Source organism: Bacillus sp. FSL K6-1005 (assembly GCF_038000225.1).
GTDB classification, from domain to species: Bacteria; Bacillota; Bacilli; order Bacillales; family Bacillaceae; genus Bacillus; species Bacillus mojavensis.
Map to the genome: position 1 here is coordinate 1,669,851 of NZ_JBBOBP010000001.1, position 862,650 is coordinate 2,532,500.

Genomic DNA, 862,650 nt, shown 5'->3' on the forward strand with positions numbered 1-862,650 from the left:
TCAACGAACTTGTCCGGAATGACCACACCGATAGAAAGTGTTTTGACGCGCACATCCTCGTCGGCAGAAATCTTTTTCGTATCGAGAAAATCATTGATATCACGATGGAAAATGTTTAAATACGCCGCGCCAGATCCTTGTCTTTGTCCCATTTGGTCAGCATATCGGAACGCGTTATCAAGAAGCTTCATGACGCCTACAACGCCTTTTGTGGCATTCTCAACATCTTTGATGGCTTCACCTTTTGCGCGAAGCTTGGACAGGTTAAGAGAAACCCCGCCGCCCAGTTTAGAAAGCTGCATGGAAATATCGATCGCTCTTGAAATGTCGTTTAAAGAATCATTGACTTCGAGCAAGAAGCAGCTCACAAGTTCTCCGCGGCGTTTTCTGCCCGCATTCAAAAATGTCGGTGTGCTCGGCTGATATTCCTGATTAATCATCAGGTTCACATATTCTTTTGCTTTCTCAGTGTCGCCGTTTGCGAAGAACAGCGCAACAATTGAGATCCGGTCCTCATAACGCTCGAGGATTTTTTTCTTGTCATTCGTTTTCAAAGCATAGTCATTATAGAATTTAAACGCACTCATGAAGGAAGGAAAACGAAACTTCTTAGCGTAAGCTGTCTTAAACACTTCTTTAATGTCTTCAAAAGAATAAAGGCTTAAAAACTCTTCTTCATAGTATTGATTTTCAATCAAATAATCCAGCTTCTCTTTTAAATCGTGAAAGAATACTGTGTTTTGATTGATATAATCTACAAAATAGCTATGTACAGCCTCTTTATCCTTATCAAACTGAAATTTTCCATCTTTTTGGATCATGATTTCGTTATTTAACTGGATCCATTTTGGCACTTGATTTTGTGACAACTCTTTCTACCTCCTGAGTAAACAATTCAACGTCTTTAGATGTGCCGCTGAGTTCAAATTTGTGCAAAATCGGCACCTGATATTGTCTTGAAATAGTATCGGCGCTTTTCGCAAAGTTATCGCCCCATACTTTATTGCCGCTCGCAGCGACGCCTAATAAGAGATGGGCGTATTTTTCGAGAAATGATTGTGTTGATGCCGGTACTTGGCCGAAGTTTGTCGTGTAGGTGACCAAAACAAACGGAGTGTCCAGATGGTCAATTTCGTCCACCTTGCGGATCTGCTGAAGGCCTATCTTATTTACAAAGCGCTGAACATTCCCTGTTTTTGAATCAAATATGATTTGTACCACGTTTTATCACGACCTATCAAAAAATATGAATCTCTCAACCACTAACACTATATATAGTATACTACCCTCTGGCAAAAACACAATATATAGATTCGTTTTAATAAAAAATTCATATTTTCTCTCTGGCACCCTCATCAGGGCCCAAAAAAGAGAGCAGAACGAGAATCATCTCTCATCCTACTCGAAGTGTCGTTTTTAAGCCGATGTATATCATAACACGAAAAAAAACTGCTTAGTAGTCTAGATTTTTTTTTCTTATACTGTCACAGCATTTTTCGCTTTCGACAGTTTCTTCTATTTCTGCGTCAGCGCCGATTTCTTCTAAAACTGCCTTCAATGCGCTTATAATTGAGGCTTCTCTGATTAATTCTTTTCCATTAACAATAATACTCGTTCCATATTCATAGCAGGAATCGTCTTCACAGATTTCTTCCCAGTGATTGACAATAATCTTATGCTTCATCATTTCACCCTCTGTATGTTCTGTGTCAGTATTCAGTTTAGCGGCCTGCGTCTGCTTTGTAAAATTCCATGCTTGTGAATTTTATTCAAGCCCATCAGATGGATACTCTTTTTTAAGCTTTACCTTGTTATCAGCCTCATTATACTCATAAATTTCTATATTGCCGTCATTTACGATTCCAAAATGGTTATTTTCGAGCGGAAATGAGCTTGGCTGGGGCGTTTCATAAGAATCTCCGCTATCCGTTTCAATCACTGTTTCATCTCTCCCGCACGCACCAAATAATAAAAACACGGCAATCCAGACAAGTGCAATTCTGATTCGTCTTAACTCCGCTTCGAATTCAGAAAACATTCATTAACTCCCCTAACATTCAAATTTTTTACATTATATACATTTCACCCCTTTTTATGTTCTCATTATCAAGTAGACCACGCAAGATAAAATAAACAAGAGAGGCTGCTAGTTTCTCAGCCCCTCTATTTCTTACTTCTGTACATAAATAGATACTGAACCCCCATTTACATGAAACTCTCCCCATCCATCAGAACCAATCGTAACAGGAGCGGAGCGGTTCCCAGTGATGTCATACCATGTCTCGCCGGCATTTTGCTTCCCGACGTACATCCTCTTTGACCCGCCGGAACCGTCTGTGATTAAAGCGGCCAATCCTGATTGGGCGGCCGATTGATCACCTTCCCTCGTCCAGCCAATCACATCCTCATGATCTAAATAATCATGCTGGGTCCCGTATGCATAATGTTTACGTGCTTTTAAGATAGGTTCTATTTTATTTTTGAGCACCGGAATTTCCCTTGATGATGATCCCTTTGTTCCATACATATCTCCATAGAAAACCTGCGGGTAACCAGCCTCTCTCGTTAATATGAAGGCATACGCGAGCGGCTTAAACCATGTTTGTACAGTCGACTCCAAAGATTGCCCCGGCTGTGTATCATGATTTTCCACAAAGGTTACCGCTTGCATAGGATGCTTCGCTACGACAGTGCCATCCAGCAAATGTCTCATATCATAGCCGCCCCCTTGTGAGGATGCAGCCTGCAAATGATAATGAAGCGGGACATCAAAAACGGATTGCTTAAAATCAGTTTTATTCAAATAGTTTTCGAGTTCGTTCAGGTTATTTTGCCAATACTCTGCAACTGTAAACATTTCCTTTCCTGTTGATTGCCTGACTGCCTTTACCCAATCACTCAGAAACGAAAATTTAATGTGTTTAACAGCGTCAAGCCGAAAACCGTCGAGTTGAAGCTCGTTCGCATACCAGGTACCCCATCTTTTTGTTTCTGCAACAACATCCGGGTGATCATAGTCGACGTCTGCATACATCAAATAATCGTAGTTGCCGTTTTCCCTGGATACTTCCCAATCCCATGCCTTTCCATCCCCTTGAAATTTATAGATGCGGTTCAGCTTTCGGGATTCGTCCCAATCTGCTCCGTCGAAATGATACCAATGCCACTTAAAATCGCTGTACGTGCTTCCGCGGCCTGGGTAATGAAAGTCTGTCCATGCTTTTATTTGATACTCTCCTGATATTTCCTGATTCCTATCGTTCGGATTCACTTCGACCGCCCTTACATCTTCTGTTGCATCCGCGCCCGCCTTATGATTCAAAACGACATCACCATATACTTGGATGTTTTGCGAATGCAGGGAGCTGATCGCTGACTGAAGCTCATGCTTTGTGCCGTATTTTGTCCTCACCGTCCCTTTTTGCTGAAATTCTCCTAAATCGTACAAATCATATGGGCCATATCCATTGTCAGATTGACTTGTTCCTTTGTATGCAGGAGGAATCCATACAGCAGTGATTCCGATTTCAGATAAATGCCCCGCATCTCCTTGCAAACGTTTCCAATGTTGTCCGTCATTAGGCAGGTACCATTCAAAGTACTGCATAAGCGTGCCGTTTATGCTTGCTGCCCAAGTTTTAGATACCGGCAGCGTGACAAACAGCAGTGTTAACAAAACCACCAGGCCGCATGATACGGCACTTTTTCGTTTGTGAACCATTTTCCTCTCCCCTTTCCAGCATAATCACAAATCATTGTACCTTAATATGAAATTTACACAAATAACCAAATTCCTATATTTTTGTAATCTCTATAGAAGCTTCTGCGACACAAAAAACCTCGGGCTGAAAGCCCGAGATTCTTCTATTTCTTTATATCTTTGTATGGTCTATTCTAATTCAAGCTGGACGTTTTTTTGCGGTGCAAAAGTCGAGATCGCATGTTTATATATAAGCTGCTGCTTACCTTCCGATTCTAGCAATACGGTAAAGTTATCAAAGCCTTTCACCTGGCCGCGCAATTGAAAGCCGTTCAGTAAAAAAACAGTGACATACGTATTTTCTTTGCGGATTTGATTCAAAAACTGATCCTGAATATTAATCGGTTTCATGTTTCGTCCTCCTTGATTCTCTATATCATACAGTTTCGATTAAAGTTGCAGTTTTCCTGCTATATGTGTGAAAATTTCCTTTTTTTTCAGCTCCATATCAACAGGCGGGGTCATATCGAACCACTCAATCGGCATTTTGTTGCGAAACCACGTCAGCTGGCGTTTCGCATACCGTCTGGAGTTTTGCTTTAATTGCTCAACAGCCTCAAAAAGTGTCACAAATCCGTCAAAATATGCATACAGCTCCTTGTAGCCGATCGCCTGTATCGATTGACAGTCTCTCAATTTTCGGTCGTAGAGCTGTTTCACTTCCGGAAGAAGTCCGGCTTCCATCATCAGGTCGACCCGCTGATTAATTCTTTCATAAAGCGTGTCTCTGTCCATTGTAAGCCCGATTAATACAGCATTGTACAGCAGCTCCCGCTTTTGCTCTTTTAAATGCTGCGACATCGTTTTACCAGATGTATGTAAAATCTCCAGTGCGCGAATCACTCTTCTTGTATTATTCGGATGAATCGCTTTTGCTGCCTCCGGATCAGCCGCGGCCAGCTTAGCGTGAAGGAATTCCGCCCCCTTTTGCACCACAGCCTTCTGCATTTCTTCCCGAAACGCCGGATCGTTCGCCTCTTCCGTAAATGTATAATCGTAAAGGACGGATTGAATGTAAAGCCCCGTACCGCCGACAATCATCGGAAGCTTTCCTCTTTTTGCAATTTCGCTGATTTTATTTCTGACCAAGCCTTGATAATCCGCGGTGGAAAACGAATCTGCCGGATCTAGAATGTCAATCAGATGATGAGGCACACCTTCTGTCTCCTGTTCAGAGATTTTAGCTGTCCCGATGTCCATTCCTTTATAAACCTGCATGGAGTCTCCGCTGATAATTTCCGCGTTCAAAGCCTTAGCAAGCTGAATGCTTAAATTGGTTTTCCCCACTGCCGTTGGTCCGACTAATATGACAACGGGCTGTTTCTTATTTTTCACTATGTATCACTCTCTTTTACAAATCTCCCCCCATTATAGCATTCATCATATATAATCACCTATCCATTTTGCCCTTTTTTTTGCAGCAGTAAACATCTCTTTTACCAGCCAAGAGGCTCATTTCCGACGATCTCCCGTGTCTTGCCTTTCAAATGATGGCGGTGCGTCTTCCTGGTTTGATTTCGGGGATCGTACACAACGCCTCCGTAACGGATCTGAATCGGCTCGTTATAAGCGAGATAAGTGTTTTCTTCAATTTCGTGATAATGCGTGCCGTCAGCCCGTGGAATGGCAGGGCCTGAGATCCCGTAATAGCGGTGGAAATGGCCATTTTCAAAAGAAGTAATCCCAGTGAAATAGTGTGTATGGCGATCCGTATTCGTTCCGTTTGCCGGCTGAGTAAAACCTTCAATGATATGATAATGCCCCTCTTCGCTGGTCGTTTTCGCTCGATAAGCATGTACGTGAGGCGGCGCCTTGGCCCAGTCAGATTGATACAGGCCCAATCAGTTCACTCTCCTTCTTTTTGAGCTGAACGCCCAATCAAATTTAGATAGGCTGAATACACTGCATCATCTATACTTTATTATTGGAGGAAAGAAAAAATGAACGAAGTGGAGCATTTCATTGCTGGAAATGATGCAAGAATCTTTGGCAGACCTGGGTTTGGCTACGGATTTGGAAGACCTTGGGTTAGACCTGGGTTTGGCTATGGCTTTGGACGGCCATTTGGATTTTACGGAGGACCTTTTTTTGGCGGTTTGGTAGGCGGACTTGTAGGAAGCGCTTTATTTAACCCTTATTTTTATGGCGGATATCCATATCCTCCGTACCCATATTACTATTAAACCCGGCAGCCCCTTATAAAAGGGGTCTTTTTTATCCCCCGAACCTGAGGTAAAATGAATCTCTTGACTCATACATAGGTTTACACTAATATTTTTCTAGCTGATGATCTTTTCATTAACTTACATTTATCATATTTTGAGTGAGGGGGATTACGATGATGATCGGATACTTATTCCTCGCAATTGCCATATGCTCAGAATCAATTGGAGCAGCCATGCTGAAAGTGTCTGACGGCTTCAAAAAGTGGAAGCCGAGCGCATTGGTCGTGATTGGTTATTCCCTTGCCTTTTATATGCTGTCGCTGACCCTAAACCGCATCCCTCTAAGCCTTTCATATGCGACATGGAGCGGCGTGGGTACGGTGCTGACGGCCGTGATCGGGGCGAAATTTTTCAAAGAAAAACTGAATGTAAAAGGACTTATTGGGATTGGTCTATTAATTTCAGGTGTTGTGCTGCTTAATTGGCAGTAAGGGAGTGTTGTATATGAGAGGATTTCTTTATTTGGCTCTTGCCATATTATCTGAGGTATTTGGGAGCACAATGCTCAAATTCTCCGAAGGCTTTACACAATTCTGGCCTATTATCGGAGTGGCTGCCGGATTTCTGTCCGCTTTCACGTTTTTAAGCTTTTCTTTAAGAACCATAGACTTATCAAGCGCATACGCCACTTGGTCCGGTATCGGGACGGCGCTTACAGCGGTAGTCGGTTTTTTGCTTTTTGGCGAAACTGTCAGCTTGAAGGGTATATGTGGGCTAACACTCATCATTGCAGGCGTTGTGCTGTTAAATCAGTCAAAAGCCCCTAATAAAGAAAAAAAGCAGACGGCCTGTCATTGACCGTCTGCTTCTTTATGATTGCCCCGATATTTTCACAGAAGCTTCTAGCTGCAATTCGACGTTTCCTTGAATGGCTCGTGAGATCATGCAAGAAGACTCCGCTTTTTCACAAAGCTTGTGGGCTAACGCTACGTCTTCTTTTGAGGCATCGTGTCTGAGGACTACTGCGGGGCGGTGAATGATTTTTTTGTATGTAAAGATCCCTCTTGTCACATCAACTATGCCTTCTGATTCCATCTGCAGATCTTCTTTTTCCAGTCCGCTTCTTTCCATCATAGCAGCAAGTGTAATAATATAACAGGTTGCCGCTGCCCCGAGAAGCATTTCATCCGGGTTGGTCCCTTCCCCCGGTCCGTCCATTTCTTTAGGAATGGAAATAGACGTGATGAGATTGCCGCTTTCGATTGTGCCGACATCATTACGTTTTCCCGGCCAATTCGCTTTTAAATAAAAATGATGATCTGCCATATGATTGCCTCCTTCAATGGATTCCATTTCAGTCTACTGATCTTCCTTGATTTTGTCCTCTGATTTGCTTATTAGGAATATTCTTTTTCAAGTACATGTTTTATCGCGCGAACATAAGAGTAGAATTCACTGGTTTTCGTGTATTTCCTATCTTTATAGTAAAAATCATCAAAAAAGGCTTCTCTCTGTTCACGGCTGATTTCTAGCTGGATACTCAGCCCGGTTTCCCCCTGGTTATTAATGTTATCTGCACTTAATCCTGCAAGGCCGCTTTGAGAGGACGCTAATTCGGCGGAAAACCCTCTTTTTTCAAGAGCTCTGACAATCATTTTCGCCCGCTTACGGTCTGTGCCTCCGACAAGTGTATTTTTGTTTTCTCCTTTATATCCGTGAAAAGCGACAACGTACTGGTGCTCCTTAATCTTCTCTTTAGCCAATGGCTCATCAAAGTTGGTGCTTGTAATGTGCAGCGTTTGATTATCCTGTGACTTTAAGCCCTCAAACAGGTAAGTCGAGTAGTCATTGTTGAAATAACGCACAAGCTCACTTACTCCACCTTCAATTCTTCCGCCGTGCGGAGACATGATTAAAACTTTGCTTCCTTTTTTCTCTTGATACGAAATATCATAATCGGCAGGGTCCTCATTCTCTGCCAGGCTGCTGAAATTTGAATATGTATCCGGCTGGTTAGATGGTTCAGGTTCTAATGAGTAATGAACATATCTTATGAATAAGACTATGGCTAAGACGAATATGACATTTAGTAAAAATCTTCTCATGTTAAACTCCTTTCACAAGAATGGCAAGGTTCATTATATGAGGTGTAGTCAATAGGTTTTATCTTACCATTGTATACACTATATCATCAGTGAAAAAGTTCCCGGTTTCAAAAAATCAATTGAATGTCACATTTATCAGCGGTTATATACAAATATCAGTGAAAAAAGATTGAGAGGAAAAACAAAAAAGGTAGGAACAACCTCACTTGGTAATTAAATGTATAGAGGTATAAGGAAGGTTTTACTAAAAACCAGGCTGTCAGGGATGCTGAAGCCGACAGCCTGTTATAGTCCTGCGAACCGGGGTTCTTGCTTCCTTGTTCGCGCAAAGTCACAGGAGAGGATAGAGTCTAATAAAAACGTTCTGATCTGATGGTTCGTAAAACAAAAAGCTTTAATTTGTGTATTGCTTTTCTGCCTGACGATAATCGTTCTTTTTGTTATGGTGCCGTCTTTCTTCATATATATAATGCAGATCGGTATTTGATCTTCCAAAGACCGGCGTAAGAAAATATCCATACGATCTATCACTCCCTCCTGTTTGATATATATAAATGATAATACGAACAAACGTTCCTTTTCAATACCCAATGATTAACAGTACACATGATTCTTTCGTATCAGATTCAAAAGATTCGTAAAAACAAACTCTTGTCCGCCTCCTCTAAAGGACAAACAAACTTACCAAACATACGATCCACTCATAGAGTATACAGAGAACTTCTTAATAGGAGGAAAATCGATGTTTGGCTACTCTATGGTACAAATGGTGAGAGCAAACGCTCATAAGCTTGATTGGCCGTTGCGGGAAAGCGTCTTGCAGCTCTACAAGCCCTTCAAGTGGACTCCTTGCTTTTTACATCAGTTTTTTGAAACAAAGTTAAATAACAGAAAAAAAATGTCGGTCATCATAGAATTCGAGGAAGGCTGCCATGAGGCAGGCTTTCAAATGACGGGACAGGTTTTGCAAAAAGAAAAACGCAGCAAGCTAAAAAAACGTTTTAACAAAATCAATTGCTGCAGCGCAGAGGTTACCCCTTCAGCATTGCATTCTCTTCTTTCTGAATGCAGCGATATCCGCAAAGTGTATTTAAACCGCGAAGTCAAAGCGCTTCTTGACACTGCAGCCGAAGCAAGCCATGCAAAGGAAGTCGTCAGAAACGGGCAAACCTTAACAGGTAAAGGCGTTACAGTCGCAGTAGTCGATACAGGAATCTACCCGCACCCTGACTTAGAGGGAAGAATTATTGGCTTTGCCGATATGGTAAACCAAAAAACAGAGCCGTATGATGATAATGGACATGGCACACACTGCGCAGGTGATGTCGCAAGCAGCGGCGCGTCGTCTTCCGGCCGTTACCGCGGCCCTGCACCGGAAGCCAATTTAATTGGAGTAAAAGTGCTGAACAAACAAGGTTCAGGCACGTTAGCGGACATTATTGAAGGCGTCGAATGGTGCATTCAATATAATGAAGACAATCCGGATGAACCAATTGATATTATCAGCATGTCCCTTGGCGGCGATGCGCTGCGTTATGACAATGAACTAGAAGACCCTTTAGTCAAAGCAGTTGAAGAAGCTTGGAACGCCGGGATTGTCGTCTGTGTTGCTGCCGGAAATTCTGGTCCTGATCAGCAGACTATTTCAAGCCCTGGTGTAAGCGAAAAAGTCATTACTGTCGGTGCGTTTGACGATAACAATACAGGAAGCAGCGAAGATGATACAGTCGCTTCTTTCTCAAGCCGCGGACCGACTGTATACGGGAAAGAAAAGCCCGATATTGTAGCGCCGGGCGTAAACATCATTTCCCTTCGCTCACCGAATTCATATATCGATAAGCTGCAAAAATCAAGCCGTGTAGGGTCCCAGTATTTCACAATGTCAGGGACATCAATGGCAACGCCAATTTGTGCGGGAATCGCCGCCTTAATACTCCAGCAAAATCCAGACCTAACACCGGATGAAGTGAAAGAGCTGCTTAAAAATGGGGCCGATAAATGGACAGGCGAAGACCCGAATATTTACGGTGCCGGAGCAATCAATGCCGAGAAAGCTATTCCTGGTGAATAAGATTTCATGATCTTCGTGGACACTGCTGGTTCTTTATAAAAAGGGTCAGCAGTGTTTTTTTAGCGTACATAAGCCGCTATATCCAGCAGAGTGTAAAACATAAAACAATTGGGAATAGTACAGTATAGATCAAAAGGAGGAATGACTGATGACACTCAACAACACTGAGCTTTCCGAATGGTTGAGAGAGCGGATCGGCCAGACGCTTGATATTAGAAAAGGCGAGCTGACCAATAACCAAGACGAGATTTCAGATTTGGATCAGATTGTTCTTCACCTTCAAAAAGTGGGCATACGCAGCACAAACCACCCTGACGACTACGTTGCAAATGACGAACTCGTCCTGGAAGGGGAAGGAACAACCTTTACTGAAGCTGGAGACGTACCGCTTCCGCAGAACGCTTATGAAATTCCTTTATTAGGAGATATTCACATTCACCAAGAAAATGGCGGATTGAAGGTACTGACTGATCGTGCGGTATATACTATTGATGTACAAAACAAATGAAGAAACTTTCACCTGTCGAAAGAATACAGCGCCTTTGAAATTGCCCCAAAGGCGCTTGTTTGCATGGAATCATTTTCTTACCCGTAAGCCGATATTTTCGTTATGTTTAAAGGTAAAAGTATATTGTAATTCTGTTATTAGTATAAAAAGATGTATGTACCGCATAAGTAACCATTTTCACCATACCTATCAATATGAAGTTCTTTCATTCTCTCTTCCATTCCCACTTTACCAAACAATATGCGGCCGTTCCATTCTTCAATTCATTCTTGCAGTTACGCTTGATTCTCATAAAAAAGTTATTCTTTTTGGAGACTTGTCCATTCAGAATAACTTTTTGCAGTGACCTATTCACTCTTGGCTGATTCATCAACGCATATAGATTGTAAATGCTGCATAATAACACGTTTGATCCGTTCTTTATTCACACGGCGAGGGTCAAACATCGCATGTAAAGCCAAGCCATCGATTAAGGCGTACAGCCTCTCTCCTTCTATTTCTTTATCAGCATGTTTTTGCAGTAAATGAATCTGGTCCAAGTAGTCAATCAGATTTCGAATTGCTTTGTAAATCTCGTCATGTCCCGCGTCAAACATATTATCTTTATGTCTCGCATAAACAGTAAAAGCAAACCATACCTCCATCTCTCTAATCGTTTCAGCATTTGTCGGGACAATTTCAAGCAGTATGTGTAACACTTTTTCTTTAGGCGGCAAATCATGGGCAGCAATTTCATTAATGCGAGCTGTCACCTTTTCTTTCACAAGTTTCATTGCAAAAACAAGCAATTCATCCTGAGTCGAAAAATAATGGCGAAGCGCACCTAACGACAGTCCTGCTTCCTTGGCAATGTTTCTGACTGAGGCCCCCTCCATCCCTCGTTCTAAAATCACCCGCCATGTCGCTTCTGCAATGTGTTTTCTTCTTTTTTCATGGTCAATTTGTTTTGGCATGTCTTTATTTTACCAAGAAAAAAATCGGAGAGCAATTTTTATAATACAGTTGTTTTATAAAAACGCAGATGGTAAAATCATATTAAATAATACAACTGTATTGGAAAGAGGGGAACAGATTGAACAGTGTCGCTTGGATGATTGTCTTCTGTGAAATAGCATTTTGGGTTGTAATTGTGTTAGGCCTTGTCGTACGCTATCTATTCAAACAAGATAAATTAGGGCTGCTTCTTTTTGCCTTAACCCCTGTCATTGACCTGATTTTGTTAATAATGACGTCCGCGGACTTATACGGCGGAGCCGTTGCGACTACTGCACACGCGATTGCGGCAGTGTACATTGGCGTATCGATCGCTTTCGGCAAGCAAATGATCCAATGGGCGGATGAAAAATTCCGTTATTATGTAACAAAGCAAGGCTCAAAACCGCTTGTGCGCTATGGAATGGATCATGCGAAACATTATGCGAAAAGCTTGATCAGACATGTGCTCGCTTATCTTATTGGTGCCGGGCTGCTCGCCGGAATGATTTATTTTATTGATGATGATGCTCGAACCGAAGCGCTGAGCAGTATTTTAAAGCTATGGACAGTGATTCTCGGCATTGATTGCCTGATCACCGCCAGTTATTTTATCTGGCCGAAAAAAGCGAAAACTTCGAAAAATCTCAGAAGTTAAAATTAGTCTCGCAAAAAATCCTTTTTCAATAGAAAAAGGATTTTTTCACTTTTGTAAATATATGTTACACTTTATGCAAGTCATCTAGATAAGGAGCTTATATGAAAAAACCTCTGCTTTCTCAGTATACCTGTCGGATTTTCGCTTTTTCATTAGGCACTTGCCTAGGAATACATATTCTATTTTTATTAATATCGGTATATTCGGATGAGTTCCGCTGTATTGTGAATCATTAACATAAAGGAGTGTAATACGTGAGCCAGAAAGAACATGACACGCCATTTAAAGACTTAAAACCAAGCTCAAAAATAACAGTGATTGTATCCATTGGACTCCTTATCACAATTGCAGCCGCTGTGATTTTCGGCGGTTATTTCTTCGGCATAAAAGGGCTATTTACCATCCTCGGCATCACATACGATTCCAATCAAACCTTATTGTTTTTTATATTGGGATGCTTTGCTGCCGGACTGGTCATAGATCCTCTAACAAAAGTCGTTTCTCTGATCATGATCCATTCGCTTTCTATGAGAAAAACAGCACTTTTCGCATTTGTCCTTTATTTCATCGCTAATTTTATAACGATTTGTTTAGTAGATTACTTTATGGATTCTATTTATATTCCGGACGCATTACTCTTTGTCATATCAGCATTTATAGCGTTGATTGAACTAGCATTTGATCATCAGCCTAAATCATAACCTGATAAAAAACCGCTTGTGATTGATTCAAGCGGTTCTATGCTTTAAAGACATTTTCATCGCCTAACTTTCCTATATAGTCAACGAGAAAGTGTAAAACAATAAGAGGAATGATGGAACCTAGAATGATAGAAAGTGAGCAAAACAAAAATCCAAAACATGACGTCCTCACAACCCCCTGCCAAAACCCTTGATACGTGTGGGCTAATCCAAATATCAGAGAGGCAGCAAGGACAACAATCCAAATTGAAAGTGAAGGAAATAAGGCTGCCAGAGCAAACAGCAAAAATCCTCTGTAAATCAACTCCTCCGTTATCCCCGCATTTAAAGAAACATAGTTCCATATTCTTTTTTCCTTCAAGGTTATCGGCAATATGTCACCAATATCAGATTTCTTCATTTCTTCAGCTTTTTTCTTGGACAAGTCATGTTTTACCTTTTGGCTGCACCAATAGCCGATCATACAATACAGAACAAGCACAAAATAGAGAATACCCAGCCCTAGAAAAATATAAGACGCAAATGAACCAAGCGTTCCGGTACGAATGGCCGGTATCGTTATCCCCATTTGTTTGAGAGACAAATCGGTGCATACAGCTAAAGTGAGTATAAACAAAGCTGGAACCCACAAGCCGACCATTACATCTTTGTAATATTTTATCTTTGCACTTTCGCTTCTTTTCATATTCTGTTTAAACTTCTGAAAATGATAAAACCCAAAAATCGGCTCATAGGTTAACAAAAACAGAATGACAATCCAAAAAACGATCTCCATGACATACCGCCTTCCTCTATAAGAGTAAAACGTATCAGCATACCGAGAGCCGTTGAAATACCTTGCAGTATTACGACGACATCCTCATCTGCAGTAAATGTACTGAACAATGCACAGCCAAGATACACTAAAAAGGAGAATTGCTCTTTGTTTTGACCTGAAAATGATGATAAGTTTTTAAAAAAGCCCGCTTAAATCGCGGGCTTTTATCCTAACGTAAAGGCATTGAACATTTACTACATCACACGCTTAAACATCTTTTCCATCTCATACGTGGAATGATGAATCATAATCGGACGGCCGTGCGGGCATGTAAATGGGTCTGATGTGCTTCGGAGATCGTCCAGAAGCGCTTTGATCTCGTCGTTTCTGAGGTGGCGGTTTGCTTTGATGGAACCTTTACAGCTCATCATAATCGCCGCTTCTTCACGCAGCTTTTTAATATCAATGTTTTTCGAATCGAGCACCTGCTGAATGATTTCTTCTATCAGCTCGGCTTCTTCTCCTTTTGGAAACCAAGCCGGGTGGCAGCGGACGATGTAACTGTTCGAGCCGAAAGACTCTAAAAAGACACCTACGCTTTCGAGTTCTTGTTGATGCTGTTCGATAATGAGTGCCTCGTTCGTGGAATAATGGAACGTGAGCGGCACGATCATGTCCTGCACCTCAGGCTCAACCTCCCCGACCTTTTCACGAAAATATTCGTATTTAATACGCTCTTGGGCTGCATGCTGGTCGATAATATATAAGCCGTTTTCGTTTTGCGCCAATATATAGGTCCCATGCATCTGGCCGATCGGGTACATGATCGGAACACGTTCAGATGATGTCTGCTGCTGTTCCTGAGCGGGCTCCTGTTCGAATCCTTCAGACCATTCTTCTGTAACAGCATGCTCTTCCATCCTTTGTTTCGTTTCAGCCACAGAATGAGTTTCAAGCTGCTCTGAAGGCAATTCGTCTTCTATCTCAACTGGTTCTTTGACAACTGAGCTGAGTTTCATTGGTGAATACGAAGGCACAGGCGCTTTTTCCGGTATTTTTCTTTCAGCAGGCTTTTCATCAAAGGTTATGAACTGCTGTTCATTTTTGATGACAGGTGCTGATTTTTTCGGGAGCTGAGCACTCGGTATCAGCTGCTGGTGTTTAAATACATCTTTTATGCCGTCACGAATTAAGTCGTGCAGCTCTGTTTCCTTGCTGAGACGCACCTCAAGCTTCGAAGGGTGCACGTTGACATCGACTAAAATCGGGTCCATGGTGATTTCTATAAAAGTGATCGGATGGCGCCCGATTGGCAGAAGTGTGTGATATCCTTCGTGCACAGCCTTGACAAGCGGGAAATTTTTAATATAACGGCCATTAATGACAGACGACATGTAATTTCTCGATGCCCGCGTAATCTCTGGCAGCGCGATATATCCCTTTACTTCAAAATCCAGTGAGCTGACATGAAGCGGCAGCATTTTTTTAGCGACAGCCGTACCGTAAATCGCGGCAAGGACATGGCGCACATCTCCATTTCCGTTCGTTTGGAGAAGGTTTTTTCCATGATGGCGAAGGCGGATCGATACCTCTGGATGTGCCAGCGCAATCCGATTGACCACATCCGTAATATTCCCAAGCTCTGTATGAACGGTTTTCATATATTTCAAGCGGGCTGGTGTATTAAAAAACAGATTGGACACGACAATTTCCGTTCCCTTCCTGCTTGAGGAACGCGATTCAGAAATGATGTTTCCGCCTTGAAGCATGAGCTTCGTCCCCGCTCCTTCTCCCGTGCTTGTCGTAATCTCAAGATGGGAGACTGACGCAATACTCGGCAGTGCCTCTCCCCTGAATCCAAGCGTTCTCACTCTGAATAAATCATTTTCATCTTTTATTTTACTTGTTGCGTGGCGGCGGAAGGCACGCTTGCAATCATCATTTTCCATTCCTTCTCCATTATCCAGAACACGAATGGATGCAAGACCGGCTTCCTCAATGTCGATTTCAATGACTGTGCTGTCAGCATCTATGGCATTTTCTACCAATTCTTTGACAACTGAGGCGGGCCGTTCCACAACCTCGCCCGCCGCAATTTTATTAGAAAGTTCATCTGACAGCTGGATGACTTTTGCCACATTCATCACCCCGTTTTAATGTAATTTCTTTTGCAGCTTGTACATTTCATTCATCGCTTCCAGCGGTGTCATATCAAGTATATTCAGAGATTTAAAGACATCAAGTACTTGCTTTTCTTTTTTAGAAAGCTTTGGTGATGCAGCCGGTTTATCCGATTCGCCAAAGAAGGACAGCTGTGCCGGCTCTTCTTTCACCTCATGTTTCTGCACTGGCACTTCTGGTTTATTCCCTGAATGCTCAAGTTCTTTTAGAATGTCTTGAGCGCGTGAAATCAGATCTGCCGGCAGCTCAGCCAGCTGGGCGACATGGATACCGTAGCTTTTGTCAGCTGCCCCTTCTTTAATTTGATGAAGAAAGACAACCGTTCCATTATATTCCTCAGCACGAACATGGACGTTTTTCAGCTGCGGAAGCTTTTCTTCAAGAACCGTCAGCTCATGATAGTGCGTACTAAACAGCGTCTTGGCGCCGATATGGTCATGAACATATTCAATAATCGCTTGCGCAAGGGCCATGCCGTCATATGTGGACGTTCCCCGCCCGATTTCATCAAACAGAATGAGGCTGTTTTTTGTTGCATTTACAATCGCATTTTTGGCTTCAAGCATTTCCACCATAAATGTACTTTGTCCGGAAATCAAATCATCCGCCGCGCCGATTCGGGTGAAAATTTGATCAAAAATCGGAAGCATAGCTTTTTTCGCGGGCACAAAGCAGCCAATTTGCGCCATAATAGAGATGAGCGCGATTTGTCTCATGTATGTGCTTTTCCCCGACATGTTCGGACCGGTAATGAGCAGCATCTGTCTGTTGCCGCCCATCACACAGTTGTTAGGCACATATTCCTGGCTGTCCATTACTTTTTCAACAACCGGGTGTCTGCCCTCTATGACCTCAACTTCATCTTTAGAAAACTCTGGTTTTGTGTAATGACGATTTTCACTGATTGTCGCAAAGCATTGCAGCGCATCGAGCTCACTCATCTGTTTGGCGAGCTGCTGCAAACGTGGAATATACAATTTCACTTTCTCACGCAGCTCGGTGAACAGCTCGTATTCCAGCTCACAGATGTTATTTTCCGCTTCCAAAATGAGCGCTTCTTTTTCTTTTAATTCAGGTGTAATGTAGCGTTCTGCATTCGTTAGCGTCTGCTTCCGCTCATAACGCCCTTCTTCAAGAAGGTGCAAATTCGCCTTTGTCACTTCAATATAATAACCAAATACTTTATTGAAGCCGACCTTTAATGACCGAATGCCTGTATATTCACGTTCCTGCTGTTCAAGGCGGGCAATCCAGTCTTTCCCGTTTCTGCTTGCATCGCGGTATTCATCGAGCTTTTGATTGTACCCGTCTTTGATCAGGTTTCCTTCCTTTACTGATAACGGAGGGTTTTCGTAAAGGGCTTCTTCCAGTAATGCCAGAACATCACCGCACGGGTCAATCCGCTCCGCACGTTCCTTCGCTTTCTTATGAGCCAGCGAAGCAACAAGCTGTTTAATGCCGGGCACTTGCTTTAATGATTCCTTCAGCTGAATGAGATCCCGCGCATTGACATTTCCGAATGCCACACGGCCTGCGAGGCGTTCTAAATCATAGACTTCCTTTAAACGCTCGCGCAGATCCTCCCGTTCAAAGAAATGAGACATCAATGTTTCTACCATTTCCTGGCGCTCTTCAATTTGATTCACTCTGATAAGCGGACGGTCAATCCACTGTTTCAGCAGCCGCCCCCCCATCGCTGTTTTTGTTTCATCAAGCAGCCATAGCAGGGAGCCTTTTTTATTTTTTGAACGGATCGTTTCGGTCAGCTCCAAATTTCGCTTGGAGTATAAGTCGATTTTCATGGCTTCTTCAAGCTCATACACTTGTACAGGCTGAAGGTGATCTAAGCTCCGTTTCTGAGTCCTTTTCAGATACGTATATAAACGGAGAAATGTATTCGTTATGTCCTGGTTCTGTAAATGCTCAATAATCTGAACGTGCTCATCCGTTTGCCCATCTTCAATTGAAATGGTAGCGCCGCACCGCTCCTTCAGCTGAGCAACCGTTTTTTCATCAAGGCTTCCCGATACGACAATTTCCCGAGCGCCAACTGAATAAATTTCTGATATGACGTCTTCCAGCCGTTCAATTAAAACAGCCAAATTTTCACCCGTTGTTAAATCGGACAGGGCCAGTCCGTATCCGTTTGAGCATGACGAAACTGATGCAATAAAATTGTTTTCTGACTCATGGATGCCTTTTCCATCCATTACAGTTCCGGGCGTAATCAGCTGAACGACTTCACGTTTGACGACGCCCTTTGCAGCCTTTGGATCTTCGGTCTGTTCGCATATGGCTACCTTGTATCCTTTTTTAATAAGCTGCTCAATGTATGCCGAAGCAGAATGATACGGCACACCGCACATCGGTATTTTTTCAGCGGCGCCTCCATCTCTGCTTGTTAACGTTATTTCCAGCTCTTGTGACGCTTTTTTAGCGTCCTCAAAAAACATTTCGTAAAAATCACCGAGACGAAAAAATAAAAAGGCATCCTGGTGCTCTGCCTTTATTTTTAAATATTGCTGTATCATAGGCGTATAAGTAGCCATTGTTTAATCCCTCACTATGTATCAACGTTTCTATTTGCCAGCCTTCATTATAACATAAACAGAAAGTGTTAAAAGAATGATATGTCTATATAAAAAAAGAGACTTGGGGTACCGACTCCCCTAGTCTCTTTTTTATTCTTCAGGATCTCCAACTAAAAATTCAGGATTGATGTCCTCCAGCTCTTCATCAAGTTCGTCTTCCCAATCCTCTTCGTCATCCTCTTCCCAATCAGGATTTACTTCTACAACAACCTTTGTTTCCCCTACCACTTCCGCCAAAAACTCTCTCTCCGCTTGCACAACAATTTTATTGCCATTCGGTGAAATGGTCACTTCAAGACAGTTTGGCTGCTGAAGCACTTTTGCAATCACTTCATGCTCATCATCTAAGTAATTGTTATCTCTGTATCTGAGTTTAATCACATCCACGTACTTCACTCGTTCTGTGACAACCTCTGTTTTTGTATTGTCCGCGTAAGAGTACCATACGTTTATATCATAATACCCTTCAATTTCTACGGTTTTTCCGATTTTTTCTGCGTCATATTTGTGATTGATAATCCAACCGCCCAAAATGCTGCTCGGTTTTTTCTCAGGGGAGATGGTATTGGTGCACTGTGTAAATTTTCTGCCTTTCGCTACTACCGCCTTCGTGATAATTTCCCTGTATTCAGACATTCCGGCATGCCTCCTTGTTCTTCTTCGTGTTATCTTATGCTGGGCATTCGTCTAGTGTGCATTTTTATAAATAAAATATAAAAATACAAAGTTTCTGTTCCATTGTATGCAGGGGTGCCTAGAAACTTTACTTATAAGTGCGATAAAGTTTATTTGGCTAAAGGCAGCAAAACATATTGAATATTTAGTACATAGTTTATTTAGTTCTTTTATAGTTCAACATAAAAAAACACGGGCCTGAAAAGGCACCGTGTTTAAAGAGAACAGCTGTTATTTGAATGTTTCATCTTCGAACCGGTTTCTCCTTTTAGAAGATCGCCTCCGGTTGATGCAATGATTTCATTTGTGACCTGGTTGGAAATGGTGGTCGCCACGAGCTGCAGAAGGTCATTCACCTCAACCTGAGAGTCTCTGAATTCCTGGATGACAGGAATATCTTCAAGCTCCTCTTGCAGCGCATCAATTTTCTCTTCTACTTGTTTGAGCGCTTCGAGTTTTTGGTAATGCTTCAGATTAACGGCTTGTTTTTGCAGGGCTTTAATCTGATTAATGATTACAGACACTTTTGCGTTCTCATTAATTTGCGCTTCAGCACGTTTGAAAAAATCAACCTCTTCCGTTTCAGAGATCATTTTTGCAAGGTTTCGAGCTTGCTGCACAATGTCTTTTTTAGAGTAGAGCGTCATCTTATTTCACCTCGATTGCTTCTCCTATCATCTCTCCGTCAAGCGACCACGTTTTCGCTTGCTGGATTTTCACGCGAACGATTTTGCCGATCGCTTCCTTTGGACCTTTGAAATTCACAAGCTTGCTTTTTTCAGTGTAGCCGGCAAGAACCTCAGGATTGTTTTTGCTTTCGCCTTCAACTAATACTTCGACAACCTTGCCTTCATATTCCTTCATTTTTTTAGCGGAAATTTCATTAACCAATGCGTTCAGACGCTGCAGGCGTTCTTTTTTCACTCTCATCGGAACGTTATCTTTCATTTTTGCCGCAGGTGTGCCTTCACGCGGAGAGTAAATGAACGTATAGGCGCTGTCAAATTCCACTTCACGGTATAATGACAGCGTTTCTTCAAACTGTTCATCCGTTTCGTTAGGGAAGCCGACGATAATGTCAGTTGTTAAAGAAGCGTTTGGCATAGCCGCTTTGATTTTTTTGACGAGCTCCATGTAACGCTCTCTGTCATATTTGCGTGCCATCAGTTTCAAAACCTCTGAGCTTCCTGATTGGACCGGCAGATGAATGTGATCGAGCAGATTTCCGCCTTTTGCAAGCACTTCAATGAGATGATCGTCAAAGTCACGCGGATGACTCGTTGTGAAACGGATTCTCGGGATATCGATTTTGTGCAGCTCATCCATCAAATCACCAAGGCCGTAGTTCATATCTTCAAAGTCTTTTCCGTACGCGTTTACGTTTTGGCCTAAAAGTGTAATTTCCTTATAGCCTTCGCTTGCAAGTCTTCTTACTTCCTGAATGATCTCTTCCGGACGGCGGCTTCTTTCTTTTCCGCGTGTATACGGTACGATGCAATACGTACAGAACTTGTCACAGCCGTACATAATGTTGACCCAGCCCTTAATTTTTCCGTTGCGGACTTTCGGAAGGTTTTCTATGACGTCGCCTTCCTTGGACCAAACTTCTATGACCATTTCTTTTGAAAGGTATGCTTCAGACAAAAGCTCCGGCAGACGATGGATATTATGCGTCCCGAAAATCATATCGACAAACGGATGTTTTTTCAAAATCCTGTTAACGACTGATTCCTCTTGTGACATACAGCCGCAAACGCCTAAGATAAGATCTGGGTTATTTTTTTTGAGTGCTTTTAAGTGTCCAAGCTCACCGAACACCTTGTTTTCCGCATTCTCACGGATTGCACATGTATTTAACAGAATGACATTGGCATCGTCAACAGAGTTTGTCGCTTCATAGCCAAGAGCCATAAAGATCCCTGCCATTACTTCTGTATCATGTTCGTTCATTTGGCAGCCGTACGTCCGGATATAGAATTTTCTTCCTTCACCCATGCCTTTGAATTCTTCAGAAATTTTAAAGTCATTATGGTAAGTAACGGCTTCTTTGCCGCGTTTTTTCGCATCTTTTAAAGAAGGCGGAATGTAGACAGCTTCAAAGTACTTGCTGTAATCCTTCTCGGATTTTTTGTCCGATGGATTAACTTGTCCGCTCTCTAATTTTTGCTTTTCATTCATATGATATTTCTCCTTTCAAACCAAATTCCACCCTCCAGTATAAAGGTTATTGAAGCTCCGCACAACTGGCAACCTATCATTGTACACTCATTGAGAATAATAATCAATAAGGAATGAAAGGGAGAAGAGTGTTCCCTTCTCCCTACAATAGCTGAAGCTCCTTTGCTGCCTTTTCGATGGCATCAAGCGCCTGATCCAGTTCTTCTTTGGTGTGCTCGGCTGTCAGAATCGTACGTATTCTGGCTTTTCCTTTTGCGACAGTCGGGAAAACAATGCTTTGTGCAAAAACACCTTGAGACAGGAGCTGATCAGAAAATTGCTTTGCTACCCCCTCATTACCTATTAAAATAGGCAAAATCGGCGTTTCGCTCTGCGTGAGAGTAAAGCCCATTTGGATAAGCCTTGATTTAAAATAATGAGTATTCTCCCACAGACGCTCCATATGCTCCGGCTCTTCCAGCAAGACATCAATTGCTTCCATACAAGCTGCAGTTACAGCCGGAGGATGCGACGTGCTAAATAAAAACGGACGCCCTTTATGACGCAAGTAGTCGATTAACACCTTTGAACCGGCAACGTATCCCCCTAAGACTCCGATTGCCTTGCTTAACGTTCCAACTTGAATATGAACCCTTCCGTCAAGACCGAAATGATTTACCGTCCCTCTGCCGCTTTCGCCAAGCACTCCAGATGCGTGGGCGTCATCAACCATCACAAAAGCGTCATATTTCTCAGCGAGCTCCACAATGTCAGGCAGAGGAGCAATATTGCCATCCATTGAAAATACGCCGTCAGTGACAATTAAACGCATGCGGTAATTCATTGATTTTCTCAGCACCTTCTCTAAATCACTCATATCCACATGCTGATAAACCTTTTTATCCGCCTTTGTCAATCTGATTCCATCGATGATAGAGGCATGGTTTAATTCATCGGAAATGACAATATCGTCTTTTGAAAGAATGCTGGAAAGCACACCTTGGTTTGTTGTAAAGCCTGATTGAAAGACAAGTGCCGCCTCTGTTTTTTTAAAGGCTGCCAGCTTTTTCTCCAATTCTTGATGCATGGTAAACGTTCCGGCGATTGTTCGGACTGAACCGGTACCGGCTCCAAATTGCTGAGCAGCCTCCTGTGCAGCTTTGATGAGTCTTGGGTGTGAAGTAAATCCGAGGTAATTATTAGAAGAAAGCTGAATGACTTTTTTATGATTCACTGTAACAGAAGGGCCCTGCATTGATTCAACCTGTTTAACGTCTTGCCATGTATGGTTTTCTTTCATTCTTTCAAGCTCTGCTTTTAGAAACTCAAATTCTTTTGTCATGTTGATCCCCCTTTTATGGAATTAAAATAACCTTCCCGCACTGTCCGCTTCTCATCAGTTCAAACCCTTTCTCAAATTCTTCTAATGGAAACTGATGGGTAATAATAGGCGATAGATCCAGTACATTTGATCCAAGCAATTGTGAAACCTGCCGCCATGTTGTAAACATCTTTCTCCCTGTGATCCCTTGGATGGTAAGGCCTTTAAACACGACTTTATTCGTCAAATCGATGGTAACGGGATGTTCCGGCAGACTGAGAATATGAAATCTCCCGCCATTAGCAGCCATTGCAAGGCCTTGTGCAATAGCTGAAGGGTGACCCGACATCTCACAAACGAGATCAGCGCCTTCTCCCTCTGTTAAAGCGCTTACAATTTTGAGCGGATCTTCTTTTTCGATGCAGACCACCCTTGTGGCACCCATTTGTTTGGCGAGAGCTAATCTGTACTCATTTTTGTCAATGGCGACCACCTGCGCTGCACCTGCTGCTTTTGCGACCGCTACCGCCATAAGTCCGATCGGCCCGCATCCGATAATGGCTGTCGTTCCTCCGGCGTTCTGACTCTCAAGAACTGTATGAACAGCATTTCCTAAAGGCTCTTGAATGGAAGCAATCGCCGGGTCCATATCCGCGGGGTTCTTCCAAACGTTTTCGGCCGGCACTTTGACATACTCCGCAAAACAGCCTGCCGTGTCCACTCCGATAATGGCCGTATTTTTACACACATGAGGCTTTCCTGTTAAACATGGGACGCATGTGCCACATACAATGTGCGTTTCCGCAGAAACATACTCCCCGATTTTTACACTGCTGACATTCTCGCCTACAGCCTCGACAATCCCGCTGAACTCATGGCCGAAGACACAAGGAGTTTTTATTCTTTGCCGTGCCCATTGGTCCCAATTATAAATATGGACATCCGTGCCGCAAATGGAAGCTGCCTTAACTTTTATAAGAACTTCATGCTTATCAATTTCAGGAATGGGAACTTCAGCCAGCACAGCGCCGAAAGCACCGTGTTTTTTCATTACAGCTTTCATCTTTCCACTCTGCATGTACAATCCTCCTTTAAAAGTCTTGTTATAACCGGATTGTACCATGCTCTGGAATCATCGTAAACAGCTGTGTCCTCTCAGGAAATACAAAAGTATCCGTCTTGAAAAATGGGCTGAATTTTTTTTCAAAAAAAACGGGAATGCTTTTTACACGTGACATATGGTTCATTTATATTATCAAAATACTATTGAGAGAAAATATCACAATAAACGAAAAACAACCTGCTTGCATGATGCAAACAGGTTGTGAATACTTTATTTTTCTTAGCGAGGCTCCACAATTAATTTAATCGCTGTTCTTTCTTCACCATCGATCTGAATATCAGTAAAAGCTGGAATACAAATCAAATCAACCCCGCTCGGCGCCACAAATCCTCTGGCAATTGCCACAGCTTTAACAGCTTGATTTAAAGCACCCGCTCCAATTGCTTGAATCTCGGCGGCCCCGCGCTCTCTTAACACACCTGCAAGCGCACCTGCCACTGAATTTGGACTCGATTTTGCTGAAACTTTTAAGATTTCCATTTCTGCTCCCCCTTAGTTTTACAATGGATAAGTGAGTGTTCATTAGAACAATCATTATTAGATGTTGCTATCCAAAAAGCCATCCCCACAATGCTTTTCAAAAATAGCGGGCTACCTTCCATTTTTACTATATTCACTAAGGAGTTGCTATATTCCTGCTTTTCTTTTTAATATTTTTATAAAATAACCATGTGATTAATTATTCAAAGAACATGTGATCATCATTGATTAAAATACGTTCGATTTTAACGGCCTTTTTCGTTTGATCATCTATATCGATGACCACTCCGCTTAGGGTTGTTTTTCCTTCAGCGACAGTAAAGCGCACAGGAAGGTTTGTTTTGAAACGCTTGATAATCGTTTCTCTGTCCATCCCCAGTATACCGTCATATGGACCGGTCATTCCTACATCCGTAATATATGCCGTGCCCTTCGGCAAAATGCGGTTGTCCGCTGTTTGCACATGAGTGTGAGTTCCTACTACAGCAGATGCCCGTCCATCCGTGTACCAGCCGAGTGCGAGCTTTTCACTTGTCGCTTCCGCATGGAAGTCGATAAAAATGTACGGTGTTCTTTTAGCAGCTTCGGCAATTAATTCATCCGCTTTTAAAAACGGATCATCGAGCGGCGGTAAAAACGTACGGCCTTGTAAGTTTATAACGGCAAGTTCTTTACCGTTTGCTTTCACATATGTGATCCCTTTCCCCGGTGTGCCCTCCGGAAAGTTTGCGGGACGAACTAAGTTCGGGACATCGTCGATAAAATCGAAAATTTCTTTTTTGTCCCATGTATGGTTTCCCATCGTGATCGCATCCGCGCCAGACTGTATTAAACTGTGATAGATTTTTTCTGTTAAGCCTTTTCCATGTGCGGCATTTTCGCCATTTATAATAGTAAAATGCGGCTTGTATTTTGTTTTCAGCTTGGGCACATACTCTTTTACCATGTCGCGGCCCGGTGACCCGACAACATCTCCGATAAATAAAATTCTCATTTTGTAAATCCTTTCTATTCCTCAGCCGTCAAAAAAATAAAGTGATGCTTAGCGCATCACTTTATTTTGCATACTCTACGGCTCGAGTTTCTCTAATGACTGTCACTTTAATATGACCTGGATAATCGAGCTCGTCCTCAATTCGTTTGCGGATATCTCGCGCCAGGCGATGGGCTTCAAGATCATTTATTGAATCCGGCTTCACCATAATACGCACTTCACGTCCAGCCTGAATCGCAAATGATTTTTCAACACCTTCGTAGGACTCAGAAATTTCTTCGAGCTTTTCAAGTCTTCGAATGTAGTTTTCGAGCGTCTCACTTCTCGCGCCAGGTCTTGCAGCGGAAAGCGCATCTGCTGCAGCTACCAGCACAGCGATAATGGAAGTCGGCTCCTCGTCCCCATGGTGTGATGCAATACTGTTAATTACGACTGGGTGCTCTTTATATTTAGTCGCAAGCTCGACTCCGATTTCAACGTGGCTTCCTTCTACTTCATGGTCAATCGCTTTTCCGATGTCATGAAGGAGTCCCGCCCGTTTCGCAAGCTTTGCATCTTCTCCAAGCTCCGATGCCATCAGCCCAGCCAAGAATGCGACTTCCATGGAATGCTTAAGCACATTTTGACCGTAGCTTGTACGGAACTTTAAGCGGCCGAGAATCTTGATTAGATCTGGGTGGAGGCCGTGAACGCCAACCTCAAATGTCGTTTGCTCACCCATCTCACGAATGTAGTCATCGACCTCGCGGCGAGATTTTTCAACCATTTCTTCAATCCGTGCCGGATGAATGCGGCCATCCTGAACGAGTTTATCAAGAGCAATCCTTGCTGTTTCACGTCTGATCGGATCAAATCCGGACAGAATGACAGCTTCAGGGGTATCATCGATAATCAGGTCAATACCTGTCAGCGTTTCAAGCGTACGAATGTTACGCCCTTCCCGGCCGATGATACGTCCTTTCATCTCATCATTTGGAAGATTGACAACTGATACCGTTGTTTCGGCAACGTGGTCCGCTGCGCAGCGCTGTAAGGCGAGTGAAAGAATGTTTTTCGCTTTTTTATCAGCCTCTTCTTTCGCACGGTTCTCAGTTTCTTTTGTCATGATGGCGATGTCATGTGAAAGCTCGTTTTCAACCCGGTCAAGAATGATTTGTTTCGCTTCGTCACGAGTCAGACTCGAAATTCGTTCCAACTCTGACTGCTGCATACGAATCATCTCATCCACTTTGCTTTCCATCTCTTCAATATGTTGTTGTCGTTCATTCAGAGAATGATCTTTCTTCTCCAACATCGCTTCCCGTTTATCAATTCCCTCATGTTTGCGATCAAGGTTTTCCTCCTTTTGGAGTAAACGGTTTTCTTGTTTTTGAAGCTCATTTCGTCTTTCACGAACTTCTTGTTCAGCATCTATTCGAAGTTTGTGGATTTCATCCTTTGCTTCAAGCAGAGCTTCTTTTTTCAGTGCTTCAGCATCACGCTTTGCATCTTCAAGAATTTGCTCGGCTGCACCGCGTGCGCCTGCAATTTTCGCTTCGGCAATGGTTTTACGAACATAGTAGCCAACAACTAAACCGAGTAGAATCAGCAAAATGGAGATGAGAACCATCATAATTGGGGTCATACTTTCACCTCCTCTTGCTATGAACTTGGTTGTTGCTCAAAATAAGTGTCGGCATGTACATTGTCTAGTTTTCTCAACATACAGAACCTTCACAGGGAATGAAAGTTTCATCGCCCTTGTCAAGTTTAAATGGTTTAACAATCATGTTAAAAAAACAAATGTTACAACTTCATTGTAATTGTGTCGGAAATACTTGTCAAGCTTGCCAGCTTAACGTTTGCCGAGCCGCCCCCATTTACCGTGCCGAACATGAATCCGCCTATCTTTTAAAAAAACAGATCTTAAATTACTCCTGATTTAGAAGCTGGTATATTTTATTGTTCACTTGTCCAAGTTTAGCGTTATTTTGAATGTTTGACAACAAAACAACAACGGTTTGTCCGGATTTGCTGAAGCTGTTCAATACGTTAAAGCCAGGCATGACTCCGTGGTTTGAGTAGCTTCCGGGAGCAACATAAAACCCCATTCCGTATGTGGAACTGCTCCCTGGTGTGAACATTTTTTCATAGCTTTCTTGCGAGTAAAGCTTGCCGTCTATCAACGCTTTGTCAAATTTGTACATATCTGTAGCACTCATATATATATCGCCTGCTCCATACATCTGAGATAAATCGAGCATATACGGTGTAATGGCTCTGCTGCCTTCCAGCTTATAGCCGACAGCTGGATAAGGCTGCTTATCATATGTCTTGTAAAAACCCGAATGCGTCATCCCCGCCGGCTTAAAAATATGATTGGTTATGTATTGTTCATAAGACTCGCCGCTCACTTCAGCAACAAGATAAGCGAGAACTGAATAGTTAGAATCCTGATAGTCCCACATTCCAGGCTGACGTTTGATTCCTTGCTGTTCGATGTCTTTTATTAAGTCATCAGGAGTGATCGCGCCATTCCCTTCAACATGTCCGTTTATTCCCGATGTATGAGTAAGCAGATTCTTTAATGTAATATTCTTTCCGTTGGGAAAATGGGGTAAATACGTGCTGACCGGATCACTTGTCTGGAGTTTTCCTTTTTCCTCAAGCTGCAAAATAGCGGTTGCTATTAGCGCTTTTTGTGATGATCCGATATAAAAAGTTGTCGCAGGATTGTTTTTTATGTGATGCTTGCGGTCCGCATAGCCAAAACCTTTATTTAATTCGACTTCTCCGTTTCTGACGATCATGGCTGTCCCGCTGAAGCCAATCTCTTTTAAATAACTGCTGATTTTTGGATTGCGGTCCACAGTTTTGATTTGTTCCTCTGTTTTTTTGGCTTTGTTTTTCTTCTGATCAGCTTGCTTCTGACCGGTATCAGAAATCGCCGCAGCTTCTTGAGATGGTTCGGCTTCTTCATCCTCATGATGAACGGCATTCCAAATCGTGAAACAAATGATTACGGCCAACATACCAAACAAAAATTTACCTCTTTTATTTAGTTTTCTGCGTCTGCGCTTCGCAGTTCTTCTGCGAGTGGGGCTTGTCATGCATTTTATCCTCCCAATCTAATTTCAAATACACATTTTGTTAGACGTATGAAGCGCTATAAAAGTTGTTAAAAAAAGCAATTTATTTATCATTATTTTGCAGAAAAAAAGACAGAGTTTTCCTCTGCCTTTTTTATCATTTCAAATTCATTTTATTTTTATTCTTCAAATTCGAGTTCTTCCTGTGTCTCTTCCGCCTGCTGCTGTACTACTCCGTTATTATCTAAGCCGTAATGTTCACGAATTTGCTCCTGAATCATCAGCATGATATCTTTATTTTCTTTTAAGAATTGTTTGGCATTTTCACGGCCTTGGCCAAGACGCTCTTCTTCATAAGAGTACCATGAACCGCTTTTTTGCACGATATCAAGTTCAGTTCCAAGATCAATGATTTCGCCTTCTTTTGAGATACCTTCTCCATACATAATATCAACCTCAGCTGTACGGAACGGAGGAGCTACTTTGTTTTTCACGACTTTGATTCTCGTTTTATTCCCCATAACGTCGTTGCCTTGTTTCAGCTGTTCAGCACGGCGTACCTCAAGACGAACGGAAGAGTAGAATTTCAGCGCACGGCCGCCGGGAGTCGTTTCCGGGTTTCCGAACATAACGCCGACTTTTTCACGAATTTGGTTTATGAAAATCGCGATTGTCTTCGATTTGTTGATTGCCCCTGAAAGCTTACGAAGCGCTTGAGACATTAAACGCGCCTGCAAACCGACATGTGAATCTCCCATGTCGCCTTCAATTTCCGCTTTCGGAACGAGCGCCGCTACAGAGTCGACAACGACGATGTCAACTGCACCGCTTCGAACCAATGCTTCTGCAATTTCAAGCGCCTGCTCGCCTGTATCAGGCTGAGACAGTAAAAGCTCTTCGATATTGACACCGAGTTTTTGTGCGTATACCGGGTCTAGCGCATGCTCCGCATCGATAAACGCAGCTTGTCCTCCCTGCTGCTGAACCTCAGCAATGGCATGGAGCGCCACAGTTGTTTTACCTGAGCTTTCAGGACCGTATACTTCAATAATCCGTCCGCGGGGATACCCGCCTATTCCCAGTGCCGTATCAAGAGCGAGGGAGCCGCTTGGAACAGTAGAAATTCTTGTATCTGTCTTTTCTCCCAGTTTCATAATGGAACCTTTGCCGAACTGCTTTTCTATTTGTTTAAGAGCCATATCTAAGGCTGCCTGACGATCACTCATTCTATTTTTTCCTCCTTTATGTTACCACTACATATACTATACCCTGTTTGAAGGGATTTGCCAAGAAAAAAGCGAACGCATATTCGGATTTTTTCTTGGCCTGATTTCTACCAAAATATCATAATGAGCCGGAGAAATCATGTTTTTTGAGGAGGATAGTTTGCTGAAAACATTATTTTTGTTCTAACAGTTTTAAAATTAAATGGCAGCCATATTTAGCAGCACGTTTTCTAATTCCTGTTCTGGAGCCCGCAAAGTGAAACTCGTGAACCTCTTCTTTTCCATTTGCAGAAATACCGATAAACACATGTCCAGGTGCATGGCCTTCTTGAGTATCAGGGCCGGCAACACCGGTAAAGCTAATGCCCATATCGCTTCCAGTGAGCTGCTGAACACCCTTTGCGAGCTCAGATGCGCATTGCTCGCTGACTGCGCCGAAACGGTCTAATGTTTCCTTTTTGACGCCGAGCACATTTTGCTTCACTTCGTTTGAATAGCAAACGACGCCGCCGGAAAACAACGCTGAAGCGCCGCTAAGGTCTGTCAGCCATTCAGAAAACAGCCCGCCGGTAAAGCTTTCTGCGGCAGAAAGCGTGATGCCTTTTTCCTTACATGCTTTAGATAGCTCTTTCACAAGCGATGTATCGTCGTAGCCATAGAAAAATTCACCGACACGTTCTAAAATAACGGCTTCTGTTTCTTTTAACAAACGCTCTGTTTCTTTTTCATCAGCATGTTTCGCTGTCAGGCGCAGCGTCACCTCTCCATCCGCTGCCAATGGAGCAATCGTCGGGTTCGTCTGTGCATCAATGATATCTTCTAAATCAGCTTCTAGCTGAGATTCGCCGATACCGAAGAAGCGAAGAACCGTTGACACAATTTTTTCATTTGAGCCCATCTTTTTAAGAAGAAGCGGTTTAGCCTCATTTTCAAACATCGGACGCAATTCACTCGGCGGTCCGGGAAGAAGCATATAAAAGCGTGAATCATGCTCTGTAAGCATTCCCGGCGCCATTCCAAAGTGATTTGCCAGTACGTCAGATCCTTCGATGACAAGCGCTTGTTTTCGGTTATTAGGTGACATCGTGCGTTTTGTTCGTTTGAAATAATCCTCAATGGATTGAAACGCCTCATCATTTAAAACGAGCGGGCGTCCCAGCACATTAGCTATCGTTTCTTTTGTTAAATCATCTTTTGTCGGTCCGAGCCCTCCTGAAAAAATAATAAAATCAGAGCGCTCTTCAGCAATGCGGATGACCTGCTTCAGTCGCTCCGGATTATCACCGACTGCTGTATGGTAGAATACGTTTACTCCGATTTCTGCCAGCTGTTTGCTGATAAATTGAGCATTTGTATTGGCAATCTGACCAAGCAAGAGCTCTGAACCTACTGCAATAATTTCTGCTTTTTTTGGAAATTCCATCACGTATGTCCTTCTTTCTTAGTTAGATGTTTTTAGCGCTTCCCAGTTTTTAGCGAAATAGTCCCACCCAGATACAACGGTAAAGAATACGGCTACCCATAACGCCAGGTCAGCGAACGGAAATGACACAAGCTCAAACGGAAGATTGTGAAGAAGCAATGCAGATACTGCAATAATTTGTGCCCATGTTTTAATTTTACCAAGCATATTCGCAGCTACTACTTCTCCCGTTCCGGCTAATACAAGCCTTAAACCTGTTACGGCAAACTCCCGGCTGATAATCACAATGACCATCCAAGCGGGAGCAAGATCAAATTGCACAAGGATAATTAACGCTGCCGATACGAGAAGTTTGTCCGCAAGCGGATCGAGAAATTTCCCAAAGTTTGTAACAAGGTTCAGTTTGCGGGCATAATAACCATCTATCCAATCTGTCGTCGATGCAATAATAAACAAAATAGCGCCCGCTAAGTGTGTGACCGGAATGGATTCGTCTCCAAAATCGAGCCTGCCCCAGTCAAACGGCGCCAGCATGATAATCATGAAGATCGGGATTAATGCAATTCTTGCTAGTGTGATTTTATTCGGTAAGTTAAACATAAAGCCCCTCCAGTTTCATACTCGGACGTGAAGAAAAGTCATCTGGTGATTAAGATGACTTTTCTTCCTTTTTATTTACAATCTTTATTGTTTGTGCCATCACTTCTTTAGGATCAAGTTTATACGACAGAACCTCACCGTTGATTTTTATTTTCAGGTTAGGTGCATATCCTGTGCGGATTTCAACTTGTTTCTGATCAGTTATGTCTTTTTTATACGTTTCTTCTTTTTTCAGTGTACCCTCTTTGAGAGAGCTGCTGTTTTCGTCGCGCACTCGAATCCAAGAGCTGTCTGAAGCCTTCAGCTCTAGCTCGATTTTATCGGCGCCGGACACTTCATACGTTGTTACAGATCCTTCAGTGCCAGTTGCTTTCATCTCTAGTTTGTTACTGTCTTCTTTTTTATCTTCTTTGTCTTTCGTTTCTTTTTTTGTGTCTGTCTCTTTTGCAGAGCTATTGGTTTGATTCTCTTTCAGCGTCGAATCCTTAGGGATCTCATACTTGCTTTCACTTTTCGTGATTGATTTTTCTGATGCCGCGTTGCTATTATCATCGTTTTTATGATTCGCAAACTGAATTATAGCGTAAACAATGGCAATCACGACAATCACGCCGAGAATCACAAGTATTGTAGGCAGCAATTCCAGCGCCTTAGAAGCAGGCTTTGGCATTTCCTTCTGCATATTCATGCCGGAGATTTTTTCAGACACATCGTCATGATACGTATTCGGGATATCTTTTTTATACTCTTCAAACAATTGGTCAGCATCAAGCCCGACGGCTTCCGCATATTGTTTGATGAAAGCCCGGACATAAAACTTACCCGGAATAATGTCATAATTTCCTTCCTCCAAGGCGGTTAAATACCTTTTTTGAATCTTAGTTGCCGCTTGGAGATCATCCAATGACATTGCTTTTTCCTCTCTGGCTTCTTTCAGCCGGATTCCTAGTTCAGTCACAACAAACACCTTCCAATTTTAAAAATCAAAGCTTGAAAACCCGGATTGATCAAACATTTGGGGTTCTTCAGCATGTTCATATGTAATAACCTCATCAGGATCATTTCTCAGTTCAATAATATAATCAAAGTCATCTAGTGTATACTCTGTATTTTGAACGAATATGTCCGGATGCTCCACCACTTTTGTAGCAGGCAGCCTCATGATTTCCCTCACCAGCTGCAGATGGCGTTCAGACCCTCTTCTTGTCGACACAATCCCGTCAATGATAAAGACATTTTCAGTACTGTATTCATCGGCAATCAGCTGGCTTCTAATTGTTTGTTTCAGCAAGGTAGATGAAACAAACAGCCACCTTTTGCTGGCGCATACGCTGGAAGCTACAATTGACTCCGTTTTTCCGACGCGCGGCATTCCCCGGATTCCGATTAATTTATGGCCTTCTTTTTTGAACAGTTCGGCCATAAAATCGACTAATAGGCCCAGCTCGTCCCGTTCAAAGCGGAATGTTTTCTTATCATCGGCATCCCTCTGGATGTACCGGCCGTGTCGCACGGCGAGACGGTCGCGAAGCCTTGGTTCCCTCAGCTTCGTTACTTTAATTGTTTCCATCGTTTTTAAGATTGATTCTAATCGTTTAATTTGATCTATATGGCGGCACCTGAGCAGCATTCCCCTTCTGGAAAGATCGACGCCGTTTATCGTTACGATGTTTATAGAAAGCATCCCGAGAAGAGATGAAATATCCCCGAGCAGTCCGGGGCGGTTCACTTGAATTTCATATTCAAAATACCATTCGAGCTTTGCCAAATGATATACCCCCTTCATTGTGGCAAATTTTTACCTTCCTTTATCATAAAGCATTTTTCTCTAATTAGAAAGAAGAATGTTGCTGTGATGAGGAAAACATAAAAAAGAGAGGAAGAATCTCCTCTCTTCTTAATGAGTGCTGTTATTTTCAACAAGCTTAACCATCATATTGGCAATGGCATGCTGTTCTTCTTTAGATGCTACGCTCCAAAGATCTGCCAGCACTTTTTCCTGCTCGTTCTTAGAATCCACTTCATTAGCCAGGTAACCGCCGATTTCTGTAGCAAGGTCAGTGATGGTGTCCTGACTCATGCCTTTATCTTGCGCATAGTTCAAACGATCACCAAGGAAATTCTTCCAACTATCCCAGTTTTCTAATACTGACATGTGAGTTTCCTCCATTTCATGTGAAGTTACAAAATTATTTTGTCCTTCTTAAAAGAAACTATACACATTTTATTTTGCATCAGCAGTGCCAGCCCCCGTTAACAGACAGAATCTGTCCAGTAATATAGGAAGCTTTTTCAGACAGGAGAAATGCTACCGCCTCGGCAATTTCTTTCGGCTGTGCAAGCCTGCCGATCGGGATCTCATCAGCGATCTCTTCCAATTCATCCGGACTGAATTGATTCATCATGTTTGTATCTACAGCACCCGGCGCTACTGCGTTGACCCTGATACCGCTTGGAGCCAGCTCCTTAGCCAGTCCTTTTACAAACGAGTGCTGTGCTCCCTTTGCCATGCTGTACAGCACCTCACACGATGCGCCAGTCTCTCCCCAAATAGAGCTGACTGCCACAATCGCTCCCGTTTTGTTCCGAATCATGCCTGGAAGAAGGTTTCTCGTCAGCATGTAAGGACTTGCCACATGCAGCTGAACCATTTCCTGTACCGTAGCATTAACTACATCAGTAATCAGCCCGAAATGGCTTCTGCCGCTGTTTAAAACGATCGCATCCACCGGCTGAACAATTGCTTTTGTTAGTTCATCAGCGCCAGTGGGAGTGGAGAGATCTCCTTGCAAAATATTAGCATCTATGCCAAACGCCCGTTTCAGTTTTTCAGCAAGCTCTGCTGCCGCGTCTTCATTCTGATTGTAGTGCAAAAGCAGATCATACCCCTCTGCTGCAAGCGATTCACTTATGCTTTTGCCAATACCGCCGCTTGCCCCGGTGACTAATGCTGTTTTTTTCATCCTCTTTCCTTCTTTCCGCAGAAAAACACCCCTCACATTGGAGGGATGCATGTTAATTTAGGAACCACTTTGCAGACAGTCAGTCTATCCTCAGCAATTTCCTCTTGTATGATTTGCTGCACATCCTCAAGGGTGATCTGCTCAAGAACAGTTACGATATCAAACAGGCTCATCTCCAAAAATGCATAGCGAGTGAATTGGTTAGCGATGTATTCAGGTGAGTTTAATGCCTTTAAAAATGACCCGATTTTTTTCTTTCTGGCAAGTTCAATCTTCTCAGCGGTGATGATTTCACCGGCACGAAGCAGATTGCTTGAAATGTCTTCAGCCAATTTATCCGGTTCAGGCGTGTCCCCGCCAATGGCCGCAAAACCGAACCCATATTCAGCCGTAAAATCAAAGCTGAACGTTTCATCAATATACCCTTTTTCATAAAGGGATTCATATTGGGCAGAGCTTTTGCCGAACAAAGATTCCAGCAATAGGTTCATTGCAAGTTCATGCTTGAGCAGCTCTTTCCCTAATCTATACGGATGCTTTGATTTCAGTCCGACGAGACATTTCGGTCCCTGAACATTCATTTTAATTTCTTTTTCTTTCCGGAAAACAGCTTCTTGCTCTTTTACTTCTTCCCGTTTAATTTCCGGCTGATCTGTATACGGTTTTCTTCCCTGATTTTCTCTTACCTGAGAAATGATCGCTTCAGGATCAACAGGGCCGACTATAAAGAGGAGCATGTTGCTCGGATGGTAAAACGTCTCATAACATTCATAAAGAAGGTCCTTAGTGATATGGGATATACTTTCTACCGTTCCGGCTATGTCAATTTTGACAGGATGATCTTTGTACATGTTTTCAATCACCCCGAAGTACAGCCTCCAGTCAGGATTATCATCATACATGTTAATTTCCTGGCCGATAATCCCTTTTTCCTTTTCTACCGTTTTTTCTGTAAAATAAGGGTCCTGCACAAAATCAATCAGTGTTTCCAAATTGCGTTCCACGTTTGACGTGCTCGAGAAAAGATAAGCCGTTCTTGTAAATGACGTAAACGCATTGGCAGAGGCGCCCTGTTTGCTGAAATCTTGAAAAACATCTCCATCAGCTTTTTCAAACAGCTTATGTTCAAGAAAATGGGCAATCCCGTCGGGGACATGAACCATCTCGTCTTTTCCAAGAGGGACAAACTGATTATCGATAGACCCGTACTTTGTTGTGAATACCGCATACGTCTTGTTAAAGCCTTTTTTCGGCAAAACGTATACGTCTAGGCCGTTTGACATTTTTTCATGATACAGCGTCTCCTGAAGCTGTTCAAATTCGATTGGTTTTATCAAGATGCACCCTCCGTCCCTTTTAAGAAATAAGTCGTATCAAGCTGAATTTTTTCGCCGACTTTTATGATATCCTCTTTTGTCACACGCTCAATATTGGCAAGGAAATCTTCGATCGGAATATCGACTTGGGCAGCGGCCTGCTGATATAAAAATTCAGATAAACCATATGCAGTATCAATGGTTTCCAGCACCTGATTCCGAATCATGGCTTTCGTCTGAGAGATGTCTTGCTCACTGAACTCCCCGTTTTTCATAGCCTGAAATTGCTCGGCAATAATAGAAACCGCTTGTTTGTAGTTTTTCACTTCTATTCCTGACATCACCATTAATAAGCCTTTAAAGCTATCGATACGGGAGGCTGCGTAATAAGCGAGACTGGCTTTTTCCCGAACATTAATGAAAAGCTTGGAATGAGAAAAGCCGCCGAACATTCCGTTAAAAACTTGTAAAGCTGAATAATCCTGATCCGTAAAGGTAATATTGGTCCGATAGCCAATATTCAGCTTGCCTTGTTTGACGTCTTCTTCATCAATGACTTCTTTAGGCTCAGGTTGTTCAGAATGGTTGTTCACAAATGTTTCCAGAGCGCGTTCCTCTGTGTGAAAATATTGATCAATAGCAGCTTGCACTTGTTTCCTGTCAACATCGCCGACGACATATAGATCAAGCTGGTCTTTTTGGATCGCGTTTCGGTATGTTTCATATAATTGATCGGCCGTAATGGCATCAACATCGTCGATCTCTCCATTAACGTGCAGCGAGTAAGGTTCATTTTTACACATTTCCTGTATAAGCCTTAGATTAGAGTAACGCATTTTATCATCATAAACCGCTTGAATTCTCTGCTTCAGCGTTCGTTTTTCTTGATCCACATATTGCGATTGAAAAACGCCTGCTTCTAAAGCAGGTGAAAAGACGATTTCTGCGAGAAGCTGGAGCCCTTTTTCAAGGAGAGGCGTCTGATCTTTTAAATATTTTTCATTCGGAATTTCAAGTCTGAATGTAATCACATGCTGTTCACCTTTTTTCGAGAGATCAGCCGATACTGATGTGCCGTACAGTTCATCCAGATAAGAACGTAATTCTGCAGTTTTCGGACGGCTTTCTGTTCCGCGAAGCAGCACATGCGGGAACAGCGCTCTTTTCGTAACTTGCTCCTTTGTTAAGGGCGCCAGCATTTTAAAGATAAGCGAGACGGTTTTAAATTTTTCTGTTTCTACAATATGTGCGGTTAAACCGCCGTGCTTTGTTTTGACTTCATTGACATATGACATGTGAAACCTCCTTCGTTCATTTCTTATTAGTATGTATTATGACCAAATTTCAGCATTCGCAGAAACACTCTTTCATGTAATTATAGCAACTGTAGGATTTATAAGGAAACAATAACCTCTTGCGTATTAATTGTTCTTCCGCTGTTTATGCTGTCATGATCCTTGTTGCCTCTTCATGCTTTTACGAAATGCGAATCAATTACTTGTCTTACACAAGTTTTCTGCCAATTTTTCTCAGCAAAAAAAGACGGTTTGTCAAACCGTCCCTAAGTTTTTTTCTTCTTCACTTTTTTTAGCATCTACATTAAAGAGCACCAGAAATAAAGAAATAATCCCGCAAAACGCGGAGAGAATGAAGATAAGCCAGCTTGCATTAGACATCAATGCCGCAAACACAGGCGGCCCGAGAGCTACTCCAATAAAGCGCATACTATTGTAAAATGAAGAAATTGTTCCGCATTCCTCACTTTCAATCCCTTCCGTTATCAGCGCATCTAAAGCAGGAAGCGCCATACCGATTCCAATTCCCCCAAAACTTAAAAAGATAAATAAAAAATAAAAACTGTGGTTCCACCACAAGCCGATAAAAGACAGGCTTAACATAATCATCCCTGTAACGACGCAAAATTTCATTCTTCCCTTATCTTTGCCGATCTTTTTACCCGCTATAAAAGAACTGCTGGACAGGAATAAAAGAGGTATCGCCAGCAGCCCGCCTTTGGCCACTCCGTCAATTGTATATTTATTCTCTAGCGTATCTGATAAGTAAAATAATACGCCAAATAATAAAAACATAATGACGCATCCAATAATAAAAACTGTATAGAGCCAGCGTCCATCCTGTTTAAAGATTTTCCGCACATTCTTGAGGAACTCTGAAATTGTAGGTGCATCCTCATCTTCTTCAGGCTTCTCCACCAAAAACAATACAAGCAAAAAGCTGATCACACAGAAAAACGGAATAAACCAAAACGGGACGAACCAGTACCAGGATGCAAGTAAAGCGCCCAGTATGGGACTCAGCACTTTTCCCGAGGTGTTAGCGGTTTCAATATCGCCAAGACCGGCACTGACCTTTTCATCATCTCCCTTAAACAGATCGCCGATAAACGGCATGACGATGGGTGCTGCCCCTGCTGATCCGATGCCTTGAAGAACCCGTCCAGCCAAGATCATAGCATAAGGATTGTCTATATATGTCGAAGCAAAAGCAGCCACAGCTCCCCCTATTCCTGCAATAAGAAGGCATGGGAGCAGCACTTTTTTTCTGCCAAATCTATCCGACAGGTACCCCGCGATTGGAATGCAAATGATCGCTACCACCGAATATACAGTGATAATTAATGATACTTGAAATGAATTGACCGACAGCTTTTTCTCCATCATCGGAAGCACGGGAATCAGCATGGAGTTCCCTAATGTCATAACAAGCGGTACGGAAGCCAGAGCAATAATATTTTTCATTCCTATTTTTTCTTTCAACATTTTCACCCATTCACTTTGTCATCCTTTATATCTTGCGTTAACCACATTGAAAGTATGTACAAAGAAACATAAACCAGGCAATAAAAAAACAGACACATCACAGGCGTCTGTTTTAGAATCGTTTACGCAAAACATGGAATCTGAATTTGTCTGCTCTGAAATAATTTAATGAATAAAGCACCGGTTTATCATGCTGATCATAATGCGTTTGTTTTAACAGTAAAAGAGCTGTTTCCGGATCACATTCCAGCACTGGAGAAATCGTATCATGATAGCCGATCGGCTCAATATCGGTTACGGCATAGCTGATGACAGAGCCTGAATTTTTCTCAAGCAGGTCAAACATAGACTCTTGCTGGTGAGAAAAAGAATCCGGCAGTATATCCATCGGAATTTTGTCAATACAATACACAATCGGCTGTCCATTTGCCGTTCTGACACGTTCAAGATAAAAAACTTCCTGGCCTGATGTCAGATGAAATCTCTTGATATCATCATCAGTCGGCATAAGCACTTGAGATGAAAGAAAGATTGTTCCTGGGATCATATTAGCCTGTTCAATCATTTTGGTTACACTGTTCAGCTGTTCAATGCCCGAAAGAAATAACGGCTTAGAATGGACAAAAGTTCCTACACCATGCCTTCTGATAATCACATGCTCTTCTTCCAGTATCCGTAGTGCTTCACGCAAAGTCGCCCGGCTGACGCCAAGCTTTTTGGAAAGCTCAAATTCAGAAGGGAGCTTTTCTTTCTCAGTGTAGATTCCATTTTTAATATCCTCTTTAATTCGTTCAATTACTTTTAAATACAAGTGCCGATTATCAGCTTTTGTAGACATGTTTCCCCTCCGTAAACCACCTTCGATAAAAATTATTGAACAATTGGGACAACTATATCATGTTTTGTCGAAAAAATAAACAGCAAGGTGTACAGTTTACATAATGTTATTATTGTTACCGAACTCTCTTCCTCTAAGAAGAGAGTTCATCATGTTTTTCTTTTGATATTAAGACTTCCCTTGGTTTGCTGCCTTCATACGGGCCAACTACACCGCGTTCTTCCATTGCATCTATCAGACGTGCCGCTCTTGTATACCCGATTCTGAACCGTCTTTGCAGCATCGATACGGATGCAGTCTGCATGCCGACAATTAATTCGACGGCTTCATCATAAAGGTCATCGGTAACCTCAGTATGTGTTTCCGTTATTTCCTCAGGAATCATTTCTTCCTGATATTGAGCTTTTTGCTGCGTAATGACATGATCCACGACCTGCTCCACTTCTTCGTCTGACAAAAATGCTCCTTGTACGCGGACAGGTTTATTAGCCCCTACAGGTAAAAACAGCATATCTCCGCGTCCCAGAAGCTTCTCAGCGCCCCCCATATCCAGAATGGTCCTTGAATCCGTCTGTGAAGAGACACTGAATGCGATTCGTGACGGAATATTTGCCTTGATGACCCCTGTAATGACGTCAACTGACGGGCGCTGTGTCGCAATAATAAGATGGATGCCGGCAGCCCGCGCCATTTGGGACAATCTCGTAATCGAGTCTTCAACATCGGATGAAGCTACCATCATAAGATCAGCTAGCTCGTCCACAATAACCACGATATACGGCAGCTCTGGTTGTTTTGCCTCTCCCTCATTATTGGAGCGTTTAATATAATCATTGTACCCTTCAATATTTCTAGTTCCTGTATGAGAAAACAGTTCGTACCGCCGTTCCATTTCATTGACAACTTTTTTCAAAGCTTGTGAAGCTTTTTTCGGATCAGTTACCACCGGAGCAAGCAAATGCGGAATTCCATTGTACACATTCAGCTCAACCATTTTTGGGTCAATCATCATCATTTTCACTTCATGCGGTTTAGCGCGCATCAAAATACTTGTGATAATGCCATTGACACAGACACTTTTTCCGCTCCCGGTCGCGCCTGCAACAAGCAAATGAGGCATTTTGTTTAATTCAGCAAGCACGGCTTCGCCCGAAATATTACGGCCAAGTCCGATTAACAATTTTGCATCAGGTCGGTCATTAAGTTTTGACTCAAGCACTTCCTTCAGCGATACCATAGCCACTTCCGCGTTTGGAACTTCGATCCCAATGGCAGATTTACCTGGAATAGGCGCCTCAATCCTGATGTCTTTTGCAGCTAACGCAAGCGCTAAATCGTCACTTAGGTTGACTATTTTACTGACCTTTACTCCGACATCCGGATACACTTCATATTTCGTGACAGCCGGCCCGAGATGAACCTGTGTCACTTTTGCCTTTACGCCGAAGCTTTGGAAGGTGCGTTCGAGCTTCCTCGCATTTTCATAAATATTTTTTTTATCAGCCTGCTGGCCGGTATGCATCGGATCGGCTAATAAATCTAATGACGGCATCTGATAATCTTTATTTTCAAGTTCTGTAAAGGTCATTGGCGGAGCAACTGCCGTTTCATTATGGTCAGCCTCGGACTGATTTTCCTGAAGCGGTTCTGTGACCGGTTCAATTTGTTTTTCTGCAGCTGCCGGGGGCTCTTCCGATTCATTCCGGTCTGAAAAGCTTGAGATAATCGGCTCTGAATGAATGAGAGGTGATACCATCTCCTGCTCCTCTTCTTCAGCAGCGGGCTCTGGCTCCATTTGCTGTTTTCTGCGAGCCGGCTTTTGTTTTTTGCTGGTATTGGCTTTCGCCTTTTTCGATGATTTCATATTTGTTTTGACTGATTTCATGTCATCAATAAAAGCAAACCATTGTTCTTTGATGAAACGGCCGATCGGGCTCATCCACTTTTTCAACGTTTCTTGAAGAGAGCGCCCTGTGACCAGAATCAATCCGATCAAAATCATTACAATCGCCATAATTTGAGAACCAGTAGATGCAAACAAAAAGTGTGAAGCCGCAAACAGAAGCGCCCCGATCATCCCCCCGCCTAAATCAGGTGAAGCAGAGCTCCCATTCATGTCCATTAAAAATAATTCCCATGTATTACGGATCACGCTGGCAGACTCAATAGACCCTCTATTCGTCAAATTTTTAAACAGCTGCACATGAGAAAGCAGCAATATGCTTGCAATGATGCAGTACAGCCCCGCCTTTCGTCTCGTTAAAAGACTCGGCGTTTTTTTCTTCCAAAATAGTGAAACCCCTAAAACAAATAAGCCTAACAAGCATAAAATAAACCACTCACCAGCGAAAAAACGGAACAAGTAGATAAAGGTTTGTCCCACTACACCAAGCTGCAAAATGGCGATAATTGAGATAGCAATGCACAGCAATCCGTTTAATTCGTATTTTATGTTGAGCTGTTTTGCCTGTTTTTTTCTCGATTTTCTTTTTTTCTTTGCCACACTCATCACCTTACTGCGTTAAAAAATGTAAGTTCATACATAATGAAGAAAGCAGCCGTTAACTGGCTGCATTTTTTCTGTAGGATTCCCCTATTATAGCATATTTTGCCCTTAAAAAAGGGGAGGAATCTTATACGTTTAATTTTAGCTTTTGTCCCGGAGAAATATCCGGATGCAGAAAGTGCATGGGGTTTGTACTCATGACTTGTATAACCTCTGCTTCATTGCCTTTCATCTCGACAAGAAGCGGAACACCCCTATACTCGATTTGCTCGTGAGCACTTGGCTGTTGGTTCTGTTCCGCGAAAACAATTTCCTGCGGCATCGTGGTATATAAAATCATTGAATCATCCGTCCTTCTTCTTCTCTCGCTTCCTCGATCAGCTCATTTAATTTATTGATCGCTTGGCCGACTCCGCCGACGTGATCAATCAAGCCATACTCGACGGCATCCTTGCCGACGACATTTGTTCCAATATCGCGTGTTAAGTTTCCTTTTGAAAACATTAGCTCTTTAAACTTATCTTCATTTACATTTGAATGGCTTGTTACAAATTTAACGACTCTTTCTTGCATCTTATCCAAGTACTCAAAGGTTTGAGGCACACCGATCACCAGTCCCGTCAGCCGAACGGGATGAATCGTCATGGTAGCTGTTTCAGCGATATAGCTGTAATCACAAGATACCGCAATTGGCACACCGATGGAATGTCCTCCGCCAAGTACGATGGAGACGGTCGGTTTTGACAAGGATGCGAGCATTTCAGCAATCGCAAGACCTGCTTCCACATCTCCGCCGACTGTATTTAATATTATAAGCAAACCTTCAATTTTTGGATTCTGCTCAATGGCAACGATTTGCGGGATTACATGTTCATATTTTGTTGTTTTGTTTTGCGGAGGCAGCTGAACATGGCCTTCTATTTGTCCGATAATGGTCAGACAATGGATATTTGTATCTTGCGGGAGCTGCGGAAGTGTCGTTTCCCCTAGCTGCTGTATTTTATTCATAATGCTGTCTTTCGCATCATTTTTTTCAGGACGTTCTTCTTGTGTATTTTCCATACGATGATCCATTTCGCTTTCACCCTTTCCGAGTTTCTCTTTGTATTATGAACAAAGATCTTCGATTCAATCCCGGCATAATAGGCAAAAAAATAAAGACCGGAGCAGCTCCGGTCTTACGTTTTCCATTAGACTTCCATAATAATTGGGATGATCATCGGTTTACGTTTTGTTTTTTCATATAGGAATTGGTTCAAAGCATCTCGCATTGCCTGCTTAAGCGTTGACCATTCAACATTTGATGTTTCTGTTGCTTCAGTCACGATTGAGCGTACAAGCTCAGTAGCCTGTACGATAAGGCCTTCAGACTCTCTTACATAAACAAAACCGCGTGTGATAATCTCAGGACCTGATACAAGATGTTTCTTTTGTTTATCAAGTGTAATGACAACAATCAGTATGCCGTCTTGTGAAAGTAAGCGGCGGTCTCTCAGCACAATATTTCCGATGTCGCCTACACCTAAACCGTCGATTAAAATATTGCCGTATGGCACTTTATCACCGATCTTTACGTTTTGGCCGCGGAACTCGACAACGTCTCCTTTTTCAATTAAGAAGATATCACTGCGCTTCATGCCGATTTCTTCAGCGATTTTTGAATGAGCCTTTTGCATTCTGTATTCGCCGTTTACAGGAATTAAATATTTTGGTTTAAGCAGATTGATCATCAGCTTTAACTCTTCCTGTGAGCCGTGTCCAGATACATGCACACGCTTTTGGGCAAAAATGACTTGTGCGCCAGCTCTGGCAAGCAAATCTACTGTTTTAGAATAAATGAGTTCCTGTCCAGGGATCGGTGTGGATGCAATTACAACTGTATCCCCTTCTTCGATATTCAGCTGCTTGTGGGCTTTGTTTCCCATTCTTGTCAGAGCTGCCAACGGTTCACCATGGCTGCCGGCAGTTACAATAGCTACTTCGCGCTTCGGATATTTTTTGACATCCTGAACCGAAATAAACAGTTCATCATCTGCTTCAATATATCCAAGCTTTCTTGCAAGCTGAAGGATCGATTGAAGGTTTTTTCCGGCAATGGCAATCTTTCTGCCATTTTGAGCCGCTGCATGAATGACTTGCTGAATCCGGTTAATATTGGATGCGAAAACAGCAATAATTACCCGTTTCTCTGAATTGTAAAGCGCGTCCGAAATCTCTCCGCTGACAGCAGCTTCCGAAGGGGTGTAACCCGGACGTTCTGCATTTGCACTGTCAGAAAGCAGAGCAAGTACGCCGCTGTTGCCGATTTTGGCAATCTCGCCAATGTCGCACGATTGATTAAGTGCGGGTGTTTGGTCAAATTTGAAGTCTCCCGTGCATACAATAGATCCAAGTGATGTTTTTAAACTAACGCCTACTGAATCAGGGATACTGTGGATCGTATTAAAGAACGATACCTTTGTTGATTCAAATGTAATGACAGATTTTGAGTGAATTTCTCTTAAATCAGCTTTTCGGTTATGTCCGTATTGCTTTAATTTTTCTCTTAACAGTGCAAGCGTCAGCTTTGTTCCGTATACAGGAACAGACAGCTTGTTTAACAAGTAAAAAACGCCGCCGATATTCTCATCATGCCCATGTGTTAAAAAGATAGCCTTGACGCGGTCAGATCGTTCAATCAAATATGATATGTCAGGAATCACCACATCAATACCAAGCATTTCATTTTCTGGATGCATAAGGCCGGCATCAACGACAAATATGTCTGAATCAATTTCGATGACATAAAGGTTCTTCCCAATTTCTCCGACACCGCCAAGGGCGATAATTCTAACGTTTTCTGTATTTTTCTTTTTCAAAATCTATATCCTCCTAGTCTCATACCCGTCCATCATCACTTGTTCCTATTATAACTGAAAGTAATTTTAGAAAACAAGATAAAGCAGAAGGTTTAGGGAAAACCAATATGTATAAGAAACGGTCAAACTCAGGTGGAATGAGAATGACCGCGTTTGTTTCACTGTATGAATTTTTTCTTACAGTTCGCTGATCGCGCTGCTTAAGCTCAGACGTTCATCTTCGTTTAACGGGATAAGTGGAAGACGCACTGAACCGACATCAAGGCCTTTCAGCTGAAGAGCTGTTTTCACAGGAGCCGGGTTAGGCGCTTTAAACAGTTCCTTCATAATCGGCAGGAGTTTCTGGTGAATCAGTGCCGCGTTAGCTGTTTGCCCATTTGTATAATTTTTGATCATTTGCTGCATATCAGAGCCTACGATATGGCTTGCGACTGAAACGACACCTCTTCCTCCTACTGACAGAACAGGAAGCGTCAAGGCGTCATCTCCAGAATAAACGGAGAAATCTTCAGGCGTTTCCGCAACAATTTTTGTAATCGCTTCGAGGTCTCCGCTCGCTTCTTTAATCGCAACAACATTCGGAACATCTGCCGCCAAACGGATAGTCGTCTCAGGAGCAAGAGAAGCAACGGTGCGGCCCGGCACATTGTACAGCATAACTGGAAGAGACGTTTCAGAAGCAACAGCTTTAAAATGCTGGTACATGCCTTCTTGTGAAGGTTTATTATAATACGGTGTAACGAGCATGACCGCGTCTACGCCCGCTTCCTCAGCTTTTTTTGTGAGCTTAATGGAATCTTTCGTGTTGTTGCTTCCAGTACCCGCAATAACGGGCACCCGGCCGTTCACTTCTTTGACCGTATATTCAAATAGCGCTATTTTTTCTTCTGTTGAAAGGGTTGGAGATTCTCCTGTCGTTCCCGCTACTACTAAAGAATCTGTTCCGTTTTTCAACAAGTAGTCAATCAGTGTAGACAATTTTTGAAAGTCTACATTCCCTTTATTGTCAAAAGGTGTAATCATAGCTGTAGACACATTTCCGAAATTCATTTTTTTCACCTCATCATGATTCAATCACATTTACTTAGAAAGTTCAAACACTTCATGCAAAGCGTTTACAGCAGGAACCATGTCCTTTTCATGGACAAGCACCCAGATGGTCGTGTGGCTGTCCGCCGACTGCAGAATAGGAATCTCTTTCTCTGATAGGGCTGTCACAATTTTAGACGTTACACCCGGGACGCCCATGATACCGGCACCGACCGCCGAAACTTTTGCGCAGTCTCTCGTCACCATCGGGTCATAGCCCATATCCATTAAAATGCGCTGAGCTGTTTCCGTCTTGTTCCCAGCCACCGTATAAACAATTTCACTAGGTGTAATGTTAAAGAAATCAACGCTGATTCCTGCATTCGCCATCGCTTTAAAAACTTCAGTCTGAACGTTATACTGACCGAGTTTTGAAGGCACTTTGAACTGTGTAACATCTTTGACATGGGCAATTCCCGTAATCAGCCGTTCAAAAACATCACTGCCCACATTGGAAGAATGATGTGAAGTCACCAATGTGCCTTTATCTTTAGAATATGTTGAGCGGACGCGGATCGGAACCTTAGCCTGCATCGCAATTTCCACAGCTCGCGGATGAATCACTTTCGCTCCCTGGTACGCCAAATTGCAGATTTCCGTATATGTTACCACAGGAAGCGGTTTCGCGTTTTCCACTACTCTCGGATCTGCAGTCATCACACCTTCAACATCTGTGAAAATATCGATGTATTCAGCGTCAATTGCCGCCCCAAGTGCGGCTGCAGACGTATCGCTGCCCCCTCTTCCGATCGTTGTTGTATCGCCCTTTTCAGTAGCGCCTTGGAATCCAGCGACGACTACCGCGTCATGATTCGCAAGCACACTGAACAAACGCTCAGGCTTCATTTCAAGGATTTTTGCATTTGTATGCTGGTCATTTGTTAAGAAGCCGGCCTGAGCCCCAGTCAGCGCAGATGCTTTTACACCGTTATCCAGCAGCATGCTCGTAAAGACGACAGAAGAAATCGTCTCTCCACATGATAAAAGCAAATCCTGCTCTCTTGGGGAAATCGCAGACTGATCGCCGTAAAGCAGTCCCAACAGAGAGTCAGTTGCGTACGGATCACCCTTCCTGCCCATCGCAGAAACGACAACGACAACCTTATATCCTTCACTGATTGCTTCTTTAATGTGCTCTAAAGCCAGTTTACGGCCTTTGTCATCCTTTACAGATGTCCCGCCAAACTTTTGAACAATTATCTTCACTGTTTTCACTCCAAATTATTCGGACGTAACAGAAGAGAGCAGGCGATTTGCGCCTTACTCTCTTCTATTCGCACTTGGGAAATTCTCTCTTTTATACGAGGTTTAGTTTTTTCAGGCTTTCTGCAATTTGAACAGAGTTCCATGCGGCGCCTTTTAATAGGTTATCAGAAACTACCCATAAATGAAAACCGTTTGCTCTGTCCAAGTCTTTGCGGATGCGGCCTACAAACACATCGTTTTTGCCGACTGCATCGGCAGGCATTGGATAAAGCTGCTGGCTCGGGTCGTCCTGAAGTGTAATGCCAGGAGCTTCTTTTAATAGATTTTTAATATCTTCCACAGTAGCGTCATCTCGGTCTACCTCGATGTAAACGGACTCTGAATGGCCGGTTTCAATCGGAAGTCTCACACATGTAGCCGCTACTTGAAGCTCAGGCATGTGCATGATTTTTTTCGTTTCATTTATCATTTTCATTTCCTCAAACGTATAGCCGTTATCTTGGAATTTATCAATTTGCGGAATCGCATTGAAAGCGATTTGATAGTGTTTTTCATCACCTTTTACAGGCATAATCTCTGGTTTGATTTCTTCGTTGTTTAAAATCGCCTCTGTTTGGCTGTGCAGCTCTTTTACAGCTTCATTACCCGCTCCTGATACCGCTTGGTAAGTTGATACGATAACTTTGTTTAAGCCGTAAGCTTTGCGGATCGGTTCCAGCGCAGCCACCATTTGAATTGTAGAGCAGTTAGGGTTGGCAATAATGCCGTTGTGTTCATGCAAGTCTGCCTCGTTGACTTCAGGCACAACAAGCGGCGTATTTTCGTCCATACGGAACGCACTTGTATTATCTATAACAATAGCTCCGCGTTTTACAGCTTCGGGTGCCAATGCCTGCGATACGCTTCCGCCGGCGCTGAACAAAGCAATATCTACTCCTTCAAAGCTCTCGGGAGAAGCTTCCTGTACAGTCAGCTCTTGGCCTCTAAATGTGACTTGGGTACCCGCAGAGCGTTTTGAAGATAGCAATGTAAGTGTATCCATTTCAAAATTTCTGTCTTCAAGTGTTTTAAGCATTTGTTGTCCTACAGCTCCTGTCGCTCCGACAACAGCTACGTGTAAACCTCTTCCCATCTGTAAAACTCCTTCCGCCAATCAGCTTCATTGAATTGATTTGACTATAATTTTACGTTTTATTTTACCATAGAATATGCGGGTGATGACCGAAATTTTTTGTTTAGGAAAGATTTTCTGTATATTTAGTCATTTCCCTGATAATTATCAACGAGAATCGGCTGAAGCTGCTGATGCATCAGGGCCTTTTCAACAGTTTGAGGAAGCAGATCCATTTTGGCAACCATTGAATTCGGTTTTTTGTATGGATCATCTTGCCCAAAAGGAATGAAGAAGATATTTTTGGTAGACATGAGCCTCATTAGGTTGGTGCCATTTAAACCGAGAGCGTCATTTGTTGAGATACCGAGAACGACCGGCCGATTGTTTCTGATTGTTGCTTTTGCAGCCATCAGTACTGGGCTGTCTGTCATGGCGTTGGCCAGCTTGCTCATCGAGTTTCCGGTTAAAGGAGCTATTACCATGCAGTCCAATGGCAGCTTTGGCCCGAGGGGTTCAGCCTTTACAATTGAATCAATTACCTCATATCCGGTAAGATCTTCAATTTTTTTAACCCATTCCGCTCCTTCTCCAAAGCGTGTATCTGTGGATTTTACGGTAAATGTGACAACCGGCCGGACTTCCGCTCCTTCATTGACTAGCGCCTCAATTTGCGGAAACACCGCTTCATATGTGCAATGCGAGCCGGTCAGTCCAAATCCGATTCTTTTCCCTTTTAGTGACGACATTCTTATTTCCCCTCCTCAGCATGTAATTCAGCCAAAAGCTTGCTCAAGACATTGGCGAGGATCTGCCCGGCTGTTTTAGGAGCGACAATCCCCGGCAAACCAGGGGCAAGGAGTGCCTTAATCCCTTGTTTTTCAGCATATTTAAAATCGGTTCCACCGGGCCGTGAAGCCAGATCCAATATTAAGGTTTTCGGTGTCATGCAAGAAAGCACAGTTTGATTCAAAATCATGCTCGGTATGGTATTAATACAAATATCTATATCTTTGACATGCTCTTTGAGTTCATCAGTGTGAAACGGGACGAGCCCCATTTCGGTGATGCGCGCCAAATGCGCTGAACTTCTTGCGCCTACCTTTACATTCGCCCCAAGCGCGGCAAATGTACGGGCGATCGTCATTCCGGTACGCCCTAGCCCGAGAACGGCCACCTGAGATCCGTGTATCGTATAATCTGTGTGCTGAATGGCCAGCATAATGGTTCCTTCTACTGTCGGAATAGAATTATATATCGCAATGTCATCCCGCTCAAACAGCTTAACAAGTTTTCTGTTTGCTTGAGCTGCAATGTTTTCTAAATAGGCGTTAGAAATCCCTGAGAAAATGACACAGTGTGCAGGCGTTTGGTCGAGGTGCTCCTGTTTTAAAACAACTTCTTCATTTGAAAATACGGTTGATACGACACCTTCTCCTGTTGTTGCAGACACAGGAAGAATAATACTGTCTATTTGCTGATAAGGAATTTCATCAATGTTGCATTTTACAGCTCCGGTAAAACCGTGATCCAATTGGTCAAAACCGACGAGATAGATGTCAGTCTGCTGTTCAGTGAGCTTTCTAATAATTTCGAGCTGCCTTGCGTCACCGCCGATAACTGCAATTTTCAATCCGGTTAACATGTTAAACGTTCACCTTCTTTGTATATACTGGATCCCTAGTTGTTAAGCTCCCCTTCATCTTATGATCAAAAGGAAATAGCGGTGAATTAAAACATACGCTTTTTTCACACAAAAAAACATCGGCTGACTCAGCCGATGTTTGGATGTTTTCATGAGAGCCCATAACCTGCAGAGTTGGGCCTTTTCTATAGTTACTCTTGGTGAGGAGAAATCTCCTCAGGGACATCTAAAATGATCATATCTGATCCGATCTTTTGAATATGATTCCAGGGGACACGAATGTCTTGACCGTGTTTTCTCAAACCAAACCATTTGACTGTCGGAATGAGAAGCGCTGTGATCTGACCATCCTGTTCATTGATTTCTAAATCGGTCTGACCCAGTACTCCCAGCCGTTCAGCTCTTTTGATGTCGACAATTTCCTTCCCGGATAATTCACTGAGCCGCATCTCTGTCACCCCCTTGTACTATGTATGATCAAAAGGATAAAAAAATGCCTGCTCCGTTTTGGAGCAGGCATTTCGGTTTATGATGGCATATTGCCGGAAGGGCTGATAAGAGCCAGAGAATAGTCATTCGTAAACATTTGTCTGGCAAGACCGTTGACGCGTTCTAAGTTTACAGCGTTTAATTCATTAATAATTTCGTCTAATGTTTTGTGTTTTCCGAGCAGCAGTTCATTTTTACCGTTTCGGCTCATTTTGCTGTTCGTGCTTTCTAAGCTCAGCATCAAGCTTCCCTTCATTTGCTCCTTGCTGTTTTCCAGCTCTTTCACCGTTATGCCGTCGCGTTTTAATGTCGCAAGGGTTTCTTGAATGGTTTCTGACAGCTGCTGAAGCTGATTTGCACCTGTTCCGCCATAAATGGTGAGCATGCCGCTGTCCTCATATGAGCTGTGATAGCTGTAAACAGAATAAGCGAGCCCTTTATCTTCACGAACATCTTGGAACAGGCGGCTGCTCATGCTGCCTCCGAGCACATTATTAAGGACGATCAAATCATAAATCTTTTCATGACCGACTTCCAGCCCTTTAAAGCCTAGACATAAATGGGCTTGTTCTGTTTCTTTTTTTCTTGTGAGTTTTTCTGTATGGAATCCAGGCTTCTGAAGACCTGTCGCTTTGCCTTTTGCCTCGTATGATCCGAACCATTTTTCTACATCTTTTATAAAGCTTTCTGAAATATTACCCGCTACAGAAATAACGACACGGTCTGGCGTATAATAATCATGCATGTATTGTCTGAGAGAGTCGCCGTTAAAGGAATCAAGCGTTTCTTCTGTGCCTAGGATCGGATAGCCTAAAGAATGATTCCCGTACGTGGCTTTGCTCAGTAAATCATGGACAATATCATCGGGCGCGTCTTCGTACATTTTTATTTCTTCATAAACCACATTTTTTTCTTTTTTCAGCTCGTTTTCATCAAAAGTTGAATGAAAAAACATATCTGCTAATACGTCAAGTGCGTAATTCGCATGCTCATCAAGCACCTTTGCATAATAGCAGGTATATTCCTTTGAGGTAAACGCATTGACCTGACCGCCAATACGATCAAAAGATTCTGCTATCTCACGTGCAGATCTTGTGCTCGTCCCTTTGAAGAACATATGCTCCAAAAAGTGGGAAATCCCATTTATCTCCGGCGTTTCGTGCCGCGAGCCTGTACCAATCCAAACGCCGATCGCAACAGAACGGACTGTCGGGTTATTTTCAAGCACAACTCTTACACCATTTTGACATGTATATCGTTTAATCAAATTTGTTCCTCCTATTCAAAGACTAGCTGCCTGCCCTGTTACTTCAACAGTCTTGTTTCATCCATTAGTTCAGTGACTGTTCCAAGCGCATATCCTTTCTCTTTTATCTTTGTAATCAGCACTTCAAGACTTTCCGCCGTGGGATCTGTCGGATGCATTAAAATCATGGCGCCATTATGTATCTTGCTTAACACCCGTGTTTGAAGTGCAGACGGAGCCGGTTTTTGCCAGTCGATTGTATCAACTGTCCACATCACTGTTCCCATATGTTTGTCAGCTGCAATGTCAACAACCGCTTTTCTGAAACTCCCGCTTGGCGGAGCGAACCATTTCGGCTTGACACCGAGCGTTTTTTCTATCTGCTCATTCGTCTTGTCGAGCTGTTCGGAAATTCTTCCTGTTGTCAGTTTGCTCATATCCGGATGATTGTATGAATGATTTCCGATTTCATGTCCTTCTTCCGCAATCTTTTTAGCCAACTGTTTATTGTGTTTCACCCAATTGCCTTCCAAAAAAAACGTTGCCTTTACTTTATGCTTTTGAAGTACAGGGAGCATTCTTTCCAAATATTCGTTTCCCCATGCCACATTAATTAAAAAAGCCACCATCGGTTTTTCAGGATTCCCTTTGTAAATAGGCTCTGGCTGAAGAGACTCAAGATGAACGCTTGGTTTTACTTGACTGTACACTAAATCGTTTTCCCGAAACTCACCGTACTTTTTCATTTTTTTATAGGATTTTTCAATATTGACCTTTAAACCATTGTAACCGGGAATGCTTTTCCACACCTTATCTATTCTTGCATTCTGAGGCTTTACTTCATAATCTGGCGCCTTTTGAAGCAATTCTTCATATAACGGGTCTTTGGACGCCGAGACGGTCACCGTATCTTGTTTCATTGCCCCTATATAATCAAGTGTGTGCGGATTTTTCATCATCTCAAATGAAACAAAAAAAAGAAATAGAAAAACGGCAAACGGTACAAATTTTTTGTACATGTTTTGTCCCCCCTCACCTCACATTATGAAGGAGAAGGACAAGGTAGAACCCGCTTGCTTTTTAAAGCGTCAAAATAAAGAAGCCGGGGTCTCCCAGGCTCCTTTTATGTTTTCATTTAAGATTTTTGTTCTTCTTTTTCTTTCTCTTCACGGAGCACAGCTTTACGAGACAAGTTGACCCGTCCTTGCTTATCGATTTCAGTAACTTTCACAAGAATCTCATCTCCGATTTTGACAACATCTTCAACTTTTCCTACGCGGTCAAGCGCAAGCTCTGAAATGTGCACCAAACCGTCTTTTCCGCTGAAAATTTCAACGAATGCACCGAATTTTTCGATTCGTTTTACTTTACCTAAGTAAAGCTGACCGACTTCAACCTCTCTGACGAGGTCTTCGATGATTTTCTTCGCTTTTTGGTTGCTGCTTTCAACTGTCGAAGAAATAAAGATTGTACCATCCTGCTCGATATCAATTTTAACACCGGTCTCTTCGATGATTTTATTGATTTGTTTTCCGCTAGGTCCGATGACATCGCGGATTTTATCAGGATTGATCGCCATTGTTAAAATCTTAGGCGCATATTGGGAAAGCTCTTTTCTTGATTCGCTTAATGTAGCAAGCATACTGTTGAGGATTTCCATTCTTCCTTTTTTCGCCTGCTGAAGCGCTTCTTCAAGAATCTCTCTGGAAAGGCCATCAATTTTAATGTCCATTTGCAGCGCCGTTACACCCTTTGCAGTTCCGGCAACTTTAAAGTCCATGTCTCCAAGCGCATCTTCCATGCCTTGAATATCAGTTAAAACAGTATAGTGTTCGCCTGATTTGACAAGTCCCATTGCAATACCTGCGACTGGTGCTTTGATTGGTACACCGGCATCCATCATTGCAAGTGTGCTTGCGCAAATACTAGCTTGAGACGTAGAACCGTTTGATTCAAGCACTTCTGATACAAGACGGACAGTGTAAGGGAAGTCTTTTTCAGACGGAATAACTGGCTCAAGCGCACGCTCACCCAGTGCTCCGTGTCCGATTTCACGGCGTCCCGGTCCACGCATTGGTCCTGTTTCCCCAACGCTGAATTGCGGGAAGTTGTAATGATGCATAAATCGTTTCGATTCTTCAACACCTAAACCATCAAGGATCTGCACATCACCGAGAGCACCTAACGTACAAACGCTGAGAGCCTGAGTCTGTCCTCTTGTGAACAATCCGGAACCGTGTGTTCTCGGTAAGAGGCCGACCTCTGAAGAAAGCGGGCGAATTTGATCGACTCCGCGGCCGTCAGGTCTTACCTTTTCTTCAGTAATTAGGCGGCGCACTTCATTTTTGACAAGCTTGGACAAAATTTGTTTGACTTGCTTAATTGTTTCTTCATCATGCTCATCTTCCTCGAATTTTGCTACCACTGTGTTTTTCACTTCAGTAATGGCATCTTCGCGCGCATGCTTTTCATGAACTTGGATTGCTTTCAGCAGATCTTCTTCTGCTAAAGCCTTTACCTTTTCATTCAGCTCTTCGTCAATTTCATAGAGCTTAATTTCTGACTTTTCTTTGCCGACAGCTGCAACAATTTCTTCTTGGAATGCAATCAGGCGTTTAATCTCATCATGGCCGAACATAATCGCTTCTAGCATCGTTTCCTCAGGAACTTCGTCTGCTCCCGCTTCCACCATGTTAATTGCATCTTTAGTTCCGGCAACGACAAGATTGATATCACTTTTCTCAAGCTGATCAACCGTCGGGTTAATAACAAATTGATTATCAATGCGTCCGACAGTTACCCCTGCAATCGGTCCTTCAAACGGGATGTCCGATACAGAAAGTGCAAGCGATGAACCGAACATAGCAGCCATTTCTGAAGAGCAGTCTTGGTCAACACTCATGACGATGCTGATGACTTGAACTTCATTACGGAATCCATCGGCGAACAAAGGCCGGATCGGACGGTCGATTAAACGGCTCGCCAATACTGCTTTTTCACTTGGACGTCCTTCTCTTTTAATAAACCCGCCAGGTATTTTACCTACCGCATATAATCTTTCCTCGTAGTTTACAGTAAGCGGGAAGAAATCAAGCGGTTTCGGTTCTTTTGAAGCGGTTGCTGTACTGAGTACTGCTGTGTCGCCGTAGCGGACCATAACAGCACCGTTTGCCTGTTTGGCAAGCTGGCCGGTTTCAACAGTAAGCGTTCTTCCGGCCCAATCTATGGTAAAGACATGTTTTTCTTGTCCCATACGATTACGAACTCCTCTCTTCGTTGTGTGAAATAATCAATTACTCCTATTATGAACGAAATGGATTGAACATATCAATGTCAAAGTAGTATGTAAAAGGATTTCAATGATTGTTATAAAAATTTTCGCTTTAATACGATAAAAAAGCGGGAATCCTCCCGCTTTTTACGATTATCGACGTAAGCCTAGTTTGTTAATTAACTCACGGTAACGAGTTACGTCTTTATTACGCAGATACGTAAGAAGATTACGACGCTTACCTACCATTTTAAGAAGACCGCGACGTGAATGGTGGTCTTTCTTGTGTGTACGTAAATGCTCGTTCAAGTTGTTAATTGAATCAGTTAGGATAGCGATCTGAACTTCTGGAGATCCAGTATCAGATTCGTGTGTTTTAAACTCACTGATGAGTTGGTTTTTACGCTCTTGAGTAATTGCCATCCTGTTTCACCTCCAAATCATATTTAGCCCCAGTTACCTAGCAACCGTCGGTGACTTCGGATTGCCAAGCAAAGGTTTTAAGACTACGAAGACTATCATACTAAAAATCGAGCCTATATGCAAATATTTTAGATTAAAATTTGTGTGCGCTGCATGTTATTTCCGCAAATTGCTGAAATAACGGATCGCTTCCTGCTTATCTTTCTCAATTTGCTCTGTTAATTCTTGAATGCCGTTGAACTTGCGCTCGCTCCGAATTCGTTTATACCATTCAATTTTTATAGCGGCTCCGTATACATCTTGATCAAAATCAAATAAATTGACCTCAATCGAAGGCTGTTCCGGACGTTTTTCATAAAACGTCGGCTTATAGCCGATATTGCAAACGCCGTTGTAAAGCTCGCCGTTTATTTCCGCCTTGACGGCATATACACCGGTCGGCGGGACAATATAGCTGTTATTTAAGCCGACATTGGCAGTCGGAAACCCGATTGTCCGCCCTCTTTTATCTCCGTGAATGACAATTCCTTTAATAAAGTAGGGCTGTCCAAGCAAAACATTGGCCAGTTCAACGTCTCCGTTTTGAAGTGCAGTCCGAATATAGCTGGAGCTGATTTTTTTATCCTGCTCCGTCAATTTTTCTACCATCGTACAATCAGCTTTTCCATCTAAATCAAGCGGCATCGTTTCCATTGTTCCTTTGCCGTATTTGCCGTACGTAAAGTCAAAACCTGCCACTGCATGCTGTACATTAAGGCCTAAAATGTACTGATCAACAAACTGCTTTGGAGTCAGAGAAGCAAACTCTTCATTAAATTTAACGACATACAGAATCTCCGTGCCTAATTGTTCAATTTGACTGATTTTATCTTCAAGAGGAGTAATCAGATCCTTTGGTTCCTGATCCCTGCCCAGCACATGAGAGGGATGGGGGTGAAATGTCATCACGGCTAATGTCAGATTTCTTTCTTCAGCTATCTGTTTAGCTGTGCCGATTACCTTTTGATGCCCTAGATGAACGCCGTCAAAATAACCTAACGCCATCACAGATTCTGGCTGCTCCTCTTTTGTTAAATGATGCGGATGTGTAATATGTATCGTCTTCACAGAACGGTCACCTTTTTTCTATTGTTCGCTTTTTTGCATCAATACTTTTGCCGGCTTTAACAGCCCGTGTTTTGTAGGATGGGGGAAATAAATCGCCAGACAGCTTCCGGATTCCGTATAGACTGCGATACGGTCGTCGCTTGTCAGATCCGTGAATTGTTCAGGTGTTTCAAGCAAAGCCCCATTTTCTACTTTCTTAGCTAATGTATCACTTATGATCCATTTCGGCAAATGATTGAGCGCACGTTCAATAGAGACTGTATGCTCTGTTATAGTTCCGGATTCGGCTTGAGCTTCCAGCTCTTCGAACGTAAAGCATTCATCAAGGGAAAAGTCACCGGACGCCGTACGGATCAAATGAGACATATGAGCCGGATATCCGAGATTTTCGCCAATCATAACCGCCAGTGTCCGCACATAGGTTCCTTTTGAACATGTTACCGTAAACCGGAAACTCGCTGTCTCTCCATTATGTTTAACCCCTGTTGTGAGCGCAATGTCTTCAATGGTAATAAGACGTTTTGGCCGTTCTACTTCAAGTCCCGCTCTTGCATACTCATATAATTTTTTGCCGTTTACCTTTACTGCTGAATACATCGGGGGAATTTGTTCTTGTTTTCCCTTTAAGCTGTTTAAAACCTTTTCTACTTCTGCTGCATCAATAGCTTGAACTACTGGCTTTGTATCAACGGGTTCTCCGGTTTGATCCTCTGTCGTCGTTGAAATGCCAAGCGTAATTTCAGCATCATATGTTTTAGACTTCTCAGTTAAATATTCAACAATTTTTGTTGCCCGGCCTACACAAATCGGAAGCACACCTGATACCTCAGGATCAAGCGTTCCCGTGTGTCCGACTTTTTTTGTTTTAAGCAGCTTCCGGATCTTCATGACACAATCATGCGATGTCATGCCTACCGGTTTATGTAAAAGGAGAACTCCGTTAACCATATGCCTTTCACTCCTCCTGTTGTGTGGATTTTCTTTAAAACGCAGAAAAGAGGACAGACGACGAACGCCTATCCTCTTCATTTGTTATTCAGACGGGTTCTCTGAATTCAATTGGTGAATCAATGTTTCAATTCGGTTTCCGTAATCAATTGATTCATCGAACTCAAATTCAATCTCAGGCGTTTTACGAAGTCTGATGCGACTGCCGATTTCAGAGCGTATAAACCCTTTCGCCTTAGCCAGTCCTTTCAGCGCTTCTTCCCGTTTTTTCTCGTCTCCGAGAACGGAAATATACACCTTTGCAATTTGCAAATCACCTGATACACGTACATCTGTTACTGTCAGAAAACCAATTCTCGGATCCTTCAGCTTTCGGCTGATAATATCACCGAGTTCTTTTTTCATTTGCTCGCCAACACGGTTTGCTCTCATACTCAATTCAATCACCTCTAAGTTAAAACCACTCTGTTCTAGTGATCGTCCGTTCAATTTCAGGAAAAGAATCGATAAACGCAAGAACACGCTGCAATTCTTTTTCTGTTTGAACGCGAGAGGAAGAAACAGCGGCGATTCCAAAGCTGGTTCTTTGCCATGTGTCCTGATAGCCAATCTCCGAAATCGAAACATTGAACTTATTTTGAACCCTGGTTAAGATCCGCTTTAGAACGGCACGCTTTTCTTTTAACGATCCTGCATCATAAATGATGCATTCACATTCCGCAAATCCGATCACGTTCTTTCAATTTCTTGCATGACAAACGCTTCAAGGATGTCACCTTCACGAATGTCATTGTATTTCTTAATCGTTATACCACATTCGTAGCCTTGTGAAACTTCTTTCACATCGTCTTTAAAGCGTTTCAGAACGTCCACTTCGCCTTCGAAGATTACGACGCCGTCACGAATTAAACGGAGACCGCTATTGCGCGTGATTGTTCCTTCAGTAACATATCCGCCGGCAATCGTACCGATTTTAGATACTTTGAATGTTTGGCGCACTTCTACTTGACCAATTACTTTTTCTTCATATTCAGGATCAAGCATACCTTTCATAGCTGCTTCAATCTCGTCAATTACTTTGTAAATAATACGGTGAAGACGAATATCTACGTTTTCAGCTTCAGCCGTACTCTTAGCATTACCGTCCGGTCTCACATTAAACCCGATAACAATTGCATTGGAAGCAGATGCTAAAATAATGTCAGATTCTGTGATTGCACCAACGCCTGTGTGGATGATTTTCACTTTAACACCTTCAACTTCAATTTTTTGAAGTGCGGCTGTTAAAGCTTCGGCAGATCCTTGAACGTCAGCTTTTACGATAAGGTTGATGTCTTTTACATCACCTTGTTTAATTTGCTCGAATAAGTCGTCAAGACTCAGCTTTGCTTTATCGCTGCGCTGCTCTTCAAGCTGTTTGGAAGCACGGGCTTCACCAACAGAACGAGCTGTTTTTTCGTCTTTAAAGACAAGGAATTGATCTCCTGCTTGAGGCACGTCATTTAGACCAGTAATTTCAACCGGTGTAGACGGGCCCGCTGTTTTTACACGGCGTCCGAGATCATTGACCATTGCACGGACGCGGCCAAATGTATTGCCGACTACGATCGGATCACCGACATGCAGTGTTCCAGTCTGTACGAGCAATGTCGCAACTGACCCTCTGCCTTTATCCAGTTCTGCTTCAATAACAGTTCCTTTTGCCTGGCGGTTCGGGTTCGCTTTCAGTTCCTCTACCTCACTGACAAGCAAAATCATTTCAATAAGTTCATCAATGCCTTTTCCAGTTAAAGCGGAAAGCGGCACAAAAATCGTTTCTCCGCCCCAAGCTTCAGGCACTAGTCCGTATTCCGTCAGTTCTTGCATGACACGGTCAGGGTTCGCAGCTTCTTTATCAATTTTATTTACAGCAACGATGATCGGTACTTCAGCTGCTTTCGCGTGATTGATCGCCTCTACTGTTTGCGGCATTACACCGTCATCCGCAGCAACAACTAGGATCGTAATATCGGTTACTTCCGCACCGCGTGCACGCATGGTTGTAAATGCGGCGTGACCCGGCGTATCCAAGAAAGTGATCTTCTTGCCGTTTTCTTCGATTTGGTAGGCTCCGATATGCTGAGTGATTCCGCCAGCTTCTCCTTCAACAACCTTTGTTTTACGGATGCTGTCAAGAAGCGTTGTTTTCCCATGGTCAACGTGACCCATGATTGTAACGACAGGAGGACGAATTTCAAGATCCTCTTCTTTATCAGGCTCTTCGTATTTCTCTAATTCAGTTTCTTCAAGGACAATAACTTCTTCAGTTTCAACACCGTATTCTGATGCAATCAGTTCGATTGTGTCTTTATCGAGCTCTTGGTTAATGGTCGCCATAACACCAAGAAGCATCAGTTTTTTGATGAGTTCAGAAGGCTCTTTGCCTAGCTCTTCTGCCAGTGCGCCAACTGTTAAAGTGCCTGAGAACGTAATTTTTTCAGGAAGCTCTTTTTTCGGCTTCACAGGCTTTTGCTGATGTTGGTTTCTGTTGTTGTTATTGTTGCGTTTATTTTTTTTGTTGTTGTTATTCTTCTTGTTTTTGTTAAATTGATTATTCTGCACGTCATTCTTCTTTCCGTCTCGAATTTTATTTGGTTGATTTCCAGCAGACTGCTGATTTACCCCTTGCGGCTGTTTGTTTTTGTTCGTTTCCGCAGGCTTTTGAGATTTAACGGCTGCGCCGCCTTTTTTAAATTTGGCATCAAGCTGTTTAATGGCCTTTTCTTCAAGCATGGCCATATGATTATTCACTTCTAAATCCATGTTCTTCAGTGCGGTCAAAATTTCCTTACTTGAAACATTTAACGCTTTTGCATATTCGTATACTCTCATTTTAGCCATTCGTTCACCCCCAAAAATATTAATCGAGCAAGCTGATTAGCTTATTCGCAAAACCTTGGTCAGTGACGGCGACAACGACACGGGATTCTTTACCGATAGAGCGGCCAAGAACCGCGCGATTCGCGACTTTTTTATAAGGAACTTTATAATAATTGCACTTGTCGGTTACTTTCTTTGCTGTGTTAGATGATGCATCCTCTGTAAGCAGGACAAGCTTCGCACGCGCATTCCTGACTTCTTTAATAACCAAGTCTTCGCCTGACACGACCTTACGAGCTCGATTGGCCAGACCCAGCAAGGGAAACCATTCCATTCCAGACATTTTATTTTTTCACCTTTTCCGCCAGTTCCAGCAATTCTTCGAAAATCTGGTCATCGATTTGTGATTGAAATTGATTTTGCAAAGTGTTTTTCTTTTTTGCTGCTAAGATGCACTCTTTATCCAGCGTTAAATAAGCACCCCGCCCGTTCTTTTTCCCGGTCGGATCTACTGAGATTTCGCCTTCTTTTGAACGAACAACTCGGATTAGTTCCTTTTTAGGCTTCATTTCACCAGTCACCACACACTTGCGTAACGGGATTTTTTTGTGTTTATTCACCTAAGGTCACCTCTTATTCATCCGATTCAGCAGTTTCAGGCTCCGTAAAGAGCGGCTCTTCGTCGTCTTCTTCTTCAAGTTCTCTCGGATAGATTCCAAGCTCTCTTGCGTCTGTTTCGCTCTTAATATCAATCTTCCAGCCTGTCAATTTAGCAGCTAAGCGTGCGTTTTGTCCTCTTTTGCCAATCGCCAGAGACAGCTGGTAATCAGGAACAATAACAGTTGTCGCTTTTTCTTCTTCATTCACGATGACATCCAGCACTTTCGAAGGGCTGAGCGCATTCGCGACAAATTCTACAGGGTCATTCGACCAGTTGACAATGTCAATTTTTTCACCTTTTAATTCATTGACAATCACCTGAACACGCTGGCCTTTAGGACCGACGCAAGAGCCTACCGGATCCACATCAGGATCATCTGTGCGGACAGAAATTTTCGAACGGTCGCCTGCTTCTCTGGCAACAGATTTCAGCTCCACAGTTCCATCATAAATTTCTGGCACTTCGATTTCAAATAAACGCTTTAAGAGGCCTGGGTGTGTTCTTGACACATAAATCTGCGGGCCTTTCGTCGTTTTTTCTACTTTTGTGATATACACCTTAATGCGGTCATGAGGCTTATAGCTTTCATTCGGCATTTGCTCATTAACCGGCAACAAGGCTTCAATTTTTCCTAAAGACACATAGATAAACTTGTTGTCCAGGCGCTGGACGATACCTGTCATGATGTCTTCTTCACGGTCAATAAACTCAGAATAGATCACACCGCGTTCAGCTTCGCGCACACGCTGTGTCACGACCTGCTTCGCTGTTTGGGCTGCAATGCGTCCGAAATCCTTAGGCGTTACTTCAATCTCTACAACATCGCCCACCATATATTCCGGATGGATGCTTTGCGCCTCTTCGATTGAGATCTCCAGTCTTTGATCATATACCTCATCAACGACATCTTTTCTTGCGAATACACGGATTGAACCTGTTTCACGGTTCAAATCCACCCGTACATTTTGCGCCTGATTAAAATTGCGCTTATAAGCAGAAATTAAAGCAGCTTCGATTGCTTCAATGATAATTTCTTTGCTGATGCCTTTTTCTTTCTCAAGAATGGTGAGAGCATCTAATAATTCACTGCTCATGTTAACGGTCTCCCCCCTTAAAACTTATATTCATTAGAATGTTACAGCTAATCTTGCGTTAGCTATTTTTTCATACGGAATATCGATCCGTTTCTTTCTTGTTTTGATTGTCATCTCAACTGTCACTGTTTGTCCATCAAATTCAGCCAGCTCTCCTTCAAACACTTTTACACCGTCAATCGGCTCATAGGTCTTAATGTATACATTTTTCCCTAGTGATTTTTCAAAATCGGCTTTTTTCTTTAATGGACGCTCAGCTCCCGGGGATGAAACCTCAAGAAAGTAATTTTGGCTGATTGGGTCTGCCTCATCAAGCTTCTCGCTTAGAGCTTCGCTTACTTTGGCACATTCCTCAATATCCACACCGTCATCGGAATCAATAAACACGCGAAGGAACCAGCTTTGACCCTCTTTGACGAATTCAATGTCAACGAGTTCAAGCTGAAGGCTGTCTACGATTGGCTGAGCCATTTCTTGAACGGTGTCAGTCACTTTTTTGCTCATGTTCTTCCTCCTTGTGCTGTCGATATCATATTCGTCTCGTCACTCTGCATAAAAACCCTGCTTCAAAAGAGCAGGGGCTTTAAAGTAAACGATGAACATGTCGAGACAAAATTGTCTTGTTCAATACAAAAGAGCGGGTTTCCCCACTCTTTGCCTCGGTAATCGTTAGCATTTCCAATAAAACTATACCATAACCATATTTTTATTGCAAATGGATATACGTTTACCTTTACGCTGTTAAGCTGATCACAGGGGCTCTCATCATACGATTGCACTTTTGCCGCACATGTATGCATAAAAGCAGAATTTCTTAAGAAATTCTGCTTTTATATGCTAAAACAGCGATAATTGGTTTTGATCCGGCAATGACTCCAAACAGCCGTGACGATCTAAATACTCTAAAATCGTTTTTGATACTTTCCCTCTCTTTTGCAAATCTTCTTTTGAGAGAAATTCTCCTTCTTCACGGGCCTTTACAATATTTAGAGCGGCGTTCGTACCTAAACCAGGAATAGAATTAAACGGCGGGATCAGACTGTTGCCGTCAATAATAAATTCCGTTGCACTGGAGCGGTATAAATCGACTTTTTGGAACGAATAGCCTCTTTCACACATTTCCAGCGCTAACTCTAATACTGTGAGAAGGTTTTTTTCCTTCGGTGACGCATCAAGCCCTTTGGAGTTGATATCCTCCATTACAGCTTTGATTGCTGTGGAGCCTTTGATCATCGTATCGATATCAAAGTCGTCTGCACGAACGGTAAAATAAGCCGCATAATACAGTAGCGCGTGATGCACTTTAAAGTAAGCAATGCGGACTGCCATTAATACATAAGCCGCGGCATGGGCTTTCGGGAACATGTATTTAATCTTTTTGCAGGAATCGATATACCAGTCTGGGACATTGTTATTTTTCATTTCTTCTTCCCATTCAGGCGTTAAACCTTTTCCTTTACGCACAAATTCCATGATTTTAAACGCCAGTGACGGCTCGAGGCCTTGATAGATTAAATAAACCATAATGTCATCACGGCAGCCGATCACCTCACTCAGCTCACAAATATTATTGTGAATGAGTTCTTGGGCATTGCCGAGCCATACATCTGTTCCGTGAGACAGCCCTGAAATCTGAACGAGCTCAGAAAATGTTGTCGGCTTTGTGTCTTCAAGCATTTGCCGGACAAAGCGGGTTCCGAATTCAGGGATTCCCAAGGTGCCCGTTTTACATCCTATCTGTTCCTGAGTGACACCGAGTGATTCGGTTCCTTGGAAGATTTTCATTACTTCAGGGTCATCCGTCGGAATCGTTTTCGGATCAATGCCGCTTAAATCTTGGAGCATACGGATTACCGTCGGATCATCGTGCCCCAGAATATCAAGCTTCAGCAGGTTGTCATGAATGGAATGGAAGTCAAAATGCGTCGTTTTCCATTCAGAACCTGTCGCATCTGCCGGAAACTGAATCGGAGAGAAATCATAAATATCCATATAATCAGGAACTACGATAATACCGCCAGGGTGCTGTCCGGTCGTCCGTTTTACACCTGTACAGCCCTGCACAAGCCGGTCGATTTCGGCGCCGCGCATATGGAGATTATTGTCGCCGGCATAGCCTTTTACATAACCGTAGGCTGTTTTTTCTGCAACCGTACCGATCGTTCCGGCACGATATACGTTGTCTTCTCCGAACAATACTTTTGTATAATTGTGGGCCTGCGGCTGATATTCCCCAGAGAAGTTCAAATCGATATCAGGTACTTTATCTCCTTTAAATCCCAGGAACGTTTCAAACGGAATATCGTGCCCATCTTTTTTCAAAGGCGTTTTGCAATGAGGACACATTTTGTCAGGCAGATCAAAACCTGAGCCGACAGATCCGTCATTAAAGAACTCAGAATGCTGGCATTCAGAACATATATAGTGCGGCGGCAGCGGGTTCACCTCTGTGATCTCAGTAAGTGTCGCAACTAAAGAAGAACCTACCGATCCCCGTGATCCTACCAGATACCCGTCATCTAGAGATCTCTTTACGAGTTTATGAGAGATCAAATAAATAACAGCAAAGCCGTGGCCGATGATACTTTTTAATTCTTTTTCAATACGCGCTTCAACAATTTCAGGGAGCTGCTCTCCGTAAATGCTTCGTGCACGCTGATAGCTCATTTCCCTGATCTCTTCATCAGCGCCTTCGATTTTCGGCGTATATAGATCATCTTTAATCGGCTTGATGTCTTCGATTAAAGATGCAACCTTTTGTGTGTTGGTTACAACGATTTCCTTCGCTTTTTCTTCCCCTAAGAAGGAAAAAGCTTCAAGCATTTCATCTGTCGTTCTGAAATGCACTTTCGGAAGTTCATGTCTGTTCAGCGGATTCGCGCCGCCCTGTGAGGATACTAAAATCTTTCTGTAAATTTTGTCCTCATCATTCAAATAATGAACATTTCCTGTTGCAACAACAGGTTTATTAAGCTTTTCACCGAGTTTGGTGATATTCGTTATGATTTCTTTCAGCGATTTTTCATCGCGAACCAGTTCTAGCTCAAGCAAGTGGCGGTATACCTCAGGCGGTTGAACCTCAAGATAATCGTAGAATGCTGCAACATCTTCCACCTCTTCCGGCGACTTTTGCATCATGCCTTCAAAAACCTCTCCTCTGTCGCAGGCGGAACCGATCAGAAGGCCTTCCCTGTATTTCTCAAGCTGAGATCTCGGAATACGCGGCACTCTGTAAAAATAATGAATATGAGAAAGTGAAACGAGCTTAAATAAGTTTTTCAAGCCTGTGCTGTTCACCGCCAGCACCGTTGCATGATAGGGTCTTGACCTTTGATAAGCGTTGGATTGACCCATATTTTCATTCAGCTGATCATGATACTGAATACCCTTTTCAGCAGCATCCTCCAGCATTTTCATAAGCAAATAAGCGGTCGCCTCGGTATCATAGATCGCACGGTGGTGCTGTGTAAGTTCAATGTTAAACTTTTTACATAGTGTGTTCAGACGGTGATTTTTAAATTCCGGATAAAGGAAACGGCCGAGCTCCAGCGTATCAATGACAGGGTTTTTTGCTTTCTCGACTTGGAGAAGCTTTTTGAAAGCAACGTTTAAAAATCCCATATCGAAGCTTGCATTATGGGCAACGAGAATGTCATCGCCAATCCATTCTCTGAAATCTCTTATCACGTCTATTACATCCGGCGCGTCGACCAGCATATCATCAGTGATGCCTGTCAGTTCAATGATAGTCGCTGAAAGCGGACGATGCGGGTTGGCAAATGACTCAAATTTATCAATGATCTCCCCGCCTTTCACTTTTACAGCCGCCAGTTCAATAATCGTATCGTACACAGCGGATAGTCCGGTTGTCTCGACATCAAAAACAACATAGGTTTCTTCATCAAGCAAACGGTGCGCGGGATTATAGGCAATCGGCACCCCGTCATCCACGATATTTGCTTCCATTCCATAAATCATTTTAATTCCATGTTTTTGGGCAGCAGAATACGCATCTGGGAAGGATTGAACGACAGCATGGTCAGTCAAAGCGATCGCCTCATGCCCCCATTTTTTCGCCTGTTCGACAAGCTTTCCGATGCCTGTTACAGCATCCATTTGGCTCATTGGGGAATGCAGATGCAACTCTACCCTTTTTTCTCCTTCAGGCGCCGTGTCCTCACGGGTTTTTGCTTTTATTTCATTTACATCGTTTGCAATCATGACCAAATCTCGGACAAATGTGTCGTTTTGAATGCTTCCGCGCGCTTTTACCCACATACCTTTTTTCAGAGACTTCATGAGGGCCGCATCTTCTTTTTCTCTTGCAAACATTTTAATTAAGATACTATTTGTGTAGTCAGTAATTTTAAAGATGCACAGCGTGCGCCCGCTTTTCAGTTCTCTGGTTTCCACATCAAACACATAACCCTGAACCGTAATTCTCCGTTCCTCGTCCATTATGCTGTCAAGTGTTCTGATTTCCTCGTTATCTTTAATTTGATAGCCGATGACAAGGGGTCCTGAAGGAACTTGATCTTCATCACTTTCTTTATCTTTCTTTTCCATTTCAATTAACGCCTGCATCGCCCGCTCTTGGTCTTCAGCTAGCTTTTGCTCCCGAAACTTTTGTACTTCTTGATCAGATACAAATATTTCAGCATCAAGCTGAAAATCTGGAAACCCAAATTGACGGTATCCCGCTTGAATCATCGCACTGTATTTGTTCTTAAGAGCAGATGCTTCTGTATCCGTTTTTGTTTTGACAATCAGTTTGTTGCCCTTCAGCTTCGGTTTTTGCTGGCTTAAGAGACTGATAATCGGCGGTGAAATACCTTGCAGCTCTTCAATGCAGCGTGTCCAATAATCCTGCACGAGACCTTCGTCAACCTCGGCATCATGCACTGCGATTGAGGACGTCACTTTTGCAATATGGGCAAACGATTGAGTCAGCCTCATGGTTAACATGTCATATATTTGATAAGGCAGCAAAGATTTAAATTTAAAATGAAAATGCCAAGACTTAGACGCTTTGTGTATCGTCAGCTTTTCAATCTCGCCATCTTCAAAGTATGTCATGAAGGTATCATCTGTCATATTAATCTGCTGCAGAAGAATTTGAAACTGCCTTCTGTTTACTGATAACTGTTCCATTAAGACAGTATTCCCCCCTTAAAAACATCATAAGTGAAGGTACCTCAGGCAATGAGGTACCTTCTATTATTTCTATTTTAACATGTTTTTTGATAAATCGTTATGGTGTTTACTGCTTGCTGATAAAAGCAGATAACTCATCAACAGAAACTTCTGTTGACTCACCCGTTTTGCGGATTTTAACCTCTACAATTCCTTCATCAGCCCGTTTGCCGACAGTAATACGGATTGGAAGACCGATTAGATCCGAGTCAGCAAATTTTACACCGGCGCGTTCCGCCCGATCGTCATACAGCACTTCATAGCCTTTCGCTTTTAAATCAGCGTACAGCTTTTCAGCCAATTCTCTTTGCGCATCGTTTTTGATATTCAGTGCAAGAATATGAAGATCATACGGCGCCACGCTTTTTGGCCATATTAAACCTTTTTCGTCGTGATGCTGTTCAGCAATGGCAGAAAGGGTTCTGGAAACACCGATTCCGTAACAGCCCATCAGCATTGGCTGCGCTCGTCCGTTTTCATCTAAATATGTTGCATTCATCGCTTCAGAATAACGAGTTCCAAGCTTAAAGACTTGTCCGACTTCGATTCCTTCTGCAAAACGGATCGTGCCTTTACCGTCTGGTGACGGATCGCCTTCCTTAATAAAACGAAGATCTGCAAATTCTTTAATTTGCGCATCCCGGTTTACGTTAACATTTTTATAATGATAATCTCCTTCATTCGCACCGGCAACAGCATTAACCATTGCTTTAACAGCGACATCTGCATAGACGTCAATCTCTTGATTCACACCGATAGGTCCGACAAAGCCAGGCTCTGTTCCAAGCTGCTGAACGACCTCTTCATGAGAAGCAAGTTCCATAACCTCTGCATGCAAGAGATTCTTCACTTTAATATCATTTACTTCGTGATCCCCTCTTACAAGCACCAGAACAAAACGGTCATCCGCTTTAAACAATACCGATTTAATGCAGGCTTCAGCCGAAACCTGTAAAAATGCAGTCAGCTCATCGATCGTTTTCACATTAGGAGTGTGCACTTTTTCTAAAGCGATAGGCTCTTCATTTGAAGGGACTTCCTGATAAAGAACTTCAGCCATTTCGATATTGGCCGCATATTGGGATTCATCAGAGTACGCAATGGTATCCTCTCCGATTTCAGAAAGCGCCATAAACTCATGTGTATCTTTTCCACCCATGGCGCCTGAGTCAGCGATAACAGGTCTTACATTAATGCCGCAACGGGCGAAAACATTAGAATACGCGTTGTACATTTTTTGATATGTTTCATCCAAGCTCTCTTCGGAAGCATGGAAAGAATAAGCATCCTTCATAATGAATTCGCGGCCTCTTAATAAACCGAAGCGCGGGCGTTTTTCATCCCTGAACTTAGACTGGATTTGGTACAGAGTCAGAGGGAGACGCTTATAGGATTTAACCTCATCGCGAACGAGTGAAGTGATCACTTCTTCATGCGTTGCCCCTAAAGCAAATTCACGGCCGTGACGATCTTTAAGTCTCATCAGTTCAGGACCGTACGTATACCATCTGCCTGATTCCTGCCATGTCTCAGCCTGCTGCAGCGCGGGCATAAGCATTTCTACAGCGTCGATTTTTTCCATTTCCTCACGGACAATCTGCTGAATGTTTTGAATAACCTTATACGCAAGAGGCATATAGCTGTATACCCCGCTCGTATTCTGTCTGATAAATCCTGCTCTTAGAAGAAGCTGATGACTTTTCGCTTCGGCATCAGCTGGTACTTCACGGAGCGTAGGAATAAGCGTCAAGCTTTGTCTCATTTCTTCGCACCTCTGATTGATTTACTTTTCATTTACAAAAACAGCCGCTGGATATCGTTCCATGTAACGACCAGCATAAGAAGCATTAGGAAAGCGACTCCGATAAACACCACAAAGGCTTCTTTTTCTCTGTTGATCGGTTTGCCCCGAATCGCTTCTATAAATAGAAACAACAGTCTTCCGCCGTCAAGAGCCGGAATCGGAAGCAGGTTGACGATACCAAGGTTAATACTTAAAAACGCAGCAAACTGGAATAAATTAATGATTCCCGTCTTTGCCACTTGGTCTGTCATATCGTATATACCGACAGGACCTGAGAGCATATCAATTTTAAATTGTCCTGTCACTAATTTACTGAGATTCGTTAATATTGCTTTTGTAACATCAACAGTTGATGTTGCACCATAAGCAACGGCTGAGAGAACGCCTTTCTCAGTCGGCGCGTATGAACCAAAGCGGCCGATTGTTTTTTTGTTCTCGTCTTTAACGGCTTCCGGAGTAACTGAAATGTGGAGCGTTTTGTTATCTCTTTTTACCTCAACGTCAATTTCTTTATCCGGGTTTTCTTTTACCGCAGAGACAATGTCGGTCCAGGACCTCATCTTCTCTCCGTTAATGCTTTGAATGTAATCTCCTTCTTTTAGCCCTGCTTCGGCCGCCCGTCCGTTGTCTGTCAGCTGTCCAAGCATAGGCTCATTTGACGGAACACCCTGAATCAGCCCTAGCATCACTAAAATGACATAAGCCAAAATGAAATTCATAATCGGACCGGCGGCAATCGCCTTAATTCGCTGCCACACAGGTTTGGAACCAAATTGGCGGTTATACGGCGCGATCTGCACTTCTTCTCCGTCTACAATGAAAAAGGAGGTTTCACTCACAGTAAAGCTGGAAAGCTCATCCTCTTTCCCCTGTTCATAGCCGGTGATCTTCATGTCATGTTCTAGGTCCGCCGTTTCCACCTCGATGATTAAAGCATCCGGGTATTTTTCCTTTTGATTGATGATGACTTTTTCAACCTGATCCTCTTTGTTAAAAAGAAGCCCGATCGTGTAGCCGGGTTTCACCTCAATCATTTCCGGATCCTCTCCGGCCATGCGGACAAATCCGCCGACCGGAAGAAGTCTGATCGTATACACCGTTTCATTTTTTTTGAACGAAAAGATTTTTGGACCAAAGCCGATCGCAAATTCACGGCACAGAATTCCCGCTCTTTGGGCTAACAGCAAATGGCCCAGTTCATGGAAGAAAACGAGCGTTCCGAAAATAATGATAAACGCTATAACTGTATTCACGAACATACCACCTTATGTGAGTATTGAATTGACGTATCCCCGGGTATCTTTGTCCACTTCCTGAATGTCTGCCAAGCTAGGCTTTTGAATAAGCTGATGGCGGTTTAATGCCTTTTCGATACAGTCTTCAATCGCCAAAAACGATATCTTGCCGGCTAAAAAGGCGGCGACAGCCACTTCATTTGCCGCGTTTAGCACAGTCGGCATTGTTCCTCCTATTTTACCTGATTCAAAGGCAAATTGTAAGCAGCGGAACCTGGCAAAGTCAGCTTTCTCAAAATGAAGACTGCCGATTTCCCACAGCTCGAGTCTTTTGGCGTCTGGCAATGGCAATCGGTCGGGATAGGTGAGCGCATATTGAATCGGAACCCTCATATCCGGAGTGCCAAGCTGTGCAATCACACTTTTGTCATGAAACTCTACCATGGAATGGATGATACTCTCCTTATGTAAGACCACATCGATTTGTTCATATGGAATATCGAAAAGCCAATGCGCCTCAATCACCTCTAATCCCTTATTCATCATTGTAGCCGAATCAATCGTGATTTTTGCACCCATTGACCAATTCGGGTGCTGTAATGCATCTTCAATTGTAACTGATTCGAGCTGCTCCCGCGTCTTGTCCCGAAAACTTCCGCCGGATGCCGTAATGATGAGGCGATCAATGTTTTTAGCCTGTTCGCCTTGTAGCGCTTGAAAAATGGCTGAATGCTCACTGTCAACGGGCAGCAGCGGAACATTGTATTTCTTAGCATGTTCTTTAACTATATGCCCGGCAGTGACAAGAGTTTCCTTATTTGCAAGCGCAATTGTTTTTTTCTGTTCGATCGCCTTTAAGGTAGGGATGAGACCGACACTTCCAAGCAAGGCATTGACAACAATATCGACTTCCTCCATAACTGCCGCTTCAATCAGGCCTTCTTCTCCAAGCCCGATTTGGCAATCAAATGCAAAAGAAACTTGTTTTAATTTGTGATATGTATCCAGATCACCGACAGATACAAACTTCGGCTGAAAGGCCTCTATCATCGGCACGGCCTTATCAATATTTTTGCCGAACGACATAGATATCAGCTGAAATTGGTCTTGGTGCGTACGCAATACATCAAGAGTCTGTTCGCCGATTGATCCTGTTGCTCCTAAAAGACAAATATTTTTCAAAGTGCCACTACTCCTATTCTTTTTGCTGCATAATCAGTCTCATATTCATATTAGACTTTTTTATGAAAAAAGGGCAAGCAGAAAGTACAAGAAAGGCATGACAAACAAAAAACTGTCAAAACGGTCTAGCACCCCGCCATGCCCGGGAAGAATCTTCCCAGAATCCTTCACCTCGTAATGTCTTTTCAGAGCGGATTCTACTAAATCCCCAATCTGTCCGAAAACAGACAAAAACAGCGTGATCAAAAGCAGATAGAAATATGGGATCGGCAGGTTTGCGACAAGCTGAAAAATTGTCGAGAGTACAAGTGCAATGACAATTCCGCCTACAAATCCCTCAACTGTTTTATTAGGGCTGATTTCAGGCCACAGTTTTCGTTTACCAAGCGACTTCCCGACAAAATATGCACCGGAATCAGTCGACCAAATCACGACACAGGCATAAAAGATGTATGTCAGCCCGTGCTGATCAAGGTTTCTGATTTCAATAAAATAATGAAAACACATTCCGATGTAAATCGTTGCAAGGGTAATAAAGCCGACTTCATCAAAGGTAAAAGTGTTCTTCACCAATACTGTGTACGTCAATAAAATAAGTACTGCGAACAAAGCCGCTTCAATTTTCGAGATACCAATCGCTTCAAAAAAAGAATACTGGCTTGGCATTAAGAACATCCACAATAATAAAAGACTGATCAATCCCGGCAGTGACACAAGCTTAAGTTTTTTCATCCGCAAAAGCTCAAAAAGCGCTACACTGCCCATTGCATAAACTAATATGGTGAACGGCAATTCCCCGACAATAACTAAAAATAAAAATACAATTGCTGCCAGAACACCTGTCAAAATTCTTTGTTTCATGTCCACCATCCTCTAAATTCCGCCAAACCTCCGGCCCCGTTGCTGATATTCCCCTAACGCCTGCAAGAAATGATTTTCTTTAAAGTCAGGCCACAGGACGTCAGTAAAGACAAATTCACTGTAGGCAACCTGCCAAAGCATAAAGTTGCTTAGTCTAATCTCGCCGCTCGTTCGGATTAAAAGTTCAGGATCCTGCAAAGATTCAGTCATTAAATGTTTAGAAAAAAGCGATTCATCAATGTCTTCTATATTCAAAGAACCCTCCTTGACTTTTTCCGCGAGTGTTTTTGCGGCAGTGACAATTTCAGTACGTCCCCCATAGTTGAGAGCAAAATTAAGAATCAACCCGTCATTTTGCGCCGTATCCTTTACAGCCTTTTCAATCGCACGCATTGTGTGCGGCGGCAAGGCTGATTCATCTCCTATAATCCGGACCTGCACATTCTCCTCAACAAGCTCCGGGAGATACGTATTTAAAAATTCTTCAGGAAGCTTCATCAAAAAATCAACTTCCATTTTCGGCCGCTTCCAGTTTTCTGTTGAGAATGCGTACAAAGTCAGTACTTTGACACCCAATTCGTTAGCAAGCTTTGTCGTTCTTTTAACCACCTTCATTCCTTCATGGTGGCCTGCAATTCGGGGAAGAGAGCGTTTTTTAGCCCAACGGCCATTTCCATCCATTATAATGGCGATGTGTTCGGGGATTTCTCCCTTAAGTATGTCTTCTTTTGTATAGCGTTCTAAGTTGGAAGCCGCAGTTTGCTGGTTCTTCCAATTTTTGAGTATGTTGAGCATGAGATTCCTCCGTCACCCAAAAAGGTTGCATTCCCTGCTGATAACGATGTAATCAACAGTATTAACAAAAAAACCCCCTGTAAACATGAGAGGGTCTTTTCACTATTATCTATTGTACATAGTTTTTCATTAAACTTCCATGATTTCTTTTTCTTTGTCTTTTGTGACACTGTCAATTTTTGACACATATTCATCTGTCAGTTTTTGAACATCTTCAGTAGAAGCACGCAGTTCGTCTTCAGTGATGTCTCCGCTTTTCTCAAGTTTTTTGAGATCATCGTTCGCATCACGGCGTACATTTCGCACAGCCACTTTCGCGTCTTCAGCATATTTTTTTACAACTTTGACTAATTCTTTACGTCTTTCTTCTGTTAACGCAGGAATCGCAATGCGAATCATATTGCCGTCACTCGTTGGCGTTAAGCCTAAATCCGCTTTTAAAATTGCTTTTTCGATATCACCGATTGCTGACTTGTCGTATGGTGTTATAACCAGCATACGAGCTTCAGGCACGTTAATAGAAGACAGCTGATTTAAAGGTGTCTGTGCTCCGTAATATTCAACTGTTACTTTATCTAATAAAGATGGGTTCGCACGGCCTGCTCGTACAGTAGCCAGTTCACGCTGATAAGCAGCAATTGCTTTTTCCATTTTTTCTTTCGTTTGTGTTAATACTTCTTTTGACACGTTATTTCCCCCTCACGATCGTTCCGATTGATTCGCCTGTCACAGCGCGTTTAATATTTCCTTCTTCCATAATAGAAAAGACGATTAGCGGAATGTCATTATCCATGCATAAAGATGATGCTGTTGAATCCATAACTTCCAAACCGTCTTTTAAAACGTCAAGGTAAGAAAGCGATTCATATTTAACAGCTGATTCATCTTTTCTAGGGTCAGCATTATACACACCGTCAACATTGTTTTTAGCCATTAAAATAACGTCTGCTTCAATTTCAGCAGCCCGCAGTGCAGCTGTCGTATCAGTTGAGAAGTATGGGTTCCCTGTGCCCGCAGCAAAAATCACGACACGTTTTTTCTCTAAGTGGCGTATCGCTTTTCTTCTGATGTATGGTTCAGCAACTTGTCTCATTTCAATGGATGTTTGCACTCTGGACTGGATTCCGAGTGTTTCTAAGCTGTCTTGAAGAGCAAGCGAGTTCATCACTGTGGCCAGCATCCCCATATAGTCAGCAGTTGCACGGTCCATGCCCAGGTCACTTCCTGTTTTTCCGCGCCATAAGTTGCCGCCGCCTACTACAACAGCCACTTCGACTTCAAGCTCAGCGATTTCTTTCACTTGCTTTGCAATGGATTGAATGACAGTAGGGTTAATTCCGTTACCCTGTTCCCCTGCCAATGCTTCACCGCTAAGCTTTAATACGATACGTTTGTATTTTGGTTTTTCCATAATAACCTCCAAGTGTAAACATTGCCGTTTTCTATTATGCAAGAGAAAAAAAGGTTTGTAAATATAGTTTTAAAAATAGGGAACACAAAGTGTGTCCCCTATACTGCCTGAAAAGACGCGACTTGATCGCGAAATCTTTTCACCATTATTTTTTCACTTGGTTCATTACTTCTTCAGCAAAGTTTTCTTGACGTTTTTCGATGCCTTCTCCAACTTCATAGCGAACGAAAGTTTCAACAGTTGCGTTTTTCGCTGCAACAACTTGTTTCACTTTTTCATCTGGGTTTTTAACGAATGCTTGGTCTAAAAGACAAATTTCTTCGAAGAATTTGTTCAGACGGCCTTCAACCATTTTCGCTACGATGTTTTCAGGTTTTCCTTCTTGAAGAGCTTGCTGAGTTAAGATTTGACGCTCATGGTCTGTTTCTTCTGCTGATACTTGGTCACGAGAAATGTAACGAGGGTTAACCGCAGCAACATGCATTGCGATATCTTTTGCAGTTTCTTCGTCAGTTGTACCGTTAAGAACAGTTAATACGCCGATGCGTCCGCCCATGTGAAGGTAAGCACCGAATGCAGAGCTGTCGTCTTTTGTAAGAACAGCAAAGCGGCGAAGAGTGATTTTCTCACCGATTTTAGCTACTGCACTTGTAATGTACTCTTCTACAGTAGATCCGTTGTCCATTTTTTGTCCCATTGCTTCTTCAACATCTGCAGGAGTGTTTGCAAGAAGGTGGTCAGCTAATGTGTTAAGAAGCTCTATGAAGCCTTCGTTTTTCGCAACGAAATCAGTTTCAGAGTTTACTTCTAAAATAACACCTTTGTTGCCGTCAGTTTTAATAAGAGTTGAACCTTCTGCTGCGATACGGTCAGCTTTCTTCGCTGCTTTTGCAATTCCTTTTTCTCTAAGAAGGTCAATTGCTTTGTCCATATCTCCATCAGTTTCAGTTAACGCTTTTTTACAATCCATCATACCCGCGCCAGTTTTTTGACGCAGTTCTTTTACTTGCTGTGCAGTAATAGCCATTTGTATTCCTCCTTATATGTTTAAACAAGATATGTATCATTACATTTTTCTTGAAAAAAGGTGATAAAAGGCAGTCCCTCTTATCACCTTTTGAATAGGTTACGCAGTTGTTGTTTCTGTTTCTGGTGCAGTATCTTCAGCAACTTCCGCTTCTTCTTCGCCTTGCTTCGCTTCTAAGATTGCATCTGCCATTTTAGAAGTTAGAAGTTTAACAGCGCGGATAGCGTCATCGTTCGCAGGAATTACAACATCGATTTCATCAGGATCACAGTTAGTATCTACAATTCCGATGATAGGGATGTTTAATTTGCGAGCTTCAGCAACAGCGATGCGCTCTTTACGAGGATCGATGATGAATAATGCATCAGGAAGATCCTTCATTTCTTTAATTCCGCCTAGGAATTTTTCAAGACGCTCTAATTCTTTTTTCAATTGAACGACTTCTTTTTTAGGAAGTACTTCAAACGTACCGTTTTCTTGCATTTTTTCAATGTCTTTAAGACGTTTAATACGTTTTTGGATTGTTTCAAAGTTTGTTAATGTACCGCCCAACCAGCGTTGGTTGACATAGTACATGCCAGAGCGTTGAGCTTCTTCTTTAACAGAATCTTGAGCTTGTTTTTTTGTTCCAACGAAAAGGATTCTTCCGCCTTCAGCAGCAAGATTTTTAGTGAAGTTGTAAGCTTCCTCTACTTTTTTGACTGTTTTTTGAAGATCAATGATGTAGATTCCGTTACGCTCCGTGAAAATATAACGCTTCATTTTTGGGTTCCAACGGCGTGTTTGGTGACCGAAGTGAACACCAGCTTCAAGCAATTGCTTCATAGAAATGACTGACATGTTATTTCCTCCTAATATAATGGTTTTTTTCCTCCGCTTAGGTCATTTTTGTGCAGAACTGCCGCCTGCAGCACCCTCTGCATAAATCGTTAAGCGTGTGTATTTAACACCAAGACATAATATAACACAGCTTTATGCGACAATCAAGAATCCTTTACAGCTTTGGACCGAAATTTTAGAAATAGCTCGATTTCTGTCTTTCCGCTCTTCAATTTCTGAGCAATTTTACCAGCTGAATATCCCTGCTCATGTAATGCCATAACTTGATCTTCAAATGATTGGGCATCGCTGTTTACGTTCTCTTCCGTCCTCTCAACCTCATTGATGAGACCTTCGATATGCTCGGGAAGAGTGTTGTCTTCTTCCTGAACAGCATTCCGCTCTGAATGTTGTTCTGCGTGCAGATGCTCCGTCTTCTGTTTTTCTTCAGTTTGACTAGAAACTGCATCCAAGTTGTCTATCAACTTCTCATTTTCTTCTTTTAATTCAAGAAGAAATGCCGCAAGTGTGTTCTCCGTCTCTTCCAGCATCTTCTTTTGCTGTTTTTCTGTTTCTTTCACAGCTGCGAGCCTCATATACAGGATAATGACAGCGTACAGAAGAACGCCGTGAAGCGTGAAGCTTAAAAGCCATAATAGTGTTGACATGTTTTTCACTCGCTAATCTGAGAATTCTTTATTGAATTACTTTTTCCAGCAGATTCTTTAATTTAAATAGTGCCTTTGAATGTATTTGTGATATACGGGACGTAGAAAGATTCAATACCTGTCCGATTTCTGTCAATGTCAATTCCTCTTTATAGAACAAACTGACCACAAGCTGTTCTTTCTCAGAGAGTTCGTGAATCTTGTCCGCAAGCTGCGCAATCAGTTCATCTTTCATGATCTTTTCTTCCGGCGGGACATTTTTGTCATCTCTGATCATGACCTGGATGTTTTCCCCGTCATCCTGATCATGAAGCTTTTCGTCAATTGACAGCAGGTTTGCAAAAAAACCTTCATTCATTGTTGACACTACATCCTGTTCCGTCATTCCGAGTTCCTCTGCAATTTCTGCGGGCGATACATTCCGAAGATAGCGCTGTTCAAGCTTTTCAATCGCCGCTTCTACCTTCTTTGTTTTTTCACGCGAGGTTCTGGGCAGCCAATCCTCTTTACGAAGCCCGTCAATAATTGCACCGCGAATTCTAAACGAGGCGTAGGTATCAAATTTTAAGTCCCGGCTAGGGTCAAATTTTTCAAGGGCATCATATAAACCAAGCATACCAAGGCTCATAAGATCGTCTTTATGCACCGATTTTGGCAGTCCGACAGAAATTCTGCCTACATGATATGTGACAAGCGGCATATAACGGCGCATTAAATCATCACCGGCCTTAGGATCTTTCCACTCTTTCCAGCGCGACCAAAGCACCTGATCTTCATAATTCAAGGATTGCATTGTTATCCCCCTAATACCTTAATTAAATCGTTTTTTCACCTTGTTTAACAGTTCGAATATGCAGCATGCAGGACTTCGGTTCAAATTCTATCGTCCGGCCGCTTGAGCCGCCCGTATCTTCACTGATAATCGGAATATTATATAATGACAGCTGTTCCTTTATCGCTAAGACATTTCTCGGTCCGATCTTCATCAAATCATTCGTCATTTTAAATTTAAACATCTCTGATCCACCGGCAAGCTTTGCTTTTAACGCAAACTTTCGGCAGCCCGCTTCTACCAGCATATCAATCGTAGCTTTTACAGCGGTATCGGCATATTTTGCCCGATTGAGTTCAGCTGTTTTTGATAACGTCGAATCCGGCAACATGACATGAACAAGCCCCGCCGTTTGCTTTTCTTTATCGTAAAGCACCAGCCCCACACACGACCCTAAACCAGACGTCCGGATCGAATCCGGGAAGCGGGCAATCTTCACGTCCGCAATTCCAACCTTTACAACAGCAGCCTCAGTCGTACTCATAATGAAGCACCCAAGGCGACAAAGAGCTTTTCAAATGAATCATAGTCCGGCAGCATAAACATATGCGCTTTTAGCTCCTGATGATGGCTCTGATCAAAAATTGACGTATCAACAACAATTGCATGTTCCCCAACCTGACTGAGCTCCATCAGACCTTCACTGATGACAGCACCGAACATGTCGAGTGAAACTTCTGGAACACTCGGGTAAAGCTGGAGTTTCGTCAAATCAGCCAATGCCGTTAAATATGATCCTGCTAAAATATTGCCCAGTTCATGCAAAGCGGAAGAACTCATATGATCTTCACCCAAATTTTCAATATCAAAATCCGGGTTGCCGATCAGCTCTCTGATAAACTGCTCCGCCTGATAAAAAGGCATTATAAAGAACATCGAGCCCGTCAAATCGCCTTCCATCCTTAAAAAAATGCTGGCGACCGGCATTTCTGCTCCGCCGAAAAAGTCTACAAGTTCATCAAACGATAATAACTTTGCAAACGGGACTTCCATATCAATCTTTCTATTTAACAGCTGGGCCATTGCAGAAGCAGAGTGGCCGGCTCCGATATTGCCGACTTCCCGCAAAATGTCCATCTGCTCTTCTTTGATTCCATTAAAAATACTCATGTCATAACCCCTTTAAGATTAAGCTTGATCGGGCACAGCGGACTGAGATGATTCTTTATCCAAAACCGCATTTGCATCAATAATATTTAAGAGCCTGTTCTCTTGTTTTACAATCTGTTTGATCGACACATACGTGTCTTTTTGAACACTTTCTGGAGCGGACTCTATTTCACTTTCCTGTACTGTTATGACATCATTTGCTTCATCCACTATCCAGCCGACTTCAATATCACCATAAGCAATAATGATAATTCGTGTTTCATCGGTAATTTCATACTCAGGCAAGCTGAGACGCTTTCTTAAATCAATAACTGGAGTCACCACGCCGCGCAAATTGATCACTCCGCAAATATAAGGCTCAACCCCTGGCACTCTCGTCGGCTTTTGCCATTTCTCAATTGATTTCACCTGAGTGACAGAAATGGCATATTCTTTGCCGTTTACCATAAAGACAATCATTTTTTCGCCTGTTTTAATTTCTGCAGTCATGTGAGACACCTCCTCGTATGGTTAAATAATCAGTGCGTTACAATCGATAATGAGCGCTACTTCTCCGTCTCCTAAAATAGTAGCTCCGGAAATTGCAAAGACGTTTGTTAAATAATCTCCGAGTGATTTCAGCACAACTTCCTGCTGGCCAATAAAGGAGTCCACCACAAATGCAGTAGGTTTGTCGCCTTTTTTCACGACAATGATATGGAGCTGTTCCGCATCTTGTCTAGTATCTTCTATTTTAAACTCTTCTTTTAAATAAACGACAGGGACAATATGGCCTCTAAAATCGATGACTTCACGGTCATGCGTTTGCAGAATGTCTTTTCTATCGATAACGGCCGTTTCAATTATAGAAGAAATCGGAATCGCAAATGTCTCTTCTTCTAATTTGATCAGCAGAACTGAAATAATGGACAATGTAAGCGGAAGCTGGATGCTGAATAGTGATCCTTGTCCTTCTGCAGATTTCACACTGACTGAACCGCCGAGTGATTCGAGTTTGTTTTTTACAACATCAAGTCCGACGCCCCGTCCGGAAATATCCGAAATTTGATCAGCTGTAGAGAACCCCGGAGCAAATATCAATTCATAAATTTCATTGTCTTCTAATGTTTCAGCTTCTCTTTCTGTAATGACACCGCGCTCAAGCGCCTTTTCAAGGATTTTTTTTCGATTAAGGCCTGCTCCGTCATCCTCCACTTCAATAAAGACGTGATTTCCGCTGTGATAAGCTTTCAGCACAACTTTGCCAGACTCAGGTTTCCCTTTTTGCAAACGCGTTTCCGGAGACTCAATCCCATGATCAATACTGTTTCTGATTAAGTGAACGAGCGGATCTCCAATTTCATCAATTACTGTTCGATCAAGTTCTGTTTCCGCGCCGATGATGGAGAGTTCGATTTTTTTATTCAGCTCTTTTTGAAGCTGGCGAATCATTCTCGGGAAACGGTTAAAAACGGTTTCAACCGGAACCATTCTCATGTTGAGAATAATAGACTGCAAATCGCCAGAAATTCTCGTCATTCGCTCTACTGTTTCAGTCAATTCATTGTGCTCAAGCTCTTTTGCAATCTGCTCAAGACGCCCGCGGTCAATGACAAGCTCTTCAAACAGGTTCATTAAAGAATCAAGTCTGTCAATATTGACACGAATTGTTTTAGATCCGCCGGCTGTATGCTTCGACTGTTCATCGTTTTTAGCAGGCTGCTTTTGTTTGTCCTGCTTAACAGGTGTCTGTGCAGCAGCTGGTATATCCGCCTGAGGCTCTTCCGGTTTTTCAGCTGGTTGTAAAGGCGAGCCCTGAATAATTTCAACATGCTCAACCTCTGAAACTCCGTTGATGATCTGTTCAACGTCTTCAGCCGTTTGATTCGTTAAGAAGCAAACCTGGAAGTCAGTGCCGAAATCTTCCGTCTCAAGCACTTCCGCACTCGGTATTGTTTTGGCTACCTCTCCGATTTCATTTAGCTTTTCAAAAACCATATATACACGAACTGCTTTTAACATGCAGTCTTCTTTCAGAGAAATTGTGATTTCATACCGTTTGAAACCCTGCTCCTCTGCTTCTTCTATTACTGTTCGTTCAAACTCATCATATTCCCAGTCCGATGCTGAACCCTTCGCTTCAACAGGTTCCGCTGAAGCAGCAGTCTCAGCATGCACACCGTTCACGTCAAGCTTTGCGCTCACTTCAGAGATGTCTCTTTTACCATCCCCGCCGTCAATAATAGACTGAACCATTGCTTCCAGATGATCCAGGGCTTCAAACAAGATATCCATCCAGTCTGATGTAACTGCCATATCTCCGTTTCGAAAAGCATCCAATACATTTTCAAGCAAATGGGTTAAATGGGCTAAATCCGTATAACCCATTGTTGCACTCATTCCTTTTAGTGTATGGGCAGCCCTAAATATATCGTGGATGAGCTGAAGATCTGTCGGGTCTTTCTCTAAAAGGAGAAGCTTTTCATTACATGTTTGTAAATGTTCTTTACTTTCATCAATAAAGACATCTAAATATTGATTCATATCCATTTGAATCACACCCTCTCTTTTTTCACACAGCTTGTGATGGATGCTGCGATATCTTCCACATGTTTAATTTCATGAACGAGGCCCGCCTTAACGGCTGCTTTCGGCATCCCAAATACAACACAAGATTCTTCAGACTCTGCAATGGTTTTCACATTGCCGGACGCAAGCATGTCCTTAAGACCGGCAGTACCGTCACTGCCCATTCCAGTCATAATGACCGCTACTTTTTCATAGTCTGCAAGTTTGCCGACAGAACGGAACAAGTAGTCTGCTGATGGTTTATGACGGCTTGGGGTATCGTGATTATCAAGCACGATTTTAAGGCTGCCGCTGTTTTTGATAACGGATATGTTTTTTCCCCCCGGAGCTATGTACACACAGCCGTTAATAGCTGCTTCTCCATCTTTTGCTTCCTTTACATGAATGTCAGACAGATGGTTCAGCCGATCAGCCAGAGAAGCAGTAAAGCCTTCAGGCATGTGCTGTACAACGACTACAGGCGCGTTTAAATCTTTAGGAAGCTTTGGTATTACCTTTTGAAGCGCCCTTGGGCCGCCCGTTGACGTGCCGATACAAACAATATGTCTGCTTGGACCAGATTTTGGCTGACTCCACACTGGCTTAGCGATGGGTTTAGGTTTAGGTTCAGGCCGAATGACCGTCGGAGCCGCAGCTTTTTGTTGAGTAGAACGTCCAGCCGCGATGACCCGCTCAACTAATTGTTCTTTAATTTTGTATAAATCTAAAGATATAGAACCAGATGGCTTTGTGATAAAATCAAAGGCTCCTATCTCTAAACAGTTAATCGTGCACTCTTTTCCTTGCTGGGTCTGACTTGAAACCATAATAACCGGCAGCTGATAAATCTCAATAATTTTCCGTAGTGTGTCTGTTCCATTCATCACCGGCATTTCAATATCAAGTGTAATAACATCCGGTTTCAGCAACTCTATCTTTTTAAGTGCCTCTTCTCCGTTTCTCGCAGTTCCGATTACTTCTATCTGCTTTTCCTCGGTTAGAAAATCACTTATCATTTTTCTCATAAATGCCGAATCATCAACTACAAGCACACGAATCAAATTAAGCCCTCCTCATTAAAAAAGAAGATAATTTCTCAATAAATGTCTGTTTTTCTTCTTTGTGTCTAGTTTCTTCTCTTTCAAACAAGGCGTCCGCTAAGAGACGGACTGACCGGCTGGCTTTTGCCTGAGGACTTTTTAATAAAAAAGGAACCTGTTCGAAAACTGCTTCGCTCACGATCACGTCGTCAGGGACTGAACCGGCAAACTGAACCGCTTCGCCTAAAAACATCTGAATGGTCCGGGAAAGGCGGGTAAAAGCGTCAAGCCCTTCCTTTTGACCACGGCACCGATTGACTGCTACTTTCATTGAAAGCTGATTTCCTGTCAGAGCGAGATGTTTGACAGCACTGTATGCATCCATAATGGCTGTAGGCTCCGGGGTTGTTATGATCAAAATGTCTTCTGCTGATAAAATAAAAGGCAGCTGGTCTTTTGATAAGCCCGCCCCCATGTCAAACAGTACATAATCGAACTGACTTAACGCATGAGAAAGCTCATTAGCAAAAAAGGTCCATTTTTCCTGGTCCAGCTGAAACATCACATCCAGCCCAGTTCCGCCAGATATATACCGTAGACCCTTTGGCCCTGTAGATATGGATTGCATAAAAGGCTTGCGCTCAGTTAGAACGTCAATAATCGTGGCGGAGGATGAGTTTCCCATTAATATATCAATGTTCCCCATTCCGATATCAAGATCAATAAGCAGTACCTTCTTACCTTTATCCTGCAGCGCAAGAGCCATATTTAAAGTGATGTTGGATTTTCCGACACCGCCCTTGCCGCTGATGACTGCAAGTGTTTTAGCTTTCTGTTCAAAAACAATCGGCAGATCGCGCTGACGGTTCTTCATTTTCGCCCGTAAAGTTGCTGCTTGGTCAAATCTGTTCATCTGCACAGCATCCCTACAAACTCCCGCGGCGAGACTGTCTGTATATCCTCCGGCACATTCTGGCCGTTTGTGATAAACCCGGCGCCTATCTTCGATTCTGCCAGTATACTGAATACAGAGCCTAATGAAGCAGTCTCATCTATTTTAGTAAAGATAAACTGATTGACAGGAACAGATGAAAAACGTCTGACAACTTGTTTCATATCTTCATACTTTGCAGTCGCTGACAAAACGAGAAATGACTGAATGCTGCTTTCAAAAGGAATCGTCTCTTTCAGTTCATCAATATATTGCTGTTCTCTGAAGTTTCTGCCTGCTGTATCGATAAATACATGATCATATTCAGCAAATAATTCTTTCGCCCGCTGAAATTCCTCTTTTGTATAACAAACTTCCAGAGGAGCCTGCAGCAGCTCGGCATATGTTTTCAACTGTTCAACAGCTGCAATCCGGTAAGTATCTGTTGTAATAAAAGCAATTTTTTTCTGTTTTTCAAGCAGAGAAGACGCTGCTAGTTTTGCAAGCGTTGTTGTTTTTCCCGCACCCGTCGAACCAAACAGCACGATATATTTCGAATGAATGGGCTCCTGCCACTTGTTTGCTGGAGGAAGTGCCTCGCACAGAATATCCTGAAGTTTACCGACCACATTTTCTTCCGTCAGTCCGCCCGATTCAACAGAGAATTGCAGTATTTTTTTCATAGTACTGGTCTTAATTGATTCATTAACACCGGTTTCATCCAAAAGCAGTTCAGCTTTTCTGAGCGATTCAGGAAGTACGGATTGATAAGCTGAAAAATCGCCTGGCTCAGATTGAGCAGGCATTTGAAGGGTTATCCTCTCCTCTATTTTCGGACTGCTGACAGGTGATTTTGACGTTTGTTTCGGCTCTGCTGCCTTTTCAGCTGTCTTTTTCTCGAGAAAATCTTGATCCAATACGGCAATTACTTCTACAGCCGGTTTTTTTAAAAGCCCGAACCATTTTCGCTTATTGATTTTTTTAGAATTTAGTATAACTGCTTCATTGCCTAGTTCTTTTCGGATAAGAAGTGCCGCTTCTTGCATTGAAGCAGCAGTAAATTTTTTGATTTTCATTAAATATCCACCACTCCAATGCTTTGAACTTCGACATTAGCCTCAAGCTCGTTATAAGAAAGAACAGGGAGATCTGGAAAATATCGTTCCAGAAGCTGTTTCACATACATCCTTACAGGCGGCGAGCAAAGAAGGATCGCAGTTTCTTGCCGTATTGAGAGCTGTTCGGCTTCTTTTGCAACAGAGCGTACAATGCTTTCCGACACATCAGGTTCAAGCGACAAATAGTTCCCATGTTCTGTTTGCTGTACGCCATCAGCAATTGCCTTTTCTACACGGCCCGAGCAAGTGATAACTTTTAACACTTCATTTTCTTTGGCAAACTGGGCAGTAATTTGCTTAGCAAGCGCCTGCCTTGTGTACTCTGTCAAAAGATCAGAGTCTGTTGTCAGTTTTCCATAATCGGCAAGCGTTTCAAAAATGGTTACCAAATTGCGAATTGAAACTTTTTCTTTTAACAGCTTAGCCAGCACTTTCTGAATATCTCCGACAGATAATGGATTTGGCGTAACCTCTTCCACCAGGACCGGATACGTTTCTTTCAAATGATCAATCAGCTGTTTCGTCTCCTGTCTGCCGATTAATTCATGAGCATGCTGCTTAATTTTCTCTGTAATATGTGTTGAGACAACTGAAGCCGGATCTACAACCGTATAGCCCAACATGTCAGCTTCATCCTTCACCGATTCACCAATCCATTTGGCTGGAAGTCCAAACGACGGTTCTACTGTCTCGATCCCTTCAATCAAATCGTCTTCAGGCGTAGGCGACATTGCTAGATAATGATCTAGTAATAGCTCGCCTTTCGCTACTTCATTTCCTTTAATTTTTAATCGATATTCATTGGGCTGCAAAGCAATATTGTCTCTGATACGCACGACAGGAATGACAAGCCCAAGTTCCAGCGCCAGCTGACGGCGAATCATCACAATCCGGTCTAATAAATCCCCGCCCTGATTAGCATCCGCCAACGGAATCAGGCCATAGCCAAACTCGAATTCTATCGGATCTATATGCAAGAGCTGTACAACACTTTCGGGGCTTTTGAGCTCGTCAACTTCAGCCTCTTCCTCAAGAATCTCATCCACTTCTTCTTTTTCCTTGCCTGTTTTAGATAGCGTATAACCGCCAAAAGCAAGCAGACCTGCAAGCGGCCCTGTTAGAAAAATACCAATCGGAGTAAACAAGCCAAGAAGCAGAATGGTTGCTGCTGTAACATATAAGAGCTTTGGATAAGCGAACAGCTGGCCTGTGATGTCATGACCTAAGTTTCCTTCGGAGGCTGCTCTTGTCACGACAATACCTGTAGCTGTAGAAATTAAAAGTGCCGGAATTTGCGATACAATTCCATCCCCTACAGTCAGCATCGTAAAATGAGAGGCGGCCTCTTGTATCGCCATGCCTTGCTGCAGCATACCGATAATGATTCCGAAAATGCTATTGATCATGACAATAATAATTCCGGCAATTGCATCACCTTTCACAAATTTGCTGGCACCGTCCATCGCACCGTAAAAGTCTGCTTCTCGAGCTACTTTTTCACGGCGGTGTTTCGCTTCCTGTTCATTGATCATGCCTGCATTTAAATCTGCATCAATACTCATCTGCTTCCCCGGCATTGCATCAAGCGTAAATCTTGCCGCAACCTCGGAAACACGTTCCGCGCCCTTTGTGATGACGATAAACTGAATAATAATTAAGATAATAAATACAACAAGTCCGACTAAAACATTTCCGCCGACAACGAAGTTACCGAAGGTCTCAACAACCTTCCCTCCTTCACCGTGCGAAAGGATCGAACGCGTCGTGGACACATTCAAGCCCAGACGAAATAAGGTCAAAAGCAACAGCAGAGACGGAAAAATCGAAAACTGCAGCGGTTCTTGCATATTCATTGTGGTGAGAAGCACGATCAACGCAAGAGAAATATTAATAATGATCAAAATACTTAACAGCCATGGAGGAAATGGTATCACCAGCATTGCCACAATGAGGACAACACTTATTAAAACGGATAAATCTCTTGTTGACATGCTGTTTTTTCTCTCCTTTTGAATCATAAAATTCAATTTACTTTTTGTTTCGTTTTAAATACGTAAGCCAGGATTTCTGCCAAGACTTTAAAAAACTCTTCCGGCACTGCCTGATCAATTTCAACCTGATCATATAACGCACGGGCAAGCGGCCTGTTTTCTACCATCATGACATCATGCTCTTTAGCAATCTTTCTTATTTTTAATGCAAGGTGGTCAACACCTTTTGCAACAATGTAAGGTGCGTCCATTTTTTCTTCGTCATATTTAAGTGCGATCGCATAGTGAGTCGGGTTTGTGATGATGACATCAGCTTTCGGCACTTCCTGCATCATCCGCCTCATTGCCATTTCCCGTTGTCTTTGCTTAATTTTAGACTTAATAATCGGGTCTCCCTCAGATTTTTTGTACTCATCTTTTATATCCTGCTTTGACATTTTGATATTTTTCTCATAGTCAAATCTCTGATATAAATAATCGAGTCCGGCAAGAATCAACAAAGCCCCTGCTCCGCTCAGCCCCATCCACAGGGTGAGTTTTGAAACAAAGGAAAGCGCTTCTTCAGGTGTCAAAAGCGGGAGACGGAGAATTTCTCCATAGTGCACCCAAAGCACAACAAACGCCGCAAACCCGACTACAGCAATTTTCAAAACCGATTTAAGCAGTTCTACAATCGCCCTCATGCTGTATATCCGTTTAAAGCCTTTTATCGGATCCAATTTTTCAAGCTTAGGCTGGATCACTTCCGTAGAAAATAAAAATCCAACCTGCATATAGTTGCTTACAACTCCTGCAACAAGAGCGACGAGCAGAATCGGAGCAAGTACGATGCCAGTATCCTTTAATAAGCTGATAAACAGGGTATGTACATTTGATTCTGAGAGCTTCATTGTGAGTGACTCCGTGTAAAATGTCTCTATAAATGACAGCAACCTGTCTCTCATATACGGGCCGATCGCAATTAACGAAAGGAAGATGACTAATAATGAAACGGCGGTATTCACATCAGAGCTTTTTGCAACCTGCCCTTTTTTTCTAGTATCCTTCCGTTTTTTCGGAGTGGCTTTCTCGGTCTTCTCTCCCGCAAAAAATTGGAGGTCAATTCTTAGCTTCATTAAGAAACACCGACCAATGCTAAAAGATTCCGCATCGTTTCAATCGTTAAGCCGAAAACATTCCGAACAACGACGAAGATAACGGACATACACACGATGAGCATGATAAAACTGACAGCGATCTTTAAAGGCAGACCGACAACAAATACATTTAATTGCGGAACCGCCCGGGCTACGATGCCTAATGCAAGATCCACAAGAAACAAACTGGCCACAACCGGTGCCGACATTTGAAATGCGATAATAAACATTGCATTAAAGCTTTTGGCGATAAGATAAGCAAACTTTTCATCGCCAAAATTCGGAAATGCCTGATCAACTGAAATATACTGAAAGCTGTAGTAAATACCGTCCAGCAGCAAATGATGCGCATTGACACTCAGCATAAACAAAAGAGCCATCGTATAGATAAACTGGCCAATCAATGGACTCTGTGCGCCCGTTTGCGGATCGATAACGTTCGCAATTGAAAAACCCATCTGAAAATCAATAAACGAACCGGCTATCTGAACAGCAGCAATCATCATATAAGCAATCAAACCAAGACACAGCCCCACCAAAGCTTCTTTAAACGCCAGCAGCATATATCGCTCGTCAACCTCCATAGACGGGGGTTTATCAATCGTGCTGAAACATATGACTGCAAGAAAAAAAGCAAATCCGACACGATGTACAGACGGTACGTTTCGGTGGCCGTATAACGGGACCGTTACAAAAAAAGCAGAGATTCTAATAAAAACCAATAAAAAAGCAGGAAATAAATCAATAATTGAATTCATCACTGTATTACCCTGCAAATCGATTTAAATTAGAAAACAGCTCTGTTGTGAACGAAAGGATCGTCGACAGCATCCATGGCCCGAAAAAAATCAGTGCCAACAGGACTGCCACGATTTTGGGAATAAACGCCAAAGTCTGTTCCTGGATTTGAGTTGTGGCCTGAAAGATACTGACGATTAATCCGACCAATAAAGCAATCGCAAGCAGAGGCGCGCTGATCATCAGCGTTACATATACAGCTTTTTCCGCCATAGAAATTACAAATTCTGAATTCACGTTTAGCACCTACCCTAAAAGCTCTGAAGCAAAGATTTCACAATTAAATACCAGCCGTCTACTAAAACAAAAAGTAAAATTTTAAAGGGCAGAGAAATCATAACTGGAGGGAGCATCATCATCCCCATTGACATCAGAACGCTCGCCACTACCATATCAATAATTAAAAAGGGGATAAAAATCATAAAGCCAATTTGAAACGCTGTTTTGAGCTCCGAAATGGCAAAAGCGGGAACCATCGTTGTAAGAGGAATATCTTTTAACGATTCGGGTTTATCCATTTTCGCGTAATTCATAAACAGTGCCAAATCCTTCTGCCTTGTATGCTTACTCATAAATTCTTTAATCGGTTCCTCAGCTTTTGTATACGCTTCTTCCAAACTGATTTTATTGTCCATCAATGGTGTCAGCGCTTCTTTATTAATCTCTGAAAAAGTGGGAGCCATAATAAAAAACGTTAAAAATAGCGCAAGGCCGATAAGGACCTGATTTGGCGGCATTGATTGCGTCGCCAGTGAAGTTCTGACAAAAGACAGAACGATGACGATGCGGGTAAAACAGGTCATAAGAATCAATATTCCAGGCGCCACTGAAAATACAGTTAACAATAATAGTAGTTTAACCGTTGAACTGACGTTATCCGGATCGCTTGAACTGAAAATATTTATAAACTCATTCATGATGACGTGGGCCTTTCTTTTTTCCTTCTGAACGGTTTTGTTTTAGCTCTTCAAGCTGCTCTTTTAATGCTTTTGAAAATGAAGTCAGCTTTTGCTGCGGCTGATTCCCAGAACCCTTTAGGGGTTTCGCAAGCTTTTGCCATTCTATTTTGCTTGACATCGCCTCTTCATGCTGACTGAGAATGTCTTCGATTTCCTTTTCATCCTCAATTTCTTTAAGAAGTTGGATCGTCTCTCCTACCCCAACGACGAGAACACTGTTGCCGACTTTAATCAATTGGATAGATCGGTTTTGGCCAACCGATGTTCCGCCGATATTTTCGACATATTGAAAAGGCTTTAGCAGCCGGTTTCTTTTGTTCATAAGCTTAACAAGCCCGTAAATCAGCGCGATGACAAACAATAAAGCGAAAATCATCTTCACAAAATCAAAGGCTGAAACAGAAGGAGCAGCAGCTCCCTCCGTCTCATCAGCAGTTTGTGTCGTTTTTTCTTTCTTTTGCTCTGACTTATCTGCGGTCTTTTCATCTTTCTTTTGAAACCATTCGTTTACAGTTGAATCTTCAGATGCCGCGGCATCAGCAGCAAGCGGATGTACACTGAATAAAATGAAAAAACATATAAAAGCAATGAAATATTGACTCTTTTTCAACAGTCGTACACCCTTTAGCTTAATGTTTTGTTGATTGCTTCAAGCACACGGTCTGCCTGGAAAGGTTTTACGATAAAATCCTTAGCGCCTGCTTGAATAGCATCGATAACCATTGATTGCTGTCCCATGGCAGAGCACATAATGATTTTAGCTTGTGCATCAATTTGTTTAATTTCTTTTAATGCAGTGATACCGTCCATTTCTGGCATTGTGATATCCATTGTAACTAAGTCAGGAGAATGCTCTTTAAATTTTTCTACAGCCTGAGCGCCATTTTCGGCTTCTGCAACTACGTCAAAACCGTTTTTCACCAAAATATCTTTGATCATCATTCTCATAAATGCTGCGTCATCTACAATTAAAATTCTATGTGCCATAATTTTTTCTCTCTCCTCGTGTTTCTTTATTTTAAATTATTAATGCGTTCTGCCTGGCTTAAAATGTCAGTGACCCTTACTCCGAAGTTTTCCTCAATGACCACGACTTCGCCTTTGGCAACGATACGCTGATTCACTAAAATATCTACCGGCTCACCGGCTAATTTATCAAGCTCAATAATACTTCCGGCTGAAAGCTCTAAAATTTCCTTTACGCTTCTTTTCGTTCTGCCGAGTTCAACAGTGATCGAAAGCGGGATATCCAAAAGCATATCCAGATTGTTGATAGGAGCTTGTGTGCTCTCACTCGGATCAAATGATGAAAATTCCACTGGTGAAACTTGAACAGGCGCTGCTTTTTTCGGTTTCCCCTGTCTTTTAGCCGGCGCATGCTGCTGTTCTATGTGCGGCTCAGGCGTTACAGGCTCTTGCGGCTGTTCATATGTAACGTCAGAATCCTGCGTTGTTTCTTCAGCTGGACTTTCCGTGGTCGTCATAAGACTCGAAATCAAATCTTTAGCAAATGTCAGCGGGTAAAGCTGCATGATGTTAGAGTCTATTAACTCGCCCACCTTCAAGCGGAAAGAAACTTTAACCAGCATTTCATCAGCAGGAATACGGTCTGTTCCTTTTTCTTCATTTACATCAAGCAGTTCTACACGCGGGGGTGAAATATCAATTTTTTTACTGAATACAGTAGACATTGACGTTGCTGCCGACCCCATCATTTGGTTCATCGCTTCTTGAACCGCGCTCAAATGAATCTCTCCAAGTGAAGGATCTGCCCCTTTCCCGTCTCCCCCGATCATTAGGTCCGCAATAATAGCCGCGTCACTTTGTTCGACGACTAGCAGGTTGCTGCCGCTGAAACCTTCCGTATAATTCACTTCAATTGCTACATACGGTTCAGGAAACGCATCACTGATTTTACTTCTTGGGATGACAGTTACGTTTGGAGTCGTAATATCAACTTTTTGATTCAAAAGCGTGGATAAAGCTGTCGCTGAACTGCCGAATGAAATATTTCCGATTTCACCGATCGCATCACGCTCCATGTCCGATAAGTCATGCACTTCCGGAGCCTCAGGCTCGTCCGGTGTGCTGCTCGTGCCATTAAGAAGCGCGTCAATCTCATCTTGAGATAATCTGTTATTCTCCATCTTGTTCACCTCTTATGTCGTGGTCTAAAATTTGCACTGCCTGTTTTCGATTCACCCGGCCGGCTTGTCCTAAAAATTTCGGCTTATCTCCGACCAATACAGTAAGAGGATCTGTTACTGATTTGTCCAAAGTTATGCAGTCTCCGACTTCTAAACTTAAAAACTCTTCTATTGTCAGTTCAGATGTGCCGAGTTCGGCCACGACAGGTATTTGTGCTGTCATGATACGTTTTTCAAGTGACTTTGTTTCCTCAGGTTTCGGTTCATTTCTTTCTGATTGCATCCAATAATGGACCGAAAGCTTTGGTATGAGCGGCTCGAGGACGATATGCGGGATACAAAGATTAATGACACCGCTGATTTCCCCGATTTGGGTATTGAGTGAAATAACAACAACCGTTTCATTAGGAGATACCATCTGAACAAATTGCGGATTCACTTCAAACTCAGTCATTTCGGGTTCAATATCAGCTATGGACTGCCAAGCTTCTTTATAATTTCCCAGTGCATTTTCAAATAAATTAGAAATAATTTTCGTTTCAATTTCTGTTAAACTATCAACCTTATTATGACTGATCCCGATGCCGCCCATCACACGATCCATCATCGTATAGGCAATCGTCGGGTTGACCTCCATCATAATTCTGCCTTCCATCGGATGGACATCGAATAAATTCAGAATCGTCATATTCGGTATGGAACGGATAAATTCCTCGTATGGAACCTGATCAACAGAGCTGACCGATATATGGATATACGTTCTGAGCTGAGCAGAAAAGTGAGTTGTAAGAAGTCTTGCAAAATTGTCATGAATTCTTGTTAAACTGCGGATTTGGTCTTTAGAAAACCGCAGCGCGCGTTTGAAATCATAAACCTTTACTTTTTTCTCTTTTTCTTCTTTTTTCAGCTCTTCAGCATCCATTTCACCCGTTGATATTGCAGAAAGCAGTGCATCTATTTCATTTTGGGAGAGAACTTCTCCTGACATTTTCCTCACCTCCGTATTCTGTCAAATTATGCTTTATTGCAGATTAAAAGAGGTAATATACACTTTTTCTACTTTTCCTTCTTGGAGGTAGCTATTTACTTTATCTTTTAGTTCCTTCTTAAAGGTTTCTTTTCCCTTGTCTCCCTCAATCTCATCAGCATTCGTATCAGCCAGCAGTGATATAACAGCATCTTTCACTTGAAAATCACGTTTTTCAAGCTCTTCTTTTGATTTATCAGAGTCAGTTTCAAGTTTAATCGCTAAGCGAATAATGTTATCGGACTTTAAATTCGTTGTGATTTCTGCTACATCAACAGAAGATGCAACGATTTCATCAATACTTCGTTTTGCCTCACTTTTTTCGGACTTTCCGCCTAAAACAAAATAAGCCGCCGCCCCGAGAGCACCAATTACGATAAGAATAATGAGTAAAATGATCAATAATTTTTTCTTCATTCCGGTTCCTCTATTCCATGGTCCATTGAAAATATTTGTATTTTTTGATAGAAAGACACAATCTTCTCCAGAACAGCTTCTTCATCTTCTTTTACTACAAACTTCTTACCGTTCGACAGTGTGATTGTAGTATCCGGAAAGCATTCAATCTGTTCAATAAATAACGCATTCAGCGTAAAGGGCTGCCCATTTAAACGGGTTACTTTAATCATAAAACAGCGGAGAAGCGATTACTCGCCTCCCCTCCCTCCTTAACGTTTAAGGTTAACCAGCTCTTGAAGGATTTCATCCGATGTTGTAATAATCTTGGAGTTTGATTGGAACCCACGCTGAGCAACAATCATTTCAGTAAACTCGTCAGTTAAATCAACGTTAGACATTTCTATAAATCCTGACTTCAAGGCACCTGTACCGCCATCACCAGGCTGATTAGCTGCACTAGCAGTTCCAGAGTTCAAAGATTCACGATATAAGTTGCTTCCGATTTTATCTAAACCGTCACTGTTTGCAAAAGTAACAACTCCAATCTGGCCGCCATCTTGCGGTTTACCGCCAGCATCAACAATTGATACTTTTCCATCAGATCCGATGCTAAAGCTTTGAGCATCAAGAGGAATTTTTATTGTTCCTCCGGTCATATTTAATACATGGTAGCCGTCACCAGTCACCAATGTTCCGGTATTATCTAAATAGAAGTTTCCGGCTCTTGTGTAAGCCGTTCCATCACCTGTATCAATTTGAAAATAACCGTCGCCGTCAATCGCTAAATCAAGCGTTCTTCCTGTGCTTTGTGTTGCGCTTGTTGAATGAATGGTATCAATTGTGCCAGATGATGAACCTAAACCGATCTGCTTAGAGTTAGTTCCGCCGATTGTTGCACCAGCAGCAGAACCGCCGGCAATCGTTTGACTCACCATATCTTTAAAGGTAACCCGACTCTTTTTGAATCCCACTGTATTTACGTTGGCAATATTGTTGCCGATAACATCAAGTTTAGTTTGAAAGTTTTTCATACCGCTGATTCCAGAATAAAGTGAACGTAACATAATATATTCCCCCAGATGTTTTTATTTAGAAGACTGTCCCACAGACATGACATTCGCCGGACTGATCTCGGTCCCATCATCAAGAACGAGATAATATTTTCCTTGAGAATGTTTAACAGAGCTTACTGTGCCTGTTTTATCTGTTGCACTTTTACCATCAGTCCAAGATACTTCTTTTCCCATCCAATCAACATACGTTGTAAACGGATCTTGGTTTTCAACGAATTTCGTCATCGTCGTATTCAGATTCATCATCTGTTCCAGACTTGAAAAAGTTGCCATCTGGCTGATAAATTCTTTGTCATCAACCGGATTAAGCGGATCTTGGTTTTGGACTTGAGTCATTAATATTTTTAAGAACTCGTCTTTTCCCAAGCTGCTGTTGCTTCCAGGCGCAGTGCTGCTTTTTTTTTCAGGCAATTTATATTCTGAGCTTATTGATGTCATTCTTCTTCCTCCAATTCAACCATTGACACTTCATCAAGCAAGTCTCCAAACTCGTTTGATTGCTTTTTCTGTCTTTGCTGCTTCTGACCCTCTTGCTGCTGTTTCTGTTCATCAGCAAGCTGGCCATATATCGGCTGGTCACCGCTTTGAATCGGCAAAGTAAAACGGTCAACTTGGACAGCCATATTGGGCAGTGATTGCTTCAGCTGAGGCAGATGTTGTTCGAGCAGCTCTTTTGCAGATTGGCTGGATGTAATGATTTTACTCTGGAACATTCCATTTTCATTTGTCAGCTTAATTGTGACAAATCCTAAATGTTCAGGGTTCAGCCGAATTGTAAAGCTGCCGGTTGATCTCCCAAAGGGTGTATATTTCATCTGCTTCCATGCACTGATCACTTGATCAGCAACCGTTTTTGTTTCTGCTGTATGTAAATCAGATGAGAGCTGCAAATCGAGTGTCTGAACTCCTCCGGTGCTCCGGTAGCCTGAAAACATCATTTGAATTCCTGACTTACTATCTATTGGCTGAATACTCACAGAGGAGTCTGTCGTACTTTTATTACCTGGCGTTGGAGCGTCCGGTGTAAGGGCACGTTTTGCGACATCTTGTGATGATTCGGATGATTTCGATAACAAGAAAGCTTTCAGCTGACTTTCAGTCATATTCCATTCCTTCGTCCCTTTTTGAGGAAGCAATGACATCTGTTCCATTAAGCTTTGAAAACTTTTCAGCTCTGACTTTGACATCGTATAAAGCTTTGAACTTGACTCATCTTTTGTAAATATCTGCTGTTTAAGATCCTGAATAAGCTGTTCAGATATGCCCTTTTTTTCTAATGCAGAAAGAAATTCATCTCCATTTTTGTAGACAGTATGAGCTTGATTATCACGGTCAGTCATTTTATTTCCTTCTAAAAGCTGACTGATAAGCATTTGGATATAGATAAGCGCTTTATCAACTTCTGCTGATGCCTCATGTTCCTGAACTCCTTGCTCTCTATCAGACTTGAGTTCATCAGTAGCGGCATCACCAGCTGAATTCTTTGCAGTCAGAGCCGTTTTATCTTCAGAAATGATTTTTCCAGCAAGTATTTGTCCCATATGCAGTTGATCAGTTTCGTCAGCCAATTTTAATTCAACTGCTTGCAGTAGGCTCTGTAATATTTGCTGAGCGGATTCATCCAGTTGCTTTCCTGTTAGTTTACTTAACGTTTGCAGAAGATCGGCTTTTTGCTTGTCTTGATTTGCAGGAGTTGCTTTTAGCCACCCACTGATCTTTTCACATGCATCTTTCAAAAGCTGATCGTCAGTCAGAGTCCCTTTTCCTTGTGATGAAGGTTCTTTCGAGCCGGCTTCAGACATAAGCCAATTTTGAAAAACTCCCTGGCTATTTTTGATTGTTTTAGCAGCTGTCCCTGCTGTAGTTTGCAGCCGAGGTCCGGCTAATTCAAGCAGCTTCACCTTTATTCCCCCTATTCTTGGCTGGCAGCAATTTTTTCTGTATATGTTGCCGCTTGCTCAGGAGTCATTTTTGCCAAAATTTCAGCAAGCTGCTTTTTGCTCAGTCCATTCAATATTTTCAGCGCTTCTTTCTCCTTTAATTGGGCAATGATTTTCGCAGCCTTTCCGCTGTCCATGCTTTTATAAACACTGATGACTTTATCATTAGAAGCTGTATCAGAACTTGATGATTCTTCTGAGTTATCCTTTGATGTCTTTTTTTGGTCTTCCGTTGTTTTTTCAAGAGAACGGATCTTTTGATTCAGCCTGTCAATTTCAGATTTGCTTGTTTCTAAATCTTTATTCAAAATACTGATCTCACTTTTTTGATCCTTAATGGTTTTTTCCAGAGCCGCCGTATTACTGTTAGTCTTAGCTGTTGATGATGTATCTTTTTTATCTTCGGTCTCAGGAACCAATTCTTTAAGCACTGGCGTTTTGGCTGCAGCTTCCTGTATCGGCTTTAAGACATTGACACCAGCCGCCCAAAGAACAATCCCCCCTGCTATAAGCAGAAAAATCAGCGGAAGGATAATGATCAGCAACACCGATCGGAATTTACCTGATTCTTTCTTTTTGCCGGACATTACATTCGCTCCTAATGGCCTTGAATCATAAACTGCTTGATCGAGATATCGTCCATTTCTTTCATCTCTGCAGCTTTGTCTTCAAGAGCAAACATTTTAAACTGTTTTTCACGCATCTTTTCAAACTTCTTCACTTCAATATTTTTTTCTGTTAATACTTCTTGCTTTTGGTTCATTTGATTCCTTTTCATAATGACAAGCTTTTGGTAGTGATAAATTGTGTTTTCAAGATTTGAGACAAATTGCTGATAATGCCTCATCTCTTGAACGCTCATCCCGCTTTTCAGTTTGTTTTCTTTATTCTGTTCAAGCAATTCCTTTTTGCTCATGTTCTCATATAGTTTCTCCGCTACAGTTTCGAATTCAGAAACTGATTGCTGATACTCAGATAAAGACTGGTCTTTCTCGTTCTCTTTTAGTTCCAGCAGCTTTTGGAATCTAAATTGATAGGCCACGTTCTATTCCTCATTTCCTGTCAAACTAGTTAATGCTGCAATGCTTTCTTCCAATGATGCTGATTCTTCTGTTCCCTGCTTCAGAAATTGAATAAGCTGCGGATAAAATTGTATCGCCTCATCAATTTCTCTTGAGGACCCTCTTTTGTAAGCTCCAATATTAATCAGGTCTTCAGAATTTTGATACGTTGATAAAAGTTCACGGAATTTATTCGCTGCGTCTAAGTGCTGTTTTGTCGAGATGTTTGACATCACCCTGCTGATGCTTTTTAGCACATTGACGGCAGGAAACTGGCCTTTATTAGCAAGAGCCCTGTCTAACACAATGTGTCCGTCTAAAATTCCGCGTACCGTATCAGCAATAGGTTCATTCATGTCATCTCCGTCTACTAACACTGTATAAAACGCTGTGATTGTTCCGTGTTCATTTGCACCTGTTCTCTCTAACAACCGAGGTAAAATAGCGAACACAGAGGGTGTATATCCTTTTGTCGTCGGGGGCTCTCCAGCGGCAAGTCCGATCTCCCTCTGAGCCATCGCCACCCTTGTGACAGAATCCATCATAAACATGACATTTTGGCCTTTATCACGAAAGTACTCAGCAATGGCTGTCGCCGTATATGCGGCTTTCAACCTCATTAATGCAGGCTGATCTGAGGTAGCAACGACTACAATTGACCGCTTCAGTCCCTCTGCTCCCAGATCTTTTTCAATAAACTCCCGAACCTCTCGACCGCGTTCTCCGACGAGTGCAATTACGTTCAAGTCAGCTTCGGTCTGTTTAGCGATCATTCCCATTAATGTGCTTTTTCCGACGCCGCTTCCTGCAAAAATACCAATCCGCTGGCCTTTTCCGACAGTCAGCAGACTGTCAATAGACCTGACTCCAACACCCATCTTTTCACGGATAGGCGGACGTTTCATCGGGTTAGGCGGTGATTGCTCCGTTGATACAGGCGAAAGTCCTTTTGGCAAAATTTTTCCGTCGAGCGGTTCGCCAAACGCATCAATGACTTGTCCGATCAGACCGGCTCCTACCTTTATACGAAGAGATTCACCGGTGGCTTCAACAATGCTCCCGGGCGCAATGCTTGCGGCCTCTAAATAGGGCATTAACAGAATATTTTCTTCCTGAAAGCCAACAACTTCAGCTTTGATGACTTTACCTGATTGACCCTTTGCGTAAATCAGGCATAGATCACCAATTGAGCTTGCCGGCCCCTTTGATTCAATCATCAGGCCGATTACCCGTTTCACTTTTCCATAACGCTTATACGAGTCTGTCATTTCTATGCAATCTATCAGACTCTGTGTCTTCATAGATCCGCACCTGCTTCCAGTGCTGTAAGGAGCTTATGCTTCAGTTGCACCAGCTGGGTATCAATGCTTGCATCTACTCTGCCAAAGGGAGTTTCTATATAACATGATCCTTTTTCAGCTTTTTCATCGGCGTATAAACCAAGCCGGCATTCTTTGTATAGAAGCTGCTGAATTTCGTCTTTATGCTGAAAAACTGTTTCATAGTAATAAGGATCTACATATATTGATATATCGTCATATTCCTTTACTTCGTTTACCACCTGTTTCACAAGCAGGATAAAGGCCTCTTTATCATCAGATTTTTGCTGCCATACTTTTTTAGCTAACGCAACGGCAAGCTCAACGATTTCTCCGGAGGCATCTTCAAGTTTATCCTCTACAGCTTTTCTGGACATTTCCATTATGCTGGTTGCTTGACTGATCAGCTCAGCATACTGTTGTAAGGCTTCAGTTTTCCCTAATGCCACACCTTGTTCGAATCCTTCTGCTTTCGCTTCTTCTATAAGACGCTGTTTTTCAGCCGCCCAATCATTTTTTTCCTGCTCAATTTGACGGCGGATATCTTCCATCTGGCTGTTCGCTTGATCGGAAATCCGATTAGCTTCTTCTTTGACCCGGGCCATTAAAGCTTCCGGATTTTCTTCAGTCTGTAAAAGATGTGAATGATCGATCCGAACCTCTTGTAAAGAAAGCTTCCTTCTTTCCTGCTGTGGGGAAAAAGATGATTCTTGTTTAATGATATTAGACAATAATATCGTCTCCTCCGCCTCTTGCTATCACAATTTCACCGGCTTCTTCAAGCTTTCTGACGATGCTTACAATTCTTGATTGAGCCTCTTCTACATCCTTCAAACGTACAGGGCCCATAAATTCCATTTCTTCTTTGAATGTTTCAACCATACGCTGTGACATATTGTTGAATACAATTTCTTTGACTTCCTCGCTTGCCACCTTTAATGAAAGGAGCAGATCGTCGTTTTCAACATCGCGAATAACCCTCTGAATTGCGCGGTTATCAAGTGTAACAATGTCCTCAAAGACAAACATCCGCTTCTTGATCTCTTCAGCAAGATCAGGATCCTGAATTTCCAAGGAATCCAATATCGTCTTTTCTGTTCCTCTGTCTACACCGTTTAAGACTTCAACAACAGCTTCGATTCCGCCGGTTTGTGTATAGTCCTGAGTGAATGCGGAGGATAATTTCTGTTCCAGAATCCGTTCTACCTCATTAATAATTTCAGGTGACGTTCTGTCCATTACCGCAATCCTTCTTGCGACTTCTGCCTGAACCTCAGGATTCAGCTCGGATAAAATTTGTCCGGCCTGCACAGGGTCAAGGTAAGATAAGATTAAAGCCATCGTTTGCGGATGCTCTTGTTGAATGAAATTTAAAATTTGTTCAGGCTCTGCTTTTCTGGCAAAGTCAAATGGTTTAACTTGCAGAGAAGAAGTCAGCCTGTTTAGTATGTTTTCAGCCTTATCTTCTCCCAGCGCCTTCTCAAGAACTTGTCGGGCATAGCTTAAACCGCCCTGAGAAATATAATCTTGGGCAATCGCTATATTATGAAATTCCTCTATAATTTCATCCTTTTTTTGATGATCGACACTTCTAACTCCTGATATTTCAAGAGTAAGCCTTTCAATTTCTTCATCGGTTAAATGCTTATATACAGAAGCTGACACATCTAAACCTAAGGAAATCATGAGAATGGCTGCTTTTTGTTTTCCTGTAAGCTTATCTTGATCACGTCTCGCCATTTCTAATCCCTCCTAATCCTCGGCCAGCCAGCTTCTCAGCAGTTTTGCAAAGTCTTCAGGCTTATCTTTCGCCATCTTTTCAAGCTGTTTTCGTCTGACTGTTTCCTCTGTTTCATTTTCCTCTTCATTTATATCAGGCAAATTGATAGGCTCCTGAGGCACTTCGTACGTGTATTCCTCAAATTCATCCTCTTGAGCGCGTTTCTTTCTGATAAACATAATGATCAGAATGATGATGACTGCGATCAAAACGCCCCCAACGATATATACCCACATTGGGATACCGGAGGATTTTTCCGTATCAGTATCAAGACTTACTTTTCCATCAAAAGGCTGAACGGAGACAACAATTTTATTACTGATATCTTCATCAGAAAGGTTCTGGTTCTGTGTTTCATCCTTATTCAATGATGTTCTGACAACAGTTGAAAGAATTTTTTGTATATCATCCTGTCTTTCGGTTGATAGCGACGCCGTGTTTTTGGCATCAGGCGGCTCTACCATTACTTGAATCCCTAAATCCCTTACCTTATAAGGGCTTTCAGCTATTTCTTTATGGATTCGGTTAACCTCATAATTGATTTTATTACTGCTTTTTTCGTAGTTCCCACTTTCGGTATTTTCGCCGTCAGCTTGATAGTTTGTTACATCTTCATCCCCGGTTCCGGCAGTTCCGCCATTAGCTGCGCCGTCTCCCTGATATGTTTCCGATACTTTTTCAGCACTAACCGCAATGCCTTCCATGTTTTCTTTGTCAACAGGCTCGACGATGTCTTCTGTCCGTTTTTCTTTTGTAAAGTCAATATCGGCCGTGACAGAAACTACAACTTTGTCCTGCCCCATCATCGTTCCAAGCAATGACTGAACATGTTTTTGAATGTCTTTTTCAACTTGGGATTTAATTCCCTGCTGTGAAGAATAACTATCAGCGTAGGACCCTGCACCGCTGTCTGTTTTGTCGTAGTATGTAGAGTTCTGGTCCATGATGACGATATTATCTTCTTTTAAGTTCGGCACACTTTTTGATACCAGATGATACAATCCGTTGATCTGGCTTTGATCTAGTGTGTATCCAGGCTGAATTTGCAGAACGATTGAAGCAGATGCTGCTGATTGCTCTTCACCGACAAAGACAGCGTCTTTCGGAAGGTTAATCATTACTTTTGAATTTTTGATACCGTCCATTTCATTAATCAGATTGGACAGTTCCGTTTGTGTGGCTTTGACTTTCACCATATCAAATTCATTATCTGTTAAACCAAAGCCGGCGTTCTGTCCAAAAAATGAGTAATCAATTGATCCGGTTTTAGGAAGCCCTTCTGCAGCCAGCTGAACTTTCAGTGAATCAACCTGATCTTCCGGAACCTTAATAACCGTACCGCCATTTGAAAGTTCGCTAGGCACCTTTTTCGCATCCAGTTCTTCTTTGATCTGTCCGGCTTCTTCAGCTGACAAATCTTTGTACAGCGGCGCCATTTTCTGATTAGAAGAAAAAATACTGATAATAATGGCAAGAATGATAATTGCCGCTAAAGCACCAATCATTAAAATCTTTTGTAATTTAGATCTATTTTTCCAAAACTCACTCGTTTTGTTTTTCATTTGCATTAGAGTACGATTCATGTTAACCCCCGGTCATTCCACTCTTTCTCTTTCTCGTCAGACCCCCTACATTTGCATTCTCATAATCTCCTGGTATGCTTCCACAGCTTTGTTGCGGAACTCAGTTGCAGCAGTCAGAGAGATGCTTGCTTTTTGAGCGGCGATCATGACCTCATCAAGATTCACATCTTTCCCTGCAGCCAAGGCATTAGTCATATTGTCAGAAGCTACTTGGGACTCATTTAACGAACTTATAGAGTTTTTTAAAAGCTCCGAAAAGCTTGTTTGATTTGAAGAATCTGTTTTTTGGCTATTGTTTACTTGATTTGTTGCATTTTGAGTGTTTTGAGTATTTTGAACCTGAAAAGGAGAAATTTTATTGATCACATTCATCACCTTACTTTCCGATTTCTAGAGCCTTCATCAGCATTCCCTTTGAGGCATTCATCGCTGTGACATTGGCCTCGTATGATCTCGTACTGCTGACAAGGTCAACCATTTCTTTTAATGGATCAACATTTGGCTTTTGCACATATCCTTCAGCGTTTGCATCAGGATTGGTCGGATCATAGACCAGATTAAAATCAGAGTTATCCTCAGTGATTTTTGTAACCTTTACCCCATTTCCGACATTGCCGCTGCCGCTCATTTTAGAATTCAAAATTGATGAGAACGATTCACCTTTTGACTGAAGCGAAACCATTTTCCTTCTGTAAGGCAACCACTCACCGTTTACCTGCTTGGCTCTTGTCGTATCCATATTCGCCAAGTTAGACGATACAACATCCATTCTGAGGCGCTGAGCTGTTAAAGCTGATGCTGAAACATTTAAGCTTTGAAAAGCTGTCATTACTTTCCTCCTGTTAGTACGGTCTTCAGAGAATTGAATTTTCCGTTCATTCTTTCAACTAAAGCTTGATAGTTAATCTGATTTTCTGCTAGTTCTGTCATCTCTTTGTCAACGTCAACGTTATTTCCGTTTTGCTGATAAGATGTATCTCCGCTCGTTACAATTGAATAATTTGAATCAGCATCAGAAAAATCAACATGCCGATAGTCTGTTTTTATAGATTCGAGACGAGAGGATTCTTGATCTAATAAATTTTGGAAAGAGACTTTTTTCGCCTTATAGTTCGGTGTATCTATATTAGCAATATTATTGGTTATGACTTTTTGCTTAATATTCGCTCTGCCCAAGGCATTTTCAAGATTTTGTATCGTTCCAGAAAATAGGCTCAAATCCACTTACCTCCATTTCAGTTTTTTTCACCCTCAATATCCTTGTCGAGATTTGTAAAACCATATGCTTATTGTAAGAAATAACAGGCATAAAGTCTATGAAGTTCGTGTAAAAAAATGTCCTCATATATATCTATTTTACAAATAGGTACATAGTCCTAGATTATTTGAACTACGTTTTTTACATTAATATAAGGCTGAAAATAGCTTAATTTCTGTATTTCCCCATTCATTTATCGTCTTTTTTCTGTTTTTATGAAGAAAATCATCAATTTTATTAACATATTACAGAGAAAGACTTTTCGCCCAGGAAATAAAGCTTATTGATTTCCTTTATTTGAATGCAAAAAAGAACCCCTCTTTTAAGGGGTTCTTCTGTTCATTAATGCGATTTCAGATTTTCTAATTCAATCAGGAATTTATTGTTCAGCACTTTGATATAAGTACCCTTCATGCCTAATGATCTTGACTCAATTACCCCAGCACTTTCAAGCTTTCTGAGTGCGTTAACAATAACTGAGCGAGTAATGCCGACACGGTCTGCAATCTTACTTGCAACAAGAAGGCCTTCGTTTCCGTCAAGCTCTTCAAAGATGTGTTCAATTGCTTCAAGCTCACTATAAGAAAGAGAGCTGATTGCCATTTGTACGACTGCTTTGCTTCTTGCTTCTTCTTCAATTTCTTCTGCTTTTTCTCTCAGAATTTCCATTCCGACAACTGTAGCGCCGTATTCAGCAAGAATTAAATCATCATCATTAAACTGATCCTGTAAACGTGAAAGAATGAGTGTACCTAATCTTTCTCCGCCTCCGATGATCGGCACAATTGTTGTTAAACCAGCTTGAAACAAGTCTCTGTTTTCAACAGGAAAAGCAGTATACTCACTATTGATATCCAGGTTAGAAGATGTTTCAGGGACGTTGAACAGATTCTTCGTATATTCCTCTGGGAATTGGCGATCCTCAAGCATTTTTTTCATGCGGTCATTTTCAATTTGCTGGTTGATAGAGTACCCGAGAAGTTTTCCTCTGCGGCTCACAACGAAAATATTGGAATCAATTACATCCCGAAGCGTTTCCGCCATTTCTTTAAAGTTAACCGGTTTCCCTGCCGCAGCTTGCAGCATGGAGTTAATAATTCTTGTTTTTTGTAATAAAGCCATGATAAATGATCCTCCTAAACATTCCTCTTATTAAATTTTCACAATATAAATTGACTTAAATCTTTGTTTTTAGCTATCGTTCCGAGCTTTTCTTCCACATACTGCGGTGTAATCGTTATTTTCTCCATTGTTACATCCGGGGCTTCAAAAGAAAGATCTTCTAACAGACGTTCGAGTATTGTATGAAGGCGTCTCGCACCGATATTATCTGTTTCCTGATTCACATGATAGGCGACTTCAGCAATCTTATGAATAGCTTCGTCAGAAAATTCAAGAGATATACCTTCTGTCTGTAATAATGCCTGATATTGTTTTAAGAGCGCGTTATCGGGTTCAACTAAGATTCTCACGAAATCGTCAACCGTCAGTTTGCTCAGTTCTACACGAATTGGAAAACGCCCTTGCAGTTCAGGAATCAGATCAGACGGTTTGGCCATATGAAATGCTCCCGCTGCGATAAACAATACATGGTCTGTTTTAACTGAACCGTATTTAGTGACAACGGTAGAACCCTCAACGATTGGGAGAATATCACGCTGAACACCTTCTCTTGATACATCAGCTGAAGATGACGCGCCACCGTTTTTTGCAATTTTATCAATCTCGTCGATAAAGATAATTCCGCTCTCTTCTGCCCTATGGACAGCTTCCTGGCTGACTTCATCCATATCAATGAGTTTGCTTGCTTCTTCATTCGTCAAGACTTTTCTGGCTTCTCTGACTGTCATTTTACGGCGTTTCTTTTTCTTTGGCATCAATCCGCTCAGTGCATCCTGCATATTCATGCCCATCTGCTCCATACCCGAGCCCTGCAGCATGTCAAACATAGAAGGCTGCTGCTCTTCAACTTCTACAGTAACATAGTGGTCCTCCAGCTCTCCTAATGCCAGCTGATGAGCCATGCGTTTTCTTTTTTCTTCAATGTTTGCTTCTTCCTGGCTTTCCGTTTCGTCTTCACCGTTTGGCTGGCTGCCGCCAAAAAACATTTCAAACGGGTTTTTAACGCCTGATTGTTTTTTCTTCCCTGGGACTAACAGGCGCACAATGCGTTTGTTTGCATTTTCTTCAGCCTGCTCCTTCACTTCGTTGATTTTTTCTTCTTTTATAAGACGTACAGAAGTTTCCACAAGGTCTCTGACCATTGATTCAACGTCTCTGCCTACATAGCCGACTTCTGTAAATTTTGTTGCTTCAATTTTGATAAATGGCGCACCTGAAAGCTTAGCGATTCGTCTGGCAATTTCAGTTTTCCCTACCCCGGTAGGCCCCATCATTAAAATGTTTTTCGGAACGACCTCGTCTTTCAGCTTTTCATCCAGAAGACTTCTTCTATAGCGGTTTCTTAATGCCACGGCGACAGCTTTTTTCGCGTCTTGCTGACCGACGATGTATTGGTCTAACCGATCTACAATCTGTCTTGGTGTTAACGGTGTTTTTTCCATGCGCCTCAAGTCCTTTCTATTCAAGCTCTTCCAGTATGATTTGATCGTTCGTGTATACACAAATTTCGCCCGCTGTTTCCAGCGCAGCTCTAGCAATCTCACTTGCAGTCATGCTGTCACCGGCATGCTTTTTCAGCGCTCTTCCGGCTGCCAAAGCGTAGTTGCCGCCTGATCCAATTGCCAGAATGCCGTCATCCGGTTCGATAACCTCACCAGTTCCCGATACGAGAAGCAAGGTATCTTGATTCATAACGATCAGCATGGCTTCAAGCTTTCTAAGCACTTTGTCGCTTCGCCATTCCTTTGCAAGCTCAACAGCAGCCCGTTTTAAGTTGCCGTTATATTCTTCAAGTTTCGCTTCGAACTTTTCGAATAGAGTGAAAGCGTCTGCAACAGATCCCGCAAATCCTGCGAGAACCTTGCCGTTAAACAGTTTTCTTACTTTTCTCGCAGTATGTTTCATTACAACAGCCTGACCAAATGTAACTTGACCGTCTCCGGACATTGCGCTTCGTCCCTGATGCTGTACTGCAAAGATTGTGGTCGCATGAAAAGATGACATAAAGGGCCTCCTTTAATTTTTCTTAAAAGCTCTTGGATGGTGAGACATATATGTGTTTCTCAGCATTTCCTTCGAAACGTGCGTGTATATCTGTGTCGAAGACAGATTGGAATGCCCGAGCAGTTCTTGAACGCTCCTCAAATCTGCTCCTTCGTTTAACAGATGAGTGGCGAACGTATGTCGAAGCATATGCGGATGGATATGTAAAGTGCCGGACGCTTTTTTGACAAGCCCGCTTAAAATGTGCCTAATGCCTCGGGCTGTAAGCGGTCCGCCTCTTTGATTCACGAATAATAGATCATGAGGTTCTTTTGCTTTTTTCAGCAAGCACTGTCTTCCGCTATTCATATATAACTTCAACGCTTCGCGGGCGTAAGACCCAAAAGGGATATAACGCTGCTTCTTGCCTTTCCCGTGAACAAGCACAGTGTCCATAAATAAATCAAGATCATGAACCGTTATGGAAGAGCATTCACTGACCCTCATTCCGGTGGCATAGAGAAGCTCTAATAGCGCTTGATCCCTCATGCCGGTCGGCTGGCTTATATCTGAAACTTCAAACAGTTCCTCAAGCTCTTTTTGATATAGAAACTTCGGTATCCGTTTCTCTTGTTTCGGCAGATGAACAAGCTGGAACGGATTATCATCAACAAGCTTTTCCCGCATCAGAAATTTGTAAAAACTTCTCAATGCAGAAATTTTTTTACTGATTGTTCTTCTTGATAAACCCTTTTCATAGGCTTCCGTCAAAAAAATTCTAGTATCTTGATATGCAGCTTCTTCAAATCCATTTATACCTTGAACACGCAGGAAAGTCTCGAATTCTTCAATTGAATCCACATAATTCACAATAGTATATTGTGAATAATTTTTTTCAATTTGTAAATATTCAACGAATAAGTTTACGAAATTCTTAACATTCTCCATGCCAAATACCTCCCCAGGAAGGGCTTTTAAATGGTATCACAAATCGCGTTCAAGTTGCAATCAATACCTAAATTGTTTTCGAAATTGTTTGAATTGTCTCGATCGCCCGATTTGCGTACTGTTCATTACGCTCTTTTTTATTTTTAATTTTAACAGGCAATTCTTTTAAAAGCCCAAAGTTTGCGTTCATCGGCTGGAAGTTCTTCTGGTTTGTTGTTGTAATATAGTGAGCCATACTGCCTATTGCTGTTTCCTGAGGAAAAGTGACAAGCTCTTCTCCTAAAACAAGTTTAGCCGCATTAATACCTGCTACAAGTCCAGAAGCAGCAGATTCCACATATCCTTCTACTCCCGTCATTTGTCCTGCGAAGAACAAATCGTTCCGTTTTTTAAATTGGTAAGTCGGCTTTAACAAGCTTGGAGAATTAATGAATGTATTTCTGTGCATAACGCCGTATCTGACGATTTCCACATTTTCAAGTCCGGGAATCAATTTGAGGACTTCCTTTTGGTCTCCCCATTTTAAATGAGTTTGGAATCCTACAATATTATAGAGAGTTCCCGCCGCATCATCCTGTCTAAGCTGAACGACTGCATATGGACGTTTTCCGGTAACAGGATGCTCTAATCCCACTGGCTTCATCGGTCCGAAAAGCATTGTTTTCTTTCCTCGTTTTGCCATTACTTCAATCGGCATGCAGCCTTCAAAGAAAATCTCTTTTTCAAATTCTTTTAACGGCACAGTTTCCGCCGAAGTCAAAGCTTCATGAAATCGGTCAAACTCTTCTTCTGTCATCGGGCAGTTTAGATAAGCCGCTTCTCCTTTGTCATAACGGGACTTCAAATACACTTTATCCATATCAAGGCTGTCTTTCTCTACGATAGGCGCCGCTGCATCATAGAAGTATAAATAGTCTTCTCCAGTAAGCTCTTTTAACTGTGCAGACAATGATTCTGAAGTTAACGGACCAGTTGCGATAATTGTTGGTCCTTCCGGTATTTCTGTTACTTCTTCATTAATAACAGTAACGTTGGGATGGTTTTTCACCCGGTTTGTCACACTTGCCGCAAATTCGTGCCGGTCTACCGCGAGTGCGCCGCCGGCAGGCACTGAGCATTCGTCAGCCGCAGCGATAATTGCTGAATCAAGCGCACGCATTTCTTCTTTTAATACACCTACAGCGTTAGCAAGTGTATTGGAGCGTAAAGAGTTGCTGCATACCAGTTCTGCAAATTTATCAGTATGATGGGCAGGCGTCTGTTTGACTGGGCGCATTTCATATAATCTGACTTGAATCCCCCGTTTGGCAAGCTGCCATGCCGCTTCACTGCCTGCAAGTCCGGCTCCGATTACATTCACTGTTTGTTGGTTCATCTTTCACATCTCCTAGTTTATTATTCATTGTCTTCTTTTAACACACAAAGAAGGTGAGCAAGACCCTGCTCACCGCTACTTCTGTGGTTCTTCCTTATAATCGCATTCCACGCATTGGACTTGTATGCCTTTTTTGAGTTTTTTCTCAACAAGCATTTTTCCGCATTTCGGACATTTTCGTTCAATTGGTTTGTCCCAGGAAACGAATTCACAGTCCGGATAACGGTCACAGCCGTAAAAAATCCGTTTCTTTTTCGATTTTCGCTCAACAATATTTCCTTCTCCGCAGCTCGGGCACTTCACACCAATTTGTTTGACAATCGGCTTTGTATTCCGGCAATCGGGGAAATTGGAGCAAGCTAGGAATTTACCGTATCGGCCCATTTTATACACCATAGGAGAACTGCACAATTCACAATCTTCTCCGGCATATTCAGGCTCAATTTCAACTTCCTTCATTTCTGATTCGGCTTTTTTCACGCGCTTTTCAAAATCGGTATAGAAGTTATCAATAATCTGTACCCATTCTATATTGCCTTCCTCAACATTATCAAGGTCTTTTTCCATTTTTGCCGTAAACTCAACGTTAATGATTTCAGGGAAAAATTCCATGATCAACTCAAGCACGATCTGCCCTAATTCTGTGGGAACAAACCGTTTATTATCCAGACCAACGTACCCGCGCCGCTGAATCGTATCAAGCGTCGGAGCATAAGTGGAAGGACGGCCGATACCTAGTTCTTCAAGCGTTTTAACCAATCGGGCCTCAGTATAGCGCGGAGGCGGCTGGGTAAAATGCTGTTCCGGTTCTATATCCTTAGATAAAACAGTGTCTCCCTCTTGCAGGTCAGGCAGCATCCGGTCTTTTTCTTCCAATTGATCGTCTTTGCCTTCAACATACACTTTCATAAACCCGGAAAACTTGACCTTACTTCCGTTTGCACGAAAAGTCAAACCGTTGTTTGTCAAATCAACACTCATTGTATCTAACACAGCAGATGCCATTTGGCTGGCAACAAAACGCTCCCAAATTAATTTATACAGTCTCAGTTGATCTCTGCCAAGGACTGCTTTTAATTCGCTTGGTTTTCTGAGAACCGACGTCGGGCGGATCGCTTCGTGAGCATCCTGAGCATTTTCATTCTTTTTAGCGGGCTTTCTTTTGCCGCCTAAGTACTCTTTTCCGTACGTTTGATCAATAAACGCTGCCGCTTCATCAACTGCTGTATTGGAAATACGGGTTGAATCCGTTCTCATATACGTGATCAGACCGACAGTTCCTTCTTTTCCTAGATCAATTCCTTCATATAATTGCTGCGCAATCATCATCGTTTTCTTCGCTCTGAAATTGAGCTTGCGCGCTGCTTCCTGCTGAAGGGTTGAAGTTGTAAAAGGCAAGGCCGGATTGCGTTTCCGTTCCTTTTTAGTTACTTTTTCAACTGTATACTTATTGCCTTTGAGCTGAGAAAGTATGTCTTTTACATCCGCTTCGCTCTTTAAAGGAAGTTTTTTTCCGTTTTTACCGAAAAAGCTCGCTTCAAACGTCTCCTGTCCTTTTAAGAACGTGCCGTCTATTGTCCAATATTCCTCTGGCTTAAAGTCGTTAATTTCCTTTTCACGATCAATAATTAAACGGAGGGCAACAGATTGAACACGGCCAGCGCTGAGCCCTTTTTTAACTTTTTTCCAAAGAATTGGGCTGATTTTATATCCTACGAGCCTGTCTAATATACGTCTCGCCTGCTGTGCATCCACCAAATCCATATTGATCATGCGGGGATGCTTAAATGATTCTTTAATTGCGTCTTTCGTAATTTCGTTAAACACAACACGGCAGTCTGAATTAAGATCCAGGTCAAGGCTGTGAGCCAAGTGCCATGCAATTGCTTCCCCTTCTCTGTCGGGGTCGGCTGCGAGATAAACTTTTTTCGCTTTTTTGGCAGCCGTTTTCAGCTCTTTTAATACCGGACCTTTACCTCGAATGGTTATATATTTTGGTTCGAAATTTTGTTCTATGTCAACTCCCATTTGACTTTTTGGAAGATCCCGGACATGTCCCATTGATGCTTTCACTTTATATTTTTTACCTAAGTAACGTTCAATCGTTTTCGCCTTAGCGGGCGATTCCACGATGACTAGATAATCAGACATTTTCATCCCCCTCAAGAGGTGTTCTCTCTCTTCAAGTATTTCAAATTTTATTTTATATTTGCAGCTGTCTTTATTTGGCTTTCAACATTTCATTCTTTATGATGAACGTCATTATTTAAATAGAAAACAATATGCAACTTTAAATCCTCACTATTATTAAATATTACAATGCTATTTGTCAAACGATAATTCAAAAGGGTTCCGTATATTGAACGTTTCTCTCAGGAAGCTCTGCATAAATATCCTCTGCTGACCATATGGCTTTAGCCCCCTCTTGGATCAATTTTATAGGACCTCCGGCGTAAGGATCAAATACAGAACCAGGTACGGCAAATACTTCTCTCCCTTGTTCCAGCGCTTGGTATGCGGTAATCAAAGAACCGCTTTTCTCTTTGCCCTGCACAACAATAATGCCCTCACTTAACCCGCTGATAATACGGTTTCTCATAGGGAAATACCATTTTTGGGGTTTGGTTTCAGGTGGATGCTCTGACAGAAGAAGATGGTGTTTAGCCATGTGTTCTGCTAATTGAAGATTTTCTCGAGGATAAATGTTCTGAAATCCGCCTGCGATGACTCCGATTGTCCGCCCCTTCGCCTTAATACTTGCCGCATGGGACAATCCGTCAATCCCAGACGCCAGCCCGCTGACAATCACCCACTTTTTATGGCAAAGCTCTATTGTAAGATGATTGACAACCTGGATTCCATAGTCTGTCGGATGCCGCGTACCTACAATTCCTATTTTACGCCCTTGAGAAAGAAGGGATATATCACCTTTTGCAAACAGCACAGGAGGCGGATCATAAATGGTTTTCAGCCAGAATGGATATTGATCTGAGGATATTGGGATGACTTCAATGCCTTGCTGATGGTATACAGAGAGTAAATGCTGAAGTTTGGGATATTGTTCTTCTATTTTATTTTTTAATGCCGCAGTCTTTACTTTGCCATGTGAAGCGGTTTCTAATGCGCATGAAGGATTTGACAGTGACATTGACGGATCAGCTTTCCACCATTTTAATAGAAGAGAAGGGGATAATAATTGATTGATTCTGCAAGTGATTAAACAGGCAGCGGCCTGATCCAATATGAGGACCTCCTTTTGACAGCAAAAGCAGGAACAGCCAAGATGGCTGTTCCTTCTCTATTAATGTGTTTTGCACGTTTCAAATAAATTCTTCTCTTTCAACACTTTAATTAATGTTTCACCCATGACAGAAGGTGTCTCTGCAACTTCGATTCCGCATTCGTTAAGTGTTTTGATTTTTTCATCAGCAGTGCCTTTTCCGCCGGAAATGATGGCACCTGCATGTCCCATGCGCTTCCCTGGAGGTGCTGTTTTACCGCCAATGAATCCGACTACCGGTTTTGTCATGTTGGCTTTTACCCACTCAGCAGCTTCCTCTTCAGCTGTACCGCCGATTTCACCGATCATGATGACAGCGTGTGTATCAGGATCTTCATTAAACGCTTTTAAAACGTCAATGAAGTTGGTTCCATTTACAGGATCGCCGCCGATCCCAACGGCTGTAGACTGCCCTACACCCGCTTCTGACAGCTGATGCACTGCTTCGTATGTTAATGTTCCTGAACGCGATACAACGCCTACATGACCCTTTTTATGGATATATCCGGGCATAATGCCGATTTTACATTCTTCAGGCGTGATGACGCCAGGGCAGTTCGGTCCTATTAATCTCGTTTTCTTGCCTTCCATGAAGCGTTTCACTTTTACCATGTCTAGAACCGGGATATGCTCTGTGATGCAAATGACCAGATCAAGCTCCGCATCTACCGCTTCCATAATAGCATCAGCCGCAAAAGGTGCCGGAACGTAGATAACAGACGCATTTGCGCCAGTCGTATGAACTGCATCAGCCACTGTATTAAATACAGGTACCCCTTCCACTTCTGTTCCGCCTTTTCCAGGTGTCACACCGCCCACGATATTTGTGCCGTATTCAAGCATCTGCTTCGTATGGAATAAAGCGGTAGAACCTGTAATCCCTTGTACAATAACTCTTGTATCTTTATTGATAAAAACACTCATTATTTGGTCCCCTGCCTTTCATTCTTTCCTATACTAAAGATACGATTTTCTGCGCGCCGTCAGCCATGGATTCCGCAGATGTAATATTTAATCCTGATTCACTAAGGATTTTCTTCCCTAGATCCACGTTTGTTCCTTCAAGACGGACGACAAGCGGCAATGTTAAACCGACTTGTCTTGTCGCTTCAACAACCCCTTCTGCGATGACATCACATTTCATAATGCCGCCGAAAATGTTGACGAAAATCCCTTTAACATTTTGGTCAGAAAGAATGATTTTAAATGCTTCCGTGACTTTTTCTGCGGTTGCGCCGCCCCCCACATCAAGGAAGTTGGCCGGCTCTCCTCCATAATGTTTAATGATATCCATCGTGGACATCGCAAGCCCTGCGCCGTTTACCATGCAGCCGATATTTCCATCAAGGGAAATGTAGCTCAGATCGTATTTAGACGCTTCAATTTCTTTTGGATCTTCTTCGTCCAAATCTCTATATTCCATAATATCTTTTTGTCTGTATAATGCGTTGCTGTCAAAATTTAATTTCGCATCAAGCGCCATCACATTCCCGTCTCCTGTTACAACGAGAGGGTTGATTTCGGCAATTGAGCAGTCTTTCTCCACAAACGCTTTGTATAGTCCAAGCATAAATTTAGCAGCTTTCCCAACAAGCTCTTTTGGAATATTAATAGCGAATGCAATTTCTCTGGCTTGATAGCCTTGGAGGCCAACAGCCGGATCAATGACAGCCTTTTTGATTTTTTCCGGTGTTTTCTCTGCTACTTCTTCAATTTCTGTTCCGCCTTCTTCAGAGGCCATCAGAACAATTCTTGAAGTGGCACGGTCAAGCACTAATCCCACATAGTATTCCTTTTTAATATCGCAGCCTTCTTCAATAAGTAAGCGTTTTATTACTTGTCCGTCCGGACCCGTCTGATGCGTAACGAGGGTCTTACCTAAAAGTTCTTCGGCATACGCTCTTACTTCTTCTAATGATTTTGCTATTTTTACCCCACCAGCTTTGCCTCGACCGCCAGCATGAATTTGAGCCTTTACGACATAAACCGAGCTGGATAAGCTCTTTGCTTTTTCAACTGCTTCTTCTGCTGTAAAAGCCACTTTACCTTCAGGAACAGATACCCCATATTTTCTGAGGACTTCTTTTCCCTGGTACTCATGGATATTCATTTCCCATCCTCCTAACTTATGTAACAAAACTAAAAATAGACTGCGCTTTCATTCTATATAATACTGGAAGAATTGTCTAGAGTTCGATGCAAAATCTTAAAATCCTTCTAAACATTCAAACTTTTATTTTATTAAAAACATAAATTTCAAGCGGAGAATGGGGAATATTTCGGCTATTTTTTATTTTTTACACTTTCGTCCAATCTGTAAATGAAAGAAAAAATCTCGGCTACCGTTTCATAAAGAGCTTCCGGGATCTGGTCATCCACAGTCAAATGGCGCATTAATTCGACAAGGGTCCGATCTTCTTGGATCGGGACCCCCGCCTTTTTAGCTTCTTTGATAATGTTGTCAGCAACATAGCCCTTTCCGGTTGCAATTACTCTTGGCGCCTTGTCTTTTTTTTCATCATAATGGAGAGCTACGGCTTTCCTTAAAGGCGTTTGCTCGTTCATATTTTCACATCCACTTCCTGATCACTGATGCTTGTTATGTATTGATCAATTGTAGCCATTTCATCAGATCGAAGGCGCTTTTTAGCGTTAACTCCTGAAAGACTGTAGCCCATTTCTTTGAGCGATTGCTTGAGGGTGGGCACCATTGGATCGATGGCAGGCTGAAGCTCAAAATCCGTCTCAATTGTAATCGTCATGACTTGCTGCTGTATCAGGCAGTCAACAACCGTTTCTTTTAACGTATCCAATTGCAGTAAAAACAGGAGCCGGCAATGGGAAGGATCGAGCTTTCCATCCGCTTCTTTTTTTCCTTTAAACAGAACAGTCATGTCCTGAACCCCCGATTTTGAAAACATCGGAAATGACATCACAATTTGGCTGTATGAAGGATGATCCTGCTGCATGAGAAGCTGACCGTTCAATTTATGAAAGAGCTGATCCGCTTCCTGTTTGACAGGTTCCGCTAACTCATGTGACGCTCTGGCGGCATGCAGAGCCATCTTGACTGATTGAATATCATCAGGCAGCACTGCGGTGCCTTGTTCAAACGCTTTAATAAATGCAAGCTCATCTCGCGCGCCTATTGCCATTTTTACTTTGGATAAAAAGGAAAGAACATCTGCCTTATCCGTTAAATTAGGAGCTGTCTGCTGAACAGCCTTTAAAAATACATCGGCTTCTTGATCCGTGACTCGTGCGGCCTGCAAAACAGAAGCTGCTGCCTCGGGCTTATTTTGACTAGAGGAAACAACAGCCTTTATCCAATTCGCTGCTTCTTTTACGATTGAATTGCCGTTTTTATCCGCAGCTTCCGTCAGTTTGGCCAGCAGCCTTCCTGCTTCTTTCATTGGAATGTCTGAGACAGTTTTAGCAGCACCGTCTCGTATGTTTCGCTGCTGCTCCTGCGGGTTTACAGGTGCCCAGTTTGCCTTTCCTGCGGAGCCGTCTGCTGCGCTAAGCTCCCGGTTTCCGGCAGTACTGACTGAAGAGGCAGATCTGGTATGATCCGTTAACGAGAAAAGCTTCTCGATAAGACGTTCTGCATGGACATCTGTTTCGCTATTAAATAGTGCTGTAACGGCTTCTCTTAGCTTTGTCAGCGCCTGGCTCGGCTTAGGATTTTCATGAATAGCCTGAATCAGCTGAGATAAGTGCTGATGGAGCGGTACAGGCGATTTGACAGCATGAACTCCGCTCAAAACATCGGGATGAACGGGGAGATCCCGCTTTAAGGCAAATAAAACTGTTTCAATGGCTTTTTTTGTGTCTGACGCAGGCAGCGTGTCCATCCAGCGGACAGCTGTTTTGATATCATTTTCTGTGATGGGTGTTTTGCTTTTCAGCATTGCGCCTGCCATCATAAGGGAGGTGTTTGACGGCTTCACTGAAATAGCGTTCAGAAGCTTGCCCGCTGCATCCTGAATTGTTTTGGGATTTTGATCAAAGCTTTGAACGACCTGGAGACGGCCTGTCTGTTCCGCTGGTTTTTTTTCGTAGGAAAACCAGTAATACGCCTGAGGACGAAGCTGGGTTTCAAGTTTGCCTTGAATCGTTTGATTCCCTACTTGGATCAGTGCATGCTGGTCCCCTAATAAACGAAGTACTTTTCCTAAAAGGAGACGCTTTACGGCATTTGATTCGTCGGTTGTTTGTGATGTTTCCCGCGAAGCTGCAGTGTTACCAAAAAGGTTTTTGAGCGTCTGCTGTACATCATTTCGTATGTTCATTTCAAAAAGGTGCCTCCTTGTTCATTAGATTATCTGTAAGATTGAACAGGAGCGAAAGTTTTCCGGTGCAAATCGGTCGGTCCGTAGGCTGCGAGCGCTTCAAGATGCTCTTTTGTTCCATAGCCTTTATTTTTTTCAAAGCCGTACTGCGGATACTTTTCTGCATATGCGCTCATCATCCGGTCCCTCGTCACTTTCGCAATACACGCACCTGCAGCGATAGACACGCTTTTGGCATCGCCTTTTATAATTGAAGACTGAGACGTATCGAGCGGCAGTGTCATCGCGTCAACGAGCAAATAATCGGGTGTATCGGACAAATCGCGGATTGCTTCGACCATTGCCAATTTTGAGGCTTCATAAATATTGATCTCATCAATAACAGCTGCTTCTACAATTCCTATACCGACTGCCACAGCTTCTTTCATAATGAGATCGTAATATTCCTCACGCTTCTTTTCTGTAAGCTTTTTTGAGTCTGTGAGTCCAAGTATTTCGCATTCCTCAGGAAGGATGACTGCGCTGGCGACAACCGGTCCTGCCAATGGGCCCCGGCCTACTTCGTCTACTCCTGCAATAAAACGAAACCCCTTGTTTCTCGCAAGCCTTTCATAGGAGGTCATATTCATCCACTGTTCTTTTAGCGCTTTTTCCTTCGCATGCTTTTTCAGCCATTGCTCTACAAGCGCTTGTACGCTTTTTCTCGGATCATTTTCACACTGGACAAGAAATGGGTCCTGGTCATCTTTTACCCCTTGCAGACGGTCTCTAATGTCTTTTACGGTTAATGTATTCACTTTCTCTTCTCCCTTACTGTATGTATCGGTCGGGTCAGGAAAAAATAAAGACCCGCATTTCTGCGGGTCTTTACATCGTCGGCTGTTCGAATGACAGCCTCCCGAACTTTTCTGTGCGGATATCACGAATAATCACTTCAGTCGTTTTATCGTAGTTAATAAGCCCCCCGCTCATGAGGCAGCCGCGTTTTTCACCTATCGCATCAAACAGCTCCGCGATGTCTTCGGGTATCTCATCGAGCCCGTAGCGCTCTTTAAGCCGTTCAGGATAATGTTCTTCGAGAAAACGGAGGCCAAACACGGCTACATCCTGTAGATTGATAATCGAGTCTTTAATAGCCCCCGTGACTGCCAGCCTCAACCCGACAAGCTCGTCCTCAAATTTAGGCCATAGAATCCCCGGAGTGTCTAAAAGCTCTAATTCTTTTCCGACTTTGACCCATTGCTGAGATGTTGTGATACCCGGTCTGTCTCCGGTTTTCGCAATATTTTTCTTTGCCAGCCGGTTGATAAGCGTTGATTTCCCGACGTTCGGAATGCCGATGATCAGCGCCCGGATCGCCCTTGGCTTCACACCTTTTGCCCTCATCCGGTCAAATTTCTCCTGCAGGATATCTTTTGAAGCCGGAACGATTTGATTTAATCCTTGGCCGTTTACAGAATTAATGGACAGAGAGCGGATTCCTTGGTTCTCAAAGTGCTCTTTCCACTGCTGTGTAACTGCCGCATCTGCTTTGTCAGCTTTATTTAACAGCATAATCCTCGGCTTATTTTTTAAGATGTCTTCAATCATTGGGTTTCTTGAGGACATCGGAATTCTGGCATCTACCAATTCATATACGATATCGATTAATTTTAATTTTTCGGTTACTTCCCGTCTTGCCTTTGCCATATGGCCAGGGAACCACTGGATTGTCATGTGACACGAACACCGCCTTTATCTTCTGAGTGTGCAAGATTCTTAGTTGTTCTTTATGTATTTTACGATGCCTGACCGGCATTTTCAAATTCTATATAAAAAAAGAGCTTGTTACTGGTAACAAGCTCTTTTCGTTCGTTATCATTATCGTCTGATTTCTTTAATACGAGCCGCTTTTCCGCGAAGTTCACGTAGGTAGTAAAGCTTAGCACGGCGTACTTTACCGTAACGTACAACTTCGATTTTCGCGATTTTTGGTGTGTGTACAGGGAAAGTACGTTCAACGCCAACACCGTAAGAAATCTTACGAACTGTGAACGTTTCGCTGATTCCACCACCACGACGCTTAATCACAACACCTTCAAAAATCTGGATACGCTCACGGTTACCCTCAACAACTTTTACGTGTACACGTAAAGTGTCACCAGGACGGAACGTAGGAAGATCAGTACGAAGCTGTTCTTTTGTGATATCTTCAATTAGTTTTTGCATCGTTTTCAACTCCTTCCAACAGATGCTCTTGGCCACAAAACCCGGCACAGCGGAACATCGTTTTCAAGCTTTCAACGGATAAGCCCGCTCAAGCCACAAGTAGTATCTTATCACAATTTCATAGCCTATGCAATAAAATCTATTCTTTTTCCCATTCAGAAATCCATTTTCTTTCTTGCTCTGTAAGCGGATAGTCTTTCAGGAGATCCGGGCGTCTTAAATAGGTTCTTCTGATCGATTCTTTATTCCGCCATTCTTTGATTTTAGCATGGTTTCCTGATAGAAGTGTTTCAGGCACTTTTAAACCTTTATAATCTGCCGGTCTTGTATAATGCGGATGCTCCAAGAGCCCCGTACTGAACGAATCCTCTATGTGGGAAGCCTCTTTGCCAAGCACTCCCGGAAGCAGCCTGACAACACTGTCAGCAATCATCATCGCAGGCAGCTCACCGCCTGTCAGAACGAAGTCGCCAATTGATATTTCATCGGTCACCAAATGCTCACGGATTCGCTCATCATAGCCTTCATAATGGCCGCAGATAAACAGCAAATGCTCTTCCTTTGCCAATTCCTCGGCTTTTTTTTGAGTGAAACGCTCACCTTGCGGGCAGACGAGGATAACGCGCGGCGGACTGTCTGCTTTTGAGGTCAGGTCCTCAACCGCGTCAAAAACAGGCTGAGGCTTCAGCACCATACCTGCTCCGCCTCCGTAAGGATAATCATCTACTGTATTATGCTTGTTATCAGAATACTCCCGGAAATTGACGATCTGGAACTGCACTGCTTCTTTTTCTTGGGCTTTTTGAAGAATGGATGAACCGAGCACCCCTTCAAACATGTCAGGAAACAGCGTCAAAAAATCGATTTTCATTCGTCTATTAATCCTTCCATGAGTTGAATCTCAATTTTCTTTTCGCTGACATCAATCTGTTTGACGACTGATTCAATGTAAGGGATCAGCGCGTCTTTTTTACCTTTACGCTCGATTACCCATACATCATTGGCTCCCGGTGTTAAAATTTCTTTCACCTTTCCGATCAGTTCGCCTTCTTCAGTAAAAACTTCACAGCCGATAATTTCGTGGAAATAAAATTCTCCCTCATTCAACTCACCCAAATCCTCTTCCGGAACTTTGATGATGGCGTTTTTCAGTTCCTCTACTTCATTCAGGCTTTGTCTTTCTTTAAACTGCAGCAGATGAAATTGCTTATGCAGCCTGTACGTGTTTACCGTTACCTCTATCGGTTCTTGGCGTCCGTCCATAAACAAATACAGCGTGTTGCCCGGCTTGTACCGTTCTTCGGCAAAATCCGTTTTTGAAATGACCCGCACCTCGCCTTTAATTCCGTGGGTATTTACAATTTTACCGACATTAAACCATCGCTTTGTCATATGATCACCTCTGGCGAATTTCAATTACTGTTCCGTCTTTTATGACGATGGTGTTTGCTGCTGTTTTCTCATGCCAGTCATCCCCGACTTTAATGGTCAGCAGCGCATCGATTTCCTTTTCTTTCATTTCACTGCCAAGCGGTAATGTATGTACTTGGGTAATTTGAAAATCGATCATTTTCATATTATCTTTTCGTTTTTCTATTGCCTTTTTAAATTGTTCAATCACATCTGGGTTCTGCTGTTCTTTTTCATGTTTTCTAAGCTGAAAATAGAGCTGGCTGCATTCTCGTTCAAGCATTTGTTTCTTATCTGTGAAAGTAGATAACAGCTTTTCTTTGCTGTGCTCGGTTAAGACTTGCATAACGGCTACACGGTGAATAATTTGCATCGCACCAAGCTCCCTGCTTTTAAAACTTTTTCAAGACCAGACGTTTCTATCTTGTCTTATCTTCTATCAGTTTACCCGTTTTTTGCGTGTAAAAAAAGGGGAGGTGCCGGCCCTCTCCCTTTTAGTCAAATATTTCAAATTGAACTTTCTTAGAAGACTGTGCGCCAGCTGCAAATACAGCTGTTCGAATCGCTTTTGCAGTCCGGCCTTGCTTCCCGATAACTTTACCGGTATCTGACTTGTGAACAGATAAGCGCAGCGCAATCTTTTGATCGGTTTCTTCTCTTATGACCCGAATGTCATCTGGATGATCAACAAGCGGTGTCACAATCGTGACAATCAAATCTTCCAAGTGTTGATCAGTCATTACTTGCCTTGTTTAGCGTTGTGGAATTTTTCCATGATTCCTTGGCTAGAGAACAAGTTGCGAACTGTATCAGATGGTTTCGCTCCAGTTTGAAGCCATTTAAGAGCAAGCTCTTCATCGATTTTTACTTCCGCTGGTTTTGCAACCGGGTTGTAAGTGCCGACTGTTTCGATGAAACGGCCGTCACGCGGTGAACGAGAATCTGCTACAACAATACGATAGAAAGGAGATTTTTTTGCTCCCATACGTTTTAAACGAATTTTTACTGCCATTTTACTAGCACCTCCGAAAATATTTCAACAAGATAGTATATTAACAATGATAAAAGTGTTTGTAAAGTGTTTTTTCTTAACAACGGTTTTATCATGTATAACCGATTACATAAAAGGTAACTTAAATCCTTTTTTCTTTCCTTTTGACATGTTTGTCATTTGCTTCATCATTTTTTTCATTTCGTCAAACTGCTTAAGCAGACGGTTGACTTCCTGTACGGACGTCCCGCTTCCTTTTGCAATCCGCTTGCGCCGGCTGGCATTAATGATATCCGGCTGTTCTTTTTCAAGAACAGTCATCGATTTAATGATCGCTTCCACATGATTCAGCTGCTTTTCATCAACTTGAATATTTTTCAAGCCTTTCATCTTACCTGCACCCGGCATCATTTGCAGAAGCTCATCCAGAGGTCCCATGTTTCTGACCTGCCCGAGCTGCTCGAGAAAATCGTCCAATGTGAAGCTCATTGTTCTCATTTTTTGTTCCAGCTCTTTGGCCTTGTCTTCATCGACGGTTGCCTGAGCTTTTTCAATCAATGTTAACACGTCACCCATGCCGAGAATCCTTGATGCCATGCGTTCAGGATGGAAAGCCTCTAATGCATCAAGCTTTTCGCCTAAACCGGCGAATTTAATCGGCGTGTTTGTCACCGCACGAATGGAAAGTGCAGCACCGCCGCGCGTGTCTCCATCAAGCTTTGTTAACACAACACCGGTTAAACCGAGCTGTTCGTTAAAGCTTTTGGCTACATTCACGGCATCCTGCCCGGTCATTGAATCGACAACCAGAAAGATTTCTTCCGGATTCGCGATTTCTTTCACTTGGGTCAGTTCATCCATAAGCTCATGGTCGATATGCAAACGGCCTGCTGTGTCCAAAATGACATAATCATAGTGTTCTTCCTTGGCTTTTTCAATAGCCTGCTTGGCTATTTCTACAGGGCTGACCTGATCACCAAGGGAAAAAACAGGCATGTCGAGCTGCTTGCCGAGCGTTTCCAGCTGCTTAATTGCAGCAGGACGGTAAATATCGGCAGCAACCAGCATCGGTTTGCGATTGTGCTTTTTGCGCAGAAGATTTGCAAGTTTACCACTTGTTGTCGTTTTACCGGCACCCTGGAGACCAACCATCATAATAACAGTTGGCGGCCGCTTCGAGACGGCAATTTTGCTTTCTTCGCCGCCCATCAGCTCTGTCAGTTCCTCTTTAACGACTTTAATGACCTGTTGGCCGGGCGTCAGGCTTTTCATGACGTCTTGGCCTACAGCCCGTTCACTTACTTTTTTCACAAAATCCTTTACTACTTTAAAGTTAACGTCAGCCTCAAGCAGCGCAAGACGAACCTCACGCATCATTTCTTTTACATCTTGTTCGCTGACTTTCCCTTTTCCGCGGATTTTAGAAATCGTCTGCTGCAGTCGGTCGGCTAATCCTTCAAATGCCATAGTTTGCCGCCTCCTAATCTAATTTCTCAAGCGCTTCAATCAGAGCTGTAATTTCTTCCTCTTCTTTAGAACCGGAAGCAAGCTCCTTCAGCTTATTAAACATCTCTTTACGCTCCTGAAACTTTTTCAAAAGGAGCAGCTTTTCTTCATATTGTTCAAGCATCGCTTCTGTTCGTTTGATGTTATCATAAACAGCTTGTCTTGAAACCTCATATTCTTCGGCTATTTCGCCAAGGGAGAAATCGTCCAAATAATAAAGAGACATATAGCTCTTCTGTTTAGACGTCAACAACGACTGATAAAAATCAAACAGATAATTCATTCTCGTTGTCTTTTCGAGCGACATATGAGCTCTCCCCTTTGTTAAGTCAAATCCCTTTACGATAACTTAGTTTACATGGTTTTAATGTGAGTGTCAAGTTTTTATCTTGTCAAAGGAATGATAACTTTTTCCAATATTAACTAAACAACATCCAATTTATTCCGATATTTTATATGAACCATATTTAAAAGGAGGATTTCACATGAAAAAAATCGGTTTATTGTTTATGTTATGCTTGGCTGCCGTGTTACCATTTATTTTTCCCGCCCAGCAAGCAGCTGCGGCCGGAGTCCCTTATAAGGCCTCCATCTCAAATATTAGCACGGACGGAGGCGTGTACGGCAAAATCAATTACGGACAGGGTCAATTTTGGCGAGTTAAGTACAATATTACGATAAGCGGTACATTGCTCGACGAAAATGGAGTGCCAGTGCCAAACACACCAGTCAGCTTCGAAGCAGATACGAAAGTCGGGAATACAACAAAGACAGCTGCAGGAACAACCGATGAAAACGGAAAGTTTGACGTTCCAATGTATTTAGGACCTGCTGCTGGCTACTATACGTATTACACATCTGTTTCCGTTCATTACTACGACATCATCCCACTCAGGGTTTATTCCGGTGATGCGAGATTGCTATCCACTGATAACAGCCTTTATCATTTCGCCTATCAAGTGAGACGATAACAATAACAGCCCCCAGGGTTTTGGGGGCTGTCTGTCTATAATCGGTGAACCCAAAAATATTAATCCTCCGCTTTTTCCACTAAATCTGAAAAGAGGCCGTATACGTAAGATTCAGCGTCAAACTCCTGAAGATCATCAACTTTTTCTCCTAATCCGACTAATTTAACCGGGATATGAAGCTCGTTGCGAATCGCAAGGACAATACCGCCTTTTGCAGTGCCGTCAAGTTTTGTTAAAGCAATTCCTGTTACGTTTGTTGCTTTCGAGAACTCCTTCGCCTGCGCCATTGCGTTTTGGCCAGTCGTGGCATCAAGGGCGAGCAGCACCTCATGAGGCGCTTCCGGCACTTCTCTTTCGATAACACGCTTCACCTTTTCGAGCTCCTTCATCAGGTTTACCTTGTTTTGAAGACGCCCTGCCGTATCACAAATTAACACATCAGCTTCTCTCGCTTTGGCAGCGTGAACAGCATCATAGATGACAGCCGCAGGATCGCTGCCGGCCGCCTGTTTAATGACAGGCACACCAGTACGTTCTCCCCATACTTCAAGCTGTTCAATCGCTCCTGCTCTGAAAGTGTCTCCGGCAGCAAGTACAACAGACTTTCCTTCTTGCTTTAGTTTATGAGCAAGCTTTCCGATCGTTGTCGTTTTGCCGACTCCATTTACGCCGACTAGAAGAATGACATTTAAACGCCCTTCCTGAATGTTCAGCTCAGATATTTGTTCGTCTCCGCTGTTATAAATTTCCACCAGCTTTTCAGAAATAACAGACTGCACTTCCTGCGGATCTTGAATATTTCTGCGCTTCACTTCTTTTTTGAGCTCGTCTATCAGCTCCATAACCGTTGTAAAACCGACATCAGCACTGATCAGAACCTCTTCAAGCTCTTCGAAGAAGTCCTCATCAATTTTACGGTAACGGGACACGAGATCATTCACTTTATTTTGAAAGGAGTTTCTCGTTTTTTCAAGGCCGTCCTTAAACTTTTCAGATACGGAATCTGTCTGCTTTGTGATTTTCTCTTTTAATTTTTTAAAAAAACTCATCTTATAACCTCTTTCCTCGTTACTGAACGAATTCTTTTGTCTCTTCCAGCTTCACTGAGATGACCTTAGAAACACCTGATTCCGGCATTGTCACGCCGTAAAGCACATCGGCTTCCTCCATAGTGCCTTTTCTGTGGGTAATCACAATAAACTGGGTATCGGCGCTGTATTTTTTCAAATACTGCGCAAACCGGAACACATTTGCTTCGTCAAGTGCTGCTTCTACCTCGTCAAGAACACAAAACGGCACAGGGCGCACCTTTAAAATTGAGAATAAGAGCGCAATAGCAGTAAGCGCACGCTCTCCGCCAGACAAAAGGTTTAAGTTTTGCAGTTTTTTTCCCGGCGGCTGCGCGATAATTTCTACTCCGGAATGCAGCAGATCATTCGGATCGGTAAGCCTTAATTCCGCTCGCCCTCCTCCGAATAAGGAGCGGAAGACTTGATCAAAGTGTGAGCGGATTTGGACGAATGTGTCGTTAAAGCGTTTCGTCATCTCTTCGTCCATTTCCTCAATCACTTGAAACAGGGTATTTTTTGCTTCTGTTAAATCTTCTTTTTGCTCTGACAAGAATTGATAGCGTTCGTTAACCCTCTCAAACTCATCTATGCTTCCGAGGTTTACCGTCCCAAGCTCTTCTATTGCGAGTTTAATCAGCTTCACGCGCTTTCTTGCTTCCTCAGGATCTGTTTCAAGCTGGTATTTCTCTTTGGCCCCCTCAAAGGACAAGCTGTATTCTTCCCGCAAGTATTGCAGCAAATTATCAAGCTCGACTTCCATTCGGCCTAGTTTTACTTCTTCGTCTTTTAAGAGCGTTGTTTTTTGTTTATACAGGCGCTTCATTTCTTTCAGCTCGCGCTCATACGTATCAAGCCCCTGCTGAAGTTTGATCCTCTGGTCGCGCCTTAACGCAATCAATTCAATTGTTTTTGTTTTGTCATTTAATTTATGTTTTGCGGCCTCTTCCAGTTTTTCTTCGCCGCTTGTGCTTGATGACATTTCTGACGTTAAGAAGCTTAGGTCCTCTTTCGCCTCTTTTAAAGCAAGCCCTGTTTCTTGGAGCTCTTTCTTTAATCTAGCGAGGTTGTCCTCTTCGCTCTGACATGCTTGCTCTTTTTTCGCTGCTGCGATCTTCAGCTCAGTCAGCTCATTGGAGAGAGACTCTTTTGTAGAGGACTGTGTCTGTTTTTGTTTTGTCAGTCTTTCAATATCCTCTTCAAGCTGTTTCATTCTTTCAGATACGGAAGAAAGCTTTTCTTCCAGCTCGCGTTTGCGCGCTTTCTTCTCTCGATCGCTATCTGACAGAGCTGATTTTTCTTGATCATAGAGCTCTAAGTGAGTATTGATATTCTTCTCAGCAACTTGAAGCTCATACAGCTGGCCTTTCACATCCTGCTGCTTCACTCTTAAGCCTTCCCCAGCCTCTCTTAAATCAGCCAGTTTTTTCTCCATCTCCTGAATGGATTGCTTAAGGGTTTTGACCTCTTGTTCAAGCTGCGCTGTTTTTTCTTCCATCTCAGCCAGCCGCTGGGTGACATCCTCAAGTTCCCGGCTTCTTCCTAACAGGGAGTTGTTTTTCTTTTTAACGGCGCCCCCCGTCATTGAACCTCCAGGATTTACGACATCGCCCTCGAGAGTTACGATTCGGTACCGGTGCCCAAGCAGCTTCGCAAGCTCGTTTGCGCCTTTTAAATGCTCTGTAATCAAAACGGTGCCGAGCAGGTTTTGAATGATACGGCGATACGCGGGATCAAATGTGACAAGATCACTGGCAACCCCGAGAAATGACGGATGCTGCTTCGCAGTTGCCACGTCCCTGCTTTGAAGCTGACGGTCTTTGATGACAGAAAGCGGCAGAAATGTCGCCCGGCCGAACGAATTCTGTTTCAAATATTGAATTGCTTTACGGGCGGACTGTTCATCATCGGTCACAACATGCTGTGCTGAAGCTCCGAGTGCTATTTCAATAGCCGTTTCATACTTTTGTTCTGTTGACATCAGCTCAAGGACAGCCCCGCGAATTCCGCCAAGCCGCTCTTTCGCTTTCAGCACCTCTTTAACACCCTGATAAAAGCCGGAGAAATCTCCCTGCATTGTCTCAAGCATGTCTTTTTTCGACCTCGCCTGCTGGACGTATTGGTATGCTTGGTAAAGAGCAGATTCATTTTTCTCATACTGACGCTTTTTCTGTTCGTATTTAACCTGCATTTCTCGATACGCGCCGACTTGGCTGTGAATCTCCTGCTCTATGCGGGCAAACTCGGTTTCACATGCAGCTTTTTGGGCGGAAATATCGCGCCGTTCCTGCAGATGCTTTTCATTATTATCAGCCAGCCTCTGTTGGATAACTGCTGATTGGGACATCTGGTCATCGAGCAGCTGGAGCTCATTTCGAATCGACGCCTGGCTGTTTAACAGCTCAAAGTAATCGCTTTTCAGCTGCTCAATTTTCTCTTCGACATTTTCATTGTGAAGACTGAGAGCCTGCTGCTTTTCCTTCACCTGTGCTTTTAAATCTCTGACTTCTGTCTGAAGCGCTTCAAAGACAGCTTCCTGCTTCGCAAGATCTTCTTTCAGCACAGCTTCTTTTTGCTGAAACTGTACGATGGCTTCTTCAAGCTGTTCGCGGTTTTGCACAGCGTTTTTTTTGCGTTCTTTCAGTACTTCTTTGCGCCCCTCCAGCTTTTCAAGCTCCTCACTTGTCACAAGCAAGACTTGCTGGAGCTCGTTCACTGATTCATCGAGCGCTTGAATTTTGTCGCGCGCATCTTCGATTTTCGCTTCTTTTGCAGAAATAGCAGACGATTCAGCAAGCTCTTCTTCCTTTGCGGCTTGCACTTTCTCCTGAAGGCTTGACCATTTGGCGTGCAGTTCTTCAATATCATAAGCGGTCAGCGCAATTTCAACGTGCTCAAGCTCTTTCTTTTTCTCCAGGTAGTCTTTCGCGATTGAGGCCTGTATTTTAAGAGGTTCAACCTGACCTTCCAGCTCATGTAAAATATCTTCTACCCGATTTAAATTATCCTGGGTTTCAAACAGCTTGGTTTCTGCTTTTTTCTTTCTCGTTTTGTATTTGAGCACCCCGGCTGCTTCTTCAAAGATACTGCGGCGGTCCTCCGCTTTGCTACTCAGGATTTCTTCCACTTTCCCTTGGCTGATAATCGAAAATGCTTCTTTTCCAAGTCCTGAGTCCATAAATAAATCAATAATATCTTTTAAGCGGCACGGCTGATTGTTAATTAAGAATTCACTCTCGCCAGATCTGTACACACGCCTTGTGACACTGACCTCGTGGAAGTCAATCGGCAAAAAATGATCGTCATTATCAAGCGTAAGCGTAACTTCGGCAAGATTTAACCGTTTTCTCGAATCACTGCCGGCAAAAATAATATCTTCCATTTTTCCGCCGCGAAGGGAACGTGCTGATTGTTCTCCAAGAACCCAGCGAATAGCGTCTGTGATATTGCTTTTTCCGCTTCCGTTCGGGCCGACAACCGCAGTGACGCCTTTTACAAAATCAACGGAAATCCGTTCTGCAAATGATTTAAATCCTATAACGTCTAAACGTTTGAGGAACATAGCGATCCTCCTTATGTAATAAGTATTTCAATTTTATCATAAACATGGATGAAATAAGACGGCAAACATACTGAAATCCCCCTTATAGCTTAGGGGGATTTTATTGTTTCGTATGGTGTTTTTGCAATTTAGCTAGAGCTTCCTGAGCAGCGTGCTGTTCGGCTTCTTTCTTTGAACGGCCGTTTCCGACTCCGAGTGGTTCACCTTTTAGAGATACGATGGCTTCGAATTCACGGTTATGGGCAGGTCCTTTTTCGTTGGATATTTTATACTCCAGCGAGCCTTTGCCGTCACGCTGCACGTATTCCTGCAGCTGGCTTTTAAAATCCATCACATGAGAAAAAGCACCATCGTTTATTTTAGGGAACACATAGACTTTTAAGAAACTTTCGACCGGCTCTAATCCCTGGTCAAGATACAAGGCTCCGATAAATGCTTCGAAGACATCCGCCAAAAGCGCAGGACGTTTTCTGCCGCCTGTCATTTCCTCGCCTTTCCCCAATAGGACAAGATCGCCGAATGACAGTTCGTGAGCCAATGAAACGAGAGACGGTTCGCATACAATCGCGGCTCTCAATTTCGTCAAATCTCCTTCACTCATAGCCGGATACTTGGCAAATAAGAATCTGGAGATCGTCAGTTCCAAAACAGCGTCACCTAAAAATTCAAGCCTTTCATTATCTTCATACGGCTTTTTCCGATGCTCATTCACATAAGATGAATGTGTAAATGCTTGATACAAAAGCTTTTCATTTTGAAAGTGAACCGAGATCCGTTCTTGAAACTCTTTAAATTGTTCTATTTTTTTATAGAACTTTTTCTTATCTTTGTAATGTGAGTGTTTTGACATAGTAACCTCCATAGGCACATCAGGTTCACCGCGCTTCTCTGACTAAACCGGATACAGCGCGCGTAAAAGCGGCATGCTGTAATAACTGCACGAATAAAGGGCTAAAGCCCCGCGTTTCGGCGGGACTTTTAGCATCAGCTTATTGCTGGTTTTGTATGTAGTTCACAGCGTCGCCGACTGTTGCAATCTTTTCAGCATCTTCGTCAGAAATTTCCATATCAAACTCGTCTTCAAGTTCCATAACAAGCTCAACTACATCTAGGGAATCAGCACCTAAGTCTTCCTTGAAAGAAGCTTCAAGTTTGACGTCTGCTTCATCAACGCCAAGGCGATCTACGATGATTTTCGTTACACGCTCTAATGTATCTGCCATAGCAATTCACCTCCCCTCAAGTATTATAGTGGATTCGTTTTTAAAAAACTAGAGTAACTATGATGAAATTTTCAAGAAAAAAACTTACATGACCATTCCGCCGTCAATATGAAGGGTCTGGCCTGTCATATAACGCGCTCCCTCTGAAGCTAGAAACGTCACGACGCTGCTGACATCGCTGGGATCGCCAAAGCGAGCGAGCGGAATTTGTTTCAGCATTTCATCTTGAACATCTTTTGCAAGCTTATCTGTCATATCAGTTGAGATAAATCCAGGTGCAATCGCATTAACGGTGATATTTCGGCTTGCAAGCTCTTTAGCTGAAGATTTCGTTAAGCCGATCACACCTGCTTTTGCAGCCACGTAGTTGGCTTGTCCAGGATTTCCGCTGACGCCGACAATAGATGATACGTTAATAATCCGGCCTGAACGCTGCTTCATCATTTGTCTTGTGACAGCTTTCGTACAGTTGAAAACACCCTTCAGGTTAATGTTAATGACATCATCCCACTCATCTTCTTTCATTCTCATGATGAGATTGTCTTTTGTGATTCCGGCGTTGTTCACTAGAATGTCGACCGTAGAGAAAACAGAAATCGCTTCTTTTATCATGTTTTGTACATCTTCAGGATTTGATACATCGGCTTTGACAGCAATTGCTTTTCTGCCCATTGATTTGATTTCATCTACAACTTCATTTGCTTTCGCTTCGCTGCCTGAGTAGTTAACGACAACATTTGCACCGTTTTTGGCCAAGTCAAGGGCGATTGAACGGCCGATTCCACGGGATGCGCCAGTGACAACAGCTGTTTTTTCATTAAGCATTCTCATTCTCCTCCTTAAGCGTTTGAATTGCCAGTTCAATCGTTTCCGGGTCTGATACGGCAATGGTTTTTAAGCGTCTGTTTACTTTTTTCACAAGGCCTGAAAGCACTTTGCCGGGACCGATTTCAATAAACGTCGTAACACCCTCTGCAATTAGCTTGTTAACAGTTTCCTCAAAACGAACCGGGGAGTACAGCTGCTCAATGAGTTTTTCTTTAATCTCTTCCTTATCTGTCATCACATCTGCAGAAACATTTGAGATCACCGGCACATCTGCGTTTTTCAGTTCACAGGAGTCCAAAACTTCTTTCAGCTTTTCAGCGGCAGGCTTCATCAGTTCAGAATGGAACGGACCGCTTACGTCAAGCGGAATCGCTCGTTTAGCGCCGTTCTCTTTAGCCTGTTCAGATGCAAGCTCTACTCCTTTTGACGTTCCGGAAATAACAATCTGTCCGGGACAGTTGAGGTTGGCAAGCTGCACAAGGTGGCCGTCCTCAGTGACTTTATCGGTTACTTGTTTCAACGCGTTTGCATCCATGCCGAGAATAGCAGCCATCGCTCCTTCTCCGGCCGGCACCGCTTCGTTCATGAACTCACCGCGTTTTCTGACAGTATAAACAGCGTCTTTAAAGCTCATTGCGCCAGCCGCCACCAGTGCAGAATATTCTCCAAGGCTGTGTCCGGCTGTGAAATCAGGTGTAATGCCTGATTCTTTAAATTTCTCAAGCACAGCAATGCTAGTCGTCAGCAAAGCAGGCTGCGCATTGTATGTAAGCGTTAATTCTTTGGCATCACCTTCAAAAATCAATGAGCTGAGCTTTGTTTCCAATGTTTCGTCAGCTTCATCAAACAGACGTTTTGCAGCAGGCACCTGCTCATAAAGCTCTTTTCCCATGCCGATAAATTGTGATCCCTGACCAGGGAATAAAAATGCAATCTTACTCATGATGTTAAAACCTCCAGACTATTCATCTGTTTTTTCTTCTTCTTTTACTTCTTCTTGGATGAGCGCAGCCACATTTTGGCTGACCATCTCTCTGGCTTGGCGGATCGCATGGTAAACCGCACGGGCATCAGACGAGCCGTGTGCCTTGATTACCGGCGCTTTCAAACCGAAAAGGCTTGCTCCGCCGTATTCGGAATAATCCATTTTCATTTTCATTTCTTTCATCTTCGGCTTCAGCACAGCTGCCGCAAGCTTAGATGTAAAGTTTGACGTGAGCGCTTCTCTCATCATTTTAAAAATGGACATCGCAGAGCCTTCAAGCGTTTTGAGTGTAACATTCCCGGTAAATCCGTCCGTTACTACGACATCTGCTACATCGTCTAAAAGGTCACGCGCTTCCACGTTTCCAATAAAGTTGATGTTTGCCTTTTTTAATAATTGGAACGCCTGCTTCGTCAGTTCGTTTCCTTTTTTATCTTCTGTTCCGACATTCAAAAGTCCGACTCTCGGTGAAGTTACACCCCGGACTTGCTGGGAATAAACAGAACCCATAATGGCATATTGAACGAGATGCTCAGGTTTGGCATCTACATTGGCGCCGACATCAAGGAGCAGAAATCCGCCGCCTGAAACAGTCGGCAGTGTCGGTGCAAGCGCAGGGCGGTCAATTCCTTTAATTCTTCCCACAATAAACAGGCCGGCTGTCATTAGCGCGCCGGTATTTCCTGCTGAAATGCAGGCGTCAGCTCTGCCTTCCGCAACTTCCTGCGCCATCAGGACCATAGAAGAGTTCTTTTTTCTCCGCACGGCGCGGACCGGTTCGTCCGTAGGCTCAATCACTTCATCTGCGTGCAGCACCGTGATGCGATCTGATGATGTTGTTAAATATGATTCTATTGTAGTTTTGTCACCGACAAGTGTAATATGAAGATCATCAAATGACTCTATCCCCTTCATAACTCCGTCAATAACAGCTTTGGGAGCGTGGTCTCCTCCCATTGCATCTACAGCTATTCTCATGCATGCTCCACCTTTATGAATGTTTTGAACGGTACATGTCAAAATGTCCAGAAAAAACAATTTCCTCTGCAACATAGCTGTTCACTTCGACAACCGTTCTTCCTTTTTCTTTATCAACCGCCGTTACTTTCGCTTTCGCAACGACACGTTCACCCTGCTTTACCTGCCTGGTAAAGCGGATGTCTGCGCTTGCAGTAAGCGCCAATTCGTCATCTATAATGGCAACGGCCAAGGAATTCGCCTGAGCAAATAAATGGTGTCCTCTCGCTATTTGATTCCGGCTAAATACATGCTCCTGTTTTATCTCTAAAATAGAAATCGCCTGATCATCCAGCTCAAGGTCAATAATTTCTCCGATGACTTCGTCTAATGACAGGGACTTCACTTCATCTTCAAGCGTTTTCTCTGCCACGTTCTTAATTCTTTCTCTCAGCTCCGGTATGGAAAGCTCCAAGCGGTCCAAACGAATCGTCTGAATGCTTACTCCGAATTTACCAGCTAATTCTTCATCTGTAATAAATGGGGTTGCTTTGATCGTCTGCTGAAGTAATTCCTGGCGTTCTTTCTTATTTCTTCTCATATCTAAACACCGTCCGGACAATTAAGACTAGGTACTAATAGTAGTATATAATTTCATAGATTGGAATGCAATGATTGTTTCTGGCTGAACACCAAAAACTTCTTACCTCAGCTCAATTTTTCCCCATCCATGACTCCGCTTTTCAGCAAATGCTCTCTTAGCGCCCCATATTCAGGGTCCTTCCAGAACACTTCCGAAGCCACAAGATTTGCAGCGTCCTGCCTTGCCGTTTCAAGCGCTCTGTAATCATGAACCATGTCCGCCACCTTAAACTCAGGCATTCCGCTTTGTTTTTTTCCAAAGAAATCCCCTGGGCCTCTCAGTTCCAAATCCTTTTCAGACAGTTCAAAGCCGTCATTGGTTTCCGACATGATTCTCATACGTTCTTTTCCTGTTTCTGATTTCGGATCAGCCATAAGAATGCAGTAGGATTGATGTTCGCCGCGGCCGACACGGCCGCGCAGCTGATGAAGCTGGGACAAGCCAAAGCGATCGGCGTCGTAAATGACCATAATCGTTGCATTCGGGACATTCACCCCGACTTCAACAACAGTGGTTGATACAAGAATTTGACACGTATTCGCGCTGAATTCTCTCATCACCTGATCTTTTTCATCGGGATGCAGTTTTCCGTGCATAAGGCCGACGTTCCATGTTCCTCGAAACACCTCAGAAAGCATATTGTACACGTCTATGGCGTTTTGCACATCAAGCTTGTCTGATTCTTCGATCAGCGGACAGATAATATACGCCTGTCTGCCCTGCTTTAATTCTTTTTCGACGAATGCCAGAATGCGGTCCAGCATGTCATGCTTCACCCAATAGGTTTCGATTTTTTTGCGCCCCGCCGGCATTTCATCAATGACGGAGACATCCATTTCACCAAAAACAGTGATCGCTAGGGTTCTCGGAATCGGAGTGGCTGTCATAAAGAGAACATCGGGATCCTGCCCTTTGTTCCGAAGCTTCTTCCGCTGTTCAACTCCAAATCGATGCTGCTCATCCGTGATGACAAGACTTAGCGCTTTAAACTCGACCTCATCCTGAATTAAAGCGTGGGTTCCTACAAGGATATCAATCTCTCCCTCAGCAAGCCGCTCAAGCAATTCTCTTCGGCGCTTTCCTTTTACAGAGCTTGTCAGAAGGGCGACATTGATATCCCACTTTTCAAACAGTGAAACAAGCGAATCAGCATGCTGTTCAGCCAGAATTTCTGTCGGAACCATAAGCGCTCCCTGATAGCCGGATAAGATTGCGGCATAAAGCGCGATGGCAGCGATTGCCGTTTTTCCTGATCCGACGTCCCCTTGAAGAAGGCGGTTCATTCTGTATGGAGAAGACATGTCTGCTGTTATTTCGCGAAGCACGCGGGACTGGGCGTTGGTGAGGGGAAACGGGAGGCTTTTGACAAATTTCATGAGTTCTTCGTTTGAAAAACGCTGCCGTATCCCTTGTGACTGCTCTCTTTCCGCCTTTCGGAACGCTTGCATTTTCAACTGAAATAATAAAAATTCTTCGTAAACGAACCGGCGCCTGGCCAGCTTTAATGCCTCTCTTGTTTCTGGCTGGTGCATCGCTTTTAACGCCTGATGATAGTCCGGTAGCTTATAGCGGATTTTAAGATTTTCTGGAAGAGGATCAGGTATTGAGTCCGCATATTGGGTCAGCCCGTGCTGAATAAAACGTCTCATCATTTTGACGGTGACATTTTCTTTCACGGAATAGACTGGTTCAATGCTCTTATCCTCTTGATGCGGCCCATTTTTCAATTCCTGAACAGAAATGGTCTGACGGTGCTTGTCCCATTTACCGGAAATCGTCACGACAGATCCCAGCGAAATCTTTTTCTTTAAATAAGGACGATTAAAACAAACGGCGGTGATTAAATAATGGCCGACAAGAAGGCGAAATGTCAGCCTGTTTCGTTTTTTTCCGTAATAGGTAAGAGAAGGCTCTGAATGAACCTTCCCTTCAACTGTGACTCTTTCATCATGCTTTACTTCTTCTAAATCCCTCAGCTCGTAGTCATCATAGCGATAAGGGAAATAATTCAGAAGATCAGAAATGTCATAAATACCGAGTTCATTTAATGTTTTTTCTGTTTCCGGCCCAATGCCCTTAATGTTGGCTATACTAGTTTGCTGATGTTGTTTCACTTGAACCCAGCGCTCCTCCGAATATTTTTTTCTCTAATTCTCTTCCCGTCGGGGTTGCCGCTAAACCGCCCTGGCCTGTTTCTCTAAGTGCAGTGGGCATCGTTTGGCCGATTTTATACATTGCATCGATGACCTCGTCACATGGAATCCGGCTTGTAATGCCTGCCAATGCCATATCAGCAGCAATCATCGCGTTGGAAGCGCCCATTGCATTCCGCTTCACACAAGGCACTTCAACAAGACCCGCAACAGGATCGCACACAAGGCCGAGCATATTTTTTAATGTAATAGCCATGGCCTCCGCACTTTGCTCAGGTGTTCCGCCTGCCATTTCAACAATTGCCGCAGCTGCCATGCCCGAGGCAGATCCTACCTCTGCCTGACACCCGCCGGCAGCACCGGAAATACTTGCATTATTTGCTACGACAAATCCGAAAGCTCCGGCCGTAAATAAAAAGCGGATCATTTGTTCTCTTGTCGGGTTCAGCTTCTCTTTCACGGCAAATAACGTACCCGGCACTACACCCGCAGATCCGGCAGTCGGTGTCGCACAGATTGTTCCCATGGCTGCATTTACTTCATTTGTTGCGACAGCTTTCGATACTGCATCTAAAATCAGCGGTCCTGATAAGCTTTTTCCAGATCGAATATAGGCTTGCATTTTAACTGCATCGCCGCCGGTCAGGCCTGTTTGACTCGTAACCCCTTCAAGCCCTTTTTGAACCGCCGCTTCCATAACAGTCAGATTGTGATCCATCTGCTGAAAAATCTCTTCTTTTGTTTTTTCTGTTACTTCCACCTCTTGAGCGATCATTACATCAGAGATCAATATCTGCTTTTCTTTGGTAATTTCAATTAATTCCTTTACATTACGAAACATAACTGGCTCCTCCTGACCCTTCGCTAGTCAGCAATCTTTGTCACTTGAATAATGTTCGGCAGCTTCGACAGCTCTTCGAGAACGTGGTCATCAATATTCTGATCGACCTCTATTGTCATCAGCGCAAGCTGCCCAATATCCTTGCGGGCAACTTCCATATGGCCAACGTTGATTGAGAATTTCGCAAGGACATTGGCAACACCTGCAATGGTGCCAAACTTGTCATTATGAACAACTAGAATGGCAGGGTGGTTTCCAGACAGACGGAGCTCAAAGCAGTTTAATTCTGTGATTTCAATTTTTCCTCCGCCTATTGAAATTCCTGTCAGTTCAAGTTCTCCCTTACCATCAGAAATACTGATTCGAGCTGTGTTCGGATGAACCGGAACAGCGTCTTCGACTCGAAACTCTATATCAATTCCTTTATCTTCTGCAATTTGTATAGCGGTTTTAATCCGTTCGTCAAATGTATCAAAATCAAGCAGACCGCCGATGATCGCCACATCTGTGCCGTGACCCTTATATGTTTCAGCAAAAGAGCCGTAAAAGGACACAACGATGCGCTCAGGCTCTCTGCCAAATAAACTTCTGGCCACTCTCCCGATTCTCGCCGCTCCTGCTGTATGCGAGCTGGACGGACCGATCATAACCGGGCCGATAATATCAAAAACGCTTCTGTATTTCATGCTACTCCTCCTTATGAAACAGAGCTTATAAGCGGCTTTGCTTCTAGACTAATTGATCGGATATAAAATGGCAAGCGGGCGCGTTACAGCGCTGCCGCACTTAAAAGCAGACATAAGAATAGAAGGGCAATTTGCCCTTCTATTCTGCAGAAACGATATACGAATACAGCGGCTGTTTTCCGTTGTGGATTTCAACCTCAATCTCCTCGTACTTTTCACTGAGATACGCTTCAAGCTCCTTAGCTTCTTCCTGGGATGCATCCTCACCATATAGGATAGTGACAATTTCGTCCTCTTCTCCGATCATTTCTGACAGCAGCATTTTCGCGGCTGTCAGCTGATCTTCAGCAGTGCCGATAATCGTTCCATTCAGAATTCCCATAAAGTCGCCTTTTTTAATGTCTTTGCCGTCAATATGAGTATCTCTGACTGAGTATGTCACCTGTCCGCTTTTTACTTGCTGAATCGCACTTAGCATATTGGCTTCATTTGCTTCAGGTTCTTGATCCGGATTAAATGCCAGCAGTGCTGACATCCCTTGCGGAACCGTTTTGGCAGGAATGACAAAAACCCTATCACCCATCACACTTGCAGCTTGATTGGCAGCCATGATAATGTTGGAGTTATTCGGTAAGATAAACACAGCTTCAGCATTTACAGACCTTACAGCTTCGATAATATCCTCAGTGCTCGGATTCATCGTCTGTCCGCCTTCAATCACAACGGAAGCGCCAATGCTTTTGAATAGATCAGAAATGCCTTCTCCCATTGCAACAGTCACAATGCCGTACGGCTGCTTTGCCGCTTTCTCACTGTGAGCAGGCTCGCTGTCCTGGCTGATGATGGAAGTGTGCTGCTCTCTCATGTTTTCAATTTTGATTTTAATTAATTCACCGTAGTTTTGGGCATAGTTTAACACGTTTCCCGGCTCTTCCGCATGAATATGAACCTTCGCCAGAGACTCGTCTGCAATAACCAAGAGAGAATCCCCAAATTGGCTGAGGTCATTTCTGAATGTGCCTTCATCGAATTCTCTTTTATTCTGATCGAGCCTTACCATCACTTCTGTACAGAAACCGAATTCAATATCTTCCGTGTTCATCATACTCTGCGCGCTCTTATGATGCTCCGCGCTAACCATGTCATCAAGTGACGGGAGAACGGTTTTCTCAGGAACGGTCTCTCCTTTTAATGAAGCGAGAAAGCCTTCATACACACAAAGCAGGCCTTTGCCCCCGCTGTCAACGACACCAACTTCCTTCAAGACAGGCAGCAATTCTGGTGTCCGGTTTAAGGATGCCTCAGCTTCCTTTGTCACAGAAGTCATCAGCGCAATGATATCGGTTTCTTTTTCCGCCAAGGCCACCGCTTGTTTCGCAGCATCTTTTGCAACAGTTAAAATGGTGCCCTCCACAGGTTTCATGACAGCTTTGTAAGCCATATCCACACCGGCTTGCAGCGCGGCGGCAAACTCTTTTGCATTAATTTCTTTTTTTGTTTCGATGCTTTTACTGAATCCTCGGAACAATTGGGACAGGATGACTCCTGAATTCCCTCTTGCCCCCATGAGCAATCCTTTAGATAACGCGGAGCCCACTTTACCGATATCACTTGTCTCCAAATGCTCCACTTCTCTTGCCCCGGAAGTCATCGACAGGTTCATGTTTGTTCCCGTATCACCGTCCGGCACCGGAAACACGTTGAGCGCGTCAACCGCACTCGCGTTTTGAGACAGATTCTGTGCTCCTGCAAGAATCATCTCGGCAAAGGTTTTGCCGTCTAATGTTCTGATAGACAATCCTACTCCTCCTAACTACGGGTTCGTCACTCGTACCCCTTGGACATAAATATTGACAGAATCCACTGCAAGTCCGACTGTTTGATTTACTGTGTACTTTACTTTTGTTTGGACGTTATGTGCCACTTCAGAAATTTTTGTGCCGTAGCTGACAATGATATACATGTCAATATGTATCTGTTCTGCTTCTTGGCGAACTTGAACACCTCTGCTGAAATTCTCTTTCCGAAGGATTTCAGTCAGTCCGTCTTTAATTTGGTTTTTAGAGGCCATTCCAACAATGCCGTAACAGTCAATCGCAGCTCCTCCGGCAACCATTGCAATGACATCATTCGATATATCAATCTGCCCGTATTTCGTTCTTAATTCAATGGACACACTAGTTCCTCCTTCGAATGCATAGAGTTACAGCTATTCTACTATATGAACTCCATTATGAAAAGAAAAGACGCGGCAATCGCTGCACGTCTCTTTACATATACTATAGCGCCGCTGTTTGTGCAAGATGTCAAGTGAATTTTCTTGAAAGATGATGAAACAATAGTTGCAAACGTTTTTTAGCTGTGGTAAATTATTTAAAGTATCCATATCGAAAGCATCTAAGAACATATGAAAGTGAAAAAGTAGATGTTTTGTGCAAGTGAGGAGGGAAACAAATGGCACGTAAATGCGTTATCACAGGTAAAAAAACAACAGCTGGGAATAACCGTTCTCACGCAATGAACGCTTCTAAGCGCACTTGGGGCGCGAATCTTCAAAAGGTTCGTATCCTTGTGAACGGAAAACCTAAAAAAGTATATGTATCTGCTCGAGCTTTGAAATCCGGTAAAGTTGAGCGTGTATAACAAAATGAACGCCTGCCCTGATATGTGGCAGGCGTTTTTATGTGGTGAAAGAGGGCTGTGAACCCCTGGGCTTTAATCTTTTCTAAATGAGCCCAGCATCGCCCGGACAATTCCTCCTAAAAACTTCGGCAATTTAATGGTGTAAAATTTCATTTTTGTCCCCTCCTATAAGTCCCGTAACCGCCTGTTCATCACTTTAAGGTTCATTAATTTCAACAAATGAGTGAAAGCACAAGCTAATCCGTGCTTCTTACCATTATTAATATGCCTTTCGCAAACGAAAAAGTACCTCGTGAATGAATGAGTTCGTTACTAATACATAGTGTTGAACCAAGCGTAATATGACACTTATTTAGCGGATATTTAAAACCGATGAGAGTCAGCTCATCCACTTCTTCTGTAAATGGAATGAAGGAGATATATCGTTTGTTTTGATCGATAAGAAGAGAATATTCGCCTGGAGAGAACATCTGAATATCATTCTGTTTGTCTATAAGCTTCATTTTCGAAGTTGTTTTTACTCCTCTGTACAGCAGCTGAATATTTCCTAAAAAGTGATCTGCTCTGCCGCCTGTAATACCGAAGATCTGAATCATATCCGGCTGCTTGTCCAGGGCCCAATCAAGAGCAAGGTCTAAGTCAGTTTGATCTTTTTCTGCCTGATACACATGGAGAGCGGGCGCGGCTTTTTCGATTTGCCGGCGTTCATGCTCTGTAATGCTGTCAAAATCTCCGAAGGCTTCATCAGGAATGATACCGGCATTTAAAAGCGTGACCGTTCCTTTGTCAACCCCGACCCAGATCGTGTCATCAGCCATATAATCAGTCAGGTCAGGGATTAAATCTTTTGGGCCTCCTGCAACGATATTGATTTTTCTCATCTCTTTTTCCTTTCTGCTTCTGGATACAGGAAAAAGAGCTCAGGCTAGATGCGCCCGGCTCTTTTTCGTGCTGCTTATTTGCTTCCCCTTATCTCAGAAATAGCTTTTTCGCGGTCAGTTTGGCCATAAACAGCAGAACCGGCAACAAGTAAGTTTGCGCCCGCTTCGATGACTAGCGGGGCTGTTTCTTTGTTGACGCCGCCGTCCACTTCAATTAGCAGATCATGTTTCCCTTTTTCCTCTGCCATACGTTTCACTTCTTTTATTTTCGGAAGAACAGAATGTATAAATTTCTGTCCGCCGAAACCAGGGTTCACCGTCATTAAGAGAACAAGATCAAGTTCTTCAAAAATATGCTCAATTATCTGAACAGGTGTATGCGGATTCAGGACAACTCCGGCTTTTACACCCTGCTCTTTTATAAGCTGGATTGTCCGGTGAAGGTGCGGACAGGCTTCAGCATGTACAGACAGGATATCGGCACCAGCTTTTGCGAAAGCCGGGATATAACGATCCGGCTCTTCAATCATTAAATGTACATCCAGCGGCAGTTTCGTCACCGGACGAATGGCTTCTACAATCAGCGGTCCAATCGTGATATTCGGGACAAAATGGCCGTCCATGACATCAACATGAATGTAATCGGCTCCGCCTTTTTCTACATCTTGAATTTCTTTGCCTAAAGCGGCAAAATCAGCGGAAAGAATAGAAGGTGCAACCTTTACCATGATCTAATACCTCGGCTTTCTGTCTTTGATCTCTGTGATAAATTCAACATAATGGTCGTAGCGGTACTGCTTTAATTCCCCTTCTTCAACGGCTTGTTTGACTGCACATTTCGGCTCTTTCAAATGCAGACATCCTCTGAATTTGCATGATGCGCTTTTTTCTCTGATGTCAGGGAATGTGAAGCCCAGCTCTCCTTCTTCAATGTCTGTAAACTCAAGAGAGCTGAAACCCGGCGTATCCGCAACCAGACCTCCGGACGTGTGTATAAGCTCCACGTGGCGGGTTGTGTGCTTCCCGCGGCCTAAATGCTCGGAAATTTCGTTTGTTCTCAAACCCAGCTCCGGGCTGATCGCGTTGAGAAGCGAGGATTTCCCAACCCCCGACTGGCCGGCAAAGACTGTTGTTTTGTCGCGGAAATGCGGGATGATCTCCGTTAAGCTGTCTTGGTCCATAGAAGAGGTAAGATATACGTCATAGCCAATGTTCCGGTAGTCTTCAGCATACGCTTGAATGCGTTTTTGTGTATGTTGATCTTCAATTAAATCCATTTTTGTAATACAAATAATCGGCTGGATGTCATTCGCTTCTACGAGAACCAAGAAACGGTCGAGCAATGCTGTGCTGAAAGATGGCTGCACCGCCGAGAAAACAAGCATCGCTTGATCAACGTTGCAGATCGGCGGCCTGATAAGTTCATTGGTTCTTTCTTTAATCTCTAATAGATATCCTTCTTTATTATTTTCAGCTTGATAAACAACATAATCACCGACCAAAGGGGTGATTTTATTTTTTCTGAAAATACCTCTTCCTCTGCATTGTATAACTTTTTCATTATTTGAACCGTCTGATTCATCCAGTACGTAATAAAAGCCGCTTAGCGCTTTAATAATTTTGCCCTCAGGCATATTTTCCCTCCTTGTTATTCATCTTTCGGATACTCAATTGTTTTGTAGCTGACGACTTTATTATTTACCATCACTTGATAGTACCCTTTTTGGCCAGGTTCAATCTTCAATTCGATCGTCCGTTCTACGGGCTCTTTCATCTTAAAATGTTCGTAAGTGTCAGAAATGCTGTGATCGGCGTCGTCAATCGCGATTTGCACCTCAAGCTCGTCCCCTTCGTTTTCCGGCTCATATGGAATCTTGACTTTTTCTTTCACTGTTTTCGCCGGCTTCTTCTCAGGTCCGAGAGAGAATGTCACTTCGACCTCATTTCCCGGCTTTAGCGCCGTTCCTGCTGCCGGTTTTTGTTTGACAACCTGTCCTTCCGGAACGTCATCTGAGTACGCTTCTTTTTCCACCAGTTTGAGCCCGTTATCTTCCAGATATCCCGAGGCCGCTTCTTTACTGTATGTTTTTAAGTCTCTGAGCGTAATATCTTCCGGCCCGATGCTGACTGTGAGCTTAATTTGATCTTCGTCCGGCACAAGCTCGGTCCCTGCTGACGGATTCTGATCTATGACAGTGCCGGCGTCTTTCTCATCATTTACTTCATCCACCGTTACATTTTTAAAGCCCTGTTCCTTTAACACTTTTTTTGCCTTGTCGACTGATTGGCCCGTCACATCACCGATCTGCTTTTTTGCTTTACCTGTGCTCTTATAAAGCGTAACCGTTGCTCCTTCTTTAATAGTAGACTCGGCTTTAGGATCGGTTTTGACCATCAGGCCTTCTTCGATCTTCTCATCTGAGATTTCCAATACGTCTGAATCTACCTGCAAACCTTCTTTTTCTAGAAGATCTGCCGCTTTTTCATATTCCATCCCTGCTACATCAGGTATTTTGACATCCTTAGGCATAAAAAGAGAAGGAAAAACAGTGACGGCTAGAACTCCTGCCGTGATAAAAACCAGGCATATGGTGAGCAGTATCCACGGCCATTTTTTTCTCTTTGCTTTTTTCTTTGTTTGGGTTTCTTGAGGAAATGTCATGTCAGCTTCTTTATCATGAGAAGCTTTTGCAATCTCTTCATCCTTAATAATCGGAATCGCTTTCGTCATTTCTTCATCATCATGAATCGTAAATTTCTTTTCGTTGAGCCTGTCAGCGTCAAAAGCTGTTCGTATATCTTCTTCCATATCTTCAGCAGTTTCATAGCGGTGAAAAGGATCTTTGGCGGTTGCCTTTAATATGATGTTTTCAACGCTTTGGGGTACTGAGGGATTCCACCTTTTCGCTGAAGGGGTTTCAGCCTGAAGATGCTTTAAGGCGATACTGACAGCCGATTCACCATCAAATGGGATTCGGCCGGTTAACAGCTCAAATAAGACAATCCCAAGCGCATAAATATCTGATTTTTTTGTGGCCAGGCCGCCCCGCGCCTGTTCGGGGGATAAATAATGGACTGAGCCCAGCACAGAATTGGTGTGGGTGATTGTTGTCGAAGTCAGTGCAGTCGCAATTCCAAAATCCGTTACTTTGATATTGCCCATATGGTCGATCAAAATGTTATGCGGTTTAATATCCCTATGGACAATATGATTTTGGTGGGCATGGGCAATGGCTGAAACAATTTGCTCCATGATGCTGAGCGCTTCTTTGGGGTGAAGCGGCCCGTTTGCTGTTATGTATTCTTTTAGCGTCATGCCCTCTACGTATTCCATGACAATATAGTAAATATCATCTTCCTCGCCCAAATCATAAATGCTGACAATATTCGGGTGATCAAGGCTTGAGGCCGAATGGGCTTCTCTACGAAAACGCCTAATAAACTCATTGTCATTCACATAGTCAAACCGCAGGATTTTGATTGCGACTTCACGATCAAGAATAATGTCCTCAGCTAAATAAACGTTGGCCATTCCCCCGCCGCCTATGGCACGGAGAATCTGGTAACGCCCGCTGATTCGCTTGCCGATTAGCACTGATCTTCACCCTCTTCAACATGTAAAGCAAGCTCAAGCAACACTGCTGTAATATTGTCTTCCCCGCCATTCTCATTGGCTTTGTCCACAAGCAGGTTTACTTTTTCCTGAGGAGCTGAATCGCTTTGCAGGATGTCTTTTAATTCAGTGACTTCCACTTTATTCGTCAGTCCATCAGAACATAAAAGGAGTTTGTCTCCGGGTTCAATTTCGAAAGAACGTGCGTCAATACTGACGGATTGATCTGTTCCGAGCGCCTTCGTCAGCACATTTTTGCGCGGATGATGCTCAGCATCTTCTCTTGAGATTTCGCCGGTGCGAACCAGTTCATTCACCAGAGAATGATCCTCTGTCACCTGAACGAAGAGATCGTCCTGGAGCAAATAGCATCTGCTGTCGCCTATATGGGCAACGGAAACCGTTTTACCTGTAAAAAGAGCGCATACAATGGTAGTTCCCATGCCTTGGCATTCTTCGTGCGCTTGGGCATGATCGTAAATCTTGCTGTTTACCGCGAGAATCTGTTCAATGAGCCACTTTTCACATTCTGACGGCGCCGCAGGAATCGTATCTGACTCATTCCATTTCTCTCCCATGGCTTTCACAGCCATCTTGCTTGCAACATCTCCAGCAAGATGGCCGCCCATGCCATCAGCGACAACAGCTAATACAAAATCGTCTTTCCCCTTAAAAATACCCGCATCATCTTCATTATGCTGGCGGATTTTCCCTGTATCTGTTTTTAAGGCTGTTAACAACCCTCATCACCTCGTCTCGTCTTGACGCTCCTTCGCGCGAAGCTGACCGCAGGCTGCGTCAATGTCATGGCCTTGCTCTCTTCGAATCGTGACATTTACTCCGCGGGATTTCAGCGTTTTCTCAAAAGCAAAAATCTGCTCACGCGGTGTGCGGACATAATCCCGTTCAGGCACATAGTTTACCGGAATCAAGTTCACGTGGCATTTTACACCTTCCAGCAAGTCTGCAAGCTCTTCAGCGTGCTCAACCTGGTCATTTACGCCACCGAACAGACCGTATTCAAAGCTGATCCGGCGTCCCGTTTTATTAATGTAATATTTAACGGCTTCCATTAAATCAGGGAGCTTGTACGCTCTGTTAATCGGCATCAAACGGCTTCTGATTTCTGTATTTGGCGCGTGCAGAGAAATCGCAAAGTTAATCTGCATTTGCTGATCAGCGAATTCGTAAATTTTCGGGATGATTCCGCTGGTAGAAACAGTAATATGGCGAGCGCCGATATTCAGTCCCTTATCATGGTTAATGATTTTTAAAAAGGCAAGCATTTCGTTAAAGTTATCAAATGGTTCGCCGATTCCCATGATAACGACAGAGCTGACGCGTTCATCCGTTTCATCTAGGGCTTTTTGAACTTTCACCACTTGAGCGACAATTTCACCTGCTTCAAGATTTCGTTTTAAACCGCCGAGCGTTGACGCACAGAATGTGCATCCAATGCGGCAGCCGACCTGTGTCGTTACACATACAGAATTACCATACTCGTGTCTCATTAAAACAGTTTCGATTGTATAACCATCGTGAAGCTCGAATAAAAACTTCATCGTACCGTCTTGAGAAGTTTGTTTAACAGCCGTTTTCAGCGTCGTTAATACAAAATGAGTGTTTAATTTCTCACGCAGTTCCTTTGATAGGTTTGTCATTTCATCAAAAGAAGTTACTCGTTTTTCGTATAGCCATTCAAAAATCTGTGCCGCGCGGAACGGTTTCTCCCCGTTGTCTGTCAGCCATTGTTTGATTTCGTCTAATTCAAAAGAATAAATCGAAGGACGTTCTGTCCGCAATTCTTTTCTGATCTTTGTTTTTTTTAGTTCTGTCATTGCTTATCCCTTCTTTCTCATGCTGCAAATAAAGAAACCATCTGTTCCGAAATAATGCGGAAGGATTTGAAGCCTTCCATCCCGAACAAAGGGTCTCGCCTTTTCGGGCAGCCGCTTTTCAAGAGACAAATCGGGTTCAAAATCAGGATGTTCTTGTATAAACGCATGGATAACTTCTTCATTTTCTGTCCGATCCATTGTACACGTACTGTAGACAAGAGTGCCACCTTTTTTTACTAATGGCGCAATTTCCCTTAAGATAGACAGCTGGATTTCAGCAAGCCGGGAGCTGTCATTCGGGGTTTTGGTGTATTTCATATCCGGCTTTCTTCTGATCACGCCAAAGCCTGAGCATGGAGCGTCAACCAAAATACGGTCAAACTGTTCACTTTCAAATGTTTCTCCCGCTTTTCTCGCGTCCATTGTTTTCGCATCAATAATGGAAAGTCCAAGCCGTTCTGACGCTTCTTTGATCAGCTTTACCTTATGTTTGTGAAGATCAAGCGATGTCACACTTCCCTTGTTCTCCATTAATTCAGCGATATGGGCTGACTTTCCGCCCGGCGCTGCGCACGCATCAAGCACCGTTTCACCTGGCTTAGGGTCAAGGGCCCGGGCAACCAGCATGGAGCTTTCATCCTGGATGGACACTTCGCCTGTCTGGAAGAAGTGAGTTCCGGCAATAGTTCCCTTTACAAGCTTCACAGCGTCCTCGGCGAGATCACCTTTTTCCGCTTCGATTCCTTCAGCTGCCATTTGATCAAGTATCTCCGCTCTATCCGTTTTCATTTGGTTGACACGCAGCGTTTGCTTAGGCGGAATGAGATGGATGCGGCAAATCTTTTCAGCCGCATCAAATCCGTATGCGGCTACCCACTCTTTCACGAGCCATTCGGGATGGCTTGTTTCTGTCGCAAGCCTGAGAACAGGATCTTCGATGGCGTCAAAGGAAGGGACTCCTTCGCGCTGAATAGAGCGAAGCACGCCGTTGACAAATGAGGCAATGCCTTTATGTCCGCGGTTTTTAGCAATCTCTACCGCTTCATGGATGACTGCCCGGTCGGGAATTTTCTCTAAATATTCCATTTGATATAAGGACAGGCGGAGAAGCTGGATAACCCACGGCTTCACCTTTTGCGGCTTGTTGATAAACGGCTTGAGCATATAATCCAGCGCGATTTTGTTTTGCAATGTACCGTACACCAGTTCAGTCAAAAGCCCGCGGTCTTGATCGCTCAGTTTATTAGATTTAATAACCGATTTCAGGAGCAGGTTACTGTATGACTGATTTTGTTCTAATTTGACCAGCGCCTCCAGCGCAATATCGCGAACGCTATTTGTTTTCATTGTGCACTCCTAACATATCACCTGTCTCAACATGAGCGCCACGGACAAAGTCTTCGCCTCGCATGCGTTTTTTGCCGGCAGGCTGCAGCTCCGTTAATAACAGTGCCGTATCGTTTCCTGTGGCGACGATGATTCCTTCTTTTTCAATAGCAATGACTGTGCCGGGTTCAGCTTTTGCCGGCGCAGCTGTTTTCTTCGCTGCCCACACTTTCAGATTTTGACCATTTAAAGTCGTATAGGCAACAGGCCATGGGTTTAAACCTCGAACTTGGTTATAGAGCTCTTCTCCCGCTCTGGACCAGTCAATCAGCTCTTGTTCTCTTTTAATGTTTGGCGCATACGTCGCTTTCTCGTCATCCTGCTTTTCAGGTGATATGTCGCCGGCTATGACTTGAGGAACTGTTTCAGACAAAAGCTTCGCGCCAGCAACGCTTAATTTATCGTGCAGGGTTCCAACATTATCGGTTTCTTCAATGTCTACTTCCACTTTTGAAATCATATCGCCTGCATCTAATTTTTCCACCATGTACATAATGGTAACTCCGGTTTTTTTCTTACCTTGGAGAATGGAATAATGGATAGGGGCCCCGCCTCTCAGTTCAGGCAAAAGAGACGCATGAACATTAATGCATCCGTACTTAGGGCTGTCGAGTAGCTCTTTAGGCAGAATTTGCCCAAACGCTGCCGTCACAATAAGATCCGGCTGTAACGCCAGCACCTTTTCTATTTCTTCTGTCAGTCTGACTTTTTCAGGCTGAAGAACCGGGATGCCGTGACGTAAAGCTTCTTCCTTTACAGGCGGAGGCGTGAGCACTTTTTTTCTGCCCTTCGGACGGTCAGGCTGCGTGACGACCCCCACTACTTCATATCCGTCATCTATCAGGGTTCTTAAAACAGGAACTGAAAAATCGGGTGTTCCCATAAACACGATTCTCGTCATCAAATCATCCTTCCATATCCGCTAGTTCATCTTCTGTATAATATTTGCTTATTTTTGATGTAAACAGCACGCCGTCCAGGTGGTCCATTTCATGCTGCACGGCTCTCGCGAAAAAGCCTCTCGCTTCAAGAATGAACGGTTTTCCTTGACGGTTATACGCCCGCACTTTCACATAATCGGCACGCGTGACCTCTCCATAGACGCCGGGAAAACTCAAGCATCCTTCAACTCCGGTTTGCTCGCCGCTTTGTTCAAGGATTTCCGGATTCACAAGATCAATTCTGCCGCTTTCCTCTCCGATATCAACAACAGCCGCTCTTTTTAAAATACCGATCTGCGGCGCTGCCAGTCCGACTCCATCCATTTCAAGCATGGTATCGTACATATCGTCAAGCAGTTTTTTTAGCTTTTTATCAAAAACAGTCACGGTTTCCGCAGGCGTTTCCAAAACCTCCGCAGGATGTGTGACGACCTTTTTCACTGCCAATTCATTACCCTCCAAGACGTGAGATCTTACATCATCATATAAGGATTCATATCAATTGAAATCATTACATGCTTTTGTTCAATTTCGCGTTTATAATGTTCCAGTATCTTCTTCAATAAAGCTGATATCTGGGTTTCCTGTTTGTATTTTATCACGCATTGATAGCGATATCTATCTTTGATCCTGGCGATCGGCGATGCGCTTGGACCGAGTATTTTCGTATCTGCCCCGCAGTTTGCTTTCAGAAAGTGTGCGATTTTCTCAGTCGTTACAGCCGCTTTCGCCACTTCCTCGTGGGAAACCGTCACAAGAGCCAAATAGTAATACGGCGGGTAGGATTGCTCCCTCCTGTGTGCCATTTCTTGCTGATAAAACGTTTCATAATCATGCGTCTTCGTCAGCTGGATGCTGTAATGGGACGGTGTGTACGTTTGAATAATGACATTGCCGGGTTTTTCATGTCTTCCCGCGCGGCCGCTGACTTGCGTTAGCAGCTGAAACGTTTTTTCGGCAGATCTGAAATCAGGAATGTGCAGTGTTGTGTCAGCGCTTAAGACTCCGACAAGTGTCACATTCGGAAAATCAAGCCCTTTCGCAATCATTTGCGTTCCAAGAAGTATATCTGCTTTGCCTTCTCCGAAAGCAGACAATAATTTTTCATGGGCACCTTTCCGAGAGGTCGTATCAACATCCATCCGTATGACTCTTGCATGTGGCAGCACCTTTGTTAATTCTTCTTCCACTCTTTGTGTTCCCGTTCCAAAAAAACGGATATGCTCGCTTCCGCATTCGGGACAAGTATGCGGAACAGGTTCTTCATGTCCGCAATAATGGCATTTCATCCTCTGGCCGGAACGGTGATACGTCATGGAAATGTCGCAGTGAGGGCATTGCGGAACATAACCGCAGTCCCTGCACATCACAAAGGAGGAATAGCCCCTTTTATTTAAAAACAGCACAGCCTGTTCACCCTTGGCAATCGTTTCTTCAAGCTTTTCCATCAATTCTATTGAAAACATAGAGCGATTGCCGTTTCTGAGCTCCTCTCTCATATCCACAAGCGAAACCTCAGGCATCACTTGGTGATTGACGCGGTGTTTCAGCGAAAGCAGCTCGTACACTCCTTTTTGCGCCCGCGCATATGACTCTAGCGTCGGTGTAGCACTACCTAACACAACCGGACAGCGATGGTGCTCCGCCCTCTTGATCGCTACTTCTTTTGCATGGTATCGCGGCATTTCCTCTTGTTTATAGGACGATTCATGTTCCTCATCGATGATAATCATCCCGAGATTTTCAAACGGGGTAAAAATAGCGGACCTCGCGCCCACGACAAGCCGCACTTCCTTGCGGTGGATTTTGCGCCACTCGTCATACTTTTCACCAGTGGATAACCCGCTGTGCATCACGGCTACCTGAGAGCCAAAACGCCCTTTAAAGCGATGAACCATTTGCGGCGTTAACGATATTTCCGGTACAAGTACGATGGCTTCTTTTCCTTTCGCAAGCACTTTTTCAATCGATTGGAGATAAATTTCCGTTTTGCCGCTTCCCGTCACTCCGTGCAGGAGAAACACTTGATGTTCATTGTTGTCTAACGTCCGTCGTATCTGCTGAAAGGCCGCGCTCTGCTCATCTGTCAGCGGCAGCGGTTCTGTTTTTTTGAACATTTTGTCCTGATAGGGGTCTCTGTAAACCTCTTCATAGGTTTCTTTCAGAAGCCCCTTTTGAATCAGAGTCTTGATGGTGGCCGAGCTTGCGTCTGTTTTTTTGCACAGGTCCGCAGCAGGTATTTTCGTGCCTTCCGGTTCCGTCATGAAAAAGTGCAGGATCGCCTGCTGTTTGGCCGCTTGTCGGGATAAACCCTCAGCCTGCTTGGAGAGCTCTTCTTTACCGGCATTGGCCTGAATATACCTAACCATTTTTTTGTTCGCTTTTTGCGCCACTTTATAAGTTACATCGATATGGCCTTTTTGAATCTGCTTCTGGATGATTTTCAGCGTATCGTGATCAGGTATATCGGAATACAGCAAGCTCTTTGTTTCAGAAAACAGCCGTTCTACCTGCGGCGGGATATCCGCACCCTCCGCGATTTTCAGCTCTTTTTCGTATTTCGCTTTAAGTGCGGCAGGCAGCATCGCTTGAAGCGCCGTTATTTTAAAAGACAGCGTTTTGTCTGACAGCCATGCCGACAAATTCATCAGCTCTTCTGTCAAAACAGGCGTAAGATCTAATAAATCCTCCACTTCTTTAACAGATTTACCTGAAAGATCAGACGTTTCTTTGACAGCTGTCACAAACCCTTGAATTTTACGGGGGCCAAACGGAACAATGACCCTCATTCCCGTTTTGATCATACCTTTAAGATGGTCTGGGATTTTGTAATCAAACGGCCTGTCTATATTTTTGGTGCTGACATCTACGATGACTTCGGCAAAATTCATGAGGGCTCTCCGGTTTGTTTTAAGAGCGCTGCGATTTCTTCAAAAATGTCAAAAGAAACATCGAGCTTAGACATCTTCGGAAGCTCGCGTTTGCGCCCGTCTTTGAAAAAGAGCGTCACGATATTCGTATCAGCACCAAAACCGGCCCCTGCCGCTTTCACATCATTCGCCACAATCATGTCAAGATTTTTGGCAGAAAGCTTTTTGCGGGCGTAATGTTCCACATCTTGTGTCTCAGCAGCAAAACCGACTAACAGCTGATGCTGTTTTTTCTCGCCCAATTCTTTTAAGATATCGACTGTTCTTTTTAATTCAAGGGTCATTCCGCCGTCTTGCTTTTTCATTTTTTGGTCAAATACTGTTTTTGGCGTAAAATCGGCAACAGCAGCTGTTTTAATGACGACGTCGCTTCCCTCATACACAGAGAGCACTGCATCGTGCATGTCCGCAGCCGATTGGACCGGGATAAACTGAGAAAGCCCTTTAGGGACATCAAGCGAAACCGGCCCTGAGATCAAGGTCACGTTTGCACCGAGTCGCACCGCAGCCTCAGCTAATGCGTATCCCATTTTACCCGTCGATTTATTCGTGAAAAAACGTACAGGATCAACTGCCTCCCGTGTCGGGCCTGCTGTAATCACAATATGTTTCCCTTCTAAAGGCGCGTTTTTTTCCTCTGCAAAATGCTTTTCCGCAAGCTTCACGATGTTTTCGGGTTCTTCCAATCTTCCTTTTCCGACGTAACCGCATGCTAAATAGCCCTCGCTCGGCTCAATAAAACGAAAACCATCCTGATATAGGACAGAAATATTGCGTTTGACTGCCGGATGATCATACATATGCACATTCATGGCTGGCGCAATCCATACCGGAGCTGTTGCCGCTAACAAGGTTGTTGTCAGCATATCATCTGCAATGCCGTTGGCCAGTTTTCCAATCACATTGGCCGTAGCCGGCGCTACGATAATCAGGTCGGCCCAGTCAGCCACGTCTATATGAGAGATGACGCTTGGATTTTGTTCTTTAAATGTATCTGTATATACTTCATGGCGGCTCAATGCCTGAAATGTCAGCGGTGATACGAACTGGCACGCAGATTCAGTCATAATGACTTTAACGTTTGCCCCCGCCTGCACCAGTTTGCTTGTCAGTGCACAGGCTTTATAAACAGCGATGCCTCCGCTCACGCAAAGTAACACATTTCGATTGTTCAGCAATGACTTCTCCCCCTCTGCAATATAAAAACAGCACGGAAAAAAATAACAACCTACATGATATAGGTTGCTACTTGTGCTACTATTCGCGGTCTTCCTTTTCAAACGAAAGCAGGCCTGCATCAATTTCTTCTAAAGCTTTGCCTACATATTTGTGTGAAATCGTATGTTCAATCATCTGGTCTTTTTTGATTTGCATTTCACGCGCGCGTCTAGCAGAAACGGTTACGAGCGTGTATTTTGAATCCAATTTATTCATTAATGAGTCAATTGACGGATCTAACATCAGTTATTCAACCTCCAGCATTTTCTTATATCTTGGTGCAACGCGCTCACGCTTCAAATGTTCAGCGAGAACGATTGCTTTGATTTTGTCGCAAGCCGTTTCGATATTATCATTTTCCACAACGTAATCATATGCGTCCATCATTTCGATCTCAGCTTTTGCGGCTTTCATGCGATTTTCAATCAGAGCATCTGTTTCCGTTCCTCTTGTCACAATTCTGTTCTTCAGTTCAGAAAGACTTGGAGGCGCAAGGAAAATAAACAAGCCTTCCGGGAAAGCATTTCTCACTTGAAGAGCGCCTTGAACTTCGATTTCTAAAAAGACGTCTTTTCCTTCTTGGAGCGTCTGTTCAACATAATCGACCGGAGTGCCGTAATAATTGCCTACATATTCCGCCCATTCAAGCAGCTTATTGTCTGCAATCATTTGCTCAAATTCTTCTCTCGTTTTGAAAAAATAATCGACTCCGTTCACTTCGCCCTCTCGCGGGTTTCTCGTTGTTACTGAAATCGAATACTCGAATTTTGTGTCTTCCTGCGAAAAAATCGCTTGCCGAACCGTTCCTTTACCAACTCCTGAGGGACCTGAGAGAACGATTAATAACCCTCTTTCTTTCATGCGGCAATTACCCCTGCCCTTCATCCATAATTTCTTCTTTAACAGAAAGTCTGTGTGCAACTGTCTCAGGCTGGACGGCAGATAAGATAATGTGATCACTATCCATGACGACAACTGCACGGGTTCTTCGTCCGTATGTAGCGTCAATTAGCATTCCGCGGTCTCTTGCATCCTGGATCATCCGTTTGATTGGCGCAGACTCCGGGCTGACAATCGAAATCATCCGATTGGCGGAGATAATATTGCCAAATCCGATATTAATCAGTTTAATCGTCATCTTCTACGTTCCCCCTGTAAAATAGACGTCTCTAGTTTAACCTAGCAAGTCCGTCTGTAAACAATACGCACAGTTACTATTCTATATTTTGCACTTGTTCTTTTATTTTTTCAATAGAACTTTTCATTTCGACGACAAGCTTTGTGATCTGATGATCATTTGCTTTTGAGCCGATTGTATTTGCTTCCCGATTCAGCTCTTGGACAAGAAAGTCGAGTTTGCGCCCGACAGCTCCGCCTTCAGCTAATATATCACGAAACTGAGCGAAGTGGCTCTTCAGCCTTGTAATCTCTTCTGTAATATCAGAGCGATCTGCAAAAATAGCGCATTCTGTAACCAGCCGGCTCTCATCCAACACGTCTTCGGTCCATTCCTTTATTCTGGCGTAAAGCCGTTCCCTGTAACGAGATACCGCATCGGCTGCCAAAGATTCGGTCTTTTCGGCCAGCTCTTCAAGCTGGTCAATATGCATCAGACAGTCTTTGGCTAGAAGCAGCCCCTCTTTTTCGCGCATCTCACAGAGTCCTTTTACAGCTTCCTCTGCAGCAGCTGTTAGTAACTCCTCAAGCTTTTCATTTTGGGTCTGTTCCTCATGAATCTGGACGACATGTTCAAGCTTGAAGAAGTCCATGACATCAGGCTCTGCGGACAATTGATATCGCTTTTTCATATCCTCTGCAGCTGCGACAAACTCATCGAGCAGCGGCCAATCAATGTCCAGCCTTCTCTCTACGAGTATATCACTGTCAACGGAGACGAAAAGCTCAATTCTTCCGCGCTGTATGTACTGCAGAATCGTCTGTTTCAGCTTATCTTCTAAATATAGCAAAGGCCTTGGCAAACGAGCGTTCACTTCTTTAAACCTGTAATTCACAGATTTAAGTTCAACGCTTACAGAGAGATCATCTTGTGTTTTGCTTGCACTGCCGAAGCCTGTCATACTCCGTATCATAAATAAAACACCTAATTTCTTCCCTGTTCTCAAAATAAAAGGGCAATAGACATGCTATTACCCCTAAGATTATATCATATGAATTTATTTTTTTCTTGTCAAAAGTGACCCCGCCAGCAAAAAAGTAGGGATGGCCGACATGCCGATGACAAGCATCCAGTCTCCCGGCGTGATGGCAACCGTGTGGAAAATCGGCTGGAGCGGCGGATAGTAAATAACCACCAGCATCAGTAAAATTGATGACAATACAGCGCCGATCAGATACAAGTTTTCAAACGGATTTCTGGAAAAAACAGATGTTTCGCTCCGGCAGTCAAATACGTGAATAAGCTGAGCCAGCACCAACGTCGCAAACGCAATTGTCTGAGCATAAGACAAATTCTCAGGATTGCGGTGATACACGATGATAAAAGCCAAAATTGTAGCAGCACCAATTAAAAATCCTCTGGAGACCACCTTCCATCCAAGCTTGCGGGCAAACACCCCTTCTTTCGGGTGACGCGGCTTCCGCTTCATAACGTCTCCTTCAGGCTGATCCATGCCGAGCGCCATCGCCGGCAATCCATCTGTCACCAAGTTGACCCACAAAATCTGAATCGGCACGAGCGGCAACGGAAGGGCAAGCAGCATGGCGAAAAGCATGACCAGAATTTCTCCTACGTTAGAAGCCAGCAGGTATCGGATAAATTTTCTAATATTTTCATAAATATTTCTGCCTTCTTTAATCGCCGATTTGATGGTTGCAAAATTATCATCTACGAGAATGAGGGATGATGCTTCCTTCGCCACATCCGTTCCTGTAATCCCCATGGCAACGCCAATGTCAGCCTGTTTGATAGCGGGAGCGTCATTGACGCCGTCTCCTGTCATCGCAACGATATGTCCGTTTTCCTGATACGCTTTAACAATTTTCAATTTGTGCTCAGGAGAAACGCGGGCAAACACATACACATCCTCCACTACGTCAGAAAGCTCTTCTTGTGAAAGCTCATTCAGCATCTGGCCGTCCATGATTTTTCCGTTTTTCGGGAGGAGACGCAAATCTTTCGCTATAGCTTTTGCTGTCTCAACATGATCCCCTGTAATCATGACGGTCTTAATTCCCGCTTCACGGCATTCTTTAATCGCCTGTCTGACTTCAGGCCGCGGCGGATCAATGATGCCTGAAAGGCCAAGCATTGTCAGATCTTTTTCCGCCTGCTCCATTGACGGTGTTTCCCCTGCTTTTACCGGTCTATAGGCAACGGCAATCGTCCGGAGCGCCTGGGAAGCCAGCTGCCGTAATACTGCCTCTGTTTCTGCTTTTCTCTCATTTGAGAAAGGGGCGGCAGAGCCGTCATAATAAATACGGTTGGACCGCTGCATCAGGACATCCGGCGCGCCTTTCGTAATGATATAGCGCTTTTTGTCCTGATCCTCTACAATGACGGTCATCATTTTTCGTGCTGAATCAAACGGAAACTCCTCAACCACCCGGTAATGAGATTCCACAAACTCCTTTGAAAAGCCGCCTTTTCTTGCCGCAGTGAGCAGCGCCCCCTCTGTCGGATCTCCGTCAAGCACATAGTCACCGTTTCTTTTCTCAATATTTGAGTTGTTACAAAGCGCGCCGAATAACAGCATTTGCTCAAGCGGCTTATGCTGATTCACACTGACCTCTTTATCGTTCAGTGTGAAGCCTCCTTTCGGATCGTAACCCGTGCCTGACACTCTCCATGTTTTTCCTCCGGACCATACATGTGTGACCGTCATTTTGTTTTGCGTCATCGTTCCTGTTTTGTCTGAACAAATAATAGATGCACACCCAAGCGTCTCAACCGCTGGAAGCTTTCTCACGATTGATTTTTGCTTGATCATACGCTGTACACCCAATGACAGCGCTACTGTCACAATGGCTGGAAGCCCTTCTGGAATGGCGGCTACCGCTAGTGAGACACCGGCTAAAAACATACTGTACAGATCGTGTCCCTGGATCACGCCGACAGCGACAACGAGAACGGTGAGCAGCAAAGCGACAACAATTAAAATTTTTCCGAGCTGCTCGAGCCTTCTTTGCAGCGGGGTCGACAGAGTTCCCGCCGATTCAAGCATGTCAGCGATTTTCCCCATAGCCGTGTTCATTCCTGTACCGACGACAACACCCACACCGCTGCCGCGGGTGACGATGGTTCCCATAAAGGCCATATTCGTAATATCCCCCAGCGACACATCGGGTTTTTTCAATTTATCCGCATGTTTCACAACTGGGATTGACTCTCCGGTTAACGCTGATTCTTCAATTTCCAGGCTTTTCGCTTCGACAATCCGGACATCTGCTCCAATCCGGTCGCCGCTTGTAAACTTCACAATGTCGCCCGGCACCAGTTCTTTAGAAGGAATCTTTGTCCAGCTTCCTTCCCTGAGCGCCATCACATGAGGAGTTGACAGCTCTTTTAATGCCTGAAGAGATTGCTCTGCACGCCGTTCTTGAAAAAACCCAAGTATGCCATTCACAAACACAATCGCAATAATCGCAACCGCATCCACATATTCACCAAGAAACCCTGAAATGAGTGTTGCCGCAAGCAGCACAAGCACCATAAAATCTTTAAACTGGGCTAAAAACAAAATAAGCGCTGATGTTTTTTTCCCTTCTTGAAGCTCGTTTGGCCCATGCTTGTCGAGGCGTTTTTTCACCTCTTTTTCAGTTAATCCTTGTTTCATGGACGTATTTGTTGCCTCTAATAAATCTGTTTGTCCCATTTCATGAAACTTCATTCCGCTCGTCCACTCCCCTGCTCTCTTATAGAGATATCACTCTATAAGCATGCTTATTCTGACTCGTCCCATTTCATGCTATAATTATCGAATGCAGGAAGAATGAGAGGGTGTATTATAGATGTCGTTTGATGGCATGTTTACATACGGAATGACACACGAACTGAACGAGCGAATAATGGGCGGACGGATCACGAAAGTCCATCAGCCTTATAAGCACGATGTGATTTTTCACATCCGTGCCAATGGAAAAAACCAAAAACTTTTATTATCGGCACACCCAAGCTATTCACGGGTGCATATCACGGCCCAAACGTATGAAAACCCGAGTGAACCACCGATGTTTTGCATGCTGCTGAGAAAGCATATTGAAGGCGGATTTATTGAAAAAATTGAACAGGCGGGGCTTGACCGCATTATGATTTTTCATATTAAAAGCCGCAATGAAATCGGTGATGAAACGCATCGAAAGCTTTATGTCGAAATTATGGGCCGCCACAGCAATATCATTCTGACGGACGGAGAGGAAAATGCGATCATCGACGGGCTGAAACATTTATCCCCGTCAATGAACAGCTACCGTACCGTACTGCCGGGCTACGATTATAAGCTTCCGCCGGCCCAGGATAAGATCCCGCCGCTTGAAGCAACTGAAGACGACATTTTGCGTCATCTCAGTTTTCAAGAAGGGCGGCTAGATAAACAAATTGTTGACCATTTTTCCGGTGTTTCTCCGCTGTTCGCAAAAGAAGCTGTCCACAGAGCGGGCCTTGCCAACAAAGTAACACTTCCAACAGCGCTGCTGGAGCTCTTTAGAGAGGTAAGAGAGCACCGCTTTATCCCTAACATTACGACTGTTAACGGGAAGGATTATTTTTATCTGCTGGAGCTGACTCACCTTAAAGGAGAAGCACGCCGCTTCGATTCGTTAAGTGAGCTGCTGGACCGTTTTTATTTCGGAAAAGCTGAGCGGGACCGGGTTAAACAGCAGGCCCAGGATCTTGAGCGGTTTGTTGTGAATGAACGGAAAAAGAACGCCAACAAAATCAAAAAACTGGAAAAAACACTGGAGTATTCGGAAAATGCTAAGGAATTTCAGCTTTACGGGGAGCTGCTGACTGCAAATTTATATATGATGAAAAAAGGCGACAAACAGGCTGAAGTCATCAACTACTATGATGAGGAAAATCCGACAATTACCATCCCGCTGAATCCGAACAAAACGCCTTCAGAGAATGCGCAGGCCTATTTCACTAAGTATCAGAAGGCGAAAAACTCAGTTGCCGTTGTCGAAGAACAGATCAGGCTGGCACAGCAAGAAATTGAATACTTCGACCAGCTGATTCAGCAGCTGTCGTCCGCTTCTCCGCGTGATATCAGTGAAATCAGAGAAGAGCTTGTGGAGGGGAAATATTTACGTCCTAAGCAGCAAAAAGGGCAGAAAAAACAAAAACAGAACAACCCTGTTTTAGAAACATACGAATCCTCTTCCAGTATCACTATTTTAGTCGGCAAAAACAACCGCCAAAACGAGTATTTAACGACCAAAGCAGCAGCCAGAGACGACATATGGCTTCACACGAAGGATATTCCGGGCTCCCATGTCGTCATCAGAAGCAGCGAGCCTGATGAACAAACAATTATAGAAGCCGCCACAATCGCAGCTTATTTTTCAAAAGCAAAAGATTCAAGTTCTGTGCCTGTTGATTATACAAAAATCAGGCATGTCAAAAAGCCGAACGGCGCAAAGCCAGGCTTCGTGACTTATGACAGCCAGCATACCGTCTTTGTCACACCTGATGCGGATACTGTCATCAAGCTGAAAAAAAGCTGAGCAGCACAAAGAAAAGCCAGAGCATTGTATGCTCTGGCTTATTTCTTTCTTCTTACCTGATAAAGCCTGTCAACTTCAGCGACAAAATCGCCTTCAATCAGTTTATCCACTTTTTCAGCAAGCTCTTTTGTGTGCTTTGGACTGGCTCCGCTTGTAGAGACAGACACCGTTACATGCCCTCTTTTTACGATTTTCGGCATATACACATTACCCAACTCAGCATTACTGGCACAGTTGACAAGCTGGGAAGACGATGCGTTTTGAGCAATCTCTTTATTCACAGCGGCATCATCCGTTGCGGCAATAATCAAAAAAGCATCGAGATAATCCTCTATCTCAATCTTTCGGCTCAGCCACTTGATCTGGCGATTGTCTGCCATCTGCCTGATTTCGGGTTCCGCAACCGGACTGACAATCGTAATATCCGCTCCCTCTGATAGCACCGATTTCAGCCTTCTGAGCGCAATGTTGCCGCCCCCTGCAATCACAACCTTTTTCTTCTGCAAACTAATGTGAAGCGGGAGCATATAAACCTCCGTCAAAATCAAATTGCCCCTCATGGTTGTCGGCCGTTTCTTTCACACGATGTAAAAACGCCTTTTTCACATGCGGATGGAAACCGATATAGGAAGAGAGGTAGACATTTGGATTTTCTGCCTTCAATTTCTGGACCTCACGTTCAATCTCATTCATCAGCATCCCGGTAAACAGCAAATACGGAACAATAAAGGTCGTCACGCCGTCATCTTTTTTCAGTTCAGAAAAAATCTCTTTGTAATTGGGACCGCATGCTGTCATAAAACATGGAATCACTTCGCTGACGGGCATGATGTTTTGAAGCAATCCGGCAATGCCGGTTACGTCTCTTTTTACATCTGGGTCTGAGCTTCCCCTGCCGATGAGCACAACCCTGGCGTTTTCATACGGAACACCTATGTCTTTAACACGATGATAGACCGCTTTGACCACTTCTTCGTTAATCCCGATCGGACTTCCGTATGAAATACGGACTGAAGGATAACGGGACGCGGCACACGCAATTTCTTCCGGAATATCATGTTTGGCATGTGCAGCCGTTAAAAGAAGCAGAGGCACCACTGCGATATGAGTGGCGCCTTGCTTCACACATGCTTCAAACCCTGTCTCAATTGCCGGCTCCTGCAGCTCTAAAAAACTGATTTCCTGAACAGGCGCAGAGATGTGCGCTTTGCATCCTTCCAAAAATGCAGCGGCCTCTTGCTGCGCCTTTTTTACCCGGCTGCCGTGGCCGACATATAAAATCGCTTGTTTCATTTACAACGCCTCGCTTAAATCTTGTTTTTTCAGCTCAGATTCAAACCATTCCAGCTTATAGTGATAATTTACAACATTTCCTACGACAATTAAACTCGGATTTTTAATGTCTTCTTTTTTCACCGTTTCTGAAAGAGTGTCAACTGTACAAAAAACAGATTTTTGCTTGTCCGTTGTTCCCCAATGAATAAACGCTGCCGGAGTAGCACCGTCCCGGCCGTTTTCCAGGAGTTTTTTTTCGATCTGCTGCACATTTTTAATGCCCATATAGATGACAAGTGTATCAATCCCTGTGGCCAGCGCTTTCCACTTTTCCTCAAAATCCTCTTCTTTTTTATAATGCCCCGTTACAAAAGCCACGTTAGAGCCCGCGTCCCGATGAGTGACAGGAATCCCGGCATAAGCAGCTGCCGCGATTCCCGATGTAATACCGGGGACAATTTCAAACGGAATGCCATTTTCAGAAAGGCATTCCGCTTCTTCTCCCCCTCTGCCGAACACAAATGGGTCTCCGCCTTTCAATCTGACAACGGTTTTCCCTTTTTGCGCATACTTCACAAGAAACCGATTGATGGTTTCCTGCTTCATTGTATGAAAATCTGGAAGCTTCCCGCAGTAGATCAGGTCCGCCTGCTCCTTGGCATATTGCAAAATCTCTTTATTTACTAATCTGTCATATAGGATTACGTCAGCTTTTTCAATGGCTTTCAGCGCTTTAATTGTCAGCAGATCAGGATCTCCGGGACCTGCTCCTACAATATATACTTTCCCCATCGTCTTTCCCCCGATCTATTCGAGTTCTTCCAGAACGTTCGCTGCGATGTTGTTCTAGTTTGCATTTTTTCGGCATCTGAGAAGAACACAGCTGAGCGGCGTTTAGCTCAATTGCTGCTTTACAAACTCGATCAGCTGATTTTTGCACTCTTCACGATCATATTGTCCTGAGTCAAGGACGAGCTCAGGGGCTTCCGGCTCTTCATAAGGAGAATCAATGCCCGTGAAGAACGGAATTTCCCCGTTTCTTGCTTTTTTGTAGAGCCCTTTTGGATCTCTTTGTTCACAAATATCGAGGTCGCATTTAATGTAAACTTCGTTAAATTCGCCTGCTTCCACAAGCTGGCGAACCTGGTCTCTGTCCTCACGGAAAGGAGAGATAAAAGCAGTAATGACAATGGTGCCCTGCTGCACAAAAAGTTTTGCTACCTCTCCGATTCGGCGGATGTTTTCTTTTCGGTCTTCGTCAGAAAAACCGAGATCTTTATTTAAACCGTGGCGAATGTTGTCACCATCCAGCACAATAACTTGGTAGCCTTGTTCAAAAAGTTCTCTCGCAGCAGCATTGGCAATGGTTGATTTGCCTGAACCGCTTAAACCCGTCAGCCAGAGAATGGAGCTTTTATGCTTGTTTTTTTGCTGATACTCTTCTTTTGTAATAGAGGCTTCATGCCATACAATATCGCGATTTGTCACTGCCAGTCCTCCTTAAGAAACGCCTGCTTCTTCTTTTTTCTTCATGCCTTTAATTAACACTTCAACAACTTCTGCGCGGCTGAATTCTGCAGGCGGCAGCACACCGTCTCTCAGCATCCCTCTCACCTTGGTGCCTGATAAAATTACGTGATACTCTCTGCCATGCGGGCACGTTTTTGCAGTTCCCATATTTCCGCATTTTTCGCAGAAGAAGCTGTGCTCGAATTTCAGCGGTGTAATGCCGAGTTCTTCTGGTTTAAATGTGTCAAACAGCTCCTGGGCTTCGTACGTGCCGTAATAGTCACCGACACCGGCGTGATCGCGGCCGACAATGAAATGTGTGCAGCCGTAGTTTTTTCTGACAAGCGCATGGAAAATCGCTTCTCTCGGACCGGCATAACGCATTGCAGCCAAGAAAACACCAAGGAAGACACGGTCTTTCGGGTAATAGTTGTCAAGAAGCACTTGATAGCTTTCCATCCGGACATCAGCCGGTATGTCATCAGATTTTGTTTCGCCGACAAGCGGATTTAAAAACAAACCGTCCACTGTCTCAAGAGCTGTTTTTTGAATATATTCATGCGCTCTGTGAACAGGATTTCTTGTTTGGAAACCGACAATTGTTTCCCAGCCTTTTTCTGCAAACTGGCGTCTTGTTTCCGCCGGTTCAAATGTAAACTCAGGGAATTGTTTAGAAGCTTTTTTAATCAATGTGATCGGACCGCCGATATATGTATCGCCGCGGCTGAACAGCTTTTTCACACCCGGATGAGCCTGATCATCTGTTTTATACACGTTAACAGCTTCTTTTTGTTTGTCAGGCACGTATAAGTCTTCGATTTGGATAACGCCGTATGTTTCTCCGTCATACGTTAATTTTACTGTTTCGCCGACTGACAGTTCGGCTGCTTTTTGTGCATCTACCGGCAGCGTGATTGGAAGAGACCATACAACACCGGAAGCAAGACGCATGTTTTCAACAACAGATACGTAATCCTTCTCATTAAAGAAGCCTTCGATCGGGCTGTATCCGCCGATTCCGATCAATTCCAGGTCAGCAAAAGAAATCAAATCAAGTTCAATTTCTTTCTGAATGCCGCTTACATTATATGACTCATTTACTCGGTTTACCAGTTTTCCTCCATGTGGTGCTAAACTCATAATATTCATTTCCTCCTAGTTAACAGATAAAATAACTCAGATTAATAGTTAAATTCCCCCGCCTTGATCGTGGACAGAGCGTCTCTCTTTACGAATGGCTTTTGTCAGGCTGACGGCACCGCCTGCAGCTAAAAGCACACTTACCATGATAAAGATTGAATAATAATCCGCCTTTAAAAACATAGAGACAAGCAAATAAGAGATGGATAAAGATAAAAACGGCGACACGATCCATACTTTCAGCATCGTTTGAACGACCTGTTTATGAAATACGTTTGGGCCGTTTTTCGCCATGCCTATTCCGATAATAGACGATGACGTTACTTGCGCCAAGGGTACTGGCATTCCAAATATAGAGCTGATGATCACCAGTCCTGCTCCTGTTCCGGATAGGAGGATGCCTTCTCCTTTTGAAAACCTTGTAATTTTCTTCCCGTTTGTTTCTAATACCCTGCGGCCTAATATCAGTGCGCCCAGAGCTACAAAAGCCCCCCCATACAGGGTTCCTTTCTCTACATCCAGTACGCCGGCAGCCACTAACGGGCCAACGGCATTCGCCACATTGTTCATGCCCGCAGAGAACGCTTCAAAAAAACCAGCGCATAGCAAAAGGATGCCAAGGACGTTTTGTTTTCGGGAAGACGTAATTTCAATCTTAAAATAACGAAACAGCTTTGCTACAAAAAATGTGAAGCCGAAAGCGAACAGCGGAACGAAAATCCAAAATGAAACAATAATCAGAAGATTGTTTACAAACAACACTTTGTACGCCACGCCCACGCCGACAACTGCCCCGACCGTCACTTCACTTGTCGATAAAGGAATGCCGAGCAGATTAGCTGTAAATAGCGACAGCGCAGCAGCCCCGATAATGATGCAAACAATCGTCAGCGTGATCGTCTGTTCGGGGATAATCCCAGAGCTGATGGTTTTCACAACTTCGCCCCCGCCAATGACAGCCCCGGCCAGCACACCAACGGCGCATATGATCAAAGCGTAGGTTTTCTTTTTGATGGCCCCAGATCCGTAAGCAACTCCCATTGAAGCTGCAGCGCCGCTTGCGCCAATATTCACTGCAAAAAACAAGCTAAATAAAATAGCGGCTAATTCCATTTTGCAGCTCCTTATTCATGCAGTCCGCATTCTGTTTTCGCCATACCGTTCCATCTTCCTGAGCGCAAGTCCTCTGCAGTAAATGCAGGTGACGTACAAGGCGCGCAGCCAATACTTGGATACCCTTGGTCGTGGAGCGGATTGTAGTCCAGCTCATTTCGAGAAGTGTATCTCCAGATGTCTTTCCATGTCCAATGGATAAGCGGGCAAACTTTTACTGATTTGAATTTCTCATCTTTGTTCAAAAAATTCGTATTGGCACGGCTTGGCCCTTGATCGCGGCGCAGGCCGGAAAGCCATGCCGGGTGGCCGGAAAGCGCCTCTCTTAAAGGAACGATCTTTCTGAGATAGCAGCATTGATTCGGCTCTCTTTCCCACAGTTTATCACCGTGTTCTTCCGCCTGTTCCTCAAGAGTAAGGTTCGGTTTCTTCAGGATGATATGAAGGCCGGGATAGCGCTCCTTGACGCGTTCTATCGTTTCATAGGTTTCTTTAAAATGAAGCCCTGTATCGAGAAATACAATCTCTGCGTCTTTTTTCACTTTATAGATTAAGTCAATCAGAACGATTCCTTCAATTCCAAAACTGCAGGCATAAACAAGCTGATTGCCGTAATGGCCGTAAGCCCATTTTAAAACTGACAGCGCCCCTTTATAAGGATCGTCCTCTGGAAATGTAATCGTTGGTTCTTCCCAATTATCGTACGTTAACATTTCTTCTTTCCTCCTTTCGGAGACAAACAGTAGCTTTCTGCCGGTTGTCTTTTCCCATTGTAATGTGATGCGGCTGCTGTTTTCTCCGTAAACAGCCCCTCTTAAAATAAAAAACTTTCAATCCGGCGGAAAGAAAGACAGGAACTGCATGTAGCCCTTATCTTTCAAAATGGAATACATTTTGCTGGAAGTAGCACCTTACACATTGTGCAGGTTGCCGGGCTTCATAGGACCAGTCCCTCAGCCGCTCTTGATAAGTTTTTCAGATTTGTAGTAAATTTTAGCACAATTCTAACATAAGTCAACCCGAGTTTTTTTATAGGATTAATAAAAAAACAGACCCAAAGGCCTGTTTTCAATCGTGTCAAGGCATTAAAGCTCTTCAATTTATTTTTTAATTTTTAAACCAATCTTTTGACTCGGGATTCATTTTCCATGTTTGCAGCTTCTTCAGGTCGTCTGTATGAATATTTCCATTTTCAAGTGCAACCTCTGTCAGTGTGTCATAATCAGTTAACGAGTAGTATGGAAGATCAGCCTCAGCAAACGCTTCCCGCGCTTTAGGAAGTCCGTACGTAAAGATTGATACCACACCAAGCACTTCACAGCCAGCGGCTTTTAGAGCTGCTGCAGCTTCGAGTACGCTGCCACCTGTGGAAATTAAATCTTCAATGACAACTGTTTTTTGGCCTTTTTGAACGGCACCCTCAATTTGATTGCCTTTTCCGTGTGCTTTTGGTTTGCTTCTCACATAACACATCGGCAGGTTCAAACGGTCAGCCGCCAATGCCGCATGAGGGATACCTGCTGTCGCTGTTCCTGCGATCATCTCAGCTTCCGGGAAATGCTCCTGGATAAGCTTGCTGATGCCTGCAGCAACATCATTTCTTACCTCTGGGAAAGAAAGGGTAAGGCGATTGTCACAGTAAATTGGCGATAAAATGCCGCTCGCCCATGTAAACGGATCGTTTGGGCGTAAAAATACAGCTTGAATGTCTAATAGATGTTTTGCGATGATTTGTTTCATTGTTTGATTCCCTCCCATTCGAGTTTGACAGCTTCATAGGCTTTCAGCGGATTTGCAGCTTTTGTAATAGAGCGTCCTACAACAATGGCTGATGACCCTTTTTCTCTTGCTATAGAAGGCGTTGCGACACGCACTTGATCATTCGCAGTGTCTGCTGACATACGGATACCCGGGGTCACCGTCAGAAACGACGGCGACACTGCTTCGTAAATGGCTTTTGCTTCATGGACGGAGCACACCACTCCATCAAGTCCGCTATTCTCCGCCAGTTTGCTGTAGTGCACTACCGTGTCAATGAGAGGCTTTCTGATGAGCAGCTCCTCCTTCACCATTTGTTCAGAAGTGCTTGTCAGCTGGGTTACTGCAATAAGTGACGGACGTTTTTTTCCTGCCGGCGTGCCTTCCTCTAAGCCTTCCAGGGCTGCTTCCATCATTTTTTTACCTCCGGCTGCGTGAACATTGACAAGATCGACTCCGAGGCAGGCAAGACGCTTCATTGCTTTATTTACTGTGGTCGGGATGTCATGGAGCTTCAAATCTAAAAAGATCTCACAGTTTCTTTCTTTTAATTGTGCAATGATGGCCGGGCCTTCTTGATAAAAAAGCTCCATCCCGACCTTCACAAATAATGGTTCTTTGTGAAAAGGCGCTAAAAACGACAATGTTTCTTCAGCTGATGCAAAATCAAGCGCGATGATGGGCAGGTTGTTTTTCATGATTCCAGCTCCTTCCGATGCATTCTTCAACAGATTCATAGCCGTATTGGCGTAAAACAGCAGGGAGCTGTTCAATGATGTCAGGGCATGCGAAAGGATTCACGAAATTTGCTGTTCCGACAGCGACCGCACTTGCTCCAGCCAGAAGAAATTCCAGTGCGTCTTCGGCTGTCTGAACGCCTCCCATCCCAATAATCGGAATGCTGACAGCCTGGCTGACCTCATACACCATGCGGATGGCAACAGGTTTTACAGCAGGACCCGAAAGCCCTCCTGTTTTATTGGCTAATATCGGCTTACCTGATTTTAAATCTAGCCTCATGCCGATTAATGTGTTGATCATCGTTAGACCATCCGCACCAGCCTCTTCGATCGCTACTGCAATTTCTGTGATGTTTGCCACATTCGGAGATAGCTTCACATATACAGGCACATCTGACACTTCTTTAACCGCTTTCGTTAAATCAGCAGCCATGGCAGGATTTGTGCCAAAAGCAATTCCGCCTGTTTTGACATTCGGACAGGAAATATTCAGTTCAAGTGCGTGTACATTAGGCGCTTTACTGATATGCTCTGCCACTTCAACATAATCCTCGACCTGCGAACCGGCGACATTGGCAATAATAGGCGTATCAAATTGTTCAAGCCATGGCAGCTCATTTTCTAAGACGTTTTCCAGACCTGGATTTTGCAAACCGATCGCATTGAGCATTCCAGCGCCAGTCTCAGCTACCCTAGGCGTCGGATTCCCGAAGCGGGGCTCCTTTGTCGTAGCTTTGATCATGATTGCTCCAAGACAAGACAAATCATAAAAACGCGCAAACTCTTTTCCAAAACCGAAGCAGCCTGATGCGGGAATGATTGGATTTTTCAAATTCAGCCCCGGCAATTTCACCTCTAGCATTACAGCGCCACCTCCTGAGCTTTAAATACAGGCCCGTCAAGACATACCTTTACATAAGCTGTCTCACTTTCGTTTGTATGGCACACACAAGCGAAGCATGCACCGATACCGCAGCCCATTCGTTCTTCCATGGAAATGTAAACCTCTTTGTGGGCGTATTCTTGTTTGAGCGCCTTTAGCATCGGTGTCGGCCCGCAGCTGAGGAGGATGTCAAATTCAAGACTTTTCTGTTTGATGACATCTGTGACAAACCCGGTTTCCCCGTAGCTTCCGTCAGCTGTTGCCACATACGTATCGCCATACTGTCGGCATTCTTTTTCGTAAAAAACATCCTTTACCGATTGGAATCCTAAAACGTGTATGACCTTTACGCCTTTTTCCTTTAAACGTTTCGACAGTTCTTGGAGAGGCGGCACTCCTACACCTCCCCCTACCAGCAAAGCCGTCTTTCCGGGTTGGACTTCATCTACTGGAAAGCCATTGCCCAAAGGCCCGAGGACATCCACCAGATCTCCTTTTTGCTTCAGCGACAAGAGTCTTGTTCCTTCCCCATCTACTCGATAAATAATGGTGACTTCATTTTTTCCAAGGTTAACATCAGCAATGCTGATTGGTCTTCGCAAAAGAGGCGTAACCGCTTCGCTCACTTTCAGGTGAAGGAACTGTCCTGGGACAGTAAACCCTTGGACAAGCTCCCCTTTTAGGACCATTTGATACACCCGGTCTGCAATTTGCTGGTTAGCACACACCGTCAAATACGCTTTTTTCATATAGTGATTGCCGCCTCCTGATTTGAGTTGACTGCCGGCATTTGATCGGCACGGAACGTCATGCTTTCCAGCACCCGCAAAATCGCTTCTGCCGTATCTAAAGATGTTAAGCAGGCAACACCGTTTTCTACTGATTCACGTCTGATTCTAAATCCGTCTCTTGCCGGCTGCTTTCCTTTTGTCAGCGTATTGATGACAAACTGGGCTTCTCCATTTCTGATCACATCAAGCAAGTTCGGTCCGTCCTGGCCGATTTTTCCGACGACCTTCGCTGGAATTGATGCTTCCTTGAGATACCCTGCCGTTCCTTCGGTCGCTAAAATGTTATACCCGATCGCATGGAATCGTTTAGCGATGGCAAGCCCTTCTTCTTTGTCCTTATCAGCCACTGTTAAAAGCACGGAACCGTAGTTAGGGATTTGAATGCCTGAAGCTATCAGGGCTTTATAGAGCGCCTTTTCAAGGGTGGAATCTTTCCCCATGACCTCACCTGTTGATTTCATTTCAGGCCCTAACGTAATGTCCACTCTTCTCAGCTTCGCGAAGGAGAAGACCGGTGCTTTTACAAATACACCCTGCTGTTCAGGCTGCAGGCCTTCATTGTAGCCAAACTCAGCCAGCTTTTGCCCGAGAATGACTTTTGTCGCGAGGTTCGCCATCGGAATGCCCGTGATCTTGCTTAAGAACGGCACCGTTCTGCTTGATCTCGGATTGACTTCAAGCACGTATACTTCACCTTGTGACAGGACGAATTGGATGTTGAGCAAGCCGACAATATTCAGCCCTTTCGCAAGTGCGATCGTATATTGTTCAATTTTTTCTTTAATGTCCTCCGTCAGGGACTGCGGCGGATAGACCGCGATAGAGTCTCCAGAGTGCACGCCCGCACGCTCAATGTGCTCCATGATTCCCGGAATGACAACGGTTTGGCCGTCAGACACCGCATCCACTTCGATTTCTTTTCCAGTCAGATATCTGTCAATTAATACTGGATGCTGCGGATTGATTTTGACTGCGTTTTTCATGTAATGAAGCAGTTCTTCTTCATGATACACAATCTCCATCGCCCGGCCGCCAAGCACATATGAAGGGCGCACCAGTACCGGATAGCCGATGTTGCTCGCGATGTTTACAGCCTGATCAACTGATGTCGCAGTTTTGCCAAGCGGCTGCGGCACTTGAAGTTCTACCAGCGCCTGTTCAAACTTATCCCGGTCTTCCGCACGGTCTAAATCTTCTAATGACGTTCCAAGGATTTTGACTCCGCGTGCAGAAAGTTCGTCAGCAAGGTTGATTGCAGTTTGTCCGCCAAATTGCACGACAACGCCCATCGGCTGTTCGAGATCAATGATATGCATGACATCTTCGATCGTAAGCGGTTCAAAGTACAGCTTGTCTGAGATACTAAAATCAGTTGACACGGTTTCAGGGTTATTATTGACGATAATTGCCTCATAGCCTGCTTGTTTAATTGCCCACACGGAGTGAACTGTGGCGTAGTCAAATTCAACCCCCTGTCCGATTCGAATCGGGCCGGAGCCAAGTACGATCACGCTTTTCTTATCTGTAACAACAGATTCGTTTTCTTCTTCATATGTGCTGTAGAAGTATGGTGTTTCTGATTCGAATTCCGCCGCGCACGTATCTACCATTTTAAATACCGGTGCAATTCCCGCTTGTTTTCTCAAGCTGTAAAGCTCAGATTCTTTCATTTTCCACTCGCGGCTGATGTACTTATCAGAAAATCCGAGTTCTTTTGCCTGTCTCAGCACACCCGTATCGCCCGCATTTGCTTTCAGCTCTTTTTCAAACTGAACGATTCCGAACAGCTTATGCAGGAAAAAGAGGTCGATGGCAGAGAATTCATGAAGCTGCTCAACTGTGTAGCCCCTTCTGTACGCTTCAGCCAGGTAGAATAAACGCTCGTCTCCGGCTTTTTTAATCCGCTTCTCGAGAAGCTCATCAGGTATATCGGCGGCATCTTTTAATTCAAGATGATACACATCAGCTTCCAGTGAACGCACAGCTTTCAGCAGCGATTCTTCAAGCGTGCGGCCAATCGCCATCACCTCTCCCGTCGCTTTCATCTGGGTGCCGAGCCTTCTGTTTGCTGATTCAAACTTATCAAACGGCCAGCGAGGTATTTTAGATACAACATAGTCCAGCGCTGGTTCAAATGCAGCGTATGTCTTCCCTGTCACCGGATTCATCATTTCGTCTAGTGAAAGGCCGACGGCGATTTTAGCTGCGAGCTTTGCAATCGGATAGCCTGTCGCTTTTGATGCAAGGGCAGATGAACGGCTGACACGCGGGTTCACTTCAATGATGTAGTATTGGAAGCTGTCTGGATCTAAAGCGAGCTGTACGTTACATCCCCCTTCAATTCCAAGCGCACGGATCAGTTTTAAAGATACATTCCGGAGGAGCTGATATTCACGGTCGCTGAGCGTTTGGCTCGGTGCGACGACAATACTGTCTCCTGTATGGATTCCTACCGGATCAATGTTCTCCATGTTACAAACGACAATCGCATGATCTCGGCTGTCCCTCATAACTTCGTATTCGATTTCTTTATAGCCGGCAATGCTTTTTTCAAGCAAACATTGGTGCACCGGGCTTAATTTTAATCCATTCTCAACAATTTCTTTCAGCTCGGCTTCAGTGGAGCAAATCCCTCCGCCTGTGCCGCCTAATGTATATGCAGGGCGGACAATGACAGGAAATCCGATTTGGCTGACGAAATTCTCGGCTTCTTCTAGCGAGTGAATGATCTCACTTTCAGGGACGGGTTCATTCAGCTCATTCATTAATGTTCTGAACAAGTCACGGTCCTCAGCCTGCTGGATTGCAGACAGCTTTGTGCCGAGCACCTCAACGCCGCACTCCTCCAACACACCTCGCTCAGAAAGCTCAACCGCAAGATTCAAGCCGGTTTGACCGCCGAGTGTAGGAAGAATGGCGTCAGGACGCTCTTTTCTGATGATCCGCGTCAGAAATTCAGGTGTCAGCGGTTCGATGTAAACCCGGTCAGCCATTTCTGTATCGGTCATGATCGTTGCAGGGTTTGAGTTGACAAGAATGACCTCATAGCCTTCTTCTTTTAATGCAAGGCAGGCTTGCGTTCCCGCATAATCAAATTCAGCTGCTTGGCCGATGATGATTGGTCCTGACCCGATTACTAAAATTTTGTTAATGTCTACGCGTTTTGGCATACCGCTTCCCCTTCTTTCTCCGTTGTTTCAATCATTTCGATAAATCTGTCAAATAGATGATTAGCGTCCTCAGGACCAGGTGATGCTTCTGGATGATATTGAACCGTAAATGCCGGCAGTGTTTTGTGTTGCAGCCCTTCAATCGTATCGTCGTTTATCGCGATGTGTGTGACTTCAAGCTCTGTTTCATTGATAGATGAAACTGTATAGCCATGGTTTTGTGATGTTAAGGCAACTTTTCCGGTTGCAAGCTCTTTTACCGGATGGTTGGAGCCCCTGTGACCGAATTTCATTTTCTCAGTATTGGCTCCGCACGCCAGCGCAAATAACTGGTGGCCGAGACAAATTCCGAATAATGGCACTTTTCCAAGAACACCTTTTATCATTTCAATTGCTTCAGGCACATCTTTCGGGTCTCCAGGTCCGTTAGAAAGCATGATGCCGTCTGGCTTCAGCTGAAGGACTTCTTCTGCTGTTACGTTGTAAGGCACAACGATGACATCGCATTTCCGTTTGTTCAGCTCTCTTAAAATGCCGTGCTTCATGCCAAAGTCCACCAGGACAATGCGTTTACCTCTTCCCGGGCTAGGGTATGCTGTTTTGGCTGACACTTGGGATACTTGATTTCTCGGCAGTTCAGTTTCGTTCAGTCTTTTCAGTACCGATTCGATATCTTCATCAGGTGAGGCAAACGTTCCTTTTAGCGCGCCGGCCGTGCGGATCATTCTCGTCAGCTTTCTTGTATCAATTCCTTGCAGTCCCGGAATGTTTTTCATTTTTAAATACTCATCCAATGTGTACGCTGAACGCCAGTTGGAAGGCAGTTCACATAATTCTTTTACAATCAATCCTTTAACAAAAGGCGTAATGGATTCAAAGTCATCACGGTTAATGCCGTAATTTCCGATAAGCGGATATGTTAACGTAACAATCTGCCCGCAATAAGAAGGGTCTGACAAAATTTCCTGATAACCAGTCATACCGGTATTGAAAACGACTTCCCCCATGCTGTGCTCCAAGCTCCCGAAGGCTTTGCCCTCAAATACCGCTCCGTTTTCCAGTACTAATCGTCTTTTCATTTCACAAGTCTCCCTTCTTCATAAGCAAGCGTTCCTGCTGCAATTGTAGCGACTGGCCAGCCGCTGCAGCTGAGGCCGTTAAATGGTGTGTTTTTACCTTTAGATAAGAATGTTTCTTTGTCTATCACTGCTTCTCTTTCCAAATCGATTAATGTGATGTCAGCTGCTTGTCCCGGTTTCAGTGTTCCATATGGGAGACCAAACGCTTGGCACGGCTTGATTGTCATATAATCAATCAGCTGTTTCAGCGTCCAGCTGCCGTTTTTGACAAAATGTGTGTAAAGAAGCGGGAACGCTGTTTCCAAACCGACAATACCGAACGGCGCCAGCTTCATTTCTGTGTTTTTCTCTTCTTCTGTATGCGGCGCATGGTCGGTTGCTATAAAATCGATCGTTCCGTCCAAAAGCCCTTCAATCAGTGCTTCTCTATCTTCCGCACCGCGCAGCGGCGGGTTCATTTTATAGTTTGTGTCCAGCCCCGGAATGTCCTCATCACAAAGCAGCAAATGATGCGGTGATACTTCTGCTGTCACTCTGATTCCCGCTTTTTTCGCATCGCGTACGACCCTGACAGACTCTTTCGTGCTGATATGGCATACATGATAATGGCAGTTTGCCGCCTCAGCCAGCAGCACGTCGCGTGCAATATGAACCGATTCACACACAGAAGGAATGCCGTTGAGCCCGTTTGCTTTGGAGAATGTCCCCTCATGTACGCTTCCTCCATAAATTAAGGAGTTGTCCTCGCAATGTGCAACAATCGCTTTGTCTATCGCGGCTGCGCGTTTCATTGCTTCATACATCATTCCTGCTGTCTGTATACCGACGCCGTCATCTGTAAATGCAAATGCCCCAGCTTCCTTTAATGCTTCAAAGTTTGTCATCTCATCACCAATTTGTCTGATCGTAATAGATGCATAAGGAAGGACTCTGACACATGATGTGTCTTTAATGCGCTTTTGCACCCATTCCATCTGCTCCTTCGTATCAGGAACCGGCCGTGTATTCGGCATGGCCGCTACGGTTGTATAACCGCCGCGCGCCGCTGCTTTTGCACCAGTTTCAATGGTTTCTTTTTTCTCTCCGCCAGGCTCTCTAAAGTGTACATGGAGGTCAACAAACCCCGGTGAAACGAGCAATCCTTTCGCATCAATAACCGTTTCTCCATCTGCTGCATCAAGCTTGCCGATTTCGGAGATGACCTCTCCTGTCACTCGAATATCCTGTTCTGTTTTTTCACCATTTTTGTTAAGTATCCAGCCGTTTTTAATGAGATATGACATACGCTGCTTCTCCTCTTTTCGCATTGGTTTGTAAGGCTCGCTGTAACACTGCCATTCTGATGAATACACCATTTTGCATTTGTTTGAAGATTCTTGATTTTTCGCTTTCTACTAAGCTGTGATCAATCTCCACTCCTCTATTCACAGGGGCGGGGTGCATAATAATCGCATCCTGCTTCATACGTTCAGCCCGTTCTACAGTCAAGCCGAATTCATTTAAATAGCCTTCCTGGCTGACAGCTGACTGATGTCTTTCATTTTGAATACGGAGCAGCATGACAACATCCGAAGTCTCTACTGCTTCTTCCATTGAGACATACACGCCAAACGTATTTTCTTCATCCTGCCATTCCGGCGGACCGGAAAACAGAACGCGGGCACCGAGTCTTGTCAACACTTCAGCATTAGATCTTGCGACCCTGCTGTGCTTAATGTCGCCGTGAATGGAGACGGTAAGGCCTTTGAACGTGTTGAATTCTTCATTGATTGTCATTAAATCAAGCAATGATTGTGTCGGATGCTGACCGCACCCATCGCCTGCATTCAGAATCGGGATATTTACATGTCCGACAAGCTCTTTGTAGTACTCATCCTCACTGTGCCTGATAACACACGCGTCAACACCGATTGATTCGAGCGTTCGGATTGTGTCATATAAGGTTTCACCTTTTTGTACACTTGTGCTTGTTCCGTCGAGATTCAGGACATTCATGCCCAGTTTCTTTTCAGCTACCTCAAAGCTGAATCGTGTTCTGGTGCTTGGTTCAAAAAACAGATTCGCTGCAAATTTCCCTGGCAGCTGATGGTCTGTTTTTCCGTTTTTGAGGTCTTGCGCAGTTTGAAGCAAATCTTTGATTTCCCCAGTGCTGAGTTCACTCATCGTCGTTAAATGCTTCATTTTCTTTCCCCTCTCATTTCAACTTTTTAAGGCTGAAAAAAACCCCGGTCTTGGATAGACTCGGGGTACGGTTAAATAGAGGAGCAGCGTGAAGCTTTCTTCTCTTTATAACCCTTCCAAGCCTCTCTGGACTTTCATTAAAAGGTTTAGATATGATGTTGTTCGGATGTGTCTGCCTGCTCTTCCTTCACTTGCGGAAGAATCAGGTTTAAGATGACACCTACAATTGCCGCAAGCGCCATGCCTGACACTTGGAATCCTCCTTCAGACACCTGAATAAATGCGCCGCCTACGCCGATTACAAGGATGACTGATGTGATGATGAGGTTTCTGTTATTTTCATAATCAATTTTGTTGTCAATCAGCATTCTCAAACCGCTGGAAGCGATGATGCCGAACAGCAGGAAGGAAACGCCTCCCATAACCGCTGACGGGACTGAACTGATAAGCGCAGATATTTTGCCGATGAAGCCGAAACAAAGGGCAATCACTGCTGCGCCTCCGATAACAAAGACGCTGAACACTCTCGTAATGGCCAGTACGCCAATGTTTTCTCCATAAGTGGTTGTAGGCGGGCCGCCAATCAAGGAAGCAAGGATTGTGGCCGCGCTGTCGCCCATTATTGAGCGATGGAGACCCGGTTTTTTAATGAAGTCTTGTCCGACAACTTTGCTCAGCACCATCTGGTGGCCAATATGCTCTGACATGGTAACAAATGCGACAGGGACCATTGCTGCGGCAATGCCAAGTGTCACTGACGGCGTATAATCTTTGAACGGGATGATGAATTCAGGGATTGCAAACCATTTCGCGTCAAGCACCGGCTGGAAGTTGACAATTCCTTGAATCAGGGCAAACAAGTATCCGCCAATGATCCCGATCAAGACCGGGATTAAGCTTAAGAATCCTCGCAAGAAAATCGCGCAAATGATCGTGATCGCTAAAGTGACACCTGCAACACTGAAATGTTTTAAGCTGTAAACCAGCTCACTTGCATTCGGATCAGCATACATGGCCATATTTACCGCTGTACCTGCCAGACCCAGTCCAATGACGATAATAACCGGACCTACGACGACAGGCGGGAGAAGCTTCATCAGCCAGCCTGTTCCAAGCTGTCTGATCAGCAAGGCAATCAGCCCGTACACAAGCCCTGCCAGAAACGCACCAACCATTGCCGCTCCCGGTCCGCCGGTCGCTTTTACCAAGATGATCGGAGAAATAAAGGCAAAGGATGAACCGAGGTACGCTGGTATTTGTCCTTTCGTGATCAGAAGGTAAGCAAGTGTTCCGATACCGCTCGTCACCAGTGCAACAGCAGGACTCATTCCGACCAGCTTCGGAACCAAAATCGTTGAACCAAACATCGCGAATAAATGCTGCAGGCTGAACGAAACCCAAGAGAAAGGTTTCGGGATTTCCCCGACTCCTAAATTAACTTTTTTCTTACTCATGATGATTTTCCCCCTGATTGATGACTTTTCATATTAGGATGACTTAATAACTGTATAAAAAAACCTCTTTGCTATTTTTACGCAAAGAGGCATACAAAGACCGGCCGCATACTTTCGGGGCTTCGCTGTGCACCTCTTTGCAACCTCTCTGGATTGCGTTTAAAAAGGTGATACATTATTCATTTTCATAAATGGCGACGAGATCGTTTTTGTCAACCTCATCAAGCTGCACCATAACCTTTTCAGCTTTTGAAGTCGGAATGTTTTTCCCGATGTAATCTGCTCGGATCGGCAGTTCTCTGTGCCCTCTGTCAACAAGCACAGCCAGTTGAATTGAGGAAGGCCTGCCTACATCGACAAGGGCGTCCATAGCGGCTCTGACCGTTCTTCCTGTGTAAAGAACATCATCTACGACAATTACTTTTTGATCTGTGATGTCTACCGGTATATCTGCACCTTTCACAAGCGGTTCTTCATTGCTCGTTTTTTTGGATAGATCATCTCTGTAAAGGGTGATATCAATTTCTCCAACCGTTACAGGATTTCCTTCAATCTGTTCTATCCGTTCGGCGAGGCGTTTTGCTAAATAAATGCCTCTTGTCTTGATGCCGACAAGGATGCAGTTGTTCATCCCTTTATTGCGTTCTATCATTTCGTGAGCAATTCTGGTCAGCGCACGTCTGATTGCCTGTTCGTCGAGAATGATAGCTTTTTGATTCATTATGTGACACCTCACATTTCATTTAGAAGAAAAAACCCCTCTTGCCATTGGCAGAGAGGGGTTTAGGACAAGGTGCGTGCATATACACGTATCCCGTCAATCCGTTATCCTTCTCAGCCTCTCTGGACTGTTTTAAAGAATCTATTCAGCTTCGTTTATTATTTCAGAAAAGAGACGTCCTGTCAACGGGTTTTTCTCAGATTTTCGATTAAAGCAGACATATCCTCAGGAAGCGGTGCCTCAAATTCGATATATTCGTCAGTGCGAGGATGCTGAAAACCTAAAATTCCGGCATGAAGCGCCTGTCCGTTAAAATCGATCGTTTTTCTCGGCCCGTATTTCGGATCTCCCGCTAACGGGAAGCCGATATACTTCATATGAACACGGATTTGATGCGTTCTTCCTGTTTCAAGCTGGCATTCTACAAGCGTAAACTCCTGGAAGCGGTCAAGAACATGAAAATGAGTGACGGCGTTTTTGCCATCACGTGTTACGGTCATGCTTTGCCGGTCTTTCTTATCCCGCCCGATCGGCGCATCAATTGTACCGTCATCATGAGAAATAATTCCGTGGACAACCGCCGTATATTTCCGCGTGACCGTTTTGTTGACCAATTGGTTCACGAGAGACTCATGTGCCATATCATTTTTCGCCACCATTAATAATCCGGACGTATCCTTATCGATCCTGTGAACGATCCCCGGACGCATCACGCCATTTATTCCGGAAAGATCCGTGCAATGAGCCATAAGGCCGTTTACAAGTGTGCCCGTAAGATGCCCGGGTGCTGGGTGCACCACCATTCCGCGAGGTTTATTGACAACCAGCACATCTTGATCTTCATAGTATATATCCAGATCCATCGGTTCTGCCAGCACGTCGAGTGCTTCCGGCTCAGGTACAGTGACGGTCACCTGATCACCCGGCTGAATTTTATAATTCGCTTTCACCGGGCTTCCGTTTACGACAACTTGTCCGTCCTTCACCCATTGCTGAACCTGGGTTCTCGACCAACCATTTTCAGTCGATGCCAGAAATTTATCAATCCGCTCACTTTTTTGTTCTTCTGAAGCGGTTATGTCAAATTGATTCATTCTATTGCTCCTTCTTCTTTTTCCCGCTGTCCAACAGCATTTGTATAAATAAAAGCATTACGCCGACACATAATGAAGAGTCCGCGATATTAAAGATCGGGTAATTGTAATTGACGATAATGACATGGATAAAATCCACCACTTCCTGTCTGACAGCCCGGTCGATAAAATTGCCGATGGCGCCGCCAAGCATGAGTCCAAGGGAAACACCAAGAAGCTTTTGCCCTTTCGTATATCGCTGTATGTAATAAACAATACCAATAATAACTGCAGTTGTGATGAGGTAAAAAAACCACATCTGACCGGCTAATATCCCCCACGCCGCACCCGTATTGCGATGGGAGGTGATATAGAATACCTGATCAATGATCGGTATGCTTTGTCCAAGTTCCATGTTCTTGACGACAAGCCATTTTGTCAGTTGATCAGCTGCGATAATAAGTAGTGCGATAACGTAATACAGCACAAACGTTCCTCCATTGTACGGTTACTTTAATCCATTATGCATTTTATCAATAAAAAGCACAGGAGTAAAGAAATATCAGCCTCTGTACAGACTTAATTGGGAAGGCGCTGTTATTCATACAGCGCCTGATCATACTCAATATCAGTTGATTTCCACAGAGGAAGCGTTTTTTTTTCAAATTGGACTGAATACAGAAAATCGTTTGCTGTTCGCGCTGTCGGCAGCACCGCCAGCTTTGAAAGAGGAATGGGAGACCCAGTTTCTTCACAGTATCCGAATGTGCCGTCCTCAATTTTTGACAATGCGAGAAGAACGTCCTGAAGCTCTTCTTTAATATGATAGATCAGAGTTGCTTTTTGTTTATGATTGATTGCTGCCTGCGGGCTTGTTGAAACCTGAAAGCAAGAATACTCAAATAATCTCGACTGTAATTCTTCTTTCATCAGAAGAAGTTCCGTATAAATTGCGGTCAGTTGATCATTCATTCATCACAACTCCTGCTCTTAACGTAATACCTATATTGTTACCTGTGAATGATGATCTAAAGCCCATAAGATTTTTCCTGCCATTCTAAACGATGTCACTCTTGGCACAAAAAAAGCCCGGCTTGTGCGCCGGGCTCTTTCATTAATTCTGATAATACTTTTCAACGATTTCAGCGTTGCGCAGTGACAGTGTAGGATATTTCGGGTTTGCACCTACATCTTTAGAAATCACCCGGGATCTCTCACACATTTCGCCTTCAGCTTTCTCGACAGCGATTTTCCCTGTCTCAAAGCTTTGCGCATCGTTTGGCGCTTCATTTTCTTCACTGATGGTTAATTCAGAAACAATAAACAGCTGAGAAAGATTTTCTTTAATAGAAGCTAATAGCTCTTTGTTCTCTTTATTCGGATACAACTTCAGGCTTGCTTCCAATGATTTACCGATGATTTTTTCATTTCGCGCTGTTTCTAACGCTTTTAGCACATCATCACGAAGAGACATAAAACGGTCAAACTTATCTTCTGTGGCTTCGCTGTTTGGAACCGCAATCGTTTCCGGCATATCTGTCAGCTGAACGCTTTGCTCGTCAACAAATGTTAAGTGAGACCACAATTCGTCAGCAGTATGAGGCAGAATCGGTGCTGTAAGCTTCACTAATGCCAGCAGCGTTTCATAGAATACAGTCTGCATGCTGCGTCTATCCGGATGATCCGCATGCTCAATGTATACAATATCCTTAGCGAAATCCAGATAGAATGAGCTTAATTCAATTGTACAGAAATTGTGGATGCTGTGATACACAACCGCAAATTCGTACTCGTCATACGCTTTTTTCACTTTATCAATCAGTTTGTTTAGCTTAATCAGCATATACTGATCGACTTCACGAAGATCTTCCACAGCCACCGCATTTGTTTTTGGATCAAAATCGAATAGGTTGCCGTGAAGGAAACGGAACGTGTTGCGGATTTTACGGTATACTTCAGCAACCTGCTTCAGAATCGCATCAGACACGCGAACATCCGCCTGGTAGTCAACAGAAGACACCCATAATCTTAAAATGTCGGCGCCAAGCTGTTTCATAACTTTTGCTGGAACCACAACGTTACCGATGGATTTACTCATTTTGCGTCCTTCTCCATCCAGTGCAAATCCATGGCTGAGCACACCTTTATATGGCGCTTTTCCTGTTACGGCTACTGCTGTTGATAGAGATGAGTTAAACCAGCCCCGGTATTGGTCAGAGCCTTCAAGATATAAATCAGCCGGCCGAACGAGATCCTCGCGCTCTTCAAGCACCGCTTGGTGGGAAGAACCAGAATCAAACCAAACATCCATGATGTCCTGTTCTTTTGTAAATGTGCCGTTCGGGCTACCAGGATGCGTAAAGCCTTCCGGAAGAAGATCCTTCGCTTCTTTTTCAAACCAAATGTTAGAGCCATGTTTTCTAAACAATTCTGAAACGTGCTCAATCGTTTCATCTGTGATGATTGGCTCACCGTTTTCAGCATAAAATACCGGAATCGGCACACCCCATGCACGCTGTCTGGAAATACACCAGTCGCCGCGGTCGCGCACCATATTGTGCAAGCGCTGCTCTCCCCATTCAGGAACCCATTTAGTTTCTTTAATGGCATCCAGCAGGTCTGATCTGAAATCTTTAATAGACGCAAACCATTGCGCAGTTGCTCTGAAAATGGTTGGTTTCTTTGTTCTCCAGTCGTGCGGATAGGAGTGTGTAATGAATTCAAGCTTTACGAGCGCGCCCTTTTCTTCGAGCTGCTGAGTGATCGCTTTGTTTGCATCATCATAGAACATACCTTCAAAGCCAGGAGCTTCGCTTGTCATCACACCTTTTTCATCAACCGGACAAAGTACGTCTAAGCCGTATTTTTGGCCGATGATAAAGTCATCTTCCCCATGTCCCGGTGCTGTATGAACACAGCCTGTTCCGGCGTCAGTTGTCACGTGATCGCCAAGCATAACGAGTGAATCTCTGCCGTATAGCGGATGTTCAGCGATAATATTTTCGAGATCTTTCCCTTTGATCGTTCTTGTCACTTCATACTGCTCAAAGCCGCATGCAGAAGCTACAGCTTCAACCAGTGCACTTGCTACAACAAAGCGATCATCACCGACTGCAATCACGCTGTATTCTAGATCAGGATGCACCGAAATGCCGAGGTTTGCAGGGATCGTCCAAGGCGTTGTTGTCCAAATGATGATGCGCTCACCGTTTTCAAGCACTCCTTTTCCGTCTTTCACGCCAAAAGCGACGTAAATAGATGCTGAGCGTTTGTCTTGATATTCGATTTCCGCTTCAGCTAAAGCAGACTCACTTGAAGGTGACCAGTTAACCGGTTTAAGGCCTTTATAAATGTATCCTCGTTTTGCCATCTCACCGAAAACGCGGATTTGCTGTGCTTCATATTCCGGTTTCAGTGTCACATATGGATTTTCCCAGTCACCGCGGACTCCGAGACGCTTGAACTGCTCACGCTGACCCTCAATTTGCTTCCATGCATATTCTTCGCATAGCTTGCGGAATTCAGCTACTGACATTTCTTTGCGGTTCACTTTTTTGTTTTTTGTAAGAGCTGTTTCAATCGGCAATCCATGTGTATCCCAGCCCGGTACGTATGGTGCGTTGTACCCGCTCATTGATTTGTAGCGGACGATGAAGTCCTTTAAAATTTTGTTAAGCGCGTGGCCCATGTGGATATCGCCGTTTGCGTACGGAGGTCCGTCATGTAAAACAAATTTCGGGCGGTCCTTCGTCCGTTCCTGTACTAGACTGTAGATATCCTGCTCCTCCCATTTCTTTTGCATGTCAGGCTCACGGTTTGGCAAATTGCCTCGCATCGGAAAATCTGTTTTCGGCATTAAGAGCGTGTCTTTGTAATCCATTTTCATTCCTCCACCAATTTTTTCAGAAAATAAAAAAAGCCCTCTCATCCCATAAGGGACGAGAAAGCTTATCTCGCGGTACCACCCTTTTAGAAAAAGCGAGGCTTACGCTTTTTCCTCTCGAGCATCGTAACGTGATGAACGTCCTAACCTACTGTGAGTTCAGAAAGGAAACTTAAGGGCTGATCTACATGATTCCGGCCATCCCGGACTTTCACCATCTCCGGGTCGCTATAAAGGCATGATGGAAACATGACTGTCCCTTTCAACCGTCTTTTCATCTGAATTTATGAACGTATTATATTCGACAAGCTAAGAAAATGTCAAGGTAATCAGAGAATTTATTCCTTTTCCTCAAACACAGCGTCGACTTCATATTCGAGCAGATGATCCCAATCATCATTTTTCAGAAGATCAAGCTGCGCTTCGATTAGCATTTGGAAACGTGTTCTGAACACTTTAGACTGTTTTTTCAGTTCTTCGATTTCCATTGCGATTTTTCTTGATTTCGATAAAGACTCATTGATGATGCGGTCAGCGTTTTTCTCCGCTTCCCGAACAATCAGCTTTGCTTCCTTTTGAGAATTGCGCTTTACGTCCTCAGCTGCTTCTTGGGCAACCAGAATCGATTTATTCAGCGTTTCTTCAATGTTGGCAAAGTGCCCGATTCTTTCATCCAGCTCATTCACTTTCGCTTCAAGCTCTGTTTTTTTACGGAGAACAATTTCGTAATCTTTTCTGACTTGGCTCAGAAATTCATTTACCTCGTCTTCATCATATCCGCGAAAACTTTTTGTAAACGTCTTATTGTGAATATCATTCGGCGTTAATGGCATGATGCCACCTCCATTTTTTACATTTCAGTACGGTTATCTAGTTCACATTATAAAGCAAATTCCACACAGATGGAGAAAAAAACTGAAAAACCGACTATTTTTGTCGTTCAAACGTGACTCTCCACTTGTCTTTTTTGGTTTTCCCTTCGATTTTTGTCAGACTGCAGCGGCCAAAGCCCCTGATAGAGAGCATGTCCCCTTCAGCAACCTGGTAAGAAGGATCTTCAACAACCTTCCAGTTCACTTTTACAAGACCGTTTTTCACCAGCGTTTGTGATTTCTGGCGTGATTGCCTGCTCATAGAGGCGCAGACTGCGTCAAGCCTTAAAGAAGAAACGGTGTCATCTCTTATTTCGACATCTAATGCGGGAATTTTAAGGTCTGACAAGTCAATTTTCTCAAGCTTGACCGCGGCTTTTCCGGCTTGGGTAAGCTGAGCCGCAACAAAATCGGCTGTTTCAGCTGAGACAATGATTTGCACCGCCGTCTCTGAAAACACTAAATCTCCAAACTTTTGCCGCTTCAGGCCGATTCCCATTAATGAACCAAGAAGTGACCGGTGATCGACCGTCACAAATTTTTCAGCATAGCGGACGTCAAACGCCTGAAGCTCAAAATCCGATTCTTCCGGCTTGATGTACTCAGGATATAAAATAGCCCGTTTTCGCTCCGCTCTGCCATAGCCGCCGAAAAAAGCCAGTCCTACATCTGCCTGTCCCGTGACAGCAGCGAGAATGACCTGTTCCCGGGGATCTAAAAAGTCGGTCAGCTTCATCCGGTACTGCTCCTGGACAATTCTTTTCCATTCGAGCGCCTGATCGATAAAGGCACGCTCGTCTTTTCTGAAGTGCTGATAAATATCGCTCATCGTCTTTCCCTTCTATGTAAAGAGGCTTGGCAGCAGCCAAGCCCCTATCAAACTGTCACCTTAAAAGGCAATCATGCGATAAAGCCCCCACAAGCCAGTTGTCGCAAACCGCAGCACGAGAATGGCTACGATTGGTGAAATATCCAGCATTGCAATTGGGGGGATAATTTTTCTGAATGGCTCGAGATATGGTTCACAGATCGAAGCTAAAAAACGTCCGACTCCTGTTTCCCTCGTACTCGGCACCCATGACATAAAAATATATATGATCAGGGCAAATGAGTATATTGTAATTAATAAGCTTAAAACCGAAAAAACTTGATAAAGGATCATCTCGCTTTACCACCTCTGATCGTCTTCAGATATGAGCTCAGAAATTGTGCCTGATACATCTACGTTATCAGGCGTGCATAGGAAAATATCTGAACCAATTCTTTGGATATCGCCGCCAATGGCGTAAACGGTTCCGCTTAAGAAGTCAACAATCCGTTTCGCCTGGTCATGCTGTATCCGCTGAAGATTGACGACAACTGCCCGCCTGTTCTTCAGATGGTCAGCTATTTCCTGCGCCTCCGCATAAACGCGCGGCTCACTCAACACCACTTTAGAGGATTTCTGAACACTTTGCAAGCTTACCACGTTCTGTTTGGCTGCTGGTTTACCAGCATTATAAGCAGGTTTTTCTTTTTGTTCCTGTTCCTCATGAGAATCCCGCTCAGTTTCAATATATTCGTATTCGTATTCTTCTTCATCCATCGAGAAAAAGTTTTTCAGTTTATTTTTCATACTCATTGCTGTACACCCCCTGTTTCATTTCCGACTAACGATGAGCCGATTCTAATATAAGTAGCCCCTTCTTCAATCGCGATTTCAAAATCATTTGACATGCCCATCGACAGTTCTGTACATGGAGCGTTCGGCTGTTTCAGTTCTTGAACCTGATCACGAAGTTCTCTCAGCGCTCGGAAACAGCTTCTGATCTGATCTTGGTCATCAGTCAGAGGAGCCATAGTCATCAGTCCGGCCACAACGATGTGTTCAAAGCCGGAAAGCTCTTGTATGAAGGGTATCACTTCTTCTTTTTTCATGCCGTGTTTAGAGGGCTCAAGCGAGGTATTGACCTGCACAAAGCATTGGACAGCACCTTCAGCCCGTTTTTCAATTTCTTTCGCTAATGAAAGCCGGTCCAAAGAGTGAATATAGGAAACAGAATTGACGACAGCTTTTACTTTTCTTGATTGAAGGCTGCCGATAAAATGCCATTCCACATTTCCTTTTATGATTTCCTGTTTGCGAAGCAGCTCGGCGTCCCGGTTCTCTCCGAGGCACGTGATGCCCGCATCGACCGCCTCCTGTGCTCTTTCTGGCGAGACATATTTTGTGACTGCAATAACCGTAACTTCATCGGAGCTGCGGCCCGATCTGTTACATGCTTCGTTTATTTGTTGGTTTATATGTCGTAAATGATCAACAACACGCAAGATCTTTTATGCCTCCTTCATTCCGATAAAGGACATCATCCGTCCTGTTTTCCCCTGATCGCGCCGGTGGGAAAAGAAAAGTGACGGCTCACTTTCCGTACATAAACCGCTGACAGAAATCTGCTCATTTGCCAAACCGCTGTCGATCAGTATGAGTCGATTCAGCTCTTTCAGATCAAGCTGATACTGCCCCTGTCCCGTCTGATTTACGGCACGCTCTGCTGAAAACGGCAATGCGCGGACAGCATTCATCACACGATCATCCACCGTATAGCACGCACCGCAGATAGACGGTCCGACAACAGCGTATATATCAGAAAGCTTCGAGCCCTCCTGTTCGGTCCATTGTTTCACCATTTCTCTGCCAATCTGTTTGACCGTGCCTTTCCATCCGGCATGAGCGACCCCGACAAGCGATTTCACCGGATCGAAAAAGAAAAGAGGCACACAATCAGCAAAGCATAATGCCAGGAATACATTTTTATCATTTGTATAGAGCCCGTCTGTTGCTTTAAAAGCTGATTGATACTCACGGGTGCCTTTGCCCCTGTCCCTCTGCGTCACTTTTTGGACGCGATTGTCGTGTGTCTGGTCAGCAAATACCCAAGACTGCAAATCAATATTAAACATATCGGCTATATATTCACGATTTTTAACCACATCTGCATCTTTGTCATGAACGTGCAATCCTGTATTTAACGACTCAAAAGGTTTTTGACTGACACCGCCGTTTTTCGTAGTAAATCCGGCAATGATTTCTGCATGATTTTGATTCGTTTGTTTCCAGTCTTGTATCATGAGTGTCGAGGGGGTGGTGAGACTGAATGGGTGATATGTATTCATGATGATCCAACCTTTCGACAAACATTTATAAGGCGTAATTTCCCACTTATTTTACCACATCTTTCTGCATTCGTTTAGCGCCGATTTGCATATTTCATAAATGAAATGTGCCGGAAGAGTTCAGACTTCCGGCATTTGACAATCAGCGGCAAAAAAGCTAAGCATGGGATTCACTTAATCGGACTAAAATGACATCTTCACCGATTTTAACTATATTTCGCCAAGGAATGACCATTTCCTCTTCCTTTCCAAAAAAACCGAGAACTTTTCCATTTCCCCCTAGTATAATCGCCTGAATTTTTCCTGTAGTGACATTGATATCAATATCGCCGATGCTCCCCAATTTTTTTCCGTTAGAGACATTGACGACATCTTTCACCTGAAATTCTGAAATGCTGATCATTCCCATCACGTCCTTTTTCGGTCCTTTTTTCTAGTATATGAACGGGCGGGCTGAACCTTGTCAGCAAGGAGAAATTTTCATGATCATTGTTCTTTTTTACGGCTGCACCATCTAAGGATGAATGTGAGCATGATTTTCGTATAATCTACGAGCTGCTCAATCGATACCTCCTCATTAACGGAATGAGCATTATATAAATTGCCAGGTCCGTAGATCACGCTTGGGATACCGAAATTATAAAGCCATCCGCCATCGGTTACGGTCTGAGAGACGTCAACGACCGGGCGTTCCCGTTTGATTTCCTCGTGTGACGCTGTAAGGGCTAAAACGCCAGGATGAGCCGGATCAACTTCCAAGGCCGGAAAAATTTCTCCTCTATCCTCAATCATTGAAGAGCCTCCCCATTTAAAGACAGGACGGTTTTCCCTCAGCCAAATATCACTGTCACTCAGCCGGTTGATGTAATCTTCTATTTCCGCTGCCACTTGTTCATGCGTTTCATTCGGGTAAAAATGGACTGTGATCCACAGCCTGCACTCATCCGCTATAAAGGCCGCATGTCTGCCTCCTTCTATAACAGCGGGATTAATTGTGTTTGTACCGGGTGCAAAGCCGGGATAACGTTTCATAATGGCCCAATGGCGCTCAAGCTCACCGAGTCCAGAAATGATTTTTGCCATTTTTTCGATCGCGCTCGCCCCGAATGTTCCTCCGCCAGCGTGGATCATATTGCGTCTTGTTCCATCGTGAAACGTTTGACTGCTTTTGATTTCGATCCAGCCTGTAATCACTCCGCCTTGACCTTGAATATGCATATCGCTCGTATCCGCCACAACTGCAAAGTCTGCGTGATGGCCCTTTTTGCAGCATTCAAGCGTGCCGGCCTCTCCGACCTCCTCCCCGATGACCGATTGCAGAATCAAATCGCCCGGGAGCTCAATGCCTGCTTCACGAATCAGCTTTACAGCAAACAGCACACAGGCCATTCCGCCTTTCATATCTGAGGCGCCCCGGCCGATTAAGAAACCGTTTTTCTCAATAGGACAAAACGGGTCATGCACCCATTCCTCGTCCTCTCTTACCTCTGCCACATCGACATGCCCATTGATGATTAAACTTTGATAGGCTGCTGAATTTGTTCCCTTTAAGACACCCACAACATTGGGATCTCCTGGATAAACGTCCCATTTGTCGATGAAAAATCCCCGCTCACGCAAAAACTGTGCAATCCATGTTTGGATGCTGTCTGTGTTTCTCGCAGGCGGCGCCGGTGTTTTAAAAGAAATCAGCGTTTTCGCAAGCCCAATGAGCTCGTCCTTTTGTTCTTCCGCTTTTTTTAGTAAAGATTCTACTTGATCAATCATGTTATCCGCTCCTATTTTTAATAGAAAAAAGCCGTTTCATATTCATGAAACGGCTTAATAAAGAAAGCAGAGTGCATGCTGCTGCATTCTCCGCTTTTTTCACCGCTTCCCTCCGCTGGTATGATCCAGATCAGGTCAATAAGGGTTGAGACAAGCGTCTCTCTCAGCTTCTATAGCACCCCTAGGATGAATCGTATGTCGTTATGCATTTGTTACCGTCTCAGCTCTTGTTAAAAACGGACGATCCTGATTCCATAATACACGGATCGGCGTATCAAAAAAAGAAGAAAGTGATTCATCTGTCAGCATGTCTTTCATTTGTCCTGATCTAAAGACTTCTCCCTTTTTTAACAAGAGGGCTTTATCAAAAATCGGCAAAATTTCTTCCGCATGATGCGTAACATAAAGAATAGACGGCGCATTTTCCCTGCTTGCAATATGTGTAATCGTATCTAACAGTTTTTCCCGGGCAATAAAATCAAGTCCTGTAACTGGTTCGTCCAGTATAAGCAGCTCCGGATCAGCCATTAGCGCTCTTGCGATTAAAGCTCTTTGTTTCTCTCCTTGAGAAAGAGTTTCATAGCGGCGGTCAGCATAATCGATGGCTCCTAAGTCCTCGAGCAGGGCAATTGCTTTTTCTCTGATATCCGCACTTGGAGTTTCATACAAGCCAATTGAAGCATATGCCCCGCTCAGAGCAATTTCAAAAGCTGAATCTGCCGGATACAATTTTTGCTGAAGACCCGCTGAGACAAGGCCGATTTTTCGTCTGAGTTTATCTCCCAGCTCCGTTTTTCCGAATACATGACCAAGCACCTGCATCTCGCCTGTTGTCGGAAAATAGTAAGAGCATAGCATATTTAACAGCGCGGTCTTCCCTGCTCCATTTAATCCGTAAAGCACCCAGTTCTCCTTTTCTTCTACTTTCCAATGAATATCCTTTAGTATCCATTTTCCATTCCGTTTTAGTGAGACATTGTCAAGCTGCAAAATCATTGTGGTCCTCCTCTTTCCAAACCGAATAATTGTTTTAATTTTCACAAAACTGTGTACGGACTAGGATACCTTACTTTTTCGAAAACGTAAACCGCCCGCTTCTAAATAGAAAAGCCTTTAAAACAATTTCTGTTTTAAAGGCTTTCCGCGTCCATGCTATTGATGAATATTCTTATTCATTTGTTTGATTGCTGCCTTTTCCAGTCTGGACACCTGTGCTTGAGAAATCCCGATTTCTTCGGCTACTTCCATTTGCGTTTTTCCTTGGAAGAACCGTTTTCTTAAAATCATTTTTTCCCTCTCGTTCAGCCTTCTCATGCCCTCTTTCAAAGCCAGCTCTTCAATCCATTGTGTATCTTTGTTGCGTTCATCACTGATTTGATCCATGACATAAATCGGATCTCCGCCGTCATTGTAGATCGGTTCAAAAAGAGATACCGGATCTTGAATGGCGTCGAGTGCAAACACGATTTCTTCGTGCGGTACTTCAAGAACTTTGGCGATATCCTCTGCCGTCGGCTCCTTGCTTGTCTCACTGATTAACCGTTCTCTTACCTGGAGTGCCTTATATGCGATATCCCTGAGTGATCTCGAGACTCGTATCGGGTTATTATCGCGCAAATACCTGCGGATCTCTCCGATAATCATAGGTACAGCGTATGTTGAAAACTTAACATTGTGGCTTAGATCAAAATTATCAATGGATTTCATTAGTCCGATGCAGCCGACTTGAAATAAGTCATCAACATACTCCCCTCTGTTATTAAATCTTTGAATGACACTTAAGACAAGACGCAAGTTCCCGTTTACAAGCTTTTCTCTGGCTGAATCATCACCTTCGTCCTGCAATTGCCTAAACAGCTTTCTCATCTCTTCATTCTTGAGTACGGGTAATTTGGACGTATCCACCCCGCAGATTTCGACTTTATTTCTCAACACTTTTTTCCCTCCCTATAGGAGCTGCTGTACAACGTTAAGTATCTCCTCGGGTGGGAAAAATATGCACTGTACTCAGACCGAAAAATAGTCATAATTGGGAAATCCTTGTAGAATCAAGGGATTAACCCGCAAAAATTTTTTACACCATTTTGTTGAATTCTTTTCGCAATCTTTTAATGATTCGTTTTTCCAGACGGGAAATATAGGATTGAGAAATCCCCATCATATCCGCAACATCCTTTTGGGTTTTTTCCTCTTCGCCGACAAGCCCGAAACGAAGTTCCATGATTTGTTTCTCCCTCTCATTTAACTGTTCGAGCGCTTTTTTTAGAAGCTTTTTATCCACGTTTGCTTCAATGTCCTTTGTGATGATATCATCATCCGTGCCCAGCACATCAGAAAGCAGAAGCTCATTGCCGTCCCAATCAATATTAAGCGGTTCATCGAAAGATACTTCTGAACGGATTTTGTTGTTTCTCCTTAAATACATCAGGATTTCATTCTCGATACAGCGAGAGGCATATGTAGCCAGCTTGATTTTCTTTTCCGGATTGAAGGTATTCACAGCCTTGATTAATCCAATGGTGCCGATGCTGATTAAATCTTCAATATTAATTCCCGTGTTTTCAAATTTCCGGGCGATATAGACGACCAGCCGCAGGTTGCGTTCGATCAAAATAGCGCGGGCCGCCTGGTCACCGCTTGGGAGCTTCATTAATAGAACCTGCTCCTCGTCTTTTGATAATGGCGGCGGCAAAGCTTCACTTCCGCCTATGTAATACACTTCATCGCTTTTCAAGCCCAGTTTCATCAGCAGCTTATACCAGAGGTGCGTCAACCGCAATTTAAGTTTTTTCATCTTCCTCTCCCTTCTAAATGTCACGTCTTATGAGTATGATAAATAACGGACATTTGCGAACATTAGGACACGTGTTTAATGGCTTTTCCTGACAGCATTTTCGGATGAATAATCGCGTCAAAATCTCCATCTGCCGACAGCTTTGACGTACTGATGCCAATTAAGCATTTATCCGCGGAAATCATTTCATCTTTTGTCATAATCGTTACATGATCCGGTTTGATACATAATAAGAATTGATGCTGCTGGCCTACTCCCCGGTATGGGATCAGCCTCATTTTATCTAAAAAACGAAACGAATCATCAAGCTGTTCAATCGCTTCCATCGGGTCTGCATTTCGAATAATCATCGTATCAGCCTCTCCGAAAATCGGTTCAAGCTTATCAATGTGAATTATCATGACCGGTGTTTTTGTGAGCGGGTCGTACAGCTGGTTGCCTGAATCCACCAGGCCTCTTGCGTGCAGTGTTTGGCCGCCCAGGTCCGCCTGTACCCTGACTCGTTCCTCATATTGAATGTTTTTTGTTTCAATATCTTCGATTCTTCTCTTGGAAAAAAACCATAACGCGGGAAAGCCAGCCACGATAAACATCCAGCTGATCGGGTCCCCAAATCCGGTTTGATTGGTGATCATGACACCGTTACTGACAATAGAGTTTGACTGCAGCAATGAGTGTGCTCCGATTATTCCTCCTCCCATTAGAAAAGTAGCAAAATAAAAGGAAAACAAATTTTGAAAGAAATAACGAAACCTCTTAAAACCGAATGTTACGAGTACAATGACAACCGAAAAAGCGAGCTTTCCGGCCGGGTTCTCAACGATCGGCGAGAAAGGAGTAAACATCAAAAGGACAATACTTGAACCGATAAACGCGCCGCCTATCAATCTTCTTTTTTTCACATGGCGTTTTAAAATAAATGCCGTCAGTAAAAGCAACAGTGCGTCAAAACAAAAGTTTAACAGCCAAATGACATCTAAATAGATTTTCACACCTGACCCCTTTCTTTCTTGCATCACGCTGTTCCCCTTCTTGTTTCATAAGTATAAAGCAAGCTCTGTGGGAAAGTCTGTCAATTAATGTTGAGAGGCCCATACAATTTTTCAGGGATAACTGCTTAATTTGTCGAGGGAATGAATGCGAGTATATAGAAAAAAAGCTGCCAAGGGCGGCAGCTTTTTTACACTTACTTTTCAGTATTGATATATAGTTTTCCATTCGCTGTTTTTCTAGTTTCATTGCCGTAATTGTCTCGAACGATAACCTCTACTTTCGCTCCATTTGCTTTAATAGAAGATGTTGCTGTCCAATAGCCTTCATATCGTCCCGGAGATATTTCCCTTAACGGCAGCTCGGTAGCGTTTTGTACATTCGCTCTTGCATTTGTGAGCGGAAGACGAATGACAAACGTTGCATCTGCCCCTTTCGTGCTTGAAAAAGCGATTTTGACCGATTCACCAGCTTTTAAGATTTTGTCCTCACCAGGAATTAGTCCGTTAATAACTGGCTTGTCAAAATTCACATCGACGACAGCTTTTTTCGTCGTCTTGTTGCCTGCTAAGTCAGAGGCTGTCACCTTTACTTCGTTGCTTCCGTTTTCCAATAGGATACGGGCGGAATAGGAACCGTCTGTGACTGTTGCTTTTTTGCCATTAACCTTTACTTCTTTCAAGTTGTCATCTGAAACAGTGCCTTTAACAGTCAGCGCTTCTTTATTGATTTTCTCGCCATCCTTTGGATTGTCGAGCGTCAGTTCAGGCTTGTCTTGATCAAGTGTGACCGTAACAGGACTTGAAGCATCTGTCGTTCCGGAGTCTGTTGATGCAGCCGCTGTCAGCTTGTTTTCCCCTTTGCTGAGTGAAACCCCTGCCTCGAACGTGCCATCTGCGGCAGTTTTCGTTTCTCCTGCTTCTTGATCACCATTATAAAGGGTTATAGTCGTCCCGGGAGATGCCTTTCCTTTTACAGTGACGCTCTCCTTATTGGTGTATGATTGGTCTGCAGGAGAAGTAATGTCAGGTACGGCAGCTTCATAATCGACTAATGCACGAATCATATAGTTGCCGTCTTCTTTATCCCCTTTTTGCCATGTTCCGTCAACATACTGCCAGTTGCGATCTGAGTACTGCCCGGTTTCATCCATTGCCAAGCCTGGTGAATATGGATCAGGTTTTGACTGGATATAGACAAGATAAAAGTCTTTATCGACCATAATCCCCTTCGAGCTGAGATCTACTTTCGTCCATTCGCCATTACGAAGAGCTTCAGCTTGATATGGTCCCGCAATTTTTTTGCCGGGTGCTCCATCTTTCCCTGTCGCATCGTAAACCTCGACCTTAAACTCTGTGCCGCCAGGATCAGGGAACTCCGTATCCCAGAATCTGAATAGCCCTCCTGTCAGCATGCCTTTTTCCTTGCCGTCAGCCAGTGACATTTTAACCGCCCATCCGTTTCCGGCCGCAAAATAGGAATTTGCATTCTCCGCTGTTCCATCATCGTATCCGATCTCGCCTGGATAACCGACGAAAGGCTTTAGCACAGTTTCTTTTGTGATATCACCTTTTAATTCAACGGAAAATTCATCGCTGTAATAGCCCGGCGCAGCTACTTTAATGGTGTAAGAGCCCTCATAGGCTTCAAGTGTATATTCTCCTTTGTCGTTTGTAGTTGCCGGTTCAACCGCGGCATCCTCAATAACATAGACGGAAGCCCCTTTTACAGGCTTTCCTGTTGTTTTATTGATGACAGTGCCTTTTAATGTGCCTTTCTTTAGTTCTTCTAACGTAAAATTAGCTTGGGTTGTCTGATCTGCCTGCAAAGACACTTTTTGCGTTTTCGATTGATAGCCATAAGCTTCTGCCATAAGCGTATAGTCTCCTGCTTTATGCGTCAGCTTGTACTGTCCGGTTGATTGATCTGAATAGGTTGATTTTCCTGTTTCAATCACTCTGACCTGTGCTCTTAGCGGCAATGCTTGCGGCTGTATATCAGCGCTATGTTCTGTTTTGGCAGCTGTATGTGTTGAAGGCTTAGCCTTTTTTGGATTAACCGCTTTTTTCTTTTGCTTTTCTGCCGTTTTTTGTACGCCCAGCTTATTCTTTTTAGCTGTTTTTCCGGCAGATTTGTTTGAAAGCTGAACATCATCAATGTACCAGCCCTCTTTCGCAATGCTTTCATCAGACTGAAGGTTGAACATCACTCGAATGTTTTGGCCTTTGTATGCGGATAAATTAATTTCTTCGTTGATCCAGTTTGAAGTCTTTCCATTATAGACCCCAGCCTGCTCCCAATTCGTTTCGCCTTCCGGTAAAACAAAAACGTAGCCGTAATCAAAATCACTTTCCAGGTTGTGCCAGCTCTTGAATTGAAGAAACAGGTTCCCTGAATCCGGCACATCAATTGGAGGCATAGTGAGATTCATATTCGCTCCATTGGCATAATTTCCAGTCAGGTTTGTCCCATATACTTTTTCTCCTGATGCAGCTGCATGAGGTCCTGATTCCGGAACTCCCCACTCCCAGTTATTGTTTGTTCCGCTCATAAGCCAGCCGCCTGGTTCTGTCTCAAAATCCTGCTTGTATCCAGTAGTGATGCTAGGTTTTACGGTTACATCATATATGTCAGACTCAACAACATGGCCGCCAAAATCCTGAATGATCCACTTATAGCTTAATGCGGTCCCCTTTATACTTGGGATTTCCGCCTGGTACGTCCCCTTCAAATGATCTCCGCTGATTCGTTTCGCATTGACCTCGTTCCATTCGCCTTGATCCAGCTTATAGGCCAATTTAACGGCAGTCACACTCACATTGTCTTCAGCTGTCAAGGTAAGCGGAAGGCTGGCACCTTCATAAGCTTCATTTACTTTCTCATGTTGATAGACAGGCATCTCTTCATCTTCCCCATCGACAGAAACTTGCCCTTCTGCTTTTCCTAAACCGTCTGTAACGGCTGATACAGCGTCTAAAGCATTAACCAAACCATGACCGTATCCGTTATTCGGAGAGTCAGGGAATGTAGAGTCTGTTAATGGCTCAGCCGTGCTTGTCAATATATCCTCCATCTCATCGACAGAAAGTGAGGCGTCTGCCTGCTTCAACAACGCGGCAACAGCAGAAACATGCGGTCCTGCCATCGAAGTGCCATCCCATCCGTCTTCATATGTCTGGCCAGGAACTGAAGACCGGATGTTTACGCCTGGAGCAGAAATTTCCGGCTTTGTTTCATCGTATGGCGACGGTCCCTGGAGTGAAAAATCGCCAAGCTTTTTGTTAATATCAGTCGCTCCGGTCGCAAATGCTTCCGGATAATTGGCAGGATTAGCGATAGAACCAGGTCCTCCCGGGTTAAAAAGATCAGCATTTCCCGCAGAGAATTCCGGGAAAATGTCGGCCGCACGCCAGGCATTGACCATATCCCTGTACCATTCATCAAGGCCGGAGCCCCCGCCCCAAGAATTATTGACGACATCCGGAGCCATTTCCGGGTGAGGATTGCCCTCTGCGTCCTTTGGAGCTAAAATCCATTCACCGGCCTCCAAAATGTCAGCATCTGTCCCGCCATCTTCTGAAAACGCCTTAACGGCAATCCATTTTGCGCCAGGTGCGACACCAATTTGATTCGTGCCATCAGGCTCAGAACCAACCATTGTACCTGTTACGTGAGTGCCATGAGCAAGATCATCATAAGGACTTGACTCGCCCGCTACAGCATCAAACCAGTTCATGTTATTATCAGGCTCATTCGGGCTTTCCGGATTAAACCCGCGATATTTTTCTTTTAATGCAGGGTGTTCCCATTCAACCCCTGTATCAATTGAGGCGACAACCGTACCCGTTCCGTCATATCCAAGCTCCCAAGCCTTCGGTGCATCTATTTGGTTTATATTCCATTCTACACCGTCAGTCGCTTTTATCGCTTTTTGCGCTTTTTTCATATTGAATGGGGAGGCGGATGACTTAAAAAGCTGCCGTTTTTCATTTGGAAGCACCTTTTCTACTTCAGGGAACTGAGCCACTTTCTCCATGACCTCTTTAGAAGCATGTACTGCAATTCCATTTACCACATAATAGGAATGAATATCATCGGCATTCCCTTTATTTTTCTGGCTGTTTAAATATTTCAAGACATCCTTCTGAGCTTCATCAGCTGTCACTTTTAACGAAGACACAACGGCGGAACGCTTTTGATATTCCGTTTTAGCAGCGGTAAGCTTTTTAGATTTCGCTCTTTTGACAGCTGATTTTGCCGCTTTTTGAGTGTCAGCTTGATCTTTAAATTTGATCAGAAAGGTAGTTTTTTCTTCTTTTTTAAAGCTTTTCTTTAATGAGCTGGATATCTTATTTTGAATCGTCTCTGAAGATTGAAGCTCCTGTTTTACAGAAGAAGCGGCACCTTTGCTGCTTGCCACGGCTGCACCCGGAAACAGCAGTGAACTGACGACAACTGTACTCAAAACAGAACTGATCAGTCTGTTTTTCGTCTTTTTCCTCATTTTTTATCCCCCTTTTTTAAACCACTTTGTAAAAAAATGTCGTCCCTCCTTTAAAGTTCAATTTGTTTGTCAAAACTTTGCTGTATGTTAACTGTAGACAATCTCAATTACAGATATTGTCGTTTCCTGTCATTTCATTTCCATATAAATGAAAATGATTAGATGGTCATGAAATATCGGTAGGTATAATAGGTTGATTTGTTGATCTGTGTAGGAAGACATAGTTCAAAAGACATGATAGATGGATGGAAATGATTGAGGAAAAAATAAAAAAAGGACAAAATCGAAAACGATTTTGTCCTTTCAATTAGCCGCGTTTATTGCGATTTCTTAAAAATGTCGGGATATCAAGCGTATCGTCAGCCGGCTGTGAGGTTTGGCGGCTGACTGTGTTTTGATGCTGCGGTTCCTCTCGTTTCGGCTCACGTTTTGGAACACTCTGATTATGTGATTTGATATTCTGGTTTAATGATGGACGCTGGGGTTTCGTAACATCTTTCTCCTGTTCAATAAAACCAGTGGCAATCACAGTAACCACAATCTCGTCTTTAAGATTTTCGTTAATAACAGAACCGAAAATCATGTTTACATCCTGGTCAGATGCAGAAGCGACAATATCTGCTGCTTCCTGAACTTCATATAGGCTCAGATTTGTTCCGCCAGTAATGTTCATTAAGACGCCTTGCGCGCCGTCAATTGCTGCTTCAAGAAGCGGACTGGAAATGGCTTTTTTCGCAGCTTCTGCAGCACGGTTTTCTCCAGTCGCAATACCAATACCCATCAAAGCAGATCCTTTGTTAGACATGATCGTTTTCACATCAGCAAAGTCTAAGTTAATGAGACCAGGAGTAGCGATCAGGTCAGAAATACCTTGAACCCCTTGACGGAGTACGTTATCAGCTTCACGGAATGCTTCAAGCATCGGCGTGTTTTTATCAACAATTTCCAAAATACGGTCGTTCGGAATCACAATCAGTGTGTCCACCGCTTCTTTCATTGCAGAAATTCCGCCCGCCGCCTGCAGCTGTCTCTTACGGCCTTCGAACGTAAACGGTCTTGTAACGACTCCGACTGTTAATGCTCCTAAATCTTTTGCGATTTGCGCAATAACCGGTGCGGCACCTGTTCCTGTTCCGCCTCCCATACCAGCTGTTACGAATACCATGTCAGCGCCTTTTAGCGCTTCTTCAATCTGCTCCTTGCTTTCCTCTGCGGCTTTTTTACCGACTTCCGGATTCGCACCTGCTCCCAATCCTCTAGTCAGCTTTGCGCCGATTTGCATTTTCACTTCCGCTTTTGACAGGTTAAGAGCTTGAGCGTCCGTATTTACCGCGATGTACTCTACTCCTTGCACTTCATTCTCAATCATTCGGTTGACCGCGTTGTTACCGCCGCCTCCTACTCCGATTACTTTAATTGATGCTAAGCCGTCTATGTTTGTTTCGAACTCCAACATGCTAAATCCTCCTAATCTGCCGAATGACTATCTATCTATTCCCAAAACATGCTTAATAGTTTTTTCATTTTGCTCTGTTTGTTATGTTCGGCTTGTGTTTTTTGTTTTCCTTTTGGCCGTTGCTGCATCTCATTTTGGTGATGATGCTCTTCTTCCTCTGCTGATGAGACTGCGATTTCCTGTATCGCTTCTTCAGGCATCTTGAAGCCAATTTTTCTGCCTTGAATTCTAGCATTCCGGCAGGCGAATTGAATCATGCCAACTCCCGTCATATACTGAGGATCTCTTACACCGATATAATTCGGGCTCGCCACTCTGACATTGTTTTGCAGCACATCCTGCGCCAGTGACATGACACCAGGCATCGCTGCTTGTCCCCCTGTCAGCACGAAGCCTCCCGGCAGATCGCTAATTCCCATATTGCGAAGTTCTTCTGAAGCAATCTCAAGGATTTCTTCGACTCTTGCTTCAATGATATTCGCTGCTTCCTGCTGTGTAAATGTTTGTTTTTGATTGGTGCCTATAACGGTTACTTCAAATACTTCATCTTCTGAAGCCTCGTTATAGTAGGCATGTCCAAATTGTTTTTTCACACGTTCCGCTTCTTCTGTGGACGTTCTCAATCCGATGGAGATATCTTTGGTGATATTTTCGCCTCCGAGAGGAATGACACGGGTAGAAGTCAGGTGTCCGTTCTGGAATACGGCAATGGTGGTTGACCCTCCTCCTATATCAATGAGAGCCACACCGAGATTTTTCTCATCCTTTGACAAAGCAGCAGAACCGGCTGCCAGCGGCTGTAGACAAATATCAGTTATTTCAACACCGGCTCTTTCAACGCAGCGAAGCAAGTTATGTAATATTGTTTTTGAACCGGTGATCAGTGTGCCCTCTACTTCTAAACGCACACCAAGCATTTTTTTCGGGTCGGTAATTTCATCTCTTCCATCAACGATAAATTGTTTAGGAATGACGTCGACTATCAGCTGTTCATGCGGTATTGAAACAACCTGGGCCGCTTCCATGACGCGGCGGACATCTTCTACTTGAATTTCTTTATTTTCACTAGAAACTGCTACAACACCGTTTGTATCTTGAATATTGATATAATTTCCATTAACGCCGACAATAGCTTTTCTAAGCGGAAAACCTACCATTCTTTCAGCTTGGTCAAACGCTTTTCTTATAGAATGAACGGTCTCATCTATATCAACGATTGAGCCTTTTTTCAACCCTTCAGACGGTACATTTCCCACACCGATAATATTAAGGGAATCATCTGTCATTTCTCCGACGATCACTTTTGTATTGGACGTACCGATGTCAAGACTGACGTAAAGTTCATTGTTGTTCATTCTATGGCACCTCCTCACATTTCGATCATTTCTATTCTATTATTTGCGGAACAACAATACAATGAATGTGGCTTTACAAGTGTGTAACAAAAAATAACAACGGAATATTCTTATGTGCTTTTCACATTTTATGTTTATTGAAAATATTCGTTATATCCTATGTATATCCTCTTTTATATCACATTTTTTTTATTTTTTTTAGAAAGAGTCCACTTTGTTAGTAGATTTCTTCTTATAACGGCTATATTCTGAAATAATCTGACTCCAAATGCGAATATACCTGCTAAATACAAGTCTACACCAAGATGAACTCCCAGAAAAGCTAAACTTATTGCCAATATAATATTAAAAAAGAAACCGGAAACAAATACCATTTCATCATATGTACCTTGTAAATGCGCCCTGATTCCGCCGATTAGAGTATCAAGTGCAGCAAGCACAGCAAGTGATAAATAATTTGAGTATTCACTCGGTATTGTTAAGTTTGTCATCAGTCCGATCGTTATTCCGAGCACGAGTCCAAGCACGGGCAGCCACATGACAATTCTCCTCCCTTTTAGTCTTTAAGCGGTTTTAGCTGTTGTACGTCCACTGCTCTGTCATAAGCTTTTAATGTGAGGCTGCTGTCAGATTTACCTGCTTTTAACGCTACATTTTCAGAAGCAAAGATATCCTCTAGATCGGACCCCTTTACCCTGCTGTACAGCTTGTCCGGATCTTCAGCAAGCACTTTTACTGTTAAAGGATAATCATCTAGGCTGTATCCGTCTATTTTTGTTGTGCCGTTTATGTCCCGTATCACTGAAGAATTCACAACTCTTCGCTCATTTATTGAGATATGCTCAGCACCATAAGAGTTGAGTTCATTAATCAGCTTCTTTAGTAAATCCGGCGGTGGATTTTTGATCGCCTCTCCAGTTACGCTTTCAGAAAAAAGCGGAGAAAGGGTGATGACAATTCCGCTACCTGTAATATCGGTCATGCCGGCTGTTTTTTTTAAGGTTTGTAATGTATTATTGAGTGCTGTTTCTTTTGTCAATTCTTTGTTTTGCGTATAGGTATTCAGCAATTTATCATACTTATTAATTTCAGCCAGCAGCTCTTCCTGCTTCTTCTGCTCTGATGTAAGCTCTTCTCTAATATCCCACATATCTCTTGTATCTCGGACTTGAGGATGCTTTAAAGAATTAAATTGAACAGATATCATAAGGCCGAATATGACCATAAGCACGCTGATGCTAATGAAGGAACGCTTTATTTTCAATCACTTCACCCGCTTTTCCAGTCATTCCTTCGTTTTCAGAATGGGCTCCATTTGTACATTTTTCTTTTTTTCTGCGGTAACAGAAATATGATCCATAGAAAGCTGATCGATCAGGCCTCCTGCTATATTTAACGAAGGAAGCAGGACATCGGGATCTCCAATGGCCGAAACGACAAATGGGGCGGGGTGCTGCACCCCGTCAACCGTTACGACCGGCCCGTTGCACTTGATGTAGGAATTATGGGTCAGCCGCTGGCCGTTGATGGAGACGGCTGCCGCGCCAGATATATACAGTTCATTTATGACTTGAAAGAGATGGCTTTCGTGAACGATGTAGCTGTTCACATTCTCTCCTTCCGGTATGTAAGAAGCATCTTCCACAGTCACTTGAACGCCCTCTCCTTGTACACCGACTTCCCCAATATACATTCTGTACTTTTCTACATCTTCCAGAACGTTATAGTATTCTGTTTTTTCGTTTTTCAGCTTATTTTCAGTCTGACGGACTTTGTTCTGCTTTTGATACAGTTCTTTTTCAAGGTCCTTGTTTTCTTTCTCTTGCTTCAGCAGTTCATCCCGCAGGGCATATTCTTTTTTCCAATCTTCCGTCTCTGTCATGCTTTTGTGGTTTTCTCTTGTCGTCTGAAAGGAAAAAGAAATTAAAAAACCTGCGATTAGCATAATCAAAGAAAGAAGGACGGCTGATTTGCCCCTCAATTTTCATCTTCCTTTTTGGCAGACGAATCGCTTTTTCCAAACTCTTCAAAATAGGTAGCAACTTCTAAATGAATAATCCCTTTTTTACTGCCGTTGAGCTGTGAGATAATAGAAGGATACGTTTTCATTCGGTCTGCAAAGGTTTTGATGGAAGCAGTAACGACATACCCGTCGTTCATATATAATTTAATACGGTTTTGATCCATTTTGACAGGAGTATAATACACTTCTGAAATCGACTGTTTTAAAGAATTTGACAAAGCATCGAGCTGCTTGGCCATTTGAACACGTTTTTTAGCGTCTGTCCAATTCACCAAAATGGGTCCCGCATCATCCGGCGTTACTTCGTTTGGCAAAACTGAACCGTTTTCAAGGATTTCGTAATACACATTGTCTTTTTCTAAATAGGCAATCGCTTTATATTCTTCGATCGCAATGTTAATTTTATTAGGAAGGGATTTGCTGATTTCTGCTTTTTTCACTAATTTATTTTCCTGAATCTTTTTTGCTGTTTTTTTCTTATCCAGACTCCAAAATTCAGTATCTCCGCTTTTGATATCGGAAAGATCAATTATCTCCTTTTTGGAAACATTCTCATTACCGGTAACAGAGATTGATGAAATTTTACTAATCGGTGTCTGCAAATACACGATGATCAGCACCATCATAAAAAAGAGCATAATAAATGAAATAAGCCTGCGGTTTGCCTTCTGTTTTCTCTGCTCTTTAATTTTAGGGATCCGCTCTTCAATATTTACGATTTTTTCTCGGTCATGACCCGGATTCATTGCCTGTTCACCTCATTCAACTGAAACAGCCTTAAAAGTCTGCCTATTCCAAAACAAACGGCATACTATGATGCCGTTTGTCGTTTGCTTACAGTATATCATATGAACAGCTTCAGTTCAGAACTTGAATCAGCGATTTTCACCGATAATTTCAACCTCTGTGTGCATATCAATCTCGTATTTTTCACGGATTGTCTTTTTCACATGATCAATGAGATCAAGCACATCTTTTGCGGATGCTCCGCCCGCATTGACGATGAAGTTTCCGTGCATCTCCGATATCTTTGCACCGCCGATTTGATATCCTTTTAAGCCCGCTTTTTCCACTAGATTGCCGGCATGGTTCGGGAGCGGGTTTCTGAATATACTTCCTGCACAAGGGCTTGAATACGGCTGAGTATTCTTTCTGTAGTCTTTATTGCTTTGCATTTGCTGAACGATTGATTCTTTATCCTTCTGTTCAAGCTGGAGAACGGCTTCAAGACAAACACCAGGGCGTTTCTTTTGCAATACGGACGTTCTGTAGGTGAATTCCATCTCCTCATTTGTCAGCCACTCGATTGTGCCGTCTTCAAATAAAATATGCGCTTTGACAAGGATCTTACTCATATCAGACCCGTGAGCGCCTGCATTCATATAGACAGCCCCTCCGATGGATCCCGGAATTCCGGCAGCGAATTCTAATCCCGACAAGCCCTTTTTGCTCATCGATGTAGCAAGACGCACAACTGAATAACCGCCACCGACAGTGACTTGTTCCCCGTCAAGCTCCAGGTGGTCAAGACCCGCGCCCAGCTTGATCACCACACCTCTGATCCCTTCATCTAATACAAGAAGGTTTGATCCGCGGCCAATGACTGTCCACTTTACTTCATATTTTTTCACAACATCCATGATGTCCTTGACAGCATCTACACTGCTTGGAATGACCAATACATCCGCAGGACCGCCGATTTTCATTGTTGTATGATTTGCGAGCGGTTCATTTGCAAGCACCTTGCCGACTTCGCGTTCTTTTAATTCTTGTATCACTTTCTCCATCGTAAACCTCCGCATTCCATTTGCTTTTCTATTATTTTTTCAAATCTTCGAGTACGCTGTATAAACGGGCAGCCGCATCAGGAACACCTAGTGACTTTGTCCGTTCGCTCATATCCTTTAATGTTTGTTCATCGAGCACAATCCGGTCAAGCGCTTCAATCAGCTTTTCCCCGCTGAGTTCTGTTTCTTTCAAAACAATCGCCGCATCATGCTGACCGAGAGATCTCGCATTGACCTCCTGGTGATTCGCCGTTACGTACGGACTTGGAATCAGCACACTTGGAATTCCGAGTGCCGTAATTTCCGCAATGGTCGTCGCACCCGCTCTTGCTACAATCACATCAATCGCCTTTAAATACTCTGGCATCTGATGAAGAAACGGTTTTGTGACCATATTGTCAGCTGCACCCTTGTTTTTCAGCTCAGTCATTACTTTCTCATAGTGAACCTCGCCCGTAATATACAGTACTTGATACGCTCTTGATTTCAGCGCATCCTGCATATCAATGACCGCACGGTTAATCGGAGCGGCGCCTCTGCTTCCGCCGAAGATTAATACGGTTTTTTTCTCTTCAGAGAGCCCGAATTCTGCCATCGAGCGGCCCGTCTTTATTGAGACGACCTCAGAGGCTCTCGGGTTTCCCGTAAATACAACTTTCTCACTTGGAAAATGTGATTTTGCTTCCTCAAAACATATTGCTACTTTATCAACATATTTTGAAAGAAACTTATTGGTGATGCCCGGCAGGCTGTTTTGTTCATGAACGATAGTCGGAATCCCCATTTTTGCAGCCGCGTATACAACCGGCCCGCACACATAACCGCCCGTTCCAATCACGGCATCCGGCTTAAATTCCGCTAAATACGACTTGCTTTTTTTAACGCCTTTTAGGAAACGCATGACCGTTTTTACGTTTTCAAATGAAAGCTTTCTTTTAAAACCTGTAATTTCAATGGAACGAAACGGTATATTTTCCCGTTCTACAATTTTTTTCTCTAATCCGTTTTCTGTTCCGATATATAAAAATTCTACATCAGGATGGCGGCGCTGCACCTCTTTGATAAAGGCAAGTGCTGGATAGATGTGTCCCCCTGTGCCGCCTCCGCTTATTGCAATTCGCATATCTCTTCCCCCAGTCTCAGTCTCTATAACATAACGATAACCCTGTTTTTATGGACAGGGTTATCGCATCAATTGTTTCCCAGCTTCCTGTTTCATAGGATCGCTTCACGAATAAAATTTCATTAATACCTCGAGTACCGGCTCACGTTTAGCAGCACACCGACAGCCATCAGCATCAGCGTCAATGATGAACCTCCGTAGCTTAGAAACGGCAGCGTGATGCCAGTTACCGGAATAAGGCCCGTCACAACACCGATATTGATCATGACTTGGATCGCGATCATTGAAATAATCCCTACAGCGACAAAGCTGCCATATAGATCTGGTGCACCGAGCGCGATCCTGATTCCTCTCCACAGCAGCACGCTGAACAGAAGCAAAATAAGAGATCCGCCGATAAACCCAAGCTCCTCTGACAAGATGGCGAAAATAAAGTCCGTTTGCGGCTCAGGCAGATAAAAGAATTTCTGTCTGCTTTGGCCGAGCCCCATTCCGAACAATCCGCCAGGCCCTACCGCATAAAGCGATTGAATAATTTGAAAGCCGCTGCCGAGCGGATCTTCCCACGGATTCAAGTAAGAGGTAATCCGTTTAATTCGATATGGAGCCGACAGTACGAGCCCAACAAATCCGCTCAGGCCGATCAGCCCGAGAAAGACGAAATGGGCAATTCGCGCACCGGCTACAAAAATCATGACAATACAAGTACCGACCATTACCGTTCCCGTACCGAGGTCAGGCTGGCACATAATAATCAAAAATGCGGAAAACACGATGCCGAGCGCCGGAACGAATCCACGTCTGAACGATGTTATGTTTTTTTGCTTTTCAGAGAGAAATTTAGCAAGGAATGCTATCATCGCAAGCTTCATAAACTCTGAAGGCTGTATGCTGAATGCGCCGACACCGATCCAGCTTCTAGAGCCGTTCCGCACCATGCCTACGCCTGGTATTAAAACAAGCACCAGCAAGAAAAAACAGATAACCATCAGCAACTTGGACCATGTCCGCCATGTCCAATAATCAACATTCATAATAAAGAACATGGCAATAACGCCGATGCCCGCAAACAGTAGCTGCCGTTTCGCGAAAAAGAATGAGTCGTCAAATTTATAATCCGCCCATACCGCACTCGCACTGTACACCATAATTAATCCAATTGTTAATAATAATAACGTAATGATGACCAATAACAAATCAGGCGATGTTTTTTTAGTAGTCAAAGCAATCGACACCCCAAGCTTAAAGTCATTAGGGCTGCCGATTTCCAAGACAAGCCCTTACTTAAGCATATGCACGGCGTCTATAAACATGTCACCGCGTTCTTCAAATGTTTTGAATTGATCCCAGCTCGCACACGCAGGTGAAAGCAGAATGACATCTCCTTCATTTGAGAGCGCAAACGCCGCAGATACTGCTTGTTCAACATTATCGACACGTTTGACATGTTGTATTCCCAGATCATTTCCGAGCTTTTCGAGTTTCGGCGCTGTCTGTCCGAATGTAAGCACCGCTTTGACATGCTTCATGTAGGGTTTTAAGTCGTCAAAGCCGTTTCCGCGATCCAGTCCGCCTGCAAGCAGGATGACAGGTTTTTCAAAAGCCGAAAGCGCTTTGCTTGTCGCCAAAACGTTTGTTGCTTTGCTGTCATTATAAAACTTACGGTTCTTCACTGTTGTGACATACTGGAGACGGTGCTTTACGCCGGTAAAGCTTGTCAGCACTGTTTTGATGGCCTCGTTGGACGCTCCAGCCGTTTTCACTGCCGCAATCGCGGCTAAAATGTTCTCCAGATTATGCGCACCTGGCAGCACAACCTCTTCCAGAGGAAGAATAGCTTCGCCGTTGTACATAATCATGCCCTCTTTTACATAAGCGCCGTGTTCAAGCTGTTTGCTTACTGAAAAAGGAACAATTCCGGCTTCTCCGGCCTCAGCCAGGCGCACGACTGTTTCATCATCCTGGTTGACAATTGCTTTATCTGAAGCTTTCTGATGCAGATACACTTTTTGTTTCGCTTTTTCATAGTTTTCTCTCGTATGATGATAATCCAGATGGGCATCAAACACGTTTAAAATCAGGCTGATTTCAGGCCTGAAGTCGTGCGTTCCCATCAGCTGAAATGACGAAAGTTCCGTTACGATCCATTCATCTCCATCAGCGTGATAGGCAACCTCACTTGCGACTGTACCGATGTTTCCGGCGATCAGCGCCTTTTGAGAGTCTGCCTTCAGCATTTCATAAATCAGCGTTGTCGTTGTCGTTTTCCCATTCGACCCAGTGATCCCAATAAATTTGGCATTCGTCAGATGGTAGGCAAGCTCAATTTCCGTCCATATCGGGATGCCTCTTTTTTCTGCTTCCTGAACCATAATATTTTCATATGGAATACCCGGGTTTTTGATCAGTACAGTAATCTGATGCTGATCGAACAGAGAAACAGGGTGCTCTCCGCAGACAACTTCGATCCCTTTTTCAGAAAGTTTCTGGGCTGGTTCGTTCTCATCAAAAGGCTTTTGGTCGTTGACTGTAACATAGACACCTTTTTCATGAAGAATAGAAGCCGCCGCAAACCCGCTTTTGGCGAGTCCAAGGACTAAAAAATGCTGATTTTGCAAAAATAGATCGTTTTCCACTTATAACCACACCTCGATGTAAATTCCTAATACGGCAAGCAAAAGTCCCGCAGCCCAAAATGTTACAACAACTCTCCATTCAGACCACCCGACAAGCTCATAATGGTGGTGAAGCGGACTCATTTTAAAGATTCGTTTACCTGTCGTTTTAAAGCTGATGACCTGCAGAATAACGGATAATGTCTCAATGACGAATACACCGCCGATAATCACCAGCAGGATTTCTAATTTCGTTAAAATGGCAATGGTGACGATTGCTCCTCCCAATGCAAGTGATCCTGTATCTCCCATAAACACTTTGGCTGGATGCGCATTGAAGACTAGGAAGCCCAGCACCGCTCCGACAACCGCAACTGAGAAAATAGCAACATCATATTGGGATTGATTCCATGCCAGAATGGCAAAGGCGCCAAAAGCAATGGCTGCCGTACCTGATAATAGACCGTCAAGACCATCAGTCAGGTTGACGGCGTTTGATCCGCCGACAAGCATAAATAGCACAAGGATAAAGTAAGCCCATCCAAGATCAAATGACAGATCAGTCCCAGGAATGCGGATATCCGTCGCAAAATTGTAGTAATGATACACCGCATAAAACACAATTGCGATGATAATTTGTCCGATCAGTTTTTGCTTTGACGTCAGACCGAGATTTCGTTTCATTACGACTTTGATGTAATCATCCAAAAAGCCGAGTAAACCGTAACCGATCGTGACAAACAGCAGCAGGAACATTTCCGGACTTATTTCTGAAAACTTCTGAGTCATCACTATTGTTGTCACAATGATAGACAGTATGATCATGACCCCGCCCATTGTCGGTGTCCCTGATTTTTTCTGGTGTGATTTCGGTCCTTCTTCTCTAATACTCTGGCCGAATTTTAATCTTCTTAAAAACGGAATAAGAATCGGAGAGAGCAGAACACTGATTAAAAAACCCATTAAAATTGTAAACAGAATGACTTGCTCAAGCATTGTCCTTTTCTCCTCCTGTTTCTTTCAAACGACATACGTAGTTATCATATTCATGTTTTTTTTCCATATGAAAAATCTTTTCAAGCTCCATCATGCAATAACATCTCTTTCCTATGAATTCGTCTTATTTTTATTCAGTTCGACAATGGCTCTTGCCGCCACTTCGGCATCGTCAAAGTCAAAGGTTTCGTTTCCAATCTGCTGATAGGTTTCATGTCCTTTCCCAGCAATGAGGACAACATCGCCTTTTTTGGCGTTGGCAATGGCAAAGAAGATCGCCTGCTCGCGGTTGGCAATGCTGTGGTAGTATTCGTTCTCTACCCCTGCTTCCATATCTCTTAAAATGGCACGCGGATCTTCGCTTCTCGGATTATCTGAAGTGAAAATCGGTTCGTCAGCCAGCTCAACAGCGATTTTCGCCATTTTCGGGCGTTTTGTCTTATCTCTGTCTCCGCCGCAGCCGACAACAACAAAAAGCTTTCCTTCCGCCATGTCTCTGCATGTCTTCAGTACGTTTTCAAGGCTGTCCGGCGTATGCGCGTAATCAACAATAACCGGAAACTCCTGCTGCTGATTAACCAGTTCAAAACGGCCTCTTACGCCATGCAATTCTTCCACGGCTTCTGTAATGGTTTCAAACGGAATGCCTGCCGCAATACAAGTCGCAACAGCAGCGAGCACGTTATACACGTTAAACTGTCCGACGAGCGACATCGTGATGTGCTTCGTGCCTTTGTTCGTCACCAGTTCAAAACTTGTGCCCTGTGCAGTAGTTTTGATATCTTTCGCCATTACATCAGCATTGTTTTTAATTCCATATGTAGAAATATGTGCCGCAGTGACCTTTTCAAAATAAGCGCTTGCCTCATCATCCGCGTTTAAAACAGCCCGTTTTGGATTTTCATGGTTGAATGCCCCGCCAAGCTGAGAAAACAGCAGGCTTTTTGCCTGTCGGTATTCATCCATCGTTTTGTGATAGTCAAGATGATCCTGTGTTAAGTTCGTAAACACGGCGATGTCATAATCACAGCCGTGAACCCGTCCCAGTGATAAAGCGTGAGAAGAAACCTCCATGATGGCCGTGTCGACATGCTTGTCATTCATTTTTTTAAATGTTTGCTGTAACGTGACGCTTTCCGGTGTCGTGTTTTTAACGGGTAGTGTTTCGTCATCGATTTTAATGTACATCGTGCCGATTAAGCCTGTTCGCTTCCCCGCTTTTTTGAGAATCTCATCAACCATATGGGTCGTTGATGTTTTTCCGTTTGTGCCCGTTATTCCGATCAGCTGCAGTTTCTTTGTCGGCTGTCCGTAAAACGCATCAGACAAAACGCTGAGCGCCCGCAGTGACTGCCGGACAATGATGACAGGCACATCCACATCGAGCTCCTTTTCAGCCACAATAGCCGCTGCGCCGTTTTCAACTGCTTTTTGCGCAAAATCATGGCCATCTACCGTATACCCTTTTACACATACAAAAAGACTCCCTTTCTTTACTTCCCTGGAGTCCATCTCAATTGAAGTTATTTCAGGGTCTTGTGAATCATTTACAGAAGGTTCGGTTGTTAAGTATGTAAGCAGCTTTGTAAGTTTCATCGTATCAAACCTCTCAACATTCTATTCGTTCTTTTTATCATTGAAGTCACATCAAATGATGTGATAATGACTTTTAAGCATACAGTTCATATTTTAGCGTAAAAAAAAGGATACATCCAGCTAATCTTGAAAGATATCAGCATTTTTCTGCAATAAAATAATAGGCAGCCCGAATTAATCGGCTGCCTCCTTTTTTTCATCTTCTTCAGTCAAATAAACACGTATCTTAGAGCCCTCTTTTACTTTTGTTCCTGCAGCTGGTGATTGTTTGACGATTTTGCTTCCTTTTCCGGAAGCATCTATATTCAGATTCACCAAAAGTGACTCAAGATCTGAGACAGACATCCCTACAACATTCGGAACTTCTACTGTTTTTGTGTCGTTCCATTGGTATTTTTTTTCGATTTGATTTTTCCTAGGCTTCACACCAAGCTCCGGCAGGCTGTCTCTCATAATACTTCCCACAATAGGCGCTGCAACGGTTCCGCCAAACTGAATTGTGCCTTTCGGGTTATCGACCGCGACATAGACGACAAGACTCGGGTCGTCGGCCGGCGCGAAACCGATAAATGATACAATATGGTTGTTTTCGAGGTATTTTCCATCTTTCACCTTTTGCGCTGTACCTGTTTTCCCGCCGACACGATAGCCTTCGACAAACGCATTGCGTCCGGTGCCTTCTGCAACGACGCTTTCTAAAGCATAGCGGATTTGTTTTGATGTTCCCTTAGAAATGACTTGTTTCTTGGCGATTGGCGATTGTTTTTTGACTGTTTTTTTGGTTACCGGATCAATCCACTCTTTTGCTATATAAGGTGTGTAGAGCGTGCCGCCGTTAACAGCGGCAGAAACGGCTGCAACCTGCTGAATCGGCGTGACGGATACCCCCTGTCCAAAGGCGGTTGTCGCTTGCTCAACCGGGCCTACTCTGTCAAGCGGAAATAAAATCCCTGTTCCTTCACCTTGCAAGTCAATCCCGGTTTTTTGGCCAAATCCAAAGCCTTTTATATATTTGAATAGCTTTTCTTTGCCCAATCTCTCTCCCAATTCAACAAAGCCGGGGTTACAGGAGTTTTGCACAACTTCAAGATACGTTTGCAGTCCGTGGCCGCCCCTTTTCCAGCAGCGCAGTCTTGCTCCGTCTACTTCTGCATGTCCTTTATCATAAAATTGGTCGCGTTTTAAGTTGACTTTTTGCTCCTCCAGAGCCGCCGCAAGTGTAATAATCTTAAAGGTCGAACCCGGCTCGTACGTGCTCCACACAGGGAGATTCCGATTGTAAACGGACGGGTCAACAGATTGGTAATCAGCCGGATCAAAGTCAGGTCTGCTTGCCATCCCAAGTATTTCTCCGTTTTTCGGGTTCATTGCAACTGCAATCATACCGTCTGGATGATATTTAGCTTCAGCGTTATCAAGCTCTCGTTCCATTATGGTTTGCACCTTCGAATCTACAGTCAGCTTCATATCGAGTCCATCCTTAGGAGGCGTGTAGTCATCCGCTTCATCGGGCATTTTCTTCCCTTTGGCATCTGTATAAAACTTAACAGAGCCTTTTTCTCCTTTTAAATCATCATCATAATAGGCTTCAAGCCCGAGGAGGCCTTGGTTATCAATGCCGGCAAACCCAAGAACATGGGATAAAAAGCTGCCGAACGGATAATGGCGGATACTATCCTCCGCTACATACACCCCTTTTAAATCGAGCGCTTTGATTTCTTTTGCCTTCTCATTTGAAATTTTTCTCCCTTCCGGCGTAATCTTTTCTATCGACGCTTTTTTTGTGACGTGCTTATATACTTTTTCTTCAGACATATTTAACACCGCAGCCAGCTGTTTGCTCGTTTTCAGTGGATCCTGGACTTGGCGCGGCACGACAAATACGGTCGGAGCACTCTTATTTGTAGCAAGCTTAACGCCGTTCCGATCAAGGATCTCTCCCCGTTCCGGCTCAAACGGCAGGTTCCGGCTCCAGGAATCCTTCGCCAGAGAAGTCAGTTTCTCCCCCATGACAAACTGAACATACCCCAGCCTTGTATCAATGATCAGAAATACGATCACTCCAAAAAGCAAAACAAATAATAAACGTTTTCTAACCGTTACATTCGAGACGCGCAAGGCACCGTTCACTCCTTATTTAGGCTTGTTTCATTTTATGCCTGCGTGTGGACAGGTAGAACGGCGCTCCTCTTTGGAGATAGAAAAAAAGAAAGCTCACCCAACAGGGTAAGCTTTCTTTCTATTTAATCAGGATTCTTAAACTTCACCTTGATCACGGTTCCGTCTTTTATTTCTTTGTCCTTCTTAACGCTTTGGCTCACAGCGTAACCTTGTCCGCTCACTTCTATATGAATTCCTGCCAAATCGCCGTATTGAAGAACCTCTCTTCTCGACCAGCCTGTCATATCAGGCATCTTGATTTTGCCCCCCGTTTTCAGGAAGACCTTCTGATTGGTCAAAACTTCCTCACCCGCTTTTGGATATTGCTGTTTTACTGCAATATCACTGCCGATCACAATCGGTGTGAGGTTTTCGTCTTTCGCTTTCTTTTGAGCACCTGTTACAGTTTGATCTGTTAAATCAGGCATCGCCTGCGCTTTCGTTTCTTCCTCATCTGAATCTGACGTTTCAGTCGGTTCAATGTTCAGATAATGCAAACTGTTTTTCATTGTCGGATTGAAAATTTCAGATACTGGATTAGAGCCTGTTTCATCATTTTCTAATTGCGGCTGCTGCACTGCAACATAGATCAGCAGCTCAGGATCATCTTTAGGCGCCATTCCCATTACGGAAAATACGTAATTATCGCGTCCAGATAGATAACCGTTTTGTCCGGCAATTTGCGCTGTTCCGGTTTTAACAGCCACATCAAAACCTTCAATTTTATATGGCTGTCCAGTACCGATATCAGATGTAACGACATCACCTAAAATTTGACGAACCTTTTTAGCGGTATCCGCAGAAATTGGGGTACCGGCGGACTGAGGTTTATTTTGATAAATGGTTTTTTTCTTGTCAGGATCAACAATATGGTCTATGACATAGGGTTTCATCATTTTACCGTCATTTGCTATTGCAGTTGCAGCCTGCAGCTGTTGAATTGGTGTAACAGCAGAGGCTTGGCCATATGCAGTCGATGCTTTGTCAAATTCATATTTAAAATTGATTTTACTTGATGCTTCACCCGGCAAATCAATGCCTGTTTTTTGATAGAAATTGAACTTATGAAGATACTCATTAAACCGGGAATAGCCTAATTTTTCATTAGCCAGTTTGGCAAAAGCAACATTAGAAGATCTCACTACACCGTCATGGTATGTTGTTGGCCCCCAGCCTACACCATCATTATGGTCCTTTACAGGTTCTCCGCCTACTTTATATGTTCCGGACTTGTACTTTTCATTGCCGTTATACACATTCTCCTGTATGGCAGCAGCAAGTGTAAAAATTTTCATCGTTGATCCAGGCTCATACGCATATGAAATTAAATCATTATAGTAGTTCGTCACATCGCGCATATTCGGGTCAAAGCTTGGACGCTGACCCATTGCTAGCACTTTGCCTGTTTTCGGATCGACGACTGCTGCCATGATTTTTTTCGGATTATACTTTTTCGCCACTTTTGTCATGCTGTCTTCCAAAAAAGTTTGAATTTTTTGATCAATGGTTAAATATACATTGTCACCATTTTTTGGAGCTGTAATTTTATTTTTGCTGTTCGGGAGTTCCCAGCCGGATTTGTCACTTTCGTATGTTACGTATCCGTCCCGCTCCCTCAAATACTTATCCAGCACTTTTTCTAATCCCATAGCGCCGGTGATTTCATTTGTTTTTTGGTCAACCTCGGCATAGCCAATCAAGTTGGACGCAAATATGCCGTTCGGGTAGTAGCGTTTTGTATCACGCAAAAATGAAATTCCCGGGAGATTCAACTTTTCGATTTTTTGCTTTTGTGAATACGTAATATCCCGTCCCGCTGAACCGAACTCGACTTGTTTTGCCTTCTTCTTATTTAAGATATCAAGGATATCAGCCTTGTCCATGTTTATCATTTTAGACAATTCTTCAGCTGTTTTTTCCTTGTTCTGGACATGCTGCGGATGCTTTTTGTCAGTAGTCATTTTTTCATCAAGAACAGCGATCAGCTTATACGTAGCTGTATCCTCAGCAATTACTTTTCCATTTCGGTCTAAGATGGAGCCCCTGCTCGCTTCGATTGACCGTTTCTTTTCATGCTGCTCTGTCGCTTTTGTCGCAAGCACTTCACCGTTGGCTTTTCCGGTTATTTGAATATATGCCATTCTCCCGAGGATGACAAAGAAAAAGAGAGCGAAACAAATACTTAGAATCGCTGCTCCTCTGTTCATAAATTTATTCTTTTTTGGCATTTGAATCATTCCTGTATGTTTTTCACTTTTTTATCTTTTAAATTCAAGCCGTTCTTTTTCGCAATATCCATAATGCGCTGCGGCTTGCTTAAATCAGCAACGCTTTTTTCGAGGTCACCAATCTGCTTGTTTTCGGAAGAAATTTGCTCCTCAAGCTTTTGCACCTCTATATTTGTTTGGTAAGCCGCATAAGCCTTCGACACGATCAAAAGCGATACGCTCAGCACTGCAGCGGCGAAGAGGACGAGAAGCACCTTTTCTCCGAGAGTAATGGAAGCCCTTTTCTTGACAATCACTTTTTTCTCAGGACTGATCGCATGCCGTTGCTGTTTCTCTGGTTGATAAGCTAAATTGTTCATAGGCTGATGACCTCCTTTTTAGGTTTGCGTTCGCGTTTGTTATTTTCTTTTTTCAGCAATTCGAAGCTTCGCAGAACGGGCACGATTGTTTTCTGCCAATTCTTCTTCAGATGCCGTGATCGGTTTTCTTGTGATAAGCTTGAGCTCCGGTTCAAACTCTTCCGGTATAACAGGAAGACCCGGAGGAAGATCCGGAAGTGACGACTTCTCTTTAAACGTTGATTTGCAAATTCTGTCCTCAAGTGAGTGGAAGGTAATCACTGATACCCTGCCCCCCGGCTTTAACACATCAATTGCTTGCTCCAAAGCCTCTTCAAAAACCTTCAGTTCATCGTTCACAGCAATCCTGATTGCCTGAAACACGCGTTTTGCGGGATGTCCTCCGCTCCTTCTGGCCGGAGCGGGAATCGCGTCTTTTATTAGATCGACCAGTTGGCCCGTAGTTTGAATAGGAGATTTGCTTCTGGCCTCCTCAATTTTTCTGGCGATCTGTTTGCTGAACTTCTCTTCACCGTATTTAAAGAAAATACGGACAAGATCCTCATAGCGCCACTCATTTACGACCTCTTTCGCCGTAAGCGTGGCCGACTGGTCCATCCTCATGTCCAAAGGTGCGTCATGATGGTAACTGAATCCTCTTTCCGGTGTATCCAGCTGCGGGGAAGACACCCCTAAATCAAATAAAATACCGTCTACTTCAGTAATGCCGTGTTCATGTAAACATTCTTTTAAGTACCTAAAGTTGCTTTTAATCAGAATAAGCTGTCCTTGATAATCGGACAATGCTTCTTCTGCATGCTGTAATGCCGTGTCATCTTGGTCAAAAGCGATTAAACGCCCTTTCTCGGATAACTGCTGTAATAAATATGTACTGTGCCCAGCTCCACCGAGTGTGCAGTCTACATATGTACCGTCCGGTTTAATATTTAGGCCGTCAACGGTTTCACGAAGAAGTACTGTCTTGTGTTGAAACATTTTGTGTTGGTCCCACCTTTTATCAGGATGAATTGAAATTGTTTTTAGAGTGTTATACACGAAGATTCATTATATATCAAATCCAATCATGTTTTCAGCAATTTCAGCGAATGAATCTTCTTGCTCTTCTGTGTATTGTTCCCAAATTACCTTACTCCACAATTCAATTCGATTCGAAACCCCGATAACAACACATTCTTTTTCCAGTTTAGCGTAATTCAATAGAGATGATGCGATATTTACCCTGCCCTGCTTGTCCAGTTCGCACTCTGTCGCACCTGAAAAGAAGAAACGTGTAAATGCGCGGGCATCTTTTTTTGTGAGAGGAAGAGCTTTTAGTTTTTCTTCAATTTGTTTCCACTCGTGCATAGGGTAGCCGAAGAGACACTGATCAAGTCCTCTTGTCAGCACAAACTGCTCACCGAGGCCTTCTCTGAATTTAGCGGGTACGATCATGCGGCCTTTCGCATCAATTGTATGCTGGTATTCACCCATAAACATGATCTTTTGCCCCACTTTCTCTCCTTAACTCACCACTATCCACCACTTCTCTCCACAACTTCATTTTACACTGTTTACACATAAAAAAAAACCCTGAACTATTCAGGGTTCTTTAAAACTTTATTTCAAAGTTTGACAACTTGATGTTGATTTTGAAAAGAAAATGGCAGATTCTTGAATGATATGAAGAATTTTGGGCCGTACCTGTTTAGATAATACATGATATTCCAAATTCGCTCTTGCGGTGCGAGCAGCGGCTTAATGCTATTTTGAATTCTCTCATAATCCCTTAAGACATAGCCTTCTTTTTCCTCAATTCGTTTTGTCACTGTTCGCTCTAAAAACTGAAGCTGATCCTGAATAAACGCCGCGTTCTTCAGGAGCAAAGGCTCCATGCTCTGATCAACCTTAAGCGCCTCCTGCCGGACGGTTTTATGAATGGCTTCAATCTGGTTTTTCGCTTGCTCAATCACCGCGGTAAACTCTTCAGGAATCTGGTGTTCAAAGTATTTCTCTTTTTGGTTTTCCGTTCCGCCTTCTATCGCCTCTTGTAATGATATCTTTCGTTCAATCAGTTTTTTCTCAATATGGCGTTCAACTATCGTGATGTTCAGCCTCGGCATAACAGGAGGCATTTTAAAGCCCATCACTGCAAAAGCCTGTTTGAGCTCACCCCAATAATTGATTTCACCGGGTCCCGCGATAAATGCCAAGGTAGGAATCAAAAATTCCTGCATTAATGGTCTCGTTACGACATTATTGCTGAAGCGCTCAGGATGTTCTTCCATATGTGTATAAAGTTCATCCATCGACCATGCCAGATCAAGTTCCTTAATCACAAAACGGCCGTTGTCTTTCTCAATTAAAAAGCGTTCCTCTTCATATTCATAAAACAGATTTGCCTGCTCTTTTCCAGACTCGATAATCGGCTTGTAACCCGCTTCGCGCATGAAGTCCTGCTGTTTAGAAACAGCTTGTGCAAGATCATCATTGTCATGGAGGATCTTTTGGAACATGGCGGTTTCCAGCTTTTTAATTCCCGGGTCTCCGGAATTCAATAATACTAAGCCTTCCTCTTGAAACAGATCCGCAATCAGCTGTTCAAAGAAATCGGTAAACGTAACAGATTCTCTTAAACATCGTTTTACATGTTCCAGAAGTGTGTTCGTATGGTCTGTTTCTTCAAAAGCCGCAAACACATCGTCTATCCATGCGGCGCATTTTTCTTGGTCAAGCGGTGTATTGGCGGCAGATGACTTTTTCCAGTAAGACTGTGGAAGCTTTTTTTTCACCGGACCGCTTTCTTCTGACGTATGGACAAAATTAATTTCATCCAAATCATGGTCTTCTCCGGCAACCCAAAAAATCGGTACAACAGGCACCTTTAGCTGTTCTTCCTTTTCCTTTGCTAAAACAATAATTGAGATGATTTTATGTATGGTGTAGAGCGGTCCTGTTAAAAGCCCTGCCTGCTGTCCGCCGACAACAGCAACACTCGAAGGATCCTTCAGCTTCTCAATAGAATGCTGCATAGCGCTTGAGCCGAACTTGTTGTGATAAGAGGATAAATAGGCTGTCAATTCCTCTCTTGCGAAAACCCGCGAGGATAAATCTTTCAGTCTTTCTTGCCACATATCCTTATGATGAATGCTGTAATCAAAAAAAGAAGACATTTCTTCTTTACCATCTATATAGTGCTGTACAAACACATTCTGATTTTTGATGGAAAGTTCAGTTAGCTGCATCTTCTAGAACTTCCTTTCTCCAATAAATAGTTAGTTATCCGAAATGAGTATAGCATGTTACCAGAAAAGCTCAAAAGACTTTGTTTCGATTTCGCTCCAAAGCTTTGATGCTGCCATGTAAAAACGCAAGGTGAACAGCATCGCGACCTTGAAGCTGTTCTTCTTTCAGCAAATATCCAAGGATGGCATCAGCCTCCGTCTGCCGTCCGGCGGTCACATCGACCAGCATGGAAGAGCGATTGTCTTTCGTTTGCTCACAAACTGCACGTACACGCTCCCAGGCTGCCTCTTCATCTTCCAGCCGCAAAATGCTGCATGCCTCTTGAAAAACGAGCTTCATATAAGAAAAATAAGCAGGCACTGTCAACAGCTCTCCATTTTTCACACGCAGCAGCGCGGTTAACGGATTAATGCAGGCGTTTACGATCAGCTTGCCCGTCAGCAGGCGATACCAATCCATCTCATAGCGAATTGGAAATTCGGAATGGTTATGCTGGAGCATCGCGTTCAGCCGATCTGCTTCAGCATGCTTGAATGTGCTCCATTTTATCGCACCAATGCCTGTATGTTCAACGGCTGTATCCGATTTCCTTACAGCTCCGTGCTCAACAACCCCAACATAAACGGAATGGTCAGCCCCCCAGTCTTTAAGGTCGTGTATATGACCCATACCGTTTTGCAAGAATAAAATATTTGTTTTTTTGATTCGTTCAAGCATTGGAAAAACAGTTCGAAGCTGATGCTGTTTCACTGTCACGACAAGAAGGTCAAAACATGAATCAATAGCTGTACCCGCACTGCAATGAGCATTGAACGCTTTCCCGGCTTTATAAAGCCGAACCCCTTCAGATTGAATCGCAGCGGCCTGTTCATCCCGCCTCGTCAAAACAGTCACCTCATGATCCAAAGATAAATAATAGGCACATAAAAGACCAACGGAGCCCCCGCCGATAATTCCAATTTTCATGATGTCACACCCAATTTAACATTTACGTATTATCATAGCAGAAGTATGAAAAAAATACTTCGCAGAGATTTCAAAACACTTAAATTAAAGTTTAAATATTTGGATTTTTTAAATAAAGCGATTACAATATATGTAGAGAACAACAAAGGGGGAGATTGGTTTGATTAAGGTAGAACGTCTGCTTGTCAACTATAAAACGCTTGAAGAATTCAAGAAATTCAAAGAATATGGTATACAAGAGCTCTCGATGCTTGAAGATCTTCAAGCTAATATCATTGAAAATGACAGCACTTCGCCTTTTTATGGGATTTATTTTGGGGATAAACTGGTAGCGCGTATGAGTCTGTATCAAGTAAATGGCAAATCAAATCCTTACTTCGACCAACACCAGGATTACTTAGAGCTTTGGAAGCTTGAAGTCCTTCCAGGTTATCAAAACAGAGGCTACGGTACAGCCTTAGTTGAATTCGCCAAATCATTCAGAATGCCGATTCGAACAAACCCTCGGATCAAATCAGCAGAGTTTTTTAGTAAAATGAACTTTGAACCAGTCAAATATGACATGGCGCGGGACAAAGGGGAAAACCCGCTCATCTGGCATCCGGATATAGCTGGCGAAATGACACCGGGTGAATCAGCATAAAAATGAAACAACCGGCCTTTGATGACTCTAGGGCCGGTTCATTTTGAGGGTTCATTACGTTTCTTGAGCTGTTTTTTTCAGTCTCCCGTCTTCCTTTGAAACAACCATTTTTCTGGCTCGGTCCATAATATCGATCAGTGCCTTGTAGTCCTCTTCTGTCATCTCCAGCTGGTTTCTCAATGTTTGGTTTTCACTCCGCAAATCCTCGAGTTCTTTTTGCAGCGACTGAATTTGCTCCTTCATTTTTTCCTTTTCAACGTGGAATTCTTGCGCGGACGGTGCCTCTTTAAACTGTTCGAGAAACTCAATCACATCCTGAATGGACAAATCTCTTTTTCCCTCTGAAGCTGCCGGGGCAGTCTGCCTGACGGAATTCGGCATATTGACGGAATGAACCCCAATTTGTTTTCTTAGTTCTTTCCGCTGTTTTTTTGCCAGTTCTATGCCTGATTGGTATTGCTTTCTCACATAAGAGTTCCACCTGAATCCGCAGGCAGCGGCTGTTCTGGTCAGCGCCCTTCCGACCTCCTCAAAGGCAGAAAGCTGTGTTCCGCCCTCGCGAATATGACGAAGCACTACTTCTGCCAGCAGCAAATCCTCATCCTGTGTCCAAGCATCTTGTCTTGTAATGGTCAAATCAATCTCCCTCCATGTCAGCTTATTTATCTCATACATATGCCGGTAATAGATTAGATAGACTATTTGCACTCACAAATTTTCTACAAGCTGACAGGAAGAAAAAAAGAAAAAGCGCAGGGTTTTCACCCTGCGCTTTTCTAATTAGTTACTTTTTACATTTATGTCTTTGCCGTTGTATGATCCGCATGCTTTGCATACACGGTGAGACAATTTCATCTCTCCGCATGACGGACATTCTGTCATACCAGGTACATTAAGTTTGAAATGTGTACGGCGCAATCTTTTTTTCATTTTAGAAGTTCTTCTAAAAGGTACAGCCATTATTCCCACCTCCTTAAAGAGTTAAGATTCATCATCTTGTTTTAAGAGCTTTTCAAGGGCAGCAAGTCTAGGATCGACTTGATTCTTCTTGTCTTCCTCTGAAATGACTTGCCAGTCCTTTCCTTCTTGAGGAGCAGCTCCTTTTTCTTGTTCAGATTCACAAAAGATTTGCATAGGGATTTCTAAAAGAATTTCTTCTTTCACGATCGGAGTTAAGTCGATAGTATCGTCCTCAACAATGTGAACGTCATCATCTTCTATATCATCCGTCTGATGAAATATAAACAGTTCTTTTGTTGAAATTGTAAATGGATACGGAACATCAACGAGTGTTCTTGAGCATGGCAAAATCATTTCGCCTGAGATCGTAAAATCAAACGAAACCTGCTTAGATTTGATATCCGCTCTGCCTTTCACCCTTACAGGAGAAATGCGGCGAATGTCAGAATTCAGCTTTGTCAGCTCATGTAACTCAACTGTCTCATCAAACTCAAAACTCGGGTTTTTCATTTGATGCAACTGATAAATCGTCCATTTCATTTGTATCACCTCAGGAAAGCAACAAACATGATTATAGCTTTTAAGAATGTTTTTGTCAATATTTTTTCTTTACAGCATAATGCTGCCAGCCAAGCATCGTTGACAGCTGAATATCCTATGCATACACTTAAATCAAAAAAGACGTAAGAGTTTTCAATTGCAAATGTACCATACGTTTTTAAACATAGCAAGAAAGGCGGAAAAAATATGAAAGCTGTCGGATTGGTGGTTGAGTATAATCCCTTTCATAACGGACATCTTTATCATGCCCAAACAGCCAAACGGCAAACCGGATGCGACACGGCTGTTGCGGTGATGAGCGGACATTTTCTGCAGCGCGGGGAGCCTGCTGTTGTATCCAAATGGGCCCGCACAAAAATGGCGCTTCAGAGCGGAGTCGACCTCGTAGTCGAACTGCCTTATCTTTACGCGGTGCAAAAAGCGGAGATTTTCGCACGCGGCAGCGTCTCCACTTTGAATAAACTGGGATGCGAGGCACTGTTTTTCGGAAGTGAGAACGGACAGATTGAGCCGTTTTTAGAATCCGCAAAGGTAATGGATGAGCATATAGATTCGTTTGATCAATGTATAAAAGAAGAGCTTAAAAAGGGTGCCAGTTATCCATCAGCAGCTGCTATCGCCTTCAAATCCATTTTACATACAGAAAACGGACTTGATATGTCGAAGCCGAACAACATTCTGGGGTACCATTATGTAACATCGATTCTTTCCGGCGGATATGAAATGAAGCCCTATACGACAGCGAGAATCTCCTCGGATTATCATGATGCTGACCTTCCTGATGAAGATAGTCATATTGCCAGCGCGACCAGCATCAGAAAAGCCCTGATTGAAAAGCCTTTTGATGACTGCGTTCCGTTTCTTCCCAAAGCAGCTGCACGGGAATTAGCCGATTACCGCAAGACTTTCGGACTCTGGCATACACCAGAAAGCTATTTTTCTTATTTGAAATACAGCCTTTCGACTCTCACAGCCTTAGAATTACAGCAAATATATGAAGTTGAGGAAGGACTGGAGAACAGAATCCTCCGTTCGATCAGAAAAGCCAGCTCCTATCAGGAATTTATGGAGCTTCTCAAAACAAAGCGATATACGTGGACGAGGCTTCAGCGGATGAACACACACATTTTAACGAGAACGAAAAAACAGGAGATTCACCGGCTGATCAATGACGAGGAGGTTCCTTATATCAGACTTCTTGGGATGACGAAAAAAGGACAGGCCTTTTTATCAAAAAAGAAAAAAGCGCTGTCCGTTCCGCTTGTCAGTAAGCTGTCTTCCTTTTCCCACCCTGCTCTCGATCTTGACATTAAAGCAAGCAGAATCTACAGCCTTGCGATAGAAGAGCCCCTTAGAACCGAATTTGATTTACAAGAATACGGACATGCCCCGATACGATATGACGAGGATGAACACCGTTTTTTGAGCATATAAAAAAAGCACCTGAATTTCAGGTGCTTTTCGCTTTCAGCTTATTCAAATAATCAATCGCATCCTGCATCGTATCAACAGGTACAATCTTCATGTCTGAATCAATGTCTTTCGCTGTTTTTACTGCGTTTTGATAATCAGAATTGCTTGCGCCGTTTTGGTTCGGGGCAAAGAAAATGTCTTTACCTGCTTTGTCTGCGGCGACGACTTTTTGATCAATGCCGCCGATCGGTCCTACTTTTCCGTCGACATCAATCGTACCGGTGCCTGCAATGTCATAGCCTTTGGTTTCATCTGTTTTTGTCAGCTGATTATAAATTTCAAGCGACATCATTAATCCCGCTGATGGGCCGCCGATATTTTCGATTTCGAAATCAATATCAGGCTTCACCTTGACGTTTCTGTCCGTATACAGCGAAACTCCTATTCCAGCACGGCCAGGGTCATCAGGAAATTGTTTTAAAGCAAGGGTGGCCGTCTTTTCTTTTCCTTCTCTTTCAATTTTTAACGTTACTTTATCCCCGGCTGTTTTGCTGCTGATATAGTCGATCAGCTTTTCAGCAGACTGATAGGTTTTTCCGTCTGCACTGATGATTTTATCGCCGACTTCTATTTTGCCTTTCGCCGGCATGCTTTCTACCACTGAGCTTGCGTAGATGCCGTTAAAGGAATAGCTTACTTTTTTTCCTGCCTTTTGATATGCGGCGATGACGGCATTTTCCTGTGAGCTTTTCATCATTTGAAGCTGCCGTTTCATATATTCCTTATCTGATTCGCCTTCTTCCTTGATGCTTTCATCAGGAACGATTTCATAATAGGGATGCATCTTAGCCCATGCATATGTAAATGGATTAGCCGGTCCCACTTTGACAGTCATTAAGGAGAGACTCCCTGTTTCCGAGTAGCCTCCCTCCACTTTTATTAGTGAACCAAGCTCTGTCGCTTCTCCCGGTTTTGTAATATAGTATGGCAGTTTTATAAATGATAAAACGGCAATCAGAATGAGGATGACAAGCATCCAGCTAAAATGTTTTTTGCGTAGCAAGTTATTAGCCCTCCCAATTCTCTATTTCTTTTTTTATCTGGCTGATCATTCGGTTTGTTGCCTGCTCGCCTGCTGTTATCATCTCTTCTATATTGGCAAACGAGCTGGAGCTGTATGTTTCAAGAGAAGGGCGAATCATGATATCAGCGGCGATCGTCTGATGTCGCACCAATTCATTTTGGAGTATATCCATACTTTGCATGATTACATCAAAAATATGCGCCGCCTTTTCGGTTTTTCGAACCCTGGAGACATCTGAGGCGATGATAATGTCAGCCCCCATGTCTTTTACAACAGACACTGGGATACGGTCGACGACCGCGCCGTCTACAAGAAGCCGTCCGTCCAGCTTCTGCGGAATAAAAATGCCTGGTATGCTGATGCTTGCCCGAACCGCATCTGACACTGACCCTTTGCGGAAAACAATCTTTTCTCCTGTCTGCAGATCACACGCGACAATTCCAAGAGGGATTTTTAGTTCCTCAATCGGTTTGCCGAATGTATAAGCATGCACGAGCTGCCTGACACGGTCACCTCTCAAAAAACCGAGTCTCGGTACCGTATAATCAGCATAGAGCCGCCGTTTGAAAGCCTTGGCGACTTTCTTCATCGTTTCCACGTCATGCCCCGCGGCGTAGAAACTGCCGACCAAAGCGCCCATACTGCTCCCCGCAATCATATCCACTTCAATTTGGTGCTTATGTAAACTGGAAAGCACGCCGAGATGAGCCAGTCCTCTGGCGCCTCCCGATCCTAACGCTAACCCGATTTTAGGTTTGGCCAACGTGTTAACCTCCTGCCTGAATTCCCTGTATACCGAATTCTATGGTCTAAACTGAACCCCTATGCTCGTATATTAGTACAAAGGGTCAAGAGGACAGGTACTGCTTGGCCGTTTCGAGCCATACCATATTTTATCATGATATACATGTCATTGTGCATTTTTAGCGTCGGGGAGGTAAGAATGAACTTGTCGAAGATTCATACACTTTTGATTGCTGCGTTTTTTATTTTTTTAACAGCGACTGTTATCTCACATCCGCAGGCCTCATTCGAAGCCTCTAAAACCGGGCTGTCCATGTGGTGGGAGGTCGTATTTCCGTCTTTGCTGCCGTTTTTCATACTGTCTGAGCTATTAATTGGCTTTGGTATTGTAAGGTTTGTCGGTGTTCTGCTCGAGCCTTTTATGCGCCCTATTTTCCGCGTGCCGGGTGTCGGCGGCTTCGTTCTGGCCATGGGTATGGCATCAGGGAACCCCGCCGGCGCAAAACTGACGGCAAGGCTGCGGCAGGAAAAACAGATTTCAAGAGTAGAAGCAGAACGGCTTGCTTCCTTCACCAATTCATCCAACCCGCTCTTTATTTTTGGAGCTGTCGCCGTCGGCTTTTTTCAGAATGCGTCATTAGGTATTTTATTAGCATCTGCACACTATTTAGGAAATTTGGCTGTCGGTTTAACGATGCGCTCCTACGGGCGTAAAGAAGAGCGGCAGCTCATGAGAAACAAAACCATCTCTTTGCCTTCAATCAAAGATGCTTTACATGCTCTTCACACTGCAAGACTTGCGGAAAAAAGACCTTTAGGAAAAATTTTAGGCGACGCTGTAACGTCATCTGTGCAAACCCTTCTAATGGTGGGCGGCTTTATTATTTTGTTTTCTGTCTTTAATCGTTTGTTATCTGTCGTACAACTGACCGATATTCTCTCTATTCTCACAGAAGGCGCACTGACCTTGTTTCAGCTCCCCTCTCAGCTGGACATTCCTTTATTATCAGGGATGTTTGAAATTACAATGGGAAGCAAGCTTGTCAGCGAGACAGATGTCTCCCTTTTGCAAAAAGCCGTTGTCGTCAGCTTTATCCTCGGGTTCAGCGGCTTTTCCGTTCAGGCTCAAGTGGCAGGCATTTTATCAGAGACGGACATCAGATTTAAACCTTTCTTCATCGCGCGTGTGCTGCAAGGCATTTATGCCGCCGTTTTTGTCATTCTGTTATGGAAACCTCTTTACACCGCGTGGAATGACCATGATCAGTACGTTTTTAAATCTCTTGATACAGGTGAGCTGCCGACAGCTCTTATCAGCGGATGGAATCTGCTTGTAGAGATTGGCCCTGCTGTCACGTTATGTGCACTGTTTACGTACATTTTCATTTTTTCATACAGACTGACAAACGGTACAAAAAAAGGATGAGCTCAAAACACTCATCCTTGTCTGAATTTTTCCTGAAGCGCCTTCTCGACTTCAGGCGGTACAAATTCTGATACCGCGCCTTTATACTTAGCCACTTCTTTTACTATGCTTGAACTTAAGAAAGAATATTGGTTATTTGTCATCATAAAAAAGGTTTCAATTGATTCATCAAGCACACGGTTTACGGATGTTCCCTGCATCTCGTACTCAAAATCAGACACCGCTCTCAAGCCTCTTAAAATGGCTTTTGCATTTTTTCTTTTGGCATAATCAATTAACAGCCCTTGTGACGTCTCAACTGTTATGTTCGGAATGTATTTTGTCACTTCTCTCAAAAGCTCACAGCGTTCTTCTACACTGAATAACGGCTTTTTTGAAGAATTGTTCAGCACACACACATACACTTGATCAAATATATTAGCCCCCCGTTTAATGATATCCAGATGCCCGTAGGTCACCGGATCAAAACTGCCGGGACAGACAGCTATACTCGTCACATCACAACCCCCTCTTTTTATAGATCGCCACCCCTGTCAATCCGTAGGTTTCTTTTCTTGTTATCACTAAATCACCTACTGCTTCGGGAAGCTCGACGTCTTTGTCATGCTCTGCGACGATAAAACCGTCATCTTCCAGCATTTGTTGTTCGTCTATCACACTTAAGAGCGCTTTTAGTTTTTGTTCCTTATACGGAGGATCAAGAAAAATCCCGTGAAAACCCGTTTCTCTTTTCGCAGCTGCGTGCAAAGCACGTTCCGCATCATTTCGGTACACATCTGCATACGCTGTAAGCTCTAATGTTTTTAAGTTCGATTTTACCGTTTGAATCGCTTTATAATCACGGTCAACGAATATACAATGGTCAAACCCTCGCGAAAGCGCTTCAATACCAAGACCTCCGCTTCCAGCGAATAAATCAAGTCCCCTGCCCCCGTCAAAATAAGGGCCAATCATATTGAAAATAGATTCCTTCACTTTATCGGTTGTCGGTCTCGTTGATGTTCCCGGCACTGCCTTTAGTGAACGGCCTTTTTTTGATCCAGAAATTACTCTCATGTTCCACACCACTTTTTCTAAAAGCTATTTTGTTACCTTGTTCGGCCGGACGCCGTTATGTATAAGAAAAAAACCAATCCTATCTTATCATAAAGCATTCTTTCAAACAATGAGCGCTAAACTTCATTTACAAGTGTATAAGCGGAAGGATCATTGTCCATACTATAAGCAACAGCATCCAGAGGATGTTGTTGCCAACCGCGGAGAAGACTTACGTTTCCCCATAAGTTCTTCCTCCGGTTTCTCCTCTCCCTTTGCCTTCTCCTTAACAAGTTAAGGAATAGAAGGACCCCGCAGAAACCTGCGGGGATTTTTTTATACAGCTATATTCCGATTTTATAATCATATTCTTTCGCTTTATCGAGCTTTGACTCAAATTCCAATTTTAAAAACGGTTTATAAGAAGGCACAACTTTCTTAACAAAAGAATATGACGAGATCTTGTCCATTGTTTTTTCAATTTGATCCATATCACAATACAGCACGACATATTTTAAGCGTTTTGACACATAATGCACATTTCCAAACTTTCTCAGCATTTTGCTTTGCTTTAAAGAATGAAGATACACAATCATGCCCTGGCGTCTATTCTCCAATACGTTCACCTGCCTGATTTCTCTTATATGTAAAAGACGAGACGGCCAGTCTCGTCATGACACTTTGCATCCGCAGCCGCCGCCTGATCCGCAGCCGCCTCCGCATGAAGACAAACCGTCAAAATAAGGATTCCCAGTCGGAACTTTTATATGCTCTGAAACAGCTGTCCCAATTTCAACGCTGATTTCATCAAGAATAGACTGCAGTTCGGTCTCTGCTTTTTTGAAGTCGGCCACCTTATCGTTCAGGTCGAGCTCCCGCTTTATCTCCCTCATTTTCCGGGATATTTCTCTATAGTCAGGATGATATTTGCCAAAACGCTGCACATCCTCATATTGCTCTTTTATTTTGATAAAAGAACGAATAATCCGCCCTGCCTCTTCATCTTCCTGGAGACGCTTGTAACAATTGCGGTAGTTCTCAGCCGTCTCCGACTGCAGAATCATCTCGGCAAGCTGCTGAGCTTCACTTTGAAGCCGCACGGATTCCATCGTCGCATACATAGCACGCACCTCCAGTTGTTAGTTTACCATGAAACCTGCCAATTGGAAAATGCTTAACCGCCCTTAAAAATGGAGTTGTAAAAGCCCACACTGGTTTACACAATGAAAAAGACCCATTTTCGGGTCTTTTAATCTTTTGTCCGCATCGCTTGGAACATTTGCATCATCATTTGTGCCATTTGAATCCCGTTCGTAAACTGATTCACCCGATGCGGAATGGTTTTTTCATAAAAATTCATCATCTCAAGCTGAAATGAAGCCAGGTCATCCGGCTTTCTCGCCAGCCTCCGGTACCAAATCGGCTGTTCTCTTAAGAATCGTTTTCGTTCTTCATCTGCTAAAATAAATTCCTGAACGTCTTTGCGCATATAAGCTCTCCTTTATTAATCCTTCCGAAAAGAAAAAGGATGCTGTCCGGGTCCTGGCTGAGATTGCTTATGTCCGCTTCCGGAAAATGTGTTGAGAAGGCTTTGCAACGATGAGATCGACTGGCTCATTTTATTGATCTGTTCATTCATTTGATTGACATCCATCTTTTTCACAGCTGTCACCATTTTAGAAACAAAATCATTTCTTTCTGATGTGTCGGTTACCGCTTCTGCGGCTGCCCCCGGTTCTCTGTACGGATCCCAAATCGGGTCTTTTTCTCCGAAGAGAACCCAATTTTCATATACGTCCTGCCAGCTTCTTTGTTCTTTGCGCACTTCTTTGATTAGCTTGGGATGTTTTTTAACGAATTGTTTAAAGTCATTAATTGAATGATTGGCATGTTGATTCGCCACAATCCTCACCCCCTCCGAAAAATGTACCTACTACAATGTATCGGTTTATGAGCCATAGTGTTCGCCTAATATTTACAGAAAATTTTTTAGGCATTTCCCCTTAAAACAAGAAGTGCAGAACAAACTCCGCGTAATTTCTCAATGCGCTTTCAGGTCGAACAACAGAAGCTTTATCCCTAGCCGAGACCTTAATCGTTTCTGAAACCAAGATTCCAGCCTTGTGTAAATGTTTGGATGCGGCATGTACCGAAACCGTCAGAACAAGATCCCTTAATTGGCTCCGGCCGTCTGTCAGTCTCCTCATCAAAAAAGAGCTGGACAGCAACTCGTTGCAGCTCTTTTTTTGGTCCCGTCGTCACTCACAGTATCCATCGAGAAAGGTTCATCTGAGTCTTTGCAGAAACAATAAACAGCCGCGGTACCTGTGGCCCGCGGCTGATCTATCAGCGTTTAATAAAGTTTTGAGTGTAATACTTCCGGTCTACACCGACGCCAAGATGCGTGTAATCTGAATTTAGAAGCGCTTTTCGATGGCCTTCACTATTCAGCCAGCCTTCTACAGCAGCCGGACCGTCCACATAATTGTACGCGATATTTTCTCCCGCTTGCTCAAAGTCGACATCACCTTTTTCCAAGCGGTCCTTCAGCGTGCCATATTTCTTCGATACATGGGAGAAATAGTTGTTTTTCTTCATATCCTCACTGTGGCCAAAAGCCACTTCGGCCGTCGGCTGATCCCACTCAAGCTTAGCTAACCCATGTTTGACACGAATAACATTGGTCAAATCGAGTATTTGCTTTTCACTCGTTGATTGGATCTCATTCCACTTATCTTCCGTAACGGTTTTCGGTTCTACTAACTCACCGCGGTACACTACCTCATAAGGTCTTTGCTTGACAAAGGTTTGCGCGTCAAACGCCCTGATGCTGGATAGCTTCCCTTCAAATTTGTCCATATACAGCTGGACGTACATCTTCCCTACTTTTACAGTCGGTCTGGTGTTAATGTCCTCTTCAGAAAACTCAAACCGATAGGAATTTCCTTTATATTCTACATTTACAAACGGAGCCACCTGGGTTGTCTTAAATACTTCTCCCGTTGACTCACCGATTTTGAAGGGCTTTGCGTTAATATCATTTCCCGCCGCAAATAATGTGACCACTTTATTGTTCAGCATCCCGATTTGCACATATTGGTCTTTTCCCTGATTGTAAACCCACCATTCGTAATCATAAGCCGAGGGGTCAATACGTTCCGGTTCCCCAAGTTTTTTCTTTACATCGTCGTCGGATTTGCCCATAAAGGACAATAATCCTGAAGTCGGCATATGTATTCGTTTGCCGCTTGCCGCTTCCTCGTTAGAGACTTGAGGCTCGCTGTCATTTGATTTTTTTTCAGGAACAGCCCCATATTGAATAAACAGAACATAAGTTCCGCAAATGATCAAGAGGATAACCATAGCTCTTAATATATTTTTCAATCTATCACCCCCGTGATGTGAATTGCATGTCTTGCCTTATTTTTTATTACAATACAGCCTATTTAACATGTCAAAGATTTATGTGTTAATGCAAAAAGCCTTGCTCTCTGTTTTCGTCCTCTGAAATATCTGATAAAGCACTGCCGGCACGTTCATTAGTTTGTTCAGATAAGGAAAGATCACCAAGCGTGACAATACCAGTCAGCTTGTTGTTTTTGGTTACAGGTATCCGTCTGAGCTGATGGGATGCCATTAAATGAAGTACCTCATCAACTGGCGCGTCCTCTTCGACACTCACAGGTTTTTCGGTCATAGCGTCAGTGATTTTTTGGGAGTTGGGCCTTTTTGAGGCGATGCCTCTTAACACTAGATCACGATCAGTTACGATGCCGACCAGTGTTTCTCCATCCTCATCAACTACCGGAATGGCACCTACATCCGCGTCTTTCATCTTTACCGCAGCTTCATATACATTATCTAATACCGTGCAATATTGCAAGTCAGCTGTCATCAGATCTTTTATTTTTGTCATCCGTAAAACCTCCTTTTATCTAGTGATATTTTCGTCAAATTTTCATTTTTGCATACTTTCAAAAGAAGAAGATTCATTGAAAGTTTAACGCTTTCATACTATGATTGTCAGGAAAGGTAATTTTCATAAGGAGGGGTCAGTGTTGAAGTTTACTGATAGCGGACTTGAAGGGGTAAAGGCTGAGCTCAGCCTCTTGGACGATTTGATGGAAAGCAAGGGACTCATCAGAGCCGGTCAATGGGATTATGAAAGAGTGACCTATGACAGAAAGTTTTCGACGATTGAGGGAACGTTTTACCTGCGGATTCAAGGCAATGCAACAGAGGGCGATGTCGGAAGCGGCCGCGCCGTTATTCAATTAATGCCCCCTCTATTAGGAAAACACTATTACCCGCACGGAGTGGAATACGGAGAAACAGAAGAGTTCCCAGTGCAGGTTGTGACCAAAAGCAAGGCACTCATCCAGGACATCTCCGACATGCTGAAAACCGTTCAAATGTAATAAAAAAGGTACAGCCAATTGCCGCTGTACCTTTTATGATATCGTCTGCTGAATATAAGGCGGCTCCTCCTGTCCATCCTTTTCCCTTTCCTTCTTCACCCATTGAAAAAAGACAATCGCCAAAAAAGCGCCGTATACAATTTCCTGAATGATTTTCATCATAACGGCCCCGAGCTGCTGATCCTCTAACAAAGGAAGTGTATTAAACATTTCCGGTCCTGTTAACGGAACCTGTCCCAGCATATCCGCAGGAACACAAAGCTTCATGGCTTCCGCCCAGGCAGACGGATCTGTATAGGTGGCATATAACGGCGTTCCGCTAAACATGATCAGGGCGCAAGCAGGCGTCAGCAGTATACCGTCCGCCATAATATAGCCCAGCTTCATCAAGCCGCTGAGCTGTGGAAGCCGAGCCACCTTATGGACGAGCGGCCACCACATAAAAAATGCTAACACGAAAATGAGCCAAGTCATTACCGTATGGTAAAGCGTATCCGTTTTGACAGTATCAAATATTAGCGGCACATGATAAAGAGAAAAAATGCCGTTAAATAAAAGCAATGCAATTAAGGGTGTTGAGAAAAAAGTAAAAAACGGCTTAATAGCAGGCCGAAAAATCATTTTTTCCCAGGCCCATGCAGGAATTCCTGCGATTAATAAAGGCGGAACCACTAAATACAAAACAGCCATCTGCACCATATGGGCGCTGAACATAATATGTCCGAGCAGATCAATCGGGCTTCCTTCGGCTGCATATAAAAACAGCATTGCCGACAGAAAACAGGCCATTTCTTTACCCGTAAGACGGTCAGGCTTTGAAGACATCCGTCTGTAAAAAAAGATGTAAAGCACCGTGATGCCTAAAAGGATACAAAAAAGATAAGGGCTCCACATAGCGCGAAACCCAAACACGTCTAACTGATTCATGTCTTCACCTCCGGCGGCTGCTCAAATTACCACCATATAATTGTAACAAACGCAAGCACCGTAATGAACGCGACAAACATACCTGAATACAGAAACAATGCCGGCGCTTCATGCCCTTTCTGATTCATATGCATGAAGTAATACAGCTGAAATATCACTTGAATAGCCGCAAGCAGTATTATGAAAGGAATCGTAAACCAGCTGCCGATGCCGTCTGTTGCCACAGTCAGAAACGCAACGAGCGTAAGGCCGATCATCAGGCCAAAAGACATGACTTGATATTTCATCTCCTGAGCATGCTTCTTTTTCTTATATTCAAGGTCGCCGCTGATATGTCCTCTGCTTTTTTTATCGACCATGTTTATCCCACCATCCCCATTAAATATACAACGGTAAAGATAAAGACCCACACGACATCAATAAAATGCCAGTAAAGACTGGCCACGTAAAACTTAGGCGCTGTATATAAGCTCAAGCCCCTCTTTGCATTGCGAATCATCAGCGCGCTGATCCACAAGAGGCCAAACGCCACGTGCGCACCATGTGTGCCGACAAGCGTATAAAACGATGAGCCAAGCGCCGAGCTTGTGATGGTAAAGCCAAACTCATGTGTGTAATGCTTAAATTCATAAATTTCCAAGCCTAAAAATCCCGCACCCAATAACAAGGTAATCCCCAGCCAAAGCTGCATTTTCCCGAAGGAAAAGTTTTTCATATGATACATCGCATATACACTCGTTAAACTGCTCGTTAATAAGAGCATTGTGGCGATAAAAACGAGTGTGACATCAAACATTTCTGTCGTAGGCGGGTCACCGGCGTTTGAATTCCGGAGTGCAAGAAAAGTGGCGAAGAGAGACGCGAACAAAACAGTCTCTCCCCCAAGAAAAAGCCAAAAACCTAAAAATTTATTTTTCCCTTCCAGTGTTGCTTTTTCGGGAGAAGCTGGAAAGGTCTCTGCGGTGAATTTTTCTTCAATTTGCATTACGCCTTCACCCCTTTATCATCGTTCGGCAGTTCCTCTTTGTGAATATGATAACCGTGATCATCAATCAATGAACGGAGCAGCATTGTAAAAAATGTGATGCCAAGTCCGATAAAGATCACCGGCAGACCCCAAGCGTGCTCGGTTCTATACAAGAGACCAAAGGCAGCGACAAAGAGGCCGAAGGAAATGATCAGCGGCAGAATTGAACCGTTTGGCATATGGATATCTTCAACCGGTTCAGCCGGTGTCATTGATTTGTGTCCCGCCTGCTTCTCAATCCACAGCGGGTCAAGCCCTCTGACAAATGGAAGCTGTTTAAAATTATATTCTGGCGGTGGTGACGAAACAGCCCATTCAAGCGTACGCCCGTCATGCCATGGATCATCTCCGACATATTCGCCCTTCACCGAGGTCCAGATGACATTGACAAGCAGGAGGATAACGGCTGCTGCCATAAAAAACGCCCCGATTGTGCTGATCAAGTTGCCGGTTTCAAGCCCCTGGCCTGGCAAGAAGGTATACACTCGGCGCGGCATGCCCATTAAACCGACAAAGTGCTGGATGAAAAAAGTAAGATGGAAGCCGATAAAAAACAAGACAAATGATATTTTCCCCATTGTTTCATGCAGAATTTTACCGAACATTTTCGGCCACCAGAAATGAACACCGGCTAATAGCCCGAATACCACTCCGCCTATAATGACATAGTGAAAGTGCGCCACAACAAAATACGTGTCATGGAACTGGTAATCAGCAGCTGCTGCCGCCAGCATGACACCTGTCACACCACCAAGCACAAAGGACGGGATAAATGAGACGGCATACAGCATGGCTGTGGTATATTTCACATTTCCTCCCCAAATCGTCAGCAGCCAGTTAAAAATTTTAATCCCGGTCGGAATAGCGATCGCCATTGTAGCAACTGCAAAGATTGCGTTCGCAATCGGTCCGAGGCCTGTCGTAAACATGTGGTGCACCCAAACCATAAAGCCAAGAAAACCGATAAGCACGATCGCAAAAACCATTGAAGAATATCCAAACAAACGCTTTCTGGAAAACACCGGGATGACCTCTGAGAAAATGCCGAAAGCAGGCAAAATCAGAATATAAACCTCCGGATGTCCGAATATCCAAAATAAATGTTCCCAAATAATCGTGTTACCGCCAAGCTCAGGATTAAAGAAATTTGTGCCAAACAGCCGATCCAGCATCATAAGAGCCAAGCCAACCGTTAGCGGCGGAAACGCAAACAAAATCAATGCCGACGCCACAAATGTCGTCCATGTAAACAAAGGCAGCCTCATGTACGTCATGCCGGGAGCCCTCATGTTAATAATCGTGGCCAAAAAGTTAATCCCGGCTATCAGCGTCCCCAGTCCTGATATTTGCAGTCCAAGGACGAAAAAGTCTATGCCGTGCCCTTTGGAATGAAGCGAAAGCGAGGCATATGACGTCCAGCCCGCATCTGGCGCTCCTCCCAAAAACCAGCTTAAGTTTAAGAAAATGCCCCCGAAGAAGAAGAGCCAAAAACCAAGCGAGTTTAAAAATGGAAACGAAACATCCCGCGCTCCGATCTGCAATGGAACAACCGCATTCATCAAAGCAAATAAAAGCGGCATCGCAGCCAAAAAGATCATTGTCGTCCCGTGCATCGTCATCACTTCATTGTACGCTTGAGCACTGAGAAAAGCATTTTCCGGCTTTGCAAGCTGGATTCTGATAAACATCGCTTCAATTCCCCCGACAAGAAAGAAGAATCCTCCTGCGATTAAGTAAAGTATTGCAATTTTTTTGTGGTCCACCGTCGTCAAATAATCCCAAAGCATAGATCCGCGCGTCCGCTTTTCTGTAAGCGCATTCAACATATGTGACCTCCCCCAATATCTCCCTTTCTTCCCTACTTGCTTTCTGCTTTCAAGCCTTTTAAGTATTCATAAAGCGCGTCCATTTCACTGTCTGAAAGCTTCGGATATGTTCCTGTCATTTTGTTCCCTGGCTTTATGCTCTCAGGGTCTTTCAGCCAGGCTTTCACATTTTCTTCATTGGCATCCTTTACCCCTGCCACTTTTGTCCTTTCACCGAAAGTCGCCAGATTTGGTGCCGTTCTTGCTGCCTCCGCACGCTTATCATTCGGCTCCACTGCATGACAGCTCAGGCAGTTTTTCTCTTTGAACAGCTCTTCCCCCTGCTTAGCCAAATCATTTTCTGCTGTCGTCTTATAGTTTTTCATATCTTTTGTCCATGCCTGAAACTCTTTCGCAGAAAGGGCCTTTACTTTAAAATCCATGAGTGCGTGTGAAGGCCCGCAAAGCTCAGCACACTTTCCAAAGAACGTATCTCCCGCCTCTTTGCTGCGTTTTGAATCGAACGTTAAGAAGAACGTATTTTCGTTATCAGTATTGGTATCAATTTTTCCTCCAGCTGAAGGAATCCAGAAAGAATGTTTTACATCAGAAGCTTTTAAACTGAAATAAACCCGCTGGTCTGTCGGTACGATCAGCTCCTGGCTTGTGATAATGCCGTAATCAGGATATTCAAACTCCCACCAATATAAATTCGCTCTGACATTGACAACGAGAGCATCCTCGGCTTTGCGGTTTTTCTTATCCATAGGTGATGTATCTGCGAGTTCAAGCGTATATAATACGACAGGGATAACAAGAATGATGAGCAGCAAAATAGGGATTACTGTCCATGTGATTTCTAAAAATTTATTTCCTTCCACTTGTTTTGGTATCGTGTTTTCCCCAACCCGTGACCTTCTGAATCTTACAATCACGTAAAAGAAGATAACAGATACGACTGCTACGACAACAACCATAATCAATGTACTGAGCACTGTCAGGTCATACTGTTTATCAGCCACCTCGCCAGCAGGCTTGAGCGTGGATAAAAAAGGTTTTCCACATCCGCTTAACAGAAGCGGCACCAAGGCTAATAATAAGATAAGACGCCAATGCTTTACCATTTCACCCAACCCCTTTTCTGGTCAATACAGCGGCGGAAAATAGATTAATTCCATCGCAATCCGGCCGCCTCCCAATAAAGCACTTACATTTCCTCTTCTCTTAAATTATGAGTTTTTTTACTCAAAATGCCATCTATGTATAAAAGTAAAGCCGCCTGATTAAACAAAAGGTCAAGGCGGCATTCACTAGTTGTCATCGGTTATTTTGAAGCGATAAAACAAGCAATGTATCTATTTTTTAGAAAAGCGTAAAGACAACCATTGCAACGAAATAGATTGTCATGTAATTCAGTGAGTAAACGAACATCATTGTCGCCCACTTCATGATATTTTTTGAACGGAAACCCATCAACCCAAGAATCAGCCAGCCGATATTTAACAGCAATCCGAGAATCACAATCGGTAGACCTAGGCTTCCTAAAAAGAATGGAAGCGGCATCAGGCACGCAACCCATACAATAATTTGTCTTTTCGTCACTTCAAATCCATATACGACTGGAAGCATTGGAATATTTGCGGCTCTGTAGTCCTCAGTTTTCTTAATGGCAAGCGATAAGAAGTGAGGAATCTGCCAAATGAATAAAATCATAAATAATACCCATGCCACGACGCCGATATTTCCTTCTACTGCCGTCCATCCAATCAGAGGCGGCACTGCTCCGGAAACACTCCCTACTACTGTGTTAATCGTATAGCGGCGTTTCGTCCACATTGTGTACAGGACAACATAAGTAAATACTCCGATAAAACCAATAACAGCAGCCATCACAGTGGTCATCAGCAGCATGATCAATCCTAAAGCAACAAGCAAAATTCCAGACCATAAAGCCTGATTCGGCTGAATTTTACCCGTAACCGTCGGTCTTACTTTTGTACGCTCCATGATATGATCAATGTCCCGGTCATACCAGTTATTGATCGCACAGGAACCCGCAATAATCAATGATGATCCAAATAAAGTAAGAAGAACGGTGTTTATATTGCCTAAAAAGCTTAAACCGGAAATATGAAAAGCAAGCCACATTCCAGTAAAAGTTGTGATGAGATTAGAATTTACGATCCCTATTTTAATGAGGGACAGAAAATCTTTCCATGCCGTTGTTTCTTCAATTTGTCCGTCTATAGCTGTATCATTTAAGATTCTGGAGTTAGCCATAACGTAAACCTCCCTTACAAACCTAACGCAGGTTCATAATAACCTGCAACTCTATCATACAAGATAACAACTTGTAAAAAAACATCCTATTAAATATTAAACGAGAAACAGGAATTTATTTGTGAACTTTTTATGAATTTTACCAGAGAAAAAGGCAATCGCCAATTCGCCAATGCGTTTACCTTATTTCTATCAGACCCGGCATGAATAATCAAGTATACATTTCCAGAAGTCGTAATTCTATTATATTTTTGTGAACAAAGGGCTCTAAGAATTGCCACAAAACACATATTCGCTTACACTTGGTACGTATAAAAAATTGCAGCAGTTTGTTAAGAAGGTGGATATTGTATGAATAAAGCATTAAAAGCTCTCGGTGTTTTGACTACATTTGTGATGCTTATTGTTTTAATCGGGGGAGCCCTCGTTACAAAAACAGGTTCCGGCCAAGGATGCGGCAGACAGTGGCCGCTGTGCCACGGGCGCTTCTTCCCTGAACTGAATCCCGCTTCTATTATTGAATGGAGCCACAGATTCGCAAGCGGCATCTCAATTATTCTTGTATTAAGCCTTGCCTTTTGGTCATGGAGAAAAATCACACCTGTTTTCCGTGAGACAACGTTTCTTGCCATCATGTCCATTATCTTTTTGTTTCTCCAGGCACTGCTTGGCGCGTTAGCTGTTGTATTCGGTTCAAACGCGCTTATTATGGCGCTTCATTTTGGGATTTCACTGATTTCCTTTGCGTCTGTTCTAATATTAACATTGCTGATATTTGAAGCTGATAAATCAGCCAGAAAACTTGTCAAACCGCTTCAAATCGGCAAGAAAATGCAATTTCACATGATAGGTATTTTGATATATTCCTATATCGTTGTGTATACTGGCGCATACGTAAGACATACAGATTCCAGTCTGGCGTGTCCTGATGTGCCGCTGTGCAGCAGGCTGAACAATGGACTTCCGACCCAATTTCACGAATGGGTGCAAATGGGGCACAGAGCTGCAGCCTTGCTCCTGTTTGTATGGATCATCGTTGCCGCTGTTCATGCGATTACTTCCTATAAAGAACAAAAGCAAATCTTTTGGGGCTGGATTTCGTGTCTTATTTTTATCACGTTACAGGCACTGTCCGGCATTATGATCGTATATTCTGAACTGGCGCTGGGCTTTGCGCTTGCGCACTCATTTTTTATTGCCTGCCTGTTTGGGGTTTTATGCTACTTCTTATTATTGATTGCACGCTTTCGTTACGAATCAAAACGGGCATAAGACACAGGACCAAAGCTCTTATACGCTTTGGTCTTTTTTATCCTTCCAACTTGATGATTAATATAAGGTTTGGAACATCTCGACCGATGATGAATGCTAAACGCGCTGTTCAGTCGATGTTTAGGACAGGATCTTAATTAAAATAACTTTTCACCAAGAAGTCCAAACATTCTTACCAGAAAAGAAGCCATCATCATACGAAGCTTATTAAGCATCCCTCCTTGTTCAGCTTGTCTCATTCCTGCACCTGTGAGCAGACAACCAATGCCTCCTTTACACACGTTTGAATCAGCCCCTCGATTTGCTGCACTTTCATGTCTTCATATCTCGTTCTTCACTAAAAAAGAGTGTATATCAGCTGATATACACTCTTTTTGATTATGCTTTTTCAATTTCGAGAAGCAGATCTCCCGTTTGGATCGGCTCTCCATTTTTCACATGAATCTGTTTGATTGTTCCTGAGAATGGCGCCTGAACCGTTGTTTCCATTTTCATGGCTTCGTTGATCATCAAATGATCACCTTTATTGACTTTGGCACCCGCTTCTGTCAGTACCTTGATGACAGTTCCAGGCATAGAAGCCGCAATATGATTTGGATTTGTACGGTCTGCTTTTAATCTCTCCTGAACGGAAGACTTAATGCTTTCGTCCTTTATGACCACTTCGCGCGGCTGGCCGTTCAGTTCGAAATAGATCACGCGAGTTGCATCCGGCCGAGGTTCACCGATTGAAATTAGTTTGACGATCAGCGTTTTCCCGCGTTCAATTTCCACTTCTATTTCTTCTCCTAATGTCATGCCATAGAAGAAGGTCGGAGTATCTAATACTGAAATATTTCCATAGCTTTCAGCAGTTTTCACATAATCAGAGAAGACTTTAGGATAAAGGGCGTACGCCACAGCATCCTGGTCTGAAATCTCTAGGTTATACTGCTCTTTAAACTCCTGTTTGATCGCTTCAAAGGATACCGGCTCAAGCAGTTCTCCCGGTCTGACTGTGATCGGCTCCTGCCCTTTTAAAATGAGCTTTTGAAGCTTTTCCGGGAATCCGCCATGAGGCTGTCCAATATTTCCTTTGAAAAGCTCAATAACAGAATCAGGGAAATCTAATGATTCGCCTTTTTCGTAAATGTCCTTTTCAGTCAGGTTATTTTGCACCATGTACAGCGCCATATCCCCGACTACTTTAGAGGAAGGCGTAACCTTCACAATATCACCAAACATATCATTTACGCGTCTGTACATCTCTTTGACTTCGTTCCAGCGATCGCCCAGGCCTACGCCTTTCGCCTGCTGCTGCAGGTTGCTGTATTGGCCACCAGGCATTTCATGCTCATAAATTTCAGTATGCGGAGACTTCATCCCGCTTTCAAATTCACTATAATATTTACGAACTGATTCCCAATACTGGGATAGTAATTCCACGCCTTGCACGTTCATTTCCGGACGGCGGGAGTTTCCTTCCATCGCATGGTAAAATCCGCTCGCACTAGGCTGTGATGTTAAGCCAGCCATTGAGCTGACCGCCACGTCTACTATATCAACGCCTGCTTCTACTGCTTTTGCATACATATAAATTCCGTTGCCGCTCGTATCATGCGTATGTAAGTGAACCGGAATATTGATCGTTTCTTTCAACGCAGACACCAGCTCATATGCGGCTTGCGGTTTTAACAGACCTGCCATATCTTTAATTCCGAGAATATGGGCTCCTGCAGCCTCAAGCTCCTTCGCCATAGATGTATAATAAGCAAGATCATATTTTGTACGGGTTTTGTCGAGAATATCACCTGTGTAACAAATTGCCGCTTCAGCCACTTTACCTGAATCCCGAACGGCATCAATTGCTAACGTCATCCCTTTTACCCAGTTTAAGCTGTCGAAAATACGGAAAACATCAATGCCGGATTGAGCGGATTGCTTTACAAATTCTTCAATTACATTATCTGGATAATTCGTATAGCCGACAGCGTTTGAGGAACGAAGCAGCATCTGGAACAGCGTGTTCGGCACTTCCTTGCGGAGGTCCTCCAAACGCTTCCATGGATCTTCCTTCAGGAAGCGGTAGGCTACATCGAAGGTCGCGCCTCCCCACATTTCCATGCTGAACAGCTCCGGCCATAACGCAGCCGTCGGATTAGCGATTTTTTTCAAATCATGCGATCTGAATCTAGTCGCCAGTAGAGACTGATGGGCATCCCGGAATGTTGTATCAGTTAATAGAACAGATTTCTGTTCCTTAACCCAATTTACAAGCCCTTCAGCGCCTTTTTCATCTAAAATCTGTTTTGTTCCTCTAGCAGGCTGCTGGTCGACGTCTACTTTGATAGCTAACGGTTTGTCAAACGCAGGTTTCTCTTTTTTGCCGATTCCAGGGAAACCATTCACTGTTACATTTCCAATGTAAGTAAGCATTTTTGTTCCGCGGTCTTTCTGTTTAGGGAAATTAAACAACTCAGGCGTTGTATCAATGAAAGACGTATCATATCGCCCTGTCAGAAACTTTTCATGCTTTGCGACATTTTCAAGGAACGGAATGTTTGTTTTAATTCCTCTGATTCTAAACTCCTGAAGGTTTCGAACCATTTTGGCCGCCGCCTGTTCAAACGTTAAAGCCCAAGTTGATAGCTTAACGAGCAGTGAATCGTAATATGGCGTAATAACGGCGCCTTGGAAGCTGTTTCCTGTATCAAGACGAACACCAAAGCCTCCACCCGAGCGGTAAGCCATGATTTTCCCTGTGTCAGGCATAAAATCATTTTGCGGATCCTCAGTCGTTACCCGTGACTGAATCGCATAGCCGATTGTAAAAATGTCCTTCTGCTCCGGAATGTTGACTTTTTTGCTGTGAAGGCTGTGGCCTTGGGCAACAAGGATCTGTGTCTGCACAATATCAACACCGGTAATCATTTCCGTAATTGTATGCTCAACTTGAACACGCGGATTTACTTCTATAAAATAAAACTCGTTGTTCGCGACAAGGAATTCAACCGTACCAGCATTTATATAGTTCACGTTTTTAGCAAGCGCAACCGCCGCTTCACAAATTTGATCTCTCAATTCAGTTGACAGCGAAACGCTCGGCGCTACTTCAATCACCTTTTGGTGGCGTCTTTGAACAGAACAGTCCCGTTCAAAAAGATGAATCACATTGCCCTGATTGTCTCCAATCACCTGGACCTCAATATGCTTAGGGTTTTCAATCAGTTTCTCTACATATACTTCATCATTGCCAAAGGCTGCTTTTGCCTCTGATTTTGCACGTTCATATGCTTCTTTGACTTCACTTTCACTTCTGACAATTCTCATGCCGCGTCCGCCGCCGCCAAGCGAAGCTTTAATAATAATCGGATAACCGTGAATTTGTCCGAATTGTTCGACTGCTTCAAGCGTTTCTGCAGGGCCGTCGCTTCCTGGAATAACAGGAATTCCTGCTTTTTCCGCCTGTTCACGCGCTTTTACCTTATCACCAAACATATCTAAATGTTCAGAAGTCGGACCGATGAACACGATGCCTTCTTCTTCACAGCGCCTTGCAAAATGTATATTTTCAGATAAGAAACCATATCCCGGATGGATCGCATCCACCTTGTTTCTTTTCGCAATATCAATAATACCTTCAATATCCAGGTAGGCGTCAATTGGTTTTTTCCCTTCGCCCACCAGGTACGCTTCATCTGCTTTGTAACGATGATAGGAACCGGAATCTTCTTTTGAATAAACCGCAACTGTACGAATATTCAATTCTGTACAAGCACGGAATATACGGATTGCAATTTCTCCCCTGTTTGCTACTAACACTTTTTGTATCGATTGCTGTGACAAACTTTTTTCCCCCTTACCCGAATGGAATATAATCTATCATATCGGAATACCCTTTACGTGTACACACTTGTTTTTTACAGATAAACAGTTTTTTCAAGCTGTTTCTTTTTCATTCCCTTTGGCGCCAAGGACTCTCTCTTTTTCTTATTCTCTGAATATTTCACAAACATGCTGATATTGACTAATATCCCCATGCTTCCCAATAAAAGCAGTAAAGAAGAGCCTCCATAGCTGATGAATGGCAGCGTAACACCCGTAATCGGGATGAGCCCGCTGACACCGCCAAGGTTAATAAACGATTGTACGGCAATCATGCTTGAAATGCCGATTGCCAGAAGACTTCCAAACGGGTCCTCGCATTTTCTCGCAATATAGAAACCTTTTAATACGATAAAGCCCAACAGGAAAACAACAAACAATACCCCAAAAATGCCAAGTTCTTCAGAAATCACGGCCATGATAAAGTCAGTATGTGATTCAGGAAGATACCCGTATTTCTGGATACTTTCTCCGAGTCCAAGACCGAAAATACCTCCCGACCCAATCGCATAATAAGAATTGATCACTTGCAAACCTGATGTATTCGCATATTTAAACGGATCTTCCAGACTCTCAAAACGAGCTAAACGCCCTTCAGTTAAAATGTTATCCTTATTTAAATAAATAAGAGGACTGACCAGAATTAAAACAATTCCGCCCAGCAAAACAAGCCTTGCCAGCGTCTTCCCGCTGAAACCCGAGCACAAAATCATGCACGTAGCGATGATGGCGATAATCATCGCTGTACCAAAGTCAGGCTGCATGGCAATTAAACCGCAGATAATAACCGTCATCACCACAGGAGGCGCAACTCCTGTTAACAGGTGATCAATATAGCTTTGTTTTTTTGCATAGACAGCTGCTAGATATAAAATCACTACCAGCTTGACAAATTCACCCGGCTGAATACTCATTCCGCCGATTTTAAACCAGCTTTGCGCATTTCCGGCAACATGCCCGAATACAAACAGTGAGATAAGCGCAAACACTGAAACAAGCAGCATCACCTTTTGAAATTTTTGATGAGCCAGTGCTTTGTAAGGAAACACGGCCATAACAATAAAAAGGATGCCTCCTGCGATTAAAGCAAACAGCTGACGCATGAAGAAATAATTACTGCTTACCCCATACCGAGAAACAGCCGTAATCATACTTGAGCTGTACACCATCACTAAACCGAATCCGCATAGTAAAACAATTGCGAATATCAGTGAGTAGTCATAAGATTTTAGCATTTTTTTTAACATAACATCCTCTTCCCTGCTTCCAACTTCCATTACCTATGGTTTTTATGTATTTATATTTTTTATTTTACTACAATTTATCAAATGACACGAAGATTCTCTATACGATTCGGATGAAATGCACAAAAAGAGACCGTCATTATACGGTGAAAAAGCAAGCGGTTATAAAAAAACCCAAACTGTTAATTAGTTTGAGTTTTATCATTTATTTACCTGTAAACGCGTCGTGCAAAGCAGACAATTCGCGTTCTAATGTGTATAAAAGGTCTTTTCCATCTTTTTCGTCAACCAATCCCAGGCGGACAGCAAAATCGATTTCCCTCGAAAGTCCGAACATTTGAGTATCTAATACCTCTTCATATAGAGGACATTGAGGCATCGTTAAGTTATCCATTTGTACTCGGATCAGCTTCAAAATCTTCTCAGCGTCAACTTTCAGTAGCTCAAAAGCTTTTTGCCGATGGTCAACTATCATCTCTGAAGCCAAAAGTATCCCTCCGTTCCCCAGGCGAGTACCTAATTCTTCTATTTATCATAAAGGGTATCAGCAGAAAATGCAAGAGGATTTAAACAGATGACATAAATTAAAAAATACTCAGCCTATACGTTTCAGACATTATTTTCAAAAGCTTTACACCTGCAATGCTGTTCCCTTTTTCATCCAAAGCCGGGCCGAAAATGCCGATCCCAAAATCATAGGGTGAAATGCCCATAATCCCTCCTGATACGCCGCTTTTCGCAGGAATTCCGACCTTAATCGCAAATTCTCCGCTTGCATTATACATTCCGCAGGTGACCATAAACGTCTTGCAAATTCTTGCGACATCTTTTGAAATGACTTGTTCTCCTGTTTCTGGATGCCTGCCGTTAAGCGCAAACACAGCCCCGATTTTCGCTAAATCAAGACTGTTCATCTCAATCGCACATTGCTTCGTATATAAATCCATTACTGCTTCAACATCATCCTCAAAAATCCCGTACTGCTTCATATAATAACACATTGCCCGATTAATCATTGATGTGCTGTATTCAGACTCAGCTACGTCCTGGCAGTAGGTGATGTCTTGGTTGTTTGTCAGTTTTCTGATAAAAGAAAGCAGATAATCGAGTCTCTCTTTAGACGTTTGTCCTTTAATCAAGCTGGTTACAACCAGTGCTCCGGCATTTATCATAGGATTTAGCGGCTTGCTCGGATTCATGGTTTCAAGCTTAATAATTGAATTAAACGGATCACCGGTCGGCTCCTGGCCGACATAACTGAAGACTCTGTCCTTGCCGTATTCCATTAACACAAGGGCAAGTGAGAGCACTTTCGATATACTTTGAAGGGTAAATGTTTTTTCTACGTCACCCGCTGACAGACAAGTATTATTGGAATAATAAATCGCTACTGAGAGATCGTGCTGATCAGCTTTTGCTAAAGCGGGAATGTAGCTGGCCACCTCTCCCTTGTCTGTCACCTTTTTTGCTTCTTTCACTAACGCTTCCAGTTCGTCATTATGCCGGCATACCATGCGACCACCCTCGCTCCCTGAGCATCTCAATACACATAATTTGTTACACAAAGTGACAATTCATGCGAAAACTTTTATAATTTTGAGAGAAGGGGGTTATACCATGAGCGTTATACAAGTAAAAGGCAATGTTACATATCCAATTACGATTGATCCGAGCGTATGGATTTTTGATGATCGTAAATTTTCATTTGATCGTAAAGGGGACGGCCAAGAAATCAATTTACATTCGGCTGAGAATGAATCTGGCCTGGATACTGAACGTGTTATTAGAGAAGGACAGATTGCGCCGCCTACATTAAAGACAGAAAAACAATTTGAGAAACAGAAATTGATGAACGGCAGCTTCGCAATGAAATTGGGAAGTGTGCTGAAAAATGCTGAGCCGCTCAGCTCTGCATCACAATGCGTATTTATTACAAGTTCCGGTAAAGCCGCCGTTCCTCTTGATACCGCGCTGAACAGTATTGTCCATTTCAGCCAGGCAGGCAAGCCGATTCAGGAAGGCGGCCCGGTTCATATTTATTTTGAAGATCCAGTTGATCACGTCCAGCCAATCACCAATATAAAAGAGATTGAAATCATTTAAATCATCACAGCAAGTCAGCGGCAAGCTGGGCAAGCCCGGATCTCTCACCTTTTAAAAGCTTCACACTGCCTGAGATGGGTTGTCCTTTAAATCGCTCAACGACATATGCCAGACCATTATTCAGACTGTCTAAATATGGGTGATCAATTTGTTCAGGATCGCCCATTAAGACAATTTTACTGCCTTCGCCCACTCTTGTAAGAAGTGTTTTCACTTCATGCCTGGTCAAATTTTGCGCCTCATCAATAATAATAAATTGATCAGGAATGCTTCTCCCTCTGATATAAGTCAGCGCCTCTACTTGGATCGAACCAATCCCTGCCAAAATCGCCTCGAGCTCTCCCGGTTTCTTGGCATTAAACAGAAACTCCAAGTTATCAAAAATCGGCTGCATCCAAGGCTTTAGCTTCTCCTCTTTTTCACCCGGCAAGTATCCGATATCCTTGCCCACAGGTACAATCGGCCTTGCCACGACCAGCTTTTTATATATCCCTAAATCTTCTGTCTGTAATAGCCCCGCTGCCAAAGCAAGCAATGTTTTCCCGGTTCCGGCTTTTCCGATCAGCGTCACCAGCGGAATATCTTCTCGCAGCAAAAGCTCTAACGCCATGGTCTGCTGAACATTCCTTGGTCTGATTCCCCAAACGTGTTCATCATCAAACACAAGCCTTTTTAAGACCTTACCCGTTTTATCCGCAATACCGACAGCTGAGGAGGATCCTCCTAATTCATCCTTCATTAACGCGAACTGGTTTGGGTAAAAAGCATGCTGCTTTATATCCTGAACTGAAATTTGATTTTTTCCGTAAAAAGAGCTAAATAACTGCTGGTTAATATATAAATCCTTATAACCGCTGTACATCTCATCATTGTCCACAACCCGGTCATTTAAGAAATCTTCAGCAAGAAGGCCGATGGCATCCGCTTTGACTCTGACTAATACATCCTTGCTGACAAGGATCACAGGCCTGCCGTTTTCCTTCGTCTCTTCTTCGAGGCTTAAGTTTTTAGCAACGGCTAATATACGATTATCATTCGTTTTTTCGATAAAAATTTCTTGAAGCTGGTGAAAGGAACGGTGGTTTAATTCAATTCTGAGCGTCCCCCCTGTATCAAGCGGAACCTTCTCATGCAGTCTCCCCTTCAGTCTTAGCGCGTCTATCAGCTTAGATACGTGCCTCGCATTCCTCCCAACTTCGTCCATATATCGTTTCTTTGAATCAACCTCTTCTAAAACGACAGCAGGGATGACAACTTCATTTTCTTCAAAAGAAAAAATAGCGTTAGGATCCTGTAATAACACATTCGTATCTAACACATAAATTTTACTCAAGTCTCAGCCTCCTGATATAAGGGTCAAAGTTCTTCCTGCTTCTTTTACGATGAAAAAGGTGAACGCCTGCTAAAATATATGTTTTTGTGAATAAAGATAGAAGGTTAATTCAACAATAAAATTAATGAATGCATTTCAAGGAGGGAAACCGCAAGTGCGAATTCTTTTCATTATCATACAGCTCACACTCATTTTGTCCGCCTGTGCTGTTCAACAGGGAAGACAGGAGCAAAATATTGAAAAAGAATCAACGAGACAGCAGGAAACAAAACCGATTCACGTAAAGGACACATCTCAGGAAACAAAAGACAATGGAACTAGAACCGATATTGCCAAGCATCTTGTCGGCGTTGCTGAAAAAGTGCCAGATGTCAAGGATGCAACAGCTGTTGTGCTCGGGGGATATGCTGTAGTAGGAATTGACGTTGACGATAATCTGGATAGAAGTAAAGTCGAAACCATTAAATACTCTGTGGCACAGGCTTTAAAAAATGATCGGCACGGAGCCAATGCAGTCGTGGTTGCTGATCCTGATACCGTCAGCCGCCTCAATGAAATGGGAAGAGAGATTAGTGAAGGCCGTCCTGTTACGGGGATTTTAGATGAACTGGCCGCAATTGTCGGACGGGTGCTTCCGGAAGTGCCTAACGATGTGATTGACGATGAAGATGAACCGCAAACCAAGCAGCAAAACGATCAATTAAACGAAAAGCAAGAGAAGGAAATGGAAACGGAACAAAACGATCAATCTGATCATCATATGAAAAAGAACAATAATGATTAAGCTATAGCCCTTGGGCTTTAGCTTTTTCTTATTTTGGACAGCATCTGATCCATGATATAATACATAGTAGAGTGAAAGAGGTGATATGATGAGGGTCCAATGTTCTATTTGTGATAAAATTGAAACAATTGATGATGAAACCCTGATCGCGAAACGGCTGAGAAACCGTCCGATCCATACATATATGTGCCAGGAATGCCATGACCGAATTGCCCAAAAAACAGAAGAACGGCTGAAAACCGGAAAGTTCACGTTTCACCCGGGACAGCAGAAGAAAGAAAAAGTTAAAAAATAAAGCGGCAGCTATTCATACAGAATAAAAAAAGACTCAGCGAGATGCTGAGTCTTTTTTCATGATTTTGCCGACTGCTCCTTTTTCGACTGATACAGCCGAATTTTGTAAATGATTAAAATCAATGCAGCGACAACCAATCCCTCTGCCACAGGCAAAAATACACCGAGAAAAGTCAAAACAGTGCAGCCTAAAGCCAGAAATAAGTATACCACTGCTGATTTTAATACCGGAAGCCGTTTTGCAAATCCAAGTTTAAACACAATAACAGCTAAAACAAAAATGGTGCCGTATAGCAGCCACATGCCTGCTGCGGGCTGCCGGTCCACTTGATATAGAGCGGCGAAGAACGACAGGCGTTCGCTTACGTCATTCAAAAAGATTCCCTCCCCTGTAGCGTACGGGTTCTATCTTTTCAAATTCTGCAAGGGATTAAGACAATCCTGCTGTTTTTTTCTTTTTAGCCGCTTTTTCACGTTCGTTTTTGTTGAGGATTTTCTTTCTTAAACGGATGGATTCAGGCGTTACTTCGCAGTATTCATCTTCGTTTAAGTACTCTAAAGATTCTTCTAGAGACATGATGCGCGCTTTTTTAATTGTTGTTGTTTGATCTTTTGTTGCAGAGCGGACGTTTGTCTGCTGTTTCATTTTGCTGACATTGACAACAAGGTCGTTGTCACGGTTATGCTCTCCAACAATCATTCCTTCATAAACTTCAGTACCAGGCTCAACAAAAATCACACCGCGGTCTTCAATCCCTTGAATTCCGTAAGATGTCGCTTTTCCGTTTTCCATTGACACGAGCACACCTTGACGGCGTCCGCCGACTTGGCCCGCCTGCATCGGCTGGTAGCTGTCAAACGTATGGTTCAGGATACCGAAGCCGCGTGTTAATGACAGGAACTCTGTTGAGTAACCGATCAATCCGCGGGAAGGCACTGTAAAGATTAAACGGACTTGGCCGTTACCGTTGTTAATCATATCGATCATTTCACCTTTACGCGCTCCCATTGATTCCATTACAGAGCCTGTATGCTCTTCCGGAACATCAATTTGCACGCGCTCTACAGGCTCACAGCGTACACCGTCAATTTCTTTGATGATAACTTCAGGTTTTGACACTTGAAGCTCATAGCCTTCACGGCGCATGTTTTCAATTAGAATAGACAGGTGAAGCTCACCGCGGCCAGAAACCACCCAAGCATCCGGAGAAGCTGTAGGCTCGACACGCAAGCTGACATCAGTCTGCAGCTGTGACTGAAGGCGTTCTTCAATTTTGCGGGCAGTCACATATTTTCCTTCACGGCCGGCAAACGGGCTGTTATTTACGACAAATGTCATTTGAAGTGTCGGTTCATCAATGCGAAGCACCGGAAGCGGTTCTTGATGCTCTACAGGACAGACTGTTTCACCAACGTTGATATCTTCCATACCGGAAACCGCAACGAGGTCTCCCGCTTTTGCTTCTTCAATTTCCACCCGTTTTAAGCCTTGGAAACCAAAGATCTTTGTCACACGGAATGATTTAGCTGTACCGTCAAGCTTCATAAGAGAAACCTGCTGACCGACTTTCATCGTACCGCGGAAAACGCGTCCGATTCCGATACGGCCTACATAGTCGTTATAATCAAGAAGTGCAACTTGGAATTGAAGCGGCTCATCTGCATTCTCAACAGGCGCCGGAACATGCTTAATAATCGTTTCATATAAAGCTTCCATGTTTTCATCTTGCTGCTTCGGATCAAGGCTCGCTGTTCCATTAATCGCGGAAGCATATACCACCGGGAATTCGAGCTGTTCTTCATTTGCATCAAGCTCGATGAACAGGTCAAGAACCTCATCGATCACTTCTTCAGGGCGTGCGAAATCACGGTCGATTTTGTTCACAACAACAACCGGGTTCAAGTTTTGCTCAAGAGCTTTCTTCAGAACGAAACGAGTTTGAGGCATACAGCCTTCATATGCGTCAACGACAAGCAGTACGCCGTCAACCATTTTCATAATCCGTTCTACCTCTCCCCCAAAGTCTGCGTGTCCAGGGGTATCCAAAATATTGATACGTGTATCTTTATAGTTAATCGCAGTATTTTTCGCCAAAATTGTAATGCCGCGTTCGCGTTCAAGATCGTTTGAGTCCATTGCGCGTTCAGCAACTTGTTCGTTGGCACGGAATGTACCAGCCTGGTGTAAAAGCTGATCGACTAGAGTCGTTTTCCCATGGTCAACGTGGGCAATAATCGCGATGTTGCGAAGATCATTTCGAAGTTTCACTTTTTCATCTCCTAAAAAAATTAGATAACTTTCATATTATACCACACATCCTCTTTAAAAGCGTCACGTTTTTCTGTAAACTTATCATAAGACGTAAAAGGGGATGGAAATATGAAAAAAATGAATTGGCTTTTATTATTATTTGCATTTGCAGCGGTTTTCAGCATAATGCTGATCGGCGTCTTTATCGCCGAAAAAAGCGCGTGGGGCATTATCGCCAGCATTGTGCTCGTTTGCGCCGTGATGGGAAGCGGATTTACGTTAAAAAAGAAAATGCGTGAGCAAGGATTGCTCGATTAAAAGCTTATCCTTGCTAAAGACATTGTAATCAAAAACACCGCAAATGAATGCGGTGTTTTTTCGTGGCGTAAGGCTTATCTCCCCTGTTTCCTAGGCGGGAAGAAGCAAAACGATATCCATTCATGGACATTCGTTCTAAATATGACATCTTTAACCAAACAAAAGTGGTTCGACATTGATATACATAAACTACCATAAAGCCTATTTTCCTGACACCAGCCTCTCCCTATAATGGGAATTGCACCACAATTCACAAAGGGAGAGACGAAACATGAAAAAAACATTTGTAAAAAAAGCCATACTTACAACCGCCGCACTGACCTCAGCCACCCTGCTAACTTTCGGACCTGATGCCGCAAGCGCAAAAACAGTTAGTCACAGCACACCTGCTTTGCAGGAGACAATCACACATAAAGACCTGAATGCATTTTTAGATTTATTAAATCAATGTATATATGAAGAAGACGGGGTTTATTATTTTGACAGTGAAAAAGCTGTCGAGTTAGGAATGACACAAGAAGAGGCTCAAATCATTGCGAAATTGTGGGAATCGACCTCTGAATTTTTTGATGTTGTTTCACAATGTGTGTATGTTGAAGACGGCAGCTACAAATTTGATACAGAAAAAGCTGTTGAGCTCGGCTTCACAGAAAAAGAAGCACTCGCACTTGACCAATTTTTCGCCGCTGTTTCCCTTAAGATTCATATTCTGCAGGCATCCATTGTTTCAGAAGATGGAGCGTACAGCTTTGATAAAAATACAGCTTTAGAAGCTGGTGCGACAACGGAGCAGGCAATTTTTTATGAAAAGCTCTTTGGCGCTCTGTCTCAAGAACAGCTTGCAGCCATCTACCAAATGCTTCATCCGCAGGCTTAATGTAATAAAAGCGCTTGTCCGTCAATCCGGCAAGCGCTTTTCCTTTAGATCAGCAGTTTGAAGATCAGCATCACAGCAAACACTGCTCCAAACCAGAAGGCTGCTTTAATAATCAGCATACCATAGTACCTTTGTTTAAAACGGATTTCTTCTTCAGGCAGAAAAGCATCTTGAGGTGCTTGTTCATCTTTAAACTCAAAAGGCTCAGACATCTGTTTATACATGTCTCTGCAGCTGCCGCAGGTGTTCATATGCTTTTCAATGAAGTTTTCCGTTTCTTTTTTGCAATCACCTTCAATATACAGAGGGAGAAGGTCTCTTACTAGAAAGCAGGTCATATCCGCTCCTCCTCTCTTCTTTTCGTCATGTTTTTCTTGAGTTCCAATCTTGCCCGGTGAAGTGTGGTTTTCACTTTTGAAAGGCTCCAGCCTAAGATTTCGGAAATTTCTTCATAAGAAAGCTCTTGAAATTCTCTTAAAATCAAAACGGATTGGTGCTGACCCTTTAGCTGCAGCAGCTCTTGCCGCAACGTTTCGCTTTTAACCGTCCGGGAAAGATACTGTTCAGGCTGTTCATAGGTCGTTTGCTTTAATCCTTCACTAAAGCTGATATCAGTAAATTGGTATTTAACTTCCCTGCGATACCAATTAATAAATGTATGGTGAGCAATCGTATATAACCACGTTCTGACGGAGGAGTGCCCTTTAAACGAAGCAAGCCCGTTAAAGGCTTTCACAAACGTGTCCTGAGCTAAATCCTTGGCTGTTTCGAGTTGATGAGTTCTCCGGAATAGATAATTCAAAATCTCCGGGTAATACTGTCGATACAAATTTTCAATCGAATCCTTCTGTTTCATTAAAAATAAAACCACACCGTCATCCAAATGGCCAATAAAATGAAACAGGTATACATGGAAGATATATATACCTTCATATGTCTGATTTGACTCTCATCTTCAATACTCTTTGAACAAGATTCACTCTTTAAGCCTTCCGCATTTTTTTGATATAACGGCTCATGCTGTTTCATCCATTCCATTGATTCATCTTCTAGCTCTCTTTCTTTATATAGGTCGTATAAATCTAAAAACACAGACTCTTTTTCTCTATGATTCATAAAGACTTTTCACCTCTTGAGTTTCTGTATCCACCACATAAGCATCATGCCGGTTTGAGCCGAACGGCTGAATAATGATCAGCCATGCATAATAGTGTTCATTCCCTCTTTGAACGATAATCGGACGCATGCGTTTTTTGTAAATGACATCCTTATATACAGAAGCTACTTTTTTATAAGCCAATTTGCCATCAAGATACGTATACGGGAATGAATTATCGGGTGTATCGTTGTAAACATAAACATTTAACAACCCTTGATCTTCAAAAAACTCATATGTTTTAGAGGAATCAGAATACACAACCTTATCACTCTGCCTGCTTTTTTTCTTTACTTCTGATACATCCGCTTCAAAGACCGATAAAATCTGCTGGTGCAGTTGGCTGTTTGTCAGTGAAATTTCTCTTTTAATTGGAAGTGAAAGACTTTGTAAACTGCCGGTTTCAGCCTCGAAATAAAAAACCATTCCTTCTTTTGTTTCAACCCGCACCAGGCTTCCAAGCAGGCTGTTACTTTCAATATCTGTAATTTGATAAGGCTGTCGAGGTATTTTCAAAGCTGTAAATATTTCCTTCACTATGTCGTGTATGTCTTGTTCTGTGATATGAACATGCCGAAGGGAATCAAGCTGATAAATTGAAGGGTCTTCACTAAAGCCCATTAAGGTTTCCTTTTCCCAATAAAATACTGTGCCATCATCATCGGTATCTTTTTTATGAAATTGATTTTTCAGGAATATACGAACGACTGTCTGTCCATCTTCTTTAGATACCTTTGTTTCAATATGATCCTTACTTAACACTCTTCCGTGTCTCTCAAGAAAAGCGATTGACTTCCGTACGTATTCCTGATCATCCAGGTTTTTCCCATGTGCCTTTTTCAAGTACTGATAATTACTTATCATCTGAGATACTTCATCAACCTCTGCCTCATAGCTCATGCTTTCAAATGAGTAAAAATAATGCACATCCATATTTGTATTATGTAAATATAATGTCTCATCCGTAGGAAAAAACGACTTTAAAATCTGTTCCGCTTTTTTAGATGAAATGTGCTCTCCTACAAAATTGAATGTATCGGTGACATTTGCTGGCTTTGATATAGCGAAAGCAACCGTTCCTAAGTTATATATCGGATTTAAGAGCAATATAAAAATCATAACGACAGCGACCGTCAGCCCCTTTTTTATATGTGTATTAGCCTTACTTGACTTTTGGAACAGATGATAACTCATCAAAAACCCCGCCATTGTCAAATAAATCGTATAGGGCATTACAGCGCCATAGTCAATCGAATTATGCTCGGGATATGGAACAAGCAACAGTACAAGCAGTCCGATAATCAGCGTGTAAAATAAACCTAGTAAAATCTTATTTAGCCTCCAATACAGTTTGAAGAATAGCACATTCAATACAATAGGAAGAATGATCATTAAAAACAGTAAACCGTATACAATTGGCTCGATCTCATCAGGATATTGCTTCCAATACGAAAAGAAACTGAATATCATTTGCACGATCGGCAAGCTGACAACAGCCAGATCAAACGTAAAGAACATCCCTTTTCCTCTGTGATCACGAAGCATTAATATATAATGAAAAGCCGTCAGCAGCACATACCCGTATAAGAAAAAATGCAGCAGCGGCAGCAGTTCATTCCCCTCGTCCCTTAAATAGGCACTGGTAAAGTTCGTTACCTGCACCTGATGAACAAGTTCAACAGACACGCCCGCCAGCAAAACAACCCGTAATAAGACTCCAGCAAAAAACAATGTATGGTACCGATTGATTTTCGGGTGACATGCCAATATATACAGTGCTGCAAGGGCAACAATTGACCATTGAATCAGCAAAGTGCTTTGCCTGCTCAAAATAAAATAACGTTCAAAATGCAATACATAATGACTGAACAATTCCAACACGTACAACAATCCTTTACTTCTTATTAAGGCCTCATCCGGTTAGACAAGCCACTTGTTAAAAAGTTTCAATAAAAACCAAAAATTTCTCATCTCCCCTTTGATGAAAAGACGGCATAACTCTTGCAATCATCCAGCACATGACACTTGACTCATCTTGATATTATTCAACAAAAATAAACACAGGACAATTCTATCAATTTTGTCTAGTTATGTTAGTTTTTGTTGAGAATGCTAGATTGCTCGTTTAATATAACGATATAAAGATTTTTCAGTATTTTCAAAAAGGGGGATTTATTGTGGGTTTAGGTAAAAAATTGTCCGTCGTTGTCGCTGCTTCGTTTATGAGTTTATCAATCGGCCTTCCGGGTGTTCAGGCTGCTGAGAATTACCAGCTTAAGGAGAATCAAACAAACTTTCTTCCCAAAAGCGCCATTGCACAAACAGAGCTCTCTGCTCCAAATGACAAAGCTGTCAAACAGTTTTTGAAAAAGAACAGCAAAGTGTTTAAAGGCGATCCCGCCAAAAGACTGAAACTTGTGGAAAGCACAACTGACGTTCTTGGGTACAAGCACTTTCGATACGTGCCTGTCATTAACGGAGTGCCTATTAAAGATTCGCAAGTGATCGTTCACGTCGATAAATCTGACAAAGTCTATGCGATCAATGGAGAATTGCACAATCAGTCTGCTTCAAAAACAAAAAACAGCAAAAAGGTATCCTCTGACAAAGCATTGGCACTCGCTTTTAAAGCCATTGGCAAATCACCTGACGCCGTTTCTAACGGAAGCGCCAAAAACAGCGATAAAGCGGAGTTAAAAGCGGTAGAAACAGAGGACGGCAGCTATCGTCTGGCTTACGATGTCACGATTCGCTATATTGAACCTGAACCTGCGAACTGGGAAGTCTTAGTGGATGCCGAAACAGGCAGCATTATAAAACAGCAAAATAAAGTAGAACATGCAGCCGCAACAGGATCAGGGACCACACTAAAAGGTGCAACAGTTCCTCTGAATATTTCTTATGAGAGCGGCAAATATGTTTTAAGAGATCTGTCAAAACCAACCGGCACTCAAATTATCACGTATGATTTACAAAACAGACAAAGCCGCCTTCCGGGAACGCTAGTCTCAAGCACAACAAATAAATTCACAACTTCATCACAGCGCGCAGCTGTAGACGCCCACTATAACCTGGGTAAAGTGTACGATTATTTTTACTCGACGTTTAAACGGAACAGCTATGACAACAAAGGCAGTAAAATCGTTTCTTCTGTTCACTACGGCAGCCAGTATAATAACGCCGCTTGGACAGGGGATCAAATGATTTACGGTGACGGAGACGGCTCCTTCTTCTCCCCGCTTTCCGGCTCCTTGGATGTGACAGCGCATGAAATGACACACGGTGTCACTCAAGAAACAGCCAACCTTGTCTATGAAAATCAGCCTGGAGCATTAAACGAGTCGTTCTCTGATGTTTTCGGTTACTTTACTGATACAGAAGACTGGGATATCGGTGAAGACATTACGGTCAGCCAGCCGGCTCTCCGCAGCTTGTCCAATCCGACAAAATATGACCAGCCTGACAATTACGCCAACTATCAAAACCTTCCGAATACAGATGAAGGCGATTACGGCGGTGTACACATAAACAGCGGAATTCCAAACAAAGCCGCTTACAATACTATTACAAAACTAGGCATTTCTAAATCACAGCAGATTTATTACCGTGCGTTAACAACGTATCTTACGCCTTATTCCACTTTCAAAGATGCGAAGGCCGCCCTCATTCAGTCTGCCCGTGACCTTTATGGCTCAACTGACGCCGCAAAAGTTGAAGCAGCCTGGAATGCCGTCGGTTTGTAATTTCTAAATGAAAAGCCTGAGATATCTCAGGCTTTTTCTTGATTTTCAAGTTTTTTTGAAAATCAGCAGCTGTTTCACGATAACCGGACATATGTTAATGTTCATATGTGCGGACTGCCTACCTTACCTCTGAACAAATCGCAGACTGCGTACATACTAACCCGGTCATTATCCGCCGGCCAATTGTTTAAAAAAGCGGGTTTAGTGATGTCAAAAGAGGTTCCGGCGGGGCTTACCTATTAAAAGATGCAGAAGTCATTTCTACGACATTTATAAGGCGATTGGGTAGAAGGCGACTTTTTCCACACCATGAAAATCCTAATCCCGACTGCTGCGTCAGAGCAAATTTACATGAGATTTTAAAGCTAGGCTCAAGCCGCTTAAGTTCATCGCGAGGAGCCACCGATGCTCATGATGCACGGCGATCATGATGACGTTGTTCCGTATGAGCAAAACGGATTAATATAAGACTCTCACACAAGCAGGTCATGTTGCAGTTATGTATCACAAGTAATAGGTAACAAATAAAAGAGAAAAATCTTACTCTTCCAACCCAAATATATTGACAAAATTTTTTATTTGTGCTATAATTTACTATTAATATTTTTGTGTGTATAATAAGATTCTCCTAGCCGGGGGAATCTTATTTTTGTTTATCAGGAGGACATGATATGAAGGAAAATGAGTCCAGTTTAACAGCTTTACTATCTGCTTTTAGCCGAGCCTATCACAGTCAATATGACACACCTAAAATTTTTGACGATTATATTGCAAAAGACCTTATTTCTGAAAAAGAGTTTTCCGACATTAGTCAAAATATGATACAAGGCATACAGTTTTTCAATAAGGATATTGCCTTGAAGTTTCAAGATGACCAAGAGGAAATGCTGAAGTGGATTACACAAGTCCAGCTTTCCCCTACGCCCTTAGCTCGAGCAGCATATTGTGAGAAAGTATTGCGCAACGAAGTGGTGCTGGGGGCAAAACAGTATGTCATTCTTGGCGCCGGGTTAGATACTTTCTGCTTTCGGCATCCAGAGCTGGAAAACAGCTTAGATATATTTGAAATTGATTACCCCGCTACACAGCAATTGAAAAAGAAAAGATTGGATCATGCACAGCTGACTATCCCAACGAATCTTCATTTGGTTCCTATGGACTTTACCAAAACGTTTTCATATCAGCCTCTCTTAGATGAAGGCTTTGATAACAAAAAAACGTTCTTCAGCCTTTTGGGAGTTTCTTATTACTTGACGAAAGAAGAAAATAAGAACCTGCTTAACCATTTATTTGCCCATGTTCCCTCGGGAAGCTCTATCGTTTTTGATTATGCAGACGAAACGCTCTTTGAAACAAAAGGAATGTCTAATAGAGTTGAACATATGGTGAAGTTGGCTTCAGCAGCCGGTGAACCGATGAAATCGTGTTTTACTTATCATGAAATCGAAAAAGCATTAGATTCAGCTGGTTTACTCATCTATGAACATGTCACACCAGCTGAAATCAATGACCTTTTCTTCAAGAAACGAACGGATTATTTGTCAGCGTTTGAAACCATTCATTATATACACGCCGTAAAAAAATAAACCCCTTGGTTCATCACCAAGCTCGCCTCTCAATCGATGGTTAAAGATTGGGAGGTTTTTTGTGCATGAAAATAAGCTGCCGTCATGTATACGGCAGCTTAAACTAAAGGCTTTACCATGATCATGTATGACTTGTCTGCCTCATCTTTCTCCGTCTTGAGCTGTTCAAAGCCGCACTGGCTCAAAAACCGGATCCATTCATTCCGGTCAATCGGAACCGCTGTAAATAGCGCTCTGTGTTTTTCCTTCAGCGATTGGCCGATCTGTTCAATGATCTCTCTGGCATGTCCCTTTCTTTCTTCAGCAGGATCAACCAGCACTGTTCCCAGCCATGGCTTTCCGTTGGAAGGAGCCCATTCGAGATGATAGCTGACGGCAACAGGCAGGCCGTCTTTTTCCCATACAAGCCATGATCCGTTATACATCGAGTAGGAGATCATATAGCTTTCTGCATCTTTTTCCCCAAACTCTTCCTTTTTCCAAACAGGATGAGCCTCCGCAATTTCCTCAAACCAACTGAGGTCATTCTGTTCAAATGGTCTATTTTTCAGCATGAAGATACTCTTCCAATATTGTTTTATGTATAGATGGGTTTCCGGCCAGCACACAGTGATTTTCTAAAAAGGTGAACGGTTCACCTTCAGTCGTTGTATAGATGCCCCCTACTTCGTTTAACAGCACACACCCGGCTGCGTAATCCCAAGGAGCAAGCCGCATCGTAATGTAAGCGTCAATTCTTCCCGCAGCGACGTTTGCCAGTTCTAAAGCGGCAGAGCCATAGGAGCGTGTTCCTCTCACCCTTTTCACAAGCGGCGCCAGCACACCCGGGTCAATTCTTCTGTTTTCCGTCACCCATGTTGCATTAATGGCAAGAATCGCTTCTTCAATAATGGTTTCCTTTAAAGGAGACAGCTCCGTTTCATTCATATAAGCACCTTTACCGCTAAACGCGTGATACAGTTCATCATGCACCACATCGTAAATTAAACCGATTTTGCCTTTTCCATTTTCAAAAATACCAATTGAGATTGCAAAATTTCTTTGCTGGTGCACAAAATTCATCGTGCCGTCAATCGGATCGATAATCCAGACGACACCCTCCAATGAGTGGATTTTATCTCCTTGTCCTTCTTCTCCAAGTATGCGATGCCCCGGAAAGGTTTCTTGAATGCGGTCAATAAAAAACTTTTCCGTTTCCTTGTCAATATTGGTGACTAAATCATTCGGATTTGATTTTGTTTCAATTGTCAGGCTTTCGTGCATCGACTGTTTAATTCTTGCGCCTGCTTCTTTTATCCATTTCTTTGCAGTCTCATCAATTTCCGTCCAATTTGTCATTCATGCGTACCTCTTTTCTATGTAGACCTTTATTTTATAGGATACTGATAACGGCGGTGAAAAAGCAAGGAAAATGAAAAATATGCCTTCTCACGTAAAAACGAACCATTCACGCGGTTCGTTTTTACTATAGCTTTTTACCCGTTGAGGCGAATCCATTCTTTTCTGAGACGTTCAAGTTTGTTTTTGCTTAGCTCAATTTGTTCGTCATTTTCCTTTTGCATTGCCTCATAAAGGGTTGCCAATTCATAATCAACCTCTAGTCTCCAGACAGCTACACGGTTGTTTTTCTCTTCCCTAAATCCCTCTTTCACAACTTGCCTCATTGTCTTTCGCCCCTTCCAGAGATCATTTGTTTTAAAAAAGCATCCCATTTTGCCATTCAACAATGATACTTCTTATATCCTATGATTCTTCTATTTACCTGTAACATGATTCTGAAAATTGTGTGTTTACCTATTCGTTTATTACCACATTCCCCCTCTCTTCAAACGCGTGCTCATCTTTTGCTGCGCGTTCTAACTGTGATAAAATATGTATACTTAGCATGAAGGAGGAAAATCATGACACAAATGCGTTTTACTGAAGAAGACTTTCACACATTTACAATAGACGGCTTAGACGCGCGCATGGAGGTGTTAAAAGAGCGGGTTCGTCCGAAGCTGACTGCTCTAGGCGAGCACTTTGCCCCGACATTATCTGCTTTAACCGGAGATGAAATGTTCCCCCATGTGGCCAAGCATGCAAGAAGATCAGTCAACCCTCCCGCAGACAGCTGGGTGGCTTTTGCCAATAGCAAAAGAGGCTATAAAAAACTGCCGCATTTTCAAATCGGCTTGTGGGAGAGCCATGTTTTTGTATGGTTCGCGATCATTTATGAGTCCCCTATAAAAGAAGAATACGGCAAATTGCTTGAAGCGAATCAAGACAGCGTAACAAATCACATTCCAGACAGCTTCGTTTGGTCTGCGGATCACACAAAGCCGGGGGTCCATAAGCAGTCAGAAATGGACAAGGAACAGCTCAAGACATTGTTTGAACGTTTGCAGACCATAAAGAAAGCCGAACTGTTATGCGGTATACAGCTTTCAAAAGATGAGGTGCTGAGTATGAATAACGAAGAATTTCTGCAGCGAATCGACGATGCCTTCCAGCAGCTTGCATTTCTGTATCGCTTAACCCAAAAAGTATCACTAGCATAAAAAAGAGCCGGAATCTTTCATCCGGCTCTTTTCCTTTTACATCTTAATCTTTGCCTGGTCAGATTCCTTCGCCTGCTTGACCGTACGATAAGGAGAGTATGTACTTTGTTCCTCAAACTCGCCGCATAGCTTTTTTTCTTCAGCTTTTCCCGGCACAATTTCTTTGAAACGACGGTACGCCTTAAGCAGTTCTTCACGATCGGCTCCCTTTTCATAAGCCTGTTCAACCTGCTGGAAAAATGCAATCACATCCACTGCTTCTTCGGTTGTCCAATCTTCATTCATGGGATATTGGTATTCCATTTTCTTCACTCCTTATAAATTCGCTTTCCTTTTACAAAAAGCATCTTCATTTGATCATAAATTGTTCTTTACATTCTTTCAAGTTCATAATATAATTCATTTGTTTTACGTCTAAAAAACGGTTGAGAAACTGATTTTAATACACACTAATATGCATAGGTATTACTACAAAGGTGGGAAAACAATTGTCGCAACATGAAACACCCTTATACACAGGCCTGAAAAAGCACGCAAGCAGACAGCCTGTTCAATTCCACATTCCCGGCCATAAAAAAGGGGCAGGAATGGATCCAGAGTTTAGACAATTTATCGGTGAAAACGCGTTAAGTATAGATTTGATTAATATTGAACCATTAGATGACCTGCATGCGCCTAAAGGCATCATTAAAGAAGCGCAGGATTTGGCGGCCGAAGCCTTCGGCGCGGACCACACCTTTTTTTCTGTTCAGGGCACAAGCGGCGCAATCATGACAATGGTGATGGCTGTCTGCGGACCTGGAGATAAAATCATCATTCCAAGAAATGTGCACAAATCCATTATGTCAGCTATTGTATTTTCTGGAGCTGTCCCAATCTTTATTCATCCTGAAATTGACAATGAACTGGGCATCTCTCACGGCATTACACTTGAATCCGCTAAACGGGCGCTGAGTGAACATCCTGATGCCAAGGGGCTTCTAGTGATCAACCCGACATATTTCGGAGTAGCTGCTGATTTAAAAAGCATCGTAGAATTAGCCCATTCCTTTAATGTGCCGGTTCTGGTCGATGAAGCACACGGCGTTCATATTCATTTTCATGACCAATTTCCGCTTTCAGCGATGCAGGCAGGTGCAGACATGGCCGCGACAAGTGTGCATAAGCTAGGCGGATCACTGACACAAAGCTCTATTCTAAACATGAAAGAAGGCCTTGTATCTAAAGACAGAGTGCAATCGATACTCAGCATGCTGACAACCACGTCTACTTCTTATTTGCTTCTAGCCTCTTTGGACGTCGCCAGAAAACGTCTTGCGACAGAGGGCTATCAGCTTGCTGAAGAAACGTTGAAGCTTGCCAACCAGACGAGAGAACGTCTGAACCAAATTGAGGGCATTTACTGTGTCGGTTCTGAAATTCTCGGTTCTAAAGCAGCTTACAATTATGACCCGACAAAATTAATTATTTCAGTTAAAAATCTTGGGCTCACAGGACATGATGTCGAGAAGTGGCTGCGGGAATCCTTTAATATTGAAGTAGAGCTTTCAGATCTTTATAACATCTTGTGTATCTTCACGCCTGGTGACAGCCAAAACGATGCGGATCGCCTTGTTGAAGCTTTAAAAGAGATTGCGCGCCAAATGTCAGCAAATGATGTTACGCATAAACAGACAAAGGTACTGCTTCCAGAAATCCCGTTACTGGCGATGACGCCGCGTGACGCTTTCTATGCGAATACAGAAGTTGTTCCATTAAAAGAAGCAGCAGGACGGATTATCGCTGAATTTGTAATGGTGTATCCGCCTGGAATTCCTATCTTTATCCCCGGCGAGATTATTACAGAAGAAAACATCAGCTACATCTTCAAAAACATTGATGCCGGACTTCCAGTTCAAGGACCGGAGGACTCTACTCTAAGCATGATTCGAGTTATAAAAGAGCAAAAAGCTATTCAATAAATACAAAAAGCATGCGGCTTAGCCGCATGCTTTTTCTTACTCTTCATCAAGAGGACACTGACATTGTCCGCAGCATGTTCCGTATAACGTTGTAACCTTCTCATCCTCGAAGTAATGAATGGCTTCGTTACAATCTTGGCAAACAATCGTACCCATCTCTCATTCCCCATTTCTTTTAATTTTGAAAACGCTTAATTTCTTTTATTGGTATTATATTAATATGTCACATTTAAAATGTCAACAACAAACTGTATAACACATTTATTTGGAAAAACTTTTAATGTAACATGTTTTTTCTTTTCGGTTATATGAATTATCATCTTCATAACAAACGCTTTCATTCGATACTTATGCTGAAAAGACATGGTGATTTCATGTTTTCTTGAACTTTTTTTGAATCGTGTAACGAAATTGCAAATGATTCGCGATGAATAAAATGTGTGTTCAGAGTATTGGGTTTAAAGGAATGTTATCTCTCTTTAAAAACGGTTTCAATTATATAACAATTAGGTAACAAGAAGCAGATGACACGGTTACTCGTGATAAACTAAAACTAGTTTACTATGGTTTATACAGAGGAGAAGATAGATGCGATATCGCGCGGTATTTCCCATACTGATGATAATATTTGCTTTATCGGGCTGCACCCTTTCCACAATCAATCCAATACAAAAAAGCCGAATTGACAGCATTCATCATACTCAAATCCTATTTTTTTCTGATGAAAATCAAATTGATCAAGAGGCGTCATATTATGATGCTCTGCTTGATTTAGAAAAGGATTATCCTGATCAAATAGATAAAATGAAGGTATACGATAACAGAAAAGGCTGGGAAGATGAAATCGAAACCGTCCCTACTCTCATGGTAGTTGATCAGCGGCATGTCGTTGTGAAAATAGAGGGATGTGTGAAAAAGAAAGAAGACATTATTAAACCATTACAGCATGTACTGTCTAAATAAAGGAAAACAGCCCTCGCTTAAAGCAGGGCTGTTTTTTATGTTATCTCTATTATTTTACGATGTGAATCGGGCTTCCGATTGCCACTTCAGCAGCTTCCATTGTGATTTCACCCAATGTTGGATGCGCATGAATTGTCATAGCGATATCTTCAGCAGTCATGCCGCCTTCGATAGCTAAGCTTAATTCAGAAATCATGTCAGAAGCGCTTGCGCCGGCGATTTGCGCACCGATCACAAGGCCGTCCTCTTTACGAGTGATCAGCTTCATGAAGCCGTCTGTTTCGTTAAGAGAAAGCGCACGGCCGTTTGCTGCAAATGGGAATTTAGCAGCAACAATGTCAAGGCCTTCTTCTTTCGCCTGTGCTTCAGTGTAACCGACTGATGCAAGCTCAGGCTCAGAGAAGACAACCGCAGGAATACCAAGGTAATCGATTTCTGCAGGCTCTCCAGCGATCGCTTCTGCAGCAATCTTACCTTCGTAAGATGCTTTGTGAGCAAGCGGCGGTCCTTCAATGATATCACCGATTGCATAGATGTTAGGGACGTTTGTACGGCACTGTTTGTCAGTTTTGATAATACCGCGGTCAGTCATCTCAATACCGACTTGATCAAGACCAAGTTCATCAGTATTTGGACGGCGTCCGACAGTGATCAATACGTAATCAGCATCAACGGTTTTTTCTTCACCTTTTACTTCGAAAGTGACTGTTACGCCGTCAGCCTTTTCTTCAACGCCTTTAGCCATCGCGTTTGTATGGATTTCAACATTGCCTTTTTTCTTCAGTCTGCGAGTAACAAGGGAACTCATTTGTTTTTCGAAGCCTGGGAGAATTTCATCTCCGCCTTCAAGAATGACAAGCTCAGTTCCGAAGTTTGCATACGCAGTTCCAAGCTCAGTTCCGATGTATCCGCCGCCAATGACAACGAGTTTTTTAGGAATTTCTTTAAGAGCCAAAGCGCCTGTTGAATTTAAAACACGCTCAGTATATTTGAAGTTTGGCAATTCGATAGGACGAGAACCAGTCGCAATGATTGCGTTTTTGAACGTGTATGTTTGAGCAGAATTCTCATCCATTACACGAACTGAATTGCTGTCTACGAAGTAAGCTTCGCCTTTTACTACATCTACTTTGTTGCCTTTAAGAAGACCTGCTACACCGCCAGTAAGCTTGTTAACAACAGAAGTTTTCCACTCTTGAACTTTTGTGAAATCAACTGTTACGTTCTCAGCAGTGATTCCCATGTCATCAGAATGCTTAGCATTCTCATAACGGTGGCCAGCATTGATCAGCGCTTTTGAAGGGATACATCCAACATTCAGACAAACGCCTCCAAGAGTTCCTTTTTCAACGACTGTTACTTTTTGTCCAAGCTGTGCAGCGCGGATGGCAGCTACATAGCCGCCAGGTCCCGCACCAATTACAAGAGTATCTGTTTCAATAGGGAAATCTCCTACTACCATAACATTACGCCTCCATTAAAATTAATTGTGGATCGTTCAGTAAACGCTTGATGTGATTGAGTGCATTTTGCGCAGTCGCTCCGTCGATCATACGGTGGTCGAAGCTGAGAGAAAGAGCTAAGACTGGAGCTGCTACGATTTCGCCATCACGAACAATCGCTTTTTCTGCAATGCGTCCGATACCAAGAATCGCAACTTCTGGATGGTTGATAACCGGAGTGAACCATTGTCCGCCGGCAGAACCGATGTTTGTAATTGTGCAAGATGCGCCTTTCATTTCAGCTGGAGCAAGCTTGCCTTCACGAGCTTTTGTTGCAAGGCTGTTGATCTCATCAGAAATTTCAAAGATCGCTTTACGATCTGCATTTTTTACAACCGGCACAAGCAAGCCTTTTTCAGTATCAGCAGCGATACCGATGTTGAAATAATGTTTTTGGATTACTTCATCTGTTTTATCGTCAATTGACGTGTTTAAAACAGGGAATTTTTTCAGTGCAGATGTAAGAGCTTTTACAACGTAAGGCAAGTATGTCAGCTTGATGCCTTGATCAGCAGCAACCTGTTTGAACTGTTTACGATGTGCAACAAGGTTTGTTACGTCCACTTCGTCCATTAGTGTTACGTGAGGAGCAGTGTGTTTAGAGTTAACCATCGCTTTTGCAATTGCTTTACGGATACCGCTCATTTTTTCGCGAGTTTCTGGGAATTCGCCTTCTGGAGCTGGTGCAGCAGCCGGTTTAGCAGCTGTTTCTTGAGGTGCAGCCGTTTCTTGCGGCGCAGCTTCTTGTGCTCCTCCGTTTACAAAGCTGTCGATATCTTCTTTCACAACACGTCCGTTGTTGCCTGAACCAGTTACTTTGCGAATATCTACGCCTTTTTCACGAGCGTATTTACGTACAGAAGGCATAGCGATCACGCGTTTGTTCGGGTCAACTTCAGCTTGATCCTGCTGTCCTGCGCCAGTTTCTTTAGCAGGCTCTTCAGCACGCTCTTCTTTCGCAACATCTTGTCCAGCTTCACCAGTAGACTGAACTTGCGCTTCAGTTTTTGCGTCACCAGACTCATCGCTGCCTTTAAATTGAAGGTCTTCGTAACCAGGTGCATCAAACGTAATGATCGTTTGTCCAACAGTTGCAACTGTTCCCTCTTCAACTTTTAATTCTAATACTTTTCCTTTAACAGGTGAAGGAATTTCTACTACTGCTTTATCATTTTGGACTTCCGCCAGTACATCATCTTCGTCTACCTCATCGTTAGGCTTGACAAACCATTTTACGATTTCGCCTTCGTGGATACCTTCCCCGATATCTGGAAGTTTAAATTCAAATGCCACAGTTCTCGACCTCCTAGTTTGATTAAGCAATTTTAAAGTTTACATCGTAAGCATTGAAAACACATATATAATGGAGGGAAAGCGTTTCAGCTCCCTCCCGATTATGCAATTTGATTAAAATTCAAGTACTTTTCTAGCTGTTTCAAGAACGTCTTTATGGTTTGGAAGCCATACGCTCTCCGCTTGAGAGAAAGGAAATACTGTATCAGGCGCAGCAACGCGAAGTACAGGCGCTTCCAAGCTCAAAATCGCACGGTCATTGATTTCAGCTACTACGTTCGCAGCAACGCCGGCTTGTTTTTGAGCCTCTTGAACAACAATCGCGCGGCCTGTTTTTTCCACAGATGCAATGATTGTGTCGATATCAAGCGGGCTGACTGTGCGAAGGTCAACAACTTCAGCAGAAATGCCGTCTTTTTCAAGCTCTTCAGCTGCTTTTAATGATTCATGAACCATTGCGCCGTAAGTGATGATTGAAAGGTCAGTACCTTCACGTTTTACGTCAGCTTTGCCAAGCTCAATTGTGTATTCTTCTTCAGGAACTTCCTGACGGAAAGAACGGTAAAGCTTCATGTGCTCTAAGAAAACAACAGGATCGTTGTCTCTGATCGCAGAAATCAAAAGTCCTTTGGCATCGTAAGGAGTTGATGGAATAACAACTTTGATACCAGGCTGCTGTGCAACAAGACCTTCTAAGCTGTCAGCGTGAAGCTCAGGAGTATGAACACCGCCGCCGAACGGAGAACGAATGGTTACAGGTGAAGTCCAGCGTCCGCCAGAACGGTAACGCATACGAGCCATTTGGCCAGAAACTGAATCCATTACTTCGTAAACAAATCCAAAGAATTGGATTTCCATTACCGGACGGAAGCCGTTTAAGCCTAAACCAAGGGCAAGACCGCCGATACCAGATTCAGCAAGAGGCGTGTCAAACACACGGTCTTCACCGAATTCTTTTTGCAATCCTTCTGTCGCACGGAATACGCCGCCGTTAACACCAACGTCTTCTCCGAAAACTAAGACATTTTCGTCATTTTTCAGTTCTGTGCGTAACGCATCCGTGATTGCTTGAATCATTGTCATTTGCGCCATGGCTTACTTCGACTCCTTCTGTGTATAAATTTCAAATTGCTCCTCAAGGTTATGAGGCATTTTTTCAAACATGATTTTCATTAAATCAGTTACTTTTTGCTTAGGCTCAGCATCCGCTTTTTTGATCGCCTGCTTAATTTCTTCTTTTGCATCCTCGATTACTTTTGTTTCTTCTTCTTCAGACCATAGGCCTTTGTTTTCAAGGAACGCACGGAAGCGTACAAGCGGATCTTTTTGCTCCCACTCGTTTTCGATTTCTTTTGTGCGATATTTAGTCGGATCGTCACCAGCCATTGTGTGCGGGCCATAACGGAATGTCAGTGTTTCAATCAGTGTCGGGCCTTCGCCGTTAATCGCCCGTTCGCGTGCTTCAGCAGTTGCAGCGTATACAGCAAGCGGATCCATTCCGTCTACTTGTACACCCACAATACCGGCAGCTACTGCTTTTTGTGCAATTGTGCCTGCTGCAGATTGTTTTTCAACTGGAGTTGAAATCGCGTAACGGTTGTTTTGCACCACGAAGATCGCAGGTGCTTTATAAGCGCCGGCAAAGTTAATTCCTTCGTAGAAGTCCCCTTGTGAAGCTCCGCCGTCACCAGTGTAAGTGATTGCGACAGCTTTCTTACCGCGTTTTTTAAGACCTAGCGCAACACCGGCCGTTTGAATGTATTGAGCACCGATAATGATTTGTGGAGAAAGGGCATTCACATCATCAGGCATTTGGTTACCCCGGAAATGTCCGCGAGAGAACAGGAACGCTTGATATAATGGAAGGCCGTGCCAGATTAACTGAGGCACATCACGGTATCCCGGAAGAACGAAGTCTTCTTTTTCAAGCGCGAAATGTGTAGCAATCTGAGAAGCTTCTTGGCCCGCAGTAGGAGCGTAGAATCCGAGACGTCCTTGACGGTTTAATGAGATAGAGCGCTGATCAAGCACACGCGTAAATACCATGCGGCGCATAAGCTCTTTCAATTGATCATCAGTTAAATCAGGCATCGCCGCTTCATTCACGACTTCTCCCTTTTCATTTAAAATTTGGAACGTTTCGAACTGCTTTTTAATGGCATCAAATTGCTTCTTACTATCAACGATTACTTTTTTCGTTTTTGCAGCCATACTAAGTCACCTCTTCCTTTCTTTTAAACAGTCATTAGACGTGCATTCCTTTTATACATACAAACTTAGGGTACCCTAAAGTATCAGCAGTAAGTCGTATATATTTTAGCCGATCCCCAGTTTGCCGAAACCATTTATGTAGGATAGTTACACTCTGCTTTGAACTGTATTATTTCGAAGTTGTAAAAAACTAATACAACACCGCTTAACATGGATTAGTTTACACCATATAAAGAAGAACCGTCAATCGTTTTCATCGCTGATTTTCAATAAATGTATTCGCTTTACATTTTCTATAAAAAAACAGATGCAACCTGCACCTCAAACTGTACTAGTATAACCTATCACACTGTACTACAATAGAAATTTAAATTTTGAATAGAATTTAAAAAAGAGCTGATCATAGTCAGCTCTTTTTTATGTGATAGCCTGCGGCGTCATATAAATCTTCGCGGGCTTTATTATATTTCTCCGTTTGCACATCAAATTCTCCGCTTTGTTTAAGGACTTTTTTATAAGAAGCATTTGCTTTTTCGATCTGCTGTTCAAGCTTATCCAGCGTCAAGTCTTTGTCTTTCAGAAGCTTATACAGTTCTTTATCAAGTTTAATGGCTTTTTCATATTCTTCAGACATAGAGCTGTATGCTGCATATCTTTTTTCCATATGATCTGCCGCAGTCTCAGCCTTTTTCTTTATGTGTCTATCCTTAATAGTTTCAGCGGATTTTTTTGCTTCCTCAAATTCTGATTCGGATTTCTCGATGCTCTCATTTTCAAGCTTCAGATGTTCTTCACGTTTATTTACATTCTCTAGCGCTTCATTTGATAAAGAAACGATTTTTTTATAATCATCCATATTAAGCTTGATGACATCATTGTAGAGAGCATGTTCTTTTTTCTCTAATTCCTCGAGCGTTTTCTGTTCTTCTTGAAACGGCTTTTCTAGATCAGCGACTTTTTCTAATGAGTCATGAAGTGAGTCCAGCGGATCCTGTCCCACACACCCGGTTAAAAGTAAACTCAAAGCGCAAAAGGCTCCGATTTTCACACCGTGTCGCCGTTTTATTCTGTCTTTCACGTTAAATCCCCCAATCTTGACATTTTCTACTATAGAATCCATAAAGATATTTGACAATAGCCAGATGGTTATCTCATGGTTTGCTGAACAAAAAATCAAATCTAAATCGTGAAAAATCAGGACAGATGACCATACAACTTTTTTGTTTTTACATAGGTTATTGTAGACGCTATGCCTACTACAAGGCTCTGGCGTAATTAAAAGAGGAGGTTATGTTCATGTACGGTTATGGATATGGTTACGGCGGAGGCTGCTGCAGTTATGGTTACGGATATGGCGGAGCAGGATATGGCCGCACATTTGCGTTAATTGTTGTTTTATTCATTCTGTTAATCATTGTCGGAGCTGCTTATTTAGGCGGAGGCTGTTAATCATTACACAGTAAAACACTGACCAGCCATTTACGGCTGGTCATTTGTTTCGTTGCACCTTTACGAAGAAATCCGATATAATTTACATATTAAGCTTTAGGAGTGAAGTTTCTTGATTACTATGGAAAACATCGTGCGCGACGGCCACCCTGCCCTAAGAGTGACAGCAGAGCCTGTCGGGCTGCCTGCCACAGAAGAAGAAAAACAGCAGCTGGCAGATATGATTGAATTCGTAAAAAACAGCCAAAATCCGGAATTAGCTGAAACATATAAGCTGCGTCCCGGCGTGGGACTCGCGGCTCCTCAAATTAATATTAATAAACGGATGATCGCAGTCCATACAGAAGATGCTTCCGGGAAGTTATACAGCTATGCATTGTTTAATCCAAAGATCGTCAGCCATTCCGTTGAAAGAAGCTACTTAACAAGCGGTGAAGGCTGCCTGTCAGTTGATGAGGCAATTCCCGGCTTTGTTCCGCGCTATGCTCGTATCAGAGTGAAAGGAACAACACTGGAGGGTGAACAAATCGATATTCGTTTAAAAGGATTTCCGGCGATTGTATTTCAGCATGAAATCGACCATTTAAATGGCGTTATGTTTTATGATCATATCGATAAAGAAAATCCTTTTAAAGAACCTGAAAATGCGATTGCGATAGACCGCTAAAAGAAAATATGCGGCTGACACTCTAAGTGCCAGCCGCTTTTTTATTTTAGCAGGCCTAATTCTTTGACAGCATGAGCAATTCCATCCTCGTCTACAGGCTTTGTTACAAAATCCGCAACTTCTTTTAATTCAGGAACGGCATTCCCCATGGCAACGCCTGTTCCGACAAACTGAATCATTTGCAGATCATTTAATCCGTCGCCGAAGGCATATGTATCGCTGATATCAAACGGAAGACGCTCGATTACTTTTTTAATCCCCTCCGCCTTTGATCCGCCGCGCGGCAGAACATCAGTCGAAAGCTCATGCCAGCGCACAAGATCGAATTCAGGAAAAGCCGCATAAACTTTTTCTTCTTCATCCTGGCAAAACAACAGAAGCTGAAAAATGTCTTTTCCTTCATAGAAGAGGTCATCGGTTTCAGGATAGTCGGTCTTCAGGCTGTCGATTCCCTCCAAGATATGAGGATGGTCTGCAACAGTTGCTTTCATTGTATCTTCAGCCATAAACACAACCGGGTGGCTTCCTTCTCCCGCCTGCTTTAACAATCTTCTGATAGCCTCTTCAGGCAGCGGATTCTTATAAATCACTTCTTTTTCAAAGACGACATACTGACCGTTGTAGGAGATAAATGAGTGAATGCCTAACTCCTCTAAAATCGGTTTCACCAGAAACGGGGACCGCCCGCTGGCGATAAACACATGGTGTCCCTGCCGCTGAAGCTCTGCTACCGCTTTTCTTGTACTTTCCGGTATTTTTTTGTCATGATCATATATCGTGCCGTCAATATCGAAAAAGATTAATTTTGAGTCCATCGTTATTCCCCTTTATGTCTTAATCTGCAATTCCCACACTCATCATACAAAAAGATTCCGGTTCAGCAAACCATTTCCCTCAAAAACTAAATAAAATTCCATTAATATCCACGAAAAGTCCGTGCTAAACTCCGTATACTATTTGTATACAACAACCTTGGACAAGTAACAATTGAAGGAGGGACCTGCGTTATGCTTAGGAAATTAAAAAAGAAGCTCAGAAGACAATGGAACGGAATGCTCCGCAGGAAAGTCATTGCCTGATAAGGGATCTGTCACTTTTTCAAAGGTCCTTATTTTGCTCAAGACTTTCCTTATATTCCGTTTTCGAATATAATAGAGTAAGGCGAGTCTAACATACGGCATTTAAGGAGAGATTTGGATGATTTATAAGGTATTTTATCAAAAAAAAGCTGAGGAAGTACCTGTTCGGGAAAAAACAGATTCACTTTATATTGAAGGCGTATCAGAGCGTGACGTCAGAACAAAACTGAAAGACAAGAAATTTAATATTGAATTTATCACACCTGTTGACGGTGCTTTTTTAGAATATGAACAACAGAGTGAAAATTTTAAAGTATTGGAGTTATGAGCGGTATGAAATTTGTAAAAAATGATCAGACTGCTGTTTTCGCCCTCGGAGGACTGGGCGAAATCGGTAAAAATACGTATGCGGTGCAGTTTCAGGATGAAATTGTGCTGATTGATGCGGGGATTAAGTTTCCCGAGGACGAACTGCTCGGTATTGATTACGTCATTCCCGATTACACGTATTTAGTCAAAAACGAAGATAAAATTAAAGGGCTTTTTATTACGCACGGGCACGAAGACCACATCGGCGGCATCCCGTACCTGCTTAGACAAGTCAATATTCCCGTTTACGGCGGTAAACTCGCGATCGGCTTACTTCGGAATAAACTTGAAGAGCATGGATTATTAAGACAGACTAAGCTTAACATCATCGGTGAGGATGATATCGTAAAATTTCGCAAAACGGCTGTGTCATTCTTTAGAACAACACACAGTATTCCGGATTCCTACGGTATTGTTGTAAAAACGCCGCCCGGAAACATCGTACATACTGGAGATTTCAAATTCGACTTTACTCCAGTCGGCGAACCGGCAAACTTAACGAAAATGGCCGAAATCGGCAAAGAAGGCGTTCTGTGTCTCCTTTCAGACAGCACAAACAGTGAAAACCCTGAGTTCACTATGTCTGAACGCCGTGTCGGAGAAAGCATTCATGACATTTTCCGCAAGGTGGACGGCCGAGTTATCTTCGCTACATTTGCGTCGAATATTCACCGCTTGCAGCAGGTAATTGAGGCTGCTGTATTAAATGGAAGAAAAGTTGCCGTATTTGGACGCAGTATGGAATCGGCTATCGAAATCGGACAAACTCTCGGCTATATTAACTGTCCTAAAAATACGTTTATTGAACATAATGAAATCAATCGCATTCCTGCCAATAAAGTAACGATCCTGTGTACAGGAAGCCAAGGGGAACCGATGGCGGCTTTATCCAGAATTGCAAACGGCACACACCGGCAGATTTCAATCAATCCTGGAGATACAGTCGTATTTTCTTCATCCCCTATCCCAGGCAACACAATCAGCGTGAGCCGCACAATTAACCAATTGTATCGTGCGGGGGCCGAGGTTATTCACGGACCTCTTAATGATATCCATACATCAGGCCACGGCGGACAGGAAGAACAAAAGCTGATGCTGCGTTTAATCAAGCCAAAATTCTTCATGCCGATTCACGGTGAGTACAGAATGCAAAAGATGCATGTCAAGCTTGCAACAGATTGCGGCATCCCTGAAGAAAACTGCTTTATCATGGATAATGGTGAAGTATTGGCGCTTAAAGGCGATGAAGCTTCAGTTGCCGGTAAAATCCCATCCGGTTCAGTATACATCGACGGTAGCGGTATCGGTGATATTGGAAATATCGTGCTTCGCGACCGCAGAATTCTTTCTGAAGAAGGTCTTGTAATCGTCGTTGTCAGCATAGATATGGATGACTTTAAGATTTCAGCGGGCCCTGACTTGATTTCCAGAGGGTTTGTTTACATGAGAGAATCGGGCGATTTGATCAATGACGCCCAAGAGCTCATTTCAAACCACTTACAAAAAGTCATGGAACGAAAAACCACTCAATGGTCAGAAATCAAAAATGAGATTACGGATACGCTTGCTCCGTTCTTATATGAAAAAACGAAACGCCGCCCAATGATCCTTCCGATCATTATGGAGGTTTAAAAAAAGATGCACTCACTTAGGAGTGCATCTTTTTTATTGCAGTGCTATATGCTGAAATGACTTTACATCAAACAACCCTGTTGTCGTCATTTTGATGTCAGGAATGACAGGCAAAGCCAAAAATGAAAGTGTCAAAAATGGGTTAAAGCGGTCTTTGAAACCAATAAATGAGAGCTTTTCATGAAGCGTCATTAAACTTTGATTCACCAATTCTGCAGATTGGTCGGATAATAATCCCGCAATCGGCAGAGGAACAGAGTGTAGTTCTTCCCCATCTTTTATAACTGTTAATCCGCCGCCAATTTCCTGCAGCTTATTAACTGCGGCTGCGATATCGGCGTCATTTGTCCCGACAGCAATGATATTGTGCGAATCGTGTGAAATGGTTGTTGCAATCGCTCCGCTTTTCAAACCAAATCCTTTCACAATACCGAGTCCCGTTTCTTTTAATCCCTTATGCCGTTCAACGACTGCAATCTTTAACAAGTCAAGTTCAATGTCAGGCTGAAAAATGTGTGCTTCTGGAGCCGGAACACTCACAAGGCGTGTTTCAAGCTGATTTGGTATGATTTGAATGACATTCATCTGCTGCTGGGGATTAATCGGCATATGAAAATCCTGTTCGGAAAGAGGAGCAGCAAGGTTAACGGAATCAAGCAGTGCCGGGTCTGGTGTTAGCGTATCAACTTGTGCCTGACCGACTGCTTTATTATCTTCAGCAACAGTTTGTCCTTTTACCATCGTCTTTGTGACAGTGACATTTTCCACATCTGAAATAAAGAGCAGGTCGGCGTCAAATCCCGGAGCAATTGCTCCCTTTGTATCTAGTCCGTAACATTCCGCTGCATTCAGGCTTCCCAATTGGTATGCCAAAAACGGGTCGAGGCCTGCTTGAATGGCCATTTTCACCTGATGATTCACACTTCCCTCTGACAATAAATCATCTACATGTTTATCATCAGTACAGAAGAAGAAACGGCGCGCATTCTTTTCATTAACAGCCGGCAGCACTTTCAATGTGTTTTTTGCCACTGACCCTTCTCGCATCATGACATACATCCCTCTTCTGATACGATCAAGCGCTTCTTCCTTCGTTGTTACCTCATGATCGGTCAAGACAAGAGCGGTCCTGTATATATTGATGAGATCAGTTGACAAGCCTGCTAAATGCCCATCAATCCGTTTCCCGGCACTCCGGGCATCTAACAGCTTATTAACCATGTCTGCTTCACCCTGCTCAACCGATACATAATCCATCACTTCAGCCAGACCCAATACCTCTTTTTCTTCGTAAAATGTCTTCAAATCGGCCGCCCGGAGTACTGCACCTGATCGCTCAAAGCTGGCGGCAGGCACACTGGAGGGAAGCATAAAATGGATATTCAGCGGTGTTTGGCGGGCCTGTTCAATCATAAATTTGATTCCTTCTTGACCGGACACATTCGCTATTTCATGCGGATCGGTAATAATGGTCGTCACGCCATTCGGCAATACGGCTTTGGCAAACTCGATCGGTGTCACCATTGATGACTCAATATGTACATGACCATCGATAAACCCCGGCACAATGATTTGCCCCTCTGCATCAATGGTTTCTTCACCTTCATACTGGCCGAGGCCTACAATGACTCCGTCTGTTATCGCAATATCTTCATAGATCCACTCATGATTATATACGTCCATGATTTTCCCGTTCTTAATGACGATGTCAGCTTTTTGTCTGCGGGCTGAAGCATTCAGCCTTTTGACCAGCGCTTCTTTATTCAAATGGCCCCCTCCTCTTTTTTATTTATATGGTACAATATGCTATCGGAACGCTTATCCGTAGTCAATAAAATTTTAATAAATTGGCACTCAGTTCATTAAAGTTGTTATATTCTGATAATATGAAAAAACCGCCCCTAAGGACGGCTTATATTTCTTCTATTTCGTATGAAGAACTCTTTTCTCAAAACGTGAAATATCCGTAACCGATCCAATAACGATGAGAATATCTTCTTGGTGTATCACTTCAGTTGCTAGCGGCGACACGATGACTTCCTTGCCCCTTTTAATCGCTACAATATTAATACCGTATTTCGCCCGTATATCTAAATCGAGAAGAGTGTTTCCGGCAAGACGGCTGTTGGCTACGATCTCGACAAGACTATGCTCTTCTGACAGCTCCAAATAATCAAGTACATTGTTGGAAACGATATTATGTGCAATTCTTTTTGCCATATCTCGTTCCGGGTGGACAATGTGATCCGCGCCGATTTTGGACAGCACTTTTTCATGATAATCGTTCTGAGCCTTAACTGTAATCGTATTGACACCCAGTTCTTTGAGGATCAGAGTTGTTAATATACTCGCCTGAATATTTTCACCGATCGCAACAATGACGTGGTCAAAATTCCTCAAACCTAAATTTTTCAGAACAGATTCGTCGGTCGAATCTCCGATGACGGCATGTGATGCAATTTTGGCATACTCGTTGACTTTATCTTCATCAATATCCATCGCCATGACCTCGACGCCCTCTTCGCTCAATGCTTTGCAAATACTTCCACCAAAACGGCCGAGTCCAATTACCGCAAATTCTTTTTTCATAGTGGTGCTCCTTTACCTAACATCATATTGATCAAATTTTATCATATTCTTTTGAAGCAGTGTTAATTTCATCAACCCTTTGGCAGCGAATTCATATGCTGCTTAAGCCGTTCAGTAAAGCCCGGGGTCAAATAAAGCTCGGCTCCCCGTTCAATCTCGGTTTGATAATGCTGAGGAGGTGCTGTTTCTGCTTCTTTTCGGAGGACGAGAAAGGTTAAACAATCGGTATAGAGCTTTCCCCCTGCTTCAACGTCTACAAATGCCGGCCGATAGGTAAGAGATTCAACCCCTTCTCTTTTATACAAATAGGCGACAGCTGAAAAAGGAAGACGATACAATACCCCTTCTGTCGTGCCTCCGTCTTCAGTGATATCCGCTCTTGAGCCGTCTTGTCTTTTTAACGTAAAGCGGGTTGTATACCCTTTTAAAACAGCTCCTCCTACTGGATCTTGAAAATAATGATCAACCCCTGCTTTTTGAAAACGGGCATTGTCCATACAAGATCCGTAGGCAAAATAGTACACGGGTCCTTTAGATTTGCTGATCATCTGATGTTCTTTCCAGTCACCGCTGCCTATTTTCACAAAGTCAGCACAATCATCTTTTTTCATATCATACACAAGTGCTTTCTTAATTCCAGCATCAGTTTCTACATGTACAGATTTCTTGTAATAGCCTTGATAAAAAAGATCCAGCTTATGTATACATGATTCATCTGCTTCATAAATCTCACCGCAAATATAGCCATCAGCCTCTAAGACGGCCGCAGGTTCCTCGGCTGCCGTATCAAAAAGACATCCCTTTGTCCGTGCCTGCTCACTGATACAAGCCGACTGTGATAACAGCTGATGATTTTTTTCATGCTTCCTTAAGATTCCATATACAAACAGAAGCGAGTTCATCTTGTTTTTCCCCTCTCAGCTGTCAGATTTTAAAGGCAGAACAACTTGAAAGATGCTGCCTTTTCCAGCTTCACTTTCAATCTTCAATTCCCCGTTATGCTCCTTTAATATTCTCAAACAAATCGCGAGCCCCAGTCCTGTGCCTTTCTCCTTTGTTGAATAAAAAGGTTTTCCGATTTGTTCAAGCTTTTCCTGTGACATGCCGTTCCCTTCGTCTTTTACGCTTATTACGACGTGTGAAGCTGTTTTAGCAGTGGAAATCGTAACGACACCGCCTTTTGGCATTGCTTCAATTCCATTTTTGATTATATTGATAAAAACCTGCTTCAGCTGGTTTTCGTCCCCTTTAATCATACAGGTTTCCGTCTCATCAAAATTCTTTTCTATAGCAATATTGGACAATATGGCATTTGTATCAAGCAATGTTGTGACTTGTTTCAAAATTTCATTAATTGGGTGCGTTTTAAATGTAATTTCCTGTGGCTTCGCCAGCAGCAAAAGCTCGCCGAGCACCAGATCAATTCTTTTAATCTCTGAAAAGATGATATCAAAATAATCTTTTCTATCCGGATATGATGTTTTCATAATTTGAAGGAATCCGCTGACGGACGTTAAGGGATTTCTGACCTCATGGGCAATGCCGGCAGCCAGTTCACTCGTGATCGACAGTTTCTGCGACTCTCTCGCAAGCCGTTCATTAATCTCCAGAAGCTCATCTTCAGCCTCTTTTCGCTCAGTGATGTCTGACATTGTACCTAAGCTTCCGGTAAATTGCTCATCTCGGTCATAGTAAAGTTTATAGTGGACCTCACCCCAAAAGATCGTCCCGGTCTTTGTCACATATTTTGCCGTAAACATTCCCGAGGACGCTTTGTTTTTGATTTGAGTATTAATGTGATCAGCTACATGCTTTTCTTTTATGAAGTAATCATTATACATTGTTCCCATACATTCACTGATCGAAAAACCTGTGATCGCTGCCCACGCTTGATTTAAGTATGTAATTTCGCCTTTTGCATTTGTTTGGAAAACAATCTCCTGTAAATTATCCATGATGCGGTTCTTCTCATCAGAAAGCTGTTTATACTTCCATTCATTATCTTTCATTTTCTTGACCAGCTGTTTCTTCTCATCGACATAATACGCCAGCATCCAGACACTGAAAATCGTGACTGCTGTATACACAATGTCAACAGGCCAATTAATCGGGTTTTTGCCTATAAAATAAAATAAATAATCCCAAAACATAATAAAAATCATTGCCAAAATAATGGAAATGATACGTGCTTGATATTTTCTCATATGACCACCTGCCGCTTGTGTTTCTCTGTTTATTGTACCATTCTTCGACAAATAATTGAGTAAAATATGTAAAGTATCCCAAATCATTCATTACCTTTTGTTCATGATGTCATATCTTAGGCGGCGGTAATCAGAAATTGGCACGCAAAAAAAGGCGGAGATTACACATTCCGCCTTTTAACATATATTATTCTTTTAAAGCGGCTTGGATTTCCTCGAGAAGCAGCTGTGCACCTTCAGGGCTTAACGTAATTTTACCGTTGCCGTATTCTTTATTTTCTGAAGTGATTTCCCCAGTCATTAAACAAACGCCATGAGGTTTGTACTTTTTCAAAATAATTTTATCACCGTCGACAAAAAACTCAATGCTATCTTTAATAGCAATGTCCAGTGCCCGTCTTAACTCGATCGGCATAACAATACGGCCTAATTCATCTACTTTTCTTACAACACCTATTGATTTCATAAAAACCCTTCTTCCTTAAACGTTTCTTTTTTCATGTAATATTAAAGGTTGTCCCTCAATATATCGTAGACGTACGAAACTTAGAAAAAGTTTCCCGCTTTCTTGAAGAATTGCTCGAAATTTTTTCCATAAAACCGATAAATGTATTACTTCTGTTACACCCTTCCGCATTTTTTTACAAAAACATTTCTTTCCCGACGCACACCCCCACAAATCACTTCTTTTCTTAGAAACTTTAAATGTAGAATCATATTAAATCAGGATAAAGATTGGGTGAAAACATGTTTCAATCAACTGAAATTGGAATTGACTTAGGAACAGCTAATATACTTGTTTACAGCAAAAATAAAGGAATCATCTTAAATGAACCTTCTGTTGTCGCAGTAGATACAACGACAAAAGCAGTGCTTGCGATCGGGACTGACGCGAAAAATATGATCGGTAAAACACCAGGAAAAATTGTCGCTGTCAGACCGATGAAAGACGGCGTTATCGCTGACTACGACATGACAACTGATTTGTTAAGGCACATCATGAAAAAAGCCGGAAAGAGCATCGGCATGTCGTTTAGAAAGCCGAATGTCGTTGTGTGCACACCATCAGGCTCAACTGCAGTGGAACGCCGCGCCATCAGTGACGCGGTGAAAAATTGCGGAGCGAAAAACGTCCATTTAATCGAAGAACCGGTGGCAGCTGCGATCGGAGCGGATTTGCCGGTTGACGAGCCGGTTGCTAACGTGGTGGTAGATATCGGCGGCGGGACGACGGAAGTCGCGATTATTTCCTTTGGAGGCATTGTCTCCTGCCATTCAATCAGAATCGGCGGAGACCAGCTTGATGAGGATATCGTTGCATTTGTGCGGAAAAAGTACAATTTGCTGATCGGTGAACGCACAGCTGAGCAGGTTAAAATGGAAATTGGCCATGCATTGATTGAGCATGTGCCGGATGCAATGGAAATTCGCGGACGTGACCTTGTAACGGGGCTACCAAAAACCATTCTGCTTCAATCAAATGAAATTCAAAATGCGATGCGTGAATCTCTCCTTCATATTCTTGAGGCGATTAGAGCCACACTTGAGGACTGTCCTCCTGAATTAAGCGGAGACATTGTCGATCGCGGTGTCATTTTAACAGGCGGCGGGGCGCTTCTTAAAGGAATAAAAGAATGGCTGTCAGAAGAAATCGTTGTACCCGTACACGTTGCGCAAAACCCGCTTGAATCCGTGGCAATCGGCACCGGACGTTCCTTAGAGGTGATTGATAAGCTCCAAAAAGCGGTTAAATAATCCTTTTCTCGCAAAATCTCAGAAAGTAATTGAAATTCCTGCTTCTTTTTTCCTCTCTCTCTTCATATTGTGAGAAATGGAGAAACGATAAGGAGGAAACAGATGCTTAGAGATTTAGGAAGACGGGTAGCGATTGCAGCCATTTTGAGCGGAATCATTCTTGGAGGCATGAGCATTTCACTGGCAAACATGCCTCATGCGCCTGAAGGCCCTGTAAAAATGAATCATCCATAAGTATTGAAAAGCCCAAGACAATTTTGTTTTGGGTTTTTCTCTTTGCACTCCTTTCTTTTCTTTATTGGAGATTATTTGATATGATGAGAAAAAAGCACGAGGAGGAAAGATTGATGGATACATTTTCAGAGAAATTAAATACATATGCCCAGCTGGCGGTTGAGGTCGGCGTTAATGTTCAAAAAGGCCAGTATGTGGTTGTAAATGCTTCAACGGAGGTACGTGACTTCGTCCGTCTGATTGTGAAACATGCATATGAAAAAGGCGCCAAAAATGTAATAGTGAATTGGCAGGATGACGAAGTAGCCAGATTAAAATATGAATTGGCGCCATTTGAAGCCTTTGAAGAGTATCCTGAATGGGAAGCAAAAGGCAGAGAAGAGCTAGCCAAAAAAGGAGCTGCTTTTATTTCAGTCGTATCCTCAAACCCAGACTTACTGCAAGGTGTAGATTCCAAACGGATTGCCGCCTTCCAAAAAGCAGCAGGAAAAGCGTTACATACATACAGACAATACATTCAATCAGATAAAGTGAGCTGGACTGTCGTCGGTGCTGCATCAGCAGGTTGGGCTCAGAAAGTGTTCCCTGACAAATCAGAAGAGGAAGCGACACAGCTTCTGTGGGAAGAAATTTTTAAAGCAACACGCGTAAACGAAGAAAATCCGGTCCAAGCGTGGATCAATCATGATCAAAACCTTCATGAAAAAGTTGATCATTTGAACCAAAAACATTACGCCGCTTTACATTATCAAGCAGAAGGAACTGATTTAACAATCAAGCTTCCGAATAAACACGTTTGGGCAGGAGCCGGAAGCGTAAATGAAAGCGGACATGAATTTATGGCTAATATGCCGACAGAAGAAGTATTCACGCTGCCGCAAAAAGACGGGGTTGACGGGTTTGTATCGAGCACAAAACCGCTCAGCTACGGCGGGAATATTATCGAAAACTTCACGCTCACATTCAAAAACGGCCGTATTGTTGATATCAAAGCTGAAAAAGGAGAAGACATATTAAAAGAATTGGTCGAAACAGATGAAGGCTCTCACTATCTTGGTGAGGTAGCTCTTGTCCCTTACGATTCAGCTATCTCACAATCAAATATTCTTTTTTATAACACTTTATTTGATGAAAATGCATCAAATCACCTGGCAATCGGCAGTGCCTATGCTTTTAACATTGAGGGCGGAAAACAGATGTCTCGTGAAGAGCTTGTCAAAGAAGGCTTAAACGAAAGCATTACCCACGTAGATTTTATGATTGGTTCTAAGGATATGAACATTGATGGAATTACTGAAGACGGAAAAAGAGAACCGATTTTCAGAAATGGAAATTGGGCTTTTTAAAATAAGAAGGAGGCTTTCGCCTCCTTCTTATTTTTCTGCTTCATACATTTGCAGATTGGCATAAACCGTTTCTAATACTGGTGTTGAAAGAGATAAACGCTTTGCTTTATCAAGCAAAAAGCCATGCAGATGATCACCTTCAGTCGTTTGGCCATTTTCCATATCACGGAGCATGGAGGATTTCATATGATAAGACATGCTTGTCATTGTGCGGAAGCTGTCTTCTTCAAGTTCTGGATCAGCCGGAACTCCTTCCTTGCGCAAGATCATGCCGATTTCCCCAATGAGTGTTCGCGCAGTGTGCCGGCCGCTCTCTGTTTCAAGGATTGGTCCAAGCGGTCTTTGAAATAAGGTTGTCATTCCTGCTTGCGCTGCAATAAACAGATATTTTTTCCAGATGTCTTTCTCGATATGCTCGCTAATGATGACCTCCGCCTTCACTCCTGCGAATGCTTTCTCAAGTTCTTTTATCCGTTTCGTACGCTCACCGTTCCATTCACCAAACACAAAACGATGCGACGCACTTGTATGGTTGATTTCTCCCTGCTTGTTTAAAGCACTTTCTATGAAACACAGCCCGCCCAGCACCTGATCTTTCGAAAATGCCGTAAACAACTGCTCATAGTGGCGATAACCGTTCAAGAAAGGAATAATGACTGATGCGCTGTGGACATAAGGTTTGACATCGTCAATCACCTGACCGAGTGAATATGCTTTAGAAGCGATGATGATCACATCAAACTGTCCTCTTTCTCCTGCAGTGATTACTGCTGGGTCCAAGGACACGTAACCCTTTTCACTATGAATAACGAGTCCCGTTTGTTTTAGCTGTTCAGCTCTTTTTTGGCGGACAAGAAACGTCACCGCATTCCCTTTCTCTGCAAGCCGTCCGCCAATATAACCGCCTACTCCACCTGCTCCAACAATTAAAAATTTCAAGTGAATGTCCCCTTTCTTTTCTATGTACAAAAAAAAGCAGAGAATTCTCTGCTTTTTTATTACGCGTATAGTTCAGCCAGTTTTTTCTGCACATCAGCATTTTCAAGGAACTCATCATAACTCATTTGCTTGTCAACGATGCCATTAGGCGTAATTTCTATGATTCTGTTGGCAATCGTCTGTACAAACTGGTGGTCATGTGATGTAAACAACATAGCGCCTTTAAAGCTGATTAAGCCGTTATTGAGCGCTGTAATGGATTCTAGGTCTAAATGGTTGGTCGGTTCATCCAAAATTAAAATATTGGCGCCAGAAAGCATTGCTTTCGAAAGCATGCAACGAACCTTTTCTCCCCCAGATAATACATTTGCTTTTTTGTGTACTTCTTCACCGGAAAACAGCATGCGACCTAAGAAGCCACGTAAAAAGCTTTCACTTTGATCATGAGGAGAATATTGGCGAAGCCAGTCTACAAGATTTAAATCACTGCCTTCAAAATATTCGCTGTTGTCTTTAGGGAAGTACGCTTGAGATGTCGTCACGCCCCATTTAAACGTTCCGCTGTCAGCTTCCATTTCCCCGGAAATGATTTTGAACAGAGTAGTAACAGCCAATTCGTTACGTCCTGTAAATGCAATTTTATCTTCTCTATTCATAATAAAGCTGACATTGTCGAGAACTTTTACACCATCAATTGTTTTCGTTAATCCTTCTACCCGGAGAACGTCATTACCGATTTCTCGTTCCGGTGTGAAGTTGACGTAAGGATAACGGCGTGAAGACGGTTTAATGTCATCAAGAGAAATTTTATCAAGAAGTTTCTTTCTTGAAGTCGCCTGTTTTGATTTAGACGCATTCGCGCTGAATCTGGCCACAAACTCTTGCAGCTGTTTAATTTGCTCTTCTTTTTTCTTGTTCGCTTCTTGTGAAAGCTTCAAAGCAAGCTGGCTTGATTCATACCAGAAATCATAGTTTCCAACGTAGATTTGGATTTTGTTAAAATCAAGGTCAGCAATATGTGTACACACTTTGTTTAAAAAGTGACGGTCATGGGATACAACAATCACAGTATTGTCAAAGTTAATCAGAAACTCTTCCAGCCACTGAATTGCCTGAAGGTCCAAGTGGTTCGTCGGCTCATCAAGAAGCAGGACATCAGGTTTGCCGAATAATGCCTGGGCCAGGAGAACCTTTACTTTTTCGGAACCTCCAATATCTTCCATCTTTTTCGTGTGAAGATCTTCTGAGATGCCGAGACCTTTTAAGAGGATCGCAGCTTCACTTTCTGCTTCCCATCCGTTCAGCTCTGCAAATTCACCTTCGAGCTCTGCCGCACGAATTCCGTCTTCATCCGAGAAATCAGGCTTCATGTAAATTGCGTCTTTCTCCTGCATGACCTCGTATAAACGCTTATGTCCCATAATCACAACTTTTAGCACTTCATACTCTTCATATTCAAAGTGGTTCTGTTTCAGAATGGCAAGACGCTCGCCAGGGCTCATATGAACATCGCCTGTCTGAGGCTCAATTTCTCCTGATAACACTTTCAGAAACGTTGATTTACCAGCACCATTGGCACCAATTAACCCGTAACAGTTGCCTGGGGTAAATTTAATATTTACATCTTCAAATAACTTGCGATCAGCAAACCGCAAGCTCACATTATTTACAGCAATCATTTAATATCCTCCATCATGTCTATCATCATTAAAAGTATACCATGAATGGAAGACAAGAGAAATGCTTCCCTGATAAAAGCAGGCAGAAACACTTCTACACTAAAAGGGAGAAGCTGTGGTACAATTAAAGGCAAAGAGGATGCATCCAGATGGAAAATCATACATTCTTACTCGGAGGAACACATTGAGGCTTTTAACACTGACTGAATATTGCTTATTGATCTTTTTTACAGGCTTTTATCTTGCCGTAACTGGCTTTACCGCCAAAGATATCGGCTTATATATCGGGATCGCCCTGATTTATATCTTCTCACATATCTTCTCTAAACGGTTATTAGAAAAACGCGGCAAAGAGAACAAGCAAGTGCACCTTTTCTTCAGTGTGCTGGCTATTATCGGTTCAGTATTTGTCACTGTATTATGCATTGCATTGGTCGCTTCTTTTTCCAATTAAAAAACGCCTGCTGTCCAAAGGCCAGCAAGGCGTTTTTATTTGGTTTGGCGCATTTCATTAAACGGGAAAAATACAAACTTCGACGTACCCACAATCCGATCTTCCGCAATCAGTCCGAGGCCATTTCTGCTGTCCATGGAGTTTAGCCGGTTATCCCCCATGACGAAATATTTGCCTTTCGGTACTTTCACCGGGCCAAAGTCGCCTGTAAGACTGACACCAAGCTTTTCTGCCTCTTTTTTGTTTTTAGACAAATAAGGCTCGGCAACTTTTTTTCCGTTTATATAAAGCGTGTCATCCTTCATTTCCACGGTTTCTCCAGGCTTACCGATCAATCGTTTGACGTAATGGATTTTTGAAGTCTCACCATTGATAATGACGATATCTCCCCGCTTCAGCTCACCGATATAGTGTACCGTTTTATTGACAAACAGCCTTTCGCCGTCATGTAAAGTGGGATACATAGATGAACCTTCGACTAAATACGGTTCAAATAGGAAGTGGCGGATAATGAGTGCCAGCAGGACAGCAATGACAATCGCTTTTCCCCATTCCCAATACGTATTGGTTTTTTTCTTCCCCGCTTTTTCAGTTTTTATTTGATTTTCTTCGGTCAAAGTGTTTCCTCCTAGACGATTGCTATATCAGTTGTTTCCCTTCTTTTACTTTATCATAATTTATTATAAAATACATAACTTAACCGCGCTGCTGCAAGAAGATAGAGAAAAAGCGTCCTTTAGTAACAGGACGCTTTTTTCCTTATTTATCAGTTACAGGTTTTTTCACGATACCTAGGATAATCGCCATAACCACAGCACCAATTACAATACTTAATAAGTAAAGGAGCGGATGGTTTGTAATAAAGGCTACGAATATGCCTCCGTGAGGTGCAGGAAGGGTTACACGGAAGAATTCAGTTAATCCGCCGGCAACCGCTGCACCGACCACAGCAGCTGGAATGACGCGAAGCGGATCAGCCGCAGCAAACGGGATTGCGCCTTCTGTTACGAAAGCCGCACCCATGAAGTAGCACGTAATACCTGCTTCACGGTCACGCTGAGAGAACTTGTTTCTGAAAATTGTTGTTGCAAGTGCGATACCTAATGGAGGAACCATACCGCCGGCCATGATCGCTGCATGAGGCGCATAGTTGCCTGCATCAATCATCGCGATACCGAACGTGAAGGCTGCTTTATTAAGCGGACCGCCCATGTCGATCGCCATCATACCGCCTAAAATAATACCCATTAACACCAGGTTTCCTGTACCAAGGCTTTGAAGCCAGTCTGTTAAGAAATTCATAAATGCTGCCACAGGTGTATTGATTACAAATTGCATTAATACGCCAGTGATAAAAATACCAAACAGCGGATAAATCAATACAGGCTTCAATCCATCAAGTGACTGAGGGATAAACACAAATACTTTTTTCAATAAAATTACGACATAACCAGCAAGGAATCCGGCAATCAGGCCGCCTAAGAATCCCGCATTCGCTTGAGTGGCCATAAACCCGCCGACCATACCAGGAGCAAATCCCGGACGATCTGCAATACTCATCGCAATAAAACCGGCCAGAACTGCAACAATCAGTTTTAATGCGTTGTCGCCGCCGATAAAGTTCAATGCTGCAGCAAACGTATTGTAGCTAGGATCATTTGGATCTGAAGAATGGATCCCCCAGAAGAATGAAATTGCAACGAGTATACCGCCGCCCACTACGAATGGAAGCATGTTGCTGACACCGCTCATAAGGTGCTTATAAAACGCGTTTCCAATACCGCCGGAGCTGCCTTTTGCTTCATTTTCATCACTCTGAGCAGAAGAACCGCCGCCGCTGCCTTGATAAATCGGTGCGTCTTGGTTCACCGCTTTTTCGATAAGCTCTTGCGGGCGTCTGATACCTGCCGTTACCGGAACTTGAAGCACCCGTTTGCCTTTGAAGCGCTCCATTTCAACCTGCTTGTCCGCTGCGACAATGATTGCAGGTGCATCTTCAATTTCTTGGGCAGTTAGCTTGTGCTTAATACCGCTTGAACCATTTGTTTCAACCTTAATCTCAACACCAAGCTCTTTTGCTTTTTCTTTAAGGGCATCCGCTGCCATGAAAGTATGGGCGATACCTGTCGGACAAGCTGTGACCGCTAGGATTTTTCCTTTTCCGGCTGGTGCTGGTGCCGTTTCTTCTTCTTCTTCTTCCTCTTCATCATCATCTTTATCATGCTGATTGATAATGTCAATAATTGCGTCTTCTGATTCAGCTTCAAGCAGCTGTTTGCGAATTTCTTCACGCATTAACAGAGTAGACAGTCTTGACAGCGCTTCAAGGTGGGTGTTGTTTGCGCCTTCAGTCGCTGCAATCATGAAGACCAAGTGAGCCGGCTGGCCGTCTAGTGATTCATAATCGACACCGTCTTTTGAACGCCCAAAGGCAATCGCCGGGTTGATAACGCTTGCCGTTTTCGCATGCGGAATAGCGATTCCTTCACCGATACCCGTTGAACTTTGGCTTTCACGATTTAAAATGGCTTCTTTGTAGGCTTGTCTGTCATTTAATTTACCAGCCTTATCAAGAACTGTGACCATCTCGTCAATAACGTTTTCTTTTTCTTTGCTTTCAATATTAAGCTTTATCGTATGCTTCGTTAAAAGCTCAGTTATTTTCACTTTTGTTTCCTCCTCTATAGACGTGTGACCTTAACTTCAGGAAGAAGCTGCTGGACAAATTCTTCTGTACCAAGTTCCTCAGAAAACGCGGTAGCGCTGCCTGATGTAACTCCTAAGCGGAATGCCTCTTCAAGCGGCAGCTGCTTGGAAACACCGGCAAGAAAACCTGCAACAACAGAATCTCCTGCTCCGACAGAGTTTACCAATTTCCCCTTTGGTACGTTTGCAAAGTAGACGGCATCCTTTGTAAACAGAAGCGCTCCGTCACCGGCCATGGATACGATTACATGCTCAGCGCCTTGTTCTACAAGCTTTTTCCCATAAGGAACAGCTTCTTCAACAGATGAAATTGTCGTTCCGAACATTTCACCAAGCTCGTGATGGTTCGGCTTCATCAAAAATGGTTTCATTTCTGTTGCTTTCATAAGCGCTTCGCCAGAGATATCTAACACAACACGCGCGTTCTGCCGTTTGCAAGCCTCTGCGATTTTTTCATAGGTATCTTGAGGCAGTGAAGAAGGAATGCTGCCAGCAAGAACGACAATATCCCCCTCTTGCAAAGATGTAAACTGTTCTAAAAAGGCATTGAAATCTTCGTCTGAAATCGTTGGTCCCTGACCGTTAATTTCCGTTTCATCACCAGTTTTCAGTTTTACATTGATGCGGGTATCTTCTTTTACTTCAGAAAAAGCTGTTTCCAGATTTTCCTCCCGCAAAAATGTTTTGATATATTCTCCTGTAAATCCGCCGACAAATCCGAGCGCTTTTGACTGAACATGATGTCTTTTCAGCAGTCTCGATACGTTGATGCCTTTTCCCCCTGGATACTTTGTATCATATGCGGAACGGTTCAGGCCTCCTACAGTAAAATCTTCAACGTGAACAATATAATCGACAGATGGATTAAGTGTTACAGTATAAATCATGGTTTCACTACCTTTACGACAGTTTTTTCTTGGTAATTATCGAATGTAAGCTCTTCAGCGTCAGTCGTAATGATTGTTGCGTCGCCTATGCCGGCAAAAGCCGAAAATGAAATTTCTCCAAATTTCGAAGGGTCCGCTAAGACGTAAGCGTGTTTTGCCTGTTTGACAGCCTTCGTTTTCAAAAGGGCTTCATCAGGGTCAGGCGTTGTGAAGCCAGCCTCTGTATGCACACCGTTTGCCCCCAGAAAACTCTTATCGAATCTGTACTGATCCATGGCAATCAGTGAAGTGCCCCCGATAACCGCGCCTGTTCTGTGCTTTACATATCCTCCAAGCAGATAAAAAGATATTTCTTTCCTTATCAATGCGTCGATGTGCATAACCCCATTCGTGACCACAACGATATCTTTGCTTTTATCCATAAAATCAATCATGTGCAAAGTCGTCGTGCCCGCATCGAGATAAATGCAATCCCCATCCTCCAAAAGTGAAGCGGCTTTTTCAGCAATCTTCAACTTATCGTGAAGGTTTTTGGATGATTTTTCAAGCATATCGGGTTCAAGTCTGATATCGGAAAGCTTGGCAGCTCCCCCGTGAACACGCTTTAAAAAACCGCGTTCTTCAAGCGTCGATAAATCTCTTCTGATTGTTGATTCAGAAGCATTTGTTAGATTTATGAGCTCTTGAATCTTTACCACATCATGCTTTTCTATTTGATCAATAATCAATTGATATCTTTCAGGAGTTAGCATGCTTCACCTCCTAATGAAAACGTATTCATTTTGAATACAATTTCATTGTAAACGCTTTTTTTACAATAGGCAACTGAAATCATTCAAATTCATTCAATAACTATCAAAATCTTTCACGTTTCTCCATATTAACGTATGTATATAGGGTTTGTAAACTGTAAATTCGACAAAAACAAGGACAATTGTATGACTTTTTCTCCTTATCTTAATGTAAAAAGTCTTTTATATTCATAGTAAAAAACACCAAGCATTAAAAAACCTCATGCATATGCATGAGGTTACTCGTAACGCAGCGCTTCAATCGGATCGAGCTTAGCAGCTTTATTTGCAGGAAGCATTCCAAACACTACGCCAATAAGCATACTGAACAGCACGCCTACGCATACGACCTGCCAGGATACTAATGACGGCCAGCCGGCGATGGCAGAAACCAGCGCGGCCCCTCCATATCCGATCCCGATCCCAATTAGTCCGCCGATGAGCGTTAATACCACAGATTCAATTAAAAACTGGGTCAAAATTTGTCCTCTAGTCGCTCCGAGAGACTTCCGAATTCCGATTTCCCGCGTTCGTTCTGTCACTGACACAAGCATAATATTCATGACTCCGATTCCGCCGACTACAAGCGATATGCCTGCAATTGAGCCGATAATTGTGGTCATGATTGTTGTGATCTTTCCAATTCCTGCTGCAATCTCTTCCATGTTCATTACTTGATATGAATCCTCAGTGCCGTGATTGTCATTCATCAGCTGTGCCGCTTCTTTTCCGATAGATTTTATGTCATCAGCCGATTCGACCTGCAATGACACATTACTGAAGTCACTTGTACCAAAAGACGATTTCATCATATTAAACGGCACATACATTTCACTGAGTCCGAAAGACAGCAAACCTGTTTCCTTCTTCAGTACACCAATAATTTCAACAGGCTGTCCGTTTACCCAGACAACTTCACCGAGAGGAGAGGATTTATCAAACAGCTCTTCGGCCATTTTTTGTGATATAATGCCCGCCCTTTTTCCTGCAAGAAAGTCATTATCAGTAAAGGTTCTCCCGCTTTCTATTTCTAAGGAATTCACATTCATATATCCGTCGTTGATTCCGTTAATGGTTACATCGGTTTCTTCCTCATGATAACGCGCCTTCATGCTTTCAGAAGTGGATGCAACTACTTGTCTTATCCCATCTATCTCTTTTAATCCGCTAATATCGTTTTCTGTGAAAGTTGACTCCGTTACGGCGTTCGGATTGCTTGCAAGCTCTTCGTCACTCGGCATGTAGTATAGTTCAACCGTATTCCCCGGACCGCTGATGGACTGCTTAAGCATCTGCTCGCCGCCCTGCCCTACAGCAACGACAACAATAACAGAGCCAACACCAATGATGATTCCGAGCATCGTTAAAATGGAACGCATTTTATGTGCAAGAACAGAGCTCAAAGCCATTCTGATGTTTTCTAACAGACTCATTCTCCCACGCTCCTTTGTCCGGAGCCCGGAGGAACAATTTCTCCATCTCGCACCATGATGACCCGGTTCGTGCAATCTGCAACTTCAGGCTCGTGGGTAACAAGTACAATTGTTGTTCCCTCTTCGTTTAACGCTGTAAATTGGTCCATAATCGCTGCACTTGTTTTTGTATCCAACGCGCCCGTCGGTTCATCCGCCAAAATTAATTTTGGTTCATTGACAATTGCCCTTGCAATGGCCACACGCTGCTTCTGGCCACCGGATAACTCATTCGGCATATGAAGCATTCGATCGGCTAATCCGACCTTTTCTAAGGCTCTTTCAGCTCTCTCTTGGCGTTCTTTTTTTCCAATGCCGGAATAAATCATTGGCAGCTCGACATTTTTTTTAGCGTTTAGCCGCGGGAGAAGCTGGAATTGCTGAAAGACAAAACCGATGGATTTGTTGCGGACCGCGGCCAGTTCTTTGTCTTTATAAGAAGAGATGTCTTCGCCGTCCAGCTTATATATACCGGAAGTCGGACGATCCAGACAGCCGATAATATTCATAATCGTTGATTTTCCCGATCCTGACGGCCCCATGATCGAAACGTATTCCCCTTGATTGATGTTCAAATCAATCGAATGAAGAACATCAAACGTTTCTCTGCCGATCTGGTAGCTTTTTCGCACTTTAGAAAGCTGAATCATTTATGCTTTCACATCCGTTCCGTCAGCCAAATCATCAGCAGGATTTAAAATGACTTGGTCATCCTTAGAAATTCCTTCTTTGATTTCCGTTACGTCGTCTGTTACTTCACCGATTTTGACATCGACTCGCTTGGCTTTCCCATCCTTTACTGTATACACGTAATATTGATCATCTTCTTTTTTAACTGCCTTAGAAGGAAGCGTATTGGTTTTCCGCTTATCCGTCTCAATGTTCATAATGAATTTAAAACCCGGCTTTCCTTCTGGAAGATCGCCTTTTATTTTAACTTGAAGCGGGTATTGAACCGCCTGATCTGTGCCAGCTGCTGCCGCGGCATTTTCCTGCTGATCCGGCACCAGCCCGACAGCGGAAACTGTCCCTCTCCATGTTTTATCCTGAATGACATCTGAAGTGAGTGTGACCTTTTGGCCTTTTTTGACTTTAAGTGTATCGTATTCAGACAATTTCCCTGAAACAACAAGGTTTTTAGGATTACCAATATGTATGACAGGTTCTTGAATATCTGATTTTTTTGATGCCGCTTCTTTGTTGACTGAAATTACAGTGCCATCGATCTCGCTTTTCACTTGAAGATCTGACATTTTATTAGCAAGCGACTGCCGCTGAAGCTCAGTTTGCTTTAATTCAATTTGAGCCGTTTTTTCCTGCATTTCAAGCTCTGTGCGCTCAGATTCAATTTGTTTTTCTGCTTCTTTCTTTCCGAGCTGTTTTGTCAGTTCTTTTTCTTTATTGTCCAACGCTTGTAACTTTTCTAGAATCTGATCGATTTGCAGCCGGTTCGATTCAGCAGTTAATTCATTTTGTTCTTTTTCCAGACTGAGCTGCTCATTCGAATAAGTGACTAACGGCGTACCCTTTTTGACTTTGTCGCCTTCCTTCACTTTAATGTCGTGCAGAGTTCCTTTATCCGCTTCATAAAACACATATTGTTCATCTGAAAATTTAAGTGTGCCTGGAACCATAACCGTTGACGATATCTTTTTTTCTTCGAGGCTTCCCGTCTCCACCTTCTGGCCGGCGCTGCCGCTTGCAGGAGCGGCAGACCGGTAAATATTAATTCCAATAAAAAGAGCGACCAATGCTGCAATCCCAATTCCGATCCAGACTTTTTTCATCTAATTATGCACCTGCCACAGAGCTTATTGATCCTGAAATAAACGAAAATGCGACCAAAAGGACGAAAAGAATAATAACGGATATCCACCCTGCTTTTTTTGAGATGCCTCCCGTTTTGTGAAGACCGATCGCTAATAATACATAGCTCCAAATGCTGAAGATTTCAAATGTATTTAATACGTTTGCTAAAGGCATGTCTGAATGAATAATTCCAGCAAGTGACGTCATGCTGTAAAGTGAACTTGCATCAGTTGTAAAAGCTACAATGCCATTAACCAATAATCCTAAGCTGCTGATTAAGGAGACAAACAGACCGAGAGAAAGCATTTTCTTATACGTCGTTACGCCTCCTGATATTTTCACGCAGAGCCAATAAATGAGAGGCGCAATAAATAAAGCTGCAATTCCGCCAAGAATCGAACCTGCCATTGCTCCAAATTTGGTAATGGTTGCGACAGTTGAAATTTGCTCAGGCGATAAACCTTCAGTATCGGTCGCTTTAAGAAGCTCGCTATAATCCGTTCCGAGCCCCTGCAATACAGCACCAACTATGATGATTGCCGCAACAATCAAGAGGGGGCCCCATACAACTGGCCTTTCTCTTATTCTCTCAAATTGAATTCCAGGACTTGTGATCACGCCAAAAAGGGATGGCTTTTCAGTTGTTACTCCACCGTTTTTTTCTACATTTGCTTCCATATATAAATCCTCCTTTAACATATCTAGCTGATAATACGTAAGGACCTAAAAAAAGTTTCATATTTTTTAAAAAATATCCAAATCATACAAAAGACCTTCCTGATGTTAAAACTGAAGGCTTTTATTCTGCAGCGATGCTGTACTGCGATTTCACCAGTCCTGCGTAAATACCTCCTTTCCCAAGCAGCTGTTCGTGATTCCCCTCTTCTATTTTCCTGCCGTGATCTAGAACGATGATATGGTCGGCGTCGCGGATCGTGGACAGTCTATGGGCAATCATGACGGCTGTACGATCTTTCAGCAATGTTTTTAAAGCCTGCTGGATTTTGACCTCTGTCTCTGTATCAATGCTTGCCGTGGCTTCGTCAAGAATGATAATAGCAGGATCTGCGAGCAGCGCTCTTGCGAAGGAAATGAGCTGGCGCTGACCGGCGGATAATACGCTTCCCCTTTCTTCCACCTCTGTTTCGTATCCTTCTGCTAAACCAGAAATAAACTCATCCGCTCCGACTGCTTGAGCAGCTTTTATTACTTCTTCGTCTGAGGCATCCGGCCTTCCGAAGCGAATATTTTCCATAATCGTTCCGGAGAAAATAAACGTGTCTTGAAGCACAATGCTGATTTGAGAGCGCAAACTGGCAAGGGATAGGTCTGTTATCGGAATGCCGTCTATTTTAATGGTTCCTCCTGTTGCATCATAAAAACGGCTGATTAAATTGGCAATCGTTGTTTTCCCGCTCCCTGTGTGTCCGACAAGTGCAAGTGTAGAGCCTGCAGGAATGGAAAAGGAGAAAGAATGAAGAGCCTTTCGTTTTTCATCATAAGAAAATTCAACCTCTTCGAAGCTGATATGGCCTTTTATATTTTTCTTATGAATGGCTTCCGGTTTTTCCTTGACGTTCGGCTGTTCATCTAAAAATTCAAAAATCCGCTCTGACGAGGCCATCCCCATTAACAATTGGTTATAAACCTGGCCTAATCTTGAAATAGGCTCCCAAAACATGCCTAAATAGAAGGCAAAAGATACGAAGACACCTATCGTAATGGTTTCGTTCATGATGAGTGTGGCGCCATACCATATTAATACGGCTGTTCCTATCGCATTTGTCATTTCTACCAGCGGACGGAACACAGCATTTTTTCTTGTTGCTTCCCGCCATGATTGGTAGTTTTCTTGATTGACTCCGTCAAAATACGTCATGTTTTCTTGCTCCTGCGTGAAAGCCTGCGTTACGCGGATACCTTGGATGCTTTCGTTTAAATGGGAGTTCAGCTTTGATTGCTTCAGGCGCACCGTTTGCCATGAACGGCGGATTTTTTTTCTGAGACTTGTTGAAATAAAAAACATAATCGGCAGAGTCACCATGATGGCTATGGTCAGTTCAGGACTTAGCGTGAATAAAATGATGACGACTCCCGCCAAAAGCAATAAATCTGTTAATAAGTTAATTACGCCGCTTGTGAAAAGCTCCTGAAGGGAGTTAATGTCATTCATAATTCTGACGAGAATAGACCCTGCCGATCTCTGATCGAAAAATCGATGGGACAAGCGCTGCACATGGGTAAATAAATGCTGGCGCAAATCGTAAATGACATGCTGGCCAAGCTGGTTCATCCATCTGATCCTTAGCATATTGGCTGCATAATTAACTGCGTATAAAACACTGATCAAAATCATCAGCTGCATCAGCAATTCCGAATTTTTTGCTGTAATGGCTTGATCGAGAACATAAACACCGATCAGAATGGGAATGACAAGCTTCACAGCAGTCCCAATCAAAACGGTGAGAAAAGAAAGCGGCAGAATTGTTTTTCGATACGGTTTGACATAGCTTAACAGCCGCCACATTTGAGCCCAGTTAAACGGTTTTTCAATGATTTCATCTGAAGAATAATAGAAACGCTCCAAAATCCCCTGTTTTTTTGCTTGTTTCATATGTTCCTCCCTATCCGACCTGATGCGGCTCATTTATCATATTGGCATCCCGGTATTGCAAATCGTATATCTTTTTGTAATAGCCGTTTTTGGCAAGAAGCTCGTGATGAGTGCCTCTTTCACGAATGCTGCCTTTATCGAAGACGAGAATTTCATCTGCGTGTTTCAGTGATGAAATGCGGTGAGCGATGATAAACGTTGTGCGGTTTTTCATGACATCTTTTAACGCAAGTTGTATGCTGTGCTCCGTTTGCATATCTACTGCACTTGTAGCGTCATCTAATATTAAAATGCTTGGGTTTAAGCAGATGGCTCTGGCAATAGCAATCCGCTGCTTCTGGCCGCCTGAAAGCCCCATCCCCCTTTCTCCAAGCATGGTGTCATATCCGTCAGGCAGTTCCATAATAAACTCGTGAGCCTGAGCCCTTTTTGCCGCAGCTATAACGTCCTCCATCGAAGCATCCGGCTTCCCGTATGAAATATTTGATCGAATAGTAGATGAAAATAGGAATGATTCTTGAGGTACGACTCCAATATTTGAGCGAAGGGTTTTTAATGAATAATCTGTGATAGGTTTATGATCAATCGTGATGATTCCTCCTGCCGGACTGTAAAATCTAGTGAGGAGCTGTGTGACTGAGCTTTTTCCAGATCCCGTAGGGCCCAAAAGTCCGATCATCTTTCCGCTGTTTGCTTCAAAGCTTACATTGGAAAGCGCGTTCGTTTGCTCATTTTTGTATGCGAGAGTCACATCTTTGAATGAGACATCTCCGGTTAACTTTGGCTGGTGTAAAGCATGAGCATGGTCTTTAATGTCTTCCTCTTCATCAAGAATGTCTAACAGACGCTCTCCTGAGGCTTTTGCCTGAGAAAACATATTAATCACAAAACCTAAGTTCATGATCGGCCACATCATATAACTGACAAGACTGAAGAAAGCGACAAGCTCACCCGGATTCAGCTGATTTTGCATGACCAAATAGCCGCCGTATGAAAGAAGAGCCACAATACAAATATTGCCGATAAATTCCATCAGCGGAAAATACGCAGACCAGATGAATGACGTTTGTAAATATGTTGTTCTGTAGGCCGCATTTGCCTTATTAAAGGCGCTAATTTGAAAATCTTCTCTTGATAGTGACTTAACTGTGTTGATGCCGCTGATATTTTCCTGCACCTTTGTATTGAGCTTCGCAAACGATTTTCTGATATCTCGGAAGGCAGGGTGTACTCTTTTGTCAAATTGATATACTGTGATCGCCAGAAAAGGCAAAGCAGCGATTGTTACCAGCGTAAGAGGGACCGAATAGTAAAACATGACTGATAAGCTGATCGCAACCAGCAAGCCGAATCGAATAAACTCAGCAAGCCCATAGGATAAAAAAAACCTAAGCCCCTCAACATCGGCTGTCAGCCTGGACATCAAATCACCTGTTTTGGCATTGTCATAGTAAGAAAAAGAAAGCCTCTGCAGTTTTCCATACAGGCCATTTCTCAGCCGATAAACAGATTTGATTCCAAACATATCACCTAAATACTGATGAAAAAAAGTGGCGGTTCCTTTTACAGCCATTACCGCAATAAATCCCAGACTGACCCATACTGCAAGCTGATACTGTCTCCCCAGTACGATCTCATCAATCGTAATTTGAAGAATGATCGGATAAACGACCGTTATCGCTGTCATCAAAAACATCGCCAGAAGCGACCACATAAACACCTTTCTGTACGGCCAATAAAATGATTTTAATCTTTTAAATGTCTCCATATCCAGCACCCTTCCAGTTTTTTCACCCTTACTATATCGATTCCCGAAATAAATTTCTATTATTTTTCCAAAATTCAATCTAATGATGGAGATGGTCTCTTACTTTATATGGTGGGACTATGTAAAATAAATGCTTACAGAAAATCATTGTATGCAGGATGAGGAGCAGGATATGCAAAAAACGAGAGATATGGCTTCTAACGCAAAAACCGGACGGCTTTATCGCCGTCCGGTTTTCATCCCCCGCTGACAGGAGGAATAACAGCCACCGTGTCACCGGAAGATACAGAAGTATTTTCTTTGACGTAGCTTTCATTTACGGCAATCATAGCCGTATCAATTGATTCAAGTCCGTATTGTTCCTTTAATACTGCTTTTACATCATCGGTTGTTGCTTGTTCCATATCAATTTCAAGCGTTGACATGCCGGCCTTTTCAGCAAGTCCCGCAAACAAAAGAATTTTAATCATGCTGCTCTCCCTCACTTAGATCTGGTTTTCCATTCGGATAAGCTGTTGTCTCAAGCTGGTCACCAATCCATTGCTCTCCGTCTTCCCAAATTTCTTTTTTCCAAATAGGCACTATTTGTTTAATGCGTTCGATTGCATACTCATTGGCTTCATAAGCAGCTTTTCGATGGGGAGAAGATACAGCGATGACAACTGCCGCTTCGCCGATATCCAGTACACCGATCCGGTGTGTGATAGCAGCTGAGGCACCTTTCCATTTCTCTTCTATTTCAGCCCCGATTTGGGCCAGCATCTGCACAGCCATCGGTTCATAAGCCTCATATTCCAGCCTGATTGTTTTTTTTCCGTTTGTCCACTCCCGAACCGTCCCGATAAACGTGGTAATAGCTCCAGCTTCCCGTTTCTCTACCTTTTTTATGATATCTTCAGTAACGATGGGTGTTTTCGTGATCTCAAATCGACCCATTACACAGATTCCCCCTTCAGCTGTGAAAGCACATAATCAACTCCTGCTGGATCATCCGCGTGAAAAACGGGTAATCCTTGGTGCGAAGCCATTTGTTCTTTTTCTCTGTACATGATTGCGATTATATTTACTGCCTGCAGTTCGGCCAGATCATCCTTATCTCGTACTATAACGACTTTAGGGTAAGGAGCTTTTTTAAAGCCTTCTATGAGCAGGCAATCCATATCGAGAAAGCGATATAACTCGATCAGCTGCGGGAGATCCCATTTACGGCGGGCCGTAAGCTGTAAAACACCCGCTCCTTCTACTGCTGTTATATAAGCTCCTGCGGCTTGGTAACGGTTAGTGTCTTTTCCTTCAGTGAATGCTTCCGGTTCGCCTCCATGACCATGATGCTTCAAACAGCCTGCATGCAGCCCCTGTTGTGCGGCTTTTTTAAGTATACGCTCTATCAACGTTGTTTTTCCGCTGTTTTGGAACCCTACAATTTGGACGATTGGGAAAGGACGGACCAAGGCCACTCACTTCCATTCTCTTCTCTGATCAGCAGCACGTGAACCGTTCTGCCCGATTCGTAACCTCTCGTACCGCCCGGCAGGATGATAAACGCATTCGCCTCTGCAAGTGAAGTGACAGAGCTTGACTTATCCAATCCAACGGGAGCCGCTAACAGCTTTCCTTCCTTATGGTGTACATAAGCACGTACAAATCGGGTAAAAGGATTTGGCTTAGGAAAGTCCTTAGTCAAAACAGCTTCTGCGCAAATGGGATGCGGTTTATCATGAAGCAGCCATGTCCGGATCATCGGTTTTACAAACAGTTCAAAACCGACATAGCATGCCGATGGGTTACCTGACAGCCCAAACAGCAGCATATCATTTGCATGAGCGACAGTCGTTACACTTCCTGGACGCATAGCAACTTTATTAAAGAGCACTTCCGCCCCGAGTCTTTCATAGATTGCAGGCAAAAAGTCAAAGTCACCAACTGACACGCCGCCTGTTGTGATTAGAAAATCAACCTTTTCCATTGCTTCTTTGACCGCAGCAAAGCTTTGATCAAGATCATCGGAAATTTTCCCTAAGTAAAGAGGTGAAGCGCCCGCTTCAAGGACTTGTGCATATACCATACTTGCGTTGCTGTTACGGATTTTCCCCGGCTCCAGCGGGTCACTGACATTCAGCAATTCTGTGCCGGTTGCGATGATCCCAACAACAGGCTTTCTCACGACAGGCACAGAAGCGTATCCAAAGGTTGCCAGAAGAGCTGTTACTCCCGGGGTAATTCGAGTGCCCTTTCTGACTAAAACGCTCCCTTTTCTAGCATCTTCACCTGTTTTTGAAATATTGTCCCCTGGGTGGAAGCGGCGTTTTAAAGACATAAACGGCTGACCATTCTCTTCAAAGGTTTGAGTCAGCTCAATCATGACCACGGCATCCGCGCCTTTTGGAATTTGCGCACCTGTCATGATTCGCACTGCCTGAAACGCAGCAAGTTCTTTCTCAGATACAGCCCCTGCTCCGATATGGTCAATGACCTCAAAGCGGACAGGGTGCTCGCGTGAAGCTTCAGCCGTATCGCATGCTCTGACAGCAAAACCGTCATATGGCGAACGGTCAAATGCAGGCACATGGTGATCTGCCGTTACATCTTCAGCTAAAAATCGGTGAAGGCTGTTTTCAAGCGCCACCCATTCTGTTTCCCCTCGTTTTTGAAATCGGCCGACACGCCGAACAGCTTCATCTACCGGTATCGGTGTTCTTTTCTCCAGCATTCTGAACCCTCCTGTTGTTACAATCCGATTACTCTTGCCAACACAGAATTGGCTTCTTTCACATCACTTGTTCCGTGAATCAGAGCCCGTCCGTCATTAAAAATGACGATTCTAAAATGTTCATAATAGATATGAAGCAAAAATGCATTGGCCTCTACCTTGCCGATTGTTTTCAGCCGACTGACGAGCTCCTGCTTCGGTATTCTTTTTAATGACTCTGATCTGACTTGAACCGTATCACGGCCGCACAGTACAGCGGCTTTTGGCGTGTTCCAGTCTTGAAGATAAGGATAAACTGCGTGTGCGCCGCATGACGGACAATCTTCGACTCGTACATCGCTAACGTTTATTTTCATATGTGAATTGTTCCAGACATCAAACGTGACAAAGCCGCGCTGTATCGCTTCTATGTTTCCCGTTAACAGTTTCAGTGCTTCTGCCTGCTGATAGGCTGAAACCATATGGACCGCAGGGGGAATAATCCCCGCTGTATCGCACGTCGCTCCGCCGACAGGAATTTGTTCAAACAAACAAGACAAACAAGGTGTCTCCCCCGGTATGATCGTCATGAACATCCCTTGACTGCTTACACATGCGCCATAAATCCACGGTGTCTTTGTTTTCTGAGCTAGATCGTTGATAAGCATACGTGTTTCAAAATTATCTGTCGCATCGATAACAATATCCGCTTTTTCAATCAGCGGTTCAAGTGTTTCAGCCGTCCCCTCTGTAACATATGCCTCAATATGTATGCCGCTGTTTATAGCGGATAAATGTTCTTTGGCAGCCATAGCTTTCGGCATGCGGAGTTCTGCATCGCTTTCTGTATAGAGCTGCTGCCTTTGCAGATTGCTCCATTCTACATAATCACGGTCAATGATGGTGACGGTTCCCACTCCCGCTCTCGAAAGCCCTTCAGCTCCGGCTGTTCCGAGCGCTCCTGCTCCTACGATCAGCACGCGGCTGTCTGCCAGTCTTTGCTGGCCCTCTTCTCCAATTTGCTTAAATCTGATTTGCCGTGAATAACGCTCCTCCATCAAACCTGATCTCCTTATCTTTTATGTCAATCATACCATGTTTTTCTCCCGTCAGTCCCAGCAGGAGAATGTTTTGAATTCTTCCAAACGCCTATAGTCATCGCGTGTATTAATATTCATAAACTCTTCGGGCACCGCCGCGATTTCCTCTGCCTGTACGTAACGAACTGAAATACGGTCTAACAAATCTGATATTCTTAATTTTTTCTCGGATAGCTGTTCATATAGAATAGGCATGATCCTTTTATGATACAGTGCTATCAATGGCTGCTCTCGTCCGCCTGATATCGGGATGACTGCGTCCGTATCGGCAGTCACCATGCGCCTGAGCTCCGCCATCGTCCTCCTACGTATTAACGGTGTGTCACAGGATAGAATCGTATAAAGGTCACCGTCTGTCTTTTCAAAAGCAGTATAGATACCAGCCAATGGGCCCATTCCCTGGAACGGCTCCGCGTCTTGATATACTTCGGTTTCGCCATTTTCTTGAAATCTATCGATAAACTCGGGACGGCTGATGATGACCGCTTGCTCACCAAGCGCCTTTTTAGCCCACTCGTAAAACATGTGGCCTTTCCATTTTACAAAAGCCTTTGGCTCCCCAAATCGGCGTGAGGCTCCTCCTGCTAAAAGTACATTTATATGTTTCATGCTCTCACCTCTAGTTACCAAAAGCATAGCAAAAGCAAGGCTCCAACGCCAATGCTTGTCTGTTTATTAAAGAGGAATAGCTGTTCAGTATTTGCATATTGTAATGTTAACATCATGAGGGAGATGGTTCGCTTGAAAAGATCAGGTCCTTTTTTCCATGACGTGTCACAGGAGAACCTTTATTTAAAATCAGAGCTGTCAAGGTGCCATAAACTTATTTCCGAGCTTGAGGCAAGCTACTTCCATCAGAAAAATAACAAACTGCTCAAAGAAAATACCAATATGAAAGAAAAACTTCAGCAGCTGTCTGCTGAGTTAAAGCAAATGTCAATGAAAGAAAAACACGCCTCCCATACGAGCCATACACTGCATCAAATGAGAGCCGAACTGCTCGATAAAATCGTCACCTTGCAGGAGCTTCTTTCCGCGGAAACCTACAAACGCAAAACTGAAATTGAAGAAAAACATAAGCTTCATATCGAAAAAATCAAAATTGAGGAAGAAAATAAAAATTTGCATAAACAAATCATTCATCTTAATACCTCTATCCAGCGAGAACAGCACGAATTGTTTCAAGCAAAGCAGCAAGCCGAAACGATAAAAGCCGAAAACGGACGCTTAAAAGAGCAAATGATAGAAAAAGAATACCAGCTAAAACATATCAAAATAGAAATAGATCATATGAAAGATCGAATCATAGAAACGAAAGAAAGGCTGCTTGAAATAGAAAAAACGAAAGAAAAACTATTTCAAGAAACTATTATTTCGTACAAACGGCAGCTTGATGAAAGTGATGCCTGGATTGCTTCTCATTTTGCCGATATTGATGGCGGCGCGAAACAGAAAGAAAAAACGGCAGAAGAAGCTCAAACCGTTTACGCACCGTCAAGTCATGTAGAGACCATCCTTGAAGATGTCACAAAACAAGTAAATGAGCTTCAAAAACAGCTGACCAGAGCCCAATCATCTGACCAGCTTATCAATCATAAAATTGAAGAGCTGAAGAGCCGCGCCGCCGAAGAAAAACCTTATCAAAAATGGGTGTATAAGCTTAATCTTGAAAAAGAAAATAAACCTTCCTCGAAAAAAACCCAATAATAAAAAAACTGCTTGAGCTCGCCAAGCAGTTTTTCTGTGTGCTTATTCTGTTGCTGATTCAGTTGATTCAACGGATTCAATTTCGCCCTCTAAAATGTACTGGCCGCGATACGGTTTTTTCACTTCAGGATACATTTTAATTAAGCTTTGCATAAACGTTGTCATATTAGGAATTTCCAGACCGCTTTCCTTTTCAATCTCTTTTTGAAGTTCGGAACTTTTAATTGCCGCGTTGTGGCGTTTTAATGTTTTAATAGCCGCTTCACGCAGTTTAGCTGCTTTTGACCCCGGTCTTGCCGTTCCTCTTCTTCTTCTTGTCGCTCCATCTGGTATACCGGCAGGAAGAGAGGAAATAGTTTGAAGCTGAGGCTGGGCGGACTGCTGCTGTGATGGCGGCTGATAGCTTCTGATTTCCTGAGCTGCAAGCTCGGCGAGAACTGGCAGAGAGTCGGTTTTTCTTTCAGAACGGAACTCTTTTTTCGTTTCGGAAGGGCTTCCATTTCTGTCCAGCTCTCTTAATTTTGCGTATATTTTATCGCGTTCAATTTGATATTCACGAATGACTTTCACTTCAGCTTCATTTAATTGTTCTAATCGCAAGCGCAAAGCTTCTCTTTCATTAAACATTCCTCAATGTACCCCCTATCAGAATTAACATCTTTAATTAAGATATTAGATTACAAAAGTAATTTTATCAACTATTATTTTAGCATTTTACTATTATATTTACTCTATGAAAAATTCCTTATTTTCTGAAAACGTTTTATTTTTCAACAGACCTCTTTATCCACAAGGGTTCAAAGCTTATGTCAATCATTTGGAATATTGTTGAAAATCTATCTTTTAATTACTTCTTTAATGAAATTTAGTGTAATATCTACAATTTTCGCGTTCTGAGATATGAAAAATATCTAAATTTGCAGAAAAACATAAGAAATTAGGTCTCTTTTTTAGAAGATAAGTCATTAAAAAAGGTTTTTCTTATACCCAAATATGGAAAAATAAGCTTCTTACTCTTTTCCTTTTTTCCGTAAATAAAAAAACCTGATAACCTCAGGTTTTTTTATTTGCGCAACATTATTCAGCTGCTTGTTCTGTTTCAGCCAGAACGCGGTTCACACGTTTTTCAAGCATTTTCATGCCGCTGCCGCCCGCTTGAAAATGACGAAGCTGGCCGGTTTTATCAAACACATAGTACGCAGGCACATACTCGTTTTCAAATGCGTCGGTTAAAGCGTGGTCGCTATCAACGAAAATAGGCTGAGTCATGTCATGTTCAGCAGCTACTTCCTTGATTTTGTCGAGATCCAGGTCGTCTTCGGAACGAGGCATATGAACAGCTACAACGTTCAGCTTGTCTTGATATTTGTCACGGAATTCATTCACCTGCGGCATTGCTTCTTTGCACAGGTGACAGCTGATAGACCAGAAATGAATAAGTGTCGGTTTTTCTCCAATCAGTTGTTCTTTTGTTACTTCACCGTTGAACCAAGCTTTTTCTCCTGTCAATTCAGGCATTGGCTGACGTAATTTCATCGCTTTTTCCTCCTAGTGAGCAGTAAGAGTCAAAAAGGCCTAACGAATTGTTAGACCTTTTTCTTTCGTTCTCAAAAAGAATTAAAGTGTTTTTTGACCTGGTTTCCAGTTAGCCGGGCATAGTCCGCCTGTTTGAAGTGCTTGCAGCACTCGAAGCGTTTCATCAACGTCACGGCCGATGTTGTTATGGAAAACCGTTTGATATTGTAGCTCGCCTTCAGGATTGATAATAAACAATCCGCGAAGTGCAACGCCTTCTTCTTCAATTAAAACGCCATATTCTCGGGATACTTCATGGTTAGTATCAGCAGCAAGCGGATATTTCAGCTGACCTAGACCATTTTCTTTGCGGTCTGTGTTGATCCACGCCAAGTGGGTATGGATTGTATCAGTTGAAACGCCGATCACTTCAGCATCAAGATCTTCGAATTCGTCATAACGGTCAGACATCGCTGTAATTTCTGTCGGACAGACAAAAGTAAAGTCCATTGGATAGAAGAAAAGAACCGTCCATTTGTCGTTTTTCATGTTTTCTTCAAGACTAACTTTGCCAAATTCCTTATTTGCAAGGACTGCTTCCATTTCAAAACGAGGAGCTTGTTTACCTACCATACGTTCTGCCATATGTATCCCTCCAATTGATAGTTTGGCTTTAAAAGCCAGACGGATAAGAAAATAAAGGAAAATATCCCTTATTTCGTTAATAACATCACAATGACCATTATATCGAAGCGCATTTTCACAGTCAATTTTTAACAAAGAATACATGTCTTTGCCTTCGACATTTTACGATAAAAAGTTTAACATGTTCATGAACAGGGAAACAACTTTTAACATGCTGCAACACATTCAGAAAGGAAGCTCCAACATGGATTTTATTACACACTATGATTGGGCAGGTCTTGTCACCAATGCGGGTGTTTTACTCATTAAGCTCGTCATTATGATTTGCCTCTATTTTATCGTTCGATCTGTAGGCATGAGAATTATTAAACATCTATTTGCAAAATTTGAAGCGCAAAACAACCTGACTATTGGACGGGCTCACACGCTCCGAAGCCTGACACTTAATGTATTTGCTTACATATTGATTTTTATTTTTTTCGTTATGGTTCTGGATTTGTTTCATTACGATCCGAGCGCTCTTTTAGCAGGTGCGGGAATTGTAGGTCTGGCGGTCGGTTTTGGCGCCCAAGGCCTTGTCAGCGACATCGTGACAGGTTTTTTTATTCTGCTTGAAAAACAATTGGATGTCGGAGATTATATAACGGTTGCAACCTTTAATGGAATTGTGGAGCAGGTCGGTTTAAGAACGACCCAAATCCGCAGCTTTGACGGCACACTGCATTATATCCCGAATCGGAACATCACAAATGTAAGCAACCATTCCCGCGGAACGATGCAGGCGCTGGTTGATATTAAAGTCCCTGCTGAAAGAAACCTCGATGAAACCATTCACATCTTACAACATGTATGTGACGAAACGGCAGCTGCTCTTCCGCAAATTAAAGAGGGCCCTAATGTTATCGGCATTCAAGAGCTGGGAACCTCTGAAATTGTGATCAGGGTCATTGCCAAAACAGAAAATATGGAACAGTGGCGGGTCGAACGCGTGCTGAGAAAAGAAATAAAAACCGCACTCGACCGCGCTTTTCCTAAAGAAACAGAATAACAAAAGAACCGAAGCTTTTGCTTCGGTTTTTACTTTACTGAATTCTGCTTTCAACTTCGCTGCAAATTTCTTCAGCAGTCATCCCGGAAGCTGTAATGACTGGTGCTTGTGTTACTGTATCGGCAATACCTTGCACATTGTTGTCTAGCCCTGTTACGACACAGCAGTCACAGCCTTTTGCATCTGCAGGACTTTTCATCATGACAACGTCATATCCTTTTTCTCTTAATGCAGCTTCTACATCTGATAACGACTGTTCAATTCCAATTTTTTTTGTCATAAAGAACACCTCCGTTAAATAGGGTGCTCATCATATGGCATTTTATTCTTTCCATTGTACTTAATTGGCATAAACAGAAAAATAACCTGTCATCACGTTAACCGCTGTTTCGATCGCATTTTCATCAGGATTCAGCTTCGCGTGATGGAGTCCGTGCGATGAATCAGCGCCGAGCCAGAACATGAAACCCGGATATTTTTTCAGCATGTAGCCAAAATCCTCTCCGGTCATCGCTTCTTTTGCTTCAATTACTTGTGCCAATTTGTGCTCAGCAACAAAAGACATAAATTCCTCTGTGAGCCCGCTTGTATTGTAAACTTGGTGATACACAGACGGATACGTCACTTTTCCTTTACAGCGAAAGCCGATTTCGATTCCTTTCACTAAATCTTCGATCCGTTCCTTTACCTGCTTCATGGATTCTTCAGAAAGCGTGCGGATTGTGCCTTCCAGGTGAGCTGTTTGCGCAATGATATTTTGCGCGGAGCCGCCCGTAATCGTACCGATAGTAATCACAGCGCTGTCCAGCGGGTCCGTATTTCTGGAGATGATTGTTTGCAGTTGAGTAACGAGTGTGCTTGCCGCTACAACCATATCCTCAGCTAAGTGCGGATAAGCTGCATGCCCCCCTTTGCCTTCCAGGTCAATGACAAGCTCTGATGTATTCGCAAAAAGCAAACCGCTTTTTGTCGCGATGGTTCCGACCGGCAGCTCTGGAGCAATATGAAGCGCAGTGATGAGATCAGGCTGCCACTTTTTCAAAACGTCGCTCTCTAGCATCGGTTCCGCTCCGCCTGGACCTTCCTCTGCCGGCTGGAATAAAAAGAGCAGATCCTGCTTAACAGGTTGATGAACAAAGTGGTCGATGATGCCCAGCGCAATCGTCATATGCAAATCGTGTCCGCAGGCGTGCATTTTGCCGTGATGCTCTGATGCGAATGGCAGCCCTGTCTGCTCTTCGATTGATAGCGCATCAATGTCCGCTCGGTATCCGAGCATTTTTTCCGGCGCTGTTCCGTTCACTTTCACAAAAAGTCCTGTTCTCCATTTCTCAATTTCAATTCTGTCTTTCGGATATTGCTCCAAGACGTTTAATAAATATTGCTGTGTTTTGAATTCCTGAAATCCAAGCTCGGGAATACGGTGTAGATCTCTGCGGATTGCAATAAGCTCCTCTTTCTTCATTTTCATGTCCTCCTGCCTATACGAATAAGGCGTGGATATATCATCCACGCCTTTTTGATCAAATCATTCCTTACAGCTGGCGTAATTCCTGCTTGATTTCAGTTTTGCCTTTTGTTTTCTCATCGATATCTTTAATTTTCTTAGCAGGTGTTCCTGCAACAACTGTGTATGGCTCAACATCGTTTACTACGATCGCACCCGCAGCTACAACAGCTCCTTTACCAACTGTTACACCTTCGAGCACAACAGCATTTGCGCCGATCACAACGTCGTCTTCAATGACAACCGGTTTAGCGGATGGCGGCTCAATAACGCCCGCAAGCACAGAACCCGCACCGATGTGACAGTTTTTACCGACAGTAGCTCGTCCGCCAAGGACAACGTTCATATCGATCATTGTACCTTCTCCGATAACTGATCCGATATTGATAGAAGCCCCCATCATGATGACTGCGTTATCGCCGATTTCAACTTGGTCGCGGATGATCGCACCCGGCTCGATGCGCGCTTTTACATCTTTAAGATCAAGCATAGGAATCGCAGAGTTGCGGCGGTCATTTTCAACCACGTAATCCTCGATTTTGCTTTGGTTTTCTTCAATTGCTGTTTTGATTTCGTTCCATTCACCGAAAACAACACCAGTGTTTCCGTTTAGAAAAGCTTTCGCAGATTCACCGAAATTGATTCCTTCCAGCTCACCTTTTACATAAACCTTTACAGGTGTAGATTTTGTACTATTTTGAATAAATGAAATAATTTCATTTGCATCCATCATTTTCATATGTATAGTCCTCCTCCTGATTTTCTACCTCATTACTGTATCAAAGGAAAGATACAAAGACAAGAAAAAAAGGAAACAGGCGCTCGGCATTTCTTCTTGCATCTATCAGACAGCACAGCCGCTTTTTCTAGCAAATTGTCTGCCGAATTCCTTTAATGCTTCCTCTTCTTCCCCTTCAGGATTCATTTCAACTTTTACGGAAGGAAGCACGATTTCGCCGCCTCGATCTTTTATTTTCTCTTCAAGTGTATCTACAGCACCGCAGAAAAATTCATATGCTGTATCACCGGAACCGAAAACGGCGCAGGTTTTACCGGTAAAGTCAAGTGCATCCATTTCTTCGGCAAGGTCGAGAAATTCGTCAGGCAAATCTCCGTCTCCCCATGTATAGGTTCCTAAGATGATATGTTCATAATCATTAAACAGCTCAGCATCATCAATGTCCATCGCTTCAAAACGGTCTACTTCCGCTTCCGCTTCCTGAAGTCCCTTTTCAATCAAATCAGCCATGGCTTCTGTGTTGCCTGACATCGTTGCGTAAACCAGCAAAATCTTCCCCAATTCCGTATTCCTCCTCTAATGAATCATTGCTGAAACTTCGTACGGCTGGACAAATTTACATTCATACAAACCTGCACAAAAGAAATTTTCTCTTTGATTGGCCACTCTCCAGCCATGACCTTTAATGGTATCAAACCATCTTAGCTCTCGGGCCTCAAGATCAGCCTGATAAATCCTCGAATAGCCATTTTCATCTTGAGCCGTTGTGACATAAATAATGCCATCATCCTCTGAAATATCAAGAAACGATTCTTCCTTTTTCATCATGCTGGAATGTATCGTGACTTCTTCAGCCGTTAAAATATGCTGTGCAATGACGGCTCCGCGTTTCCCTTTTACAGAGCCCATTGCAGCAACCAGCCATTTTTCATTGAACACTAGCATGGATGCCGTCATACGGTTGTCTTCTTTTTTTACCATTCGGACAGCGTCTTGTGTGAAATCGTAAGCCCAAATCCCTCCGAAGCATTCGTGTATTTGTGTACCAATATACAGATTACCACCGTGCAGACACAGTGAACGGATAACAGGCGGATGTTCAAATTCCGCAAAGGGTTTGGCAACCCGCCACGAAATACCGAAGTCTTCTGATACATAAACGCAATGTTTGCCATGGGCGCAAACAAATCCATCATTCCTGCCCGTAATCGCCCACACTGTCGCATTTGTCGGGAAGCTCGATATCGACCATGTTTTCCCCTCGTCAGATGAACGAATGATCGTTCCCTTTTCACCGACACCGAATAAATAAGGACCGATGTAACTGATGCAGTGTATTTTCGCTTTTAAACGAAAAAGCTTCTTCCAGCCTTGTTCCAAAGAATAATGAAAAATGCCCTCTCTTTTTACTGCCACAAAATAGCCAGAAAACGATGATGCCGCAACAGCTGTCGCACCTTTATGAAACATGGCTTTTTCCCTTGTTCACAAAATCTGCCCATGCAAGAAAACCTCTTGCAAATTCTCTGCAGCTTTCCACGTCCTCATCCGTTTCAGGGGCAAGCTCAATTTTAAGTGTTTCTTGATAGACAGCAGCTCCCGCCTCTTGCAGCATGTCACTGAACAGATTGACAGCTTCGCAAAATTTTGGATAAGAATAATCACCCGAGCCAAAGCAAGCTGTTTTCAAGCCGTTCAGCTCGAGCTGCTGAACCTCTTCGAAAAAGTCCTCTGCTTCGTAAGGCAAATCGCCATCCCCCCATGTATAGGTGCCAATGAGCACATAATCATAAGAAGTCAGAGCCGATGCTTCTGCGTCATCTATATCGATGCAATCAATGTCTAAACCATATTCCTGCAGCGTATCTTTTATAATTCCTGCAATGTCTTCGGTATTTCCTGACATGCTGGCATATGTAATCAAGGCTTTTGCCATGTTATCACCTCATAATTGATAATGATTTTCAATATCATATGTACCACTTTAAATGATAATGATTTTCATTGTCAATATGTAAATAAAAAAAGACAGCCTTGTGCTGTCTTTTCTCTTAAAATGGGTGTTCTTGATCAAGCATCTCCTTTACAACTGAAACAAAAGCTTGAACTTGCTTCAGTTCAAAAGCAGGTTCATAGCCTAATAACCACGTATCCCGCCCGATAGGGTTTCCTTTACCGTCTAACAGAGGCATTTTATTGACTTTGTCTTCGTTCTGAAGGGTAACAGACGGCAAAATCGCATATCCGATCCCGTGCAGCGCCATCTGTTTGCACGTTTCAATCTGATCAACCAATATAGTTTGTTTTGGCGACGTTTTAAATTTTTGATGCCACCAATGCTGAATCTCCTGAAAATAAGTGCTGTCGCTTTTAAATTGGATAAACGGCCGTTCTGTATGAGCAATATCTTCTATACAGGATATTTCAGTATCGACTAAATACAGATGGTCTGTCATTAAATAGTCTTTGCGGCCTTTCCACTCGGGGTTTCCTCTAATAATGCCAATATGAACCTGATCCTCATAAAGGCTTTTCAGCATTTCGCTGCTCCAGCCGGTAATAAGCGAAACCTTTGCATTCGGATACTTTTCCACATACGTTTTCAGAACTTTAGGAAGCCAATGCTGGCCGATGATAGAGGCGACAGCGAGCTTCAGTGTGCCGTGAATTTCTCCTTCGAGCTCATCGATATTTTCTCTAATTCTGTCCTGCTCTGACGTAACGTCATTCGCAAACTGAATGATTTTCTCTCCGGCCGGCGTTACCGTCAATCCTTTTTGGGATCTTAAAAATATCTTTGTCCCCCACGCCTTTTCAATGGTTTGTAAACGCTGAGATAAAGCCGGCTGGGATACAAAAAGCCGTTCAGCCGCCTTTCTCATATTTAACTCCTCAGCTAAAACTACGAGCATATGAAGCTCTTGAAGCTGCATGTCGTCCTCCTTTTTATTATCAATAAGTTTTTCTTATCTCCCATTCTAATAAAAACTTAGTTTATCATTCAAGTCCTTTTCACCCCAATTTATGTATGCGCTTTCTTTATTGCTCTGCAAATAATAATAAAAAATAGGCCGAGCAGCCTACTTGTTCAACGAGCGAATATGCTTATTCAATTCCTTCAAAACCACTCTTCTCGTGAAGATCCCCTCAAAGACCTGATCATCATTTTCAACGCAAACAAACCCGTTATCAATGACCATGCTGAATCCTTTGATAATCGGATCATTTATATGAAGACGCGGAATATCACTCAGCATGACTTCCTCTACGGTAATCTGGTCAAGCTTTTCGAATTCAATTCTTTCAAGACCAAAAATGCTGTTCATGATCATATTTGTCCCGATTAAGCCGTGTAAACGATAAGACGCATCCAGCACCGGGATGGCCGTGTATCCTGTTTTTGTCAGCACTAATAAAGCGTGCTCCAGGTTGTTCCCAACTTGAACGTGCGCTACTTTGTCCGCCTCAATCATAAATTGTCCGACTGTTGCCTCAAGAAGCTGATCTGATTGCAAGCTTATCATGTTTTCGACCCCTTTTCATTTTCATCAACACATACATTCCCTATACTACAATAATATAAACTTTATCAGTATTTGTCGAAAAGTTTCCTCAATAAAAAAGATACTCTTTTGAGGAGTATCAATTATAAAGTGTTCCATTAATTTTCAAATCGAAATCGGTCGTATAGCGTTACAAGTTTTTTGTAGGTGGTTCCGTCAACGTTTTTGGTTCCTGTCTCTATATCGTTGATCTCACTGCTTAAAAGCTCGATAGCATACTCATGATTGATCAGGATATTCAGCAGAAGTTTTTGTTCTTCTTCTGTAAATCGTTCACCGATAAGACTCATTCGTAATCAGGCCCCCTGTTTTATACTGAATACCTCTGAAAGCAAGAAAACTTACTTTCAGCTCTACCGCTAGAATAAGTAATCAGAAAACAATCGTCAACCGCATAATTCGACATTTCCCTCGGCTTGCGAGCCGGAATTATTTTGTGAAACGATTTGCATAGCTGAAGGCTGTGTATGAATCCGGTTTGATTTTAGCCTCAATCCCCATTGAAGTAATACGTCCTGTCATTTCTTGAATCAGTTCTTTTGTAAGCCCTTTTTTCCCAATATCCAAGTGAACCTCAAATGTAAGATCCGCCCCTTCACCTGTAAAAGGCAGGAGCAGATCGGTAATATCCATCAAGTGTCCATCCAGAATATAGGCGGCTGTTTCTTGACTGTACGCCGTTTCTAACGAAATCTTTTCACGAAGGCTATGTATGGGTCTGTCGACTGCGTGGTTTTTCAAGCAGCCCCAAGCTCCCTTGCCGGTACGATGCAAATGTAATGCAGTAATAAACTTTGTGTAATCACGATAAACCTGAGAATCGGTTCCGATCGATAACACATATGAAGAACGGGGGTCCTTTCGGATAAAGGCTTTAAGCCGCTCCATCACATCTTGAAAGGTCATCTGTGCTTCTGAAAGATTATAAAACAGAAAAGAATCGGCCATGACGACACTCCTTTTCAAGGATTTACAACCAAGAAACAAGTATGCTCCTTACCGTTTATTTCGATTACATGCTGCAAAGCGAAAGCTTGTTTCCCCTATATCAAAAGTCTTACTGCAGAAGTTCAAAGATTTCGATTGAAACCATGTCGATATTATCAAACGGATATGTGTTCGGCTTTTCACCTTTTTGGAAAACCGTCAGTTCGAACGTTTGATTTTTTTCGAAATATTTAACACTGCATATTTTTTCACCATTTACTTCGAAGTAGCGCTGCATTGGCTCGCTAGCCGCTTCCGCCGTTTCTTGCAGACTTTGCAGCCGTGTGATGATACCCATTAATTGTGACATTCTAAAAAAAGACTCCTTTCAAAAAACAACTTCAAATCAACAAGTATTTATTATAATACAAGTTCTATTGAGCATCATACCATAAAGTCGGACAGGATGGCATTTTCCCTGCTGAATTTAAGAAAAGAAAAAAAGTGAAAAAACTATTTTTACGTAGTTTGAGGCTTTTTTTGGAATGTCATACACACAATTATAGTTTTTTTGATATTCCGGCAGAATCCAACAGCCTTTTTGCAATTTTGTCAAAATCTTCTTTTGAATAACGGGATTCGGGATTGGATGCATTTTGCCGATACTTCCGCCAGTCGCAACCTCAAGCGCTTTGGCATAAGCCCCGATGTGAACGCCGCCGCACATGAGCAAATCCAGCAGCATCAGGTTTCCGCTGTTAAACCCATTTTCACCAGTCCAGACTTCCCCATCGAATCAAACGGATACGTTTAGCCGTTTCAATAAGATGCTGGGAATTGCGTTTATTTTTTGCATCTCTCATCGGTGTAAAACATCGGGATCACCTTTAAATGCCGAACCTGTCAGCATTAAAGACATAATCCTTCAGCCGTAATGCTTGATACGAGATCGTCGTAAAACGGTTTTACTTTTTTCTTGCAGCGAAAGTTACAGGATTGGAACATGTAATGATTGAGAGTGGACAACCAAATTTGCCGCCTAACAGCTTTTGAACCACGGCTAGAGCATTTGGGTCAGGATGTTCTGGGGTTGGAAGGTCAATGCGCAGGCTGTTGCTCCTTTTGAACAAGTTTTATCCTCCTAGTGGCGTTGTTTACCACTAATAAGGTTTATTGTTTTATGGTTTGTCTTATTCGTTGACAAATAAAAAACTTGGCGGGGGTAGCGCCAAGCTTTTCGGATCTTGATCTGATAGAGGGGTTGGGGAACAGAGAGTAGCTTCTCTCTATAATTAAATGATAATGATTCTCAGTATCAATGTCAATCGTTTTTTTGATTTTTTTTTTCAATTCATAAAAAAAACGGCTCTTCAGCCGTTTAAATCAAACCATCCTGCTCATATAAATAAGAATACGGCAGGTCTATAAATAAATACATATGATCATCCATCGGATACGAAAACGTTCTAATCATTTCACCTGTTTCCAAATCGCTGTACAAATCACTGAAAAATCCTTTTCTGAGGTTTCTCATTCTCATAATATTCTCTAAAAAATAAGGACGCCAGCTCCAGTTCTTCTCCGTATACTCCGGCTGGTAAATCCATTCTCCGTCTTGTTTAAAAACATTTCCAGTCAGCTGATCGCCTTCTTCATCACAAATATAAATTCTAAAACTGCAATCCGTCAGCTCTTCCGCCAGCTTTTTAATAAAGTCGTCATCATCCGGAGACTGGTTATATTTTCGCAATGATGTAACAGCCTGATGCACCCGTTTGTAAAACTGTTCAGAGTGCTCATAGACGGTTTCTAGTTTCTTTTTCTCATGTGTGATAAATTGGTGAAATTCAGTCTTAAGTCTTCGCTTCAATACATCTCTCTCTAAAAACGATTCTGACGGGGACACCAAATAAAAGCCCTGAAAATAGCGGCCTCCGTTTCTCCATGCATATTGAAGCTGAAAATTCGCCTCAATATCTTCGTAAAGCAGCGCCGCACCGATTTTTCTTGCTAATAATGAAATGCTGTACAGCACATGCTCATAAGACGGAGATGGCTGCGATATTTTCAGCGCCTGCAGATCAATTTTTAACAAATCTGGTGAAAGCAGCGCAATTCGGTCCAGATTGCTGCTTTCTTTTCCGATATTATCAACTGCAATTTTAATTCCGTATGTACGATAGTAGGCAAGCATATGGTAAAGCTGCTCAATATCCCCTTCAAAATTGTGCTCCGTAATTTCAAGCACGAAACGATGAAGTTCGATCCCTCTCGCTTCATACTCTTTCAGAAGCTCAAGAAAGCTTTCGCCGTGATCAAGCATTAAAAGATTGGCATCCTGATTCATAAAAATCAGCAGATCAGAATCCGCTTCTAAAAAGCGGTCAAGAGCCTGGCGGATAATTCTGTTATCAACCTCTAATTTATATTCTTCGGGTATCCCCGCATCTAAAAAAAAGGGTCCGAGACTTTGAATTTCTGAATCTGCCAATATACGTCCCAGCACCTCATACCCGACGATTTTCTGCTCCTCGGCACTGAAAATCGCCTGGTAATATGGGTGGACATCATCAATGTTCGTTAAAATATCAAGTGGATCCAACATGTTATCACCTGCTTCTCTATCTTTGTCTGATTATACACACAATTATATCTACACCACAAATTTTTTAAAAAACATAGCGGAAAAGTGGGTTGTATGGGAGTGTCTTAAAAGAAGAGGATAAAATTTTTTTGGGATTATAAATCTACAGACTTAATTAAGGATTTTATTCATTTGTTTCCCAATAACGAAGACAAATACATAAATAAGAGCATTAATACTAGCAGCTGTCCAAAAGTAATGATTCCAATCAGTGCCTTTAAACATCCAATCATTATCATGTTTCAAATTAAAGAAAGTTCCTTTTTTATCGTATGTGCCAAATGTAAGAGTTGTTGAACCACCAACACTCTTTGAAACATCAACTCCATACATTGAACCGACATTGTCAGTATAGTTTATTTTCATATACGTGTAATCGGATAAAATTTTTTCTACCCGTTTGGTTGGCAGAGACACATATAATACAGCAGACGTATCGCCTCCGGGCCCAGCCAAATACTCTCTAGCTTTAATAAATTTCGTTTCATCAGGAAAATCTATATGGTAAAGTTTTTCAAATCTTATTTTTTCATCAGATGTAAGATTTGTATTTTGATAATACTCTGGAGTAAAAGCACATATAATAAAGTACCAAATATTAAAGATGATAACTAAACTGCTTAAAAATAATACAGCTGACATTTTTAACAATTTCTTCAATCAACCACCCCTTAATCTTTAAAAATTATATCATAAATTTGAATAGAAAATAAAACAAGCGAACGACCAGCATTAACGTTCGCTTGTTTTGCAGTTTATTCAGATCTCATTTTTTTCTTAATAACATCTCTAAATGCTTGTGCTGTTATTTTTCCAATCTCTTCACTATAATCCTCAACATCAAAAGCTTTTTTAAAGGCTAACCTAATCGGAACAACAACTGGATCAAGATTTGTATTTAAATAATACTCTGCCTCAGAGAAAATTTTGTCTAATGAACCATCAAATCTATTATTTACAAATTGAGTGAACCTATTCATAAACTCATTATTACTATAGTAATCTCTGATTACGATATTCAGAGGTTGAGCATTAGCACCAACTGATGTCTTATTCGCCAGATTAATTGCATCTACATCACTAAATAAATCATCTAAGCTAAATTGATACATATTACCTATTATCTTTGTAGCCGCATCATAAGGCGAATTAAATTCTTGAGCATGTAATTTCATGTCCTGTACTGTTGTTAATAGATCTCCAGTCCAACCAGCAAAATCTCGTAAAGTTTGAGAGTAACCACCACTATAAATAATGGCATTATAAGTTGCCATAAGATGCTGTGTTCCTATGACAGTTTTCGATTTAGGATCAACAATTCCATTTACTAAATCTTCCCCTAGCGCTTTATCAGCCCATTCGCGATAAATAGGATCAATCTGGCCTGCAGTAGGCACCCACTTCCACCCTTTATAGTTATCCTTTCTTAAATACTGGGCAACCAACTCATTAGCTAATTGTGTTTTTTCTACTCCGTTATTTAAATCACTTTGCATTTGGGCATATTTTTCAGCTGTTTCGTATAAAACATCAATTTGGTCAAAAAACTTTTTATTCTCTGAAGAGACTTCATTTATAGTATTAACTCCAATATCCAAACCTGAACAAATATCATTATCAATTTGTATCATTCCAGAACCACTTCCAACAGTAATTGTTGAAATTTGGTCAAACGCCCAATTGTAAGGCAGGGGATATCCTAAGTTTCCACTAAAACCGGTAGACATACCACTTACAAAACTTGCAAATGCTAAACCTTTTTTAGAAACTGAAGTACATACATTTCTAGGTGCATAAATGCCAATTTTGTAAGTCGAACCTAAAAAACCATTCATTATTTCATTAATACCTTCGAAGTGTGGAATAATATTGTTGTTTAAATCGTTACCATAAGCATCATAATCTACTGCAAAATATATTACAGTGTTATTTTTAAACCCATATTCTTTTGCTGCCTTATAAGCTGCAAGCGCATCTTTTTTTCCTTGTTCTTTATTAAAATAAATTGCTTCTCCCCCATAGGTTTGATAAATCGGAAAAACATTTAAACCTGATTTTAAGATTGTTTCTAATTCACCTGGTTGTATTTTTTTATTTAGAGTACTCCCCGGCGCATTTGTGAGATATCGCCCTACAATCTTATAACCTGCTCTCTTAAGGGACTCCGCTCTGTCCGATGTAATTTGAGTAATTGAGTCACAAGCAACTCCTTTTCGATTGGGGTCGCCAGTACTTACTAGAAGCGAAGACCATGTTTGAAAGTCAGCGATACCACTCTGTTGCAATTTTACAAAAGATTGAAAATCCATTACTTTTGATTTTACGGATTCAGAGTATACTCCATCAAAAGGAACATTGTACCCATTAAAAATTAGAGCAGCTTGAAATAAATGAACAAAACTATTTCTTTCATCCGTGGATCCAATTCCCAATACAGGAATCAATCTTTGTGTAGTTGGTCCAAAATTCCCATTAGCTATACTATCATCTAATCCTTCCTCGTACTGTATTGCATATACAAGAGACTTTTGAGTATCCCTTGAATACTGACCATCACAGGGCATTAAATAGAAATTCTCTCTATGGTTAAATTTATTATTTAGCCATTGCTGTATTGAACGAACTTTCTCTGATGCTCCACTTAAAAGGATATAAGAGTCCATGTTCAATAAAGCCTTAAATACTTTAGGCGTTACTACACCATCTGCTTTAGAAAGACCCATATTCATTTGCATTTCTGCTATCGCGCCTTTCGTTCCCTGTCCAAATGTACCCGTTAATCCACCTGGACCATAACCTTTACAATAAAGGGCACCTTGAATAATTTTCACAATATTTTTTTTTGAATTAGATGACATAGAAATTGGACCTAATTCTTCAAGCTTTCTCAAAGTTGTAGGACCAAAACTGTCGGAAGTCTGTATAATTCCCAATTCTAGTTGTAACGCTCTAGTTAATGCATACATTGTTTCCCAGCCAGTTTTCCCATTTTCCTCAATGGGATTATAGCCACTTTTCCCCTTGTACGTTTCATTGAGCCATTCCTGAGTTAACAATACCATTTCGTCCATTATTTAACCTTCTTTCCATAATAATATAACCATAATTAATTCATTCCTATAATTCCTCTTTTTAGTTAACGAAGTAATTATATGAATGTTTTAATCTAAGTTCTTCATACTTCGCCTCCCCTTTTGAAATATAACTTTCATATATTAGGTGGCTTACGTATGACACCAAATCCTCTTAAACACTTAGAGTTTTATGTGTTATCTTAATAGGTTTAATGGGATAGGAAGAAGGTTAATTTTGGAGGTTAAACTTTTAAACATAAAAATTTCACTTAATAATTTCAATATTTACTGATAAATATTATTGTAAAATTAAAATGGATAAGGATTCAGCCATTGCCCCCCATCCAGAGTGACACATTCTCCATTCATATAGGAAGCTTCATCAGAAAGCATAAACGCTGCCAAAGCGGCAATTTCCTCGGGTGTGCCAAGCCGGCCGAGCGGCACACTGTTTATCGTTCGGGACATCGCTTTTTCTGATTCAAAAAGCTTCTCTGCACCGCCTGTTCGTTCAATTGGACCGGGTGCAATCGCATTGGAACGGATTCCGTATTGACTGCCCCACTCTACGGCAAGAGTTCTAGTGAGCGATAATACGCCAGCTTTTGCCGCAGCGGAATGAGCAACCCCCGCACCCGCTCCCCACGCATAAGTGGCGGCCATATTTAAAATAACACCCTTCTGCTGATGCTCAATCCAGTGCCTGGCTGTGGCCTGACTGCAAAAAAATGTACCATTTAATACAATTTCAATTACCGCTTTCCATCCATTGGGCGTGAGCTTTTCCGCCGGACAAATAAAATTGCCGGCTGCATTATTAATAAGTGCATCAAGACGCCCAAACCCATTTAGCGCTTCTGCAACCATTTGTGCTGCAGAAGAATCAGAACGGACATCCATTTGAAAGCAGGCAACTTGGCCCTCAAAGGTTTCAATTTCTTTTTTTGTTTCTTCAAGCGCTTCCTGGTTCCGCCCTGTTATCATGACGTTCCAGCCCAATTCGGCCTGTTTCTTTGCCATTGCTTTTCCCATGCCGCTTGACCCGCCAGTAATAATAACAACCTTTTTTTCCATTGTATGATCCCTCCTATTATGAATGATCATTCATTCAATATTATTCTATCATCATACACCATCTTCTGTCAGCACATGCTGAGATGAGATTTTTTAAAGGTACAGGTGATATAATAGAAAAACTCTATTAAAGGTTGGTTTGAAATGAAAAAGATGTCCAGAAGACAATTTTTAAAAGGAACGTTCGGCGTTTTTACGGCCGGGGTTTTAACGGCTGGCGGCGGATATGGCTATGCCCGCTATCTGGAACCGCATATGATTGAGACTACTAAACACACGATTAAAAACTCTCTCATTCCCCATGGATTTGACGGTTTTAAAATTGTGCAGTTCAGTGATACACATTTAAGCGATTATTTTACGCTGGATGACTTCAAAACTGTCATTCTGACAATCAATGAATCTAAGCCTGATTTAATTGTTTTTACCGGTGATATTATCGATAACCCTGATACGTACCACAATTATCAGGCAGTGATTCCTTTCTTGAGAAAGCTGCAGGCACCCTTCGGAAAGTTTTGTGTTTACGGCAATCATGATCACGGCGGCTATGGAACCGATGCTTATAAAAGCTTGATGACTTCAGGAGGTTTTACGGTGTTCCGCAACGCCTATCAAAAATTGACGCTCACAGACGGCAGCGAAATTGAGATTGCTGCGCTCGATGATTTAATGCTCGGGAAACCCGATTATGAAGGCACCCTATCAAAACTAAGCGAGAAGCTTTTTTCCATTCTGCTCGTCCATGAGCCTGATGCCGCCTTGAATACAAAAACATATCCTGTCAATCTGCAGCTATCCGGACACACACACGGCGGACAGATTCAGCTGCCCTTCTACGGACCGCTTATTACGCCTCCGTACGGAAAAGTCTATACCGAAGGAATGTATCAAACAGATGACACTCATATTTATGTGAACCGGGGCCTTGGGATGACGAGACTGCCTTTGCGATTTCTGGCTAAACCTGAGATCACAGTCTTTACATTAAAAAGCACAAATTAATGTAGCAGAATGGGTTCCTCATCAATACTTATAAATAAAAAAGGGAGGATGAGGAAATTGCTCACGTACCAGATTAAACAAGGCGATACACTCACCAGCATCGCGGCCGATTTCAGAATCAGCACCGCTGCTTTAACTCAGGCCAACCCTTCGCTGCAATCAGGAGTTATCGCCGGACAGCGCATTGTCATCCCCGATCTCCCGGACCCGAATACGATCCCCTATCATATTGCAGTCTCAATTGGGGCTAAAACCCTTACTTTGTACCAAAATAATCGGGTAATAAAAACATATCCGATCGCCGTCGGTAAAATACTGACACAAACTCCGACTGGCGAGTTCTATATTATTAACCGCCAACGCAATCCCGGCGGCCCATTTGGCGCTTTTTGGCTGAGCCTTTCAAGGCAGCACTATGGAATACACGGCACGAATAATCCCGCTTCGATTGGCAAGGCTGTGTCTAAAGGCTGTATCCGCATGCATAACAAAGATGTTCTAGAACTCGCTTCCATTGTGCCAAACGGAACAAGAGTCATGATTAACCGGTAATGTTTTCTTATTTGTTTCAAAAACAGGCGGTTTATAATATGATAAAGTGGGACCTTTAGGGTAAGGAGCGTTTTTATGGATATATTTAAAAATCGTAATTTTGTTCGTCTATTTTTCGCAGCACTCGCTTCTCAAATGGGCACGACAGTAGGCAACATGGCATTTGCTTTTTTCTTGCTGGACCGTTTCAGCAGCCAGCCTTCGTACACAACCTTGGCTGAACTGATGTATTCCCTTCCTACAGTATTTGTGTTTTTACTTGTGGGAGTTGTGGCGGACCGGTTTGACAGAAAAAAAGTCGCGGAAAACTGTGATTGGATCAGAGCCGCCCTGACTGTCGTTCTTTTTTTCACTTTATTTACCGGCAATATTCCTCTTGTTTTCTGTATTTTGTTTATCAGAAGCGCTGTAACCAAGTTTTTCTTTCCTGCAGAAAACAGTTTAGTACAAGCCATCCTGCCGAAAGAGCATTATGCGAAAGCGGCCGGGCTTAATCAGATGCTTTTTAGTATCTTTATGGTATTTGGGGTTGGAATCGGTGCTTTTATGTATAACACAATCGGAATTCATGGAGCGATTATTCTTGATTTTATCAGCTTTATTATTTCCGGCCTGCTGATCCGTACCTGCCGGATTCCGAAAGAAGCCAGACAGCCGAACGGTACATTTAACTGGAGACAAGCTTCTTTAAAGGATTCGATAAACGATTTTAAGGAAGGCATTGTCTACATTTTAAAAAACAAGCTGCTGGCCTCTCTGATTTTTGGTTTCTTTGTTTTTGGTTTTGTGAACGGAGGATTTGCTGTATTGCCGATGTTTACAATGAAGTATGGACTGGCCCCCGACCGTTATGAGTGGCATACATCCGTATTTACGATCGCGATCGGGTTTGGGCTTTTGGCAGGAAGTGTGATCGGCACGTTAATCTCTAAAAAAGTGAAGCCTCACTTTTTAATGTCGGTGCCGATTTTAATTGCAGGCTTGCTGATTTTTGTCCTTGGCTACACCAAAGTTTTATGGGTGTACTACGCGACTACTTTTGTACTGGGGATGTGCATCGGTCCGGTAAACATCGCCATCGGGGGGTGGATGCCTAAGATTGTCCATCCGAAGCTGATGGGACGTGTAAGCGGCTGGCAAGATCCTTTTATGATGTTTGCGCAGTCTTTGACACTTGGCTTAGTGGCGCTGTTATTCCCTAAGTTCGTATCAAACATTGATTATCTGTATTACGGCATGGGCGTTTTCATCCTGGCTGTTTTCATTTTCTATTTTGTGGCACTGCCAAAATACAGTGCGCAGGCTGTGGAAGTGAATGTACAGGAAACATTTCAGGCTCAGCCGAAAAAGAAAGCAAAATCTGTATAATATAAGTTGAAAATGCGCTTTTTTCCTCAGAAAAAGCGCATTTTTGCATTCAATATTTGCATTTCAACCTTAAAAAAGTATAATCTAATCATAAAGAATTTGATTAGAGCAAAGGAGAGAAATAATGGACGACCATGCATACTCGAAAGATCTGCAGCCAACCGTAGATAATCTTTCAAAAGCAGTTTACACTGTGAACCGCCATGCAAAAACCGCCCCCAACCCTAAATACCTATATCTGCTGAAAAAACGGGCTTTGCAAAAGCTTGTCAAAGAAGGTAAAGGAAAGAAAATAGGGCTTCATTTTTCAAAAAATCCAAGGTTCAGCCAGCAGCAATCGGACGTGCTTATCTCAATCGGAGACTACTATTTTCACATGCCTCCAACTAAAGAAGACTTCGAACATCTTCCGCATTTAGGTACACTTAATCAGTCGTACCGAAATCCTAAAGCTCAAATGTCTTTAACAAAAGCAAAACACCTATTGCAACAATACGTCGGCATGAAAGAAAAGCCGCTTGTGGCGAATCGCCAGCAGCCTGCATATCATAAGCCTGTCTTTAAGAAACTCGGCGAGAGTTATTTTTAATAAAAAAAGCCGCTGCCACTGGGGGACTGACCCCCGTTTTTGAGACAGGGATCAAAACACCTTTTACCCAGCCAATTGCCGATAGCTTATCGGTGATTGGCTGTTTAGTTTCGTTTGAATACAGCTTGTTCCCATACAAAAAACACCTCCAGTCTTATTTCGGACAACAACGATCCGTTTTCAAACTTGAAGGTGTTTTTTATTTGTCTCATCTTATGGGGTCAGTACCCACTTATGGCATCCGTCTTTTTATTAATCGATCACATACGTATCTACTTTTTTAATCAGATCGCCGATTTCCGGCTTGCTGATTTGCTCATCGGCACCGACCACTTCTCCCCGGTGACGCAAATCATCTGTAATTAATGATGAGAAAATCATAATCGGCACATCAGAACTCTTCGGATTGTCTTTAAGCAGCTTTGTCAGCCTGTGCCCGTCCATTTTCGGCATTTCAATGTCACTGATGATCATATCGATCTGTTCTGTTAAATCATTGCCGCTTTCAGCAAGGTTCATGATATAGTCATATGCGTCTTTTCCATTCTCAAACGCTGTAATATTGTTGTATCCGGCTTCTGTTAATTCATCCTTTAAGAGGCGCATCAGAAGCGGTGAATCCTCCACAATGATAAGTTTTTTATCAGCTCTTCTTTCATCGAAGCCCTCGGTATGCATATTATACGTATCAACACCTGAGTCTGATTCGATATCATAGATGATTTTTTCATAATCAGGCAAAAAGATCATCATGTCTTCCAGTTTGATAATCCCTGTGAGGTGTCGCTCCATTCCTTGATTTAAGGAAGTTGGCTTTTCAATCGCTTCCCAGGAAACCCTGTGAATTTGAGAAACAGATCCGACATGGAAAACAATTTTTCGCTGGTTAAATTCAGTTACGATATACTTCTCGTCTTTTGATCCCTCAGGCTCAACCCCAAAAAAGGAAAATAAGCTGATGACTGGGAGAATTTCTCCTCTTAGTTTAATCATTCCTTCTACATGCTGGTGGGAGTGAGGCACTGATGTGACCTCGACAGGCTGAATAATCTCTCTCACTTTCATGACGTTAATGCCGAAAGCATTGCCACCAACGCCAAACTTCACAATTTCTAATTCATTTGTACCAGAATCCAATAAAATTTCGTATTGTTGTAACGACAATTCAATCCCTCGCTATTCGCATTCAGTATTGTACTGTATATATCGGCGCAAATTACAAAAAATGAATGGTGAGGCTCTTCAAAATCCTATTCCGGCCACAGTTATGCTGACAATCTCAAAAAAAGAAACTTTTTTCCTAATGTCCATTGACATTCCGACTGACAGTGATAAAATAGTCAAGGATTTTTCCAAAGAAGGGTGTAAATAATGGGTACTTTAGTAATATTTAAAGAAGATGAAATGACTGTTTTAGAGGATATCAGTGAAGAGACTTATCTTCATATGAAGCAAGAATCTGCTGATTTTCAACAAGAGCATCCCCCGTACATGATTTGGCACGAAGACCTTCATTTTGACTATGGTTATTGATGAAATTGGCACATATAAACAATAATAGAACATGATACAATAAAGACAATCAAATCGCTGGTTGTCTTCTTTTTTTCTGAGAAGGAAGGTATGTTTAGAAAATAGGCGCATACAATCGAAATATATCGGTTAAAAAGGTGACAAATGGCCAGCTAGTGGTAAAATAGGATAAACTCATTATATATATTAAGGTGATGAATTATGGAACATTTGCTGAATCCGAAAGCCAGAGAGATTGAAATTTCAGGAATACGCAAATTCGCAAATCTTGTATCTCAACACGAAAATGTCATTTCACTTACGATCGGCCAGCCTGATTTTTTCACGCCGCATCACGTAAAAGCTGCCGCAAAAAAAGCCATTGATGACAACGTTACATCATACACTCCAAATGCCGGTTACCTGGAATTGAGACAAGCTGTTCAGCTTTATATGAAGAAAAAAGCGGATTTCAATTATGAAGCTGAAAGTGAAATAATGATTACAACAGGAGCAAGCCAAGCCATTGATGCAGCATTCCGCACCATTTTGTCTCCCGGCGATGAAGTCATTATGCCCGGTCCGATATACCCGGGTTATGAACCTATTATCAATTTGTGCGGTGCTAAACCTGTCATTGTTGACACGACGTCCCACGGTTTTAAGCTCACAGCCCGGCTGATTGAAGAAGCTCTGACTCCCAATACCAAGTGTGTCGTGCTTCCTTATCCGTCAAACCCTACCGGTGTCACGTTATCTGAAGAAGAGCTGAAAAGCATCGCGGCTCTATTAAAAGGCAGAAATGTCTTCGTATTGTCAGACGAAATATACAGCGAATTAACATATGACAGACCGCACCATTCGATCGCAACACATTTGCGGGATCAAACGATTGTTATTAACGGCTTGTCAAAATCCCACAGCATGACGGGATGGAGAATCGGATTTTTATTCGCTCCTAAAGAAATAGCAAAACACATTTTAAAGGTTCATCAATACAATGTGTCATGTGCGTCCTCTATTTCTCAAAAGGCAGCGCTTGAAGCTGTGACTAACGGATTTGACGACGCCCTGATCATGAGAGAGCAGTACAAAAAACGGCTCGATTATGTGTATGACCGCCTCGTGTCTATGGGGCTTGATGTCGTAAAACCTTCTGGCGCATTTTATATTTTTCCTTCTATTAAATCCTTTGGAATGTCTTCGTTTGATTTTAGTATGGCTCTTTTGGAGGATGCTGGTGTGGCGCTTGTGCCCGGCAGCTCGTTCTCAGCGTTTGGTGAAGGATATGTACGGCTGTCTTTTGCATACTCGCTGGACACATTAAGAGAAGGATTAGATCGTTTAGAATTATTTGTACTAAAGAAAAGGGAATCGATGCAGACGATATAAACAACGGCGTTTAAGCCGTTGTTTTATTTTTTTGGAAATGAGATCTTAAACGCTGTGCCTTTATCCGGCTGACTGTCTACATGGATAACGCCTTGATGATTCTCGATGATATTGAATGTTACCATCAGCCCGAGTCCCGTTCCCTTTTCTTTTGTCGTTAAAAATGGTTCTCCAATACGGTTGAGCACCTTTTCAGGTATGCCCTCCCCTTCGTCCTTGACGGTAACATGAACAGAATGCTCATCCTCTGTTACGATAATGTCTACAGTGCCTCCGTCAGGCATGGATTCTACGGCATTTTTTATTAAATTAATGAATACCTGCTTAAGCTGATTTTGGTCCCCGTTTATATAAATGCTGTCTTTCTCATAACTGGTTCTGATGAAAATCCCGTTCAAATTCGCCTGAGTTTCCAGCAGCGCCGAGACTTCACCAATTAGTTTTTTCAAGTTCAAATGCTTTTTAACCGCATTCTGCTGGGGCTTTGCCAGCATCAGCAGTTCACTGAGTATTAATTCAATTCGGCTGAGCTCAGAGAATACAATGTCAAAATAATGTTCATTTCCTTCCATCGTCGGTTTCATCAGCTGTAAAAATCCTTTGATCGCTGTCAGCGGATTGCGAATCTCATGCGCGATACCCGCTGCGAGCTGTCCTGCGATAGATAACTTTTCTGATTTAAGCATGAGTTCCTCTGTTTGTTTTCTCTCAGAAATATCACGCAGAATGACTTGAACAGCTGCTTCACCGAAAAAGGTCGTCGGAATGCAGACCATCTCCGTGTAAATGACCCTGTTCTGAAAGGTAAACCATGATTGCTTAACAATTTCTGATTCTGTTTTTTGCTCGGCAATGTTTTGGATTCTCTCTTTTACGTCCTCATGATCGCAAGGGTGAAGCTGATCGTATATATTTTTGCCGATTAAATCCTCATAGGTAGCCGCTTCAAACAGCGAAATTCCCGACTCATTCATAAACACCCATTTCCCATTATGAATCACAGCAATAGTATCGATTGAATTTTGAATCAGCAGCTGATATCGTTCACGGCTTTTTTGCAGGATGGTTTGGAATTTTTTCCTTGAAGAGATATCGATTAGCAGAAGCAGTTCAGCCTGCTGGTTTTTGTAGACGGTCGGGGACGCTTTCACTTCTAAATGAACAGGTGTGCCATCAAGTCTTTTCCACGTCTGTTCAATCATTCCGACTTCCATTCCTTTTTGCATTCGTATAATTCTGTTTTTGACGATATCATGATACTCTTCCTCAATAAATTCATAGGACCATTTACCAATAACAGCATCCTTGCTCTTTGCTCCCAGCATAGTAAGCATCGCGCTGTTCACATAGACGATTTTGCCGCTGACACTGATGCATAGCGGGCTTGGAAGATTTTCAACTAGCCGCTCATAATCATCCGTTATATATGTAGTTGATTCCGGGTTCGCAGGCTCAATTTCATGTTTTTCGCAGGTAAGAGGCTGATGCCCGGACTCTTCTTCGAGAATCTTCATTTTCAAAATGATTTCCCGTTCCGTCCGCTCAGCTCTCGTCGTCACAATTTCTACTGCAGCCTCCACCCATACAATCGTATGATCTTTTTTAATGAAACGAAAGGTGCACGGCATCAGATGATGTTCATTATAAAAATAGCTTTCAACTAAAAATTGGTCTTCCTCATGCAGAAATGTCTTGAGGAATGATCCGATCATTTCTCCCTGGAGATAACCCAGATACAGTTTGGAGTTGGCTGATATATAAATGATGCGTCCATTAGAAGCCAAGACTGCATGAATATCGGTTTTCGTTTGAAATGGCTTAACATACTGCGTATCCTGTTCCACAGAATCCCTCCTTTGCATGATTATCATGTTCGACATTTACAGATTGACTTTTACCTAGTATGATTCGCTAGAAAATGAGTATTCTCCTTCTATTCTTATAGTGATCTCTAATTTTTGAGGAAAAGAAAGGGCACACAATCTGTCAGATGTGCACCCTGTTTTTTATTTTTCGCTATTTTTCTTTTCAAGCTCTGCGTAAGCGTGTATGGCTCTTTTGGCGATTAACTTATTGATCGGATCGTGATCGTTTGCTACTGAAGGTACAACCACACTAAATGCAACTTTTGGATTTTTCGATGGGTAATAGCCGACAAATGTTAGATTGTATGGGCTTTTTCCCCACCAATTTTGATTTGTGCCATAGTAAAATGTTTCCGCTGTTCCCGTTTTTCCAGACACGTCTTCTGTAAAAGTATTTTTAGCGGTCCCCGAAGTTGTAACTAATTTCATTCCAGTTTTTACTTGCTGAATATCACTTTCCGTATTATTGATTTTATTCAGGATGTTGGGCTTTCTTTGCTCAATTGTTTTTCCAAGCTCCTCTTCACTGCTGGGTTTATGGATACTTGTGACGATTCTAGGCTGTATGCGGTATCCGCCATTTGCGATTGCCGAAATGTACTGCGCCATCTGAAGCGGTGTATATGTATCATATTGACCAATTGCCAAGTCTAAAATTAAGCCCCCTACAACATCAGGTGTCGTTTGCATTCCTGCAGATTCCTGCGGCAGGTCAACACCAGTCTTGACTCCAAGGCCAAACTGGCTGTAGTAATTTCTCATTTTGAGCAGATCCTTCTGATCAGCAGGAAGCGGTCCATGCGGCTTATACGTTACCCCAGCAATATGCATAGCAACATTAAACATATAAACGTTTGAGCTTTTTTGCAAAGCCGTTAATTCATTGATGGTTCCCATATTTGTGTAAGATTTTTTTATGAGGTTCCTTCCTAAATACATCGGCGCATCATGGAAATATTTATAATGCGGAATCCCATCCTGATAGCCCGCGAGAACGGTTGCGCCCTTTACTGCTGATCCCATTTCATATTGGGTTGTAAAAGCACCGATCGCATAATCTTGAATCTTATTTGTTTCCAAATCTATCTTTTTTCCTGCCATCGACAGAATATCGCCGTTATTCGGATCCATCATCACAACAAAGGCCCGGTCAAGCATATAGTTTCCGCGTGCGCGGCTATTTCTCACTTCTTCTTCCACAATCTTTTCTACCTTTGCCTGCAACTCCATGTCAAATGAAAGACGAAGATCATAGCCCCGGCTGCCTTTGTCGATTGTTTTCTGGCTGACGACATTTCCTTTATTGTCTTCCACGTATTCCACTTTTTCTTTATGAGAATTTAAATAGTCCTCATATTGATACTCCAAATAACTTTTGCCGACTCTGTCATTACTCGCATAGCCTCTCGTAACATAAAAGTCTTTCCGGTCGCTGAGCAGCCCTTGATCAGGTGTTGTGACACCTCCAAAAACGGAATAAAGTGTTTTGTCATAAGGGTATTTTCGTGTCCAATCGTTTACGACATCTATCCCCGGCAGCTCTTCTAAATGCTCAGACACAATAGAAATTTCATCATATGTTAAATCATTTTTCGGTCTTTGCGAGGAGTCTTTCTTTTCATCAAGCAATGATCCATTCTTGCCGTTGCCATTGCTGTTATTTGGGTCCATCGCTTTTACAATCTGAGGTTCATACGCATTCCCGCTTGAAAATCTTGTGTATATGGCCGCGGTTTGCATAGCTTCGTCATCCCGCTGAATGGCCTTCAATTCTTTAGCCGGGACGCGTTCCACTTGAAGCTTGTAAGCCTGTGTCCCCTTCAGATTGCTTTCAGATTCCTTTAACAGGCGGGCGGCTTTTTTCGGATGAGAAGCGAGCCAGTAATCACGTAAATCTCTATCCTTTAAAAATTCGGTATCAATATCGATCAAAGCAGCAAGCCGTTTAGCTGTTTTGATTTTGTCCTTTGTTTTTGTGCTTGATGTTGAGACATACACAATTTCCGGAACGCTCTGGTTATCAACAGCCACTTTCTCGTTTCTGTCATACATCTTTCCCCGAGGCGCTGGATAATACGCTGTTTTCGCATTAGCTTTCTCAGCGTTTTCTTCATGCTGTTCGCCTTCGACAATTTGAACAACGCCAAGCTTAAAGATTAATGCAGTAAATAGAACAAAGACCGCTAGGAAATACAGATTCATTCTGATTGCTCTGCTTCCTTTTCGCTTTTTCTTTGGTTCACGTCCTATTTCAGTCACTTCTGGTTACCCCTCTCAAATCATTCAATATATTTACATATACTGTTTTTAATTGTAACACCTTTGTAATAGTTGTTACAGCGAAAAGGGATAAAAAAAGTTGTCAATAATGAAATACATTAAAATATAACTAACGATTCAAAAAATAGGAAGCTATGTAACTGTGAGATAAAATCACTACATACGCATGACTCGCTTGTCATCAGCGGTTCAGTGCGTTTTGATTACAAAAATGACAATCATCATTTGTCAAAGGAAAGTGATGGATTCTTTATGACAAAAAAGCTATGTTATGATTTTTTTGTAGAAAACAAACAACTCTAGGAGGTTACGAACTAATGAAAAAAGCATTTATTTTATCTGCTGCCGCTGCGGTTGGATTATTCACATTCGGAGGCGTACAGCAAGCATCAGCGAAAGAACTCTCCTGCCAGCCTGTGGTAACGGTCAAAACGGGGAACACAGTGCAAAACCTTACGCTTAAGGATGTAGTGAAAAAGCTACATATTAAAACAAATATAAAAACACTAAACGCGGCGAATGAAAAAGAGCTTGAGCAGCTCCTTCAAAAGCATGCGAAACAATCCAACATGAAGATTCAGGATGTTCAAAAACCGGAAGCAGTAAAGCCAGCTCAAAAGGCTCCTGAAAAAGCCGCTGATCAAAGCACTGCTGCTAAAGCACCGGCTACTGCTGAAAAAACCAGCAATAATACAACAACAGCTGCACCTTCATCTGTAAGTGCATATGAGAAAAAAGTTGTTGAGCTGACAAATGCTGAAAGACAAAAACAAGGTTTAAAACCGCTTCAAATTGATGAAACATTAAGCAAATCTGCACGTGCAAAATCACAGGATATGAAAGACAAAAACTATTTTGATCACCAAAGCCCAACTTACGGCTCACCGTTTGATATGATGAAATCTTTCGGAATCAGCTACAAAACAGCTGGTGAAAACATTGCTAAAGGACAAAAAACACCTGAAGAAGTAGTAAAAGCTTGGATGAACAGTGAGGGCCACAGAAAAAACATTCTTAACCCTAACTTTACACACATCGGTGTCGGTTATGTTGAATCCGGCAGCTACTGGACACAGCAATTCATCGGAAAATAATAAAAAAGAGATTGCCTGTTTTGGACAGGCAATCTCTTTTTTATTATTTTCCCTTAAAATATCCATTCTCCTGTAATAAAATAAAAGAAAGACTAAAACGGACAGTGTCTTTCTCATGTTCCACACAAGAAATTCTTCTCAAAACACAGCCGAATTTGTTCTTCTCGACCAACTTTTCGAAGAGGATCATCTGCTTCGAAAAATTGATAAACACATAGACTTCTCTTTCATCATTGAAAAGGTGAAACACTACTACAGCGAAAACAAACCAGAAGGTTTTTTCTATTTAGATCACCGCACAACAGATATGAAATACAACATTATCACAAGATACCTATGTCACACCTGGAAATGTCCATGATTCTGTGCCTTATCTTGACCGATTAGACCACCAAATCGCACGATTTGGGTTTCAAGTAGAAGCCGTCGCCCTTGATTCCGGATATTTAACGACTCCGATCTGTAAAGGATTATCTGACCGTCATATCTTTGGTGTCATCGCACATAGGCGTTACCATCCTGCCAGAGGCTTATTTCCAAAATGGAAATTTCATTACGACAGTGAACAAGACAGATATATTTGTCAGAACCAGCAAACCCTTACATACTTAACAACTGACCGAAAAGGCTACCCATCATATAAAACAAATCCTGAAATATGTTCCTTCTGCCCGCTGCTTGAGAACTGCACAAATCAAAGAACCATCAGAAAGTTATTACTCGGCATGTATGGGAAGACCATAAAGAAAAGGTTAGACAAAATCGCTTGTTTGTTTCAGGAAAAAACCTCCTGTTGAAAAAATGGCTGAGACGGCGCAAAAAGTGCTGAAAACCAGTGAACCCGGAGACGGCAAAATCTTTATTTAATACTTTTTATAATAAAAAAGTAGAATTTACCTATTTTTTCGTTGAATACTTCTTCAAAATTTATTAATATAGTAAATAGGTTTCTAAATAAAGGAAGAAAGGAAGTTTAAATTGAAAAAAATTGTAATGACACTATTCATAGCTGCTCTTTTGACATTAGGGATTTTCTCAAACAGTTCAGAAGCGTTAGCCATGACTTCAAAAGGAGCAATTAAATTTCAAACAGATGCCAATACTTACTCAAAACACGCTACTTCTATTGTCGTAACAGGTACTATGTCCGGAAGGCATGCTGAGCTAAACAACGGTGTTGTAGTTGCTCTTATAAATAAAAAAGGAAAATTAGTAAAAAGAATAGATGTTGATCGCCGTAATATTCGCAGTTTTAGAGTAAGCTTTTCAACAAAAAATATTCCAGCAGGCAAGTATGATGTGCTGGTATCAACGACTTGGGGACATCAAACCTTTACAGGAGAACTGAAGCACTATATTACTGTACAACATTAAAATTCATATTATTACGTTGATTTCATCTGGAATTCTCAAAAACAGCATGTAATGATGAAATCTCTGAATCGAGGATGTTTTCGTAAATCTCTTGGATTTTTACGATACATCCTCTTTTATTTTCAGTTTTGCTAGAAGGCTAATCTGTAGAGTTTCAATTTCGGATCCAAATTATTATTGTTTTAATTGCGGGAATACGAACTCGATTTTTTTGCTATGTACATTTGGGTTACTCGAATTTACTCGAATTCATAGTTTGAATCAAACATGATAAATCTTACTGTAGTAAAGTTGTATTAATCCTAATGATTATTCGGCAATCCCCCTTTTGATTTATAATAGACAGTCTGCATCAAATAAACGAGGGGAATTTTCAAAATTATTCACAGTAGAACATTATAAATGGATACACGTTAATACATTATCCTGCCATGTTCCTGTCTTCATTAAGGCCCTAAGAATACAAGGTTTGCAGATCATTGTTTACAAAACACCATCAACAATACCGTAAGCCTTCGCTTCCTCGACATCCATAAAATAGTCGCGTTCCATGTCTTCTTTTAGTTTTTCCAGCGGCTGACCCGTCCGTTCATGGAAAAATTGCTAGATTTTTTCCTTCTGCTTAATGATCCGTCTCGCAGAAATCTCCATGTCCATCGCCTGTCCTTTGACACCGCCAAGCGGCTGGTGAATCATGATTTCGCTGTTTTTAAAGGCAAACCTCTTTCCTTTCGTTCCGCCCGCGAGAATGATCGCTCCCATCGAAGCCGCCATCCCGACGCAGATTGTGCGAATATCCGGTTTTACATATTCCATCGTATCTAAGATTGCATATCCGGCAGAGGTTGATCCACCCGGACTGTTGATATAGACCGAAATGTCCTTTTCATTGTCTTCTGCTGACAAAAATAACAATTGGGCGGTTATACGGTTAGCGAGATCGTCCGTAAATTCAGAGCCGATCATTATGATACGGTCTTTCAAAAGCCGTGGAAAAATATCGTAGGATCTTTCTCCTGCCGCTTTTTTTTCAATTACATAAGGAATTGGTGTTCATGCCTTTTAACCTCCTAATGCTTATGCAGGACGGCTGTGAAGCGCTCGAAAGTGAGGTCCGTTTCGCGTATTCAAACAGGCGGCCCGGATCATGCAGTACAATCGCGTCGATCAAAAGGCTGTCGTGTTCTGAGCCGCTCTCGAGTTGGTCACCTTGAAACAAGAGTTAGCTAAAAACTATCAACTATTTGAAACCCCTGAACAAGAGTCATTTGAGTTTACTTATTTTTTCCCCGAACAAGAAGAACAGCTCAAAAAAGAAGCTCTCTTTTTAACATTGGGTTCCGAAGCTATCATTGAAGCGGTTAGACAAAAATGCGGGAATTTACAAGTGCTAACTCACCAGACAGAAGATTGCCCCGTCGGGCAATCTCAGACCGTTGACAAAACAGGTCGGATCTCTCTATGATCCGACCTGATTTTATCCAATTTATTCTATTTTTCCGTCGAATAGGCTGGCGTATTGGTCCTTTCCAAGTCCAATTCGCCAGTTTTTTAGATTCATGGCAGCGAAAACAAGCATCGCCTGCATGGAAAATTTTTTTTTCCCCGCAGGGTTATCCAGCGCAGACCATGCTTGTGCTTTAAATCCGCAAAAACCCGTTCGATCGTTTCTTTGCGTTTGGCATAGATTTGCCTATTCTCGTCCGTGTGCCGCAAATGATCGACCTCATCTAAATGATCTTGCCAAAGATGCCGATTAATTATTTTTTGGTGATTTCGACTTTCCATACATTGATTCAGTAATGGGCAGTTCACATCGTTTTGGATCTGACGCATATACCCGGTAGCCTTCTCGGTTGGTTGTGCGATAAGTCAGAACGTGGTTTTCAGGACAAATGTAAGCATCGTAGTATTCATCGTAGACATATTCGTGTTTTCTCATGAATCCTTTTTTCGTTTGCGGTCGGGTGTAGGGCATGACAGGGCGAACATTTTCATCACTTAGAAACTTCGCGATAAATGGTGTCTTATATCCAGCATCAAATGCGACTGTATCAGGCTTGGCAACACGTTCTTTTATTTGTTGGAACAAAGGCGCAAACACTTGACTGTCATGAATATTCGTCGGCTCAACAACCGTCCCCAATACAAACCCGTTCCGATCACAAGCTGTATGAAAACCATAAGCAAAAAGGCGTTCCCGTTCACCCTTCACAAAATATCCGCTTTCAGGGTCTGTCGTACTTTCTTTTATTTCTCGTTTCTCTGAGCATGTTCTGGGCTTCAAAGGTTTTTTACCGTTCGCTTCACGATTGGCGTTAATTTCTTGATCTAGCAGCCCCTGATAAGCCCTCGTTTCTTTTCGTTGGTTTATTGGATGTGGATTCTCTGAAAAAGTCCCTCATTTTTCAACCTTCAGTAAAAACTATGAACGTCGTTTTCATGACACCGATCTATTTGAAACCATCTTTTATTAAATCTTGCGTCAAGCCACATCGGTTTCAATTTGCTTAATGGTTTCGCGCATGGAGCGATGGCCAAACACGTATTGAATCAGGACTATTTTGATCAATACGACAGGATCAATGCTTGGACGTCCTTTTGAAGAATAAAGAGGGGTAACTTTACCATAAATAAACGAAAAATCCATGGCTTCTTCCATCTTCCTGACCAAATGATCTTCAGGGACAAGTTCACTTAAGGCAACGACTTCGGAGCTGTTCACGCTGATCTTTTGAGTGCTTGGACAACATGGTAAAACCTCCAAAAACTAGATTCATTTACATTTTAACAAAAAAAGCTTGTCGATGAAGCCACTTTTTGTGACTTTGTCGACAAGCTGAGATTGCCCCGTCGGGCAATCTTTTTTATTTCACCCAAAGCTTATAAATGCTTTGAGTTCCGCTGTTTTCTTCTCCTTGTGCGGCAAGTTGGTCATATAATGATTTCGCTAGCGACAAGCCTGGCATTTCTTCCCCCATTAATTCCGCTTCCTCTAAAGCAATTCCCATATCTTTAATAAAATGCTTTACGTAAAAACCTGGTTCGAAATCACCTTTCAGCATACGCGGGGCGAGGTTTGACAATGACCAGCTTCCTGCCGCTCCAGTTGTAATGCTCTTCAGGACGTTTTCCGGCTGAAGGCCTGATTTTTGGGCATAAGCCATCGCTTCGGCTACACCGATCATACCTGCTGCAATCGCGATTTGATTACACATTTTTGTGTGCTGCCCGCTTCCTGCCGGCCCTTGATATTGAATATTCTCTCCCATTAAAGAGAAGGTGGGCAGGCAAGCTTCAAACGCTTCTTTTTCTCCTCCGACCATAATCGCCAGTGTTCCGTTTTGCGCGCCGATGTCACCTCCTGAAACAGGTGCGTCTAAGGCAAATAATGATTTTTCTTTGGCTGCCTCCGCAATTTTTTTGGCTAACGATGGTTTAGAAGTCGTCATATCAATGAGATACGCGCCTTTTTTAGCATTTTCAATAATTCCGTTGCTGCCGAAATACACTTCTTCTACATCACTGGGATAGCCTACCATTGTAATAATGACATCAGCTTCTTTTGAAAGATCTTTTACGGTGCCTTTCCATACCGCACCTTTTTCCAGTATGCTGTCCGCTTTTTCTTTTGTGCGGGTGTACACCAATACAGGATGTCCATCATTAAGGATATGTGAAGCCATACTGTTTCCCATTACTCCAAGACCGATAAAACCGACTGTTTTTTTCAAGGCGATTCCTCCCAGACGTATTGTTTTCATTTAGTTAAAATTTATCATTTTCTAGACTACCATATCTAGTAATCATATAGTAGAGTCTAGAAAATGAAAAAACCCAAAACTTGAAAAAGTTCTGGGTATCCAATATTTATAATGTGAATTTCTCAATAGCGTTCATAAGCTCTTGGCTAGCATGTTTTAATGTATCAGTTGAGTGTTTGACTTTCTCAAGCGTGATCAGCTGTTCATCGGTTGAGGCGTTGACTTCCTCCGCTGCAGCAGCCGATTCCTGTGATATAGCTGAGATGCTTTGAATCGCTTCAGATATGGCAAGCTGTTCTTCACTCATTCTTTGTATGTCTTCGTAAATTTGATCAATCCCTTGTACAAGTGACTGCATTTCCGACGTGATTGTGTTTAATACTTCGCCAGTCTCATGGATTGCGCTGTTTTGTTCATCATTCATTTTACTTGCTTCAACCATTGCATGGGAAGCCTCTTTTGTTTCAAGCTGTATCAACTTCACTGTCTCACTGATATGCTTGGTGGAAAGTGCTGATTGCTCGGCAAGCTTCCGCACCTCTTCAGCCACGACTGCAAATCCGCGTCCGCTTTCACCGGCTCTGGCTGCCTCAATACTGGCGTTTAAGGCAAGTAAATTGGTTTGATCCGAGATATTTGAAATCGCAGTAACCACTTCTTCAATATTCTTGGTTTGATTTTCTAAATCCAGCAGCATCGTTTCGACTTTCTTTGTTTCCGTATTGGCTTCGTTTGATTTCATCAGCAGCTGGCCGAGAGCGTCAAGCCCTTTATAGCTTGCATCCTCTGAGGATTTTGAACGTGCTTTCATGCCGCCTGCCTGATCCGCAATTCGTCTGATTTTAGCAGATAGGTTTTCCGATTTTTCGTTAATGGTTTCAACCTCTGAAGCCTGTTCTGTTGCCCCTGCTGCCACTTCTTCGATCGCTTTCGCAATTTGTCCGCTCGTTTCATTGGTTTCAGCGGAGACAGCTGTTAGTTGTTCAGAGGTGTCAGACACTTTTCCTGAGGAATATCTGACTTGTTCCACCATTTCCTTCATGTTTTCAACCATCTGATTAAAGTCTCTTGTTAACATGCCGACTTCATCCTTAGTCTTTGACTCTGCGTGGACTGTCAAATCGCCTGCAGAGACAGCCTTTGTTTTCGCAATCAGCTGCTGGATCGGCCCGGTTATTGTTTTGGCGAGGAAGTAGCTGAGAATAATCGTCACCGCCAGCGCGATGAGTGAGATGAAAAGGTTCGCCCGATTCATTTTATCTGAAATCCACATTAATTGATTTGTGTCAAATTGTGTTCCGACTTTCCATCCCGTTTCTCCAACCGTTTGATACACAATCATTTTTCCCTTTGCATCTTGTATCCCGTTTTTGTCAGATGCAATGGTTTTTAATGTTTGGTCCTTGGAGATATTTTTTCCTTGGTTTGAGGGATGTGCTAAAAGATTGCCGCTTGCATCAGCTAAAAAAGCAAAGCCATTGTATGGCACCTTTTGCTTATTTACCATAGCTTGGATGGAAGATAGTTTCAAATCATAACTGGCAACCCCTATCACCTTCTGCCCGTCAAGAATTGCTTTTGAGGCTGTGACGACCATTTCTCCCGTCACGACATCTTTATAGGGTTCAGTCCAGACGACTTTATCCGGTGTTTCAGCCGCGCGCTTATACCATGTTCTAGAAGCCGGGTCATAATCTTCTGCGAATTCGGCTTTCGGATATGTAAACATTTCTTTTTTTGCGGTGCCAATATAGGCCATCGCTACATAATCATCGTTTTCTTTAATTTGTTTGATGTCATCATTAAACAGCCTGGCAGCTTCTTTACTTGAGTTTGTCACAAACGCACGGGTTAACTCTCCATTTGCCAATCTTAACAGCGAAATGTCATAACTCTTTAATTGCAGTTCAATATTTTGTTCAAGCGAGTTTGTTACGTTTTGTGTCGTGTTTTTCCCATCCTCTGTAATCATCGGTTTTAACGTCAGGTAAGAAGAAAGCATTAAAAGAACAACTGTAACGATTAACATGATAGAAACAAAAACAGCAATTTTCATGTGAAGTTTTTTAAACAAACCAATCCCCTCCTAATTTCTATATCGGCCTTTTCACCCAAAAAATGAATAATCATAAAATAAATGATATTGAAAACACAGAATATTCATTGAAAATTGTGTTTCAGCAGTTTGATTGCGATATAATAAACAGCATGAGAGGGAGTGATTGTCATTTTTAAACAGATGTATGTCCATAATGGCATTAAATTTGAGCGGCTGACGATCAGAAATTATTCAAAAACAGACATTAAGGGATTGCTTTCTCTTCAGAAAGAGTGTTTTCCCCCTCCATTTCCGCAGGAATTACTGTGGTCAGAAGAACAGCTTGACAGCCATATCAACACCTTTCCGGAAGGGGCTTTATGCGCGCTGGTTAATGGTGAAATCGTCGGTTCGATGACTGCCCTTATCGTGCATTTTGATCCCGATGCTCCCGAGCATACATGGGCGGAGACAACAGATAACGGCTATATTACATGTCATGATCCGCAGGCAAATACATTATATGTAGTTGATATTTCAGTTTCACCGCATTACCGGAAGCTTGGAATAGGAAAATGGCTGATGAATACGATGTATGAATTAGCCGTTGAAAAGCGAATGGAACGGTTACTCGGCGGCGGACGTATTCCTTTTTATCATAAGTACGCCCACGAGATCAGCGCTTCACAATATGTAGAGGATGTAATAGAAGGAAAAAAGAAAGATCCTGTACTGTCATTTCTCCTGCATTGCGGCCGTTCACCGCTCTGTATCGTCAGCAATTATTTAGACGATGAAGAATCGCTGAATTATGGAGTTTTGATGGAGTGGAAAAATCCCTTTTATGAAAAAACGAGCTGTAAAACTGACAGCCCGTTTACGTGAAATATTCAATTTTCGCATTAGGAAAATACGTATCGATATAAGATTCGAGTGTTTCCCGAAGCACATGTTCTTCATCTTTCTGATAAATATATTTTCCGATTCCGTAACGTCCCCATTTATAACGACGTTTTTCTTCATCTAATTCTAGCTTCGTCTTCGGATAATTCTTCTCTATCACTCGTTTGGCCGGTTTTGTAAAACGATGCTGAATTAATTCAAAGGTAACATCATGTCTGACGTCCTGCGGCAAAGCAGCATCCAGCTTTTCAAACAGATGTCTGTATCCTTCCTCCCAGCCTTCGTGAATGTATATCGGCGCAACAATAAAGCCTAGCGGGTAGCCTGCTTTCGCTACTTTTACAGCCGCTTCAATCCGTTTATCGAGAGGAGAGGTTCCCGGCTCAAAATTCTTAATCACATAGTCAGCATTTATGCTGAATCTGAATCTTGTTTTTCCGTTATGTTTAGCATCCAAAAGGTGGTCAACATGGTGAAACTTTGTGACAAACCTGAGCTTGCCAAGCTCACTCTGTCCGAAATGTTCAATGGCGTGCTTGAGCGTGTGTGTCAAATGGTCGATGCCCACAATATCAGAGGTACATGAAGCCTCAAACCTTGTAAACTCCGGTGCACGTTCTTTCATATACTGATCCGCCTGATCCAATATTTCTTCGACGTTTACATAGGTTCTGATATAGGGTTTTGTTCCCATTGTGGTTTGTAAATAGCAGTAATGGCAATGCCCCATACAGCCTGTCGCAAACGGAATCGCATATTCAGCTGACGGTTTTGAAGAATCAAACTTCAATGTTTTTCGGACACCAACTACTAACGTTGATTTTGCATTACGGTATTGCTGAAGATGGTTTTTACCAGGAATATTGCGCACTTGGTTATGGGACGTCGTTTCTCTGATTTCGATGCCCATTTTTTCAAATTTATCATGTAATTCCTGTGCCAATGGATATTCCATTGCTCTCGGTTCAATATAAACGAGCTGCGGAACAAATGGGTTCTGCATGGTGCCACATCCTTTTCCTTTTCCTTTTCTACCGTTACTTTTCTCATAAGACGGAAAGGATATGAATTGTAATGTTTTCCTTGTTACTCGTACGGATCGATATCAAACAATTCTTTGTAAAGTGTTTTTGCTTCTTCATAGCTTGCAAAAACAGCATCATCCTCGGCAAACGGATGGTAGGTTTCAAATATAAACAGGGAAAGCTCACCCTCATGGTATGGATGATGCACAATTTCAGCTTCCTTTATATGAGCAACATTGGCGGCGTGCGGATTTCTGTAGATCACGTAGACTGTATCTCCTGCGTTAAATTCGTTTGACATTCTATCCCTCCTAGCCATGTTATTGTGCCCCGCTGCAACCCTGATTATGAAAAAAAACCAGACAGGCCGGAGGCCGTCTGGTTTTTGCACATTACTTGAATGTTTCTTTTACGAACGCGACAACTTCTTCTGTCGTGCTCATAGATAAGATTTTCTCTTTGAATGACTCAGCTTCTTGTTTAGACAATTTGCTGATTTGAGTTCTTGCCGGAAGAATAGAAGTTGCGCTCATTGAGAACTCATCTAAGCCTAAGCCAAGAAGAATCGGAATCGCAATTTCGTCTCCTGCCATTTCTCCGCACATGCCGACCCATTTTCCTTCTTTATGTGCTGCTTCAATTACGAGTGTAATTAAGCGAAGGATTGCAGGGTTGTATGGCTGATACAGGTAAGCTACACGTTCATTCATACGGTCAGCTGCCATTGTGTATTGGATCAAATCATTTGTTCCGATACTGAAGAAGTCAACTTCTTTAGCAAACTGATCAGCGATGACTGCAGTCGACGGAATCTCAACCATCATACCGACTTCAATATCGTCAGATACAGGTTGTCCCGCTTTGACAAGCTTTTCTTTCTCTTCAAGAAGGATCGCTTTCGCTTCTTTGAATTCGTTAACTGTCGCAATCATAGGGAACATGATTTTCAAGTTTCCGTATGTACTTGCACGAAGCAGCGCGCGAAGCTGTGTTCTGAAGATCTCTTGCTCTTCAAGGCAAAGACGAATTGCTCTGTATCCCAAGAACGGGTTCATTTCTTTAGGAAGCTGCAGGTAAGGAAGCTCTTTGTCTCCGCCGATATCAAGTGTCCGCACGACAACTGATTTTCCTTCCATACGCTCAAGAACCGTTTTATAAGCATCAAACTGTTCATCTTCTGTAGGCAGCTGATCTCTTCCCATGTAAAGGAATTCTGTACGGTAAAGACCAACTGCTTCTCCGCCGTTTTCAAGAACACCCTTCACATCATCTGGAGTACCGATATTCGCTGCAAGCTCTACATGATGACCGTCTTTTGATACAGTCGGTTCATTGACCAGCTTCGCCCACTCTGCTTTTTGAGCTAAATAAGCGTTATGTTTTTCTTCATACTCTTTTACAGTTTCCGCAGAAGGATCGATAATGACATCCCCATTAATACCGTCAACGATAACAGTCACGCCGTTTTGGATCGTGCCTGTAGCCGCTTTCGTTCCAACAACTGCCGGAATCTCAAGAGAACGCGCCATGATGGCAGAGTGAGATGTGCGTCCGCCGATATCAGTTGTGAATCCTTTAACGAACTCACGGTTTAATTGAGCTGTATCAGACGGTGTTAAGTCTTCAGCTACAATAATAACCTCTTCTGAAATCATGCTTGGGTTTGGAATTTCAACGCCAAGCAGGTGGCCGGTTACGCGTTTTGTTACGTCGCGGATATCTGCCGCACGCTCTTTCATATATTCGTTGTCCATTGATTCAAACATGGTAACGAACATAGAAGACGTTTCTTTTAAAGCGAATTCAGCGTTCACAGAATCAGAGCTGATTTTTTCTTTCACAGGATTCAGAAGCTCAGGGTCACTGAGGACTAAAAGGTGAGCAGAAAAAATATCAGCTTTATCCTGACCCAGTTCTTTCAAAGCATGCTCTTTGATTTTTTCGAGCTCTTCTTTAGAACGTGCAATCGCTTCTTCAAAACGGCTTACTTCCGCTTCAGAATCAGAGATGTTTTTCTTTTCAACCGTTAAATCTGGCTCTTCAAGCCGGTACGCTTTTGCAATCGCGATGCCGGCTGAAGCACCAATCCCTTTTAATTCTTGCATTACTCGCCGAGTCCTTCGCTTTTCATTGTTTCTTCTAAAGCGTTAAGAGCATCGTTTTCGTCAGCGCCAGCTGCAGAAATTGTGATTTCAGCGCCTTTAGCGATTCCAAGAGACATAACACCCATGATTGATTTAAGGTTTACAGTTTTGCCGTTATATTCCAAATTAACGTCAGCGTCGTATTTGCTTGCAGTTTGTACAAGAACTGTCGCAGGACGAGCGTGAATTCCAGAATCTGCAGTTACTTTGAATGTTTTTTGTGCCATTTTTATCATTCTCCTTTTAACTTAAAGCTTTATTACTTCACAATATTATATCATACAGCCGTACTTGTCATCTGACAAGCACAGCGTACTATATACCCTTATTTTTCAATCTTCACAATGTCTTCTTGCTCTCTGTTAACTGATCCGCTTGCCTTAATGCTGACTGTTTCTCCTTCAGCAAGGTTCGTAAATACGATCGGTGTCATCAGAGACGGTACATTCGGTTTTACTGCGTCCAAATCAACTTCAAGAAGCTTTTGTCCAGGCTCAACGCGGTCCCCTTCTGATACGAAAGACGTAAACCCTTCGCCCTTGAGGCTGACCGTATCAATGCCGAAGTGGATCAAAATTTCTTTTCCTCCGTCGGATTGCAGGCCAATTGCATGTTTTGTCGGGAAAACATTTAGTATTTTTCCTCGTACCGGAGAAACGACGATGCCTTCAGAAGGAAGGATCGCAAAGCCGTCACCCATCATTTTTCCTGAGAAGACTTGGTCAGGAACATCAGTAATCGGGTGAATTTCACCAGCAATCGGAGAAACAAAGACTTCCTCGCCAATTTCATTTTGCAGCGGTTCTGCAATGACTTCCTCAACCTGCTGCCCTACTTCTTCCTCAGCGGATGTTTTCGGTTCAGGTCTTGGTTTGCGTCCCGCGATGATGTCCTGCATTTGTGTTTTTAAACCGTCGGAACGCGGTCCGAAAATCGCCTGAATGTTGTTGCCCACTTCCAGCACCCCGGAAGCGCCAAGCTGTTTCAGACGGTCTTTATCAACCTTTTTCTGATCGTTTACAGTTACGCGCAGACGAGTGATACAAGCATCAAGGTGTTTGATGTTTTCTTGGTCACCCATTGCCTGCAGGATCTCGTAAGGAAGGTCGCCTGCTTCTCCTGTCTTCCCAGATGCTGCTGTTTCAGCTGAAGCATCTTCACGGCCTGGTGTTTTCAGATTAAATTTGCGGATCGCAAATCGGAATCCGAAGTAGTAAATAACCGCAATCCCTAAACCAACAGGGATGACAAGCCACCATGCTGTCCGGTTCGGTAAAATACCGAAAAGGAAGTAGTCAATTAAACCGCCGGAGAATGTCATACCAATCTTCACATTCAACAGCTGCATGACCATGAATGAAAGCCCTGCAAACACACAGTGGATCGCAAACAGGACAGGGGCAACGAATAGGAATGAGAATTCCAATGGCTCTGTGATCCCTGTCAGGAAGGATGTCAGTGCTGCTGAACCCATAATACCTGCAACAAGTTTTTTGTTTTGCGGTTTTGCTTCATGATAAATCGCAAGTGCCGCAGCAGGAAGACCAAACATCATAAATGGATATTTACCTGTCATGAACGTACCTGCTGTTAACTGTACGCCGTCTTTAATCTGTGCCATAAAGATACGCTGATCCCCGCGGATGATCTCTCCGGCTGCACTTTTGTAGCTGAAGAACTCATACCAGAACGGCGAGTAGAAAATGTGATGCAGACCAAATGGAATAAGTGAACGTTCAATGACCCCGAAGATAAATGCAGCAAGGGTTGGATTCGCTTCCACTAATCCAGTTGAAAAGGCATTCAATCCATGCTGGATCGGAGGCCAGATCACTAACATAATAAGACCCAGAATCAGTGCGGAAATTGACGTAATAATCGGTACGAAACGTTTACCCGCAAAGAAACCAAGATATTGCGGCAATTCAATTGTATAAAATTTGTTAAACAGCAATGCCGCCAGCACACCGACGATAATACCGCCGAATACCCCTGTCGCCAAGGTAGGTATGCCGAGCATGTTTACATATGCCGGGTGGTTTTCCGTGAAGAACTTGGCTCTTTCGATTGAATCGGAAGGAATGGTTCCGTTTGCAAGAAGAACCGCACTCATGGATACGTTCATCACCAGATAACCGATAATTGCTGCTATCCCGGCAACTCCATCTCCGTTGGCAAGCCCGATGGCTACACCTACTGCGAAAAGAAGCGGAAGGTTATCGAAAACAATCTGTCCAGCGCTTTCCATCACACCCGCTACGAGCTGAACATTGTCATTGCTCAGGAAATGCAGGACTTGGATCATGTCCTTGTTTTGCATTGCATTCCCGATCGCAAGCAAAATACCCGCAGCCGGAAGGATCGCAACTGGAAGCATAAGCGCACGCCCAATTTTTTGAAGAACGCCGAATAATGCTTTAAACATAAGAATTGACCTCCTCTTTTTACTAGTCTGACCTTACAGCTAAAAATCATGACAACGAATTCACAGGCGTAAGTCTTCCAGTTTAACCGTTTACATTTGCCCTTTTACACAACAAAAAAGGCATGAGCAAAATAGGGTGCGCAAAAGAACGAGAATGGACTTCCCGTTTTTTCCCCTCAATCACTCATGCCTGATCGGATCAGTAACACGTTTTTAAAGGATAAACTGAATTTATGAAATTTTATTGGTTAATCGGTACAGATGAAGCGTGAGATAAACCGCTTCCGCCTCATGAACTGGTTTCTTCAATGTTTGCTGCAAGATTTTAATCAATTTCCAAGCTGTATTGTAGCATAGCGGATATTCATTTTTCAATAACAACATTAATTTTTCTGGTTCTTTAGTCGGTTCCTCTTTTTTAATTCTTTCTATCGTAAATCTGATGTGCCTGATAAGCCGTAAATAGTTGACGCTTTCTTTATTTACTTTCATTTGAAACGAGTCTTCAATCACCTCTACAAGCTGCGCCATCAGCTGTGAGTGCTTGTTGACTTCTGACAGCGGGCGATTCGTCAGAGCTGAATGAATGTGCAGGGCGATAAAACCGATCTCCCCTTCCGGAAGGCAGATTCCCGCTTTTTCATTGATAATGTCAATGACTTCTTGGGCTATTTGATATTCATCCGGATAAAGTGACTGCGTCTCCATTAAGAAAGGATTTTTCATGTCAAAGCCCTGCTGCTGCCTCTTGATTGCAAATGCAATATGGTCAGTCAGTGCAATATGAATATGTTCATTTAGTGAGCGGTTTGTCCGATTGCTGATGTGATATATGACATCGTTTGAAATATCAACGAGCTTTTCATCAACATAGTCGAGGAGCTTTTTAAACTGCTTCTGTTCCTTTTCATCCTTTAAAATGAACATTTTATCGTACCCTTTATCTTCAATCACATCATCTTGTTTTTTTCCGAAACCAATTCCTTTTCCGATCAAAACTACTTCACTGTATTTATGATGAGAAGCAATTAATACATTATTATTCAGTACCTTTTTCACTGTAAAGGACCCATTCACGATCCTCAGCTCCTTTGTCATTCAATACCTCATATCGTACATAACGAACAGAATGCGCGTCAAACCTTTTTTCATGCTTTCACTAAACAGTTGATCTTTCAATGAGACGGTAATCAAGAACCCTGCTTTCAATCGGCTGGCCCTGAATCCTTTTTTCCAGCATGGCAAACGCCTGCTTGCCCATTTCCTTCGCTTGAATATCAATGGTCGATATCCCAAGCAATTGGCTGATTTCATGGTTATCAAAGCTTAAGATCGCAAGTTCATCCGGAACAGACACTTGCTGAGCTCTCGCTTCCAATATAAGCCCTGCCGATACCTGGTCATTGGCGACAAAAATAGCCGTCGGCCTTTCCCTCCAGCTGTTCCATTTATGAAAAAGCGCTTTTCCGTCGTTCATTGTAATCGCTTTCTCAATCACCCATTCTTCCTTGAATGTTTCTCCGATCTCTTCCAATGCATCTTTATATGCTTTGATGCGAATATGACTGTTCATTCCTTTTTTTCTTGCTAAGCAAATCGCTATTTTTTTGTGCCCTTTGGCGATTAAGTAGTCGAGTCCGTCCCGGAATGCGGCTTGATGGGGAATGCTGATTGTGGAAAATCCCTCCTTGTTTGAATTCTGACAAAGCAGTATCGGGCCTTCCCACTCCTTGAGCTTGTCATCAGACAGTGCCTTCGAACAAAAAATCAAACCGTCAACCTGGCGCTGTTTTAACTGGGACAGTGCAAAGATTTCTTTCTTCACGTCATAATTTGTCTGGAACAAAGAGAGGTGAATGCCCGACTCTGCGGCAGCGTCTGCGATTCCCGCCATCATCTCCGCAAAATAAGGAAGGCTGATCGTCGGCATCACGACACCGAACATGTTTGAAAACCCCTTCGACAGATGCACAGCGTGGACATTTCTTGTGTACTCCAAAACTTCCATTGCTTCAAGCACTCTTTTTCTTTTCTCTTCACTGACATAAGGATGATTGTTTATGACTCTGGAAACCGTCGTAACGGAGACACCGGCTTTATCTGCAATGTCTTTAATATTAGCCATAAATTCCCTTCTTTCTGATTTCCCTTGATCTGGAATGCGTTTCATACAATACGATAAGAACGTACCGACAGATTAGATGGTTTTTGCTGAAAGGAGAAGATATACATGGGTTTCTTCATTTTAATTGGATTATGTCTGGCCGTTCTGGGCGGAAGCTGCCTGGCTGTAAGACCGCTCAATCAAAAACATGAAGTGAAACCATTTCGGACGTTTGATGATTTTTTTATTTAAAGCAGATAAAAAAGGACGATGTCGAGAACAAAGTCCTTTTTTATCTCTGCCTTGTTACGGCAATATCGTTAATTCCTTCGGATATTGAGTCAGCGTAACTGCCCCCTCTTTTGTTACGTGAACGTCATCTTCAATACGTACGCCGCCAACATCCGGCACATAAATGCCCGGTTCGATTGTGTAAACCATTCCTTCTTGCAGCAGCGTGTCATTGGCTTTGCTCATCGACGGGTACTCATGCACTGAAATGCCGAGACCATGGCCCAGCCGGTGAGGGAAATATTCTCCATATCCGGCTTTTTCAATGATTCCGCGGGCAGTTAAATCGAGATCTCCGATTCTCACGCCTGGGTTGCTAGCTTCTATCGCGGCTTTTTCCGCTTGAAGCACCGTCTCGTAAATTTCTTCCTGCTTCGGATTGATTGTTTTGTAGGCAAAGGTTCGCGTGATATCAGAGCAGTAGCCATCCATAATAACACCCAGGTCAAACAAGACAAAATCGCCTTTCTTTAATGTGGCTGTACCCGGATTTCCGTGAGGCTGACCTGATTTTTTGCCGAATAGCACCATTGTCGAGAAAGACATGCCCTGAATTCCTTTTTTCTTCAACTCATACTCAATCTGAGCAAGAACTTCCACCTCACTGATGCCTTCACGCAAAGCAGCTGTCCCGACTTCAACACCAAAATCGGCAAGCTTTGCCGCCTCTTTCAGCAATTTAATTTCATGCTCGTCTTTAATCAGACGAAACTGGTTAAGGGTTTCTTCTGCTGATACAAATTGTGCCCCTCCAGCTGAATGCTTCAGTTGTTCGGCACGCGAAAGCGAGATTGAATCCTTTTCCACGGCAAGCGTATGTATGCTGACATTTCGTTTTTTGAGAGCTTTTTCAATAAGCTCCCATGGATTTTCGTGATCGGCATAGCCAATAATTTCGTGATTCCATCCGGCATTTCGGGCCTGATCTGCCTCCATTCCCGGACAAACGAAAAATGGCTCCTCCTCTTGAAAGATAAACAAACCCATTACACGTTCATGCGGCTCTGTATAAAAACCGGTTAAGTAAAATACATTTTCTTTCGTATGAATAAATGCGGCAGTATGCCCCGCTTCCTTCAGCCATGAAGATATGCGTTGTATTCTGTTCATTTCTTGTTCCTCCCTGCCTTTTGCCATGCGTTGTTCTTTATATATTGTAACAGGTTTTACGGGTGTTTGCCTTTCACGGCGACTTTCCTTTATCCATCATTTTATTTCCTGCCGGTCATCTTGTATACTGAGAGGAGAGTGAAACGCAGGGAGTTGTTCCGTTTGCTGATGAAATTTTTCAGACGTAAGGCAGTTGTGCTGTTAACAGTTGTGGGAATTTCCGCTCCTTTTATCGGTATGAAGCTGGTGGATTTTTATTATTACAGCTCTATCATAGGCTGTGCAGCCGGCTTCCTTTGCTGCATCCTTGCTCTCATCATCGTGATGAAAAGGCCAGATCAAGAAAAAAAGCAAAGGAAAGTAAAACTTGATCCATAAAAAAACAGCTGTCCATTTGGACCGCTGTTTTTTATTTTAAAAGCCTTAAGCCGTTTAAAATCACCAAGATTGTACTTCCTTCGTGGCCGATAACGCCAAACGGCAATTCCATCACCTGTAAAAAGTTTGCACAAATAAGCAGGCAAATGACTGTGAGAGAAAATACGATATTCTGCTTTACAATCCTGTTCATTTTCCGTGATAAACGGCACATTTTTACGAGTTTTTTCAAATCGTTTTGCATGAGCACCATATCAGCAGTTTCAAGCGCCACATCTGTTCCGCCGCCCATTGCAATACCGACATCCGCCGCTTTTAGTGCCGGCGCGTCGTTGATTCCGTCTCCGACCATTGCAATCGTCCCGAACTCTTCTTTTAATCGTTTCACTTCATTTACTTTTTGGTCAGGCAGACATTCTGCTGCAACAGTTGTCATTCCCGCTTCCTTCGCTATCGCTTGAGCCGTGTCTTCGTGATCTCCCGTCAGCATGGCCGTTTTAATCCCCAGACGGCTGAGTTCATCCATGACTTCTTTTGCTTCAGGTCTGATTTGGTCTTTCAGAGCGATACAGCCAGCAATGTGGTCGTCCTTTTTCACAAACACAATGGTGTGTTGGCCATTTTGAATGATATCTGATGCAGATTGGTTCAAAAATTGAGCTGCCAATTCTTCCCCAATAAAGCCTGCTTTTCCGACTTTCCATTTGGCACCCGCCACTACAGCCATTACACCAAAGCCTGATGTTTCTTCAATTGATATGTAGCCGGACTTGTTGATGCCGCGGCTTTCAGCGTAGCCGGCAATGGCTTGCGCGAGCGGGTGGCTGGACTGCTTCTCAATCGCATAGACAGCTTCAAGCACTTCCGTTTCTTCGTATCCTTCCGCAATTTTGACCGTCTCAACTGCAGGCTGGCCTTTTGTTACAGTCCCGGTCTTGTCAAAAGCGATCATTTGCACAGATCCCAGCTGTTCAAGAAATACACTTCCTTTCACCAGCATGCCGTTGCGGGCGCCATTTGATATCAAGGACAGCGCTGCCGGCATGATGGACGCAACAAGTGCGCAAGGTGACGCAACCACCATAAATACCATCGCGCGATAAAAGGTTTCACTCCAGCTCCAGCCAAGTGCAAAATGTGGGACAAATAACAGCAGCCCCACCACGATCAGAACGCCTTTTACATATGCATTTTCAAACCGTTCGATAAAGGCTTGCGCAGGTGATACACTGTTTTGCGCAGATTCCACCAATTTGATAATCTTTCGGAATAAAGAATCTTCGTTTGCTTTTGTAACACGGACGGTCAGGGAGCCGTTGCGGTTAACAGTTCCCGTATATACAGCATCGCCGGCGTCTTTTTCTACAGGCATCGATTCGCCCGTTAATGCTGACTCGTCAAGGCTTGTAGAACCAGATTCAATAACCCCGTCAGCTGCCACCCGTTCCCCAGGTTTGATAACAATCTTATCACCGGCCTTTATATCTGCAACCGGTACCCTTTTGGTTTCGCCGTTTACAATCAGCGTTGCTTCTTCAGGTTCAAGCTTCATTAAAGAAGTTAAATCCCTGCTGCTTTTATTCATCGTGTATGTTTCTAAAGCTCCGCTTAAGGAAAAGATAAAGATTAAAACGGCACCCTCTGCCCAGTACCCAATCAATGCGGAACCCACGGCTGCAAAAATCATTAAAAGCTCAACATTCAGCGTTTTGGATTCAAGCGTTTCTTCGATTCCTTCTTTCGCTTTAGCAAATCCGCCGATGACAAAGGCCAGCAAATATAGCGTTACCGATAACAACTGATGTGCGGAAAGGAGCCAGCCTGCTAAAATAAGAGCACCTGACACCAGGGCTGCGATAAGTTCCGCATGCTGAGTCCAGCTTTTTTCTGGCTGTTCTTTCTTTAAAGGCTGATGCTGATCATGTTGGAGCATCACTTGTTCATCCATATCGAATTCTCCTCCCTAATTGAGAACGTAAATCATCTTCATTTCTCTTATAAAAACAAAAATCGCCGCCCAAAAGGCAGCTTCTTCGTTTGGTTATTTCATGATGTCTTTCTTAATTATAGCATGCAGAAAGAGAATTTCAATTATAATTATTTTAATTTCTTTTTGATAATAATTATCATTAATAATTGTTCCCTTTTCATTATATGACAAAAAAGCTGAAAGGCTACGCTCTCAGCTTATTCTTTCGTCCATTCTTTCAATTGTTCTGCCGTCATCGGCCCCACTTTTGTTTCCTCAATTTCACCCTTTTCATTCAGCAAAAACGAGGTAGGAATCGTTATAATATGATATTCCTTCATCAAATCCCCTTTTGTGTCGAGAACAATCGGAAAGGTCAGGTGGTTTGCTTTGATAAAGTCTTCAACGACTTGCTGATTTTGTTCTGAATTGACTAAATTGACCGTTACCAGCTTCACACTGTCAGATCGATGAGCCTCATAAAATGATTGGAACTGAGGAAGTTCCTTTTTGCAGGGCGGACACCATGAAGTCCAAAAATGCAGGATCGTTTTCTGCCCTTTATTGGGGATCGAGATATCCTCCCCTTCTATCGTTTTCATGAGAAAAACCGCAGGAACAGCAGGCTTTTTATTGGCAGCCTGTGCCGAAAGAGGGAGCCATGAAATCATAGCAAATAAAATTAGGCAAATAGTGAGGGTCAAGCGTTTCGTCAACATGGGATCTTCCTTTCATGCTTTTCAAATAGCTTGCCCCGCTAGTGATTTATCATCCTTCAATTCGCGGCGTTCGGTTTCCTCCCGTCAGAAAAACAGATACACGCAGCGCTTTGCAGATCGTTGTATAATGTAGGCTCGTCAGCAAAATCATACCTGTATTCATCCCAAGGATGATACCGAGCATTTGAAGGTTTTCCATTGAACCCAGCACATACATCATACTCAACGCAACGAGATGGCTCCACACGTTATGATAAAAAGCTTCTTTGACAAAGCCCATCCCGATTAAACATGCCTGAAGGGGCATCACAAATAAATGAAAGAGAAAGTACGGCCACAAAAGCTGCAAATAATATTGTGCTTCTGGAGAGTGAAAAAACAGATGGGTCAAGGGCTCCGCAAACTGGAACATGATCCAGACAGCTGGTATACCGTATCCAAACGTGATAAAGATCGACTGCTTCAGCCTTTTTAATACGATGTCATATTGAGAGAGAGAATAAGCTTCAGAAATACTCGGAATCATGACGACCATTAACGAGTGGGCGATAAAAGCAGGAAACGCCCCTATCGTCACAGCCACTCCGGCAAGCATGCCGTATTGATCGATTGCAGTTGTCCCGGCAACGCCCGCGGCCAAAAGCGCTCCTTTTACTAAAAAGGGCTCAATGGCATTGACCACAGCGTGAAAAATGCGCAGCCCGGTTGTCGGAATCGATACGGCCAGCAGTCTTTTTCTAACATCTTTCCCGCGTAAATGGATATGCTGCTGGCCCGATACCGCACGTCTGGCCAGAATAAACTGCGAATACAAGTATACAAGCACGATCACATCGCTCACGACAAGGACAAACAGCGAAATCAGCACAGCCATGTCCAGCTCAAACGAGTACCATTGAAAAAAGATGAACAAGCACAACAGCTGAATGATTTTTTTGAGTACATTAGCGATTGCGATCTTCCCCATTTTTTGCACACCCATGAAGTAGCCTCTGGCAATTGACGTAAAGGCGACAATAGGAATTAAGCCGATGACAATTCCTTTGATAAACGGGTGATATGTATCAAACACCGGAATAAAAGGAAGCGCAATACTGGCGGCGGCAGTGGAAAAGGCTGTGAAAACAGCTGTCATTCGAAAGGCGTGCCTCAGCATGCTTTCATGGAGCTTTGGATTTGATTCAGCAATAAATTTAGAAATTGATATAGGCAGCTCCAGGCTTGCGATGACAATAATTAAAAAGATGGTAGGCAAAATACTCATGTAAAGCCCCATCCCGTGCTCGCCAAGCTCGCGCGCCAAAATCATATTCACGACAAATTCAAGGCATTCGGCGAAAAAGGCGGCAATGGATAAAAGAATAATCCCTTTTACAAATCGATTCATGATGTCTCTCCTTGTCTCTTGTACTATCAACATCATATGAGACAAGTTCAAAAATTATTTTATTTTTATCTTTCTATAAAAAAAGCACAGCTGAGACGAATGTCTCTTCTATGCTTATATGGCAAAGACATGCCTGCCGATTTTTTCAATGATTTTCCTTGAGCGAATCCAGTCATCTGACGCCGTTTTCGGGTTATAAAAGAAAAGGGCTTCTGTTTCTCTGTCCTTAGATGACATCGCTTCTTCAACAGCCTCAATTGATTCTTTGTCAGGCTCTTGATTAATGCTTCCGTTTGCGACAGGTTCAAAGGCATTTTTCTGATAAATAACCCCTCTGATTGTATCGGGAAAACCCTTCTTATCCGTCCTATTCAGCACGACGCTTGCAACAGCGACCTTGCCTTCATAGGATTCGCCCTTCGCTTCTGCGTGAACGAGTCGGGAAAGCAATTCTTTTTCAGACTGAGAATAAGTTTCTTTCTTCTCATTCGTTTTCTCTGATTGTTCTTCTTTCTTTTCAGTGTTCGCTGAAAGCTTGATCGGCTTTATTTTTTTCTTGTCCTCATCAGCAGACAGTGAAGAGAAAGATATGTCTGTGTCATGATTTATATGGGTAAGCAGCTTAGCTTCTTCATGGTTTGTCTTCTTTGTGTTCAGTAGTGAAGCTTGTGTATGTTCAATTTTCGAAGCAGGCATGAAACAAAGAAGAAAAACAGCTAGAGCAGTAAATTTTGTCGTCATACAGTTTCCTCCTTAAAGTGCTCAAAAAACACTTCATAACCTTAACAAGAGATCAAATCAATTTCACGGAAAAAGATTTTCCAACTCTCCCAAACAGGTATCAGGATGGAATATACCGGGTGACGCACTGATTAATGGCAAAAAAACAGCCTCATTTTCTATAAATCTTGTCAATTCAAAGCATATTTTTCCACTTTTGCCGTTTTACATTTAATTTACGTATGTTACAACGTTTGTAATAAATAACTACTGTTCTGTCATATATGATAAAAAGGCTTCTCACTTATGAGAAACCTTTTAGCTTCTTGGCTGTTCTAAATATTGAAACACCACATCTCCGCCTTGCTGGGCAATGCCTCGGAAATGCTTAAAATCGTCCTGTTTCGATAAAACGGCTCTAAAATCAAGAAAGTGTTCCTTTTGGACTCTCAGTTCTTTTATTTCACCGGTACGCAGCTGCTCAATCTGTTCTGTTATATCTTCGGGACGCAATCAAAACTCCCCCTTTTCAATCTTTGAACGAAAATCAATATATCATTTTTCCTGCGTCAGGACAATTCCTTAGGACGATAAAACTCCTTATCGCTTTACTTCTCAATGAAAATACTGTTTAATACTTTCAAAAGGAATTATTATGTTTAAAGGAGAGGAAGCTTGTGAAAATCGCTAAGGTCGGAAACGTCATTGAATTTAAAAACGGGTTAACCGGTGTTGTTGAAAAAGTTAATGAGAATTCTGTAATCGTAGATGTTACCATTATGGATAACTATCGGGATCTTGAGCTAGATTCACTGACCGTTGTAAATCATAAAAATTACAAGATCATCAGAGACTCCTATTAAATCCTCCTTCATCCACACGCATTTGCAAAAACTGCTAGACAAACAATTAAACACCTTACATATCAAATTAGCTTTCTCAAAAGCTGCCGGCCGGCAGCTTTTTTCATCAAAAAAACACCAATTATAAATCGGCGTTCGCGTCTGTTTCCGTTATTTCGATATAAAATTCACTCACGGCTCCCGCTTCGTACAGGTTGGTCAATGACGTTGAATAATTTGTGATTTCACCGCGGAAGGCAAGATCTCTTTCCGGAACTTCGACGTTAAATGTCTTTTCATATAACAGCACAGCGATATCATGATAAGCCTCACTGGTAACGTGTAAGGTAAAGGCAATTTTCCGCTTCGGCTCGCTCTCTTCTTGAAATGCAGACATTTCTAACGTGACATCGTTTAAACGCAATGTTTTCACTTTGTACCACTCCTTATCAGTTCATGCATCTTAACATAACGCAGCTAACGTTTACAATGAATCTGTTCTGAACATTATTTTAACCATCTCTTTAAAGAAGACGCCTTTACAAACATACGTTCGATATTTTATAATAAAACAGACGAGCTGCCATCCAGCATCCCGTCTTTCATTAGAAGGTGACGAGTGGCATTCCCCCCGGATTCACTCGTCTTTTTTTGTATTATTCAATTCTAGAACACGGAGGATTTGCAATGTTGATTGGTGGAAGCTGTGATTCATAAGCCGATAATGCCGCCCTCTGTACCGTCATATCTTTTCGCGTAAAAACTATAAGTTCAACTTTATAGCGTACACCTACAGATATTTGTACGAACTTAATATACATTTGTCAATTTCATACGGGTCGGGTTCTTTTATTAATTACTAAATTGCATTTTATGTAATGAATAAATCAATTTAATATGTTTAATCAAAGGAGAAGGAGAAAAGCAGGATTGGCTGCTCTTTAGAGAAAGGGATTTATCTGTTAGAGTATTCTACTCCAATAATACATACGAGGCATACGTAACAATAACAGGCTAAGGTAAACATGTAGCTCGCGGACTTGAAAAATGGTTCACGATATCCGAGGCAATTGAAGGTATAATACAAAAATAAAGACGCCCACGCTGGCGTCATTTTAATAATCACAGTCTTTATCTCTACATTCTTTCTTTCTCACAGCATCTATAGTGTGCCCCATAATTTTGTCATTTGCCTTATCGTAAATACCGTCAAATTTATTTGATGTATCATCGTTAAAATATCCAAATACTCCCATACCGCCCATTGGATCTATTTCGTATTTATCTTTAAATGTAACGTTATGTATTCCTTCATAATTCGCTTTGATAAATTTCTCCATTCGTTCTTGAGCAATCTTTACCTCTTCTGCCTGTTCATTTTTATCATTAATATTCTTCAATATAAAACCTCCAACTGCTATAAAAATAATTATAAGGATAAAAATGTATTTTTTCACAGCATCACCCTTTCGATAATTCATTTTACATTATATGTGAGGAGTGGACTCAAGTAAGGCTATCCGAAGCATCTGGCGTAACACAAGGTTCAATATCGTGATTCGATAAGAACAGTCGCCACGAAAACCGATTGCGAAGGCGCTGGAAGTAGAAGTCTAGGAGATATTCGAAACAGAGGAAGCAGAAGAAGAGGACGCTGAATAAATCGGCGTCTTTTTTACGAAAATTTCATTGATATAACTAAATAAAAATTTCTTTTTATATCTAAAAAACGAACATAAAACAGTGAACGAAATTATTCACTAACAACACGACGAACTAACGCATGAAGATGCTACCGAGGCGCTATCGAATCAAATTGTTCGGTAAATATCGATTCTGACCTACACAATAATTAAAAATCACCTCATATAATTATGTTGAAAACTAAATCGAATCAAATAAAAAATCCCCGCCAAAAAGCGAGGATCGTGGTCACACATTTATATATTTTCGGTCACGGTATGGTCACAAGAGGGCCGCCAAATTGTGACTTGGTCACATTTCCGCCTAAAACTGACGCTAAATGTTCGTATTTTACTGTGACCTCACTTCGTTGAACACTGCGCATCACACAACGGAAAAATTAACGATTATCAATCGTCTCCGGATACAAGTCATGATTCATCATGCGGTACTCGGCCATTTTCTCGTACTTCGTGCCAGGTTTTCCGTAGTTTGTGTACGGATCAATGGAAATTCCGCCTCTTGGCGTGAATTTGCCCCATACTTCAATGTAGCGCGGGTCCATTAATTCAATCAAGTCGTTCATGATGATGTTCATGCAATCTTCGTGGAAGTCTCCATGGTTTCTGAAGCTGAACAAGTACAGCTTTAGTGATTTGCTCTCCACCATTTTTTCATCAGGAATATAGCTGATGTAAATTGTTGCGAAGTCAGGCTGTCCTGTTTTCGGGCATAAAGATGTGAATTCAGGGCAGTTGAATTTTACAAAATAATCACGGTTTACATGTTTATTTGGAAAGGATTCCAGCACGTCCGGCGCATATTCAAACAAATAATTTGTTCCTTGGTTGCCAAGCAGTGTTACACCTTCTAATTCAGATTCTTTTCTTGTCGTCATATTTATCTTCCTTCCTATTAAACTCCTCTTTTGTTGCCCCATAACAGGGTATGCAGCTGCGGAAGCACTCTGACGAGATTCAGCTCCGCATCGGCAGCGACCTGATCAACAAGCGCTTCATATTTTCCAAGTAAATGTGCAATGAGTGATTTGTCATCTGCCGTATGCACATCATCGTTCCCGACTTGCAGATAAAACGGTATTCCCGGGTAGCGTTTGTGTACAGTTTTGGCAAACTCGAGATCTTCATCATTAAAAATGACAACCTTCAAGCTGACAGCATGCTGTCTGTTATTCTCTTTCAGTGATGTCAAAATGTGATCCAGCTTATTAAAGTTCGTCACCATTTTCGAACTTGGCGGTTTAGGTGAAATCGTCAGATCATCGATCAGTGTAAACCAATCCTGATAGACTGTCCCCTGTGTTTCGAGAGCTGCACGGATATTGTTTTCCTTCAGCAGCTCTATCAAAGCATCCAGCTGTTTTAACAGCGCCGGGTTTCCGCCGGAGATGGTTACGTGAGAAAACGCGTCTCCCCCAATCTCCTTAAGCTCTGAAAAAATCTCCTCGGCTGTCATCCAGCGAATATCTTTTTTAGCAGACCCGTCCCAAGTGAAGGCGGAGTCACACCAGCTGCAGGAATAATCACAGCCAGCTGTACGGACAAACATTGTCTTCTGTCCGATCACCATGCCTTCCCCTTGAATCGTCGGGCCGAAAATTTCTAATACAGGAATTCCTTTAGCCATTCAAACCACCCTTTTTCGGACGGTAAACACAATAACTGGTCGGTGTTTCACGGACAAACACCTGCACACAGCTTGGTTTATTCTCCAGTGTGTTTAAATAAGCCTGCACTTTGTCATAGATCGTTTTTGCTACGACTTCAGTTGTCGGCAGCGAATACCGGTCGTCCTTAGAAAATTCTTCATGATCATTTAAAAGCGTATGATCATAGGAGCCGTGAACCAGTTTTTTGAGCACACTGAAATTCACGAGAAAGCCGGAATCGTCAAGCTCATCACCGGCAACGGTAATATTTACGGTATACGTATGCCCGTGCACCCTGCTGCACGCTCCCGCACTTTCACGCGGAATAAAATGAGCGGCAGAGATTTGCATGTCCTTATTCAATTCAAATGAATATGGATGCTGGACCTGTGGATATATTTGAGATAACAATTTATGCCCTCTCTCCTTTCATCGCCATATATTCATCATAGCCTCTGGAGCGAAGGTGACATGCCGGACATTCGCCGCATCCGTCTGCGATCACGCCGTTATAGCATGTGAGCGTGTTGTTCTTCACAAAATCAAGCGCGCCCAGTTCGTCAGCAAGTTTCCACGTTTCTGCCTTATTCAGCCACATGAGCGGTGTATGAATCACAAATGGCTTCTCCATGGCCAGGTTCACCGTCACATTGCAAGATTTAACGAATTCATCACGGCAGTCTGGATAGCCGCTGAAGTCCGTTTCACAAACGCCTGTGATAATATGACGGGCGCCAATTTGATACGCCAGGATAGACGCAAAAGATAAGAATACTAAGTTACGGCCTGGAACAAATGTTGATGGCAGCTCGCCGTCTTTTGCTTCAATTTCTATATCATTTCTCGTCAGGGCATTAGGCGCAAGCTGGTTCAAAAGTGACATATCAAGCAAATGATTTTTCACGCCAAGCTTATCCGCAATCCCCTTCGCCACTTCAACTTCCTGCGAATGACGCTGATTATAATGAAAAGTTACAGTTTCAACTTCTTCAAATTCCTTTAACGCCCACAGTAAACATGTAGTACTGTCTTGGCCGCCGCTAAATACAACAATTGCTTTTTCCTTTTTCATGATTCCTCTCCTTCTCCGCTATAAAAAACCTCGGCGAGAGACATCGCTACAACTGTTAAAATATAAAAAAACACCTTTCCGGAAAGGTGCTCTAGAAAAACATAAAAAAGGCCGTATCCAAGGATACAGCACGTCCTTAGTTTTTTATAGAGGGTGTAGCTAGAACCTCTCCCGCATATCCACGGATTTTCTTCAATTTTTTCACTTCTGCTATCTTACCATAATGTTGTTTTTCTTGACAATAAAAAGATAGCCAAAAGCCTGTCTCATTTCTTTGGCTTGATTCTTCTACACAGCAAAAACACATCAATTCCTGGCTAGCGCAGAGTTCAGCATAAACGTTTGCTTCATTATTATATACGTATAAACATTTTGACTACAAACTGTGCCGGGGAACCTTTTTACAGACCAAAGCGCCTATAAAGGCCAAGCTCACATAGCCAAACAATGGATAAATGGTTGAAATGAGCTTGCCGTAACCAATTTGACTCGTGATATAAGCCGTAATCATAATTGCCGCAAAGATATATTTACTTTTTATAGGAAGAAAGCTCTTCACTTGTTTTTCCAGCCCATAAAGATTTCCGATCACCGACGTGAACACTTCGCCGAATATAATCAACAAGTAAATCAAATGTACAGATCGCGCAAAGAGGTAAACCACTTGAGCCATTGGAATATCATACAAAAATACATCCGGCAGCATCGACAAAGACAAAAAACTCGCAGAAAGCACAATTGTCAACATTGTCCCTCCGATGAAAGCGCCTTTTCTTATCACTTGTTCTGAAGACATTTCATTCGCCAGCGGCACCAAAACAGCCTGGGCAAGCGATAAATTCAAAGCGCCGTACGACACCGCTGATAATAGCCAGTCCCATCGATGCGGCCACACCCACTGAGTTGTATTCCGCGTCTCACTGAAAATAAAAGAATCGGCCACCACAACCATAGAAAAGATAATCAAAAGCGGTACAACAAACACATTTACACCGAAAATGCCTTTTACTCCTCTTGTCATCACAATCAAACTTAATCCAATTGTGATCAGCATTCCAACTTGAGCTGACATGCCAAGCTGTTCCTCAAAAAGCGCCCCTGCGCCAGACAGCATGACAGATGTGACACCAAGGAGAACAAACAGCATAAAGACATTGATAATCCTTCCGGCAGCCTCCCCGAACAAGTATATATTCATTTCCTGATATGACTTGGCATTGATTCGCTTTGAAATGATCATCAGCTTTGCGCCTAAAAACGTGAACATCCCTCCGCTTATAATAATACCAAGCAATCCGAACCAGCCGAACTTCAGAAAAAACTCAACAATTTCCCTGCCAGTTGCAAATCCCGCTCCGACGACTGTGCCTACATACACAAAAGCGAGCTGATGTGCAGACCCTTTTGATTGTTCCATTTCTCCCCTCCGAACCAACAGCAGTATTGTCCTTTTAGCCTTTTTATAGCCTATGAGACAAGTTCCTTGAAAAGACGAACAAAACAAGTTTTACTGTGGAAACAACTCAAAAATATTTTTGAGCAAAAGGCTTGAAAGTCAAAAAAGGTCAGAGTATACTATTAATCAAAGAAGGTCAAACCAGCCGTCTTTTTTATTATTCTATTGGTCAAAGTTGGTCAAGAAAGACTGCTTTGAGCAAATGGTTTTGAAAGCCAGTGAAACTGGCGTATACTATTAGTCAAAGAAGGTCAATTAAATCGACCTTTTTTTCCAAGTTAATTGGTCAAAGATGATCAAATTTTAAAAGGAGGTTTTGGCAAATGCGTTGTCAACACTGTCATCAAAACGAGGCGACGATTCGCCTTAACATGCAAATAAATTCTGTTCATAAACAAATGGTTTTATGTGAAACTTGCTATCACGAACTGACTCGTAAACCTTCAATGAGCATGGGTCCTCAATCTTTCGGTTTTCCCTTTGAACAAGCATTCCAGCCGAAAGAACAAAGCGCAGCTAAAGCAAGCGAGAAAAAAGGTTTGCTTGATGAGCTGGCGCAAAATATTACAAACGGCGCTAAAGCCGGTCTGATTGACCCTGTCATCGGACGTGATGAAGAAGTTGCGCGTGTGATCGAGATTCTAAACCGCCGCAACAAAAATAATCCGGTGCTGATTGGAGAGCCAGGTGTAGGGAAAACAGCTATTGCAGAAGGGCTCGCTTTAAAAATCGCTGAAGGCGATGTTCCACATAAATTAAAAAACAAAGAGCTTTACTTGCTTGATGTCGCATCCCTTGTTGCAAACACTGGCATCAGAGGCCAATTTGAAGAAAGAATGAAACAGCTGATCACTGAGCTGAAAGAGCGCAAAAATGTCATTCTTTTCATTGATGAAATTCACCTTCTCGTTGGCGCAGGCTCTGCAGAAGGCTCAATGGATGCAGGAAACATTCTCAAACCCGCTCTTGCCAGAGGTGAGCTCCAAGTCATCGGAGCGACAACACTGAAAGAATACCGTCAAATTGAAAAAGATGCGGCGCTGGAAAGACGTTTTCAGCCTGTCATGGTACAGGAGCCTACAATTGAACAAGCGATCAGCATTCTGCAAGGAATTAAAGACAAATACGAAGCATATCATGGCGTGACATTCAGCGATGAAGCATTGAAAGCATGTGTCACTTTATCAGCACGCTACATTCAGGACAGACATCTGCCGGACAAAGCGATTGATTTATTAGACGAAGCTGGATCTAAAGCCAATCTGTTAATTGATGATTTAAATGATGAAGATGCAGCTGAACGGCTGACTGCAATTGAAGCAGAAAAAACAAAAGCGCTGGAAGAAGAGAATTACGAATTGGCAGCAAAACTCCGTGATGAAGAAATCGCACTGGAGAAAATACTGAACAGCTCTTCCGCACATTCCGCCGTCACAGTGGAAGCTGAGCACATTCAGGATATCGTCGAACAAAAAACCGGCATTCCTGTGGGAAAACTGCAGGCAGACGAGCAAACAAAAATGAAAGAGCTTGAAGCAAAGCTACATGAACGCGTCATCGGACAAGAAGCGGCTGTTCAAAAAGTGGCAAAAGCGGTCAGACGCAGCCGCGCCGGCTTAAAATCAAAAAACAGACCAGTCGGCTCCTTCCTCTTTGTCGGACCAACCGGCGTAGGGAAAACAGAGCTTTCTAAAACACTGGCGGATGAATTATTCGGCACGAAAGATGCCATTATCCGTCTCGATATGAGTGAATACATGGAGAAACACGCCGTGTCTAAAATCATTGGTTCACCACCTGGATACGTCGGCCATGAGGAAGCTGGACAATTAACGGAAAAAGTGCGCCGCAATCCATACAGCATCGTGCTGCTTGACGAGATTGAAAAAGCGCACCCAGATGTTCAGCATATGTTTCTGCAAATTATGGAAGACGGCCGCTTAACGGACAGCCAAGGCAGAACCGTAAGCTTTAAAGACACCGTCATCATTATGACAAGCAATGCAGGTACCGGTGAAAAACAAACGAAAGTCGGTTTCCAATCAGAGGACAGCGTGATTGAAGAACAAACATTAATTGATTCGCTCAGCATGTTCTTTAAACCTGAGTTTCTCAACCGCTTTGACAGCATCATCGAATTCCGTTCCCTTGAAAAAGAGCATCTGGGCAAAATCGTCAGCCTTCTTCTTGGAGAATTGGAAGAAACATTGGCAGAACGCGGTATCAGCTTGAGTGTTTCAGATGAAGCAAAAGAAAAAATAGCTGAACTGGGTTACCATCCTTCATTTGGTGCGCGCCCGCTCAGAAGAACGATCCAGGAATGGATTGAGGATGAAATGACTGATCTGCTGCTTGACAATAACGAGATTGCAAGTTTTCACGTCACAGTAGAAGATGATAACATCAAAGTTCATGCAAAATAAAAATCAGCGGCTTCCTTTTCAGGGAAGCCGCTATTTATGTAAAATCCTTCTCTTGTCCAAGAACTGTCATTCCTTCGCTTTCTTAAGGAGGGATGGAACATGTTTATCTATAACGAATATCTATTTCTATTGACAAAAGCCGTTTAGAGAATCAGATACCCACCAATCTATCGCGGTACCGTTAAAACCCGCGGGCTTTTCCATGCTGAAAAGCCCGCGTTTGTTTATTTCTCCCTTCTATGTATCTTCCTTGAATATTTCATGAACAATTTCACAATGTCCCTAAAGTTCCAGACACTGATACCGATATTAACCATAGACAAGCTAGTAAAAAAGGATTTGGTGAAAATTATGGATAAAACTTCGATTATCGGTATTATTCTTGCTTTTGTTGCATTGAGTGTGGGAATGGTTCTGAAGGGCGTCAGTTTCGCTGCTCTTGCAAATCCCGCTGCCATTTTAATTATCATCGCCGGAACGATATCAGCGGTAGTCATTGCGTTCCCAACGAAAGAAATTAAAAAAGTGCCTGTGCTGTTCCGTGTGCTATTTAAAGAAAACAAACAGCTGACAATAGAAGAACTCATTCCTATGTTCTCTGAATGGGCTCAGCTTGCACGCCGTGAAGGTCTGCTGGCTTTGGAAGCAAGTATTGAAAATGTAGATGACGCGTTTCTGAAAAACGGCCTCAGCATGGCTGTTGACGGGCAAAGCGCAGAATTTATCAGAGATATCATGACTGAAGAAGTTGAAGCGATGGAGGACAGACACCAGGCCGGAGCCGCCATTTTTACACAGGCGGGAACTTACGCGCCGACACTTGGGGTGCTCGGTGCTGTTATCGGACTGATTGCCGCGCTTTCTCATATGGACAATACAGATGAACTTGGTCACGCCATCAGTGCAGCCTTTGTAGCCACCCTTCTCGGTATCTTTACGGGATATGTATTATGGCATCCTTTTGCAAACAAATTAAAACGCAAGTCAAAACAGGAAGTCAAGCTCCGTGAAATTATGATTGAAGGCGTACTGTCCGTTTTAGAAGGACAGGCACCGAAAGTGATCGAGCAAAAACTTTTAATGTACCTTCCTGCGAAGGACCGTTTGAAATTTGCAGAACGAGAAGGAGAGGCGCAAAATGGCGAGAAAAAAGAAGAAGAAGCATGAGGACGAGCACGTTGATGAATCATGGCTGGTTCCTTACGCCGATATCCTTACCCTTCTCCTAGCACTGTTTATTGTGCTGTACGCGAGCAGCTCGATTGACGCAGCTAAGTTTCAAATGCTTTCTAAATCATTTAATGAAGTCTTTACAGGCGGAACCGGCGTATTGGATTATTCCAGCGTCACCCCTCCTAAAAATGAGTCAGACGGAATCGATGAAGTGGAAAAGGAAAAAGAAGAGAAAAAGGAAAACAAGAAACTAAAGGAAAAAGCAGCTGATCAAGAAGAACTTAAAAATGTGCAGAGCCAGGTGGAAAAGTTCATTAAAGATAAAAAGATGGAGCATCAGCTGGAAACAAAGATGACTAAGGAAGGTCTTCTGATCACGATTAAAGACAGCATCTTCTTTGATTCAGGAAAAGCGACCATCCGCAAGGAAGACATTCCGCTTGCAAAAGAGATTTCAAACCTTCTCGTGATTAATCCGCCGAGAAACATTATTATCAGCGGACATACAGACAATATGCCGATTAGAAATTCAGAATTTCAGTCGAACTGGCATTTAAGTGTAATGAGAGCCGTAAACTTCATGGGGCTTCTGATTGAGAACCCTAAGCTTGATGCCAAAGTTTTCAGTGCCAAAGGCTATGGGGAGTATAAACCAGTGGCCTCCAACAAAACTGCGGAAGGCCGAAGCAAAAACAGACGGGTTGAAGTTCTCATCTTGCCAAGAGGCGCAGCGGAAACAAATGAAAAATAGTAAAAAAGGAAGCCTTATCTATCACAAGGCTTCCTTTTTTTACTTATTATGAAACTGTTTTGCGTTTAATCCTACCCTTTTTAACATTTCAGTGCACAGTTCAACTTCTTCTTCGCTTAATACACTGATCATTTCATCAATCTCAGCTGCATGATCAGGGAAAATATCATCCAAAAGACTGATGCCTTTTTCGGTAATTTGTGCAAATGTTACTCGTCTGTCTGTAGGTGATGCTTTCCGAATAAGGAGCTCTTTTTGCTCAAGCTTATCTACGACGTAGGTGATGCTCCCGCTGGCCAAGAGAATTTTATCCCCTATCTGCTGCAGCGGCTGATCACCTTTATGATATAACAGCTCCAGCACAGCAAATTCAGTAGGATTCAGTCCATGCTTATGAATATGCTTATTCATATGATCATTAATAGACCGATACGCGCGCGACAGCACGATAAATAACTTCAGTGATTTTTCTGTCATGTCTCAATCATCCTTTTAGAAACCGTTACAGAGAAACATTAATAAACAAATACCGAAATGTCAATAAAAATCTTTCCAATATTTCTCTTCTTTTTTATTATTCATGTGAACAACTTGTTTTTCTTAATTATTTTGGTTATTTTTTCTTATTAAACAAGAAGAAACAATGATATAATACCTCTAATCAGGTGTATGTTGGAGCGATGCAAATTGAAAATACTAAAAGGCGCCTGCGGGAGAATTAAGCTTTATATTGCACTAGTAGTGATTCCGGCACTCGTCATAAGCTTTTTCGTCTATGAAAAGGAAAAAGAAACAATAGCTGCCGAACATAAGCAAGAAGCCAGTGTTATGCTGAATCTTCACCGCAACAAAATAAATTATTTAATCGGCGAAACAAAAGCGAGAATGACTTCCTTGTCAATTGCTATCGACAGACCGATAGATATTAAAAAAATGAAAACTGTTTTAGAAAAAACGTTTGATTCCGAACCAAGGTTTTCCGGTCTTTATTTGCTCAATGCCAAAGGAGATGTCACTGCCAGCGCAACAGAATTAAAAACTAAAGTCAATCTGGCTGACAGATCCTTTTTTACAAAAGCAAAACAAACAAAAAAGACTATCATTACAGACAGCTATTCAAGCAGAATTACAGGCCAGCCGATTTTTACAATTTGTGTTCCCGCGCTGGACGAAAAGAAAAATGTCACAGATTACCTTGTGGCAGCTATACAAATTGACTATCTGCAAAACCTGATTAACTTGCTGAGCCCTGATGTCTATATTGAAGTTGTGAATGAAAATGACAAAATGATTTTCTCAAGCGGACAGGCTTCTCACGCAAAGGAGCAAAAACCTGTCAGCGGTTATCTCGATGATATCAGCTGGAATATGAAAGTATACCCGAATCCTGTCTCAATAGAGGAGCTGAGTAAAAGCCTTGTGCTTCCTCTTTCCTGTATTATCGTTTTGCTGAATATTCTTTTTATTCTTGTGCTTTATTATTTGCTGAAGCGGCGGACCCAACTGGAGCGCTCGGAAAATGAGCAGCAAAAATTAGAGCTGATCGGAACGCTTGCTGCCAGCACGGCTCACGAAATCCGCAATCCGCTCACCGGCATAAGCGGTTTTATTCAGCTGCTGCAAAAGAAATATAAAGGTGAAGAGGATCAGCTTTACTTTTCAATTATCGACCAAGAGATTAAACGTATCAACCAAATTGTGAGTGAGTTTTTAGTTCTCGGAAAACCGACAGCTGAGAAATGGGAGCTTAACTCGCTTCAGGATATTATCGAAGAAATTATGCCGATCATTTATTCTGAAGGAAATTTATATAATGTGGAGGTAGAGTTAACATTTTTAACTGATAAACCTCTAAAAGTAAAATGTACAAAAGACCATATTAAACAAGTCATTTTGAATGTTGCGAAAAATGGCCTTGAGTCTATGCCAGAAGGCGGCAAACTCACAATTTCCTTAGGAGCATTTGATAAAAAGGCCATTATAAAAGTGATGGATAACGGCGAAGGGATATCACAGGAAATGCTGGAACATATCTTTCTTCCATTTGTCACTTCTAAAGAAAAAGGAACCGGCCTCGGGCTTGTCGTATGTAAACGGATCGTTCTGATGTACGGAGGTTCCATTCATATAGAAAGTGAAGTACGAAGAGGAACCGAGGTTACCATTACCCTCCCCGTCTCCTCTTCCTAGCCCCCTGACAGTCTCAGGAGGGCTTATTTTATTTTCGGGAACGGGCATTTCCATTCCCCTTGCTTACAGCTCCTCCTGAAAAGAAGAATCGGATCAAACGCAGAAGCATTTTTAAAAGCAAAAAGATGACAAAGAACACCAAAAAGCCTTTTAACCCTTCTGTTGCATCTAAAAACTCCATATTTCCCCGTCCGGTCACTTTTTGCTGAATCTCAATTGCAAATACGATCACAATGATGACCGTTACGGTATAGATAAAGGACAAAGCCGTCAAGCTCCATTTAGAAAGCCATGTAAATACAGCGTGAGTGACAGCGAAAAAGAAGATGCCAAATATCCCAATTACCCAAAAATGCATTTCTTTGTCGGTTAATTGAATGCCAAGCACCCCGCATATCGAAATAAAAGCATCATGAAATTGGTTTATCATTTCAGTAATGACTACCGCCAGTTCTTTCATCAGTTCCCTCTTTCGTATGAAATTTTCCCAGAAAAAAAGAGCGCTTCTGAAAAGCTCTCTCTTTATATATGCATCAGATAGCGCCGCTATTTATGTGCATCATATGCAGGCATGACGTCTCTTCGGGGCCACAAGCCTAATTTCTTCACAAGGCCTTGAATTCCTTGGGAATGTTCGCTTTCTTGCATGAGCTGGTGGTATTCGTTCATTAAAGAATCCAGCTCCTGACTGTGTCTGATTGTGTCATGCCCTGTAAATCCCTGCTTACTAGCGGCGTCTATCATTAACTTTCTTTTTTCATCAATAGACACCAGCAATCTTTCTTGTTCAGAAGAACAGCCCATTCAATTCACCCCTCGCCGCTAAGAAATAGGAAACAAGTTTGATTGGGTTATTGTGCATTATTACAGATTATACTTTATTTGTAAACATATTTTTATTAAATAACTTAATTTTTCATTTATAATAGATATATTGATAGGATTAGAAGAACAATACCCAGACGAAGACCATCTTAAACACACCGGCAGGCAGGAGGAATGCTAAATGAAGAAAAAAAAAGCGATAATGCTCGGTGCAGCAGGCGGAAAAGCTATTCTGAAAAGAAAAACCCGCAAAAAATTAATCAATCATATTACAATCTTTTGCCAAATGCTCCGTGATTGGCGAAACGGTGACTATCCCCGTTCACAGATGAAAACACTTTTGCTTCTGACAGCTGCTGTCTTTTACATCATCATGCCGATTGATATGATTCCGGACTTCGTGCTCGGTTTAGGAATTCTTGACGATGCTGCCGTTCTCGGTTTGATTTGGACGCCGATCAAAAAAGAAATGTCCCAATACGAGGAATGGCGTTTACGATAAATTAAAAAGCCCCGCTTTTATAAACGGGGCTTTTTCTTCTTATTGGTTTACGCTGTCTTTTTCATAAATCGGAACCCAGCCTTCAGATGTAACAAAAATCCGCACCGCCACAACTTTGCGATCTTCTTGAAGCGTGAAGTAATGGCGGATATTTTCAGGTACTGAGATTAAATCTCCAGGATTTAAACGGACATCAAAAAATGTGCCGTCCTTGCCTTGAATGACGAAAATCCCGTGGCCGCTTACGATAAAACGGACTTCATCGTCTGTATGGTGATGTTCTCTTTTAAAGTTTTCAAGCAGTTCATCCAGTTTCGGATTAGCGTCAGACAAAGAGATGACATCTTGGGCTTTGTAGCCGCGGCGGGCTGAAATATCTTTAATTTCGGCGTCGAAGGTGTCAAGAATCTGTTGTTTTTCTTTTTCAGACAGGTCATATTTTTCTGAAATCTGCACAGGGAGCTTAGCGATATTCCATTGCTCATAGATTACCTCTTGACTGTCCAGAAAGCTTGCCACTTCTTCTTGATTTTCAATTGTTGTATTTGCCTCATCATGAATTCGAATTGTTGCCATTTGCGGTTCCCCCTTTTATTTAACCAGCTGATGCTGGAGTGTTTTCAGTTTCAAATGATAGCTGAATAAAAATTCATATGCTTCAAGCACTCTTTTCGCTTCAAACGCTGTTCTTCCCCAAGCCGTAATGCCATGGTTCCGGATCAGGACAGCTCCTGAATCTCCAGTAACCTGATCCGCGAAAAGCGTTGCGAGAGTCGGAATATGAGCCGGATTTTCTATAATTGGAATGGACACTTCTGCATTCTCTTCCCACAGGCCAAGCGCTTTTATAATTTCCTGTCCTTTAAAAGTGATTTGTTTTTGATCTCCATACAGCTCTGAGATGACGTTATTGTTTACCGTATGAATATGAAGGCAGCATCCGGCATTTGTTTTATTGTACAGGTGCGTATGCAAAAGCGTTTCCGCTGACGGTTTTAGATGATGTCCGCTTTCGGCAGGCTCTCCGTTCTGATCCACCAACAGGAAGTCTTCATCCGTTTCTTTTCGTTTATCTTTTCCGCTCGCCGTTACGAGAAATTGCAATGGCTCATCGGAAACCTTGATGGACAGGTTGCCGCTGGTCGCCGGAAACCAATCTCTTTCTGCCAATTCCCGTTTTACTTCGGCAAGCTCTCCCCAGCGCTCTTGTTTTGCAGCCATTTCTTTACCTCCGTTACGTCTTCAATTGCTTTCTTTATTTCATGAAAATCATGGTATGGCATATGATTCAGATGATGCTCCTTGCATTCATTTAATAAATAATCCCTTGCAAAGCAAAGATCAGACAGCTTTGCCGCCTCCACGTCGGTAACGGAGTCACCGATCATGATGATGTATTGATCCGGCTCACAAAGCTCGTTAATAACAGTTGGCTTGCAGCACCCGCATTGATTTGTGCATGTGCCTTTGCAAGAATGAGGCCAATCAATATGAATGAATTCGTTCTCAAATGAAGCACGGTTGCAATAAATATGATCTTTCTCAACAATTCCTTCAAGCAGCGGATAAACAAAAAAGTCCATCCCCCCGCTTACGACATAAAACGGGAGTTCATGCTCGTTAACAAATGCGACAAATTCCCGAAAGCCGTCCCTGATTTTTGCGTCTTCTATTACAAATCTCGTAATCTCCTCTTTTAAACTGCTCGGCAGAAGGCCGAACATCCGCCCGACGCCTTCTTGGATCGACATTGTTTTGGAGAGCACGCCGTCTTTTAACGCAGTCCACTCCGGCGGAGCGAATGTTTTCATAATGTTTATAATGTTGTCGTTCATCGTGATGGTTCCATCAAAATCACATATAATCAACGGTTTTTGAGACGTCATACGGCTTCAGCCTTTCCCCATTTATCAAGTGCAAGCTTCAAATCTTCGCATTGACCGGCTTTTTCTTCAATCGGCTGCGCCTCCAAAACCGCATCAATCATAGCTCTGAACGCTTTGCCCCCGCCTTGGGCGCCGTTTGGATGTCCGTGTATGCCTCCTCCGGCGTTAATAATATGATCAATGCCAAAATCACGCATTAAAAGCGGAACCATACCAGGGTGAATGCCAGCAGACGGAACGGCAAATGTCTGGTTAAAGGCATCTTCTTTTACGCATTCTTCATGAATCGCCAGCGCGTCTTCTCTCGGAAGCGCAACAGAACCGTATGGAGAAGGGAACAGACTGAAGTCAGCGCCGCAATATCGGTTTAATTTTCCGAGCAAAAGGGCATGGGAAAACCCATAAAACGGTGAGGACGTAAATGCCCCGCTGACTGCAGGGTGCGCCATAATGGGGATTGATATGTCCGGATCTTCCGCAAGGCTTTGCATGACGTCCAAACCGTAAGCGAAGACATTAAATAAAAGCGTATCCGCTCCCAATTCAGCGGCGCGTCTTGCTTTACCTTTAAGCTCTGCCGTTCTTCCAGTCAAATTCACTGCATACAGCGTTTTATGGCCGGTCTGCTCGTATGTTTCTTTCAAAATTTGTTTTCCCTCTGTAATTCTTGTTTCAAAAGGTGCTAAACCCGTCTCAAAGAAAATTTCATCGTCTTTGATTAAGTCAACCCCGCCCAGTGCCTGCTGCCTGAGCTGTTCTTTAATATCATTCAGGTCCCTTCCGATGACCCCTTTAAAAATGCTCATTAACAGCGGTCTTTCAAACTCTCCAAGCATCTTCCGGATGCCGTATACGCCAAACTTCGGTCCTGGAAGTGTACGCTTAAACGCTTCTGAAAATTCGAGATCTATTAATTTGATTTTTCCGTCCAGCGACAGCTTGCCAAACACAGTTGTCAGCAATGCCGGAATATCCTGTGAAAAATTCACCTCGGGATAAGCAATTGTGATGACCGCTTGTTTTCCTGATGCAAGATGTCCCTCTCTCTCCTCAACCTTCACAACCCGTCCCTTATGCTTTTGCATCTGCTCCTGCTTCACCAGAGGCAGATCAGTCCAAGAGCCCACCGTCAACCCTGTTGCGATTTGTTCTGCTTTTTTCACCGTGTCGGCTCCCGGATCGGTCAGGAGATATGTTGCTAATAATTCACTCATGCCAGAGCTCCTTTCATTTTTTAACCCATATAAAAAACCTCTTCAAACAGCAATGCGTCTAAAGAGGTTTCGTTTCTCGTCCGAATCTTATCTCTCAGCCGCCAGCTGCAAGAATTAGCACCGTGCTTTACAAGTCGGTTGCCGGGCTTCATCGGGCTCGTCCCTCTGCCTGCTCTTGATAAGAAAATATAGATTTTATAAATTATTTTGAATTATCCCACCGTTAAAGAATCTTGTCAATGCTTTTTTGGGTAAACAGGTTCAGTTTGCCAATTCGGTAAGCTGCTTCTTTGAGCCTAGCTTCACTCGTTAAGAGCCCCACTCTGACATACCCTTCTCCATATTCACCAAAACCGTTTCCAGCTGCCACCGCCACATTCGCTTTTTCAAGCAAGAGATCTGAGAATTGCTCAGAGCTATAGCCTTCAGGCACCGGCAGCCACGCAAAAAATGAACCCGACGGTGCTGTTACATCCCAGCCGATTTCCCGGCATGCTGCTACCCAAGTGTTGCGCCTGCTTTCATATCGGGCATTTTGCTCCGCTACGCAAGTCTGCTCTGATAGGAGTGCCGTCTCAGCAGCCTGCTGGGTTGCTCTGAAAAGACTGACAAACATATGGTCTTGATAAAGATTGATCGCTTCTATGACCGAGGCGTTTCCAACTGCAAAACCGACCCGCCAGCCCGCCATATTATATGTTTTGGACAGTGTGTAAATTTCAATTCCGATATCCTTAGCGCCTTCAGTCTGCAAAAAACTTAAAGGCTTGTGTCCGTCAAAGCCCACTGCCCCGTAAGCAAAATCATGGATCACACAGATTTCGTTTTCTTTCGCAAAACTCACCGTTTCTTCAAAAAAATCGGCGGTAGCGACGGCTCCAGTCGGATTATTCGGATAATTCAAGTACATCAATTTCGCTTGTTCTCTTATGTCAGCGGGAATGCTTGCGTATTCAGGAAGAAACGCTTTCTCCTTAGTGAGCGGCATCATTTCCATTTTCGCTTTCGCAAGCGTGACACCGGACCAATAATCCGGATAACCGGGATCAGGAACCAAAATCGTATCCCCAGGATTTAGCAGGCATTGCGGCAGCTCGACAAGACCGGCTTTCCCGCCGAATAATACGGCTACTTCAGTTTCCGGATCAAGCTGGACGCCGTATTCTCTGTTATAAAATGCCGCCGCTGCTGATTTTAGACTGTGCGAACCTCGGAATGACGAGTATTTATGATTTTCGGGCTGAGCAACGGCTCGCTTCATTTCCTCCACGATATGCTCGGGCGTCGGCTGATCGGGATTCCCCTGCCCCAAATTAATGACATCATGTCCTTCTTTCAGCTTTCGATTCACTTTCTGCACTAGAGAAGCAAAGAATTGTTTAGGCAGTTCCTGCAACACTTGAGAATGTTCAAATTTCATCTGTTTTCACCTTCTAAAAAAATCTTGAAATGATAGTCCAGTATCATATATGGTTAAATGAAAAAAGTAAAGAAAAATATGGGGTGTTAAAAAATGAAATGGACCATATCTTGTCTTCAATTTGATATTTCATACGGAAAACCTTCTGAAAATATAAAAAAAGCTGAATATTTAATCGAAAAAGAGAGTAAACATGCTGATGTTCTTGTTCTCCCTGAATTATGGACGACCGGTTACGACCTTGCCAATCTTGATCAGCTTGCTGATGAAGACGGGCACACTGCTCAAAGCTGGCTGCAAAGAACCGCAAAAAAACACGGGGTTCATATTATCGCAGGATCTGTTGCTGTCAGAAAGGGTTCTGATGTTTATAATACAATGTTCATCGCAGATAAGGAAGGACAAATCATTAAAGAGTACAGCAAAGCCCATCTTTTTCAGCTGATGGATGAGCATGTATATTTATCAGCCGGTTCCGAGGATGGATACTTCGAGCTTGACGGCGTCAAAAGCTCCGGATTGATCTGTTATGATATCCGTTTTCCGGAATGGATCAGAAAACATACGACAAAAGGCGCTAACGTGCTGTTCATTTCTGCGGAATGGCCTCTGCCCCGCCTTGATCATTGGAAAAGCCTGCTTATTGCGCGGGCCATTGAAAATCAATGCTTTGTCGCTGCCTGCAATTGCACAGGAGCTAATCCCGATAATGAATTCGCCGGGCACAGCCTGATTATTGACCCTTGGGGACGTATATTGGCAGAGGGCGGCCGAGAAGAAGGCATTGTCAGAGCGGAAATTGACCTCCAAGAAAGCGTTGAGGTACGGGGGAAAATCCCTGTTTTCGATGATCTCAGAAAAGATTTATATTAAAAAATATATTGACAATTAAAACAATCACCTGTTACTATGTTCATCAACTGATAAATTAGAATTGTTTAACAAGTGAATATATTCTCTTATCGAGAGTTGGGCGAGGGATTGGCCTTTTGACCCCAACAGCAACCGACCGTAATTCCATTGTGAAATGGGGCGCATCTTCATGGCGCCGAGACTGAGGTCTCGTAAGGCACGGTGCTAATTCCATCAGATCTGATCTGAGAGATAAGAGAGGCGGGACATAATTGTTAAGCCTCCTTCTCTCTGAGAAGGAGGCTTTTTTACGGCCATTCTGCGGCACACATATCAAGATGTTACATAATTGGAGGGAATGACGATGGCAGTCACAAAAACACCTTTATACGAAACGTTAAATGAAAGCTCAGCTGTCGCCTTGGCGGTAAAACTCGGCTTGTTTCAAAGCAAAAGCACGCTGACATGCCAGGAAATCGGCGATGGAAATTTAAACTACGTCTTTCATATTTATGACCAAGAAAATGACAGGGCTTTGATCATTAAACAGGCGGTTCCTTACGCAAAAGTTGTCGGGGAAAGCTGGCCTCTGACAATCGATCGGGCAAGAATTGAAAGCAGCGCACTGATTCGTCAGGGTGAGCACGTCCCTCACCTCGTACCGAGAGTTTACTATTCAGATACCGCATTGGCGGTCACGGTCATGGAGGACCTTTCACATCTGAAGATCGCTAGAAAAGGACTTCTCGAAGGCGAAAATTATCCAAACCTGTCACGCGACGTTGGAGAATTTTTAGGAAAAACGCTTTTTTACTCCTCTGATTACGCACTTGAGCCTAAGGTGAAAAAACAGCTTGTTAAACAGTTTACAAATCCTGAGCTCTGCGATATTACCGAAAGACTTGTATTTACAGATCCTTTCTTTGATCATGATACAAATGAATTTGAGGAAGAGCTTCGTCCATATGTTGAAAAGCTTTGGAAAAATGACAAGGTCAAAGTTGAAGCCGCTAAGCTGAAAAAGTCATTTTTAACATCTGCCGAAACCCTGATTCATGGCGATCTGCATACAGGAAGCATTTTTGCCAGCGAGCTTGAGACAAAGGTGATTGATCCTGAATTCGCTTTTTACGGACCAATCGGTTTTGATGTAGGCCAATTTATCGCCAACTTATTGTTAAATGCACTCAGCCGTGACGGTGCTGATCGAGATCCGTTATATGAACATGTAAAACAAGTTTGGAACACGTTTCAAACAACGTTCAGTGAAGCCTGGGAGAAACACAGCCTCGATGTGTATGCCAAAATCGAAGGTTATCTCGCTGATACACTCAGCCATATTTTTGAAGAGACAATTGGGTTTGCCGGCTGCGAACTGATACGCCGCACCATCGGCCTTGCCCATGTCGCAGATCTGGATACGATTGTACCGTTTGATAAACGAATCGAAAGAAAACGGCTGGCGTTGGAAACCGGTGCTGCCTTTATTGAAAAACGTTCACAATTAAAAACCATTACAGATGTTATTAAATGTTTTAAGTTACTTGTAAAGGAATGATTCAACCATGACCAATTCATTTGCTGTTCCCCGTTCTGTTGAATGGAAAGAAACAGCCATTAAGATTTTAAATCAGCAAAAGCTTCCTGATGTCACGGAATATCTGGAGCTGACAACGAAAGAAGAAGTATTTGACGCGATTGTCTCACTAAAAGTGAGAGGAGCCCCGGCGATCGGCATTACGGCAGCATTTGGGCTCGCGCTGGCGGCAAAAGACATTGAAACTGATAATGTGGCGGATTTCCGCCGCGAATTGGATCATATCAAAAATGATTTGAACAGTTCAAGGCCGACCGCGATCAATTTATCATGGGCGCTCGAAAGACTGAGCCAATCAATTCAAAACGCCATTTCTGTAAATGAAGCAAAAACCAACCTTGTCCATGAAGCGATTCAGATTCAAGTCGAGGATGAAGAAACGTGCCGGATGATCGGCCAAAACGCGCTTCAGCTTTTCAAAAAAGGCGACCGGATTATGACAATCTGCAATGCCGGTTCTATCGCGACAAGCCGCTATGGAACCGCGCTTGCCCCGTTTTATTTGGCCAAACAAAAGGATTTGGGGCTTCATATTTATGCTTGTGAAACCAGACCGGTTCTTCAAGGTTCACGGCTTACTGCTTGGGAGCTGATGCAGGGCGGTATTGACGTCACTCTGATTACGGACAGTATGGCAGCCCATACGATGAAAGAAAAACAAATTTCTGCCGTCATTGTCGGCGCCGACCGAATTGCAAGGAACGGAGATACTGCGAATAAAATTGGCACTTACGGTCTTGCTATTTTAGCAAACGCCTTCGATATTCCGTTTTTTGTAGCAGCACCTTTATCTACTTTTGACACTAAAGTAAAAAGCGGGGCTGATATCCCGATAGAGGAACGGGATCCTGATGAAGTCAGGAACATTTCCGGCGTCCGGACCGCTCCAGCTGAAGTGCCTGTCTTTAATCCTGCTTTTGATATTACACCTCACCATCTTATTTCTGGGATCATTACTGAAAAAGGGATTATGACTGGTTCCTATGAAGAAGAAATTGACAAGCTGTTCACAGGCGAAAAGGTTCATTAAACAACCGCTGAAGACTTTGCTCATAAAGGGCCGAGTCAGCGGTTTTTTTGTTTACTCATATTCATATTGATCATTTCATCTTTTTGAGCGCTGGATAAGATATGCAGTTTCACAAGCAGTTCGGCAAAAACGGCAATTTTCTCAGAGCGGCTCGGCTTCAATTGCTTTGTCCTCCTCTTTCATCAGACCAACTTTTTTAACTTAGTAAAATCATATGTCGGCAGCGAAAAAAGGGAACGTGCCATATGTTTTATTTTTCTTTGTAGGAGATTTGCTCGATGCTAAGCAAATAAGCTTTGATGTCAGTTTTGCTTCCGGCATACCCTGTTAACGTGCTGTTTTTGCCAATCACTCTGTGGCATGGGACAAATATCGGCAGGTCATTTCGTTTATTTGCCTGTCCGACAGCACGTACCGCTTTCGGACTGCCTACCGCAACGGCGATATCAGCATAGCTTCGTGATTCACCATATGGAATCATGGCAAGCGCCTCCCATACTTTTTGCTGAAAAGGCGTGCCCTTTTGGCTCAATGGCAGTGAGAATGTCCTTCTTTCCCCCGCAAAATATTCGTGAAGCTGCTTTTTCGCTTCTGCCAGAAAAGCAGTCTCTAACTGCTCCGCACCCTCAACAGATTCTTTCCACTCGATCAAATCTTCCTTACTGAGAAAGAGACGGGTGATGCGGCCTTCTTCCTCGACAATCGCGAGTTTCCCGAGCGGCGTTTCCGATGTCGTATAGTAATTCATTCGTCTAGCCTTCTTTCCTCAAAATTCTGCCGGACGGGCAGTGTAAGATGGAAAACAGTTCCCTTTCCTTCTTCACTTTCCACCATTATTTTGCCTTGATGTTCTTCAATAATTTTATAGCTTACCATGAGCCCGAGTCCAGTTCCCCGTTCCTTTGTTGTATAAAACGGTTCTCCGAGACGCTTTAATTTATCCTCTGTGATTCCGACTCCTTCGTCTTTTAAAGATATTAAAATATGATGTTGATCAGCTTTTTTGATTGTCACATAAATATTGCCGCCGTCAGGCATGACTTCGATGGCATTCTTTAATATGTTGATAAAAACCTGTTTCAGCTGATTCGGTTCACAGTATATCGGCGGAATGTCGCCGACTAAATCCAGATGCATTTGTACGTTGCTGAGATTGGCTTGCGCGTTAAGAAGGTCTAATGTGTCTTTCATAATTTGTGTCACATGTTTCTCCTCATACATGATAGCCTGGGGCTTGGCTAAAATTAAAAACTCTGTGATGATGGATTCGATGCGCTTTAATTCTGAGGTGATGACGTTGAAGTAAAGAGAATAGTCTCCCTCCACACTTCCTTTCAGGAGCTGAATGAAGCCTTTAAGGGCTGTCATTGGATTTCTGATTTCGTGAGCGATGCCGGCAGCGAGTTCTCCAACCACATGGAGGGTATCAGATTTGCGAAGGCGCTCTTCCAGTTCTTTTCGCTCTGTGACATCTTTAAAGATAGCCAGGTTCATATTTTGAATAATATTTCGTTTAAATGAAAATTCTAGTTTTCTATAATCATTGCTGCTAAGCAAAAATGGAATTTCATTATCCATTTCATCGAAATTAATTTGCCTTGCCGGCGATGCCAAATTTTCTATTTCATAGGAAGATATAATATCAAGCAGGCTGTGTCTTTTTAGTTCTTCATGCGGCAGGCCCAAAATCTCGCTCGCTAACGGGTTGGCGTCGATGATTCGGTACTGATTGTCGAATAATACGTTGCCGTCCATTGAACCGTTGAACACTTTTCTGAATTTGAGCTCGCTTTCCCGAAGCTCCTTTTCCATCCGCTTTCGGTCACTGACATTTCTTAGAATTGTTAAGTGCTGGTTTTCAAGGATTGTCCGCTTTGAAGTAAATTCAAGCTCTTTGAACTGCCCGTTTCCCATTTGAAACAGCATCTCTTCTCTGATCTCACCGTATTTTGCATATTTTCTCTTCGTCATGCTGTATTTCTTCGAGTCCACGAGAAAATCACACAGCTTTCTTTTTAACAGCAAATTCATCGGCAGTTCAAAAATTTTACAGGCTGACTGATTGGCCTTAACGATTCTTCCGTCATTCGACCAGATGATAATGGCATCCATGGCGTTTTCAAAAATTTCTCTGAAGCGCTCCTCACTTTTAAATAGCTGGAGCTCCATGGATCTCTTCTCAGTGATATCCCGCATAATCGACATATAAAAACCGCTGATGATGTTAGACGTAATCGTAAATTCAAACAGCTTCTGATCTCCTGAACGAAGCCTGACAGGCAGCTCGCCCTTTGCTTTTCCCTTTCGATAGAGCGTGTGCCAAATGTTATCGAAATCTTTTCGTGAGCCGCTGTCTATAAATTGATACAGCGACAAATGTGACAGCTCATTCTGATCGATTTCAAAGCTTTTGCAAAAGGACAGATTGGCATCAATAAAGCCGCCGTCTTTATCAAATAGAACGATTCCGTCAACGGCTCTGTCAAACAAGTCCTTAAAAAGTTGTTCATTCATGGAAAATTCCCGCTCCAGAATTTTCTTTGAAGAAATATCTCTCATAACGACAAAAAAGAAATCTTCACCAATCCCTCTTTTGGCAAGAAACTCAATATATTTTGTCGCTCCGCTGTCCAGCCGGATTGGAACCTCCTTCCACAGAAAACCTTTCTTAAAAAACTTCTTTACGGAAAGGTCCAGCTCATCCTTTGGAATAGAAAACAAAAAATCAATAACGGAACGCTCTTTCAAACCTTCCGCATCCACTTGAAGCATCCTTGCTGTTGCTTCATTTGCCTGCACGATTTTCATTTCATTATCACATATAAAAATAGCATCGAGCGTATTGTTCACAATCACTTGATGCTGATGTAATTCCTTTTTCAGCCGATCATTTTCTTCTTTGAGGCGCTTCAGTTCCTCTTTCAGACCTGAATTTGTCTCGACATCGAGAGTTTCCATGCGTAAACACTCCTTCTTCAAAACCTATCCCTCAATATTTCTACAAATTGCATGAACTTCCTTCATTCGCCCTATACATTTCAGAAAATTTCAGCGTCATTACATAAAGAAGACATTTTCAACGATCCTTACCGTCACTTTACATCGTCCTAACAATCAGCCATTTTTTCAAATCCTTTTTGATCTTTTATTTTAAAATAAATACCAACAGGGAATAATCTTTTAGTGACTGATTTAAAGAGAAGGTGATGCTATGAATAAATCGCGAGACAGTTATTTTGACAATGCAAAATTTTTATTGATATTCCTTGTTGTATTCGGTCATATTCTTCGATCTTTTATTCATGATAACAATTTTATGCTCTACCTCTACAAGTTCATTTACACGTTCCACATGCCTGCCTTTATTCTTGTATCCGGTTATTTCGCCAAAGGTTTTAAACGTGCCGGATATGTGAAAAAGCTGGCGGTTAAGCTGATTATTCCATATTTGATTTTCCAAAGCATCTATTCCGTCTTTTATTACATTATTCAAGACGAAAGCATGACAAATATGAATCCGATTGATCCGCAATGGTCATTATGGTTTCTGGTAAGCTTATTTTTCTGGAATATCCTGCTCTATCCTTTTTCAAAGCTTTCTAAGCAGTGGGCGCTGTTTGTCAGCTGCGGAATCGCGGTGTTGATCGGCTATCTCGACTTTGTCAGCAGCACACTGAGCCTCTCCCGGACATTTGTATTCTTGCCGATGTTCCTTGTAGGGTTTTATTTGAATAAACATCACTTTGATTTACTGAGATCAAAACGAGGCAAACAGATTGCGCTCGGTGTGCTCGCTGCTGTATTTGTCATCTGTTGGGGGGTCGACTTTGACTATTCATGGCTGTTCGGCTCTAAGCCGTACTCATCATTTGGCGATGTCACCTTGGCAAGCGGTCTTTCCCGGATCAGCTGGTATGTACTTGCCTTTGCGGCAACCTTCAGCTTTTTAGCGCTTGTTCCGCAAAAACGCTATTTCTTTACAAAGTGGGGAACAAGGACATTTTACGTATACCTGCTCCACGGGTTTATCATTAAAACACTCCGGCAGGTCGGGCTTGAGGATGGACTCACGGACTATCAAAACTTAGTCATCCTGCTGCTCTTAACTGCTGCCCTTACCTCCATTCTCTCAAGCAATTTCGTCAAAACGGTTGCTCAGCCGTTCATTGAACTGAGAATGACAGGCTTGCTGCAGCTAGTCAGAGGAAACAGCAAAAATGCCTATTTAAAATAGACAAACACCTCTTAAGCGGCATTCCGCCTAAGAGGTGTTTTTTATTTTTGTTTTTTCTCTTTTTTCTTTTTCGGCTTTGTTATTTCAAGAGTTTCAATTGTTTTCCCAGCGTTGTAATCCCCGAGCTCACTTGAGAATTCTTCCTCAAGCACCTTCTTATTCATCGGCTTTTTATGATTTTGCATATCTTTGCTATGCTGGTTCTTTTTCATGATCACGCGCCTCCTTGCTGACCTTGTTTGGAATTGCGATTGGCCCCACGGAAATTCGGGTCGTCGTGATATTGAGTCTTATATGCATTTCTGTCCATACTCTCAGTCGGTGTATTGTTGTTTTTTATGGCTTCATTGACCTCAGCTTTACGTTTCACAGAAATCCTCCTCGCCAGTTTTTCAAATTTTTATTTCTGCTTGAAAATGCAAGACCAGCTAATCAACTGCAGCTGTTTATGTTAGGATCTCCAACTGGTGCCGGGTCACACATCTTTTTTTTGGCAATAAAAAACACCGCCAGATGCGGTGTTTAATTATCCAATAATGACTCTTTCCTTCGGATAATGATAATTTGCTTCAATTTCTTTTCTTCCGATCAGATAAAGGAAGGTCAATATTCCGATTCGTCCGATAAACATGACGATCATAATGACACATTTTCCTACGTTGCTCAAATCAGCTGTAATGCCGAGGGACAGACCGGTCGTTCCAAAGGCCGAACATACCTCAAACAAGAGCTCCAGCAGAGAATGCTTCTCTGTTATCGTAAGGATCAGTGTCGCTCCAAAAACGAGCAAAATCGCCATCATTGTGACAACAAGAGACTTCATCAAATCTGCTGGGTGCAGCTCCCGTTTGAATACTTTTACCGCTTTATTGCCGCGCGCAAAATGAAACAGCGCAAGCAGGTTCAAAGCAAACGTTGTTGTCCTTATGCCTCCTCCGACTGAGCTTGGTGACGCACCGATAAACATCAGCGCACACATAAAAAACAGCGTGGGATCCGACAGCTGGCTGATATCAATTGTTGCAAGCCCTCCGCTTCGGGTAGCTGTTGATTGAAACAAGGAGAGAAACAAAATATCGTGCCATGCCTTTCCCGCAAACGAGTGGCTTGCTTCCAGCGCATAGATGCCAATGGCGCCAAACAATACGAGTGAGCCAAACATAATCGTCGTGATTTTTGTAAAAAGCGTAAACGGATACCTCCGATGCTTTGAAAACAAGAAGTCCTTTACTTCGACAAGCACCGGAAAGCCAATCGCTCCGAATATGATCAAAAGCATCGTAATAAACTGCACAAAATAATCATGGCGGAACGGAACCATAGAATTTCCTGTTATATCAAACCCGCCATTTGTGGTTGCACTGACACTTGCAAAAAACCCGTGTAAATAAGCTTCTTGAAAGGAATCATAGTAGGTTAGAAAATAAGTGCCAAGTATGATTCCTCCAAAAAATTCAATCCACAATATAAGGAAAAGAACCTGTTTCATTAAATTGACAATTCCTGAAAACTGGGATTGATTTTGGTCTACCATAATCAATTTCCGTTCTTTAAGGCCGATTCTTTTTCCCATGATCAGCCAAATAAATGTGCCGAGCGTCATAATACCGATTCCGCCAAATTGCAGAACAAATGCCAAAATAAAAATGCCTGTAGTGCTGAATGTATCAGCTGTATCAACAACCGTCAGCCCCGTGACGCTGACTGAACTGACAGCCGTAAAAAGTGCGTCAATAAAGGTCCAATCCGCTCCCTGCTTATGGGCAGCAGGCAGACTCAGCAATATCAGGGCCACAGTTACTGCGAGAAAATAATATAATGCAATCAGCTGGGCCGGAGATAATGCCTGTATCAATTTTCCAAGCTTTAATCTCATGTGAAATCCTTCTGCCTCTCCATTTAAAGTACGGTAATTATTCTAAAGATATTAGTTCCATTTTTAAAGGCTTTTGCGAAACATTTTCTTAACTTGCATATTTTTTTATTATTTTAGTCAAAGTGAAACAGAAAAAAAACCTCTGAGGGTTCTCAGAGGAAGGATGTTTTGGTTTTATTTAGCTTCTAACCGTCTGATTCTTTCATCTAAATCAGGGTGAGTAGAGAAAAGCGATGAACGTTTCTTGCCATTAATCTTTAGCGTTTGGACAGCTGTCTGGTCTTCTTCCATGATGCGGGAAGAATAGCTCTTAAGCGTTCGAAGAGCATGAATCATCTTATCCTTGCCGGCAAGATCAGCTCCTCCCCGGTCAGCATGGAATTCACGATGGCGTGAATACGCAAAAACAACGAGGCTTCCGAGAATGGAAAAGACAATCTGAAACACAATCATTGCGATAAAATGAACAATCGGCGCAAGATCTTCCTTAACAAAGCGGCTTGCGATCCATGCAGCGATACGTGATAAAAAGACGACAAAGGTATTCACAATTCCTTGTAAAAGTGTCATTGTCACCATATCACCATTTGCAATATGAGCGACCTCATGGGCAAGGACGCCTTCAACCGCAGCGTCATCCATTTGGTCAAGCAGACCTGACGACACAGCGACAAGAGAGCGGCGTTTTGAAGGACCAGTCGCAAACGCGTTCACTTCGGATGAGCGGTAAATTCCGACCTCCGGCATCTTCGTTAAGCCGGCAGAGCGGCTTAATTTATAAACACGGTCAACCAATTGCTGCTCTTCATAACTAAGTGTATGTTTTTCCGGATTCAGCACTCTGACACCCATCATTGTTTTTGCCATCCATCTGGACATCGCAAGAGACATAAAGGAACCGACAAAACCGACGACTAAACTGAATACAAGAAGCGCAATAAGATTTATACCGCCATCAGCTGTAATGTACGTCCCAACTCCAGTAACAGAGCTTATGACAGATAAAACAATTCCGATTGTTGTAAGCACCAAAATATTCGTTAAAATAAACAGAAAAATTCTTTTCGCCATAATAACCTCCGTTATTTTTAAGATCAAAAGAACTTGTATATTTAAATTATAAAACATCTGTTTGAAAATGCAAGGATTTAGACGTATGATGTTAATGTATTGCTGACGCTTTAATAGTGCATTTATACATAAAGATTATATCCGCGTCAAATTGTCTTGAAGAGGTGAACAATGAATATTTTTAAACTCACTCGAATTGAGATGGTACGGCTGCTCTATTCCCTTAAAGGCCTGGGAGACATTAGCCCGCTCGACATCCTCGTCAAATCAGCGAATATGCCAGCGGAAGAAGCTGCAAGCCATCTTCAGATTCCGGAATTTCTTACAAGATATGAACGAAAAAAACAGAAAAAAGAATACGGTCTGTCTACCAACGAAATCGTTGAGCTTGGCAATTTATGCGAGCTGACGTCGTTAAAGTCAACCGCGATTCAAAATTGGGTGAAACGCGATATCAAAGATCTCATTGGCCATCCTGAGCTGGGTAAAAAGTATTCAGTTGAACAGGCAGTGATTCTTTTAATTGTACGTGACCTAAAATCCATTTATGACTTTGAACACATAAGAGCTATCTTAAAAGTTGCTTTTAACACCATCTCAGACAGATCTGATGATGTCATCAGCCCGTTAGCATACTACGAAAGCTGCGCGCATGTGCTGCATGCCATTCATCACCAAGACACTCCTTCCATGAAGGATTCAAATCTCCAGCAGATCGTCGAACAGGAAACGGACCTTATCCGTCACCATTTTGAAGAGCTGAGTGACGCTCAATGGGTCAAAATCAGGCAGATTATTGCCATTACAGTTCTCTCCATTTTGACGTTCCATATTCAGGCGACCGCGAACAAAATGACCGCAGATATCCTATAATCAGGATGTACCCCGGCAGATTGCCGGGGGTTTTTTATTCCCCCACAACAATTGCCAGCATAAATAAACCCCGTACATTTCAAACTAAATACGCGTTAAGAATTTCTTACGAGAAAAAGGAGATGAAAAAAGATGGCGAGCAGAAATAAACTCGTTGTTCCAGGGGTGGAGCAGGCACTAGACCAATTTAAACTTGAAGTGGCTCAAGAATTCGGTGTGAACCTTGGTTCTGATACAGTTTCACGTGCAAACGGCTCTGTAGGCGGGGAAATGACAAAGCGTCTGGTTCAGCAAGCACAATCACAGCTAAATGGCACAAATAAATAAACTCAGGACTCTATTCGCCGGGGGCACTCGGCGAATCTTCAGTTTGAGCTGATTTATTATTGCTGCTGTAGCTATTTGGGTTACGGTGGTAAGAAGCATTATCCCGATTAGATGAGGAATGACCCTTTCCTTTTTCACCGTTATTCCAATTTTTTTGATTCTTGCTATTCTGTTCACCATTGTCTTCTTCTTCATTTCCGTTATCTTGAGGATCTTGTGTAGGGGTTTGCTCAGTATCCCCATCTTTTTCAGTTTTCGTGTTTTCATCTGATTCCTTTACGTCTTTATTCAGTTCACTATCGTCATTCTGCGTGTCTGTTGTATCTTCTTTCTCTGAGTCCGTATCATCCAGCTGTTCATTTTCTCCTTGTTTGCTGTCTTGATCATCTGTTAGATCCGTGTTTTCTTCCTCGCTGCCGGTATTTTTTTGATCCTCTTCCCCGGATTTTTGAGAATCTTCGTTTGGATCTTTCACATTATTCTTTTCATTTGATTTTATGTAGCTTCCTGTTGATACGCCTTCCTTTTTTGCTTTTTCTCTCGTTTTCATATCGGTTTCGAGAGATTCCATGCGGTATGTCGTTTTATATTTTTCCGTTACATCATTCAGCTGTTTTTTTACTCCTGATTTATATGTATTGTCATCCGTATTTTCATAAACAGTGGAAATCAATATTTCTTTCGATTCCTTTACATATCCATGCTCGCTGCAATCCGTAATAATGTCATCTATCACCTTTTTAAAATCAGTCTCCTCCCAATCATCAATGTCACTGATAACCTTCTTGCCGTCATCATTGAGGGGCGTCAGTTCAATCACTTCGTAATCGCTGTTTAACGCCATTTCGAAGCTTGGATTGATATCAATTGTCATATACGCATAGGCCTTGTCATTAGAGAAAACGGGGAGAATAATAAAAATAAAAAGCATAATAGCAGTCATCGTAAAAATCCCCATTTTGAAAGGGCGCAGTCTTAAAAAATCAAAAAAGCTGGCCCTTCTGCCCATGCGTGTCTCACTCGGAAGCATGATTTCTTCTCCGATTTCATATGTTTGGCGATCATTTTTGGCTTTTAAAAATTGTCCGTCAGGGGTCAGCAACGTGACGAATTTTTTATTTTTCTCGACTATGATCCCTCTTCTCATGAGTGCAGCACCCCTTTAAGATAATCTTTTAAATAAATATAATCACCGGTAATGATAATGCACATGGCAATGATATATTTTCTGTTTCGCTCAATCGTTTTTCTGCTTACTGAAACGAGCTGTTCGAGCTGTTTAACAGGAAGCTGTTTCTTCGTATAAAGAATCGCAGCTAGTTCTTCATGCTCTACAAGGGTGAGCGCCACCTTTATAGCGTTTTGCCTTGCGTCTGCATGCTTTGGAGAATGTTCAAGCAGCTCTTGAAATGAAAGACCGTAGTCTTTAAGCTGCTTTTGAAAATACAGGATTTCCTCACGCCTCTGTTCCTGTTCTATTTGGCGGCGGTATTCATCAATAGAAAGCTCGGCTTCAATCAAGCTTTGTGAGGATTCCTGATCGTCACCCTCCTGTAAATCCATATTAATATTTTGAGCGGTTCTTGCTTCTTTTCTAATGTAATCAATAACTTTTCTTTTTATAATAAGCTCTGCGAATGCGAGCAGCGAATTTCCTTTTTCAGGTGAGTATTTTTCAATAGCTTCGTTAAATGCAATCAGTCCGATGCTAAACTCATCGTCTTTTTCATCTATATATCGTTTACAAACGGATGAAACCGTCTTTGCGATAAATGGCTTATACTGCTGTATCAACTCGTTTTGCAGATCTTTATTGCCTTTTTGTATACTTTCAACAGCTTTTTCAAGCGTTTGCTTCTTTTTTCCCAATTTAAACAAAAGGCTAAGCACTGGTTTCACCTCAGTTCCTCCCTATAACTACTCATTAATGATAGCTAATTTGATAGGGAATCGCAAAGGAGAAAAAGAAATATTGATTTCCAATGTCTCAATTGTGACAATACATTCTCACGTACTATACAGGATTTCGTGCCCTTAAAGAGAATTTTGGGGGTTTTATAAGAGGTTTTTGTAACAAAGCTGTTATAAAAATGTTATTTTATTTCGTCAGTGAAAACGCTTCAAACATGAAAAGACTCTGCTTTTCAGCAGAGTCTTTATGATTAAGCCCTTTCTTGGCTTCTGTTATTTTGTTCGTTTTGTGCGTCTTCCGTCTGTTTTTTTGAGCCTGACATAAACCAGCCGCTAACTGCGATCGCCGCTAAGACAACCCAGAAAATCAGCTTCCATGTCCCTGAATGAATAAAGTGCGAGGAAACAATGGCTATGTCATCATGTGCGAGTGTATATAAAGCAAGCTTTACCCCGACCCATCCGACAATTACAAAAGCTGCTGTTTCTAGGCTTGGACGTTCCTTTAAAAGCTTAACAAACATCGAAGCCGCAAAACGCATAATCACCAGCCCGATAATGCCTCCAGCCAAAATAACGAGGAATTGTCCTCCATCAAGTCCGCCGATCTTCGGAAGTGAAGTTCCAGGCAGCGTAACCGCCAGAGCGACTGCTGCTAAGATGGAGTCTACAGCAAAAGCAATATCTGCCAGCTCAACCTTTAATACAGTCGGCCAAAATCCGCTTTGCTTCGTCACCTTATGATTGTCTTCTTTCTTAAATACATATCTTTTGAGCAAGTGGCTTGCTGCAATATACAGCAAGTAGAGCGCGCCAATGGCTTGAACCTGCCATACATTGACCAAAAAAGAAATAGCGAATAAAGAACCAAATCTCAAAACAAAGGCGCCTGCCAGCCCGTAAAACAATGCCTTCTTTCTTTGCTCCTCCGGCAGATGTTTTACCATAACCGCCATCACTAAAGCGTTATCGGCGGCTAAAATACCTTCCAGCCCGATCAAGACGAGAAGAACCCAACCATACTCCAATAATAATGCTGCATCCATAAATGATACCCTCCCAAAAAAGTTGTTTTCTTTCTCTTCATCCGATCTTATGCCGGCCGGACATGCAAAAAAGACCTTTGCCGACATAAGGCAAAGGTCTTGCTAGACATGAATTCAGGCATGCCAACAAAGCCGATGGATATCACTATCCATGAAATGACGACTTTGTTTCCGGAAACATTCCGGACGCTACTCCCCTTTGGGATTTCAAGAAATATCATATTATAAGTCAATGATATGCGGAGCGAGCTTATTTGTCAACGCTTATTTTTTAAAAAAACTGAAAAATGTTCAGACTGCATTCGTTTTTTCCTCTTCTTTATCACTAAATAGAGAACAAACAAAATCAAAATGGCGATTCCGATCGGAAGCATATATTGGTCTAGAATAGAGCCAACGTCTTTCCAATTTTCTCCGAGCTTCACACCGAGATATACGTAAACAAATGTAATCGGCAGCATGGCAATAAATGTATAAAGAGAAAACACCCAGACATTCATTTTTGCGATGCCGCACGGTATGGAAATCAGGGTGCGGACCCCCGGCAGGAAGCGGCCGCTAAAAGCGACAAAACCGCCATGTTTTTTAAAAAATTCATCCGATTTGTCAAGAGCCTCAGGCTTGATAAAGAGATACTTTCCGAAACGTTCAAGAAACGGCCTGCCTCCATAACGTCCGATCCAATACAGGGTGAGCGGACCAGCGACTCCTCCTAATGATCCTGCCAGAACAGCGCCGGCAAGCGTCATGTCACCTCTCGATACCCAATAACCCGCAAGCGGAAGGACAATTTCAGCCGGTATAAATTCAATACAGAGCGCCAGAAAAATTCCGAAATAAGATAAGCTTTTAAATGCTTCTATCCATGACATAACCAATTCTTCGATCATCTTCACTTCCCTTTTCCCTGATCTATGTATACACATTTTTGTTTTTAACTCAAAACATCAAAATGATTTTAACATATTTTTGACGGTCAGCAGAACTAAAAACAGAGAATCTTCATTCCAAACGTTTTTCTGACAATTTCTCTAGGCTTATAGACTGAAATTCTTTAGCTGGCAGCCGATATTAAGGAGAGTCAACCAGACTGGAACACACGGGGGAATCTCCATATGGAATTACACGTAACATATAATACAGCACTCATATGTTTATCTATTCTTATTGCTTGTGCAGCATCTTTCACCTCCCTTGAACTATCAAGAAAAGTCACCATTCATACAGGATTAAAAAGCAAGGTGTGGCTGATTGCAGGCTCTTTCATCATGGGCTTTGGGATTTGGTCTATGCATTTTATCGGAATGATGGCTGTTCATACGGAGGTACCGATGCATTATGAACTGGTGCCTTTAGTTGCCTCGATTGCAGCTGCTGTTTCTGGATCATTTGTTTCTTTATATATTGTCAGCCGGTATATGCTTACCTTTTACAGGCTGCTTACAGGATCGGTGATGCTGGGTGCATCGATTTCATCTATGCATTATATCGGAATGTCTTCCATTTCCCGGGTAATGATGATATATGAACCGCTGCTTTTTACATTATCCATTGTCATTGCCATTGCAGCATCATTCGTCTCACTAAAGATTTTCTTTGACTTGTCCATGAAAAAACCTGCAGATCATTTGCTGATTTATAAAATAATCAGTGCCTTAATAATGGGAATTGGCATTTCGGGAATGCATTATACAGGAATGATGGCCGCTACATTTTATAAAGATAGTGCACCTCCCGACCATCATATGGAGGTCCATACATTCGATTGGTCTATTCTGATTGCCTTAATCATCTTCTGTATTCAAACGTTATTATTATTCAGTTCCCATGCCGATCGAAAATTCATGAAACAAAATGAACGCATGAAGGATAACGAACAGCGGTTTCAATCTTTAATTATTCACAATATTGATGCGATCTTTATCCTGTCATTAAAAGGAGATATTATTTCTTCTAATCATGCTGGTGAGGATATGATGAATAACTTCGGCCTAAACCATCAAAATTGGAATCACTATATGCCGACAAAAATCAATGCGCTTTTTAAGCAGGTCAAAAGCGAAAAACAAGCCATTAACAGCGATGCCACTCTTATGACGGACAAAGGCCAGTTTCACTTGAATATTACGTTTATACCTGTTGAGGTTAATCAAGAACTGGACAGCATATATGTCATCTGTAAAGATGTGACAAAACAGTACAGAGCCGAAAAAAAAATCCATAGAATGGCTCATTACGACTCACTTACAGATTTACCCAATAGAAGACATGCGATCTCCCACCTAACAAAGGTCTTGAACCGCGAGCATGCCCTGGATTATAACACCGTGGTATTTTTCTTAGATTTGAATCGATTTAAAGTGATAAATGATGCATTAGGCCACAATGTCGGCGATCAGCTGCTCCAGCTCGCGGCTAAACGGCTTTCATCTGTTATCCCAGATAATGGGTTTATCGCGCGGCTTGGGGGTGATGAATTCATTATTATTTTGACTGACGCCAATACCGGAACGGGTGAAGCAGACATTTTGGCTAAAAAAATCATTCAGCAATTCAAAAAGCCATTTAAAATTCAGGACCACACACTGATTACATCCGTCAGCATCGGTATTGCGATTTCTCCTAAAGACGGAACAGACGGCCCTGAATTGATGAAAAAGGCAGATATGGCAATGTATGCGGCCAAAGAGCGAAACAAAAGCAAATACAGATACTACTCTTTCTCAATCGGCAATAAAGAAACCGTCAAGCTCAATCAAGAAATGGAGCTGAGGGAAGCGATTGATAACAAAAGATTTGTCTTGCATTATCAGCCGCAATTCAGTTCAAAAGATCAGAAGATGACAGGTGCTGAAGCGCTCATACGCCTTGTCACTCCAGACGGCAATCTGCGTCAGCCTGGAGAATTCATCGGTGTTGCCGAAGAAACCGGCCTTATTATTGATATCGGAAAGTGGATTATTGATGAGGCGTGCCGGCAGGCAAAAGTGTGGCACGACAAAGGATTTGATCTTTCTGTCGCCATTAATATTTCCGCCAGACAGTTTCAATCAGAGGAACTGATTCCGCTCATCAAGAATACCCTTTTTAAATACAGGCTTCCCCCTCGCCTTCTTGAAGTTGAAGTAACAGAAAGCATGACCATGGATAATCTAGACCACTCCAAAAAGGTTCTATCTTCTTTAACCAAATTAGGCATCAGGATCAGCATTGACGATTTTGGCACGGGGCACAGTTCTCTAAGCTATTTAAAGGATTTTCCGATTCACAGACTGAAAATCGATAAATCATTCATCGATGATATTCAGACTCATCCGAAATCAGAACAAATTACCGGCGCCATTATTGCCATGGGCCATCAGCTGTCTTTACAAGTCATTGCCGAAGGCGTAGAAAACTCCGGCCAAAAACAGCTGCTTGACGAAAAAGGCTGTGACCATTTACAGGGCTTCTTTTTCAGCAGACCGATACCGCCGGAACAGCTTGAACACTTGATATTAAACCAGCCGCCGCATTAACAGCGCCGGCTGTTTTTTATACCCATAAGTTACTACACATGAATCCCCCCTCATATCTCCACAATAATGAAAAAAAGGTGGTTCATCGATATGCATACAATGTGGAAGGGATCCATCAGCTTCGGTTTGGTGAATATCCCCATCAAGCTTTATGCCGCCACAGAAGATAAAGACATTAAGCTGCGAAGTCTTCATAAAGAAGATCATGCGCCAATTAAATATGAAAAAATATGCACGAACTGTGAAAAAACGCTCAGTCCTGATGAAATTGTGAAGGGATATGAATACGTAAAAGGAAAATATGTCGTGCTGACTGATGAAGATTTAAAAAGCTTAAAGCAGGAGCATGAAGAGAAAGCGGTTGAAATTGTCGATTTTGTTCAACTGCAGGAAATAGACCCGATATATTTTAACCGTTCCTATTATGTCGGACCCGGTGATAACGGCACAAAAGCCTATACCCTTCTTCGCGAGGCGCTTCGATCCACCGGAAAGATCGGGATTGCCAATATGACGATCAGGTCGAAACAGCAGCTTGCCATTCTCCGCGTATATGAAAATTGCATCGTAATGGAATCCATTCATTATCCCGATGAGGTAAGAAGCGCTGCCCACGTACCCGGAGTGCCTGATCAATCAAATGTAAATGATAAAGAACTGCAGACAGCCATTACGTTGATAGATGAGCTGACAACTGAATTTCAGCCAGAACAATATGAGGATACGTATCGAAAAGCCTTGCTGCAAAGAGTCAATGATAAGCTGGAAAATAAAGAAACAGCCGTTACTCCTGACAAAGCGCCTCCTCGTGAGGATGTGATCGACCTGGTCAGCGCACTTCAAGCCAGCATCGACCGAACCAAAAGGCCGAATCGGGAAAAACCAGCGGCAGCACCAGCCGAAGGCGGAGAACCGAAAGGAGCCGGAGAAAAAAAGCAGAAAACCACTAGAAAAAAAGTCTCCGGCACATCATAGCCAATGGCGTTTACCATGCAGCCCGTCCTTACTTCTTCACCTCCAAAAGGAGCGGAATGGCATTACGAAGTAAAATATGACGGGTTTCGCTGTATTCTCCGCATTAATCCGTCAGGTGTGACATTAACGAGCAGAAATGGTTTAGAGCTTAACAGTAAATTCCCTGAAATTTCCACATTCGCCGAAACTGCTTTTCAGCATATAAAAAAGGAACTTCCGTTTACACTTGATGGAGAAATTGTTTTTTTGGCGAATCCATTCCGTTCAGATTTTGAACATATTCAAGTGCGGGGACGCTTGAAAAGGCCGGATAAGATACAGGAATCCGCAAACTCTCGGCCTTGCTGCTTTCTCGCATTTGACCTTTTGGAACGAAGCGGACAAGATGTATCCACTCATTCCTATATTGACCGAAAAACATCGCTGCATGAGCTGATGTCTGCTGCAAAGCTCCCGGCTGAGCCAAATCCTTACGCAAAGGAAACCATTCAGTATATCCCCTCCCACCAGCACTTCGATCCAATTTGGGAGAAGGTAATAAAGTATGACGGAGAGGGAATTGTAGCGAAAAAAATCAACAGCAAATGGATCGAAAAAAAACGGTCATCTGATTGGCTGAAATACAAAAACTTTAAACATGCCGATGTTTGTATCACAGGATTTAATCCTCACAATGGATTTCTGACGGTTTCTGTGTTAAAAAACGGTGTAATGACGCCTGTCGCCTCTGTATCACACGGAATGAGCGAGGAAGAAAAAAATGCCATACGCGCAATTATGGAAGAGCACGGACAAAAAACATCATCAGGTGAATACACACTCGAACCATCGATCTGCGCTACTGTTCAGTACTTAACGATTTTACAAGGCACGCTAAGAGAGGTTTCGTTTGTCAAATTTCAATTTCATATGGACTGGACCGACTGCACCTTTGCACAGCTCGTGCGCCGCTCAAAGCCGGTTCATCCAAAACTGCAGTTTACAAGCCTAGATAAAATCATATTTGAAAAGCATAAAAAAACAAAAGAAGATTTCATCCAGTATATGATTGAAATCAGCGACTATCTGTTCCCGTTTCTCAAAGATCGTGCTGTCACGGTTATTCGCTATCCGCACGGATCAAGGGGCGAATCCTTTTTCCAAAAAAATAAGCCTGATTATACGCCGGACTTTGTCCAATCCTTTTTTGACGGGAGCCATGAACATGTGGTCTGTAAGGACCTGTCTACCTTATTGTGGCTTGCCAATCAGCTCGCTTTGGAGTTACATGTTCCTTTTCAAACGATTGCAAGCAGGAGGCCGGCAGAGATTGTCATTGATTTAGATCCCCCGTCCCGGGATGACTTTCTAATGGCTGTTCAGGCAGCAAATGAACTTAAACAGCTCTTCGAATCCTTCGGCATCACATCGTATCCTAAGCTTTCCGGCAACAAGGGGATTCAGCTTTACATTCCCTTGTCACCAGAAGCATTTACGTACGAGGACACACGCCAATTTACACAGCTGATTGCCGAATATTGTACCAATGCATTTCCGGAGCTATTTACAACCGAACGCTTGATCAAAAACAGGCATGGAAAATTGTATCTCGATTATTTGCAGCATGCTGAAGGAAAAACGATTATCTGTCCCTATTCCACCAGGGGAAACGAGCTTGGCACCGTAGCGGCGCCGCTCTATTGGCACGAGGTGCAGCCATCTTTGACACCGGCGATGTATACAATCGATAACGTCGTTGACCGGGTCAAGAAACACGGATGCCCGTTTTATGAATTTTACCGCAATCCGCAGGATGAACCTCTTGCCGCTATTTTGAATCAGCTGAAGAAAAAGAGCTGACTTATTCGGTCAGCTCTTTGTGTTATTTTAGCTGTATTTTTTCTCCAAATGCTCACTTTCCTGCCGCTGGAGCGGGCTTAAGGGCTCATTATACAGATCGATATCAACCGCATATTTCGGCCGTCTTTTCACCTCAGAAAAAATCGTTCCAATATATTCGCCGATAATGCCGATTCCCATGAGCTGCAACCCGCCCAGAAACCAAATGGAGATGATGAGAGACGCCCAGCCTGCATTTGTGTGTCCGAGCATTTTTTGAATGACTGCGCCAATCCCCGCCATGGCGCTTACCAAAAATAATAGAAAACCCAAAAGCGTAAAAAAGCGAATCGGGGCCACGCTGAAGGATGTAATTCCGTTAAAAGCGAATGAAAGCATCTTTTTCAGCGGATATTTCGTTTTACCGGCAAAACGTTCTTTGCGGTCATACAACACTTCGGCTGATCTGAAGCCGATCATAGGAACGATGCCCCTTAAAAACAAATTGGCTTCCGGATAGCGCGCAAGTTCTTCAAGCGCCCTTTTATTCATTAAACGAAAATCGGCATGATTGTAAATTAACTTAATCCCAAGCTTATTCATGAGCCGGTAAAACCCTGTAGCCGTCGTGCGCTTGAAAAAGGTATCGGTTTTCCGGCATCGGCGCACGCCGTAAACAATTTCAAAACCATCGTGATATTTCAGCATAAATTCCCTGATAACAGAGATATCATCCTGCAGATCGGCATCAATCGAAATTACGCAGTCTGATTTTTGCTTTGCTTTATGCAGACCTGCTAAAAGCGCTTTTTGATGTCCGACATTGCAGGCTAATTTCAATCCGGTTACCTTCTTGTTTTTCACGCTTTCCATGGCAATCAAAGACCAGGTGCGGTCTTTGCTGCCGTCATCAACAAATAAAATTTTACTGTCTTCTGATATCATTTTTTCTTCCATTAAGCTGTTTACAACCTCCGTCAGCTGACGGCTTGTCTCTTTAAATACTTCCTCTTCATTGAAACACGGAACGACGATGGTTAACACTGGCTGTGGCTGTTTCAATCGATATCCTCCTTATTTTGTTTCGTATAAATAAATGCGCCAGGCGGAGTCTTTATGGTCAAATGTTTTCACGAGCGCCAGGTGGTTTTGATCAGCGTTCATGATGGGAACCGAAGAAAAAATATATCGTCCGCCCATTTGTTTAAACACATCTGTATTTAATTCAAGATGATTGATTGTTTTCTTTGAATTCTTTTTAAAGTCATATCGTTTGCCAAGCTCATCGACGAACAGATAGCAGCGGCTCCCCCATTCATCAAAGTACCGTTTCAATTGGGCGTTTTTTTCGAGCTCTTTTTCAATGATTTTTCTAAATTCATATTTATATGAGAGCGGGTACAGGTTGTTATATGTATCTAAGGTGTAAAAGCCGTTGTATTGGGCAATAGACGGATGCAGACCGATACTCGCCACCCTGTACGAATCTAGCGGGCGCCCGATATACTCCTTAATCTCTTTGAATTGGTCAGACGCGTAAAATTCGCGAAATGTCGGCGCGTTGTAGTGAACGCCATACGTATACTCCTCATTAAAAGGCGCCAGCACAATCAGCTGCGCAGTAACTGCCGCATATACGAGCCATTGCCACTTCTTCACCATTCGCCAAATGAGGTACAAAGCGAGCGCAAAACTCATGTAGATTACCAGCGGTCGCAAAAAATGAAAACGGGCAAAATTGAATTCGGCTAAAAATGCAAATTTCTGCTTTGGAATAGCCCATATTTTGTTGAACCAAAACGCATACCATAGTGAAAGCGCATAATTCAGCACGCAGAGAAAAAGATAAACGTTTTCTTCCCTTGTCCGATTTCGTTTGAACAGCACAGCAAAAAATACGAGTAATAAGATTGGAAGAATCACAACGGTATGAACTGTCATGACATGGTTATGGCCGTAGACAAAGTTTTTGACGGATAAACGCAGAGAGTGCCATACATCATGCCTTGATGAAATAAATTCAATCCGGTGCATCGGCGCGTGTGAAATCACCATCGAATAGACAAGCCGGTACTCGACAAAAAGATAAATACTTGTCATAAAAGCGATGCTGCCTAAAAAAATGAAATTCCATTTTCTTTTTGTGATGACATCATACAGCCAGAAGCATGCCATCCCAGCCAAGAAAAAGAAGAAGCCTAATACAAAGCTTGAATACAGCGGCAGCAAACCGAGCGTCAGCCATTCTCTCCATGAGATATCCCCTTTTCGGATATTCAAAAAAGCCCACAGCGCCAAAGGGTATCCAAGCGTGCTCAGCATTCCAGAAGGCCAAAAAGGCGTTAAAGCAAATGCGAGCGATACGCCAATTCGGATCAATGCCGCTTTCTGCTCCGGAATCACATGTTTCTTCAGCAGCACATACATTCCGAAAAAAGCGACAACTCTCGTAATGGTCTGGCTTACCGCATAGGCGGTCATAGAAGAAAACAACGCGTGCAGCCAAACAATGCCGCTCCACTCGGTGCCGAACGCATCCCGGGGCAGCCCGTTAATGATCTGCGGAATGGCCGCATCCACTTTGCCGATGATTTCTCCGCTGTCGGCCAGCACCTTATACCACGCGATATTAGAATCCAAATTATCGTGTACGCGAATATGGGCGTCTTCCTTCAAAATAAAAAGCGGGGACACATACAGCAAAAGGAGAAATAAAGCCATCAAAAGATAATAGGTTTCTTTTTTGTGTCGTCTTAATCGTAACATCCCTAACACATCCATCTGTTATTCTGACTTCTATCGGGCATGATCTGCCTCACGTGTCAAAATTTATTATCCCTTTTCCCTTCTAAAACATTCATCAAATGTCAATCCTTTCTGTATTTTTCAAACTGGTCTTCAACCCATTAATTCCCGCTATCCATAGGGCTGGACCACTTACTATACTGGTAGAAGGGAGGGGATACATGTGTCCATCTTACTTTCATTGGTCATACTGGCTGTTATGCCATTTATATATAAAGCAAACCGCAACACAAAAGATGTGAAGGTCAACACGATTTCAATTGATCAGCAAGACGGCCTTCCAGCAAGAAAAAAACTGAATATCCTTCATTTATCGGATCTTCATTTAGAAAATATTTCTGTATCGCCTGATGAGCTGTATCGTTTAACAAATAATCAACCTGTAGACATCATTGCTCTTACCGGAGATTTTCTGGACCGGAAACGAAATATTCCAAAGCTGGCCGGCTACTTGCAGGCATTGCAAAAACTGAAGCCTGCCTATGGCATGTACGCGGTGTTTGGCAACCATGATTATGTATTAAAAAAAAAGGACTTTCTAAGATTAAAGCGAGTGCTCGAGGAAAATGGATGCATGACGCTTCAAAATGAACATGTTCACATCAATACTGATGCAGGACCTGTTAATATTATCGGAATTGACGATTACAGTACGAATCGCAGTAAAATCACAAACTCTTATAAAGGTCTGGAGAATGGCTATCACCTTGTACTGACACATGATCCGAACATTATATTAGAGATGGAAGATATTCATTTTGACTACCTGTTATCAGGCCATTTTCATGGAGGGCAAATCCACTGGCCAAAGCCGTATCATTTGGTGAAAATGGGCAAGCTTGTACGCATGAATATGATTAAAGGCCTTCATTATCACCACGATAAACCGTTTTATATCAGTGAAGGTTTAGGACAAACTGGCGTTAATATCCGTGTAGGAAGCCGCCCGGAAGTGACTTTCCATCAAATTTAAAAAGACTGTGCTGACCATGGCATCAGTCTTTTGTTTGATAGGTGTGCTGAAGCTTTTCTTTCGAGATAAACAAATAGGATGAATTCGGTAAATTCCGCAAGCTCACTGGCTTTGCCGTTAAATATAAGATTGGCATATGGGTAATTTTTTTAAAAGATCTGTAAAAAGGATTGACCGGGGTAACCACGTCAAAGCCGAGTCTTTCTACGCCTTTATCAAGCATTGTAATGCCAATGATTCCTTTGATTTTTTCGCTTTTTTTATGATTGTTGATATACTCCAGCAGCATCGGCATTGATTGATATACTTTTTGATAAATGATGATTCCTTTTCTGACCGCGCTTTCAATGCTTTGCAGCTCTCTGACCAGCTTGATGTTGTGCAGATGGATTTTAACGAGCACATCGTTTTTTCTTATATGGGTTCCGTCACTCAGCACGACATGATGCCCTTTGTATTTTGTCAGTCTGACTCGAAAGACACATTTTTGCTCATCATCAATCAAGGTCAGCCTCGAAAAAAAGAAATAAATTGGGTCAATCACTCTCCAAATGGAAAGGAAACAGGTTTTCATCTCTTCACCTTCCTTATCAGCAAAAAAACACCCTTATATTTTGTGATGATTCTCCCCAAAATATAGTTGGCATATTTTTAAGGGGGACAGACATGACAAACATTCTCATTTTTCCTTTTTTAAGCATTTCCACAGGGCATCATCATGTCGCTGATACCTTGAAGACTGATCTGGAATCTAAAGGGCTGCATTCAGAAAAGATCGATATCTTCTCTCATACGTATAAACGCTTAGAACAACTGTCCTCCTCAGCTTATTTAAAATGGATTCAATATGTTCCGAAAACGTACAGCGGAATATACAAGCTTCTCGCTTGCGGAGATTGTAAGAAGGTCAGACGCTATGCCATGTATGAATGGCTGTTTATGCAAAGCATGAGACAGATTCTCAAAGAAAAACAGCCTGATATCGCCTTCTGTACGCATGCCCTGCCTTCTTACCTGCTGAACCGGCTAAAACCGGAATATCCAAACATAGCCATCGTAAATGTATACACGGATTTTTTTGTGAATCAAGTATGGGGGCGGGAGAACATTGACTACCACTTTGTCCCGATTATGGATATTAAGATGCAGCTCATGTCTGAAGGAATTAACCAGGAAAAAATATTTATGACCGGCATTCCCGTTCACCGGGCTTTTGAAACAGGAACCGCAGACACCTGTCAGCATCGTCCGCCTTATACTGTCATAATCACAGGCGGCAGTATGGGAGTCGGAGGTATTTTTAAGCTGGTTCAGGAGCTGTCGCCAGGCGGAAATATCTTATACAAAATATTATGCGGCAGAAACGAAAAGCTCTACCGCTATGTTAAAAGTTTACAGCATCCTTTTATTGAGGCGATCCCTTACCTTCACAGCAAAGCAGAAATGAACCGGCTGTACGCAGAGTCCTCAGGCGTCATGACAAAGCCCGGAGGCGTAACCATCAGTGAATGCTTAAAGAAAAGGCTTCCGGTATTTATCTATCATGCGCTGCCGGGTCAGGAGGAAATGAATGTGAACCTGTTAAAAGAACGGCAGCTTGTTACAGATATAAGAAACTGGGATATGAAGCGGGCAGAAGAGCGCATTTCCGCATTTTTTCAATCGAATGAACGGGCAGCAGCAGAAAAGCGTATCAGCAGGTATCTTGGCCAAATGTGCGACCTGAAGATTGAGGAGGTTTTAAACAGGATATTAGATGAATGTGAATATAAAAAAACACTCTCCTGAAAGAGAGTGTGGAATGGCTAACGAAACAGTAAATGCTGGCTGTGGATGCCAGCTTTCTTCAGCAGGAGGATCAGCTGGTCCTGCTCATCAGACGAAAGGCCTGAAAACGCTCTCGCTATACGGAGCGCATGAATTGGATAGATCTTATCCAAATACTCATTCCCTTTATCGGTGAGATGCGCGTAAACAGAGCGTTTATCTTTCGGGTCCTGCTCCCTGACTAAAAACCCGTTTCTTTCTAGCTTGTCAATGACATATGTGACGTTTCCGCTTACAAGCAGAAGTCTCGACCCAATTTGCTGTAATTTTTGCGGGCCTCTCGTATACAAAAGTTCCAGTACGGCAAATTCTGTGGGATTGAAGCCGTGCTCTTTGCTGTCACGGATGCTGTGTTCAGACACACTTTTGAAAGCCCTTGCAAAAACTCTGTACAAATTCATCGCACGCTCAACTTCTTCTTCGTTAAACGATAATCTCATCATATCTACCCCGTATATAGAATTTTTATAAAAAAATAATGAAAACCCTTACATATAATAAGAGTTTAATGCCCTTATTATTTTTATTCGCTATAATTCGAGAAATTCCTTTTCAGGAAACAAAAAAATCCTTATACGTTATTTTGTATAAGGATTTTTTTGGTGATATGGAATGCTGCGAAAGAAATATGCGTATTCCTTTCGCAATTCAGAAAGTGTCATTTTGTTCATTACTTCTTTATTATAAACTCCGATTTGAAAGAGTTTTTCTGAATAATGGCTTCGTTCTTTTTCTAATGCTGATTTCAATAAATTACTCATAGCGTCCTCCTTCATTTTGAGGTATCCTTTTCATAAGATACTCTTTTTAAATGAACGTGGTATGAATCTAGTGTAAAGAATTTATGTTTACGAAGATTTTCGGTAAAGTCCGTTTTGAACTGATCTTAAAAGCTGAAAAGCATGTTCTCCGGCAAGCTGCATAAACGTTTCAAGCATTTCATCCCGTTTCATATCCAACTCGATTATTTCCTTTGCCAATGAGACCGCTTTTTCTTCCTCCATGATTATCCTTCCTCCTCATTAATCTTTACATATAGGATAAAGCGCGCTTATCGGTTACGCATCATTCTTGTTAATTTTTCTGCCGTATTTTTTCAAAAATCTGTTATTTCATGTTAGAAAATATAACAAGCGTCAGGTTTTTTCTCTATGTTTTTTATATACTATTATCAAAAGACATCCAGGGGTGGAAAAATGACCACAGAAGATCATTCTTATAAAGACAAAAAAGTGATTTCAATTGGGATTGTCAGTGAATTGACAGGATTGTCCGTAAGACAGATCAGGTATTATGAGGAGCGGAAGCTGATTTATCCGCAGCGTTCTTCAAGGGGAACGAGAAAATATTCCTTTGCAGATGTCGAGCGGCTGATGGATATCGCCAACAAACGCGAAGACGGCGTGCAGACGGCTGAAATTCTAAAAGATATGCGCAAAAAAGAACAAATGGTAAAAAACGATCCGCAAGTGCGGAAAAAAATGCTGGAGGGGCAGCTTAATGCTCACTTTAGGTACAAAAACCGATAAACGATAAAAGTCCGCCTCGCAATCTGAGACGGACTTTTATCGTTTATAATGAGTGAATGAATGCAGTTGCAATACCAAAATAAATTAATAAAGACAAGATATCATTTAGCGTCGTAATGAGCGGGCCTGACGCAATGGCCGGGTCTACATTCAGCCTGTGCAGAATAATAGGGATGATTGTTCCGGACATCGTGCCGATAATCAAGGTCAGCAGCAGTGAAGAGCCGACAACAAATCCTAAAAGCACATTCCCCTGCCATATGATGGCGATTACCGTAATTAAGACAGAGCAGACCGCACCGATATAAATACTCGTTCTGAGCTCCCGAAAAATCAGTTTCATAATCGTTTTTTTATTCATTTCTTCTTTAGATAAACCTCTGATGACAACCGCGAGAGACTGTGTTCCTGTATTCCCTGTCATCCCTGACACCATCGGCATAAAGAATGCCAGCGCCACGACCTGCTTCAGCGTATCTTCAAAATAGCTCATGATGCTGCCTGAAATCAGCCCAATGAACAAGAGCAGGATCAGCCATGGAAGGCGGCGGTATGCTGCAACATATGCTTTTGTATCGAAGGTAATGGCTTTACCTGAAGCGGCGAATTTTTCGTAATCCTCATCGGCTTCCCGAATAACGACATCGATGATATCATCGACCGTCACGATCCCGACAAGCACATTGTTTTCTTCCACGATCGGAATCGCTAAGAAATCGTAACGTTCAATCAGCCGCGCCACTTCTTCCTGATCTTGAAGCGCGTCTGCTGCGATGACACGGGTAAACATCAAGTCTTGCACCTTTTCTTCCGGTTCCCCGAGAATCAAATCGCGATATGACAGAACGCCGACAAGCTGCTTACTGTCATTTATGACATATAAGTAGTTGATAGACTCTGCGATTTCCGCGAAACTTTTTAGTTTGACGACCGCGTCTTTTACCGTGTAATGCTGAGGAATCCACACATAACGGTTGGTCATCATGCGCCCCGCTGAATCAGCCGGGTAATTCATAAGGAGCTGAACGGCTTTTGACTCTGAGGCCTCCATGCTGGATAAAAGCTGATCCTTCAGCTCTTCATCCATTTCTTCAAGCAATTGAGCGAGGTCATCGTTGTCCATTTTGTTCATCGCGAGTGTTGCTTTTGTTTTTCCGACTTTATTTAAGACGGCTAGCTGAAATTCCCGTTCCAGTTCGCCAATCATATCAGTAATATCATCAACAGTTAAATAAGATAAATAGCGGGCACGGTGTTTTTCCGGCATTTCTTTAAAAATAAATGCCATATCATAGGGCTGAAGCTCATCAATAACACTTCTGAAATCCCTGATTTTTCCGTCTCGCAATAATATAATGATGCGTAAAATGAGTTCGTCATAGGTCATGTTTTGAACCATTGGGACTCGTACCTCCTCTACGGAGACGTGCCGGCCTCGCCAGAAGGTGCGGCAGATCGTCTCCTCATCGTGTGATCAATTGTCTCGCTGTCATAGTATATGGGTACTTCTTCAGATTGACTCGAATGGGGAGAATCCATACTCCGCACCTCCTTTTTGTTCAGCATTTCGTTTTCAAGGCATAAAAAAAGCCTTCTGGATTGAAGGGGAAAGAAGCACAGCAAAAAAAGCGTGCGGGCGCCTTCAATCGTAGAGCTTTAGCACTGTATGGCATAGGAGCAATATCCAGCTGCATTAAAAATCACCTTATGTCGATGATTTCTGTTGACCCATTGGCGTCTTTGGACATTTTTGGGCAGCAGCGTATCTCCATACAGGAGCCTCACCTAACGAAGTTCGTAATTGAATTGACACACTGAGATTACAGAAAAAAACAAGCTATGTCAACTTAAAAAAGTTATTAATGCGTTTACACCTCATCAGATGAAATAAAATAAGGGCTATAAGCCCTTATTCTGTTGTTTGCGTCTCATCATCTTCAGAAAGCAAATGATAGGTTTCATGAAGAAATAAGGCGTACTCCCCTTCCTTCGTCGGATGTGGAACATACTCAGCCTGATTGATGTATTGTTCTTCTTTCTTTTCCATGCGCTTCGCCTCCTTTACTCATTAGATTCTCCAAAAAACCGTTCGTTATCATGAAAAAAAACCCGCGTGTGCGGGGTTAGTCGTCTAATTCCTGTTTAATTATACGTCCGTCCTTTGCAGAGATGTCAAATTCTGCTTCAGTCCCTTGTTTCGTTTGAACCTCAATTTCGTAGATGTACGCACCATCGTCTTCATCCAGCTTGCTTTCTGTGACGGTTCCAGCTGTTTGCTTTAGAGCAATCTGTTCTGCTTCTTCTTTTGTCAAAACAACTTGCTCTTTTTTCTCTTTTAACGGGTCATTGAGAGCTTGTTTGGTCTTAATATCCACATAAACATCATAATCTTCGCCGTCTTTTTCGATTTCAACTTCATAGGCTTCTTTGCCGTTATAGATGTCTCTGTCGATGTCATCCACTGTTCCGTCAACAACTGTTTTGGCAATGGACTCCGCTTCTTGTTCAGTAAGTCCGACAGTTCCAGAAACAGACTGTGTATGTTCATTATTTTCTTTCGCAAGCGCGTTGTAGCTGAATCCTCCGGCCGCTAAACAACCTGCTAATATGCCTATCATCCATCTTTTCTTCAGCATATGTGATTCCTCCCTTGTTTTGTTATGAGTTCAGTTTACACACTCAACATGAAAGGAAAACGAGAGAAAGATGAGAATTTGATGAGAAAACCATTAGTCTTCATAGATAATATTAGAAACTTTGCCGGTATAGGCGTTTATTTTCACTGTAGCTTCCTTGTCATTCGGGAGATCAACATCTACTTCAAACAAGAGAGTGCCTTCGCTTTCTTCCAAATCGGCGTCATCTGCTTTTCCTCCAGCTTCACGCTCTGCAATGGCTTTTGCCTCTTTTTCCGAAATTGTTGTCTTTTGTTTGTCTTTGCTGCTGATTTTATCAGCGGACACCACCGCTTTTGTCTTCATATCTACCTTCACTTTGTATGTTTCCCCATTATTTTTTTGAATGGTATACGACGCAACTCCATGTTTTCGCGTGTGTTTTTTGACGGTGCCCGGCACCCGCACCAGAGCAAGCTGCTCAGCTTCTTTTTCTGTCATGTCAGATGTGTTCGTCTCTTTCACTCTGTTCATTGACAATATGTCACCCGATTTAGCATCAGCTTTCAGAAAATAAATTCCTTTTGGATTTTCCAGAGTCATATCATACGTTTTTTTATCATTAGATCGCGTCACTTTTGTGATGTCGCCTTCATAGGAGGCTTCTACTTTTTTTATGACTGCCTCCTTTGACAGCGCGTCCTCATGGGTCTGCTGAATGATAAGAACCGCGCAGATGACAATGGCTAAAACGGCTGCCGCCGCCGCAGCTCCTGTTTTCATTCGTTTTGTCATAGCGCTCCCCCATTCTGTTCTCTAAATTGCATTGTGACATTTGTTCCCTGTCCCGGTTTGCTTTTTACAGACAGGTCAATGCCATGCTCATCGGCAATATGTTTCGCAATGGATAGACCTAAACCCGTTCCGCCTGTTTTGCGGTTACGCGCCTCATCCGCCCGGTAAAAACGTTCAAACAGGCGCGGGAGATGCTCTTCAGGTATGCCGATTCCTTCATCCCTTACAGACAAAAACGGCCGGCTGTTTTTGGTTCCTGCGGAAATCACAATGCCCTTGTCACTATACTTTATAGCATTATCAAGCAAAATCGTCAGCAGCTGCTTTATGCGTTCTTCATCTGCCGTTACGAGCAAATGCTCTTTGCCCGCCTCGAGAAAAATGTCGCGTTTATAAACCGGCTGGAGTGTTTGTATGACGGCGCGCGACATTTCGACCAGGTCAACCGTTTTCAGATCAAGCTCCAGTTCTTTATGGCTCTTGGCCAGGGTAAGCAGCTGATTGGTCAGTTTTTTCATATGGATCGCTTCCGAATGAATGGCTTCAATGGATTCCTCAAGCACTTCAGGCCTTCTTGCCCCCCAGCGTTTCATTAGATTGCTGTAGCTTTCAATAATGGTGAGCGGGGTTTTCAGCTCGTGTGAAGCGTCTTGGACGAATTGCTGCTGTTTGTCGTAGTGCTCTTTCAGCATGCTCGCCATCTCATTAAAAGTCAGCCCCATTTGGTATAATTCGTCGTGCGACTGTCCTTCCAGAGAAATTGTTTTGAATGCTTTTTCTCTCTGGATGTCTTTCATCGTTGTCACCAATTGTCTGATTGGATTGATGATGTGGCGGGCGAGTAAGCTGCCGGCAAAGAAGGAAGCGATACAGACCGCTGCGCTGGCCGCAATTAAAATAAATTTTAGCAGAAAAAGACTTTCTTCTGTATGCTCCAGCCTTTCCACGAGCTGAAGAGATACGACTTGTCCATCTGTCCAAATGACAGGGACAGCTGCTGCTGCAAACAGTTTGCCTTTATGCTTTGTCACGTCTGTCGTCTCTCCGCTGTGAAAAGTAAGAGGGAAGTCTTTATATGCTTTTTCCTTGGTGATGGTCATAACGGCTTTCTGATCCGCATTCACTATCCGTACCATTCCGTTTGCCGGAAGATACGCCTGCAGCATATCCTGCAGAGCCACTCCTTGTGTTTCGGCGGTATGAAGAGCTTCGGCGATATTGTCCGTTTCATCAGCAAGACGGGCTGCATCCTTTGAGGTGAGTGCCGATGAAAAAATGAGATAGACCGCAGTATGGACCAACATTAATAAAATCAACAGCCAAATAGATGTATAAAGATGAATCTTAGTCTTCAGCTTCATCATTTACCCCTTAATGGTATAGCCGACTCCGCGCACGGTATGAATCAGCTGTTTTTCGTAAGGATAGTCCATTTTTTTTCTGATATACCTTATGTACACGTCGACGACATTTGTATCACCGATGTAATCAAACCCCCATACAGAGCTGAGAATTTGCTCCCTCGTCAGCACTTGTTGCGGATGCTTCAGCATATAGACGAGCAAATCAAATTCCCGGGGTGTTAATTCAACTTCTTTGTCTCCCCGTCTGACTTCACGTGTTTTTTCGTTTACTTGCAAATCGTCATATGTCAAAAATGTGCCGATATCCTCTGTTTTGCTTCCGGTTTGGCGAAGTGCCGCTCGGATTCTGGCAAGCAATTCTTCAATTTCAAACGGCTTGGTGACATAGTCATTCGCACCGATGTCCAGCCCTGTTACCTTATCTGGAATGCTGTCGCGGGCGGTTAATAAAATAACCGGTGTTCCTTGATCTGTTTTCCTCAGCCGGCGCAGCACTTCAAGCCCGCTCATCCCAGGCAGCATGACATCAAGCAGCAGCAGGGAATACGAACCTTCGGCGGCCGCGTCAAGCCCTTCAGTGCCATTATGTTTGATGGTCACGCTGTATCCTTCATATTCCAATTCAAGCTGAAGGACCCTGGCGATTTTTTCTTCATCTTCCACAATTAATATGTGCCCTTTTTCCAAATCCGCTCATCCTCTCATGTTCCTATATGAAAAAAATGATTTCATTGTTTACAAAATGATTCTTATCATCTATTATGATGTCAAAATAAAAAATTGTATACGGAAAGCACTAGGGGTGCTGTTATGGCTGAGATAAAGCGCGAACAAACGCGCTTTGATCCCTTATGACCCGATCTGGATAATACCAGCGTGGGGAAGTGCAGGTTGACCGAAAGGTGTATTTTTTCGTGCGCTTACTCGATCTATGACTGCATATTCCCTAAGGATATGCAGTTTTTTATTTTACCAAAAAAACAGGAGGTCAGAGAAATGGACAACTTATGCGGTACAAGCAGAATCGCCGGTTTTCGGTTCTCTTTATACCCAATGACGGATGATTTTATCAGTGTGATCAAGTCTGCGCTGAAAAAAACCGATACGTCAAAGGTTTGGACAAAAACCGATCATATCAGCACAGTTTTGCGCGGATCGATCGAGCATGTATTCGACGCCGCCAAAGCCATCTACCTTTATGCAGCAAATAGCGAAAAACACATCGTTATGAACGGGACGTTTTCCATCGGCTGCCCCGGCGATACACAAGGAGATACATTTCTGACAGCAGATGAAAAGCGTGTCAACGAAGAATTTGTCCATACCCTGAAAGCAGAGGCTCCATGCCAATTTGCACTTTATCCGATGAATGAGCCGGATTATATGGACATCATCATGAAAGCTGTTGAAATCGCTAAGGCTGACGGCACCTTTGTACAGGGTGTTCATTACGCAAGTGAGCTAGACGGAGATGCACACGACGTGTTCCGAACGCTGGAAGCCGCTTTCCGCATGGCAAATCAGCAAACAACACACGTCACAATGACCGTGAACTTCTCGGCAAACAGTCCATCAAGAAAACAGAAAGCAGGGATAAAATGAAAAGCTGGAAAGTAAAAGAAATTGTCATCATGTCTGTAATCAGTATTGTTTTTGCCATTGTTTATTTAGTATTCACTCATTTTGGAAACGTACTTGCAGGGATGTTCGGGCCCATCGCTTATGAACCGATATACGGCATTTGGTTTATCGTGTCGGTGATTGCTGCGTACATCATTCGCAAACCGGGGGCTGCCCTTGTATCTGAAGTCATCGCAGCTCTCGTTGAATGTTTGCTGGGAAATCCTTCAGGCCCGATGGTTATCGTGATCGGCGTTGTTCAAGGTCTCGGAGCGGAAGCAGTATTTCTTGCGACACGCTGGAAAGCATATTCCCTTCCTGTGCTGCTTTTGGCGGGTATGGGGTCTTCGGTGGCCAGCTTTATTTATGATCTCTTTGTTTCCGGTTATGCGGCGTATTCACCAGGCTACCTGCTCATTATGCTTGTGATCCGTCTCGTTTCAGGTGCGGTTCTAGCCGGACTTCTTGGAAAAGCTGTCAGCGATTCTCTCGCATATACGGGCGTCTTAAACGGAATGGCGCTGGGAAAGGAACTGAAAAAGAAACGGAAACGGGTATCTAATCATGCAAGCCTATAATACGTTACTTTCGGTTGACCGGCTTCGTTTTTCATATGAAGAAAACGAGAAACCGATTTTTCAAGAGATAACGTTTGAGCTCCTAAAAGGAGAATGCGCTTTATTGTTAGGGCCGAGCGGGTGCGGAAAAAGCTCGCTTGCCCTCTGTTTAAACGGACTTTACCCCGAAGCTTGTGACGGGGTGCTGTCCGGGCATGTATTCTTATTTCAAAAACCTATTACTGATGATGAAACCTCTGAAACGATCGCTCAGCATGTCGGAGTCGTCTTTCAGGATCCTGATCAGCAGTTTTGTATGCTGACAGTGGAGGACGAAATCGCCTTCGGATTGGAAAATTTGCAAGTTCCTCAAGAAGAAATGGCAAAGAAAATTGATGCAGTTCTGGATAAATTACACATCTCTCATTTAAAGAAAAGCACAATTTCTACTCTGTCAGGGGGACTGAAGCAAAAAGTCGCGCTCGCCTGTATTTTGGCGATGGAGCCTGAGCTCATTATTCTGGATGAACCGACTTCCCTTTTAGATCCTTATTCAGCGCGGGAATTCGTTCAAATGATCAAAGAGCTTCAGCAGGAAAAAGGCTTCGGCCTTCTCGTCATCGAACATCAGCTTGATGAGTGGGCGCCTTGGGTTGAAAGAACAATTGTACTGGATGGAGCAGGCAAGAAAGCCTTAGACGGGCCGACTACGGATATGTTTCAGCATCACTCAAACATGTTAAGAACAATGGGAATCGCTGTGCCAAAAATTTGTGACTTACAAGAAAATGTGATTATCCCGTTTACATTGTCAAAGGAAACGCTGTTCAAGGAACCCTTCCCTGCTGGGCATACTGAAGAAGCTGTGGTTCTTTCTGCTGAACATGCAGTGCAGGTCAAGAACTTATCGTTTTCAAGAGGACAGCAGACCATTTTCAAAGACATCAGTTTTTCATTGCGTGCAGGCTCTTTGACGGCACTTGTCGGGCCAAACGGCACAGGAAAATCTACGCTGCTATCTGTTCTCGCCCGTTTGCTCAAAGCGAATAGCGGCAAGATTTTTCTGCATGATAAGCCGCTGGAGTCTTACAAAGAAAAAGAGCTTCGTAAACAATTGGGGTTTGTTTTCCAAAATCCAGAGCACCAGTTTGTGACTGATACAGTATATGATGAGCTGCTGTTCGGCCATACGGCAAATGCCGAAACCGAGAAAAGAGCGCAGAATCTGCTGCAACGCTTCGGTCTTGCACATTTGGCGGACCACCATCCGTTTGCGATCAGCCAAGGGCAAAAACGGCGGCTGAGTGTCGCTACCATGCTGATGCATGATGTAAAGGTCTTGCTTTTAGACGAACCGACCTTTGGGCAAGACGCCAAAACAGCAGCTGAATGTATGGAGATAATTCAGCATATCCAGGCAGAAGGCACCGCTGTTCTTATGATCACACACGATATGGAGCTTGTATCTTCATATGCTGACAGCGTGCTTGTGCTTCACGACACACATTTGGCCTTTGACGGAACACCGGAACAATTATTTTCTAAGGAAGCCGAGCTCGTCCAAAAAGCAAAGCTCACCCTCCCCCTTCGATATGAATGGATGACATACCAGCAGGAGGTGCGCGATGAAGCAGCCGTTACATCTCATTAACCCGGCAGTAAAAGCAGCGGCGGTTTTTTGCTGTGTCGTCATGCTGTCGTTTATTTACAATCCTTACACACCGGCATGCTTTTATATCATAATTGTTGCGGGTGTCCTATTTGCGGCCAGAATACCGCTGAAAAAATGGCTTTTGTTCACGATTCCGTTTTTGATTTTAGCATTCGGCTGCGTATGGACAGCCGCTGTTTTCGGCAAAATTCCCACAACTGCAGATAATATTCTGTTCCAAGCCGGCCCTTTTTCGATCAACAGTGAAAATGTGGCTGTCGGCATCTCACTCGGGTTTCGGATTTTGTGCTTTTCTGCCTTATCGATGATGTTTGTTTTTACAACCGATCCGATTCTATTTATGCTGAGTCTTGTGCAACAGTGTAAGCTGTCCCCGAAGCTCGCATATGGCGTCATTGCCGGATTTCGTTTTCTCCCTCTGTTAAAAGAGGAGGTCCAGCTGATCCAGCAGGCACATAAAATCCGAGGCGGGGCGGCGGAAAATGGCTTAAAAGAAAAAATAAGCGCGTTAAAGCGCTATACAATCCCGCTATTAGCAAGTGCGATCAGAAAAGCGGAACGAACAGCTCTTGCGATGGAATCAAAAGGATTTACAGGCAGCCGAAACCGGACGTATTACCGGTCGCTTACCGTCAGCCTGCGCGACTGGCTGTTCTTTTTCATCGTTCTCTTGTTATTCGCAGGATCTTTTCTTGTGTCTTTATGTTTTACCTCATAAAAAAGCCGCTATGTTGAATAGCGGCTTTCTCATTATTGATGATAGTTCAATGCTTGGGCAAGATTGGTTTTAATATTAATGTTCGTAAAATCAATTCCAAGCTGTACAGCGGTTTGCGCGATTTCTGGCCTGATTCCAGACAATGTGGATCTGACACCGATTAAAGTAAGCGCCTCAATCAATTTAAAGATTTGATGCGCCACCATTGTATCCACAACGACGACACCTGAAAGATCGATTAACAGATGCTCAATGCGTCTTTTCGCACATGCACTAAGCGTGTTCTCGAGAATAAACTTTGCCCGTTCAGTATCAATATCACCGACAAGCGGCAGCAGAGCTGTCGTTTTGCTCAGAGTAATGACAGGCGAACTTAATTCCAGTATCATTTCTCTCTGGGCATTTAATTGCTGTTTTGCATTCGATTCAGCGTGATCGACGAATGTATAAATGGTAAAATCAAAAACTTTCACAATCAAATTAGCCCATTTTTGTTTTTCTCCCGGTCCAAATGCCGACTCGTTTTCTTTTGCGAATTTCTCAAAATACTTCGTATATAATCTTCGGTTTCTCATAAACTCACGGATGACGTATTGCACCGGGGTATCGAGATGTTTTTGATCATTCGTCAGCTCAATAACCCATTGTTGAAATTCATCGAGAAATTGTTTTTCCGGTAAAACATACATGTAATTCAGATGCCGGTAGAACTCTCTGTCCTGCTCTTTCAGCTCCTCGGTTACAGTTGCATTATGTAAGGCATAAATTGAATTCGGATCGCTTTCCTCCATTGTGTCAATCCATTCCTCGGCCATTTGTTCTACATGCTCAGAAAAAAACGCAAATATTTTTTCATTCAGTTTCATCACACTGCTCCTTTCCCAGCTTCTATTATAACTTGACTGACAGCTGAATCCCAGTCATACACGCTAAACCCACCCATTATTTTGAAAATGACTAATCCATTGGATTGTATCCTATTTTTTCAAAATGCTTCAAACGACTCTGTCCGAGCGGCTGTTTTTTTCATATAATGTGAGATAACACCCTTGTATCCACTTGCAGGCATAAAAAAGGAGGGCTTTTTTATGAATGGTGAAATCCGCTTGATCCCGTATGTGACGAATGAGCAGATCATGGATGTGAACGAGCTTCCTGAGGGTATTAAAGTGATTAAGGCGCCAGAAGTGTGGGCAAAAGGGGTTAAAGGCAAAGATGTAACAATTGCTGTATTGGACACCGGCTGCGATACAAGCCATCCCGATCTGAAAAACCAAATCATCGGCGGCAAGAATTTCACAGATGATGACGGCGGCAAGGAAGATGCCATTTCCGACTACAACGGACACGGCACTCACGTTGCCGGAACGATTGCGGCTAACGATTCAAACGGCGGCATCGCCGGAGTTGCGCCTGAGGCAAGCCTTTTAATTGTAAAGGTGCTTGGCGGTGAAAACGGCAGCGGAAAGTACGAATGGATTATTAACGGTATTAACTATGCTGTTGAGCAAAAGGCTGATATCATCTCAATGTCCCTTGGCGGACCGAGCGATGTGCCTGAACTGGAGGAAGCGGTCAAAAACGCCGTCAAAAACGGAGTGCTAGTCGTTTGTGCCGCGGGAAATGAAGGTGACGGCGACGAACGCACAGAGGAGCTTTCCTATCCTGCTGCGTATAATGATGTGATTGCGGTTGGATCGGTTTCAGTAGCGCGAGAATCGTCAGAATTTTCAAACGCAAACAAAGAAATTGATCTTGTTGCACCTGGTGAAAACATTTTATCCACTCTTCCCAACAAGAAATACGGGAAGCTGACGGGCACTTCAATGGCTGCCCCTCATGTCAGCGGAGCGCTTGCTTTAATTAAAAACTTTGAAGAAGAATCTTTTCAAAGAGAGCTTTCTGAATCTGAGCTTTATGCGCAGCTGATCCGCAGGACACTTCCGCTCGATATCGCAAAAACATTGGCGGGGAATGGATTCCTGTATTTAACTGCTCCTGATGAGCTGTCGGAGAAAGCAGAGCAGTCACATTTACTGACCCTATAATATTATTTTTCTCATATAATATATACCGTAATTTGTAAAATAAAATTTAAAATCTTTGTTGACAATGAATTTGACTTGCTGTTAAGATTACCAACAAATGATTCAACTTTTCAAAAAATTAATAACATTTTCTCTTATCGAGAGTTGGGCGAGGGATTGGCCTTTTGACCCCAACAGCAACCGACCGTAATTCCATTGTGAAATGGGGCGCACTGATTTTCGCGCCGAGATTTATATCTCTTAAGGCACGGTGCTAATTCCATCAGATTGTTTCTGAGAGATGAGAGAGGCTATATGTTTTGTAAAAAAGCCTCTTTCTCTCATGGGAAAGAGGCTTTTTAGTTGTGAGAAAACCTCTTAATAGCCTGTATCCGCGGGTCAACAAGAGTGTTTTACATATAAAGGAGGAGAAACAATGACAACAATCAAAACATCGAATTTAGGATTCCCAAGAATCGGACTGAACAGAGAATGGAAAAAATCGCTTGAAGCGTATTGGAAAGGAAACAGCGATAAAGATACGTTTTTGAAGCAAATCGATGAATTATTCTTATCCGCAGTGAAAACGCAAATTGACCAGCAGATTGATGTTGTGCCTGTTTCTGATTTCACACAGTACGATCACGTTCTTGACACGGCGGTCAGCTTCAACTGGATCCCGCAACGCTTCAGACACCTGACTGACCGTACAGATACATACTTCGCCATCGCCCGCGGAATAAAAGACGCCGTATCAAGTGAAATGACAAAATGGTTTAATACAAATTACCATTACATCGTGCCTGAATATGACGAGAGCCTAGAGTTCCGCCTGACAAGAAACAAACAGCTGGAAGATTACCGCCGAATCAAACAGGAGTACGGCGTTGAAACAAAACCTGTTATCGTCGGCCCTTATACGTTCGTCACGCTTGCAAAAGGCTACGAGCCATCTGAAGCTAAAGCAATTCAAAAGCGCCTCGTTCCTTTATATGTTCAGCTTTTAAAAGAGCTTGAAGAAGAAGGCGTAAAATGGGTTCAAATTGATGAACCTGCGCTTGTCACCGCTTCAGCAGAGGATGTACGCGGCGTAAAAGAGTTATTCGAGAGCATCACAAATGAGCTTTCTTCCTTGAATGTGCTTTTGCAAACGTATTTCGATTCTGTTGATGCTTATGAGGAGCTCATTTCTTATCCTGTACAGGGCATCGGGCTTGATTTCGTTCATGATAAGGGCAGAAACCTGGAACAGCTTAAGACACACGGCTTTCCGAAAGATAAAGTGCTGGCAGCCGGCGTTATAGACGGCCGCAACATTTGGAAAGCGGATCTTGAAGAACGCCTCGATGCCGTGCTTCATATCCTCAGCCTCGCACAGGTTGATGAACTATGGATTCAGCCTTCCAGCAGCCTGCTTCATGTTCCGGTAGCGAAACACCCAGATGAGCATTTGGAACAGGATCTGCTGAACGGATTGTCTTACGCAAAAGAAAAGCTGGCAGAGCTGACAGCTTTAAAAGAAGGCTTAGTATCAGGCAAAGCTGCCATCAGTGAGCAAATTCAGCAGGCGAAAGCTGATATTTTAGCGCTTAAACAATTTGCAACAGGCGCCAATTCTGAACAAAAGAAAGAGCTGGAGCAGTTAAGCGATAAAGACTTCAAGCGCCCGATTCCGTTTGAAGAACGTTTATCCCTGCAAAATGAATCTCTCGGCCTCCCGCTTTTGCCGACGACTACGATCGGAAGTTTCCCGCAGTCTGCTGAAGTGCGGAGCGCACGCCAAAAATGGCGGAAAAACGAGTGGTCTGATGAACAATACCAAAACTTTATCAATGCGGAGACGAAAAGATGGATTGATATTCAGGAAAAATTGGATCTTGACGTTCTTGTTCACGGTGAATTCGAACGGACAGACATGGTCGAATACTTCGGTGAAAAGCTGGCCGGCTTTGCCTTCACAAAATACGCTTGGGTTCAATCATACGGCTCACGCTGTGTCCGCCCGCCCGTGATTTATGGAGATGTAGAGTTTATTGAACCGATGACAGTAAAAGATACTGTATACGCTCAATCGTTAACATCCAAGCATGTAAAAGGAATGCTGACAGGGCCTGTTACGATTTTAAATTGGTCTTTCCCTCGGAACGATATCTCGAGAAAAGAAATCGCGTTCCAAATCGGGCTCGCCCTTCGCAAAGAAGTAAAAGCGCTTGAAGACGCAGGCATTCAAATCATTCAAGTCGATGAACCGGCGCTGCGTGAAGGTCTTCCATTAAAAACCCAAGATTGGGATGAATATTTGACTTGGGCGGCAGAAGCCTTCAGATTAACCACTTCTTCGGTGAAAAACGAGACGCAAATTCATACGCATATGTGCTACAGCAACTTTGAAGACATCGTCGATACGATTAATGATCTTGACGCGGATGTTATTACGATCGAGCACAGCAGAAGCCACGGAGGATTTTTGGATTACTTAAAAGAGCATCCGTATTTGAAAGGACTCGGTCTTGGTGTTTATGACATTCACAGTCCCCGTGTCCCGTCAACTGAAGAAATGTACAACATTATCGTTGATGCGCTTGCCGTATGTCCGACTGACCGTTTTTGGGTAAATCCTGACTGCGGTTTAAAAACAAGACAGCAGGAAGAAACAGTCGCAGCCTTAAAAAATATGGTTGAAGCGGCAAAACAGGCAAGAGCCAAGCAGACACAGCTTGTTTAAGATGAAAACCATCTGCAGATGCAGATGGTTTTTCTTTTAGAAAACGGAATTCGGTTTTCGATGCTCTCCATCCCCTTCTTTTAAAATATCGGCTGTTCCGTTTTTATCAAATGCCACAAGGCTCAAAGACGTATCATGTATGTAAGAGGAGTTCCATATGTCATGAATGCCTCTTCCCTTTATGATATTTAACAGCATCAATATAAAGACAGAATGGGTAACCAGAAGAACATTCCCGGAAGAATGGCTGTTTAAAATCGATTGGAGAGCCAGTCTTACCCGGCTTTCAAGGTCAAAAAAACTTTCACATCCCGGCTGGCGATATGCTTCAGGATTCTGAAAATAAGCATGAAAAAGATCAGGTTCGTCTCTTTCAATATCCTCTTGTTTTTTCCCTTCCCAAGGCCCCAGTGACATCTCTCTGAATATACGATCTTTCACCAGCGGCAGGCGGCGCGATCCCAATATAGCTTTTGCCGTCTCTTCTGTCCGCTTGCTCGGGCTGATGTAAACCTGATTGAATTCAATATCCTTCAGCCGTTTTCCAAGAGCACGGGCGTTGTACAGTCCAAGTTCTGTTAGACTAGAATCCAGCCAGCCCTGCATCCTTTTGTCTACGTTCCAATGCGTCTGTCCATGCCTGGCAATATACAAATGCAGCATATGCTCCCCTCCCTTTTTTCATCTTAGCAAATCCCCCAAATATTTTGTTTATTTTTCATTTTTTTGAGAATGTTTTTTACACTTCTTTTCGGCTATACTTATATCATTCGATCGACTGGGAGGGTTTGGGATGAATCATGAAGCGTTTTTAAAGCGGGCTGTCGAGCTTGCACGTGAAGGAGTGAAAGCTGGAATCGGCGGGCCTTTCGGAGCCGTTATCGTGAAGGATGGAATTATTATAGCCGAGGGACAGAACAACGTCACTACAAGCAATGATCCGACTGCCCACGCGGAAGTGACTGCTATTCGAAACGCCTGTAAAGCACTTGGGACATACCAGCTGGATGACTGCATGTTGTATACGAGCTGCGAGCCATGCCCCATGTGCTTAGGCGCCATCTACTGGGCCCGGCCGAAAGCCGTTTACTTTGCTGCTGAGCATACAGATGCTGCTGAAGCAGGATTTGATGATTCATTTATTTATGAAGAAATTGATAAACCTGCTGAAGAGAGAACGATCCCCTTTTATCACGTGACTCTTGCGGAGCATTTGTCTCCGTTCCAAGCATGGCGGGATGTTGACCATAAAAAAGAATATTAAAGGATCAGGCATGTACGGCCTGATCCTTTGTTAATTCGCTGAGCAGTTGCTGTGCCTGAGTACACCTCGGGTTTGCTTTCAGCGCTTTTTGCAAATATAAAACTGCTGTCATATGTTGATTCAATTCAGCGTGACAGACGCCCAGCCAGCAAAGGGATCGAAAATCAGCGGCTCCTTTCACCTGTACGTACTGATGGTTTTCACCTTGCGTTTGCAGACAGGATTCAAATGCTGTAATCGCTTCTCTGACTTTTTTAAGCTGATACATCATTATCCCTTTGTAGTAGTAAAGGGTGCTGTAATCCGGATAATGCCGCAGCGCTTCATCAATATCCCGTTCAGCTTCTTCATACCGTTCAGTATCAATGAGGAGTTTAAACTTGATATAATATATAATCGCTGGAGGAATTTGCTTTTTGCTGTTACATTCATTTATGAAATTCATTGCCAAGCGGATGGCTTTGCTCGGTTCGCCGCCTCTGTCGTACTCAGCTGCTTTTTGATAAATGAGAAGCGGGTCGGCATATGACGACGATAATTCTGTATTCAATATGCTTACATTGTGTTTATGCTTACACTTTGCCTCCTGCTCCAGATAGCCGTAATGGTGAATAACACAAGGGAGAGAGAAAGCGCCGCTTGCCTCCTCACCCACGGGCTTTTCGCAAATTCTTCCCTTAAAAGTTATCTTCCGCTGATTCCGTATCAGCCTGATCTGCATTTGTTCAAATGCTTCGTTTTCATCCCATTGCTTTCCCGTATAGTTTATAACCTTTACGTAACCAAGGGACTGCCTGCAGTCATTCAGCAATGAACGCAACAAGCTTCCCGTATCCAAGTCTAACTCTTCATCTGCATCCAAAATCAAAATCCACTCACCCTTGGCATGCTGTAAACTGATGTTTCTTGCCTGCGAATAATCCTGTGTCCATTGATGATGATAGACCTGAGCATGAAAACTTCTGCAAATTTCTTCTGTTTGGTCGTTTGATCCGGTATCAACGATAATGATTTCATCAGCAATATGCTGCACGCTTTCTAAACAGCGGACAATATGACGTTCTTCATTTTTAACAATCATACAAACTGACAGCTTCGGTCTTTTCATTTGCTCACCTTTTCTCTAGTCTGAATCCACCTATACTACATGTATTCACACTTCGAAAAGATCATAACCAATCCGTTATTATCCGCAAAAAAACATCCTGAGAACTCTCAGGATGCCGCAAATTATTTTAATTCCAATTTCACATCAACATTTCCTCTTGTTGCTTTAGAATAAGGACAGAATTCATGAGCAGCCTCGACAAGCTTTTGGGCCTGATCCCGATCCAATCCCTTTGTATTGACGACTAATGTGACTCCAATTTTAAAGCCGCCGTCTTTCTCATCCTTCATGAGGCTGACCTGACCTTCTATTTCTGAATCAATGTCAATATTTTGTTCTTTGGCCACGTGTTCAAGCGCGCCGCCAAAGCATGCTGCATAGCCTGCGGCAAAGAGCTGTTCCGGGTTTGTTCCGGTTTGTCCTTCTTTTTTTGCATTGGGCATGACAATGTCAAAATCGAGAACCCCGTCATCTGATTGAATATGTCCTGAACGTCCACCGCGAGCAGTGGCTTTTGCTGTAAATAATGCCATTTGTTTTCAGCCTCCTTATTTGTCTTTAGTTGTTATATTTCCCATACACATCTTTTTAAACATGTTTTGTTTGCCGAGAATAGGAAAAGTGGTGATTTTCAGCTACAATAGTATGTAATGTCAGAAAGAGTTGGTGAACACAGATGCAAAATGGATTTGATCATATGAAATTAGAGAATCAGCTTTGTTTTTTGCTTTATGCTAGTTCGCGGGAAATGACAAAGCAGTACAAGCCGCTGCTTGAAAAGCTGAATGTGACATACCCTCAATATTTGGCTTTGCTTTTATTGTGGGAACACGAAACACTTTCCGTCAAAAAAATGGGCGAGCTTCTGTATTTGGATTCCGGAACGCTGACACCGATGCTGAAACGGATGGAGCAGCAGGACTTGATTACCAGAAAAAGATCTGAAGAGGATGAGCGGTTGGTGATGATCAGCCTGACCGAGAACGGAACGTTATTAAAAGAAAAAGCGGCTGATATTCCGGGAACGATTCTGGCACTCTCAGGCCAGTCCGGCGAGGAATTAAAACACTTAAAATCGGCTCTATATACATTGCTTGAAACGCTGCACCAAAAAAAATGAGGATGCCCTATGTGAGGCATCCTCATTTTTTATTCAGCGACTTCCAATGTGACATCGATATTGCCGGAGGTTGCTTTTGAATAAGGGCAAACACCGTGCGCTTTTTGGACAAGTGCCTGTAATTCTGATGAGCTGACACCTTTTCCTTTCACCTGCAGCGTCACACCCAGTTTGTAGCCTTGATCTGCTTCATCCTTTAGCAGGCTGACATGCGCCGTAACCTCTGTCTCCACTTTTACTCGTTCTGTTCTTGCTACAAGCTGAAGTGCACTGTCAAAGCAAGCTGCGTAACCTGCCGCAAACAGCTGCTCCGGATTTGTCGCTTTTTCTAATTTCTTTGATCTCGGTGTTCCCGGCATTGCGACATCGAGCTCGAGAACGCGATCTGATGAAATCACCTTTCCTTCTCTTCCTCCTACCGCTGAAACAGACGCTGTAAATAATGGCTGACTCATTTTTGTATCCCCCTAAATATATTTTATACAATTTAATTGTACACAATCTAATTTATTGTGTCAATTTTTTAGCGAACAAAAAAAGCTTATCCCGTTACGAGATAAGCTTTTTCATCGAACATTGCCCCGCTATTCGCGAATTTGTCCTGTTCCTTTAATGATATATTTTGTAGAAGTTAATGCAGGAAGACCCATCGGTCCTCTTGCATGAAGCTTTTGTGTACTGATGCCGATTTCTGCTCCGTAGCCAAATTCAAAGCCATCGGTAAAACGGGTCGACGCGTTATGATAAACCGCGGCGGCATCGACAGCCGTTTGAAAGTAAGCTGCATGCTTATCGTTTTCAGTTAAAATGGCTTCAGAATGATTAGTGCCGTATTTCTGGATATGCTGTACAGCTTCCTGTACACTTTCAACCGTCTTTACACTAATGACAGGCCCTAAGTATTCCGTTCCCCAATCTTCTTCTGACGCCTGTTTGCTTGAAGAATGAAGTCCACATACGAATTCATCACCGCGGATTTCGACTCCCGCTTTTTCCAGCTGCGTCAGCAATTCTTTTCCGTGCTGCTCTGCCCATGCTTTATGGATCAGCAATGATTCAATCGCGTTGCAAACGGAAGGGCGCTGCGTTTTGGCGTTTACAACGATCCTTTCTGCCATTTCCGGATTTGCCGTTTCATCTATGAAAATATGACAGTTGCCTGCTCCGGTTTCTAATACTGGGACTGTTGATTCTCTAACAACGAGATCGATCAGTTTTTTGCCACCGCGCGGAATCAATACATCCAAGCCGTCATTTAACGTAAAGAGTTCTTTTGCTGTCTCTCTGCTCGTATCCTCAATCAGCTGCACAGCGTTGATGGGAAGCACTGACTTCTCAAGCGCTCTGTGAATGACACTGACGAGTGCTTTGTTGCTGTGAATGGCTGAGGAGCTCCCCCGCAGGACGACCGCATTCCCTGTTTTCAGGCAAAGGGTAGCTGCATCAACTGTGACGTTTGGCCTCGCCTCATAAATCATTCCGGCAACTCCGAGCGGCACACGGATTTTTTCAATAAACAGGCCGTTCTCTTTTTCAATTGCTTCAAGAGATTCGCCGACTGGGTCAGCCAGATCAATCAATAGCTCTACCGCGTCCGCGATGTCGCGTATGCGTTTCTCATCCAGCGTGAGACGGTCAATGACATCGGGTGTTAACCCATTTGCTTTTCCGTTCTTTATGTCTTTTGCATTTTCCGATAAGAGAAAATCCAATTCTTTCCGGAGTCCGTTTGCAATGAGACTGAGCGCCTCATTCTTTTCAGCCGTTGTTTTCATCATCATTTCAGCTGCTGCTTCTTTTGCCAGCTTCGCTTTTACAGAAACTTCACTCATTTTTCCGCCCCCTAGTCTTTTAAGTTGACCCAGTCATTCCTGTGAATGACCTCAAACGTTTTGTCAAAATCAAGCTCATTGCTTCGTTTGCCTTTTGCCTCCATAATTTCCTCAGATGAATAATGGGTCTGGCCTTTGCCGATCACACCGCCCGGTCCACGGACTTCCACGACAGCCCCTTTTGGAAAGCTTCCGTTCACGCCCACTACGCCAGCCGGTAAAAGACTGCTTCCGTTATAAACCATCGCCTCTTGGGCACCCGCGTCAATGACAATTTCTCCTGATATTGGCGAGTGGAATTGAATCCATTGTCTCGTATTGTTGACTGAGGATAGCTCCTTGTCGCCGATATAAGTCCCATCTCCCCTGCCGTCTAGAATATCCGCCAGCTTTTGTTCACCGCTGCCTGTTCCGATGAATACTTTGACCCCAAGAGACAGTGCTGTTTGTGCGGCCAGCAGCTTTGATTTCATACCGCCAGTGCCGACCTTTGATCCAGCTGAACCCGCGTATCCCAGCAATTCAGGGGTGATCTCCGGCAGGTAATCAAATCGCTTTGCATCAGGATTTTCATTCGGATTGGCATCATACAGCCCGTTAATGTCAGTGAGAATCATGAGCTGGTCCGCATGAATCAAACCGCTGACCAACGCAGAAAGCATGTCATTATCCCCGAATGTCAATTCTTCAACAGATGTAGAGTCATTTTCATTGATAATCGGAATGACGCCGCGCTCCAGTAATTCCATTATCGTTGCATACGCGTTTCGATACCGCTCTCTTTTCGAAAAATCATTTCTCGTCAAAAGGATTTGTCCCGGGGTAAGTGAGTATTGTTTAAATTGATTCATGTATTGCTGCATTAACAGTGTTTGTCCGACCGCGGCTGCCGCCTGTTTTCCCTTGATGGTGACGGGACGGGACGGATAACCGAGGCTGGAAAACCCCGCCGCTACTGCTCCCGAGGTAATCAAAATCAGTTCATGCCCCGCTTTTTTCAAAAGAGAAATTGCCTGAACGTGTTCTCTGATTTTTACCTCATCAATGCTTCCGTTGCTATTTGTAAGCGAACTGCTTCCTATCTTCACTACTATTCTTTGTTTTTTCATTTATTCTCCTCCGCGGCTTTTCGCCAGCCAACTTACAATAAAAAAACCCATTTCATCCTTATTGATAAGGACGAAATGGGTTTCCGTGGTACCACCTTGTTTGAACGCACTTCAGCACGTTCCGCTTCCCTGTAACGCCAGGTTATGCGCCTAGGTTTTCCCCCTAAGACTCCAAGGCAGGTTCGGCAGGTTTCATGCGGCAAAATGTTTCAGCCACTCATTTTGCTCTCTGTCACAGAAAGATCTGCTTACTAATCCTCTTCAACGCTCAATGATTTTTTTATATTATGCAAAGAAAAAGGCTTCTTGTCAAGGTTTTTTACACATCAAAAAAACCCGCATTACGCGGGCGCCTGGCAGTCTAGTTAAAGACAATTGTTTTATTTTCGTGAACGATGACACGGTCTTCTAAGTGCCATTTCACAGCACGGGCAAGAACGCTGCGTTCAATCGTTCTGCCGATATTTTTCAGCGCGTCGGCATTGTCGCGGTGGTCAACACGCTCAATGTCCTGTTCAATGATCGGCCCTTCATCAAGGTCATTTGTGACATAGTGAGAAGTTGCGCCAATCAATTTGACCCCCCGCTCATAAGCCCGTTTATACGGATTGGCACCGATAAAAGCAGGCAGGAAGGAATGGTGGATATTAATGATTCGATTCGGGTGAGCTGACACAAAATCAGGCGTTAAGATCTGCATGTAGCGAGCAAGAACGATCACATCAATATCATATTGCTCCAGCAGTTCAAGCTGCTGTTTCTCCACTTCCGCTCTGATATCTTTGTTCGCTTTTAAATAGTGGAATGGAATATTCAGCGGTTCAACAAGGTCTCTCGCATCTTCATGGTTGCTGATGACAACCGCGATTTCCGCCATAAGATTGCCTGTTTGCCATTCCCAAATGAGCTCATGCAGACAGTGAAGCTCCTTTGATACAAAAATAGCGACACGCTTCAGCTCGCTGGCCATCGTTAAGCTCCACGTCATGTCGAATGTATCCGCAATAGACGAAAACGCGTCCTGGAGTTTTTCTTTTTTCTCCTGAATGCCCTTGCAATCGAAGTCAATTCTCAGGAAAAAACGCCCGCCTTCAGGATCTGTCGTGTATTGATTGGATTCAATAATATTGGCGCCATGTTCCAATAAAAACGCAGAAACCGCAGCAACAATTCCCGGCTGATCGGGACAGCTGACCAAGAGGCGCCCTTTATCTTCATTTCCGTCACGGTATTCATTTAACCGCTGGGTCATATATGATTTCATGAATAATCCCTCTTATCTTTGTAAGTCTAGACTAATTATCCATTATACTGAAGATTTGATAAAAATCAATTTATGACAGAATTTTTAAACCGACGGCCGAGCACAAGATTAAAGCCATAAAGAAGATCCGTTTGGCGTCTTTCTGCTCATTGTAAAAGAGAATGCCGATAAGCGCCCCGCCCGCGGTGCCAATGCCTGTCCAAACGGCGTAAGCGGTGCCCATCGGAATGGTTTCCATAGCAAACGATAATAAGGAAAATGAGGCGGCAAAACCGATAATGATCAGCACCACCCATTTCGCGCTTTTTTCTTTCGCAAATTGATTCATAAGTGCGACGCCTGCCATTTCCAAAAAGCCCGCGCCTAATAAACTGATCCAATGAAGCATTATGCCTCGCCTCCTTTTTCATCAGCCTCATCCTGTGTCACAAGCTTCAATCCGATCACACCGATTAAGAGCACACCGATTAACACAAGCTTCGGCCATCCGACCGGTTCGTGAAACAGAAACATTTCACTCATCACCGTTCCTGCTGTGCCAAGACCTGTAAAGACGGCGTATACAGTACCGACCGGCAGGCTGCTTGTCGCCTTCATTAATAAATAAAAGCTAAATATGATACCGACGGCAGTGCCGCTCCATGTTAAGAGTGAGTCAGCATGCTTTAAGCCCACAACCCAAACAACCTCAAACACGGCGGCCAGCACAACCAATCCCCATTTCATATCACATCATTCCTTTCCTCCTATTATTGTCCGAAAACAAAAAAACCCCGGACAGTCGACTCTAATGAGCTTGACTCTCCCGGGCTTTTTTCCCTCCGTGTGCATATGCGCTGTTATGATGCGCATATGTGTTTTCTCTCGGACCAGTCCATGTCAATTAACATGCGGAACCCTAGAAAACTTTATCTGGTCTTATGATACTACACCTCAATGCTGTCTTCAATTGTAAGATTTTCTTTCATACACAGCAATCGGTTTATTCCATTTTCTGATCGTCCGGCTGTAAAGCATGCCGATTTTCTCCGCCACCCGTATAGACGCTTTGTTATCCGGGTCAATCAAAGCCGCAATTTTGCCGTACTGCCGGTGATTGAAGCCATATTCCAGGCAGGCTTTGGCCGCTTCTTGCGCATAGCCGTTTCCCCAGTGCCGGCGTGCAAACATATAGCCGATTTCCATCGCCGTTTCATTTTCAGTTTGCTGAGGTACGATTCCGCATTGGCCTAAAAAATCCCCCGACTGTTTGTCCTCAGCGATCCAGAGACTGACCCGGTACCCTTTTTCATTTCTTTTGTTCCAAGCGATCCACTCGCGGGTTTCCTGTTTATCTTTTAAACCGGAATAATACTTCATCACTTCAGGGTCGCTGAAAAGCTCAAGTAAAGCTTCTTGATCCCTGTCCTCCATACAGCGCAAACGAATCCGTTCGGTCTCAAGCTTCGTTTCAGCGCGCATTTTTGATTATATCCTGCTTCCATTCTTTTTTGAGGGCTTCAATATGGGCTTGATGATAGCGATTATGATCCGCCATATGCCAGATGCCCCATCTTACTGTTGCCTTGTCACCCTCGTAAGAAAGCGTTTGATGCAAATCGTTCTCGGTCAAGGTCTTACATACCGATTTCAGCTCGTTTACGACATGTTGGTGCCTTGTCAAAAGCTCTTCTAATCCCGGCTGATTCTTTGGTTCAGGCAATCGTCCGCTTTCATCTGTCATCGGGCCGTAAATGTCTTCAATATGGTCAGGGACCCGATTCTCCTTTATGCGCCACACCCATCTGATATCAACATTTGCGATATGCTGCAGCAGCTGTGCCGTGCTGTTTTTTGTTTGACAGCACCCCTTATCATATAGTTCTCTGTGAGTCATGCGGCTAACAATAGATGCCAAACGGAGTCTGTTTTCTTCCACTGCGGAATACAGCAGACTGACTGTCAGCTCCATGTCTTTTCTAATGAATAAGTCCCTCATGTTCCATTCCCTCCTTACCTAAGTGTACATTTGACGTAAGGGGGAACATTTCCTTTGCAGAAGGCACAATCTAATCTATCAAAAAAGCGCGAAAGAATGTCGGCACAAATTAATTGTTATTTCCAGGCTTGTATAAATACGGGTCATGGTGCGAATCGTTGGCTGTATTCAAATCGAGTGAGATGTCACCGCGGTCATTTAACGTGCCGAGCGTGATCAAAGACAGCTGTTTTGGGCTGTGCCCTTTTTCCTCAAGCTTTTCATACAGCCAGCTTCGGTTTTTTTGAAGGTACTTCAAATTGTGATCAAGGATCTCGCCGTCCAATATGAGGGGAATCGGGATAAAGTTCCGTTCAGCCTCCATATTCAAATCCCGCACCTGCACTGCTCTCGCTTCTTCTGTCGGGATCACGCTTACTTCTCCCGTTTCTTCAATGATGGCAAGGTCAATATCAGCCGGATCTGCATAGCCCTTTTCTCTCAGTTTTCCGAGCAGCTCATTGACGGTCAGCCTCTCTTTTTTGAGTCCACGCTCATCGATATCCCCGTTCCGGATTAACACTGTCGGACTGACCACCAGCAGCCACCTCCACTTATTAGAAAGAGCAAGCTTGCTCATCAGAAGATAAAGCAATAAAAAGGAGCACGCGTAATAAATAGACATCGGCAGTTTGGATGTGAGAATCGGCTCACTGATAATGGTTCCGATTGCGAAGGTCAAAAGCAAATCAAAATTGTTCATTTGTGACACGGCTTTTTTACCGGCAAGCCGAAACAAAATATAAGCAATCGAAAACACGATAACAGGCTTGAGTAAAAATGCCCATACCATCCATAACACTGATCATAGCCCTCCATCCGCTAGCCATAATGAATATATTGTTCCCTGGGACCGTAACGCTATGCATATCTTTACCTCTTCATCCAGCATCTAAATAGGCGAACGTGCAGAATGCAGGCACATAACATAGTAGAAAGCCATGTTGATTGGAGGGACAGCATGAAACATCAGCATAAGAGTGCCAATTGGCACTATGAAAGCATACAGCAAAAATCCCCAGCCTATCAGCCATACCATACAGCTGACAGGCTGGCCGGTTTAGAGCTTAAAATGGAACAATTGATCAGAGCTATCGAGGTGAACAATGAATTGCTGAGAACGATTCAAGAGCAGCAAAATCGCGTATGCACCAGCGGAGGCGGATCAGTCATTGTACGGATGTAGAAGAAGGCGCTCGTCCGCCTTCTTCTATTATCCTAAAAAGGGCTCTTCCCAATATTTGAGAAGAGCGGCGTGTAGTTAAGAAATAGACTTCGCCATACTTAATTGAGGACCGAACATTTCGTAATGGATAGACTCTGGCGCTGATCCGAGTTCCGATACAAGCTTATGCATGTGAGTGATAAATGAAGGTGAACCGCAAATATAATAATCCGCATCTGTATTGGCAATCAGAGCTTTGAGGTACTGCTGATCAATCTGCCCTTCATGAAATTGAATGTTACCTGCTCGGTCTTTTTCTGTTGGCTTGCGATACACAAATGCCGTTTTAACAGAAGAATGTTCTGCTGCCTCTTCTGCTTCATCGCGTAGCGCGTGGTATTCACTATTTTTCGCGGCATGGATAAACACAGTCTGCCGCTCAGGCTGTTTGGAAACAGACGTTTTCAGCATGCTGATCATCGGCGTAATGCCAACTCCGGCACTAAGCAGAACGAGATCTTTACGTGATGAGAAATCTAAAACAAAATCCCCTGCCGGTGCGCTGATTTCTAATGAATCCCCTTCATGCAGCTTATTGTGTAAATAAGAAGACACCACACCGTCTTTCTTAACTGAAATTCGATAATAGTCTTTTCCCGGCATATCGGACAGGCTGTATTGACGGATATGCGTATATTCAGAATCAGGAATCCGGACTTTGATGCTGATATACTGCCCTGCTTGAAATTCACATAACGGCTTGCCGTCTTCCGGTTTCAAATAGAAGGATGTAATTTCTTTGCTTTCACGCACTTTTTTCGCTATGACGAAAGACTTATACTCCTTCCATCCGCCGGTTTGATGTTCTGCCTGCTCATACATTTCTTTTTCAATTCTGATAAATGCGTCAGCTATTACCCCATACGCTTTCTCCCACGCCTGCATTATGTCAGGAGCCGCTGCATCTCCCAAAACATCTTTAATGGCAATCAGCAAATATTTGCCGACAATCGGATAATGTTCAGGCTTAATGCCGATACTGCGGTGTTTATGGCCGATTTGTTTGATGACCGGAATGATATGGCCAAGCCGGTCAATATTGGCGGCAGCTGCAATAACAGCATTCGCCAAGGCAGTACGCTGTGTTTTTTTCTTTTGGTTTGTTTGATTAAAAATGTTTAAAAGCTCAGGATGATTTTGGAACATGAGGTCGTAAAAACGTCCTGTAATGGATTCACCGTGCTGCTGTAATACTGGCACAGTACTTTTTATGATTTCGATTGTTTTATTATCTAACATCGTTTAACAACCCTTCCGAAAAGATGCATTTTAAATATACCTTTAAAATACATGATCCCGCCCTTAAAAGATATATTTTAAATGAATCTTTAAAAAAGTTGCCACAAAATTATCAATTTAACGTGACAATTGTTGCTTTTGCATAGAATTCCCTAGCAAAAACGGACTAATCTTTGTGGTTTATCAGCATCGGCAGCGAAATAATCCGAAGGCACAAAAAAACCCAAAACAAATTTGTTTTGGGTTTCATGTTTACCAAGGCTTGTCTGTTCCAAGCACATTTGCCAGCGCTTGACTGTGTTTTTTTCGGTTTTTCCGTTCACTTGCACGCTGAACCGCTGTGTTATGCAGCATGATTTCCTCTTCTGTCTCCGGTACAACTCTCGGCACAGGCACCGGCTTGCCGTTGGAGTCTAATGCGACAAAGGTCAAAAAGGATGTCGCGGCGAGTTCCCTTTCACCAGTCATCAGATGCTCTTTGATGACTTTCACAAACACCTCCATGGAAGATGTGCCCACCCACGTCACATAAGATTCCAAGCAGACAGACTCCCTTTGCCCGATCGGTTTCAGAAAATCGACAGAGTCCATCGAAGCCGTTACCGTATCACGTCTGCAATGGCGCGCTGCGGAAATAGACGCAATATCATCGATATAACTCATCAGTTTTCCGCCAAACAGCGTATTATGATTGTTTGTATCAAGAGGGAATACCCTGCTGGTTTTTACAACCTTTGACTCTTTACAAAATTTTGTTTCCTGTGCTTCCATACCTTTCTCCCCTTTGATGTCTGATCGATTAGTAAATGCACTCATATTCTCCTATTAAACAATATTCTCATCCATTTGTCTAAAATTTAAAATGGTTTGTCTGTGAGGTTTTCTTTCTGGAATGTTTAATGATCAGGATGATGAGGGAATAATATACGTATTTCACACGGTCAGGAGGAGAAACAAATGGATGTATCCGTACCAAAACATCAGCACAAAACCGTATGCCAAACAGAATATGGCACCTTGAAGAAAGTTATTTTATGCAAACCCGAGCATATGACAATTAAGGACGTAATTAATGAAACCCAAAAACAGTTTGAAGATGACAATATTCAGGTCAAAACCGCCAAAGAGCAGCACAGCCGCTTAGTAGAAGAGCTCAGGTCACACAGTATTGAGGTCATCCTTTTGCCTGTTCAACACGGACTGCCTGAGCAGGTATTTACCCGGGATATCGGTTTTGTCATCGGGGAAAAAGCCTTTCTTTCCAGCATGACTGAGCCCATTCGCCAAGGGGAAGAAGCTGTGATAAAAGAATTTTTCCACAATCAAGGGATTCCTTATACCCGGATGCTCGATACTAGCATTGAAGGCGGTGACGTCGTCATAGATGGTGATACCGTTTATGTCGGAATCAGCCAGCGGACGGACATCTCAGCGGTCGGCCAGCTGCAAGAAGAGCTTCCTGAATACACCATTATCCCAGTTCCGCTCCATGAAAAATTTCTGCATTTGGACTGCGTATTTAATATTATTTCTGAAAGCGAAGCGTTAATCTACCCTAAAGCCCTTCCGCAGCAGGAAGTCAATATGCTGGCAGACCGTTACAATCTCATTGAGGTACCGGAAAACGAACAATTTACACTTGGCACCAATGTCCTGTCTATCGGCAGAAAGACCATCATCAGCCTGCCGGGCAATCGTCATGTCAATCGTGAATTATCCAAAAGAGGCTATCACATCATCGAAATTGATTTGTCAGAAATTATCAAATCAGGCGGTGCCTTCAGATGCTGTACGATGCCGCTCATTCGAGGAGAATGAAGAATATTCCCCTTTTTCATGTTTTAAACAGCGTATTTCAGTAAGATACGTTAATATAGAGATGACATCATTTTTAAGGGGGAAATCGCATGACAAAGTACATAGGATATGTCGGAACATATACAAAAGGCGGAAGTGAAGGCATTTATTCATTTGAGCTGGATACTGACAAAAAAACACTCAGCGAGCCAAAGCTTGCTGCAAAGCTGGGAAACCCCACATATGTGACGCCGAATAAAGACAACACGATTCTTTATTCAATTGAAAAAGCAGACGGAATAGGCGGTGTTGCTGCCTATCAAATCGATAAAAACAGCGGCGAATTAACATTTCTGAATCATCAGTTAATCGATGGCCCATCGCCATGTCATGTAAGCGTCGATGATCATCAGCAATACGTATTGACAGCCAACTATCACAGCGGGAAGGTGCACGCTTTTCCGGTTCAAAAAGACGGAGGTTTGCAGTCCCCCGCTTCAGAAGCCGCCCATACAGGAAAGGGTCCGCATGAAAGACAGGAAAAGCCGCATACACACTATGCGGGCTTTACACCTGAACATAATTATGTTGTAGCGGTTGACTTAGGGACAGATAAGCTGTACACCTATCAACTAAAAGACGGTGAATTGAAGGAATCTGGTAGTCATTCCTTCGCTCCAGGTGCAGGCCCTCGTCATATCGCTTTTCACCCAAAAGAAAAGTACGCTTATGTCATGACAGAATTAAGCAATGAAGTAATTGCGCTTGAATACAATCCGACAGCCGGCGAATTCAGAGAACTTCAAGTCGTCTCTGCCATTCCTGATGATTTCACTGATAACAGCCAGGGAAGCGCCATTCATGTCACTCAGGACGGCCGTTTTGTTTACGTAGCAAACCGCGGCCATGACAGTATCGCTGTGTTTGAAGTGAATCAATATTCAGGCGAGCTGGCATTTGTGGAAAGAGTGTCGACTGAAGGAAACTGGCCTCGTGACTTTGTGCTGGATCCAACGGAGTCCTTCCTTGTCGTTTCAAACGAAGAAACAGGCAATCTCGTATTGTTTGAAAGAGACACAGAGACAGGCCGGCTGACACTGCTTCCTTCAACCGTTTCTGTCCCTTATCCGGTGTGCGTGAAATTTTTACAGCAATCATAAAAGAAAGCTGGCTCCTAACAACGGAGCCAGCTTTTTATTTATCTCACCTTTTCTTTCGTTTCAGCATTTCGATATAAATGGCAGGCAACGAAACGGCCGGCTTCGATTTCTTGAAGCAAAGGGCGTGATTCCCCGCATTCAGGCATCGCCTCCGGGCAGCGCGTCCGAAACACACAGCCACTCGGCGGATGAACCGGACTCGGCAGCTCCCCTTTTAAAATAATGCGCTCACGCTTGTCCTCTAACTCAGGGTCCGGAATCGGAATCGAAGACAGCAGCGCCTTCGTATACGGGTGCAGCGGTTCACGATACAATGTGCCGCTATCTGTAATTTCCATCATGTGGCCTAAGTACATAACGCCGATCCTGTCGCTGATATGCTTTACCATCGATAAATCATGGGCAATAAACAGAAACGTGAGCCCTTTTTCTTTTTGAAGCCGCTTCAGCAGGTTGACCACTTGCGCCTGAACCGACACATCAAGCGCAGAAATTGGTTCGTCCGCTACGATGAACTCCGGATTCAATGACAGCGCTCTGGCAATCCCGATCCTCTGCCTTTGACCTCCGCTGAATTCATGTGGGTAACGGCTGCCGAAATCCGGGTGAAGCCCTACTGCCTCAAGCAGCTCGTCCACAACGAGGAGCCGCGCTTTATGGGTATTGTAAAGATTGTGAATTTCCATCGGCTCTAGAATGATGTCTCGAACTGTCATCCTCGGATTGAGTGATGCATAAGGGTCCTGAAAAATCATCTGCAGTTTGCGGTTATAGGCAAACTGCTCTTTCTCACTGAGGGCGTGAAGATTGGTTCCGCGGTATTTGACGCTTCCTTCTGTGGGATGGTATAGACGCATCAGCACTCTTCCCAAGGTTGATTTCCCACAGCCGGATTCCCCGACAAGCCCGAACGTCTCCCCCTCATGAACCTGGAAGGTTACCCCGTCGACCGCTTTGACTGTTCGCTTTTTCCCTGCGTCAAAATGCATTTTCAGCTGACTGACCTCTAGCAGTGGTGTCATGTGTCTCCCTCCTCATTCTGAAAAACAGCGGCGTGCCGCACAAAGCTCTTTTTCATATTCTGTATTTTTCAGCGTGATGATTTCGATCGATTTCCCTGTCTTAGGAGAATGAAGCATTTTTCCGTCTCCTATGGACAGACCCACGTGATGAATTGCTCCTTTTCCTTCTTCATATGCAAAAAATAGCAGATCACCTGCACCGATGTCGTGAAGCGGCACTTCCTTCCCTGTTTTCGCCTGGTCTCCCGCATCACGGGGAATACTGTACCCATTGGCTTTAAATAAGCTGTACATAAAACCAGAGCAGTCAAATCCAAATCCGCTTATACCTCCCCATAAATAAGGAAGTCCAAGAAAACATGCCCCTGTCTGAATGATGTCTTCGGCTGTTCCTTTCTTATGCTGAAAAGACTCCGCATCAGTTTGTCTCAGAAGCCTATCTCCAAAAGGAGTCGCTACTTTGAAAAAGCCGTCCTCTTCACCAATCAGAGGCAGAGCAGTTAAGAAGCTCAGTTCAATTTCCTTTTCTCGGGTATCCCCATACAAAAAAGCTGTTGGTTTGCTGATCGACACGGTGTGATTCGATTGTGTGAGATTTGTGTTTATCAGCTGGTTCTTTTTCATCCAGCCCGGATATCCGCGTTTATCCTTGCGGGATGACTGGCCGGGCACAATGACAGACACCCATTCATCCTGTTCCGCCGTGACCAGCACCTCCTCGCCAAAGAGAACCTGCGTTTGGATCACATTATCTTTACATAACCCAAGCCGCTGATCATAGGTCATGCTCTTGAGCCATTCTCTGATCGACACGGTTGGATTGAGCATTGTGTGATCAAATGGACGAGGTGAATCAGGCGCCGTCCATATGTTGGCAACTGCTGATATAACAGTATGGTTCATGTCTCCGTTTCTCCTTTCTGAAGCACAACTCCTGTAATGCCAAGACCCGGTTGGTCTGGCAATGTAATCGTGCTGCCGCTGTATACAATTCCGCCCTTGATCAAATCCGTTTTCAGCATGAGCGGGGCATCAAAGTCAAAGCGCGTAACGTTTTTTTTGCTTGCCGCGAAATGCGCCGCAGCTGTAATGCCGAGCTTTGTTTCGATCATGCTGCCGACCATGCACTCCATCCCGCAAATCTCTGCCATGGCATTGATTTTCTCTGCTCCGCTGATTCCTCCTGCCTTCATCAATTTAATATTGATCAGGTCGGCGCTGCGGGTTTGAAGGACTTCGAATGCCTGTCGCGGAGTAAATACACTTTCATCAGCCATGATTGGCGTGTCCGTTGCATCCGTCACTTTCTTGAGCCCGGCAAGATCATCCTTATGGACAGGCTGTTCGACAAGCTCAATGTCCAGGCCGGCATCCTCCATTTTCCGAATAGCGGTTACCGCTTCTTTCGGCGCCCATCCCTGATTGGCATCCAAACGAAGCTTCGCCCCAGGCCCGACCCGTTTTCTGACTTCTTGAATACGGGCGATATCTGTCTCAATGTCATCTCTGCCAACCTTTATTTTTAGCGTTTGAAAGCCTTGTTTAAGAAAACGCTCTGCATCCGCCGCCATCTCTTCAGGCGGGTTCACACTGACGGTGTAGTCCGTTTCAAGCGTGCTTCGATATCCGCCGAGCATTTGGTAAAGCGGCTGCCCGCCCATCTGCGCCCAGCCGTCGTATACAGCCATTTCCACAGCTGCTTTTGCGCTTTGATTTCCTGCCAGAAGATGCTGGATGTCATGCAGAATGGCCTCGCAGCCGGACACGCTTCTTCCAAGCAGTGCCGGCTTTAAGACGTTGTGTATCGCACTTTCGATACTGTCCATGCTGTCTCCGGTAATCACAATCGTCGGAGGCGCTTCTCCCCATCCGATTGCGCCATTGTCATAAGTGATCGTTACGATCACAGATTCAGCTGTATACACTGTGCGAAGCGCCGTTTTAAACGGCTTTGTCAGCGGCACGGCGACCCGTTTTGTGTCTATTTTTATTATTTTCATACTCAATGCGCCCCTCCAGAAACGCCCGCCTCAATGACGACCGTTTTTTTTGCTGTATCCATGGCAGCGTGCACACCGATCGGAACGGCAATACTCGGCGAACAGTGGCCAATCTTAAACCCTCTAAGAGCAGGCCTTCCGGAGGACACAATATAGTCTTCGAGCACCTGCTCAAGTGTCAAAGATTTCTCCCGTTTCACCGGGATGCAGTTATGAAAATCACAAACAAGAATGCCGGCTGCGTCCGACAGCTTCCCTGCCATTTTCAGCTGATTCAGCATCCGGTCAATTTGATAAGGCTCCTCGTCAATATCTTCAATAAACAGGAGCTTTCCCCTCGTATCAATCTCAAACGGCGTGCCGAGTGTAGATGACAGCAAGGATAGATTGCCGCCGACAAGCTCCCCTTCCGCTTTTCCCGGGACAAGCACCGTCAGCGGTGAAAGTTTTTCTGTATAGGTGAATGCCGTCTCTTGAAACAGCTGCTGATACGACGCTTTTGTCAGGGGATGAACGTCTTCCAGGCCTATATCTGAGCTGAGCATCGGCCCGTGAAAAGTGACGAGGCCCGTGTTTTGATGGATGGCGGTATGTAAAAACGTAATATCACTGTATCCCCAAAAGATTTTAGGGTGTTTGCGGAGCAAGCTGTAATCAATGCTTGAGGCGATCCGTCCCGTGCCAAAGCCTCCGCATGCGCACAGCACCGCTTTCACCTCCTGGTCTTTGAACATCTCGTGCAGATCAGCCAGCCGCTCATCATCCTGTCCCGCTAAATAGCCGTGCTGGTTTTTCAGCGCCTTGCCCAGCTTTACCTGAAGGCCGAGCTCCTCTAAAAACAAAAGCGCCGTGTCAAGCTTTTTCGGATCAGGCGGGCTTGCAGGTGCGATGACACCGACTATATCGCCTTTTTTCAGTGCGTTCGGCTTGTGATTCAACTCCGATCAGCTCCCTTCATTTGCTCTGCCCCCTACGTATACGTATAAATAAGAGAAAAAATACCGCTCCTTCACATAAAGAGAGCAGTATTTTCTCAATCGCCGTGTTAGTTTTTATCGGCCCATTTTAAATCGATATAGCCGACAGGGTGCCGGACGATGTCCTTTACATGTTCGTTTTGCAGATTGACCTGATTATAGAAATAAACCGGAATAATAGGTGCTTCATTGATGAGAAGCTTTTCCGCCTTATGCATGAGTGAAAAACGCGTTTTTTCATCCGCTTCATTTTTCGCCTGCTTCATCAGCTGATCATATTCTTTGTTGGTCCAGCCTGTGCGGTTCATCGAATTTCCTGTTTGGAAGGCTTCCAGGAAACTGATAGGGTCCGCATAATCAGGCAGAAATGAGCTTTGTGAGAATTGGAACTTAAGCGCTTTTTGCTCCTCTAAAAACACGTTCCACTCCATATTGGCCAGCTTCACATCGACGCCAAGAGTATTTTTCAATTTTTGCTGGATGGCTTCAGCAATCTTTTTATGCTCCGGTTTCGTACTGTAAGTAAGCGTGACCGCAGGCAGCTTGTCATACTTCTCTTCCTTCATTCCTTTTTCTAACAGCTGCTTCGCTTTGTTTTCATTTGGTGTGATCAGGTCTCCGCCCGCTTCCCGAAAGTCCTTGCCGTCAGGCTGTGTAAACCCGGGCGAAACAAAAGCGTGTGCCGGTTTTTCATTGTTTTTCGTGACGTATTTTACGATTTCCTTCTGATCAACAGCCATTGCGAAGGCTTTTCTGATGTTTTCATTTTGAAACGGCTCCATATTGACATTAAAGCGGTAAAAGTATAAACCCGCCTGATCAACGATGTGCACGTTGTCTTGATCCAGCAGCTGGTCACTTAGCTCAGCCGGTACGTATGCGGTGTCCAATTCTCCAGACTGAAACATTTGGTAATCTGTATTTCTGTCACTCACCATTGCCCATTTCACTTTGTCAAGCTTAACAGTTTCTTTATCCCAGTACGTATCGCTTTTTTCCATTGTGATGCTGTCATCATGCTTCCATTCCGCCAGTTTAAACGGGCCGTTGCCGACAAATGTATCAGCTTCAGCAAACCACTTTGGATTTTCTTTATCGACTTTTTCGTTAACCGGAAAATACGCCGGGTTTGACACCACGCTCAGGAAATATTTTTGCGGCGCGGCAAGTGTCACTTCAAGGGTATGATCATCCTTTGCCGTCACCTTCACATCGTCTCTTTTCCCTTTTCCGCTGTTATAGGCTTCGCCGCCTTCAATAAAGTAGCCGAGAAACGCGGAAGATGCTCCTGTTTTCGGATCAAGCATCCGTTTCCAAGCATATTCAAAATCTCCGGCTGTCACAGGGTCTCCGTTCGTCCATTTCGCATTTTCCCGAATCGTAAATGTGTACGTTTTTTTATCCTTCGACACAGACCACTTCTCTGCCATCGCCGGCTCCGGTTCATTGTCTTTACCGAGGCGCGTTAACCCTTCCATGATGTTATTTAACGGCTGCCAAGACACATTATTAAAACCGATCGGCGGGTCAAACGAAGTCGGTTCATTTTCATTATTTAAGTACAGTACCTTTTCTCCGCTTGTCTTTGCCTTATCTTCTCCGCTTTCTTTTCCAGCCTGCTCATTTGCCGTGCATCCCATCAGCGCAAATGAAAGCCCCAGTGCAAGACCCATTCCCCATAGCTTCTTCACTTTCTTCATCCTCTTCCCCCTTTTTCGTTATTCATCCTTCGCTCCCGGCAGCACCACGTGCTCAGCCCGTTTATCCTGAAGCCAGCAGTGAACAGCGTGCGTGCCGGATCGAACGGTTTGATCAGGGTATACCCTGTCGCACACGATCATTCTGCTCGGACAGCGGGCGGCAAATGGGCAGCCCGGCGGCGGTGAAAATAAATCCGGCGGCGTGCCGTCAATCGGAATCAGCTCCGCGTCTTCAAGATCCAGCCGCGGGACGGAATTCAGCAGCCCTTTTGTATAAGGGTGCTGCGGCTTGTAAAATATATCTTTTCTCGTGCCAATTTCCGCTATTTTTCCGGCATACATCACTGCCACCCTGTCAGCAACCTGCGCAACCACCCCTAAATCGTGTGTGATCAAAATGACAGAAACCTTTGTTTTTCTCTGAATCTCTTTAAACAGTTCCAGAATTTGCGCCTGTATGGTGACGTCAAGGGCAGTTGTCGGTTCATCCGCTATTAAAATATCAGGCTCGCAGATCAGCGCCATCGCAATGACAATCCGCTGTCTCATGCCGCCACTGAATTGATGGGGATACTGCTTCAGGCGTGCTTCAGGATCTGGAATGCCGACCAATCTCAGCATAGAAAGAACCTCTTTCTCAGCAGCCTTTTTCTTCATCCTCTTGTGACGAAGAAGCGCTTCTGCCAGCTGGTCTCCGACAGTCAGCGTCGGGTTTAACGCCGTCATCGGATCTTGAAAAATCATTGAAATATCCGCTCCCCTTATGCTCCTCATTTCTCTGTCAGAGAGACGGCAAAGGTCTTTGTTTTTAAATAAAATGCTGCCGTCTGTCACCTTCGCTGAATAGGGCGGGAGCAGTCCCATAATGCTCTGAGAGGTGACGCTCTTGCCGCAGCCCGATTCACCGACAATGGCAAAGGTTTCGCCTTTGTACAAATCAAAGCTCACGCCTCTGACCGCCTGAACCGTCCCGCCGTAAGTCGTAAAAGAAACGTGCAGATCATTGACTGACAGAACTTTCTCCATACAGCTACCTCCTTAGCTTAGGGTCCAGTGCATCCTGCAATCCGTCCCCCAGCACATTAAACGCGTACATCGTTAATGAGATGAAAAAGGCAGGAAAGAACAGGCGCCACCAATGCCCAGATAAAATGGTCGGTAGGCCGTCATTCGCCATCACACCCCAGCTGGCAAACGGTGCTTGAATGCCGAGACCGAGAAAGCTCAAAAATGATTCTGCGAATATGGCGGTAGGTACAGTTAAAGTCATTTGTACGATGATCGCGCCCATTGTATTCGGCAGCAAATTTTTGCGAATGATGCGAAAGGTTTTCGCACCAAAGGTTTTCGAGGCGAGCACATACTCGTAATTTTTTATTTGCAGCACCTGGCCTCTTACAATTCTCGCCATGCCGACCCATCCCGTCACAGTCAGCGCTACGATAATGGTGCCAAGCCCCGGACCCATCAAGACCATCAGCAAAATGACAACAAGAAGATATGGCAGCCCGTACAGCACTTCAATAATCCGCATCATAACACTGTCTGTTCTGCCGCCTTTATAGCCGGCAATGCCTCCGTAAATGACACCGATCAAAAAATCAATCAGTGCAGCCATCACTCCGACAAATAACGAAATCCTCGCTCCGTACCATGTTCGTGTAAACACATCCCGGCCAAGCTCATCTGTACCGAACCAATGATCTGCAGAAGGGGGAAGGTTTTGTTCTGTCAGAGATTGGCGCGCGACACTATGAGGGGATAAAAAAGGACCGACTGCTGCCATCACAAATAGAAATAAAAGAATAAAAAGCCCGGCCATCGCTAGTTTATTTTTCTTCAGCCTCCTCCAGGCATCCTGCGCGTAGGACAAACTCGGCCGTTTGACTGAATCGGTCTCTTGGGTCTTTTCCTGATTCGTAACAAACCATTCGTCCGGCACCTGAACGTGCTGCTGCGGCTGGCGTTCATCTGTTTGTACAGGGAGATTCATACGCTTCACCCTTTCTTATGCAGTTTAATGCGCGGGTCCAGCAGACCGTAGGCCAAGTCGACCAAAAACAGCATCACGATCAAAATGACGCTGTAAAAAACGGTCGTTCCCATAATCACGGGATAGTCCCGCTGATTAATGCTTTCGACAAAATATTTTCCCATTCCGGGAATGGCAAAGATTTTTTCAATAACAAAGCTTCCTGTTAAAATGCTGGCAACGAGTGTTCCCAGTACGGTAATGACGGGCATGAGCGCGTTTCTGAGTGCGTGTTTTACGATAATTTTGAGCGGAGACAGCCCTTTCGCTTTCGCTGTGCGGATATAATCCTGTGTCAGGACTTCGACCATGCTTGATCTTGTCAGCCTGGCGATAATCGCCATCGGTCCAACTGCAAGCGCTGCGGTCGGAAGCACCATATGGATCGGGCTCGTCCACGTAGCGGCGGGAAATAGTTTAAAATTGACGGCAAACTGCTGAATAAGCAACGTCGCCATAATAAAATTCGGGATGGAAATGCCGAGTACCGCGAGGCTCATCGCAGCGTAGTCCAAAAAGCCGTTGCGGCGCAGCGCGGCGGTTACGCCAAGTATCAGCCCTGAGATCACAGCAATGACAATCGCTGCCATCCCAAGTTCGAAGGAAACGGGAAATCCGCGCTCCAGCATATCATTTACACTGTCTGACGGTTTTTTAATAGAAGGGCCAAAATCGAATGTAATGATGGATTTTAGATAGATGATGTATTGGATAATGAGAGGATCGTCTAAGTGATAGTAGGCTTCGAGATTTCTTTGAACCGCTTCATTTGTACCCCTCTCCTCATTAAAAGGAGATCCGGGAATGACCTTCATTAGAACAAAAGTCAGGGTGGTAATGACCAAAATCGTAGCTGCCATTGCCAAAAAACGCTTCATTATATATCTTGCCAAAGCCTTTACACCCCTTTAGCAGAATGATGTTCGCATCGCCAGTTCAGTCATGACAAGCATAGCCTGGTAGGCTTCAAGCATATCCTTCGCCTGAAATTGAACGATTGTGGTTCCCGGTTTGATTTCTGTACCCGGCATTAGATGAGCCCACTCAGCTTGGCCGTAATTGGAAAATTCAATGCTCAATACAGGCCTATCAGGCGGTGTAAGCGGTTTAACTTTATCCTTGTTCTGCAGGGCATATGCGGTTTTTTCTGTCAGCAGCCGGCCGGCTTTCGCAGGCGACATACATTTAACTGCAGATCTTGAAATCGTTTGTTTAACAGCAGCTGTTGTGACATTCGGGATGAGCTCTTCAGCTTCTTTGGCCGCCCGGTCATCACCGGCTACCATTAATACCGGGACATCGTAATAACCGGCAACGTAAGCATTTAATCCAAGCTCACCGACAGGCTGATCATTTATGTAAAAATGACGAACACCGAAAATCATGCTATGGGACATGACACCGGGAGTTGAAGCTCTTGCGTGATAACCGAGAAACAACGCGCCCGTGAAAGTATCATCCAGCCCCTGCACCATTGAAAATGGTTTAACATCGCCGGAAATCAAATCTGCCTCCGGATGAAGCTTTTCAACCATCAGATTATTCATTTTCGAATGGCTGTCATTCACCAGCACCTCCGTACACCCGCTGTTAAACGCTTCGGTAATACAGTAGTTTGCTTCTTCGGTCATGATTAGCCGTCCGCGTTCATAATTACGTTTGCCGGAATCAACAAAGGTATCATCCGGAAGACCTGAAATACCCTCCATATCTACTGACATGTACAGTTTCATAGCGCTCCTCCTTTTTTACTAAATTATGAATATTCTAACAGATTATATTAAAAAAAGAGGAAAAATGCAATATAGCTGGGAAAAATCGCTAACGGTCAGAGATAAAAAAGAATCCTCTTTCAAGGATTCATGTTTCTTTTGCTGCCTGTTCTGTCAGCTGCTCGTATTTTCCGAGTGTTTTTTCAAATACTTGATCAAATACATTCGGCACGGAGGCACGTATCACCGCCGCCCCCTCTCCTGTAATTCCGCCTTTCGTTGCAACACGGTTCAGCGTCTCCTCAAAGGTCATCTTCTTTTCAATCAGCAGCTTGCCTGTCCCATACAGTGAGTGTATCAGGAAATCAAAGGCTTCTTCTTTTGTCAGGCCGCTGTTTCTCACAGCCGCCAGCGCTAATTCTTCAAACACTGCGGCAATGAAGCCAGGAGCAGAGCTCGTCAGATTACTGGCGGCATCCAAATTGGATTCTTTTATTTCCCGCACAGTGCTGAAAGCCGATAACAGTTCATCCAAACGTTCTTTCTTCTGTGCCGCCAGAGCTTCACTGTGAACAACCAGCGAGATGCCGGCTTCTGCTTCAGATGTAATGGCCGGAATCACCCGTGATATTCCAGCTGCCGTTTCAGCCTCTAAAAGCCGCAGAGGCACACCAGCCGCAACGGATACAATATGAGTATTACGGTTCACATACGGGTGCAGCCGGCGCACTGTTTCAATGACATGGAGCGGCGGGACACATATAAAGATCAACGCGCACTTTTCCGCCCATACCTCGAGCGGTTTTGCCGAAACGTTTGGATAGTCAGCGAGCAATGCCTGAAGCCGATCGCCCTTAGTTCTTGTCTCAACAAACAGCTCATTTTCCTCTATTTGTTTATGCTTCAGCAGCTGTCTGGCGATCATATCCGCCATGCTGCCATATCCGATCAATCCGATTGGTTCCATCGTTTCAGCCCTTTCATGTACAATATTCCTTATAAAGTGTACCGGTTTTCGTACTTTTTCACAATTTCCCATAAAGTTTTCATTTTTATCCCACAGTTTTTGTTTATGATAAAATCAAGTCATAAAACTGCCATAATCAAGATGTAATGAGTTGAAAATAGAGAGAAACGGAGTGAACATGATGGATAACTATCGTGACGAAAATAGAACAGAAGGACAAGAGAATGAGGTTTTTTTAACGAAAGAGAATGATCAAAACCCTTCTTACTCAGCCCGCAATGTGATTCATGATCAAGAGAAGAAAAAGCGCGGATTCGGATGGTTCAGGCCGCTGCTTGGCGGAGTCATCGGCGGAAGTCTCGCCCTTGGCATTTATACGTTCACACCGCTTGGCGACCACGATTCTCAGAACGCAGCGAAACAGACGTCCAGCCAGCAGCAAACTCAATCTGTTACAGCTAAAAGCACCTCCTCTGAATCAAGCAAAAGCTCGACGGGCTCAAGCAGCTCATCTGCATTTAAGAGCGAGGATTCTTCTAAAATCTCAGATATGGTGGAAGATCTTTCACCGGCGATTGTGGGTATCACAAACCTTCAGGCTCAGTCAAACAGCTCTTTGTTTGGTTCCGGCTCTGATTCTAGCGAAGATACAGAAAGCGGCTCAGGATCAGGTGTCATTTTCAAAAAAGAGAACGGCAAGGCTTATATCATTACGAATAACCACGTTGTAGAAGGCGCAACTTCACTTAAAGTGTCCTTATACGACGGCACTGATGTGACAGCAAAGCTTGTAGGCAGTGACTCTTTAACAGATTTAGCGGTTCTTCAAATCAGTGATGACCACGTAACAAAGGTAGCAAACTTCGGTGATTCATCGGATCTCAGAACAGGCGAAACCGTCATTGCAATTGGAGATCCGCTCGGTAAAGACCTGTCTCGCACAGTAACACAAGGAATTGTAAGCGGCGTGGATAGAACAGTTTCATTGTCAACATCAGCCGGTCAAACAAGCATTAACGTGATTCAAACTGATGCCGCAATTAACCCGGGTAACAGCGGCGGTCCGTTGTTAAATACAGACGGCAAAATTGTCGGCATTAACAGCATGAAAATCAGTGAAGATGATGTTGAGGGCATCGGATTTGCCATTCCAAGCAACGACGTCAAACCGATAGCTGAAGAATTGCTGTCTAAAGGGCAAATTGAACGTCCATATATCGGTGTCAGCATGCTCGATTTGGAACAGGTGCCGCAAAACTATCAAGAAGGCACACTTGGCTTATTCGGCAGCCAGCTGAATAAAGGCGTATACATCCGTGAAGTCGCTTCAGGCTCCCCTGCTGCAAAGGCCGGGCTGAAAGCCGAAGATATTATCATCAGCTTAAAAGGCAAAAAAATCAACACAGGCAGCGAATTGCGCAATATCCTATACAAAGACGCAAATATCGGCGACACCGTCGAAGTGAAAATTCTCAGAAACGGCAAAGAAATGACGAAAAAAATCAAACTCGATCAAAAAGAAGAAACACCTTCTTAAGAAAAGCGCCTCAGGCCGCAAAAGCGGTCTGAGGCTTTTTGTTAGATAAAAGAACTATCTACTCTATGAAACTTTCTACCGATACACCCGTATATGATACAGGCTGATTTCATTCTAATCAGATGCTTGAAACATTGTTTAAAAGGAGGTATGACATGAAAACCATGGGATTGAGCATGATTTGCGCAGGATTGGCTTTTCTGATGCTAAGCTATCTCCTTCCTGCAGCAACATTGGCATGGGGAGTTACACTGGGGGCCAGTATTCTATTAAACATAACAGGTACGGCTGTGATCATGCGTTTCTTAAAAACCCCTCAATCTAACAGCTAATTTCGCTTGCCTGAACCGCAGTGCAAGCTCACAATCCCTTCTTCTCTCCTTCTCCCTTCCATATCAGCATCTTTACTTTGATACATAAAACCCCTGTCCGTAAAGGACAGGGGCTTCTGGTCAGGACATATGCTGGTCTCTATAGAGTCTTTTATTTTCAATCCCGTACGATTTCTGTACGATGTAAAGCGGCCGGTCTTTGGCTTCATCATAGATTCTGCCGATATATTCACCAATCATCCCCAATATCAGAAGCACGATGCCGCTGAACAGAAGCTGGATGACAAGAAGCGATGACCAGCCGGTAATGGTGCTGTCAGTGAACAGCTTCAAATACAGCACGATAAACATATACAGAAAACCTGCGCCTGACATTAAGACCCCGGCATAGCTTGCCAGCTTCAGCGGTTTATGTGAAAATGTCGTAATGCCGTCCATTGAAAGCTTCAGCATTTTCTTAAGCGGGTATTTCGTTTCTCCGGCAAGCCTTTCATCACGTACATACTCAACTGCCGTTTGTTTGAAGCCTACCCAGCTGACGAGGCCTCGGACAAAAGGATTTTTTTCCTTTAATTTTTTCATTTCATCACAGACTTTTCTGTCCAAGAGACGGAAATCCCCGGTATCTATCGGGATATCAATATCTGTCATGCTGCTGAGAAGCCGGTAAAACATGGCCGCTGTCTGTTTTTTGAAAAAGGTTTCCCCTTTTCGTTTTGTCCGCACGGCGTATATGACCTCATAGCCCTCCTTCCACTTTTCAATCATGTCTAAAATTAACTCAGGAGGGTCCTGCAAATCGGCGTCAATAACGACGATTGCATTCCCCTGTGCATAATCCATTCCCGCTGTAATCGCGATCTGGTGCCCAAAATTCCTGGAAAAATCAATGATTTTCACTCTCGAATCAATCAGACTGTGTTCCCTTAAAATCTCAATACTGCGATCTTTGCTGCCGTCATTGACAAAAAGCAGCTCATAGTTTTCCTTCGTCTGATCCATGACCTCTTTTAAGCGCTGATAGGTTTCATGAATGACAAGCTCTTCATTATACACAGGTATCACAATTGAATATTGAATATGTCTGCTCATGTTTTTTCCTCCTACTCATCAGCATTTAGTTCGTATAATGTAGCTGACTGGTTCATTCCGCCAGGCCCGCCGCCCATTTTGCCGGTTTGGCCTGAAGCGTTGCTCTTGCTTGCCGTACCTGATGAATCAGTCTGATCAGAGCTTGACTGCCATTTATCAGAAGAAACTTTCTTGCCGTTTTCTTGTACCCATTCGACAATTTCATTGTTTCCGCCTTTCGCCATTCCTGAAGCCAAGAAGTATTTTACTTTCCCTTCTTTTACGAGCTTTTTAAATTGAGTCAGCGTGATGGCCGGGTCAGAACCGCTGAATCCGCCGATCGTCATGACGGCCTTTTTCGTTTTGATAATATACGGAGCCGCTGTGTTTGAATCAGTTGTGGCGAATAAATATTCCGCTCCGGAGCTGTTTTCTTCTAAATACTCAATCAATTTTTCATTTACACTCGACTCGTTCATTCCCATGCCTTTTCCGCTGCTTGAAGCGAGCTGCGGCCCTGTTTCAGGAAGAGAGCTGTTCCCTCCGTACAGGAGAGGTGTGCTTGCCCAATAAATCGGCATCACAAGCAATACAAGAAGCCCTGCAAGTGATATATAATATGTGAGCGGTTTTTGGCGCTGTTTTAAAATCAGAAGAGCAATGGCAGATAACGCACCGATAACTCCTACGCCGATACTCCATCCAACACTGATTTGATCGTTGTAGTTTCTCAGAATAAACAATTCAAATCCCGTTGTGGCAACCATCGCCGCCGGCAAAAGCCAAGACTTCCAGCCTGTATGGCTTCGGTATAACTGAACGAGCGCACCCCACCCAGCTCCGACAAGTGCAGCAATCGGCGGCGCCAGCATAATGAGATAATAATGATGGAAAAATTCTGCTACACTGAAGAATCCGGCAATCGGCACAAGCCATGCAACCCAGAACACCGTCTCCTTCTGCTCAACAGATAATCTTCTTCTTTCTCTCGCGCCTGCAATCAGCAAGCCTGCCATTCCAAAAATCGCAAATGGCAGCAGCCAGCTGATTTGATCAGATAGTTCTTGTTGGAAGAGCCGAAGCGGGCCAGGTGTTCCCGTTCCGAACATTCCTGTACCTGATTGCATTTTCGATCCGCCTGAACCGCCCTTACCTCCGTCGCCGCCAGGTCCGCCTTGTCCGTCATCTCCTCCGCCGTTTGGAGGGCCTCCTTGACCGCCGCTTGGCATTTCCCCATTGAATGGCGGTGCCGTCATATTGCCATTTGCAGATTTGTCATCGTTGGATGAGCTGCTGCTTGTTGACTGATTAGGCGGTGCCTGAGCGTCAGATGAACTGTTCTCCGAAGAAGGCATTTCTTTTGCTGCGTCTTTGCTTGACCCGCCCTGACCGCCGCCGGAATTTTGTCCTGTCAGCCGCTGAATTCCGTTGTATCCGAAAGCCAATTCCAAAACAGAGTTGGTCTGGCTGCTTCCGACATAAGGACGTTTGCTGGCAGGGATATTGTCAACGATGAGCGGCCATGATAACGAAACTGCCGCTAATACGACTAATGCACTTCCTAGTGAAATGATTTTTTTCTTGATTGTGGCATTTGCGGCAATCAGGTAGAACAATAAGAAAGCCGGTAAAATCATATAAGCTTGAAGCATTTTTGTGTTGAAACCTGCACCAACTACGAAAAATGCTGCTAACAGCCAGATCAGCTTTCCTTTTCTGATGGCTTTAAAGAGAAGCCATGTAGCCAGCAATAAGAAAAATACCAGTAACGCATCAACATTATTTGTCCGGGCGACAGCCACCGCAATCGGTGTACATGCCATGATGAAAGAGGCGATCCTTGCTGCCGTCTTACCGAATGTCGGTTTTATTAACAGATACATTAAAAGGACAGAACCTACACCAGCAAGTGCCTGAGGCAGGATGACGCTCCAGCCGTGCATACCGAATATAAGGGCGCTGATGGTTTGTATCTGGAACGTAATAGGCGGTTTATCAACCGTTATAAACCCCGCCGCGTCGAATGAGGCATAGAAAAAATTATGAAAGCTTTGCATCATACTTGTGACTGCAGCGGTGTAATAAGGATTCACCGTATCGTCATTCCAGATGTTATAGATATTTAAGAATGCAGATGCGAGCAAAATGAGAATCAGGAAGATGTCCAGCTCGCGCTTTTTCTTTTCCACGTGTGTCTTCACTCCTTTTCGTCTACCTTTGAAATAGTGTAACAAGCAAATGTGAAAAAACTATTAATAAACAAAGGCAATAGTTTTGCCGAAACCAATTCATACGATCTGTCCATAAAAACAAAGGTTTTTGAGTCTTTATCCTGATTCAAATCTGATATTTTCTACCTAATCAGCATGCGGTATATGTCAAGATTTAAGATATTGATAAAAACACACCCGTTTTTGAACAAAAAAAGCCTTCCGGTGACGCCGGAAGGCAAAGAATCACAATATATCGTTATTGAATCGGCTTCAATCTTGCTTCGATTTCCTCTCTTCTATGCTCAAGATAAGGCGGAAGAGCGATGGTTTGGCCAAGCTCATCAATTTCTTCATCAACCATAAAGCCCGGACCGTCTGTAGATAACTCAAACAGAATGCCATTCGGTTCTCTGAAATACAGCGCCTTGAAATAGTAGCGCTCAACGATGCCTGAGTTGCTAAAGCCTTCCTGGCTGATGATGCGGTGCCATCCGGCAAGCTCTTCTTCATCTCTCACGCGAAATGCGACATGATGGACACTTCCTTTTCCTTGACGTTCGCGCGGAAGATCATTTCTTTCAATTAAATGGATTTCTGTGGCCGCACCGCCTTCTCCAGATTCTAAAATGACCGCTGTTCCCTGTCCTTCAACCGGCTCCCGGCTGATCTCTGTAAATCCAAGAATTTTGGTTAATACGTGTAAGGTTGGTTCAGCGTATGGCACTGTCAGTTCAACAGGCCCTAACCCGCGAAATGAAACTTCTTCCGGAATGCCGCTTTGTTTAACAGGCAGACCATAACCTTTGCCTTTCTCATCAGCAGTCAGCACAAGGCGCTGTCCTTCATGATCTTCAAACGCCAATATGTCACGTCCAGCTCTTTGGGCGATACCGCTATGCGCCACCTGATGCTCTTCAAAACGTTCTTTCCAGTAATGCAGCGCGTCTGTGCTTGGAACACGTAATCCAATCGAAGAAATACTGTTTGTTCCCGCATGAAACGGCGCAATGCGGGGAATCTCAAAAAACGTCAGTTCCGTTCCCGGATTTGCCACTTCATCTCCGTAGAATAGATGGTACATCGTCGGTTCATCTTGGTTTACGGATTTTTTGACTAGTTTTAATCCTAATACTTTACTATAGAAATCCAAGTTTTTTTGCGCGTCAGCTGTTAATGCGGACACGTGGTGAATGCCGTTGACTTTCATATGCTGTCCCTCCAGGTCAATTTATCTCGATTTCGAGATATTATATCAAAGCTGTCTATTTATTTTCCTAATTACAAGATATTTTATTCACATACGAAAGTCAACATATCAGCTTCATCTGGGTCCGGCATCCTGCTAAGTCCCGCCGCCAGCCATTTATTGTGTTCATTCTCCACTTGAACACCCTTCATAAAACACGAACAATACAAAAGATTACACTCACCTTTATTCGTTTAAAGAGATAAAAAATAGACGTTTTCACAGATTTCACGAATGTAAATATAGCAATTATCGAAAATCAGAAAATTTATTTTATTTCAGTTTTCTAAAATAGGGTTTACAATATGAAAAATAGATTCTTCATCACGAAGCTTCATCATAGGAGGTTAAGGACATGCATAATGAAGAAAACGGTTTGAAAAAAGAGATAGGCCTCTTGTTTGCCCTTACTCTTGTTATTGGAACCATTATTGGTTCCGGCGTTTTTATGAAGCCCGGCGCTGTGCTCGCTTATTCAGGAGACTCAAAGACTGCGCTATTTGCGTGGCTGTTAGGCGGTATATTAACGTTGGCAGGCGGACTGACGATTGCAGAAATCGGTACGCAGATTCCGAAAACAGGCGGACTTTACACGTACCTTGAAGAAGTTTACGGCGAGTTTTGGGGATTTTTATGCGGCTGGGTGCAGATTATTATTTACGGCCCGGCGATTATCGGTGCACTCGGTTTATATTTTGGATCTTTAATGGCAAATCTTTTTGGCTGGGGTTCAGGACTATCAAAGGTAATCGGTATTATAGCAGTTATTTTTTTATGTGTGATTAACATTATTGGTACAAAATACGGCGGTTTTGTTCAAACACTGACTACGGTCGGAAAGCTGATTCCGATTGCCTGTATCATTATTTTCGGTCTTTGGAAAGGCGATCAGCATATCTTTACGGCAGTAAACGAAAGCATTTCTGATATGAATTTCGGGGCAGCCATTTTGGCTACATTGTTTGCTTATGACGGATGGATCCTGCTTGCGGCTCTCGGCGGAGAAATGAAAAATCCCGAAAAGCTGCTGCCACGCGCAATGACGGGCGGATTATTAATTGTAACAGCAATTTATATTTTCATTAATTTTGCATTGCTTCACATCCTGTCTGCGAACGAGATTGTGACACTTGGAGAAAATGCAACAAGCACTGCTGCCAGCATGCTGTTCGGTTCAATCGGCGGAAAGCTGATCAGTATCGGAATTATTGTCAGCATCTTCGGCTGTTTAAACGGAAAGATTCTTTCTTTCCCGCGTGTGACCTTTGCAATGGCTGAACGAAAACAGCTGCCTTTTGCTGAGAGATTGTCCCGCGTGCACCCGACATTCCGCACACCATGGATTGCAATTTCTTTCCAAATTGCTGTAGCGATTATCCTGATGCTCATCAGCAACCCTGATAAGCTTTCTGAAATCTCTATTTTTATGATCTATATCTTTTACGTAATGGCCTTTTTTGCAGTATTTATTCTTCGGAAACAAACAAAGGGAAAAACGCGTGCTTACAGTGTCCCACTTTACCCGTTCATGCCGATATTGGCGATCGCAGGTTCATTCTTTGTATTGGGAAGCACACTCATTACAGACACATTAAGCTGCGGATTATCAATTCTCATCGGCCTGGCCGGACTCCCTTTGTATTATTGGATGCAAAAACGAAAAGCCAGCTAAAAAAAACGGTTCCCTTGTTTAGGGAATCGTTTTTTGGTGAATCAGAAGATAAATGTTGACAAAAAAAACACAACTTTTGATATACTTTTTACGTTAACCAGAAAGATTTTGCAAACTTGGTTCGTTTTTTTGAGATGAAGTAGGCCAAAATAAGGAGACACGTTTTACTGAAAAAGTCAAGCCGCGTTTTTTTCGACTTTTCCTGTTTTTTTTCGACAAAAGGCTATATAATAATTTGATGTGTGCATTGTTCATTCAAACTATGGAGGGTTTTTAATGATAAGAAGAAAAAAAGATAAGTTCTCACTCCTTTTAACAGAAATTGCAAAGAACATAGACGAAACTGCAGAATATTTTTTGAATTTTAAGGTCACTAACCAAACGACGCTTAAAGAGTTTGCAGATACGTTAAAGGAATATGAAACAAAAGGTGACAATCATGTTCATGTCATGATCAAAGAGCTTAACAAAGCATTCATCACTCCTATTGAGCGCGAGGATATCCTTCAGCTGACAAACAGCCTGGATGATGTGCTTGACGGAATCGAACATTTCTCTGCCATGATGGAGATTTTCTCAATTACTTCATCAGACGAGCATATCGATAAATTCAGCGGCTACATCAGAGAATGCGCGAAAGAAATTTTGATTACCATTGAGCTTCTGGCAGAAAACCGCTTAAAGGATATTCAGCCTCACGCGATCAAAATTAAAGAGTATGAGCACAGCTGTGACAACCTGCACAGAAAATCATTAAAGAATCTTTTCGGAAATGAAACAGATCCAATTAAAGTCATTCAATATCGTGAAATTTACGAAACGCTTGAGGAAATTGCCGATTCTTGCCAAAGTGTTGCCAATAATCTTGAAACCATCATTATGAAAAACGCGTAACGAGGGATAAAAATGGATATTCTATTTATATTAACGATACTAATTGTCATTTTTGCTCTGGCGTTTGATTTCATCAACGGGTTTCATGATACGGCGAACGCAATTGCGACTTCAGTATCAACAAAAGCGTTAAAACCGCGCCATGCCATTATAATGGCGGCAGTGATGAACTTTGTCGGAGCAATGACGTTTACAGGTGTTGCCAAAACCATAACGAAAGATATTGTAGACCCTTATACTTTGGAAAATGGCTCTGTTGTTATTTTGGCTGCTTTAATCGCAGCAATAGCGTGGAACCTGCTCACTTGGTATTACGGCATCCCAAGCAGCTCATCCCATGCCATCATCGGGGCGATTGCCGGTGCAGCCGTAGCGGCAGCCGGATTTACTGCGTTAAATTATAAGGGCTTCATTAAAATCATTGAGGCACTCATTTTATCACCAATTATTGCCTTTGTCCTTGGTTATATTCTTTACACCATCGTCAAGCTGATCTTCAAGGACAGCAATTTGGCGAAAACGAACAAGCAATTCCGCAGAGTGCAGATTATAACTGCTGCCCTGCAATCGTATACACACGGAACAAACGATGCGCAAAAAGCAATGGGAATTATCACAATGGCTCTCATCACAGCAAATTTACATACTTCTGCTAATGATATTCCAACCTGGGTGCAATTCGCCTGCGCGACAGCCATGGGTCTCGGAACTTCAATCGGCGGATGGAAAATCATTAAAACCGTTGGCGGAAAAATCATGAAGATTCGTCCGGTAAACGGTGTATCCGCTGACTTAACCGGGGCAGCCATTATTTTCGGCGCCACTTTTATTCATTTGCCGGTCAGTACAACCCACGTCATTTCTTCATCTATCCTTGGCGTCGGTGCATCACACCGGGTAAAAGGCGTAAACTGGGGCACAGCTAAGCGGATGCTCATTACATGGGTCATCACGCTTCCAATTTCAGCGACACTTGGTGCCATCGCCTACTTTATCTTAAATATGATTTTTTAATGTTTCACCGCTTCTGTCAAAGGAGCGGTTTTTTTGATGAAACAGGAAAACCAGCCGCATTTCTAGAATACAATAATCAGAACCTATTTCAGATGTGAGGGATTGATGTATGCTTTTATTCTTTCAAATCATGGTCTGGTGCACTATGGCCGCTTTAGGCTTTTACGTATACGCCACGTGGCGGTTCGAAGCGAAGGTCAAAGAAAAAATGTCCGCCATCCGAAAAACATGGTATTTGCTGTTTGTTTTTGGTGCCATGATATACTGGACATATGATCCCTCTTCCCTGTTCACAAACTGGGAGCGGTATGTGATTGTCGCTGTCAGCTTTGCTTTAATTGACGCGTTTATCTTTTTGAGTGCTTATGTTAAAAAGCTGGCCGGCAGTGAACTGGAAACAGACACAAGAGAAATTCTCGAAGAAAACAATGAAATGCTCCACATGTATCTCGATCGGCTGAAAACATACCAATATCTATTGAAAAACGAACCGATTCATGTTTATTATGGAAGTATAGAAGCATATGCTCAAGGAATTGATAAACTGCTGAAAACCTATGCTGATAAAATGAATCTGACAGCCAGTCTTTGTCACTATTCGACACAGTCTGATAAAGACCGGTTAACAGAGCATATGGAGGATCCCGCTGACGTACAAACGAGGCTGGATCGAAAGGATGTCTATTACGACCAGTATGGTAAAGTAGTGCTCATTCCCTTTACAATCGAGACACAGAGCTATGTCATCAAACTGACGTCTGACAGCATTGTAACAGAATTTGATTATTTGCTTTTCACATCATTAACGAGCATATATGATTTGGTGCTGCCAATTGAGGAGGAAGGTGAAGGATAATGGAAAACGCGTTTCAAAACGGATGCCATCCACGGGCAAAGAAACCGTTCAAAATCCTGAAAAAACGTTCAACCACCAGTGTCGCAAGCTATCAAGTCAGTCCGCACACAGCAAGAATCTTCAAAGAAAACGAACGGCTGATTGATGAGTATAAACGAAAAAAAGCATGATCACACTAAAAGGACAAGGGAAAACAGCTCTTGTCCTTATTCCTTTTCTTAAGGGGCTACATATAATAAAACAAACAGAGGATAATATCAGGTGATACAGTGAAAAAATTGGTGCGGCGTGTGAAGGTTATTGATTACGGGAGGTTTGGCTTGTCCGGTTATTCGCTTCGGGTGAGAGAGCGGAGTGCGGGAATTCTAAAAAAATTGAGGAAGAAAAAATAAATCCCGGAGCAACTCCGGGATTTTTATGTTCTTTCATCAGCTTAATTGAGCAGCGATCTTCGCTTTTGTCGCAGGTCCGTAGATACCGTCGGCGGTTAGACCGTTAACAGACTGAAAACGCGCAACCGCGTCAGCAGTTTTCGGCCCGTAAACGCCGTCAATTCCGTTGTTCACAGCTCCTTTATCAGGATAAAAGTAGAGAGCCGCCAGCGCTCGTTGCACCTGAAAGACGTGTTCGCCTGAGGTATATGGTGTTGTCAGTTGAATGATGCCGTCAGGGAGCGGATAGAGTTCTGGCTCTACAGCGGACGAGGGGGCACTTACAATTAACACTTGACCTACTTGAATGAAATTTGGATCTTCGATATTGTTCCACTCTTGCAGCTGAGCTACAGTGACACCGAACGCTCTCGCTATGGATGTAAGTGTGTCACCTTGTTTCACGATATAAGTTTGGCTGCCGCCACCGCCAATTCCCGCTTTAAACGAGTCCCACGTATCCAACAGTTTGCGAGGGCATTCCTTCCCTGACCAATATTTGTGAGGCACCACGTTAGCGAGGCTGATAGCGTGTTCAGCCATCAATGTTTTGATCAGCCACTGGGCATTAGCAGTTGCTTTTGCAAAGTCGCCATCCGCATTTTCACAAATTTCAATCCCGATAGAAGCTCGGTTGCCGCTTCCGTTCCCGTCTCCTGCATGCCAGCCGTTTTCATTTAACGGCAGATGCTGATAAATCTCTGTATCATCAACTGTAAAATGCCAGCTTGTTGCCGTATCAGGGTTTTTCAAATAGCGGGCATGCGCTTGGGCGTCGGCGCCTGCTGCCGTGTTCGCTGTATTGTGTACGGTAATATAAAGAGGTGTCATCGCGTAGCCTGGGCGGTTATTGGCACCGACCGGAATAAAGTCTTGAATAATGTTAACCATTTTCATCTCTCCTTATTTCGTCAGATTATTTTCCTTTAGCAAGTCGCGTTGCTTTTTCCCTTTTTCTGTTACATAGTTGTTTTTAAACCAAGCTGCTAGTGTTGTCCCAATTGTGAAGATCACTGATCCTGCTGAATACAGAGCATCTGCAAGCTGATTCACCTGCTCTTCCTGTATATCCAATGGTGATTTGCCAAGCATCAGCATGCTCTGGTTGATGAGCGCAAGCAAAAGAAGCACCGTCCTAGTGACCGTGCCTTTATCATACGTTTTCATGATAATCCCCCTTAATGCTGCAGCAGGTTGTACATAATGGCGATGGCTCCGCCGATGATCCCTGTGCACACTGCTGTGATGATGGCACCTGTGATGGTGCGTTTAATCCATGTTGTATTTTCTTCAATTTTGTTTAATTTTTCGTTGAGCGTCATGATTTGCTGGTCTTGCCGGTCAGACACTCGTTCTAATGCGGAAACCCTCTGCTCCAGCGCTTTTTGTTCACCTTTTATGTCTGCTAAATCCTGCTGAAAGACATTAACATCTATGTCTTGCTGCATCATTCACTCCTCCTTTACATATGAATCACCTCCTTTCCGAGGCCAATCGCAATGGTTAAGAGACCGCGGTTCCTTTAATTGATAGACTCCCGCCGGTCATGCTGGCAATCTCCATCACGATCTCCTTAAAGCCTTTAATATCAAAGGACCAAGCCTCATCCTTGCCTAAGGTGCTGCAAGCGGCAGAAGCATCATCCGATTTCACACCTTTAATTGGAAGTTTCTGTCCTGACAAAGATTTTCCCCAAAATTTCACCTCACTCGTTTCCGCTGTGCCGAATACTTCAACGAGTAAATGCGAGGCGCCTTCTACGGATAAGGCAGCACCTTCGCCAGCCGACTCGGCATTCTCATGAAAAACAAAATCAATTGTTTTGCCGGCCTCCACTTTCAGCCGTCCGTCATCTGTCTGATTTTCCTTCAAATCAATTTGCAAAGGAAGATTTTCATTTAAGCGTACGTCCAATTCACCTGCGCCGACTGATTGATATAACACAAACTCCGATTGCTGGAGATTTCCGTTCACATATCGGAAGCGGTAATAGCGTTTTGTGATATACACCCAGTCAGTCGCTGTCAGGACACCCGCAGCTACATTGACTGCTGCCGTCGTTGTCCAAATATTGTTATTGTCGCTTTCTTCTATAAAGAGCGTGCCTTCACGATCTGCATACGCACAGCCCTTTACTTTCGTAACCAGGACTGCACCAAGCCGGTCTTGTCCGAGCTGACTGTATGCCTCAGTGGCCTTAAGCGCGGCATTTGTTAAAATCTCCGCTACACCTGACAGATTCGAAACAGGTGTGACAAAATCGTTTTTTTCTCCTCTATACGGCTTCACAGCTCCAGCTTTTCCAGTCTTATCGAGAGGAAACTCATATTGATACTTGACCATTTTTATCCTCCTTTTCATGTAAAAACGAGCAAAATAAAAAAGCCTATATGGCTTTACCGGTTATTTCTTCATATTGGTCAACAGTGATCAGTTTTTTGTTCACGCCTTCTGCCAGATCCTCTTTAGAACAATCTTTGAATTGTATGGCCTGCTTCACCATATCTGTCGTCGCCCAATCATAATGTAAGGCAAGCACCCAATAATTCATACAGCACTCTCTCCTTTCAAAGATAATAAAGAAAGCTTTATATCTGACAGCTCGCTCCCCAACGTTTTGTTTAGCTCTTCAAGCTGCTTGCGTGCCAGCTTTTCCTGCGACAATTCCTGAGCAAGTAGCTCCACCTGATCAGGCGGCTCGTACGGCGGGTTTTTTTGCGATTCCTCCCACCAGGCTTCCAGCTCTTTTTGCGTCGGGATCGGGGCACGCAGGTTCCATTTTTCAATATAGGAACCATTTCCGTCATTCCGCAGCTCGAAATCCTTTCTTGGCACAGCGTCAGGGTATTTGTACATGATTGCGTCGTATAATATCATTTTGCACCTCCTATAGTGTAGGGAAATTTCGGCCTCCGAGTTCTAGGATATCAAAGTAATTTTTACTAATGGACGTATCATCAACAATATATCGAGTTTCTGTACCTGTGTACCCCGCATAAACGTAGATTTCAACATAATCACCCGCATTAAGGGATACCGTAACTGATCCCGTAACAGTTACATAAAAATTTTTTGAATCACTATTATCTTTTGGAGCTGGCGTTCTAAACTGATTCATTAATTTATATTGCGAACCATTCACATACGTATACAACTCAAAATTGGAATACTGTAATGTATTTTGAAAATATAAACTGGCATTAACCAAATACATACCAGCGTGACTTGCTACAAATCTACTGTTCGATGGATCATACAGGTTATTGCTATCCTTCAATACATTTTTAAATAATATTTTATTTTGTTCCCCTTTATTCAGCGCTTGTTTACCTGTTGTTTTTGCAATCATATGCCCGAAACCAGAGATTTTTTCCCAAGGTGTCCATCCTGAACCAGACCACCAGTGACGTATCCAAGTTCCGGTATTGTTTGCATATACACTTGTTTCATTACCTGTACCATAAAAATATTGTGTAAAACGATAATTACTATATTTTTCATTTTTCACAATTCCATAGCCTAGCGGATAACCTGTTGTATTTCCTTGGCCAATATCCATAAAGGTAAGTCCTGGCGGATAAGATTCTCCACCAGTTCTTGCGTCTTGAATTGCATTAGAACCTGTAAGAATGGTTAGTTTCTGATTTGAGTAGTTTGTATCTACATAGTTTTTTGCATCAGTTAAGGATTTATCAACCTTTGTTTGAGCACCACTTTCAGTTTCAACTTTATTCCATCCTTGCCAACCCAAATTAGCATCAAGATAATTTGTAAACATGTTATTCCTATAATCAATAGCGACTACGTACCCAAAAGTTCCATTCCCATTACTATCAGTAGCTGTAAAATGAAAAAATCCTCTTGTAGATAATGAAGAAGGTGCATTAGTCGGTTTTCCAGTAGAATAAAAAGTTCCAAACTTCTCCCCGTTTTGAACAATTTTACTAAGAAAATCATCTGCGTCGCCTATTGAGACTAGAACCCCGCCCGCATCGTTCGTAATTTTAGACAATTGACCAGCATTCCATTTATTACGTTCCTCTGTCGTAATATGAGCTGTTGAGTCCATGGCATGATTAGAAACTTTAGACTGTGCTCCCACAGTTGTTTCTAGTTCTGTCCACTCAGACCAGTTCCCTCCAGATATTGTCTTTCGATAAGTTTTATTTGTATTATCAAAAGCAATAATCTGGCCGTAATTTCCGGTAGCATTAACTGTCCATATGCCTCTAACTGCAGTACCAGGACCATTGATTGTATTAGAAGCAGATGTAAAATGAACCATTCCAGTGTTCTTTGGTACAATTTCATGGAAATCATCGGTTTCATTTAAGTATAGTTTTCCTTGACCATTATCCGCTGTTATTTTAAAAAGCTGGCTGTTGTTCCATTTATCCTTCTCCGCTTGTGTTACATGTATATCCGACTTGGCGGCATGAACGTTCACCTTTGTTTGAGCACCATTTGTTGTCTCCAATTCAATCCAATCTGACCAGTTGCCATTTGATAACGTTTTGCGATAGGTTCTATTATCATTTGTCATCACAATAACATGCCCATATAACTTACTATCACTGCAAGTCCAAAATCCCCTTCCTGATCCACCCGGAGAATTTAAAGGTGAGCCACTGTAAGAAAAATAAGTCAATGTAGGATAGTTCAACAGTTCCGTATGGAAATCACTCGTGATATTGAACATAGGTTGTCCATTATCATTTGTAATCTTAGATAACTGTCCACTGTTCCATTTCACCCTCTCTTCCTCTGTAATATGCCGCACCTGATCTTGCTCATGTTCATCAAAATCCTTCTTCGCCGCCTGCTGCACGTTATCCACGTTCCCCAGCCCAATTTGCGCCTTTGTTGTGTTGTGGGGGTTGTTCATGTCGTTTTTGTGGGCGGCCAGGTCTGTGTGGGCGTCTTTTATGCCTTTTTCCCAGCGGTTGACGTCATCTTCGTTAATGGGATCGTCCGGAAGCCAGTCTGTTTTTTCTTCGTATGTCATGTTTACACCACCTCAAAGGTAAATCTGAAATCAAGTGTTCTGTTTTCGCTGACGTCCAGGTCTGTTTTTCTTTCTGTAATGACATTGCCCAGTTCGTCAAAAATTTTTACCGTTTCGATATGTTTAATATCTTCCTCACGTTTTGTCAAAACAGTCACTTTTGCACCGTCAATGGTGAGCTCCACTATTTCTGTTTCTTGGCCGTTAAGCAGCACGTGATGAATCCTGCTTTTCAGATCGGCAGCTGTGCGTTCTCTGTATATGGTTGAAATCAAGTTAAGACCACCTCATTATTGTTAAGGGTGACAGAATATCCGACCTTCAGCTCACTGGCTGTTCGGTATCTTCGATGATTCAGGATGACTGTGTCCTTTATTTGGAGCGTCTCATTTAATCCGCCTCTGAGCGTATACGCCAGATGTGCCGGCTTCATATTTTCCAATGCTTCGATCAGCTCATTCATGTGCTGGAGATCATCAATATTGATGTCTACATTAAAGCGGTATTCACCGGGCAGCAGGCGGACTTGTGCTGACGGTTTTTTTAAGAAACGATTCACCGCTTGCTCAATGGCCCGGTATGTGATTGGCGGAATGTTCGACATTTTTGAAATGAGCCTCAATCGCCTGATTTCATCGGTGTCTCCCGATTCCCGCGGCACGTTTAAAATCTTTTCCCAGCGGCTGAGCCCCCATGTTGCTGTTGGCACGAATAACTGGTCTGTCAGATCAAATATGCTGTTATTTTGTTGTTCAAACTCAGGCGCTTCCGCTTTCAGCAGCTCCGACATTTCTTTAAGGCTGGTGAGAAACGGAGGCAGATAGGCTGTCATGTCATCTTGTTTGCTCAATGATCTTCACCTGCCCAAGCTTAGGGATTTCTACGTCGCTCAGCACTAAATTTTCGGAAGTGCCGTTGATTTTAATATTGGAATAATCACTGACAGACGGCGAATTATAGACGATATTATTAATTTGAGAAAGGCGGATGACATTGTCTTCAAACGCCATTTTCTTAAAGAGATTTAAAACGCCCTTCTCAATTTCTGACTTCACTTCATCAATTGAGTGATTGATCTCAGGCAGCACCTCGGCAGAAATCTCAACTTCCTTCCAGACCGCGCTTTCCACTGTGACAACGGCTCCGATTGGCGCCTGCCCCTCGCCCTGACCGGGCTCAGGGTCAATATAGTCTTTCACTTTTTGAATTAAGATTTCAGAAGCCGGCTCAAGGTTGGCATTCGTGACGACAATTTTAACCGTCCCGTCTCCGTTCCAAAGCGGAAAGATCTTTGCTTTTCCAACCCCGTCCACTTCTTCAGCCCATTCTTTGTAATGCATTTTGTTAGCGCTGACAGCCTCGCGACGAACCCTCGTAAAATACCGTTCTCTTAAACTATCGTCTCCTTCTTCTTCACGCCCTGGAATTAGAATCTCTTTGACAATCGCTTTTTCCAATCCCGGGATAGTATCCAGTGACAACAGATTGCGTCCGGTCAGATTGGCGTTTCCTGCTTCTCCCGGCGTTTCACAGACCAGCGTCCCGTCTCCTGTATATTGAAAATAAAGATTATCCACGTAGAAGCGGGAGCCTTCAGGAATTCTGACGCCAGCTGTGAACTCTCCTGCTCTCACTGCCTTTGTTGCAGCTGTCCGTTCAATCCCCGCTTCCGCAGCGCGCCGGTCCAAAAACTCTCCTTGCGCGGTATCAGAAAACACAAGCTCGAGCACGGTGTCCAGCCATATATACGACTTCGCAAGCTCGGCTGCCGCCGGGGCTAATGCGTTATAAATAACGCTGCCTTCTCTCGTGTCAATATCTGCGGAGATGCTGTTCAGCATGCGCTCCATTATCTCTTCAAAGGTCTGATTTTCAAACATCTGCGCCAATCACCTCCTCAATCTCAAGCGATCCTTCATCTGTCTCGACTACAAAGGAAACATGAAACGCATCGCCTTGTTTTTCTATCTCAAAATCTGTTACAGCCGAAATCCGGTCATCATAAACAAGTGCCTCTTCTATGAGCCTTGGAATCTCCATTTTTTTGTAGGCATCAGTCGTCTCATGATCTGTAAGCACGTCCTGCAGCTCATTTCCGACATTATGGCTGTATACGGAGTACGCATATCGTTCTGTTTGTAAGGCGATATACACAAACTGTCTGATCGCTTCAAGCCCGGTAATCAGCTCATTTGTAATTCTTCCGTTTTCAAAATCTATTTTGTATGTTTTAGAGGTTTCAATGACTTCGCTGTCATCTTCGATATCCTCAAACTCCACTTCTGGTGTCAGGGCCATGATGCCCACTCCTTTTTACAAGCTAAATAAAAACCCCTTCATGCCGAAGCGGTTTGTCTATACTTTATCTAAAATAAAAAACGATTGCCCGCCAGTCAGAGCCGCGGCCATGACGCGATCCCCCGGCTCGAGTGCATCGTCTCCTCCGGACTGCATCCGTTTTGGGATGATGAGGGCGTCAGCCGGTATGATCAGTTTGCTGTTTTCTTTTAATTTGATTTCAACAGGAGAAACCGAAACCACCTCAGCGGGGAGCAGCTCCACCGGAGATTCAGCATCAACCGCACCGACGGCCAAATGTTTAATGGCTTCACTCAGTCTCATCAGGAAACCCCTTCCGGCATCGTATTCTTTTCGACTACATCAATGGTCATCGTATGTTTCGTTCCTTTAAACTCGTGCCGATCTGTATCTACCCAGTAGGTTTTCTTAATCCCGGCCTCCGGAATGGAAATATAAACAGGCAAGCCGCTCTGCACTTCTGGAATGCCGACTGCCTGAATATTTTTCAGTTCTTTTTTTACGCCCTTTTTTTCGGCAAGGCGTACGTCAGCTCTCTGCTGAAGCTGTGCCTGGTTAATTTCGTCTGTTACAGTTTCCGTATATTGAAGCACGCCGTATTTGTTTAAGCCTGAACTATCCTTCGCAGACGCTTTATACGTCTTATTGTCCTTCTGCCGACGGAGCACCACCCGTGTTGCCGTGTCGTTTATAGAAGTGCTGTATTGGTAGCCCGTAATATTGACTCCGGTTTCCAGCACCCATACCTCTGACGGATCTGGCCAAGCGCGCAGGCCGAGCTTTCCTTTTTCCGAATACAGCTGATAATTCCGTCCTGTCTGGCTTTTCGTCTGTTTCAACGCTTTTAAGATGATGTCATACAGGGTCGTATCATTTTTAATGACAAGGCTTTTGATCGTATGGCCTGTGTTCGCAATCGAGGCTGTCGGTATCTGAAAATCATTGGCAATCCTCCTGATCATCTGGTCAGCACGCTGGTTGGAAAACACGTACACATCCTGATTTTTGACCAGATATTGCAGCATATCGTAAGCACTGAAGGCAAGCGTATGTTCATCAGGCGTTCGGGCGAAGACGGTCCCGCGGAAAAGCTCTTTTCCCTTCCATTTAAACAAGACGGTATCTCCTTCTGTGACGCTGTAATACGTCTGGTCGCCCTGTTTGGTGACGATGGTCGCTTCTATGGAGCGCGGCGCCTGAAAGCGGTGCCCCTCCAGCGACACGCTTTCCGCTACCAGCTCAAGCCATTCTGTATCTTTAATGACAAACAATTCTATCATCATACATCACCTGTCTCATTGCGGTATCTTTAATTTTTGGCCGGGAAAAATCCAGTGGCCCGGCTGCCTGATATTTCGTTTGCTTCGTTTAATCATGGCTGTTTTATTGGCATTCCAAATTTTGCGCCATTGCGTGCTGTTCCCGTAAAATCTGCCGGCAATGTCCCAAAGCGTGTCTCCCTTTTTCACTGTATAGGTTTTCGGAGACGCCTTCGACGGGCGTTTTGCCTTTGTTTTTTTCTTCTGCTTGATTTTTCGGGGGGAAGCGGTTTTGTATTCTTTCAGTACAATATCAAAATCCCTATCTCCTATCTCTTTGTCTCCTTCACTGTATTTAAGACTTTCAATGCTGCATGTCATATTGATTTTTGTTCCCGTAATTAAAAATTGGACAGGCTTTTTCGCCTTCATCCATTTTTCAATTTTAACAATGGCGTTCTCTGGAGAAGGGATATTATGATATTCAGCTATCGGGCTATACCTTTTTGGAAAAAAAGAAGAAAAAGAGATTTCTTTAGCTCCGGGCTCTTCAATAAATGTGATTTCACCCAGCCCTGTTATTTTTACTGAGTCATTTTGTAAGCTATTAGATACGTCAATTGTCTCGGGAAGAACGGGAAATCGTAGCTTTTCCTTCCCCTGTGATATCCAAAATTCATAGACAGACTTAGTCAAAAGCCACGACCCCCTTTGTTCCGGTGTTAATGTCTTTTTGTAATTCATCAAGTAATGCTTGCCTGATTTTAGCTACTAGACTGTCAGCATCCTGTCCGTTATGAAAATGCTGGTCGCCATTGAATTCAATCTTTATTTCTTTCGTTCCGGCTGTTTGTACCGTTTGCCGGGATCCGGAAGTAACGGCTGCTGAAACTTGTCCTGATGAAAGCTCAGACTGCTGAGTTTGTGATGGATCTGTTACTTCCATTCCTAAAGCTTGGGCTGCTCTCTGAAGGAGGTAGCGGCCGCGTATGCCTCGCTCCTCCGGAATGATCCATTCCCGCTTGTTTCCTTCACCGACACGGGCGATTTGTTCTTTTGTGATCAGTCCGCCGTTGGCATATCCAACATACGGTCCGCCACGTTTCAAGCTTTTAATACCAGGCACATTGTCAATTGATCCATATCTGCTTTTGATATAGCCGATTGCGGCAGCTGCATTGTGAATCGGGTTTCTAATGTTACCCATGCCTGGCGCTTTATGTGCATTAAATGTAGTCGGTATCGTCTGCATAAGCCCTTGTGATGGATTTCCCGCCTTCGCGTTACTATCCCACAGGTTAATAGAGTTTGGATTTCCACCAGATTCATACTTTGCAATTGTCATTAACCCTGGAAGCCAGTTTAATGGTGTCTTTGTGGCCATCATTGCAGCCATAAGCCACTGTTTCACATTTCCGCCTACTGCACCCATTCCGGAATAAGCAGCAGCCAGTGATCCAGCTTGTTTTTCAGCGTATTTTTTCACATCGACAGAATCCAAGCCTTTTACAACACCGACAGAGGCAAAGCGGCCGAGACTCATCATAACTCGAGAAGGCGAATGAATATCCAGCTCTTCACGGAATGCCTTCTCAACTCTTTTGGCCAGTTCCTTGGCAGCCTCATGGACTTCACTTGCTTTTGAAGTCATACCTGAAACAAAATTCCCTATCATACCGGTTCCCCAGCCGTTTGATGATTCTTTAGATCGCAAAAACGGCTTATTCACATGTGTATTTACATATTGATCAGTACCGGTTTGGGAACTATTTTGTCCTGAAGCAAACCCTTTGATTGTACTGCTTCCCCATGATGAAGATTTGTTTACAGTAGCTTGGAACGGTGTTTTGACTTTTGATTGTAAAAAGCCGTCTGTTCCGGTTGCTGTGCCATTCTGACCATTGGCATAACCATTGACCACTTGTTTTCCGTAATTCGGAGAGTAGGAAATCAAATTTTTCATAGGCTGGCCAACATTTTTTTGTTTCCAAGCGTCCATAGAAATTACATTATCGCCAATACCTTGATCGAAGCCTTGTGTGAACCGTTGGCCTAAAGAAGCTGCCTGTTCATTAAGACTCGATGTATCAACAGTAGGAGATACAGTAGCGGAAACTGTTGCTCCGCCGGCTAATGGTGAAACAGCAGTTTCTCCACCTGCAGATGAAGCAGAAGCCATGTCGTCAACAACGCTCATTCCCAGTTTAGAAGCAGCCTGAGAAAGAAGCATTTTACCACGGCCTTTGTTGTTATCAACTGGGATCACAAACTCTTTACCCGCTTCACCAATCCATGAAATGGTTGGTTTCGTAATATAGCCGCCCGTCGCGTTCGTTTCAGTTTCAAGAACGCTTTTTTGTTTAGGAAAAATACTTGTTGGCGCTGATGACTGCGACTGAACAAGACTAGAAATTCCTCCGCCACCGCTAGTATTTTTACTAGATGAAGACTTACCGGATTTCTTTGATGTCATTCCAGTAGCTTCCTCACCTCTCCCTATGATATTGCCTATGATCTCCCCTCCAGCGTCAGCTAATCCTTTTAGCTTAATGACCCACCAGAAGGTATCTTCAAACTTTGTCTTAATTCCGTCAGCAATATCACCTAATGGATCACCAACATTTTCAGTGAACCATTTTTCAACGCCTTCCCATGCGTCTTTAACTGCTGTTATAGCTGACTCAAATTTTTCCGAAATGGATTTTTTGGCATCTTCCACTTTTGAAACAATTGGATTCCACACATTTTCACTAAACCAAGCTGAAACTGCACTCCATGTGTCAGAAATCCACGTCCATGCTTCGTTAATCTTTGTCCAGATCCAGTTTGCTGCATTAGTGACAGCATCACTTACCGGTGTCCACACATTTTCCATAAACCAAGTTGAGACTGTAGACCATAATTCGGAAATAAATGTCCATGCTTCATTAAGCTTTGTCCATACCCACGTGGCGGCAGTCGTCACCGCATTACTTAGTGGATTCCACACATTATCCATGAACCAAGTGGAGACAGTGGACCATAATTCGGAAATAAATGTCCACGCTTCATTAATTTTCGTCCATATCCACAATGCCGCTGTAGTCACAGCATCACTTACGGGCGTCCACACATTATCCATGAACCAAGTGGAGACAGTGGACCATGTGTCTGAGATCCAAGTCCAAGCGTCATTTATTTTTGTCCAAATCCAATCAGCAGCATCCGTGACACCGTCAACTAATGGATTCCAGACATTATCCATAAACCAAGTTGAAACAATATTCCAGAGAGCTTGGATGCCATCCCAAGCAAATAAAAAGGCACCTACCACTAAATTTATGATCGGAACTGCCGTGTTATAAATAGGTGTCCATACGTTATCCACAAACCAGGATGACACGTCATTCCAGGTATCAGTCAGCCATTTCTTAGCATCCTCGAATTTTTCAGTGATCTTATCAATCTTATCGCCAGCCCAATCACTAACAGGGGTCCAGACATTATCCGTAAACCAATCCGAGAAATCAGACCAAGTATCGCTTATCCAATCGACAGCATTTTTTGCACCGTCAACAATTCCATCCCATGCTTTCGAAGCGCCACCATCATCAAACCATTTGCCAATGGATGATCCTATATCAGAACCCCCAATACCACCTGCGATACTGCCGACAACTCCGCCGGCAGCAGTGCCGACAACAGGAACAACAGAACCGATGGCTGCCCCTGCGGCTCCTCCTGCAGCAGCTCCGCCAAGATTCCCCGCAAAAGAACCGACTTTCTCACCCGCATTTTCTTTGTTCATCCCGAGTAAATCGGTTGCAGCTAATGCAGTTCCCACAAGAGGGATACCTTTCGCAAATTTCCCCAAACCTTTTAAAGGCGTTAAAACTTTCCCCCATTTTGATGAGTCGGTGGCAGCGGATCTCATGCTTCCGAGCCAATTTCTGAACTTAGAACCAGAATTTCTTCCGCTTGTGGCATTTTCTCCTGATGCACCGCTCTGACGTCTTCGTAATACCTCGCCTGGAACTCTCAGTGTTCGTCCTGAAGTCCCTGCACTTGTCGGACTTTTTCTTTTTTTATATCTTTTGTTGGCTTTGCTTTCAGAGCTACTACCTCCGCACCCACAGCAGCAGCAACAGCATCTCTGCCCAGTGTTGCGTTTATCAACTTTCTCATTACTCTGCGTATTCCCAGGCGCATGATCTGGGGTATTTTCTTCATTATCATTCTTTTTCAACCAAGGAATTTTTTCAAATAACGAGTCAAGTATCGTTTCTATCACTTTATCTTTAAAAGCTGTTCCGAAGTCTTCTAATGTTTGCATAAACCAATTCTTTTTTTCTTCCGGTTTCTTCTCGTTGATCTTATCAGCAGCTAATTTTTCTTTAGCGATAATATTAACTGTATATGTTTTTTCAAAATGGCTTAAAAGGGCTGTAATTCGATTAACAGTTTTTGTTATTTCATCAACCACTTTCAATTTAACTGTATACGTTTTTTCAAAATGGCTTAAAAGGGCTGTAATTCGATTAACGGTTTTTGTTATTTCATCAATCACTTTTAATTTAACTGAATACCCATTTTTAAGGTTCTTTTGCAAATATCCCAATATTCGTTTTGTAGCTGGGGTGATTTGATCATTGACGAAAAGACAGACTGAAAACTGATTATCGCTCAACATTTTTCTTATTTTTTTATAAGCATCTGTTACATGTTCAATTAAACTTACATTAATGTTTCTTTCTTTCGGGAGCCGTTTTAGCCTATGCTCAATAACATCAAGTCCGGCAGTAGCCTGGTCATCAAGAACTACTTTAACTTCAAGTGATTTTGCAAATTTTAAAACAATATAGTCATTGATCTTTCTCAATTTGTAAAAGGCTTGGTCCTCTGCCTTAATACTGATTTTGATTTGTCGATTAATGGTTTTCACCTTTTTTTCGACCATTTGAAACCCTTTATGAATTCGTTTTAACTTTTTAGAAACTTTATCTTCCAGGTCAAAACGAGCTGTCAATTTAGCGATATTATGTACCTCCTTTCCTCGATTCTTTTTCCATTAATTCAAGCTTATATCCAATCAGTCCATACAAAAGCGCCTTAAAGTTTCTGGGCGCTTCATACAGTTCTAATAAATCCGATGGAGAATAATGAAGCTCGTGCATCGCATAGTAGAGATACACGGCTTCTTTATGCCCATCCTTGATTAGTTTTTTACTTCTTCTTCCAGATCCTCTAATTCATCTTCGAAACCATTAATCTCAATCGCTTTGTTGAGCCAGTTTGCGTATTCGCCTCCAACTGAGAGGACGCGTTTCGCAACTTCTACCGGGTCGGCCGTTTTGTAAGCTTCTCGAAGCTCTTTTGAACGGAAGTCCGGATAAACGGTTGATTCAACTGCGATTCGGGCATAAAAGCGCTGGCTGTCTAAATCTTTTACACGGCCTCTGCCTTTGACATTTTTATAAGTTGTTGTTTCTTTCTCTAATTCATCAATGCGCTCCGTCGTGATCGCTTTAAATATAAATGGTACGATGTCCCCTTTTTTATCAACAAAACGCTTAGAGATCGGCACTTTGATTTCTTCGGCTTCGATTGTTTTTCCCGGCATAAAAAAGGAAAGATCATATACGTTTTCGTTCTTCTCGCTCATGTAAAAAACTCCCTTATCTTTAAATTGATTTCATCATTAAAAAACAGACCTTTCTGAGAAAGGTCTGCGTATGGCTTGTTCAGTTTTGATTAAAACGTGTCAGAAAGCTTTTCAGGCACGTCGAAGTCTTCAAATGTAAACGGAACTTCTTCCTCTAATGCTTCTGAATCAACATCGAGGCTGGCGATTTTGGCGGAATCGAAGTTTACGTCGTAAAGTGTGACTCGTTCTGTGCCTCTTCCGGAGGACTTATCATCCAGCACAGCTTGCAGCGTAAAGTAAGGATCACTGCCTTTTTTGACGTAGTCCATCATCAGGATGACAAATTTTGATGTGACTTTGTAGAATGTCGCTGTGCCTGTTCCGTTTGCGCCTGTTGTTTTATGGCCTGTCATGCGGCGGCCCATAATGTTTACTTCAGACTTGTTTTTCTCCACATTTGCTTCAAATGTTTTGATATGCGCCATTTCTTCGCCATCGAGAAATAAGCGTCCTTCTTTACCTGAAATCGTGTTTTGTGCTTTTAATGCCATATTAGTTTACCTCCACATTAAAGTAGAATTTTTCTGCTGCGTCGACAGGCTGTACAGCCAGGTCAATCAAGAAGCCGTCACGATCTTCATTCATTGAAATTGTGATATCTTCATCAGAATCAAAACCGGTAATGCCGCCCGCATCCTGAAGCGTTGTCATGTATTGCGTAATCATCGTTTTCACATACTGAAGTCCGTCTTCTGACGCCGGAATATCGCTTCCGCTGCCTTTTCTTGATTTAATTAAGGCTTTCAGCTCGCGTGTTAAATCGTTATTGACGGCGTCTAAGACACGGACGATTTTGTTTTTCGCAAACTTCTTGTTTTTCTCAGCCGTAAACGTGACAAGTGAGTTAATGTCTTTTTCAACGCTTACCGATTTATCACGGGCGTCAAATGTGAATAAAAATTCGCCTTTGCCTAAGCGTTCCACAATCGTGTCGTGGTCAAGGCGGTTTAAGACATCAACGGCTCCTTCATACTCCACAAATGTCAGCGATTGGTTAAAGGTTGCTCCCGCACTTGCGCCTGCTACCCAAGCTGTTGCTTTGTCCGGTGTCACTTCTGTTCCGTCTTCCAGCAGCACGCCTTCTGTCACGTTGATGATGCCTTCATAGTCACCGCTGTAGTTAGCTGTAACCCCTTGAACTTTTTGCCCTTGGCCGTCACGCAGACGCTTAATGAATGCGGCAAAGGTCGCCTTCAGCTGATCTCCTTCTGCAACCGGCAAAGCGATGACATCAAAGCTCTCCGTTTCAGCCGCAGCCAAGAAATCGGTATAGTCTGAGTTGACCGGGGCTTTATCTGTACCGCCGGATAAACGGATTCCCGCAGATGCGTTCAGCGTCTCGGCAGCCGTGTCTCCCTCTGATCCAGTCAGCGGAATTGAAGAGGAAAGATCTCCTGTTCCGGTAAATGTCACATAGCCGTTCGCTGTTAACTCTTCAGCTTTTTTGACAGTCTGTTTATCCACTTCTGATTCATCCATATACGTTGTGACATCAAATGCCGCTGCATCCAGTACGTTTTCATTGATGCGGATGATGATGTCATTCCCTTTTGATCCGCCGTATAAAGCAGTCGCTTTAACGCCTTCGGCAATATCGGCAGATGCTCTGACGCCTTCAGTGAGACGGTACATCAATACCGTTTTCGCGTTTTTCTTCGCTTCACGCAACAGCAATAAAGATGGATCGTCGATGCTGAGACCCACTTTTTTGTTTAAATCCTCCACGCTTGAAATAGAGACGAATGTTTTCGCTTCGCCCCAGCTTGATGCAACCGGAAGTGCGACCGTCCCCCGTTCACCAAGTGACACCCGTTCCTGTGCCGTCGTTTTAAAATTGAAATAAATGCCTGCACGTCCCTTTTCTGTTCCTGCTGTAAATGTTCCGCCATTCATTATTGCATGACCTCCTTAGTTAAAAATGTTTGTATCAATTGACTGGCCTCTGATTTCGCCAGACGTGTTTTGTCCACGCCAAATAAAGCCCCCTGAAGGATCTCCGGCTTAACGCCGAACAGCTCCTTTGCGTGCTTGATCAAATCCGCTGTATCAAAAAGAGCTTCCCGGCTCTCTGTATGTACAGCCTTCACTTGTTTCTGCTTTGCCACCGCTACTTCACCCCGCTGTTCATGTCGATATCCTGTAAGACAGGCTGTTCTGTTTTGTGATAATAATATCGGCTGCTCCACCTGATCACCATGACCGCCTCGCCCCTGTCTCCTACCCTCGTCTCGATACGGGTGATGCGAACCATATCCCCCGTCTTCTCACCGGATTCACTGAGCAGCGGAACCATATTTCTCGCTTCTCTGATGGCATCCGCGAGCCTGTCCGCTTCATCCAGCGCCTGCACGGAGTCAAGATGAAACAGCTTCACATTGAGACTGTAGGTTTTTTTAAATGTGGAGACCGTATCTGTTTCTTCAAAAACAGATGGCGCAGGGACATATAAAGACGGCACTTGAAACTGATCAGGCAGCTGGCTTTCATAAATGGGAACAGACCACTGGCTGTACAAAAAAGCCATGATCGATCCTGTTTCGCTGTTCATCCCGCTCCTCCTTTACATCTTTTTCAGCCACTGGCGCAATTTATGTTCCATTGATGTTGCAAATAGCTTTTCATATAGAAGCAGTGCATGCTCCCAATAGCCCGTACCGGGTATCCATTTTTTCTTAAGTGCCATGCCTGTGGAAGAAGCCGGATCATAGATAAACCGCGAGCCTTGAAAATGCCCCGGCACCCATCTCACATCGTCTCCTTTTGACGTCCAGTGGCCGTCATTGAGAAAAGAGGCATATTCAAGCTGGGTCCCGACCTCAAGTGAGAGTCCGCCGCTTTGTACCATCCAGAGGTTGTCCTCTGAGCCTTTCTGAAAGGAGCTGAGCAGTTTTTCTGTATCTATCGTTTGCGCGCTGAGGAGTTCAGATTGTACGATCTCCAGAAAATCTTGCCCGCACTCTTCAAGCCACCGGGAAGCCTCGCGGGAAAAACCGCCGGATGCCGCTTCTTTTAACGATGCGTTCAGCTGTTTAAGTCCCGCTATCTTCATAGACTTTCATCCCTGACAGCGATGACTTCCCAATGATGGTGTCTGATCTTTTTTGGCAGCTTCAGAATATAGCTGTTGTGTTGCCAAATGATTTTGTCGTTCATACGGATATCCGAAGACCCTGGAAAATGGACAAGAAAGCTGTGGTACACGGTTTGATCAGGCTCTTCCTGAATCAGCTGCTGCGTTTTTTCTGTAAAGTAGCAGGGGACATTTTCTTCATCGGGTGTATCCGGATATGAAAATACGGGCTGAAGCTTGTCCGCCGGAATCCCGAATCGTCCCGCCAGCGGCGACTGCGCTTTTTCATGATAAATATCACAGCGATGGATCAGCATCTGCTGATAGCTCATAACGACCGCACCTTCAATCTGGCGGACTCCGGAACATAATCCGGTTGGATAAACTCTTCCAGCAAATGATACACATCGGGCTTTTGAATACCGGCTTCACCGGAAACCGTGTAGGAGTAATCCCCCATTTTCTCAGACTGATAGCTTGATGCCGCTGATTCGTCGCTGTTTACTAGCGCAAAGTATTGGGCGAGCTTCAGCAAAGCTAATTTTGCCTTTTCAGGAAGCGGATCGTAGACGCTGTCTGTAAAGCTGTGCCCTGTAATGAGGGCAGCTTCCGATTCCGCCTCGATGATATCCTGCGCCAGCAGTTCTTCCGGCCTGTTTTTCACCTGGTCATAGACCGAATAAGAAACGATGTCAGTCGGTTCGATGAGCATATAAGCTGGCCACCCCATTTCTATTATTCTTTTACGTTAATTAATTTAGCGCAGGCATCCTCTTCCTCGAATTTGCTGTCCAGCTTGGCTGTTAAGACAATGATGAACTTACGGGAGCGGATATCCTTGTCGACTTCGATTCGAATATTGCGCGAGAAGCCGAGAATGATATTTTTCGGATGTGTCAGAATGATATCAGACGCATCATATTGCGCGTCTCCCTCTCCGACTGCGTACGGCTGGATATTGGATACCCCTTTTACCGGTACGCCGAATGCTGTGGACAAGCCGCCTTGAACAGCCTGGTCCCCAAGATTTGTCTGACGGTCCGCCACGCGGTCCTTCCATTCAATTTCTAAGCCGTGAGAGGTATAGAATCTGAATTCCTGAGGGATGCGCAAATATTTTGGCGGAACAGCCTTTAAGCCTTTTTTAAATGTCGCTCTGGACAGTTCTTCACCGTTCATATCGACGATGTGGGACACTGCTTGTTTACGGATCCCGTCAAGCTGCGCCAGGTATGGATCTTTTGATGCGGTATCTCCGTTTACGATCAGCTCTTCAATATCAACTGCCGCCCGCTCTGCTAAAATTTGCATGATCGTTTGCTGCAGTCCGCCTTTTTCGATATTGTTTTCGAGCGTGTCGTACGTAATGTTAATTTCCGCAATGACTTCCTTTGTGTTCAGCTGGACAGTGCTGGTCGTCGGAACCGTCAGCTCGTCTGTTGTCAGCGCCTTTCCTTCTTGAGCTGCACGTAAGATACGCTGGCCGAAGCCGATTTTCTCAAATTTTTGTGAATCGTTTTCCATTTGAATCACGCGGGATTCACTGAAAATGGTCGGCGTGTTTTGCACCATGCGGATAAAAGCTGATGCTTGTGCAGGGTTCATGAGCCCGCCGCTTTTTAAAGCAGAAAGCGACATTTCCGCTTTCCGAATGATCTCTTGATTTCTCAATTGATTTCCTCCTCTTTGACTGGTTTACAGCAGTCCGCTCCAGATTGTTTTTTTGACTTGCTCTGTATTGCCGGCCGCATCGTCCGCCGTCTGTTTAGAGGCTCCCCGAGCTTTTTCCAGGGCTTCAATGCGTTCGATCAGCGGGGCAATCATGTCCTCAACGAGCTTCTTCAGGCGCTCGTCATCTCCCGTCTGCTCCGGTTTTTCCTCTGTTTCTGTGTTTTTTTCAATGGTCTCCAGCCGTTTGAGCAACGGATACAGCGCATGCTCGATTGATTCCCTCATGTCTTCTTTCCTCATGTCTTCAGTCACCTTTCCTGTTTTGTCGGCCAGCAGCTGCTTGAACACGCTTAAGAATCCGGCTTTTTCAACCGGTTCTTCTTCATGTACATCCGCAGTGCCCGCCATGCTGTAGCCGGTGATGATGCCGGCTTTGATCTGTTCCCACACCTCATCTGACGCTCTTGTCACAAGCACCCACGAGCCCTTTGTAATCCGTTTTGTTCCGATGATAAAATCATCGGGCGCCACATAGGATTCAACGACCACGCCTGTGCCGCCTTCAAAGCTGTGATTGATATCAATCTCCCGCGCGTCTGCAAGAAAGCCATGCGCCGCTTTTTCAATTTCTTCTGCGGTCATATAGTCGCCGTGGGCATCTGGAACATCAGGCTCATACACAATTCCGTATACAAGCTTTTGTTCATCCTGCTCGCTTTTCGTAAACAGCCGAACCTTTTTTTCAAATGACGGAGGTTCGGCTGACTTCGTAAAGAAAAATTCTGTCTGGTTTGCCGCCTTGTCCACATAGCTGACAAAGCTGATTTTGGCATTTTTCAATTCCCGCGCCACCTGCTTGATTCACCTCCCTTCAGGACGTTTTGATATCTTCGATGCTGTCCTTCAGCTCCTGCATAAGTGCTGTCAGATTCGTCTTTTCAGCATCTTGTCCGGCAGGGCGTTTGTAAACGTCCTCCGGCCACTCCTCAAGCGTTTTGCCGAGCACCCGTCCGGCAAGGTCTCGTAAATCATTTGGCGAAACGGCTCCAGCCGTAATAAAAGGACCGAGCACTTTCGCAATCTCAAGCGGATCACGAAAGTCCGGTCCTTTTAACGTCAGCCTCACATCATGAAGATTCAGCTCCGGCAAAAGCAGTGTGTTCAATTTGTTAACAAGCGTTTTCCGCTCTGGCTGAAACACCTGCTCCTCCGTAATTTTTCTCGCTGTATCAGCCGTAGCCCGGTTGTATTCCTGAGCTTCTCCCGTATAAAGCGGGGGCAGACGGAAAGCAGAGCGCAGCTTATTTCTGCTTTTTTCATCATATTCAAGAAACAAGGCGTCGTTTTGCAGGATTTCCGCAAGAGATTTGATCTCCACAGAAACAGGCGTGATATCTTCACCGCCGTGTAGATCCTTCTCCTTCGCGATGCCTTCCGCCTCAATCAGAAGAAATTTATGGGCGTTTTCCACACCTTCAAGGTCATTCATGTACGCCTGCAGCTCCCGGTAAGACGCTTCAGACAGCATCCCGTTTTCCACTGTAATCGCAGCGGGTACGTGACGCCCCTGCTTAAAGTACATAAAATTGAGCTCTTCCGCTTTCCGGGCGCCGTATAAATTGACGATATTGCCTACCCAGCGGGGCACGCCGTATACGCCGCTTCCGATTTTAAGATGGATCACTTCATTTGCTTGGTGCTTTTCAGCCAGTGTGCTGACATATTCGCCCGTGCGCATGTCCATCTTTCGAGGATCGCCGTATTCTTTGAAAAATACTTTCTTTCCATTAATCATCTGCACAAATTTCCGAAACCGTTTCTGCCTTTTGATTCTCTTCACTTTTCCGTTTTCTTCATACATAAAAGATACTTCGACAGGCTCGCCGGCCCCGCATACGCGCATATATTTCACATCCAAATATTCAATGCCGGCCGGTTTTCCCATTCCGTCGCGAAGCACTTCCATAAAGCCGTTTCCGGTTTTTTCCCTGTCTTCAATGGCATAGCCTAAAATCATTTCAGCAGATTCATCAAAGTGAAGGCATTTGTAAAAGGCTTCAAGTCTAGCCCAGTCTTTTTCCGCCTTTTTCTTTTTCTCCTGGTCGACATCCGTGGCATTGACATCAAACGTGTACTCCACATCAAAACCAAAACCAGTAATATTCACTCTGTACGCATCAATGCATTGCTGAAGAATGGTTGAGTATTCAGCAATTGTTTTGAGCTCGGTGATATTGTAGGGCGGAGCGATGATATCCTCTCCGTACAAATCAGAAAAGTCGTCTTCATAAATTTGCTTTGTCTGAGGAGCAGATGCATTGGCTTTTAAAACGGTTGCTCTGACTGTTTGATTGTGCGGCATTTATGACCTTCTCCTTTCTCGGTTCGGACGGATTCGTTTTTGCGCTGTCTCCTTCACATCTGCGACCTCATAATCATCAAGCGCATACCAAATGGCAGAAAGCGTATGCGGATCGATCGTGAATTCATCCTCAATCAGCGCACCGTTTTTATCTTTGGCATACGTCAGTGTCTTGAGCTCATAGATGACATTTTCACAGCGGTCCGAACAGAAAATTTTTTTGAAGCGTTTGACCTTTTTGGTATATTGAAGCCTGGAGCCGGGAAACTTTCTGGCTCCGACCATCCGAAAACCCTGCTGGCGGAAATATTGAATGCTTTTCGGCTCAGCGGAGTCGGCTTTGATCATTTCCTGTGTTTCAACCAATTCCCGCAGCTCCTCAGCCGTCCTGTCATCTGTCATTTTGTTTTTATAATACTCCCAATAAATGTAGAGATATTTCTTATCGGGATCGACGGCGAGACGGACAACAGCATTGTAGGATTCTTCAAAACCAAAATCCATGCCCGTGCGAAGGATTGGCTGGCTGATGGCCGCAATATGCTCTTCGATAAGGTCGTGCGGGAGCACCTCAAACTGCGGCAGCACCCTGATTCCATTAACGCCGAACCTGCCTTTTCGGGCAATTCGGTAAAGGTCTGGATCATACTCCCTCAGTCCGTCAAGCTGCCTGATATAGCTTTCCGGGAGAAAGAGGTTGTCGTTTGCCGTGGAATGATGATAATACGTATCTCCCCTGACAAGTGTCCGCTTTTCGTAAAGCTCGCTGTCATCCAGCACAAACCGCTGATTGCGTTCATCCCGAAAAAAATGCCGGTATGTCCAATTGGAGGTGCCGACGGGATTGGTGGTGCAAATCATGTGCAGCTTCAGCTCAGGGTGGCGCAGACGGCCGATTAATTCCTTAAAGCCTTCATACTTCACCTCAGAGCACTCTTCAATCCATATTAATGAAATGTTGTGAACAGATTTCAGCTTCGCCGGGTTGTCCATTCCTTTGAACATGATCCGGCTGCCGTTTTGAAACCGCAGCTGAAGCGGGGAAGAAAGTGCTGCGGCTGCCTTCGTGAGACCAAGCTCTTCAATCACCTCTTCAAATAAAGCGAAGGTCGAATCCCGGTGGGTATCGAACACCTCGCGGACGACGAGCGCCGTCCGCTTTTCCTTCAGCAGCTTTAATACGATTTTCAATGCGGTATGATAGCTTTTAGATGAGCCGTAGCCGCCGACGAGAAACTGGTACGTCTGCTCCCAATTGAACACGTAATCTTCAAAATGAGGATTGATTTCTTTTACGATCATGCCTTGTCCTCTTTTCGTTTGATCATGATTTCAATTGGCTCGCGGCCGTCATCAGTTTTATCCACTTTTTGTTTCGCGAGCTTTAACTTCTCATTTTCTATTTTTTGCTTAAATTGATCCGGAAACAAATCAAAGTATAATGACAGCTTTTCAAGTGCTTTCATCTTATCGGCAAGCTTAATGGCGATGCCTTCCTTGCCGAGCTTTGCCTCCGTGACAATGGTGCCGTCAACAAGACCGGAGTCTTTGACATCGACAAAGCTGACTTCCTTCATGATCGGGTTATCATCTTCATCAAACAGCGGTCCTGATTTCCCGACGGCCTGCACCTCTTTTTTGCCAAAGGTCACATAATCCGTGATATCGGCGAACGCGATTTTGACATATACCTGCAAAACGTCCATCGCTTCAATAAACACTTCATTCACCATTTCTTTTTTTATCCGCCTGATTTCAGCGGCAACCTTTTCATTCTTTAACAGCCGGCAGCCCGTCACATGGGCGCTATCCGGAGAATAGCCCGCCTTGATCGCTGATTGTGTCGCATTGAAGCTTTTTACGTAGTACAAGCAGAACAGCCGCTGCCGTTCATTTAATTCATCGTTTTCTATGCGGCGCTGCTTATGTCCGTTTTCAGAAAACAAGGCTTCTTTCCATCTGTCCTGTTTTTTCCAAATGCTGATTGTTTTCGCTGAAACACCGATTGTGTCTGCAATGGCCCGGTTTGTGATATTTCCCTGATGGTGCTGATAGATTGCTAATGCTTGTTTTCTTTGTTGTGTTTTCATGCTACGGCATCACCGCCACCTCCAGCATAGATTTCTATTCATAAAAGCGGTCGGTAATGCCGGCCGCTTATGTGTCATGCTCTTTTCACTTATAGGTGGCAAACGTATGACAAGCTTCAGGCAAGTGATTGGTTCATTTCCTCCTGCTGTCTCTGCATCTTTAATAGAGCCCGTTTGATTGTCGTCTGCACAGTTGATTTTTTGACGCCAAGAAGATCAGCAATGCGTTCATAAGAAAAGCATTCTACCTTATGCAGCAAAAACATTTCTTTCTCCCTATCCGTTAAAAGGGATAAAGCTTCTCGGATTCTGTCCCTGTCTTCCTCAGATACCTGTCCGTCCGGCTCAAACATCATATTGCCAGAAAATGATTCTATGATTCTTGGATCTTTGATCATCAGCCGCTGATACGCATCACGCCGGTCAATCGCCCGTCTGATGCCGGGCTGTCTTCCTTTTTCAAGCCATTCTGTTACATATTCGAGGTCTGTGATGATGTTTCTGATAATCTTTTTATCCTTCATGTCTTCAGCTGAGAGCACTGATTCATCTGCTTCAGCGAGCGGTTTATAAAGTGTTCTTGTTTGTTTTAATGTGCGTTTATATTCAAATAATAAGTCTTGCATTCTATGTTTCCTCCTCATTTGTGCAATAAAAAAAGCGGACACCAATCAACGCACAAATGCTGTGCATGTTGATCAGTGTCCGCAGGCTTTCCGTCTTGGACGTATTCTTTTTTCGCTTTAGTTTAATTTGTAGCCGATTTCAAATTCTACTCGGGCAAGGTCTCCCTTTCTCGTTTCAACAAGCGTTTTCCCGTGCTCTGGAGCTTCTGTGATCCAGGCTTCATGCTTTATGCCGTCAACTATAATAACGCGGATTTTCCCATCCTCAAGCTGGCTGTCGAGCGTGATGGAATCAATATTTACGAGCTTTTTAGGGTTGATCATATGTCTTTTCCTTCCTTTCGGGTTCAGCGCTTTTGTTAGCTTTTTCTAATACCTTTATGATGTGCTCCTTGGAATGGGCGGAGTTCCCGTTCAGAAAATCCAGCGCCGCTTTAGCCGCTTCCTTCAGCTCAGGTGCGGCTGCCATCAAGTTGGCATTGCTTATTTGCGAAAAAGAGCTGAGGTCAAATACAGCGGCGATCAGCCGGCCGTTTGAATAAGGGAATCTCTCTTTTTCTTCTTCACTGTAAGCAGAATAGATATAAATTGGCTTCGTATCTCCGCTTGCGACAGCACGCCATGGCGCAGGACTCATTTCAAATTGTTTTGTTTCTTGCATCTGCTTCACTTCCCGTCATCCTTGTACCATTGTTCGATGTTTTTTTCTGTTCGCTTCGCCCGAAACAGCAAAGCGAAAAGAGCAGCCAGCTGTTTAATCACGGGCATTCAGCCCCGCTTTTCCGGCTGTCAGCATTTGTTCCAGCCTTTGAATAACCGGCGTTAAATCATTGCCGGACCGGCAGTTCGGACATGGATGAAAAACCGCTCCGATCCCGGTATGTTCAACAATTACTTTCTTTGCATGACAGAGCTTGCACATTATCTGATGCCCTCCAATCTATGATTCAGGTCATACGCTGTTCCTTTAATAATCACTAAATAATCACTGCACATTTCATAGATTCTCGTGCCGATCGCTTCATCAACCCGGACAAGCGTTTCAATCGTAAGCTCGCTTGAAAGCAGAATCGGTTTATGATTTAAGTAGCGGTAGTTCAAAACGGAATACATTTGTTCCAGCTGCCAATCAGTGGCGCGCGGTTTGCCGTTTACCGGTTTAAAGAGATCATCAATGAACAGCACGTCTGCCTGCTTTATCCGGTTCAGCTTAGCTTCCAAAAGATCAAAATCATTTTTTAAATCAGTAAAGCCTTCGACGAACGGAAAATAAATGACCGGCACATGGCGCTTTCTCATCAAGTCATTAGCCGCAGCAGTAAGAAGGTGTGTTTTCCCGGAACCGGGCTGACCCAAAAGGGCGATGCTGTTTTTCCGGCTGTCCTTGATGTGTTCATAATCCGCCACAAACTCTTTGGCGCATTCAAACGCGTCCTTGACGGCCTGTGGCTTCCCTTGGGTGCGGAATTCATGAAAGCCAAGCTGTCTGAAGGCAGGGGTAATTTCACTGGCGCCCAGCAGCCGTTTCACTTTTCGTTCTGCCATACAGCTGCACATTGTCCATACTTCCAGACCGTCTTGCCGGCTGAGATATCCCCCCTGATCCTTGCATCTCTGGCAATCATACCGGCTTGCGTCTGATTCGGCCGGTTTGTCCGCCAGTAATGGACGTCTCCCTTTTCTCAGCTCGTCTAAAATCTGCTCGATTGTATGTTTTGTCATTACTTTCATTCCTCTCATGTTGTTTTGCGGCGGTCTTTTTGGCTTGCTGCGCGAAAAATCGGTCTTCGATGAATTTCGAACAGTAGCGAAAGGCCTTTATCGTTTCAGAAGCAGCGGTTCGCCGGTTTTCAAAAGCTTGAAAACATTCCTCAAGCCATTTGATTGTTTGCGTTACAGGAACGCCGATGGCGACAATACGGGCGATGGCTTGATAATCTCTGGAGGAAGGATACACGGTGCGTCCTTCTTGAGCCGACCGTAATTGTGTAAACCGCTTCGCTATGTGATCCACTGCATCATCAGCAGCAGTATATGTTTTTGTTTTATCTATATTAGAGCGGTCTTCTTTGTCCAGTGCCAGCGGCGAAAATGACCGCTCTTTATCGCTGCGTTGTTCCGTTTTGTCCGATCTGAAGCTGAATTTTTTGGAATGCTTTACAGAGATCATGAGTCCGTATGGCGCGCGGGCAGCCTTTATGTATCCATGGCTTTCAAGAAGCTCCAGCCATCTTCTGACTGTTTTTTCACTAACATTGAATAAGGCTGCCATCTCTTTCGCTTTTAACGGCTTATGGCCGAGCACAATTCCCCAGTTCACGCCGTCCTTTTCAATTTCTTTTGTCGTTGAGCTGATAAACCAGAGAAACAGCCACAGAGCCGATCCTATTTTGTCATAATGTTCTGAATTCAACAGCCCTGAATACATCGGAAAAGGATAGCTTTTATCGTTTTTCATTGCGTTTCACCTCTTCTTTTAACAGCAAGTACGCTTGAAATTGTTCTCGATTTTCAAAATGGAATACCGGAAGGCCGCATGCCGTAAAAGAAATGGAGCCGCCGGATTGTCCGAGATGGCGCTGATCTATCGGATTTTCACTAAAAACGATTTGAATCGGATGCATGTGATCACTCTCCCGATTTGTTTTTGATACAATTCGTATCAACTGTTACCAAGTATAAACGATACATTCTGTATCATCAAGTTATTTTTGATACTTTTTTTATCATAACTTTATTTTGATACAGATTGTATCTATAATCGTAAGTAACTTAGGGAGTTAAAAAAAGAGAGGTCATAGTATGATAGGCAGCAGATTGAAGAGTCTCAGAGGGAAAAGGACACAGGAAGAAATCGCATCTCACATCGGTGTATCGCGCGCACGCTATTCTCATTATGAAAATGGGCGAAGCGAACCTGATTACGACACACTGCAAAAGCTGGCTGATTACTTCCAAGTGACAACCGATTACTTATTAACAGGAAAAGAAAAAAAATCTGATGATGATATGTTTTCTGATCCGGACTTGCAGCTCGCATACCGGGATATGCAGGATTTTTCCCCGGAAAGCAAGCAGCAGGCCATTGAATTTATCAACTATTTAAAAGAAAAAGAAAAGAACCGGAAACCGAAAAACAAATAAATATTTTTTCTGTTCTCTAAAACATATAAAAAGTAGACCGATATAAAGAAAAAAGTGTTTATTTTTTAAAGAAAAGGGAAAGATTTCAACACACTTTTTTAGTCCTAAACGGGCTTTTCTTTCTCGCTATAAACAGAACGTATGTTCGAAAGGGAGTATTCAATTGGGCGATTACTTATCACATCTGGAGGAATACGTAAAAAATTTATACAGCCGGCTGGGCATCACCTCTCCCCATCACATTGACATGCTGAAAATCGCAAACGACCTTGATATTTGGGTTCATTTCGAGGAGATGGGAAGCATGATGGTAAAATACGACGGCATGTACAGTATCATATTGAACCAAAAAAAGTCCCAGGAAGAGCAATGGGAGGATTTTGGCCATGAACTGTGCCACGTATTAAAGCATGCAGGCAATCATTTTCAGATGAACAAGCTCTTCAGGGAGCTGCAGGAATTCCAGGCGAACCAATTTATGTACCACTTCTGTGTGCCAACCTTTATGCTGTTGCAGATGGAACTGCCGCAATGGAGAAGTCAGGCTCTTGCAACCATTGCGACGGTATTCCGGGTGACAAAGGACTTTGCTGAGAAAAGACTTGAAATGTTTGAACGGCGTAAAGCAGGTATTCAATTTCAGAAGAGGCTTGCTTATTTATTATCACATAAGCGGCCAAATGCGTACGAGGAAGGCGATCAGCAGCACTTGCAGGTCGCTGAAGAAAAAGCGTTGTATCAAATCGGCAAATACAGCTAATCAAAAACGGGCTGGGGACATTTGCCCTCAGCCCGGCATAGATATTAATATTTCGACATCGGAGGCATGGTATTCTGCAGCCACATTGGCGCCGGTTTAAGATGAGGCGCAGATGCGAACGCAATCGGAGCCGGGATATACCTGAACTCGCCCCGGCCATCAAAGGCTTCGCCATGAGCCCACCTTCCCTGTGAGCTTTCATCCCCTCTGGAAAAGTTAAACAGATCATAGGATACTTCCTGCTTTTCTAGCTCACGCGGAAATGTCGTGGGAACGACAATATCCCGTTCTCTTTCTTCCAGCTCTTTAATCGCTGCATACCACATATTTTGATGATAAGTATCCCTCGCAATCAAAAATGACAGCATATCTCTTACCCCGGGATCATCAGTCATGGCATAGAGCCGCGTCACCTGAAGGCGCCCCTGGGCTTCCGCATTTAAGTTTGCGCGGAAATCCGCCAGCAGATTTCCGCTTGAGATAATGTATTTTGCATTCCAAGGATAACCCTCACTATCTGATGCCATCGCACCTAAGCCGGACACAATAGCGTGCTGAGGGTTCATCCCTGACATCACTGCTGCAATAGCGGGGTTGCTTTTATAAGCATTTTCCTGTACATCAGCGGGAGCACCATCCAGAAGCCTGGAAATCATTGTAGCCAACATTTCCACATGTCCGATCTCTTCCGTCCCCACATCACATAGCAAATCTTTATACTTGGCATCTGCCCTGCAGTTAAAACCCTGAAACAAATATTGCATCATCACGCTAATTTCACCAAATTGGCCGCCCAGCACCTCTTGAAGCTTTTTCGCATAAACAGGATCCGGACGGGAAGGCTTTGCCTGATATTGAAGCTCTTTAATATGATAAAACATGAGTTCATTCCTCCCTACGCATTCACACATTCACAGCGTATGAAGGAATAGGCAGTTATTGCAGGTCCTACTTGCTATTTCCATAAAAACCAAGCTTAACGGCATTCACATATTGAGAAAAAAGCTTGTTTTCTATGTACCGTCCTTTACGGCAGCCAAAATTGTGAAATAACGCGCTCCGCTGCGCCGTACTCAGTTCCAGCTGCAATCCCATCTCCCTTTTTGTCCGATTGACGATGTTTTGCGGATGGACACCTGCCAGCCGGTCTTTTACATTGACCAGTTCCGCACTGAACCCCGCCTCATTCAGCAACTCACAAATAGCTGCTGCTTTTCTCCGATCCGCGCCTCCGACCAATGTATGCGGCTTTTTCAGATCACGGTAGCCGTGAAAGGCCAGTGCGAATCGGTGGGCGTTTACTTTTTCTAAGGCAAGCGGTTCATCAAAACGAGTGCTTGTCAGGTGAAGCGAACGGTTATTGCGCTGCTTCAATCCTTCAAAAATATAAATGGAACATTGATCAGCAAATGCCCGCACCAGTTCGCTGACGCCCGGCTCAATTCTTCCGCCGTGAGGACCAAGAACAATATGCTCGCTCCCGCTGTTCTCTTCATATATAATCCGGTACTCCGATTCAGACGCAGAAAGGGATAAAAAACTGTCATACATATCTTTCATGCTAAGCGCTCTCCTTTATCAGTCAGCACCAGTTTACGCTACTCATCTATGAATGAAAACCTTTTTATCGTATTTACATTTCAGGAGATAGATAAAGGGTTTATTGGTAGATTGACTCTACAGCTGAGGCGAAAGAAAAGTTAGCTCTTCTTTTACTAGAGAGGAAAAAATGCGGCGTTTACATTGGAGTGTGATTCTGACACACGTCTTATACGGTCGATCAACAGGTGGATTACTCGGCAAAAAACAATCGTACACAAGCATATCAAGTTACAAGGCGGAAAACATGTTTACTCACACGAGGCTAAACTATTATTACGTTTATTCAGCAGACTTTCTATTTTATGTCTTCATGCTTGCCAAATCTTTCAACAAGCTGGCACGCTATCTATTATTATCAGTTTGTTTTTTAAAACAGCCTTTTTTTGTCGACGAATACATATGACCATACCATCTCTTTTTGAATTCATATAATAAAACTGATCAAACATTAAAGGAGGAGTAAGCATGGGTTATTATAAAAAATATAAAGAAGAGTATTACACTTACAAAAAGAAATATTATAAGAAGTATTATGACCATGATAAAAAGTATTATGATGATCATGAGAAAGATTACGATTGCGACAAAAAGTGCTATGACCATGATAAAAAATATTATGACCATGGCAAAAAGTGTTATGATCATGACAAGCATGACTATGACTACAAAGTAGAATATAAAAAGTATTACTAAACCTTTACCTTTCTATTTCTTTTCCCCGGTGATCACCGGGTCTTTTTATTTTCTATTTTATTGCTTGAAGGTTTTGCTTTTTTAGATTTCTTATTAACTTCATGCCTTGCAAATTGTTAATAACTCTTAACATCCTTTTGTGGCGCGGCGCTCTCCTGCTGTGCCAAATCAAAAGCTTCTCGCTGCCGTTTGTATGTAAGGGAAAAAAGGAAGCTCTATTCAATTGAAGCTTCCTTTTTTTCATTATAGTTTTTGTTCCATTTTGGCTTTCGTTTTCGGACCGTAAATGCCGTCTGCCGTTAATCCGCTGACAGATTGAAAGCGCTTGACAGCATTTGCTGTTTTTGGCCCATATACACCGTCCACCCCATGATTCTTCGCCCCTTTATCAGGATAAAAATATAGAGCTGCCAGTGCAGTTTGCACCTGCTTTACTTTTGTGCCTTTTGTCAGCGGGCTCGTTACTTTGATTATCCCGGATGGCAGCGGGTATGAGGATGGGGCATGGCTTTTAGAAGAAGCGGTCCCGGAAAGCTTGATCTCCTGTCCGACTTTAATGAGATTTGGATCAGTAATGTGATTGAAGCTTTGCAGTGTTTTCACACTCACACCATGTGATGCTGCAATGCCGGACAGCGTATCTCCTTTTTTTACATAATACACTTGCGCAGAAGATGAAGCTTTTTTCGCTGATACGCCACCGTTTAATTCCTTTTCAATTGCCGCCTTGACTTGCTCCCAGCGCCCCTCTGATAAAATGCGGTGCGGACAGTATTTACCGTTCCAGTCTTGGTGCTTTCTGACACGGTCAATTCCCCAGCCCCGCTCCTTCAAAAGCTGTGCCACAAAAGAGATCGCCAATGCCTCGGCTGCCTCGTACTTTGGGCCTCCCGATTTACTGTAGCAAATTTCTACGCCGATCGACTTGCGATTGCCTGTACCGTTTGTGCCGTCACCAGTATGCCAAGCGTTACGGTTAAGCGGCAGTCCTTGAATCACCTCTTTATCGTCAACCGCGAAATGAAAGCTTGTCGAGCTGGTGTTCCCGATCATGTAGCTGATTTCATTGGCAGCGGACGCGTCGTTGGCCGTGTTGTGAATGGTAATGTATTCAGCGGACATCGCATTCGGGCATTTCAGCGCGTACTTCGCCTCAGAAACCAAATTTTTCTTCACTTGAATGCTCACCTATCATCTCTCCTTTTTCTTTTTTCATTAATAGGTGGCATTCGTAGGACGTAAATATTGTGTCTTCCGTCACCTTCGCGCTTAATAATTTAGGCCCATTCAGCGACGCTACAGGCGGAGTTTTCGTCATCAAAGCGTGCTCACTGAAGAGGCGCCCGAAATATCGGACAAGCTGATCAATTGGTGTCCAGCGGGTCCTCTAAAGCTGGCCATTAAGGAATGGAAGCTAAAATAAAAAAGACCCTTCCGCAACCGGAGGGGTTTTTTTCGTTATCATCATGTTTGATTGCGTGCCGCAATATGAAATGTTTTTCCCTCTGTATCCGCTGTTTCTCCTGCATGGACCATCTCCTGAGTAAAGCTGAACACGACCGCAACGATTAACAAACCTGACATCCATTTAGATTTCATATAAACAATCTCCTCTCTGGATTTGTTTTTGTGCGTGCACCATTTTCTCATAAAAGGAAAGTGCTTTTTCAGGCTGTCCGTTTTCTATATAGAATTGGGCAGCATCATGCGCCAGCTCTTCAATGTAAGGATACAGCATATGTTCTTCGAGAAATTGAAAGGTGTGTGAGACTGATTCTGTGTCAATGTTTTTTCCGTATAACGCATGTAAAAATTGAAAAAGCTCCACGAATAATTCATCGCTATACTGACGGGCGATTTCCAATCCTTCACGATATTGCTTTTGCGCCTCGGCATCATTTTTTTGTTTATACAGAACTTGTGTTAATGAGTAGATAGAATGCGGAAGATTATCGAACTTTTCCGACTTGCAAATAGAAACAGATTTCTCAAAGTATTCGGCTGCCTTTTGCAGTTCACCCATTTTCTCGTAACAGTTTCCGAGATTGTAAAGGGCCGAACTGATCAGGCGGGGATTGCCTTCTTTCTTTGCAAGATCTAAAGCCAGTTCTAAATGGGGCAATGCTCTTTCTGGATACTGCATATCATCATAATTACCTGCAATAACGAATTCACATTGGATTCTGCGGACAGTGTACGTTTCATACATCTGATACGTTTCTAACGCCTGAACGGCATAGCTCATAGAGACATACGTCTGCTTTAAATTGTAAAAGATCTCAGCCATTTTAAAAGCAAATTCAGCTTTTTCAATGTCGTCTGACACAAGGGCAAGGTTCTTTTCTGCCCTCTTATAGTACATCATGGCACTGACAAACATTTTCTGCTTAAATTCATACATCCCGCGAAAAAAGTTAAAATAGTACTCGAGCAGTCCTGTCAGCTTGTACTGATTCCCTTCGATGTCTTCTAATAATTCTGAAAACTCTAGCTGTGAGGTGTCCTCTCCAAAAGGCTTAATGTAATCCAGCATAACACGGTGCCTAAATTCCATTAGAGAATAATACAGCAGCAAATCTTGATCTTCTTCCATATCCTCGATTTCTCTTTCTACTTCGAGCTTGACCCGTTCTGCTTCAGCTACGTGAAACTGCCGGATATGGGTATACCATTCATTAATTTTAAGCCCGACATAAGAGGACGGAATAGTCTGCTTCATCCTCAATTAATCCCCCCTTTTATATACCCGAGATATGTCATATTTTATCATATTTACAAGAAAAAGAAGAACGCAAAAAGACCGCAATTGTCGAATTTCGGCTAACCGCAAGAATAACAATCAATTCTTAGCATATTGCTTGTTAATTTATGCCCATTGATATAGGATTTCATTGCACCATTTATTTTGAATATGGAGGAGATTCTATTGACCCAATCCACTCAAATTGTGAGTCACTTTTTGTCACATCGCAATGTGACGATTGAGCTGACAGAAAAAGTCAGCAAAGACCATTACAGCTACAAACCGACGGAAACATCAATGTCAGCAGAAGAGCTGGTCAAGCACATCCTGACGTCTTTCTATCTGTTCGCAAATGTCATTAAAGAAGGCAATGCCTCACCTTTTCAAAACCAGCAGGAAGAAACGGAAACGGATCTCAATGTTTTGGCTAAAACGTATACAGAAAAAACGGCTGCCATCCTTGAACAGCTGACTGAGGAACACCTTAACAGAGAAATTGATTTGACAGCTGCTTTCGGAAGAAAAGTCACTGGAAGCGCATTGCTTCAGCTTGCGCTGGAGCATGAAATTCACCATAAAGGCAACCTGTTTGTTTATGTAAGAGAAATGGGCCATACGGAGCTGCCGTTTTATCAGCAGCGTATGTAACCTAAAAAAAGATACCTGACCTAAAGGTATCTTTTTTTATTGCCTTCGTTTCCTACCGCATCCAATACACACCTCGATTCCCAGTGACAGCCGGTATTGGCACATAGCTGGCTGAATGGTTGACCTAATTCAACCAAATACCGACCCGAATGACCTGTTTTAACCGGTCAAACTTACTCCCATCTCGTCCTGACACTCATTATGGGGCAAATGAATAAAGATATTGAGCATACAAAAATCAAAGAAGCATCCGTACAAATATTCAAAAAATTTAATTGATTAAAGCGACCTAATCATATATAATCTGATAAAAATAGTCGGGTTTTCAGGAGGCCTTTATCATGAGTGTTAGCATCATTTTGATGGGTTTGTTAGTCGGTGTCTTAGTCGGATTGACAGGTGTAGGCGGAGCTGCGCTTTTAACTCCTCTTTTAATAGTGCTTGGAATCAATCCTTCCATAGCGGTCGGCACGGACCTTGTCTATAACTCAATCACCAAGCTGTTTGGCGTTGCGTCCCATTGGCGGCAGAAAACAATCAATTTTAAATTGGTAAAATACTTAGCCATCGGCAGTATTCCGAGTGCTTCTATAGCCATTGGCATACTTCATTTGTTCCCCGCCTTCCACCAGCATCAGGAAGAGATTATTAAACACGCTCTTGGTTATGTTCTGACCCTAGTTGCCATTTCGATCATCGTCCGCCTGTTTCTAGACAAAAAACTTCGCCCGAACCGCTGGCAGCTGATGCCGCTAGAAGATAAGCGTATGCTTACGATTCTAATCGGTGTCGTGTTTGGATTTATCGTCGGCTTAACATCGATCGGTTCCGGCTCGTTGTTTGCGATTGCTATGCTGTACTTATTTAAAATGAAAACATCCGACATTGTCGGAACCGATATTGCGCATGCTTTTCTGCTCGTTACTGCGGCAGGTATTTTAAACGCAAGCTTCGGGAGCGTTGATTATTTGTTAGCGGCCAATTTGCTTATCGGTTCCATTCCGGGGGTGCTGGTTGGCAGTCATCTCTCACCTAGATTTTCACCCCGTCCACTGCAATTTATTATGGCATCCATTATCTTAATCAGCGGACTAAAGCTGATTTAATCAAGAAAGGCTATCCTTTACAGGATAGCCTTTCTTGTTATAGCGTCACACCCGATTTAAAAATAGCAAGCTCTCTGAAGTCATTTTTTTCGTGATTCACAAGCTCTCCGCTTGCAACCTTCGTGATATAATCGATAAACTCTCGAAGCACAAATACCTCATGAACATCATCCTCTGCTAAGAGACCTGCGTTAAAATCAATCCAGTGCGGCTTCGTCTCGTACAGCTGTGTATTCGTCGCCACCTTTACCGTTGGAACAAAAGTGCCGAACGGCGTGCCTCGCCCCGTCGTAAACAGGACAATGTGGCAGCCCGCCGCAGCCAATGCGGAGGAGGCGATTAAATCATTGCCTGGCGCGCTCAAAAGCGTCAGTCCGTTTGTCTTAAGCACTTCTCCGTATTTTAATACATCTGAGACAGGAGAAATCCCCGCTTTTTGCGTGCAGCCCAGCGATTTATCCTCAAGGGTGGAAATGCCGCCTGCTTTGTTGCCTGGCGAAGGGTTTTCGTACACCGGCTGATCATGCTGTATAAAATATTGTTTAAAATCATTAATTAAATCGACAATCTTATGGAATACCTCTTCATTGGCAGCCCGCTGCATCAGCAGCGTTTCCGCACCGAACATCTCCGGTACCTCCGTCAGAACCGTGCTGCCCCCTTGCGCGATGATATAATCAGAAAACCGTCCGAGCAATGGGTTCGCTGTGATGCCGGAAAAACCGTCAGATCCCCCGCATTTCAACCCTATTTTCAGTTCAGAAAGCGGGATGTCTTCCCGTTTATCCCCTTTGGCTGCTTTATGGATGTCCTTCAGCAATGCGACACCTGCCTCCATTTCGTCTGTCACCGACTGGGATTCGAGAAACTTCACCCGATCCTTGTTGACATCCTGAAGTGCTTTTTCCATGGCTGCCAGCTCGTTATTTTCACAGCCGAGCCCCAGCACCAAGACACCGCCGGCATTTGGATGGCGAATGGCGTTCAGCAGGATTTGCCTAGTATTTTCATGATCATCGCCAAGCTGTGAGCATCCGTATTGATGTTTTAACACTAATACATTGTCAAACGGGGCAATATCCCCCGTTTCTCTGACAAACCGCTGAAGCATTTTTTCGGCAATTCCATTGACACAGCCGACGGTTGGCACGATCCATAATTCATTGCGAACACCGGCATTTCCGTTTTCTCTTCTATATCCTTTAAATGTCCGGTTCTCATGCGTGTATGGATTTTGTTCAAATTTCGGTGTATAACTGTACGTTTGGATATCAGATAAGTTTGTTTTTGTATTATGAACATGAATATGCTCTCCAATAAAAATATCTTTTAACGCATGCCCGATCGGAAACCCGTATTTGATTATGCTGTCATTTTCCTTTATATGCTGCAATGCAATCTTATGCCCTCTTTTAATATCATCTTTTACTTCAATCATCACGCCGCCCGCATCCAGCCGCTCTCCCTTCTGAATATCACGCAAAGCAAGCAAAACATTATCCTGTCTATGAATCTTTATAAATGATTTCACAGCACTCTCCCCCTTTGCAGACAGCATTGTTCAAGAGCCCGCTCCATTCCCAGTTCATGAATATGATTCAAGTACTCAGCGACTCTCTCAGTCAGCTTCGGAATCTCATTCAGATTTGCTCCCCACAGCCATTGTTCTCCTAATAAGGCTGAAGCGATACGGAGCATATCTCCGGTCTCCTGATTCCAAACCTCTTGGAAAAATCGAAGAACAGCCGGGTCATCCTGCATTTCCCTATTCCGATAACTATACAGAAGCGCGCTGAATGAAAACACTAAACGTGCAGGAAGCTGTTCCTTCTGTTCAACAAATTCCTGAAGGGTCGGCAGGTTTCTCGTTTTGAATTTTGACACTGAATTCAGTGCGATGCTTTCTACATAATGTTTGATGTACGGGTTTTTAAAGCGATTCAGCACATCCTCCGCATATGGAGTAAGCCCTTCCATTTTCAAAACAGGAAGTATTTCATCATGAATCAGTTCCTCAACAAAGCGCCCCACTGCCGGATGTTCAACTGAATCACGCACCGTTTTCAAACCGTATAAAGAAGCCACTGGCGTCATTGCCGTATGCGCGCCATTTAAAATTCTCACTTTTTTCGTCCGATATGGGGTCAGATCGCTGACAACCTTTGTATGGAGACCGGCTGCCGCAAAGGGCAATTCTTCTTCAATCCAATTCGGCCCTTCAATCACCCATAAATAATACTGTTCTCCCACAACAATCAGTTCATCTTGATAGCCTAATTCCGCAGTGATCTCATCAATGCTGTCTACAGGATAACCGGGAACAATGCGGTCTACTAAACTATGACAAAACGTGTTGGCGTTCTGAATCCATTGCGTAAACCCCTCTTCCAGCTCCCATAGATCAGCATAATGCAGAACCGCTTCCTTTAGCTTTTGTCCGTTATTTTCAATCAGCTCACATGGAATCAAGACACACCCTTTTGTCTCGTCTCCAGCAAAAGCCTGGTAGCGAAAGTACAGAAAAGCTGTTAATTTCCCTGGAAATGTTTTTTGCGGCCTATCCTCTAAGCGGTCTTCTTTCTCACAAACAATACCAGCTTCGGTCGTATTAGAAATGATAAAACGCAGCTCTTCGCTTGAAGCCAGCTTTTTGAACTCGTCATAGTCGGAAAACAGATCAATCCCGCGGCTGATTGAATTGATAATCGTCTTTTCGTTTACCGCTTCCCCATCCTTCATTCCCTGTAAAAAAAGAGTATACAAGCCATCCTGGTCATTTAATCTATTGATTTTCTCTGAGCCTCTCGGCTGTACAACTGCGACACTTCCATTGAAATCAGTATGCCGATTCAATTGTTCAATTTGCCAATCGACAAACGCCCGCAGAAAATTCCCTTCCCCAAATTGGAGAATCCTTTCTGGATACTGTGTATAGCCTTCGTACAATTTTTTATTCAGCTTTTGCACCGTCATTGCCTCCCTTTCAGATTTATGCACACGTTAACATTTTTCTGTATAAAGAATGCCCGCTGGAAAAACGGGGCATCATGTCGTGACATTTTTTACAGAGTCACGCACCATAAACTCTGTGTTTTCAAAGATTTTTTCTGCTTTTGTATCAGGTGTGCTGATCAGCGCCAATAATTTTTTTGCACCGAGCACGCTGATTTTCTCGACAGGACGTTTCACTGTAGAAAGCCTTGGCGTAATATATTGCGAAAAACCAATATCATCAAATCCGATGACAGATATATCATCAGGCACGCGCATCCCCTTGGCAAATATGGCATTCATTGCTCCGATCGCCATGTCATCATTCGAACAAAAGACAGCGGTTGGAATGTTCGGAAGCGCCAGCAAACGTTCCATCGCCTGAAAGCCGCTCTCCATATCGTATTGCCCTTTTACACTGTATTCATGTTTAATCGGGATATGATGGCGAATCAGCGCCGCTAAGTAGCCTTCCTTTCGCTGCTGAGAGGATTTAAATCCTTCGATTCCCTCAATGATTGCGATGTCTTGATGTCCGTTTTTAATCAAGTATTCTACAGCTTCCTGAGAACCTTCCTTGTCATTGGACAATATGTTGGTAATGCCCCTGTCATCGATATCCCGGTTCAGCACGACGAGCGGGATCTTTTTTTCCTGAATATGATAAATAAAAGAATTATCAATATCACTTTGACTCATTAAAATAATGCCGTCATATCTCATTGGTGTTACAGAATCATAGCTTTTCAAATCATCAATGCCGCGCACATACAGATTGTACTCCTCGCTGATCGCCTGGTTTACGCCTTTTATGGTATCAGCGAAAAAACTGTGTGAGGTTCCGTTTGTGATGCTTGTAAAGAAAAGCCCGATCGTATGGGATTTTTGCATTGCAAGGCTTTTCGCATTCACATTCGGTGTATAGTTGAGCTGGGATGCAAGCTCCAATATTTTTTTCTTCGTGTGTTCTTTAATATAAGGGCTGTTATTGAGTGCTCTGGAAACGGTTGTATGGGATACGTTTGCAAGTTTTGCGATATCTTTAATGGTTACCATCTATTTCCCTTCCTTATCATACCGGCTGCGATTAGTTATTACATATTGTATCATCAAACACACCGCCTCTCCCACCATATTTCCAGATTAATAAGAAACCGTATCATCAGCATGCGTTCCGGCAGTGCTGCTGATGATCGGCCGCACAAAACGGATGACAGCCAGCGAAGCGAATACGGCCAGCCCTCCGGCAAGTAAAAATGCGCCAGAAAAAGTACCTGTCCGGTCAACAATAAAGCCAGTCAAAGCGGGACCGATGATGCCTGCGGTGTTGGCGAGAAAATGCATAAATCCGCCAACAGAACCGACATTCTTTTGATCGACTACATCCTGAATAACAGCCCAGTAGATCGCACCCGTCAAATATAAAAAGAAGACGGACAGAGCCACGAGCGTAACAGCGCTTACAGTTGTGGTGACAAGCCCAGCCAAACCAATCAATACCGCGGAAGAAAACAAACACGTGACAAGCACGACTTTACGCGAAAACAGCACGCCTTTCCGGACTGTTTTTTTGTATACATAATCAGAAATAAAGCCCCCGGCTGCCAGGCCGATAAATCCTAAAATCCACGGAATGACTGTAATGACACTCATTGACCCAACACTTAATCCCCGCTCCTCGACAAGATAGCTCGGAAACCACGTCAAAAAGAAGAAAAGGATGTAGTTGTAAGCGAAAAAAGCAAACGCCGTGAACAGAACTGTTTTTTGTTTCAGATAAAAGGTCAGCGGAATTTTTTCCTCGGAAGCGGCTTCTACTTTCATCGCAGGTGCATTGCCCATTGGCTCAGCCGGCTTTTCTTTTACGAATTTTAACCAGAGCAATGCCCAAATCAATCCGATGATCATGATCAGAACGAAGGAAACCTTCCAGCTGAATACAACGGCGATCATGCCGACAATTGGGCCGGAAATGGCTCCGCCAAGGGGCGTTCCGCTATTTGTGACTCCGACAACAGACGCCCGCTGAGTCGGCGGGAACCAGTTATTGACCATTTTATTGATGGTCGCCGAAAGCGGCCCTTCCCCCATTCCAAACAAAATTCGTATGATCAGCAGGCTGACAAAGCCAAAAGCCAAAGCAACTGCTCCGCTGAACAACGACCAAACGACCATGGCCACAAATAAGGTCAGTTTTGCTCCATAGCGGTCAGATGCCACACCGCCAAGAAAATTGAAAACGGCATATCCAATCGAAAAACTGCTGAAAATCAAGCCCATTTGTGTAGCGGACAGTGTGAGATCATCCTGGATGAATGGAGCTGCAATGGATAATGCCGAACGGTCCAGATAGTTAATTACACCAGCCAGGAACAAAAAAAGGATGACTGGAAGCTTATCTTTTGAAAACATCTCAACCTCACCCCTATGTTGGTTCAGTATCTGTAGCTGCTTTCGTCACACTCCTGAATAAGCCATAAATCCTCCGTCGACAGGAACGGTAATGCCGGTGACAAAGCCTGAATAGGAATCATCCGCCAGCCAAAGAAGCGTGCCGAGCAGGTCCTCTGGTTTTCCAAAGCGCTTCATCGGTGTTCCCGCAATAATCTTTTTAGAGCGGTCTGTAAAGCTTCCATCCTTATTGATCAGCAGATCGTGATTTTGGTTTGTCAGAAAAAAGCCTGGTGCGATTGCGTTAATCCGCAGTCCGGTTTCCGCAAAATGAACAGCCAGCCACATTGTGAAGTTATTGATTGATGCCTTGGCCGCACTGTACGCCGGGACCTTCGTCATAGGTGAATAAGCGCTCATTGATGAGATATTTACAATGGCCGGTGAGTCTGCCTTCAGCAGTTCCTTTCCAAACACTTGGGTAGCCAGAAATGCCCCAGTGAAGTTGGTTGAGAAAACAGTTGAAAAACCATTTTCATCCATGTCAAAGAATGATTGCCCTTCTCCCTCGTCATCATATGTCTCCACATCAGTAATCGCAGCGGGATGATTTCCTCCTGCTCCGTTAATTAACAAATTGACAGCGCCAAATCGGCCAAGAATTTCAGTCTTCGCCTTCTCAAGCGACGTCCTGTCCAGCACATCAGCAGAAACGGAATATGCCGTACCGCCAGCTTCTGTAATGTCCCGCACAACCTCTTGGCCTGTTTCAGCTGACCGGTTCAGTATCGCCACCTTCATACCATGGCGGGCAAGCTCCCGGGCCATTGCCGAGCAGAGCACACCGCTACCGCCTGTGATAACAGCAACTTTACCTGCCAGCCGATGATGAAGAGAAATCATAATTCCACCTCTTTTATCGCCATTGATTCGTACGCGTCCCACAGTCCGTTCAAATACATGATGCCTAAAGCGCGATCATATAAGCCGTAGCCTGGACGGCATTGCTCTCCCCAAATATGGCGACCGTGATCCGGCCTGACATATCCGTTGTAATCCTGCTTGTGCAGTTCTGCCATAACCCCTTGAATATTAATTGAACCGTCCTTTGTCAGATGAGATGTTTCAATAAAATCGCCATTTTCAAAGATCTTCACATTGCGGATGTGTGAAAATGGAGCGAGTCCGGCATATGTTTTAGCAATTTCCACCATGTCATTGGCGGGATTGGCTCCCATTGAACCGGTACATAAGGTGATGCAGTTAGAAGGTGAATCTGATATGGCCCGTAGCTTCTCATAGCTTGCCTCTCCTGTGATAATACGCGGCAATCCGAATATCGGCCAAGGCGGGTCATCCGGATGAATGGCCATTTGAATGCCGTGCGCTTCAGCAACCGGCAGAATTTCCTTCAAAAAGAACGATAAATTGTTCCAGAGCTGTTCTTCATCGACCGCCCTGTAGGCCTCAAACAGTTCTTTGATCTGAGCCATTTTTTCAGGCTCCCACCCCGGGAGTGTCAGGTCAGACGCGTCTTCCACCGTCCGGATCAGCTCTTGAGGCTCCAAGCTCTCCACTTTGGCTTTCTCAAAAAACAGAGCGGTTGAGCCGTCTTCCAGCGGACGGAACATGTCGGTGCGCGTCCAGTCGAAAATCGGCATAAAATTGTAGCAAATCACTTTCACGCCAAAAGCAGACAGATTGCGGATGGTCTGCTTATACTGTTCAATGTACCGGCCGCGTTCTTCGCTGCCCAGTTTAATCGCTTCATGAACGTTCACGCTTTCGACAACCTCCGCGTGAAAACCATGGGATTGTATATATTCCGTCTCGGCTTTGATTTCTTCTATTTCCCACACTTCCCCGACAGGTTTATGATGGAGGGCCCAGACGATGCCTTTCACCCCGGGAATTTGTTTCACATGTTCAAGTGTGACTGTATCGTTGCCTCGTCCATACCATCGAAATGTTATATTCATTCTGCACCTCCGGATTGAGCCTTTTAATCAAATGTAATCACTGCCTTCCGCACCTGGTCGGGATGCTCCTTGATAAATTGAAACGCGTGATGGACATCATCAACTGAAAACGTATGGGTGACGAGTCCGTTATGCGCTAACCGTCCTTCATTCAGCAGCTTTACAACCTTCGGAAACTGATTTGTCTGGAGTCTTGAGCCGGTAATCGTGACTTCTTTTTTTGTAATGGGGAGCTGAGGAATATGTGACACTCTCTCATCAAATCCAAGCACCACCACACGCCCTGCCGGAGAAACGACATCAACAGAAAGCTCAAAAGTCGCAGGGAGACAGACTGCATCAATGACTACATTGGCTCCTTCACCTCCCGTCCATTCCCGAACCCGCTCAGCCGCATGTTCTGTTTGAACATTCACAACTGCGTCCGCACCGTTCTCAGTGGCAAATGCCAGCCGCTCATTATTTAAGTCGGTTATCATGACGGAAGCACCCGCAAGCTTTGCCATTTTTAACACACAGATGCCGATAGGCCCCGCTCCCTGAATCAGAACGCGATCGCCCTTTTCTACCTGTCCACGCCAAACGGCTTGGGCACCTATCGAATAAGGCTCGGCCATCACTGCCTCCTCCCAGGGCAGCTCTTTTGAAACGACGTGAAGCTGCTTTTCAGGAAGCACAACATATTCCCGCATCCCGCCATCTTCATGAACGCCAAACACAGAAAGCTTCGCGCAAACATTCGGCCGGCCTTTACGGCAGGGATAACAGTTTCCGCAATAAGAAATCGGTTCAATTACAACATGGTCGCCGCCTTTCAGGCCTTTAACATTCGCACCAACCTCCTCCACCTCTCCCGTTACCTCGTGTCCGATTACTCTCGGAAGGGTCGCAAGCGGATTCGTGCCATGATAAATATGCATGTCAGAACCGCAAATTCCGACTCGTTTTACTTTGACGAGCACCTCATCAGCCTTTGAAAGAACAGGCTTTTTCATGTCTGCTGTCACCAAATCATACGCTTTTCGCACTTGAACCGCTTTCATTTTCTCACCTGCTTTTTAAAAATTCATACACGGTCCGAGCAATTGAAATCCCGTGCTTCCTGTTTCTTTCCTCATGCAGCTGCTCCAATTCGCCAGGCACATAGACGCGCTCGACTCCTCTAGCCGGAGGTGATTGCTGCAGTTCATCAAGCATGGCGTCCATCTGCTCTAAAAACATATCTTGTCCGGTAAAATAGGACGGATGGATCGCGCAAACATAATGTCCAAGCTTCCTATTTTGATCAAGATCGCCATACATTTTAGCGATATGCGGCCCAAAAGCCGCCCCAGCCAGCAAGCCTGAAAACACATCCACCACAACAGATAGCCCGTAGCCCTTAGGACCGCCGAAGGTTGAAAGTGAGACGACCTTATGAGGATCTGTTACCGTCTCTCCGTTTTCATCGACTCCCCACCCTTCTGGTATTTCTGTGCCCTCTTCACGCGCCTGCAGAATCTTTCCAAATGCCACTTTTGACGTCGCCATATCTAGGATAAACGGTTTTTTATGCTTTGCCGGCACCCCATAAGCAATTGGATTCGTGCCTAAAAAAGGAGACCTCCCGCCAAACGGGACTACAATACTGTCAGTATGAGACATAGCGATACCAATCAGTTTTTTCTCAGCCGCTTTTTGCACAAAATAACTTAACGCTCCGCAATGGCTGCTGTTTGTCGCAGTGACCATGCCAACACCATTTTTCATTGCCATTTCAATGGCATGAGCCATCGCCTTATCGGCAATCACATGGCCGAACCCGTCATCACCGTCTAGCACTCCTGTCACCGGACCCGTTTCTTTAAAAATGGGACGCGCTTTTGGATTGATGCCTCCAGCCCTGAGCCTGTTCACATAATGTTCTGTTCGCAAAACACCATGAGAATTTACATTGCGTAAATCAGCGTGTACGAGCACGTCTGCTACTTTTTCGGCATCTCGTTCATTCAAATTGGCGCCGATCAGCTTTTGCTGAACCAGTTCCTTCGCTTCTTCAGCGGAAATCGTTACCGTATTCAATAAAGAGCCTCCTTTCCTTCAGTTTCATCACTTAGCGAAAACCCTTACAAATTATTTTTACTTGCAAACTATTCAAAATATTCTATATAGGATTGTTTGATCAGTTTCTATGCTGAAGCTCCTCGACAATCTGGGCATGCTGCTGATCTGTTAGTTTATAAAGAAAACCGATAATAATCATAGCTAATGCCAAAGCAATGGCGGGATACAGAAGAAGAAGCGCTTTAATGCCGATCAGCGCCTGTGCCGTCTGGGCTACGTTCGGCATATATCCGACAAGTCCCAATCCGATCCCCGAGAGAAATCCAGACAATGACTGGGCAAGCTTCCGGGAGAAGTTAAAGAGGGAATACGTCGTTGCTTCTTTCCGCTCACCGGATTTCCACTCGCCATAGTCAATGATATCTGAGACAAGCGCCCACGTAATGCCATTGGGGATACTGATTCCAATAAACGCGATGCTTGCAAGGATGGTAAACACATATACATTTGAAGGAAGCATAAAGTTGATCAGGTCAGCGGCAACGCTGATGCCGAAACCAATCATTGCGGTTTGTTTCTTTCCAAACATCTTGACGAGCTTTGGCAGAAATACGACGCCCAAAAAGGAAGAACCAATAATGATAAAGTTCATATAAGCCATCAGTTCGACATTGCCTAGGTTATATTGTGCGAAGTATACGAGCATTGCGGATTTAATGTTGTATGCAGAAATCGAAAAAATGGTCATCAGGACAAGGGTTAGCAGCGGTTTGTTCGTTATAAACGTTTTGACGACAGATGAAAATGTTAATTTCTCTTTTGGCGCTTCCGCAATAACAATACGTTCCTTGCAGTTGCGATAGCAAATATAAAACCAAAGCACACCGAGAACAGCAAACAATCCCATGACCACCGGGTAGCCTACCTTCGGGTTATCAAACTTGACGAGCAGCGGCATGACGGCCACGCTTGTGATAAACAAAGCCCCGAGTGAGCCGATTTGGCGAAAAGTAGAGATAGATGTCCGATCTTCGGTATTTTGAGTCATCGCTGCTCCTAATGAGCCGTAGGGAATGTTTACAAATGAATAGCCCACGCCCCACAGCATATAGGATGCATACGCATAAATCAGCTTGCCTGTCGTTGATACATTCGGGGACAGAAAAATAAGAACAGTAAGCACAGCAAGAACAATACTGCCGATTAATAAATAAGGCCTGAATTTCCCCCGCCTGCCGATATTTTTGCGATAATCAATTGATGAGCCGACAATGGGGTCTGTTACAGCCGCAAACAGCTTGCTGACTAAAAAAATGCCCCCCGCCATTGCAGCCGGAATTCCAGCTACATCAGTGAAATACTTCAATAAATAAATCTGACCGAGATCAAACATAAAACCGTTGCCAAAATCACCAAAACCATAGGAAATTTTCTCCTTCAGCGGTAGCCTCTTCTCCGTTTCAATCGACACAACCTTATTTTCCAGTTCTGCTCGCATCTTCCACCTCTGTGTCTTAAGAATTTTCGGTGAGATATCCGCTCAGTATGACGCAGGCTATTCTGAGCGGAACCTCTTTTATACGTTTGCCTTTTCTTCTTGAAATTGAAAATATTGTTTCGCATTGTGATAGCAAATGCCTTGAACGATACCGCCAAGAAGCTCCATATCTTTCGGCACTTCACCGTTTTCAGCCCATTCGCCGATCAGATTGCAGACAATCCGTCTGAAGTATTCATGGCGTGTATACGACAAAAAGCTTCTGGAATCAGTCAGCATGCCGATAAAACGGCTGAAAAGCCCGACGTTTGACAACGCTTTCATTTGGTCGAGCATCCCATCCTTGGAATCGTTAAACCACCATGCTGTGCCGAATTGTATTTTCCCAGGCGTGATGCCGTCTTGAAAGCTATTGATCATGCTGGCAATGACATAGTTATCATTTGGATTGAGCGAATATAAAATCGTTTTCGGCAGCTGGTTTTTCATTTCAACGGAGTTCAGCAGCCTGTACAAAGGCTTCGCAATTTCTTCGTCATTCATAGAATCATAGCCTGTATCCGGTCCCAATTTCTTCATCATTTTCGTATTCGTATTTCTGAGTGCATTGATATGAAACTGCATCGCCCAGTCAAGCTCAGCATACAATCCGCAAAGAAATTGAAGCGTATATGTCTTGAATTTCTTCTCATCTTCGCAAGAAACCTGTTCCCCGTTTAATCTTGCGGTAAAAATGAGGCCCGCTTCCTCTTTGTCCGTTTCGGCATACACCATTGAATCAATCGCATGATCAGATACTCTGCCGCCGACTGAATGGAAGAAACGCACTCGTTCTTCAAGAGCCTTCAAAAACTCATCATAGGTTGTAATCGACAGTGACGCAGCCCTTTCAAGCGCCTGCACCCAATCCGGGAAGCCTTCGCGATTGATTTCCAGCCCTTTATCCGGCCGAAATCCCGGCAGCACACTGACAGGAAAATCTTTTTCCTCTTTTAATAAGAGGTGGTATTTGAGAGAATCGACAGGGTCATCGGTTGTGCATACTACTTTCACATTGGATTTCACAATGAAATCCCTTGCCCCGAAGCCTTCTCCTTGGAGCAGTTCATTCGTCCGTTTCCATATAGCCTGCGCGGATTTCTCATTTAAAATCTCATAAATTCCAAAAAAACGCTGCAGCTCTAAATGAGTCCAATTGTAGAGCGGATTGCCGATCGCCATCGGCACGGTTTTCGCCCAAGCCATAAATTTCTCCTCATCAGTCGCATCGCCTGTAATGTATGTCTCATCAATCCCATTGGCTCTCATGATGCGCCATTTGTAATGGTCTCCATACAGCCAGGCTTCTGTGATGTTTTGAAATCTCTTATTTTCATAGATTTCTTTCGGGCTTAAGTGGCAGTGGTAATCAATAATCGGCATGTCTTTCGCATAATGATGATAAAGTTTGACAGCGGTTTCATTTTTCAGCAAAAAATTTTCGCCCATAAAGGGTTCCATGTCCTCACCGTCTTTCATTCTATTTCAAAATGTTAACGTTAACATTTTGATTATGGTTTTATTTTACCTTTATATTCCTCTGGGATCAATCTCTTTTTTGAAAATGAAATGTTAACGTTAGCAAACTAAATAAAAAAGACATTGCCAGAAAGCATCCCGAAAGGAACGCTTTGGCAATGTCTGAACCACAACAAAGGATTAGTAAGCCAGGCTGAATAGTCCTTTAATGTGTGTCAAGTAGCGTACGTTACTTGCTTCTTTCATCAAGGAAGCAGGAAGACCTTTAAGCGGTGTAGAATTAGCACCAATGATGGCAACCGCATCTTTGCGTCCAAGACTTGCAAGTGTACCAGAGTTTACTGGCTGGAATGTTTCAAGTGTTTTTCCTTCTAAGTAAGCGAATAGGTTGTAACCGATCAGCTCACCCATTTGCCATGCGATTTGTGCAGTTGGCGGATATGGACGGCCGTCTGGACCAAAGTAAACTGCGCTGTCTCCAGCAACGAATACATCCTCATGTGATGTAGATTGCAGGAAGTCATTTACTGTCGCACGTCCGCGGTTCACTTCAAGGCCTGATTCACCTACTAATGGGTTACCTTGTACGCCGCCAGTCCAAACAAATGTGTTGGCAACCACTTTTGATCCGTCTTTCAGATCAATTACGTTTCCTTCTACATTTGTAACAGGAAGGCCTGTTAAGAACTCAACGCCGCGTTTTTCAAGACTTGCAGTAGCACGTTCGATAAGATCATCCGGAAGAACAGGAAGGATTTTCGGACCTGCTTCAACCAGTTTCAATTTGATTTCTTTATGATCTACGCCGTATTTTTTCGCAAGGTTCGGCATGATGTCAGCAAGCTCACCGACAAGCTCAACGCCTGTTAAGCCGCCTCCGCCGATAAGGATTGTTGCATCTGCTTCGTTTTTCGTTTTAGAGTACTCACGCACACGGTCTTCAACATGTTTGAAGACTTTGTTCGCATCAGCAGCAGATTTAAGAACCATGCTGTTTTCTTCAAGTCCTGGGATGCCGAAGTAAGCAGTGACAGAACCAAGGCCTACTACTAGCGCATCGTAAGTTAATGTAGAACCGTCAGCAAGCGCAACCTCTTTTTTATCAACAGAGAAAGAGCTGACTTCGGCGATTTTAAGATCAATGTCTTTGCCTTTGAAAAGTTTTTCTAACGGCATTGCAACCGCTTTTTCAGACACGTTGCCTGCTGCAAGACGGTGTAATTCCGTAATGATTTGGTGAGTTGGGTATTTGTTTACCACTGTCACGCGTGCTTGTTCTTTTGTGTAGTGTTTGCGAACTGTTAAAGCAGAAAGAACACCGCCATAACCAGCGCCTAAAATGACAATATGTTTTGACATCGTATATCCTCCGTCCTTTATATCAATTTGAATCTGAGATTATTTTTGTTTTTCGTTCATGATTTCAAGGTAGCTGTTAGCAAAACGGAACAGCTTTTGAGCTTGAGGATCTTTCAGCATGCGCAACAGGCCGAAAAGTCCAATCGTTTCGTTGCTAGCATCCGCGCGGTCTTTCGCTTCGATTGCAGTCGCAGCCACTTCTTTTGCTGTTTCTTTTACAGGCTCAAGAATTTCAGTGATCGCACCGACTGTATCGCTTTTCAATACTTCGTCAGTCGCAACAGACTGAGCGAAATCGTAAGACTTCGTTAAAATATTCACTAACTCAGTCAGCTTTGGAAGCTGGTCAACTAAAACAGTCAGTGATTCTTGAACTTCTGGCTTTAACAGCTGATCAATAAGATCTTGCTGGCTTTGGCTGACAGACGCATTTGTTTGATCGATTGTTTCTGGCATATCCAATTCTCCTTTACTATAAGCAGTATGCTGATTTTTTGGAAAGGGTAGTGCCTCTCCCTGATCTCATGTTTGAAAGCATGAGAAGAAGGATTGTGAATTCATGCACAATCATTCGCAAAAATAAATGTTTACTACCCAGTTTTTCATCTTGCCATATTCAGTATTATTTTTATCTCAAAAATAAACCATTGAATAAGTCAAAATCCTTTACTCTCTCTGAAAATAGCAAACATAAAAAACTCCAATTTGATTACCTTCTATATGATAACACTTTTTGAACAAAATTTGAACGTGAATTGCTTCGATTATGAAATTAATTTATATGGTGCCCGTGTCATAACATTTCTTCAGCACTAGTTATTGACAATCCAACAATTTTCTCCCCTGCGACTTACCCATATGTCCAATAGAGGTTCTCTTTTTCCTGTAACTGGATCCAATGCCGGAAGTACTGCTTGCTCTATATTCTCTATTGCAGCCGCTCTTTCATCCGGCTTTCCCGTCTTTATATCATACCGAGAACCTTCTGGATAAGCGCCGATCACGGTAAAATCCGGGCTCGCGCTTAGCTTTTTATGCCCGACACCGGCTGGAATGACCGCTGCGTCGCCCGTTTTGATAGGAATAGCAGCTCCTTTTTCTCCCCCAAATTGAATAACAGCCTCCCCTCGGACTGCGATTAGGACTTCATGCGTGTTGCTATGATAATGATGGTACGGAAAAACACTGCCCGACCAGCTGTTTAGCCAGCCATGCCGGTTGACGATCCGCTCTGCCAGTTCAGCACGTCCCATAAAAACATTTTTATAGATAACGAGCGGAAAATTAGGGTGATTTGGAATCCTTCCGTCATCCTGAAAAAAGTACGTTTCTGTTTCCATCATTTCGCCTCCCTATTTCTGTCTTCCACATCTATTGATCTGTAAAACATCATTATTTTCTCACAATTCCGTTGATCTGTATCATCCCGGGTAGTATAGTATAAAAAAATAATGCCAGAATGAGGGATTTGATGAAAGCAATTGTAATCGGAATATTGGCTTCTCTCTTTTTCGCCGTTACCTTTATTTTAAACAGGGCGATGGAATTATCCGGAGGCAGCTGGCTTTGGAGCGCCTCGTTACGCTTTATATTTATGGTTCCGTTTTTATGTCTGATTGTCATAATGAAAGGGAAGTTCGTTCCTCTTTTACAAGAAATGCGGAAAAAGCCGTTATTTTGGATAAAGTGGAGCTTTGTCGGCTTTGTGCTTTTTTATGCGCCAATCACGTTTGCCGCCGCATTCGGGCCGGGCTGGCTCGTAGCCGGAACATGGCAAATTACCATTGTAGCCGGTGTACTGCTGTCTCCATTTTTCTATGAGAAAAAAGACACGCCTGGAGGCACTATGCTCGTTCGGCAAAAGATTCCCCTTGTTTCACTGGGCACTTCCGTCGTCATTCTGATTGGGGCAGCGCTGATTCAGCTCCAGCATGCAGAATCGCTTTCCGGAAAAATGCTGCTCTTCAGCGTGCTGCCGGTTGTCATCGCGGCTTTCGCCTACCCGCTGGGAAACCGGAGAATGCTTGAGCAATACGGAGGCAGGCTTGATACATTTCAGCGCGTGCTGGGAATGACCCTTGCAAGCCTTCCATTCTGGCTTGTATTGGCAGCTTACGGCTGGTGGTCAGATGGCCTTCCGACAGCGGGGCAAACCGTTCAATCCTTTATCGTTGCCGTCAGCTCAGGCATCATTGCGACCGTTTTATTTTTCTGGGCAACAGATATGGTAAGGGATAACCCGCAAAAGCTCGCTGCTGTTGAAGCAACACAATCCGGGGAAGTGATATTCGCTTTGCTTGGTGAAATAATCCTGCTGTCAGGAGTTTTCCCTTCCATTTTATCGTTTGCCGGCTTAATGATCATTATTGCCGGAATGGTGCTACATACCTTCGCTTCCCAACAAAAACCCAAAAAGAAAACGCAGTCAAATCTGACTGCTTAGCAGCGGCTGGAGAATGGGCGAAAACCCGTTCTCCTTTCTTTTTTAACTCCTTCCAAAAGAGACCTGTTTCACGTTATATTTATGTAGAGTCTAAGCCCACTTAACTGAAAGGTGATATTTTAATGGAAGCAAACAATCAAAAAGACGATATACCAGCGATCTCATTCACATCTGTGCGAAAAAGCTATGAACAAGAGGGACAAACCTATGACGTATTGAAGGCTGTCACCGGAGACATTCAACAGGGAGCAATCGTGGCCGTTTTGGGTCCTTCCGGTTCAGGTAAAAGCACACTGCTGTCCATGTGTAATTTGATGAAAACACCGGATCACGGTGAAGTGAAGATTTACGGAAAGGAAGTCAGAGACTGGAATGTGAATAAACTAAGGCGGACTGCCGCACTCGCCTTTCAATCCGCTCCCGTCCTTGACGGAACGGTGCGTGACAATTTGAGTCTGGTACAGAAGCTGCATCAAACCCAGCTTTACTCTCCTGAAGAGCTCGCTTCACTGACAGGCCTGTCTCCAGAGCTGTTAGACAGGAGCGCCAAGGATTTATCCGGCGGACAGCGGCAAAGGCTCTCACTTGCCAGAACACTCGCAAACCCTTCCTCCATCCTATTATTGGACGAAATTACATCTGCCCTGGACCCTGTTTCTGCTCTGGAGATTGAAGAGCTAATCAAAAAGCAGCATCAAGAGAAAAAACTGACGGTGATGTGGGTGACCCATAACATGGAGCAGGCGAAACGAGTAGCCGATACCATTTGGTTTATGGCTGATGGCCGGCTGTTGGAAATCGCGGAGACAGACACATTTTTCTCGCGTCCTCAGCATGAAGCAGCCCGTGAATTTTTGAAGGGAGGCACACGGTAATGGATTACCTTTCTCTCTCATTAACCATGATCTTTGTGCTGATTGCCTTGTTTTTATCAAAATCCTTTAAAGCCGGCGTTGAAAAAGATATGATAATCGCAACGATCCGGGCGGCGGTACAGCTGCTTGTGATCGGTTATGTGCTGTCGCTGATATTTCATGAAGACCACCCTGTGTTTATCCTGCTGATGGTGCTGTTAATGCTGGGTGTGGCGGCTCAAAACGTCGTCAAACGAAAGAAAATGAAAATCGGTTCTTTTTGGAAGGTGTTTCTGGCCTTAGCGATTGTAGAAATCGTCACCCAAGGCATTCTTCTGGCGCTTCACATCATCCCGCTTACGGCACGGTATGTCATCCCGATCAGCGGAATGGTCATCGGAAATTCAATGGTGCTCGCGAGCCTTTTTTTAAACCGGCTCAACTCCGAGGTCGGGGTGCGTAAAGAAGAAATTCAATTGATTTTGTCGCTTGGGGGCACACCAAAACAATCCATACAGCACATCCTGACTTCCGCTATGAAAATGAGTATGATCCCAACGCTAGAAAGCCAGAAAACACTTGGGCTTGTCCAGCTTCCCGGCATGATGACCGGCCAAATCTTAGCGGGCGCCGATCCGATTCAGGCGGTTCGCTTTCAGCTTTTGATTGTTTTTACAACAATGGCGTCCGCCGCGCTGACATGTGTGATCTTAAGCGTGCTGACATACCCGTCATTATTCACCGCGCATCAGCAATTAAAGGAAAATGGATAACGACAAAGCCGCTTCCCATTTGGAAAGCGGCTTTTGTACTGGTTATTCCTTTTCTTCATAATACTTGGACAGCTCAATAATCATCGCGCCCATCCGCTCAATCTCCGGTGCAAGCAGCCTTGTGATGCCTTCTTCCCGCAGCGCTTCAGCAGTCACTTTTCCGACCGCCGCTGCGATGACACGCTCTTCGAATACAGCCTTCACTTCATTGATAAAGCCGCGCTCCTTGGCAAAATCAAACAGAGAACGAACCTGAATCGCCGTGGTAAAACAAACAGCATCCAATTCACCATTCAGCAGTTCTCGGCATAACTGTTCCACCGTTTCCTTCTCTGGCGGGATATGCTGATATGGAAGGATCGGCAAAACTGAAGCTCCTTTTTCTTTCAAAAATGCTATAAGGGCGGGTGCATTTTCTCCGTGAAGCTGCACCATTACTTTTTTTCCTGAAAAGTCGTAAGGCTCCAAGGACCGGATCAATCCGCTGGTTGTCCCATCTTCATCAGAAGCCTCTGCTGTGATTCCGAGCTTTTTTAACGCAGACAATGTTTTGTACCCTCGGCATGCCGCTTTAGCCTGGCGAATCGCCAGCAGGAACTCGTCCTTTACGCCGATTTTCTCTGCCATCTTCACAAGCGTCTCCGTACCGATGCCTGTCGTAAAGATCACCCAGTCGGCTTTTTCTTCCGCAAATTTGCGCAGCTCCGGCTCCACCTGTTCCTCTGCCAAATATACCGTTCCTTGGAGAGAACGGACGACAGGAATTCCGCCCTGTTTTTCAATGATTGTGCTGATTTCTTCCGTTTTCCGAGAACCGCCGATCGCAACGCGTTTTCCATGTAAACCTTTCCCCATATCCGTTCCTCTCCTCTTTGCCAGCTTAGGCTTTATATGTATATAACCTTTAATAAAGCTATTGTGTCGTAAATCAAAGGAGAAATCAAGATGAACCAAATGCCTCTCATTACCCGTTGAATACACCGGGTGCATGCTATAATATAAACAATAGACGCGTTTTTTTAACGGAGGATCGATTATGGAAACAAAAGAAGAATACGAAACAAAAGGCTACGACACATCGGTTATTTACGAATTCAACGAATATCCGGACGTCCACAGCGGGCGCTGCGACAATTGTGACTACACACTGTTCAAAAGCTCCGTAAAAGGCGGAAAGTTTTTGAGAGAATGCCGGAGATGCGGGATGAAAAAAAACATTTAAACAGAAAACCGAAATCAAATTGATTTCGGTTTTTATGTTACTGCGGTACAGCGGATTTTTTTATAAACGCTTCAATCTCAGCTGCCGCACGCTCCGCTCCGCCTGCTTCTTTTACATCCTTTTGCATATTCTTGACGCGGCTGAGCACCTCTTGATCACCGGATACCGCCTGAACCGCTTCCTGCAGCCTGGAAACAGTCACTTCCTCTTTCGGCAAATAAACGCCAAGGCCTAGTTCATCGACACGCTTTGCAGTGAGCTCCTGCTCATACATTTGCGGAATGACGACGAGCGGCACACCGGCATTCATCGCCTCCATCGTACTGTTCATCCCGCCATGAGAAATAAACAAATCGGCCTTCGCCAATACCTCAAGCTGCGGCACGCTTTGGCGAATGGTAAAGTTAGCAGGGATCTCATTCAGGCTTTCAGGATCAATCGTTTTCCCGACAGACATAATCGCTTGCCATGAAGAATTCCGAAATGCCTCGATGCACATCTTATAAAATTGCGGCCATGCGTTAAACGCCGTTCCCAATGAAATCAGCATAAGCGGGCCATCACCCTTTTCAATTTCCAAACTTTCTTGTTCCGGCCGTTTCCCAAGGGATGGGCCGACAAAACAGAAACGGTCATCGAACGTCTCATGCTGAATCTGAAAAGACTTCGGCATAAAGACAATATTTAATGCTTCCGGCACAGCTAACTGTTCAAATGAAACAGCCGGCAATTGCTCTTGCTCCAAATAGGCTTTAAATTCAGCCTCTGCTTCTTTCATTTTTAACAGCATGTCTTCACTTCCGAGCTGAAAGGATTCATTTTGGGCATATGAGGAACAAAGCTTGATGACCGGTATATGAAGCTTGTCAGCAAACAATTTTCCCGCTAGCGCAATAAAATCATAGATAATCAGATCAGGATGATCATTCTGATATAAATCCTCAAGCTGCGGAAGAATGCTAAGTGATTCTTTTAAGAGACTGATCGGCGTCTCATTTTTTTCTATCATCTCCCTGATTTGCTTAGGATCAATATTCAAGGATGTATGATAGATCAATGCTTCTGCACCGGCTTGCTGAACACTAGCGGCGAACTCCTCAGTCGTCGCATATGTGACACGATGCCCTTTCTCACAAAGCTTCTCCACTAATGCAAGCGTAGGATTGACATGCCCGTACGCCGGGATGTTGATAATCGAGATATGGTGCTTTTTCATGAATCTCCAGTCTCCTTATCTATTAAATTTTCACACGGAAGCTTTTTAATCCGTATATCACACTGTTTTTAATCGGAGTGATACTGACGCATTCCATATGAGGAAAAGCAGAAATCAAGGATGTTAACGCGATCTTTGCTTCAAGACGGGCAAGCGGAGCCCCGAGACAAAAATGAATGCCGTGGCCAAACGCAATATGCGGATTGGGATGGCGGTGAATATCAAACATGTGCGCCCTGTCAAACTTCGCTTCATCACGATTTGCTGATGCCACAAAAGCCAGAACCATATCACCTTTTTTCATCAGATGGCCCCCGATCTCCGTATCCCGCTTGGCAATGCGCCTCAAAACAGGTGCGGGCGCTCTGAAACGCAGAGCTTCCTCCACCGCCTGAGGCACCAGCTCTGGATGCCGCCGCAATTCGTCATAAACGCCCGGCGTGTCTAAAATGCTGTACATCGCGTTTGAAATCAAGTTCGTTGTCGTTTCGTTTCCCGCCACCAGCAGCAATGTACAAAACGGAATCAGATCTTCTCCAGAAAGCTTTTCGCCGGTTTCTTCCGCTTTAATTAAAATGGAGATGATGTCTTGTTCCGGTTTCTTCCGTTTTTCTTCTATGATGCCGGCAAAAAACGCGGCCAGTTCTTCCTCGCACTTGTTTCGCTCTTCCAGAAAGACTTTCTCCGCCTCCTCACTTCCATCCCTTGGTGTGCTCACCAATATATCAGACCATGTCTTAAACGCATCCATATGCTCTGAAGGCACGCCTAAAAGCTCGGATATCACAATGACAGGAAGCGGATATGAGAAATCTTGAACCAAATCAAACTCGCTTCGTCCCTGAAATTTTTGGATCAGTTCATCTGTGATTTCCTGAATTCTCGGTTCCCATTGCTTCATCACGCGCGGTGTGAACGCTTTATTCACAACAGAACGGATTTGCGTATGCCTTGGCGGGTCCATATTAATGATCGAATTCCCGATAGAACTTGTCTGCTCCGGCATATAACTGGAGAAAAGCTCTTTATCCCCAATGACTTTTTTGACATCATCATAAAGAAAAACGCTCCACACTTCATTTTCTTCATCAAAGGAAACAGGCGCTTCCTTTCTCATCGATTCGTACCACGGAAACGGATGATAAGCATCCTGGTTATTTTTTCCGTTCATCAATGCACGCTGCAAAGCTTGTCGCCGATTTACCACATTCATGCGTTTCCCCTCCCCATGAAAGAAAAGATTCAGCAATTGACGAACTTCACCACCTCCTGCTATCGAAAAAAAGAGGGATATCCATTTTGTCGTCTGAAACAGCAGGCAGGTTTTCAAGATGCCGGTGCAGGCATCATATAATCCCCCTCGAATGTTGTTCATCTTACCATAATCTTTCAATTTTTTTCTATTACGCACACCCGATTTGATTCACAACGTGACCTTAGGCATGCCCATCCATATAAGAACCGCAATCAATAGCTTATGAAAATCTCACACGCCATCCTCATTCGCAACATAAGCACTACTTTAAAAGATGACTTTTCCATTATGTAATCCAAGCGAAAGATATGATTAAATAGAAAGTAAAATGGTGAAGGAGAGAACAAATGACAGCACAGATCAACCGCAAGAAACTCGTTGTCGGCATCGTACTTTCACTTGCATTTGTATTGTTTGTGTTCTCTTTTTCTGAGAGACATTCAAAGCCGCTCGTTGAGGGATCAAAACAGGAAAACTGGCATACTGTCGTTGACAAAGCCTCTGTCGACATATATGGAAGCCGTTTAGTTGAAGAAAGCAAACTAAAACAAAGGCTCGGCCATAAACAAGCTGATTCGGTACTAACCCTTCTGAAGCTTGCCAGCCAAAAACATATTGTCTTGTAAAACAAAAAAGAGCCTCCGGCTCTTTTTTGTTTAATCAAATACGATTTTCTTATCCGGATGACCCTGAAAGTCAAAAAGCATGCTGAGCTGTGACTGAGTGTTTCGTTTCGGAGAAAGCGGCGGGAGCCTGTCTTCCGGAAAAAAAGCGGCATGGTTCGTCTCAATCCCGGTTTTCTGCTGCCCGCCCGTTATGCTGCATTCAATGAAGATCTTATAGTAATGATAAGGCTGAGGGGGGTGTGGATGCTTATGACTGTCCAGCACGGCCAGTAATCGAGAAGGCACTGTATCGTACCCCGACTCTTCTTTGATTTCCTTGATCACATTTTCAGCGGGCGATAATCCAATCTCACAAAACCCGCCCGGGAGTGACCACAAATCATCATGCTTCTCCCGAACAAGCAATATGCGATTCTCTCGAAATACCGCGCCGCGAACATCCGCCTTCGGTGTCGGGTAGCCTTTCTCGCCTTTCCATAAATCAGTGATGACTTCAATGTCCTTCTTCGAGTAATCCGCCATCATCTCTGAGCTGAGCTTCATCAGCTCTTCGTACCTTTCCCTGTCATACACATCCTTGGAAAAAGCAAGCCCCGACTGTGCGATCGCCTGAATCCGCTGGGCCCGTTCAAGCCACTTGGTTTGCACGTTTATCACTCGTCCTTTCAAGTTATTTTTCTCTATAAAAAATGCACGTTTCACTAATGAAAAACGTGCAGCTTTAAATCAAGTTCTAATCTAATTTCACCAAATAATCAATATCGTCCTTTACTCTCTCTTCAGTATTACTGCTATTTGTATCAGCTAAAAACGGATTATATACCAGTGTGTAATGTTTCTGTTCTCCTTTAGGGATGACATAACTGAGTACACCTGTAACCTTTTTCCCTGGTGTCAGTGTTCCTGTCATCAGGATCCTGCCCTTCTCTTCTATTGAAAAAACCGGCTGGACTGATTGATTTTTCTTGTCTTTTAAGTCTAACCCGAGAAAATTGTATTGCACTGAATCTTTCCCTGTGTTTTCTATCGTAACTTCTATAATGAGCCGTTCCTCATCATCTTTTATTGTTTTTGGCTTCGAGCCTACAGCTCCTCCAAATTTCGAATATTCACCTTTTTGCACTCTATCAACTTTATTCACTGTAAAATTCGTATGTCCCGCTTTAAACGTTTCTCCTATTTTATGTATTTGATCATCTTTTTTAATCTTCGGCTCACCGCCTTTTTTCAGTTCCTTATCAAGTTCCTTTTCAAGCTCTTCTTGCGATTTTTTTTCTTTCGGCTTTTCCTTTTCAGACGCATCGCTTGATTGGCTGCACGCTGAAAGCGCAAACCCGATCGTCAGTACAAATAATAGTAATAAGACTTTTCTCATGACTGTTCCCCCATCTAAAGTAATCGTTTTCTATTATAATCATATTTTTCCTTTTCTTAACAGGTAAGAAAGTAGCAAATTTATCTACATCATTCATTACAAAGTCACTTCTTTCTAGTATTTGAACATTTTTCACTAGTCCATTAGACCTTTTCATCAAAAAACCCGAGCTGGCAGCAGCCGGCTCGGGTGGGTGGTCAATCTCGCTTATCCATTCCCCTTTTCTCTCGGGGTTCCTGATGATGTTTTTGATGCTCCGGAGGCTGAGTTGTGCGTTCCAGCTCCTTTGTATCTTGTCCCATTCCTTTTAAAAAGGAGAACAGCAGCGTTACCGCTTTGTTGATTTCCGGGTCTTTAAGCGACCGGATGATATCAAAATAACCTGTTTTCTCTTCACTGTTCTTCTGTTCTACCGCGTTCGCCACACCGGCATTCACTTTCAAAATGAGCGGCTCCAGCTGTTTGACATCCAGCATGCCAAGCGTTCCAAACAGGAGAAGCAGGTTTTTAAGCATATTGGCCGTTTCCTCTGTATCTGCCTTTTTCACTAGGATGTCAAGGACTTTATCACCTTGGCCAAAAAGACCGCGGAGCAAGGGCAGTACGCCCCGATCGTTCATGTGCCCAAGCATTTGCAGCGTCTCCAGAATGGCTTCTTTGTTGTCGACTAAGGCATCTTCGATTTCTTCTAAATCACGTTTGCGCTGATCTTCTTCGGTCACCTGTACTTTCTGAATGCGTTTAATCGCTTTAGCCATTGTGCCCAAGCCCCCTTTTCACTGCGTCGCCAGGGAAAATGTAATCCTTCCGCGCCCATTTCTTATGAACCTGCACACCAATTTGCGGCTGCGGGTTTCCGTTGCGGTGATTGATTTTAGGCAGCGGATTGATTCCATCCTGCTTCAAGATTTCCATCTTCGCTGATGTTTCCTTGTAAGCAGGCGTGTCGGTATCCTTGTCCGCGTGGCTGCCTGTTAACAGGTTAATCGCCGCTTCCCCAGAATCGTTCATTGGCAGATACACTTCCTTCCCTTTGACCCGATCGGTGATCAGGCATTTCACCTTCACATTTCCAAAAGGCGATGTGAGTCTGACAAGGGTCCCGTCCTGAATCCCCCGTTCTGCCGCAAGCTCTGGAGAAATTTCTAAGAATACATGCGGCGTTTTTTCAGAAATGCCTTTTGATTTATACGTCAGGTTTCCTTCGTGGAAATGCTCCAAGAGCCTGCCGTTATTTACATGGATATCATATTCTTCACCGAACTCCTCGGGCTCAGTCCATTGAACCGGATAAAGAATCGCTTTGCCGTCCGGGAAAGGAAAACGCTCTGTAAAGAGTAAAGGCGAATCCTTCCCATCAGCACGAACAGGCCATTGCAGGGAATTGTAGCCCTCAAGACGTTCATAGGTTACTCCTGCATAAATTGGTGACAGCATTGCAGCTTCTTCCATTATGTCGGAAGGATGCTCATAATTCCAATTGGCCCCAAGCTTATTCGCTATCTCCATAATAATCTGCCAGTCCGGCTTTGATTCACCCAGAGGTTCAAACACCTGGTATAAACGCTGAATACGGCGTTCAGTATTTGTAAAGGTGCCTTCTTTTTCAAGGCTCGGGCTCGCAGGAAGAACAACATCTGCAAATTCTGCCGTCCGAGATAGGAAAATGTCCTGCACAACAAAGAAATCAAGCTTTTCATATGCGGCGTGCACATGATTGATATTTGAGTCGACAAGACCCATTTCCTCCCCTTTTACATACATCGCTTTCAGCTGTCCGGAATGGATTTTTTCAATCATTTCATGGTTGGTCATGCCCGGCTCCTTCGGCAGCTGCACACCCCAGGCTTGTTCGTATTTCTTGCGGACTTGTTCATCCTTCACTTTTTCATAGCCCGGCAGGCTGTCAGGCATGCTTCCGAAGTCACTTGCTCCCTGGACGTTGTTATGGCCGCGTAATGGATAAGAACCCGCACCCGGTTTTCCGTAGTTACCTGTGACAAGCAGCAAATTTGAAATCGCAGTGCTTGTATCGCTGCCTCCAATGTGCTGGGTCACACCCATGGCCCACAACGCGCACACACTGTCAGCCTCATGAATCATTTCAGCCATTTGAATCAGGGTTTGTTTATCAATTCCGGTTTTCTCCTCTGCATATTCAAGTGTGTACGGCGCAAGGCTTTTCACGTATTCATCCCGGCCGTTGACCCTTTCCTGCAAAAAGCGTTCATCAGCCTTGCCGCTTTCAATCAGATATTTGGCGATGGCATTCAGCCAGACGATATCTGATCCGGCACGCGGCTGGACAAATAGATCAGAACGCTCAGCCATTTCGTGTTTTCTGATATCGGCCACGATGACCTTCTGCCCTCTCAGCTTGTGAGCCCGTTTAATGCGGGTAGATAATACCGGGTGCGACTCTGACGTGTTCGAACCGATAATCAAAACTAGATCTGCCTGGGCGATATCTGTAATCGATCCTGAGTCACCGCCATATCCAACTGTCCGGAACAGGCCGGCTGTAGCCGGAGACTGGCAATAGCGCGAGCAGTTATCCACATTATTTGTGCCGATAACCCCTCTGGCCAGCTTTTGCATCAGGTAGGATTCTTCATTCGTACATTTAGACGACGTGATAAAAGCAAGTGAGTCAGGGCCACATTCTTCTTTCAATTCAGTGAACTTGCCGGCGATCAGTGTTAAAGCTTCCTCCCACTCTGCTTCCCGGAAATGGTCGCCTTCGCGGATGAGCGGTTTTGTCAGACGCTCCTCGCTGTTTACAAAATCCCAGCCGAACTTGCCTTTTACACAAGTGGAAATGCCATTGGCGGGCGCCTCCTCCTGCGGCTCCACTTTCAGAATATCTCTGCCCTTTGTCCAAACATCAAAACTGCAGCCGACACCGCAATAGGTGCAGACGGTTTTGGTTTTTTTGATTCGTTCATCACGCATGGAAGATTCCATGTCAGAAATGGCGAGAATCGAGCCGTAACCTGTCTCTACGCCTTTCGTGATCTCAATCATCGGGCGCAGTGACTTGTTATTGATGCCTGTTAAATATCCTGCTTCCCCTTCCATTCCTTTTTCCATCATCGCGTTGCACGGACATACGGTTGAGCAATGGCCGCACGACACACATGACGACTCGTTAATCGGCACGTCATGATCCCAAATGACGCGCGGGCGTTCCCGCTTCCAGTCAATCGTCAGTGTTTCTGTCACCTGTACGTCTTGGCATGCTTCGACACAGCGGCCGCACAAAATACATTGATCAGGATCATACCGGTAAAACGGATGGGATTCATCCTTATGATAAGGCTTATGATCAAACGGGATGCTTTGGTGATTGATTTTCATTTCCTTCACCGTATTATGTATTTCGCATCCTCCATTGTTGTAATCGCAAACTGTACAGTAAAGCTCATGATTATATAAGATTTTATCCATCCCGATGACCTGTGCTTTTTTCACATCAGACGAAACCGTATCAATGACATCGCCATCCTTTATTTCAGCAGAGCACGATCTCTTCAGCTCACCATTGATGCTGACGATACACGTATCACATGTTTCAATCGGCCCAAGGCTCGGATGATAGCATACTTGCGGCACTTCGATTGAACTGTTATTCAAAAGCTGCAGCACCGTCTGGTCTCCGGCTGTCTCTAGCTCAACGCCGTTAATTGTTACTTTTTTTGTGTCCGCCATCTCCATTCCCCTTTCTTGCGTTTATATACCGAATTACCCATTTCAGTTCCCTTACATGTGCTGATTAAAACATACAGAGCGCATAGGAATGTTTTAATGCACGAACACCGGGAAACGACATGTTAGACAAAAAGGGAGGGATAACCATGAAGAAGAAAACCATTTCCGCATTAACAGCGGCGGCAGCACTGTCATGTACTGTTTTTGGCTTTGGAACGGCACTGCCGGCTAAAGCTGCCGCTCAGGCAAATCCGCCTGCTAAAGAAACAACCTCCTCATCCGCTGAGCTTGTAAAAAGTCTTTATAACACCGCTTTTACAGGTGAAATGCCGCAGCAGGTACAAGGCCTTACGATGAACAAAAGCACAAAAGGGGATGTCCATGCCAAGATGGGAGAACCGGAAAGACCGGCTGGAGGAAACAATATGTTTGATTTATACAGCTGGAATATGGGAAATCCCGGTTACGGCTTTTCCTATAACAAAGACATGACCATTTCAGAAATCCGTTACTTTGGAACCGGAGTAGAACGCCATCTGAATCTTGGAGGGGTTACACCGGATGTACTGAGCGATCAAATTGGCCCCGCCGATCGAATTTTAACTGTCCCATTCACGGATGAAATCGACTATATCTATGATACAGGCCGCTATGAGCTTCATTTCGTCATTGGAGAAGACCAGACAGCCAACCATGTCAATCTAAGAGCAAGATAAAGTACCTGCGGCTGTTCAGCCGCTTTTTTTATGGACAAGGTGAGGATGGATTCCTTACAATACATGGGAGGATAAATACGAGAAGAGGTATCAATCATTAATGAGAAGGAACCGGTTCATATATGCGGCCTTTACAATCCTCATCATTGGGTTGGGACTGGGGTCAAGAGCGTTCTCCAGTTTTCTTCCGGCTAGCGTCAATGCCTATCTCGGAGATGCGCTGTGGGCCGCAATGATTTTTACGGGCTGCGGCTTTCTGTTTCAGACGACGAAAACCATCACGACAGGCATTATCAGCCTTTCATTTTGCGTTATTATCGAATGCAGCCAGCTGTACCATGCTGAGTGGATCGACCGGATCAGGGACACTTCGCTCGGCGGCCTCGTGCTGGGGTACGGATTTTTATGGAGCGATATCATAGCTTATACGATGGGAATTGTCACCTGCACACTCATAGAGCTGATCCATCAAAACATCAAAAAGCGCCGCTGACGTGACGCTTTTTCTTATGTCGAGAACAGTCCGCACTGAGACAGAATCGTTTCTGTATCCAAGAGCGTGGCCTCCTTTATATCGACCCGGTGTTTATGCATAAAAGACTGAACAGCGTGATATCCAACCGCATATCCGGCAAAAGCAGATAATCCCGCCGGCTCAAAGCCTTGCGCTTTCGCTATTTGATCTCCAAACATGTAACGGCTCACCTCTGAAAAGCCTTTTACATCAAGCACCTCTTTTATAACTTCAATGGAATATTGCAAATCGTCCCGATCAAAGCGAGTAACCCAAGGGCCTAATTGTTCTTCGCCAAAGAGCTCCCGCGCAAATGACTCAGCCAGCCCTTCAATGACAAGATAATCCCCGACTGACACAGAACCTCGATGAAAATCAAAATACGAAAACCGCAGATTATGGTGAAATTCATGGGCAATAATCGATGAAATCCTCAGAAGGTTATAGCTGTTCGGATACATCCAAACGTGAATAAAGCCTGGAATTCCCCCAAACCCGCAATACCCTTTTTGCAGCTTCAGCTTGTTTGGATCAGCAATGTAAAGCCCGAACCTCATTTCTTCCGCATTTACGCGCAGCTTTTCACGCTCGGCAAAATGTATGCACTGCTGCAGCGCAGATGCAGCAGTCTCGGCAATATGCAATTGCTGCAGTTTTCTCAATGCTTTCTGTCCGGTTTCAGCATCACACACATCCAAATAACCAAGCATCTTTACCGCCATCATCACATCATATCCATGCGGTGTCTTCGCTTTTAGCGGAACCTGTATGGCGCGCCACATTCTTTCAAACGGTCCCATCATCGTATACCGAAACTCGTCCTCTCTTTCGTGTTCTTCCATGGAAAACAGCTTTTCATATTGCTGAAAGGTCTGTTCTATTACGATATTCATCCTAATCCCTCCTTACGAAAAATATACGGTATGCCGCAGCGTAAGGGTCAACAGAAAAATTAAGCCTTTCTGCCCTATAAAATCAAAGCGGGCCGCCGATAGGATAGGCATAGGAGGTGTAGCAATGGATATTCCTGCATTATCAGTTGCCATGCATCAAGCAAATCTGGCCCAAAATGTTGATATCGCTTTAACGAAAAAGATGCTGGACACTGCCCAGCAAAATGCGGATCAAACCCTTAAGCTGATTCAGCATCCGACGCTTGGACAAAAAATTGACCTAAAAGCTTAGCTTCACGCTAAAGGCGGCCAAGAACACCATCTCCCGGCCGCCTTTGTTTTTCACAAAAAAGCATGCATGTTTTGCTCTTTCCTCCGTATGATTTATTGTTTGTCATTTTAAGGAGGTCAGGAAGAAATGAAAAGAATGATTAAAAAGGTGTCTTTGGCGTTGTTCGCATTCGTATTTATTTTTGCCGTCAAGGGAGCACCCGCTCATGCGGAAACGCATGCCTACGATGGAAAAAGCCCTTATTACAATGATTGTGCGTCCAGTGCCACCACAAAAAAATCTTCTAACCTAGTGAACGCAAACAATCAAGTCATCGGAGTCGTCGAGCTCAAGTTCAGCAGTACGTGCAAAACGGCATGGGCAAAAATCACGATGAACAACACCTTGACAACAGGCTATGAAGCAAATGCGGAAATTACCCGGAACACAGACAAAAAGAGATATAACTGTGACTCTGCAGGCGGCAATGGCAAAGCAGTGGCAGGCCAAAAATCTTGTTATACGCCTATGGTCTATGACTTAGACCCGAGAACCTCCTACGCTTTCGGTAAATATTCAGGCCCCAACCTGAATGTATGGGCAACCACAGGCTCTTATTAAAAAGAAAAAAGGCTGTCCAACGGGCATTTCCCGCGACAGCCTTTCCACATTTATTTCGCTTCCCTTTGTTTTTTTACCTCTTCAAGCTGAGTGACCGTCACCAATTGGTAGCCTTGATCGGTCAGTCTTTTAATAATCTCATCGGCCGCATCAGCAGAGGTGCCGTAAATATCGTGTACTAAAATCGTCTTACCGTCAGCCGCGTGGCTCATGACTCGGTTGACAATTGTGTTTTTATTTCGGTCTTTCCAATCTTCCGGATCAATGTCCCATAACGCGACATCCATTTTCAGTTTGCTTCGCAGTTCATCATTAATGCCCCCATATGGAGGCCGCACAAGCGCCGGACGATACCCGCTTATTTTTTCAATTATGTCCTGCGTGTCATTGATCTGCTTTAATGCCTCTTTCACTGAAAGCCTTGTGAGAAGCGGATGGCTCCATGAGTGGTTCCCCACTTCATTCCCTTCTTTCAGCATTCTTTTTAACGTTTCCGGATAATATTGAACCCTGCTGCCCAGCACAAAAAACGTTGCATGCCCCTCATATTTCTTCAAGGAGTCCAGAATCTGATTTGTTGTCGCAGGATTCGGGCCGTCGTCGAAAGTAAGCGCAATGACTTTTTTATTCGGATCAATTGTTTCTTCTTTGGGTAATGAAATGACTTCGTGCTTCGGTTTTTGTTCTTTGATTTTATTTTTGTTTTTCGCTTTATCAATATATTGTTCTTTCAATATATCTTTTAAAAGATGTTTCTTAATCGCAATCGACTGCTCTCCCAGATAGCCCGCAGCGACTTGATATGTATCAAAATAAAACTCGATATAATCTTCCTTGACGGCAAAACGGCTGAAATTGTCTTTTGCCGGTGCAGTTCCCTCTTTTAACAGTTCGTCGTCCGCTGCAATGTCCTTATTCTTTTTAAGCTCATGATAAGCGATCAGAGAAAGCTTTTGTAAATAATCCGATTCCTTTTTAAAAATATCATCAATAGAAAGAAAGGCTTCCTTACTAAAATCAAAGTTAAACGTTCTTTTCACGGTTTGTCCATGAGCGCCGCCTATGTATTTATATTCAGTAAAGACCACTGCCGCTGTCTGCTTGGCGTAATGAACGATTTCGTAATCGATGTTGAGTTCATTGCGCTTTTTTGTATGCTCCTGGTCAGCATCTTTCGTTTCCTTTTGAAATTGCCGAACCTCTTTCTCTGCGAAACGCTTTAATGCCGCATCCATTTTTTTATTTTTAAAAACAGGATAGTTGACCGCGTAATTAAATGTTTTCCCGTCATTCACAAGCGTTGCGATCTCTACATCTCCATACTGAGAATCGGTTTTCACTTGATTCATGACCGTTTCTTTTTTTGATGTATTATGGCAAAAGCCTATGACCCCTGCCACACAAACTACTGCTAGCAATAATTGAAACCATTTGATTCTTTTCCCCAACAAAACAAATTCCTTCTTTCGTAATCACTTCGATTTATATTCCATCAATAGATTCAGATAATGTTCTTTATGCTTTTTCTTCCCAATGAGAAATGTTTTTGTAACATTAAAGTAACATTTATTTCACATTTGTAATATTAGGAGATTTAGAAGTTCTTGTCAATCCCTTTCTAAGGATTTACTCATTAAAAAAACAATCTGGTCAATGGACATACACCTATTTCTCATATCAGGAATAAGGTAAACAGAATAAAAAATGCTAGGGAGGTAACCCTCTTGGAATTTCCTGTGAATTACGACCAGTATGAGCAAGTTTCCCCTTTTGATGAAAGACAGCCATATTACTACCCGCGTCCGCGCCCTAGACCGCCCTTTTATCCGCCTTATTATTACCCAAGACCGTTTTATCCGTTTTATCCACGTCCGCCTTACTACTACCCGCGCCCTCCTTACTACCCTTGGTACGGATACGGCGGCGGATACGGCGGCGGATATGGAGGATACAACAGATAGCAGGTTTATGTACCGAAAATGGGGGCAGTCCAGCTCCCCTTTTTTTGTATAAATATTGACAATATCATGACAAATACAGGAAATAATTGTGATCTGGCTGGCCTCTTGGTACGATAACAAAAGCATGCAGTTTTGGGGGAGGCGTCTATTTTTGGAGAATTCAAGAGTTTCTGCTCCGATTTCTGAAACAAAATACATAAAAGCCTCGAACCGGGTATCCGTTTACGATTTTATAAAGCTTGCAAAACCCGGCATTATCATATCAAACTCAATAGCAGCCTTCGGCGGATTTTGGATCGCATTTGTGAGCTCAGAAAAACCATTAACGGGACTCGCTTTTTTCATGACAATGGTGACGGCAATGCTTGGGACCGCGTTTGTCATGGCTTCCGGCACTGTCTACAACAACTATTTTGATCGGCATATGGACGCAAAAATGGAGCGCACCCGCAGCAGGGCCTCTGTCACAGGAAAAATGCCGCCGGCTTTAATCTTAACGTATGGCTCTGTTTTAGGAATAGCAGGTCTTGCCATGCTGTATTCCCTCAATCCTTTACCTGCAATTCTCGGACTGGCCGCCTTTATTTTTTATGCCATCATCTATACAGTATGGGTGAAACGGGCCTCGGTATGGAGCACATTTGTCGGAAGCTTTCCGGGAGCTGCTCCGCCGCTAATGGGTTATTGTGCCATCACAGGAGAAATCAGTGTAACCGCCGTCATGTTATATGCCATTATGTTTCTGTGGCAGCCCCCGCATTTTTGGGCCATTGGGATAAGACGCAAAGAGGAATATCGAGCGGCTGGTGTCCCGCTCTTGCCTGTTGTAAAAGGAAATCATGTAACGAAAGTAAAAATGATTCAATATATTGCAGTCCTGGTGCCGGTTACGCTATTATTTCCTTTTTCTCTCGGCACCGGCCATATCAGCCCATTTTATTTTTTAACTGCCTTGATTCTCGGAGGTATATGGATTAAAAAAGGCGTCCATGGATTCAAAACAGACGATGACGTAAAGTGGGCAAAGGATATGTTTGTCTACTCGCTCATTTATTTTTGCTTGCTGTTTTTTGTCATGATGGTTGATTCATTTGTAATGTTTTTAATCAGATGATTTTATGCAAAAAGAGCCACACATTAATGTGACTCTTTTTTGTTTGGAAAAATAGTCTCTAATAGAAATGTCATGATAAGAAACACAGCCGTGCAAATCAAAAATCGTATGATTTCCATCAAAATCCAGCTATGGGCAATACTCATATCATCTGTTTCCTGGAGGGCTGCACATATTGAAAAAATAATAAGTATGTATTTTAGAGATTCTTTTTTCATGGACACCATCACTTTCTGGATATGATCACCAATATCCAAAATAACACATAGCTGAGAGCGACAAAAGACGAAAGAGTAAAAAAGCACCCGCCCAGGCAGAACTAAAATCCCAATAAAATACATAATATCTATCCATTTTAAAATATGAAACTAAACCAGACTAAGATCTTTTCCATTAATAGTCCCAATCCGGAAATAAAGAAAAAATTGTCGAACTGCCTACATTATGGTGATATATGATTTGCTTTTCTCATGTTCATTGATTTGGAGGCATACGATGAAAGGGATTGTTTTAGTTGTTCAGCTTGGATTTTCATTCATGGCATTTCTGTTTTTAGCCGCTGTCAATTGGTATCAAGGAAGCGAGCTTGTTTCAGATCAATTCGAATGGAATTACACAGCCAAATTTACAAAGCTCCTTAACGGCATTGACACCATCACGAGCCCCAAACAAATTTCACAGCTGGACTTTTTCATATACTCTGCGAAACACTATCCAGTCATGAGTATACTGATGATCTGTTCGTTTTTATATGTGTTATTATCACTTGTTTTGCTGATCCGCGATTGCCACACGGCTCGGTAAAGAATATGTCATTTCCACAAGCCCCATTGAAACATCATAAAAGGAGCACCGTTATGATCCTTCCCCCTTTTTTCTAAATCGCCGGTTCATCTAGATGATAGGACAAGGCGTACCTCGCTCTGCGTTCTTGCTTCCGACCATTGGCTTTTTTGAAAATCAGCATCTCACGATTAGGTACTGGTCAATCAGAACTGTGTGAATATGATCAGAACTCGAATGTTCTTGAACCGTTAGTTATTTTCGGTATGTTCATCTTTTGTTTTCCCATCTTTCGGAAACTTTTCTCTCGCTCTTTCGTATAACCTTAGAGGAGGTATCACATGATGAAAGAGTATGAATTCGTTAGAGTCGAACTTAGTACCATGAGAAGAAGACCCAAAGAAGACTACCAACAAATCATCCGTGATTATGCTCAAAGAGGATGGAAGTTTATTCAGATTTTCGCCCCTAGTATAGACGGGTATGGAGCAGCTGCTTATTTTGAAATGATATTTGAAAGAGATGTCGAGGATGCTTAGTCTTTTGGCTAAGTATTCTTACATACATTTATAAAAAAGCTTACAATTAGTAAGCTTTTTACATTTTTCAGGTCCCACGCTACCTTACATTTAAAACTTTTTGAAGAAAGTAAACAAGAGGATTCCCCATCATTACCAAGGAATACTCTTGTTTATTTCAAACGTGCTTCAAACTTCGCTATCGTTTTCGCCTGATAACGTCCATGCATCAGTTGCACGCTTAATCATTTACTTTCCCCGTATATACATAGATCACCTGTCTTAGAAATTCAGCTAATCCCTCACCATGTTGATCATAATATCGTTTAAAGCGCTCATCTGATACATACATCTCCCCTAGACCTGCATGCGCTTCTTTGCTGTAGTCGCTCCAATGATAAAGAAGCCATTTTTTGTGCAATTCCGCCGCTTTCAATGCATTTTCACTTTTTGGATCTCCTTCTTTAAATGCTTTTTTAAGTTTTTCAAACATTTCTTTCTCTGTAGCGGTCAGCTCTTCATATTCCTCCTTTGTCATATTCAACACTTTTTGGTTAGCTTCTTCTACCACTTCTTTGCCGTACTTTTGGCGTATTTCCGCTCCGTATTTCCTCTCGTTTTCTTCCACAAGCTCTTTTTTAAATCCGGTAAATTTCTCTTCATCTCTCATTTTTTCATTTCTCTCCTCTGCATGAATTGTTTTCTCTACATTTTGGATAAGGCTATCAATCCGGGCTCTTTCTTCTAAAAGCTCTGCATGATGATCCTTTAATGCTTTCTGACGATCAAAAGATGGGGAAAAGATTAATTTTTTTATCTCCTCTAATTGGAAGCCTAACTCTCGATAAAATAAAATGTGCTGTAATTGGTTGACTTCTTTTTCCCCATAAATTCGGTATCCAGATGAATTAATCCGTGCTGGCTGTAAAAGGTTAATCTCATCATAATACCTAAGCGTTCTTGTGCTGACTCCCGCTAATTTGGCTAACTTCTGAACGGTATATTCCATTTCTTCTCCCTCCTTATACAGTAACCGTACACTTTAACGTAACGTGAATGTCAAAGCTTTTTTTAAAAAAAGATCTCCTTGAATGTTTCAAGGAGATGATGTATCTACAACTTGTCATATTCCGGATTATTTGGTGTCTTTATTAAGAAGTTCTTTTAAAAGTTGATTGAACTCCTCCTGTTGTTTTATATTTTTGCGGCCATTTCGATTAATTGCTGCTAGTTCGCAGACAATTCCAGCCGAAATAAAAAACAATAAACCTTCAAACATATAGCATCCTCCAACGTTTAAGAAATAGTCAACTGTGTTTGTTTATTTTCTAAAGATTGCTTATCATTTTTATCTTCCCTACGCTGAAAAATGTTATTTAGAATAAGTGCTGTCATGACAAGCAGTGTTCCTGCTACATCAAAAATAGTGATTTTAGATCCTTGTATCATCATGATCAACAATGTAGTAATGGGAACAAAGTTAATAAATAAAATCCCGTTAATGGGTGATAAAATTTTAACACCATAGTTCCAGCTAAGGAGAGCTACGATACCTGGTAAAGTAATCATAAATAATAAGTCATACTTAATTTCAGCAATCACATGTATACTAGGTATGGACACGTATCCTTGAGCGGTGAGCGCAGCTGTTAGAATACCCGTTATAGCTGTACCAAATAAACATGTCAATGTTGAATAGCGCAGTGTAGACCATTCTTGAAACATCTGTCCTCCCATTGTATAGATTACCCATCCCACAACACCCATTAAAATAAAGGTTAGCGAAAACAGATTATCTCTCAATGTATAAAAGAAACTCATATCACCTTTGGTAATAACAAATGCGGCACCAAAAAAAGCAATCATAATAGATAGAATCTTATATTTTTTCGGCTTCACATGTTTATACCCCCAAAGGATAAAAATAGAAATGATTGGCATCAGTGCCTCTGCAATAGACGCAGTCATGATTCCAGACTTCCCCATCAATCTTTGGCCCCAAAAAATAAAAACATTGTATACAGTAAACGCCATCATACCAAAAAAAATGAGCAATTTTGCTTTACCCTCTAAACGAAATGATTTCTTCCCCTCCCTCACCAATAATAAAATCACTAAGATAACTGCTGCCACACCGTATCGAATAGATGAAAAATAAAATGGATCAACAAATGCTAATGCATGATCCGCAACTGGAAACATTGCGCCCCACGACATACTTGCTACTAAACATGTGAGGACACCAATGAATAATTGGCCGTTTTTCATTGTCATTCCCCTCCTTTTCTTGTATTGACAATGAGAATTATAAAAAGAGGAATGACATCATGTAAAATGAATAAAAATGATGAAAAACATCATTTATAATGATATTTTAAATGAAGGAGGGATACCAAATGGAGTTGCGAGACTTACAAATTTTCCAAAGCGTTGCCCATCACAAAAGTATTACCAGCGCTGCAAAGGAATTAAGCTATGTACAATCCAATGTAACAGCACGTATTAAGCAATTAGAAAACGAACTCAAAACACCTCTTTTCAATCGGCATAAAAAAGGGGTAACATTAAATCCCGAGGGCCGAAAAATGCTTGAATACGTAAACAAAATCTTGATAGATGTTGAAGAGCTAAAACAAGTCTTTCTTGATAGTGATATACCGTCGGGAATATTAAAAATCGGGACAGTGGAAACAGTGAGGATACTGCCGACCATCTTAGCCTCCTATTATAAAAAGTATCCTAACGTTGATTTATCATTGCAGGCTGGCTTAACAGAGGAACTGATTGAGAAGGTAACTAACCACGAATTAGACGGGGCTTTTATATCAGGGCCAATTAAGCACTCCATTCTCGAACAATATGATGTCAATACTGAAAAACTTACTCTAGTAACAGCAAATAAAACGTTTCAAATAGAGGATTTTATGACGACGCCGATCCTTGTGTCTAATCAAGGATGCGGATATCGTTCTAGGCTAGAACATTGGCTCAAAGATGAAGGTTTGCTTCCAAAAAGAATTTTGGAATTTAACATTCTAGAGACCATTTTAAACAGTGTTGCACTTGGTCTTGGAATCACAGTCGTACCCGAATCTGCCATTACACATCTTTCAGCCGCAGGTAAGGTTTATTGTCACCCGCTGCCTGAGAAATATAGCATGATCTCAACCATCTTTATTCGTCACAAAGACGCTTACATGACAAATTCGATGCGCAGCCTGCTGAAGACGATTGGTGAGCATCAAAGTATGTGTATGTCTTAGGAAAGTCTGCTACTGCTTTGTTCTCACCGCCAAACTTATGCATATTCCTGTGAATGATAAATAATAAAGAGCAAGCACCAACTCTGCTCCCCCTTTACTCCGTGTCATCCATTTTTTCTATTTAATATTTAGATGCAGACGGTTTTTCTTACCATTTTGAAGGCATACTGATTTCTTAATCGTTTTCCTGTACCTAGTTAATGAATTTTTCTGGTGTGGCACATATGACGGATACGTTAAAGAGAGAAAAAATTATGTTATGAAGTGCCAATTCATTCTCGGGATAAATTAACGTAAAAAAGGATTCACAAGTATGGATATCAAGCAGAAGAGAGGCTAAAGAGATGGTTCTCCTTGAAACGGATCGGTTACTATTAAAAACGATTGATGTTAACCTTCTAGACGCTGCATCTAAACGGGATCATCAGGCTATTATAGACCTGGGTTATAAAACAAATGGGGAATGGCCAAACTCCGATTTTTTTGAAGCAATTCCTTATTTCCGCGAGATTTTAATGAAAAACAAAGGAACAAAAGGATTCGATTCATGGATCATTTTAAAGAAGGATGATTATGAAATTGTTGGAGGAATTGGATTTTTAGGCGACCCTGATACGGATGGCATGGTTGAAATCGGCTTTGCAACAAATAAAAGTCACCGCCGTAAAGGTTATTGTTTTGAGGCTGCTCAAAAGTTAATAAACTGGGCATTAAGCCAAGAGAATGTTAGCTGTATTACGGCTAGATGTGAACATGGCAATATTGGTTCACAACATATTTTGGAGAAGTTAGGGTTTAAACTGGACGCTAAAGAAAAAGACTTTATCCATTGGAGATACGCTAAAGTGTAAAAACATATAAGAAAGCAGGCTCTATGCCTGCTTTCTTAAGCTATTTTCCTCTATGCTTTTTTTTAGCTTTTTGCTTTCTGAGGAGATACTTTTGTTCTTTTATTTTTTCTCTTTGTTCTTTGGTTATTTGTTTTTTCTTTTGCTTGTTCGCTTCAAACTCTTGTTTCATGGCTTCCTGTGCCTTTAAGGATGCTCCGGCACGTTTTAATTCCTTCGAAACCTGACGTTGCAATCTTTTCGGATTTATCTTTTTCTGATCTTGGGCTTTTACACGAACCCCTTCCTGCTCAGACTGAGACAGAGTCTTTAAGAGCTGCCTATTAACAAAATCGAATACTTCAGAATCCTTCGGCTCATTGCCAAACAAATGCCGAGAGGCCTTTAGTTTTCCGTTTTTCACAACCTCGATAACGCCTACCCAAAACTGACCATCGTAGTAAATCGTTAATTTCATAACGATCCCTCCTCTTTTAAATGATGAAAGAATGACGGACATCCCGAGGAGGGGAAGGTTACTGACATGTAAAATGCATCCGGACTACCAACCGAATCGTGTTTTTTCATTCTTCTGCATAAATTTTATCAATTTTTCCAACTAGAGAAAAGAGATTGAGAGCATCTTTACGTTTTGTTTCATGCATCAGCATGAACCTTTTTCTCTATTCAAAATTAAGAAATCCAAAGAAGCCTGAAAAAGATTAAATATAATTGCTTGTTATAGCCTCTCTTGTAATGAGATGGGTTCTCTTCTTTCAAAAGATCATCTGGCTTCGGTTTCCTTTTCGTTTCGCAAATGCCGGCAGCTGTCAGGCCCGTTCACATAAACCGTGAATGCCATTATTTTCACACCTCTTTTGAAAAAGGCCTTAGAAGTAGCCGGCGATCAGATGAAAAATAAAAACGGAACTAACTCAAGTTCATTCGAGTCAGCTCCGCTTGATGATTAGTCCAAGTTTTGGTCGATGGTTCCCTCAAAATAGTCATCACTGACTTGTTCATGCGTTTCTGCCAAACCCTCTTCCAATTGCGTGCTTCCTTTGTAATCTGACGGTTCAAAATATCTTCCTGCCACATTCATATTTTCATTTACATCTTCTTTGTTATTGGTTTGTTCGTTCTTGTCTAATGTCTCCGACTTAGGATTGCCATGTAGGGTTTGATTAAAATCAAAGTCCTTGTCGATTTCAGAAAATCTTTTATAATCATCAGGTCTGTCTGCTCCATTTTTTTGAGTCACATCATCCACTCCCATTCCTTATCAATCAATACGACAGGCCAAAAACAATTGGCCTAAATCTTGTGAAACAAAACTTATTTTGTCCTCTTTGAATCTGTACCATGTTTTTTAGGATCATCTGCTTTGAATGCTGTTTCAGTCTCATGATCATTTCTCATTTGTTCAATACTTGAATTTTGAATCCCTTTTTTAGTCATGCTTTCACCTCTTTTCTGAAAACATTGGAATATCAGCTTCACCCTTATTCTGTCTTTTGAGCAGGCATTCATTCACCCCTTTTGACCAATAACAAAAAAACTCTTAAGAGTGACCATTCGTCATTAGTACTAGTTCTGTATCTGCCAAAGCATAATTTATCTTTCAGTCAACACAATAAGTTTAAAGAATGTAATATGACAGAAACTGTTCCGTTTACTGTAAGAAAAACACTCTTTATTTAGAGGATCAGCCAGCATGAAAACAAGTCTAGAATTATGTATTAAGACTAATTGCTGATGTGACTGCCGTTGGAACAGATACATTCATGCCTAGTGAATCTGGTTTTTTTCATTGAATCGGAAAAGCAGATTATTGAAAAAAGCCCTTCTCTGAGAAGGGCTAAGTAATGGTAATGACATTTACACAATCGGTTCACACGTTAACCCCCGCCATATTAATGAGGGCGGCGGGTGTATACGCAAAGGGTGCAGCCGGTTTCTATACACTCGCTGCTTATTTGATTACGAAATCACCGTATTCTGTTGAATGGATATTGATCGGTCCATTCAGATTGTAGTTGTTCGACTTAGCTATAGAGCGAAGCACATCCACACGGGCAACCGATTCTCTCCACTCATCACGGGTGTCCGGATCTGCTGGATTCATCAGGTCGTCATAGCGCACGTCCAGAAATTTATTTAACCATTTCTTCTCTTCTATTCCGTCTTTAGGTGAGCCGCCCGCCTTTTTATTCGTGCGTTTGATCAAGGCATAAAAAGAGTCAGGGTCATCACCATCGCCATGCTGAATAACTGTATCGTACATCACAGCTTTTGCCAGTGCCGTTTTCAATCCGGCATTCTCTGATCGTTTCATGGCAGGCTGATAATACAAGCGGTCATTTACCTTGTCTTGGGCAGCACGGAAATCTTTATCATTTCCAAGCGAGCGCCAGGCAGAAGCAAATCCCTTGAGGTTGCTTATGTCATCGCTTTCTTCTTCGGCCAGACGGCGCAATTCAGGCAGGTACTTTTTCAGTTTGTTATTCGGCACTGCCTTTGTGTATACTTCAACTACTTCCAATGCATCCCCGGTAGCCGTTGTAAAGCCTGCCCGTCCGCATGTATAGCCCCTTCCATCACCCAATGGTTCCACATATCCGTATTGGATTTCCGTCGTGCCGTTTTCAAAGATACTGGTCAGCTGTTCCGCCCGGCGCTTTTGATCCTTGTTCAGTCCGGCCGCAAAAACCGTATCACTCAGCATCAGGGTAAAAAACATGGTGAAAATAAGTGATGAAATCGCTGCCTTCTTCCAGAAACCTGCTTTTTTCTCCAAACTGATTTTCATTCTATTACCCCTTTCTTCATTGTAATTACGGACTCAGTATACATGAAGGGGCTGCCCTTTTGTTGAAAACACATCGATTTGTCAATATTTTGAACCTTAATTACTACTCTTAATGGTAAATAGATTGCGGCTTGAACCTTATCCTCTCTTTTAAAAGACAGACATCATTTTCACCACAGAGAGATTCTTGAGAGAAAAGGCTTTCCGACAAGGACTTCTCTTATTATCATTCGTTCCATTTTTTAAAGTAATCATTCCCAATCAGCTATTGTTTAGAAACTGCAACTAATAGAAATTCGTGTAAGTCAAAAAAAAGAATCCTTCTTTGTAAGGACTCTTCCCAACACCAAGATGTTTTTATTTAAACCATGCTTTCTTTAAATTGATGGTAAAGTTATTATCATTAAAAGGAACATTTGCTTTACCGAAATCAGTTGTATTTAATGCATTCCTTGCGGCAGGAGTTAAATCATCCCATCCGATTAACGGTTGAGTTCCGCCTACTACATCATCGCTCATACGTAATTCATGGTTCAGCGGCCAAGTGCTGTCATATGCAATCAAAGGATGATGATCTCTCATGTTGCTTCCACTCGGTGCTGCATTTGTGAATTTTCCGTGTCCGGAATATGCAATGGATAAAACTTTTGGGTTTTGATTTGCTGGATTATCAATCCATACAACGATTCCTTCCCAGTCATGTCTGTGACCTAATTCTGGCGAGGCTTCATCTTTTGGAAAATACCAGGAATACATAATTGCCCAAACCCCATTGTACCATGCAGAACGCGAATATACTTGTCCAGTATTTTTGCTGCAATGTCCTTCAGGCGCTCCAGTAGGCTCTAAACCTCCACTTGTATTGCCTTGTGCATCGACTGCAGGAAAAGGCACGCAGCCGCTATAAACCTTCAAATATGGCTGAAAACGTTTCGCCGCTTTTGGAGTAACAGTGGCAGGCGCTGCCTCTTTAAAGCCGACAACCTTGTCATGATCGATTACTGCTGCATTTGCTGTTGAAACAATGCTGACAGAAGTGAAAACGGATAAAAAGAGAGCCAAGAAAAACTTGTTCATGATTCCAACTCCTTTTGGCAATATAGACAATTATTAGTTATCAAAAATTCGAGTTGAAATCAATGATTCTGAAGTATTATTTGAATTTTTCTTATGTTTTAAATTCGGTAAATAATATTCATTTCAAAAACGTGTCACAAACACACAATAAGCCCCATCCACTAAGGACAGAGCTTTTTGTCATTTTAGAGCCTTTCACAAAGCATGGAAAAGAGTTATAAAACTTCTCTGCACGAAGAGTCGGTTCTTCTGCAAACAATGATGATGTGCTGTTTTCTTACTCATCTTTTTTATCTTTATCGGCATCTTCATTATCCTCAACCGGATCTTCGGGATCGGTCTCATTATCTTTTTCATCATCTTTATTGATCGTATCGTCCTCATCAACACCCGGCGCATTGTTACCGTTATTATCCTGATCGTTCTCCTCAACATCTGGAGTATTGTTATCTTGATCATTATTATTTTGATCGTTATTACAGCCCATTAATATAAAAGTGGATAGAAATAACGCAGTTATTATTTGCAACCATTTTTTACTCATTTCCACCCTCCTCTCTTCTTTTTAATCCATATAAGTTTGTCCATTAAGTTCACTTTGATTCGTTCCATTCTTAAATGTCTTCTTGATCAGCATATTAATTCAATCCTTTGCGAAAATTATAACAAAGGTGCTTAGGAAGTGGTTCTAAGTTAGTGGATAACAACTCTTTTTAATTGGTTTAAGAAGAAAAAATAACAACAACTATTCAAAATGCAGTTAACCTTTTTAAACAACATAATGTAAAATCATACATGCCGATATCTTACAGCACAACATTCTCTAAGGTTGATTTATTCCTCCCTCTTTGGTGAAGTTGTTCTCTATCTTGAATATTTAGTTTCCTTATGAGTTCTTCAGGCTATAAAAAACACCCCAATCGCTAAACTCGTTGTCTAACAATTGGGGCGCAATTTACGATTCATTTATAGCAGCCTTAGGATTTTCTCCATATTGATTAACTTTTGTTTCACTATCTTGGCAGTTAAAGACAAGCATGATAATAGGACCGACTACCGGAATAAAGCCTATACATATCCACCAGCCACTTTTGCCGATATCATGCAATCTGCGGATACTGAGAGCAAGCGACGGAAGAAAAACAGCTAACTGATAAAGAAAGATCAGAATATATGCCAGTAATCCCCCGCCATATCCAATTACGTATCCTACTTGAGAACTGGCATATCCTTCTGCAGCCAATGGGCCTGATGTAAATAATCCAACTAGTATTAATGATAATAGTAATAAAATAACACAAATGATGCCATTAAAAAGATGAAACATCCAGTATTCCTTTCGCCGAGCTCTGCCTTCAAAATTGACATAGTTCTTTAAGCCATTCCAATACCACTTCATATCATTTCCTCCGTTACCAATACTATAGTTTACTGCAAAACATATCCATTATATCATAAAAACAATGAAAAATAGGAGGTCTATAAAACTAGTCAATGGCAAAAAGATCTCATTATCAAATAGCTTGCTATACAAAAAATGAAGGCAGGCGTAAAACAAAAATAGACAAGTTCATGATCCTCACTCCTTTAGTTCCATTCTTAGTCAACGTGAAACAAAACAGGAATTAACGAAATATGCCAACATACACTTTGTATGAATGTAAACGAAGGAGTGGTTACTTTGTATCATTACTATTATGTTCCTGCGTTAATTCCTCACTTACCACCTGCTCATCACACGCAAAGAAATCAAGACTTTTCAGAAAGACAGCGAAGAAGAGAAATCACATTGAATGTAGATGGCTTTATACCGCCATCTTCCACCGAGGATCTTGGTGACGGCTTTTATTCTTACGCATGGACTAACCAACAGGTCATAGATCCTGGTGAATACCTTGTTTGTTATCTTGAAGGAAGAGAGATAAAGGTCATTAATGGCGGGTTTACTCCACGTGATTATGCTCCATTGTATGCAATAGGCAGCTATCCAAGGAGAAGAAACCAGTGGGTAATTACGATTCATAATCCTCTTCAAACCCAAAGAGCCATATCACTTTATCTCATTGCGAAAAGATAAAACAAAACTTTGCACACATTAAGCATCCAGATGATATTGAAATCGGGATGCTCATTTTTTTTCTGTTTTTACATGTACCAATACGTTGATGTTTGATTTTGTAAAGTTGGATCATTATTGAGCTGTTTGCCTATCCTTATTTTTTTCTTGAATTGTACGTTTCAGTGCTCAATGTATGTTGAGTACTAGCATAATCAGAGCAGGAGCAATGTTTTTTGCCCTTCTATTCCTCCCAGTATTGAACGTATATTTTACTTTTTGATTTCATTTCCCTCCCATCCTCTGTACATGTCGCTATATAAGCAGACCAAACAAAAATCGGCGGGAACGCCTTTTAATAGAGGATGATATATTAGCGGCAGAAAAGGAGTTTAGGCATAAAACGCTAATTTTTATCAGAGGAACAAATATTATATTGGAGTGTTTACAATGATTAAATTTTTTGAGTATAACTGGCAGGTAAGAGATGAATGGTTTGAATGGTGCAATCACTTAACTACTGAGGAATTATTAAAAAACCGCATTGGAGGAGTTGAAAGTATTTTATATACCCTCTTTCATATCATTGACGTGGAATATAGTTGGATTCGTGCCATTCAAGGCAAGAAAGACATTGCAGTGAATTTTAGTGACTACAATACCATTCAAAAACTTAAATCCCTTTCAGTTACTCTGCGTACTGAAATTAAGGAGTTTATTGACACAGACTTAGACAATTTAGAAGATGAACTTGTTTCAATTCCATGGATGAAAGAAATGTTCAAAAGGAGTGAGATATTACATCATATAGTTGCTCACGAAATTCATCACATTGGACAACTATCTGTTTGGGCAAGAGAATTAAACTTAAAGCCAGTATCTGCTAACTTTATTGGGAGAGGGATATAATTTAAAGATATGTGTAGGAACTGAGATTTAAATGGTGGAAATAATAAGATGCCTTTAAACAATTGAAACACTTCATCATTATCAAATGAACTTTTTCGTGCTACAGGACTCAAAAAGGTAAGGATATGATCATGAAAGTCTTTGAAGCTAAAACATTGCTATCTGAAGCTGAGAGCTGATCAAGAGAATTCAAGAGAAGAAGAAGCCAGATGGTCAATCTCAAGAAGCCTTCAATGCCGGAGCAGATTTAGATGACAGTGAGTTTTCCGGCAAAGGTGCCATAACATCAACCCATTTTATAAAGATTATGCGAGTGTTGCTGACAATTCGATTGATTTAATTGCTATAAAAATTGCTATTTTGATAAACATTTCATGTTCTTTAGAGGACGCCAGCTTATCTGTGCATACATCGAAGAATCCTCTTTAGAACACAAGATGCTAACGCTTACACATTATCAAAATCCATTATGTCTGAACAGAAGAAAACCATAAAAGATATCTTAAGTGCTATAAACGATATCCTTCCGCTTGACCTATTAAGCAGCTGGAAAAGCAATCCCCCTGACTACTCTCTCTAGATTAGGAGCATTTTGTGAATTGAAACAGATCTGGTTCAATCTAAAGCATGTTCATATTTCTAAAAATCCGTTCATTTGTCCTCCCTCTTCTCTATATAATTTCAATATCTCTTAAGTAAGCCGCAGCGTGAATGAAATGATTCCCCCGATCAAAGTAGGGTTCGCTCTCATGCCCGGCCTGTAATCGTGTTGGACATATATCCTAAAGCCGCATCCTATTAGTTGAAACAGTAGTATCCTGAGAATAAAAATCAACAGTGGTTAAGGAAAGCATTACTACTATACAAGCCCTACCGTAAAGTGAGCTAACATTAAAAAGAAGTACGGCCTAAAAGATGTTCGTCTTCATAACTTTCGGCATACAATAGTTCGTCTAATCACTGTGATCGAATTCTTTCACCTAACTGATTTTAAACAGCCCTATTAATAAAATATCAGTTAATTTGACCATACCATATAATATAAACTTCATATATTAATTTTGATCAAAACAATAGGAGGGTTTACATTGGGTTATTATAAAAAATATAAAGAAGAGTATTACACTTGGAAAAAAACTTATTACAAGAAGTATTACGACCACGATAAAAAGCATTATGATTGCGACAAGAAGTATTATGACTGCGATAAGAAGCATTATGATTGCGACAAAAAGTATTATGATTTTGATCATGACAAGAAGTATTATGATGATGATCACGATTATCATTACGATAAAAAGTATTATGATGACGATGATCATTATTATGATTATGTCAAATCGTATAAAAAACATCACTAAATCTCTTAACACCTATAAAAGTTTTATATAATTAATACACTTTATGGCAAGTGATGTAAAAATAGAAAAGCTCCCTATTCTGTGGGAGCTTTTCTTAGAAATTTGAGATTTTATGTACATATCCAGGTTGAAATTAACCACCGCTGAACTTTTCAATAATTTTGACCCTAAAACGAGACAGGAATAATGAATTTCTAAGCCGAAAAATCAAGTTTGTCCTTTTATTTAAAGGCATATTGAATTATACATCTGATGATTTCTGAATGAAAATGATGATTGTTGGCAGAGTTGGACATAAATCCGTCAATAATTTACAAGTGGCTGTGTTCTTAGTCATTGAATGGCTCTTTATAAGGAGCTTTTTAATCATTCACATTACTTTTCATTAACCATTCAACTTCCGTTAATTCTTGTTTTTGAACGTCTTTTGTGTGTTTTTGCGTGAAATGGGCTTTAACAGCTTCTTCGTTTTCCCAAATCTCCCAAAGCATTATTTTACGTTCTGATGGTTCAAGCGGATAAGCATGAAATTTGATACACCCTTCTTCTTTGTTTGTTTCTTCCTCAAGTTTTTTAAATTCCTTCATTATTTCATTAAGGTCCTTATCACTGATGATTTTTAAACATGCAGTTATGTAATGCACCGTAATCCCCCCTCTTTACATTATTCATGGCTTTTCATTATAGCATTTTCTCGGAAAATAAAAACAACTGCGAAATTTATATAATGGTTGCCCTATGGATTTACTAGCACTAGAAAACTGTGGAGTGTATTAAATAACAAGAAATAGCGGATAAGAATCAGCAGCTAACCTATTGGGGCTTCAAACTTCTCCATCTTATATGCGGGCAAACTTATTCTGAAGAAATATGTCTGAAATAAACAAATAATACTTCAAGTTTTGCTTTCGTTTTCGTCGATAAATGCAATCTTGAGTAAGCTGGAACAGTCTGACAGCATCAGCTGTTGAAAGCCCTTCTAAAAAAGAGGGCTTTTATTTATTTGTTAAGTAAACAGACAAAAAGGAATCGAATGAAATAAGATATTACGGACCAAGCTTTCTAAAGTAGGTAAAGTGGCTGAAGGTGGAACAGCCGCTGCTCATGTGAATAATGGGATTAAAAAGGGAACAGCCTATATTAATTCTATTGTTAGAAATAAGAATGATCTTGCACTTGTCGGGATTGCCCAAGACATCGATAATACGTATAACGCAAAAAATACTCCTCTATTAAAAAGGATTGTTGAAGATCAAAAAGAGAGTATTCTCAGGAAATCAGAGACTTCTAATTTCAATTCGGGAAATGGTAAGTATACTACAGGTACAATGAAGCACATTTACCGAAATAAATAAACGCGGAAAAGCAGTTGGTTATCACCATGAAAGTATGATGGGCGGAAAGATTATTCCAGGTACTGAAAAGAAACCTGATAAAAATGGAGTTTATATGGCAAAGGTTGAGGTTGATGGTGTTAAAAAAATAGCTGATTCTAGTTTCTTCCCTAAAGAGTGGAACCGTGCAGATGTATTAAAAGCTATTGATGAAGCTTATCAAACTAAAAAGCAAATCGGCTCAAATAAATTCAGGGGCATCTCTGCTTCGGGTATTAAAATAGAAATGTATCTAAATAAAGATGGAACAATCGCAACTGCTTATCCGTTATACAAAAAATAATCTTGAAGGTGAAATAGCATATGAAATATACATATAAATTTGAAAAAGATCCATTTGGTGATTTAGGAATGGTATTGCCAGAGAAAATCAGTATTTTCTCTGATTTTATTGAAAACATCGCTACAGAAGAACAAGCCAACGAGTATATAGATTACATTGAAAAGGTTTTAGAAGGGATATATGAAGATTTTGAGATTGAGTTAAATGCTACAAGTGTTCTCATCAAAAAAGATGTGACAATTGTTGAAAACTCTTTTAGGATAGAAGAACCCTATGAAAACTCAATTGAAACCGATCAATTTAGAGAGTTGTTAATAATATGGCGAGATAAAATTCCAGAAATATTTAATGGTTAAATAAAATTAAAACCCTTCTTACGTAGAGAAGGGCTTTATATCGAGGTGGGGATTTCATACGGTTGAATGGGATTTCGCAGAGCATACCAGTTGGCCGAATGTCTGGAGATAATAAAGTCCTTTGGAGATTAGATTATGACCCCGAAAAGGGGCCTCATATAAATATTGAGGATTATAGAAATGGAAAAGGAGATAAGGCAAAGAAATATTATATACCTTTTAACGGAAACGAAAATACTTATAAATCCCTTTTAAAACATTTAAATAAATAGGAAGTGTTAATATGACTTTATACGAAGAATGTCTAGAAGCTCTTGGAAATAACAAAGAAGTTCTCACTATTTCTGACACACGCAAATATCACGAACAACTTGGCGAAAGTTTCCCCTTCACATCATGGGGAAGAATTAAATGGGATGAAGTAACTACTCACAGATCTATTGATTACGCTGAAGATATCGATGAATGGTTAATTGAGAATAAAATAGATGATAAAACTATTATTCTCCTTTGGGCTTACGGTGATTATCCAGCTGTAAAAACCAGCTTAGACAATGCCTTAAACGTAATTGATGATGTAACTGCTGTAGGTTCAGATACTTTCATGTTCAGCGAATCTGGTTATGTTATTGAATTTTTCCATGATGGAGATGTAACAATAGGAAAGGCAATTTGAAAATAATAGCCCTTCTTAGTTAAGAGGACCAATATGAACTTAGAGAAAAAAATGGAAGCTATATTAATTAAAAGAAAAGAACTTAATCTTAATAATGATTATGGAATTCAAAAGAGTTGGGATGAACAAATTGAAGTACTCTCAGAAAATGAGGAAAATACAATTAGCTATTTAGAAAGAAGATTTATATTGGATCAGTGAGGTATTTGAAGATTTAGCTGAAAGTTTGCAAAGTAAAAAACTTATTAATTGTTTAAGAAATTAGATGAAAAATACCCTGACTTAGAAATGACAAACGATATTGATATAGCAGAAAGTTATATAGAATAAGATACGCACCATTTCTCAGATTTGAAGTTAACATTTCTTGGTGGTGATAAGTAATGATTGAAATTGAAGTTTCTGATCCTATGTTTAGATACCTTGGTGGGTTTTTCCATCAGGATATTGATACTCCAGAATCAGCACTGGACGGATACTTAGGAGAGATTCCAAAAGAAGAGCAAGAAACTGATATAGTAGCATTAAAAGATTTTATTAACAGTGATTATTCGGATGAAGAAAAGAATGATTTTATCGATGAAGCTGCTGACGGAGTGGACATTCTTAGTTACGGAGTATCTCCAATCATATGGCTCGAACAAGTTATTCAAAAAATCGAAAAGAATATTGAAACCTTATAATCCATTAAACCTAGCATAGAAACAGGGCTGATTTTGAATTCACTTCTTAATCAGCCCAAAAAAATTTTCGTCCTCAATTCGCCCCATGTAGACACAAAGCTAACAAATATAACTAAATACAAAAATAAAAACCCTTGCTGCGCAAGGGTTTAAGCTATGATTCCGACTGGGCTCGAACCAGCGACCTCTACCCTGTCAAGGTATCCGCAAGTGATCCGATAAGTCAATCGGTAAGTCAAACGTTGGTATATCAGCGTTAAGTCATGCAACTCATATTGAACGTCCTTATTCTGTTAATTCCGATTATAGACTAAGCGCCTCAACCGCGCAAGAAGAGTTTATTTTTTAAAAAAATATTACTTAGACATCTCAATAGAGACTCCGTTTGATTAGGGTTGCTCTCGTATTTCGACATCAGCAAATTCCGCAAGCTTTTGAAAAGCTATGTTATTCACTAACGGACCTGCCTCGCACTCATATCCGCAATCCTTAAGCTGCTCGACGATTTCTTTTAACGTTTTAAATTCCAACAATTTTCTCATCCTTTCGACTAGTTTTTGAAGGTATTTTGATCTTTTTTGCAGAAATATATACCAAATGGAGGTGATACTATGAACTTAGTCCCGGTTAACTCTTCAAATTTAAGTGCTGTTGGCTACGATTCCCAATCCAAAGTGTTACGGATTGTTTTTAAAAGCGGCACCTACGACTATTTTGATGTGCCTCAAGGTGTGTATGATGGCCTAATGTCCGCTCCTTCTAAAGGAAGATACCATCACGCTTTTATTAAAAACAGCTACAGATACGCAAGAGTATAGAAAAGTTTCTTATATTTTATATTTGGCAAACGTATGACAAACGAAGCTTAAAGGCGGCCTCCCAACCGCCCTGCTTCGTCTTCTAACGCCATCACCCCTGCATCAGATTTTTAATCGAAATTTTCCGTCCTTGTTCCGCACTTACAACGCGTTCTGTCCTGCGTCCGATCTCTTCGCTATCCATTACCGTCACAAGCTCGATGTGCATCGGCTGTCCGACGTTCGGCTCCGCAACTGACGCTTCGAAGGCGTGTTTAACCCTCGCCATCTTTCCGCCCGTCAGCGCCATTGACGGATTGTACGCGTAATCCTGTGCGTCGATCATGGCCGCGCTTGCCATTGCGTCTGCCGCCGACTGAACCGCTCCGATATTTCGTTCGATACCGACCGCCAAACCTAGCGGCAAAAACTTACCTACTTCGTCACGGAATACGCGTGAAGGCGAATGAATGCCGAAGAAACTTTTGATTCCCTCGGTGATACCGTCAGCGAAATCGCCAATTTTTCCGAGAATCCAGTCCTTTACGGAGTTGATTCCGTTCCAGAGACCCTTGATCAGATCGACCCCAGCGTCGAACACTTTACTCACGTTATCGCCGATCGCGCCTGCCAAATCCGTCACGATTTTTACGCCCATTTGCAGGAGCTTAGGCGCGGCCTGAATCAATCCGTTCACGAGCGCGACTAGTAACTTGATTCCGAGGTCGATTAGCTGCGGCATAAATCGGATGATCGTATCGACTAATCGCGTAAGTAACGTAATTGCTGCCGAAACTAATTGCGGAAGTGCCTGGATCAAACCGTTAACTAGCGCAATGATTAAACGGACGCCAGCGTCAATGATTTTCGGTAAATTATCGATCAGCGCTTGGACCAAGCTGACGATTAAGAACAGCGCCATTTCAATTAATTGCGGAAGCATCGTAATAATTCCGTCGACCAAAGCCGTCAGTATCTGAATGCCCGCTTCGAGTAATAACGGTAGATTCGTCACAATTGCGTTAATAAGCGCCATAATAAGCTGCAGCGCCGCTTCGATTAATTGCGGGAGTACCTGGATGATTCCGTTAATCAGCGCATTCAATATCTGGATGCCGGCCTCAATGATCATCGGCAATAACGTAACAATTGTCGTAATTAACATCGTTAGTAATTGCGTTGCCGCCGTAATGATTGCCGGAAGTGCCGTAACAATTCCCTGGATCAGCGACGTAATGATTAAGATTCCCGCGCCAAGAAGCATCGGCAAAAGCGTTGTGATCGATTGGATCAAAGTCGTTATAACTTGCGTAATCGCCGTTAGAATATTCGGAAGCGCCTGCGTAAATCCGGTTAGAAGTCCCGTTATGATCTGAACGCCGGCCTGCGCAAGCATCGGTAGATTCGTAGTGATCGCGTTTATGACAGAAGTTACGAGATTGACGAATCCGTTTAGGAACGTCGGCAAGTACGTCTGTAGGCCCTGCTCGATCGCCGGCAGAAATTTAGCGCCCGTAATGATCAAGCCCGGTATGCCACCGACTAACAAACCGATGATTGTCGGAATGTATTGCGCGATAGAACTAAAGTCGCCCTGAAACGCTTTGTTGACGGCGCTTATCAGATTCGTAATCGCGTTCTGTACGGCCGTAGCGCCGGCGATAATTAGCTGGACGACTGATTCCGGTAGAATCTGACGCAATTTATCGGCTCCGCTTGCGAAGTCGCCCGTTAAAACCGTTGCTAGTCCGCTGAAGAGCGTCTTCAGTGCCGCCAGGGCCGGAGCGAGCTTTACGCCGATTGTGTTCGCTAAAGCTTCGAACTTAGTACGGATGGCTTCGTTGTTTTTGATTAACAACGCGATGGCTGCGACTGCCGCTACGATTGCTCCGGCAATGAGTGCGGATTGACCGAGCAATAACAGTAAGGCTCCGCTCGTCATTCCCATCGTAGTTGCAAGTGCTGAAAATGCCGTTACTATGGTACCGGTTGCTGAAATAAGTGACCCGATGATTGCGACTGCCGCACCAGTCAACGCAATGAAGCCGGCTAATCCTCCGATAATTAGACCGCTTACCGCGACAAAGCGCTTTGCACCTTCACTTAAGTTATTGAACCAGTTAATCAGGTCGGTAATGTTATCCGCGAGAGATTGCACAAACGGAGCAAGCTCGTCACCTATCATAATAGTTAACGTTTCGAAGGCCCCGCCTAAGTTTTCAAGCGCGCCGCCGATTCCCTGTTTCATTTTCTTACCGGCTTCTGCCGCAGCACCTCCGGAATTCTCCAGGGCTTTCGTGAATTCTCCGAGTTTTGCAGGTCCGGCAGAAATAACCGCCATCATTCCGGATACTGATTCCGTACCGAATATCCGAGCGAGTGCAGCGCCTTTTTCTGCTTTTGTCATACCTTCCATGCTCTTCTGTAATTCCGCAACAATTTGCTGAAGCGTTTTAAATTTGCCGTTACTATCCGTAGTTGATACCCCTAGACGCTCAAGCATTGCGGCCGCTGCCTTCGGAGGATCTACGAGACGCAGCAAAGAAGCCCGTAATGTTGTACCGGCTTGAGATCCGTCAGCTCCGGCGTCTACCATGATACCGACTGCTGCCGAAAGTTCTTCCATAGATATGCCGAGTTGATGAGCCGGCCCCGCAGCGTATTTCAACGCATAAGACATGTCGCTCATACCTGCGGCCGACTTGTTCGCTGTGACCGTTAAAATGTCTGCAACCTTTGTAGCATCGCTGGCCTCCATACCAAACGCGTTTAGCGCGCTTGTTACAGTGTCCGACGTAAGCGCCAGGTCCTCGCCAGAGGCTTCAGCCGCCTTTATGATCCCGGGCATGGCCGCGATTACTTGATTGGCATCGAAACCTTTCGCAGCAAGTTCTGTCATTGCTTCTGCTACTTCCGAAGCTGATTTTGACGTGGTAGCGCCAAGATCTAGGGCCGCGTTTCGCATGTCGTTAAACTGCTCCTCGCTTGCTCCGGCAATGGCGCCCGCTTTTCTCATTGCCGTATCAAAATCAGCCGAAGCCTTAACCGCTCCTGCCAGTCCTCCGACGGTTGCTGCGGAAATCACTCCGAATCCCGCCGCGACCGTCGTTCCCATGCTGGCCATTCTCGATCCGAATTCCGTTAAGCTTTGCGTTGATTGTCTTAGCCCTTGCGTAAGATCCGTTATGTCTGTCCCAATCCGGACGATAATCGATTGATCTGCCATTATACGAACCTTCTCAAGTATTCGGCGTAAATTTCTCTTGCTCGGCGGTCATACTGTGCGCCTTTGTGCGCGTTACCCTTAGCTATATACTCAAACCCTTTGCGGGCTGTGCTGAAATACGATTTAATCAGACTAACGGGCGTTTCAAGATCTTTATCGAAATCCATTCGTTGAAGTCTATACTCAAGTTGTTTGATAGAAACTACGGCCTTCTTCACTGCTTTACGTAACTGCCCTCGGCTCTTGGCGTTTTCTATTCCAGGGGATATTTCCGTGTCAAAAATATCTGTGTAACTGAATAGCAATTCATTTATATCTTTTACTGTGTTCATCATCTCGCTCCTTTGTTTTTCAAAATAAAAAAGACGCCCGATAAAAGGCGTCTCGATATCTATTGAATTTCCCCGCGTCTCCATGCGCGATTTACTTCGAGTTCAATAATCCCATATTTGTTATTACCGTATCCTCTATCCGTATAGATTGGATGGTGGACATGGAAGCTAGGATTGTGTTCTTTCCATGTTCTTTCGCCAGCCCCAATCTCACGTACTAGGTCATAATACTTCTGCTGTCCATCGACCATCAGCAAATCGTGATATGCTTTCGCAGCTTCCAGATACTCTTGCTTTGCGGCTGCAATTCGTTCAAGTGCATCCCCTTCCTTCTCAGCTTTATTAGCAATGAGCTCCTTTTTTGCAAGCTTTAAGATTTCAGTCTGCATGTCGGTAATTTGAGCCGTTTTCGAACGGAAAACTGCGTCCCGACGTTCACTGGCACCGCCAGCTTCCAGACGTAGCTCCGTAACTTTCCGTCTAGCTTCTTTCTCTTTCGAGCGATTCTCCTCCGAAGGTTCCTCTGCCAGCGCTTCAATTGCCGCCGCGAGGTCCTGTTCTGCCGCGGTAAGTTCAGCGGACACTTTTTCGTTATGAGTGCGCATCCCTTCGTATTGAGTCGTGTACTTTTCTTGAAGCGCCTTTAATTCGGTCACCTTATCCGTAAGTTTCTTTGAAAATTTCATATTAATTCCTCCTACCGTATTGTTTTATGGATATTAAAAAATCGATCGCGAATCATCCGCCACCGTCCCTTGATCGTTCTATTCTGTTCGAGGACGTCCAACGCCTCGTCTAGCACCGCGACCTCCTGCCAAGCCGCATCGTCACTGACGAATTCACTCGCAGCCAGTTCATGTGATGCAAAACGTTTCAGCAGGCGGTTTGTCGTCTGGCATAACCCCGGATACTTTTGCTCGTCGATTCCCATCGTTTCGAACATGATTGGCTGCATTAACGGGTGATCAACGATTACCTTGAGCGAAATAACGCCTTCCGTTTTAGCCGCCGCCCTTAAAGCCCGCTGAAGCGCAATATGGCCGCAGTATGACGTGTCCTGCCGACGTCTTCCGGACGCAACGAATACGCCGGACATCTGCGGCCCTTCGTAATTGTAGAGCGCGTACGAATAAACTGTTGTGCGATCGTCGCTGGCCTGCGTTAAATACAGCGTATATTTCACTCTGCTTCCTCGCTTTCAAGCGCCTGGATACGAGTGTCGATTCGCATTAATTCCGCAGCCTCCTGACCAGAGCCAGCAAAGCCCCTATAATTCGCTTTCTTTTCCTCATATAGACTCCGCAGTTCCTGTACGGACATTCCTTCGTACGGATCTGAAGGTCGTCCGGCCTCGTAGTCGCCGTCTGATATCTGCGTAGCCAAGTTTATGACCGCTCGCTTTGCGTCCCGATACTCTGATTCGGTAATAGTACGGAAAGGCCTTAACGTACCTTCATACTTAATCACCGTTTGTTTAGCGTCAATTAGTTGCTGTTCTAGTTCAGATCGTTTTGCTTTCCATTCGTTCATTCTCCATCGTCCTCCTTCTCGGCTTTTAATAATTCGGCCTCGTACTCGTCGACCGGTATTTTCACTGTCTCATTCACCACGAACGCGTTCTTAGCACCGTAATGACACGCTGCGTCGGCTGCTACGTTAAATAACTGCCGACTAAATTCCAGATCCGTTGCTTTCTTACTGCGGGTAACAGTCGAAAACGCGATTACTCCGCCGTCCTGGTCCGTTACTTTATATGTGCCTCTTTCTTCGTCCAGCTCGATAAAAGCCTGACCGTCCGGAAATAAGTCGGAAAAAGGACCGGTTAGAGATTCGCGAATGTATGATGAGTCAGATTCACCGTAATTTCCGTAGTGATCTGTCATTTTTGATACGCAGTACATGCGATTTCCTCCCTCTGATAAACGATTTTGGGCACTTCGCCAGCATTTCGGCAGTAAAAAAGCGCCTGTGACACGAGTAAGTCCCGGTGACAGCCGCTAATCCTTCGCAATATCTCACCTGTTTCCACATCAACCGTAAGCACTTCGTCAGGCTTTACATAAACAACAACTCCATACAAGCAAATACCTCCTCGAAAATAAGTGTAATGAACATTTTTCGTTGAAAATGACATGAAAATAGCCGGCTGATTTTCTTTCGAATAGGAATAGTTGTGCCGACTAAATGAAGGCTTGTAGCCTCTTATTTTTTTAAAAATTTGATAGTCTCGTATTGAACATTCTTTCTGCTGCGCGCCTCTGTTCAATCGGAATTTTAAAATGCACACCGATTAACCGACCGTTTTTAATATAATCCGCAATAATATGCCAATCTTTTTTGTAACGTTTCACCCGACGGATAAGCTCTCTGTCTTCCGTATAGCCAGCGATCCACCCTTTCCGTAATTTCCATAGCTCATTGCGTTCCATACGTAAAAACCTCCATATAAAAAAGCCACCCTCCGCCCGGTAACGAGCATCATCGGATGACCTTCTCTAGTTTATTTAGTTAAAAAGCGCCTTGATTGCAGCTAATGTATTCCCTTTACCCGCATACACAACTCGCGGATTCAGTATCGTCTTCTTCTTTCTGCGATCGCCGCTGATTTCAAAGAAACCAAATACCGGCTTTCCATCGTATTCGATCTTGTTAAGTGCTGCCTTAAATCGGCTAGTATCTTTGTACCCGAGTAGCGCCGCTAATTTGTCGAGTGGAATAGGCTCGACTAAATCCTCGTTCGACTCATTCGGATTGTACGCGATAATATTAAAGTTAAAGTTAACAAACGGCAAAACAGCGTAAATAATTGCGAGCTGCTTTATTGTCCTCCCGTTATACATTTCGTATAAGTCTCGGACCGTATCGCGAAACAATCGCGTATATTGCATATCTCTCGTTATCTGTTTAATATCGGAGTGATTTCCGCGGTAGAATACCGCCGAATTCATAAAAATGCTGTCGCCTTCCTCGCGAAGAACGGCCTCTTTTTTAAGATTTTCATAGAAGTCTTTAAATTTATTCGGGCTCATGCCTACAAGCTTTTTAAGACCGGATCTATTAATCGGTTTCCCATTATCATACTTTAACTGGCCGTCTCCCCATCCTGTGTATGTCCCGATAAACATCAACCGTGCCAAGTCAGATTGATTAAGTGATTGAAATTGAGACTCCATAGTAACTCTTGCATTAAAAAACGCCGTCACAAAGCCGCCATTCTCGGACACATGCGCTGTTAAGTTGTCTTTTACTTGAAGCGCTCTGACTTGTTCTTCAGTTGTTTTAGTGACCACCTCTACAAGATGAGAAACGTCAGTTCCGTTTTTATTGTAGATTCTCCCGTCCTCGATTACCGCATTTTCCTTTACCGCAAAGATATCTCTCTTGGTCCCATTCGATAAGTTCATCCACTGGCGTTGTTCAGCAATTCGATTCCCCATCCTCAAACATCCCCTTTAGTCTTTGAATAGTTTCGATTTTATCTGCATCTAAATCAAAAACGCGCTCAAGCCGTCCTCTCATCCTTTTAGACAGCCTTCTTTCCCCTCTTTCAATCATTGCAATAAGTTGTTGCGAGCAGTCCAAACGGTCAGCAAATTCGTTCTGCGTCATCCCGTACGCAAGACGAATCATCCGCATTGTTTTTGGAGTCATTTTCGTCCTCCTTTCAAATTTGTTATAGTTTCACTACATTTTTATCAAATAAAAAAGCACCACTCGATCCAGTGGTACAAACTAATCCTCTTTTAAGGTATAGACAGCTAAAGAAAGAAATTATACGGTACTATCGCTAAGTCGTCGTATTAATACTTTCATAACGTAAGACAGCAAAACGGGGTAAATGTTGATATTGCCGTTAAGTTAACGTAGTTCTCATTACGTATAGACAACAAAACGGGTTAAAATGTAGGGTATGTACCTAACAATTTTCGCCTCCTATTACGTATAGACAGCTAAGGCGCTAAAATATGGGTATTTATCGTTAAGTTTCTGTTTTTTTTGTTCCCCTACGTATAGACAGCTGCGCGGAGAAAAGTTGACGCAATATCCAATCCCTCTATTACGTAAGACAGCATATCGGGATATTTAACAAGTATATAGTCGCTATATCAGAAACAACTCTAAAAACACCCTGCATTTCGGGTGAAAAATTAACTAAATATACTGCATTTCGGGTGATTCACATAATGATAACTACACTTAGAGCCACAAGGGATACAGCTGTTTTATTTCTTTCTGGTATATCTTAATCAGTCGTACTCAATTTAGATATAACGCAATCCATGACTAAACAACCGACATTTAAAACATAGCAACTCCTTCAAATTCAGTCGTTGCAGATTACTATAATCGCGATAAAGGTACTTAAATAAAATAACTGCGGACGCCAAAGCCACGTTTTTAAGTGGCGAAGGCGAGCCGCTATGGTTTACTTCTCAGCGTCTTACTTCGATTAATCTTTCCGGAACCACATGCGCAGCCCCGGACCGCCCTTCTATTACGTATGTGCCCTTGTCTACGTTGCGTCCTAGTATTCTGCCGGTAAGGGCTTCCGCTGATAGCCACGTCAGCCCGTCCGCCTTAACACCCCAATACTGAACCGTCTCGCCTACTTCATACATTGCCAGCGCCCCCGGTGAAGAACAGACGCACGAACTGCGCGACACTCATATTCGCTAATTCCCTACCGTCGAGCTGCGCCAATGCCGCAGTAGTCTTTGCGAACTCGAATGCGAAGGCTGCTGGGTGCGCATCGTCGTATAGGTGGTAACCGTCATCCTTCCGCGTCAGGCCGCCAGTGTCATAAAACGCAAACCTCCCGCCGCCTAACGCATCAAAATCCCATAAAGCTACCGTATCCGCTGCGATGAGATAGGCGTCATGAATTTCTTTATACGGGAAATCTGTCGATCCGTGTCGAACCAAACGTACTTTTTCCATTTCGTTTCCCCCTCGAATTTTAGTTCCGTCCGCAATCTTAGATATAAGGTACAAGAGCACGCTCTAGTTCAGTCCGTTCTTTTCTTAGTGCTGATCTATCTTCGTGTAATCGCTTGTTATCTGCGCAAAGGTCCGCTAAACGTCTGTTTAACGTCGCGGCTTCTTCGATACTTGCGTCAATTAATTGGAGGCGCACTTTAGCGATTTCGTAACTATTTTCGTGAAAAGCGAGTTCAGTTTCGCACCACTTGCGATGGGTCTCGTCTCTTCTCGCGATCAAAGTCTCTTTAGTCGACTCCTTAAGCGATTGGCGTACCTCTTCCGATAAGTTGTGCGGTGACTGCAGCGCGTAATCAATAGGGAAAACGTCTAATACGGTACCATTCTCGGCAATTACAAGACGCACTCTTTCGTTATAATTGTCGTAAACGGCTTGGCTGCCGCTTGTAGAACCGAGTGACCAAACGAATGACGCTCTTTGCGCGTATTTAATTAACGCGTTCGGTGCCTGCGTATTTGTAAGACCGAGACGGGCTATCGCCGTTTTCACTGCTGATTTAGAAACACTGTATTTATTCATCGTGAACCCTCCCTTTCTAGTGAGAAACCAATCCGAATGTAATCCATAAATGACATATTTGCGAGTTCAGGAAAATTGATTTTGGAAAGATCCGTGCCTACTTTCGACGTTCCTACCGTGAAAAAGCGTGGATGGTTATCTTCGTATAAATGAAAACCGTCATCCTGCCTCTCCAGGCTGTCAACTTCATAAAATGCGAGCTCATCGTCTCCCATATATTTTCCGATGATGTCAGGACTCATTAACCAGGCGTCAGATACCTCGTGTATCGGCAGCCCCGTATCAAAAGCGACTCCGTGCCAGTGAAGTTTCACCTTCTTCGGACCAAATTTTTTCATCATGCCGACCGCACCTCCTCACCGAATAATTCTTGCGCTGCCTTAAGATTTATATCTGCGCAACCAGCAAATGCTTTTCGGGATACCTGAGGCAAGAGCGTAAAAAATTCCTCTGGCGAAAGATTTACGAACTGCGCGTCTGAGCCTGCAGGATAAATATTCCACCAACCAACAACAGTTTTTTTATAGTAAACGTTCATTCTCCGATTACCTCCTTTAATTGTCCGCCAAGACGCAGTGCTTTGTAAGGCTGCGGATCGCAATGGAAGCAATCCACATTTTTTATATCAAATGTTTTCATTTAAAAGCTCCTCCCCTTAAAACGTTACGCTTTCAAGTACCACTTTGTTAACGATTATATGGTACGTTATTACGTATAGTCAAGAAAAAAAATACAGTTGGAGGTGAAATAATGAAAAAAGTTAAAGTTAATATAGGGGATCTTTTGGAAAAGCAGGATCTTTCGCTCAGAGCTCTCGCTGATAAATGTGGAATAAGACATGCAGCGTTAAGTGAGTTAATAAATGGTAAGAGGCAAAATATTAATTTCGGACATATTGAACGTATAGCAAACACATTAGACATTGAAGACATAAACGAGATCATAAGTTTAATCGAAGTAAAAGGAGACAATGATGCTATTTGACGGTGAAAAACAAGAATGGCTACTCTTTAGGGAGAGGGATCTATCGGTTAGAGTTTTTGAAGCCAATAATACACATGAAGCATACGCGACAATAGCAGGTAAAGGTACGCATGTAGCACGCGGACTAGAAAAATGGTCAACAATTTCTGAGGCAATAGAAGGTGTCATAAATAAAAAATAAAAAGGAGAGGTTCCTAATTGATTTTCAAAAGCAATATTGATATTTATAAAAATGCTTATCCTAACTGGCAGAAAACTTTCAGATCCCACGATGAACATTTAATACTATATTCCAATTACTTTAAAGAATCTGCCGATAAGTTAATTTCATCATACGAAGGCTTGAACAATCATTCCATTGATAGTACAATCATTCCAATTATTTATCTATACAGACACTCAATTGAGTTATGTCTAAAAGCAATTTTATATCATGCTTACATAAAAAGAAAATTAGACAAAACAAAAATCCAAGATAAATTAAATAGACATAACTTAAGTCCATTATGGGATATGGTTACCTCTGAATTACATAAAAGTTATTCATTTGCAAAAGATAACGAAAGCAAAAAAGTATTAAGAAAGCTTCATATATTAATAATTGAGTTAAATAATTTTGATCCATACTCCATTTATTTTAGATATCCTTTTGACCAACAGCTTGAGGAGAATGTTTATGGTGATGGTAAAGAAAACTTTGGCATTGATTACATTCATATGAAGAACGAGGTTAATTTTTTGTATGAAAAACTATATTACTGGATATATGATAAAGTATCCAAAGATAATTATGTATAACTAACATTTAAGCAGATTTTTTAAAACTAGACATTGTAAATCCTTTTTCATAAAGTGTGAAAATCCACTTATAAAACTCAGTATATTTTTGCATTGCTTATAATACAAAAAGGACGCCCGTAAGGCGTCTTCTTCATTTTTAAAGTATTCTAAAGTTACCCGCGTCTAATTGTTGAAATTTAACGCCCTTAGACTGCTTTAACGCTCCAATTATAAGACTAATATCACCTGAACAACCTCTTAATTTTATTAGGTACAGCAAAGCTCCAAAATAAAACACATCTGAAAATTGAGATAAATATGTCTTGAAAAGTAGTAAAAACAACAAAAATATTAATGAAAGCGTAATTGCAGGTGCAATTGCAATAGTAACGAAAGCAATCTTACCGATTTTTGCATCACCCTCAAATAGACAACATGGTTTGAAAAACTTTTGTCCATCTCTAAAATGTTTTTTATCTTTATTACGGTAGCTAATCTCAGTTTTGAATGAAAAGCAAGAAGCAGCGTATGCATGAGCTTTTTCGTGTACCACAGTGAGTAATACCTGCAAAAACATAAAGAAACTTAAGTTCAGTAATATATAGTAAGGAAGCGGGAACTCTCGCATGTAAGCAAAACCTAAGAGTAAAATTGGATAAATAAACCAACACAGTATACTAAGACACATCGCTAACCTATCAACAATTGGGTGCGAACTTTCTAAATAGCGCAATATATATTATCACCTCAAAATATAATATCGGTTGTTTTAAAAAATATTTAAGATCAAACACTTTTTGCGATAACATTATAAATTAAACGAAGGGATCTCCTATAATCCATTTTTCTTCTTAAACTGATGCTTTAGCTAGCGATCTGATCGCTTATTTTTCGCATTCTAAATCTGTGCTGAAAAACTGGATAAACTATCCGTTCTCTATTTAAATAAATTATAATAGTCACAGAGGTGATCGAAATGAAATTAAACGCAACACCACGCCTACATGCCGTAATGAAGGAAAAAGGATGGACGCAAGCAAGGCTCGCAGAAGCATCCGGCGTAACACAAGGTTCGATTTCGCGATTCGATAAGAACACTCGCCACGAAGATTGGCACGTTTTCTCGATAGCGAAGACGCTCGGCGTGAAAGTCGAGGAACTATTCGAAATTGAAGAAGCCGCGGAAGAGGACGCTGAGTAAACCGGCGTCTTTTTTCATAAGTCAAAGTGAATTTTTGAAATGCGCGTTTAAAATGCGCCTGGTGGCCGGGCTTTTCGTTTTTCCTCCCCCGCCCCCTTTTCGTTTTTCATACGGGTATATTTATACCGATTTAGCTCCTTCTAACTACTTAGCTCATTCGTATATCGCTGTATGTTATATTCAAAAACAGTTTACATAATCACCACTCGAGGAAGTTACAGCATTGGATAAACGTTGATATTACTAGGTTTGTGAACTCCCGTATTTACTCGATTATGCACGATTTTATACATCGTTGATATACCGCGCTTGATGGTGTTTCACATACGCTTTATCGCGCTAAAATATTGCATAAAATCCGACTTTACATCCGCTTGAATAAATGCGCGATATACTTGGACTTCCATTACTTTTACGTTGCTTTACGTAAAGTTTTGTAAAGCGTTTGGAGGGTCGCGCGTGAGACGGCGAAGGCTGACATTCTGCGTAGTTTTTCCGTTATAATTAACGCTGAGGTGATCGAAATGAAACTTACGGTAAAGCCTCGTCTTGGTGCGGTTCTTTCGCAGCTAGAGTGGTCGCAATCCGAATTATCGCGGAGATCCGGCGTTCCGCAGGCGTCGATATCTCGGTTTGATCATTCCGAAAGGCATTACGATTGGCATGTCGCATCGATAATGAAAGCAACCGGAGCCAAATACGAAGAATTATTCGAAGTGAAAGAAACGGAAGAGGGCGTCGAGTAAATCGGCGTCTTTTATAAAAATTCCCGTAGATTTTCCACTACTTCGTTCTTATCTAGATACAAATACTGTGTTGTTACGGAAAGGTCGCTATGGCCGAGCGCTTTTGATATATCTGTTAATCTAGCGCCTTTATCAAGTAATGATTTAGCGAAACCTCTTCGTAAAGCATGCGGATTAATATTTTTCAAGCCATACTCACGAGCGTACTTATTTAAACGCTTCTGTATGTTGTTGTTTGATGGTCCCGTTGCGATTGGTCCACCTTGTTTCGTAATAAAAACGTAGTTATTATCTTTTTGGTATTGACTTCGGATGGCTTTGTTTTGTTTCATCAAAACGTCTAACATGCGTCCAAGAACATCATCGAACGGTAGCAATAAAGATTCGCGACTCTTAAGAATATCTCCGTTCAATCTTAGTAATTTATCCGAGAGATCAATGTGTTTTTCCTCGAGGTTTGCCAGGGTACTTACACGAATCCCCGTTTTATATATAAGGAGAACAGCCGTAGCATCGCGCAATTGGACAAAATCTTTTAAATCTAGCACGGATAAAAGTATTTTTATATCCTGCTCCGTCGCCCCTTCTTTCACTCGTTTATCAACCTTTATATTAATACTCTTCCAAAACTTCGTTTCAAACCATCCATTATCAAAACACCGCGATAAAAAAGCTTTTAGACACTTTAGACGTATTAGTCTTGTTTGTGAGCTGACATCCATTTTTTCAAGCCATAAATAAATTGATTCAGTAGTTATTTCGTCCAAAAATGTCAGGCTCTCTGAGTCCATGAAGTCTGTTACGTGAAGACGATAATCACTCATGGTTCGCTTCCTACTCCCCGCAACCTCCATTTGCCTTAATACAGTAATAAGAGCCTTTTCAATCTTTGTACGGCCCTTAAAAGAATTGGATGAACTCAATTTATGTATTAAATTAGCTAACTCAGTTAAGTCCTCTTTGACAGTGAAAATATCCTTCTTTTTTGTCACTTTCAAACACTCCTTTCTAATGAAAGGATAGGCATTCAAATAATCATTTTCAACAAAAGTACGAAAATTAAATTGATATAACTAAAGAAAATTTGGCTTTTATATCTAAAATACGAACATAAAACAGTAGAATAATACTAATTTTAACGAAACACGAACGAAGCTATTCGCTAACAACACGACGAACTAACGCACGAAGACGCTACCGAGGCGTTAACGAATCAAATCGCGCAGCATACAAACGGTCGAGCATCCGATCCAGCACGCCGTTATAGTAGCCGGCAAGATTGCGTATAGCCTTCCGTTTAGTCGTGATAAATGTTTGCCGTACGGCTTCCAGTCCGATTTCTTGAAGTGATTCAGCAGCATAAACGCCTTTTAAATACGACGTATGCGCGAGATAGATGCCGTAAAGCTTGTTCGTTAACTTGCGATCGCTGACAAACGTATTGACCGCCGATTTAAACGCAGAATACGTATTATGTAGTAACTTATTTTCGCTTTGAGAAATAACAGCTTCGTCTTTCCGTTTCGGTACTTCCGCCTTTGTCTCCGTTGACTTTTCAGCAGCTTGGCGGGGTAACACGGACGGGGTAACATCGGTCTTAACAGCCGGCAGGATAACGTACATATTGGCGCCGTTGCCACCGGATACTGGCCGGTATTTAATTTCTTTGCGGATAATACCGAGATTAATTAGCCGTTTAATGGAGCGAATAACGGTTACGCGGTGCTTGCCGATTAGTTCTGCGATCGTTGCGAGCTTCAGATACGCCACGCCCAGCGTTTTGACGGCATGACGAGACAACACCTTTAGAACCTCGATTGCGGCAGGCGTTAGATCGGATTTATTGCGGTATATGTGCGTACGGATGGCGCCGTTAAGCTCGTCCACTGAACGGAACGAAGCCATTTTAGAGACTTCTTTCGTGTACATTCGGTTTCTCTCCTCGATAAGAGACACCGGTCCGTCGGAAAATTAGGCGCACTTAAATAAACGTAGACAAGTACGCTTTTTTTCGATAAGATAGACGTAGGGTTAGGACGTACTATCTATCGGATTTATTTCCGCTGGATGGCGTTCTTTTTTTGTTTTAGGACCTTTGTATCTTTCGCGGCATAGCTTGAGCTTTGATAATGTAATTCATCACTGTATGTTTGGCATGCGCCTTCGCTACCGATTTATCAGCCACGTGTGTATATCTCTGTATCATTCGCAAATCTAAATGACCGAGTAGCTTTTGAAGCATTCGGCTATCTCCTCCATTCTCCAAAAACATCGTAGCAGCAGTATGTCTAAATAAATGCGGATGCACCTTCTTTTTTACGTTAGCTTTTGCCGCAAAATCAACTAATCTCTTTCTAAAATGATTTCTGTCAAGACGAGCTCCATAGTTAGTCAGAAAAACATAATCACTTCTAAAATCTAATTCATTTTCAGCGATTAACTCTTGAACTAGCCGACATGTAGTAGGTAGTAAAGGTATATATCGTGTCTTTCGATTTTTTGCAATAGATGATCGAATCGTTAATATATGAGATTTAAAATCAAAATCTCGCTTTTCAACATGTGTTATTTCACCAATTCGCATCATTCCGTCTAACAATACGTTCATCAATACATAATCACGAAAATCTGCAAAGTTTTTCTTATCAGGCGCTTTTAAAAGACGTTGTAGCTCATCTGGTTGTAAAATAATAATATGCTCCTCTATTTCTTTTACGTTCTTAACTCCGTCCATTATATTATTGTCAATAAGTCCTTCGTTCTCCAGGGTGTTATACATCACTCGAAGTGTTTTTAAGCGCGTATTTATCGTGCTATCTGATAGACCTCGCTTCTTTTCCTCATCCGATATATAAACGTTCCCCTTAAATTGCACCCAATCATTGCGCATATAGTTTATGTAGTGTCTTATTGTATCTCGATCAATAACCGTAGGAGAACGAGGTATATCGAACTCATCAAGAAACGTAGTGAAAGATTTATAATTATCGCGATACTGTTGTAACGTTCCTTTCGCTTTTCCTTCGGCTGTCTTTATCGTGATGAACGTTTGAAATAATCCGTCCAAGTCACCGAGATCACGAAGTTTACGCCTGCGTGTTCGTTTAATCGGTTTCCCTTTTCGAATATTATCCATAAAAAAAGAACGCCTCCTATTCCGGTTTAATAGAATAAGAAACGTTCAACACGGTAACAGTCCACCGCTACCCTGCGCATTAATACGCCTAAGTCATCGACTAAGTCAACGCAATAAAAAACGGCTAGAAACGTTGATATAACGCCTCTAACCGCCGTGTATGATTCCGACTGGGCTCGAACCAGCGACCTCTACCCTGTCAAGGTAGCGCTCTCCCAGCTGAGCTACGGAATCATGATATGTATGTGTTGCTGGGTATGTTGTTGTCTTTCTGACAAGTTCTATTATATAACCTTCCATTCTATTCGTCAACTGCTTTTTTAGAAAAACTTTTTTCGGACTTGCTGTTATGTTCATCGGCTATTATAATATGTCTTAATTTTCTAACAATAGAGGTGATGAGGTTTTGCATTCTTTGATTTCTTCTGATGATGTTTGGGTACTGTGGGGGTTTATTGCGGTGTGGGCAGCAGTGAGCATCGGGCTGGAGCAGCGCTTTAAGTGGGCGTCCGCTGTGTCTGGCGCTATCATCGCGCTTTTAGGTGCTATGGTGTTTACAAATATCGGAGTGCTTCCTGTTGAATCGCCTGTATATGATACTGTGTGGTCATATGTGGTGCCGCTTGCGATTCCTCTGTTGCTGTTTCAGATCAATGTGCGGCAGATATTTAAGGAAAGCAGGCGTTTGCTGTTTATTTTTCTTATAAGTTCCTTAGGGACTGTGTTTGGCAGCATCGCCGCTTTTTTTCTATTAAAACAGCATATTCCCTATCTAGACAAGATCGGCGGAATGATCAGTGCCTCTTATATCGGCGGAGGGATTAATTTTGCGGCGATGGCTGCAAAATTTGAGACACCGGGCGAATATGTGTCGGCAACGGTTGTGGCAGATAACTTTATGATGGCGCTGTTGTTTTTTATTTTAATCAGCATTCCCGCACTCAAATGGTTTCGCCGGCATTATGCGATGCCGTTTGAAGATAAGGCAAAAGCAGAAGGAAACAGTAATAACAGCGCGGAAAGCTATTGGAAGCGGAGGGACATTTCATTAAAGGATATTGCCTTTAATGCCGGAGCTGCTTTTGCCCTTGTTGCGGTAAGCGTTAAGATTTCCGGCTATTTCAAAATTACGTTTTCCCATCCTCTTTTGACCGGGACGCTTGGCGATCAGTACCTTGTGTTGACGTCTCTATCTGTTCTCATCATCTTTCTGTTCCCTCGTTTTTTTGAAGGGCTCAATGGATCTCAGGAGCTTGGCACCTACTTGATTTATTTGTTTTTTGTGGTAATTGGTATTCCTGCAGATCTCCGATTAATCATTACAAATGCGCCTCTTATTCTCTTATTTGTCTTTATCATTGCCATCAGCAATTTAGCGGTTTCCTTAGCTGTCGGTAAATTGTTCCGCGTGCGCCTTGAGGAAATTCTGCTTGCCGTAAACGCCACAGTCGGCGGCCCTACGACAGCTGCTGCGATGGCGATTGCCAAAGGGTGGCGAGAGCTTGTTGCGCCAATTATGCTGGTCGGCACACTCGGCTACTTGATCGGCAATTATGTTGGCACCTTTATGGGAAATTGGTTTTCTTCCTTTTTATAAAGGATTTCCACACTTTCCTTAGAATATTATGTAAAAGAAATTGCTGACGAGAGAACGGAGAGATTACTGTATGTTAAAAGGACATACTATTTATATAAGACCTTTAGAAACAGAAGATGCTGAAGAGAATCTTCGGCTGCAAAGCGAAAACCGGGAATTTTTTGAACAGTTCTCCATGATTCGCGCAGACGATTACTATACGATTGAAGGACAGAGAAAAAGGATCGAACAATATCAGCAAAGGCTGGAGAATGACCAAGAGTATCACTTCGGCATCTTCACAAACACAGACCATACATTAATCGGGACGGTTTCCCTTTTTCAAATGATCCGCGGAGCGCTGCAATGCGCGTTTATTGGATACTTTTTAGACAAAGCTCATAACGGAAAGGGCCTGATGACTGAGGCCGTCAGATTGGTTGTTGATTATGCGTTCCACGAGTTAAAACTTCATCGCATTGAAGCCGGTGTCATGCCTCGCAATCTGGGGTCCATGCGCGTATTAGAAAAAGCGGGATTTCATAAAGAGGGCATTGCCCGAAAAAACGTGAGAATCAACGGAAAATGGGAGGATCATCAAGTACTGGCGATTCTCAATCCTGATGATGAAAAATAAAAAGAAGCCGGGCTATCGCCGGCTTCTTTTTTTAACGGACCGCCACTGGCGCGATTTCTTTCAGCGCTTCTTCAAAATCGCGCTCTAAATCATCTGCATGTTCAACTCCCACACTGAGACGGAGCAAGCCGTCAGTAATGCCTCGTTTTTCGCGTTCTTCCTTAGGCATTGCCGCATGAGACATCGTTGCCGGATAGGACAAAATCGATTCCACGGCGCCAAGGCTCACAGCAAAGACCGGCAGCGACACGTTCTCTACTAATTTCTGAACAGCTTCCTTGCTTTCTAGCTCAAAGGAAAGCACAGCACCCGCTCCCGACGACTGCCCTTTATGAGTTTCAGCGCCCGGATGATCAGACAGCCCCGGGTAATACACGCGTTTCACCGCCGGATGCTTCTGGAAAAATGCCGCAAGCCGCTGCGCTGTTTGGCTCGCTTTTTCTAACCGGACCTGTAATGTTTTTAAGCCGCGCAGCACGAGCCAGCAATCTTGCACACCAAGGACGGCGCCGAACGAGTTTTGCAGCTTATACAGTTGCTTCCCAAGCTCTTCATCTTTGACAGCAGCGAGGCCTGACAGCACATCGCTGTGTCCGCTCAGGAATTTTGTTGCACTGTGAAGCACAATATCCACGCCGAGATCAAGCGGACGCTGCAGTGCCGGTGTCATGAATGTATTATCCAGAAAGGTCAGACAGCCGTTTTCTTTTGCAAGCTGGACAACCGCTTTAATATCAGTAATCCCAAGTGTCGGATTTGACGGTGTCTCCATGTAAATGACCTTTGTGTTTGACTGGATACTCCGCGCCACTTCGTTGATATCTGTCATATCAACAAACGTGTGCTCAATGCCAAAACGGGTCAAAACCTCTGTCACCATGCGGAAGGTACCGCCGTATACATCTTCTGTCACAAGAACGTGATCGCCCTGTGAGAGAAGTAAAAATGCTGTTGAGATCGCAGCCATGCCTGAACTGAAAGCAAATCCTCTCGTTCCGCCTTCCAGTGCGGCAATTGTTTCTTCGAGTGCTGTTCTTGTCGGCGTGCCTGAGCGGCTGTAATCATATGCGCCAAACGCTTCAAATGAAGATTGGTGGAAGGTCGAGGCGTGCTGGATCGGTACACTGACCGCCCCGGTTGCGCCGTCTGTTTTAAATGGATTGTGCACGAGCTGGGTCTCCAGCGTCCAATTATGATTACTCATATGAAACAGCTCCCTCTTTGACCTGACATAACGCCTGTTTTAGGTCCTCTTTTAAATCTTCGGCATGCTCAATTCCGACCGAGAAGCGCAGCAAACGGTTGCAGACGCCGTTTGCGATGCGGATCTCTTCAGGAATGTCCATGTGTGTCTGTGTGGCAGGATATGTAATAAAGCTCTCCACCCCGCCGAGGCTTTCCGCAAAGCAAATCGTTTTCAGTGCTTTTAAAAATGGATTCACCCATTCTTCTTTTTGCAGACGGAAGGACAGCATGCCTCCTTTTCCCGGGTAAAGCACATCCTTGATTTCTTCTTGCTTCTCTAAAAAGGCCGCTAGCTCCTGAGCGTTCGCCTGATGCTGGCGCATTCTGAGACTGAGCGTCTTCATTCCTCTCATCAAAAGCCATGAGTCAAACGGAGGCAGGACTGCGCCGATGGCGTTTTGATGCTGAAACATTTCTTCTCCAAGCTGTTCATCCTTGACAACGACAAGCCCTGCAAGCAGATCGTTATGCCCGCCTAAATATTTGGTTGCGCTGTGAATGACAATGTCGGCTCCAAGCTCAAGCGGACGCTGCAAAACCGGTGTATAAAATGTGTTGTCAACAATCACCAGAAGATCGTGCTCTTTTGAAATCCGAGCGATTTTTTCAATGTCCGCCTCCTGCATCAGCGGATTTGTCGGTGTTTCCACAAACACTGCTTTTGTATTTGGTGTAATCTTGGAGCGTAAACAGCCCTCATCATTGAAATCATCATAATAAAAGGTCAAGCCGTATTTTTTCCATTCATTTTCAAACAGACGGTACGTGCCGCCATACAAGTCTGATGAAACGATCAGTTCATCCCCGCTTTTAAACAGCGCCATAATCGTTTGAATTGCTGCCATTCCCGAACTGAAGGCAAGCCCTCTCGCTCCATTTTCTAAACTGGCAATCGCGTCCTCAACAAGCTGGCGTGTCGGGTTTTTTGTCCGAACATAATCAAATCCGGTTGATTCACCGACCCCTCTGTGGCGGTATGCTGTTGATAAATAAATAGGGGGACTCACTGTTCCTGTTACTTCATCGCTTCGGTTTCCGATTTGGGCTAATTTCGTTTCAACGTGCTGTGACATATAGCTGACACCTTCCCTTTTCATAATAAAAACCCCTTCTTCATAAGAAGAAGGGGTTTAACGCTTCTTCTTATCTTCCAAGCATAATAAACGCTTGCTGGATTTAGCACCTTGGCGCTTTGCATATGCAAAGCAAGCCGGTTGCTGAGGTTTCTAAGGGCCAGTCCCTCCACCTCTCACGATAAGAAATATCGGTTTCAATTTTCTGATTGTTTTATATTAGCGCAATTTGCAGTTTATTTCAATACTTTTTTCTTCGAGTTCCGAACGGTTTAAAGAGAGAAATTTCTAATAATTCATGGTACAATAATTTCAAATGCAAGAAAGTCTAGTGATGTCCTGGAGGAATGTATTATGGCACCGAAAAACGGCACAGTTCAAGAAAAGAAGCTCTTTTCAAAAGAGCTTAACGAGGAAATGACAGTACTCGTTTATCTGCCGTCAAACTACTCCCCTCTTTATAAATATCATCTTATTATCGCGCAGGACGGCCACGATTATTTCAGGCTGGGGAGAATCGGCAGACAAGTGGAGGAATTGCTGTCTAAAAGAGAAATAGACCGAAGCATTATTATCGGTGTTCCTTACAAGGATGTAAAAGAACGCAGAAAAACCTATCATCCGGAAGGTTCTAAGTTTTCGGCATATAAACGATTTATTGCCCACGAGCTAGTTCCTTTTGCGGACCATGAATTTCCGACGTACCAAGTCGGCTACGGGCGGACACTGATCGGTGATTCTCTCGGAGCGACCGTTTCTCTTATGACAGCGCTTGATTATCCAAATATGTTTGGGAACATCATCATGCAGTCTCCCTATGTTGATCAACATGTATTAGATGCCGTGAGACAGTCAGACGACATCAAACACCTCTCTCTTTACCACCAAATCGGAACAAAAGAAACAGATGTCCATACGACAGACGGCAATATTTTGGACTTCACAGAACCGAATCAGGAGCTGAAAATGCTCTTGGAGGAGAAGCTTTCCGATTATTATTTTGAGCCATTTGATGGAGACCACAAGTGGACATACTGGCAGCCGCTCATTACGCCGGCTCTGAAAAAAATGCTCTAACATACTTTATTTTCAGGAGGGACATACTATGAAATACGGAATCGTTTTATTTCCATCAAAAAAACTGCAAGATCTCGCGAACTCTTACAGAAAGCGCTATGATCCGAGCTATTCCCTGATCCCGCCTCATTTGACGCTGAGATCTTCATTTGAATTTACAGAAGAGGAAGCCGGTGAATTGGTATCACAATTGAGAGAAATCGCTAAAGAATCTCATCCGATTGTTCTCAAAATGACCAAATACAGTTCTTTTGCGCCTGTCAATAATGTCATTTACATTAAAGCTGAGCCGACAGAAGAATTAAAAACACTGAATGAAAAACTTTACACCGGTGTATTAGCTGGTAATCAGGAATACAATTTTGTTCCGCATGTGACGGTCGGCCAAAACCTTTCCGACGATGAGCATTCTGATGTATTAGGGCAGTTAAAAATGCAGGAAGTATCTCATGAAGAAATCGTTGACCGTTTTCATCTCTTGTATCAATTGGAAAACGGTTCATGGACGGTGTATGAAACGTTCCTGTTAGGCGGAGGAGAATAAACGATTTGGAAGCTGTTATCGCAAAAAATGAAGAACAAATGAAAGATGCATTTTATGTAAGAAAAGAAGTCTTTGTCAAAGAACAAAACGTACCAGCTGAAGAAGAAATTGATGAGCTTGAAAACGAATCAGAGCATATTGTGGTGTATGACGGAGATCAGCCGGTCGGCGCCGGAAGATGGCGGCTAAAGAACGGATACGGCAAATTAGAGCGAATTTGTGTCTTAAAAAGCCACCGCTCAGCCGGTGTCGGCGGCATCATTATGAAAGCGCTGGAAAAAGCGGCAGCAGACGGCGGTGCTTCAGGTTTTATGTTAAATGCGCAAACACAAGCAGTGCCATTTTACATAAAACATGGCTATCGGGTGCTGTCTGAAGAGGAATTTCTCGATGCCGGCATTCCCCATTTGCAAATGATTAAGGATTAAACACCATCCGGGTCTTCAGAGATCCGGATTTTTTTGCATATAAAAAACCGCTCTCTCATGTGAACGGTTTTTTATACATATCGATTAATAGATGTGCCTATCCCTTTTTCTCGCAATCTTTTATAAAGAGAGCGCTTACGTTTTGCCTCATTTACTTTTCTTTCAGCGGCTGTCTGAATCTCCTGCTGTTTTTCAAGTTCCTTGTACATCCGCTGAAACGGGACGTATCTGACCTTCTCTGTTCCGGCATAATCCTGTTTATGGCCTATTGTGCGATTGGCATATTGAGCGTATTGCTGGTTCTGAATCTGACCTGCATATATCATTCGGTACCCACCCTTCTGCTGTCTCTTTTCCCTTAAACTTACTTTTTGAAACACGTTTCTTTTGATATGATAGTCTTTGTCTGTAATGAACACCTTTTTTTGATTGGGAGGACCCCTTTTTGAAATGCGCCCGACTGAATGATCGAACCATACATTTACATACATATTCGAGAGAACATTATCAATTCCTTTTTGAAGAAGGAATAAAAGGCCATTTATTTTGTTCTCATTGCGGAAAACCCGTTTTGTTAAGGCTTAATATCACCGATCCGCCGGAGTTTATCCACCGCCAGCCAGGCCATTTTCCGGCATGTGAGGAGGCCTGCGAAACGAAACCCGCTAAAGAAGAAAAGAAGGAAAACTATCAGGAATCCGGTGTTTTTCGATTACCCAAGGGGAAAGCGATTGCTGCTGACTCGTCTCCGGCTGTCACGGAATGGCAGCGGCCGAGAAGCATTAAACCCGGAACACCATTTGTTCAAAAAACATTAGAACCTGATACGAGCCTTTTTCCGACTGTCGGCTTAAACACAGATCAGCTGAAAGCTGTCACGGAAACGGAAGGTCCATTATTGGTGCTTGCCGGTGCAGGAAGCGGAAAAACACGTGTGCTGACCGCGCGCGCTGCCCACATGATCGAACACCTAGACATACCACCGGAACATATGCTGCTTGTCACCTTTACAACAAAAGCCGTCGCGGAAATGAAAGATCGCATGGCGAAGCAGTACGGATTACAGCCGTCAAAAGTCAGAAGACTTGTCACCGGAACATTCCACAGCTTGTTTTATAAAATCCTGTATCACTATGATTCTGCCAAGTGGAATGGCGAGCACCTGTTGAAAATGGAATGGCAAAAGGAACAATATATGAAAAAAGCACTCTATGAAGAAGGCGTAGATGAGAAAGAGTTCCCCGTTGATCAGGCCTTGCAGCAAATCGGTTTCTGGAAAAACACTTTTTTGCCGAATGAACGTATTCCTTTAAAGGATGACTGGGAAAAACAAGTCTACCGCCTGTACCAATATTATGAGCGCCAGAAAAAAGAACACCGCCAATTTGATTTTGATGATATGGCGTCTGCCTGCTATGAACTGTTCATAGAGCGGCCTGATCTTCTGAAGCAATATCAATCTAGGTTTACGTATATTTTAATTGACGAATTTCAGGACATTAATCCGGTCCAATATAAAATCATGCAAATGCTGGCGAGTCCGGAACAAAACCTGTGCTGTGTTGGGGACGACGATCAGTCGATCTATGCGTTTCGCGGCAGCAGCCCTTCTTTTATTCTGGAGTTTCAAAAGGATTATCCTGGTGCCAAAACAATCTACTTAACAGCGAACTACCGTTCAACACATCCGATCGTTTCCAGTGCTGATATTGTCGTGAAAAAGAACAAAAACAGGTATGCCAAGATGCTGGAAGCCGCTCGTGACGACTCGCAGGTCCCTGTGCTGTTTTATCCTTATGACGAAGAAGAAGAAGCGACAATGGTGGTTTCCGATATGAAAGAAAAAATTCAAAACGGCGCAAAACCTGAAGACTTTGCGGTTCTCTACCGGACAAACAGCGCCGGCCGCGCCATTTATGAAAGGCTTCATCAATCATCAATTCCGTATACCGCTGATCGCGGCGTCCAGTCCTTTTACAGCAGAAGAATCGTCCGCCAGATACTCGCATACTTGTACGCGAGTCAAAACGAGGATGATACTGAAGCGATTAAACACTTGCTGCCTGCCTTATTTCTAAAGCAGTCTGCTTTAAACACGCTGAAGGCGCTCTCGATTACCGAGGACTGCTCCATGATTAAGGCGCTGGCCAAACTGCCGGATCTGAAGCCGTTCCAGCTGGATAAAATCAAAAAAATCGTACCCTTTTTCGCAAGCATCCGCACCATGAAGCCTGTGGAAGCCATTACCTTTGCTGAAGGAAAAATGGGCTTCTCCGAATACTTAAAAAAACGGGGCAACGAAGGAAACAAGCTGGAAAAAGGCTCTGATGACTTGCGTGACGTCAAGGTTGTCGCAAAAAAATTCAAAACCATCCCTGACTTTCTCGCCCATGTGGATCACATGCGGGCTGCTGAGAAAAACAAAACAGATGAAAACGGTGTACAGCTGATGACCATTCACCGATCAAAGGGCCTTGAATTCAAAACCGTCTATGTATTAGGCACGGTAGACGGCTCCATCCCGCATGATTTCTCATTAGAAACAGCGAGAAAGGGAGACGAAGCTCCGCTTGAGGAAGAAAGACGTCTTCTGTATGTTGCAATGACACGGGCCAAACAGCATTTATATTTGTCTTGTCCCGCAAACAGGCGCGGCAAAACAGCCCACCGTTCAAGGTTTTTGTATCCTCTTTTGCAGCAAACGAGACAGCTCTTGCCCAAATAAACAGCCCGGCAGTCATACTGCCGGGTTTTTCACTGTAAAAAAGGCCCGTTGCCCAGGCCATCCGCTTATTTATTATCCAACATTTTAGAAATCGTTCCAAAATCAAGCTTTTCTTTTCCGCTTGTAATGGACTGGACAATCTTATCTTCCATTTCTTTCGGCACGCGTCTGTTTGCCAGCTGCGCCACGCGCTTAATGACGCTGCGGACTGTGTTTTCATCTTTAAAATTGGCGTTTTGAAGTGAGCCTGCAAGATTCATGACATCCTGCATGTTCACGCCTGTTTTCTTTTCAATGTTCTTAAAAAATTGATTATCCATAATACGCCTCCTTTTGGCGGAGTAATACAGTATTATATGAACGCTTTACGTATAATGTGATGATTTGCAAGCAGAAATAAGTTACTGATTTAAATAGCAGCAAAGAATACATAAAGTAGGAAGAAGCACGGAAATCATCCGTACTTCCTCCTTCATTCATTTCTTAGTAGTTAAAAAAAGATGCACCTACGATGATGAGAAGAATGAACAGTACGACCACAAGAACGAATGTTGAACCGTAACCGCCTGAATATCCTCCAGCATAACCGCCGCCGTAGCAGCCGCCTCCGTAACCAAATCCCATAACTAAGCACCTCCTTTACTCTCTATACACTATGCGAGTCATCATGATTGGCTTGGATATCCGCATAGGGCGCTTGCGGATTTATAATGGATCATGCTGAGCCTGCCGTTTTTTCAGTAAGGCTTCCGTCTTTTCAGCCAATTCTTCAATTTCTTGTTCAAACGACAGGCCGGCTTCGTCAAATAAAGCCAACTCCTTTTCAATATGTTTGATCATCTCGTCATGCTTGTTTTGCTTTTGATCGTGCGGTTCATACCTGCCCTCTATGAATTTTTCAAACTCATTCATGAGATCCCCCCTCTCATGACATATGCTGAGCGAATCAGCATTGTTAAAAAAAACAAAAAACCGGACATCTCCGGTCTCTTGTCAGGGTCAGGCTATTGAGGTTTTTTCTTTTTACTGCCGCACCCGCAGCCTTTCTTTTTGATCTTTTTTGTTTGATACGATGAATCTGTATATGGAGTTTTTTGGGAAGGTTTGTTAATTTGATTCACTTTGATCCCTTCCTTTCCTTATGTCATATATGCTACTTTATGCGGATACTGACGGAAAGTTGCTGGTGGGAATGCCTCATTCCTGCAGCCATTTTGATACAAGGGTTTCAATTATACCGGCCAGCCCGGCGATCGCCAGCAGCAAAACCAGCCACTGGGCCACCTTTGGAATGAATGCCTGGCACAAAATCAAAAAGCCGGCGCACCACACGCCTGTGCACCAATAGCAGCTCAGCAATTCACCGATAAACGCCCTCACACCCGTTCCCTTTATGACAATATACGTTTCAATGTTCCCGTCCGCATCCTTTTCCTCCTTCTCTTCATGAAAAAGGCTGCGCAGCGGCGCCATAATCGTATCAAACACGAAAAGACGCGCGAGCCGGAAGACCGCAAGCGAAAGAAGGAAAAGAGACAGCCAATTGATAACCACTTGTTCACTCCTTTCATCATCCCCTTCACATATATGCAGAAACCCTAGCTTTCATGAATTTGTATCTTGTCCTGTTGAAAATTGGTTATTTTTCTTATTCCGCTCTGCACCTCTTCTGCATTATATACAGTATGGATAAGAAAGGAGTGAAGGTTATGTCATTTGAAGAAGAAGTTGAATCCCTGCATCCTGAAATATTTGAGCAATTATCAAGCGAATTCGAACAGCAGATCGAAGTCATTGATTGCGAAAATATCACAATAGATACGTCACATATAACATCTGCCCTTTCTATACAAGCCTTGGTTACAACAATGATTATCCTGGCAACACAGCTCGTCATCGCCGACGAGGACTTAGCTGACGCGGTAGCAAGCGAAATTCTTATTCTTGACAGCTCCCAAATCAAAAAAAGAACCATCATTAAAATTATCAACAGCCGAAATATCAAAATCACTTTATCTGCCGACGAAATAATAACCTTTGTACAAATTTTGCTTCAGGTGCTTAACAGCATTCTCAATGAACTTGACGTCCTTTAACCCTTTCTTTTCACAAACTCAAAAGTCGAGGTGAAATCAAATGTCAGATAACGACAAAATTAAAGAAGAGCTTGCAAAGCTTCCGGAAGTTGATCCGATGACGAAAATGCTGGTCCACAATATCTTTCTGAAACACGGCGTGACCAAAGACAAAATGAAAAAAGTATCAGATGAAGAAAAAGAAATGCTCTTGAATCTGGTAAAAGACTTGCAGGCTAAATCAGAAGCGTTAATTGAAAACCAAAAGAAGAAAAAAGAAGAAGGAACGGCGCAAGAGCAAAAGAACGAAAAGCCGTTAAGCCGCAGAGAACAATTAATTGAGCAGCTCAGACAAAGACGGAAAAACAATAACAATTCAAACCAATCATAAAAAATAGGGTTCTTCATCAGGATATATGCCTCAGTCAAAGTAAGAGGCTCGCTCATTTAATAACAGTAAAAGAAAAGGAGGAATAGATATGGAAAGCAGACCATATTCTTGGGTTGCACTTGATCCTGACTGTGACCATCCGTTAGACGAAAAAGATAAAAAAGAAGAAAGAAAATGTAATTGCGATATTTGCTGTAATGGCAATGGGGTTTTTGGCAACGACAATGCCTTCATCGACCAAGATCTAGCTCAGGCAAATCTCAACAAACAAGTCTCCGATGAGACGATTATTATTAGAGATTCTTGTGACATTAACGTTACATCTACAGACGTTCAAGCCGTAACATCAGTTGTAACAGCGCTTAATGCCGCTGTAGTTACAGCTACACTCACATCCATTGCAGACGGAGTCATCGCCGAATTAGTCGCACAAGATTTATTGCAGCTGACAGCTAACAAGCAAGTTAACCGCCAAAAACTTCTCATCGAATGCTCCCGCGGCGTAAACGTCTCAACAGTAGATGCCGATATCGCAACACTTATCTCTACAGCAACAAACACTCTCGTAGCCATCCTAGTTATCACTCTCGTCCTCTAGGACCTAAAAGCAGAGCTAAAAACGCTCTGCTTTTTCTTATTTTCCCGCATATGATGAATATATAGACGTTCACCCACACCAAGTGAGGCACGAGTACATATGTTGTTAAGGACTAAAGTCAAATACCCTATAAAGAAGGAGCTGAAATCAATGAGCTGCGGAAAAACCCATGGCCGACATGAGAACTGTGTATGCGATGCAGTGGAAAAGATTTTAGCAGAGCAGGAGGCAGTTGAAGAACAGTGTCCGACTGGCTGCTATACCAACCTTTTAAACCCTACGATTGCTGGAAAAGACACAATTCCGTTTCTCGTTTTTGATAAAAAAGGCGGGTTGTTCTCCACATTTGGAAACGTGGGGGGATTTGTGGATGATATGCAATGCTTTGAATCCATTTTCTTCCGCGTCGAGAAATTATGCGATTGCTGCGCTACACTGTCTATTTTACGCCCGGTCGATGTTAAAGGCGAAACATTAAGTGTTTGCCATCCTTGCGACCCGGATTTCTTCGGGCTTGAAAAAACAGATTTCTGCATAGAAGTGGATCTCGGATGCTTCTGTGCGATTCAATGCCTGTCACCAGAGTTAGTTGACAGAACATCCCCTAACAGAGATAAAAAGCATCATCACAATGGATAAACACTTGTAAAGAGGAATCCCCTTCCAAACTCTATTACAGGTGCAAATCATTCAGCTGCTTCGAAAGTGAGGCAGCTGACTCTCCATCATTTCGCCAGTCTCAAAATTACAAGGCAGGAGGGATAATATGAGCCAGAAAACATCAAGCTGCGTGCGTGAAGCGGTAGAACAAATTGAAGATTTGCAAAACGCGGTTGAAGAGGATTGCCCGACCGGCTGCCATTCCAAGCTTTTGTCAGTAAACCATTCATTAGGCGATACAGTGCCTTTTGCAATATTTACATCAAAATCAAAGCCTTTAGTCGCCTTCGGTAATGTCGGCGAGCTGGATAACGGACCTTGCTTTAATACAGTATTTTTTAGAGTGGAAAAAGTTCATGGCAGCTGCGCAACGCTATCCTTATTAATCGCTTTTGACGAACACAAACACATTTTGGACTTCACCGATAAAGACACGATTTGTGAAGTGTTCCGACTTGAAAAAACGAACTACTGTATTGAAGTGGATTTAGACTGCTTCTGCGCGATCAATTGCTTAAATCCTCGTTTAATCAATCGCACACATCATCATTCATGATAAGACGGAAAAGCTTGCAAGATTTGCAGGCTTTTCTCTATGTAAAAAAGCTGCCGGAACGATCTGCCGGGCAGCTTTTTGCTTTCATTAAAAACCTAACGGGTGCAGAGATGTTATCTCATCGATCGCCAGCTCAGTCGGAGCACCATTTCCGGTCGTCCGAAGCAGGACGGAATCATTTCTTCTTCCGACAATCACGCCTCTGTACGTTTTTCCATTGGCTTCAATCAGACAAAGCGCTCTCGGCATGTTATGCGGCAGTTTTGTTAAAAAATCGATTTTTTCATGGATGGACATCTTGCTCATCGGTTTTTTCACTTTTCTGGCCGGCGGTGCCTTTTCTTCAGCTTTAGCTGCATTATGCACGGCCTCCGGTTCCTTTTCAGGCTTACGGGCTTCAGGTGCAGGCTCTTCCTTTTTTTCCGCTTCCCGAGACTGCTGTTTGGGGATTACTTCAATTGCCTGCGGCTCTTCTAACGGTACCTGCTGCTTTTTCTGGTTCTCCGGCTCTCTTACCTCTTGTTTTTGCTGACGCACTGGTTCCTCTGCCTGTTTTTTCTCTGTTTGCTGAGCATCTTTTGCCTGAATGTCTTCCCGCTTTTTTTCCTCTGTTTCCACAGCATCTTTTACCTGAATCTCTTCCCGCTCTTTTTCATGGTAAACCGGCTGTTCCTCTGCTTTTGGCGGAGCCGGTTTAGCCTTTCTTTTAATGACGATCTCCTGCATGGACGAGCGTGTTTCCACATGGTCCGGCTGAACAATATACATGAGCGGTTTTTTATCCGCGTTTCTTTTCTTATTAGACATCTTCATCCCTCCGATTCTGTCATATTCTATCTATATGACAGAATGCTGAAAATCAGAAGAAATAAAAAAGCAATCCCTGTTTGGGACTGCTTGAAGGTGAAACTGCTTAGCGGGCAGTGATATGGAAACCTGAATCAACATGAAGATTTTCACCTGTAATGCCTCGGGACATATCGCTAAATAAAAATGCAGCTGTATCTCCCACCTCTTCAGGTGTGGTCGTGCGGCGAAGCGGTGCACGCTCTTCGATGTCTTTTAAGATTGAGTTGAAGTCACTGATGCCTTTAGCAGATAATGTTCTGATCGGACCAGCAGAAATGCTGTTAACGCGGATATTTTCTTTTCCTAAGTCAGCAGCTAAGTACTTCACACTTGCGTCAAGAGAAGCTTTCGCTACACCCATCACATTGTAGTTCGGCATAACGAGCTCTCCGCCAAGGTAAGTCAGCGTTACGATGCTTCCGCCTTCAGTCATCATCGGACGCGCCGCTTTTGTGACAGCGGTCAGTGAGTATGAGCTGATGTTGTGAGCTAGAAGGAAGCCCTCACGATTTGTGTTTAAATATTCGCCGACAAGCTCTTCTTTGTTGGCAAACGCGATACAATGCGCGATACCGTGGATCACACCGACCTGCTCCTTAATGCTTGCGAAACAAGTTTCGATTTCCGTGTCGTTTGTTACGTCGCAAGGAAGGATAATGGAATCGTTTCGCTCCAAAGTTCCAGCGAGTTCATGAACAGATTTCTCCAGGCGTTCACCTGCATATGTGAAAATCAATCGTGCGCCCGCTTCATGTAAAGAGCGCGCTATTCCCCAAGCGATACTGCGTTTGTTGGCTACTCCCATAACAACAATGTTGCGGCCTTTAAGTGAAAAATTCATATGTATAAAGCCTCCTATATTTGTTAAAGACATAGTATTAGTACCTGATCTTAATACCTATCATATCATAACCTTGTCCAGATGAAAAGCGCATACCAAAGTCAAACATGAAAGAGACCACCATAAGCAGGTGGTCTCATCAGTTTATTTTTATGCTGTTTCGTTTAAAAGCGAAATGATTTGTCGGCCCGTGGCCCGATCCGATGCCGAGCGTATTTTCTACGGCTTCGCGGACAAAGTTGGCAGCAACCTCGAATGCCTGATGGATGCTGTCTCCTTTAGCGGTTTGGGCTGTTAAAGCCGCAGCAAAGGTGCAGCCAGTGCCATGCGTATGCTTCGTATCGATATAAGGATGGCTGATTTGCATAAACATGTTTCCATCAAAAAGAAGGTCAGTAATGTGATTGTCCTCAGGCTGGTGCCCGCCTTTGATAATCACATGCTGCGCACCCATCTTCACTAGCTGTTCCGCAGCTTTCTTCCGGTCATCAAGCGAACGGATCACCATACCCGTCAGCGCTTCTGCTTCCGGCACATTCGGCGTGATCGCATAGCTTCGTGGGATCAGCAGCTCCTTCAGCGTAGCGATTGATTCATCGCGCAGCAAGGACGCCCCGCCCTTCGCGATCATAACCGGATCAACGATCACCCGGGTTAATTCGTATTGATCAATTTTCCTTGCCACTTCTTCAATCATTTCTGCATTCCAAAGCATTCCTGTTTTTACGGCGTCCGGTCTCAAATCCTCCGCCACAGCATCAATTTGCTCTCTCAGTGCCTCTGCAGTCAGCGGATACACGCCGTGAACGCCAAGTGTATTCTGTGCAGTTACCGCCGTGATGGCAGACATTCCGAATACACCAAGCTCCTGAAAGGTTTTAATATCTGCCTGTATCCCCGCGCCTCCGCCTGAGTCAGACCCAGCGATCGTCAAGGCTTTATATATACTCATCAAACTACACTCCTTTTATTACCCGATCCATTTATGATAGATGGATTTTGCCCTGGCAATATCATTTGTTCCATGGATCAATGCTCTGCCGTCCCGAAACAGCACCATTTTCATGTCATCCGAGCGGCAGGAAATTAAATACGGATTCGCTGCTACTTCCAGCCCCGCCTGCCTCAGCTGCCCCGCCATCACGTCAAGATCTGCTTCTTTTGTGAAAGAGGATCTGATTTGCACCGTGTTTCTGCCGCACAATACTGCTGCTTTCGTTTGGTTTTCGTATGATAAAAACGGAAAATCCTTTGTGCCGCAGCTTGGACACGAGTCATCTTTAAGTCCCGCTGCTCTTACTTCTGACCGCTCATTTTTCCACAGGTCAAAGGAGCGCAGCACGGGCTCGCATTCCTCTCCCGTCAGCAGTTTCAGAGCGTCTGTCACCTGAAGGACAGCAACCTGCAGAACAGCCGGGCTGATAATGCCGGCTGTGTCGCATGTCGCACCGCCAATCGGAAGGGTATCGAGTAAACAATGAAGGCAGGGGGTTACCCCCGGCAATACAGTAAACGTAAGGCCGTAGCTACCCACACAAGCGCCGTAAAGAAACGGAATGCCTTCTTTCACTGCAGCATCGTTAACAATAAGCCGGGTTTCAAAATTATCGGCGGCATCTACAATGATTGATGCGCCGCGAATCAGTTCGGATACGTTTTCTGCTGTGACATCCATGACAAGTCCGGTCACATCCACATCACTGTTAATGGAACGAAGGCGCTGCTCAGCAGCCGCTGCTTTCGGCATTTCCTTTCTGACATCATTTTCTGTGTAAAGCTGCTGGCGCTGCAGATTGCTCCATTCGACGTAATCTCTATCGGCGATTTTCACCGATCCGACTCCCGCTCTCACCAGCATCTCTGCGCTGGCCGTTCCCAGTGCGCCGGCGCCGATGATCACAACGCGCGCCTCTCTCAGTTTCTTCTGGCCTTCGGAGCCGATTGGAGCAAACAGCTCCTGTCTGGAGTACCTGCCCGTCATACAGGAAGACCTTCTCCCGGACTGCTTGCCGTTCCATATGACTTGACTGGAATGCGGCCTGCTTCATAAGATAGACGCCCTGCTTCTACTGCGAGCTTCATGGCGCGCGCCATTTTCACCGGATCGTTCGCACCTGATACGGCCGTATTTAGCAGTACGCCGTCCGCTCCAAGCTCCATTGCATATGCCGCATCTTTTGGCGATCCGATTCCGGCATCCACGATGACCGGCACTTTGGCCTGTTCAATGATAAATGACAGATTCAGAGGATTTAAAATCCCCTGGCCCGATCCAATCGGAGAAGCCCCCGGCATAATAGCATGAACACCAAGCTCTTCAAGCTTTCTCGCCAGCACCACATCATCCGAGGTGTACGGCAGCACAATAAATCCCTCTTCAAGAAGCTGTTCAGACGCTTTTAACGTTTCCACAGGATCGGGCAGCAAGGAACGGCTGCACCCGATGACTTCGACTTTAATCATGTCACAAAGCCCGGATGCTTTCGCGAGCCGTGCAATTCGAACTGCTTCTTCCGCCGTACTGGCGCCAGCTGTATTTGGCAGAAGCGTATATTTGGATAAATCAAGCTGTTCCAGAAAATTAGGCTGAGACGCTTCAAAGATATTCATTCTCCGTACAGCAAATGTTAAAATATCAGACTCTGAAACAGCCACCGCTTCCTTTTGAATATCAAACGATGGATATTTTCCCGTGCCCAACAGCAGCCTTGATTGAAATTGTTTCCCGCCAATTGTTAACATTCTCATCCGCCTCCTACAAAATGGACAATTTCGATGACATCACGATCACACAGCTCTACCTCGTGATATTGTTCTTTGCCGATAATTTCTTTATTTCTTTCAACGACAACGATTTTATGTTCAAGCTGATAAGACGCAAGCAGATCCTGAATCGTACCTGTGTCTCTATCCCATTCAACTTGTTTACCGTTCAGCTGAAGCATCATATCTGAACCGCCTCCTTGCGATCAATTCGAAAGGCGTGCAGCCAGTCCGCCTTGACCTCTTTATTCATAATGAGATCACCAATTAAAGCACCCGTTGCAGGAGCAAGCAGAATCCCGTTTCTGAAATGGCCCGCCGCAAATAAAATGCGGCTGTCCTGAGGGTGCTTGCCAATGTATGGCTTTCCGTCCTTTGTCCCCGGACGCAGTCCCGCCCAAAAACGATCAACCTTCATATTCTGAATCGCCGGCAGCATCGTTTTCGCTTTTTCCATAACCGACTGAAGTCCGCCAAGATCAGCCTTCTCGCTCCAGTCACCAGGCTTCATCGTCGCGCCGACAACCAGTCTGCCGCTTTTTCTCGGTACGATATAGCAATGATCATGATAAAGTGTTTTTGTCAGCGGAATGTCATCATTCCAAACAGACAGGCACTCTCCTTTTACAGGAAAAAATGACTGATTCAGCCCGAGCTGCTTAAAAAACATCCCGCTCCAGACCCCGCTGGCAACCACGACATAATCCGCATGCATGTCACCGGACGCTGTTTTGACCAAAATGGATTCACCGCCACGTGTCACATCGAGAACAGGAGCATGCTCAAAAATATCCGCACCAAGCGCTTTAGCCGATTTAGCGTATGCCTTGCATACAAAATAAGGCTCAACATGAACATCATCCTGAATAAAGCTCGCCCCGTAAATCTCACTGGCCGTATACGGCTCTTTTTCCAGCACTTCTTCTTTTGTATGCCAGCTGACAGAATCCAAATCGTCCATCCGTCTGAGGCGTGACACGTCTTCTTCGGAGAATGCAAGCTTAAACATACCGCCATCATGCCTTCTAATATCGATACCGGATAATGCAAATAGCTCCTCTCCAAGACCTCGGTACATACGCTGACTGTTCATGGCGAAATCAAAAAACGCATCCCGTTCCTCGCACTCGGCATGGGCGCCAAGCATCCCTGCCGCGGCGCTTGTTGTTCTGCCGCCGATTGTTCCGCTTTCAAGCAATGCGGTGTTTTTCTTTTCTTTTGCCAACTGATAAGCGATCGCGGAACCAATAATTCCGCCTCCAATGACAACTGCATCATAATGCCTTTTCATACTGAATCTCCTTTAGCTTGCGGGAATATCGTCTGGCAGCTTCCAAAGGATCATCGGAAGAAAAAATTCCGGACATGACAGCAATACCGTCTGAACCTGCTTGCTTCATTTCTCTTAATTTGGCAGGTGTCATCCCTCCAATTGAAATAACCGGAATCGAGATCCTCTGTTTGATTTCTGAAAGCAAAGACACGCCTCTGCCCTTAAGGCCTTGTTTGCAATCCGTTTCAAACACATGGCCGAACAAAACATAATCAGCATCATCCTTTTCTGCCTGAAGCGCTTCCTCCAGTGAATGCACTGATCGCCCAATGTGCAGGTGAGGAAATCTGGCTCTTACTTGTTTCGGTGAAAAGCTGCAGCTCGGCAGCTGAACACGATGAATATTTGAAAAAAGTGCAATATCAACCCGGCCATTCATCACCAGCTTTTGCTTATCAACACCGCCTTCAGAAATAAGCTCCAGCAGTTTCAAAATGTCAGCCGCCGATTTAGACCGTTCGCGAATATGGATGTAATCAACCTCATCCTGAATGGCTATAATGGATCTCACTAGATCTTCAACCGGCTTGCGGTCATCAGTTATGGCGTGCAGCTCCAAGTCCTTCCACCTCTTTTACGCTGCTGTCTGACCAGCCTTCTTTTCGATAAGCCATTCCCCAGAACTGATATTCATAATAGCTGGAAATAACAAAATTCTCTTTCATCTTGGCACGCACTTCCTCGGTGCTGTTTTCCGCCAGCTCATCCAAACGGTTAATTTGTTCTTCCACCTGCTGTCTGAACCAGTCACCGCCGTAGGTACCAATCCACTTCTGATAGATCGGATGCCCCGGATCACATGTCAGCAATTTCTCACCAACCTCATAATAAAGCCAATAGCACGGGAGAAGAGCTGCCAAGATTTCTGCAAAATTCCCGCTCAAGACCGAACGGTACATATGAGATGTATAAGAGTAAGCGGTAGGAGATGGCTTAAATGCCTTCTGTTCTTCCTCACTAATTTCCAAAAGCTCTGTAAACTCGCGATGAAGCGCCATTTCCGCTTCATATGTACCTTGAGCATGGCTGGCCATGCGTCCCGTTGTGTAAAGGTCCTTCGCATAAGCGGCGCCGAACGATTGCACCTTCGCAAAATGCGTTAAATAATAAGAATCCTGAAGCACGTAGTATTTAAAACGGTCAATCGGAAGAGTTCCGTCACCTATTCCCGTAACGAACGGATGGACAAAACTCCCCTCCCACCATTCTGCGGCTGCACTGCGGCATTCTTCTGAAAACTTCACACGTCATTCCCCCTGTCTGATAATAAAAAAACCACTTTCCCGCAAGGAAAAGTGGTTTGGAATTGGCATAGTTATATAACACAAATACCGCTCCACTTCCCTACGCAGGTCTGAACCTGTTCAAGTTATGAGGGTCTAAAAGTCACACTTTTATCTCAGCCCTTATAAAGGACACCCCTAGTGGTTTTACGAATACATATTGAATTGTTCTGCACCTCTATATTAACACGAATCCTTATTTGGTCAAGATTTTATCCTTCCAATGTTTTCTTAAGATCCGTTACATACCCGCGTGATCCGGTGACAATTAAACGGTCTCCGATTTTCAGCCTTGTATCGCCGTGAGGAACGATGCTGTCCACACCTCTGAAAATCCTGACAAAAATCACATCGCCTGTTAAAGGGAATTCACGGAGAATCACGCCGTCGTATTTGCTGTTTTCCATATTAATTTGATACAGCGAGGACTCTTGGTTCGTGAGCAGTTTCATGACGCCAGGTGCTTCTATCAGCGCGCGAAGCAGTGTTTTGGTCGACAGCAAGATGGAAAAGATGCCGATGCCCTGCTCCTTCAATTTCGCTTCGTTCTTCGGTGATCCGGTGCTGGCGATGACTCTTTCTGTCCCCTTTTCTTTGGCGTATAATGCGATTTCCGTATTCATGTCTTCATCCCCTGTCGCCACTACAAGGATATCTGTATCAAATATACCGAGTGATTCAAGGGTTTGATGCTCATAATCAGGAAGCGTTTCGACGGAAAATACTGAGTCTGACAGCTTTTCCTCAGCGTTTTCTTGATAAACGTGCACGACACGCACTTCATACTCACTCTCAGGCAATTCAAGTGTAACAGGCAGTGTCATTTGATTAGCGCCGATAAATGTGATCTTCTTTTTCTCCTCCGGCTGCTCCTGTTTTTTGTACAGCTTTTTAAATCCGACCGGCGTAAAAATGCTTGCAATAACCGCCACCAGCGTAAGCGCTCCTGACATATTCGCACTGATGACATGAAGCTGCTGGCCGATTGTCGCAGCGGCAATCACAAGAGAAAGCGTTGATGTCAGCAGGAAACCAGACGCCAATATTGTGCGGTTATCATACCATTTCTTCAAGTACAGGATAGGAAGAATCTTGCTTACTAACAGTGCCATAAGCAGCAGCGGAATCATCACTAAAATTTTCGGGTCCTGAAAAAGTGTCCAAATATCCAATTTTACGCCGACCATCACAAAGAAAATCGGTATTAAGAACCCGTAGCCGAAGGAATCGAGCTGCTGAACCAATTCCTTGTTCGGCGAGAGCAGGGAAACAAGCACGCCCGCTAAGAAAGCGCCGAGTATATTTTCTGCCCCCAGTGATTCAGACAGAGCCACCAGTACGATAATTAAGGTGAAAATAGCACGGGTGCCGATCTGGATCGTCCCTTTAGACATGGACTGAACAAAAGAACGGTGTTTAAAGATCCGACCGAAGAAGTAGAGCACTACTCCCGCTGCAAACAAGATCATTAAGAGCCACATGTTTCCGCTGTCCTCTCCGTATAGAGAAGAAAATACAGCAAGAAGAATCATAGTGACCAAGTCAGCAATCACGGCAACAAGCAGGATAATCTGCCCGATGTTTGAATCCATGATCCGTTCTTCCTTTAAGGTTGGAACGACAACACCTAACGAAATCGTAGAAATAATAAGCGTCATTAAGAAAGCATTTTGGATAAATCCGGCCACGACGAACCCATAAGACAGCAGCAATGATAAAATAAAAATACCGATAAAAATAATGGATGCTGTAGCAAATGTATTGGGTGCTTCCTTGCCGTTTTGCAGAAACTGCTTTTTCTTTCCCTTCTCAAAGGATGAAAAATCAATTTCAAGACCGCTTAAAAACATTAAAAAGATAAATCCGAGCATAGAGAGTGTCTGAAGCCAAGTATCACCCTCCACAACTAAATTAAGACCGCTTTTTCCTATAATCAATCCCATAATAATTTCAGCAACAACAACAGGGATGCTGAGTTTAAACCGATGCAAAAGGATGGGAGTCAAAAATGCAACGATAAGTACGACAACTAATGATGCGACAGATGTATGCGCCATAATCTGAACCTCCTTTTAAAAAAACATAACGCGATTTTAACAAGGGTGATGATGAAAAATAAAGTAATAAGGTCTCATTTTTTTCAGAAAATGATTCTTCTATAATTTGCACATAAAAGCCGGTGATGACTCACAGCAATTTGCTTCATAATAAATAAAATCATGAGTAAGGAGGATGCTGCATGGCCTACTACGATATCATCAGCGATATTCATGGCTGCTACGATGAAATGACAGCCCTAATAGAAAAACTTGGATACACAATAAAAAATGGATTGCCTGTACATGATGCAGGCAGGGTGCTTGTTTTTGCCGGGGATTTGACAGACCGTGGCCCTAAATCAATTGAAGTCATCCGCTTTGTAGCCGGAGCTTATGAACAAGGAGCAGTGCGCTATGTCCCGGGAAATCATTGCAACAAGCTGTACCGCTACTTAAAAGGAAATCCAGTTAAAGTGATGCACGGTCTTGAAACAACCGCGGCAGAGCTTAAAGCACTTTCTGAAGAAGAAAGAAGAAAAGTCAGCGAACAATTTATGAGGCTTTATGAAACTGCGCCGCTTTACGACATCTTACATAATGGAGAATTGGTTGTCGCCCATGCTGGCATAAAGGCTGACGATATCGGCAAAAACACGAGGAGAGTAAAGGACTTTGTGCTTTACGGCGATGTGACGGGTGAAACGTATCCGGACGGCAGACCCGTCAGGCGGGATTGGGCCGCTGCTTATAACGGGACAGCCTGGGTTGTATACGGACACACACCTGTTAAAGAGCCCCGCATAAAAAATCGCACCATTAACATTGATACAGGCTGTGTGTTTGGAAATCAACTGACGGCCTTCCGTTTTCCCGAACTGGAGACCGTCTCCGTTCCAAGCTCTATGCCTTATGACGAAACTAGATTTCGCCCCATATAAAAAAGGAGAGAATCGTTTTAATGATTCTCTCCTTTACATAATTCCTAACATATCGTGCGGCAGAGCCGCATGAAACGTCATTTTTTCCTGCGTCAGCGGGTGGATAAACGACAGCTGCTCACTGTGCAGCGCCTGCCTGTCAATCTTCTGTCTCGTTCCGCCGTACAACGTATCGCCGCACAGCGGGTGGCCGAGATAGCTCATATGAACGCGAATTTGATGGGTCCGCCCTGTCTCAAGCTGCAATGCCACCGTGGTTAAGTCATCCGTAAGACGTGTGACACGAAAGTGAGTTATAGCCTTCTGACCGCCCGGTGTCACTATCCGTTCAATGATACTGTCAGGATGTCTGCCAATCGGGGCGTCTACCTTTCCCTCTGTCTCTGCCATACGTCCATGCACAATCGCAACATATCTGCGTTTCACAAGGCCGTTTTTTTGCGCCGACGATAAAATGGAGTGGGCAAAGCGGTGCTTGGCAACAAGCATGACACCTGACGTATCCCGGTCTAGCCGGGTGACAAGATGAACCGTGGCCCGTACTCCGTTTTTTTGGTAGTGATGGATGATGCCATTCGCGATGCTTCCCGCCGGGTGCTCTCGCGACGGAATAGATGACACATACGGCTGTTTGTTTATCACAAGCACGTGTTCATCCTCATACATAATATCGAGCGGAACAGGCTCGGCCAAAAGCGTCTCGCTCACCTGTTCCTCAGGAAACTTTACAACAAGAAAGTCTCCTTCTTTCAATACGTATTTAACAGTCACATGTTCACCGTTAATGAGAAGATCTCCTCCGCCAAATTTGATGTCGGTCAGTAGACGCTTCGAAATTCCCAGATCGACCGTATATTCCTTTAAGGTCATTCCGTCTTCAGCGGTAGTGATCTTCTTTTCAAGAATAAATTGCTTCACGATACGTCCTCTTTCTACTCACCTTTTCCGATAAATGAATCCTGGACTCTTTTCCAAAACGGAAACGGACGGAATCTTGCAAATCTTACATTTTCGGATGCCACCTGACATCGGATGGACTTTACATCCTTATGAAGCAGGGTTAAATGGTCAATTGTTACTTGAAAGTCAACTTCGTTTCTCGGTTTAATCATGCAATCATGATGGGAAGGGAGAAGGAGCGGTGATCCGACCGTCCGGAATACGCGGTTATTGATAGATGCCATTTCCGCCAGCTGAATCGCTCTGATGGATGGGTGGATAATTGCTCCGCCCAGCGCTTTATTGTAGGCTGTGCTCCCGGAAGGCGTGGACAGGCAAAGGCCGTCGCCACGGAACGTTTCAAAAAGCTGCCCTTTGATTTCCACATCCGCCACAAGGCTTCCTTCTATACTTTTAATCGTACATTCATTTAACGCCAAATATCTTTCTTCCCGCTCATTTTCATGATAGGTTACTATTACTTCAAGGAGCGGATATTCCACAGTGTGATACGGTGTTTTTGCAATTGCGAGCACGAGTTTTTCAATTTCATGAGGAACCCAGTCCGCATAAAACCCAAGATGACCCGTGTGAACGCCGACAAAAGCTGTTTTATCTAATCTGTCGCTGTATCTGTGAAAAGCGTATAAAAGCGTCCCGTCGCCCCCGACTGAAATGACGATTTCCGGTTCATTTTCATCCAGTTCCATGTCAAAATCCAATAAATACGCCTGTATTTTGCTTTTCAGCGTATCAGAAACATTGTCTCCTTTTGACGATACGGCAAATTTCATGCTTTTTCTTCCCCTTTACCTATTGATGCTCGCTTCCTTTTTTCTTTCTAGAAAAGGCAGCTTGAGCTTCCTGTATTTCACCCTTGATCTCCGACATCTCTTCATCAAGCCGTGAAGCTGCTTCAGAAGCGCGCTGAAGCCTCAGTTTTACTTTTTCAGGAATGTTTCCGCTGTATTTATAATTTAATGAATGCTCAATGGTCGCCCAAAAATTCATCGCCAGCGTACGGATCTGTATTTCAACAAGAACATGTTTCTCTCCGGATATCGTCTGCAAAGGATACATCACGACAAGATGATATGACCGATACCCGCTCTCTTTATGTTCTGCAATATAATCTCTCTGATCCACAACGGTGAAATCTTTTCGGGCAAACAGCATTTCCTTTACAAATTGGATGTCATCGACAAATTGGCACATGATCCTAAGGCCTGCGATATCCTGCATGGTTTCAATTTTATGTAATGGTATGCTTTTCCGTCTGGCTTTTTCGAGTATACTCGCCACAGGCTTGACGCGTCCTGTCACAAACTCAATCGGTGAATGGTCATCCTCATATTCATAAAGCGTGCGGATCCCCTTGAGCTTCACTTTTAATTCTTCAACAGCCTGGCGGTACGGCACTAAAAAACGCTCCCATTGCTTGTCATCCATCATACATCCCCCAATTCAGCACCAGTTTCTATAGAAAAACGCGTTTCACTGTTTCTTCCATTTCTTCTCCGTAGTTCGCATTATCTTTAATATTTTCTAAAAGATACTCCAGCTCCTCATGCAGGCCTGACAGCTCAATGCTTTCATTCCCTGCCTCTAAAACGATCGGTTTTCTTTGATCATGAGCCTGCTTTAGTTCAGGCCATATATGTTCCTTTATCATGACATATTCAAAAGAATCAGCTAATTCAAGTATGTATACAAAAGCAATGTTGTCAGAATCAACTAGCATTTGACCTGACGGCTTGCGTTCTGCTTCGTTTCCTTCTGTCTCACAGGTTAGGCGAAGCTCATCATCCGATAGTGTTGCATTTAAAATTTCGATTCTGTTTTGCATAATGCTCTCCTTTATAAACAAAGTACAGATTCATTTTATCATATCAAGCTTGATATTGATAAACCTAACATCTAAAGAGATAATAGTAAAAATGAGATTTACAGAGCTGAAAGGAAGACCATCATGAGCCAAGAAATTGAAATTGAATTTAAAAATCTGCTTACAAAACATGAATTTGAAAACATAGCTGCGGCACTGGATTTGGCAGAAAAAGAATTTACAAATCAAGAGAATCACTATTTTGATACAAACTGCTTCGCACTGAAACAGAAACAGGCGGCGCTTCGAATCCGTAAGAAAAATGACGAATATGTGCTGACATTAAAAGAACCGGCTGAAGTTGGACTTCTGGAAACCCACCAGAAGCTTTCCGGCGTATCCGACTTTACACGTTTCACGATTCCGAAAGGCCCTGTCAAGGACCAGCTGAAGAAGCTTCACATCGATACAGACGCCATTCATTATTTTGGATCTTTAGCAACAAATCGCGCAGAAAAAGAAACAGAAAAAGGTTTAATAGTTTTAGATCACAGCCGATATTTAAATAAAGAGGATTATGAAATTGAATTTGAGGCGGCTGACTGGAATGAAGGCAAATTGGCCTTTGAAAAGCTGCTTCAGCAATTCAGTATTCCTCTGCGAGAAACCAAAAATAAAATTCAGCGTTTTTATGAAGAAAAACGAAAGTCTATATAAGGTGGAATGACATAGTGAACGTAACGAATTGGGCGGCTCTCCTTCAGCTTCAGGCATTACAGTCTATATCAAATGCAAGCAGCACGGGCAGTAAGAGCGCTGAGAGCCCGCTGTCAAACTTCAGCTCCTTGCTCAGCCAATATACAAATGGACTGTCCCAGCAAACACCTGTGTCAACAGCATCTTCAAGCCCGATCAGCCAGCTGAACAGCGCTTACGGGACATCGCCGTCACTGCTTTCAGCTTACGGGCTTAACTCCTATTCAAACGACAATGTCGGCCAATTTACAAAAGCGAGTGAAAGCACTGAAACAGCTGCTGTTGATGCCTCCTCAAACAAACAAGAGGATAAAAACATCAGCTCGGGTGACTTCTCAATCGACAGCGCTATAAAAAAAGCCGCTGACAAATACGGAGTCGATGAAAAACTAATCCGCGCTGTCATCAAACAGGAATCCGGCTTTAATGCAAAAGCCGTCAGCGGTGCAGGCGCAATGGGTTTAATGCAGCTGATGCCGTCAACAGCAACCTCACTTGGCGTTTCCAGTCCGCTTAATCCGCAGCAAAACGTTGAGGGCGGAACGAAATATTTAAAACAAATGCTGGATAAATACGATGGCAATGTATCCATGGCGTTAGCAGCTTATAACGCCGGCCCGGGAAACGTTGATCGATATGGAGGCATTCCGCCTTTCAGAGAAACTCAAAACTATGTAAAAAAAATAACAGCAACCTATTACGCGTAACCGGAGCGGCACTTGCCCTCCGGTTTTTTTGCGGAGTGAAATCTTACACATTCATGATTTGTATGTGATATGATATGAAATACAAACCCGGCGCTCAGCCGAACCCTGTCTTCAAGCGCATAAAAAGCGCTTAAAAGGCAGTTTGTTTGTAGAAATGATGCCTTGTTGCTAAAATAATTCATAGATGAATTGAAATAAATACAGAAAATAACTTTTTGCAATAGGAATTATGATTCCTATTAGCCATATTTAAAGGAGTAGTCAACATGGGACAATCGTTTAACGCACCTTATGAAGCGATTGGAGAAGAACTTCTATCGCAACTTGTTGATACTTTTTATGAGCGTGTCGCGTCTCATCCTTTGCTTAAGCCCATATTTCCGAGCGATTTAACAGAAACGGCCAGAAAACAGAAGCAATTTTTGACACAGTATTTAGGCGGGCCTCCCCTTTATACCGAGGAACACGGCCATCCCATGCTCAGGGCAAGGCATCTTCCCTTTCCGATTACAAACGAGAGGGCCGATGCGTGGCTCAGCTGTATGAAAGACGCAATGGACCATGTAGGACTAGAGGGCGACATTCGTGAGTTTTTGTTTGGCCGGCTGGAGTTGACAGCAAGGCATATGGTGAATCAAACAGAAGCGGAGGATCGATCATATTGACAAACTATCAGCATGAGCAATACTTCGCCCATTGCCACGGCCATCCAAAAAAACCGCTGGAAATCTACATGTTTGTTGACCCTTTATGTCCCGAATGCTGGTCCTTAGAACCTGTCATAAAAAAAATGAAAATCAGATACGGACGTTTTTTTACCTTACGCATCATAGCTTCCGCAAGCCTTACAGCGTTAAATAAGAAACGTAAAAAGCATCTTCTGGCAGAAGCCTGGGAAAAGATCGCAAGCCGCTCCGGTATGCCTTGTGACGGCAGCGTATGGTTTGAGCAAGATCAGCCGCTCTCTTCTCCATATATGGCTGCTCTCGCATTTAAGGCAGCAGAACTTCAAGGAAGAAGAGCCGGTATGCAATTTCTTCGGAATATGCAGGAGAGTCTGTTCGTTTCGAAGAAGAACATTACGGATGAAAACGTGCTTTTGGAAATAGCGTCAAAAACAAGCCTGGATCTAGAGGAATTTCAAAAAGACCTCCATTCCCAAAGCGCGGTCAAGGCGCTTCAATGCGACATGAAAATCGCGGCTGAGATGGATGTTACAGCCACTCCGACGCTGACGTTCTTTAATACGCAGCATGACGACGAAGGACTTAAAGTCCCCGGCAGCTATTCATACCATGTGTACGAAGAAATCTTATTTGAGATGCTTGGCGACGAGCCTAAGCCCTCGGAAACACCGCCTCTGGAATGTTTTATTGAATATTTCCGTTTCGTTGCCTCTAAGGAAATCGCTCTTGTATATGATTTGAGTCTTGAAGAGGTAGAAAAGGAAATGAAAAAATTGGCGTTTGCTAAAAAAGTTGCCAAAGTAGAGGCCAAGCACGGAATGTTTTGGCAGTCCCTCACCAGCAGTTCTGATGAATACCAATCATGTGAAAAATAGCCGCAGGCATGTATATGCTTGAGGCTATTTTTTTGCACAAAAATCAAACATACGTTCTGCACAAAGCACTAAAGAAACCGCGCCGGGATAAGCGCGGTTTCATATGTCTTAACGACAACAAAGGGGATGGGAGAAATTTTTCACGGTCAAACAAAGGGGTAATGTTTGTTTGTGATCAATTTCACATCCTTATCATATCAAAAGTTGTCGACTGTTGACAACCATTAAGTTTAATGTTCATATTTTTGTCACAAAACATAACTGACAGGTTTCATTCATATGCTTGTAAGGAACAAGGACGAGGAGGATCGCCATGCTGTTTAATGTGATCTCAATTGTATGCATTGTTGTTTTTTTCTGTTTAAATTTATTAGCTATGATGCATATGCTGCCTCTTTACATTACGTCCCCTCTGCTGTTTCTGTCTATTCTGTTTACCTTGTACCGTCTGAATCATCGGAAAACCTTTAAAGGATTTTAAAAAGCCTGTGCATCATTTATGCACAGGCCATTTTTTATTAAGACTGCTTTACTTTCAGCAGCAGTTCTTCCATTTCATCAAGCTTTTCCTCAAACATTTTGCACGCAGCTTCAATCGGTTCTGGTGACGTCATATCAACGCCGGCTTTTTTCAGGATGTCGATCGGATATTGTGAGCTGCCCGCTTTCAGGAAGTCAATATAACGGTCAACCGCAGGCTTGCCTTCCTTCAAAATTTGGCTGCTTAACGCCTGTGCAGCACTGTACCCTGTCGCATACTGATACACATAGTAGTTGTAATAGAAATGCGGAATCCGTGACCATTCGAGTCCGATTTCTTTATCAATCACCATGTCGTTTCCGAAATACTTTTTATTCAGATCATAATATACATTGGTCAGAAGCTCAGGTGTCAGCGGCTCCCCTTCTTGTGCTTTTATATGGATAAGATGTTCAAATTCCGCAAACATCGTTTGTCTGAAGACGGTTCCTCTAAAGCCCTCAAGCATGTGGTTGAGAATATATAAACGCTGTTTTTCATCCTCTAAATTGTTCAGCAAATATTCACCAAGCAGTGCTTCGTTTGTCGTAGAAGCAACTTCCGCGACAAAGATGCTGTAATTGCCGTAAGGATATGGCTGGTGTTTTCTCGTATAATAGCTGTGAACAGAGTGGCCGAACTCATGCACTAGCGTAAAGAGATTATTGACGTTATCATGCCAGTTCATTAAAATATACGGATTTGTGCCGTATGTTCCTGAAGAATAAGCGCCGTTGCGTTTCCCTTTATTCTCATAAACATCAACCCAGCGGTTTTCAAGCCCCTCTTTTAAGATAGAGCGATATTCCTCTCCTAAAGGTGCAAGCCCCTTCAGCATATAATCCTTAGCTTGCTCGTACGTAACCTTCATTCCCGCATCCTTCACAAGCGGTGTATACAGATCATAGATATGCACTTCATCCAGCTCAAGCACTTTCTTTCTCAGTGCAATATAACGATGCAGCAGCGGAAGATGCTTGTTAATCGTTTTGATGAGATTGTCGTATACCTCTTCAGGAATACTGTTGTTAGAAAGCGCAGCTTCACGTGCTGACTTGTATTTTTTCATTCTTGCGTAGAAGTTGTCTTTTTTCACAGTCCCGCTCAAGGTAGTCGCCATTGTATTTTTATATTGGCCGTATGTTTTATATACAGCGTCAAACGCATTTTTGCGGACTTCACGGTTTTCACTTTCTAAGAAATTAATAAAATTGCCGTGAGTGATCTGTTTTTCATTTCCCTCTTCATCTTTAATAGATGGGAATGTAATATCGGCATTATTTAACACGCTGAACGTATTTGACGACGATGACAGCACCTCAGAAGCTTCAGCCAGCAGCGCTTCTTCCTTCTCGCTCAGCACGTGCGGTCGTTCCTTTGTGATTTCCTCAATGGCATGAGAGTAAAGCTTCAGCTCTTCTTTTTCAAGAATAAACTGCTGCAGTTTGTCTTCTTCTATGGATAAAATTTCCGGAACAAGATAAGCTGTTGCGCTTGCGGCCTGTGTATACAGATTTCCAGCCTTATCATTAAGTCCCTGATAAAAGGAGTTCCCTGTATCTTGGTCTGAGCGCATATGCGCGTATGTGTAAAGTTTGCCCAAACGCTCCATCACCTTATCCTGGTAAGTAAGGGCTTCGTATAAATGATCGGCTGAATCAGCCAGCTTGCCTTTATACTTAGATAAATCCGGTATTAATTCTTTAACAGCTTGAAATTCTTTATTCCAGGCCTCATCACTAGGAAAAATATCCTCAAGTCTCCATGTGTCCTCTACCTTTACCTCACTTCGGTCAGGCAGTTGATTTGCTTTTTTTTCCTCAGCCATGGTGATCCCCCTCGTTTTCTTTAATTCAAGCCAATTGAAAAAACGGTTGTTTCTCAATAAACTTGTGTTGTGAATATCTTCCGGTTTTTCACTGCCATTTGTCAAATCATATGCAGTTATGAAGAGAACGAATGCCAAAAAAGCAGTAAAAACACGAAAAACCTTTCCTTTTGTGCTTCTCACAACCAGCCCACCACCTTTGTCTTAGGGTGAGCCAAATCAGGAAAACTCATTCGATAAAACAGCTTCTGTCTTTTTCAATGAGATCCTGTAATGATTGGCTGCGCTTTGCGGGCTGATTCAGCACATATACTTCTTTCTGAGTCTCTCTTAAAAATCCCTTCTTGCACAAAAATTCAATGTACTGTTTAACAGCCTCACTGAGACCCTGATCGCTGTATTCTCCTCTGAGTAGAATGTTCTTTTTATGAATGTGTAGTTTGCAGTGCTGCAAAATGGCTGAAAAGCGAATGGGCGCATGTTTATACCCAAGATCCGTAATAAACAGATAAAGATAACCCTGCCATACAAAAACGGGACTCTTGAAAACGGCTCCTTTCTGTACAGGAACAAACACCTCTGTCGGAAGAAAAGAGAGAGGCGTTTGCCGTTTTTCATAAAACAAAAGCCTAAGCCGATTTATATCTTTAGAGAGAAACCGATGAGTTTTGCGGCGAAAACGGAGAATGGCTCCTGTCCAATCTGTGTGCTTAAACGATGAATCCGATTCAGTGAAAAAGAGATCTTCTGCCGCTGCCTGACGGACTGGAATCGTTTGGACGGAGCAGTAAAAATGGGTTGTGTAAAACGGGATGATGTGGCTGAGCCTCAGGAAAGAATGTGTTTTGGGGCAGTAACATAACAGATTGCTGTTCTGACTGGTATTGATAAACTGCCAATGGAAAGCGGACAGCTGGTAAAAGGATGAAGATGTCCGTTTTAAGCGGTTGCCCCCAAGAATCCACCGCGGTATCATTCCTGCTTGTTTGAAACCGGCTGTTCTTTTTTGAAAGACATCAGGAGGGAGAGTCGCGCATTGGTATTCAACAGCAAGCGTATTTCCCTTAACTTTCGCCAAGATGTCGGGCCTTTGTTTAATCTCTTTCACATACGGCTCTAAGAGCGGTGAAGTCTTTTGCGTTTTCAGCCATACATATAGCTGCCGTTTTCCTTCTAAGTGATAGGCGCTCTCAGGTTCTATGTCTATCGTGCAGGACTTGTTCTGTTTATGGGCAAAATGCGGCGCTTTCTGAGACCCTAGCTTCACATCGAGCTCCTCTGCACACACCGGGCAAAAAAACCTGGTCTGCTTTAATTTTTCTCTGCTCTGCCTGCCTATGAGGTGAAAAACTTGACCGTCTTCTGTCACAGCACTAAACAATTGTCATCTCTCCTTTCCAGATTCATCACTCTTTCTGGAAATGACCGATGAACTCCTGTTTGCTGATGTTTTGCCTATATGTATGTTTTTGATTTTCCAGCTTCAATATGTTGTTTTGAAATAGAAAAAAACCGATTTCCGGCAAGAAATCGGTCTGCTATGATGCAAAGTGTTTTTTTATCGTTTCAAGAGCCTGCTCTGACACAACCAGCTTGCCGTATTCTTCAAGTCGGTGTATGCTGATTGAGGATTCAGACGCATACTCCAACAGGATGCTTAGCTGATTTTCAACCTCTTCATCAGTCAAATTGTAAAAATCCACATATAAATAATATCGGTTCTCAAACGAATATAAAGTCGTTTTACTTCCGTTAACGTTTAATTTAGATAGAGAAATTACATCTTCGAAGTCATCAAACCGCAAGACAAATTGTAGCTTTTGTTCCTTCTCTTCCTGATTGACTTCTTGCTCTTCTTTTTGGAAATCATCCAGCAAGGCGTCAAGATCCTCAGATGCTGGTTCTTGCTTTTTATCCTCAGGAATCGGCAGTTCGAGCTTTTGTCCGTCTTTGGAAAGCTGGGCTTTGGTGACGATAATTTCTAATCCTTTGTCCATTGCCTGAACTTGAATCCAAAGAGGGCCTTCAACAGCGAATTCCTCTTCCTCATGAACTTCATCCATAACTTCCCAGAACAGTTCTTCACTGCGCTCACGGTTATACCAAATTTCTTCTCTGTCAAAACCGCGATCTTCAATATCTCCATAAGACATATAAAATTTTACTGTATGCTCGTTTATTCTTTCAATTTCCATTTGCCAACCTTCCCTTCTATATAAGATGTTGAAGGGACATCTAAGCTCCCGATTAATAGTACTTTACTACACTTTACCCATTCCGTCCACATCTTAACCTTGAACCAAGGAAGTGTGAATTCCTTTGTATTTCTATTTTATGATAAATCAGTCACAAAAGAAATAAAAATGCATCTTCGCCCAAAAAATGGCTTGTCTTCCGGCACCGCTATCATAAATTGCGTCCCGCTTCATATATTAGTGGTACAAGCGATGGAACGAAAGCGAGGTGCCGATGCATGGAGCATGACTATCTGATTTCACTGCTGCTTATCGTCGGAATTGATCTGATTCTCGGCGGCGATAATGCAGTCGTGATCGCCATGGCCAGCCGAAATTTGCCGGACAAGCAAAGACAGCAAGCCATTATTCTCGGAACATTTATCGCCGTTGCGATGAGAATCGGATTAACAAGTGCAGCGGTTTATCTTTTGAATATTCCTTTCCTGCAATGTACCGGGGGAATATTCCTTCTATATTTGGGATACCAGCTATTAATTGAAAAAAAAGACGCCCAGCACGTCAAAAGCAGCACCTCTCTATGGAAAGCCATACGAACGATTGTACTCGCAGACCTGTTTATGTCATTGGACAATGTTATTGCTGTCGCAGGAGCTTCGCACGGTGAGCTTTCTCTCGTTATGATTGGTCTGTGTGTATCGGTGCCGGTTATAATTTGGGGCAGCAAACTCATCCACATCGCGCTTGAGAAAATACCGTTATTGATTTATGTGGGAAGCGGATTATTGGCTTATACAGGCGGAGAAATGATTGTCCGGGATCAAAAGCTGTCTTTTTTTATGGCTCAGCACGGCACGGTTGAAGCGCTTCTCCCCATTTTAACTGTCGTCTTTGTGATCCTTGCCAGCATTTATTATCAGCAGGTTGAAAAATAAAAGAAGGCTGATGTCTCAGCCTTCTTTTTAACGTGCGATCTATTAGTTTGCCAAACGCTGTGCTTCTCTTAATTGGAAAGAGCGGACTTTTCTTGGCAAGAAACGTCTGATTTCGTCTTCGTTGTATCCTACCTGCAAACGTTTTTCATCGATGATGATCGGACGGCGAAGCAAACCTGGGTGCTCGTTGATCAAGAGGTACAAGTCTTGCAGCGGCATTGATTCAACGTTCACATTCAATTTTTGGAATACTTTTGAACGGGTTGAGATGATCTCATCTGTTCCGTCCTCAGTCATTCTTAAGATTTGTTTTATTTCATCAATTGATAAAGGTTCAGAGAAAATGTTTCTTTCTACGTACGGAATCTCATGCTCCTCGAGCCACGCTCTCGCCTTTCTGCATGAAGTACAGCTTGGTGATGTGTATAATGTAACCATTCATCTTCACTCCTCTAATTAGTAGGATGAACATCTATTTTATTCTTAAATTGAAATTACTCTAAAAAAGGAATCTTTATAGGTATTATACTATAAAAAAGTAAGTGTGAACAGTGTCCTAAGAAAAAAATGTGTCAATCCAGCAAATTTTATTTTATTCATGTGTTTGCATTCTCAATTAGCTTAACTCATCGAAAATATTTTTTTGCTTTTCTTCATCAATGAGTGTCAGGACTTCATCCGTTTTTTCGTATGATTCCCCGTACCATTTCTCATCTTTATAAGTATGAATGTTTTCATATGTCTGTTTCATGGCTTCAAGAATCTCTTCTTCTGATTCTGTTTTCGGTGACCAGTACAGAATCTCCATCTTATTGACTTCATTCGTAGCCAATGACCGGCGCCGGTACCCAATTGACTGAGCATGCTTAAAATGCTCTCTTTGATAGAATCTCAGGCGTTTTTCTGTATCAGCATCATCTTCATCCACAGGCTCCACCTCAAGCAATATCGGCTTATTTTTCTTTTTCAGCTTGGCAATCAGTTTGCCGCCAAGCCCTTGCCCTCTTGCATCTTTTGATACATACAGATAATCAACGAAGATAAAAGATTCAAATTCCGCAAACATTAAAATATGATGCTTGCCTTCATCTTTATGATAAATATCGCTTCGCTCTTTCAAAAGAGCTTCCATATGCGCTTTTGATTTCAATTCTTCAATTGGAAAGTACTCGCTAAGCTTTTCGTACCAGTTCATTGATTTGCTCCTTATGAGTTCGTTGTCTTCATACTTTTAGATATACCCCATTTCTTCTTGTTTAAACAGCCTTACATCTATAAAGACGTACGAACTTTCCGCATGGTTTCATTTTTTTTCAGCAAGTAAGGCAATTCGTCGTTCCAACGGAGATGTTTGATCATGCTCAATTCGCGTGTCTCTCCCGTTTGTAATGACACAGGCCGGGCTGCGCCAACGCAATCAAAAAAGTCATGCCATATAATACAGCCGCCGAAATAAAAGCTGTTTTTGCACCGGCAGCATCAGTCAGCAGCCCCATGATGGAATAGGTAACACCAGACCAAGGAGTCAACAGCGCGTTTTTGGCAGCCATTATCCCGATGCGCTTATGTGCCGGAATGACCTCCTGCAATACGGTTTCCTGACATATATCTCTGACTTGATAAAAAGGGCCCATCGCCGCGCAAGCCAGGGCGCATAAAAACGGCAAGGGAGAAACCGCAAAGAGGAATGTCAGCACTGCCATCACAAGTGAGCTGAATATAATCGCGTACCCCATATTTTGCTCAAAACATGCAGAAAAATGGATGGCGATGACACTGCCGATCATAGCACCAATAAAATAACAAGCGTTAAAGATTCCCCACCACACTTCTGTTTCATGCAGAACCGCCACTGTAAAAGCCAAAAGAATAGCGGATGACCAAACTGAGCCGGCAAGAGCTTCTATCATGTCCATTGCAGTGATGTCTCTTACAATCGGGGTTGTCATCAAATCCTTCCATACACTTCTTGCAGATGCTGTTTCAGCTGTTCTTTTCGTTCTTGCATCGTTCACATGAAGCAGGCTGATGACAGCTCCGGAAAAGACAAACAGGCAAATGGCACTGCCGACAACAAACTCAAAAGGTGCAGCAAATGTCAGAAGACCTCCAAGTCCCCAGCCAGCTGTTAAAAACAATTGATTAGCGAGTGAAATCACACCGTTTGCTTTCACGTAATGCTCTTTTGAAACAATAACAGGCAGCAGCGCGAACCTTGCCGGCTGAAAAAAGGCGCCAGAAAATGAAAAACAAAAAACAAACAGCAGCGTCATGATATAGAAGGCAATTCCATCTTGGCTGACACTGTATGCGATTAGCAATGCAAAGACCGCTCTCAGCAGACTTGCACCGGCAAGCACCTTTTTAAAACCAAGCTTATGGAGTACACCCGAAATGCAAAAGCTTGCCGCAACACTTGCAAACGACATGAAGGATAAAATAAGACCCGAAAAAAAGACAGAGTCGGTCATTTGATAGACCCTTACCATTAAAACGATTGTCACCAGGACTCCAGCTAAAGATTGCAGAGATTGCGACAGAAGCAGTGCAAAGACATTTTTCTGACGAAGAATTTGAATAGTGTCCGCCTCCGTTTTTCCTTTAATTGTAAAAGATGTGACTCTTACTTTCTATCATCCTATATAAAAAATCCTTCAAAACATTTGTTTTGAAGGATTTTCAACTTATGAATAGGCTTTAAATTCTTCTTCCGTGCACATAACAAAATGACCTGGTTTTACTTCACGGAATTCCATCTTTTCTCCATCCTTTAACCGATGCACGGATACATCGTATTTTTGGCGGACACGATTTCTCTCATAATCCGGATCAGGAAGCGGAATGGCAGAAAGCAATGATTTTGTATACGGGTGTAGCGGGTTTTCGTAAAGTTCATCTGCCGGCGCAAGCTCAACCAGCTTACCGAAATACATCACTCCGATACGGTCGCTGATGTATTTGACCATCGATAAATCGTGGGCAATAAACAGGTATGTGAGCCCTTTTTCTTTTTGCAGTTCTTTCATTAAATTCACGACCTGCGCTTGAATGGATACATCCAAAGCGGAAATTGGCTCATCTGCAATAATGAATTCCGGATCTACAGCAAGAGCTCTCGCAATCCCGATTCTTTGCCGCTGACCGCCGGAAAATTCATGCGGATAACGGTTGGCATGCTCCTTGTTTAAACCGACTGTTTGCAGGAGCTCATGAACCCGCTGCATACGCTCTTTCTTCGTTTTCGTCAGCTTATGAATATCAAGGCCTTCTGCAATAATGTCTGCGACTGTCATTCTCGGATTCAGCGATGCATATGGGTCCTGGAAAATCATTTGCATTTTGCGGTTGAATTCGAGCAGCTTTTTACGGGATTTTTTACCGTGAACATTTTCACCGTTAAACAGCACCTCGCCATCGGTTGCTTCGTATAGCCGAATGATACTTCGGCCTGTTGTCGATTTACCGCAGCCGGATTCACCAACCAGACCTAATGTTTCGCCCCTATAGATATCAAACGACAGGTCATCTACGGCTTTAACCGTTCCTCTCGGCGTAACAAAGTGCTGTTTTAAATGTTTGATTTCTAATAGTTTCTCACTCAATTTATTCACCTTCTCTCACTAAGACAGGTTTTTGATACGTATTCGCCAGCGTCCGCATTTTCGCTTTAACCGCTTCAGGCGGCTCTACCTTTGGCGCATCAGGATGAAGCAGCCACGATTTCACATAATGAGTATCGGAAACCTTAAACATTGGCGGCTCCTGTTCAAAATCAATTTTCATCGCATATGGACTCCGGAGCGCAAAGGCATCTCCTTTTGGAGGATTTGTCAAATCAGGCGGCGTGCCAGGGATTGCTGTCAGCTGTTCGTCTCCTGAGCTTTCAAGTGTCGGCATAGACGCCAGTAGCCCCCAAGTATACGGATGTCTCGGATCGTAGAAAATTTCGTCTACCGTTCCGGTTTCTACAATCTGTCCCGCATACATCACGGCAACCCTGTCGGCTACGTTAGCAACAACACCGAGATCGTGAGTGATAAAGATGATGGACGTATCAATTTTCTTTTGCAATTCTTTCATCAATTCAAGAATCTGTGCTTGGATGGTCACGTCAAGAGCAGTTGTCGGCTCATCGGCAATTAACAGCTTCGGATTCGCCGCAAGTGCCATCGCAATGACGACACGCTGTCTCATCCCGCCTGAAAACTCGTGCGGAAATTGGTTGACCCGTTTTTCCGGCATTGGGATACCTACTAAATCCAGCAGCTCAACAGCACGCTTTTTCGCAGCTTCCTTTGAAATGTTTTCGTGTTTAAAAAGCACTTCTGTAATTTGCTTGCCGACTTTCATTGTCGGATTTAAAGAGGTCATCGGATCTTGGAATATCATTCCGATCTCTTTCCCCCGTACATTTTGCATCTCTTTTTCGGAAAGCGGCACTAAATCCTTGCCGTCAAATAAAATCTCACCGCGTTTAAAATAACCCGGGGGCATCGGAATCAGCTTCATGATTGCTTGAGATGTCACACTTTTTCCAGAGCCTGACTCCCCGACGATTGCCAATGTTTCGCCTTTATCCAGATGAAAATTCACTCCGCGGATCGCCTGGACCTCTCCGCCGTATGTTTTAAATGAAATCGCTAAATCTTTTACTTCTAATAGGCGTGTCACCCGTATCACTCCCTTATTTACGTAACTTAGGATCCAATGCGTCTCTTAATCCGTCGCCGACAACGTTAAAACCAAACATGGTAATGCAGATAAAACCGGCAGGGAAAAACAAACGCCACGGATAATAGGTCAATGCAGGCAATCCGTCAGAAGCCATCGTTCCCCAGCTTGCAAGAGGAGCCGGAACACCAAGTCCTAAATAGCTTAAAAAGGCTTCTGTAAAAATCGCGGTTGGAACAGTTAGTGTCATCGTGACTAAAATAGAGCCCATTGCGTTCGGCACGATATGTTTAAACAGCAGACGGGATGTTTTTGCCCCGAGTGTCTGCGACGCAAGCACGTATTCCTGATTCTTCAGCTGCAGCACTTGGCCGCGGACGATTCTGGCCATGTTAATCCAGCCCGTAATCGTCATGGCAATAATAATCGTTAACAGCCCTTTCGGAAGAACGACCATCAGCAGGATAACCATTAATAAAGAAGGAACAGCCCAAAGGATATCTGCGATACGCATCATAATCTCATCTGTTCTGCCTCCGCGGAACCCTGAAATACTGCCCCAAATCACACCAATCAGCAAGTCAAGAACAGCGGCTGCGACACCGATAAAGATTGAAATTCGGGCACCTACCCATGTACGGACGAAAATGTCCCTTCCAAGATCATCAGTCCCGAACCAGTGATCTTTTGAAGGCGGCTTATCCGCATTTAAGAGATTGGTAGTCGAATAATCATATTTTGAGAAAATAGGTGCAAAAATCGCCATTAGAATAATGAGAATAATAATAACAAGCCCGACCATCGCAAGCTTATTGCTGCGGAAACGTAGCATCGCATCTTTCCAGAGGGAAAGGCTCTTTTTACTTATTTTCTCAGCATCGCCGGCATTCGCTGCGGCTGGTTCAAACATGTTTTTTGGAATGTTCTGCATGGCCTAGGCTCCTTTCTTTGCTTTGGAAAGCTTGATTCTTGGATCAATAATGCCGTATAACACGTCTACGATTAATACACATAAAAGCAGGATGACACTGAAGAACACAGTTACACCCATAATGACTGTATAATCACGGTTTGTAATACTGTTAACAAAGTGTGCACCAAGCCCCGGTATACCAAAAATGGTTTCAATGATAAAGCTTCCGGTTAAAACTTGAGCGGCCATAGGGCCCATATATGTAACGACAGGCAACAGCGCGTTTCGGATGGCATGTCGCACTGTAACTGCAGGACGTGACAGTCCTTTTGCTTTCGCTGTGCGAATATAATCACTGTTTAACACTTCGATCATGCTTGAACGGGAAAGTCTGGCAATAAACGCCATCGGCATGGAAGCAAGAGCGATGGAAGGCAGAAAGGTGTATGCCCAGGACTCCCACCCCGCGACCGGAAACAGCCCAAGCTTCATGGAGAACACATATTGCAGCACAGCCGCCATGATAAAGCTCGGAACTGAAATACCAAAGATCGTTAAAATCGCGACGGTATAATCCTGCCACTTATTATGGTAAAGGGCTGCAATGACCCCAAACAATACACCTAATGCTAAAGCGAGGAGAATAGCTTCTGCTCCAAGAGTGAATGAAACGGGGAAACCTGAACTGATCAGGTCATTGACACTCTGACCTTTATATTTAAATGACGGTCCGAAATCCCACATTGCAACTGATTTCAAATAACTTACATATTGTACAAACAGCGGCTTGTCCAAGCCATAATGCGCATTTAAGTTTGCTTCAATTTCAGGCGGAAGCTTTTTCTCACCTGAAAATGGCCCGCCCGGTGCTGCTTGCATTAAGAAGAATGTCACGGTTACAATCACAAATAATGTGATGATCATATAGACTAAACGTCTTCCGATATATTTTAGCAAGGGGGAACACCTCCATGGTTTTTACTTTTTTTATATTCCATCAGTAAGAAAGAAAGGTATATGGGGCTTTTTTCCCCATATACCTTGAGGTCTTTTATTTTCAGATAAAGCCTTATTTAAAATATGCGTTTCTGAAATAAACCTCACCAGTACCTGGCATGATAACACCTTTTAGGTTTTCATCCTGTACCCATGTATCAGTGTAGAAATAGATTGGGGCAACCGGCATTTCATCAATGAAAATATTCTCTGCTTTTTTCAGCAGCTCTGCACGTTTTGTTTTATCTGTTTCAGTTTGTGACTGGTTCAGAAGCTTTTTGAATTCTGGATTTTCCCAGCCGGTATCGTTATTTCCTCCGTCTTTGTCACGGAACAGCTCAAGGAAGTTAATCGGATCGTTGAAGTCGCCAAGCCAGCCCATACGGCCGACTTGATAATCTTGGCTGTGAAGCTTATCAATATATACATTCCATTCTGAGTTATCAAGCTCAATATTAACGCCTAAATTTTTCTTCCACATTTCTTGCACTGCTTGAGCGATTTTTGCATGTGCATCATCAGTGTTATAAGATAATTTGATTTTCGGCAGGTCAGATGCCTTGCTTAAGCCCATTTCTTTCAGGCCTTTTTCAAGGTATTCTTTTGCCGTTTTGACATCGTTGTCTTTGAAGTAGCCTTCTTTGTTATCTTCAAATCCTTTCATTGTCGGCGGAACTGCGGCCATAGCCGGGATTTGCTCACCTTGTGTAACGTTTTTAACAATCGATTGGCGGTCAATTGCATATGTTAAAGCTTTACGGATATTTATGTTGTCTAACGGCTTCGCTTCAGTGTTAAATTTGTACCAATACACACCTGCAATCGGCTCAACATGTAAAGAACCGTCTTTTTTCAAGCTAGGCAGAGATTCAGTCGGAAGCTGTCCGAGCGGCATACCGGCCCAATCAAGTTCACCAGCTTGGAATTTTTTCAGTTCCGTATTGTTGTTGTTGATCATAACCATATTGATTTTCTTCAGTTTGACTTTGTCTTTATCCCAGTATTGATCATTCTTTTCAAGATCGATAGATCCGCTGTGTTTCCATGCCGTCATCTTAAATGGTCCGTTTGACACGTAATCATCTCCGGCATCTGTGTTCCATTTTTTGTTTTTCTCTGCAATCTTTTTGTTAATCGGCATATAAGTATAAAATGCTGTTAATTCAGTGAAGTATGGAGTCGGGTTGTTTAGTTCAACCTTTAATGTTTTATCGTTTTCAGCTTTCACTGCCACATCATCAAGGCTGCCTTTACCGGTATTTGCCGCCTCAGCACCTTTTATGTAGTAGAGCTGGTAAGCGTATTGTGATTCGTTATTAGGATCAAGCGCCCATTTCCATGCATATTCAAAATCTTGCGCTGTGACAGGGTCGCCATTTGACCACTTTGCACCATCACGAATCGTAAACGTATAGGTTTTTCCATCTTTGCTTGTTTCAATTTTAGAGGCTGCGCCTTCTTCAGGCTCACCATCTGCATTAATACGTGTCAATCCTTCAAAAGTCTGACGGATAACACCGCCTGATACCGAGTCATTTGCCAATCCCGGATGTAAGGAGAACGGCTCAGTTTTAATATTAATGTTAAGAGTTGTCTTCCCTTTGCTGTCTTTTTTCCCATCACCGTTTGAACCGCTGCCGCCAAAGCCGCATGCGCTCAGTACGAGAGTGAAAATGAGCATTAACGTGACAATCGACCAACGTTTTTTCATATCCACAAACCCCCTAATAATCATTTTTCAGCTCCTTACGGCTAAATCCTCAGAAATATCAGACAAATGAACCTGAATTTGCATAACTTTTATTCTGTTCCGTCTTTTCTGATTATTTTTGTAAAAAAGCTGTAACAATAGAGTGAACAAGTTCATTATAATGAAACAAATTCTTTATTGCAATATTATTTTATCAATTTAAAATTTTTAAACTTCGTTAGTTTTTCTGCCAATAACGCGATATCCTTCTACCGTTTAAAGCATAAATTGATTAAAAACTATTGTAGGAGTTTCCAATCCATATTGCTTTATACATATAATATCTAGCTGTTTAACCGCTGAGAGCAGTTATCATTTGGGCGATTTACGGCTGTTCTATTATTTATATCATTACAATTTTCATGCAAAAAGAATGTTTTTTCAGGATGACAATTGGTTATAATTGATTTATAATGAAGCAATCAAAAGAAAAGCTTGCTATGAAAAAGAGTAGTACACATTTCACCCGTTTGAAGAGAGTCTGCGGTGCTGGGAGCAGATAACGGGCAATGTGGAATGGACTTTGGAGCAGCTGACCGAACCAAAAAGTAGGCTCAGCCGGAGCAGTCTCCGTTACAAACGCCAGAGTGATTCCATTTTAATGGAATAATCAGGGTGGTACCACGGTTCATTCGTCCCTTTTTTACAGGGGAAGAATGAGCCTTTTTTATTATGTTTTAAGAAATGAGGTTGATTTTCCAATGAAACAGACGATTTTTTCAGGCATCCAGCCGAGCGGTTCCGTTACACTCGGCAACTACATCGGTGCAATGAAGCAGTTTGTCGAACTCCAGCATGATTATAACAGCTATTTTTGCATCGTAGACCAGCATGCAATCACAGTTCCTCAGGATCGGCTTCAGCTGAGAAAAAATATCCGCAGTTTGGCGGCGCTTTATCTAGCTGTCGGTCTCGACCCTGAAAAGGCAACGCTGTTTATTCAATCAGAGGTTCCCGCACATGCACAGGCCGGTTGGATGATGCAGTGCGTCGCTTATATCGGCGAGCTTGAGCGAATGACTCAATTTAAGGACAAGTCAAATGGAAAAGAAGCAGTTGTCTCGGGCCTGTTAACATACCCGCCGCTGATGGCTGCAGATATTCTGCTGTACGGTACAGATCTTGTGCCTGTCGGCGAGGATCAAAAGCAGCATCTTGAGCTGACACGAAACCTTGCAGAGCGATTTAACAAAAAATATAACGACATCTTTACAATTCCCGAAGTGAAGATTCCAAAAGTAGGCGCTCGGATCATGTCTCTGACTGACCCGCTGAAGAAAATGAGTAAATCTGATCCGAACCAGAAATCTTTTATAACATTGCTGGACGAACCAAAGCAGCTTGAAAAGAAAATCAAAAGCGCTGTGACAGATTCTGAAGGTATTGTAAAATTTGATAAAGAAAACAAACCTGGCGTTTCCAATCTACTTACGATTTATTCAATTCTCGGCAATACGACGATTGAAGAGCTTGAAGCGAAATACGAAGGAAAAGGCTATGGCGAGTTCAAAGGTGATTTGGCAGAAGTGGTAGTCGGTGCATTGAAGCCAATTCAAGACCGTTATCATGAACTGATTGAATCCGAAGAATTAGACCGGATTCTTGATGAAGGCGCTGAGCGGGCGAACCGGACAGCGAACAAAATGCTCAAAAAAATGGAAAACGCCATGGGTCTTGGCCGAAAAAGACGCTAATCAAAAAACCGCTCTTGCGATTTGCAAAGAGCGGCTTTTTTTAGTTTACCTTTGATTCATTTTCCATTTCCCAAAGCTTCTCGAAAAAAGGCTGTCCTTTGATCAGATTTTCGCAAAAAGCCAAATGCTTGTCCGACCAGCCTTCAATTGTTTCGTTATACAGCATGTCCCAAATCTCTTCAAAGCTCATCCGTTTGATTTGTTCATACATATGCGGGTTCCACTCTGTGTACCAGTAGCCGATCTCCGCACGGTTTTTCAGCCCTTTTAATTGATCCAGCGCCATAAACATAAGCTGCTTAATTTGCCGCTCTTTTCTCGTTAATCCTCTGACGTGCTCTGGTGCCAATGATAAGATATGATATTCTTTTGAGGACTCCAGCTTCTTCGGCTCAAATTCATACGTTTCCGGCTCTACATCTTTCACCATTTCATACACAAGCTGCTCCTGCCGCGGGATAAGGCGGCTTTTTCTGACAGGGATCGTGTAGCCGATTGTATCAACAGCCAAAATGCCGATTCCGTCTGTCACAACAAAACAATACTCCAGCTTTGTGCGTTCATGATTTTTGCGGATGTACGATTTTTGATGAACCTCTTCAAGCAAATCTTTCGGAAGCTCTGACAAATCGTTTTCTATGTAATGAAACAATACTGACGGCACCCTTAAGAGAGGCACCTGATCCAAAAGCTCAACCGTATCTTCCTTGCGCCATTCATGAAAGTGGCATACATTGTAGCCATTTTCTTCCCCTTCAAACCAATTGACCCACACATCATGAAGAAATAACATCTCTAACCCCTCACTTTATAAAAACTGTTGTCCACAGTATAGGCAAGGTGCAGAGAAATTATTCCATAGAGATTGAGGAAATCTGGAATAACTGGGTTTCTGTTATGATCACAAAAAGCAGACTTCCTCGTATATTTTCTGACAAAGGAAATCTGCTTACTTCAGGAATTCGTTACATTTTCTAACGAACAAGATTTTCATTTTATTTAATATTTTTAGGATCAAGAGCATCCCGCAAACCGTCTCCGACAAAGTTGAAGCACAGCACAGTAATTAAAATAAATAGCCCGGGAAATAATGGGTACCACCATGCTTGAATCATCACCGTGAAATTTTGTGCGTCTTGAAGCATATTTCCCCAGCTTGCGATTGGCGGCTGAATCCCGAAGCCTAAGTAGCTCAGCGCGGACTCAGCGAGAATGACTGAGCCTACCTTTAATGTTGCTGACACAATAATCGGTCCTAACGCATTGGGGAGAATATGTGAAAAGATAATTTTGTGCGTCTTCGTTCCGATTGTTTTAGCAGCCAGAACGTATTCCCTTGAACGAAGCGATAGAAACTCTCCTCTTACCAATCGTGCCGTTGTTGTCCAGCCGGTGAGACAGAAAATTAAAATTAGTTTGTCCACGCCAGGCTTGAAAATGGTAACCAGCGTGATCAGCAAGAAAATATCCGGAATGGATAATACAATGTCGACTAAACGCATAATGACAGCGTCGACTAATCCTCTGAAATAACCTGCTAACGCCCCTAATACAGTTCCGATTAAAATAGAACCGACTACAGAAGCAAAACCGACCAATAAAGAGACTCGCGCTCCATACAAAATCCGGCTGAAAATATCGCGGCCGAATTTATCCGTTCCCATTAAATGTTCAAGGCCCGGCGCTTTATACTTATCAAGCAGGCTTTGCTGCTCTTGGGGGTAAGGTGCAATCAAAGGAGCGAAAACAGCCGACATAACAATGATAAATAGAATGACGGCACCTAGAATGGCCAGCTTGTTTTTCGAGAATTTCTCCCAGAAGATCTTGGTCATCGTCTCTGGTTTTTTCGAAATGTTTTCTTTTAGTCTGATCTCCGGCGAGGGAGTTGTTTGCAGCTCTGACATCTCTGTTTCCCTCCTCTTAATATTCGATCCGCGGATCAACAATCGCGTAAAGGATGTCTGCAATGAGGTTTCCGATCACGACAAGCACTGCCGAAATTACGGTCATTGCCATAATAACCGGATAATCACGCTGGAATGCTGAATCGACAAACAGTTTTCCCAGCCCCGGCCAAGTGAAAATCTGCTCTACAACAACCGCTCCGCCGATAAATGAGGGAATCATTAAACCGAAGATCGTAATAACAGGCAATAGCGCATTCCGCAAGCCATGCTTAAATAGCACGCGATTTTCTTTAAAGCCTTTTGATCTGGCTGTTCGGATATAGTCTTGATTTAACACATCAAGCATGTTTGACCTTGTATATCTCGTTAAGCCAGCCATATCTGCCGTAGCTAACACAAATGCGGGTAATAACAAATGATGAATCCGGTCTAATAAGCTAAAATCTGTGTTAAGAGTAGCGACTCCCCCAGTTGGGAACCAGCCGAGGTTCACAGCAAACACCATAATTAAAATCAGACCGAACCAAAAGTTCGGAATGGCTAAACCGATAAATGAAGTAAATGTAATGCCATAATCCAGTTTTGAATAAGGTTTTTTTGCAGAAATCACGCCAAATGGGATTGAAATGATCAGCGCCAAAATCGTCGACACCAGCATAAGGAGGAGTGTGTTAGGCAGCCTTGCTATAATCAGCTCTGAAACAGGCGTTCCTTTTCTGATAATGGACGTCCCGAAATCCCCTTGAACCATATTGCCGAGCCATTTTAAATATTGAACGTATTCCGGGTCATTCAGGCCATATTTTTCAATAAACTGCTCTCTGTCTGCCTGGCTGATGGTAGGGTCCATCATAAGCGTCATCGGATCTCCGGGAGCCGCTTTCATAATGACAAAAGACAAAATTGTAATTCCTAATAAGATAGGAATTGAAGCTAATGTTCTTCGAATGATATATGTAACCATATTCTTGTCCCCTTTGTGGTTCTTTTTCAATATAGAAGGGGAAGGAAATTCGCTCCCTCCCCTTCAAGGGAAAATTATTGGGCAAGCCACCATTTTTCAATCTGATATAGTTCACGTTTCGGATGATACACATAACCCTCTAAGTTAGCTGGCATCGCCATATGGTTGTTCGGATAATAAAGGAAGGTGTACGGCTGATCTTCAGCAAGCTTTTGGTAAATCTTCTCATAGGCTTTAGAGTATTCCTCACGGTCACTGATCGATTTTGCAGCTTTCAGAAGTTTATCGACCTCTGGATTTTTATACCACATGTTATTTAAGCCTTTTTCAGACTGGCTTGAATGGAAAATATCGTAATGATCCGGGAATGTGGACAGGCTCCATCCTAATACCATTGCGTCATAGTCCCAATTAGGGGCGCTGGTTTGCTCAACAAGCGCACTCCATTCCACGATTTGCGGCGTTACTTTAATACCGACTTTCTTCAGCTGCTCTTGAACAACAACTGCAATATCTTCACGCACCTTATTTCCTTGGTTCGTTTTCAGGGTAAACTCGAATTTTTTGCCGTCTTTATCTAAGATGCCGTCACCGTCAGTATCTTCCCAGCCGGCTTCTTTCAGCATCTTCTTCGCTTTTTTCACATTGTATTTAAATTTAGGCACTTCTACGCCTTTCGGATAGTTCCAGGAAGCCGGACTTTCCGGGATATAAGCGACCTCTCCGTCGCCATCCAATACAGTTTCAACCATCGTTTCACGGTCTAACGCAGTGGTAAGCGCCTGGCGCACTTTTTTGTCTTTAAAGAGCTCGTTTTTCTCATTCCAGCCGATATATGAATAGCTCAGCGCCAAGTCTGTTACAACCTTGACATTATTAAACGATTCAGCTGTCTTATAATCAGTTGACGGAACGTTAAAGAAATCAATATCCCCCGCTTGAAGCTGGGCAACCGCAGCATTGGCATCAGGAATGATTTTATACGTCACACTGTCTAAATACGGACGCCCGTCATAGTAATCATCATTGGCAACGAGCTTCACGTATTGTCCATCTTTCCATTCTTTAAATTTGAAAGGCCCTGAGCCGATCGGATTTTTTCTGTTAAATTCATTATCTTCAAGCTGCGCAACAGGTACATCTTTTAAAATATGCTCAGGAAGAATGCCGTAGCTGTCCAACGTATTGTTATAGAAGTTAGGGTCTTTGTATTTCAGGGTAAATAAAACCTCGTAATCTCCCTTTTTCTCTACTGACTTCAGCATCTCAAAGTTAGAGCCGCGCTCACCTTTGTAATCCTTGTTCAGCGGGATGTTAAACGTAAATACTACATCGTCGGCAGTAAGTTCTTCTCCGTCATGGAACTTCACGCCTTTTTTGATTTTTACATCATATTTCAGTCCGCCATCCAGCTCTTTGACACTCTCAGCCAATGACATTTTGACATTTAATTTTTCATCTGTTTTTGTTAAAAAGCTATAAATCATTTGTTCAATATCCGTACTCGATTCATCAGTTGAATATAATGAGTTGAAAAGTGTCGGAGCACCGATTGAACCCACAACCAAATCCCCGCCTTGCTGCGGTTTTCCGTTTGATTTTTTCTCACTGCTGCTGCTCGATTTTGATCCCGAGCAGGCCGATAAAAAGATGGCCATCACCATCAATACACTTAGCATCATCAGTGCGGTTTTACGTCTTTTCATTCCATATTCCCCCTCTTGAAATGGTCGTTCTTCTTAGCTGCTGTTTATGTAGTATGCATACCCCCTCTCAAAGCTGTGCGGGCGACAGTTAGCTATAAAGGTGACAAGCCACAAAATGGCTGGGAGCAGCTTCTTTGAATTCTGGTATTTGTTCCTTGCATATTGGTTTTGCAACGGGACATCTCGTATGGAAAACACAGCCTTTTGGCGGATTGGCTGGGCTGGGCAGTTCTCCTTTCAGGACGATGCGTTCGCGTTTGACAGATCCTTTTTTTCTTGTAACCGGGACAGATGATAAAAGTGCTTGGGTGTATGGGTGGAGCGGATTGTCATATAACTCGTGCTTATCGGTCAGTTCCATCATTTTGCCAAGGTACATTACCCCGACTCTGTCGCTGATATGGCGGACGACACTTAAATCATGAGAGATAAATAGATACGTCAGATTAAATTCTTCCTGCAATTCTTCCATTAAGTTGATGACCTGGGCCTGAATCGATACATCAAGTGCAGAAACCGGTTCGTCTGCAATGATAAGCTCCGGATTCAGCGTGAGGGCTCTCGCAATGCCGATCCGCTGACGCTGTCCGCCGGAAAATTCATGAGGATAGCGGGAGGCAAACGACGGATGAAGACCTACTCTCGCAAGCAGCTCTTCGACTTTCTCATTTCGTTCTCGCATCGTGTACATATGGTGCGTGTTAAAAGGCTCCTTAATAATAGAACGCAGCGTTTTTCTTGGATTCAGCGAAGCGAATGGATCTTGAAAGACCATCTGGATATTTTTGCGGACGTTTTTTCGTAAATTCTCCTCTGACAGATTGGAAATATCCTGCCCCTTAAAGAAAATTTGGCCTTCAGTCGGTTTGTACAGCCTGATCATCGTCCGGCCGGCAGTCGATTTTCCGCAACCCGATTCTCCAACAATTCCGAGTGTTTCTCCTTTTTTTAAGGAAAACGAAACACCGTCCACCGCTTTTACATCACCAACTTTTCTTTGAAAAAAGCCTGAGCGGATCGGGAAATATTTTTTCACGTCCCGAAGTTCTAAAATTGTTTCCTGATTAGCTGCTGTCATGATTGTTCGGCACCTTCTTCCTCATATAAAAAGCATCTCACTGACCTTCCGCTTTTGTGTGTCAAAAGCGAAGGCTGATGGGTCCAGCATTTATCCATGGCCTTTGGGCACCTTGGAGCAAAACGGCACCCCGGCGGCAGATTATCTGGTGTCGGCACGCTGCCTTTAATCGCATTTAATTTATCAATCTCTCCATCTATGACGGGAATCGACATAAGCAGTCCTTCTGTATAAGGATGAAGGGGCTCTAAAAATAACTCATCGACTGAGGCATTTTCTACGACTTGTCCGCAGTACATGACAATCACTCTGTCGGCTGCTTCCGATACAACACCTAAGTCATGTGTAATCAGCAAAATTGACGTATCAAACTTCTGGCAGAGATCCTTCATTAGCTCCAGCACTTGGGCTTGTATCGTCACGTCTAACGCCGTTGTCGGTTCATCGGCAATCAGCAGTTTTGGATTACAGCTGAGCGCGATGGCGATCATTACCCTCTGTCTCATTCCGCCAGATAGACGGTGCGGATATTCCTTCATCATTTGCTCCGCTCTTGAGAACCCAACCATCTTCAAGAGTTCGACGGCTCTTTGATACGCTTCTTTTTTCTTCATGTTTTTATGGTAAATCAGCACTTCGGTAATTTGTTCTCCGATCGTTAACACCGGATTAAGGGAGGTCATTGGTTCTTGAAAGATCATGGATACTTCGTTTCCGCGGATTTTGCAATAGTCATTTTCAGTGAATGAGGTGAGGTCCTTGTCTTCGAGTTTAATCGTACCGTCCATGATTTTTCCGCCTGAGCTCTGGACAAGACCCATAATAGACAATGAAGTAATACTTTTGCCGGAGCCGGATTCGCCTACAAGCGCGACGGTTTCGCCTTTTTTGATGTAGAAATCGACTCCGTCCACCGCAGGGATCGGCTCCTTTTTTCTAAAAAAATAAGTCTTTAAATTGTTCACTTCTAAAAGTGTGCTCATGCTAGCTCCCCTTTCCCCCTCTTGTCGTCAAACGTTTTCAAGAGAAAGTAATCCCTTTATTCAGAAATAATAAATAATATTGAATTATCGAAAAATTTTATAGTTGTATATTATTACAATCATTTTGCAAAATCAAGAATTTTTTAGGATAAATGTAATATTATTAACGAAATTCCATTATTTTATTCTATTAAAGCGTTGCTTTCAAAAAGGTTTCAGGAGAGATGGACAGCCCGTCTGCTGTATTGGCTTTGTTCTCTGTTAAATATTTTTTTACAATATTGAATCCGACTGCATATCCAAGCATTTTCGGATGGTATCCTTTGCCGTATAAAAGCTGATCGAACAATCGATGTTCCCGTTTGATGTTCAAATAGGGCGCAATCTTTTTTTCGTAAAAAACTTCAAGCTGCAGAGGGGTATACCAGTTGGTCCAGTCAGCCGTTTGGCTCTGGCCTAACCTCTCATAAACAGCATATTCTGCCAACCCCTCCATGATGATTGTATCAAGTAATGTGACGTCTTTTTCCTCTTTAGTCATATGATCTAACCGGCAAACATGATGATATTCATGTGTCATAAGGGCTGACACCGAGGATAATTCGATATCTGACGAGAAAAAGAGAAACATTTTATCAGGAAAGGCGAGCCCTGATTTTGATCCGAATTCTAAACGGATTCTTCTGTTTCGTTCATCAACCGGAAGTGCTACGATTGGCACGTCAGGTCCTTGCCACTTCTTTTTGAGATACTGCTCCTCTTTTTGTATATGCTGAAAAAGTCCTTTTTCTTTCAGAATGGAAGACGTGCTTATTCCCTCTTCTATGTTTTTAAACATTCCGTGATGCTGCAAATGTCTCAAGATGCCTTTCCAGTCTTCTTTCTCCGTTCCTGAAAAGTGCGGGACAATGTAATGCGCCAGATCATCTATTGAAGCGGCTTTTTCAAACCATTTGTATGTTTGTTCCACGCTCATGCTATCGCCTCCTCTTTTTTATCCTATGCGTACGAAAAAAACCGGATACCCTTTTAGGGCAGCCGGTTTGGCGTCATGATTACTGATATTTTTTGAAGATGAGCGTTGCATTATGTCCGCCGAATCCCAGTGAGTTGCTGAGAACATAGCTGAGATCTTGTCTGCGTGCTTCACCAGGCACATAATCTAAATCGCATTCTTCGTCAGGCGTTTCAATATTGATTGTTGGCGGGATCATGCCTTCTTTAATGGCAAGGATAGAGAAAATGGCTTCAATACCGCCCGCCGCGCCTAGAAGGTGGCCCGTCATAGATTTTGTAGAGCTTACCGCAAGTTTGTAGGCATGCTCGCCAAAAACAGTCTTAATCGCCATTGTTTCGTATTTGTCATTGTAATATGTGCTTGTGCCGTGAGCATTGATATAGTCAATCTCTTCAAGCGCAATGCCCGCATCTTTAATGGCTTCTTGCATCGCTCTCGCTCCGCCTTCGCCGTCTTGGGCAGGCGCTGTGATATGATAAGCGTCTCCCGTCGAGCCGTAACCGACGATTTCTCCGTAAATTTTAGCGCCGCGTGCAAGTGCGTGCTCAAGTTCCTCAAGAACGATAATTCCCGCACCTTCACCCATGACGAATCCATCACGGTTTTTATCAAACGGACGGCTTGCTGTTTTCGGATCCGGATTTGTAGAAAGCGCTTTGTTGGCACTGAAGCCAGCGAATGACATTCTAGTCAGCGGCGCTTCTGTTCCGCCTGTGATCATAGCGTCTGCATCGCCGCGCTGAATGACTTTAAACGCGTCACCGATAGAGTTTGTCCCTGTTGCACATGCAGTTACCGTACAAGAGTTAACTCCCTTTGCTCCTAAAGCAATAGAAATTTGGCCTGTCGCCATATCAGGAATCATCATCGGCACAAAAAACGGGCTTACCCGCCTTGGGCCTTTTGTTAAGAAGATTTCAAATTGAGACTCAAGCGTTTCAAGTCCTCCGATTCCGGAACCAACCCAAACACCGACTCTCGGCGCGATTTCATCAGTAATTTTAAGACCTGCGTCTTCAACCGCCATTTTCGCAGCGACAACCGCATATTGAGTAAAACGGTCCATTTTTCTTGCTTCTTTTTTGTCCATGTAATCTTCAACATTAAAGTCTTTTAATTCAGCGGCTACTTTAGCCGGATATTCTTCAGCATCAACACGAGTGATCGGACCAATTCCGGACACACCGTTGATTGCGTTATTCCAACTTGTATCAACGTCGTTGCCAAGCGGAGACAATGCTCCGAGTCCTGTAACAACTACTCTTTTTTTACTCATCTTGTGTGCACCTCACCTTTTTTTATCGGCCCCAGCGGATTGCAATGGCGCCCCAAGTTAATCCTCCGCCGAATCCTACCATGACGATCACATCGCCATCTTTGATTTTACCGGCTTCCAATTCTTCTACAAGAGAAATAGGAATGGATGCGGCAGAAGTGTTTCCATATTTATGAACTGTTTTAGACATCTTTTCGACAGGAAGCTCTAAACGCTCACGTGCAGCTTCCATGATGCGGATGTTCGCCTGATGCGGAATCAAAAAGTCGACGTCCTCTTTTGAGAGCCCTGCTTTTTCAATGACATTTACGCATGATTCACCCATTTGGCGGACCGCAAATTTGAAAACTTCACGTCCATTCATGATTGTATGTCCTTTTTCATTCAGATACAAGTGCTGACCGCCTGTGCCGTCTGCTCCTAGTTCAAATGAAAGAATTCCTCTGTCATCACTGACTGGCCCGACTACCGCAGCGCCCGCTCCGTCGCCAAACAGAACGGCTGTGTTGCGGTCTTCCCAGTCTGTAATGCTTGAGAGCTTTTCTACACCGACAACAAGGACATGCTTATAGGTTCCGGATTCAATAAATTGTTTGCCGGTTACAACCCCGTACATAAAGCCTGCACAAGCCGCGCTGATATCCATGGCACATGCTTTCTTTGCGCCGAGCTGCTCTTGAATCATACAAGAAACTGTAGGAAATGACTGATCAGGTGTGACAGTCGCAACGAGAATCATATCGAGATCCTCAGCGGACACTTCAGCTTGTTCCAGCGCTTTTTTTGCTGCTGCAACAGCCATATGTGATGAATATACGTCATCTGCGGCAATTCTTCTTTCTTCTATTCCTGTTCTTGTACGAATCCACTCGTCAGAAGTTTCAACCATTTTTTCTAAATCATGATTTGTTAAAACCTTCTCAGGGATATAACGTCCAACTCCAAGTATTCCAGCTTTCATAAGGGAAGACTCCTTTATATAGTTAATTTAGAAGATCAATCAGGTTATGATCAATTATTAGTATCAGGTACTAATTCTATCCTATTTTTTTTCACATGGCAATATATTCGTCTAAACTATCAGTTCAACTTACTCATAGAGTATGGTATATGGAAAAGGAGGCGTATGCAGGTGGATGTGTTTTCAAAAATGATGTTCGGCGATAACGCCAAACAAAAAACAGAAAAAGAAGAAGTGCAGGAGGAGGAGGTTTCCCCGACAAACGAAGAAGAGACGATTGATTACATGTATATCATGAACCAAATCGGTTCGATTATGAACTCTCTCGATCAAATCAAACCCGCTCTGAAGGAGCTCGCACCTATGGTATCCGCTATTAAAAAGAAAATCATGTGAAAAGCCACTTTCGAGAAAGTGGCTTCTTCTTATTCGGTTTCAGATTTCGCGTCGGATTTACCTAGCTCGTAGGCTTCCGCCATTACCGTTGTAAATAAATTCATAAACGGCTGAATGGCCTCCATCGACAGCTCTATTCCCGATTTTTCCAGCTGCTCTTTCGCTTCAGGCAGATATTTCATTGCGATTTGCAAAAACTCAAGTGATTTTTCGTGCTGCATGTGACGTCACTCCGTTACTCGTTTTTTGGCAGTTCACCTGTTTTGTTATACATTTTGACCAGTTTGGCGATTTTTTTCTGAAAGTCTTTGTCCACAAGCGGACTGAAGGTTCCCATTTCGACAACTCGGCTTTTCAGATCGTAATAGTGATCGCCGCCTTTTAAAGTGCCTTTGTCGAATTGCTCAGCTATGATTTCATAAGCCTTGTCCACATTTTGCACCGTGCTGGTTAACACGGTGTTCTCGCCAAGATCGGATTGATCTGTGACATAGCCGATCGCATATAGGCCGTCTTTTTTGATTTGCTGAATGACAGGAACATTATACCCGTCTCCGGCAGGATACACAACATCCGCGCCTTCGTTCTTCATTTTTTGATAAAGGTTAACCGCAGTCGAATCATCATCCCAGTGATCCGTATATTTTGTATTCACTTCTATATTAGGATCTTCATACTTAGCCCCTTTTATAAAGCCGTCAACTTCTGGCTGCCATGTAAAAGAAGCGATAACACCGACCTGATTGGTTTTTGACATATGGGCAGCAGTCATTCCGCCGAAAAAGCCGATTGCTTCCCCGCTGAGATGGACGCTTGTGACATTGTCCGCTTTTGCTTTTGCATTTGAAATCACAAACTGCATATCCGGATAGTCTTCACTGACCAAGTTAAATACTTCTTCAAACTCACTTCCATGGCCAAAGAGGAGATTGACGCCGCGCTTATGAAAATCTTCAATCGCATTTATAATATCTTCATCTGTTTTTACGCCTTCTTTATAGTAGACGTCCACATTGTATTTAGACTGTATATTCAATAATCCTTTATACCCTTTTGTGCCCCATACGAGGTCATTAATCGTATCAGGAAAGAGCATGCCGACCTTCTCAATTTTTCCTTTAAACGGAGTTTGTCCACATCCGCTTAATAAAAGGAGGACAGAAAAGATCATGACAAGCCTTGTGATCAAGTCATGTTCAACTCCTTTTTGACAAGCTATAACATGTATTAAAATGATATGTTTATTGTATCTAGAAAACTCGAAACATGGAAGGTTTTTCTTAATATTTGTCGAAAATTGATGGAAATTGTCTTTTCCACTCGAGAATTTTTGTTTTCGCTTCATCTTTGGAGGTTTTTTTAGTGATTTGCAAATCAAAAATGGAACTTTCGACAGGATCACGGCCGGGGTCTAGCAGGAATCTCAAAAGCTCTTCAGCTACATCTTCTGTATAAAAGCCCTCTTCCTCCTGTTCTTCTTTCCACGGCCCATACATTTTCGGAAGAATCACCGCTTTTTCTGAACCTGTCTTTTCACGTTTCTCCCACTCTTTTCGGTCTTGTTCATATACCAAAACATAAGCTGATTTATATTGATCCAAAGGCAAAAAGCCGCTGCCATATTGGATACAAATTGTATCATATAATTGATCCTCAATGTGCTCGAGCTTCCGAAAGTGCTCATTTCTCCCAAGCCACATGAGTCTTTCCTCTAAGTACATTTGTCTGCTTTCATCATCTGTTTCAGCCAAAACGACATCGACGTATATGCCTTCATCCATCATTCGCTCGCATAAAGAAAGGCCGAAAAATTCATCCGCCCCTACAATCAGCGTTGATTTCATTTCATCTGCCGCCCTTCCGGTTTTTCATTTTATCCAAAGCAAAACAGCCTCCGCAAAAGAGAAGGCTATTGTTATTGTATTCTTTATAGCTCTTTTTCATGACTGTGAAAGAATTTGCAGATTGATGCATAAATCCTGCTTGGGTGCTCAAATAAATGAAACGTTATATCAACCGGACAGCCTTGTTTTCGCTGCTGTTTTTCCTTAAATACCTCCGCATGCAGGCTGTACGGATACGGAGATCCGGTCATCCTCTGCCATATATGAACCGGTACGCTGCTCGGATAGGTTTCGATTGTTTTATAACGAAGTGAAGCCGCTTCTTTTTCGGGGATTTCGTAGCTTTCCGATACTTCCTTCAAAAATTGCTTATAGAAAAATTTATTTTCTTTTTCTGATTCATAATGTGCCTGAAGATCGAGACAAGGATTCAACATCGCGGCTGATCGGATATGATCCGGGGAAAAACGAAGCAGTTCATCGGCCACGAGAGCGCCCATTCCTTCTGCTAATATATGAATCTTCGGATTGAGTATTTCCTGCTTCAACACGAAATGTATCAGCTGCTTGGCATAGGTGACCGCTTTTTCCGCGCCCCAGTGCCTTCCGAACAGATTGCTGTTAAAAATGGTATAGCCTTCGTCCCTCAGCATATTTAAAAGCTGATTTCTGCCGTAATGCTGAAGCCAAAAGCTCGAATCATTACCGACAAAGTGGGTTCTGTCTCCGAGGACAAAGATACCAAAGCCGTTCGGACGATAGGGCAGATGAATCACGTTATGCTCCGTTCCCAATTGAAAATACCTTTCCGTTATTCCCATCGCTTGCCCGCCTCCTTTCACACTTCATCTCACGCTATCTTATGTAAAAAGAAAAGAAACGAATAAGGTAAAGTCCTAGCCTTTCTATGTTTTGGCTATTATACCAATTGACGATATTTATTTTTTATATTTTACCATTAAAAATGTGACGAATCAGACTCTTTTGTCACCTCACTTTCTTCTAAAATTAGATTCCCCCTTGGCTTTATGTATGGTATGATAACTTCTAGAATAGAATGAGAAGGACGAGGTGGAAACGTGCGATTTATTATTGCTTTTATTTGGACGTTCCTTTTATCGCATATGGCATGCTATTTGATTGCCAGCATGAACAGTGTAGCGTATAACTTCACAACATCATCCGTAATTGCTGTCGTTTTATATGTGCTGATCATGGCGCTAGCAGCAATCATGCCTATGAACAACAATGCCAGCCAGCATTAATAAGCCAAAAACCCAAAACATATATTGTTTTGGGTTTTTTCGTGATCACGGTTTTCTTTTATACGTCCACAGGCGGTTGTGATTAGATGTTTCAGGAAACATATCTCCTGCAGACAGATGGACCTTTTGCGGATTTTTGACCATACTCCCCGTCTCGCCGATTTCTACGTAAACGCCGTTGTTGGGCGCTTTCTGCCCGGGCCGGAATTGATGCTGCTGTCCCACTGTTTTTCCTCCTTTTCCTTTTTCGTGTAGTATGCGCCTAAGCGGGTGTGAATATGTTTCAATAAAAAAACTGCTGAGAGCCGGCTCAGCAGTTTTTTTGGTTATTCTCCGTTGTATAGGATCGCCTTTAACAGCGCTTTTTGCACATGGAGGCGGTTTTCGGCCTGCTGGAATACAGCGGAATTCGGACCGTCAATAATCTCCGCCGTCACTTCTTCTTCACGGTGTGCAGGAAGACAGTGCAAAAATGTATAGTCAGGATTAGCATGGCTGACAAGCGATGCATTCACCTGGTAAGGCGAAAAGACTGCGAGACGCTCTTGCTCTTCCGCTTCCTGTCCCATGCTAGTGAATACATCTGAATAAATGACGTCCGCATTTTTTACGGCTTCAATCGGATCAGCTGTAAGTGTAATGGAAGCACCTGATTGAAGGGCCGCTGCCTTGGCTGCTTCCACCGCTTCGTCTAACACTTCGTATCCCTCAGGTGAAGCAATCGAGATATCACAGCCCATTTTTGCGCAGCCGATCATCAGGGAGTGCGCCACATTATTTCCGTCACCGATATATGCGACTTTCACACCTTTGAGATCGCCTTTGATTTCCTTGATCGTCAATAGATCCGCAAGCGCCTGGCAAGGATGATATTTATCGGTAAGCCCGTTGATAACTGGAATATCAGCGTGTTCAGCAAGCTCCTCCACCTTTTCATGCTCGAAGGTCCGGATCATGATCGCATCTACATAGCCTGAGAGCACTTTTGCCGTATCAGCCACAGTTTCACCGCGGCCCAGCTGCAGGTCTTTCTGGCTTAAAAAGAGGGCATTTCCGCCAAGCTGCGCCATTCCGGCTTCAAATGAAACACGAGTCCGCGTGGATGATTTTTCAAAAATCATCGCAAGGGTTTTGCCTTGAAAAATAGGCTGAATTTTGTTTTGTTTCAGTTCACTGGCTTCAGCAAGCAACGCGCTGATATCCTGTTCACTGAGATCTTTTAGCGTTAATAGGTCTTTTCCGAATAGACTGGTTTGCGTTTCTCCCATATTCACTGTGTGCATGATACCACTTCCTTTTTATAAAGATCTCTGAGGGAAACAGGGTGCGGACTGCCTGATCCGCTTTGCAAAAACGCCCGTACGGTTTCCTCTTCAGTAAAGACGGTAATGCCGTGTGTCATGGCTTCCAGACGCTCTTTGCGTGCTTCTTCAGAGCCGTTTAAATTGATATGAAGAGCTTTTTCATCCTGTTCCATCCATGAGGCGAATGTACCTTCATGAACCGTAAAACCGGCGTTTTCCGCTAATGTCTTCAAATCTTCGGGTCCGTTTTGCAAATAAATGCTTCCTTTTTGATTCCAAACACGCGTGTAGATTTTTTTCAAGGCGCTGTCGGCGTCGTAAGCAACACACATGCCTTCTCCCGTCGATTTCATTTCCGGTCCAAGCTTCACATCTACATCTTGAATGGCATGAGTTGAAAAGACCGGGAACTTTACAGCAACGCCGTGGTGATTTTGAACTGCCGGGTTTACATCTTTTAGAGATGCCCCCGCCAGAAGCCGTGTGGCGAGCGGAATCATCGGAACGCCCATGACTTTGCTGACAACCGGAACTGTACGGCTCGCTCTCGGATTCACTTCAAGGACGAGAATGTTTTCGTTATCGATCACAAATTGGATGTTCATAATGCCTTTAAACGAAAGCTTTCGGGCAATTTTTTGTGCAGCATCTTTCATTCCTTGCTGCAATTTGTTTGTGACGGAAGGCCCCGGGAGAATGGCAAAGCTGTCCCCTGAGTGGACGCCCGCCCGCTCAATATGTTCGGTATATGTCGGGATAAAGACTTCTTCACCGTCGGAAATCAAATCAATTTCGACTTCTTTTCCTGACACGTACTGATCAATTAAAATGGGGTACGGCATGCTGTCTTCTCCGTCCAGCAGCTGAGAAAGCGCAGCTTCCGAGTCAACGATAATCATACCCATCCCGCCAATGACATAAGAAGGACGGATTAATACCGGATAGCCGATGCCGTTAGCTTTCTCTGCAGCCTCTTCTTTTGTATAGGCAATTTCTCCTTTAGCATGCTGCAATCCGAGTTCATCAAGAAGCTGATAAAATTGATCGCGATCCTCTAACACGTCAAGCGTTTCAAACGATGTGCCGAGAAGCGTGATTCCGGCTTTTTCGAGCGCTTCAGCAGCATTGATCGCGGTTTGGCCGCCGAACTGCACGATCGCAAAGTCAATGCTTTCCTGCTCCGCCACGTTTAAAATGTGCTCCGTTGTCAGCGGTTCAAAATACAGTCGATCCGCAATTTCATAATCTGTGCTCACGGTTTCCGGGTTGTTGTTAATCATAATCGTTTCGAACCCAAGCTTTTGCAGCGTTAACACCCCATGAACAGCACTATAATCGAATTCAACGCCCTGGCCAATGCGGATCGGTCCTGAACCGATAATCAGCGCGCGCTTTTTCTCTTTGCGGCTGATGTCTCCATCGGTTTCTCCGAAATACGTGGAGTAAAAATAGTTGGTTTTCGCATCAAACTCAGCTGCGCAAGTATCAACAATTTTGAAGGAAGGCGTAATCCCCTTCTCCTTGCGAAGAGTGCGCACTTCTTCCTCTGTCTTGCCGATAAGCGAGGCAATCGTTGCATCTGAAAACCCTTTTTCCTTTGCCTTTTTTAATAAATCATAAGAGAGGTCGCTCCCCGCTTCCATGATCTGATTTTCCAGCTTAATGATATTGTTAAAGGTATGGAGGAAAAACGGGTCGATTTTTGTTTTTGCATGGATTTCTTCTATCGATATCCTTCGGCTTAACAGCTCCATCACAACGAAAAATCTTCGATCGTCAGGTGTGATCGCCAGTTCCCAGAGCGCTTCAATTGATAAGCCGCCGAGCTCGGGCAGATGCGTGCCGACGTTTTTCAGTTCAAGGGAGGCTGCCGCCTTTTGAATTGCCGCTTCTATATTACGTTCAATCGCCATCACTTCTCCGGTGGCTTTCATTTTCGTGCCGAGCTTGCGGTCCGCGTTTTTGAATTTATCAAACGGCCAGCGCGGAAACTTGACGATGACATAGTCCAATGCCGGTTCAAAGCTCGCATAAGTGGAGCCTGTAAGCGGGTTTTTTAATTCGTCAAGCGTGTATCCAACCGCCAATTTCGCAGCCATTTTCGCAATGGGATAACCCGTTGCTTTTGACGCGAGAGCAGATGAACGGCTCACACGCGGATTCACTTCTATGACGTAGTATTGCTTGCTGAACGGATCAAGCGCAAACTGAATGTTGCAGCCGCCTACGACATCAAGTGCCGAAATGATCGTCAGACTTGCCGTCCGGAGCATTTGATAGTCTTCATCAGTTAATGTTTGTGAAGGCGCCACTACGATTGAATCGCCTGTATGCACACCGACAGGATCGATGTTTTCCATATTACAGACGGTAATGCATGTGTTGTTGCTGTCACGCATCACTTCATATTCAATTTCTTTAAAGCCGGCAATGCTCTTTTCTACCAGACATTGATTGATCGGGCTAGCCAAAAGGGCTTGCTTGATCATGGCGGTAAATGCTTCTTTCGTAGGCGCGATACCCCCGCCTTTGCCGCCTAACGTGTAAGCAGGCCGGATAATGACCGGAAAGCCGATCGATTCCGCAAAGCGAATGGCGTCGGTTTCGTTATCGACAATTTCGCTCTCTGGAACTGGCTGATTCAGCTCGTTCATTAAAGAACGAAATTTCTCCCGGTCCTCTCCTTTTTGGATTGTATCCACGGATGTACCTAGAAGTTTGACGCCGTGCGCCTTTAGGATACCCGCCTCTTCAAGTTCAACCGCTAGATTCAGTGCAGTCTGCCCGCCTAAATTGGCCAAAAGTCCGTCGGGCTTTTCTTTCTTAATAATGTCTGTTAAGCTTTCCGCCGTCAGCGGTTCAAAATAAATGTCATCCGCGAAAGCTTCATCGGTCATAATTGTGGCCGGGTTGTTGTTGACGAGAATAACCCGATAGCCTTCTTCCTTGAGCGCGATGCACCCTTGAGTGCCTGAATAATCAAATTCTGCCGCCTGGCCGATGATAATCGGGCCTGAGCCGATTACTAATATGCTTGAAATACTGGTGTCTTTAGGCATGGGCGATTTCTCTCCTTGCTGGTATCACATTCTTTAAATAATCATCAAAAATCCATTCGCTTTCCGCCGGCCCGGGATGGGCTTCCGGGTGGAATTGCACACTCATGACTGGCAGCTTTTTATGGGAAAGCCCTTCAACTGACGTGTCATTGACATGGTGGAATCTGATCGTCAGCTCTTCTTGGTTGATGGATTTTTCATCAACCACATAGCTGTGATTTTGGCTGGTCATGAAAACCCGCTTCGTTTCACGGTCGATGACCGGATGGTTTGCGCCTCTGTGTCCAAACGGCAGCTTAAACGTATTTCCGCCAAAAGCGAGCGCAATCAGCTGATGGCCGAGACATATGCCGAGCGTCGGAAAACGGCTGACGATGTTTTTGATTTGTTCCATATACGGTGTAATGGCTTTCGGATCTCCGGGTCCGTTGGATAACACGACACCGTCCGGCTTTATGGCGTAAACAGTTTCCATTTGCTGATACGGTATAACGGTGACCTTGCAGCCTCGTTTCACGAGTGATGATGCAATTGATTTTTTATAGCCAAAGTCAATGAGAGCGATATGTTTATTTCCTTCGCCGATTGTGCTGATGTCCTGTGCTGCCGCCTGTTCTGCGACGTTCTCAGGCTGCAGAGCAATCTCAGCCGCTTCTTTAGAGGCAGTGACAGACGCTCCCATCGTTCCGTTCGCACGGATTTTTTTGACGACAGCCCTCGTATCGACATGGGATAAAAGCGGGATGTTCCATTTTTTCAGATATTCCTTAAGGCTGTATACCGCTTCATGATGAGAAAAATGATCGCATGCCTCGTAAACAACAGCTGCTTTCACTTGCGGTTTTTTGCTTTCAAAGTCGTTTTCATTAATGCCGTAGTTGCCGATCAGCGGATACGTAAATACGATAATCTGTCCTTTGTATGACGGGTCTGTCAGCACTTCCTGATAGCCCGTCATTCCTGTGAAAAACACAGCTTCGCCCGTGCAGTTTTCATGTCCGTCCAGTTCGCCGCTGAACACTGTTCCATCTTCTAATACTAAATAACCTTCCATCTAAAAGCCCACCTCTTGATGAATAATTAATTATAAAAATGAATTTTTATGCTTTTATATCGAAAAAAATTTACAAATTGACAGCGGAATGCTGTGCAATCGCTTGTTTCAGCTTGCTGATGGCTTCTGTTATTTCATCCTTTGTCACGGTGAGCGGCGGCAGCAGACGAATCACGTTTGGTCCGGCCGGCAGTACGAGCAAGCCTAATGTCTGCAATTCAGTAATGATGTCTGCAACCGGCCCATCACACTCAATTCCAAGCATTAATCCTTTGCCGCGAATTTGCCTCACAAAAGGACTCTTCAGTTCAGCCTCCAGCTGTTCTTTCAAAAACGCACCCTTATCAGCAGCCTCTTGCAGAAATTCAGGCTGGAATACAACCTGCAATGTTGCATTGACGGCGGCCATCGCCAGCATATTCCCTCCGAAAGTCGTTCCGTGAGACCCAGGAGTAAACGCTGCTCCCAGCTCTTTCTTTCCGATTACCGCACCGACTGGAAAGCCGTTCCCCAATCCTTTTGCAGCCGTGATGATATCAGGTGAGAGGCCGAAGTGTTCGTATGCGAAGCCCTTTCCCGTCCGTCCAATGCCGGTCTGAATTTCATCTACAATCAGAAGCGCCTGCTTTTCCTTGCAAAACGACTGTACGGCTGTTAAAAATTCTGCACTGGCCGGATTGACTCCGCCTTCACCCTGTACGGTCTCAAGCATGACCGCGGCTATGTCGTCTTCCTCCCCAAGAGCGGCAAAAGCGGCTGGATCATTGTACGGGAGGTAGTGAAAGCCTTCCAGCATCGGGCCGAAACCTGTTTTGATTTTATCCTGTCCGGTAGCTGCCATCCCTGCATAGGTGCGGCCGTGGAATGATTGGAGAAACGTGATGATTTTCGTTTTTCCAGTTGCCTTTCGTGCCAGCTTAATCGCGCCTTCATTCGCTTCCGCTCCGCTGTTGCAGAAAAAAACGAGATCTCCGGCACTGTTTGCCGCTAACTGCTGTGCCGCTTGCTCCTGAAGACTGTTTTCAAACAGATTGGATACGTGCCATACGCTGTCGAGCTGTTTTTTAACCGCTTCTGTGACCGCTTCATGGCAGTGGCCCAGGTTGGAAACCGCAATCCCTTGAATGAAATCGAGGTATGTTTTGCCGTTTTGATCCTCAACGCAAGTTCCCTTCGCTTTCTTTATCTCGATGTTCCACCGACCGTAGGTTTGAAACAAGCTGCTCATGAAACAGCCTCCTTTGCTTTGACGATTTTTGTTCCTTGAAATGTTTGATCTGAGAAAAACGATCCTTTTCCATTTACGATCATCACTTCTGATACCTGATCCGATAATGCTGACAAGGCTGAATTGACCTTTGGTATCATCCCGCCTGTGATCACTTCCTGTTTAATGAGAGTCTGAATTTCCTCAGGGGTCAGGATGTCGAGACGCTGTTTTTCCTTCATGATTCCCTCTACGTCTGTGACGAACATCAGCTTATCGGCTTTCAGCGCCCCGGCGACCGCCGAAGCCGCAAGATCAGCATTGACATTCAGTGTTTTGTAGTCGCTCGTCAAGGACAGGGGCGCGATAACCGGAATGATGTCTTCATCCATCAGCGCATTTACCATAGAGGCATTAACCTTTTTAATTTCTCCGACTTCGCCGTATGTGTCCCGATCGAGATAGTCTGCTTCGAGAAGGCCTCCATCCTTGCCGGACACTCCCGCAGCCCGCAGCCCGTGTTTGGCAAGCTCGGCAACGAAAAATTTATTGACTGAGCCGGACAGGACCATTTCAGCCACTTCCAATACCGGTTTGGTTGTTTTCCGCTGTCCGCCTGAGAACTCTGTTTTGATGTTTAACCGTTTCAGCATATGTGTAATTTCCGGTCCGCCGCCGTGCACAATTGCCAATTTCCATCCTGATTCCATCAATTCTTTCAGGTTTTGAAAAAATTCTTCCGACAGCTCACGGATGACACTTCCCCCGCATTTAAAAACGATTGTTTTCTTCATTGTGCTCCCCTTTATTACGTGCGATAGCTCGCATTAATTTTGATATAATCATAGGTCAGATCACAGCCCCATGCTCTTCCGTTCCCGTCCCCTTCATGCATCTTGATGACAATGGCAATCTCGTCTCCTTCGAGGTATTGTTTCGCGAGAGATTCAGAGAATGGCTGAGGTTCGTTGTTTTTAAACAGGCATTGGCCCCCGAGATAAACCTCTACTTCTTCAGCCTTCACCTGGGCCGCGCTGTGCCCGATAGCCCCGATAATGCGCCCCCAGTTTGCGTCTGTTCCGTACACAGCTGTTTTTACGAGGTTCGAACCGACAATTTTCTTGGCAATTACGTTTGCATCAAGATTGTTTTTTGCCCCTTTTACTTGGGCTTCGATTAGTTTTGTCGCGCCTTCTCCGTCCCTGGCAATCTCCTTAGCCAAATCTTCGCAAGTCATAAGAAGCGCTTTTTTAAAGAGCGGCCAGTCCTTATGATCTTCCGTAAGGCACTCATTTTCCGCGCAGCCATTTGCCATGACCAATACCATGTCATTGGTGGAGGTTTCTCCGTCAACTGTAATTTGATTAAAAGAGACGTCAGTGATGTCGCGAAGCACTTTTTGCAGCGCTTTTTCTTCGATTGCCGCGTCTGTTGTCACAAACCCCAGCATGGTGGCCATGTTTGGGTGAATCATTCCGGAGCCTTTAGCCGCTCCGCCGATGGTGACTTTTTGTCCTCCGATTGTCAGTTCATAGCACGTTTGCTTGATGACGGTATCTGTCGTTAAAATCGCTTCCTCGAAATCTCCCGATCCCGCAGGTGTTTGTTTCAGGAGCTCGATGCCTGCCTGAATTTTTTCCATGTCTAAATATTCGCCGATGACGCCCGTTGATGAAACAGCGACAAACTCCGGCTCAATACCCAGCTGTAAAGCGAGGCTCCCCCGCATTTTGTATGCGTCCTCTAAGCCTTGTTCCCCTGTACAAGCATTGGCAATAGCGCTGTTGACAATGACTGCTTTCAGAGCTGATCCATGCTTTAAGCTGTCCTGTGTGACTTTAATCGGAGCCGCCTGGAAGTGGCTTTGCGTATAAACTGCCGCGCTCACTGCCGGTGTCTCGCTGATGATGACGCCAAGGTCTTTTTTCGAGTAGCGCAGTCCGCAATGCACACCCTTTGCCTGAAATCCTTTCGGCGAGGATATACCACCTTTTACTTTCACTATTTGATCTTCACTCAACTGAATCATGGTTCGATTCTCTCCTGTTCTATGGATAAATTGGTGTCATGGTCAGACCTGTCTCTTCGTTCCAGCCATTCATGATATTGAAATTTTGTACTGCCTGCCCGGCGGCACCCTTCATCAGATTATCAATTACAGATACGATCGTTACCCTGTTTGTTCTTTCGTCGAGGGTAACGGATACATCGCAGAAATTGCTGCCGAACACTTCCTTCGTTTGCGGATAATGCCCCATAGGCCTCACTCTCACAAAATATGAATCTTGGTAAAATTCCGAATATAAATCGTGCAGATCTTCTGCAGATAGATCAGATGTTAATTGCGTATACATCGTCGCCATGATTCCCCTTGTCATTGGAACCAAGTGAGCAGAGAATGTAATAGCCTTCAACTCTGGCTGCCATTCTTTTAACGTCTGTTCAATCTCGGGGGTGTGCTGATGTTCATTTACTTTATAAATTTTAAAATTGTCGTTAAGCTCAGAAAAATGAGTTCCCATGGACGCTTTCCTTCCCGCGCCGGAAACGCCTGTTTTCGCATCAACGATAACGAACGATTCATCAAGCAGCTTTTTTTGTGCCAAAGGCGCGAGGCCTAGCAGTACAGCTGTCGGAAAGCAACCTGGATTGGCGATGAGCTTCGCCCGCTGAATGTTTTTTTGATTCAGCTCTGAAAGGCCGTAAACCGCCTCTTGAATTGTTTCTTTTGGTGCCGCTGTCCGTTTATACCACTTTTCATATACAGCAGGCTCTTGTATCCTCAGATCACCTGACAGGTCAATAACCGGAATTCCCGCCTCTGCAAGCTGTGGAGTCAGTTCACTTGATACTCCCGGAGGCGCAGCAAGAAACATGACATCGATTTCTTGTTTGATTGTATTCATATCAATGGGCTTCAGCTTCTGCTCAGCCAAGCCGGTTAGATGAGGGTAAACATTACTATAGACCTTTCCTTCTCCGCTGGATGAATAAAGTATACATTCTTCTGCATGAGGATGATGTGTAAGAATCCTGACAAGTTCGGCGCCCCCATAACCCGTAGCACCTACAATTCCTATTTTCAAAACGAATTCACCTTCTTGGTCTTTGTGAAATTATTTAACATTATAACATGAATAAAAATTAATTCAATCGTATATTTAATATTTTTATTCATTTATAAATTTTCTGTTCAACAAAAAAATCCACTCTTAAAAAGCAAACAGAAATCGCTTCAAATTGTTGTTCCAGCGCCTTTTGCAGCTGCATAAAAAAACAGGCTGACCGTGTCAGCCTGTTTTCATCATCATCAATCCGCTTAGAAAATATAGAATAGAGCTTGTATAAAAAATCATTTGCACCGTAAAAAAGTCGGCGAGAAAACCGCCGAGCATAATAGCAGCCGCTGAAAAAACAGCGGTCCAAAAATGATAATTTCCAATCTTTTTTCCGCGTTCCCCAGTGTCTGTAAAGTCGGCGATTAATACTTTTTCTCCGTGCTTTTGCATCGCCCCAAAGAGACCTAACAGCACTTGCACGATGTACACTTGAAGAACGCTGTTAACATGCGGGACATACAAAAGCAGAACCGCCATGCCCCATGAGTTCGCAAGCAGATAATAGCGGCTGTCGATCCTTTCAGACAGCCGGCCGAGGAGCGGGTAAATGAGCGCTCCGCTCAGTCCGAATAATCCATAGGAAAACCCGAACTGCGTATAGCTTGAGCCGATATTTTTCACAAACAGAATGTAAAACGGAAAAATTAAACTGCTTGCGAAAAACACGCTGCTTTGTGAAAGTGTCAGCCATTTTAATTTGTTTTTCCCCATTATTTATACCTCTGATAAAAATAATTCATAAACCGCTCATCCGGATCGTACGTGCGTTTTTTCTGAAAAAACGCTTCGGTTTTCGGGTACGCCTGTCTCATTTGCGCTTTTGTCTGATATGTCATATACGGCAGATAATAGCTCCCTCCGTGTTTGAGCGCAACGTCTGTCATGCGCCTGATGATCCGAGCAGTGTCAGCCTGGTCTTCTTTTAAGAAGCCCTCGTTGATTAAGAGCACGAGCGAAAACATATCTTCCTTCGCATAAGACAGGTCGGCCTTTTCGTTTTTTTGCACATATCGGATCGTGATATTAAGCAGATTCAGGTCTTCATGTGACAGCGTTTGTCTCAGGTCATCAATATAGGAAGCGTACTCCTTCACCGGCACAAAGTATTCCTGCAGCACGTCTGTATTTTCATTGCTTTCGTATTCGAGAAATTTTGATTCTGACCGCATGACGTTATTGCGTGAGATCTTTGTTCCATTTTGGCTTAGAAAATAGGATTGCTGGGTGTTCCAGAGCCAGTTTCTGCCCCACTCGTACCGTCTTGACAGGCCGAGCGCGAATTTCGTCACTTGTGTATGCTCATCTTCTTTGAGATCGCTGTAAGATGTCAGCTGATTCTGCCCCTCTGCTAATGCGTAATTTGTGACATACATGTCTTTCAGAAATCCTTTTTCTGCTGTTGAGATGCGCGCCAGATGCATGCGGACACCGGGATTGCCTTTGACATGCTTTGCAAAATAGTCGGCGTATGTACTGTAGTTCATTTTTTCTGTTTGCATGACGTACAGCTCGTCATCCGTTAATTCAAGCTCAACATCGAGAATCACGCCAAAAAGACCGTACCCGCCGATGACTGCTGAAAACAAGTCATCTTTTGGAGTGACGGTGACAATTGAGCCGTCGGCTTTTAATAGGCGGAATGATTTGACTGTATCAATCAGCGATCCGTAGCGGATATCACGCCCGTGGGCATTGGCGCTGAGAGATCCTCCGATTGTAAAAATATTTTGTGACTGCATGACTTTTACCGCAAGCCCGTATGGATTCACGTATTTCTGTATGTCATTCCACGTCGCCCCGCTTTGGACCCTTATGGTTTTTTTCTCTTTATCGAAAGCGAGGATTTTGTTGTAGCCTGTCATGTCGAGAACGATGCCGTCCTCGTAATATGTATGGCCGCCCATCGAATGCTGGGTTCCGGCTATTGAGATTTTTATGTTTTTTCGATTGGCCTCTTTGACTGTGTCAATGAGGTTATTTTCTTCCTGCCCTTTCACTGTCTGCTTAATTTTCACCGGCATCAAACGGCTGACATCCGTCATCTCGCTGGAGTCGTTTTTTTGCTCCGAGTGAACAGAGTACGCAAACAGGGCAGCATACGCACCAGTGCACAGCGCGAATGCAAGCAATTTCTTTTTCATGGCGCTCTCCCTGTTTTTTATGGCCATTATACCATGTTTGCGTCCTCTTTTTTCCAGATTAACGTCTTGCCCGTTTTTCAGCGCGGCGGTCAGCCACGATAAAACAAGCGTGAATGGCGCCCGGCAGCCAAAAGATACATGTCAAAATGAGATTGAGCAGTGCCTGAAACGGCTTCCCCGTAAACAAAACAGCAAGCGGCGGGCATAGAACGGCAAGCAGGTACATCATTTCGCTTCACTCCTTTCAGTTTTAAAAAGGACAGCCTCACAGTAAGGCTGTCCTCTTTTGTTTTATTGTATGCCAAGCGCGATTTTTGCATATCTTGACATTTTGTCACGAGTCCAAGGCGGGTTCCACACAATGTGAACTTCCGTCTCTTTCACTTCTGGAATGTCCGCTAACGCTTTTTTCACTTCATCCACGATAATTGGCGCTAAAGGGCAGCCCATTGATGTCAGTGTCATCGTAACGTGCGTTAAGCCGTCTTCATCCATATCAACATCGTATACTAACCCGAGGTTCACAATATCAACGCCAAGCTCAGGATCGACAACCTGTTCCAGGGCGCCCATAATGTTTTCTTTTAATGCTTCTTCCACGTTCCCTCACTCCTTTTTTTATACAGTATAACGCAAATCCGGACAGTGTTAATACCTTTGTGCTTTATAAATGCGTTTCAAACCATTCAACGGTTTTTAACACAGCTGCCCGCGGCACTTTATGATCCGCTCGTTCATCCGCAATAAACTGGAGACGTTCCGGCTGCTCGCGATAATGAGATTTAATCGTGTCATAAAATTTCCGGGTCGGCGCGTAAGGCACGACTTGATCTTTAACACCATGCCAAAATAAAAGCGGACGCTGCTGCAGTTTCTCCGGCTGACGGCTGAGATCCCGCATTTTAAGGCGCTCCATGAGCTCCTGCACCCTTTCCTCCGGCACATCGATATCAATGCCCTGAGATTTGATGTGGTCGATCTGCTGCTGGAACAGTTCAACATAATTCGGGCTTCCCATCAGACTGACGCCGGCTTTTACCCAATCATAAACCGTTAAGGCGCCAAGCGTTGTAATGCCGCCCATAGATGTACCCGCAAGCCCAATACGGCCGCCGTCTATCAGGCCTTCTTTCTCAAAATGATTCTTAAGTACATCAAGCTCTTCAATCTCGTTTAGCACGATGTCCCAAAAATAGCCGGCCAGCTTCTCAACAGCTATATGCTCTCCGCGTTCGCCATGGTGCAGCGCCTCCGGTAAAACAGCTCTGAAACCTTTTTCTGCAAGAAGATAAGCAAAATGAAGGTTGTGTTCCTTGGCGCTTGCAAAGCCATGTATAAAGAAAACAAGAGGAACGGCACGGTGCCTGTTCTCTTCTTTTACAATATGTAAAAACGGAATGCCGGAAACGGTTTGATTTTCAATTTGAATCACAATGTCCCCTCCTTAGGATAACCATAATCATAAGTGTAACATGTAGACAATAAAGATGGTAAAAAGCTACACTGTCATTAAGGCAGCTTACGCAAAATCTAAGGTTAAAGGAGCTTTTCATGGAGACAAAACCCTATGTAATCGCATTAGATTTAGATGGAACATTATTAAAGGACGATAAAACAATATCAGAAAACACCCTTCAAACGATACAGCGTTTAAAAAATGACGGACATTACGTCTGCATCTCCACCGGCCGGCCGTACCGTTCAAGTTCCATGTACTATGAGCAGATGAAGCTGACAACGCCAATTGTCAATTTTAACGGAGCGTTTGTCCATCATCCGCAGGACGACAGCTGGGGACGATATCATACCTCGCTGCCGCTTGAAGTTGTCAAACAATTAGTGGATATCAGCGAAAGCTATAACGTACATAATGTGCTTGCCGAAGTCATTGATGACGTGTACTTTCATTACCATGACGAGCACTTGATTGATGCCTTTAACATGAATACAACAAATGTGACGGTCGGAGACTTGCGGGAAAATCTCGGTGAAGATGTTACATCCGTACTCATTCACGCAAAAGAAGAAGATGTACCGGCCATACGCTCCTATTTATCGGATGTGCACGCCGAGGTGATCGATCATAGAAGATGGGCCGCGCCGTGGCATGTTATAGAAATTATTAAAAGCGGCATGAATAAAGCGGTCGGCCTGCAGAAAATCAGTGATTATTACGGTGTGCCGAGGGAACGGATCATCGCTTTCGGAGATGAGGATAACGATTTGGAGATGCTTGAATTCGCAGGCTGCGGCGTTGCGATGGGAAATGGAATTGATGAGGTCAAGCAGATTGCCAACCGGACAACGGCTACAAATGAAGAGGACGGCGTGGCAAGATTTTTACAAGAATATTTCTCACTTTAAAGACCGCCCATTTTAATTTTTCCCACTCATAAACGTTACTTCGCCCCACCATACTATTGAAGACGACTCATCTCGTCAAAGTATGGAAGGGGGCAGTCTCACAATGGGTAAACGAAGCAAATCTAGAAGGTTTATTCACCAGGGTAAAGACTCCATCGGGCAACACGCCGCAAGATTTCCATATCGGTCTACTTTAGAAGAAGCTCACCAGCATGCCGCGGCACGAGACTCGGCTGAAAGGCAGTATGAATATTAATGAGAAACGAACTGTTTCAGCAGGCGAAATCATTTGTTCAACAGGCTGTCATGGTGACAAACGGCTTTGAGGAAGGCGATCAGGAGCAAGCGATTCTGAGGGCCAAAAATGCTGTGTCTTCTGCGTATGCCAATTCGACAGATGCGGAACGTCAACAGCTTCATCAATTTCAAGATCAACTGGATAAATTGCAATAAAAAAAGGCTATGGCGAATCGCCATAGCCTCTTATTTGACTTCAAATTGCTGAACAGCCTGAACCTGCTTGAGATTTTCCGCTTTGCCCTTAAATGTTACCTTCACCTCGTAAGTTCCCGGCTCAGGGACTTCCTTCCACTCATCAGTGAAATCATAGGTTTCTCCCGGTTCAAGCGTCAGGTTTTGAAAAGCCTGTGTAAACATTTTGTCTTTTGAATAACGGTATCTTTCTTTGTGATCTGAATCGTACACGACAAGTTCAAATTTTTGTCCCGTGCTGAATTGAAACTCCACACTGCGTTCGCCTTGGTTCTTCAGTGACATGTTAAACTTGATTTGTTCAGGCTCCTGAATTGCGTCAACAGATAAAACAACCTCTTGATTCTCCATTCCGCCTGATACCTCCTTATCGGGTTCTGTCCGCTCATGTTTCCCGCAGCCCATTAAAAGCACCACAGGCAAGAGCATCACAAGCAGCCGTTTCACGACTTCCACCTGCTTTCGTCAGTCTTTTCTAAAGAAACCAAAAATCCCGGTCGTTTGGACAATGTTTGTAAATGCTTTCGGGTCCACTTCTTTTACGATTTTTTCTAAATCGTACAATTCATACCTCGTGATGACGATAATCATCATTTCTTTCGGCTCGTTTGTAAAAGCGCCTTTGGCTGGGACAGTCGTTATGCCCCGCACCATTTTTCCATAAATGGCTTCTTTAATTTCGTCCGCTTTTTTCGTCACAATCATCGCTGTCAGTTTCATATGCCGGGTATGAATCGCGTCGATCACCCTCGTTGTCACATACAAAGTAACAAGGGTATATAAAGCTTTCTCCCAACCTTGCAATAATCCTGCCGTCAGAATGATAATCCCGTTCAGAATAAAGAAATACGTGCCGACGGGTTTATCCTTCCACTTGGCCAGTACCATAGCGACGATATCAAGACCGCCTGTCGAAGCGCCGTACTTTAATGTTAAACCGATGCCGACCGCGGAAATTACGCCGCCGAATACCGCGTTCAGCAGGATGTCATGAGACAGTCTCATTTCCGGCAGGATTCCCATAAACAACGTGGTCAGTGCGACACTCAAAATGCTGTACACCGTAAACGATCTTCCGACCTTCAGCCACCCTAAAATACCGACCGGAATATTTAAGAGGAACAAGAGCGTTCCCGTCGATATGTAGAAGGGGGCATATTGGTCAACGACGCTTGATAAAAGCTGGGCGACACCCGTAAATCCGCTGGCATATACATCTGCTGGAATCAGAAATAAGTTCAGCCCGGCCGCATTGAGTAAAGCCCCGATGATGACGATGAGTAATTTTTTTGTTTGATCTAGTACCATGGCATGTTCCTCCGCTCATTCTTCTTTATTATGTTTTCCCTTAAAACAAATATTTGAACACGATTTTGAGTAATTAATATGATATAGTTGGCTTAAATCACATGATAACGAGCGATAAATGGAAAGAAGGGAAGCAAAATGACAGTTCACCTCATTGCTGACAGCGCGGCTGATCTGCCTCGTTCTTATTTTGAGGAAAACGGCCTTGGCTTTATCCCGCTTAGAGTTTCTCTCGGCGACAAAGAATATGAAGATGCAGTCACGATCCATGCGGAACAAATATTTGAAGCGATGCAAAATGGGGAAGCGCCCAAGACGTCCCAAGCCTCACCGCAAACCATTAAAAATGTATTTTTGCAATATGCCGAAACAGGAGAGCCCGCTCTTTACATTGCTTTTTCCTCAGGGCTCTCCGGCACCTATCAGACAGCCGTCATGATCGCCAATGAAGTGAAGGAAGAATTCCCCGATTTTGATTTGCGGGTGATTGATTCCAAATGCGCTTCATTAGGCTACGGTCTGGCCGTCCGGCATGCACGCGAACTCTGTATCAACGGAAATACAATACAAGAAATCGAAACGTCTGTAAAGAACTTTTGCGCACAGCTTGAGCACATTTTTACAGTCGATGATTTAACGTACCTCGCCCGGGGCGGCCGAATTTCAAAAACGTCCGCTTTTGTCGGCGGTCTGCTCAATATTAAACCACTGCTTCATATGGAGGACGGCAAGCTTGTGCCGCTTGAAAAAATCCGCGGACAGAAAAAGCTGCTCAAACGGATTATCGAATTAATGAAAGATCGAGGAGACAATTGGAGCGATCAAACCGTCGGAATCAGCTATGCCGCTAACGAAGGAACAGCCAATGAAATGAAACAATTGATCGAAGACACCCTCAAGCCGAAAGACATCATCATGCACTCCATCGGTTCTGCTGTCGGATCCCATTCCGGACCCGGCACACTGGCGATATTTTTTCTGGGAAGGTCATAAAAAAACAGCCAGGCTGAAAATGCCCTGGCTGTTTTTTCATTTTTATTGGATTCCGACTGCGTCATATGCCTTTTCGACAGAAGCTGATTGCTTCGAGCCTTCACCGTATAAATCTTTGGCAGCTTCGATTGCCGCTTGCCTCATCATGCTGAAGTCTGAAGAAGGCGTGACGTAATATGTCAAAGCCCGATAATAAATTTGCTCACAAGCTTCACGCCCGATCCCCTCTACCCGCACATCATGGTGCACGCCGCCTTCCGCGAGAAGATATGCCGCTTTATTGTGGATCGACGAATTGATATGCACCCCGCCGTAATCCTCTGTGCCCGTATAACGGTTTGAATAATGATCCGGATTCCCCTGCTTGGAAGGGTCCTCTAACGAACGTAAAGCATCCCCGCGTACATCCGGCGTATATACATCCTCGCCGATTTCCCAGTCATCCCGGTCTGTCATCGCCGCCATAATATCAGAAATGGATTCGTTTAACGCGCCGGGTTCTCCCTGATATAAAAGACCGGCGGAATACTGGGTGACCGCGTGTGTCATTTCATGCGCCACAATGTCGAGCGATCCGGAAAGCGGCTTAAACTTTGCGCCGTCACCATCCCCGTACACCATCTGCACACCGTTCCACGCCGCATTGTTCCACTGTTTTCCCACATGTACGGTAGACGTAATTCTTGCTCCGTTTTGATCGAAGGAATGGCGGCCAAACGTGCGGCTGTAATAGTCGTAAACCGTTTGCGCGTTTGCATGGGCATCTACAGCCGCCGGGTCTTTAAATACGGACGTGCCACTGACCACTTCTTTGCCTGTATACCCGATCAATTGAGACAAAAGGGTAAATAAGGTTTCGTTCAGGTTCTTTGCGTCAAAAGTATTTATCCCTTTTCCCCTTGTTTCATCAGCCAAATAATAACGCCCATTCTGTTCAGTTACTTCAAAGCTTTTTTCTTCGCCTGATACGCCAATTCCTGTACCTGCTGCTTCATGAATGGCATTGAAAGAATCAATGACCTTTCCGCTTTTGGCATGAATGAAATAATGCCAATATCCAGGCTCAGGTTCAGACGTCGAAAGTCTTACAAGGTAGGCAAGATCATATGCGCCTTCGTGCGGATAAATATATAATTCAGCTTTTGGTTCCCCGTCAACATACTCGATTTTTCCAATAAATGCCTCAAGCGCACGGCGCGCTGTATGTATGGCTTTTTTCTTGGATACAGACGGTGTGGCAGATATGTCATTTAGTTGCGGATGCACCTTCCCGAAGAAACTTTTCACTTGTTTGTTCTCCTTCATCGCGACCGCCTGTCCAAAGCCGTAAACAGGAATTCCTTTATACACTTCCTCTAATTTAAAAAATGTTTGTTCTGTCTTTGGATCCTTTATGGTTTTCGAAATGCGAAAATGGCTGTTCGCATTTCCTTTGAGCTTAAAATGCGTTTGGTGCTTGTCCAGATATGAAAATAGCGCTTCTTTCTGCGTTAGGTTTTGAGCTGGCTGCCATGATGGCTGTGATTTTTCGATGATGTATGAAGGGGTTTGATACGTATGGTCGTATTTGATGCTTTGATCTGCTGAGGCATTTGATGCAAAAACACATTGAGCCGCCGTGCATAAGCCGGCCATGAACAGAGATGTCTTGAATAGTGTAGGCAAAACACCACATCCTTCCTGATTTGGAACTTATTTTTCGTTCATCCTAACAAAAAAACCGAAACTTGTATGTGGTGCTTCGTTCCTATTTTCAGGAAAAAGAAAGAAGGACAGAGATTCGCTCCGTCCTTCAGCTCCTATTCTACCAGTTTTTTATTCACATAAATAATAACCCCTGCACCATATGCCAAAATAAGCGGCGGAATCAGCTGCTCCTGGCCTTGAAATGAGATAAAGCTGTTCAGCAGAATGAACAAACCGGAATTCAAGAAAAAATAGCCTGCTATTCTGGCCAGCCGATCCTTATCCCGGATACGTGCCTCATTAAACCCCGCCAGCATCCACGTCTGTTTTTTGATCCCGACCAAATAAGCTACCACAAAGAATAAAAGCGAAATGACAATTAATAGATAATTGATGCTGATTTCCATATTACAGCCTCCTACAACATTACTTGACGTTCAAATAAAGAAAAAAAGCGGCACAGCTAACCACAATCAGCAGAAGGACGACGAATGCATTGATGAGCGGCTGCATAAGAAGCAGAACAGCCAAAAACAGCAGATACGCCGCACCGATCCTGGAAATCGTGACAATCTCATGTTGAGATCGCATTTTGTTTTTTCTTACACCCGCAAACATCATTACCTTCTTCCGCTTCCATACATAGCCTGCGAGCACCGCCAAATAAAGAGCCAATGGCACATATCTGTATGAGTGCGGCAGCAGCGGCAGGAGTATGATTACAGCAATAAGAAAGACCGAAAGTCCGCTTTTTCCTAACACAGAACCCCTCCGTTTCTGTTCCTCCCCTTCACCCATCATCGCTTCGGCAAGCTCTTTCGGATGAGAAAACTCAGTTTCGACAGCTTCCCGCAGATCCTCCACACTATGGCCCGCATTCATTCTGTCTTGTACAAAAGCGGTTAAATGGCCCTTCAATTCGGCTATCGTGTTTTCTCTCTCTACTTCAGGCATATTCGCCAGCTCAGCGTTTAGTTCCTCCGTATAGCGGTCAATGATGTGCTGTGCATTCATAGCAAATCCCCCGATAAGGACAATAAAGCTTGATGGGTTTCCAGGTATTTCTCCAGCCGTTCTTTTAACATCTCTTCTCCTTTTTGCGTCATTTTGTAGTACTTCCTTTTCGGGCCGTCCAAAGAATCTTGCCAAAAAAATTCGACCCAGTCCTTCTCCGTCATCCGTTTTAAAATCGGATATATCGCACCCTCCGAAATAGCCAGTGCCGGAGTTGTTTTTAAGGACGATGTCAATTCATAACCATACATCGGCTTTGAGCGCAGCAGGGATAAAATGGCCAGCTCGAAAATTCCTTTGCGAAATTGAACAATCCAGCGGTCGTTAATTTGATTCGTTTTCATGGTTTAAATATATCGAAAAAACCACTATATATCAATGACATATAGCAGTGAAAAATGTCCTGTTTTTTCATTTAACAAAAATGGAATTTCTCCTACTTTCTAACCTTTTTATTACAAAAATGTTTTTATATGATGAAAAGTAAGAAAAGTGAATTTCGTCAGTTTAAAAAGGAGCAGTCGAATGCAGAAATCGATATCATTTTTTATCATTTTTTCGGTCCTCTGGGGGTCTTTATTTCTGTTTTCAATCATTGGCAGCTTAGGGACAACCCCGATTCCGCTGACAAAGGACTCCAAATTTCTCATGTCCAGCGTCATTCCTCAGGGCTGGGGCTTTTTCAGCAAAAACCCCCGTGATACCGCCATCGGCTTATATGAGGATGGAAATGCCACCGCCAAGGTCAGATGGCCCAATATGAGGGCTGATAACCTATTCGGCCTGTATCGTTATGGGCGATCGCAGGGTGTAGAAATGGGTGTTATCTACAGCCAAGTCGGCAAGGAACAGTGGACAGAATGTAAAGAAACGGACCTGAGTGCCTGCAAAAGCAAAGCCAAAACCGTTCAGCTGCAAACACCGGCACCCCGCCCGCTGCTTTGCGGCAGCTATTATTTAACGAAAGAGGATATCGTTCCGTGGAGTTATTCTAAATATACCGCTTCGTCTTATCAGATAAAAAGCATAGTCAAGGTTGTGATCTCATGCTCGAAAACATAAAACAGACCATCACCGGATGGGACGAGAGAAACCCGTGGACAAATGTATACGGACTCGCGCGAAGCATCATTGCTTTATCCAGCCTGCTGACGCTGCTCGTCAATCATCCGAGCCTCATTATGAAGCCCGCCAGCGGAATTAGCAGTTATCCTGCTTGTAAAATGAATCTCAGTCTCTTTTGCCTCGGCGAAAATAACTATATGATGTTAAATCTGGTCAGATGGATCTGCATTGCCATTCTGGTGCTTGTTGTGATCGGGTGGCGCCCTAGAATCACCGGGATTCTTCATTGGTATGTCAGTTACAGCCTCCAGTCGTCGTTAATTGTCATCGACGGAGGCGAGCAGGCGGCCGCAGTTATGACATTTTTGCTCATTCCTATCACGCTGACCGATCCGAGAAAATGGCATTGGAGCGGAAGGCCTGATGATGCAGAGGGCCAAAGAACAATTGGAAAAATCACAGCATTTATTTCTTATTTTGTCATCAGGCTCCAAGTGGCAGTGCTTTATTTTCACTCTACTGTCGCTAAGCTGTCTCAGCAGGAATGGGTGGACGGTACAGCCGTCTATTATTTCGCCCAGGAAAAAACCATCGGCTTTAACGGCTTTTTTCAGGCATTAACGAAGCCGTTTGTGACTAGTCCGTTTGTGGTGATTCCGACATGGGGGACGCTTCTCGTCCAGATTGTCATCTTTGCGGCACTGTTCGCGCCGAAGAAGCATTGGAGATTGATTTTAATCATCGCTGTTTTTATGCATGAGATATTCGCGGTTATGCTGGGTTTAATCAGCTTTTCAATCATCATGGCCGGCATTTTGATATTGTATCTCACTCCAATTGATTCCACGTTTCAATTTACATATATTCGCAGACTGAAGTGGAATAAAAAAGAAAAGAAGGGAGAGGTTTCAGTTTGAAAAAGGCGTTTCTCGTATTTTTGTCGGTTGTATTGGTGACGACAGTGTTTATGGTGAAGCAGCAGGAAAGTGTAGCACAGGCAAAGCAGCTTGAGTATTCGGGTGAAGAGATTTTTAAAGGGTTTGTGTTCGCTCAGGGTGAAGTGGGCAAACAGCTTCCAGAGGTATTTAATAAAGCCATGACTGACAAACTCAACACAAAACAGGCAAAGGCTTTTGCCAATCAGGTTGTTGCTGATATTAAAAAAGAGGATGCTGACTTTTTTAACAATCTGAAGAAAGCTGTTTACAGCAAAGATGCAATGAAGGTGGATGAACTGCTGAAAAAAGCGGGTCAAATCGTTGAAGAAAAAGTAGAAGCTGCAAAGGAAATTGCCGCTTCCAAGGATGATACGTCCAGAGTTCAAGCTGAGCTCGTCAACACGGTCGAAACCGCTAACTATTTCTATTATGTTTCTTATGTTGCAGCAGCCGGTGCGCTGATTCTTGTCATTCTTGCCATTGATATTACTCCGATCGCAATTTCAGACAATGTGGATCGCGAAATGGCAATCAGAACGCTGGTTGATGAATTAAATTAGAAAATAAAAAACGGCTCGCTCCGCAGTTCTGCTGCAGGCGAGCCATTTTCATGCGCTATTTTTTCTCGTATGTCCAGCCGTCTTCCTGATACACTTTTCCGTTTTTCATTAAGTGGCCGAGCGCCCGTTTAAAGGCGGCCTTGCTCATGTTAAAACGTTCTTTGATATCATCAGGCTGGCTTTTGTCGCTGTACGGCATGGCGCCGTTTCTCGTTCTTATATACGTAAGAATATACTCGGCATCAACAGACAGCGCATCCTGCTTTCTCGGAAGTAGCGACATATTCACTGAGCCGTCTTCCTTCACTTGAATCACTCGTCCTGTCACTCTTGAACCGAGTCTTGGCTCTTCTTTTCTTTCTGATGAATGAATAAAACCGCGGATTCCGTCATCCGTAATGATGAACGATCCTGAAGCGATCAGCCTGTACACCGTTCCGGTCAGCTCTTTATTCATCAGGTCGTCTGAAGCGTCCGTAAACAGCTCGCTGATGATATCCTCCGGTGCGGGTTTGGCAAACATGCGCCCCCGATTCGTCACCTTCAGCATACAGTAGAGCTTATCCCCTTTTTGCGGCCAAACATCTTCATACGGCGGCAGATGCTCTGTTGCGACAAGCGCGTCTTTCGAGAGGCCGACATCGACGAATACGCCCATATCCTCTACCATGTCCACTACCTCTACCCAACCGTATTCATCCGCGCTGATGCCCGGAATTTTCATCGTTGCTGCGAGCCGTTCCTGCTGGTCAACGTATATAAAGACCTCTACCTCATCTCTGTCTTCTATATCCTCTGTCACTTCACTGTTATGTAAGAGAATCGTATCTTCTCCATCGGTTAAAAAGTAACCGAAGTCAGTTTCGTGATCTATACTCAAGGTTAACTGCTGCCCTGGTCTCATGCTATCGTCCTTCCTCTTCCCGCTGATTTCACTGCGGATCTTGTTAACATTTTTTCCAATCTTCACAAATTGATTCTTTGTTCTGTTGGAAGTTTCTCTTTATTCTACTATAATCAACACATAAGTTAAATGTTATGGAGGTTTTCATATGGCAAAAGAAAGTTCTTTTGATATTGTATCCAAGGTGGAGCTCCCTGAGGTGCAAAACGCGATTCAAATCGCACTGAAGGAAATCAGCACACGCTATGACTTCAAAGGGAGCAAAAGTGACATTTCATTAGATAAAGAAGAGCTTGTTCTTATTTCCGATGATGAATTTAAATTAAGCCAGCTCAAGGATGTGCTTGTCAGCAAATTGATTAAGCGCAACGTGCCGACAAAAAATATTGATTACGCCAAAATTGAGAATGCGTCCGGCGGCACCGTGCGCCAGCGTGCAAAGCTCGTTCAAGGGATTGACAAAGACAACGCAAAAAAAATCAATACGATCATCAAAAACTCCGGACTGAAAGTGAAATCTCAGGTACAGGATGATCAAGTGCGTGTCACCGGAAAAAACAAGTATGATCTTCAGCAGGTTATCGCAGCAGTTCGAGGTGCTGATCTGCCAATTGACGTTCAATTTATAAATTTCAGATAAATTTTTCTGATTCCTATTGATTATTGTCTTTATTTTCGGTAAATTTGGAGAAAGGGAAAATGCCAGGCATCTTTTGGCAGCTCCTGAACATTAAAATTTCATATCCGTTCTTATCAAGAGAAGCAGAGGGACTGGCCCGACGAAGCTTCAGCAACCGGTGTAATGGCGCATTTGCCATGACCAAGGTGCTAAATCCAGCAAGCTCGAACAGCTTGGAAGATAAGAAGAGACAATATCACTGACAAAGTCTTCTTCTTAAGAGGACTTTTTTTATTTCTCTTTTTTCCTTGCTGAATGTGAATAAAGGAGGCAGACAATGGGACTTTTAGAAGATTTGAAGAAACAGGTGTTAATCGGTGACGGCGCAATGGGCACGCTGCTTTACTCCTACGGAATAGATAGATGCTTTGAGGAACTTAATATTTCTAAACCCGAGGAAATTCAGCGTATACATAAAGCTTATGTCGAGGCGGGAGCAAACATCATTCAAACCAACACGTACGGAGCGAATTATATTAAATTATCGAGGCACGGCCTTGAAGATGACATCAAAAAAATGAATCAGGAAGCAGTAAAAATTGCGCGGGCTTCCGCAGACGATGCGTATGTGCTCGGGACAATGGGAGGCATTCGCACGTTTAACAAAAACGCATACAGCCTTGACGAAATCAAACGAAGCTTTCGCGAACAGCTGTATTTACTGCTGCATGAAGAACCGGACGGGTTGTTGTTAGAAACGTATTATGATTTGGAAGAAGCCCGTGAAGTGCTGAAAATCGCCCGGAAAGAAACCGATCTTCCGATTATGCTGAATGTATCCATGCATGAGCAGGGTGTGCTTCAGGACGGAACGCCGCTTTCTGATGCGCTGCGCTCGATTGCGGATCTCGGTGCCGATATCGTCGGTATTAACTGCCGGCTCGGCCCTTACCACATGATTGAAGCGCTCAGTGAAGTGCCGATTTTTGATGACGTGTTTTTATCTGTCTACCCGAACAGCAGCCTCCCCTCTCTCGAAGAAGGGCGGCTCGTATATGAAACTGACGATACGTATTTTCAAAACAGCGCAGCTGAGTTCCGCAAGCAAGGCGCGCGGATTATCGGCGGCTGCTGCGGCACAACGCCAAACCACATCCGGGCCATGGCAGAGGCTGTGGGCGGGCTCGCTCCCATTACGGAAAAGCATGTAAAGGTTCGGGCAAAGGAATTGGTGACTGTCCAGCACGAACGGACAGAGCCGGGGTTGGATGAAATCGCTGCGAAAAAGCGCTCCATCATTGTTGAGCTGGACCCGCCGAAGAAATTGAGCTTTGACAAATTTCTGTCCGCCGCTGCTGAATTAAAAGAAGCGGGAATCGACGCCCTGACGCTCGCCGATAACTCACTGGCAACCCCGCGGATCAGCAATGTTGCCTGCGGCGCCCTTGTTAAGCAGCAGCTCGATATGCGGTCTCTAGTCCATCTTACATGCCGGGACCGAAACATTATCGGCCTCCAGTCACATCTAATGGGACTCGACACATTAGGGCTGCATGATGTGCTGGCGATTACCGGCGATCCTTCTAAAATCGGTGATTTCCCGGGTGCAACATCTGTCTATGACTTAACGTCCTTTGATTTAATCAGGCTGATTAAACAGTTCAATGAAGGGCTGTCTCTGTCCGGAAAACCGCTCGGAAAGAAAACCAATTTCTCAGTGGCAGCTGCTTTTAACCCAAACGTCCGCCATCTCGATAAAGCCGTAAAACGGCTGGAGAAAAAAATGGACTGCGGTGCTGATTATTTTATCTCACAGCCCGTCTATTCGGAGCAGCAGCTTGTCGATATTCATAATGAAACCAAGCATTTGAAGACTCCGATTTATATCGGCGTTATGCCGCTGACAAGCAGCCGGAACGCTGAGTTTATCCATAATGAAATTCCCGGCATCAAACTGTCCGATTCTATACGCGAAAAAATGGCGCGTGCCGGCGAAGATAAAGAGAAACAAAAGGCGGAAGGCCTTGCGATTGCACGCTCCCTGCTGGATACTGCATGCGAGCTGTTTAACGGCATCTATTTAATAACGCCTTTTCTCAGATCTGACTTAACCTCGGAACTTACTTCATACATTAAGCAAAAAGATGAACAGCGTCAGAATATTTATTTGCATTAACATCCCTTTCTAAGACTGTCCGAACCAATTGGGCAGTCTTTTTCAAACCCGATTCGTGTTACGATATAGAAAATAAATTACATTAGAGGAGGAACATCATGCTTGAAGTGAAAACCATTCCCGCAGAGGATACTTATGAAATTCGGAACCGCATTTTGCGTCCCCATCAATCAATTGAACAATGCAAATATGATCAGGATCATGCAGAAGGCTCCTTCCATCTCGGCGCTTTTTTTGAAGAAACACTGATCAGCATCGCTTCCTTTTCTCCCGAGAATCAGCCGCTATTGACCGATTCACCCGCATATCGGCTTAGAGGCATGGCAACGCTCGAAGAATACCGTGATCAAAAAGCCGGAAGCACACTGATCAAATACGCGGAGCAGAAGCTGGCCGATATGGGCGTGCAGGCGGTCTGGTGCAACGCAAGATACCATGTGAAAGGCTATTACGAAAAGCTTGGCTGGAAAGAACTTGGCGAGCCGTTTGAGATTTCCGGCATTGGCACCCATATTGTGATGTACAAAAAACCAGAAACAAGCAGGTGATGACATGCATTCAGCGTTTGAGCTGATTCAGCTTACAGAAAAACATGTACCCGGTCTATTGCGTCTCTCCCGGCAAGCCGGGTGGCCGGATTACGGCGAGCGAGAGCTGCTGTTGCTCGTAAAACACGGACGATTATTCGGGTATCAAAACAGCCAAGGAGACATCATCTCCTGTATCGGTTTGTTTTCTTATGGCCGACTTGCTTCTATTGGACTTGTTATCGTCGACAGCGAGTACAAACGGCGGGGCCTGGGGCGGCTGATGGTGAACGCGTGTATCAGTCAAGTCGATGAAAACACTGCTATCATGCTTTGCGCCACGAAGGAGGGTTTACCGCTTTATGAAAAATCCGGTTTTCAAACAGCAGGTTCAATCCGCAAATACAGCTGTCAAAGCTTCAATCCGATTACAAAGCAGCACGACATTGAACTGACATCTTTTACAGAGAAGGATTTACCGGAATTAACAGCGGCTGATCAAGCCGCCTTTGGCGGAGACAGAGCAACACTCCTGCATCAATTGATCTCTCAATCAGGGGAATGTATAATTGCGAGAAATATGGAAGGTGAATTCATTGGCTATGGCTTATCTGTACAAACACCGGCCAATCTGAAATTAGGCCCGATTATCGCTCCGTCACCGGGTCTCGCTGCCGGATTGATCAACAGGCTGGCCGCAGGAAAACAAGGACCGATGCGAATCGACGTGCCTGGTGACGCCGCACCGTTGCATGACAGCCTGGAAGCAATGGGATTTCACTTAGACGATGAACCTCCGCTTATGATGTACCAAAAAAAGACGCTGCCTGTACGAAACGGACAATTATTCGCTGTCATCTCACAAGCGCTCGGTTAACCCTTTTTTACCCGGACAGGAAGATTCTGTTCGGTTTTTTTAATGACTTCAGGGACACTCTAAGCAGAAGAAAAGGAGTGTGCTTTGAGATGGAAACATCAAAACAAAATAACGGAATGACGATTGTAGCTATCGGTTCAATCCCTTTAATATTAACCCTTGGAAACTCTATGCTTATTCCTATATTGCCAAAAATGAAATCTGAACTTCATTTATCCCAATTTCAAGTCAGTCTCGTGATCACGGTGTTTTCCCTGATTGCGGCGTTTGCGATTCCGATTGTCGGCTATCTCGCAGACCGGTTTTCACGAAAAATCATCATTATTCCCTGCTTATTTTTGTATGGAGCAGGCGGATTGCTGGCCGGGTTTGCGGCAGGTTTTTTTGACAATGCTTATCCGTGGGTCATGGCTGGCCGGGCTCTTCAGGGTATCGGAGCAGCCGGAACGGGACCGATTGCGATGGCGCTGTCAGCGGACCTATTTAAAGGCGCGCAGGAAAGCAAAGTGCTCGGCCTTGTTGAAGCGTCAAACGGGATGGGGAAAGTTCTATCGCCGATTATTGGCTCACTTATCGCTCTGATCGTTTGGTATGGCGCATTTTTTGCCTTTCCTGTGTTTTGTATCATTTCAATCGTGCTGACTTGGATTTTTATTAAAGAAAAGAAAAAAGAAGAAGAGCCGCCTCCTATCGGAAAATATGCAAAAGGGCTGTTAAGTGTATTTAAGCATGAAGGCAGATGGCTGTTTACCGCTTATTTAGCCGGGGCTACCTGTTTGTTTACCTTATTCGGCATTTTGTTTTACCTATCAGACGTACTGGAAAAAACATACGATACAGACGGCGTCAAAAAAGGACTGATTTTGGCGATTCCGCTTTTGGTTATGTGTGTGACATCTTATACGACGGGCAGCAAAATCGGACAAAAGCAATCGTTAATGAAAAAGCTGATCGTCATCGGTTTAGCGTTTATGACTGTGTCTTACGCGGCACTGTCATTCATTGAAAATCTCGTCCTGTTTATCAGCGTTCTCGTGCTGAGCAGTATCGGTTCGGGCCTTGTCCTTCCTTGTATTAACAGCTTTATCACAGGCGCTGTCGGCAAAGAAAGACGGGGTTTTGTGACATCGCTGTACGGATCAGTGCGTTTTCTCGGGGTGGCGATCGGGCCTCCTATTTTCGGGCGCTTGATGCAGTGGTCAAGACCCGGCATGTTTTTAAGCATTGCGGGCCTAACGCTGGTTGTCAGCATTCTTGTGCTGACGCTGATTCATGTCAAACAAAATAAAGAAGATACGAATGAAAAAGAAGAGCCTAAAATGAATGGCAATCGGCTGCAGCCGGCTGAGGAAAGGTAGCATCCGGTTTGAAAATCGAACGAATTGAGACCTTCCCGCTTCTTCACCGATTAGAGAAGCCTTACGGAGATGCAAACGGATTTAAACAATATCGGACATGCTATCTGATCAGAATTATCACAGAAAGCGGCATTGACGGCTGGGGAGAGTGCGTGGATTGGCTCCCGGCCCTGCATGTCGGTTTTACAAAACGAATTATTCCCTATCTCTTGGGTAAACAGGCAGGCAGCCGCCTGCCTTTAGTGCGCACGATTAAAAAATGGCATCAGCGGGCGGCATCGGCTGTGAGTATGGCACTGACGGAGATTGCTGCGAAAGCGGCAGGTTGTTCCGTATGCGACATGTGGGGCGGACGGTACAGAGAAGAACTCCCTGTATATGCCTCTTTCCAATCATATTCAGACCATCCTCAGTGGATCAGCAGCTCGCTTACGAATGTTGAAGCGCAATTGAAAAAGGGCTTCAATCAAATCAAAATCAAAATCGGCGGGACAACCTTTGAGGAAGATGTGCGGCATATCACTGCCCTGCAAAACACGGCCGGCTGTTCAGTTTCCATTATTTTGGACGCAAACCAAAGCTACGATACAGCCTCAGCTTTCAAATGGGAACGCCATTTTTCGAAATGGGACAATATCAGCTGGCTGGAAGAGCCTTTGCCTTTTGACCAGCCGCAGGATTACACTTTGCTGCGAAGCCGTTTATCCGTCCCTGTCGCCGGCGGAGAAAATATGAAAGGCGCGGCGCAATTTGCGCCTCTCCTCTCACAGGGCTGCTTGGATATTATTCAGCCTGACGTCATGCATGTCAATGGAATCGATGAGTTTCGCGACTGCCTCCAGCTCGCGCGTTATTTCGGTGTGAGAGCGTCTGCTCATGCCTATGACGGCGCTCTTTCCCGGCTTTATGCTTTATTTGCTCAGGCCTGCCTGCCTCCGTGGCCAAAAATGGAAAACGACCAAATTGAACCGATTGAGTGGGATGTAATGGAGAATCCTTTTACAGAACTGATCAGCCTTCAGCCTTCAAAAGGAATCGTGCACATCCCGAAAGGAACAGGGATCGGCAGAGAAATCAATATGGAGATCATCAATCGGTATATGTGGGATGGTTCAGCGTTTTAAGCTGTCCTATCCCTTTATTTATAGACATAAATCATGGACAGCCTCATAAAATGGTAACAGCGGACAAGTCTTTTCATAAAGGAGCAAATGACTTAATGGCTGAACTGCTGATGAAAGCAAAACTCACGTTTATGATTGTCACAGGCGGTGTATTACAGGGACTCGGCATGTCCTTATTTTTATTTCCGCATGATATTCCGACAGGCGGGGCGGCAGGTATTGCGGTCTTATTGCACCATTTGTTTCACATTCCCCACGGCTTCTCGGTATGGGCTGTGAATGTGTCGATGCTTTTTACTGCTTTAAAATGGCTGGAGATGAGAACATTCACCGGCACTCTCGCCTCGATTACCGTCACCTCTGTTTCGGTATTGATTTTTGATGTCATTTTTCCGGACATTACATCAAACCTGTGGCTTGATTTGGCAAGCGGCGCCGTTTTATTAGGACTCGGCATCGGACTTTTATACAAATATAAGATTTCTAACGGAGGATTTGGAGCTCTTGCTCTCATGATCTCAATTTACCGGGGCGGAAACCCGGGAACCATCTTGCTCATTATGAATTGCATCATTTTTATGATTACCGCATCAATTATTGCCTGGGGCATTGTGATTCAAGCTCTGATTTGCCAAGTGATCTCAACAAGAGTCATCGACTTCATCTATAACATCCGCCTGACCTCTCTTCCCATACTTACGCCTATGTACCGTCATAAAAAGTAATAGGCAAGAGGCTCTCCCGATACCGAGAGCCCCGCAGCCGCTGTTTTACAAATAAAAAGTATCGGATCTTAACCCCAAGCGCAAAGTCTCCAGAGCAATCGCATCGTGAAATGAGATATTCGCCAGATTGACATTCGGCCCGATCCTTTGAATGAACCCTTGCTGGAGCGTTTTGTTCGGTGCTTCAAATATCATTCGGCTGATATCAATATGTGACGAAATGATATCATCAACGATTTGAAACCGGACATCTCCGCTGCTGGAACAGATACCTCCTGTTCCGCTTTCCCTTGCTTCCGTAATCACTTTCTCTGCACCTGCCTCCATATCTTCAAGAATATACTCAAGCCATTCCTCAGAGCACTGGCAGTTTGACACTTCTTCATCCTTGCTGCCCACCTCGCTGAGCACAAGAAATTCATCAGAAAAATCAGCAATGTAAGCCGCTTTTTCTTTATTCGTCATCGGGAGAGTGCCGTTTGAGATCTCAATATATTCGCACCCGAAATAGGTGCAGTACCGATGAAATTCATTGACTTTATTCTGGCTTACATATTTCTCAAACAGTGTGCCGCCGAAGAAAAACTTCACGTCATGCTCTTTTAGGGAGCTGATTTTTTCTTCAAGGTCTTTTGTAAGTAATGAAGTGCCCCAGCCGAATTTCACAAAATCAATATAGTCGGACGCCGCGCCTATCACATCTTTGAAAAACAGCAAGGGGTAGCCGTTGTCGATTAAAATGGTCTGTCCGTTTTCTCTCGGTTTACTTGTTCTCACTGGCAATTCTAGTGAAAAATCATTCATATCATGACCCTCTCTATCGTTGGAACTTCTCTTTCTTGTTTTACTTTCATCACGAAATCGCCCGTTATTTCTTTTGTACAGTACGCAATGTCTTCCGGATCAAATAACGGCTGGCTGCTGTCAAAAAACTTCTCCGCAACGGATGAGGTTTTGATTCTTTCAATCACTTCGGCCGCCGCGCCATTCGTCCCTTCTATGATGCTTTTGATATATTCCGCACATGCCATATCATCATCACCTGACGGATGGGAAGCCACAATGTTCAGCACACAATCTTTTGCAGTGAGCTTTTTCACATATTCCGCTGTTGTTCTGGCATTAGAAAATCCGGTCACAAAAAGATGCTTGGCCTTCAGCGCTCCTAACGCCGCTGTGACGCCGTTTGTCGTTTTCTGAATCAGCCGCTTATCCACCATATCCTGCTCAGCCATACGCTTTGGGGAATTATCCAAATCAAACCCCTTGATTCCGACCCCCTTTTCCTCTCCTGTTAATACATAATCCGGATAGGTTTCTTTCAGCTTGAAGGCTTCCTCAGTTGTCCGGACCAAGAGAATTTCTTTCGCCCCGCCGATAAAAGCAAAATGGGCTACGGTAAAGGCTCGAATGACGTCAATAACGATAGTGATATCTGCCGGGGCAAGTGAATGATGATGCCCCTGATAAATGGTAATCGGCATAATACCTCTCCTTGGGCATAAAACCATTTTGCTAAAAAGCATATTCAGCTGGTCTCTTATTGGTTCCGCCGCGCCTCCGTCTCCTCATTTTAGGCGGCTACCGCACGAACCTTTATCTCAAAAGTGAATAGTCTGCCTATAACTCGATCAATAGATAAAAAACAGACAGATGCAAAACGGGGGGAAAATATTGAACGAACACATCACGTTTGACACATGGAACGAAACGCTGTCAAAAGAGATAATGGACCAATTGATCGATGAGCTCGATGTATTGAAATGGGCTTACAGGACATACGGGGATAAGATTGTGTATGCATGCAGCTTTGGCGCTGAAGGGATGGTGCTTCTCGACTTAATTTCAAAGATCAACAAACATGCGCACATCATCTTTTTAGATACAGGGCTCCATTTTCAGGAAACATATGAGCTGATCGAAGCCGTCAAACAAAGATACCCGGCATTTACGATCCAGCTGCTTGAACCTGAACTGAACTTAAAGGAACAAGCGGAGCAGTACGGCGATGAATTATGGAAACACAACCCAAATCTTTGCTGCCAATTACGGAAAATCGCACCTCTACAAAAACATTTATCGGGCATGACAGCTTGGATTTCAGGTCTGCGCCGGGAGCAGTCGCCGACGAGAAAGCATATTCAATTCATCAATCAGGATCAGAAATTTAAGCTTATTAAAATCTGTCCGCTCATTTACTGGACATGGGATGATGTTTGGACGTACATCCGGCTCCACAATTTGCCTTACAACAAACTGCACGATCAAAATTATCCGAGCATAGGCTGTGAAATGTGCACATTGCCTTCTTCAATCCCAAATGATGAGAGAGCGGGAAGATGGGCCGGACGCGAGAAAACTGAATGCGGTCTGCACCAGGATTGAAAGAACGCTTGTCCTGAAAATGGAGCGCCAGCAGATTTTATTCTTATTCTTGAATGAAGTCTGTATGTGTTACGGTTTCACATTTTCAATTGAAGAAGAAGCCCGTCCAGACTGTTAAAAACAACGTAAATCGCAAAGATGGAGGTTAAGCACGTGAATGCAATCGAGCCCCATGGAGGGGTGTTAATCAACCGCTTCGATCCCGCATGCACTTTTGATGGCTGCACTTGCGAAGCTGAGCTTGATCAGCTGGCACTGAGCGACCTCGAGCTTATCGGGATTGGCGGCTACAGCCCGTTAACAGGTTTTTTGGGAGAAAAAGATTATCATTCCGTTGTGAAAGAGATGAGGCTGGCGAACGGTTTGCCGTGGAGCCTGCCTATTACGCTGCCTGTCAGTGAAGAAACAGCAAAACAGCTGTCTGTCGGAAATCACGTGAAGCTTGTGAAACACGGCGTGACGTACGGCATGATGACAGTGACTGATATCTATCAGCCAGATAAAACACTGGAGGCGCTGTCTGTTTATAAAACAAACGATCCCGCTCACCCCGGAGTGAAAAAGTTGCTGGAGCGGCCGGACTTTTATATTGGAGGGCCTATCCTTGTCAGCCGCTTTCCCGACAAGTCCTTCGAACAGTTTTATGCAGCGCCGGCGGAAACGAGAACGGCCTTTGAAAAGCTCGGCTGGAAAACGATTGTCGGCTTTCAGACGCGAAATCCCGTTCACAGAGCCCATGAATATATTCAAAAAACAGCGTTGGAAACCGTCGACGGTCTGCTGCTTCATCCGCTAGTAGGAGAAACGAAATCAGATGATATTCCGAGTGATATCAGAATGGAAAGCTATCAAGTTTTGCTTGACCAGTATTATCCAAAGGACCGGGTGATGTTATCGGTGTTCCCTGCCGCCATGCGGTATGCCGGACCGCGTGAAGCGATTTTCCATGCGCTCGTCCGCAAAAATTACGGCTGCACCCATTTTATCGTCGGCCGCGATCATGCAGGCGTCGGCAGCTATTACGGAACGTACGACGCACAGACCATTTTCGGATCGTTCACCGAGGAAGAGCTGGGTATCAAGCCGTTGTTTTTTGAGCATAGCTTTTACTGCCGGAAATGCGGAAATATGGGCACCTCCAAAACGTGCCCGCACAGCGCAAGAGATCACATCCATTTATCAGGCACCAAAGTGAGGGAGCTTCTCCGCCAAGGCAAAAAGCCCCCGAAAGAATTCAGCCGGCCAGAGGTCGCAAACGTACTGATAAAGGGGCTCCATCAGCAGCCTGTTGCCATTCAGAGAAACAGCGAGGGATCAGAATGACACATAATCCAAATATCGTTTGGCATCCCGCGGCGATCAAAAAATCTGACAGACAAAGTTTAAACGGACATAAAAGCTGCGCCCTTTGGTTTACCGGTCTGTCCGGCTCAGGAAAATCAGTCCTCGCCAATGCAGTAGATGAAAAGCTCTATCGCATGGGAATTCGGAGTTATGTGCTGGACGGCGATAATATCCGCCACGGATTGAATCAAGATCTCGGCTTTCGGACTGAGGACAGAATTGAAAACATCCGCCGGATTGGGGAAGTCGCGAAGCTGTTTGTCGATAGCGGCCAAATGATCTTAACAGCTTTTATTTCTCCGTTCAGAGAGGATCGGGATATGGTCAGAGCGCTGTTTCCCGACGGAGAATTTCTGGAAATTTATGTGAAATGCCCGCTCCAGATTTGTGAACAGCGGGATCCGAAAGGCCTTTATAAAAAAGCGCGCAACGGAGACATTAAACATTTCACGGGGATTGATTCTCCATATGAAGCACCTCTTTCTCCCGATTTGATCATTGAATCTGACCAAACGTCCATTACGGACGGAGCTGATTTGATCATCAAAGAATTGCAGCGCAAAGGCATTATTTAAAAAACCCGACATTGATCGGGTTTTTTTATTTAGCAAACTGCGCAATCAGGCTGTTGATTTTTTCTTTTTCCTCATAAAAGAGCCCGTGTCCATTGTTTTCAAATGGAACCAATTCCGACTGCTTTATGCCGCGTTTTAATTCTCTAGCAAAATCAAACGGAGCAATTTTGTCCTTTCTGCCGTGCAGGATGAGTGTCGGCACCTTGATGTCTGCCAGATCCTTTCTGAGATCCTCGTCTCTTAACGCAATGCCTGAGTGAATTGTCCCGTAAGAGGAAGCATCCAGCAAAAGGTTCTGAAACCATTGCTGGAACTCCGGAGAGACTTGTTTCTCGAAAAACTGCTTTCCCAGGTCAGCAAGCGTCTTCGGCCGATCGCTTTTGAATTGTTCAATCATGTCATCAATGTCCTGTTTCCTCATGCCGTACGGATAGCCCGGGCGCTTTGTAAATGCAGGCGCGGCAGCTGACAATAAAACCAGTTTATCGATATCGGCGCTCTCATGCCTTGCCATGTAGCGGATCGCAATTGCGCCGCCCATCGAAAAACCGGCAAGAACCGCGTTCTCAAGCTGCAGCGTATAAATGACGGCCTTCACGTCATCTGCCATCGTGTCATAATCGTAGCCTTCCCACGGACGGTCGGAATCCCCGTAGCCCCGAAAATCGATACCAATAAAACGGAAACCTCTTTTCGGCAGCTCATTCATTTGATATTCAAACATCTTATGATTCAGCGGCCAGCCATGCAAAAAAATAATCGGCCTTCCCTGCCCGATATCCTCCACAAACAGTGTCACATGCTCCTCGGTTTTTACGTAATGCCCCACTCCACATTCCTCCTGTTCCCTTTTCTTTCCGGTCTTGTAAACGCCTTGACGTGCTGGAAGCTTTGCATTTATGCTTACAAAACAAGCGGGCTTGCAGCACCCAGAAAAGGCCCTTCACGTTTTACTATATGTATCAATTCGCGTAAACGATCTATGAAATTGATCCTGATAGCTTTAGGTCATTCAGGAATGTAAAGGATGTCAGATGATGAATAAAACAGCGATTCAAAAACCGTACGTACCAGAAAACCTGCAAGTTGCCGATTTTCATGAAACGGCTGCAACAGATGATGTAATCAGCATGCATTTATTTGAAGATTGTTCAATTTCCGGTGAAGACATAGACAGGCTTTGTATTGAAAAAACCGTATTTCGGAATGTCATGTTTATCGATGTTTCCTTTCGTTTTATTGAGCTGACAGATGTGATTTTCGAAAAATGTGATGTATCGAACGCTGATTTCAGCGGGGCTGTTCTTCACAGAACTTTATTTAAGCAATCGAAGATGGTCGGGATGAACCTGGCGGACTCAACGCTGCGGAATGTGTCGTTCGAGGAATGTCATGGACAATTCAGTTCATTTTATTATTCGAACATGAAACACGTTCTGTTTCATCATTGTGTCCTACTGCAAAGTGAATGCAGCAGCATGGCGCTCCAGCAGACACACTTTGATGCATGCGAACTGGAGGGCGCCAACTTTACCGGTACGTCACTTCAAAACGTGGACATCAGCTCCTGCAGATTTGAACAGATCCATGTTTCACTAGACAAATTAAAAGGCTGCAAAATTGCTCCGGAGCACGCAATGGCCTTTGCGAGAGCGCTGGGGGCTGTCATCGTCTAGCTTAAGCCTGTGTCATCAGGCGGCGGGCTGTCTCTGCAGCCGCCTTAATGCCGGTTTTCAGATCGTGAAGAGACGCATAGGAATACGACAGCCGGATGCTGCGCCGGTCTTCGCCGTCATAAACGGAACCGGGGTTCACCAGCACATGCTGTTTCAATAATTCAAGAAACAGCTGCCTAACAGGCAGTTGTTTGTGGAATGTGACCCATATATAAAAGCCGCCGGCTGGAATGCGCCACTCGGCTATATCCCCTGCATACTGCTGAAGAAACTGAAGTGCCTCGTCTCTCCTTTTCTTCAGTTCCACTCTTACCCAAGCGAGATGTTCATCATAATAACCTTGTGACAGCCATTGCGCCGCTGCCCATTGAGACAGGCCGCTTGATCCGTAATCCGTCTGCATTTTAATGTCAGCCAGCCTTTCAATAACTGGTTCCGGGCCGACCAGCCAGCCGATTCGAAGACCGGGGCTTACTGTTTTCGAAAACGTGCCGAGATACAGGACATTGCCTTCCTGATCCATCGACTTTAACGGCAGCGGCGGCTGTTCTTCCAACCACAAATCACCGTACGCATTATCCTCAATGACCGGCAGCTGCTCTTTTTTTGACAAATTGACAACCTCTTCCCTTCTCCTCTCTGACATGACGATGCCAGTCGGATTATGAAACGACGGGATCGTGTAAAGCAGCTGGCCCCCGTATTGCTTCCGGTAAGCTGAAATCAGTCCCGGCTGCATTCCTTCTTCATCCATAGGCACGCCGCGAAGCCGCATCCCTGCGGATTGAAACACATGTAAAGAGTGAAGATAGGATGATTTTTCTGTCAAAATGACTGAATCCCGCTTTAAAAGCCCAATCGAAATGAGCTGGAGCGCCTGCAGTGCGCCGGATACAATTAAAATGGCGGAAGGTGACACATTGATATGCTTTGTTTTTAAATGCTCAGCCACCGCCTCCCGCAGGTTTATATTTCCTTTCGGCTGTTCGTATCCTAAAGACAGGGCAGGCGGATTGATTTGCTGAAACATCCTGCTCATCGTTTCAGCCGGCAGCAGCTCTGGTGAAAGCTCTCCCGTTCCCAGCCGAATGATATCCGCTCGCACCTCGTTTTTATTAATATCCTGAATGATAGAAGAATTGGGATGATGAATCCCTGAGCGGACATAGGTGCTCCAATCAAGCGGCGGAGCTGACGCAAGCACGCTCCATGTGCTGTTTACTACCTTCGTGCCGCCGCCTCTTCTCCCCTCTAACAGACCTTGAGACGCGAGTTCATCAATCGCCGCTGTCACTGTGCTCCGGTTAACCTGAAACATATCCGCCAGCGTTCTTTGCGACGGAATTTTCGTCCCTACAGCCCACTCGCCATGGAGAATTTTTTCTTTTATATATTGCTCGATTTGCCGATGAAGCGGAATGTCCGATTCACGACTCGGCTGCCAATGTGACAACGTTACGCCCCCTTTTTTCATCATTATACATTTGGCTGGGTTCAAAACCAACCAAATGGCCGGAGACATGTAAAATCTTCTCTATTATCATGAGAAAAACAGATGTGAAGGGAGTTTTTTCAGCATGAATGCAATGATTCACGGAATCGTGCTGGCCTTCGGCTTAATTTTGCCGCTGGGGGCGCAGAATGTGTTTATTTTTCAGCAGGGAGCGTGGCAAAGGCATATTTGGCGGGCACTCCCCGCCATCATTAGCGCTTCTATATGCGATACTCTGTTAATTGTTTTAGCTGTCGCAGGCGTATCTGTCATCGTGCAACAGCTGCCTATGTTTGAAACCGTCATCATGACCGGCGGATTTTTGTTTCTTCTCTATATGGGCTGGGTGACTTGGAACAGCCGTCCGAAAGCAAACCAAAATGAGAAACATACGTTCACAGCTAAAAAACAAGCTGCGTTTGCGGCCGCCGTTTCTCTTTTAAACCCACACGCTATTCTGGACACGATCGGCATCATCGGCACGAGCTCGCTCCAATATTCAGGGCTTGAGAAATGGCTCTTTATGACCGCCTGCATCGCTGTGTCTTGGATTTGGTTTATCAGTCTTGCGATAGCGGGCCGGCTGTTTCAGACAATGGATACAAGCGGCAGGCTTATGCTAATCGTAAACAAATGTTCTGCGGTGGTAATGTGGGCTGCCGCCGTCTATTTCTTGTTCTCGATCTTTCGTTAACTGAAGGAAAACACAGCCTAAACATCGAATTCTATTATTTAGAAAAGGGGGCGATGTTTGTGACTGATGCAAGACAGTTTTATGACTACCATTGCTGGGCGAACAAGCGAGTATTGAACCATATCGAAAACCTGCCGGAGGAAACGGCTTATCAAGAAGTAAAGAGCGTATTCCCTTCTGTCAGCGACGTGCTGCTTCATATGTGCAGGGCTGACTACATATGGCTGAAAACTCTTTCAGGAGCAACCTACAAAGAGGTGATAGACAGTGTCGGCAAATTCGAGGCTGCACATCGTAATATGGCAGCGATTAAAGAGCATGTAGCTGAACTGCAGGCACAGTATCATGATTTCTTCAGCCGCCAGACGGACTTTGAACAGCAAGTTTCATTTCAGCATCCGACACATGGAACACTAGAAACAACTTATGCAGACGTCATCCTGCATGTCGTCAACCATGGCACGTATCACAGAGGGAACGTGACCGCAATGCTGAGGCAGCTTGGCCATACAGGTGTACCTACCGATTATGTCTATTATCTATATGAAAAGACAGAAAGCAAGGGCTAAATTGTCCTTGCTTTTTTGATAAGAATTTGCAGGAATACGGAAGCTATAGGTATCATGATAAGGTTGACAAACTAGTGAAAGCACTCTTCTCATCCAACTGTACAGGCCTGCCGCTTCGATACGAATGGGTTGCGGCGATGCCGACTTCTAAATTGATCGTCGCATCGATATCTGTCACAATCGGCGCTTTACCACTCCGGACACACTCAGCAAAATGCTGAAGCTCCAAGCAGTAGGCTTCATGAAAACGAGTTTGAAAGTCTGGGATAATCTCATAGCTGCTCCCTTTAGCGGTCAGGATGGTCACATGTTGATTTCTCAATGTCCCTATGAAAATACTGCCTTCTGTCCCGATAATTTCTGCACGGATGTCATGTCCGTATGGAGAAGTTCTGCTTGCCTCAACGTCCCCAGCTGCGCCGGAATCAAATTCTAAATACGTCAGCGCTTGATCAACATCGCCGTATTGTTCCATAAACGGGTTGTTTAAAATCCGGCCGTGTCCGGAAACAGAAGTAATCTCCGCTCCGAGCAAATAACGGGCAATATCGTAGTCATGGATGGAACAGTCGATAAAGATCCCTCCGCTATGTTTGATAAACTCAGCGGGAGGCGCTCCCTGGTCGCGTGTAAAGCCTTTATAATAAATGGGTTTGCCGATCTCACCCGCATCTATCCGCCGTTTCGCATCCGCATATGCAGGATCAAAACGCCTCATAAAACCGACTTGGCAGATGACACCTGTTTCTTTTATTTTTTCAGAAACCGCCTTTGATTCCTCAAGGCTTAATGTCAGCGGTTTTTCAACGAAAATCTGCTTGCCGTTTTCCGCCGCTTTGATGATCATTTCCCCATGTGTGCTTGTCGGCGTTACGATGACCACTGCATCAATCTCGGGATCTGCTAAAATCTCATGCGGATCCTCCGACCATTTTTCAAGCCCGAATTCTTTAGCGACCTGCTCGGCTTTCCCTTTCATCGGATCACCGACACTGACAAGCTCAGCTCCCGGAACACTGGTCATAAGGTTTCTTGCATGATAGTGTCCCAGTCTCCCTAACCCTAATACCGCGCATCTTACTCGATTCCCCATGTCCTCATCTCCTCATATTCCTTTTTTACCGCCTAATGAAAACGTTTCACCAAAATGCTTTAAAAAAATAGCGGTTTACCCACTATTTGGCTGATATTTATTGCGCAAGCGCTTTCTCAAAAGGTGATTTCATTTTACAATGTCCTTTGTTCCCATGCAATATCTTTTTCGTCTTCTCTGTCAAAAAGAAAAGAACCCGCTGCATTATCGGATTCTTTTCTTGAACGGTGATGTAGAATGTCTGATCACTAGCTCAGGTGATAACACTATTTTTTGTTTTGTCTTTCGTTTTCCTTCGATTTCTTCCGCCAGCAGTTCAATGACGCGCTGCCCCATTTCTTTAATCGGCTGGGCTATTGTAGTCAGGGGCGGATCGACCATATCAGCGAGTATGGTGTTATCAAAACCAATGATGGACAGGTCATCCGGGACTTTCATGCCTCTTATTCTCGCCGCCTGAATGGCAGCACAGGCCAATACATCGTTAAAAGCGAAAATAGCCGTAGGCGTATCCCTGTCCAGCAATTTTCCAGCCTCTTCTTTTCCGCTTTCCAAAGAGAAGCGTGTCGGAATGATCAGCGACTCATCGACCGGCACATTCGCTTCCTCCATCGCCTGCCGGAATCCTTTGACTCTGTCTTTTTCACCTGTCGTTGACCCATCACCCACAATGCAGGCGATCTTTGTGTGGCCCAGTGATAGAAGATGCTTGGCAGCCTCATACCCGCCGAGCACATCATCCATTACGACGATATCCATCGGAAGAAGAGGCTTATCCTGAGAAATCATGGCGAGCGGGATATGTTCGTTAATGATTTCCTCTAAGGCGGCCATGCTGTCATGATTCTCAATTCCTGTCGCAAAAATGATGCCGTCTACGTTTTTTTGCTTTAAGACAGAAAAATATTTCGTTTCTTTTTTCGGATCGTAATCGGTACTGCAAATGATTATCTGAAAACCAAGCTCATCCGCTCTTTCCTCTATGCTTTTCGCGAGCTCGCCGTAAAACGGATTTGAAATATCAGGCGTCACAAGGCCGATAATATTGGTTCGCTTTCCCGTTAAAGCAGCGGCGTGGACATTGGGCGTGTACTCCATTTCCTTCATTACATTCATGACCCTTTGCCTTGTTTTGTCGCTGATACGGCCCGTATGGTTAATGACGCGCGATACGGTCGTGATCGAGACACCCGCCTTCCTCGCCACATCGTAAATTGTCGTTTTCATCTTCATCCCTCGTCTGCTTATTGGACTTTCCGGCTGACAATCTTCCGGTATTCAATTGGTGAAATGCCTTCAATTTGCTTAAAGAGCTTTGAAAAGTATGTCGGGTCCTCCATTCCAATCGTTTCCGCGATGACGCCCATTTTATCATTTGTCGAGGATAAAAGGCGCTTGGCTTCAGTCATTCTCACCCGATTTGTGTATTGGCCCGGCGTGACTCCAAGCACTTGCTGCATGCAGCGGGTCACGTAATCCTGATTATAGTGCAGGGCGAGCGACAGATCCTTGATTGTCGTTTTCTCCTTATAATGCTCCTGTAAGTATCGGGCCGCCTCCCATGCCACCCGCTCTTTTGCAGATGGAATTTGGAACGCCTCTTTTTGCAGGTGCAGCATCAGCTCCTCAAACAAAATTTGTTTTCTGAGCGGCAAATCGGAGTTTTCTGCAGAATAATCAATAAGTCTTTCAAATTGCTGCGCCATAAATTGCGGGCGCTGCACCTTGCCTTTTCTCGGCAATGCAAGTCCGTAGCGGGCCGGTTCCTCGAAGCTCCCCTTTTCCTGCTGAAGCTCTGCCCAATTGCTGCCCCCTTTTGCGGTAAATTCGTATCTATGTTCATCAAAGTGAAGCCAATAATAGGAGGTCGCTTCATCACTGCCCTTTGTCCCATAGTGTTCAAGACCGGGAGAAAGCAAGATATATTCGCCCCCTTCAACGGAGAACGATTTTTCATTTTCAGTGATATATAACGTCCCCTGCTTGACGTATATCAGATCAAATACAGAGAAAACACGTTTGACATGGGTTTCTCCTTTTTTAAAAACACCTTCTCCGGCTGCAATAAACACCGGAAAAGGCGGGACTGTAAACAGGATGCGAGGCAATTTGATCATCCTCCTTTTTAAGTCGGATTTTTGCAAGAAGTATCGTTTCTCTCCCTTTTTATTATAAGGAAATGGAGGTACACTTTAAAACGTTGATTTTATTTACGAAAGGGGTTAGACACTATGAAACAAGCTGTCTTCAAATCAACTGCTTTGAAAAAACCCGCTGACAAATCGTTCTCATTATTTTCGCTTACTTGGCCGATCTTTATTGAGGTCTCATTATATATGTTTATGGGTAATGCTGATACACTGATGCTCAGCCAATACTCAGATAACAGTGTGGCGGCAGTCGGCGTCAGCAACCAGATTTTGAATTTAATTATCGTGATGTTCAGCTTTATCGCAACAGGTACAACTGTTGTCATCTCGCAATTTTTAGGATCCCGGCAAAAGAAAGAAGCTATGGAAGTCGCTTATGTGTCAATCGCAGCCAACTTCTTCATCAGCCTTGCCATCAGCGCTCTCATCTTTTTTGCGGCAGTTCCTCTGCTTCAAATGATGGGATTATCAAATGAGCTGATGCCTGACGCTAAAGTCTTTTTACAAGTTGTCGGAGGTCTGTCCTTTATTCAGGCTTTAATCATGACATTCAGCGCGATCTTAAAAAGCTACGGCCACACAAAGGATACAATGTTTGTCACAATCGGCATGAACATTTTAAACATTGCCGGAAACTTTGTTGTCATTTTCGGTCTGTTCGGCTTCCCTGTTCTCGGCGTTGCCGGTGTTGCCATGTCCACATCTATCGCGCGTGTTATCGGATTAATCGCGATGATTGTCATTGTAAACAAACGCATTCAGCTGAAGATGTCGTTGAAAAAAGTATTTCATATGCATAAAGATCATTTGCGCAAGCTGCTGAAAATCGGCATTCCTTCAGCAGGCGAACAGCTCTCTTATAACCTTTCGCAAATGATTGTCACTTATTTTATTGCCATCATGGGTGCGCAGGCTTTAACAACCAAAGTGTATACGCAAAATATTACGATGTTTATTCTGCTCTTCGGGACTGCGATCAGCCAAGGCACACAAATTTTAATCGGCCGCTATATCGGCGGCAAACAGTTTGACGCCGCATATGAGCGCTGCATGAAAAGCTTGTATTGGGCGATCGGAATCGCTGCGGCCACATCTGTTTTGATGACCATCTTTTCAAAAGACCTTATCGGCATCTTTACGCAAAGTCCTGATATTATTGCCACTGCAAGCCTTTTGATTGCGATGACCATCATCCTTGAACCGGGCCGCTCGTTTAATGTGATTATCATTAACTCCCTGCGCGCCGCGGGGGATGCGAAATTCCCGGTCTACATGGCCATGATTTCCATGTGGGGCATCGGCCTTCCGCTTGCTTATCTATTCGGCATTCATCTCGGCTTCGGGCTTGCCGGTGTATGGATTTCTTTTATCGCGGATGAATGGGTCCGGGGAATTCTCATGTACAGAAGATGGCGCTCACGGATCTGGATTCAAAAAGGTATGGCGTAACACCCGGGCAGAACAAGCCGGGTGTTTTTTTACAGTTTGGACAGAATTAGTTTTACTTCGCTGTCTGTTAAGGCGTGCTTTTGTTCAAAAACATTGTACTGCTCCGCTCGGACTTTTTCCAGAATGGCTCGGTACAGCTGGGCCGCAGCTTTTACCGCTTTTTGAGAATACTGAGGGAAAAGCGGCAGGGCATCCAGGCACTCTTCAAGGTAAGCCTCCGCTTCAAAAGCGATGTACTCCCACGTCAACGTGAACGCTTTATTGACGGTGCCTTTTTGAAGATCGGCCTCTGTATAGCCGAATTGCTGCATCACCTGGCGGGGAATGCAGTTTTTTTGGTGCTGATCCGTGCCAAGATCGTTTAAAATTTGAATCAGCTGTATGGCCAAGCCGAGAGAGACGGCTGCTTGTTTGAGCTGATCTTGATTTCGGCGCGTCAGCATCGGCAGCAGCATTAATCCCGCGTTTCCGCCCGTCTGATATGCGCCCATGAGCAGTTCATCAAGGGTTTCATGCGTCTTCGATTCTTCTTTCTTTGCGGTAAGGAATTCCCGAAAAGGCTCGCTGTCTAATCTAAATGTCTGATACGCATGATCAAACGCCTTCCACAAATCGTGTTTCCCGTTACTTGTTCTTTGAAAAACATGTTCAGCCTCAGCTTCGAATACAGGTAACGCCTCCTCGTCCGCACTGGCTGTCGTATGACAAAACGCCAACACTGCCCAAACAGCTTGTCTTTGCTTCAGCGGGAGAAATGAGAATGCCTTAAAACAGGCTGGCGCGTATTCGCTGACAATCTGTCCGCATTGCTGATAAGCTTCTTTTATTTCTTTCATTCCTATTCACTCCTATGTATTCACTTCTTCAAGTCTATTATGTTTTTTCGCAATTGTATATGAAGAAAGGCCGATTCCTTTTTGCAGAATCGGCCTCTCTTTTATGCTTCTTCAATATCAATTCGATATGCCTCAAACCATGTATGAATTTGGGCAAGATGGGCGATCAGCTGCGGTCCTTTCATCAGCTGTCCGTACCATGGGACCTGAAAGGAGGAGCCTTCCGTCTCTAAAAGCTGATCCAATTGTTTTCTGTCCAGCAGGGTATGGAGCACGGAGTCCTTTTGGCTCCTGATCGCTTTCAGCCACTCGCTGACTCCTTTTGTATATTCAGGATGGTGGGTTTTCGGATACGGGCTTTTTTTACGATATAAGATGTCATCAGGCAAAATGCCTTCAAGTGCTTTTCGCAAAATGCCTTTTTCCCGGTTGTCATGCATTTTCATTTCCCATGGGATATTCCAGACGTATTCAACGAGCCGATGATCAGCAAACGGCACCCGCACCTCAAGGCTCGCCCCCATGCTCATGCGATCCTTACGATCCAAAAGATTGGTCATAAACCATAGCATATTCAAATAGAACAGCTGCCTTCTCGCTTTATCCTCACCTGTTTCACCGTCTAATAATGGCGTTTCGGCCAAGGTTTCTTCGTATTTTGCATATACGTATTCTTTCAAATTCAATTTTTTCTGCCACGAATCGGAGAGCAGCTTCATCCGCTCTTCTGTCGATCTCATCCACGGAAAACCGGACTCAACGTCCGCTGTATGGAACCAGGGATAACCGCCGAAAATCTCATCCGCGCATTCTCCTGACAGGCTGACGACAAAGTCCTTTTTGATTTCACGGCAAAACCACAATAGAGACGAGTCGACATCAGCCATTCCCGGCAGGTCTTTGACCAGAACGGCTTCCTCCAAATGATCGACGAGATCTTTTTGGCTGATGACACATTTATGGTGCGTCGTGCCGAAGGCCTCTGTCATTTTTTCAATCCACGGCCCGTCGTCATTCGGCTGAAAGGCGCTCGCCTGAAAAAATTTATCGTTTTCTTCGTAATCAATCGAATAAGTATGAAGCGGGGCTTTTCCTTCCTTTTCAAAATGACCTGCGGCAATGGCGGTAATGGCACTCGAATCAAGTCCTCCGGATAGGAACGTACAAACCGGAACATCCGACACAAGCTGCCGCGTCACCGCATCCTGAAACAATGATCTCACATTGGCCACACTGTCTTCAAAGCTGTCCGTATGTTTCTCGCTTTTGACATTCCAATAACGCCATATGTTCAGACCGTCTTTAGAAAACGTCAGCGCGTGGGCCGGCCGGACTTCTTTTATGCCTTTAAACACGCCTGTACCCGGAGTTCTGGACGGTCCAAGCCCGAAAATTTCCGAGAGACCCGTTCTGTCCACCCGCGCTTTCACCTCGGGGTGTGCGAGGATGGCTTTGAGTTCCGATCCGAAGAGAAAAGAAGAGCCTTGCTCCGTATAAAAAAACGGCTTCACGCCAAGACGGTCCCTCGCCGCAAACAGCAAATCACGCTTTTCATCCCACACGGCGAAGGCGAAAATGCCGTTCAAATGATCTACACAATCCTCCTGCCATTCAATGTAGCTGTGCAGCAATACCTCGGTATCAGACGTCCGCTCGAACTGATGACCCCGCGCCCGCAGCTCTTTGCGCAGATCTTCCGTGTTATACAGCTCACCATTGTAAATAATTGTGTACGTATCCCCTTTATAGGTGCATGCCATCGGCTGGCGTCCGCCTTCAATATCGACAACCGCAAGCCTTTTATGTCCGAATAAAACATGGTGCTCTCCCCAAACGTTAGAATCATCAGGCCCCCGTTTGGAAAGAGTGTCTGTCATTCTGTTCATCGTTTGTTTTTCTTGGACGAGCTGCTTTTTAAAGTCGACCCAACCCGTAATTCCACACATGTGATATCAGCTCCAATCCCGTTTCTATCGGTATCAAATTCGTTTCTTTCAGCACCTTAGTAAGTTTATGCATCTATAGACAGATAGTTGATTTGTCCACAAAAGAGTTGTATGGGACAGGCTTGTATTGGAAAGAAAAGAGAGGAACGAAGAAAAAAGGAGAGCACTTCATTTATGAAACGAAAACAATTTCTATATAAAGATGAACAGAAATGGGAATACGGCACCATACTGATCGAAGACGGCATATGTTTAATTGAAAACGAGGAAGGTGATGTGCTGCTGGCGGAAAGTCTTCAAAACAGACCGATCTGGATTCAGCGTGAAGGAAAGTGGGCGCAGGCCGGCTTCCAGAACAAATTGGTTCTGACATGCTGCGGAGAGGACATCTCCCTTTCCGGCGGAGAATGCATACGCTATGAAAAATCGGTAAAACGTCCGCTCATGGCGCTTCTGGATTCGCTGGATGATGAAACCTTTCTCGCTTTTTTGCAGCATTTACACAGCTTTGGTTTATCGGTATTCGATTGCGTGTTTTCTTATAATAAAGAGATCTTTTCAGATATCTCAGAGGAGCAGGGTGTTTCCTTTTATCACTTCTCAAACGACACCGCCCAATGCGCGCTGCAGCACCATTACAGCAAAGGAGCGGCTGGCGACCGGTTCGAATGGACGGCTTCCGATGGAAAGCGCTCCATTATGTATTCAGCGGTTCAGCGGGGACGCAAATAAAAAAGCGGTGCTTCGGCACCGCTTTTTCTTTATTTTTCTACAACAACCTTTACAGCCTTGCTTTCTTTTTTATCCGTATCAGCTGCCGTGACGTACAGCACCGTCCCGGCTTTTTGTTTTTTGATTTTTACCGTAAAGGCCCCTTTGGCGTCAGCTTTACCAGAAGCGATCACTTTTTTCGATTTGTCTTTCACTTTGATCACCGCTTTGCTGTTCGCCGTGCCTTTTACTGCTGTGTCTTTCGTTTTGACAGCCTTTACTTTTGGTGTGCCGGATGGTTTTCCTTTCACGACAACCACTTGTAAGGATGTTTTTGCATCGCCTTTAGAGGCTTTCACATGCAGGACTTTATCTTGTTTCTGAGTCGGAATGCTGACTTTGAATGCACCGTCTTTTCCCGCTTTGGCACTCCCGAGTTTTTTCTTGCCGCTCATCACCTCGATCAGCGTGCCTTCCTTCGCTTTTCCTCTGACGGCTGTTTGCGTGCTTTCCAGCTTATTGACCTTTACCTGTAAATCAACAGCACTGACAGCCTGCATCACATTCAGCCGGCCGTATCCGGAATGCCAGTCAACTCCTGGGATGCGGGGAATTTCAATTGGATCGCCATTATCGTCATACATTTCCTCTTCTCCGCCGTCGGCGCTTTCAAAGGAAATATCATCCGCTGTCTTTTTCAGAATATCCTCCACTTCTGTTCTTTTAAGCTTCGGATTTTGTGCAAACAGCAGTCCTGCCGCAGCCGCCGCATAAGGTGTCGCCATGGACGTTCCGCTCATGTACGTCACATTTCCGTTCGGCACCAAGCTCGGGATATCAGAACCCGGCGCACTGATGTCGAGACCTTTCCCGTAGTTAGAGAAGTCTGCTGTCATATCCATACGGTTCGTCGCTCCGACTGACATGACATATTTAGAGGAAGCTGGGTAAGATAAGGAATTGGCTCCGTCGTTTCCGCTGGCTGCCGCAACCAGGACGTTTTTGTCAGCCGCGTATTTCAAAGCAAATTCAAGCACGCGGCTGTAGCCCCCGCCTAAGCTTAAGTTAATGACCTTTGCTCCTTTGTCAGCTGCGTATTTGATGCCGAGTGCAATTTGTTCAGTATCTCCGGAGCCTGTTGAATCAAGCACCTTAACCGGTATAATTTTCGCTTTGGCGTTCAGGCCAGTCATGGAATAGCCGTTATCGCTTTGGGCGGCAATAATGCCGGCGACATGTGTTCCATGTCCCTGATCATCCATTGCATTGTTATTCCGTCCGACAAAATTGTGTCCGAGATCGGTTCTTACTTTCCCTTTTAAATCAGCAAGCGTACTGTCTACACCTGTGTCCACAACCGCAATCAATGTATCGTTCAGCTTTCGCTTGGACAACAATGTGCTGGCAGGCTCGTATTTGACATCTGCATTTTTGATGCCGCCGTTTTCACCATTGTTTCGAAGCGGCCACTGATAGGAGTACTGTATATCGTTAGACAGGCTTTTGTATTCCTGAACCGGTTCCGCAAACTCTACGTTAGACATCTTGGATAATGTCGCAGCAGCGCTTTTCACGCGTTTTGCGCTTGCCGTATATGTCCCGCTTTGCTTTTGATCCTTCGGCAGTTCAAAAGAGTACAGGTTGTCAAACAGTTTCTTTGCCTTTTTCACATTAGAAATGTCTTTTTTCGATTGCGCGCTGGCAGTAAAGCCCTTCATTTCGTTATGTACGGATGAGAGGCTTTTATTGTTCTTCACCTTGAAAATGACCTTTGTTGTCTGAACTTCGCTTTTTGCCGCAATCTTGTTTTCTGTTAAAATTGCTCCTGCTGTTTTGCCTTGCAGCTGCTTGATATTTAATCGTTCCGCCTGTTTCTTTATCTCCTCTTTAAGGAAAGACGGGACTGATTGTAAAGCTGTATCGTAAAGCCGATTGATCGCTTTTTGATCCTTTTCAGTCATCTTATATGAAGAAGAAGCTCCGTTTTCTGACACATCCTCAAACAGCGGCTTTAATGTCACAAGGTCCTGATAGATTTCATTTCTCGCTGTTTTATTGAGTGCTAGCTTTGCCACGATAAACGGCGCCGCTTTGTAGTAAAGGCTTGTCAGTTCTTTGCCTTCTGCTGTTTGGCTCAGCTGCTCATCACGAATCGCTCTCAGCTTGTCCAGGATGCTTTTTCCCGATTTTTTCTGATCGACACTCATTTCCACCGGACAAGCTTCTTCCTGCTCTAAATCTGACGGCTGTTTTTTGGTGCCTGTATATCCAATCGTATATTTGGCTTCCTCAGCTGCTTCGGCCGTTCCGCCGTCCTCTGGTTCTTCTTCTCCGAGGTATTCAACTTTCACATAGTAAGGACCGCTCCACGCGTATGGAAAAACAATTTCACTTTTACCATCCTCAGCTGTGTAGGAACGGTACATGTCAAACGTCTCATCCTTAAGCGCTTTTTCCTTGCTTGGGTAGACAGATACATTCAGAACAGCATCACTCTTAACAGTCAATGCCATATGAGAGTCTTTCTGAATATCTGCCTTTCCCGGATTCACTTGATACCATTTCGCCTGTTCCGGCTCCTTCATGGTTCCTGTTTGTTCCTTGCCTTTTTCCAGCACACCGGCAACATCAATGGTTCCAGCAGCTGCTGCTTTGATTCCCGGAGAAAAAAGGCTGAAGATCAGTGCGAAAATTAGCACTGTCGCCAAAAAAGAGCTGAATTTTCTTCGTTTCATGTTATCCCTCCTGTAAAATAATGAATCTTTTTGAAATGTATCATAATTTCATAGGCCGAGATACCGCTTACAGGGAATTTTAAGGTTATTTTAAATGATTTGGAATATCAGGGGGGAACCATACAAAAAAAACCCGACTCTCTTAGAACCGGGTTCAAGTTTTTCTATTAAAATAATCGGAATCCAATCGGCAGATGAAGACCGAGCAGCACTGTCAGCACAAGGACAATGATAAAGCCGATCCATAGGCCGCCAGTTGATTTTTCTTTTTTCTTGCGGATGAGGAGCATTTCCATCAGGCCGATGGTGATAATGCCAAGAATCATTTTCCCGGCGTATTCTCCGTTCCAGTTGGCGAAACGGACAAACAGCTCAGCTCCTGTCAAAATAATAAGGATATAGAATAGCCGCAGAATCATATGAGTGATTTTTGCGCCCTTCGCACTTCCTGACGAATAGAGCGAGTAGCTGACGAAAAGCAGTATCAGCGCCACCACCCATGTCGTAATATGTAGATGTGTCATACAGGTTCCCCCTATCAGATAAATTACCCCACTTATAGTACCATGAACTTGTCCTTTGCCACAAAGATGATCCACAGAAAAAGCGGGCGGTTCCTGTGCCGCCCTCCTTATGATTAGCCGATTTGATTTGACAGCGTTCCGATGGGTTCAATCGTGATGTCGATTTGATCGCCTCGCCGCAGAAATTTCGGCGGTGTAAAGCCTTTTCCTACACCAGACGGCGTGCCGGTCGCAATGATGTCTCCCGCTTCAAGCGTCATCCCCATTGAAAGGGTTTCGATTAATTCCGCGACAGAGAAAATCATATCGCTTGCCGAGCCGGATTGGCGCAGCTCGCCGTTGACCCTCGTTTCAACCTTAAGGCGCTCCGGATCGGGAATTAACGATTTATGTACAAGCACAGGTCCCATCGGACATGTCGTATCCAAACTTTTTCCGATAAAAAACTGCTTATGCCTTTTTTGCAGATCCCGCGCCGTGATGTCATTCACAATCGTATATCCGAAAATATGGTCATATGCGTCTTCTTTTGATATGCGGGTGCCGCTTTTTCCGATGACGACAGCAAGCTCTCCTTCATAATCAAGCTGAGATGTGATTTCTTCATGGCTGTTCACCGTATCACCATGGCCTGTGATTGTTACAGGCGATTTGGTAAATACCATCGGATGCTCCGGAATGTCAGCCTCACTGCCCATTTCAATTGCGTGATCCCTATAGTTTTTGCCGATGCACATGATATTTTTTGACGGCTTAGGAATAGGTGCATGGAGCTTCACGTCAGATAATGAGTAAATAAATGATCCAAGCTCATCATTCGGTTTCTTCGCCCACTCTGCCAGCTGCCTTGCATGCGCAACAAATTTATCCCCTTCTGCGATACATTCAATCAGCGATCCCGGAATCGTCTCAAGTTCAAACAGTTTTTTTTCAGCCCTTTGCAAATCCATAATTTTATCATCTTCAATGATCAGGCCGACAAACATTCGGTTGTAAAGTTCCCCTGTCGCAAATTTCATGTTATTCCTCCATCATCTTTTAAATCAGAGTTCTACTTCAGTTATTCTCTGTCGAATGCTGAAATTCCTTTTTATCAAATGCGTGTTTTCATTCCCGTTTCGGGACTGGCTCGCTGTACATATCATACAAATGGCGTCTGAAGAGGAGGAAAGAATATGGAAAGCATACATTTATTTTTTCGTCGGCAGCAGCTTAACAGAACGGGGACTGCCAAGGGACTGATGTTGACAGACAGAACCGTTTCTCCCATTCTTCTCACACAGCGTGACACCCTGCAAAAGGCGTCCTATGAAATAAACTGTGAACAGTCGCCGCTCAGCGAAAAAAAGTTTTATCTGAATGCAGAACAAGATGATCCTTCACTGATGCGGCGCAGGCTTGCTTATTGTTTTTTTCATCAACTTGGCGTCCCTTCCCAGGATGCTTCCTACATCTTCTTGATCATCAATGGTCAAAGAGAAGGCATTTATTTAAAAATTGATGCGCTCGATATGAATCGCCGGCTTCCGAAAGGAGCCATATATGAAGTGAAGGATACCGATCCGAGGGTTCCGCTGTCTGTTTTCAAACACGAAGCTTCCATTGAAAACAGACAACGGACCGCATACTTACGTGAATTTCTCACCTTGATCTGCACAGCGGAGGATGAAGAATTTGCCGAACGAATTAAAATGTATCTTGATGTAAAGCTGTTCTTTCTGTGGCTAATCGGCAGCGTTTGCACCCGCCAAGCCTTTTATTACGGCTTTTGTTTGAACGAGTCCGGCCGCTTTCACATCGCTCCCATGGAAACAAAAGCGCTTGCCGCATACGGATTTACTGAAGAGGACCCTCTATTGACAAACGGCCGTACACTTGCGTCAAGACTTCTCTCCATTCCAGCTTTCCGAGCACAATATCACACACTCATGAAAAATGTGCTGAGCCGGGAATTTACGATCGACCGTCTGTCTCCGTTTATCAGAGACTGGCATTTTGACATTTGTCAAAGAGCAGGCGATGATCCTCACATAAAAAAAAGCCCCTTACAGTTAGAAAAGGAACAAGCAAATATCCTGCGCGAAATCGAAGAGCGGCAGGACTTTTTACAAGTACATCTGGCAAGACTATAGTCCTTTCTCAACCAAAGCAAGTCAAAAAGACCGCAGCAAAAATTGTCGCTTTTTTAGTCAAATTGACGAAAGGCAACCTTTTCAGCCAAAATAGGTTATACTATCTATATCCTGTATGCACCACAATAAAAATCTAGAATTGGAGATTGTTTCATGAACAGAAAAATTGAAGAACTGAGAGTTATGCTAATTAAAACAGCACAAAAATACGGTATGAATTCAAAAGAAACGATTCAATGCAGCCAAGAGCTCGACAGTCTGCTCAATATTCGAATTAAAGAAGAAATCACCTCTTGGGGGCAAAACGCCCGTGTGTGATCATATGATATGTATTCAAAGGCTTCCCGCATCATCCGCCGCATATTGCTGAGCAACATCCTGAGACATGCCTCTGGGCAAGAATTTGCCGCCTGAAAACAGATTTTGAACAATTCAGCAGATCCTTTCTGGATCAGCATGAAACATCACGGCAGATAACACTCCAGCAGCACGAATTACTCCGAAAGACATTTCTGTACCTCTATTGCCCATACACCAACGCAAAACAATATACAATCACGCAGGCGGACAGCGGCACCATCGCCGCATTTCCGCCTGGCCCTATACAATAACCAGCTTTTGAAATGTTTAAGCCTTCACCTGAAAAATAAACAGATTTTTTTATCAATCTCTCCGACATGTCCCCATTTAATTTTCTCTCACACAAATGTGCGTTTGTCATAAGCTATCGTGAATAGCCCAGCAGAAACAAATCTTGTCCTTATTTCACCTGCCTTTTTTCAATTTAACAACAAAGGATGTGCTCGTATGCCGGCAATTGTCGGAGCGTTTAAAATTAATGCGGTCGGTACGAGCGGAGTCGTTCACATCGGAGACTGCATTACCATTTCTCCTCAAGCTGAGGTCAGAACGTTTGCCGGGGCAGGCAGCTTTAATACCGGTGACAGCCTTAAGGTGATGAATTATAAAAACGCAACGAATGTGTACGACAATGATGTGGTTGATCAGCCGATCGCAGGCAATGCTTAAAGGAGTGATGCTTCATGAATTTTTATATCAATCAAACCATCCAAATTAACTATCTCCGGCTGGAATCCATCAGCAACTCCTCCATTCTGCAAATCGGAAGCGCCGGATCTATTAAATCGCTTTCTAACCTGTACAATACAGGCAGCTATGTAGAAGCGGCTCCCGAGGTTTCCGCTCAGGGGCAGCCAGTCGAATTACAGGAGCCCGATACAGGTTCATTGGTTCCGCTCCAGCCTCCTGGCCGTTAATCATATGAAAGAGGTGAAAGACATGTATGATCAATCTGTTTCCTCTTACTTGCAAAACTTGAATTCCTTCGTTCAGCAGCAGGCGCTGCATATTCAGCAGCTCGAACGGCAGCTGAAAGAGGTGCAAACTGAAATGAATACCATGAAACAGCGGCCGGCCACAACTATTGAGCGTGTGGAATATAAATTTGATCAGCTGAAAATCGAACGGCTCGACGGCACGCTGAATATCGGTTTAAATCCGACAGACCCAAACAGCGTTCAAAACTTTGAAGTGAGCCAGACTACACCGGAAATCGGAATGATGCAGCAGGAAGAGAGCGCCCAGCTCATGCAGCAAATCCGGCAGAACGTCGACATGTACTTAACCGAGGAAATCCCGGCTGTTTTGGAGCAGCTAGAAAACCAATATGACAGCAGGCTTGACGATACAAATCGGCTTCATGTCATTGAGGACATCAGAAAACAAATAGACAGCCGGATTCACTATTATATGTCCCATATTAAGAAAGAAGAAAACACGCCGCCCAAACAATATGCGGAACATATCGCTGAGCATGTGAAGCGTGATGTGATCCGTGCTGTGGAACATTTTCTCGAACATATCCCCTCCGAAATAAAAGGAGATGAGCAAGCATGATCTTTACCGTCGTTAACCGCAGCCTCGAAGTCGGAGATATCCGAATGAATGGTGTATCCAGTTCCTCTGTTTTCCACATTGGAGACGCAGAATCCATCTATTTATCTTCCATTTTCGATACGCCGCCTGAATCTCTTATTATCGGTCCGTTTGCTCCGCTGCCGTCGAATCATGCTTAAGCGTCTATCTCACATCAGACAGATTAAATTTAACTCTCTCGGTATAGCAAGCGTATTTCAAGCAGGCGATACAAACGAAATCGATATGAAAATAAAAGTGCTCGCTGTTCAGCGCTCGCTTTCAACATTTTATGAAAATGAAGGCTCATTTAATAGAAAGGATTATCCTATTTTTGAGCAGCACGCTGTGAAGCTTCTTCCGGAAACGGGCGTGCAAACCGCTTTTTGCCATGAGGTGCCTGTCATTCATGTCCGCAACATCAAAATTCAGGGGGTCTCATCCTCTTCCGTTTTTCATGCAGGCTCAGCTTCGGTCGTACGCGGCGACGCGCGGATTAAACATATCCGCCAGATTATTCCCCCAAACTCACAATCGTCCGGCACGGGCATATAATAAACAGAGACTTCTATAAAGGGTGTCGTCTATGCCAGCAATTGTCGGGCCTATAGCTATCAATTCCATATCGGGCGGAGTCGTGAACTTTGGTGATTCTTTTTACCTTTCTCCGAAAAGCTCTTCAAAATCTGCGCTCGGTTCGGGAGCAGGAAACACGGGAGATTTCCTTCTTTTAAACAACGCAGTCAACGCGACAAATTATATAGACCCCGATGTCAGCGATCAGGATATGGTTGGAAACGGATAAAAAGCAGCCGCTCTGCAAGGAGAGGGCTGCTTTTTATTTTTTCTTTTTCCGTTCATTGGACTTCTTTGTTTTAATCAGCTTTTCAGGCGGCTGTGTTCTGATCCATTTGACAAACCGGGCAAGCTTTGGATCGCTTCTGAGCTCTTCTATACCGGACAGTCGAACTGCCAGTTCCTGATTTGTATACAAGGCATGGATCTGTTTATGGCAAGGGATGCAAAGCATCGCAGTCGGCAGGAACGTACCGCCTTCTTCCTTCGGTGTGAGATGGTGCTCTGTCAGCTGGACATCGCTCCGGCCGCATAGCTCACATATCCCGACAGTCTGTTTTGCCACATCCGCGTCCCCCTTACATCATCTCGAGTGTTACCCTTGTGCCGCGTCCGCTAGGTTCAGCCGGATGTACGATCAGCTTTTTCGGAAGCCGTGCCCGCAGTTCCTGCACATGGCTGATCACGCCGACAGACAGATTGTCTGACTGCAGTTTTTCCAAGGCAGTGACAACCGTATCTAGCAGATCTTGGTCAAGCGTTCCAAACCCTTCATCCAAGAAAAAGAACTGCAGCGGGTATTCACCGCGGAGCTGGATCTGCGCAGAAAGTGCGAGAGCAAGAGATAGCGAGGTGAGGAAGGTCTCCCCTCCCGACAAGCTTGATACCGGGCGCTTGACGCCTCCATTGGCATCATCCCGCATCACAAATCCGCCTTCTGAATCCACTTCCATGGCGTAACGCTGTCTTGTCAGCACGCCGAGCCGTGCTGACGCATCCCTTGCAACACTTTCAAGCTGTTCCTCAGCTAAAAATTCGACGAACGTGTTGCCTTTAAACACTGCTTGAAGCTTGTCCAGCCTGTCGATATGGGTCTGCCATTTCTTCAGCTCAGCCTCAATTTCATTGAAACGTTTGTGCTGGTCGCGGATCACAGCCAGTGCTTTAGCCGCTGCCCCTTTTTCTTCCAAAGCAGTCCCAAATGCCTCCTCGGCTTCTTTTAATGACGTGACGGTTTCGTTCCATTCACTCTCGGATAAGGATCTGCCGGCGAGCTTATCAGATACACGTTTTAAGTTTGCGGCATTTTGCTTACATTTATCCAAAAAATGGTCAATACTGCCTTTGATCTTTTCAAGCTCATCGGCTGGGATGAGGCTGTATTCTACCTCATCAGCCCGGATAAAGCGGGTGCTTTCCACTTGTTCAAGCCAATCCGCTTCCGCTTTTTTCAACCTTTCTTCCGCTTCCTTAAGCGTATGCTCGCTTGCTGAAGCGCGGCTTTTTGCCTGATTGAGCATCATTTGGGCGCTTTGCAGCTCTTCATATAGAGATTGCTCTTTTTCTTTTAAACACTTCAGGTCCTGCTGAACTGAGCGGAGCTTCGTTTGGATGGAATCCTCTTTTATATAGTCCCCGAGTTCCTTCTTATAATCTGCTATGGCACTCTTCGCCCGTTCTGCGGCATAGTGAAGCTCCAGTTTTTCCCTTTCAAGCTGATGGCTCGACTCCCGCAGCTGTTCCTTCTGTGACTCATGCTCAGAAAGAAAAGCGATGCTTCGTTCAATTCGTTTCTCGCATTCTTCCGCAGCCCGGTCCTTTTCTTCAATGTCTTGCTGCCATTTTTCCGCTTCATCCAGAGATTGGCCTTCAAATGATTCATGAAACATCTTCTGCTGGCTGTCCATCGAGGACTGAAGCTCTGCTATTATGCTGCCAATACGGTCAGCCTCTCTTTTTTCATAACTCATTCTTTCGTTTAGCTGCTCGGCTTTTTTTAATGATTCCTGATATGTGCCGATCATTTGGGTCATTCTTGTTTTGACTGACAGGATGTCCTGTTTGATTTGCTTCCATTCTATTTTTGCGGCATGAAATGCTTCCTGCACCGGCTGATTCTCGTAGGAAGCAGCTGCCTCAAGGGTCGGCGCTTGAATCGATTTCAAAAACGGACACTGCTCGAGAAAGCGGGCGGACTGCTCTTCAAGTGTGATTTTGGCAGAAAGAATCTCCTGACTGAGCGCCGCCGCTGCTGACAGCAAATCTTCTGTCTGTTTGATTTCTGCTTCAACATTGTGATCCGGCTCATATGTCCCATGTGCTGAGGCAGACGGATCATGTTCAGTTGAACCGCAGACCGGGCAAGGTTTTCCGTCCATCAGTTTTTCCGATAACTCCTTGGTAAGTGCCGCCATTCTTGCTTTCTCACGCTGAGTGTGAAGTGTGTGTTGTCTCTGTTTTGCCTGATCAGCAGTTCGCGTGAGTGATCGTTCCGTCTCACAGACCATATGATACACGGCTTGAACAGCCTCATATGCCTGTATGATTTTATTTTCTTCCGCTTCAGCCTTTTGTACGAGTGTATTCTTTTCCTCGTTCATCTTCTGTAATACAAGGTTCAATGCGTCAATTCGCTTTTTCTCTTTTGCCAGCTGCTCCTCAGTCTGTCTGATCCGCAAAGCCATTTCAGCGGCCTGCTGGCATCTTTTCCGCTCATCAGTGGTTACCTGCAAGGTTTTGAACTGATGCTTTAATTCAGCCTGTCTGTTTTGTCCCCTTATAAGACGGTCTGTCACGGTTTCTAAATCCTTCATGACAGATTGAAGATTTTCGGCCTTCTGCTGAAGTTCAGCCTGTTTGCGCTCTGCCTCCTGCTGGGCCTCTCTCCATTTGATTTCGATCTCCTGCAAGCGGAAGAGCTGTTCCTGCTCAGCTAAACGCTCTGGCTCTTTCTCGCTTTTATGCCGGCGCCACGCTTCATATTCTTCATTCTTTTGCTGAAAGAAAGCGGTGCGTTCTGTTAAATCCTTTTGGGCAAGCACTTCTTCGCTCGCAGCCTTCTCCTCATGCTGTACCGCTTCCAAGTACCGGTCCGCATACGGCTTTAGAGCGGCTGCTGTTTCCGCTTCCGCCAAGCGTTTATGCATGCTGTCGACATGCGGCTTCTCCTCTTCAAGCCGCTTTTTCTCTGCTTCATAAACGTTTTTTTCCTTTTGGTCATTCCAAATCTCTTGATGCTCAGCAAACCGGTCTTTTACTAGATCACGATTCTTCCGTACTGATTCCAGTTTGGCTTCCGCTTGTTCAAGCGCTTGTTCAGCTTGTTCAACCGCTTCTGAACTCGCCTCGCCGAGACCCGATTGCTCTGCAAGCATTTCGTTCTTTCTCGCATTGGCTTCCTGCGCCTGCCGTCTCAGCTTTTTCACAAGGCGGTCTCCATACTGCTCCAAATTGAATAAACGCTGAAGCATATGCCTGCGTTCCGCCCCTTTTAAAGACAGAAATTCAGCAAACTTCCCTTGCGGCAGCACAACCGCTCTTGTAAAGTCATCGATGGTCAGCCCCAAGAGCTCCTCGACTCTTTTATTCACTTCATTGGCCTTATCAGCAAGCACGGTTTGTTCATCCTTGATCTCGATAAAACGGCAAAGCGCTGTTTTCACCTTCATTTCATCCGTTCTCTTAAACACACGCTCGACCTTGTAAGAGGTTTGATGATTCGTCTGAAGCGCAAAGGTAAAGGAAACAGTCAGCGAATCTTCCGCATGGTTTAAGATCCCGTGCGTATTGTTCGCCGCCCGCTCTACCTTTCCGTATAAAGCAAGGGTCATCGCGTCAAGGATCGAGGATTTACCGCTTCCTGTCGGCCCGAAAATACCGAAGACACCTGCACCGGAAAGGCTGTCAAAATCTATCGTCTGCTCCTCCCTAAAGCTGTGGAGCCCTTTTATCGTTAAGGCGATCGGCTTCATCTTGCGTCCTCCTCATCTTCTGCGCCTGATGCAAGCTCTAAAAACAGCTTTACCATTTCAGCATCCGGCACTGCGCCGCCTGTCTGTTTTTCATAAAATTTCTTAAAACGGTCTTCGATGGACACATGCTTAACCTCGATCCGTTCGCGCTCAATGTTTTGTTCTTCAAAGACCGGCCTGATATGGACAAAACCCGGATGGGCTTTTCTGAGCCTGTGAATGTCTTCAAGTGACAGCTGGTCCGTTACACTGATTTCAAGATCAATCCAGGCATTCTGATCCCTGCCTTCATCGAGCCAGCTGTATACCTCGCTTAGTCCATTTTCCGCTTTCCATTTTACAAGAGACTTGCCGCTTGATAATAAAACCTCATGCCAAGAGGCTTCTTCGCCCGGCTTTGCGTCTACAATGGTCACTGATTTGGCGTAGCCTGCCTCAGAAAAGCTATAGGCCAGCGGAGATCCAGAATACCGCGCGAGCGTCCTCGCCCGTTTGATTGTTTGCGGGCGATGCAAATGGCCGAGCGCCACGTAAGCGGCCTCCGCCGGCAGGCTTTCAGCGGCCACCGTATAAGCGCCGCCGACTTCAATCGGCCGCTCCGAGTCCGTTTGGTTGCCGCCCGCAACATAAATATGGCTGGCAGCAATCTTTACGGCGTCTTTTCGGAAGCGGCTTGTGATCTGCTCAAATGCCTGCCTGATTTTCACATCATAGTGATCACGGAGAAGTTTCTCGTCAAATGTATCGGAAAGAACTTCATTTAACCTTGCCTCAGACGGGTATGCCAGCGCTCCGACAGCCAAAAGCTCCCCTGCTGAGGGCACTTCTATATGAAGCGGTTCAGTTGTCGGATAGCCGATTAAATAAATGCCGTTCTCATGTGTCAGCGGTGAAGCAGCGGACAATCTGTCAGGATTATCATGGTTTCCGGCAATGACAACGATTGGGCGCTTTCCTCTGTCACTGAGAGCGGACAGGCTTTCATAAAACAACTGCTCGGCTAAAGCCGGCGGGTTCACGGTATCAAACGCGTCACCCGCCATCACAATAGCGTCGATCTGCTCTTCCTTTACGATTGTATTCAGTTCGTCCAATACATCCGCCTGTTCACTCAGCCTACTTCTTCCTTCAAGGGTTTTTCCAAGATGCCAGTCAGCCGTATGTAAAATCCGCAAATGTGTTCACCTCTCTTTTGTATAGAAAACGAGATCCGCTCCGTCTGAATTCCCGGAGCTTATGGATCTCGTTATAAAGTCAGAATATGCCCTCCGTCAAAGAAATAAAGCGCACACCCTTTTACCTTCGTTTGAGCAATTTGTTCAACGGCCCTTGTGTACAGCTGAATTTGCGTTTCATATCTCTTTTTCAGGATCGGGGCTGCTCCTTCAAAGCCGTGCTGGAATTTCCCCTCAATCCGGTCTGTTTTATAGTCCAGCAAATATAAGCCATCCTCTGTTTCGTAGAGACAATCGATGATCCCCTGCACCAATAGCGGCTCATCCGCCTCTTTCGCATCAGGATAAATCTCTTTTGCCGGAAGCGCCAAACTGAATGGAACTTCACGGTCCTTCCATTTAGCGCCGATCAGTTTTTCGCCAATTTCCGTATGGAAAAATTGAACGATTTCCTCAATATCGATAGCGGATTGCTGTTCTTCGGTGAGCAGCTCTTTTTCATAAAGATGTCGCACTGTCCGTTCCGCTTCTTCTGTCGTCGGCACATGTGTCAGCGGAATATGCTGCATGACCGTATGCATAGCTGTTCCTTTCTCTGCTGCTGTCAAGCCTTTTTTCATCATGAAAGCCGGGCGTCTGTACAGAATGCTTCCATCAGCCGGTGTAACGGGTGCCCGTCCGCTGTATTCGTCCTCATACTCTCTTCTTCTCTTAATCTCAGACACAGACTGCTTCGTACGAATTTGTGTCACCTCGTGATGGGAATACGTCCAGGCCAGTTGCTCGCGAGCTTTTTCCTCATATGCAAACGGGCCGGGAACCGGTTCACCGCGGCGGATCGCTTCAAGACGTTCGCTTTTTTCTTCCAGTCTCTCTTCCAGCTCATCATCAAGCAGATCATATGAATGGATCATTTGAATAGCAAAGCGGGCCGGATGGCCTGATATATCAGAAACCGCTGCCGCACCGCCCTCAGCCAAAGACTCCAAGTCTCTGTGTCTGACAAGAGCAGGTCCGATGAAATCCAAATACGTTTTCGCCTGATAGCGGTCAAATTCCGGCAGGAGCCAGTCAGCTTGGGATGCCGATGCCTGCCATTTTGCCAGCTGTTTCTGATGATCCTTGCATGAGCCTACAAGAAACAGCTTCTCCTTTGCCCGCGTTAAAGCAACATAGAGCACACGCAATTCCTCAGACAGCAGCTCCCTGCGCATTTTTTTCTTCATCGCGATGAGCGGAAGCGTCGGATAGCTGATGCGCCATTCAGGATGGATAAATTTCGTGCCAAACCCAAGCTCCTTGTCCAGCAGATAGGATTTGTTGAGATCCATCATATTGAAATTCCGGCCAAGTCCCGCTGTGAAGACGACTGGAAATTCGAGCCCTTTGCTGCTGTGAATGGTCATTAAGCGGACAACATCTTCCTGTTCGCTTAACGCTCTCGCCGTTCCCAGGTCATCGCCGCGTTCCTGCATGCGTTCGATAAACCTCAAGAAACGAAACAGGCCGCGAAATGCCGTCGATTCATATTGGCGCGCCCGGTCATAGAGGACGCGCAAGTTAGCCTGCCGCTGTTTTCCGCCCGGCATTCCGCCAACATAATCCATATACTTTGTGTCGCGGTATACTTCCCAGATCAGCTCGGACACCGAATGGTTTTTCGAAAATGCGCGCCATTTTTGCAAATGCCCGTAAAACGTTTGCAGCTTTTGATAAAGCTCATCGTTTCGGTCGCCGGCTGCCAGATAGTCTTTCATTGCTTCATAGTATGGCGCCTTTTTGTTTTCAAGCCGGATCAAAGACAGTTCGTTCTCGTCAGCACCGACAATCGGTGAACGCAGAACGGAAGCAAGCGGAATATCCTGATACGGGTTATCAATCACCTTCAGGACAGAAAGCACGACAGACACTTCCACCGCATCAAAGTAGCCTGATGTTAAATTGGCGTAAACCGGTATGCCCTGAGCTCTCAGCTCTTCCATGATTTGCGGCGCCCACGGCATGGATCGCAGCAAAATCACGATATCACGGTATTGAATATTGCGGTGTGTCTTCGTTTTCCCGTCATATACCTTAAATGGCGATGAGATCAGCTTGCGTATTTCCTTGGCGATCGCTTTTGCTTCGAACTGTACCGTTTCCAGCTCTTCCGCTTCCTCTCCTGCGTCCGTCTCCTCGGACTTGTCAATCAGCAGCAGTTCTGTTTCCGTTTCATTGTTTTCCGGATACGCCGCGCCGAGTTTCAGTTCAGCCTGTTCATCATAATCGACCTCGCCGATTTTGCCGCCCATCAGCTGTTTGAACAAAAAGTTTGCGCTGTCTAAAATATCAGCCCTGCTTCGAAAGTTTTTGTTCAAGTCGATTTTCCGGCCCGACCCTTCTCCGCTCTCTGTAAACCGTTTGTACTTAGACAGAAAAAGGAGCGGCTCCGCTAGCCTGAATCGATAAATCGACTGCTTGACATCTCCTACCATAAACAGGTTTCCTGTCTCTTCCGGCCCGCTTGTGACGAGCTGAAGAATGGATTCCTGCACCAGGTTGGTATCCTGATATTCATCGACGAGCACCTCATGAAACTGCTCCTGATAAAATCTTGCCGCCTCACTTGGTTCACGTTCACCCTTTTCGTTCACAGCCGTCAAGATGGACAGGCAATAATGCTCCAAATCAGAAAAATCAATGAGCGATTTCTCCTGCTTTGCGGCTTCAAACCGTTTCCCGTAGCTGATGACAAGCTGTACGAGTGTTTCAATGACAGGCTTCATGTCAGCCAAACTCTTTAAATGCTGCTCCGGGCTTCTGGTGAAGTAATCGGTTTTGAGTTTTTCAAGGAGTTTTTTGGCGCCATTTCTCAAGTCTGTCGCTTCATCAAGCAAGACGGGGTCAAACTCGTCCCCTTTCACCGCTTTTGCACGCTTAAAGGAGACAGCGGGCACGCGCTTATAAAGTTCATTGAAGTCATCCTGATGCTGAATCAGGTCATCAATCTGCGCGAGATCATCGAGAAAATTTTCAGCGCGTGGCGCAGGTCCGCCCGGCGCTTTTGTCAGCTCAAGAGCACGCTGAAGCTTTTCCTTTGCTCCGTCCAGCACCATCGCAATATCTTCTTTGACATATGGATAAAACGGCAGTTCCTCGATCGCGCTCTTTTCTGTTACATCATACAAATGAACAAAGCTTTTCAGCCATGTTTCCGGATCCGGGTGGGAACGGGAATACTCATACACCTGTTTCACGAGATATTGCAGATCTAAGTCATGCCGGTCAGTTGTGTATCGGTCGACAAGCTCAAAAAACGCCTTATCGCCCTTTGCATATTCATCCTCGAACAGCTCATCAAGCACCTCGTCCCCGAGAAGTTCGCCTTCTGTCTGATCAGCAATCCGAAAGCCCGGATCAAGATCAATCAGGTAGTAATATTTTTTCAGCACCTGCAGGCAAAACGAATGAAGCGTTGAAATGCTGGCCCGGTTTAATAGAGACAGCTGGCGTCGGATATGCAGCGAACCTGGGCGTTTTACCAGCTCTTTTTCCAGTGCATCCGCAATCCGGTGTTTCATCTCTGCAGCTGAGGCGTTTGTAAAGGTGACAACAAGAAGCCGGTCTACATCAATCGGATGTTCTTCCGCCGTGATTTTTCGGATCATTCTTTCCACAAGAACAGCCGTTTTACCAGATCCTGCCGCCGCTGCCACAAGGATATCCTGGCCGGTTGAGACGATGGCATTCCACTGGTCATCTGTCCATGTGCTGTCTGCCGGTTTAGGAATGTTCATTGCCATCAGCCTCCTTCTTTATCCAATCAAGTACCGTCTTGTCCTTTTCGGCCTTTAACTGACGATACTCGTTTTCTTCTAATGATTCATCAAATTGACATACTGATTTAAACGCACAGTATGTGCAAGGTGTCTTGTTCTTCATTTTATACGGCTCAATGGATACGCGCCCGTCAGTGATTTGCTCGCCTGCTTCTTGGAAGGTGCGACGCACATGCTTCGTCAACAGCTCAAATTCTTTTTCACCGACTGCTGCTGAATCCGATCTGAGAGAGCCGTCTTTCTTCAAGCCCGCATTGATGATATTTGATCTTCCTTCTTGAAGGGTTGTATCCATGAGGCGAATCGCCTCCTGATCACCGAGGAGGAGGCCCTTCATCTTAAATTTCTTAAAAATTTCCCGTTCAATCTCATCAAGTCCAAGCGGAAGATTCGATTGTATCATCGGGTCATGAATATGGAAGTACAGAACCCCGGCCGGCGTGGCTTTCATTCCCAGCCAGTCTAACGAATGTGTAATCGATAAATCCAGATACGTCAGCATTTGCAGCGCAAGTCCGTAATACACTTCCGCCAAGTCAAGGCCTTTATCACTGGATTTATAATCGACAATCCGGAGGAGCAGGCCTTTAGAGCTTTCCGCTTTATCCACGCGGTCAATCCGCCCAACGAGCTCCATCGTACAGCCGTTTTTCAGCTTAAAGGTAAGCGGCGGGAGCGGGCCCTTTCCGCCGAAGCCCAACTCAAGGCCGATCGGCACGAATCCGCTCGCCTTCGCATGCTCGCTTAAAATGCCGGACACGCGTGTCACAATTTTTTGCAGTTTTTCTTTCACGTAATAATGCCGGTTTGAACTGAGCAGAATTTCTTTTTGCAGCTTTGGCGCCAGCCGCTCGACCGCGTCATAAGAAAACAGCTCGCACTGCTCCTTCGTTAGGTCGCGCCAATCTATTTTTTGCTCACGAAGCCGGTCTGAGATCAGTTTTAAACTGGAATGAAAGAGTTGCCCGATATCCGGTGCTTCAAGTTTGAAAAATTGACGTTCCTTCAGATGCAGCCCGTGGGACGCAAAATGGGAGAACGGACAAGCGTTAAAAGTTTCCATCCTCGACACGCTCCCTTGAATACGTTCACCATAGAGCTGTCTCGATACAGAACGTTCAAGCTGCTTGACTTCATTGCGGAAAAACAGGCTTGAGAAAAGCTTTTTCGACTCCAGCCTGTCAGGTTCATTCATCAGCGCATTGTACGCGCTCCACCAGACGTCGCTGATCTCATATTCCCTCGTCCATAATCTGAGCTGGCTAGCGGTGTATGATTGCGCCACGCTTTTATTGACAAGATACATAAGCTGTTCCTCATCGCTGACCTGCTCCGGTTCATTTGTCAATAGACGCTCGCGATGCTGCGGAAACAGTTCTTCCAGCCGCTTGATGACAATCGACGGCAAAAGCGTTTTTCCTTCCGCATCAGCAATCGGATACGTCACATAAAGGCGGTCAGATGGGCTAGAAAGCGCCATATAGATCAGGAAATGCTCATCAAGCAGACGCTCCCGCCCGCCGGAGGAAAGCTCAATACCTATCGTCTTCAGCCACTCACGATCATCATCCGACAGCACGCCATTTTCATCAGGGCGAGCCGGCAGGACGCCGTCGTTTGCCCCAACCACAAAGGTACATGAGGTACCGTATATTCTGGACAAATCCATATTGCCGACAAACACCTGATCAAGCGCCGGAGGAATGAGAGAGAATGTCAGTGACTCTGCACCGGTTTCCATCATCTGCTGAAACAAATCAAGAGAAATTTCATCTTCGCCCATCATTTCCACAAACTCCTCAAGCAGCTGAATGACAGCGTCCCATGCCTGCTGATGCTGCTGTGCTTCAATGATTCTGCCGTCTTCCTCAGCCCGCTGTCTTTCCTGATCCAGCTTCAGCGGCACATCCGTCTCTTCTAAATAACGGTAAAGCGCCTCCGCCTTCTCTTGAACCGTTTTTGCTTTTTTCATTCGTTTCTGCAGCTGGAACAGCGGCGGAACAATCCAATCGCGCGTGTCATTCAGCATGTTTTCCATTTCAATTTCTTGATCGGTCTGCGCAAATTCATCATCTAGCGACACAAAACGTCTGTAGTGGAAACGGTCGCCCTTTGTCCAGCGGTCGCCTTTGATGCCGTAAGCGATACAGTAATTCTCCAGCTGATCAACCTGCTCTCTTACCTTGGCCTTCGGCTCGTTAAGCGGGAATAACAGTTCGGTTTTCACGCAGCGGAACACCGCTTCATAACGCCAATTTCCCTTTAATACGTCAAGGCTTGACCGGATAAACTCCACTAACGGGTGGTTCATCATAGACGTTTTCCCGTCAATAAAATAAGGAATCTCGTAATCTGCAAATACTTCCTTGACCATATCCTTGTAGTCTTCCGGCTGACGCGCTAAAATCGCCACATCCTTGTAACGGTAGCCCTTCTCTCTGACAAGACTATGGATTTCCCGGGCAATACCTTCCAGCTCTGCCCGTCTGTTTGTGGCCTGCATCACGGTAAAAGCCTCTTGTTTCTCAGCAAACGGAATAACCGGACGCGCTTCATACTGTGCTTCCAAATGGGCTAATTCCGGTACGCGCTTGTGCCGCTTTAATTCATCATGCTCTTTATAGGTGATGTCCAGATTCAGTTCCTTTGCCGTCTGGTGCAGGCGATAATACGTTTTTCCCGTCATTCTGAACAAATCAAGTTCCTGCGGCTCCCCCTCATGTGACGGCTTGTCCGCTGTGAGTGAAAACGTGATATGCTCTGCCTGAAGCATAAGTTGCTCTAACACCCTGAATTCCTGCGGTGTAAACTGATAAAAGCCGTCTACATAGACATGTGCCCCTTTCAAATCTTCCGCCTGCGGGATATGCTCTGCCAATAGTGTCAAATAATCCTCAGAATGAAGATACTGACCTTCAAGGCTTTTTTCCATCTGCTGGTACAGGATCGATAAATCATGAAGCTTTTCAGATAAAACACGTTCCCCTCGATACTCGGAAGCTGTTCCGCTATCCGCCATCCGGCGAATATCTTCCGGTTCCAGACAGTATCTCTTAAACTCAGTCAGCATCCGTTCTACCTGTGCGGTAAAACCGCTTTTGTCACTTGCTTTTTGATAGACTCTAAACTCCTGTTTATGCTCTTCAATGAGCTTCCGCAGGAGCATCTGTACGCCCGTGCTCGTAAGAAACGGCCTGCTCATTCCTCCCGTATGCTGGAGGACGCGCCAGGCCAGTCGTGAAAAGCTGAAGACTTGAGCACGAATCATGCCGCCCGTATCAGGCGTTTTAGCAAGCTCGTATTCCATTAAAAACGTCATTTGATCCGGGACTAGAAAAATGATCGGTTTCCCGAATGGAGCCCGGCGCAGTTCATCTTGAATGCTGTCGATGATCAGCTTCGTTTTTCCACTCCCGGACCTGCCTACTAAAAACTCTGCTCCCAAATTAGAAGACCCCTCTCTTTTTATCTGTTTATATTTTATCGAACATTGACGAAAATGACCAATCTGATCTATTGGTAAAAACGGCCTTTTCACTTATAAGAAGCTGATTTTCTCCACCATGTGTACTGGCCTCACATATACTTTTACAGAAGCCCAATATCTTAAGAATGAAGCTGAACCCTCTTGTATTACAGCTATTTTCCTTATCCAGCGCAATCTCGGGAGGACCCTGTTTTCATTTAAAATCTCAGAAGGCCATCAACGGAGAATTCAGCGCGGTTCATTGCTACCTCAGGCTTGCTGAACTGGCCCACCCTGCTTAGGACAGAAAACAAATTGAAGAAATCAGGCGCGTTGAGATCCGACATCTACGTAATATACGGAGCCATTACGCAAACATATCATGCCGAAACAAACAGAGGAATGCGTGGACACTTTTACAAAAGGACTTGATGCCGCTTTTAAAGATGATCAGGAAACTATTGACTTTTACTTACGCGCAGCTGAGGAACCTCAAATATAAAGGCAAAGGGTATCTTTACGCGCGCCGCACGGGATGAACAAAATCACGATGTTTGGTTTCTATAATCTGATGTAACGTTAGATTTACCCAATCAGGGTACATATACATACCCCTTCCCCGAAAACACACTCCACTGTTTTTCTTACCATCAGCCGGGAAACATAAAATCATACACGAACATATGAGGAGGAATCAAGCATGCAGCAAACCATTGAAGCTTGTATCACATGTATGGAAGCTTGCAACCATTGTTTCACAAAATGTTTGGCAGAAAGTGCACACCACGATCTGAGCGGCTGCATCCGGCTTGACAGGGAATGTGCGGATATTTGCGTGCTGGCAGTGAAAGCCATGCAAACGGACAGCCCCTTTATGAAAGAAATTTGCGCACTTTGCGCCGATATTTGTGAAGCCTGCGGCACTGAATGCGAAAAGCATGATCATGATCATTGCCAAGCGTGTGCGAAGTCTTGCTTTGCCTGCGCTGAGCTCTGCCGCAACATGGCTGCGTAACAGAAGCATGAGAGGGGTCAAATGAGAGCCCTCTTCACTCCTTTGACAGCCATACAGAGTAAAAATCAATCCACCCCTCTTCATCCAGCATGAGATCCTCAACAGTCTCACTCGATACTACCTCAAGCACATTTTGATACAGCGGTATCGCGCTGAAGCTCCCTATAAGCTGACGGTCAATTTGTTTTACTATATTCATTCTGGAAGACCGGTCGGGTAATGAGAAAAACCGTTCTATCATTTCTGAAAATGTCTGTTTCTGTTCACCTGAAAGATGCTGATGCAAAAAGCTGTTCTCCGAAAGCAGCAAATGTAAAAAACCAAACTCACCTTCTTCATAAAACGTTGCGCTGTCATGAATGATGTCAGCCATTTGTACGATTTCCGGTCGGCGCAAATCGGCAGCAGTACAAAATTCCAGATTAAGCCTAATGCCGCTCCGTTCACAAATCTCTTGAATCCATGCTGCGTCCTCGCGATGATCCGTTTCAGAAAAAGTGAATAGTGACAACGTCTCTCCCGCATATCCGCTTTTTTTCATTAATTCCGCAGGTGAAGCATCTCCCCAATCAAAAGGCGCCCGGTGGAAAAAAGATGATACAGGAATGCTTCTGTGTCCTCCCGCCTCACGAACGAGCTGTTCAGATGAAATCAGCAGCCGAAGGGCTTTTCTCAAGCTTGGATGCTGAAGCGGCCCTTTCTTTCTGAGGTTTAGTGACAAGTATTGAACATGCCGTTCTTCAAAAACAGTTTGCCGCTCAGGAGGTTTCTGTTTTTCTCGAAGGGTAAAACCGTACATATCATCTGCTTGCTCAGAAAACACAAACTCAATACGATCTAAGAATGCCCGGCCCTTAAAGTAACGCTCGTTGGCTTGGAGAATGAGCATGTGTTCGTCATGCTGAACAAGGCAAAAAGGTCCTGTTCCATTCACCTCGCCGTTCATTTCTGCCGGCAGGATAGACAGCCGTTCATCACAAAGAATATATGGCAAAAGCTCATTTGGCTGATCGAGCTCAATGTCCACACAAAAAGGCCCTTTCTCTGAAATCCGTTCAACACCTTTCAGCAGCCATTTATATGGATTTTCATCATGATCCATAAAACGCTGAAACGTAAATACAACATCCCTTGACGTCAATGGCTTTCCATTATGAAAAGAAACGCCTTTCCGAAGAAAAAATCTCCACCGTTTTTTCCCCGCCTTATTCCACCCGTGGATTAAATGCGGCTGCGGCTCTCTCTTTTCCCGATCAAACCGGAGCAGTGTATCATATATCTGCTTGACAAAATGGCCCTCTGACCGCAGGAAAATCCTGCACGGATCAAAACTGCTTACCGCTGCTGGGGCTATAAACAAGCGCAGCACATCCTGTTCACCATCCTGTCCGGTTTCTGTTACAAAACCGAATACCTCAGAAAACCACATGTCATACACATTTTGAATCCCAGGAAACATCGGCTGATAATATTCAAGCAGTTCTTTTGCTTTTTTAAGCTTTCCGGCTGTTGTATATTCCTTGGCAGTTTGAAGCAGCAAATCTTCCGGCTGACGGAGAAAAGCGATTTTTGATTTATGGCCGCGCCCCGATCCGCTCTCGCGAAGGATCCATTTTTTGCTCTCCATCTTATGTAAAATCAGCTTCGCATTTCTCTCTGTACAATATAAACTAGCCGCAATCTCACTGAGCGGCATTTCCTTCATCTGTCCCGGTTCGCCGCTCTCAGCTTTTGCGAGCGCCACATAATGGTCAATCAGCTTCAATCCCTGCACCTCCTGACAAAAAAGGGGAATTTTTTTCACTAATTTTCTTCTCTTTTTGGCCCGCCGCCCCTTTTATACACTACCACTATATCAAACATCGAAAGGCGGAAATCACATGTTTCTCCTCTTCCAATCAATGAAATCCCGCTACACAGCACCCGTTTGGCTCCGGTTTTTCGGCGAAATGCTGACAAGCCTGACAGGTGCCATGATGGGGCCATTTATGGTGCTGTATCTGCATGAGCAATTAAACGGAAGCGTGATGCTTCCCATGCTTATCATCAGTCTTCAGCCCTTCGCTGATATTTGCCTGACACTCATAGCGGGACGTGTGACAGATCAGCTCGGACGGCGAACAGCGATCCTTACTGCCCTGCTTCTGCAAACAGCGGCAATAGCGGGGTTTGTTTTTGCTTATGATGCATATTTTTTCGCTTTCCTTTATATCCTCAACGGCATCGGCAGATCCCTGTACATTCCTGCATCACGCGCACAGATCGCCGAAAGCACGCCGGAAAGCAGACGTTCGGAAGTTTTTGCCGTCATCAATGCCATCTACTCAGCAGGATTGACGGCAGGTCCGCTGCTTGGGCTGCTGCTGTACGCTCATGATCCCGTTTGGATATTTGCATTAGATGCCGCGGCCCTGTTCGTTTATTTTCTTATCGCCGCCTTTAAATTACCAGAAACAAAGCCGCTAAAAGCCGATCATCCCGCAGCATTATCCGTGCGTTTCACAAGATATCGGCCTGTGATGATCCTTTTGCTGCTTTCTCTCCCAATCAGCATGTTATACGCGCAAACAGAAACGACATACAGGCTGTTCAGCAAAAGTGTGTTTCCTGATTACCTGTCCATGCTGGCAATCTATTCAGCGGCAAAAGCGTTATTAAGCTTTGTTCTTCAAGTTCCTCTAGTAAAATGGACAGAAAAGTTTTCGATGAAAACGATTTTTCTCATCACCTATATCAGCTACTCACTTGCGGCCGCCGGCTTTGCATTCTCAACATCTTTGACGCTGCTTATGCTGACTGCTGCCGTGATGACGGTTGGAGAAAGCATCGGACTCACTCATATTCAAACCTTTATTTCCCGGCTGGCGCCGCCGCATATGCTCGGCCGTTTCTATGCGATATACGGCTTGCATTGGGATATTTCAAGGTCAATCGGACCGCTGGCCGGCGGACTGATCCTGACTTCGTTTGGCGGAGAAATCATGTTCTACAGTCTTTCCGCTTGTCTTCTCGCCGCTGGTTTCTTGCAGTCCCATATCATGGAGAGGATTGAATATAAGGTCATAAGAAAAGTGAATGGCTGACAGAAAAAAATTCATAATTTCATTATCAACAAAAATATACTATAGTAATGATACATTCACTACATGAACAATTGGAGCTGTAAGTTAATAGGAAGAAGGGTTTTATATTGAAGAAAGACAAAAATCTCCTCACAGATGTATGGTTTATCGCAATCAGTGCAGCCGGGGGGTTTATTCTTTCGTTAACCGGAATATCGATCGGATGGATGATCGGAACGCTGATTGTCGCCTGCTGTCTCGCTATGCTACGGCCGGCTTGGCTGATGATGGCGCCAGATCAAAAAGGAATTAACCGCCGGTGGCTCGCTCTCGGGCAGATGATCCTCGGCATTGAATTGGGCCAAAAGCTGAACCTATCCGTTCTGTCTGTCCTCAAAGATCATTGGTTTTCGGTCGGCATCATGCTGATTTTATCGATACTCCTTGCCATGCTGTCAGGCTATGTGCTTTGGCGTTTCAGCAAAACAGATATGATGACCAGCTTTGTCGGCACGGCTCCCGGCGGACTGTCCGCCATGCCGAGTATTGCCCAGGAGGTCGGTGCCAATACCGCTATTGTCAGTCTCGTTCAAATGATGCGGGTGCTGCTCGTGGTCCTGTCTATTCCGTTTTTGGTTATCCTGATTTACGCTAAACAAGATGGTCCCGCAAATGCAACAACCCAAACGGTATCCGCTGCCACGACAGAAATCGGGCTCGCTCCCGTACTGTGGACCGGCGTTCTCATTTTCGTTGCCTGGGGAGCTTGCAAAGCGGCAAAATATTTAAAATTTCCCGCTCCGTGGCTGCTCGGCAGTATGCTCGGTGTAGCGGCCGTGCACATAGGCGGCGCTTCAATAACAGGCCATGACATGCTTGCATGGTGGCCGTCACAGGCAAACCATCTTTCGCAGATATTTCTAGGGGCTACAATCGGTTCTAAGATGTACAAAAGCATGTTTGCCGGCGTTACACGTATCATGATCGTCGGTTTCATTTCATCAGTCGGCTTAATTGCCGCTATGCTTTTAAGCGCGGTGATTGTTTCCAAACTGACAGGAATTTCGCTGATCACCTCTGTTTTGGCATTTGCCCCCGGCGGCATCGCGGAAATGGCGACGACGTCTGTTACATTGCATGCCGATTCCACCTTTGTCGTTGCGGTTCAGGTCATACGCGTCATCCTTGTCATTGCCCTCTTGCCGCCGTTTTATCGTCTGCTTCACCATCTTCATGGTGAAAAAAAAGGCAAAGAGAGTTCGATAAGCGGCAGCAATGCCTAGTTGAAAAAAAGGAAGACTTAGTCATAAAAGGGGGAGTCACTCTATTCTGCAGAGTATGGAGACTTCAAAATGGAGCAGGAAAGTGAAATTTCCTGATTGAAAAAAAAAGAGGTTATTATATGAATAACCTCTTTTTTCTATACAAAGTTATAAAATAATAAGGAAGTGAAAATCTATAGTTAAGTTGATTCTCTTATAATAAGTTTTGTTGGCAATTTAATAATTCTTCTGTTTAAAGAAGTGTTACCCGAAATATACTCGATCATTTTCAACACAGCCTGTTGTCCTAATTCTATTATAGGAATATCAATTGTTGTGATGGTCGGAGTCACTACTTGGCAAATCGATTGGTTGTCAAAACCAATTACCGCTAAGTCTTCTGGAACGTTAAAGCCATTTTTTATCGCCTGTTTAATAATCCCTGCGGCGACTTGATCATTTCCTGTAAATATTGCTGAGGGTCTGTCCTTTAGATCCTTTATCTTATGAAAAACACGAAAGCCATCCTCGATATTAAACAATTCACCAAATATCCATTCGTTTCTATGATGTAAATTGTAATCTCGTAAAGCTTTCAAGTAACCCTCTTTCCTCTGACATTGAGCTTCGCTGTATGGAGTATCAAAACAAAATCCAATTTTTTTATGTCCTCTTTCAATTAAATGTACTACCCCCATGTATGTCGCTTCAAATTCATCATACCCAATGATCGTGATGTCCGCTGAGTGATGATATTCATTACATAATAAGATAGGACCATACTTTAAGAAAGGAGATATCTTATCCCATTCATTTTCTAGAGTTCCAAGAATAATACCATCCACTTCTTTGTGTTTCAATAACTCTAATAGTTCCAGCTCTGTCTGTTTGTCATAAAAGGTTTGAAATACAATGACCTTGTAATTCTTAAACAGTGCTTCATGAGAAACCCCTTTTATTAATCGAGCAAAAAATGGATGGTCGATACTCGGAACCGATAAAGCTATCGTTTGTGTCTTATTTCTCCTAAAATTACGAGCCAAATAATTGGGAGTGTAGTCAAGTTCGTTAATAGCCTTTAAGATCGTATCTCTTTTTTCTTTCGACACATAAGGGTGATTATTCAACACTCTTGAGACTGTGGTTTTAGACACATTGCATAATCTTGCTATTTCATCAATTGTAGGCATATTTTCCCTTCCTCAAAAAAGTTATTGACATGTTATCGGTTTCAGAAATTAGGATAAATTTGTATCAAATTTTCCAGATTATAAATCATTGGAGGTACTGTTCATGCAAAAACAGGTTAGAGTTTCAGGTAAAAGTAAAGAAAACATGTTACTGCTAAAACACTTAAAAGGTGACGTACAAGGAAAAGAACTTGTTATTGAAGACAGTATTGTAAACGAGCGATTGAGACAAGTATTAAAAGAAAATACAGATATTGAAAATGACCTTTTCAACTACCAAAAAAATCGCGAAATCAATAAAGTCCCTTTTATGCCTGTAGACAGATTAATAACCAATGATGAAGTGGATGATATCTTAAATACATTATCTAAAGTTTTGCCAACTGGAAAATTTACGAGTGGTTCCTATTTAGAGCAATTCGAGAAAGTTTTATCTACATATTTACATAAAAGGTATGTAATTGCAACCAGCAGTGGAACGGATGCTATTATGATAGGATTATTGGCTTTAGGGTTAAACCGCGGGGATGAAGTGATCATGCCAGCTAATAGCTTTGCAGCTACTGAAAATGCTGTGTTAGCCTTGGGAGGCGTTCCTATCTATGTAGATAGTAACCCACAAACATTCTGCATCGATCCTAACAAAATTGAGGAAGCAATAACCCCTTCTACAAAGTTTATTCTACCTGTGCATTTGTACGGAAAACATTCAGAAATGAAGCATATCCGTCAAATAGCAAATCGTTATCAATTGAAAGTAATTGAGGATGCTTGCCAAGGAATTGGACTGACAGACTTAGGAAAGTATGCAGACATCACTACATTAAGTTTTAATCCATATAAGAATTTCGGTGTATGCGGTAAGGCTGGGGCAATAGCAACTGATGATGAAGAACTCGCTAAAAAGTGCATTCAATTTAGTTATCATGGTTTTGAAGTAAATGTAAAAAATAAGAAAGTCATCAATTTTGGATTAAATTCAAAAATGGACAATTTACAGGCAGCAATTGGTTTAGAGAGAATGAAGTATCTTTCATTAAACAATTTCAAAAGACTGTTTTTGGCGGATAGATACATTACTCAATTAGCAGAATTACAGAATAAAGGCCTCATTGAATTACCAGAATTAAGTGAAGATCATGTGTGGCATCTGTTTCCTATTAAGGTAAGAACAGAAGACAGGACAGATATCATGACTAAATTAAATGAAGAGTTTGGTGTTCAAACAGATATATATTATCCAATACTGTCTCATATGCAAAAAACTCCATTAGTACAGGACAAGTATACAAAACTCCAATTGGTTCATACGGAAAAGGCTCATAGTCAGGTACTGCATTTGCCATTATATCCGTCATTTACTTTAGAAGAACAAGACAGAGTAATGGAGGGACTGTTTCATGTTATTAAGCAAGAAGCCAGAGTATAAAACGTTATCCAAGGTTGAACATCCTAAGTATATTGTTTTTTGTGATTTTGATGAAACGTATTTTCCGCATACAATCGATGAACAAAAACAACAAGACATATATGAACTCGAAGACTATCTAGAACAAAAAAGTAAAGCTGGGGAACTACTAATCGGATGGGTTACTGGGAGTAGTATAGAATCTATTCTCGATAAAATGGGAAGAGGAAAATTTAGATATTTCCCGCATTTTATAGCTAGTGATCTTGGAACTGAAATTACGTACTTTTCAGAGCATAACTTCGGACAGCAAGATAATGAGTGGAACAGTCGTATAAATGAAGAGTTTAGTAAAGAAAAGATTGAGATACTTGTAAAACAGTTACATGAAAATCATAACATTCTTTTGAATCCTCAAACTCAATTAGGAACGTCACGGTATAAGCATAATTTCTATTATCAGGAACAAGATGAAATAAACGACAAGAAAAACCTATTAGCAATTGAAAAAATCTGCAAGGAATACGGAGTTTCAGTAAATATAAATCGGTGTAATCCCTTAGCGGGTGATCCAGAAGACAGCTATGATGTCGATTTTATACCCATGGGAACAGGAAAGAATGAAATTGTAAAGTTTATGTTAGAGAAATACAACCTAAATACTGAAAAAGCTATCGCATTTGGAGATAGTGGAAATGATGTTCGGATGTTACAGGCAGTAGGAAATGGATATCTACTAAAAAATGCAACACAAGAAGCAAAAAACCTGCACCAATTGATAACTGATAGTGAGTACTCAAAAGGAATTACTCATACCTTAAAAAAATTAATTGGATAATGAGGAGGAAATAGATATGAAGAAGATTGGTATCATAGGTGCAGGCGGTATTGCAAAAGCGCACGCAACTGCTTTATCTACAATAAAAAATGCAGAGTTAGTAGGAGTGTATGACATAAATCAACAAAATGCGGAAAGCTTTGTGAAAACTTTCGGTGGGAAGACATATGAAAATGTAGATGAACTTATAGATGTCTCTGAAGGTTTAATTGTAGCATCACCAAACTTCTGCCATAAAGAACATGCTTTGCAAGCATTAGAAAAACATAAGCATGTATTGTGCGAAAAGCCTATGGCTATTTCTCTTGAGGAAGCAAGCATAATGAAAGATACTGCTCAAAGGTTAGGCGTAAGAGCTAGTATGGGATTTAATTATAGATATTTGTCTTACGTAAATATCTTAAAAAGCTTAATTATCAATAATGAACTAGGTAACATACTGTCCATAAAAGTACACTTCAAGAAAAATAGTGCCCTTAGACGTAAGAAATTCACTTGGAGAGATGACGCTAATAGTAAGAAGACTAGTGGATCATTGGGGGATCTGGGTATTCACCTTATCGACATGGTATGGTATTTGTTTGAGAGTGATTTCATCACAGAATCAGTAATGGCAAAGATGAACACAAATGTAAAAACAAAAGAGGATAAACAGGTACTTGTAGATGACTATGCAGAAATTTATGGACAATTGAAGAACAAGGTATTTGTAAATATTATCACATCAAAATGTTCTGTACCTGAAGACTGCGGTTTTAGCATTGAGGTAGTTGGACACAAAAAAGAGTTTAAATACCACACAGGCAATCCTCACGTTTACAAGCTCATAGATGGCTTGAACGTGGTAGACTGCCCAGTGCCGCAAAGTCTCTTAAACGATCCGCCAAACGAATTTTATGGTTGGGCTGATTCTTTTAGAAGCGAGTTAATCAATTGGATTGCTTCAACTCAGAAAGATTGGGTTGAGATCCCTTCTTTTAACGATGGTTTTAGATCACAGGAAGTATTAGAAATGTTCTTTGAGAAAGATAGCAACTCTCAAAAAATGTCTGTTTTAGCAGTCAACTAGTATTTCGAAGAGATAAGTTACTGAAAAAGCAGGAATGTATGTTCCTGCTTTTTCATATAGGGGTGTAATGAATGGTAAGAGGGACATATTTATTTGGATATGCTTTCTTTTTCACAGTAGGTATTATCCATATATCAACAGGGAGTTTGACGCCATTTCTACTAGAGTCTTTTAACAAGACAACAGATGATATTTCGGTCATCATTTTCTTTCAGTTTAGCGGATTCCTAAGCGGAGTATTAATCGCACCGTTAATGATTAAGAAATACAGTCACTTTAGGACACTTACTTTAGCTTTGACAATAATGCTTGTAGCGTTAAGTATCTTTTTTCTCACTAAGGATTGGTATTATATTGTTGTAATGGCTTTTCTCTTAGGATATGGAGCAGGTACATTAGAAACGACAGTTGGTTCCTTTGTTATTGCTAATTTCGAAAGTAATGCAGAAAAAATGAGTAAGCTGGAAGTCCTCTTTGGATTAGGCGCTTTATCTTTCCCATTATTCATTAATTCCTTCATCGATATCAATAACTGGTATTTACCGTATTACTTCATATTGACCTTTTTGTTCGTCCTATTAGCAGGGTGGCTCATTTTCTTATCCAAGAACCGAAAGGACGCCAAGAATGCTAACCAAGTGGCCTTGCCAGATGTAGGAGCGTTTCAATACTTTATAGGAGATAGAAAGAAATCAAAGCAATTAGGCTTTTTTGTATTTTTTGCTTTCCTATATGCCGGGATTGAAACAAATTTCGCCAACTTTTTACCTTCCATCATGATAAACCAAGGCAATGAACAAATTAGTCTTATCAGTGTCTCCTTTTTCTGGGTAGGAATCATCATAGGAAGAATACTGATTGGTTTAGTAAGCAGAAGGCTTGATTTTTCTAAGTACCTCCTATTCAGTTGTAGTTGTTTAATTGTTTTGTTGATTGCCTTCCCTTATATAAGTCACCCCATACTTCAATTGGGTGGTACATTTTTGATTGGTTTAAGTATAGCGGGCATATTTCCCATTGCTTTAACACTAGCATCCATCATTATTCAGAAGTACGTGGACGAAGTTACAAGTTTATTTATTGCTTCGGCCAGTTTCGGAGGAGCAATCATCTCTTTCTTAATTGGATGGAGTTTAAATCAGGATACAATCTTATTAACCATGGGAATATTTACAACCATGGCGGTCATTCTAGTAGGTATTTCTGTAAAGATTAGGCGAACTAAAACAGATAACCCTATTTCACTTGAAAGCAAAGCTTCAAAAACACAGTGAAAAACGTGTAAATTAAATCATATCGTAAGGAAGAAGAGGACTTAATGTCCTCTTTTTTATCAGGAGAAAACAGTGTTTTTGCAAGGGAGATAGAAGTGATGATGATTCTGTACCTGTCAGAGATACGTTCAGGTCACGCAGCAAAGGTATTTACAGAATTGTTTTATGATCCGAAGCAACAAAAGAAATTTTGAGATGAACCGAAGATGCATGTAAACTAAAGGAGAAATCATAAAATTAATAGGGGCGTTATGATGAAAAAGATTTTTAAAGGAAGTTTGCTGCGCGACAACCCCGAAAAAGCAATGCACTTATATTATGGAATATGTTTAGGAATCTGGCTGATTTATAATTTGGTGACATCCAGCTCCCCTGGACTGCCGCTTATCATTTTAGCCGGAGGAAATCTGATTTACCTTACAATCTTGAAAAAGAAAGAAGAAACGTGAAAAACACGCACCTCAGTGCGTGTTTTTTATTTAAAAACGTTGTGAAGCCCCTCTTCCATTTCTTCTGAAGACGGATACCATTTTGTCACCAAATCCCGCAACAGCCTTTCCGCAAACAGAATCTCTTCCTCTGTATAACGGTCAAAAAAGGAAAGAAAACGCTGCTCAACCTTTTGATGATAGTATTGATGCAAGCTGTGCAGCTTCTTCCCTGCCGGCGTCAAACGGAAGTAGACCTCCTTCTTATTATCGCTGAGCTGTGTTCTGTGAAGGAAGCCGGCGCCAAGCAATTTTGTGCTGATGCGTGACACCGTCGCTTTCGTCGTATTCATTTTGGCGGCAATCGAAGTGACATTGATCGGCTCACCCTCCCCCACACAGGAAAGAACATGAATTTCTGTCATCGTCAATTGAGATTTTTGCCCGTGCTCCTGATCCAGCTTCTTCATTTCATCAGCCAAAAAGGCTTTTATGAGCCCCTCCCATTTCTCCTGCTGATGAATGAGTTCCGTATATAATTCAAAAAGTGATCGCTTAGTATGTTCTGTATCCATACGGCTCTTCCATCCTTTATTAATCAATTGTTTCTTATATCATAACGTTTTGTTACAGATGAAACAATGATTTGTGTTACACACGGCTGGCAATCGGGAGCCAGCGCCTGATACCTGATTGAATCACTTCTGCCGCATCTGGCCCGGCGGCATTGACTGCCCAGGCGGCATGACCATCAGGCCGAACCAATACAGTATGCACGTCTCTCCACTCTTCACGCGGCTCTGCAAGAGAAGCACACACTGTGTGTAAGCCATTAAATGGGATATGGTCATTATCAGCTCCTTGTTTCAGTGACAGCAAAACGTATGCCCCGTTATGCAGGCAGTTATAGAGGTGTTCCATACTGCCATCAGGAAGCCGCAGTTCCACATCCGGAAGTCTTTTGCCGTTCAACCGATGCGGCGGCATGTTTTGGTCAGCTTCATACCCGACATCGATTGCAGAAATTTGGCCCGCTACAAAGCGATTTACATCGGGAAAAGCAAGCATATCGGACACCATGCTTCGCAAATGGAGACCGGCCTTCGTGAAATCCATCAGCCGCGTCTGCGCCTCTGTGTTCCGAAGAAGATCTTCCGCCACCGGATGCCGCTCAGCGTGATAGCTGTCCAAAAGCCATGAAGGTGCAGAGCCGCCGACAGCCGCCGCAAGCTTCCATCCAAGGTTCATGGCATCCTGAAGACCGACATTCAGCCCTTGGCCGCCAGCAGGAAAATGAATATGTGCTGCATCGCCCGCAAGAAAGAGTCTGCCGCTCCGATACTGCTTCGCTTGACGGGAAGCATTCCCGAATCGGGACATCCACGTAGGCTCGTTTAAGCCAAAATCAGTTCCGCACATCCGGATGAGATCTGTTTTCAGCTCCTCTTCTGTGACAGGAGCATCTTTCGGCGTCTGCGTGCGGTAAGGGCTGATCAACACAACACGGTATCGGTCGGGAGAAAGCGGAACAATCATGACTCCCCCCTCTTTCGTACAAAGCGACAAGACACCTGATGGCGGCGGAGAAAGCAGCTTCACATCACCAAGAGCTGCGGTGACGGTGCTGTCTGTTCCAGGAAACGCAATTCCCGCCTGTTTCCGAACAACGCTCCCTGCTCCGTCAGCGCCAACGGCAAACAGGCTGCTCAGCGTCCGCACACTGCCTTCCCGATCCTTGAAAATGGTTTGCACTCCCTCTTCGTTTTGCGTTACCGTTAGCGCCTCTGCCCCTCGTAACACCTCTGCCCCCAGGCTTCGCGCACGTTCCTCAAGCAGCTGTTCAGTCTCGGTCTGAGGAAGCAATAGCGTATAAGGACAACTCGTATCTAGGCTGGAAAAATCAAGACGGGTATCGAGCATTGAAAAATGTCCAGAAGATGTCTTTTTCCCACGAGACGCAAAACGCTCAAGCACCCCTCTCATTTCAAAAAGCTCAAGCGTGCGGGGATGCAGCGTCAACGCCTTCGAATACGGCATTGGCTGTTCAAGCCGCTCAAGTACGCATGTTTTTACCCCTGCCAATGCCAGCTCAGAAGCCAGCATCAATCCAACCGGTCCGCCTCCGATAATGACTGTTTCGTAATCCATCATGCTCTCCACTCCTTTTGTTTCACTTGCAACTTAATAAAAACCCCGTTAAACATTGACATGAAAGAACATATTTTTTATTTTCGTTACACACGTAACAAAAATGATTATATCGGCTGACAAATGATCTTGCAACACATTTTTCCAATCAGCACAAAAAAGACGCCTAGCAAATGGCGCCTTTTTCTCAGTGTACAGCTTCCTAATCCGAAATGACTCCGACAATGTCTTTTTCCCTGATCGGACCAAAATGCCGGCTGTCAAAGCTATATATACGGTTATCTCCGATCACAAAATATTGCCTCTTCGATAACGTCTTTTTCCCTGTCGTCTCTTTCAGAGAAAAATCTCCCGTTACATGGCTTCCGGCAGATACAGATTTCAATGGTTTCAAAAATGGTTCAGCCACCTGTTTTCCGTTCACATACAGCTGATCGTCCTTATATTTGATCGATTCACCGGGCAGCCCAATGACTCGCTTTATCAGCACTTTTTGATCAGGGCCTTTAAACAAAACAATATCAAAACGATGGATGGTTTTGAATCGATGTGAAAATTTATTGACCAACAGTTCGTTCCCTTCCTGAAAAGTCGGGTTCATGCTTATGCCTTCTACTTTGTAATCAATAAAGACGGCATTTTTGACTTGAATGGCGAGAACGACGGAAACAACACCGGCAAGAAACCAAAACCGTTTTTTCATGTTACTGTCTCCCTCCATCATGCTCACGCTGGCTGGCTCTCACATGCAGATGCCGTTCCACCCTTTTGCCGACATACCATAAGACAGCAATCACCACAACGGCAATAACTGTGCGAATCGGCTGCGTGATCAGCGCGTGAAGATCATATCCGATGAAGCTGATCATAAAAATCATGACGAGCTTTCCCGAGGCTGCCGCCAAAATAAACGGCCGCGTCCCGATCCTTGACAAACCGGCGACAACATTCACCGCGGCAGACGGTGTAAATGGAAAACAAAGCAGAAGAAACATCGGGCCAAAACCGTGTCTTTCCACCCATAACATAAGCTTTCTGACAGACGGATGCCTGCGGATGAACCCAAGAGCTCTTCTTTGTCCATAATGACGGACAATGAAAAACACGAGAATGGACCCCGCTGTTGATCCGGCCCATGACAGGATGAAGCCTTCCCACAATCCAAACGAATTGGTATTCGCCACCACAAAAACGATAAGCGGCAAAAACGGGAGAAATGCTTCAACTAAAGGCAGCAGCACAGCAATAAGCGGACCGAAAGCCCTGTAGCTTTGAAATAATTCAGTTAAACGATCCTCTGTCAAATAGGATAAAAATTGCTCCAACGTTTATACTCCTCACCGGGTTTGTCTATCCTTATTCTACACATTCTCGGCGAAAAACTAAAAAGTTTTGGCGATTTTTTCTGTCTTGAAATATTTCACCAGCCGATATAGAATACGATTAGAACAAACGTTCCCTTAAGAAAGAAGGAGTTACCATGCCTCATTTGCAGCCAGAAGGATACGAATTGATAGAGCGGGCTCTTTTTTTGCCTATGGTCATTACCATTTTAAACCGTGATCTCAACGGAATTGAAAAAAGCACATTAAAATTAAAACACCCTTATATACAACTTATCAACGAATCATTAAAAATAGCACAAAAGGATCTGATTGAGGTCAGAAAAGAGCTGAGGAAAAGAAAAATTGCCATCCACGAGGCTGAGCGTGATGAAGCCTTTACACTTTATTTATTTGTCATTGATGGCTACGAAGAAAAACACCGCTATTTTAACCCGCGAATCCGTGAGCAAGTAAGCAGTTTGTTAACATTCTATTTATTTGCGCCGGACGCGCCATGAGTCTTTCGAATCATTCTGATTTCTCCTCCTTGCGCCCGTCCACTCTCCGGGCGCCTCACCAATAAATTTCTGACAATTCACACTATACAAACAAAATAAATTTATTTATAATTCGTACCACAGCCTTTTACTCCCCAAAAAGTGACATGTGCCGCCAAATTAACGACATGATTTGCAGCCTGCACATGACACGCACCGCCCAACTTTTAATCAAAGGAGGACTCTATGAAACTGATTCACATTCTTGCTGCTCTGCCCTTCATCGGACTTTTGCTTGGCATCCCTTTTGCAAACAAAGTGACACCCTATCTGTTTGGCATGCCATTCATTCTCGCCTATGTCGTCATGTGGGCTTTGCTGACCTCTGTCCTGATGGCGATCGTGTATGTCCTTGACAAAGAAAATAAAAGGGAGGAAGCAGAATGAACGCAGCTCTCATCATCATTTTCGGCGTCTTGCTATTCAGCATGTTTCTCGGCGTACGCGCCCAAAAAGGGAAAGACATGAATCTTGAGCAGTGGACGGTCGGAGGCCGCGGCTTCGGAACCTTGTTCGTGTTCTTATTGATGGCAGGCGAAATTTATACCACATTTACGTTTCTCGGCGGAAGCGGCTGGGCCTACGGGAAAGGCGGACCTGCCTTTTACATCATCGCCTACGGCTGTCTGGCTTACATCCTTTCTTATTGGCTCCTGCCTGCGATATGGTCCTATGCGAAACAGCATAAGCTGATGTCGCAGTCCGATTTTTTCATCAAAAAGTACAACAGCCCGCTGCTTGGCGTACTCGTCTCACTGGTCGGCATCGCCGCTCTTATTCCTTATCTTGTGCTGCAACTGAAAGGGCTTGGATTGATTGTATCGGAAACATCTTACGGAAAAATTTCTCCCACTGCTGCCATTTGGATCGGGGTCATTTCAATCACAGTTTACGTTATGGTATCCGGCATCCACGGGTCCGCCTGGATATCCGTTGTCAAAGACATCATGATTTTGGCTGTCGTTTTATTCTTAGGCGTATATTTGCCGATTCATTACTACGGCGGATTTCAAGACATGTTTCAGCAGATTGAAAACGCAAATCCCGATTTTATTACCCTGCCCGAAACAGGGCAAAGTGCTGCATGGTTCAGTTCAACCGTGCTGCTGACGGCGCTGGGCTTTTACATGTGGCCCCATACGTTTTCCGCTTCCTATTCAGCAGAAAACCCAAAAGTCTTTCGAAAAAACGCCATTATTATGCCCTTATATCAGCTGGTCCTTCTATTCGTCCTTTTTGTCGGCTTTGCGGCTATCCTGCAAGTTCCCGGTCTGAAAGGCGCAGACGCGGATTTATCACTTTTGAGACTGTCTCTTCAAACCTTTGATCCTTGGTTTGTCGGAATCATCGGAGCAGCCGGACTGCTGACGGCGCTTGTGCCGGGGTCTATGATTTTAATGTCGGCCTCCACTTTGTTTGCCAAAAATGTTTATCAAGTGTTTGCTCCCCGCACGACGGAACAGCAAGTATCATTATTGGCTAAATGTTTAGTGCCAGTGATTGCGCTGATTGCTGTGTACTTTACATTCAAAGGCGGGAACACAATCGTTACGCTTCTCCTGATGGGCTACAGCCTTGTCACACAGCTATTTCCGGCCCTGCTGTTCAGCCTGTTCAAGCATCATATCGTGACCAAACAAGGAGCATTCGCCGGCATTATAACCGGTGTCGGAGCCGTTTCTTATATTACGGTTACGGAAACAACAATCGGCACGTTATTTCCGGCGCTGCCACAAGCGGCGAAAGACTTAAACGTCGGCATTGTCGCTTTGCTGCTGAATGTTACGGTCATGATGGCGGTCAGTCTCATGACAAGAAAAACAAAAAACGCTGCTGCTGATCAAGCCGCTTAAACAAGAAAAAAGCAATCTGGACAACAGATTGCTTTTTTCCTTTAGCGTTCGCAGGCGATGAAATCTTTATCACGGTCGCTCTTTTTATTGGCGTCATAAAGCGCCTTTGATACGTAAGGCTTGTACTTCGTTTTTCCGCCTTTATTTTTCACTTTGGACGTACGGGCTACCCCGCCTTTGTACACTTTGTTTAATTCCTTGCAGTTCTTATACGTCTTGACCTTCGTTTTGGCTTCCGCCACATGGTCAGCTCCGTATGAAAAACCGAAAACGAGACCGAGTGACAGCAAAAGCGCCGCGGCTTTTTTCATGACAATATACTCCCCCCATACCCAATATTTAGTTGTTTTATAGCGATTTTATCATAATTCAATTCATCCTATTTTACAAGATAAATATGGAAGGAGCGGCATTTTTTCGGCTTTCTTTGTCTTGCAGAGATGCAAACTGCCAAAACATGTTTTCCTCACTTTGCTCAAGGGTACACATACGAATGTACACCACACACAAAAAGGAGCGTTGATGATGTCTGATACAAAACGAAACAATCCTTTAACAGCATTTTTTCACGATGAATTTCCTGAACAATACCAAGAACCGCCCGGCTTGCAGCAAAAAATGAAGCCGGTGCCGGACTGCGGAGAAAAAAGCTACAAAGGAGCTGGCAAACTAAATGGCCGAAAAGCTCTTGTCACCGGCGGTGATTCCGGTATTGGCCGCGCTGCCGCCATCGCTTATGCCCGGGAAGGCGCCGATGTGGCAATCAACTATTTGCCCGCGGAACAGCCTGATGCAGAAGAAGTAAAAGAACTGATTGAAGCAGAAGGACGCAAGGCAGTCCTGATTCCAGGTGATCTGAGTGACGAATCGTTTTGTCAGGATTTAGTCAAACAAGCGCATAACGAACTCGGCGGGCTGGATGTGTTAGCGCTCGTTGCCGGTAAACAGCAAGCAGTGCAAAACATTGAAGACCTTCCTACCGAACAAATCTATAAAACGTTTGAAGTGAACGTCTTCTCCCTATATTGGGTGGTTAAAGCGGCGCTTCCGTATTTGCCGGAGGGCGCGTCTATTATTACCACAACTTCAGTTGAAGGCTACAATCCAAGTCCGATGCTGTTAGATTATGCGGCGACGAAAAACGCCATTATCGGCTTTACCGTTGCGCTCGGAAAACAGCTTGCACCCAAAGGCATCAGAGTGAACTCTGTTGCGCCAGGACCAATCTGGACTCCGCTGCAAATTTCCGGCGGACAGCCGACTGAAAACATTCCGAAATTCGGCAAAGGAACACCGCCGTCACCATTAAACCGCGCCGGCCAGCCGGTGGAGCTGGCAGATGTTTATGTATTCTTAGCTTCAGAGAATTCAAGCTATGTGACATCTCAAATATACGGCATCACCGGCGGAATTCCGACGGCCTAGCGTTTTAGAAGGAGCTGCCCTGTTTGGTCAGCTCCTTTCTATTTTCTAATACCGCTCCCCAAGCTCACGCAAAATAAAATCATAAATCATCTTCGTCCGCTCTTCCTTCGGATACAGCATAAATTCCTGCCGTTTCGGGACACGGTGTTCGATTCTGTCCTGAAATTTGGTTCTGAGCCAGGCTGTCCGGTATACCTGATTCTCGAACGAATTGCATGAGACCGGCAGCTCCAACGTTTTTCCGTTTGAAAACGTCACTTCCGTATCGTCGAATTCAGTCGGTTTGAATTCTTTTACATGCACATGGGAAATCCAGCCGCATTGGGGTCTAGTCGAAGAAAGTGTAGGGAATAAAAAGATTTGGTTCGAAGGGTCCACCATGATTGGCGGTTTGTGAGAAATTTTTGTCACTTCATAAGTTCCCGCTTTTCTTCCCGCGTAGCTTGATCCGAAAAATCGGCAGCTTCGGTCGACAATTTGCAGCGGCTTCATGCTGACGTAAAACATACAGTCTTTTTCAATGATTTTTGAACAGATTTTGCCGTCGATTTCTTCTGGCAGCACGGCAATTGTTGCGCTGTTTACTTCATACGATTCTAATGGTGCGTCAGTTTTCTGACTCATGTTATGGCCTCCATCCTTTTTCTGCAAATTTTATACTAATAATCTATCATCTGTGTTTATAAAACGACAGGATTTTTTAACAAATGAACTAAAATCATCTTTTATTTATATTTTTTAGTTCTATTTTACTAGTAATAAACCGATTTTACTTTACTATATAATCTCATAACACAGCACTTCGCAGGATATGTCGATAGATTGCCAAGTATTAGTTGTCTAAAAATTATAAAAATTTATTGATTTTTTCGACCGTTATCCATATACTATAAAAAAGGCATTGGGGGGGATTCTTTATGAAAGAGAAAAAGTCGTACACTGAGCTCATGAAGTCCCGCAACACGCAAAAAACAAAAGAATTTGATGTAACAATGATGGATATTTACATTCAAATGGTGCTCGATGAATCCTTGTTTAAGCGTCGGTTGACCATGCTGACTGACCAAATCAACAAAGCCTTGGACGAAAAAGATAAAGATGCGTTTCTTACGCTCTCTAAAGAATATGCAGCGCTCAAACAGAGCGAATAAGCCAATCCTTAAGGATTGGCTTTTTTAATTATCCATTTACAATCGTTCCCCCGTTGACATGAATTGTCTGCCCAGTGACGTAAGTAGAATCATCGCTGGCAAGGTATAAATAGCTCGGCGCCACTTCCACCGGCTGGCCTGGCCGTTCCATCGGCACATCCGAACCAAACACTTCCACATCTTTTGCGGCAAAGCTGGCCGGAATGAGCGGTGTCCAGATTGGCCCCGGCGCAACCGCATTGACTCGAATGCCCTGCTGGACAAGCGATTGGGAAAGGGATCTTGTAAAAGTGACAATGGCTCCTTTTGTCGCTGAGTAATCGATCAGTGTTTTATTGCCTTTGTACGCGGTGATCGATGCTGTATTGATAATACTGCTTCCTTTTTTCAAGTGAGGCAACACAGCCTTCGTTAAATAAAACATAGAGAAAATGTTTGTCTGGAAGGTTCTGATCAGCTGGTGGCTAGTGATTTTTTCAATGCTCGGCTGCACATGCTGCTCAGCGGCATTATTGACCAAAATATCAATGGATGAAAAAGCCTGGCTGGCCTGTCTTACCACCTCGTTACAAAAGGCTTCATCTCCGACATCTCCTGCAATCAGCAGGCACTTCACCCCTTCTTTCTCTACATACTCCTTTGTTTCTTCGGCGTCCTGATGTTCATTAAAATACACAATGACCACATTCGCCCCTTCTTTTGCGAATAACACCGATACAGCGCGTCCGATCCCGCTGTCTCCACCTGTAATAATGGCTGTTTTGCCCGCTAGTTTTTTTGCCTTCTTCGGCTTATCAAATACCGGACGAGGATCCATCAGATATTCAAATCCCGGCTGCTGGTCCTGATGCTGCGGCGGCAATGTTTTCTTTTTCTCATTCGCCAATGCAATCACTCCTTTTCAACCCTATTATGTTATGAATAAAGCCTGCTTCCTATGTATGAAAAGATAGAAAGTGGAAAAATTAAGAATAAATGATATTGGAGGTACAATGGCTTGGCTAATCAACATTTTTCAAAAGAAGCTCCTGAAACATATTGGAGAACATCGGCGGACTTGCCTTCTTTTCCGGCGCTGCAAGAGGATACGGAATGTGATGTCACCATTATTGGAGGAGGCATTACAGGAATCACGACGGCCTATGAGCTGTCCAAAAGAGGCTTCCGAGTCGTACTGATTGAAGCGAATCAAGTTCTCAATGGCACAACGGCCCACACAACGGCAAAAGTGACAGCTCAGCACGATATGATCTATGATGAATTTATCCGCAACTTCGGGTTGAACCACGCAAGGCTTTATTATGAAGCGAACCAAAATGCAATTGATTACATAAAAGGGATTATTGATGAACATCAGATCGATTGCGAATGGACCAAACAAGATGCTTATCTTTACACAACAAGTGAAGATGCTGTACAAAAAATCCGCACTGAGCATGAGGCATATACAAAACTAGGGATTGAGAGAGACCTCGTAAAAGATCTTCCCCTTCCCGTCGGCTCTAAGCTGGCGCTTGTAATGAAGAATCAAGCCCAATTCCACCCGCTTCACTTTTTAACGGCGCTTCTTGATCAGATCGTGCAAAAAGGCGGACGGATTTTTGAAGAGACTGTTGCGCTTGATATTAAAAAAGGGGAAATGCCTGAAGTTGTTACAAAAAGCCGGCACGCCATTAAAAGCCGATTTATCGTATGCTGCTCCCATTTCCCTTTTTATGACGGGGGGGGATTATATGCAACAAGAATGTATTCTGACAGATCCTATGTCCTCGCCGTCAAGCCGAAGATCGACTATCCTGAGGGCATGTATGTAAGTATAGATCAGCCGTCAGTTGCGCTTCGCTACACCATTGCCAACGGAGAAAAGCTGATTCTATTCAGCGGAGTAAGCCATAAAACAGGCCAAGGAAAAGACATGTCGACCCATTACGAAACGCTGAGACAATTGGCAGAAAGCACAATTGGAATCGAAAGCATTCCCTATTACTGGTCCACACAGGATCTCGTGACTATCGACAAAATCCCATTCATCGGACCTATGTCTGAAAACGAAGACAATATTCTCGTTGCGACCGGCTTCAAAAAATGGGGCATGACATCATCAGCTGTCGCAGCTCAGCTTTTGTCAGACCTTGTGGAGAAAAAAGACAATCCATATGAGAGCATTTTTACACCGTCGCGTTTTCATCTGAATCCCGGCTTGCAAAAGGTGATTTCCTACAATGCAGATGTGGCCAAGCATTTCATTAAAGGAAAGCTTGAAAAACCCGACGTCGAGTTTGAAGAGATTGCGCCAGGTGAAGGAAAAGCCGTCACCATTAACGGGAGACGCGCGGGGGCATTCAGAGATGAAACAGGGTGCCTGCATCTTGTTGATACAACCTGCACCCATTTAGGCTGTGAAGTGGAATGGAACGATGGAGAGCACACATGGGATTGTCCGTGCCACGGATCACGCTTTAAACCAAACGGCGAGGTAGTTGAAGGACCGGCCATCAAACCATTAAAACAAATTGACCTTGATTAAACCGTTCAGTGAACTGAACGGTTTTTTTATAAATAATTTCTATCTGGCGTCTTCATTCGTGCTCCCCTTGACCGATAAAAAAGAAAAAGGCTTAAAAAACCAAAAGATAAAATTATTTCCCAAGGGGGATCACTGTATTGTTATTTAAAAAAGATAGAAAAAAAGAAACAGCATATTTTTCAGATTCAAACGCCCAGCAAAAAAATCGCATTCAGCTCACAAACAAGTTCTCAGATGTGAAAAAACAGCTCAAAATGGTCAGACTGGGAGACCCAGAGCTGCACGTGCTGCAGGAGCTTCAGCCCTTAATCCAAGAAAACATTGTTTACATCGTGGACGCTTTCTATAAAAACCTCGACCATGAGAGCTCATTAATGGATATTATTAACGACCACAGCTCAGTTGACCGCTTAAAACAAACGTTAAAACGGCATATTCAGGAAATGTTTGCCGGTGTCATTGATGATGAATTCATTGAAAAACGAAATAAAATTGCTTCTATCCATTTACGAATCGGCCTTCTGCCAAAATGGTACATGGGGGCGTTTCAGGAATTGCTTCTATCAATGATTGATATTTATGAAAAATCAATTTCAGATCACCATGAACTGCTGAAAGCAATCAAAGCGACAACCAAAATCTTAAACTTGGAACAGCAGCTTGTTCTTGAAGCGTTTCAAGCTGAGTACAACAAAACTCGCGATGAACAAGAGGAAAAGAAAAATCTTTTGCATCAGAAAATCCAAGAAACCTCCGGGTCGATCGCAAATCTGTTTTCAGAAACGAGCAGATCCGTTCAAGAGCTTGTTGACAAATCTGAAGGCATTTCCGAAGCATCCAAAGCCGGCACAGTCACATCCAGCACCGTTGAAGAAAAGTCGATCGGCGGGAAAAAAGAGCTTGAAATCCAGCAAAAACAGATGAATCGAATCGATACGAGCCTCGTCCAAATCGAAAAAGAAATGGTCAAGCTGGATGAAATCGCACAGCAAATTGAAAAAATCTTCGGCATCGTCACAGGCATTGCCGAACAAACGAATCTTCTGTCACTAAACGCATCTATTGAATCAGCCCGTGCAGGCGAACACGGCAAAGGCTTTGCTGTTGTGGCCAATGAAGTGCGGAAGCTGTCTGAAGATACGAAGAAAACCGTTTCTACAGTGTCCGAGCTTGTGAACAACACCAATACACAAATCAACATCGTGTCGAAGCATATTAAAGACGTGAACGGGCTTGTCAGCGAAAGCAAAGAAAAAATGACGCAAATTAACCGTTTATTCGATGAGATTGTTCACAGCATGAAAGTCAGCAAAGAACAATCCGGAAAAATTGACGTCGATCTGCAAGCCTTTCTCGGAGGGCTCCAGGAAGTCAGCCGCGCCGTTTCTCATGTGGCTGCTTCTGTTGATTCGCTTGTCATACTTACAGAAGAATAATCATCAAAAACCGGCCGAACGCAGGGCCGGTTTTTTTACGTTTCTTATGTAAACCTCTATTAATATTAAGTTGACATAGAAGCTGTCTGCATTTATTGTAGAACCATATTTTATTCGTTAGTGGAGGGTTTCATATGAAATTAATAGACATGATGCACATTGCAATCTTTACTGCACTGATGGCAGTGCTTGGCTTTATCCCCCCTCTTTTCTTATCCTTTACACCCGTTCCCATTACGCTGCAGACGCTCGGTGTCATGCTGGCCGGCAGCATCCTCAGACCGAAAGCCGCTTTTTTAAGCCAGCTTGTCTTTTTGCTGCTCGTTGCCTTTGGAGCACCGTTATTGCCCGGCGGCCGTGGCGGGTTTGGCGTTTTTTTCGGACCGAGCGCGGGTTTTCTGATGGCTTATCCGTTCGCCTCATGGCTGATCAGCCTAACCGTTCACAGACTGCATAAGGTAACGGTGTTCCGTCTCTTTTTCATTCATATTGTATTCGGCATCGCCTTTATTTACCTGCTTGGGATTCCTGTACAGGCTTTTATCATGCATATGGATCTGTTACAGGCGGGTTTTATAAGTCTTTCATTTGTGCCCGGCGATTTATTAAAAGCGGCAGCATCTGCGCTGCTTGCCATTAAAATCACCCAAGCCTTGTCTCTTTCTGATACGATGTATACAAAAGGAGGCTGACATTCTGTGACCATTACACATACATATAGATCCTTTGCCGATAAAAATCCAAGCCGGATTGCAATCCAGACTGAATCTGAACATATTACATATCGGGATTGGAATCGGCTGGTCACCCAAACTGCCAATTGGCTGCGGACACAGCCAAACGTTCCAAAACGTGTAGCCATCCTGCTCCCAAACAGCCTTGCATTTTTACAGCTGTTTGCCGGAGCTGCCGCGGCCGGGTGTACGGCGGTTCCCATTGATACACGCTGGAGTGCGGCTGAATGCGGTGAGCGGCTGGCAGTAAGCGGTGCTGATTTTGTTGTGGCTTCATCTCTTTTTAAAAACAAACTGACAGATTGTCTGACACCCGTTGTTTGGCTGGAAGACTGTATGGCGCATATCGCTGAGGCATCCGCTGATCCGGCACCAGCCGTTGACCCTGAGCTTCCCTTTTATATGGGCTTTACGTCAGGCTCAACAGGCAAGCCGAAAGCATTTACGCGCTCTCATCGCTCTTGGGTTGAAAGCTTTCATTGTACAGAAACAGATTTTTCGGTCTCCTCAAATGACAAAGTTCTGATTCCGGGAACGTTAATGTCTTCTCACTTTTTATACGGTGCTGTCAGCACTCTGTATCTCGGGGGAACAGTTTGTTTGCTTAAAAAATTCATCCCCGCTCAAACGAAGGAGTGGTTCACACAGAAATCCATCAGCGTACTCTATACCGTACCAACAATGACAGATGCCCTCGCCAACATTCACGCTTTTCCTGACAGCTCCGTTACAATCATTTCATCGGGAGCGGACTGGCCGGCAACATCCAAGGAGAAGCTCGCAGCCAAATGGCCTCATTTGAAGCTGTACGATTTTTACGGCACATCTGAGCTTAGTTTTGTGGCATATCTATCACCGGAAGACAGCAAACGAAAACCTCATTCAGCGGGCCGCCCTTTTCATAATGTCCGCATAGAGATTCGCAGCGCCGCCGGGGACCTCTGTCAGCCGGGGGAAATCGGGAAAATATTCGTCAAAAGCCCGATGAAGTTCTCAGGCTATGTAAACAGCCGCACATCAGATCAATCGGAATGGATGACAGTAGATGACATGGGCTATGTTGATGAAGAGGGATTTCTGTACATTGCAGGACGAGAAAACGGAATGATCGTATATGGCGGATTAAATATATTCCCTGAAGAAGTTGAGCGTGTGCTTCTCTCCTGCCCAGAGGTTGAAAAAGCAGCTGTGGCGGGCATTCCGGACGAGTATTGGGGAGAAATCGCCGCGGCCGTCATTTGCGGGAATACAGACGCCAAAAAACTGAAAGCCTGGTGCAGACACAAACTGGCATCCTACAAAATCCCGAAAAAATGGGTGTTTACAGACTGTATTCCGGAAACTAACAGCGGCAAAATTGCCCGTTCCAGCGTAAAAAAATGGCTGCGGGGTATGGTGGATTGAACGCGGTGATTGCAGATGCAAAACGAACGATTTTCGGAAAAGAAAACGGACTGCTGAAGCAGTTTTTGCCGGAGGATTTGGCCGCTCCTCTCATCAGCTGTCTCGGCCGAAAGTTAGAGGATCAAATCGATGAAGTGATTTTGGGAAACGCCACTGGCAGAGGCGGCAACCTCGCCCGGCTGTCAGCACTTCAAGCCGGACTTCCTTTATCTGTTCCCGGTATGACAATTGACAGACAATGCGGCTCAGGGCTTGAAGCAGTGCGTTCCGCATGCAATCTTATCAAGGCGGATGCCGGAAACATTTATATCGCAGGCGGCTCAGAAAGCAGCAGCCGATCTCCTTTTTCAGAAAGAGCCCGCTTTTCACCAGACACTGTTGGTGATCCCGATATGGGTATGGCGGCCGAATATACAGCAGCACGCTATGCCATCCCAAGAAGCATGCAGGACGAATACGCGCTTCTCAGCTATCACCGCAGCTGGAGTGCTCATACCGAAGGATTGTACCGTGAAGAGATTGTTCCTCTCGGGGAGTTGGAAACAGATGAAGCTTTCTTGAAAAGACGGCCGATGGAAGCAATCATTTCTCGTGCAAAGCCGGTGTTTGACACCAGCTCCGGAACGGTTACAGCCGCCAACAGCAGCGGCATATCAGATGGGGCGGCTGCACTCCTTGTCATGGAAGAGAAAAAAGCTGCATCCCTCGGCTATAAACCTGTGCTGCGCTTTATCGGAAGCGCCGTTAGCGGCATTCATCCCAACTATCCGTCCGCCGCTCCGGTTGAAGCGATCAGAAAGCTTTTAGCTGCAAACGCGCTGACGACTGAAGATATCGGTTTATACGAAATCAACGAAGCCTTTGCCGTTAAAATATGCGTCTGCTCACAAGAACTGGGTATTCCCTATTCAAAAATCAATGTGCGGGGCGGCGCATTAACTCTCGGCCATCCTTACGGCGCTTCCGGGGCTGCACTGGTCACCAGATTGTTTTATGAGGCGCAAAGACGGACAGGCTGTCAATATGCTGTCGCTGCCATCGGAAGCGGCGGCGGAATCGGTTTGGCTTTATTATTTGAGGTGTTGGCATAGGCTTTTTCATAGGATGCATGCCTCTAATTTAGTATAATAACGATAAGATCAAAGTCAGGAAGGGGATTTTATGACAGCCGTTTGCTTAGTAAGACACGGAGAAACCGATTGGAACCTGCAGCAAAAATGCCAAGGGAAAACAGACATCCCGCTGAACGAGACAGGCGAACGCCAAGCAAAGGAAACCGGAGAATACTTAAAAGATTTCTCTTGGGATATCATTGTCTCCAGCCCGCTGAAAAGAGCCAGAAGAACCGCGGACATTATTAATGAATACCTCAATCTTCCTATCGTCGAGATGGATGACTTTAAGGAGCGTGATTACGGGGACGCGGAGGGGATGCCGCTTGAAGAACGGACAAAGCGCTATCCGGACAAGAACTATCCAAACATGGAAACGCTGGAAGAGCTCACGGACAGGCTGATGGGCGGATTGGTAAAAGTAAATCACGCATATCCAAATCAAAAGGTACTGATTGTCGCGCACGGCGCAGCGATTCACGCACTGCTGACAGAGATTTCCGGCGGTGATCCCGAGCTTCAAAATACGCGCCTTGTCAATGCCTGCCTCAGCAACATTGAATTTGCAGAAGAAAAATGGAAAATTAAAGATTATAACATCAATAGCCACTTATCCGGTTTTATTCAATAAGAAAAGACAGGCGTTTGCCTGTCTTTTTTTATTTATTTTCCGCTGCCATATCATTTTGAAGCTCATCTAAAATGGCATTCGCTCCATCCACACTGCGGCGCAGAGACCATACCTGACGGTCAACATGGTACACATGTCCGTTTTTCACTGCCTTCAGCTTCTTCCACAGAACATTTTTTTCGATCGGCCGTTTGCCGTCCGCGTCAATATCGTCTGTTTTTCCTGTCATCAGGATGATTACATCCGGGTCTGTTTTCAGCAGCTGCTCAAGTGTCATTTTCATGTTCACAGAGTCGCCTCCATTACCGGTTTTTTTGTTATCGGACGTGCTGATCGCATATTGATAGCCGACTTGTGTTAAAAGTCTCGATGTGAAGAAATTTTCATCTCTGGCCATAATCGTGTCATTTGTATTTCCAATCAAAAGCACAGATTGGCTGTTGGCACTGATCTTTCTCTTTGTTTCATTCAGTTTTTCTTCATGCGCTGTCAGCTTTTTCTCCATATCCTTCTCTTTGCCGACTGCTTTTGCAATGGTAAGCGAAACGTCAATTGTATCCTGATAATCAGCATTTAAATTATTAAGCGCGATCGTCGGCGCGATGTTTTTCAGCTGATCATATACTTTCTTATGACGAGTCGTGTCTGCAATAATTAAATCGGGTTTCAGCGAAGCGATTTTTTCCATGCTTGGCTGTGACCGTGTGCCGACAGAGGTGTAGCCGTCAATTTTTTTCAGTACATCCTTGTTGATCAGCTGCTTCGCTTTATTGTCATCCGCCACTCCAATAGGCGTAATGCCGAGATCAAGCAAAGTGTCGATGAAGCCAAGCTCAAGCACAACGACCCGCTTCGGATGCTCAGGCACGTTCGTTTTCCCTAAATCATGTGTTACCGCTACTTTATTTTCTTCACTGTTTTGATTGCCGGCTGAAGAAGAACAAGCCGCCGTCAAGACAGAAAGAAGTAAAACTGTAAGAATAATCAGTGTTTTTTTCATAATATTCCAGTCTCTCCTGTATCTCAATTGAGGTGTCCAAAAGATAGTATAACACGTAATGATAATCATTATCACTATTATTATTGAAAATCAGAATAGAAAGTTTCATTTGGAATGGGGTAACGATTGGGAGGAATGTTTAAAACGGATATGCTGTCATGTGATACAGAAGCTTTGCCTTGAATGAATCTGCATATTCTAGACAAACAAAAAAGCTTGCAGAAATAGCATCTTTTTTTCTGCAAGCCGAAACTTCTTATTTTACAGTTTTACAAGGACTCTTCCTTGAATGTGATTTTGCAAAATATCGTTTAACGCATCAGGTGCTTCTGTTAAAGAGACTTCCTTGTCTACGATGGTCAGCAGCTGATCAGGCTTGAGATCAGAAGACATGTGCTCCCAAACAGCGGCTCTGACATCCATCGGACAGTACACTGAATCGATTCCCAGCAGACTGACTCCGCGAAGAATAAACGGATACACCGTTGCAGGAACCTCTCCCCCGCCCGTTAAACCGCTCACTGCGACAGATCCGCCGTATTGGATTTTGCTTAAAAGCGAGGCAAGCTGCTTCCCGCCGACAGGATCAACGGCTCCTTGCCATTGCTGCTTGGACAGCGCCTTACGTTTTCCGTCATAGACATCTTTCCTGCTGATCACTTCATCAGCACCGAGCTGCTTCAAATAGTCAGCCGCCTCCCGGTTTCCTGTGCTTGCGACCACATTGTAGCCGCGTTTGCTGAGCATCGATATTGCAATTCCGCCGACACCGCCGGTTGCTCCGGTGACAAGCACGCTCCCTTTTTCAGGAGAGAGTCCGTTCTGTTCAAGACGATGGACAGATAACGCCGCTGTAAACCCCGCCGTTCCGTACGCCATCGCTTCCTGCAGCGAAAGGTTCTTTGGCAAAGGCACCAGCCAGTCGCCAGGCACTGAAACATATTCGCTTAATCCGCCATGGCGTGAGACACCAAGCTCATAGCTTGTCGCAATGACTTCATCTCCTTCGGCAAAACGCGGATCATTTGAAGAGACAACCGTACCTGCGGCATCAATGCCTAAAATAAGCGGATATTCTCTAACAATATTCCCGCCTGCTTTTCCGGCCAAGCCGTCTTTGTAGTTGATGCCAGAATATGCTGTTTTAATCAGCACGCCGTCTTTCGGCAAATCCTCTGTTGATATGGTTTTGACATTGACTGAAACATCATCTGCATTTTTTTCTGCCAGCAATGCTTGAAATAACGTTGACATTCGGCACACTCCTTTTCATCTTTATCGTAACCGAACATCAGCCAAAAAACCAAATCATGAGGCCTCTATTTTCACTTCTCCGGCACATTAAGACTGTAATGCACAAATGCCGACTCCTCTTCATAGCCGTTTTGTTCATATAAACTTCTTGCCGTCCGATTGTGATGTTCCGTCTGCAGCTTTACACATTTCGCTCCGTTTTCCGAGGCATAATCCTTTGCAGCGGAAAGCAGCCGCCGGCCAACTCCCTTTTTTCGTACAGAAGGAGCGACAAATAAATCATTTAATATGTAGATTCTTTTCATAGCCACGGAAGAAAAGGCTGGGTAAAGCTGTGTAAAACCTATGAATTCCCCATTTTCTTCCGCGATAAAAATAGCAGACTCTTTATTTTCCAGGCGTGCTTTCAAAAAAGCCTCTGCTCCTTCCAGATCAGACGCCTGCTTATAAAATTCCCGGTACTGATTAAACAGCGGCGCAACGGCTGCCGCATCTGCTGTTTCAGCTTGTCGAATGTTCATCCCTTTTCCTTCTCTCTATATGTTGTTAAGAATTTCATTTTATATTTAATAGAATTTTCTGTAAACCACATTGTTCAGAATACTTTTTTCAGCATGCATGGAAAAAATATCACGATAATATCCATTGATCTCAAAGAAAAACATGCAGGTCATTGGAACTGATTTATTCGACAGGGTTCTTTCTGGTCGCGGGAGGATTTAACCTGAAAAAACATGAAATTTCAACATAATGATTATTTACTCATGTCTATTTTCGTTCTTTTCTGTATGTATACAGTTATTTCGAGCCACTATAAAAATAGCGAGAGATGATATACCTAAATAGAAATAAAACAATCTCAAAAAAATGGGTCTACTAAAATATTATCCAATCTATTACAATAAATTCACAGAATAGTCTATCAATAGGCTGCTCTGAAATTGTAAAAGGAGAGGGTAAAGAGTGAGAAGCAAAAAATTGTGGATCAGTTTGTTGTTTGCGTTCACGCTAATCTTCACGATGGCATTCAGCAACATGTCTGCACAGGCTGCCGGAAAAAACAGTGAAGAAAAGAAGTACATTGTCGGATTTAAACAGACAATGGGGGCTATGAGCACCGCCAAGAAAAAAGATGTTATTTCTGAAAAAGGCGGGAAAGTTCAAAAGCAATTTAAGTATGTAAATGCAGCCGCGGCAACATTGGATGAAAAAGCTGTAAAAGAACTGAAAAAAGATCCGAGTGTTGCTTATGTGGAAGAAGATCATGTTGCACATGAATATGCGCAATCTGTTCCTTACGGCATTTCTCAAATTAAAGCGCCGGCTCTTCACTCTCAAGGCTACACAGGCTCTAATGTAAAAGTAGCTGTCATCGACAGCGGAATTGACTCTTCTCATCCTGACTTAAACGTTCGAGGCGGAGCAAGCTTCGTACCTTCTGAAACAAACCCATACCAAGACGGCAGTTCTCACGGCACACATGTAGCCGGTACTGTTGCCGCTCTTAATAACACAATTGGTGTTCTGGGCGTAGCGCCTAGCGCATCGTTATACGCAGTAAAAGTGCTTGATTCTACAGGAAGCGGCCAATACAGCTGGATTATTAACGGCATTGAATGGGCGATTTCTAACAACATGGATGTCATCAACATGAGCCTTGGCGGACCTACTGGGTCTACAGCGTTGAAAACAGTAGTCGATAAAGCGGTTGCAAGCGGTATCGTCGTTGTTGCCGCAGCCGGAAACGAAGGAAGTTCAGGCAGCACAAGCACAGTCGGCTACCCTGCAAAATATCCTTCTACTATTGCGGTAGGCGCAGTAAACAGCAGCAACCAAAGAGCTTCATTCTCAAGCGCAGGTTCTGAGCTTGATGTGATGGCTCCTGGCGTATCCATCCAAAGCACACTGCCTGGAGGCACTTACGGCGCTTACAACGGAACGTCAATGGCGACTCCTCACGTTGCCGGAGCAGCAGCGTTAATTCTTTCTAAGCACCCGACTTGGACAAACGCGCAAGTCCGTGATCGTTTAGAAAGCACTGCAACATACCTTGGAAGCTCTTTCTACTATGGAAAAGGGTTAATCAACGTACAAGCAGCTGCACAATAAGATAAAAAAGAAGCAGGCCACCCCATACCTGCTTCTTTTTTATTAATCGGCCCCCTGTTCTGAGGCCGGGTGTTCTGACGTATTTTCATCGGTTTCCGCATGTTGAATCCGCTCCATGATCGAAGGGTGGCTCCCTCTGAAAAGTTTCACGAGAAAAGGCGGATCAACCTGGCTCAGCCCCGTAACAGCCAAATCCTGAAACGTTCTGACTGCGGCTTCGCTGTCCCCTGTCAGCTCAATTCCATATTGGTCTGCCTTATTCTCCTGATAACGGGAAACGGCATTAGAAAAAGGCGTAACCGCAAAACTCAAAACAGACACGATAAGCAATAACAGCGGCAATGCCGCAAGATCATGCCGGCCCTCTACATGAAACAGATTTCGTGCAAAGCGTACCCCCCGCTTGTAAAGCTTATCAACCATATAAAATCCCGCTAGCGACACGATTAAATAGCCGGCCAATCCGATATACACGTGCTTCATGACATAATGGCCCATTTCGTGCCCCATAATAAAGAGAATTTCCGAATCGTCGAGTTTATTCAGCGTTGTATCCCACAGAACAATCCGCTTATTGGCCCCAATTCCTGTCACATAGGCATTAAGCGCGTTTGTTTTTTCTGACATATTCACTTCATACACATGATCAGCCGGGATATCGGCTTCATCTGCCAGTGCTAAGATTTTGCTTTCCAGCTCTTTGTTTTTCAATGGATAAAAATCGTTGTATAAAGGATCAATAATCACCGGCTGAATAAAAAACAGAAACAGCGAAAACGGCACTGTTAACAGCCAGGCGTAAAACCACCATTTTTTTTCATGCTTTTTGATCAGCCAATAAAACACGAGAACGCAGAGCGTAAAGATCGGAAAACTGATCCAAAAGTCTATGACCTGATCCTTAGCCCAGCTAGAGGCTGTCTGCGTCGAAATATGGTAATCAAGCGATACCTGATAGCCTATCCAATCTAAAGGCAGCGTCACTAACGTTGTGATCAGCGAAAGCACAAACACAAAACCAATCATCTGCAAAAAACGAAAGGGCACGGCCGCTTCCATCCATTTCTTGATTTTCTTTGAAACACCGCTGACCAACAATACAAAAAACAGAAACCAATCAAGAGGAATACTGATAAAAAATAAAAAGTTCTTCACGTCAGAATACTGTTCGGCGACAGCCAATTGAGACGGCTTCATGAAAGAAGACGGGTCAGCCTGTGTTCCTTTCACGGCCTCCGGCACAGCGGAATCGCCGGACATAAAGAAATACCAATAGAAAAAAATCCCATACAGCACATATGCAAGCCCTGCACCCGCAATCCACTTGCGCATAACGCCTCACTCCTCACATCTAGACCCATTACTTCTATTGTAATCATAAATCCAATTTCTTAGAACCAAGCTGTGAGTTCGGACTTTTCCGCATGGAATCGCCCCCTGCTGGAGAAACTAGCAAATGTTTGGAGTGATGCAGATGAAAAAATTAGTAGCAGCCATCGTGGTTATCGGTCTTGTGTTTATTGCATTTTTCTACCTTTACAGCCGGTCAGGCGATGTGTATCAATCGGTTGATGCGGAATTGATCACCCTGTCTTCAGACGGGCGGGAAAAGATTGAAATCGAAAAAAGACAGCACGTCAAAGATATGCTGGACATTATGAATCAGGGAAAACAGCTGAAAACTGAGAAAACATCAGCTCCTGATTATGAAGGCACGGTAAAATTTCATAAAGACAGATTTGACTCATTCAGATTATGGATTGACGACAGCCAGCAGGCCGTTTTTTTGAAAGACGGCACGTATTACAAATTAACGCGAAACGATACCAAAGCGCTGCAAAACATCATTAAAAAAGAAGCAAAGGATTAAAAATGAAAAAGCGAAGCCCGCTGCTTCGCTTTTCTCACATTAATGAGGCAACATATCTTTCAGCGCCCGTCTGAGCATTTTGCCTGTTGCATTTTTCGGAATGTCATCAAGAAAGATGATCGCGGCAGGCCGTTTGTATTTTGCCAGATGCTTTTCGCAATGCGCCATCATTTCTGCTTCTGTGACACCAGACCGTTTCGGTACGACATACCCCTTTACCGCTTCGCCGCTTTCAGCATCAGGCACGCCGATGACAACAGCCTCCTTTACGTCCGGGTGGCTGTACAGCACCTCTTCCACTTCACGCGGATACACATTGTACCCGCCTACAATAATCATGTCTTTTTTCCGGTCTACAATGTAAAAATAACCATCCTCATCCCGCCTTGCCAGGTCTCCCGTATAGAGCCACCCGTCCTTTAAGGCGTGCTTCGTTTCCATCGGCATATTATAATAGCCCTTCATCACATTGGGCCCTTTTACGATCAATTCGCCCACCTGGTGATCAGGGACTTCACGTCCGAGCGGATCGACAACCTTGTTTTCGACGTGCAAAATACTTGTCCCGATGGAGCCTGGTTTTCTCCCTCTGTCAAACGGGTTAAAGCATGTGACAGGCGATGCTTCCGAAAGCCCGTAGCCCTCCAAAATGGTGACGCCGAATTTCTCTTCAAATGCCGTAAGCAGCGCGACCGGCATGGCCGCACCACCCGAGATGCACAAGCGAATAGAAGAAAAATCATCTGCCTTGCCTTCTTCATGCTGGAATAAATAGTTATACATCGTAGGCACGCCGGCAAAAATCGTTGCCTGCCGCTGCTTTACAAGCTTAAAAACAGATGCGGGGCTGAACTGCGGTTCAATCAGCACGCATGCGCCGCTCATCAGCGGAGCGTTCATGCAGACAGTTAAGCAAAAAACATGAAACATCGGAAGAGCGCAAACCACATTGTCTTTCTCATCCATTCCCAAATACCCAGCGACATCGTTTGCATTGCTGAACAAATTCTGGTGGGTCAGCATCGCGCCTTTCGGTCTTCCCGTTGTTCCTGACGTATATAAAATTACCGCAGTATCATCAGGCACAACCTCTGGATGGCGTGCAGCACCGGGTGTCGGACGCAACATTTTTGTAAACGTTGTCATTTTCATTCTGACCTCGGGATCTGAAGCTTCCTGCTCATTTTCTCCCGTCCGGCATAAAATGACGAGTTCGACCTTTGGCAAAGATTCATGCATGCTTTCATAAATCGGCAAAAGCTGATCTACTCCTACGATTGCTTTGACATCACCGTTTGTCAGCATATAGCCGATTTCTGTCGGCGTGTAAGTCGGATTGATCGGCACCACCACAATACCGGCCTTTAATGCGCCGAAAAATGCGATGACAAAATCAGGCGAATTGCCAAGCAGCAAAGCAAGATGGTCCCCTTTTTCCATGCCCGCTTCCTGAAGGCCATCCGCAAAACGCTGAATATTGTCATTCAGTTCCTTGTAAGTAATCACTTGATCCCTAAACCTGCATGCGATGCTGTCCGGCTTCTCAGATGCTGTCTCTTCTAATTTCGAAACCAGATTCATTCTCCCACCCCTTAAAGTGAATGAGTAGTCATTCATTATTGAAGATAAACTTTCCTCTTCATTATAGAGAAACACAAAAAAACACTCAAGAGCAAAAAGCCCCGAGTGTCAATACTGTTATAGATTCTTCAAAGCCTCGGCAATCGGTGTATCTCCTTCAGTCAGATCAAAAGCCCGATTTTCCGTGTTGGTCTCATCTAAAGAGGCAATGACTGCAGCCGCAACATCTTCACGTGATATATAACCCCGCTCTAGATCTGGAGCTGCGGAAACCGTTCCTGTTCCCGGTTCATTGCGAAGGCCTCCCGGACGAATAATCGTATAGGCTAAGCCGCTGGATTCCAGAATTTTATCAGCATAATGTTTGGCCACGTAATAAGGTTTAAGTGCCTCATTCCAATTTTCACGACGGTGGGCCTGCAGGGCGCTGACCATAATAAAACGTTTGATTCCCGCGATTTCCGCAGCCTCTATTGCTTTTGCCGCTCCGTCAAGATCCACCAGCAGCGTTTTATCATAGCCTGTGCTGCCCCCGGAACCCGCCGTAAAAATAATCGCATCACAGCCTTTTGCCGCGGCTGCGATTTCTTCCGGGCTTCCTTCTAGATTTGCTAGCACAGCTTCCGCGCCGGCCGCTTCCAAAGATGTTTTCTGTTCTTCTTTTCTGACCATCGCTCTGACGGAATGATCAGCATTCTCTTTGAATAAAGAAACAAGTCTTTGTCCGATTTGTCCGTTCGCTCCGATTAAAAACACTTTCAAGTAAATCCCTCCCGCCTCCATTATTTCAAAACACAAATTTCCTTTCAAACAATGTGTTTCACATTAATAAATCAGATCAAGAAAATCTTCTTTCGTAATGTTCCCAAAATATTGCTTCAGATTCACATCAGTCAGGGCATCAGCAATCACACTGCGCTCATATTGCTTTCCAATCAGCAGGTTTTCAATTTCCGATACATCGCCCACACCGAAGAAATCACCGAAAATTTTGCAGTCTTCAATTTTCCCTTTTTTTACTTCCAAACGCAAATCTATGGACCCAATCGGATAACGCTTCGAATGGTTCAGGTTAAATTTGGGTGAGCGGCCGTAGTTCCAGTCCCAATTTTGATAGCGTTCTTCCGAGATTTTGCGAATGACTTCCCAATCTTTTTCAGTCAGCTTATACTCCGGCACATCTTGAATGTGATTTGTATTGAAAATATGTCTGAGCAAATGACTGCGGAATTCGTCGGTTGTCATTTTATCATCAAGAAACTCACTGATGTTTGCCACACGGCTTCTGATTGATTTGATGCCCTTTGATTCAATTTTATCCTTTTTGACTTTTAAAGCGGACACAACATGATCAATGGCTGAATCAAACATGAGGGTGCCGTGGCTGAAGATGCGGCCTCTTGTGGCAAATTGGGCGTTCCCTGATATTTTGCGTCCATTTACCACAATATCATTCCGGCCGCTTAATTCCGCTTCCACTCCAAGCTGATGTAACGCTTGAATCACCGGCTCAGTGAATTTTTTGAAGTTATGAAAGCTGTCACCGTCATCCTTTGTGATAAAGCTAAAATTTAAATTCCCTAAATCATGATACACAGCCCCGCCGCCTGATAAACGGCGGACGACGATAATTCCATTTTCCTCTACATACTTTGTATTGATTTCTTCTATTGTATTTTGGTTTTTTCCGATGATGATAGACGGCTGATTCACGTAAAAAAGCAAATACGGCTGTTCAGGGTCTAAATATTTCAGGCAATACTCCTCGATGGCCAGATTGATCCGCGGATCATTGATATGTTGATTGTCAATAAATAACATGGTGCTCCTCCTTTATCCTTCCCACACAAAACCAGATTTCGCAATGTTCACTTCCCCGTTAAAAACGGTCTTGGCTTCTTTGCGAAGATTGTCATGCACGCCGAAATGAGGCAAATGGGTCAACAGCAGCTCGCCCGCTCCCGCTTCTTCTGCAATTCGCCCTGCTTCCAAGCTGTTCATATGGCCTGCGCTTGTCCCGTCTTGATCAGCATAAAAATTGCATTCTGAGATCAATAAATCAGCGTTTGCCGCAAACGGAATAAATGAATCCTGATAGCTCGAATCAGCAGTATACACAACAGTATGGCTGCCGTCAGTAATCCGCATCGCATAACAAGTCACCGGGTGAACCGTTTTTAAAAAGGTAATCGTAAACGGACCGACAGTCAGCGGCTGATCAGGCTGATAGGCAATCCCTTGTGTATGCGTTTTATATGTAAGCTTTTGAAACTGTTCTATATCAGCATCATGTCCGTAAATCGGAAGCGTGTGCTCTCCTTTGCCGAGGAACGATCCGACTTGCTTGGCAAATTGTAGCGGCCCGATGTCGGCAATATGGTCATGGTGATAATGAGACAGAACCACAGCATTCAGCTTTTCCGCCGGGACATATCCAAACAGCTTAGATAACACGGCACTTCCGCAATCCACAAGCAATGAATAATCCCCCGATTGAAACAAGTAGCCCGACGTCGCTTCATTTGCGGCCGGAAAACCGCCGTAGCATCCGATAACTGTAACTTTCATAATGTCCTCCTTCTTTTTAAAAGAAAATTGATCCTCCTTCAATATACCCATTTTTCTAAAAAAAAGCATGTTTTAAACATTGTATCAAAACAGATATTGAATTTTACTTTCTGTTATATTACAATGAAGACATTACAAAGGGGAAAGAGGGATTGGTTATGCTAGGGAAAATTACTGAATTTTTTAGAAACCTACCTTCGAAAAAGTGCACGGAATGCGGAAAAAAGATAGATGAGCAGCATGAGTGTTATGGAAATATTTGCAACGACTGTATAAAAGTAAGCGATATGTAAAGAGGCGAAAATCTCACGCATATAGTGTGAGATTTTCTTCATTCTTCTAACTTCTCTTTATATTGAAATAATAGTTAGGGTTGGGTCAAAGCTCACCTGTTTTTAGATAATTCTGGTGATTCACTTTCTATTTTTGAATATTCTATATTTTCGAAATATAATTTACTATAGACGAACCTATTTCTTATCTATTATAATTTGATCTAATAGTGAGATTAAATATATGTCTATTCATGATATATGTTGATACTTTGTTTTTTGGGAGGTAATCTATGAAAAGAATTAGGTTTGGATTAGCCACGCAAATATTCGTTGGACTTATTCTAGGTGTTATTGTTGGCGTTATTTGGTACGGCAACCCAGCACTGCCTACTTATCTGCAGCCAATCGGGGATCTCTTTTTACGCTTAATCAAAATGATAGTGATTCCTATTGTTGTCTCCAGTTTAATCATCGGTGTAGCCGGAGCCGGAAATGGAAAGCAAGTTGGTAAATTAGGCTTCAGAACAATTCTGTACTTTGAGATTATTACGACCTTTGCCATCATTCTCGGACTAGCCCTTGCAAACATCTTCCACCCGGGTACAGGAGTTAATATACACGAAGCTCAAAAAACAGACATCAGTCAATATGTTGAAACAGAAAAAGAACAAAGCAATAAATCAGTGGCAGAAACATTCCTGCACATTGTGCCGACAAACTTCTTCCAATCCTTGGTCGAAGGGGATCTTCTTGCCATCATCTTCTTTACCGTACTATTTGCGTTGGGAATTTCCGCGATCGGTGAAAGAGGCAAGCCAGTATTAGCCTTTTTTGAAGGCGTTTCCCATTCGATGTTCCATGTGGTAAATCTTGTGATGAAAGTAGCGCCGTTCGGGGTTTTCGCTCTAATCGGAGTTACTGTCTCTAAATTCGGACTCGGTTCTCTTCTATCTCTCGGAAAGCTTGTCGGATTGGTATATGTCGCGCTTGCTTTCTTCTTAATCGTCGTTTTTGGGATTGTCGGAAAAATTGCCGGCATCAGCATCTTCAAATTCCTAGCTTATATGAAGGACGAAATTTTATTGGCGTTCAGTACGTCCAGCTCTGAAACCGTTCTTCCGCGCATCATGGAAAAAATGGAGAAAATCGGCTGTCCGAAAGGTATTGTATCTTTCGTTATCCCAATTGGATATACGTTTAACTTAGACGGCTCCGTTCTCTATCAGTCTATTGCCGCGCTGTTTCTGGCACAGGTATATGGCATTGATTTAACGATTTGGCACCAAATTACGCTTGTATTAGTTTTGATGGTGACATCTAAAGGAATGGCTGCCGTTCCGGGAACTTCTTTTGTCGTCTTGCTTGCAACACTGGGCACGATCGGTGTTCCGGCAGAAGGACTTGCCTTTATTGCCGGTGTAGACCGTATTATGGACATGGCACGTACAGTTGTAAACCTGACTGGTAACGCACTTGCTGCCGTTGTCATGTCTAAATGGGAAGGCATGTTTAATCCTGCAAAAGCAGAAGCTGTCATGACCCAATCTAAAGCAGATCAAAACGCAACCATTTCCGGTTAATCAAAAAAGCCTGCGGGGTTCTTATCGCCCCACAGGCTTTTTTTTAATCTTGAACTAGCTCAAACAGTTCTGTAATCAAAACAGTGTCCTCATTCAGCTCCATTTCGCCGTTTTTGATCAGCTCCGCCCATGCTCTCCGATGGTCCTCCTGAAATTCATCAATTCGGTCTCCGTTGCCCTCGCCTTTGACTAACCTCATATCAGGCGCTCCAAAGGTCGTTTCAAACACATCTGTCACTTTTATATTGCATCTCGGATGATCATGTTTATCATAAACGGTTACAAGCTGTCCCGCTGTTTGATATACCTCACTCAGTTCATCTTTTGAATATAATGATTTCGGCGCGCAGGTGGCCGTTTTTTCTCCAGCAAGGATTTGCTGGATCAGCTGTTCTCCAAGACCTTCATCGCCTTCCCAGCCGAAAGTGCTTTTCAACTCATGGATTTTCATTCGTTTCCTCCCTCTTATACCATCGGTGATTGCACATAATAATACAGAAGCTTCGCTGTATGGCGGAGGGAAGACTTATGCGTGCGCTCAAAAGCGTGCGAAGCGTCAATTCCCGGACCGATCAGGCCGTGCACGATATCGTGACCTGATTTGATCGCTGCTGAGGCGTCCGACCCGTAATATGGATAAATATCAAGCTTATAGTCAATATGATGCTTTTCAGCTAAATCGACCAAATGCTTTCTCAGCTGATAATGATACGGACCGCTCGAATCCTTCACGCAAATCGAAACCGAATATTCGTCTGTCGCCTGGCCGTCGCCGATAGCCCCCATATCCACCGCCAAGTATTCAACAGTTTCAGCAGAAATATTGGAGTTTCCGCCGTATCCGATTTCTTCATTATTAGAAATCAGAAAATGAGTCGTATACGGCAGTTCAATGTCTTCTGTTTGAATTTGATGAATTAAGCGAAGCAACAAGGCTACGCTTGCTTTATCATCTAAATGGCGTGATTTAATGAATCCGCTTGATGTGATCTCGACACGGGGATCAAACGAAACAAAATCCCCGACGCCAATGCCAAGCTCTTCCGTATCCTTACGGCAGTGCACAGGCTCATCCAGGCGGATTTCCATGTTCTCTTGATTGCGCTCCGCTTTTCCCGCGTCTTTGTACACGTGAACAGACGTTTGGTGCATTAAAATGGTCCCCGTATACGTTTTACCCGAGGCCGTTTCAATTTGGCAATACTCCCCTTCAATCGAGTTGTAGCGGAAACCGCCGATCAAATCAATTTTCAGGCGGCCGTCTGGCTTAATTTCTTTCACCATCGCGCCCAAGGTGTCAACGTGCGCCGTCAGCATTCTGTGTCGGGATGTATCGCGGCCCGGAAGTGTGGCAATCAAACCACCTTTATGGTTCAGAACCGTTTCGACCTTCCATTCTTTTAAAAGGTGTTCAACGTATTTGATCACCTCATATGTATTCCCTGTCGGACTTGGGATAGACACAAGTTCTTTAATCAGCTCCATCGTTTTCCGAACGGACGTCATCGGACATTCCTCCTTTTATTTTCTATTTAAAATATACTCTTTTCCTGATAGACCCGTCCAATCTTTTCCTATCAATCTTTCATATGCTGTAGTAAGCATGGGAAGAGGAGGGATATCTATGTGCTGTCGTCATTCACATGAACAGAAATGTCATTGTCACCATTGGTTCGATGATTTTTGGTTCTTTGACGAGTGGTTCGATAAAGATTTCCACGACCATTGCAAGAAAGAGAAAGAATGCCATGACCCTTGCGAGAAAAAGAAGAAAAAGAAAAGAAATTGCTCTTGCAAAAAACGCTGCCACTCTTGCTGTCATTGCTAAGGACTGAATCAGAAATATTCTGATACCCCATGCCTAAACGAATATTTCATTCATATTTTTCCAAGCGGGCTGTTACTGCTGCTTGGATTTTTTATTGAAACAGCCTTTTTGCCTTTACAATCCAAACCACTGATGCCGCGGCTATCACAGCCACGATGAGTTCAACAGCCGCCGCATGTTTTATCACTCCTTTTTGGTATAAAACCGCCGGTACATTAAACAGCCCGTGTAAGAGTATCGAATACAGCAAAAACATCGGCCGGCGGCTTTTAACCGCATACAGCACAAGCAGTGACAGACCGATTTGGACAGAGATGGCGCTGATTCTTTCCATTCCGCCGAGCAGCCACTCATACGAAGGTGTATTCAACAGCTGCGCCTGAATCGGCATAAGCGCCTGCTTCACATCATGATGAATCAAAAGCTGTTCAAAAGTGCCGCTATTGATTGCAAAAGCGTACACGATAAGCGTAATGCTGGACAAGCCGGTTATTAGGATCGCCTCCAGACCGCCGTGGCCCGCTCCGAAGGCCAGACCGTCCGCCCAGGAAAGTCGGCGCTTCATAAAGAAACGCATCATGATATACCTTCCGCATTCCTCAAAAATCCCGGCCATCAAGCATCCGTAAAGGGCATACCAGACTGGATGCTTCATCACTTCTTTTGTCGTTTCATTCATTTGCAGCACATAAACATGAACGCCGCCCTCCAACAGCTGAGCAAAGACAAAAAACGTAAGAGCGCCAATAAAAAACACCTTAAGCGAAGCATGATACTTTCGCCTAAACCATATCATCAGTCCGATCGGCAACAAAAACGCAATAGCCCCTGAAATAATCATAGAGGCTATCGCTCCTTGACTGACCATTTTTTTCCTCCTTTTCTGGTTTTCTACTGACAGTTTCTCTTTTTTTATCAAAAATCCTCTTTTTAGTACCAGATACTAATATCTAGTGTTATAATCTGATAATAAAAGGAGTTGTTATGATGTCAAAAGCAAACATTACAGCAATCGGCACCTATGCGCCGACCCGGCGTTTAACCAATGCGGATCTGGAAAAAATCGTAGATACGTCTGATGAATGGATTGTTCAGCGCACAGGAATGAGAGAACGGCGGATTGCCGATGAGCAGCAGTTCACTTCAGACTTATGCATTGAAGCAGTCAAAGATCTCGAGAGCCGTTACGACGGAACACTTGAAGATGTGGATATGATTCTCGTCGCCACAACAACAGCAGATTATGCCTTTCCGAGTACGGCTTGCCGGGTGCAGGAATATTTCGGCTGGGAGAACACCGGCGCGTTAGATATCAATGCGACATGCGCAGGACTGACATACGGTCTCCATTTGGCAAACGGATTGATTACATCCGGGCTTCATCAAAAAATTCTCGTCATCGCCGGAGAAACTTTGTCAAAAGTGACTGATTATACAGATCGAACGACATGCGTTCTGTTCGGCGATGCTGCGGGCGCACTATTGGTTGAACGAACTGAAGAGGCACCGGGATTCCTCGCCTCCGTCCAAGGAACATATGGAAAAGGTGCAGATATTTTGTATCGGGCAGGACTGCGGAGCGAACTCAATGGCATGCCGCTTGCGGATTCAGGGAAAATGGTCCAAAACGGACGCGAAGTGTACAAGTGGGCCGCAAGAACCGTTCCCCGTGAATTTGAACATCTTTTACACAAAGCAGGGCTCAGCCGTGATGATCTTGATTGGTTTGTTCCCCACAGCGCCAACTTGCGCATGATCGAATCGATTTGTGAAAAAACACCGTTTCCGATTGAACAAACACTCACCAGTGTCGAATACTACGGAAATACATCCTCAGTCTCTATTGTTTTGGCCCTTGATCTGGCAGTGAAAGCCGGGAAGCTGAAAAAAGACCAAACCCTGATGCTTTTCGGCTTCGGCGGAGGATTAACGTATACCGGACTTCTGGTCAAATGGGATGTTAAATAAAAAAAGACCTTGTTTCCTGAGAAACAAGGTCTTTTTCATTAGGAAGCCGGCTGTTCTTCTGAAGTGTCTTCCTTCCGGCTTAAGATCGTAAAGTAGGTAATGCTCAGCGCGATCATGACAAGAGCAATGCCGATTAAGACACCGGCCATCTGCCACATGTAGCCGAAATCTCCGTTTGAAATCACTGCTCTGAACCCGTTTATGCTGTAGGTCATCGGCAGCGCGCCATGGATCACCTGATAGAAATGCGGAAGCAATTCTAATGGGAAGGTTCCTCCGCTGGCCCCGAGCTGCAGCACTAAGATAATGACTGCAATAAACCGTCCCGGATTGCCCATCGTCGTGGCCAAAAATTGAATCATTGCAAGGAAAGCGAGACTCGTAATGATCGTAAACACGTAAAATCTCCATGTGCTCTCCACCTCGAGACCGATTCCCAGAAGAAGAACTGTCGCCACAATAAGCGATTGAATGATTCCGACCAGCATCATGACATTAAATTTACTGAAGAACCACTCAAATCCGTTTCTCGGACGGCCTGATGCTTCTTTCAGCGGGAATACGACCGTCAGCATAATGCCGCCGACATACAAGCCCATTGATAGGATATAAGGCGTCAGTCCTGTTCCGTAGTTAGGGACGGAATGAATCGCGTCGTCATTGGTTTTAACCGGATCTGCAAACATACCGTATGTGTCATCATCAGCGCTGATATCCCCTGTTTGGTCAGCCGCATCATTCAGCTTACTAGACAGCTCTCCTGTGCCGTCCAATAGCTTGCCTAAACCTGTATCAAGTGAAGCAGATCCGTCTGCAAGTTTTGAAGATCCGCTTTGGACCTGTTTAGAACCATCTAGCAGCTTAAACAATCCGCCGGATACTTGGCTGCTTCCTGTTACCAATTGCTCTGAGCCCGCTTTTGCTTTTGCGAACTGCTTATTATATTCACCGATACCGGCTGTCAATTTATTTTGGCCATCTGTCACCTGCTGTGACGCATTGTATATTTTCTCAGATCCAGCAGTTAATTTGTCAATCGCGTCTTGAGTGGCTTTTGCGCCGTTATAAAGCTTAGAGGTAGCTTCCGGCAATGCCTTCACCTGGGCAACCTCCGCTTTCACATCTTCCAATGAGCTTTTTATCGTTGCGATGTCAGGCAGCTGATCAGCTGCAGGAAGCCCACTTAAAATTTCTTCAAAATCAGGCGCATCAACTTGCGGAAGCTGCTTTTCAACAGAATTGATCAGCTGGCTCTTTTGCTCCGCTGTTAAGAAATCACTGGAGTTGATGAGATTTTTAAATGCCTGATCACGGTTTTTTAAGCTGTTTTCAAAGTCAGACAGCTGTTTTTTAAATTCCTTCATCGCAGTTTCTGACTTTTCCAGGTTATTCACAGCTGTTTCAAGCTGTGTTAAATCGAGCGCATTTATGAGTTTTTCCGCTTTTGCTGCTTTTTCCGACTCTTCTTGCGCTTTACTGTTGAGCTGATCCAGCCCGTTTGTCAGATTAGGCAAGCCCTGCTGCACCTTTTGAAGGCCGGCATTCAGTTCATTTAGCTTGCCCGTTATCTTGCCTGATCCTGCCGCAAGCTGACCAGATTTATCATAAATCTGGTTGCTGCTGTCCTGGAATTTACCGAGCGAGCTGTCAAGCGATTGGATGCCGCTCGTCACCTGAGCCGCTCCATCTGCAAGCTGCGCCGTTTTGTCACTGATGGTAGCGGTGCTTTCCTTCAGCTTCGCCAGATTTTCTTTCAGCTGTGCGCTTCCGTTTTTCGCATCCTTTGTGCCGTCATCAATTTTTTTCGCGCCGCTGCTCGCGTCGCTCAAACCTTTTGCGATATCTTTAAAGTTATCAAAAATAACTTTCGTATATTGCTCGGTCACTTCTTTTGAAACAGAAGCTTTCAGTTTATCAATCGCTTTTTCGCCGATCGTTGCTCCTACATAGTTTGAACCGGCATTCGTATGGTATTTCAAATCTAGTTTTTTCGGATTTTTGTCCATTACAGTGCTGGCGTTTTTAGAGAAGTCTTCTGGAATCTCGACTACTAGATAGTATTTTTGATTTAATAAGTCCTTTAATGATTGGTCGAGATCATTGGAAAAATGCCAGTCAAAGCTTTTATTATCCTTTAATTCTTTTACCAGATCATCACCGATTTGAAGCTTTTCTCCCTCATATGTCGTTCCTTTGTCCTGGTTAACGACAACGACAGGCAGCTGGTCAACTGTGCCGTACGGGTCCCAATAAGCCTTTAAGAAAACACCGCTGTAAATAAGCGGGACAAACAAAATGGCGATGATGGGAATCAATAATTTTTTACTCGTTACGATGTCTTTCCATTGACTTCGTATTGTGTTCATCCTGATGCCTCCATTCTAAAACTGACTCATCATGAAAAATGGTCATTTTCTTGTAAAGAGAAAGGATTATCTAGTTGGCTGACAATCCTTTGACAACATACAACTCAAGCAGTTCCGCAATCGTTTCTTTATCAAGCGGAGGATGCTGTTTTTCCCAATCAAAAATGAGCGCGATATAAAGCTTCAGCATGACAAAAGCCGTCAGCTCAGGATCACATGGCTTGATATCTCCGTTTTCGACACCCTCTTCTATCTTATTTTTAATATAAGAAAGAATGGAACGCTCCATTTTCTGAATCACGTCCTGAACTGCCATTGTACCAATCTCAGCATTTTCTTGAAAAATTTTAATCGTCAGCTGATGTGTTTTCCTGAATTCCAGAATGGCAAACAGCGCCCTGTGGACATTTTCATGGAACGGGAGATCAGGCTCCATCGCTTCGTCGGCTTTTTGCTTCATTTCTCTCAATAACGTAGAAAAAATATCGTCAAACAGCTCTTCTTTATTTTTGAAAAACGTATAGATGGTTCCTTTTCCCACGTTCGCAAGCTTCGCCACCAAATCCATTGTCGTCGCTTTATAGCCAAACTGTGTGAAAGACTTTGTGGCAGCCTCCAAAATGAGCTTTTTTCGATCTATTGACATTTATATCACCTCAAAACTGACCATTTGAACATTTTAGTCAATAAGTACATATGCAAATGTATCATACCATGCTGAACAATTCAAACATTTTTTACACAATATTGCCATCACCTAGACACAAAAAACCTCCGTACCGGTACGGAGGTTTAGTCGAATAAATATTTCAGCGTATCTGACACAGCTGCTTTTCCTTGATCGATACAGTCCGGAATTCCAACACCCTCGAAAGATGCACCAGTCATGTACACACCAGGATAGGAGGAAGCCAGCGCTTCTCGGAGCTCATTGATACGCCGTTTATGGCCGACATGGTATTGAGGCATGCTTTCATGCCAGCGTGTGACACATGTCATTTCCGGCTCGCCGTTGATTTTCATTACTTTCTTTAAGTCTTCCAGCACAATGTTGATAATGTCGTTATCTGAGAGGTCGACGATGGATTCGTCTCCGGCCTTTCCGACGTATGCCCGAAGCAGTGTTTTGCCTTCCGGCGCTGCGTGCGGCCATTTTTTGTTCGTCCACGTACAAGCTGTGATCGCGAAATCACTGTTCCTTGAAATGACAAAGCCCGTGCCCTCATGCTCCATCTGGACGGTACCTTCCGGAAAGCCTAAGGCGACATTCGCCACAGATGTGGAATGCATGTTTTTCAGGTTTGCAACAGCCGGCAAATCGGAAAGCATTCCCGCGGCAGCTTTATGCGGGGCTGTTACTATCACTGATTCGGCATCAAGGGATACGCCGTTATCAAGATCAAGCAAGTAGCCCGTGCCCTCTCGGCTAATGTTGGTAACCTTTGTGCCTTTGTATACCTTTGTCAGCTTTAGTTGATTTTCAATCTCTTCGACAAGCGTCTGCAGGCCTGTTGTCAGCGTCTGAAACTGCCCTTGTTTTTTGGCTGTCAGCTGCTGGCCGGAGCCTTGAGGCCTTGTTTTTTTCATTCCCAGGATCAGGCTTCTGTGCTTTTGTTCCGTCTGATAGAATTGCGGGAATGTTGACATCAGGCTGAGTTTGTCGATATCACCTGCATAGATGCCTGATAAAAGCGGCTCGATTAAATTCTCGACAACTTCATCCCCGACACGTCTGCGGAAAAATTCGCCCAGTGACTGATCCTCTTTTGATTTACTTGCGGGCAGGATGAAATCCATGGCAGCTCTCGCCTTCCCTGACAGAGAAAACAGCCCCGTTGACACGAACGGCGCGATTTTGGTTGGTATTCCCATTACAGCTCCCTTCGGCATCGGATGCAAAGTGCGGTTGACAAGCACGTAGGATTGTCCAGTCGCATTGTTCACAAGCAGATGGTCAAGACCTAAGTCTTTGACAAGCTGCGGAGCGCTTTTTTTTCGTTCTAGGAATGAGTCAGGCCCTCTTTCGATGATATAGCCTTCCTTCTTGACTGTCTGGATTTTTCCGCCTACTCTCGGGCTTGCCTCAATAAGCGTCAGCTCAAGCGGCAAATTTTTGTCTCTAATTTCTTTTTCCATGTAGAAGGCGGCGGCTAAACCGGTAATGCCGCCGCCGATGATGACTACATGCTTTTTGCCGTCACTCATGTTCATCGCCTTCTTTAACGTCCTAATTTTTTCAAAACGACTGTTGCTAAAGCATCAATAAATGCCGGTTTAGCGTTCGGCATTTCCGGCCGGTAATAGCTGGCGCCGATATCGTCAGTCACCACTTTGCACTCATAATCGTTGTCATAAAGCACTTCTAAATGGTCCGCGACAAATCCGACAGGCACATATACGAATGCTTGATAGCCTTTTTGTTCAAATAAATCACGTGTCAGATCTTGCACGTCAGGTCCAAGCCACGGATCAGGCGTGTTGCCTTCACTTTGCCAGCCGACAGCGTATTCAGATACGCCTGCTCCTTCAGCGATCAACTTCGCGGATTCATGAAGCTGATCCGGGTACGGGTCTCCGTACTCTTTAATTTTTTCCGGGAGGCTGTGCGCGGAAACAATAAGCATCGCGTTTTCTCTTTCTTCCTTCGGCATTGACGCGTACGTGTCCTTCACTTGGTCAACCCAATATTTCACAAACTTCGGCTCATCGTACCAGCTTTCGACAGACGTAATTGTTAACCCGCCGAGTTTTTCAGCCTCTTCTTTCGCACGTTTGTTGTAGGACTGCACGCTGAATGTGGAGAAGTGCGGTGCCAATACAAGGCTGACCGCCTCTGTAATGCCGTCCTTATGCATCTCTGCCACAGCGTCTTCAATAAACGGCTCGATATGCTTCAGCCCGATATACGCTTTAAACGTAATCTCATCCTGAATCTCGTTTAAGTGCTGTTCAAGTTTATAAGCCTGTTCCTCTGTGATTTTGGCAAGCGGCGAAATGCCCCCGATTGCTTCATATCTGTCTTTCAGATCCTGAAGCATTTCAGGCTCAGGCTTTCTGCCTCTTCTGATATGTGTATAATAACGCTCTATATCTTCTTCTTTGTAAGGCGTGCCGTACGCCATAATGAGAAGCCCCATTTTCTTTTTACCCACTGTTTACACCCTCTTTAGATGATCTATCGCAAAACAATTTTGACAGGCTTTTATCCTGATACCAAAAAATATGCTCAGGAGTATAGGCCTATTTTCTTTGATTGAGAATATTCATGTACAAATGCAGTCAGCTTTTTCAGCACTTCCGGACTGACATCAGGAAATACGCCGTGCCCGAGGTTAAAAATGAAGCTATCCGATTGTAAGCCTTGATCAAGAATTTCTTTCGTTCTCTTCTCGATCACTTCCCACGGAGCAAGCAAAATGGACGGGTCCAGGTTGCCTTGCACTGTTTTGGTGATGCCTTTTGATCTGGCTTCATCAATGCTCAGTCTCCAATCGAGCCCGACAACATCGAGAGGCAGGTCATGCCAATCTGTTGCTAAATGGCTGGCACCTACACCAAACATGATAAGCGGCACATTTTCCGACGCCAGCTCAGAAAAAATCCGGTTCATCACTGGTTTGATGTACGTTCTGTAATCCGCTTGATTCAGCGCGCCAACCCATGAATCAAAGATTTGAATGGCTTTTGCGCCCGCCTTTATTTGCGCTTTCGCATACACGATAATCATGTCGGCAAGTTTTGTCATCAGCAGGTTCCAGGCATCCGGCATGCTGTACATAAAGGCTTTTGTTTTATTGTAGTTTTTCGAAGGCCCGCCTTCGATCATATAGCTGGCAAGCGTAAAAGGCGCACCAGAGAAACCGATTAGCGGGACGTCAAGCTGTTCATTGACAAGCAGTTTGATCGTTTCGAGCACGTACGGCACGTCCTGTTCCGGCTCAAGCTTTCCGAGCTTTTCAATGTCCTGCAGAGAACGAATAGGCTGATCAATCACCGGCCCGATTCCATTTTTAATTTCAACATCCACACCGATCGACGGAAGCGGCGTCATAATATCTTTATAAAGGATTGCAGCATCGACTCCGTATTGCTCGACCGGAAGCCTTGTGACGTACGCACACAATTCGGGCTGATGTGTAATTTCGAACAATCCGTATTTTTCCTTCAGCTTACGGTACTCCGGCTGTGAGCGCCCGGCTTGTCTCATGTACCAAACAGGCGTGTGATCCGCTTTTTCTCCCCGCGCAGCTTTTAAAAACGTCTCGTTAAACGTTTCTCGTTTCCTCATTTGATTTCCACCTTTCATACTGCAACCATACGTTCGTGTTCCTTGACCATTACACTATACCTCGTTTTGGGCAAATGGTATAGAAATCCGGCCCAAAGTTCAAAAAATCGCCGAATTCCATTAAGAGGAAAACAACTTCGGCTGAACGTAATCGGTTCCTTCTCCTTCTTTTTTTGTCTGTGTATTATAAGGCACCACTTTATAAGAAGCACCCGAAAACAAATTGGCATATGGGATCTCATAGCTTCCCTTTCCTTCAACAGAATCAAGAAGCGTATCCTTGCCGTCCTTATTTACATAAATTCTGTATACTGCCCGATCATCCTCTTGCGCATCCCATTTTAATTCAATCGTAAACAGCCCCGCTGCCCTAAATGTATAGTCAGCCGTCAGCGTTTTGACAGGCTCAAGCTCAATTGGGCTTTCAAGTTCTTTTACTTTTTTAGGCTTCGTAAACGCAGAACCCGTCTGGCCAGCCTGTGTCAAAATATCCTTAAACATTCTGGTTGGATATGCGCTTCCGCCTTTTAAGTAATGGTTGTGATCTGTTTTGTCATAGCCCATCCAGACAGCACCCGTTATGTTCGGTGTATAGCCTGCAAACCAGGCATCCTTTGTGGCGCCGGAAACGCCAGTATATGAGGTAGAACCGGTTTTCCCGGCAAGATCGCCGTGATAGGTGCCGGACGTTGCCGTTCCCTTCTTAACCACCTGCTGAAGCATTCTCGTCATGTTCCAAGACGTCTGTTTGCTGAATACTCGTTTTCCTTGTTCTTTATGATCGGCTATTGTTTCCCCGTCCTCATCTGTTATGTTTGAAATAAAGTACGGCTCGGTGTATGTTCCATTTGCGGCAAACGTATGAAAAGCGCCGGCAATCTGGAGGGGCGACACGCCTTTTTCTAAACCGCCGAGAGCTAGAGCAAGCCCCTCATCCGGTATATCAATACCGTTTGACTTTAAATAAGATTTTCCCGTTTCCACACCGATCTCATTCAGCGCCCATACTGCCGGCGCATTTTTGCTGTAAGTGATGGCATCCGACATCGTGACTTCCCCTTCATAACGCCCGCCATAATTTTTTGGTGTATAGTCTCCGTAGGATTGTAATTCATCCTTTAACAGAGAGTACGGCTTAAATCTCTTTTCCTGCATCGCCGGTCCGTATACAGCCAGCGGCTTAAACGTTGATCCCGGCTGGCGCACAGCTGTCACACGATTATATCCTTTAGCCGTGTAATCTCTTCCGCCGATCGCCGCTTCCACACCGCCCGTTTTATTGTTGATAAAAACTGCGCTTCCTTCTGCATCTTGATCTGTTCCGGGATAATATCTGCCTTCCTTCATGACTTGATAAGCCGTTTTTTGCAGTTTTGAATCAAGCGGCACCTTAATCGTGTACCCGCCTTGAAGCAGCTGCTCTCCGGAAATGGAATACTTATCCTCCGCTTCTTCGATCACAAGGTCAATATAGCTGTCAAACCAAGGTGTTTTTGACTGTTTCTTCACGTTCAGCCCGAGCGTCCTTCCCTGCGCACTGACAGCCTCTTTCGCACTGATATAGCCTTGGTCATTCATCATCCCGAGAATCGTATCCCGCCGCTCCTTACTTTTATCAGGATGCAAAACAGGAGAATACGTAGAAGGCGCCTTCGGAATAGCAGCCAAGACCGCGCCTTCGGATACGCTTAGATCTTTAACTTCCTTATTAAAATAATAGTGGGACGCAGCTTGAATGCCATAAACCCCGTGTCCGAAGTATAGCTGGTTCAGATACATTTCCAGCAGCTTGTCCTTGCTGTAGTCCCGTTCAAGGTTGATCGCTATGATCACTTCTTTCGTTTTTCTTAAAAACGTTTTGTCATGTGTCAGAAAGATATTTTTGGCAAGCTGCTGGGTGATCGTGCTCCCGCCTTCTACTTTTCCTCCTGCTAATATATCGCGGTACACCGCTCTTCCAACAGATTTCACATCGATACCGTGGTGTTCGTAAAACCTCTTATCTTCCACTGCGATAAATGCTTCTCTGACCTCTTTCGGAATTTCATTAATGGAGACCGGTTCACGATTTTCTGTATACAGACTTGCGACCTCATCCCCGTTTTGGTCAACAATTTTTGAAGATGCGTGAAGGACCAGTTTCTTTTCATCTATGACATAATGACCGAGAAAAATGATTGAAATATATCCTATTAATGCGAGAAAAGCAGTTAACACTAAAATAATGATGGGAATGAAAAGTTTCTTTTTCTTTATCTTAAACATGAACTCACCTCGCCTTTCTAAAGGTAGTATGGGAAAAATTGTTTTGATTTATGTTTGAAGCAGTCGCCAATAGAAACTTATACCATTGTTTTGATATACTAGCAAGCAGGAGGTGGCTGATATGAAGGTATATATTACATATGGGACAGCCGATTTTTTGAAAAACATCGTGCAAAAACATTCCTCGGAAAATATGCTTTTGATGCAGGGACAGGAAAATGCGATTTTAATTCACGAAACAAACGGAGAAACGGTTTTTCAGGCCCCCCATTCTTATGAAGTCATTGACCAAGTCGGGGACATGAAGCATCCTGGTTTCGCAGTATTGAACAATATAGCCGTCACACAGGAAGGGCGCCCGCTGTTTGAAAACAGATTTAAAAACAGAGCGGGAAAAGTCGAAAACGAGCCCGGTTTTGAAGCCATTCGTGTCCTGCGTCCCCTTGACAGCGATACGTACGTCATTCTCACCTTGTGGGAAACAGAAAGAGCCTTCCAAGACTGGCAGCAGTCAGGCTCATACAAAGAAGCCCACAAAAAACGCGGCACGTCTGCCGGAGTTGACACAACGTCCATCTTCTCCCGGCCTTCGTATGTCACCACATATGTTGCTGTCGAATAGCTGCCGGAATGTCCGGCAGTTTTTTTATGGCGAAAGGGAGAGAAGTGAGATGAAATATATTTGCCCTGTCTGCGGGTTTAAAGGGCTGACAGAACCAGCATATGATGACCGAGGGAATCACTCCTATGAAATCTGCTTGTGCTGCGGCTTCCAATTCGGATTCGACGATTATGAAATGACGAGTGAGGACGGCTCTTACTTAGAACCTTCGGAAAGCATAACCGCCTACCGAAAAAAATGGCTTGCTGCCGGTGCCAGCATCAGCAGCAGGCTAAAAAGGGATTGAAGCATGAGTTGGTCGAGCAGCTAAAACATATGTCCCAGCACCTTCCGCCCGCCTATGAATAATCTGTAGGAAGCGGAAGGAGTGATCAATGATGGAAATCGGGATTATGTCTGTTCATGTTCTTTATGTGTTTTTTATTGGAGCAATCATTCTTTTTATGCTGCTGCGAAAAGATACAACCTTTATATCGTTATTTGGGATTTTCATCATTTCGTTATGGGCCAGCCATTCGCTTTCAGCTTCGGTCAGCAGTTTATTCCACAGCTTCATCTACGCGGCATCTGAGCTGCTGCCTACGATTTTCATTATCTGTTTTATCGTATCTATGAGTGATGTGTTAACGAAAACAGGGATAAATGAAGCAATGATTTCTCCCTTTGTACGACTAGTTAAAGGACCTGTGATGGCATACTGGCTGATAGGCGGACTGATGTTTGCCATTTCTCTTTTCTTCTGGCCTTCGCCGGGTGTCGCTTTAATCGGCGCCGTTCTGCTTCCGGCAGCCGCCCGTGCCGGCCTGCCGCCTATCGCTGCCGCCATGGCAATGAATTTATTCGGGCACGGCTTTGCCCTTTCTGGAGACTTTGTCATTCAAGCAGCGCCAAAACTGACAGCTGATGCAGCAGGCATCCCTGTCGGTGATGTCGTCTCAGCAAGCATTCCGCTCGTTCTGATTATGGGCGTGACTACAACAACTGCCGCTTTCTTTTTGATTCAGCGTGAACGCAAAAAACAAATGCGGCCCGCTTCTTTTTCCCCGATGATGTCAGCTGAACATGACACTTCAATGTATTTGCCGAAACGTCTTCGGTCTTTGCTGGCTCTTTTGATTCCTCTTGTATTTGCCGCTGATATCGCCTGCATGGTCATATTCAACCTTCAAGGAAATGATGCAACCGCGTTAATTGGCGGATCGGCCATTTGCATCCTGCTGATCGTTCATTTCCTTGTGTATAAACAGAAAGGGCTTGAAAAAATAACTGGATATTTTATCGAGGGGTTTCAATTCGGCTTTAAGGTTTTCGGTCCCGTCATTCCAATTGCCGCTTTCTTTTATCTTGGTGATTCCGGCTATGAGAGCATATTGGGTACTGAACTTCCTAAACATTCACACGGCATTGTCAATGATCTCGGCATCACCCTATCCCACGCGATGCCTATGTCCAAAGAGCTTGCGGCCGCAGCCTTGACTGCCGCTGGAGCCGTAACCGGGCTCGACGGTTCAGGATTTTCAGGCATTTCCCTCGCCGGCTCCATCGCCAAGCTTTTTTCATCCGCTCTCCATGCTAATCCAGCCGTCCTGACTGCACTCGGGCAAATATCAGCCATCTGGGTGGGCGGCGGTACGCTTATTCCATGGGCGCTCATTCCCGCTGCAGCCATTTGCAAGGTCGATCCATTCGAGCTTGCCAGAAAGAACTTCCTCCCCGTAGTCATCGGGCTTTCGGTGACAACCATTGCAGCGATGATCATGCTTTGAAACACAACCAGTTGAAATATTCAGACTTTTTCTATACAATCATGGAAAAGCTTAGAAAAGGGGGAAGCGGCTTTGTCCATCAACACGCTGCAAAAAGAGATAAACAAACAGCTCGACAGCTGTTTCAATGAAATGGTGGAAATCAGGCGCCATTTCCATATGTACCCTGAACTTTCCAATCAGGAAGAAAAAACGGCCGCTTTTATTGCTTCCTATTACGAATCGTTAGGAGTCCCGATCCGCACCAAAGTCGGCGGCAATGGGGTTCTGGCTTATATTGAAAGCAGCGAACCCGGTCCTGCTGTCGCATTGCGGGCCGATTTTGACGCCCTTCCCATCCAGGATGAAAAAGATGTTCCTTACGCTTCCAAAGTGCCCGGTGTCATGCACGCATGCGGCCACGACGGCCATACAGCGGCTCTGCTTGCCGTCGGAAAGGTGCTTTATCAGAACAGGCATGATCTCAAAGGAACGTTTATTATGATCCACCAGCACGCTGAAGAGTACGCGCCAGGAGGTGCAAAACCGATGATTGAGGACGGCTGTCTTGAAAACGCAGACGTCATATTCGGTACCCATCTTTGGGCGACTGAGCCGATTGGAACCATTCTCTGCCGCTCCGGCGCCGTAATGGCCGCAGCTGACAGATTTACAATCAGCATTCACGGAAAGGGCGGCCATGGCGCTCACCCCCATGATACAAAAGACGCCGTCCTGATCGGCTCGCAAATTGTTTCCTCGCTGCAGCATATAATCAGCCGCAAAGTCAATCCGATTCACTCCGCCGTCATATCGACAGGCTCTTTTATGGCTGATAATCCCTTTAATGTGATTGCAGACCATGCAACACTCATTGGCACAGCCCGTTCGTTTAATGACAATGTCCGCGACATTCTGGAAAAAGAAATTGAAGCCGTTGTAAAAGGAGTGTGCAGCATGCACGGCGCTTCCTATGACTACAACTACGAACGCGGATACCCAGCGGTAGTCAATCACCCCGCGGAGACCGACCATCTGGTAAACGTCGCAAAAAACACAGACGGCGTTCATCAGGTTCTTAAAGGTGAACCGCAAATGGGCGGCGAAGATTTTTCTTATTACTTACAGCATGTCAAAGGTACCTTTTTCTTTACCGGAGCCGCTCCTGAACAGCCTGAGCGTATCTATTCCCACCACCATCCGAAATTTGATATCAATGAAAAAGCAATGCTGACTGCTGCCAAAGTGCTTGCAGGGGCTGCAATCACTTATCATTTATCATAAAAAAACAGCCGGAGTTTTACTCTCCGGCTGTTTACTTTAATATTCTCAGATGAAAAACGTGTCTTGCTGTATCTCCAAGCTGAGCAAGCAGTTTATAATTGGCAATTCCGCCGACTGCGGCCCCTACCCCAGGTAAAAGCTGAAAAAGCTTGACGACATCAATATAATCGCGATACTCCTGCTGAAATACTCTCCAGTCAATATCCTTTTTCTCCGTCTCCCAGTTTTCAATGACAGAAAAAAGCGATTTGCGGCAGTCATCACTTGAAAAAGCAAGCTGAAATACAAGCAGCAAAAACATCCTTTCTTCTGCATTCTTCACATCAAAGCCGTATATTGAGGACAAAGTGAATAAACATTTCATCTTAATGGAGAGCAGCAGCGGGAAATCAGCAATACCTAAAAAGATGCCGCCCGCCCCGGTGCCGACTCCTTCAGCAGCCGCCACTTTCTGATAAGAAGCGATCGTTTTTTTGGCAAGCTCGTTTTTTTCACTGAGTGAAAGTGTGCTTGTATCCTTCTTATAGGTAATGATATTAGATCCCGCCATCGTGGCTTCCACCATTTTTTTCACGCTTTCAGTTACTGCTGCATGAATTTTTTCAGGTATCCGTTCATTCACCTTTGTTTGCACACGCTTTGAGAAGCGTTCAAACATGGAATCCTTTCGCAAAAAATGCATTTTCCATTGAAGAGCTTCCTGCATCAGCAGATTCTCGCTCATTTGACCTACCCCTTTTTTCAGCTCACAGCTTTCCGTGTTTTTTTAATCTGGCGGTCATGTAGGACGGCAGAACAACAAAGATCAAGACGGCAGAGCCGATCAACGCGTACAGAAAACCTGCAGCGCCCGCAGCATAGGAAGAGGCCGCTGCCATGAGCAGAGCCTGCACGCTAAGCGCAGCTTTTAATAGAGAGAAATAGCTTTTCAGCTTCGCTTCCTTTTTGACAGGATATAGCTCTTGAAGCGCCAGATGGTCAAAGTGGCCAAATAGCGGCAGAAACTGAATACCTGTGATAAAGACGGTAAACACAGTCAAAATCCCTGCGATCATCGGGCTTGCAGAGGCATACATAATGATCAGCGCAAAAATAACGGTTAATCTGACTTGAATGCCTAAGTAATCACTTGAACGCAAAAACGCGCGGGCAAACATGTAAGCAAACGTTTTACGCTGTTCAAACGGCACAAACCGCAGCAAAAAGTCGAGATACGCTCTCCGTTTCGCTTGTTTCTTTAAATGCGGCACATCCGTAAACAGGTTGGCAATCCGGTAAAAACGCTGCTTGCGTCTCAACTCGTATTCAATATGGCTCTCCCATTTGAATGTTTTTCCTTTTGCAGCGGAAGACACATAAAGATAAAGAGCCGCCATAATGATATAGATGACAAGCGCATACACATAAACCGATTGAAAAACAAAATACAGGACGACTGTATTAGCGGCAAAACGAATGACAAGATTCATCTGTTTCATGCTTCGGTCATTTTGAAACGTCATACGCCATTCTATGGCCTGATTCCACGCTTTCAACAGCAGAAGCTGTACAAATACCGCCGCATACGACATGAGCGAGGCCCCCGGCGTGACAGCGAAATAAAGCGGCATTGCTACGAGGCTCAGTGCAATCAGAGGAAACAGCTGGGATACATAGCTGTAAACAAACGCCTGCATCAAATACGGCTCCATCTTAGCCTCAAGCGGCAATAAGAAGACAAGGTCAGCCTCCTTTAAAAGCGTCCGCACATAAGACCCTGTCAGAACGAGTGAAAACAGCACGGCCATCACCCAAAAGGACGGAAAGTGGGCGGGAATGTCCCGTACCCATTTGCTGTACCAGCTCGCGGCACCTGCGATAAAAAAGATCAAAACGATAACGAGGTGATCGTTGAGCATATATTTCATGTACCTTCTTGTTTCTTTGATATGCTCCTGCAGCCGTGACTGCCAAATATCCAGCATGTTATTCATGGCCAGCGTCTTCCTTTGTGAGCTCTAGATACAAATCATCCAGCGCCGCGTCCTTCATTCCAAACTGCTCTCTGAGCTCTGACAGCGTGCCGCGCGCCCGCACTTCGCCGTTATGTAAGATGATAAACGAATCACAGTAGCGCTCCGCCGTTGCTAGGATGTGTGTTGACATCAGCACGCTCGCTCCGCTTTTCTTGGCTTCATTCATCCGCTCAAGCAGCGCATTGATGGCCAGCGGATCAAGTCCCAGAAACGGCTCATCAATGATGTAGAGCGCAGGCTCTGCCAAAAACGCACACATGATCATGACCTTCTGCTTCATCCCTTTAGAAAAATGCGCCGGGAACCACTTCAGCCTCTTTTCCATTCGGAATTCCTTTAACAGCGGAGGCAATCTTTTTTCCATCGTCTCTTTTGAAAGGCCGTAAGCCATCGCCGTCAATTCAAGGTGCTCCATCAGCGTCAGCTCTTCATATAAAACGGGAGTCTCAGGAATATAAGTGAATTGGGACCGATAGCCTTCCCGATCCTCGGCAAAGGTTTTTCCATTTAATTCAATAGATCCTTTGTGCGGGTCCATCAGCCCGATGATATGTCTGATTGTTGTACTTTTACCTGCACCATTTAAACCGATTAAACCGACAATTTGGTTCGGCTCAAGGCTAAATGACACGTTTTTCAAAACCGGATTTCTCGTATAACCGCCGGTTAAGTCTTTTACCGATAGCAGAGACATAGTTTCTCCCCTTATATTGTTTTTCTTCATAGTACCAAAACAAAGCCTGATTTGAAACAATTCCCTTTTAACAAATGATGAATTTGCTGTCATAAAGAGACAGGTTCCTGGACATTATAATTGTTGTAGAGGAAAAAGCATATCAACTGAAAAATGAGGTGTTTGTCAAAGACGTCTTAGGCACAGTTGGATAGAAAATAAACATGTCCTATGCTCAAACCTTTTCTCATTCACTGAATTGATAAATCTTCAATTTTGAAGCTGACTGTCAAATGAGGTGTTTATCGTAGGAATCGTTAGGCATTAAACAAGTCTTCATTTTATTAACAAATGAGGTGCTTACCAAAGGCATATCACATTTTCTTCATAAAGCTGATTCCTCTGCATTCAGGATGAACGCTCCGCCGTTCATCCTGTTTTCTATTTTCTGCATTTCTGTGGTACGATGAGTTTATACATAAAAACACAATTTCATAAGGAGGAACCCTCATGCATAGTGCAGAGAATTGTATCTTTTGTAAAATTATCGCCGGCGAAATTCCGTCAGCAAAGGTTTATGAAGATGAACATGTGCTGGCATTTCTCGATATCAGCCAAGTGACGAAAGGCCACACCCTCGTTATCCCGAAAACACATATTGAAAATGTTTATGAATTCACAGACGAATTAGCGAAACATTATTTTCACGCCGTTCCGAAAATTGCCCGCGCCATCAGGGATGAATTTGAACCGATCGGCTTAAACACGTTAAACAACAACGGCGAAAAAGCAGGACAATCTGTTTTCCATTACCATATGCATATTATCCCGCGCTACGGAAAAGGAGACGGATTCGGAGCAGTGTGGAAAACACATGCAGATGATTATAAACCGGAAGATCTGCAAGACATTTCTTCATCCATTGCGAAACGCTTAGCCTCATCATAAAGATGAGGTTTTTTTATTGTGAACAATTCGCAATTTCTTTTGATAATTCTAAATTTCTATCAAAAAAACTGAATTTTTGTGATAGGATAATTGTATTATTTGTTACATTAACGTGGAAAACAGGGAGAGATCATGATGGAACGTACAACGAATTTTAACGCAGGTCCTGCAGCGCTGCCATTAGAAGTTCTGCAAACAGCACAGAAAGAGTTTATTGATTTTAATGAATCCGGCATGTCCGTTATGGAGCTTTCCCACCGCAGCAAAGAATATGAAGCGGTGCATCAAAAAGCGAAAAGCTTGCTGATTGAACTGATGGGCATCCCGGATGACTATGACATTCTGTTTCTTCAAGGCGGGGCGAGCCTTCAATTCTCAATGCTTCCGATGAACTTTTTAACACCTGAAAAAACCGCTCATTTTGTGATGACAGGCGCTTGGTCTGAAAAAGCGCTCGCTGAAGCGAAACTGTTCGGAAACACATCTGTGACGGCGACAAGCGAATCAGACAATTACAGCTACATTCCCGAGGTTGACCTTACAGATGTAAAAGACGGCGCCTATTTACATATTACGTCTAACAATACGATTTTCGGCACACAGTGGCAGGAATTCCCGAGTTCTCCTATTCCTCTCGTCGCTGACATGTCCAGCGATATTTTAAGCAGAAAAATCGATGTATCCAAATTTGACGTCATTTACGGCGGTGCTCAAAAAAACCTTGGTCCTTCAGGTGTTACCGTTGTCGTAATGAAAAAATCATGGCTGCAAAATGAAAATGCCAACGTTCCGAAAATCCTTAAATATTCAACACATGTCAAAGCGGATTCTCTTTACAACACTCCGCCCACATTTGCCATTTATATGCTGAGCCTCGTCCTTGAGTGGCTGAAGAAAAACGGCGGAGTTGAAGCTGCTGAACAGCGCAACGAACAAAAAGCACAGCTTCTTTACAGCTGCATTGACGAGAGCAATGGCTTCTATAAAGGCCATGCTAGAAAAGACAGCCGTTCACGCATGAACGTTACCTTTACGCTCCGTGATGACAGTTTAACGAAAAAGTTCGTTCAGGAGGCGAAAGAAGCAAAAATGGTAGGCCTTGGCGGACACCGTTCAGTAGGAGGCTGCCGTGCTTCCATTTATAATGCGGTATCACTGGAAGACTGTGAAACATTAGCTGCTTTCATGAAGAAATTCCAGCAGGAAAATGAGTAAAAAGTCTGGCTGTGCAAACCGTTCGTTTGGTATACTGTTTGCATAATAAATTCTTTAAGCCTTCGCAATAAATGATGAGCATATTATTGGAGGGCAGAAAGCTTAGCAGAGGAGAGCATAGATATGAAAACAAAAGAGTTAGTCGTTATGGCTCTGTTTGCCGCAATCGGCGCAGCGCTCCATTCCATTATTCCGCCCTTTTTAGGCGGGATGAAACCTGATATGATGCTGATCATGATGTTTATGGGCATTCTACTGTTCCCGCGGGTGCAAAACGTTCTCGTTATCGGGATTGTGACCGGAATCATTTCAGCTCTTACAACCGCGTTTCCTGCCGGACAGATTCCAAATATCATTGACAAACCTGTATCAGCGTTTCTGTTTTTCTTCCTGTTCCTTCTGGTGAGAAAGAGCCAGAAAACAGCTGTAGTCGCAGTTCTGACAGTCATCGGCACCATCTTATCAGGAACTGTATTTTTAACGTCAGCTTTATGTATCGTCGGTTTGCCTGGCGGTTTCGCCGCATTATTCGCCGCAGTCGTTCTGCCGGCAGCTGTATTGAATACAATCGCCATGATCATGATGTATCCGATCGTGCAAACCATTTTAAGACGCTCAAGTTTTATGGAAGCTGCAAAATAAATGTGACACAAAACCTCTTCCGCTTCCGGGAGAGGTTTTTTCTTTAAAAGAGCCCGCAGCATGTCAGTATGTTTTAAGCGATGAGTTTTGTGATAAAGATAAGACATAGTGTAAAGGCGGTTCCGGTTGAACAAACAAGCGCTTTCTGCCGAATGACTTTCTTCGGCGGATAAGAAGCAGCCTGGCTGAGAAGTCTGATATAGTAAATGGCGCCTGTTGCAAAGGCAAGGGTGATGCAGGATAACACAATCATAAAGACAGACAACCTTCTCCCTCCTTTTCACTTAAAAAATATGCTAAAATAAAGCAAGCTATGTATAGAAGTTCATTCTTCGAACAAAATGGAAAAATCTGAATGTATCATATTTCAAGAAAAAAACGGGGTGATTTTAATGGCGGACGGACGTTCTCTATTAACAGGACTATTTGTGGGCGGCATCATCGGAGGTGCTGCAGTTCTTCTATCAGCACCTTCTTCAGGTAAACAGCTGCGTGAAAAAATAAAAACCAATTGCGATTCTTTTGAAGAAACGATCAAGCGCTTAAAATCAGATGGTGTAACCTTAAAGGACCAGCTAGTAAAAGCGGCAAAAGAAAGTGCAGATGTCATTAAAGACGTAAGCGGTGAACTGCAAACCTCAATTAAAAAATGGCAGGAAGAGATCAAACCTCATCAGCAGGATCTTCAAAAAGAAATCGCTGATATTGAGGAAAAAATCAAACAGCTGGAGAAAACCTTACAAAACTAATATCCTATTCAAAGGAAAAAAGTGCGGGTCAAAACATGACCTGCACTTTTTTTATTCGCAAAAGCCTTTCCTAGCAACGGCTCAAGAATTTATTAAAAAATTCTTACATTTTCATCTTTATTAATCTTTATTTTATTGGCATAATAGAGAAAAAGATAAAGAGAAGCAGGTGACGTAATGAATCAAGTGGAACCGCCTTATGATGTGAAAGAGGCTCTGGTCTTCACCCAGAAAATGGCTCAGCTTAGCAAGGCTCTTTGGAAATCGATTGAGAAGGATTGGCAGCAATGGCTCAAACCGTATGACCTGAATATTAATGAGCACCATATTTTATGGATTGCTTATCAGCTGAATGGAGCTTCCATTTCTGAAATAGCAAAGTTCGGGGTCATGCACGTATCAACGGCATTTAACTTTTCAAAAAAGCTCGAAGAACGCGGGTATTTAAGGTTTTCAAAACGGCTGAACGATAAACGAAACACATATGTTCAGCTGACTGAGGAAGGAACTGAGGTATTCTGGAGCTTGCTTGAAGAATTTGATCCGACGCGCAACGCGGTTTTTAAAGGGTCACAGCCTCTGTATCATTTATTCGGAAAGTTCCCTGAAGTGGCAGAAATGATGTGTATGATCCGCCATATATACGGCGATGATTTTATGGAAATCTTTGAAACATCACTCACAAATATCGACAGCGACTTTGAAAGCGTAAACGGAAAACTGAAGAAAAAAGCAACGGACACTGCTGCGGATGAATCAGCCGAAGAACTTGAACCTGTAAACAGTTAATCAAAGTGTCTGATAATGTCTATAAAAACCTCCATCAGTTCTTTATAAAGCCCCTGCTCATACAGGGCAAAAATCGTTTCATGAACATCTAGTTTTTCATTCAGCTGTCCGGCAAAAAGCGCAAGGAGCTTATCAAAGGTTACAAATCCTTGCGCTTTTTGTGCTGCCAGCTCCTCTGACAACTCACCGCATATGCGCACAACCTCTTCCCCTTCTTCTCTGCTCAGCCCTTTATCAATCAGCAGCGCATAGAAAGGGTACCTGTCCATATCCACTGTTTTCACTAATAATTGTATGTAATATTCCAATCGCTCAATGCGATGATCCATCGAATCCATCCACACCACTTCTTTCTATCTTTAATCTTATTTTAGCTGATAATTCACTGAGAAGAAAGTTCTAACCCCATATTTCATAGATTGTTTGCCCCTTTCAAAAAAATACCTGCTGAAAGATATTTTTTCTTAAAAAAGCATTGATTTTTTTTCTTGAGAGGAGTAAATTATTTTGAGATTCTACTCAAGATGTACGGAAGGATGACTTTGATGAATTGCTGGAAAACCATAAATCTGATGAAAGATTATGGTGCCGTTCGCATAATATTGATTGCTGTGTGTTTCATGATTATGGTTTTTATATCTAACTTCTTAGCATTTGAGCTTTTGCGGCCTAAAACAAGCTTGAGCGATGAATATGTACCGCTGTTCGGCGTTTTGCTCGTCGTTATTTTATTTGTACATAAAGTCATCCATGTCCTGCCGATCATCTGCAAAAAAAGAAAAATAGAAAAAAAGATTTACGTATGGCGTATGCGAACGTGGAAACGGATACCGAAAACGACGATGCTGATTTCACTGTTAAGCCCTTTTATGCTGATAACACCTGTATTATTTTACGCCGCACTGGCGTTTCCGAATCACGCCCATTACTTCTGCATGATTTCAGGCATTCATGCAGGCTACTGTCTGCCGGACTTTTTGCTGGCTCTGAAGCTGATGCAAGCACCGAAAGCATGCTTTATCGATCAGGAAGCAGACGGCTTTGATATTTTGGTCGAAAAGTAGCTGACGCTTGACGCTGTGCCGATTTTTCAGTTTGCATTCTATCTTTTTTGATCAATATTTGGTAATGTAATATGGGAGCAGTTCAGAGAGAGGGGGAATCTCCCATCATATTATTCTATTTTATCGTGGCTGCCTTGTTTATTGTTTACTTTATAAACAGGCTCACCAATACATTATGCCTTGTCAGAGAGATTCCTGAAGAGCGCCAGGATAAGGTATTTCGATTTATCAATGTATGTATATTAATTTTACTGATCTCTTCATTTGTGGAGATATCCTTTACTGTTTAAATATGAGGAAAGGAAAGTAAAGAAAGCATAGCTGCCGGCCTCGTTAGAACCGGCAGCTATGCTTTTTTACATTGATTAGTAAAGCCAAGAAGCGCCGATGATAATCAACAAGATAAATAAGACGACCAATAAAGCGAAACCGCCTGCAAATACTTCACCCATCTTAAAAAGCACCTCCTGTAAAAAGCTTTATTTTCCAATTACATCTTATGCAGTTAATTGATGAAACGATTAGGCGCTTGTGAAAGCAAAGGATCGCTTTTTCAACAAGCGATCCCTTTTGCTGCTTAGTAGATGTAAGCTGCACCTACAATGATAAGCAAAATGAACAGTACAACAAGCAAAGCGAAACCGTTTGAATATCCTCCGCTCATGTTACATACCTCCTTTTCTTGATCAATATATTTGTATGTCATCAGGAAAAGTTTGACTAGACGAATGCCCTTTATTTAAAATCTTTTTACAGAAAGCCACAATATGTTATGATACGCATAGGCAATTCAATTTGGAATGATTAGGAGTGTTTGAAAACAATGAAGAAAATCGCAATAGCAGCTATCACTGCTACAAGCATCCTCACTCTCAGTGCTTGCAGCAGCGGCGACAAAGAAGTCATCGCAAAAACAGACGCAGGCGATGTAACAAAAGGCGAACTTTACACAAACATGAAAAAGCAAGCTGGAGCGAGCGTCCTGACTCAGCTGGTGCAAGAAAAAGTTTTGGACAAGAAATACAAAGTATCAGATAAAGAAATTGACAACAAGATGAAAGAATACAAAACACAGCTCGGTGATCAATATACTGCGTTAGAAGATCAATATGGAAAAGATTACCTAAAAGAGCAAGTTAAATATGAATTGCTTACACAAAAAGCAGCTAAAGATAACATCAAAGTTACAGATGACGAAATTAAAGAATACTGGGAAAACTTAAAAGGCCAAATTCGCGCAAGCCACATCCTTGTCGCTGACAAAAAGACAGCTGAGGAAGTAGAGAAAAAACTGAAAAAAGGCGAGAAATTTGATGCCCTTGCGAAGGAATACTCTACAGACACAGGCTCAGCTACAAACGGTGGCGAACTTGGCTGGATTTCAAAAGATAACGAACAACTGGATTCTACATTCAGAAAAGCTGCATTCAAACTGAAAACAAACGAAGTCAGCGAACCTGTGAAAACACAATTTGGCTACCATATCATCAAAAAGACTGAAGAACGCGGAAAATATGAAGATATGAAAAAAGAGCTGAAATCTGATGTTCTCGACCAAAAACTTAATGACAACACAGCTGTGCAGGCAGCCGTTCAAAAAGTAATGAAAAAAGCTGACATCGATGTGAAGGATAAAGATTTGAAGGATACATTTAACACTTCTTCAAATAGCAGCTCTTCAAGCAGTTCTAAATAAAAAAAAGCTGTGCAGGCTCACTGAGCTGCGCAGCTTTTTTTATGCGATGGAATGATTTTGGTTTTCTTCCTCACGCTGCTGGGACGTGCGGCGTTCTTTTTCTTTTTCCATCCTCTCAATGTAGATCTGACCTTCTTTTTCAATAAAAGACTGGTCTAACTTATCTTCCTCTTTGGCTGCTGACACCAGCTTATATGCACTGAAAATGATGCCCACAATACAAAGATATACCCACCATGGAAAAAACAACACGGGCTTCTCCCCCTTTTGCATAGATTCTTTATTTTTAACCTTATGCAGGAATAAGACAGGTTATGAGCGGGAAAAGCATGTAAAAAAGGACTGAGCTGAACATGTCAGCATCAGTCCTTTTTCATTATTGATTATTTATGAAACGTCGGTTTATAAAAGGAACGGTTTTCAAGTGCAAATACACGTTCAGTGTACTCGCCCGGCTTCACGCGTTCCAGCGCTCTGTCCATCATATTCATTTTCGCATCCAGATTATCAATATAGTGCAAAATTTCCGCTTCTTTTACCATCGGCGGTTTTGGGCTGCCCCACTCTGCTTTGCCGTGATGGCTCAGGATTAAATGCTGGAGGATCAAAACCTCTTCAGAATCGATTTGAAGCTCCTCAGCCGCTTTTGACAGCTCTGTGACCATAATCGAAATGTGGCCTAGCAGATTGCCTTCTACTGTATAGGAAGTGGCAACTGGTCCCGACAGCTCTTTTACTTTTCCGAGATCGTGAAGGATAACTCCTGCGTACAGAAGATCACGATCAAGAGACGGATATAAATCAGCAATTGCTTTTGCCAGATTCAGCATAGAGACGACGTGATACGCTAAACCTGAGACAAACTCGTGATGATTTTTCGTAGCCGCCGGGTAATCCATAAATTCTGCTTCGTGCTTTTTGACCAAATATCTTGTTATCCGCTGGATATTTGGATTTTTCATTTCAAATATATATTGAGTGATGGTATCCAGCATTTCATTTTTCGGAATCGGCGCAGTTTCCAAAAAATCATCAATATTGACGTTTTCGTTCTCGCTCACCGGTCTGATATTTCTCAGCTTCAGCTGGGTGCGTCCGCGGTAATGATGGACATCCCCCACCACCTTAACGATCGTCTGCGGCGCATAGGTTACTTCATCACTTTGCTTGGCATCCCACAGCTTGGCTTCAATATCACCTGACTGGTCTTGAAGCATCAGTGTTAAAAACGGTTTTCCATTGCTTGCAATCCCTTTTGTTAAGGATTTAATCAATAGATATTGGTCAACCTGTTCGCCAACCTCATGTAGCATAATCCCTTTAGCCATACTATTAAAGCTCCCTCCGTATCTTACATAATATCAGTATATCACATACCGATTATCAGCTATATAACCTCATTTATGACACTAAATGGGTGATTTGATCACTTTGAAACGCGTTTTTTACATGTTCATGGCATGTAAAATAGAAAATCTGCCTTTCCCCTCCTGATAAAACAGAAAGCATCTCCAGCACGCGGTTCAGTCGTTTCTGATCGAAATGGACAAAGCTATCGTCGAGCTGGAAGGGCAGCATAGCCCCATCCTGACGAGTAACGGCCAGAGCGAAACGAATTGCTGTATACAGCTGTTCACACGTGCCCTGAGACAGCTCTTCCGCCTGAAACACCGTTCCAGCACTGTTCATGACCAGGATGGAATCATCTGTTTCGGAGAAATAAATTGATTGATAGCTGCCGTCAGTCAGCGGGCGGAAGAATTTCTCGGCTGTCTCCAAAAGACGCGGCAGACCGACTTTTTTATGCCGCTCCATTTTGTTTTTGATCACATGTCTGACCATTTGAATCGAAGCCCATTTTTTTGCAGATTCTTTCACACGCTCTTTTTGCATTTCAGTTTGCAATTTCAGATCAGAGACCAATCCCGAAGCCTCTAACTGTTCCTGTTTGACCAAAAGCAATGCGATTTGAGCGCGCAGCTGTTTCAGCTCCTCATCGTGCCGTTCTTTTTTTTCATGTTCTTGCAGTCGTTTTTGCTCCAATTCAGAAAGAGTGCCGGAGTCTGCCAGATTAAGTTCTGCTGAGCTGACACCTTGAAGCTGTGCATTTACGTTATACAGCTTTGTGTCAATATCCTTCCATTTCTTGCTGATGTCGGCTATGGCGAAAAACTCATTTCTGTCTTTTGCTCCCGCTTCAGTGAATAATTGTTCGATCTGTGCTTGGAAATAACGTATTTCTTGCTCCAGCTCAAGCACCTGCTCTTCATGAAATTGGATATCTTTATTCATTTCATTTTTTTGCTTCTCAATCTCTTTTTCGCGTTCCGCGTTTTTCCGCAGTTCGTGAAGGACATCAGCAACGTGGGTTTGAGAATCGATTTTGTCAGGATGCAGCATTCTGACGCGTTCCTCAAATGTCCGCCGAAGCTTTTGTAGTCTCCCGGCTTCGATCGTCAGCTCATGTTTTTTCTTCACTTCTTTTTGTACGTCCTTCATTACATTGTAAGCATCCAGTAAGAAGGAAGGGTCTTCCTTAAACCCGAGTTCATTCATGAATTGCTCAGCTTGGCTGAAGGAGGGAGCCATATCGGCCTCCCACTGTTCAAATTGCTCAATGATCCTTTCGTAAGCTGCCTCTTTTTGCTGAAGCTCTGCCCGCAACGATATAAGGTGCTGTTTATTGCGGTCATCCTCCCATAATGCTTCTCTAATCGCTTCGGCTTCTCGCGGAGAAATATCCGTCTCTGGCTCTTTCGTCTCCCTTACTTCATCAGAAGACAGCGACTTTCTGCCAGTTGTAAAGGCATACAGCACGAGTGCGGCGCCGATGCATATAGCTGGAATCCATTGCTTCAGCAGCAGAAAGAGAACCATGAAGAGAATGCCTGCTGCCATCACGGTCTTCTTTTGTTTCGCCTGCTGCCTTTCGAAGAACTTCAGCTGTTCCCTCAGTTTCATCTGCTCTTGATGCTGTCCCTGTGCTTCATCATATGCTTTAAGAATGGCTTCTTTTTCTTTTCTTTGGCTGTTTTCAAGGATGACGGAAGATATGTCACGAACTGCCCTTTCAGCGTCTTCCAGCTCGCGCCTCGCCACTTCAAACACTTCATCAAGCTGTCTTTTTCTGTCTCTCGCCTGCACGTAATGCCGCACCGTCTGCTGGAGCTGCCATTCATAGTCATAGGACGTGTTCATATTCAGCAGTTCATTTTCATCTGTTTTATTTAGCTGCTCCAGCCCGGCCGCTGCCTGTGAAGAGGACTGGCGCAGCTGAGCCTGGATGGCGGCAAGCTGTTCCCCGTAGGATTGGTACATATGATACGCTGATGATAGCTCTGCGATAAGTGCTTCATTCTTCAATATGGCCTCATTTGGGTTAAGCTTTTGCAGCTGTTTGTTCAATTCTGCAAGCTTTACCCGAAGCGCCTCCAGCTGTGCGGATTTCGGATGAAGATGGGATTCATACTTTTCTAAACGATGTAATCCGTCAGCAGGGAATTGCCCCGCATGCTCCGGATATTGTTCAATCGCCTGTTCCAGCGCAGTTTTTTCGATTAGCACCGGTTTCAGTTCAATGGCTCTTTCGATTCTTCGAATATGTTCCGCAGTCTCTTTCAGCTCTGTTTCAGCGGTTGCAAGACGGGATTCGAGCGTTCTTTTCTCCTCAAGAAGCTGATGATAGCCCGCCTCCTCTGTCTCAGCCTGTTTCAGCTTTGCTGCCAGCTGCTTCAGCGTTTCTAATTCCTGATTCAAATGAGGATTTCGGCCGTTTGGTTTAAAGAGCCTTTCGCTTTCCTTCGTCAGCCTTGAATCAAGCTTTGATACGGCTTCAGCGCCAAACAGGCTGGAAAACAGCAGGAATTCCCCGATCTTGTCCCGATTAAAGGTGTGAATTTCCTGCAATCCGAATACATCAAACGAGTAAATGGCTTTGTACAGCGCCCTGTCCGTGCCCTGGAACAGCTGCTTTAGAAAATCTTCCTGCTTTACTTCCCCGGATTCTGTATACACCCTTACCTTCTCAGCGGCTCCTTTTGTCCGTTCAATCTTCATCACGCCGTATGCAGGGTGCTCAGCCTCAAGAACACCGCCATACACACCGCCTGATTTCGGTTCATATTTTTTCGATTTCGGAAATCCAAACAGCATGCTTTCTATAAATGACATCATAGTCGTTTTTCCTGCCTCATTTAATCCATAGATTAATTGGACAGGCGAGGCGGAAAAGTGAAAGGTCCGGTTTGAAAATTTTCCGTATTGGTAGATATGTAATGATATGATTCGCATAGCTTTCACCGCCTCATGTCTCAAGCACCTTAAGCTGTCTTTTCAATAGAACCTGTGCCTGCTCTTTTATTTCTCTTGTCTCCTCTTGACTAAACCGGTCTGCGTGTCTCCTATATACCGGATGCCGTTCAAGCCCTTCCAGCACGCCTGCCAGATCAGTCTGTTCAATGTCTTCCAATAAACCGCCAAAAAAAGGATCAAGGCTGTTAAGCTCTGCTTCATTTTCCATCTCATCTTCCAATGAAAGCGGCCATATAAAATTCTCCTCGTCCGCCTCTTGCTCCTGAAAGGCTTCAAGCAGCTCGTCCAATGAACCTCTCGGCGCATCCAATAACCATTCTGGCGCTGTCCCCTGTAATACGAGCTTCACACATGCAGGAGTCCCCTTTTTCCGCAGTTTTGAAAACGTGTCCTCGACAATTTGAAAGAGCGCGGTCATATTCTCTGCCGCTGACACATCAATTTCTGCTTTCTCCCATAGGACGTCATGCGCTTTCTTAAATTCATAGGACATATCTCCGCGCTCCACACGAACAAGATAAAAGCCTTTATCTCCTGTCTCCTTCATATGGCGCGCTTGAGGATTTCCCGGATATATCGCGGCTGGGTGCCCGGCTACAAGAATCTGGCGTTTGTGAATATGGCCAAGCGCCCAATAATCCATTCCGCTTTTCACAAGATCGTCCTGAGTAAACGGACAATATGGATCGTGCCCTTCAGAGCCTGATAACGTGCCGTGGAGCATCCCGATATGAAAGGGCGCGTCAGTTGATTTCCGGTAGCGGGCGGCTAGATTTTCCGTCACGGCTCTGGTCTGATAGCTGAAACCGTAAATGCTTGCTGCGCGCCTGCCATCCTTATAAAACGATTTTTCTTCAGGGACTGAGGATGTAAACATGTGAACATTCTCCGGCCATTCAATCGGTGTCCATTCTCCGCCGAGATGATCATGGTTCCCAAAAATCACATAGACTGAAATCCCGTACTCTCTAAGTCTATCGAACTGTTTTTTTAAAAAGAGCTGCGCCTTTAAACTTCGATTGGCCTCATCAAACAAATCCCCCGCCAGCAAAACGAAATCAACGTTCTCTGTGATTGCAGCGTCTATGATATGTCTCACGCTTGAAAACGTGCTTTCTTTGATCCGGGCAAAAATGGGTTCCGGCAGATGCGATATCCCGTAAAACGGGCTGTCGAGATGAAGATCTGCCGCATGAATAAAGGTTAGATCAGTCAACATTCTGCTCCTTTCCAGGATGAAGTACCCTTATTTTAGCACCGATTTCTTACGAATGCACGTTCTGTCAGAACGAATACAATCAAAAAACAGCCTGAGCATTCCCAGGCTGTTTTTTGATCAGTTTTTTGCCAAACGCAGCGCTTGTTTGATTGCTTTAAACGCGCTTGAGTTGCCGTAAATCAAGACACCGCCTTTATAAATTCTGGCGCCAATGACGGCAAGTATGATAATGGTAAGCAGAGTTATCCCGATACCGGCAGCCGCCTGCCAAAACGGAATATCTAGCATGCCGACACGCAAGAACATAATCATCGGCGTAAAGAACGGGATAAAAGATGTGACCGTAATAAATCCTGCTTCAGGAGCGTTTAGTCCGAACATGGCGATCATAAAACCGGCAACCACCAAAAGCGTCATCGGTGTGATCGTTTGCTGCACGTCCTCTATTCTGCTGACGACGCTGCCAAGAAACGCGGCCAGTGTCGCATACAAAAAGTAACCGAGCAAAAAGAAAATAACCGCATATATCACGGTGGAGAAGGGAACGTCGGTCAGATTAAGAAAACCGCCGACAGATGAAGCCGTTTCGCTCGTTTTGTTCAGCTTCAGCGACAGATATCCGGCAGAAATAATGACAGCAAGCTGTGTTATTCCGACGAGCCCGATGCCTAACAGCTTTGCAAACATTTGCTGGATCGGCGGCATGCTTGAGATGAGGATTTCCATGACACGCGAAGATTTTTCGGTCGCAACCTCCATCGCAATCATGCTGGCATACATAATAACGGAGAAATAGATGACAAACAGCATAATGTAAACAAGCCCCATCGCCTGCCCCAGCTCTTCCTCAGACTTTGCACCCTCTTTCAGCGCCTCCTGCCCGACAGTGACAGGCGCATAGAGGCTGCTGATGGTTTCCTGCGAAACGCCGAGCTCCTCTGTTCCAACAGCGGTTTTTGTTTGCGTTAACGCCTGCTGCAGTGTTTGAACCGTGCTTTCATCCGAAATCGTTAACGCTTTGTACGTCCCTGAGATCGTCCCTTTTTCATCTCTTTTGATAATGAGCATGCCGTCAAGCGTTTCATCTTTGACCTGCTTTGTAACTTTTTCCTCTGATTGCTTAGACTGCTTCACATCAAGATCGCTGTCTGTATCGACTGCTTTCAGCTGCTTTGAGAAAATCGGATATAATTCGTTTGTTTCATCAATAACTGCAATTTTCTCTTTTGTATCTTCTCCTTGAAACATAGAAATGATCGATTCTAAGTTAGTGACAGCCAAAACAAGCAAAACCGTGACGACAGTAGAAATAATAAAAGATTTTGCCATAATCTTATTTTTATATGTATGAGAAAGCATGATCAAAAATTTATTCATAGACGGCCCCCACCTTTTCTATAAAAATGTCATGGAGTGACGGCTCTTCAAGCTCAAACTTTCGAATAAAACCTTTACCTTGGAGCATGGCGAAGATCTCTTGAGAGATGTCTTCATTGGCAATTTGGAGCTTTACGCCGCCGGCCGTTTCCTTCCATTGCGTAATGCCTTCGTGCCCCTGTAAAAAATGCAGATCGTCATCGGAATGTATGGTCACATTCTTTTTGCCGAATGAACGTTTAATTTCCTTCAGACTGCCTTGCACAACAGGCTTTCCTTTTTGCAAAATACAAAGGTGCTCACACAGCTCCTCGACATGCTCCATCCGATGGCTGGAAAATAAAATCGAGACACCGCTGTTTTTCAAAGAGATAACAGCCTCCTTCAACAGCTCGACATTGACAGGGTCCAGCCCGCTGAATGGTTCATCGAGAATCAGCAGCTCAGGCTTATGCAAAACCGACGAAATAAACTGGATTTTCTGCTGGTTTCCTTTTGAAAGCTCATCTACTTTTTTATTCTCGTATTCTGTTATATTGAAGCGTTCAAGCCATGTTCCGAGCTCTTTTACAGCCTCGCCTTTCTCCATACCTTTTAATCTTGCCAGATAGACAAGCTGGTCCTTTACCTTCATTTTTGGATAAAGTCCGCGCTCTTCCGGCAAATACCCGATTTTGTTGCTCATACTGTAGTTGACGGGGCAGCCTTTCCAGCTGATCGTACCCTTCGTAATGCTTAATAAGCCGAGAATCATGCGAAAGGTCGTCGTTTTTCCCGCTCCGTTTGCGCCTAAGAGGCCAAACATTTGCTGTTCCGGGATTTCTAAATTCAATCCGTCAACCGCTTTATCATCTCCAAATGTCTTCGTTACGTGATCAATCGTCAGCACCGAATCTCCTCCTTCCTCGACCCATTATATACTATATCTGGTTAAAACATAATAAAGGATTTTGGTTTGCTTTTTTAGAATATAAATGGAGAAGGAACGATAAATGATATAGTTGGAGGCGAAATATGATGGCGGAGTATTTTCTTACGGCTTTTGATCCTTCGGGAGAAACACTGATAAACGAGCGATTTGAGGCGGAAAACGATGATGCGGCAAAAAAGCAGGGTGAAGCCCTGTTAAAGGAAAAAGAGCTTCATCATCATACCCATCGTTTAGTGAATGCAGCCGGAAAGCTGATTTTGTTTCAGAGATGATCAGCTTCCCGGCTGATCTGTTACGCTTGAAACTTAGGCTCCCGTTTCTCTAAAAACGCACGGATTCCTTCCTGGTGATCTTTTGTCATCCTCATTCTCTCCTGGGCACTTCGTTCAAGAGCCAGCACCTTCTTCAATTCATCAATATGGAGGCTTTGAAAAATGGCTTTCGTCTCAATCATTGCCAGTAGGGGCGAGGCTAAAAGTGTTTCAACATAAGGTCTTGCACCTTCCGCAGGCTCTCCGTTAAATGTACCATCCAAGAGACCCATGCCAGCCGCTTCTTCAGCGGATAGCTTTTTCCCGCTCCAAATCAGCTTTTTCGCTTTCGCTTCCCCAATCCTTTTTTTCAGCAAATAATGGCCCCCGCCATCAGGAACAAGTCCGATGCCGATAAAGTTCATTGCAAGTACAGCATTTTTCTCTGCAAGCACAATGTCAGCACAAAGTGCTAAACTCAGACCCAGTCCCGCGGCAGCGCCATGGACAGCGGCAATCGTCACTTTTTTCATTTTGTATAACGTTAAAGTGATAGCTTCGATCGTATCCATCAGCTGTCTAAATTGATCAGGATCATGATCAGAGGTCATCATCCGTATATCGCCGCCTGCCGAAAAACCTTTTCCGGTACCTCTCAGGAGGACGATGAGCGCCTCGCTTTCAGAAACCTTTTCACACGCCTCCTTCAGCTCAAACAGCATTTGCTCATTCAAGGCGTGATGAGCATCAGGGCGATTCAGCACAATTTCTGCCACAGGCCCCTTCAGTTCATATTGAATATAATCCATATAAAACACCTCCATGTATACGCTTTCTTTTTTCTTTCTCATATACATTCCCCGCCGTCCTTAAAGAAACCTTTTTTTATTTTTCAAGGTCAATAGATACTGAAAAATGCATATCATTTGAATGGGAACATAAAGTTTTATATAGTGAAATGGAAGGGATATAGAATGAGAAAGGGGGAAGGTAACATGGATAAATTGCTGATCAGCTTTCTATTAAGCTTATTTATGGTGTACTTTCCCCCTTCTGACGTGGTCCTGCCCTCCCAGTTTGATGCAAGCACTGACAGCTATGTGCCAATGTCCTCATATCCAAAAGAATCACAATCAGCCAAAACGCCGTCACCGGGCAGTCTGCATCTGGCGGAGTTTATGAAAGAGTACAATCCATTGGCGCAGTCTATCAGAACGTTATCTGCCAAACCGCTTGATGATCCTCACATCAACAGGCTGGAAAGGGTTTGTGCCATCCCGATCAAATACCAGTCTAATTACCTCCGAATATGAATGGATACCATTTTGTTTGTACCCTGTCATTATGCCAATACTACATTCGGAGGGATTCTCATTGAATATAAAAGAAAACGACCTGCCGGGAATCGGCAAAAAATTTGAAATTGAAACAAGAAACCGCGAAAAAATGACGATTATTATTCATGATGACGGAAGAAGAGAAATCTATCGGTTTGATGACCGGGATCCGGATGAGCTTCTTTCCAATATTTCATTGGATGATTCCGAAGCAAGGCAAATTGCCGCGATTTTAGGCGGCATGGTCTATAAGCCACAGGCGCTGGAGTCTATTGAGATGGCGTTTAGCGACCTCATTATTGAGTGGTTTAAGGTTGAAAAAGGCGCGAAGTCAATCGGGCGCACCCTTGGCGAACTTGATGTCCGTCAAAACTATGATGTCACTGTCATCGCCATCATTAAACACAACCAGCAAAAGTTTTTAAATCCGGGTGCTGACTCGGTGATTGAAGAAGATGATACACTTGTCCTCTCAGGTGAAAGAAAGCATCTGAAGAAGCTGACTCATGATTTTCTTTCTAGAGAGGGCGTGTGATCTGCGGATGGATCATCTTGTGTTTGAAGTCGGAACCGCGCTTGTGCTTGTGGCGATTGCCAGTGTCATCGCAAATAAAATTAAGTTTTCAATTATCCCGTTTCTCATTATTTTAGGGATGCTGCTAGGCCCTCATGCCCCTAAAGTCGGGATTATTGACCTCACGTTTATAGAGAGCAGTGAAATCATTGAGTTTTTCGGGCGGATGGGCGTGCTTTTCCTCCTTTTCTATCTCGGACTTGAATTCTCTGTCGGAAAGCTGATCAAGTCTGGAAAATCCATCGCAATTGGCGGATCAATTTATATCTTGATTAACTTCAGCCTTGGACTGCTTTATGGCTTTATCACCGGGTTTTCTTTCCTGGAAGTCCTCGTGCTGGCAGGCGTCATCACCATTTCTTCGAGCGCGATCGTCGCAAAAGTGCTGGTCGATTTAAAAAGAACGGCCAACCCGGAAACCGAACTGATTCTCGGCATTATTATGTTTGAGGATATTTTCCTTGCCGTGTATTTGTCTGTAGTTTCCGGCCTTGTGCTTGGAGACGCGACATCAGTCGGGAGTGCGCTTTTGTCCATTCTGATCGCATTTGGCTATATGCTGCTGTTTTTTATCGCAGCCAGAAAGCTCCCGCCGCTTTTGAATAAGCTGTTGGACATTCGCTCGAATGAAGTGTTTATTATCGTCATCTTTGCAGCGCTCTTTTTCATCGCCGGGTTTTCAGAGACAATTCATGTGGCAGAAGCCATCGGCGCGCTGCTGCTCGGTTTGGTCTTTTCAGAAACAGAGCATTCCGATCGGATTGAGCACCTTGTCGTTCCGTTTCGCGACTTTTTCGGCGCGATGTTCTTCTTCAGCTTCGGCCTCAGCATAGACCCTTTTTCACTTGGTGAAGCGGTTTGGCTGGCATTGGGAGCTGTGATCCTGACCATATTCGGAAACTTTATCGCCGGAATGGTGGCGGGACGCCGCGCAGGGCTTTCTCATAAAGCCTCATCCAATATCGGTCTTACGATCGTATCACGGGGAGAGTTTTCGATTATCGTCGCCAATCTCGGCATAGCCGGCGGCCTGTCAGCCACATTAAAGCCATTCGCCGCACTATATGTCCTTATTCTGGCGATTTTGGGGCCATTATTAACAAAAGAATCAAAATGGATTTACCGCCAGCTGAACAAGGTGTTTAAATGGAAGCCGGACGTTCAGCCTGTGAAAAAACAGCGGGGATAAAAAAAAGCAGCACTGTGATCAGTGCTGCTTTGTCGTTCTCTCAAAAATCTGCTCTAAATATTTGATCTTTTCGTCCGTGTAGTGCTCAAATCGGTCATTGTATGATTTCGGGTCTTTCGGATTGGCAAAGTGTGTGATTTTCCCTGTATCCAGATCAATAAATTTACTTGCCGCACCGCAGCCGATGCCGATAATCGTCTGCACTTCTTCCATAATCATAATGTTGTAGATGCTTTCCTGGCCCGGAATCGAATACCCGACGTTTTCCAGATTTCCAAGAATATTTTTCTGGCGGTATAAATAATAAGGCACGTATCCATGCTCTTTCGTCCAAGCTACCGCATCATCCATCATTTGAGAAACCTCTTCTCTCCCGGCAACTTTGTATTTATGTTTATTTCTTGTCATTTCTGACGCCCGCTTAAAGGAAAGGGTGTGAACAGTCAGCGATTCCGGCATCAGTTTCCCGGTTTCTGAAAGGCTGTGTCTGAACTCCTTCACGCCTTCGCCAGGCAATCCGATAATTAAATCCATATTGATATTATTCATGCCGTGCCGGCGTGACAGATGATATTTTTCAATGGTCTCTTCCACCGTATGATGACGGCCGATCGCCTTGAGTGTTTCGTTTTCATAGGATTGCGGGTTAATGCTGATCCGGTCAATATCATATTTGTTCAACACGGCAAGTTTTTCTTCAGTAATCGTGTCGGGGCGTCCGGCTTCCACAGTAATTTCCCGTATGTTCTTCACATCTGGGAAGGAGCGGACCATTTCTTCATACAGAAGATCCATCTCTTCCGCTGTAATGCTGGTAGGCGTCCCGCCGCCAAAATAAATGGTTGTGACCTTGACGTCATGCTCCTTCAGCCATTCGCCGATTTTCTGCATTTCGTAATGCAGCCCCCACAAAAATGAGCCGACTCTGCCTGCTTGTCCTTGGATGGCGTATGCAGGGAAGGTGCAATACGCACATTTGGTCGGGCAGAAAGGAATACCGATATAAATACTGACTTCTTCTTTTACTTGATACAAATCAGGCACCGCCGCCAGCTGCCGGTCGACAATTTGCTGCATCAATTCGATTTTCTCATCATGAATTAAATAGTCTTTTTTCAATTCTGCATGCGCCTGTTCCTTCGGCATCCCGCTTTGCAGCTTTTTATGAAGCAGCTTCGTCGGGCGGATTCCTGTGAGGATTCCCCACTTTTGCGTCATGCCCGTATGCGCTTGAAGAAGATTTAAGTAAACATAAGAAATTGTGTTTTTCACTTGTTTGAAAGCTTCTTTTTCATTCATATCAGGAGAAAAAGATTTCGTATGGTGTTCCTTAATTCCGGTTCCTTTCACTTCTCCTGAAACCGTCACATGCTCATCCGTTTGCGTGCACGCTAAAGAGATGACAAGATCCGCCGGCTCCTCTCCGCCGTAGACAAGATCGCATTCCTCATAAAACAAATTTGCGATATTCTGCAGTGGCCGATGAAGGCGGTCATCGTGTATGCCTTCTATTTTCATTTGCAACTTCATCACCTAATTTATCAGATTCAAAACTTTCTTAAGTGTACAGAAATAAGTAGCTAAAATCAATCCGGCAAAAAAGCCGCCGCACCTGTCTGGGCGCGAGCGGCTTTTTTATACGCGTTTCATGTGGAACTTATCGAGGAACCCTTTTCGCTGCTGCATACGGAAATATTCCTTCATCATATATGCGACGCCTTGCTCGTCATTTGACCTCGTGACCCAATCGGCCTTTCTCTTAATTTCCGGTGCAGCGTTCCCCATTGCTACCCCAAGGCCGGCAAGCTCAATCATCGGAAGATCGTCTTGCTGATGGCCGATAGCGACTACATCCTCCATCGCCAGTCCCAGTTCCGAAGCGACAAGTGCAAGGCCCGCTTCCTTCGAAACTCCCTTTGGAACAATGTTCATTTTCTCATCGTTTACGCGAATCACGTCAACCGCCGGGAAGGCTTTTGTGATCGTTTCTGTAATGTCTTGCTGAATATCGTGTTCTGTATACACTTCGATGACGGGCGCACTAACCGGTTCATCCATCAGAAGATCGCTTAACGATTCAACAAACTGAACCGGGTAAAAGATGGGATCTGACGGGTGGATCAGCGCTTTCCCAAGCAAATTTGAATTGACCTTTTTCTTGTTTCCAATCGAATATTTCTCGTGAAGAAGCCTGATGTTGCATTGATAGCTCTCAAGCACTTGAACGATATTAAAAGTATGGTCGTCAGAAATTCTTTTTTCAAAAAAAGGCGCGTCTATTTTCTCAGCGATATAGGCGCCGCTGTGGGTGATCAGCTTTGCATCAAGCTTCAGCGATTTTGCTATTTTCTGAGCTGAGCGAAAATGGCGGTTGGTGACAAGTGTGACGTAAATCCCTTTTTTCTTAACATATTCAATCGCATCTTTCGTCGCCTGATGAATTTTCCCGTTCGATCGAAGCAGCGCTCCATCTATGTTTAAGGCAAGCAATTGTTTTGACACAGAGATGTCCCCCTCCTTGATGACTGTACTTGTGTATAGGATATGACCCTGTCTCTGTGTTTAGAACAACCTTTTCTGTACAGCAAAAAAAGCCTGACTCAGCAGGCTTTATTTATGCAAACATGATAGGATACGATCGAAGCAGCCATTCTCCCTAATATCGTTATTTCGATTTACGAAAAATCATGTATTAGGAACCCCTTATTTGACCAATGATGCGCTCCGAACACTTACTCTCTGTTGCTTATCCCCTCTATATAACGGCATGATATGCGACCGTATCCATTTGAAATAGGTAAGTGTAGGCGCTTTCAATGTTATTATCGCAGTTTTCTCTGCAGAAGACAAGGGTTTTTTTAACTAAAAAAAGTAACCAATATCTGTGTAACTAAGGTAGCGTAGAATGTTAATTATTGGATATCATTACTTGAACAAGAACATATATTCGCATATAATAGAAACAATAAACTGAAAAGCGGTGGTCCGATGACTGGTTTAAAAGAAATTTATAATCAAGAACTGATCTCTCAATTAATAGATACTGTAAAAGAAACCTATCCAGCGTTCAACAAAGACAGATTCGAGGAACTCTTAATGCAGGAAGAATGGCCTGCGCTCGCTTTAAAAGAACGCATGCGCCGCATTACCGTTGCTTTATACGAAACACTGCCGAAACATTACGGTGAAGCGCTTGCAGTATTATGGGATGCAGCTCCTCATTTTAAGGGACTCAGCGGAATCATTTTTCCTGACTATGTGGAACAGTACGGATTAGAGCATTGGGATGATTCAATGAAGGCGTTAGAATACTTTACGCATTATTCTACTTCAGAATTTGCTGTGAGGCCTTTTTTGCTTTTAGATCAGGAAAAAATGATTGCGCAATTGCTGATATGGTCTAAGCATGAAAATGAGCACGTGAGAAGACTTGCGAGTGAAGGAAGCAGGCCCCGCCTTCCATGGGGAAAATCGATACCCGCTTTAAAATTGGACCCCTCACCCGTGCTGCCGATCCTTGAGCAGCTGATGCAGGACGAGTCTTTGTATGTGAGAAAAAGTGTGGCCAACAACCTTAATGATATATCAAAAACACATCCTCACTTGCTGAAAAAAGTCGCTGAACAATGGTATGGAACACATCCTCATACAGACTGGATCATCAAACACGCTTACCGGACCTTGTTAAAAAAGGGCGATAAACAGGCTTTATCACTTTTTGGCTATCATGATGCTGATTCGATTCAACTGCAGGATTTAACGTGCGAGTCCAGCCGTATTTCTATTGGTGAAACCCTCAAGTTTACTTTTCACATTCATTCAAACAGGGATCAAAAAGTAAGAATTGAGTACGCCATTGATTACGTAAAAGCCAGAGGCCAGCGTCATCGAAAGGTATTTAAAATAACAGAAACGAATATAGGAAAAAACGAAACAAAATCATATACCAAAACGCAATCATTTAAGGATTTATCTACAAGAAAACATTACAAAGGAATTCACACATTATCAGTGATCATTAATGGAGAGGTCAAAAAGTCGCTGGATTTTCAAATTTGCTGAACGAATAAAAAAATCCCTTCTTATCCAGAAGGGATTTTGATAGATTAGCCTTCGACACTGCCGTAAAGCTCTTCTAAAGGCTTCATAATGATTTTGTTTAATTCGCCGATCAGCATACTCATACGCTGCTCCGCTTCCATCAGCTGAGAGATTTTTTCGTGCTGCTGCACAAGCGCAACAGTTTTTTGAGCCTGCTGCACTTCGTCTTCTGTAATTTCTTCTCCAGCCATTTGTTTTTGCTGGAGTCTCAGCTGCACATCACGGAAGTTTTCGAACATCCGTTTCGCAGACTCGTCTGCGTTTACTTCATCATACAGGTTTTTTAAACGGGTAAACTCTTCGCTCCCGCGCAATGCATTTTCCAGATCATACGCTACATCATAAAAATTAACAGCCATTGTACATAGCTCCTTTCATCATTGCCAATTGACATACCCCTCCACTATAACAGACTATGGAGCTCCTTTCATTAATCGAAACCCGTTTCTTCTTAAAAAAGGATGACAAACAAAGCTTGAATCGCACCTATGATTCCGCCGAGAAGGCCGCCCAAATAGGTTATCATTTTAAATTCTTTTTTCGAAATCGACAGCACCATTTCTTCAAGACGCTGTACCGGGAACTGATCCACCTGCTCCTTTACAATTTCCTCAAGGCGCATTCGTTTTAATACACGTTCGAGATTGGTTGAAATCCCCTCAAGCAATTTGTCTAAAAGCGCCGGCAGGACACGATGGCTCAGATCATCTTTATAACGGGCAGTAAGCGAGCCAATCGTATTTCCAAAAAATGGAGCAGTTGAAAATGCTTGCAGCACTCTTCGCTTCAGGCTAAAGATTAATACTTTTGCGTTCCATTTTTCGTCCGCTTCATTAAATGTATACTCCTTCAGCTTGCCCCATTCGTTTTTCAGAAGATCAGAAAGCAGCTTATTCGTTTCCTCATTCCGCAAAAACTTCAGAAGCTCCGGCAGCACGCGATCAGCAAGGCTTGAATTACCGAGAAACATTTGCACCATACTTCCAAGCATACCGCGTTCTTTTAAGAAGTCATCAATCATATTGCCGAGACGGATTTTTCCTTCTTCACTTTCAAAATAACGAATGCTTCGCGATAAAATATAGCCTGAAATCATCGGTATCTTCTCTTCAAGCTTTTCCTGCACTTCCAATGGCAGTGCTTCTTTTAACGTTTGATGCTCATATCGGCGGAATAGTTCATTCAATTTATCATCCGTCCAGCGGCTGATCCAGGCATCTGCCGCTTCACCCGGATGCTTTACTCCGATTTTTTCAAGCGCTGCTTTTACTGTCATTTCAGATAACGACAGGTTCTGAATCATCTGTTCTCCGACTTGCAGCGCCTGCTTTTTGGCTGAATCTGAGACAAGCCGCTTTTTAATACCCTCAGGTGTTAATAAGTGGTTTACCACCATCAGCCCCATTTGTTTCGCAAGCTCATCACGTCTTCTTGGAATCAATCCCGGAGTAAAAGGGACTCGTTTTCCAAACAAATAATATGCCTTATACGGCCTAAATAGCATTTGAATTGCTAAATGATTGGTCACCGCGCCGATAACTGCGCCGATCACGATCATAAATATAAATGTTCCTGCAATACCCATTCCTGCTCATCTGCCTCCATCTGTGCTTTTACTTTTTCATAAATAGAATGACCTATTTGTATTATAGAGGTTGGTGTGATCACTTAGCAAACAAGGAGACAAAACACAGTGCCATAAAATCAGCTTGTTTAACAGGAATAGGGCAAGATGCTGAATCGTAATCTGTAAAGTAGACTACCGACAGCTGTGTTCCTGATGTTTTTTGAAGCGTTAAGCTGCTGACACCCGCCGGCAGCTTTTTAATAAAAGGGGGAGTCTCACCATGATAACACTCGGTTTTATGTCCTTAACCCGCCAGCATGAGCAGGATTTTTCCGCAGAATTGGCCGTAAGAGCGCCCGAATTCGGCATACGTTTGATCCGCTTTACACCGTTTGACATTTTGCCCGACACCCTGCGTGTCAAAGCGCTCGTTTATCACCCAGCGAGCAGCAATTGGAACGAAACAGAACTTGCGATTCCCGATTATATTTATGACCGCTGTTTTTATGGGAAGGATTCACAATCCCAAAAAGCAAAGCCGATCGTTGAATGGCTCAAAAAATATCCGAAAACCGAATTTATCGGGCGGGGTCTTCCTGATAAATGGACGGTGCTTCAAGATTTGCAGGAGCATTCTGTGATCAATCCTTACATTCCAGAAACCATGAAGGTGAGCCGATTTGAACAAATCCATTCGTATTTATTGAAAGAAAAAGCCTGTATTTTAAAGCCGGCGTTCGGTGCTGGCGGCAGAGGCGTGATACTTCTGGAGTTTGGCAAAAAAAACATAACCGCCACCTACCATATCGGAAAGGATAAACAGACAAAATCCTTTTCTAACCAAGCTTCTTTTAAAACCTGGTGCAAAAAAGTGCTGCAGCACCAATATTTGATACAGCCTTATTTAAATATCCAAGATAAGGAGCAATACCCGTGTGATATCCGGCTGTTTATGCAAAAAAATGAGGACGGTGAATGGCATACCGTTGGAAAGGCAGTGAGACGCGGATACAAAAATGGGCTGCTGGCCAATTTATCAGGCGGATCGGATACGCTTACATTTGATACATGGTTTGAAAATATTCCGAAAAAACAGCAGGTAGTTCTACTGGATGACGTATTCTCGATTACCCAATCGGTTCCTTATTATCTGGATGAGCGATACGGGCCGTTATTTGAACTTGGTCTGGATATATGCCTTGCGAAGGACGGGAGAATCTGGATCCTGGATATCAATTCTAAACCAGGCAGAAAATCAATACTTCATGTTTCCCCTGAGAAAAAAGAACATCTATTTACTTGTCCTCTTAAGCGGTGCAAATATCTATTTTCGCTGCAAAACCAGAAAGGAGTCCTTCCGCGTGAATCGTAAACGGTTTTTGATCGGCATAGACAAAAACAGTGAAAATACTATGTTTCTGCCCTCCGCAATGAAGCAAGACGGCCTTTTGTCTGCCTCATTTGGAACGAAGGTTGTCAGATGCCATGTTACTTTCAGACGAAATCTCGAACAGACAGTGCTCCTCTCTGAAAATTTGTTTCACGAACTGTTGATACCGCACCGCAGCCGGGCTGATATTCTCATTCATGATCATTCGGTGCACATTGGTCCGTTAATCGGCATCTTCACCGCGGGGTTTACCGCCTCACTTGAGCGCCCTTTTAAGGATCGATCTCTCTTTTTTTCTAAACTGCTCACTTTACATGAACAAACAGGAAGCTATTGCTTCGTGTTTGGCGCGCACCAAATCAATTGGCAGGAAGGAACGATTGAAGCGCTTCTATACAGGGAAAACGGCTGGGAGAAACACATTGTCCCGCTGCCGAACGTCGTGTATGACCGTTTGCCAAACAGAAAAATCGAGAATTCAATTGTCTTGCAGAATACCAAAAACCGGCTGATCAATGAATATCAAATTCCATGGTTCAACAAAACATTTTTCAACAAATGGGATGTTCATCAATTGCTGGAAAAAGACCCAAGAACGGCTCCTTTTTTACCAAAATCAATCCTTCATCCCACTGTTGAGCAGATTGAAGAGCTGAGTGATTCATTCGGCAAGGTTTATATAAAACCGGCGGACGGAGCACTCGGCACCGGGATTTATCAGCTCGCCAAAACGGAATCCGGTTTGACTGTGAAACATACGAATGATGCTAAATCTTTTTCTTCAATCGACTATCCCGATGCTTCCGCATTTTTGGATGAATTTCAAAAACAGCATGATCCCGCTGTCTTTCTCGTTCAGCAAGGGGTACATTTAATTGAATTTGAGGGAAAACCAGCCGATTTCCGCGTTCATACAAATAAAAACGGGAAAGGGAAATGGACTGTGACTGCCATCGCAGTAAAAATTTCAGGAGAAAACAGCATTACAACACACCTATCCAATGGCGGGGAAGTGAAAACACTGGCCGAAGTATACGATGATCCGACGGAACGAATACATGTCATTAAAAAGCTTTCTGCGGCGGCGCTGACCGCCAGCCAAGTGCTTCATGACCATATCGATGGGTTCGTTGGCGAGATTGGTTTTGATTTTGGCATTGATCAAAACGGTAAGGTATGGATGTTTGAAGCGAATTCACGTCCGGGACGCAGTATTTTTTCTCATCCGAATCTGCAGTCTGTCGATTCTTTGACAAAACGAAGAAGCTTTGAATATGCGTCATATCTTTCGAAGATGGCGATTACCTCCCATGAATCGCTGTGGCCATCCTAATCTGCCCGCTTTATGTAAAAGCGGGCTTGAAGTTTATTCATCGCTGGGACAAGTTACATCATAAAGTCCCTTCAATGATGTTTTGCAACAATGATACAATGAATATAATTCGTCCGTATCCATGTCAATTGATATCAACTTCAAGGAGCGTGGCCCCTGATGATTTCTCATTTCAGCTGGAAACCTTTATTTCAAAAAGAAAAACTGCCCGGATGGACCATTTCGTTTTACTATAAAGGCACGCATTATGAAGGCATCTATCATAAAAACGGCGAGATTGAATGGGGAGGTTTGTATCCCGCCCATGCTGATGAGCCTGCACTCAAAAACGAGGTACATGAATTGATGCTTTTTCATATTTACGATTAGCTTAGCCTGAACGGCTAAGCTTTTTTTATGTTTCTCAAGATTTACCACTAAAATGCCCGCATGAGTTTCAGTCAAATCTAACATAATACGTAGTAACAAGCCGGCAAAGCATTGGGTTACGCCGAGACGGCAGTGACACCCGAGTCGGGTCCACAGACTGGTGCAACTCCAGTTAACCCAACCATATCAAATAAAAAAGGAGATTTTACACATGGCTAACCAAAACTCTTCAAATCAATTGCTAGTACCTGGCGCAGCTCAGGCTATCGACCAAATGAAACTTGAGATCGCTTCTGAATTCGGCGTTAACCTTGGAGCGGATACGACTTCCCGCGCTAACGGTTCTGTCGGAGGAGAAATCACAAAACGTTTAGTATCTTTCGCTCAGCAGAACATGGGCGGCCGCGTACAATAACAATTCAATAAATGGCTGACAGAAGGCGCGGTTTCCGCGCCTTCTTTATATTTGTCACCCTTTTTTCCTACTCCACATATCCTAGAAAAAAAGGGAGGGAACCAGGGTGCCATTCATCGCGATTGTGAATTGGGAGCTGGTGCAGTTCGTAAGTATATCCATGATTAACGAATATGTTTCCCATCGTTCTGCATTCTTGTACAGGTATTCTTTCCCACGCTGTTCAAACTGAGTACATCCTTTTATAATGGGGGCGAGGAGGGTTTTTCATGAAAATTGCTTTATTTGGGGCAAGCGGCCGGGTCGGACAAGCCTTTTTAAAATTGGCAGGGACCGATGAACAACTTGATATTTACGCCTTGCTCAGGTCACCAAATAATAAACTTGGCCTGCCGAAAGAACGGATCGTTATCGGGAATGCTCGCTGCCGGGAACATGTGAAAGAAATCATGAAAGATGCTCAAATCGTCATCAGCTGTCTCGGTACAGATGGTGATGATACGTTGTCAGCTGCCATGACACATATTCTTGCCATTATGCAGGAACAGCATATCCAACGGGTCATAACGATTGGCACCGCGGGCATTCTTAATTCACGGATTGAACCAGGAAAATATCGATTTGAAACAAATGAATCAAAACGAAAACTGACCCGTGCTGCCAAGGAGCATGCAAAGGTATATGAAATGCTCAAAGCTTCGTCCTTAGACTGGACCATTATCTGCCCCACATATCTTCCCGACGGAGAAGCAGCAGGTGAATACCGTGCAGAACGCAACGTCTTGCCGGTAGAAGGCAAAATGATCACTGTCGGCGACACAGCGGCTTTTCTGTATCACGAGCTTCTTACAGGAAACTATATCGGCTGCCGGGCAGGACTGGCTTATTAATGCGTACAAAAACCCAAAACATTGGATGTCTTGGGTTTTTGAAAGCTATGCAATGGAATGCTTCTGCCCTTTTTGCAGCTTATACATTTGATAATATTGCCCTTTTAATTTCATTAGTTCCTCATGATTCCCTTTCTCAACAATTTCTCCTTTTTCAAGCACTAAAATTTGATCCGCGTTTCTGATGGTTGAAAGCCGGTGGGCAATGACAAATGTCGTGCGCCCTTGTTTCACTACATCCAGCGCCTTCTGGATCAGAGCCTCTGTCTCAGTATCAATATGCGCTGTTGCTTCATCCAAAATCAAAATGGCGGGATCGTACGCCAGAGCTCTTGCAAAGGAAATAAGCTGCCGCTCTCCCGATGATAGCGTGCTGCCTTTTTCAATGACAGGTTCGCTGATGCCTTTCGGAAGCTTTTCAAGAAGCGACTCAGCCCCGACTTGCCGCAGTGCTTCTATGATGTCTTCTTCTGAAATTCTTTCATCCTCCAGACTAACGTTCGAACCGATTGTTCCTGAAAATAAATAAGGGTCCTGAAGCACAATTCCCATATGGGATCTAAGTTCCTGCCTTGACATGCTGTAAATGCTTCTCCCATCGATGAGCACATCCCCTTTTTGCGCATCATAAAAGCGGAAGAGGATATTCAAAATCGAGCTCTTGCCTGATCCGGTATGGCCGACAAGCGCTACAGTTTCGCTTTGTTGTGCTGTAAAGGAGATTTGTTTCAAAACATTTTCTCCTTCTTGGTAAGCAAATGATACGTCTCGAAATTCAACCCGCCCCAGCGCGCGCTCCTTCGCCGGTTCACCCGCTTCTTCCGTTTCCTTTTCTTCAAGCAGTTCAAAAACACGCCCGGCGGACACCCGCGCCAGTTCCAGTTTAGAAAACTGATTGACGATACCTGTAATCGGCTGGAATAAGCGGTTTAAGTAATCCACAAACGCGTACAGCACACCGATAGAAACAATTCCTGCCGCGTTTAGGCTTGCGCCGCCAAAATGCCAGATCAGACAAACAAACGCAAGGTTGCGGATCACATTCACAAGGTTGTGTGACATTAAAGAGTTTAAATTCAGCATCCTGTTCTGATAGTAATAATGAGATTCATTTAATTCTTCAAACTCTCTCATTGTTTCTTTTTGATGGCGAAAAGCTTGAATGATCGGCATCCCTTGAATGGACTCATTCATTTTTGCATTAATGTCACTATTGATCGAACGGATTTGATGATTATAATAGGAAGCGTATTTCCGGTAGATAATCGACCACAGCCAGATGATCGGCACAATCGCCAAGCATAAAAACGCGAGCTTTACATCCAGCAGGAACAACGCCGTAAATATCCCGATCATATATATGCCGCTTGTCACAAACGTCGATAGCACTGTCACATATAAATCTCTGATTGCCTCGGTATCATTTGTAATTCTTGCGACTACTTTGCCCGCGGGAAGATTATCAAAATAACGGATCGGCAGTTTCTGAATGCGGGAAAACACATCCTGTCTCATCTTTTGAATAATGCGGTTGGCACTCATCTGCAATAAATAATGCTGACCATATTGGAAAAATACCGAGAAGACAAGCAAACCGGCATACAGAAAAATGAGAAACGTCATCCCCTTCATTTCCGGCTTATAGAACTGAAAAATCTCCTGCTTTGTCAGCTGTTCAGCAGGATACGTCTGGCTTTCGTTTCCGTTAGTGATCGTCAGCTTTCCGTCAGAAACCGTTCTGTTCCCGTCAAAGCTGACAGCCTGATCAACGAAGTAAAACGCCATTCCCACTTGATAAATATGCACTTCTTTCTCTTTAGCAGCCGATCCCTGCATCCGGTCCTCCCTGACGTAGGATGTGCCGTTAAATTCAACTGCATTTTTATCTTTTTCTGAGACCTCATACCATGTTTTTTCAATGCCGAGAATGTGGTCGTCAATCATTTTTTTGCCGATAAACGGTCCGGTCAGCTCTGCCCCGACTGCAATCGCAAGCAACAGGACGGCAGTGATGAGCAATTTTTTATATAGGAGTGCGTATCTCCATAAGGTTTTTCCTGTCTTCATGCCCCTGCTCCCCCTTCTTCCGCAGTGAACAGCTGCTGCCTTTCGTATTGTTCCCGATACCATCCGTTATTGGCCATCAGCTCTTGATGTGTGCCTCTCTCAGAAATCACGCCGCCGTCCATCACAAGGATGAGATCGGCATGCTCCACAGCGGATAAACGGTGCGTCAGAATAAATGTCGTTTTCTCTTGGCGGTTTTTCCTGATGTTGCTGATAATGGCCGCCTCTGTTTTCGCATCTACAGCGGAAAGAGAATCATCCAGGATTAAAATCTCCGGATTCGCCATCAGCGCCCTCGCGATTGAAATTCTTTGTTTTTGCCCTCCAGAGAGTGCGACACCTTTTTCACCCACCATTGTCTCCAGACCGGCCGGAAGCATTTGCAAGTCTTTTTCAAAATGAGCTTCTGAAACAGCCTTCTTTACCTCAGCATCACTTGCGTCAAGCTTTCCGTACAAGATGTTTTCTTTTACAGACCGGGAAAACAGTAAATGATCCTGCGGCACATATCCAATCCACCCGCGGAGCCGATCAAGAGGAATCTGCTCAATCGGCACACCTGAACATGTAATGCTCCCTTCACCGGCTGGATACTGGCGCAAAAGCTGCTTAATGATCGTCGTTTTCCCGCTCCCAGTTTTACCGGCAATCCCGACAGTCTGCCCTTTTCGCACGGTAAAAGAAATATCCTGAATATTTACATTTGTTGAGCTTGGATATGTAAAGCTGACATGGCTGAAAACGATGTCTCCAGGCTCTTTTAGATCAGACGGCCGCTTGGGATCTGTCACGTCCGGTTCATAAGAAAGGGTTTCATTTACCCGATCTAAGGACGCGTTGCCGCGCTGCATCACATTAATTAATTCACCGATCGCAAACATCGGCCAAATCATCATGCCCAAATAGACATTAAAGGAAACAAGCTCACCCAGCGTCAGCTCATTGCGGAAAACAAGAAACGCTCCATACCCCAGCCCAATTAGATAGCTGGCGCCGACAAGCAGCTTAACAGTCGGCTCAAACAGAGAATCGATAAAGGCTACCTTCATATTCTTCCGGTACACGTCGGCCGTCATTTCATTAAAACGGCGTTCATCATTCGTTTCCTGCACATAAGCGCGAATCACTCTCACACCCGAGACCGATTCGAGCACCCTGTCATTCAGCGCTCCGAATGAATGTTGTGCCTCTGTAAACCTTTCATGAATTTTACTACCGTATATGCTGATCGCAACAGCCATAATGGGAAGCGGTAGTATGGCTGCAAGCGTCAGCTTCCAGCTGATCAAAAATCCCATCGTCAAAAAAATCGTCATCATAAACATCGTGGAGTCGACTAATGTCAAAATGCCAAACCCCGTCGTTAAACTGACAGCCTGGAGATCATTTGTCCCCCGCGCCATTAAATCTCCTGTTCTGTATTTTTCATAAAACGGAGGCGCCATTTTCAGCAAATGACCCATCAGCTTAGAGCGGAGAATTTTCTCCATCACATTCGCTCCTCCGAACAGCTGGTGCATCCAAAAATAAGACATGATATACACCACCGCCGTCAAACCTAAAAATACGCTGACATAAAACAGCAGCCCGCCTGAGGTAAACTCCCCCGATTTCATATCGTCGATAGCGTTCCCCAACAGTTTAGGCGGAAACATCTCAAGTACATTTACACATAATAAAAGCACAATCGCAATCGTATAGCGCAGCCAGTAGGCTTTAAAAAACCAGCCCAGCTTTTTCAATACTGAAAACATCTATCCCCATCTCCTTTATCTCGTCAGCCGCCTTCTATTTTTTCCTTGCAGCTCTTTTCGTTCAGTTTGTCATAACCAATCCTTGCCTCTGTATTTGTCTTCACATCCGATACACCTGTCTTTCTTAATATTTTGTATATAAAAAAGGCATGAAGCGTCAGCTCCATGCCTTTTGTTATCGATTATGATGTACAGAGCGCTTTTCGGCGCGCGGATTAACCCAAATCAAAAAAACAGAATAAGGGTTTGCCGCGCCAATATGAAACTGTTCTGTAAGACATATCATTCCTTGGCATAGCAAACCCTCCATTCATTCTGATTTTTCACTCTTTTTTCATAATATAAACAAAACCTTTTTTTGTCAATCATTACTACCGAGAAAAAGATTAAATAGATTTTATTTCGGGTATTGTATTGTACGACGTTTTTGAAAGGGTGAGAATGATGTTTCATGCTGACCGTATTATTGTTGCGTTTGACGGAAGTGAAAACAGTAAGAAAGCGCTTCAGACAGCCATTGATCTTGCGAAAACGGTAAATGCAGCCATTACAGTCGCCCATTCACATGATATGAAAGACAACCAGACCATCATCGACCCGCCGAGGCCCGCAGCAGGGGCAAGCTATATTGGCGGAGGCATGACAAGTGTTCCTGATCCGCTGATATCAGATGTTGCGCCACCGGAGCCAATGATTTATGAAGACCGTACGGAAGAAGTCATCGCCGAAGCCAGAATGATGCTGAATGATCAGCTGACAGAGGGAGATATCGATATATTAGAAGGTGACCCGGCTGAATCAATTATCGAGCATGCCAACCGGGTTTCAGCCGATCTGATTGTAACCGGAAGCAGAGACCAAAACAGACTGAAGAAGCTTTTGTTTGGAAGTGTAAGTGAAAAGCTTTCGGCGAAATCAGACATACCGGTTCTGATCGTAAAGTGAGCACGCCACGTGCTCGCTTTTTTAAATTCATAATTGTGAAAAAACACGGATTTTCGTTTTTTTCTGATATAATGCTTTCGTGCCCAAAAGCACAAAAGCATTAAAGAAAATGATGGGGTGTTGTTTTGGATTCTCAAAAAAAGCTGACGTTTCCGTTAGCCGTCGGTTTATTTATATTCATGTTAGGAGTCATTATCTCCTGCTTATTTTTTCTTCATACAGAACCGCATATCCCGCTGTTCCTATGCGTTGTCCTGCTTTCAGCAGCCGGTTTATGGTACGGTTTTTCCTGGAACAGCCTTGAAAAAGGAATTGTTAGCGGGATTAAAAACGGTGTACAGCCGATTATCGTTCTGGCGCTGATCGGTATCTTAATCGGCGCTTGGATGTACAGCGGCGCCATACCGTCCGTTACTGTTTATGCATTGTCCTTTATTGAACCGAGCCACCTTCTTTTGACTGCTTTGTTTTCCTGCATGATCATCAGCACACTTGTCGGCTCAAGCCTGACAACAGTAAGTACAATTGGCGTGGCACTGATCGGCGTGGCAAGCGCGGCAGGCGTTCCGCTCGAATGGACGGCAGGGGCAGTCATTTGCGGAGCCTGCTTTGGTGATAAAATGTCACCGATGTCGGATACAACAAATTTTGCTGCGGGTATAGGCGAAATATCGATCTTTGAACACATTCGCCACATGATGGGCACAACCATTCCCGCCTTGCTGATCACTGTTGTCCTTTTTTACTTTCTTGGTTTATCAGTCTCAGCGGACGCTGCTTCAACAGATGATATTGCACACGTTATTGCCGGAATAAAAGATGCGGCAAATGTCACACCGTGGGCGCTTCTTTCTCCGCTCTTAGTTGTTTTGCTGGCGATTAAGCGCGTGTCCGTTATTCCCGTTCTGACTGCCGGTATTATTTCCTCGGGAATTTTGACAGCCATTTTCGTTCCCGACAGCAGCATTCAGGCTTTTATGTCAGCCCTGCAAAATGGCACCATGTTCGAAACTGACAATGAGGCAGCCGCTAAAATCATCAACAGAGGCGGACTGCAATCCATGATGGGCTCAGTTTCTCTTATTATGATCGCTTTTGCACTCGGCGGTTTAATGGAGAAAATCGGCCTGATCTCCGCACTATTGGAGGGTGTGATGAAAGGAACCCGTTCAAAGGGCAGTCTCATTGCAGCAACTGTCTGCTCAAGTATCGGTGTCAATCTTGCAACAGGCGAACAGTACTTATCTATATTAATTCCAGGACAATCTTTTAAGTCTTTATATGACAAACAAAACATTCAGCGGAAGTTTTTATCAAGATCATTAGAGGACGGCGGAACCTTGATTAATCCATTGATCCCTTGGGGCGTCAGCGGGGCTTTTATGGCAACCGCGCTTGGTGTTCCCGTCATTGATTATATCCCATTTGCATTCTTCCTATATATATCCCCGATGATCTCGATTTTAGTTGGATATGTAAAAAAATAAAAAGAGCGCCGCTTGCAAAGCGGGCTCTTTTTTATCATTAAAATGATACGCGGGCTGCCTGCTGAATGCATTCTTGAAAAGCCGCCTGCAGCTGTTTTGTCACCGGTCCGGGCACTCCGCTTCCAACTGATTTTCCATCAAGCGTCACAACCGGAATAATTTCTGCCGTCGTGGAAGAAATAAAGATTTCGTCCGCCTGTCTCAGCTCTTCCTCAGTAACGGGCTTCTCATCAAGCTCTATGCCGTTCTTTACAATGAGATCCAAAATATTCTTTCGTGTAATCCCATTGAGAATCATTCGGTTAGCCGGATGCGTCCGCACCGTACCGTTTAAAACGGCATAAACATTAGAAGATGTACCTTCTGTAACAATTCCGTCTCTTATTAAAATGCCTTCAAATGCTCCCGCTTCATAAGCTTTCTGTTTTGCCATCACATTATACAGTAAATTCAGACTTTTAATATCGCATCTCAGCCAGCGAAGATCCTCATCCGTGATGGCAGAAACGCCATATGCCTGCTCCTGTTCCGGCTTTTTAACAGAAAATGTATAGACAGTCGTCTGCGGCTCAAGCCCCGCTTCATATTGGTGTTTTCGCGGAGCAACCCCTCTGGTGGTTTGAATGTAAACCGCTCCGTCGCTGACCGCATTTTCCTGCACAAGCTTTTGCAGGTCCCACTCTAAATCTTCTAAACTGAACGGCAGTGAAATTCCGATCTCAGCCGCGCTTCTGAATAAACGCTCCGCATGCTCGCGTAAGCCGAATAATATTCCTTTATACACCCTGATAACCTCGTAGATTCCGTCTCCAAACTGATAACCGCGATCTTCCACATCAATGGATGCCTCGTTCCGCTCCACCAGCTGGCCATTAACTAAAATCTTCATATAAGCCCTCCCTTTTTCGTATTTATCATGATGTCTAATCAAGCTGTCATTGTCACTCATTCTACCATATCAAACCAGCTGAAAAACAGAAAAATCAAGAGCTCGATAGCTGGGAAGGAGATTATTTTTTCCTTAAAATCTGACATTTCGACATTTTTTCTATGTTCTTTCCAGTTTTATTCCTGTATACTTGACTCGTAATACATAGGTTGTAAACAATGGCACCTTCAGAGCTGCCAATACAGCGGTATGTAGAGATTTTATGCCACTGGAGAGATTGATATGCGACAAACGAGAGGAGACGCTTCTCCTTCTGCAGTTTCGCTTGCTTTTAAATTTGCAAGTTTAGCAGTTTTATGTGTGCTGCTTTTGCTTATGGTGATTTTAGGTTATTCCAACAGCTCCTCGAAAGCAAAAGAAATCACTGTCACAACAAACAGCCAGCTTCGTGATGAGAAGGAAAGCCTGAAGCTGAAAGACGACTCCCCAGGCCTGCTGATAAAACATTTGCAGACCGAACAGAATATGGGAGACAAAACGGTTTACTTAACATTCGATGATGGCCCATCAGCCTATACAAACCGCTTGCTGGACGTACTGAAAAGCGCCGATGTAAAAGCGACATTTTTTATGCTGTCACCGCGAATGAATGAATTCAAACACGCGGTTAAAAGGGCCAAAAATGAAGGGCATGCACTCGGCTTACACGGAGTCACGCATAATAACAAATTGTTTTATCAAACGCCGACATCGCCGCTAAAAGAAATGCAGCAGGCGCGTGACACACTGGAAAGCATTACAGGCTATCGCACCGATCTCGTCAGAACGCCCTACGGGAGCAAGCCGTCTCTTACAGATTCACAAATTCGCAATCTAGAAAAAGACGGTTTTGTATACTGGGATTGGACGATTGACAGCATGGATTGGAAATACCGCAACTCAACATACGTAGCGGAAGTACTGCAGCAGCTTGACAATATGGAACACAGCCATTCAAATCGGCCGTATGTGATTCTCATGCACGATCTTCCTGCTACAGTAAACGCACTGCCGGTGCTCATCCATAAACTGAAAGAAAAGGGCTATTCCTTCGGTGTGTTAAAAGACACAATGGTTCCTGTTCACGAATAAAAAAGTGAGGCGCTTATCTGTGGCCTCACTTTTTTATGCCCAAGCTCCGGGCAAACTCTCCGATTTTTTGATGGATGACGAAATCAAACAAACTGTCGCAGTACGTCGGCTCCAGGTTAATAATAGCTTTATTAATGCCTGGAATCCGGCTTGCATCCTCAGGCACAAATCTGGCGGGAGCAACTTCAAGAGACGTGCCGATTACTAATAAAAGGTCGGCTTTATCCAGCTTTTCATAAAGCGTGTCAAAATGCAAAACGGCATCGCCAAACAGAACGACATCGGTTTTTAATACTGTTCCGCACACCTCACCGTCATGTCCGACCGCAGTACACTCCGGCACATCATGCTTCAGCAAATGAGGGAGATCATATCGGGCGCCGCATGAGAGACAGCTCGCTGTTTGGATAGAGCCATGCAATTCGTATACATGTCTGCTGCCGGCTTTTCTATGAAGGCCGTCAATGTTTTGTGTGAATATATCCACCTGTTTCCCTTGTTTCTCCAGTTCAGCCAAAAGCAAATGCCCTTCATTCGGTTCATAGCTCCCGCTCATCTTCATTTGAAACAATTCTTTGAACTTAGGCCAAAACAGACGCGGTTGGCTTAAAAAATAATCGAGGCTCATCGCCTCCATCCTTGAGGCATCCTCAGTCCAGATGCCGCCGGCTGAGCGGAAATCGGGTATGCCTGATTCTGTGCTCATTCCCGCTCCGGTCAGCACGACAATTCGCTGTGCTTCATTCAGCATGTTTCTGAATGCTTCCAATTCAACACCGCCTTACAGTCATGTTTTCTCTTATTTTACCATAAAAAAGACTTCGCCTCTTTGCAGACGAAGTCTTTCTTTTTTATGCCCGTTCCTTTTCCTCTTTATTTAGATTCACTTGAAACGGATCGTTTTGGTGCTTTTGCTTTACAACAACCATTTGGCCGGGATATGCAAACTCGACACCCTCTGCGCCAAGGATTTCAATGATTTTATAGTTGATGTCCTCTCTAATATCGAGGTTTTCAGCCCAAACCGTTGTTTTTGTATAGAAGTTGAAAAATAAATTGTAATAGCTGTCGGCAAACGTATCAAAATTGACCATGATCGTTTCATTATGAACGCCCTCATGCTCCAAGAGCATTGTTCTGAGAGAACGAATAGAGCGTTCAAGGTTCTCAATCGGCGTAGCGTAGGATACATGAATGGAAAACGTAATCTGGCGCTTGGTCATTCTCGTCCAGTTCGTGATGGCTTCCATCGACAGCGTGGAATTTGGCACCGTTACTAGCGCACCCTGCGCTGTTCTGAATCTTGTGCTTCTGAAGGTAATATCCTCTACAGATCCCGTCACTGTTGCCGTTTCCACCCAATCACCGATTGTAAACGGTTTTTCAGTGATAATGATGATCCCGCCAAAGAAATTGCTGATCGTGTCTTTCGCAGCTAGCGCAAAAGCCAATCCGCCAAGCCCAAGACCAGCCACAAACCCATTGACGTCATAATTAAATTCCTGGGCGATCACGCTCACACTGAGCGCTATAATGACAAAACGGAGCAGTTTAGACAAAAACGGCGCCAGAATGTCATCCATATCCAGTTCGAAGCGCTGATTCACTTTATGAAAAATAAAAGATGATGTAGCAGTCAAATTACAAAGCCCCCAGCACAACAGCGCTACAATCAGCGAGCGATATATTTTGCTGATCAGCGGCATCTGCTCATCTAAAAACGGTGAATAACGGATCGCCAAAAACAGCCCTAAGGCAACAAAAAACCATCTGGCAGGCTTATCGAATGCCACAACCACCTGTTTAAAAATTTCAGTTTTCGGTTTGTTTGTCATATTAAAAAGCAAATTAAAGAGATATCTTGTAAACAATTTTCTTAGTATAAGAAACAACAGCAAAATTGCCAAACTGATGCCGGTTTGAATGATTTTATCAAGCGTGAAATATTGCTGCAGATAATCTAGCATGGCAGTCTCCCCTCTATCCCAATCGAATGTTTATTATACTAAAACATTCGGCAAAATGCTCCTCTAAATGTCTTTATAACATACAAAACCCCGGCGGAGCGCCGGGGCAATTTCTCATTTTAACCATTCAGCCAGATTCAATAGGGACAGTCACTTACTTTTTTTCGTTTGTGTCTGATCAAGGAGAGTTGCTTTTTGCATTTCAACATCTGTTTCGGCCTTAATTCTTTCCTCCACTCTGATTCTCCCTTTTCCCATGATCTCGCCTCCTTTTTTGCTATTATAAAGTAACAGAATATTTTGTGAATATGTCGAAAGCACTATTTTTCTGTAGAAGTATGCTTGGATACGATGGGTGTTCCTATTTCAGTTATACGTTGCGGTCAGCCTGGACTATTCAACTATGACAGAAAAAAATCACAAGTTGGTATCGCGGCGCATATATGGATTTGATACAATAACAGAAATGCCCATATGAGGAGCTGACAAGCTTGTACACCATTGCCCACCGCGGAGCATCCGGCTACGCTCCCGAAAATACAATTGCTGCATTTGATCTCGCGGCAGAAATGAATGCAGATATGATTGAGCTGGATGTCCAGCTTACAAAAGACAGGCAGATTGTCGTTATACACGATGACAGAGTGGACCGGACAACAAACGGCTCAGGCTTTGTTAAGGATTTTACACTGAAGGAGCTGCAGGCACTTGATGCAGGAAGCTGGTACGGCCCCGCTTTTCAAGGAGAAAAAATCCCAACTCTGGAGGCGGTGCTCAAGCGCTACCACAAAAAAATCGGCCTTTTAATTGAACTAAAGGGTCACCCTTCGCAAATCGGGATTGAAGAAGAAGTGGGACAGCTGTTAGGACAATTTTCTTTTTCTATTAACAATATTGTTCAATCCTTTGGTTTCCGTTCCATCCAAAGGTTCCGCGAGCTTTATCCATCGATTCCGACAGCCGTTATTACAAGACCGAATTTTGGCATGCTGTCCAGAAATCAGTTGAAAGCCTGCAAAGCTTTCGCAAATTATGTCAATATCAAATACACACGTCTCAATCGTCTCATGATCGCTTCCGCCCATAAAAATGGATTAAAAGTGTTTGCATGGACAGTAAAGCATCAGAAAACAGCAGCCAAACTGCAGGCCATGGGCGTCGATGGGATTGTCACAGACTACCCGGACTACGTATTAAAGGATGGAAAACATGAATAAATATAGTGCTGTTTTTATTGGAGGCGCCCTTGGCGCTTGTCTCCGATACGGATGTAACATCGGCATAAACAATAATATATTCCCGGCTGCAACTTGGCTGGAGAACGCGGCAGGCAGCCTTCTTTTAGGCATTCTGACCGGTTTTTTTATGATTAGGGCGAAACGGCCTTTGCTATCGGCTTTTTTAGGCACCGGTTTTTGCGGAGGCTTTACAACCATGTCAACGTTTTCTAAGGAAACGGTCATGCTGTTGCAATCGCATTCGTCATTAGCTGTTTTGTATATGGCGGTCTCATTCATATCAGGAATCGGGCTTGCGCTCTTCGGCGTTTTGGCAGGACGGCGAATAGCCCAATTTCAAATCGGAAAGGAGCGGAAGCAATGATGACACTGGCTGGTATTTTCGCAGCGGGAGGACTCGGTGCTGTGCTGCGTTTTTGGCTTGGCAACATCATAACATCTAAAACGCAAAGCCTTCGTTTTCCAGTCGGCATATTGACCGTTAATATACTGGGTGCCCTCGGTCTTGGGCTTTTTACAGGGCTTCATGTGACAAATTCATCTGCAGCACTCATCATCGGCACCGGCTTTTTTGGCGCCTTTACCACATTTTCCACTTTCAGCGTTGAAAGTGTTCAGCTCTTGCTGGCCAAGCGTGTAAAGGAAAGCATCCTATACATCGGTGTAACGCTTTGCGGGTCCCTTTTGGCATTTTGGTGCGGCTGGATGCTGCTGACATAAAAAAACCTTGAGCTTATTTCTCGCTCAAGGTTGCACTGTTCAGCATGACTGGCTCGGGCATCGGCAGCGTATGGTGGGCCGTAATCCCGGATGTCTGGCTGATTTCTTCTTTTATATCTATTTGCTTAATCAAACGGCCATCCATCTTCAGCACCTTTATTGTATATGATCCGATGCGAATGGATTCGCCAGTCTCAATATCAATGTTTTCTTTCAATATCAGCCCGCCAATGGTGTCCACGTCTTCTTGAATCGACGCGCCGAGAAGGCTGTTCACCTGATCCATGCGAACCTTTCCATCCATAACATAATGGCGGTCGCCAAGCTTTTGAATCAGCGGCTGTTCGTCTTCATCAAATTCATCTCTGATCTCGCCGACAATTTCTTCAAGAATGTCCTCTGTCGTGACAAGTCCCGAGGTTCCGCCATATTCATCCGACAAAATCGCCATATGAATGCGTTCACGCTGCATTTTAATCAGCAGATCATGAACCGGAATTGTTTCAATGACTTCGATCACTGGCCGCACATACGGATGGATCGTCATTTTCATTCTTTCCTCTTCTGTCATAAACAGCAAGTCAGAAAACAAATGCTTCGTATTGACCAAGCCGATGACACTGTCTTTGTCCCCATCTGTGACAGGCCAGCGGGTGTATTTTTCTTTCAGCATAACCTCCAGCATCTCAGCCATTGTCATATCCGTTGATACAGCGGCCATTTCCTTCCGCGGTATCATAATTTCTTTGGCAATGCGGTTATCAAATTCAAAAATCTTATTCACATATTTATATTCAGACGGATTAATCTCTCCGTTTTTTAAACTCTCAGACAACAGCATTCTGAGTTCTTCTTCAGAATGAGAACCCTCATGTTCTGACGCCGGCTTTAAACCAAACATGCCGCATAAAAGCCGCGCCGATCCATTCAGGATCCAAATAAACGGAAACAGAAGCAAATAGAATAGTCGCAACGGACCCGCTATCAGCAAGGTTAGCTGTTCAGCCTTTTGAATCGCGACCGTTTTCGGGGCCAGTTCACCTACAACAACATGCAGAAATGTAATCAAGCCGTACGCGACCGCAAAAGAGACTGCATGAGAAACCGATTCCGGCAGGCCGAGCGGTTCAAACAATGGATGCAGCAGCCGTTCAAATGCCGGCTCCCCCAGCACGCCGAGTCCAATTGATGTCACTGTAATGCCCAGCTGGGATGCAGATAAATATTCATCCAAATCTGTAATGACACGCTTTGCGAGTATCGCCCGTTTGTTTCCTTCTGTTATAAGCTGATCAATTTTGGATCTCCTTACTCTAACAATCGCAAACTCACTTGCGACGAAAAATGCAGTTAAAGCAATGAGCACACCAATTAAAATCAGACTGTCAATATCGTCCATTTAACCTTATCCCCTCATTAAAGGATAAGGAGTCACCTCCTGATATAATCATTTTTCCTTAACATTGAGGTACGCGGTGTATTGTTGCCTAAGCAGAGGGCCCCATCATACCACCTCCAAGTCAAAGTTTGATTATAAATTGTATATTTTATTGTAACACAACTCATTCCAAAAATGATTTTAAATTTTTAGACTTCTATCATAGGACAGCCTATTGATTCATCCGGCCAGCAGGTTCTTGATATCCGTGCATAGCCTTTCAAGACGATGCTAAGATTATTGGGCAAGGTGCTGTTCACTGAAATATCGGACATATATCTGTTTTTCAAGCTGAAGCTCGTACGGCTCATTCGCTCGTATCTGCTTCGGCGACGTGCATAGGATAAGATCATGACGTGTGCTTTTAAATGCTTACTAGATGTGTCTGGTCACACAACACAGGCAAGGGCCAGGAATGGGCTCGACCAGTTTGCGTTATAAACGGTTTCTATCTTCAGGCCGGCTCTGCTGTTATGGTTGAATTTGGCGATTTATTCGAGGGAGAGACAGGAATTGAAAAACGGGCCAAAGCCTGGGGTATACGGCAAATAAAAAAAGATAACAGCCTCGGGATCGCTGTTATCTTTTTGTGCGAGATGGCTTATAAAAAATCTTTATATAAGGCGATAAAGATGTCGCGTGATTGTTTGATTTGCTCCAGCGGCACACTGAAGGATAAACGGAAGTGCCCTTTCATCCCAAAACCGCTGCTCGGCACAATTAACAATTTATACTTTTGCGCTGCATGCACACAAAATGCAACTTCATCTTCAATTGGCGACTTCGGAAAAACGAAGAAACCGCCTTTTGGCATTTCAAATTCAAAGCCGGCTTCCTTTAAAATGTCAACCATGACATCTCTGCGTTCTTTATAAGCGCTTGCGTCTATTCTTAAATCATCCATTCTCGCCACAGCCCGCTGCATCATGACAGGTGCATTTACAAACCCAAGTGTTCGATTGCAGTACACAAAAGCATTTATCAAAAGGTCGGCATCCGGCATGCTGCTGTCTAAGCCGATATAACCGAGCCGCTCCCCTGCTATGCCGAGGTCCTTACTGAATGAACTCGCCAAAATGACACGATGATACGATTGAAACGGATTTGCCAGCACTTCATCATAAATCAGCTGACTGTACGGCTCATCAAACAGTACATAGATGGTTTGGCCGTTTGTCTCTTCAATCTCTTTTAACAGAGCGCCTAGATCATCTATATTTTTCTGGCTGAGTACGGTTCCCGTCGGGTTATGAGGTGTATTCAGAATGAGTCCTATCGTCTGCGGGGTAATCGCCTGCCTTACCGCTTCAATGTCAATCTCGAACCGGGCTGTCAGCGGGCAGCTGACAGCCTTCCCCCCATAGTTCTCAATATACAATTTATATTCTGCAAAATAAGGAGCGAGAATGATGACCTCTTCTCCCGGATTTAATATACTTTTTAGCGCCACATTCAATGCGCCGCCCGCACCTACTGTCATGACAACACGCTCAGCTGAAAACTCGGCAGCAAAGCGGCCGGCCAGAAATTGCGCGACTTTTTCTCTAGCTTCAGGAAGGCCCTGATTTTGTATGTATCCGTGATTTCCTTTTTCAGCTTCTTCTATTAATGCTCTCGTAAAGGCTTCAGGCGGTTCAACGACCGGGTTGCCGATTGAGAAATCAAACACCTGGTCATTTCCGAACTCTTTCTTCAGTCTCGCTCCTTCATCGAACAGCTTTCGAATCCACGATCCTTTATTTAGGTTCTCTTCAATTTCCCGCGATAAACCAGCCAATCTCATCTGTCCCTTCTGCACATATAAATAAATTGAACATTCTATCTATCTATGTTACTTCAACCAGAATTCGGATGCCACTTTTTCCATATCCGGCTTCCCGAAAAAACAATAAACTTGTGTAAGGCACCCTTCATATATTAAACTATTCTCATAACTATAACGTGATGGTTGGGAGGGATTTAGATGGGGCTGAGACTTATCGTATCAGTGAACTAGCGGCACTTGCCGGAGTAACGAAACGAACAGTTGATTATTATACGAATCTTGGTCTGCTGACGCCGGCCAGATCCTGTTCAAATTATCGTTACTACGATGAAAACGCACTTAAACGACTCATATTTATTGTAGATTGCAAGCAGCAGCGATTGGCCCTGTCCGATATTAAAGATCGACTGGAGAACCAGTTTCCCTCTTCAGCCATAGATCATGATGAAATTGGAAATCTGGCATCTGAAATTGATTATATGAATCAAAACATCTCCGGGATCTTGCATCGGTTTGAACGGCTGAAGCCTGAGGATCGTGACGAGCTGAAAAGCAAACTTACGCCCGAAAAGCTCGCCGTGTTCCAATCATTTATGCTGCTGTTAAGTTAAAACCATTTTACTAACAGGAGGTGTTACCTTCATTCTCATTGTAGAGTGAAGGTTCTAATTGGACATAGTGAATTTGATTTTAGTCGCTGTTTTAATTGCCCTGACGGCATTTTTCGTAGCATCTGAGTTTGCCATTATCAGAATCAGAGGCTCACGGATTGATCAGCTGATCGCGGAAGGAAATAAAGCAGCAATTGCCGCAAAAAGAGTGACCACGCATCTTGATGAGTATCTATCTGCGTGTCAGCTTGGAATTACATTGACTTCCATTGGATTAGGGGTTTTAGGGGAATCAACGATTGAAAGGCTTGTTCATCCGCTTTTCGTACAATTGGACGTACCAAGTTCCCTTTCACATATCATATCGTTTATTTTGGCGTATGCCATTATCACGTTCCTGCACGTTGTTGTCGGAGAACTTGCACCTAAGACAGTTGCCATCCAAAAGGCGGAAGCAGTGTCTATGCTGTTTGCGAAACCGCTGATTTGGTTTTACCGCATCATGTTCCCGTTCATCTGGCTTTTGAACAATTCCGCACGGTTATTGACAAAAGCTTTTGGCCTGGAGACCGTATCAGAAAACGAATTGGCTCACTCTGAAGAAGAGCTAAGAATCATTCTGTCGGAAAGCTATAAAAGCGGTGAAATTAACCAGTCAGAGTTTAAATATGTGAATAAAATCTTTGAATTTGACGACAGGCTCGCGAAAGAAATTATGATCCCGCGGACCGAGATTGTCAGCCTTCCGCACGATATTAAGATTTCTGAAATGATGGAAATCATTCAAATTGAAAAATATACCCGCTACCCAGTAGAAGAGGGCGATAAAGATAATATTATCGGGGTTATTAATATTAAAGAAGTGCTGACGGCCTGCATCAGCGGCGAGGTTTCTGTTGATTCCACCATTTCTCAATTCGTGAATCCGATCATTCATGTGATTGAATCTGCGCCGATCCATGATTTGCTTGTCAAAATGCAAAAAGAAAGAGTCCACATGGCAATCCTGTCAGATGAATACGGCGGAACTGCCGGACTGGTGACGGTAGAGGACATTATTGAAGAGATCGTTGGCGAAATCCGCGATGAGTTTGATATTGATGAGATCAGCGAAATCCGCAAGATCGGCGAAGGCCATTACATGCTGGACGGTAAAGTCTTAATCGACCAAGTGAACGATCTGCTCGGCATTCATTTAGAGAATGAAGAAGTCGATACGATCGGCGGCTGGTTCCTTACTCAGAAATACGATGTGGAAAAGAACGATTCTATTATCGAAGAAGGCTGTGAATTTATTATTAATGAAATTGACGGCCACCACGTCGCTTATATTGAAGTGAAAAAGCTCGCAGCAGAAGAGCTGATAGAAGTTGGAGAGTCGCAAGAAGCATAATTTTGAAAAAGACACCTTTTATTGAGGTGTCTTTTTTATTCTGGTTCGTTTTTGACATTGTCATACCTCTCTTCTGAAAACTGCTGCTAATAAATCGGTCATCCGCGGGAACTCTAAAAAGGTGCAATTGCGATAAAAACGAATATTTCCGGCATCATTATAGAAAGGAGCGAAAACATGAAAGTTGTCGTAACTGGAGCAGCAGGTAAAATCGGACGCTGGGCTGTAAGAACGTTATTAGAGGCCGGCCATGATGTGACAGCATCAGACAGAGTATTAAAAGAAGAGTCCGCATCGAAAACATTTATTCAAGCAGATTTACGGGATTACGGCCAGGTATGTCAGCTAATCATGGGCTGCGACGCTGTGGTTCATCTTGGGAATATCCCTACAGATGTCAGGAATACCTCCCAGGCGATATTTGAAAATAATATGCTTGTTAATTTTAATATCCTGGAAGCCTGTAAAGATTTTAAAATCCGTAAGCTTGTGTGGGCTTCAAGTGAAACGGTGCTGGGATATCCATTTGTGCCGGACGAGCTCAGTTACCTTCCCGTAGACGAGGAGCATCCAACGATCGTAAAGTCATCTTATGCGATGGCAAAACGGCTGACCGAAATCCTCTCAGATATGTATTCAAAGCTGATCAATACACAAATTGTCACTCTCCGCTTTGCGAATATATATGAGCCTGATGAGTACGAAAAAATCCCAGGCATGCACTGGAACGAGCAGCAAAAGGATATTCAAAAGAAAAATGCATGGGCGTATTGTGATGTCAGGGATGCTGCACATGCTTGCCTTCTAGCACTCGAAAAAAACAATCTCGGAAATGACGTCTTCCATATTACTGCACCCGATACCATCATGAAAGAGCCTAGTGAAGACTTAGTAAAACGATTTTTCCCCGATGTATCTTTAAAGAGAGATATAAAAGGATATGAAACGCTGATGGCAATCGATAAAGCTAAAAAGGTTCTTGGCTATGAACCGCGTTATACATGGCGCTCTGTATTAAATAATGACGGCTCTCTTAAAGCACTGCCAGAGGATCAGCTCTCATTATCAAAAATATAAACACCACAAAAAAAAGCAGCAGGTGATCATCGGACTCCTGCTGCTTTTTTTATATCATAATCATCTAAATTGATATCCAAATCCATTCTAAGGGCCAGCTTCGCCAACTGCTCCCCCATATAGGGGCCCATTGTTAAACCAGACGATCCAAGACCGTTTGCCACTATCACCCCATCCCAGCCGGGAAGAGATCCGATCACCGGCACATCACCTGGTGTAAAGGGGCGTAAACCGACTCTTGCCTCTTGAAAGGTGCTGTTCGCTAAGCCGGGAGCCATTTCTAATCCCTTGTTTAGAAGTTCCTGCAGCCCGCCAGCCGTTATCCTTACATCACGTCCGCCTATCTCATCTTCACGTGTCGCGCCGATAGCTATTCTATTGTCATGATAAGCTAAAAGATACTCTTTAGAGGGCGGCATCACAGCAGGCCAGCTGTCCATATGATTTACATTCGGCACCTGCACATACACAATTTGCGCTTTTTGCGCACTTACTTTGAATTGAATGCCTAAAGGCGCTAACAATTGGTCTGCCCAAACACCGGCACAAACAATAACCTCATCAGAAGAATAGATTTCATTACCGACAGTTACGCCTGTGACACGATTCGAATGATGTCGAAGCGCAGCATCACCTTTTAAAATGACTGCGCCGTTTCTTTGAGCAGATCTCAATAATGTATCTCGCAGCACTTCTCCATCAACACGGGCGGCTCCGCTTATATGAACAGAATGGTACCGTTCAGCAAGCAGAGGAAACAAATCTGCGGTTTGGTTTTCATGAAGAAAGGATATCTCACCGATTTCCAAGGCAGCTTGTTTACGCTCCCGCACACGTTTTTCGATCGTTTCGATCTTTTCTTTCTCGTGATGAATACTAAGAGCACCGACTTGAGCATAACCAATGTCCGTCTCGCCTTCTTTTCTAAGTTCTTCTATGAACCGAGGATAAAAGCGCGCTCCGTCCTTTGCCAGCCGGTACCAAGCCTGATCACGACGAGGAGACAGCCATGGACAGATAATGCCTTTCGCTGCATGGGTGGCCTGGCCCTTATCTTTCCGATCTATAACCAGAACCTCTGCACCCATTTTGGCTAGCTGATATGCTGTTGATGCTCCCAAAATTCCAGCCCCGACTATTATCATTTTTTTCATGAACCATAACCTTTCCCAATGATCAATTCCTCATTTAGTATAGCTAATGGCCCAGGAAATTATAAACAATCGGGATATTGGCGAGTGCAATGACTGATGAATTACAGTTGTTCCAGCTTCTTTTCAAGCTCTTTAATGCTGTGATTCAAAGCCTCTGTCATAGCCGCCAGCCTTTCCTTAGACGGAAGGTGGGCAAAATCAGCCTGCTGCAAAGGTTTCCCGATAATCAGCTTCATTTTTCCTTTTTTGAACAACGCCTTTCCGCTTGAAGGTCCTTTATAAGCAGCCGGAACAAGGGGTGCTTTCCCCATTTGCGCAATTGTCACTGCGCCTCTCTTCAAAGGCACATCCTCAGAAGTTCTTGTTCCGCTTGGGAAGATTCCGACAATCTCTCCTTCTTTCAGCAGCTTAATCGGCGTTTTAATGCTGCTTGGGCCAGGATTTTCCCGGTCTACCGGAAAGGCATGAATTTTCTTCAAAAACGAACCGATCCATTTATTTTGAAAAAGCTCTTTTTTCGCCATGTAGTGTATTTGATAAGGAAGAATCCCGACTCCGAGTGTGATCACATCAACCCAGCCAGAGTGTGTACACGCGATGACAAAACCTGAATCGGCCGGAAGGTTTTCTTTGTTGTATACCTTCACTCCTCCGCGAAGAGAAAGAATAACTTTTAAAGCATTTGCACAAAACTTATACATATCGCACTTCCTTTGTCGTAATCAATGATTCTTTCTGTTACTTATTATAACAACATTTTTTATTACCTGGTACTAATTTTTAAGATTTCTCTTTTCTTAACGTCAAAAAGCTGAGGAATCATCCTCAGCTTTTTGTTATATACCCCTCTCTTGTCGGAGGCGCCATAAATTCCGGTCCAACCGGGTTTGATATCGTATTTTTCAAAATGGTATTAATGTCTTTTTTATCTTCATTGCTCAGCGTCCAGCCGGTAATTTCTGATACCGCCTCTATTTGTTGAGGTTGTCTTGCCCCCCAAAGGGCGATTCCCGCTCCCGGCTGGTCTAAAATCCATCTCACGGCCAGATGCATCACAGATTTTCCATAACGTGTCTTCGCCAAGTCTTCTAATTGATTGACTGCAGAAAGATATTCTTTAAATCTCGGCTTCTGAAATTTCGGATCGTGATTTCGAAGATCGTCTCCCTCAAACGAATGATCTTCTGTCATTTTTCCCGTTAACAGCCCTCTGCATAAACTGCCGTATAATAGTGTTGTCATCTGTTTGTCTTTCGCATACGGGAGCACATTCTCTTCAATGTCCCTTTCAAACAGATTGTAAGGAGGCTGGATTGTATGAAGCGGAGCAACGGCCCGAAACGTATCCATTTGTTCAACCGAGAAATTACTGACGCCGATCGCGCGGATTTTCCCGGCATCATATAATTCTTTCATCACTTCTGCCGTTTCCTCTATCGGCACAAGCGGATCTGGCCAATGCACCTGATATAGATCGATATAATCTGTCTGCAGCCGTTGCAGGGAATCCTCGACTTCCTGTATAATTCTCGCTCTGTTAGCATGGCGGAACAGCTGAGTGTTTTTCCAATCCAGCGCCGTTTTAGTGGCAATAACAACCTGATCTCTTGCCCCATGCTGCTTGATCGCCTTCCCGACAATTTCTTCGGACTGCCCGAAGCCATATGCCGGCGCGGTGTCAATCAGTGTGATCCCCTTATCAAGAGCGGCGCGGATGGTTTCGATCGATGTTTTTTCATCAGTGCCTCCCCACATGGTTCCGCCGATCGCCCATGTGCCGAGTCCAATTCGGGAGACTTTTATTCCTGTGTCTGAGATACTGGTATATTCCATTGTGCCACTCCTTCACTTTTTCACTATGTTTTCCCTGATGGAAAAAATGTTAAACATTTCTCACCTCTATCTTTCAGGGCGAATTTTTTGTACTATAGAGTAATGGTGTTTGATTACGTATTAAAAAGCCGTTTGCATGTAATGTGCAACTTTAAACCTTTCTTATGCGTGTATAACATAGAGGGGAGAAAAGGCAGTGACGATCGATGAAATTTACCAAATGTACATGAATGATGTTTACAGGTTCCTGCTCTCCATGACAAAAGACAAGCATCTTGCCGAAGACTTGCTGCAGGAAACCTTTATGCGGGCATACATACACATTCACTCCTATGATCACAGCAAAGTAAAGCCCTGGCTTTTTCAAGTGGCGCGGAACGCCTTCATTGATTACGTCAGAAAGCATAAGAAAGAAGTCACCATTTCAGATGATTTGATTGGAAGCCTCTTTCAAACTGCTGTTCAGAGCCCTGCCCACCAGGTAGAGATAAAGGAAGTGCTGACTGGTTATATGTCCGAGCTCCCCGATAACTATCGGGAGGCGTTAACACTATATTATTTAAAAGAATTAAATTACAAAGAAGCATCCCATATTATGAATATTTCAGAGGCGAATTTTAAAAGTGTTTTGTTTCGTGCCAGACAGCGGCTGAAAGCACTTTATAATAGAGGTGTTAATGATGAATGAAGAATTTAAAAAGCGTTTTGATCAATATAAAAACGGTGAAATGAGCGATCAGGAAATGACCGCGTTTGAAGAGGAACTTGAGAAGCTCGAAGTGTATCAGGAACTGATTGATAGTGAGCTGCCAGACGATCATGATTGGGATGTCGACATCAGTCCTGAAAAACAAAAAGCCATTCTGGCCTACGGCAAACGGAAGTCTTATTTGCGTATTTCCGCTCTTGCCGTCATATCGACATTAATGATTTTGCCGCTATGTACGCTGGGAAGCTACCTCTACTACGGAATGGGAGGAAAACACAGCACCGGCAATGAATTTATGGAAACTGCCGCAGTCACTGTAGCCCTGACTATGCCAAATGTTCTTGTCGATACTTCTGGACTGAAGAGCCAGGTGAAGCTGTTTGGCATGAATACAGAATTCCCGCTGCAAAAACAGATTGGCACGAAAACAGCTGCCGTGGGGAATGAACGGGTGGAAATGTTTTATGACAGAGTGAAAGCGCCGGTCGTCAACTACTATGACTTAGAAATCCATAAAGGCGGCCATTACTTTACACACCCATCAAGCGGATCTGAACAAACAACCGCAAAAGCGGAAAAAACATTAAAAGCTTTGCCTGAAGGGACTGTTTCCGAGGTCTACCTTTCTTATGACCGGGCATATCCGACAAAAGAAGTGTATAAAAAATTCAGAGGTTATGATGTAAGCTTTTTGTGGAACGCGATTGAAACAGAGAACAATACAAAGGATACCGCTTACGCAGAGCCGCTTGGCTATCCAGGGAAAGACTCAAAGTTCCTGGCTGCGCTTAATACAAAAGGGAAGTCAAACGGTGACCAATTTATCGATGCTTTAACTTACATATCGAAGCACGAAAAATGGGCGCAGGTCATTTCAAAACGAAAAGACTTAAAAGTAGATTCCCGCTTGGATTATGTAGAGAAAAATGGTGTTAATGTATACGGCTCTGTCGTTACAGGACCGACCAAGGAAATCCAGCGCATGCTGAAAAACAAATCAGTAAAATCAGCAAATGTCGGCGAGGTGGAATTATGGAATTGGTAAGAATTTTTAAAGAACATAATGTATTTGGCTGGATATCTGTCGGGACAGCGATTCTGTCTTTGCTCTTGCTTAATTTGGCGATTATCAGCAATGTGACCTCTTATTCTTATCAAATGCTGCCGTTTGCCATGGCCGCCGTTCCGTTTGGCATTATTGAGCTATTCATTAAAAGAGGACGCACGGGTCCCGGCCTGCTCGGCGTTGTCCTTAATCTCTTTGTGATTATCTGTGTGTATACTATTGTGTCTGTGGATACCAACTTACAGTTTGGCTTTTAGAAAAAAGACGCCGTTTCAGGCGTCTTTTTTTATGACAGCTGTTTTCTGAATAAATAGCTTTCAATCGTAAATCCCATTTTATCCGTATAAAATCTGTGGGCGTCTTTGCGCTGAAGACCTGATGAAAGACTGACAGAACTGTAGCCTGCATCTCTTGCCCAGTTTGCCGCATAATCCAAAAGAAGTTTGCCGTACCCCTTAGACCTGTAAGGCCCGCTTGTGACAAGATCCGCTATCCATACGTACTCTCCTTGATGAAGCGAAACCCTTGGCAGCGCGCCGCACAGTGCCCTGATCGCTTTATCCTCATATAAGGCAAACAGCATATACGACTCTTTTTGGACACAGCGCTCCAGCCTATGTAAATACGTCTCTTCATCCAGCTCTGTTCTTAATTCGTGCATCACCGGATATGCATCCATCCACTCTTCTCTAGTCGTTAATTGTTTGATATGAAGCATCTTATCAATCCCCTCTCCATTCGTTACAATGATGATATCCGATTTATGGCATTCGCCAAATAGCCAAAACCAGAAAAAATGACCACGCCAGATGCAAGGAGAGATAAAATGGATATCACGCCGTTTCTGGACAAAACAAGCAAAACACCTCTGTATGAACAGCTTTACACCTATTTCAAACAAGAAATGTCACATGCCAGAATCACCAAAGGAATGAGGCTTCCGTCAAAACGCAGGCTCTCCGGCTTGCTCGGTGTCAGCACGGCAACGGTAGAACGCGCCTACGAGCAATTAACCGCTGAAGGATATGTCAAAAGCAAGCCTAAAATCGGCTGGTTTGCAGCAGACATTGAACCTGAGTTTCCGAATGCTCCAATACCATATCAACCTCCTCCGCAGCCGATCACTCATAAAGAAGTAGAATCTGTTATTAACTTTCATCAAGGAAATGTCGATCTGGTCCACTTTCCCTTTAACGCGTGGCGAAAAAGCATGGTGAAAAGTCTGGATCGGTATTCTGAACAATTTCACATCTCAGGCGATCCTCAAGGAGAACCTGCACTCAGAGAAATGATAGCCCGATTTGTCAGACTGTCACGCGGTGTCAATTGTGACCCCAGCCAAATTATCATTGGAGCAGGCACTACCGTCCTTCTGCAAATTCTTTGCCTTACGCTTCAGCCGGGAACAAAAATCGGTTTTGAAGAACCGGGATTTCACCGTTCAAGACGAATGTTTGAGGCCAATCACATGAACGTGATTCCCATTTGCACAGATGAAGAAGGAGTCCTGCCGGCTAGCCTTAAACACGAGAGCCCGCATCTCGTCTATACGACTCCCTCACATCAATTCCCGCTCGGGACCATAATGACGATCGCCCGAAGACAGGAGCTGTTGTCTTGGGCAAAAGAGGCAAATTCATTTATTATTGAGGATGATTATGATGGAGAATTTCGCTACAGCGGGCAGCCCATTCCATCGCTGCAAGGCCTTGACCCGAATGGCAGGGTCATTTATCTCGGCACTTTTTCAAAATCATTGCTCCCTTCCTTGCGGATCAGCTATATGATTCTTCCTGCTGCACTTATTGAACCCGTAAGAAAAAATACGCTTTTGATGAAACAGACGGTCTCTTCCCATAATCAATTGGCACTGGCAGATTTCATTGAAAACGGCGAATGGCAAAAGCATTTGAACAGGATGAGATCCTTATATCGAAAAAAACACGCTGTTCTGCTCGAAGCGATACGAACTGAGCTGGGAGACAGCGTGGAGGTTCTCGGAAAAAACTCGGGACTCCATATCCTCCTTCGGCTTATGTTTTCAGCCAGTGAGGATGAAGCGATAAAAGCCGCTGCCAAAAACAGAGTGAATGTCTATCCGGTTTCTCCATCGTACAAGAGCCAGCCGCCGTTTGTTTCTATCTTAATCGGTTATGGAGGGCTTTCTGAAGAGGACATCCGGCTCGGTATCAAAAAGCTGAAAACCGCTTGGGAACCGCTGATGAAATCATAATAAACAAAAAAACAGGCCCCCAGCGGAGCCTGTTTTTCTAAAAGGATATAATCCCGATTAAATTTAAGAACACGATAATAATAGCCAGCGGCACAACGAAACGGAGCAAATAAAACCATATATAAAAGAATGCTTTTCCGGGATGTGATCCTTGTCTCATCTCTGCCCATAGGTCCTGTTTCGATATTTTCAGCGGAATGAAAATAGAAATTAACAGGGCGCCTAACGGCAGCAGAACATTGCTGACGGTAAAATCGACAACGTCAAAAAACGTCTTATCAAATATGCGCACATCGCTCAGCACGCCATAGGATAAGCAAGATGGGATACCGACTAAGAAGATCAAAAACCCGCTGGTCCATGACAGCTTTTTCCTCTTCGTTTCGTCCCCTTTGCCGATAATGGCTACAATCATTTCCACCATCGAAAAGGCAGAGGTCAGTGCGGCAAATAAAAATGCGACTAGAAAGCCGATGAAAAACAGGATACCGAACGGAAGCTGTTCAAAAACGGCCGGAAGCACTGTAAACAGCAAAGTCGGACCTTCATTCGGCTCCAATCCGAAGGAGAAAACGGCAGGAAAAATAGCCAAACCTGCCAAAAGTGTCACAATGATATTCATAACGACAATGGACGCTGCAGAACGCGGGATATTTTGCGTTTTCGGCAGATAGGAGCTGTAGGTCACCATGACCGAAACCCCCAGTGTTAACGTAAAGAAAGCCTGTCCCAGCGCAAACAAAACAGACTCCGGGGTCAAATCGCCGAAATGGGGCACAAGCAAAAATTTCACGCCTTCCATCGCATGATCCAGCGTGAGCGACCGAAGAACAAGCAGGACAAACAATATAAACAAAATCGGCATCATCACCGCGCTTACGCGTTCAATCCCTTTTTGAACCCCTCTGGCGACAACCAGCACAGTCAGTACCATAAAGATAAGCTGAGCCGCGAGCGTCTGCACAGGGTTTTGAATAACAGAGCCAAAAAGTGCACCGTACTGCTCCTGGGTGAGACCGGACAGTGAACCCGATGCTGTTTTCACTATATATAGTAAAATCCATCCTCCGATAACACTGTAAAACGATAAAACTAAGAAACAAGCCGCTACACCGACCCATCCTGTGAGAAACCAAGCTGTTCGCGGCGCTTCTTTTTTATATGCATCAATGGCATTCGTTTGGTTCCGTCTTCCAAAGATAAATTCTCCCACTAAAAGCGGATAGCCCAAGAGAATGGTAAATAGCACAAAAATAAGGAAAAAGGCGCCTCCTCCATTCGTCCCCGCTACATAAGGGAACTTCCAAATCGCGCCTAAGCCGATGGCTGATCCAGCGGCAGCCATGACGAAACCGATTTTTGAAGCCCATTGGACTGGTTTTTGCTCAGACAATGATGTCACTTCCTTTCCAGCCTATATTATCTCTTATTTTCATGCTGATTTCTATAAATTCATTTGATGAGAATAGAAAAGAGAGCGGCCAGTGTAAGCCGCTCCCTTCTTTGAGAGTTATTGATTTAATTTTGAATGCTTTCTTGAATATAAGAAATAGATCGCCATGCCAATTAACAGCCATACAAGGAAGCGGACAATCGTCACCCAGCCGAGATTTAAAATTAAGAACAGGCAGAATAGAATTGCTAAGCCCGGGATAACCGGAACCCCCGGACATTTAAAGGCTCTCGGAAGATCAGGCTGTTTCTTTCTCAATACAATAACCGCGACAGAAATCAGCACAAACGCTGAAAGCGTTCCGATGTTTACCAGCTTGGCAAGCTCATCAAGCGGAACAAGTGAACCGAGGAGCGCCGACATTATGCCGAAAAACCAAGTCGCAACATAAGGAGTTTTATGCTTCGGATGAACCTTAGAAAGCGATCCCGGAACCAGGCCGTCACGAGACATAGCAAACATAACACGTGTCTGTCCATAAAGCATCACAAGCATAACTGTTGTCATTCCCAAAACCGCACCGATATCAATAATGCCTGCCACCCAGTTTTGCCCCGCGCTTTGAAGAACGAGAGAAACCGGATGATCGACGCCTTCAAACTGGGCAAATGGAACAACCCCTGTCATGATGGCTGATACAGTAACATATAAAATGGTACAAACCAATAATGAGAAAATAATTCCTTTCGGCAGATCCTTCCCAGGGTTTTTCGTCTCTTCCGCGGCAGAGGATACAGCGTCAAATCCGATAAAAGCAAAGAAAACGAGTGCCGCTGCACTGAATACGCCGCCAAAGCCCATTGGCATAAACGGCTGCCAGTTATCCGGCTTCACGTAAACAGCTGCCACCGCAATAAACAAGAGAACGACCAGTACTTTTAAAATCACCATAATGTTGTTGACTCTTTTAGATTCTCTGATGCCTAAATAAAGCAAATACGTAATGGCAAGAACAATGACAAATGCAGGCAGATTAAAAATGGTAAAGGTTCCTTTTACAGCCCCCGGAGCAGCCGTTAAGGCCACCGGAAGATGAATGCCAAGCCCGGACAAAAATGATTGAAAATACCCAGACCACCCGACTGAAACGGCACTTACCGCCAGCATATACTCTAAAATTAAATCCCACCCGATAATGAAGGCCAAAAGTTCTCCCATTGTAGCATAAGTAAATGTATACACCGAACCTGAGACAGGCACACTTGAAGCAAATTCAGCGTAAGACAATGCAGCGAATAAACAAGCCAGCGCTGCGACAACAAATGAAACGGTCAGTCCGGGTCCGGCAGTAACTGCCCCTGTCCCCGTCAGTACAAATATCCCAGTACCTATAATGGCCCCAATCCCAAGCAATGTTAAGTCAAATGCCCCTAATTCTCTTTTTAAAGATTTTTCACCTTTTGTTGCAGCGATTAAATCCTGAATACTTTTCTTCCTAAATACGCTTCCTTTCATTCCCCTTCAACTCCTAGCTGATGATTTCTTTATATTTTATTTGAATTTTCTGAATTCATGAGCAACAATGACCGTTTTTCTTTTTTTCTACTATATTTGTACTGCTGATGAATCATTCCTTTCTCCTACTCAATATTATATATAAAAATCTAAAAATGAAAACTAAATTTTTAAAAAATTCGACAAATTTCTGCACTGGCCTATTTTCATGCACAAAAAAACCAGCCATTCTGCTGGTTTTTTGTACATTATGTTGAAATAAAACGGCCGCCATTCACGTGAATCGTCTGTCCCGTCATATAGGAAGATTCATCAGATGCAAGCAAAACGTATACACCTGCATGCTCTATCGGCTGTCCCGGTCTGCCCATCGGCGTATCAAGTCCATGCTGTTTCACTTTTTCTTCCGGGAATGTCGCCGGGATCAGCGGTGTCCAAATCGGGCCGGGCGCCACCGCATTTACTCTGATGCCTTTATCCACAAGAGATTTGCTCATTGATCGTGTAAAGGAGACAATTGCACCCTTTGTACTGGAATAATCAATTAATGCGGTATCTCCTTCATAAGCGGTAATCGATGTCGTATTAATGATTGCGCTCCCTTCTTTCAAGTGAGGCAACGCTTTCTTTGTCATATGAAACATGGCAAAAATGTTCGTGCGGAAGGTCTTTTCAAGCTGTTCTGTTGAAATATCAAGAATACTGTCCTGCGGGTGCTGTTCAGCAGCGTTGTTAACCAAAATATCCAGCTTTCCAAAATGGTCTACGGTTTGCTGTACAGCCTGTTCACAATGCTTCTCATCTCCGATATCCCCAGGAATCAGCAGGCAGCGGACGTTTTCCTGTTCAACTTGTTTTCGCGTTTCCTCTGCGTCAGAATGTTCGTCCAGATAAAGAATGGAGACGTCTGCCCCTTCTTTTGCATACGCAATTGCTGCCGCTCTCCCGATTCCGCTGTCGCCTCCTGTAATGATCGCGACTTTTCCTTTCAGTTTTCCGCTTCCTTTATAATCACGGTCTTCTGTTAAAGGAAAAGGATTCATTTCAGACTCAATCCCCGGCTGTCGGTCCTGCCGCTGCGGTTCTTGTCCTTCTGTTTGTCTGTCCATTGGGTTCATATTGATCACTCCTAGACATGATGATATTGAATGTTTACCACATCACAGAAGCGAATAAACTGCAAAATATGTTATGAAAGTACTTCTTCAGGAATAGCCCCTGTATATTTAGCTGACGGACGGAAAATCACGTTGTTTTCTGCTTGCTCCAGCACATGTGCGCACCAGCCTACCATTCGGCTTGCTGAAAACGTCGGTGTAAACAAGTCATCATCAAAATCAATCGCCTTCATGACAGCAGCTGCATAAAATTCAACGTTTGTGTACAGCTTGCGGCCCGGTTTGTAGATGTCCAGCAAACGAATCGCTTCTGCCTCCACATGCAGCGCCAGATCCAAATCACGGTCATCGCCTGCAACCTCTTCAGCTTTCTGCCTCAAAGCTTCTGCCCGCGGATCTTTCGTCTTATACACGCGGTGCCCAAATCCCATCAGGCGTTCTCCTTTTTCAAGCTTTGCTGTCAAATACGCTGCAGCATTCGCTTTTTCTCCAATGTCTTCAAGCATTTTTGTTACAGCAGAAGGAGCCCCTCCATGAAGCGGGCCTTTCATCGTGCCAAGCGCCGCGGTAATGGCCGATACCAAATCACTCTCTGTAGACAAAGTAACCCGTGCCGAAAAAGTTGATGCGTTCATGCCATGCTCCATGGCCAGAATCATATATGTTTCAAGCGCTTTCTTTTTTGCTTCTGAAGGCTGTTCACCTGTGAGCATATAATAATAGTTTTCAACATGTCCGTACTGGGAAGATGGCTCAATGGCTTGCTCGCCGCGCACCCAGCGTTTTCTGTAAGCGATAATAGACGGCGTGATGGCAATCAGCCGAATCGCTTCTTCTATTTTTGGATAAAACGTGTACGTATTTTCCCCTAATGCTGAAACAACCGTTCTCAGCACCGACATGTCGTCCATGTTATTAGGCAGCGACTGAATCAAACTTTCAATGCGGTCAGGCAGGTTTCGCTCCGCGATCAGCTTTTCTTCAAATATCCGTAATTCATCTGATGCCGGCAGTTTTCCAAATAAAATCAAGTAAGCGGCTTCTTCAAAGCTGTGTTGCAGCGCGATGTCTTTTGCATGATGCCCTCTGTAGATAAGGCGCCCTTTTTCGCCGTCAATATGGCTGATTGATGTGTCCACACATGTAATTCCCTTTAATCCGTAATGTACCATTTGTATTCCCCCTATCCTTTTCTGTTATTATAGTAAATATAATATTTAAAAAATATTGAATATTTTAAAGGGAATTAATTAAAAATATTAATCAGAGGGAGAATGGAAATGGATTTCAAATGGCTTCACACCTTTGTGACCGCTGCGAAATATGAAAACTTCAGAAAAACAGCGGAAACGCTTTTTTTATCTCAGCCCACTGTAACCGTACATATCAAGCAATTAGAAAAAGAAATCAGCTGCAAGCTGTTCGAGCGAAAAGGCAGACAGATTCAGTTAACCGATGAAGGCAGGGCTTATTTGCCGTTTGCACTGAGGCTGCTTGATGACTATGAAAACAGCATGGCAGAGCTCCACAGAGTAAGACAAGGCTACTCTCAAACCTTACAGCTCGCGGTTTCGCCGCTTATTGCCGATACTGTGCTTCCATCTGTTATGAAACGATACACATCAATGAATACTGAAACAGAAATTGCAGTGAAGATTTTTGAATCGGCAGAAATCTCGTCTCTGATTAAATCTGGCGAGGCGGATATCGGACTGAGCTGTTTAAAAGTCCAGTCTTCTTCTTTAACATGCCACTGTTTATATAAGGACCCAGTCGTCCTCGTTGCGCCTCCTGATCGGCGCTTCACAGCAGACGAAGAAATTGATGCCAAAGAGGTGCTTGAGCAGTACCTGCTTTTGACCCACAATCATCCTGACTACTGGGACGACTTACTCCGTCAAGTCAGAGTGACCCTTCCTTTTGTGAGGACAATGAAAGTCACACAAACCCATATAACGAAACGGTTTATAAAAGAAGGACTTGGCGTTTCATTCCTCCCCTTATCTACAGTAAAGCGCGAATTAGAGGAGAAACAGATGATCAGAATCCCTTACCATTCTGTGCAGCTGCCCTATGCCGGTGCTTATGCGATCGCCCTTTATGAAAATAAGAAGGAAAAAAAGTTTTTGGACTTTTTATCACATTTTCATTTTTAGATGTAACCAAAACAAAGATGCTCCGTCTAATGAAAAAAACCCGTTCTATGAACGGGTTACTTTGTAAAATTAGAATCTTTTCGCACCAAGGTAGCGAGGCTTCCAGTAGCTGTTGTTCAGGCTGCTGATTTGTACGCCGTCAGATCCTGCATGAACGAAACTGTTGTTTCCAACGTAAATCCCCATGTGAGAAGGGCCGGATTTATATGTTGTAAAGAATACGAAATCACCGACAGACGGGCTGGCAATGCTCTTCATGGAGCTCCAATATCCCGCAGTGCTCGTTCTTGCCACACTTGTTTGTTTGTTTAATACGTACCAAATGAATCCGCTGCAGTCAAAACCGGAAGTTGTTGTTCCGCCCCATTTGTACGGCGTTCCAGTTAGCGCTTTTGCATCAGAGACCAGTTTGCTTACGTTAAGTGATGTAGATGATACTTTGTTGCTTGAGCTAGATGAAGGCTTAGATGAAGTTACAGTTTTTGAACCTGTTCCTTTCACCTTCAATACTTGTCCGACATAGATTAAATCTGATTTTAAGCCATTGAGACTCTTTAATTTGCTAACCGTTGTACCGTATTTTTTCGCGATTTTAGATAGACTGTCGCCGCGCACTACTTTGTATGTAGAAGTTGCAGACGTAGACACGTTTGATGAGCTTGAACTGCTTGAACTGCTTGAACTGCTTGAGCCCTTCACTTTCAGAACTTGTCCGATACGGAGAAGATCTGATTTTAAGCCATTCAGTTTTTTCAGTTCATTGATCGTCATGCCGTATTTTTTGGAAATTTTCCAAAGACTGTCGCCGCTCACTACTTTGTATGTAGAAGAAGATGAACTGCTTTTTGAACTTGATGCTGTCGATTTACCGTTGATGGATAAAGTCTGTCCTGCGTAAATGATATCGGAATGAAGCTTGTTTTCTGATTTAATTTTACTTATTGTCGTGCCGTATTTTCTTGAAAGATCCCATAACGTGTCGCCTTTTTTTACCTTGACGCTTTGTGCAGATGCCGCTCCTGCAAATAAAGTCGATCCTAAAACAACCGCTGTTGTAGCTGTAATGATTTGCTTTTTCATGTTTTCCTCCCTAAATATGTATATCTATGTTTATCTCTTTTTTTAATTAATCATCTTGTTTTCTATTATAAGGTTGTATTCCCAATAGAAATAGTCTTGACTTCACGTGACAAATTTCTTAATTATTCGTTTTCAAAAAAAGTTTTTAAGGGTATTAAATATTTCATTTTCGTTTCAAAGGTGACAAAAAACGAGTCCTTTTGTCATGTTATTTGGGCGCTTTATCAACAATTAGGAAATAATTGAAGGGGATTTAGGTATTTAGAACATAGCGGAAGAATGAGAGACTGATAGCATTCGATAAAAACTGCGTTTATTCGCAGTTTTTTTATTTAAACAACCATATCACGCATCAAACTTGTGGTAAAGATTTTTCTGGAAAAATGAATGCTTTGATAAAAGAAAGGCAAGATAACGGAACAGCCATTTTATATTCATCACAATCCTTTACTGAATATTTACAGGATCAATTGCCGCACTTTACAAACATTCCCTATCGTAATAAGCAGAACAAATTAAAGGAGGCCTGCAAGAAAATGAGCCTGTTTCAAAAAATGAAATCAAAATTGCTGCCAGTCGCAGCTGTTTCCGTGCTTACAGCCGGTATATTCGCCGGTGCAGAGCTGCAGCAGACCGAAAAAGCAAGCGCCAAAAAACAAAACAAAGATGAGATCAGAAATGTCATTGTGATGATTGGTGACGGCATGGGAGCATCATACATAAATGCCTACCGTTCCTTGAAAAATAACGGTGAAACACCCAACAACCCGACGTTAACTGAATTTGACCGGAACCTGACAGGTATGATGATGACGCATCCGGATGACCCTGACTATAATATTACAGATTCAGCAGCAGCCGGAACAGCATTAGCGACAGGCGTTAAGACATATAACAATGCAATTGGCGTCGATAAAAATGGAAAAAAAGTAAAATCAATACTTGAAGAAGCCAAACAGCAAGGCAAGTCAACAGGGCTTGTCGCAACTTCTGAAATTAACCACGCCACACCCGCAGCATACGGCACCCACAATGAATCTCGGAAAAACATGAACCAGATCGCCAACAGCTATATGGATGATAAAATAAAAGGCAAACAAAAAATTGACGTTTTGCTTGGCGGCGGAAAATCCTACTTTACCCGCAAGGACAGAAATTTAACGAAAGAATTTAAACAAGCGGGCTACAGCTATGTGACAACAAAACAAGCGCTGAAGAAAAATAAAGATCAGCAGGTGCTCGGGCTTTTTGCAGACGGAGGGCTTGATAAAGCGCTCGACCGCGACAGCAAAACCCCATCCCTGAAAGATATGACTGTTTCAGCAATTGACCGGCTGAATCAAAATAAAAAAGGATTTTTCTTGATGGTCGAAGGCAGCCAAATTGACTGGGCCGCTCATGACAATGATACTGTCGGAGCCATGAGCGAGGTAAGAGATTTTGAACAGGCGTATAAAGCTGCCATTGAATTCGCGAAAAAAGATAAACATACGCTGGTGATAGCAGCTGCTGATCATACGACAGGCGGATTTACCATTGGGGCAAACGGTGAAAAAAATTGGCATGCGGCGCCTATATTGGCCGCGAAAAAAACACCTGAATTTATGGCCAAAAAAATCAGCGAAGGCAAACCTGTCAAAGATGTGCTGGCCCGCTATACAGATCTGGATTTTACACGTGAAGAAATCAAAAGCGTTGAAGCCGCTTCACAAGCTGACAAAAGCAAAGGCGCATACAAAGCCATCATCAAGATTTTCAACACCCGTTCTAACAGCGGCTGGACCAGTACCGATCATACCGGTGAAGAAGTGCCGGTATACGCGTACGGCCCCGGAAAAGAGAAATTCAGCGGACTGATCAACAATACCGACCAGGCAAAAATCATATTTAGGATTTTGAAAACAGGAAAATAAAAAGGATGCAGATCGCTGCATCCTTCTTTCTTATAAATACCTGCGGTGAACCCCTTTTCCGTCATACGAAAACATCACTTGCTTATCCTCCAGCACGGATTCGATATGCACGCTTCTTCCCCACAGCTGGTATAAATAAGGAAGCACTTTCTCCAAGTATTTCAAATCCAGTTCTATGCCCTCATACCAATGCTTAATTAAGAGCTCGTTATTTTTCAAATAATCCCCATCGTCTACAGTCAAATATGGAAAGCCACCGTTTACCCGCATGCTCACAAGCTGGTCGCGCACAGCCTCCCACTCTTTATCGACGATTTTGTAGTCTCTGCCCTGCTTTTGAAACAAGTAAAGGTCCTCGCGCATCACTAAATCTTTTGTTAAATAATTGCGGATGAATGAGATATCTGATTCAATCTCTCTGACTTCAAACATTTTTTCCCGGCCCGCGTTCGGCTTGACGCCCATTTTCTTCATTTCCTCAGTCGGATTGTTATACCGTTCCTCAATATCTTCAAAAATCTTCAGTCCCAAATAATAAGGGTTGATTCCCGTTTTTGACGGCTGGACAACCCCGGCATTCAGCTTGGCGAACTCTATCGCTTCATCAGAGGTTAAATCAAGCTCCCGGATAATTCTTTGATGCCAGTATGAAGCCCATCCTTCATTCATTATCTTCGTTTCCAGCTGAGGCCAGAAATAAAGCATTTCTTCTCTCATCATCGTCAAAATATCACGCTGCCACGGCTCAAGTTCCCTTGAATGCTCCTCAATAAAAAGCAGAATATCTTTTTCGGGGCGAGGCGGGAAAGGTTTTTTTGATTTTTTCAATTGTTTTCTCGGTTTCTTCTCATCTAAATTCCATAGATCATCGTACGGCGTAGCCATTTCCTCACACTCTTCTTCCTCATCATCCACACTCCACTGGAGCTTCGGACGCACCAAAGACGGATCGATATGCTCCTGGATTGAAAGAATCGCGTCTAAAAAGGCCTCTACTTCCTGTATTCCATGAATGCGTTCATAATGCTTAATCCGCTCTGCCGTGGCTGCCATGCTTTCCACCATGTCACGCTTCGTGTTTTGGAAGCGGCAGTTGTTTTTGAAAAAGTCACAGTGGGCGAGAACGTGGGCGACAATTAATTTATTTTGAATCAGTGAATTGCTGTCCAGCAAAAAGGCGTAGCATGGGTCTGAGTTAATGACAAGCTCATAAATTTTGCTTAATCCAAGGTCATAATGCAGTTTCATTTTGTGAAACTGTTTCCCGAAGCTCCAGTGACTGAATCTCGTCGGCATCCCGTATGCGCCGAATGTATAAATAATTTCAGCCGGGCAGATTTCATACCTCATCGGATAGAAATCAAGGCCGAATCCTTTTGCTACTTCAGTAATTTCCTCAATCGCCCGCTGTAATCCCTTTTTCTCCTCCGCGTTCAACCGAATCCCCCCTACTTGGACTTATCTATAATGTATGAGCCCGCCTGACAAAAGATGATAAGTCACATTTCTGCCTGACAAAAACGTGTCTGGCACACTAACCTGTTTGCCGAATGTGTCATTGAACGCAACATTCAAAAGATGAAGTTGATTACGAAAAACCGTTCAAAACAAAATCCTCCGAATGACATGCACTAAAAAAAAGCGTGTGCTCAGCTTCTATTAAAAGGAAAATTCCTTTTTTTTCATTTTATAATAGATTGTGATAAGATATAGAAAATGTCTTATTCCGAGGTCTTAATATGAAGTTAACAAATTATACAGATTATTCATTACGAGTTTTGATTTTTCTGGCTGCAGAACGTCCCGGAGAACTTTCAAATATAAAACAGATCGCCGAAACGTATTCTATTTCAAAAAATCATCTCATGAAAGTCATATATAGGCTCGGTCAGCTCGGATACGTGGAAACGATACGCGGACGAGGCGGCGGCATACGTTTAGGCATGGATCCTGAAGACATTAATATCGGGGAGGTCGTCAGAAAAACAGAAGACGATTTTAATATTGTTGAATGTTTTGATGCGAATAGAAATCTCTGTATTATTTCTCCGGTGTGCGGCTTAAAACACGTGCTTAATGAAGCGCTTATGGCCTATCTTGCCGTTTTAAACAGATACACACTGCGAGACCTTGTCAAAAACAAAGAGGAGATTATGCAGCTTTTGAAAATGAAGGAATAATTGATGATTCCTTCTTTTTTTATGCCTTTTTTCATGCGTTCTGTTAAGAAAATGTGACTGATTTTTTAAAAAAGCAAAACGATGAGATGAATCTGCCGATATAAAAAAGAAACAGCATATTCAAAATCATTGGGGGAAAAAGGAGAGCTCAGATGAAAAAAAAATTAGCAGCAGGGCTGACAGCAACCGCGATTGTCAGCTCAACATTAGCGATTACACCCGCTGAAGCAGCAACGATTAAAGTCAAAAGCGGAGATTCCTTATGGAAGCTGGCGCAAACCTATAACACAAGTGTAGCAGCCATTTCATCCGCCAACCATCTTTCGACGACCGTCCTGTCAATTGGGCAGACGCTTACCATTCCAGGCAGCAAATCCGACACTTCATCATCTTCTTCAGGGTCAAAAAAGAAGAGCGGAAATGCTGTTTACACAGTGAAAAGCGGCGATTCACTATGGCTGATTGCCAATGAGTATAAGATGTCGGTACAAGAACTGAAAAAGTTAAACGGATTGAACAGCGACATGATTCGTGCAGGCCAGAAATTAAAAGTATCCGGAAAAGCTTCACATTTAAGTTCCGGCACTTCAAGCAGCTCCAAATCGAGCTCAAGCTCTTCAGCTAAGACTGGCACTTACAAAGTGCAGCTTGGTGATTCGCTTTGGAAAATCGCAAACAAAGTCAATATGTCCATCGCTGAATTGAAGGTACTGAACAATTTGAAATCAGATACCATTTATGTGAATCAAGTGTTAAAAACAAAATCAGCGGGTTCTCATTCGTCATCTAAAGACAATTCATCCAAATCGAATCAATCAGCGTCAGCAACAACGAAGTACACCGTGAAAAGCGGCGACTCACTTTGGAAAATCGCAAACAAATATAACCTGACTGTACAGCAAATCCGAAACAGCAACAATCTGAAATCAGACGTTCTGTACGTTGGACAAGTGCTAAAGCTGACCGGCCAATCATCTTCCGGCACATCAACATCACCGTCTTCGTCAAATTCAAGCTCCGGCACCACGACGACTACATATACGGTGAAGAGCGGTGATTCCTTATGGGTGATCGCTCAAAAGTTCAATGTGACAGCCCAGCAGATTCGGGAGAAAAACAACTTGAAAACCGATGTTTTACAAATCGGCCAGAAGCTCACGATTACAGGCAAAGCTTCATCCCCTTCTTCAAGTTCCGGATCTTCAGGCAGCACCATCTCAACCAGCGCGAAGATTAACAAAATGATCGCGGCCGCTAAGGAGCAGCTTGGCGTTCCATATCGCTGGGGAGGAACGACACCGGCCGGATTTGACTGCAGCGGATTCATTTACTATGCGCTAAACAAAGTCACATCTGTATCCAGATTAACGGCGGCCGGCTACTGGAATACCATGAAATCTGTCAGCCAGCCTGCAGTCGGAGACTTTGTCTTCTTTTCGACATACAAAGCCGGTCCTTCTCACGTCGGGATTTACCTTGGAAACGGGGAATTCATTAATGCCAACGATTCCGGGGTCGTCATTTCAAATATGAACAACTCATACTGGAAACAGCGCTACCTCGGTGCAAAGCGTTATTTCTAAAAATGAAACTGTATGGCCTTTGTCGGCTGTACAGTTTTTTATTAAAGACGAAACACATTGATGCTGATCATATGTTTTGTCACAGGGTGAAAATATACTTCAGCTCGCACGGAAAATGTTTCGTCATTCTGGCTGACGGTCACCCGAAAAACATCCTTTGTCTGCTGGTCATTCACCTCGGTCCGCCCCATATAGGCGTAATCGGAAAAAGAAGCCCCTTTATATTCATCTTGAATTTTACTCCAAGCGAGCTGTTCCCACTTTTGAACAGACTCGTTCATGTTTTCTGAATGCCCTTTTGCAGCCATTGATACGAGGATTAGTCCGCAAAAAAGAAGCGCAATCATATACGGCAGAGATTTCATGTGTTCAGTCTCCTGTACCCAGATTATTTTCCTCTTAGGTTTTCCAAAACGGCTTTCTTCATTCAGACATTTTCATTTTATGTCTCCCTCATATTGCTACCCCAGTTCTGACGCAGACACCAAGTTTTGCACCGTCAATAACAGCTGATACGGCATAAACTAATCCTGAACTTCTCACACAGGAAAGGAGAAGCGGTTGACATGGATTATGCTGATTATGACAAAGCACTGTATTACACCCATCGTTCCCAATGGGATAACTTATTAATTTTAATGGTGCGGACAGAGGATGATTTGTTATCAAAACGAATTGAGCACTTTTTGCATGCATACCATTTTGAACAGGATTATGCTGTATTAGAAAAGGTGCTGTATTCTCTTCTCCGCTATATTGACCATGCCACTGAGCTGACATATGAGGATCAATTAACGCTTCTCACATAAAACAAACCCCGGGGTTAGACGCCGGGGTTTCCTGTATTTGCGAACATGTGCAATTCTTCCATCAGCTCTTTTATGCTGACCGCCATGTGTTCTGTTACTGTTGCATTTTCCACATCAATTGTTACCGGATCAAGCACAAGCTGCCTCGGAATGACATTGGCATATAAGCCCCGCATCACGGCAATCGCATCCGCTTCGCTGACACGCTGCTTTAGCTCCTGTACCCGCATAAGTTCAGCCTGGTCGGCTTCACCGTTAAATAACGGCAATATAAATTCGCTTAAATCAATCAAATCCGTGTGATACAGAGATGATATAAAGGCTGCCGCAACTCTTGTCCTGCCATGTTTTCTCGGCGAGCCGCTCATGACTAATATGTTCATTTGGTGATCTCTCCATTCAGGTTGTATTTCACTGCAAATAACGCCGCTTGTGTACGGTCCGCCAGCTCAAGCTTTGCTAAAAGATTAGACACATGAGTTTTTACTGTTTTTTCTGAAATAAACAACGATGCCGCGATTTCTTTATTGCTTTTTCCGCAAGCAATTTCATTTAGCACATCTCTTTCCCGCCGGGTTAATTGATAATATTTTTCTTTTTCCGGTTCATTCTGTTTTTTCATATGTGTCAGCACATGGGGCATAATAGCTGAAGATAGCATGTATTCACCTGAATAGACCTGCCTCAATGTTTTCACCAATTCCTCCGGCTCTGTATCCTTCAACTGATACGCCTTCGCTCCTGCCTGAAGCGCAGGGATGACATGCTCCTGATCGGAGTAGCTCGTCAGTATGATGATATGCACGCCGGGAAATTGCTGTACTGCTTTTTTTGTTGCCACAATTCCATCCATTTCCGGCATGGACAGATCCATCAGCACGAGATCCGGCTTTGTTTCTTCAATGACACGGAGGGCCTCAATTCCGGTTGCCGCTTCTCCGACAACGTCAATGTCGTCCTTAGTGGCAAAGAAAAAACGAAGCCCCTTCCGGACAACATGGTGATCATCCGCAATGACAATTCTCATCTCACTGTTCTTCCTTTCTGATTGGTAAGCGGAAGCCTGACGGACAGCTTCGTGCCCGCTCCAAGTTCTGATTCAATGGAAAATTCCGCGCCGGGTTGAAATGAAGTCCTTAATCTGGCAGCTTCGCCCCGGAGGATTAGAAAAAGGGCTGGCTGAAGCCATTAAAAGCTACGGCACACTGATCGGATTGAATGTCGTCTTTACACAAAACGGATGTCCGGTCCTTCGTGATGAAGAGGAGCATATGCTGTGGCGTGTCGCGCAGGAAGCCCTCAATAATTGCAAAAAGCATGCCGGGACTGATACGGCATATGTCAGAATGGCTTCTTCTTCGTCAGCATCCTGCGATAAAGTTTGAATAAAATCAATCATTTGCTGCAGGGTCTCGTCCTGTGTTAATGTCTTTGCCGCTTTGGCAGTTAAACTGACGGAAAACAGCATCTGGTTGACTGAATCATGCAGCTCCTGAGCGAGACGGTTCCGCTCCATTAAAAGAGCGTTTTTTTGTTTGTATTCAGCAAGCCTCATCCGCTGTATTGCCGTTCCGATCTGAAAAGCAACGGCCTCCAGCAAATGAAGCTCCTCCTCATCAAAAAGTGTTTTTCCGGCCGCCGCCACATTTAATAAACCAAACCGTCTGTCTCCATCTTCTAAGGGAACGGTCGCATGATGGGTAATCCCTTCTGTGTCAAAACAATGCAGCTCTTCAGCTGATTCTATGCGTTTACAGTTCATAATATTGGCTGCTTTTCTAAGTCCGCCGTTATTGAATTTCGTCAGGCAATAGCACTCCCCTTCACACATCAGCACTTTTTCCCTGCGGCTTAAAGCAGGCGGCAGGTATGCGTCTGCGGCTAAGGTATAGGAACCGTCCTCTTCAATGAGAAAGATCCATCCAGACTGAAGATTCGTTAAGCTCAGCAATTCTTTTAAAACTTCATTCAGCGTTGCTTTGACATCGTGTCCTTGATTTAAAGTCTCCGCAATGGTTTTCAGCGTTCTTAATTTTTCCATCCTCGGTTTGGTCACGTCTCTCACTCCGGCTATGGTTATTATCTAAGATTATACCAGTTTTTTGAATATTGTTACTTCGCATGACGGATGATTTTCTTTCAGACTTTTGGATGAGAATAGAAAAAAGCTGGATCACTGCATGATCCAGCTTTTTTTGAATTATGTTGCTGTTGCTTCGACAATTTCGTCAACTGTCTTCATGACATCATCAGAAAGAGCGGCAAGGCGCTGTTCACTATCTTCTAATGAAGTTCCTTTTACGGCGAAATAAAATTTGACCTTCGGCTCAGTACCAGAAGGACGGAGGCAGAACCAAGATCCGTCTTCCAGGAAGTATTTCAGCACGTTTGATTTTGGCAGGTCGATGTCTTCTTCTTTATTTTCCGTCAGAACCATCCGTTTGCTTACAGCGTAATCCTCAGCTGTTACAACCTGTTTACCGGCCATTGTTTTCGGCGGATTTTGTCTGAAGGAAGCAAGAATCGCTTCAATCTGCTCCGCTCCCTGTTTTCCTTTCAGTGTCAGTGATTTCAGTCCTTCACGATAAAAGCCATATTCTTTGAAGATATTCATTAACGCTACATATAATGACGTTCCTTGTTTCTTATAGAACGCGCAAACCTCAACTGCCAAAAGCGCGGCTTGAATGGCATCCTTGTCGCGGGCGAAATCACCGATTAAATAACCATAGCTTTCTTCATACCCGAATTGGAAGGTGTACTGGCCTGAGGCTTCGTATTCTTTAATCTTTTCACCGATAAACTTAAAGCCTGTCAATGTATCAATCGTATCGAGTCCGAATGAAGATGCGACATCGCGTCCGATTTCACTTGTTACGATTGTTTTGAGAACGACGCCATTCTCAGGCAGGATTCCTTGTTTTTTCTTTTCAGAAAGCAAATAATGAAGCAGCAGCGCGCCGGTTTGGTTTCCTGTCAGCACTGTATATTCGCCTTCATCATTTTTCACCGCAATGCCAAGGCGGTCCGCATCTGGATCTGTTGCGATAAGAATATCTGCATTTTGTTCTTCGCCAAGCTTAATAGCGTATTCAAATGCAGCATGCTCTTCCGGGTTCGGAGAAGTTACAGTTGAAAAGTCCGGATCTGGCCGTTCCTGTTCCTTCACAACCGTGACATTTTGATAACCAAGAGCTTCGAGTCCGCGTCTGACCGGTTTGTTTGCGGTTCCATGCAGCGGAGTGAAAACCACTTTCACATCCACTTCTCCGGATAACTCAGGATGAACGGAAATAGACGTCAGTTTTTCAGTATAGACCTTATCAATTTCTTCACCGATGATCTTGATTAAGCCTTTTTCTTTTAGCGCTTCTTCATCGTCAACTGTAATTGTCAGCTCATTTTCGATGGCGTTTACCTGCTCAATGACGATGTCTGCTTCCCGCGGAGGAAGCTGGCCGCCGTCATCACCGTACACTTTGTACCCATTGTATTCAGGCGGGTTATGGCTCGCCGTCACAACAATTCCGCCATAAGCGTTCAATTGTCTGACAGCGAATGACAACTCTGGCGTTGGGCGAAGCTCATCAAACACGTACGTTTGGATGCCTTGTGTAGCAAGTGTTTTTGCCGCTTCCATCGCAAACTCCGGTGATTTATGGCGGGAATCATATGCAATGACAACACCCCGTTTTTTTGCTTCCTCACCCTGCTGCAAGATGTATGCCGCGAATCCCGCTGATGCCTTGCGCACCGTGTAAATATTCATCCGATTCGTACCGGCGCCAATTTCTCCACGCATCCCCCCAGTTCCGAATTCAAGGTTTTTATAGAAGCAGTCCTCAAGAGCCTGATCATTTCCCTCTAATTCAGTGAGGAGCTTTTTTAATTCAGGATCTAAATTTTCTGTCTGTTTCCAACGTTCATAGCTCTTTCTCCAAGTCATAATTCGTCCTCCTATGTATTAGCCATATGCCATTATTTTAATATGAAGAGAGCGCCTCTGTCACTTGATATCTTGAGATCCGGCGCTTTCTGGCTCATAAAAGAAAAAACGGGCTGCAGACAGCCCGTTTTTTTTATTGCTCGATCGGCACAACCGCATCGTGTAATAGCTTGTTGAGGTTTTCTGTATGTTTGTTTTGCGTCTGCTCATCCCACTGGAATCGCTCGCTCATAAAATCAATAACGGCGTCTTTATATGTTTTTACCCAATTAATATCAAAAAATAAACGTCCCGTTCTGCGGACAAAGAAGTCAGCAGGCGTTGCAGTCAATTCTTCTTCAATGCTGTATTCCGCTTCGGCAAGGATATGAACCGGGATATTTCGCTTCACCGCCTCGTCTTTCAGCGCCTCGACTCGATTAAAGACACGCTCTACGTTGGAGCCGTATCTGATAGCCAGCTGTTTCGCATCTTTTTCTGATAAGCCGGCCGCAATGCCTTCTTTCGTTTTCGCTGTCACAAAGGATGCAAGGTTTTTAGATCCTCCGACATGCCCGCCTGAAATCGGCATGTTTTTTGTTTTGCATGGGCCGAAGTCCTTTTCGCCTTCCTCTTTTAACCGATCACGAACAAGATCGACAATGTGCTCCGCCATTTTTCTGTACCCGGTCAGCTTACCGCCGGCAATAGTGATCAAGCCTGAATCTGACGTCCAAATTTCATCTTTGCGTGAAATCTCGGAAGGATCCTTTCCTTCTTCATGAATGAGCGGACGCAGGCCAGCCCAGCTTGATTCGATATCATCCGCCTTAATATTCAGTTCCGGGAACATGTAATTAATTGAATTGATGACGTAATCACGATCCTCAGTTGTCATGCGCGGATGCTCCAGCGCCTCTTTGTAAACGGTATCGGTTGTGCCGACGTATGTTTTGCCTTCACGAGGAATAGCAAACACCATGCGGCCGTCCGGTGTATCGAAATATACCGCCTGTTTCAGAGGGAAGACAGATTGGTCAAATACAAGGTGAATACCTTTTGTATGCTGAAGGTGCTTTCCGTTTTTAGAATGGTCTTTTTCTCTAAGCTGGTCTACCCAAGGGCCTGTCGCATTGACGATTTTTTTCGCATATACTTTATATTCTTTTTTGGTCAAAACGTCTTCAATTAATACACCGACTGCTTTGCCTTTTTCATAAAGGAGTTCTTTCACTTTGGAATAATTCACAGGCTCTGCCCCGAATTTGACCGCTTCCTTCATGACTTCGATTGTCAGTCTCGCATCGTCAGTGCGGTATTCAACATAGTAGCCGCCGCCTTTTAAGCCATCTTTTTTCACCAAAGGCTCTTTTTGCAGCGTTTCTTTTGCTGAAAGCATACTTCTGCGTTCTGATTTTTTTACGCCGGCTAAGAAGTCATAAACCCTTAAACCGATAGAGGTTGTGAAAGAACCGAATGTGCCGCCTTTATGAAACGGAAGCAGCATCCATTCCGGTGTGGTGACGTGCGGGCCGTTTTCATAGACAATTGCCCGCTCTTTCCCTACCTCAGCGACCATTTTCACTTCAAATTGTTTTAAATAGCGCAAGCCGCCATGAACCAATTTTGTTGATCTGCTTGATGTTCCAGCCGCGAAATCCTGCATTTCGCTGAGTGCGACCTTCATTCCCCTTGATGCCGCGTCAAGAGCCGTACCTGCTCCTGTAATTCCTCCTCCGATAATAAATAGATCATATGTTTTTTTCGTCATGTCTGTCAGCATGCGATCCCGCTCAAGACTTGAAAATTGATTTTTCATTATTACGTTTCCTCCTTGTTGTCACGGTAAATAGAAAAAGAGACCACAACAGCCAAAGTGCATGTTCACACTTTGGTGCTGTGGTCTCTCCTCATCTCAGGACCGTTCTTATTAACTTGTCACCATTATAACATACTCTTATCTTATTTAAAAGCCATAGCTGCTTTAACGGCTTTTTGCCAGCCTGTATACAGCTCATTTCGTTTTTCTTCTTCCAATTTCGGTTCATAACGCTTATCCAGTTTCCACTGGTTGATAATTTCAGAACGATCCTTCCAGAATCCCACAGCGATACCTGCCAAATATGCCGCGCCAAGCGCAGTTGTTTCATTGATTTCCGGTCGTTCCACAGGCACATCCAAAATATCCCCTTGAAACTGCATCAAAAAGTTATTTTTAACAACGCCGCCATCCACACGAAGCGTTTTCAATGAAATCTTAGAATCCGCTTCCATTGCATCAAGCACATCTTTCGTCTGATAAGCCAATGACTCCAGCGTGGCACGGATAAAATGTTCTTTTGTTGTGCCTCTTGTCAGGCCGAAAACAGACCCGCGCACATCGCTGTCCCAGTAAGGCGTTCCCAAGCCGACAAAGGCCGGAACGACATATACGCCGTCAGTTGAATCAACCTTTTCCGCGTATGATTCGCTAAGCGAAGAGTCTTGGAACATTCTCATTCCGTCTCTAAGCCATTGGATGGCTGAGCCTGCGACAAAAATACTTCCTTCTAAAGCATATTCAACTTTACCGTCAATGCCCCAGGCGATCGTTGTCAGCAGCCCGTGTTCCGACTTAATTGCTTTTTCCCCTGTATTCATCAGCATAAAACATCCTGTGCCGTATGTGTTTTTCCCCATGCCTGCTTCAAAGCACGCCTGGCCGAACAGCGCGGACTGCTGATCGCCTGCCGCTCCCGCAATCGGAATATTTTTTCCGAAGAAGTGATAGTCAACTGTCTCCGCATACACATGAGAGGACGGTTTGACTTCAGGAAGCATTGATTTCGGCACGCCTAAAATCTCAAGCAGCTCATCGTCCCATTTCAAATCGTAAATATTAAACATCAGCGTTCTTGAGGCATTGGAATAATCCGTCACGTGCGCTTTTCCGCCTGACATTTTCCAAATGAGCCATGTATCAATCGTTCCAAACAAGAGCTCGCCTTTTTCCGCTTTTTCTCTGGCGCCTTCCACATTGTCTAAAATCCATTTCACCTTCGTGCCAGAAAAATATGGATCTATCAAAAGGCCTGTTTTATCTCTGAAGGTATCATTATATCCTTTTTCACGAAGCTCCTCGCAGATTCCAGCCGTTTGTCGTGACTGCCAAACGATCGCATTATACACAGGCTTTCCTGTATCCTTATCCCAAACAACCGCTGTTTCCCTTTGGTTGGTAATGCCGATTCCGGCAATTTGAGAGGCGCTGATTCCCGATTCCGAAATGACTGATGCGATAACAGCAAGGACAGAGCCCCAAATTTCATTTGCATTATGCTCAACCCATCCTGGATGCGGGAAGTATTGTGTAAATTCCTTTTGAGCAGAGTGAACGATCTTGCCTTCTTTATCAAACAGAATCGCTCTTGAACTTGTTGTCCCTTGATCTAAGGATAAAATGTAAGTTTCCATAAGATGTCTCCCCTTTGCCTAAATATATTTTGAATTTGATAGTGTTTTAGCTGCATGTTTTTTCGTATAGCCATAGAGTCCTAACAATACCACAACTAATACAACGCTTACAATCCAGAAACTGCTCGTGATCTGCCCCCGAAACGCGACGTTGTAAAATACACCGCCGAATGATCCGCCCAAAATCGGGCCGGCAACAGGAACCCATGCGTACTTCCAGTTAGATGATCCTTTCCCCGGAATCGGCAGAAGTGCGTGGGCAATCCGCGGGCCTAAGTCGCGGGCGGGATTAATTGCATATCCCGTGGTTCCTCCAAGAGAAATACCGATAGCAACAATGAGAAAACCGACGATTAAAGGGTTAAGTCCCTCTGTAAACTCATTTGCCCCAATCGCCAAAATTCCAAGCACAAGGACAAATGTCCCAATAACCTCACTTAAAACGTTTGCAAACGTATGCGGAATGCTGGGTCCGGTTGAGAAAACACCCAGCTTGGCAGCGGGATCATCGGTAGACTTCCAATGCGGCAGGTAATGAAGGTAAACAACCACCGCACCGATCATTGCTCCGATCATCTGCGCCGCAATGTATACCGGAACCTCTTTCCACGGAAAATCACCAATAAAAGCAAATGCTATTGTTAACGCGGGATTGAGATGGGCGCCGCTGATGCCGCCGACCGCATAAGCGGCCATTGCCACACCCAATCCCCATCCAAATACAATAACAATCCAGCCAGATTGATATGAAAGCGATTTCTTTAAATTAACTCCTGCACAAACACCTGCGCCAAAAATAACAAGCAGCATCGTACCGATTAGTTCTCCCCAAAATGCTGTCATAGATAATTCCTCCTAAGGTTGCGATTAAGAAGTATGATAGGGAATAAAAAAACCACAACAAACCGCTTTACGGGTGTATAACCTTTACCGTAAAGAGCTGCTGTGGTCTCCGGATTCTCCATCACATTGTATTAACCTAGTGCAATTGTATCAGTGGATGAAAGCGGTGTCAATCACTTTCTGTCAAAAAGTTTTCATATTTTTTCCATAATTTGGTGTTAGATGTTGTGACAGCAACGGCACCAGCTTTCAGGGCCTGTTCTACATCCTGTTCTGTGCGGATGAAACCTCCCGCAAAAATAGGGATACCTGTTTTCTCTTTAATTTCCTGAATAAGTGACGGCACGATGCCCGGCAGTACTTCAATGAAGTCAGGCTTATGCTTGCCGACAAACTCCATGCTTTTTTCCATTGCGCTTGTATCAAGCAGAAACAAACGCTGGATTGCATAAATTTTTTTCTGCTTCGCTTTTGCAATCACGTTTGATCTAGTTGAGATAATCCCCGCCGGCTTAATATCCTGGCAGATAAATTCCGCTCCGTATTCATCATGTTTGATCCCTTGAATTAAATCAACATGGACCATCATCTTCTTCCCATGCTTTTGCGCCTCTCTGATCACACCCTTTAATTGTCCGAGATGAATATCAAGTATCACGCCGTATGAAAACGAACTGTTTAAAAACTCATCAAATTGCTTCATATTACGAATAGCCGGTAAAATAGGCTGGTTGTGAAAACTCATAGTGTGCTCCTTTAACAAATCACTTTTGTATCAAATCGTGAGTATGCTTTCCTTCACTGTTTTTACGATAAATGCAAGGTCCTCTTCTGTCAGACAAAATGGCGGGGCGAGCTGAATGACATTGTTGAATCCGGCGACTGTATCGCCGTTTTTGCCGATGATCAGCCCTTTCTCTTTGCATGCCGCAACCACTTGGTTCACTTGGTCAGCGCCAGCCGGCTCTTTAGTCAGTTTATCTTTGACGAGTTCGATTCCGACCAGCAGCCCTTTCCCTCTTACATCCCCTACTGCAGGGTGTTCTTTCAATGACTGAAGCTCACCTAAAAGCTCTGCTCCGAGATCGCGGGATCGCTGAATCAGCTGTTCGTCCTCCATAATTTGCAGGTTTTTCAAAGCCAATGCGCAGGCTGCCGGGCTGCCGCCGAATGTGTTGACGTGGCGGAAACGGTCATAGGGAGCTTCTCCTTGGTAGGCTTCAAAAATTTCCCGTTTAACCGCGGTCGCTGACAATGGCAGATACGCGCTTGTAATTCCTTTCGCCATTGTAATGATATCGGGCTTCACGCCGTAGTGCATATATCCGAACGGCTTGCCAGTCCGCCCAAATCCGCAGATGACTTCGTCACAAATCAGCAGGGCGCCGTGACGGCGGCAGATTTCCTCCACTTTCTTCATATATCCGTCCGGCGGCATTAAAATGCCTCCGCCTGTAATAATGGGCTCCATAATGACACCGGCAATCGTTTCGCTTAATTCCCATGTCATGATACGGTCAATTTCATTTGCGCTCTCTAGCGTATCGGCGTCTTCAGGATTTCGGTAGACATCAGGCGGGGCGGCGTGCAGGAATCCTTGGCTTAACGGTTCATATTTATATTTCCGCTGTGCCTGACCGGTGGCAGAGAGCGCTCCCAACGTATTACCATGATAGGCTCTATATCTAGAGATGAATTTATAACGGCTGTGGTCGCCGTTTTCCAGATGGTACTGGCGAGCGATCTTAAAAGCGGTTTCATTCGCTTCCGATCCGCTGTTGGAAAAGAAAATCACATAATCGCCGCCAAGCCACTCATTCAGCTTTTCCGCCAATTGAATCGCAGGTGCGTGACTTTGCGTTAACGGGTAATACGGCAATTCCTTTAATTGTTCATAGGCAGCCTCCGCAAGCTCTTTTCTGCCGTAACCAATATTAACGCACCATAAACCGGACATCGCGTCAAGATAGCGGCGTCCGTCTATATCAGTCACCCATGCTCCTTCCGCTTTTTGGGCAATCAGACTGTCCGCTTGATGCGCTCCCTTCATAGCATGCCACACGAATTGCTCATCCTTTTGCTTTAATCCCTGATTTTGCTGAATGTTTTCCATCCCCATCATCTCCATTTCATTAGCGTTCAATAAATTGAAACAGACCTTCTCTTATGTGATGTCTAGGTGATGATTTCCCTGACTTCAATATAAAGCCAGACGACAAAGGAGTCAATAAACCGCCGGGTAATTAAAACATCCTCTTTCATCAAGAAGAAAGAGGATGCAGCATCCAAAGCAGGACCGGCAAAGTGACTATGCTCAGCATTGTGCTGATAAAAGTGGCACTGGAAACGACCTCAGGCCTTGTATTAAACTGAACGGCCATTAAGGTCGTATTGGCAGCGGTCGGCATGGCCGCTACGAGAATTATAATTTGCTTCGTCATGTCATCCACAGGCAAAATCAATGTAAAACCCAGCGCAATGAACGGAGATACCATCAGCTTCAGCAGCAGAGAATAAGAAATTTTTCTGTATTCAATATTCCTGAAAGAGATCAGCGCAAGCTGCATGCCAAGAATAATCATGATTGTCGGTACCGTGGCATTTCCGACCAGTTCAATGCCTGTCATTAACTCTTTGGGAATTGAAATATGCATAAGCTGAAGTATTGTTCCTAAAAGTGCTCCGTACACTACAGGCATACGGATAACCCGCGTCATCACCGTTTTACATCCGCCTTCCTCCGAACCGCCCTTTGCAGCGTAATACATGCCGATGGTGCTCATAATTAACTGCTGCAAGACCATTAACACAACAGCCGTATCCAGCCCCGCCGTCCCAAACACAAGCAGTACGACAGGCGTGCCGTAATTGCCATTATTCATAAAGGCAGATGAGAGAATCATGGCACAGCGATCTTGATTCGAATACTTATGAAAAAAGGATAAAAAGGAGACCAACAGCACTAGAACCAAGCATAGACCCAGCACAAAAATAGACAGATACACATAGTCCATCGTCAGCTTGTTTGAATAAAACGTATCAAAAGCCAAAAAAGGAGACATTAAATATAAGGACATTTTGGACAGTGTCTGTATATCAAAACCGAGTGTTTTCTGTCCGATATAACCAATTGCGAAGATTCCGAAAACAGGAACTAAAACAAGCAAAAACTCCATAAGGCACCTTCTTTTCCGATGTACACATATTTATTTCTATTGTAGAGAAAGCGCGGCCGCGTTTCAATTCCGCTTTTTTAAAAAAAGCCCGCCAATTCAGGCGGGCCTTCGCATTATTTCTTATAGTGTATGTGGTATATATCACGGCGTCTGTCTTTGAGCTGGCGCACCGTTCCGTTTTGGCGCTGTCTTCTGAGAATTTCTAAGTCAACATCGCCAATGACGACCATTTCAATATTCGGGTTGGTTTCCCCAACGATGCCGTCTCTTGCAAATTCAAAATCAGAAGGGGCAAAGATGCCTGACTGAGCATATTGGATATCCATATTTTCCGTTTGCGGCAGGTTTCCAACCGTTCCGGAAATGACGGTATAAATTTGATTCTCGACCGCTCTTGCCTGTGAACAGTATCTGACACGCAAGTAGCCTTGACGGTCTTCCGTACAAAATGGCGTAAAAATAATTTTGGCGCCTTTATCGGCCGCAATGCGGGCGAGCTCAGGAAATTCAATGTCATAGCAAATTTGGATCGCAATTTTTCCGCAGTCCGTATCAAACACACGCACCTGGTCACCCGCACTGATTCCCCACCATTTGCGTTCATTCGGCGTAATATGCAGTTTATATTGCTTCTCAATTGTTCCATCGCGTCTGAACAGGTAGGCAATATTATAAATTTTCCCTTCTTCTTCTACGAAATGAGATCCGCCGATGATGTTGACATTATACTTAACAGCCAAGTCTGTAAACAGACTGATGTAATCCTCAGTATACTCAGTAATTCTCTGTACCGCCAAGCTTGGTGAACGTTCCTCAAGGAAGGACATCAGCTGGGTTGTGAAAATTTCCGGGAACACTGCAAAATCGGATCTCGCGTCAGACGCAACATCGACATAGTACTCTACTTGATTCGCAAATTCCTCGAAGGAATAGATTTTTTTCATTTCGTATTGGATGACACAAATTCTCACAGGGAAGGCCGATTTATAATAACGCTTTGTCTGCTGCGGCAGATAATCGACATTATTCCATTCCATCAGCGTCGCATATTTGAATGAAGCTGTATCATCCGGGAGATAATCCGGGTTAATCCGCATCAGAGTAAAACCGTTCATCAGCTGAAAGGAAAGAACCGGATCGTAAATTTGATGGCGTGTTACCTGTTCAACATACTCTCTCGCCGTCATTTCATCAGCATATTTATGATAGTTCGGTATCCGTCCGCCTATGATGATGCTTTTCAGATTTAAGCGTCTTGCCAAATCCTTTCTTGCCTCATACAAACGATGGCCGATTTTCATCCGTCTGTAATCAGGATGCACCATGACCTCGATCCCGTACATGTTTAAGCCATCCGGATTGTGATTGGTGATGTATCCGTCATCTGTAATGTCCTGCCACGTATGGCGGTCATCATATTCATCAAAGTTAATTAAGAGGCTTGAGCACGAACCGATGATTTCACCTTCGAATTCTGCACAAAACTGCCCTTCGGGAAAATGCTCCAGATGGCTGATTAAATGCTCGCGCTTCCACGGCTCCATGCCTGGAAAGCAGTCCTTTTGAAGGTCGATAATGTTGTCGATATCTTTCTCTTCGATATTACGGATGACCATTTTCTTTTCAAAACGGGTCAAATCTAATTTCTCAGACAATCTACTCGCTCCTTTCTATTTTTGTGCGTTTAGATGATCAAGCAATAGGGTGAGTTCCATCTCCGCCATTGATTCGAGCTTGTGATCATATTCTTCAAACATCAGGGTGCCTGTTACTTGATTCGGAACGATGACACACTTCATGCCCGCTCGCTTGGCAGCAATCGAACCATTGACGGAATCCTCGAATGCGAGACATTCCGACGGCGATACTCCAAGATTCTTTGCCGCTAACAAATACAGCTCGGGATTGGGCTTGACCTCTTCTACATCATCAGCTGTCTGAATCACTTCGAATTCGTCAAACAGGCCCAGTTGCTTCAAATGGCCGGATACCCATTTATAATCTGAGCTGGAAGCCAGACCTACTTTTAAGCCTAAATCCTTTGCCGCATTCAGATACGCTTCAACACCTGGTCTCGCTTTTTCTGTTTCCATGCGTTTTGCAAACCGGTCTCTTCTCAGTTTTGTCAGCTCTTCATGGTTCAGCTTTTTGCCTATCTGCTCTTCTAAGTATTCAAATGGCCGAAATCCCGCCGCTGTTCCGATAACCTTTCCCCATACGGATAGTGGCAGTACTGAGCCATGTTCCTCAAAAATTTCCTGAAGGACTTCATATTCATGCGTTTCTGTATCAAGAATAAGCCCGTCAAAATCAAAAATTAACGCTTTTATCACTGCGTACAACTCCTTTGGCCCGAATTGAGACATATGTATACACTATACCCCGAAACGTCTCTGCTTTCAAAAAGTAAGGGTCTATGTGAAGAAAGAGCCTGCACACTGCAAGCTCTTTCTAATTAATGCAAGTTTTGATGAGAAATGTTTGTCAGCGCTTCTCCAGCAGACTCGTTCGACATCTGATTGACAGCCAGGTCTCCAAGCGCAACGATCCCGACTAGATTGTTTTGATCTACAATAGGAAGGCGGCGGATTTGGTGCTGGGCCATCAGCTGCGACGCGTCTTCCAGACTCATATTAGGGTTTCCTGATACGAGGTCTGTTGACATCACTTCTGAAACGGGTGTCTGGCCATCTCGGCCCTGAGCTGTGGTTCTCAATGCAATGTCACGGTCAGTCAGCATTCCTTTTAAAACACCTTGCTCTACAACGGGAATCGCCCCGACGTTATGCTGTTTCATCAGAGAAGCCGCTTCCTGAATCGTTTGATTCGGAGAAACGGTTGCTACCTGCGTTGTCATTGAATGTTTAACTGAACTCATTGGTCAGCACCCCTTTCAATCATTAGTATGTTCAGACACCGGATGATTAAAAAGGGAGTTGCAGGAAAGGTTTTGTGGTATGATTTCTCTGATGCAAAAAGAGCTTTTCTTGAAACGGAAAAGCTCTTGCTGCGAGATTATATCAGTCTTCTGTGACCGGATAAGGCTTTGTTTGTTTTCGTTTGAAAATCAGATAAAGCAAACGGAAAATATATTCCGCAATCATTCAGCAACTTGCTGTTTTTATTAAAAATGGCTTGATCACTCAAGTCATCGTGCGGTGAAGGCTTTGTCAGGATAATATGTATCATTTGCAGACAAGCCATAATTTGAAAAGCTTCTTTTAATGTTCCTTGGTAATATTGGTTATTTAAAGACAGAACGCCTTTCTTTTTAAAGCGCTGAATGTCCAGTTCGGAGAAATAAAGAGGAAATACATGATGGAAAAGCTCCATTGACAGTTCCTTGATAAAGCTTTCCTGTTCTTCAGTTGCTGCGTTCATAATTCTCACGTCTATCACCTTTCTTGCCATCGAATATCCAAAGTCTTTCTCAAGAATATCACAGAAAAAAACGCGAATGTTAAGGTAAGTGTTTCCTATGAGAATCAACGGCCTTTCACGCGAAAAAGGAGCCATTTGATCATGAAAGAAAAAGGCAAAGGGCTAGAGCTGATAATCAGTGAAAAACAGGACGGACAATGGCTATTTTCCGTGCTGAAAACAGAGCTCAAAGCTTCGAAACCCGTTATCCAAGAATGGATGACTCATCACAATATAAAAATCAATCATGAGCCTGTCAAAAACAACATACTCGTAAAAAAGAGTGACCGCCTATTTATTGATCTTCAGGAAAACGAAGAATCCTCTGTCATACCTGAGTATGGAGAGCTTGATATTTTATTTGAAGACCGCCACATGTTAATCGTCAATAAACCAGCCGGTATTTCCACTCATCCCAATGAAGAAGGTCAGACCGGTACGCTCGCCAATTTGATCGCATACCACTTTCAGGTAAATGGCGAAACAATCAAAGTGCGCCATGTCCACCGTCTTGATCAGGATACATCGGGCGCTGTCGTATTCGCCAAGCACCGTTTGGCGCATGCCATCTTAGATCAGCAGTTAGAGAAAAAGACGCTGAAGCGTACATATCTCGCAATTGTTGAAGGAAAGCTGAAGCCCAAAAAAGGCAAAATTGATTCGCCGATTGGAAGAGACAGATCACACCCGACAAGACGGCGGGTTTCACCAGGCGGACAAGCCGCCGTCACCCATTACCGTACCCTTACTGTCAATGCGGGAGAAAAGCTCTCGCTTGCTGAATTAGAGCTGGAAACGGGCAGAACGCATCAAATTCGTGTGCATATGGCAAGCATCGGCCATCCGCTAACGGGCGATACACTTTACGGAGGCGGGAGCCAATTTCTTAACAGGCAGGCGCTTCATGCCAAAAAGGTACAGGCTGTTCATCCGATTACCGGAGAACTGGTCGTTGCCGAGGCACCGCTTCCAGCTGATATTGAAAGTCTTTGCCATACTTATTTTTCATAAAAAAAAGCCGCAGAGATTGACCTGCGGCTTTTTTTACGAAATACGTTTTCCGTAAATAATATAACGTTTTGGGGCATTTCCGACGTATGAAAAAGGATAGCAGGTGGTCAGTATGAGCTCTTCCTTTTCGTGCTGCAGCGTAATAATGGACGTATCATCCTTGTCTACAATTTTTGTTTTTTCAATTTCATATGTGAAATCACCATATGAAAGGATGATGTTGAGCCGGTCACCTTTTTCAAGCTCTCCCGTCCGGCGAAACACAGTATCACGATGTCCTGACAGCACAATTTGTCCGTTTTCATCTGGATAATAGCTGTCCTTGTAGTGCCCCACACCTTTTTCTAAGTCATCGGCATCGGTTCCTTCCACGATTGGAAGCTCCGCATTGATTTTTGGGATTTCCAGTATGCCGCTCGCTTGACCGGTTTTCGGCTTAAACGATGATTTTTTTTCGGCTTGATTAGCGTTTTTCTTCGTGCCTGCAATGGCCGGCGGCTGTTCAGCCGCCTTTTTTGCTTCTTTTAATGTTTGCTCAGTTTTCATGCTGGTATCAATCAATTTAAAGCCCCCGTAGCCTGTGATCGCAAGACCGATCACAATGATTACAAGAGGAATATATTTTTTCACGTTGTAGCGGCACTCCTTTTCCTTCTGATATATAAATACGTTCCGGACAGTGAGACCGCTGCACCAATCACAATAAAGTTGTAGTATCCAGCTGACGTATCCGGAAGCTTAGAATCAGAGCCGCTTTCCTTACCTTCTTTATGCAAAGGCAGTGTGTTTAAACGGCCGGCGGCAGTAGCAGGCTGATTGGTCTCTGTTGTAAATTCTTCAAAGGTCGAAATGACTGCAGGCGGTAGCTGATGGACCGGAGCAATGCCCGGGGTCTCTTTTAGATCAGGCTGTTCTTCCCCAGGTGTCGGATTTACCTTGCCTGGATCGTCTGTTCCCGGACTGTCTGCCGGGTCTTCAGTGACTGGGTCTTCAGCATGACTGTCTTCAGCCAGTTTAATTCTGCCTTCTTTCGTATATGAAATCGGCTTTTCAAAGCTTTTTACATACTCTACAGTCGCTTCTAAATCCTCAGGCCCTGTAACCGGGTGTTTCCCAAGCAATCCGATTGGCTGGTATTTGGCTCCTGTCGCCGTCGCCATAAAATGATTAACGGTCAATGTGTATGTGGCATCCGGCTGGATTTCGGTTCCATCTGCCATTTTTATCTCAACTGCTTTGCCTGTATCTTTATCCCACGTATACGTAAACCCGCTTATGCTGTAGTCAGGGCCGAAAACCGGTGAGATTTGCGCATTGATGATCTCCCGTAAATCTTTTCCTTTAATCTCAAGCTTCGTCAACACATTTCCGAACGGCTGAATGTTAAAGAGATCCCCCCATGTAATCGGGCCTTTCTTCAGTCCTTCCCGTATCCCCCCGCCATTCATTAGCGCAAAATCAGTTTTCATCGCCGCTCTCATGCCATCGGCAATCAAATTCCCAAGAGGCGTGTCGCCATCATTAGAATAACCGCCTTCCATATCAACAGCCGCTTCACCGACTACTTCGCTGATAATCGGTTCTGCAAGGGCCTGGTACTTACTTAAAATAGCTGAGGCGCTGGCATCAGGTTTTTTCTTGCTTTGATCGACGTATTCAATTTCAGCCGACTTTTTGACGATGTCTCTTGTCTGTTTATTGATTTCCAGATCAACGACACCTATCGCTTTTCCGTATTCAAACGCCTGAACGATCAGCTTGCCGTTCACTTCACCATTGACGACCTTATGATTATGCGCTGCAAAAATGATATCTATCTCAGAATCAGATTTGTTTGCAAGGTCAACGGACTCACCTGTTATTGTGCTGCCGTTTTGTTCGGCAGACATATGTGCGAGCACCGCAATTGCCCTGATGCCTTTTTTCTTCAGCTCTTCGGCAGCAGCATTTACTGCTTTTACTTCATCGGTAAACTGAATATCCTTTATTCCGTCAGGCATTACCATTCCGGCCGCCGACTGTGTAACAACTCCAATAAAAGCAACGGGTATGCCCTCTACATTTATGATGTCATAAGCTGGCAAAAAGGGTTCTCCGGTAGACTTCATTTTACAATTAGCGCACACGAGGGGAAAATTTTGCCCGTCATAGCCGCTAGTGCCTTTCGGATGATCTCCCCCTTTTAACATTCTCATGAGTTCATCCGTCCCTTCATCGAACTCATGATTGCCCACAGTTCCAACATCAAATCCGATATCCTCCATCAGTTCGACAGTTGGTTCGTCTTGAAGAAGGGATGATACAGGCGAACTGCCTCCGATCATATCACCGGCGTGCACAGTGAGCGTATTTTTCTTTTCTGCCTTTTTCTCTTTCAAATAAGCAGCTGCATAGTCCATGCGTCCGAATGTGCCATCTGGAGTGCCGTCTCCATCAAGGTCAAGCTGATATTGCTGATCGATTTTCCCATGCAAATCATTCATGCTTAAAATCCTAAGCGGTATATTTTCTTGGGGAGAGGTTTGCTTTTTCTTGTAACCGGCACTCTCTGCTTCAGCTTCTGAAGCAAAGAATATCCTGTTTTCCACAGCCACCTGCTTCCAGTCTGCTGGCGCAACATAGGCCTTGTTTGATGAGTCTCCCACATACCTTGTCAGCCCTTTTCCCTGCTCTCTGGCTCTAAATTCAAACGGCATTTCCATAAGAGGATCCGCTTCATTCCAAATGCCTTTTTGCTCTTTTTTTGCATTGGCGACTGCAGCCTGAAATTCCTGATAATCCTCTTCATTTTCAACAGGCCAAATAAAATATGTTGGAGCATAGCCATTTTTCACGAGTTCTAAATTCACATTTGACCCTATTTCAGTCACAACCTGCCCAAGAAGTCTCCCATAGCTGTCCTTGGCTTCACTGCCGACTTTTACAGTAATGTGATCTCCTGGAGACAAAACAGTTTTTAAATAGTCAGATGCTTTCTTTCCAAATCTTAATTGATTTTCATCTGCTTCATTTTTTGGTGTGTGGTACGTTTCTGGCGTGTCTACATTTACAAAACGAATTTTTGTCGCACCAAGTATCGGTTTTTTAACATGAATGGTGTCACCGTCTACAACGCGATCAACCACAGTTTCATATTCGCCTTCTGAAGAAGGCGGGGCAGGCTGCTCTTGAAGCGGCTTGATGTCTGCTGATTTTCGCGGAAGAAGCTGAAGGGATTGATATCTGCTCAACACGCCTGTGATTTCATACCATTTATTCTCAGTCAGTCCATCAATGATACCTGTCTCATTCATAACACGTAATGTCATTGCGTGGTGATCGTTATCAATCATTGTTACATTGTAACCGCCGCCCGCTTGAGAATTTGGAATGGAAGAAATATAAGCTTTGACCGTCACAAGACGCCCTTCATATTGATCACCCAAGCTGCCATTGACCAGTTCATTGATCGTTGAAGGTTCAGGGACAGGGAGAGGCCGATTGGATTGGGTAATACGGATGCCGGATGTATCTGGAACAATTTCAGTAAGCCCTTGGTAAGTTGCTATTTTCCCTGTTACCGTAATATCCATTCCTTCTTTTAACTCAGGGAACTTCTCTGGCGCTGCCGAATAAATGTTGATGCCGCCTGTGTCATCCTGCATAAAGGTCGACAGCTTTCCGCCTCCGATTGCGTTTTGATCGGCAGTAACAACACCTTTAATCGTGACATGCTGATTCATTCTGCCGCGCGCTTCCTGTATTGTAATAGGCTGTTCTATCGGCGGAGATTCAGCATCATCCTTTAAGACCATCGACTGAACCTTCTTAAGACCTGTCGTATTAAAATAATGTTCAAGCTCTCCTTGAACAGCTATCTTTTTCCCAAGAAGCAGCGGGTTCGTTTGCAGTCCGAATTGGCTTCTGAACGCGGAGGGTATTTGCACGGGAAGAATGTGATTGGGTGATGTCTCGTTTTTGCTGTCTGCTATAGCAACGTTATAATCATTTGAAAAAGGACTCGTCAGATTATAATGCTGAGATGAAACGGCTTGGCCGATTGTATATCCTTCGACAAGAGCTTGTCCCTCTTTTTGCTGTATCGCTTTTTCAACCGATATTGCTTCTGCCGGCTCAGCAGCCCTTACAGCTTCATATGCGGACATGACATTCAAGAAAATGAAAAGCATGATCAAAACAACATGCAAAAAACGCCTCATCAGTTTTCCTCCCTTACATCTTGCATGATTCGTTTATTTGTTAATCACTTCGACAATCAGCATATAATTCCTGTCAGTCACTGCATAAAACACAGTGGACAGGCACAAAATACAGCTGATCTGAAAAAAAAGGAGGAATTCGGTTTGGATCAGCAATTTCAGCAGCAATCACAGAACAAAGGGATACCAGGTAAACCGCATCAGAATCACGGCGGACATGAAATGTTTGATATGCACGAGGTGCTTTCCGGAACGCTTACTGTGCTTGATCAGTTTATGATGCTGAGACAATTCTGTAAGGATCAGGAATTATTAAACATCCTTGACCGCCAATATCAATTCATTACATCTCAATATAACTTAACAGCAGAGTGCTTCAAAACAGGAAGCGAGCCTTCACAAAAAACGGCGACTTATATGATGAAGGAAGACAACCAGACTGTTTACGGTATGCAGCCGGCACAGCCTAAGAAACCTGTTCAATCTATGAATGATATTGATGACAGCATCATCAGCCGCCAAATGCTTTGCGCTGTTAAGGCACAGGCATCTATGCTGACAATGGCTTCTCTAGAAATGACAAATCCGGCCGTTAGACGTGTACTGTCTGCGCAAATTCAGGAGTATGTCGAAATGGCTTTTGAGATTTTCCTTTACCAAAACAAACATGGTTACTACCAAGTTCCGCAGCTTGACGCGCAGGATATGGAACAACTGAGAAATTCCTTTGCCCCTGCACAAGGACAAATGCCTCCGACTCAAGCAACTCAAGGCGGTATGGGTCAGCAAGGACTTCATTAATTAAAAAAGGCATTGGATAGGTTCTATCCAATGCCGCATTTTCTTCAAACGATTTGGTGAAATCTTCTTCAAATTGATCAAGACTATCCTGTGTCGCTGCTTTAAACCCTTTTTTAAAATCCCCTTTTTTCGCTGTTTCCTTTATAATCTCCAAAATAATGTCTTTCCCGTATGTTTCCGTCAGCTCATTGACCATATAAAAACTTTGCAAATAAACATCGGTTTCATATTCCGATCGAGCTTCCTGCCAGTCCTGATCTGTCTGCAAATGGTCAAACGGCACGACAGAAAACGTGATCGGATCTATGAGCAATTCATAGTTCGCGATCCACTCGCTTAATCCTTCATGGAACCATAAAGGGAACTCATCAGGATCTGCTTCGAGCTCCCGTAATTTCTGATGAAACGCATGGTGTGTGTACTCATGAATCAATAATCTCTGATACAGATAAACCGCTACCTCATCACCTTCTAAAAGCTGCTTTTTCTCTTCAGGCAATAATCCGATCAGCTGCTCCCGCTCAGAATAAAAGCCGACAACATCCATTAAACCGGAATAAGCCTCCATCTGTTTTTCATTAGGAAAAAAAATAATATCAATAGGCTTCTGATTCGAATATTCAAACATGACCTGATTAATACTCACCGCATATTCAAGCGTTTCTTTCGTTAATGGCAGTAAGGATTTTTCCTTAGAAGTGTAATAAACATCGGCCTGTGTAAATGACTCTTTCTTCATGTGCTTCGTCACTTGTTCTTTCGTTATCCCAGATGCCTGCCCTGGCAAAGACAGAATATACATCGTGCTTGATACGATGGCCGAGCTTACGGCCAGCATCACAAGGACTCCGCACAGGAATAGAGCGGATGCCGCACGCTTTCCTATGCCACCCTGCAAACGTCTCCCTCCCTGAGCCGGTCCGTCTTGTACCTTTTTATTTTTACTCTATGCAGCCTTAGTTCACAGCGTGTCATTTCTGCAAAGAAAAAAGCCGCACAAGTTATGCGGCTTTTTATCTGTTATTCAGCTTGCGGAAAAACACGTTGTACTGTTTGACTGAATTCATCAAAGAATCCTGCAATCGGATCACCATTTTGAATCCGTTCGCCATACCCCTGCATCCGATCAACAAAGTCTGGATTTGCAGAAACATAAACATTGTCCATGTTCTTATCAGTGTCTCTTACTTTATCGGAAATTTTCTTTTTCAGATCTTTTCCAACTTCTTTTTTCCCATTTGTTAATACAACTGCAACATACGCTTGATTTCCGGCAACAATCACATTCGCGTGTTTCACTTCTTTCATATCGGTAATTTTATCGGCTGCATCATCAGCAACTTCCAACTTACGGTTATCATTACCGTTATTGTTATTACCATTATTCGTCATATTATTGTCGACGTTGTCACGGCTATCATTTTCATTGTTGATATTTCTTGTGCCGTTATCATTTGCCGGATTGCGGTAGTTAACATTTTCAGGCTCTGCATTATCACGTCTGCCCTCACCCTGATTGGCCATACTGCAGCCAGTCATAAGCAAAGGGATAAGAAGCATGGACGCAAGGACTTGTTTTTTTCCAAGCATGTGAATTCCTCCTTTATCACTTTACTTATAGGTTTTTCTAATTGGCTCTAAATATGCATGAAAAAATAACGGAAATGCTTTCCCGGGAAATAAAACGGTTAATTTGTCTAATCAGAGGGGAAAATATCAATACACTTATAAAGGAGGGATCACGTTGTTCAATCAGCGAAAAGGAATCAGCCCGACAGCCTTAGTCGTTGGCTCAACTATGCTTATTGCCGCTTTATCACCACAGGTCCGCCAGAGAATCAGCGGGTTTATTAAAGGTCAAATGAACAACCGGAATTCTCAAAATAAGTCGTTTAATGTTTCTAATGTTGGAGATATGATGAAACAGGCGTTTGGCGGGAATAATCAAGATCAATCTCAAAATCGTCAGCAAAATGGACGGCAGCATCAGCATGCAGGCCAGCAGCAAAGCCACCCTCAACAGCATCAGTCTCAGTCTAAGCATAATCGCCAAACGGACACAACAACAGCCAGAAATAGACAGCAGCAATATGCAGAGCCAATCCATTTCGAACAAAGCGCAATGAATGTAATGGATGACAACACTGTAATGGAAATGCTGGAAGACTTAGAACCCGGCCGTTAAAAAAACGTGTAATCCCCCGTGGGATTACACGTTTTAATATGACTAGGCTTCTTCCGCTTCGATCACATTGGATCGATCTTGGAATACACCAGAATCTATTTCCTTCGTGACTTTGCTGGTAATCAGGCCTGATGTCATACTTCCGCTGACATTAAGCGCAGTACGTCCCATGTCAATCAACGGTTCGATAGAAATTAATAAACCGGCGAGCGCGACAGGCATATTTAACGCTGATAAAACGAGCAGCGCTGCAAATGTAGCTCCGCCGCCAACCCCGGCGACACCAAACGAGCTGATGGCAACAACCGCGATAACTGAGATGATAAACGCTGGATCAAACGGATTTTGACCGATTGTCGGAGCAATCATCATTGCCAGCATAGCCGGATAAATGCCGGCACAGCCATTTTGGCCGATAGATAGCCCGAACGAGCCGGCGAAGTTCGCAATTCCTTCCGGCACACCCAAGCTCCTTTGTGTTTTAATGTTCAGCGGCAAAGCGCCTGCGCTTGATCGTGACGTAAATGCAAACACGAGTACAGGCAGTGCTTTTTTCAAATAAACAACCGGATTTAATCCGCTGATCGTCAACAGAAGCAAGTGGATGATAAACATTACAATCAACGCGGCATATGAAGCAATGACAAACATACCAAGTTTCAAAATGCTGTCAATATCACTTGTCGCAATCGTTTTTGTCATAATGGCCAGCACACCGTAAGGCGTCAGTCTCAAGATGAGAGTAACAACCCGCATGACAATGGCGTAAACAGCATCAATCAATTTTTTGAACGTTTCTGCCTGTTCAGGCTGTTTCCGTCTCACACCTAGAAATGCAATGCCTAGAAAAGCGGCAAAAATAACGACTCCAATCGTTGATGTCGGTCTAGCCCCTGTAAAATCCAAAAACGGATTTCCAGGAAGCAGTTCAATCATTTGCTGCGGCAGTGTTTTCGCTGTCATCTCCTCTGATTTCTGTTCAAGCTCCTGTCCCCGAGAAAGCTCTGTACTTCCTTGGTCAACCTGGATCGCCTGAAGATCAAAGGAAAGGGCGGACACAATACCAACCGCCGCGGCTACAGCTGTAGTCGCAACCAAAATCCCGATAATCAAACCGCTGATTTTCCCGAGATTTTTTGTCAGCTTCATCTTTGTAAAAGCGCCTAGAATGGAAATAAAAACAAGCGGCATGACAATCATCTGAAGCAATTTGACATATCCGCCCCCGGCAATATTAAACCAGTCGGCTGTTTGAACCACAATGTTTGAAGTCGGACCGTATATCAGCTGAAGCGCGAACCCAAAAACGATTCCCAGCCCCAGCGCAGTAAACACACGTTTTGAAAAAGAAACATGTTTCTTCTGCATGGCAAAGAGCCCAATAATGAGTAAAAGTAAAATAAATACATGCAAAATGACTAGCAAAGTCTCCAATTGAGGCAAACTCTCCCTTCAAAATTTTTCTTATATACTATATTACACAAATTCCGATAGTTCAAGTAAGAATTATTCCAGCATCAATATTTGGATAAAAAAAACCAATGAATACCGTTTTTGTTCTTTTCATTCCCCCCTTTCTTTAGTAACTTATAAAAGGGTGATAATATTGCTGAAAGAACTGTTCGTAAACTTGACTATTTTAATCACATTTAATTATCTGTTCACCCACCTGTTTAAAGAAAGGTTAATACATAAAAAAGACCGCCTTTCCTTTCAGCTAGTAAAAGGAGCTGCTTGCGGTCTCCTCGGGGTTATTCTTATGAATTTTGGTTTGACGTATCACCATTCAATCATAGATTTTAGAAATATCCCTATTATGATCGCCGCTCTTTATGGAGGCTGGGTGTCTACGGTGACAGCCCTGATAATAATTGCAGCAGGCCGCATGCTGATCAGCTTGAATGAATCAGCGCTGTATTCCATGATTACAATTTGTATCGCTGCTGTGCTGTCACTTATTGCATCAAGGAGAGAAGAAGTTCAGCTGAAACACGTACTATTACTTTTAATCATTTCAAATGGGTTCATCTCCTTTTTCTTCTATGTATTTGTTGATATCCATTCACTTAAGCTGCACTTTTATTTTTGGCTGATTTCAATTATCGGCGGCATGCTCAGCCTATATATTATCGAGCATGAAACCAATGCACATCTTTTATTTAAACAATATAAGTTCCAGGCGCACTATGACTTTTTGACAGGTATTTATAACCGCAGAAAGTTTGAAGAAATCACACAAGACCTGTATCAACAGGCTACACACACTCCATCTTTACAATTTTCGCTTATTTATATGGATATCGATCACTTTAAAACCATTAACGATCAATACGGCCATCATGAGGGAGATCAGGTTCTGAAAGAGCTGGGATCCCGACTAAAACAAAATATCCGCAACACTGATCCTGCCGCACGGATCGGCGGCGAGGAATTTGCCCTCCTCTTGCCAAATTGCACGCCCGAGAAGGCAGTCCAAATCGCCGAACGGATCAGGCACTCGATCAGTAATACACCGATTGTATTAACAAACGGAGAAAAGCTTGCCGTTACGGCCTCACTGGGAGTAGCTCATTACCCCCGAAACACAGATAAGCCGGAAACCTTGCCTGTTCTTGCTGATCAAATGCTGTATAAAGCGAAAGAAAACGGCCGAAACAAAGTATGGTTTACCATAAAAAAAGAATGAATTCATTTTTTGAATTCATTCTTCCAATCTGAAAGACGATGTAAAGGCAAAAAAGCGGGAACAAGCATCCCTTGATACTCTTGTTCAATAAATGCCGCTGTATCATCTGATTGATAGAGTTCAAGGATGGTTTGCAATGTTTCGCGATCTCTGTCCTCAGCCCTGACAACAATTACATTCATATCTTCCTTCACGGTTTGCCTGCCGCCCTTTAGTGTATGCTTCTGCGGGTTCAGCCCCGCTTTTTTTGCGGCGGCTGTTTTCATCACAAACACATCAGCTCCGCTCATTACATCCTGTTGGCGTACGGTTTTCAATTTCAAGTGTTTCGGATTATCTTTTATCACATCAATTGAACCGGTTCCATTAAAACCGTTCTTCAAAGTAAGCAGTCCCGCTTCCTGCAGGAGTGTAAGGGCCCGCCCAAAATCGAGCGCTTCATCCGGGACAGCAACAACAGCACCGCGCGGAATATCTTTGATTTGCCGATACCGTTTTGAATAAATGCCCATAGGCGCTATGTATGTCGTGCCAAGCGGTGCCAGTTTATGTTTGTATTTCTTTGAGAACGACTGAAAATATGAAATGGATTGAATAGCATTGGCATCAATCTCTTTGTTTGCCAGCGCTATATCTGATTCTGCATAATCAGAGAATAGAATCAGCTGAATATCAAGCCCTTCCGCTTCAGCCTTTTTTACGATATAGTTCCATATCGCTTCGTCCGACTCAGCAATTCCTATTTTTATCGTTTCATGTTCTGCTGACCGTGAGCATGCAGTAAATGAAACGAAAAGAACAAGAACAAAACTGCATACAAGCCACTTTTTCATTGTGACACCATACTCCTATCTATCTTATTAGAGCATGCAAGCAATATCAGACATAAAAATCAGACGCTCTTAGTTGATAAACGTTGTCATTTGTAACATTGGTTAACTTTACCTTACTCATATCAGATAGGGTTGTCAATTACTATTACCCCTACCTTTCCGTAAAGAGATACAAAAGAAAAAAGTCCTGCAAACATATGATCACGTATCGAAAAAACAGATACATTTCGGCAAATAAATATCAAAATGAAAAATAATATGTTATTTTCCGAAAAAAGTTTCGTTTAACAGTTGTTTTTTCTCGAAATTACTGGTAGAGTAAAGGTAATTATTTTTGTTCGAACTATCTTTAAGAAGAAAGTTTTGTAAGAGTTTTCGTCTTGGAAGTTTGTTTTAGAGCAAGAATAGTGAATTTAAGCGTTATGATCGCTTTAGGAGGAAATTTCATGTTAGAAGGTAAAGTAAAATGGTTCAACTCTGAAAAAGGTTTCGGATTCATCGAAGTAGAAGGTCAAGACGATGTATTCGTTCATTTCTCTGCTATTCAAGGCGAAGGCTTCAAAACTTTAGAAGAAGGCCAATCAGTTTCTTTCGAAATCGTTGAAGGAAACCGTGGACCACAAGCTGCTAACGTTACTAAAGAAGCGTAAGCATAAATTGATAATAAGAACTGCAGGTGCAAGCCTGCAGTTCTTATTTTAAAGAAAAAGCTGTTTTGCTTATGCAAAACAGCTTTTTTTCATTAGTTCGCAATATCCCGTTTCATAAAGATTCCGAAAGCAAGCAACAGGAAGACAACAAAATAAATCACCAGCATCACAATGGAGAATGTCATTGTCATCCCTTCGACTAACGGTGTTCCCTCTACATACTGCATCAGATTAACATTCGCAAATAAAATATACTTCGCCCAGTCAAACTTCACCGCCATAAACGCAGTGGCTGTCGTGCCCGTTACCAATAAAAAGATGGAAAACCCTACAGCAAGAGAGCTGTTTCTAAATACCGCAGACAGCATAAATGCCATCGTAGCCAGCATTAAAGCCGCAACAGATTCTGAGAGATACGTTTTGGCCAAATATCCCAACATATTTTGCTCCAATACATGACCATCCTTATAGATTAAATGAACATTCGCGGCAGTGTCCCCGCCTGTTCCGAAAAAGACCAGTCCCAGCAAAGTTGAACCTATAAATAAAATAAACAGCAATAAGAGACCAAATAAAAGAACGGTAATATATTTAGAAAGCAGAATTTGAAAACGGCTGAGCGGCCGGATCATTAACAGCTTAACCGTACCCCAGTTAAATTCGTTTGCGACGATGCCAGCTGCAATTATAATCGTGAACAGCCCAGTAAGGATTGTAAAACCGGCAGAATCCGTTACATAAGACCAAACGGTATATCCAGTGTCACTCGGGATATTATGTTCAATGCGATAGTTATTGATTGTGATCGTTTCTTCATATTGTCCTTTCAGGGAAGGATCTTCTTTCATTGCCTTCTTCAAATCACTATTTTGTGCTTGAAGCGTCTCTTTCCACTTCGGATTTGCTTCATCGGTTGAAAAGTGGTTTGTTAAAAATGCCCACCCGATCATTGTCAAAGCAAGAATTCCGATCATCACCCATGTTCCGACACGGCTGAAAATTTTGATCCACTCATTATAAATCAAATTAAGCATGTTGAACCTCCTCTTTTGCTTCGCCTGTGATTTCTAAGAAACGGTCCTCTAATGATTTTGTAATCACTTTGACTTCATAAATGCGGATTTGCTGCATGACCAGCAATTCAATCACTGCAGGGACGTCCTCTTTAGCCAGTTTGATTTCCAAACCGTTTGTCTTGATTACCGAATCATATTCTCTTAGAATCGCAGCAGTTTCCTTCGGCTGCTCCACTTGGAAGAAATATGTATCCTTTTCATCAGTTATTTCATCTCTTACATTCTGAATATCGATAAGCTTTCCTTTTTGGATAATCGCAATTCGGTCACACATCAGTTCCATTTCTGACAGCAGATGACTTGATACGATGACAGCCATTCCTCTTTCTCGCGTCAGCTTCTTTAAATGGTCTCTGATTTCTCTGATTCCCGCCGGATCAAGGCCGTTTGTCGGTTCATCCAAGATCAGCACTTTCGGATCGTGCAGAAGGCATTGTGCCAAGCCGAGACGCTGTCTCATCCCCAGTGAGTAGGTTTTCACTTTATCATGGATTCTATCTTTGAGGCCGACTAGTTCCACCACTTCATCAATTTTTTCCTTCGTGACACCCTTTACCATCCTTGCGTATTGCTGGAGATTTTTATATCCGCTTAAAAATTTATACAGCTCTGGATTCTCTACAATAGCCCCGATATGTTTGATTGCCTTGGCATAATCTTTCGTGATTGATTGGCCGCAAATAAGCACATCACCTTGTGATAGCTTCATTAAACCGACCATCATTCTGATTGTCGTCGTTTTCCCCGCTCCATTCGGTCCCAGAAATCCAAATACTTCGCCTTCGCGAATCGTAAAACTCAGTTGATCAATGATCGTCCGGCCTCTGATGTTTTTTGTCACATTTTTTAATTCCAATACTGTTTTCATCAAATTCCTCCTCTTTCTAGTAAACTTCCATATTCGTTTTAAACCATTGCAGCACGGACATACCTTCCTGCTCGCGAATCTCTTCCACATTACGCTGTGCCACTTTTTCTCCGTCGGCGAGTACGATGACCTCGTCAAGCAGGGTTTCAATTTCATCAATTTCGTGTGTGGCTATGACAACGATTTGCTGCTCAAAATCAATATAAGAAACGAGGCTGTTGACAATTGAATCCCTGACCATCGGATCAAGACCGGAAAAAGGCTCATCCAATAGAATGACGGAAGCTCTTCTTGATAGTGCCAGCACGATTTTAAGACGGCCTCGATTCCCCTTGGAAAGCTGCTTTATCTTTTTTTCAGGCTTCAGCTGCATTTCTTTAAGCAGCTGATAGGCTTTTTCCATTTGAAAGTCAGGGAACTGTGATTCGTAAAAATCGAGCATATCTTTCACCGTAAATCCGGGATAAAACATGTCTAGCTCTGTTAGATAAGCCGTGTACTTGATCATGTCTCTTGTTACAGGCTGTTCACCTGCTTTCACTGAACCTGAAGTAGGGAACATCAGTCCGGCGATTAATTTTAAGGTCGTCGATTTCCCGCTGCCATTCGAGCCTAAAAGCCCGTAAATTTTTCCCGGGAATAAAGTAAAGGATATTTTATTCACCCCCGTATGGCCGCCGTATCTCTTAGACACATTGTCAAATACAATATTCATTCCTGTCCTCCTTTCGTGTATTTTTTAATCCCTGCCAGCATTTCTTCTTTTGTTAATCCCAGCTCTGCCATTTGATGAATAAAACTTTCAAACACTTCACGGGTAAGCCTCTCTTTCAGTTCATCCACGATTTCAGCTTTTTCAGCGATAAATGTCCCTTGCCCTCTTCTTGTCTCCACAATTCCCAGCCTTTCCATTTCACTGTAGGTTCTTTGAATCGTATTCGGATTTACTTTTGTTTGAATTGCCATTTCTCTGACAGACGGCAGCTTGTCTCCGGGAACAAGCTCCTTTCTGACCAGCCTATAAAAAATTTGATCAGCAATCTGCATATAAATTGGTTTAGAGGATTGAAAGTCTTGTTTCATTTTCTCTACACCTCAACTTTTCGCTGCAGGAGCCTGGAAGCCAGAAAAAGAAACACAGCTGCCAACACCAGCATGACAATAATGGACGGATATGGAAGATGGAAGATGTTTAATTCCACACGCCACCCTAAGGATCCCTTGTATGTAAAACCGACATCTCCATACGTTGTGAAATAATACAGTTTATCCAGCGGTGTCAGCCAAGGTATGATCAAATGGTCCTCTACATAAAACCACCCTACCCCCAGTAACATACAAATGAACCAGCGAAACCGTCTGATGAAGGAAGAACTTGATTTTAAAGAATGAAACACATTCCACAGCAGGATTACCGCACAGGAAAGATAAGCAGTAAATACCAGCCCATAAAGATTAAAGACCAGTATCGTGCCTGCAAGCGGGACTTGATCAGCAATGAGCGCTTTTGAGTCAAGGTACTGATAAAGAGAGATTCCGTAAACTGAAATCAAAAACTGAAAAATGAATTGATAGACAAGACCGGCAGTCAGCTTCGAGAGTAAAAGCGTGGCTGCGCCGTTCGGATTATATAACCATAGCTGGTTTTTCCCCTCTACACGAAGACAATTGTAGACCAGCAAAGGAGCTAAAAATACTTGAAAAATGGCAAGCACAACCCAGCATCCAAAAACAGCTAAAGGTTCTTCAGCCAGCCGTTCGAATAAAAAGCTCCCGGCAGATAATAGTATGACTGCACAGAGACATGCAAAAAACCGCATTTTTGACAGTCTCAGATCCTTTTTTACTAAACCCCAAAACGGCTTCATTGTTTTTCCCCCTAAAAACACTTATAAAGTGTATGACTCAAATAGTACACTATGACTTCCCAAAATACAACATATTCCATGGATTTATTTAATAAATAACCAAGTTTTATACATTTAAACAGCATAAAAAAAGCAAACCCGCCATGAGTAAACGGATTTGCCTTTGATATTATTTCTTTTTGTTTTTCATGGAGAGCAGCGCATCTCGATAACTGCTGTCCTGCATTTTGTCACTTTTTTCAGTGACCTCTTTTTCTTTCTGATCTTCCTCAGAATGCTTAAACTTTTGAAGCGCCTGCCGGTAGAAATCATCCCCAATTGAGTCACTTTTCTCTTTTCCAGAGTCAGTTTTTACAACGGCTGGGACATGCTCAGCAGCCCGTGCTTCAGCAGGGTATTTTGCTTCGTTTTTTTCCTCTTCTGGAGGGGCGATTTTTTCAGCTGTTTCTCGCTTCTCGAGTCCAGCAGAGGCGTTGCGGACATTATACGTGATAAGGCCCGCAATCACAATGACAGCAGCAATAATTGCTATTATAATGGCCATTTTAACCTCTCCTTACTGTCCGGCTGTTAAGTTTCCTGTGACTTGGCTGACGCGTCTTCCTAATGCGCGGCCCAGCTGAATACCTTCCTCAGACATTAACTCATCACTGTCTACTGGACAAGTGACGCCCGCTCCGTAGTAAGAACCGTACAGTGCGTTTTCAGGCACATTGCCAGGCAGACCGACAACAATCATCCCTTGGTGGAACATTGGCGTAATTAAGTTGTGCATTGTCATTTCCAAACCGCCGTGTGTTGTTGCCGTTGTGCAGAATACTGCGCCGACTTTGTTGATCAGCTCGCCTTCAGCCCACAAGTAGCCGAGTCTGTCGATCCAAGTTTTCAGACCTGCACTGATTGTTCCGAAATGCCCGGGGCATCCCCAAATAATCGCGTCCATGTCTTTAAGCTTGCGGATATCCGCCTGATCTACGTGGTCGATGAATACTTCAGCCGTGTCGTTTTCCCGAGCGCCTTCAGCAATCGCTTCTGCCAATACCTTTGTATGTTCACCTTCACTGTCATATACTACATAAATTTTCATTTAGGAAACCTCCCTGTACAGTTTAAGATTCCTTCACTTCTTTTGGAGCCGGAAGCAATGAAAGCTCCTCTTTTTTCTTTTTCTCCGCACGCAATTTATCTTTTCTGACATCACGCAGGAAAAGACTGAGAATCACACCTGCCACACAGAATAATGTCGCCCACATAAAGGCGTCATTAATCCCCATGACGTTTGAATCCAGTGACGCGTGTTTGTAAATATGTGAGTAAACATACGTTTTCGCTGTCTCATAGGGTACATTCATATTCACCATTATATTCGAAACTGCATTTTGGAACGCATGGAGGAAGTTCGGGTCCGCCGTGCTTGTTTTATCTGCAATTTGTGAATAATGGAATGTCGTACGGTTTGTATAAATCGTCGTAATTAAGCTTGTTCCAATCGATCCGCTGATTTGGCGGAGCGTGTTGCTCATCGCTGTTCCGTGACTGTTCAGACGGGCAGGAAGCTGGTTCATCCCAGCCGTCATGACAGGCATCATTAAGAGTGACATACCGAATGCGCGAATTGAGTATACAAGCATAATGTGTGTATACGGTGTATCAATGGTCAATTGCGTATATTGGAATGTTGTCACCACTGTCACGACCAGTCCGATAATCGCAAGCGGTCTCGGGCCGAATTTATCAAACAAAATACCTGAGATCGGTGACATGATCAGCATCACGATCGCACCCGGAAGCAGAAGCAGACCGGATTGAAGCGCCGTAAATCCGACCAGGTTTTGCAGATAGATCGGTAACAGGAACATACCAGTGTAAAGTGCCACTGTAATAATGATATTAATAACACTTGAGAGTGAGAAAATGTCGTATTTAAACACTCTGAAATCAAGCATCGGATCATCATGACGCAATTGCTGAACAACAAAAGCAATAATTGCAATGACGCCGATTATAACTGTAGACAGTACAACCGGGTCGGTCCAGCCGTCAGAACCCGCTTCACTGACTCCGTATAATAAGGATGCGAATCCGACAATCGAGAGGATCGCTCCAAGAGTGTCGAGTTTGATTTTTTGCGGCTCCACCAAATTCTTAAAGATGAAGAAAGCCACGATGATAACAATTGCGCCGACTGGCACAAGTCCGTAAAACATGATGCGCCATGTGTAATGCTCAATAATCCACCCGGAAAGAGTCGGGCCGACCGCTGGAGCAAACATCATCGCAAGTCCGAAAATCCCCATTCCTTTCCCCCTGCTTTCAGGCGGGAAGATTAACAGAATGGTTGTCATAACAAGCGGCTGCAAGATACCTCCGCCCACGGCCTGGATCAAACGGCCGATCAGCATTGTAGAGAAGTTAGGTGCGATACCGCAGACTAACGTACCGAGCGTAAAACAGAACATGGCGACGAGAAAGAGACTCCGTTGGCCAAAGCGTGTAATCAGGAAGGCAGATAACGGAATTAATACGCCGTTAACAAGCATGTAACCTGTTGTGAGCCACTGAATCGTCGTTGCACTTACGCCAAATTCAGTCATTAAGTGCGGCATTGCGACGTTAAGCAATGTTTGGTTTAGTATTGCCAAGAATAAACCCGACATTAGCACAATCAGCAATGTCATAGGGCTTTTTGTATTTTTTTCTTTGCCTGTAGCCATCTAAGACAACCTCCTTTCATGGTTTGATGACTGATCTGTTTTACTCAGAGATTTTAACAGATGCATTCATACCTGGAAGCACCTTATCAGATGGGTTTTTGATTGAAATTTTAACTGGAACTTTTTGAGTTACTTTTGTGTAGTTTCCGCTTGAATTTGTAGATGGAAGCATATCAAAAGTTGAGTTAGTCGCATAGCCAATTTCTTCTACAGTACCGTCAAATGTTGTATCAGGATCTCCGTCGACTACTACGTCTACACTATTTCCTACTTCAACATCTGCAATATCTGTTTCTTTAATATTTGCTGTGATATAAAGGTTGTCCATGTCAATCGTTTGCGCAATTGTTGTGCCAGCTTGTACGGTTTGTCCGTTTTTCACTTCGTTTTTCACAATTGTTCCATCCATGATGGATTTTACATCAACAGTTTGTTCACCTTTGATTTTTGCAACTATGTCGCCTTTTTTCACTGTTTTTCCTTCTTCAAGATCCCAGTCGGATACTTTACCTGCTGCCGGAGCTGAAATAGCTGCCATATCGCCGGCTACTTTTGCTTCATCTGTTTTCACGTAGTTTGTGCTTTGATAATAGTAGTAAGCACCTCCGCCTATAATTGCAAGAACAACAATCAAACCGATAATGTTGGTCAGAATTAAACGTCCTCTGTTCATTTTGTTTTTCTCCTTTCGTTTCTTCCTCTATCATTTTGTGGAAAGCTGGTGAAAATATGTGGGATGTTTTTAATTACCGCTTTTTTCTGCACAGCCTTCAGCAAGCTTTGATAAACTTCCGGCAAGCTTACGCAAATATTGAAGCTGAGACGTGTCAAGCTTCTGATACAGGCTCGCGCCCATTTTTGCGTATTGCACAGCGGCTTCTTGTAAAAGTTCTTCCCCCTCTTCGGTTAACTGAATCATTACGATACGGCGGTCATCCGGACTGTCATACCGATTCATCAATTGCCGGTTATATAGGATATCGGTCATCCGGGTCACAGAAGCAGGCTTAAGATCAAGAGACATGGCCAGCTTGCTGAGCGGCGTGCTTCCGCTTTGATGAATTTTAAACATCAGTAAATATTGAAGGACTGTAATATCAAAAGGCTCAAGCACAATCTCCAATATCTTCTTCTGTTTTTTATAGATAGCCCGAGACGTATCGAAGAGCTGTTCAAAAGTGAGCAAAGCACGTTCTGATTCAGTCAACTCCTTTTCACCTCATTCCTCAATAATAGTTCACAAGATAAAATATTAATAAATGAAAGAAGATTTGTCAAAGGAAAAATCTCTTTTTCCCTCTTATTTTTTTCGCAATCGCTTTCTTACTTTTTTTAAATAAAAAAAAGCCCTGAAATGGGCTATTCACTAGGATAATTGATGGCTGATGCCAGCTTCTTCATTTCTAAAAAAGTTCTTCAGCGCCTGAAAAACGTCTGACTTTTGTTTTAAAATATAGTATTTGAATTTCTCGTCTTTTACATTTTTATAAGCCGACATTAACGTCGAATGTCTGTTGTATTGATTGACCTCGCCATAGCAGAACAAATTCGCTTTCTTCATAATATCATTCACCAATTTCACGCAACGCGCATTATCAGATGTCAGATTGTCGCCGTCAGAGAAGTGAAAAGGGTAAATATTATAACGGGCGGGGCTGTATTTTTCATCAATCAGTTCAAGTGACTTTCGATATACGGAAGAACAGATTGTTCCGCCGCTTTCTCCTTTTGAAAAGAAATCTTCCTCAGACACAACTTTTGCTTCTGTATGATGAGCAATAAATTCAATTTCAACTGTTTCATATTTCGTCCGTAAGAAGCGGGTCATCCAGAAAAAGAAGCTTCTCGCCATATACTTTTCCCACACGCCCATACTGCCGCTCGTATCCATCATTGCTAACACGACAGCTTTTGACTCAGGCTTCGTGACATCGTTCCATGTTTTATATTTTAAGTCCTCCGGATAAATCGGATAGAAAGACGGCTTCCCTGTCATCGCGTTGCGTTTAAAAGCCGACATCATTGTTCTTTTCTTATCAATATTACCGGTTAACCCTGTTTTTCGGATATCGTTAAACTCGATATCCGTGTGAATGATATTATCTCTTTCTTTTTGCTGGAGATTCGGAAGCTCTAATTCTTTGAAGAGCGCTTCTTCTAAATCCATTAGTGAAACTTCTGCTTCATAATAGTCCTCGCCCGCCTGATCTCCGGCTCCCTGTCCTTTACCCGGCCCCTGTTTTTTGTCTGATCCGTCCCGGGCTACAACATCTCCAACCTGGCTGTCGCCGTCCCCTTGCCCTACGTGTTTATTTTTATCGTAGTTATAGCGGATTTTATACTCATCCAGTGAGCGGATAGGAATTTTCACTACATCTTTGCCGTTAGACATAATAATGCTTTCCTCAGTTACGAGATCCGGCAGATTGTTTTTGATGGCTTCCTGTACTTTTTTCTGGTGGCGCTGCTGGTCATCGAAGCCTTTGCGATGGAGGGACCAGTTTTCCTCAGAAATCAAAAAATGGCCGCTGTCATTTTGGGACATGAATTCCCCTCCTTAACCATTTGTGGTCGTGATACATACCTATTCCGGCTTGTGCCAGATTATGAAACAAGTCTTTCGAAAAGATTTATATTCATCATATGCGCATAGGTACAGTTAATTGACAAACTATTTAGAAAATGGTACAAAACAACCCGCCCTGTCCGGACGGGTCACTTGCTTATCGGTTCAGCAGGCTGCCGACGTATTTCAGCAGCTCATTGGCACTCGTCGAGTTGTAGCCGTGCTCATCAATTAAACGGGCTACGACTTCATTTACTTTCTTCAATTGCTGCTCATCAGGGGTTTTCGTTGAGGTCGTAATTTTAACAACATCCTTCAAGTCAGCAAACAATTTTTTCTGAATGGCTTCACGCAGTCTTTCGTGGGAATTGTAGTCAAACCGCTTTCCTTTTCTCGCATACGCGGAAATGCGAATCAAAATTTCTTCGCGGAACGCTTTTTTAGCGTTTTCGGAAATACCGATCTGTTCTTCGATCGATCTCATCAGCTTTTCGTCCGGATTCATTTCTTCTCCTGTCAAAGGATCACGCAGCTTATTTTTATTGCAATAAGCCTCTACGTTGTCGAGGTAATTATCCATCAGCGTTTTGGCTGATTCTTCATATGAATACACAAACGCTTTTTGGACTTCCTTCTTCGCAATATCATCATATTCCTTACGGGCTGCAGAAATAAGATTCAAGTACCGTTCCCGATCCTCGTTTGAAATAGACGGATGCTGATCAAGTCCTTCTTTTAAAGAACGGAGAACATCAAGGGAATTGATCGACTCCATATTTTTTCTGATAATAGTAGAAGAAATGCGGTTAATCACGTAGCGCGGGTCAATTCCGCTCATGCCCTCATCATTATATTCTTTCTTCATGTCCTCAACGTCCACTGAATTAAAGCCTTCCACACTTTCTCCGTCATATAGTCTCATTTTCTTCACCAGATCAATATCAGACCGCTTCGGCTCTTTTAATCGCGTAAGAATTGAAAACATCGCGGCGACCTTAAGTGTGTGCGGAGCAATATGAACATCCGATACATCACTTTCTGCGATCATTTTTTCATAAATTCTTTCTTCCTCAGACACTTTTAAGTTATAAGGAACAGGCATCACAATGATTCTGGAGTGCAGGGCTTCGTTTTTCTTATTAGAAATAAATGAGCGATACTCCGTTTCATTCGTGTGAGCCACGATCAACTCATCAGCGGAAATTAACGCAAATCGCCCGGCTTTAAAATTCCCTTCCTGTGTCAGTGAGAGCAAATGCCAGAGGAACTTCTCATCACATTTCAGCATCTCCTGAAACTCCATCATGCCTCGGTTCGCCTTGTTCAGCTCTCCGTCAAACCGGTAGGCGCGCGGATCAGATTCAGAACCGTATTCAGCAATGGTTGAGAAATCAATACTTCCCGTCAAATCGGCAATATCCTGAGATTTCGGATCAGACGGACTGAAGGTGCCGATTCCCGTACGCTTATCCTCAGAAAAGAAGATCCGCTCCACCCTCACATCTTCAATTCGCCCTCCGTACTCTTCCTCCAGCCTCATCACATTTAATGGTGAAAGGCTTCCTTCTATTCTAATGCCGTATTCTCTGTAAAAATCCTCCCGCAAATGATGGGGGATTAAATGAAGGGGGTCCTCGTGCATCGGGCAGCCTTTAATCGCATATACAGCACCATTATCCGTCAGCGTGTACGCTTCAAGACCTTTTTTGAGCATCGTGACCAGCGTTGATTTACCGCCGCTCACAGGGCCCATTAAAAGCAGAATCCGCTTTCTGACATCAAGCCTTTTCGCGGCCGGATGAAAATATTCCTCCACAAGGCGTTCGAGGGATTCTTCAAGCCCGAACAGCTCGCGGTCAAAAAAGCTGTACTTCTTCCGTCCGTCAATCTCCTCTATCCCGCTGTCTTTTATCATATTAAAAACACGAGAATGAGCAGATTGCGCGACCATTGGATTTTCTTTAATAATCTCCAAATAATCAGCGAATGTTCCTTCCCATTTCAGACGCTGCTCTTCCTCTCTGTACTTTTCAATTTTCTTTAATATATCCATAAGGACCTCCTCTATCATGTTTGATGCGCTGTGCAAAAAAAGGTACTTTGATACAATCTATGCCGTCAGCCCGTGATACATGCTTTGGTTTCTTAAAAATAAAGATACCCTATGCAGCGTTGACAAGGCAGACTGCGTGCGTTCATAATAAAGAAAATACAGAATCATCCAGACTCGGACAGCAGGAAAAATTGAAGAGGGGGAGAGACGGTGAAAACAATCATCATGATGGGTGTCATTGTCACTTTTTTAGTATCAATTTTTACCGCAGGATACGATAGCAAGCCGGGAAAAGAATAAAAAGAAAAGGGTGCTCCCTCTTGAGAGCACCCTTTCTCTGTGTAACAGAACAATGTTTTACAACTTAACTCTTTTCATAACTTTTGAATGCTGATCGCATTCGAATTTGTTTTCAAACTCAATTGTGCCGATTTTACAGCCTGGCCCGATAACAACTTCTTTCCCTCTGACCACCGCCGCCTCGGTATGTTCCAAATAGATTTTATCTCCTTCAATCAGCTGCGCAGTTAGTCTCGCTTTTTTTCGCGTAAAAAAGCGCGCACGTTTTTTTACTTTAATTGACGTTCCGCCTATTTCACGGACCCGGCTGGCATCATGACTCAATCCGATATCAATCTCGCCTGCATTCAGCAAACCTGTTACGTCCACACAGCCAGTGATATGAAACGATTCGATTTCACAATCGCCTTTAACGCTGAGCTTTCCTTTTGCTTCGCACGAATCCCCTGCCATATTGCCGCCGATCTCAGTCAGACCTTTCAGCTTCAATCGGCCAACATGAAGAGCGCCTCTGACTTGCATTGTCCCGTATATGCTGATTTTGCCCGCACTCAAATTGCCTTCAAACTCGCTTTCTCCGAGTACTTTCAGCTGTTCAGTCTCCGCGTTCCCGAGAAAACGGCCTGTGCCGTATATGCGGCAGCCTGCAGCGGACAGTCCTTCTCCAATCACACCTTCACCTTTGATGCTGACATGGTGATAGGCGCCTCCCGAAGCGTGCCCGGCACCATATAATTTTAAATGTCCTACTTTTGCTGTTTCCATATGATCCTCCTTACATTCTTGTGTATGTGCCTACCGAAGCGTTCGGATCACAAGTGTAATCGCCGCTGTATTCCACAGTCTCAATCTGGCAGTTCGGACCGATTTTCACTGTGTTTCCCCGCACAATCTTGGCGTTCGTATGTGTCAGCTCAATCACGTCTCCCTCAATCAGTTCAGCTGTTAACACAGGCTGCGGCATCAGCTTCAGCAATGTCAGCATCCCTTTTCTGCCCGTCACTTGAAGATGGCGGCAGCCGATCTCCCTCACATAACTCTCTCCGGAAGAAAGCTTGATATTCACCTGATCAGCATTTAGGAGACCGCTGACTTTGCATTTCCCTTCAGTCTGAAATGTTTCCGTTTCGCAATCGGCTTCCATGACCGCCTTTCCTGTGATCACAATGTCATCAGCCTTGACTGCTCCGCCAAATGTTGATGATCCCGCGACCTTCAATTGTTTAGCGGCGGTCTCACCTTGGATAAAACCTGTTCCATTCATGCGGATGGATTCTGCATCAACATCCCCATGAATTTTGCCTGAGCCGCTGATGGTTACTGTTTTTGCCTTGACACTCCCGTCCGCTTTACCGGTGCCGTTGAATGAAAAAGAGTCACACTCCACGTCTCCGGCCACAGTTCCGCTGCCATTAATCTCAACTGATTGAAATTTTCCGCCCTTCGAACTCCCCGTACCGTTTATCACCAGATTATCCATTATTTCCATTGGTGGCCCTCCTGCATATATTTTGTCTTTAGTTCCTCTGAAGCATTGGCTAAATCCACTCTTTCCACAATCTTAACGGACGACTCAAAAAGGATGCTGTCTGCGGCAGCCGCTATAAAACAAGTCGTTACACCCAGCTTGCGCAAAATGATCAGTTCCGTCTGTTTCTTGATCTCCGCTGTTTCATGCTTCTTCAATACGTCAGCAGCCAATTTCGCTTCTTCCGTGCTGACATTTCCGGACTGTAAAAGCCCTTCAAGCACATACAGCGACAGCAGATTTCGAGAAGAAAAAACCGTGTCTGCTCCGCCTTCTGAATAGACATGGAGAGCCGGCTTTGATATCAAGCCTTTCGTCAGCAATTCATCAGCCGTCATGCTCACATCCTTCATTTTCGGTGACAGCATCTCCCGCATCTCATCCAAAGACAAATTTTCTTTCATCTTTTGAATGATTGAAATGCGCTTTAAAATATCCTCTCTAGGAAAAAACGTCTCTTGCCCTGTAAATGTGGATTTACGTATAAACCACTCCTCAGGGATTAAATTTTTCCGTTTCCATCGATACAGCTGACCGTATGAGATGGATGTTTCTTCAAGCAATTCTTTTTTAGAGATTAATTGATCTTCCATAAGTCCAGCTCCTTTGATGGATACATTGTAACATAACACTGTTACGTTGTTAAGCCTAAAATAACAAAACACAATTCTATAAAAAAACCCGCCCATACACATGGGCGGGTTTTTCACTATTTTAAATCTCGGTAATTTTGCTGACGCAGCGCCTCATACACTAGAATCGCTGCGGTATTGGACAGATTTAGCGATCTGACATGCTCTGTCATCGGAAGACGCAGGCATCGGTCCATATTATTTTGAATTAATTCCTTTGGCAAACCGCTTGTTTCTCTTCCGAACACAAAGAAATAATCCTCGTTAATATCCGTGTAGTCAAAAGATGTATGCGGCTTTTGACCGAATTTCGTGATGAAGAAAAACTGCCCTTTTTTATATGCCTCAAATAATTCTTCTAACGAGTCATGATACACTACGTTTACAAACTCCCAATAATCAAGTCCGGCGCGCTTCAGCATTTTATCATCAGTTGAAAAGCCGAGCGGACGAATCAGATGGAGCGTTGTATCTGTTGCTGCGCAAGTACGTGCGATATTCCCTGTATTAGCAGGAATTTCTGGTTGATATAAAACGACATGTAATGCCACTGTGTTCACCTCTAATTTTTCTTATCCGCTCATCATTATATCATTAATTACTCTTTTGTCGTATCATCAACGATATGAAAAAAGGCATATCGGATAGACGGTGTGTATGCTGTTGAATCTTCGTAAGACCAATACCTCATCCGGCTGTCATAGGACTGGGCGTTGACAAGCGGCATATTGCCTTTATCCTTCGCCACCACAATCGTTGTGTGATTAAACCGGCCATCTCCTTCAAAATCATAGCAAATCACATCACCCGGCACCAGCTCTTCCGCTGATTTTACACGCACCGCCCGAAGGCCAGCCTTTGAATTCGTCAAATACATTTTCATCGAGTGAGCCACCGTCCAGCTATAGCTCCAAGAACTTTGTTTCATCCACCAGCCAGACCCTCTGTTTGGGTGGCCTCGCATTGGTGCTCCCCCTGCATGAAGACACTGAGAAATAAAATTCGTACAATTATCGCTGAAATTTTTATAAGCCGGATTACGCTTGTTCCAATATTTTTCGGCATATTGTACCGCTCCGAGCCGGTCATATTGAAAAGCTCGGCCAAACGCCTCCCTTTCTTCCTGGGAATAGTCAATAATGCTTTGGCCTTCACTAAATCCCGCCGGTTTTTTTTTCACTTCCTGATCCTTAATCAGAATTTGATCATAAAGAAAAGCGACTCTTTCTTCTATATGCTCTTCCATATACAGAGTTTCGTCCTGCTCCTTGTATAAATATTCGAAGTGTATGATATACCTGATGCAGGTGGTTCCGTCATCCTCAACCTGCACATTGTCAATGACAGCTTTTGCTTTCGCTTTAATCATCTCAATCTTACGTTTTTCCAGAAGCTTCTTCTTACGTTCCATGACTTCCAGGTCTCCGACTTGAGGCTCCTGTCTCAGATCATGCCCGTTCACCAGATAGCTAAGACGCTCCTCCGCTAGTTGTTCTAATATGTGCTTCAAGTTCACCCCACCCGACATACTTTTTTATAGAAAAAAACACTTGGCTGCATCTCAAGTGTTTTTTCCTTCTGCTCTATACGTATGTCAGGACAAGACTTATTTAGTCATGCCGGCTTTTAGCAATTCAATTCCTTTTTCAATTTCCTGCTTTGCCTCTTCATCATTTTCTTTTTCCAGTGCTTTTTCAAGCTCCTCCGCGTATGTGTTGTCTCCGATTTTCCCGATCGCCCAGGCAGCCGTTCCCCTGATGACCGGGCGCGGATCTTTATGCATAAGCTCCGTCAGTTCAGACAGTGCGGAGGTGTCTTTAAAGTGGGCAAGCGCCAGAATCGCATTCCGTTGAATCGGTTTTTTTCCGCGCCACGAGCCTGAAACATGTCCGAATTTCTCTTTAAATTCACGGTTGCTGATGGTTAAAAGCGGCTTCAATAATGGTTTTGCAATCTCGGGATCCGGTTCCATTTCAGGATGAAGATGAAAATCCTTCCCTTTATTGATTGGACATACCGTTTGGCACGTATCGCATCCATACAGGCGGTTTCCAATTTTCGTGCGGAATTCATCCGGCAAAAATCCTTTTGTCTGGGTCAGAAAAGATATACAGCGCTGAGCGTTAAGCTGCCCAGGGTTCACAAGCGCTCCCGTCGGGCATGCATCTAAACATTTGGTGCATGATCCGCACATATCCTCAATCGGCACATCCGGCTCAAAAGGTATATTTGTAATCATTTCCGCCAAATACACATAAGACCCGTACTCCGGCGTTGTAATCATACAGTTTTTGGCGCTGAACCCAATTCCGGCCCGTTCCGCCACTGCCCGATCAGACAATTCACCCGTATCGACCATTGATTTTGTCCTGATATCCTCATGCTTGCTTCTCAGAAAATCCTCCAGAAGATCGAGCTTCTCCCGCAGGACGTCATGATAATCCTTTCCCCAGGAGGCTCTGCAAAAAATGCCTCTGCGCTCAGTTCGCGTGCTTCTTGGCGCATCCTTCATTCTCGAAGGATAAGCAAGTGCAATGGCCACGATTGATTTCGCTTTCGGCAAAAGCAGCGTTGGCGTCACTCTTTTTTCAATATCAGGCTCTTCAAAACCGGAAAGATATCCGAGTGACTCCTGAAGAATCAAACGGTCTTTTAAACTGTCAAATGTATCAGCGGTCGTAAAACCGATCTTGTCCACGCCAATGCTTTTCGCGTATTCAATTAATTCTTCTTTCAGCTGATAAACGTTCATGTTTTGCACAGCCTCCTTTCTTTGTGATAAAACAATAAGCCGTTGTATAATAGGTTGATATCCCGTAATTGGAGTGAATACATGTGAATATCAAACTTGATCCTGTTATTACTGAACGTGCGGCAGGAATAAATGCAGCCGCTGTGATATATGAAAATATTGAAGTCGGCTCCTCTCCGCAAATGCTGAAAGGCAGACTTCGTTTATTTCAAGAGTCTCTGTTTTTTGACTATGCGGACGGCGGAATATCGGACCAGCCTTTCGTCAAAGAATGGCAGACAATCTTTAAGCAGCTGGACCCTTCATTCGAGGGAGAAAAAACGCCGATGGAGCAAATGCTGATCCCGATATCCAAAGAACAATTCATGGAAAGCGAGGATTCAGCCCATGATACCATACATTTTTTCGCGTTAAAATATTCTCTCCCCATTATGATCTATGATGCCGGCAAGCTTCAGGAGCCAGTCCGGATTTCAATAGGAGAAAAAGATAACATACTGATTTATTCTGATGAAAACGGTGTTTTCGGCGATTTCAAAAACAACGTCAATCAAAAACCCGTCACAGCAGATACAAAAAGCATGCTGCAAATCATCTTTTTCCCGCCATCGATTGAAAAAGAAAACGCCGTTAACCTTTTAACATCATTAACGAAAATGTTTGAACAAATTCACGGCGGCGGCCATACAGTACATTGGCTTACGTAAAAGAACACGAGATTCGTGTTCTTTTTTACATAAAAAAACGCAATACTTCGTTTATCTGAGAAACGAAACACTGCGTTAATAACGTATGTATGGAGCGGGTGATGAGAATCGAACTCACGACATCAGCTTGGAAGGCTGAGGTTTTACCACTAAACTACACCCGCATTTGTGATTGTCGGTGTCAGCACCGCTTTGACTTTTATTATGTTACACGTTTATTAAATTTTCGTCAAGGGAATATAAAAAATTTGTCGAAAAAAATTTTTATTTTTGCAATGTTGTTAAGTTACATTTACATAATGTTAAATAAACTATACAATGGAAGAAAGTGAGAATATGAAGGTGGCATACGTCATGATGAAAAATAAAGTGAAAGAGCTCAGAGCGCGCTTCAGCTATTCTCAGGAAAAACTCGGAGAAACGGTCGGCGTTACGAGACAAACGGTAGCAGCAATTGAAAAAGGAGACTATGTTCCCTCACTGTTATTAGCATTAAAAATCTGCAAAGCCTTCTCCATGCAAATGGAGGATGTCTTTTGGCTAGAGGAGGAAGACTAATATGGGCATGAAAACAAAAGCAGCATTTCACCTCGTTTTGTTCGGCCTTGCATGCTGGACACTGGTTGCATACTTTAAAGCTTCAGAAGGCATTGGAGCCTTTTTCAGCACAAAGAACGGCCAGATGATGTTTGAAATAAACATCACCCCGTTTATTCTTTTTATTGCGGCAGCTGCGGTTTATATGTATTTACAAAAGAAAAGCAGGCCTGCGTCAAAAAATCTCCTGCTGCCAGATGAATTTGAGGAACAGGATGAAAGAGAGCAGATGATGACGGCAAAAGCCTGCCGTGCGTCATATATCGCCGTCTACTTTTCACTGCCTGCCGCCGCTGTCCTGCTCATTTTTTATCCGCTGTTTCAGTCACACATTCCCTTTTTCCCTATTATTGTCGTATTTATCATCATGATCATCCAGCACCTATCCTACGTCATTTCCTTCAAGAAAAATGAAAAGAACTCCGGCGCGATGTAATCGTCCGGAGTTTTTTCTTACCAGCTTGCTTTTTTCACACCGGGAATGTGGCCTTTATGCGCCAGCTCCCTAAAAGCAATTCTGGACATTTTAAATTTTCTCATATATCCTCTCGGGCGGCCCGTTACCATACAGCGGTTATGGAGTCTTCCAGGTGCTGAATCTCTCGGCAGCTGACTGAGGGCTTCGTAATCTCCTTTTGCCTTTAACTCTTGTCTAATAGCTACATATTGTTCAACAAGCTTCTGGCGTTTCAATTCTTTTGCCACTTTTGATTTCTTAGCCAAGAAAAAACCTCCTTTAAATCGTAATGTTTACGATTTAAAATGTATCATGTTGTATTCTAAAATGCAAGCACATCGCTCGGTAAAACAGACGGTCTAAGCCGTCGATTCTATTTATGCAATTCAACATAATAAAGCAGAGCATCTTTATGTTTGATCAGTTCATTTTTGTTTTCAGAGGTTTTCATTGTACCGTTAGAATCTTTTATACTGCTGCCGATCAATACAGGTTTTCCGAAAGAAATCGGCTCCGCTGATGATATATTCTGAGTCATTTCCTGTATACTGCTGACGTCACGCTGAAACGATGAAGCAGCCGTGCTGCTCCCTTGTTCATCAACAATGCCAAAGTGAATGGTACTCATTTTTTTCTTCTCTTCCTCATTCTCAAAATAAACAAATTGTAATGTATCGGGATTTTCTTCCGTGTAATCAGCAGTTACCGGACCTATCGTTTCAACAAGCTTTCCGTTTTGGTAATGTTCAATGTACATGTCAGCCTCAGAAATGCTTTCGTTGATATTAGTCACTTCCGCAGCGAAGGAATGTGGAGCCGCAATCTTCATTCTGTTTTTTTCAATATCTGAAACATCTGCCTCTTTGATTTCCATGTGCTTCGTATTTCCGCATGCAGACAGCATAACCATCAGAGAAAAGGCACTAATAAGTATTCTCATAAAAACAGCCTCCTTTTTTGATTATCATACCATGCTCGGAGGCTGTGTTTTCGCTTAAACTGAAGCTTGATTCTCTTTGACAAAATAAGTGTTTCCGACGGCTTCTCCTCTTTTTTTCTGAAGCTTCCTTGTCCGCTCATTTTCAAACGGCAAAAGCGGAAAGACAAGCTCTGCAAAATAGTACGCTTCTTCTAAATGAGGGTAGCCGGAAAAAATAAATGATTCAATGCCAAGGGCCTGGTACTCCGCTATACGGTTGGCAATGGTCTGCGGATCTCCGACAAGAGCCGTGCCTGCCCCTCCTCTGACCAGGCCGATACCCGCCCACAGATTCGGGCTGATTTCAAGCTTTGTCCGATCGCCTCGATGAAGCTCCGCCATCCGCCTTTGACCCGAAGAATCAGCACGGCGCAAAGCGTCCTGTGCTTTGGCAATCGTGTCATCATCCAAATGGCTGATTAAACGCTCAGCCGCTTCCCACGCCTCATGTTCTGTTTCACGTGCGATCACATGCAGCCTGATGCCGAACCGCACAGTTCTTCCCTCTTTTTCCGCTTGCTTTTTGACTCTCTCAATCTTTTCTTTTACCTGCTCAGGAGGCTCACCCCACGTTAAATACACATCTGTATGCTTTGCCGCGACTTCAATTCCAGCCTGTGAGGATCCGCCGAAATAGATAGGCGGGTGCGGTGCTTGCCGCGGCGGGAATAGCAGATTGCTGTTTTCCACTTTTATATGTTTTCCTTCAAAGGTAACCGTTTCTCCGCGCAAAAGCCCCCGCCAAACAGTTAAAAATTCGTCCGTTGCTTCATAGCGCTCATCATGACTGATAAACAGTCCGTCCCCGGCTAGCTCGTACGGATCGCCCCCTGCCACAACATTAATCAAGAGCCGTCCATCTGAAATGTGATCTAAGGTAGAGGTCATTCTGGCTGCAAGAGAAGGCTGCATTAACCCGGGCCGTACCGCGACTAAAAACTTTAAGTCTTTTGTTTCTCCCGCTAACGCCGAGGCGGTGAGCCAAGGGTCCTCGCACGATCTTCCCGTCGGCAGTAGGACTCCTGTATACCCTAGCCTGTCAGCGGCCTGCGCCACTTGTTTAAAGTATTCATGATCCGCCGTCCGTCCATCGCTTTCCGACCCTAAATACCTTGCGTCTCCATGCGTCGGAATAAACCAAAGAATGTCCATATCACTCTCTCCTTTTTCATCTATTTTCCCTCGTAACTGTTTCTCCACTTTAATAGCTTTCGTTCTAGCAGCCTGACAAAAGAATCCGTCAGCTTTCCAACCACCGCAAAAATGATAATCCCGGCAAACACTTTATTCGTTTGTGAGAATTGTCTGGCATCCATGATCATGTAACCGACCCCAGAACTCGAACCCATCAGCTCCGCTACAACAAGCCCAAGCCATGCAATACCTAGCGATAAACGAATGCCGAGCAATATATTGGGCAGGGATGCCGGCACAATCACTTTTGTCATCTGCTGGTGCCATTTAAATTCAAGCACCCGGGCAACTTCGAACAGCTTAGCGTCAACTCCGCGAATGCCGTTAAATGTATTGATATACACAGGGAAGAAAGCGCCGAGCGCAATCAGCAAAATTTTAGATATTTCATCAAAACCGAACCATAAAATAAACAGCGGCGTGACAGCCAAATGCGGAACGGTTCTGAGCATTTGCAATGATGGGTCAAGATACAATTCCGTCCGTTTAGAGAATCCGGCCAAAATACCAATCAAAAGTCCAAGCCCCGCACCAAGTACAAAACCAAGCGCTGCGCGGTATATACTGATTTGCAGATGACCAAAGAGCTCGCCTGTCAAAATGAGTTCTTTATACGTCAGCAAGATCGCAACAGGAGTAGGGAGCACTGTCGCCGACACGATGCCAAGACTGCCGATCACCTGCCAGATGGCTATGAGCACAGCAGGCAGCAGAAGCCCCTTTGCCCACCCGTATTTGATTCTATGGGGCTTTCTTTGTATCGCTTCAGCATTTGCTTTCGGCAGTGAACCTGCAGCCTCTGCTTTCATGATGGATCACCTCCAGAGACGTTTTCCTTTAACGCTTTTTTGATAAATGAATTATCAACAACTTCTCTCACATCAATTTTCTTATCTATCGCTTTTGTTTTAAATTGAAAATCCGCTGTCTCCTGCTGCGCTTTTATAATGTCTTCACGAATAACCTCATTCAGAGGCTCCGTATTTTTCAGCACATTTTCTACGATCTTTTTATCGAGATCTTTTATTTTTGCATACAAGTCAGCCGCTTCATCCGGATGTTCCTTTTGCCATACAACCGCCTGGTTAAAAACCTTCAGAAAACGGACCACTTCGTCTGGATGTTCCTTAGAGAATGTTGTTCTCACTAATGTAAACCCTGGTGAATATAAATCGGTGCTTTCACCATTCACAAGAAGTTTTGCTCCGTGTTTGATTGTTTCTAAGGATAGGTACGGCTCCCAGATGGACCAAGCGTCAACCGATCCGTTTTCAAACGCAGAAGCCGCTTCATCAGGCTGCAGCTGAATAATCGTCACGTCATCAGCTGACAAACCTGATTGATCAAGCGCTTTATACAAAAAGTCAAAGCCGCTGCTGCCTTTCGCTACAGCAATTTTCTTTCCTTTTAAATCTTTGACCTCCTTAATCTCGCTGTCTGGATTCACAAGTATGCCGTTCGCCTTTAATCCATCCTGAGACAAGCCGATTTCTTTAAAATCAATGCCTGCCGCTTGCCCAGCGATTACTGGTGAATTGCCAACTTGAGAAAAGTCAAGTTTATCTGCTGCAAGCCCTTCAAATTGTGGCGGCCCGCTTTGAAACTCCACCCATTTCACCTTGATGCCTTCTTTTTCAAAAGCCTCTTCAAACCAGCCTTTTTCCTTGGCAATTAAAAGCGGGCTTAAGCTTTGCTGTATTCCGATCCGAATTTCTTTCAATGGTTTTTTGTCACCGCTGGCTCCATTTGCTCCGCATCCTGCCAGCAGAAAAAAAATAGATGCCAATACAATGATTCCTTGTTTCATCTCTGCTTCAGCCCCTTCTATATCCCTGATCCTTCTGCATACTCAACGTCTTCTGTATTTTCGAATTCCGACAGCACCTTCTGTCTGATCGCTTGGAAATCAGGCGTCGTCCTGTTTCGGGGATAAGCCAGATGAATTGGCATCAGCTTATGAATTTTTCCCGGTTTGGCTTTTAGGATCGCAATCTCATTCCCTAAATAAACAGCTTCATCTATATCATGAGTGACGAGTATCATCGTTGTTTTTTTCCTCCGCCATATATCCAGCAGCACGTCTTGAAGGTGTTTTCGAGTAAACGCGTCTAACGCACCGAACGGTTCATCCAAAAGCAGCACCTCCGGCTCCCGCAGAAGAGCTCGTGCGATGGCCACTCTTTGAGACATACCGCCCGACAGCTCACGCGGATATGCTTTCTCTGATCCTTTTAATCTGACAATCTCGATCAGTTCATCTACCTTTTGTTTGACTTTTGGATCTTTCAAATTCAAATCGGCGGCAATATTCTGCTCAACCGTCAGCCAAGGAAAGAGACGGTGTTCCTGAAAAATAAATCCTTGCTGAATACCTGGTGCAGTCACATGCCGTCCGTTAATTTCGATACGCCCCCTAAAATCAGAATCAAGTCCTGCAATTATCTTTAAAAGTGTGCTTTTTCCGCATCCGCTCGGTCCGATGAGCGTTAAAAACTCACCCGGTGCAATTGATAATTGGATATTCTCCAAGACCGCAGTTTTGCGGCCTTCTTGAGCAAATGCTTTTTCCTTGATACTGATGGTCACAGCCACTTTTATCCCTCTCCTTCTGCCAACCCCGCCTTCTAAAAAAACAAAAAGGCCCCCATCTCTGTTTTTTGTAGAGATGAGAGCCTTCGGCGGTCCGATCAGCTGCCCAATTGTTTTTTGTTTGAATATCATGTTAATTCAAATTATTCCGATATGTCAACTCTTTTTTATTCTACATTTTTTGTATTAATGTTTATCACTTACTTTTCATATTCGCAAATAGCGCTTTTTTCTTTGAACCCTCGATCATCTCTATTTAGCTGTTCTGCATAGGGTTTTCTGCTTTATTTAATAGTTTTTATCGTATTATAGAAATGATTATTTTATAATAATTATAAAATAATATTGACTTTTTACTTAGAGATGATATTATGTTCTTATCAATTCCAAGAGGTGATGACATGAGTTCAAATAAACTGACAACTAGCTGGGGCGCTCCAGTTGGAGATAATCAAAATTCAATGACTGCCGGTTCTCGCGGACCAACTTTAATCCAAGATGTACACTTACTCGAAAAATTGGCCCATTTTAACAGAGAACGTGTTCCTGAGCGTGTCGTTCACGCTAAAGGTGCAGGCGCACACGGTTATTTTGAAGTGACAAACGATGTAACAAAATATACAAAAGCTGCTTTCTTATCAGAAGTCGGCAAACGCACACCTTTGTTCATCCGTTTCTCAACAGTTGCCGGTGAACTTGGCTCTGCTGACACCGTTCGCGACCCGCGCGGATTTGCTGTTAAGTTTTATACGGAAGAAGGAAACTATGACATCGTCGGTAACAATACGCCGGTATTCTTCATCCGCGATGCGATTAAGTTCCCTGATTTTATTCATACACAAAAAAGAGATCCAAAAACACACTTGAAAAATCCTACAGCTGTATGGGATTTCTGGTCACTTTCACCGGAATCTTTACACCAAGTGACGATCCTGATGTCTGACCGCGGAATTCCTGCTACACTTCGCCACATGCACGGTTTTGGAAGCCATACATTCAAATGGACAAATGCCGAAGGCGAAGGCGTATGGATCAAGTACCACTTTAAAACAGAACAAGGTGTGAAGAACCTTGATGTGAAGACAGCAGCAAAAATTGCCGGTGAAAACCCGGATTATCATACAGAAGATCTGTTCAATGCAATCGAAAACGGCGATTTCCCTGCATGGAAATTATATGTGCAAATCATGCCTTTAGAAGACGCAAATACGTATCGCTTCGATCCGTTTGATGTCACAAAAGTATGGTCTCAAAAAGACTATCCGCTCATTGAAGTCGGCCGCATGGTTCTTGACAGAAATCCGGAAAACTACTTTGCTGAAGTAGAACAAGCAACATTCTCACCTGGAACACTGGTCCCCGGTATTGATGTATCACCGGATAAAATGCTTCAAGGGCGTCTGTTTGCGTATCATGATGCGCATCGCTACCGTGTCGGAGCAAACCACCAGGCCCTGCCGATCAATCGCGCACGCAACGAAGTAAGAAACTATCAGCGTGACGGACAAATGCGCTTTGACAATAACGGCGGCGGCTCAGTCTACTACGAGCCAAACAGCTTCGGCGGACCGACTGAGTCACCTGAGGATAAACAAGCGGCTTATCCAGTACAAGGAATGGCTGACAGCGTAAGCTACGATCACAATGATCACTACACACAAGCCGGCGATCTCTACCGTTTAATGAGCGAAGAGGAACGCACCCGCCTTGTAGAAAATATCGTAAATGCAATGAAACCGGTAGAAAAAGAAGAAATCAAACTCCGCCAAATCGAGCACTTTTATAAAGCTGATCCTGAATACGGAAAACGTGTGGCAGAAGGCTTAGGTTTGCCGATTAAAAAAGAAGTTTAATCGCATAGAAAAAACCCGCTGTTTATTCAGCGGGTTTTTTACATAGATTCACGGACTGCCGTATGCTTCTCGTCAATCTTCATATAAATTTTCTCCATTAACTCTTCATTATTCATTATCTCCCGCTTGTTCTGTTCAATAAGAAGCTCCAGCGGCAGCATCTGATTGCCATATGTTTTTCGTTTTCTGAAGTGTCTTCTCCCTTTCTCTTTTTTGGTTCCCATCATTTCTCCCTCCTTTAAAAATAAAAAAGGCCCTTATCTCAAAAGATAAGAGCCTTCGGTGATCCGATCAGCAAATGGTGGAAATGTATATTAGCTATATTAAAACGTATTCAATTTGGCCTGTCAATCGCTTTCTATACTGTTACTTATAAAGTTTGCTGCCTTGTTTTACAAATTCCTCAGCTTTTTCTTTCATACCCTCTTGAATGGCATCCCACTCATTGAGCTCTTTGTCTTTGGCATAATCACGGATATCCTGAGAAATTCTCATGCTGCAAAATTTCGGCCCGCACATCGAACAGAAATGAGCCGTTTTCGCCCCTTCGGCAGGCAGTGTCTCATCATGATATTCAAGCGCTCTTTCCGGATCAAGCGACAGGTTAAATTGGTCGCGCCAGCGGAATTCAAAGCGGGCTTTTGATAAAGCGTCATCTCGTATTTGCGCGCCCGGATGCCCTTTTGCAAGATCAGCCGCATGCGCCGCAATTTTGTATGTAATAACCCCTTCCCGCACATCTTCACGGTTTGGCAGCCCTAGATGCTCCTTCGGCGTTACATAACAAAGCATGGCCGTTCCATACCAGCCAATCATCGCCGCTCCGATCGCTGATGTAATATGGTCGTAGCCCGGTGCAATATCCGTCGTCAGCGGTCCTAGCGTGTAAAAAGGCGCTTCTTTACAGATTTCCATTTGTTTATCGACGTTCTCCTTGATTTTATGCATCGGCACATGACCAGGCCCCTCAATCATCACCTGAACATCATGCTTCCAGGCAATTTGCGTGAGTTCTCCGAGCGTCTCTAATTCAGCAAACTGCGCTTCGTCATTGGCATCGGCAATTGACCCTGGGCGAAGCCCGTCTCCAAGAGAAAAGGCAATATCATACGTTTTCATAATTTCACAGATTTCTTCAAAATGAGTATACAGAAAGCTTTCCTGATGATGAGCCAGACACCACTGTGCCATAATCGCTCCTCCGCGTGACACAATTCCCGTTGTCCGTTTAGCAGTTAACGGTACATATCGCAGCAAAACACCCGCATGAATCGTGAAATAATCCACACCCTGTTCAGCCTGCTCAATCAGCGTGTCACGGTAGATTTCCCACGTTAAATCCTCCGCTACACCGTTTACTTTTTCAAGCGCCTGATAGATCGGCACGGTGCCAACCGGAACCGGGCAATTTCTGATAATCCATTCACGCGTCGTATGAATGTCTTTCCCCGTGGAAAGATCCATCATCGTATCTGCTCCCCAGCGAATCGCCCACGTCATTTTTTCCACTTCTTCTTCAATCGAAGACGTAACCGCTGAATTTCCGATATTCGCGTTAATTTTCACATGAAAATTCCGGCCGATAATCATTGGTTCACTTTCTGGATGATTAATATTTGCTGGAATGATCGCCCTGCCGCTGGCTACCTCATCTCTCACAAATTCGGGAGACACATGCTCACGAATTGCGATAAACTCCATCTCAGGTGTAATAATTCCTTTTTTGGCATAATGCATTTGAGTGACATTTTGGCCCGCTTTCGCCCGCAGCGGTTTCCGCTTTAACCCGGGATAGCTTACATTAGGGTTAGCCTTTTTATAGCCGTTGTCTTCTGGCTTCACAGCACGTCCATCGTATTCTTCAACATCGCCGCGCCCAGTGATCCACTTGTGACGGAGCGGTTTTAAACCTTCTTGAATATTAATCTTCACATCGGGGTCCGTATAAGGTCCGCTTGTATCATAGACACGAACCGGTGCGTTTTCCTCTTCGCCGAATGATCCTGTCGTCGGACTAAGTTCAATTTCTCTCATCGGCACTTGAATATCCGGCGATGCACCCTCTACATATACTTTTTTACTCCCCGAAAAACTCGACATAATGGAAATGTTGGCTTGCTGCACTGAATGATTTTGCATTACTTATCCTTCCCCTCTCTTTGTTTGAAAGGACAAAATCAAGCCCATAACCAGCACAAAAAACCGGATTCAGTTGAATGAACCCGGTTACAGTCAGAAAGAAACATATTATTGCACAGTATACGGCAACAATAAAAACAATTCCTCTACTTCCCCACGCTGGTACGAACCAGATCAGGTCCAAAGGGTTAAGAAGCATATCTTCTCTCTCAGCCCGCTAGCGGGCACCCCTAGTAACTATTAATTTCCCACTCATCTTATCATAAAAACAAACTGAAAAAAAGAGGAATGTATAAAATATTCAGCATATTCAAGACAAATATGTAATTGGCAATGCTGTTTCAGAGACACCATTTTCATGAAGCAACACCTCATACGCATTTGCATGAAATCTTGAACTTACAGCCTGAAAAAACTGATCATCAATAAAGTGAAGAGCTGCTCCATCATCCGCCGCATAACCGTTGCTCAACGCTTTCTCTAATATCAGGCGATGATATGAAGGTCTCCGATCCTTCTCCCCATCATAATGAGGACAAAAACTGCCTTGCAAAAAACCTAAGCTTTTCAAGCCGGTCAGCGGTCCGGCAGAATCCGTCACTCCTTCTTCAAACCAGCAGATCGCACCGGCACTTAGTCCCGCCAAAATAGTGCCGTTCTCCCAGGCTTCTCTTAATATATGATCCAGTCCCCACTCCTTCCACAGCACAAGCAAATTTCTTGTATTTCCTCCACCGACATAAATCACATCTTTCTCCAAGATAAAGGAGGCTAAATCTGTTGTCGGCGGCTTAAACAAAGACAAATGAGACGGGTCACAATCAAGCTGTTGAAAAGCATGATAAAACCGCTGGACATAATTCTCTGCATCCCCGCTTGCCGTTGGCAGAAAACAAATGCGAGGTGAGGGCTGCTTTGACTGATTAATGATAAATTGATCAAGAACCAGATGATCTGGTTCCATTGAAAAACCCCCGCCGCCCATCGCAATAATTTGTTTCATCATCCGACTCCCCCAATAAAATATTTTATCCATTATAGCACTTTCGCATAAAAGCATGAGACAAGGCAAAAATACCTTTGAACCAGGAGGTGACCGAAAAAATGGAACAAGACCGTTTGGCAAACCACGAAACAGTTGATTTACACGAGATCCTCAACTTCAAAACCGTATGTTTACTTAAATCAAAAATGATGCAGGGGCTGGTGTTCGATCAGGAACTGAGAGCCCTTATGGAGAAGGATGTACAGCAGTCTGTACGGGACGTAACTGAACTTCAGAGCCTCTATCAAAAGGCTCCGACAATAACAGGAGGTGACGATCATTGAACGATTTCTTAGACCCGAAAAACGCAAAAGGCATGCCTGACCTTGCTGATTCGGCACTCGCCCTTGATTTCTTAATTTCCGTAAAAACCGGTATCAAAAATTATGCTGTCGCCATCACGGAAACCGCAAGCCCAGAACTCAGAACAGCATTGCGCAATCAATTGGACGCCGCTATTTACCTGCACGGCGAACTATCACAGCTCATGATGGAAAAAGGCTGGCTTTTCCCTTCTGACTTGGACAAACAATTTCAAATCGATATGAAATCAGCACAAACAGCCATTGATATCGCCGGGCTAAAACTTTTCCCTGATAACACGAATCGTCTCGGAACATTCGCAACACCCGATCACTAAATAATAAGGAGACATCATGAATGAAAGCTGTTACGTATCAAGGCATTAAAGACGTCCGCGTCAAAGAGGTAAAAGCGCCAGAAATCAAAAAACCTGATGATATCATCGTCAAACTGACAACCACAGCAATCTGCGGCTCTGACTTACACCTAATTCATGGCATGGTTCCCAATTTCCCTGAAGATTATATCATCGGCCATGAACCAATGGGCATTGTGGAAGAAACAGGCCCCGACGTTCACAAGGTCAAAAAAGGCGATCGTGTCATCATACCGTTTAACGTCAGCTGCGGCGAATGTTTCTTTTGCAAAAACCAGCTTGAAAGCCAATGTGACAATTCAAACGCAAACGGCGAAATCGGCGCTTATTTTGGCTATTCAGAATCAGCAGGCGGCTATCCCGGAGGCCAGGCTGAATACATGCGTGTCCCCTATGCTAACTTCACTCCCTTTAAACTGCCTGATGACTGTGAAATAGAAGATGAGAAATTAGTATTGCTTTCAGACGCTATGTCGACTGCCTATTGGAGCGTTGACAACGCAGGAGTAAAAGAGGGAGATACCGTCATTATTCTCGGCTGCGGTCCAGTCGGGCTGCTCGCGCAAAAATTCGCATGGATGAAAGGCGCCAAAAGAGTCATTGCAGTGGATTATGTAGACTACCGCCTTCAGCACGCCAAAAAAACAAACAATGTAGAAACCGTTAATTTCGAACACTTAGAAAACGCCGGATTATATTTGAAAGAACTCACACAGGGCGGTGCAGATGTCGTCATCGACTGCGTGGGAATGGACGGCAAAATGTCCCCTCTTGAATTTCTCGCCACCGGTGTTAAAATGCACGGCGGAGCCATGGGTGCATTAGTAACGGCGGCACAGGCTGTCAGAAAATGCGGCACAATTCAAGTGACAGGTGTGTATGGAATGAGATACAATGCGTTTCCATTCGGAGACATCTTCCAAAGGAATGTAAATATCAGAACCGGGCAAGCCCCTGTCATTCATTATATGCCGTACCTGTATGATTTGATTGCTACAGGTAAAGTAGATCCGGGCGACATCATCACACATGTTCTGCCGTTAGATCAAGCAAAGCACGGATATGAGGTGTTTGATACGAAAACAGACGGAGCTATCAAAGTGCTTCTGAAACCATAAAAAAAGACGGTCTCTCATTTTGAGAAACCGCCTTTTTATTTTATTGCTCCACTCTTCTTAATGCTTCGTTTACTGTTTCTTTTATAAACGCATCTTCCCCGGTCAAACTGTCTAATCTGAGTTCGCCGCTTCTCAGTCTTTCTGAAAGATTGTTAATGTCCTCCTCGACTGTGATTTGCAGCTCACCAGCTAAAAACATTCTATGTAATTCATCAGCGACCATCGTTTCTTTATTCATTCATGTCTCCTCCTTTACTCAAGCATCAATTTTAGTCTGTCCCTCAGATAAACGATTATAGGAAAAAAGGTTCATTTATTTCAAAATAAATGAACCTTTTTTCCTTCTTCCCACGTATAACTGTTGAGAAAAAGAAAAAGGGGAAGATCAACATGTCATTTTTCAAGAAACTTGCAGCAAGTGCCGGCATCGGCGCAGCAAAAGTCGATACCATTTTGGAGAAAGATGCGTATTGTCCAGGAGAAGAAGTCCGCGGAACTGTACATGTAAAAGGCGGAAAAATCGCCCAGGATATCCGTTACATTGACTTACAGCTCAATACAAAATATGTCATTGTAAAAGACGATGAAGAGCACCGGAAATACGCAACTATTCATTCTGTTCGGGTAACTGGTTCATTCACCATTCAGCCTGGAGAAGAACATCAATTTCCGTTCTCCTTCATCCTGCCTCTTGATACACCGATTACTGTAGGAAAGGTAGAAGTCGCAGTAGTGACAGACCTTGATATTCAAGGCGGTATTGATAAATCAGATCACGATCGTATCTTCGTAGAAGCACATCCTTGGGTTGAAAATGTGTTAGATGCAATTGAAAACCTTGGCTTCCGTCTTAATGAAGCAGACTGTGAACAGGCATCTTATTTCCAGCGCCGCCTACCTTTCGTTCAAGAATTTGAGTTTGTTCCAACATCAGGCTATTACCGTCAGATGCTTGATGAATTAGAGCTTATTTTTCTTTTAGAGGAAGACGGTTTAGAAATTATTTTCGAAGTCGATCGCCGGGCAAGAGGCCTGCGAGGATGGCTAGAAGAGATGTATAATGACGGAGAGCAGCTCGTACGTGTCCATTTCAGACAATCAGAGCTTGATGATATCGAACAACTTGAAGAGGTATTAGAAGAGATCATCGACCAATATGCTGAGTAAATAACAAGAAGGAGCCTATAATAAACATAGGCTCCTTTTTTTAATAAAAACAAAACCCTGTTTCTTACTTATGTAAGAAACAGGGTTCTATTGGATACCGGTGGTCGGGGTCGAACCGACACTCCAGAAGGAACACGATTTTGAGTCGTGCGCGTCTGCCAATTCCGCCACACCGGCAAGTTTTACGTCGTATCTAACCGACGAATATAAATATATCATGGATATGATAAAGTGTCAATGAATTTTAAAAAAGTTTTTTTGGAAATATAATAATAAGTAGCTAAAGCAATTTTCTATGAAATGCAGCCCAATGCTTACATCGACATATTCATACAATAAAAAAATGATCTACACAAGTAGATCATTGATATGATTAGCTT

The 862,650-nt window shown here is 43.6% G+C and carries 895 protein-coding genes, 3 tRNA genes, 25 pseudogenes, 13 riboswitches and 2 other annotated features (1 of these 938 cut by a window edge); of the genes and pseudogenes, 254 read left to right on the top strand and 669 right to left on the bottom strand.

Features of this window, described 5'->3' with window-relative positions; all coding sequences use genetic code 11:
- The 8 genes from nrdE to NST16_RS08770 all read right to left on the bottom strand — a co-directional run.
- Positions 1–869, bottom strand: partial view of a class 1b ribonucleoside-diphosphate reductase subunit alpha gene (nrdE, locus tag NST16_RS08735; RefSeq protein WP_010334337.1) — the 5' portion only. The gene continues 1,234 nt to the left of window position 1, outside the view; 869 of the gene's 2,103 nt are visible here — the first part of the coding sequence; it begins with the start codon at positions 867–869; its stop codon lies beyond the left edge, outside the window.
- On the bottom strand, positions 829–1,221 hold the full coding sequence (gene nrdI / locus NST16_RS08740) for a class Ib ribonucleoside-diphosphate reductase assembly flavoprotein NrdI (protein ID WP_168747910.1): 393 nt from the start codon (positions 1,219–1,221) through the stop codon (positions 829–831). Before nrdI ends, nrdE begins: the two co-directional genes overlap by 41 nt.
- A 232-nt stretch (positions 1,222–1,453) precedes the next feature.
- Positions 1,454–1,684 carry a hypothetical protein gene (locus NST16_RS08745; RefSeq protein ID WP_024121497.1) on the bottom strand — a complete coding sequence of 77 codons (231 nt, stop codon included), beginning with the start codon at positions 1,682–1,684 and terminating at the stop codon, positions 1,454–1,456.
- Between the two features lie 81 nt (positions 1,685–1,765).
- Entirely contained in the window at positions 1,766–2,038 is a 273-nt protein-coding gene (locus NST16_RS08750; protein ID WP_268450496.1) for a YmzC family protein, read from the bottom strand.
- A gap of 132 nt (positions 2,039–2,170) precedes the next feature.
- Positions 2,171–3,721 carry an alpha-amylase gene (gene amyS / locus NST16_RS08755; protein ID WP_168747907.1) on the bottom strand — a complete coding sequence of 517 codons (1,551 nt, stop codon included), beginning with the start codon at positions 3,719–3,721 and terminating at the stop codon, positions 2,171–2,173.
- 168 nt (positions 3,722–3,889) lie between these two features.
- Entirely contained in the window at positions 3,890–4,111 is a 222-nt protein-coding gene (hfq, locus tag NST16_RS08760; protein ID WP_003221097.1) for an RNA chaperone Hfq, read from the bottom strand.
- A 39-nt stretch (positions 4,112–4,150) separates the two neighbouring features.
- A complete protein-coding gene (gene miaA, locus NST16_RS08765; protein ID WP_326202451.1) occupies positions 4,151–5,095 on the bottom strand; it encodes a tRNA (adenosine(37)-N6)-dimethylallyltransferase MiaA in 945 nt (314 codons plus the stop codon).
- A 101-nt stretch (positions 5,096–5,196) separates the two neighbouring features.
- The gene (locus NST16_RS08770) at positions 5,197–5,601 is read right to left on the bottom strand and encodes a YmaF family protein (protein WP_029441282.1); all 405 of its coding nucleotides are present in this window, start codon (positions 5,599–5,601) and stop codon (positions 5,197–5,199) included.
- Positions 5,602–5,700: 99 nt separating this feature from the next.
- On the opposite strand from NST16_RS08770, the gene NST16_RS08775 reads away from it, so the two are divergent.
- From NST16_RS08775 to erbB, 3 genes are all read left to right on the top strand, one after another.
- Positions 5,701–5,943: a hypothetical protein gene (locus NST16_RS08775; RefSeq protein ID WP_010334330.1), complete on the top strand. Its 243-nt coding sequence runs from the start codon at positions 5,701–5,703 to the stop codon at positions 5,941–5,943.
- 155 nt (positions 5,944–6,098) lie between these two features.
- Positions 6,099–6,416: an SMR family multidrug efflux transporter EbrA gene (gene erbA / locus NST16_RS08780; protein WP_340885757.1), complete on the top strand. Its 318-nt coding sequence runs from the start codon at positions 6,099–6,101 to the stop codon at positions 6,414–6,416.
- 13 nt (positions 6,417–6,429) lie between these two features.
- On the top strand, positions 6,430–6,783 hold the full coding sequence (gene erbB, locus NST16_RS08785; protein ID WP_168747902.1) for an SMR family multidrug efflux transporter EbrB: 354 nt from the start codon (positions 6,430–6,432) through the stop codon (positions 6,781–6,783).
- Positions 6,784–6,795: 12 nt separating this feature from the next.
- On the opposite strand, the gene NST16_RS08790 is transcribed toward erbB, so the two are convergent.
- The 3 genes from NST16_RS08790 to NST16_RS08800 all read right to left on the bottom strand — a co-directional run bounded on the left by NST16_RS08790 (position 6,796) and on the right by NST16_RS08800 (position 8,549).
- Positions 6,796–7,251 carry an OsmC family protein gene (locus NST16_RS08790; RefSeq protein WP_010334327.1) on the bottom strand — a complete coding sequence of 152 codons (456 nt, stop codon included), beginning with the start codon at positions 7,249–7,251 and terminating at the stop codon, positions 6,796–6,798.
- Between the two features lie 71 nt (positions 7,252–7,322).
- The gene (locus NST16_RS08795; protein ID WP_010334326.1) at positions 7,323–8,030 is read right to left on the bottom strand and encodes a poly-gamma-glutamate hydrolase family protein; all 708 of its coding nucleotides are present in this window, start codon (positions 8,028–8,030) and stop codon (positions 7,323–7,325) included.
- 285 nt (positions 8,031–8,315) lie between these two features.
- Positions 8,316–8,549 (bottom strand): WYL domain-containing protein, encoded by a 234-nt coding sequence (locus tag NST16_RS08800; protein WP_168747899.1) that lies wholly within the window; start codon positions 8,547–8,549, stop codon positions 8,316–8,318.
- Between the two features lie 223 nt (positions 8,550–8,772).
- Here NST16_RS08800 and NST16_RS08805 point away from each other — a divergent pair, with 223 nt between their 5' ends.
- Positions 8,773–10,101 carry a S8 family peptidase gene (locus tag NST16_RS08805; RefSeq protein ID WP_229150175.1) on the top strand — a complete coding sequence of 443 codons (1,329 nt, stop codon included), beginning with the start codon at positions 8,773–8,775 and terminating at the stop codon, positions 10,099–10,101.
- Between the two features lie 148 nt (positions 10,102–10,249).
- Positions 10,250–10,609, top strand: a complete 360-nt coding sequence (locus tag NST16_RS08810) for a hypothetical protein (RefSeq protein WP_010334324.1) — start codon at positions 10,250–10,252, stop codon at positions 10,607–10,609.
- A 347-nt stretch (positions 10,610–10,956) separates the two neighbouring features.
- Here the strand turns inward: NST16_RS08810 and NST16_RS08815 are convergent, their stop codons facing one another.
- Positions 10,957–11,562, bottom strand: a complete 606-nt coding sequence (locus NST16_RS08815) for a TetR/AcrR family transcriptional regulator (RefSeq protein WP_010334323.1) — start codon at positions 11,560–11,562, stop codon at positions 10,957–10,959.
- Between the two features lie 119 nt (positions 11,563–11,681).
- On the opposite strand from NST16_RS08815, the gene NST16_RS08820 reads away from it, so the two are divergent.
- Together NST16_RS08820 and NST16_RS08825 are read left to right on the top strand one after the other, a co-directional pair.
- The gene (locus NST16_RS08820; protein ID WP_340885769.1) at positions 11,682–12,239 is read left to right on the top strand and encodes a hypothetical protein; all 558 of its coding nucleotides are present in this window, start codon (positions 11,682–11,684) and stop codon (positions 12,237–12,239) included.
- A 254-nt stretch (positions 12,240–12,493) separates the two neighbouring features.
- On the top strand, positions 12,494–12,940 hold the full coding sequence (locus NST16_RS08825; RefSeq protein WP_168747895.1) for a YrvL family regulatory protein: 447 nt from the start codon (positions 12,494–12,496) through the stop codon (positions 12,938–12,940).
- Between the two features lie 37 nt (positions 12,941–12,977).
- Here NST16_RS08825 and NST16_RS08830 read toward each other — a convergent pair whose 3' ends face one another.
- The 109 genes from NST16_RS08830 to NST16_RS09370 form a co-directional block, all read right to left on the bottom strand.
- Positions 12,978–13,715 carry a CPBP family intramembrane glutamic endopeptidase gene (locus NST16_RS08830; protein ID WP_340885774.1) on the bottom strand — a complete coding sequence of 246 codons (738 nt, stop codon included), beginning with the start codon at positions 13,713–13,715 and terminating at the stop codon, positions 12,978–12,980.
- Positions 13,716–13,951: 236 nt separating this feature from the next.
- Entirely contained in the window at positions 13,952–15,835 is a 1,884-nt protein-coding gene (mutL, locus tag NST16_RS08835; protein ID WP_010334319.1) for a DNA mismatch repair endonuclease MutL, read from the bottom strand.
- A gap of 15 nt (positions 15,836–15,850) precedes the next feature.
- Positions 15,851–18,427, bottom strand: a complete 2,577-nt coding sequence (gene mutS / locus NST16_RS08840; RefSeq protein WP_010334318.1) for a DNA mismatch repair protein MutS — start codon at positions 18,425–18,427, stop codon at positions 15,851–15,853.
- 132 nt (positions 18,428–18,559) lie between these two features.
- Positions 18,560–19,105, bottom strand: coding sequence for an outer spore coat protein CotE (cotE, locus tag NST16_RS08845; protein ID WP_003231833.1), 546 nt, complete (start codon positions 19,103–19,105; stop codon positions 18,560–18,562).
- Positions 19,106–19,359: 254 nt separating this feature from the next.
- Positions 19,360–19,791, bottom strand: a complete 432-nt coding sequence (locus NST16_RS08850; RefSeq protein WP_010334317.1) for a RicAFT regulatory complex protein RicA family protein — start codon at positions 19,789–19,791, stop codon at positions 19,360–19,362.
- Position 19,792: 1 nt separating this feature from the next.
- A complete protein-coding gene (gene miaB / locus NST16_RS08855) occupies positions 19,793–21,322 on the bottom strand; it encodes a tRNA (N6-isopentenyl adenosine(37)-C2)-methylthiotransferase MiaB (protein ID WP_340885782.1) in 1,530 nt (509 codons plus the stop codon).
- Between the two features lie 142 nt (positions 21,323–21,464).
- Positions 21,465–22,643: a glycine C-acetyltransferase gene (locus NST16_RS08860; RefSeq protein ID WP_326333492.1), complete on the bottom strand. Its 1,179-nt coding sequence runs from the start codon at positions 22,641–22,643 to the stop codon at positions 21,465–21,467.
- Between the two features lie 13 nt (positions 22,644–22,656).
- Entirely contained in the window at positions 22,657–23,700 is a 1,044-nt protein-coding gene (gene tdh / locus NST16_RS08865; protein WP_340885786.1) for an L-threonine 3-dehydrogenase, read from the bottom strand.
- 264 nt (positions 23,701–23,964) lie between these two features.
- Positions 23,965–24,225, bottom strand: coding sequence for a stage V sporulation protein SpoVS (gene spoVS, locus NST16_RS08870; RefSeq protein WP_003154135.1), 261 nt, complete (start codon positions 24,223–24,225; stop codon positions 23,965–23,967).
- Between the two features lie 199 nt (positions 24,226–24,424).
- Positions 24,425–25,219, bottom strand: a complete 795-nt coding sequence (gene ymdB, locus NST16_RS08875) for a 2',3'-cyclic-nucleotide 2'-phosphodiesterase (protein ID WP_003245138.1) — start codon at positions 25,217–25,219, stop codon at positions 24,425–24,427.
- A gap of 61 nt (positions 25,220–25,280) precedes the next feature.
- A complete protein-coding gene (gene rny / locus NST16_RS08880) occupies positions 25,281–26,843 on the bottom strand; it encodes a ribonuclease Y (RefSeq protein ID WP_010334309.1) in 1,563 nt (520 codons plus the stop codon).
- 286 nt (positions 26,844–27,129) lie between these two features.
- On the bottom strand, positions 27,130–28,308 hold the full coding sequence (locus NST16_RS08885; RefSeq protein ID WP_340885789.1) for a serine hydrolase domain-containing protein: 1,179 nt from the start codon (positions 28,306–28,308) through the stop codon (positions 27,130–27,132).
- 158 nt (positions 28,309–28,466) lie between these two features.
- Positions 28,467–29,513, bottom strand: a complete 1,047-nt coding sequence (recA, locus tag NST16_RS08890; RefSeq protein WP_010334307.1) for a recombinase RecA — start codon at positions 29,511–29,513, stop codon at positions 28,467–28,469.
- Between the two features lie 172 nt (positions 29,514–29,685).
- Positions 29,686–30,936, bottom strand: a complete 1,251-nt coding sequence (locus tag NST16_RS08895; RefSeq protein WP_268446158.1) for a competence/damage-inducible protein A — start codon at positions 30,934–30,936, stop codon at positions 29,686–29,688.
- Between the two features lie 18 nt (positions 30,937–30,954).
- The gene (gene pgsA, locus NST16_RS08900) at positions 30,955–31,536 is read right to left on the bottom strand and encodes a CDP-diacylglycerol--glycerol-3-phosphate 3-phosphatidyltransferase (RefSeq protein ID WP_168747873.1); all 582 of its coding nucleotides are present in this window, start codon (positions 31,534–31,536) and stop codon (positions 30,955–30,957) included.
- A 49-nt stretch (positions 31,537–31,585) separates the two neighbouring features.
- Positions 31,586–32,494 (bottom strand): cell shape determination protein RodZ, encoded by a 909-nt coding sequence (gene rodZ / locus NST16_RS08905; RefSeq protein ID WP_412096228.1) that lies wholly within the window; start codon positions 32,492–32,494, stop codon positions 31,586–31,588.
- Positions 32,495–32,512: 18 nt separating this feature from the next.
- Complete coding sequence (locus NST16_RS08910; protein ID WP_024121452.1) at positions 32,513–33,304, bottom strand: DUF3388 domain-containing protein; 792 nt, start codon at positions 33,302–33,304, stop codon at positions 32,513–32,515.
- A 129-nt stretch (positions 33,305–33,433) separates the two neighbouring features.
- Positions 33,434–33,691: a DUF3243 domain-containing protein gene (locus NST16_RS08915; protein ID WP_029441274.1), complete on the bottom strand. Its 258-nt coding sequence runs from the start codon at positions 33,689–33,691 to the stop codon at positions 33,434–33,436.
- A gap of 79 nt (positions 33,692–33,770) precedes the next feature.
- A complete protein-coding gene (ymfI, locus tag NST16_RS08920; protein ID WP_268505721.1) occupies positions 33,771–34,499 on the bottom strand; it encodes an elongation factor P 5-aminopentanone reductase in 729 nt (242 codons plus the stop codon).
- Positions 34,500–34,531: 32 nt separating this feature from the next.
- Positions 34,532–35,836 carry an EF-P 5-aminopentanol modification-associated protein YfmH gene (yfmH, locus tag NST16_RS08925; RefSeq protein WP_340885807.1) on the bottom strand — a complete coding sequence of 435 codons (1,305 nt, stop codon included), beginning with the start codon at positions 35,834–35,836 and terminating at the stop codon, positions 34,532–34,534.
- Positions 35,833–37,110 carry an EF-P 5-aminopentanol modification-associated protein YfmF gene (gene yfmF, locus NST16_RS08930; RefSeq protein WP_268505719.1) on the bottom strand — a complete coding sequence of 426 codons (1,278 nt, stop codon included), beginning with the start codon at positions 37,108–37,110 and terminating at the stop codon, positions 35,833–35,835. The genes yfmH and yfmF overlap by 4 nt, the downstream gene beginning before the upstream one ends.
- Positions 37,111–37,365: 255 nt before the next feature.
- Positions 37,366–38,574 (bottom strand): MFS transporter, encoded by a 1,209-nt coding sequence (locus NST16_RS08935; protein WP_340885811.1) that lies wholly within the window; start codon positions 38,572–38,574, stop codon positions 37,366–37,368.
- Positions 38,575–38,707: 133 nt separating this feature from the next.
- Complete coding sequence (locus NST16_RS08940) at positions 38,708–39,433, bottom strand: GntR family transcriptional regulator (RefSeq protein WP_010334301.1); 726 nt, start codon at positions 39,431–39,433, stop codon at positions 38,708–38,710.
- A 133-nt stretch (positions 39,434–39,566) separates the two neighbouring features.
- Positions 39,567–41,936 (bottom strand): FtsK/SpoIIIE family DNA translocase, encoded by a 2,370-nt coding sequence (locus NST16_RS08945; protein WP_326333498.1) that lies wholly within the window; start codon positions 41,934–41,936, stop codon positions 39,567–39,569.
- 130 nt (positions 41,937–42,066) lie between these two features.
- On the bottom strand, positions 42,067–42,279 hold the full coding sequence (locus tag NST16_RS08950; protein WP_024121444.1) for a YlzJ-like family protein: 213 nt from the start codon (positions 42,277–42,279) through the stop codon (positions 42,067–42,069).
- A complete protein-coding gene (gene tepA / locus NST16_RS08955; protein ID WP_268446164.1) occupies positions 42,276–43,013 on the bottom strand; it encodes a translocation-enhancing protein TepA in 738 nt (245 codons plus the stop codon). The genes NST16_RS08950 and tepA overlap by 4 nt, the downstream gene beginning before the upstream one ends.
- A 116-nt stretch (positions 43,014–43,129) precedes the next feature.
- Entirely contained in the window at positions 43,130–44,797 is a 1,668-nt protein-coding gene (gene rnjB / locus NST16_RS08960; protein WP_340885817.1) for a ribonuclease J2, read from the bottom strand.
- Between the two features lie 177 nt (positions 44,798–44,974).
- On the bottom strand, positions 44,975–45,847 hold the full coding sequence (gene dapA, locus NST16_RS08965) for a 4-hydroxy-tetrahydrodipicolinate synthase (RefSeq protein ID WP_010334296.1): 873 nt from the start codon (positions 45,845–45,847) through the stop codon (positions 44,975–44,977).
- A gap of 30 nt (positions 45,848–45,877) precedes the next feature.
- On the bottom strand, positions 45,878–47,092 hold the full coding sequence (gene dapG, locus NST16_RS08970; protein ID WP_010334295.1) for an aspartate kinase: 1,215 nt from the start codon (positions 47,090–47,092) through the stop codon (positions 45,878–45,880).
- A gap of 91 nt (positions 47,093–47,183) precedes the next feature.
- Entirely contained in the window at positions 47,184–48,224 is a 1,041-nt protein-coding gene (gene asd / locus NST16_RS08975; RefSeq protein WP_268446166.1) for an aspartate-semialdehyde dehydrogenase, read from the bottom strand.
- Positions 48,225–48,349: 125 nt separating this feature from the next.
- A complete protein-coding gene (gene dpaB, locus NST16_RS08980; RefSeq protein ID WP_029441269.1) occupies positions 48,350–48,952 on the bottom strand; it encodes a dipicolinate synthase subunit B in 603 nt (200 codons plus the stop codon).
- Between the two features lie 2 nt (positions 48,953–48,954).
- Complete coding sequence (gene dpaA / locus NST16_RS08985; RefSeq protein WP_029441268.1) at positions 48,955–49,848, bottom strand: dipicolinic acid synthetase subunit A; 894 nt, start codon at positions 49,846–49,848, stop codon at positions 48,955–48,957.
- 191 nt (positions 49,849–50,039) lie between these two features.
- Positions 50,040–50,297 (bottom strand): YlmC/YmxH family sporulation protein, encoded by a 258-nt coding sequence (locus NST16_RS08990; RefSeq protein ID WP_010334291.1) that lies wholly within the window; start codon positions 50,295–50,297, stop codon positions 50,040–50,042.
- A gap of 77 nt (positions 50,298–50,374) precedes the next feature.
- Positions 50,375–51,604 carry a M16 family metallopeptidase gene (locus NST16_RS08995; protein ID WP_010334290.1) on the bottom strand — a complete coding sequence of 410 codons (1,230 nt, stop codon included), beginning with the start codon at positions 51,602–51,604 and terminating at the stop codon, positions 50,375–50,377.
- 38 nt (positions 51,605–51,642) lie between these two features.
- Entirely contained in the window at positions 51,643–52,602 is a 960-nt protein-coding gene (locus tag NST16_RS09000) for a polysaccharide deacetylase family protein (protein WP_340885827.1), read from the bottom strand.
- Between the two features lie 116 nt (positions 52,603–52,718).
- Positions 52,719–54,836: a polyribonucleotide nucleotidyltransferase gene (gene pnp, locus NST16_RS09005; protein WP_010334288.1), complete on the bottom strand. Its 2,118-nt coding sequence runs from the start codon at positions 54,834–54,836 to the stop codon at positions 52,719–52,721.
- Between the two features lie 171 nt (positions 54,837–55,007).
- Positions 55,008–55,277: a 30S ribosomal protein S15 gene (gene rpsO, locus NST16_RS09010; RefSeq protein ID WP_003154182.1), complete on the bottom strand. Its 270-nt coding sequence runs from the start codon at positions 55,275–55,277 to the stop codon at positions 55,008–55,010.
- Between the two features lie 156 nt (positions 55,278–55,433).
- Entirely contained in the window at positions 55,434–56,384 is a 951-nt protein-coding gene (gene ribF / locus NST16_RS09015) for a bifunctional riboflavin kinase/FAD synthetase (RefSeq protein ID WP_340885830.1), read from the bottom strand.
- Between the two features lie 18 nt (positions 56,385–56,402).
- Entirely contained in the window at positions 56,403–57,332 is a 930-nt protein-coding gene (truB, locus tag NST16_RS09020) for a tRNA pseudouridine(55) synthase TruB (protein ID WP_340885833.1), read from the bottom strand.
- Positions 57,333–57,416: 84 nt separating this feature from the next.
- Positions 57,417–57,770 (bottom strand): 30S ribosome-binding factor RbfA, encoded by a 354-nt coding sequence (gene rbfA / locus NST16_RS09025; protein WP_010334286.1) that lies wholly within the window; start codon positions 57,768–57,770, stop codon positions 57,417–57,419.
- Positions 57,771–57,786: 16 nt separating this feature from the next.
- Complete coding sequence (locus NST16_RS09030; RefSeq protein WP_003220950.1) at positions 57,787–58,065, bottom strand: DUF503 domain-containing protein; 279 nt, start codon at positions 58,063–58,065, stop codon at positions 57,787–57,789.
- On the bottom strand, positions 58,062–60,212 hold the full coding sequence (infB, locus tag NST16_RS09035) for a translation initiation factor IF-2 (protein ID WP_168747853.1): 2,151 nt from the start codon (positions 60,210–60,212) through the stop codon (positions 58,062–58,064). The genes NST16_RS09030 and infB overlap by 4 nt, the downstream gene beginning before the upstream one ends.
- A gap of 19 nt (positions 60,213–60,231) precedes the next feature.
- Entirely contained in the window at positions 60,232–60,534 is a 303-nt protein-coding gene (locus NST16_RS09040) for a YlxQ family RNA-binding protein (RefSeq protein ID WP_010334284.1), read from the bottom strand.
- 1 nt (position 60,535) lies between these two features.
- Positions 60,536–60,811, bottom strand: a complete 276-nt coding sequence (gene rulR, locus NST16_RS09045; RefSeq protein ID WP_010334283.1) for a glucose-induced regulator RulR — start codon at positions 60,809–60,811, stop codon at positions 60,536–60,538.
- A gap of 13 nt (positions 60,812–60,824) precedes the next feature.
- Complete coding sequence (nusA, locus tag NST16_RS09050; RefSeq protein ID WP_340885842.1) at positions 60,825–61,946, bottom strand: transcription termination factor NusA; 1,122 nt, start codon at positions 61,944–61,946, stop codon at positions 60,825–60,827.
- 33 nt (positions 61,947–61,979) lie between these two features.
- A complete protein-coding gene (gene rimP, locus NST16_RS09055) occupies positions 61,980–62,450 on the bottom strand; it encodes a ribosome maturation factor RimP (RefSeq protein WP_010334281.1) in 471 nt (156 codons plus the stop codon).
- Positions 62,451–62,783: 333 nt separating this feature from the next.
- Entirely contained in the window at positions 62,784–67,097 is a 4,314-nt protein-coding gene (locus NST16_RS09060; RefSeq protein WP_326217441.1) for a PolC-type DNA polymerase III, read from the bottom strand.
- A gap of 109 nt (positions 67,098–67,206) precedes the next feature.
- Positions 67,207–68,901, bottom strand: a complete 1,695-nt coding sequence (gene proS / locus NST16_RS09065; RefSeq protein ID WP_286058530.1) for a proline--tRNA ligase — start codon at positions 68,899–68,901, stop codon at positions 67,207–67,209.
- Positions 68,902–68,933: 32 nt separating this feature from the next.
- Positions 68,934–70,202: an RIP metalloprotease RseP gene (gene rseP, locus NST16_RS09070; protein WP_081720789.1), complete on the bottom strand. Its 1,269-nt coding sequence runs from the start codon at positions 70,200–70,202 to the stop codon at positions 68,934–68,936.
- Between the two features lie 6 nt (positions 70,203–70,208).
- Entirely contained in the window at positions 70,209–71,360 is a 1,152-nt protein-coding gene (dxr, locus tag NST16_RS09075) for a 1-deoxy-D-xylulose-5-phosphate reductoisomerase (protein WP_010334278.1), read from the bottom strand.
- A gap of 60 nt (positions 71,361–71,420) precedes the next feature.
- Positions 71,421–72,230 carry a phosphatidate cytidylyltransferase gene (gene cdsA / locus NST16_RS09080; RefSeq protein WP_168747846.1) on the bottom strand — a complete coding sequence of 270 codons (810 nt, stop codon included), beginning with the start codon at positions 72,228–72,230 and terminating at the stop codon, positions 71,421–71,423.
- 3 nt (positions 72,231–72,233) lie between these two features.
- Positions 72,234–73,016, bottom strand: a complete 783-nt coding sequence (locus tag NST16_RS09085) for an isoprenyl transferase (RefSeq protein ID WP_029441264.1) — start codon at positions 73,014–73,016, stop codon at positions 72,234–72,236.
- A 129-nt stretch (positions 73,017–73,145) separates the two neighbouring features.
- Positions 73,146–73,703: a ribosome recycling factor gene (gene frr / locus NST16_RS09090; protein WP_010334276.1), complete on the bottom strand. Its 558-nt coding sequence runs from the start codon at positions 73,701–73,703 to the stop codon at positions 73,146–73,148.
- 1 nt (position 73,704) lies between these two features.
- Positions 73,705–74,427 carry a UMP kinase gene (gene pyrH / locus NST16_RS09095; RefSeq protein ID WP_010334275.1) on the bottom strand — a complete coding sequence of 241 codons (723 nt, stop codon included), beginning with the start codon at positions 74,425–74,427 and terminating at the stop codon, positions 73,705–73,707.
- A gap of 145 nt (positions 74,428–74,572) precedes the next feature.
- Positions 74,573–75,454 (bottom strand): translation elongation factor Ts, encoded by an 882-nt coding sequence (gene tsf / locus NST16_RS09100; RefSeq protein ID WP_029441263.1) that lies wholly within the window; start codon positions 75,452–75,454, stop codon positions 74,573–74,575.
- Positions 75,455–75,553: 99 nt separating this feature from the next.
- The gene (gene rpsB, locus NST16_RS09105) at positions 75,554–76,294 is read right to left on the bottom strand and encodes a 30S ribosomal protein S2 (RefSeq protein ID WP_010334272.1); all 741 of its coding nucleotides are present in this window, start codon (positions 76,292–76,294) and stop codon (positions 75,554–75,556) included.
- Between the two features lie 143 nt (positions 76,295–76,437).
- Positions 76,438–76,941: a Swarming motility protein SwrB gene (locus tag NST16_RS09110; protein ID WP_340885859.1), complete on the bottom strand. Its 504-nt coding sequence runs from the start codon at positions 76,939–76,941 to the stop codon at positions 76,438–76,440.
- Positions 76,942–76,969: 28 nt separating this feature from the next.
- Positions 76,970–77,734, bottom strand: a complete 765-nt coding sequence (gene sigD / locus NST16_RS09115) for an RNA polymerase sigma-28 factor SigD (protein WP_010334270.1) — start codon at positions 77,732–77,734, stop codon at positions 76,970–76,972.
- A gap of 22 nt (positions 77,735–77,756) precedes the next feature.
- Positions 77,757–78,257, bottom strand: a complete 501-nt coding sequence (gene cheD / locus NST16_RS09120; protein WP_024121416.1) for a chemoreceptor glutamine deamidase CheD — start codon at positions 78,255–78,257, stop codon at positions 77,757–77,759.
- On the bottom strand, positions 78,254–78,883 hold the full coding sequence (gene cheC, locus NST16_RS09125) for a CheY-P phosphatase CheC (RefSeq protein WP_340885866.1): 630 nt from the start codon (positions 78,881–78,883) through the stop codon (positions 78,254–78,256). Before cheC ends, cheD begins: the two co-directional genes overlap by 4 nt.
- A gap of 18 nt (positions 78,884–78,901) precedes the next feature.
- Entirely contained in the window at positions 78,902–79,372 is a 471-nt protein-coding gene (gene cheW, locus NST16_RS09130; RefSeq protein ID WP_340885869.1) for a chemotaxis protein CheW, read from the bottom strand.
- A gap of 21 nt (positions 79,373–79,393) precedes the next feature.
- Positions 79,394–81,412 (bottom strand): chemotaxis protein CheA, encoded by a 2,019-nt coding sequence (cheA, locus tag NST16_RS09135; RefSeq protein ID WP_340885872.1) that lies wholly within the window; start codon positions 81,410–81,412, stop codon positions 79,394–79,396.
- A 5-nt stretch (positions 81,413–81,417) separates the two neighbouring features.
- Complete coding sequence (gene cheB, locus NST16_RS09140) at positions 81,418–82,491, bottom strand: protein-glutamate O-methylesterase CheB (RefSeq protein ID WP_326328535.1); 1,074 nt, start codon at positions 82,489–82,491, stop codon at positions 81,418–81,420.
- Position 82,492: 1 nt separating this feature from the next.
- On the bottom strand, positions 82,493–83,389 hold the full coding sequence (locus tag NST16_RS09145) for a MinD/ParA family protein (RefSeq protein ID WP_340885880.1): 897 nt from the start codon (positions 83,387–83,389) through the stop codon (positions 82,493–82,495).
- Positions 83,380–84,477: a flagellar biosynthesis protein FlhF gene (locus NST16_RS09150; RefSeq protein ID WP_340885883.1), complete on the bottom strand. Its 1,098-nt coding sequence runs from the start codon at positions 84,475–84,477 to the stop codon at positions 83,380–83,382. Before NST16_RS09150 ends, NST16_RS09145 begins: the two co-directional genes overlap by 10 nt.
- A complete protein-coding gene (flhA, locus tag NST16_RS09155; protein WP_244956488.1) occupies positions 84,477–86,510 on the bottom strand; it encodes a flagellar biosynthesis protein FlhA in 2,034 nt (677 codons plus the stop codon). Before flhA ends, NST16_RS09150 begins: the two co-directional genes overlap by 1 nt.
- A 32-nt stretch (positions 86,511–86,542) precedes the next feature.
- Positions 86,543–87,625, bottom strand: coding sequence for a flagellar biosynthesis protein FlhB (gene flhB / locus NST16_RS09160; protein ID WP_268446186.1), 1,083 nt, complete (start codon positions 87,623–87,625; stop codon positions 86,543–86,545).
- Complete coding sequence (gene fliR, locus NST16_RS09165) at positions 87,625–88,404, bottom strand: flagellar biosynthetic protein FliR (RefSeq protein WP_340885895.1); 780 nt, start codon at positions 88,402–88,404, stop codon at positions 87,625–87,627. The genes flhB and fliR overlap by 1 nt, the downstream gene beginning before the upstream one ends.
- A 7-nt stretch (positions 88,405–88,411) precedes the next feature.
- Positions 88,412–88,681, bottom strand: a complete 270-nt coding sequence (gene fliQ / locus NST16_RS09170; protein WP_010334259.1) for a flagellar biosynthesis protein FliQ — start codon at positions 88,679–88,681, stop codon at positions 88,412–88,414.
- A 14-nt stretch (positions 88,682–88,695) separates the two neighbouring features.
- Entirely contained in the window at positions 88,696–89,361 is a 666-nt protein-coding gene (gene fliP, locus NST16_RS09175) for a flagellar type III secretion system pore protein FliP (protein ID WP_010334258.1), read from the bottom strand.
- A complete protein-coding gene (fliZ, locus tag NST16_RS09180) occupies positions 89,354–90,013 on the bottom strand; it encodes a flagella biosynthesis regulatory protein FliZ (RefSeq protein WP_268505694.1) in 660 nt (219 codons plus the stop codon). The genes fliP and fliZ overlap by 8 nt, the downstream gene beginning before the upstream one ends.
- Before the next feature lie 14 nt (positions 90,014–90,027).
- Positions 90,028–90,390 (bottom strand): chemotaxis protein CheY, encoded by a 363-nt coding sequence (gene cheY, locus NST16_RS09185; RefSeq protein ID WP_010334256.1) that lies wholly within the window; start codon positions 90,388–90,390, stop codon positions 90,028–90,030.
- A gap of 26 nt (positions 90,391–90,416) precedes the next feature.
- Entirely contained in the window at positions 90,417–91,550 is a 1,134-nt protein-coding gene (gene fliY / locus NST16_RS09190) for a flagellar motor switch phosphatase FliY (RefSeq protein WP_268471253.1), read from the bottom strand.
- Positions 91,540–92,538 (bottom strand): flagellar motor switch protein FliM, encoded by a 999-nt coding sequence (fliM, locus tag NST16_RS09195; RefSeq protein ID WP_010334255.1) that lies wholly within the window; start codon positions 92,536–92,538, stop codon positions 91,540–91,542. The genes fliY and fliM overlap by 11 nt, the downstream gene beginning before the upstream one ends.
- Positions 92,539–92,571: 33 nt before the next feature.
- Positions 92,572–92,994 (bottom strand): flagellar basal body-associated protein FliL, encoded by a 423-nt coding sequence (gene fliL / locus NST16_RS09200; RefSeq protein ID WP_024121403.1) that lies wholly within the window; start codon positions 92,992–92,994, stop codon positions 92,572–92,574.
- Positions 92,991–93,206, bottom strand: a complete 216-nt coding sequence (locus NST16_RS09205; RefSeq protein WP_010334253.1) for a flagellar FlbD family protein — start codon at positions 93,204–93,206, stop codon at positions 92,991–92,993. The genes fliL and NST16_RS09205 overlap by 4 nt, the downstream gene beginning before the upstream one ends.
- Before the next feature lie 39 nt (positions 93,207–93,245).
- Positions 93,246–94,040: a flagellar basal body rod protein FlgG gene (flgG, locus tag NST16_RS09210; protein ID WP_029441260.1), complete on the bottom strand. Its 795-nt coding sequence runs from the start codon at positions 94,038–94,040 to the stop codon at positions 93,246–93,248.
- Positions 94,041–94,061: 21 nt separating this feature from the next.
- Positions 94,062–94,487 carry a flagellar hook assembly protein FlgD gene (gene flgD / locus NST16_RS09215; protein WP_010334252.1) on the bottom strand — a complete coding sequence of 142 codons (426 nt, stop codon included), beginning with the start codon at positions 94,485–94,487 and terminating at the stop codon, positions 94,062–94,064.
- The gene (locus NST16_RS09220; RefSeq protein WP_340885916.1) at positions 94,484–95,950 is read right to left on the bottom strand and encodes a flagellar hook-length control protein FliK; all 1,467 of its coding nucleotides are present in this window, start codon (positions 95,948–95,950) and stop codon (positions 94,484–94,486) included. The genes flgD and NST16_RS09220 overlap by 4 nt, the downstream gene beginning before the upstream one ends.
- An 11-nt stretch (positions 95,951–95,961) precedes the next feature.
- Complete coding sequence (locus tag NST16_RS09225) at positions 95,962–96,576, bottom strand: MotE family protein (protein WP_268505689.1); 615 nt, start codon at positions 96,574–96,576, stop codon at positions 95,962–95,964.
- A gap of 11 nt (positions 96,577–96,587) precedes the next feature.
- Positions 96,588–97,031, bottom strand: coding sequence for a flagellar export protein FliJ (gene fliJ, locus NST16_RS09230; RefSeq protein WP_010334249.1), 444 nt, complete (start codon positions 97,029–97,031; stop codon positions 96,588–96,590).
- Between the two features lie 3 nt (positions 97,032–97,034).
- On the bottom strand, positions 97,035–98,351 hold the full coding sequence (fliI, locus tag NST16_RS09235) for a flagellar protein export ATPase FliI (RefSeq protein ID WP_010334248.1): 1,317 nt from the start codon (positions 98,349–98,351) through the stop codon (positions 97,035–97,037).
- On the bottom strand, positions 98,348–99,100 hold the full coding sequence (gene fliH, locus NST16_RS09240) for a flagellar assembly protein FliH (protein WP_340885921.1): 753 nt from the start codon (positions 99,098–99,100) through the stop codon (positions 98,348–98,350). Before fliH ends, fliI begins: the two co-directional genes overlap by 4 nt.
- Positions 99,093–100,109, bottom strand: coding sequence for a flagellar motor switch protein FliG (gene fliG / locus NST16_RS09245; RefSeq protein ID WP_003231981.1), 1,017 nt, complete (start codon positions 100,107–100,109; stop codon positions 99,093–99,095). Before fliG ends, fliH begins: the two co-directional genes overlap by 8 nt.
- A gap of 12 nt (positions 100,110–100,121) precedes the next feature.
- Positions 100,122–101,732, bottom strand: a complete 1,611-nt coding sequence (gene fliF, locus NST16_RS09250) for a flagellar basal-body MS-ring/collar protein FliF (protein WP_010334246.1) — start codon at positions 101,730–101,732, stop codon at positions 100,122–100,124.
- Between the two features lie 45 nt (positions 101,733–101,777).
- Complete coding sequence (gene fliE, locus NST16_RS09255; RefSeq protein ID WP_029441259.1) at positions 101,778–102,098, bottom strand: flagellar hook-basal body complex protein FliE; 321 nt, start codon at positions 102,096–102,098, stop codon at positions 101,778–101,780.
- Positions 102,099–102,108: 10 nt separating this feature from the next.
- On the bottom strand, positions 102,109–102,561 hold the full coding sequence (gene flgC / locus NST16_RS09260; protein WP_010334245.1) for a flagellar basal body rod protein FlgC: 453 nt from the start codon (positions 102,559–102,561) through the stop codon (positions 102,109–102,111).
- Complete coding sequence (gene flgB, locus NST16_RS09265) at positions 102,561–102,950, bottom strand: flagellar basal body rod protein FlgB (protein WP_010334244.1); 390 nt, start codon at positions 102,948–102,950, stop codon at positions 102,561–102,563. The genes flgC and flgB overlap by 1 nt, the downstream gene beginning before the upstream one ends.
- A 382-nt stretch (positions 102,951–103,332) precedes the next feature.
- Positions 103,333–104,112 (bottom strand): GTP-sensing pleiotropic transcriptional regulator CodY, encoded by a 780-nt coding sequence (codY, locus tag NST16_RS09270; protein WP_003220850.1) that lies wholly within the window; start codon positions 104,110–104,112, stop codon positions 103,333–103,335.
- Between the two features lie 38 nt (positions 104,113–104,150).
- Positions 104,151–105,554, bottom strand: a complete 1,404-nt coding sequence (hslU, locus tag NST16_RS09275; protein ID WP_029441258.1) for an HslU--HslV peptidase ATPase subunit — start codon at positions 105,552–105,554, stop codon at positions 104,151–104,153.
- A 16-nt stretch (positions 105,555–105,570) separates the two neighbouring features.
- Entirely contained in the window at positions 105,571–106,116 is a 546-nt protein-coding gene (gene clpQ, locus NST16_RS09280; RefSeq protein ID WP_010334241.1) for an ATP-dependent protease subunit ClpQ, read from the bottom strand.
- A gap of 12 nt (positions 106,117–106,128) precedes the next feature.
- Positions 106,129–107,043 carry a tyrosine recombinase XerC gene (xerC, locus tag NST16_RS09285; RefSeq protein WP_010334240.1) on the bottom strand — a complete coding sequence of 305 codons (915 nt, stop codon included), beginning with the start codon at positions 107,041–107,043 and terminating at the stop codon, positions 106,129–106,131.
- 67 nt (positions 107,044–107,110) lie between these two features.
- The gene (gene trmFO, locus NST16_RS09290) at positions 107,111–108,418 is read right to left on the bottom strand and encodes an FADH(2)-oxidizing methylenetetrahydrofolate--tRNA-(uracil(54)-C(5))-methyltransferase TrmFO (RefSeq protein WP_010334239.1); all 1,308 of its coding nucleotides are present in this window, start codon (positions 108,416–108,418) and stop codon (positions 107,111–107,113) included.
- 75 nt (positions 108,419–108,493) lie between these two features.
- Positions 108,494–110,569 carry a type I DNA topoisomerase gene (topA, locus tag NST16_RS09295; RefSeq protein WP_029441257.1) on the bottom strand — a complete coding sequence of 692 codons (2,076 nt, stop codon included), beginning with the start codon at positions 110,567–110,569 and terminating at the stop codon, positions 108,494–108,496.
- 190 nt (positions 110,570–110,759) lie between these two features.
- Positions 110,760–111,659: a DNA-processing protein DprA gene (dprA, locus tag NST16_RS09300; RefSeq protein WP_340885932.1), complete on the bottom strand. Its 900-nt coding sequence runs from the start codon at positions 111,657–111,659 to the stop codon at positions 110,760–110,762.
- Between the two features lie 60 nt (positions 111,660–111,719).
- Positions 111,720–112,622 carry a succinate--CoA ligase subunit alpha gene (gene sucD / locus NST16_RS09305; protein WP_010334236.1) on the bottom strand — a complete coding sequence of 301 codons (903 nt, stop codon included), beginning with the start codon at positions 112,620–112,622 and terminating at the stop codon, positions 111,720–111,722.
- 28 nt (positions 112,623–112,650) lie between these two features.
- Complete coding sequence (gene sucC, locus NST16_RS09310) at positions 112,651–113,808, bottom strand: ADP-forming succinate--CoA ligase subunit beta (RefSeq protein ID WP_010334235.1); 1,158 nt, start codon at positions 113,806–113,808, stop codon at positions 112,651–112,653.
- Between the two features lie 173 nt (positions 113,809–113,981).
- On the bottom strand, positions 113,982–114,263 hold the full coding sequence (locus NST16_RS09315) for a FlhB-like flagellar biosynthesis protein (protein ID WP_010334234.1): 282 nt from the start codon (positions 114,261–114,263) through the stop codon (positions 113,982–113,984).
- Complete coding sequence (locus NST16_RS09320; protein WP_340885937.1) at positions 114,260–115,990, bottom strand: hypothetical protein; 1,731 nt, start codon at positions 115,988–115,990, stop codon at positions 114,260–114,262. The genes NST16_RS09315 and NST16_RS09320 overlap by 4 nt, the downstream gene beginning before the upstream one ends.
- Positions 115,991–116,019: 29 nt before the next feature.
- A complete protein-coding gene (locus tag NST16_RS09325) occupies positions 116,020–116,787 on the bottom strand; it encodes a ribonuclease HII (RefSeq protein ID WP_268446197.1) in 768 nt (255 codons plus the stop codon).
- Positions 116,788–116,857: 70 nt separating this feature from the next.
- On the bottom strand, positions 116,858–117,706 hold the full coding sequence (gene ylqF / locus NST16_RS09330) for a ribosome biogenesis GTPase YlqF (protein WP_010334231.1): 849 nt from the start codon (positions 117,704–117,706) through the stop codon (positions 116,858–116,860).
- A gap of 144 nt (positions 117,707–117,850) precedes the next feature.
- Entirely contained in the window at positions 117,851–118,198 is a 348-nt protein-coding gene (gene rplS, locus NST16_RS09335) for a 50S ribosomal protein L19 (RefSeq protein ID WP_010334229.1), read from the bottom strand.
- Positions 118,199–118,337: 139 nt separating this feature from the next.
- Positions 118,338–119,069, bottom strand: coding sequence for a tRNA (guanosine(37)-N1)-methyltransferase TrmD (gene trmD / locus NST16_RS09340; protein WP_010334228.1), 732 nt, complete (start codon positions 119,067–119,069; stop codon positions 118,338–118,340).
- A complete protein-coding gene (gene rimM / locus NST16_RS09345; RefSeq protein WP_010334227.1) occupies positions 119,066–119,590 on the bottom strand; it encodes a ribosome maturation factor RimM in 525 nt (174 codons plus the stop codon). Before rimM ends, trmD begins: the two co-directional genes overlap by 4 nt.
- 4 nt (positions 119,591–119,594) lie before the next feature.
- Positions 119,595–119,981 (bottom strand): YlqD family protein, encoded by a 387-nt coding sequence (locus NST16_RS09350; RefSeq protein ID WP_229150061.1) that lies wholly within the window; start codon positions 119,979–119,981, stop codon positions 119,595–119,597.
- A gap of 121 nt (positions 119,982–120,102) precedes the next feature.
- Entirely contained in the window at positions 120,103–120,348 is a 246-nt protein-coding gene (locus NST16_RS09355; RefSeq protein ID WP_024121381.1) for a KH domain-containing protein, read from the bottom strand.
- Entirely contained in the window at positions 120,348–120,620 is a 273-nt protein-coding gene (rpsP, locus tag NST16_RS09360; protein ID WP_003220815.1) for a 30S ribosomal protein S16, read from the bottom strand. The genes NST16_RS09355 and rpsP overlap by 1 nt, the downstream gene beginning before the upstream one ends.
- A gap of 105 nt (positions 120,621–120,725) precedes the next feature.
- A complete protein-coding gene (gene ffh, locus NST16_RS09365) occupies positions 120,726–122,066 on the bottom strand; it encodes a signal recognition particle protein (protein WP_340885952.1) in 1,341 nt (446 codons plus the stop codon).
- Positions 122,067–122,079: 13 nt separating this feature from the next.
- The gene (locus NST16_RS09370; protein WP_003238590.1) at positions 122,080–122,412 is read right to left on the bottom strand and encodes a putative DNA-binding protein; all 333 of its coding nucleotides are present in this window, start codon (positions 122,410–122,412) and stop codon (positions 122,080–122,082) included.
- A 178-nt stretch (positions 122,413–122,590) separates the two neighbouring features.
- Here NST16_RS09370 and NST16_RS09375 point away from each other — a divergent pair, with 178 nt between their 5' ends.
- Positions 122,591–123,076 (top strand): Ig-like domain-containing protein, encoded by a 486-nt coding sequence (locus tag NST16_RS09375; RefSeq protein WP_010334223.1) that lies wholly within the window; start codon positions 122,591–122,593, stop codon positions 123,074–123,076.
- 59 nt (positions 123,077–123,135) lie between these two features.
- Here the strand turns inward: NST16_RS09375 and ftsY are convergent, their stop codons facing one another.
- The 13 genes from ftsY to NST16_RS09440 form a co-directional block, all read right to left on the bottom strand.
- Positions 123,136–124,125: a signal recognition particle-docking protein FtsY gene (ftsY, locus tag NST16_RS09380; protein ID WP_044155917.1), complete on the bottom strand. Its 990-nt coding sequence runs from the start codon at positions 124,123–124,125 to the stop codon at positions 123,136–123,138.
- Positions 124,126–124,144: 19 nt separating this feature from the next.
- Positions 124,145–127,705 carry a chromosome segregation protein SMC gene (gene smc / locus NST16_RS09385; protein ID WP_340885963.1) on the bottom strand — a complete coding sequence of 1,187 codons (3,561 nt, stop codon included), beginning with the start codon at positions 127,703–127,705 and terminating at the stop codon, positions 124,145–124,147.
- A 100-nt stretch (positions 127,706–127,805) separates the two neighbouring features.
- Positions 127,806–128,555: a ribonuclease III gene (gene rncS, locus NST16_RS09390; RefSeq protein WP_010334220.1), complete on the bottom strand. Its 750-nt coding sequence runs from the start codon at positions 128,553–128,555 to the stop codon at positions 127,806–127,808.
- Positions 128,556–128,694: 139 nt separating this feature from the next.
- Positions 128,695–128,928: an acyl carrier protein gene (gene acpP / locus NST16_RS09395; RefSeq protein ID WP_003154310.1), complete on the bottom strand. Its 234-nt coding sequence runs from the start codon at positions 128,926–128,928 to the stop codon at positions 128,695–128,697.
- Between the two features lie 84 nt (positions 128,929–129,012).
- On the bottom strand, positions 129,013–129,753 hold the full coding sequence (fabG, locus tag NST16_RS09400; RefSeq protein ID WP_010334219.1) for a 3-oxoacyl-[acyl-carrier-protein] reductase: 741 nt from the start codon (positions 129,751–129,753) through the stop codon (positions 129,013–129,015).
- Positions 129,746–130,699: an ACP S-malonyltransferase gene (gene fabD / locus NST16_RS09405; protein ID WP_339181432.1), complete on the bottom strand. Its 954-nt coding sequence runs from the start codon at positions 130,697–130,699 to the stop codon at positions 129,746–129,748. The genes fabG and fabD overlap by 8 nt, the downstream gene beginning before the upstream one ends.
- Positions 130,700–130,717: 18 nt before the next feature.
- The gene (plsX, locus tag NST16_RS09410) at positions 130,718–131,719 is read right to left on the bottom strand and encodes a phosphate acyltransferase PlsX (RefSeq protein ID WP_168747801.1); all 1,002 of its coding nucleotides are present in this window, start codon (positions 131,717–131,719) and stop codon (positions 130,718–130,720) included.
- Between the two features lie 13 nt (positions 131,720–131,732).
- Positions 131,733–132,299 carry a transcription factor FapR gene (fapR, locus tag NST16_RS09415; RefSeq protein ID WP_029441255.1) on the bottom strand — a complete coding sequence of 189 codons (567 nt, stop codon included), beginning with the start codon at positions 132,297–132,299 and terminating at the stop codon, positions 131,733–131,735.
- Positions 132,300–132,406: 107 nt separating this feature from the next.
- Positions 132,407–134,455 (bottom strand): ATP-dependent DNA helicase RecG, encoded by a 2,049-nt coding sequence (gene recG, locus NST16_RS09420; RefSeq protein WP_010334214.1) that lies wholly within the window; start codon positions 134,453–134,455, stop codon positions 132,407–132,409.
- Positions 134,433–135,335, bottom strand: a complete 903-nt coding sequence (sdaAA, locus tag NST16_RS09425; RefSeq protein WP_340885970.1) for an L-serine ammonia-lyase, iron-sulfur-dependent, subunit alpha — start codon at positions 135,333–135,335, stop codon at positions 134,433–134,435. The genes recG and sdaAA overlap by 23 nt, the downstream gene beginning before the upstream one ends.
- A 23-nt stretch (positions 135,336–135,358) precedes the next feature.
- Positions 135,359–136,021 (bottom strand): L-serine ammonia-lyase, iron-sulfur-dependent subunit beta, encoded by a 663-nt coding sequence (sdaAB, locus tag NST16_RS09430; RefSeq protein WP_340885973.1) that lies wholly within the window; start codon positions 136,019–136,021, stop codon positions 135,359–135,361.
- Between the two features lie 139 nt (positions 136,022–136,160).
- Positions 136,161–137,819, bottom strand: a complete 1,659-nt coding sequence (locus tag NST16_RS09435) for a DAK2 domain-containing protein (RefSeq protein ID WP_340885976.1) — start codon at positions 137,817–137,819, stop codon at positions 136,161–136,163.
- A 15-nt stretch (positions 137,820–137,834) separates the two neighbouring features.
- Entirely contained in the window at positions 137,835–138,197 is a 363-nt protein-coding gene (locus NST16_RS09440) for an Asp23/Gls24 family envelope stress response protein (protein WP_010334211.1), read from the bottom strand.
- A gap of 278 nt (positions 138,198–138,475) precedes the next feature.
- Here NST16_RS09440 and rpmB point away from each other — a divergent pair, with 278 nt between their 5' ends.
- A complete protein-coding gene (gene rpmB / locus NST16_RS09445; protein ID WP_003221548.1) occupies positions 138,476–138,664 on the top strand; it encodes a 50S ribosomal protein L28 in 189 nt (62 codons plus the stop codon).
- 72 nt (positions 138,665–138,736) lie between these two features.
- Here the strand turns inward: rpmB and spoVM are convergent, their stop codons facing one another.
- From spoVM to NST16_RS09530, 17 genes are all read right to left on the bottom strand, one after another.
- A complete protein-coding gene (spoVM, locus tag NST16_RS09450) occupies positions 138,737–138,817 on the bottom strand; it encodes a stage V sporulation protein SpoVM (RefSeq protein WP_003221545.1) in 81 nt (26 codons plus the stop codon).
- Positions 138,818–138,900: 83 nt separating this feature from the next.
- Positions 138,901–139,545, bottom strand: coding sequence for a thiamine diphosphokinase (locus NST16_RS09455; protein WP_268450174.1), 645 nt, complete (start codon positions 139,543–139,545; stop codon positions 138,901–138,903).
- A 74-nt stretch (positions 139,546–139,619) separates the two neighbouring features.
- On the bottom strand, positions 139,620–140,273 hold the full coding sequence (rpe, locus tag NST16_RS09460; RefSeq protein WP_340885981.1) for a ribulose-phosphate 3-epimerase: 654 nt from the start codon (positions 140,271–140,273) through the stop codon (positions 139,620–139,622).
- Positions 140,274–140,276: 3 nt separating this feature from the next.
- Complete coding sequence (rsgA, locus tag NST16_RS09465; RefSeq protein ID WP_340885984.1) at positions 140,277–141,179, bottom strand: ribosome small subunit-dependent GTPase A; 903 nt, start codon at positions 141,177–141,179, stop codon at positions 140,277–140,279.
- A 14-nt stretch (positions 141,180–141,193) separates the two neighbouring features.
- Positions 141,194–143,140, bottom strand: a complete 1,947-nt coding sequence (gene pknB / locus NST16_RS09470) for a Stk1 family PASTA domain-containing Ser/Thr kinase (protein ID WP_340885987.1) — start codon at positions 143,138–143,140, stop codon at positions 141,194–141,196.
- Entirely contained in the window at positions 143,134–143,898 is a 765-nt protein-coding gene (gene prpC, locus NST16_RS09475; protein WP_010334207.1) for a protein-serine/threonine phosphatase PrpC, read from the bottom strand. The genes pknB and prpC overlap by 7 nt, the downstream gene beginning before the upstream one ends.
- Positions 143,899–143,904: 6 nt before the next feature.
- Positions 143,905–144,996, bottom strand: coding sequence for a 23S rRNA (adenine(2503)-C(2))-methyltransferase RlmN (gene rlmN / locus NST16_RS09480; protein ID WP_029441251.1), 1,092 nt, complete (start codon positions 144,994–144,996; stop codon positions 143,905–143,907).
- Positions 144,997–144,999: 3 nt separating this feature from the next.
- A complete protein-coding gene (rsmB, locus tag NST16_RS09485) occupies positions 145,000–146,343 on the bottom strand; it encodes a 16S rRNA (cytosine(967)-C(5))-methyltransferase RsmB (RefSeq protein WP_168747789.1) in 1,344 nt (447 codons plus the stop codon).
- Positions 146,330–147,283 (bottom strand): methionyl-tRNA formyltransferase, encoded by a 954-nt coding sequence (gene fmt / locus NST16_RS09490; RefSeq protein ID WP_024121359.1) that lies wholly within the window; start codon positions 147,281–147,283, stop codon positions 146,330–146,332. The genes rsmB and fmt overlap by 14 nt, the downstream gene beginning before the upstream one ends.
- A 4-nt stretch (positions 147,284–147,287) precedes the next feature.
- Entirely contained in the window at positions 147,288–147,770 is a 483-nt protein-coding gene (def, locus tag NST16_RS09495) for a peptide deformylase (RefSeq protein WP_229150074.1), read from the bottom strand.
- 26 nt (positions 147,771–147,796) lie between these two features.
- The gene (gene priA / locus NST16_RS09500) at positions 147,797–150,214 is read right to left on the bottom strand and encodes a primosomal protein N' (RefSeq protein ID WP_340885996.1); all 2,418 of its coding nucleotides are present in this window, start codon (positions 150,212–150,214) and stop codon (positions 147,797–147,799) included.
- Entirely contained in the window at positions 150,211–151,431 is a 1,221-nt protein-coding gene (coaBC, locus tag NST16_RS09505) for a bifunctional phosphopantothenoylcysteine decarboxylase/phosphopantothenate--cysteine ligase CoaBC (protein ID WP_340885998.1), read from the bottom strand. The genes priA and coaBC overlap by 4 nt, the downstream gene beginning before the upstream one ends.
- Before the next feature lie 79 nt (positions 151,432–151,510).
- Complete coding sequence (rpoZ, locus tag NST16_RS09510) at positions 151,511–151,714, bottom strand: DNA-directed RNA polymerase subunit omega (protein ID WP_003221520.1); 204 nt, start codon at positions 151,712–151,714, stop codon at positions 151,511–151,513.
- Between the two features lie 3 nt (positions 151,715–151,717).
- Complete coding sequence (gmk, locus tag NST16_RS09515; RefSeq protein WP_168747782.1) at positions 151,718–152,332, bottom strand: guanylate kinase; 615 nt, start codon at positions 152,330–152,332, stop codon at positions 151,718–151,720.
- A gap of 7 nt (positions 152,333–152,339) precedes the next feature.
- Complete coding sequence (gene remA, locus NST16_RS09520) at positions 152,340–152,609, bottom strand: extracellular matrix/biofilm regulator RemA (protein ID WP_003154355.1); 270 nt, start codon at positions 152,607–152,609, stop codon at positions 152,340–152,342.
- 76 nt (positions 152,610–152,685) lie between these two features.
- Positions 152,686–153,561 carry a YicC/YloC family endoribonuclease gene (locus NST16_RS09525; protein WP_340886001.1) on the bottom strand — a complete coding sequence of 292 codons (876 nt, stop codon included), beginning with the start codon at positions 153,559–153,561 and terminating at the stop codon, positions 152,686–152,688.
- An 84-nt stretch (positions 153,562–153,645) separates the two neighbouring features.
- On the bottom strand, positions 153,646–156,318 hold the full coding sequence (locus tag NST16_RS09530) for a calcium-translocating P-type ATPase, SERCA-type (protein ID WP_268450144.1): 2,673 nt from the start codon (positions 156,316–156,318) through the stop codon (positions 153,646–153,648).
- A gap of 121 nt (positions 156,319–156,439) precedes the next feature.
- Here NST16_RS09530 and rqcH point away from each other — a divergent pair, with 121 nt between their 5' ends.
- Positions 156,440–158,152, top strand: a complete 1,713-nt coding sequence (rqcH, locus tag NST16_RS09535) for a tRNA modification protein RqcH (RefSeq protein ID WP_340886004.1) — start codon at positions 156,440–156,442, stop codon at positions 158,150–158,152.
- A gap of 38 nt (positions 158,153–158,190) precedes the next feature.
- Here the strand turns inward: rqcH and sirC are convergent, their stop codons facing one another.
- The 53 genes from sirC to NST16_RS09800 form a co-directional block, all read right to left on the bottom strand.
- Positions 158,191–158,679 (bottom strand): precorrin-2 dehydrogenase, encoded by a 489-nt coding sequence (gene sirC, locus NST16_RS09540; RefSeq protein WP_340888328.1) that lies wholly within the window; start codon positions 158,677–158,679, stop codon positions 158,191–158,193.
- Positions 158,660–159,445: a sirohydrochlorin chelatase gene (sirB, locus tag NST16_RS09545; protein WP_340886007.1), complete on the bottom strand. Its 786-nt coding sequence runs from the start codon at positions 159,443–159,445 to the stop codon at positions 158,660–158,662. Before sirB ends, sirC begins: the two co-directional genes overlap by 20 nt.
- Positions 159,446–160,219, bottom strand: a complete 774-nt coding sequence (cobA, locus tag NST16_RS09550; RefSeq protein WP_168747777.1) for a uroporphyrinogen-III C-methyltransferase — start codon at positions 160,217–160,219, stop codon at positions 159,446–159,448. It abuts the gene before it with no gap.
- A gap of 102 nt (positions 160,220–160,321) precedes the next feature.
- Positions 160,322–160,915 (bottom strand): adenylyl-sulfate kinase, encoded by a 594-nt coding sequence (gene cysC, locus NST16_RS09555; RefSeq protein WP_010334195.1) that lies wholly within the window; start codon positions 160,913–160,915, stop codon positions 160,322–160,324.
- A gap of 12 nt (positions 160,916–160,927) precedes the next feature.
- Entirely contained in the window at positions 160,928–162,076 is a 1,149-nt protein-coding gene (sat, locus tag NST16_RS09560) for a sulfate adenylyltransferase (protein ID WP_340886013.1), read from the bottom strand.
- A 48-nt stretch (positions 162,077–162,124) separates the two neighbouring features.
- Entirely contained in the window at positions 162,125–163,189 is a 1,065-nt protein-coding gene (cysP, locus tag NST16_RS09565) for a sulfate permease (RefSeq protein ID WP_268450135.1), read from the bottom strand.
- Positions 163,190–163,200: 11 nt separating this feature from the next.
- The gene (locus NST16_RS09570) at positions 163,201–163,902 is read right to left on the bottom strand and encodes a phosphoadenylyl-sulfate reductase (protein WP_010334192.1); all 702 of its coding nucleotides are present in this window, start codon (positions 163,900–163,902) and stop codon (positions 163,201–163,203) included.
- Between the two features lie 154 nt (positions 163,903–164,056).
- Positions 164,057–164,162, bottom strand: a riboswitch (SAM riboswitch).
- Between the two features lie 134 nt (positions 164,163–164,296).
- A complete protein-coding gene (pyrE, locus tag NST16_RS09575) occupies positions 164,297–164,929 on the bottom strand; it encodes an orotate phosphoribosyltransferase (RefSeq protein WP_340886019.1) in 633 nt (210 codons plus the stop codon).
- Complete coding sequence (pyrF, locus tag NST16_RS09580) at positions 164,926–165,645, bottom strand: orotidine-5'-phosphate decarboxylase (protein WP_010334190.1); 720 nt, start codon at positions 165,643–165,645, stop codon at positions 164,926–164,928. Before pyrF ends, pyrE begins: the two co-directional genes overlap by 4 nt.
- Positions 165,614–166,549 (bottom strand): dihydroorotate dehydrogenase, encoded by a 936-nt coding sequence (locus NST16_RS09585; RefSeq protein WP_340886026.1) that lies wholly within the window; start codon positions 166,547–166,549, stop codon positions 165,614–165,616. The genes pyrF and NST16_RS09585 overlap by 32 nt, the downstream gene beginning before the upstream one ends.
- Positions 166,549–167,319 (bottom strand): dihydroorotate dehydrogenase electron transfer subunit, encoded by a 771-nt coding sequence (locus NST16_RS09590; protein WP_340886029.1) that lies wholly within the window; start codon positions 167,317–167,319, stop codon positions 166,549–166,551. Before NST16_RS09590 ends, NST16_RS09585 begins: the two co-directional genes overlap by 1 nt.
- Positions 167,316–170,531 (bottom strand): carbamoyl-phosphate synthase (glutamine-hydrolyzing) large subunit, encoded by a 3,216-nt coding sequence (gene carB / locus NST16_RS09595; RefSeq protein WP_326227018.1) that lies wholly within the window; start codon positions 170,529–170,531, stop codon positions 167,316–167,318. The genes NST16_RS09590 and carB overlap by 4 nt, the downstream gene beginning before the upstream one ends.
- Positions 170,516–171,610 carry a carbamoyl phosphate synthase small subunit gene (locus tag NST16_RS09600; protein ID WP_268446235.1) on the bottom strand — a complete coding sequence of 365 codons (1,095 nt, stop codon included), beginning with the start codon at positions 171,608–171,610 and terminating at the stop codon, positions 170,516–170,518. The genes carB and NST16_RS09600 overlap by 16 nt, the downstream gene beginning before the upstream one ends.
- Positions 171,607–172,893: a dihydroorotase gene (locus tag NST16_RS09605; RefSeq protein WP_340886035.1), complete on the bottom strand. Its 1,287-nt coding sequence runs from the start codon at positions 172,891–172,893 to the stop codon at positions 171,607–171,609. Before NST16_RS09605 ends, NST16_RS09600 begins: the two co-directional genes overlap by 4 nt.
- Complete coding sequence (locus NST16_RS09610) at positions 172,877–173,791, bottom strand: aspartate carbamoyltransferase catalytic subunit (protein ID WP_326227015.1); 915 nt, start codon at positions 173,789–173,791, stop codon at positions 172,877–172,879. Before NST16_RS09610 ends, NST16_RS09605 begins: the two co-directional genes overlap by 17 nt.
- A gap of 146 nt (positions 173,792–173,937) precedes the next feature.
- Complete coding sequence (gene pyrP / locus NST16_RS09615; protein ID WP_340886039.1) at positions 173,938–175,245, bottom strand: uracil permease PyrP; 1,308 nt, start codon at positions 175,243–175,245, stop codon at positions 173,938–173,940.
- A 175-nt stretch (positions 175,246–175,420) separates the two neighbouring features.
- A complete protein-coding gene (gene pyrR / locus NST16_RS09620; RefSeq protein ID WP_340886041.1) occupies positions 175,421–175,966 on the bottom strand; it encodes a bifunctional pyrimidine operon transcriptional regulator/uracil phosphoribosyltransferase in 546 nt (181 codons plus the stop codon).
- Between the two features lie 182 nt (positions 175,967–176,148).
- Positions 176,149–177,060 (bottom strand): RluA family pseudouridine synthase, encoded by a 912-nt coding sequence (locus NST16_RS09625; RefSeq protein ID WP_168747755.1) that lies wholly within the window; start codon positions 177,058–177,060, stop codon positions 176,149–176,151.
- Position 177,061: 1 nt separating this feature from the next.
- Positions 177,062–177,526 (bottom strand): signal peptidase II, encoded by a 465-nt coding sequence (lspA, locus tag NST16_RS09630; RefSeq protein WP_010334181.1) that lies wholly within the window; start codon positions 177,524–177,526, stop codon positions 177,062–177,064.
- 110 nt (positions 177,527–177,636) lie between these two features.
- Positions 177,637–178,011, bottom strand: coding sequence for a sporulation-related RNA polymerase-binding protein YlyA (gene ylyA, locus NST16_RS09635; protein WP_010334180.1), 375 nt, complete (start codon positions 178,009–178,011; stop codon positions 177,637–177,639).
- A gap of 142 nt (positions 178,012–178,153) precedes the next feature.
- On the bottom strand, positions 178,154–180,919 hold the full coding sequence (ileS, locus tag NST16_RS09640) for an isoleucine--tRNA ligase (protein ID WP_326192131.1): 2,766 nt from the start codon (positions 180,917–180,919) through the stop codon (positions 178,154–178,156).
- 51 nt (positions 180,920–180,970) lie between these two features.
- Positions 180,971–181,198 (bottom strand) — a binding site (T-box leader).
- Positions 181,199–181,260: 62 nt separating this feature from the next.
- Complete coding sequence (gene divIVA / locus NST16_RS09645; RefSeq protein ID WP_010334179.1) at positions 181,261–181,755, bottom strand: septum site-determining protein DivIVA; 495 nt, start codon at positions 181,753–181,755, stop codon at positions 181,261–181,263.
- Positions 181,756–181,849: 94 nt separating this feature from the next.
- Positions 181,850–182,623, bottom strand: coding sequence for a YlmH family RNA-binding protein (locus NST16_RS09650; RefSeq protein ID WP_268446241.1), 774 nt, complete (start codon positions 182,621–182,623; stop codon positions 181,850–181,852).
- A 60-nt stretch (positions 182,624–182,683) separates the two neighbouring features.
- Entirely contained in the window at positions 182,684–182,956 is a 273-nt protein-coding gene (locus NST16_RS09655) for a YggT family protein (protein ID WP_010334177.1), read from the bottom strand.
- A gap of 6 nt (positions 182,957–182,962) precedes the next feature.
- Positions 182,963–183,415 (bottom strand): cell division protein SepF, encoded by a 453-nt coding sequence (gene sepF, locus NST16_RS09660; RefSeq protein WP_024121333.1) that lies wholly within the window; start codon positions 183,413–183,415, stop codon positions 182,963–182,965.
- Complete coding sequence (locus tag NST16_RS09665; protein WP_326197078.1) at positions 183,412–184,104, bottom strand: YggS family pyridoxal phosphate-dependent enzyme; 693 nt, start codon at positions 184,102–184,104, stop codon at positions 183,412–183,414. The genes sepF and NST16_RS09665 overlap by 4 nt, the downstream gene beginning before the upstream one ends.
- Before the next feature lie 6 nt (positions 184,105–184,110).
- Positions 184,111–184,947 carry a peptidoglycan editing factor PgeF gene (gene pgeF, locus NST16_RS09670; RefSeq protein WP_340886061.1) on the bottom strand — a complete coding sequence of 279 codons (837 nt, stop codon included), beginning with the start codon at positions 184,945–184,947 and terminating at the stop codon, positions 184,111–184,113.
- 157 nt (positions 184,948–185,104) lie between these two features.
- Positions 185,105–185,350 (bottom strand): YlmC/YmxH family sporulation protein, encoded by a 246-nt coding sequence (locus tag NST16_RS09675; RefSeq protein ID WP_010334173.1) that lies wholly within the window; start codon positions 185,348–185,350, stop codon positions 185,105–185,107.
- An 83-nt stretch (positions 185,351–185,433) separates the two neighbouring features.
- Positions 185,434–186,714, bottom strand: a complete 1,281-nt coding sequence (locus NST16_RS09680; RefSeq protein ID WP_340886064.1) for an acetylornithine deacetylase — start codon at positions 186,712–186,714, stop codon at positions 185,434–185,436.
- Positions 186,715–186,804: 90 nt separating this feature from the next.
- A riboswitch (TPP riboswitch) is annotated at positions 186,805–186,907 on the bottom strand.
- A gap of 8 nt (positions 186,908–186,915) precedes the next feature.
- Positions 186,916–187,710: an ABC transporter ATP-binding protein gene (locus tag NST16_RS09685; protein ID WP_010334170.1), complete on the bottom strand. Its 795-nt coding sequence runs from the start codon at positions 187,708–187,710 to the stop codon at positions 186,916–186,918.
- A gap of 156 nt (positions 187,711–187,866) precedes the next feature.
- Positions 187,867–188,649, bottom strand: a complete 783-nt coding sequence (gene sigG, locus NST16_RS09690) for an RNA polymerase sporulation sigma factor SigG (protein ID WP_340886068.1) — start codon at positions 188,647–188,649, stop codon at positions 187,867–187,869.
- A 139-nt stretch (positions 188,650–188,788) separates the two neighbouring features.
- Positions 188,789–189,508, bottom strand: coding sequence for an RNA polymerase sporulation sigma factor SigE (gene sigE / locus NST16_RS09695; protein WP_024121327.1), 720 nt, complete (start codon positions 189,506–189,508; stop codon positions 188,789–188,791).
- A gap of 62 nt (positions 189,509–189,570) precedes the next feature.
- Positions 189,571–190,500: a sigma-E processing peptidase SpoIIGA gene (gene spoIIGA, locus NST16_RS09700; RefSeq protein WP_168749424.1), complete on the bottom strand. Its 930-nt coding sequence runs from the start codon at positions 190,498–190,500 to the stop codon at positions 189,571–189,573.
- Positions 190,501–190,694: 194 nt separating this feature from the next.
- The gene (locus tag NST16_RS09705; protein WP_340886073.1) at positions 190,695–195,002 is read right to left on the bottom strand and encodes a S8 family serine peptidase; all 4,308 of its coding nucleotides are present in this window, start codon (positions 195,000–195,002) and stop codon (positions 190,695–190,697) included.
- A gap of 307 nt (positions 195,003–195,309) precedes the next feature.
- Positions 195,310–196,458: a cell division protein FtsZ gene (gene ftsZ / locus NST16_RS09710; RefSeq protein WP_010334166.1), complete on the bottom strand. Its 1,149-nt coding sequence runs from the start codon at positions 196,456–196,458 to the stop codon at positions 195,310–195,312.
- Between the two features lie 35 nt (positions 196,459–196,493).
- On the bottom strand, positions 196,494–197,813 hold the full coding sequence (ftsA, locus tag NST16_RS09715; RefSeq protein ID WP_010334165.1) for a cell division protein FtsA: 1,320 nt from the start codon (positions 197,811–197,813) through the stop codon (positions 196,494–196,496).
- 173 nt (positions 197,814–197,986) lie between these two features.
- Entirely contained in the window at positions 197,987–198,352 is a 366-nt protein-coding gene (locus NST16_RS09720) for a small basic family protein (RefSeq protein WP_010334164.1), read from the bottom strand.
- A 17-nt stretch (positions 198,353–198,369) separates the two neighbouring features.
- On the bottom strand, positions 198,370–199,077 hold the full coding sequence (locus NST16_RS09725; RefSeq protein WP_010334163.1) for a DUF881 domain-containing protein: 708 nt from the start codon (positions 199,075–199,077) through the stop codon (positions 198,370–198,372).
- 21 nt (positions 199,078–199,098) lie between these two features.
- A complete protein-coding gene (locus NST16_RS09730) occupies positions 199,099–199,794 on the bottom strand; it encodes a DUF881 domain-containing protein (protein ID WP_340886083.1) in 696 nt (231 codons plus the stop codon).
- Entirely contained in the window at positions 199,791–200,582 is a 792-nt protein-coding gene (locus NST16_RS09735) for a cell division protein FtsQ/DivIB (RefSeq protein ID WP_168747744.1), read from the bottom strand. Before NST16_RS09735 ends, NST16_RS09730 begins: the two co-directional genes overlap by 4 nt.
- 129 nt (positions 200,583–200,711) lie before the next feature.
- Positions 200,712–201,623: a UDP-N-acetylmuramate dehydrogenase gene (murB, locus tag NST16_RS09740; RefSeq protein WP_268449989.1), complete on the bottom strand. Its 912-nt coding sequence runs from the start codon at positions 201,621–201,623 to the stop codon at positions 200,712–200,714.
- A gap of 31 nt (positions 201,624–201,654) precedes the next feature.
- Positions 201,655–202,746 (bottom strand): undecaprenyldiphospho-muramoylpentapeptide beta-N-acetylglucosaminyltransferase, encoded by a 1,092-nt coding sequence (gene murG / locus NST16_RS09745; RefSeq protein ID WP_168747741.1) that lies wholly within the window; start codon positions 202,744–202,746, stop codon positions 201,655–201,657.
- Between the two features lie 122 nt (positions 202,747–202,868).
- A complete protein-coding gene (gene spoVE, locus NST16_RS09750) occupies positions 202,869–203,969 on the bottom strand; it encodes a stage V sporulation protein E (RefSeq protein WP_003221421.1) in 1,101 nt (366 codons plus the stop codon).
- Between the two features lie 57 nt (positions 203,970–204,026).
- Positions 204,027–205,382 carry a UDP-N-acetylmuramoyl-L-alanine--D-glutamate ligase gene (gene murD / locus NST16_RS09755; RefSeq protein WP_268449992.1) on the bottom strand — a complete coding sequence of 452 codons (1,356 nt, stop codon included), beginning with the start codon at positions 205,380–205,382 and terminating at the stop codon, positions 204,027–204,029.
- Positions 205,383–206,357, bottom strand: coding sequence for a phospho-N-acetylmuramoyl-pentapeptide-transferase (gene mraY, locus NST16_RS09760; protein ID WP_024121314.1), 975 nt, complete (start codon positions 206,355–206,357; stop codon positions 205,383–205,385).
- A gap of 111 nt (positions 206,358–206,468) precedes the next feature.
- Complete coding sequence (locus NST16_RS09765) at positions 206,469–207,953, bottom strand: UDP-N-acetylmuramoyl-L-alanyl-D-glutamate--2,6-diaminopimelate ligase (RefSeq protein ID WP_029441243.1); 1,485 nt, start codon at positions 207,951–207,953, stop codon at positions 206,469–206,471.
- A gap of 174 nt (positions 207,954–208,127) precedes the next feature.
- Positions 208,128–210,071, bottom strand: coding sequence for a stage V sporulation protein D (locus tag NST16_RS09770; protein WP_326195600.1), 1,944 nt, complete (start codon positions 210,069–210,071; stop codon positions 208,128–208,130).
- A 125-nt stretch (positions 210,072–210,196) separates the two neighbouring features.
- Positions 210,197–212,341 (bottom strand): penicillin-binding protein 2B, encoded by a 2,145-nt coding sequence (gene pbpB, locus NST16_RS09775; RefSeq protein ID WP_445213911.1) that lies wholly within the window; start codon positions 212,339–212,341, stop codon positions 210,197–210,199.
- A gap of 5 nt (positions 212,342–212,346) precedes the next feature.
- On the bottom strand, positions 212,347–212,700 hold the full coding sequence (gene ftsL, locus NST16_RS09780; protein WP_010334153.1) for a cell division protein FtsL: 354 nt from the start codon (positions 212,698–212,700) through the stop codon (positions 212,347–212,349).
- 39 nt (positions 212,701–212,739) lie between these two features.
- Entirely contained in the window at positions 212,740–213,675 is a 936-nt protein-coding gene (gene rsmH, locus NST16_RS09785; protein WP_168747736.1) for a 16S rRNA (cytosine(1402)-N(4))-methyltransferase RsmH, read from the bottom strand.
- A 69-nt stretch (positions 213,676–213,744) separates the two neighbouring features.
- Positions 213,745–214,176, bottom strand: coding sequence for a division/cell wall cluster transcriptional repressor MraZ (gene mraZ, locus NST16_RS09790; protein ID WP_003221402.1), 432 nt, complete (start codon positions 214,174–214,176; stop codon positions 213,745–213,747).
- 125 nt (positions 214,177–214,301) lie between these two features.
- On the bottom strand, positions 214,302–215,921 hold the full coding sequence (gene bshC / locus NST16_RS09795; protein ID WP_168747735.1) for a bacillithiol biosynthesis cysteine-adding enzyme BshC: 1,620 nt from the start codon (positions 215,919–215,921) through the stop codon (positions 214,302–214,304).
- A gap of 70 nt (positions 215,922–215,991) precedes the next feature.
- A complete protein-coding gene (locus NST16_RS09800) occupies positions 215,992–216,888 on the bottom strand; it encodes a 2-dehydropantoate 2-reductase (protein WP_340886108.1) in 897 nt (298 codons plus the stop codon).
- A 160-nt stretch (positions 216,889–217,048) separates the two neighbouring features.
- On the opposite strand from NST16_RS09800, the gene NST16_RS09805 reads away from it, so the two are divergent.
- Complete coding sequence (locus tag NST16_RS09805) at positions 217,049–217,531, top strand: N-acetyltransferase (protein WP_168747733.1); 483 nt, start codon at positions 217,049–217,051, stop codon at positions 217,529–217,531.
- 54 nt (positions 217,532–217,585) lie between these two features.
- On the opposite strand, the gene gerR is transcribed toward NST16_RS09805, so the two are convergent.
- From gerR to NST16_RS09820, 3 genes are all read right to left on the bottom strand, one after another.
- Complete coding sequence (gene gerR, locus NST16_RS09810) at positions 217,586–218,167, bottom strand: sporulation-specific transcriptional regulator GerR (protein WP_268446266.1); 582 nt, start codon at positions 218,165–218,167, stop codon at positions 217,586–217,588.
- Positions 218,168–218,311: 144 nt separating this feature from the next.
- Positions 218,312–218,491, bottom strand: a complete 180-nt coding sequence (gene rpmF, locus NST16_RS09815) for a 50S ribosomal protein L32 (RefSeq protein WP_003154457.1) — start codon at positions 218,489–218,491, stop codon at positions 218,312–218,314.
- Positions 218,492–218,512: 21 nt separating this feature from the next.
- Positions 218,513–219,031, bottom strand: coding sequence for a YceD family protein (locus NST16_RS09820; protein ID WP_010334147.1), 519 nt, complete (start codon positions 219,029–219,031; stop codon positions 218,513–218,515).
- 27 nt (positions 219,032–219,058) lie between these two features.
- On the opposite strand from NST16_RS09820, the pseudogene NST16_RS09825 reads away from it, so the two are divergent.
- Positions 219,059–219,242 (top strand): annotated as a pseudogene (locus tag NST16_RS09825) (hypothetical protein).
- Complete coding sequence (locus tag NST16_RS09830) at positions 219,239–220,486, top strand: nucleotidyltransferase (protein WP_340886113.1); 1,248 nt, start codon at positions 219,239–219,241, stop codon at positions 220,484–220,486. The pseudogene NST16_RS09825 and the gene NST16_RS09830 overlap by 4 nt, the downstream one beginning before the upstream one ends.
- Before the next feature lie 16 nt (positions 220,487–220,502).
- On the opposite strand, the gene ddcP is transcribed toward NST16_RS09830, so the two are convergent.
- Positions 220,503–221,528: a protease DdcP gene (gene ddcP / locus NST16_RS09835; RefSeq protein ID WP_340886115.1), complete on the bottom strand. Its 1,026-nt coding sequence runs from the start codon at positions 221,526–221,528 to the stop codon at positions 220,503–220,505.
- Between the two features lie 4 nt (positions 221,529–221,532).
- Positions 221,533–222,312 carry a patatin-like phospholipase family protein gene (locus NST16_RS09840; protein WP_010334143.1) on the bottom strand — a complete coding sequence of 260 codons (780 nt, stop codon included), beginning with the start codon at positions 222,310–222,312 and terminating at the stop codon, positions 221,533–221,535.
- Positions 222,313–222,492: 180 nt separating this feature from the next.
- On the opposite strand from NST16_RS09840, the gene ylbJ reads away from it, so the two are divergent.
- Positions 222,493–223,719: a sporulation integral membrane protein YlbJ gene (gene ylbJ, locus NST16_RS09845; protein WP_286058578.1), complete on the top strand. Its 1,227-nt coding sequence runs from the start codon at positions 222,493–222,495 to the stop codon at positions 223,717–223,719.
- An 11-nt stretch (positions 223,720–223,730) separates the two neighbouring features.
- Here ylbJ and coaD read toward each other — a convergent pair whose 3' ends face one another.
- The 8 genes from coaD to NST16_RS09885 form a co-directional block, all read right to left on the bottom strand.
- A complete protein-coding gene (gene coaD / locus NST16_RS09850; protein ID WP_268505617.1) occupies positions 223,731–224,216 on the bottom strand; it encodes a pantetheine-phosphate adenylyltransferase in 486 nt (161 codons plus the stop codon).
- 1 nt (position 224,217) lies between these two features.
- Positions 224,218–224,775: a 16S rRNA (guanine(966)-N(2))-methyltransferase RsmD gene (gene rsmD, locus NST16_RS09855; protein ID WP_029441239.1), complete on the bottom strand. Its 558-nt coding sequence runs from the start codon at positions 224,773–224,775 to the stop codon at positions 224,218–224,220.
- 323 nt (positions 224,776–225,098) lie between these two features.
- Positions 225,099–225,371 carry a YlbG family protein gene (locus tag NST16_RS09860; RefSeq protein WP_010334141.1) on the bottom strand — a complete coding sequence of 91 codons (273 nt, stop codon included), beginning with the start codon at positions 225,369–225,371 and terminating at the stop codon, positions 225,099–225,101.
- A gap of 54 nt (positions 225,372–225,425) precedes the next feature.
- Positions 225,426–225,875 (bottom strand): regulatory iron-sulfur-containing complex subunit RicF, encoded by a 450-nt coding sequence (gene ricF / locus NST16_RS09865; protein WP_010334140.1) that lies wholly within the window; start codon positions 225,873–225,875, stop codon positions 225,426–225,428.
- A 128-nt stretch (positions 225,876–226,003) separates the two neighbouring features.
- Positions 226,004–226,243: a YlbE-like family protein gene (locus NST16_RS09870; RefSeq protein ID WP_010334139.1), complete on the bottom strand. Its 240-nt coding sequence runs from the start codon at positions 226,241–226,243 to the stop codon at positions 226,004–226,006.
- 15 nt (positions 226,244–226,258) lie between these two features.
- Entirely contained in the window at positions 226,259–226,657 is a 399-nt protein-coding gene (locus tag NST16_RS09875; RefSeq protein WP_029441238.1) for a YlbD family protein, read from the bottom strand.
- 443 nt (positions 226,658–227,100) lie between these two features.
- Entirely contained in the window at positions 227,101–228,138 is a 1,038-nt protein-coding gene (locus NST16_RS09880) for a CAP domain-containing protein (RefSeq protein WP_268446275.1), read from the bottom strand.
- Positions 228,139–228,223: 85 nt separating this feature from the next.
- On the bottom strand, positions 228,224–228,670 hold the full coding sequence (locus NST16_RS09885) for a CBS domain-containing protein (protein ID WP_010334136.1): 447 nt from the start codon (positions 228,668–228,670) through the stop codon (positions 228,224–228,226).
- Between the two features lie 139 nt (positions 228,671–228,809).
- Between NST16_RS09885 and NST16_RS09890 the strand changes: the two genes are divergently transcribed.
- The gene (locus NST16_RS09890; protein WP_081720783.1) at positions 228,810–229,172 is read left to right on the top strand and encodes a YugN family protein; all 363 of its coding nucleotides are present in this window, start codon (positions 228,810–228,812) and stop codon (positions 229,170–229,172) included.
- Between the two features lie 33 nt (positions 229,173–229,205).
- On the opposite strand, the gene ctaG is transcribed toward NST16_RS09890, so the two are convergent.
- The 6 genes from ctaG to cyoE (NST16_RS09920) form a co-directional block, all read right to left on the bottom strand.
- On the bottom strand, positions 229,206–230,099 hold the full coding sequence (gene ctaG / locus NST16_RS09895) for a cytochrome c oxidase assembly factor CtaG (protein ID WP_268446278.1): 894 nt from the start codon (positions 230,097–230,099) through the stop codon (positions 229,206–229,208).
- 26 nt (positions 230,100–230,125) lie between these two features.
- Entirely contained in the window at positions 230,126–230,458 is a 333-nt protein-coding gene (gene ctaF / locus NST16_RS09900; RefSeq protein ID WP_010334133.1) for a cytochrome c oxidase subunit IVB, read from the bottom strand.
- Positions 230,459–230,460: 2 nt separating this feature from the next.
- Positions 230,461–231,084: a cytochrome c oxidase subunit III gene (gene ctaE, locus NST16_RS09905; RefSeq protein ID WP_059352864.1), complete on the bottom strand. Its 624-nt coding sequence runs from the start codon at positions 231,082–231,084 to the stop codon at positions 230,461–230,463.
- Positions 231,084–232,952 carry a cytochrome c oxidase subunit I gene (ctaD, locus tag NST16_RS09910; RefSeq protein ID WP_026014704.1) on the bottom strand — a complete coding sequence of 623 codons (1,869 nt, stop codon included), beginning with the start codon at positions 232,950–232,952 and terminating at the stop codon, positions 231,084–231,086. The genes ctaE and ctaD overlap by 1 nt, the downstream gene beginning before the upstream one ends.
- A gap of 32 nt (positions 232,953–232,984) precedes the next feature.
- Entirely contained in the window at positions 232,985–234,055 is a 1,071-nt protein-coding gene (gene coxB, locus NST16_RS09915; RefSeq protein ID WP_010334130.1) for a cytochrome c oxidase subunit II, read from the bottom strand.
- Between the two features lie 238 nt (positions 234,056–234,293).
- Positions 234,294–235,211, bottom strand: a complete 918-nt coding sequence (gene cyoE / locus NST16_RS09920) for a heme o synthase (protein WP_010334129.1) — start codon at positions 235,209–235,211, stop codon at positions 234,294–234,296.
- Between the two features lie 351 nt (positions 235,212–235,562).
- Here cyoE (NST16_RS09920) and ctaA point away from each other — a divergent pair, with 351 nt between their 5' ends.
- Positions 235,563–236,483 carry a heme A synthase CtaA gene (gene ctaA, locus NST16_RS09925; protein WP_340886136.1) on the top strand — a complete coding sequence of 307 codons (921 nt, stop codon included), beginning with the start codon at positions 235,563–235,565 and terminating at the stop codon, positions 236,481–236,483.
- A 378-nt stretch (positions 236,484–236,861) separates the two neighbouring features.
- Here ctaA and pyc read toward each other — a convergent pair whose 3' ends face one another.
- The 4 genes from pyc to glsA form a co-directional block, all read right to left on the bottom strand.
- Positions 236,862–240,308 carry a pyruvate carboxylase gene (pyc, locus tag NST16_RS09930; protein ID WP_340886139.1) on the bottom strand — a complete coding sequence of 1,149 codons (3,447 nt, stop codon included), beginning with the start codon at positions 240,306–240,308 and terminating at the stop codon, positions 236,862–236,864.
- Positions 240,309–240,382: 74 nt separating this feature from the next.
- Positions 240,383–241,594 (bottom strand): FtsW/RodA/SpoVE family cell cycle protein, encoded by a 1,212-nt coding sequence (locus tag NST16_RS09935; protein WP_268446283.1) that lies wholly within the window; start codon positions 241,592–241,594, stop codon positions 240,383–240,385.
- 202 nt (positions 241,595–241,796) lie between these two features.
- Positions 241,797–242,078 (bottom strand): YlaN family protein, encoded by a 282-nt coding sequence (locus NST16_RS09940; RefSeq protein WP_003221339.1) that lies wholly within the window; start codon positions 242,076–242,078, stop codon positions 241,797–241,799.
- Positions 242,079–242,175: 97 nt separating this feature from the next.
- Positions 242,176–243,105, bottom strand: coding sequence for a glutaminase A (gene glsA, locus NST16_RS09945; RefSeq protein ID WP_010334124.1), 930 nt, complete (start codon positions 243,103–243,105; stop codon positions 242,176–242,178).
- A 103-nt stretch (positions 243,106–243,208) separates the two neighbouring features.
- On the opposite strand from glsA, the gene NST16_RS09950 reads away from it, so the two are divergent.
- Entirely contained in the window at positions 243,209–243,694 is a 486-nt protein-coding gene (locus NST16_RS09950; protein WP_010334123.1) for a hypothetical protein, read from the top strand.
- A gap of 4 nt (positions 243,695–243,698) precedes the next feature.
- On the opposite strand, the gene NST16_RS09955 is transcribed toward NST16_RS09950, so the two are convergent.
- Positions 243,699–245,027 (bottom strand): PhoH family protein, encoded by a 1,329-nt coding sequence (locus NST16_RS09955; RefSeq protein WP_268446285.1) that lies wholly within the window; start codon positions 245,025–245,027, stop codon positions 243,699–243,701.
- 154 nt (positions 245,028–245,181) lie between these two features.
- Between NST16_RS09955 and NST16_RS09960 the strand changes: the two genes are divergently transcribed.
- Both NST16_RS09960 and NST16_RS09965 read left to right on the top strand, forming a co-directional pair.
- Positions 245,182–245,811, top strand: coding sequence for a YhcN/YlaJ family sporulation lipoprotein (locus tag NST16_RS09960; RefSeq protein ID WP_010334121.1), 630 nt, complete (start codon positions 245,182–245,184; stop codon positions 245,809–245,811).
- 85 nt (positions 245,812–245,896) lie between these two features.
- Positions 245,897–246,106 carry a YlaI family protein gene (locus NST16_RS09965; protein ID WP_105954170.1) on the top strand — a complete coding sequence of 70 codons (210 nt, stop codon included), beginning with the start codon at positions 245,897–245,899 and terminating at the stop codon, positions 246,104–246,106.
- Between the two features lie 56 nt (positions 246,107–246,162).
- Here NST16_RS09965 and NST16_RS09970 read toward each other — a convergent pair whose 3' ends face one another.
- Both NST16_RS09970 and typA read right to left on the bottom strand, forming a co-directional pair.
- Positions 246,163–246,480 carry a YlaH-like family protein gene (locus NST16_RS09970; protein WP_024121276.1) on the bottom strand — a complete coding sequence of 106 codons (318 nt, stop codon included), beginning with the start codon at positions 246,478–246,480 and terminating at the stop codon, positions 246,163–246,165.
- Between the two features lie 55 nt (positions 246,481–246,535).
- Positions 246,536–248,374 (bottom strand): translational GTPase TypA, encoded by a 1,839-nt coding sequence (typA, locus tag NST16_RS09975; RefSeq protein WP_010334118.1) that lies wholly within the window; start codon positions 248,372–248,374, stop codon positions 246,536–246,538.
- A gap of 111 nt (positions 248,375–248,485) precedes the next feature.
- Between typA and NST16_RS09980 the strand changes: the two genes are divergently transcribed.
- A complete protein-coding gene (locus tag NST16_RS09980) occupies positions 248,486–248,674 on the top strand; it encodes a YlaF family protein (RefSeq protein WP_010334117.1) in 189 nt (62 codons plus the stop codon).
- 271 nt (positions 248,675–248,945) lie between these two features.
- Complete coding sequence (locus tag NST16_RS09985; protein ID WP_340886156.1) at positions 248,946–249,551, top strand: hypothetical protein; 606 nt, start codon at positions 248,946–248,948, stop codon at positions 249,549–249,551.
- Between the two features lie 44 nt (positions 249,552–249,595).
- Here the strand turns inward: NST16_RS09985 and NST16_RS09990 are convergent, their stop codons facing one another.
- The 4 genes from NST16_RS09990 to NST16_RS10005 are packed head-to-tail and all read right to left on the bottom strand — an operon-like array spanning position 249,596 to position 252,597.
- Positions 249,596–249,889 (bottom strand): zf-HC2 domain-containing protein, encoded by a 294-nt coding sequence (locus NST16_RS09990; protein ID WP_340886159.1) that lies wholly within the window; start codon positions 249,887–249,889, stop codon positions 249,596–249,598.
- On the bottom strand, positions 249,886–250,407 hold the full coding sequence (locus tag NST16_RS09995; protein WP_168747709.1) for a sigma-70 family RNA polymerase sigma factor: 522 nt from the start codon (positions 250,405–250,407) through the stop codon (positions 249,886–249,888). Before NST16_RS09995 ends, NST16_RS09990 begins: the two co-directional genes overlap by 4 nt.
- The gene (locus NST16_RS10000) at positions 250,407–250,667 is read right to left on the bottom strand and encodes a hypothetical protein (RefSeq protein ID WP_168747707.1); all 261 of its coding nucleotides are present in this window, start codon (positions 250,665–250,667) and stop codon (positions 250,407–250,409) included. Before NST16_RS10000 ends, NST16_RS09995 begins: the two co-directional genes overlap by 1 nt.
- A complete protein-coding gene (locus NST16_RS10005; RefSeq protein WP_340886164.1) occupies positions 250,657–252,597 on the bottom strand; it encodes a hypothetical protein in 1,941 nt (646 codons plus the stop codon). Before NST16_RS10005 ends, NST16_RS10000 begins: the two co-directional genes overlap by 11 nt.
- A gap of 287 nt (positions 252,598–252,884) precedes the next feature.
- On the opposite strand from NST16_RS10005, the gene NST16_RS10010 reads away from it, so the two are divergent.
- Positions 252,885–254,450 carry a M4 family metallopeptidase gene (locus tag NST16_RS10010; protein WP_340886166.1) on the top strand — a complete coding sequence of 522 codons (1,566 nt, stop codon included), beginning with the start codon at positions 252,885–252,887 and terminating at the stop codon, positions 254,448–254,450.
- Positions 254,451–255,121: 671 nt separating this feature from the next.
- On the top strand, positions 255,122–256,036 hold the full coding sequence (locus tag NST16_RS10015) for a class I SAM-dependent methyltransferase (protein ID WP_340886168.1): 915 nt from the start codon (positions 255,122–255,124) through the stop codon (positions 256,034–256,036).
- Between the two features lie 98 nt (positions 256,037–256,134).
- Here NST16_RS10015 and NST16_RS10020 read toward each other — a convergent pair whose 3' ends face one another.
- The 3 genes from NST16_RS10020 to NST16_RS10030 all read right to left on the bottom strand — a co-directional run bounded on the left by NST16_RS10020 (position 256,135) and on the right by NST16_RS10030 (position 257,700).
- Positions 256,135–256,590 (bottom strand): GNAT family N-acetyltransferase, encoded by a 456-nt coding sequence (locus tag NST16_RS10020; RefSeq protein WP_340886170.1) that lies wholly within the window; start codon positions 256,588–256,590, stop codon positions 256,135–256,137.
- Positions 256,577–257,374: an inositol-1-monophosphatase gene (suhB, locus tag NST16_RS10025; protein ID WP_010334111.1), complete on the bottom strand. Its 798-nt coding sequence runs from the start codon at positions 257,372–257,374 to the stop codon at positions 256,577–256,579. The genes NST16_RS10020 and suhB overlap by 14 nt, the downstream gene beginning before the upstream one ends.
- 137 nt (positions 257,375–257,511) lie before the next feature.
- Positions 257,512–257,700, bottom strand: a complete 189-nt coding sequence (locus NST16_RS10030) for a hypothetical protein (RefSeq protein WP_010334110.1) — start codon at positions 257,698–257,700, stop codon at positions 257,512–257,514.
- A 237-nt stretch (positions 257,701–257,937) separates the two neighbouring features.
- On the opposite strand from NST16_RS10030, the gene NST16_RS10035 reads away from it, so the two are divergent.
- Entirely contained in the window at positions 257,938–258,576 is a 639-nt protein-coding gene (locus tag NST16_RS10035) for a YktB family protein (RefSeq protein ID WP_340886175.1), read from the top strand.
- A gap of 36 nt (positions 258,577–258,612) precedes the next feature.
- Here NST16_RS10035 and NST16_RS10040 read toward each other — a convergent pair whose 3' ends face one another.
- The gene (locus NST16_RS10040) at positions 258,613–258,879 is read right to left on the bottom strand and encodes a UPF0223 family protein (RefSeq protein ID WP_268446296.1); all 267 of its coding nucleotides are present in this window, start codon (positions 258,877–258,879) and stop codon (positions 258,613–258,615) included.
- 185 nt (positions 258,880–259,064) lie between these two features.
- Here NST16_RS10040 and speA point away from each other — a divergent pair, with 185 nt between their 5' ends.
- Positions 259,065–260,537, top strand: coding sequence for an arginine decarboxylase (speA, locus tag NST16_RS10045; RefSeq protein ID WP_268446298.1), 1,473 nt, complete (start codon positions 259,065–259,067; stop codon positions 260,535–260,537).
- 36 nt (positions 260,538–260,573) lie between these two features.
- On the opposite strand, the gene NST16_RS10050 is transcribed toward speA, so the two are convergent.
- Positions 260,574–260,693 (bottom strand): GapA-binding peptide SR1P, encoded by a 120-nt coding sequence (locus tag NST16_RS10050; RefSeq protein WP_010334106.1) that lies wholly within the window; start codon positions 260,691–260,693, stop codon positions 260,574–260,576.
- A gap of 432 nt (positions 260,694–261,125) precedes the next feature.
- Here NST16_RS10050 and slp point away from each other — a divergent pair, with 432 nt between their 5' ends.
- Positions 261,126–261,500, top strand: coding sequence for a peptidoglycan-associated lipoprotein Slp (gene slp / locus NST16_RS10055; protein WP_168747694.1), 375 nt, complete (start codon positions 261,126–261,128; stop codon positions 261,498–261,500).
- Between the two features lie 49 nt (positions 261,501–261,549).
- Here slp and lpdA read toward each other — a convergent pair whose 3' ends face one another.
- The 5 genes from lpdA to NST16_RS10080 form a co-directional block, all read right to left on the bottom strand.
- Entirely contained in the window at positions 261,550–262,962 is a 1,413-nt protein-coding gene (lpdA, locus tag NST16_RS10060) for a dihydrolipoyl dehydrogenase (RefSeq protein ID WP_168747692.1), read from the bottom strand.
- 4 nt (positions 262,963–262,966) lie between these two features.
- Complete coding sequence (pdhC, locus tag NST16_RS10065) at positions 262,967–264,295, bottom strand: pyruvate dehydrogenase complex dihydrolipoyllysine-residue acetyltransferase (protein WP_024121262.1); 1,329 nt, start codon at positions 264,293–264,295, stop codon at positions 262,967–262,969.
- 114 nt (positions 264,296–264,409) lie between these two features.
- On the bottom strand, positions 264,410–265,387 hold the full coding sequence (gene pdhB, locus NST16_RS10070) for a pyruvate dehydrogenase complex E1 component subunit beta (RefSeq protein WP_029441235.1): 978 nt from the start codon (positions 265,385–265,387) through the stop codon (positions 264,410–264,412).
- 3 nt (positions 265,388–265,390) lie between these two features.
- Positions 265,391–266,506: a pyruvate dehydrogenase (acetyl-transferring) E1 component subunit alpha gene (pdhA, locus tag NST16_RS10075; protein ID WP_024121261.1), complete on the bottom strand. Its 1,116-nt coding sequence runs from the start codon at positions 266,504–266,506 to the stop codon at positions 265,391–265,393.
- A 406-nt stretch (positions 266,507–266,912) separates the two neighbouring features.
- Positions 266,913–267,584, bottom strand: a complete 672-nt coding sequence (locus tag NST16_RS10080) for a YkyA family protein (protein ID WP_010334101.1) — start codon at positions 267,582–267,584, stop codon at positions 266,913–266,915.
- A 218-nt stretch (positions 267,585–267,802) separates the two neighbouring features.
- Between NST16_RS10080 and NST16_RS10085 the strand changes: the two genes are divergently transcribed.
- Both NST16_RS10085 and def (NST16_RS10090) read left to right on the top strand, forming a co-directional pair.
- A complete protein-coding gene (locus NST16_RS10085; protein ID WP_010334100.1) occupies positions 267,803–267,955 on the top strand; it encodes a YjcZ family sporulation protein in 153 nt (50 codons plus the stop codon).
- A 112-nt stretch (positions 267,956–268,067) separates the two neighbouring features.
- Positions 268,068–268,622: a peptide deformylase gene (gene def / locus NST16_RS10090; protein WP_340886191.1), complete on the top strand. Its 555-nt coding sequence runs from the start codon at positions 268,068–268,070 to the stop codon at positions 268,620–268,622.
- A 41-nt stretch (positions 268,623–268,663) separates the two neighbouring features.
- Here the strand turns inward: def (NST16_RS10090) and NST16_RS10095 are convergent, their stop codons facing one another.
- Positions 268,664–269,437 carry a Cof-type HAD-IIB family hydrolase gene (locus NST16_RS10095; protein WP_340886193.1) on the bottom strand — a complete coding sequence of 258 codons (774 nt, stop codon included), beginning with the start codon at positions 269,435–269,437 and terminating at the stop codon, positions 268,664–268,666.
- Positions 269,438–269,819: 382 nt separating this feature from the next.
- Here NST16_RS10095 and rnpZA point away from each other — a divergent pair, with 382 nt between their 5' ends.
- Entirely contained in the window at positions 269,820–270,029 is a 210-nt protein-coding gene (gene rnpZA, locus NST16_RS10100; protein WP_010334097.1) for an RNA polymerase subunit omega 1, read from the top strand.
- Between the two features lie 5 nt (positions 270,030–270,034).
- Positions 270,035–271,702, top strand: a complete 1,668-nt coding sequence (gene rnjA / locus NST16_RS10105; protein WP_010334096.1) for a ribonuclease J1 — start codon at positions 270,035–270,037, stop codon at positions 271,700–271,702.
- Between the two features lie 33 nt (positions 271,703–271,735).
- Here the strand turns inward: rnjA and ade are convergent, their stop codons facing one another.
- From ade to abhA, 5 genes are all read right to left on the bottom strand, one after another.
- Entirely contained in the window at positions 271,736–273,469 is a 1,734-nt protein-coding gene (ade, locus tag NST16_RS10110) for an adenine deaminase (protein WP_286058591.1), read from the bottom strand.
- 156 nt (positions 273,470–273,625) lie between these two features.
- Positions 273,626–274,291: a Ktr system potassium transporter KtrC gene (ktrC, locus tag NST16_RS10115; RefSeq protein WP_010334094.1), complete on the bottom strand. Its 666-nt coding sequence runs from the start codon at positions 274,289–274,291 to the stop codon at positions 273,626–273,628.
- A 71-nt stretch (positions 274,292–274,362) separates the two neighbouring features.
- Positions 274,363–275,193, bottom strand: a complete 831-nt coding sequence (locus NST16_RS10120) for a gamma-glutamylcyclotransferase (RefSeq protein ID WP_340886204.1) — start codon at positions 275,191–275,193, stop codon at positions 274,363–274,365.
- A gap of 15 nt (positions 275,194–275,208) precedes the next feature.
- On the bottom strand, positions 275,209–276,495 hold the full coding sequence (locus NST16_RS10125; protein ID WP_010334093.1) for an ATP-binding protein: 1,287 nt from the start codon (positions 276,493–276,495) through the stop codon (positions 275,209–275,211).
- Positions 276,496–276,682: 187 nt separating this feature from the next.
- Positions 276,683–276,961, bottom strand: coding sequence for a transcriptional regulator AbhA (gene abhA, locus NST16_RS10130; RefSeq protein WP_003244728.1), 279 nt, complete (start codon positions 276,959–276,961; stop codon positions 276,683–276,685).
- Between the two features lie 281 nt (positions 276,962–277,242).
- Between abhA and mreBH the strand changes: the two genes are divergently transcribed.
- From mreBH to NST16_RS10145, 3 genes are all read left to right on the top strand, one after another.
- Positions 277,243–278,250, top strand: a complete 1,008-nt coding sequence (gene mreBH, locus NST16_RS10135; RefSeq protein ID WP_168747680.1) for a cell shape-determining protein MreBH — start codon at positions 277,243–277,245, stop codon at positions 278,248–278,250.
- A 102-nt stretch (positions 278,251–278,352) separates the two neighbouring features.
- Positions 278,353–278,484 (top strand): protein YkpC, encoded by a 132-nt coding sequence (locus NST16_RS10140; RefSeq protein WP_010334091.1) that lies wholly within the window; start codon positions 278,353–278,355, stop codon positions 278,482–278,484.
- Between the two features lie 113 nt (positions 278,485–278,597).
- Entirely contained in the window at positions 278,598–279,830 is a 1,233-nt protein-coding gene (locus NST16_RS10145) for an aminopeptidase (protein ID WP_340886209.1), read from the top strand.
- 27 nt (positions 279,831–279,857) lie between these two features.
- On the opposite strand, the gene NST16_RS10150 is transcribed toward NST16_RS10145, so the two are convergent.
- Positions 279,858–280,769, bottom strand: a complete 912-nt coding sequence (locus NST16_RS10150) for a ketopantoate reductase family protein (RefSeq protein WP_340886212.1) — start codon at positions 280,767–280,769, stop codon at positions 279,858–279,860.
- 59 nt (positions 280,770–280,828) lie between these two features.
- Complete coding sequence (locus NST16_RS10155) at positions 280,829–282,448, bottom strand: ABC-F family ATP-binding cassette domain-containing protein (RefSeq protein WP_168747675.1); 1,620 nt, start codon at positions 282,446–282,448, stop codon at positions 280,829–280,831.
- Between the two features lie 184 nt (positions 282,449–282,632).
- On the opposite strand from NST16_RS10155, the gene NST16_RS10160 reads away from it, so the two are divergent.
- Positions 282,633–282,902, top strand: coding sequence for a hypothetical protein (locus NST16_RS10160; protein ID WP_010334087.1), 270 nt, complete (start codon positions 282,633–282,635; stop codon positions 282,900–282,902).
- Between the two features lie 35 nt (positions 282,903–282,937).
- On the opposite strand, the gene sipT is transcribed toward NST16_RS10160, so the two are convergent.
- The 16 genes from sipT to NST16_RS10240 all read right to left on the bottom strand — a co-directional run bounded on the left by sipT (position 282,938) and on the right by NST16_RS10240 (position 299,347).
- Positions 282,938–283,519, bottom strand: a complete 582-nt coding sequence (gene sipT / locus NST16_RS10165; protein ID WP_339192473.1) for a signal peptidase I sipT — start codon at positions 283,517–283,519, stop codon at positions 282,938–282,940.
- A 142-nt stretch (positions 283,520–283,661) separates the two neighbouring features.
- Positions 283,662–285,569 (bottom strand): PTS fructose transporter subunit IIABC, encoded by a 1,908-nt coding sequence (locus NST16_RS10170; RefSeq protein ID WP_326226984.1) that lies wholly within the window; start codon positions 285,567–285,569, stop codon positions 283,662–283,664.
- 14 nt (positions 285,570–285,583) lie between these two features.
- The gene (gene pfkB / locus NST16_RS10175; protein WP_010334084.1) at positions 285,584–286,495 is read right to left on the bottom strand and encodes a 1-phosphofructokinase; all 912 of its coding nucleotides are present in this window, start codon (positions 286,493–286,495) and stop codon (positions 285,584–285,586) included.
- Positions 286,492–287,247 carry a DeoR/GlpR family DNA-binding transcription regulator gene (locus tag NST16_RS10180; RefSeq protein ID WP_010334083.1) on the bottom strand — a complete coding sequence of 252 codons (756 nt, stop codon included), beginning with the start codon at positions 287,245–287,247 and terminating at the stop codon, positions 286,492–286,494. The genes pfkB and NST16_RS10180 overlap by 4 nt, the downstream gene beginning before the upstream one ends.
- Positions 287,248–287,525: 278 nt before the next feature.
- Entirely contained in the window at positions 287,526–288,719 is a 1,194-nt protein-coding gene (locus NST16_RS10185; protein ID WP_268450420.1) for an ABC transporter permease, read from the bottom strand.
- Complete coding sequence (locus NST16_RS10190) at positions 288,716–289,408, bottom strand: ABC transporter ATP-binding protein (RefSeq protein ID WP_286058598.1); 693 nt, start codon at positions 289,406–289,408, stop codon at positions 288,716–288,718. Before NST16_RS10190 ends, NST16_RS10185 begins: the two co-directional genes overlap by 4 nt.
- Positions 289,409–290,545 (bottom strand): efflux RND transporter periplasmic adaptor subunit, encoded by a 1,137-nt coding sequence (locus NST16_RS10195; RefSeq protein WP_168747667.1) that lies wholly within the window; start codon positions 290,543–290,545, stop codon positions 289,409–289,411.
- A 4-nt stretch (positions 290,546–290,549) separates the two neighbouring features.
- Positions 290,550–291,245 carry a toxin SDP protection protein YknW gene (yknW, locus tag NST16_RS10200; RefSeq protein WP_326192097.1) on the bottom strand — a complete coding sequence of 232 codons (696 nt, stop codon included), beginning with the start codon at positions 291,243–291,245 and terminating at the stop codon, positions 290,550–290,552.
- A gap of 121 nt (positions 291,246–291,366) precedes the next feature.
- The gene (locus NST16_RS10205; protein WP_340886228.1) at positions 291,367–293,181 is read right to left on the bottom strand and encodes an ABC transporter ATP-binding protein; all 1,815 of its coding nucleotides are present in this window, start codon (positions 293,179–293,181) and stop codon (positions 291,367–291,369) included.
- 10 nt (positions 293,182–293,191) lie between these two features.
- Entirely contained in the window at positions 293,192–294,949 is a 1,758-nt protein-coding gene (locus NST16_RS10210) for an ABC transporter ATP-binding protein (protein ID WP_340886229.1), read from the bottom strand.
- Between the two features lie 236 nt (positions 294,950–295,185).
- On the bottom strand, positions 295,186–295,419 hold the full coding sequence (gene moaD / locus NST16_RS10215; RefSeq protein WP_340886232.1) for a molybdopterin converting factor subunit 1: 234 nt from the start codon (positions 295,417–295,419) through the stop codon (positions 295,186–295,188).
- The gene (locus tag NST16_RS10220) at positions 295,412–295,885 is read right to left on the bottom strand and encodes a molybdenum cofactor biosynthesis protein MoaE (protein WP_095714706.1); all 474 of its coding nucleotides are present in this window, start codon (positions 295,883–295,885) and stop codon (positions 295,412–295,414) included. Before NST16_RS10220 ends, moaD begins: the two co-directional genes overlap by 8 nt.
- Positions 295,885–296,406 (bottom strand): molybdopterin-guanine dinucleotide biosynthesis protein B, encoded by a 522-nt coding sequence (mobB, locus tag NST16_RS10225; RefSeq protein WP_340886240.1) that lies wholly within the window; start codon positions 296,404–296,406, stop codon positions 295,885–295,887. Before mobB ends, NST16_RS10220 begins: the two co-directional genes overlap by 1 nt.
- Positions 296,367–297,659 (bottom strand): molybdopterin molybdotransferase MoeA, encoded by a 1,293-nt coding sequence (locus tag NST16_RS10230; RefSeq protein WP_268505562.1) that lies wholly within the window; start codon positions 297,657–297,659, stop codon positions 296,367–296,369. The genes mobB and NST16_RS10230 overlap by 40 nt, the downstream gene beginning before the upstream one ends.
- A 17-nt stretch (positions 297,660–297,676) precedes the next feature.
- Positions 297,677–298,696, bottom strand: coding sequence for a MoeB/ThiF family adenylyltransferase (locus tag NST16_RS10235; protein WP_095714704.1), 1,020 nt, complete (start codon positions 298,694–298,696; stop codon positions 297,677–297,679).
- A gap of 51 nt (positions 298,697–298,747) precedes the next feature.
- On the bottom strand, positions 298,748–299,347 hold the full coding sequence (locus tag NST16_RS10240; protein WP_168747654.1) for a molybdenum cofactor guanylyltransferase: 600 nt from the start codon (positions 299,345–299,347) through the stop codon (positions 298,748–298,750).
- Positions 299,348–299,479: 132 nt separating this feature from the next.
- Between NST16_RS10240 and NST16_RS10245 the strand changes: the two genes are divergently transcribed.
- The gene (locus NST16_RS10245) at positions 299,480–300,445 is read left to right on the top strand and encodes a hypothetical protein (RefSeq protein ID WP_010334069.1); all 966 of its coding nucleotides are present in this window, start codon (positions 299,480–299,482) and stop codon (positions 300,443–300,445) included.
- 42 nt (positions 300,446–300,487) lie between these two features.
- On the opposite strand, the gene rok is transcribed toward NST16_RS10245, so the two are convergent.
- From rok to ahpA, 3 genes are all read right to left on the bottom strand, one after another.
- Positions 300,488–301,072 (bottom strand): transcriptional regulator Rok, encoded by a 585-nt coding sequence (rok, locus tag NST16_RS10250; protein ID WP_010334068.1) that lies wholly within the window; start codon positions 301,070–301,072, stop codon positions 300,488–300,490.
- Positions 301,073–301,522: 450 nt separating this feature from the next.
- Positions 301,523–301,981: a thiol-disulfide oxidoreductase YkuV gene (gene ykuV, locus NST16_RS10255; protein ID WP_010334067.1), complete on the bottom strand. Its 459-nt coding sequence runs from the start codon at positions 301,979–301,981 to the stop codon at positions 301,523–301,525.
- An 81-nt stretch (positions 301,982–302,062) separates the two neighbouring features.
- Complete coding sequence (gene ahpA, locus NST16_RS10260) at positions 302,063–302,605, bottom strand: biofilm-specific peroxidase AhpA (protein WP_010334066.1); 543 nt, start codon at positions 302,603–302,605, stop codon at positions 302,063–302,065.
- Between the two features lie 244 nt (positions 302,606–302,849).
- On the opposite strand from ahpA, the gene NST16_RS10265 reads away from it, so the two are divergent.
- Positions 302,850–303,653, top strand: coding sequence for a mechanosensitive ion channel family protein (locus tag NST16_RS10265; RefSeq protein WP_010334065.1), 804 nt, complete (start codon positions 302,850–302,852; stop codon positions 303,651–303,653).
- A gap of 34 nt (positions 303,654–303,687) precedes the next feature.
- On the opposite strand, the gene NST16_RS10270 is transcribed toward NST16_RS10265, so the two are convergent.
- From NST16_RS10270 to fadH, 17 genes and pseudogenes are all read right to left on the bottom strand, one after another.
- A complete protein-coding gene (locus NST16_RS10270) occupies positions 303,688–303,933 on the bottom strand; it encodes a YkuS family protein (protein ID WP_010334064.1) in 246 nt (81 codons plus the stop codon).
- Positions 303,934–303,993: 60 nt separating this feature from the next.
- Positions 303,994–305,118 (bottom strand): N-acetyldiaminopimelate deacetylase, encoded by a 1,125-nt coding sequence (locus tag NST16_RS10275; protein ID WP_268505548.1) that lies wholly within the window; start codon positions 305,116–305,118, stop codon positions 303,994–303,996.
- Positions 305,119–305,188: 70 nt separating this feature from the next.
- Positions 305,189–305,899, bottom strand: a complete 711-nt coding sequence (gene dapD, locus NST16_RS10280) for a 2,3,4,5-tetrahydropyridine-2,6-dicarboxylate N-acetyltransferase (RefSeq protein WP_010334062.1) — start codon at positions 305,897–305,899, stop codon at positions 305,189–305,191.
- A gap of 105 nt (positions 305,900–306,004) precedes the next feature.
- Positions 306,005–306,460, bottom strand: coding sequence for a flavodoxin (locus NST16_RS10285; RefSeq protein WP_229148106.1), 456 nt, complete (start codon positions 306,458–306,460; stop codon positions 306,005–306,007).
- Positions 306,461–306,475: 15 nt separating this feature from the next.
- Positions 306,476–307,369, bottom strand: coding sequence for a WD40/YVTN/BNR-like repeat-containing protein (locus NST16_RS10290; RefSeq protein WP_268471159.1), 894 nt, complete (start codon positions 307,367–307,369; stop codon positions 306,476–306,478).
- Positions 307,359–307,835 carry a flavodoxin gene (locus NST16_RS10295; RefSeq protein WP_340886258.1) on the bottom strand — a complete coding sequence of 159 codons (477 nt, stop codon included), beginning with the start codon at positions 307,833–307,835 and terminating at the stop codon, positions 307,359–307,361. Before NST16_RS10295 ends, NST16_RS10290 begins: the two co-directional genes overlap by 11 nt.
- Positions 307,836–307,950: 115 nt before the next feature.
- Positions 307,951–308,832, bottom strand: a complete 882-nt coding sequence (ccpC, locus tag NST16_RS10300; RefSeq protein ID WP_010334058.1) for a transcriptional regulator CcpC — start codon at positions 308,830–308,832, stop codon at positions 307,951–307,953.
- Between the two features lie 147 nt (positions 308,833–308,979).
- Complete coding sequence (gene cbpB / locus NST16_RS10305) at positions 308,980–309,423, bottom strand: cyclic-di-AMP-binding protein CbpB (protein ID WP_010334057.1); 444 nt, start codon at positions 309,421–309,423, stop codon at positions 308,980–308,982.
- 137 nt (positions 309,424–309,560) lie between these two features.
- A complete protein-coding gene (gene abbA / locus NST16_RS10310; RefSeq protein ID WP_003218673.1) occupies positions 309,561–309,752 on the bottom strand; it encodes an AbrB antirepressor AbbA in 192 nt (63 codons plus the stop codon).
- A 139-nt stretch (positions 309,753–309,891) separates the two neighbouring features.
- Positions 309,892–310,410, bottom strand: a complete 519-nt coding sequence (locus NST16_RS10315) for a ribonuclease H-like YkuK family protein (protein WP_010334056.1) — start codon at positions 310,408–310,410, stop codon at positions 309,892–309,894.
- Between the two features lie 109 nt (positions 310,411–310,519).
- Positions 310,520–310,759, bottom strand: a complete 240-nt coding sequence (locus NST16_RS10320) for a YkuJ family protein (protein ID WP_010334055.1) — start codon at positions 310,757–310,759, stop codon at positions 310,520–310,522.
- Between the two features lie 267 nt (positions 310,760–311,026).
- Positions 311,027–311,519, bottom strand: a pseudogene (locus tag NST16_RS10325) (manganese catalase family protein); the annotation flags it as partial.
- Between the two features lie 248 nt (positions 311,520–311,767).
- On the bottom strand, positions 311,768–312,994 hold the full coding sequence (locus NST16_RS10330; RefSeq protein WP_010334051.1) for an EAL domain-containing protein: 1,227 nt from the start codon (positions 312,992–312,994) through the stop codon (positions 311,768–311,770).
- 150 nt (positions 312,995–313,144) lie between these two features.
- Positions 313,145–313,693: a hypothetical protein gene (locus NST16_RS10335; RefSeq protein WP_340886262.1), complete on the bottom strand. Its 549-nt coding sequence runs from the start codon at positions 313,691–313,693 to the stop codon at positions 313,145–313,147.
- 95 nt (positions 313,694–313,788) lie between these two features.
- A complete protein-coding gene (locus NST16_RS10340) occupies positions 313,789–314,307 on the bottom strand; it encodes a hypothetical protein (RefSeq protein ID WP_340888331.1) in 519 nt (172 codons plus the stop codon).
- Positions 314,308–314,379: 72 nt separating this feature from the next.
- Positions 314,380–316,104, bottom strand: a pseudogene (locus NST16_RS10345) (glycoside hydrolase domain-containing protein); the annotation flags it as partial.
- A 312-nt stretch (positions 316,105–316,416) separates the two neighbouring features.
- Positions 316,417–317,181, bottom strand: a complete 765-nt coding sequence (gene fadH, locus NST16_RS10350; protein WP_340886268.1) for a 2,4-dienoyl-CoA reductase — start codon at positions 317,179–317,181, stop codon at positions 316,417–316,419.
- 144 nt (positions 317,182–317,325) lie between these two features.
- Between fadH and NST16_RS10355 the strand changes: the two genes are divergently transcribed.
- From NST16_RS10355 to NST16_RS10370, 4 genes are all read left to right on the top strand, one after another.
- Positions 317,326–318,186, top strand: coding sequence for a metallophosphoesterase (locus NST16_RS10355; protein WP_326192084.1), 861 nt, complete (start codon positions 317,326–317,328; stop codon positions 318,184–318,186).
- A gap of 57 nt (positions 318,187–318,243) precedes the next feature.
- Positions 318,244–318,738, top strand: coding sequence for a L,D-transpeptidase family protein (locus tag NST16_RS10360; protein ID WP_326331303.1), 495 nt, complete (start codon positions 318,244–318,246; stop codon positions 318,736–318,738).
- A gap of 75 nt (positions 318,739–318,813) precedes the next feature.
- On the top strand, positions 318,814–320,106 hold the full coding sequence (locus tag NST16_RS10365) for an MFS transporter (RefSeq protein WP_268505542.1): 1,293 nt from the start codon (positions 318,814–318,816) through the stop codon (positions 320,104–320,106).
- A gap of 124 nt (positions 320,107–320,230) precedes the next feature.
- Entirely contained in the window at positions 320,231–320,695 is a 465-nt protein-coding gene (locus tag NST16_RS10370; protein ID WP_168747640.1) for a YkyB family protein, read from the top strand.
- 252 nt (positions 320,696–320,947) lie between these two features.
- Here NST16_RS10370 and cheV read toward each other — a convergent pair whose 3' ends face one another.
- Positions 320,948–321,859 (bottom strand): chemotaxis protein CheV, encoded by a 912-nt coding sequence (gene cheV, locus NST16_RS10375; RefSeq protein WP_168747638.1) that lies wholly within the window; start codon positions 321,857–321,859, stop codon positions 320,948–320,950.
- Positions 321,860–322,066: 207 nt separating this feature from the next.
- Here cheV and NST16_RS10380 point away from each other — a divergent pair, with 207 nt between their 5' ends.
- Entirely contained in the window at positions 322,067–322,228 is a 162-nt protein-coding gene (locus tag NST16_RS10380; protein WP_340886277.1) for a hypothetical protein, read from the top strand.
- Positions 322,229–322,429: 201 nt separating this feature from the next.
- Positions 322,430–323,613: pseudogene (locus tag NST16_RS10385) on the top strand (aminotransferase A).
- Positions 323,614–323,622: 9 nt separating this feature from the next.
- On the opposite strand, the gene kinA reads toward NST16_RS10385, so the two are convergent.
- Entirely contained in the window at positions 323,623–325,443 is a 1,821-nt protein-coding gene (gene kinA / locus NST16_RS10390) for a sporulation histidine kinase KinA (RefSeq protein ID WP_340886282.1), read from the bottom strand.
- A gap of 162 nt (positions 325,444–325,605) precedes the next feature.
- A complete protein-coding gene (locus tag NST16_RS10395; protein WP_340886284.1) occupies positions 325,606–327,723 on the bottom strand; it encodes a peptidoglycan D,D-transpeptidase FtsI family protein in 2,118 nt (705 codons plus the stop codon).
- A gap of 338 nt (positions 327,724–328,061) precedes the next feature.
- Between NST16_RS10395 and NST16_RS10400 the strand changes: the two genes are divergently transcribed.
- From NST16_RS10400 to NST16_RS10410, 3 genes and pseudogenes are all read left to right on the top strand, one after another.
- Positions 328,062–328,838 (top strand): CAP domain-containing protein, encoded by a 777-nt coding sequence (locus NST16_RS10400; protein ID WP_029441230.1) that lies wholly within the window; start codon positions 328,062–328,064, stop codon positions 328,836–328,838.
- Positions 328,839–329,097: 259 nt separating this feature from the next.
- A pseudogene (locus NST16_RS20825) lies at positions 329,098–329,628 on the top strand (transposase); the annotation flags it as partial.
- 188 nt (positions 329,629–329,816) lie between these two features.
- Positions 329,817–330,212: a hypothetical protein gene (locus NST16_RS10410; protein WP_101865211.1), complete on the top strand. Its 396-nt coding sequence runs from the start codon at positions 329,817–329,819 to the stop codon at positions 330,210–330,212.
- Between the two features lie 483 nt (positions 330,213–330,695).
- Here NST16_RS10410 and NST16_RS10415 read toward each other — a convergent pair.
- Positions 330,696–331,259 (bottom strand): annotated as a pseudogene (locus NST16_RS10415) (ATP-dependent Clp protease proteolytic subunit).
- A gap of 163 nt (positions 331,260–331,422) precedes the next feature.
- Between NST16_RS10415 and NST16_RS10420 the strand changes: the two are divergent.
- The gene (locus tag NST16_RS10420) at positions 331,423–331,677 is read left to right on the top strand and encodes a hypothetical protein (RefSeq protein ID WP_340888445.1); all 255 of its coding nucleotides are present in this window, start codon (positions 331,423–331,425) and stop codon (positions 331,675–331,677) included.
- Here the strand turns inward: NST16_RS10420 and NST16_RS10425 are convergent.
- Positions 331,574–332,577 (bottom strand): annotated as a pseudogene (locus NST16_RS10425) (transposase); the annotation flags it as partial. The gene NST16_RS10420 and the pseudogene NST16_RS10425 overlap by 104 nt on opposite strands.
- Here NST16_RS10425 and NST16_RS10430 point away from each other — a divergent pair.
- Positions 332,567–332,686, top strand: a pseudogene (locus NST16_RS10430) (transposase); the annotation flags it as partial. The pseudogenes NST16_RS10425 and NST16_RS10430 sit on opposite strands and share 11 nt — an antisense overlap.
- Before the next feature lie 11 nt (positions 332,687–332,697).
- On the opposite strand, the gene NST16_RS10435 reads toward NST16_RS10430, so the two are convergent.
- From NST16_RS10435 to NST16_RS10445, 3 genes are all read right to left on the bottom strand, one after another.
- The gene (locus tag NST16_RS10435) at positions 332,698–332,937 is read right to left on the bottom strand and encodes an IS1182 family transposase (protein WP_052330305.1); all 240 of its coding nucleotides are present in this window, start codon (positions 332,935–332,937) and stop codon (positions 332,698–332,700) included.
- A gap of 142 nt (positions 332,938–333,079) precedes the next feature.
- A complete protein-coding gene (locus tag NST16_RS10440; protein ID WP_340886294.1) occupies positions 333,080–333,946 on the bottom strand; it encodes an NAD(P)-dependent oxidoreductase in 867 nt (288 codons plus the stop codon).
- 136 nt (positions 333,947–334,082) lie between these two features.
- Positions 334,083–336,050 carry a methyl-accepting chemotaxis protein gene (locus NST16_RS10445; RefSeq protein WP_268505537.1) on the bottom strand — a complete coding sequence of 656 codons (1,968 nt, stop codon included), beginning with the start codon at positions 336,048–336,050 and terminating at the stop codon, positions 334,083–334,085.
- 147 nt (positions 336,051–336,197) lie between these two features.
- Between NST16_RS10445 and NST16_RS10450 the strand changes: the two genes are divergently transcribed.
- Positions 336,198–336,899, top strand: coding sequence for a GNAT family N-acetyltransferase (locus tag NST16_RS10450; RefSeq protein WP_229148178.1), 702 nt, complete (start codon positions 336,198–336,200; stop codon positions 336,897–336,899).
- Here the strand turns inward: NST16_RS10450 and splB are convergent.
- The 7 genes from splB to NST16_RS10485 form a co-directional block, all read right to left on the bottom strand.
- Positions 336,892–337,920, bottom strand: a complete 1,029-nt coding sequence (gene splB, locus NST16_RS10455) for a spore photoproduct lyase (RefSeq protein ID WP_168747627.1) — start codon at positions 337,918–337,920, stop codon at positions 336,892–336,894. The genes NST16_RS10450 and splB overlap by 8 nt on opposite strands.
- 83 nt (positions 337,921–338,003) lie before the next feature.
- On the bottom strand, positions 338,004–338,243 hold the full coding sequence (gene splA, locus NST16_RS10460; protein WP_044156104.1) for a splAB operon transcriptional regulator SplA: 240 nt from the start codon (positions 338,241–338,243) through the stop codon (positions 338,004–338,006).
- 91 nt (positions 338,244–338,334) lie between these two features.
- Complete coding sequence (gene ptsP, locus NST16_RS10465; RefSeq protein WP_029441228.1) at positions 338,335–340,047, bottom strand: phosphoenolpyruvate--protein phosphotransferase; 1,713 nt, start codon at positions 340,045–340,047, stop codon at positions 338,335–338,337.
- A complete protein-coding gene (locus NST16_RS10470) occupies positions 340,047–340,313 on the bottom strand; it encodes a phosphocarrier protein HPr (RefSeq protein ID WP_010334034.1) in 267 nt (88 codons plus the stop codon). The genes ptsP and NST16_RS10470 overlap by 1 nt, the downstream gene beginning before the upstream one ends.
- Before the next feature lie 98 nt (positions 340,314–340,411).
- Positions 340,412–342,511, bottom strand: coding sequence for a PTS glucose transporter subunit IIABC (gene ptsG, locus NST16_RS10475; RefSeq protein WP_029441227.1), 2,100 nt, complete (start codon positions 342,509–342,511; stop codon positions 340,412–340,414).
- 231 nt (positions 342,512–342,742) lie between these two features.
- The gene (gene glcT, locus NST16_RS10480) at positions 342,743–343,609 is read right to left on the bottom strand and encodes a glucose PTS transporter transcription antiterminator GlcT (RefSeq protein WP_026014700.1); all 867 of its coding nucleotides are present in this window, start codon (positions 343,607–343,609) and stop codon (positions 342,743–342,745) included.
- Between the two features lie 61 nt (positions 343,610–343,670).
- Positions 343,671–344,636: a LacI family DNA-binding transcriptional regulator gene (locus NST16_RS10485; RefSeq protein ID WP_340886310.1), complete on the bottom strand. Its 966-nt coding sequence runs from the start codon at positions 344,634–344,636 to the stop codon at positions 343,671–343,673.
- A gap of 105 nt (positions 344,637–344,741) precedes the next feature.
- On the opposite strand from NST16_RS10485, the gene NST16_RS10490 reads away from it, so the two are divergent.
- A complete protein-coding gene (locus NST16_RS10490) occupies positions 344,742–344,867 on the top strand; it encodes a hypothetical protein (RefSeq protein WP_010334030.1) in 126 nt (41 codons plus the stop codon).
- 54 nt (positions 344,868–344,921) lie between these two features.
- On the opposite strand, the gene NST16_RS10495 is transcribed toward NST16_RS10490, so the two are convergent.
- Entirely contained in the window at positions 344,922–346,016 is a 1,095-nt protein-coding gene (locus tag NST16_RS10495) for a M24 family metallopeptidase (RefSeq protein WP_010334029.1), read from the bottom strand.
- A 162-nt stretch (positions 346,017–346,178) separates the two neighbouring features.
- On the opposite strand from NST16_RS10495, the gene NST16_RS10500 reads away from it, so the two are divergent.
- Complete coding sequence (locus NST16_RS10500) at positions 346,179–346,394, top strand: hypothetical protein (RefSeq protein ID WP_229148087.1); 216 nt, start codon at positions 346,179–346,181, stop codon at positions 346,392–346,394.
- A gap of 31 nt (positions 346,395–346,425) precedes the next feature.
- Here NST16_RS10500 and NST16_RS10505 read toward each other — a convergent pair whose 3' ends face one another.
- From NST16_RS10505 to NST16_RS10525, 5 genes are all read right to left on the bottom strand, one after another.
- Positions 346,426–348,342 (bottom strand): heavy metal translocating P-type ATPase, encoded by a 1,917-nt coding sequence (locus NST16_RS10505; RefSeq protein WP_268505535.1) that lies wholly within the window; start codon positions 348,340–348,342, stop codon positions 346,426–346,428.
- A 239-nt stretch (positions 348,343–348,581) separates the two neighbouring features.
- On the bottom strand, positions 348,582–349,082 hold the full coding sequence (stoA, locus tag NST16_RS10510) for an endospore biogenesis thiol-disulfide oxidoreductase StoA (protein WP_340886318.1): 501 nt from the start codon (positions 349,080–349,082) through the stop codon (positions 348,582–348,584).
- A gap of 49 nt (positions 349,083–349,131) precedes the next feature.
- The gene (ykvU, locus tag NST16_RS10515) at positions 349,132–350,469 is read right to left on the bottom strand and encodes a sporulation protein YkvU (RefSeq protein ID WP_010334025.1); all 1,338 of its coding nucleotides are present in this window, start codon (positions 350,467–350,469) and stop codon (positions 349,132–349,134) included.
- Positions 350,470–350,583: 114 nt separating this feature from the next.
- Positions 350,584–351,210 (bottom strand): cell wall hydrolase, encoded by a 627-nt coding sequence (locus NST16_RS10520; protein WP_168747618.1) that lies wholly within the window; start codon positions 351,208–351,210, stop codon positions 350,584–350,586.
- A 297-nt stretch (positions 351,211–351,507) separates the two neighbouring features.
- Positions 351,508–351,702 carry a hypothetical protein gene (locus NST16_RS10525; protein ID WP_010334023.1) on the bottom strand — a complete coding sequence of 65 codons (195 nt, stop codon included), beginning with the start codon at positions 351,700–351,702 and terminating at the stop codon, positions 351,508–351,510.
- A 164-nt stretch (positions 351,703–351,866) separates the two neighbouring features.
- Here NST16_RS10525 and NST16_RS10530 point away from each other — a divergent pair, with 164 nt between their 5' ends.
- Positions 351,867–352,052 carry a YkvS family protein gene (locus tag NST16_RS10530; RefSeq protein WP_003232446.1) on the top strand — a complete coding sequence of 62 codons (186 nt, stop codon included), beginning with the start codon at positions 351,867–351,869 and terminating at the stop codon, positions 352,050–352,052.
- Between the two features lie 121 nt (positions 352,053–352,173).
- Here the strand turns inward: NST16_RS10530 and NST16_RS10535 are convergent, their stop codons facing one another.
- The 7 genes from NST16_RS10535 to NST16_RS10565 all read right to left on the bottom strand — a co-directional run bounded on the left by NST16_RS10535 (position 352,174) and on the right by NST16_RS10565 (position 357,872).
- A complete protein-coding gene (locus NST16_RS10535; RefSeq protein ID WP_229148078.1) occupies positions 352,174–352,464 on the bottom strand; it encodes a DUF3219 family protein in 291 nt (96 codons plus the stop codon).
- Positions 352,465–353,146: 682 nt separating this feature from the next.
- Positions 353,147–353,488 (bottom strand): DUF1433 domain-containing protein, encoded by a 342-nt coding sequence (locus tag NST16_RS10540; protein ID WP_340886324.1) that lies wholly within the window; start codon positions 353,486–353,488, stop codon positions 353,147–353,149.
- Between the two features lie 626 nt (positions 353,489–354,114).
- Positions 354,115–354,612: a preQ(1) synthase gene (gene queF, locus NST16_RS10545; protein ID WP_003218613.1), complete on the bottom strand. Its 498-nt coding sequence runs from the start codon at positions 354,610–354,612 to the stop codon at positions 354,115–354,117.
- 17 nt (positions 354,613–354,629) lie between these two features.
- Positions 354,630–355,361: a 7-carboxy-7-deazaguanine synthase QueE gene (queE, locus tag NST16_RS10550; protein WP_010334016.1), complete on the bottom strand. Its 732-nt coding sequence runs from the start codon at positions 355,359–355,361 to the stop codon at positions 354,630–354,632.
- The gene (queD, locus tag NST16_RS10555) at positions 355,354–355,794 is read right to left on the bottom strand and encodes a 6-carboxytetrahydropterin synthase QueD (RefSeq protein WP_229148067.1); all 441 of its coding nucleotides are present in this window, start codon (positions 355,792–355,794) and stop codon (positions 355,354–355,356) included. Before queD ends, queE begins: the two co-directional genes overlap by 8 nt.
- A gap of 1 nt (position 355,795) precedes the next feature.
- Complete coding sequence (gene queC / locus NST16_RS10560) at positions 355,796–356,455, bottom strand: 7-cyano-7-deazaguanine synthase QueC (RefSeq protein ID WP_010334014.1); 660 nt, start codon at positions 356,453–356,455, stop codon at positions 355,796–355,798.
- A gap of 130 nt (positions 356,456–356,585) precedes the next feature.
- A riboswitch (PreQ1 riboswitch) is annotated at positions 356,586–356,630 on the bottom strand.
- A gap of 201 nt (positions 356,631–356,831) precedes the next feature.
- A complete protein-coding gene (locus tag NST16_RS10565; protein WP_010334013.1) occupies positions 356,832–357,872 on the bottom strand; it encodes a YkvI family membrane protein in 1,041 nt (346 codons plus the stop codon).
- Between the two features lie 362 nt (positions 357,873–358,234).
- Here NST16_RS10565 and clpE point away from each other — a divergent pair, with 362 nt between their 5' ends.
- The 3 genes from clpE to motB all read left to right on the top strand — a co-directional run bounded on the left by clpE (position 358,235) and on the right by motB (position 362,258).
- A complete protein-coding gene (gene clpE / locus NST16_RS10570) occupies positions 358,235–360,334 on the top strand; it encodes an ATP-dependent protease ATP-binding subunit ClpE (RefSeq protein WP_340886331.1) in 2,100 nt (699 codons plus the stop codon).
- Positions 360,335–360,685: 351 nt separating this feature from the next.
- Positions 360,686–361,501: a flagellar motor stator protein MotA gene (motA, locus tag NST16_RS10575; protein WP_029441223.1), complete on the top strand. Its 816-nt coding sequence runs from the start codon at positions 360,686–360,688 to the stop codon at positions 361,499–361,501.
- Complete coding sequence (motB, locus tag NST16_RS10580) at positions 361,473–362,258, top strand: flagellar motor protein MotB (RefSeq protein ID WP_029441222.1); 786 nt, start codon at positions 361,473–361,475, stop codon at positions 362,256–362,258. The genes motA and motB overlap by 29 nt, the downstream gene beginning before the upstream one ends.
- A gap of 39 nt (positions 362,259–362,297) precedes the next feature.
- Here motB and mhqR read toward each other — a convergent pair whose 3' ends face one another.
- Positions 362,298–362,735, bottom strand: a complete 438-nt coding sequence (mhqR, locus tag NST16_RS10585; RefSeq protein WP_010334010.1) for a MarR family transcriptional regulator MhqR — start codon at positions 362,733–362,735, stop codon at positions 362,298–362,300.
- 192 nt (positions 362,736–362,927) lie between these two features.
- Here mhqR and NST16_RS10590 point away from each other — a divergent pair, with 192 nt between their 5' ends.
- Entirely contained in the window at positions 362,928–364,448 is a 1,521-nt protein-coding gene (locus NST16_RS10590) for an ATP-binding protein (protein ID WP_340886336.1), read from the top strand.
- A 28-nt stretch (positions 364,449–364,476) separates the two neighbouring features.
- Here the strand turns inward: NST16_RS10590 and NST16_RS10595 are convergent, their stop codons facing one another.
- Both NST16_RS10595 and NST16_RS10600 read right to left on the bottom strand, forming a co-directional pair.
- The gene (locus NST16_RS10595) at positions 364,477–364,908 is read right to left on the bottom strand and encodes a hypothetical protein (protein ID WP_340886340.1); all 432 of its coding nucleotides are present in this window, start codon (positions 364,906–364,908) and stop codon (positions 364,477–364,479) included.
- A gap of 86 nt (positions 364,909–364,994) precedes the next feature.
- Positions 364,995–365,252: an aspartyl-phosphate phosphatase Spo0E family protein gene (locus NST16_RS10600; protein WP_010334007.1), complete on the bottom strand. Its 258-nt coding sequence runs from the start codon at positions 365,250–365,252 to the stop codon at positions 364,995–364,997.
- Positions 365,253–365,454: 202 nt separating this feature from the next.
- Here NST16_RS10600 and NST16_RS10605 point away from each other — a divergent pair, with 202 nt between their 5' ends.
- Complete coding sequence (locus NST16_RS10605; RefSeq protein WP_340886344.1) at positions 365,455–365,775, top strand: YkvA family protein; 321 nt, start codon at positions 365,455–365,457, stop codon at positions 365,773–365,775.
- A gap of 39 nt (positions 365,776–365,814) precedes the next feature.
- Here NST16_RS10605 and NST16_RS10610 read toward each other — a convergent pair whose 3' ends face one another.
- The 5 genes from NST16_RS10610 to NST16_RS10630 all read right to left on the bottom strand — a co-directional run bounded on the left by NST16_RS10610 (position 365,815) and on the right by NST16_RS10630 (position 370,295).
- Positions 365,815–366,351: a 1,2-dihydroxy-3-keto-5-methylthiopentene dioxygenase gene (locus NST16_RS10610; protein ID WP_340886347.1), complete on the bottom strand. Its 537-nt coding sequence runs from the start codon at positions 366,349–366,351 to the stop codon at positions 365,815–365,817.
- 15 nt (positions 366,352–366,366) lie between these two features.
- The gene (locus NST16_RS10615) at positions 366,367–366,996 is read right to left on the bottom strand and encodes a methylthioribulose 1-phosphate dehydratase (RefSeq protein WP_010334004.1); all 630 of its coding nucleotides are present in this window, start codon (positions 366,994–366,996) and stop codon (positions 366,367–366,369) included.
- Entirely contained in the window at positions 366,954–367,661 is a 708-nt protein-coding gene (mtnX, locus tag NST16_RS10620) for a 2-hydroxy-3-keto-5-methylthiopentenyl-1-phosphate phosphatase (RefSeq protein WP_340886352.1), read from the bottom strand. Before mtnX ends, NST16_RS10615 begins: the two co-directional genes overlap by 43 nt.
- Complete coding sequence (gene mtnW, locus NST16_RS10625; RefSeq protein WP_340886356.1) at positions 367,658–368,875, bottom strand: 2,3-diketo-5-methylthiopentyl-1-phosphate enolase; 1,218 nt, start codon at positions 368,873–368,875, stop codon at positions 367,658–367,660. The genes mtnX and mtnW overlap by 4 nt, the downstream gene beginning before the upstream one ends.
- Positions 368,876–368,959: 84 nt before the next feature.
- A riboswitch (SAM riboswitch) is annotated at positions 368,960–369,060 on the bottom strand.
- Positions 369,061–369,098: 38 nt separating this feature from the next.
- A complete protein-coding gene (locus NST16_RS10630; protein ID WP_340886358.1) occupies positions 369,099–370,295 on the bottom strand; it encodes a pyridoxal phosphate-dependent aminotransferase in 1,197 nt (398 codons plus the stop codon).
- 93 nt (positions 370,296–370,388) lie between these two features.
- Here NST16_RS10630 and NST16_RS10635 point away from each other — a divergent pair, with 93 nt between their 5' ends.
- The 3 genes from NST16_RS10635 to mtnA all read left to right on the top strand — a co-directional run bounded on the left by NST16_RS10635 (position 370,389) and on the right by mtnA (position 373,774).
- Entirely contained in the window at positions 370,389–371,168 is a 780-nt protein-coding gene (locus NST16_RS10635) for a carbon-nitrogen family hydrolase (RefSeq protein WP_340886361.1), read from the top strand.
- 83 nt (positions 371,169–371,251) lie between these two features.
- A riboswitch (SAM riboswitch) is annotated at positions 371,252–371,406 on the top strand.
- 105 nt (positions 371,407–371,511) lie between these two features.
- On the top strand, positions 371,512–372,705 hold the full coding sequence (gene mtnK / locus NST16_RS10640) for an S-methyl-5-thioribose kinase (protein ID WP_268448682.1): 1,194 nt from the start codon (positions 371,512–371,514) through the stop codon (positions 372,703–372,705).
- A 7-nt stretch (positions 372,706–372,712) separates the two neighbouring features.
- Positions 372,713–373,774 (top strand): S-methyl-5-thioribose-1-phosphate isomerase, encoded by a 1,062-nt coding sequence (gene mtnA, locus NST16_RS10645; protein ID WP_268505519.1) that lies wholly within the window; start codon positions 372,713–372,715, stop codon positions 373,772–373,774.
- 35 nt (positions 373,775–373,809) lie between these two features.
- Here the strand turns inward: mtnA and NST16_RS10650 are convergent, their stop codons facing one another.
- The 3 genes from NST16_RS10650 to NST16_RS10660 form a co-directional block, all read right to left on the bottom strand.
- Complete coding sequence (locus NST16_RS10650) at positions 373,810–373,935, bottom strand: hypothetical protein (RefSeq protein WP_010333997.1); 126 nt, start codon at positions 373,933–373,935, stop codon at positions 373,810–373,812.
- Between the two features lie 89 nt (positions 373,936–374,024).
- Positions 374,025–374,522 carry a methylated-DNA--[protein]-cysteine S-methyltransferase gene (locus NST16_RS10655; protein ID WP_268505517.1) on the bottom strand — a complete coding sequence of 166 codons (498 nt, stop codon included), beginning with the start codon at positions 374,520–374,522 and terminating at the stop codon, positions 374,025–374,027.
- Positions 374,519–376,732 carry a PAS domain-containing sensor histidine kinase gene (locus NST16_RS10660; protein WP_268505515.1) on the bottom strand — a complete coding sequence of 738 codons (2,214 nt, stop codon included), beginning with the start codon at positions 376,730–376,732 and terminating at the stop codon, positions 374,519–374,521. The genes NST16_RS10655 and NST16_RS10660 overlap by 4 nt, the downstream gene beginning before the upstream one ends.
- A 253-nt stretch (positions 376,733–376,985) precedes the next feature.
- Between NST16_RS10660 and NST16_RS10665 the strand changes: the two genes are divergently transcribed.
- Entirely contained in the window at positions 376,986–378,008 is a 1,023-nt protein-coding gene (locus tag NST16_RS10665; RefSeq protein ID WP_010333994.1) for an acyltransferase family protein, read from the top strand.
- Positions 378,009–378,049: 41 nt separating this feature from the next.
- Here NST16_RS10665 and NST16_RS10670 read toward each other — a convergent pair whose 3' ends face one another.
- The 4 genes from NST16_RS10670 to htpX form a co-directional block, all read right to left on the bottom strand.
- Positions 378,050–378,220 carry a hypothetical protein gene (locus NST16_RS10670; RefSeq protein ID WP_340886370.1) on the bottom strand — a complete coding sequence of 57 codons (171 nt, stop codon included), beginning with the start codon at positions 378,218–378,220 and terminating at the stop codon, positions 378,050–378,052.
- A 2-nt stretch (positions 378,221–378,222) separates the two neighbouring features.
- Positions 378,223–378,378: a hypothetical protein gene (locus NST16_RS10675; protein ID WP_010333992.1), complete on the bottom strand. Its 156-nt coding sequence runs from the start codon at positions 378,376–378,378 to the stop codon at positions 378,223–378,225.
- 156 nt (positions 378,379–378,534) lie between these two features.
- A complete protein-coding gene (ktrD, locus tag NST16_RS10680; protein WP_268505513.1) occupies positions 378,535–379,884 on the bottom strand; it encodes a Ktr system potassium transporter KtrD in 1,350 nt (449 codons plus the stop codon).
- Positions 379,885–380,058: 174 nt separating this feature from the next.
- The gene (gene htpX, locus NST16_RS10685) at positions 380,059–380,955 is read right to left on the bottom strand and encodes a protease HtpX (RefSeq protein WP_010333990.1); all 897 of its coding nucleotides are present in this window, start codon (positions 380,953–380,955) and stop codon (positions 380,059–380,061) included.
- Between the two features lie 171 nt (positions 380,956–381,126).
- On the opposite strand from htpX, the gene NST16_RS10690 reads away from it, so the two are divergent.
- Positions 381,127–381,828, top strand: coding sequence for a DUF1836 domain-containing protein (locus NST16_RS10690; RefSeq protein ID WP_010333989.1), 702 nt, complete (start codon positions 381,127–381,129; stop codon positions 381,826–381,828).
- Positions 381,829–381,960: 132 nt separating this feature from the next.
- Positions 381,961–382,155, top strand: coding sequence for an acid-soluble spore protein SspD (gene sspD / locus NST16_RS10695; RefSeq protein ID WP_010333988.1), 195 nt, complete (start codon positions 381,961–381,963; stop codon positions 382,153–382,155).
- Between the two features lie 10 nt (positions 382,156–382,165).
- Here sspD and NST16_RS10700 read toward each other — a convergent pair whose 3' ends face one another.
- The 4 genes from NST16_RS10700 to NST16_RS10715 form a co-directional block, all read right to left on the bottom strand.
- Positions 382,166–383,302: an anti-sigma-I factor RsgI family protein gene (locus tag NST16_RS10700; protein WP_326202058.1), complete on the bottom strand. Its 1,137-nt coding sequence runs from the start codon at positions 383,300–383,302 to the stop codon at positions 382,166–382,168.
- Complete coding sequence (sigI, locus tag NST16_RS10705; RefSeq protein ID WP_010333987.1) at positions 383,299–384,054, bottom strand: RNA polymerase sigma factor SigI; 756 nt, start codon at positions 384,052–384,054, stop codon at positions 383,299–383,301. Before sigI ends, NST16_RS10700 begins: the two co-directional genes overlap by 4 nt.
- 263 nt (positions 384,055–384,317) lie before the next feature.
- Positions 384,318–385,112, bottom strand: a complete 795-nt coding sequence (locus tag NST16_RS10710) for a TerC family protein (protein WP_010333986.1) — start codon at positions 385,110–385,112, stop codon at positions 384,318–384,320.
- A gap of 257 nt (positions 385,113–385,369) precedes the next feature.
- On the bottom strand, positions 385,370–386,038 hold the full coding sequence (locus NST16_RS10715) for a DedA family protein (protein WP_050549475.1): 669 nt from the start codon (positions 386,036–386,038) through the stop codon (positions 385,370–385,372).
- Between the two features lie 189 nt (positions 386,039–386,227).
- On the opposite strand from NST16_RS10715, the gene NST16_RS10720 reads away from it, so the two are divergent.
- From NST16_RS10720 to NST16_RS10730, 3 genes are all read left to right on the top strand, one after another.
- Positions 386,228–388,630, top strand: a complete 2,403-nt coding sequence (locus NST16_RS10720; RefSeq protein ID WP_340886388.1) for a bifunctional diguanylate cyclase/phosphodiesterase — start codon at positions 386,228–386,230, stop codon at positions 388,628–388,630.
- Positions 388,631–388,720: 90 nt separating this feature from the next.
- Positions 388,721–389,605, top strand: a complete 885-nt coding sequence (ku, locus tag NST16_RS10725; RefSeq protein ID WP_168747592.1) for a non-homologous end joining protein Ku — start codon at positions 388,721–388,723, stop codon at positions 389,603–389,605.
- 3 nt (positions 389,606–389,608) lie between these two features.
- Entirely contained in the window at positions 389,609–391,444 is a 1,836-nt protein-coding gene (locus NST16_RS10730) for a DNA ligase D (RefSeq protein WP_340886390.1), read from the top strand.
- A gap of 27 nt (positions 391,445–391,471) precedes the next feature.
- On the opposite strand, the gene NST16_RS10735 is transcribed toward NST16_RS10730, so the two are convergent.
- Together NST16_RS10735 and NST16_RS10740 are read right to left on the bottom strand one after the other, a co-directional pair.
- The gene (locus tag NST16_RS10735; protein ID WP_326197156.1) at positions 391,472–392,485 is read right to left on the bottom strand and encodes a glycosyltransferase family 2 protein; all 1,014 of its coding nucleotides are present in this window, start codon (positions 392,483–392,485) and stop codon (positions 391,472–391,474) included.
- Between the two features lie 12 nt (positions 392,486–392,497).
- A complete protein-coding gene (locus NST16_RS10740; protein ID WP_340886395.1) occupies positions 392,498–394,189 on the bottom strand; it encodes a DUF6044 family protein in 1,692 nt (563 codons plus the stop codon).
- 238 nt (positions 394,190–394,427) lie between these two features.
- Here NST16_RS10740 and NST16_RS10745 point away from each other — a divergent pair, with 238 nt between their 5' ends.
- Entirely contained in the window at positions 394,428–395,201 is a 774-nt protein-coding gene (locus NST16_RS10745) for a metallophosphoesterase (RefSeq protein WP_340888333.1), read from the top strand.
- A 22-nt stretch (positions 395,202–395,223) separates the two neighbouring features.
- On the opposite strand, the gene NST16_RS10750 is transcribed toward NST16_RS10745, so the two are convergent.
- Complete coding sequence (locus NST16_RS10750) at positions 395,224–395,775, bottom strand: YkoP family protein (protein WP_168747586.1); 552 nt, start codon at positions 395,773–395,775, stop codon at positions 395,224–395,226.
- 92 nt (positions 395,776–395,867) lie between these two features.
- Here NST16_RS10750 and NST16_RS10755 point away from each other — a divergent pair, with 92 nt between their 5' ends.
- The gene (locus tag NST16_RS10755) at positions 395,868–396,989 is read left to right on the top strand and encodes an MGDG synthase family glycosyltransferase (protein ID WP_340886400.1); all 1,122 of its coding nucleotides are present in this window, start codon (positions 395,868–395,870) and stop codon (positions 396,987–396,989) included.
- A 17-nt stretch (positions 396,990–397,006) separates the two neighbouring features.
- Here the strand turns inward: NST16_RS10755 and NST16_RS10760 are convergent, their stop codons facing one another.
- The 3 genes from NST16_RS10760 to NST16_RS10770 all read right to left on the bottom strand — a co-directional run bounded on the left by NST16_RS10760 (position 397,007) and on the right by NST16_RS10770 (position 398,032).
- Positions 397,007–397,471, bottom strand: coding sequence for a MarR family winged helix-turn-helix transcriptional regulator (locus NST16_RS10760; RefSeq protein WP_081638289.1), 465 nt, complete (start codon positions 397,469–397,471; stop codon positions 397,007–397,009).
- 135 nt (positions 397,472–397,606) lie between these two features.
- Positions 397,607–397,789: a hypothetical protein gene (locus NST16_RS10765; RefSeq protein WP_010333975.1), complete on the bottom strand. Its 183-nt coding sequence runs from the start codon at positions 397,787–397,789 to the stop codon at positions 397,607–397,609.
- Between the two features lie 87 nt (positions 397,790–397,876).
- Positions 397,877–398,032 (bottom strand): hypothetical protein, encoded by a 156-nt coding sequence (locus NST16_RS10770; protein ID WP_010333974.1) that lies wholly within the window; start codon positions 398,030–398,032, stop codon positions 397,877–397,879.
- A gap of 192 nt (positions 398,033–398,224) precedes the next feature.
- Between NST16_RS10770 and tnrA the strand changes: the two genes are divergently transcribed.
- Complete coding sequence (gene tnrA / locus NST16_RS10775; RefSeq protein WP_003239028.1) at positions 398,225–398,557, top strand: MerR family transcriptional regulator TnrA; 333 nt, start codon at positions 398,225–398,227, stop codon at positions 398,555–398,557.
- Between the two features lie 43 nt (positions 398,558–398,600).
- On the opposite strand, the gene mgtE is transcribed toward tnrA, so the two are convergent.
- The 7 genes from mgtE to ykoG form a co-directional block, all read right to left on the bottom strand.
- The gene (gene mgtE / locus NST16_RS10780; RefSeq protein ID WP_168747584.1) at positions 398,601–399,956 is read right to left on the bottom strand and encodes a magnesium transporter; all 1,356 of its coding nucleotides are present in this window, start codon (positions 399,954–399,956) and stop codon (positions 398,601–398,603) included.
- A gap of 17 nt (positions 399,957–399,973) precedes the next feature.
- Positions 399,974–400,096, bottom strand: coding sequence for a hypothetical protein (locus NST16_RS10785; protein WP_267495994.1), 123 nt, complete (start codon positions 400,094–400,096; stop codon positions 399,974–399,976).
- Between the two features lie 95 nt (positions 400,097–400,191).
- Positions 400,192–400,357: riboswitch (M-box (ykoK) riboswitch) on the bottom strand.
- Between the two features lie 109 nt (positions 400,358–400,466).
- A complete protein-coding gene (locus tag NST16_RS10790) occupies positions 400,467–400,604 on the bottom strand; it encodes a transcriptional regulator SplA domain-containing protein (RefSeq protein ID WP_003218541.1) in 138 nt (45 codons plus the stop codon).
- 76 nt (positions 400,605–400,680) lie between these two features.
- Positions 400,681–401,193, bottom strand: coding sequence for a PepSY domain-containing protein (locus NST16_RS10795; RefSeq protein ID WP_326197159.1), 513 nt, complete (start codon positions 401,191–401,193; stop codon positions 400,681–400,683).
- A 93-nt stretch (positions 401,194–401,286) separates the two neighbouring features.
- Positions 401,287–401,967 (bottom strand): PepSY domain-containing protein, encoded by a 681-nt coding sequence (locus NST16_RS10800; protein ID WP_340886412.1) that lies wholly within the window; start codon positions 401,965–401,967, stop codon positions 401,287–401,289.
- Positions 401,964–403,328 carry a sensor histidine kinase gene (locus NST16_RS10805; RefSeq protein WP_340888336.1) on the bottom strand — a complete coding sequence of 455 codons (1,365 nt, stop codon included), beginning with the start codon at positions 403,326–403,328 and terminating at the stop codon, positions 401,964–401,966. Before NST16_RS10805 ends, NST16_RS10800 begins: the two co-directional genes overlap by 4 nt.
- Positions 403,329–403,331: 3 nt before the next feature.
- The gene (gene ykoG / locus NST16_RS10810; RefSeq protein ID WP_340886414.1) at positions 403,332–404,018 is read right to left on the bottom strand and encodes a two-component system response regulator YkoG; all 687 of its coding nucleotides are present in this window, start codon (positions 404,016–404,018) and stop codon (positions 403,332–403,334) included.
- 101 nt (positions 404,019–404,119) lie between these two features.
- A riboswitch (TPP riboswitch) is annotated at positions 404,120–404,231 on the top strand.
- Between the two features lie 96 nt (positions 404,232–404,327).
- Here ykoG and NST16_RS10815 point away from each other — a divergent pair.
- The 4 genes from NST16_RS10815 to NST16_RS10830 are packed head-to-tail and all read left to right on the top strand — an operon-like array spanning position 404,328 to position 407,898.
- Complete coding sequence (locus tag NST16_RS10815) at positions 404,328–404,933, top strand: YkoF family thiamine/hydroxymethylpyrimidine-binding protein (RefSeq protein WP_168747580.1); 606 nt, start codon at positions 404,328–404,330, stop codon at positions 404,931–404,933.
- A complete protein-coding gene (locus NST16_RS10820) occupies positions 404,930–405,529 on the top strand; it encodes an ECF transporter S component (RefSeq protein WP_168747579.1) in 600 nt (199 codons plus the stop codon). The genes NST16_RS10815 and NST16_RS10820 overlap by 4 nt, the downstream gene beginning before the upstream one ends.
- Positions 405,516–407,159, top strand: coding sequence for an ABC transporter ATP-binding protein (locus tag NST16_RS10825; protein ID WP_340886417.1), 1,644 nt, complete (start codon positions 405,516–405,518; stop codon positions 407,157–407,159). The genes NST16_RS10820 and NST16_RS10825 overlap by 14 nt, the downstream gene beginning before the upstream one ends.
- On the top strand, positions 407,134–407,898 hold the full coding sequence (locus NST16_RS10830) for a CbiQ family ECF transporter T component (RefSeq protein ID WP_326191897.1): 765 nt from the start codon (positions 407,134–407,136) through the stop codon (positions 407,896–407,898). The genes NST16_RS10825 and NST16_RS10830 overlap by 26 nt, the downstream gene beginning before the upstream one ends.
- Before the next feature lie 32 nt (positions 407,899–407,930).
- On the opposite strand, the gene rsbRB is transcribed toward NST16_RS10830, so the two are convergent.
- The gene (gene rsbRB / locus NST16_RS10835; RefSeq protein ID WP_010333964.1) at positions 407,931–408,764 is read right to left on the bottom strand and encodes an RsbT co-antagonist RsbRB; all 834 of its coding nucleotides are present in this window, start codon (positions 408,762–408,764) and stop codon (positions 407,931–407,933) included.
- A gap of 222 nt (positions 408,765–408,986) precedes the next feature.
- On the opposite strand from rsbRB, the gene isp reads away from it, so the two are divergent.
- Positions 408,987–409,946 (top strand): serine protease Isp, encoded by a 960-nt coding sequence (gene isp / locus NST16_RS10840; protein ID WP_340886425.1) that lies wholly within the window; start codon positions 408,987–408,989, stop codon positions 409,944–409,946.
- A gap of 131 nt (positions 409,947–410,077) precedes the next feature.
- Positions 410,078–410,233, top strand: a riboswitch (SAM riboswitch).
- A gap of 128 nt (positions 410,234–410,361) precedes the next feature.
- Complete coding sequence (metE, locus tag NST16_RS10845; protein ID WP_340886428.1) at positions 410,362–412,650, top strand: 5-methyltetrahydropteroyltriglutamate--homocysteine S-methyltransferase; 2,289 nt, start codon at positions 410,362–410,364, stop codon at positions 412,648–412,650.
- Positions 412,651–412,686: 36 nt separating this feature from the next.
- On the opposite strand, the gene NST16_RS10850 is transcribed toward metE, so the two are convergent.
- A complete protein-coding gene (locus NST16_RS10850; protein ID WP_340886429.1) occupies positions 412,687–413,313 on the bottom strand; it encodes a histidine phosphatase family protein in 627 nt (208 codons plus the stop codon).
- Positions 413,314–413,443: 130 nt separating this feature from the next.
- Between NST16_RS10850 and NST16_RS10855 the strand changes: the two genes are divergently transcribed.
- Positions 413,444–413,914 (top strand): nucleoside deaminase, encoded by a 471-nt coding sequence (locus NST16_RS10855; protein WP_095713465.1) that lies wholly within the window; start codon positions 413,444–413,446, stop codon positions 413,912–413,914.
- Positions 413,915–413,918: 4 nt separating this feature from the next.
- Here NST16_RS10855 and NST16_RS10860 read toward each other — a convergent pair whose 3' ends face one another.
- Together NST16_RS10860 and NST16_RS10865 are read right to left on the bottom strand one after the other, a co-directional pair.
- Positions 413,919–415,022 (bottom strand): glycosyltransferase, encoded by a 1,104-nt coding sequence (locus tag NST16_RS10860; protein ID WP_340886433.1) that lies wholly within the window; start codon positions 415,020–415,022, stop codon positions 413,919–413,921.
- A 122-nt stretch (positions 415,023–415,144) separates the two neighbouring features.
- Positions 415,145–415,555: an organic hydroperoxide resistance protein gene (locus tag NST16_RS10865; RefSeq protein WP_010333958.1), complete on the bottom strand. Its 411-nt coding sequence runs from the start codon at positions 415,553–415,555 to the stop codon at positions 415,145–415,147.
- Positions 415,556–415,698: 143 nt separating this feature from the next.
- Between NST16_RS10865 and NST16_RS10870 the strand changes: the two genes are divergently transcribed.
- Complete coding sequence (locus NST16_RS10870) at positions 415,699–416,142, top strand: MarR family winged helix-turn-helix transcriptional regulator (protein WP_168747567.1); 444 nt, start codon at positions 415,699–415,701, stop codon at positions 416,140–416,142.
- 29 nt (positions 416,143–416,171) lie between these two features.
- Here NST16_RS10870 and NST16_RS10875 read toward each other — a convergent pair whose 3' ends face one another.
- From NST16_RS10875 to NST16_RS10915, 9 genes are all read right to left on the bottom strand, one after another.
- Positions 416,172–416,597, bottom strand: coding sequence for an organic hydroperoxide resistance protein (locus NST16_RS10875; protein ID WP_340886439.1), 426 nt, complete (start codon positions 416,595–416,597; stop codon positions 416,172–416,174).
- Positions 416,598–416,726: 129 nt separating this feature from the next.
- On the bottom strand, positions 416,727–417,974 hold the full coding sequence (gene proA / locus NST16_RS10880) for a glutamate-5-semialdehyde dehydrogenase (RefSeq protein ID WP_340886442.1): 1,248 nt from the start codon (positions 417,972–417,974) through the stop codon (positions 416,727–416,729).
- Positions 417,975–417,985: 11 nt separating this feature from the next.
- On the bottom strand, positions 417,986–419,083 hold the full coding sequence (gene proB / locus NST16_RS10885) for a glutamate 5-kinase (RefSeq protein WP_029441214.1): 1,098 nt from the start codon (positions 419,081–419,083) through the stop codon (positions 417,986–417,988).
- A gap of 361 nt (positions 419,084–419,444) precedes the next feature.
- Complete coding sequence (purU, locus tag NST16_RS10890) at positions 419,445–420,347, bottom strand: formyltetrahydrofolate deformylase (protein WP_168747561.1); 903 nt, start codon at positions 420,345–420,347, stop codon at positions 419,445–419,447.
- Between the two features lie 70 nt (positions 420,348–420,417).
- Entirely contained in the window at positions 420,418–420,735 is a 318-nt protein-coding gene (locus NST16_RS10895) for a DMT family transporter (RefSeq protein ID WP_340886447.1), read from the bottom strand.
- The gene (locus tag NST16_RS10900; RefSeq protein ID WP_010333952.1) at positions 420,735–421,073 is read right to left on the bottom strand and encodes a DMT family transporter; all 339 of its coding nucleotides are present in this window, start codon (positions 421,071–421,073) and stop codon (positions 420,735–420,737) included. The genes NST16_RS10895 and NST16_RS10900 overlap by 1 nt, the downstream gene beginning before the upstream one ends.
- 74 nt (positions 421,074–421,147) lie before the next feature.
- Positions 421,148–421,260: riboswitch (guanidine-I (ykkC/yxkD leader) on the bottom strand.
- A gap of 32 nt (positions 421,261–421,292) precedes the next feature.
- Positions 421,293–421,808 carry a GNAT family N-acetyltransferase gene (locus NST16_RS10905; protein WP_010333951.1) on the bottom strand — a complete coding sequence of 172 codons (516 nt, stop codon included), beginning with the start codon at positions 421,806–421,808 and terminating at the stop codon, positions 421,293–421,295.
- Positions 421,798–422,325 (bottom strand): DinB family protein, encoded by a 528-nt coding sequence (locus NST16_RS10910; RefSeq protein ID WP_340886454.1) that lies wholly within the window; start codon positions 422,323–422,325, stop codon positions 421,798–421,800. The genes NST16_RS10905 and NST16_RS10910 overlap by 11 nt, the downstream gene beginning before the upstream one ends.
- Before the next feature lie 109 nt (positions 422,326–422,434).
- Positions 422,435–423,166, bottom strand: coding sequence for a DUF421 domain-containing protein (locus NST16_RS10915; protein ID WP_339181112.1), 732 nt, complete (start codon positions 423,164–423,166; stop codon positions 422,435–422,437).
- A gap of 159 nt (positions 423,167–423,325) precedes the next feature.
- On the opposite strand from NST16_RS10915, the gene NST16_RS10920 reads away from it, so the two are divergent.
- Complete coding sequence (locus NST16_RS10920; protein ID WP_340886457.1) at positions 423,326–423,550, top strand: hypothetical protein; 225 nt, start codon at positions 423,326–423,328, stop codon at positions 423,548–423,550.
- A gap of 75 nt (positions 423,551–423,625) precedes the next feature.
- Here the strand turns inward: NST16_RS10920 and hmpA are convergent, their stop codons facing one another.
- Together hmpA and NST16_RS10930 are read right to left on the bottom strand one after the other, a co-directional pair.
- Entirely contained in the window at positions 423,626–424,828 is a 1,203-nt protein-coding gene (gene hmpA, locus NST16_RS10925; RefSeq protein WP_340886460.1) for an NO-inducible flavohemoprotein, read from the bottom strand.
- Between the two features lie 252 nt (positions 424,829–425,080).
- The gene (locus tag NST16_RS10930) at positions 425,081–425,599 is read right to left on the bottom strand and encodes an acyl-CoA thioesterase (protein ID WP_339181109.1); all 519 of its coding nucleotides are present in this window, start codon (positions 425,597–425,599) and stop codon (positions 425,081–425,083) included.
- Between the two features lie 186 nt (positions 425,600–425,785).
- Here NST16_RS10930 and NST16_RS10935 point away from each other — a divergent pair, with 186 nt between their 5' ends.
- Together NST16_RS10935 and NST16_RS10940 are read left to right on the top strand one after the other, a co-directional pair.
- Entirely contained in the window at positions 425,786–426,646 is an 861-nt protein-coding gene (locus NST16_RS10935; RefSeq protein ID WP_340886464.1) for a dimethylarginine dimethylaminohydrolase family protein, read from the top strand.
- Positions 426,647–426,735: 89 nt separating this feature from the next.
- The gene (locus NST16_RS10940; protein WP_268448641.1) at positions 426,736–427,785 is read left to right on the top strand and encodes a lactonase family protein; all 1,050 of its coding nucleotides are present in this window, start codon (positions 426,736–426,738) and stop codon (positions 427,783–427,785) included.
- A gap of 38 nt (positions 427,786–427,823) precedes the next feature.
- Here the strand turns inward: NST16_RS10940 and NST16_RS10945 are convergent, their stop codons facing one another.
- The 10 genes from NST16_RS10945 to proG form a co-directional block, all read right to left on the bottom strand.
- Positions 427,824–428,807, bottom strand: coding sequence for an ABC transporter ATP-binding protein (locus tag NST16_RS10945; RefSeq protein WP_010333942.1), 984 nt, complete (start codon positions 428,805–428,807; stop codon positions 427,824–427,826).
- Positions 428,808–428,819: 12 nt separating this feature from the next.
- On the bottom strand, positions 428,820–429,710 hold the full coding sequence (locus NST16_RS10950) for a C40 family peptidase (RefSeq protein ID WP_340886473.1): 891 nt from the start codon (positions 429,708–429,710) through the stop codon (positions 428,820–428,822).
- Complete coding sequence (gene ykfB, locus NST16_RS10955; RefSeq protein ID WP_268448637.1) at positions 429,707–430,807, bottom strand: L-Ala-D/L-Glu epimerase; 1,101 nt, start codon at positions 430,805–430,807, stop codon at positions 429,707–429,709. Before ykfB ends, NST16_RS10950 begins: the two co-directional genes overlap by 4 nt.
- 2 nt (positions 430,808–430,809) lie before the next feature.
- A complete protein-coding gene (locus tag NST16_RS10960) occupies positions 430,810–431,745 on the bottom strand; it encodes a S66 peptidase family protein (RefSeq protein WP_340886479.1) in 936 nt (311 codons plus the stop codon).
- Between the two features lie 107 nt (positions 431,746–431,852).
- Positions 431,853–433,484 carry a dipeptide ABC transporter substrate-binding protein DppE gene (gene dppE / locus NST16_RS10965; RefSeq protein ID WP_268448634.1) on the bottom strand — a complete coding sequence of 544 codons (1,632 nt, stop codon included), beginning with the start codon at positions 433,482–433,484 and terminating at the stop codon, positions 431,853–431,855.
- 18 nt (positions 433,485–433,502) lie between these two features.
- Positions 433,503–434,510 (bottom strand): ABC transporter ATP-binding protein, encoded by a 1,008-nt coding sequence (locus NST16_RS10970; RefSeq protein ID WP_268448633.1) that lies wholly within the window; start codon positions 434,508–434,510, stop codon positions 433,503–433,505.
- A gap of 4 nt (positions 434,511–434,514) precedes the next feature.
- Complete coding sequence (gene dppC / locus NST16_RS10975) at positions 434,515–435,477, bottom strand: dipeptide ABC transporter permease DppC (RefSeq protein ID WP_268446417.1); 963 nt, start codon at positions 435,475–435,477, stop codon at positions 434,515–434,517.
- A 5-nt stretch (positions 435,478–435,482) separates the two neighbouring features.
- Positions 435,483–436,409 (bottom strand): dipeptide ABC transporter permease DppB, encoded by a 927-nt coding sequence (gene dppB / locus NST16_RS10980; protein WP_010333935.1) that lies wholly within the window; start codon positions 436,407–436,409, stop codon positions 435,483–435,485.
- A gap of 15 nt (positions 436,410–436,424) precedes the next feature.
- Positions 436,425–437,249 (bottom strand): D-aminopeptidase DppA, encoded by an 825-nt coding sequence (gene dppA / locus NST16_RS10985; RefSeq protein ID WP_340886492.1) that lies wholly within the window; start codon positions 437,247–437,249, stop codon positions 436,425–436,427.
- Positions 437,250–437,376: 127 nt separating this feature from the next.
- Positions 437,377–438,195, bottom strand: a complete 819-nt coding sequence (proG, locus tag NST16_RS10990) for a pyrroline-5-carboxylate reductase ProG (protein ID WP_340886495.1) — start codon at positions 438,193–438,195, stop codon at positions 437,377–437,379.
- A gap of 181 nt (positions 438,196–438,376) precedes the next feature.
- Between proG and htrA the strand changes: the two genes are divergently transcribed.
- Both htrA and NST16_RS11000 read left to right on the top strand, forming a co-directional pair.
- Entirely contained in the window at positions 438,377–439,732 is a 1,356-nt protein-coding gene (gene htrA / locus NST16_RS10995) for a serine protease HtrA (RefSeq protein WP_340888338.1), read from the top strand.
- 155 nt (positions 439,733–439,887) lie between these two features.
- Positions 439,888–440,064, top strand: coding sequence for a hypothetical protein (locus NST16_RS11000; RefSeq protein ID WP_168747531.1), 177 nt, complete (start codon positions 439,888–439,890; stop codon positions 440,062–440,064).
- A 120-nt stretch (positions 440,065–440,184) separates the two neighbouring features.
- On the opposite strand, the gene NST16_RS11005 is transcribed toward NST16_RS11000, so the two are convergent.
- The 3 genes from NST16_RS11005 to NST16_RS11015 all read right to left on the bottom strand — a co-directional run bounded on the left by NST16_RS11005 (position 440,185) and on the right by NST16_RS11015 (position 444,555).
- Positions 440,185–441,156: a glycosyltransferase family 2 protein gene (locus tag NST16_RS11005; RefSeq protein WP_340886498.1), complete on the bottom strand. Its 972-nt coding sequence runs from the start codon at positions 441,154–441,156 to the stop codon at positions 440,185–440,187.
- 11 nt (positions 441,157–441,167) lie between these two features.
- Complete coding sequence (locus NST16_RS11010) at positions 441,168–443,324, bottom strand: glycosyltransferase family 39 protein (protein WP_340886501.1); 2,157 nt, start codon at positions 443,322–443,324, stop codon at positions 441,168–441,170.
- Between the two features lie 280 nt (positions 443,325–443,604).
- On the bottom strand, positions 443,605–444,555 hold the full coding sequence (locus NST16_RS11015; protein WP_326197183.1) for a ring-cleaving dioxygenase: 951 nt from the start codon (positions 444,553–444,555) through the stop codon (positions 443,605–443,607).
- Between the two features lie 394 nt (positions 444,556–444,949).
- Here NST16_RS11015 and steT point away from each other — a divergent pair, with 394 nt between their 5' ends.
- The 6 genes from steT (at position 444,950) to spoIISC (ending at position 449,422) form a co-directional block, all read left to right on the top strand.
- Positions 444,950–446,266: a serine/threonine exchanger gene (steT, locus tag NST16_RS11020; RefSeq protein WP_168747524.1), complete on the top strand. Its 1,317-nt coding sequence runs from the start codon at positions 444,950–444,952 to the stop codon at positions 446,264–446,266.
- A 276-nt stretch (positions 446,267–446,542) separates the two neighbouring features.
- On the top strand, positions 446,543–447,160 hold the full coding sequence (locus NST16_RS11025; protein ID WP_010333926.1) for a DUF47 domain-containing protein: 618 nt from the start codon (positions 446,543–446,545) through the stop codon (positions 447,158–447,160).
- 12 nt (positions 447,161–447,172) lie between these two features.
- Positions 447,173–448,174, top strand: a complete 1,002-nt coding sequence (locus tag NST16_RS11030) for an inorganic phosphate transporter (RefSeq protein WP_010333925.1) — start codon at positions 447,173–447,175, stop codon at positions 448,172–448,174.
- A 109-nt stretch (positions 448,175–448,283) separates the two neighbouring features.
- Positions 448,284–449,030: a type II toxin-antitoxin system SpoIISA family toxin gene (locus NST16_RS11035; protein ID WP_268471127.1), complete on the top strand. Its 747-nt coding sequence runs from the start codon at positions 448,284–448,286 to the stop codon at positions 449,028–449,030.
- Entirely contained in the window at positions 449,030–449,200 is a 171-nt protein-coding gene (locus NST16_RS11040; protein ID WP_024121090.1) for a type II toxin-antitoxin system SpoIISB family antitoxin, read from the top strand. Before NST16_RS11035 ends, NST16_RS11040 begins: the two co-directional genes overlap by 1 nt.
- 84 nt (positions 449,201–449,284) lie before the next feature.
- The gene (spoIISC, locus tag NST16_RS11045; RefSeq protein WP_128568473.1) at positions 449,285–449,422 is read left to right on the top strand and encodes a three component toxin-antitoxin-antitoxin system antitoxin SpoIISC; all 138 of its coding nucleotides are present in this window, start codon (positions 449,285–449,287) and stop codon (positions 449,420–449,422) included.
- A gap of 36 nt (positions 449,423–449,458) precedes the next feature.
- On the opposite strand, the gene NST16_RS11050 is transcribed toward spoIISC, so the two are convergent.
- From NST16_RS11050 to NST16_RS11230, 36 genes and pseudogenes are all read right to left on the bottom strand, one after another.
- Positions 449,459–450,352, bottom strand: a complete 894-nt coding sequence (locus NST16_RS11050; protein ID WP_168747522.1) for an N-acetylmuramoyl-L-alanine amidase — start codon at positions 450,350–450,352, stop codon at positions 449,459–449,461.
- A 12-nt stretch (positions 450,353–450,364) separates the two neighbouring features.
- Positions 450,365–450,628 (bottom strand): phage holin, encoded by a 264-nt coding sequence (locus NST16_RS11055; RefSeq protein WP_010333919.1) that lies wholly within the window; start codon positions 450,626–450,628, stop codon positions 450,365–450,367.
- 11 nt (positions 450,629–450,639) lie between these two features.
- On the bottom strand, positions 450,640–450,909 hold the full coding sequence (locus tag NST16_RS11060; protein ID WP_044156228.1) for a hemolysin XhlA family protein: 270 nt from the start codon (positions 450,907–450,909) through the stop codon (positions 450,640–450,642).
- Positions 450,910–450,964: 55 nt separating this feature from the next.
- Positions 450,965–451,804, bottom strand: a complete 840-nt coding sequence (gene xepA / locus NST16_RS11065; RefSeq protein ID WP_340886519.1) for a phage-like element PBSX protein XepA — start codon at positions 451,802–451,804, stop codon at positions 450,965–450,967.
- A 43-nt stretch (positions 451,805–451,847) separates the two neighbouring features.
- A complete protein-coding gene (locus NST16_RS11070) occupies positions 451,848–452,012 on the bottom strand; it encodes an XkdX family protein (RefSeq protein ID WP_286058657.1) in 165 nt (54 codons plus the stop codon).
- A complete protein-coding gene (locus NST16_RS11075) occupies positions 452,009–452,338 on the bottom strand; it encodes an XkdW family protein (RefSeq protein WP_340886524.1) in 330 nt (109 codons plus the stop codon). Before NST16_RS11075 ends, NST16_RS11070 begins: the two co-directional genes overlap by 4 nt.
- A 10-nt stretch (positions 452,339–452,348) precedes the next feature.
- Positions 452,349–454,466 carry a terminase gene (locus NST16_RS11080; protein WP_445684582.1) on the bottom strand — a complete coding sequence of 706 codons (2,118 nt, stop codon included), beginning with the start codon at positions 454,464–454,466 and terminating at the stop codon, positions 452,349–452,351.
- 2 nt (positions 454,467–454,468) lie between these two features.
- Positions 454,469–454,741, bottom strand: a complete 273-nt coding sequence (locus NST16_RS11090; protein ID WP_340886526.1) for a hypothetical protein — start codon at positions 454,739–454,741, stop codon at positions 454,469–454,471.
- A complete protein-coding gene (locus NST16_RS11095) occupies positions 454,738–455,316 on the bottom strand; it encodes a YmfQ family protein (protein WP_340886529.1) in 579 nt (192 codons plus the stop codon). Before NST16_RS11095 ends, NST16_RS11090 begins: the two co-directional genes overlap by 4 nt.
- Positions 455,300–456,346, bottom strand: a complete 1,047-nt coding sequence (locus NST16_RS11100) for a baseplate J/gp47 family protein (RefSeq protein WP_286058661.1) — start codon at positions 456,344–456,346, stop codon at positions 455,300–455,302. The genes NST16_RS11095 and NST16_RS11100 overlap by 17 nt, the downstream gene beginning before the upstream one ends.
- A complete protein-coding gene (locus NST16_RS11105; protein WP_326130602.1) occupies positions 456,339–456,764 on the bottom strand; it encodes a DUF2634 domain-containing protein in 426 nt (141 codons plus the stop codon). The genes NST16_RS11100 and NST16_RS11105 overlap by 8 nt, the downstream gene beginning before the upstream one ends.
- A 57-nt stretch (positions 456,765–456,821) precedes the next feature.
- On the bottom strand, positions 456,822–457,088 hold the full coding sequence (locus tag NST16_RS11110) for a DUF2577 family protein (protein WP_168747512.1): 267 nt from the start codon (positions 457,086–457,088) through the stop codon (positions 456,822–456,824).
- Entirely contained in the window at positions 457,088–458,065 is a 978-nt protein-coding gene (locus NST16_RS11115) for an XkdQ/YqbQ family protein (RefSeq protein WP_340888343.1), read from the bottom strand. The genes NST16_RS11110 and NST16_RS11115 overlap by 1 nt, the downstream gene beginning before the upstream one ends.
- Positions 458,066–458,080: 15 nt before the next feature.
- Positions 458,081–458,740, bottom strand: coding sequence for a LysM peptidoglycan-binding domain-containing protein (locus NST16_RS11120; protein WP_340886537.1), 660 nt, complete (start codon positions 458,738–458,740; stop codon positions 458,081–458,083).
- Positions 458,733–463,049 (bottom strand): transglycosylase SLT domain-containing protein, encoded by a 4,317-nt coding sequence (locus NST16_RS11125; protein ID WP_340886539.1) that lies wholly within the window; start codon positions 463,047–463,049, stop codon positions 458,733–458,735. The genes NST16_RS11120 and NST16_RS11125 overlap by 8 nt, the downstream gene beginning before the upstream one ends.
- 10 nt (positions 463,050–463,059) lie before the next feature.
- Positions 463,060–463,197, bottom strand: a complete 138-nt coding sequence (locus NST16_RS11130; RefSeq protein WP_072566146.1) for a hypothetical protein — start codon at positions 463,195–463,197, stop codon at positions 463,060–463,062.
- 41 nt (positions 463,198–463,238) lie between these two features.
- Positions 463,239–463,685 (bottom strand): phage tail assembly chaperone, encoded by a 447-nt coding sequence (locus tag NST16_RS11135; protein WP_003327445.1) that lies wholly within the window; start codon positions 463,683–463,685, stop codon positions 463,239–463,241.
- Positions 463,686–463,774: 89 nt separating this feature from the next.
- Entirely contained in the window at positions 463,775–464,218 is a 444-nt protein-coding gene (locus tag NST16_RS11140; protein ID WP_003220592.1) for a phage tail tube protein, read from the bottom strand.
- Between the two features lies 1 nt (position 464,219).
- Positions 464,220–465,620, bottom strand: coding sequence for a phage tail sheath family protein (locus NST16_RS11145; protein WP_340886544.1), 1,401 nt, complete (start codon positions 465,618–465,620; stop codon positions 464,220–464,222).
- Positions 465,620–465,832: a hypothetical protein gene (locus NST16_RS11150; RefSeq protein ID WP_268505440.1), complete on the bottom strand. Its 213-nt coding sequence runs from the start codon at positions 465,830–465,832 to the stop codon at positions 465,620–465,622. The genes NST16_RS11145 and NST16_RS11150 overlap by 1 nt, the downstream gene beginning before the upstream one ends.
- A 2-nt stretch (positions 465,833–465,834) precedes the next feature.
- On the bottom strand, positions 465,835–466,275 hold the full coding sequence (locus NST16_RS11155) for a phage tail terminator family protein (RefSeq protein WP_010333903.1): 441 nt from the start codon (positions 466,273–466,275) through the stop codon (positions 465,835–465,837).
- Positions 466,276–466,287: 12 nt separating this feature from the next.
- Complete coding sequence (locus NST16_RS11160; RefSeq protein ID WP_229147954.1) at positions 466,288–466,776, bottom strand: HK97 gp10 family phage protein; 489 nt, start codon at positions 466,774–466,776, stop codon at positions 466,288–466,290.
- Complete coding sequence (locus tag NST16_RS11165; protein WP_326197191.1) at positions 466,773–467,129, bottom strand: YqbH/XkdH family protein; 357 nt, start codon at positions 467,127–467,129, stop codon at positions 466,773–466,775. Before NST16_RS11165 ends, NST16_RS11160 begins: the two co-directional genes overlap by 4 nt.
- Positions 467,126–467,509 (bottom strand): protein YqbG, encoded by a 384-nt coding sequence (yqbG, locus tag NST16_RS11170; protein WP_010333900.1) that lies wholly within the window; start codon positions 467,507–467,509, stop codon positions 467,126–467,128. Before yqbG ends, NST16_RS11165 begins: the two co-directional genes overlap by 4 nt.
- A gap of 23 nt (positions 467,510–467,532) precedes the next feature.
- Positions 467,533–468,471: pseudogene (locus tag NST16_RS11175) on the bottom strand (phage major capsid protein); the annotation flags it as partial.
- Between the two features lie 21 nt (positions 468,472–468,492).
- Complete coding sequence (locus NST16_RS11180) at positions 468,493–469,320, bottom strand: XkdF-like putative serine protease domain-containing protein (RefSeq protein ID WP_340886557.1); 828 nt, start codon at positions 469,318–469,320, stop codon at positions 468,493–468,495.
- Positions 469,321–469,339: 19 nt separating this feature from the next.
- Positions 469,340–470,830, bottom strand: coding sequence for a phage portal protein (locus NST16_RS11185; RefSeq protein WP_229147951.1), 1,491 nt, complete (start codon positions 470,828–470,830; stop codon positions 469,340–469,342).
- Positions 470,831–472,132 carry a PBSX family phage terminase large subunit gene (locus NST16_RS11190; protein ID WP_340886562.1) on the bottom strand — a complete coding sequence of 434 codons (1,302 nt, stop codon included), beginning with the start codon at positions 472,130–472,132 and terminating at the stop codon, positions 470,831–470,833.
- Entirely contained in the window at positions 472,129–472,920 is a 792-nt protein-coding gene (locus NST16_RS11195; protein WP_340886563.1) for a terminase small subunit, read from the bottom strand. Before NST16_RS11195 ends, NST16_RS11190 begins: the two co-directional genes overlap by 4 nt.
- A gap of 116 nt (positions 472,921–473,036) precedes the next feature.
- Positions 473,037–473,546, bottom strand: coding sequence for a sigma-70 family RNA polymerase sigma factor (locus tag NST16_RS11200; protein ID WP_340886566.1), 510 nt, complete (start codon positions 473,544–473,546; stop codon positions 473,037–473,039).
- Between the two features lie 117 nt (positions 473,547–473,663).
- Positions 473,664–473,870 (bottom strand): XtrA/YqaO family protein, encoded by a 207-nt coding sequence (locus tag NST16_RS11205; RefSeq protein ID WP_010333893.1) that lies wholly within the window; start codon positions 473,868–473,870, stop codon positions 473,664–473,666.
- Positions 473,857–474,207 (bottom strand): phage portal protein, encoded by a 351-nt coding sequence (locus NST16_RS11210; RefSeq protein WP_412096247.1) that lies wholly within the window; start codon positions 474,205–474,207, stop codon positions 473,857–473,859. The genes NST16_RS11205 and NST16_RS11210 overlap by 14 nt, the downstream gene beginning before the upstream one ends.
- 93 nt (positions 474,208–474,300) lie before the next feature.
- On the bottom strand, positions 474,301–474,468 hold the full coding sequence (locus NST16_RS11215) for a hypothetical protein (protein WP_168747496.1): 168 nt from the start codon (positions 474,466–474,468) through the stop codon (positions 474,301–474,303).
- The gene (locus NST16_RS11220; protein ID WP_168747495.1) at positions 474,468–475,268 is read right to left on the bottom strand and encodes an ATP-binding protein; all 801 of its coding nucleotides are present in this window, start codon (positions 475,266–475,268) and stop codon (positions 474,468–474,470) included. Before NST16_RS11220 ends, NST16_RS11215 begins: the two co-directional genes overlap by 1 nt.
- A complete protein-coding gene (locus tag NST16_RS11225; RefSeq protein ID WP_340886580.1) occupies positions 475,168–476,004 on the bottom strand; it encodes a DeoR family transcriptional regulator in 837 nt (278 codons plus the stop codon). Before NST16_RS11225 ends, NST16_RS11220 begins: the two co-directional genes overlap by 101 nt.
- Positions 475,991–476,170 (bottom strand): hypothetical protein, encoded by a 180-nt coding sequence (locus NST16_RS11230; protein WP_168747493.1) that lies wholly within the window; start codon positions 476,168–476,170, stop codon positions 475,991–475,993. Before NST16_RS11230 ends, NST16_RS11225 begins: the two co-directional genes overlap by 14 nt.
- Before the next feature lie 178 nt (positions 476,171–476,348).
- Between NST16_RS11230 and xre the strand changes: the two genes are divergently transcribed.
- Both xre and NST16_RS11240 read left to right on the top strand, forming a co-directional pair.
- The gene (gene xre, locus NST16_RS11235) at positions 476,349–476,690 is read left to right on the top strand and encodes an HTH-type transcriptional regulator Xre (protein ID WP_268446454.1); all 342 of its coding nucleotides are present in this window, start codon (positions 476,349–476,351) and stop codon (positions 476,688–476,690) included.
- A 163-nt stretch (positions 476,691–476,853) separates the two neighbouring features.
- On the top strand, positions 476,854–477,450 hold the full coding sequence (locus NST16_RS11240) for an ImmA/IrrE family metallo-endopeptidase (protein ID WP_010333884.1): 597 nt from the start codon (positions 476,854–476,856) through the stop codon (positions 477,448–477,450).
- 44 nt (positions 477,451–477,494) lie between these two features.
- Here NST16_RS11240 and NST16_RS11245 read toward each other — a convergent pair whose 3' ends face one another.
- Together NST16_RS11245 and NST16_RS11250 are read right to left on the bottom strand one after the other, a co-directional pair.
- Complete coding sequence (locus NST16_RS11245; protein ID WP_010333883.1) at positions 477,495–478,331, bottom strand: manganese catalase family protein; 837 nt, start codon at positions 478,329–478,331, stop codon at positions 477,495–477,497.
- A gap of 67 nt (positions 478,332–478,398) precedes the next feature.
- Positions 478,399–479,010 carry a poly-gamma-glutamate hydrolase family protein gene (locus NST16_RS11250; protein WP_286058673.1) on the bottom strand — a complete coding sequence of 204 codons (612 nt, stop codon included), beginning with the start codon at positions 479,008–479,010 and terminating at the stop codon, positions 478,399–478,401.
- 507 nt (positions 479,011–479,517) lie between these two features.
- Here NST16_RS11250 and NST16_RS11255 point away from each other — a divergent pair.
- Positions 479,518–479,745 (top strand): hypothetical protein, encoded by a 228-nt coding sequence (locus NST16_RS11255; RefSeq protein ID WP_268505425.1) that lies wholly within the window; start codon positions 479,518–479,520, stop codon positions 479,743–479,745.
- A 243-nt stretch (positions 479,746–479,988) separates the two neighbouring features.
- Here the strand turns inward: NST16_RS11255 and NST16_RS11260 are convergent, their stop codons facing one another.
- The 3 genes from NST16_RS11260 to rapA all read right to left on the bottom strand — a co-directional run bounded on the left by NST16_RS11260 (position 479,989) and on the right by rapA (position 482,470).
- Positions 479,989–480,933, bottom strand: a complete 945-nt coding sequence (locus NST16_RS11260; protein ID WP_326226915.1) for an N-acetylmuramoyl-L-alanine amidase — start codon at positions 480,931–480,933, stop codon at positions 479,989–479,991.
- A 276-nt stretch (positions 480,934–481,209) separates the two neighbouring features.
- A complete protein-coding gene (phrA, locus tag NST16_RS11265) occupies positions 481,210–481,344 on the bottom strand; it encodes a phosphatase RapA inhibitor PhrA (protein WP_010333880.1) in 135 nt (44 codons plus the stop codon).
- Entirely contained in the window at positions 481,334–482,470 is a 1,137-nt protein-coding gene (rapA, locus tag NST16_RS11270) for a response regulator aspartate phosphatase RapA (RefSeq protein WP_079288553.1), read from the bottom strand. Before rapA ends, phrA begins: the two co-directional genes overlap by 11 nt.
- Positions 482,471–482,671: 201 nt before the next feature.
- On the opposite strand from rapA, the gene NST16_RS11275 reads away from it, so the two are divergent.
- Together NST16_RS11275 and NST16_RS11280 are read left to right on the top strand one after the other, a co-directional pair.
- The gene (locus NST16_RS11275) at positions 482,672–483,136 is read left to right on the top strand and encodes a DinB family protein (RefSeq protein ID WP_340886601.1); all 465 of its coding nucleotides are present in this window, start codon (positions 482,672–482,674) and stop codon (positions 483,134–483,136) included.
- A gap of 341 nt (positions 483,137–483,477) precedes the next feature.
- A complete protein-coding gene (locus NST16_RS11280) occupies positions 483,478–484,242 on the top strand; it encodes a sulfite exporter TauE/SafE family protein (RefSeq protein WP_044156273.1) in 765 nt (254 codons plus the stop codon).
- A 37-nt stretch (positions 484,243–484,279) separates the two neighbouring features.
- Here NST16_RS11280 and NST16_RS11285 read toward each other — a convergent pair whose 3' ends face one another.
- The 13 genes from NST16_RS11285 to NST16_RS11345 form a co-directional block, all read right to left on the bottom strand.
- Positions 484,280–485,773, bottom strand: coding sequence for a UxaA family hydrolase (locus tag NST16_RS11285; RefSeq protein ID WP_340886605.1), 1,494 nt, complete (start codon positions 485,771–485,773; stop codon positions 484,280–484,282).
- On the bottom strand, positions 485,770–487,209 hold the full coding sequence (locus NST16_RS11290; RefSeq protein ID WP_340886608.1) for a tagaturonate reductase: 1,440 nt from the start codon (positions 487,207–487,209) through the stop codon (positions 485,770–485,772). The genes NST16_RS11285 and NST16_RS11290 overlap by 4 nt, the downstream gene beginning before the upstream one ends.
- A 78-nt stretch (positions 487,210–487,287) precedes the next feature.
- Positions 487,288–488,289: a LacI family DNA-binding transcriptional regulator gene (locus NST16_RS11295; protein WP_339181019.1), complete on the bottom strand. Its 1,002-nt coding sequence runs from the start codon at positions 488,287–488,289 to the stop codon at positions 487,288–487,290.
- Between the two features lie 87 nt (positions 488,290–488,376).
- Positions 488,377–489,645, bottom strand: coding sequence for an MFS transporter (locus tag NST16_RS11300; protein ID WP_340886613.1), 1,269 nt, complete (start codon positions 489,643–489,645; stop codon positions 488,377–488,379).
- Between the two features lie 45 nt (positions 489,646–489,690).
- On the bottom strand, positions 489,691–490,527 hold the full coding sequence (locus tag NST16_RS11305; protein WP_340886615.1) for an SDR family oxidoreductase: 837 nt from the start codon (positions 490,525–490,527) through the stop codon (positions 489,691–489,693).
- The gene (gene uxuA / locus NST16_RS11310; protein WP_340886617.1) at positions 490,524–491,603 is read right to left on the bottom strand and encodes a mannonate dehydratase; all 1,080 of its coding nucleotides are present in this window, start codon (positions 491,601–491,603) and stop codon (positions 490,524–490,526) included. Before uxuA ends, NST16_RS11305 begins: the two co-directional genes overlap by 4 nt.
- A gap of 23 nt (positions 491,604–491,626) precedes the next feature.
- Positions 491,627–492,646, bottom strand: a complete 1,020-nt coding sequence (locus NST16_RS11315; protein ID WP_340886620.1) for a zinc-binding alcohol dehydrogenase family protein — start codon at positions 492,644–492,646, stop codon at positions 491,627–491,629.
- Between the two features lie 4 nt (positions 492,647–492,650).
- The gene (gene allD, locus NST16_RS11320) at positions 492,651–493,664 is read right to left on the bottom strand and encodes an ureidoglycolate dehydrogenase (protein ID WP_340886624.1); all 1,014 of its coding nucleotides are present in this window, start codon (positions 493,662–493,664) and stop codon (positions 492,651–492,653) included.
- 100 nt (positions 493,665–493,764) lie between these two features.
- A complete protein-coding gene (locus NST16_RS11325; RefSeq protein ID WP_268446465.1) occupies positions 493,765–495,144 on the bottom strand; it encodes an MFS transporter in 1,380 nt (459 codons plus the stop codon).
- Between the two features lie 78 nt (positions 495,145–495,222).
- Complete coding sequence (gene uxaC, locus NST16_RS11330; RefSeq protein WP_340886631.1) at positions 495,223–496,644, bottom strand: glucuronate isomerase; 1,422 nt, start codon at positions 496,642–496,644, stop codon at positions 495,223–495,225.
- 198 nt (positions 496,645–496,842) lie between these two features.
- Positions 496,843–498,021, bottom strand: a complete 1,179-nt coding sequence (locus NST16_RS11335) for an NAD(P)/FAD-dependent oxidoreductase (RefSeq protein WP_010333868.1) — start codon at positions 498,019–498,021, stop codon at positions 496,843–496,845.
- Positions 498,022–498,060: 39 nt separating this feature from the next.
- The gene (locus NST16_RS11340; protein WP_010333866.1) at positions 498,061–498,477 is read right to left on the bottom strand and encodes a DUF1641 domain-containing protein; all 417 of its coding nucleotides are present in this window, start codon (positions 498,475–498,477) and stop codon (positions 498,061–498,063) included.
- 356 nt (positions 498,478–498,833) lie between these two features.
- On the bottom strand, positions 498,834–499,364 hold the full coding sequence (locus NST16_RS11345; RefSeq protein ID WP_445684584.1) for a cupin domain-containing protein: 531 nt from the start codon (positions 499,362–499,364) through the stop codon (positions 498,834–498,836).
- Positions 499,365–499,492: 128 nt separating this feature from the next.
- Between NST16_RS11345 and NST16_RS11350 the strand changes: the two genes are divergently transcribed.
- From NST16_RS11350 to NST16_RS11360, 3 genes are all read left to right on the top strand, one after another.
- Positions 499,493–500,464: a DMT family transporter gene (locus NST16_RS11350; RefSeq protein ID WP_340886638.1), complete on the top strand. Its 972-nt coding sequence runs from the start codon at positions 499,493–499,495 to the stop codon at positions 500,462–500,464.
- Between the two features lie 122 nt (positions 500,465–500,586).
- Positions 500,587–501,339, top strand: a complete 753-nt coding sequence (locus NST16_RS11355; RefSeq protein ID WP_229147903.1) for an ABC transporter ATP-binding protein — start codon at positions 500,587–500,589, stop codon at positions 501,337–501,339.
- Entirely contained in the window at positions 501,339–502,091 is a 753-nt protein-coding gene (locus tag NST16_RS11360) for an ABC transporter permease (RefSeq protein WP_340886644.1), read from the top strand. The genes NST16_RS11355 and NST16_RS11360 overlap by 1 nt, the downstream gene beginning before the upstream one ends.
- Before the next feature lie 42 nt (positions 502,092–502,133).
- Here NST16_RS11360 and NST16_RS11365 read toward each other — a convergent pair whose 3' ends face one another.
- Positions 502,134–502,946 (bottom strand): uroporphyrinogen-III synthase, encoded by an 813-nt coding sequence (locus NST16_RS11365; protein ID WP_268448546.1) that lies wholly within the window; start codon positions 502,944–502,946, stop codon positions 502,134–502,136.
- Between the two features lie 181 nt (positions 502,947–503,127).
- Between NST16_RS11365 and NST16_RS11370 the strand changes: the two genes are divergently transcribed.
- Positions 503,128–503,313, top strand: a complete 186-nt coding sequence (locus NST16_RS11370; protein WP_010333860.1) for a hypothetical protein — start codon at positions 503,128–503,130, stop codon at positions 503,311–503,313.
- A gap of 37 nt (positions 503,314–503,350) precedes the next feature.
- On the opposite strand, the gene NST16_RS11375 is transcribed toward NST16_RS11370, so the two are convergent.
- Both NST16_RS11375 and NST16_RS11380 read right to left on the bottom strand, forming a co-directional pair.
- Entirely contained in the window at positions 503,351–504,529 is a 1,179-nt protein-coding gene (locus NST16_RS11375) for a macrolide family glycosyltransferase (protein WP_340886648.1), read from the bottom strand.
- 22 nt (positions 504,530–504,551) lie between these two features.
- Positions 504,552–505,742: a cytochrome P450 gene (locus NST16_RS11380; protein ID WP_168747474.1), complete on the bottom strand. Its 1,191-nt coding sequence runs from the start codon at positions 505,740–505,742 to the stop codon at positions 504,552–504,554.
- A 389-nt stretch (positions 505,743–506,131) separates the two neighbouring features.
- Here NST16_RS11380 and NST16_RS11385 point away from each other — a divergent pair, with 389 nt between their 5' ends.
- A complete protein-coding gene (locus NST16_RS11385; RefSeq protein ID WP_010333857.1) occupies positions 506,132–506,410 on the top strand; it encodes a hypothetical protein in 279 nt (92 codons plus the stop codon).
- 30 nt (positions 506,411–506,440) lie between these two features.
- Here the strand turns inward: NST16_RS11385 and NST16_RS11390 are convergent, their stop codons facing one another.
- From NST16_RS11390 to fdhF, 4 genes are all read right to left on the bottom strand, one after another.
- Complete coding sequence (locus NST16_RS11390) at positions 506,441–507,067, bottom strand: NUDIX hydrolase (protein ID WP_340888346.1); 627 nt, start codon at positions 507,065–507,067, stop codon at positions 506,441–506,443.
- A gap of 76 nt (positions 507,068–507,143) precedes the next feature.
- Positions 507,144–507,785 carry a DUF4352 domain-containing protein gene (locus NST16_RS11395; protein WP_340886652.1) on the bottom strand — a complete coding sequence of 214 codons (642 nt, stop codon included), beginning with the start codon at positions 507,783–507,785 and terminating at the stop codon, positions 507,144–507,146.
- A 197-nt stretch (positions 507,786–507,982) separates the two neighbouring features.
- Positions 507,983–508,543 carry a DUF1641 domain-containing protein gene (locus NST16_RS11400; protein WP_059292983.1) on the bottom strand — a complete coding sequence of 187 codons (561 nt, stop codon included), beginning with the start codon at positions 508,541–508,543 and terminating at the stop codon, positions 507,983–507,985.
- A complete protein-coding gene (fdhF, locus tag NST16_RS11405) occupies positions 508,536–511,493 on the bottom strand; it encodes a formate dehydrogenase subunit alpha (RefSeq protein WP_340886661.1) in 2,958 nt (985 codons plus the stop codon). The genes NST16_RS11400 and fdhF overlap by 8 nt, the downstream gene beginning before the upstream one ends.
- A gap of 146 nt (positions 511,494–511,639) precedes the next feature.
- Here fdhF and NST16_RS11410 point away from each other — a divergent pair, with 146 nt between their 5' ends.
- Positions 511,640–512,209, top strand: a complete 570-nt coding sequence (locus NST16_RS11410) for a YjgB family protein (RefSeq protein WP_340886664.1) — start codon at positions 511,640–511,642, stop codon at positions 512,207–512,209.
- Between the two features lie 100 nt (positions 512,210–512,309).
- Positions 512,310–512,702 (top strand): ribosomal maturation YjgA family protein, encoded by a 393-nt coding sequence (locus NST16_RS11415; protein ID WP_340886667.1) that lies wholly within the window; start codon positions 512,310–512,312, stop codon positions 512,700–512,702.
- A 14-nt stretch (positions 512,703–512,716) separates the two neighbouring features.
- On the opposite strand, the gene NST16_RS11420 is transcribed toward NST16_RS11415, so the two are convergent.
- Complete coding sequence (locus NST16_RS11420) at positions 512,717–513,616, bottom strand: DUF2268 domain-containing protein (protein ID WP_340886669.1); 900 nt, start codon at positions 513,614–513,616, stop codon at positions 512,717–512,719.
- 124 nt (positions 513,617–513,740) lie between these two features.
- On the opposite strand from NST16_RS11420, the gene NST16_RS11425 reads away from it, so the two are divergent.
- Together NST16_RS11425 and NST16_RS11430 are read left to right on the top strand one after the other, a co-directional pair.
- Positions 513,741–513,908, top strand: coding sequence for a YjfB family protein (locus NST16_RS11425; protein ID WP_010333849.1), 168 nt, complete (start codon positions 513,741–513,743; stop codon positions 513,906–513,908).
- Between the two features lie 126 nt (positions 513,909–514,034).
- A complete protein-coding gene (locus tag NST16_RS11430; RefSeq protein ID WP_340886672.1) occupies positions 514,035–514,508 on the top strand; it encodes a YjfA family protein in 474 nt (157 codons plus the stop codon).
- 50 nt (positions 514,509–514,558) lie between these two features.
- Here NST16_RS11430 and NST16_RS11435 read toward each other — a convergent pair whose 3' ends face one another.
- Entirely contained in the window at positions 514,559–515,959 is a 1,401-nt protein-coding gene (locus NST16_RS11435; protein WP_168747467.1) for a polysaccharide deacetylase family protein, read from the bottom strand.
- A gap of 273 nt (positions 515,960–516,232) precedes the next feature.
- Here NST16_RS11435 and NST16_RS11440 point away from each other — a divergent pair, with 273 nt between their 5' ends.
- The 4 genes from NST16_RS11440 (at position 516,233) to NST16_RS11455 (ending at position 518,905) form a co-directional block, all read left to right on the top strand.
- Positions 516,233–516,469 carry a hypothetical protein gene (locus NST16_RS11440; protein ID WP_010333846.1) on the top strand — a complete coding sequence of 79 codons (237 nt, stop codon included), beginning with the start codon at positions 516,233–516,235 and terminating at the stop codon, positions 516,467–516,469.
- Positions 516,470–516,593: 124 nt separating this feature from the next.
- Entirely contained in the window at positions 516,594–517,583 is a 990-nt protein-coding gene (gene cyoE, locus NST16_RS11445) for a heme o synthase (RefSeq protein ID WP_340888348.1), read from the top strand.
- Positions 517,584–518,078: 495 nt separating this feature from the next.
- Positions 518,079–518,387, top strand: a complete 309-nt coding sequence (locus NST16_RS11450; RefSeq protein ID WP_340886678.1) for a YjdJ family protein — start codon at positions 518,079–518,081, stop codon at positions 518,385–518,387.
- 323 nt (positions 518,388–518,710) lie between these two features.
- On the top strand, positions 518,711–518,905 hold the full coding sequence (locus NST16_RS11455) for a DUF4177 domain-containing protein (protein WP_024121010.1): 195 nt from the start codon (positions 518,711–518,713) through the stop codon (positions 518,903–518,905).
- Positions 518,906–519,125: 220 nt separating this feature from the next.
- On the opposite strand, the gene NST16_RS11460 is transcribed toward NST16_RS11455, so the two are convergent.
- The 3 genes from NST16_RS11460 to NST16_RS11470 all read right to left on the bottom strand — a co-directional run bounded on the left by NST16_RS11460 (position 519,126) and on the right by NST16_RS11470 (position 521,152).
- Positions 519,126–519,893, bottom strand: a complete 768-nt coding sequence (locus NST16_RS11460; RefSeq protein WP_340886682.1) for a MerR family transcriptional regulator — start codon at positions 519,891–519,893, stop codon at positions 519,126–519,128.
- A gap of 126 nt (positions 519,894–520,019) precedes the next feature.
- Positions 520,020–520,163, bottom strand: coding sequence for a YrzO family protein (locus tag NST16_RS11465; RefSeq protein WP_268505387.1), 144 nt, complete (start codon positions 520,161–520,163; stop codon positions 520,020–520,022).
- A gap of 17 nt (positions 520,164–520,180) precedes the next feature.
- Positions 520,181–521,152: a DMT family transporter gene (locus NST16_RS11470; RefSeq protein WP_340886686.1), complete on the bottom strand. Its 972-nt coding sequence runs from the start codon at positions 521,150–521,152 to the stop codon at positions 520,181–520,183.
- Positions 521,153–521,280: 128 nt separating this feature from the next.
- Here NST16_RS11470 and NST16_RS11475 point away from each other — a divergent pair, with 128 nt between their 5' ends.
- Both NST16_RS11475 and NST16_RS11480 read left to right on the top strand, forming a co-directional pair.
- Positions 521,281–522,147 (top strand): LysR family transcriptional regulator, encoded by an 867-nt coding sequence (locus NST16_RS11475; protein WP_268446480.1) that lies wholly within the window; start codon positions 521,281–521,283, stop codon positions 522,145–522,147.
- Positions 522,148–522,491: 344 nt separating this feature from the next.
- A complete protein-coding gene (locus tag NST16_RS11480; RefSeq protein ID WP_268505383.1) occupies positions 522,492–522,998 on the top strand; it encodes a GNAT family N-acetyltransferase in 507 nt (168 codons plus the stop codon).
- 40 nt (positions 522,999–523,038) lie between these two features.
- Here the strand turns inward: NST16_RS11480 and NST16_RS11485 are convergent.
- From NST16_RS11485 to NST16_RS11515, 7 genes and pseudogenes are all read right to left on the bottom strand, one after another.
- Positions 523,039–523,520 (bottom strand): annotated as a pseudogene (locus tag NST16_RS11485) (YjdF family protein).
- Between the two features lie 421 nt (positions 523,521–523,941).
- Positions 523,942–524,235 (bottom strand): YozQ family protein, encoded by a 294-nt coding sequence (locus NST16_RS11490; RefSeq protein WP_340886689.1) that lies wholly within the window; start codon positions 524,233–524,235, stop codon positions 523,942–523,944.
- A 74-nt stretch (positions 524,236–524,309) separates the two neighbouring features.
- Positions 524,310–524,432: a biofilm-forming protein gene (locus NST16_RS11495; RefSeq protein WP_168747461.1), complete on the bottom strand. Its 123-nt coding sequence runs from the start codon at positions 524,430–524,432 to the stop codon at positions 524,310–524,312.
- Between the two features lie 514 nt (positions 524,433–524,946).
- Positions 524,947–525,783 carry a chitosanase gene (gene csn, locus NST16_RS11500; protein ID WP_268446484.1) on the bottom strand — a complete coding sequence of 279 codons (837 nt, stop codon included), beginning with the start codon at positions 525,781–525,783 and terminating at the stop codon, positions 524,947–524,949.
- 357 nt (positions 525,784–526,140) lie between these two features.
- Positions 526,141–526,860: an NPP1 family protein gene (locus NST16_RS11505; protein WP_340886693.1), complete on the bottom strand. Its 720-nt coding sequence runs from the start codon at positions 526,858–526,860 to the stop codon at positions 526,141–526,143.
- Between the two features lie 277 nt (positions 526,861–527,137).
- The gene (locus tag NST16_RS11510) at positions 527,138–527,404 is read right to left on the bottom strand and encodes a hypothetical protein (protein WP_168747458.1); all 267 of its coding nucleotides are present in this window, start codon (positions 527,402–527,404) and stop codon (positions 527,138–527,140) included.
- Positions 527,405–527,815: 411 nt separating this feature from the next.
- Positions 527,816–528,259, bottom strand: a complete 444-nt coding sequence (locus NST16_RS11515) for a DUF805 domain-containing protein (RefSeq protein WP_268446485.1) — start codon at positions 528,257–528,259, stop codon at positions 527,816–527,818.
- Positions 528,260–528,541: 282 nt separating this feature from the next.
- Here NST16_RS11515 and NST16_RS11520 point away from each other — a divergent pair, with 282 nt between their 5' ends.
- From NST16_RS11520 to NST16_RS11535, 4 genes and pseudogenes are all read left to right on the top strand, one after another.
- Positions 528,542–528,937 (top strand): hypothetical protein, encoded by a 396-nt coding sequence (locus NST16_RS11520; protein WP_010333833.1) that lies wholly within the window; start codon positions 528,542–528,544, stop codon positions 528,935–528,937.
- Between the two features lie 429 nt (positions 528,938–529,366).
- Entirely contained in the window at positions 529,367–529,825 is a 459-nt protein-coding gene (locus NST16_RS11525) for a DinB family protein (RefSeq protein ID WP_326217258.1), read from the top strand.
- 131 nt (positions 529,826–529,956) lie between these two features.
- Positions 529,957–530,372: pseudogene (locus NST16_RS11530) on the top strand (T7SS effector LXG polymorphic toxin); the annotation flags it as partial.
- Between the two features lie 541 nt (positions 530,373–530,913).
- Positions 530,914–531,186, top strand: a complete 273-nt coding sequence (locus NST16_RS11535) for a hypothetical protein (protein ID WP_010333831.1) — start codon at positions 530,914–530,916, stop codon at positions 531,184–531,186.
- A gap of 362 nt (positions 531,187–531,548) precedes the next feature.
- Here NST16_RS11535 and NST16_RS11540 read toward each other — a convergent pair whose 3' ends face one another.
- Positions 531,549–531,830 (bottom strand): putative quinol monooxygenase, encoded by a 282-nt coding sequence (locus NST16_RS11540; protein ID WP_268451259.1) that lies wholly within the window; start codon positions 531,828–531,830, stop codon positions 531,549–531,551.
- A 408-nt stretch (positions 531,831–532,238) separates the two neighbouring features.
- On the opposite strand from NST16_RS11540, the pseudogene NST16_RS11545 reads away from it, so the two are divergent.
- The 6 genes and pseudogenes from NST16_RS11545 to NST16_RS11570 form a co-directional block, all read left to right on the top strand.
- A pseudogene (locus tag NST16_RS11545) lies at positions 532,239–532,863 on the top strand (EndoU domain-containing protein); the annotation flags it as partial.
- 20 nt (positions 532,864–532,883) lie between these two features.
- Complete coding sequence (locus NST16_RS11550) at positions 532,884–533,219, top strand: tRNA-Val4 (protein WP_326332790.1); 336 nt, start codon at positions 532,884–532,886, stop codon at positions 533,217–533,219.
- A gap of 92 nt (positions 533,220–533,311) precedes the next feature.
- A pseudogene (locus tag NST16_RS11555) lies at positions 533,312–533,491 on the top strand (T7SS effector LXG polymorphic toxin); the annotation flags it as partial.
- A gap of 11 nt (positions 533,492–533,502) precedes the next feature.
- Positions 533,503–533,895 (top strand): CDI toxin immunity protein, encoded by a 393-nt coding sequence (locus NST16_RS11560; protein WP_339180960.1) that lies wholly within the window; start codon positions 533,503–533,505, stop codon positions 533,893–533,895.
- A 33-nt stretch (positions 533,896–533,928) separates the two neighbouring features.
- A pseudogene (locus NST16_RS11565) lies at positions 533,929–534,225 on the top strand (hypothetical protein).
- Between the two features lie 53 nt (positions 534,226–534,278).
- Positions 534,279–534,578, top strand: a complete 300-nt coding sequence (locus tag NST16_RS11570; protein WP_340886708.1) for a contact-dependent growth inhibition system immunity protein — start codon at positions 534,279–534,281, stop codon at positions 534,576–534,578.
- 389 nt (positions 534,579–534,967) lie between these two features.
- Here the strand turns inward: NST16_RS11570 and NST16_RS11575 are convergent, their stop codons facing one another.
- Complete coding sequence (locus NST16_RS11575) at positions 534,968–535,108, bottom strand: hypothetical protein (protein WP_010333819.1); 141 nt, start codon at positions 535,106–535,108, stop codon at positions 534,968–534,970.
- Positions 535,109–535,189: 81 nt separating this feature from the next.
- Here NST16_RS11575 and NST16_RS11580 point away from each other — a divergent pair, with 81 nt between their 5' ends.
- Entirely contained in the window at positions 535,190–535,396 is a 207-nt protein-coding gene (locus tag NST16_RS11580; protein ID WP_010333818.1) for a KTSC domain-containing protein, read from the top strand.
- Between the two features lie 91 nt (positions 535,397–535,487).
- Here NST16_RS11580 and NST16_RS11585 read toward each other — a convergent pair whose 3' ends face one another.
- The 15 genes from NST16_RS11585 to NST16_RS11655 all read right to left on the bottom strand — a co-directional run bounded on the left by NST16_RS11585 (position 535,488) and on the right by NST16_RS11655 (position 544,989).
- A complete protein-coding gene (locus NST16_RS11585; protein WP_340886715.1) occupies positions 535,488–538,601 on the bottom strand; it encodes a phage tail tape measure protein in 3,114 nt (1,037 codons plus the stop codon).
- A complete protein-coding gene (locus NST16_RS11590) occupies positions 538,601–538,933 on the bottom strand; it encodes a hypothetical protein (protein WP_010333816.1) in 333 nt (110 codons plus the stop codon). Before NST16_RS11590 ends, NST16_RS11585 begins: the two co-directional genes overlap by 1 nt.
- A gap of 59 nt (positions 538,934–538,992) precedes the next feature.
- A complete protein-coding gene (locus NST16_RS11595) occupies positions 538,993–539,619 on the bottom strand; it encodes a hypothetical protein (protein WP_340886720.1) in 627 nt (208 codons plus the stop codon).
- Positions 539,620–539,630: 11 nt separating this feature from the next.
- Entirely contained in the window at positions 539,631–540,116 is a 486-nt protein-coding gene (locus NST16_RS11600) for a hypothetical protein (protein WP_340886724.1), read from the bottom strand.
- A complete protein-coding gene (locus tag NST16_RS11605) occupies positions 540,113–540,463 on the bottom strand; it encodes a hypothetical protein (RefSeq protein ID WP_340886727.1) in 351 nt (116 codons plus the stop codon). Before NST16_RS11605 ends, NST16_RS11600 begins: the two co-directional genes overlap by 4 nt.
- Positions 540,460–540,834 (bottom strand): hypothetical protein, encoded by a 375-nt coding sequence (locus NST16_RS11610; protein WP_340886730.1) that lies wholly within the window; start codon positions 540,832–540,834, stop codon positions 540,460–540,462. Before NST16_RS11610 ends, NST16_RS11605 begins: the two co-directional genes overlap by 4 nt.
- Positions 540,813–541,013, bottom strand: coding sequence for a hypothetical protein (locus NST16_RS11615; protein ID WP_340886733.1), 201 nt, complete (start codon positions 541,011–541,013; stop codon positions 540,813–540,815). Before NST16_RS11615 ends, NST16_RS11610 begins: the two co-directional genes overlap by 22 nt.
- Positions 541,014–541,143: 130 nt before the next feature.
- Entirely contained in the window at positions 541,144–541,362 is a 219-nt protein-coding gene (locus NST16_RS11620) for a hypothetical protein (protein ID WP_014480741.1), read from the bottom strand.
- Positions 541,363–541,437: 75 nt separating this feature from the next.
- On the bottom strand, positions 541,438–542,370 hold the full coding sequence (locus NST16_RS11625) for a hypothetical protein (RefSeq protein WP_014480742.1): 933 nt from the start codon (positions 542,368–542,370) through the stop codon (positions 541,438–541,440).
- The gene (locus NST16_RS11630) at positions 542,351–542,584 is read right to left on the bottom strand and encodes a helix-turn-helix domain-containing protein (RefSeq protein WP_014480743.1); all 234 of its coding nucleotides are present in this window, start codon (positions 542,582–542,584) and stop codon (positions 542,351–542,353) included. Before NST16_RS11630 ends, NST16_RS11625 begins: the two co-directional genes overlap by 20 nt.
- 782 nt (positions 542,585–543,366) lie before the next feature.
- Complete coding sequence (locus tag NST16_RS11635) at positions 543,367–543,552, bottom strand: hypothetical protein (protein ID WP_340886740.1); 186 nt, start codon at positions 543,550–543,552, stop codon at positions 543,367–543,369.
- Positions 543,545–543,871, bottom strand: coding sequence for a hypothetical protein (locus NST16_RS11640; RefSeq protein WP_340886742.1), 327 nt, complete (start codon positions 543,869–543,871; stop codon positions 543,545–543,547). The genes NST16_RS11635 and NST16_RS11640 overlap by 8 nt, the downstream gene beginning before the upstream one ends.
- Before the next feature lie 37 nt (positions 543,872–543,908).
- Positions 543,909–544,451, bottom strand: a complete 543-nt coding sequence (locus tag NST16_RS11645) for a hypothetical protein (protein ID WP_340886746.1) — start codon at positions 544,449–544,451, stop codon at positions 543,909–543,911.
- On the bottom strand, positions 544,448–544,792 hold the full coding sequence (locus NST16_RS11650) for a hypothetical protein (protein WP_010333804.1): 345 nt from the start codon (positions 544,790–544,792) through the stop codon (positions 544,448–544,450). The genes NST16_RS11645 and NST16_RS11650 overlap by 4 nt, the downstream gene beginning before the upstream one ends.
- Complete coding sequence (locus tag NST16_RS11655) at positions 544,789–544,989, bottom strand: hypothetical protein (protein WP_010333803.1); 201 nt, start codon at positions 544,987–544,989, stop codon at positions 544,789–544,791. Before NST16_RS11655 ends, NST16_RS11650 begins: the two co-directional genes overlap by 4 nt.
- A gap of 212 nt (positions 544,990–545,201) precedes the next feature.
- Here NST16_RS11655 and NST16_RS11660 point away from each other — a divergent pair, with 212 nt between their 5' ends.
- The 3 genes from NST16_RS11660 to NST16_RS11670 are packed head-to-tail and all read left to right on the top strand — an operon-like array spanning position 545,202 to position 546,233.
- Positions 545,202–545,435, top strand: a complete 234-nt coding sequence (locus NST16_RS11660) for a helix-turn-helix domain-containing protein (RefSeq protein WP_010333802.1) — start codon at positions 545,202–545,204, stop codon at positions 545,433–545,435.
- The gene (locus NST16_RS11665; RefSeq protein WP_244265955.1) at positions 545,422–545,616 is read left to right on the top strand and encodes a hypothetical protein; all 195 of its coding nucleotides are present in this window, start codon (positions 545,422–545,424) and stop codon (positions 545,614–545,616) included. Before NST16_RS11660 ends, NST16_RS11665 begins: the two co-directional genes overlap by 14 nt.
- Positions 545,617–545,633: 17 nt before the next feature.
- Entirely contained in the window at positions 545,634–546,233 is a 600-nt protein-coding gene (locus tag NST16_RS11670; protein ID WP_010333800.1) for a hypothetical protein, read from the top strand.
- Positions 546,234–546,372: 139 nt separating this feature from the next.
- Here the strand turns inward: NST16_RS11670 and NST16_RS11675 are convergent, their stop codons facing one another.
- A complete protein-coding gene (locus NST16_RS11675) occupies positions 546,373–546,948 on the bottom strand; it encodes a metalloprotease family protein (protein ID WP_010333799.1) in 576 nt (191 codons plus the stop codon).
- Between the two features lie 243 nt (positions 546,949–547,191).
- On the opposite strand from NST16_RS11675, the gene NST16_RS11680 reads away from it, so the two are divergent.
- Complete coding sequence (locus NST16_RS11680; protein WP_010333798.1) at positions 547,192–547,416, top strand: helix-turn-helix domain-containing protein; 225 nt, start codon at positions 547,192–547,194, stop codon at positions 547,414–547,416.
- A 524-nt stretch (positions 547,417–547,940) separates the two neighbouring features.
- A complete protein-coding gene (locus NST16_RS11685) occupies positions 547,941–548,162 on the top strand; it encodes a transcriptional regulator (protein WP_010333797.1) in 222 nt (73 codons plus the stop codon).
- An 11-nt stretch (positions 548,163–548,173) separates the two neighbouring features.
- Here the strand turns inward: NST16_RS11685 and NST16_RS11690 are convergent, their stop codons facing one another.
- The 4 genes from NST16_RS11690 to NST16_RS11705 all read right to left on the bottom strand — a co-directional run bounded on the left by NST16_RS11690 (position 548,174) and on the right by NST16_RS11705 (position 551,532).
- On the bottom strand, positions 548,174–549,154 hold the full coding sequence (locus tag NST16_RS11690) for a tyrosine-type recombinase/integrase (protein ID WP_340886760.1): 981 nt from the start codon (positions 549,152–549,154) through the stop codon (positions 548,174–548,176).
- Positions 549,155–549,356: 202 nt separating this feature from the next.
- Entirely contained in the window at positions 549,357–550,091 is a 735-nt protein-coding gene (locus tag NST16_RS11695; protein WP_010333795.1) for a helix-turn-helix domain-containing protein, read from the bottom strand.
- A gap of 157 nt (positions 550,092–550,248) precedes the next feature.
- On the bottom strand, positions 550,249–551,298 hold the full coding sequence (locus tag NST16_RS11700; RefSeq protein WP_340886765.1) for a tyrosine-type recombinase/integrase: 1,050 nt from the start codon (positions 551,296–551,298) through the stop codon (positions 550,249–550,251).
- Between the two features lie 161 nt (positions 551,299–551,459).
- Positions 551,460–551,532: transfer RNA gene (locus tag NST16_RS11705), tRNA-Val, on the bottom strand.
- 172 nt (positions 551,533–551,704) lie between these two features.
- Between NST16_RS11705 and NST16_RS11710 the strand changes: the two genes are divergently transcribed.
- Both NST16_RS11710 and NST16_RS11715 read left to right on the top strand, forming a co-directional pair.
- Positions 551,705–552,895 carry a DUF819 family protein gene (locus NST16_RS11710; protein ID WP_326217253.1) on the top strand — a complete coding sequence of 397 codons (1,191 nt, stop codon included), beginning with the start codon at positions 551,705–551,707 and terminating at the stop codon, positions 552,893–552,895.
- A 70-nt stretch (positions 552,896–552,965) separates the two neighbouring features.
- A complete protein-coding gene (locus tag NST16_RS11715) occupies positions 552,966–553,511 on the top strand; it encodes a GNAT family N-acetyltransferase (protein ID WP_010333792.1) in 546 nt (181 codons plus the stop codon).
- A gap of 31 nt (positions 553,512–553,542) precedes the next feature.
- Here NST16_RS11715 and metC read toward each other — a convergent pair whose 3' ends face one another.
- On the bottom strand, positions 553,543–554,715 hold the full coding sequence (gene metC / locus NST16_RS11720; protein WP_340886768.1) for a cystathionine beta-lyase: 1,173 nt from the start codon (positions 554,713–554,715) through the stop codon (positions 553,543–553,545).
- Positions 554,708–555,829, bottom strand: a complete 1,122-nt coding sequence (metI, locus tag NST16_RS11725) for a cystathionine gamma-synthase/O-acetylhomoserine thiolyase (protein WP_340888349.1) — start codon at positions 555,827–555,829, stop codon at positions 554,708–554,710. The genes metC and metI overlap by 8 nt, the downstream gene beginning before the upstream one ends.
- A 67-nt stretch (positions 555,830–555,896) precedes the next feature.
- Positions 555,897–556,017, bottom strand: a riboswitch (SAM riboswitch).
- 166 nt (positions 556,018–556,183) lie between these two features.
- Between metI and NST16_RS11730 the strand changes: the two genes are divergently transcribed.
- Genes NST16_RS11730 through NST16_RS11740 form a run of 3 tightly spaced genes read left to right on the top strand, consistent with a single transcriptional unit; the run spans position 556,184 to position 557,878 of the window.
- The gene (locus tag NST16_RS11730) at positions 556,184–556,906 is read left to right on the top strand and encodes an esterase family protein (protein ID WP_168747444.1); all 723 of its coding nucleotides are present in this window, start codon (positions 556,184–556,186) and stop codon (positions 556,904–556,906) included.
- Between the two features lie 28 nt (positions 556,907–556,934).
- Positions 556,935–557,450 carry a YjcG family protein gene (locus tag NST16_RS11735; RefSeq protein WP_010333788.1) on the top strand — a complete coding sequence of 172 codons (516 nt, stop codon included), beginning with the start codon at positions 556,935–556,937 and terminating at the stop codon, positions 557,448–557,450.
- A gap of 5 nt (positions 557,451–557,455) precedes the next feature.
- Complete coding sequence (locus NST16_RS11740) at positions 557,456–557,878, top strand: GNAT family N-acetyltransferase (RefSeq protein WP_168747443.1); 423 nt, start codon at positions 557,456–557,458, stop codon at positions 557,876–557,878.
- Between the two features lie 71 nt (positions 557,879–557,949).
- On the opposite strand, the gene NST16_RS11745 is transcribed toward NST16_RS11740, so the two are convergent.
- The gene (locus tag NST16_RS11745; RefSeq protein WP_010333786.1) at positions 557,950–558,204 is read right to left on the bottom strand and encodes a hypothetical protein; all 255 of its coding nucleotides are present in this window, start codon (positions 558,202–558,204) and stop codon (positions 557,950–557,952) included.
- 119 nt (positions 558,205–558,323) lie between these two features.
- Here NST16_RS11745 and NST16_RS11750 point away from each other — a divergent pair, with 119 nt between their 5' ends.
- Entirely contained in the window at positions 558,324–560,603 is a 2,280-nt protein-coding gene (locus NST16_RS11750) for an ATP-dependent helicase (RefSeq protein WP_340886777.1), read from the top strand.
- Positions 560,604–560,668: 65 nt separating this feature from the next.
- Here NST16_RS11750 and NST16_RS11755 read toward each other — a convergent pair whose 3' ends face one another.
- The 4 genes from NST16_RS11755 to NST16_RS11770 form a co-directional block, all read right to left on the bottom strand.
- Positions 560,669–560,923 carry a stage VI sporulation protein F gene (locus NST16_RS11755; RefSeq protein WP_010333784.1) on the bottom strand — a complete coding sequence of 85 codons (255 nt, stop codon included), beginning with the start codon at positions 560,921–560,923 and terminating at the stop codon, positions 560,669–560,671.
- 163 nt (positions 560,924–561,086) lie between these two features.
- The gene (locus NST16_RS11760) at positions 561,087–561,227 is read right to left on the bottom strand and encodes a YjcZ family sporulation protein (RefSeq protein WP_010333783.1); all 141 of its coding nucleotides are present in this window, start codon (positions 561,225–561,227) and stop codon (positions 561,087–561,089) included.
- Between the two features lie 81 nt (positions 561,228–561,308).
- Entirely contained in the window at positions 561,309–561,515 is a 207-nt protein-coding gene (locus NST16_RS11765; protein ID WP_326330431.1) for a hypothetical protein, read from the bottom strand.
- Between the two features lie 285 nt (positions 561,516–561,800).
- Entirely contained in the window at positions 561,801–562,157 is a 357-nt protein-coding gene (locus NST16_RS11770) for a DUF1360 domain-containing protein (protein WP_326330432.1), read from the bottom strand.
- A 155-nt stretch (positions 562,158–562,312) separates the two neighbouring features.
- Between NST16_RS11770 and cotV the strand changes: the two genes are divergently transcribed.
- The 5 genes from cotV to cotZ all read left to right on the top strand — a co-directional run bounded on the left by cotV (position 562,313) and on the right by cotZ (position 564,883).
- Positions 562,313–562,699 carry a spore coat protein CotV gene (gene cotV, locus NST16_RS11775; protein ID WP_326330433.1) on the top strand — a complete coding sequence of 129 codons (387 nt, stop codon included), beginning with the start codon at positions 562,313–562,315 and terminating at the stop codon, positions 562,697–562,699.
- A gap of 40 nt (positions 562,700–562,739) precedes the next feature.
- Positions 562,740–563,069: a spore coat protein CotW gene (gene cotW / locus NST16_RS11780; RefSeq protein ID WP_059352739.1), complete on the top strand. Its 330-nt coding sequence runs from the start codon at positions 562,740–562,742 to the stop codon at positions 563,067–563,069.
- An 88-nt stretch (positions 563,070–563,157) separates the two neighbouring features.
- Positions 563,158–563,667: a spore coat protein CotX gene (cotX, locus tag NST16_RS11785; RefSeq protein WP_268449940.1), complete on the top strand. Its 510-nt coding sequence runs from the start codon at positions 563,158–563,160 to the stop codon at positions 563,665–563,667.
- A 150-nt stretch (positions 563,668–563,817) separates the two neighbouring features.
- A complete protein-coding gene (cotY, locus tag NST16_RS11790; protein ID WP_010333777.1) occupies positions 563,818–564,306 on the top strand; it encodes a spore coat protein CotY in 489 nt (162 codons plus the stop codon).
- 127 nt (positions 564,307–564,433) lie between these two features.
- Positions 564,434–564,883, top strand: coding sequence for a spore coat protein CotZ (cotZ, locus tag NST16_RS11795; RefSeq protein WP_168747436.1), 450 nt, complete (start codon positions 564,434–564,436; stop codon positions 564,881–564,883).
- A gap of 87 nt (positions 564,884–564,970) precedes the next feature.
- Here the strand turns inward: cotZ and cotO are convergent, their stop codons facing one another.
- The 10 genes from cotO to NST16_RS11845 all read right to left on the bottom strand — a co-directional run bounded on the left by cotO (position 564,971) and on the right by NST16_RS11845 (position 574,009).
- The gene (gene cotO / locus NST16_RS11800; RefSeq protein ID WP_340886796.1) at positions 564,971–565,696 is read right to left on the bottom strand and encodes a spore coat protein CotO; all 726 of its coding nucleotides are present in this window, start codon (positions 565,694–565,696) and stop codon (positions 564,971–564,973) included.
- Between the two features lie 100 nt (positions 565,697–565,796).
- Entirely contained in the window at positions 565,797–566,573 is a 777-nt protein-coding gene (gene fabI, locus NST16_RS11805) for an enoyl-ACP reductase FabI (protein WP_010333773.1), read from the bottom strand.
- 139 nt (positions 566,574–566,712) lie between these two features.
- Positions 566,713–567,525 carry a bifunctional hydroxymethylpyrimidine kinase/phosphomethylpyrimidine kinase gene (thiD, locus tag NST16_RS11810; RefSeq protein ID WP_010333772.1) on the bottom strand — a complete coding sequence of 271 codons (813 nt, stop codon included), beginning with the start codon at positions 567,523–567,525 and terminating at the stop codon, positions 566,713–566,715.
- 18 nt (positions 567,526–567,543) lie between these two features.
- The gene (gene thiF, locus NST16_RS11815) at positions 567,544–568,554 is read right to left on the bottom strand and encodes a thiazole biosynthesis adenylyltransferase ThiF (protein WP_268446783.1); all 1,011 of its coding nucleotides are present in this window, start codon (positions 568,552–568,554) and stop codon (positions 567,544–567,546) included.
- Positions 568,551–569,321 carry a thiazole synthase gene (gene thiG, locus NST16_RS11820; RefSeq protein ID WP_081720775.1) on the bottom strand — a complete coding sequence of 257 codons (771 nt, stop codon included), beginning with the start codon at positions 569,319–569,321 and terminating at the stop codon, positions 568,551–568,553. The genes thiF and thiG overlap by 4 nt, the downstream gene beginning before the upstream one ends.
- Positions 569,318–569,518 carry a sulfur carrier protein ThiS gene (gene thiS / locus NST16_RS11825; protein ID WP_081720798.1) on the bottom strand — a complete coding sequence of 67 codons (201 nt, stop codon included), beginning with the start codon at positions 569,516–569,518 and terminating at the stop codon, positions 569,318–569,320. The genes thiG and thiS overlap by 4 nt, the downstream gene beginning before the upstream one ends.
- On the bottom strand, positions 569,518–570,627 hold the full coding sequence (gene thiO / locus NST16_RS11830; protein WP_340886803.1) for a glycine oxidase ThiO: 1,110 nt from the start codon (positions 570,625–570,627) through the stop codon (positions 569,518–569,520). The genes thiS and thiO overlap by 1 nt, the downstream gene beginning before the upstream one ends.
- Positions 570,611–571,228, bottom strand: coding sequence for a thiazole tautomerase TenI (tenI, locus tag NST16_RS11835; RefSeq protein WP_168747430.1), 618 nt, complete (start codon positions 571,226–571,228; stop codon positions 570,611–570,613). The genes thiO and tenI overlap by 17 nt, the downstream gene beginning before the upstream one ends.
- Positions 571,206–571,913, bottom strand: coding sequence for a thiaminase II (gene tenA, locus NST16_RS11840; protein WP_326197241.1), 708 nt, complete (start codon positions 571,911–571,913; stop codon positions 571,206–571,208). The genes tenI and tenA overlap by 23 nt, the downstream gene beginning before the upstream one ends.
- A gap of 80 nt (positions 571,914–571,993) precedes the next feature.
- Positions 571,994–572,102, bottom strand: a riboswitch (TPP riboswitch).
- Between the two features lie 62 nt (positions 572,103–572,164).
- Complete coding sequence (locus tag NST16_RS11845) at positions 572,165–574,009, bottom strand: monovalent cation:proton antiporter family protein (RefSeq protein WP_286058717.1); 1,845 nt, start codon at positions 574,007–574,009, stop codon at positions 572,165–572,167.
- 182 nt (positions 574,010–574,191) lie between these two features.
- On the opposite strand from NST16_RS11845, the gene prpE reads away from it, so the two are divergent.
- Complete coding sequence (gene prpE, locus NST16_RS11850) at positions 574,192–574,929, top strand: bis(5'-nucleosyl)-tetraphosphatase PrpE (RefSeq protein WP_340886813.1); 738 nt, start codon at positions 574,192–574,194, stop codon at positions 574,927–574,929.
- A gap of 17 nt (positions 574,930–574,946) precedes the next feature.
- On the opposite strand, the pseudogene NST16_RS11855 reads toward prpE, so the two are convergent.
- The 4 genes and pseudogenes from NST16_RS11855 to NST16_RS11870 form a co-directional block, all read right to left on the bottom strand.
- Positions 574,947–575,799 (bottom strand): annotated as a pseudogene (locus tag NST16_RS11855) (RluA family pseudouridine synthase).
- A 62-nt stretch (positions 575,800–575,861) separates the two neighbouring features.
- The gene (locus NST16_RS11860; protein ID WP_010333761.1) at positions 575,862–576,662 is read right to left on the bottom strand and encodes an NAD kinase; all 801 of its coding nucleotides are present in this window, start codon (positions 576,660–576,662) and stop codon (positions 575,862–575,864) included.
- Positions 576,663–576,681: 19 nt separating this feature from the next.
- The gene (gene yjbM / locus NST16_RS11865) at positions 576,682–577,317 is read right to left on the bottom strand and encodes a GTP diphosphokinase (protein ID WP_340888351.1); all 636 of its coding nucleotides are present in this window, start codon (positions 577,315–577,317) and stop codon (positions 576,682–576,684) included.
- A 28-nt stretch (positions 577,318–577,345) separates the two neighbouring features.
- Positions 577,346–577,714: a UPF0738 family protein gene (locus tag NST16_RS11870; protein ID WP_168747425.1), complete on the bottom strand. Its 369-nt coding sequence runs from the start codon at positions 577,712–577,714 to the stop codon at positions 577,346–577,348.
- A gap of 123 nt (positions 577,715–577,837) precedes the next feature.
- Here NST16_RS11870 and NST16_RS11875 point away from each other — a divergent pair, with 123 nt between their 5' ends.
- From NST16_RS11875 to NST16_RS11895, 5 genes are all read left to right on the top strand, one after another.
- The gene (locus tag NST16_RS11875; RefSeq protein WP_168747424.1) at positions 577,838–578,410 is read left to right on the top strand and encodes a CYTH domain-containing protein; all 573 of its coding nucleotides are present in this window, start codon (positions 577,838–577,840) and stop codon (positions 578,408–578,410) included.
- 14 nt (positions 578,411–578,424) lie between these two features.
- Entirely contained in the window at positions 578,425–579,156 is a 732-nt protein-coding gene (locus tag NST16_RS11880; protein ID WP_340886822.1) for a lytic transglycosylase domain-containing protein, read from the top strand.
- Between the two features lie 266 nt (positions 579,157–579,422).
- Positions 579,423–579,821, top strand: a complete 399-nt coding sequence (locus NST16_RS11885; protein ID WP_010333756.1) for a globin domain-containing protein — start codon at positions 579,423–579,425, stop codon at positions 579,819–579,821.
- Positions 579,818–580,717 (top strand): protease adaptor protein SpxH, encoded by a 900-nt coding sequence (gene spxH, locus NST16_RS11890; RefSeq protein WP_010333755.1) that lies wholly within the window; start codon positions 579,818–579,820, stop codon positions 580,715–580,717. Before NST16_RS11885 ends, spxH begins: the two co-directional genes overlap by 4 nt.
- Before the next feature lie 313 nt (positions 580,718–581,030).
- Complete coding sequence (locus NST16_RS11895; protein WP_010333753.1) at positions 581,031–581,198, top strand: hypothetical protein; 168 nt, start codon at positions 581,031–581,033, stop codon at positions 581,196–581,198.
- Between the two features lie 37 nt (positions 581,199–581,235).
- Here the strand turns inward: NST16_RS11895 and pepF are convergent, their stop codons facing one another.
- The 4 genes from pepF to NST16_RS11915 form a co-directional block, all read right to left on the bottom strand.
- The gene (gene pepF / locus NST16_RS11900) at positions 581,236–583,065 is read right to left on the bottom strand and encodes an oligoendopeptidase F (RefSeq protein WP_010333752.1); all 1,830 of its coding nucleotides are present in this window, start codon (positions 583,063–583,065) and stop codon (positions 581,236–581,238) included.
- A gap of 229 nt (positions 583,066–583,294) precedes the next feature.
- A complete protein-coding gene (locus NST16_RS11905) occupies positions 583,295–584,446 on the bottom strand; it encodes a competence protein CoiA family protein (RefSeq protein WP_340886832.1) in 1,152 nt (383 codons plus the stop codon).
- A gap of 157 nt (positions 584,447–584,603) precedes the next feature.
- Entirely contained in the window at positions 584,604–585,260 is a 657-nt protein-coding gene (gene mecA, locus NST16_RS11910; RefSeq protein WP_229147846.1) for an adaptor protein MecA, read from the bottom strand.
- Positions 585,242–585,352 (bottom strand): hypothetical protein, encoded by a 111-nt coding sequence (locus NST16_RS11915; RefSeq protein ID WP_128568472.1) that lies wholly within the window; start codon positions 585,350–585,352, stop codon positions 585,242–585,244. The genes mecA and NST16_RS11915 overlap by 19 nt, the downstream gene beginning before the upstream one ends.
- Positions 585,353–585,538: 186 nt before the next feature.
- Here NST16_RS11915 and NST16_RS11920 point away from each other — a divergent pair, with 186 nt between their 5' ends.
- A complete protein-coding gene (locus tag NST16_RS11920) occupies positions 585,539–586,195 on the top strand; it encodes a TerC family protein (protein ID WP_168747421.1) in 657 nt (218 codons plus the stop codon).
- Between the two features lie 42 nt (positions 586,196–586,237).
- Here NST16_RS11920 and spx read toward each other — a convergent pair whose 3' ends face one another.
- The 8 genes from spx to oppA form a co-directional block, all read right to left on the bottom strand.
- Positions 586,238–586,633: a transcriptional regulator Spx gene (gene spx / locus NST16_RS11925; protein WP_010333748.1), complete on the bottom strand. Its 396-nt coding sequence runs from the start codon at positions 586,631–586,633 to the stop codon at positions 586,238–586,240.
- 178 nt (positions 586,634–586,811) lie between these two features.
- Positions 586,812–587,390 (bottom strand): GNAT family N-acetyltransferase, encoded by a 579-nt coding sequence (locus tag NST16_RS11930; RefSeq protein ID WP_010333747.1) that lies wholly within the window; start codon positions 587,388–587,390, stop codon positions 586,812–586,814.
- 166 nt (positions 587,391–587,556) lie between these two features.
- Complete coding sequence (locus NST16_RS11935; protein ID WP_340888352.1) at positions 587,557–588,774, bottom strand: MFS transporter; 1,218 nt, start codon at positions 588,772–588,774, stop codon at positions 587,557–587,559.
- Positions 588,775–588,879: 105 nt separating this feature from the next.
- Positions 588,880–589,797 carry an oligopeptide ABC transporter ATP-binding protein OppF gene (gene oppF / locus NST16_RS11940; protein WP_326330440.1) on the bottom strand — a complete coding sequence of 306 codons (918 nt, stop codon included), beginning with the start codon at positions 589,795–589,797 and terminating at the stop codon, positions 588,880–588,882.
- Between the two features lies 1 nt (position 589,798).
- Positions 589,799–590,875, bottom strand: coding sequence for an oligopeptide ABC transporter ATP-binding protein OppD (gene oppD / locus NST16_RS11945; protein ID WP_229147844.1), 1,077 nt, complete (start codon positions 590,873–590,875; stop codon positions 589,799–589,801).
- A gap of 4 nt (positions 590,876–590,879) precedes the next feature.
- On the bottom strand, positions 590,880–591,797 hold the full coding sequence (gene oppC / locus NST16_RS11950) for an oligopeptide ABC transporter permease OppC (RefSeq protein ID WP_010333743.1): 918 nt from the start codon (positions 591,795–591,797) through the stop codon (positions 590,880–590,882).
- A 3-nt stretch (positions 591,798–591,800) separates the two neighbouring features.
- Complete coding sequence (oppB, locus tag NST16_RS11955; RefSeq protein ID WP_003239289.1) at positions 591,801–592,736, bottom strand: oligopeptide ABC transporter permease OppB; 936 nt, start codon at positions 592,734–592,736, stop codon at positions 591,801–591,803.
- A 112-nt stretch (positions 592,737–592,848) separates the two neighbouring features.
- Positions 592,849–594,486, bottom strand: coding sequence for an oligopeptide ABC transporter substrate-binding protein OppA (gene oppA / locus NST16_RS11960; RefSeq protein WP_010333742.1), 1,638 nt, complete (start codon positions 594,484–594,486; stop codon positions 592,849–592,851).
- Between the two features lie 470 nt (positions 594,487–594,956).
- Positions 594,957–595,168: a binding site (T-box leader), on the top strand.
- 58 nt (positions 595,169–595,226) lie between these two features.
- Between oppA and trpS the strand changes: the two genes are divergently transcribed.
- A complete protein-coding gene (gene trpS / locus NST16_RS11965; RefSeq protein ID WP_010333741.1) occupies positions 595,227–596,219 on the top strand; it encodes a tryptophan--tRNA ligase in 993 nt (330 codons plus the stop codon).
- A 40-nt stretch (positions 596,220–596,259) separates the two neighbouring features.
- Here the strand turns inward: trpS and NST16_RS11970 are convergent, their stop codons facing one another.
- From NST16_RS11970 to fabH, 9 genes are all read right to left on the bottom strand, one after another.
- Positions 596,260–597,012, bottom strand: coding sequence for a YjbA family protein (locus NST16_RS11970; RefSeq protein ID WP_029441208.1), 753 nt, complete (start codon positions 597,010–597,012; stop codon positions 596,260–596,262).
- A 202-nt stretch (positions 597,013–597,214) separates the two neighbouring features.
- Positions 597,215–598,126, bottom strand: coding sequence for an oligopeptide ABC transporter permease AppC (gene appC / locus NST16_RS11975; RefSeq protein WP_268446768.1), 912 nt, complete (start codon positions 598,124–598,126; stop codon positions 597,215–597,217).
- A gap of 16 nt (positions 598,127–598,142) precedes the next feature.
- On the bottom strand, positions 598,143–599,093 hold the full coding sequence (locus tag NST16_RS11980; protein ID WP_229147842.1) for an ABC transporter permease: 951 nt from the start codon (positions 599,091–599,093) through the stop codon (positions 598,143–598,145).
- Positions 599,094–599,167: 74 nt separating this feature from the next.
- On the bottom strand, positions 599,168–600,799 hold the full coding sequence (locus NST16_RS11985) for a peptide-binding protein (protein ID WP_010333737.1): 1,632 nt from the start codon (positions 600,797–600,799) through the stop codon (positions 599,168–599,170).
- An 88-nt stretch (positions 600,800–600,887) separates the two neighbouring features.
- Positions 600,888–601,877: an oligopeptide ABC transporter ATP-binding protein AppF gene (gene appF / locus NST16_RS11990; protein ID WP_029441207.1), complete on the bottom strand. Its 990-nt coding sequence runs from the start codon at positions 601,875–601,877 to the stop codon at positions 600,888–600,890.
- Positions 601,874–602,860, bottom strand: coding sequence for an oligopeptide ABC transporter ATP-binding protein AppD (gene appD, locus NST16_RS11995; protein ID WP_268504856.1), 987 nt, complete (start codon positions 602,858–602,860; stop codon positions 601,874–601,876). Before appD ends, appF begins: the two co-directional genes overlap by 4 nt.
- Positions 602,861–603,050: 190 nt before the next feature.
- Positions 603,051–603,836 carry a DUF2268 domain-containing protein gene (locus tag NST16_RS12000; RefSeq protein ID WP_340886859.1) on the bottom strand — a complete coding sequence of 262 codons (786 nt, stop codon included), beginning with the start codon at positions 603,834–603,836 and terminating at the stop codon, positions 603,051–603,053.
- Positions 603,837–603,915: 79 nt separating this feature from the next.
- Complete coding sequence (gene fabF / locus NST16_RS12005) at positions 603,916–605,154, bottom strand: beta-ketoacyl-ACP synthase II (RefSeq protein ID WP_340886862.1); 1,239 nt, start codon at positions 605,152–605,154, stop codon at positions 603,916–603,918.
- A gap of 22 nt (positions 605,155–605,176) precedes the next feature.
- The gene (fabH, locus tag NST16_RS12010) at positions 605,177–606,115 is read right to left on the bottom strand and encodes a beta-ketoacyl-ACP synthase III (protein ID WP_010333732.1); all 939 of its coding nucleotides are present in this window, start codon (positions 606,113–606,115) and stop codon (positions 605,177–605,179) included.
- Between the two features lie 165 nt (positions 606,116–606,280).
- Between fabH and NST16_RS12015 the strand changes: the two genes are divergently transcribed.
- Complete coding sequence (locus NST16_RS12015; protein WP_081638273.1) at positions 606,281–606,511, top strand: hypothetical protein; 231 nt, start codon at positions 606,281–606,283, stop codon at positions 606,509–606,511.
- A gap of 29 nt (positions 606,512–606,540) precedes the next feature.
- Here the strand turns inward: NST16_RS12015 and comZ are convergent, their stop codons facing one another.
- The 4 genes from comZ to NST16_RS12035 form a co-directional block, all read right to left on the bottom strand.
- Positions 606,541–606,732: a ComG operon transcriptional repressor ComZ gene (gene comZ, locus NST16_RS12020; protein WP_003224559.1), complete on the bottom strand. Its 192-nt coding sequence runs from the start codon at positions 606,730–606,732 to the stop codon at positions 606,541–606,543.
- A gap of 14 nt (positions 606,733–606,746) precedes the next feature.
- Positions 606,747–607,700: a BMP family ABC transporter substrate-binding protein gene (locus NST16_RS12025; protein WP_010333730.1), complete on the bottom strand. Its 954-nt coding sequence runs from the start codon at positions 607,698–607,700 to the stop codon at positions 606,747–606,749.
- 91 nt (positions 607,701–607,791) lie between these two features.
- On the bottom strand, positions 607,792–608,355 hold the full coding sequence (locus tag NST16_RS12030; RefSeq protein WP_340886871.1) for a hypothetical protein: 564 nt from the start codon (positions 608,353–608,355) through the stop codon (positions 607,792–607,794).
- Positions 608,356–608,438: 83 nt separating this feature from the next.
- Complete coding sequence (locus NST16_RS12035; RefSeq protein ID WP_268446757.1) at positions 608,439–609,176, bottom strand: hypothetical protein; 738 nt, start codon at positions 609,174–609,176, stop codon at positions 608,439–608,441.
- Between the two features lie 258 nt (positions 609,177–609,434).
- Between NST16_RS12035 and NST16_RS12040 the strand changes: the two genes are divergently transcribed.
- Complete coding sequence (locus NST16_RS12040; RefSeq protein WP_010333727.1) at positions 609,435–609,620, top strand: YjzD family protein; 186 nt, start codon at positions 609,435–609,437, stop codon at positions 609,618–609,620.
- A 45-nt stretch (positions 609,621–609,665) separates the two neighbouring features.
- On the opposite strand, the gene NST16_RS12045 is transcribed toward NST16_RS12040, so the two are convergent.
- From NST16_RS12045 to NST16_RS12105, 13 genes and pseudogenes are all read right to left on the bottom strand, one after another.
- Positions 609,666–609,845, bottom strand: coding sequence for a YjzC family protein (locus NST16_RS12045; protein ID WP_010333726.1), 180 nt, complete (start codon positions 609,843–609,845; stop codon positions 609,666–609,668).
- 85 nt (positions 609,846–609,930) lie between these two features.
- Positions 609,931–610,903, bottom strand: a pseudogene (gene argF / locus NST16_RS12050) (ornithine carbamoyltransferase).
- Complete coding sequence (locus NST16_RS12055) at positions 610,891–613,983, bottom strand: carbamoyl phosphate synthase large subunit (protein ID WP_340886884.1); 3,093 nt, start codon at positions 613,981–613,983, stop codon at positions 610,891–610,893. The pseudogene argF and the gene NST16_RS12055 overlap by 13 nt, the downstream one beginning before the upstream one ends.
- Entirely contained in the window at positions 613,976–615,037 is a 1,062-nt protein-coding gene (locus tag NST16_RS12060; RefSeq protein ID WP_229147827.1) for a carbamoyl phosphate synthase small subunit, read from the bottom strand. The genes NST16_RS12055 and NST16_RS12060 overlap by 8 nt, the downstream gene beginning before the upstream one ends.
- A gap of 70 nt (positions 615,038–615,107) precedes the next feature.
- On the bottom strand, positions 615,108–616,265 hold the full coding sequence (locus tag NST16_RS12065; protein ID WP_340886890.1) for an acetylornithine transaminase: 1,158 nt from the start codon (positions 616,263–616,265) through the stop codon (positions 615,108–615,110).
- Entirely contained in the window at positions 616,262–617,038 is a 777-nt protein-coding gene (argB, locus tag NST16_RS12070; protein ID WP_340886893.1) for an acetylglutamate kinase, read from the bottom strand. Before argB ends, NST16_RS12065 begins: the two co-directional genes overlap by 4 nt.
- Before the next feature lie 14 nt (positions 617,039–617,052).
- Positions 617,053–618,273: a bifunctional ornithine acetyltransferase/N-acetylglutamate synthase gene (argJ, locus tag NST16_RS12075; RefSeq protein WP_340886896.1), complete on the bottom strand. Its 1,221-nt coding sequence runs from the start codon at positions 618,271–618,273 to the stop codon at positions 617,053–617,055.
- Positions 618,274–618,292: 19 nt separating this feature from the next.
- Positions 618,293–619,330 carry an N-acetyl-gamma-glutamyl-phosphate reductase gene (gene argC, locus NST16_RS12080; RefSeq protein ID WP_340886899.1) on the bottom strand — a complete coding sequence of 346 codons (1,038 nt, stop codon included), beginning with the start codon at positions 619,328–619,330 and terminating at the stop codon, positions 618,293–618,295.
- 204 nt (positions 619,331–619,534) lie between these two features.
- Positions 619,535–620,074 carry an MFS transporter gene (locus NST16_RS12085; RefSeq protein ID WP_044156416.1) on the bottom strand — a complete coding sequence of 180 codons (540 nt, stop codon included), beginning with the start codon at positions 620,072–620,074 and terminating at the stop codon, positions 619,535–619,537.
- The gene (locus NST16_RS12090; protein WP_340886904.1) at positions 620,074–621,504 is read right to left on the bottom strand and encodes an FAD-binding oxidoreductase; all 1,431 of its coding nucleotides are present in this window, start codon (positions 621,502–621,504) and stop codon (positions 620,074–620,076) included. The genes NST16_RS12085 and NST16_RS12090 overlap by 1 nt, the downstream gene beginning before the upstream one ends.
- Before the next feature lie 58 nt (positions 621,505–621,562).
- Positions 621,563–621,733, bottom strand: a complete 171-nt coding sequence (locus NST16_RS12095; RefSeq protein WP_003224527.1) for a YqaE/Pmp3 family membrane protein — start codon at positions 621,731–621,733, stop codon at positions 621,563–621,565.
- Between the two features lie 62 nt (positions 621,734–621,795).
- A complete protein-coding gene (locus tag NST16_RS12100; RefSeq protein ID WP_003224525.1) occupies positions 621,796–622,104 on the bottom strand; it encodes a metal-sulfur cluster assembly factor in 309 nt (102 codons plus the stop codon).
- A gap of 64 nt (positions 622,105–622,168) precedes the next feature.
- Positions 622,169–622,936 carry an alpha/beta fold hydrolase gene (locus NST16_RS12105; RefSeq protein WP_168747405.1) on the bottom strand — a complete coding sequence of 256 codons (768 nt, stop codon included), beginning with the start codon at positions 622,934–622,936 and terminating at the stop codon, positions 622,169–622,171.
- A gap of 119 nt (positions 622,937–623,055) precedes the next feature.
- Here NST16_RS12105 and yitU point away from each other — a divergent pair, with 119 nt between their 5' ends.
- The 3 genes from yitU to NST16_RS12120 all read left to right on the top strand — a co-directional run bounded on the left by yitU (position 623,056) and on the right by NST16_RS12120 (position 624,321).
- Positions 623,056–623,868, top strand: coding sequence for a 5-amino-6-(5-phospho-D-ribitylamino)uracil phosphatase YitU (gene yitU, locus NST16_RS12110; RefSeq protein WP_339180724.1), 813 nt, complete (start codon positions 623,056–623,058; stop codon positions 623,866–623,868).
- Between the two features lie 103 nt (positions 623,869–623,971).
- A complete protein-coding gene (locus NST16_RS12115; protein WP_010329347.1) occupies positions 623,972–624,124 on the top strand; it encodes a hypothetical protein in 153 nt (50 codons plus the stop codon).
- Positions 624,124–624,321, top strand: a complete 198-nt coding sequence (locus NST16_RS12120; RefSeq protein ID WP_003224518.1) for a DUF3813 domain-containing protein — start codon at positions 624,124–624,126, stop codon at positions 624,319–624,321. The genes NST16_RS12115 and NST16_RS12120 overlap by 1 nt, the downstream gene beginning before the upstream one ends.
- Positions 624,322–624,351: 30 nt before the next feature.
- Here NST16_RS12120 and NST16_RS12125 read toward each other — a convergent pair whose 3' ends face one another.
- Positions 624,352–624,807: a BsuPI-related putative proteinase inhibitor gene (locus NST16_RS12125; RefSeq protein ID WP_326201716.1), complete on the bottom strand. Its 456-nt coding sequence runs from the start codon at positions 624,805–624,807 to the stop codon at positions 624,352–624,354.
- Positions 624,808–624,825: 18 nt separating this feature from the next.
- Positions 624,826–625,668: a YitT family protein gene (locus tag NST16_RS12130; protein ID WP_010333712.1), complete on the bottom strand. Its 843-nt coding sequence runs from the start codon at positions 625,666–625,668 to the stop codon at positions 624,826–624,828.
- 138 nt (positions 625,669–625,806) lie between these two features.
- Between NST16_RS12130 and NST16_RS12135 the strand changes: the two genes are divergently transcribed.
- Positions 625,807–626,661: a DegV family protein gene (locus NST16_RS12135; protein ID WP_340886921.1), complete on the top strand. Its 855-nt coding sequence runs from the start codon at positions 625,807–625,809 to the stop codon at positions 626,659–626,661.
- A gap of 42 nt (positions 626,662–626,703) precedes the next feature.
- Here NST16_RS12135 and NST16_RS12140 read toward each other — a convergent pair whose 3' ends face one another.
- The 4 genes from NST16_RS12140 to NST16_RS12155 all read right to left on the bottom strand — a co-directional run bounded on the left by NST16_RS12140 (position 626,704) and on the right by NST16_RS12155 (position 629,705).
- Entirely contained in the window at positions 626,704–628,326 is a 1,623-nt protein-coding gene (locus NST16_RS12140) for a M4 family metallopeptidase (protein ID WP_340886924.1), read from the bottom strand.
- Between the two features lie 134 nt (positions 628,327–628,460).
- A complete protein-coding gene (locus NST16_RS12145; protein ID WP_010333709.1) occupies positions 628,461–628,754 on the bottom strand; it encodes a DUF3784 domain-containing protein in 294 nt (97 codons plus the stop codon).
- Between the two features lie 19 nt (positions 628,755–628,773).
- Complete coding sequence (locus NST16_RS12150; RefSeq protein WP_340886928.1) at positions 628,774–629,361, bottom strand: HAAS signaling domain-containing protein; 588 nt, start codon at positions 629,359–629,361, stop codon at positions 628,774–628,776.
- Positions 629,358–629,705: a PadR family transcriptional regulator gene (locus NST16_RS12155; protein ID WP_010333707.1), complete on the bottom strand. Its 348-nt coding sequence runs from the start codon at positions 629,703–629,705 to the stop codon at positions 629,358–629,360. The genes NST16_RS12150 and NST16_RS12155 overlap by 4 nt, the downstream gene beginning before the upstream one ends.
- Positions 629,706–629,886: 181 nt before the next feature.
- On the opposite strand from NST16_RS12155, the gene NST16_RS12160 reads away from it, so the two are divergent.
- The 3 genes from NST16_RS12160 to NST16_RS12170 are packed head-to-tail and all read left to right on the top strand — an operon-like array spanning position 629,887 to position 631,924.
- Positions 629,887–630,423 carry an SdpA family antimicrobial peptide system protein gene (locus NST16_RS12160; protein ID WP_229147813.1) on the top strand — a complete coding sequence of 179 codons (537 nt, stop codon included), beginning with the start codon at positions 629,887–629,889 and terminating at the stop codon, positions 630,421–630,423.
- Complete coding sequence (locus NST16_RS12165) at positions 630,408–631,343, top strand: sporulation-delaying protein SdpB family protein (RefSeq protein WP_010333705.1); 936 nt, start codon at positions 630,408–630,410, stop codon at positions 631,341–631,343. Before NST16_RS12160 ends, NST16_RS12165 begins: the two co-directional genes overlap by 16 nt.
- Positions 631,340–631,924, top strand: coding sequence for a sporulation delaying protein family toxin (locus tag NST16_RS12170; RefSeq protein ID WP_268447694.1), 585 nt, complete (start codon positions 631,340–631,342; stop codon positions 631,922–631,924). Before NST16_RS12165 ends, NST16_RS12170 begins: the two co-directional genes overlap by 4 nt.
- Before the next feature lie 55 nt (positions 631,925–631,979).
- Here NST16_RS12170 and NST16_RS12175 read toward each other — a convergent pair.
- Positions 631,980–632,878 (bottom strand): annotated as a pseudogene (locus NST16_RS12175) (CvfB family protein).
- Between the two features lie 98 nt (positions 632,879–632,976).
- Between NST16_RS12175 and NST16_RS12180 the strand changes: the two are divergent.
- The 7 genes from NST16_RS12180 to NST16_RS12210 all read left to right on the top strand — a co-directional run bounded on the left by NST16_RS12180 (position 632,977) and on the right by NST16_RS12210 (position 640,234).
- Positions 632,977–633,468, top strand: a complete 492-nt coding sequence (locus tag NST16_RS12180) for a YajQ family cyclic di-GMP-binding protein (RefSeq protein ID WP_340886938.1) — start codon at positions 632,977–632,979, stop codon at positions 633,466–633,468.
- 107 nt (positions 633,469–633,575) lie between these two features.
- A riboswitch (SAM riboswitch) is annotated at positions 633,576–633,694 on the top strand.
- A gap of 90 nt (positions 633,695–633,784) precedes the next feature.
- Positions 633,785–635,623: a bifunctional homocysteine S-methyltransferase/methylenetetrahydrofolate reductase gene (locus NST16_RS12185; RefSeq protein WP_340886941.1), complete on the top strand. Its 1,839-nt coding sequence runs from the start codon at positions 633,785–633,787 to the stop codon at positions 635,621–635,623.
- A 98-nt stretch (positions 635,624–635,721) separates the two neighbouring features.
- Entirely contained in the window at positions 635,722–636,171 is a 450-nt protein-coding gene (locus NST16_RS12190; RefSeq protein WP_268446738.1) for a GNAT family N-acetyltransferase, read from the top strand.
- A 4-nt stretch (positions 636,172–636,175) separates the two neighbouring features.
- The gene (locus tag NST16_RS12195) at positions 636,176–637,027 is read left to right on the top strand and encodes a GNAT family N-acetyltransferase (protein ID WP_268446737.1); all 852 of its coding nucleotides are present in this window, start codon (positions 636,176–636,178) and stop codon (positions 637,025–637,027) included.
- An 89-nt stretch (positions 637,028–637,116) separates the two neighbouring features.
- Positions 637,117–638,385 carry an MFS transporter gene (locus tag NST16_RS12200; protein WP_340886944.1) on the top strand — a complete coding sequence of 423 codons (1,269 nt, stop codon included), beginning with the start codon at positions 637,117–637,119 and terminating at the stop codon, positions 638,383–638,385.
- Between the two features lie 8 nt (positions 638,386–638,393).
- A complete protein-coding gene (locus NST16_RS12205; protein ID WP_340886947.1) occupies positions 638,394–639,509 on the top strand; it encodes a mandelate racemase/muconate lactonizing enzyme family protein in 1,116 nt (371 codons plus the stop codon).
- Positions 639,510–639,604: 95 nt separating this feature from the next.
- Positions 639,605–640,234 (top strand): YitT family protein, encoded by a 630-nt coding sequence (locus NST16_RS12210; RefSeq protein ID WP_010333695.1) that lies wholly within the window; start codon positions 639,605–639,607, stop codon positions 640,232–640,234.
- 45 nt (positions 640,235–640,279) lie between these two features.
- Here NST16_RS12210 and NST16_RS12215 read toward each other — a convergent pair whose 3' ends face one another.
- Positions 640,280–641,038 (bottom strand): phosphosulfolactate synthase, encoded by a 759-nt coding sequence (locus tag NST16_RS12215; protein ID WP_340886953.1) that lies wholly within the window; start codon positions 641,036–641,038, stop codon positions 640,280–640,282.
- Positions 641,035–641,718: a 2-phosphosulfolactate phosphatase gene (locus NST16_RS12220; protein WP_340886957.1), complete on the bottom strand. Its 684-nt coding sequence runs from the start codon at positions 641,716–641,718 to the stop codon at positions 641,035–641,037. Before NST16_RS12220 ends, NST16_RS12215 begins: the two co-directional genes overlap by 4 nt.
- A 190-nt stretch (positions 641,719–641,908) precedes the next feature.
- Between NST16_RS12220 and NST16_RS12225 the strand changes: the two genes are divergently transcribed.
- The 3 genes from NST16_RS12225 to cysC (NST16_RS12235) all read left to right on the top strand — a co-directional run bounded on the left by NST16_RS12225 (position 641,909) and on the right by cysC (NST16_RS12235) (position 644,538).
- On the top strand, positions 641,909–642,619 hold the full coding sequence (locus tag NST16_RS12225; RefSeq protein WP_339180702.1) for a phosphoadenylyl-sulfate reductase: 711 nt from the start codon (positions 641,909–641,911) through the stop codon (positions 642,617–642,619).
- A gap of 153 nt (positions 642,620–642,772) precedes the next feature.
- Positions 642,773–643,942 (top strand): sulfate adenylyltransferase, encoded by a 1,170-nt coding sequence (gene sat, locus NST16_RS12230; RefSeq protein WP_168747387.1) that lies wholly within the window; start codon positions 642,773–642,775, stop codon positions 643,940–643,942.
- On the top strand, positions 643,939–644,538 hold the full coding sequence (cysC, locus tag NST16_RS12235; protein ID WP_010333690.1) for an adenylyl-sulfate kinase: 600 nt from the start codon (positions 643,939–643,941) through the stop codon (positions 644,536–644,538). Before sat (NST16_RS12230) ends, cysC (NST16_RS12235) begins: the two co-directional genes overlap by 4 nt.
- 25 nt (positions 644,539–644,563) lie before the next feature.
- Here cysC (NST16_RS12235) and NST16_RS12240 read toward each other — a convergent pair whose 3' ends face one another.
- Positions 644,564–645,367: an alpha/beta fold hydrolase gene (locus tag NST16_RS12240; RefSeq protein ID WP_168747385.1), complete on the bottom strand. Its 804-nt coding sequence runs from the start codon at positions 645,365–645,367 to the stop codon at positions 644,564–644,566.
- Positions 645,368–645,575: 208 nt separating this feature from the next.
- Here NST16_RS12240 and NST16_RS12245 point away from each other — a divergent pair, with 208 nt between their 5' ends.
- Entirely contained in the window at positions 645,576–646,214 is a 639-nt protein-coding gene (locus NST16_RS12245) for a pentapeptide repeat-containing protein (RefSeq protein ID WP_168747384.1), read from the top strand.
- Position 646,215: 1 nt separating this feature from the next.
- Here the strand turns inward: NST16_RS12245 and NST16_RS12250 are convergent, their stop codons facing one another.
- Positions 646,216–647,688 (bottom strand): aminotransferase-like domain-containing protein, encoded by a 1,473-nt coding sequence (locus NST16_RS12250; protein WP_340888355.1) that lies wholly within the window; start codon positions 647,686–647,688, stop codon positions 646,216–646,218.
- A gap of 103 nt (positions 647,689–647,791) precedes the next feature.
- Here NST16_RS12250 and NST16_RS12255 point away from each other — a divergent pair, with 103 nt between their 5' ends.
- Positions 647,792–648,400 carry a LysE/ArgO family amino acid transporter gene (locus NST16_RS12255; protein ID WP_340886965.1) on the top strand — a complete coding sequence of 203 codons (609 nt, stop codon included), beginning with the start codon at positions 647,792–647,794 and terminating at the stop codon, positions 648,398–648,400.
- 59 nt (positions 648,401–648,459) lie between these two features.
- Complete coding sequence (locus tag NST16_RS12260) at positions 648,460–648,969, top strand: DinB family protein (RefSeq protein WP_026014686.1); 510 nt, start codon at positions 648,460–648,462, stop codon at positions 648,967–648,969.
- 52 nt (positions 648,970–649,021) lie between these two features.
- Here the strand turns inward: NST16_RS12260 and NST16_RS12265 are convergent, their stop codons facing one another.
- The 3 genes from NST16_RS12265 to NST16_RS12275 all read right to left on the bottom strand — a co-directional run bounded on the left by NST16_RS12265 (position 649,022) and on the right by NST16_RS12275 (position 652,170).
- Positions 649,022–650,062 carry a Gfo/Idh/MocA family oxidoreductase gene (locus tag NST16_RS12265; protein WP_268504842.1) on the bottom strand — a complete coding sequence of 347 codons (1,041 nt, stop codon included), beginning with the start codon at positions 650,060–650,062 and terminating at the stop codon, positions 649,022–649,024.
- Between the two features lie 204 nt (positions 650,063–650,266).
- Positions 650,267–651,289: a LacI family DNA-binding transcriptional regulator gene (locus tag NST16_RS12270; protein WP_340886971.1), complete on the bottom strand. Its 1,023-nt coding sequence runs from the start codon at positions 651,287–651,289 to the stop codon at positions 650,267–650,269.
- 17 nt (positions 651,290–651,306) lie between these two features.
- Positions 651,307–652,170 (bottom strand): AraC family transcriptional regulator, encoded by an 864-nt coding sequence (locus NST16_RS12275; RefSeq protein WP_010333682.1) that lies wholly within the window; start codon positions 652,168–652,170, stop codon positions 651,307–651,309.
- 123 nt (positions 652,171–652,293) lie between these two features.
- Between NST16_RS12275 and NST16_RS12280 the strand changes: the two genes are divergently transcribed.
- On the top strand, positions 652,294–653,661 hold the full coding sequence (locus NST16_RS12280) for an MATE family efflux transporter (RefSeq protein ID WP_340886975.1): 1,368 nt from the start codon (positions 652,294–652,296) through the stop codon (positions 653,659–653,661).
- Between the two features lie 29 nt (positions 653,662–653,690).
- Here NST16_RS12280 and NST16_RS12285 read toward each other — a convergent pair.
- Both NST16_RS12285 and asnB read right to left on the bottom strand, forming a co-directional pair.
- Positions 653,691–654,517 (bottom strand): annotated as a pseudogene (locus tag NST16_RS12285) (phytoene/squalene synthase family protein).
- A gap of 81 nt (positions 654,518–654,598) precedes the next feature.
- Positions 654,599–656,443, bottom strand: a complete 1,845-nt coding sequence (asnB, locus tag NST16_RS12290; protein ID WP_268446719.1) for an asparagine synthase (glutamine-hydrolyzing) — start codon at positions 656,441–656,443, stop codon at positions 654,599–654,601.
- 174 nt (positions 656,444–656,617) lie between these two features.
- Here asnB and NST16_RS12295 point away from each other — a divergent pair, with 174 nt between their 5' ends.
- A complete protein-coding gene (locus NST16_RS12295) occupies positions 656,618–657,175 on the top strand; it encodes a DUF2777 domain-containing protein (RefSeq protein ID WP_340886983.1) in 558 nt (185 codons plus the stop codon).
- 29 nt (positions 657,176–657,204) lie between these two features.
- Here the strand turns inward: NST16_RS12295 and NST16_RS12300 are convergent, their stop codons facing one another.
- The 3 genes from NST16_RS12300 to NST16_RS12310 form a co-directional block, all read right to left on the bottom strand.
- Positions 657,205–659,889: a peptidase S8 gene (locus NST16_RS12300; RefSeq protein ID WP_340886986.1), complete on the bottom strand. Its 2,685-nt coding sequence runs from the start codon at positions 659,887–659,889 to the stop codon at positions 657,205–657,207.
- Between the two features lie 167 nt (positions 659,890–660,056).
- On the bottom strand, positions 660,057–660,413 hold the full coding sequence (locus NST16_RS12305; RefSeq protein WP_010333676.1) for a YisL family protein: 357 nt from the start codon (positions 660,411–660,413) through the stop codon (positions 660,057–660,059).
- A 113-nt stretch (positions 660,414–660,526) separates the two neighbouring features.
- Entirely contained in the window at positions 660,527–661,432 is a 906-nt protein-coding gene (locus tag NST16_RS12310) for a fumarylacetoacetate hydrolase family protein (RefSeq protein ID WP_268447687.1), read from the bottom strand.
- A gap of 156 nt (positions 661,433–661,588) precedes the next feature.
- On the opposite strand from NST16_RS12310, the gene NST16_RS12315 reads away from it, so the two are divergent.
- From NST16_RS12315 to NST16_RS12350, 8 genes are all read left to right on the top strand, one after another.
- Positions 661,589–662,545: a CotH kinase family protein gene (locus tag NST16_RS12315; protein WP_340886991.1), complete on the top strand. Its 957-nt coding sequence runs from the start codon at positions 661,589–661,591 to the stop codon at positions 662,543–662,545.
- A gap of 153 nt (positions 662,546–662,698) precedes the next feature.
- The gene (locus NST16_RS12320; protein WP_010333673.1) at positions 662,699–662,863 is read left to right on the top strand and encodes an aspartyl-phosphate phosphatase Spo0E family protein; all 165 of its coding nucleotides are present in this window, start codon (positions 662,699–662,701) and stop codon (positions 662,861–662,863) included.
- Between the two features lie 489 nt (positions 662,864–663,352).
- Entirely contained in the window at positions 663,353–663,574 is a 222-nt protein-coding gene (locus NST16_RS12325) for a spore germination protein (protein WP_010333672.1), read from the top strand.
- 14 nt (positions 663,575–663,588) lie between these two features.
- Positions 663,589–663,822, top strand: a complete 234-nt coding sequence (locus tag NST16_RS12330) for a spore germination protein GerPB (RefSeq protein WP_003224438.1) — start codon at positions 663,589–663,591, stop codon at positions 663,820–663,822.
- A 22-nt stretch (positions 663,823–663,844) separates the two neighbouring features.
- Positions 663,845–664,462, top strand: a complete 618-nt coding sequence (locus NST16_RS12335) for a spore germination protein GerPC (protein WP_340886996.1) — start codon at positions 663,845–663,847, stop codon at positions 664,460–664,462.
- Positions 664,459–664,641 carry a spore germination protein GerPD gene (gene gerPD, locus NST16_RS12340; RefSeq protein WP_010333669.1) on the top strand — a complete coding sequence of 61 codons (183 nt, stop codon included), beginning with the start codon at positions 664,459–664,461 and terminating at the stop codon, positions 664,639–664,641. Before NST16_RS12335 ends, gerPD begins: the two co-directional genes overlap by 4 nt.
- Positions 664,634–665,035 carry a spore germination protein GerPE gene (locus NST16_RS12345; RefSeq protein WP_268447685.1) on the top strand — a complete coding sequence of 134 codons (402 nt, stop codon included), beginning with the start codon at positions 664,634–664,636 and terminating at the stop codon, positions 665,033–665,035. Before gerPD ends, NST16_RS12345 begins: the two co-directional genes overlap by 8 nt.
- A 31-nt stretch (positions 665,036–665,066) precedes the next feature.
- Complete coding sequence (locus NST16_RS12350) at positions 665,067–665,285, top strand: spore germination protein (RefSeq protein ID WP_010333667.1); 219 nt, start codon at positions 665,067–665,069, stop codon at positions 665,283–665,285.
- A gap of 33 nt (positions 665,286–665,318) precedes the next feature.
- On the opposite strand, the gene NST16_RS12355 is transcribed toward NST16_RS12350, so the two are convergent.
- From NST16_RS12355 to addB, 5 genes are all read right to left on the bottom strand, one after another.
- On the bottom strand, positions 665,319–665,621 hold the full coding sequence (locus NST16_RS12355) for an HNH endonuclease (RefSeq protein WP_340887000.1): 303 nt from the start codon (positions 665,619–665,621) through the stop codon (positions 665,319–665,321).
- Between the two features lie 13 nt (positions 665,622–665,634).
- On the bottom strand, positions 665,635–669,027 hold the full coding sequence (gene sbcC, locus NST16_RS12360; RefSeq protein ID WP_340887002.1) for an exonuclease subunit SbcC: 3,393 nt from the start codon (positions 669,025–669,027) through the stop codon (positions 665,635–665,637).
- Positions 669,024–670,202, bottom strand: a complete 1,179-nt coding sequence (sbcD, locus tag NST16_RS12365) for an exonuclease subunit SbcD (RefSeq protein WP_340887003.1) — start codon at positions 670,200–670,202, stop codon at positions 669,024–669,026. Before sbcD ends, sbcC begins: the two co-directional genes overlap by 4 nt.
- A gap of 71 nt (positions 670,203–670,273) precedes the next feature.
- The gene (gene addA / locus NST16_RS12370) at positions 670,274–673,978 is read right to left on the bottom strand and encodes a helicase-exonuclease AddAB subunit AddA (protein ID WP_340887005.1); all 3,705 of its coding nucleotides are present in this window, start codon (positions 673,976–673,978) and stop codon (positions 670,274–670,276) included.
- Positions 673,965–677,465 (bottom strand): helicase-exonuclease AddAB subunit AddB, encoded by a 3,501-nt coding sequence (gene addB / locus NST16_RS12375; RefSeq protein ID WP_340887007.1) that lies wholly within the window; start codon positions 677,463–677,465, stop codon positions 673,965–673,967. Before addB ends, addA begins: the two co-directional genes overlap by 14 nt.
- Before the next feature lie 183 nt (positions 677,466–677,648).
- On the opposite strand from addB, the pseudogene NST16_RS12380 reads away from it, so the two are divergent.
- Together NST16_RS12380 and NST16_RS12385 are read left to right on the top strand one after the other, a co-directional pair.
- Positions 677,649–678,053: pseudogene (locus NST16_RS12380) on the top strand (rubrerythrin family protein).
- A 133-nt stretch (positions 678,054–678,186) separates the two neighbouring features.
- Positions 678,187–678,501 (top strand): four-helix bundle copper-binding protein, encoded by a 315-nt coding sequence (locus NST16_RS12385; RefSeq protein WP_340887009.1) that lies wholly within the window; start codon positions 678,187–678,189, stop codon positions 678,499–678,501.
- 34 nt (positions 678,502–678,535) lie between these two features.
- Here NST16_RS12385 and NST16_RS12390 read toward each other — a convergent pair whose 3' ends face one another.
- Positions 678,536–680,266 (bottom strand): SgrR family transcriptional regulator, encoded by a 1,731-nt coding sequence (locus NST16_RS12390; RefSeq protein ID WP_340887012.1) that lies wholly within the window; start codon positions 680,264–680,266, stop codon positions 678,536–678,538.
- Between the two features lie 115 nt (positions 680,267–680,381).
- Here NST16_RS12390 and NST16_RS12395 point away from each other — a divergent pair, with 115 nt between their 5' ends.
- Positions 680,382–681,584 (top strand): MDR family MFS transporter, encoded by a 1,203-nt coding sequence (locus NST16_RS12395; RefSeq protein WP_340887014.1) that lies wholly within the window; start codon positions 680,382–680,384, stop codon positions 681,582–681,584.
- 107 nt (positions 681,585–681,691) lie between these two features.
- Positions 681,692–682,846: an AbrB family transcriptional regulator gene (locus NST16_RS12400; protein WP_326130645.1), complete on the top strand. Its 1,155-nt coding sequence runs from the start codon at positions 681,692–681,694 to the stop codon at positions 682,844–682,846.
- A gap of 179 nt (positions 682,847–683,025) precedes the next feature.
- Here NST16_RS12400 and ntdR read toward each other — a convergent pair whose 3' ends face one another.
- Positions 683,026–684,015 carry an NTD biosynthesis operon transcriptional regulator NtdR gene (ntdR, locus tag NST16_RS12405; RefSeq protein ID WP_029441203.1) on the bottom strand — a complete coding sequence of 330 codons (990 nt, stop codon included), beginning with the start codon at positions 684,013–684,015 and terminating at the stop codon, positions 683,026–683,028.
- A gap of 103 nt (positions 684,016–684,118) precedes the next feature.
- Here ntdR and NST16_RS12410 point away from each other — a divergent pair, with 103 nt between their 5' ends.
- From NST16_RS12410 to NST16_RS12430, 5 genes are all read left to right on the top strand, one after another.
- On the top strand, positions 684,119–685,444 hold the full coding sequence (locus NST16_RS12410; protein ID WP_340887017.1) for a DegT/DnrJ/EryC1/StrS family aminotransferase: 1,326 nt from the start codon (positions 684,119–684,121) through the stop codon (positions 685,442–685,444).
- Entirely contained in the window at positions 685,416–686,261 is an 846-nt protein-coding gene (locus NST16_RS12415; RefSeq protein WP_268447675.1) for an HAD-IIB family hydrolase, read from the top strand. Before NST16_RS12410 ends, NST16_RS12415 begins: the two co-directional genes overlap by 29 nt.
- Before the next feature lie 16 nt (positions 686,262–686,277).
- The gene (gene ntdC / locus NST16_RS12420) at positions 686,278–687,330 is read left to right on the top strand and encodes a glucose-6-phosphate 3-dehydrogenase NdtC (protein WP_268447674.1); all 1,053 of its coding nucleotides are present in this window, start codon (positions 686,278–686,280) and stop codon (positions 687,328–687,330) included.
- A gap of 71 nt (positions 687,331–687,401) precedes the next feature.
- Positions 687,402–688,604, top strand: a complete 1,203-nt coding sequence (gene glcP / locus NST16_RS12425) for a glucose/mannose transporter GlcP (RefSeq protein WP_326197293.1) — start codon at positions 687,402–687,404, stop codon at positions 688,602–688,604.
- Between the two features lie 251 nt (positions 688,605–688,855).
- Positions 688,856–689,053, top strand: coding sequence for a hypothetical protein (locus NST16_RS12430; protein WP_032731040.1), 198 nt, complete (start codon positions 688,856–688,858; stop codon positions 689,051–689,053).
- A gap of 26 nt (positions 689,054–689,079) precedes the next feature.
- Here NST16_RS12430 and NST16_RS12435 read toward each other — a convergent pair whose 3' ends face one another.
- The 4 genes from NST16_RS12435 to NST16_RS12450 all read right to left on the bottom strand — a co-directional run bounded on the left by NST16_RS12435 (position 689,080) and on the right by NST16_RS12450 (position 692,505).
- Positions 689,080–689,607, bottom strand: coding sequence for a MarR family transcriptional regulator (locus NST16_RS12435; RefSeq protein WP_010333647.1), 528 nt, complete (start codon positions 689,605–689,607; stop codon positions 689,080–689,082).
- 76 nt (positions 689,608–689,683) lie between these two features.
- On the bottom strand, positions 689,684–691,183 hold the full coding sequence (locus NST16_RS12440; RefSeq protein ID WP_340887020.1) for a monooxygenase: 1,500 nt from the start codon (positions 691,181–691,183) through the stop codon (positions 689,684–689,686).
- Positions 691,184–691,382: 199 nt separating this feature from the next.
- Entirely contained in the window at positions 691,383–691,883 is a 501-nt protein-coding gene (gene lepB / locus NST16_RS12445; RefSeq protein WP_010333645.1) for a signal peptidase I, read from the bottom strand.
- Between the two features lies 1 nt (position 691,884).
- Entirely contained in the window at positions 691,885–692,505 is a 621-nt protein-coding gene (locus NST16_RS12450) for a TVP38/TMEM64 family protein (protein WP_340887023.1), read from the bottom strand.
- Between the two features lie 155 nt (positions 692,506–692,660).
- Between NST16_RS12450 and NST16_RS12455 the strand changes: the two genes are divergently transcribed.
- From NST16_RS12455 to NST16_RS12465, 3 genes are all read left to right on the top strand, one after another.
- Positions 692,661–693,023: a hypothetical protein gene (locus tag NST16_RS12455; RefSeq protein ID WP_010333643.1), complete on the top strand. Its 363-nt coding sequence runs from the start codon at positions 692,661–692,663 to the stop codon at positions 693,021–693,023.
- A 225-nt stretch (positions 693,024–693,248) separates the two neighbouring features.
- Positions 693,249–693,449 carry a DUF3311 domain-containing protein gene (locus tag NST16_RS12460; protein ID WP_010333642.1) on the top strand — a complete coding sequence of 67 codons (201 nt, stop codon included), beginning with the start codon at positions 693,249–693,251 and terminating at the stop codon, positions 693,447–693,449.
- Complete coding sequence (locus tag NST16_RS12465) at positions 693,446–694,915, top strand: sodium:solute symporter family protein (RefSeq protein ID WP_268447670.1); 1,470 nt, start codon at positions 693,446–693,448, stop codon at positions 694,913–694,915. Before NST16_RS12460 ends, NST16_RS12465 begins: the two co-directional genes overlap by 4 nt.
- 41 nt (positions 694,916–694,956) lie before the next feature.
- On the opposite strand, the gene NST16_RS12470 is transcribed toward NST16_RS12465, so the two are convergent.
- Positions 694,957–695,226 carry an excalibur calcium-binding domain-containing protein gene (locus NST16_RS12470; RefSeq protein ID WP_010333640.1) on the bottom strand — a complete coding sequence of 90 codons (270 nt, stop codon included), beginning with the start codon at positions 695,224–695,226 and terminating at the stop codon, positions 694,957–694,959.
- 214 nt (positions 695,227–695,440) lie between these two features.
- Here NST16_RS12470 and NST16_RS12475 point away from each other — a divergent pair, with 214 nt between their 5' ends.
- Positions 695,441–696,340 carry an SDR family oxidoreductase gene (locus tag NST16_RS12475; RefSeq protein WP_168747353.1) on the top strand — a complete coding sequence of 300 codons (900 nt, stop codon included), beginning with the start codon at positions 695,441–695,443 and terminating at the stop codon, positions 696,338–696,340.
- Positions 696,341–696,385: 45 nt separating this feature from the next.
- On the opposite strand, the gene comK is transcribed toward NST16_RS12475, so the two are convergent.
- Entirely contained in the window at positions 696,386–696,964 is a 579-nt protein-coding gene (gene comK / locus NST16_RS12480) for a competence transcription factor ComK (protein ID WP_010333638.1), read from the bottom strand.
- 293 nt (positions 696,965–697,257) lie between these two features.
- Between comK and NST16_RS12485 the strand changes: the two genes are divergently transcribed.
- Complete coding sequence (locus tag NST16_RS12485) at positions 697,258–697,491, top strand: IDEAL domain-containing protein (protein ID WP_010333637.1); 234 nt, start codon at positions 697,258–697,260, stop codon at positions 697,489–697,491.
- A 28-nt stretch (positions 697,492–697,519) separates the two neighbouring features.
- On the opposite strand, the gene NST16_RS12490 is transcribed toward NST16_RS12485, so the two are convergent.
- Positions 697,520–698,377 (bottom strand): SDR family oxidoreductase, encoded by an 858-nt coding sequence (locus NST16_RS12490; protein WP_010333636.1) that lies wholly within the window; start codon positions 698,375–698,377, stop codon positions 697,520–697,522.
- Positions 698,378–698,488: 111 nt separating this feature from the next.
- On the opposite strand from NST16_RS12490, the gene NST16_RS12495 reads away from it, so the two are divergent.
- The 7 genes and pseudogenes from NST16_RS12495 (at position 698,489) to NST16_RS12520 (ending at position 705,335) form a co-directional block, all read left to right on the top strand.
- A complete protein-coding gene (locus NST16_RS12495) occupies positions 698,489–700,018 on the top strand; it encodes an FAD-dependent oxidoreductase (RefSeq protein WP_010333635.1) in 1,530 nt (509 codons plus the stop codon).
- A gap of 254 nt (positions 700,019–700,272) precedes the next feature.
- Positions 700,273–700,650, top strand: a pseudogene (locus NST16_RS20830) (protoglobin domain-containing protein); the annotation flags it as partial.
- 6 nt (positions 700,651–700,656) lie between these two features.
- Positions 700,657–701,454, top strand: a complete 798-nt coding sequence (locus NST16_RS20835; RefSeq protein ID WP_411802340.1) for a methyl-accepting chemotaxis protein — start codon at positions 700,657–700,659, stop codon at positions 701,452–701,454.
- 134 nt (positions 701,455–701,588) lie between these two features.
- Positions 701,589–702,146 carry a biotin transporter BioY gene (locus tag NST16_RS12505; protein WP_339180638.1) on the top strand — a complete coding sequence of 186 codons (558 nt, stop codon included), beginning with the start codon at positions 701,589–701,591 and terminating at the stop codon, positions 702,144–702,146.
- Positions 702,147–702,152: 6 nt separating this feature from the next.
- Positions 702,153–703,592: an acyl-CoA synthetase gene (locus NST16_RS12510; protein WP_340887033.1), complete on the top strand. Its 1,440-nt coding sequence runs from the start codon at positions 702,153–702,155 to the stop codon at positions 703,590–703,592.
- On the top strand, positions 703,589–704,683 hold the full coding sequence (locus NST16_RS12515) for an acetyl-CoA C-acyltransferase (RefSeq protein ID WP_340887035.1): 1,095 nt from the start codon (positions 703,589–703,591) through the stop codon (positions 704,681–704,683). The genes NST16_RS12510 and NST16_RS12515 overlap by 4 nt, the downstream gene beginning before the upstream one ends.
- A gap of 70 nt (positions 704,684–704,753) precedes the next feature.
- Entirely contained in the window at positions 704,754–705,335 is a 582-nt protein-coding gene (locus NST16_RS12520) for a histidine phosphatase family protein (RefSeq protein ID WP_010333629.1), read from the top strand.
- A gap of 28 nt (positions 705,336–705,363) precedes the next feature.
- Here the strand turns inward: NST16_RS12520 and NST16_RS12525 are convergent, their stop codons facing one another.
- From NST16_RS12525 to NST16_RS12535, 3 genes are all read right to left on the bottom strand, one after another.
- Entirely contained in the window at positions 705,364–706,335 is a 972-nt protein-coding gene (locus tag NST16_RS12525; protein WP_340887038.1) for an ABC transporter substrate-binding protein, read from the bottom strand.
- A gap of 261 nt (positions 706,336–706,596) precedes the next feature.
- Positions 706,597–707,589 (bottom strand): acrylyl-CoA reductase family protein, encoded by a 993-nt coding sequence (locus NST16_RS12530; RefSeq protein ID WP_340887040.1) that lies wholly within the window; start codon positions 707,587–707,589, stop codon positions 706,597–706,599.
- Between the two features lie 71 nt (positions 707,590–707,660).
- Positions 707,661–708,110, bottom strand: coding sequence for a GNAT family N-acetyltransferase (locus NST16_RS12535; protein WP_229147742.1), 450 nt, complete (start codon positions 708,108–708,110; stop codon positions 707,661–707,663).
- 442 nt (positions 708,111–708,552) lie between these two features.
- Here NST16_RS12535 and aprE point away from each other — a divergent pair, with 442 nt between their 5' ends.
- Positions 708,553–709,698, top strand: coding sequence for a subtilisin AprE (aprE, locus tag NST16_RS12540; protein ID WP_010333625.1), 1,146 nt, complete (start codon positions 708,553–708,555; stop codon positions 709,696–709,698).
- Between the two features lie 42 nt (positions 709,699–709,740).
- On the opposite strand, the gene NST16_RS12545 is transcribed toward aprE, so the two are convergent.
- On the bottom strand, positions 709,741–711,030 hold the full coding sequence (locus tag NST16_RS12545) for a M48 family metallopeptidase (RefSeq protein ID WP_168747343.1): 1,290 nt from the start codon (positions 711,028–711,030) through the stop codon (positions 709,741–709,743).
- 142 nt (positions 711,031–711,172) lie between these two features.
- Here NST16_RS12545 and NST16_RS12550 point away from each other — a divergent pair, with 142 nt between their 5' ends.
- Positions 711,173–711,568 (top strand): hypothetical protein, encoded by a 396-nt coding sequence (locus tag NST16_RS12550; protein WP_010333623.1) that lies wholly within the window; start codon positions 711,173–711,175, stop codon positions 711,566–711,568.
- Positions 711,569–711,607: 39 nt separating this feature from the next.
- Here the strand turns inward: NST16_RS12550 and NST16_RS12555 are convergent, their stop codons facing one another.
- The 4 genes from NST16_RS12555 to NST16_RS12570 form a co-directional block, all read right to left on the bottom strand.
- Positions 711,608–713,149: a fatty acid--CoA ligase family protein gene (locus NST16_RS12555; RefSeq protein WP_340887045.1), complete on the bottom strand. Its 1,542-nt coding sequence runs from the start codon at positions 713,147–713,149 to the stop codon at positions 711,608–711,610.
- A gap of 117 nt (positions 713,150–713,266) precedes the next feature.
- A complete protein-coding gene (locus NST16_RS12560) occupies positions 713,267–713,911 on the bottom strand; it encodes an SDR family oxidoreductase (RefSeq protein WP_340887047.1) in 645 nt (214 codons plus the stop codon).
- A 63-nt stretch (positions 713,912–713,974) separates the two neighbouring features.
- On the bottom strand, positions 713,975–714,970 hold the full coding sequence (gene lplJ, locus NST16_RS12565) for a lipoate--protein ligase LplJ (protein WP_340887049.1): 996 nt from the start codon (positions 714,968–714,970) through the stop codon (positions 713,975–713,977).
- Positions 714,971–714,982: 12 nt separating this feature from the next.
- Positions 714,983–715,717: an MBL fold metallo-hydrolase gene (locus NST16_RS12570; protein ID WP_010333619.1), complete on the bottom strand. Its 735-nt coding sequence runs from the start codon at positions 715,715–715,717 to the stop codon at positions 714,983–714,985.
- Positions 715,718–715,875: 158 nt separating this feature from the next.
- On the opposite strand from NST16_RS12570, the gene yhfH reads away from it, so the two are divergent.
- Positions 715,876–716,010, top strand: a complete 135-nt coding sequence (gene yhfH / locus NST16_RS12575; protein ID WP_010333618.1) for a protein YhfH — start codon at positions 715,876–715,878, stop codon at positions 716,008–716,010.
- Positions 716,011–716,282: 272 nt separating this feature from the next.
- The gene (gene gltT / locus NST16_RS12580; RefSeq protein ID WP_010333617.1) at positions 716,283–717,572 is read left to right on the top strand and encodes a glutamate/proton symporter GltT; all 1,290 of its coding nucleotides are present in this window, start codon (positions 716,283–716,285) and stop codon (positions 717,570–717,572) included.
- Positions 717,573–717,615: 43 nt separating this feature from the next.
- On the opposite strand, the gene NST16_RS12585 is transcribed toward gltT, so the two are convergent.
- The 4 genes from NST16_RS12585 to NST16_RS12600 all read right to left on the bottom strand — a co-directional run bounded on the left by NST16_RS12585 (position 717,616) and on the right by NST16_RS12600 (position 720,268).
- Positions 717,616–718,023 carry an ASCH domain-containing protein gene (locus tag NST16_RS12585; RefSeq protein ID WP_268470958.1) on the bottom strand — a complete coding sequence of 136 codons (408 nt, stop codon included), beginning with the start codon at positions 718,021–718,023 and terminating at the stop codon, positions 717,616–717,618.
- 14 nt (positions 718,024–718,037) lie between these two features.
- Positions 718,038–719,078, bottom strand: a complete 1,041-nt coding sequence (locus tag NST16_RS12590) for a M42 family metallopeptidase (RefSeq protein WP_340887056.1) — start codon at positions 719,076–719,078, stop codon at positions 718,038–718,040.
- Positions 719,079–719,211: 133 nt separating this feature from the next.
- Positions 719,212–719,394, bottom strand: a complete 183-nt coding sequence (locus NST16_RS12595) for a hypothetical protein (RefSeq protein WP_238933070.1) — start codon at positions 719,392–719,394, stop codon at positions 719,212–719,214.
- Between the two features lie 97 nt (positions 719,395–719,491).
- Positions 719,492–720,268, bottom strand: a complete 777-nt coding sequence (locus NST16_RS12600; RefSeq protein WP_340887060.1) for a YhfC family intramembrane metalloprotease — start codon at positions 720,266–720,268, stop codon at positions 719,492–719,494.
- Between the two features lie 119 nt (positions 720,269–720,387).
- Here NST16_RS12600 and fabHB point away from each other — a divergent pair, with 119 nt between their 5' ends.
- Positions 720,388–721,368 carry a beta-ketoacyl-ACP synthase III FabHB gene (fabHB, locus tag NST16_RS12605; protein WP_340888358.1) on the top strand — a complete coding sequence of 327 codons (981 nt, stop codon included), beginning with the start codon at positions 720,388–720,390 and terminating at the stop codon, positions 721,366–721,368.
- A gap of 38 nt (positions 721,369–721,406) precedes the next feature.
- Here the strand turns inward: fabHB and NST16_RS12610 are convergent, their stop codons facing one another.
- The 6 genes from NST16_RS12610 to NST16_RS12635 all read right to left on the bottom strand — a co-directional run bounded on the left by NST16_RS12610 (position 721,407) and on the right by NST16_RS12635 (position 730,287).
- Positions 721,407–723,734 carry a YhgE/Pip domain-containing protein gene (locus NST16_RS12610; RefSeq protein ID WP_340887061.1) on the bottom strand — a complete coding sequence of 776 codons (2,328 nt, stop codon included), beginning with the start codon at positions 723,732–723,734 and terminating at the stop codon, positions 721,407–721,409.
- Positions 723,735–723,804: 70 nt separating this feature from the next.
- On the bottom strand, positions 723,805–724,380 hold the full coding sequence (locus NST16_RS12615; protein ID WP_229147708.1) for a TetR/AcrR family transcriptional regulator: 576 nt from the start codon (positions 724,378–724,380) through the stop codon (positions 723,805–723,807).
- Positions 724,381–724,526: 146 nt separating this feature from the next.
- Positions 724,527–725,939, bottom strand: a complete 1,413-nt coding sequence (gene hemY, locus NST16_RS12620; RefSeq protein ID WP_326192546.1) for a protoporphyrinogen oxidase — start codon at positions 725,937–725,939, stop codon at positions 724,527–724,529.
- A 14-nt stretch (positions 725,940–725,953) separates the two neighbouring features.
- Positions 725,954–726,886 (bottom strand): ferrochelatase, encoded by a 933-nt coding sequence (gene hemH, locus NST16_RS12625; protein ID WP_010333609.1) that lies wholly within the window; start codon positions 726,884–726,886, stop codon positions 725,954–725,956.
- 74 nt (positions 726,887–726,960) lie between these two features.
- Positions 726,961–728,022, bottom strand: coding sequence for a uroporphyrinogen decarboxylase (gene hemE / locus NST16_RS12630; protein ID WP_010333608.1), 1,062 nt, complete (start codon positions 728,020–728,022; stop codon positions 726,961–726,963).
- A gap of 120 nt (positions 728,023–728,142) precedes the next feature.
- A complete protein-coding gene (locus NST16_RS12635; protein WP_340887068.1) occupies positions 728,143–730,287 on the bottom strand; it encodes a transglycosylase domain-containing protein in 2,145 nt (714 codons plus the stop codon).
- Positions 730,288–730,408: 121 nt separating this feature from the next.
- Here NST16_RS12635 and hmoB point away from each other — a divergent pair, with 121 nt between their 5' ends.
- The 4 genes and pseudogenes from hmoB (at position 730,409) to NST16_RS12655 (ending at position 733,938) form a co-directional block, all read left to right on the top strand.
- Positions 730,409–730,909 carry a heme-degrading oxygenase HmoB gene (gene hmoB / locus NST16_RS12640; RefSeq protein ID WP_044156545.1) on the top strand — a complete coding sequence of 167 codons (501 nt, stop codon included), beginning with the start codon at positions 730,409–730,411 and terminating at the stop codon, positions 730,907–730,909.
- A 49-nt stretch (positions 730,910–730,958) separates the two neighbouring features.
- Positions 730,959–731,257, top strand: a pseudogene (locus NST16_RS12645) (hypothetical protein).
- Between the two features lie 26 nt (positions 731,258–731,283).
- Positions 731,284–732,675, top strand: coding sequence for a hypothetical protein (locus NST16_RS12650; protein WP_268470948.1), 1,392 nt, complete (start codon positions 731,284–731,286; stop codon positions 732,673–732,675).
- 72 nt (positions 732,676–732,747) lie between these two features.
- A complete protein-coding gene (locus NST16_RS12655; protein ID WP_268470945.1) occupies positions 732,748–733,938 on the top strand; it encodes a M20 family metallopeptidase in 1,191 nt (396 codons plus the stop codon).
- A gap of 31 nt (positions 733,939–733,969) precedes the next feature.
- On the opposite strand, the gene NST16_RS12660 is transcribed toward NST16_RS12655, so the two are convergent.
- The 3 genes from NST16_RS12660 to ecsA are packed head-to-tail and all read right to left on the bottom strand — an operon-like array spanning position 733,970 to position 736,647.
- Positions 733,970–734,662, bottom strand: coding sequence for an EcsC family protein (locus NST16_RS12660; RefSeq protein WP_268470942.1), 693 nt, complete (start codon positions 734,660–734,662; stop codon positions 733,970–733,972).
- A 22-nt stretch (positions 734,663–734,684) separates the two neighbouring features.
- On the bottom strand, positions 734,685–735,911 hold the full coding sequence (locus NST16_RS12665) for an ABC transporter permease (RefSeq protein ID WP_268470937.1): 1,227 nt from the start codon (positions 735,909–735,911) through the stop codon (positions 734,685–734,687).
- Complete coding sequence (gene ecsA / locus NST16_RS12670; RefSeq protein WP_010333599.1) at positions 735,904–736,647, bottom strand: ABC transporter ATP-binding protein EcsA; 744 nt, start codon at positions 736,645–736,647, stop codon at positions 735,904–735,906. Before ecsA ends, NST16_RS12665 begins: the two co-directional genes overlap by 8 nt.
- A 489-nt stretch (positions 736,648–737,136) precedes the next feature.
- Here ecsA and NST16_RS12675 point away from each other — a divergent pair, with 489 nt between their 5' ends.
- From NST16_RS12675 to NST16_RS12685, 3 genes are all read left to right on the top strand, one after another.
- Positions 737,137–737,574 (top strand): HIT family protein, encoded by a 438-nt coding sequence (locus NST16_RS12675; RefSeq protein ID WP_340887077.1) that lies wholly within the window; start codon positions 737,137–737,139, stop codon positions 737,572–737,574.
- A gap of 135 nt (positions 737,575–737,709) precedes the next feature.
- Positions 737,710–738,789 carry a 3-phosphoserine/phosphohydroxythreonine transaminase gene (gene serC / locus NST16_RS12680; protein ID WP_340888359.1) on the top strand — a complete coding sequence of 360 codons (1,080 nt, stop codon included), beginning with the start codon at positions 737,710–737,712 and terminating at the stop codon, positions 738,787–738,789.
- A 123-nt stretch (positions 738,790–738,912) separates the two neighbouring features.
- Positions 738,913–739,431: a tryptophan transporter gene (locus NST16_RS12685; protein ID WP_010333596.1), complete on the top strand. Its 519-nt coding sequence runs from the start codon at positions 738,913–738,915 to the stop codon at positions 739,429–739,431.
- 73 nt (positions 739,432–739,504) lie between these two features.
- On the opposite strand, the gene NST16_RS12690 is transcribed toward NST16_RS12685, so the two are convergent.
- Positions 739,505–739,696: a hypothetical protein gene (locus tag NST16_RS12690; protein WP_010333595.1), complete on the bottom strand. Its 192-nt coding sequence runs from the start codon at positions 739,694–739,696 to the stop codon at positions 739,505–739,507.
- Between the two features lie 127 nt (positions 739,697–739,823).
- Here NST16_RS12690 and NST16_RS12695 point away from each other — a divergent pair, with 127 nt between their 5' ends.
- Positions 739,824–740,180, top strand: coding sequence for a YtxH domain-containing protein (locus NST16_RS12695; RefSeq protein WP_010333594.1), 357 nt, complete (start codon positions 739,824–739,826; stop codon positions 740,178–740,180).
- 177 nt (positions 740,181–740,357) lie between these two features.
- The gene (locus NST16_RS12700) at positions 740,358–740,969 is read left to right on the top strand and encodes an HTH-type transcriptional regulator Hpr (protein ID WP_010333593.1); all 612 of its coding nucleotides are present in this window, start codon (positions 740,358–740,360) and stop codon (positions 740,967–740,969) included.
- On the opposite strand, the gene NST16_RS12705 is transcribed toward NST16_RS12700, so the two are convergent.
- A complete protein-coding gene (locus NST16_RS12705) occupies positions 740,966–741,307 on the bottom strand; it encodes a YhaI family protein (protein ID WP_024120776.1) in 342 nt (113 codons plus the stop codon). The two genes, NST16_RS12700 and NST16_RS12705, sit on opposite strands and share 4 nt — an antisense overlap.
- Positions 741,308–741,514: 207 nt before the next feature.
- Between NST16_RS12705 and NST16_RS12710 the strand changes: the two genes are divergently transcribed.
- Together NST16_RS12710 and NST16_RS12715 are read left to right on the top strand one after the other, a co-directional pair.
- A complete protein-coding gene (locus tag NST16_RS12710; RefSeq protein ID WP_029441201.1) occupies positions 741,515–742,033 on the top strand; it encodes a DUF3267 domain-containing protein in 519 nt (172 codons plus the stop codon).
- 71 nt (positions 742,034–742,104) lie between these two features.
- On the top strand, positions 742,105–742,323 hold the full coding sequence (locus NST16_RS12715) for a hypothetical protein (RefSeq protein ID WP_081720768.1): 219 nt from the start codon (positions 742,105–742,107) through the stop codon (positions 742,321–742,323).
- 75 nt (positions 742,324–742,398) lie between these two features.
- Here the strand turns inward: NST16_RS12715 and yhzE2 are convergent, their stop codons facing one another.
- Both yhzE2 and yhzE1 read right to left on the bottom strand, forming a co-directional pair.
- Complete coding sequence (gene yhzE2, locus NST16_RS12720) at positions 742,399–742,485, bottom strand: sporulation protein YhzE2 (RefSeq protein WP_003155248.1); 87 nt, start codon at positions 742,483–742,485, stop codon at positions 742,399–742,401.
- A gap of 125 nt (positions 742,486–742,610) precedes the next feature.
- Positions 742,611–742,697 carry a sporulation protein YhzE1 gene (gene yhzE1 / locus NST16_RS12725; protein ID WP_003327753.1) on the bottom strand — a complete coding sequence of 29 codons (87 nt, stop codon included), beginning with the start codon at positions 742,695–742,697 and terminating at the stop codon, positions 742,611–742,613.
- Positions 742,698–742,856: 159 nt separating this feature from the next.
- Between yhzE1 and NST16_RS12730 the strand changes: the two genes are divergently transcribed.
- Positions 742,857–743,729, top strand: a complete 873-nt coding sequence (locus NST16_RS12730) for a peptidylprolyl isomerase (protein ID WP_029441200.1) — start codon at positions 742,857–742,859, stop codon at positions 743,727–743,729.
- Positions 743,730–743,768: 39 nt separating this feature from the next.
- Here the strand turns inward: NST16_RS12730 and NST16_RS12735 are convergent, their stop codons facing one another.
- The 6 genes from NST16_RS12735 to NST16_RS12760 form a co-directional block, all read right to left on the bottom strand.
- Positions 743,769–743,981 (bottom strand): sporulation YhaL family protein, encoded by a 213-nt coding sequence (locus NST16_RS12735; RefSeq protein WP_010333590.1) that lies wholly within the window; start codon positions 743,979–743,981, stop codon positions 743,769–743,771.
- Positions 743,982–744,112: 131 nt separating this feature from the next.
- Entirely contained in the window at positions 744,113–745,057 is a 945-nt protein-coding gene (yhaM, locus tag NST16_RS12740; RefSeq protein ID WP_168747325.1) for a 3'-5' exoribonuclease YhaM, read from the bottom strand.
- A 73-nt stretch (positions 745,058–745,130) separates the two neighbouring features.
- Positions 745,131–748,028 (bottom strand): ATP-binding protein, encoded by a 2,898-nt coding sequence (locus NST16_RS12745; protein WP_340887088.1) that lies wholly within the window; start codon positions 748,026–748,028, stop codon positions 745,131–745,133.
- Between the two features lie 4 nt (positions 748,029–748,032).
- Positions 748,033–749,259 (bottom strand): metallophosphoesterase family protein, encoded by a 1,227-nt coding sequence (locus tag NST16_RS12750; RefSeq protein ID WP_268447645.1) that lies wholly within the window; start codon positions 749,257–749,259, stop codon positions 748,033–748,035.
- A 117-nt stretch (positions 749,260–749,376) separates the two neighbouring features.
- Positions 749,377–750,636, bottom strand: a complete 1,260-nt coding sequence (locus tag NST16_RS12755; protein WP_268447644.1) for an ABC transporter permease — start codon at positions 750,634–750,636, stop codon at positions 749,377–749,379.
- Complete coding sequence (locus NST16_RS12760; protein ID WP_340887092.1) at positions 750,629–751,525, bottom strand: ABC transporter ATP-binding protein; 897 nt, start codon at positions 751,523–751,525, stop codon at positions 750,629–750,631. Before NST16_RS12760 ends, NST16_RS12755 begins: the two co-directional genes overlap by 8 nt.
- A 128-nt stretch (positions 751,526–751,653) precedes the next feature.
- On the opposite strand from NST16_RS12760, the gene NST16_RS12765 reads away from it, so the two are divergent.
- Positions 751,654–751,839, top strand: a complete 186-nt coding sequence (locus NST16_RS12765) for a YhzD family protein (protein WP_268447642.1) — start codon at positions 751,654–751,656, stop codon at positions 751,837–751,839.
- 20 nt (positions 751,840–751,859) lie between these two features.
- Here NST16_RS12765 and NST16_RS12770 read toward each other — a convergent pair whose 3' ends face one another.
- Positions 751,860–752,627 (bottom strand): enoyl-CoA hydratase, encoded by a 768-nt coding sequence (locus NST16_RS12770; protein WP_340887094.1) that lies wholly within the window; start codon positions 752,625–752,627, stop codon positions 751,860–751,862.
- Positions 752,628–752,792: 165 nt separating this feature from the next.
- On the opposite strand from NST16_RS12770, the gene NST16_RS12775 reads away from it, so the two are divergent.
- From NST16_RS12775 to khtU, 3 genes are all read left to right on the top strand, one after another.
- Positions 752,793–753,131, top strand: a complete 339-nt coding sequence (locus tag NST16_RS12775; protein WP_333513055.1) for a hypothetical protein — start codon at positions 752,793–752,795, stop codon at positions 753,129–753,131.
- A gap of 61 nt (positions 753,132–753,192) precedes the next feature.
- Positions 753,193–753,690 carry a K(+)/H(+) antiporter subunit KhtT gene (gene khtT, locus NST16_RS12780; protein WP_010333581.1) on the top strand — a complete coding sequence of 166 codons (498 nt, stop codon included), beginning with the start codon at positions 753,193–753,195 and terminating at the stop codon, positions 753,688–753,690.
- Positions 753,691–753,697: 7 nt separating this feature from the next.
- A complete protein-coding gene (gene khtU, locus NST16_RS12785) occupies positions 753,698–754,918 on the top strand; it encodes a K(+)/H(+) antiporter subunit KhtU (protein WP_010333580.1) in 1,221 nt (406 codons plus the stop codon).
- 18 nt (positions 754,919–754,936) lie between these two features.
- Here khtU and NST16_RS12790 read toward each other — a convergent pair whose 3' ends face one another.
- Positions 754,937–756,442, bottom strand: coding sequence for a coproporphyrinogen III oxidase (locus tag NST16_RS12790; protein WP_168747319.1), 1,506 nt, complete (start codon positions 756,440–756,442; stop codon positions 754,937–754,939).
- A gap of 111 nt (positions 756,443–756,553) precedes the next feature.
- Positions 756,554–757,420, bottom strand: a complete 867-nt coding sequence (locus NST16_RS12795) for a Cof-type HAD-IIB family hydrolase (protein ID WP_010333578.1) — start codon at positions 757,418–757,420, stop codon at positions 756,554–756,556.
- A 486-nt stretch (positions 757,421–757,906) separates the two neighbouring features.
- Here NST16_RS12795 and NST16_RS12800 point away from each other — a divergent pair, with 486 nt between their 5' ends.
- On the top strand, positions 757,907–758,980 hold the full coding sequence (locus tag NST16_RS12800) for a DNA alkylation repair protein (protein WP_268470923.1): 1,074 nt from the start codon (positions 757,907–757,909) through the stop codon (positions 758,978–758,980).
- Positions 758,981–759,024: 44 nt separating this feature from the next.
- On the opposite strand, the gene NST16_RS12805 is transcribed toward NST16_RS12800, so the two are convergent.
- On the bottom strand, positions 759,025–759,378 hold the full coding sequence (locus NST16_RS12805; protein WP_010333576.1) for a YlbF family regulator: 354 nt from the start codon (positions 759,376–759,378) through the stop codon (positions 759,025–759,027).
- Positions 759,379–759,470: 92 nt separating this feature from the next.
- The gene (locus tag NST16_RS12810; RefSeq protein WP_340887104.1) at positions 759,471–760,604 is read right to left on the bottom strand and encodes a DUF445 domain-containing protein; all 1,134 of its coding nucleotides are present in this window, start codon (positions 760,602–760,604) and stop codon (positions 759,471–759,473) included.
- A gap of 262 nt (positions 760,605–760,866) precedes the next feature.
- Here NST16_RS12810 and NST16_RS12815 point away from each other — a divergent pair, with 262 nt between their 5' ends.
- The 6 genes from NST16_RS12815 (at position 760,867) to NST16_RS12840 (ending at position 764,983) form a co-directional block, all read left to right on the top strand.
- Complete coding sequence (locus NST16_RS12815; protein WP_268446644.1) at positions 760,867–761,958, top strand: YheC/YheD family endospore coat-associated protein; 1,092 nt, start codon at positions 760,867–760,869, stop codon at positions 761,956–761,958.
- Complete coding sequence (locus NST16_RS12820; RefSeq protein WP_340887107.1) at positions 761,948–763,309, top strand: YheC/YheD family endospore coat-associated protein; 1,362 nt, start codon at positions 761,948–761,950, stop codon at positions 763,307–763,309. Before NST16_RS12815 ends, NST16_RS12820 begins: the two co-directional genes overlap by 11 nt.
- 159 nt (positions 763,310–763,468) lie before the next feature.
- On the top strand, positions 763,469–763,678 hold the full coding sequence (locus NST16_RS12825; RefSeq protein ID WP_268446638.1) for a YheE family protein: 210 nt from the start codon (positions 763,469–763,471) through the stop codon (positions 763,676–763,678).
- Between the two features lie 211 nt (positions 763,679–763,889).
- Positions 763,890–764,093: a beta type acid-soluble spore protein SspB gene (gene sspB / locus NST16_RS12830; RefSeq protein ID WP_010333571.1), complete on the top strand. Its 204-nt coding sequence runs from the start codon at positions 763,890–763,892 to the stop codon at positions 764,091–764,093.
- A gap of 106 nt (positions 764,094–764,199) precedes the next feature.
- Entirely contained in the window at positions 764,200–764,325 is a 126-nt protein-coding gene (locus NST16_RS12835; RefSeq protein WP_081720765.1) for a hypothetical protein, read from the top strand.
- Positions 764,326–764,362: 37 nt separating this feature from the next.
- The gene (locus NST16_RS12840) at positions 764,363–764,983 is read left to right on the top strand and encodes an NAD(P)-dependent oxidoreductase (RefSeq protein WP_340887111.1); all 621 of its coding nucleotides are present in this window, start codon (positions 764,363–764,365) and stop codon (positions 764,981–764,983) included.
- A gap of 45 nt (positions 764,984–765,028) precedes the next feature.
- Here NST16_RS12840 and NST16_RS12845 read toward each other — a convergent pair whose 3' ends face one another.
- Together NST16_RS12845 and NST16_RS12850 are read right to left on the bottom strand one after the other, a co-directional pair.
- Positions 765,029–767,050, bottom strand: coding sequence for an ABC transporter ATP-binding protein (locus NST16_RS12845; protein WP_340887113.1), 2,022 nt, complete (start codon positions 767,048–767,050; stop codon positions 765,029–765,031).
- Complete coding sequence (locus tag NST16_RS12850; RefSeq protein ID WP_268504789.1) at positions 767,047–768,804, bottom strand: ABC transporter ATP-binding protein; 1,758 nt, start codon at positions 768,802–768,804, stop codon at positions 767,047–767,049. Before NST16_RS12850 ends, NST16_RS12845 begins: the two co-directional genes overlap by 4 nt.
- A 444-nt stretch (positions 768,805–769,248) precedes the next feature.
- Between NST16_RS12850 and NST16_RS12855 the strand changes: the two genes are divergently transcribed.
- Together NST16_RS12855 and nhaC are read left to right on the top strand one after the other, a co-directional pair.
- On the top strand, positions 769,249–769,749 hold the full coding sequence (locus NST16_RS12855) for a universal stress protein (protein WP_010333566.1): 501 nt from the start codon (positions 769,249–769,251) through the stop codon (positions 769,747–769,749).
- 125 nt (positions 769,750–769,874) lie between these two features.
- On the top strand, positions 769,875–771,236 hold the full coding sequence (gene nhaC / locus NST16_RS12860) for a Na+/H+ antiporter NhaC (protein WP_340887115.1): 1,362 nt from the start codon (positions 769,875–769,877) through the stop codon (positions 771,234–771,236).
- 37 nt (positions 771,237–771,273) lie between these two features.
- Here nhaC and dat read toward each other — a convergent pair whose 3' ends face one another.
- Entirely contained in the window at positions 771,274–772,125 is an 852-nt protein-coding gene (gene dat / locus NST16_RS12865; protein ID WP_340887118.1) for a D-amino-acid transaminase, read from the bottom strand.
- Positions 772,126–772,407: 282 nt separating this feature from the next.
- Here dat and NST16_RS12870 point away from each other — a divergent pair, with 282 nt between their 5' ends.
- On the top strand, positions 772,408–773,256 hold the full coding sequence (locus NST16_RS12870) for a polysaccharide deacetylase family protein (RefSeq protein ID WP_340887120.1): 849 nt from the start codon (positions 772,408–772,410) through the stop codon (positions 773,254–773,256).
- Positions 773,257–773,281: 25 nt separating this feature from the next.
- On the opposite strand, the gene NST16_RS12875 is transcribed toward NST16_RS12870, so the two are convergent.
- The 3 genes from NST16_RS12875 to NST16_RS12885 form a co-directional block, all read right to left on the bottom strand.
- Entirely contained in the window at positions 773,282–774,025 is a 744-nt protein-coding gene (locus tag NST16_RS12875) for an NAD-dependent protein deacylase (protein ID WP_268446626.1), read from the bottom strand.
- Between the two features lie 82 nt (positions 774,026–774,107).
- Positions 774,108–775,223 carry a small-conductance mechanosensitive channel protein MscY gene (gene mscY, locus NST16_RS12880; protein WP_010333561.1) on the bottom strand — a complete coding sequence of 372 codons (1,116 nt, stop codon included), beginning with the start codon at positions 775,221–775,223 and terminating at the stop codon, positions 774,108–774,110.
- A gap of 150 nt (positions 775,224–775,373) precedes the next feature.
- A complete protein-coding gene (locus tag NST16_RS12885; RefSeq protein ID WP_024120747.1) occupies positions 775,374–775,481 on the bottom strand; it encodes a YhdX family protein in 108 nt (35 codons plus the stop codon).
- A gap of 233 nt (positions 775,482–775,714) precedes the next feature.
- Between NST16_RS12885 and NST16_RS12890 the strand changes: the two genes are divergently transcribed.
- The 3 genes from NST16_RS12890 to crcB are packed head-to-tail and all read left to right on the top strand — an operon-like array spanning position 775,715 to position 777,181.
- Positions 775,715–776,440 (top strand): glycerophosphodiester phosphodiesterase, encoded by a 726-nt coding sequence (locus tag NST16_RS12890; protein WP_326192519.1) that lies wholly within the window; start codon positions 775,715–775,717, stop codon positions 776,438–776,440.
- On the top strand, positions 776,433–776,825 hold the full coding sequence (locus tag NST16_RS12895) for a fluoride efflux transporter FluC (protein ID WP_326217153.1): 393 nt from the start codon (positions 776,433–776,435) through the stop codon (positions 776,823–776,825). The genes NST16_RS12890 and NST16_RS12895 overlap by 8 nt, the downstream gene beginning before the upstream one ends.
- Entirely contained in the window at positions 776,825–777,181 is a 357-nt protein-coding gene (gene crcB, locus NST16_RS12900; protein ID WP_010333558.1) for a fluoride efflux transporter CrcB, read from the top strand. The genes NST16_RS12895 and crcB overlap by 1 nt, the downstream gene beginning before the upstream one ends.
- A gap of 13 nt (positions 777,182–777,194) precedes the next feature.
- Here crcB and NST16_RS12905 read toward each other — a convergent pair whose 3' ends face one another.
- Together NST16_RS12905 and NST16_RS12910 are read right to left on the bottom strand one after the other, a co-directional pair.
- Positions 777,195–778,580: a hemolysin family protein gene (locus tag NST16_RS12905; RefSeq protein ID WP_340887126.1), complete on the bottom strand. Its 1,386-nt coding sequence runs from the start codon at positions 778,578–778,580 to the stop codon at positions 777,195–777,197.
- 640 nt (positions 778,581–779,220) lie between these two features.
- Positions 779,221–780,402: a pyridoxal phosphate-dependent aminotransferase gene (locus NST16_RS12910; protein WP_340887128.1), complete on the bottom strand. Its 1,182-nt coding sequence runs from the start codon at positions 780,400–780,402 to the stop codon at positions 779,221–779,223.
- Positions 780,403–780,563: 161 nt separating this feature from the next.
- On the opposite strand from NST16_RS12910, the gene NST16_RS12915 reads away from it, so the two are divergent.
- The 3 genes from NST16_RS12915 (at position 780,564) to NST16_RS12925 (ending at position 783,465) form a co-directional block, all read left to right on the top strand.
- The gene (locus tag NST16_RS12915) at positions 780,564–780,995 is read left to right on the top strand and encodes a MerR family transcriptional regulator (protein WP_010333555.1); all 432 of its coding nucleotides are present in this window, start codon (positions 780,564–780,566) and stop codon (positions 780,993–780,995) included.
- Positions 780,996–781,053: 58 nt separating this feature from the next.
- Positions 781,054–782,388 carry a hemolysin family protein gene (locus NST16_RS12920; RefSeq protein WP_010333554.1) on the top strand — a complete coding sequence of 445 codons (1,335 nt, stop codon included), beginning with the start codon at positions 781,054–781,056 and terminating at the stop codon, positions 782,386–782,388.
- Between the two features lie 177 nt (positions 782,389–782,565).
- Entirely contained in the window at positions 782,566–783,465 is a 900-nt protein-coding gene (locus NST16_RS12925) for an NAD-dependent epimerase/dehydratase family protein (RefSeq protein WP_010333553.1), read from the top strand.
- Positions 783,466–783,491: 26 nt separating this feature from the next.
- On the opposite strand, the gene NST16_RS12930 is transcribed toward NST16_RS12925, so the two are convergent.
- The 3 genes from NST16_RS12930 to NST16_RS12940 form a co-directional block, all read right to left on the bottom strand.
- Entirely contained in the window at positions 783,492–784,619 is a 1,128-nt protein-coding gene (locus tag NST16_RS12930) for an NAD(P)/FAD-dependent oxidoreductase (protein ID WP_340887131.1), read from the bottom strand.
- 101 nt (positions 784,620–784,720) lie between these two features.
- The gene (locus NST16_RS12935) at positions 784,721–785,320 is read right to left on the bottom strand and encodes a 1-acylglycerol-3-phosphate O-acyltransferase (protein WP_010333551.1); all 600 of its coding nucleotides are present in this window, start codon (positions 785,318–785,320) and stop codon (positions 784,721–784,723) included.
- Positions 785,321–785,444: 124 nt separating this feature from the next.
- Positions 785,445–786,452, bottom strand: coding sequence for an aldo/keto reductase (locus tag NST16_RS12940; RefSeq protein ID WP_340887133.1), 1,008 nt, complete (start codon positions 786,450–786,452; stop codon positions 785,445–785,447).
- Positions 786,453–786,648: 196 nt separating this feature from the next.
- Here NST16_RS12940 and sigM point away from each other — a divergent pair, with 196 nt between their 5' ends.
- From sigM to NST16_RS12955, 3 genes are read left to right on the top strand one after another with little or no spacing between them, the layout of a single operon-like run.
- On the top strand, positions 786,649–787,140 hold the full coding sequence (gene sigM, locus NST16_RS12945; RefSeq protein WP_024120735.1) for an RNA polymerase sigma factor SigM: 492 nt from the start codon (positions 786,649–786,651) through the stop codon (positions 787,138–787,140).
- Positions 787,130–788,206 (top strand): anti-sigma factor, encoded by a 1,077-nt coding sequence (locus NST16_RS12950; protein ID WP_268446618.1) that lies wholly within the window; start codon positions 787,130–787,132, stop codon positions 788,204–788,206. The genes sigM and NST16_RS12950 overlap by 11 nt, the downstream gene beginning before the upstream one ends.
- Positions 788,194–788,484 carry a hypothetical protein gene (locus NST16_RS12955; protein ID WP_010333547.1) on the top strand — a complete coding sequence of 97 codons (291 nt, stop codon included), beginning with the start codon at positions 788,194–788,196 and terminating at the stop codon, positions 788,482–788,484. The genes NST16_RS12950 and NST16_RS12955 overlap by 13 nt, the downstream gene beginning before the upstream one ends.
- Before the next feature lie 29 nt (positions 788,485–788,513).
- On the opposite strand, the gene NST16_RS12960 is transcribed toward NST16_RS12955, so the two are convergent.
- The gene (locus tag NST16_RS12960) at positions 788,514–788,945 is read right to left on the bottom strand and encodes a GNAT family N-acetyltransferase (protein ID WP_168747301.1); all 432 of its coding nucleotides are present in this window, start codon (positions 788,943–788,945) and stop codon (positions 788,514–788,516) included.
- 108 nt (positions 788,946–789,053) lie between these two features.
- Between NST16_RS12960 and pdxR the strand changes: the two genes are divergently transcribed.
- Positions 789,054–790,460: a MocR-like pyridoxine biosynthesis transcription factor PdxR gene (pdxR, locus tag NST16_RS12965; RefSeq protein ID WP_340887134.1), complete on the top strand. Its 1,407-nt coding sequence runs from the start codon at positions 789,054–789,056 to the stop codon at positions 790,458–790,460.
- 37 nt (positions 790,461–790,497) lie between these two features.
- Here the strand turns inward: pdxR and NST16_RS12970 are convergent, their stop codons facing one another.
- From NST16_RS12970 to citA, 4 genes are all read right to left on the bottom strand, one after another.
- Complete coding sequence (locus NST16_RS12970; RefSeq protein WP_010333544.1) at positions 790,498–791,853, bottom strand: sodium-dependent transporter; 1,356 nt, start codon at positions 791,851–791,853, stop codon at positions 790,498–790,500.
- Between the two features lie 117 nt (positions 791,854–791,970).
- Positions 791,971–793,368: a branched-chain amino acid transporter BcaP gene (bcaP, locus tag NST16_RS12975; RefSeq protein ID WP_340887135.1), complete on the bottom strand. Its 1,398-nt coding sequence runs from the start codon at positions 793,366–793,368 to the stop codon at positions 791,971–791,973.
- A gap of 248 nt (positions 793,369–793,616) precedes the next feature.
- Positions 793,617–794,486, bottom strand: a complete 870-nt coding sequence (locus NST16_RS12980) for an SDR family oxidoreductase (RefSeq protein WP_326217142.1) — start codon at positions 794,484–794,486, stop codon at positions 793,617–793,619.
- 71 nt (positions 794,487–794,557) lie between these two features.
- A complete protein-coding gene (citA, locus tag NST16_RS12985) occupies positions 794,558–795,658 on the bottom strand; it encodes a citrate synthase CitA (protein WP_268504778.1) in 1,101 nt (366 codons plus the stop codon).
- A 108-nt stretch (positions 795,659–795,766) separates the two neighbouring features.
- Between citA and citR the strand changes: the two genes are divergently transcribed.
- The gene (citR, locus tag NST16_RS12990) at positions 795,767–796,642 is read left to right on the top strand and encodes a transcriptional regulator CitR (RefSeq protein ID WP_168747296.1); all 876 of its coding nucleotides are present in this window, start codon (positions 795,767–795,769) and stop codon (positions 796,640–796,642) included.
- A 69-nt stretch (positions 796,643–796,711) separates the two neighbouring features.
- Here citR and NST16_RS12995 read toward each other — a convergent pair whose 3' ends face one another.
- Complete coding sequence (locus NST16_RS12995; RefSeq protein ID WP_340887136.1) at positions 796,712–797,722, bottom strand: C40 family peptidase; 1,011 nt, start codon at positions 797,720–797,722, stop codon at positions 796,712–796,714.
- 536 nt (positions 797,723–798,258) lie between these two features.
- Between NST16_RS12995 and NST16_RS13000 the strand changes: the two genes are divergently transcribed.
- Positions 798,259–799,635, top strand: coding sequence for an alkaline phosphatase (locus NST16_RS13000; protein ID WP_340887137.1), 1,377 nt, complete (start codon positions 798,259–798,261; stop codon positions 799,633–799,635).
- A 30-nt stretch (positions 799,636–799,665) separates the two neighbouring features.
- On the opposite strand, the gene spoVR is transcribed toward NST16_RS13000, so the two are convergent.
- Positions 799,666–801,072, bottom strand: coding sequence for a stage V sporulation protein SpoVR (gene spoVR / locus NST16_RS13005; RefSeq protein ID WP_029441196.1), 1,407 nt, complete (start codon positions 801,070–801,072; stop codon positions 799,666–799,668).
- Positions 801,073–801,374: 302 nt separating this feature from the next.
- Here spoVR and nsrR point away from each other — a divergent pair, with 302 nt between their 5' ends.
- Together nsrR and NST16_RS13015 are read left to right on the top strand one after the other, a co-directional pair.
- Entirely contained in the window at positions 801,375–801,815 is a 441-nt protein-coding gene (gene nsrR, locus NST16_RS13010) for a nitric oxide-sensing transcriptional repressor NsrR (RefSeq protein WP_229147619.1), read from the top strand.
- A 152-nt stretch (positions 801,816–801,967) separates the two neighbouring features.
- Positions 801,968–803,398 (top strand): C40 family peptidase, encoded by a 1,431-nt coding sequence (locus NST16_RS13015; protein WP_340887138.1) that lies wholly within the window; start codon positions 801,968–801,970, stop codon positions 803,396–803,398.
- Positions 803,399–803,439: 41 nt separating this feature from the next.
- Here the strand turns inward: NST16_RS13015 and NST16_RS13020 are convergent, their stop codons facing one another.
- On the bottom strand, positions 803,440–803,763 hold the full coding sequence (locus tag NST16_RS13020) for a YqzG/YhdC family protein (protein WP_340887139.1): 324 nt from the start codon (positions 803,761–803,763) through the stop codon (positions 803,440–803,442).
- A 201-nt stretch (positions 803,764–803,964) separates the two neighbouring features.
- Here NST16_RS13020 and NST16_RS13025 point away from each other — a divergent pair, with 201 nt between their 5' ends.
- Entirely contained in the window at positions 803,965–804,207 is a 243-nt protein-coding gene (locus tag NST16_RS13025) for a YhdB family protein (protein ID WP_010333534.1), read from the top strand.
- A gap of 14 nt (positions 804,208–804,221) precedes the next feature.
- Here NST16_RS13025 and NST16_RS13030 read toward each other — a convergent pair whose 3' ends face one another.
- The 15 genes and pseudogenes from NST16_RS13030 to NST16_RS13100 all read right to left on the bottom strand — a co-directional run bounded on the left by NST16_RS13030 (position 804,222) and on the right by NST16_RS13100 (position 819,015).
- On the bottom strand, positions 804,222–804,590 hold the full coding sequence (locus NST16_RS13030) for an NAD(P)H-dependent oxidoreductase (RefSeq protein WP_340887142.1): 369 nt from the start codon (positions 804,588–804,590) through the stop codon (positions 804,222–804,224).
- On the bottom strand, positions 804,587–805,234 hold the full coding sequence (locus tag NST16_RS13035) for a response regulator (protein ID WP_168747290.1): 648 nt from the start codon (positions 805,232–805,234) through the stop codon (positions 804,587–804,589). The genes NST16_RS13030 and NST16_RS13035 overlap by 4 nt, the downstream gene beginning before the upstream one ends.
- Positions 805,231–805,326 (bottom strand): annotated as a pseudogene (locus tag NST16_RS20840) (hypothetical protein); the annotation flags it as partial. The pseudogene NST16_RS20840 and the gene NST16_RS13035, both read right to left, overlap by 4 nt.
- Before the next feature lie 217 nt (positions 805,327–805,543).
- Positions 805,544–806,263: pseudogene (locus NST16_RS13045) on the bottom strand (GAF domain-containing protein); the annotation flags it as partial.
- A gap of 144 nt (positions 806,264–806,407) precedes the next feature.
- A complete protein-coding gene (locus NST16_RS13050) occupies positions 806,408–808,153 on the bottom strand; it encodes a phospho-sugar mutase (RefSeq protein WP_268446608.1) in 1,746 nt (581 codons plus the stop codon).
- Positions 808,154–808,286: 133 nt separating this feature from the next.
- Positions 808,287–809,954, bottom strand: coding sequence for a glycerol-3-phosphate dehydrogenase (gene glpD, locus NST16_RS13055; protein ID WP_029441193.1), 1,668 nt, complete (start codon positions 809,952–809,954; stop codon positions 808,287–808,289).
- Between the two features lie 140 nt (positions 809,955–810,094).
- Positions 810,095–811,585 (bottom strand): glycerol kinase GlpK, encoded by a 1,491-nt coding sequence (glpK, locus tag NST16_RS13060; protein WP_010333529.1) that lies wholly within the window; start codon positions 811,583–811,585, stop codon positions 810,095–810,097.
- A gap of 18 nt (positions 811,586–811,603) precedes the next feature.
- Positions 811,604–812,428 (bottom strand): MIP/aquaporin family protein, encoded by an 825-nt coding sequence (locus NST16_RS13065; protein WP_340887146.1) that lies wholly within the window; start codon positions 812,426–812,428, stop codon positions 811,604–811,606.
- Between the two features lie 169 nt (positions 812,429–812,597).
- Positions 812,598–813,173, bottom strand: coding sequence for a glycerol uptake operon antiterminator GlpP (gene glpP / locus NST16_RS13070; RefSeq protein WP_029441192.1), 576 nt, complete (start codon positions 813,171–813,173; stop codon positions 812,598–812,600).
- 30 nt (positions 813,174–813,203) lie between these two features.
- A complete protein-coding gene (locus tag NST16_RS13075) occupies positions 813,204–814,556 on the bottom strand; it encodes an aspartate aminotransferase family protein (RefSeq protein WP_340888361.1) in 1,353 nt (450 codons plus the stop codon).
- A gap of 133 nt (positions 814,557–814,689) precedes the next feature.
- Complete coding sequence (locus NST16_RS13080) at positions 814,690–815,604, bottom strand: AEC family transporter (RefSeq protein ID WP_340887150.1); 915 nt, start codon at positions 815,602–815,604, stop codon at positions 814,690–814,692.
- 113 nt (positions 815,605–815,717) lie between these two features.
- A complete protein-coding gene (locus tag NST16_RS13085) occupies positions 815,718–817,259 on the bottom strand; it encodes a bifunctional GNAT family N-acetyltransferase/carbon-nitrogen hydrolase family protein (protein ID WP_010333525.1) in 1,542 nt (513 codons plus the stop codon).
- 15 nt (positions 817,260–817,274) lie between these two features.
- Positions 817,275–817,937 (bottom strand): HAD family hydrolase, encoded by a 663-nt coding sequence (locus tag NST16_RS13090; RefSeq protein WP_340887153.1) that lies wholly within the window; start codon positions 817,935–817,937, stop codon positions 817,275–817,277.
- A gap of 122 nt (positions 817,938–818,059) precedes the next feature.
- Positions 818,060–818,482: a CBS domain-containing protein gene (locus NST16_RS13095; protein WP_010333523.1), complete on the bottom strand. Its 423-nt coding sequence runs from the start codon at positions 818,480–818,482 to the stop codon at positions 818,060–818,062.
- A gap of 137 nt (positions 818,483–818,619) precedes the next feature.
- Entirely contained in the window at positions 818,620–819,015 is a 396-nt protein-coding gene (locus NST16_RS13100) for a YhcU family protein (RefSeq protein WP_286058825.1), read from the bottom strand.
- A gap of 111 nt (positions 819,016–819,126) precedes the next feature.
- Between NST16_RS13100 and NST16_RS13105 the strand changes: the two genes are divergently transcribed.
- The gene (locus tag NST16_RS13105) at positions 819,127–820,035 is read left to right on the top strand and encodes an RluA family pseudouridine synthase (RefSeq protein WP_340887155.1); all 909 of its coding nucleotides are present in this window, start codon (positions 819,127–819,129) and stop codon (positions 820,033–820,035) included.
- Positions 820,036–820,068: 33 nt separating this feature from the next.
- On the opposite strand, the gene srtA is transcribed toward NST16_RS13105, so the two are convergent.
- Both srtA and NST16_RS13115 read right to left on the bottom strand, forming a co-directional pair.
- On the bottom strand, positions 820,069–820,665 hold the full coding sequence (gene srtA / locus NST16_RS13110) for a sortase SrtA (RefSeq protein ID WP_010333520.1): 597 nt from the start codon (positions 820,663–820,665) through the stop codon (positions 820,069–820,071).
- Complete coding sequence (locus NST16_RS13115; RefSeq protein ID WP_445684586.1) at positions 820,662–824,234, bottom strand: 5'-nucleotidase C-terminal domain-containing protein; 3,573 nt, start codon at positions 824,232–824,234, stop codon at positions 820,662–820,664. Before NST16_RS13115 ends, srtA begins: the two co-directional genes overlap by 4 nt.
- 144 nt (positions 824,235–824,378) lie before the next feature.
- Between NST16_RS13115 and NST16_RS13120 the strand changes: the two genes are divergently transcribed.
- Positions 824,379–825,035, top strand: a complete 657-nt coding sequence (locus tag NST16_RS13120; protein ID WP_168747282.1) for a spore coat protein — start codon at positions 824,379–824,381, stop codon at positions 825,033–825,035.
- On the opposite strand, the pseudogene NST16_RS13125 reads toward NST16_RS13120, so the two are convergent.
- Positions 824,961–825,933: pseudogene (locus NST16_RS13125) on the bottom strand (hypothetical protein); the annotation flags it as partial. The gene NST16_RS13120 and the pseudogene NST16_RS13125 overlap by 75 nt on opposite strands.
- A gap of 122 nt (positions 825,934–826,055) precedes the next feature.
- Positions 826,056–826,625 carry a YhcN/YlaJ family sporulation lipoprotein gene (locus tag NST16_RS13130; protein ID WP_103672358.1) on the bottom strand — a complete coding sequence of 190 codons (570 nt, stop codon included), beginning with the start codon at positions 826,623–826,625 and terminating at the stop codon, positions 826,056–826,058.
- Between the two features lie 154 nt (positions 826,626–826,779).
- On the opposite strand from NST16_RS13130, the gene NST16_RS13135 reads away from it, so the two are divergent.
- A complete protein-coding gene (locus tag NST16_RS13135) occupies positions 826,780–827,220 on the top strand; it encodes a hypothetical protein (RefSeq protein ID WP_340887156.1) in 441 nt (146 codons plus the stop codon).
- A gap of 42 nt (positions 827,221–827,262) precedes the next feature.
- Here the strand turns inward: NST16_RS13135 and NST16_RS13140 are convergent, their stop codons facing one another.
- Positions 827,263–828,654 (bottom strand): L-cystine transporter, encoded by a 1,392-nt coding sequence (locus NST16_RS13140; protein ID WP_168747278.1) that lies wholly within the window; start codon positions 828,652–828,654, stop codon positions 827,263–827,265.
- 172 nt (positions 828,655–828,826) lie between these two features.
- On the opposite strand from NST16_RS13140, the gene NST16_RS13145 reads away from it, so the two are divergent.
- Positions 828,827–829,906: a diguanylate cyclase domain-containing protein gene (locus NST16_RS13145; protein WP_340887157.1), complete on the top strand. Its 1,080-nt coding sequence runs from the start codon at positions 828,827–828,829 to the stop codon at positions 829,904–829,906.
- Positions 829,907–829,908: 2 nt separating this feature from the next.
- Here NST16_RS13145 and NST16_RS13150 read toward each other — a convergent pair whose 3' ends face one another.
- Complete coding sequence (locus NST16_RS13150; RefSeq protein WP_168747276.1) at positions 829,909–830,739, bottom strand: MetQ/NlpA family ABC transporter substrate-binding protein; 831 nt, start codon at positions 830,737–830,739, stop codon at positions 829,909–829,911.
- Between the two features lie 446 nt (positions 830,740–831,185).
- Between NST16_RS13150 and cspB the strand changes: the two genes are divergently transcribed.
- The gene (gene cspB, locus NST16_RS13155; protein ID WP_010333511.1) at positions 831,186–831,389 is read left to right on the top strand and encodes a cold shock-like protein CspB; all 204 of its coding nucleotides are present in this window, start codon (positions 831,186–831,188) and stop codon (positions 831,387–831,389) included.
- A gap of 92 nt (positions 831,390–831,481) precedes the next feature.
- Here cspB and NST16_RS13160 read toward each other — a convergent pair whose 3' ends face one another.
- The 18 genes and pseudogenes from NST16_RS13160 to queG form a co-directional block, all read right to left on the bottom strand.
- Positions 831,482–832,423, bottom strand: a complete 942-nt coding sequence (locus tag NST16_RS13160; protein ID WP_168747275.1) for an ABC transporter permease — start codon at positions 832,421–832,423, stop codon at positions 831,482–831,484.
- Positions 832,416–833,333, bottom strand: a complete 918-nt coding sequence (locus tag NST16_RS13165; RefSeq protein WP_010333509.1) for an ABC transporter ATP-binding protein — start codon at positions 833,331–833,333, stop codon at positions 832,416–832,418. The genes NST16_RS13160 and NST16_RS13165 overlap by 8 nt, the downstream gene beginning before the upstream one ends.
- A 16-nt stretch (positions 833,334–833,349) precedes the next feature.
- Complete coding sequence (locus NST16_RS13170; protein ID WP_268446599.1) at positions 833,350–834,048, bottom strand: ABC transporter ATP-binding protein; 699 nt, start codon at positions 834,046–834,048, stop codon at positions 833,350–833,352.
- Entirely contained in the window at positions 834,045–834,416 is a 372-nt protein-coding gene (locus tag NST16_RS13175) for a GntR family transcriptional regulator (protein WP_010333507.1), read from the bottom strand. Before NST16_RS13175 ends, NST16_RS13170 begins: the two co-directional genes overlap by 4 nt.
- Positions 834,417–834,421: 5 nt before the next feature.
- On the bottom strand, positions 834,422–835,201 hold the full coding sequence (locus tag NST16_RS13180) for a hypothetical protein (protein ID WP_010333506.1): 780 nt from the start codon (positions 835,199–835,201) through the stop codon (positions 834,422–834,424).
- A gap of 169 nt (positions 835,202–835,370) precedes the next feature.
- On the bottom strand, positions 835,371–835,745 hold the full coding sequence (locus tag NST16_RS13185) for a hypothetical protein (RefSeq protein ID WP_010333505.1): 375 nt from the start codon (positions 835,743–835,745) through the stop codon (positions 835,371–835,373).
- Positions 835,746–835,757: 12 nt separating this feature from the next.
- Positions 835,758–836,288, bottom strand: coding sequence for an NAD(P)H-dependent oxidoreductase (locus NST16_RS13190; protein ID WP_010333504.1), 531 nt, complete (start codon positions 836,286–836,288; stop codon positions 835,758–835,760).
- A 22-nt stretch (positions 836,289–836,310) separates the two neighbouring features.
- On the bottom strand, positions 836,311–837,915 hold the full coding sequence (locus tag NST16_RS13195) for an MFS transporter (RefSeq protein WP_010333503.1): 1,605 nt from the start codon (positions 837,913–837,915) through the stop codon (positions 836,311–836,313).
- Positions 837,916–837,955: 40 nt separating this feature from the next.
- A pseudogene (locus NST16_RS13200) lies at positions 837,956–838,622 on the bottom strand (HlyD family efflux transporter periplasmic adaptor subunit).
- A 35-nt stretch (positions 838,623–838,657) separates the two neighbouring features.
- Positions 838,658–839,122, bottom strand: a complete 465-nt coding sequence (locus NST16_RS13205) for a MarR family transcriptional regulator (protein WP_010333501.1) — start codon at positions 839,120–839,122, stop codon at positions 838,658–838,660.
- Between the two features lie 159 nt (positions 839,123–839,281).
- Positions 839,282–840,460, bottom strand: a complete 1,179-nt coding sequence (gene yhbH / locus NST16_RS13210; protein WP_010333500.1) for a sporulation protein YhbH — start codon at positions 840,458–840,460, stop codon at positions 839,282–839,284.
- A 178-nt stretch (positions 840,461–840,638) separates the two neighbouring features.
- The gene (gene prkA / locus NST16_RS13215) at positions 840,639–842,534 is read right to left on the bottom strand and encodes a serine/threonine protein kinase PrkA (RefSeq protein ID WP_010333499.1); all 1,896 of its coding nucleotides are present in this window, start codon (positions 842,532–842,534) and stop codon (positions 840,639–840,641) included.
- A 357-nt stretch (positions 842,535–842,891) separates the two neighbouring features.
- Positions 842,892–843,599 (bottom strand): hypothetical protein, encoded by a 708-nt coding sequence (locus NST16_RS13220; protein ID WP_340887158.1) that lies wholly within the window; start codon positions 843,597–843,599, stop codon positions 842,892–842,894.
- 10 nt (positions 843,600–843,609) lie between these two features.
- Entirely contained in the window at positions 843,610–844,323 is a 714-nt protein-coding gene (locus NST16_RS13225; RefSeq protein ID WP_010333496.1) for a bactofilin family protein, read from the bottom strand.
- Positions 844,314–844,955 (bottom strand): YhbD family protein, encoded by a 642-nt coding sequence (locus NST16_RS13230; RefSeq protein WP_229147598.1) that lies wholly within the window; start codon positions 844,953–844,955, stop codon positions 844,314–844,316. Before NST16_RS13230 ends, NST16_RS13225 begins: the two co-directional genes overlap by 10 nt.
- Positions 844,956–845,071: 116 nt before the next feature.
- Complete coding sequence (trmL, locus tag NST16_RS13235; RefSeq protein ID WP_168747270.1) at positions 845,072–845,554, bottom strand: tRNA (uridine(34)/cytosine(34)/5-carboxymethylaminomethyluridine(34)-2'-O)-methyltransferase TrmL; 483 nt, start codon at positions 845,552–845,554, stop codon at positions 845,072–845,074.
- Positions 845,555–845,592: 38 nt separating this feature from the next.
- Positions 845,593–846,522 carry an amidase domain-containing protein gene (locus tag NST16_RS13240; protein WP_168747269.1) on the bottom strand — a complete coding sequence of 310 codons (930 nt, stop codon included), beginning with the start codon at positions 846,520–846,522 and terminating at the stop codon, positions 845,593–845,595.
- 78 nt (positions 846,523–846,600) lie between these two features.
- Positions 846,601–847,746: a tRNA epoxyqueuosine(34) reductase QueG gene (queG, locus tag NST16_RS13245; RefSeq protein ID WP_029441191.1), complete on the bottom strand. Its 1,146-nt coding sequence runs from the start codon at positions 847,744–847,746 to the stop codon at positions 846,601–846,603.
- A gap of 83 nt (positions 847,747–847,829) precedes the next feature.
- Here queG and NST16_RS13250 point away from each other — a divergent pair, with 83 nt between their 5' ends.
- On the top strand, positions 847,830–848,453 hold the full coding sequence (locus tag NST16_RS13250) for a hypothetical protein (RefSeq protein WP_340887159.1): 624 nt from the start codon (positions 847,830–847,832) through the stop codon (positions 848,451–848,453).
- A 90-nt stretch (positions 848,454–848,543) separates the two neighbouring features.
- Here the strand turns inward: NST16_RS13250 and NST16_RS13255 are convergent.
- A tRNA-Gly gene (locus tag NST16_RS13255) sits at positions 848,544–848,617 on the bottom strand.
- 193 nt (positions 848,618–848,810) lie between these two features.
- Between NST16_RS13255 and NST16_RS13260 the strand changes: the two genes are divergently transcribed.
- Both NST16_RS13260 and NST16_RS13265 read left to right on the top strand, forming a co-directional pair.
- A complete protein-coding gene (locus NST16_RS13260) occupies positions 848,811–849,011 on the top strand; it encodes a helix-turn-helix transcriptional regulator (RefSeq protein WP_168749409.1) in 201 nt (66 codons plus the stop codon).
- 1 nt (position 849,012) lies between these two features.
- On the top strand, positions 849,013–849,486 hold the full coding sequence (locus tag NST16_RS13265) for a hypothetical protein (RefSeq protein WP_326197353.1): 474 nt from the start codon (positions 849,013–849,015) through the stop codon (positions 849,484–849,486).
- A gap of 17 nt (positions 849,487–849,503) precedes the next feature.
- On the opposite strand, the gene rpsN is transcribed toward NST16_RS13265, so the two are convergent.
- From rpsN to NST16_RS13295, 6 genes are all read right to left on the bottom strand, one after another.
- Positions 849,504–849,773 carry a 30S ribosomal protein S14 gene (gene rpsN / locus NST16_RS13270; protein ID WP_340887160.1) on the bottom strand — a complete coding sequence of 90 codons (270 nt, stop codon included), beginning with the start codon at positions 849,771–849,773 and terminating at the stop codon, positions 849,504–849,506.
- A 107-nt stretch (positions 849,774–849,880) separates the two neighbouring features.
- A complete protein-coding gene (locus tag NST16_RS13275; RefSeq protein WP_340888365.1) occupies positions 849,881–850,411 on the bottom strand; it encodes a hypothetical protein in 531 nt (176 codons plus the stop codon).
- A gap of 90 nt (positions 850,412–850,501) precedes the next feature.
- Positions 850,502–851,638, bottom strand: coding sequence for an FMNH2-dependent alkanesulfonate monooxygenase (ssuD, locus tag NST16_RS13280; RefSeq protein WP_340887161.1), 1,137 nt, complete (start codon positions 851,636–851,638; stop codon positions 850,502–850,504).
- A 20-nt stretch (positions 851,639–851,658) separates the two neighbouring features.
- Positions 851,659–852,492 carry an ABC transporter permease gene (locus tag NST16_RS13285; protein WP_340888367.1) on the bottom strand — a complete coding sequence of 278 codons (834 nt, stop codon included), beginning with the start codon at positions 852,490–852,492 and terminating at the stop codon, positions 851,659–851,661.
- A complete protein-coding gene (locus tag NST16_RS13290; RefSeq protein ID WP_340887162.1) occupies positions 852,486–853,487 on the bottom strand; it encodes an aliphatic sulfonate ABC transporter substrate-binding protein in 1,002 nt (333 codons plus the stop codon). Before NST16_RS13290 ends, NST16_RS13285 begins: the two co-directional genes overlap by 7 nt.
- A 17-nt stretch (positions 853,488–853,504) precedes the next feature.
- Entirely contained in the window at positions 853,505–854,272 is a 768-nt protein-coding gene (locus tag NST16_RS13295; RefSeq protein WP_340887163.1) for an ABC transporter ATP-binding protein, read from the bottom strand.
- A 398-nt stretch (positions 854,273–854,670) separates the two neighbouring features.
- On the opposite strand from NST16_RS13295, the gene katA reads away from it, so the two are divergent.
- Complete coding sequence (gene katA / locus NST16_RS13300) at positions 854,671–856,122, top strand: catalase KatA (protein ID WP_010333483.1); 1,452 nt, start codon at positions 854,671–854,673, stop codon at positions 856,120–856,122.
- A 38-nt stretch (positions 856,123–856,160) separates the two neighbouring features.
- Here katA and NST16_RS13305 read toward each other — a convergent pair whose 3' ends face one another.
- From NST16_RS13305 to NST16_RS13315, 3 genes are all read right to left on the bottom strand, one after another.
- Entirely contained in the window at positions 856,161–856,346 is a 186-nt protein-coding gene (locus tag NST16_RS13305) for an FbpB family small basic protein (protein WP_010333482.1), read from the bottom strand.
- A gap of 142 nt (positions 856,347–856,488) precedes the next feature.
- On the bottom strand, positions 856,489–858,261 hold the full coding sequence (gene thiC, locus NST16_RS13310; RefSeq protein ID WP_010333481.1) for a phosphomethylpyrimidine synthase ThiC: 1,773 nt from the start codon (positions 858,259–858,261) through the stop codon (positions 856,489–856,491).
- A gap of 134 nt (positions 858,262–858,395) precedes the next feature.
- Positions 858,396–858,503, bottom strand: a riboswitch (TPP riboswitch).
- A 68-nt stretch (positions 858,504–858,571) separates the two neighbouring features.
- Positions 858,572–859,264 carry a Type 1 glutamine amidotransferase-like domain-containing protein gene (locus NST16_RS13315; RefSeq protein ID WP_326201423.1) on the bottom strand — a complete coding sequence of 231 codons (693 nt, stop codon included), beginning with the start codon at positions 859,262–859,264 and terminating at the stop codon, positions 858,572–858,574.
- A 101-nt stretch (positions 859,265–859,365) separates the two neighbouring features.
- On the opposite strand from NST16_RS13315, the gene NST16_RS13320 reads away from it, so the two are divergent.
- The 3 genes from NST16_RS13320 to NST16_RS13330 are packed head-to-tail and all read left to right on the top strand — an operon-like array spanning position 859,366 to position 861,103.
- Positions 859,366–859,590 carry a hypothetical protein gene (locus NST16_RS13320; RefSeq protein WP_010333480.1) on the top strand — a complete coding sequence of 75 codons (225 nt, stop codon included), beginning with the start codon at positions 859,366–859,368 and terminating at the stop codon, positions 859,588–859,590.
- On the top strand, positions 859,587–859,946 hold the full coding sequence (locus NST16_RS13325) for a spore coat protein (RefSeq protein ID WP_211090770.1): 360 nt from the start codon (positions 859,587–859,589) through the stop codon (positions 859,944–859,946). The genes NST16_RS13320 and NST16_RS13325 overlap by 4 nt, the downstream gene beginning before the upstream one ends.
- Before the next feature lie 20 nt (positions 859,947–859,966).
- Positions 859,967–861,103 carry a zinc-dependent alcohol dehydrogenase gene (locus NST16_RS13330; RefSeq protein WP_340887164.1) on the top strand — a complete coding sequence of 379 codons (1,137 nt, stop codon included), beginning with the start codon at positions 859,967–859,969 and terminating at the stop codon, positions 861,101–861,103.
- Between the two features lie 40 nt (positions 861,104–861,143).
- Here the strand turns inward: NST16_RS13330 and NST16_RS13335 are convergent, their stop codons facing one another.
- Positions 861,144–861,341 (bottom strand): hypothetical protein, encoded by a 198-nt coding sequence (locus NST16_RS13335; protein ID WP_010333477.1) that lies wholly within the window; start codon positions 861,339–861,341, stop codon positions 861,144–861,146.
- Positions 861,342–861,493: 152 nt separating this feature from the next.
- Here NST16_RS13335 and NST16_RS13340 point away from each other — a divergent pair, with 152 nt between their 5' ends.
- Positions 861,494–862,270, top strand: coding sequence for a sporulation protein (locus tag NST16_RS13340; protein ID WP_340887165.1), 777 nt, complete (start codon positions 861,494–861,496; stop codon positions 862,268–862,270).
- A gap of 95 nt (positions 862,271–862,365) precedes the next feature.
- Here NST16_RS13340 and NST16_RS13345 read toward each other — a convergent pair.
- Positions 862,366–862,447 (bottom strand) — tRNA-Leu (locus tag NST16_RS13345).
- Positions 862,448–862,650: the final 203 nt, after the last annotated feature.

What these genes read in the sequence shown, in the direction of transcription:
- NST16_RS11030 (WP_010333925.1), top strand. Translation starts at nt 447,173, where the DNA reads ATGGATATTCTATTTATATTAACGATACTAATTGTCATTTTTGCTCTG.
- NST16_RS12085 (WP_044156416.1), bottom strand. Translation starts at nt 620,074, where the DNA reads ATGGGGAAAAACAAATTAAAATGGCTGACACTTTCACAAAGCAGCGTG.
- NST16_RS10590 (WP_340886336.1), top strand. Translation starts at nt 362,928, where the DNA reads ATGTTGGAGCGATGCAAATTGAAAATACTAAAAGGCGCCTGCGGGAGA.
- hemY (WP_326192546.1), bottom strand. Translation starts at nt 725,939, where the DNA reads ATGAGTGACGGCAAAAAGCATGTAGTCATCATCGGCGGCGGCATTACC.
- yitU (WP_339180724.1), top strand. Translation starts at nt 623,056, where the DNA reads ATGGAGACAAAACCCTATGTAATCGCATTAGATTTAGATGGAACATTA.
- NST16_RS11055 (WP_010333919.1), bottom strand. Translation starts at nt 450,628, where the DNA reads ATGAAAACGTATGATAAAGGCACGGTCACTAGGACGGTGCTTCTTTTG.
- NST16_RS11425 (WP_010333849.1), top strand. Translation starts at nt 513,741, where the DNA reads ATGGATATTCCTGCATTATCAGTTGCCATGCATCAAGCAAATCTGGCC.
- rlmN (WP_029441251.1), bottom strand. Translation starts at nt 144,996, where the DNA reads ATGACAGAACTAAAAAAAACAAAGATCAGAAAAGAATTGCGGACAGAA.
- NST16_RS09040 (WP_010334284.1), bottom strand. Translation starts at nt 60,534, where the DNA reads ATGTCTGGAATGGAATGGTTTCCCTTGCTGGGTCTGGCCAATCGAGCT.
- NST16_RS10505 (WP_268505535.1), bottom strand. Translation starts at nt 348,342, where the DNA reads ATGGATGAACAAGTGATGCTCCAACATGATCAGCATCAGCCTTTAAAG.
- NST16_RS09110 (WP_340885859.1), bottom strand. Translation starts at nt 76,941, where the DNA reads ATGTCAACACTATTATGGCTTTTAAGCTTCACGCTTCACGGCGTTCTT.
- NST16_RS12300 (WP_340886986.1), bottom strand. Translation starts at nt 659,889, where the DNA reads ATGAAACGAAGAAAATTCAGCTCTTTTTTGGCGACAGTGCTAATTTTC.
- NST16_RS10320 (WP_010334055.1), bottom strand. Translation starts at nt 310,759, where the DNA reads ATGTCACAATTAATGGGTATCATCACACGGCTGCAAAGTCTGCAAGAA.
- ykuV (WP_010334067.1), bottom strand. Translation starts at nt 301,981, where the DNA reads ATGAAATTACGTCAGCCAATGCCTGAATTGACAGGAGAAAAAGCTTGG.
- fdhF (WP_340886661.1), bottom strand. Translation starts at nt 511,493, where the DNA reads ATGGCGGACACAAAAAAAGTAACAATTAACGGCGTTGAGCTAGAGACA.
- NST16_RS10595 (WP_340886340.1), bottom strand. Translation starts at nt 364,908, where the DNA reads ATGAAAGAACTGGCGGTAGTCATTACTGAAATGATAAACCAATTTCAT.
- NST16_RS12995 (WP_340887136.1), bottom strand. Translation starts at nt 797,722, where the DNA reads ATGAAAAAGCAAATCATTACAGCTACAACAGCGGTTGTTTTAGGATCG.
- NST16_RS12905 (WP_340887126.1), bottom strand. Translation starts at nt 778,580, where the DNA reads ATGGACGATATTGACAGTCTGATTTTAATTGGTGTGCTCATTGCTTTA.
- glcT (WP_026014700.1), bottom strand. Translation starts at nt 343,609, where the DNA reads ATGACAAAGGAGCTGAGGATCGTGAATGGGTCCTTTACAGTGAAAAAG.
- NST16_RS11250 (WP_286058673.1), bottom strand. Translation starts at nt 479,010, where the DNA reads ATGAAAGATATGTATGACAGTTTTTTATCCCTTTCTGCGTCTGAATCG.
- citA (WP_268504778.1), bottom strand. Translation starts at nt 795,658, where the DNA reads ATGGTACATTACGGATTAAAGGGAATTACATGTGTGGACACATCAATC.
- NST16_RS11220 (WP_168747495.1), bottom strand. Translation starts at nt 475,268, where the DNA reads ATGACAAAACATACAATCGAGCAGATTTTAGACGAGCTGAGAAAAGGG.
- prpE (WP_340886813.1), top strand. Translation starts at nt 574,192, where the DNA reads ATGGCCTACTACGATATCATCAGCGATATTCATGGCTGCTACGATGAA.
- cyoE (WP_340888348.1), top strand. Translation starts at nt 516,594, where the DNA reads ATGCAGTTTTGGGGGAGGCGTCTATTTTTGGAGAATTCAAGAGTTTCT.
- NST16_RS12280 (WP_340886975.1), top strand. Translation starts at nt 652,294, where the DNA reads ATGAAACAAGCTGTCTTCAAATCAACTGCTTTGAAAAAACCCGCTGAC.
- infB (WP_168747853.1), bottom strand. Translation starts at nt 60,212, where the DNA reads ATGGCTAAAATGAGAGTATACGAATATGCAAAAGCGTTAAATGTTTCA.
- rpsP (WP_003220815.1), bottom strand. Translation starts at nt 120,620, where the DNA reads ATGGCAGTAAAAATTCGTTTAAAACGTATGGGAGCAAAAAAATCTCCT.
- NST16_RS13290 (WP_340887162.1), bottom strand. Translation starts at nt 853,487, where the DNA reads ATGAAACAAGGAATCATTGTATTGGCATCTATTTTTTTTCTGCTGGCA.
- NST16_RS12750 (WP_268447645.1), bottom strand. Translation starts at nt 749,259, where the DNA reads ATGTTGACTGATCTAACCTTTATTCATGCGGCAGATCTTCATCTCGAC.
- dapD (WP_010334062.1), bottom strand. Translation starts at nt 305,899, where the DNA reads ATGAAAATGATGGATGCAAATGAAATTATTTCATTTATTCAAAATAGT.
- ykfB (WP_268448637.1), bottom strand. Translation starts at nt 430,807, where the DNA reads ATGAAAATAATAAAAATAGACACAAAACGGGTCGCCGTGCCGCTGACA.
- cheW (WP_340885869.1), bottom strand. Translation starts at nt 79,372, where the DNA reads ATGACTGCAGAAATTAAAACAGGCGAAAAAATGATTGTCTTTATGGTA.
- remA (WP_003154355.1), bottom strand. Translation starts at nt 152,609, where the DNA reads ATGACGATTAAACTGATTAATATCGGATTTGGCAATATTATCTCCGCC.
- pepF (WP_010333752.1), bottom strand. Translation starts at nt 583,065, where the DNA reads ATGGCTGAGGAAAAAAAAGCAAATCAACTGCCTGACCGAAGTGAGGTA.
- NST16_RS11980 (WP_229147842.1), bottom strand. Translation starts at nt 599,093, where the DNA reads ATGGTTACATATATCATTCGAAGAACATTAGCTTCAATTCCTATCTTA.
- NST16_RS12545 (WP_168747343.1), bottom strand. Translation starts at nt 711,030, where the DNA reads ATGCGCAAGTGGATTGCGGGTGCAGGGCTTGCATATGTGCTGTATGGG.
- NST16_RS10800 (WP_340886412.1), bottom strand. Translation starts at nt 401,967, where the DNA reads ATGACAAAACGAATGAAAACAGGAGCTGCGGCGGCGGCAGCCGTTTTA.
- NST16_RS12465 (WP_268447670.1), top strand. Translation starts at nt 693,446, where the DNA reads ATGAACGCAGCTCTCATCATCATTTTCGGCGTCTTGCTATTCAGCATG.
- NST16_RS11350 (WP_340886638.1), top strand. Translation starts at nt 499,493, where the DNA reads ATGAAAGCAATTGTAATCGGAATATTGGCTTCTCTCTTTTTCGCCGTT.
- NST16_RS11365 (WP_268448546.1), bottom strand. Translation starts at nt 502,946, where the DNA reads ATGGGGAAAGGTTTACATGGAAAACGCGTTGCGATCGGCGGTTCTCGG.
- NST16_RS12095 (WP_003224527.1), bottom strand. Translation starts at nt 621,733, where the DNA reads ATGATGTACCTGCTTGCCGTTCTATGCCCGCCGCTTGCTGTTTTGTTT.
- comK (WP_010333638.1), bottom strand. Translation starts at nt 696,964, where the DNA reads ATGAGTCAGAAAACTGACGCACCATTAGAATCGTATGAAGTAAACAGC.
- NST16_RS12135 (WP_340886921.1), top strand. Translation starts at nt 625,807, where the DNA reads ATGACAGTTCACCTCATTGCTGACAGCGCGGCTGATCTGCCTCGTTCT.
- xerC (WP_010334240.1), bottom strand. Translation starts at nt 107,043, where the DNA reads ATGGAGAATGTTAAGAATTTCGTAAACTTATTCGTTGAATATTTACAA.
- NST16_RS09320 (WP_340885937.1), bottom strand. Translation starts at nt 115,990, where the DNA reads ATGAACATACGAAATGATGTACAGCAGACGCTCAAAAACCTTTTTGGT.
- NST16_RS12395 (WP_340887014.1), top strand. Translation starts at nt 680,382, where the DNA reads ATGTTTCTCCTCTTCCAATCAATGAAATCCCGCTACACAGCACCCGTT.
- NST16_RS12250 (WP_340888355.1), bottom strand. Translation starts at nt 647,688, where the DNA reads ATGAAAAAAGGGGGCGTAACGTTGTCACATTGGCAGCCGAGTCGTGAA.
- NST16_RS12555 (WP_340887045.1), bottom strand. Translation starts at nt 713,149, where the DNA reads ATGAATCTGGTTTCGAAATTAGAAGAGACAGCATCTGAGAAGCCGGAC.
- cotO (WP_340886796.1), bottom strand. Translation starts at nt 565,696, where the DNA reads ATGAAGATGTCTAATAAGAAAAGAAACGCGGATAAAAAACCGCTCATG.
- NST16_RS11005 (WP_340886498.1), bottom strand. Translation starts at nt 441,156, where the DNA reads ATGAGCAGACATATTCAATATTCAATTGTGATACCTGTGTATAATGAA.
- NST16_RS12935 (WP_010333551.1), bottom strand. Translation starts at nt 785,320, where the DNA reads ATGTATAAGTTTTGTGCAAATGCTTTAAAAGTTATTCTTTCTCTTCGC.
- ctaF (WP_010334133.1), bottom strand. Translation starts at nt 230,458, where the DNA reads ATGGTCGATAAAAAAAGCAGAGGACATATCAGCGGCGACCTTGAATAT.
- pyrH (WP_010334275.1), bottom strand. Translation starts at nt 74,427, where the DNA reads ATGGAAAAACCAAAATACAAACGTATCGTATTAAAGCTTAGCGGTGAA.
- cheA (WP_340885872.1), bottom strand. Translation starts at nt 81,412, where the DNA reads ATGGATATGAATCAATATTTAGATGTCTTTATTGATGAAAGTAAAGAA.
- rqcH (WP_340886004.1), top strand. Translation starts at nt 156,440, where the DNA reads ATGTCGTTTGATGGCATGTTTACATACGGAATGACACACGAACTGAAC.
- NST16_RS13335 (WP_010333477.1), bottom strand. Translation starts at nt 861,341, where the DNA reads ATGAATAAAGAAACGATGGTCGCTGATGAATTACATAGAATGTTTTTA.
- prkA (WP_010333499.1), bottom strand. Translation starts at nt 842,534, where the DNA reads ATGGATATATTAAAGAAAATTGAAAAGTACAGAGAGGAAGAGCAGCGT.
- NST16_RS11190 (WP_340886562.1), bottom strand. Translation starts at nt 472,132, where the DNA reads ATGATCGTAAAAGAAATCAATCCTCATTTTGAAGATTACGTGTTCAAT.
- NST16_RS10400 (WP_029441230.1), top strand. Translation starts at nt 328,062, where the DNA reads ATGAAAAAAGCATTTATTTTATCTGCTGCCGCTGCGGTTGGATTATTC.
- NST16_RS10900 (WP_010333952.1), bottom strand. Translation starts at nt 421,073, where the DNA reads ATGAAATGGGGATTGGTTGTGCTGGCCGCCGTGTTTGAGGTTGTTTGG.
- NST16_RS12610 (WP_340887061.1), bottom strand. Translation starts at nt 723,734, where the DNA reads ATGAACACAATACGAAGTCAATGGAAAGACATCGTAACGAGTAAAAAA.
- NST16_RS12165 (WP_010333705.1), top strand. Translation starts at nt 630,408, where the DNA reads ATGCTCGAAAACATAAAACAGACCATCACCGGATGGGACGAGAGAAAC.
- sspB (WP_010333571.1), top strand. Translation starts at nt 763,890, where the DNA reads ATGGCTAACCAAAACTCTTCAAATCAATTGCTAGTACCTGGCGCAGCT.
- ymfI (WP_268505721.1), bottom strand. Translation starts at nt 34,499, where the DNA reads ATGAAAAAAACAGCATTAGTCACCGGGGCAAGCGGCGGTATTGGCAAA.
- NST16_RS12145 (WP_010333709.1), bottom strand. Translation starts at nt 628,754, where the DNA reads ATGGAAATCAGCATCAATTATCTATTAATTGTCATTTCGCTTTTATTC.
- NST16_RS11325 (WP_268446465.1), bottom strand. Translation starts at nt 495,144, where the DNA reads ATGCGAGCAGAACTGGAAAATAAGGTTGTGTCGATTGAAACGGAGAAG.
- NST16_RS11875 (WP_168747424.1), top strand. Translation starts at nt 577,838, where the DNA reads ATGAGCCAAGAAATTGAAATTGAATTTAAAAATCTGCTTACAAAACAT.
- cotY (WP_010333777.1), top strand. Translation starts at nt 563,818, where the DNA reads ATGAGCTGCGGAAAAACCCATGGCCGACATGAGAACTGTGTATGCGAT.
- NST16_RS11370 (WP_010333860.1), top strand. Translation starts at nt 503,128, where the DNA reads ATGGAAACAAAAGAAGAATACGAAACAAAAGGCTACGACACATCGGTT.
- appC (WP_268446768.1), bottom strand. Translation starts at nt 598,126, where the DNA reads ATGTCAGAGCTGCAAACAACTCCCTCGCCGGAGATCAGACTAAAAGAA.
- codY (WP_003220850.1), bottom strand. Translation starts at nt 104,112, where the DNA reads ATGGCTTTATTACAAAAAACAAGAATTATTAACTCCATGCTGCAAGCT.
- flgG (WP_029441260.1), bottom strand. Translation starts at nt 94,040, where the DNA reads ATGTTACGTTCACTTTATTCTGGAATCAGCGGTATGAAAAACTTTCAA.
- NST16_RS09650 (WP_268446241.1), bottom strand. Translation starts at nt 182,623, where the DNA reads ATGAGCGATATTTATCAGCACTTCAGAAAAGACGAGCGTGCCTTTATC.
- NST16_RS10805 (WP_340888336.1), bottom strand. Translation starts at nt 403,328, where the DNA reads ATGAAGCTGAAGACTAAGATTCATCTTTATACATCTATTTGGCTGTTG.
- NST16_RS09655 (WP_010334177.1), bottom strand. Translation starts at nt 182,956, where the DNA reads ATGATCCTTTATCAAGTTTTTTCGGTTTTAAGCTTATTAATTACAATA.
- NST16_RS13260 (WP_168749409.1), top strand. Translation starts at nt 848,811, where the DNA reads ATGAAAAATAAAGTGAAAGAGCTCAGAGCGCGCTTCAGCTATTCTCAG.
- NST16_RS11730 (WP_168747444.1), top strand. Translation starts at nt 556,184, where the DNA reads ATGGCACCGAAAAACGGCACAGTTCAAGAAAAGAAGCTCTTTTCAAAA.
- spoVS (WP_003154135.1), bottom strand. Translation starts at nt 24,225, where the DNA reads ATGGAAATCTTAAAAGTTTCAGCAAAATCGAGTCCAAATTCAGTGGCA.
- NST16_RS10210 (WP_340886229.1), bottom strand. Translation starts at nt 294,949, where the DNA reads ATGGAGACATTTAAAAGATTAAAATCATTTTATTGGCCGTACAGAAAG.
- cheD (WP_024121416.1), bottom strand. Translation starts at nt 78,257, where the DNA reads ATGAGTACGACTGAGGCTGCTGTTGTAAAGGTTGGAATTGCGGACGTG.
- uxaC (WP_340886631.1), bottom strand. Translation starts at nt 496,644, where the DNA reads ATGGAACCCTTTATGGGCGAAAATTTTTTGCTGAAAAATGAAACCGCT.
- splA (WP_044156104.1), bottom strand. Translation starts at nt 338,243, where the DNA reads ATGTCAAACGAATTTAACGCAGGAGATACAGTCTACGTGATCTACAGA.
- NST16_RS12180 (WP_340886938.1), top strand. Translation starts at nt 632,977, where the DNA reads ATGGCAAAAGAAAGTTCTTTTGATATTGTATCCAAGGTGGAGCTCCCT.
- cotE (WP_003231833.1), bottom strand. Translation starts at nt 19,105, where the DNA reads ATGTCTGAATACAGGGAAATTATCACGAAGGCGGTAGTAGCGAAAGGC.
- ftsZ (WP_010334166.1), bottom strand. Translation starts at nt 196,458, where the DNA reads ATGTTGGAGTTCGAAACAAACATAGACGGCTTAGCATCAATTAAAGTA.
- NST16_RS09985 (WP_340886156.1), top strand. Translation starts at nt 248,946, where the DNA reads ATGAAAAAAACATTTGTAAAAAAAGCCATACTTACAACCGCCGCACTG.
- NST16_RS10140 (WP_010334091.1), top strand. Translation starts at nt 278,353, where the DNA reads ATGCTTAGAGATTTAGGAAGACGGGTAGCGATTGCAGCCATTTTGAGC.
- NST16_RS13015 (WP_340887138.1), top strand. Translation starts at nt 801,968, where the DNA reads ATGAAAAAAAAATTAGCAGCAGGGCTGACAGCAACCGCGATTGTCAGC.
- NST16_RS10265 (WP_010334065.1), top strand. Translation starts at nt 302,850, where the DNA reads ATGGATTTTATTACACACTATGATTGGGCAGGTCTTGTCACCAATGCG.
- NST16_RS09530 (WP_268450144.1), bottom strand. Translation starts at nt 156,318, where the DNA reads ATGAAGTTTCATGAAATGGGACAAACAGATTTATTAGAGGCAACAAAT.
- cdsA (WP_168747846.1), bottom strand. Translation starts at nt 72,230, where the DNA reads ATGGTGGACATGAAACAAAGAATTTTGACAGGTGTTCTGGCAGCAATT.
- NST16_RS13230 (WP_229147598.1), bottom strand. Translation starts at nt 844,955, where the DNA reads ATGGAAGATCAATTAATCTCTAAAAAAGAATTGCTTGAAGAAACATCC.
- NST16_RS11735 (WP_010333788.1), top strand. Translation starts at nt 556,935, where the DNA reads ATGAAATACGGAATCGTTTTATTTCCATCAAAAAAACTGCAAGATCTC.
- NST16_RS12715 (WP_081720768.1), top strand. Translation starts at nt 742,105, where the DNA reads ATGGGAGCAGTTCAGAGAGAGGGGGAATCTCCCATCATATTATTCTAT.
- NST16_RS11645 (WP_340886746.1), bottom strand. Translation starts at nt 544,451, where the DNA reads ATGAATAAATACAGTGTTTCTAAATCAGCAGTGAAAACGGCGATAGCC.
- NST16_RS12030 (WP_340886871.1), bottom strand. Translation starts at nt 608,355, where the DNA reads ATGAAATCAACGCTGATTGTAGGGGCGGATGAATTTTTCGGCCTTTCT.
- suhB (WP_010334111.1), bottom strand. Translation starts at nt 257,374, where the DNA reads ATGACAAATTGGACGGAAATTGATGAGACTGCAAAGAAATGGATAAAA.
- NST16_RS09315 (WP_010334234.1), bottom strand. Translation starts at nt 114,263, where the DNA reads ATGAACGAGCAAACGCCTTTAAGGAAAGCCGTAGCTCTCCATTATGAT.
- NST16_RS12695 (WP_010333594.1), top strand. Translation starts at nt 739,824, where the DNA reads ATGGCGGACGGACGTTCTCTATTAACAGGACTATTTGTGGGCGGCATC.
- fabH (WP_010333732.1), bottom strand. Translation starts at nt 606,115, where the DNA reads ATGAAAGCTGGAATACTTGGAGTTGGACGTTATATCCCTGAGAAGGTT.
- NST16_RS09980 (WP_010334117.1), top strand. Translation starts at nt 248,486, where the DNA reads ATGAAAAAAATGAATTGGCTTTTATTATTATTTGCATTTGCAGCGGTT.
- NST16_RS12460 (WP_010333642.1), top strand. Translation starts at nt 693,249, where the DNA reads ATGAAACTGATTCACATTCTTGCTGCTCTGCCCTTCATCGGACTTTTG.
- NST16_RS11075 (WP_340886524.1), bottom strand. Translation starts at nt 452,338, where the DNA reads ATGATATTATACGACGCAATCATGTACAAATACCCTGACGCTGTGCCA.
- fliM (WP_010334255.1), bottom strand. Translation starts at nt 92,538, where the DNA reads ATGTCAGGAGAAGTTCTCTCCCAAAATGAAATAGATGCACTGCTTTCT.
- rpsB (WP_010334272.1), bottom strand. Translation starts at nt 76,294, where the DNA reads ATGTCAGTCATTTCTATGAAGCAATTGCTTGAAGCTGGTGTTCACTTC.
- NST16_RS10765 (WP_010333975.1), bottom strand. Translation starts at nt 397,789, where the DNA reads ATGAGTAATTTATTGAAATCAGCATTAGAAAAAGAACGAAGCCATTAT.
- NST16_RS11185 (WP_229147951.1), bottom strand. Translation starts at nt 470,830, where the DNA reads ATGCCGCACAATCAAACAGTCAGAGCAACCGTTTTAAAAGCCAATGCA.
- NST16_RS12470 (WP_010333640.1), bottom strand. Translation starts at nt 695,226, where the DNA reads ATGAAAAAAGCCGCGGCGCTTTTGCTGTCACTCGGTCTCGTTTTCGGT.
- NST16_RS10715 (WP_050549475.1), bottom strand. Translation starts at nt 386,038, where the DNA reads ATGTGTATACATAGATCAGGGAAAAGGGAAGTGAAGATGATCGAAGAA.
- rsgA (WP_340885984.1), bottom strand. Translation starts at nt 141,179, where the DNA reads ATGCCTGAGGGCAAAATTATTAAAGCGCTAAGCGGCTTTTATTACGTA.
- NST16_RS10910 (WP_340886454.1), bottom strand. Translation starts at nt 422,325, where the DNA reads ATGAGGGACTTATTCATTAGAAAAGACATGGAGCTGACAGTCAGTCTG.
- dat (WP_340887118.1), bottom strand. Translation starts at nt 772,125, where the DNA reads ATGAAGATTTTAGTTAATGGCCAGCTGGTGGAGCGGAACGAGGCATCC.
- ctaD (WP_026014704.1), bottom strand. Translation starts at nt 232,952, where the DNA reads ATGTTGAATGCGCTTACAGAAAAGCGGACGCGCGGATCTATGCTTTGG.
- yhfH (WP_010333618.1), top strand. Translation starts at nt 715,876, where the DNA reads ATGCTAGGGAAAATTACTGAATTTTTTAGAAACCTACCTTCGAAAAAG.
- rsmD (WP_029441239.1), bottom strand. Translation starts at nt 224,775, where the DNA reads ATGAGAGTAATTTCTGGATCAAAAAAAGGCCGTTCACTAAAGGCAGTG.
- NST16_RS11475 (WP_268446480.1), top strand. Translation starts at nt 521,281, where the DNA reads ATGGAGTTGCGAGACTTACAAATTTTCCAAAGCGTTGCCCATCACAAA.
- hmoB (WP_044156545.1), top strand. Translation starts at nt 730,409, where the DNA reads ATGAAGGTATATATTACATATGGGACAGCCGATTTTTTGAAAAACATC.
- clpQ (WP_010334241.1), bottom strand. Translation starts at nt 106,116, where the DNA reads ATGTCATCTTTTCATGCGACCACAATCTTTGCAGTACAGCATCAGGGA.
- NST16_RS10785 (WP_267495994.1), bottom strand. Translation starts at nt 400,096, where the DNA reads ATGGATTCTCCCCATTCGAGTCAATCTGAAGAAGTACCCATATACTAT.
- tnrA (WP_003239028.1), top strand. Translation starts at nt 398,225, where the DNA reads ATGACCACAGAAGATCATTCTTATAAAGACAAAAAAGTGATTTCAATT.
- NST16_RS11570 (WP_340886708.1), top strand. Translation starts at nt 534,279, where the DNA reads ATGATTGAAATTGAAGTTTCTGATCCTATGTTTAGATACCTTGGTGGG.
- NST16_RS12330 (WP_003224438.1), top strand. Translation starts at nt 663,589, where the DNA reads ATGAATTTTTATATCAATCAAACCATCCAAATTAACTATCTCCGGCTG.
- NST16_RS13220 (WP_340887158.1), bottom strand. Translation starts at nt 843,599, where the DNA reads ATGGAAACAGCAAAAGTAGGACATTTAAAATTATATGGTGCCGGGCAC.
- fabD (WP_339181432.1), bottom strand. Translation starts at nt 130,699, where the DNA reads ATGAGTAAGATTGCATTTTTATTCCCTGGTCAGGGATCACAATTTATC.
- NST16_RS09680 (WP_340886064.1), bottom strand. Translation starts at nt 186,714, where the DNA reads ATGATTGATCAAGTAGAATCTTTACTAAAAAAAGCGGAAGAACAAAAG.
- NST16_RS12600 (WP_340887060.1), bottom strand. Translation starts at nt 720,268, where the DNA reads ATGGTCAGTCAAGGAGCGATAGCCTCTATGATTATTTCAGGGGCTATT.
- ktrD (WP_268505513.1), bottom strand. Translation starts at nt 379,884, where the DNA reads ATGAGATTAAAGCTTGGAAAATTGATACAGGCATTATCTCCGGCCCAG.
- NST16_RS10660 (WP_268505515.1), bottom strand. Translation starts at nt 376,732, where the DNA reads ATGGAAACTCTCGATGTCGAGACAAATTCAGGTCTGAAAGAGGAACTG.
- cyoE (WP_010334129.1), bottom strand. Translation starts at nt 235,211, where the DNA reads ATGGCTAACTCCAGAATCTTAAATGATACAGCTATAGACGGACAAATT.
- sdaAB (WP_340885973.1), bottom strand. Translation starts at nt 136,021, where the DNA reads ATGAAATACAGAAGCGTTTTTGATATTATCGGCCCGGTTATGATCGGT.
- NST16_RS11715 (WP_010333792.1), top strand. Translation starts at nt 552,966, where the DNA reads ATGTTAAAAGGACATACTATTTATATAAGACCTTTAGAAACAGAAGAT.
- NST16_RS10330 (WP_010334051.1), bottom strand. Translation starts at nt 312,994, where the DNA reads ATGTTGGATCCACTTGATATTTTAACGAACATTGATGATGTCCACCCA.
- divIVA (WP_010334179.1), bottom strand. Translation starts at nt 181,755, where the DNA reads ATGCCATTAACGCCGAATGATATTCACAATAAGACGTTTACAAAAAGT.
- NST16_RS09820 (WP_010334147.1), bottom strand. Translation starts at nt 219,031, where the DNA reads ATGAAATGGACGATTTATCAGTTGCATCAAATGAAAAACCCGAGTTTT.
- tepA (WP_268446164.1), bottom strand. Translation starts at nt 43,013, where the DNA reads ATGGATCATCGTATGGAAAATACACAAGAAGAACGTCCTGAAAAAAAT.
- NST16_RS08790 (WP_010334327.1), bottom strand. Translation starts at nt 7,251, where the DNA reads ATGGCAGATCATCATTTTTATTTAAAAGCGAATTGGCCGGGAAAACGT.
- ileS (WP_326192131.1), bottom strand. Translation starts at nt 180,919, where the DNA reads ATGGATTACAAAGACACGCTCTTAATGCCGAAAACAGATTTTCCGATG.
- NST16_RS10205 (WP_340886228.1), bottom strand. Translation starts at nt 293,181, where the DNA reads ATGAAACAAGCAAAAAAACAGGGGATTTTGGAGCGTTTCTATTATTCT.
- NST16_RS11155 (WP_010333903.1), bottom strand. Translation starts at nt 466,275, where the DNA reads ATGAACAGCGAAACAGGATCGATCATGGCTTTTTTGTACAGCCAGTGG.
- NST16_RS10945 (WP_010333942.1), bottom strand. Translation starts at nt 428,807, where the DNA reads ATGACACCACTGCTAGAGGTCAGTCAGCTGAAAATGCATTTTGACGCA.
- flgD (WP_010334252.1), bottom strand. Translation starts at nt 94,487, where the DNA reads ATGACATCAATAAGCTCAGAATATAAATTGCCTGAAAAAAAAAGCAGC.
- NST16_RS11760 (WP_010333783.1), bottom strand. Translation starts at nt 561,227, where the DNA reads ATGGGATTTGGTTACGGAGGCGGCTGCTACGGCGGCGGTTATGCTGGA.
- NST16_RS12520 (WP_010333629.1), top strand. Translation starts at nt 704,754, where the DNA reads ATGACAGCCGTTTGCTTAGTAAGACACGGAGAAACCGATTGGAACCTG.
- NST16_RS09525 (WP_340886001.1), bottom strand. Translation starts at nt 153,561, where the DNA reads ATGATACGGAGTATGACAGGCTTCGGCAGTGCAAGCAAAACACAAGAT.
- NST16_RS12675 (WP_340887077.1), top strand. Translation starts at nt 737,137, where the DNA reads ATGCATAGTGCAGAGAATTGTATCTTTTGTAAAATTATCGCCGGCGAA.
- katA (WP_010333483.1), top strand. Translation starts at nt 854,671, where the DNA reads ATGAGTTCAAATAAACTGACAACTAGCTGGGGCGCTCCAGTTGGAGAT.
- NST16_RS12435 (WP_010333647.1), bottom strand. Translation starts at nt 689,607, where the DNA reads ATGGATACAGAACATACTAAGCGATCACTTTTTGAATTATATACGGAA.
- NST16_RS12550 (WP_010333623.1), top strand. Translation starts at nt 711,173, where the DNA reads ATGAAAAAATTAGTAGCAGCCATCGTGGTTATCGGTCTTGTGTTTATT.
- ptsG (WP_029441227.1), bottom strand. Translation starts at nt 342,511, where the DNA reads ATGTTTAAAGCATTATTCGGCGTTCTTCAAAAAATTGGGCGTGCGCTT.
- NST16_RS12310 (WP_268447687.1), bottom strand. Translation starts at nt 661,432, where the DNA reads ATGAAATTTGCGACAGGGGAACTTTACAACCGAATGTTTGTCGGCCTG.
- NST16_RS09150 (WP_340885883.1), bottom strand. Translation starts at nt 84,477, where the DNA reads ATGAAAATCAAAAAATTTACTGCTGCTTCAATGCAAGAAGCGGCACTT.
- NST16_RS09950 (WP_010334123.1), top strand. Translation starts at nt 243,209, where the DNA reads ATGAGCGTTATACAAGTAAAAGGCAATGTTACATATCCAATTACGATT.
- NST16_RS11635 (WP_340886740.1), bottom strand. Translation starts at nt 543,552, where the DNA reads ATGTATGAAGTAGGCGAGACGGTTCAGTATTGGGGTGTTAAGGCGGAC.
- NST16_RS13150 (WP_168747276.1), bottom strand. Translation starts at nt 830,739, where the DNA reads ATGAAAAAGTGGCTTGTATGCAGTTTTGTTCTTGTTCTTTTCGTTTCA.
- NST16_RS12840 (WP_340887111.1), top strand. Translation starts at nt 764,363, where the DNA reads ATGAAAATTGCTTTATTTGGGGCAAGCGGCCGGGTCGGACAAGCCTTT.
- thiD (WP_010333772.1), bottom strand. Translation starts at nt 567,525, where the DNA reads ATGAGTATATATAAAGCCTTGACGATCGCTGGGTCTGACTCAGGCGGA.
- NST16_RS08805 (WP_229150175.1), top strand. Translation starts at nt 8,773, where the DNA reads ATGTTTGGCTACTCTATGGTACAAATGGTGAGAGCAAACGCTCATAAG.
- NST16_RS09060 (WP_326217441.1), bottom strand. Translation starts at nt 67,097, where the DNA reads ATGGAACAGTTATCAGTAAACAGAAGGCAGTTTCAAATTCTTCTGCAG.
- ptsP (WP_029441228.1), bottom strand. Translation starts at nt 340,047, where the DNA reads ATGCAAGAATTAAAAGGGATTGGTGCTTCAGCCGGCATCGCGATTGCA.
- cheC (WP_340885866.1), bottom strand. Translation starts at nt 78,883, where the DNA reads ATGAGTATTTTTAATGGAATCAAAGAAGAGCAGATGGACATTTTGCGG.
- cotX (WP_268449940.1), top strand. Translation starts at nt 563,158, where the DNA reads ATGGAAAGCAGACCATATTCTTGGGTTGCACTTGATCCTGACTGTGAC.
- NST16_RS10470 (WP_010334034.1), bottom strand. Translation starts at nt 340,313, where the DNA reads ATGGCACAAAAAACATTCAAAGTAACTGCAGATTCTGGAATTCACGCT.
- spoVM (WP_003221545.1), bottom strand. Translation starts at nt 138,817, where the DNA reads ATGAAATTTTACACCATTAAATTGCCGAAGTTTTTAGGAGGAATTGTC.
- NST16_RS11130 (WP_072566146.1), bottom strand. Translation starts at nt 463,197, where the DNA reads ATGCACGAGCTTCATTATTCTCCATCGGATTTATTAGAACTGTATGAA.
- argB (WP_340886893.1), bottom strand. Translation starts at nt 617,038, where the DNA reads ATGAAGAAAACAATCGTTTTTAAATGCGGGGGAAGTGTCATCCGTGAG.
- NST16_RS10935 (WP_340886464.1), top strand. Translation starts at nt 425,786, where the DNA reads ATGGATGTATCCGTACCAAAACATCAGCACAAAACCGTATGCCAAACA.
- NST16_RS12320 (WP_010333673.1), top strand. Translation starts at nt 662,699, where the DNA reads ATGAACAGAAAAATTGAAGAACTGAGAGTTATGCTAATTAAAACAGCA.
- asnB (WP_268446719.1), bottom strand. Translation starts at nt 656,443, where the DNA reads ATGTGTGGAATTACGGGTTGGGTCGACTTTAAAAAGCAGCTCGTCCAA.
- NST16_RS12055 (WP_340886884.1), bottom strand. Translation starts at nt 613,983, where the DNA reads ATGCCTAAAGACACCAGTATTTCAAGCATATTAGTAATCGGCTCAGGC.
- pfkB (WP_010334084.1), bottom strand. Translation starts at nt 286,495, where the DNA reads ATGATTTATACTGTAACACTTAATCCATCTGTCGATTATATTGTTCAC.
- NST16_RS11665 (WP_244265955.1), top strand. Translation starts at nt 545,422, where the DNA reads ATGATGCTATTTGACGGTGAAAAACAAGAATGGCTACTCTTTAGGGAG.
- abbA (WP_003218673.1), bottom strand. Translation starts at nt 309,752, where the DNA reads ATGAGTCTTATCGGTGAACGATTTACAGAAGAAGAACAAAAACTTCTG.
- NST16_RS11755 (WP_010333784.1), bottom strand. Translation starts at nt 560,923, where the DNA reads ATGGATAATCAATTTTTTAAGAACATTGAAAAGAAAACAGGCGTGAAC.
- NST16_RS12845 (WP_340887113.1), bottom strand. Translation starts at nt 767,050, where the DNA reads ATGAAGACAGGAAAAACCTTATGGAGATACGCACTCCTATATAAAAAA.
- NST16_RS09765 (WP_029441243.1), bottom strand. Translation starts at nt 207,953, where the DNA reads ATGAAACTTACAAAGCTGCTTACATACTTAACAACCGAACCTTCTGTA.
- ctaA (WP_340886136.1), top strand. Translation starts at nt 235,563, where the DNA reads ATGAATAAAGCATTAAAAGCTCTCGGTGTTTTGACTACATTTGTGATG.
- NST16_RS11585 (WP_340886715.1), bottom strand. Translation starts at nt 538,601, where the DNA reads ATGGCAGATCAATCGATTATCGTCCGGATTGGGACAGACATAACGGAT.
- hmpA (WP_340886460.1), bottom strand. Translation starts at nt 424,828, where the DNA reads ATGTTAGATAATAAAACAATCGAAATCATAAAAAGTACTGTGCCAGTA.
- NST16_RS11140 (WP_003220592.1), bottom strand. Translation starts at nt 464,218, where the DNA reads ATGGCATTAAAAGCACAAAACACGATTTCAGGTAAAGAAGGACGCTTA.
- NST16_RS12440 (WP_340887020.1), bottom strand. Translation starts at nt 691,183, where the DNA reads ATGATGGATTACGAAACAGTCATTATCGGAGGCGGACCGGTTGGATTG.
- NST16_RS10930 (WP_339181109.1), bottom strand. Translation starts at nt 425,599, where the DNA reads ATGGAAGCACAGGAAACAAAATTTTGTAAAGAGTCAAAGGTTGTAAAA.
- ricF (WP_010334140.1), bottom strand. Translation starts at nt 225,875, where the DNA reads ATGTATGCGACGATGGAATCCGTGCGGCTTCAAAGTGAAGCTCAGCAG.
- NST16_RS12700 (WP_010333593.1), top strand. Translation starts at nt 740,358, where the DNA reads ATGAATCAAGTGGAACCGCCTTATGATGTGAAAGAGGCTCTGGTCTTC.
- NST16_RS10020 (WP_340886170.1), bottom strand. Translation starts at nt 256,590, where the DNA reads ATGCTGAAAAATAGACCATTTGAACAGAATGACCTCAGTTGGTTTGAG.
- NST16_RS11580 (WP_010333818.1), top strand. Translation starts at nt 535,190, where the DNA reads ATGAACTTAGTCCCGGTTAACTCTTCAAATTTAAGTGCTGTTGGCTAC.
- yhbH (WP_010333500.1), bottom strand. Translation starts at nt 840,460, where the DNA reads ATGTCCCAAAATGACAGCGGCCATTTTTTGATTTCTGAGGAAAACTGG.
- NST16_RS12940 (WP_340887133.1), bottom strand. Translation starts at nt 786,452, where the DNA reads ATGGAATATACCAGTATCTCAGACACAGGAATAAAAGTCTCCCGAATT.
- ktrC (WP_010334094.1), bottom strand. Translation starts at nt 274,291, where the DNA reads ATGAAAAAAGAATTTGCGGTAATTGGACTCGGCCGTTTTGGTGGAAGT.
- mgtE (WP_168747584.1), bottom strand. Translation starts at nt 399,956, where the DNA reads ATGGTTCAAAACATGACCTATGACGAACTCATTTTACGCATCATTATA.
- NST16_RS12585 (WP_268470958.1), bottom strand. Translation starts at nt 718,023, where the DNA reads ATGAAAATCCATGAGTTGAAAAGCACTTTCGGCTGGGAAGGCGATGAA.
- slp (WP_168747694.1), top strand. Translation starts at nt 261,126, where the DNA reads ATGCGATATCGCGCGGTATTTCCCATACTGATGATAATATTTGCTTTA.
- NST16_RS13240 (WP_168747269.1), bottom strand. Translation starts at nt 846,522, where the DNA reads ATGTCGGGTGGGGTGAACTTGAAGCACATATTAGAACAACTAGCGGAG.
- pdhB (WP_029441235.1), bottom strand. Translation starts at nt 265,387, where the DNA reads ATGGCGCAAATGACAATGATTCAAGCAATCACGGATGCGTTACGCACA.
- NST16_RS09685 (WP_010334170.1), bottom strand. Translation starts at nt 187,710, where the DNA reads ATGATTTTGCAGCTTGACAATGTCTCACTAAAACGGAATGGAAAATGG.
- NST16_RS10710 (WP_010333986.1), bottom strand. Translation starts at nt 385,112, where the DNA reads ATGGATGCAGCATTATTATTGGAGTATGGTTGGGTTCTTCTCGTCTTG.
- ftsA (WP_010334165.1), bottom strand. Translation starts at nt 197,813, where the DNA reads ATGAACAACAATGAACTTTACGTCAGTCTTGACATCGGTACGTCCAAT.
- NST16_RS13000 (WP_340887137.1), top strand. Translation starts at nt 798,259, where the DNA reads ATGAGCCTGTTTCAAAAAATGAAATCAAAATTGCTGCCAGTCGCAGCT.
- NST16_RS10700 (WP_326202058.1), bottom strand. Translation starts at nt 383,302, where the DNA reads ATGAGAAGAGGGATCATAGTCGAGAAAAATAAAAAATTCGTCACGTTG.
- NST16_RS10365 (WP_268505542.1), top strand. Translation starts at nt 318,814, where the DNA reads ATGGATATATTTAAAAATCGTAATTTTGTTCGTCTATTTTTCGCAGCA.
- moaD (WP_340886232.1), bottom strand. Translation starts at nt 295,419, where the DNA reads ATGATTAAAATTCTTTTGTTTGCGGGACTTGCTGAAAAGGCCGGCATG.
- cysC (WP_010333690.1), top strand. Translation starts at nt 643,939, where the DNA reads ATGACACATAATCCAAATATCGTTTGGCATCCCGCGGCGATCAAAAAA.
- fliY (WP_268471253.1), bottom strand. Translation starts at nt 91,550, where the DNA reads ATGGAGAATAACAGATTATCTCAAGATGAGATTGACGCGCTTCTTAAT.
- NST16_RS12805 (WP_010333576.1), bottom strand. Translation starts at nt 759,378, where the DNA reads ATGGCTGTTAATTTTTATGATGTAGCGTATGATCTGGAAAATGCATTG.
- hfq (WP_003221097.1), bottom strand. Translation starts at nt 4,111, where the DNA reads ATGAAACCGATTAATATTCAGGATCAGTTTTTGAATCAAATCCGCAAA.
- NST16_RS11650 (WP_010333804.1), bottom strand. Translation starts at nt 544,792, where the DNA reads ATGATGAAAAAATTTGGTCCGAAGAAGGTGAAACTTCACTGGCACGGA.
- NST16_RS11300 (WP_340886613.1), bottom strand. Translation starts at nt 489,645, where the DNA reads ATGTTTTCAAAAGATAAGCTTCCAGTCATCCTTTTTTTGTTCCTGGCT.
- yfmF (WP_268505719.1), bottom strand. Translation starts at nt 37,110, where the DNA reads ATGTCATATGTCAATGAAGTCAAAACAAAGCACGGCGGTTTAACCGCA.
- NST16_RS09375 (WP_010334223.1), top strand. Translation starts at nt 122,591, where the DNA reads ATGAAAAAAATCGGTTTATTGTTTATGTTATGCTTGGCTGCCGTGTTA.
- NST16_RS12570 (WP_010333619.1), bottom strand. Translation starts at nt 715,717, where the DNA reads ATGAAAGTTACAGTTATCGGATGCTACGGCGGTTTTCCGGCCGCAAAT.
- NST16_RS08940 (WP_010334301.1), bottom strand. Translation starts at nt 39,433, where the DNA reads ATGTCTACAAAAGCTGATAATCGGCACTTGTATTTAAAAGTAATTGAA.
- carB (WP_326227018.1), bottom strand. Translation starts at nt 170,531, where the DNA reads ATGCCAAAACGCGTAGACATTAACAAAATTTTAGTAATCGGGTCAGGA.
- cobA (WP_168747777.1), bottom strand. Translation starts at nt 160,219, where the DNA reads ATGGGGAAAGTATATATTGTAGGAGCAGGTCCCGGAGATCCTGATCTG.
- NST16_RS10125 (WP_010334093.1), bottom strand. Translation starts at nt 276,495, where the DNA reads ATGAGAAAATATCAAGCACGTATCATTTCCATTATTTTGGCAATGATT.
- NST16_RS11040 (WP_024121090.1), top strand. Translation starts at nt 449,030, where the DNA reads ATGGAAAACGCGTTTCAAAACGGATGCCATCCACGGGCAAAGAAACCG.
- NST16_RS13105 (WP_340887155.1), top strand. Translation starts at nt 819,127, where the DNA reads ATGAAAGAAAAAGGCAAAGGGCTAGAGCTGATAATCAGTGAAAAACAG.
- pgeF (WP_340886061.1), bottom strand. Translation starts at nt 184,947, where the DNA reads ATGAATACATATCACCCATTCAGTCTCACCACCCCCTCGACACTCATG.
- NST16_RS09355 (WP_024121381.1), bottom strand. Translation starts at nt 120,348, where the DNA reads ATGACTGATCAACACTTGGAAGATTTGATTGTCACGATTGTGACACCG.
- NST16_RS13225 (WP_010333496.1), bottom strand. Translation starts at nt 844,323, where the DNA reads ATGGAAATAATGGATAATCTGGTGATAAACGGTACGGGGAGTTCGAAG.
- NST16_RS11060 (WP_044156228.1), bottom strand. Translation starts at nt 450,909, where the DNA reads ATGCAGCAAGACATAGATGTTAATGTCTTTCAGCAGGATTTAGCAGAC.
- NST16_RS12485 (WP_010333637.1), top strand. Translation starts at nt 697,258, where the DNA reads ATGAAAGAGAAAAAGTCGTACACTGAGCTCATGAAGTCCCGCAACACG.
- NST16_RS11395 (WP_340886652.1), bottom strand. Translation starts at nt 507,785, where the DNA reads ATGAGAAAAGTCTTATTACTATTATTTGTACTGACGATCGGGTTTGCG.
- NST16_RS12255 (WP_340886965.1), top strand. Translation starts at nt 647,792, where the DNA reads ATGAATGCAATGATTCACGGAATCGTGCTGGCCTTCGGCTTAATTTTG.
- NST16_RS11335 (WP_010333868.1), bottom strand. Translation starts at nt 498,021, where the DNA reads ATGTCAAAACATATTGTCATTTTAGGCGCTGGTTATGGCGGTGTTCTT.
- NST16_RS12215 (WP_340886953.1), bottom strand. Translation starts at nt 641,038, where the DNA reads ATGAATGATTTTTCACTAGAATTGCCAGTGAGAACAAGTAAACCGAGA.
- ylyA (WP_010334180.1), bottom strand. Translation starts at nt 178,011, where the DNA reads ATGAATGATCAACTGACCGCAATTTATACGGAACTTCTTCTGATGAAA.
- NST16_RS10240 (WP_168747654.1), bottom strand. Translation starts at nt 299,347, where the DNA reads ATGAAACATATAAATGTACTTTTAGCAGGAGGAGCCTCACGCCGATTT.
- NST16_RS11345 (WP_445684584.1), bottom strand. Translation starts at nt 499,364, where the DNA reads ATGATGGAAACAGAAACGTACTTTTTTCAGGATGACGGAAGGATTCCA.
- fliG (WP_003231981.1), bottom strand. Translation starts at nt 100,109, where the DNA reads ATGGCGAGACGTGATCAAGATAAGCTTACAGGAAAACAAAAAGCAGCC.
- NST16_RS11225 (WP_340886580.1), bottom strand. Translation starts at nt 476,004, where the DNA reads ATGAAAAACGATAAAAGCTATCCTTTTCCGATGTATTCAGGGCTGTTG.
- NST16_RS10190 (WP_286058598.1), bottom strand. Translation starts at nt 289,408, where the DNA reads ATGATTCAGCTTTCTAAAGTGCGAAAAAGCTACCAGATCGGCAGAGAA.
- NST16_RS12955 (WP_010333547.1), top strand. Translation starts at nt 788,194, where the DNA reads ATGGAATTGGTAAGAATTTTTAAAGAACATAATGTATTTGGCTGGATA.
- NST16_RS11015 (WP_326197183.1), bottom strand. Translation starts at nt 444,555, where the DNA reads ATGAAAGTCAACGGCATTCACCACGTGTCCGCATTAACAGCTGACGCG.
- glpP (WP_029441192.1), bottom strand. Translation starts at nt 813,173, where the DNA reads ATGAGTTTTCACAACCAGCCTATTTTACCGGCTATTCGTAATATGAAG.
- rok (WP_010334068.1), bottom strand. Translation starts at nt 301,072, where the DNA reads ATGTTTAATGAAAGAGAAGCTTTGCGCTTGCGATTAGAACAATTAAAT.
- NST16_RS12385 (WP_340887009.1), top strand. Translation starts at nt 678,187, where the DNA reads ATGCAGCAAACCATTGAAGCTTGTATCACATGTATGGAAGCTTGCAAC.
- NST16_RS11680 (WP_010333798.1), top strand. Translation starts at nt 547,192, where the DNA reads ATGAAATTAAACGCAACACCACGCCTACATGCCGTAATGAAGGAAAAA.
- NST16_RS13320 (WP_010333480.1), top strand. Translation starts at nt 859,366, where the DNA reads ATGGAACAAGACCGTTTGGCAAACCACGAAACAGTTGATTTACACGAG.
- topA (WP_029441257.1), bottom strand. Translation starts at nt 110,569, where the DNA reads ATGTCTGATTATCTAGTCATCGTGGAATCGCCCGCTAAGGCGAAAACG.
- pdhA (WP_024121261.1), bottom strand. Translation starts at nt 266,506, where the DNA reads ATGGCTGCAAAAACGAAAAAAGTAATCGTTGATAGTAAGAAGCAATTT.
- NST16_RS12185 (WP_340886941.1), top strand. Translation starts at nt 633,785, where the DNA reads ATGGGACTTTTAGAAGATTTGAAGAAACAGGTGTTAATCGGTGACGGC.
- NST16_RS12595 (WP_238933070.1), bottom strand. Translation starts at nt 719,394, where the DNA reads ATGACAGCAAGAGTGGCAGCGTTTTTTGCAAGAGCAATTTCTTTTCTT.
- NST16_RS12895 (WP_326217153.1), top strand. Translation starts at nt 776,433, where the DNA reads ATGAATAAATATAGTGCTGTTTTTATTGGAGGCGCCCTTGGCGCTTGT.
- NST16_RS10970 (WP_268448633.1), bottom strand. Translation starts at nt 434,510, where the DNA reads ATGGAGAAAGTTCTGTCAGTCAATGATCTGCACGTTTCTTTTACGACT.
- NST16_RS11460 (WP_340886682.1), bottom strand. Translation starts at nt 519,893, where the DNA reads ATGGAATATACCGTTCAGAAGTTAGCCAAATTAGCGGGAGTCAGCACA.
- NST16_RS10370 (WP_168747640.1), top strand. Translation starts at nt 320,231, where the DNA reads ATGGACGACCATGCATACTCGAAAGATCTGCAGCCAACCGTAGATAAT.
- rsmB (WP_168747789.1), bottom strand. Translation starts at nt 146,343, where the DNA reads ATGAAAACAAATAGCGTTCGCGATATTGCGCTGGAGGCGCTGGTCAAA.
- thiC (WP_010333481.1), bottom strand. Translation starts at nt 858,261, where the DNA reads ATGCAAAATCATTCAGTGCAGCAAGCCAACATTTCCATTATGTCGAGT.
- rny (WP_010334309.1), bottom strand. Translation starts at nt 26,843, where the DNA reads ATGACCCCAATTATGATGGTTCTCATCTCCATTTTGCTGATTCTACTC.
- fabI (WP_010333773.1), bottom strand. Translation starts at nt 566,573, where the DNA reads ATGAATTTTTCACTTAAAGGCCGCAACATTGTTGTTATGGGAGTAGCC.
- NST16_RS12115 (WP_010329347.1), top strand. Translation starts at nt 623,972, where the DNA reads ATGGGTAAACGAAGCAAATCTAGAAGGTTTATTCACCAGGGTAAAGAC.
- rnpZA (WP_010334097.1), top strand. Translation starts at nt 269,820, where the DNA reads ATGATTTATAAGGTATTTTATCAAAAAAAAGCTGAGGAAGTACCTGTT.
- yknW (WP_326192097.1), bottom strand. Translation starts at nt 291,245, where the DNA reads ATGGAAGCAAATGTAGAAAAAAACGGTGGAGTAACAACTGAAAAGCCA.
- NST16_RS12530 (WP_340887040.1), bottom strand. Translation starts at nt 707,589, where the DNA reads ATGTCAACGTTATTTCAAGCATTGCTGGCAGAAAAAAATGCAGATGAT.
- NST16_RS13050 (WP_268446608.1), bottom strand. Translation starts at nt 808,153, where the DNA reads ATGACTTGGAGAAAGAGCTATGAACGTTGGAAACAGACAGAAAATTTA.
- NST16_RS11245 (WP_010333883.1), bottom strand. Translation starts at nt 478,331, where the DNA reads ATGTTTTATCATATTAAAGAGCTTCAATATCAGGCAAAGCCTTCCCGT.
- flhA (WP_244956488.1), bottom strand. Translation starts at nt 86,510, where the DNA reads ATGTCAACAAGAGATTTATCCGTTTTAATAAGTGTTGTCCTCATTGTG.
- ahpA (WP_010334066.1), bottom strand. Translation starts at nt 302,605, where the DNA reads ATGGCAGAACGTATGGTAGGTAAACAAGCTCCTCGTTTTGAAATGGAA.
- pyrP (WP_340886039.1), bottom strand. Translation starts at nt 175,245, where the DNA reads ATGAGTAAGAAAAAAGTTAATTTAGGAGTCGGGGAAATCCCGAAACCT.
- rplS (WP_010334229.1), bottom strand. Translation starts at nt 118,198, where the DNA reads ATGCAAAAACTAATTGAAGATATCACAAAAGAACAGCTTCGTACTGAT.
- NST16_RS08830 (WP_340885774.1), bottom strand. Translation starts at nt 13,715, where the DNA reads ATGGAGATCGTTTTTTGGATTGTCATTCTGTTTTTGTTAACCTATGAG.
- NST16_RS13180 (WP_010333506.1), bottom strand. Translation starts at nt 835,201, where the DNA reads ATGAAGCCGTTTTGGGGTTTAGTAAAAAAGGATCTGAGACTGTCAAAA.
- NST16_RS08800 (WP_168747899.1), bottom strand. Translation starts at nt 8,549, where the DNA reads ATGGATATTTTCTTACGCCGGTCTTTGGAAGATCAAATACCGATCTGC.
- NST16_RS12350 (WP_010333667.1), top strand. Translation starts at nt 665,067, where the DNA reads ATGCCAGCAATTGTCGGGCCTATAGCTATCAATTCCATATCGGGCGGA.
- NST16_RS09570 (WP_010334192.1), bottom strand. Translation starts at nt 163,902, where the DNA reads ATGTTAACGTACGATAATTGGGAAGAACCAACGATTACATTTCCAGAG.
- NST16_RS10095 (WP_340886193.1), bottom strand. Translation starts at nt 269,437, where the DNA reads ATGGACTCAAAATTAATCTTTTTCGATATTGACGGCACGATATATGAT.
- trmD (WP_010334228.1), bottom strand. Translation starts at nt 119,069, where the DNA reads ATGAAAATCGATTTTTTGACGCTGTTTCCTGACATGTTTGAAGGGGTG.
- crcB (WP_010333558.1), top strand. Translation starts at nt 776,825, where the DNA reads ATGACACTGGCTGGTATTTTCGCAGCGGGAGGACTCGGTGCTGTGCTG.
- NST16_RS09800 (WP_340886108.1), bottom strand. Translation starts at nt 216,888, where the DNA reads ATGAAAATTGGAATTATCGGCGGGGGCTCCGTTGGTCTTTTATGTGCC.
- NST16_RS12015 (WP_081638273.1), top strand. Translation starts at nt 606,281, where the DNA reads ATGCAGGTGGATGTGTTTTCAAAAATGATGTTCGGCGATAACGCCAAA.
- NST16_RS12650 (WP_268470948.1), top strand. Translation starts at nt 731,284, where the DNA reads ATGATGGAAATCGGGATTATGTCTGTTCATGTTCTTTATGTGTTTTTT.
- NST16_RS13315 (WP_326201423.1), bottom strand. Translation starts at nt 859,264, where the DNA reads ATGAAACAAATTATTGCGATGGGCGGCGGGGGTTTTTCAATGGAACCA.
- NST16_RS12870 (WP_340887120.1), top strand. Translation starts at nt 772,408, where the DNA reads ATGCGACAAACGAGAGGAGACGCTTCTCCTTCTGCAGTTTCGCTTGCT.
- NST16_RS13330 (WP_340887164.1), top strand. Translation starts at nt 859,967, where the DNA reads ATGAAAGCTGTTACGTATCAAGGCATTAAAGACGTCCGCGTCAAAGAG.
- NST16_RS11655 (WP_010333803.1), bottom strand. Translation starts at nt 544,989, where the DNA reads ATGAACGTTTACTATAAAAAAACTGTTGTTGGTTGGTGGAATATTTAT.
- NST16_RS12305 (WP_010333676.1), bottom strand. Translation starts at nt 660,413, where the DNA reads ATGACACATCTACATATTACGACATGGGTGGTGGCGCTGATACTGCTT.
- NST16_RS11495 (WP_168747461.1), bottom strand. Translation starts at nt 524,432, where the DNA reads ATGACTAAAAAAGGGATTCAAAATTCAAGTATTGAACAAATGAGAAAT.
- NST16_RS11210 (WP_412096247.1), bottom strand. Translation starts at nt 474,207, where the DNA reads ATGCAAGAAACAAAACAATTTGAAATGAGTCCTGCGCCATGGCGTGCT.
- fabHB (WP_340888358.1), top strand. Translation starts at nt 720,388, where the DNA reads ATGTCAAAAGCAAACATTACAGCAATCGGCACCTATGCGCCGACCCGG.
- NST16_RS09610 (WP_326227015.1), bottom strand. Translation starts at nt 173,791, where the DNA reads ATGAAGCATTTAACGACGATGAGTGAACTCAGCACTGGGGAAATCAAA.
- mecA (WP_229147846.1), bottom strand. Translation starts at nt 585,260, where the DNA reads ATGGAAATTGAAAGAATAAACGAGCATACAGTAAAATTTTATATGTCT.
- NST16_RS12415 (WP_268447675.1), top strand. Translation starts at nt 685,416, where the DNA reads ATGTTATTAAGCAAGAAGCCAGAGTATAAAACGTTATCCAAGGTTGAA.
- NST16_RS11195 (WP_340886563.1), bottom strand. Translation starts at nt 472,920, where the DNA reads ATGAAAACACAACAAAGAAAACAAGCATTAGCAATCTATCAGCACCAT.
- NST16_RS12910 (WP_340887128.1), bottom strand. Translation starts at nt 780,402, where the DNA reads ATGAGATTGGCTGGTTTATCGCGGGAAATTGAAGAGAACCTAAATAAA.
- fadH (WP_340886268.1), bottom strand. Translation starts at nt 317,181, where the DNA reads ATGGAAAAAAAGGTTGTTATTATTACTGGCGGGTCAAGCGGCATGGGA.
- priA (WP_340885996.1), bottom strand. Translation starts at nt 150,214, where the DNA reads ATGAATTTTGCCGAAGTCATCGTAGATGTCAGCACCAAAAATATAGAC.
- NST16_RS11100 (WP_286058661.1), bottom strand. Translation starts at nt 456,346, where the DNA reads ATGTTTGAAAATCAGACCTTTGAAGAGATAATGGAGCGCATGCTGAAC.
- NST16_RS11745 (WP_010333786.1), bottom strand. Translation starts at nt 558,204, where the DNA reads ATGATATATGCAGGTCAGATTCAGAACCAGCAATACGCTCAATATGCC.
- ntdR (WP_029441203.1), bottom strand. Translation starts at nt 684,015, where the DNA reads ATGCCTACAATTGATGAAATAGCAAGATTATGCAATGTGTCTAAAACC.
- murG (WP_168747741.1), bottom strand. Translation starts at nt 202,746, where the DNA reads ATGCGAATTGCAATAAGCGGAGGCGGCACAGGGGGACACATCTATCCA.
- NST16_RS10940 (WP_268448641.1), top strand. Translation starts at nt 426,736, where the DNA reads ATGACAAAGTACATAGGATATGTCGGAACATATACAAAAGGCGGAAGT.
- NST16_RS12160 (WP_229147813.1), top strand. Translation starts at nt 629,887, where the DNA reads ATGCAGAAATCGATATCATTTTTTATCATTTTTTCGGTCCTCTGGGGG.
- NST16_RS13080 (WP_340887150.1), bottom strand. Translation starts at nt 815,604, where the DNA reads ATGGAGTTTTTGCTTGTTTTAGTTCCTGTTTTCGGAATCTTCGCAATT.
- NST16_RS11985 (WP_010333737.1), bottom strand. Translation starts at nt 600,799, where the DNA reads ATGAAAAGACGTAAAACCGCACTGATGATGCTAAGTGTATTGATGGTG.
- NST16_RS11160 (WP_229147954.1), bottom strand. Translation starts at nt 466,776, where the DNA reads ATGAAGATAGCGGGACTTAAACAGCTGAACGCATCGTTAAAAGAAGCG.
- NST16_RS10920 (WP_340886457.1), top strand. Translation starts at nt 423,326, where the DNA reads ATGAAACATCAGCATAAGAGTGCCAATTGGCACTATGAAAGCATACAG.
- htrA (WP_340888338.1), top strand. Translation starts at nt 438,377, where the DNA reads ATGGATAACTATCGTGACGAAAATAGAACAGAAGGACAAGAGAATGAG.
- NST16_RS12850 (WP_268504789.1), bottom strand. Translation starts at nt 768,804, where the DNA reads ATGTTTTCAGTATTGAAAAAGCTGGGCTGGTTTTTTAAAGCCTACTGG.
- NST16_RS08750 (WP_268450496.1), bottom strand. Translation starts at nt 2,038, where the DNA reads ATGTTTTCTGAATTCGAAGCGGAGTTAAGACGAATCAGAATTGCACTT.
- NST16_RS10860 (WP_340886433.1), bottom strand. Translation starts at nt 415,022, where the DNA reads ATGAAAAGACCGAAGCTGTCAGTTTGTATGATTGTTAAAAATGAAGAA.
- NST16_RS09870 (WP_010334139.1), bottom strand. Translation starts at nt 226,243, where the DNA reads ATGCGCAAAGACGTTCAGGAATTTATTTTAGCAGATGAAGAACGAAAA.
- NST16_RS10185 (WP_268450420.1), bottom strand. Translation starts at nt 288,719, where the DNA reads ATGAGTCTGTTAGAAAACATCAGAATGGCTTTGAGCTCTGTTCTTGCA.
- NST16_RS10820 (WP_168747579.1), top strand. Translation starts at nt 404,930, where the DNA reads ATGAAAAGCTGGAAAGTAAAAGAAATTGTCATCATGTCTGTAATCAGT.
- pdxR (WP_340887134.1), top strand. Translation starts at nt 789,054, where the DNA reads ATGGATATCACGCCGTTTCTGGACAAAACAAGCAAAACACCTCTGTAT.
- NST16_RS13025 (WP_010333534.1), top strand. Translation starts at nt 803,965, where the DNA reads ATGGATTATGCTGATTATGACAAAGCACTGTATTACACCCATCGTTCC.
- ntdC (WP_268447674.1), top strand. Translation starts at nt 686,278, where the DNA reads ATGAAGAAGATTGGTATCATAGGTGCAGGCGGTATTGCAAAAGCGCAC.
- mraZ (WP_003221402.1), bottom strand. Translation starts at nt 214,176, where the DNA reads ATGTTTATGGGTGAATACCAGCATACAATTGATGCGAAAGGCCGCATG.
- NST16_RS11430 (WP_340886672.1), top strand. Translation starts at nt 514,035, where the DNA reads ATGAAAAGAATGATTAAAAAGGTGTCTTTGGCGTTGTTCGCATTCGTA.
- NST16_RS11915 (WP_128568472.1), bottom strand. Translation starts at nt 585,352, where the DNA reads ATGTGGACGGAATGGGTAAAGTGTAGTAAAGTACTATTAATCGGGAGC.
- serC (WP_340888359.1), top strand. Translation starts at nt 737,710, where the DNA reads ATGGAACGTACAACGAATTTTAACGCAGGTCCTGCAGCGCTGCCATTA.
- NST16_RS13165 (WP_010333509.1), bottom strand. Translation starts at nt 833,333, where the DNA reads ATGAAAACAGTATTGGAATTAAAAAATGTGACAAAAAACATCAGAGGC.
- NST16_RS10815 (WP_168747580.1), top strand. Translation starts at nt 404,328, where the DNA reads ATGGACAACTTATGCGGTACAAGCAGAATCGCCGGTTTTCGGTTCTCT.
- NST16_RS13035 (WP_168747290.1), bottom strand. Translation starts at nt 805,234, where the DNA reads ATGAGAATTGTCATTGCGGATGATCACCATGTTGTCCGGAAGGGGCTT.
- NST16_RS12710 (WP_029441201.1), top strand. Translation starts at nt 741,515, where the DNA reads ATGAATTGCTGGAAAACCATAAATCTGATGAAAGATTATGGTGCCGTT.
- NST16_RS10895 (WP_340886447.1), bottom strand. Translation starts at nt 420,735, where the DNA reads ATGCTTCATTGGATCAGTTTATTAGGCGCGGGCTTTTTGGAAATGGCA.
- acpP (WP_003154310.1), bottom strand. Translation starts at nt 128,928, where the DNA reads ATGGCAGATACATTAGAGCGTGTAACGAAAATCATCGTAGATCGCCTT.
- NST16_RS12660 (WP_268470942.1), bottom strand. Translation starts at nt 734,662, where the DNA reads ATGAGCGAGAATCTGCTGATGCAGGAAGCTCTTCAATGGAAAATGCAT.
- NST16_RS09965 (WP_105954170.1), top strand. Translation starts at nt 245,897, where the DNA reads ATGATGAGGGTCCAATGTTCTATTTGTGATAAAATTGAAACAATTGAT.
- proB (WP_029441214.1), bottom strand. Translation starts at nt 419,083, where the DNA reads ATGAAAAAACAAAGAATAGTAGTGAAGATAGGAAGCAGTTCGCTTACA.
- NST16_RS11870 (WP_168747425.1), bottom strand. Translation starts at nt 577,714, where the DNA reads ATGCAAAACAGAATCGAAATTTTAAATGCAACACTATCGGATGATGAG.
- NST16_RS11895 (WP_010333753.1), top strand. Translation starts at nt 581,031, where the DNA reads ATGCTGTTTAATGTGATCTCAATTGTATGCATTGTTGTTTTTTTCTGT.
- NST16_RS12960 (WP_168747301.1), bottom strand. Translation starts at nt 788,945, where the DNA reads ATGCTTCATATCAAACAATTAACGACTAGAGAAGAGTGGATGGATGCA.
- NST16_RS13195 (WP_010333503.1), bottom strand. Translation starts at nt 837,915, where the DNA reads ATGGCTACAGGCAAAGAAAAAAATACAAAAAGCCCTATGACATTGCTG.
- NST16_RS12190 (WP_268446738.1), top strand. Translation starts at nt 635,722, where the DNA reads ATGCTTGAAGTGAAAACCATTCCCGCAGAGGATACTTATGAAATTCGG.
- NST16_RS10180 (WP_010334083.1), bottom strand. Translation starts at nt 287,247, where the DNA reads ATGCTAACTCCTGAAAGATATCAATTGATTATTGATCAAATAGAAAAG.
- NST16_RS10295 (WP_340886258.1), bottom strand. Translation starts at nt 307,835, where the DNA reads ATGGCAAAAGCCTTGATTACATATGCCAGCATGTCAGGAAATACCGAA.
- NST16_RS11550 (WP_326332790.1), top strand. Translation starts at nt 532,884, where the DNA reads ATGAAATATACATATAAATTTGAAAAAGATCCATTTGGTGATTTAGGA.
- NST16_RS12525 (WP_340887038.1), bottom strand. Translation starts at nt 706,335, where the DNA reads ATGAAAAAAACACTGATTATTCTTACAGTTTTACTTCTTTCTGTCTTG.
- NST16_RS11115 (WP_340888343.1), bottom strand. Translation starts at nt 458,065, where the DNA reads ATGATAGAATTGTTTGTCATTAAAGATACAGAATGGCTTGAGCTGGTA.
- NST16_RS09720 (WP_010334164.1), bottom strand. Translation starts at nt 198,352, where the DNA reads ATGTGGCTGCCCGTGCTTGGACTCGTGCTCGGAATAACGATCGGACTG.
- NST16_RS11480 (WP_268505383.1), top strand. Translation starts at nt 522,492, where the DNA reads ATGGTTCTCCTTGAAACGGATCGGTTACTATTAAAAACGATTGATGTT.
- sigE (WP_024121327.1), bottom strand. Translation starts at nt 189,508, where the DNA reads ATGAAAAAACTTAAATTGCGGTTGACGCACCTCTGGTATAAGCTGCTG.
- NST16_RS10145 (WP_340886209.1), top strand. Translation starts at nt 278,598, where the DNA reads ATGGATACATTTTCAGAGAAATTAAATACATATGCCCAGCTGGCGGTT.
- pyrR (WP_340886041.1), bottom strand. Translation starts at nt 175,966, where the DNA reads ATGAATCAAAAAGCTATCATTCTCGACGAACAGGCAATCAGACGTGCG.
- NST16_RS12430 (WP_032731040.1), top strand. Translation starts at nt 688,856, where the DNA reads ATGATGAAAAAGATTTTTAAAGGAAGTTTGCTGCGCGACAACCCCGAA.
- NST16_RS12065 (WP_340886890.1), bottom strand. Translation starts at nt 616,265, where the DNA reads ATGAGCAGCTTGTTTCAAACCTACGGTCGGTGGAACATCGAGATAAAG.
- NST16_RS12915 (WP_010333555.1), top strand. Translation starts at nt 780,564, where the DNA reads ATGGTTGGGAGGGATTTAGATGGGGCTGAGACTTATCGTATCAGTGAA.
- dppC (WP_268446417.1), bottom strand. Translation starts at nt 435,477, where the DNA reads ATGAATCTCCCTGTACAAACAGATGAACGCCAGCCGCAGCAGCACGTT.
- appD (WP_268504856.1), bottom strand. Translation starts at nt 602,860, where the DNA reads ATGAGCACACTTTTAGAAGTGAACAATTTAAAGACTTATTTTTTTAGA.
- steT (WP_168747524.1), top strand. Translation starts at nt 444,950, where the DNA reads ATGCATAATGAAGAAAACGGTTTGAAAAAAGAGATAGGCCTCTTGTTT.
- pbpB (WP_445213911.1), bottom strand. Translation starts at nt 212,341, where the DNA reads ATGCCAAAAAAGAATAAATTTATGAACAGAGGAGCAGCGATTCTAAGT.
- NST16_RS09735 (WP_168747744.1), bottom strand. Translation starts at nt 200,582, where the DNA reads ATGAATCCGGGTCATGACCGAGAAAAAATCGTAAATATTGAAGAGCGG.
- NST16_RS10230 (WP_268505562.1), bottom strand. Translation starts at nt 297,659, where the DNA reads ATGCTGGAGAAAAGAACACCGATACCGGTAGATGAAGCTGTTCGGCGT.
- mraY (WP_024121314.1), bottom strand. Translation starts at nt 206,357, where the DNA reads ATGCTTGAGCAAGTCATTCTGTTTACAATTTTAATGGGTTTTTTAATC.
- NST16_RS12475 (WP_168747353.1), top strand. Translation starts at nt 695,441, where the DNA reads ATGTCTGATACAAAACGAAACAATCCTTTAACAGCATTTTTTCACGAT.
- rpsO (WP_003154182.1), bottom strand. Translation starts at nt 55,277, where the DNA reads ATGGCAATTACTCAAGAGCGTAAAAACCAACTCATCAGTGAGTTTAAA.
- NST16_RS11050 (WP_168747522.1), bottom strand. Translation starts at nt 450,352, where the DNA reads ATGGTTAACATTATTCAAGACTTTATTCCGGTCGGTGCCAATAACCGC.
- NST16_RS12885 (WP_024120747.1), bottom strand. Translation starts at nt 775,481, where the DNA reads ATGGGAAAAGGGAGAATCAGAGTGGAGGAAAGAATTAAGGCCGAAACA.
- NST16_RS12615 (WP_229147708.1), bottom strand. Translation starts at nt 724,380, where the DNA reads ATGTCAATAGATCGAAAAAAGCTCATTTTGGAGGCTGCCACAAAGTCT.
- tdh (WP_340885786.1), bottom strand. Translation starts at nt 23,700, where the DNA reads ATGCAGAGTGGAAAGATGAAAGCTGTAATGAAAAAACACGGTGCTTTC.
- NST16_RS09585 (WP_340886026.1), bottom strand. Translation starts at nt 166,549, where the DNA reads ATGCTAGAGGTGAAATTGCCGGGGCTGAATTTGAAAAATCCAATCATT.
- citR (WP_168747296.1), top strand. Translation starts at nt 795,767, where the DNA reads ATGGATTTCAAATGGCTTCACACCTTTGTGACCGCTGCGAAATATGAA.
- NST16_RS10795 (WP_326197159.1), bottom strand. Translation starts at nt 401,193, where the DNA reads ATGCTGAAGAAAAGATGGATGATAGGCATATTAGCAGGTTGTTTAGCG.
- NST16_RS13275 (WP_340888365.1), bottom strand. Translation starts at nt 850,411, where the DNA reads ATGCTGTCTGCATGCGGAAATACGAAGCACATGGAAATCAAAGAGGCA.
- NST16_RS10830 (WP_326191897.1), top strand. Translation starts at nt 407,134, where the DNA reads ATGAAGCAGCCGTTACATCTCATTAACCCGGCAGTAAAAGCAGCGGCG.
- NST16_RS11455 (WP_024121010.1), top strand. Translation starts at nt 518,711, where the DNA reads ATGAAAGAGTATGAATTCGTTAGAGTCGAACTTAGTACCATGAGAAGA.
- rncS (WP_010334220.1), bottom strand. Translation starts at nt 128,555, where the DNA reads ATGTCAAAACACTCACATTACAAAGATAAGAAAAAGTTCTATAAAAAA.
- argJ (WP_340886896.1), bottom strand. Translation starts at nt 618,273, where the DNA reads ATGATTCAGTTGAGTGAAGATCAAATAGTGAAAGTAAAAGGTGGTATA.
- NST16_RS12220 (WP_340886957.1), bottom strand. Translation starts at nt 641,718, where the DNA reads ATGCCGATTACCATTTATCAGGGGCATCATCATTCACTTGCCCCGGCA.
- NST16_RS09605 (WP_340886035.1), bottom strand. Translation starts at nt 172,893, where the DNA reads ATGTCATATCTCATTAAAAACGGCTGGATACTTAACAAAAATGGTGAA.
- NST16_RS13305 (WP_010333482.1), bottom strand. Translation starts at nt 856,346, where the DNA reads ATGGGAACCAAAAAAGAGAAAGGGAGAAGACACTTCAGAAAACGAAAA.
- pyrE (WP_340886019.1), bottom strand. Translation starts at nt 164,929, where the DNA reads ATGAAACAAATCATCGCAAAACATCTATTAGACATTCAAGCTGTATTT.
- bcaP (WP_340887135.1), bottom strand. Translation starts at nt 793,368, where the DNA reads ATGAAAGGAAGCGTATTTAGGAAGAAAAGTATTCAGGATTTAATCGCT.
- NST16_RS11420 (WP_340886669.1), bottom strand. Translation starts at nt 513,616, where the DNA reads ATGAATATCGTAATAGAACAGACCTTTCAGCAATATGAAAAGCTGTTT.
- trmFO (WP_010334239.1), bottom strand. Translation starts at nt 108,418, where the DNA reads ATGAACCAACAAACAGTGAATGTAATCGGAGCCGGACTTGCAGGCAGT.
- NST16_RS12635 (WP_340887068.1), bottom strand. Translation starts at nt 730,287, where the DNA reads ATGTTTAAGATAAAGAAAAAGAAACTTTTCATTCCCATCATTATTTTA.
- NST16_RS11000 (WP_168747531.1), top strand. Translation starts at nt 439,888, where the DNA reads ATGAAAACCATGGGATTGAGCATGATTTGCGCAGGATTGGCTTTTCTG.
- rsbRB (WP_010333964.1), bottom strand. Translation starts at nt 408,764, where the DNA reads ATGAAACTGAATGAAAAAATATTTGCGTTTTTTTCTGAGCATGTAGAA.
- queF (WP_003218613.1), bottom strand. Translation starts at nt 354,612, where the DNA reads ATGACGACAAGAAAAGAATCTGAATTAGAAGGTGTAACACTGCTTGGC.
- NST16_RS13095 (WP_010333523.1), bottom strand. Translation starts at nt 818,482, where the DNA reads ATGAGTTCAGTTAAACATTCAATGACAACGCAGGTAGCAACCGTTTCT.
- NST16_RS11970 (WP_029441208.1), bottom strand. Translation starts at nt 597,012, where the DNA reads ATGTTATTTCTTCATGATGTGTGGGTCAATTGGTTTGAAGGGGAAGAA.
- isp (WP_340886425.1), top strand. Translation starts at nt 408,987, where the DNA reads ATGAATGGTGAAATCCGCTTGATCCCGTATGTGACGAATGAGCAGATC.
- NST16_RS12980 (WP_326217142.1), bottom strand. Translation starts at nt 794,486, where the DNA reads ATGAACCCAATGGACAGACAAACAGAAGGACAAGAACCGCAGCGGCAG.
- NST16_RS11340 (WP_010333866.1), bottom strand. Translation starts at nt 498,477, where the DNA reads ATGCCAGAAACAATCGATCAAACAAATGCGTCTGTCAGCCAAAGCCAG.
- coxB (WP_010334130.1), bottom strand. Translation starts at nt 234,055, where the DNA reads ATGGTAAAGCATTGGCGTCTTATCTTATTATTAGCCTTGGTGCCGCTT.
- NST16_RS09990 (WP_340886159.1), bottom strand. Translation starts at nt 249,889, where the DNA reads ATGACCTGCTTTCTAGTAAGAGACCTTCTCCCTCTGTATATTGAAGGT.
- ku (WP_168747592.1), top strand. Translation starts at nt 388,721, where the DNA reads ATGCATACAATGTGGAAGGGATCCATCAGCTTCGGTTTGGTGAATATC.
- NST16_RS12035 (WP_268446757.1), bottom strand. Translation starts at nt 609,176, where the DNA reads ATGGGAATAACGGAAAGGTATTTTCAATTGGGAACGGAGCATAACGTG.
- ftsY (WP_044155917.1), bottom strand. Translation starts at nt 124,125, where the DNA reads ATGAGTTTTTTTAAAAAATTAAAAGAGAAAATCACAAAGCAGACAGAT.
- NST16_RS11280 (WP_044156273.1), top strand. Translation starts at nt 483,478, where the DNA reads ATGAGTGTTAGCATCATTTTGATGGGTTTGTTAGTCGGTGTCTTAGTC.
- NST16_RS09675 (WP_010334173.1), bottom strand. Translation starts at nt 185,350, where the DNA reads ATGATCAGCATTTCAGAATTTCAGGTGAAAGATGTCGTCAATGTCTCT.
- metI (WP_340888349.1), bottom strand. Translation starts at nt 555,829, where the DNA reads ATGTCACAGCACGTTGAAACGAAATTAGCCCAAATCGGAAACCGAAGC.
- yhzE1 (WP_003327753.1), bottom strand. Translation starts at nt 742,697, where the DNA reads ATGAGCGGAGGATATTCAAACGGTTTCGCTTTGCTTGTTGTACTGTTC.
- sucC (WP_010334235.1), bottom strand. Translation starts at nt 113,808, where the DNA reads ATGAATATCCATGAGTACCAGGGAAAAGAAGTCCTCAGAAAATATGGG.
- NST16_RS10850 (WP_340886429.1), bottom strand. Translation starts at nt 413,313, where the DNA reads ATGCTGCATTTGTATATTGCCAGGCATGGACAGACGCATTGGAACGTA.
- mtnA (WP_268505519.1), top strand. Translation starts at nt 372,713, where the DNA reads ATGACCAATTCATTTGCTGTTCCCCGTTCTGTTGAATGGAAAGAAACA.
- NST16_RS11765 (WP_326330431.1), bottom strand. Translation starts at nt 561,515, where the DNA reads ATGAATGAGTTTGAAAAATTCATAGAGGGCAGGTATGAACCGCACGAT.
- yhaM (WP_168747325.1), bottom strand. Translation starts at nt 745,057, where the DNA reads ATGGCTAAAGGGATTATGCTACATGAGGTTGGCGAACAGGTTGACCAA.
- NST16_RS10355 (WP_326192084.1), top strand. Translation starts at nt 317,326, where the DNA reads ATGAAAAAGATGTCCAGAAGACAATTTTTAAAAGGAACGTTCGGCGTT.
- NST16_RS10865 (WP_010333958.1), bottom strand. Translation starts at nt 415,555, where the DNA reads ATGGCATTATTTACAGCAAAAGCCACTGCTCGCGGTGGACGTTCAGGA.
- NST16_RS10655 (WP_268505517.1), bottom strand. Translation starts at nt 374,522, where the DNA reads ATGAATTACTATACGACATCGGAAACGCCGCTCGGGAAACTCGCGATT.
- murB (WP_268449989.1), bottom strand. Translation starts at nt 201,623, where the DNA reads ATGGAGAAAGTGATACAAGAATTAAAAGAACGCGAAGTCGGCAAGGTG.
- ctaG (WP_268446278.1), bottom strand. Translation starts at nt 230,099, where the DNA reads ATGAATCAGTTAGACGTGTTTGGGTTTCGCGCTATGTGGAGCCCTTAT.
- NST16_RS11630 (WP_014480743.1), bottom strand. Translation starts at nt 542,584, where the DNA reads ATGACTCCAAAAACAATGCGGATGATTCGTCTTGCGTACGGGATGACG.
- NST16_RS12000 (WP_340886859.1), bottom strand. Translation starts at nt 603,836, where the DNA reads ATGAGCGTGGAACAAACATACAAATGGTTTGAAAAAGCCGCTTCAATA.
- gltT (WP_010333617.1), top strand. Translation starts at nt 716,283, where the DNA reads ATGAAAAGAATTAGGTTTGGATTAGCCACGCAAATATTCGTTGGACTT.
- metC (WP_340886768.1), bottom strand. Translation starts at nt 554,715, where the DNA reads ATGAGTAATCATAATTGGACGCTGGAGACCCAGCTCGTGCACAATCCA.
- NST16_RS10380 (WP_340886277.1), top strand. Translation starts at nt 322,067, where the DNA reads ATGGGTACTTTAGTAATATTTAAAGAAGATGAAATGACTGTTTTAGAG.
- NST16_RS09370 (WP_003238590.1), bottom strand. Translation starts at nt 122,412, where the DNA reads ATGTCGCTCGAAAAGACAACGAGAATGAATTATCTGTTTGATTTTTAT.
- NST16_RS10950 (WP_340886473.1), bottom strand. Translation starts at nt 429,710, where the DNA reads ATGAACCATACTGTTATATCAGCAGTTGCCAACATATGGACGGCGCCT.
- NST16_RS09600 (WP_268446235.1), bottom strand. Translation starts at nt 171,610, where the DNA reads ATGAAAAGACGATTAGTACTGGAAAACGGAGCGGTATTTGAGGGCAAA.
- glcP (WP_326197293.1), top strand. Translation starts at nt 687,402, where the DNA reads ATGGTAAGAGGGACATATTTATTTGGATATGCTTTCTTTTTCACAGTA.
- fliL (WP_024121403.1), bottom strand. Translation starts at nt 92,994, where the DNA reads ATGAAGAAAAAATTATTGATCATTTTACTCATTATTCTTATCGTAATT.
- NST16_RS10605 (WP_340886344.1), top strand. Translation starts at nt 365,455, where the DNA reads ATGAAGAAAAAAAAAGCGATAATGCTCGGTGCAGCAGGCGGAAAAGCT.
- fliP (WP_010334258.1), bottom strand. Translation starts at nt 89,361, where the DNA reads ATGAATGAGTTTATAAATATTTTCAGTTCAAGCGATCCGGATAACGTC.
- NST16_RS10875 (WP_340886439.1), bottom strand. Translation starts at nt 416,597, where the DNA reads ATGAGTCAGCCATTATTTACAGCGTCTGTTTCAGCGGTAGGAGGAAGA.
- plsX (WP_168747801.1), bottom strand. Translation starts at nt 131,719, where the DNA reads ATGAGAATAGCTGTAGATGCAATGGGAGGAGACCACGCTCCCAAAGCT.
- NST16_RS12345 (WP_268447685.1), top strand. Translation starts at nt 664,634, where the DNA reads ATGCTTAAGCGTCTATCTCACATCAGACAGATTAAATTTAACTCTCTC.
- ylbJ (WP_286058578.1), top strand. Translation starts at nt 222,493, where the DNA reads ATGAACTTGTCGAAGATTCATACACTTTTGATTGCTGCGTTTTTTATT.
- queE (WP_010334016.1), bottom strand. Translation starts at nt 355,361, where the DNA reads ATGGCTAAAGGAATTCCTGTATTAGAAATTTTCGGCCCGACGATTCAA.
- NST16_RS12195 (WP_268446737.1), top strand. Translation starts at nt 636,176, where the DNA reads ATGCATTCAGCGTTTGAGCTGATTCAGCTTACAGAAAAACATGTACCC.
- NST16_RS12245 (WP_168747384.1), top strand. Translation starts at nt 645,576, where the DNA reads ATGAATAAAACAGCGATTCAAAAACCGTACGTACCAGAAAACCTGCAA.
- NST16_RS11465 (WP_268505387.1), bottom strand. Translation starts at nt 520,163, where the DNA reads ATGTTTGAAGGTTTATTGTTTTTTATTTCGGCTGGAATTGTCTGCGAA.
- NST16_RS08990 (WP_010334291.1), bottom strand. Translation starts at nt 50,297, where the DNA reads ATGCGGCTCAGTGAATTATCCGGGAAGGAAATTGTCGACATCAAAAGA.
- NST16_RS11025 (WP_010333926.1), top strand. Translation starts at nt 446,543, where the DNA reads ATGATAAGAAGAAAAAAAGATAAGTTCTCACTCCTTTTAACAGAAATT.
- NST16_RS11215 (WP_168747496.1), bottom strand. Translation starts at nt 474,468, where the DNA reads ATGTGCAAGCTCTGTCATGCAAAGAAAGTAATTGTTGAACATACCGGG.
- NST16_RS13075 (WP_340888361.1), bottom strand. Translation starts at nt 814,556, where the DNA reads ATGGAGATGATGGGGATGGAAAACATTCAGCAAAATCAGGGATTAAAG.
- NST16_RS11595 (WP_340886720.1), bottom strand. Translation starts at nt 539,619, where the DNA reads ATGAAATTTTCAAAGAAACTTACGGATAAGGTGACCGAATTAAAGGCG.
- NST16_RS10730 (WP_340886390.1), top strand. Translation starts at nt 389,609, where the DNA reads ATGGCGTTTACCATGCAGCCCGTCCTTACTTCTTCACCTCCAAAAGGA.
- dpaA (WP_029441268.1), bottom strand. Translation starts at nt 49,848, where the DNA reads ATGTTAACCGGATTGAAAATTGCAGTTATCGGCGGTGACGCAAGGCAG.
- NST16_RS11605 (WP_340886727.1), bottom strand. Translation starts at nt 540,463, where the DNA reads ATGAACGAATGGAAAGCAAAACGATCTGAACTAGAACAGCAACTAATT.
- NST16_RS12315 (WP_340886991.1), top strand. Translation starts at nt 661,589, where the DNA reads ATGGAAAGCATACATTTATTTTTTCGTCGGCAGCAGCTTAACAGAACG.
- NST16_RS12455 (WP_010333643.1), top strand. Translation starts at nt 692,661, where the DNA reads ATGCCTCATTTGCAGCCAGAAGGATACGAATTGATAGAGCGGGCTCTT.
- appF (WP_029441207.1), bottom strand. Translation starts at nt 601,877, where the DNA reads ATGACAGCAGCTAATCAGGAAACAATTTTAGAACTTCGGGACGTGAAA.
- NST16_RS11035 (WP_268471127.1), top strand. Translation starts at nt 448,284, where the DNA reads ATGCTTTTATTCTTTCAAATCATGGTCTGGTGCACTATGGCCGCTTTA.
- cbpB (WP_010334057.1), bottom strand. Translation starts at nt 309,423, where the DNA reads ATGATAAGCTTGCAATCAGATCAGCTTCTTGAGGCAACAGTCGGACAA.
- NST16_RS08885 (WP_340885789.1), bottom strand. Translation starts at nt 28,308, where the DNA reads ATGACAAGCCCCACTCGCAGAAGAACTGCGAAGCGCAGACGCAGAAAA.
- pyrF (WP_010334190.1), bottom strand. Translation starts at nt 165,645, where the DNA reads ATGAAAAACAACCTGCCCATCATCGCGCTTGATTTTGCATCAGCTGAA.
- nsrR (WP_229147619.1), top strand. Translation starts at nt 801,375, where the DNA reads ATGAAGTTAACAAATTATACAGATTATTCATTACGAGTTTTGATTTTT.
- NST16_RS11685 (WP_010333797.1), top strand. Translation starts at nt 547,941, where the DNA reads ATGAAACTTACGGTAAAGCCTCGTCTTGGTGCGGTTCTTTCGCAGCTA.
- NST16_RS10000 (WP_168747707.1), bottom strand. Translation starts at nt 250,667, where the DNA reads ATGAATCATAGAGAAAAAGAGTCTGTGTTTTTAGATTTATACGACCTA.
- NST16_RS09000 (WP_340885827.1), bottom strand. Translation starts at nt 52,602, where the DNA reads ATGTACAAAAAATTTGTACCGTTTGCCGTTTTTCTATTTCTTTTTTTT.
- cspB (WP_010333511.1), top strand. Translation starts at nt 831,186, where the DNA reads ATGTTAGAAGGTAAAGTAAAATGGTTCAACTCTGAAAAAGGTTTCGGA.
- NST16_RS11305 (WP_340886615.1), bottom strand. Translation starts at nt 490,527, where the DNA reads ATGATTTCTCTTCATCATCGGCTGGCAGGTAAAGTTGCTGTTATCACA.
- NST16_RS08795 (WP_010334326.1), bottom strand. Translation starts at nt 8,030, where the DNA reads ATGAGAAGATTTTTACTAAATGTCATATTCGTCTTAGCCATAGTCTTA.
- proA (WP_340886442.1), bottom strand. Translation starts at nt 417,974, where the DNA reads ATGAGTGAAGTTTCTGTAAAAGCGAAGCTGGCAAAAGAAGCAGCAGCT.
- rimP (WP_010334281.1), bottom strand. Translation starts at nt 62,450, where the DNA reads ATGAGCAAAAAAGTGACTGACACCGTTCAAGAAATGGCTCAGCCAATC.
- spx (WP_010333748.1), bottom strand. Translation starts at nt 586,633, where the DNA reads ATGGTTACATTATACACATCACCAAGCTGTACTTCATGCAGAAAGGCG.
- NST16_RS11410 (WP_340886664.1), top strand. Translation starts at nt 511,640, where the DNA reads ATGAAGAAGAAAACCATTTCCGCATTAACAGCGGCGGCAGCACTGTCA.
- NST16_RS12770 (WP_340887094.1), bottom strand. Translation starts at nt 752,627, where the DNA reads ATGGATTATATTCAATATGAACTGAAGGGGCCTGTGGCAGAAATTGTG.
- NST16_RS10085 (WP_010334100.1), top strand. Translation starts at nt 267,803, where the DNA reads ATGTACGGTTATGGATATGGTTACGGCGGAGGCTGCTGCAGTTATGGT.
- NST16_RS12930 (WP_340887131.1), bottom strand. Translation starts at nt 784,619, where the DNA reads ATGAAAAAAATGATAATAGTCGGGGCTGGAATTTTGGGAGCATCAACA.
- NST16_RS10315 (WP_010334056.1), bottom strand. Translation starts at nt 310,410, where the DNA reads ATGGCCGATTCTTTTCTGTTTTATAATCTTTCAGAAGCACAGATGACC.
- lplJ (WP_340887049.1), bottom strand. Translation starts at nt 714,970, where the DNA reads ATGTTATTTATTGACAATCAACATATCAATGATCCGCGGATCAATCTG.
- NST16_RS10870 (WP_168747567.1), top strand. Translation starts at nt 415,699, where the DNA reads ATGCAAAATGGATTTGATCATATGAAATTAGAGAATCAGCTTTGTTTT.
- NST16_RS10760 (WP_081638289.1), bottom strand. Translation starts at nt 397,471, where the DNA reads ATGATGAGATTATCGTTTAACGAAGAAGAAGTTGAGCGTGCGATGAAT.
- NST16_RS10630 (WP_340886358.1), bottom strand. Translation starts at nt 370,295, where the DNA reads ATGAAATTTGAACATTCTCAAGTGTTGCAGGAACTGCCTAAACAATTC.
- NST16_RS13115 (WP_445684586.1), bottom strand. Translation starts at nt 824,234, where the DNA reads ATGAGGCGTTTTTTGCATGTTGTTTTGATCATGCTTTTCATTTTCTTG.
- thiS (WP_081720798.1), bottom strand. Translation starts at nt 569,518, where the DNA reads ATGCTTCAGCTGAACGGTAAACAAGTTGAATGGGATAGAGACACAGGT.
- NST16_RS11695 (WP_010333795.1), bottom strand. Translation starts at nt 550,091, where the DNA reads ATGTACACGAAAGAAGTCTCTAAAATGGCTTCGTTCCGTTCAGTGGAC.
- NST16_RS13185 (WP_010333505.1), bottom strand. Translation starts at nt 835,745, where the DNA reads ATGGCCATTATAATAGCAATTATTGCTGCTGTCATTGTGATTGCGGGC.
- NST16_RS10610 (WP_340886347.1), bottom strand. Translation starts at nt 366,351, where the DNA reads ATGGCAACAATTCGAATTCATGATGAGGCAAATACAACAATTGAAAAT.
- NST16_RS09590 (WP_340886029.1), bottom strand. Translation starts at nt 167,319, where the DNA reads ATGAAAAAAGCGTATTTGACGGTGTGTGCTAACCAGCAAATTGCAGAC.
- splB (WP_168747627.1), bottom strand. Translation starts at nt 337,920, where the DNA reads ATGCAGAACCCATTTGTTCCGCAGCTCGTTTATATTGAACCGAGAGCA.
- NST16_RS10120 (WP_340886204.1), bottom strand. Translation starts at nt 275,193, where the DNA reads ATGAACTCGCTTCTGTTTGTATATGGAATCTTAAGGAAGCATGAAAAA.
- miaB (WP_340885782.1), bottom strand. Translation starts at nt 21,322, where the DNA reads ATGAATGAAAAGCAAAAATTAGAGAGCGGACAAGTTAATCCATCGGAC.
- NST16_RS09225 (WP_268505689.1), bottom strand. Translation starts at nt 96,576, where the DNA reads ATGTCCGGCAAAAAGAAAGAATCAGGTAAATTCCGATCGGTGTTGCTG.
- NST16_RS10825 (WP_340886417.1), top strand. Translation starts at nt 405,516, where the DNA reads ATGCAAGCCTATAATACGTTACTTTCGGTTGACCGGCTTCGTTTTTCA.
- NST16_RS12535 (WP_229147742.1), bottom strand. Translation starts at nt 708,110, where the DNA reads ATGAACATTCGACAAGCTGAAACAGCAGATGCGGCAGCCGTTGCGCCG.
- proS (WP_286058530.1), bottom strand. Translation starts at nt 68,901, where the DNA reads ATGAGACAAAGCTTGACGCTTATTCCTACGCTCCGTGAAGTACCAGCT.
- proG (WP_340886495.1), bottom strand. Translation starts at nt 438,195, where the DNA reads ATGGAACCAATCGGATTGATCGGATATGGCAGCATGGCGGATATGATC.
- NST16_RS12815 (WP_268446644.1), top strand. Translation starts at nt 760,867, where the DNA reads ATGATAACACTCGGTTTTATGTCCTTAACCCGCCAGCATGAGCAGGAT.
- NST16_RS12210 (WP_010333695.1), top strand. Translation starts at nt 639,605, where the DNA reads ATGGCTGAACTGCTGATGAAAGCAAAACTCACGTTTATGATTGTCACA.
- NST16_RS11380 (WP_168747474.1), bottom strand. Translation starts at nt 505,742, where the DNA reads ATGAATGTGGTAAATCGGCGACAAGCTTTGCAGCGTGCATTGATGAAC.
- ykvU (WP_010334025.1), bottom strand. Translation starts at nt 350,469, where the DNA reads ATGAATCGATTTGTAAAAGGGATTATTCTTTTATCCATTGCCGCCTTT.
- NST16_RS11470 (WP_340886686.1), bottom strand. Translation starts at nt 521,152, where the DNA reads ATGAAAAACGGCCAATTATTCATTGGTGTCCTCACATGTTTAGTAGCA.
- NST16_RS10030 (WP_010334110.1), bottom strand. Translation starts at nt 257,700, where the DNA reads ATGAGGCAAGTTGTGAAAGAGGGATTTAGGGAAGAGAAAAACAACCGT.
- NST16_RS09350 (WP_229150061.1), bottom strand. Translation starts at nt 119,981, where the DNA reads ATGCAAATTATTCACCGTGTAGCCGTTATGCAAGTCTTAACCGAGCAC.
- NST16_RS13170 (WP_268446599.1), bottom strand. Translation starts at nt 834,048, where the DNA reads ATGAATATTGTATTTGACAATGTGTCTAAGAGATACGGCGGCCATACG.
- NST16_RS11375 (WP_340886648.1), bottom strand. Translation starts at nt 504,529, where the DNA reads ATGAAAAAGCACCATATCTCGATTATCAACATCCCGGCGTACGGGCAT.
- NST16_RS08915 (WP_029441274.1), bottom strand. Translation starts at nt 33,691, where the DNA reads ATGTCAGTATTAGAAAACTGGGATAGTTGGAAGAATTTCCTTGGTGAT.
- ffh (WP_340885952.1), bottom strand. Translation starts at nt 122,066, where the DNA reads ATGGCATTTGAAGGATTAGCCGACCGACTGCAGCAGACGATTTCTAAA.
- NST16_RS10670 (WP_340886370.1), bottom strand. Translation starts at nt 378,220, where the DNA reads ATGAAAAAGAACCAGCATAGCAAAGATATGCAAAATCATAAAAAGCCG.
- hemE (WP_010333608.1), bottom strand. Translation starts at nt 728,022, where the DNA reads ATGAGGAAACGAGAAACGTTTAACGAGACGTTTTTAAAAGCTGCGCGG.
- khtU (WP_010333580.1), top strand. Translation starts at nt 753,698, where the DNA reads ATGGATCATCTTGTGTTTGAAGTCGGAACCGCGCTTGTGCTTGTGGCG.
- NST16_RS09205 (WP_010334253.1), bottom strand. Translation starts at nt 93,206, where the DNA reads ATGATTAAAGTAACCCGTTTAAATGGGCAGCCCTTTACGCTGAATGCG.
- NST16_RS11315 (WP_340886620.1), bottom strand. Translation starts at nt 492,646, where the DNA reads ATGAAAGCGGTTCAAGTGCGAAAAGCGTATGATTTGGTGACAGCAGAC.
- NST16_RS10720 (WP_340886388.1), top strand. Translation starts at nt 386,228, where the DNA reads ATGGAATTACACGTAACATATAATACAGCACTCATATGTTTATCTATT.
- addA (WP_340887005.1), bottom strand. Translation starts at nt 673,978, where the DNA reads ATGAACATTCCTAAACCGGCAGACAGCACATGGACAGATGACCAGTGG.
- truB (WP_340885833.1), bottom strand. Translation starts at nt 57,332, where the DNA reads ATGGTTAACGGAGTTCTCCTTTTACATAAACCGGTAGGCATGACATCG.
- NST16_RS11920 (WP_168747421.1), top strand. Translation starts at nt 585,539, where the DNA reads ATGGAGCATGACTATCTGATTTCACTGCTGCTTATCGTCGGAATTGAT.
- glsA (WP_010334124.1), bottom strand. Translation starts at nt 243,105, where the DNA reads ATGGTATGCCGGCATAATGACGAACTGGAAGCGTTAGTGAAAGAAGCA.
- NST16_RS13030 (WP_340887142.1), bottom strand. Translation starts at nt 804,590, where the DNA reads ATGAACATATTAGTCATGAGCGGCTCGCCGAGAAAACATGGCAGGACA.
- flhB (WP_268446186.1), bottom strand. Translation starts at nt 87,625, where the DNA reads ATGAAGCTAAGAATTGACCTCCAATTTTTTGCGGGAGAGAAGACCGAG.
- yhzE2 (WP_003155248.1), bottom strand. Translation starts at nt 742,485, where the DNA reads ATGGGTGAAGTATTTGCAGGCGGTTTCGCTTTATTGGTCGTCTTATTT.
- NST16_RS12060 (WP_229147827.1), bottom strand. Translation starts at nt 615,037, where the DNA reads ATGGAAGGTTATTTAGTATTAGAAGATGGAACAGTGTTCAGCGGCGAA.
- NST16_RS09625 (WP_168747755.1), bottom strand. Translation starts at nt 177,060, where the DNA reads ATGAATCAATTTGACATAACCGCTTCAGAAGAACAAAAAAGTGAGCGG.
- rpmF (WP_003154457.1), bottom strand. Translation starts at nt 218,491, where the DNA reads ATGGCTGTACCTTTTAGAAGAACTTCTAAAATGAAAAAAAGATTGCGC.
- rsmH (WP_168747736.1), bottom strand. Translation starts at nt 213,675, where the DNA reads ATGTTTCAACACAAGACAGTACTTCTTCGTGAAACCGTTGACGGCCTA.
- fabG (WP_010334219.1), bottom strand. Translation starts at nt 129,753, where the DNA reads ATGCTTAATGAAAAAACAGCTGTTGTCACTGGCGCATCCCGTGGAATC.
- clpE (WP_340886331.1), top strand. Translation starts at nt 358,235, where the DNA reads ATGCGTTGTCAACACTGTCATCAAAACGAGGCGACGATTCGCCTTAAC.
- NST16_RS13175 (WP_010333507.1), bottom strand. Translation starts at nt 834,416, where the DNA reads ATGAAACAAGACTTTCAATCCTCTAAACCAATTTATATGCAGATTGCT.
- oppA (WP_010333742.1), bottom strand. Translation starts at nt 594,486, where the DNA reads ATGAAAAAACGTTGGTCGATTGTCACGTTAATGCTCATTTTCACTCTC.
- recA (WP_010334307.1), bottom strand. Translation starts at nt 29,513, where the DNA reads ATGAGTGATCGTCAGGCAGCCTTAGATATGGCTCTTAAACAAATAGAA.
- NST16_RS12200 (WP_340886944.1), top strand. Translation starts at nt 637,117, where the DNA reads ATGGAAACATCAAAACAAAATAACGGAATGACGATTGTAGCTATCGGT.
- NST16_RS10220 (WP_095714706.1), bottom strand. Translation starts at nt 295,885, where the DNA reads ATGGGTCGATTTGAGATCACGAAAACACCCATCGTTACTGAAGATATC.
- NST16_RS10275 (WP_268505548.1), bottom strand. Translation starts at nt 305,118, where the DNA reads ATGAAGAAAGAGGAGCTTATTGCAATCCGCAGAGATCTACACCGTATT.
- NST16_RS11415 (WP_340886667.1), top strand. Translation starts at nt 512,310, where the DNA reads ATGAGAAGGAACCGGTTCATATATGCGGCCTTTACAATCCTCATCATT.
- mtnX (WP_340886352.1), bottom strand. Translation starts at nt 367,661, where the DNA reads ATGACGTCTCAAAAACCGTTGATTATATGTGATTTTGATGGAACCATC.
- cheY (WP_010334256.1), bottom strand. Translation starts at nt 90,390, where the DNA reads ATGGCACATAGAATTTTAATTGTAGATGACGCAGCATTTATGAGAATG.
- mhqR (WP_010334010.1), bottom strand. Translation starts at nt 362,735, where the DNA reads ATGACAGAAAAATCACTGAAGTTATTTATCGTGCTGTCGCGCGCGTAT.
- NST16_RS11205 (WP_010333893.1), bottom strand. Translation starts at nt 473,870, where the DNA reads ATGATCAACCCTAAAAAGCTCGTAAATATTGATTCCATCACGCTCGAC.
- queC (WP_010334014.1), bottom strand. Translation starts at nt 356,455, where the DNA reads ATGAAAAAGGAAAAAGCAATTGTTGTATTTAGCGGCGGCCAAGACAGT.
- NST16_RS11110 (WP_168747512.1), bottom strand. Translation starts at nt 457,088, where the DNA reads ATGAGACTGAGTGAAGCCATTAAACATTTGGCCGTCGGTGCGGTTGAT.
- fliI (WP_010334248.1), bottom strand. Translation starts at nt 98,351, where the DNA reads ATGAAGACACAGAGTCTGATAGATTGCATAGAAATGACAGACTCGTAT.
- NST16_RS13340 (WP_340887165.1), top strand. Translation starts at nt 861,494, where the DNA reads ATGTCATTTTTCAAGAAACTTGCAGCAAGTGCCGGCATCGGCGCAGCA.
- tsf (WP_029441263.1), bottom strand. Translation starts at nt 75,454, where the DNA reads ATGGCTATTACTGCACAGCAAGTAAAAGAACTGCGTCAAAAAACTGGC.
- NST16_RS13265 (WP_326197353.1), top strand. Translation starts at nt 849,013, where the DNA reads ATGGGCATGAAAACAAAAGCAGCATTTCACCTCGTTTTGTTCGGCCTT.
- mutS (WP_010334318.1), bottom strand. Translation starts at nt 18,427, where the DNA reads ATGGCTACTTATACGCCTATGATACAGCAATATTTAAAAATAAAGGCA.
- NST16_RS11885 (WP_010333756.1), top strand. Translation starts at nt 579,423, where the DNA reads ATGGGACAATCGTTTAACGCACCTTATGAAGCGATTGGAGAAGAACTT.
- dppA (WP_340886492.1), bottom strand. Translation starts at nt 437,249, where the DNA reads ATGAAACTGTACATGTCAGTAGATATGGAGGGTATTTCAGGTCTTCCG.
- erbA (WP_340885757.1), top strand. Translation starts at nt 6,099, where the DNA reads ATGATGATCGGATACTTATTCCTCGCAATTGCCATATGCTCAGAATCA.
- NST16_RS12665 (WP_268470937.1), bottom strand. Translation starts at nt 735,911, where the DNA reads ATGAATAACATGCTGGATATTTGGCAGTCACGGCTGCAGGAGCATATC.
- sspD (WP_010333988.1), top strand. Translation starts at nt 381,961, where the DNA reads ATGGCGAGCAGAAATAAACTCGTTGTTCCAGGGGTGGAGCAGGCACTA.
- NST16_RS12775 (WP_333513055.1), top strand. Translation starts at nt 752,793, where the DNA reads ATGAGAAAGGGGGAAGGTAACATGGATAAATTGCTGATCAGCTTTCTA.
- sdaAA (WP_340885970.1), bottom strand. Translation starts at nt 135,335, where the DNA reads ATGTTTCGTAATGTAAAGGAATTAATTGAAATTACCAAAGAAAAGCAG.
- NST16_RS10485 (WP_340886310.1), bottom strand. Translation starts at nt 344,636, where the DNA reads ATGGCTAATATTAAAGACATTGCAGATAAAGCCGGTGTCTCCGTTACG.
- cotW (WP_059352739.1), top strand. Translation starts at nt 562,740, where the DNA reads ATGTCAGATAACGACAAAATTAAAGAAGAGCTTGCAAAGCTTCCGGAA.
- NST16_RS12685 (WP_010333596.1), top strand. Translation starts at nt 738,913, where the DNA reads ATGAAAACAAAAGAGTTAGTCGTTATGGCTCTGTTTGCCGCAATCGGC.
- NST16_RS11360 (WP_340886644.1), top strand. Translation starts at nt 501,339, where the DNA reads ATGGATTACCTTTCTCTCTCATTAACCATGATCTTTGTGCTGATTGCC.
- NST16_RS11385 (WP_010333857.1), top strand. Translation starts at nt 506,132, where the DNA reads ATGACAGCACAGATCAACCGCAAGAAACTCGTTGTCGGCATCGTACTT.
- dapA (WP_010334296.1), bottom strand. Translation starts at nt 45,847, where the DNA reads ATGAATTTCGGAAATGTGTCTACAGCTATGATTACACCTTTTGACAAT.
- NST16_RS08810 (WP_010334324.1), top strand. Translation starts at nt 10,250, where the DNA reads ATGACACTCAACAACACTGAGCTTTCCGAATGGTTGAGAGAGCGGATC.
- motA (WP_029441223.1), top strand. Translation starts at nt 360,686, where the DNA reads ATGGATAAAACTTCGATTATCGGTATTATTCTTGCTTTTGTTGCATTG.
- NST16_RS10755 (WP_340886400.1), top strand. Translation starts at nt 395,868, where the DNA reads ATGACAAACATTCTCATTTTTCCTTTTTTAAGCATTTCCACAGGGCAT.
- NST16_RS08775 (WP_010334330.1), top strand. Translation starts at nt 5,701, where the DNA reads ATGAACGAAGTGGAGCATTTCATTGCTGGAAATGATGCAAGAATCTTT.
- NST16_RS10635 (WP_340886361.1), top strand. Translation starts at nt 370,389, where the DNA reads ATGAAATGGACCATATCTTGTCTTCAATTTGATATTTCATACGGAAAA.
- NST16_RS13130 (WP_103672358.1), bottom strand. Translation starts at nt 826,625, where the DNA reads ATGCTTGGAAAAAAACAAGTCCTTGCGTCCATGCTTCTTATCCCTTTG.
- abhA (WP_003244728.1), bottom strand. Translation starts at nt 276,961, where the DNA reads ATGAAATCAATAGGTGTTGTAAGAAAAGTAGATGAATTAGGCCGTATT.
- NST16_RS10770 (WP_010333974.1), bottom strand. Translation starts at nt 398,032, where the DNA reads ATGGAGGAAGAAAAAGCGGTCTCATTGGCAAAGGAAATAATCGAGTTG.
- ftsL (WP_010334153.1), bottom strand. Translation starts at nt 212,700, where the DNA reads ATGAACAATTTAGCTTATCAACCAGAGAAACAGCAACGGCATGCGATC.
- NST16_RS12155 (WP_010333707.1), bottom strand. Translation starts at nt 629,705, where the DNA reads ATGAAAACGAATCAAATTAACGACCGCTGGATTGTTCAATTTCGCAAA.
- NST16_RS11700 (WP_340886765.1), bottom strand. Translation starts at nt 551,298, where the DNA reads ATGGATAATATTCGAAAAGGGAAACCGATTAAACGAACACGCAGGCGT.
- oppC (WP_010333743.1), bottom strand. Translation starts at nt 591,797, where the DNA reads ATGCAGAACATTCCAAAAAACATGTTTGAACCAGCCGCAGCGAATGCC.
- NST16_RS09995 (WP_168747709.1), bottom strand. Translation starts at nt 250,407, where the DNA reads ATGAAACAGAAGGATTCGATTGAAAATTTGTATCGACAGTATTACCCG.
- sucD (WP_010334236.1), bottom strand. Translation starts at nt 112,622, where the DNA reads ATGAGTGTTTTTATCAATAAAGATACAAGAGTTATTGTACAAGGGATT.
- uxuA (WP_340886617.1), bottom strand. Translation starts at nt 491,603, where the DNA reads ATGAATATAACATTTCGATGGTATGGACGAGGCAACGATACAGTCACA.
- NST16_RS11610 (WP_340886730.1), bottom strand. Translation starts at nt 540,834, where the DNA reads ATGTACTGCGTATCAAAAATGACAGATCACTACGGAAATTACGGTGAA.
- NST16_RS08815 (WP_010334323.1), bottom strand. Translation starts at nt 11,562, where the DNA reads ATGCCAAAACAAATTGACCATGAAAAAAGAAGAAAACACATTGCAGAA.
- ylqF (WP_010334231.1), bottom strand. Translation starts at nt 117,706, where the DNA reads ATGACAATCCAGTGGTTCCCTGGCCATATGGCAAAGGCAAGACGGGAA.
- NST16_RS11515 (WP_268446485.1), bottom strand. Translation starts at nt 528,259, where the DNA reads ATGAAGTGGTATTGGAATGGCTTAAAGAACTATGTCAATTTTGAAGGC.
- sigD (WP_010334270.1), bottom strand. Translation starts at nt 77,734, where the DNA reads ATGCAATCCTTGAATTATGAAGATCAGGTGCTTTGGTCGCGCTGGAAA.
- NST16_RS12150 (WP_340886928.1), bottom strand. Translation starts at nt 629,361, where the DNA reads ATGAATGCACAGCACATCATTGACCGCTATACGGAGGAACTAAACGCT.
- NST16_RS08950 (WP_024121444.1), bottom strand. Translation starts at nt 42,279, where the DNA reads ATGATTTTATATACCACGATGCCGCAGGAAATTGTTTTCGCGGAACAG.
- NST16_RS10665 (WP_010333994.1), top strand. Translation starts at nt 376,986, where the DNA reads ATGAATAAATCGCGAGACAGTTATTTTGACAATGCAAAATTTTTATTG.
- ssuD (WP_340887161.1), bottom strand. Translation starts at nt 851,638, where the DNA reads ATGGACATTCTTTGGTTTATTCCGACGCATGGAGACGCAAGGTATTTA.
- NST16_RS11145 (WP_340886544.1), bottom strand. Translation starts at nt 465,620, where the DNA reads ATGAATGGCGGAACATTTACAGCAGGAACAGAAAAGGGACGTGCAGGC.
- NST16_RS11860 (WP_010333761.1), bottom strand. Translation starts at nt 576,662, where the DNA reads ATGAAATTTGCCGTATCGTCAAAAGGAGACAATGTTTCTGATACGCTG.
- NST16_RS10015 (WP_340886168.1), top strand. Translation starts at nt 255,122, where the DNA reads ATGAAGGAAAATGAGTCCAGTTTAACAGCTTTACTATCTGCTTTTAGC.
- NST16_RS12950 (WP_268446618.1), top strand. Translation starts at nt 787,130, where the DNA reads ATGATGAATGAAGAATTTAAAAAGCGTTTTGATCAATATAAAAACGGT.
- NST16_RS10690 (WP_010333989.1), top strand. Translation starts at nt 381,127, where the DNA reads ATGAATATTTTTAAACTCACTCGAATTGAGATGGTACGGCTGCTCTAT.
- NST16_RS12810 (WP_340887104.1), bottom strand. Translation starts at nt 760,604, where the DNA reads ATGGGTATTGCAGGAACATTTATATTTATGATCGTGATCGGCGCAGTT.
- mtnW (WP_340886356.1), bottom strand. Translation starts at nt 368,875, where the DNA reads ATGAGTGAATTATTAGCAACATATCTCCTGACCGATCCGGGAGCCGAC.
- NST16_RS11200 (WP_340886566.1), bottom strand. Translation starts at nt 473,546, where the DNA reads ATGCAAGACTTATTATTTGAATATAAACGCACATTAAAACAAACAAGA.
- purU (WP_168747561.1), bottom strand. Translation starts at nt 420,347, where the DNA reads ATGAAATCATATATGACCCAGCGGTTAAATGAATACCGTGACGGAAAT.
- NST16_RS12925 (WP_010333553.1), top strand. Translation starts at nt 782,566, where the DNA reads ATGAAAGTTGTCGTAACTGGAGCAGCAGGTAAAATCGGACGCTGGGCT.
- sat (WP_340886013.1), bottom strand. Translation starts at nt 162,076, where the DNA reads ATGAGTTTAGCACCACATGGAGGAAAACTGGTAAACCGAGTAAATGAG.
- NST16_RS10155 (WP_168747675.1), bottom strand. Translation starts at nt 282,448, where the DNA reads ATGATTGCTGTAAATAATGTGAGCTTGCGGTTTGCTGATCGCAAGTTA.
- cotZ (WP_168747436.1), top strand. Translation starts at nt 564,434, where the DNA reads ATGAGCCAGAAAACATCAAGCTGCGTGCGTGAAGCGGTAGAACAAATT.
- ctaE (WP_059352864.1), bottom strand. Translation starts at nt 231,084, where the DNA reads ATGCAAATTGAAGAAAAATTCACCGCAGAGACCTTTCCAGCTTCTCCC.
- rnjA (WP_010334096.1), top strand. Translation starts at nt 270,035, where the DNA reads ATGAAATTTGTAAAAAATGATCAGACTGCTGTTTTCGCCCTCGGAGGA.
- NST16_RS11505 (WP_340886693.1), bottom strand. Translation starts at nt 526,860, where the DNA reads ATGAACAAGTTTTTCTTGGCTCTCTTTTTATCCGTTTTCACTTCTGTC.
- sirB (WP_340886007.1), bottom strand. Translation starts at nt 159,445, where the DNA reads ATGAAACAAGCGATTTTATATGTCGGCCACGGCAGCCGGGTAAAAAAG.
- NST16_RS11590 (WP_010333816.1), bottom strand. Translation starts at nt 538,933, where the DNA reads ATGAACACAGTAAAAGATATAAATGAATTGCTATTCAGTTACACAGAT.
- bshC (WP_168747735.1), bottom strand. Translation starts at nt 215,921, where the DNA reads ATGCAGCTAACTGAACTTTCCATCAAAAATCAGAATGTGTTTGTACAG.
- NST16_RS11070 (WP_286058657.1), bottom strand. Translation starts at nt 452,012, where the DNA reads ATGAATTATTGGGTGCTTGCCTTACATTATGATTGGGCGACGACAGAT.
- NST16_RS11255 (WP_268505425.1), top strand. Translation starts at nt 479,518, where the DNA reads ATGGGTTATTATAAAAAATATAAAGAAGAGTATTACACTTACAAAAAG.
- NST16_RS11525 (WP_326217258.1), top strand. Translation starts at nt 529,367, where the DNA reads ATGATTAAATTTTTTGAGTATAACTGGCAGGTAAGAGATGAATGGTTT.
- NST16_RS08745 (WP_024121497.1), bottom strand. Translation starts at nt 1,684, where the DNA reads ATGAAGCATAAGATTATTGTCAATCACTGGGAAGAAATCTGTGAAGAC.
- NST16_RS12755 (WP_268447644.1), bottom strand. Translation starts at nt 750,636, where the DNA reads ATGAATAAATTTTTGATCATGCTTTCTCATACATATAAAAATAAGATT.
- sepF (WP_024121333.1), bottom strand. Translation starts at nt 183,415, where the DNA reads ATGAGTATGAAAAATAAACTGAAAAACTTTTTCTCGATGGATGAAGAA.
- NST16_RS12765 (WP_268447642.1), top strand. Translation starts at nt 751,654, where the DNA reads ATGGCGGAGTATTTTCTTACGGCTTTTGATCCTTCGGGAGAAACACTG.
- NST16_RS08895 (WP_268446158.1), bottom strand. Translation starts at nt 30,936, where the DNA reads ATGGAATTTCCAAAAAAAGCAGAAATTATTGCAGTAGGTTCAGAGCTC.
- rseP (WP_081720789.1), bottom strand. Translation starts at nt 70,202, where the DNA reads ATGTTCGTGAATACAGTTATAGCGTTTATCATTATTTTCGGAACGCTC.
- dpaB (WP_029441269.1), bottom strand. Translation starts at nt 48,952, where the DNA reads ATGTCGTCACTAAAAGGGAAAAGAATCGGATTTGGACTGACCGGCTCG.
- NST16_RS10905 (WP_010333951.1), bottom strand. Translation starts at nt 421,808, where the DNA reads ATGCGCGCTGAAACGAAGCTTGAGACCGAACGGATTCGTTTGCGCTGT.
- fapR (WP_029441255.1), bottom strand. Translation starts at nt 132,299, where the DNA reads ATGAGAAGAAATAAGAAAGAACGCCAGGAATTACTTCAGCAGACGATC.
- fliR (WP_340885895.1), bottom strand. Translation starts at nt 88,404, where the DNA reads ATGAATTCAATTATTGATTTATTTCCTGCTTTTTTATTGGTTTTTATT.
- amyS (WP_168747907.1), bottom strand. Translation starts at nt 3,721, where the DNA reads ATGGTTCACAAACGAAAAAGTGCCGTATCATGCGGCCTGGTGGTTTTG.
- NST16_RS12800 (WP_268470923.1), top strand. Translation starts at nt 757,907, where the DNA reads ATGACTGGTTTAAAAGAAATTTATAATCAAGAACTGATCTCTCAATTA.
- NST16_RS12730 (WP_029441200.1), top strand. Translation starts at nt 742,857, where the DNA reads ATGAAGAAAATCGCAATAGCAGCTATCACTGCTACAAGCATCCTCACT.
- NST16_RS10035 (WP_340886175.1), top strand. Translation starts at nt 257,938, where the DNA reads ATGACACAAATGCGTTTTACTGAAGAAGACTTTCACACATTTACAATA.
- ymdB (WP_003245138.1), bottom strand. Translation starts at nt 25,219, where the DNA reads ATGAGAATTTTATTTATCGGAGATGTTGTCGGGTCACCGGGCCGCGAC.
- NST16_RS10520 (WP_168747618.1), bottom strand. Translation starts at nt 351,210, where the DNA reads ATGACGACAAAATTTACTGCTCTAGCTGTTTTTCTTCTTTGTTTCATG.
- NST16_RS10855 (WP_095713465.1), top strand. Translation starts at nt 413,444, where the DNA reads ATGAATCATGAAGCGTTTTTAAAGCGGGCTGTCGAGCTTGCACGTGAA.
- NST16_RS10270 (WP_010334064.1), bottom strand. Translation starts at nt 303,933, where the DNA reads ATGACAAAAAAAATTGGAATTGAACAGTCGTTATCAGATGTAGAAGCT.
- NST16_RS09885 (WP_010334136.1), bottom strand. Translation starts at nt 228,670, where the DNA reads ATGACAAAAATAAAAGATCTGATGACAGCTGACTTGCAATATTGCACG.
- NST16_RS10745 (WP_340888333.1), top strand. Translation starts at nt 394,428, where the DNA reads ATGCCATTTATATATAAAGCAAACCGCAACACAAAAGATGTGAAGGTC.
- NST16_RS11295 (WP_339181019.1), bottom strand. Translation starts at nt 488,289, where the DNA reads ATGGTAACCATTAAAGATATCGCAAAACTTGCAAACGTATCCCATACA.
- NST16_RS11845 (WP_286058717.1), bottom strand. Translation starts at nt 574,009, where the DNA reads ATGGCGCATACATCTGTCGCATCATTAGTTGTCGTACTTATCGTTGCA.
- pgsA (WP_168747873.1), bottom strand. Translation starts at nt 31,536, where the DNA reads ATGTTTAACTTACCGAATAAAATCACACTAGCAAGAATTGCATTAATC.
- rpmB (WP_003221548.1), top strand. Translation starts at nt 138,476, where the DNA reads ATGGCACGTAAATGCGTTATCACAGGTAAAAAAACAACAGCTGGGAAT.
- NST16_RS09935 (WP_268446283.1), bottom strand. Translation starts at nt 241,594, where the DNA reads ATGTTAAAAAAAATGCTAAAATCTTATGACTACTCACTGATATTCGCA.
- rpe (WP_340885981.1), bottom strand. Translation starts at nt 140,273, where the DNA reads ATGGTAAAGGTTGCACCTTCTATTCTTTCCGCTGATTTTGCCGCTTTA.
- NST16_RS11135 (WP_003327445.1), bottom strand. Translation starts at nt 463,685, where the DNA reads ATGAGCGAGAAGAACGAAAACGTATATGATCTTTCCTTTTTTATGCCG.
- NST16_RS12325 (WP_010333672.1), top strand. Translation starts at nt 663,353, where the DNA reads ATGCCGGCAATTGTCGGAGCGTTTAAAATTAATGCGGTCGGTACGAGC.
- NST16_RS12265 (WP_268504842.1), bottom strand. Translation starts at nt 650,062, where the DNA reads ATGGGGAATCGAGTAAGATGCGCGGTATTAGGGTTAGGGAGACTGGGA.
- NST16_RS11450 (WP_340886678.1), top strand. Translation starts at nt 518,079, where the DNA reads ATGAAAGGGATTGTTTTAGTTGTTCAGCTTGGATTTTCATTCATGGCA.
- cysP (WP_268450135.1), bottom strand. Translation starts at nt 163,189, where the DNA reads ATGGAATTAGCCGCTATTTTATTTAGCTTGTTTTTTGCAGTGAATATT.
- NST16_RS10050 (WP_010334106.1), bottom strand. Translation starts at nt 260,693, where the DNA reads ATGGGTACGATTGTTTGCCAAGATTGTAACGAAGCCATTCATTACTTC.
- rpoZ (WP_003221520.1), bottom strand. Translation starts at nt 151,714, where the DNA reads ATGTTAGATCCGTCAATTGACTCATTAATGAATAAATTGGATTCAAAA.
- nusA (WP_340885842.1), bottom strand. Translation starts at nt 61,946, where the DNA reads ATGAGCAGTGAATTATTAGATGCTCTCACCATTCTTGAGAAAGAAAAA.
- NST16_RS12505 (WP_339180638.1), top strand. Translation starts at nt 701,589, where the DNA reads ATGAAATTAATAGACATGATGCACATTGCAATCTTTACTGCACTGATG.
- hslU (WP_029441258.1), bottom strand. Translation starts at nt 105,554, where the DNA reads ATGGAAAAAACACCGTTAACACCAAGACAGATTGTAGATCGGTTAGAC.
- NST16_RS08850 (WP_010334317.1), bottom strand. Translation starts at nt 19,791, where the DNA reads ATGACGCTCTACTCTAAAAAAGACATTGTGCAGCAAGCTCGAAACCTT.
- NST16_RS13065 (WP_340887146.1), bottom strand. Translation starts at nt 812,428, where the DNA reads ATGACAGCATTTTGGGGAGAACTAATCGGTACGATGCTGCTTGTTATT.
- NST16_RS10495 (WP_010334029.1), bottom strand. Translation starts at nt 346,016, where the DNA reads ATGAACAGAATACAACGCATATCTTCATGGCTGAAGGAAGCGGGGCAT.
- NST16_RS10615 (WP_010334004.1), bottom strand. Translation starts at nt 366,996, where the DNA reads ATGGCTGCAAAACAAGAGCGCTGGGGAGAGCTTGCCGAAGTAAAACGG.
- pnp (WP_010334288.1), bottom strand. Translation starts at nt 54,836, where the DNA reads ATGGGACAAGAAAAACATGTCTTTACCATAGATTGGGCCGGAAGAACG.
- lpdA (WP_168747692.1), bottom strand. Translation starts at nt 262,962, where the DNA reads ATGGTAGTAGGAGATTTCCCTATTGAAACAGATACTCTTGTAATTGGT.
- csn (WP_268446484.1), bottom strand. Translation starts at nt 525,783, where the DNA reads ATGAAAATCAGTTTGGAGAAAAAAGCAGGTTTCTGGAAGAAGGCAGCG.
- rimM (WP_010334227.1), bottom strand. Translation starts at nt 119,590, where the DNA reads ATGACAAAGCGATGGTTTAATGTCGGTAAAATTGTAAATACCCACGGA.
- sirC (WP_340888328.1), bottom strand. Translation starts at nt 158,679, where the DNA reads ATGCTCCCGCTTCACATTAGTTTGCAGAAGAAAAAGGTTGTGATTGCA.
- mscY (WP_010333561.1), bottom strand. Translation starts at nt 775,223, where the DNA reads ATGCTAGATTATCTGCAGCAATATTTCACGCTTGATAAAATCATTCAA.
- NST16_RS10195 (WP_168747667.1), bottom strand. Translation starts at nt 290,545, where the DNA reads ATGAAAAAAGTCTGGATCGGAATTGGGATTGCAGCATTGGTCGCTCTT.
- stoA (WP_340886318.1), bottom strand. Translation starts at nt 349,082, where the DNA reads ATGTTGACGAAACGCTTGACCCTCACTATTTGCCTAATTTTATTTGCT.
- NST16_RS08935 (WP_340885811.1), bottom strand. Translation starts at nt 38,574, where the DNA reads ATGAAAAATATTATTGCTCTGGCTTCCGTACCGCTTGTTATGACATTA.
- NST16_RS12295 (WP_340886983.1), top strand. Translation starts at nt 656,618, where the DNA reads ATGAAACGAAAACAATTTCTATATAAAGATGAACAGAAATGGGAATAC.
- mreBH (WP_168747680.1), top strand. Translation starts at nt 277,243, where the DNA reads ATGTTTCAATCAACTGAAATTGGAATTGACTTAGGAACAGCTAATATA.
- thiG (WP_081720775.1), bottom strand. Translation starts at nt 569,321, where the DNA reads ATGAGAATGTTAACAATTGGCGGGAAACAATTTCAATCAAGGCTGCTG.
- NST16_RS11400 (WP_059292983.1), bottom strand. Translation starts at nt 508,543, where the DNA reads ATGGCTAAAGCGATTAAACGCATTCAGAAAGTACAGGTGACCGAAGAA.
- yjbM (WP_340888351.1), bottom strand. Translation starts at nt 577,317, where the DNA reads ATGGATGACAAGCAATGGGAGCGTTTTTTAGTGCCGTACCGCCAGGCT.
- fabF (WP_340886862.1), bottom strand. Translation starts at nt 605,154, where the DNA reads ATGAGTAAAAAAAGAGTAGTTGTTACAGGACTCGGAGCATTGTCTCCG.
- comZ (WP_003224559.1), bottom strand. Translation starts at nt 606,732, where the DNA reads ATGCAGCACGAAAAATCACTTGAGTTTTTGCAAATCGCAATGAAATAT.
- thiO (WP_340886803.1), bottom strand. Translation starts at nt 570,627, where the DNA reads ATGAAAAGGCATTATGATGCAGTTGTCATTGGAGGCGGAATTATTGGT.
- NST16_RS09705 (WP_340886073.1), bottom strand. Translation starts at nt 195,002, where the DNA reads ATGAGGAAAAAGACGAAAAACAGACTGATCAGTTCTGTTTTGAGTACA.
- NST16_RS10790 (WP_003218541.1), bottom strand. Translation starts at nt 400,604, where the DNA reads ATGGAAAAGAAAGAAGAACAATACATCAATCAGGCTGAGTATGTTCCA.
- NST16_RS11105 (WP_326130602.1), bottom strand. Translation starts at nt 456,764, where the DNA reads ATGGCCCTGACACCAGAAGTGGAGTTTGAGGATATCGAAGATGACAGC.
- NST16_RS11620 (WP_014480741.1), bottom strand. Translation starts at nt 541,362, where the DNA reads ATGGAACGCAATGAGCTATGGAAATTACGGAAAGGGTGGATCGCTGGC.
- NST16_RS12120 (WP_003224518.1), top strand. Translation starts at nt 624,124, where the DNA reads ATGAGAAACGAACTGTTTCAGCAGGCGAAATCATTTGTTCAACAGGCT.
- yqbG (WP_010333900.1), bottom strand. Translation starts at nt 467,509, where the DNA reads ATGCTCATCGAACCGACTGACATCGTTTCTTATTCGGTCTATGACCAG.
- NST16_RS12090 (WP_340886904.1), bottom strand. Translation starts at nt 621,504, where the DNA reads ATGAAAAAGAAATTGCTTGCATTCGCGCTGTGCACTGGTGCGTATGCT.
- cotV (WP_326330433.1), top strand. Translation starts at nt 562,313, where the DNA reads ATGTCATTTGAAGAAGAAGTTGAATCCCTGCATCCTGAAATATTTGAG.
- queG (WP_029441191.1), bottom strand. Translation starts at nt 847,746, where the DNA reads ATGAACGTTTATCAGCTGAAAGAAGAATTAATTGAATACGCGAAAAGC.
- NST16_RS13020 (WP_340887139.1), bottom strand. Translation starts at nt 803,763, where the DNA reads ATGAAATCTCTGCCGTATATGATTGCGCTTCTTTTTTGCGGACTAATC.
- xepA (WP_340886519.1), bottom strand. Translation starts at nt 451,804, where the DNA reads ATGGTCAAGTATCAATATGAGTTTCCTCTCGATAAGACTGGAAAAGCT.
- NST16_RS12855 (WP_010333566.1), top strand. Translation starts at nt 769,249, where the DNA reads ATGTTTCATGCTGACCGTATTATTGTTGCGTTTGACGGAAGTGAAAAC.
- NST16_RS12410 (WP_340887017.1), top strand. Translation starts at nt 684,119, where the DNA reads ATGCAAAAACAGGTTAGAGTTTCAGGTAAAAGTAAAGAAAACATGTTA.
- NST16_RS10565 (WP_010334013.1), bottom strand. Translation starts at nt 357,872, where the DNA reads ATGGAACAATCAAAAGGGTCTGCACATCAGCTCGCTTTTGTGTATGTA.
- phrA (WP_010333880.1), bottom strand. Translation starts at nt 481,344, where the DNA reads ATGAAATCTAAATGGATGTCAGGTTTGTTAATCGTTGCGGTCGTGTTC.
- smc (WP_340885963.1), bottom strand. Translation starts at nt 127,705, where the DNA reads ATGTTCCTCAAACGTTTAGACGTTATAGGATTTAAATCATTTGCAGAA.
- xre (WP_268446454.1), top strand. Translation starts at nt 476,349, where the DNA reads ATGATAGGCAGCAGATTGAAGAGTCTCAGAGGGAAAAGGACACAGGAA.
- ecsA (WP_010333599.1), bottom strand. Translation starts at nt 736,647, where the DNA reads ATGTCTCTGCTATCGGTAAAAGACTTAACCGGCGGTTATACGAGAAAT.
- NST16_RS11930 (WP_010333747.1), bottom strand. Translation starts at nt 587,390, where the DNA reads ATGAACTGGTACGAAAAGCTTAGCGAGTACTTTCCAATTGAAGAATTG.
- NST16_RS10600 (WP_010334007.1), bottom strand. Translation starts at nt 365,252, where the DNA reads ATGGGCTGTTCTTCTGAACAAGAAAGATTGCTGGTGTCTATTGATGAA.
- erbB (WP_168747902.1), top strand. Translation starts at nt 6,430, where the DNA reads ATGAGAGGATTTCTTTATTTGGCTCTTGCCATATTATCTGAGGTATTT.
- NST16_RS12705 (WP_024120776.1), bottom strand. Translation starts at nt 741,307, where the DNA reads ATGGATTCGATGGATCATCGCATTGAGCGATTGGAATATTACATACAA.
- fliF (WP_010334246.1), bottom strand. Translation starts at nt 101,732, where the DNA reads ATGAATCGTACTCTAATGCAAATGAAAAACAAAACGAGTGAGTTTTGG.
- NST16_RS09455 (WP_268450174.1), bottom strand. Translation starts at nt 139,545, where the DNA reads ATGAGAAAAATCAATATCGTTGCAGGAGGCCCAAAAGATTTAATCCCT.
- asd (WP_268446166.1), bottom strand. Translation starts at nt 48,224, where the DNA reads ATGGGAAGAGGTTTACACGTAGCTGTTGTCGGAGCGACAGGAGCTGTA.
- NST16_RS11660 (WP_010333802.1), top strand. Translation starts at nt 545,202, where the DNA reads ATGAAAAAAGTTAAAGTTAATATAGGGGATCTTTTGGAAAAGCAGGAT.
- NST16_RS13190 (WP_010333504.1), bottom strand. Translation starts at nt 836,288, where the DNA reads ATGAAAATTTATGTAGTATATGACAGTGAAGGTGAACATACAAAGGTA.
- NST16_RS11625 (WP_014480742.1), bottom strand. Translation starts at nt 542,370, where the DNA reads ATGGGGAATCGAATTGCTGAACAACGCCAGTGGATGAACTTATCGAAT.
- NST16_RS13100 (WP_286058825.1), bottom strand. Translation starts at nt 819,015, where the DNA reads ATGGCAAGAAAGGTGATAGACGTGAGAATTATGAACGCAGCAACTGAA.
- NST16_RS10040 (WP_268446296.1), bottom strand. Translation starts at nt 258,879, where the DNA reads ATGGAATACCAATATCCCATGAATGAAGATTGGACAACCGAAGAAGCA.
- NST16_RS10235 (WP_095714704.1), bottom strand. Translation starts at nt 298,696, where the DNA reads ATGGAGGAGCGTTATTCACGGCAAATCAGATTTAAGCAAATTGGAGAA.
- flgC (WP_010334245.1), bottom strand. Translation starts at nt 102,561, where the DNA reads ATGACAGCTTTTCAAAGCTTAAATGTTTCAGCATCAGCTTTAACAGCT.
- NST16_RS11560 (WP_339180960.1), top strand. Translation starts at nt 533,503, where the DNA reads ATGACTTTATACGAAGAATGTCTAGAAGCTCTTGGAAATAACAAAGAA.
- NST16_RS11510 (WP_168747458.1), bottom strand. Translation starts at nt 527,404, where the DNA reads ATGAGTAAAAAATGGTTGCAAATAATAACTGCGTTATTTCTATCCACT.
- fmt (WP_024121359.1), bottom strand. Translation starts at nt 147,283, where the DNA reads ATGACGAGAATCGTGTTTATGGGAACACCCGATTTTTCAGTTCCTGTT.
- NST16_RS08860 (WP_326333492.1), bottom strand. Translation starts at nt 22,643, where the DNA reads ATGACAAAAGAATTTGAGTTTCTAAAAGCAGAGCTTGAAAGAATGAAA.
- NST16_RS09085 (WP_029441264.1), bottom strand. Translation starts at nt 73,016, where the DNA reads ATGCTCAACATACTCAAAAATTGGAAGAACCAGCAAACTGCGGCTTCC.
- NST16_RS13160 (WP_168747275.1), bottom strand. Translation starts at nt 832,423, where the DNA reads ATGCTTAATTTGATTTATAATGAGTGGATCAAAATTTTCAGCCGTGTC.
- NST16_RS12270 (WP_340886971.1), bottom strand. Translation starts at nt 651,289, where the DNA reads ATGAAAACGACAATTTACGATGTGGCGAGGAAGGCGGGTGTCTCGATC.
- mtnK (WP_268448682.1), top strand. Translation starts at nt 371,512, where the DNA reads ATGGCAGTCACAAAAACACCTTTATACGAAACGTTAAATGAAAGCTCA.
- glpK (WP_010333529.1), bottom strand. Translation starts at nt 811,585, where the DNA reads ATGGAAACTTACATTTTATCCTTAGATCAAGGGACAACAAGTTCAAGA.
- metE (WP_340886428.1), top strand. Translation starts at nt 410,362, where the DNA reads ATGACAACAATCAAAACATCGAATTTAGGATTCCCAAGAATCGGACTG.
- NST16_RS12335 (WP_340886996.1), top strand. Translation starts at nt 663,845, where the DNA reads ATGTATGATCAATCTGTTTCCTCTTACTTGCAAAACTTGAATTCCTTC.
- gerPD (WP_010333669.1), top strand. Translation starts at nt 664,459, where the DNA reads ATGATCTTTACCGTCGTTAACCGCAGCCTCGAAGTCGGAGATATCCGA.
- NST16_RS10740 (WP_340886395.1), bottom strand. Translation starts at nt 394,189, where the DNA reads ATGTTACGATTAAGACGACACAAAAAAGAAACCTATTATCTTTTGATG.
- NST16_RS11640 (WP_340886742.1), bottom strand. Translation starts at nt 543,871, where the DNA reads ATGGAAAAAGTACGTTTGGTTCGACACGGATCGACAGATTTCCCGTAT.
- NST16_RS11165 (WP_326197191.1), bottom strand. Translation starts at nt 467,129, where the DNA reads ATGAGCTATCAGCAGATGCTGATCCATCGCTGTGATATTTATCATGAA.
- NST16_RS10750 (WP_168747586.1), bottom strand. Translation starts at nt 395,775, where the DNA reads ATGAAAACCTGTTTCCTTTCCATTTGGAGAGTGATTGACCCAATTTAT.
- NST16_RS09830 (WP_340886113.1), top strand. Translation starts at nt 219,239, where the DNA reads ATGAAAGCTGTCGGATTGGTGGTTGAGTATAATCCCTTTCATAACGGA.
- gmk (WP_168747782.1), bottom strand. Translation starts at nt 152,332, where the DNA reads ATGAAAGAAAGAGGGTTATTAATCGTTCTCTCAGGTCCCTCAGGAGTT.
- lepB (WP_010333645.1), bottom strand. Translation starts at nt 691,883, where the DNA reads ATGAAAAAACGGTTTTGGTTTCTTGCCGGTGTTGTTTCCGTCGTTCTC.
- dppE (WP_268448634.1), bottom strand. Translation starts at nt 433,484, where the DNA reads ATGAAGAAAGTGAAGAAGCTATGGGGAATGGGTCTTGCACTGGGGCTT.
- sbcC (WP_340887002.1), bottom strand. Translation starts at nt 669,027, where the DNA reads ATGAAGCCGATCGCCTTAACGATAAAAGGGCTCCACAGCTTTAGGGAG.
- NST16_RS10340 (WP_340888331.1), bottom strand. Translation starts at nt 314,307, where the DNA reads ATGGCAACTTATAATGCCATTATTTATAGTGGTGGTTACTCTCAAACT.
- motB (WP_029441222.1), top strand. Translation starts at nt 361,473, where the DNA reads ATGGCGAGAAAAAAGAAGAAGAAGCATGAGGACGAGCACGTTGATGAA.
- ccpC (WP_010334058.1), bottom strand. Translation starts at nt 308,832, where the DNA reads ATGCAGCTTCAAGAGCTTCATATGCTCGTAGTTTTAGCTGAGGAGTTA.
- NST16_RS11355 (WP_229147903.1), top strand. Translation starts at nt 500,587, where the DNA reads ATGGAAGCAAACAATCAAAAAGACGATATACCAGCGATCTCATTCACA.
- trpS (WP_010333741.1), top strand. Translation starts at nt 595,227, where the DNA reads ATGAAACAGACGATTTTTTCAGGCATCCAGCCGAGCGGTTCCGTTACA.
- NST16_RS12130 (WP_010333712.1), bottom strand. Translation starts at nt 625,668, where the DNA reads ATGGTACTAGATCAAACAAAAAAATTACTCATCGTCATCATCGGGGCT.
- thiF (WP_268446783.1), bottom strand. Translation starts at nt 568,554, where the DNA reads ATGACGGGCAGGTACTCCAGACAGGAGCTGTTTGCTCCAATCGGCTCC.
- htpX (WP_010333990.1), bottom strand. Translation starts at nt 380,955, where the DNA reads ATGGCGAAAAGAATTTTTCTGTTTATTTTAACGAATATTTTGGTGCTT.
- NST16_RS11230 (WP_168747493.1), bottom strand. Translation starts at nt 476,170, where the DNA reads ATGCATCCGATTCAAATCGTTTTTAGTGAAAATCCGATAGATCAGCGC.
- NST16_RS12825 (WP_268446638.1), top strand. Translation starts at nt 763,469, where the DNA reads ATGATTTCTCATTTCAGCTGGAAACCTTTATTTCAAAAAGAAAAACTG.
- NST16_RS11080 (WP_445684582.1), bottom strand. Translation starts at nt 454,466, where the DNA reads ATGACATACGAAGAAAAAACAGACTGGCTTCCGGACGATCCCATTAAC.
- NST16_RS10490 (WP_010334030.1), top strand. Translation starts at nt 344,742, where the DNA reads ATGGGTTTCTTCATTTTAATTGGATTATGTCTGGCCGTTCTGGGCGGA.
- NST16_RS10290 (WP_268471159.1), bottom strand. Translation starts at nt 307,369, where the DNA reads ATGTTTCATAAAGGTGCGACAGCTGTTGCGGCATCATCGTTTTCTGGC.
- NST16_RS12590 (WP_340887056.1), bottom strand. Translation starts at nt 719,078, where the DNA reads ATGACGTCCGTTCGGAAAACGATGGAGCTGATTAAAGAACTTGTGTCT.